Source organism: Priestia sp. 40 (assembly GCF_049368575.1).
Classification (GTDB): domain Bacteria; phylum Bacillota; class Bacilli; order Bacillales; family Bacillaceae_H; genus Priestia; species Priestia zanthoxyli.
Map to the genome: position 1 here is coordinate 54,977 of NZ_JBMPZA010000005.1, position 922,746 is coordinate 977,722.

The window sequence follows — 922,746 nt, forward strand, 5'->3', positions numbered from 1 at the left end:
GTGTCTATGTTGGTACTCATGTTTCATCCTTCTTTCGCTTTGTTTGTATTAAACTGGCTGCACTTCGCGTGATGGACTCGCTGTTTCTTCATCCAACCACCATTTAAAGCCGTCTTTTTCTAAAAGTGCATGTGATGCATCAGGGCCGTGTGAACCGGCAGCATATTTGTGAAGCGGCACTGTATTTTCATCAAATGCTTCAAGAAGCGGCTGAACCCATTCCCAAGCTAGCTCTACTTCTTTCCAATGAGCAAAAAATGTAGAATCTCCGGCACATGCATCTGCAATAAGGCGCTCATATGCTTCCGGTGCTCCTTCTTGCTGACCTGAAAAATTAATTTGCACAGGCTCAATATGACCATGATTAAATGGATTTTTGCTGTTCAACTGCAGCGTAATATTTTCATGCGGGTTGATTTCAATAATCAACAGATTTGGAGATGTTGTTTCTCCTTTGTCTAAGTACAACTCTTTTAACGAGTCTTTGAATTCAATAACAATTCGCGTCGCTTTTTCCGCCATTCTTTTCCCTGTACGAATGTAGAAAGGAACGCCTTTCCAAAGCGAATTATCGATGTATAGTCTTGCTGCTAAAAACGTGTCCGTCTGCGAAGATGGTGATACACCAGGCTCGTTTATGTAGCCCTCCACTGAAGACCCGTTTATTTTTCCAGCTTCATATTGACCGCGAACAACGTCTAGGTCCATATCTTCTTTTACAAGCGGACGAAGCGCTTTTAACACATTTATTTTTTCGTTTCGAATATCATCAGCGCTAATGCGAGCCGGTAAGTGCATGGCCGTCATCATCAGCATTTGCAGCATGTGATTTTGAACCATATCTCGAATGGCACCTGAATGGTCATAATAGCTTGCTCTTTCCTCTACGCCGACCGTTTCACTTGCTGTAATTTGTATATTCGCAATATGTTCGTTATTCCATAATGATTGAAGAATAGGATTAGCGAATTCCAGCGCTTCTAAATTTTGCACCATCGACTTGCCAAGATAGTGGTCAATGCGGTAAATCTCTTCTTCTTTAAACGCTTTGCTTAAATTTTCGTTTAATTGTCGAGCTGACTGTAGATCATGGCCAAAGGGTTTTTCAATAATTAACCGTTTCCAACCTTTTGTAGCACCTAAGCCACTGTCTTTAATATGCTCAGCAATTGTACCGAAAAATTCTGGTGCAACGGATAGATAAAACATTCGGTTGCTTGGAATGTTCAGTTCTGCTTCTCGTGCTTCTACTAGATTTAACAAATTTTTATAATCTTCAGCATTTGTTGCGTCCAATTGGCTGTAGCGAAAAGCTGATAGAAAATGCTGCATAAGAGATGAATCTTTTTCGACGCGACGTGAAAAAGTATGAATAGATTCTTCTACTTTTTTCTGAAAATCTGCATCGGACATCTCCCTTCTGCCTAGTCCTACAACAGAAATTGATTTAGGGATTTTCCCGTCTACAAATAAATTATAGAGTGCAGGATAAATTTTGCGTTTCGCTAAATCACCTGTTGAACCGAATAAAACAAAAGTCATCGCTTCCATATCTCTTCCTCCTGTTAGGAAAAATATAATCTTTTAAAAAGTAACTTTTTTTTTACTCGTTACTTTATGTAACCTATCTTATTCCTGAAATATTTTTTCGTCAAGATATAAAACTCGTAAAAAATCATTTCATTTTTTCTTTTGTTATTTAAACCTTATGACAGCTTATCTCGGTTAGTTTATGGAAAAATAATGAAAATACTTTTTAGTTGAATTTAGAAAATAAAACTGCTTTAATGGATTTGATAGAATTGTATGAAAGTAAAAGCATACATAATGTTTGCATATGTACCAAGGGAAATTATCAAAAGGTGGAAGTAATATGGAAGCTCAGCTGATCAAGATACCTGAAGATCTATCTGTTTTTTTACATAGAAAAATCGTAGCTCAATCCAAAAAAGTCACCGGAAGTTGACCTCTTTTTTTGAGCTACACTCACACTTTAACTTTAATGCGTCACTGCGACAAGAAGCATAAGCATCATATAGAGGTTAAAAACAGCAAGTAAAACAAGAACGATATAGACTAGTTTTTTACCTATTTTACCTAAGAAGTAGACGTTGACTAACGTAAAATACACGCCTGCTGCGCATAAAACGAACGTAAGAAACTCTTTAGACTCGTTCAACGTCATTTGAAAATCTTGATTATAGTAAATTCGGAGATCTTTACTAATAGTGAACGGCACGGTCCACCACCTGATCAAAATTCCAATAAACATAAGTATTCCTATTGTGTTTAAAGTGGACTGAAGTGTTCTCCGATGTTTCTTTCTCATATCCACATCCGTTTGTGCGGACCTTTTAAAGTTTGCTCGCATGTATTTCCCCCCATGATGTTTTTGCATACAGCAAAAGGGTCATCAGCCATACACAGGTCTCTCCCCGGCTATTTCTTACACCATCAAAAGGTGCGTAATGATCATCACGCAAGGCTTCAATGAAGCTACATTCTCTATCTATATTCACTTTATGCTGCATTTGATGCTTTCACAGCTTCTGAGCATACCAGCTTGTTTTTCGTTTCGTATTGAATTATATACATACACAAAAATAAGCCCTGGCTGATAGAGCCAAGGCTTGGTTCATGTTTTGATTAAGTTATACCCCACACATTGAAGAGCTTGTTGAATATTTTTCACAACTTTTAACTGTAAGTTTCTCAAATCATGATTTTTAATTTGCTCTTTCGCAAATGTTGGCGTTACACCTGTTATAACTGCTTGAGCACCCATGAGCTGAAGTGCTGTAATCATTTTAAAGAAGAAATTCGGAAACTCTTTTTCTCTCAGAAGCAATTTCGATAAATCAATGATAAAGTAATCTATTTCATTATGAGCTGCATCGTGAAGCACATCTGTCATAATCTGATCCGCACGCTCTTTATCAATAATACCTTGAAGAGAAAGAATCGAAACACCTTCTGTAATTGGAATAATTGGGACGCTTAAAAATCCCATCTGATATCGTGTTTCATCCAGATCGATCATGTGGGATAAGATACCGGCCATTGATTGTAAAAAATCAATGTCTTCTCCTGAAAATTCTTTTTCTTCCTTATCCATTACACAGAGTGTTCCAAATACATTTCCTTTTAAATCTTTTAATGTAACACCTAAAAAACCTTTTACCTGCAATTGATCCGTTACTTCTAGCTGTCTTGTAACGGCATCCTTCATCAGATTTGCCGTATGCATAACGTCTCCGTCATTCATAATAATTAAGCGGCAGTATGTACCTCCGTATTCAACGCTGTATCCTTCAGGAATAATCTCTTCCTTCTCGTTATATGAGCTGAGGACCGTCATCGCTGTTTCTCCTCTTCTAGTTACGTACGTTGTGCTGACATTCAGTTGTTTGGTAATAACCTCAAATAATTTTTGCGAAACAGACCGCAGTGAATAAAAATGAGGAACTTTATTTTCTCCATCAACGTTCATTTAGTTACCTCCATCGCAACTATCATTCTCTCTGCCATAAGTGCATTCTTTCATAAAGATACCCACAGCTTGGCTATAACTTTTTTGTAGTATGAGAGAGGACGGCTATATTGCCTCTTTTCTATCTTATACATGCTAGATTTGACATATGACATGATTTCACATAAGAAAAACTTCTTCCGTTCATGAAGGAAGAAGTTTTAAATTATATAAAAATCTCACACGTCCCCATTTTCCCTCTATTCCCCTCTATTCCCCGTATTAGGATATATCAAACTAAACTGCCTAGTTCAATGACAACATAGCACAAAGGGTATTAGAGCTCCTGCTTCATCTTTTTGTTCCATTCTCTTCGCAGAATTCCCATTTTGACACTATCAAAATATTCCCCGTTTACGATACGAGCTTCTCTGATTCTTGCTTCTTCTTTCATACCTATTTTTGCCGCTGTTTTGATCATTCTGATATTGCCTGACCACGTAGACATGCCGAGCCTATGCAAAGGTGTAAACTCAAATAAAAAGTCGATCCACATTCCATAAGCTTCTGTCCCATATCCTCCGCTCCAATAGTCTGAGTCGTAAATGACAATTCCAGTTTCCAACCAGTCTGTATGTTTGTCCACCCAGTAACAGCTCACCGTTCCTACAGCTGTTTCATCAATAATAACCGCAAGCATTCGGGGAACTGATGGATAAATCTCATACTCTTCTTCCCATGAATTCATATACTTTTCTTTCGTCAGCTTTCGATCTGGTATGTACGGAGCATTCCATTTTTTCGCTTCTTGTTTTTTCTCTTCGTATTTCCAGTAATAGAGCGTATTAACATCTTCCTGTGTCGCTTCTCTTAATAACACTTTTTCTCCTATTAATTTTATCATGAGAGGCATTACTCCTTGATTTATGAAATGGCTTATTAAATTTTAGAAACTTAAAGCGACTCTTAATACACGTTTATACAATCATAGCGTTAAATAATGAAGAAAAGGAGTAAATTTATAAAGAATAGTATTGCTACTGCCAATCAGCAGATGAAAATGAAAAGTAACTTATCCTGCTTTGCCTGTAAAACACCGAGACAATATATATGCTCCCGGTGTTTTTTGTTTTTGCTCTATTTATTATTCGCGTTTTCCATAACTGCAAAATAATTATCTTCACTGTCTGAAAAGTTAAAGACTTTTCCTGAAGGCATAGATACGATTTCTCCCACCGTTACGCCTTTAGCTGTTAAATCCCTGTATAATTCATCCACATTCTCTGTAAAAAACATCAGTGAAGGAGTCCCGACATTTAATTCTGGCTGCATTTTTGCTATTAGCTGTTTGTTATGAAGGATAATGGTTGTTTCAGCATTCGCTGCCGGTGCTAGCTCAATCCACTTCATACCTTGTTCATTCTCTTGTTGAGAAATTACTTGAAATCCCATTTTGTCTGTCCAAAACTTTACCGCTTGATCTTGGTCGTTTACATACACCATAATTTGACCGACTTTTGTAATCATTGTTTTCACTCCTTTGATATATTTGATATACATGAAATAATTTCTTCCGCTACTGTATCTGCCGACTTTTCCTTTGTGTAGATCGTTTGCTTTGCTAACTTTTGATTTGACGGATGCGTTACAAAATGTTTGTTAAGCTCAAAAACATCTTTATCATCTGTTATTTGATGCAGCCTTTGATGTAATATCTGTATGGACTCTTCTTTATCAACACTCGGAAGCAGTAAAAATAGAGACTGGTAAGGTTTTAACGTCTTTTCTACTTGTTGAAACAGCTTTATGTCTTCATACACCGAGTGACCGGCGCCAAAATCAATGACCGCATGCTTGTGCTCTTCTAGTATTCTTTTAACAGCATAGGCTTCAAACGGTTTCCAATAGGCGTACATGCCTTGAAATCCTTGTTTTTCTCGAATTTGTTGCTGTGTTTCTTTGCTGAATCCTATTTCCCGGTAGTAGGAAAATCGCACTTCATCCATTGAGCACTGAGGAATATTTAGTTTGGTTGCCACTTTTTCACCGACCGTCGTTTTTCCAGCGCACATAGGTCCAATGAGAATAATAGGGGTTTGCATATGCTCTCTCCTTATTTCACTTCCAATACAAACGCGTACGATGCATCTCCATTAGATACATTTTGTTGACTTTCATCCATCCACCACACTGAATATGAGTAGTAGTACGTGCCTGCTTCAGAAGGTGCTTTCAGCTTATTTTTCTTCAGTGGTATTTCCACTTCATGGCTGTTTTGTATTTGTGCCATATGCTTTTCGTTGGGCTGACGCTTATACTTGATAACAAGCGATAGCGATTCATTTGCTTTTACTTTAATCGGCTGTTCTGTTTTTAACAATTCTAAAGGGCCTGCTTTATCCACACACGTGCTTTCCCAGCAGTAAGTGCCAACTTTTGTTTCATAAAGATGGTTGCTTGCTTCGAGATACGCTTTTGGCGGAGATTCTTCAAGAACTCCACTGCTTGAACATCCTGTAAAGCTTGCCATGAGAAGTCCAAACGCGACTGTTTTCCATTTCCTCATCATTTCATCACCTTTTTACTATTTCTTCATTGTTCCGTTATCTCCTGTTTCTTACTTTCTAAATAGCATTGCTTTATTTTCACTACACGCTTTTTAATAAAATGGAATATGAATACCTAACTGATTTACTAATAAAGGAGTGAACGTATGGAGGCGTCAAACCGAGACGACAAATATGCACATGATGAAGAACGCAAAAAAGTGCTGCTCTTGTCAAGAGCAGCACTTTTTTAGACTTGCACGCTATTTGATTCTACTAATTTCCCATCTTCCATCCACACAACGCGATCGCATAAATCCAGCATTCTTTGGTCATGGGTAACCATTACAGCTGATTTGCCCCTTAGCTTTACTTCATCTGCGAGCATTTGCACGACTGCTCTTCCTCGCTCTGAATCCAAGCTTGCCGTAGGCTCGTCTGCAAAGATAATTTCAGGGTTATTCATCCACGCTCTTGCAATCGCTACCCGCTGACGTTCTCCGCCGGATAGACTTTCAGGGTAGTGATGTTTTCGATGAGCAAGTCCTAGCTTTTCAAGCAGATCATCCGCTCTTTTTTTTGCTTCTTGATTTCGATTTCCCTCTAGTTCCGTGACAAGAAGAAGCTGATCGCGAACCGTTAAATACGGGATTAAATTAGCTGATTGAAAGATAAAGCCGATTTTCTTCAGACGAATACTGTTCATTTGTGATGGAGACATTTTATTAATCTCGTCTCCGTCAATAATTACACGTCCGCTAGACGGTGAAAGCAGCGCCCCTGCAATAGATAAAAAGGTACTTTTCCCAGAACCAGAAGGCCCGACTATAGCCACAAGCTCTCCAGCTTTCACACGCAGCGATAGGTCATTTAACACGACTACAGCGTTTTCTCCGTCTCCAAACGACTTGCTAACACTCTCTAAAACTAATTTTTCTTCACTCATTACACAGCTCTCCCAATCGCTTCAACCGCATCTACTTTTGCTACGCGATACAGCGACAATAATGAACTCAGTACAGAAACAGCTATAAACAGCGCCGAACAGCCTGCGATTAGCGATAAATCCAAGTGAAATGGCATCAAATCCGGCAATATAGCAGCTACTCCGTATGTCAATCCAATACTAATAGCAAGACTGCATAAAGTTAACACAACCACTTGAGATAAAATCGTTCGCGCTAAATAGCTTGTTTTTGCTCCTATCGCTTTTAACACGCCAAACTGATTCATTTTTTGAAGCGTCATCACGTAGAAGAAAACGGCTAAGACAAAAGCTCCAATGATAAACAGAAACGCGACCATCATTAAAAGTGAGCCCTGTTCTTCTTGATAACCCGGAATTCCTTTTAACGCTTCATCCTTACTGATTACATCGATTTCAGCTTCTTTTTTTTGAAGAGTCTGTGCTTGCTGGCTGTTCATATTCAATACGACTGCATTAAACGCACCTGTGCTTTCAATTGTCTTCCACTCTGTAAGATTAATATGAATAACAGGCGCGTGACTAAACGACTGATTTTTTGTAAAACCAACAATCCTAAAGCTTTTTCCTGAAGCCGTATCTTTTATCGTATCACCCAGCTTTACTCCTTCTTCTTTTAGCGAAGAGTCCGCCACGGCTTCATGTTTCGCATCGTCCGTAATCATCTTCCCTTCCGTTATGTTCGGAGCTAAAAAGCCGCTTGTGCTTATGGCAAAAAACGAGGCGTCTATTTTTTTCTCTTTTTCTTCATTTATAACGGCTGTCATCATCACACCAAGCGGCTCAGCATTTTTTTGGCCGCTTAGTTGTTGAATATCTTCTGTTTTGTTTATAGATAAAACAGAGCGCGTCAGGCGCTGATCCGCTTCTTTTTGAAGCGCAACGTAGTTACCTTTCATTTCTTGAACAGCTGAAGCATTGTCAGAGGAAAGCCCCTTCGCTAAGCCTGATACAAAAAGCACAAGCCATACAATTAACACCATAATCACGCCAATGAGTAAATAGCGCAGCTTCGCATGTTTTAATTCACGTAAAGCCAAAAACATCTTTCTTTCATCTCCTTTTTTAATTCTATTTAAAGTATAAAAATAGAAAATGAATGGAAGATGAACGGCTCATTACATTTTCGGAAGATAGACGTGAAAGGTGCTGCCTTTTCCTTTTTCGCTTTCAACGTGAATGGAACCTCCGTGCATTTCGACAATTTGTTTTACAATCGCTAAACCAAGACCGCTGCTTCCTTCCGTCCGACTTCTTGCTTTATCTTCTTTGTAAAAACGATTGAAAATATGCGGGAGGCTTTCTTTTGACATGCCGATTCCCGTATCTTGAAATTCTACGTGGCAATACGTGTCTTCCATACGAACGCGAAGAGACAGCGTCCCTCCTTCTTCTGTGAACTTTACGCTGTTTGTAATAAGGTTTGTCCACACTTGATGAAGCAGTTTTTGATCGCCTGAAATCATCGTGGAAGGAAGATCCATTTCAATGGCTAATTCTTTTTCACGCCAGCTCCACTCCGTCATAAACAGCACTTGCTTGATTTGAGCTGCAACGTCAAACGTCCTTTTGTCGATATGCTCACTTTCTTTATCAAGTGAAGCAAGCGTAAGCAGCTGTTTGCTGAGCGATGACATCCGCCTGCTTTCTTCTTCAATAATAGTCAGATACTCATTTCTTTGTTCATCAGAAAGATGGGCAGAACGGAGCGTTTTTGAAAATCCTTGAATGGACGCCAGCGGAGACTGAATTTCATGTGACACGTTCGATACAAATTCTTGGCGCATCTCTTCAAGCTGCTCTAAACTTTTAGCCATTTCGGAAAAATGTGAAGCAAGCGCGCCGATTTCGTCTCGGCGCTTTACGTACAGCTCAACGTTGTATTTTCCTTTTGCCACTTGCTTTGTTGCTTCCGTCAGCTTGACGATTGGTTTTACTAAATAACGCGTACTAATAAGTACAAATAAAATACTTAATACAATCATCAGCAGTAAAATGACCGAGAAAAAAATGCGCATTTCCCCAAACTGCAGCTGAATATCAGGGCGAATAAACAGCGCTTGCTGCTTGTTACTTTCTCCTTTTAACGGTACGCCGATGGTATTGGCTAACACATTATCAAAAAAACCCGTCACAAACACCTGTGAAGGAAAGTTTGCAATTCCGTGATACATTTTCCCGTCTAGAACTTGTTTGACGGCACTCTTTTCTAAGCGCTGATTTCTAAATTTCCGTCCGTAAAACGTCTCATGTCCGCTCCTGTCCACCACATATATTTGATAGCCCAGTTTACTAATATGCTGTAAATAAGCTTGTTGATCCACGCCCCTATTGCTTTCGTAAAAGCTCGCAATGTCTTTTGCCATACGCGTAAGCTTTTGATCGTTATACGGTTTTAAGCTGTACTGATAATAAACGTTTGCTAAAATAAACGCGAGGAGACTGCTAAATACCATTACAGCAATGGTCGTCAGGACAATCCGCAAATAGAGCGTCTTCATTTTGCCGTCACCTCAAGCTTATAGCCGACTCCTCGAACCGTCGTAATGACAAAATCATCGGTATGTTCAAACCTTTCGCGCAGCCTTTTTACGTGTACATCAATTGTGCGGTTATCTCCGTTAAAATCCGCTCCCCATATCAGATGAATTAATTCTTCTCTTGTGAAAATCCTTCCTGGATAGCTCGCAAGCTGAGCTAATAACTCAAATTCTTTCATTGGAAGAATGAACAGTCGCCCGCTACAGTGCACTTCATAGCTTTTTCGGTCGATAGAGGTGTTGTTCAGCACGATCATTTTTTCATTTACCACTTCGTACCGGCGAAGCAGTGCTTTAATTCGGAAAATCAATTCTTTTGGTTCAAACGGCTTTGTCACATAGTCATCCGTTCCTGCTAAAAAGCCTTTTTCTTTGTCTTCGAGCTGATCTTTTGCTGTTAATAAAATAATGGGAAAATCATAATAGTTGCGTATTTCTTCGCAAACTTCATATCCATCTTTATGAGGCATCATAATATCGACAACGGCTAAATGAATGTGCTGCTTAGCAAGCAGACCCGAAGCTTCCTCTCCGTCTTTTGCTTCATGCACCATATAGCCTTCAAGCTGCAAATAGTGACGAACTAATTGCCGCATATGCTCATCGTCATCCGCCAGTAAAATGTGAATCATTTTTTCTACCACTCCTTTTATGAACCATTTAAAATGGCGGCCTTTTGGCCGCCATCATTTATTCTTTCACTTTCTATCTGTTTACTAGTGTAACCAAACGCCGTGTTCATATTGCGTTTTTATTAGGGTAGAGACTCATTGTGAACAGCAGATGAACAGCTTGTTACAAAATCCATTCACCGCGCGCAATCATCTCTACTTTTCCGCCTACTTTAATGTGAAAAGTTTCTCCGTCATAACTAGCTTTTACATACAGCAGTGAAGGTCTTCCTATTTCGTATCCTTGTTCTACACATATGTCAATGGTTTGCTGATTAAAATAACCGTATTTAACTAAATATGCTGCCAAACAGCCGTTGGCGCTGCCGGTTGCTGCATCTTCTGGAACGCCGTAATAGTCCGCAAAATCTCGCGCGTTTACGTGATGATCTTCGTGATAGGTTTCCGGTGAAAAGACCATAATTGCTTTTGCTTCAGTGTTTTCTATCAGCTTGAAATATTTTTCTTTGTCTACATTTATCTCTTTAGCTGCTTCTAATGATGTTAACGGGACAAGGATGACCGGCAGACCGGTGGATACTTCTTGAACGGGAAAACGCATATCGATATAAGCTTCATCAAGGTTTAACACGTCCGCCACCTGCTTTTTATCTAACACTTTCCCAAACGTCGGCTGACCTTGTGTCATCCACAGCACATCTTTTTGTTCATCATATGTAACAGGCGTAGGACCTGCTTTATAATGAAGAGTAAGCTCCTCTGTATCTTTTTCTTCTAGTTCTTCTCGGATAACATAAGCGGTACCAAGCGTCGGATGGCCTGCAAATGGCACTTCTTCAGTAGGCGTAAAAATCCGTACGTCATATTCTCCTTTTTGTGGAGAAGCCGACGTAATAAACGTCGTTTCAGAGAAATTAATTTCTTTAGCCATTTGCTGCATCTCTTTGTCTGAAAGGCTTCCGGCGTCTTTAAAAACTGCGAGCTGATTTCCCGTATATTTTCTCTGTGCAAATACATCAACAATGGAATACTGAATACTTTTCATTTATGTGTTCCTTTCTAAAGGGAATTTTTATGTACAAAATGGGTCATTACGTTTTTCTTTAAAGCCTCATATTGCTCCTCATTCGTATCCATAAACGCTTCTTCCCGACTGGACAAAATGTCTGCATAATGGAGAGGCTCACGAAATTGTTCTTGTGTAAAATCATAGCGCTGTTCGTTGAGCTGATTATAGAAATGCCAGCCTTCTTTACACGGAGTTTTTAAAATATCTCCTCCTTTGATATCTTGAACGACAAGAGCTGTCACTCCGCACTGTCCTTTGGCAGGATTGTCGGCCGTCCACTTTGTGCTTGAATGAATTGACCACGATTGGTGCAGGGCTTTCTTTAAATGATTCATGCTCAAGCAGCTCCTTTTTCTTCAAATCTACCATATTATTCTTTTTTATGAAACTTCTTGTTGAAAAACCCATAGCACAAATATTCTTACTTTAAAAATAATTTAAGGAAGAATAGAAAAATACTAGAAATAATGTATAATAATAGAGTCATTTTAGATGATAGATTATAACCAATGAAAGGTGTTTTAAATGGAAGAACAAGCAGTAAATGAACTCGTTTCTTTTGAAGAAGAGCATAAAGTAGTTCGAACAAATACGTCCTATTATGATTTGAAGTGGGGAAAAACAGCTAATCCAGCTAAAAGCAACACGTGGAACTGGGCAGCCTTTTTTCTGACAAGCGCTTGGTTTGCATACCGAAAAATGTATAAGCACTTTTTTATTTTAACGCTTATTGAAGTAATTTGGTTTTCCCTTTTGTGCTTTGTAGACATACCAGAGTGGTCCGATGCAATTGTGTTCGGCGGTGCTTCACTTATTACAGGGCTATGTGCCAACCGCTGGTATTATAAGCACGTTAAAAACGTGTTAGCTCGAGCCGAAGCTCAGCCAGAGCAGCGGAAAGAAGCTTATTTGCAAATAAAAGGCGGCACTCACATCGGAATTGCTATTGGTTTAAGCATCTTAGCGCTTGTGATTACTTTTGGAGTCGGAGCGGGATTATCACTTTTACCAACAAAAACGAATATTAAAGATGTAGTTCGCTACGGCGACGAAGCAATTACGCTTGAAACGTACAACGATCATCCAAAATGGACCTATATTAAAAAAGAAGGCCGTCATCACGTTGTACAATTTACGGGCTACGATTATACAGAAAAAGAGCATGTGCGCATTGTGTTTAACGTTTATTTGGATAAACAAATTTACGAGTGGGACAAAATTTACATAAACGGCAAAAAGCTAAATAAAAAAGATGCGGAAGACTATGAATACTGGATTGAAGACAGTTCAGCATATTAAAAAGGTCAGCAAAAAAGAAAGGATGAGTGCTTACTCTCCTTTCTTTTTTGTTTTATCTTAAAGCGTCAAAGGCAGCTTCACCGTCACTACTGTCCCGTTCTCATCACTCTCAATCGCAAGCGTACCATTATGTTCGTTGATGATCGTTTTACAAATAGAAAGCCCTAACCCCATGCCTGTTCCATCTTTTGTTGAGAAAAATGGATTTCCTACTTTATTAATAATGGATAGCGGAATCCCAGAACCGGTATCTTGAATGTCAATAAGAGCACAATCTTCCCATTCTTTGATAATAAGATTTACTTCGCCGCGTTTCTTTTTCTCCATTGCTTCAATGGCGTTTTTCAAAAGATTCATAAACACTTGTCTCATTTGAGCAGGGTCGATTGATACAAGTGGAATGGCTCCTTCTATTCTTACGTTCATTTCGACATTATACAGCGCAGCTTCACTTTTCAAGAAAGCAACGGTATCATGAATAACTTCTACAATCGATACGATTTCTTTTTTGGGCGCTGTTGGCTGCGTGACAAGCAAGAAGTTGTTAATAAGTTCATTCATACGATCCAGTTCATCAAGAACAATTTTTTGAAAAGGCTCTGCCTGCTCATTTTCATTAAATAAAAATTGAATAAAGCCGCGCACCGACTGCATCGGGTTTCGAATCTCATGTGCTAACCCTGCTGCTAGCTGCCCTACGAGCGCTAGTTTATCAAGCTGTAGAATTTTCTCTTCAATTTTCGGCAAAACAGCCGCTTGATGTTTATAAATAATGTGAGACAAAATACCAGCCAGCCGGTTTAACCCTTGAATTTCACTTTCGCTAAACTGATAAGGATCCGGATCGACCGCGCATAAGGTACCAAACATTCTCCCGTCTTCTAGCACAATAGGTGTTCCTAAATAAGAACCTACCCGGGCACCATCAATGATGGCTAAATTAGACGTTCTAACATCGCGTTTTGTATTGGGAATAACAAGGGGTTCATCACACGTGACTAAGTTGCATACCGCAAGCTCTAACGGCAGCGTCAGTCCATCTTCTACAAGGCTTCCCCCTTCTTTATTAAAGGCTTTCATAACTGAAAATTGTTCGTCGAAAATCCCTACAAACAGCGTCCTGCTTCCGACTACTTCGCTGGCCATCTGCAATACATCCCAAACGGCTTTTTCATTGATGTTCCTCTCTTCCATTACCTTAGTCACCTACTATTTAAATATAGACTGTTCTATTCTCTTATTCTCATTATAAATTTTAAATGTACAAACGTATATCAAAATTTTAAGAACTCGTTTATTTCTTCTATTTCATCATTAGGGTTAAGGATAGCCAAGACTTGATGGTCTTCCCATACACCGTTGATATTTACATTTTTTCTAGCAATTCCTTCCCTATGAAACCCCGCTTTTTCTAATACGCGCTGAGAAGGCACATTACGTGGCATGACGCCCGCTTCAATGCGGTGAAGATGCAACTCTTCAAACGCATAGCAAACAAGCGCTTTAACGGCTTCTGTTGCGTATCCTTTTCCATTATGATGCTGATCTAGAAAATAGCCGATAAACGCGCTTTGTAAAGATCCACGCATCACTTGAAAAAGACTAATAGTACCAATTAATTTATTATTCTCTTTTTGAAAAAGACCAAAATAGTATTCTTGATCGTTTTTCCTATTCTCTTCGTGAAGCTGAATTTTTTCTACTTGGCTTTCCAATGTATAAAAAGAAGGCTCTCGAATCATAGAAAACTGTTCAAAAAAGTCGCGATTGTCATTTTGCAACCGAAGGCTGTCATGCGCATCGCTGACAGTTAGTGGGCGTAAATAAATAGCGTGACCCTCTATCATATTACGTCTCTCCTCTACTTCAAGAAATATATGTAAAAAAAGAAGGCTTTTTTTAAAAAACCTTCCATTTTCTCACATATTAAACTTTTCTTGTTTGAATGTAAAGTTCTAAATCACTGCTTTTCTTCGTCGTGATATGTTCTGCTATGATTTTAGCTAGCACCATATTATACACCGTTCCGTTATCTCCATATCCGCTTAGAAAGTAACAGTTAGGCATTTCGTCATATATTCCGATAAGGGGAAGCCCGTCATGAGTGCCTCCGTAATAAGCGCTTATGTAATAATCAGCTTCGACTTGAAGATGAGGAAAAAGCTTATTGAACTCTTTTAAAAGTTTGTCTCTTTTATGAACGAGTTTGGCATCACGTTCTTGCGGCACAATCGTGCTTTCATCAAGACCGCCTATAATGACCCGATTATCGGAAGTTGTTCTCATGTAAATATACGGTCGAGCGGTTTCCCAAATTAAATTTCGGTTTTTCCATCCTTTAAAATCCTTTACAGGAGTCGTAACGATAGCATAGGAACTTGTGAGTACAGCTTTTTTCTCTCTCTTAAATTCTTGATTTTCATAGCCTCCTGCCATAATGGCATATTTAGCTTTAATTTGCGATTTATTTTTAGTGAAAAATACAGCTTCATTTTTTTCTAACTTTTGACCGACAATTTCTGTTTCTTCAAAAATCCGAACCCCATACTGTTTTCCATACTCTAACAGACCGAGCGTAAAGCTGTAAGGATTTAGCTCTGCATCATTTTTAATAAGCATGGCCATGCGTTTTTTAAATCCATAGTCTTTTTCAATTTGTTCTTCTGATAAGATTTCAGCTTCAAATCCATGCTTTTGCATATAAAAGTAGTCTTTATTTATCTTCGTGATATCTTCTTCATAACTTGCATAATACAAGCTATCTCTTCTTATAAATTCTGCATCAATCGGAAGCTTTTTAGCTGCTTTCTCAATATCTGTAATGGCCTGTTCGCACAGTTTATAATGACGGACTGTTTTTTCTTCTCCAAACGTGTTGACTAATTCGTAAAACAATTTATCTCCTAAATATTGAATAAGAGAGGTATTTACAATTGTACTTCCATGCCCTGCTTTACGTTTATCAACAACCACAACATCAAGCCCTTGCTTACATAAATAGTAGGCACATTGTGCACCTGAACTTCCTCCTCCAATAATAAGAACATCGCATTCAATATCTTCCTCTAGAACTGGGTATACAGGCGGCTTCGCTACAGTTGTCTGCCAATAAGGTTTCCCAGATAGTAAATCCATACAAATGCCTCCTTTTCTCTCTGTATTATGCCCAATATAAGCTAATTTTTGCACCTAGCAGGATGAAAGTACGTGAGCTAAGTTTTTTGAGAATGGTAAGAAGGTTATTATCGTTACCTTCTGCTTTGGACACAGGCATGCAGTAAGTGAGTAAAGTTTTTTGTTTCTTCACTGTATGAAAAATAAAAACTTCACGCAAAAACCACCTAGAAAAATCACCAGGTGGTTTTTTATATGAGAGGGGGTGCACGTTCTGATTAACTGCGGGTGGATAGAAAACCTTATGGTTTAAAAACAAATTTCTTTACAGAAAAGAATGACGATAAGAAACACTTATTTTGAAGTTTTTTTCTTTTATTTATGTTTAACAGCAGCCGCCGAAGCCATATCCGTAACCGCCATATCCACCATAAGGATAACCACCGTAACCGTAGCCACCATAGCCATATGGTGATAATAGTGAACCGGCTACTAACCCTCCTGCTAATCCTCCTAAAAATGGGCCTCCAAAGCCGAAGCCGAATGGTCTGCCAAAGCCAAAACCAAACGGGCGTCCGAAACCAAACGGTCTGCCAAAGCCAAACGGTCTGCCAATAAACCTTTCATCTGCGTGTTGAAGTTGATGATGATCTTGAGAATACATAGTAGGTAAAAAATGCATTTCTGAATTCATAAGAGAAACCTCCGTTTTTTTGTTTTTTGCTTTCACCCAAGAATATGCATTTACCTATTCGCTGTCTTGGGCAAATATCTTGGTTATACTGAAAATAAGGGAAAAGAATTACGAAAAAAAGCAAATGACTAGGTTTATATGAAAATGAGCTTGGATTTCTCTTTAGTACCTAATACATACAAAAAGGAGCGGATCCTGACTTAGAATGGTCTAGGGAAAGTATTAACGTGTTTATTTCATAGTAAAAAATAAGAAGCCGAAGAAAAAATTCTTCGGCTTCTACTTCATTATGTACGCAGGCTAAGGAGGAAGTTGTATTAGCCTGCGTCGTTATAACATGGGGGCTCATATATGAGATCTTGGGATGATTCATCCTATGTAGAAAGTGAAAAAAAGTACCGTGTCCATCTTATTTTCTTATCTTTTTTTGTTTTCATTGAAATCATTGGATATTTTTGGAGCACTTTTGCATTTCAGGCATATGTTAAAAATGTACTCAGAACTTGGAGGTGAACTATATGGGCTTCTATGGTGGCTGTGGTTATGGCGGTTACGGTTACGGCGGTGGCGGCTGCGGATTTGGCAGTGGCTTTGCTTTAATCATCGTATTATTCATTTTATTAATCATCATCGGCTGTGCTTGCTGGGGAGGATTTGGCGGTTGCTAATCATTAGAAATAATGATGAACGGCTTCATTTCCACTAATTTTTTTACCAAAAGCTAGCTTTCCACTTTATTATGAAAAAGCAGTGTCCACATAATGGGCACTGTTTTTAAGCGTGCTTATGAACCAGGTAATAATAAGACTAACCATTATAAAAAAAATAGATTTTTTTAATCTGCAGCTTCTTGTCTGTTTCTCCTCATTACCTTATTTTCCCTTTTCATACTTCCCTTTCTTCTACATATTAATAGATAAAAAGATTAATTAAAAAGAGAGTCCCTCTGCAACTCTCTTCCCGCTTTATGTAAAAAATTATACAAACGATTTTTTCAAGACGACCCGCTGATCATTTACAGTATAGCCGTTTCTTTCATAAAAAGCCTGTGCAGCTCCTCCAGTCGCCGTTAAGAGATACAAGCTGTTGATATCGTGTCTTTGAAGTTCGTTCTCAAACCGGCTTAAGATAGCTGAACCATATCCTTTTCCTTGCACGCTTGCACTGACGCAAAGCTCGGCCACGTAAAAGGTCATACCGCTGTATGATTTTTTCGCGTGACCTGCAATCATTCCAATCAACTCTCCTTGGTCATAAAATAAATAGCCTATAAATTTAGGCGTGTTCAGTAGATCAGTCAGCCTTTCTTTAGCTGATTCTTCCGTCCATGGTTCATTCCAAGGCTTTTTTGTAAATACATTCAGATACAAGTCAATGCACTGCTGCATATTCTCTGCAGTGAGAGGTACTACTTTTTCGATCATTTTTACGCTTCCTTTTTTGTTTAGTTTGAAGGCTTATTAACAATTCGCTCGTACATTTCCGGCAGGTGCTTGATTTTATAATCAATCGTCTCAAGCTTGTGATGAATTTCTTCAATTTCTTTTAGCACTGCTTTTTTGTGATCCATCAGCATTTGAAGACTTTTATCAAGCACGGCATTCTCAAGCGTACAGTTTTCAATAAGCGTTCGAATATCCTTGATTTGCATACCCGTGCTTTTTAAACAGCAAATTAAATCAATCCATTCAATATCTTGTTCTTTAAAAATACGATTTCCTGACGCTGTACGATCTAAAAATGGAAAAAGCCCTTCTTTATCATAATAGCGAATGGTATAAATTGTCACGTTCAATTTCTTCGCAACTTGTGAAATGGTATACGTCATACTGCTTCCTCCTACAATTAAACTTCTCAGAAAAACATGATGAGTTTGTCTTGACCTCCAGTTATCTCGAGGATTTATTCTTTTAGAGTCTTCTTTATTGCGCTCTTTATGCTGCAGGTTTTTTGTACAAGCAGCAACATACATTCAAATCAGAAAGGATGATACGATGAATACTGCTCACATGATGCTTACCATTGTAATCGGCGGTTTTATTGCCTTTTTATTAGGTTTTGGCGTCACAAAAATAATTGAGCTGCTGCTAAATCTTTTTCTAGCTTAACCAGTAGTTCTTAACGTAAAACGCAGGTAACTCCGTTCCATGTTCGAACGGAGTTACCTGTTTTATTTTAGAGACTAAAGCGCTTAAGGCACCATATTGCCAGCGGCTTTATAAATATCGTACCATTCTTGGCGTGTTAACTTGATTTCTGAACCTTTGCTTGCATCTTTCATACGCTGAATATTTGTCGTACCAAGTACTACTTGAATATTTGCAGGATGCGTTGTAATCCACGCAACGGCAATCGCTGTATTCGTCACGCTATATTTACTTGCGATGCGATCAATTACTTCGTTTAGCTTTCCAAATTTCTCTTTATCACCTAGGAAAGGACCTTCAAAAAATCCGTTTTGGAACGGCGACCATGCTTGAAGCGTGATATCGTTTAAACGGCAATATTCAAGCACGCTGCTGTCGCGGTTGACAGCTTGATCAATTCCCATGTTTAACGAAATACCAGAATCAATGATTGGCGTATGTGCGATGCTGAACTGCACTTGGTTTACGACAAGCTTTTGGTTAATATATTTTTCAAGCAGCTGAATTTGCGCTGGGTTGTGATTCGATACACCAAAGTGACGTACCTTTCCGCTGCTTTGAAGCTCATTAAATGCTTCTGCTACTTCTTCAGGGTCCATTAGTGGATCTGGACGATGCAGTAATAAAAGATCTAAGTAATCTGTTTTTAAACGCTCTAAGCTGCCGTTAACAGAGTCTATGATATGCTTCTTTGAAAAGTCATAGTAATTTTCCGCTGCGTTAATGCCGCATTTGCTTTGAATCACCATTTTTTCACGAAGACTTGGGTTCATTTGTATAGCGTTTGCAAAATATTCTTCGCATTGTCCTACATAATCAGGACCGTAAATATCAGCATGATCAAAAAAGTTAATTTCTTCTTCCATCGCTGTGCGGATTAGCTTCTCTGCTTCTTGTAAAGAAAGCTCTGTTAAACGCATGTTTCCCATAATTAAATTTGATACGTGTAAGTCAGTATTAGCAATTGTATGATACTTCATGTAAAGCCCCTCCTTGAAATAATACTACTACAAGATAAACCATAGAGTTAACTCTAGGTCAAGCAGAAAGAATAAAAAATTTTGCAAGCAGCGGCGGTAAAACACCCTATCTTTTTTGGTAAAAAGATGAAATACTAGGTTGTGGTGTGATAAAAGTCACTGCCGCTTTGCATTTGATTTAGTAGTATATGTTACGTTCTTTTCTTCCTTTTTATCAAAGCTTATTTCATAGCAATACATTAATTTATCAGGCAAAGGAGTTTATCACCATGGAGAAAACGAAAACAAAACAATTTGAAATACATTATTCCGTTCTAAAAGATGAAGCCAAAATCAAAGGAACTTTTGTAGTAGAAGCTGCTAAAAACCGAGACGACGCATCAAGACTTGCTAAATTAAATGTCTCTACAAAAGAAAGAGTGTTTATTCAATATGTAAAGATTTTAAAAGTCAAACGAGTGTCCACAGATTCGGTGGCAAAGTGACATTGGTTTGCTTCTCCTTTTAGCAAACCCCCATTTATACTGAAAGTGTCGTCTCAGAAGATGCTTGTTTCGTTCGTGTGAGTAGTAGAACTAATCCAATAATACAAGCTGTGCCAATCCATTGATAAAAACCAAAAGGCTCTTTCAGCCAAACAACGGTTGTAATAACAGCGGCTAAAGGTTCTAAACTTCCGAGTAAACTCGTTTCTTTAGGTAAAAGACTTTGCAAGCTTTCTACGTAAAACCAAAAAGCAAGCATCGTGCCAAAAATAATGACAAATAAAATATATCCGCAGGTTATTGGTGATAAGCTTGACGCTTCCCAAGGCGGATGAATAAAGCTCATTACGCTTCCCCCAATTACCATTGACCAGCCAACGATAACAAGCGAACTGTACTTTTTGATCAGCGGGACGGCATACAGCGTATAAAATGCTGCTGCTACACCTGACAGCACTCCCCAAACAACGGCAGATACAGGCACAGACAGCTGAGAAATAGAGCCGTTTGTTAATAAAAAAAGCAGCCCCCCAGTGCCAGCAGAACAGTGATGACGTCTTGTCGCGTAAATATAGACTGCTTGCGCAAAAGCAAATAAATGATAATCATCACCGGTGATAAATACTGCAGCAGCGTAGCTACTGCTGCATTTCCATGCTTAATAGAAGCCATATACGTATACTGAACAGCGAGCATACCAACTATGGCAAAAACGACGAGCTGAAAAGCTGACTTTCGGTTCTTCCATACTCCAAATACGTGAGAATGATTCCTTTTTATACATGAAATCATTAGCAGCAAAAAACCCGCAGTGAGCAGCCGTACTGAAACAAGCCAGTCTACACTGATTTCAAATTCTTGAAAAAGCTTTTGAGCAACCGTTCCTCCCATCCCCCAACATATAGCTCCAGTTATTACAAAGAAGAACCCTTTTTTTCTGCTGAGATTGTTCATCTTTCATCCCTCACTTTTATTATAAGAATAGTGTTATAATAAGTGAAAAACGGGGCAGAAAATACGCATATTGCATTTAAAAATATAAATATATTGAGGTGACTGTGTGTGCCAGCAGCCCATTTTAAAATTGATAAAAACTTAAAAGAGCTAACGACCCATCGCACCGTTGAACTGCCAGTAGCATGTTATCAAACGACGATCAGCGATCACATAAACGGCTACATCCCTCTTCACTGGCATGATGAACTTCAATTTGTGTTGGTTATAAAAGGTGATGCGTCTTTTCAAATAAATGAAAAAACAGTTACTGTAAAACAAGGCTACGGACTGTTTATTAACAGCGGATGTCTTCATATGACCGAAGACATACACAAATCCGGCTGCGTATACATTTGTTTAAATGTTTCTCCTCATTTTCTTGTGCCGCAAGAGCTTTTTACAAATTACGTTTATCCCTACATTCATGCAACGAATCTATCACATTTATTCATCAGTCCAAAGCAAGCGTGGGGTAATAACGTGTTAGAGTCTATACATAAGATATACACATGGATTCATAAGCAGCTGCATCACTATGAAATAGAGATTGCCTCTGAACTCAGCATACTGTGGAAAAATGTAATTCTTAACGGGTTGCAGCTAAAATACAATGAAAAAGAAATGATCAAAAATCAGCGGATGAAGCAAATGCTCAATTGGATTCATTTGCACTTTGCTGAAAAAATCACGCTCGATGACATTGCCAAAGCCGGTCAATTGAGCCGGTCTGAATGCTGTCGATATTTTAAGAAAATGTTAAAAAAATCGCCTTTGACCTATGTATTAAACTATCGAATTCAGCAAAGCTTAGTTATGCTGCAGCAAGCAGAAGCAAATGTGACGGACGTCGCTTATCAAGTAGGGTTTAATAGTACAAGCTATTTTATTAATCAGTTTCGAAAAGAAATGAAGATGACTCCGCTCATGTATCGAAAAAAGAAGCTGCACATCTCATCACATCACTAAAAAACGGCGGGGCAATCACCCCGCCGTTTTTTATGAACTCTTTTTACTCGTTGATTTTGCATCAGAAATCTTCCCTAAGAAGAACCCGTCTACTTCTGCTATTTTTCCTCTCCAAAAGATCTTTCCTTTTGAAGGAGTAGACTTACTGTCTCCACAGTAGATCTTTGTATTTTTCAAATGAATAAAATGTGCTTCTGCTTCTCCGTTTGATTCGCTCGCTTCGCTTGCTAAAGAGAATTGTTCGCTTAGCGCCTGAGCCACTTCACTGCCTTCTTCAAACGTTTCGCTTAAGTAATCAAAGTATTCTTTTGCTGAAATCATGGTACCGGAAATCACAGCTCCGTTTACATTTAATGAAATATCAAGTGAAAAGCCGTGTTTATTAGAAGCTTTCACAAAGTATTCAAGCGTATTGTCTTTAGTTGAAAAAGAAGGGCCTGTACTCATGTATTTCTTTCCTCCTTTACGTCTTAGGCTGTTGTATCGTCTTCACTAGAAAGAGATGTTGCGTCATCATCTTCTTCATCCGTGTTTTTCTTTACTTTTGTATTTTTTGATTTTTTAGCTGTTGACTTTTTTGGTTTCGCTTCCTTTTTTTCTTCTTCGCTTTCCTCTTCTTCATCTTCTTCTGTTTTTACTTTTTTATTTTTTTTGTTTGAACGAGAATCTTCCTCTTCTTCCTCGCTGTCTTCGTCACTTTCACTTTCACTTTCTTCTTCCTCTTCTTGCTCAGCTTCTTTTTTATTCTTTTTACGAGGCTTAGATGTTTCTTCTTCGTTTTCATCGTCCTGCTCGTTTTCATCGTTCTCATCGTTCTCTTCTTCGTCAGAATCTGTATCTTCCGCTTCTTCGTCTTGATTTTTATTGAGGCTAAGCTCAACAAGCATGTTCATTTTTTCTTCAAGCTGTGATAAACGGTCTTGAAGAGTTTGATTTTCTTCTTTTAACTCGTCGTACTCTTGAACGTTATCGTCTTCTGTTTCGCTACTAGAAGAATTTCCGTTTTCTTCATCATCTTTTGATTTATCTTTATCTTTTTTAAACAAGCTTCCCGCAGATGTTTTCAGGCTGGCCACGCTGCTTTTTGATTTTTCTTTTACCTTTGTTCCTAAATCGGATGCTTTGCTTTTTAATTCGTCTGTATCAATGCGGTCAAGAAGACTTTTTCGATTTTCAGGAGTCGATACATATCCAATCGTTGCACCGATGATGCCTCCTGCTACCGCTCGTTTGATTGGCCCGCTGCTTGTTGTTTTGCTTGCTTTTGAATCGGTCTTTTCTTTTGAACCGTTTTCCTTGTTTTTGTTTTCCTTGTTTTCTACCTGTTCGTTATTTAATTTAGTTTCAGTTGCCATTGTAAATCCCTCCATTTTTTAAGTAGCGTACAGTTTTTAACGTTCTGTTTCTATTTTTTCTTCAAGCGTTTTTAACCGCTCATGCAGCATTTTATTTTCTTCTTCGAGCGCTTTACTATTGGCTCCTTTTGAACTGAGATACGGATCATTTTCCCACCAGTCCATGCCGATTTCTTTTGCTTTATCAACCGAAGCCACAATCAAGCGGATCTTTATCGTTAATAGCTCGACATCTGCAATTCCTACGGTGATGTCCCCCGCTATAACGACTCCTTTATCCAAAATCTTTTCGAGCACATCTACAATCGTACTTGACTGCATATTATGTTCGACTGCCATACTGTTCCTCCTACTGACCGCTTAAAGCAGGCTGCCTAGCGGTCCAAGATCAATATTTAAATCTTCTGCGTCCAGACCGAACACCTCTTTCAACTCGTCCATTTTTTCTTCTAAGTTCATTAGTGCAATTCCTAAGTTTTCAATTTGTTCATCCGTCAACGTTCCACCCTCCACCCGCCTCATGGCATGACGTTCAACGATTTGCCTCAATAGCTCAATAACTGTCATCACAAGCTGCGCTAAGCCTTGTTCAGCTTGATCAGGATCCAAGTGGATTCGTCCATTTGCTTGGCTGACCGGTTGCATCCATTAATTCCTCCTTTTGTTTATCAAATTGTTCAGAAGTGATGGGTTTGCGATTTCCTTCTTTTGCTTGTACAAGCGTTTCAACCGAAGAAATAAGCACCCGCAAATCCAAATACACTAAATCGACGCCAGCTATGGAAATGATTAAGTCTCCTTTAATGGCGACTCCTTTATCTAAAATGACATCTAAAATATCAATAAGAGCAATATCTTTATTCTCCATGGATTGTTTAAGAGACATAATGTTAATTCCTCACTTTACGCAAAGCTCGAGAAATGATAGGGCGGCCATGGTCCCGTCACTTCAAATTTCCAGCCTTTATTTTCAAGCTTTTGCTGAAGCTCTTCTATTTCGTTTACGAACTTAGTGATCTGCAGAGATGGGAGAAGAAACACGCTGTTCCATGCCATCTGTTCAGCTGCGCCCGTTACATCCTTGCTCCAATTCTTTTTAACAGAGTCATAAAGCGATAATTCCTTAAGCTTGTCATGTATCTCTTCACATACGTTATTTTTGTGAAGTTCTAATTCTCTTTCAATCAGCTGATCTATTTTTTTCTTTTCAAAAAACTGTCTTCCTGGTGATAAGTGACTAATTTCTTCTTTTTTCGCTTTCACGCTTTCATTCGTTTCGCTGATTCCTTTTTTAAGCTCCGTATCATCACAGTAAATCTTCACGTTCCACTCTTCATTTCCTTGAAGCAGCGTCAGTGAATTCTCTAGCTTTTCTTTGTTAAGCTCAATAGCTGCCTGCAGACTTTCTTTACTTTTATAAATGGTGCAAAATTTTAATGGAATGATCGTAAATTCTTCGTACAAAGCGGCTACCGTTTCGTGATGATGAAATGCTTTTTCCTGCAGCCAGCTCATATCCTGCTCCATTTTTTCTTTAATCACTTCTTCTGAATAGACGTCAGCATCCAGCTTAGAAACGACAGCCGTCACCTGATCAATCGTTATTGGGTACAGTGAATGTTCTCCGTCAAACCCTTTATAAGATGGAAACGGCTCTCTGGCTGCTGCTTCTTTTGTTGGAATTAAACCGTATAAATACAGTAATTCTCCCATCTAGGATTCCTCATTTCTTTTTTTTGTCAGCTCTTCCCATTGTTCAATTTCTCTGCGTTTCGCAATTTCGTACCTCATTAACAATTCATCTTCTTTTTCTTGAAACGCTTCTTCCGGAATTTCACCAAGCTCAAACATCATTTGAAGCTGAATGAGTTTTTGCTGAATCGTCGGAAGGTCATATAGCTGTTTATCAGCTTCTTCCTGTACTTTCTCGCCGATTTTCACTACAAGGTTAATAGGTGCGGTTACTAATTTGTGAAGCACGTTATTTCTCTTCTACTTTTAGGCGAATGTTCACAAAATTATAAGCAGGCCAAGGACCGCTGTAATGAAAATCGGCTTTGTCTTTCCAGTTTTCATGCGCTTCATTCACTTTTTCATCAAACTTCGCTTCATCTTCTCGGTTAATTAAGAAAGAAGCGTTTAAAAGCATCGTTTCGCCCGTTGGCTCATTTGCTTTTGCTGCTTCCGCTGCTTCTTCAAGCGGAGAAAACACATCTGTCTTGACTTCTTTTTGCAGGGAAGTAAACATCTTTTGAGCCATTCCTCCAAGCTGAATACGCTCATAATAACCGGCTGCTTCTGATTTTCCTTTTACGGATGCTGATACTTTTTCAAGTTCAGGATTTTCGTTTACTTTTTTCTCAAGCCATTCTTTTTTCCCAATTACTTTTAAGCCGACTTCAATTTTCCCTTTGATCGCTGGAAACAGCTTTTCAAACTGCGGATAAAGGTTTTCCAAAAGAACTTTTACGTCTTCTTTTGATTTGAATACATTCCCAAAGCTGATTGGAATAACCGTATCGTTCTTGTCCATAATCGCTGCTACTGCGTGTTGATGCATTAATAAATTTTGGCGATTAGGATGATAAATTTTCATCGGCACTTCAGCTGCTACCATAGCCGCGTCTTTGTAGCGAATCAAAAACGTTTCAGCTTTTGTTCCTTCTACTTCTACCGATCCAAAATCTGCGTCTTTATCTGTTTGAATGGCGCTAAAAATATAAATACCTGTTTCGTTTGTTTCACTCATGTTTTCAAGCTCCTTTACTTTTCTTCAGTGTCTATATTCTTACATTCTTCTAGAATGATTTTTTCGGCTTTGCTTTTTGCATTTTCTTCATCCAAACATTTGGTAAGCGGATGATGCAAAATGTCGATACATAACGTTTGAAAATCTTCGTCATTTCCATCGATAGGAATGTCTTGCTGCGTGGCAAGGGTAGCGATCATAAGCGAAGCTCGCAGGCTAAGTCCGCTGCTGTTTTCGTCTCCAGAGCGGTTTCGCACGTTTGCTACGAGCGTTACAATTGTGCGCGCTTCGTCTTCTTCTACGTCCGTTTTCTCCGTTAAAATTGCTGTCTCTCTCTCAATGTCTTTATAATCGATAAACATAGTAATTAACCTGTCAAGAAGCGCATCTTGTGTATCATATACGCCGGCATACTCAGCTGGATTGCTTGTGAAGATGACGCGGAAATCGGGATGCACGCGCACAAAAGGATCGGTCATTTTCACTCCATACAGGGGCAGCACGCCTTCTTCTAATATTGATAAAAAGATATTATTCGTTGCAGGCTTAGAACGAGTAAATTCGTCGTAAATCAGCGTATAGCCATTTTTTACAGCTTCAAGCAATCGCCCATCCTGCCAGTTTTCACTCACTTGTTCATCTTTTTTATAAACAGAACGAACATACTGATCAATCACTTTTTTGCTCGTGTATCCCGTAAAATCGCCAATTAAATCTTTGTTGTTGAGCTCGTGATTCCCGTGCATCAGCATTACAGGACGCTTTCTCTTTTTAGCAAGCGCTCGCGCTAAAGAGGTTTTGCCTCCGCCGGCAGGACCTGTAAAATGAATGGAATAGCCGGATTTTAAATAGCTCAGCGCTCTTGAAAGAACCTCTTTTGTCTCGTCATCTTGTATAAAAGCTCCACTGCCTTTTTTCCTTTTGTCTGTTAAGACGGTCATTTTTACGTTCCTCCTGCCATCTTATCGTTTATGCTTCAATGCCAATGGCGCTTCTATATCTGACGTCGAGTCGTTTGAATGAAATGACTTCTTTTTCTTTATTTAAAAAGCACTCGTACGTTCCGAGCATTTCATCTTTGGCGTATTTTTTCATATATTCTCGTTCTTCAATGACTTCAACAATGACTCTCCAGCCTTCATCTTCAGTAGCTTCCACCGAGGTAATTTTATGAGGAGGAGCTACGTGTTCACCGAAAAAGTCGTTCACGGCTTGCATAATTTTTTTAATTTCCATTTTTAGTAGCCTCCAATAGTTAGATCTAAAAGCTGGAACCACCCTCAAAAAGGAAGGTTCCATACCACTTCATATTAAATACTAAAACGCGGCTGTCCTTCACTTGCATTTGAACGTTCAGGAAGGCCGTTTTCTTCTACGTCGTCACGAAGAAGCCCTACTGCTTCTGCATAGCGTAACCATGTATCAACACTGGCAATAACCACTCGCGCTTCAATTGTTAAAATTTCAATCCCTACAACAGACACTCTTGCAAAAGCATCAATAACAATTCCTTTATCTAAAATACGGTCAATTACTTCTGCTAAACTTGAACTATTAGTACTTTTTTGAATAGACATATCCCATTTCTCCTTTCGGTTATGATCCCATTGTTTTCAAATCTGTAGATGATTTAATATCAGTGGAACTTTTAATCTTAGTAGAGCTTTTAATATCCGTTGCTTTTTTAATCTGATTTACGCCTTTTATTTTCCGCTTGTTTTTTGACTTATCTTTATCGTCATCGTCTGAAGAAGAAACTTTTTCTTGAAAGTTTTCTCCAGCTTCTTTCACATCGCTAAGCTTATCTTTTACTGATAATAAGACGTCTTGAAGCTTTTCTTTTGCGTCTTCTCCTTTGCCGTGTACCTTTTGGGAGTTTTTTTCTTTCGTTTCCTGCAGTTTTTCTGACGCTTCATTTGCTTTTTCCTGCAGTTTCCCTTCGGTTTTTTCGACAAACTTTTCTTTCGCTTTTTCTTTAACCTTTTCTTCTACTTTTTCCTTAACAGGTTCAGGCGTGTGCTCAACTATTTTTTTTCCCGCTTTTAAGGCTGCTTTCTCCACATCTTTTTTATCCATGAAATTCCCCTTCAGGACGGATATCTTACTTCTTCGCGTCCATGAGTTTGTTTAGCATCTCTTCAATGCGCTGCAGCTGATCGTTCATATTTTTATTTTCTTCTTTTAACTCTTCGTACTGAGACGTTTCCATTTCTGCGCTTGCGCTGACTTCTTCCTGCGAATCTCCCTGTTCATTTGATGTTTCTTCTTTTTTCTTTTTAGGTGCCAACAGCTTGCTTAAATTGTCTTTTTCAAGATAGCCTGTAGCCGTCTGTCTTAATGCTCCCATCGCTTGCTGCGTTAGAATATCCTGTGCGTTTCTTCTTAACTCTTGTCCTGTCGCACGTACAATTTCTGATTGTCCTAAGCGGCTGAGTACTTTTTTACTCGTTTGAGGACTTGAAAGAAGTCCAATTCCCGCTCCTACTACGCCTCCTAAAATAGCAAGATTTAAAGAGTTTTGCGTTTTTTCTTCTTGCTGCTCATTTTGTTGTTTTTCACTTTGCACATTGTTATCAGTGGTTGACATGTTTCATCCTCTTTTCTCTTATTATTATTTATTTAATGAATTTTCTTACGATTAAAAGACTTAAAAGCTAAGCCCTGCACCTCGCTCCTCTGTTCGGCCAGGCAGCCCTTCTTCCTCTACTTTGTCGGTTAATAATCCGACGGCTTCCGCGTAGCGAAGCCACGTATCGACACTTGCAATAACGACTCTTGCTTCAATCGTTAAAATTTCAATTCCTACGAGTGATACTCGAGCAAAAGCATCGATGACAATTCCTTTGTCTAGAATTCAATCAATCACTTCTGCTAAACTTGAACTATCTGCACTTTTTTGAATACTCATTTTTTAGCAGCTCCTTTCGAGATTTAACTAAATGAATGATGCTACTAAACAACCTGCTTAACTTTTTTAGTAAACATACTTTTGAAATATACTTTTTAACCATCTTTCAAACATGAATAATTTGCTAAAAATTAATTCCTGAAAAATAATTAGAAAATTATTCTACTTCGTATAATAGTTTACAGTTAATTTATGGATGTATTTTGCGCGCAAATCCCGTTGTTAAAGCTTTTATTGAAATTCAAATTCCAAAATAAAATAATAAATACATTATTGTTACAATAATATTACATTATAATTTAAGGCATATTATCTTTCAGGTTACCCTCAAATACTTTGATATTTTTAACTATTATGGAATATTATTGTGCATTAAGTTAACTTAAATAAAACCAGGGCATAAAAAAGCTGCCGCACTGCGACAGCTTTCTCCTACATATATCATACGTTCTATAAAATCATTCCGGTTAAAGGAGCTTTCGGGTTTCCTTCATGATCTGAGTCTTCTTTGTCTACTAAAACAAGCAAGCTGCCTTCTTTGACTGAATCATTATATTGTTCGGCCTGCTGTTTTGGAATTCCCATACCGACTAAAATACCAGACAGACCTCCTACGCTCGCACCAGCTGCCGCACCTGTTAATGTAGCTACAATCGGACCAGCCGCCACAATTGGACCTATTCCCGGTATGGCAAGAGCACCGGCACCTGCTAATATTCCGGTCAAGCTCCCTAGCGTACCTCCGGTAAGTGCTCCAGTTGCTGCCCCTTCTGCTTTTGTATTCGTTTCTTTCTGAACTTTTTTGGTCTTTTTATGTTTACCGATGATAGATATTTCTTCTGATGCGTATCCTTCTTTTTTTAAACTCTCTACAGCATGAATTGCTTCTTGTTCCGTTTCATATACCCCCACAACATTCTTTGCTTTTGCTTCCATACTATCTCCTCCTCATTAATGTTGTGTGTACCCGGGAGTATGGCTTTGAAACGTTTTAAAGAGTAAGTATTTCTAAATAAATAACGCCAAATCACTTGTCATTTAGTGACTTTCTTCTCTTCTTACCGAACAGCTTTGCATAACAAAACCCTAAGAAAATATACGTTCTTAGGGTTTTGAGTTAAGCAGCTGCCAGATTCTTTTTAACAAATTTCATAAACAATCCGCGAACTAAAGGCCCCATAATGAGAAGCTGAAGCGGATAGGCTACGATAAAGTTTTTCATAACGATAAATGCATAGCTTGAAAGAAGCGGCTCTCCATGCAAACCTTTTGTAAATGACATCGTAATTAAGCCGTATACAGACATGCAAAGCACCATTCCGATAACCATGCACGTTGACAAAATCAACACGACTTTTAACTGTTTAGACTTATCAAACGGCAGTGAAAATGCTACTTTTTTTGCTACGGGACCGACTACGAAAGTTTCGACAGCCATGGCAACTACAAATGTGATAACCAAGTTCAAAATACCTTCTGCAAGTGTGATATGCCCGATGACATCATTTATTAACATGTTATACATCGTCATCACAAGCACCATCCCTCCGCACATCATCATTCCAAAATACATACTTTCTTTTTTAGTTGTTGGCACATTCCTCATCCTTTTCATCTTTTTTACTTGGCTTAGTATAGCTTTTTATCTTCCTTCTTCGTAAGTGAACATTTTGTGAACATTTGCAAGCGGCTGCTCCTCTTTTTGTGGAGGACTGAGTATGGCGAACCACTCTAGTCTGCACCTTTGAAACGTAAGCAAAAACCCCCGCTCTATAGACTAAAGCGGGGGTTGGTTTTATAGAGATTCCGTGTGCGATGCAGGCGGAATTGGCGTTTGGGTTCGAAATACTTTCTCCCATTTTGAGACGACAATACAGGCAATGGCGTGACCTGGAACATTGACTCCTGTTCTGGCCATATCCATGATGCGGTCTACTCCTGCAATAATTGCCACTCCTTCAGCCGGCAGACCTACTGCGTTGGCTGTTGCTAAAAGAACAACAAGTGAACCTGACGGGACAGCCGCAATTCCTTTACTTGTCATTACGAGTATAAGCATCATAAATAATTGCTGAGTTAAGGGCATGTCAATATTAAAAGCCTGTGCTAAAAAGACGCATGAAACGGATAAATACAAAGTAGATCCATCACAGTTTAACGACAGGCCCGACGGAATAACAAACGACACCACTCGCTTAGGACATCCGTACTTCTCCATACGCTCCATCAGCTGTGGCAGAACCGTTTCTGTACTTGTTGTTGAAAACGCAATAAGAAACAAATCCCAAATCATTTTGAATACTTCAAAGTAGTTGAACTTGAACAAAAATCCAACAAGCGGAAACAAAACAAATAAAATAATAAAAAGACCTAAAAAGACGGTTCCAATTAGTTTCAGCATTGGAAGCAGAAGTACAATGCCGTATTGCCCCACAGATGCAGCCATTAGCGCTAGTACACCAAGAGGCGCTGTGACCATAACAATTTGCGTTAATTTAAACATAATTTTAGCGGTGGATTCAAAAAACTTCATGGCAGGTTCGGATGCTTTACCAACTCCTGAGGCAGCAACACCGAATAAAATAGCAAAGAAAATCACGGCCAGCAAATCATTTTTTGCCATCACATCTACGATATTCGTTGGAATGATGTTCAAAATCATTTGTTTAAAGTCCACGACTTTGTCGGTGTACTGAGACAATTCACCGATATCTTTTTTAACAAGATGAGAAAGATCGAGGCCTACTCCGGGCTTTAGCAAATTCACTAACAGCAGACCGATTCCTAATACGATGGTAGTAATAATTTCAAACCAAATAATCGTCTTTAACCCTAGACTCCCCATTTGTTTCATACTGCCGCTTCCCGCAGCACCTATGACGATGGTTGAAAAGACAATCGGCACCACAATCATTTTAATGAGGCGGATAAACCCGTCCCCTACCGGTCTTAAAGCCATCCCGAAGTCCGGAAAAAAGTGCCCGATAACAGCTCCAATTACTAATGCAATTAAAATTTGAAACGCTAAAAACTTTTTCACATTTCTCCCTCCCCTTTGCCTTAATGAAATGGTCATCCATTCCATTAATATCCAAACCTTCAGACACTTTAAGTAAGTTCGGGACATTTAGCTAGATTCCTTCTAAAATAGACAAAATGGTCTATATATTTCACTTTGTCCGTTAAAATACATAAAAAAAAGCCAGAATGAAAGTCTTCTTCATCCTGACTTTTTTATCGTTATGCTTTTTTCACAAACTGAGATTTTAAGCTCATCGCTCCAAATCCATCAATTTTGCAGTCGATGTTATGATCGCCTTCTACTAAACGAATACTTTTTACTTTCGTTCCGATTTTTACAACCGATGAGCTTCCTTTTACTTTTAAGTCTTTGATGACAGTAACTGAATCTCCGTCTTTTAAAGCATTGCCGTTTGCATCTTTTACAGTAAGCTGTTCTTCCGTGCTTTCTGCTTTTTCATCTTGACCCCATTCATGCGCACACTCCGGGCATATGAACAGGTTTCCATCTTCATATGTATACTGTGATTGACAGCTTGGACAATTAGGTACATTCATTTTCTTTTCCTCCAGCAGCAGCTCGTAACCAATGGTACGATCACGAGATTACGTTTTTTATCTGTTTTATACTGTCACAATTTTATAAGTTTAACAAGCTTTTCTATTTCCTTGCTGCTGATGTTTTCTTTTCCAAATAAGTGAGCCGATAAACAGAACAAAACCCGCTCCAAAGACAAGAAGCTGATCTAAATAAAAGTCCCCTGTTTTTACATACCGAATAATAAATAATCCTCCAAACATGAGCATCAGCATACATGAAAACCGAATGAGGTATGAATTGATTTCCATTTTTCATTCCTCCTTTTTGTAAGACTTTTTTGTTATGAAAAAAACGCGAACCATATGCCAAATGTAACTGTGTATAACGGTAAAATGACGGCTAGTTTTTGCTTCCACCCTTTAAAAAAGGAAGAATTACGAGGCGCAAACCAAAGCTCTAGCGTAGCGTATAACAGCAGTGCTCCCGCTGCTAGTATTGCAATCACAGTCTCTCTTAAGTCCATAGATAGATATTCCTCACTTTCATTCTACGCATTTGAAACTAATCGCAGGGTATATCATCAGTGTCATCGTTATAAAAGAGCTTCTAATCGTGATGCGTACGGGCTTTGAATACCCTTTTTAAGCATACAATAATTACCATTATATCATAATAAAAGCATTTTTGAGACTTTTTATACATGTAAATTATTGTATAATGAAAAGTAGACATAGAGAAAAAAAGGGGGAAATTTTTTGAAGAGAACTCAGCTTATTTTTGTTATTACCCTGCTTATTGAAGCTGGATTAACCTATGCATGCTCATCATTTTTGTCTATCCGCTTTATTGAGCTTATGTTTTTTAGCGGACTTTTGTTTTCAGTTTTAACTTTTTGGTTTTCAAGCAGCGGAAGCAACAGCGCTCATTCTCACTATAACACTCACTCCATGAGGTTAATGTCTGGAGCCAATATTGAACATAATTCGTTTCGTTTGCGTTGGACGGCTTATTTTCTTGCTTCTTTAAGCTTTACGGGAGTGGGCCTGATTTTTTTCATTCTGTTGCTGACGGACGTTATTCCTCCAGTAAGCTAAAAAACCTGCTCTTTACAGAGAGCAGGAACTTACGAGAACAGCTTGAGAAGCAGGCATTTTCGCCTTACTTTATTCGCAACAGCTTGAGTCACATGATCTTTTAAAGGCCGAGTCAATATTCGTTTCAGCGGATGTTTTAGCATCCGTTTGCTCACGGGAACTTTAAAAATAATGCTGAGAACTACTGTTGCAAAAACCGAGAGCAGCAAGACCACAAAAGGCTTTTTTTGAAACCATCTCGAAAAGATAAGCATCATTACATAAATAAGTGCTGACCACCCTAAATGCCATCCGTGCCTAAATGTAATAGCCTTACACCTAAGTCCGATCCATTCTACAAATGAAGCTGTACATACCCATTTTGTAATATACTTCACCTGTTTAAGAAGTGTAGGCGGATAAGTAGCTAAGAACGACAAAACCATGAGAGGCGTAATAAACATAAGGTGTAAAATACGCAGTACTTTTAATGAAAGATGAGAAGATTTAAAATCCCAAAGCAACTTATCGTTACATAAAAAGTAATAAAGAATATTAAAAAAGCTCACGTATAAAACCCCAGCATAAAGCTCGTGAATTTTTTTCCACGTTTTCTTTTGGATATTTTGAAAAATCAGCCATAGAAGGATAGAAATATGCACCTTTGTTCACCTCTCTAACGTCGTTTTTAGAACCAATGTTATTTTATTTTCGTTTCGTCCTGCTTCTTTTCAATTTTCCGAATCCATCCAATCAGCAGCCGGTTAAGATACGATTTTAATGTTACGCTAGTAAAGGTGTGGTACCACATCCACCCTGTTTTCCACTCGATGAGCTTCGTTCGTTTTTCAGCCCATAATTCAATAAAAAACATTGGAATCGTAAAAAGCACAATTTTATATAAAATCTTTAACCCTTTATCGTGATACGTAGCCTGATTAATCATAACGGATATACTAGGATACAGTAAAAAGTTGAACAACACATTAATTCTAAACTGTTTTTTCAGCAAGCGAGTTGGATATCGAAGAAGGCCGTGAGAGACAATAAATTTATCAATAATACCATTTGTTAATGCATTAAATGCATAAGCCAGCAGCCAGTCTTTGATCGGTGGTTTTCTAAATAAAAAAGGGAGCATTCCCAGCCCTATAATCAGCATTGCACGTAAAAAATTCACTTCAAATTTTTTATTTCTCATAACCTTTTCGCTCCTTTCACCAAGTGTTGTTAGTATACCTTCGTGTCGATTGGCAGCTTAAGACGGTTGTTCTAACCATGCTCAATTATTGCTTATGTTAATTTATAAAGATACGCAGCAGCGTCTAATGTAAATTTCCCGTACATAATCCCTAAGTTCACGTTATCCATACATACGTAAATGTTTGTTTTAGTTTTCAGTTCTTTGAAGAGATTTATACATATGGTTGAGACATGAAAAAAGCCCGACTCTAATCAGTACGGGCTTCTTTCTTGATCTATTTTGTTCTTACCATCCAGCCACAAATCCGTCCGTTCGTGATTCACTTCCTCCGCACAGCACGCCGCTTTCAGGATCTCTCCAAATGATCTGTCCGCGCCCAAATGCCATCGAATCCACGGCTACTTCAATTTTATGCCCTTTTCGTTCAAGCGCTTGTGCTACGTATAAAGGAAACGTCGGCTCCACAAGCACCGTTTTATCTTTTTTCCACTGCCATCTTGGCGCGTCTAAAGCAGCTTGAGGATGAAGCTGAAAGTCAATCGTATTCATGACAACTTGCATATGTCCCTGCGGCTGCATAAAACCTCCCATAACGCCAAACGGTCCTACAGGCTCATTATTTTTAGTGAGAAAGCCTGGAATAATGGTATGAAACGTTTTTTTGTTCGGAGCAAGACAGTTATCGTGATTAGGGTCCATTGAAAAATTGTGACCGCGGTTTTGCAAAGCAATTCCCGTTTCTGGCACAACGATTCCAGAACCAAAGCCCATATAATTACTTTGAATAAATGAAACCATGTTTCCTTCTTCATCAGCCGTTGCTAAATACACCGTTCCGCTTCCAACAGGTTCTCCTGCTTCAGGCTGAAGGGCATGTTCTTTTATAAGGGTGCGGCGATAGTTTGAATATGTATCAGACAGCAGTTCGCTGACAGGTACGGTCATTTTCGTTTCTTCCGTAATGTATTTTTCTCCGTCCGCAAACGCAAGCTTTATCGCTTCGATTTGTTTATGATACGTATCCACCCCATCTTTTTCTTGAAGCTCAAAGCCTTTTACGATATTTAATGCCATTAATGCAATAAGCCCTTGACCATTCGGCGGAATTTCCCATACGTCATATCCACGGTAGTGAGCGGAAATAGGATTCACCCACTCAGGTTCGTAAGCTGCCAAATCTTCTTTTGATAAAAAGCCGCCATACTTTTTGCTGAATGCATCAATACGATCTGTAAGTTCACCTTTATAAAAGGCTTCTGCATTGGTCTCACCAATAAGCTGAAGCGTATAAGCATGATCGATGGATGACCACATCTCTCCTGCTTTTGGTGCCTGTCCATTTGGGGCAAACGTTTGAAACCATGAATCAAATTCTTCGCTTGTATGTAGTCGTTTAAACGTATCGTACGCTTGTTTCCATTGTTTAGCAAGAGTAGGCGCTAGCGGGAATCCTTCTTTGGCATATTGAATAGCAGGCTGCAGTACTTGAGAAAGAGACAGTTTGCCAAAACGCTCCGATAAAGCAGCCCAAGCAGCCGGAGCGCCGGGAACCGTAACGGGAATCATTCCGTACTTAGGAATATTTTTGTATCCTTTTTCCTTCAGCGCATCAATGGAAATAGACTGCGGAGAAGGTCCGCTCGCGTTCAGTCCGTACAGCTGATCATTGGTCCAAACAAGCGCAAACGCATCTCCTCCGATTCCATTAGAGGCGGGCTCTAATACGGTAAGACTTGCTGCTGTCGCGATCGCTGCATCAATGGCATTGCCGCCTTTTTTTAAAATATCAAGACCTGCCTGCGCTGCAAGCGGCTGAGATGTAGATACCATTCCTTTTTTTGCATAAACGGGAACTCGGTAAGATGGATATGGATGATAATGCGGATCATAGGTCATAAAAGCTCCTCCTCTTTTACACTTCTAAATTTATTTTAATTTTCTAACTAATTCAACTTCTTTATTTTACCATATTTACGGCCCAGCGCCTTTCTTTTTATCTCAAAAGGAGATGACTCCATTTACCTAAAATTGGTATACTAATAGAGTACAAGAATTGCCAAGGAGGATGATGTATGAAAAAAGTAAAAGCCGCCCTTCCACTCGCTGTTTCTTTAGCACTCGGCCTTCAAGCGCTTCCTATGTCCACTTCAACCGTTCAAGCTGAAGCATCGGCGAATGCTGCTCAGCACTCATCTAAAGTTGAATACAAACGCGCAAACGCATTTTTAACGAATGTAGCAAACGGAAAAACAAAGGAAGCTACGCGCTACTTTTCCCGCATCCTGCAGTCAAAAATGAGTGAAGACAACCTAAAAACGTGGTGGTCATCTCTAACGGCTCAGTTAGGTGCTGTAAAAAAGATTGGGACAGCTGTACAAGGTGAAGTCAATACCGTTCATCGAAATGTAGAAATCCCCATTGAATTTGAACATGCATCAGCTACTTTAACCGTTCGCTTTAGTCAAAATCGTCAAATGGATGATTGGCGAATCGTACCGGAGGAGCGCCAGTTTTCGTTTTCCAGACCACCTTATGACACCCCTAAGAATTACAGAGAAAAACAGCTTTCAATCGGCAAAGCACCTTACGAACTTCCAGCAACGCTCACCCTTCCAACACGTTCAAAGCATCAAAATGTACCCGTTGTCATTTTAGTTCACGGATCAGGGCCTTCTGATCAGGATGAAACCTTTATGAGCTTAAAGCCGTTTCGAGATCTGGCTTCAGGACTGGCTTCTCAAGGAATTGCCGTTTTACGCTACAACAAGCGTACATACGAACATACAGCTAAAATGTCCGGTGAAAGTAAAATAAACGTTGACGATGAAACAACGGATGATGCCGTACTCGCAGTCAAAGCAATGGCAAAACAAAAAGGCATCGACAGCCGCAATGTTTTTATACTGGGACACAGTCAAGGCGGTATGATGATGCCCAGAATTTTAAATCAAACGCCGGGTAAAAGCGTGCGGGGCTCTGTTTTACTTGCTGCACCGAGCCGCACACTTCCAGAGTTAATGCTTGAACAATTTGCCTATCTTGTATCGCTTAATCAGCTTCCGAAAGAGCAGCTTTCTTTTTTCCAGCAGCAGTTTGCCATTTTACAAGACCCAAGCTTTTCGCCAGCTCAGCCGCCAAAAGAATTCTTGCTTGGCACGCCTTATTTTTGGTATGACTTAGCTCACTGGCACCCCGCAGAAGTCGCAAAATCTCAGCATACGCCGCTGCTTCTTTTACAAGGAGCGCGTGACTATCAAGTAACGACCGAAGATTTTGAAGGCTGGAAACAAAGCTTATCTCAGCGTTCCAACACTTCCTTTAAGCTTTATCCAAAGCTCAACCACTTTTTCACAGAAGGAACTGGTGAAAAAAGCATGCCCGATGAATATGCTGTTTCAGCCAACATTCCTTCTTATGTCATTGATGATATTGTGAAATGGGTTCGGGAAACGCAAAAGTAAAAAAGAGCGGCTTTGTCCGCTCTTTTTTTCTATTTCCTATTTAAGATGATATGCGATTGATCGGAAGAAGCGGTGGATTTTCTTCCTTTTCCCCAGCCTACAGCTTCTCGGTAACTTCCAAGCAGCTGCTGATTAATTACATCCTGTTCATCTACTTCTGCAGTTTGATCAGCTAAAGGCGTTACGTATAAAGCATCTACCGGACAATACAGTTCACACATAAAGCAAGTTTGACAATCGGATTGACGAGCTATGGAAGGAGCTCCTCCCATGCGAGAGCGGTCAAAGACATTTGTTGGACAAACGGATACACAAAGATTGCAGTTAATACACCGGTCTTCACTAAGGAGCTCAATCATTAAATAACCCCCTTTACGTGATTAGAAGACTTTGTTCCTAAGGGTCTCGCCCAGACTTCTTGCACGCCTCCGCTTAGAATCCGGTAGTGCTGTTTGGAATCCATAAACGGAAAATCGTCACGGCGGTGCATCCCTCTCGTTTCTTTTCTTTCTAATGCACTTGTATACATCCATCGCGCCGTTGCCGTCATGGCCGCAAGCTCTCGACTTCTCACGAGGTTTCTTTCTTTATCATACACTCCGTTCTTCAACTCATTCCATACGGCATGTAACCTTGTCAGAGAAGCTTGCAGCCTTGCTTCTGAACGAAACCAGTTCCGGTCATATGGAAAGACCTCGCGCTGAACCGATGCTATCATTTCTTTCGTATCAGCTGCATCAGAAGAAGCTACTGACTTTGTGATTCCTGACGCTTCTGATAAGCCTTTAGCATGTCGACTTGCAGCATTTCTTCCTTGCTTAACAGCAAATGCTGCCGCTGCTTTTCCTGACCAGCAGCCTGAAGAGATAGCCCATGCAGCATTATGGCTGCCTCCTCCCGTAAATCCTCCACAGATTAATTCGCGTGTTGCTGCATCTCCGGCTGCATATAATCCTGGAATGTCGGTTCTACACGTTTCGTCTGTAATGTGAATACCGCCTGTTCCTCTAACAGTTCCTTCAAAACGCAGGGTGATTGGAAACATTTGAGTAAAGGGGTTCATATGAAGACGATCAAACGATAAAAAGAAATTTGGCTGTGATAAGCGCATTGCTTTTTGAATACGTTCATCCGCTTTATCCAGCTTTGCATAAACAGGCTGGGTCATTAACGTTCTGGCTATAATGGATCGCCCTTTATGAGAACCGGCTCCTTCAATGACTGTACCGTCTTCATAATAAAATGTAGCCCATTTATAAAATGCAGATTTTGTGACTGGAGAAAAAGCTGGTGAAATCGAATAAGCATTTGAAAACTCCATGCCGGAAAGCGACGCACCTGCTTCTGTAGCTAATAAGTAACCGTCTCCTGTTAAAACATTTGTACCGAGTGCTCCGCTCAGAAATGCACAGCCTCCCGTTGCAATCACAACTGCAGCAGCCTCCACTCTCCATGTTTCTTTCGTTTGATTATTGATTCCGCAAGCACCTGCCACACCGTGTTCATCTGCAAGAAGCTCCAGTGCAGGGCTATGGTCCAAAATCTGAACCCCTGCCTTTTGAAGCTGACGCCGCATTAGCCTCATATATTCAGGCCCTTGAAGTGTCGTTCGCTGAGAAATTCCTTTTTCATCTACAGGAAACGGATAGCCAAAATGAGCTAATTCATTTACTTGTTCAAACGTACAATCAAGCACTCGTTTCATCCAGCTTCTTTCAGCTAAATATCCCCCCAGCTCTTCTCTGCTTTTCATCGCGGTCATCTGTTCATCAGAAGTAGGTTTTACATACCAAACTCCTGTACCCGAAGGCGCAGTTGCTCCGCTCGTTCCACAATATCCTTTATCTACAAGTACAGCTTTTGCACCTTCTTTAACTGCTTGCAGAGCTGCCCATGCACCAGCAGGGCCTCCTCCAATAATTAATACATCTGTATGAAAATGAAAGTCGGCAGTCATATACGGATCCTCCTCTTAAAATGTTTGCGCTCTCAAAAACCTTATTAAGAAAAACCTTACTTACTGTCCATTCGACTATTTTGCTCATCGCTAAATCTATACCAACTATTCCGTTTCAGAATCCAACTCTTCCATAACACCCATTTAATATAAAAAGGAGACCAGTCCATTTGTTTCAACACAATGGTCTGGCCTCCAGTTGCCTAGTAGGCGCGTTTCTTCGTACAGCATCATCAATACCAAGTAATTCACTTTGTTTAATTATATATTAAAAGTTTATGCTATGTTTGTCAACGATTATGTTATTCTTAGAATTTATTTCTCGTCCTTACAATCGTTCCCGTTATTGGTCTGGTCGCGACACTTCTTATTAAGTGGGAGCCTATTGGTACAGATGTCGAAAAAGAAGAAGAACAAGGATTTGAAATCAATAAAAGCTTTAGTGAAAAAAGTGAGGTCTATCACTAACTATCATTCTAGTAAAACAGGCGAAACGCAAAACACCTTCAAGCACATTAGCCTTGAAGGTGTTTTTCCTTTAAAAATCGATAAAAAATCCTCGCAAAAGACTATGCAAAGCGCCCCATCACTACTGTGTTATAGAACTTGCCGTCAGACAGCACCTTGTCATTTTTTAATACTCCTTCTACCTCAAATCCGAACTTTGTATATAAATCAATGGCTTTTTTATTCGTTTCTAACACATTCAGCGTCATTTTCTTCATGCCCGCGCTCTCTGCCCACAGTATGGATTGCTGTAAAAGCTCTTTTCCAATTCCGTATCCCCAACATTCTTTTGCGACGCATACGCCAAACTCCACTTTGTGGGCAAATCGTTTCAGCCCATTACCTTCGCATCTTGAAAACCCAACAATTTCATTATGCACAACCGCTACTAAAAATAAGTTTCGGTTACTTTCGGTGTCACGACTAATAAGCTCTTCAAAGTCCCCTTTATTCATATACCCTTCTCCTGACTCACGATCTAAGTTTTCCGTTTCTCCGTCTAGCTGAACTCTTAGATGAGACAATTCTTCTGCGTCGCTAGTGGCAGCTGAGCGAATAATGTACTGAAGTCCTTTTACATGGTAAATCTGCTGGTTGATGACCACCCTATACCTCCAAATGTATTTCTTTCATTCAATCTATCAATTAGTTTTAATTTTCTTTACTGTAAATATTATACATAAAGAGATGAAAGAGAGTTGAAGGAATTGCTTTGGTTATTGCTTTTGATTCTATACGGCATTTACAAGTTCTATAAATCAAGGAGACCGCTAACGAAGTTTGATCATTTTTACGAGAGAGCGTTTGAGCTGGAAGAGAAAAAGCGCTATGGAGATGCGCTTGATATACGTAATCAAGGAATTGAACTCCATACCCTTACCGATTTAGAACGAGCTGATTTACATTTAGCGAACGGGCGTATGCTTTTAAAACTAAAGCAATATGAAGAATCAACGAAACACTACGATGCCTCATTTAAACTCGCAAAATACGAAAAATTTCCTTACTCAGAGGGATTCGACGAAGTTATTGAAGCCTACTTGTATGCGGGGCGTAAAGAAGATGCGCTGATAATAACCAATGACATGTTAAAACGGCAAAGCTATGATCGAAAATTTAAGAAGCTCGAGCCTTTAAAAGAAAAACTTCTTTCATACGAAGACTCATGGTAAAATTAAACAAATGAAAACGTATTATTCAGAGCGATTGAGGTGAGCATAGTGGTCATAACGGTTATTGTAGGAGTGCTAGGTCTAATTGGTTTAATTGCAGCAGGATTTGCGACGAATTATAAGGATACAAAGTAAGATGTCGTAGAGAAGAGTGGGTGGGACAAACGTAGTTTAGTTGAAAAAAGATCCGAACCATAAACAGTTGGGATCTTTTCATTGTGCTAGCGAACGTAGATTTAATCTATGTAGTAGCTTCTAGCTGTTGGTTGGAGGATAAGACGAAGACTCCTGCAGGAAAAGCGGAAGAAGTGAGACCCCGCAGGAGCGTATGCGAAGAGGAAGCTCACCGGCCGCCCGCGGAAAGCGAAGTCTTGCACGGAAACCAACAGCGGTTTCACAAGCGAGCCATACGAGCTCCTTTGTCCCTTTTTCGTCTTTAGATTGGGTAATTGTATGTCTGAATCTCTTTTTTAACGAGCCAACAGCTTTTCAGTAACGCGCAAAAACATTTTTACGCCAACTTCAAGCGAGGCTTCATCTACCGTAAACTTCGGATGATGATGAGGGTATACGATGCCCTGTTCTTCATTTCGCGCTCCAATGTTAAAAAATGCTCCTTCCGTTTCCTGCAGATAAGCTGAAAAGTCTTCTCCTCCCATTTTAGGAGACAGCGTCTTTACACGGTCTTTTCCGTATTCTTCAATGGCTGTTTCTTCAATTAACCTTGTAATTTCTTTAGAGTTAATGACAGGGTGATAGCCTTTTTCATACGTAAACGTGTACTCTGCGCCGTAGGCTTCTGTTAGTCCTTTTACAATCCGGTCAATTTGTGCCGGAACTTTTTCTCGCAGCGCCGCATCAAAGCTTCGAACAGTACCGTTCAGCTCCACTTTATCAGGAAGTACGTTGTGCGTAGTTCCTCCGTGAAATTGTGTAACCGATACGACTAATTTATCGATTGGATTCGTCGTTCTTGAAACAATCGTTTGAAGGTTCGTCACAATTTGCGCTCCTAAAACGATCGCATCAACTGCTTCATGAGGCGCTGCGGCGTGTCCTCCTTTTCCTTTAATCGATATGTTAAACGTGTCAGGCGAAGCCATCATGGGACCAGCAAGCACGCCGATTTCTCCGACGGGAAGACCAGAATTCAAGTGCGTACCAATTACATAATCCACACCTTCCATCACGCCTTCTTTCACAAGCTCCTGCGCTCCCCCGGGCAGCAGCTCTTCCGCGTGTTGAAAAATCAAGCGAATTTCTCCTTTAAATTCATTTCTTAACTGAGAAAGCACAGAAGCTACTCCTAGCAAAATAGCCGTGTGACCGTCATGTCCGCATGCATGCATCACGCCTTTATGAACCGAAGCAAATGCAAACGTGTTTTCTTCTTCAATCGGCAGCGCGTCCATATCCGCTCGAATCGCAACCACTTTTCCCTGCTCTTTTCCTATTAATCTAGCCACCACGCTTGTTGGTGTAGGACGCGTAATGATAAAGCTTCCAAACGAACGAAGCGTATCTTCCACAAACTGAGCCGTTCGGTGCTCTTGAAACGATAATTCAGGATAGCGATGAAAGTGTCTTCTCCATTCAATTACTTGCTTCTTCAAGCTTTCTGTGACGCTGTATTCACCGATTGATTTGACTGTCATAAACAAATTCCCCCTTTGTTTGACTATATCGATTGGCTGGAACGGAAAGATTTAAATTTCCGCGCAGCGTATCGCTTTCATATGAAGTGTCGTAAAGCCCGCGCTCTTGTAAAATAGGCACCACTTTTTCCACAAACTGATGAAACGTCTCGCTCATAAACGGGCGAAGCACAAATCCATCCGCTGCTTCCTGCTCATACCATTTTTGCATTTCATTCGCTACGTGCTCAGGTGTTCCTGAAAACGGCGAACGCGGCAAAATTGTTTCAAGCGCGACCTCTCTTAACGTTAATTTCCGAGCAGCCGCCGCTTGTTTAATTTTATTTGTAGTACTTTGAAAAGCATTTGCTCCGATATCTCCCAGCTCTGGAAACGGTGCGTCTACGTCAAATTGCTGAAAGTCATAATCATCAAAAAAACGAGCTAAATATGTAATGGCATGATTAATTGGAATTAAAGCGGCAAGCTCTCCATATCTTCTTTCTACATCTTCCTCGCTATCTCCTATAATTAAATCAATACTTGGAAAAATGAGAAGCTCTTCAGGATTTCTCCCGTGATTTTTTGCTCTATTTTTCATATCTTGATAGAATGCCTGCGCTTCTTCTAGTGTATGTGCATTGGTGTAAATGGCATCCGCATTTTCTGCGCCAAATCCTCTTCCTTTTTCTGATGACCCGGCTTGAAACACAACCGGATGTCCCTGTTTTGAACGAGCAATATTTAACGGCCCTTGAACTTGAAAGTGCTTGCCTTTAAATCCAAGCGTATGCATTTTCTTTGGATCAAAAAACTGACCGGTTTCTTTTTGGTAGGTAAAAGCATCATCTTCCCACGAATCCCACAGCCCTTTTACTACATCAAGATGCTCTTTTGCAATTTCGTATCGCTCGCTGTGAACAGGAAGATGTCCTCTGCTGTGATTGCGCGCTGCCCTTTCTTGCGGAGAAGTAACTACGTTCCATCCAGCTCGCCCACCGCTGATATGATCAAGAGACATCAGCTGACGAGCGATGGTAAAAGGCTCACTGAAACTTGTTGAAACCGTCCCAACTAGTCCGATGTGACTCGTAGAAGCAGCGAGAGCTGACAGCAGTGTAATTGGCTCAAAACGATTTAAAAAGTGAGGAATGGACTTTTCAGATATGGCTAATCCATCCGCAATAAAGACAAAGCTGAAAAGTCCTTTTTCTAATATACGCGCTTGTTTCTTATAAAACTCAATATTAATGCTCGCATCAGGCTCTACGTCCGGATGTCTCCATCCGTCCGTCGTATTTCCAAGCCCTTTAATATTTGCTCCTAGCTTCAGCTTTCTTTTTTCACTCAACGTATACTTCCTCCTTTTTACGACAAATAAAAAAGAGATGCTTTGATTGTTCAAAGCATCTCCAGTCGTCTGGTCGATTGTTTTTAAATAGCTGTTTATTTGACTTACCTGCATGTTATACCTACTATCCCGGTAAGTCAAATTAGCTTTTTAAATATTTCCTTTTATTGCTGTAAAACTACAGCTATATTGCTTTCCTAACAGCTCTCTTTTTTCCTTAGAGTTCAGCGTATGTTTATAAACTATGCTCAGCCAGTGCTATCCTTTACATTTTAAAAAGAACCCCTATGAATCCACTAACATATATGGTAAATAAAAGGATATTACTATAAAATGAGTATAAAAACAGAAAGTGTGGTAAGTACGGTTGTTTAAACTTCTTTTAATTGAAGATGATGTAACACTGTTTAATGAACTAAAAGAGCGGTTGGAGCAATGGTCATATGATGTTTATGGCATCCGTGATTTCAGTAACGTTATGCAGGAGTTTAGCGAGGTAAAACCTGATTTAGTGATTATGGATATTCAGCTGCCGAAGTATGACGGATTCCACTGGTGCAGAATGATTCGCTCTCACTCGAAAATTCCTATTATCTTTCTATCTTCACGAGATCACCCTTCTGATATGGTGATGTCTATGCAATTTGGAGCCGACGACTTTGTGCAAAAGCCGTTTCATTTTGATGTGCTTGTAGCAAAAATACAGGCCCTTCTTCGCCGCGTGTATAATTACAGCGTTGAACAAGTAAACCTTCTTTCGTGGCAAGGCGCAACGATTGATTACGAAAAAAATAAAGTATCAACGGAATCTAAAGCTATTGAGTTAACCAAAAATGAAATCTTTATTTTAAAATGCTTAATACATAAAAAGAATACGATTGTAAGCCGAGATGAGCTGATTAATAGTTTGTGGGAAGATAAACGGTTTATCAGTGATAATACCCTAACGGTAAACGTCAATCGCCTGCGAAAAAAGTTAGATGAAATTGGACTAGGAAGCTTTATTGAAACAAAAGTCGGTCAAGGCTATGTAGCGATTGAAGAGGAACGCTATGATTAAACTCTTTATTCGCGAGCGTCTAAGCTGGATTCTTTTCTTTTTTATGATGCATCTTTTTATGCTTTTTATCGCTTATATTGATAGCTCCATTCCGCTGTCTTCGATTCTTTATATCGTGTTTTTATCATCGATTATCTTTCTTATTTTCTGCGTCTTCCGCTATCATAAAGAAACAAAATTTTACCAAGGGTTAAAAGATGAAGAGGATTTCTTTGATTCTTCTACCCTTTCTCATTCGCTGCGTCCGTTTGAAAAGATTGTTCAGCGAAATCTGATGCAACAATTAGAACAGGCGAAAAAAGATGCGGTGCAAACTCAGCTGCACGTGACGCAGGAAAAAGATGAAATGTTAGCTTGGATTCACGAAATTAAAACGCCGTTAACTGCAATGCATTTAATAATTGAACGCTTAGAAAATCGAGAAGTTAAAGCAAACTTGACGTTCGAGTGGCTCCGTATTCACTTTTTACTTGATCAACAGCTGCATCAAAAGCGCATTTTCTTTATCGAAAATGATATGTATATTGAACACCTGGATTTAGAGTCCCTTATTTTCACCGAGATCAAAACGCTACAAGCTTGGTGTATGCAAAAAAATATTGGGTTTGATGTGGACATACAGGCAGGACGTGTACTGTGTGACGCAAAGTGGCTTTCGTTTATTATGAGACAGCTCTTAACAAACGCAGTCAAGTACAGTGAAGCATCTGACGTAATGATTAGAAGCTATAAGCACCATGGTCAAGTGTACGTCGAGGTAAAAGACAGCGGACGCGGCATTTCTCCTCAAGATATGCCGCGCATTTTTGAGAAAGGTTTTACCTCAACCACTCAGCATGAAGACAGCCGTGCCACAGGTATGGGTTTGTATCTCGCTCAAAAAGCTGCGCACGCTCTTTCTATTCACATTGGCGTGCAGTCAGCTCTTAACGAAGGCACGACGTTTACACTTGCCTTTCCTAAATCAAATGATTTTGTTGATATGAAAAGCATGTGACAAAAATGTCACATGCTTTCGTCATTTGTTCGGTGAATCAAAGGAAAACGCAAGGCTCTTTTTTTATAATAAACGTATCAGATCAAAGGAGTGAATACATATGAACATATTAGAAGCTACTAATATTCATAAAAGCTACGGAAATAAATTTAATAAACAAGAAGTATTAAAAGGTGTAGATATTACCATTATGAAAGGAGAATTTGTAGGAATTATGGGGGCTTCCGGCTCAGGTAAAACCACGCTTCTGAACGTGCTTTCCTCGATTGATAAAATCAACGGCGGAACCATCAAAATTGAAGGAAATGAAATTAGCAGAATGAAAGAAAAGCAGTTAGCAAACTTCCGGAAAACACATTTAGGCTTTATCTTTCAAGACTATAACTTACTGGATACACTGACAGTAAAAGAAAATATCCTCTTGCCTCTTTCTGTTGTAAAAACTCCTTCGGCAGTAGCTCACAAAAAATTTGACGCGCTAGCCAAACAGCTCGGCATCTATGAGCTAAAAGATAAATATCCAAATGAAATTTCGGGCGGACAAAAGCAGCGTACCTCTGCCGCAAGAGCCTTTATTCATGAACCAAGCATGATCTTTGCTGACGAACCAACCGGTGCACTTGACTCAAAAGCAGCCAGCGATTTATTAAACAAACTGACCGAGCTTAATGACAAAAGAAGCGCAACCATTGTGATGGTAACGCATGACCCAGTGGCAGCCAGCTACTGCAGTAAAGTGATTTTTATAAAAGACGGACAAATTTATACGCAGCTGTATAAAGGGGATCAAACGCGAAAAGACTTCTTTGAAGATATTATGAAAACTCAAGGTGTACTGGGCGGAGTGCAAGATGAATATTAATCAGCTCGTCTTCCGCAACTTCAAAAAGAATGTAAAAAACTATTATTTGTACGTTTTTGCACTGGTTTTCAGCGCAGCTTTATATTTTGCTTTTGTCACGCTTCAGTACGATCCTGCTCTTGATGCAACCAAAGGCTCCATTAAAGGAGGCGCGGCGGTTCGGGCCGCTTCTGTTTTACTTGTAGCCATTGTTTCTATCTTTCTATTATATGCAAATACGATTTTTATTAAGCGACGCAGTAAAGAAATTGGCTTATTTCAGCTAATTGGCATGACCAAAACAAAAATTTTCCGTATTTTGACCGTTGAAAATTTTATGCTGTACTTTGCCTCACTGATTGTCGGCATTTTAATTGGGTTTTCGTTTTCAAAAGCGGTCATTATGATTTTGTTTAAAATCACCGATACAAAAGGCATTGCCAAGCTTCACTTTTCAGAAGAAGCCTTGATTCAAACGCTGATTGTGTTCGGCGTCATCTATTTGTTAATCATGACAATGAACTATCTTTTTATTAAAAGACAGACCATTTTAGCACTATTCCGCGTTACGTCATCAACAGAAAGCAAAACAAAAAAAATCAGTATTCTTGAAATTATTATTGGAATTCTTGGCATGATCTTTATTGCTTCCGGCTACTATATTTCTGCTAAATTGTTTGACGGATCTTTTACAAGCATGAATGCTTTGTCCATCGCAATGGTATCTATTTTAGCTTCGGTTATCATCGGAACCTATTTGTTTTATAAAGGCTCAGTTCGCTTTTTATTAAATCTGATGCGGAAAAGCAAAAAAGGCTATTTGTCGATTAACGACGTATTATCTCTTTCTTCTATTATGTTTCGGATGAAATCAAACGCACTGTTGCTGACGGTTATTACAACCGTATCAGCTCTGGCTATTGGCCTATTGTGCTTGAGCTACATCTCTTATTATTCTGCTGAAAAGTCGGCCGAAGATTATGTGCCTAACGATTTTTCGATCAATAATACAAAAGACGCTGCTTCGTTTAAAGCCGCGCTGGATCAAAAGAAGATAGCATATACGGAAAAAAAGATCGACGTCATCCAGGTAAAAGCAAACGTAAAAAACATCTTAGAAAATAATTTGGAAGGCCCGATGGTAGACTCGTCCGCTATGGTTTTTTCAGTTGTTAGCGAAAAATCTGTTAGTGGTGTAAATGTAGCTCAAAATGAAACTTTGTTTACCGGCTATAATGATATGCTTCAACGAGTAAATTCATTTAAAGATTCCGGAGAAATTGAGCTAAGAGGAAAGAAAAAAGTCATTCCGCAAAAGTATATAGGTTTAAATCGAAAATTTCTCTTATCTACCTATTTTACGAGCGGTATGCCTACTGTGATTGTAGACGATTCCGTGTTTAATGAACTAGAAAAAGACGTGAATCCTTCTATTCAAAAAGAATCTTCTGTGTACACAGGGATAGATATATCACAAGAAAATGACGTACCAAAAGCAAATGAGATTTTCAAAGAAATGAAATTGGGCAATCACACCTTCAATGATTCGCGTATCGAAACGGTAAAAAGCCAAAAGCAGACTATGGGTCTAATTATGTTCATTGTAGCTTTTCTAGGACTGGCCTTTTTAATCACGTCAGGGTGCATTCTTTACTTTAAACAAATGGACGAAAGTGAAGATGAAAAGCCAAACTATACGATTCTTAGAAAACTCGGCTTCACTGAAAATGATTTACTAAAAGGCATAAAAATAAAGCAGCTTTTTAATTTCGGCATTCCGTTAATCGTAGGCTTGCTTCACAGCTATTTTGCCGTGCAATCTGGCTGGTTCTGGTTTGGAACAGAGCTTTGGACACCTATTATTATCGTCATGATTGTCTATACGGCGCTGTACTCTATTTTTGGTATTTTATCTGTTCTTTACTATAAAAAAATGATTAAAGAAGCTCTTTAAAGATAAAAAGCACAAGCTACAGCTTGTGCTTTTTATCTTTAAATGCCATTAATTGCTGGCGTTTTCTTTATTTTCCGCACTGGCTGCATGCAAAAAATTTTCTAACCGCTTTTTGATAAACGGCCATTCGTCATCGATTATACTGAAGATGACCGAATCTCGTACGTATCCACCTGGTAAAACCATATGTTTTCTGCTAATGCCTTCTTGCGTGGCACCTAACCGTTTAATAGCCGCTCTAGACCGCTTGTTTCGCACATCCGTTTTGAATTGAACGCGGTGAAGCTTCAGCTCTTCAAAACAGTATTTTAATAATAAATACTTACACTCCGTGTTGACTCGAGTTCGCCACACGGATGGATGATACCACGTCCACCCTATTTCTACGCTTTTGTTGGGAAGGGAAATATCTAAAAATCTTGTGCTTCCTACAATTGAATGTGACTCTATATCAAATACAGCAAAAGGCAGCTCTCTTCCCTCTTGCTTGGCTGTTAAAGCACTTTCAATCAGCCGTTTCATATCACTTAGACGATGAACTTTTACCGGGAGATGCTCCCAAATTTCTTTCGGTTTTGCAGCTTCATAGAGTCCTTGCTCATGCATTTTTTCAAGCGGCACTAGCTTTACCGCTGTTCCTACAAACTCACCTGACTTTAGCATAACCTCGCCCCCTTTCAATACGTCTAAAGAAAATGTTAATACATGTATATGTACTGAAAAAGGGTCAGTTTCTGCTTATTGTAAGGTATCACTTTCATTATAATACTGGTTATCAGCTAAGTTTTTTTCGAGAAAATCACTTATGGTTTGGAAGGCTTGGTCTGCTGATTCTTTATTAAAGGTTTTTGAAAAAGGATTCATAAACCCATGAAATCCATAAAACTTTTTGATTTTCAAAAGCGGCTCTCTTTTTTGCTCTAATGAGTTTATTAAAGAGTCTACATCAAATGTTTGCTCTTCAGCAGGAAAAAGAAGAAGAGTTGGACACACAGGACGTCTATTTATATAGTCTCTAATGCGCGATCCGTAACAGCCAATCACGAAGTCACACAAATTGTTTTCACTGCATAGCCACGATATTGTGGCTCCTACACTAAATCCTATGACCCCTACTTCTTCATATTCTTGCTTTAGCTGAATTAACATGTTATTGATTTGTCTTGAACCCTCATCAATACCGATGTTTTGAACAAAGTTTTGATAAGCCATGTCCTCTTCTTCATAACGATAAGGAACGTCTTTAGATAATAAGTTAGGACAGATAATATCTGCCTCTAACTTAGACAATTTTTCTTTCATAAACTTCATATGATCGTTCACACCGTATATTTCATGAATCAATAAAATCGCTTTATTTGATTTTTTCATTTCTTTTATAAAACAGTCGTTTCCCTTGTCAGTTCACGGTGCAATACGTCTCCCATGCGCTTCATGCCTTCTACGATTTGTTCAGCAGACATATTAGAGTAATTCAAGCGCAGCGCGTTGTTTCTTGTGCCATTTGGAAAGAATGGTGTTCCCGGAACACAGGCTACGTTATTTTTTAGACATTCTGAAAAGATATGTGCTGAATCGATTCCTTGGGGCAGCTCTACCCAAATAAACAATCCGCCTTCTGGCTTACTGTAAGACAAATTCTCCGGGAAAAATTCTTCAATACAAGATAACATTTGTGTACATCGCTCTTTGTACACGGCTTTAATTTTTTGAATGTGCTCTTCGATATCATAAAGCTCCATATACTTAGCCGTTACCCGCTGAGCAAAGCTGTCCGTATGCAAGTCAGCCACTTGCTTAAACGCCACGTACTTATCAATGAAAGCTTCGTCCGCGCACACCCAGCCGATTCGAAGACCTGGTGCAAAAATTTTAGAAAATGTGCTGATATAAATAACTCTGCCTTCTGTATCAAAATGCTTAACCGGGGGAAGCGTTTCTCCTGCAAATCGGACTCCTCCGTAGGGATTGTCTTCTACAATCAGCACGTCATAGGCGTTCGCAAGCTCGATCATTCTCTGACGTCTTTCCCGCGTTAATGTGCGCCCTGTAGGGTTTTGAAAATCTGGGATTGTATAAATAAATTTAGCATGCGGATTTTCCTGAAGTTTTTTCTCTAGCTCTTCCATAATCATTCCGTCTTCGTCCATATCTACTTCTACAAACGTTGCATTGTAAGATTTGAAAACGTTGATGGCTGCTAGATACGTTGGACTTTCACAGATTACCACGTCTCCGTCATTAAGAAACAATCTCCCGGTAAGATCGATTGCCTGCTGAGAGCCGGACGTGATTAAAATGTTTGAAACAGTGGACTCAATGCCGATATGCTTCATTCGTGTAGAGATGGCTTCTCTTAAAGGAATATACCCTTCAGTTGTACTGTATTGAAGCGAAGCGGCTCCGTCTTCATTTAATACGGCACGGCACGCCTCGTTCATTGCTTCAACGGGAAACAGTTCTGGAGCCGGAAGTCCTCCTGCAAACGAAATGACTTCTGGTCGTTCCGTGACTTTTAAGATTTCGCGTGTTTCAGAGGATTTTACAAGACTAGCTCGTTCGGCAAATTTATCTTTCATTGATGATCATTCCTTTTTTAGATTTTAAACTTTTAACATTAATTATTCGAATAGTCAGAAAAATAACTGTGGACAATTACCTTTATGAAATCAGACAGTTACCGTGCAAGATGCCTTTTTAACAGACAACTAGCATTCGCACCCTTTCTGACTCTCCCTTTCTCCTTTCAATATATATTTTTCTCATTCACTATCTGTAATACAAATCAAAGGTCGTACGATAATTATGGCCTTGTGTTTAATGTATGTTAAAAAGGATAACATAAAAATCAAATAAATAAACAATAAATTCTACAAATTCTTAATTTTTTATACAAATATATTTATCTTAGTAAACTATTTTGTAAGATTTCTTTCCCTTTCTACTCGTTAAATAGGTTCATTAGGCAATTCTAAACCTAAAATTTAACATTTTCTATTGACTGTCTATATCATTAAATGATATATATTAATTAACGATATATCGTTTAATGATATAAGGAGGTTGAATATGCCGAGAAACGATTCATTAGAGACGGGGGAACTTACCGACACGTCCTACTACATCTTAGTGTCGCTCTTAGAAGCAAAACACGGATATCTTATTATGAAAACGATTGAAGATATGACCAATCAACAGTTTTCGATTGGACCTGCATCTATGTACACTACAATTAAAAAACTTCTTGCAGCTGAGTTAATCATGCTTTATGGCGAAAGCAAAGACAAAAAGAAAACGTATGTTGCAACAGAAAAAGGAATTCAGTTTTTAAAAAAAGAAGTTCAGCGCCGTAAAGAAATGATTACACATGCTGAAAATGCTTTAGGAGGTTTATAAATGAAGAAGACAAAATACATACTGAGTGGCGGAACTGCTTTTGCCGAAAAAGAAGATTTACAAAAGCTTAGCGACTATGCGAAAAAAGGCTGGCTGTTAGATCGTTTTGCATTTTTAGGATATACATTAAAAAAAGGAAAGCCTCAAGAGCTTCAATATTCACTAGATTTTCAAGAACATGCAGATGATGAATATTTTCTGCTTTTTAAAGAAGCCGGATGGCAGCATGTTTGTTCAACAGGCAATGCTATGCATATTTTCAGCGCACTTCCGGGAACAAAACCTATTTATTCCGATGTAGAAACCATTGTTGACAGATATAAACGCGAAAAGCATTCTGTAGGAAAAGCAGCTCTATCTATTCTTGTCGCGATGGTGTTTCTGCTGCTTTTTGACGTTATGAGCTTATACGGCTGGCTTCCTAAAGCAGTAGGTACGATTACTGAGATTTTAGTAGCAACTTTAACGGTACTTTTAGTATTTCCAGGACTCCCTTACCTGGCGTATCAGCGTAAACTAAAGAAGCTTCGCAACATCTAAAGAGATACTCTTTTTATTGACCTTCCATATTAAACCCTTTATAATCCTTATTAACTCGATAAGGTTTAAAGGTTTTAATACAGGAGTGATAAAAGTGAAATGGTTTCATTTCTTATTTAATGAGCGCTGCCCTAAATGTAAGCAAGTGTTAAATACATCAAAATCTAACGCACTTCACGCGACTGTTGTGAAAGTGTGTCCGTCTAACCACTATCAAAAAGAATTTCATCCTGCGCTTGAAACGTATGTGGAAAGTGATGAAGTGCTATAAAAAAAGCTATGGGAATCCATAGCTTTTTTATAGTAGCCCCCACCAAATCTTAATTGCCGTTGCTAAAATCAAACCGGCAAGGATCCACTGAAGCACTTTTGTATTCATTTTCTGACCAACTTTTGCACCAATTGGAGAAGCAATTAGGCTTGCAGCAATTAAAATTAGTGCTGGTATAAATGGCACTTGATGCGTCACCAGCTTTCCAACCGTTGAACCAATGGAAGAAATAAAGGTAACCGCTAGTGAAGTGGCGATGGTAATTCGAGTTGGAATTTTAAGCACTACGAGCATGACAGGAACTAAAATAAAGGCTCCTCCTGCTCCTAATACTCCTGCTACGGTTCCGATAAGCAGCGATAAAATAGAAGCTAACTTTTTGTTAAATTGAAGCTCACCATTTTTGATCTCATCTACGTTTTTCTTTGGAATAAACATCATCATAACCGCAATAAGAGCTAAAACTCCATATACAACATTTAATCCTTGTTCACTCATATAATGCGAGCTATAGCTTCCGAGCATGCTCCCAATTAGAATGCTGCTCCCCATATATAAAATTAATGATTTATTTAAAAATCCGCTTTTTCGATACGCCCATACGCCGCCTATTGTCGCAAAGAATACTTGAACAGCTCCTGCACCGGAGACTTGATGAGCCGTTAATGCTCCTACTCCTACTAATGGAGGAATATATAACAGCATCGGATAATTAATAACAGACCCGCCAATACCGACCATACCGGAAATAAACGACCCAATAAATCCAATAAGAAAAAGCGTGATGATAAATGTAAGATCCATCTATAGTCGCTCCGTTTCATATAAGGAAAGGGTACCTTTTACAAGAGATACCCTTTTCGTCCATTATTTCTTATCCTTTTTTAATCCAAAATCTAAGAACGTCGCCTTCTTCTGTATGAAGAAGCTCGTGACCGCCAGATTTTGCCCAGGCTGCAAGGTCATTTTTTGCCCCTTTATCCGTTGCGTGAATTTCTAACACTTGACCTGCTTCAAGTTCATTCATTGCTTTTTTTGTTTTAACAATCGGCATTGGACATGCAAGCCCTTTTGCATCTAGTACTTTATTTGATTCCATTTCTCTCTCTCCTTTGTTTAAGTTTTAGCGAATCGCACAGCGGTTTGGTCCAATTTCCATTTCACGCTGTTTTTCTTCATCTGGGCTTACTTTTCCCATGTTGGTTTCACGAATTTCTTGATACGCATTTGGCTGCGGCGGTAAATGATCTGTTACTAAGTGTCTGAACTCTGATTCGTCTTTAATGTTTAATCCATGATTTTCTGCAAACAAAGTACCTAACTTTTCAGCTACGCTGCCGTTGTCATTTAGCTCATCAATAATCATAAAATGAGCTGGAAGTACGATTAACTCATCTGATAATGCTTTATAGCGTGTATAAAGCGTCTCGCGCAAATCGCCTACCCAGTCTTCAGCCATACCAGCTAAATCAGGACGTCCAATTGAATCGATGAACAAAATATCACCTGAAAGCAAGTATTGATCGTCTACGATAAAAGAAGTTGATCCAATCGTATGACCCGGTGAATAAAGCGGCTGAATCGTAATGGTTGTGTTACCAATCACGACATCGCTGCCTTCTTCTAAAGCCTTGTAGTCAAACATCACTTCTTCTGCATCTTTTGGAGGCAGCCAGTACGCTGCATTTGTTGCTTCTGCAATAACTCTTCCTCCTGAAATGTGATCTGCATGAAGGTGCGTATCAAACACGTGCTTAACCGTGACACCAAGTTCTTTGGCAAAGTTGATGTACACATCTGCCATACGCGTCGCATCAATAATAGCAGCTTCCCCGTTTGATACGATCATATAAGATAAGCACCCTTTACCGATACGAACAAACTGATAAATTTCTCCGCCGTCTTTTAAATCGCCAACTTTAATAGGCTCTAAATATTCACTCCACGCTTTCATTCCGCCTTTAAGGTACGATACTGTAAGACCAGCTTCTGAAAGCATGTCAGCTACCATCACGGATGAACCTTCTTTGGCGCAGACAACTAACACTTCTTTATCAGAAGGGATTTTTTCTAAGATTCCTTCTACTCCGTCTAAAAGATCGAAGTATGGAACATTTAAATGCTGAAATTGATGACCTTCAATTTTCCAATCGCTGAAATCACTTTCGTTACGAACGTCTAAGATAAATAGCGGTTCTTTATTGATAATTTTAGATGTAACTTCTTTTGCAGTAAGCACATGCACTGTCATATTAAAATACCTCCTTAGGTATATAAACTATCAAAATTTTTTAATTCGCTATGTTCAATTGATTATTCTACTTTACCCGTCCAGTCACGCATACCGGGAACCACGTTAATTAAATGTTTAAATCCTTGCTTCTTCATCGTTTGACCTGCCATTTCACTTCGTCTTCCAGAGTGGCAGATAATATAGATTTCATTCGCTTTATTTAATTCATGCGCACGTTTTTCTACTTCGCCAAGCGGAATATGAACAACGCCTGGAATATGAGCTTCATCGTATTCTTCTACTTCACGAACGTCTAAAATATGAAGATGTTCATCATTTTCTACTTTTTTCGCAAATTCTTCTAATGAAATTTCAGGAATGGGCGTTACGCTTTCTTCGGCACCGCCTTTACGAATAAAGTGGTGAAGAACGTCATCTTTTGTTTCTGTACCTAAATACTCATGACCTGTGCTTTTTGCCCATGCTTGTAGGTCAGCCGTAGAGCCTTTATCCGTTGCTTGGATTTCTAACACTTGACCTGCTTCTAATTCATTCATTTTTTTCTTTGTTCTTACGATTGGCATTGGACACGCTAGCCCTTTTGCATCTAATACGAAGTTTGCTTGCATCATTTCTATTTCCTCCTTGGCTCAAATACTAGTAGGGGTATATTTCAATCTAAAAAAATTAGACCGTCTCCCCTTTCCACTCCATCATTCCACCGGTCATATTCGTTACACTGTAGCCTTGCTGTTCAAGAAAACGAGCTGCCATACCGCTTCTGCCGCCAGAACGACAGACAATAATGTAGTTCTTTGCTTTATCTAATTCATGCATACGGAATTCTAATAAAGGAAGCGGGATATTTAACCCGTTTGGAATTTTACCTGTTTTTACTTCCTCTACTTCACGCACGTCTAAAATGTGAATTTGTTTTTGGTTCTGTACTAATTGTTCTACTTCTTGTGCTGCTATTGTCTTCACGCTACGTCTCCTCCTTCTTGATTTATCTCCACGTATTCATGCCGCCTTTAACGTTGGTGATGGATGTAAAACCTTGCTTTTTCAACAGCTTACTTGCTTTCATACTTCTCATTCCGCTTTGACAAATAACGACTACTTCTCTGTCTTTTGAAAGCTGGCCTGTTTGCGCTGGCAGTTCTGATAAAGGAATGTTTCGAAATCCTTTAATATGTTTGGTACGAAATTCATGTGATGTTCGCACATCGATAAACTGGTTATTTTTATTTTTTAACTTTGCTTTTAAATCCGTTGTGGCTATTTGCTGAATACCTTTTACGGGTGCAAAACGCTGATACAAAAACCACAGCAGAAAGATGATAATAAGCGCATTGATAATCATATTAATCCTCGCTTCATGAGCTATCTTTTAGATGAATAAGTTTACGTTTCCGTCTTCTGCGTCGGCTAAATACGCCGCTACGCCTGCATATTCAATATTATCTAGCAGTTCTTTTTCCTGTAACCCTAGAAGATCCATCGTCATCGTACAAGCCACTAGCTTCACATCTTGTTCCTGTGCCATTTCAATAAGCTGCGGTAGCGTCAGGGCATTATGCTTTTTCATTACGTTTTTAATCATTTTAGGTCCCATACCTGCAAAGTTCATTTTAGATAAGCCCATTTTATCCGCACCGCGCGGCATCATTTTGCCAAACATCTTTTCTAAAAATCCTTTTTTCACCGGCACCATTTCTTCTTTACGAAGCGCATTCAATCCCCAAAAGGTATGAAATATCGTCACTTCATGGTCATAAGCAGCCGCTCCGTTGGCAATAATATAAGCTGCCATCGCTTTATCATAATCACCGCTAAATAATACGATTGTTGTTCGTTTCTTTTGTTCAGTCATGTTGTTCCTCCTATTACCCTATGGGGTATATTTAATTCTAAAAAAATTAGCCTTTTTGAATGTAAAAGATAAATGTGCTGCCTTCTTCTTTAAAATCAATGAGCTCGTGTCCTGTTGATTTTGCCCACGCGGTTAAGTCACTTTTAGCACCTTTATCTGTCGTTTGCACTTCTAATACTTGGCCTGTTGTTAAAGTATCCATTGCTTTTTTTGTTTTTACGATTGGCATTGGACACGCTAATCCTTTTGCATCTAAAACTTGATCAATTTTCATAGTAGCTGTCTCTCCTTTTATATACATATACCTGTAAGGGTATATTATATTAAATAATGATATTCGTCAACCTTAAATAAGGTGACAATGATTAACGACTTTTCACTAACAGCTGTACAGCTTCTTGCACTAACCCTTCGGTTGGCTCTCCATGCTGCAGGCTCTCTCTGACGCACTGTTCAAGATTGCTGCTCACAATGACTCCCATCGTGCGATCAATGGCACTTCTTGCAGCCGATAATTGAGTTACGACGTCTCGACAGTCTTTTCCTTGCTCCATCATGCTAAGCACGCCTTTTAGCTGCCCTTCAATTCGACGCAGCCGATTTTTCACTTGCTGGTTATACTCCATAATCGAATACCCCTTTCTTTTCTTTGCTTTGACACTTACACGCTGCTAATTCATAGCTGCGCACTTGAAAACCTTTTTTTCGTAAGAACCGTACGCCTAAATTTAATTCCACTCTATCTTCGGCAATTACATGAACGCTGCCCTGTGGAATTTCTGAATAAAAGCGTTTGAGGTACGCATACGGCATAACTAACCCCTTAGAATCATGAACTTCATGGTAATGGCGAATATCTACAATCGTTCGCCCAAGTTCTTTCGCTTCAAGTTCACGCATGCACTGTATTCTTTTAACAGGATAATAACGTCTGTATGCGATAAATGAAATAGCAAGCAACAACACTGCTGTATATAGCATAACTATCACCGCCTTGCTATTAAATTGATGTTGTTTACACGTTTTATATTATACCCCTATAGGTATATTGTCAAGCGATAAAATTATATTTAATTTTGCTTATTTACATGGATCCTTTCATATGAACCAATCCACTTTATACAGCTTAGGAATCATGAATGTTTTCTTTAACCTGCTTTATTGTGTGTACCCCCTACCCTATAGATCAAACATACTTTTCCGTTTTCATGCATCACCTGGGCTCATATAAATTACTAGAAAATAAGCTTACTGTATCATTCACGTCTACACACAAAAGATCCAGTTCCCAAGGAGAACTGGATCTTTTGTGGTAAAAAGCTGATTAGCTTTGATGATAAATATTATGCCATTGATTCCACGAACTGTGTGGATGCTGCTGGTGCCACTGATTCCATGGCACATATGGATTTTGCTGATGCCACTGATTCCACGTACCGTGCGGATACTGCTGGTGCCACTGATTCCAAGGTGTGTATGGATGTTGTTGATGCCATTGATTCCATGTGCCGTGCGGATACTGTTTGTGCCACTGTTCCCAAGGTACATGTGGATGTTGCTGATGCCATTGATTCCACGTGCCGTGCGGATGCTGATGATGCCATTGTTCCCATGGAATATATTGTTGCTGTCCTTGATGCATGTTTCTTCAACTCCTTTTCCTTTGCCACATCATATGTTCATGTTGGGATTTAGAGCTTATCTATTTTAAAATATATAGGCGTTTGATTGATTATGAAGTAAATCATACTTTTGTTTTTATATGGTAATATTAATATAAAACATCCAGGAGGATTTCAATTGGTTAAAAACTTACCTTTATTAATGGCTATCTTACTTATAGGAGTAAGCTCTTCTCTTATAAGCGGAAGCATAAACTTATCTGGAAGTATAGAATGGATATTTCTTATTATTAGCCTTATTGCTAATATTACTGCCGTGATTGGCCTTTCTTTACACGTATTTGTTTACCTTCCTATGAAAAAAGCTGAGAAAAATCTAAAAGAAACGTTTAAATGAATATAAGCAAAAGAAGCAGATTTCTTATAAGAAGTCTGCTTCTTTTGTCAGCTTGTATTAAACTTGTTTTTCTCGACTTCTATACACCAAAAGATGCATGTAGCCTTTTATTCGGAAGGAGATGGAAATCTTGCTGCTTCGAAATGCGACACATTTTCTGTTGTGACAATTGTTCCGTCAACATTACTTTCCGCGAAGACTTCAACTCGATCTCCTTTTTCTAAATTATAAATAGTAGAGACAGATACCGCATTAACAAACACAGTGTTTCCTCCAAAGAAATCGTTATCAATCGCGATAACCGCCGTGCCATTGACACGAATTTCTACGCGCGCTCGATAATCTACAGTCGTATCATTAGGGAGAAATCCGATTGTAGCAACAAGAGAATATACACCATCTTTTTTAGGACGAAAAGTGGACGTAACCGGGTTATATTCATTTGCTAAGTCAAATTGTTTGAACTGATAGGAAACCTTTACAGAAGTGTTTGCTGATACGGATTGATTTGTAAGGCTAAGAGCACGAAACGCTGAGTCTCTTGTATTTCCTTGTGTGGAAGAACAATGATGATGTTTCTTAGAAGAATAAGATCTTTCTACATGATATTTATCATCTTTTTTAATCGTAATCATCCTTTCTTTATGTGTCTATCTATTTTATTCATTCGCAGGAAAAATGCTTGGATGCTTGTCCTTTGACTGATAATTTTAATAGAAATAAAATAGGAAACGATAGACTACTCAGTTTTCCATAAAAAAGAGGTTGAGACATATCGAAATGAATCTAATCTAAAGACGAACAACTCGTATACATGAGCTGAACCGCTTGTGACAACGCAGTTAATTTCCGTGCAAGACTATGCTTTCCGCGGGAGTCTTCGCCTTGCCCTCCAATCAACTCCTAGAAAGACCTGCACACATGAAACCTGCGTTTAACATAACAAAAAAAACGAACCAATAATCAAACATCTTGATCAATGGCTCGTTTTTCACTTTGTCTAAAATCCTTTTGTCCCAGCCTCTTCGGGATTAACCTACAATATTATAACCAGCATCTACGTGTACGATTTCTCCCGTTACGCCGCGTGAAAGATGGCTCAGTAATACAACCGTCATGTCGCCAACTTCTGCTTGCGTTACGTTACGCTTAAGAGGTGCTTTTTCTTCAACATGGTGAAGAATTTGGTTAAAGTCAGAAATGCCTTTCGCTGCAAGCGTACGAATTGGGCCTGCTGAAATCGCATTTACGCGGATATTGTCTTTCCCTAAGTCTAATGCTAAGTATTTTACTGAAGACTCAAGCGCTGCTTTTGCTACGCCCATTACGTTATAGCCTTCAACTGCGCGCTCTGCACCAAGATAGCTCATCGCTACAAGAGAACCGCCTTCTGTCATAAGAGATTTTGCTGCTTTCGCTACTGCGATAAATGAATAAGCGCTTGTATCTTGAGCAAATGCATATCCGCTTCTTGATGTATTGATGAACTCACCGTTTAAATCTTCTGAGTGAGCAAACGCAACAGAGTGAATCACTCCGTGAACTGTGCCTGCTTCTTCTCCGATTTTTTTGAAAGCTGCTTCAATACTTTCGTCGCTGTTTACGTCACATTCAGCAATTAATGATGCTTGAATTTCATTTTTTTCTAAAAGCTTGTTCAATTTTCCTAGTGAACGTTCTTTACGGTATGTAAAAATTAAGTTTGCTCCTACTTGATGAAGGGCTTTTGCAACACCCCAAGCAATACTTCTGTCGTTGGCAACTCCCATAATCACAATGTTCTTGTTCTTTAATTGTAATAAATCTTCCATATTATCCTCCAAAAAAAATTAGTCATCAATGATGACTAATAGGTAATTGTATAGCTTTATTATAGCACAAAGATGCTCTTAGTTCCTAAGAGTCTTATGAATTAACCGATTTTGCTTTATAAATAATCTCTTACTTGTCCGAATTTTGCAGCCATGCTTGCGTTGTTTCAGCAAATTTTTTAGCTGCAGGTGAAAGATGATAACGAGTAGCTAGACCAATTGAACGGTAGCTGTCCACTTGAAATGGAATCGCACGCAGCTCTTGCGGGATAGAATCCAAAAGCATTTCAGGTAAAATGCTAATCCCTAAGTGATACGTAATCATCGATAGGATAGCACTTTCATCCATTAATTCAAAGCGAATTTCAGGCTGAAGCCCCTGTTCTTCAAACAATTGCTTAATATCATGATATCCGCCGTATGTCGGCATAATAAACGGTTCTTTCTCTAAATCTTTAAAGGAAACGTTTTTTTGATGATACAAAGCACTTTGATTTGATACGACACACAGCAGCGGGTCTTTTTTTAAAGGGATAATATGAAATTGACTTGAATGCGTAATGTTAATAAAACCGCAGTCTATTTCTCCGCTCAGCAGCCACTGTTCAATTTCAAGATAATCGCCTTCTTTTAGCTGAATTTGAATGGCCGGATAGCTTTTTTCCATCAGCTGAATAATTTCAGGGAGCCACTTGGTGGATACGCTTTTAAAAATCCCAACTTTAATCGTTCCTTTTGCAAGACCTAAGAGACTGGCTGCTTCTTGATGAACTTTTTCATTTTCTTGCAGCACTTTCCGAATGGCAAGAAGCATCGTTTCGCCTTCTGTTGTTAAGGTAATACCTGATCTGTTTCGATTCACAAGCGGAAATCCAAATTCTGTTTCGAGATTTGTAATGGCATGACTGACCGCTGACTGCGTGAGTGCCAGCGCATCTGCCGCTTTTGTAAAGCTTTTCACTTCAGCTACTTTGTTTAAAATTTCATATTTCACTAAGCTCATTTTATCCCGCCTTAACATGAATTTAATTCACGTTCATCATTATAAAGATTCATTTTATTAATATCAAATTCCTTTGTATACTGTGAGTACATCATAAACAATGGAGGGTTGAACGTGAGTTACCGCACGCGAGCAAATATGATGATGGTTGGTGTAAATGTATTTTGGGGCATGTCGTACGTGTTTATGAAAATGGGGCTGGGTTCGCTCGGGTCATTTACTATCATTGCACTCAGATGTTTAATTGCTTTTTTGGTTGCCGGACTGTTTTTCTATAAGCCTTTACTACATATCACGCGCAAAACGATTTTATCATCAGCTATTTTAGGCTTTTTACTATTTTCCGTTTTTTCGTTTGTCACGTTTGGCGTCAGCATGACGTCTGCTTCAAATGCCGGATTTCTTGTCAGTTTAACGGTCATTTTTGTTCCATTGCTCAACTGCTTGTTAGTAAAAAAGCTTCCTTCTTGGCCGATTGGACTTGGAGTTATTGTTACCCTAACCGGTATAAGTGTGTTAACTTTAAAGCACTCCTTTCATATGAATACTGGTGATGTACTTTGCATCGGAACGGCGCTATGTTATGCCATTCATATTACCTTGACCGGCACGTTTACGAAAAATGAAAATCCAATTGCACTCGGCATTTTACAGCTAGGGTTTGCTGGATTATTTGCACTGACTTGCAGCTTTTTATTTGAACACCCCAGCATTCCAACTACGTTATCCTCATGGATTGCGATTTTAGGTCTTGGCGTTCTTTGCAGCGCGATTGGATTCATTTGTCAAGCCATTGCGCAGCGCTACACAACTCCTACTCACACAGGACTTATTTTTGCAACGGAGCCGATTTTTGCTGCGCTGTTTGCCGTTCTCTTTTTGCACGAGCTGTTTACGCTTAAAGACCTTGTTGGTTCTATTATTGTGATTGCGGGGATTTTAATTGCTCAATTAGACGATTTACTATTAAAAAAAAGAGTTCATTACCAAGAGACTTTGCCAAAGTAAAAACCGCTAGATAAGAACCTAGCGGCTTTTGTTATGAAGCTAAGGTATGAGCTTTCTTTTAGCAGTCACAGCACCTATCTCCACTTTTCTTTTAATAGATGCTAGTATTTTTTAAACTATATTGCTATTCTAGATAAAAAATAGGTCTAGGAGAACGACTGTGAAGCTTATTAAACGAATACTTTCAACTATTGCTTCATCGATATGCGGCGGTGCAGTTTGCATCGAAATATTTGAATTAAATTCCCTTGGCTATACAAGTATAGTAGATTATTTATCGACTTTGCTTATTGGTGTGTATCTTACCGCTCCATTTATTATTATAGTAGGCATCCCTTGTTCAATAGCTATAGCAAACATCATGAAATACATAGCTTCATTTCAAATATTAATTGAACTAATTCTATATCTTCTTTTCGGTATCGTGGGAGCACTCGCCGTATTAACTTTATTTTTGCTAAGTGACGGAATATCGGCTTTTAGTCTCTTTCCGCGAATCCTTATTGTAACGTTGAGCTGCTCATTGCCGTTTGGTTTATCATCTATCCTTATAAACAAGCTATCTAAAAAGACGACCTAATATGTATAGATCGTCTTTTTTATATGTTTGGCTGCAAACACAGCTTTCATGTCGCTGTTGTTCATTGCAATAACCGATATGATTTTGCATAAAGGCTAAGCTTATACCTTATATGTATAAAACTTTTTATCTACGTTCATCACTGGGAAATTCTCAGGCAGCTTTTCTTTTTCTATATGTTGAAATCCATTTTTCTCATAAAATCGATGCGCAGCCCTATATTGTAACGTCGTTCCTAAGTATATTCTTTCCACTTCCCTCTCTTTTGCCCACGCGATGGCTGTATGCAATAAACGGTGAGCTGTTTTGAAGGTGGCTCCTCTATAAGACTTTGCTACAAACATTTTCCGTAGCGCTACTTGGCGGCTTCCAATGTCTATTAAAGCTACGCTTCCTACTACTTTTTCGTTGCAAACAGCAACCCAAAAGTTTCCGTTGCCCTGTTGATAAAAGCTTTCGATTTTAAATAAATCGGGCTGATCTTTCTCCGTTATTGGAATGTGATATTCTTGCTGCTGAATAGGAAGAATTAAGTCCACTACTTCTTGTTGATACTTACTAGCATATGGCTGAATGATGATACTTTCACTCAAAACCTCCACCGCCTCTAATCAGTTTACTCCATCTTATTTTTGGCTGTTTTTAATACTGCACAGCCTATGTTCATTATAAAACCAATTACAGCACCTGCAAGAATCGATATCACACCTACAGCGATAAAATCGCCTTTAGTCGGCTGAAATAAATTCATGGAAAGCAAACCAAACATAAAAAGCATTGGAATAAGATAGCTCAGCATCTTTTTCAACTTGGCACCTCATTTCCTTATTTCTATAAACCTTGTAACCATTTTATCGTATATTAATTTCCTATTTATTACAATCTTTATCTTCTTTCATGTTTTTATCAAAGAAATGAAAAAAAGTGCCTGCCTCTCGTTCCTTGGTAATTGAGAGACGGGCACTTTTTATAAAACATGACTCGTTGCTTGTAAAAAGAACTGCGACTGTTCGTAGTTATATGTCACTTTTGAAAAGTCAAACGGCTGGCCGTTCGCTAAGTGAAAAAGTGTTTCAATAAATAATTTAGGATCGCCTTCTTTTAATCCTAAGTACTTTGCTTCTTCTTCGTTCAGCTTGCCGACGTGAAGATATAGATCAGAAAACCCGATTTTTAAGCCAAGGCCTTCTTTAATGTAATGGAAAATAGACTGAGAAACAATTTCGTTATTTAAGTACGTAACGATGGATTTATTATAAAACGATTCTTCCAGACAAAGCGTCTGGCCGTTAATATACCGTACTCTTTTTACATAATAGACGTCGCTATTGTCTTCTATGTTTAAATTTAACGCCGCTTCTTGCGTCGGTTTCCGTACATCTAGCTCAATTACTTCCGACGTTAACTGAAAATCTTCAAGTTCACTTGTAAATCCTTGATTGGAAAGCAAGCCAATATATCCTTTTCGTTTATGACGACGGACAAAAATGCCGCTTCCTCTTACTTGAAAAACAACGCCTTTTTTCTCTAATAGATCTAAGGCCTTTGTTACCGTACTTTTACTCGCCTCAAATTGTGCCATCAGCGTTTCTAATACCGGCAGCTTGTCTCCTTGCTGAAGCTTGTGTTCTTCAATATAGGTTTCAATTTCAATTGCAATTTGTTGGTATTTGATCATAGCTATACCTCTTTACTGAATTTGTCTCAAGAATAACACGATTATACCATAATCTAACTCCATCCCATAAACTTAAATTATTTATTGATTATTATTTTATTTGAGTATTGATAAATTGTATCGGTACAATTATACTGAAAGCGTATACTCAACAAGGGGGTTGAACATATGGGAGGGAAAATTAGAGATTATCACAAGCTTGCAGCAGATATTTTAGATGCAGTAGGCGGCGAAGAAAATATCGTAAGCGCTACACGCTGTGCTACGAGGCTGCGAATTGTATTAAAGCGCTCGAAGCCAGAAGCCAAACGTAAGGTGTCTTCTATGGCTGGTGTCATTACGGTTGTTGAAAACAGCGGGCAGTTTCAAGTCGTTATTGGACAGCACGTAGGAGACGTTTATGAAGAATTTGCTAGTTTAGTAAATTTGGATACAGCAGAGGAGCAAACTGAAAACAAAGGCACGATTTTAAACCGTGTGATTGCGACAATGTCCGCTGTGTTTGCACCATTTGTATACATCTTAGCAGCGGCAGGAATTTTACAGGGGTCGTTAATCTTAATTAATTTGTTTTCGGATAGCTTTGCCAAAACGGGCACCTATCAAGTATTAAGCTTTATTTCGTGGGCACCGTTTGTTTTTTTACCTATCTTTATTGCCATCACAGCATCCAAGCATTTTAAAACCAACACCTACATCGCAGTGGCGTGCTGTGCCGCATTAGTCAGTCCAACATGGGCAGAAATGGCGGCCAAAATTGCCGACGGAAGCAGCATTTCGTTTTTAGGTCTTCCCTTATCCGAAACGATCTATACTTCTTCTGTTTTACCGCCTTTATTTTTAGTATGGATTTTGTCTTACCTTGAAAGGTTCCTAAACAAGAGCATTCATGAAGTGGTTAGACCGCTGTTTGTTCCGTTTTTATGTATGGTGATTATGGTTCCTATAACGATTTTACTCATTGGCCCCGTTACAACGATGGGAGCTAACGGAATCGCTCACGGCTATAACTTTTTAGCTGAAAACGTACCTGCATTAGCTGGAGCAATCATCGGCGGCTTCTGGCAAATTGTTGTTATCTTTGGAGTACATTGGGGAATTACGCCGATGGTGCTTGCAAACTTTGATTTAAACGGCAGAGATTCATTTCAAGCGTATCAAACAATTGCCGTAGTAGCTCAAGTTGGAGCGGTGCTTGGGGTTATTTTAAAAGCAAAAAGCCAAGAAGCACGTAAAGTAAGCGTATCAGCCGGAATAACAGGATTATTTGGTATTACAGAGCCAGCTATCTACGGCGTAAACTTACGTTTTAAAAAGCCGTTTATCTTTGGATGCGTTTCAGGTGCTATTGGTGCCGTTGTAGCAAGTTTCTTTCACCCATATTACTTTGCTTACGCAGGATTGCCTGGACCGTTGACCATTGTAAACGGCATCAGCCAAGACTATCCGATGTCAATCTGGGGAATTTTAATTGGATGTGCTATTGCGATTATTCTTCCAGTTGTGCTTATTCAAGTATTCGGTTACGGAGAAGACGCAGCAAAAGAAGCAGCTGCTGCTCCTTTAAACGAAGTAGCTGTCAGCAACCCGAACGAAAATGAAGAAACGATCAGCGCTCCGTTTAGCGGGAAAGTTATCCCACTTTCTAGCGTACCGGACGAAGTATTCAGCTCAGGTGCGATGGGAGAAGGATTAGCGATTGATCCTTCAGATAACAAGCTTTATGCACCTTTTGACGGAACGGTAGTCATGGTAGCGCCAACAAAGCATGCTATCGGCCTTCGTTCAGAATACGGCGTTGAGCTGCTTGTTCATATTGGATTAGATACCGTTACGTTAGACGGCAAGCCGTTTACCCTGCACGTAGAAGACGGTATAAAGTTTAAAAAAGGCGATTTACTAATTGAATTTGATAAAGAATTTATTGAAACACAAGGGTTACAAACGATTACACCGGTTATTATCACAAATTCAAACGCTTACCGAGAAGTAATCGTTGAAGATGTTGAAAATAGCGGACTAAACCAAACATTATTTACCGTAGTGAAATAAGGAGGAACTAACGATGACAAAAATGCCAAAAGATTTTTTATGGGGCGGCGCATTAGCAGCTCATCAATTTGAAGGTGGATGGAACCAAGGTGGAAAAGGACCGAGCGTAGTAGACGTTATGACTGCAGGTGCGCACGGTGTAGCGCGACAAATCACTGAAACAGTAGAAGAAGATAAATTCTATCCGAATCACGAAGCAATTGATTTTTACCACCACTACAAAGAAGATATCGCGCTGTTTGCAGAAATGGGCTTAAAATGTTTACGAACGTCTATTGGCTGGAGTCGTATTTTTCCTAAAGGCGATGAAGCTGAGCCAAACGAAGAAGGACTAAAATTCTACGACGATGTATTTGATGAACTGTTAAAGCACGGAATTGAACCGGTTATTACGCTGTCTCACTTTGAAATGCCTCTGCATTTAGCTCGAGAATACGGCGGATTTAGAAACCGAAAAACGGTAGATTGCTTTGTGAAGTTCGCTGAAGTTTGTTTCAACCGCTATAAAGACAAAGTCACGTACTGGATGACGTTTAATGAAATCAACAACAAAATGGACGTAAACAATCCCCTATTCTTATGGACGAACTCAGGCGTTTCTGTAAAGCCTGGTGAAAATGCAAAAGAAGTGATGTATCAAGCCGGACATCATGAACTTTTAGCAAGCGCTCTTGCCGTATCAAAAGGAAAAGAAATTAATCCAAATTTCCAAATCGGAGCAATGGTGTCACATGTGCCAATCTATCCGTATTCTTCAAACCCTGAAGATGTGATGTTAGCAGAAGAAACAATGAGACAGCGCTACTTCTTCCCTGACGTTCAAGTTCGCGGCTATTATCCAAGCTATGCGTTAAAAGAATTCGAACGAGAAGGCTATCACATTCCGTTTGAAGAAGGCGACGAAGAAATTTTACGAAACGGAAAAGTCGATTATTTAGGCTTCAGCTATTACATGTCCACAACCGTTAAAAGCGACGTTGAAGCTGATAACACGGGCGATATCGTAAACGGCGGATTGCCAAACGGCGTAGCAAACCCTTATATCAAATCAAGCGATTGGGGCTGGTCGATCGATCCAACGGGCTTGCGCTATACGTTAAATCGCTTCTACGACCGCTATCAAATTCCGCTGTTCATCGTAGAAAACGGATTTGGCGCCATTGATACGGTTGAAGAAGACGGATCCATTCATGACGCATCGCGAATTGAATATTTAAAATCGCACATCGAAGCATTAGAAAAAGCCGTGACGTACGATGGTGTTGATTTAATGGGCTATACGCCGTGGGGAATTATTGATATTGTTTCCTTTACAACAGGCGAAATGAAAAAACGATACGGCATGATTTATGTCGACCGTGACAACGAAGGAAACGGATCAATGAAACGCTACAAAAAAGATTCCTTTAACTGGTATAAACATGTGATTAAAACAAACGGTGAAGAACTATAAGAAATCAGAAAAGCCGGGTTGCTGCGTGAAGACACAGGAACCCGGCTTTTTTAAAACGTGTAAAAATAAATGAAAAGACATTATCTCGGTTTATCTACTAGCTGTGTTTGCGCAATTTCTGTTTGCTTAATTCCCGCTCGTTGAATTTCATCCGCAAACGATTCATGCTTCAGCGTTTTAATTACCTTTTCGCTTCCATCTCGAAGAGTATACACTCTAAATTCATACATACCCTGCCCTCTCCTTTAAGCTGTGATTGATGCGATACATTAGATGCGCTCCTGTTAAAAGCAACTCATAATAGAGATAACTTTTTCTCTTCTTTACTTTACCCACTTTTTGGGAAACTAGACAAAGAGATTTGCTCTGACGCGATAAAAGACACACAAAAAGCCTTTGCGGCAAGCAAAGGCTAATATCTATCTCATGAGTTATTGTTCAAAGATGGTTCCTTTTTTGAACTTTGACTGTTTAAAAGCAAATTTCGTTAAAAGAATATACGCCACTCCTGCGACTACTACTCCTATAATCCAGCCTAAATCAACTTCGATAAACGCAGCACCTGCTCCGATGAGCATCGCAAGCAAAGCGCACGGATTGTAGCCGGAAAACGGCCCTTTTTCTTGATACAATTCTTCTACGTTTACTCTTTGTTTTCGTAAAATATAGTAATCGACTAGTAAAATAGAAACAATTGGACCTAAAAAAGCAGAGTAAATTAAAATGAACAAGCCAAGACCTGCGGCTGACGAATCTTGAACAAGCACCCAAGGGAACGAGCAAAAGGCAAGCAGTCCAGTAATGGTCACCGCCACTTTATAATTTGCTTTTGTCAGCAGCGTAATCACATACGTAGGTGGAATAATATTTGCCACCATGTTTACGGCAATAACCCCAATCACAATAAATGCTGATACAGCAACAGTGATATATGAATTATCGACTACAACCGCGAACGCTTTAACAGGATTGGAAATACCCGTAGCAGAAGCAAGCATTGCTCCGATTGTAAGAACGAATCCGTAGGCTACTAGAATTGGTGTAAAGTATAAGAACCCACGCTTCTTGTCGCTAATTCCTGGCTTCAGTTCTCTAGAGTAATCGGCTGCGCTTAGAAAAATCGCCGCATAATTCCCCATAAACATCATAATGAAAGAAAAGAACGGAAGTCCCCATGAACCTTTTGTATGTACCCACTTCTCCCCTACTACCTCACTATGAGAAGTTAAAAGAACGCCAAATACGTAAACAAGGCCAAGCAATATGATGATTGACGCAAGCATCTCTACCCATTTAACCGCGTGGAAGCTGTACAGGGAAAGCACAATTTGCAGCAGCTGAATGATAATAAAACAAAGAACAAGATTATCAAAAGACCCTTTGCTCACAATTTTCCCGATTTCATTTAAAGCGGTACCGCCTGTCCAGCTTTGGAAGCCATACCAAATGATAGCTGGAATACCTCGTAAAAGTGACGATATAACGGAGCCTTTTATACCAAAAGACATTCGAAGCTGCATCACGTAAGGTATACCCGTCCTGTAGCCAATTCGATCGTTTAACACAAAAAAAGTAGAAATAATACCAATGGCAATAATGGCTGCCACAAACGTTTGAAAAAGATTTAATACCGCAGTGCCTGCGATTACCAAGCTAGCACCAAGCGTCATGTTTCCTAAGTTAACGCCGTCTCCAATCCACATAAACATATAGGCCAGTGGAGTTAGCTTTCGATCCGCATCCCTTTTTGGCTTCAGCGACGGATCAAGCCCCCTATCTTGATGAGAATGCACCTCTTCTATAACGGAACTTGTTGCATTTGTAGACACTATACACTCAACTCCTTTTTATGATGTTTCCACTCTTATTTCTAACATCAGATGTAAGTTAACTTAACATGTACATAGTGTATACGAATTTTAACGCAAGTTCATTATTATTTATGTGAATTTTCTGATATTAATTTGTGCGATTTGACTAATTTTTGACCTCAGCTCGCAACATACAGGAGTTGATGACAATAAAAAATCCAAGCGCTTATTATAAGCGCTTGGATGAGTTAGCTAGTATTTATTTTTCACATTCATACTACTATTCTATTATCCATTTTTCTATTTATGAGCCACTCTTAAAGCCTTTACCGCTTGTTTAGCCGCTTCTGCAATGAGTTTATCATTATACTCCGCATCTTTTTCCGTACGATCGGAAAGGATTGCAAGAACAATTGGATCTCCTTTTGGTGGCCAAAGGATGGCAATATCATTTCGCGTCCCGTATGAGCCTGAGCCTGTCTTATCGGCTACTTCCCAGCTTTTCGGCACGCCCGCTCGTATCAAGGCATCCCCTGTTGTATTTCGCTTCATCCAATCCGTTAGAAGTTCACGTTTGTCTTCAGGAAGTGCCTGTCCAAGTACATATGTTTGAAGACTTGCAGCCAGCGCTCTTGCTGTACTTGTATCATGGGTTTCTCCTGGATTCACTTCATTTAAATCCGGCTCAAAGCGCTCAGGCAGCGTCACTTCGTCTCCTATGTTTTCTAAAGCTTCTTTAAACCCATCCGGTCCGCCCAGCTGCTGCAGAATTAAGTTCCCTGCCGTATTGTCGCTATAGCGAAGCGATGCATCCGCGAGTTCTCGAAGAGTCATGCCTGTATCCACATGTTTTTCTGTAATTGGATTGTAGTTCACAAGGTCATCGCGCGTATAAAAGATTCGTTCGTTGAGATCTTCGATTGACTTCTGCTGTAAAAGTGCACCGACAGCAAGAGCTTTATGAGTAGACGCATAAGCAAAACGCTCATCCGGATGATACGTTACCGTTTTATTGGTACCCGTATCTAATGCAAAAACACCAAGGTGCGCATCATATTTTTCTTCAAGCTTAGCAAACTCTCGATCACTCATGCTTTCTTGTTTTTGACACTTCACCGTCTCAGCCTGTACTCCGCTGCTTGAAAAGCCCACAACCGCCGCACACGACAGAGCGAATACAGGCAGCATTTTTTGGAACTTTGAAGCGTGAAACATCTTTTTCCATGTCTTCATTACCCTTCAACACCTTTCAAAAAGTATTTAGTATGTAGTCTCTTAGGTAGAGATTGCCAACAATACTATTTTATCAATTGTTTATTCTCACAAACATGATAGTTTTATCACATTTATATAATAAAGTACCCAATAATGAAGAATAACTAGCATACCACCTATGAATAAATTTAAAATACCGGCGGCGTAACGGAAAATAAAATAACGGCTTTCTCATCAAACGGATTGTCCCATTTGTGTTTCAGATGAGAAGGAATTTTGACGCTGTCTCCTTTTTCTAATATGTATACTTCCTCGTCTAAATACACTTTAATTTTCCCTTCTAAGACATATGCTACTTCTTCTCCCTTGTGCTCTAAAGGAGTTTCTGATGAAGACATCATCGGCGGCACTTCCATAATTGCCGTAGCTAGATTTCCAGTAAAATCAGGTGATAGCAGCGAATACGTGAGCTCTTTTACCTTCATCGTTTTACGCTCATTCGACCTTACAACTAAATGGGAGGTATTTATTTCTTCGAGTAAAAAGCTGAATGTAGGCACGTCGAGGCATTTAGCTAACATTTTCAGCGTTGAAATGGACGGATTAGCTAACCCCCGTTCAATTTGGCTTAACATAGACGGCGTGATGTCCGCTAATTTTGCTAATTCGCGACTGCTTAGTCCCTTTTCCTTTCGAAACTTCTCTACTTTTTTCCCAATATCTATATTTTCCATTTGGATTCCTCCACAAGACGTTTAATTATATTTAACTTTATTAAATTACGCTTAATAAATTAAGCTGGATATGTTAAATTATATTTAATAAATAAAATGTAGTTGTATTTTATCATAGTAAGGAGGAAGAAAAAAATGAATGACGTCTTGACCTTTTTGGTTCTCACATTATTTGTTATTATGAGCCCTGGTATCGATACGGCTCTTATCACCAAACGAACGATGGCAGACGGGCAAACGGGCGGCTATAAAATGGCATTAGGCTTAGCGAGCGGCTCTTTAGTTCACACACTCGCCGCCACGTTTGGCTTATCGGCTCTTCTCCTTCAGTCAGCTTTGGCATTTGAAGTGGTAAAATACGCAGGAGCTCTTTACTTAATGTACTTAGGGATCTCTTCTTTATTTTCTAAAAAAAGCGATACAACTTCTCCTGTAAAAGAGGAAAAGTCAAAAGAAACGTCTGCTTTTCGTCAAGGTCTTGTCTCAAACGTTCTGAATCCAAAAGTGGCGGTGTTTTTCTTAACTTTTTTACCTCAATTTGTTCAAAGTGATCAAAATGTAACGTTTCAATTACTTCTTATGGGTATAACGTATACGATTCTTGCTGTCACGTGGTTTTTCGTATTCGTCTTTTTTATTAACTACTTACGAAAATGGCTCACAAAACCTAGCGTTCAGCGTTTTATGGATAAAGCGACGGGCGTCGTGTTAATCGGGTTTGGATTAAAGCTCGCTTTTGAAAAACATAAATAACAAAAATATGTTAGTTGAAGAAAGTTCCGAACGAGTTTGATTTTTGATGGAGAATCAAATTCGTTCGGATTTTTTTATTAGTAGGGTAAATGTAGGTGCTTCTAGCCGTTGATTGAAGGGCAAAACGAAGACTCCTGCAGGAAAAGCGGAATAGGTGAGACCCCGCAGGAGCGTAAGCGACGAGGAGGCTCAGCGGCCGCCTGCGGAAAGCGAAGTCTTGCACGGAAATCAACAGACGTGTAACAAGCGATTCATACTCGATCATTTATCTCAATTGTTATTTATGCACTTCAGGTTCATAGAGATAGACTTTAAGATCAAGCTTTCCATCCGAAGAAACGAGTATTCCTTCCGCTTCAAGTGAAAGTTTTTGGACAACATGCATTTCTTCGTCTTTAAACCCAATTTCTCCTTTGGAATTGATGACTCGGTGCCAGGGGAGATTATGTTTCTTACTCATCGAGTGCAGTACTCGTACAACTTGTCTTGCACCTCGCGGACTACCCGCCAGGCGGGCAATTTGTCCGTATGTCATGACTTTCCCATGAGGAATTTGTTTAATAAGTGCTACTGTTCGCTCTGTAAAACTCATGCTGCCCCTCCTTTTATTCTTTAGTACAACATTACCATAATTAATAAACAGTGAAGTAATCACTCGATTTTTCTTCAGCAACATTATAAGATAATACATAAGAAGTACGCTCATCATTGTGCAACATTCCTCAGGTAAATGCTTGTATTTCCTATTCTTCAACTAGCAAATCTTTGCGCGAGTGGCAGCTTATCCCTCATTTATGACACTGTGATTATAAAAACGTTACAGAAATCAACACAGCAAAGTACGTAGAAGCGTTACATGATAAGATAAACAGTAGATACTAGTACAATTTCAAATTGATGCTGACGAATAAGTAATCATTTAAAAAGTGGTGAGAAAATGACAAAATGGCTTAGTGTAAAAGAGTTATCTGAAGAAACGAATATTCCTACTTCAACGATTAGAAGATATATAGATAAATTCCAATATTTCTTTATTCAAAAAGAGGATCATCGACCAAAACAATATGAAGCTGCGGCTGCGACCGTTTTACTGAAAATCAAGCAGCTTTATGATGAGGGCTGTCAAGCAGAAGAAATCAATGAAGCGCTGCAACAAGAATTCTCTTTGACTACAAGCGAGGATCAAGCTGCCGTGTCTCTAGAAGAAACCGAAGACAAAGAGGACACAGAAAACACAGCAGAAGCAGCTGACCAGCCCGAGGTCGACGACCAGCAGCCGACACCTCCCGAACAGCCGGTACAGCCTTCACCCCAACAAGAGCCTGATACAAAACAAATTCTTCAGGAAAAAGATAAGCAGCTTATTCAATCTTTGCGTAAAAGTCTGCGTGAACAGCAGGCCATTTCAGAATTGGTAGAAGCTTCAAAAGAAAGCAGCGTAGTAGGTAAAAAGAGATCGATTTTAAAACGGTTATTCAAACGAAAAAAGGACTAAGCTTGTATACGAGCCTAGGTTAAAAAACACCTTTATTTCTGGTCATGGAATTTATTTAAAACAAAGTTTCTAAACTGTTTAACAGCCGGCGATAGATATCTTCCTTCAATCCATGCTAGTCCAATTACTCGGTGGCAGTTGGCTTTAGCTAATGGGATTTTCACTATTTTGCTTTGATCTATTCCGTGTAAATCTGGAAGGATAGAAACTCCTAAGCCGGCTCCTACAAGTCCCGCTACGGTATCAGCTTCCTCTCCTTCAAACATGATGTGGGGCTTTCCCCCTGTCTCTTCAAATAACTGCTCAAACGTAAGACGAAGAGAAAAGCCTTCTTTTAAGTGAATAAAGGATTCTTCAGCAATTTCTTCTATCGCGATACTTTTACGATGAGCATACCGATGATTTTTTGGCACAATGACAAACAGCTCTTCACTCCAAAGATGCTGCCACTTAATGAACGATTTCTCTTCCATCGGCGCAATCAAACAAAGATCCAGTTCACCGATCTCCAGCTGCTCAAGAAGAACGTGAGAAGGACTTTGCCTCAGCTGAAAATTTACCTTAGGATACAAACTGCGAAACGAAGCGATTAAATCTGGAATCAAATCTGTGCTGAGCGTATGTAAAAATCCAAGTGACACCTGCCCTTTTTCAGGATCTAGCAGCGCTTGAATTTCCTCTTGTCCTTTATCAAATTCTTTCATTATGTTATCTACACGCTTTAAAAAAACTTTACCATATTGATTTAATATAATGGAACGTCCTTGCCGGTCAAATAGCGGCGCTCCTACTTCTTCTTCAAAACGAGCGATCGAACGACTGAGCGCAGGCTGCGTAATTAACAGCTCTTCTGCGGCGCGCGTCATATGCTGCGTACGTGCAAGCGTTTGAAAATATTTAAACTGCTGCCACTCCACTTTGTACCATCTCCTTATTAACCGTTCTATTCATTACATAGATGTATGAAAAATATGATTATAATGAATTATACATTATAAATAGCTGGTGTTACGATAAAAAATGGAAACATACTCGAGGATGTTTTTAGTTTCTTTTAACGACTGCTGTATACAGCTCCTATAAAATTTTATGATCATTATTTTCTAGCAGAAAGAAGGATTTGTTATGAAACGTATCGTACATCTGAGAAAGCGTAAGCTGGCTGCTCTATGAGTTATATAAAAAAAGGAACGCCCGTTTTTCGCAAAACGAGCTTTGCATTTTTTGCAGCAGGATTCAATACATTTGCGATTTTATACTGCGCACAGCCTTTAATGCTGGCGTTCACAAAAGAATTTCATATTTCTCCAACAACTTCTAGCCTATCACTTTCCGTTACAACCATAGCTTTGGCTATTAGTATGCTTATTTTCGGTTCGTTATCGGAAGTATGGGGAAGAAAGCCTGTCATGGTCTATTCCATGCTTGCTGCTTCTTTATTATGCCTATTGACTGCATGTAGTCCTACTTTTCACGTTCTATTGTTTTTTCGAACAGCCGTGGGAATTACGCTAGCCGGTCTTCCTTCAGTGGCAATGGCTTATTTAGGGGAAGAAATTGAAGCTAAAAGCCTTGGTTCAGCAATGGGCCTCTACATAAGCGGTAATGCAATTGGCGCCGTTGGAGGGAGAGTGATTTCAGGCACGCTTAGTGATTATTTCGGCTGGCACGGTGCAATAGCAGGAATTGGTATTATAAGTATAGCAGCAACCGTTATCTTCTGGATTAGCCTGCCTCCTTCCCAGCACTTTCAATCTCGTAAATTAGAGGTTGGAAAGCTAGGGAAATCGTTACTTGATCATCTTAAAGATCCAGGATTAGTTTGTTTATACGGCTTAGGCTTTTTGCTGTTAGGCAGCAACGTCGCCTTATTTAACTATATTGGGTATGTACTGACCGCTCCACCTTATTCCTTAAGCCAAACAATTGTCAGCTGGGTCTTCTTAATTCTTATTATCGGAATGTTTAGTTCGATGTGGACCGGCAGGCTGGTAGACCGCTACGGAAAACAAAAAATACTTATGATCAACCTTTCGATTACGCTAGCTGGTGTGATTTTAACGTTAGATCCTGCTTTACTTGCTAAAATAGCCGGTTTGGGCTTGTTTACGTTTGGATTTTTCGGCAGCCATTCGATTGCTAGCAGCTGGGTAGGTCAGCGCGCTTTAACAAATAAGGCTCAGGCTTCTTCACTTTATTTGTTTCTATATTACACGGGTTCAAGCGTAGGCGGAACGCTCGGAGGAGTCTTTTGGTCAATGTTTGGCTGGAGGGGCCTTATTTGTATGATTATTGTTTTTTTACTGATTGCTTTTATCCTTTCCGGTTTTCTTTTAAAAAGCTCAGTAAAGGCAAGACGCGTTACAAATGTTAAGGAAAGTTATCAAATGAAGGAAAGCTAATTGGGATATCCTATTATCTAGATCAAGAAGTAGAAAAATACACATCAAAAAAGCCCCTCTAAAAAAGGTCTTTTTTGATGCAGTCATTATGTAACTATTTATATTACTTATTTATCCTAAATCCTACTTACCTCTTGCAGTTGATTCTTTTGCTCACATTTCACCATTTAATACAAGATGAATTTATAAACAAGCAAGTTTTAGAAAATTACAATTGCCGAATAAATAAGCAACACGCACATTATTACATTTATTTTTTTATCATATTTTGCAAATAGTTTTTTAAATACAGAACCAAATGCAGTCCACAGTAGCAATGCGGTGCACCCTATAAATATCGTTAGACACACCAAAAAGAGTACAGCTGGTTTTGAATTAGTATAAGGGAGCACAAAAGTTGTCATGGCCGTTAAAAAATACAAAATACTTTTTACATTGAGAATTTGAAAAAACAGCCCCGAAAAAAAAGAAGAATGTGTACAGGAATCATCCTCTTTTTTCTTCTTAGAAAAAGCCATTTGCCATGCTAGGTAAACTAAATAGGCCGCACCAACGATCTTAAAGTAAGGTTCTACCATTGGTATCCACTGATACAGACTTGTTGCTAATAATGCGGTTACTACACCTAGAATAATAAACCCCAACATAATTCCACCGCTGAAGCGTAGGGATCTTCTGAATCCAAACCTTCTCCCTTCGTTCATTACCAAGATATTACTTGGACCTGGAGTAAAAGATGTAATAATTAAATAGGAAAGGAATGCTGTAAAATTCATATAGTTAATTTCTCCTCTTACTAAAAAATTGTTGAATGAGTTACGTGCTTCATTGTAATATAAGCCTATCTATCGGTAAAATTGAAATAACAAATAACTACTATCGTTTTTTTAAATAGATAAGAGGAGTTTATGACCAATGGAGATACAACAATTTACTACGTTTCGAACGATTATCGATGTGGGGAGTTATACAAATGCGGCTCTAAAATTAGGCTATACTCAGTCAACTATCACTTCTCATATTAAAGCATTAGAACGCGAAGTTGGCGGAGAGTTATTCACTTATACTAAACGAGAGTTAAAATTGACTGCTCTAGGAAAAGAATTAATACCTTTAACCGACGAACTGTTATATACGTATAAACGTATATCCCATCTAAAAACTCATAATAAGGTCAGCGGCGAGCTGAAAATTGCTGCACCTGAGTCGCTAACTATTTCAAGATTAGGACCTATTCTAAAAAAATATTCAACTAAGTATCCCGATGTTAAGGTTATATTAAGCAATGGAACTTGCGGGCAAAATCAAACAGATCTTATGAGCGGAGATGTTGATGTTGCGTTTATGGTTTGGCCAAAATTAGAAGCAGATAATTTCATTCATCATGAGTTGCATAAAGAAGAAATTGTTTTAATTACAAGCCCGGATAAAAATCAGCACTTTGATGATTATAAAACCGATGGAACTACTGACTTCTTTATAACAAACGAAGAGGGATGCAGTTATCGTTCGATGTTTGAAAAGTATCTGGCTGCTCATAAACTGCCTAAATTTCAAACAATGGAGCTATGGAGTTTAGAAGCAATCAAACAGTCGGTAATGAGCGGATTAGGGTTTTCTGTACTTCCTTATATCACCGTAAAAAATGAGGTTGAAAAAGGATTATTAAACATTCTTGAACACAATGAACAATTTGAGCCCTTTTACTCGCATCTACTCGTCAAGTCAAAAAAGTGGCAATCCCCTGCTGTTGAAAAATTTATTGAGTTAACTCTAGAATCCGTATAAAAACGGCCTCGATAAAAATTAATAAACTTTTTTGCATACAAAACTGCCCCTCCAGTTGTCAGTCATTCTAATTAGAGGGGCCAGTTTTTTTATCACAGCACATACTCGAAACCAAGTTAAAAGTAGTAAATTTCTAGATGAATACAAGCCGTTTTTATATAATGATACGTGGAACGAACTGATGCCAATCTATGACCTAAGTTTACTGTCTACTTGCTATCAATAGTGTTCGTGTTAGCTATAGATGTATTATGGCAAGGCTATTTTTATTAAAAACCTGACTGCAAAACACATTCTTTCTTGTATGTACCCCTTTAAAGTAAACTTTTTTAGAGTTTAACTCGTTCTACTAACTGCAGCAACTCATCATTAGGTCCGTGAAATAAAATCATACGTCCGCCTTCGAGCGTTGGCTGAGGCTCAGATGATAAAAATTCAATTCCTTTGCTCTTATAATGTTGAATCGCCTTATTTATATCCTCTACCGTAAAGGCAAGGTGGTTAACAATCCCACTTTTGTTATACTCGCCAATTGGATCAATATCTCGAATGAGCTCAATTTCAATACCCGGCTGTTCTTCAAGATACAAAAAAGCCATCTCTCTTTTTTCGGTAGATCCTTGAAGGCGAACTTTAAAACCAAACATATCCCCGTAGTAGTGAATCGTCTCATCCATATTTCCAACAATAATTGCTGTATGCTCCATTTTCTTAATCATGCATATTCTCCCTTTCCCCATGTTTAGTAAGTACAAGTAAACTATACCGCAATTTAGGCAATATGTATTTCCATATACCTTGAATCCTGATACTATGGTTAAAAAAATTCAAGCACTCTATCAATGAGTCGGCTATGAGTTGAAAAATAACAAACAAAAAAACAAACCTCATTGGTTTGTTTTGGTTACGTATTTTATAGTCAGTCTCTGTTTCAACAACGTTCGATAAGCCATGTTTTGTACCTTTGTACTGCAAACGATTTTACTCTCGTACTCAGGCGGTAATCATCTATCTACGGTTACACAAGTAACCGTCCGTCTCTCCGTTTAATTCCTTCAAGACAGTTCCCCTACCATTGTTTGGGTTTCTCGCTCGTGGGGTTTACCGCGTTCCACCTTTGCTGTTTCCAGCAAAGCTTCGTCACTGTGGCACTTTCAGGGATACTCGACCATATCCGAAGACTTAGGTGGTTTTTCCCGCCGTCAGCTAAGCTATAAGCCGAGCTGCCCTAGCTTATTTTTTCACTAGGCACGAACACTACGGGCATCTCAGCACCGTGCGAGCATGGACTTTCCTCTACATCAAATGATGCAGCAATTACCTGAACGTTATTTCAGATCGTGTATGAGTAGTATATGCGTTTTAGCTTGCCGAATCAAATGTAACTTTTGGTATGGATTCCAATTCAATTTTTACAGCAAATTAAATAAAATAACTTGTTTCTGTACACTCTTTTTAGTAGGTGAATTACAAGCAAATCCAAGAAATATTCTCTTCATCCATTTCTACGGGGGATACTTTGTTTCTTTGTAGAATATCTTATACACCACATAAAAAGATGACAGAGGTGATGAAAAATGAACGCTGATTTAAAATTTGATTTTCATACCCATCACGACCGATGCGGACATGCTCGCGGAACGATTCGAGATTATATAGAGGCGTCTATTGATAAAGGGCTTGATATCATTGGGATTTCGGACCATTCTCCTTATTTTGCGAGCGAAGAAGACCAGCCGTATCCTCACATTGCTATGGGAAAAAGCGCATTTTCCGGATATGTAGCTGAGATTTTGAAACTAAAAGAAGAATATAAAGAGAAAATTGAAGTGCTATTAGGCGTGGAGTCTGATTTCTTTCCCGAGCATGCAAAAATATACCAAAGCCACTATAAAAAATATCCTTTTGATTACATAATTGGCTCTGTTCATCAAGTTGATGAAATCAGTATCTTTCATAAAACGCGCTGGGAAGGACTTTCTCAAAAAGAAAAGCAGCACACGAAAGAAACGTATTATCAGCTGATTGAAGAGTCCGCCCGGAGCAGAATGTTTCAGATTCTTGGCCATATTGATGCCATGAAAGGATTCTATCCCTCTTTTTCTTCTATCGAGACGGCTGTCATTGATCAGACGCTAAAAGTGATTTCATCACATGACATTGCTATAGAAGTGAATACATCAGGCAAAACCAAAGACTGCGGAGGCTGGTATCCTGCAGATGATATTTTAGAAAGAGCCCTGCACTACGGGGTACACATTACATTTGGTTCTGATGCTCATGACCCAGAGCGTATTGGCGACGACTTTGAACTAGTAAAAAAGCGTCTTAAAGAAATCGGTTTTACAGATTGGGTCTTTTTTAGACAGAAAAAAATGCAGCTGGCATCTTTGTAAAACGATGAACTTACGTAGGCTGTGAGCCAATGAAAATATGCCTGAAGACACGCAGATGAAGGAACATCTCGTGTTTTCAGGCATGTGTTTTTTACTGAGAAACTTTGACTTTTGTAGATGAAGATAAATCTTCTCCATTTGTCTGAATCACTTGTTTATACCAGTAAAAAGAATCTTTTTTAGATCGTTCAAGCGTACCATTTCCTTCATCGTCTTGATCTACGTAAATAAAGCCGTATCGTTTTGACATTTCGTTTGTTGACACACTGATTAAATCAATCGGTCCCCACGCGGTATATCCTATCTCGAGGTTGAAACGCTTGCTAACCAACTTCGCCGTCACATCGAGACTCAGCCCGTACTGATTAATGAAGAAACCATTTCTGTTACGCTAAGTCTTGGAGTAGCACAAGCGGAAAAACAAGAAAATGAAACGTTAGATGAGCTGTTGAATAAAGCAGATATCGCCCTGTACACTGTCAAACAAAACAGACGCAACCAAGTACGTGTGTATGAAGAGAAAAAAGAAATACTAAAAAGAACCTGAACAGCAATGTTTCGGTTCTTTTTGCTTTTGACTAATATTCTTTCATTTATCAAGTAAAAGTGCGAAAAGACTTGATTTTGTTTATGTATTTGCAACTAGAGTATCCTATAAACTATATGTAGATCAAAAAAAGGAGAGATAGAGATGAAGATTACACACATTCGTAATGCCACTTTACTAGTTGAATACGGGGGAAAAACGTTTTTAATTGATCCCATGTTAGCGGAGAAAGGAACGTACCCTCCTTTCCCAAATTCGATCCGACAAGATCAAAACAACCCTTTAGTGAGCCTACCGTTATCCGTTGAAGAGATTATTGAGGGTATTGATGCCGTAATTCTCACTCACCTTCATTTAGACCATTTTGACGATGCCGCTAAACAGGCGTTGCCAAACGATATCAAAATGTTCGTTCAAAATGAAGAAGATGGCGAAGTAGTAAAAGAAGCTGGATTTAAAAATGTAGAAGTACTAACAAAGAATACAGTCTTTGAAGGCATCCAATTAAGCAAAACAAAAGGCGAACACGGAAGAGGAGAAATTTTAAAACGTACCGGTTTAGTATGCGGCGTTGTGTTTAAACAAGAGAGCGAAAAAACGCTTTATGTAGCTGGCGACACGGTATGGTATTCCGCTGTTGAAGAAGAAATCAATACACATCAACCGGATATCATTGTCGTAAACGGCGGCGATAATCAATTTTTAGAAGGCGGTTCTCTTGTGATGGGGAAAGAAGATATTTACGAAGTACACAAAGCCGCTCCTCATGCTACGATTCTTTCTGTTCATATGGAAGCTATCAATCACTGGACCCTATCAAGAGAAGAATTAAAAAGCTTTATCAAAGAAAAAGACATGGCATCCCGCGTATTTGTTCCAGATGATGGCGAAGTTTATACTTTTTAAGAGAGAAGCTGAGACAAAAATATTTTAGTTAAAGAAAGATCCGAACGAGTTTGATTCTTGGTTGAGAATCAAATACGCTCGGATCTTTTTATTTGTATGGTGAACGTAGGTTTCATGTATGTCGGTACTTCTAGCTGTTGATTGGAGCGCAAGCGACGAGGAGGCTCAGCGGCCGCCCGCGGAAAGCGAAGCCTTGCATGGAAATTAATCGCGGTGTTATAAGCAATCTACGAGCTATTTACCTCACTGATTTATCTTTAGATTAGATTGATGTAGTTATGTCTCACTCTCTCTTTTAGCTCTTTAATTTATCAAGTAGTAGTCGTAGTAGCAACTGCTGAAGTGCTCGCGATAATCGCTATCATAGCTGCTTGCTGAGCTTGAATAATCGTTTCAATCGTTGTATAGATGCCTGTTTCGACCAGTCTGGAATCCTTCAGTTTTTCACTGATAACCAAGTTAACCGCCATCATAACATTGACGTCTTTCTGCCATTTAAAAAGTTTGTCTGCGTTTAGCTGTTTCACTACTTCATCGATAATTTCAATTTCAGTTTCCGGTTTTTCAAACAGTGCTAATAAGCCAATGACGGGGTAATGCATCGCTTTTACTTTCATACCTGTGGATTCACAGGCTTCTTTTACTGATACGCATCTTTCAATAAGGGTATCTCCATGTAAGTTTTTATCGATTGAAAGAATATGACTTAAAAATTGAAGGTCATTTCCTTTTTTAAATCCATGCTGCGCCAATGTCGTATAGAAGTGTTCAATTTCATGCATGAGATCATCAGTAGACTCGCTCGTTTCAGCTAATAGCACAGCAAGAGGTACATCACCGCTGGATGTGAGGAAGAGATGCTTTTTTTTCATGCCTTGATAAATTTCTACGGATCTTTGGACCATTTCTTTATGACTTCGACTTGACTCATTCGACAGCATAGCCGAAGCCGCAATATACGTAAACGCGCCTCTCGTAAATCCGCCTTCTACCAATTGGTCATATACATCAAGAAACTCATGAAACGTTTCTTTTGGGTTCTCATAGCGAGTATCTAGCATGGCTGCGATCGTAAATCGCTGCGATGATTTTAACGTAGAGAACATCCCTACTTGATTTTTAATATGATCACTTAACTCGAGATAGTCCTGAAGCCTGAGCGGTTTACCTTTCACTGCATACATAGAAGCAATAGCCATAAACTGCTTGTGATCTCCTACTTTCCATTTCAGTTCATGTTTTAAGCTGATATAAAAATCTCTATACTGATTTACTTTTTGTTGAATCGTTTCCGGGAGCATATCAACACGTCCTTTATTCGTCGTTAGCTTATATACGTAGCACTTCAATAAAAGTTTCAATATTTGGCAAATGTCCTATGCATTTATTACATACAAAAAAGACCCCGGAATATTCCGAGGTCTTTTTCGTTCAGTTCTATCTATTAACCTCTTCCCGCTTGGAAAGAAGGATATTTTGTCATACCGCCATCAGCAAATAATGTAATGCCAGTTACGTAGCTTGCTTGTGATGAAGCTAGGAACGCGGCAACTGACGCGATTTCTTCTGGGTTACCGATGTAGCCCATTGGAATCATGCTTTCTACGTCTGCACGCTGTTCTGGATCAGCGAATTTTTCAGCGTTAATTGGTGTATCAATTGCACCAGGTCCAATGTTATTCACACGGATACCTTTTGGCGCATATTCAAGAGCCAATGTTTCCGTCATTAGCTTCATACCGCCTTTACTTGCTGCATAGTGAACAAATAACGGCCAAGGAATCATTTCGTGAACGCTAGACATGTTAATAACGTTTCCTTTAATGTCATTTTCAACAAAATATTTAATCGCTTCACGGCTTCCTAAGAATGCACCTGTTAAGTTTGTATCGATCACTTGATTCCAGTTTTCTAATGATAATTCATGAGAAGGAACTGGGTTTTCAACGCCTGCATTGTTAATCATAACGTCTAACGTACCAAACTCTTTAACAGCTGTTTCTACAAGATTCACAACGTCTTCTTCTTTTGTTACGTCGCCTCGAACAATAATTGCTTGACCGCCAGCTTGTTCAATTTCTTTTTTTACTTCTAGCGCTTCCTCTTCATTGCTGCGGTAGTTTACGACTACTTTTGACTGCTCTTGACCAAAACGAACGGCCATTGCGCGACCCAATCCTTTTGATCCGCCTGTTACAACTACTACTTTATCTTTTAAATCTGTATACATCTTGAAGTCCTCCTACTTTTCCTGCGTGATATGTCTTGTTATACTGTACTAATTACAGATACAGTTTAAGTTTTAAAAAAGAGAATAAACATTTTTCTATCTCTTTTTTCTCAAACTGTCATTCATTTAAAAAGCAACAAATTCACTTTTGTTTCTTTTCGTTACTTATCGTAACTAAGAGAGATAAAGTAGTCAAACTTTTTGTTTGTTCATTTTTATCATTTCTTTTTTCCTTACTCTCTTTATAGTTGTCTATTCCCTTGAGAATGAGTCTTCACACTTCCAATTAGCACCACTTCAAAAGTTTAAACTTTTTCCCTTGCAATTCTTAAATCAATGTATTATATTGTTGATGTATCAATTATTGATGTGTCAAACAATTGTCCACAATCAAATATATGGAAATGACAATAAATAAGTTTAACGCCTAAAAAGAAAGGAATAATTACTATGACTATAAAAGACTTTAACGAAATTGCTTTAAAACGTCGTTCAATTAAAAAATATGATCCCTCAGTAAAAATTAGCCGTGAGGAAATGGAAGAAATTCTTACAGAAGCTATGCGCGCTCCTTCTTCTGTTAATATGCAGCCTTGGCGCTTTGTTGTGATTGAAACGCCGGAAGGAAAAGAAAAGCTAGCTGAACTTGCAAAATTCAACAGTGAACAAGTTAACACATCTTCAGCTGTTATTGCCGTGTTTGGTGACATGAACAACGTCGAATATGCAGACGAAATTTTCGGCAAAGCCGTTGAGCTTGGCTATATGCCTCAAGATATTAAAGAACAGCAGCTAAATTTCTTTAAGCCGATTTACGAAAACATGCCAAAAGCAGATATGAAAGACATCGTGCTGATCGATTCAGGTCTTGTATCTATGCAGCTTATGCTTGTTGCTCGTGCTCACGGGTATGATACAAATCCAATCGGCGGATACGAAAAACACTTAATCGCAGAAGCATTCGGTTTAGATAAAGAGCGTTATCTTCCAATTATGCTTATCTCAATCGGAAAAGCAGCAAGCGAAGGTCATGCTTCTTACCGTTTACCGGTCAATACGGTTACGACTTGGAAATAAGCAGCTAGTTCTATTCAATAAGTAAAGAGCTAAAAATGTGAAGTAAAAGGAGACTTTCTGATGAATAACTATCAAGAACTTACAAAAAAACAGCTTTCATTCTTCAACAGCGGTAAAACAAAAGACGTTGCGTTCCGTATCGAAACGCTAAAAAAATTAAGAGAACTTGTGGTGCGTCATGAAGAGGACATTTTAAAAGCAGTAAAAGCTGACCTTAACAAACCAGAAATGGAAGCAAAACGTGCAGAAGTTGGCCTTGTGCTAAGCGAAATCGACTTTGCAGTTGAGAATCTTGCAGAATGGGCAGCGCCAAAAGAAGTAGAAACACCATCTACTCACGCCGGAGCAAAAAGCTATATTTATCAAGATCCATACGGTTTAGCGCTAGTAATTGCGCCTTGGAACTATCCGTTCCAGCTTGCTGTATCACCGGTAGTAGGCGCGATTGCTGCAGGTAACTGCGTGGTGTTAAAGCCTTCTGAATTAACACCACATACATCAAGCCTTCTTGCTAAGATGTTTAATGAGAACTTCCCTGAAGAATACTTGACGGTAGTCGAAGGTGAAGTGGAAACAAGCACGGCTTTATTAAAAGAAAACTTTGATTACATTTTCTTTACAGGAAGTACAATGGTCGGCAAGATTGTGGCAGAAGCTGCTGCTAAACATTTAACGCCTGTTACGCTAGAACTAGGCGGAAAAAGTCCTACAATTGTACACGAAGATGCTAATATTGAAGAAGCCGCAAAACGCATTGCGCGCGGTAAATTTGCAAATGCTGGCCAAACTTGCGTAGCGCCAGACTACATTCTTGTTCAGCGAAATGTAAAAGACGAGCTGCTAGCTAACCTAAAAGAAGTCGTAACAAACACGTACGGCGAAGATGTTTCACAAAACCTAGACTTCCCTCACGTAGTGAGCGAAAAGCATTTTGATCGCCTTAGCAGCTTCTTAACAAACGGAGATATCGTTTTTGGAGGCAAAACGGATCGTTCTCGTCTGTTTATTGAACCAACTGTTCTTGACAACATCTCATGGGAAGACAATGTGATGCAAGATGAAATCTTTGGACCAATTCTTCCAGTCATCGTATACGATGAAATCTCAGAAGTAATCCAAGCAATCGTCAAACGTCCAAAGCCATTGGCACTTTATCTTTTCTCTGAAGATGAAGCAGTTCAAGATCACATCTTAAACAGCGTGTCATTCGGCGGCGGCTCTATTAACGATACAATTAACCATATGACATCTCACTACCTTCCATTTGGCGGCGTTGGTGACAGCGGAATGGGTGCGTATCACGGAAAAGCAAGCTTTGATACATTTTCACATGCAAAAAGCATCTTAAAACGTTCAAATAAATAAAGAAAAAGCCGAAGTCAATGCCTGACTTCGGCTTTTTTATTCCTTCATTTGTTTGGCGATTTGGTCATATTGCTCTTCTTTTTTTGTAGAAACCGCTAAATCACAAAGAATATGTAAAAAGTACTTTTTATCTTGAACAAATAAATACTCTTCTTCAAAGCCTTTAGAAATGTATACGGCAAACTCCCAAATATCGTCGTAATAAGCCGGTCCAATGGCCTCAGCGAGATTTCCGAGCGTTTTGAGCAGCTCCATCGTAATGATAATATTCCGTCTTGCATAGTGCCGGATATTAGCAAATCCATCATATAAAAAGTCCTCAAACTTTTTGTCAGGGATCACCATTCGTATGATACCTTTATCGTCGACTAAGTAAGAAGAAAATTGACTAGCGTCACAAATTTCCCGAAGAATATCGCTAATTTGATGAATGGAGTTAACCGCTGTTTTGAAGTCATCATTTCCTAAAGATTTAATCGCCATCTCTACAAACTTCGTAATAATATACGTCGTATCTTGAATATCAGTCTGAGATTTCCCTACATGGATATATTGGTGAAAGACGGTGCAATCCATTTCATCGTGCTCCGTCGAATCTCTATGCCAATAATAAAACAATACGGTTCCGCTGAGCACATAATCCCCTACTTCACGCTCCATTTTTATCACTAAATTATGCTCTTTGGCACAGTGAATCAATTGACTGTAGTTCAGCGTTTGAATATAGCCAGATGTTTGAATACATACCCGCTGTTTCTCTCCTTCTGGAAAGGAAAATTGTTCGCTATGACTAGACTGCGTTCGATGAATCTCCAGTTCCTCGCGAATCGTTGTCTTAATCGCTTTTATGGACGCTGTTTTCATTGATTGAGTCATATGATTTACTTGCAGCCACTTCACAGAGTGATTAATAAAGTAGACAAACGTGCCCGCACTAAAAACCGATAGCGCCGTCGTCACAAATGGAATTGCAAAATATCCGTCTACTTGTGAACTGTTTAAAAAAAGAAAGACAAAAAGTGTATACAAAAAACTCCCTATAAAAATGCCCAGAATTCGCTGAGTAGATTTAGAAGAAGCAAAGTTTTTTAACACGCGAGGAGAAAACTGAGCTGCAAATGATGTAAACACAACGAGCATTAAGTTGAAGGTAAACGTCGTAATCGATAGAATCCCGGGCATAATCGTACTCACTAACGTATTCGTTAAGTCCATGTTGATTGAAAAAAATGAAGGGACTTTCTCTCCTACTTTGCAATAATAGTCAAGAAACAGGGTGAGTGCAGCTAAAAGAACAGAAAAAAAAGCATAAATTAAGGGACTAAACCAGATTTGACTAGTTAACTCATCTTTAAAAGCACGAGGAGAAAGCTGTTTCCTTGCAGCTATCCATCTAAATGTATTCATATAAAACCTTCCTTTTTATTTGTAAATCTCTAACTTTTTTCTTAGTTCCCTTAATTTTTCTAATTATGCTTATATAATGGAAAAAATCTATTTTTTAAGGTATAACTGTACAAAGCAAAAAAGAGGTTGAGACATACCTAATTAATTCGATTTAAATACGTACAACTAGGATACATGAGTTGAACCGCTTTTGACACCGCAGTTGATTTCCGTGAAAGACTTCGCTTTCCGCGGTCGGCCGGTGAGCCTCCTCGTCGCTTGCGCTCCAATCAACTGCTAGAAGGAACTGAATGAAGATATGAAAGCTATGTTCACCATACAAATAAAAAATCCGAGCGCGTTGGCTTCTCAATCAAGAATCCATCTCGTTCGGATTTCCTTTCAACTAACCTAATTTTATCTCAGCCTCTTTTTACTCTTATCTTTTTACCAGCCTCGGCTCGCTCCGCCGCCTCCGGAGCTGCCGCCTCCCCCTCCGCGAGGACCGCTTCCACTGCCGCCACCTCCGCCCCCTCTTCCTCCAAACATCACAAGAAAGTTTAGCAGAAATTGCGTAATCGCTCCTTTAAAAAAGACGAAGTCGACGATAAGTAAGCCCACAATAACAGCTGCAATCAGCAGCGTTTGAAGGGTTGTTAAATGAACACCGCTATCAGAAGGAGGATCTGCTTTTGGCACTTTCTGTTCAAAATCTGTTCCTAAATCATACTCTTTTACGACTTGGTTATAGACAGCTTTGTATGTACTTTCTATCGCCGTATCGTATTTGCCGTTTTTTAAGTTAGGAATAGCATAAGAATCTAAAATTTCTCCTGATTTGATATCGGTGATAGCTCCTTCTAATCCATATCCTACTTCGATTCGAATTTTCCATTCTTTTTTAGCGAGCAAAATAAGAACGCCATTATTCAGCTTTTTATCACCGAGTTTGTACTTTCGAAACGCTTCATTCGCGTACTCTTCTACATCCGCATCACCTAATGAATTCACGGTAAGAATTGCTACTTGAGCTTTCGTTTCATCATCCAATTTTCTGCCCATTTGGTTTATTTCAGCTTTTTCCTGATCGTTTAATAGATGAGCAAAATCTTGAACGTAAATATCGCCTACCGGATTTGGAATATCAGGTGCAGCAAAAGCAACGCTTGCGGTATTACATAAAAGAGATAATAATAAAGCAAACGAAGCAAGAAATTTCATCACTTATCGCTCCCAAAATCAACTTTCGGCGCTTCTTTTTCTTCATTTGTTACTTCAAAATATGACTTTTTTTCAAAGCCGAACGTACCCGCTAACATGCTTTTAGGAAATCTCTTAACGGATTTATTGTATTTTGCAACTTCATCGTTATAGTCTTTACGGGCTACAGCGAGTCGGTTTTCTGTCCCTTCTAAGCTGTCCATTAAGCTTCTGAAGTTTTCGTTCGCTTTTAAGTCTGGGTACTTTTCAACCACTACGAGCAGGCGATTTAATGCGCCGCTTAACTGTTGATTAGCATCAGCTTTATCTTCAGGAGTTTTAGCTCCCGTTAGCTGCGCTCTTGCCTGAGTGACTGAATCAATTGCTTCCTGTTCATGCTTAGCATAGCCTTTGACCGTTTCCACTAAGTTCGGAATTAAGTCAGATCTTCTTTTCAGTTGATTATCTATTTGGGAAAATTTATTATCTACATCTTCCTCTGCGCTAACGAGGCTGTTATAAGAGCTCACTCCGTAAATCACAACAAGCACTAACACAATGATCGTAGCGATCAAACCTTTGTTTTTCAATGTACTACCTCTTTTCTTCATCAAAATTATGTATCTACTTACTAGTACTAATCATACCCTCAAAAGATTCATTTTTTACCAATTTTATTTATGTTAAACGTATAAGTAAGATCTCTCCTAACAATCAATTCCTCTATAAGGTGAAACACTTTTCTCTACCTAGTCTTTCTATCAATTAGCACATGTAACCCTTCTCGATTTTATCTTGTTTCACAACAGAAAAAAGGGATACCTCTTGGGTATTCCTTTTTTTTTTGCTTAAGACCATCCTTCAATCTTGAATGCCACTCGGTGAAATTCAGGAACCGTTACAAATTGATAGTCGTTCTTTATTAAATACTTAATAAGTTTCGGCAATGAAGTAACAATTTGGTCTCGCGCTCCGCTGCCGTATCGATCCCCATCGTGCATGACAATAAGATTCTTTTCTTGTAAATTTTTAATCGTATGTTTGTATATGGTCAATGGATCTTCTTCACGCCAATCCTGGCTATCTAAATTCCATAGAACAGACGTCATTCCCAATTCTTTAATAGCAGCAAGAGCTGGATCATTTATCGAACTGTAAGGTGGACGAAACAGCTTGGGAGAATAACCGATGATTTTCTCTATTTGAGCATTTGTAGAAGTGATTTCTTTCCACAATTCATGCTTAGAAAGAGTTGTAATATCAGGATGACTCCACGTATGATTTCCAATTACGTGCTTTTCTCTATGAATACGTTGGATCAGCTTTGGAAATCTTTCTACTTCCGAACCAACGACAAAAAAGGTCGCACGTACATTATATCTTTTTAAAATTTTCAAAATGGCAACTGTGTAAGCTGAGGGTCCATCATCAAACGTTAACGCAACGTACTTTGGTGAATTTTGATTCATGTTTTCTCCCCTTATATAAAATAGATATAGAAATAAACCCCTCAATTTTTAAGAGATGATGTTATATCTTTTTCTGCATGTAATAGCGCTATAGGTAATAGATTTGTTCAAAAGAACTCGCCAAGTAGTCAAATCCACGAGGGCGCAGTGTTTCGAACTGCTGAATAATTTTTATTCTTTCATCTGATCCTCCTGGGAGATCGTAAAGTTTCGTCACGGGCTGTCCACTATTTAAATATTCAATGATTCTAAACAGCATGACGCGAAAAGCATGTTTAAATTCCTTATATTCATCAGGAAAACGCTGCTCCAGCGCTTTATATTCAACTAATGTTTTATGCATATGCATAAACGGAAGCTCTTTCCATTCGAGAGATAGAATAAGAACGTCTATATTCGGATGTTTTTTCACAAAACGATAGTGATTGCCCCACTGTTCTTTCACTTTTCGCTTCGATATCCCATGTTCCTGATGATAAGCAACTGTTGAAGGATCTAAAACAAATTGTGCACCATTTTTATATAAACGATATCCAAGCTCCCAGTCTTCTGCCCCGTAGCCAACAAACGTTTCATCAAAAAGACCAGATTTTTTTAAATTCCCTTTTCGTACTGATACATTTCCACTTAAAAATGCAATATAAGGTAGTGTAAATCCTTCAAGTCGCTCTCCGAAATGTTTTAGCCCGCTGTTAAGGAAATAGCGATTAGGAAATGATAAACGTTGAAAACGGTTTGTATCAATGTCTTCTTTTGTTACAAGAGGATAAGGAACGTTTGAATGCTGCCTCGTCTGTTCATAGTTTTCATACAATCTTCTATACTCAGGATCACTGCCTACTAGTTCTTTTAAGTGGGCCACTTGATCTTCATTATAGTCTGGCATAATAAATGTGTAGACTCCTTCATAATGCATAGCTCCGGTAACGACAAGATTGGATTTATGCATATGATGTTTATAGTGATTTTCAACAAAAGCAGGAGGCGCCAGCATCTCTCCGTCTAAAAAGATTAAAACCTCTCCTTCAGCATGGTTAATTCCTATATTGCGCACAGATGAGCGCCCTTTATTTTTTTTCATGCGAATATATTTAAATTTAAAAGGGACATCAGCTTCTTTTACAATGTTAGGTGTGTTGTCAGAAGAAGCGTCATCCACTAGAATGACTTCATACTGAGCGTGGGGAAACGTTTGTTTGGATAAACCGTAAAGCGAAAGAGAGGTTTGGTGGTATTTATTATAAGTAGGCATAATAATACTCACTTTAATAGGTTGTTTATGATTATTTTTTATACTCATACTATATAATGAATGGTCTGCTTTATTTATTTTATTTTTGGTCTCTTTTAAGGGATTTGGACTCTTTTTTTTCTTTTTAATATAGTATTTTCCATCGGAACGGTTGTAATAGGAATCATACAAGTCTATTTTAATCATCCTTTCTTTGTTTTTCCTCTATATACTATTCAATAAATGACGGGGTGCTTGTACAATATATATTTTTTTTTAGAAAAGGCGTATATAACAGATTCGGGAACTTTGGTAGATCATTCTATTGAATTAGAAACATATTCTCTTATCATAAATAAGTGTTCTACTTCTCAGCATAAAAAAGCTGCTTACAACTTCATGTGTTATAAGCAGCTCCCTTTTATAGCTGATTTCCATATACCCCATCAATATTCGCAACAGCCGTTTGATCAAATATATCTGCATCCATATTTGTATTTTTCATTCGCGCACAAGCAGCTGAAACGTCTCCATAGGTTGAGTTGATTCCAACAGATTTAACATCCGCTGTGTGTCCGTTGTGAAGAACTTCTCCAAAATTCATCGATCCGTTTCTTGCCATACCATTAATTCTCGTGTTACAGATGTTAATAACTCCTGCCATGACCATACCACCTTTTCTTAAAGAGAATTCGTACATCGTATGTTGTGACAAGCCTATGTGTGAAAAGTTTTTATAAAACAAAAAGCAAGGTACAAACATTAGTGAATTTATTCATTTCACCCTGCTTCACCCAAAGTTTCCACATGTTTTTACGCTTTTTCTGTTACAATAAATGCATAAGTTATTTTTCATCCATATTGTTTGAAGGAGGATACGTAATATGGACGAACCAAAAGATATTCAACCTAAAGTAGAAAAAAGTTTCGAACTGATTGGCAAGAAGTGGACAGGATTAATCATTTATGTGCTGATGAGCGGTCCCAAACGCTTTAGTGAATTAAATGAAAGTATACCAGCCTTAAGCAGAAGGCTGTTGACAGAACGGATTAAAGAGCTTGAAGACCACGGAATTGTTGTCCGAAATGTCATTCCGGACCGCCCTATTCGTTCTGAATATTCGCTGACTCAAAAAGGAACAGAGTTAGGTAAAATATTAGGACCGATTAGTCAGTGGGCAGAAAGCTGGGTCCAAGATTAATAAAACTACTCCATAGAAAGGATGAGCATCATGGCAAATGTTCTCTATATTACTGCACACCCTTTAGCTGAAGACGAATCGCTTAGCATGGCTGTAGGGAAAGAATTTATTGACGTGTATAAGCAAACACATCCAGAAGATGATGTGGTTCATTTAGATTTATATCAAGCAGATATTCCATACTTAGATGCAGACGTATTTAACGGATGGAAAAAGCTTCGTTCTCACTCTTCCATCCAAGATCTATCAACGGATGAACGATTAAAAGTAGGACGATTAGCTGAGTTAGGCGGACAGTTCGTACTCGCTGACAAATATATTTTTGTTACGCCAATGTGGAATTTTTCCGTTCCTGCGATTATGAAAACGTATATTGATGCGATTACCGTGTCAGGTAAAACCTTTACATATACAAAAGAAGGCGCTCAAGGCTTACTGAAAGGAAAAAAAGCGCTTCACATCCAATCCCGTGGAGACGTGTATTCAGAAGGCCCTGAAATGGCAAGAGAAATGGGACATCGCTATTTAGAGATTATGATGGACTTCTTTGGCATCGAAGCGTTTGAAAGCATTATTATTGAAGGCCAAGTAAAGTTTCCGGATCAAGTTCCGCAAATCAAAGAAGACGCCATCCAAAAAGCGCATTCTATGGCCAAAACGTTTTAAACTCAAGAAGAATCAAAAAGACCTCGAAGCAGATCGAGGTCTTTTTCTTTACTGTTCCCTCCCTTATATTTCCCTTGAAATAATTATACCTTCCTGCTCGTTTCACGCTGAAAATAGGTTGAAAGAAAAGATGAAACGCTGTTATTTTCTGTTACTATTAATAACGTACGTAACAAAAATATATGATTTCCCTTTCTCATTTTTTAATTATTTATCTTCAAAAAAGATATTTCTTCTAAAAGAATCGCGTTCAAACCACGCTTCAAAACGAAATAAACCCTTGTTTTTAAAGGGGTTATCCGTAAAACCCCAAAGCGTAACATCCTAAAAAAAGTTTGTGAACATGATAAAACCCAATAAAAAACCTTTGACTAAATTTGTTACGTAAGTTACTATTAATAACGTAGTAGATGTTTTCGAACATATTATCTTTAATTCATGAAACAACATTTATATATTGAAGACAGAAAGGTGAAAAGAATTATGGCAAAAGTATTATATATTACAGCAAACCCTAACGATGCTACGCAATCATTCAGTATGGCTGCGGGAGATGCATTTATTAATGAGTATAAAGAAGTAAACCCAACGGATGAGATTGTTCACGTTAACTTATATCAAGAGCACATCCCTCACATCGACGGTGATGTATTCAGCGGATGGGGAAAACTTGGAAGCGGCGCAGAATTTGATGCACTTACTTCTGAAGAACAGCGCAAAGTTGCTCGCTTAAACGAGTTAAGTGACCAATTTGCTCAAGCGGACAAATATGTATTTGTTACACCAATGTGGAACTTCTCATTCCCTCCAGTGATGAAAGCATACTTAGATGCTGTAGCAGTAGCTGGAAAATCATTTAAGTATACAGCAGAAGGTTCTGTAGGTCTATTAACAGATAAAAAAGCGTATCATATTCAAGCAAACGGCGGTATTTACTCTCGCGGCCCTGCTGGTGAACTAGAAATGGGTCACCGCTATATGCGCATTATGATGAACTTCTTCGGGGTTCCTTCTATCGGAAGCCTATTTGTAGAAGGACAGGCTGCAATGCCAGATAAAGCGCAAGAAATTAAAGAAGACGGTATTGCTCGCGCTAAAGAAGCTGCACGTACGTTCTAATAAAAAAGTAAGCACAAAAAAAAGGAACATCTCCCCATGTTCCTTTTTTGTGCTTATAATTATATCTTTGCTTCCCGGCGCAGCAGCGAATAAACATATGTATCAAACGGGATATTGTTTTGGTACAGGTACTCTCTTAACGTCCCTTCTTTTTTAAATCCTACTTTGCTTAACAAGGAGATAGATCCACTATTTTGCGTAAATACAATCGCTCCTATACGATTGTATTGAAGTTCGTTGAAGCCATAAGAAATCGCTTCATGAACGGCTTCCGTTGCGTATCCTTTGTTCCAATACTCCGGAAAAAGAGCATAGCTTATATTTGCTTTTTTATGCTCTGAAGACCACTCTTGAAATCCTATTGTGCCAATCAGCTTTTCGTTTTCTTTTAGCTGAATCCCCCATTTAATCAACTGCTTTTCTTCGTAGCCTTTGGAAAAATTCTTAATGATCTCCTTCACTTGGTGGATCGATTCTAAAGATTTTTGCCCGTAATAGCGCAGTACCTCTTCATCAGAAAAGCATTCTAAAATCTCACCCGCATCATTTTCTACAATTTTTCTTAATATCAGCCGTTTTGTCTCTAATTCCGGAAACATTTTCTTCCCTCTTTTCTGCGCAGCTTATCTATCTACGGTAAACCACCATACTATTCTCCTCTCAACTAGCAATATCCTGCTAAAACCTCACCCGGGAGGACTCATTTCCTATCCAAATAGTCGATTTACAGCAGAGATAGTGGTATTTTATATAGTGGGCATAAGTTGCTTTTTATCAACACAGAGGCGGTGAACGCAGAAATGAACCAAGATAAAGAATTGCTGTCCACGATACACGCTCTTCAAAAAGAGCTGCAGCAAGAAAAAGAAAATCGAGCGTATATGCAAAAAGATATGGACGAACTAAGAAGCGCTTTATTACAATCAGAACAAGTAAAACAAAACTTAATTGATCAGCTAGAAAAGAAAGTCGATTTGATTTTAACGTTGATTCAAAAAGGAGACGCATAAAGGAATGGATTTTTTTAAAAACAGCAAAATACTATACACCATTGTAGCACTTGTGATTGCCCTCATCGCTGTATTTACCAACAATTCGCCTATTTCCCTCATTCAGCAGCATGAAAACTCAAGCAGCACGTTAAGCAGTACATCGGACACTACATCAAGCAACGAATGCTCAGCTGAGACTCAAAGCGATAGGTTATTTACCGGCAAAGAACTTGTCTTACAAGAAGGAAATGATAAATACGGATATTGCCACATTGTCGCGCATATGCAAAAACCAGGCGTTGACAATTACCAAGGTAAAAGTCAGTTCAGCAAGTATTTAAATGAAAAACAAGCGATGTCTATTGCTGAAGAAGTCATCAACGAAGGTGAAGACGGCACCAACAATAAATCTGGCAACTACGTTAAAGAAAAGTATATTAGTTCTTTAAACCAAGAAGTTAGAGTTGTGTATACCGACTACAGAGGCAAAGACTACGACTACAGCGTAACGACCATGTATCCAATTGGTCATTAATAATAATGCAGTGAATAAAAGCAGGCCCATGCCTGCTTTTTTTGATTTTACCTCTATTTATAATTTACACCTTTAAAAAAGTCTCTTTAAATTTACAGTAGCATTTTTACCTCTTGGACATATTCTGAATATAAAAAAGAAACAGCCCCTTGCTTCTTTTTTAGAAAGAGGTTAAAAAATGAGTAACAAGTACAGAGTCAGAAAAAACGTATTACATCTTACAGACACCGAAAAAAGAGATTTTATTCGTGCCGTGCTAATACTAAAGGAAAAAGGAATATATGACCGCTATATAGCCTGGCATGGTGCAGCAGGTAAATTTCATACGCCTCCGGGCAGCGATCGAAATGCAGCACATATGAGCTCTGCTTTTTTACCGTGGCATCGTGAATACCTTTTACGATTCGAACGTGACCTCCAGTCGGTCAATCCAGAAGTAACCCTTCCTTATTGGGAATGGGAAACGGATGCACAGCTGCAGGATCCATCACAATCACCAATTTGGAGCGCAGATTTTATGGGCGGAAACGGAAATCCCAAAAAGGATTTTATCGTCGATACCGGGCCATTTGCAGCTGGGCGCTGGACGACGATCGATGAACAAGGAAATCCTTCCGGAGGGCTAAAACGTAATTTTGGAGCAACGAAAGAGGCACCCACACTCCCTACTCGAGATGATGTTCTCAATGCTTTAAAAATAACTCAATATGACACGCCGCCTTGGGATATGACCAGCCAAAACAGCTTTCGTAATCAGCTTGAAGGATTTATTAACGGGCCGCAGCTTCACAATCGCGTACACCGTTGGGTTGGCGGACAGATGGGCGTTGTCCCTACTGCTCCGAATGATCCTGTCTTCTTTTTACACCACGCAAATGTGGATCGTATTTGGTCTGTATGGCAAATTGTTCATCGCGATCAAAACTATCAGCCGATGAAAAACGGGCCATTTGGTCAAAACTTTAGAGATCCGATGTATCCTTGGAATACAACCCCTGAAGACGTTATGAACCACCGAAAGCTTGGGTACGTATACGATATAGAATTAAGAAAATCAAAACGTTCATCATAACCACTCTAGAAACAGCGGTACGCAATCAAAAACAGGTAAACCCCTTCCCTTCTGACATAACTTATAAGGCCACAAACACCGTAAAACTCACTGCTTCATTTCCATTCACCATAAAATATAGTTAATTAACCATAATTGGGCTGTGAATAAGCTTCATATGAGGACCTTGGAACATATGAATAAGTTATCAAAGCTTTATAAAAGTTTTATAAATGAAGGGAAGATATCAAAATGCATAATAACGTAAACGCACCTTTTAGTTCTAATGAAAATATGCCGTTCTCACCTGCTATGGCTCACCACGGCTACGCTGCTCCTGCTTATGACCATATGATTCCACACTGCGGATACACAATGCCGGACTATGGATATATGGAATGTGGATATAGCGTTCCTTGCCACAGAGGTAGTGGTTTTGCCATTATCATCGTACTGTTTATTTTACTCATTATCATTGGTGCATGTGGTTTCAATTTCTGCCACGATGAGTGTTAACCCAAAAAACTCCAGTATAAACACTGGAGTTTTTTCATGTCTTAATCGCTGCAAACCTTATAGTGTTTCGTCCAAATCTAGAGGTCTCAGCTTCTCTTCGATTTCTTTGCGCTTCGGCTCTAAAAATGGCGGCAGCGCTAATGTTTGGCCCATCGTTTCAAGCGGTTCATCGGTCGCAAATCCAGGTGTGTCCGTTGATAATTCAAATAAAATGCCGTTTGGTTCTCTGAAGTAAAGTGCTTTGAAATAGTATCGTTCTACTTTACCAGAATTCGGCAGACTGTTTTCATCTAATCGACTTGCCCACTTATTGTATTCTTCTTCATTTGGAACACGGAAGGCAACGTGATGAACGCCACCGCGCCCTAAGCGAACTTTCGGCAAATCAGGTCTCGTTTCAATATGAACTTCGGCTCCGCTTCCGCCTTCACCTGTTGCATAAACCAAAATATCTCTATGATCTCCTGCAAGAGATGGATAAGAACCCACGTAGCGAAATCCCATAATGTTCGTTAGTACGTCAACAGTTGGTTCTGCCGTGCCCACCGTTAGCGTGACAGGTCCTAAACCGATAATCGCATGTTCTAACGGAATGTCTTCACGCTTCCACGGCACGCCTGCTCTTACCCCTTTTTCGCCGTTATCCGCGACAAGAAGCAAACGTGTACCTTCATAATCTTTAAATGCTAACGTATCACGATTAGCTCGTTTAGCTGTTTCTTCATATTCCACTCCGTACTGTTCGAAGCGCTCTTTCCAAAAGTGTAAAGAATCCGTACTTTTAACGCGAAGCGACACAGTCGAAATGTCAGATGCACCTTGATGCGTTCTTGCAAGCCCCGGAATATCAAAAAACGTTACTTCCGTTCCTGGCGTCCCTTCTCCATCTGCATAAAACAAGTGGTAAGACTGCGTGTTATCTTGATTCACCGTTTTTTTTACTAATCGCATGCCTAAAACTTTGGTGAAAAACTGATAGTTTTTCTCAGCTTTCCCCGTCAAAATAGATACATGATGCAACCCTAACAATTCCATCTGCTCCGCCTCTTTTCATAATATATAAATTTTTTAACTTTCACTAAAATTATCTTTAATTTAATTATCTTTAATTAAAGATAATTTTAAAGGATGTACAGCCAGTTTGTCAATAACAAGAAAATTACTGTGGACATAAAAAAAGAAACTAAAAATATATTCAGTTTCTTTTTGGATTTAAACTAACGAATAGATCACTTTTTCAACCAGCGCTTATTTTTTAAGCGCACGCTGCACATTTTGTTTCATCAGCTCCGCAATTTTCTTTTCATTTTCACGAGGCGTCTGCTCTAAATTTTCTATAACTAGCTGCTGTCTCTCTGCTGAATGATTTTGACTTATCTTTTGTTTGCCTTCCATTTTAGTGATATCGATTTTAAATCCAACGATTCCTTTACTTAAACCATTCATATAAGCAGGATCAACGTCACTTAGTGTATATGTACTCTTCGGGCTTTCATACTTCGTTACCATCTTGCTCAGCAGCCCAAGCAGTTCTGCTGGTTCTTCAATCATTTTCATCGTTCCATACACGTGAACAGCTTCATAATTCCATGTTGGTACAGCTTGATTCGTTTCATACCAAGACGGTGAAATATAGCAGTGAGGCCCTTGAAACACAATCAAAATTTCTTGATTTTCAGCATCTTTCCACTGCTGATTCGGACGAGCAAAATGTCCGTATAAAGCTTTTTCTTTCCGGTTTAACATCAGGGGCAAATGAGTAGCATAAGGCTTTTCGTTATGATACGAAAACAAAGTGGCGAATCCATTATCTTCAATAAAATCATACATGATTTGTTCATCATTCACTTTAAAATACTTTGGAATATACATCGGCGCTTCTCCTTTATCTCTTATTTAGTAAAAGATATAATACTATACGCGTTTGCAACAGCGTCAGTTATGAACTTTTTATGGAGGTCAGCAAACATTTAACCATTTATGAATCGATTTTTTAAGAAGTTTATGCTACACTGGTGCGATGTAAACCGCCGATTTTTTACATGTATTTATTTAGCACATGATGCAATTAGATAGCTGTTGGTTAAATAAAGCTCCAGGAACTCAAAAAAAGAAGAGCTTGTTTAAAACAGCTCATTTCTCACGTTTATCTATACAATTGAGGATTTCTTTCTCGTTTGATAGGTCCGCCTTTGGCTATATGCCACTCAATGACGCGGTCCGTCAAACGATCGTATACGTCGTCTTCTAAATACGGATCTTCTGCCGAAGTGAGCAAGGTGTGAACATCGGCTTTTATTTCGGCTAACATAGCTGAGCTGAATACGTCCGGGTCATTTAATACGTCTAGTATATATAGCACTAGCATCTCAAATCCGCCGTCCCAATTGGCATTTCCGTTGCCTTGAGCTTCACAGCGAAGCTTTTCAATGGCTCGGATGACCTCGCCTTCTACGATATCTGACTGCCCATTTCTCGGAACATAGTTTAACCATAGTTCTTTTGCTTCGTCAAAATATTTCATTCTCTACTCCTTTCTTGAGAACTTTATTCTTTTTTGTTTCTTTGATTCATCGTCGTTCCAAAAACAACGCCTAATGATGTCCCAATCGCAATACCAAACCCGATATTATCCATCAACATTCCAAGAGAAGCCCCCATTGCAACACCTAAACCTAATCCTACCCCTAGATAATCTGTCTTTTTCTTTTCTTCAGACAAAAAATCACTCCTTGTTGCTACTATTTTATTGATACCTTTTATACGTAAAAAACGCGCTAAAAGTTTCATAAAAATGGAAAAAAGCAGTTACTTTAACTGCTTTTTAGATAATTAGCTGATAAACGGCCTCTCCGAGCAGCAAAATCGACGTAAGCATGCAGATAAAACCGAATACATACATCGTTTTACGTGCAAATCGCTCAAACGATACGCCAAAGCATCCTTTAGCTATCCAGTACATGGGGATAAGAAGCCCTCTAATCCGAACCCGCTTCATTGATTCATCGGATAATGATCGAGATAAAGAAAGGATGATTAACCCGGTCATCATAGAAAAAACCGCTATCACTATGTTTAAAATAGAACTATCCATACGTTCCCTTCTTTTTCCTTTTTATACTTCCTATTTTAGCATAAAGGCCAGTTAAAATGGACGTGCAGAAAAATACAAACAACTCAACAGGGAAAGGTATCCAAACCTTAAGAAAAGGGCAATTTAAAAATAAAAAACTTTTCTTACTTAAAAAGGATGGATCACGTTGACAACCAATCAAAAAGAATATCTTGAAAAAATACATAGTATACAGGAAGATCTCTCCAAAACGTGGGCTGAATATTGGCATCACTACTCCACTCCAGGCTCTTGGCAGTTTTGGGTGACCTTGGGCGCTTTTATTTTACCTTTAGTCATTCTCTATTTTTTTATTGATCGAAAAAAAGCCTTTCACTTAGGGTTTTATGGATTTAACGTGCACGTTTGGTTTCACTATAGTGACACCGCTGGAGTTTATAACGGGCTGTGGACGTATCCTTACCAAATCAACACAATCATACCCGTAAGCTTTAGCCTAGATGCTTCGCTTATTCCTGTCTCTTTTATGCTTCTTTATCAATGGACAATCAACCATCATAAAAATTACTATTTATATGCAACGACTCTTTGTTTATTTTTTGCTTTTATTTTCAAACCGTTATTAACAGGGATTGGCTTTTTCCAGCTGCATGAATGGGCTACTTACGGTCATTTATTTGTATTTTATCTCGGTGTGATACTGCTATCAAAATGGATTACCAACCTGTTTCTTCATTTTGAAAAACAGAATTGAATACTTTGAGTGCATTTAAAAAAACGTAAGCCTCTTTAAAAAGACCTTACGTTTTTTGTAGTGGTTTTATTTGCTCGCTGTCAGTTTCCTCAAAAGATAGCATGCTTGTTTCATCTCACAGTATCTCTTTTGTAAGCAGCCCATTTTGCTTGTGTAGATTTAGAACATGCTGCATCTAGCAATAATAAAACTTCTGTTACTAAGGAGAATCGCAATTTTCCTAAACTCTGCTTAAATTAGCGTTGTATAAGTCCATTAAACTGCTTAAATCATCTAACAACGGGCAGTGGCCTACACCTTTCATGATTTTCAACGTTGCATTTTCCCCTATGCCTTTTGCGATGTCAGATGCATCTCTTGTCGAAACCATCTTATCTTCATCTCCTTGAATAACCATAGTAGGAATCGTGATTTTTGGCACCTCTCCTGTCCCTTGAACAACACCATTAAAATCGTTTGAAATATTAAATCTCATGAGTGCGTAATTGATATCAATTAAGTTGCGCTGCTTGATCGTTCCTTCTAAATACTTTTCAAATTGATCAGCAGACGGCTTATTTTTTGTATATAAAAATTGACGCAGCATCATTTTTAAAAACCATGTGTTTTTTGTTTCTTTCGCGTTTTCTACCATTCTAAATGCTTCTTTTACTTCTTCTTTGGTTTGGATAAAATTGTTAGGGATAGGCAGTTCTAGAAACGTTCTTCTTGGAATGGGATAGCCTTTGATGTTGACGGAGCTTAATAGAATTAAATTTTTGGCATCATTCGGATGATCAATCACATATTGCATAGCAACTGCTCCTCCTAATGACCACCCGCTTATTGTAAAAGCAGACAACTTCAAAGCATCTGCAAACAGTTTGACGTCATCTGATAAGTCTTTGATTGTGTGGATAGGTGTATAGTAAGTGGATTCTCCAAATCCCCTTAAATCAAGCGCATAAGCTGTGATATGTTCTGGAAGTTCGTTCATCAACACATCCCAGTTAAGGGAAGAATTCATGTTTCCGTGAATTAACAAAAGCACCTCTTTTCCGCCTTTTTTCATTCGGTAATTGATTATTTCTCCATTCGGTAACTCTACTTTTGCTTGTTCTAAAGCAGATATGGTCATCGCTATTTTCCTCTTTTCTTATATGATTAGAACGATAGCTAGCTTTAATTTTTACATACCCTATTTATCTAGAGTTAAGCAGTTCAAAAGAAGTTGTACAAACACCAAGATGATTGTGCGTCATTCTATTTGCTACAAAAGGCAGCCAAATACGCGATTTGGCTGCCTTTTTATAATGAAGAACTATACGAATGAGCAATAAGGCCATTACTTTTTCGGTGCGTCTAATGCTTGATAGGCAAGCTGATATTTCCCGCCTTCAGCCACTTCTGCATGGTACAGAGCTTTAAGAGCAAAGTTTTTTTCAAGGCTGTGCTCTTTCATCAGTCCATTCAGCTTACCTTGCAGTTCCTGATTGTCTTTAATGAGCTGCTTCATCTGTGATTTTAGATATTTCATGGTGTTTTCCGCTCCTTTCACTTGATGAATATCTATCAAGTATATCACTTAAGGATAGGATAATGGTAAAACGACTTACGATTGACGGATTAAATTTGTACCGCTCTGTTCTTTAAGCGCCCTACAAGCGGAACGACGATGATACCTGCTATAACAACTTGCATCACATTGCCTGGTATAGAGCCAAGCGGAAGGATCCAGTTACCGTAAAGAATCACTTCGGCAAAATAGTAGCCTACGATTTTTACAATCAGCGCAGCAACAACTGCCAGCGTGTTCACAAGTGCTCTTTTACCAGGTGCTTTTTCAGATATAAGACCTGCTAAAAAGCCCATGGCCCCTACGATAATAAACGTAAACGGCGCCCATGCTGTCCAGCCGGAGATCAGATCGAATAACCCCATCCCAAAAGCCCCTGCGATGGCTCCTGTTTTTTTGCCGTAAATAAAGGCTGCTATAAAAAGAGGAACGTTGCCTAAATGGATGAGGCCTCCGTTACCCATGATTGGAAGCTTTATGTTGATAAACATTGTCGCTACAAACGTCAGTGCAATAAAAAGCGCATGCATGGATAAAGCTTTGATTTTGGTTGATTCTCTTGGTGAGTATGTTGAATTCATTTGTTGACCTCTTTCTTTTTTTACTACTATCATACTCCTAATTACACACTTAATAAATACGTAAAACTATTTATTTAGTAAGGTATATCATTTTAGCAGCATACAGGGGTTCGCCAACTTTAAAAATTGTCCTATGCGTTCTTAAAAAATAAAGCTGCCTCTGCTTCCTTTAGCAGACTGCGGCGCCTAATTTTTGTTATGGTAAAGAGGCTGTTCGGGCATAATATGAGCAAATCGTTCTTTTTCAAGAGTTGACGAAGGCTGATAAATATGAGAAGTTATATGTTTGTAGAAATGAATGGAATAACTTAGAATTCCAGCGGAGCCTGTTACTATAATTGTACTGATATTGACCAAGTCCGTTCAGATTGTGGCAGTCATGATTTTTACATACAGCAAGCAAGTTATAGGAGGAGCAAGAATGGATAATAACGATATTTTAATTAGATTACGATATGCCTTGGATTTAAAAAATACAGAAATGGTAGAGATCTTTAATCTTGGCGGAGTAGACGTAACAAAAGAAGACGTATTAAAAATCCTTACGAGAACACCGGACGAAGAAGACGAGGATGCAGTTCACGCCGACGAGCACATCTCGTGCAGTAACAGCATGTTAGATTCTTTTTTAAACGGTTTTATTACCTTTAAAAGAGGAAAACAAGACCCTAAACCAGGGCAAGCACCTCCAGCACCGGTTCAGAGTAATCAAAATATGTATAACGTCTTATTAAAGAAAGTGAAAATTGCTTTATCTCTAACAAGTGAAGAGATGTTAGAAGTATTTGATGACGGCGGAATACGTGTATCTAAAGCAGAATTAGGTGCTTTATTACGAAAAAAAGGCCACAAAAATTACAAACCGTGCAAAGAGAATTTTGCTCGAAAATTCCTAAGAGGCTTAACTGTACAATATAGAGGATAACATGATACACACTTTTTCAAATCAGAGTATCCATTATGAAATACGATATAAAAACCGAAGTTCTTTTGCGATCAAAGTCGACGGATACGGAACGGTCGAAGTCCTTGCTCCTAGAGGGACGTCTACTGAACAAGTACTTTCGGTACTAGAGAACAACTGGGCATTGATTCAGCAAAAAATAAATGAAATGAAAGATAGAACGCATGGACCAAAGAAAAAAGTCTATGAACACGGAGAAAGCTTTTTGTATGTAGGAAAAAACTATCCGATACAGATTCATCACGATTCGACTATTACAAAGGATTCTGTAGTGTTTGAAGCGGACACGCTTCAGATTTATGTCAATCAGCACGACGATGAAGCGATAAAACAAGCGCTCAAACGCTTTTACTATCAAAGATGTAAAGCGCTAGTAACTAAGAGTATCTCCTCCTATCAAAAACATTTTAAAACAAAGCCGCGATCCATCTCGATTTCCGATAGCAAAAAAGCGTGGGGCACGTGTGATTCTAATCGTCAGCTAACCTTTAACTGGCGGCTGGCAATGGCACCTCAGCACGTCATTGATTACGTAGTCGTTCATGAAATGTGCCATATGGTTCACATGAATCATGATCGATCCTTTTGGCGTCTTGTCGGGAAAATCATGCCTGACTATCGTGAACAAGAGCACTGGCTGGAAATGTCGAGCTGGGAAATGACGGTGTAAAAAAGAGCAGGAGCCTTTAGGCGTCCTGCTCTTTTCTTATTTTTAACTATAGCGATACTTTCGTAAATCTTTTAAAATAGAAATTTCTTTTAATAATTCTTCTCCGACGTTTGTTTCTAGAACCATCTTTCTTTCTAGTTCTTTGTCGACCAATCGTTTTACGGATAAAACGTCCGTTCCTTCTAATAAAATATCTTCTTTTGAATTAAAGTGTTTGTGCGCAACTAGCTGCATGCCGTAAGAATTATATAACAACGTGTATCCAGCGATACCTGTTGTGGATTGATACGCTTTTGAAAAACCGCCGTCAATAACAATCATCTTTCCATTTGCTTTGACCGGATTTTCTCCTTCGATTTCTTTGACTGGCGTATGACCATTAATAATATGACCATGATCAGGATTCAAATTAAATTCTGCGAGGATGTTTTGGCAGACTTCCTCATTTTCCCGTAAATAGTAGTATGGATTCTTCTTCTCTTTATGCGTTGTTTTATCACTGATAAAATATCGTTCAAACGTCGTCATGGCGCGTTTCCCAAAGAGTGATGAATATTCTCCTGTCCATAGGTACCAGACCATATCTGTTGCCAAATCATCCGTTTCTTCAGGATGTGCAAAAGCCTCTTGTAAATAATGTTCAAACACATCAAGCAAGTTACGGCCTGCATACGTTTTATCTTCTATCGTCATTTTTTCCATGTTTCCTTCTTCATCTAAAGGAATGCAGCCGTGTATTAATAAGTTTCCGTTATATTTCAAGTATAGGCTGCCTTTTTTCATCAGAAACTTCATATGTCTCGCCAGCTTTTCTGAGTGCTGTACAGAAAGCAGCAGTCTTTCCATTACCTGCTCTTCTTCTTCTAATAGCTGATCAGGCTGCTCGGGGTTAACCGTTGCAAAGCAGCTGTTTTCTAGCGGATACGTGTTTCCGTATATCGTAATTTCATTTTTATCATAATCAATTTTTTCAAGCAACAGCCTTTCTGACATATTAAAGAAAGGACGTCTTTTGATAATCGGACTTTCAAGCTTGAACTGAATCATCGCAATGGCCTGGTGAATTTTCGTAATTTGTAGTCGCTCGTGATCGGATAGTTTGTCACTCGAGCTTACTTTTGGTCTAAAAGCAGGATTATCATCATAATATTTCTCCGCCAAGTTAAGCAGCGGTCTCAGGTTAATGCCATATACGTCTTCAATAATATCTAGATTGTCGTATCTCGCGCAGATACGAATAATATTGGCGAGACACACTTTCGAACCCGCAAAAGCGCCTAGCCATAGCACATCGTGATTTCCCCACTGAATATCAACGGAGTGATAGTTAATCAGCGTATCCATAATTTTATCCGGTTCAGGTCCCCGGTCATAAATATCCCCCACTACGTGCAGGTGGTCCACAACCAATCTTTGCGTCGTATAAGCAAGCCCTATAATAAGCTTATCGGCTTGTCCCAGAGAAATAATCTGCTGAACAATCTTTGTATAGTACTGTTCTTTATTTGTAAATTCATCCGTTTTGTATAGCAGCTCTTCAATAATGTACACAAATTGATTTGGCAATGCTTTACGCAGTTTAGAACGCGTGTATTTAGAAGAAGCGTACGAAATAAGATTAAGCATACGATCAATGATTTCTGTATACCATTGATAGAGTTCCTTTTTGTTTCGAAACTGCGCTTTAATCAACGGTAATTTTTCTTCAGGATAATACACTAATGTCGCAAATTCATTGATTTCTTTGTCAGATAATACATTTTTAAAAAGGTCTTTGATTTTCTCTTTTACATTTCCTGAGCCATTTCGCAGCACGTGCTGAAAGGCTTGATATTCGCCGTGTAAATCACTGACAAAATGTTCGGTCCCCTTTGGCAGATGAAGAATAGCTTCAAGGTTAATAATTTCGGTTACCACTTTTTCTTCCGTATCATACTTTTGTGCAAGTAAATCTAGATATTTTGTGTTCAAAACTATGTATCCCCTTTCAACGTTCACCATTTAGTATAATCACCGTTATAACCCTGTAAGATAAATTGTGATTATAATGTTACTCACCTCTTGTTTAACTCTTTTCTCTCCATGCCTCACCTCTTTATTTTAACCTATTTTACGTATGGGTAAAATGGTGTAAAGTCTATTTGGCTATAAAGATTAACGGCTCTTGCTCCCTTGAAGATGATAGCTAGCTGGTAATATAAAAAAACCTGCTGATCTTGTCAGCAGGTTCGATACATATGAAAGAAGCGCACATAATTAAGAAAGTTTACTCCGACCTCTATACAATAGCAGATTTTTTCTTCCTCTGCTGTGAGAAAACGCACAGCGCCGAGTCCTTGCTGATGGTACGATAAAGATGACCTTTCTGAGACAGGAAAAGTCATCCTTTGTATTATATAAGAATCATCATTCTGTTGAATCTCTGTTCTTTTATGTTCAGAGATTTTTTCTGTTAGCTTTGTTAGGTAAAGCACGAGAGGAAAGTTAACACAAATACATATGGTACACGTAGGCTATCTGAGGCTGCTGTTTAACGAAGGAAGAAGTTGTATGTGGCTTTTCCCAGTAACAATTTCTTCTATTATAATATGGAGCGCTGTTGTCAAATTTTTAAAGAAGACACACAAAGGAAAAATCATTACGTTAATGTATGCAGGTACCCTATCCGGCTTCATTCTGACCGTTTCATTTTTTCAAAAGTATCTGGTTTTAAAAAAACTCCGCTAAGCAAATGAGCTATCCAACAGGCGGCTTCTTGCAAGTGGATTTTACGATACAAAAGAAGCAGCGGATGCAAGAATCACGCTGCTTTTCTTATCTCTACACTCCAACCTAAAAGTGGAGTATTGTAGAGTGTTTGTACAAATGTAGTGAATTGTGAACTTAGTGAATATTATTCTTTCTGAAATTACCGCCTTTAACTTCCGCTACGTCATATACCGTAACAAAAGCCGTTGGGTCAATTTCATTGATAATTTCTTTCATTTTACTTTCTTCCAAACGGTTGATTACGCATGTGATTTCCTTGAATTTTTCATGAGAATAACCGCCGTAAGCTTCTTTGTATGTAGCGCTTCGACCTAAACGATCACGTATTGTCTCTACCATTATTGCGGGCTGAGCAGTGATAATCTGGAAGGTTTTCGATCCGCTTAATCCTACCTCTACGATGTGAATAACTTTGGATGCAATAAAGTATGCAATTGCAGAAAGAATCGCGCCTTGCAAACCAAATACTAATGAAACAAAAATAAACACAAATGCATTTAAGAACAAAATAAGATCACTTGTTCCAAACGGCAATTTTCGAGAAAGCAGCACGGCCAGCATATCGATGCCGTCTAGCGCGCCGCCATTACGCAGTGCAATTCCCATTCCAAAACCAAGGATAATACCGCCGACAACGGTTACGAGTAGTGTATCTCCTTCAATAATCGCTGGAGTGTGATGCATGAGGCTTGTACCGACAGCTAGTGAGACGATTCCGAGGATGGAAAATACAGCAAAACTTTTCCCGATTTGTTGATACCCTAACCATACAAAAGGAATGTTAATAACGGCAATTAGAACTCCTAATGGCAAGCCAAATAGGTTTGAAGCAACGATACTAATGCCTGTTACCCCTCCATCTGAGACGTGGTTTGGAATTAAGACAGTTTCTAAGCCGTAAGCTGCAATAATCCCTCCGATAATGACCATTAGTGCTCGGAAAGCAATTTTCAGCCGCTTAGGCCTGTGGTGTTTTTTAGTTGTGTTCATATAATTCCTCGCTTTTAAATGTTTTTTACTATTTAAGTGTACCACAAACATTCTCTTTATTTGAACTAAGGAGGCTTACGTATCGTTTTTTAGTTCACATAGTGCAAACATGGATAAAGGAGAACTTCTAGCTTTACAGACTCTATCCTTGCAATAAGTCCCTATTTCTGTTAAGTTTAAGAAGAATTATTTTTGTTCGGTAAAGATTGATAAGTTTAAGAACTTTCGTCTGTAGATTTGAGCAAGGATAGTAACACAATGTGTGCGTGTCACACTAGGAGGCAACAATTATGGAACAAGGTAAAGTAAAATGGTTTAACGCAGAAAAAGGTTTTGGATTCATCGAACGCGAAAACGGAGACGATGTATTCGTACATTTCTCAGCAATCCAAAGCGAAGGCTTCAAATCTTTAGACGAAGGTCAAGCAGTTACATTTGACGTAGAACAAGGTCAACGCGGCCCTCAAGCTTCTAACGTTCAAAAAGCGTAATCCATCATAAATACAAAAAGACAGACTCTACGGAGTCTGTCTTTTTCATTTCCTTGAAATGTAATAATAAAACCCTATCCACTGAGGAATAGGGCTTATTAATACAAAAATAGTAATCGGTAATACAAATGGTAAATTCAGTATAGCATAGTATAGACAAAATCCAAACTATAAATCAATATTTCTTCATGAATAATTATGATTCGTGTTTCATTAACTCTTCTTCAAAGAAAAATGTACTGGGATATTTATCAACTGTATAAGAATATCTTTTCATGTTTTTCACATAATGACTTTTTAAAATGATCACTATTTCATTAGATGCTTTTATACTTACCGTTTCTCCATTAGCAAATAAGCTTATACTCATATCCTTCATCCTCTCTCATATCAAAAACAAGCAAATTTTCAACTTTATTTATCGGGAAATATAATTTGCATCTTATATTTGACTTTATCAGTATTCTGATAGTCAGCAGCCTTTTCCAACGGCTAGTCCAGCGAAGGTTAGTTATTTTTGATACCTTACGTATACCTACTCCTAAAGCATATCATTCTATAGCTATAAGGTATTCTTTTCTATTTATTTACGACACAGGATATAGGTAGCTCTTCTTTACTAGCTTTCTATCTTCAATGTCTATACTTATGTTTAAAGTAACCTTTTTAAAATCATTTCTTTTTTAATTATTAAAATACCAAGTAAAAAGACCCCTATGTGGAGTCTTTTTACTTGGTATTAATTATGCTACTTTATGAACGTTAGCAGCTTGTGCTCCGCGTTGACCTTGTTCAATGTCAAACGTTACTTTTTGACCTTCTTCTAACGATTTAAAGCCTTCACCTTGAATAGAGCTGAAATGTACGAATACATCGTCTCCGCCTTCAACTTCGATGAAGCCGAAGCCTTTGTCTGCATTAAACCATTTCACTGTACCTTGTTCCATAATAGTGCCTCCTGGTGTGGAATACTCCACGGTTGTATTACTACCCTTGTCCAACCATACTATCTTAAGATAAAAAATTCTATTGAAGAGATTTCTCTTCTCTCAATCCTATACCGAACAAAAATAATTAATTTAATCGTAACATACGGAACCGCGGATAGCAAATACAGGAAATGGAATAAATCGTCGAACGATAAAAAAGAGCCTTCTCTTTGTAAATCTATACAAGAAAAAGGCTCTTTTTTTATTCATATGCTGCACAGCAGCTTGTTATTCAACTTATTTTTCTGTTTGCTCTGTGTGCCACCATAATGAATCTTTTGGATTTTCAACTGCTTCATTGTATTCAGATTTAGAAGCAACCGTTGGGTATGAACCTTTGAGTGATTTTCCTGCCGTGTTCGCAAACAGGAACAAGATTACGAAAAATCCAATGATACTCACAATCGTTAGATAGAACGCTGGAGCCAAGTGATTGCCTGTTGCGTGAACTAACCATGTCGCAACTAATGGCGTCGTTCCTCCAAAAATAGAAACTGAAACATTAAACGTGATTGCTAATGTTCGGTAGCGAATATCTGTGTAGAACATTGTTGGCAGCGTTCCTGGCATTGTTCCTTCATACGTAGCAAGTAAAACACCTAGAATAAGAATACCGATTGAAACAAATACTAAACCATTTAAGTTGATTAAGTAGAACGAAAAGGCTGACAGTAAGCTCAATCCGCCTAAACCGATTAAGAAAACTTTCTTGTTTCCGATTTTGTCGCTCAGTTTTCCAAACATAAGCGCAAGCGGCACCATTAAAATCATAACTGCCGTAATTAATACCGTACCCACTGTGTTTGATAAGCCAATAATTTCATTTAAATAAGAAGGCATGTACGATAATAGCATATAGTTTGTAATGTTAAAGAAAGCCACGGCTACGAAACAAACAAACACATCTTTTTTGTGATTTTTTAAAATAGAGAGGAAGCTTTCTTCTTCAACTTCGTCTTCGTTGGAAAGTTCATTTTCAAAAATAGGTGTTTCCCCTAAACTTCTTCGTAAATAAAAACCAATAAGTCCTAAAGGTAATCCTAATAAGAAGGGAATTCTCCAGCCCCATGAGGCCATCTGTTTATCCGACAGAACAAAAAACAGTAAGCTAGCTAGTAGTGAAGCAAGAATATAACCAACAAGTGTACCGATCTCTAGTCCACTTCCAAGTACATTTCGCTTATTATCTGGAGACGATTCTGCAATATACACCATCGCACCAGCATATTCACCACCAGTTGAAAAACCTTGAATGATTCGTGCAATTAATAAAAGGATGGGTGCCCATATACCGATTTGATCATATGTAGGTAACAACCCAATGAGTAATGTGGAAAAGGCCATTAAAATAATGGTGGTGGTTAAAACGACTTTCCTTCCTAACTTGTCCCCGATTTTACCGAATATAACACCGCCTAATGGACGCATTAAAAAGGCAATCGCAAATGTGGCAAATGTGAACACTAATTTGAGCTGATCATTTTCAACTGCGCTAAAAAAGTTTTGACTAATAATTACGGCTAAATATGAATACAAGCCAAAGTCAAACCATTCCATCGCGTTTCCTACTCCTGTAGCAAAGACGCTTTTTTTAGCTTTGTCAATATCTACGACGTTAATTTTTTTCTTATTAAACTTCATTTCATCACGTCACCTCCGCGGTATACGATTATACAAGACTGAGTAGTAAAGTCAAATCTGACTTACTGTATTTCACACGTAACTGTCTTGGAACACTACTTATTTTTGAGTAAAAAACGAAAACTATTCATGTGATGTTAAATATTAAAAAAGGTTATGGCTAAAGGGTTTGAAGCCAGAAAAAGCTGAGGAAGGAACGCTAATAAATAAATTAATTAGAACCAAAATAAACTTTTTTTATTTCAACGTACAATTAATCGCTGCTAAAAGAACGGATTTTTCCTAAAACAGGGAACGTTTTCGATGAAATTACAGTCGCTGAAATAGTAAATTCCCGTTAAAGATAGTGCATCTGGTTTACAATGCGCTTGGTAGCAATTTCCACTCAGGTTATCTTACAATTATTGTTACAACCCATTAGATATAAGCTTTATTTTTTGTAATAAATACACTGCTTCTATTACAAAAATTATGTAGCCTTAAAAATAAATATAAAGCTCGTTCTAACAAGTTCAACAATGGATGATTCGGTCCATAGAATAAAACTTTAAGATTTGGATGGGGTTCGAGGGATAGAAATTCAACTCCTTTCTCCCTATAATCATTCGTGGCTTCAAGTAAGTTTTCTACTGTAAAAGCAGGCTGGTTTACAGTGCCCCTTTTGGCATATTATTCAATTTACGTAATATGCCTGCTCAACTCCCTCACCAAGCTATTTTTCCGGATAGAAAGATATCCTCTTTCTTCTCTTAGATACCCCATAAGACGAACTTTAAACCTAAATACATCCGTATAGTTTTGAACATAAAGATACGCATTTATTACATTTTTTTACATTAAATAAACGTTTTATCTGCAATAGAATAAAAAAATAGACCTCCGCTTAGACGGAGATCTATTTTTTTCACTTATTTTATTTTTTAGTAAGGCTGCCATTTCGCTCTAAAATAGGTACTTCAATATCTACCGTGTTTGGATATTTAACTCCAAGCCCTGTATTTAAAGCAACAACCGTTTCGTTTTCTTTGATCCATCCTTCTTCTCTTAAACGGCGTGCAGCTAAGAATGTAGCAGCGCCTTCCGGACAAATGAACGAACCTTCAAGCTGCGCAACCTTTTTTTGTTCCTCCACAATTTTATCTTCGTCGACCGCAATTGCGCATCCATTTGTGTTGTATACGGCTTCTAAAACAAGAAAGTCTCCGATTGCTTTTGGTACGTTAATCCCAAAGGCAATGGTTGAAGAATCCGGCCAAAATTCAGATTCTTGTTTTCTTTCATTCCATGCTTTTACAATAGGCGCACAGTTTTCAGCTTGTACCGCTACTAGACGAGGAAGATCACCTTTAATCCAGCCAAGCTCTTTTAATTCATTTAACGCTTTATAGATTCCAATTAAGCCAACGCCTCCTCCTGTTGGATATAAAATCACATCAGGAAGATTCCAAGAAAACTGTTCAGCAATTTCTAGGCCCATTGTTTTTTTACCTTCGATTCGGTACGGCTCTTTAAGCGTAGAAGCGTCATAAAGACCCAGGCTTTAATAGCTTCACCGACAATTTTACCCGCATCACTGATGAGTCCATCTACTAAGTAAAGGTCAGCTCCCGCGACAGCACACTCATTTCGTGTAATAACAGGCGCATCTTTTGGCATGACAACGGTTGCTTTTATGTCAGCTCGTGACGAATAAAGCGACCAAGCAGCTCCCGCGTTCCCATTTGTAGGCATCGCTAACTGTTCAACGCCAAGTTCTTTTGCTTTTGACACACCTACAGCGGCACCTCTAGCTTTAAATGATCCCGTTGGAATAATGCCTTCATCTTTCATATATAAGTTTTGAATGTTCATTTCTTTACCTAGCTTAGGCATTTTTATAAGCGGAGTCATCCCTTCGCCTAAGGAAACGACGTTTTTAGGATCTTCTACTGGAAGCAGCTCATGATATCTCCATAAATTTGGTTCCCTGCTTTGAACATCTTCTGGAGTCAGGTTACCTTTCAATCTCTCTAAATCATACGCTACCAATAGCGGTGAGCCACATTCACATAATTGATGTTTTTCTTTCGGACTATATTCTTTTTTACATTTAGGACAATATAAGTGAGAAACATAACTAAACGGCATCATACACACTCCTTTAAATTCTGTAAACATAATACCATATATAAAATATAATTTATAGTATTTTTATAAGAATTATAAGGTATGATATCTCCATCATTTTATTGTTCATTATTAAAAGCATAAAAACCCTATCAAATTAGGGTTTTTATGCTTTTTTCGCCTTTATTTATATTACTTTTTTTAGAAGTAAACTCAGTAATTTTAGATAAAAACCCAAAGAATAAACAAAATCCATACTTTACTTATAGGAATAATTGTTTTAGTATGTAAAAAGATATTTTAAGGAGGTATTTAAGGTGAACGCACTTTCGATAGTGAATAAGCATAATAATAGTATGTGTACTTGTCTAATTCTCAAAGGTTACTAAAACAAAAACAATACTACACTACAAGGAGAATTGGACAGATGGCTACAAAAAATAGATTTAAGCTTAATTTAGGATTAAAAGTAATTATTGGATTAATTCTTGGATTGATCGTTGGCTACTTTAGTAAAGAAGTCGGTTTGAAGTTAGAAATATTAGGAAAGGCTTTTATCCAGCTTATTCAAATGGTTATTGTCCCTCTTGTTTTCCCATTGATTGTATTAGGAATCACAGGGATGCATGATACAAAAAGGCTAGGACGAGTCGCGTTTAAAACCCTTCTCTATTTTGAGATTGTGACTACAGTATTAATTATATTAGGAATACTCATTGCGAAAGTAACAAATGTAGGTGGACATATGCATGTAGGTGCAGTGGATACTTCTTCATTAGGAAACCTAGCAAAAGGCATCGACTTTGGAGAGTTTTTCTTAAGTATTATTCCAAGCAATATTGTAGAAGCAATGGCACAAGGAAAGCTGTTGCCGATTATCTTCTTTGGTATTTTTGTAGGGTTAGCTCTTACATCACTTGAAGATAAAGCGAAGCCGGTTATTACATTTTTTGAAGCATGGCTACAAGCTATGTTTAAAGTAGTAGAATATGCGGTATCATTTGCCCCAGTTGGCGTATTTGGATTTATCTCTTTTAGCGTGGCTAAATACGGGATTGGCAGCTTGCTTTCTTTAGGTCAATTTGTAGGTATTACGTATTTATCTTTTGCCGTTACGGCATTTGTTGTATTTCCTATTATCGCACTTATCTTCCGTATCCCTTATAAGGAACTATTAAAAAGAACCGGAGATTTAATTTTATTAACGTTTACAACGCGCAGCTCAGAGGCTTCTATGCCGCTGCTCATTCATCGATTAGAAAAGTTCGGAGTGTCACGTTCTGTCACTTCTTTTGTATTACCAACCGGCTATTCTTTTAACCTAGATGGAGCTAGCATCTATATAAGTGTAGCGATTATCTTTCTTGCCAATGTATATAACCTGCCTCTTAGTCTTGAACAAATTATTGTGATTATTGGTTTATTAATGCTTATGACGAAAGGATTAGCAGGCGTCCCTTCAGCTGTCATCGTTGTACTGTTAGCTACGGCTAAAGAAATTGGCTTACCTGCAGAAGGAGTCGCTTTATTATTAGCAGTGGATTTCTTTGTAGACATGGGCCGTTCAGCATTAAATGTCGTAGGAAACTCTTTAGCTACGGTCGTTATCGCAAAGTCTGAGAAGTCATTTCATTTTAATGCCGAGGATAAATAACCATACCCCCTCATCATTCAAAAACACGATAGTGAGAAAGAAGTGTTAGTTTGTTTAAACAGAAAAAATCATTTGAAGAACTAGTAAAAGAAAATAAACAAGCATTATTAAAAGATAAAAAAGCAATCGAGAAAATCGAAAAACGTATTGAAAAACGCCATAAAGTGATAAAGCTAACTTAGTACAGTTAGCTTTATCACTTTATTTTTTATCGTCGTATCTTTTAACAACTTCATTTCCATATGAAGCAGTAACTCCACCTTCACTATTATTCAGAACGAAATTGCTTCAATAAGACTTCTCTTAAACTAGTGGACAATGCCTCTGCTTGCAAAACTCTATCCAGCTTCTCTTTATTAAACCGGTCTTTAAATTTCACATCATTAACTGTCGAGACGGACACTTCTTTCGGGTCTTTTTCAAGAAGGATCAAGTCATCTTGTACTGAGACGATGCCTTCTTTTAAAACGCGAAATAAAAATCCTGTATAGCCCGTGTCTCTCATTTTCACAACGATATCAGGCACTTCATATTTTGCAGCAAGCTTGTAACAAGGATTTCTAGGTTCAGATACTTGAATAATAGACTCACCAAACGCAAATACGTCTCCGATATGCGCATTTTTTTCTGTTAATCCAACACTTGTGATGTTTTCACCAAACAAAGCGGTTTTAACGGGGTTTTGAATTATATTATTCCAGTAATCGTAGTGATCATAAGGATACAAGCACAGAGCCTTGTCCACTCCTCCATGATCTTTGTACGCTTGTTCATCACCTGCTAGCCCTACTTTACTTAAAAAGACAGATTCATCCGTCGACGCTTTTCTAATAGCAGATTGAAACGTTCGTTTTCCATACGTAAGCGTTTCAATTTTCCCGTAGTTAAGCGACTGAACTTGATAGTGATCTTTCATATGCTCTCTCCTTTTTTAAATCAATAGACTTTTTCATCATGTGATAATTCTTTCCGCTCTGAGCGCTTGTGCATGAATGCAGTAAGCACTAGCAAACAAATTGTTAAAACAAGTAAAACAAAAAATAATGGCGTATTTGTATGAAAGATATCGCGCACAAAACCAGATAAAACCGGAGCGCACCCTCCTACAATATATCCCCCTGATTGCATCATAGCTGTCCATGAGCTCGCTTCTTGAGGCGAATCTGTCTCATTTAACGGCAGCATAAGAGCTAAAGGAAAAAGTCCTCCAAGCCCTATTCCTAATAGTATCGAAGAAAACCAAAGACTGGTTAAAGGATAGAGAATGAAAACTAAACCCGCTGATGCAAACAGTGTACTGCTCGCAAGCCAAAAGATTTGGTTTTTATAATAATCGGCTAGCGTTGGAATTAAAAAGCTAAACGTCATTTGAACGAACGTAAAAACGGTAATAAGCGTACCTGCTTTTTGATTACTCATGCCCAAATCGTGTGCTGCTGGCGCTAGCCATGTGGTCACAGAGTAAAAAATGCCGGCTTGCAGACCAAAGAAAAGCGTAAACAGCCAGGCTTTTTTATTTTTTAACGGGAGCTGATTTTTTCTTGAGCTAGACGCTTGCTGAGATTTACGAGCAATCGGAGACCAAACAATAAAAGCGATAATCGCCAGCACGCTCCAGCTGGCAAGAGCTAAAGTCCACGAATCGTGCAACACATGCTGCAATGGTACCGTTAACCCTGCGCTTAACGACGCACCCGTTCCCATGCCAACGGAGTAAATCCCGATCATGAGACCTATTCTATTCGGAAATTTCTTTTTGATAAATCCCGACAACAGTGGTCCGGCAATGGCGATACCTATACCTAAAAGAAAGGCGCTGGTCAAAAGAAGAGACGTTGAGTGCGCCGCCACTCTCATACACGTCGCAGCTCCAATCATCACTAAACAAAAAGAAATCACTTTTTCAGCTCCCCATAATCCTTCAAGCTTTCCTGTAAACAATGCAAATAACCCCATACATAAAACAGGAATAGCTGTTAAAAAACTAACGGTAACATTGCTCAGTCCGAGCTGATCTCGTATGGTCTCAAGCACAGGGGATACCGATGTAATACCGATTCGTAAATTAATTGAAACTAAAAATAAAGCAATCACATACACATATATTCTTTCTTTTGACTTCATGCTGTTATTCCCCTTCCTGATGATTCAGTATATCATCTGATGTTTAACTTTTTTAAAAAAGGAACTTAGGTAAGCTCCAAATTTTGACCTGCATATTTTTTTGCTTGTTCAGTATCTCCATTCAAAATAGCCGTAAATAAGTTTTCATGAATGGCGGAATTATCTTTATAATCAACCGTTTTTAAAATGAGCTGACTCAGCGTATGTCGCAGTACAGGCACAAACGATTGATATAAATCCATTAAAACGTTATTTTTGCTGGCTTCTGCAATCGAAAGATGAAACTGAATATCCGCTTCTATATATTCAGCATAATTGCCTTTTTCAAGCTCTTTTTTTCGTTTATCTAAATGACCTTTCATCTTTAACAAATCTTCGTCTGTTCGACGCTGCGCAGCTAACATCGCAACTTGCAAATCGAGCATTTCACGCGCTTCGTAAATATGATTAATATCTGCCGTTTGCAGCCTTGTTTCAAACGAATCCTGTGTGAAGCTAAGAGATTTAATTCTCGTTCCTTTTCCTTGTTTCACTTCCAGTACATTTGCATGAACAAGAATTTTAACCGCTTCTCGCAAGGTAGATCGCCCTACACCGAGCTCTTCCATTAGCTGAGGCTCCGTCGGAAGCTGATCTCCCACCTGATATTGACCTGAAAAAATTTTAGTTTGAAGCTGCTCCAGTACTTCATCCACTAGCTTTCAACGCGGAACTTTTGAAAACGATTGTTTATTATGTATATTCATCTGCTCATCTCCTGTTTATATCACCTTTATCATAAACAAATTTTGTTTTTTTAGCAAGGTTGCTAGAGCTTCAGGAATTAATCCAAGCGAACTGCTCTGATAGACTTTCTAGAAGTTCGGTACAAACAGGGTGCTTTTACTTTCACTTTAAATAAGAGCAGCATCTTTTAATCGATATAATAGGTATGCAGTATAAGGCGTAACTAAAAGAACAGCCGTATATAAACCTGGAGTATATGCTTTAATAAATAGTGTTTGTAAAAGATGAATAAGGTTATGTAATAGTACAAAAATAAGAAAACCCACAAAAAGAATTGAACTCCAATAACTTTCTAGATAAAGAACTTTCATAAAAGTAATGAGAGACATAAACAAAAAGATAAAGACATCTCTTTTTGCAAAAGCATATGAGCTTATGTTCCAGAATTCCCAAATCTTGTGGCTAATCCATTTGTTCTGTAATTTAATTTTTGCCTCTTTGGTTTTAGCCCATTTCTCAACTGTAATAATTTCTTCAAAATCATGTAGCATAAAAACCACAACGAATAACCAAAGAACATTGTATAACTCAAGTTCAATCAATTATAAATCTCCCCTTTTTCTACATAGACTTATTTACATTTTCTTTCTTAAAAATCCCTATTAACAGCGTAACAAGTCCTACTAAAAAGAAAAACGGAAACAATAACATCATTAATGCAACTCCTGCAAAACCTTCTTCCTGACTGATTGCATACAGAACCGAAACGACCCATGAAAAAAATGGGGCTATGATTAATATAATCGTTGTTCCCCACACTATATATTTTCTTTTAGCTGTTTTTCCTTGGCTTAGTCCGCTTGCAAACATAAGACCTAATACTAAAACCGTTAATGCAACTCCAATTGCCATTTTATCCCCGCCTCTAGCAGCCATTTTCTCTTTTACTTTACATCGTTTTCTTTTTTGCCTCTTGGACAGAAATGAATACGCTTGTAACAACAAGTAAGAGTAAACCTTCTCCGATAATGATTAAGCCTTTTATTTGAATGTCTAGAGCATCAAACCCGCTTATTTTCGCAAAAGCGTAAAAAAGTAGAAATAAACCACATAATACACTAACCAAGGAAATAACTAGAGCGGCTATTCTATTATTAAACACAATACTTACAAAAAGTATTATCACAAATATGATACTAATGGACATACAATTATTAAGTATGAAAGACATACATACCTCCTTGAAACATCTTGTTATATCGTTTGAACATATTCGACCTGTCCGCTATTCTAATTAGCAATGAATGGCGTTTTACCTATGTAAGAAGGATCATGTAGCTGCTCAATCATAAACCTCGCAATATCACGAGAAGATATTTTAAATCCCGGCATATCAAAATCATCTTCTTTTATTACTTTAGATTTTTCGTTTTCTTTAACAAAAGGAAGACGTATAAGCGTCCAATCTAATTTGCTCGCTTGAAGAAGCTGCAATTCTTTTCTTTTATCTTCCATCATTTCAGCGTACAGAATACGAAATACAATAGCTCCTACCTTATTAAGAATTGATTTTTTATCTCCTTCTATATCTAAAGATCCCCCAGTTACTCCAACATATCTCTTTATTTCAAGCTCTTTCATAGTCTGAATAACTAATGCTGTAATTTCGCTATATAAAGGTACAGCTTTATTAGGCTGACCGAATGTGTTGATGACAGCGTGGCATCCACTTAGCAAGGAAAGAATCGTATCTGGATTTCTAGCATCTCCTTGAATTAAAGTGATGTTTGGATCGTCGAGTAAAGATTTTTTTGGAGTTCTAACTAGCATACGAACGCTGTAACCTTTTTTTACAGCTGATTTTGCTAAAAATTTACCCGCTCTTCCAGTTCCTCCAATAATCGCAATTGTATTTTTCATATTAATTATTCCCCCATATGTATAGCATCAACGTTTCATTAATAACCATATTATACCATTAGTGAGAAATGAGATAAACACTATGAATCTACAATGCGATAAGATTAAATTCCATATTGTCCTCTAACTTATTCAAACCTAAACCCAATCCCACCATCTACCATAATGTTTTGACCCGTAACAAACGAAGCATCATCGGAAAGAAGCCACTTTACTGCTTTTGCCGCTTCAAGCGGATCACCAATTCTGCCCAGCGCATTGAGCTTTTGATAGGATTCATTGAGCTTTACTTTTTCCTCTGAAGATAAATCTAAAAATCTTTCTTCTAACATAGGCGTACGAAATGCACCTGGGCACAAAGAGTTAATTCTTATATTTTGATGACCATATTCTTGAGCAACTGATTTTGTTAAAGCGATCACACCGCTTTTCCCAGCCGCATATACGCCAGTCCCTGCTGAACATAAAATAGCGTCCATTGACGACGTATTCACAATGACCCCGCTATTTTGTTTTGTCATTACCTGCAGCTGATATTTCATGCAAAGCCATACACTTTTTAACGTAACGTTTATTAAATGGTCAAAGTCTTTTTCTTTGAATTCATGGGTAGCATTAGAAGCTGCCTCCGTGTTAGCCGCATTATTAAAGCCCACATCAATTTTTCCAAATGTAGAGTATGTTTGGCTCACGAGATTTTTGACATCTTGACTATTCGTTACATCCGTTTTGATAAAAAGGGATCGAGGAGACCACTTTCTTAATACAGAAAGAGCTTCTTCTCCTTTTTCACTATTTCTAGAAGCAATCACGATATGCATGCCCTCTTTTGCGAGTAATTCCGCTGTAGCTAAGCCAATCCCCGACGTTCCACCCGTAATAATACCTACCTTTTCTTCAAACATATCTTTCTCTCCTTTTGCGTTCAATAAAATCTCAACAAATTAAATTGAGTAACACTAGCCATAGAAGTTATTCAGCTTTGGGTAGATTAATCCCTGCTTTAAAACACTAAAAAGAGACTGGGACAAAAGGAGATTAGACGAAGTGAAAAATGAGTCATTGATCAATACTTTTGATTCGTGGTTCGTTTGTTTGTGGTAAACATAGGTTTCATGTGTGTAGGTTTTTCTAGCAGTTGATTGGAGGGCAAGGCGAAGACTCCTGCGGGAAAAGCGGAACAGGTGAGACCCCGCAGGAGTGTAAGCGACGATGAGGCTCAGCGGCCGCCCGCGGAAAGCGAAGACTTGCACGGAAATCAACTGCGATGTAACGAGCGGTTCAGCTCATGCATACTAGTTATTGTTTTTAGATTGAATTCATATCTCGTTACGTCTCAACCTCTTTTGATTAGCTACTAATCTGATGCTGAGAAACAGATAAAGTAGATTTTCGATTCCATAAATAAAAGGCATATCCGCTTAAAAATAGAAGCAGCGCGTAATTAATAAGTAAAGAATCGTTAGCGTCGACAGGGCTTGTAAACTGGAGAAAATTATTTAAGCCGTGGAATGCAATCGTAATTCCAATCGATTGACCGTTAACAATCAGCAAAGCGAGTACCAATCCAATAACAAATGCAAATAAAATTTGAAAAATTGTATTTGCTACCGATTGACCGCTTAGCATATTTAAACTGTGCGTAAAGGCAAATAGGAACGACGATAGAAGGACCGCTACTTTATAGCTTTTTGATAACAGCAAATTCAGCATAAATCCTCTGAATACCATTTCTTCTACAAACGCAATGATAAGAGTTTGGGTAAGAAGAATAAGAACAAGATCAACAATGGAACTTCCGTGTACACCTTTGTTCCCAATGAGAATAATAAGTAAATACAAAAAAAGCGGAGAAAGGAACAGGATTCTCGTTCTAAACGACATGTTTTGTTGAAAAGAGAAGAAATGCGACCACTTTTTTGTTTTTGTTAGATAAAAAGCTATTCCAATCGCCAAAGGGACAACTCCTAAAAACTGAAGATAATGTGCAGTAGGATGCGTCATGCTCACGTATACACCGTTTACCACAAACCAAAAGATAACTAAGATTTCTAGGCCAATAACTTTCCACAAAAGCTTTGACTTGATCATCACTACACCATCTTTCTGCTTTAGGTTTCATTGATAACCTATACTATTCGTTTTAAGAATTTTATATGTTTTCACCCTTTTATGATTTGAGCTCAAAGACCATGTGCGACAACGCTTCTTCCTTTTAAAATAAGAAAATAGTTCCTTACTTTTTTTACTGTGACTACACAAGGTATAAAAACACACAAAATCCTGCCCACGTGACGTAGTCACTAAACTCCATTTCTTTACCGCCTCTAACAAGTACATTTACAGCCCAATTCAAAGCACTTCCCTCAGACGTTTTATCTACATACTTTCTCGCTAAAGCGTATGCTCCCACTCGAAATAAGTAATAGGTTAGTAAACATAAAAAAGATAGGGTCATAAAATTTAAATTTAACTCTTTCACTTGGTACACCTCATTATTTTTCTGCTATTTCATCGGATGGCTTACGCTGCTTGCTCTTTTATCCTTGTTCATAAAAATCCTTTTTGACATCTTTTAAAAGTTTTAAGATGTTTTTATAAAAACAAGTAATTAACATGCCCGCGATGTTGGTGACCATCATAATTGTAAGATTGCCGATAATCAGGCTAAGAAAAGTACCAAGAAACATAATACCTATTCCGATATAAAAACCTGGATGAAACAGTTCATCGTCATCTTCTTTTTCTTCTTCCTCAATGTTTAGTCTGTTTTGTAATGTGGCATCCTTTTTAATAAATTCATCAATAGTCGTCTCGTAGATGTCGCTTAATTTTAAAAGATGCTGAATGTCAGGATAGCTTTTATTATTTTCCCACTTATGTATGTGCTGTACCGATACACTCAGCTGCTCAGCAACCTCTTCTTGAGACATCTTTTGTTCTTCTCTTAACTTTTGCAATTGATTTCCTAACCTCAACTCATTCACCTCTATAACTATGACAGCGTGTAAACAAAATTTACTTGCACTATGTTTTCTCGTTTTCTACAATTCTAACATATTGTGGTAAAAAAGAAAGAAACAGTAATGAAACGTGTAAACCATAAAATGACACCACTAAAAAATAGTGAGAATTCTCATGTGTAAAAAATGAAAGAATGCACTTTTATCTTCATCCTTTTAGTGTTTATACTAAATAGTGGATTGTACGAACATAGAACTGAAAAAGGAGGCAAAATGACGATGGAAATGTTACTAATTTATCTATTTGTTATCGCTCTTATTGGATTCATTATTTGGAGAAAGATGAAAAAGAAAAATAAGCCCATTAAAAAGAATGGACTTGGTATATTAGCACCTATTTTTTTCATATTAATTGCATTTTCTCTTAGTCTAAGTCAGCTGATGCACATACCGGGCCAGCCCTTTCACTTACCACCCTACTGGGAAATGCTGATTGCTGGTGTATTAGGTATTATATTTGGACTTATTATGCTCAGCCAAACAGATTATGAAGTAAGAGAAGACGGCTTCATTTACTCAAAGCCAAACAAGAATTTTAAATATGTGATTATCGCCATTATCTTTATAAGAATGGCTTTGAGCCAATACTTTAAAGGCTTAGACTCGATAGACTTCGCGGTCTTAACGATGACACTAGCTTTTATATATATTGTCATTTGGCGAGTTGGCAGCTATTTAAAATTCCGTAAACTAAACGGTGATAATTACAGCGTAAATGCTGGGTAATGATCAATATAACTAGTCCTTCTTACTGTTTGGAAAGAAGGATTTTTGTCATAGTGAGTAAAAGTCTCGCGTGTTGTGTAAGACAACACATATATTGTATAATGCAATATGTGTTTTTTATAACGGTAGTCTATATATAAAAACAGATTATATGAAAACTGTACCTGGTCACCCGCTGTTTGATTTACAGGTAGATTATGAAAGGAATCATACTATGACATTTATCAATTCTGTAACAGGCCCAGTAAGCACGTCAGAACTAGGGCTAACGTTAATCCATGAACATATGCGCGTTCGTTCTGAATCTGTTCACGCACAGTTTCCCCATTTATATGATAAAGAACAAGAAGTTGCAAAAGCAGTCGAACAAGTAAATCGTGCAAAGAAGCTCGGAGTCAACACGATCTGTGATCCAACGGTGATGGAACAAGGGCGCGATATTCGTTTTATTGAAAAAATTGCCCGCGAAACGGACACTCGAATCATTGCAGCCACAGGAATTTATACGTATAACTACATCCCTACTCACTTTCAAACTCGTAGCATTGACTATATGGCAGACCTGTTTGTTCGAGATATCGAAGTCGGTATCCAAAACACGTCGATTAAAGCAGGCTTTCTAAAATGCGCCACGGATGCACCTGGCGTAACGGCGGATGTAGAAAAAGTAATGCGTGCCGTTGCACGAGCTCATAAAAAAACGGGCGTGCCGATTATGACCCATTCACATCCTGCAAGCGGCACAGGCTTAAAGCAGCTTGATATCTTACTTGAAGAAGGTGCTAATCCACATCAAATTCTGATTGGACATACGGGAGATACGGATAACCTTGAATATATTTCAAACATCTTAAAACAAGGGGCTTTTATTGGAATGGACCGCTACGGCCTGACTAGAGAATGTTCAACTGAAAATAGAAATAATACGGTCATCCAGTTAGCTAAACAAGGCTATTCAAACCGCATGTTTCTCTCACAAGACTACTGCTGTACAATGGACTGGTTTCCAGAAGGCGTGATTGAAGAACGTTTTCCAAAATGGTCGATGAGCTTTGTATTAGAAGAAGTCGTGCCTGAGTTAAAAAGAAAAGGCGTAACAGAACAGCAGATTCATCATATGCTTTTTGATAACGCCCGCTGCTGGTTTGAAGGAAAGTAATTGGGACATCCTTTTTTATTACTACTAAAACCCCCACTCTCCAAGCTTAAAGTGGGGGTTTTTCCATGTATTATTATATGCTTCTATTAGCCTGTTTTTCTTAATAGTTTTTGTTTTTCGCGGCTCTTTTTCACTATAAAGTGTATACCACATAAGCACAACCCGACGGCTATTCCAATTGTCAAGTTTGTAAACACCGTTAACGAAAATGTCGTAAGTAAAACCAGTGAATGAAATGATTTTTCTTTTATCACCTTTGCAAACTGTTCTTTTTTACTGATATTCCATGCTACAACCATTAAAACTGGCGCAAGACTGGCAAGCGCAACGTATGAAGCATACGGAGCTAGCACTAACAGCACGATTAACACAAAGATAGCATGCGTCATTCCTGCAATTGGAGATGAAGCGCCGTTTTTAATATTGGTAACGGTTCTTGCAATCTCTCCTGCTGCGGGAATACCTGAAAACAGCGGCGTCACCATGTTTACGATTCCCTGGCCAATCAGTTCTTTTTTGCTGCTGTGCTTTGATTTTGTCATTTCATCCGCAACGCGAGCTGTCAGCAAAGACTGTAACCCTACAAGTATAGCAATCACAAACGCAGAAGGTAAAAGAGTTACCATCCTCTCCACTGTTATGTCTGGAAACGCTGGCGCCGGGAAATGGCGAGGTATCTCTCCGTAAATGGAGCCAATGGTTTCAAACTGATTGGAAAAGAAAAAAGATGCCAAGCCCGTTGATACAATAATTCCGAGTAAATAAGACATTCCCAGCGACTTGGGCGAAAAGTAAAGAACAATTAAAATCGTAGCTAAGCACAATCCTGCTGTAGCAATACTATAGATGTTGATGAAGTGTAAATTACCAAAAATCTCTTTTATATTCAAATGAAAAAACTGAAATTTGTCAATCGCGTGCAGCCCAAGGAAGTTTGGTATCTGCCCGCTAAAGATAATCAGCGCAATTCCTGACTGAAATCCTACAATAATAGATGACGGAAAGTACTTGATTAAAGCTCCTACTTTACATAGCGCAAAGATAATGAGGAGAATCCCTGACATAAAGCCGGCAATTAATAAGTTTTCATAGCCATATTGCAACACAATTCCTAATAAAACAGGAACAAACGCACCCGTAGGTCCAGCGATTTGAAACCTACATCCACCTAAAATAGCAATTAGCAAGCCCGCTACAATCGTTGTATACAGTCCTGTAACAGGCGATATTCCAGAAGCTATCGCAAATCCTAATCCTAAAGGTATAGCTATAATGCCAACAACAATACCCGATAGTATATCTTTCTTCAAATGCTGCAAGGAGTAATTTCGAAAAACCTCTAGATTCATAAGTGTACATCAGCCTCCATTTTAAGTAGTGAGGTTACCCATTCGTATTTTGGTCATACAACCTTATTTCACTTCCATTCGTTCAAAATAAGGTGGGCTACTCGATTACTTCTATCTTAAAGGAGACAACTTACAAAAAAATAAAGAGGAAATTAGAAGTTTCTTAGACAGTTATTAAAATTTTCTTAAAAATTCTCACTTTTTATTCTTTTAGTTATTTTTCAGTCAAAATTATGTAAAACACATATATTTATCTTTACGCTTGCCTCTATATAAAGCTTTAAGACCAATAAATTGAACAAGCAATGAAGTTTTTGTCCACATAGACCTTAGGTAGAGGCTTGAAACAGCGGCTTCTAGTCGTACAATTTTTGATACCTATCGCTTTTAATAAATAATTTTTTTACTCAACTACGCTATAAATGTAGAGATAAAAACAACTAGACCCTATAGTAGCTATAGGGTCTATGATTATATTTACTAACAGCTCAGATTATAGTTAAATGTTCCTTTTCCAACATTTTGATCTAATCCATTGATAGTTAGCTTGCGCTGCTCTTTTTCCGGAAGGTGAAATGTAATCTGGTTATAAGGTAATTCATACGAACCTTCCTTATTAATTTTTATTTGAATCTCATTTTCTGTAGTTTCCATATCAACATGAATGTACGCAAATGTGTGCAAATATTCGTTTGTTAACCCATCATCTTCATATAGGCTATAAGAAGACTTCCCTTTTCCTCTACAAGGGAATAATAAAAATCCTCTTTCATCCATATTCTTCGTTGAAAAAGTTACTTCTGCTTCATTAATCGGGATAATTGCTCCCGCCTTAGCTAGTAACGGCGTATAGTGTAAAGGTGCTGGAATTTCAACCTTTTTTCCCCCTTCATACCATGTTCCAAGATGAAAATCGTACCATCCTCCAGGATTATTTGGCAAATACACTTCTCGTTCTTTCTTTCCTTTTTCAACAACGGAAGCAACCAGCAGAGCCTCGCCTAGCATAAAATCGTCATTTTCTTCAAAGGTAGTTTCATCATGTTCAAAATCATAAAAAGTAGGCCTTATAATAGGATGATAGCTATTAGAGGTTTCTCGCAACTCACTATAAATATATGGAATTATTTTTGTTCTAAATTTGATTAATTCCCTAATTGAGTCTAGAAATTCAGGATACATCCAAGGTTCGTTAACTGTCTCGTCATCGTTCCAAGAGTGGATAGTGAATCTCGGATGAACAATTCCATTTTGTATCCACCTCACGAATAATTCTGGTTCAGGGGCAGGACCTGAAAATCCGCCTACGTCATGTCCAAAATTATAAATACCGGATAAACTTAGTCCTATCCCCATCTTAATATTAAATTTTAACGTTTTCCAACTGGTGCGATTATCGCCTGTCCAAGTTTGCACATAACGATGCATTCCTACAGAACCGGATCGTGATATTAAATAAGGACGCAACTGAGGGTTATGTTCCAACTGTGCTTCATAGGAAGCCTTCATCATAAGCAGTGGATGAAGTGCACGAATGAGCTCAAACTCTTTTTCGTTTCCAAAGCCGTGACAGATGGCTTCCTTACTCCAGATTTCAAATTCATTATTATCATTCCAAGTGGAATCAATTCCATAATCCAATAGCTTTTCTTTTACTTGCCCTTTCCACCAGTCGTAGGTTTCTTTATTGGTAAAATCTAAATAAGCACCTATTTCATCCCAAAATTGTGCCATTTCAGGTTCTTCGTTATGACTATTTGTTATAAACATCTTTTTTTCTTTTAACTCATTAAATAAGGGATGATCTTTTAATAAACAGGGCTTAATATTTGCACATAAACGTAAACCCTTATCATGAAAGTCGGTTACCATCTTTTTTGGCGAAGGAATTTTTGATTGATTCCAATTAAATACATAACGCTTATCTTCAATTGACGTATAGCCCGACGACAATTGGAATGAATCACATAAGATGTCATGTTTTTCACACAGCTTTAAGAATTCGTTTAGCTGCATTTGTGCATCTGGAGCATCGGTATAACTCATTGTCGATCCAGAATACCCCAAGCTCCACTTCGGTGGAAAGATTGTTTGTCCAGTTAACCATGAAAATTTCTGGGTAACATCTTTAACTTTTGGACCTCCAATAATATAGTAATCTAAATCACCTTGTTTAGCTTGGTAGTATCTGTATAGCTCATGATAGTTATCGAGTTCCGTACCTAGTTCGAAAATTGAACTGGACAAATTATCATAGAAGACCCCAAATGAGAATCCTGTTTCTCTATGCCTTGTGATGTAAAAAGGAATATGTTTATAAAGAGGATCGCTATATTCTGCATCATACCCCATTGCATCAATTGCTTGCATTCGATAGCGCTTTCCATGTTTATCAACTGATCCTGTCTTTTCTCCTAATCCAAAATATTGTTCATCTAAATCACGCTTTAAATAATGAACAATCCCCTCACCAAGTGAACCATCAAAATTATACGCCTGAGTTTTTCGGTCATTCGCAAAATTCACCCACCCAGAATCCTCACGATAAAACCAGCTAATCTTAAATCCATTTAAATCAACATTAAGCTTTAACGCTGAAGTTTCTACGGTGCATTCACCGTTATTATTACTAAACTCATAGCTTGGTAGTGAAAAGCCGCTTGTATCCAAACGTTTGCGCCCCTCCAATGGAACATCTGACTGCCCGGGTGCGACACTCCAAGTTTTATCTAGTTGTAATTCCTCACCGTCTGTAAACAAAATCCTGATAATATCTGTTTCAAGTATCATAATTTTCGCATATATGTTATTCTCTGTTAGTTCAAATTGAAGAATGTTATCAGTTTCATTTATGAAAGTAAATTGATAATTTTCCTTAATACTCATGTGGTATCTCCTTTACTATGCATGTATTATAAAATAGTGTGTCAAGCTGCTTCCTAATAAAAGTTTATAAATATTGTCTTTAGTAGCTCCTATTCAAAATACTTTTTATCAAATTTTTTTAGTTAAAGCTGCTTCTCTCTTTCAAGTCGGCAACAATTTTACTGTATAAATTATCTGTAAGGTTATAAAAGAAAAATAAAATGATTAACCCAATAATATTAAGAGCCGCCGGAGCAAGAAATAATAGCCCCTTAAGACCTAACAATGTATCTGAAGACTGCTGAATATTTGGAACGTACCCAATTAAACTCAGTGCAACTCCTGGAATAAAACCTGCCAAAGCCTGCGCAAGCTTTCGAAAGAAACTGTATGTTGAGTAAACAATGCCTTCTGTACGTTCTCCCGAATTCCACTCATGATAGTCGATGGAATCAGCAATCATTACCCACGGTAGACCAAGCGCAAATGCTAATGCAAAGTTTCCTAATGAAAAAACAGTTAAAAACGTTACTGTACTCGTTGGTAATACAAAATTTAAAACATCACAGGCAATGCAAACTAAAAGCCCAAGCATAAATGTATTTTTCTTCCCTATTCTTTTTACCATTGCCGGGATGAACATTGAACCAACTACAGCAAGCCCTATACTTAAAAAGGAAAGTATTGACATTAATTCTGGGCTTTTTAAATTATACTCCAAATAGTACAACTGAACAGCGTTGCGAATATTGGAAGAAGCAATCATGAATAACGCTGCTAAACACAATACAATAAGAGGGCGGTTTGAAAACAATGCTTTGAATAGTTTAGATAAAGGCACCTTTTCTTTTCTTGGGGCTCTAATAACGTTTTCTTTAGTATTACGATAGCAAATTAAATGAAATAAAATTCCGAATATTGACATTACAGATATAGCCACGATGTACCCCACTTCTTTATTAGCAAACTGTAGCACAATAGGAATTACCACTACTCCTGAAATAAGAAGAGCTGTCTGACTACCAATTGCTCTAAATGAACCCAAAGATGCACGATCAATTGGATCTTGTGTCATCGCTGCAGACAAAGAACCATATGGGATATTAACAAATGAATAGGCTAGCCCAAATCCCATATAGGTGGCAAATGCCCAAACAATCTTTCCGGTGTCTGAAAAGTTTGGAGCCAAAAACGAGATGACCGTCATTAATGCTAGAGGAACTGTTCCCCATAAAATGAAAGGTCGGAACTTTCCTCTTTTTGAGATATTTGTTCTTGAATCTACAAATGCACCAACACTTGTATCCGCAAACGCGTCAAATATTTTAGAAATTAAAAATACTAGCCCTCCCCAGTAAGCAGAGATTCCCAAAACATCTGTATAAAATTTTAGAAGGTATAACTGTCCCATATCAAACATAAGTCCGTTACCAATATCACCAAAACCATAAGACATCTTTTCTTTGAAAGTTAGCTTTTTAGAAACCGTAACTACTGGCCTTTTACTTGGAACCACTGGTAATGCCATATAACTATCCCCTCTTTCTCCCATTTACAATCCCCTTTTGTAAACCCTTTCATTAAGAAGTAGACATAGATGTTTCAATAGTTAAAATCTATCACACTCCTTTCAGATGTCGCTTTTTAAGTTAGTAGCCCACAAACTTAAAGCATCAATTTTCTCTTTTCTTCAACTCTTGCCATACTTGTTCATATACTTTTTTTAAAGGAACGCTGTAAGTCTCAGCAATGAACTTACAATCTTCAAATTCTGGTGCCCTTTGTACAACTTCACCTTTCATAAGTCCGGTTTTTACTGTAACGCTTCCCCATTCGGTTTCTACTTTATGGAATTCTCGTTCCAGCCGATGAACCGACAATGGATAATAGCGAATTCCCAAAGTTGTTGTTTCCTGAAATAAAATCTCCTTTATTTTATCTACATACGCTTCTGCACAAAGCAGCTGAAGCAAAACCCCCGGCCTATTTTTTTTCATATAAATAGGCGTGTAAAAGACGTCGTTGGCTCCGGACTCTAAAAGCAAGTCCATAATATATCCCAGTAATTCGCCAGAAATATCGTCAAGATTCACTTCCATTTTTATCATTTTACGATCGATGTGCTCCAAGTTAGGAGGAATGTGTGAAGACAAAATAGTCTCTCCTTTCTTTTAGTTCTTGTTTACTTTGCGATATGATACTTCAGACTTTCAATTTTCCTCACCAATGATTACTCGGAGCACATTAGGATGTTTTTCAAAATCTTTTGTTCCTGCTCCATACCCCACTGATTGTACTGTCATAGAAGGGACTGTACAGAATTCTTCTGAAAGCACTGATACAATAGCTGCACCTGTAGGCGTGGTTAACTCGCTTTTTATATTGCTTTGCTGAAGAGGAACACCTTTTAATATTTCTAAAGTAGCAGGTGCAGGGATTGGATAAATCCCATGATCAATATGTACTTTACCAGCACCTACACAAACAGGTGATGATTTTATTTTTTGAATTTCTAGTTTGTTTATTAAAATAGAAGCTCCTACAATATCTATAATCGAGTCTACAGCTCCGACTTCGTGAAAGTGTACTTTTTCTAACGAAATACCGTGAATAAGACCTTCAGCTTCCCCAATTTTTCTAAAAATGTTTAACGAAGTTTCTTTCACTTTTTGAGATAATTGACTTCCGTCGATTAGCTTTACAATATCTTGGTAAGCACGATGACCATGGTGATGGCTGTGTTCGTGATGATCGCTATGTTCATGCTTGTGATGATGGTCGCTATGCTCATGTTCGTGATTGTGGTCGACATCTTCATGTTTATGATTATGTTGATGTCCATCATCATACTTGTGATCAGCTATTTCCGATAGTTCTACATCAAACTTCGTACTAGAGATTCCATTTTTCACAACTTTTCTCCAGCTCAATTTATACTCTTCAGAAATATTTAGTTTTTGAAGCTCCTCTTCTAAAAGAGTTGAATCTCCTCCAGCATCAATAAGTGCACCAATGAACATATCACCACTAATGCCTGAAAAGCAGTCAAGATAAAGCGTTCTCATTATGTTTAGCTCCTTTTTGAATTAATCGGTGAATCAAAGCAGCGTTGTAAGCAGCGCCGAACCCATTATCAATATTAACTACGCTAATTCCGGAAGAACATGAATTTAGCATAGTTAATAAAGCTGATAATCCGTTAAAATTTGCTCCATAACCAATGCTAGTAGGTACAGCAATGACCGGATGGGAAACCAATCCACCAACAACGCTTGGAAGAGCTCCTTCCATACCAGCTACTACCACTGTCACAGCAGCATTTTGAATCTCTTCAATATTATTTAAGAGTCGATGAATACCAGCTACTCCTACATCATAAATACGGCGAACTTTACACCCGAGTATTTCTGCAGTTACTGCAGCTTCTTCTGCCACAGGCAAGTCAGAGGTTCCTGCACAAACAATGGCAATATATCCTTCAAAAAAAGAATCCTGATCCGAGTCCTTCCAAAAGAGAATTTTTGCTACCTCGTTGTATGCAAAACTTGGGCATGCTTCAAGCACTTGATTTGCTTTTTCTTTTGATATTCGCGTCACAAGCACCGACTTATCTTTCAGTTGAAGCGCTTTAATAATAGAAATGATTTGTTCGGCTGTTTTCCCTTCACCAAATACTACTTCTGAAAAACCTTGACGTTTTTTTCGATGATAATCTACCTTAGCAAAACCTAAATCCTCATATGTAGCTAACTCTTTTTCAGCATCTGCCACAGTTAGTTTCCCTTGCTGAACTTGTTTCAAAATTTCTTTTATCATTGTTCGTCACACACCTTAGATTGTTTATTCAGTGAAGTTTAGTGTCACTACTCCACTTTGGATAAAGCCTGATTCATACTACCACTTTGATAACCAGCCAAATCTAATGTAATATATTTATAGCCTAGTCCCTTCAATTTCTTAGTAATGATGCTGTTTCTTTCCATAATAAAGGTCATATCCTGAGGTTCCACTTCAATTCTAGCAATCTCTTTATGGGTTCGAACTCTCACTTGACCAACACCTAGCTCTTTTAAATAGGCTTCTGCTTTTTCTACTTTGGTTAATTTTTCTTTCGTAATATACTCCCCGTAAGCAATTCTAGAAGATAAGCAAGCAAATGAAGGCTTATTCCAAGTTGGTAACTCTAATTGCTGAGATAACTCTCTAATTTCTTTTTTAAACAAATTAGCCTCTAGTAAAGGTCCTCGTATTCCCTTTTCCTTTGCAGCCTTCATGCCAGGTCGGTGTTCGTTCATATCATCTGCTATAGCACCATATACAATCGTTTTAAATTGATATTCTTCAATAATTGGCTTCAGATGATCAAATAAGCTACTTTTACAAAAATAACATCTATTTTTGTTGTTTTCCGAATAGCCTGGAATAGCTAATTCTGATGTCTCAATGATCTGATGCCTTACCCCAATTTGCCTTGCTAGCACCTTGGCTTCTTCTAGTTCACTTGATGGATAGGTCTCCGAATCTGCAGTTACTGCAATCACATTTTCATTTCCTAATGTTTCAACAGCCACTTTTAATAAGAAAGTGCTATCTACTCCTCCGGAGAAAGCTACAACAACTGATTCCATATCTCGAAGAATAGAAGTTAAAATCTCGTATTTTTTGCCCAACATGTTCTTATCCTCCCGTCTTTGACAATGCTTTTAAATTGTCATGCTTCCAAATCCACCATCCACCCGTATTAGGGTTCCTGTTACAAAACTAGAAGCTTCTTCAGAAGAAAGCCAAACAGCTGCTCCTTGTAATTCTTCTGGCTTACCAAATCGCTTCATAGGTGTATGTCCCATAATTGACTCTATCCTCTCTGAACTTAGTAATTTTTTATTTTGTTCTGCTGGAAAAAAACCAGGAATAATTGCGTTGACCCGAATACCGTTCGGAGCTAATTCTCTAGCTAAAAATTGCGTTACGCTATTAAGACCGGCTTTTGACACAGAATACGTAAATACTTTAGATAACGGAGTAGTGGAAGAAACAGAAGAAATGTTAATAATACTGCCTTTTCTTTTTTGTTCAATCATTTTTTTAGCAAAAATTTGACACGTAAGTACAATCCCTCTTAGATTGACATTCATAATGTCATCCCATTCGTCCATATCTAACTCAAAAAAAGGAGTTCCACTATTTTTACCAGGAGCGTTAAGAAGAATATCCCACCCTCCTGACCATTTCTCGATAGCACTAGCTACTTCAATTAAAGATCCACGATCACTGACATCAGCTTGAAAAGCTTTTGCTTTTCCTCCATTACGTTCTATTTCCTTTACTACATCTTCTGCTTTTTCTAGATTACGTCCTACAATAGCAACTGTTGCTCCATGATTAGCTAGTCCTATCGCTATAGATGAACCTAAAACACTATTTCCACCAATTACGACTGCAGTTTTTTTAGTTAAATCAAATAATTGTTTCATTTCTGTCCTCCACTCTCAAAAAATTTCCTTCTTTATTAAATGATATAGAATACAGCTCTGAACTTTGTTGCATATGAGGGTGAGAATGGATATGATTTAGCAATGCCTCAGAAACCTCAATTTCACTAAGCTCTAACGTATTTTTAATTCGCACCATCTTTACTTGAGTAAAGTCTAATATATTACTCGTTTTAATAGCTGCCTGAATGGCTTGGCGATCATTAGGTAACGTAGTAGGTATTTTTGTAGGCGCCACAACTGTTGAAGTTAAGCCATTGGCGTACATAAATTCTAGGTTTGCTTTATCTACTAATCTTTGAGTTGTAAAGTCTGCAGTTCCGACTCCATTTGCATTTCCTTCTGTTTGAGGAGTCAAGTCCAAAACAACCATCTTATTAACAGCCGGTCCGCCGTGAGCATATGGAGTTGGGTAGCGTCCTGTGACATTAGGATCCATTCCATCCCCACTAATATTTTTACCAATTTCATCAATAACCAGCACGTCTAGCTCATCAAAGTACAGTTTCGGTAAAAGCTGTTTAGCTATAATTTGTAGATTCGTCTCTTTATCCTCAATTTGTTCAGACGGCAATACTTCTATTACAGCTACTTTATCAAATGAGTTTTCAATACTAGCAATGCCAAATAGAACAGGAAGTTCTTGCATAATAACTTTAGCCATTGCAGGAACGTTTTCAGCCATATATTTAAATCCTAGCTGATGGCAAGCTTCGGCCCCTTTTTGTTTTCCTAAACCAATGCTAATCATTTTCATGAGACCACTTTCCACCGGACCGCGAAAAGCTGTATGTGGTTTTATTCGATTTACAACGATAATTCCATCAGCTTTTGAAGCATGCTTATCTACAAAAACAGGTAATCCATTGGACAATCGTCCAATTTCCACTACCTCCATTGAAGAACGAATCTCACATTGTACACTCTCTTCGGTTATTCCAAGATGGCGTAAAACTTCTTGCTGGCCTTCAGCAGTTGCTCCGCCATGACTACCCATGCTTGGAACAATAAAAGGATTAGCTCCAAGTCCTTTTAAGAATTGTACTGTGGTAGCTGTCATTTCGACTATTTGATCAAGCCCTCTACTACCTACTGCAATGGCAATTTCCATTCCAGGTGTTATTCTTCTTTTTATGTTTTCTTGATTTAATTTTTCCGTTAATACATGTTGAACGTCATGAATTCTTGTATCATCAAATGCCACTTGTACCTTAGCCATTTTAGGAATAGGAATATCTTTTAATAAATCTTGCAAAATACCCATCTTTTTCTCTCCTTTCTTTTAATCTGTAACATTAGAATTATTCGTAATAAGAAAAAGAACTTTATTCATGTTAACGTTGTAAAAAGTATCTCTCTGCATTGTAATAAGAGATATTTTCAATCAGCGCTTGCAGAACTGTAGAATCATTGGGAACCTTTCCTTGCTCTACCCATTCGCCAATTAAGTTGCATAGTATTCTACGAAAATAATCATGTCTTTCATAGGAGAGAAAGCTGCGAGAGTCTGTCAACATACCGATAAAGTGACTGAATAACCCAACGTTAGCAAAATCTTTCATTTGTCTCTCCATTCCATCAATATGGTCGTTAAACCACCAAGCGGTGCCAAACTGAATTTTTCCAGGAATACCCTCTTCATAAAAGTTTCCCATCATCGAGGCAAGTACAGGATTGTCTTTAGGATTTAAATTAAATAATACGACTCTCGGCAGCGCATCTTCTTGATCAAGCGTATTAAGAAGTTTTGATAAGCCTTGTGCAATATCTGCTTCTCCAATCGAATCAAACCCTGCATCCGTCCCTAAAAGGTTTTTCATTTTTGTGTTGTTGTTTCGCATGGCTCCAATATGTAGTTGCATTACCCACTGTTTGCGAGCATACATTTTTCCTAATTCTTTTAAAAGAAACGATCGGTACTTAATCAACTCATCTTGTGAAAGAAGTTCGTCATTCATACGTCTCGTAAAAATTCTTTCAGCTTCTGCTAGAGTTACCTCTTGGTATTTCATGTAAGGAATATCATGATCCGCTGCCCTTCCTCCATTATCATGAAAATAATCAACTCGCTGTTTAAGCGCTTTAATTAAAGATGCCAAAGATGTTACTTGTTTTTGAGCTACGTCTTCAAGGTTCTTGATCCACTCCTGGAAAGTTGGACGTTCAATAAACATTGCTCCATCAGGACGAAAGGTTGGAACAACTTTTGTTTCAAGCGTAGAATTTTGCTTTAGCAATTGATGATATTTAAGAGTAGAGATCGGATCATCCGTAGTCCCTATAAATCGTACATTAGATTTCTTAATTAGCGATTGAGGTGTAAACTCGGCACTTTGCAGTTTTTCGTTGCATTCGTTCCAAATTTCAAGTGCCGTATCTTGACTAAGCCTTTTATTAATACCAAAAAAGTTCTTTAATTCCATGTGAGTCCAGTGATACAGCGGATTTCCAATTAAAGTGGGAACCGTCTCTGCCCAAGCAAAAAATTTTTCCCAGTCACTAGCTTCTCCCGTAATGAAATGCTCAGCTATACCATTCATTCTCATTGTTCGCCACTTGTAATGATCCCCTGCTAACCACAGCTGAGTAAGATTTTTATATTGTTTATTTTCTAAAATCTCTTTTGGGTCTAAATGGCAGTGAAAATCAAAAATTGGCATTTCTTTAGCAATGTATTTATATAACTCAACAGCTGTAGGTGTGTATAGTAAGAAATCGTCTGCTAAAAACTCTTTCATGTTATTTTCCTCCTAAGGAAACAAAATTGACTTTATGGCTAAAAGGATATGTAAACACTTTCATTTTCTGTTATAATTAATTTGTTCGTTCACTAAACTAATTAATTATAGAAATAATTTAGCATGTATACAAAATTCAGTCAATTAAATATTTTAAATTTTACAATTAATATTTTTCCACACGAAGATGCTATAATAAAAAAACAATGTCAACGAAAATTTGGAGGATATATTTATGCCTAACGGTGATGCAGCTTATATCAAAAAATTAAATCGATCTTTAATTATTAGCAAAATTGTAGAGGCAGGAATGATTTCACGAGCTGAATTGTCTAAGGTTACAGCATTAACAAAAGCTACTATTTCAGCACAAGTTGCAAATCTACTTGAAGAAGATATTATTATTGAGACACAGCAAGACTATTCAAACGTTGGAAGAAAGCCTATAATGTTATCTTTGAACGAAACGGCAGGATATGCACTAGGAATTGATCTAGATTATGGTCAAATCTCATTTACTCTTTCTAATCTTCTTGGACATCCAGTTTCTTCAGATAAAGTCAAAATACACGATACAAATTACTCAAATATATTTAATATATTAGTAAAAAAAATTAATGACTATAAAGATAAATGTCTTATGTCTAGATACGGCCTGATTGGTATAGCTATTTCGATACATGGTCTCGTTACCACTGATGAAATTATTCACTACATCCCTAGGTTGCAGTGGCATAATATTGCTTTAAAAGAGGACTTAGAAGCAGCAGTAAAGGTGAATGTTTCTCTTGAAAACAATGCAAATTTGCTAGCTTTTGCTGAACGAGCTTATACACATCATAAATCTGATAACTTAGTATGTATAACGCTTCGTTCAGGTATAGGTCTTGGAATCTTAATAAACAACAAATTATCTAAAGGGCATGATGGCTATGCAGGAGAAATTGGTCATATGATTGTTCAACCAAATGGAGAGCTTTGTGCCTGTGGAAACAAAGGATGCTGGGAGAAATACGCATCTGAGTCAAGCTTTTTAAAGAACCTTTCCCAAAGGAAACAAGCACCTAATATGTCTTTTAAGCAAATCGAAGAAGAGCTTAGTAGAAAAGATATTGAAACTCATCAAGAAATGGAGAATTTTATTCATTACCTTTCAATTGGTTTGAATAATGTCATTAATATCTACAATCCTGAAGTTTTAATTATCGATAGTGAATTACTTTCTCGATACCCAGATTCTATACAAAAAATTAAGAGTAACCTTTCTTCCTCTATAAGTCACTACCGTGAATTATTACTCTCCTCAACTGGAAAAAAGGCATATGAATTGGGTGCATGCGCATTAGTAATTAAGCATTTCCTTGAAATTACAATGCCAAACTTGGTATATCCCGAGCTAACAGAAAGCTCCCTTTTAAAATAAGTACCATCTACATTTCAGCTTGTATAGTAAGAGTAATTAAAGATAAATGTTTTTACCTTCGAAAAAAGAAATAAAAGATTAATTAAGACTTTCAACCTTTCTAAGAAAGAAAGTAAAATGATTGTAGTATGAGCTTAAACTAAAACCGGAGCTACCTTACCTAGACAGCGATTAAGAATTGCCTCCTACTTGCTAGGAGGCAATTCTTTTATTTCTATATCTTAATCACCATAATAAAACTTCAAAAAATTTAAGATGGATAACAGGATAATCAAAATAACCAAAACTCCTTCTATTAATATCCTTCGCCCTTCTTTTGGGGATTTCTTTTGTTTTTTATGGGCATACAAAACCAGTTTTCGAAAGGAAATGTGAAGTAAAATAACGAAGGCAAACAAACCAATCTTCACAAGAATAAACAGATTATCACATCCATTTCAACAAACTAAAGATCTAAGAGACATTCGGCAAACAACTCAGCTATGAAACTTTTTATTTTCTTTGTTCTTTTGATACTCTACAAAAAAGGATACTGGAACTGCTCCAATACCTATACCAATCGAAATAAACAGCGACTGGTTCATCTGAAGACTCGGATTTGCCGCTGCCTTACTATAAATGATAAAACACACAAAGCTTAAAAGGCCTATAGCTAAAGGAATAAGCGCGTGCTTGTACCATTTCATTCTAGTAGCCTCCTCTCTTTTTCAACCCGCTTAGCTTGATAGTGGCAGCATTTTTTCAGATTGAGAGATGCACTCGACATTATGTATCAATCATCTTTTATAAAAAGTGATTTCCTAAAATAAAGCTAGCTAAAAGAACGATTACAGCTACTCCTCTCAATATATAACTTTGACTTTCACTCAAAGGTTTACCCCTTCTTTCACTTATAACAAGGTGAATGTAAAAAAGATAAAAAGAGAAAAGAAATCCCACGCCTGCTGCCATAGCTATGATTATTTCCAAATTATCACATCTCCTTTTTCTTCCTTTTCCTTCTTTTCTTCTTGCTAAACAAATTTAGCCAAATAGTCAGCGGCGCCTCTCGAGAAAATACAAACCACCTTGAAATCATACAAAAATAAAAAAGGCAGGATTTCTCCTGCCTTTTTGCATATGTAATTCCTCTTCACTATGTCAACTCAGCGCTTTTAGCGAGCATAAAAGCAGAGATACTAAACAAAACAGTCAATAAAGAAGCGGCGTGTAACAGTAAAAAAAGAAATTTTTGGCCGCCTTTAATGAAGAACGAATAAATCATTCCTAGGATTGTTACTAAGATTAAAAGTGCTGCTGCTATTTTAATTACTATAGCAAAGAAAGCTCCTGCAAATACAATTGACGGAATAAAAGACGCCACAATAATGATATACAAAATCAGTGTAGCAATAAAAGCGTTTTTTGATACGTTTGAAGCACGTTTAAACAAATTCCCCATATAATCTCCTTTCCCATTTTAAAACTGCATCTTTTACTATAATACATGTGTCTAGAGGACACAATTAACTTTTGTGAAAACCTTAATAAGTTAAGCTTGATCACCAATAATATCAGTTATATTTTTGAGATCTTGTTTGCTTAGTTTATCAAATGTTTTAGCTGTTTTTTTGTTTGAATTATTTGTTGATAAATAGCCTTAAAGAACGCTTTGTAGTCTTTACTTCAAAATCAATTCATACTAAAATTCTCTCTTCCGGTAGATAGACAGCGCAATAAAGTAAGAAGCAATATACATTACCATCCCCAAAAGAGTATATAAGATAGGAACATGCAAAGAAGAAGCGATCGGTAAGCTGGATGCTGCTAATATTTCAACTATATACCCAACAACTCCTTGTAAAGCAATCGCAACGAAAAGGCCGCCCATTCCACCTCCAAGTACTATTCCGTCAGATTTCTCTGCCCCGAATACATAAAGAAGCGGATAAGCAAGTGCACCGGCGAAAAGTACGATAAATGTACCAAACGAAACGATATTTACTATATCCTCTACGGCACTCTTGGAAATAAGCGAATACATTGAGAAAACACCATAAGATAGGATGGTTCCGCTGACGACAATTAAAAAGTAAAAAATATAGTGGCTCTGCACCACATTTTTCCGGCTAATTGGAAGGGTAAGCACGTATTTGTCATAGCCGGTTTTGCTTTCTAGTTTGATCACTTCAAGCGCTGGCATTGCCATTAATAAAATAATTAACATCGCTATAATACGATAAAATGAAGGATCAGCAAAATAAAAGATGACTGCAGAAATAACTATGGCGAGCGCTGTGTAAGTCAAAAAGCTTCGGTGAATGAGGTAATAGTTCGTTAACAATAGACCTTTCATTTATCGTTCACTCCTTGTTAAAAGCACGCTTAGTTCTTCCATCGACATCGGTTCAGTTACAGTTCCTTCTGGCAGCTGATGCTTATCTGATACGAGTACACGGGCAGACGTATCATACGTTCTTTTTGCCACTACTACATCTTCAGGAAGTACATTCAGCTGTTCTTCCTTCATAACGGCAATTGCGTACTCCTCAAACACTTTCTCTTTTTCTTCATTTAATAAAATTTCACCGTTTTTAATCACAACAAGATGGCTCGCGATTTTTTCGACGTCGCTCATAATGTGAGATGAAAGCAGTATTCCGCTGTTCCCATCGCTGACAAAAGCTTTTAATTCATCTAATATCTGCTCTCTAGACGAAGGATCCAATCCTCCTGTCGCTTCATCTAACAGCAATAGTTTAGCACCGTGAGACAGCGCTACCGCTAGAGATAATTTCATCGACATGCCGCGTGAAAACGTATGTATTTTTTTATCTTCTGGCAATGAAAAAGAATGAATCAACCGGTGAAAATCAGCTTCTTCCCAAGATTTAAATAGTTTCTTAAAAACGTTGTTTAACTGTTTTATCGTTAAAGAAACCGGCAGATTAATCGCATCAAACACGACTCCAATGTCTTCTTTAATCGTCGCATCTTTATTTAAATTGTCTTCACCAAATATTTCGACCGTACCGCTATCTCTTGAAATCAGTCCTAGTACCGCCTTAAACGTCGTCGATTTCCCTGCTCCGTTATCACCAATAAATCCTACAATCGATCCAGGAGGTACATGAAATGAAACATCTTTTAAAACCTCATTTTGGCCAAACGATTTTGCCATGTTTCTAACTTCTAAAAGATTTGTCATTTGCTCACTTCACTTTCTCTATTAGTAGTTAGTGTAATCTAATCGCTATGATGATTCGTAATATCACCTTTTTTTTACAAAAATGACTATTCACTACCAATTATAGCTAGTAAACTACAAAAAGTCGATGACAACCTAAAGCTTTATTACTCCTTCGTTTGTTTTTTATAATCGTAATATGTATGACAACATCTGCCTGTACTATTCTTATCCTATCCACTTATCAAAAGCGCAAATAAAAAAAGGATCTCCTATAAAAGATCCTTTTTTCTTCACTATAATTGATGACCCTGCTTTTTTTCTTTTTCACTTAATACGTAGTCTGTTATAAAACCAAGAATAAGTCCAACGGCTACCGGTATTAAACCGCCTTTTGCTTCCATTTGAAAATTTTCCGGTTCATTTACATAAATCCACTGAACTGAAAGCAACGAAATATGAAAGGTATTTCCGATGAAAAATAAAAGTGCTATCGTTCCAAGCGTTACGCCGAATGAAATGATGTATTTCTTCACTGTACCCCTCCTTTCATTAAAAGGCTGCTCCAAGCAAAGCAACCTTTTAATTTCTTTATTTTGCTTCAAGCACTGCCTTTTCTCGAAAAATCTTCTTTAATACAAGAGATTGAAAGATCATAAACAAACTGCCCGTCATCCAATACAAGACGAGACCTGACGGTGAAAATATCCCAAAAGAAAGGACCATGACAGGCGAAAGAATTTGGGCTAGCAGTGCGAGGGATAAATTCATTCCTTCTACGCCTGTTTGCATAACTCTTCCCTGTAAGTACGTAGCCACCGCTGCAACGATCGGAAGAATAAAATACGGATCCGAGTGCCCTAAATCTAGCCATAAAAAGGACGATGCGCTAATCTCATCTATTCGTCTAATCGCATAGTACACGATTGAAAAGACTGGAAGCTGAACTAGTAAAGGAATGCATCCCATCAGCGGGTTAGCTCCATTTTCTTTAAGCAGTTCCATCATTTCACGCTGATATTGCTGCTGACTCTCAGGATTTTTATTTTTGTACTTCTCTTTTAGCTGTTGAAGCTGAGGCTGTATACGTTTATTGCTCAGCTGATTTTTATATTATATTGAAGAACGTTTAAAGGCGCCAGCAGCATACGTACGCCCACCGTCACAAGCATAATTGAAAAGCCAATGCTTTGATGAAGCCACGTATTTCCTATAAACAAAATGAGCAGTGAAAAAGGATAAATAAAATAGTGATCAAAAAAGTGAGTGTGCGAACTTTGAATCACGTTTGCTGAATCACATCCGGCAAGTAGAAAGATGGAAACAACAATAAAGAAAAGCTTCTTTTTATGTTTTAACATCTATATTCCTCCAGTATTTTTTTAGTTAAACGAAAAAAACACTGGCGAATAAGGACCTTCATCGTCTTGTTCACCTATTGCTTCTTGTCTCTGAACAGAATGTATAAATTTAAATTTATGATACACGCAGCATATAAGATCCTGAGCACGTAAAAGATTTACGTTTTGTATGAGATACATGTCTTTTTGCTGCAGACAAACGTGCTTATGTATTGTTTGAAATGTAGCTAGTTTAATAGCAGCATGTACAAAGAATGCTGTCATAATCGCAAATGATAAATACACTAAAGCATCCGGTATAAACAATTCCATTTATTCACATCCTTATGGGTTATTGTATCATATTTTCCTTAATTTAGGTTAAATGTTTTATGAAGCAGATTTAATCTAATGTAGCCCACAAAACCGATTTCCTTATAGATAGGAGTCAAAAAAATAAATTTCTTTTTGTACATGTCATTATACGTTTGATGAGATGACGTATAGAAAATATACCGGGAAACATATAATTCTAAAAATTTCTACTTTTATTAGTAAAAAGGATATTATTCCTTTTTATGGTATAATCAAAAAAATATAATTCATAGGGAGTGAAACTATTGGAAACTAATACAAAACCTCAAGTAAACACCAACTCTATTGTTTCTCTAACTCTAGGTATCCTGTCCATTTTTATTCCAATCCTCGGGTTTATTACAGGTATTATCGGCATTATCCTCTACAAAAAAGCATCAAACGAAATAGCTGCTTCCAATCAAGGCGGCAAAGGACTCGCGATTGCCGGGCTGATCTGCAGTATAGTAGGCGTGATTTCTCAGCTGTTCTTTGTATTGGGGATTATTACGTTTGTATTTGCCGGGACGACAATGGAATAAAAACGTAGTTTATATAGAATCATTTACATTTCTATGTAAAACAATAAAAGCTTGATTTTCAAATAGTTGAAAATCAAGCTCCTAAAATGTAAACGTTACTTATTTAATCATCGTTACTACACTTAAGCGAAATTGCAAAGGAGAATACAAAATTAAATCTATCGTTGAATCCAGAATAAAAGAAATCATAATTGTTCTACTTACTTTACTGCTAGTCATCTCTGTGTTGATTAACTGTTCTAGCTATTTTAATAGTACAGAAATAAAAACGTTCACCTCAAAATGTTATGATAACGGCGGAGATGCGATAGTAGAAATACATAATCCAATTACCAATGACTATTCTTTTAAATGTAAATAGCTGAGTTAAAAACAGCTGGTCACTGAACAAGCTTACCTAGAAGAGGGCTAACGATTTAGCCCTCTTCTATACGTTAAAATATAGACGTATTCAGTCAACAATAAAGGAGTTCTTTATGAAACATGTCATATTAGGCATCTGCGTATTCGTATATGCCGTACTATTAGACTATCTAAAATATAACTATGGTCTTAACCTTATAGGAAAGGTGCTAATTCTGTCTGTTTTAACTGGTGTTACGTATAAAATTATCGAGAAAATATATGAAAACCGAGAAACTACCTCAAAGAATTAAAGAACCTATAACCGCTCTAGATATAAAACAAACGCTGACAATTGGATGTCAGCGTTTGTTTTACTTGTTTTTATGAAGTGAATTATTTGCTCATAAAAGCAACAGATCTTAAAGTCTCACGATCTATACTCTATTGCTGATTACCATGTAAGGTGTTTGTAACCATTAAATCCTTACGTCTATAAATACTCAACACAATTCCAATTAAGAAAGCATTTAACAAGATCGGCATCAATCCATAGCTAATAAACGGTAAAGACATATTTGTCATAGGAAAGAATCCGGCAATCATTCCTACGTTCCCAACTAGCTGTACAGTATAGACCATTACAACTCCTGCTAGTAAAAGCTTGCTGTACGTATCGTTTAGATTTCGGGCAATAAATATAATTCTCAGAGCAACTAAACAAAGAACCACAATAAGAATTGCTGCAAATAACCATCCGTAATAATACGTAAAACTTAAGAAGACGAAGTTAGTATGAGCCTCAGGGATGAATTGATCCGCAAATGAATGCTTGCCAAACCACCCTGCACCCACAAATAGATGATGTATTTCTAAGAGTCCAAATTTGGATGTTAAATATTCAGCGTTATAGGGATTTAAAAATGAAAGAACTCTATACTTCTGATAATAAGCAACGGTCATCCATCCAATTATGCCCCAAGCAGCGACTAACGCAAAGCCAGTTCCTAGGACAATGGCTATTTTCTTTTTATTTAGCTTACTCCACCAGATCATCGTAAAGGTCATGGCTACATATATAAAGAGCGTTGTAAGGCTGAATTGTAAAAAGAAATACGATGACAGAATGAACAAAAGAATAAATTTCCACATTTTAAAGCGATCGCTTTGAAAGAACCCTCCCCATGCCATAAGGAAAAAAGGAATGGCCATTAAACCTTCCATTTTTAAAGGCCCTAACTTAAAAACAGCTTGACCGTCTACGACGGTGTTAAAATGCCTTGTGAGGAACAATAAGAGTGCAGTACCTAATAAATAGAACATCCATCCTTTATTGGCCATCTTTCTATAGTCTATCAACATCATGCCAAGAGCTAAAACCCCACCTAAAACTACAAAGATAGCCTTATACATAGAAAAATGATTATCATTCATATACCCTTGGGACAGCAGTGGCAGAAACCCTAAAAGAAGAGCAGCTACAAATAAAATTAAGGTCATCCAGTCTACTTTCGGTCGATGAATACGGTTAAGACTTTGACCAATGCTGATGGGATTTCCCATTTGAGTAACAGCCTTGGCTTCTGCTTGGTCTTCGCTTATCCCTTTTTGCAGCCAATAGTTTTTCACTTCGTTTAAATGATGATGCAATTCCATGGAAACAAATGCCCTGGCTTCTTTTGATTTAATTTGCGATTGCACTTGTTCTAAAAATGAATTTCTTTGTTCACCCATATACTCCTTCACCCCTCTAGTATTTCTTTAAAACTTATGTGGTTAGATAATGGCTGCTCTGCCACTTTTTTAAGTAGCCTGCGCCCCTTTTTATTTAATTGATAAAACTTTGCTCCGTCTTCTTGCCAGCTGCTCGTCAATACACCTTTTAGCTCTAGTCGATGCAGGATGACATATAAAGACCCTTCGTTTTCTTTGAAATTTAAAATTCCTCGGCTTTGCAGTAAGCTGACTAACTCATAGCCCGTTTTCTCCTGCACAAGCAGCTGCATCATAGCAATCAGAATTTCTTCGTCGCTATGAGTCTCTTGCTTTATTTTTTCTCGAATGCTTTTCTTATGACTTTCCGTAAATTTTAGCTGAGCAAACACTTCACGATTCATTGTTTTTCTAAGATTTTTAAGACGTTTATCCATGACTCATTCCTCCAGCATTTCTTTTAAAAGTGATTTTGCACGCCTCAGTCTTGTTTTTACTGTATTCGTTCCGGTTTTGGTTACGAGCGCAATGTCTTTAATTAACAATTCTTCATAGTAAAAGAGGTAAATCACTTCTTTATATTTGGTAGGCAGCTTCATAACAGCTGACATCAGCTCGTGGTCTTCTTCGTGTTGAATAACAGCTTCCTCTATGTTTTCTTTTTCACTTATATGATTTGGAAAATAGTCTGTCGCCGGTATAATGTTTTTGTTGTACCAGCTTTTTAAAAAGTCTTTACAGTGGTTAATTGCGATTTGCCATAACCACGTCCGAAACTTGGATCTACCGCTGTACTTGTAAAGATTTTTGTAGCATTTAATAAAAATCTCCTGCGTCAAATCCTCCGCAACCGCTACGCTGTTTACATATGAGTAAGCCAGCTGCAAGATTTCCTGTCCATATCGATCCATAATTTCATCTATCACTAGTTCTTTGTCTTGCACGTGTATCCATTCTACGGTTAGTTCTTTCACTTCTGCCTCTCCTTTCTTGTTCTTAGACGAAGCGTTTTATAAAAAGGTTTTTATATTTTTATTTTTATTTTCTAGATAATTGCATCTGCACGAAAAAAAGGTTCTCTACACGAGAACCTTTAGTAGTACTTTTATGTACATGCTATGAAAAAAGATTGCCGATGAAGATAATAAATCCCGTCACTAGAGTTAATCCAGCACTAATTACTACTGTCAAAATACTTCTCACAGCCGATACCCAATTGTTTATTCCAAAGAACCCTGCGATGCCGGTGAAAAATAGAATAATCGCTACACAAAAATTTATATTTAATAATGAAGGGTGATTAAAAGCAAAGAAAAATAAACCAACCCACAGTAACGACAAAATAAATGACCAAAAGTTAATGATTCGTGCCACTCCAATTAGCCTTCTTTCTATTTGAAATCTCTCTGTTTAAAACAGCTTAAATTATTATTTCAAATCTGTTTTTAAACGCTGCAAGAAAAAGTCACACACTTCCATTTGAATACACTGCTTCTTTAAACTGCACAATAAATATTCTAGTTCAAATTCCTGATAAAAGATCTTAGCAACAACCGATTTTAATTCCTCTAAAGTTGGTTGTTCTGACGCATATAGTTTATCCAACGGAAGATTAAATTGAGAGAATAGCTGATCATTTTGATACCATACGGAAATGTCTTCACCATATATTCGGCAGCTAAACACACCTAGTATCTTCAAGAATGCCTTCACTTGATTTTCTTCAAATTCATGATCAATCGCAAACATAAAAAAAGGATGTTCCTCTGCGTTAATCATGTGCTTCATAAGACTCATTTGATATTTTAATAGCTTCACTTCTTTTACGACATCCAACTTCTTCACACCTTTCTTTAGAAAATGATCCTACTACACTCTGTGAATTTTACCATAATATAGTAGTATCAATAAACCGTTTATAGAAGTATGACTTTGTAATGAATGGAATAATAAGGTATATTGTTATAAATGGGAATAATTTCATAAATCGAAAGCGAGGATACATATGGGTCTATTAATAATTGCTGCTATTATCACGTTATCTGTGATTTTAGATTACTTTATCTTTGACTATGACGATAAGCACTGGGGCTGGTTGAAGAAAGCTTCTAAACCTGTTAGAAGAAGTGTGATTGGCTGTTACTTACTGATGTCGTGCTTTATTTATTTTGGTTTGAGTCTTCCGTATATCAAACCTTTTTTGTAAATAGAAATCTACAGCTTACCCTATAGTCTTATTAGAAGACTATAGGCCTACCCAGTCATTTCACCACCACTACGAATTGTTTATCTTCAAATGCAAACACTTCCCCTAATTCATCGATGTACTTCTTTCTATCTAATTTATAATGCTTTCCGAAATACAAGGTTTTCAAGTTAATACTCATGTCTAAACTAGAATCTTTTTCTGTCGCTTCATCACCGTCTAAGCATGAATATAATTCAATGTGACAGCCCTCTATCAGCTGTTCTTCAATATAAGTAAACAGCTCTCTTATTGATTTAGGATGTGGATCACAAGATAATTCGTATACATAAGGCAAGGTGAATACATGCTTGATGTCGCTATGCCCGTCAGTTAAACGATTAACACTAATACCGTACGCATCTTCTTCTTTTTCATAGATTGTAATCAACTTTTCTTTTGTGCCAAAACTTCCTGTAGGCAATTCATAAGGAGATCCTATATAGTGATGTACAGTCATATTCGTCACTTCTCTTTCTCTTTGCTTATGTAAAATACTATTATTCTATCACTCTTATTAAGATTACATACAAATACAAGGGAAATATGTATAATAAAACCAGGAGGTGACAACATGAAAAAACTACTGCCTTTTCTATTTCTAGCCGCTCTTTACTTGTATGACTCTTCATACAATCATACTGCTTTTTTACATAAACCGGTTGTTTCGGCGTTTTTATATGTAGGTGCTATTTTTGCCTGTTCGCTACTGCTTGTAAATATAAAAAAAGAGCGTGCTGTTTAAGCAAGGAGATTACTATGAGCTATAAAATTATATTCTTTGACGTGGACGGAACTCTTACTCATCACGAAAACGGGACGATTTCCACCAAAACTCGAGAGATTGTAAAAAGTTTAAAGCACAAAGGATTAAAAATCGTAGCCGCTACCGGAAGGCCTTTATCTCTCTGTGAAGAAATTAGAGAATTAGGTATAGATACGCTCATTACCGCAAACGGAGCGTTTACTGTACATAATGAAGAAATCATTCATAAGCTGTCTATGGATAAGCACGCTGTGCGCGAAGTTTTTGAATACGCTGCATCAGAAAATCACGGTCTTTCATTTTACACAAAAGAGCTCAGCATGAACGGTGTCAAAGATGAAAATATTTTAAAAGCCCTGAACGAAACATTATCGCTTAGTGATTATCCTCAAATAAGTGAGCGTATTTACGATGAAGATATTTATTTAATGTGCTTATTCGCTGATGAAAAAACGGCTGAACAGTATGCACAGCGATTTCCTCATTTAATGTTCAAAAGGTGGCATCCTTTTGTCGTAAGTGTTCTTCAAGAAGAAATCACAAAGTCGGTAGCTATCCTAAACGTCTTAAACTATTTTAACATCGATCACTCCGAAGCTATCGCATTTGGAGACGGCGAAAACGATATTGATATGATCGAGTTAGCCGGCCTTGGAATTGCGATGGGAAATGGATCTGATAAGTTAAAAAGCGCTGCTGATTTTGTTACGAAGAAATCCGGTGAAGACGGAATTGAATTTGCCCTTAAAAATTTTGGCATTTTATAAGAAAGCAGTACGCCTAGATAATTTATCTAAGCGTGCTTTTTTCTCTCCATAAATGTTTCAGGATGTAGCTCCTCGGATTGAATGACAATGGCCGTCATGCCTTCTTCACTTCTCGACGTATGCCACTCTCCTTTTTCCCACATCGCCGCTTCTCCACGTTTAATGGATACTCGTTTTTGATCTCCTCCTGTTACCCATCCTTCACCTTCGACTACGATAAACAGCTGAGGTATAGGCGCTGGGTGATGTCCTACCGTTCCTTCTCCATCTATATACATATAGCCAATCGTAGCCGCTTCGTTTGTTTGAATCATTTTTACGTAAGTAGCTAAATGCGACTGATATTTTTCTACTTTTTTGCCGTTTTCTTTACTGCATGTATAGATTTTCAATGTGCACCTCTTCTTGGTTCATTACGATTTTTTATTTATTTTTATTGCGCTTAAGATACTCGGGCGGAGAAACAGATTCAACAAATAAAGCACCGTCTAGCTGATCACGCGGTACAAATAAAGTCGGCATAGTACCGCTTTCTAAAAAGATCGTTTTAGTGAATATCCACTTGTTGTCTGAGTTTTTTTCAAGCTGTGAGAAATCCGTAAATAACGCCGGTGACTGCACTTGATGCATGTAATCTTCTAGACTTTTTTTAGGCGGCTTCTCTATTTTGTATGGCTGCCCTGTATCCGTATGTATTTCACCTTCATACATAAATAAGCCTAAGTAATAAGACTGTTTTTTTATTTTATTAGAGACAATTGCTCCTAGAGGTTCAAATCCCGTAAACGTTTTGTATTGCTTGAAAATATGAAGATTATGGGCCCAAATAATAATTTTTTCGTCAGGATACAACTCCTGACAAACCCACTCTAGATTTTCTTTCATCCTTTTTTCTCTTACTTTTTTATAGGTTCGGTGGTTATGGTGAATATGGTTAACAAAATATAAGCGATTTTGCAGGCATCGAATAATTATTTTAACTTTACATGCAAGCTCTTGATTTTCAAGATACAAAACGTATTCTTCATGTAGATAAGCTTCTAAGTCCGCTATTACTGCGCTTGCTTTTTCTTTAAACTCTTCAAACTCATGCAGCATTTCTGCTGGGACTTTTTTTCTTCTCGCTTTATATTGCCCTAGCTGGTAGTACCATTTATATACGCCTGCTTCAATGTATTCTATCTTTTCTATTACGTCTTTAGACACTACGGGACTCAGCTGCTGAACAAATTTTATGAAAAGATCTGGATTAGAAGAAGGATTACTATCTATTCCTATTAAATTTAAATCTGAGTTCTTTATTAGCTGAGACAAAGACAGATTTTCTTTTGTTGCCCATAAAGAATAAATCGCGTTTTTTAAAAAGTCTTCATCTGTAAACTCTTTCTTTAACTCATTAGCGCTGTAGCATTCAGCTAATCCGCTTTCAAATGCCAGTACGGTAAAATTCATTTCTTTATGTAGAAATTCTATTATTTTTGACTTCATCATATTATGTTCTCTTATGTTATGACCGTTTTCCCCTAACCACACAACTCTCTTATCTTTTACGATATGACGGAGAAATTCAAACTCTTGCGGCTTACATTCAGTTGGTTTGCTTAAATGGATTGAGTTTTCAGATAGCCATTCTATAGAGTTTAAATACTTCTCTTTTCCTCTAAAAAAAATTCCCATACCCTATCCCCCTTCACTACATTACCTATTACTTCCATTTTACTAAAATACAGCTAACACTTCACTATTTATGTCCGGTAACTAATCAACAGCAAAAAGACCTTATAGATATCTCTATAAGGTCTTATCTTTCTAGAATTCTAGATCAACTCATCTCGCTGAGCTTTCTCCAAACGTTCTTTGACTACTTTCTTAAACGCATGAGGATCATCTACACGAATGGCGACCTGCTTGTATTTCTTTTTAATCCCCATAAAAAGTGTCGCCTCTCCTGGAGACTTTAGTGTTAATAAAAGATCTGGATAAACTTTTTCAAAATCACGTGCAATAAATTCAATCGTAGTGTTAGGTATTTTTTGTTCGAGGATGTGAGTGTCTTCTATTATTTCTTCAATATCTTTAAAAGAGATTTCCATACGCTTGGCTAAGCCAAACGAAACGTATATACGATCATCTTCCACTCGTAAAGGGTTAAGCCTTAATGCTTGAATGTCTCCTATAAAGAAAACAATGCTGTAAATATTAAGGAACAGTAAAACAACTGAAAGAATGATTGACGTGTTGTGCAGGAGCCAGTGAAGCCCTAATGTTTCAATAACAATCGCGTGAATAATCATAATTTGAAATGTAATAAAACTTGAGCGTTTATACAGAGTAAACGTATCCCCTTCAGTACTCGGCTGCTTCTTCCACGTTCCAAACGCATAGTAAAACATCAGCATTTCTGAACACAGTATGTGTATAAACGTTTGTTTGGGAAACTTTTCGTTTATAGCCCGCGAAAAGGAAAATAAAAGCGGTAAAGAGCTTGATTTGACTCTTTTCAAAATAGGCGGTACGTTTTTAGCCAGCATAAACAGCAGCGAAAGTTCAAAGAAAATGAGTACCCCTTCTATGCCAACGCCTAGCCACATAACCGACTGAAAAGAAGCTAAATATTCACTTGGAATGATAAAACGCGCAGCAATAAGACCTGTGGCCATTAATACAATAAAATATTTTACGCTGAACTTACGTTGCCAAGCTAGAAACAAGAGCGGAGCCACAAGGCTTAAATCTAAAATAGATCCTACTACCACTCCGTTGAGATCAGCAGGCAAAGACTGAATTCCAAAAGAAGAATGATACAACACGTAATTTGAACTTATTACTAACAGCAGTAAAAAAAGAGCGACCAGAGACACCGTTTTTTTATGAAAAACCAAACAACTCACCTCACTTTTAGTTAGTGAAACATAAAAATTCCTGTTACTTCCATTTTAGCAGTGTAGTTGATTTAAGTCACTTCATAACATGACTTTGTGTTATAAAATCCATTTAAAGATATCCACTCTTCTATAGCGATTCTTATATATAAATAATTTACAATGTAAAAAGAGTTTGACATTTTTGGAACTGATGATACAACGATAATGTAAAATACTTTTTACATTTTTAACAAGGAGGAGTAAGAATGGATTGGGTTAGAATTGTGTATTCATTCATCCTGTTAGTTTGCGGTATTTTGATTTTTGTTACATCATCTTCTCGAAAAGGTGATGAAAGGAAGAAGTTTATCAGCACGAAGGCTCAATCATACGCATTTGTGGTAGTTATAGGTATGCTGATTTTAGAAGTTATAGAGTCCATTTATCGGACTTTTCAAGGGAAAAGTTCTTATGATGGCATTGGCATTTCAACGCTAATATTTCTGACGATGATTTCAGTTATATATTTAATAACGTTTCTCATGTACAGAAAAAAATACGGTGATTAAATGAAAGGTCACGAGTAAGAAATAAAGAAGTTCAGCTCATTTTTTCTGGTGAAACGATAAATATAACTTTACTTTATAATTAGCTTTTAACACAGCCTCTAGATGACAAGCGACAGTAAATGAGCTTGTTATAAGTGCTTTTTTTAAAAAGTAATAACTAGACCTCCTACTGAGGTTTTTTTATGCACTTCTAAACTTTTGTTTTGATATTAAACTTAAAATAAAACATCTCCCGTAACTAAAGTCAGGAGATGATATTATAAACGGTGAGCTCATTAACATTTTCTTACTCTCTATTCTGTTTCTCATTCTCAAGTAATTCAATAACTCTATGATTTTGTTTAAGGATCGTTCTTAGCTTTGCCTCTAATGAACATAAAGTGATGAAAACGGCTATAAATCCTATAATAGCTATAAATATAAAGGCTTCTCCCCTTTTTTAAAACAATCAACCATATACGCCTTACATCTCAAAAAAGCTATGTCTTTCCACTTTACAAACTCTAAGCGAAAACTTTTGATACCATTCTGTTTTCCCTTTGTGCTGGGCTGCGCGGTGGGCTGAGTTTTCTTTCCACATTTTGATTGATTCTAAAGAATCCCAGTATGAAATGGTAATGCCTAAATCTTTGTCCCTGGCACTTTCTATTCCTAAAAAGCCTTTTTGTGCAGAAGCAAGCTCTACCATTTTGTCTGCCATAACTCCATAACCCTTCTCACCTTCCGTTCTTTCAGAAGCAAAAATAACGGCATAATAAGGTGGTTCAGGGGTTTTAGAGATTCCACCCATATTGATTTCCTCCTTTAGAAGTCAAATTAACAGTAAAAAAGTATAAGTGCATAATTAATTTTTCTATTACCTTTATCTTCTTTTAGTACTATTTTTATAAATTCCATTATAATACTTTTTTAAGTTTACCTATACAAAATGTAACATTTAATAGCATGTAAAGATAAATATTCCATTTATATGATATAGTCTTTATAAGTAAGTAATAAACAAATAGAAATGGAGTTTCAACATGAGGAACATAAGCAAGATAACAACTGGAACCATTATGATAGCTTTGGCGCTTGGATTAATGGGGTGCAGTCACACAAGTTCAAACAATGAGAGCATAGATGGAAGCGAGGCAAAGAAAGAGCTGGCCATAGAGCTGAAATTTCTGCAAAACGAGTGTGAACGCTTAATTAATAGTGATGGAAAGATAGAAGATAAAACGTTTCAAAGCTATAAAAACGATTTCAACTTGCTGTCTGCGTCTATCAATAGTACGTCAAAAATAGAAACACAAAGTGATAGCGAGCTAAAAGAAAGCATAGCCCACTTAGCAAAAGACGTAGATACTTTGACAGAAAAAGAGTATGTAAAATCCTATAAAAAATTCAATTCAAGTAAGACTATTTATGAAGTTACGCTAATGAACAATATGCATGACATGATAGATGCAACAAAAACTTGGGAAGGAAGCAGTAACGTGTTAGACTCATTTGATGATAAACACTTTCATTCTTCTGAAGCACAAATAAAAAAAGATATGGGGCCTGCGATTAATCATATCAACACCGTATCTAAATATAAAATAGAGCTCATGCAAGACGAAATCCAAAAGCATCGCGATAGTTTCACCAAGCTCCAGCTCGAACAATTAAAAAAAGCCACTCATAATTTTGATTTGTCTCTCAACGATCAAATTAAATCGATTCAATCCTATAAACCTATAAGTGGAGATTATAATGTAAGCAGAGACTTTAGCTATAAATCATATGACAAATATACGAATGCCTGTGTGTACATTACTGACTTTGAATCGAATTTAGGAATTGCCAAGGCCGGTGAGTTTTAAGAAAGAACTAATGCTCAAGATTATAATTTTTCAAAAAAGTCTCTCTAAAAAACAGTTTTTAGAGAGACTTTTTTGCTGTAGTCATTACGAGCACTAGTTCTTTATATCTTTTAACGCTCTATAAGCATTTGCTTCTCCTGAACCAAATAAAGCGTCGTGTCCTTTTTTTCCATAGTCAAAAGCTGTTTGCTTAATACGTGCTGTTACTTGAGCGGGTTTATACTCAGGATGAGCGGCTTTAAGAACTCCTGCAATTCCAGCTACTTGAGGAGTTGCCATGGAAGTACCGGCATTTAACTCATAGGAAGCCCCTAAATAAGTCGGCCATGTACTTAGGATTAAATTGCTTGGATCAGCCGCTGCTGGATCATTGGTTTTGGCATATTTCTCTCCAAAATCCCCTCCTGGAGCCGCTACGTCAATAGCACTGTTTCCATAATTAGAGTAGAAAGCAAGCTGCTGAGTAGACCATTTTGTAGAAGCCGAGACATTAATCACTCCTGGCATTTGTGCCGGCACGACAGTTGCAGGACCTTTGACACTTATTCCATACGGTTCATACAGGGTATTTAAAAAGTCATTTACTTCCTTTTTATTATCTAAATTCAAACTTTCATTTCCGCTACCGGCTACGACCGTTACGCCATTTTTTACGGCGTATTGAATAGCTCTTTTCCAAAGCAGCGTTTCAGCGATTGATTTATAGCTTTCTCCTTCGATAGTCATTTTGTTATTATTATAGAAACGAAGAGACATATTAATAACATCGACTTTATCATTGGTTGCGGCAATAATTCCGTCTATAATCCAAGTAGGCATTCCAAGAGCTTGCTCTGAGTACAGTACGCGATAAGAACGTATTCCTAGTTCTGGTCCTACTCCTTTTACTTTTCCATTCGCTCCGATGATCCCGGCAACATGCGTACCGTGTCCATTGCGATCTTTTATATCTGCGGGATCCCCAGTTTCAGATTCATCCATTCCAGCCGGAACAAGATTACGTCCACCTAGTATATTATTTTTTAAATCAGGATGAGACTCATCAATACCCGTATCAATAACTCCCACCACTGCTTTATGAGTTGTACTACCGTCTTTATTTTTATATCCGCCTGTTTCTACATCATAAGATTTTCCGCCATTTGTCACTCGTTGAATATCCCACTGAGAGTCCCAATAATTCTCTGCATCCTGTGAGCTGATAATACTAGACTGATAGTTGTAAGGACTATATGCTGTTTTGTCCAAGCTTAGAGGAATTTCCCTGTTGGCAGCTTCGATTGAAGAATTACCTTTTAAATTGTTAAGAAAAGAAGCCTGTTCAGATTGAGCTTCTATTCCTCCTACCTCAGGCAGAGCTTTGGTGACTTTCCCACCTGCTTTTTGGATAACTTCTTGATAATTATCTGGTAATCCATTTTTAAAAGCAATTGTGTATGTGTTACTTATCTTTTGATCTTGACTCTTAGCTTGAGTAGGAACTCCGCCAACGGCAAACATTCCTGCTCCTACTGCAAGTGAAAGCACCGTATGTAGAATTTTCTTTTGCATATGTCTCCTCCTATATATGGAAATATTTATCATATACTATCTTATTACATACTCTTTCAAATTCCAAGTTTTTCTAATAGATTACAATTATTCAGAATAACAATGGGGTTATATTTCACAAACAATAACCAAAATAAGGGTTTTAAAAGAGCTTTATAGCTCATTTATCGCGTAAAGAAACCTTATTAGTTGATGCATCAAGTAATAAAGAGTAAAGTTTTTCTATAATAAAGGTTAAAAGCGAAAGGATGAGTAAGATGTTTAAAGACGGTTATGTAAAAGTGAATGATGTAAACCTCCATTACGTGACAAAAGGTGAAGGCGAGCTTATGCTATTTTTACATGGATTCCCTTACTTTTGGTATACGTGGCACCATCAGTTAGAAGAGTTTTCGAAAGATTACCGCGTGGTAGCGGTAGATATGCGAGGCTATAACTTATCAGATAAGCCAGAAGAAATTTCTTCTTACAGCATGCCTCTTCTCATGGAAGATGTAAAACAGTTAATTGAAGCATTTGGTGAAAAAGAGTGTGTGTTAGTAGCACACGATTGGGGCGGCGCTGTAGCATGGGCATTTGCTTATACGTATCCGCAGTATGTCAAAAAGTTAGTGATGTTCGATGCACCGCATCCTTATACATTTATAAGAGAGCTTGCTGAAAACCCTGCTCAACGAGAAGCAAGCAGCTATATGAGCTTTTTCCAACAGCCAAATTCTCAAGATGAGCTACTCGCAAATAATAGTGAAAAGCTAAGAAACATGCTGACGGAGCCTGGCATCAAAAAAGGCTATTTAACAAAAGAAGAAGAAGCTAAATACGTAGAGGCGTGGAATCAGCCGAATGCGATGAAATCCATGCTTAACTACTACCGTGCGTCTTCTCTTTATCCGTTTGAAGAGCGCGTTCATAAACCTGTTGCCCTTCCGCATAAAGTATTTCACTCTCCGACTTTAATTGTATGGGGAAATGCAGATGAAGCGTTTGAAAACAGTAATTTAGATGGAATTGAAGAGTACGTTCCAAACGTAACGATTCACCGCTTAGATGGTGTAGGGCATGCTCCTCAGCATGAGCAGCCAGAAAAAGTAAATGAATTCATGAGAAACTTCTTAAGCAAATAAACTAGAAAAAGACTGCAAAGTACAGGATACAACCGCTTTGCAGTCTTTTTAATAGATTATAAAACATATCATCGTCTATTTTTTGTAATTGGATTATTTTTCAACGTTTCAACAGATGTATATGGGGTATGAATTTCACTGTACAGATGCAGTCCCCCCAAAGGAACATGTACATTTCTTTCTTACTTACCCTTTTTGGAACTCTCTTTTTTGAGGGTTCTTTTTTTATGCGTTTACTTCTTTCCCACCGGAAGAACAATCTTAAACAATGCTCCTCCCGTCTCCTTATTATCCGCTGTGATGCTTCCTCCGTGGTTTTTCACTATGGAATGAGCAATGTAAAGACCTAGCCCCAAGTTTCCGTGGCCGCTTGTTCTTGACGCATCTTCTCTGTAAAACTTTTTAAACAGCTGATCTTTGTTCGATAACGCAAAGCCGGGACCCGTATCATATATTTCAAAGATTACTTCGTTATGATGAATGACTGTCTTCCAAGCTATCTCCCCTCGTTCAGGCGTGTAGCGAATACAGTTTGTGATGATATTATCTAATACTTGAGAAATGCGCTGAGGATCTCCGTAAAATTGATTGGATGCATCTTCTACACTAATTGAAGATACAAATGCAATCTCTTTTTTTTGACATAAAAGCTGAAACTCATCCGCTTTCTCATGAACAAATGTATAGATATCAATAGGTTCCCGTTTTACAGTAAAGCCCGGATTTTCTATGACAGATACTTCTTGCAGCTGATTTAATAGTTGAATCGAACGCTGTGTATTTGTGTAGATCGTATGTAAATATCGATTAAGCCTCTCCGGGTCCTTTTTGCTTCCTTCTACTAAAATTTCGGTGTGACCGTGAATAATCGTAAGAGGCGTTCGTAAATCATGCGCAATCGCAGCTGTCATATCTTTGCGGTCTTCTTCTAGCTGCCACTGTTTAGATAGCGATTGCTTTAATTCTTTTCGCATTTCTTCAAAGGCATGCAGCAGCTGACTTAATTCTTTTGCGTCTTGAGTGACGGACAGCGAAAAATCCAAATTATTATGCTGAATATTTTTGGCTGCGGTCATCAGCTCATTAAAAGGCCGTTCAATTTTTTTGCTAAATCGTCTTCCAAACAAATAAGCAAACAAATAAAAGTAAAGAAACGGGCTGGCTAGCGATACAAATGTGACAAGCGCAACAATCCATTTAATATTTGGATTAGCCGAAGCCACATTTAATTGATATCTTAACGCAATCGCCCCGTTTACTTCGTCTTTTGAATTAAAAAGCGGATAAACTTTTATAATATATTTACCTGAGTGGATATTTGTATTGACCTGAGAATAAAGATCCCGTTTATTTTTTATGTATGAAGTGGACATGGATCCATACACGATTTGTCCTTCTTTAGTTATAATTTGATAATCCATTCCTTCTAGCGGAATCACCGCTTCTACTTGGCTTTGAACATCTTTCGAAAGAAGCGCATCCTCTTTTTTATTCACAAACTGCAAAATATCAGGAATTTGTTTTTCATAATAATTTGCTGGATTCAGTGCTCCGGGCATAAGAAACCAGTTCACTAAGATGACAATTCCCCACGTTAAAAGCGTCGCAAGCAGGCTGTACAGCAAAATTAAATGAAAAGATAAAACAAACTGCGCTTTTAACGTCGCCCGGTTCATCCATTTTTTTATTTTACCCATTTGTAGCCAATTCCCCAAACGGTTGAGATATAAGGCGTTTCGTCATACTTTAATAGTTTTGCTCTAATTTTCTTCACGTGTTCTGTAATCGTAGACGAATCCCCTTCCGCGTCGTAGCCCCAAACTTTTTCATACAGCTGCTCACGTGTAAACACCTGACCTGGATGAAGAGCGAGGAAATGAATAATCTCAAATTCTCTTGAAGTAAACGGAATTACTTCATTGTTATGTAAAATTTGATAGCCATTTAAATCAATGGTTAACTCTCCAAAGTGAAGCCTGTTATAGGAGTTACTGTTAATTCTCTGCTCTCGGCGCAGATGGGCGTAAATTCGGGCTTTTAGTTCTTTCATGCTAAAAGGCTTAACTAAGTAATCATCTCCACCCACTAATAGTCCTTTTACTCGGTCCTGCTCCGTTTGTTTGGCACTTAGAAAGATAATGGGGCATGATATGCTTTTTCGGATCATTTCACAAAGTGCAAAGCCGTCCATGCCTGGCATCATCACATCCAGCACAATTAAGTCTGGATTTATCTTTAGCTTTTTTAACGCTTCTTGCCCTTCGTAAGCGAACACCACCTCATATCCTTCATCTTGCAGCGCATCTTTCATAAATGAAATAATGTCTTTTTCGTCGTCCACTAGTAAAATTGTTTGCTTCATCTCCATCTCACCCTATCCATTCCTTCTTTTTCCATACGAATAGGTTTATTATAAGGCTAATAAGCAAAATTGGAAATAATAGGTTCACTAAAAATTCAGAGTTTGGCCTGCTTAATTCATGAAAAACAGAATCGGTTACCGAGAAAAAGAAGCTTAGTTTATCTGACACATACACACTCCCAATTAAAGCACCAATGGTTGCGACGTAAGATAAAATGGAATTAGGCATAAGAACACTCAGGATACTCCCGATACTAATAACCGCTATAAAGATGCAAAAACAAATGCCGTAAAATTTCAGCGAATATAGTAACGCCCCTAAAGTCCCTAGCGTATGTCCGCCTAAAAACGTCGTTTCATTCACATGAGGCATAACCATTTTCCCAAGGCATGTCCCCACTACCCACGTAATACAAAGAATAATAAAAACTAGTAAACATTGAACCGCCCACTTTACAAAAAACAGCTTCACGCGATGGTGCGGTCGAATTAGTACCATGCGCAGAGCTCCCGACGTATACTCGCCGTTAAAGCTATCTGCCACAAACATAGGAATGACAATAAACGTAATCACAAACGATAGGTCTCGAAGAAGCAGCGGTGCTGAATTTAAAGAATCAATTTTCACGTCATGAGCCGCATCAAAAAATGAAATGCCTCCCCTTTGAAAGAAAAAGAACCAGCTAAAAGCAAGTAACCCTATGTACACACCTAGTACCACCGCTGTTTTCTTTCGTTTAAACGTTCGCTCTAATTCACTGATAAAAAGTCCTGTCATCATGTCTTCTCTCCTTTTATAGAAATGATTCTTTTTTTCGAATAGCTAAATACGTTAAACCACCAAAGAATAAAATATAAAACCCTAACACGCCGAAATTCCAGCCTACAAACTGCGGTTTCTCTGCCATCATGACTGTGATCCCCTGCCATTGAATCATCGGTACGGAAGTAAAAAACAGCTGTCCAAAGAGCTCTTCACTCATCCACTGCCTAAATCCTCTTAATAAAGTAGGATACGAAAAGGAAATCAGTATAAAAGCAACCCCAACTCCAACAGCCGTAGTGGTCGTTTTGCTGATAACAGAGATAAAAAACAGCACACAGCATATCGCAATAGTCGTTAAGTAGGCATATCCATAAAACGAAAGATTATATACTAGTGCTTCTTTTATGTTAAAAGCATGACTGTGATAAAACACAAAGTAGCTTTGCGGGTGTTCAAACATCAGAAAGCCTATCACATAGCTCATACAAAAATACGTAATAAAAAACAGTGCATTAAACAGCAGAATCACTGCGGCTTTTGCTAGGATGATTTCTTTAAACGAATATGATCGTATCATAACCATTCGCAGCTGTCCTGACCGGTATTCGCCGGTAACCACGAGCGTAATAAAAACTAAGAACATGGCATTAAAAACGGTAAATAACATTTCAGCTAAGCTCAGTACAGGAAAGTTTCCCGCAAACGTATACTCTGGTAAATCGACTGTGAGTGCTCCATTTTGTTTTTGGAGATAGGAAGAAGCGACCAACAGTACCAACGGCACTAATAGAAAAGTCAGCCACGCCACTTTTCTTTTCCAAAGTCTTTCCCACTCCGCTACTAACAGCTCCTTCATTGCGACACCAGCTCTACAAACGCATCTTCAAGATTTTTACCAGATGCTAACTGGTCCAGAGCGCCGTCCCATATTAACTCTCCTTCTCTCATCACAACAATTTGATCACATACTCGCTGTAATTCATCCAGCAAATGACTAGAGATTAAAATCGTTTTGTTATAGTCACGTTTTAAGGTGAAAAGCAGCTCGCGCAGTTCACGTACCCCCATTGGATCTAAGCCGTTGGCGGGCTCATCCAGTATTAATAAGTCCGGGTCACCTAAAAGAGCTTGAGCAATTCCGAGCCTTTGCTTCATCCCTAGAGAATACGTTCGAACTTTATCGTTTTCTCTGCCGGTTAATCCTACGATATCAAGTACTTCTTTTACTCTTTGCTGCCTTTCTTGTTTTGTCGAAAATGAATGCAATCGGGCTAAATTTGTCAGGTTTTCTTTTCCCGTCATATAAGGAAAAAAGATGGGCGACTCCACAATTGCACCAACGCTTTGCAGCGCTTCTTTTCTTTGTGAAAGAATGGTTTTGCTATTAATAAAAACTTCTCCCCCAGTTGGTTTAATCAACCCCGTCAACAAACGAATTAAGGTCGTTTTACCAGCACCGTTTGGCCCTAGCAGTCCACATATTTCTCCTTCACTGATTTGAAACGATACTTCTTTTACTAAGTGGCGACGCCTTACTTTTTTTGAAACGCTCTTTACCTCTAAAATAATATTTTTCATATTAAATCCCTCCTACACGTAGTATAGGAGGGATTTATAAAGAATTTATAAAGTTTATAAAAATTATCGTACAGGTTTTTTGGCAATGATAAATGCAACAGTTGCAAACAACAGTAAACATACGGATAAAAACAAATAGCCAGCACCTTCAAACCCTCTTACTTCTACATAGCCAATATAAAAAAGCACGGTGGCGGCAAGAACGGTAAGCATGGACGGAAGCATTCTAATAACTTTGTTCCACTTCATCTTTCTGAACAGCCAGGTTACAAGGAGTACAAGTACACCTGGCAGCAGGGCAATCAGTAAAGGACCGCCTATCATCATATCTATCAACCTCTCTAAATCCTTTTCATTCACTTAAAATAGAGATAATCAGCTTACTGTTCCGAAATTCCATTTGCAATCGCTAATAAAAACATCAAGCTAGAAAGCAACACAAAAAAGATGCTGTTTGCGATTATGCTAAACCACACAACGCTCGGCTTTTTTGTTCGGACTCCTAAAACTAATGCCACAATAAAGCCAACGTCTATTGCAAAAAATAGCCACAGCGGAATGGTCAAATCACCGCTTCTATTTGGGAAAATTGAATTTAGTGGGAATATCCGATTCGAAAAAAACACTACAAAAGCAGCCGCCAGCAGAATAACCGTTAATAAAATCGGCTTATTTTCTTTTGAAACACTCATTTCAAATACCTCCTAACTAAAGAAAATAATACCATATAATACTGAATTGAAATATACAAATTACAAAGTCTTAACACCAGAAAGAAAAAAGGCCGTAGATTTTATCTACGTCCTCTTTTTTTATTCATCTGGTACTATTCCCCCCGCTGACAATCTAGCACTTCACAAATGGCTTCCAGCGTAGTGAAGCGTATAGTATAGCCTTTGCTTTTTTCAGTTTTTAAGATAGAGATATAGCTCATTCTAAATATTCTTTTGCTAAAGACGGGTTTAAATAACGAGCCATACCGGTTTTCATTTCACGAAACCCTGCTTTTCTATAAAACTCTTCATTGCCTGATGTGGAAACAAGATGAACGCAAGAAACATTCTTAAGCTGAGCAAGCAGGTTTTCTATAATTTGATGTCCAATTCCTTTGTTCTGATAATGCTCATCAACCACAACATCATAGATTGCAGCATTAAATACACCGTCTGAAAGAGCTCTGCCAAACCCTGTTATTTTATTTTTATCATAAGCAATCGCTACTACGTTGCTTGATTGAAATACTTTTTTAATCTTTTCTTCATCATGCTTCTTCCACCCGACAGAGCAGTAAATTTCTTTCATTCTCGACCACTCAACATCTTCTATACAATTTGAAAGAGAAACCTTCATAGAACCTACTCCTTTTGTTTTTATATAAACTATTTCTGTTTTCAAAAACAAAAGTCCTTGGTGGATCATTCATTTATCTTTCAAATCATAACGAGTATTAAGGGTATAAAAACATATATTCAATATATAAATGTAGACAAAAATAAAAGTTCAAATCATATACGATTTGAACCTAAAATAAATACTCAATTATAGACTCCCTAAAAAATGAATAAATTTCTTAAGACTTGGAGAACGTTGCTTTCCTTTCTTTATCACAAAATCAATTCGAACGTCTTCTGAAAGCTCTTGATAGTGAATGCTTTGCATATCACCACGAGAATTCACTACGCTAGCTGGCACTACACTCATGCCAAGTCTATCGCGGACACCTTGTAAAATCGCTTCTAATGAATCAAATTCCATGATGTTGGCTTTATTTATATGATGTTCTTTTGAAAACGCTAATAGTCTGTTTCTATAGATGCAGTTTACATCACTATTGATGAGTAGCGTTGGTTGATCTGTTTCTTCTCTACCTTCATATAGAGGTGCGATGAGCACCACCTTTTCTGCATAGTGATAAGCCGTTTCAAACTGCGCTTCGTTATAAGTACCGCTAAGAAAAAGGCCGTCAATTTCCCCGTACGAAAGCATTTCTTGCAAGACTTGTTTTCTATCTGTTTTTATTTTAACCTCGATATTTTTGTTTTCTTTCAGAAACGACGAGAACAAAAAAGGAACTTTAGTAGCAGAAACTGTCTGCGTGGCACCAATAATTAAAGAATTTCTAAACTTGTTAGGATTAACTTCTGCCTTAGCCTCGTCCATTAACAATAGAATACGCTGGGCATAGTTAAACAAAGCTTCCCCTTCATCCGTTAACGTGACTCCTCTGTTTGTACGTATAAATAATTTGGTATCTAACTCGTCCTCTAAGTTTTTTATTCGCTGGCTGATATGCGGCTGAACATATCCCAATATCTCCGCAGCTTTTGATAATGATTTGGCTTCTGCCACATATTTAAAAATTCGTAAGTCTTGGCTTTCCACTCTCAATTCCTCCGCTGATATCATTTTAAATGATACCTCTCTTAGTATTACCTATTATATCCTTTTTTTGATCAAAGATATAATAAAAGATGGTAAGAGAAAGGAAGGTTTATAGAAATGAATGATTTTAAAGATAAAGTATTTATTATTACCGGCGGCGGCACTGGCGTAGGTAAAGCAACGGCTTTAAAGCTAGCTGACATGGGCGCAAAACTTGTGATAAACTACAGCAACTCCGAAAAAGAAGCCAAAAAAGTGGTTGAGGAGATTATAGAAAAAGGAAGCATCGCGTTTGCTTTTAAAGCGAATGTAGCCAACGAGCACGAAGTCAATGAAATGATTCATCAAACGATTGCACAATTCGGACGGTTAGATGGATTAGTAAATAACGCTAGTATTACCGCTCAAATTCCCATGCATGACTTAGAGTCTGCAACGGATGACGTATGGGACTCTTTATATGATGTAAACGTTAAAGGCATGTTTCACTGTGTAAAAGCAGCCGTTCCACATATGAAAAAGCAAAAATCAGGAGCGATTGTTAATGTAGGAAGTGTTGCGGGCACAACTGGGATCGGCTCGTCTATTCCCTATGCAGCAACAAAAGCTGCGATTCATACGATGACAAAATCGTTAGCGATTGCACTGGCACCCCATATTCGAGTAAACTGCATCTCTCCTGGTGCAGTCGACACAAGGTGGTGGTCTGGCAACGAAGATAAAATGTATCAGCTTGCAGGAAATTTGCCTCTTCAGCGCATTTCTTCTCCTGAAGATATCGCAGATGCCATCTTGTTTCAGTTAAAACAAGAGTCCGTGACGGGCCAAGTGTTTACGATTGATAACGGACAAACTCTTTAAGCATACGTGAATATCCCTAAAAATAAACCCCACTACTAGCAAGAACTAATAGTGGGGTTCTAACAAGGCTACTGATCCAAACTCTCTTTCCCCAGTGAAAACCCTTCAAACAGCCGGCCTCCATGTGGTGCTAATACTTTATCAACCAGTTGAATCACTTTATCTTTGCTCCCTGTTTTATAAAAGGTATCGAATGCCTCCACAAACTCTTTACTAAAGCGTTCATTATAGTCATTTAAAGATCGGACCATCCATTTAGAATCCCCAATCCAATGCCCCTTTGTTCTTAAAACAAATTCGTGCGTTATGTAAGCGAGCGTGTTGGCAATAAAAAGTGCTTCACCTGTATTTGAAGAACCGATTAAATCATCCAAGGCATCGCTTATAAAATATCTTTTTAATTCAATCGTCTCTTCCGACCATTTTTCCGGGCCTTTTTCTAGTAATTGTTTCGCTTCTTTTTTTATAGACTGCATCACTCCTTTATCCGCTAAAATAATTCCCTCGGAAATCATTCTCGGCAGTGACGGTCTAGCCCTCTTACAGTCGCTTTTAAAAAAAGCTTGGTATGAAGCCAGGTTATGAGCAAAAACTTCAATGGCCCATCCAAATTCAATGAGTGACTCTCTAAAAGAAGAAGTAAAACTATCATCAAAAATAACTAGATCAAGGTCAGACGTATGCGTAGCTTCGCCTCTCACCACGCTTCCGGCGAGCAATGCGCCTTGACAATTAGGATAATGCTTAGAAATAAATTGTGTAGCTGCTTGCAGCGGTTCTAACCTTTTTAGCTCTTTCATCGTATTCCTCCAGAAAATGATATCTATATTGTTTTTCTGGTTAGGGAGTGGAAATTCCTTTAACAATAAGTTCTTATTTAACCTTTCTGAACATGTCTACCGTATTTTCTTTTTGTTACCATTATTTAAATGACTAGTAGAAACGATTGCTACTCTCCATACATTCATAAATGACTCTTTTTATCCAAATCCTCCCTTGCCTTAAAGTATACTTTAACGTTTAAGCTAGTTTTATAGTTTTTAAAATACAAAAAAGGGGAAATACAATGCTGATTAAAAGAATGACGGTGCAACTTTCCGGTGGACTTCTAGCTAGACATACAGCTTTGTTTGTACGCGAAGCGTGTTCGTTTCAAAGTGATATTCTTCTTGCGAAACATGGAAGATGTGTAAGTGGAAAAAGCATCATGAAGGTAATGGCTTTGGCTGTTAAGAAAGGAGATGAAATAACACTGCTGACAAATGGAGTTGATGAACAAGCTGCCGCTCGCACCCTTGAAGAATTTCTTTTAACTAAACATAGATAGAAAGCTGCCATGCTATTCCTTCCTTTCCTTTTTTCATAAAGTCATAGAAAGAAATTTTTTTCAAAAAGGTCTTGCTTTAAAGTCGACTTTAACGTTTAAGCTAGTATTGTAGTTTTTAAATACACCAAACGACGAAAGGATTGTGTTTTTACTTATGTGTAATAATCATCAACATACAACAACATCACGTGTTTTAAGTGCGCCGCATGCAAAGGCAAAATTCGAGAACACGACAATCGAACGCAGAGAACTGCGAGCAGACGACGTTTTAATTGATATTAAGTTTAGCGGTATTTGTCACTCTGATATTCATAGTGCATTTGATGAGTGGGGCGGCGGGATGTTCCCGATGGTTCCTGGTCACGAAATCGCAGGAGTAGTTGAAGCGGTTGGAGAAAACGTAACAAAATACAAGGTTGGCGATCGCGTTGGCGTTGGATGTTTCGTTGACTCTTGCGGAGAGTGCGAGTACTGTGTGAACGGTGACGAGCAATACTGTACAAAAGGCGTTGTTCAAACGTATAACTCATTGGATTACGACGGAAACCGTACATACGGCGGCTACAGCCAAAAAATCGTCGTAAAAGAAGGATTCGTTGTTCGTATTCCTGATAATTTAAGTATGGATGCAGCAAGTCCTCTTCTATGTGCAGGGATTACAACATTTTCTCCGTTAAAGCACTGGAATGCTGGCCCTGGTAAAAAAGTTGCCATTGTAGGAATGGGCGGTCTTGGACATGTAGCGATTCAATTTGCACATGCAATGGGTGCTGAAGTAACGGTATTAAGCCGTTCTAACAATAAAAAAGAAGAAGCGCTAAGCTTTGGTGCGGATCATTATTTTGCAACAAGTGATGAGACGACGTTCACTGAATTAGCAGGTCGCTTTGACCTTATCTTAAACACGGTATCGGCTAACCTGAACGTGGATCAATACTTATCATTACTTCGCGTAGATGGAACGCTTGTTAACGTTGGTGCACCGGCTAACCCAGATCAATACAGCGTATTCTCCCTTATCATGGGACGTCGTAGCATTGCGGGTTCACTTGTAGGCGGCATTCGTGAAACACAAGAAATGCTTGATTTTGCGGCTGAACACGGCGTTGCTCCTATGATTGAAGTTATCGATGCAAATCAAGTAGATGAAGCGTACGAGCGCGTTCTTCGCAGCGACGTTCGCTATCGATTTGTTATTGACATTTCTACACTGTAAGTTGTAAAAAAAACAGGCAGCTAATTCAATTAGCTGCCTGTTTTTTATTTCTTTATAAAATAAGAAAAACAAATGTTAAATTAAGCTTTAGATGAAAGCTCTTCTTGATACTTTTGCTCTAATTTATCATAGTACTCAATTTTTGTTTCCACTTTTCTAAAAGCTGCATCTAGCTCTCTTTGTTTTTCCATCATTTTCTCTTTATGCTTTTCAAATATCTGCTTGCGCAAACCGATTGTATCATCGCCTTCTTGTGTTAATTCAACAATCTTACGCAATTCTAAAAGAGAGATGTCCGTTTTCCGTAAGCAAATAATAAATTCCAGCCACTCAATATCAGACTCGCTAAAAATCCGATTTCCGTTTTCATCTCTTTTTATAAAAGGCAAAAGCCCTTGCTGTTCGTAGTATCGAAGCGTATGCGTAGGCAGCCCTACCTTTGCAGCGGCCTCTTTAATATGATATTCCATTCCACTATACCCTCCATCGCCATTCTTAGTACGGCGTTTGCTTTATGTATCTAAGCTTCCCTTTTCACAGGTGCTTTCAACTCATTTTCTAGGTTTCTACTATACGATATATATAATCGAATCCGCTATTTTCTTTGCTATGAGGTAACTGTATAAATAGTATCATAAACATTAAAGTAAACGTTAAAGCAACTTATAAAGAGCTGCCGTGAAGTCAGCAGCTCTTTTCATTTTTATATAAAATACGATTAATCTGCGGCCATCACTTTACTTAGTTCATTTAATAAATAATCAAGGGTTTGACTGATTCGAACTGTATTACGACTTGTAAGACCTTCTGTAAGTCCTAACATAACCATGTGCTCTCTTGCTGTTTCGATTTCTGTCATTAAGACTTGCATGACAACTCCTTTATACCACTTCACAGCTCATCACCCCTTTTTACTATACATATATCTCATATGCGGTAATCTTAAACCTATCATACAGGTTTTTGGGGGTGAATAGCGAGTTTTAGAACTTCAACAGTTGTATTTTTTATGAAGTAAATATACTAATATACTTATTGAAATAGAAAGTATCACTCCACTTTCTACTAGAAGTTAAGAAAAGGCCTCCTAAGTGGAGGTCTTTTCTTATTTCTTATAAAGCAGTCTAATACAAAGCCTTAGCCTCTAAAATATTCTCTATAATACGAACCTTTCTCACACTCTATCTCATAGCGCAGCCTCGTTTGCTTTCTGTAAAGCTCTTCGGACAGCTCATTAAATTCACCTTCTGTGATAGATCCATGAATTAAATTGTTGAATAAATTATTAAGATGTTCAGTTAATTCTTGAAGTTTTTTTTCTTTCAATGAACGTCACCCTTTAAAATAATTTTCATCTTCTAAAATTATATCAAATAAAACGTTTTCATACGATATATTTTTTACTGAATTATCGTATTAAAGTGATGAAAGTATTTTTTAACCACCGAAAACCAGGCAAAGAGCTCAGAGAAATCATTAATTACATGATTTCACCAAAAAATAAGCGGATAAAGACCGCGGACAAAAAGGCAAATGGTATCAACCGTTTTGACAAAAGCATAGGATGAAAAGAAAAATGAAACGAGAAAAGGAGAATGAGTATGCACTATACACCTTATTACCATCAGTGGCAGACTCCAGTGTATTACGGCTGGCAGCCATATAGTTATTATGTGCCGAATCACTATCACACCAGCGAACAATTTCAGCAAAGAAACGGTAAATTAAAGGACTACGGACCAAGGCCGTTTGTTATTAACATTAATGAAGCGTCAAAGCAAAACAATACGTACCGCACTGCTTTATGGACGGGAACACATTTACAAGTGACGTTAATGAGTCTCAAGCCCGGTGAAGATATCGGCTTAGAAATCCACCCTAACGTTGATCAATTCCTGCGCATTGAACAAGGGCAAGGCGTTGTTCAAATGGGCAAAAGTAAAAACGATCTAACCTTTAAACGAAAAGTCTACGATGACGATGCGATATTTATCCCTGCCGGAACGTGGCATGATGTCACCAATACGGGTACCACTCCGCTAAAGCTTTACTCTATATACGCTCCGCCAAACCACCCATTTGGTACGGTTCATGTGACAAAAGCAAACGCCCTGGCTGAAGAACATTAAAGATAAGCAGAGCGTTATGCAGGATTGGAACGCTTTTTCAGGATCAATACTAAGTGAATAAATGAATGTTGACTAAAAAAGCTCGCTAGAAAATCGGTGTACTACCTTTTCTAGCGGGCTTTTTTTAAACTTGCTATACATACAGGATTTTATAGCCAAGGAAAGAATTATAGAATAAACTAATCTTTTTAAACAGCTTAAAATAACTGAAAGGCAAACAGGCGATGAAATTATTTTATAAAATTCCCAAATCAAACGTAAATCCTTCTCTTAAATTAGCAAGAAAAATTCTCTATATATCTGTAGAAGCAGTCATTATGACCATGCTTGTGATTAAATCTTTTACTGTGGCCTATGAAAAAGACATAAATTTAATTCTCAGGCAGCTAAATGAACTAAAAGCTTCGATTGGCGGATTTGGCATAAACGAATCGTTATTTTGGTTTATGATAAAATGCAGTATTTGTACCATCGTTACATTTGATATTTGCTTATATTTTCGAAAAAAGCTAAAAAGAAACAAAAAAGATTGATGATTTATACGCTAAAGCCTTTACATTGGAGCGCTGTTAATTTCCGTGCGAGGCTTCGCTTTCCGCGGGCGGACGATGAGCCTCCTCGTCGCTTGCGCTCCTGTGGTCTCATCTGTTCCGCTTTTCCCGCAGGAATCTGCGCCTTGCCCTCCAATTAACAGCTAGAAGCATCTAAACACATGAAACCTACGTTCACCGTACCAATAAAAAAAACTGAACAAGTTGGTTTCACATTCAAGAATTAAACTCGTTCGGACCTTTCTTTTACTAAATTACTTTTGACCCAGCCTCATTTTAAATAGAAAAATAATAAAAGTAGAGGCATATCACGCCTCTACTTTCTGTTTAGAAATCTACATCAATATCTTCTTGAATGGTTCCGGTCACTTTTTCACTTTTAATTAACTGACCTTCTTTAAATGTTTCTTCTTCCTCATTTTTAACGGGTTTCAGCTGCTTATAAGAAGGAGCTGACGCAGAGCCAAGCTCTTTTTTAAGCAAATGAATTTCTCCTAACAGCTCCGCTCTTAATGAATGAACTAACGATTGAAAATCTTCTTCCCCGCTGTCTTTCTGCCCGTTTTGTTCCACAAGCTTCGCTACATAATCCTGAAGTTCATTTGCCTGCTTGGACTCATACTCCTCACGATTTGCAGCAAGACGTGAATTCATTTCTTTTTTTAGTAAGTCAATTTCGCCCAACAGCTCTTTTCGAAGTGAATGAACGAGCGTTTCTACATCCTCTTCTTTACTCGTTTTTTGCATGTCTTGCTGTATGAGTCCTACTATATAGTCCTGCAGCTCATTTGACTGCTGTTTTTCTTTCAGAAATGAAGACACTTCTGACGGAATGTTAGCAGTTTCGATTTTAAAATTTGCACGTTCATCTCTATTACTTGCGGTCTTTTCCCTTACTCCCATCATATCTGCTGATAGATTCCCAGCTGTCAGAAACGCGTTTGATAGTAAGTAAAATGGTGCAGCCATTTGGGAGCTTATCTGACCGTACCAATCGTCTAATGCTTCCTTAAGGCGAGTGTTTTGATGACTCATGTATGCTCCCCCTTTTTAAACGTGAACCGCTGCGTTTGTTTCATGTCTGCTTAAAATTTCAAGACCGTATAAATTTAATTTGCGTGTCTCCGGCAAGAAAAGATGGTTTTCTTCTCTGATCTCTTCCCCGTACATGTTATCAATCTGCTCTGCAATAAACTGTTGAAGGATAGGAGCCAGTCCTCCGATATAAATATATTTATAGACTTTATCTTTTGGCGATGGAAATAGATTTTCAACTTTCGTTAATAAAATTTGCGTGTATTCTCTAAGTGAAGCGTGAATAGGCTCCGTGAGATCTACCTTTTTCCCGCTGTTGCCGTCTCTTTGCTCCATTTTTGCTTTATGGATATTGGCAATAATAAATTCTTCTAATGAACGAACATCATCAAAATACTCAAGCAGCTTTTCATTTCTTAGCTTTTCAATATGCTTCAAATATGAAATATCCGTAAGACACTTCAACGAATTTCTGCTTTTAGGAGCTTGAAGTCCTGCAGGAAGCAGTGCCAGGTCAACCGTACCTCCGCCCAAATCTACAATCAATGTTTCAAAATGTTTGAATGCATTTGCTTCTTCTCTATCTTGTAATTCAAAATCTTTTTTGATCGCCCAGCGAGCCACTTCGCTTTCAATACGGCATTTGCTCGTTTCAATGTTCACAGTGACCGTTTTTTCTAACCCAGGAGTCAATACCGTAACCGTATGCTCTCCTTGAAAACGTTCGGCCATCTTCTGCTGCATTTCACTGAATTTATTTGTTTTCTTAAGCAGCCAAATCGGAAGCATAGTCGAGAAATAATTAATCGTCACACTATTATCCTCTTTGTCTTTTCCTTTAAGTATGTTGTAATAAGCAACTGAAGCTAAAAACATCACATAAGGAATATCAGATTCAGTTTTATTATGTAACTTATTAATATGGATATTGCCTAGCACGTGTTTCTCTGCTGCGTCTCCTACTAAATAATACTTTTCTACTCCTTCGATTGTTGTAGAAATCAGCAAATTTTGAAGAAGTAATTCCGGTTCATTTACACTTGAAGGAAAATGACCCTCTGCCTGATCTTTTGTGATTTCTACTACGTTTGTAGGAATTTCATAGTAATAACCATCCACTAGCGTTTGAAAAATTGAGTTACCAAAATCAACGTTTTGACGTTTGATATCCATCCTTGTTTCTCCCCTTTATCTTTTCGTGACAACACTAATAAGTATATATTTTCCTCATTTGTTTGTCTAAGTATTTAAATAATTTATGTTATTCTAAATTGACAATTAATTAATTTTAGACGGCTAATGTAATTGAAAAGCGCTTGAAATGCTTCTTTTTACCAGTACCCATTTTTACAAGGAATGTAACATGTGACGCTGTGACTTCCCCTTAAATTTTTCGTAATATAAGCCTTTCTTTTATTTTTTAGAGACACGAGAAAACTAAGAGATGGAAACATAATTAAATCAACCCAATCGAAAGACGAACAAATGAGATAAATGAGTTGGACTGCTTTTTACACCGCTGGTGATTTCCGTGCAGGACTTCGCTTTCCGCGGGCGGCCGGTGAGCCTCCTCGTCGCTTATGCTCCTGCGGGGTCTCACCTGTTCCGCTTTTCCCGCAGGAGTCTTCGTCTTGCCCTCCAATCACCAGCTAGAAGCAGCTACATACATGAAACCTACGTTCACCATAACAACAACCATAACAACAAAAAAACCCAAACCATCAATCAGATTAACGGTTCGGGTTTAACTTCAACTAACATACTTTGTCTAAGCCTCTTTTTTATTCATTGAAAAGGCCATTTGTTTGGTTTTCTGTGCGGATTTTCTGGCAGTTTACTGAAGCCTATTTCTTCAAGACCTTTTTCTAACGTCGCTCTTGTTTTGATTGTTCCAAAATCGACGCCTAAATCAACAACGGTTTGCGCGATTTCTGGACGTATTCCGGTAATCATCGTTTTAGTGCCGATAAGCTGTAAGGCTTTTACAATTTGAAAAATATTGTCCGCTACCATCGTATCGACGATAAGAACACCTGAAATATCAAATATTAAATAACTCAGCTGCAGCTGAGCACTTTTTTCTAAAGCCGTTTCCATAATAAGCTGCGAACGATGCGTATCAATTTGTCCAACGATCGGCATCACAGCGATTCCTTCAGAAAGAGGAACGATGGGAACTGATAATTCTTCTAGCGCTGCATAAGCTCGTTTTATGGTTTCGGTATTATGTTCTTCATAAATTTCGACAAATATATGATTAAGCTGATCAAGCATCGGATCAATTTTTTTACTTACATCAAGCATCGTAATAGGAGCAAACTGCTTCTGCTGCAGCTCTTCTGTAAAAACGCCCCATATCACTGTTCGAAACAGCGCGAGTGATTTTAACGTTTGCCTCAAAGAAAGTCCGTTTTCCACAGCCACTTTTCCTATATCTGTACCCCACTGAACGATTTTCTTTAAAATGACCGAGTGTTCTTCGAATAACGACTCGCCTAAATACTCAATGAGTTCTGCTCTCCATCTTAAAACTTCGCTTTCTTCGTGGTAAACAAGCTTCCGCTTATATTCAGAGTCCATCAGATCAGAAAATTGCATCGCTAATTCCTGTTTATTATCGATAATTTTCTTCCCTATATATAACAACTCATCCCTCATTTTTTTTCTTTATCTCCTTTAGTTAGCAGAATTAACGATTACATTTTATAACAATAGTTATGTCACAGACAATATAAAAATATAACCGAAATGAAAAAATTGTTAAGCCCTACCTATTTGCTTTTATCCCTACTCTTCTAATCGGTATGCCTACCATAAACATGATTGAAATTTCAGCGTTGGGGTAAAAACTACTATGAATTTATTTCTATACTTATAAGGGGGATTTTTCAATGAGCAAACATAAAGGAACCGTTAAATCGTTCAACCAATCAAAAGGATCTGGATCTATCACACCCGAGGACGGATCAAAAGAAGTGTTCGTTCACTCCAATGCGATCGACCATGAGGAATATAAAAACCTGTCAGAAGGACAAAAAGTAGAATTTGAAATCCAAGAAGGAGCTAAAGGACCCAGCGCTATAAAAGTACACCCAGTTGACTGATAGAGTGACATTTACATACAGGTTATGGGTAGACTCTCGAATCAAATACCCTTCGAATAAAAACACCTCTTCGACTTTTGTTCAAACGAGGTGTCTTTTATATGATGCAAATAATTCTACATTCAAAATTAGTTACTATTAGCTATTTAAAAAACAGTTCTAAAGTTATCAGACAAGTATCCAAACATTTCCTCTATGAGTGAATACAGTATAGAGTACTGCAAAGAAAGGATGATTATTATAAAAAAGTATTATTTCCATTACAATGATAACGATGATAAATATTATGTAGAAAAATCTTATCCTTACAAGAAGAAAGCTTCCCTTAACAATAAGAAAAAGCAGCTTCAAGAAGATGCCCCTGAGGAAGCACGCTGCTGGGCTTATGGTCACGAAGAAGCTAGCTCTGAAGAATCACAGGTTTGGACTTATGGACGCGCAGAAGATATCTATGAGGAATCACATGATTGGGCTTCTAAATACAAAGAAGGTAAAGACAAAAAAGGAAGCACGCGGGAGTCAGCATTTAGAGCGCTCAATTTAACGATGCCTCAAAATGTTCCTGCAAATACGTTTGTAAAAGCAGTTTTCCCAACTGAACAATTTGATTTAGCAAATGAATATAACCCGATTACTTCTACCTTCCGCCCCAAAAAAGATGGCGTATATTCCATCATTGCTACAATTGGATTCTCTCCTAACGACCAGATGCTAGATTATAGAACTCGTATAGAAATACGTGTAAATGGGACAACCGCTATCGCTATCGATAACGATTTCTTTGGCGGGAACACACCGTTTGTTAATGCGGTATCCGTGTCTACTATTTATAATTTAGAAGCTGGCGATCGCGTTGAAGTTTTTGTTCAAAGCAGTATAGCTGGTACAATCGTCACATCCGAAGATGGCTCACATTTTGAAGCAGCGAGATTTCCTTCTCCAACGAATAACTAAGTAAATGGAACGTTAGCTTTTAGACAAAAGCATCAATCCCCTCTTTTTAGATCGCTTCATTTCTCTAAAGGAGGGGATTGATATGAACGTTAGTGGTTTAAAGGTTCGTAGAAAATTTTTAAATGTTTGTATGTACATAATTCTTTACCAGATTTATAACATTAATCCAGTGTATAAAATCAAGTACTTCTATGTAGTCTGCTACCTCACTCACGCTTGCTTCGCTAACTTTTCCGTTACGCTGCCAAGCTCTTTAACTAACCCACTTAAAAATTCCGCCGTCTGGTCAATGATCTGCAGCGATTGCAGCTGATGCACGGAAGCAGAAGAAATGCTGTTGCTGCTTACAGCCGATTGGTTGGCAAAAGCGGTCATATCGCTGACGGCATGGAGCACCTGCGTAGATCCGGCTGCTATTTGCTGTGCAGAAGCAGCCGTTTGCTGAATTTGTTCGTGAACGTATGTAGATGCGTTGGCGATTCGATTAAAAACATTTTCCGCTTCGTTGGCTAGTAAAATACCATTTTTTACATCGGCTGTTCCTGATTGAATGAAGGCTACGGCTTGAGACATTTCTTGCTGAATATGCTGAATGAGCCTTGCTACTTGTTCGGCTGACTGATTGGATTGTTCTGCAAGTTTGCGAACTTCCGATGCTACGACCGCAAACCCTTTACCATGTTCGCCTGCGCGCGCTGCTTCAATTGCAGCATTTAGCGCCAGTAGATTTGTTTGTGCAGCAATACCTGAAATCACACTCATAATATCGTTGATTTCCGCAGAACGTTCTTTTAACTGATGAATAACGCTAGCTGCATGCTGAACAGAAGAATCGATTGTATGAATTTGTTGAATTGCTTCTTGAATTTTTTCTTTTCCCTGAACCGCTTCATTTGCTGTTTGATCAGAAGCTTCGCTGACTGCTGCTGAAGCCTCGGCTATTTTGGTTACGCCTTGCGTCATCTCTTCTAGAAACTCACTGCTTTTTTGAGCCATTATTACCTGCTGCTCAGCTCCTGCGGCTAGCTCTTGCATTGAAGACGTTGTATGATGACTAGCCGCTTGCGATTCTTCTAAATTCCCCTTTAAGTCGTCAACCGTCTGTCTTACCTGCCCATTCGTTTCATGCAGCTTTTTCATCATGTCATAAATGATGTGCTGCTTTTGTTCATTTTCCTGCTGAAGCTGTTCTGTGTATTTTTTCTTGGAAGTAATTTGCCAAGCGGTTGCCCCTGATGTAAAAAGCAGATAAGCCGCGTGAAGGCAAAGCATCGAAAAAGAATAAGAAGACGTTCCGAAAATAATCGGTGTAAAAAATGGCACGAAAAATCCAGCTAGATGCTCGACGACAAAAATACCCGTCATTAACAATAACAGCTTTAGATTTTCATAGTAGGAAAGAATGGCTATCACCATAAAAATTGAAAAGTGATACTCAACCATTCCTCCTCCGCCTACAACCGTGCTGATACTTGAAAACGTCAGCGTTAGCGTCACAAACGCAGGTACTAGCTCATGCTTTTTAACGTACAGCACAAGCAGCACACCAAGAAAAAGAATAGGAAGCATCAAAAAGATCGATGACACTTCGCCTGGCGTTGAATTATGTTCCATGGACATGCCGGACATACCCATCGGCCAAATACCATGAATGATATGTATGAGCAGAGAAAGTATCACTGCTCCGCTTGATAAAACAACCATTAATTTATCTTTATTCATATTTATCCCTTTCTATATTAGACAATACTTTCTTCATCTATAGAATCGGCTACAGATTGGTTTTTTTTATAGAAATTCACGTTATTTTTCCCCTGTCGTTTTCCTTCGTACAGCGCTTGATCCGCCTGTTTTAACAGCTCTTGAAACGATTCTCCGTTTTCTGGATAATAAGCGGCTCCAATTGTCGATGTAGCTGTAAAGGTGCAGGATTCAATACTCCATTCTTTTTGAAGCTCTCGGTGAATTCGTTCCATAATCTGCTGTATTTCCTCGCTCCTTTCAATCTGCCGAAGCAAGATAACAAATTCATCGCCTCCAAGGCGATACACTTCGTCACATGTGCGAATGCAAGACGTTAAGCGATGCGCGTACTGAATTAAAAATGCATCGCCGATATCATGACCAAATTGATCGTTCACTTCTTTAAAATTATCACAGTCTAAAAACAGCAGGCCAAATCTTTCTTTTTGTTCGATCGCAGCCTGCACTTGTTTTTGCAGCATCATTCGATTCGGCACCCCCGTCAAACTGTCATGAAATGCCTTAAACTTCAGCTGATTTTCTAATTTTTTTTGCGCAGTAATATCGGTTTGAATCAGCACGTAGCTTGAGATGCGATGATGAATATCTGTCAGCGGAACAATGGTCTTATGGCTCCACACGATGACGCCTTCTTTTGTTATGCTTTTGACTTGCCCTCTCCAAACCTTTCCTTGTCCAATACTTTCAAGAACCCGAAGATCATAGCTTACATTAAATAACTCGTATGATTGTCCAATTAGCTCTTCTTTTTCATAGCCAAATATTGTACAGAACATATCATTGACATACCTAATCGTTCCATATGGATCCAGGACGCTCACAATAGCGGACTCATCAAGGGCATACTTCATGTTTGCTAAATCTTTCACCGTGTTTTCCAACTTTATTTCAGCTACCTTTTCCTTTGTAACGTCCTGAGCAATCAAGTAAATACCAATCCATTCATTTTCCACTATGATGGGCACGTTTGTAACATATAAATAAATCATTCCTTTTTCTTTGTGCCACGCTTGGATTTCTTTACTGTAGCTTTGGTCGTATATGATGTGATGCAGAGGCAAAGCACGCACATCAATCTTCAGTTCTTCTAGCAGCTGCATGTAAGAACTGTTGATGATATCCTGCGCACCGTAGCCGAACATTTGCTCACAGGCAGGATTTGCTTGAACAATTTTACCGCCTAAATTCATCATACATATGGCGTTTTCATGGTTCATAAAAAGCGACTTATACTGCTCCATGGTTTGAGCTAATTCTTTTTTTAACTTCTGGATATTTTTACTCATCACTAATAGGTGCGTACTATTGTCGGTATCATCAAAAATTGGGGTAAGCGTTGTTTCAAACGCTTCAGCTTCATCTGAGAAGATATTTATGTCATGGTAGGTAACTGGCTTTTTTGTTTCCATCGCTTTCATATAGTAAGGGTAAAGGGAGTGATACGCCCGCTCAGGGAGTACGCTTTTTAGCCGCATGCCCGCTTCTCCTTGGCACCGTACAAGCTTAGCAGCCGCTTTATTCATTTTTTTATAATAAAGATGTTGGTTCTTTACTTCCGCTAAAAAAACCAGCTCATTCATTTGATCAAAATAAAATTCAAACATATGATTTTTCAACATGGTAGGATGCATCTCCTTCGTTTTTTCACAGATGAACGCCCCCTGTACTTTACACTTCTGTATGAAATATACACTAGATCTTTTCACACACAAACACAACTTTAAATGTACAAACAGTAGTTCTTTTGTATCATTACCTACCCTCCTTCACAAGAAGGGTAAACATGATGAACAAAAATAAAAGAGATCCGAACTCATTTGATTCTAAATCAAGAATCAAACGCGTTCGGATCTTCCTTCAACTAAGCTACTGTTATTTTAGCCTCTTTTTTAAAAATCACTTAATTCCGTAATACTCTTCAAGCGTAATGCCTTTACTCTTAATCGCCTGCGCCACTGGCTTGCCTACATATCGCAAATGCCACGGCTCATATTTATAACCGGTTACCGCATCTTTCCCTTTTGGATAACGAATAATAAATCCGTATTCTGCTGCGTGGGCATCGAGCCAAGCTGCTTCTTTTGTTCCGCCAAAGCAGTCTTGAGCAGCACATGTGCCGTCTCCTTTTGTTACATCAATTCCAAGACCCGTTTCATGTTCACTCGTGCCTGGCAGTGCGCTATAAGTTGCCGCTTTATCATAACCGTCTCGTTGAACATACGAACTAAAAAGCGCGCTTTGCGTTGCATGTGAACGGTAAGCTGATACGCCAAGAAGCGTAACGCCTTGTTTTTTCGCACCCGCAAATAACTGTGCAATAGCAGCGGCTGCTTCACTGCGCATTTTTTTCTTTTCCGTTTGTTCTTTGAATGTAAATGGAATCGTTGTATATACTAAATCTTTCGGAACGTAGTTTTCCGGAAGCTTGTTTTGTTTATTCACAACAACTTGTATACTTTCAGGGTTCGAAACCACTTTCATGCCAGCTAATGCTCGTACGTATTGACCGCTTACATAACCAACCTTACCTTGATACGTAATTTTCAGCCAGCCGTTTGCTGCTTTAGCCGTTACGTCGAGCTGTGTGCCGGCTTTAAGTGTTGCCATAACCGCACCAGAAGTTGAAGCAGTTGTTCGAACATTTAAATTCGCCGTTGCCACATAGACAGAAGCTGCTGGAGCTGGAGCCGGTTCAGAAGAACCCGTTGATTCCTTTACGTACTGCGTGCTCACATAGCCCGTTTTGCCTTGATAGCTTACTTTTAGCCAGCCGTTCGCTGCTTGTTCTGTCGACGTTAGCTGCGTGCCTTGTTTGACCGTTACAACAATCGCGCTTGACGTAGATGGACCGCTTCGAATATTTAAATTTGCCGTTGTTACATAGGTTTTGGTCGTTGAACTCGCTGACTTTTTAACATACTCACTGCTTACGTAGCCCGTTTTGCCTTGATAGCTTACTTTCAGCCAGCCGCTTGCTGCTTGTCCAATTACCGTTAGCTGCGTGCCTTGTTTAACCGTTGCAATAATCGCGTTGGACGTCGATGGGCCGCTTCGAATGTTTAAATTCGCCGTTGTTGTATATGTTTCCGCCGCTGCGCTTGCAACAGTTGGCTCACCCGTAAAATTTAAAGAATGAAGACCTAGAGTTCCTGCCCCTACAAGTGTAAAAGCAAGACCTGTTACCGCTAATTTTTTGTAAAATCTTTGTTTGTTCACTTCTGTCATTTTTTATACCTCATTTGCAAAATATAATAGAAATATATGCTGCTAGTTTAATAGGTTAAGTGAAAACAGGATCCGATGTTTAAGCTCAACCTTAACTAAACAACATTAAGTAAAATTATTCGACGTCTAGAGGCTTACCATTACTTCGTTCCAGCTAGCACGTACTTTTAGAATACAGGATAATCGTGTCAAAAGTATATCAAAATATTTCAAACTTGTTTCCAAACTGATACATTTTCAACAAAAATAGAATAATAGAGCAGAAACAGCAAAAAAACCCTTACGTTTACGCCCAACTGCTTAGGGTAAAAAACAACTAAAAACAAAGATTGAGATGGTGATAAAATGAACACGGCAACGGGTTTTTCCTCAACTGCGTTTCGAGAACCTCATACATTAAAACAGCATATTTTTGATACGCTTCATTTCTACTATCCTGCTTGTATTGACAAGAAAAACGGCGGGTATATCCATGAATACTACGACGACGGCACCGTCAACAATACGCATTCAAAGCACTTAGTAAGTACGGCGCGCTTTATTTATATCTTCAGTGTAGGGGCTCTTTTAGACGGACCGGATTGGTGCAAAGAAGCAGCTCAGCACGGCATTCGTTTTCTACAAAACAACCATTATGATAGAGAGCACGGCGGGTATTTTTTTGAAATAGCCGATGACGGCGAAGTAAAAGATGATTCTAAACAAGCATATGGCCACGCTTTTACGCTTTTAGCTTCTTCCATCGCATATCAAGCCGGCATTCAAGAAGCAAAAGAAACCATTGAACAGGTATATAGCGTGATGGAAAAGTACTTTTGGGAAGATGCGCACGGCTTTTACCGAGACGAATGGGACGCATCGTGGTCAGCTGCTTCTTTCTATCGGGGCCAAAATGCAAACATGCATATGTGTGAAGCGATGCTTTCTGCCTTTGAAGCAACAAGAGATAAAAAATACTTAGACCGAGCGTACACGCTTGCAAAAGGCGTTACTCAGCAGCTTGCTGAACGATCTGGAGGCATGATTTGGGAGCATTATGATACAGACTGGCAGCCGGATTGGGACTACAATAAAAACAATACAAAAGATGAATTTCGTCCGTACGGCTTTATACCAGGACATCAGTTTGAATGGAGCAAGCTGCTTTTATGGCTTGATCGGCACCGTTCGGAAAACTGGATGACAGAACGTGCAAAGTATTTGTTTGATAAGGGCTGGAACGGAGGCTGGGATGCTAAGTACGGAGGTCTTTACTTTGCGCTGTCCCCTCAAGAAGAGGTCATTGACCCAGATAAAAACTACTGGGTGATGGCCGAAGCCATTTCTGCGGCTTCACTGCTCGGGGTAAAAACCGAAGACAGCGGGTATTGGAAAGCTTACGACGCGCTGTTTTCCTACTGTCAAAAGCATTTTATCGATCACACATATGGAGGCTGGTATCAGCTGTTAAATCAGCAAAATGAACGCTACAGCTCGAAAAAAAGCCCGGCGCCTAAAGCCGATTATCACCCTGTTGCAGCCTGCTATCAAACGCTGATTGCGCTGAATTCTCGTTAAGATCATAATAACAAAGAAACCGTTTTCTTCCAGATGCGTTTATTTTTTTTATTTAAGGGAATTTACTTATTAACAATCAATGTTTCTACAATTCAGAAAAAGCTCGACTATATATATGCAAGGAGTGAGGACGATGTATTTTTACGCGTTAGCACAAGGAACAGATTCTGGAGACCCAGTGACACTGCATCATGAAAAGAAGTTTTCGAAAAAAGAATTTTTAGAGATGTTTAATGAAGCGTTAGATGAGCTGGATACGCATCCAGCTCCGGCGGATGTTGGTGAGTACCTTTGCCGTGCGTACGGATTTCAAGAAATTGAAATCGAGACGGGTGTTGTCTGCTACTGCGCACCTTTTAGAAAGCTAGACGACTCAGATATCATAGAAGACCGCACGTACATGGATGCCACGACAGGGACACTAAAATACAACTAATAGAAAACGAAAGGTTGGATACGTGTGAAAACTGTACAGAACATTTATCGAACGAGTGAAGCTGTACCAGAATCCGGTGCTTACATTTGCGCTGAAGGCGAAATTAAGATTTTTCAAAAAGATGACCTTTTTACACCGTGTCCACACACACGTGAATCCACGACGTGGAAGCCTGTAGATGACGCCTTTTCAACCGGAGAATTGGTTCCGCAAACCGGTCGCTATACCGACGAAAACGGCAATCAAGTAAAGCTAAAAGAAAACGATTTATTTCCAAGGTGCCTTCGTTCAGGTGAGCCTACGACGTGGAGGCGCGGATAACAAACAACAAAGAGGCTGGGACAAAAATATTTTAGCCCAAGTGAAAAACGAACCATTAATCAACATGTTTGATGAGTGGTTCGTTTTTTGTGATGGTGAATATAGTTTGATCTATTTTGTTCCTTCTAGCAGTTGATTGGAGGGCAAGGCGAAGACTCCTGCGAGAAAAGCGGAACAGATGAGACCCCGCAGGAGCGCAAGCGACGAGGAGGCTCAGCGGCCGCCCGCGGAAAGCGAAGCCTTGCACGGAAATCAATTGCGGTGTCATAAGCAGGCCAGCTCATGTATCTCATTTGTTCGCCTTTAGGTTGGATTCATTTAGTTATGTCTCACCCTCTTTTATTAAAGCTTATTTAAAAAATGAATTCTTTTTTCTTCCTTTTAACAGATCTCCCGTCCAGCCTTTCATTTTTAAATAGAGATAAAGAGCAACCGTTGAAAGAACAATTAAAATGAGCGCGTAGATATAGCCAAACTTCCAATCAAGCTCCGGCATCCCTTTGAAGTTCATTCCCCAAAGGGCCCCAAAAGCGGTTAAAGGTGTACTAATTGCTGTTAAAAGCGTTAAAGCTTTCATAATCTCATTTCCTCTGTGAGTAGACACAACTTCTTCTAATTTAATTAACGCGTCAAATTCTTTTTGATATTGTTCAATTAGCGTTAAGCCGATTTCGATTTTTTTGCACATCCGCTGATATTGAATCGTTTGGTTAATTTTTTTATGAAACGCTTCTTCGATTCCCATTGTGACTTCTCGAACAGAACTGATTAGATTTGTCCATATAAGCAGGTCATAGCGCGCTTTATGAATTTCATCTAACACGTCGATGTTATTATTATGCCGCACTTCCCAAAGAAGCTCTCTGAAATGACTTTCAAACTGATCAAACCCGTTTAAGTGCTTTTTCATAATTTCACCTAAAAGAATAAAAAAACTTTCCGCCGTATTAGCAGACTGCTTCATGCGTTCAATCATTCGTTCATGGTTGGTTTGTTCGAGGATTTTTAAATCGAGTCCCGCGGTTATAATAAACTCCTCGGTAATATAAAAATGAAACGAATCGTAATCCCTTTGATCAAATGACTTCTTATGATAGATGAGTGAACCATAAATCAGCTCACTTTCTCCTACTACATCTACTTGAATATGATTAGAGTTTTTCTTTTGCAGCTGATGGCAAAACCATTCATCTCGTGGGTACTGATAGTCTTTAAGGACATCAGCTATTCCATCTGCTTCTTCTACATCAAACTGATACCATTTCCATTCGTCGTTCGTCACGGTATTCATACTTTCCCTCTTTCCCCTTTTATTAGGATTTTTCCCTATATACAATCAATTAAAACCTCACATATTAAATAAACATACATTTCATATACATCTTTATTTCAAAAGTGCTATAATAATAGATACACTGCGCGTATGCGCGATGCTTCATCAGTTTGAGAGGAGAATAATAGTGAAGAAAGATATCGCTTTACGTTCTTATCTGCTAGAGAATGCACCAAATATGACCGAAGAATGGTATGAATCTTTGGACAGAAAATCTTCTGAAGGCGTTTATATCTCTAATGACCCTGATGTCATTCAACGGTTAAAAGCGCAAAACTATGAATTTCATTTATATATCAGCAACATCTTTATAGAAGAAGAAAAGAGCTTTTTTGACTCTTTTAACACGTGGCTAAATAAAGTTTCTAAAGATCAACACCATCTCCAAACTCCCATTCAGTGTATTATTAAAGAGTTTATGAACGTCCGTAAACAATATTGTGATTATATTCGTCAGTTTGCAGAACTTCATCATGACGTGACTCAACAGCATATCGATAAGTGGAACGAAAAAGTAGTAAGAGTATTTGATATTATTATCTTAAAATTCATTACAGAAGCTCAAAATTATGCGTCAAGTCGTCTTCGTTCTCAGCAGGAAATGATTCATGAACTAAGTTCACCTGTTATTGTGATTAAAAAAGACGTGGCTCTTTTACCATTAGTTGGTGATATTGACACGACAAGAGCTAAAATGATTCTAGAAAGCACGTTAAAACAGTGTGCAGAAAAGCAAATTGCTCATTTGTATATTGATTTATCAGGCGTTGTGATGATTGATACAATGGTCGCACACGAGCTATTCCAGCTGATAGATGCACTTGATTTAATCGGCGTCAAATCGATTTTATCAGGTATCCGCCCTGAATTGGCCACTACTGCGATGCAGCTTGGACTAAAATTTGACCGTATACGGATTAAATCGAATCTTGCTCAAGCATTAGAAGATGATTCAAAAATTGTAATTGCTTCTAGTACTCATTAATAAGTAGATTTATAAAGACAAAAACAGCCTTCTCAGGCTGTTTTTTATCTTTTATTTTCTATGATGAATACGTTCAGAACCCGATTCATCCTTCGTTTTCTTTTTATTTTTCTCTTCTTTTTGTTCAAGCCTTATGTCTTCCATTGGCATAGGGTCCACCGTTTCTTCTTCTTTAAAACGCTCAAATAACGTTTCGTCTTGATCTGTTACACGCTGCTCCGTTTCATCTCGTTTTTTTGGTGTATTTGAAATAGATCTTTTCTCGCGTTCTCCCATCTTTTCTCCTCCTTTATTATAGGTGAAGCAATTATGTGTTCATAAAGTCTCCGCCGTTGACATGAAGCGTTTGACCCGTCATATAAGATGAATCATTGGATGCTAATAGTACGTAGCAGCCTACGTGCTCCACAGGATGTCCGGGTCTGCCCATCGGCGTATCTGTACCGAATTCTCCTACTTTATCGCCTGAGAAAGTAGACGGAATAAGCGGCGTCCAGATTGGTCCCGGCGCTACGGCGTTCACGCGAATGCCGTCTTTGACAAGCGCTTGCGCCATGCTGCGCGTAAAGCCGTTGATCGCTCCTTTTGTCGCCGTATAATCAATGAGCTGAGGATTTCCGCGATAAGGATTAATCGACGTTGTATTAATGATTGCACTACCTTTCCCTAAGTAATCAAGCGCTTTTTTCGTAAAATAAAAGTAGGAATAAAAGTTCGTTTTGAACGTTCGTTCAAGCTGTTCACTCGTAATTTCCTTAATGCTTTCTTTTGGATGCTGCTCTCCGGCATTGTTCACAAGGATATCAAGCTTTCCAAGCTCACTCACCGTTTTTTCTACCGCTTCGTTACAGAACGATTCGTCTCCTACGTCTCCTGCAATCAGCAGGCATCTTACACCTTCTTCTTCAATGCGGGCTTTTGTTTCCTCGGCGTCGCTATGTTCATTTAAGTAAACGATGGCTACGTCCGCTCCTTCTTTCGCATAAGCAATGGATACTGCTCGTCCAATTCCGCTGTCTCCTCCGGTAACTAGCGCTACTTTTCCTTTTAATTTTCCTGTACCAATATAATTATCATCCTCATAAATAGGGAGAGGATTCATCTCGCTTTCAATACCCGGCTGGCGGTCTTGCGTTTGCTGGGGCTGACCTTGTGTTTGTTGATCTTGTAAATTCATTTTAATCTCCTCCTATTTTTGATGGAACTTTTTAGTATAGTCTACGTTTAGCCTTCCGTTTTGAAGTTCAAACATCTTTTTTAAAAATTTATGATGTTTCTATTCTTTTTTACTATCTTAGAAAATTTATTGAAAACAAGTTTAAAGTTGGAAACAAGGGCTACAGAATGAGTAGAAGATGTATGTCGGAACTATCTTTTTATCAGGAGGTTTGGTTGGTGTATGAAACACATTCAAGTAGCAGAAAACCAAGAAGAGGCAGTCTGCGTCATCCGTTCTTTTTCAAAGAATGGATTTACAAACAAAGATATTTATCTGCTAGCCTATGATAAAGAGTGGGCTCAGAATTTAACGGAGGCAACACGCACCAAAAAATACAGAATGGCAGAGCAAGGAATTTTTGAAACGGCGGTCAATATGCTTCTTTCAAGAGAAGATGAGCTTTTTTCAAAGATGGCTTCACTCGGCTTATCTAATCAAGAAGCAAATCAGTATATAGAAGAAATGAAACAAGGACATATCCTGGTTATTGGCGCACAGAGTCAACACATTCCCTACTAAAACAGCGGAAAGGTTTTTTATCAGCTTACAAGGGTATTTAGTAAAATAAACCATTTTTTATCAAGAAAGGAAGTTATGACAATGTTAAACTATTTGGGCATTCAGATAGGCTCTCTTTACTTTCCTACTAGTATTCTTCTTATTACACTTCTTGTATTAGCCGGCTTTTTTGTTTATTTCTTTTCTAGAAGAAGAAAAAACCGACAGCAGTCACGTGATCATAGTGAAAAAGCGTGAAGCCAAGCTCCACGCTTTTTCATTATTTACGAGATTCTTTTTGTAAAGGCGATTTTTCAATGGAACGCGTAAACCGGTAAACATCAAGTTCTTGTCCTACCTCTGAAGGCAAATACCCAAACGTTGTGAAGCTGTCCACTGATTCCGGCTCAAGGGATAGAGACAATAAATTGTTTTGCGGCTGAGACGTTAAAAAGACGTAGCTTCCTTTTGGGAACGTCACCGTTTTCGACTTGACGATTGTTTGCACATCTACATTTGGTTTGTTTTCGTAGACTTCATTTTCAATGCGGCTGCTGACCGAATACGCTTCTACTGAAAGAGCCGTTTCTTTCGTTAACTTGAAGCCTTTTACTCCTTGTCCCTGCAGTTTTTCTGCTAACTCTTCATGTCCTGGTTTTAAAAGATAAGCAGTCGGACGCTCGCGGACAAGCGTCGGAGCTGCTTCTTTTGCACTGTAGTACGTCACAGGAATTTCTTTAACAGACGCGCTTTCCACATCAACCATTTCTAACGTGGAGTTTGGTATTTTTTTATTTTCGCTGTTCACAACAATTTGGTCATGGTCATTTGCATTTTTTCCTTTTTTAACAAGCGCCGCTTTTTCTTTGGCAATCAGCGCTTTAATTTGTTTGGCGTGATCAGCTGTTTGCGTAATCAGCTTTTCTTGCGTAGCAATTTGCGCACTCACTCGCCGCGGAAAATCTTCTCGTCCAATACCGATCCCTCTGCTTTCGACTAAAAACGAAAACGATGGATACAAGCCTAGTGAGTTTCGGCCAATTCGCGGTTCAACTGAGCCTTCTTCTACTTCAAGCTGTCCTTGTTTATTCACTTGAGACGTATAGTATACTTCTCCTGAATATCCTTGCTTTTCAATGGCTGTAAGCGTACTGTTCACAAACAGCTCATCAGACATGTCTCGAATGCGCTGCGGAATATTTAAGTTCCGACCGGACTGCAGTAAAATATCGTGATACTTCCACACGCCTTCTTTACCGATATTTTTAAATCCGCTGCTGTACGGCGTATATTCATGAGCGTCAATGACGACTTCTGGTGAAAAACGGTTAAATTCAGCTCTTACGCTCTGCACTTCAGGGCTTTCAAGCTTTATGTAGTCACGGTTTCCGTCTAAATTATTTGCTAGCTGACGTTTAAATGCATAAGATCCGTCTGGATTAATGCGCGGCACAATGACAATGTTGACTTTATTTAACACATCTTTTCCAAAGTCTTCTGTCAAACGCGTCGCCACAGCGAGTACGGATTCACCGCTTGCCGGTTCATTACCATGAATTTGACTTTGAAGCCAAATCGTTGGCTTTTTGGATGTTTTTCCATCTGCAAACTTCTTTTCCTTTGAAAAATATAGAGCCGGAATGTCTCGTCCTTGCTGTGATTTACCGATAATCTTCAGCTTTACGTACGGACTTTTATGAGCAAGCTTTTGGACATAGCTCATCATTTCTTCTTGAGTCGTAAATGCGTCTTGTCCTTTCATAAATGCCGGCGTTGCTTCATTCACCTTTATTTCCGGATAAAGCGCTTTAATTTTTTCCGGCTGACTATAGTCTTTTCCGTAATAAGGCATCTCAGCTTGTACCGCAAGCGGTGACAGCAATAATCCAATCGACAAAATCGCCGGCACGGCCGTTCGTTTTACAGTTTTTTTCATTCATTTACTCCTCCCCATCCCTTTGGTTAGACATTTTAAATTTTTAAAATATTTAAAATGTTACATAAATAATTATACCGTTTAAGGAAATAACTTCAAGATAAGGAAGCTGAACCTTTTTGACTATTTTAATGTATCAAATGAGTGCATTTATATAAAAAAGGATTGAGACATAGCAGAATCAATTCAATCTGAAGACAAATGAAATCTATGTTCACCCTAACAAAAAAACGAACCACTAATCAAACATGTTGATCAATGGTTCATTTTTCACTTCAGCTAAAATACGTTTGTTCCAGCTTTTTTTATGTATGAACTGTTATAAAATTCAGGACTTCTCCCAGCAGCTATTGTAAGCTGATTCGTATTCCGTGCAGCTATCTCTACTATTAGTCAGTTCTTTACAGATTCTAACGTCTCTAAATCATATCTACCAATTTCTTTGTTATTTCTTGTAATGACGAGCTTTCCATGCCTCGCAACTTTTTGGAGTTTTTTTAATTCCTGATCGGACGGAGCCATAGGCATTTCTTTGTTTTTAACAGTCGCCCCCAGATCGTAGTGCACATCGACTTTTCCTTTTTTCATATAGTCAAACTCTTCAATTCCCATCCCTGTACCGAACTGCTCATGCCCCTCATCAAATACATTAACCCCTACTGTATTGATAGATGCTTTCTTTAAATCTTCATTCGGTATAATTTTAGCTTCTATTTCGTCTTTATCATTTTGATAGAATTTACGCTTGCCTTGCTGCTTCATTTTAAACTCGTAATACAGCGCTTTTGGTTTTACGTCGACCATTTTTCCTTTGCTATCTTGTATACCAACTTTTCCAATTAAATCAGCATCATCCGTTATCTTGACTTTCACTTTTTGAATGCTATAGCCGCTCTCTTCTTTGCTAGCAGAGTTTGAGCACGCTACCAATGACATTGCCAAAAAAGCACTCAATGTGCCCACCATAAATTTTTTCACTTCACCACTCCTTAAGGATTAATATACCATAAAAGGAATTTAAATGAATGTTTATCAGTCGATTTTGTAAATAAGTAAAGGGACAGCAACCTATTGACTTACGTTTCCTCATCAGCTCTATAGAAACATAAAAAAACTCTCTCCATAAGGAAAGAGTTACTCGATCACAAAATCCGCTTCTGCTTTTACCACTCCGTTTACAATAACAGACAGCGTATGCGTACCGCTGTAATGTTTTCTTGTGCTTAAATCTTTAAACGCATGCTTTCTTGTGACTGTCAGCGTTTGGCCTGCTTTTGCTTGAACATTTTTTAGCATAAACACTTTTTGAGTGCGGTTTCCTTTTGCTTTTACGTAATGAACTCCGTACTCTATGCGAAGCGGCATGTTTTTTTCTACCGATAGTTCAAAGGAAAAGTTAATGCTATCACCAATCGTAATGACATGCGGCTGTAAGCTAAGCCCTGTGACACTCACGCCCGGATCATCTCCATAGCCAAAAAGAGACAGAGCTTCAGGCTCTCCTTTTTTCAAAAGTGAACGGCACGCATGTTTAACGATCCAGTCCGTTTTAACGTCTTTTCCGTACCATCTTTTCATCACGTCAAGCATCCAATCTTTTTCTATGTAGGAAATATCATTTAAATGATTGGCTACGCTTTTGCGGACATAGAGCGATTCATCGCGTTTTAACTGTTCTAAAATCGGCAGCGTTTGCTTCGGATCTTGCTTTAACGCAGGTACTGATTGTCCCCATGGAAGTCTAGGCCGGCTTCCTTCACTTGCTAATCTTCGAATATGATGGTTTTCATCCCCTGCCCATTCAATCATTTGCTGGAGCATTCGGTTTTTATCTTGAATCAAAAACGGACGCACCGCAAATTCTGACGTGGAAAACGGCGTAAAAAAAGCGAGTGCTTTTATTGAAGCTTCCCAAGCATTCAATCCGTAAAGTTCAACGTAATCTGGAAAAATCGTACCTTGAAGTCCTCCTACTGTTGGAGCCACTTTATAGAGAATATGAAGCGCTTCTTCATAATCCGCCGGCAGCACTTCATGCATGGAAAGCGTAATTCTTCTCATGCGCTCTTTCAGCGCTAAGTCTTCCCAGTCCTGTTGAAAAACCAGCTCATGAAATGCTTTTTGATCAAATGAACTCATTTCACGTGAAAAAGCGTCGCTCAAGTGCGTAATCAATTCTTCATTAAATACGCTTTTACGTAACTCTTCAGCCATATCTATCCCTCTTTTCCAGGCAGTATTTTATTTTCTTTTGAATAAACCGCCCGCTCGTACATCCCTTTTTTAAAAATTTGCATAAACAGCTGCTTATTTTTAACTTCCTTGAATCCGTACTGACTGTACAAACCGTGAGCATCTTTTGTTGCCAATAAAATTTTTCGTACGTGTTGAATCGGCTGATAGCGAATCATCTCTTGTACCAGCGCCTTTCCAAGCCCGTTGCCTCGCGCGTGCGGAAGAATAAACACATCTGCCAAATAAGCAAACGTCGCAAAATCTGAAATAATTCGTCCAAACCCTACTTGTTTATCGCACTCATCATACACGCCAAAACAAACGGAGTGTTCAATAGATGTTTGAACAAGGTGAAGCGGAATTCCTTTTGCCCAGTACGATTCATGATGAAGGTACGAGTAGATGACATCTATATCAAGTTTTTCTTTATTCGTATGTATGGTAAACTGTTGTTTTTCTTTCATGCTGTATCCTCCTTGCTTTTCTATCATAGCACAAATGTTCGCCATAGAAAAAAGCCTTTTATAGAGAAAAGGCTTTTTTCGTTAGTATGATATTTTTTTAGTAACGGAAGTTTTTTTTCGATCGCGTCTTCCCACTATGTAAATAAGCGGACTGCAAATAAATCCAATATGCTCTCTCCTTTTACGTCCTTCTCTTTTATCTCTTCGGTTAACATATCTGTTTTTTAACAAAATACCCCTTTTTATTTGCCAACTCTTTACTTACATGATGCATATGCTCCATATTAACAAGCGCATACTAGCTGTAGAAAAGGAGGCGAATAGTCAGTGGAAAATGCTCGAATTAGCGGATGGCAACTGTTTGTGTTAATTACGCTCTTTGAGATTGGCAGCGCCTTTTTAGTCGGCTTAGCGATGGACGCTAAGCAAGATGCTTGGATTGCCATTTTAGTTGGTATGATCAGCAGCTATGCACTCATTTTTATTTATTATCGCTTGCACCGCTATTATCCAGATTTAGCTCTGACGGAGTACATTGAAAAAATTATTGGAAAAGTGCCGGGGCGCGTACTGGCTTTTCTTTACGTATTATATTTTGCTAACGGAGCCGCGCGGGTACTGCGCGATTTCGGCGCGATGCTTCTTACTTTTGTCTATCCTGACACGCCGCTGTTTATAGTGAACGCTTTACTGATGCTCGGAATTATCTATACGGTTCGCCAAGGAATTGAAGTGATGGCACGTTCGGCGGAACTGCTGTTTTTCTTCATTTATGTACTCGCCGTCGCTGGCTTTATTCTTATCTTCGTTTCTGGCCTTCTTGATTTTTCAAGTCTAAAGCCAATGCTTGAAAACGGTATTTCTTTAGTGCTGAGGGTTGCCTACAGCCAGACGCTGTATTTTCCTTTTGGCGAAGTCATTGTATTTGCAATGATTTTCCCATATACAAAAAATGTGAAAAAGACCGCTCTGATTGTATTCAGCGCAATTACGTTAAACGGTATTAATCTTATGATTACAATGATTGTGAATATAGGTGTGCTGGGTGTTACCTTAACATCGAGATCTGCTTTTCCGCTTTTAAGCACTGTTCAAAGCATTCAATTCGCAGGTTTTTTAGAACGGCTTGATGTGTTTTTTATGGTGGCTTTAATCACAGGCGGCTTCTTTAAAATCGGTCTGTTTTTCTATGCCACTGTGCTGGGGCTTTCCCACGTGTTTGAGCTTAAAAACCCGTCACCGCTTGTATTTCCAGTCGGCTTAGTCGTCTTGTTTTATTCATTGTCTCTTGCTCAAAACTATTTCGAACACGTATATGAAGGGTTAAAAATCATTCCGTTCACTTTACATCTTCCGTTTCAAATTGTCATTCCTGCTCTTTTACTCGTGATCGCATTTTTAAGAAATCGAAAAAAAATACAGTCCGTCCCTGTGAAAAATACCGCAGAAAATTCATAGTATGTCCATTTCTCTATTGGATTTAATCTCCTAAAATTATACAATATAGTCAAGAAGCCAAAAGGAGAACCAATATGATTGGATTAATTCTTTCTATCTTAATATTTAATATTCTTGCTTTTAAAACAAACAAGCGCTTCACAGCAAATCAAATTGTACACATTTGGATGTTCACCATTGCTGCTCAGCATATCTTTGACGTCTTCATTAATTTCAAATTTCACGGCTACTGGTATTTTACACAAGAGACAGACTGGCAAGGTATTTTTGCCTATACTGTTCTCATTCCGCCTGTAAACATGCTTTTTCTTACCTACTATCCTTTTGCCGGGAAAATCACAAAAAAAGCCGCCTATATTTTACTTTGGTCGGTTGCTGTTTTACTTTATGAAGTAGTGGCGCTTCTCCCTGCTCCATGGGGTTATTTTCACTACGGATGGTGGACGTGGTGGTATTCGCTCCTCCTAAATCCGCTGCTGTTTTGGATGGTGGTGCAGTATTACCGGTGGGTGTGTAAGTTGGAGAGGAAAATAACAAAAAGCCTTTAGAGAATAAAGGCTTCTTCATCTTATTTAGCAGTAAAAATTTCTTTATCCACTAATTTATTCACGTCCACTTCTTTTGGCAATACATCTTCTTCTTTAAATACATCGGCTACTTTCTGTACAGCACGTATATCTTCTTCTTTAACAGGTCTTACTTCAGCATTTACTCGTCCATTAATTGTTTTCGATACATCATTAGGTAATCTGGTGATATCAGAATACAATTTAACATACTTTTCTTTATTTTGGTTTTCCCATTCCCATGCTTTAGAAATTCGCTTAATTACGTCTTGAAGCGCTGCTTTTTTCCCGGGATCCTGCAGTGCTTTTTCTGAGGCTGTGATAAACCCTAGCCCCGTATTAATTCCTTCGCCTGTACGCAATACTCTTCCACCGTTCTTCTCAGAAATCGCTAAATACGGGTCAAAAGTAGCCCATGCTTCTAGCTGCCCAGCCTTGAAAGCTGCTGCTGCATCAGTAGGAAGAACAAACTTAACGTTAACATCTTTCGTAGACAGCCCTTCTTCTTTTAATGCTTCAATTAATAAATATTGTGCAATACTGCCTTTTGCTGAAGAAACGACGACCGTTTTTCCTTTTAAATCCTTTATTGTTTTGATTGATGAATTTTTCTTGACTAATATCCCGACGGCTTTCGGAGAAGAAACGCTCGTGGCGATAATCTTTATTGGTACGTCAGATGCAGCGGCGGCTAACACAGGCGTATCTCCGGCAGGAGCTGTATCTACTGATCCTGCTTTTACTGCTTCAAATAAAGGGGCTGCTCCTTGAAAGCTTGCCCATTTTACTTTGTAAGGTGTACCTTCAAGTACTTTAGAAGCCTCTACTTTGGCCTTAGTCATTCCAGCTTGATCTCCCAATACAATTGTTACTTTTGACAAATCTATTTTCTCTTTTCCTGCTGTTTCATTTGCCTCACTGCAGCCAGATAAAATAGATGCACTTCCTATAGTAAGAATGCTTACTACTAAAATTCGCTTACATAGGTTCCTCTTCATAAAACCTGAAGCTTTTTGCAAGATTTTCATATGTATATGTTCCCCTTTTCATCGTACTTACTTAGGCATTGAAACGTTTGTATCAATGCCTAAGCCCCTTTTTTTATTTAGTTTAAAACATCGGGCTCCTCATCAAGCAGCTTGTACCATAGCTGTTGAAAGTTGAACCAGCCTCCCGATGGACTACTTACTTGTGAGTGCGTCAAAACAGCCGTTTCATGATCAATTGGAATAGGTCTTCCTGCTGCTTCAGCAAGAAGCTGAGCATGACAAGCTCGGTCCATAGCAATAAACCAATAAGCCGCTTCATCTACGCTATTTCCAACCGTGAGAAGTCCGTGATTCCTCAAAATAACACCCTTATATTGCTGAAGTGCATCAGCAATGCGTTCACCTTCACTTTTTTCTAAAACTACTCCCGTAAAATCATCAAATAAGCCGTGATCTTGATAAAATACACATGAGTCTTGCGTAAGCGGATCAAGTAACCTTCCTAAAGACGACCATGCTTTACCATAAAGAGAGTGAGAGTGGGCAGCAGCGATTACATCTGGTCTTGCTTGATGAATTTGCGAGTGAATCGCAATCGCCGCTTTATTAATTGGACGATTCCCTACGACGACATCTCCGCTGTGATTAACAAGATGCAAATCACTTACTTTCATTTGTCCAAAATGTACACCTAACGGATTCACCCAGTAATGATCTTCTTTTTCAGGATCTCGAACTGTTATATGTCCCGCCACCCCTTCATTAAATCCAAATTGATTAAAAATCCGAAAAGCACCTGCTAGCCTTTCCTTACGATGTTGACGTTCTTCCTCTACATTGTGAAATGTTGGCTCATTATAAATAGACGCTGCTTTTGTTGACATATCTCATTCACCTTTCCTAATATTCCGTTTTTTTAGTTTAGTCCTATTTTTTCTACGTCACTATTTAATACCTTTGTCCAAAACTTTTTAACATCTATTTTTTCTTTCAAAAGTGATTCTGAATAAAACGTATCCGCCACATCTTGCTCTGATTTAATTTGCTGAGTGGTAATAGGAGTAATAATGCTTGGACGCTGTTCTTCACCTTCTTTTAGTGTTGTTAGTGCCTGACTGACTGGCTGATGTGTATTTGTTGCGACAACCTTCGCCCACTGCTCTTGATTTTCTCGTGTCCATTTATGGGCTTTTTGCAATCGATCCAGCAAGTCAACCAATGCCGCTTTTTTGTTTTTATCCTCAAGGAGCTTAGGCGGCACGGTAATGAGGAAGTTTCCTGATAAAATGTCTTTACCACTTGCTATCGTTTTTGCCCCCTTTTCATGAGCAGATATAATAGAGACACCATAGCTTGCAAATGCATCCACATTTCCTCCTAAAAGCGCTGTGAGCCCATCAGATGTAGAAAGTTCCACTGGCTTAATGTCTTTCCACTCTAATCCTGCTTCTTTTAGCAGTTTGAGTAAAAAATAATGAGCGGTTGTATTTTTTACATAAGCAACCTTTTTCCCTTTTAAGTCGGCTACGGTTTTTATTGAAGAATTTTTTGGAACAACCACTTCTTGATTTAATGTATTACCTTCTTGCACCGCAACTACTTTGAAATTCCCATTGCCTTCAGATAAATTAGCAAAGATAGGAGGAATTTCGCTCGATAGCGAAAAATCTATATGACCTCCTGCCATCGCTTCAAGCTGAAGGTTTCCACCTTGAAATACACTATAATCAATCTTATATGGTGTATTTTCTAGCCCCGCTGCTTTTAACTCTTCTTCAATACTGCTCCATCCTGTTTGCGCTACTCGTAGCGTTACATCAGATAGCTTATTTTTTTCCGGTTCACTAGCGGAGCTTTTTTGATCACAAGCGGTCATCAAGCATCCTATAACTATAGTTAGTAAGAGAAGCAGAAATTGAAGATGAAAAGCTCGCTTTTTCATTTGAACACTGGCCGCCCCTTTAACCTTCATATCTTTTTACACGCTCCTTTCATATTTTCTTCTCATTTTTAAGGAGACCAGTACGAGTTTTCAACGTCAATTTGTTTTGTAATTAATTTCATTTCTAAGAGGTCATTCGCCTGCTCTTGAAGGTCATCTGCAGCTTTTTGATTCATAAATTGAACATCGGCTGGCTTTTTCTTCAAGATCTCTTTCCAAGTGTCAACTGGAATCTTGGTAGCATCTGATACTAATTCAGCTGCTTCCTGAGGATTTTTATTAATTTCTTTTCCAACCTTTTGAAGCTCTAATACAATTTGTTTTGTTGCTTTCGGATTATCTTTCACAAATTTTTCACCAGCTACATAGAAAGAACGAAAGGAAACAAGACCAGTAGCATCTGATAACACGCGATTACCCTTATTTTCAGTTGTTGTAAAGTATGGCTCCCATATAACCCATGCATCTACTTGCCCTTGTGAAAAAGCAACACTGGCTTCTGGCGGATTAAGATACACTGGGTTTATATCATTCTCTGTCAACCCTTCCGACTTCAGCGTTTTTAACAGCAAGTATTGGGAGATTGACGCTTTATTAAAAGCAATTTTCTTACCTTTAAGATCCTTAATAGTTTTAATAGAAGAATCTTTCTTTACCAAAATACCTTCAGATTCAGGCACAGAAGGTTCGCTTGCAATATATACAAAATCAAGCCCTCTTGCTTTTCCAAATAAAGAAGGAGAATCACCTAAACCCCCAATATCGATGCTCCCTGCATTCAACGCCTCTGCTACTGCAATTCCTGTATTGAACTCATACCACTTCACTTCATATCCTAATTTCCCTAAGTTCTTTTCCAACAGCTGCTTTTTCTTTAATAGCAGCATAGGTGCAGACTTTTGATATCCTACTTTTACGACACCTTTTTCTTCTACTGACTGATTGCCCGCTGCTGTCTCTTTACTTCCTCCACATCCGCTTAAAGCTAGGAGCAACAGCAAAATAATGGTTGTTGTATAAAACCTTTTTTTTCGAATCATCTTCAATCTCCTCTAGCTTTTTCAGCATCTCTTTTTTCTAATGACGTACTTTTTTCTTATTACCTTGCACATACTGACTGAATCGGCTGATAAAATCTCCTTCTAGCACTGAAGCACGCGTCAGTTCATGAAAAGACTCTCCTGAATGGCAAACTTCTTTTATTGTTTGAGTCGTGTATGATGGAACGTTTGCTAAGGTGCTTGCCCATTTCAAAGCAGTCTTTTGGCCAGCTTCTTCATTTGCACTTAGTTCATGAACTAAGCCGTACTCCAAAGCAGTTTGTCCATTTATCTTCTTACCTGACAATGCTAAAAAACGAGCTTTGGAAGAACCGATTTCATTAACCAACCGCTGTGTCCCTAAAACCAAGCCAAACTGCGGACCGGGAAATCGAAAGTATGCTGATTCACTGGCAATGCGTACATCGCATGAAATAGCCAGATCAGCTCCTGCTCCGAAGGCATATCTATTGACAAAAGAAATCGTGGGAACTGGAAAATGAATAAGCGTATCTAGCAGCTTCGATAGATTAGTGAAAAAATCACTCGCTTCTTCATTACTTAAATTTTGAATAAATTGTAAATCCACGCCTGCACTGAAAGCATTAGATACGTCACTGTTTAAAATCAATGCGCCTATTGCTTTGTCCTGTGAAATCTCCTCCAAGGATTGCTTGAGCTCTTCGTATAATTCTTGATTAATAGCATTAAGATTATGAGGTGCGTGCAAGGATAGAGTAACGATTTTTTTAGATGACAGCTGACGATTAACTGTTATATTTACATACTTCATAGCTTCTCCTTCCCAATCTTCACTCGTTAGGTAGCACAGCTGCACTAGGTTCAATTTCAGATGATGGCAAGTCTGTGACTAATTCGATATTCTTGTTTTTTAAACGCTGCTGAAACTCTGCAAAGCCTGTGTCAGAACTTACTCGGTAATAATGAAAACCTTTCGACTTGGCGCTGCCATAAGATAACTCACACAGCATACTAGGCGGTGCCGCTAGAACCTTTATGCCTCGACTTTCAGCCCATTTAACAACCGCGCCTCTCTTTCCTTCACTTAAATGAATAGAGGGATTTGTAACATCTTCTGTTTCTTCTGTTTCCGTATCGTATAACCGGATAATATCTCCTTCCACAATGGGCACAATTTTTTCTGTCTTGCTATTTAATACAACTGCCACTCGCATCATACTCTTCTCCTTTTATACGGTCGTAGCATCTTCTAAAAGCGACGACGTTTCTTTTTTCATGACTCTTGCTAGTACTTTGCTTTCTAGTTTTCCAAACGAATGACTCCCCCTTTCACGAGGTCTCGGAAGAGGTATACGTAAATCCATCGCAATCTTTCCTTGTTCAATTAAAATAACTCGATCCGCTAGCGTAATAGCTTCTGAAACGTCATGAGTCACCAAAAGAGCTGTGAAGCGTTTCTCTTGCCAAATTCCTTCGATCAATTCCTGCATTTCGATACGCGTTAATGCATCTAATGCACCTAGCGGCTCATCCAATAGCAGCAGCTTCGGCTGAGTGGCTAACGCTCGAGCGAGTGCTACTCGCTGACGCTGCCCACCGGATAAAACAGACGGCCACTCATTTGCTCTGCTCTCTAGTCCTACTTGCTTAAGAGAAGTTAACGCCTGCTCTTTCCACTCGCCTTTTAACCCTAGACTAACACCTACATTGGCCACGATTTTTTCCCATGGTAGCAGCCTTGAATCTTGGAACATAAATCGAGCGTAGGGATTGATCGAATGTAATCTTTCCCCGTTTTGCATGATTTGCCCACTTGTTTCTTTTTCTAGTCCTGCAATGTGTCTTAATAACGTGCTTTTTCCACAACCGCTTTGCCCAACGATAGCGACGAATTCACCGGGCGCTATATCTAAATCAATCCCTTTCAAGACTTCGACATCTCCAAAGATTTTTTTTAAATGCTGTATTTGTAATTGAATTCCTCCACCTTTATATTTCATATTCTCTCACTCCTTACTTTACGATTTTTGATAGTTTGGATTCCATTTCAATAGCTTTACTTCTAATAGCTTTGCTAAAGAATCAGCAACTTTTCCTAAGATGGCATATAACAAGATAGCAACAATAACAATATCAATTTGCATGAATTCACGTGCATTCATCGCCATGTAACCAATGCCAGAATCAGCTGCTACAGTTTCTGCTACAATTAAAGTCAGCCACATAATCCCTAACGAATAGCGAATACCAACTAAAACGGATGGAAGGGCTCCTTTAAAAATCACTCGTACTAAAAGTTTATTTTTGCTTAAACCATATACTTTCCCCATTTCAATTAACGATTTATCAACTGAAATGATTCCATGATACGTATTTACATAGATAGGGAAGAATACGCCGATCGCTACTAAAAAAATCTTCGCTTCTTCTCCGATTCCTAACCATAAAATCACTAGTGGAATAAGAGCTAAATGGGGAATATTCCGAAACATTTGGATGGTTGTATCCAAATGTTTTTCGGCAACAGGATATACTCCGTTTACAATTCCTAAAATAAGACCAATACTTCCTCCAATGGCAAAACCAATAAACGCACGGCTAAAGCTTACTTTAATATGATTGAACAGCTCACCAGTTTGAACTAGATGAATTGCACTATATAAAATATCTAATGGAGAAGGAAGTGTTTCTTTTGATACAATACCTGTAACCGAAAATAGTTCCCAGAGTGCAACTAATAGAATTGGTAAAACCCAAGGTGCTACTCGTTTGCTATAAATGTTTGCTTGCTTGCTATTCACAATTAGACCTCCTCTGCTTTACTATCTTACAAACGAACACTTGCTTGATTTTCTTTTAATCGATCTTTAACTTTTGGAATGATTTTTTTCCCAATAGCTTCAATTACTTCTAAATGAGGAAACCCTCTTAGCAATACTTTTTCGAACCCCAAATCTACATACTCTACCACGCGATCAGCTATTTGATCTGGTGTTCCAACTAATGCAATAGAGTTCCCGCTTAAAACTTGAGTTAAGCCTGCCCAAAGGTTAGGTCCAATAATAAAATCCTTTTCTTTTGATTCTTGCATTAAATCTTCCAACCTTTGATGACCGACAGATTCATCTTTTAATCTAAATTTCTTTTTACTTTCTAAGCTACTTTCACTTACTTTGCTAATTAGATTATGGGCTTTCTCCCAAGCCTTCTCTTCCGTATCTGCTGTAATAACTTGAAGAGAAACCGAGTACTTCAGCGTTCTTCCTTCTTTGGCTGCTAGGTGTTTCATTTCTTCGATTCGATGCTTTGTATTTTCCAATGTTTCTCCCCACATCATGTAGACATCTGCTAATTTAGCAGCCACTTGTTTACCAGCTTCAGATGCTCCTCCCATAAAAATCTCAGGTCTTGGGCGTTGCACTGGTTTTGGGAAAAGAGATGCATTTTTAATAGAGTAATAGTCTCCTTGATGGTTTACCACGTCTTCGGTAAATAAACGTTTTAAAATATGAACAAATTCTTCGGTTCTTTTGTAGCGTAAATGATGTGGAAGACTATCTCCATCTCTTTCTAAATCAGCCTGCGAACCACCTGTAACCACATTAATAACAGCTCTTCCATTTGATAAATAATCGAGCGTAGCAAATTGCTTTGCAAAGACTGTTGGGCTAATAAAGCCTGGTCTAGCTGCATATAAGAATTTTAAATTTTCAGTCGATTGTATCAAAGATGAAGCTACAATTGATGCATCTAGGCATTCTGCTCCTACTGGGAGAAGCAGCGCTGAAAAACCTGTCTGCTCGGCCATTTGAGCAATTTGATGATTATATTCAAAAGAAGGCTCAATGTCCCAGGGCACTCCAACATATTTTCCGTCTCCTGATGTAGGAGACATTGTAAGGATTTCAACCATTCTTATTCCTCCAATATCATATTTTTTCTATAAAAATAGTATGTTTTAAAACAAATTTAGGCCTTTACGGATACTTTCTTCCATTCTTGAAGGACTTCATTTGTGTGCTCGCCTAGTAAGGGTGGCTTTCGATACACGTGAAATTCATACCCTTTAACCTTTACAGGGAACCCTACTGTCGGTATAGATGAACCATTTGGTAAAGGCAAATCTCTAACGATATCCAATGACTGTGCCATCGGACTAGCTAATGCTTCAGAGAAATTATTTACCGGAGCTGATGGAACGCCTCTTTGATCAAATTCAGCAATCCACACTTCAGCTGGCTTTGTGCTGAATACCTTTTGTAAAAGAGCTGCAAGCTCTTTTTGATTTTTAGCACGTGCGGTTTGGTCCACGAATCTAGGATCTGTAAACAACTCTTCTAATTTGGTTGCTTCGCATACTTCTTTCCAAAGTTTATTATTACCAGCTGCAATGACAAATGGTTTGTCACTTCCGTAGAATCCTTGATAAGGAGCATTGCGGGGATGCGCAGTTCCTAACCGTTTCGGCGGCTGCTTGTTCCCGAAATATTCACTCGTTTGCAAAGCTGAAATACCTAGTACACTTCCTAACATGGAGCAATCAATATGAGTGCCTTCTCCTCCTTTTTGAACATTTAAAACAGCTGCTGTGATTGTATAGGCGGCGTACAGTCCAACAGCAAAATCGGCTACCGGCACACCGCATTTAACTGCTTCTCCATTTTCTTCACCTGTGACGCTCATTAATCCGCTTATTGCTTGAACTGTTACATCAAAAGCTCCTTTATGAGCATAAGGCCCTTCCTGTCCATACCCTGAAATAGAGCAATAGATTAGCTTGGGATGAATACTAGATAAACTCTCGTGATCTAGTCGAAACTTCTTTAATACTCCTGGACGAAAATTCTCTACAATTACATCAGCTTGTAAACACAACTCCCTTAAAGTTGCTAATTGATCTTCATCTTTAAAATCGATACATATACTTCTCTTATTCCGATTTAGAGATGAAAAGTTAGCACTGTACTCTTCTTCCTCTTCATTTCTTACAAATGGCGGCCAAAGCCTCATGCCGTCCCCACCATTTGGATTTTCGACTTTGACAACATCGGCTCCTAAATCAGCTAACAGCATTCCAGTATATGGACCGGCTGCAATTTGACCGAATTCAAGAACGCGTATACCAGATAGCGGTTGGTTACTAGGTAAGTTCATTTCACTTTTCCTTTCTTTTCGTAATTTAACTCATTTTTAATTAAACTTAATCAATCAACTTACTATGTTTTCACAAAGTATATCTCACTTTCCTAGATTTGTATAATTGATAAATCCGAATAGTTGATTCAAAAAAAATGAACTTCAAAAAATAGAGTCATTAAAAGTGGGTCTTTATGAGCCGAATTAAATTCTCAACGGCCGTTCCATTGGTTACAGCATTAATTTTTCTTAAAATACCTGTTGTTACGCCAATTTTGAGGTCGTAAATCTTTTTTATTTCCGTTCCGGGTGGCGGGTTCTTTACCATAACATCAGGTACTACAGCGATTCCAAATCCCACTTGCACATATTCTTTTAATGCGGACATGCTGTTCACTTCAAGTCGAATGTCAGGACTAACACCAGCTTCCACCAACGATTTCTCCAAACTGATTCGGTAATTGCACACAAACCCGCTCAAAAGAAGACGTTCTCCTTTGAAATCAGCAAGTTCTACTTGATTTTTCACAGCTAACGGATGGTTTTTAGGTACTAACAGGGATACTTCTTCAATAAAAAGCGGCTCAAATAATGTTGTATGATCCAAATTAGGCGTATTGCAGATAGCCAAATCAAGCTCTCCTTCTTTAATCATCTTTGTTAAGTTCTGTGTATTATCAATTTGGATACTTAATTGAACATTAGGGTATCTTTCATTAAACGGCAGTAAGATGCTCGGCAAGCGAAAAATCGCCATGGGCTCAATGGCTCCTACCCGTACTTTACCAGCTTCTCCATGAAGCCATTGCTGCATAGTATCTTGTACGTACTCCAAATCTCTTAATAAAAGGTCTGCTTTCTCATGAAAAAGCCTCCCTGCTTCTGTTAAATGTATTTTTTTCCCTCGTTCAATGAGCTTTACGCCCAAATCTGATTCGAGTTTTTGTATTTGCATCGTAACCGTTGATTGTACGTACTTTAGCTCTTCTGCTGCTTTTTGAAAACTTCCTAAGCGCGCAATAGTTTGGAATGTTTTAATCGTTCGTAAATCCATTTACTTGCTACCTCCTCCTTTATAGATAGCTCAAAAACCTACAGCAACTACTTCGTTATTAGTTATCTAGTAAGTAAGTTTTATCACTTCTTTAGCTATTTACTTTATAAGTCAAACCCTTTTGATGTCTACAAAAATCACGTTTGAATTAGGTATTAAAATAAAACAATTCATTTTTATTGAATAATCAATTCTTTTTTTTCAATTATACAAAAGGTTCTTTTCCCTTTATCATGTTAACTAAGTTTTTGGTTTTATATGACATATCTCTACTCAATTAAAGCTTAAGGAGGAATAACATATGCCAATTCATTCCCCTATGAAAAGATCAATACAAGAACAAGCTTATCTATTAGCAGCTGAATTTCAGAAAACGGCCATTCAGCGCGACAGGGAAGGTGGAAATCCGAAATGGGAGCGAGACCTTATTCGAAAAAGTGGATTGCTGAACCTTTTAATTCCCAAAAGGCTGGATGGAATGGGTAAAACTTGGGGAGATGTGTGTGAAGTTGTACAGATTTTTGCTCAAGCAGACAGCTCGCTAGCGCATGTATACGGCTATCATTTCCTTAACCTGACAACTCCTTACTTTTATGGAACATCGGAGCAATCAGATTTTTACTACCAACAAACAATTCAACAAAATCTCTTTTGGGGCAATGCCTTCAATCCTATTGATTTAAATCTTTTTGCTACAAAAAAGAATTCAAGCATTTTGTTAAACGGAAAAAAAACCTTTTGTTCTGGAAGTGCAGACTCTGATTATTTAATTGTATCTAGTATTTTTGAAAAGACCGAGATTCCATTAATTGCAGTCATACCAACTAACCGTCAAGGCATTGAAGTTAACGGTGACTGGGATCATTTTGGACAGAGGCAAACAGACAGTGGGTCCATTACATTTAAAAATGTGCCTGTTTACAAAGAAGATATTCTAGCAGCTGTTCCACCGAACGATGAATTTTTAAGCATCCGATCAAGCATTGCTAATTTTCTTATTTCACACATTATGTTAGGGGTTACAAAAAGCGCCATCAACGAAGCCCTACAATACGTTTCAACGAAGACGAGAGCTCGTTTTGCCCAACATTCATCTGCCATAGATGACCCTTACATTCAAAGACATCTTGGAAAATTCCACATTCAATACGAAGCAGCTGAATCGTTAATTTCCCAAACTACTGCTGCATTTCAAGAGGCTTGGGAGAAAGGTTGGAACCTTACAGAAAAAGAAAAAACCATCATTCAAAATTCTATAGGGGTAGCTAAAGCATTTATTACTACAGCAGGATTAGATATTACCTCAAGAATCTTTGACGTCATGGGTAGCAGAGCAACGTCTAACACGTACCGCTACGATCGCTTCTGGAGGAATATTAGAACCCTATCCCTGCACGCCCCTATCGATTATGAAATTCAGCGCCTTGGCACCTGGACGCTGCAAAATTATAAAAACCACCTTGACCTGGAGGAAAATCAATGACTATTTCAACACACATTAAAAAATTAGAAGTTGCCATTCGCAACGTCTTACAGCAAACAAGCTTAGAAAAAGAAGTTGTGGAACAACTCAAACCTCACTTCGACTTATTTTTAAAAACAAAAGATTTATTGCCCGCTACATATAGACAGCCTAAGAAAAATAAATATAGCCAGTTCTTGTTATATAAACCAGAGGATGAAGCTTTTTCAATCGTTGGTTTCGTATGGGGACCTGGACAAACCGCTCCTATACACGATCATTTAGTATGGGGATTGGTTGGGATATATGAGGGAGCAATTGAGGAAACAAGGTACCAAAGAGTTAAAAGTGAACAAGACAGCTACGCCTTAAAGAAAGTGGAGGTAGTAACAGCTAAAGCTCAGGATATTTCGTATGTATACCCTCCGAATAGAGATATACACAGTGTCCGTAATCCATTTGCTGAACCGGCTATTACCATTCACCTTTATGGAACAGATATTGGTTTACAGAAGAGACATATTTATGATGAATCTGCTTCTTCTAAAAATATCGTGACGGCTCATGAAAATGAAGTCCCACTGTACACGTAATATTAGTCTATAGAGCAATAAAAAAACGATAGCCTCAAGGGCTATCGTTTTTTTTATTATTGAGATACCATTACTTTTTGGCGAACGTGCTCTAAGTGATCACGAACCGCTTCTGCTGCTTCTTCTGGCTCTCCATTTTTAATTGCTTCAAAAATACGCTCATGGTCGGCATCCGTTTGCTTACGATTTTCTTTTTGGCTTTTATTTAACGAATAAGCAAGCGCTTTTCGATACAAATGACCTAAATCTTCTACGGCATGAAGAAGGAATGAATTATGGGCTGCTTTCACAATATCATGGTGAAAACGATAGTCCGCTTCATGTCCAATTTCTTCACTGTTATGAACCGTCTTTTTAAATGCTTCTAACGATTCTTTAATTTCAATCAGTTCTTCATCTGTGCGGCGCAGCGCGGCTAAGCTTGCTGCCTGCGACTCAATGATAATACGCATTTCAATTAATTCAAGAACCTGATCTGCTTCAACCATTTCAAACGTCATTGGATCAAGCATGCCCACTAAGTTTACACGCTTTACGTAGCTTCCTCCGCCTTGTCGTGATTCAATCAATCCGCTTGCAGAAAGAACGCTTAGCGCTTCACGGATCGGTGCGCGGCTCACTCCAAACATTTTTGACAGTTCATGTTCCGACGGCAAACGAGACTCTGGCGGGAACGTTTTCTCTTTAATCATCTTTTTTAATTGATCAAGCACTTGACTAGACACTTTTTTACGCTCAATAGGTACAAACATACTTCTATTCCTCCTCCAAGTAATTATCTCTCTCTCTTTTTTTAGTTTTCATCGGACCCAGATTAACTATGTGTATTCCGATTTATGTAAACGCTTCAATCTTTGTATTACAAGTATACATTATTTCAATTCAAATGTGTTGATAAAATTTTACTATTATTGTTATTATACCATGAAAACAAGTTATAAATGAATAACGATTCATGGTTTTTTGACATAATACCACTATCTTACATATAATCCGTATACAATCATAATCGCCGCGTCCGCTAACGCATGGCTGATGATGGCCCCTTTGATACCATATCGCTCTCTTATATACGCCCACATCATACCTGCTGAAAAGACGCCTATTACCGAGATCACATTAAACGGAAATACAAAAACAGGAAGGATAATGAATACGTGATAAAGCGTATAAAAGCTTGATGTAACAGCGCTTGAAGCAAGTACAGAAACATGCTTTTTCACTTTATTTTGTATATACACCCGCCAATACATTTCTTCTAAAACAGGATTAATAAAAATCAAAATGACGGCTAAAACGGTAACTTTCCATCCGCTAAATCCCCATATTTGCAAAACCGCTTGCATATCTTCTACATGAAAGATTTTACCAGAAAAAAGCAGGCTGCTTCCAATTATAGCAGCGGCACATAGAACTCCGCTGAGAGTTCCCACATACAGAGATTTCTTTGTAAGCGCTACCTTAAAGTTAATTTTATTATTCGCATATAAAATCATAAACATCCAGCCGTAAAAGCAAACAAATGTTACCAACACATTTTGGATAAGCCACAAACCGAACAAAACAAAGATTGTAGGCATGAACAGCAAAAACAAAAATTTTATCATGTTTATGGCCCACCTTCTTTAAAAGCCGCTTTTCTTTTACCTAGTAAACCTTTCGTATTCAAAAGGTTTACTATCTTTTATCTTATAAAAGTCCGGGGGTATTTTCAATTATTTTTTAATTCCTGCTCCAACTCACGAAGACTTTCAGCAAGCTTTTTCTTTTCTTCTTCAAAGTGAGCATCGTCTTTAAAAGCAGGAGCTGGAGGTTCTAGCTCTTCATTTTCTTTTAGCCAATCCGGCGTCATTTCCTTGCGAATGAAGCGCTTTTTATTAGCGTAGGAAATCGGCTTTTCAGCCTGTTGACTCGCTAGCGTACGCTGTGATGTTACATAATGCTTATGAAAAAGATGCTGTTTAATATAAGCAAACGCTCGAATGGTATCACCGCTGTATTTAGGTACGTAGTGATCAAATGCTTCCTGCAGTCCTGATAGCGCCGTTTCTATTCGTATTTCGCTTTTTGCGACTTCGTACATATGCTTTAAATCACTGGCTGAAGGATACATCCCTCGGTTTCTTCTAGCAATAAAAGCGGCTTCCAACGTTTGGACGTAAGCGTCATGCGCGTCTTCTTCTCTTTTTATTTGATTTGTATTTTTTGCTGTAGTCTCTGTTAATGACGCCTTCACTGTGACGGGCTCCGCTGCTTCAATTTGACTTTCCCCTTCTGTCAAATTGACATTTTCGAGCTCTTCAAATTCATCGCTTGGCATAAGCTTTTCTAATTGCTCATAATCAATTCGGTACCAGACCGTGTTGTTAAATTTAGAGCGGTTGTATTTCCCTTTTATAATCAACCCTTCTTTTTCAAGTTTTGAAATGATGCGTTGAATCGTTGAAAGCGACCAAAACGGAAACTGCTGCAGCCACTGCTGATTGGTATTGTATACCCACGTATATCCGTCCTGCACGTTTACGCTTTTTTCAAGCCAGTAGTGAAGCTGCTGAAGAAACAGCGCTCCGTTCACTCCTACTTTGACTGCAAGCGCCGGCAGTACAAGTAACGGCTGATCTTTTAATAATAATTTACTCATTACGTCATCTCCTTTGTTATGTAAAATAGCTACTATATATATACAAAGAAAACGGAAAAACGGGGATGCCACCTTTAAATTTATGTTAAAATATAGAAAAAAACGAGGTGAGCAGATGATACGTCAAGGGAGAATTGGTGATGAAGCGGGCATTGCCCACGTACACGTAGAAAGCTGGAAATCGACTTATAAAGGACTTGTTCCGGATTCTTTTTTAAATTCGTTGAACGCTGAAAAGCGAAAAGCCGTCTGGAAAAAACAGCTGGAATCAAATTCTGTTTTCGTTGCAGAAGAAAACGGTCAAATTGTCGGCTTCGCTTCTTATGGTAAAGAAAGAACCAACAAGCATCCTTCCTATAACGGAGAACTGTATGCCATGTATTTACTCACAGAGCATCAGCGAAAAGGAATTGGAAAAGCGCTCATGCATAAAATAGCGCAAGAATTGACAAACCAACATATACATACGATGCTCACATGGGCTTTTGAACAAAACGACGCCTGTCAATTTTACGAAGCGCTTGGCGGGAAAAGAATCGATCGCGCTGACGTGATCATTGATGGTACATCTCTCTCTGAAGTGGCTTTTGGGTGGGACACGCTTAAAAATTTGTAAGACAACTATCTGGACAGATTTTTTTCTTCACGGTAAACTGTTTAGTTGGTATAAAAAGAAAGGATGACTTACCGTGACGAATTCTACTTATCGAAACATTATTTTACTCGTTCTTTGCGTAACAGCAGGTATTGTTGATGTGATTGGCTACTTAAGCCTTGGCCATATCTTTACCGCGAATATGACGGGAAACATCGTGCTGCTCGGGTTAGCAATCGGAAACTCGCTTGAAACAACTGTTTTTCATTCCCTGACAGCTTTAGGAGGTTTTATTGTAGGAGTTGTAGGCGCTGCAATCCTAGTTGGAAACAAAGAAAAAACATTTTGGCCTAAAGCCGTAACGATTGCCCTTGGAATAGAAGGATTGATTTTACTTGTTTTTGCACTTTTATCTTCGTTTTCTCCTTCTTTACACTTAACTTACTTATTTATTTTCTTATTAAGCTCAGCAATGGGACTTCAAACAACGGCTGCTCGAAAGCTTGGCGTAGCCGGAATTTCAACAACTGTATTAACAGGGACGCTTGCTAATTTCTTTGAAGACGTAACGGCACGTTTGCGCAGCCCTCGCTACCGCAAAACGTTTACAACCGATGCGATTCTTCGCGCGCTATCTCTTGTATTTTACTGCTTTGGCGCTGTTATCGCTGCACTTGCAGAGCCTGCTTATAAATTTGAAATTATTTGGCTGCCAATTGTGATTCTATTAGCCATTATCATTTTTGTCAGCACGAAGTTTCGTTCTGCTTCAGAAAACAAATAATAAAAAAACCCGTTTCGATAAAGAAACGGGTTTTTTTATTTTCCTAATAGGGCTGATAGAACGCCAAAAATAATTGCCGCTACAGGTCCTACAATAAATAGTCCTATTAAAATCGATCGTATAGCTTCCCATAGAAACCGTAAAGGCCCTTGCCTGGACTCTGCTTTCTTCACTCTTTCCTCTAGGTGTTCGAACTCTTTGCTGAAGCTTCGCTAATTCCTGCGTAACATCTATTTGTTCGCTCATCGCTCAAGCTCCTTTTTACTCTACATTACCATATACTTCCTTACTAACACTACTATTTATTTGTGATCACTTCAATGCCGATTTCGCGATAAGCATTTAACACGGTTTCGTTCACATGTTCTTCTGTAATGAGCCAATCTAGTGAGTTGGCTGAGCTGAACGTGTACGTTGAAGACGTATTGAGTTTTTTAGCTGTTACAATAGCCGCTACTTCACTCGCGCTTTTAATCATTTGACTTTTAATGTGCATTTCTTCAAGCAAAGGAATGCTCATGCCAATTTTCGGATCGATCGCGTACACGCCTAAAAAACAAAGATCCGCTCGAATTTGTTTAAGCGTATCAACCACGCTTTGTCCTACCGTGACCATCGATTCTTTTCGAAACGTTCCTCCAAGAGAAACAACTTCTACAAAGTCATGTTCCGCTAATGCAACGGTAATTAACGGACTGTTTGTAATAACCGTAACGTTTAAATTCTTTGGAAAAGCTTTGACGAGCTGAATATTTGTTGTACTTCCGTCCATCAAGAGCACCTGCCCGTCTTTAATTAACGGAAGCGCCGCAACGGCAAGTGAATGCTTAACATCCATCAATTCACGTTTACGCTCTTTGTAATCAACCGCAGACGTGGAACGCGGAAGTGCTCCTCCGTGTACACGCTGCAGCAAACCGAGCGCGTCCATTTCCCGCAGGTCTCTGCGGATTGTATCTTCTGAAACGTTCAGCGTTTGACTAAGCGTCGTAGCTACAATGCGCCCTTCTTTTTCAAGCAAATTCATAATTTGTTTGCGTCTTTCTTGTTTTAGCATTGCTTGTTCACCTGTTTTCTTTCTGCTTTTTACTTTATTATACTTGTTTCTTTTGTAAAAACAATGTAAAAACGCTTGATTATCAGTGTTTTTTCGTTTATTGTAGGATAAACAAGATAAAACACGCAAAAACAAGTAATAATAGTCAAAGGGAGAGATAGTTTATGAAGATGATTTTTACAGACTTAGATGGAACTCTTTTAAATAGCAGCAGTGAAATTAGCACAATTAATGCAGAAGCAATTAAAAAAGCGCAAACACATGGAGTTGAAGTCGTGGTTGCTACAGGGCGCGCTTATTTCGACGTGCAGGAAATTTTAAAAAAAGCTGAGCTTTCAAATCTTTGGGTGATTGCCGCAAACGGAGCGACTATTCATGACCCGAACGGAAAGCTTAGACATTCTGTTCCAATTGATGCCCATCACGTAAAAGAAGCGATTCAGTGGCTGGATGCAAACGAATTTTATTATGAAGTGTTTGCAGAGCATGCGATTTATACACCAAACTCGGGCCGAGAGCTGCTGGCCATTGAAATTGACCGGGTAAAAAGCGCCAATAAAAACGTGGACGTAGAAAGACTTCATCACGCTGCGGCTAAGCAGTACAGCCAAACGGGATTTGCCTTTGTTGCATCGTATGAAGATATTTTAAATACAAACGCTGAGCTTTATAACGTATTAGCTTTTTCATTTGATGATAAAAAACGAAAAAAAGGCTGGGATCACTTTAGCAAGCAGCATGACATGACCCTTGTCTCTTCCGCTGATCACAACTTTGAACTCGAACACAAAGACGCCTCAAAAGGAAATGCATTAACCTACGTTGTCAAAGAGCTTGGCGGCTCTCTTCAGGATACCATTGCCATTGGAGACAGCTTTAATGACGTATCGATGCTTCAAACGGCTGGAAAAGGAATTGCTATGGCAAATGCGCACGCGGAAATTAAAGCACTAGCAGATGACGTTACATTAACAAACGATGAAAACGGAGTAGCTTCCGTTATTGAAAAAGTGTTAGAAACACAGCTAAAAGCACATTAAAAAAACGCTTGGCAAATGCCAAGCGTTTTTAACTGATCATGCGGTAAATACCAACAAACCAGCTAAACAGCGCAACTAACAGCAACAGCCACGCGCTGGTTTTCTTTCTTTTTTGCCACTCAATTGCTCCTAAAACTAGCATCGTTAAGCCTAGAAGTATATTTAAAAACGAAAGGAACTGGTAATTGTGAGTGAGCATAATATAAAGAGCCAGTCCAACGGTAATAATTAAAAAAATAAGCTGTAATGCTTTTAACAAAAAATCTCTCCTTACTTGTAGTTCACTTCTTCATTCACACACGTCACTAAAGGCTTTCTCTCAAGGCCTAACAGCAAGTTCTGTACGGCTAAATCCGCCATGCGATTGCGCGTCTCGTACGTAGCACTTCCAATATGAGGTGTTACTAACACATTTGAAAGCTGCAGCAGCTTGTGATCTGCCGGAAGCGGTTCTGGGTCTGTTACGTCGAGTGCAGCATACGCAATTTCTTCATTTTTTAGCGCTTCGTACAACGCTTCAGTGTCCACTAGCCCTCCGCGCGCTGCGTTTACAAAATACGCGCTGTTTTTCATTGCTTTAAATTCCGCTTCTCCAAACATCCCTTGGCTTTCGTTTGAAAGCGGCACTAAGCATACGATACAATCAGCTGTGTGAAGCAGTTCTTCAAACGAAAGGTATACGGCATCAAGCTCTTTTTCTGCTTCATGCTTGCGGCTTCGGTTGTGGTAAACGATGTTCATGCCTGATGCCTTTGCGCGTCTGGCAACGGCGCTTCCGATATCACCCATCCCAACAATACCAAGTGTTTTTCCAAATAAATCAACGCCGAATACTGTTTCCCAGTTTCCTTGTTTCACTTTTTCATAGCCTTCATGAATGCGGCGAGCTGCCGACAGTAATAAACCAAACGTTAAATCAGCCGTCGCTTCTACTAACACGCCTGGCGTATTACTAAACGGTACGCCTTTTTTGGTACATGCTTCGACATCTACACTATCATACCCCACACCCGATTGAGAAATAACGCGCAGGTTCGGCGCTGCTTCTAACAGCTCTTCATCCACTGTAATGTGTCCGATATTAAAAAAGCCGTCGGCGTCATGAAGCCAGTCGCGCAGCGTTTCTTGTGGAATCTTTCCTTCTCCTTCCCACATTTGAATATCGCAGTGCTCCTCTAGCTTTTCATAAGCATCTGGCCACGTTTTTCCAGACATAACAACTTTGTATTTCCCCATGTGTATCTCTCCTTTTCCTTGTTCACTCATATGTATGAATAGAAACTAGCTATTCTATCATAAGCCTACTATAAAGATGAAACTTTTTCCATTCAGTAATCGTATTTATAGTAAGGGGGAATACGAATGTTTGAAGATGAAATGATATTTGAAGATAATCCGTCCGGAGATGACATTGTTTTTGAAGGTGATACTGACCTAAGCGGAGGCGCTTTTTTTCCAGACGATGCGTTATTTAACGGAATGCCTACGTTTGTTATGCTATTTTTTATTATTGTTATTGGTATTTTTCTATTTTCTATTTTTAAAGGAATCAGCACGTGGAGTAAAAATGAGCAGTCTCCTCGTCTATCTGTAAAAGCAAAAATTACGGGCAAACGGACAAACGTCCATCACCACAACAGTCACGCTCACGAACATCACCACTCTCACACGTCTACAACTTACTATGTAACCTTCCAGTTTGAAAGCACCGACCGCTCTGAATTTACTGTTTCAGGCAGCGAATACGGCAAGCTTGCAGAAGGCGACGAAGGAATGCTGACCTTTCAAGGAACTCGATTTTTGAATTTCCAAAGGCATCCAAGTGAAGAACATCCAGATGCTTAGCTTATGACCTCTTGCTTTTAGAGGTCTTTTTTACTGTAGGAATGCATTCCGACCTATTTGTGCCCTTTTTATATGATAGAAGAACGTTAGTGACCACAAAAACATACCGTGTAACACATTCATGTAAGCAGGCAGGTGATTTTATGTATTCTCCTTATTCAGGCAGCGGCATCTACTACGGACATTACGGAGAAGCCCCTCATTCGCACCCTATTCAAACAATACTGACGCAATACTGGCACGAAATCCACTATCCAGGCCCACACAAAAAATATGTTCACGTGTATTATCTCAACCCATCTTCTCTTCATTATTATCCAGCCTATCGAACATTTTTGTAAAAAATTGGTGATTTCCGGACTTTTATATTGTAAAATTAATCCATATACTTTTAATTTGGAAAGGAGGTTAACAAACAGTGCGTAATTCTACAGCAAAAAATAGTGTGGCGATCACCACTTTGCTTTCTGCACTATTTTTCTGCTTTATCTTGGTTCTTGCTTCGCTTTCACCTCTAGCAGATTCAGGTCCAAACGTTAATACGTTCGGTTCAGTAGGAATGTGGTTATCTCTTGGCATGATTCTATTTTTATATTTGCTGCCTTTAGCTTTTTATATGATAGGAATCAACTTCTTAAAATTTGTGATGGCCGCTTTTTGTAGTATTGGACTTTTAATCGCTGCTAGTACTCTATTACTGATGCCGGCTCTGTTTTTATTTGGACTGGAAGATTTCTCAGGAAACTTAGCTTCCATCATAGGTGTAATGATTTCTTGTTTGGGCTTACTGATCACGAATATTGTGTGGTTTGTTGTTGCGTTTAAAAGACCGTCAGCCACCGTGCAGGAAAGCGTTTAAAATGGTGAAGAGGAGCAGCTACTGCTCCTCTTTTTATAGCTCGGTAAGCAAAAAATGTCAATATAACGAAGTAGCCTTTGTGCTTACTGTTTTTTATACATAACATCAAATTTTATTACATATTTTTATATGATGAAAGATCACTTAAACGGAAAATGTTAGTAGATACGAGATTGAAAGAGGTTTTGTTTTTGGTGACGTTATTTTTAGCAAATGTGCTGCTTGGTCTTTCGATTGCCCTTCCCGTTGGTACGGTGACGATTGAAATGACAAAGCAAGGTTTAAAAAACGGGTTTCTTCACGGATGGGTTGTCGGACTTGGAGGCATGACGGTTGATTTGTTACTAATTGTGCTTCTTTACTCTGGACTGGCTTCTTTTTTGTCTGCTCCTTTTATCCAGCTTGTGATGTGGCTTGTAGGGGCGCTTTTTTTACTTTATATTGGCTATGACAGCATTAGACATGCGGACCATGATATTACGGCTCCTGGAGAACAGGTGAAAAAGTCGTTTGCATCTTCTTATGTGAACGGAATCTTTGTTGCCATTTCTCCTAGCAATCTCATCTTTTGGCTGAGCGTGTTTGGAACAGTGCTGACCAACTCGCTTCAATCCTCTCACTCTTTTCATTTCCTGCTGATTGCTGCGGGGATATTAACAGGGATTTTAATTCATGACTTAGGCTTAATGACGATTGTCTCTGGAACTAGAAAAGTGCTGAATCAACTTTATATCAAATGGGTTTCTATTGCAGCTGGATGTATCTTAATTGGTTTTTCATGCTACTTTCTTTACCGGTTTATTGGGAATCTGCGCATGTACTTTTAATGTTTCTACATATTTTATGACTTACTAAATCCCCTCTTTATCTAGTATAGAGAGGGGATTTTTATAATCTAGCAGGGACTATCAGACAAAAAGTTCACAATTCCGTCACATTTCTATTGATTTTTTTCTCTTTTTATACGAAAATATAAAAAAGGGAGGAAATATCATGAAAATCAAAAAAGCACTTCGCATCTTTATTGGATCAAACGTTCTTGTATTATTAACATTCGGCCTTCTTCCAGCACTATTGGTTAACCCTGATATTGACCTAATTCAATCATTTATTAATTATATAGGCAAGGATTAATTCCGCTTTAAATAGTCATAATTTTCAATCTATTATTTTTATAAAAAAAGACAGCGCAGGCTGTCTTTTTTAGTAGGTTTGTTTATTTAGTTGAAAATAGCCTTTTAACATCTACTTTTTGATCCTTAACAATCGTATACGTGGCCTGCTTTTTATCCTTAAAATTAAACGCTTTTATGTAATCATCATCGTAAATCGTTAAACCGTACGCATCTTTTCCGTTTTCAACGATTTTTACCCAGTAAGCCTGGTCAAACTTTGGGTCCAGCTCCTTGCTTTTTTTTACTTCTAGCTGTGATAAAGAACGTACGATCTCTTTCGTCTTCTTTTTATCGTCTATTACACGTTTTCCTTCGTCTGTATCTATTTCAATACGCGTAACGTTTGCTTGGTCTACTTTTATGACGTCTTTTAATTGATAGGCTTTCCCTGTATATGTAAAGTAAAATACTGCGATAAATAAAAGTGCAGCAATAATAATTGTTCTTTTTTTCAAAAGGAACCTCCTTTTCCATATCACGCTGCATTCAGGTGATACATCTTTTTATTCCTCCAGTCCCGCAGCCTTTTAGTAGAATGCTGCTTCCTACAAGTAAACTATACGTTAATCCCGGAACAGGAAGTATTAATGTCACCATCAACAGTAACATGCCCGTACTTGTAAGAGCTACTCCGGCAGCTCGATTTTTCATTCATTTCACCACCGTTGCTTGGTAAATTCGATTTCCTGTTCACTTATTAGCTATGTACTTTTCGCTTGTAATAAACGAGGGTCCAAAAATATACGCATATTCCTACTAGTAAAATTGTAGCTTCCCAGCCTCTTTCACCGGTTTTAATAAAATCATAGGAAGACCAAATTAACAGCGCTACCGTATAAAATAAAAAGCCGTTTCGCGCAGCTTGTTTAATTTCAAACTTTTCCATTTCGTCCGCTTTTTTTATTTTCACATTACCTTCTCCTTTTTAACTAACTCATGATTTATGAAATAAAAACAGCTCATCTACTGTTGCTCCCAGCTCTTCGGCGAGTTGAAAAGCTAGCGTTAAGCTTGGATCATACTTATTGTTTTCAATTGCATTAATCGTTTGTCTCGAGACGCCGCATACTTTTGCCAGTTCATCCTGAGACATTTTTTTGATTTTACGCAGTTCTTTAATTCGGTTTTCCACCATTCATCACTCATCTCTAAAATGTAAAAAACTTTTTACATTTATATCTTACATTATCTTCCTCAATTTTGTCAAATATGTTTGACAAATTAATATTTCTTACATACCTGAAATAAAGGATGGGAAAAAGCAGGTTAGTTGAAGGACAATTCGAACGAGCTTGATTAAGAATCAAACTCGTTCAGATTTTTTATTGCTATGATGAATGTAGGCTTGATCTATTTCGTTCGCTGCTTCTAGCTGTTGATTGGAGGGCCAGGCGAAGACTACTGCGGGAAAAGCGGAAGTGGTGAGACCCCGCAGGAGCGAAAGCAACGAGGAGGCTCACCGTCCGCCCGCGGAAAGCAGAGCCTTGCACGGAAATCATTAGCGGTGTAACAAGCGATTCATAGTAGTAACATCAAAGCTTCTTACTCATATTAAACCACTGCACGCCTGCATGCTGCGACTCCGCCAATCCTTGATTCACATACCCGTTTTTTTCATAAAAAGGAATTAATTCTTCTTTACACGTTAAGGTAACCGTTAAGCGCTGTTTGTTCCGCGCTTGTTTCTCAAACTCCCTCAGCAGCATACTAGCAATTCCTTTATGATGATGCTTGGGATTTACAACGATACCTAAAATACTTTGATGACCACCTGTCTCAGGGTTCGAAATCGTTTTTTCAAACAAATCATCCGTGATAAACGGAGCTGAAATGACGGGGCCGTTCACATATCCGATTATTTCTTCATTTTCTTGGGCAATGATAAACGTATCAGGAATGGTGTTGATCCGCGTGATAAACGCTTCTTTTGAGGCAGCTTCTTCAGGTGTAAAGCCTTTGTTTTCTAACGTAATTAATTGGTTTAAATCCTTTTTATCCACTTGTCTTATAATCATTGAAACGTTTCCTTTCATTATGTATTTCTCTTTTTTCTCTAAAAGCTTCTATTACATATAACTATCTCTTTCTACTATATATAAAAATGCCCAAACAAAAAAGGATTGACCTCTGCATCATACAGAATTCAACCCTACTTCGCTTTTTAATTAACGTCTTGATTATTTGATAAATGCACCAAACGGCTTGCCTACCGGAAGCACAACTCGACCATAGTGAGTATTTAATACAGCCGCTGCAGATCCATAGAATGAAAACAGAGCAATTAATAGCTCTGACACTGCTGCTAGTAAGTGCGTGTACTCATATGCCACATCAAATGTACTTAGCGATAATCCAATAAATAAGAAATCAATTAACACAAAAATAATAAATAATACTTTATGAGTGCCCATTGCTCCAACTGTCATAAAAACGCTGAAAATTAAGTAGCCTACAAAAGCAAATGCGAGCTGCTTCGGATCCGCTGCTTTTGCGAGCGCTTCCCCAAATGCTCCAAGCTGAATAAGCCATGTCATGCCGACACCTAGCCAAAATAACCCGAAGGCACCAAAAGCCGTTGCGCCGAAGGTATTATTATGTTTGAAATCTTGCATAGACGCGATTAACTGCCCTATTCCGCCTAAAAAAATCGCCCATGGCAATACCAATGAAACCCCATCGGTTACCCCAAGCTTTTGAAACGATGCAACAAGTGTCACCATGGCAAGTCCGAATAGACCTAGCGCTGATGGATCTGCTGTTACAATTTTAACGTGCTGCGTGCTGTTGTTGCTCATGTTGTACCTCCCTGATTTTAAAAACACCTTTAAAAAGATACAAAAATCTACGGGAAGTGTCAATGGATATTTTTGGCCTTTAAGAAACCCATAAGACCAAGCAGTGTAGCGTTTACACTGCTTGGTCTTTACTTTCTCGTTATTAAACGTTTTGTAATAAATTTTGTCTTGTTTGTTTTGCAGACTCAACCATCACTTTTAAAGCTTCAACCGTCTCGCTGATTCCTCTTGTTTTAAGGCCGCAGTCGGGATTAATCCAAAACAATGCAGGATCAAGCACCTGCAGAGCGCGGTCAATGTTTCTTGTCAGCTCTTCAAGCTTCGGTACGCGCGGGCTGTGGATATCATATACGCCAAGTCCGATTCCTTGATTGTACGTATGTTTTTCAAACGCATAAATTAGTTCACCATGGCTTTTAGACGTTTCAATGGAAATCACGTCGGCATCAAGCGCTTTGATCGCATCAATAATCTCTTCGAATTCTGAATAGCACATATGCGTGTGAATTTGCGTCTCGTTTTGCACCGATACCGTCGCTAGCTTGAACGCATACACCGCGGCATTCAAGTAGTCTTCCCAGTTTTCTCGTTTTAACGGCAATCCTTCACGCAGCGCCGGTTCATCTACTTGAATCATTGAAATGCCCTGACTTTCAAGTGCTTCTACTTCTTTTCTAAGAGCAAGCGCAATTTGATTTGCGACGTCGTAGCGCGGGATATCATCACGTACAAACGACCAGTTTAAAATCGTAATCGGACCCGTCAGCATTCCTTTAACCGGCTTATCTGTTAGAGACTGTGCATACACAGTTTCTTTGATCGTCATCGCCTGCTCGTACGATACATCTCCGTAAATGAGCGGCGGCTTTACGCAGCGAGAACCGTATGATTGCACCCAGCCAAACTTCGTAAACTGAAAGCCTCCTAATTTTTCACCGAAGTACTCAACCATGTCCGTACGCTCAAACTCTCCATGCACAAGGACATCTAAGCCGATGTCTTCTTGAATTTCAATCCATTTTTTGATTTCATCGTTAATGTACGCTTCATATGCTTCATCGCTTAACTCGCCTTTACGCCACTTTAGACGCTGTTGTCGCACTTCTTTTGTTTGCGGGAAGCTTCCAATTGTTGTCGTGGGAAGAAGCGGCAGTTGAAAAGCTTCTTGCTGAACGCGTTGACGTACGTCAAACCGCGCTTGGCGCTCAGCTTTATAGCTGTCCAGCTGCTTCAGCTCTTTTTGCACGTCTTGATGGTTTCGGAAAGATGATCCATTTAATGCTTGAATCGCCTGTTTACTTACGTTTATTTCTTCTTCTATTGCTTCTTTTCCTTGCTGCACCGCTTTTGTTAAAAGCGTGATTTCCTTTAGCTTTTCATCTGCAAAAGAGAGCGCATTTTTTAACACTGGCTCAATGGTTTCTTCATTTTTTACCGTGACAGGAACATGTAATAAACTCGATGAAGGCTGCAGAATCAAACGGTCTTTTGATACGGCTTCTTCAATTTCACTGATCGTTAAAAGCTGCTCGTCCAAATTTTCACGCCAAATGTTTCGTCCGTCAATCACTCCTGCTGCCAGCACTTTATCAGTCGGAAACCCATATTTATTAAGCGCAGTGAGATTTTCTCCTCGGTCATGTACAAAGTCTAAGCCAATTCCTTCAACAGGAAGAGACACAACTTCTTTGTAGTAATCAACGCTGTCAAAATACGTTTGCAAAATGACTTTTACATTCGGTGCCGCGTCATGCAGGACTTGATAGACTTCTTTGTACAGCGCCAGGTCTTCTTTTGATAGCGTTGTAGCTAAAACCGGCTCATCTATTTGTACCCACTCTACTCCTTCTGCCTGAAGCTCCGCTAAGATAGTTGCATAAAGAGGAATAAATTGTTCAACTACTTCTTTAAACTCACTTTCTTTATATCCTTTTGATAGCTTTACAAATGTTACCGGACCTAAAATAACGGGCTTTCCTTTGATATTTAGCTTTTGTTTTGCTTCTTTGTAAAATTGAAGCGGACGATTTTCTACGAGAGCCGGCTTACGTCCTTCTAGCTCTGGTACGATATAGTGATAATTGGTGTTAAACCATTTTGTCATCGTAGAGGCTACTGCACCTTTTGTTCCTCGCGCAATGTCAAAATACGTTTCAAGCGATACTGGTCCTCCCTCGTACTCAAAGCGCTTTGGCACCAAACCAAACATAACAGCTGTATCTAACACATGATCGTATAAGCTAAAATCGCCGACTGGAATCAATTCAATTCCTGCATCACGCTGTTTTTTCAGATGCCCTAGACGAAGAGCCTCCATTTCCTGCAGAAAGATATCTTTCTCTAGCTTTCCTGCCCAAAACTGCTCAAGCGCTTTTTTCCATTCTCGTTTTTCACCAATTCTTGGATAACCTACATTTGAACTTTTTACACTGCTCATTTTTTCCACTCCCTGTATATTTTTTTATCGATAAACTAAAAAATCTCTCTTTTCGAAATGAAAAGAGAGATGATACGCATACTTAACTAAAGTTGAGATAGCCTGTTTTTCTCAACACGTATTCCTCACTCCTCTCTATATCCCGTAGAGCTTAAGTGCATACAACAGGCAGGTCTCCTGACTTAGGTTCATCGCTTCCTATCCCTTCCCATTTCAACATGAAACAGTGGTTAATAAGTTGCTCCCCATTACAGTGGCGGGACCGCGCCGGCTTTTCACCGGTCTTCCCTTTTAAGCTGCGTACATTCGTTACACAGCACCTGATGCATTTCTATGAAATTGTTTATTCAAAACACCTTCACATAAAATAAAAAGCCTCTCTATCATGAATAGAGAGGCATAGTATCTATGAAATCCTCTCTTATTTTTCAAAGCTGTACGCTTTGCAGGATGTAGCACCTTTTTAACAAAATTGTTAAATGGTTGCCGGGCTTCACAGGGCCAGTCCCTCCGCCTCTCTCAATAAGAGTTTTAATTGTTTATAATGTTTTGAATTTAGAGTTATCTTAACACCTTACATTTACGTTGTCAAAAGAAATTTAAAAAAATCAGTTTTCAGGAGGTGCTGACGCTAATTTTTGCCTTAACAATTTGTAATCATCTTTTCGATGTGTTTCGATCAAGTCTTTTGCTCCTTGATGATACCCTGAAGAATAGATGTACTCTACCGCGGTTTCGATAAGCATTCTCTTTTCTTCCGCACACTCCCGATCCATTAAAGGGAACAGTCTACCTAAAAGGTCATTTAAATCTTCCTTAATAAAACGATTAAGTCCTTCTTGCATCTTTTCGTTTGCCATGATAGCTCCTCCATTTGCTGTGTATCTTCTAAGCCTCTATAAACAGGCAGTTCACTGTAAATTTTAAGATAAAGTTAAGTCATTAAACAGTATATCAAGTGAATGTTTTTCCTCAATTACATATGTAATACAAATATATGACAAATATAGAGAATATATCATCATTCACTATCTATTATAACGTTTGACTGAGCCTTCTGCTACAAGGTTTCTTTAAACATTATGCACAATCTTCCAAAAGCCTGCCTGTGAATCACAGGCAGGCTCTCCATTAAACATAACTTTCTATTCTCTTGTTTTTACAAACAACTTCTTCGAGGTCGTCCAAAATCCTTCCAAAGAAGAGGTCCTAAAATGTCGTACCGGCTAACAAAAAACTCCGTAAAATTATAATTATTTAAAATTAAAGGCGGCTCAAAATCAAGGGGAGCACCCGCGCCTCCTGACAATACAAAATCAGTGCCTCTTCCAAGCGTAAACGACCCGTTTCTGTTTTTTCTAATAAACTGCTCGTCATACGCATGCACGTGACTGACTAACACTTTTTTCACGCGGTGTTCTTGAATTAAATCAAAAAATTCTTGACTTTGAGGAGTCGTTACAGGAAACCCTTCAAGGTTTGTCCACCGACCAATATTTGGCTGCGCATGCATGGCTATAACGGTATTACGAGGAGCATCCTCTAGCTGCTGCTCTAAATAATTAAGCTCTCTATCTGTAAATCCATATATTTTATTTTTGGGACTGATGACATTATTTAATGCAATGCACCGGAAGTTAAAGACAGGAATATCAATGACCCAGTGTACTTTTCCGATAGTGGCTCTGAAGTTTTCGAGATTGCTTTCATCAAGGTACAGTTCATCATGATTCCCTACGCATACAAACAAAGGAATGTTTGGTGCGATTTTTTCGACAACCTTAACAAAGTGCTCCAAATACTCTTTTTTCCCTGTATAGACGGTGTCTCCCCCATGAATAATAAACAGCGGGTCCAATTCCACCGCCTTTTTTAACACAAGCTCAAATTCACCGCTCATCGTGAAACAATTATCGTTTGGTCCGTCACCTCTGCTGTCGCCCATAAAAACAAAGTTGAATGGATCTCTCGGATTTAATTGTTTAATTCTTTGCTTTAATAACTTTTCAGAACGTTCATGAAGCGTCAAATTCATCAACTAGTTAATCCCCCTATTACTAAATAAATTTGGTTAAAAGTAAACAAGCTTACTTATTTATATGGAAATTTGCTGATGAAGGTCACTATCTTCTTGTAAGCAGAACGCACATTTAAATGCGTTTCTATAGCCTATCTATTCTTTCATTTTGTTAAGCACTGATAAGACAACATAAAAGCTAGAATCTCAGTATCTATTAATAAGAGCTGGAGCATAATCCAAAGACGAACAAAGGCCGACATGAGCTGAACCGCTTGTTGCCCCGCAGTTGATTTCCGTGCAAGGCTTCGCTTTCGGCGGGCAGCCGATGAGCCTCCTCGTCGCTTGTGCGCCTGCGGGGTCTCATCTGTTCCGCTTTTCCCGCAGGAGTCTTCGCCTTGCTCTCCAATCAACTGCTAGAAGAAATGAAACAGCTGAAACCTGCGTTCACCACAAAAAACGAACCACTAATCAAAGTGTTTGATTAGTGGTTCGTTTTTCACTTCAGCTAACATATTTTTATCTCAGCACCTTACATTTAAAACTTTTACGACAATTAAACATATTTATTACGCTCAACTGGACTTAAAGAATTTCTTTCAGAACGAGCTGCCATGTCTGTTTCAATTTGCTCTAGGCTGCGTCCTTTTGTTTCAACAACTACAAAGCGTATGAAGAATAATCCGAGAATACAAATGATTCCGAACGTTGAAAAGATCACGCCTAAACTAAACTGGTCGGCTAAAATTGGGAACACAAGCCCTACTGCAAGCGATCCTGTCCAGTTAAAGGCAGATGAAATACCAGCACCGATTCCGCGTACAGAAAGCGGGAAAATTTCTCCTACAATGATCCACGTAAGCGGCGCCCAAGAAAACGCATAGCAAAGGATAAAGCAGCAAAGGGCAATTAACGTAACCCAGTTAACGACGACTTCATTAACGCCTACTGCTCCAAGAATAGCCGGGGTAAAAAAGGAAAGAGCCATACCCGCGCCGCCAATCGTAAGAATGGTACGACGGTTGAATTTATCAACAAACTGCAGAAAAATAAGTGTTGTCACAACGAAGATTACCCCAACGATGACCGTAAAACCAGCAGCTACCTGCGGCGCTAAACCAACTTGACGAGCAATGCTTGTTGCATAATAAACAATTGAGTTTGAGCCTTGAATCTGCTGAAAAGTTGCCATTCCGACACCGATAATTAAAGCTAAACGAAACTTTTTCTGGAACAGCTGTTTAATGCCTGATTGTTCATGCACAGCTACGCTTTCAATTTCAGACACTTCAGCTTCGACTTCCGCTGCTGAGGAACGAAGCGTGCGCAGCACTTCACGCGCTTTGTCTGCCATTCCGTTTTTAATTAAATAACGAGGTGACTCCGGAAGCTTGATCATACCGATGCATAAGACGATCGCAAAAATACCGGCACTGCCAAGCATAAGTCGCCAGCTGTTTGGAATCGGCTCAAAAATAAAGGCTACGATATAGCTTAATAATAGTCCAATTACAATCATTAGCTGATTCAAACCTGAAAGCTTCCCGCGAATATGAGCGGGTGCGATTTCTGACATATAAGCAGGAACTAAAGAAGAAGCCGTTCCTACTGCTGTACCTAAAAAGACGCGCGCAATCGTTAACGTGATTTCCTCTGGTGCAATCGCTGAACCGATGGAGCCTAACAGAAAAATGATAGACGAAATTAAAATTAACTTTCTTCGGCCAAACTTATCACCTAATAATCCGCTTAAAATAGAACCAATAATGGCTCCGCCCATTAGCGACGAAACCACAATCCCCAGCCAGAGCGGACTTAAATGAAACGTTTCACGGATATGACCTTCTGCACCAGCAATAATCCCAATATCATAACCAAATAAAATACCGGCAAATGAGCCGAAGAAGAAGATAAACTTACTTGATACTTTACTCATGATTATATATCCCCTTTGTATTGTCTTAGTTTTGCTCCCTATCACACAAATTTAAAACGCTTTCATTTATTTCTAAAAACGGCGTTCTTTTACTAACGCTATATTTTCACTTCCAAGGAAGCAGCGCTCCCTCAGAAATGTGAATGCTTACTTAATAATGACGTACTCTAGATCCACAAGCTTTGCATAGCTCACGATTTGATCGGTCGTTAAATTTAATGAAAGAACCGTATGATGGCCTCCTCCATTTTCAATCCACGCTTTGACACCGTCTTGGAAGTTCGGCTTGATGTTCCAAAGCACGCGCGCCACAGGAAGATGTGGAGCTGGAACTTCCGGTTCAAATGCCGATACTTCGTTAATTAACAGCTTGTAATGCGTACCGAAGTCAGCCATGGAAACCACTACGCCTTCTCCTTGTTTACCGTCAAACACTAAGCGAGCCGGGTCTTCACGGTTACCGATTCCTAGCGGAGAAACGATTAGTTTTGGCTTATTTACCGCTAGCGTTGGGTCTACTTCGAGCATGTGAGATTGAAGCACTGACTCACGTCCAGGTGCTAATTCATACGTGTAGTCTTCCATAAAGCCCGTTGACTGATTGTGGCTCATCACTTTAAGCAAGCGGTCAAGCGCCGCTGTTTTCCAGTCTCCTTCACCAGCAAAGCCGTATCCCTGTGCCATCAAGCGCTGAACAGCAAGACCTGGAAGCTGCTTCATGCCGTACAAATCTTCAAAGTTAGTCGTAAAAGCGCTGTAGCCGCCTTCGTCTAGAAAACGTTTAATCGCAATTTCATAGCTTGCCTGTACTTTTACGCTAGATTCCCAGTCTTCTACAGAATAATCGCCGTAAACAAACTCATACGCCTCCGCATATTCAGCAAACAAATCGTTGATTTCTTCTTCCGTAACGGCATCTACATATTGAACAAGGTCACCAATTCCAAAGTAGTCAACCGTCCAGCCAAATTGAATTTGTGCTTCAATTTTGTCTCCTTCCGTTACGCCGACGTTGCGCATATTGTCACCGAAACGGGCAACTTTAATGTTGAAGCTTTCGTTATAAGCAGCGGCTACGTCCATCCACTGTGCAATTTGCTGCTGTACGTCGGGGCGCTCCCAGTAGCCTACTACGATTTTATTTTGCTTGTTCAAACGCGCGTTGATAAAGCCGTATTCGCGATCACCGTGAGCGGATTGATTCAAGTTCATAAAGTCCATATCAATCGTTTCCCAAGGAATGCTTTCGTTAAATTGTGTTGCTAAATGAAGCAGCGGTTTTTGCAGTAGTTTGGTACCGCGAATCCACATTTTTGCAGGAGAGAACGTATGCATCCACGTGATTACGCCGGCAACTTCATCTCGGTAATTTACTTCTTTCATCATGTTTGTAATCGTATCCGCATTCACAGCTAAATCTTGCAGGACAAGCGGATAAGGTAAGATACCGCTTTCATTTAAAGCATCAGTCATACTTTGCGCGTGTGCTTTTACTTCTGCTAGCGCTTCTTTTCCGTAAAGATGCTGTGAACCAACAATAAACCAAAATTCTTTTTGAGCTGTTTTTAACATGATAATCCCCTTTTCTGTATGTAAGTCTTTTACTGTCCCTGCCCATAATACGCGTTTTGTCCGTGTTTTCGTAAATAATGTTTGTCTAATATACGCTGCGGCAGCTCTTCAGCCAGTCCGTTTAATTTTTGTGTAAAGAAATTCATTTTGGATACTTCGTCTAATACAACGCTGTTCATTACCGCCGTTTTGGCATCTTTTCCCCACGTAAACGGCCCGTGCCCTTGAAGTAAAATACCAGGAACCGCTAGCACATCTAAGCCGCGCTTTTCAAACGTTTCAATGATCACCTTGCCCGTTTCCACTTCATATCCGTCATTTACTTCTTTTTCTGTCAAAAAACGCGCGCACGGTACGGCACCATAGAAGGTATCGGCATGTGTCGTTCCCATTGCCTGCACATCAAGTCCTGCTTGAGCCCAAATGGTCGCCCACGTTGAATGCGTATGAGCAATACCGCCAATTTCGGGATAGTGTTTATATAGTACGGCGTGCGTCAGTGTATCAGAGGACGGATTAAGCTCACCTTCTACCACGCGGCCATCTAGGTCTACGACTACCATATCTTTGGCTGCCATTTTTTCATACGTCACGCCGCTTGGTTTAATCACAAACAAACCGCTGTCTCGGTCAACTGCACTTACATTTCCCCACGTGTACTTGACCAGTCCGTGTTTTGGCAAATCGAGGTTTGCTTGAAATACTTCTTCTTTTAATTTATCTAGCACAGTAACTCCTCCCGTTCTTCGCTGTGATGCTCGGCAGCTGTTTTTTCAATGACTAGCCCTTTTTTATATCTTTTAATAAATGCTTCAAACCCTTTTACATCGAGTTCGTCAGGGTAGATTTCCTGTGCGGTCACTTCTTTAAAAACTTTATCATCCAAGAAATCTTCTAAACTTTCATTCTCACTTTTATTGAGCATGTAAGAAGAAAGAATAGCCATTCCCCACGCGCCGCCTTCTCCTGCTGTGTCCATAACGGAAACCGGGGTATTAATTGCCGCTGCCATCATTTTTTGACCAACTACCGGCGTTTTAAATAACCCTCCGTGCGCTAAAATACTATGAATCTTTACGTTTTCTTCTTTGACTAAAAGATCCATTCCTATTTTTAAAGCACCAAAAGCTGTAAAAAGATGTGTACGCATAAAGTTTGCTAGATTAAAATTACTTTTTGCTGAACGGACAAATAGCGGACGTCCACTTTCTACTCCGGTAATATTTTCACCTGAGAAATAACCGTAGCTAAGCAAGCCCCCTCCATCAGGATCAGCTTCTAGCGCTTTATTTAACATCACTTGAAATAATTTATCCGACTCTATTTTTTGCCCCATCGCCTCCGAAAATTCACGAAACAATCCGAGCCAGGCGTTTAAGTCGCTTGAGCAGTTATTCGCATGAACCATGGCAACTGGACTGCCGCTTGGCGTCGTAACTAAATCAATTTCTGGATAAACGTTTGCAAGCTTTTTGTCTAGGACAATCATCGCAAAAACGGACGTTCCTACCGAAACATTTCCCGTGCGCTTTCTTACGCTGTTTGTCGCCACCATTCCCGTTCCCGCATCTCCTTCTGGAGGACAAAGCGGAATGCCCGGCTGCAAATTTTTTGATTGATCTAAAATACTAGCCCCAATGGCTGTTAATATACCTGCTTGCTCGCCTGAAGTATGGACTGCAGGCAGAATATCTGATAGTTGCCACGGATACCCTTTATGAGAAATGAGATCATCAAACTGCTTCATCATATTTTCACTGTAATTTTGCGTGCGTTCATCAACCGGAAACATCCCCGAGGCATCTCCAATGCCAAGCGACTTACTTCCAGTCAGCAGCCAGTGAATATAGCCTGCTAGCGTTGTCATGTAATGGATGCGCGGCAGGTGTTTTTCTTGATTGATAATTGCCTGATACAGATGCGCAATGCTCCATCGTTCAGGAATATTAAAGTTAAAATGTTCAGTTAATTCTTTTGCTGCTTCGCTTGTTGTTGCATTACGCCACGTTCGAAACGGAACTAGCAGCTCACCCGTTTTATCAAACGCCATATATCCGTGCATCATAGCTGAAACGCCGATGGAGCCAACTGTTCGAATGGTGATCCCGTAGCTTCGTTCCACTTCTTGCTTCATTTCACGGTAAGCACTTTGCAGACCTGTAATAATATCGAGTAAGTTGTACGTCCAAAAACCGTCTTCTAAGAGATTTTCCCATTCGTAACTGCCTGATGCGATGGTTTCAAAGCTCTCATTAATCAGCACCGCTTTAATACGAGTAGATCCAAGCTCAATTCCAAGGGACGTTTTTCCTTTAGCAATTGCTTGTTTTATGCTTTCTTGAGTTGTTTTCACGTTTAATCTCCTTTCTGATAGCTATAAAGATACCTATAGCAGTAAGGAAGCGCTTTCCGTTTTATGTAACGCTGTTTGAATTTGTTAACAACTTAAGTATATTTATTTGTACGTACATTTGTCAATAATAAAATTATATATGCACACAAATATTAAAAACATCCTACCTTTCCTTCTTTAAACGTTCAAATAATCGGTATCCAATCGTTAAATCATTCTTCTTTCAATTAAAAATTACGGAAATCTTTTCATTTATTCACGTTCATGATAAAATATGTCCATACAAATTTTATACATAAAAAAAGTTGAATGTATACAACTACGAAAGAAGTGAAAACATGAAGCCAAAATATCAGGTGATTATTGAAGATATAAAAAGCAAAATTCTTTCAGGCGATTACAGCATCGGCGAACAAATCCCGACTGAATCGGTCATGCAAGAAACATATAACGTCAGCAGACATACGGTTCGAAAAGCGATTCTAGAGCTGTCGAATGAAGGATTTTTAAGAAGCGAAAAAGGATCTGGCACCTATGTGAGCAATCAGTATCAATCCAAAGCGAGCGGGGCTTCTGCCAACAAAACAATCGGCGTTATTACCACGTATATTTCTGACTATATTTTCCCTTCGATCATTCGCGGAATTGAAAGCAGATTAAATAAAGATAATTATTCGCTGCTGCTGGCTAGCACGAATAATGATGTGGAACAAGAAAAAAAAGCATTGGAAATGATGCTTTCTTACGGAGTAGACGGTCTAATTGTTGAGCCTACAAAAAGTAATTTGTACAATCCAAACATCTCGTATTATTTATCATTCAAAGAACAAGACGTTCCGTTTACAATGATTAACGCCTACTACGAAGAATTGGACGTTCCGTTTTTTTGTCTAGACGACGTTCAGTCAAGCTACCTTGCCACAAATGAATTAATTTCAAAAGGCCATACGCAAATTGGGCTTATCGCAAAAATGGATGACCTGCAAGGAAAGTACCGAATGAAAGGCTACATAAAAGCGCTTGGTGAAGCAAAGCTCCGCTTTCAGCCTGAGCATATTTTGTCTTTTAACACGGAAACAAAGCTTGATTTGTACGCTAATTTGAAGACGTTTCTTACTGAAAACCAAGACGAAATGACCGCTCTTGTCTGCTATAACGATGAAGTCGGATTAGAAGTCGTAAATGTATGCAGACAGCTTGGTATCTCCATTCCGGACAAGTTGTCAATTATTGGTCAAGACAATTCGTACATCGCTAAAAATGCGACGATTAATTTAACAACGTTAACCCATCCGCAGGAACAAATGGGACACGACGCGGCGGATTGGATTATTAAAAAACTGCAGGGCAAAAAAGATTTGCCAAACGAAACCTACTATCAGCCGGTGTTAGTTGAAGGAGAAACGATTAAAGAATTAACTGCAAAGCGTGATGAAGTGCGTTGAGAGAAGGCTTCCTTAGAGGTCTATAAAACTTCTTATGAGATAAGGGGATGCACATTATTATGCATCCCCTTCTTTATGTAATGATTCCCTTTATAACGGAGCCTGAACGTTGATATATACTCCTTTTTCTATCCTTTGTTTTGCTTCTTCTATTACTCTTTTAGCGGTAAGTGATAACTGAGATACAGGAGCCGCTCCCTCTGAACCAATGACGAGAGGATCAACCCAGCGCATTTTTGTCGTTTGGTAAACATCATAACAAGACGCAGTGCCTGTTTCTACTTTGCTGTTAAGAAGAGCAGCTAACATTACTTCAATGCTGCTATCTCCAGCATTTTTCAGCAACCGAACCACATCTTCATCCTGCTTTAGAAAATCTTCTATAGATAAAATATCTTTTTGCAAAGCAAGCTTGATAATCTCCGTCAGCTGATAATTTCCAAACATATTAAGCGGATTCATAAAAAAGCCAATCACTTCTTTGTAGTAAGCATCCAAAAACCACTCTGCCGCTGATAAATTACTGCATGCCATTTGTCCATTAAATACGACAAGCTGATCCAAAAACGCTTCCACTTCTTGTAAAGTGATCTCCCCGCATACGTACAAATCCCGCAGCGTATAATCCACGCGGTCAGCGCATAAGTGCGGAGCGCTCTGTTCGAGAAGCGTCCACTGGCTTTCATCAAGTAAGATATCTCGCCAGTTTAAACCGGCGTTCTTTAAAATATGAGGAATAGATGACTGGGCTACTATTTTTTCGTAAATCATTTCATGATAATTTTCTTCTTTTTGTTCAAGAACGTAGTCAATCACATGAGAAAATGCCGTATGGGAAACGTCATGTAATAAAGCCGCTATTTGCTCTTCCAAAGAGCCTCCTAATCTATTGACAAGCATCATCGCACCAACGGAATGATCGTATCGTGTAGTATTCCATTTTCCATTTACAAACCGGCTCGCTCCGCCTTGGTAAATTCCTTTTAAACGCTGTACGGGATCACTTTGAATGAGTTCTAAAAGAACGCCGTCTATTTCAAATTTTCCGTACAGCTCATCATAAAGTATAGCCATATCCTTCTCTCCTTTTACTAGCTTACTATGTTTAATCCTAAACGCACGACACAATGCTGTAAAGCACCTCTCGTCGTGTTGTGATAGTGAACTATTTTTTGTAACAAAATGTTCAATTCTTTCACATGAACACTTATAAAAATCACTCATTGGGATGATTTTATTTTATGACTTTAGTGATAAAGTTTTATGGAGAAATTTATTTACTAATAGAATGTAAGATAAAAAAGGAGATATTTATGAAGAAGCTTAGTATGCTGCTGCTCATTTTAGTCATTGCCATGGTCGGCTGTTCAAAAGGAAATGAGCAAAAATCACAGGAAGTTAAAGGGGAAATTGAAGTGCCCCAAACCATTAATGCCAATAAAACAGTTTCTATTGAAGTACTCGTTACACGAGGAGACCAAAAGATAGAAAACGCAGACGCTGTACAAATTCAAGTTGAAAAAGAAGGCTATATTAATCAAGAGATGATTGATGCAAAACACGAAGGTAACGGCACATACAGCACGGACTATACGTTTAAAGAAGACGGTGACTATACGATTACTGCTCACGTTACGATAAAAGGCGACATGAAGATGTTTACAAAAAAAGTGACGGTTGGCGAGAAAAAGTAAACTACCTGTCAAAAAGCGACCTCTGCTTATCAAAGGTCGCTTTTATTATTTCTTTGATTCTTTGATACGGTCAAGATACTGCTTCGCATGAAGCAAGCCAAGATTTTTTTCTTTTCGTATGTATTTAATAGCCTGAACGTCGCTTCGCCCATTCATAAGCATCAGATTGACTTTGTTTTCAAACGCTTCGTCGCTCTCTATTTCTAGCTGCTTCCACTCTTCCTTTGAATTACGTTTAGGTGTTGTTAGCAGCAGGATCACTAATATCATAAGAGCGCTGCTTGTCGTCACATAAAGCCAAAACCAGTCCAGAAACCAGCTGTTAATGACATTCAGTATGATGACGATGGTGAAACCGAAATATAATTTTGTTTGATACCTACTCGTTTTTTTTGAATCTATTTTATTAAAAAATACCCTCACGGTCAGCCTCCTTTCAGCATTTTATCGGTGAGTTTTTCTACTAATCTCTCTTGGCTCAACCTGCAGTTTCTTTTTACCTAATGATGACACTTTTCGTAGTACCCTCGCTTGTCTGATAGCCACCTGAACTGTTGCTGCCAATCACTTGTATGCTGCCGTAATCATGATAATCTTTGTTCGAAGAATGAGAGATTTGTAGTTGTTTTAACTCCGTTCCCTCTAAAACAAAGTAAGGGCCGTCATAACTCGTATTCTCGTACTCACCGGAAGAATGAAGGTGCGTGTACGCATAGCGACTAGTTGTAAAGAAGTGTTGGTTGTTAAGGATTTCTACCTTCGAAAAAAACTCATCTGCGGTCATTAATCGGTCATATTGAGCAGGCTTTCCATCAACTTTGTCACTTGTAACCGTCAACCAGTCCTCTCCTTGATCTTCACATGAAAAACATGAGCTGTAATGTAACATTGTATAGGAGTTATGATCAGAAGGATTTATCACTGTAAACCGCATAGAAGATATGTTTTGATCCCTATCTAGCGTTAAACGAAAATCTTCTATTTTTGCTTTATGCTGTGAGAGCTGCTGTTCTTTTCGAAAGGATTCCCAGCTTTTGCTTACTTCTCCAGACTTCAGCTCATCTCTTGTAAATAACAGCGTTTGTTTTGTACCTTTATAAACGACATTCACGATACTGAGAATAAGGAGAGCAAGGATTGCCAGCCAGCAGATGGTTTCTGCCACCTTGTTTTTTGCCATAGTTGTTCTCCCCCAGAAGTTAAATGTGTGCATATCATAAAAGAAACACACATCATACAAATTACCATTTATCCTAAAAAATATCAATTAATCTCACTAAGACTAAAGAATCAGCGACTTATAAAAAAAGTGCAGGACTCTCTCAAGAGCCCTGCACTTTTATTTCATATTTAAATAAGGTTAAACGCTTTTACCACTTGAGCAACCGCAAACGTAACGCCAATCGCAATCACTGTTGGAATCGCAAAAGCAAGAAACGTCCACTTTACATTTTTAGTTTCTTTATAAATATTCACAAGCGTTGTTCCGCACGGAAAATGCAGAAGTGAAAACAACATCATGTTAAGAGCCGTTAGCCACGTCCAGTGGTGATCAAGGAAAATTTGCTTGAGTCGAGTCGCATCTTCAATTTCAATTAATGAGCCCGTTGATAAATACGCCATCAGTAAAACTGGTACAACAATTTCATTAGCCGGCAATCCAATAATAAAAGCAGCTAATATATAACCGTCTAGTCCTAGCGACTTGGCAAACGGATCAAGAAACTGAACAAAGTGCATTAAAATACTCGTATCGCCAATATAGATATTAGCCAATACCCACGTTAACACCGCTGCGGGCGCTGCAACAATAATCGCACGTTTTAACACAAACAGCGATTTATCCAACGTCGCCCGTACAATTGTATCTACAAATTTTGGCTTGCGGTAAGGCGGAAGCTCTAGCGTATAGTGTGTTGGTACTCCGCGCAGCGCTGTTTTAGACAGTGCCCACGATACAAACAGCGTCACCACAATTCCAAATAACACGGTTCCCACTACCACAAGAGCCGTTACGAATGTTTTAGCGCTTCCTGTAAAGCCTGTTGCCATAAATAAAGAAGCTAGTAAAATCAGCGTAGGCCATCTGCCGTTACAAGGAACAAAGTTATTTGTTAAAATCGCCATCATACGTTCACGGGGCGATTCAATAATACGCGTCGACATAATTGCTGCGGCGTTACATCCAAACCCCATCGCCATTGTTAAGGACTGCTTGCCGTGTGCGCCTGCTCGTTTGAACAAACGGTCCATATTAAACGCGACGCGAGGCAAGTAGCCGTAGTTTTCTAAAAGAGCAAACACCGGGAAAAAGATGGCCATCGGGGGCAGCATGACGCTGATGACCCACCCTGTGCCTCGAAACAGTCCTAATACAAGAATTCCGTGCAGCCATTCTGGCGCATGCATCGCTTGAAAGAAAGCTGTTAAATATCCTTCCGCCCAGCCGAACCCTTCTGCAATTAATCCGGAAGGAACGTTTGCGCCTGCTATGGTGATATAAAAGATGACCGATAAAATACCAAGCATAATTGGAAAGCCCCAGATTGGTGAAGTGAAGACTTTATCCAATTTCTCAGTGCGCTGAAGCTTTGAGCGGTCTTGGTACACAACTGATTTTTTACATATTTGCTGTGAAGACTGATAAATACTTGCGACCATATTTGAACGATGATCTTTTTCTTTTGCCTGCTGCGCATAGCGCGTTAGCTGTTCCATCGCTAATGAGTTTTCAGGAGTTAACGGATTTCCCATATGCGCTGTTCCTCCTTTCTGTGTGACTGATATCTTGCTGCTGACGCTGCTGAATGGTTTCTAAAAATGACGTGTCTCCATCAAGAACTCGTAAAGCAATCCAGCGGAGAGGAAACTGGTTTCCAACAATAGAAGCAACTTGAGGCTCTAGCTCCTTTAATGACGCTTCTATTTCTTTTGTGTACTGCACCTGGTACGGAGTAAGCTTTACCTGCCCGCGTACGACTCCTTCAATCGCATCCAGCAAATTCGTAATTCCTTTTTTATTGCGAGCTGATATTGGTACAACTGGTACCCCTAACGATTCAGCCAGCTTTTTTTCGTTAATTACAATTCCTTTTTTCTTTGCTTCATCCATTAAGTTCACACAAATCACGACGTTTTCCGTCATTTCCATCACTTGCAGCGCTAGATTAAGATTTCGTTCCATCGCCGTTGCATCTATCACCACAACCGTAACGTCAGGTCTTTCAAACAAAATATAATCACGCGCTACTTCTTCATCCGCCGAGTTTGAGTAAAGTGAATACGTTCCAGGTAAATCCACTATCGTATAAAGCTGATTATGATGTTCGAACGTCCCTTCTGCTTTGGCTACGGTTTTTCCCGTCCAGTTTCCGGTATGCTGCTTAAGACCGGTTAACCCGTTAAATAACGTACTTTTTCCTGTGTTCGGATTTCCTGCTAGTGCAATACGATATTTACTCACCGTCGTCACCTACTTTTTTTACATAAATTTTTGAGCTTTCTTCTTTTCTCAGACCAATCGTTGTATGACTGACTTGATAAGCAACAGGATCTCCTAACGGGCTTTTTTGAAGCACTTTAATGATGGCCCCTGGAATAAATCCTAAATCTAACAAGCGGCGCTTTAAGGCACCTTCGATCTCAATTCGCTCTAACTGTACTGTTTCACCTGTCGTAAATGTAGACAATGGATAATTATTTACACTAGCCATCTATTTTTCATCCCTTCTTTTTTTTTACCTATGGTTATATTTTTTTCATTAGACCAACTTTTAGAGTAAAAAAATATGCTCGTTGATTTTTAATAGGGTATTCTGCTGGTGCAGAAAAATGAACATGTCAGCATCATTTATTTGAAATTTTCAGTTTGTACGTGTCATGATACCGAAAGTTTACCACAGGAAACTTTTTTAGTCTAGGGTAAATAATTGACTTTTTACTTATTTCTACTGATGTCATAAAGTGTTAAACAAGGGTCTATTTTATCTAATAAAAGTAAGTCAAAAAATAATTCAGTAAAAAGAAATTAATAAAAGTAAAAAAATGTAAAGTTGTGCTATACTAGTGAATGAGCTTTTTTGGAAAATAAAGTATTGATTGGCTTTAAAACCTACAAAAATCACTTTAGGGGGCTTTTATGAAAAGGTTCAGAAGGGTTAGCGCAGTTGTTTTAGGTTTTGCTTTATTATTTTCACCGCTTGCTCCGCAAACAGTTGCAGAAGCAAAAGTCGTGTGGGGGAATCAGGAACTGGTTAAAGGGCAAATAGGACGCGTTACAGTTTTAAAGAACACGAATCTTTACAACATTAAAAACAACAAGTTAGTAGCGGCTAGAAAAGTGACAAAAGGGCAAGTATTCCGCGTGTATTCTGAATCTAGTAAATTTGGTGGTCTTTACGGCGTATCAAAGGGTACCTATGCTCAAAAGTCATCAAGTATTAAGTATGAAAAAGCGCCTAGTGACAAAGTTCAGGCCTTAGGAGTAACGGTCACGAAGAAATCTTTAGCAAGCAACATTAGCTATCCGCAGGTATCCGGTCTTATCAATAAACCATTTGAGGCTAGCTACAATCGAAAGTTTTTAAATATTGCGAAAGAAGCACAAAAAGAACACAACGAGCTAAAAGAACAAGAGAAGGAAGACCGTAAAAACGGCTGGGCGCCAGGTCCTTATTCTCGTAATATGACATACTCTGTACCTTACAACCAAGATAATATTTTAAGTGTTGCTATTACGAATGATGCGTACGCTGGCGGCGTTCACGGCAACGCTTGGATTGATACTTATAACTACGATTTGTTAAAAGCTCGACAAATTAACTTAAAGGATATTATCAACACCAACACTAAGTTAAATAAAGTTAATAACTATATTCGCAATGAAATGATCGCTCGTAATAAAAAAGGTGCTCAATTCTGGATTAATGAATTTAAGTCTGTAAACTTAAAAGAAGATCAGTTTTACTACACAAGTAGCGGCATTGCCATTATATTTGGTGAGTATGAGTACGGCCCGTATTCTAACGGCATTCATACGTTTAAAATTCCTTCCAGCATTTATAAATAAGATCGTCATACAAAAAAACATAAAAAAAGAAGCCTGCGAACCATCAGTTCACATGCTTCTTTTTCTTTTTTTCTGCAGAATACGCGGAGCAAAAAAAAGAAAGGTGAGCCCTATTCCGCTTCTTATAGCCTAGGAAAAACCGCTTTTAGAAGTATTTTTATAGGGTTTGAAAAAGTGAAATGGTCAAAACTAACGTCAGCAAGGAGCCTGCGGATGTTAACATCATTATCTTTCGGTTACTCTGATTCTTTTCAGGTTTTAAAAACTCTTGAATGGCTACAAACCAGATAACAAAAGTGATTAAAGAAAGTATCCCCATAGACATACGAGCATCTCCATTCATATATGTATTTAAATTTTTAACACATCTAATTAACTACCAAATTGATCGTATCTCCTTGTATTGTATACCGCCCCTTTATTTCTCCGATACCAGTAATTAAAAGGGAATCACCTGTTTCCAATGGTTTATCCTTTAATACGATGAGTAATTTTTTTATATCTTTTAATCCATCCGCACAATAAGTAAGAGATGGTTGTTGAATAAGGTATTCTTGGTTATTTATCCTTACTTTTATACAATTTTTATGTAATAACCTGCCTTCCAAAGGGATGATATTCATTGGATCAAAGGATAAAGCAATGATTTCTCCTTCAATGAAAAGATGGGTCCCTATCTGTGCTTCGAATTCATCCAGTTCTTTCTTCCTTGATTCAACCGCAAAATTTACTGCTGCTTCTGTTTCCGGGCTTATTTGAACCTCTTCAATTGCCTGTTTTCGAGGGGCAATATCAAGAAGTTTAATTAACTCAAATAGTGTTGTTTTAGTCTCAAAAAAACTTTCCTTCCAATCAAGTGACAATTCATCTAGCAGCAAACACATAAATAAGCCTGAACTATAACAGCTCCGCCTTGTATTAGAAGTGGATTCAACCACGTCTATTAGATTTTTCCCATATTTTTTTAAAACCAAATCATTAGCGAGCGAAGATTTTTCTGAAAAAGCCTTTAGTTCAACGTACCAGGCAGGCCCTTCAACAGATTCAATTAAATTTTCATATGTTAGATGCTCTTTTATTCCTTCTGACCTTTTTTCCCTTAGACTGATAAACTCGTTCAAATACTGCTTCTTTTTACTGATACCAGTTTCTATCAATGCATTATAAAGACTTTTCCTTTCGCGATTTCGAATTTCTACATTCTCTTTTGTTAAGGGGTAGGTTATTCCCAGCGTTTCATCAGGAAAGCGTTTTTCCCCTTTTACATATTGATTTCCGTGGAATAATTCGTGAACCAATATCGAAAAAAGTCCTTCATAGTCATCGTACAGTTCTATATCAGCAATAGCCGTAGGATAGCCATCAAATAGAATAAGCGTATTTCCCAAAAACTGCTCGTCCCGTTTTAAAATTTCATATGATTTAGGAGGAATGTTATTATACCTAGGATGATTGAACAGGAATACACTGTTTTCGTCATACAATGCATAGGCAACAAGTTCAAAATTGGGCCAATACCTTTCTAAGTTCGTATTAGTTAAGTCCTTGGCAATTTGATTCAGAAAATGATTCATTCTTTTCGTCCCCAATTGTTAATTCCCTAAGGAAAGAGAATATTCTTTTTTAGAAAAAAGGGCTTGTTCAACTTTACTTCCTCGTCAGTTGAACAAGATTACTATTATTATCCTAATTTTAACATAAGCTTCCTAACGTTTGGTCTGCTATCTAGGAAGAAACGAAATGATTAAAAAATTAAACCATTTTGTGCTGACGCTAAAAGACATTGAAGAAGCGACCTTATGAAAAAAAGAGAATGCACAAGGCATTCTCTTTTTAAATGGCTATATAAGGTACTACTCTTTAGACTTACCTACCTCTGCTTTTTTCGTAAACATTTTCATGTCACCGTCTACCGTAACGTGAGCGGTAATCGTATATTCACCGCTTTCTTTAAACGTATAGTCCGTGCTGTAGACGCCTTTTCCTTCGTGCGGTGCTTTTGTCATTTCTTGATTGATGTAGCCTTCTTTTTCAACTTGAAACTGTACGTCATCGGCGTTTTCCACTTTTTTGTCTCCTTGCATTACAAGGACTTTAAGCTTGACTTGTTCATTTGCTTGAATGGATTCCGGTACTTCAATCGTTCCTTTTACTTCTTTTGAACGTGAATCATTTCCTTTTGAACAGCCTACTATAGCTATCATTAAAACAAATATTACGATGCTGAGTTTTTTCATTATGTTCTCCTTTGTTATGTAAATGTAAAGTCTTCCTGCAATTTCATATTATACTCATTTATCTGGTAAAAAGAGAAAAAACACTTATTGTCCACATAAAGTTCTTATTTCCACAGTAGTTTTTACATTTTTTCATTTCTCTAATCGTCATTTCCTTCACAAAAAAGCTGAAGAAGCTTATTGCCTTCTCCAGCTTTACCTTTATCTCTGCGGTTCTTCTAGCGTATAAGCAGACAGTGCGTTTTCTACCCATCGTACAAAATCTTTGCTTGCTCCCCAGTCAATATTTAATACCCCTTCTGCGCTTCCTGAAGGAATACACTTTACTTTGTTTGGACCCGACACATTTTCTAAAATAATGGTTAGTGATCCTCTGCCGCCGGTGCGGAAAAAATAGCGTTCAAACACAAGCGTACACATCTGCTTGCCGTCTCCGAGATCATAATATTCTTTGTATAATAAGTCACTTTCCGAATTATTTGCGTTCACAAGCTTTTTTGCTCCATCAAAAGGAAGCAGCGTCGTTTTAAATTCAATGACCTTACTCATTACTCCAGCCCCTTTCCATCAAAACAGATAGATAATACTTCTCTGTTTCTCTTAAAAAAACCTGCCCGTTATCTTTATAAACAATATGGTACAATAGAAAAGAAAAGAAATTGTTTGAACGGAAAAAGGAGCACACAACTTCAATGAATACACGAGATGAACTTATCCAAAATGTGGTTTCCACGATGCGAAACCAAACGAAAAAAATGCAGCTATCGGTTATCCCCACTTTAAAATCATATATTCCTTTAAATGAATTTTTAGCGCTTCGCCTGCTGTATAAAGAAGGCAATCATATCGTTTCTGAGATTGCTGAGCATATGCACATCTCAAACAGCAGCATGACGTGCGTCAGCGACCGTCTCATGGAAAGAGAATTTGTCACGCGCGTACGCAGTCAAAAAGACCGCCGCGTTGTCTACTTATCGATTACGGATAAAGGAAAAGCGTTTGCAGAGGAAATGGAAAAAGTACTCACCCAAGAATATGGTGAAAAGCTTAGCCATTTTACGGATGAAGAATTACAGACGTTTCTTCGCTTGTTAAATAAAATGGATGTTTAATAAAAACCAGATGCCCGCTAAGCAGGCATCTGGTTTTTATTTGTGTTAGTTGTCATTTACCTTCAAATTAAAGGCGTCCGAGGTTAAGTCTTTTGACCAGTCTTTTTCGTGATCACTTACATACGGAATAAATCGAAGCATAGTGACGTCCTTATCATTTCGGTACTCTCCGTCCATCTCTATGACTGTGTCTGTTCCTCCTCCACTGCCGCTTTCAGAAAGATTTCTTCCGTTTTGGTCTTTTATGTCTACACCGACATCCATTCCGCCTCGGATACTTCCTTTTGATGCTGTAAACGTATAGTGCATTTTAATCGAAACAGGCGATACGCGAACTTCTTTAATGGACAATACACCTTCTATTCCTTTTTCGTTAATCGGAATTTCTTTGTTTAACGGATACACTTTAGTATCAGCAATAATTTTTGAGCCGTTTACGCTGGTGTGTACGGTCCAATTCCCTTTAATTTCTCCGTACGAATCCCGGTAGTTCCCGCTTTTCGTCTGACCAGGATTCTTTTCAAATTCGAGGCTTGTGAACTGCGCGCTGATTTGATAGTTTTTGTTTGGATCAATATGATCTAGCACGTTGTAGCCTTCCACATCGATTTTCCCGTCTCCGTTCGTGTCCGCTTGCGTTAATTTTAAAGCATACAAGTAGTCCCAGCTTCCGTCTTTGTTTTTGATTGGTTCCTCTCTAATACTTGAAGCGGAATCAAAAAACGACATGTTTCCAATTTTTACACGCAGCTCTCCCAGTCGAATTGGCGCGTTTTGGTTAAGTCCTAGTGCGGTTCTTCTAATTTCATCTGCGCTGATCGTCAACCCGAGCAGCACCTGTCCGTCATCAAGCATCAGTTCATTTACTTTTACTTGAATGCCTTGGTCCGTTGCCGTTTCATTTACCGTTTTTTTATAGCTGCTCAAGCTGCCTTCAGGCTTGTTCATAAGCAGCTCGATTTGCTGACCAAGTTGCTGACTGATTCGCACAGCCGATGCCCATACCGTTTCGTTTTGTATCATCACAGGCGTCACAGCAAGCAGCAGCACCGCAGCGGCAATCAGCGGACGCGCTTTTTTCCGCGCCGGCTTTATTTCACGTTTTAAACGTTTTTTCATTCGTTTTTTCTCGCTTGCCGTTAGCTCGATTTCTTCATATTCATCAACATCTATAGAAGATCCATTTAATAAGTCATACTGATTTTTCATCTTTGTCCCTCCTTATTTCTTATTTAAAAATAGCTTTTAACTTTTTTCGTCCGCGCGACAGCCGGTTGTATAAATTGCTGATGGTGGTCTGCTGCTTTTTAGCAATTTGCTTCAGCTCGATTTCTTGTAAGTAATACGCTTTAAACAGCTCACGGTCTCCTTCATTTAAGTGACCTAAAAGTTCTTCCACGTCGTCCCCTTGAACATTATGAACTCCTGATGTTTCACCAAACTCCGCTTCGCCAAGCGCTTCGTGCTGCGTTTTTATGTATTTGCGCTGATAGTCGATGGCTTTGTACTTAGCAACAGCCGCAACCCAGTTTTTAAACGTATTTTTTCCCGAATCAAAGCGGTGAATATGATGCCACACGGCTAACAATACGTCGTTTACACACTCTTCTTCATAACCTTTCAGCGTGCCTAGATGCTTACGTACAATGGCCGTAATTAACCCTCCGTACTGATCGATTAACAGCTCTAATCCTTTTTCTTTTTTCCGCGTTATACACGCAATAATCCAGTCATCTTCCATGACATTGCTCCTTTCCGCTTGCTTTTACATCTATTAATACGGATTCTTTTTACAAAACCTATCAATCTTCCTAAATTAAATTAAAAATAAGCTTGTTCAGTATTTCTCCCGCTGGTAAAATAAGCTAAAACCTTTGAAGGAGGCCGCTATGATTACCTATCCTTTTCTGACATCCAACCCAACTATCGGCGTAACCGCACCGTCTTCTGGTGTACCTCAAGCTCTTCACTCCATGTTTTCTTTATCGTGTGAAAGGATGAAAGAAAAAGGCTTTTCTGTTATACCGGGAGAAACCGTTTGGACACAGCACAAAGCAAAATCTTCTTCTCCTAAAAAACGGGCAAGTGAACTTCAAGCCATGATAGAAGATGAAAACATTGATATCGTTATCCCGCCTTGGGGAGGCGAGCTGCTGATTGAAATTCTTGAACATCTCGACTTTACGAAATGGAAAGCAAAATGGGTGCTTGGTTACTCTGACACCAGCGTTCTTTTGCTGGCTATTATACTTAATACCGGGATTGCAACGGCTCATGGAACCAACTTTGTGGACTTGCGAGGAGAATACTGGGATCCAACGACTGCGATGTGGCAGCAGGTGCTGACGACCAAAAAAGGAGAAAGCGTAGCTCAAGTTTCTTCTGATTGCTATCAAACAGAATGGCAGCACGATAACCCGTCACCATGCGTGTTTCATTTAACCGAGCAAACGGCTTGGAAGCACACAGCGTCAAGCGACGTTCATATCCAAGGACGCCTGCTCGGAGGATGTATTGACGTAATCAGGCACTTGGTAGGAACTCCTTTTGGAGATGTAAAAGCTTTTCGAGAAAAACATATTCCTGCTGAACCGGTGATTTGGTATTTTGACAACTGTGAACTGACGACTGTAGACCTTCGCCGTTCGCTTCTTCAGCTTAAGCTAGCGGGTTGGTTTGATAACTGCTCGGGTATTTTATTTGGCAGAAGCATAGCTAATGAACCCGTTGATTCCTATACCGCTGAAGATGTGTATCATGACCTTGCTTCTGACTTACATATTCCAGTTATCTATGACATCGACTGCGGCCACCTCCCTCCTCAGCTCACGCTTATTAACGGCGCGTATGCGAGTGTTAACGTAGAGAGAGATAAGGGCACAGTTGTTCAATGCTTTACATAAAAAAACAAGAGAACTTTTTTCGTTCTCTTGTTTTTTTACATATCTGTCATCAGTAATATAAACGTCCCAAATAAGAAAAAAGTTGCACCAAACCACGAGTGGTAGTGCTCTTTTTGTTTTCTTTCAAACTTCCATTCTTCAAATCCTCGAATTACGTACAGGAGAAAAAAGAAAAGAAACATAAAAACGGAGGTGTAGGCTGGAGGTATAACGAAAATCAGCACTAAAAACGCAGCAAGCATCACCATTTCAAGTGTGATAAACAGCGGACGCCTTCCTTTAAAGCTTCTCCAATAGCTTTTTTTCATCTTTGTATGCAGCTTCTTTCGCATGGCAAGATCCAGAAAGATATAAACGACTGCCAGAATCAGCAAATACACAAGCGTCATTTCCGTCCCTCCTTCCGACTTAAAATATCCTTATACTTCCATTTTAAAGAACTTTCCATAAATTTCAAGCATCTAAAAAACTTTATCCAACTTATTAGTGCAAGCATTCATATATTTAAAAATCGCTAATATATTGACTAATGTACAGGTTAAATTCTCTGTATAAACTCATCTAGAGGGGGACATCACGTTATGAAAATAAAAGAAGTGAAGCAAGGTGCACTCGCAGCGCTGAAAAACCGCTGGGGATTCGCTGTACTGCTTACGTTCGTTACGTATCTAATCGCTGCCGGTATTCCAGGACTTATTGACTTTCTTGTTAACGGATTTCCAAGCGGGTCTGAAACCGAATACTCTCAGTCTACCTTAGCTAATATTGTATCCCTGCTGCTCGTACCGCTCTTTTTTTCTTACTACTGGGTACTGCTCCGTTTAGTAAGAGGAGAAAACGTCTGCGTTAAAAGTGTGTTTGATTCGTTTTCATCTGCAGGCTTATACTTTAGAACACTCGGACTTTACTTACTAACGATTATTTATACCGTGCTATGGAGTATTTTATTAATTATTCCTGGCATCATCAAAAGTCTTGCCTATTCACAGGCTTACTACGTATTCCGCGATAACCCAGATTATTCGGTCAACCAGTCTATTACTGAAAGCAGACGGTTAATGAACGGCTACAAGTGGACCTACTTTTTACTCCTGTTAAGCTTTATCGGCTGGGGAATTTTAAGTATGATTACGCTTGGCATCGGGTTATTATGGCTCGTTCCGTATGTAACGACTTCGCTTGGCGTATTTTATGAAAAGCTAAAAGCAAATGAAGCAGAAGTCGCTGAATAAACGAAAAACCGTATTCGAGTTGCGAATACGGTTTTTTTATAGCTAGCTTTAAGCCGCCTGGTCTCCTCCATCAGAGGGCTTTGACTTATGATCCTTCGCTTTTTTATTCACTAAATAAATACTGACAATAATCAGCACCAAGCCTACAAAAAGGGAAGACGTAAACGGTTCATTTAAAAAGAGCGTGCCGATGATAATTGAAATAATGGGCACAAGAAAATTAAACGACGCCACTTTGCTGGCATCTCCTTGACTGATTAAATAAAAATAAATGAGCCACGCAACGGCAACAGAAAACAGCGCTAAAAATAAAAGCAGCAGCACAGATGATGAATTCCACACCATATGAGACCATCCTTCCACTCCGCTGCCGGCTGCTGTCATAACCACTCCGCCGACAAGACTTTGAATGGTAATAAGCCAAATGCCGTCTACGCTATTGCTAATACGTTTGATATAGACAGTTCCAATCGCCCAGCTCATTGCCGTAAGCACAGCTAAAAGAATTCCAACGGCTGAAGCATTAGCAGATAATTCTCCCATGCTGATAGTAGCTACACCTACAAAACCAAGAAGCAAGCCCCCTATCTTCACAGCGTTCATGCTTTCTCCAATCCACAGCCATGCAATGATGCCGATGAGCACCGGCTGCAAGTAGACAATCACACTGAAGACGCCTGCTGGCATAAACATAAGTCCAATTGTTTGAAGGCCGTAGAATAAGATTGAATTAAATAGACCTGACACCATATATTTACGCCAGTTCTGCTTCCAGTGAAGTTGTTTATATCTTGGAAGTGCGACTGCTAATAAGATGATTCCCGCACTTAATGACCGCAGTCCAGATAACAAAATAGGCGATGAATAGCCAAGCGCCAGCTTCGATATCGGCCATGTTAATCCCCAAATCAGTACAAGAGCAGCTAAAAGAATCCCATTAATAAAAGATGATGACTGTTTCATACAACAACCACTCCTACATATATGAATGTAAATGATTCACGCGTTCATTCCTCCTTGTATACTACGCTTCTTTTTTACTCGCTTCAACTGGATGCTTTTGATGTAATTTATGTATAGCAGTTATAGTAACTGAGTTTCTTTTATGACAGCGTATCTTTCTTCTCTATGTGCTCATTTAGAAAAAAATAAAGTGTATCGCTAATGGCGATATCACTTTTTACCTACAGCTTTTATACATCCTAAAAGCCTTGAAGCCATTCAGCTGCTGGGTTTCTGTTCCCCTTTTTCATTTAGCTTACATATTTTCTAATAAATCTATGAATCTCCTAAACATTTCTACCTAGATAAATTGTCAGAATTATTACAGAGAAGGTGACAATTCTACTTATATCGCCCTTTAATATTAAAACTATGTTACAAAATGTCGTAATTTGGAATTAGATGTTTACTTTTCCTGTCAGGATTGATAGACTCACAGTTGTGAATAAAACAAGTTATGGAAAGGGAGAAAGAACATGCTAAAGAAAGCAAATCGTACAGTTATGAATATGGGGTTAGCAGCATTACTTGTTCCCGCTGCCCTAACATTTAGCACAACTTCAGCAAGTGCAAATGACGGAGGCGCTGCACCAGCACCCGTACAAGAAAAGGTAACGCCAAGCGTACCTCAACAACAAGCAACTACTACTACTAATCAAAAAGTCATCGTAAACGTGAGTGCGTTAAATATTCGTCAAGGAGCTAGCTTTTCATCTACAGTCGTTGGAACTGCAACACAAGGCCAAGAGTTTGCTATTTTAAAAGAAGCAAACGGCTTAGTTGAAATTGCACCAAACAAATGGATTTCAAAAAGCTCAAGCTACGTAACAATTGCATCAGGTAAACCAAGTACAACAAGCCAAGTAAAAGGTGTAAGCACATCAACTCCTTCTACTTCTACAGCATCTACATCTGCAGCAAAAGAAACAAGCACACCAGCACCTGCTCCAACAACAAGCACGGCTTCTGGAAGCACAGTAAATGTTGCACGTAGTTTAGTAGGATCACCTTACCAATGGGCAGGAAACACACCAAGCGGATTTGACTGCTCAGGCTTTATCGCATACGTGTTCAACCATAGCGGTCACAGCATTTCACGTACAAGCGTAGCAAACTACTGGAACATGGCGACAAAAATTTCGTCTCCACAACCAGGAGATCTAGTATTCTTCCAAAACACATACACAAGCGGCCCATCTCACATGGGAATCTACATCGGAAACGGCCAAATGATTCATGCTGGTTCACACGGCGTAGCAGTAGCTGACCTAGATGTTTCTTACTATCAAGATCATTTCTTAGGATACGGACGCTTCTAAGAAAAAAATGCCCTCCAATCGTTAGATACGTTCTAACGATTGGAGGGCATTTACTTTTTATCGCTGCGCGACAGAAAGAGCCTTTTCAATACGCGTTTGAAATTTATTTTTCCAGTCTTCCGCAAGTTCAGAAACTTCTAACGCCCGCTTCATCCCTTCTACATCTTTTGAATGATGGAAATATAAATCAAGCGTGAACCACACAGATACTTGATCTGGATGAGCTTGAATTAATTTCACTTCCGCGTCTTTCGTAATTGTGCCTTCTTTCAGCACGCGGCAAAGGTAGCCGGTATAGCTTGTCTCAATCATTCGTTTTAAAAGACCTTTAACGCCCGTTCTCTTTGTAATCGTATCGCATGGATTTCGACCTTGCGTCACTTGAATAACAGCGTCCCCCACTTGATAAACGTCTCCAATGCATACGTCTTTTTCAACCATGCCCGCTAAGACAAGATTTTCTCCAAACGCAGACATCGGCAGCTCCGTATCAAATTCTTCGTTCCATTTTTTATAGTGCTCATACGGATACACGCACACCGCACGATCCGGTCCGCCGTGATACTTTAAGTTCGCTACGCCGTCGCCTTGAAACCCTTCTTTTGCTAAAAAGGTCTCGTCTACTTGCTTCTTGCATATGCCTGTGCGCATTTCTTTGTCAGGACTGTATGCCATTTGTTCAGGCATGCCGGTTGCTAAATGAATTATTTTACGTTGATTCATTCGTACCTCTCCCTTCCCCGTTTTCCCTTACTAATTACGTCATATTTTACCACATTTTAAAGATGGCGCTCTGATTTTTTGTGTATTCCACTAAAATCTTGGCAATATCATGAAAGTTTAAAAAATATTTCACAATTATATTAAAAATATCTTCATTTCCTCTTTTTCTTTTGTTCGAAATGATTTAAGATAGTAGAGGCTGTCGAAATATAAGTTATTATGTCAGTTCTGCATGTTTTTTTACATATTAGCACATAGTAAATATTATTTTACACTTACGTCATTTTTTACAATGGCCTAAAAAATTTTGCCCATTTTTAACAAAATTGGCGTAGAAGTTCCGTTTTTGTATAAAATAGAGGCCGATTTACATAGTCATTTCTATGCACGTCCCTCTTTTATAAATATAGAGTACATGTAAGGAGAAAAGTAAATGTCAATTTTAATGGGAATTATCGGAATTGTAATTGTCTTAGCAGTTGCGTTCCTCATGTCAAACGACAAGAAACTTATCAACTACAAAGGCATCGCAGTTATGCTGGTTATTCAGCTTGCTATCTCTGCTTTTATGATGAATACATCGATTGGTCGCAAGGTGCTTGACTTTATCACGAGTGTATTTACAAAGATCTTATCATTTGGTAACGACGGAATTTCGTTCGTGTTTGGAGATCTTGCAGGAAAAGGCATTTTCTTTATCCAAACGTTAGTTATGATTGTATTCGTTTCAGCATTATTAAGTATTTTAAACTACTCTCGTATTTTACCCTTTGGGATCAAATATATCGGAGGACTTGTTTCAAAAATTACCGGACTTCCCCAAATTGAAAGCTTCACAGCGGTGAACGCGATGATTTTTGGTGATACAACGGCGCTAATTGCGGTGAAAAACCACATCGGAGGTTTAACACCAAACCGTTTATTTATCGTTACAACAACATCTTTAGTATCCGTTTCTTGTTCGATTTTAGGCGCATACATGCAGATGATTCCGGCTGAATACGTATTAATTGCCCTTCCGCTAAACGTATTCTCTGGCTTAATCGTTTCTTCTATCGTTGCACCTGTAAAAGTGGAAGATGAAAACGAAGTCGATATCAAAGCGCCTGCTAAGCAAGGTACACTGTTTGAAGCAATCGGTGACGGAGCACTAGACGGCGGACGCGTTGCGTTAATCGTAGCAGCAATGCTTGTAACGTACGTTGGTCTTTTAGCATTAGTGAACTACGTATTAAACGGCGTCATCGGATTAACCGTTCAAGACATTTTAGGCTATATCTTCTATCCAATTGCCTTTATCATGGGTATCCCGGCAGACGAACTAATGAGAGCCGGCGGCGTAATGGGAACAAAAGTAGTAGCAAACGAATTCGTTGCGATGCTTGACTTCCAAAAAATGATGCCTAACCTTTCTGAAAAAACGATTGGTATCGTATCAGCTTACTTAATCTCATTTGCCAACTTCAGCTCAATCGGTATCGTTCTTGGTACGATCCAAGCAATCAACGGCGAACAAGCTTCACGCGTTGCAAAGTTTGGCTTGAAGATGCTGCTAGTTGCAACAATGGGATCGATTTTAACAGGTATTATGGTTGGATTGTTTATTTAATGGAAAAGCACTCACGTTGGTGAGTGCTTTTTTAACTTCTCTATCTGCTTTTAATCCATATCAACAATAGAAGTAACACGGTAGTTATCATTGTAGCTGACGTTTACTAAGTATTGCTTAGAGTTATCTTCTTTCACCTTTCCCGTTACCTCTATATAATCAAAACCATGGTCCGCAAAATCTGCTTTTTCCACCACTAGGTCTTTATGTCTTTTTTCTTTAAAATATGTAACGGCTGCCTGCTCCGCCTTATGGAACATTTGATCATTTTGTTTTTGCTCCATTTGTTTTTCTTTCGAATGATTTATGTAAATTTCTGCGCCTAAGACTAGGAGTATAAGAGCTGAACAAAAAATGAGAGCTTTTTTCATTGCTTTTAGGCGGTTTCATCTTTTCAATGTTTGGCATCACGATTCATGCTTTTCGCGTCGCGGGAGGAATTTTAATCTTTGGCATCGCTTATAGTTTGCTGCATGCTAAACCATCGAATGCACAAAGCCCTCATTCGCATGAGCAAGAAGCTGCAGCTTCTCAAAATGATATTTCGATTACTCCTCTTGCTCTTCCGATTATGGCTGGACCCGGAATCATTGCGACAGTCATGTCTCATAGCTCATATTCAATAGAAAACCTTGGGAGTGTATTGATTAGCTATACGCTTATACTGGGAGTAACGTTTCTCCTTTTCTATTATTCTACATCCATTATTAACAAGCTTGGTCAGAATGGATTAAACGTTATCTCACGGTTAATGGGACTAATATTGGCCGTAATGGCTATACAGATGATTGCAGAAGGCGTTCACGGCTTATTTCCTCATCTGTAACGAATGGGCGTACGGCTTTTTATACATAGTGTGTTCATTCTCTTATCTATTGAATGTTATTAAATTAAAGGTGTATAAAAAGCTTCATACGAAACAAAAGAACCCTTAGCTGAATCTCACTGCCACAAGGGTTCTTCGTGTGTTTGATTTCTATAGGGTACTTTATGTAAACTAAGAATAAATATGATATACACCTCTTTCACGTTTGAATTCTTTGTAATGTATCTCTAATAATATGAATTACTCGTTCTGGTTGATCCATGTAAAGTACATGACTTGCATCCTCAATAATAATATGGTGGAGTCTCGATCCAAACCTCTCTTTAAAGGTCTCGGGTCATTTGGTAAATATACAAATTCTGAAAATCCGTCTAGCATTCCTCTGTATGTAAAGAAAAAGCTGGTTAGACTTTATTAGAACCTTATACGTTTTAGTCCAACAGTAAAAGTTGTTTTTTGGAAAGGAATACTATCTAAAGATATATTGCCACCCATCTGCTCTACTAACCTTTTGGTAATCGTTAGTCCCAATCCGCTTCCTTGATAATTAGTATTTCTGGAGTCTTCTAATGTATACATTCGTTCAAAAACTCGATCTTTGTGCAATTCATTTATTCCTTTCCCTTTGTCCCATACTTCTATATAAACGTTATTTTCAATGGTTCTAAGCTTTAAACCAATTGTTTTACCGTCAGACCCATATTGAATTGCATTAGAAATTAAATTATTAAGAACTCTTTCTATTGCATTTTCATCCCCTCGTACAAATACTGGTTCTTCTGGAACTTCAATTAAAACCTCAAATTCCTTATTCATTAGAATTTGATAATAATCCAATATTATTTTTCTACTTATTTCACAAATATCAATTCTTGAAATGCCTAACTTTTTATCTCCAGACTCAAGTTTCACTAGTTCAAAAAAGCGATTTATTAATTCTAGCACCTCCACTGTCTTTAAGTTAATGGTTTTCAGCAGACTACTCACTTTTTCTGGATTCAAATCTTTATCACTATTTATAATTTCGATATAACCTAAAATAACAGTTAAAGGTGTTTTTAAATCGTGTGAAATATTTGATAGCATTTTCCTCATTGAAATCTCTATATTATTATAATTTGCTACTGTCTTTTGATTATGCTCTAATAATCGGTTAATCTGTATTAGTAAAGATTTTATATATTTATCATCTGTATATAACAATAGTCTCTCGCTTGTTTCTTCGTCAATAATAGCTTGTAGTTTGTTCCTTATGTATTTAACTTCTGTTCTTTGTTTCACTCTACCGTGAAAAACAAATATATTTATACCTATGGAGCATACTAATAGGATTAATATTAAATAAAACATTTTATAAATCCCCCAATTTATAACCTATCCCCCACAAAGTCTTTATATAGGTTGGATGAGATGGGTCGTCTTCAATCTTTTCTCTAAGTCGTCTAATATGAACATTGATTACGTTCTCATCTCCGTGGTAATCATCTTCCCATACTGCTTTATATAGTTGAGACTTGGTGTATGCGTGAGTAGGGTTAGAAATAAATAATTTTAGAATACTAAACTCTTTTGCAGTGAGGTTTATTTCCTTCTCGAGTTTTTTTACTGAGAAACTATCCATATCAACACTTAATTCCCCTATTTTCACAATCTGACTGAAACCCTCTTCATTTTCTTCTAATATGCGTGACTGCATATAGTGCGTTTCTCTTCTAAGAATTGCTTTAATGCGAGCCAGTAATTCGAGCATAGAGAATGGTTTGGAAATATAATCATCCGCACCAAAACCAAGACCAAGTGCCTTATCTACATCTTCGTCTTTTGCAGACATTATAAGGACCGGCACCATACTGTTAGAACGAATTATTCTTAAACATTCCATACCGTCTATTTTAGGAAGCATAAGATCGAGTAATATCACATTATACGTTTGTATCCTTAGTATCTCCAGTGCCTCTTCACCGTTAAAAACAGCTGTAACTTCAAAGCCTTCTTTTGTTAAACTCTCATTAACCATATCACTAATGTACTTATCATCTTCTACAATTAATATTTTTTGACTCAATGTTTTTCACTCCTAAAACCTTTCAATATTTCGATGTTCTTGTCATATAGGATCCACTTATTATAAATCTAAATTATTTAACAAGTAATTCTATTACATTATAAACCCTTTTTTATCCAAAAGTAATATATATTTCATTATTTGATAGACTTAATCCATAATAAATAGACGACCACTTTTCACTTAATTAGTAAAAGTTAGTCGTCTAACCGTCTTTTATGCTTGGCCCGAAAAAATAAACAATCTTTATAATCTTTCGAGCTATTTTCATTCTTGTTAATGCCTTATTAGAAGACATTCTAATTCTTTCACTAATTTCTTTACACTTTCAGGGCTAAGACTCAACTGACCGTGGAGTAAAGAAATATTATGTTGGGATACCTCACCGGTAACAGCACATTTATTATAAGGTTCAAATTTTTTCAAAACGATTTCATCTTCTCTTACAAATATCTCCATTAAAGTATCAACACTTATATCTCTAGCAACACGCAATTCTTTTGGTAACACAATTCTTCCTAAACTATCTACTTTTCTAGCAATTCCAGTGGATTTCATTTATATTCTTCCTTTCTAACCTGTTACTTATGTAGATATTTAGCATTACTGCTTATGAGTTATTTAACTTATAAGGTTTAAGGCCTACAAATATTCACTAAAAAATGCTGTTCTTAAAAAGTTATTAAGACAGCATTTCTAAAGAGAATTAATAATACGTTTAACAATTTAATTCTCAACGTTCTCCGCAACCATTAAACAATAATTAATTTTTTACATTTATAACACCATCGTTACTTGTTAATTCTAGTATATTTTCACCTTGACCTACCTTACCACTTTGTGAGTTTTCACTGCCACTACTTTTCTTATATCCGTCTAATTTCAGGTTTACGTCCGAAGATTTACTTGTAGCATCCACCGTTAGAGATGTTGGAGCTTTTTTATATGAAACACCTATGTCACCAGAGGTAGTCTTCACTGCTAAAGATTTTCCCTCTTTCATTCCCTTAATTTGAACTACTCCATCTTTTGAAGAAACTTTAGCTTTAGAAGCACTTACGTTTTCCATATAGTTATCACCACTTGCAGAGACAACTTTTAAAGATTTAAAAGTACTGTTTTCAAAACTCAACATTCCATCACTAGATGAAAACTTTCCATTTTCAACATTTAGACCTTTAATTTTTTCATCACCAGAATTGTTTTTCACTGTGACGTTTTTAGCAGAAATTTTACTTAGTTCTATATCCCCGTTTTTGTTATTCAATTTAATATTGTTAATTTTTGATTTAGGGACATTAATATAAATAGTACCACTCTTGCCAAAAGTAAATCCTCCAAAAAAGCCACTTTTCTTTTGATCTTTTTGCTTAATCACTAAGGTTTCTCCATCTGTTTTGAATGTAACAGGTTCTTTCCCTTTTTGCTTCCCCTCAGCGGAAATAGTTACTTCGTTTGAGTTGCTCTTTTTAAACCTTACGTCCCACGAATCACTATATACTTTTAAGGTATTAATATTCTCTGCATTATAAGATTTGTTTTTATCAAAACTTTTTGCCTCTGCATCATACGAGCTAAAAGCAAACCCTCCAATTAAAGCTAATGCTAAAGAAGTCGATATAATTTTTTTCATTTCTTTTCCTCCTAATTACGTTGTGAAAATAATTATGTTTTTTGTTTATACTAGATCCATTTTGTCCACCTTGCGATAAGAAAGATAACCAATTAAAAGCCCAAAAAGACAAAATACTGTAGGAATTACGATAAATTCACTTAAGCTGACTGTTTCTCCTCCATTAGAAACTGACGCGTTAATTAGAAAACCAATGATTACAGCCCAAGTAATTGTCGCAGCAGTTGATTTCTTTCTCATACCAAAAAACAAAGGAATTAGGCTTACACCAGCCATCATAAGGGCAGTAATAAGGGTCGAAGGCACAGTAGAAATAATTTCACTCATTTTAACAGGCTTTTCAAATAAATATAAATGTGGACTAATCCAAAAAGTTAACAAGTTAATAACAAAAGTAGCAATAACAATACTTACAAAACAGAATAAGAAAACGATAAATAGTTTAGCTTGCATTATTTTTTTTCTTTGTAAAGGATAAGTGAATAGTAAGTGCATTGTTTTATTTTTGTATTCGTCTATTACTAAGCGAGATAGAAGCACAGCTGAAAAAGTGATAAATACGATTCTAATAAAAATATTAGCTAAAGACATAAAAGACGTATAATCAGGGAACATTGTTTCAATTTCGTTTCTGGATCCCCATCCCATAAGAGCAACTAGAACAAAGATTAATACAATAGAGATTGCTATTCCCTTAAAATACCGTGATATGTGATGTTTCTTATACTCTAACTTCATAAGTTTTAACATTTTAACTAGCCTCCAGTATTGATGTTTGAGAAGTTTTATATAGAGCCTTTTACTTCTAAAAACTGCCTACAACAAAATAAAAGGTCAATATCGATATATATCTATAAAAATTATGATACGAGGTAATACAATTAATTAAGCGTGTATTCCTTCACCACTCATTGAGCTTAAGAAGTACTCTTCCAATGAACTATGTTTTTTATTAATACTTTCTATACCAATATCATTCATAACAAACGCTTTAGAAATCTCTTGTTGTGTTAATGATGTTTCATAAATACGAATTATTTCTTCATCAATAATTTTGAAATTTCTTATTCCTAAGTTTTGCTCTAAAATATATAAAGCTTTCCTTACATCTTCAACTTTTACTTCTATATACTCAGTTTGCCTTCCGTTAATACTCTTCATAGATACTTCTTTTATTAACTTACCGTTCTGAATAATTCCAATAGTATCTGACATCTGTTCCATTTCTGCTAAAATGTGACTAGACACTAATAATGTAATTCCATATTCTCTACAAAGTAATTTAAATAAGTCCCTTAACTCTTTTATACCTATAGGATCTAGTCCGTTGATTGGCTCATCTAAAACTAGAAGTTCCGGTTTTGTAGAGATAGCTCTAGCTATCCCTAATCTTTGTTTCATTCCTAACGAAAATTCTTTAACTTTTTTATCTTCAATATTATTTAACTTTACAAGTTCAATAGCCTGATCAATGGCCTTTTTATCGTAATAACCCATATATTCACAGTGTAAATATAGATTTTCTTTAGCAGTTAAGTGATCATAGAAAATTGGATATTCGATAATAGTGCCCATTCGCTTTAGGACTTCAAACGACGTATTTGTTAATTTTTGACCAAAAATCTCAATTTCTCCACTTGTTGGTTTAATTAGGTTGGTAATCATTTTCATAATGGTTGTTTTACCAGCGCCATTGGGACCTAAAAATCCATAAATTTCTCCTTTTTTCACGTGCATATTAACTCCAGAAACAACCTCTTTACCCTTAAACGATTTTGTAAGCTGGTTGGTTTTTAATATATATGTCATTTGTTTTCCCCTTTCAATTTATATTTTTATTATATAAAATAAAGTTTTCTTTTCTCTTACTTAAATCTTACGTTTTTCTTAATTTTCATTTTTTTACAGAAAAAATGAAAATTAATATGTTTTTTACAAATAATGAAGAAAGAGCCTTCTAAATTAATTAGATTGGCTCTTTCCTCTAATCCTTAAATATAGTCCTTAATTTATAGGCCAGAAATAATTTAAATAAAATTTAAAGTTTAACAATTAAGAGAGGTCAGAAATAGCCTTTTCCACTCGTTCTAACTCACATTCATTTAGATCACTTCCAAACGAATGTTTATAGCCCGTTAAGAATTCTAATTTGTCTTCTGATGTATCATTATCACTTACTAAGAAAGGAAAGTCTTCCTTAATCAAATTTCTAACGGCCATCATAGGGACTTCGCAAACTAAAGGCGTAAATGTGCTGTTATATAGACCTACTTTATTATTAGTGGAATAAAAATCTCCTATCATCATACCCTCATAAACGAGTTCACGTTTAAACTCTTGATGAACACTAGCGAGTATACTATCCAGGGATTTGTTAGCAAGAAATACAATTAAAAGTGTTTTATACTTTTCCAGCTTTTCTGATTTCATTTTTAATTCTTTAAAATGTATTATGCTTTCTTTAATAATAGCTCGCATTTCTTGCTCATTATCTACATATTCCTCTATAAAAGAACAATATATAGTATCTTCTTGTATAGCAAAAGGAAGGAATGGACAGATTGCTCCTTTAGCCCCTTTTTCAGGGTGTGGCTTCGAACAAAAATCTATATAGTCTAAAACAACCTTTATTTCTTTCTTTGTAATGTCTTCTGGATTTTCCTTAATTTGTTTTAAACTAACAAGGTTATTCTTCACATTTAACATACAACCACTCTCTTTTCTATAAAATATTTATCAATTTAATTACAGTATTTTTAAATAAAATACTTTTATTTAAAAAAATGGAAGTAGCAAAGCGGCATCTACCCTTATCAAAATAGATAGATTGATTAAGGTAGAAGTATATAATACTTTAATTATTAATATAGATAATGTTTTTCTTAGTTACCTGATTTGAACAGACACTAATATAATAATTCTCATCTAATAAAAATGAAGAGATTAAAGGTCTTTTATCAGTAGTACAATCTTTAGACTTAACTTCCCCATTTTCTTGAAGAGGAACAGAAAAGGAATTTAGGTCTAAATTAAACCCTAGCCCGGTATATTTCATATAACTTTCTTTTGCTGTCCACATTCTATAAAAGCCGAGTTTCTTATCTTCTTTTAAACTGTTTAAATATTCCTGCTCTTCATAAGTGAAGAAGGGAATTACCTCATTAAACTCAATACCTAGCATTTCTTCTATGTCAATACCTACCTCATATTCGCTAAAGGCAATTACAACCCACTTTCCAGAATGGGAAATATTAAAATGCACGTTTAATGAATTTTTACACTTCTTTTTGCCATACTGGTTTTCAACTATTAAAATGCTTTCAATTGGAATGTTAAGTTTATCCCTTAAAAGAATTTTTAAAAAATAGCTACTAGCAATTCTTCTATCTCTTTCTTGTTTTATCTTAATTGCACTAATTTCTTTTAAGATGTTTTTATCTATACTAGCCGCCATCTCATTAAACTGTTTCTCAGTAATTTTACCTATATTAATTAAGAATATATCCATTAAGTAAAGCACCTCCTAAGAGGGTCATTAATTTATTAAACGACCTCTCTTAATGAGTAAAATTTATAAAAAGCTCCTCTGTTTTGAACTAACTCGTCCAAAGGTCCTTTTTCAGCAATTCTGCCACCTTCCATATAAATAACCTCATCGTATCTACGTAAAAGCTCAGGATTTAACTTATGAGTGATTGCAATAATTGTTAAATTATTAAAATTAAGAAGTTTATCTTCAATTGAATAACTTGTCTTTAAGTCCAAAGCAGAAGTACCTTCATCAATAACAAGAATTGGCTTATTTCTTATGAGACCTCTAGCTACCGCAATTCTTTGTTTTTGTCCACCTGATAAGTTTCCGCCACTTTCCCCTACATTGTTATCTAGACCTTGTTGATCTTTTATAAATTCAGTGACACCACTAATTGAAAGTGCCTGGTTTATTTGCTCTTCATTAAAATCCTCAAATAATAAAATGTTTTCTCTTATTGATTTGTTAAATAAGTAAATATTTTGATGAATTATTGAATATAATTTAGTTAATTCGGTAGTATCTAATTTAGTCAATTCTTCTTTATCCCACAAAATTTCTCCATTATATCCCTTATTCATACCTAAAATTAGTTTAATTAACGTCGATTTCCCGCAACCACTTTGCCCAATAATTACGTACTTTTTATTTTTTTCAATACTTAAGTTTATATCGCGAAGAACTTCATTTGTTCCCCGTATGAAAAACTAAGATTTTTTATTTCAACAGCATTATTAAAAGTAGCTTTCTTAACCTTGTTGCTATCGTCGCTGTTTTTATATACTAAATCTTTAAATTTCTTTACAATAGGCTTCACACTTTGAAGTTGGGGAATACTCATTGTAATGACCATAATAGGGTTAACAAAAGTGTTACTAAGTTGCACTAATGCAATTAAAGTACCTACCAAAACATTTCCTTGTAGTACCATATAAGATCCAATAGCTACCACAGAGAACATTGTAAGTAACCCTAGCACATCCGAGAGACTTTCATTTAATGCAATTGTTTTATCCGCTTGATATTTCTTTTCTACTACAACCTCATTTTCAGTTTCAAACGCTGAAAAACTTTTTTTAGTGACATTAAACGATTTTATTACACTGTAACCACCGAATAAGTCTTTAATTTTCGAAGTGTAATTTCCAATAGCAACAGAGAATATCTCCTGTTTTGTTTGTAATTCTTTACTAATAACAGTTGATACAACAGCCATTATTCCAAAGCATACTATTAATGCTATTAGCACAAGTGGACTTAACTTAATTAAAAGTATAATAGAGACCAAGAAGATGATAGAATTCTCCATTACATTTAATAAAGGGATAATATAGTTTTCCTCAATAATCTTTACATCATTAGTTAACATTGAGATATACTCAGCCGTATCATATTGTTCAAATTCGCTATAATCCCTGTGTAAAATCCCCTTACATAAATCTTTCCTTAAATCTCTGGTAATATTTTTAACCATTTTTTTACTACATAAATGATAAATGTATTTACTTATTCCCAATACTACTAAGTAGACGAATGAAAAGAGAATCATTTCTTTAAATTCTTGTGATGATCCTTTTGTTGCTGCGTTCACAATATCCTGTAAAATAATAGCTAAATAAACTGTTCCACCGGAGACAATAGCGCTAAATATAAAGGTAACTGCTAAAAGAATTTTGTGTTTTCTTAGATAGATCCCCATTGGGATTCCCCTCTCTCGTTCAATTAAGATGTCAAAAGTTATTTATTTAGTGAAGACCTATATTATAGGTCTTCACTTTTATTTACTCTTTTATTAATCTACTTCTGCAGCTACTAGAATTTCCTCATAGTGAGCCGTAGAGCCTTTTGTATCTATAATTGAACTAATTCTTTCAACGGTTTTTTCCTCCATTACATCTCGAACAGTGATAGTTACTTGTAACTCTTTCTCAATATAATTTAATAACCTAATAACTTTTAGAGAATGACCTCCTAAGTTAAAGAACGAATCATTAATTCCAACGTTCTCAACCGATAAGACCTTTTTAAATAATTGTATTAGAGTTTTTTGAGTCTCTGTTTTAGGTTCAATATATTCAGGATTAGCGTCAGCTACAGGATCTGGGAGTACTGCTTTATTAACTTTCCCATTCATTGTAGTTGGTATTTTATCCAATTGAACGATGTAACTTGGTACCATATAATCAGGCAATTGCTCAGAAACCTCTTTTTGTAATGATTTAACATCAATTTGTTCATTGGAGACAACATAAGCGCAAATATATTTTTCGTTATTTAACTCTTTTACTGTAACTACAGAATCCTGTATACTGCCTTTTGTTCTTAAAACTGTATTAATTTCTTGAATCTCGACCCTGAACCCTCGAATTTTTATTTGATCGTCTACTCTTCCTAAAAATTCAATTCTTCCTTGATTAGACCATCTAACTAAATCGCCCGTTTTATACATTTTGTTTCCATTTCCAAATGGATTTTGAACAAATTTTTCATCTGTTAATGTAAATTGATTTAAATATCCTAAAGTAACTGACTGACCTGTGACGCACAGCTCACCCACCATTCCTGTTCCACATATATTTCCAAATTCGTTAATTACGTAGAGTTTCGTGTTAGAAATTGGTTTACCAATTGGTATAATCTTATCGTTTTCACTCTCTGAAATTCGATGTGATGCAATAGTAACTGTAGTCTCAGTTGGACCATAGAAATGATACACATCTTTTAGCTTGTGTGTATTGGAACCAACTATTTGATTTACTTCCTCTAATGTTATTGGCTCAGCTGCAATAAATAGAGTATCGAATTGCGAAAGTAATTGATCACGATTCATTTCTTTAGCATAAACGATTACTTCTCTTAGTAAAGAAGGAATAAAAGTTATTTTATTTCCTGGGATAAGTTCTAATAATTCACCTGGTTTCTTTCTTTGAGTTTCATTAATTATTAGCAATTTCCCACCTGATAAAAGTGCAGGAAAAAGTTCCGCTGTATGCCCATCAAACGTAAAAGCAATTGTTTGAACCATTGTAGATTCGCTATTAAAATTACCATTTTTTATTTGCCACAAGGTGTGATTCAAGGAGTTACGATGACTTACCATAACACCTTTAGGATTTCCAGTAGTCCCTGATGTGAAGATGATATAAGCTAAATCATTAGGATTTATATTAGTATTTATTTCTTCTTGGTTTAGGGTTGGCATATTGCAAATCTCTAATTGTTTAATACTTCGAGAGATGTTATTTAAAATTAATGAACCTTCTCCGTGTAACATTACTTTGGCTTTTACTTCACTAATCATATATTGAATTCTTTTTATAGGTTGTTCTGGATCAATTGGTAAATATGCAGCCCCCGCTTTTAAAACTCCAAGAACAGCTACTACTAATTCTAAAGATGGTTTAGTTATTACCGGAATGATATCTCCTAATGTTATACCACTTTGTGTTAATGTAGCCGCTACAGAATTAGCTTTCAAATTTAATTCTTTATAACTTAAATATTGTCCGTCAAACTCCACAGCAATTTTGTCAGGATAAGCTCTCGCTTGCTTTTCAAATACAGAAACTAATGTTTCGTTGATTGGAAGCGAATCTTCAGTATTGTTGTATTCAATAAGAACTTTTTCTTCTTCTTCCGCTCCAAGATAATTTACTTTACTAAGCGTTAAGTTAGGGTTACTTATAATTTGATTTAGTAAGTTGATCATACGAGTAATTATTCTAACGACTTCCGCTTTTCCATACATATTTAAGTTATACATAATACTTAAATAAAAATCTGCTTGCCTCACAGCGCCTAACGATAAATTAAAGTTAGTTAATTCGCGTATATTTTGCAGTCTAAATGAATTATTTATATTCTCTGAATCATATTGCTCGTAATTCTCAAACGAAAATGCGTTCTTGAATAATTCATCGCCCATTTGTGATAACTTCTGAATTTCCGCTAGTGGATAATGTTCATATTGGGTAGTATTAATAGATTGTTCTTGAACTCTATTTAAAAGGGTTAATAATGTATCGTCCTTATTTAGGTTAACTCGTACTGGAACAGTATTGATGAACATACCCATCATAGTCTCAATACCTGTTAAATCAATATTTCTACCAGATACTACTTTACCAAATACAATGTCATTTTTATTTGTATATGCTGCTAAAGTTAGTGCCCACATAGTTTCAACAACAGTATTTATTGTGTAACCTTGATTAATACAGAATTTATCTAAGCCATTATATAATTCTGCAGGCAACTTATATTCCACTTTACCTACATCATCTATATCTCCACCGTCTGGATTTCCTTCAGGCTTAATAAGAATTTGATCCTCAAAATCTTCTATTAATTCTTTCCAATATTTACAAGATTCCTCGTTATTTCTATTTTCAGCTAGTAAAACATAATCTGAAAACGTAGTGTCTCCTTCTTTTTCATCCAGAAATAAACTTTCGTAGGATGCACCTTCTGTTAAACGTTCATAAACCTCAAATAATTCATTTCGTAATATACTGCTACACCAACCATCTAATATGATGTGATGAAATGTTATTAGCAGCTTATAGTCCTCTTCACCAAACTTAATGACCTTTACTCTTAATAAACTATCTTTTTCAAGATCAAAACCTCTTCTTATATCTTCTTTTTGTATTTCTTGAAATTTATTTAATTTGTCATCTTGAGATGTTAGCTCTATAAATTTAAACTCTAATTTTCTATCATTAAAGATAATCTGTCTTGGAACGGTTACTGAACGATACTCTATTGCCGTTCTTAGTACACTGTACTTACTAGCAATAATTTCAAGACTTTTATTTATTAAGTCAACATCAATGTTTTTTTCAGCACTATTGGTCATTTGAACAACATATTCAGATGAATCTGGACTACTTATTTTATGATATAGCATTGCTTCCTGCATTGAAGTTAAAGGTTGTATCTTCTCAACTTTCAAATCAAGTTCATTATATTTCTCTTTTACTTGTTCGAATTCATCGTTACCCCACTCATATTCCCCTAAATCAGAAGCCGTGTGATGGTTAACCTCTTGATTTTTACAGTATGTTACTACATTTTTCAGTTGCTCAATAAACTCATTCATTAGTTCACTAACAAAATTCGTAGTGAACACTTTTTCATCATAAGTAATCTCCATTCTTAGAACTTTATTGATTATAGAACCGTTAATAGTAATTGGTGTTCTAAAAGCATTTTGCATTGACTTATCTTTTGCTTTTTCTATATGACTGGTAGAAAAAGTACGATCTTGATAATCCTGTCCAAACTCACCTAAATAATTAAAGGTAATATCAGGATCTATATCATTAAATATCTCAGGAGATACACATTGCAGAATAAGATTACCCATACCGCGATTAGGTATTTTTCGAACCGTTTCTTTTACATTAATAATATCTTTAGCAATAGAAGTGCCCAAGTTCTCTAAAATCACCGGATATTCACTCGTAAACCAGCCTATAGTACGGTCATTTTTTACATCTTTATGGATACTCTCTCTACCGTGTCCCTCTACATTTATTGCAACAATAGAATTATCTGTTTGTTTTTGAATAGCTCGTGTAAGTCCTGTAATTAATATGTCATTTATTTCAGTATTATAGGCTTTTCCAGCGTCGTAGAGCATTTCGTTAGTATATTTTTCACTTAGTTCAATATTCATTGTGTTCAACTTAAACTCTAAGTTAAAAGGGCTTTTTCTGAACTTCCCTTCTGGTACCTTTGAATTTACATTTTTCCAATATGGTATTTCTTTTGCTAATTTATCGCTTTTCCCATATTCCCTTAAAGCTTGGCTCCACTCTTTAAAAGAAATAGTTTTTAATGGAAGTTCAATTGGTTTACCTTCCATTTGCATTTCATAGCCATCAATAAAGTCATTTATTAATATTCTCCAGGAGATGCCATCAATTGATAGGTGATGTATACAGAAGAACAAATAAGCCTTGTCAATACATTTAAAAAGTCCTACTTTAAATAGTGGGCCATTTTTTATGTTTATACTCTTCTGTATTTTCGCCGTTTCGTTTATGAAACTTTTAGTAAATTCATCTTCATCTTTAATATTTGTAAAATCAAATATACTAATTTCAAAATGCTTATCTTTCTCATAAGGAAGAATGCGTTGTGTTTTATTTGTATACACAGCTCGTAATAGATCGTGGTGTTTAACAATTTCATTTAAAACATTTTTTATATAACTTATATCAGGATCAACACTAGTTTCTAAAATATATGATTGGTTAAAATAATCCGGTTCATTAATACGCATTTTCGTGAAGAAAGTTTCCTGAATAGGGCTTAGCGAAGCTTCACCAGTAACCTCTCCTTGATTTATCTCTAAGTTATCAATGGACTTTACTTTCGTGTAGATCTTTCTCATAACCTTATTTTCAAGAATATCTTTTACTGATAGTTCGTATTTGCTTTGTCGTAGCTTAGAGATAATTTGAATAGCTTTAATAGAATCTCCACCAAGCTCAAAGAAATTATCATCTAGTGAAACATCTTTATTCCCTAATACTTCAGAGAAAATAGAAAGTATTTTATCAGAACCGACTTTTTTAAGTTTTTCCTTGTTTTCATTTATAAAATTTTCAATTAATTTTCTTTTATCTAACTTTCCTCCTGCTGTAAGCGGAAAACTATCAACTTTAATAATTTCATTCGGAATCATATAGCAAGGAAGATTCTTTTCTAGTAATTCTTTAACCTTACCAGCAAATTTAACTCTATCACCTAGATAAAAAGAGATGAATAACGGGGAACCTTGAGATTGATCATAGATAACTACGGCATCACTAATTCCCTCTATCTCACGAATTTTCGTCTCTACTTCTGCTAGTTCAATTCTATAACCGTTAATTTTGACTTGTTCATCTCCTCTTCCTAAAAGCTTAATTGTTCCATCTTCTTTCCAATAACCAACATCCCCTGTTTTATAAAGAGCTGTATCTGAAATATGCGAGAGAGTAACATATTTTTCGTTAGTTAAATCTGGTTTATTTAAATAGCCACGGGCAACTCCCGCTCCCCCTACATATAACTCCCCTTCATCACCAACAGCACACAGCTTATTATCTTTAAGAATATAGATTTTCCCATTTTTAATGGGGCTTCCAATCGTAACTTCCTCCAAAGATGATTCATTGTCATAAAAGAAAGCACTCGCAACTACTGTACCCTCAGTAGGTCCATATAGGTTTGCTATGTCTTTTACTTTATCAGGGCATAGTTCACTAAATTTAATAATTAAATCGGCAGGCAAAGGCTCTGCTCCAAGGTAAACCTTCTCAAATTTAGATAGTATATCTGTTTTATTAAATGTTTCTGCGTAATCTAAGACCGCTTTAAATAAACTTGGAATCATAAAGGCCTGTGCATTAACTAGATTATCTAAAATCTCTTCAGGATTAACTTTCTGGTTATTGTCTAATATACATATCTCACCACCAGCTGCAAGACAAGGGAAGATTTCAATTACTGATGCATCAAAGATAAACGAAGAGCTTTGTAACATCTTAGTCGTTCTGTTCATACTCCCAATATCTATCATCCAGTTCACCAAATTCACAACATTTTCGTGCTCTACCATTACTCCTTTTGGATTTCCTGTAGTACCCGAAGTGTATATGACGTAGCACAAGTCTGATATGCTTGGTTTTTCATTTAGGTTGTATCTAGGCTTTAAAAGTTCTGAATTCACTTCAATATATTTAATTGACTTAAATGTTTTTTTATCTTTTAAATTTTTAAAGCTTGAATCCACTAGTATGGTCTGTAGACTACTATCCTCAATCATATATAGTAACCTTTCATAAGGCTGGTTAGGATCCAGTGGCAAATATGAGCCACCGGATTTTAATACCCCTAAAATAGAAATAATTGTTTCAATAGAACGATTCATCATTATTCCTATAATGTTGTTACTTTTAACGCCGCTATCCTTTAATATGCGAGCAATACTATTTGCTTTTCCATTTAATTCAGAATAAGTAATTTGGTTATTCTTATAGGTCACAGCAATACCATTAGGATTCTTTTTAACTGTTGATTCAAAGTATTCTACAAAATTACCAGTAAAGTTATAGTTAAATCCAGTTTTATTAAAATTATTTTGCGTTTTTGCAATGTCATTACTATGCTTGTCCATCCCTTGTTCCTCTGTATGTTCCTTAACGCTCATTTTTTGTCCCCCCACAATTTCATTACTATAATATTCCCAATGATTTTCTTAACTTAAGACTAATTTAGACTGGAAAGATTCTTCTAATTTATCTAGAGTTTTTTGAATCTCTACTCCAATATCTTGTTTGCATCCCTCAAACACTGGATAAGTAACAATAAGTTGATCTTCAACGTCATTGATAAAAATTTCAGTTGATGTGAAATCCTCACCCTGACCAGATAACCATTTTTGCAACTCTTCAGGAGAAATGTCATATGCTCCTTGATAGTTAACAATTAGTACTTTAGAAAATAGATCCTGAATATCTTGCGCTCTATCAAAAATAATCTCTGAAAAGTTTATTTTCTTTTCTTTCTTTAACGATTGCGAGCATTCTACTCTCTTCTTAAGTACACCCTCTTCAGAAAAATTAATAGATGCAGGTACTAAGTCCAAAAAACACCCCAATGTTTCTGCATAATTACCATTCATATAGTTTCGTTCATCTTGAACAACTAATATAGGGTAAGTTTCATTCTCCATAAACTTAAGATCATTACGCTGCGCTATTACTTGAAGGATATATTCGATAATATTCCACGGGTTATCTCTATATTTTTTGAGAGTATTAACCCCTAATTTAAAAAGCTTATTTTTGTTGAATTGTAAGGTGTTATGACTTGTATTATTTAAAATGTTGTAGATTAGCTCTTTTTCGTTTGAAATCTCCCCAATAAAGCTACTGTTATCAATTAAGCTATTGGTTGTATTCAGTACTTCTTTTATATAGGAGTCATAAGATGTACTCTCTAGGATTTTATATGAAAAACCATTTAGTTTATTTCTGAGCTTTTCCTCAAAAATTTGTGAACTAGCTTTATCCCAAATACAATGGTCAATAATTAAATCAATTTGATATTTTGATTCAGTTAATCGACTTACAAATATATAAGATAAAGGGTTTTTAATGCCTGGAAAATATTCTTTTAAATTAATGTAATCAGCAATCCCATTAGAAATATTATCTTTTTGAATTTTATTTCTCATATCAATGTAAGGAATAAACCAAGAACCATTAAACTGATGTTCATTAATTTGTCTTTCTCCGTTCGAGAAAGAATATGAACTTCTCAACACGCTATGCTCTTCAATTATTTCTAAAATGGCTGCTTTAACGATTAATGACGGTCCTTCAAACAATAATGATAGTTGTTCATTAACAATTCCTGCACTTGTAGAGCAATAGAACTCTTGAATATTTGTCGGAGAGTACGTTTTTAATAGAGATCCCTTATAGTTCCGATTCTGTTTTTTAATCAGACTACTATAGTTAATTGAGCTGCTTTCTAATTGTTTATAGGATAATAATAATTTCAATTCATCTAATGTTTTACAACCTTTTGCATCTTGATATTTATCAAGCGGAGCAATAAAATCTATAAATATTTTTTTATGTTTTGAACTCATAAGGAGATTTACAATATTTTCGTACAATGTCTTTGTAAGATTCTCAACATAAAGTATTGTTAATATGTCATTGTTTACATTAAGTTCTTCTACCATAGATGATTTATTGTATTTATCTAATATAACTTGGCGAATATCCCTCTCTTGATGCGCCTTGTCTTCGGTAACATAATCAATAAAGCTAGAAATAGCTTGTACATTTTTATATTTTAATATTGTTCTTACATTTATTTCGCATCCTAAATTATTCAGCTTAGAGATTACTCTTATTGCTTTAATGGAATCCCCACCAATATCAAGGAAATTATCATCTGTACTTATCTCATTATTAGAAAGAACTTCTTGAAAAATACTGAACACTATTTCCTCTGTCTTAGATTTAGGGTACACTTTAGTACGTTCTTCATTTAATAATGGCTTTGGTAAGTTTTTTTTATCAACTTTTCCATTTAGTGTCTTCGGAATCTCATCAAGTTGAATAAGATGTGTAGGAACCATATAATGGTTTAATTTCCTAAACAAAAACTCTCTAAGGTTTGTAAGGTCAATTTGATTACCTGCAGTAAAATAGGCTACAATTTGTTCTGTCGCATTATCTTTATCTACAATAACCACAGCATCGACAACATCCTTAAATTGACGGATACATTTTTCTATCTCCAATAATTCTATTCTGAATCCTCTAATTTTCACTTGTTCATCTATTCTTCCTAATAACTCGATGTTTCCATCTTTTGTCCACCTTGCTAGATCACCTGTTTGGTATAATACTTCCCCTTTGTAATATGGATGCTCAATAAATTTCTCATTTGATAATTTTTCATTATTTAAATAACCTGAAGCAACTCCACGACCGCCAATAAAGAGTTCTCCTATCATTCCAATTCCTACTAATTGGTTTTGGTTCATAATTAAAGCAGTCGAATTGTCTATAGGCTTTCCTACTAAAATTCTTGGTTCATTATAGTTTTCATTAAACTCATATGTTGTACTACAAACCGTTGCTTCAGTCGGACCATAGCAATTCTGAATTCTAGGCTTATTCTTAATCTCTTTGGAAGTTTCGAAAAACTCAGAAACAACTTCTGAAGTTAATGCTTCACCACCCAAGGAAAGAGACTTCAGAGAATGTAATTTATCTAAAATGCCATTACTTCTTGCGTAATCTAATAATTCTCGATACATAGAAGGCACCATAATAATATGTGCATTATTAAAACAGCAAATTGTTTCATATGGATTGGCTTTTTGGTTATCTGATAAAATGCGCAATTTACCTCCAGCTAATAATATCGGGAATATTTCATAGACTGAACCATCGAAAATAAAAGCGAAATTTTGAATAAATATGCTACTCTCGTTAAGGCTTAAATGAGAAATTAACCAATTAGATAGATTTAGAACATTTTGGTGTTCAATTACTACACCTTTAGGATTTCCTGTAGTTCCACTTGTATATATGACATAAGCTAAATTAGTAGGATGTATAACGTTTAATGAGTTCTCTTCTAAATATCCAATATTATTACTCATAATTACGGAAGGTATGTTAACTAAATCATTAACAATTTCTTCACTGTTAGTTCCAATAACAACTAATTTTGCATTAGAATCATTTAGCATATAGTTAATTCTATCTTTCGGTTGTTTTCTATCTATTGGTAAATACGCTGCGCCTGCTTTAATAATTGCATAAATTGCAATAACCATATCACAAGATCTATCTGATATAAGCGCAACAACATCATTAGATTTGATACCTTTAGCTGTTAATTGATTGGCCAAATAGTTAGAGCGTGAATTTAACTGACCGTAGGTCAATTTTTGTCCTTCGCACTCAACAGCAATATTATTAGGAAATTCATTTACTATTCTCTCTAATCGTCCAACTATTGTTTCCTCTTTCACTGCATTGTCTAAAACGCGATTAAAACCGTTTAATATTATGTCTTTCTCAATGTCGCTTACAACATTTAATTCAGAAATCAATTTTTCAGGTGCATCAATAATGCTAAGAACTAGGTTTTTAAAATGATTTAATACTCTAGATATCTCTCCATAATTATATTTATTAGTTTGATACATTAAGTTTAAGAAAAGTTGTTTTTCAATTACGATAGTTAAAGCTAAATCAAAATTAGTTTGTTCACTTGCTTCTTCCATCTTCAGTTCATCCGGTTCTGAATTTTCTTCTACAAAATAATTCTCAAAGGCTAAAATAGTTTGAATCATTCCCGTACCTAAATTTGTTTCATTTTGAATCTCTGTTAATGACATATGATCATATTGACCACTATTTAGCGCTTGATTTTGTACATCTTGTAATAAGTCAGTGAACTTTTGATTTGGCTGGCTTTTAATTCGTACTGGAATTGTATTTATAAATAACCCAACCATTTGCTCAATGCCTGGAATATCTATATTTCTTCCAGAGACGACTTTACCAAATATTGAATCTGATACATTATTATATTTTTGAAGAAGAAGCCCCCATAATGCTTCAATTATTGTATTTACTGTTACATTGTAATCTTTACTTATTTTAACTAGTTTTTGTGTATCATTTTGGTTTAATGATAACTCGCAAGATTTAACATCTTCACTGTCATTTTCGGTTTTACCTTCTTCAATAATTGAAGTCTTTTCTTCCAAATCATCTAATAAATTTCTCCAGTATTTTGCGCTGCTTTTTCTTTTGTTAATTAATTCAACATAATCATAGAAACTTGCTTGAGGCTTAGAATTATCATCAATTCTCAGATTTTTAGTAGCCGCTTTATAGTATTTAATTAAATCACGTACAAGTATAGGTAGACTCCAACCATCCATAATAATATGATGTGCCGACATAATAATTTTATAATCTTCGTCATTCATCTTAATTACTGTTAAACGAAGTAAACTATCCTCTTCTAGATCAAATCCTCTGCCTTTATCTCTAATTTTAGTATCATTAAAAATATTTACTTTATCTCTACGGTCTGTTAAATCTAAAAAATTCAATTCCAAGTCACGTTGTTCAGATATAATTTGTCGTGGTACGCTTACTTTTTTATAAATAACACTTGTTTTTAGGATATTGTGCTTATTTGTTAATAAACTTAAACTCTCTACTAGAGAATTAGTATCCAATTTCTCAGGCCAAGTAAAGACAGTTTGCAAGAAATAGTTTGAGGATTGCCCATCCTCCATTTTGTGAAATAACATACCCTGCTGCATAGGCGTTAGAGGGTAAACCATCTCCAACTTTTCTCGTTTCTTACTTAAATGTTTAACACAATATTCAAAGTCCTTAATTTCCCATTCTGTCTCATTAAAATCTGAAGCAGTTTGTTCACTAACTTTCTTTGATAAACAATGCGATACAATGTCTTTTAATTGTTCTTTAAAAATACATTCCAAGTCGTTAATAAATGTAGGTGATATAACTCCTGAATTATAAGATGTACTTATTTCTAATTGTCCGTTAATTACTTCACAATTTATGCTTATAGGCGTTCCAAACATATTTTTAGGATCAATTTGTTTACCTGAACTTATGTTAACAGGGTAGAAATAATCATTATTTGCTACATCTGTTTGTTCACCAAAATAGTTTAAAGTAACAAGCGGCTGAGCACTATCTTTGTTTAAAAGGTTTAATTTTTTAGCTATTCCATATCCTATCCCGTGGTTAGGAACACGTCTTAACATTTCTTTGGTACGAATAATATCAAGTCGAATGTCTTCTCCTAAACCACTTAGGACAACTGGATAAATAGTGGTAAACCAACCGACTGTGCGATCTATTGTAAAGTTATTTAAAAATTCCGCTCTACCGTGGCTTTCCATATTTAAAGAGACGGTAGTATTACCTTTTATTTGCTGTATTGTTCGGAATAAAGATGCAAACAACAAATCTTTAACTTCAAGGTTATAAGCTAGCTTAGCCTTTTTAATTAAATTGGATGTTAACTCTTTTCCAATTTTTAATTCACTTTCTTTTATCCCCGTATCTACTAAATTTTTTTCATCATCATTTAATAGTTGGCTAGAATCAACACCTTTTTGTACCTGTTTCCAGTAATCCAACTCTGATACTCTTTCTAAGGATTGGAAATAAGTTTCTATATCTGTACTCCATCTCTTATATGACAAAGTTTTTTGTGGAAGTTTGACGTCTGAATTAATTAAATATCCTTTATAAAGACTGTTTAGGTCTTCTAAAATAATTTTCCAAGAGACATTATCTACAAGTAAGTGATGAATACATAACAATGCACCATTAAATGTAGGTGAGTTTATTGCGGCACATTTAATTAGTGGGCCATTCTCAATGTCTAAAGATGACTGCAAATCATCCCCTATATTTTCAATTTTCAAAAGGACTTCGTTAATATCTTGTTGTTCTAAATTCCACTCAGATACTAAAAATAAATTTTCCGCAGTTTCTGGCCGTACATACTGTTTACCTTTTATATAGTGTGCTCTTAATTGATCGTGATGTATTAATAACGCTCTCAAAGCCTCTTTTAATACCACAACATTAATATTATTTTTACTTTCCAAAACAATACTTTGGTTAAAATGATGAGGATTTTCTAGTTTAGAATTAAAGAATTCATACTGAATTGATGTTAAAGGTAATTGACCAACGACTACTTCATCTAACGCTTGAATATCCTCTAACTTTTGTAAAGTTAGCGCAATCTTCTTAACAGTTTTATTCTGCATAATATTTTTTACGGTTGCGCTGTATCCTTTCTCTCTTAACTTGGAGACAATTCTAATAGCTTTAATTGAATCTCCTCCTAGTTCAAAGAAACTAGTGTTAATACCAATTTGTTCAACTCCTAGAATTTCTGAGAACACCTCACATAAATCTTTCTCTATAGGGTTAGTTGGCTTCTCATAATTAGAAGACTTATTTACACTAAGTTGACCTAGGTATTTTTTATTTATTTTTCCATTTGGAAGTAGCGGCAATGCATCTAATTTAATAATAAATTCAGGTACCATATATTCAGGTAATTTCTTTAAAAGCTTGTCTTTAATTGCTAGATTATTTGTTTCGCTATCGCTCGTAAAATACGCTACTAAAAAGTCATTGTTCGGATCTTTTTTTCTAACAACTACCGCATCATTTATTACTGCTATATCTTTTAAAGCCGCCTCAATTTCTTGCAGTTCTACTCTAAATCCTCTTATTTTTACTTGTTCATCCATTCGGCCAACTAATTCAATTTCATCGTAATAATTTATAAATCCAATATCACCAGTTCTATAGATTAATTCATCATTTAGAGCTGGACAACGTACAAATGATGCTTCTGTTAATTTCTTATTATTTAAATATCCCTTTGAAACTCCCGGTCCACCAACACAAATTTCTCCTAAAACACCTTTAGCGCAAAGTTCATTTTTATTTAAGATATAGACTTTATAATTTGAAACTGGTTTACCAATTGGTATACTGTCTAAATTTGTACCTTCACTTAATTGGTACGAAGTCGAAGTAATAGTAGCTTCTGTAGGTCCATAAAAATTCCAAAGCTTTGATAAATTGCTTCCCTTTGTTGATCTGTATCTTCTAATCAGGTCACCTGATATCTTTTCTGCTGCAAGATTCAATCTTTCAAAAGAATTTAAGGTATCTTCCATCTTATTATCAATAGCATATTCCATTAAAGCTCTAAACATTGACGGTAAAAATGTCACTTGGGCACCTGGTAAAAGTTTTAATATTTCTTCAGGTTCCTTTTTTTTCTCAGAATCTATGAATAGGAGTCTAGCTCCTGATAGTAAGGCAGAGAAAATTTCTAACGCAGATCCATCAAAAATAAATGGTGTATTTTGAATATACTTTGTCTTACTCGATAATTTTGATTCAGCTATATGCCAATACACTTGATTAATAATATTTCGATTAGTAACCATTACTCCTTTTGGATTCCCTGTAGAGCCAGAAGTATAAATAACGTACGCTAAGTCATTTCTCAAAATATTTCGTTGCACCGAGATATCACTTTTACCTTCTAATTTATTAAAGTGAAAGATATTTTCATCACTTAAACCAGTTATTTCTGACTCGAATTTATCTACAATGATAGCATCCATATTACTGTCTTTAATAATATAAGATAGGCGCTCTACCGGTATGTTTGGATCTAATGGCAGGTAAGCTGCACCTGTTTTTAATACTCCAAGAACTGCAGCTATTGTATTCATAGAAGAGTGGGCTATTATGCCAACAATTGATCCAGTAGTTACCCCTTTATTTGATAATTTCAAGCTAATATAGTTTGCTTTTTGATTTAACTCTGAATAAGTTAAGCTTTCGTCTTCAAATTCAACTGCTATATTACTTTCGTTTGTTCTAAGGTTATCTTCAAATATGTCAATTAGTGATTTATTAGAAGGAAAAGGAGCTTCATTACATAGTCCCTGTCTCAAATATGTCTTCTCTTCTTCTGTTATATATTCGAGTTTAGAAATAGAACATTCAGGATTTATTAATATATTATTTAACAAAGTTTCAAATTGACCAGCCATTCGTTTAATTGAAACTTCTTTAAATATGTCTGTACTGTATTCCCAGTACAGGCTATAAGATTCATCATCTTTATTAATCATTAATGTTAAATCGAATTTAGCGGTTTTATACTTGTGACTGAGATCTGTTAACATAGCATCACCCAGTTTTAAATCAGACTCAGCCCCATTTTGTAAGCCGAACATTATATCAAAAATGGGATTTCTTGATGTGTTTCTTTCAATATCAAGCTCTTTTACTAACTCATCAAAAGGATAATCTTGGTTTTCATACCCTTGAAGACACTTAGATTTGATAGATTCTAAGAAATCTAAGAAAGATTGTTCTGGTGCTAATTCACCTTTTATTGCTAAGGTGTTAACAAACATACCTAACATATCCTGGGTATCTGGATGTGTTCTACCTGCTATGGGTGTACCTAAAATAATTTCTTGTTGATGGGAATACTTATGCAATAAAGCCATAAACGCAGCCATAAACACCATATATTCCGTAGCTTTAGTCGTTTGACAAAAATCTTTAATTAGCAAAGTATGTTCTTTTTTTAATTCTATGGTAAAACTATCTCCCTTATTGCTTCTCCAGGCTGGTCGTTGGAAATCTGTTCTTAGTTCTAAAGGTGTTATTTCCTTTCCAAATTCACTTAACCAATATTGCTTTTGAGAGTCCAAATTTCTTTTGTACTCCCAAGAACTATAATTTTTATATTGCGCTTTGAGTGGTGGTAAGGGAAAGTCATTATATAACTTTCCCAATTCATCAAAGATTAGAGCTAGGGATTCACCATCACAAATAATATGATGTATATCAATTAGCAAGTAATTATCTTCAGTAGTTAAGTTCTTTACGACTTTCATTCTCATTAATGGCGCCTTATTTAAATCAAAAGGTTTTACAAAACTCTTTAAGATTTCTTTCTCATCTACACCTTGCACCTCTTCGAAAATAACTTTAGCTTCTACATTTTCTTCTACAACCTGAATAAAATTATTTTTCGAGTGCATAAAATGAGTTCTTAACAACTCGTGTCGTTCACACAACTTCTTAAATGATCTTTCCAAAGTATCTAAATTTAGCTGTCCATCAACTTTTAGTAATGTAGGGACATTATAAGAGATACTGTTTTCCTGTAAGGTCTCTAATGCATATATGCGTTTTTGGGCCGAGCTCATTCTGTATTTATGGTTCAAAATTTGCACCTCTTTTTACCGTAATTTCTATTAAACCAGTTCTTCAACATCTTCATCTTCTAAGCTACCCCAATTAACTTCCAAATCATTACACGTCTCTTTATCCTTAATTAGTTTGCTAATCTCCCTAACTGTTCGCTTATCAAAGATCTCTGCAACTTTTAATTGAATATTCGTTTCCTTTTCAATCATAGCGATTAGACGAACGGCTTTTAAAGAATGTCCACCTACCTCAAAGAAATCGTCATCTAAGCCAATAAAGTTTCCACCAAGTGTGTCTTGAAATACCGCTAGTACCACTTTTTCTATCTCATTTGTGGGTTCACTCGTTTTATTAAGTGAAACAACTTCTGGTATTTCTAATTTTTTAAAGTCAATTTTTCCATTTGAATTCATTGGAAGGGATTTAACAACACTAATGTGTGTAGGAACCATATAGCTTGGAAGCTTAGCTTTTAATTCTTTATATACTTCCTCTTCTGTTATGTTGTCACTCTGTACATAGACACATATAATTTTTTCCTCTTCTTTTGTTTTTAATGTTACAGCTACATCGGTTACATCAAGGTTTTCTCTAATATTAACTTCTATTTCGCTAAGTTCTATTCGGTAGCCTCTTAATTTAATTTGATTATCAATTCGTCCTAAGTAGGTTATAGTACCATCCGGCATCCATTTTCCAACATCCCCTGTGCGATAAAGTTTTCCTTCTCCGAATGGATTAGGTACAAACTTCTCATTTGTTAATATATCTTGGTTTAGATATCCATCTGTTATTCCACTACCAGATACACAAATCTCTCCAGGAGAGTTAATGCCACAGAGTTGATTATCATTAGATAAAATATAGACCTGCGCATTTGAAATTGGTTTTCCGATTGATACATTGTTTAATTCTTCTCCACTTATTTTAAAATAAGTGCAGCATACGGTTGCTTCGGTTGGTCCATAGGTATTGTATACCTCGGCGTTTTGAATCAAATTATCGTAGTAACTAGGTTTAATTTCTTCTCCGCCGCTAATATACGTTCTTACGGATTTTGTTTTATTTAATTTATTAATTTCTTTTAGAGCTAGCGGTGAACAACTTATTATGTTTACTTCTTTTTGATTGACGTAATCACATAATTCTTCAAAGTCAATACCATAGAGCTTTGGATAAATGCTCACTGTCCCACCAAAAGAAAGGGTTGGAAAGACTTCTTCAATAAACATATCGAAAGTATAGGTTGCTTGTTGCAAGAAATTAGTATTTTCGTCAATAGAAAATTCTTCTTTAACCGCATAGACATAAGCAAGGATATTGCTGTTTTTTAACATAACTCCTTTAGGCTTACCAGTAGTTCCAGACGTATAAAGTATAGTTTGCAAATCTTCAGGATAATAAGCCCTTTCAAATACTAGAGTTGTATCAGCTACATTAGAATTTGTTAACATTGATTCGACTCTTAGTGATACGAAGTCATTGACCACATATTCTTCATTAGAAAGTATTATATTCGCTCCACAATCCTTAAGAATTAAGTCAATACGCTCATTTGGGTAATTTGGATCTAACGGTACATAAGCAGCTCCTGTTTTAAGTATGCCTAGTATTGAAATAATCATTTCAGGAGAGTTTTGCAAAATTAAGGCTACAATACCTTTTCGATTGATACCTCTCTGGTAAAGCTGATTAGCAATAATATTAGATTTTTCGTTTAACTCTTTATATGTCAGTTGAATATCGTTATATACCACCGCTATCTTTTCAGGATTTAAACTAGCGTTCTCTTCAATTAGCTGGATAATTGATTTATTTTTGTCAAAATCCAGTGCGGTATTATTAAAGGTTTTTAAGATAGTCTTTCTTTCGCCTTCAGTAATAACCTGTATATCTTTCATTTGAACATTCGAATTATGAACAATTTGATTTAATATATTTTCAAGCCTACCAATTAAAACTTCTGCCTCTAATTTTTGATATTTATTCTGATTGTATAAAAGGTCAAAAGTTAAAGTATCGCTAGTGTCTATTGATAAAGTTAAATCATAATTAGTTTCCTCTCTAACACTGTCTAATACAGGAGATAAACCCGTGTCACTTTGATTAGTATTATCAGCGACATAATAGTTTTCAAAAATAATTAGAGTTTGAATTAGTTCTGATCCTAACTCCGTTAAATTTTGAATGTCTGCTAAAGAGGTATATCCATTTTCCATAGAATCTAAAGCCTGTTTTTGTAGTTTATTTAATACTTCTATAGCTAAATCAGTTGACTGATTTAATAGACGAACTGGAATTGTATTAATAAACAAACCTATAACTTCATCAATATTTTTAACTATACTATCCCTACCAGATACAACTTTTCCAAATACAACATCGTTTGATGAATTGTAGCTTTGAAGTAAAATACCCCAGGCCAATTCTATAACAGTGTTAAGAGTACTGTTATTTTTTTGCGCATAATCTTTGATAGATTTAAATAAAGAAACTGGTAAAGAATGCATTATCCGATCTATGCTGGTTTCTTGAGTTTTAGATTGAAGTACCGGCTTAATAGTATTTGCCCCGCTAAAATCATTTAATAGGCTTCCCCAATAATTAATTGACTTTTCCGTATCTTTATTACGAATAATACGAACATAATCTTCAAATGTACCTTGATCCTTATGTTCATTTTTCTGTTTAAATTCTTCAGGAGAGTTGGTTAATCTATTATATATGTCTAACAAATCATTCATTAATACAGACATACACCAACCATCCATAATAATATGGTGAAATGTCATTATTAACTTAAACTCTTCTTCCGACTGTTTTACAAATGCAAACCTAATTAAACTTTCTCTTTCAAGATTAAAGCCACGTATTAAATCATCTTTTGCTATAGATTTAAATAAAAGTTTACTGTCATTAGTATCTGAAATGTCTATATGGCTAAATTCTATCTCTTTGTTTTTAAGTATCACTTGTCGCGGCTCGCTTAATTGGGAACTAAAAATATTCGTTTTTAAAACCTCGTGCTTTTCACTTAATAATTGCAGCGCTCTTTTAAATGTATTTATATCTATTGACTTATCCGACTTAAAAATTCCTTGTACAACGTAACTTTCATTACTTTCATCTTGCAATGTATGAAATAAAATTCCTTCTTGCATTGGCGTTAATGGGTACATACGTTTTATAAATCCATTAGTATTTTCTACTTTTTTCTTAATATCATTAAATTCACCAACTGACAGATCCAGTTCCCCATAGTCAGACGGAGTCTTAATAATATCTGCTTTTATTGAACAATGCTTCACTACATTTTGTACCTCATTGTCAAATCTATTTATTAAACATTTAATAAACTCTGTTGTAAAGCGTGAAAGGTCAAACGATACTGAAAAGCGTAATTCACCATCCACGATAATGCCGTCTATTGAAATCGGCGTTCCAAATACATTTTTAAAGGATATAGGATGAGCATATTTAAGTTCACTAACCACAAAATTTTCGTCATTTTTATGTTTTTGTTGTTCTCCTAGATAATTAAACGTGATGTCTGGTGTAGCTTGTTGTGACAATACCTCTTTATAATTACTTTTCAAAATTTGATAACCTATTCCGTGATTTGGAACACGTTTAAGTGTTTCTTTAACATTTATAATATCTTGTTGAAGGTCTCTTCCAATTTCGCTTACAACTACAGGGTAGATATTTGTAAACCACCCCACAGTCCTTTCAACCATTAAGGATGATAAGGCGTTCTCTCTCCCGTGCGTTTCTAAACTAACTGCAGCTATATTATTGTTATTAATTTTTGCTATTGTTCTAAATAAGGAAGTAAGTAACAAATCTTTCACTTCAGATCCATATGGTTTAATTGATTTATAAACTAAATTAGAAGTAACTTCTTTAGAAAAACATAGATCAATTTGATGAAGAAAAACAGATTTGTATTCTTTGGAACTAAGTTTAAACTTGCTCTTGCTTAGATTAAGATCAACCTTTTTCCAATAGGGTAATTCTTTTTTTATACTGAACTCCGTTGTCAATTTAGTTTGTTTCTCCACCCATTTTTTGTAGGAGTCAGTCTTGTTTGAGATGTTCTTTTCTTTTCCGCTTAACAAGGAGCTATATATATCATTTAGGTCATCTATAATAATTTGCCAAGAAACGCTATCCACTACTAAATGATGAATTGTTATGAATAAATAATCTGATTCATTAGTTGCGAAATGTCCTATTTTAACTAATGGACCACTATTTAATTTAATAGAACTTGTAATCTCTAACGTTTTATCTAAAAATAATTCATTGAATTCGTTTTTTGTTTGAATGGCTGATAGATCAAACTCGATGAGTTCATATAAATTCTCTGCATCTGGTGATTTAATTATCTGTTTTCCATTATTAAAAGTTGCGCGTAACATATCGTGATGTTGAACTATCTTAGAAAATGCCTTCCTTAGCATAATTGTGTTAATACTTTTCTTAGATTCTAGAACTATTGATTGATTAAAGTGACCAGGCTCGGGTAATTCACTTTCCATAAAGTTATTCTGAATTAAAGAAAGGTTTACTTCTCCTATCACTGCCTCTTGAAGAGTACGATCAACATCTAAAATTTTAATACCGTCTATAATATTTTCTATTTTCCTACGCTCCATAATCTCTCTCAAAGTTAAAAGGTACCCTGCTTCTCTCAATTTCGCTATAATTCGAATCCCTTTTATTGAGTCTCCACCTAATTCAAAGAAATTATCTTTTACTCCTACTCTTGTTCCGAGCACATTTGTAAAGATGTTTATAACAACCGTTTCAAGCTCATTACGAGGTGCTACATAACTTTCGCTTGATTGAAAAACAGGAGCAGGAAGTTTACCTTTATCAACTTTTCCATTGCTTGTTAACGGTATACTTTCAACATCAATTATAAAAGTTGGAACCATATAATCAGGCAAAAAATTCCCTAGCATATCTTTTATATCTTTTTCAGAAGAGTTATTACCCACTAAATAAGCGCAAAGGAAGTCGCCTTCGTTCAAGTTTTTTATATGTACGCTGACCCCACTAATAGTTAACTCATTTTTTAGGATTTTTTCAATTTCTTCTAGATTAATACGGAATCCCTTAAGCTTTGTTTGATCATCCATTCTGCCACAATAGATTAAATTACCATCAGAGCGTTTATAAACAAGGTCTCCAGTAGCATACATTTTGGCTTCTGGAATAAATGGATTTTCAACAAACTTTTTATTAGTAAGCTCTGGGTTGTTGAAATACCCATAGGCTAAACATTCTCCAGATATATAAAGTTCTCCCACTACACCATATGGTTGATGCTTTAAATCAGAATTTAAAACATACAACTGTGTATTATTTATTGCGCGGCCAATAGGAACTAACATATCATCATTATTTAAGTTATATTCGTGAGTAGCACAGCCAATAGTTGCTTCAGTTGGACCATATTCATTAATAATGGAAATTGGATGTTTTACTTTCAATGTCATTTCCTTAGCGGTTTGTACAGTTAGCTCTTCCCCGCCTACTATTAAAGTATGGAATATTGCATTTTCAATATCCAATTGACTTACAATTTTCATATGAGAAGGAGTTAATTTTAAGATAGTAACTTTGTTATCCTTAACTAAATCTATTAATGCTGAAGCATAATCTTTTGAAGAATAGATATGCATTGTTAAACCTGAAACTAACGGTAAAAAGACTGAAGTTATTGTCAAATCAAAAGAAAGCGGAGAATAGAATCCAAATGCGTCATCCTTAGTTTTTATGTACTTTTGTTGTCCCCATTCTAAATAATTCAATAAGCTACTTTCCTTAATAGCTACACCTTTCGGTTTGCCAGTAGAACCAGAGGTATAAATAACATACATCAACATATCTTCATCCCTTGGGATACTTGACTCTTCATTAGGAATTTTAGAGAAATCAATTTCCTTATAATGAAGAATTTCTCCACGTAAGGAAGCAAAATTAAATTCTTCTAAATTAGAAATTAATAAACTCGCTTTACTATTTTCCAAAATATAATTAATTCTGTCCTTTGGGAGGTTAGGTTCAATCGGTAAAAATGCTGCACCAGATTTCAGAACACCAAGAATTGTTACGATTGTTTCAAAAGATCTATCAAACAACAAGGCCACTATTGATTCAGGCTTAAGTCCCTTTTTAATTAGTTTTGTTGATAATTTATTTGAGAATTGATCTAATTCTAAATACGACATTGAAAGATTACCCATTTTAAGGGCTGAATTATTCGGAATATTTTGAACATTGTTGTTAAATGCATCTAATATTGAACCATTCATTTTTGTTCGCGGTTCTTTTGTAACGTTATCAAACAATAACGTATACTCCGCTTCATTAACCATATTAATAGTTTCCAAATTATCTGAAGGCGTTACTATTACATTTTTTATAAATTTTTCAAACAGCTTATCTATGTATGCGATAGTAGACTCTTTAAATAACTCGTTACAGTACTCCCAACTAAATTCATAACCTGATTCAGAAGCATCAATTGTTAAAGTTAAATCAAACTTAGAAACTGGATAATCAACATCTTTTATTTCAGTAAGTTCGTTTCCATTTAAAATATATTTTTTGTCTTCAGAATTCTGAAATACAAACATAATATCAAATAGAGGGTTTCTTGAGACGTCTCTCTCTACTTTTAGCTTTTCGACCAATTCTTCAAATGGATATTCTTGGTGGTCAAAAATTGAGTAAATTTTATCTTTCATTACTGACAACAAGGAAGTAAATGATTGACTTTTATCAATTCTGCTATTTACAGCGAGCGTATTAACAAACATCCCAACCATATTATGAGATTCCGGATGTGTACGATTCGCTACCGGAATCCCCACAGTTATGTCATCCTGCGAATTGTATTTACTTAAAAAAGCCATAAATGCTGATAATAACATCATAAATTCTGTAGTGTTGTTTTTATGACAAAACTCTCTTACTAACTTACTTAACTCATAGTTTGGTGCTTTATGTATTGTCTTCCCATTAATACTTTTCCACTTCGGCCGGTTAAAGTCTGTTTTTAAATCAACAATTGGAGGAAGTTCGGAAAATTCTTTTAACCAAAAATCCTTGTGAGCCGACATATCTTTAGAGTTTTGCCAAGCAGCAAAATCTTTATACTGAATTTTATTCTCCTTAAGGCTTTCTCCCTTATATAAAGAAAGTAACTCATTCACAAAAATATCGACTGAAATTGCATCACAAATAATGTGATGGAAATCAAACATTAGCAATGAACTCTCTTCATTCTCTTGCACTTTTAAGCGCATTAAGGGAGCCTTTGTTAAATTAAATGGCTGTAAAAATTCTTTGAAAGACTCTTGAACACCCTTGGTTAAGTCAAGATCTACCTCTAATTTGACAGCCACTTCTTCTTGAACAATTTGGTAAAATTTATCTCCATTATTTGCAAATGTAGTACGGAGTAACTCGTGTCTTTTACACAACTCATTAAAAGATTCATTTAATCTTTTTAAATCAAATCGTCCAGGGAAAATTAGAACTTTAGGGGTGTTATAAGAAATATCATTTCCTTGCAACTGGTTTATAATGTAAAGACGCTTTTGATTATTACTCATATAAAATTTTTTTGCCACGATAATTTCTCCCTTAAGATTTATTTTCTAGTGCAACTGTTTGATAAATTTTCAGCAACAAAATGTTTACTTATAATCTAGGAGGTTTTTTAATTTACAATATTCAGCAAAACATATTGATATAGTGAATTAAATCAAGATTTAAAATGAAATTAGGTAGAAGCTTTCTATACTTATAAGCATCTTTTACCTAATTTCTATTAAATAAATATTTTAATAGCGCACTTTAAATATGTATATTAAATGTATCTTTAAGAATATCAAAATAATTTATTTTAATATTCTTAGTATTTAAAGTTAATCTTTTCATTTCGTTTTTAGTTGTGAGAATTCTATTGAGACATTACTAATTTAATTAGAGAATCTCCATCTCTTAAAATTACATACATTTGTTACTTAGTCTCGTTTGAGAACTTTATTTTCTTTTTAATAAATAGGTAAAAAAACTCAATTAATTACATTTTTTACAAAATAACGATGAATACTTTTATAATTTACCATAATATCTCAAAATATACCATCCCTTTATTTGGATTTTTTATATTTATTTCACATATATTAAATTTTTATGATAATTATTATTAATCTCTTTATTTTAATTCTTGTTTTTGAGCATTAAGACGTATCATTTATATACATAGAGGTTCTTATTTTGTTGTCAAACTTCGTAAATGAAGACAAAACACCTTACCAAATTACATATTTATCCAAAATACATTGACTATTTTATTGTTTTACCATAATGTTACAAAATATCCCATCTTCTCAAATGTTAATTTACAATTTATATACATAATTTCATCAGTAAAGTTTTTAATGAACTGAAGAAATATACATACTTATCGTTATTAAATGCGATAAAACTTATTATTATGATCTTCCATTAACTAATAATACCCCTCAGTTGTTTCACCACTTTTTTTCACTCCCAAAATGGCTTCTCGTATAATTCCAGCTAACGTAAAGCTTTAGTAAGAACACTCTCCTTTAGGAAGGGATCAAGAGACTTATTATTAGCATAAATATGGTTAGATAGCTAAAGAAAATAAAGATGCGCTCGTAGAGAGCAGCTTATTGGTAAAGTGCTTAAAAATATTGCTGCGTTGAGCTTAAAATTAAATAATAACTATAAAGTTCTATATTGAATTTAGTATAGTTTTTTGAAAACCATTTAAATTAAATTAAAAACACTTAAAATGACCTTAATTCAAAATAACGCTAGCTATATATGATCTCTACATTTTTTGCTACTATAATCACTTTTTCCTAAATTTATAATAAAAACAATCCTTTGATAAACAAGGGATCGTTCTCTTTCAGGTTCTTTCGTTTATAGAGGCTTCTATACGTTTTGGAACTCTCAACATATGCATGAAGTTTGAGACTTGAATTCTTTTATAACAACCAATCTTTTTATGAATATGATATTGTGTTATGTCTCTTTTTATATTTACCTTCAAATTGTCTAACCTGATTTTCTTTATAAAAGTGTGCTATTTTATATCCATCATTATTATAAGCTTCCAGTATTCTAAAATAAGATTATTCAAAAATGGAGTAAAGAAAAATTGATTGAGCTATCTAATCAAAATATCTATATTAAAAACATCAATAAACTTAAAGAAATAAGAGACCAAAACAGCAAAAATATAGGCGATTTAGATATGCTAATGCTGCCATTAATGTGATTATAAACACACTTATGATGCTGCTTCGCAAATAGAAGGTATGGAGGGAAATAGAGGGCAAGTGAAAACATAATTGAATAAAAAAAAGAAGTTACCTTGTGGTAGCTTCTTTCACTAAAAAAGGAGTCTATTTATTTTAAGGTTAACCTTATATCACAAATCATGTTTTTCAGGGTACTACTGCGATTTATTGTGTTTTATCCCAATAAAGACGTACCTCTGTTTATAAGTTCAATTAAAATCGACTTGCCTTATATACATATGCCTTTATTTTAAAGTTACGGTTAATTCTCTTTCTTTAAAAACTTGTTTAGCAATAAAAATAGCATTTAACACTCTAGGAAAGCCAGTGTATGGAATACAGTGAGTAATGGCTTCTACTATTTCATGTGGTGTGAGGCCTACATTAAGCGCAGCATTGATATGAACATTTAATTGTGGTTCACACCCTCCTTGTGTCGTGAGTGAGCTTATCGTAACCAGTTGTTTTTGCTGTAGGTTAAGTCCTTCTCTTGTATAAATATCTCCAAAGGCAAATTCAATGACATATTTCCCAATGTCAGGAGCAATGTCTTTTAATGATTCAATTACTCGTTTTCCACCCTCTCCATCTACTTCCATTAACGTTTTCCAACCATTTTCGTAACGTTCATTCATCAACTGAATCTCTCCTTACAACTGAGTTATTTTATTTACAAGTTAGATATTACGCTTTAGAGCGCGCTCTAAAGCAAGCATTTTATTTCTCATGTTATAATAATTAATATGGAAAATTTATTCAGCATTCAACAAGTAGCAAGTATGACCGGTCTTTCTACACATACTTTGCGTTATTACGAAAAAATTGGGTTAATAAAAAATGTGCAAAGAAACCAAACCGGATATCGACAATATACAGACGTTGATCTAGCTTGGATTCAGTTTTTAATTCGTTTACGTGTTACAGGAATGCCTATGCTTAAAATGAAGCAGTTTTCTGATTTGCGACAGAAAGGAGATTCTACTATTACGGCAAGAAAGGAATTGTTAGAGGAACATTATAAAGATGTCTTAGGCAAGATAGAGGAACTAGAGTTAAATTCGCATAGAATTGAAGAAAAAATTGCGCACTATAAAAAATTAGAGACAGTGGAGAACCAACAATCTTAATAACTATAAAAAAGACCTTGAAACAAATCTTTCAAGGTCTTTCTTATAGTACCTAATATAACATTAAACAAAAAACGCTGAATTTATATATGTAGCAGATTTGAAATATTCCCACCTAACACTCTGTCTACAACTTCTCCACTAGTTGCATTTGAAAAATTTGCGTGTCTTGAATACCGGCTTTTTGGAGTTCCTGTTTAAAGGATTCTCCTTTTTTAGTTTTCATAATTAACAAATCTATACTAACTCCACTCATTCATAATTGCCAAAAGTTCATATCCATATGAACCGGGTTTTTCTTTTAACCAACCTAAGATTAAAAGTGGAATCAATTGATTTCTCCTCATAAAATGGGATTAATTTTGCTTTACTTACTTTCATTAATAGTAGAGACATTAATAGAAAACTCCTCAAAACTTACTTGTCCCAAGGCAAGCTTCATACTTTCAACAAATATAAGTTCATTTTTAGTTAGTTCACGCTTTGCTTCCTTTTCAATCCATTCATGCTCAACGTCTAAAACATCTAACACATGCTTTTGTTTTGAAAAAGCCTCATAGTATCTTAATCCAAACTTTCTTTGGGAAACGGCATCAATATGAATGCCATCTGGATTTGCTGTTAAGCCTTTTGATGTTACAAAATAACAATTTTTTTCAGTATGGGCAACTTTAGATAATATCTGGTTTATTTGTTTATATTCTACGGCGCTTTTTCCAAATCCGACGTCTCCAAGGTAATGCCCCAACTCACCGATAATAATGGGGATATCTGGTGCATTCAATTCTTCTCTCAAATGTTTAAACAATGAAAGCAGTTTATCTTCATACGTCTTATAACGTTCTCCGTAACTGTCGCTTTCTCCTTGATGCCATAGAATTCCCACTAACTCACTTGTTTCCATTGCGAATTTTGCTTCAGAAATCGCGTGTCTTGTTAATAGTCCTTCAATTGTCCACTCATCAATTGAGCTTCCTCCCTCGGCACATGGTATTACCCCAATGGACTCGCCCGGATGATCCTCTGTCCAAGCTTGGGCAAAAGAGGCTGCTGGCCCGACGCCAGATATGTGACGATCAAAATTAAGTGGTTCTGCCATCGTTTGCCATCTACCGTTTCTCAACATATGTATATGCTCATTATAAATCGGCGGTACATCCTCAATAAATCCTCTGCCTGCCATATTTGATTGTCCAATTAATAATATAGATTTCATAGAAATACCTTCTTTCTCTTCCATGTTGATCACTTTTTTCTAATTTGCTCGTGCTTATACTTATAGAATTAGTAACACTTTGATATATAGCTTAATTGATGGCTTCAAGGGCTTGTTTCAAATAATCCATTTCAGAGGTTATATCATCTATTTTTTGGTTTAACTGACTTACTTTATTAAGAGTATTCTGTGCGTCTAATAAATTAATTTCTAACATCAAACGGCTTGCTTCACTCTCAAGCTTCAATCTCTTTGCAAATAATACCTCGTGCTTTTTTATAATTTCCGATTTTAAATTTTTACTATTGTTTTCTTCCATACTTCTACCTCACTAACTTGTAATAACAGTATTTTATTGAGATGTAAATTTCCCTATATAATTTAATAATTACCTACAGGTAGGTTTATGACATAGTTAAAATTGCCTTTTTTACTTAAAGGAAAACCACATTTATTTCGTATTTACATAAGAGAAATAATAGGAACCATTTAAAATAAATTTCATTATTTACTTTCCTCGGATGGCGTTCATAAGTTTTTGATGTTGGCATTTAGATACATACTGAGCATTCAGAAGCTCCCCTAACTGTCAAAAATAAATGAATTATTCCAAAATAAGGGAAAAACGAAATCATTTTGTTTTTTTTGCAGGAAAAGAAAGCTCAGTATATAAAGATAACAGTATACATCAAAAAGTGTTGAGAAAATTTTATGATCATTTTCTATCAGCACGAGATCCATAATTCGAGAAAAGAGCTTATATCAGTCCGTGTCTTAAGTATGCCTATTATATAGAATGGGTTACTTAGTAAATAAGGGAAGGTGATTTATATGTTAGGGGAAGAAGATTTAAAAGTAAATTGTATATCAGCTGCTATAGGTTTACTAATCCAACATAATATCATCACTCACCAGGAACTGGACAAACTAACTAAAACGAATTATCACGTTTTTTATCATTTTCTCATGGATAAGCTAATTGAAGAAGAGTTTAGTAAGGATAGGGTTGTACAAACATAAGTACTTCAACAAAGAAAGAAGCGCAAGATCCAAAGCAGGAATCTCCTATTTCAAATGTAATTCGTATAGGGCTCCTTACATATTAGACATATATAATATGTAAGGGCTTTCTTATTCAACAAAGCCTCCTATAGTTTAAATGTATTTCTTCACAGTCTATCATTTTAAAAGTCATTTTATCAAAGGAAGTATGCCAATATTGTTACAAAAAAGTCCTCTCCTCGTTTTAGGAAAAGAACTTATACTCAGTGAATTTTATAAGCTACTTCCAAGTCTGATCCAGTTTATCTGAATAGAAATGTAAGGCTCTTTTATAACTTAGTATTTCATTGTCATTTGTCGTATTTAGTAAGCATTTCAGTATCAGTTCCATCGCTTTGCTATGCTCTTTTAAATTGTATAAGGTCATGGAATAAAATACTTTAATTACATGATTATCTGGAAATAAGTCCATTCCTTTTAAAAATATATCTTTTGACTTTTCATATTCCCCCAAGGCTCTATACGTGCTGCCCAATCCCAATATTGCACCTTCCATATCCTTAGAAGGTAATCCTATCTTTATGGCATTTTCGTAAAAGGGCACTGCTTTTTCTTCTTCTCCTAATACGTCAAAGCTCCAAGCACATTGATAGTTATATAAAGCATCGTCTGGACATTCCTTAACTAATTCACTTAGCAATTCGTTAGATTCTTTGTGATTTCCATTCTTTCGTAACGCTAATGCTTCATCTAGTTTGTTATTCATTATCTAAATCTCCAGCCCTTCTTTTTCCCACTACTTATCTCTTAACATCCTTCCATATCCAGAAATTCAGCGTATTCGTACACTTTATCCATATCTATTTCTTATTTTAACTATCCTTGATGCTTAATTTTTAAAGGCTAACCCATTGGCCTGCAAAGCTGCTCTAAGTTTAGGTAAAGAAGCTGGCCCCATACCATGAAATTGTAATATCTCTTTTTCACTAAATGTTGATAGCTGCTGCAAAGAAGTTATCCCGTTGTTTTCTAATGCTCGTCTTGCTGGTGCTGATAGCATGGAGAGAAATCCATTGTCAGGTTTGTTTTCTTGCTCGCAGGTTGGGCAGGTCGGACAGTTACTGCTTTTATAATATTTGTGTCCTTTATGACAGATTCTTAGATTTCCTTTTTGGGTTTTCATTTTTAACCTCTCCTTTTCTCAAGAATTTTTTTAGCTTTTATCCCCTGCCACTTCTTCAATGGATGGTTTATGAAGGAACAAAACATCCTACGTATAGTAAACTAATTATTATTAAATGCTTGTTAGTCTCGTTTCAGATAATGTAGCTCCATTACAAATCATGCTAACACCTTACATGTTTGCGTTTGAAACCAAGCCTTCCTCTATCTATATCCTTTTGAATGTTTTCGGAAGCAAGAAGAATACTACTTTTTTTCTTATCCTTCTTAACCTCGACTGGACCTACTGTCTTTGCCGTTTCAAGGGCCTTTTCATGAAGTGGCAAATATGAAACACCGACTGTATAGATAAAATTATTCATAGCCGATTTCGTTCGATCTGGAGAATCGTGAATCGTATTTTTCACTTGATTAAGCATATCGGCAATCTTGCTTGTGCTAAATTCATCGTCAGGACGATTGCCCAAAAGCCAGCAATAACAACTCCAACCTGCCGACATTTTAAGTTCTTCACCGCTTGCCACCCATCTATCAGCCACAACTTGCGCAAAATCGGTTTCTGACAAAGTTACCGCAACTACATAATCGGATAGCATGTAAAAATACGCTTTATCAATCCAACGCTCAAAATCCTCCGCAGTCATCTCTGTTGGGTCTGCAATGATACCAGCAAAATACATAGCGTCATAATTGCCAGACGCATAGAGCTGCTCAGCTAAAGCCTGGTTTTTCTTGATTTTCTTTGCAATCGGCTTCATTTTTCCTGTTGCCACTCCAAAAAGCGGATCGTGTGCACCATTGTTTATGTAAGTCTTTTTAATTCGTTCCGTACCAAGCGCTTCAAGTTCTTTCATAACCATTTCAAAATCCACCGTTCTGTACCCTCCTTCTTCTCCGTTCATAATCTGCTTTTTATTTCCGCCAAAAAGTTGAACAGTCTTTTTTATCTAAAATATTAAACTCGATTATTTTTTTAAGTAATTCATAGTTTACTGGCTCAGTCCATAGAATTCGAAACAGGCCTTTGGTAGCGCTGTATCCAGCCTGAGCAATGTCATGATTAAAGTGCGCCATGCCTGTTTCTTCAGGTGAAACGCTCAAATGATGTTTCGCTGAGGCAAAGCCGATGATGAATGTTCCATGATCAGTAAACATTGGCGTATTCCATTTGATTTGTGGTTTCAAATTCGGGAAAGTATTAGCAACCCAAGCCAAAACCTCCTCTGTTCGGTCACGGTGGTCAGGGCTATCTATACGCGCTAAATATTCTGCAAAAACTTCCATAGAATCTTCTCCTAAAGTAAAAAAATTTTTGGACGCTATCATTTTTTAATCTATTCTACTTTTAGACAAATGGAACATCAATCAGTTCACTTAAACTTATTTAATTTTCAATTCAAAATTGGCCATGTTTTAAATAAAGTGTACTAATCATTTAATCCTTTTCCATTAAGAATGTTTGGAATGCATTTTTCAACCCTTGATTCTCGAGTCTTAGATTGTTTGGCCGCAGAAAAATGAAGAATATATGCTCTTTGTCGTCCTGGAGTCAATGTAGTAAAAGCATCTTTTAGAGCAGGTATTTCATCAAATTTATGCTGTAGCTCATCAGGAATAATGAGTTCTTCAGGCTTTTTAGCTTTGACTTTTAATCCAGCTTTCTCCACCTCAATAGCCTCATAAATATAAGCTTTTAAGATAGCTTCCTTTTCAACTATTTCTTGTACATTGGTAAAGCGAATTTGTCGCGCCCCTTGTACATTCTCCGTTTGTTGGATTAGAATACCATGAGAATCTTGTAACAGAGCACCTTTAGGAAACAGTAGCGCACAGTACTCTTTAAATCCATGTATTAAAACAATGTTTTTTTTCTCAAAAGTATAACAAGGATTCATCCATTTAAAATCTTCGGTCAACTCACAGTCAAGAGCAATCTTTCTCAACGTCTCATATTCTTCTTTCCACTTTTTAGCTTTAGTTAAAAATTCATCAACCTTAGGATTCATTTTACTGTTTGTCATCAAAGAACACTCCTATTCAATTTTTCAATCTGTCTCTCTCGCAATCATACAGTCAACCTTAAGTCTGTTTAATGGTGTTACTATTCTTCAAATGTAGGAAATGCCCTTCTTCAACGTTTTTATTTACTATAGAAAAAACAAAGCAAAGAATGCCTTCATGTTGATACATATAATGACTCTGTTTGGTAGCTACTCATAATCGATCGAAAGAATCTTTCAAAAAAAGAATATTCGTTCTCTACATTATATAAGAACAAACGTTCTCTTTCAATGAAAACTCTAAAGCTTTCCGAATTATTCCTATGAATAACGTCGAATCTATAATAAAGAATATTTCAATTGTTGGACATTGTTCTACAGGCATTATTAATAAACATTATATAATCGTAGAAGAAATTAGTTAAACAACAACTCATGTTTTATAAAACATGAGTTGTTTGATTCTAGTACAATAATTGTATCTATTAGAAAAAATATATAGCTTTCTTTCAGATTATTAATTTTCTTTAATCATAGTTAAACCAAGGTCACTACATGAATACATAGCTGTATATAGATTGTATCTTTAATGTAAAATATTATTTTTTGGTAAATTTGGATTTTTTATTACATTTATATGATAATATAGACAAAAAAGGAGGGTAATATGAAAAAAATACTTAGTTTAGTTACATTATTTGTTTTTTCTATGGGAATAGCTTTACCAACGTTTGCAGAGGCGGCTTCGCAAAAGTTAATTCAACCAATTAATAATGCACGAATTACAGCCGGATACCTCAATACTAAATACCAACAAAAGTTTGGCTTCAAACATTATGGTTGGGATTTAGTCTCAGCAACAAGTAATCGTACAGTTTGGGCAAGTGGTAAAGGTAAAGTTTTAGCCACTGGATATGATGGGGTTCTAGGTAATACGATTATAGTAAAATATCCTCAAGCATACATTCATAGTACAAAAGCGACCAAAGACATTGTAATTCGTTATAATCACCTTGCATCAATAAAAGTAGCAAAAGGTCAAAGCGTCACAAAAGATACGTCTTTAGGTATTTACGGAAACACAGGGAAGTATTCTACAGGAGCACACTTACATTTTGAAATCGATACAGATACTGTAAACTATCAATACTCTCCAACTTTAGGTTCAAGTTCTAACATTATCAAAGCAGGTACAGCTAGCACTGTGCTTTCACCAAAAAGTGTCTTATACACTAAGAACTCTGCACCAGATAATCAGCAAATTTGGATTTTAGGTGATGGCTATCAATCATCGACTGAAGATAATTTACCTATTTTCTAATAGACGTTCGTTTTTAGACTGTCTTATTTGAGACAGTTTTTTTTTGTGTCCAAGTTATTGACTCAAATCTAGAAGAGTATGTATACCTTAATTTAGACAGTTTAAAAGTAACTGCGAAAGAGGAGATTATACTTTTAGAAAAAGCGGTGGATATTTTATCTAAGAATAAAATTAAAGTAGCAGAAGAAGCCTTCCCCTCTAAATGGTAGATTTCTTCTGTTTTTAAACTGTATGTTACCATAAAACGTATTATAAGAACCATAAACATTTGAAATAAGTTTAGTTAGATGTTTCCCTTTTTAATTTGGTGAAATTATCTAAGAAGATAAAAAGGGGGAAGGAAACATGAGCACAACAGAAATCATATTATTAAACATAAAAGAGATTAGAAGAAGAAGCATAAAGATATGGGAAGCAATTCCTCAAAGTAAATTGGATTGGAAGCCAGATACAGAAGCTATGACATGCTTGGAGATGGTTCGACACGTCTTAGAATCAGAATATTATTATCATCTAGCTATTAAAAATAAGGGTAGCTTAAAAGAATTTGACTCTCCTTTTGAAAAAAAACCATTGATTTCTGTAACAAGTGAATTAGAATTTGCAGAAACATACCATCAACAATTTTTAGAAATGATAAGTACCTTTTCACATGAGGATTTAACATGTATTCAAATAGATCGTTCAGATGTAGGCTATATTCGTTCCTTAGGTGATATGTTATTGCGTATAGGTTATCATGAATCCGTACACGCAGGACAACTCTTACAGTATTTAAGAACAATGGGAGTTGATCGTCCTAAAGTCTGGGATTAAGCCAGTGAAGCACTATGTATACCATATACAACACCAGTTAACCTAATCATGATCATGTTTAGGTTCATTTTTTACGATACTATTAAGTAATCTACAACTTAGTTCGTTAAAATAAGAAAATCCTTTGCAGAAGTATGCAAAGGATTTTTTTTATTTTCTTATACCTTTTCTCTCTTGGGAATTAGTAAAGCACAAGAAAAGTTAAAGTTCTCAGTTCTCATGCTATTATTGAGTCTTTATTCTTTATATTCAGCTACTGTTGCTCCCCCTAACTTATACAACATAAGAAGTTGTTCGGCCATAAAAACAGGTGACTGTTTAAATTGATGCTTTCTCCAATAATGAATAACGCCTAATTGTGCAGATGTCACATAACTTAAATAAATATCTGGAGATACAATCAAATTAATATCTTTTACATGAACAACCTCTAACCCTTTTTGTGTGTACGTTCGAATAATATCTTGGAGCTTTTCTGCAAATATGGATGGCCCATGTTCCCCAAGCATAACGGCATAAAACTCTCTATGGATATAGATATTCTCAAACATTCGCTGAAAAATTTCATGAAGCATCGTTAAACTAAATTCAGCTGACCTCTCTCCCGACTCGTCAATTTCAATCGCTTCTTCTAAATCATCCAATATTTCTTTAATACTTTGTTCTTGTAATTGTTGTTTATCCTCATAATGGGCATAAAACGTAGCACGGTTAATATCTGCTCTTTCTGTAATATCACTCACAGACACAGCGTGCATATTCTTTTCTTCTAACAAGGAAAGATATGCGGTAATAATGGCCTTTCTTGTTTTCCGAATGCGTCGATCAACCTTTTTCATCTCCAATTGACCTCCTACTTTTGAATTATTTTTTAGATTTAAAACAACACCCTCTATATAAGTGTTGCTTAAACTACATTTTCTGAAAGATTAATGGTTGTTGATTTCAAACTGAATTGTAAAATATAAAGTAACACTTTGAATTTTAACATACATAGTGTTGCTTTATATTTTTTTAGGAGGAATAATAAATGTCAGATTTACATGTATTGATTGCAGGCGGAGGCATTGGAGGGTTAAGCCTAGGACAACATTTAAAAAAAGCAGGAATTAGCTTTTCTATATATGAGCGTGAAGATGAAGTATCAAAAAATGGATATCGGTTACATATGAATATGGACGGCGGCGAATCGCTCCGTGCTGCTCTTCCAGAAAATCTATACAAACTATATGTACAAACGTCAAGAAAAAATCCACGTCGTGAAATGGCTGTATTAATTGATGAGCAATTGAATGAAGTGGGTGTTCGCCCTCATATTGGTGCTCCAAACGATGAAGAATTTCCACATACAGCCGTGAACCGCCGAACATTATGTCAAATTCTACTTAGTGGTATTGAAGAACACGTTCACTTTAATTCAGTCGTTACAGGATTTGAGCAAGATGAAAAGGGAGTTTCACTGTTTTTAGCTGATGGAACAGTTGCTAAAGGTGATTTATTAGTAGCCGCAGACGGTATCAATTCAGCAATTCGTCGCCAATTGATGCCAGACGTTCAACCTGTAGATACAAAAGCTCGGGCGATTTATTCTAAATCCCCTCTTACAAAAGAGATTAGACAACAGTTACCAGAGATCTTATTTGATGGATTTACAAGTGCAATGGATTCTATTGGTACGTATATGGCCATTGGTCCATATGAGCCAAGACGTCCAGTAGCTGAAGCTGCTAGAGAACTAGCACCTGAATCTGCAATAGAACCTGTAGAGGATTATGTCATGATTACTCTGAATGTCTCTGAACAGTTAAAGGTATCAGATGAAGAGCTTCGTCGTATAAACCCAGAAGAACACCACCAGTTAATGCTTGATTTAACAAAAGATTGGCACCCTATTTTACGAGGTCTTGTTGAGCGTATAGATTCTCAAACGGTATCCGTGCTGCCTGTTCGCGCAATAGAACCTATAGAACCTTGGGAAACAAGTCGCGTTACGTTAATTGGTGATGCTATTCATGCAATGCCACCAAGCTTTGGCGCTGGTTCAAATTTAGCGCTGCGAGATGCGCGCATTTTAGCTGAACAAATTATAGCTATTCACAAGAAACAAACCGACGTACATGGTGGAATTTCTCAATATGAAGAAGCCATGAGAGCTCATGACTATCCAATTTTCGAGATGTCATCAAATGAAAAGAAAGCACGAAAATTCAATAAAGTACACCAGTAAGATAGATAAACACTATATAGTACTGTTTCTGAAATGATGATATGGAGGAAACAGTATTTCTTTTTACTACATTAGGGAGAGATCTATAAATGATGAATACGTACAATTTAATTTCCGAATCTAAAAAACAGAAGTTAATTATTGTATTAGCATGCACACTGGTCTTTTCGTCGATGAGTGCGACCATGTTTAATGTGGCTTTGCCTTCTATTACACATGAATTGTCGCTAACGCCTTCTCAAGCAGCCTGGATTATTACAAGTTATATGATTATCTATGCGATTGGGTCTGTTGCTTATGGACGATTGGCTGATCAATACAAACTGAAAAATTTATTAACGGCCGGCCTTCTCTTTTTTGCAGTTGGTTCCGTCATTGGCTTCTTTTCAACAAACTTTGCTTTTATTATTTCAGCACGAGTTCTGCAAGCTGTTGGAGCATCTGTTTTCCCAGCTTCTGCAATGCTAATCCCCTCTCGTTACTTTCCGCCTGAAGTAAGAGGAAAAGCACTCGGCATTACATCAACAGGACTATCATTAGGAGTAGCAGTGGGACCGATTATTGCTGGGGTCATTACCACATCTTTACATTGGCACTATTTGTTTGCAGTATCTATTATACCTGTTGTTGCTATTCCTTTTTTCCGTACTTATTTGGATGATACGAAAGGTAATGCTGCAAAACTAGATTACTTGGGCGCTGCTTTATTAGCTGGAATGGTAACGTTTGTTTTATTGGGCATTTCTATGCAGCACCTATATTATTTTATCATCAGTATTCTACTACTAGGATTATTTAGTTGGAGAATTAGTAAGGCACAAGAGCCATTTATTAAGGCAGAGTTGTTTAAAAACAAACGTTACTCTGTTATTTTACTTTTATTTGCGTGTAGTTCAGGTATTGGCTTTGGGCTTCCTTACTTGACACCTTTATTGCTTGCAGATGTAAACCATTTAAGTGCCTTTACAAGTAGCTTATTTATGTTTCCTGGTGCCGCAATTACAGCTCTTTTAGCAAAAAAAGGCGGAGAATTAGCTGATAAAAAAGGCAATGTCGTACTAGCTTATATTGCGTTAAGCTTTTACTTTATCTGTTTTATTAGTTTATCTATTATCGTTGGACATTCTCCTTACCTTATTATGGTTGCAATCATCTTTGGTTATATTGCACAGTCTTTTTGCCAAATGTCGCTGGCAAACACTGTTTCACAAGTTCTTCCTTCTACCCAAACAGGGGTAGGCATGGGATTATTTATGTTAACAAACTTTGTGGGGAGTTCTATAGCCACTACGCTAATGGGGACATCATTAAATGATCATAACGGAGTTTCAGGCTACACGAACATTTATATCATTCTCAGCATCATTGTTGTTGGTATGGGTATAATTTATACAGGTGTTATTAAGAAAAGTGTTTCTTCTACTCAGCAGATTAGTAAATAACACACAGTATTCCTTATCTCTAAAATAAAAAGTCACGTTAAATTAATAAATGAGTAAGCTATTCATGATGTGTCCGAGCATCATCTAAAAATAGTGATATTCATAGCAAAAAATACAGAAATAAACATTTATAATTTTAACTCAATGAAAAAATATATATTGTATGTAAAAACTCCACTTCTTTTAAGCAGAAGTGGAGTTTTTTATCTATTTTAAAGTTTTGATGTAAAGACTTTTTAATTTATATTTAAACTTCTTGTTTTTTTGTATGTAAAGCTTTAATCAAAAGGCATAAAGTATTTATGCTCTCTTTATAAGGCATACTTCTAAAGAGAGGAGCAGTGATTAATATGCATTATAGTAAAAGAAATCAAGAACCTCCGATTCAAGAGGAAACAGAAATTTGGGAATGTACAGTAGAAGAGTGTAAAGGCTGGATGAGGAAAGACTTCTCTTACGATAGTCATCAGAAATGTCCTTTGTGTAAAAGTCAGATGGAAGCTAAAAAACGGCTTATTGATAAAATCCCCCGTAATCCGCATAGAAGATAATATAAACCTACGCTTTCTAAAAGATTAAACACTATCTATCCATAAAAAAGTCTTGTCTTGGTTCATCTTTGCTTTCTATTTCTATTGTATGTTATAACTAGTTAACCTTGTATCGATCGTCTTGACTAAGCCCCAAGCTTTTAAAAAGCCTGGGGTTTTTAGTTAACTACTAGTAGGTAAATCACGGTTTTGTGATTATAAAACCATAAAAAAAGACTCCTTTACAGGAGTCTTTTTTGTGGTCGCTTTTAATTATGCTTTGTGAACGTTAGCAGCTTGTGCTCCACGTTGACCTTCTTCGATATCAAAAGTAACTTTTTGACCTTCTTCTAATGATTTGAAACCTTCACCTTGAATAGCACTGAAATGAACGAATACATCGTCTCCGCCTTCGATTTCAATGAAACCGAAACCTTTGTCTGCATTAAACCATTTTACTGTACCTTGTGTCATAATGTTGCCTCCTGCTGTGGAATACTCCACAAATGTATTACTAATCTTGCCCAAACATACTATTTCAAGATAAAAACTTCTACTTAGGGTTTTTTCTTTTCTCAATATACCGAACAAAAATAAGTTATCTGTAGTGTAACACATAGTAGGATTGATAGCAAATAAGGAAAGTATCCCCTTCAACAAGTTCTAACTACTCATCTTTCCCCTACCAAGACTTATGATAGGCATATGTAGCATAGCTATTCATAATAATTCATTATTTAACCTTTCTTATAAATAAAGAGCATATGTAATCCAAAAAACACCTGTTAGCTTTATTGAATTATAAAGAAGCTATTGGGATATTCTATTTAGGGAAGAAGGAAAACAAGTTATTGATTACAACTAATCATTACAAAGCTTCTTACATTTGGGATGAGGTGTCTACAGCAGGCATATTTCAGAAAACCTTATTGTAAATCGATGTATGTTTGATTCATAAGGGGATGGTAGTCATGAACGTAGTAAGAATATATATAATGGGTAGACAATAATATTCATTTATCACTATACAAATGAGGTGTTTGTCCCAGACCAAGAACGATTTCGTTCACATTGTATATTTTTTAGTTCAATGCTTAAATGAGGTGTTTGTTAAAGAGAATATACTTTTTCAAGTTACTGTTTCATTAGGCAATGGAATTACGTAAATGAGGTGTTCCTTAAAGATCATATGCTGCATTAAAAGCTGATTTTTCCTTCTTCACATGACGGGATGCATAATCGTTTGCATCTCGTTTTTGTTATACATACTATCTGAGATATACTTGTTTATTTGTATGTAAGGCTTCAATTAAGGTGTACAGAGTTCTCTACATAGGTTTTCATTAATTGTATCCGTACCCTGTTACTCGGTAATCATCACCGTAATCTACTGTGACAGACACTTCTTTTTTCTTCTCTTTACTATTAGCATATCCGTGGACTAATACTGTACTTAAATCTTCTCCACCTGAAAATTTAACATCTTTGGGAACAAAATCAACGTCTTCTTCGTCTTTCATATACGTAGCCGAGAAAAAAGAGATGATAGGTTTAAAAAAGCTGTCTCTACTTTCAAGTAGAGACAGCTGAAGAAACAATCAGCTATTTAGAAGGTGTTTGTCGTGTCTTGTAGGCAGATACTTTTATCACTTACCCAATAACCCAATAAAGGAATGCTCCTATTAATGCTCCCCATTATCCGACTTTATCTCTAGTTTCTTCGACATTATAAACTCACTCATATGTTGAAAACCATATAACAGGAGTTGTCTAACAGTCAAAATGGTTACATACTGAAAAGGATTAATTTTCTTAAGCTTAAAGATGCTGCCCTTTTTTAATTTAGGTACAACTACAAATGTAAATGTAGTATGAATCATAAAGTTTACAGCTATATACAGAGGAAATTTACGGTATGTGGATTTAAGCACCCACATGGATACAGCAAAAAAGGGCCCCCATGTCCACACATCTTCACCAGGAATTTTCGGATGTATACTTTGTTTAAAAGACCAAAAATTCTTTCTCTTAGCATAAGAATTAAGGTATTTAGTTACCATACAAATAGCAATGGACGCTGGAAGAAAACGTTTAAAATCTTTGCCTTTCATAAATGAAAAGCTGGACCAACAAGTGATAACTAACAGTATTAAAAATAGTCTATTCTTTTTCATGGTTTTATACACCTCTCTATTTTAAGGTGTACATCTATTCTAAAATTACACAACGAATTATCTTAAGAGCATGCTGCCTAAAGATTATAATATATAATCGGTTAAAATTTGAACAAACTATTGACGATGTTTTCTTGTACATGTTGCCTCATAGTGATATGCCCAATACTTCCTGAAATTTTCAATTTTTTCTTGCCAGGTACTTCTAAGGATACTGTCTCTCCACTTGGATATATTAATTCTTGTGGAGGTGATAGTAATGGAAAACAAATACTCTAACAAGACAGCTTCAGGAACAGATGTACAACACGTGAAGCAAAAGAATGCTCAAGCATCTTCTGGCAAATACGGTACGGAATTTGCTAGCGAGACTGACGTACAACACGTTAAACGTCAAAACGCTCAAGCAAACAAAAACCAAAAATAATGTTAAAAGGGTTCTTTCATGCTCGTTGAAAGAACCCTTTGTGATACAAGGTTATTCTTCGGGAAGTAATAAAATCTTCCCTAACTTCCCTTTATTTTTAAAATACACTTGGGCTTCTTTTGCTTTGTCTAAAGGGAAAATTTTATCGATAACTGGTTTAATTTTCCCCTCAGAAATTGCCTTAAGCATATCTTTAAACTCTGCTCTCGTTCCCAACACAGATCCATACATTGTAATATGTTTTAGATACAATGTTCTAAAATCAAAATTTGTATGCTGACCACCAGCAGAACCTGAAATGCAAAATTTCCCTCCGTTTTTTAAAACTTGAAGAGATATGGAAAACAAAGCATCTCCTACAACATCTAGAACGGAATCGACCGGACCTCCGTTCAGTTCTAAAATGTCTTCTGAAAGAGTATCAGATTTATATGATAATACGTGTGTGGCTCCCAATTCCTTAATTCTTTCTTGATTCTCTAAGTCCCCCGTGATTGCAATAACTTTAGCACCAAAGACTTTAGAGGCAATTTGTACATTTAATGATCCCACACCACCATTTGCTCCAGTTACTATAACTGTCTCACCTGGTTGAGCTTGAATTTGTTTGACCATGTGCCAAGCAGTTAACCCACTTACCGAAAAAACAGCACTTTCTGAATAGTTTGATAGGGGCATGTCAAAGCAAAGTTCAGCAGGCCAAACCACATATTCAGCATAACCACCATCGTATTCTGAACCTATAAAGGACATATCATCAGAAATATGTTCGTACCCTTCTTCTCCACTAGATATAAAAGGGAATAAAACAACATCCTTTCCCACTATAGACTCCTCTACTAACTTTCCTGCTTTTACTACTTTTCCCGTTATATCAGATCCTGGTGTACGTGGAAACTGGACTCCTTCCAGTCGCCATCCAGATTTTGAGTCAGTACCGTAAGCACCCTCTCTCATCCAAATTTCTGTATTGTTAATAGCACAGGCCTTTACTTTTATAAGAACTTCATTTTCTTTCGGTTCAGGTATAGGAATTTCCACTAGGCTTAATTTACTTACGTCTCCATACCCTGTTACTTGTACAGCTTTCATAGAACAGTCACCTTCTTTTTTACGAATATAGTTTTTAATATATTTCATACGGCTGCTTATAGTTTAGAAAAAAACATGCATATTTCATTATGCGCTCTTCTCTCTATTATCATCAAGTTTGGAGTCAGTATACTTTTACGGCCTTTTCTTTTTACTTCTGTTTCACAATGTCAAAAACTACTGGATCATTAAATTTAGAAATATTAATAAACTCTCTTTTTTATTGTTTTGTAACATGGCGCTACCATATAATAAAAAACACCAACAAAAGATTTTGCTGGTGGAAAGAGATTATTTATTAGTAGGCGCCTTGTGAATAAGTTAACTCATAGCTATGCGTATAAATTTCAAAAATATTTCCAAATGGATCTTCTACATAAACCATTTTATATGGTTTTTCTCCTGGGTAATATTCTCTGATAGGCATACGTTGTTTACCACCATGTTGCTTAATTTTCTCTACAAGACCTTCAATATCTGGATCCTGAATGCAGAAATGGAAAATTCCTGTTTTCCAATACTCAAAGTTATTTTCAGGTGTTTCATTTTCAGGGAACTCAAACATTTCTACGCCAATTTTATCTCCAGTAGCTAGATGTGCAATTCTGAATTTATCCCAGTCATTCCCAAATACATCTCGACACATTTGACCGATAGGTGTGTCATCATTTTCTACATCTGAAGGTTCCATAATAACGTACCAGCCGAACACATCAGTATATAATTTAATTGCCTCATCTAGGTTAGGTACTGAAAGACCGATATGAGAAAATGTTTTAGGATATGTGAACATAATTTATATTCCTCCAATTTTTTTAATGATTTTAGTGTTTGCTGTCGAACACATGAATATTGTATTTCACAATTTTGAATTATGGAAGAACGCACTTTTTTGTGAGAAACTAACCTAAAGGTAAGAAAGGACTGAAGAATGAAATGAACACTCCGATAGATGATACAGGAAAATTAAAATGTTCTATTGAATATACACTAGGAAAGATAGGTAACAAATGGAAAACAGTGATCCTATGGCATTTAGGCGTAGACGGGACATTAAGGTATAGTGAATTACGTCACTTGTTACCTGGTGTGAGCCATAAAGTAATGACGAAACAATTAAAAGAACTTGAGCAAGATGACTTAATTAATAGAACTCAGTACAATACCGTACCACCTAAAGTGGACTATTCCTTAACCAGCAAGGGAAAAACGTTAATGCCCATCTTAGACCTGATGCATACATGGGGGAAAGAACATGGAGAAGGTTTTTGATTGGAGAGCTTTGACAAAAATATTTGCCTATCGTAAAATACTCTAAATCTTGGTAATCAATTAAGAACTGGTATATAGGAAGCAATACCGTTAGAAGGTAATCTTATACATATTAAATTAAGTGGTACTAAGGGCTTGTTCATACGTATCCGAAGCATTGAAACATAAGTATGTTACCACATTATGTAATTATAGGATATTTTCAATATGTTGCTGCCTATGAATAAAAGGTGCGCTTTTTATGCATCTATTTGTCACTCAGCCCGAGGCCAAACGTTGATAAATCAAGGATGAATAAAAAGTTGCATATTCTATAAAAGTGACCATTGCAGAACCCTTACTCCCATAAGGGTTCTCTTTTTTGATGTGTTCCGGAAAAGAGTGATTATGTTAACTAAGAATGTATATCTTATACACCTTAAAAACAGAAAAAAACCTATCTCTTCCCAATCAAAAGAGGTAGGTTTTTTCTGCTCTATTGCAGTAAGGATTTTCGCTGATGCCTCACGGCGTCTTGTGTAGTTTGTTCTGGTTACGATGTTTTAATTCATATAAAAAGAAAATAACCCTTGAATCAATACATTCAAGGGTTATTTACTAATTCAATTTATAAGCACGTTGAGGTCTTTATAAATCATATGCCTGTTTTTAAAGTGCTATGACTTTTTGTCCTTTAAAAAACAAACTACCTAAAAATAGAAAAAACCACTGGGACAGCAGTAGTTTTCTCTAGTGCAAACTATGTTTTTATTGATGACTTTAATCATCATGAATAGTGTGGTTACACTAATGAATTTTATTCCTAGATAATCGATAAGAAAGAAAGCTGCCCTCCCTGGCAGCTTTCTTTCTTACAAGGTTGCAGTGGAAGACGCCGTTCAGACATCTTGAGTAGTTTGCTCAAATGATAAAAAAGTATTCAATTTAGGCAAGTTGCCTGATAAAGAATGAAAACATATAGTGTAGTCAGAATGCTTTCGGCTCTGAATCCGTATTTTTTATAATCTCCCTGATCTATAAAATTAAAAAGCGCTTAGAATAAATTATTCTAAGCGCTTTTCCGATAAAAACATTCATGACAGCTAGCTAAAGCTTATACATATAGTAAGAGATAAATTGACTAAAAAGGTGATTATTATTATTCGGAAAATATCGGTTATTCTAGTCGGAAGCTTATTGTTAAGTATAGGAATTAATGGATTTTTAGTTCCTCATTATTTGTTAGATGGAGGAACAATTGGGATTGCTCTCATCCTTCACTATTATTTTGAATTTCCTACAGGTGTGATGATTATTATTTTGGGTTTTCCATTATGCTGGTTTGCTTGGGTTTATGAAAGAACTTATTTTTATAATAGTTTTTATGGTTTAGTTATTTCTTCTTTATTGATTGATTGGCTAGAACCTATTAAAGACCAGTTTCAACTTCCTGTTTTTCCTAGTGTAATCCTTGGAGGAGTGTGTATTGGGACAGGGATTGGTCTTATGCTTCGATATGAGACCAGCACTGGAGGAACAGATTTACTAGCACAACTTATATCAAAAGCTTTTTCTTTAAACATAGGGATGGTTATTTTAATTATAGATGGTTTTATCATAACAGCAGGTCTTCCTTTATTAGGACCTAAAACGTTTCTTTTTTCATGTTCGACAATTTTTATAGGTGGAATGACGACTTCGTTAATTACTAAAAAAGAATAATTTGGATTATAAAATTAGTATCTTCTATCCTCCATTTTTTGCACTTTCTTGATTTTTATAAATTTGAAAGGCCCTTATAACAATTCTAAGATTGACTAAAGGGTTCTCTTTTATCGTTCGTTCCTAGAGAATCCATTATGTTAACTAATAAGCTTTAGACCAATTGCGGCACTTAATACCATAGCCATAAATATAATTCTAGCTAAGCTCTTTGATTCTCCATAAAACAGGATTCCTACAAGTCCTGACCCAACTGTTCCAATTCCTGTCCATATTGCATAAGCTGTTCCCATTGGCAGAGATTGCATGGCTAGGCTTAAGAAGGTGAAGCTGCTTCCCAGTCCTAAGACAAAGACTGCAAATGAGAAGATGTTTTTATTACGTAATATAAGGTTTAAACCTGTGACACCTACAACTTCAAAGACTCCTGCACAAACAAGAAAAATCCATCCCATTATGAAGCACTCCCTTCTTGATTTGTACTTCCGGTTACAAGCTTCAGACCAATAACACCCGCAAGAAGAACCAGAATTAAGATAATCTTTACAAGTTGAAATGGCTCTCCAAAAACTAGCATCTCAAGTAACACAGTACCCGTGGTACCAAGTCCAGTAAATACAGCATAGGCTGTTCCAACAGGAAGTTTTGAAGTGGCCTTAATTAATAGGCCAAAAGATAAAACAATGGCAATAATTGTTCCTGTCCACGTGAGTGCATCATCAGCATGTTTTAACCCCATGACCCAGAATATTTCTAATATGGATCCTAAAACTAATAAACCCCAAGCGCGATTCATTTGACTCTCTCCTTTTATTTAGTAATACCTTGCCAATAAACATTCCACGAATTAGTTAGACGTTTCTGAAGACGATTTGGGAATCCATATAGCAATTCAACTAATAATCCATCAAATATTGTTAAAAATGACATCATTGCAGATTCAGGAGCAAGGTTTGACTTTAAGTCAGCCTTTCTGTCTTTAAATACTAATAAAAACAAGGATTCTAATTCATTCACAAACGTGTTAGTACCAATCTTAATTTGTTCTTCAAACTCTAATGGTGGAAAAAAGGATGTTCTCATAAAGAAACTCATATTATGATCTTTTTGATAACGTCCCAAGTATTCGTTTAAAAAGTTATATAAAACTTCTTCAAGAGGTACTGAATGATTTTCTTCCATGAATTGTTTAATAAATTGCAATTCATTTTCTAGAGAATCATTAAAAGTACTAATAAAAAGATCTTCTTTACTTTTAAAATGTGCATATATAGATTGTTTTTTAATGCCTACTTCATTAGCAATAGAAGCAAGCGAAGCCCCTTGATAACCATGTAAAGCAAATTGATTTAAAGCGACTTCTTTTAATTGATTTGATTTCATTTCACCACTCCTTACGAACGTTCGTAAGGAAATCTTAACAAAACGCGATTTTGATGTCAATTTAAATAGCGTTTTGTTATTAATTGACTTATAGAATTGTTTTAAGTTAACATTGAACAAACTTAATACTCCAAAGGGGAGTAGCTGTACAACAAAAGTCGTCACTACGAAACAAAATGTTTCCGGCTTTGTTGGCAATCTTAATTGTTAGCAAGACCTTTGCCTACTTTTTTAGTTAGGTGAAGACTGTTTATACATCAAGCGCTTTTATCTACTAAAAGGATAAAAGCGCTTTTTGTTTTTTATAGATTTAAAATGACTATGAGGAGTGATTAAATTATGTTCAAGAAACTGTTTGATTCACTAATGAACAATAAGCATAAGCGTTATAGTAGCAGTGATTATAAAAGAGGCAGATCAAAACCTTTTAAAAGTTATAGCAGTAGTGATGACTATAGGAAAAAACGTGGTCATCACGGAAGTTATGGACATCATCATTATAAGAGGAAAAGAAAGAGTGGAAGTTTCTTTAGTAGTTAAATAAGAAAAGGGTACCTCTTTCTAATGGCACTGGAGAAGGAGGTTCCCTTTCAAAAAAATCTATAACTTAAAATAAAGCATACCGTATTCTTACCATAAAGAGTAGATTTCTACTGTCCGAGCATATGTATAAAAAGTTTGGTTGTTATGCATCTCTTTAACCAACAATGATTAGCATGTTCGTCATGATACAGGTGCGCCCTTCAAATTCTAAAACAGAAAAATTAGGATCATCAGTTTTACAGAGTACCCTTTCGTCTTGTAATTGAGCTAAATAGCTTAAAACGAATCGTTTAGTTTAATACATGCTCATTCAATATATCTAAATCAATATTATGTAGGTGATTAAGATAAAGAATGTCCTCATAAATCTCGAGCAAGTGAAGTTGATAAAGCAGCACCAGAATTATGCAATGGAATTTATTAACCTCGTCAAAGAATCAGCCAAATAAAAAAGAATAAACCTACTGGGCCACTGTAGGTTTTTCTGTTTTATGCTATCAATACTTTACATTAAAATTTCAATGCTTCCATATACCTTGAGTAGCTTGCTCAGTTTATAAAATTCACCCTAATTTGCGTTTGAATTCTTTACTAGCGAAAAAGTAAGCGATGACCATGATACCTAGGCACCAGGCAAGGGCACTCCAGATATCGTTGCCAACAGATCCTTCATACAAGAGGGCACGAATCGTATTCACGATTGAAGTCACGGGCTGGTTCTCGGCGAATGCACGAACAGCTTTAGGCATCGTTTCAGTGGGAACAAAGGCGGAACTAATAAAAGGTAGGAAAATCAGTGGGTACGAGTAGCCTGTGGCTCCTTCCATAGATTTCGCTGTCAGTCCTGGAATAATGGCCAACCATGTCAGGGCTAGCGTAAACAGCCCGAGTATCCCGGCTACCGCGAACCAATCTAGGATATCAGCACTGGAACGGAAACCCATCAAGAGCGCGACGAAGATAACTATCACGATAGTAAGCGCATTGGAAACAAAAGATGTCAACACGTGAGCCCATAATACCGAAGAACGTTTAATGGGCATGGTGATGAAACGGGCCATCAGTCCACTTTTTACATCATTAAATAGCCGCACGGAAGTGTAAGCGACGCCGGATGCGATAGCCATCAGCAGGATTCCCGGTAATAAATAATTGACGTAATTGGCTGTTCCTGTATTTATAGCGCCACCAAATACGTAGACAAACAGTAGCATCATCATAATCGGCGTAATCGCCACCGTAATAATCGTATCCGGGCTGCGCATAATAGTGCGCATCAAACGTCCTAGTAATACACCTGTATTGTTTTTCATTTACATTTCCTCCTTTTTACCGATGATTGCGAGGAAGATTTCCTCCAATGTTGGCTGTTTCTCAATGTATTCCACTTTTGCTGGGGGGAACATCTCTTTAAGTTCAGTAAGGGTACCGGTTTTGATGATTTTTCCGCCATGTAGGATGGCTATACGGTCTGCCAGTTGTTCAGCTTCCTCTAGGTACTGAGTCGTGAGCAAGATGGTCGTACCACCGCCAGCAAGCTCTTTGATGGTGTTCCAGACTTCAATCCGGGCTTCCGGATCAAGTCCGGTCGTCGGTTCGTCGAGAAAAATAACGGCTGGCGCCCCAATCAGACTCATAGCTATATCAAGTCGGCGCTTCATCCCGCCAGAATATTGATCCGCCCGGCGATTGGCTGCATCGGTCAAGCTGAATCTTGCAAGGAGATTGTCAGCTACTTCATTAGGATTAGATACCCCTCGCAATTTGGCGATCATTATCAGGTTTTCCTTCCCAGTAAGCATGCCGTCTAACGCTGCGAACTGCCCCGTTAGGCTGATGTTTTGGCGGACGTCAGCCGGTTGACGTTGGACGTCAAATCCGCAAATACTCACTTCGCCGCTATCAGCCTTCATCAGTGTTGAAAGAATGTTAACGGTCGTCGTCTTCCCTGCTCCATTTGAGCCCAGCAGTGCAAAAATTTCACCGCGCTGCACCTCAACATTCACCCCTTTTAAAACTTCTTTGTCTTTAAAGGTCTTTTTTAACTCTTTTACAAAAATCGCTGTATTTCTCATACGTTTTTCCTCCTTTTAAAAAGCTCCACAAGCTTGCTTGCTAGAACTGTCATGCTGTAACTAAGCTGAGCGTCTCGTAGAGCTAGGTTTTTGACATTTCACTATTTAGTCTGACTTATATTCTGTATCACTTAGTACTGAGTTTAAAAAATGACTGAATAGCGAAAGCAACTAGCTATTCAGTCGATGTTATTGATTAAATTTATTTTTTCCTAATCGTTCCTTAATACTCTGGTTCAAATCTTCACGATACTTAACCATATAAGTTTTAGCGTTTGCCACTAATTCGTCAGCAAAGGAAGCCACATCGTCTCCAGTAATTTCGAGCACCTGTCTACCTTCTGCAGCACCTGCTTCGAATAAATCAATTAATTCATACTGCATGTGTAGCATATCCATTCCGTTGCCCGATGAGAAATTCCACATGTAGTTTTGAATTTTTTTAAATACAAACTGATAGTCTTCTGGCAAGGCTTCAACCCGTGCCATCATCATTTTATACTCTTTTTTATCACCAATCATTTTTTTGAATATTTCCAACATGTCATTTTTCCTCCTTTTTATAAAGCTTCATAAGATGCTTTAAAACTATCCTATGAAGCTAGTTTGACTTCAAGACGTTGATTTTTGATGATACAAAATCCCACCTTTTCCAAAACAGCTCAAGCTCCTTGTAGCCCGCCTCATTAAGCGAATAAAATTTGCGGGGTGGGCCCATATCTGATGGTTTTTTTTCTATATTCACAAGTTTTTTCTTTTCTAATCGTACGAGAATAGTGTAGACCGTTCCTTCCACGACCTCGATAAATCCAAGCTCGTTCAGACGGCGTGTGATCTCATAGCCATAGGTTTCATGGCGGCTGATAATTTCTAACACACAGCCTTCCAGCGAACCCTTCAGCATTTCAGTTAAATTTTCGATCTTCAGAACCTCCTCTATATTGTCTGACTTATATTCTGTATTACTTAGTACCAAGCCAATTTTTACTTAATAACTTTTAAAATTAAGCTATTAAGTAATACTTAGTATATGTAGATTGTAATACTTAGTACCGGGCATTTCAACTATTTTTTAAAATATTTTAAAAATTATTTATGCTGTTTATTATAGAAAAACCATTTTTTATCAAAATGAGTTATTTCTGTTAGTACAATACCTTTTTTATTAATATGATTGTATTGCTTCAGTCAAATTTAACTTTTTGATCAATTCTTCAGTTGTTAAAACTTTGGCAAACTCATTATCTAAAGTTGCTAATGACACAGTATGTATTTGTTCAGCTGGATAATATGCATGATCTGCTCCTTTTATTGCAAATGCAGCTGTGGCATCTGATACGAGATACGTTTCAAATCCTAAATTATCACTCATTCGAGTAAAAGTTGATACATAATGTGGAGTTGTTAATCCTACTATTACGACTTTTTCTATTTTGTTTTCTTTCAAATGATTCTCAGTCTCCTTATTTTTTCTGAATATTTTAACATTTTTATAGATATATACCTTTAAAGTGGTATAATATAGAGAACGTCAGTTCGGGAGGCTTAATATGCAAACAAAAAAAGTTTATATTTATGTATTTAATACAATGTCAGATTGGGAGTATGGATATTTAATTGCTGAATTAAATTCAGGAAGATATTTCAGGCAAGGTTTAGCCCCTTTAAAAGTAATGACGGTAGGAGTTAATAAAGAAATTATTAAAACAATGGGGGGGCTGAGTATACAGCCGGATATTTCTCTTGATGAGTGCACTCTTCTGGATAAAGATCTTTTAATTCTACCGGGAGGAAATACATGGAGTGAGGAGATTCATCAACCTATATTGAAAAAAGTTGGGGAAGTTTTAGAGCTTGGTACTATTGTAGCTGCAATTTGTGGTGCTACTGATGCCCTTGCAAATAGTGGATACTTAGATTCTAGAAAGCATACGCTTAATAACTTAGAATATACACAAATGGTCTGTCCTAATTATAAAGGGGAAAAGTTGTATGAGATTGGACCTGTAGTATCCGATAATAACATGATTACTGCTTCAGGAGTAGCACCTCTAGAATTCGCGAGGGACGTATTAAAAAAATTAGATGTATTTGCATCAAATACATTAGATTCATGGTATAGCTTAAATAAAACTCAGAAGTCCGAATACTTTTTTCAGTTAATGAGCTCAATATAGGTTCCTAATTATATACAAGGTGGATTACAATAATTTTCTTTTTTATTTTTGTATACGTAAAAATAGATAAAAAAGATGATTAAAAACAGCTTTTGTCTACCCTCCTTAAAACCCCAGATAATCAAAATATCTGGGGTTTTTTATTATAAAGGTTTTAATGTTTACATTAGATAACGACAAATACATATCTTTTCCACGAATTTCCTATATCTTAGATTACTAAATATCAATAAATTTAATACTGATTCTGTTTATCTAGATCAATTAAGGAGATACTTTTTCCTCAGATTCATTAAAAGAAATATTTTTTATCCATTCTTTTTTTAATAATGCATACTGAAGAGTATTTTCATACTTAGGTGTTCCATCTTCGTATTTAGTAAACGAAATAAACTCAACAAAACGTCCTTCTTTACGCATTCCTAATTTTTCACATAGTTTTTGTGATTTATAGTTATCCTCCTCAACGTATGCATAGATTCTTCTTGCATCCAATTGAGTAAACAGATACCTTAGGAACTCCTTCACACTCTCGCTTGCGTACCCTTTTCCCTCATATTGAGCATTAAAGTGCCAACCAATGGAATAAGTATCTGGATCTTCCTTTAAGTAGAATATTTCTCCTATTAGATCATCACTGCCTTTTAAGCAGACTGCAACAAAAGAGTCATCTTTTTTTCTTTTTTGAATTTTTAAAGCAGCTTCCTCTATTGTATGAACTTTGTCTTCAAGAAAGCAGCTTACCCTTGGATTAGCCAAGTATTCCAAAAGAGCTTGAGAGTCTGCTTTAGAAAAGTTTCTCAATAGTAATCGATCAGTTTCAATCTTTTTCATTAAAAATCCTCCTAACCTATATTTATGGGCTTATTTCTCTGAAAAGACAACAACAATAATTTAGGGGATAACATAACAATAATGGTTGGCTAAGCTTTTTTGGTTTTAGATATTAACGTCTTCAGCAACGCGCTCACCAATATCAAGTACACGCGAAATATTTTGCACAATTTCAGGAAGACCAACTACTGCCTCTTGAAACATCCAAATATAAGCTAGAACTGCATAAATAGCACCAGGCGTAGTACCCTGAACACCTGTAAGTCTAAGTAGTGTAGCTAGGGTTAAGAGAATGACGACAATCTCCATCATCCCCCATGTTTTAGCCTCAGTGTTAGAAATAGCAACACGCCACAAACGTAATCGTGCAAAATGTTTTTGAACAATGGTAAGTGGACGATGAACGACTATATCTGCCTCTTCTTCAATTCGGTTGTTAAGTGCGTGATTCAAACGATAAGAACGTCGACCGAACCAATGGTTTATGATTAGTATTGGAATTAGTGCCAATAAACTTAAGAACCCAATAAACTGGTCATAAAGAAATAACATGATAATAGCGCCTAAAAATCGAATAACCGTTGTTACAACTGCTGGCAGCTCCATCTGAAAGAAATCTACTACCTCTCGAGACAATGAGACACGTCCTACAATTCGAGTTCCTTTTACTCCATCAGCACGCTGGCGCTCTACCATTTCTGCAGCAACATTAGAATAAATTCCAACGAATACTTTGGTATCGTAAACGTGTCTGAACAAGCCAACCCCTAGGTGAAGGATCCATAGTAGAGCAAGTGGTATAAGGCTAGCCGGATTCCCTTTAAGCAACCCATCGATTGCAAAACCAATTGTTGCAGCGTAAAGAAGATCGCAAATATTTTCAACAAGAGTGAGCATATAGGTAAGGCTAATTCCTTTACGATTTTTTGACCATATACCTTGAAGGAGTTGACCTACGGAGGATTTTTTCTTTTTTATCATTTGCATCTTATCTACTCTTTCTTTTTTCTAATTAAACAAACTTTAATTCTATTCATTGCTTTATCTTCAAATTCATCATCAATTTGCCTTTTCACTTACTTTAATGAAATCAAGGACTCGTCATTGCTGTTTATATCCCCTTTCCAGTACAATGAACATCATAAAGTATATGGTTACCGTATAGTCAAGGAGGATTTTATGAGTGAAGAGTTGGAAAAGTACTTTACTACTGGTGAATTCGCGAATCTCTGTCGTGTAAAAAAGCAAACTCTGTTTCATTATGACGAGATAGGGTTACTTTCACCTCAAATAAAAAAAGAGAATGGATATAGGTACTATTCGTATGAACAATTTGAAGTCTTTCAAGTGATTGCCTTATTTAAAGAATTTGGTGTTCCATTAAAAGAGATAAAAGTGCTTTTAAAAGATAAAAAATCAATAAATATGATTACTCTTTTAAAGGAAAAATCTCTTGAAATTGAAGAAAAAATTAAGAGCCTTAATCATTTACAAGCAATTATTCAAACACGTTTACAGTTAGCAGAACATGCTTTAAAAACTGATTTTTCTTCTATTTCATTGCAATATTTAGATGAAGAAACCTTTATGATTAGTGAAAATATTTTAGAAGAAGCCGAACAAAAATATACTACAGTTATTCCGGAGCTCATTCATTATACTCAACTTCATAAATTAGATCGAGGATATCCAATTGGAGCAATGCTTGCGAGAGAACAAATTCAAAAAAAAGAGTTTTACAATTACGAACATTTGTATATCAAAATCCCAGAAGAGATAGAAAAAATTCATTGTCATACACGTCCCCAGGGACTATATGTTGTTGGGTATCAAAAAGGTCCCGAAACCGAACATGCTTACGATCGAATTATTCAATTCGTTAGAGAAAAAGCGTTAAAAACAGGGGAGTATGCATATGAGGAATACGTGATTGATGAGGTAATGGCGGATGGAATAGAGAATTCAATTACAAGAATTCAACTTCAAATTCAAAGCCAATAACGTTTTTTTAGGTTGTATTGCAAAGAGGTACTATATTTACTAAACATATATGGCGTATACAGACTAAAAATAGAAAACCCAACCCGTGAACTCTAAAGGTTGGGTTTTCTGTTTTTGTAAACAGAGTATAGGAGAATTGCTTATTGATTTTTCTAGATGGCAATAATGAGGAAACGTTATTCTTCATAAAGACGGATTGCTTCTTTTAGCACAATAACATCCTTCTCCTTAATCCTCAATCTCAATTCCAGCTTGCTTAAATGGTTCTAATACTTGTGGATCACACATTGAAATATAGTCCACTGTTTTTAAATTCGTTAAGTTCTGAAATCCTTCAACAGATAATACATCAAACAAACTGTCTTCGCCATCCCAATCTGGCTTTAGAATATGATAAATTTCATTACCTCCATCAAAGCAAAGGCATTCAACCTTTTCCAAATCACTCTTTTCCAGAGTTAACTCTTCTAAATAATCTTTGATTTCAACAATGGGTCCAGCTCCAGAATACCATTCGAAATTATTCGTATACTTATCTTTTAAATCGGTTAATTCTTTTAGAAATAATGGCTCTTGATCTAATAAAGCTTCAATAACCACTAATTTAAAATTAAAATCTTTAAACATTCCACTTTTCCCCATTTTGCTACCTCCGATTTTATCTCTGTATTAGGCTTGCAATCGCCCCTGCACTATTCGTATTATAACAATCATCTATAAACAAAACCTGCGTTTTCACGTATGTTTTTCGTTTTTATTATTTTCGCGTTGACGGCACAACTGAACCAAATATTCAACCACAACTTAGTTGACTTTACTTTTATTACGTGTTAATTTGTATATGCAAATGAAGAAAAGGAATGATTACATGAATAATGAAGAAGAACAAATATTAATACACTGTCTTTACTTTACAGCTAGCCGATTTGCTCGTAACATTACAAAATTAGCTGAAAAAACATTTGATTTTGGTGACGTCGCTCCTTCCTATCTTTACATGATTATGATTGTAAAGTTTCATCCGGATATCACACAGAAAGAACTGTGCCACAAGTTATCGATTGCCCCTTCTACAAGTACGAGGTTTATTGATAAACTTGAAAAATTAAAGCTTGTCGTCAAAAAAATGGATGGAAAGCAGACGAGGATCTCGTTAACGGATGAAGGAGAAAAAGTGTATCATCAGTTTCGCGTTTCTTTAAAAGAATTGTTTACTAATTACTCAGAAATATTAGGAGATGAATTTAGTAAAGACTTAAGTAAAATGCTGCATGAAGCGAGCAATAAGTTAGAGAAAGAATCGTAATTTTTTTACCCCTTCATTTGCATATACAAATATAATAGGAGGATTCAATATGTCTGAAAAACTATTACTAATTGTTGGTTCTGGTCCAGGGATTAGCTTAAATACAGCAAGAAAATTTGGAAAAGAAGGATTTAAAGTGGCTATGATTTCCCGTAGTATGGACTCCTTACAGAGATATGAAGATGAGCTTAAAAACGACGGAATTATAGCAAAAGGATTTCCAGGTGATGTCTCTTCTGAAGAATCTTTAAGAAAAGCCATCGATAAAGTAATTAAAACCTATGGAAAAGTTGATGTTCTTTTATACAATGCTGCTTCAGGAAGACCTGGCAAACCAACAACATTGAGCGCTGATCAATTAGTAGAAGATTTTAAAATCAGTGTAGCTGGAGCTCTTACTGCTGTTAAAGAAACAGTTCCCCATATGCAAAACGGAGCCATTTTGTTAACAGGCGGCGGATTAGCTCTTCATCCATATGCTGACTATTCTTCATTAGCGATTGGAAAAGCAGGCATTCGTAATTTAGCATATAGCTTGAATCAAGAACTTGCTTCAAAAGGAATTTACGTTGGAACATTGACTATTAAGGGTTTTGTTGAAGAAGGAACTTACGTCTCACCTGCAAATATTGCTGAGACCTTCTATCACATGTTTGAAAACCGAAAAGACGTAGAGGTCACTTTTGAAGAAAAGTAAAAATTTTTAACACATCATTTGTATATACAAATATAAAAGGAGTTTATTTATGAAAAAAACATTAGTTATTGTTGCACATCCCAATTTAACCACTTCAACTATTAACAAAACATGGAAAGATCGCTTGAGTCAAGAGAGCGACATTACTGTTCATGATTTATATGCCACATATCCAAACGGTACTATTGATGTTGCTTACGAACAACAATTGCTGCTTGAACACGAACGGATTGTGTTTCAATTCCCGCTCTACTGGTACAGCAGTCCTTCTTTATTAAAGGAGTGGCAGGATGTTGTTCTTAGTTATGGTTGGGCATACGGATCTGAAGGCACAAAATTGCATGGAAAAGAGTTTATGTTAGCCATTTCAACAGGCGGACCTGAAGCAGCCTATCAAGCTGGTGGATCCAACCTTTTCAGCATGAGTGAACTAACCAAACCGTTCCAAGCAACAGCAAACTTGACCGGTATGCGATTTTTGCCTTCTTTCATAAAACAAGGAGTACGTATCTTAACGAACGAACAAGTCCATGAAAGTGCTGAAGAGTTGTTGCATCACCTCAAACTTACCTTTTAAGCGCGGACAATCTTTGTATAAAACATCTGATATATTCTCACAAAAATTGTAGCCCAAATAAAAAAAAGACTAACGCGAAGGCGCTTAGTCTTTTTTGTTACCTCTTTTCACTATTCTACATGCAGACACCATTATCTTCTATGTTTGCCGAACAATCAAATCGTACCAATAATATCTTGACTACTAACCCTATCCCTTTTAGTCAGCGTTAATTTTTTTGAATCATCAAGTTCTGGAAAAACCACATACATTCCTATTCCCTTACCCTTGTCTTTTATATAATCAAAATCAGCAGTACCTAGGAAATCACCTGGTTTCACATAATCTCCTTCATTAGCACCAAGCTCAAGAGGGATGCCCTCTAGCTGTATTGTATCGGTACCAATATGAACCAAAATGCTGATTCCACTGTCAGTTTTCATTGTAAAGGCATGTTTAGTTGGAAAAATAGAATCGATTGCTGCTGCGATAGGTGCATATATTTCTTTTGCATGAGGTAACACATAGAACGACACCATTTAATTAAGGTCTTACAATGATTGTGAGAGGATTTGTCCAAAATGGAGCAGCATAATTTTTTTGCTTTTTACTTAATTTGTTGTTCTTGTTTCACTTTTAACAATTTATCAAATGCTTGCCAGGGCATTAACGCACAATTATGTCTTGCAGGCAGCTTATGAATATCTTTTAAACTAATCGCATCTTGTATTTGAGGATCTTCTACTTTACTTCCATGTACAATCATGTTTTTTATAAGGGTAGAAATATCCTTTATTTCTTCTGTTTTTTTATCTTTTGCTATGGTTGTAAACATTGACGAAGAAGCCATACTAATAAAACAACCTTCTCCTATAAAAGATATATCTTGCACTCTATCGCCTTTAATGACTGCATACATTGTCATGATATCCCCACAAGTAGGGTTTTTATAATGTACTTTATGAGTGTGGGATTCCATCGTTCTGTGGTTTCTTCTATTTTTAGCATGATCCATTATTACATGCTTGTATAAATGATCTAGGTTCATTTATTTCCCCCCTTATTGGATAGATAAATTGTGAAGATTTCGTCTTTTTTATAGAAAGCTTTTTTGCTTCGCGCTTTCTTCTAAGCTTTTTAACTCTTTGTTTAACTTTTCTTTATCAAATTTTTCGCCAATAAAGACGAGATTGTTTGGAAAGGATTTTTTTTGTGGAAAAGAGTAAGGAATTCCATATGAATATTGAAATAAATAAGTATCTTCCTCACTTCCTACAAACTGTAAAAAGCCTTTTATTCGATAAATAGTACCAGGCAGTTCTTTTATCCATTTTTCAAATTTTTCTTTTATAACTTTACCTTCAAATTGATAAGTCATCGTTTGAATATGCAGATGGTGATGAACGTGTAGTTCAGTATGATTATCCACAGAGGAATGAAAGGAATGATTAATTTCTTCTAGGGATGAAATATTCCCATATGTTGTTTTGCTCATTTGAGCCTTAGTATTCACCTCTCTTATTTCCTCTTGTAGAGATAATTGATCTTCTTTGGTCACTAAATCACTTTTATTTAAGATTAAATGATCACTATATTTTATTTGTTCTACAAGCAGCTTCTGAATTGATTTATTCAATTTCTTACGATCTTTCCATCTGCTTAAATCAATGACGCTAATAATAGACTTAACATCAATATATGGCGCAATAATAGGGGATAAACAGGCGTCTAAAACTTCTAAAGGATGTGCAACTCCCGTTGTTTCTATGTAAATAACATCTGGTTGATGCTGTTGATAGAGAGATAATAGCTGCAGTTCTAATTGATCCTTCATCGTGCAGCAAATACAGCCGTTTAAAAACTCTCTTAACGGCGTTTCTCTTCCAATAATATCTGTATCAACAGAGTGCTCTCCTATTTCATTTAATAAAACAGCCACTTTTTTCTTTCGTTTCTTCTCTTGCTCTAAAATAGTTTGTAATAAGGTCGTTTTTCCACTCCCTAAAAAACCACCAAGTATATATATTTCAATTTTTTTCACCTATCTTCACTCATTTCTTCTTTTATATTCAATGTTTCGTTTCTTTCATATGACCTGAGCGCTTACTTTTAGTTTCAATATATCTTTTGTTATACTCTGTTGTTTCACATCATACCGGAATTCTTCTATTAATCTTAATTCCTCTATCTACCCTCATCTAAGAAAATTTTACTGCCGGTAGCATTCTTTTGTCCCTGATATTTTCCTCTGTAAGGATTAATGGTCGATTGATCCATTTGAGCAAATACTAGTTGGCAAATTCTCCACCCTTTAATTAGCCTTATGGGCAGGCGGTTAGCATTATATAGTTCAAGAGTAATTTGTCCTTCAAACCCTGGATCTACCCAGCCGGCATTTTGGATAAACAACCCCATTCTGCCTATAGAGCTTCTGCCTTCTACAAAAGCAGTTAAATCGTTGGGAAGTTTAATGTACTCCAATGTAGTTGCCAGCAAGAACGAATGCGGCGGAATAATTATTTCATCATTTTTCAGGTGTTCATATTTAATTTCTTGGTCTAAAGACATAACACCTACTTGATGCTCTTTAACCTTTAAATAGCTAGATCCTATTCTTAAATCCACTGAAGCAGGTTGAATTTGATTATCCGTTAACGGTTCAATATGTAATTGTTTGTCTTTTATTTTCTGCTCGATAGTTTTATCAGATAAAATCATCCTATTCTCGCTTTCTTTACGTTTTAGTATAAAAAACCAATCATTACACCTTATGAAGAATAAGCAGGTTAAAAAGTATTAACCTGCTTCCTTCGATTGCAGTATAAATCAAACCTTTTGACATTTTAGAAGCCACAAATGAGATAAGATATTTTCTACTACGCCTGTTGTAACTTCCAAGTGAAGGAATCTGTAAACTTACTCCAATCCTCTCCCAGCTCTTCCTCCGTTAGAAGACATTGGTCTAATTCCTTTTCAATTTTATCTTGTTCTGAATCCACACCGATAAATACTAATTTGGTATGACGGTCACCAAACTGATCATCCCATTCATCCAATAAATGCGGATTTTGTTTAATAATTTGCTCTTGTTGGTTTCTTGGCAAGGAGGCAACCCAATAAGAAATAGGCTCAATACTTACAGATGGTCCAGCTTGAGACATTAAAAGCGCTACGTTATTTCGGCTAGCGCACCATGCAATCCCTTTAGCTCTCACTATTTGCTTTGGCATTGAATAAACCCATTCAGTAAAACGTTCTGAATGAAAAGGCCTTTTTATGTCATAGACAAAAGAACTGATTCCATATTCCTCTGTTTCAGGTGTATGCGCATGATGACCTTCATTGAGTTCCTTTATCCACCCAGCCGAAGCGCTCGCTTTATCGAAATCAAATAAGTTCGTATTTAAAATTTCTCCTAAATCAACTTGTGAATGAATAGCACGAATAATTTTAGCACTAGGTTGTAATGTTCTTAGTACGTTCTCTAATTTCAGCAGCTCATCTTCTGTTACGAGGTCACATTTGTTTAGAATCAGCACATCACAAAATTCAATTTGGTCAATTAGTAGATCTGCTATTTCCCTTGTATCCTCTTCTCCTAACGCTTCTTTACGATCAAGTAAAGAATCTCCTGACTCGAAATCTTTCCAGAAGCGATTTGCATCTACAACCGTCACCATCGTATCAAGTTTACAGAATTGAGTTAGATCAATTCCTACTTCTTCATCGATATATGAAAACGTTTGTGCTACAGGAACGGGTTCACTTATGCCTGTAGACTCAATTACTATATAATCAATATTTCCTCTTTTAGCTAATTTCTCTACTTCAATCAGAAGATCTTCTCTTAAAGTACAGCAAATACACCCATTTGACATTTCAACAAGCTTTTCTTCAGTTCGAGATAAATCTCCACCCTGCTTTACTAATTCAGCATCGATATTGACTTCACTCATGTCATTTACAATGACTGCTACTCTTAATCCTTGTCGATTCTTTAAAATATAATTTAATAATGTAGTTTTTCCAGAGCCTAAATAGCCACTTAAAACGGTAACAGGTATTTTCTTCATTGGAACACTCCTATACACAAATCGTAATCATTACGATTTAAATATACTATGTAGATTAGATGAAAGCAAGAAATTTAGTAAAATTGTTATTTATTTCTCTTGTATTTTTATATGAGCTGTAAGGCGCTCTTTTTATTCACTAGTGATTGGAGCCCCTCCGCTGTATAGATATACTCAAGGATCATACTAAAACCCAAAAAAACTTATTAAAAGAATCCATAGGTCCTTTTAATAAGTTTTTTCTTTTAGCGATGCCTTTACAGTTTTTCCGTATAACCTCTTAAATTTCGAATTAAAAAAGAGATCCCTGTCAGTAAACAATTAAGAAATAAATATTTCGTCAGGTAGTGTTGAAAACTATAGGTGAAGTAAAAGTATAAGAAGAACACAAAACTAAAATAGAAAATAAATTTTAAATATCTTTTTAAAACAGCATTATGAGGAGAATTCACGTTGACTACTCCTTTTAAAGTCATATAATAAAATTATTTTTTCAACCTATATTGGAACGTTTTTCTGTGTCATTTTATAAAACAATTAGAAAAATGATAGGTAATGTAGCAAGGCTTAAGGAGGTACTAATTAACGTTGCACTTGATACAAACTCCGGCTCTGTATTAAATTGAAGCGCGTACATAGTTGTATTCGCAGCTGTGGGCATAGCAGCCATAATAATCATTATTTGTTTCACCATCTCGTCCACCGGTAACAGAAGTGTTAGTATATAAGCGATAAATGGCGAGATCACAAGTTTGATCGCTAATGACCATGAAACTTTTGCTTTGGCTAAATTTCTAATTGATATTTTAGCTAGCTGCATTCCAAGTACAATCATGATGGTGGGAATAGCTGCACCCGCTACTAAATCAACCGCTTCTTTTACAGAGTTGCTTAATGGAATATGAAGAAACTGAAATATAGCTCCTAAAAGTCCCCCATACACAATGGGTATCCGTCGGACTGCGTCAATGGCTGATTTTATACCATTTCCATTTGGACTTCCTTTCGCAGCATAGTAAACTCCAACTGTACACATGACCAGTTGCTGTATGACCATGAGAATAATGGCAGAGTCTAAGCCGGTAACGCCAAAAAGTAATAAAACAACAGGTGTACCGTAGTTTCCATTATTCATAAATGAAGACGCTAATATCATTCCACAGGTTTCTGAAGTAGAATATCGCTGAAAATAAGCAATAATATAGACGACAGCAATTAATGCAAAGCAAAGTGCAAATGTGTATAACGTAAGATATAAGTAATCAATCGTAAATTTGGTTGTGTAAAATGTTTTGAACACTAGAACTGGAGACATCAAATAAAGTGCCATTGTTGAAATCGTTTTTGTATCAAATCCTATTTTCTTTTGTCCAATAAATCCAAGTGCAAAAATCCCGAAAATAGGAAGAAGGATTGTTAGGAACTCCATGTTTGTTCACCTTCGTCATTTTTTCTTTGTTATTTTCCAAATGAAAGACCTAGAAAATTAAGAATCTAGGTCTTTCATTTAAACTAATAAATTATAAATTTAGAACAATGATACGTTCTTCCGTCATTTCTTCAATTGCATATTTTGGACCTTCTTTTCCGTTACCGCTCTTTTTCACACCGCCATACGGCATATGATCGACACGATACGCTGAAGCATCATTTACAATTAATCCGCCTACTTCGATTTCACGAGCTGCCTTCATAGCAAACTGTAAGTCGTTCGTAAAAAGGCCTGCCTGTAACCCATAGTCAGAATCATTTACTTTTGAAATCACTTCATCAATCTCATCATATTGAGCAATGGCTACTACTGGCCCGAATACTTCTTGACGACAAACTTTCATCTCATCATTTACATTGGTCAAAATTGTAGGAAGATAGAAAGCACCGTCACGCTTTCCTCCTAGTTCAATTTTTGCCCCTTCTTCCACCGCTTCTTTTACCCATTCTTCCACTCGCTCTGCTTCTTTAAGACGAATCATAGGTCCAATATCAGTTTGCTCATCCATTGGATTACCAACTACTAACTTTTCTGTTTTTTCTTTTAGCTTATTAACAAAAGCAGTATAAATATTCGTATGAACATAAATTCGTTGAACCGAAATGCAAACTTGTCCTGCGTTATTAAAGCTTTTTTGAGAAATTAAAGATGCAGCTTTTTCTAAATCAGCGTCTTTATGTACGACAGTAGCCGAATTATTTCCTAGTTCAAGTGAAACTTTACGTAAACCCGCCTTAGATCGGATAAGTTCTCCTACTCTTGGGCTTCCTGTGAACGTAAACATATTAACATCCTGGTTTTCTAATAACCATTCACCAATTTCTGCCCCATCTCCAGTCAATACTTGAAGGCGCCCTTTTGGCAGCCCTGCTTCTTCCATTAACTCAGCTAGCTTGAGCGCACAAATTGGAGTGACTTCAGCAGGCTTTAATACTACGCTATTCCCAGCTGCAATTGCCGGTCCAAGTTTATGACAAACTAGATTGATAGGTACATTAAACGGTGTGATAGCTGCAACAACTCCAACCGGGACTTTTACTGTAAAAGCCATACGATTCTCCGAGCCTTGAGCCGATTCAACAGGCACACCTTCTCCATGAATACGCTTTGCCTCTTCCGCTGAAATTTGTAAAGTTGTAGCCGCACGCTCAACTTCTCCGCGAGATTCACGAATAGACTTACCAACTTCAGTAGCCAAGATTTCAGCAAATTCTTCTTGGCGGCTTAGCAGTAGCTCAGCTGCTTTCATTAATACTTGGTAGCGTTCGTACGGTGAAAAAGTGTTTTTTAATGCAGCTTTCGCGCTGGCTACAGCTTTATTTACATCGTCTTTTGTGGCCACCGAGATTTCAGCTGCAGGCTGCTGCGTATATTTATTTAAGACTTCCATTTTTTCTGCTGTTGTTTCCCATTCCCCGTTTACATATAAACCATATTGTTTGACTTGAGTTAAACTTGTCATTATCTCCACATCCCCAATTGTATTAGCGTTTTATCTTGTAAGCTCAATATTGTAATGATATTTATCACTGCGATATTTTGTTACCGTAAATTCAAGTGGTTTATCATCAAAACCATAACTTACTCGTGTCATTTCAAGTAAAGCTTCTCCGCCTCGTATGCCTAACAGATCGGCTTCATAAATGGTTGCATTAATCGCTGATATCTTCTCTTTAGCTCGTTTTAAGAAGATTTCATTCTCTTCTAGTACTTCATAAAATTTTGCATGATTTAAATCTTGTTCAACTAGTATTTTCCCAATATGCGTAGGCCAACAAGAACGTTCAATCGCAATAGGTACCTCATCGGCAAAACGAATTCGTTCAATAACTAAAACCTCTTCTCCAGCATCCAATTCCAGCATGGAAGTTTCATAATATAAATCTTTTTTAAAATCAGTACGAATGAGCTTTGAATTCGGTGTTAATCCTTTTTCCGCTACTTCTTCTGCTAGTCCTTTAAGCTTGCCTAAGCTGCCGCCGATCAGTGGCTGAGGCTTTACGATTGTCCCCCTGCCTTGTTTTTTTTCCAGCAGTCCATCCTGTACTAGCATAGAAATAGCTTGTCTTAAGGTAGTACGGCTTACATCAAATTCTTGCATTAATTCTTGTTCTGTTGGAATTAACGTATTCGGCTTCCAAACTTTCTCTTGTATACGTTTAATTAAGACATCTTTTACTTGAAGATAAAGCGCGATATTTTTATTAGAACCTATTGTATCTTTCATGTTCTCAAACTCCTTTTAAGTTAGCGTTTGGTATTATTATATAGTATTGGCTAACTTTTACTGTAGCAGAGAAGTACGATTTTCTTAGATATAGACTTTTGTTTCTAGATTAAGCATACGGCCTAGTTCAATTAGATGTTCTGTCACATCACCATACACTAGTGCAAAGTGAGGCTCATATCCCGCATGCATAAGTTCATAAAGTGTGTCTGATGCATTTGTCGCCAGTTCCACTTCTACAGATGTACCTGTAAAAGGCTGCTCTACATCTAAGGCATCTCCTTTCATCACTAGAAGGCGATACCCATCAGGCGTATGACTTACCCTGAAGATCGTTACTTCTCCTGCTTTTAATCCAAAATCCATCGCAAAACCAATTTTTCTGTTAGGATGAACCCCTGCTGTTGCTCCGGTAGAAGGATTGGCAAGCGAATATGCTCCTGCACCGCAGTGCCAAAAAACAACTGAGTTTTTTTCTTCGTCTATGTGAACTAAATCTCCCAGGTAAGGTGCATTTCCCCCTGCTAACTCACGCAGGATAAACATGGAGATTGATCCGTGAATATCTGACTCACAGGATGTCACCATTCCGTCTTCCGTAAACTGAGATAAAGTTGAGCACGGAGCAGCTCCTAAATCATTAAAGAAATCTGGCCAACATCGCATAGCTAATGCATCTAACTCTTCACGTTGAATGTGCTTTTTAATATAAGTGGAAAATTGAGCAAATTTAGCAACGGTTTCATCGTTTCGATTTAGACCAATCACCTGCTTTTCTGCCCGCTCAACTTCCCCTATCCATTCGTGTTCTGGAAGTTTTACGCACTCTTTAAACGCTTCTTGTAAATCCATCTTATGAAGAGTTACGCCAAGTGCGTTTTTTAATTCATCTTCGTTAGCTTGTGAAAAGAAGAATCCCGGCGGATAATCTCCCACTACTCCAATTTTTAATTCATTTAATGCTTTTAACACGCGCATAACGTTAATTTGTCTTAATAGACGATCCTGCAACGCTTTCTCACCTGGATTTCCAAATACAAACGCAAACGGATGCTGATGATTACGCAGCACATTACTGGTGCTATTTCCGCCTGTTAGCGAGTTTAAACGTAAACGTCCCCCTACACTTGGCTCACGTACTGACCAAACAATTACAGGCTGTTTAAAATACTCCAATATCTTAACCATAAATTCACCGTCGGCAAACGTAACGCTTTGATATAAGACGGTATCAATCTTATCCCCTTTAATTGAATCAAGAAATCCCTGTAATTCTTCAACTGATGTTATAATTTGCTCCGGCGCAATAAGAGTACTGCAGTTGCCGTTCAGCCACTCCATACTTTTTTGACGATACATTTCAGCTGCTTCAATATCAAATGTTTTTCTACCTATAGGCACATATAAAACTGTTGTATTTTGCATATAGAGTTCCCCTTGTCGTAAAACTATTTGTTATAACCATTTTAAAATACATCATTACCTTTATCAATACTATTTCTCTGTTTGACTATATTTCTTATATAAATAGCTCTTAAATTAGATGTGAAGTAGTTTAGAAAACAACTCACTCCATATAGATTTTTTACGGTAAAATACAGGTGGATAACCTAATGGCGCTTGAACAGTAACCGATCCTCCTGTATACTCTTCACCGCTCCATACATGGACCCACTGATCTTGTGGTAAATATACTTCCCACTCTGTTTGGTTTTCTTGATGAACCGGCGCAACAAGTACATCTTCACCAAATAAATATTGATATTGAATATCATATGTTTTTTCGTCTTCTTCATAGTGCATAAACAAAGGTCGCTGAACAGGAATTCCACGTCGCGCATTTTCTTCTACAAGTGATCTAATATAAGGTGCCATCGTTACATAAACATTAGACATTCTTGCTAAATGCTCTAGTGTCTCCTCATCACCGTCAAACTGGAAACAATCATCCGGACGATTTCCTTCATGTGTTCTCATCATAGGCGTGAAGGCTCCCATTTCTGCCCATCTCATCAGCAGCTCTTTTGAACGTTTATTACCATGTAGACTTGTGTACCCGCCAATATCACTATGGTGTAAGCCACAGCCACTCATTCCTGATGATAAAGCTGCAGGAATAACGGAAGCTAAACCATCATCCAGCGACCAATCTACGCTTTGATCTCCGCCCCAAAGAAGCGTACAGTATTTTTGTATGCCCGTATATCCGGCGCGCATAAAGTATACAATCTCACCAAGTTTTCCTGCTTCTGATACCGCTTCATAGTTCGCTTTTGCCCACATTGTCGGCCAAGCATTATGCATAATCTTAGCGTCGACTCCATTTTTGAGCACAACATCCGTTGGTAAGTATTCGCCAAAGTCGGCCATCCATCCGTCTAATCCAAAATCAATCATGTTCTCTTTAATAACTTGTTTATACCATTGGGTAGCCTCTTCGTTGGTAAAATCCACAACTCCGCAATAAAATTCACCGAAATCCACTAAATACGTATTTCCTTCCGTATTTAATGCTAAGTATCCTTTATCTTCAGCTTCCTTATATAAATCACCTTCAATGGCTACATATGGATTAATGTAACCTAGAAAACGAATATCATTTTCTTTCCACTCTGCAATTTTTTTATCTAACTCCGGGTATTCACTCTCGTTCCATTTCCAATTCCACATTAAGCGTTTGCCGAAAGAAGTAATACGTTTGCCCTGCCAATCTTGGCACCATACTCCAGATACCTTCATACCTTTCGCTAAAACTTTTTCTAATTTTTGTTCAACAACATCTGTACCACCTTGAATACCTAAAACCACGCCGTTATATACCCAGTCTGGTAGCTCGGGCTGTCTTCCGAATAAACCCGTAATTTTTTCAACTAATTCAAGGTACGTATCCGCCGTTTCAAACAGCATATATTCAGGTACTTCCCAAACCTGCAGTTCATGGAACGTCTCATTGCGAAAATCAAAGTCCGCGTATGCCGTTGTTTCTACGTGACAATAGTACTTTTTACTAGATACATATGTAGGCTGAGGAAAGTTGGTATTATAGTAATCTCCTCCAGCTCTATCAACTACATCAGCTTGCCATGTTACATATGTCTGTTTGTTTCTTCCTACGCCCGGCTCAGATGTCCATAAAGGAAAGTTTTTTCCTCTCATATTAAAATGAGAAAGTTGTTCTCCGCATCCATAGACTTTTTCCTGTTCATCTGCAGCTACTCGTAACCAAAAGCGGTTAATGTTCGCATCGTGTTTTTGGTATTCTACTTTTAGACGATCCTCTTCTTCCTTAACTATAAGAGACAGCATAGTATCTCCATTGTTAAAGCTGGAGAAATCAATTTTATAAGCCCCTTCTACTTCTTCAACATTCGCGTAGCGAAGAGCTGTACGTTCAGTCACATAATCTTTAATATCAAAGTTCCCTCGATACATTTCAATCGTTTCTTCTCCATAACCAACAAACAGCATTGGCTTTTGTATTGTATGCTGAAGCAGAACTACACCGTTAAGAGCAACTTCAAATCCATCTTGTAAGATCTCCACATTTACCCCTTTAGTCACGTTTAAGGTACCTGACATTTTTCTCTCTCCCATCAATTAATAGAGCTTAGTCTTTTGTCTAACATTCATGCGCTTTATTGATAAACTTTAATATTTTCTCCTTTTATACCTGGGTGTGCACCTTTATTGATTAATTGCTCTCTTTCAGGATGAGCAATTAACCATTTATTTTTCATAAACAATAACTCATCTTCTTTTGTTCTTTTTTGAATATTAGTTGATAACGGATCATTTGTTCCTTTAGGTAAAATGACGACTGTTTTAAACCCTTCGTTATTGACCTTACAAGGAGCAAAATGTAATGTCGTACCATACAATTCAACTGCTGTTCCTTCAGGTACAAAGAAAGCGATTGCATCACTTGAATTAAAAAAGTTATTTTCAACTTCCTGTACCTTACCTAATAAAAGAACCATATCCGTTATAGCGATGTTAATTTCACTGCTTTTATGATACTCAAGACCATTCAAAGTTGAATTAGGACCATTACAATATCCAATTTGAATAGGCATCTCACCATAAAAAGCTTCTTGAAGCTGATTCTTAATAATGGTGTTTTCCATCTCAGTAACGGATGCTACGTATACATTCTGATCTTGAGGAATAGTTAAACTATCCATATATGTTTCTAGTTCACTGAAATCGTATTCATTAATTACCTTTCCATAAGGCTTAAATTTGCTGTCCTCTATATGATAAAAAGGTACATGTTTATTTAAGTCTTTCATGTATTGAAAGCTGCTCAACGTTTTCTTCTCTCCTTTTCTATGTAAAAAGCCCCTCCAAGAAGATAATAAGATTCTAAGAGGCGCCTTTTATAAAATACATATGTTTATTTTAAGACAGGAGCTTCTGTGACTGTATTATCCCAAGCGTTGCGAAATTTGTTTAAACCATAGTCTGTGAACGCATGCTGGAAGCTTTCTTTATATACATCAAATCCGCAAGTCACAATATGCGCACCAGCTTTTGCCGCATCTACAATTTGTTTACCATTACGTAAAGCAGCAACAATGATTTCTGTGTTGTAATCGTAGTTTTTATAGATATTCACAATATCCTGAATGTATTGAGTTGTATCGTCCCCGCTATTTTCTTTCCAGCCGACAAATGGAGATACAAATTTAGCACCGATTCTTGCAGGCTGAAGTGCTTGTGATGGCGAGAAGACAAGAGTGACGTTAGTAGAAATACCTTGTTTTTCAAATTCCTTTGCTGCAATTAAGCCAGGCTCTGTGCATGGAATTTTAATAACAAAGTTTGACGACAGCTTAGCAATCTTTGTCCCTTCTTCTACCATATCTCTAGCATTATCTAAATGAGGATTGATTTCCACTGAAATTGGGAAGTTTTCGACTCCTTTAAATTCACTTGCAAATTCATCTAGAACCGTTAAAAATGGTTTACCGCTGTTCATAATGTGGCGAGGGTTTGTTGTAACTCCATCAATTGCCCAGTTTTCATACGCGTAACGAATTTCCTCTAAAATTGCACTATCTAAAAAATACTTCATCTTTATACCTCCAGTTAAGTGACTATTACCCCTAAAAGATAATGACCTTTATATAATTTATAATAACCTTTGTATTTATAATATGAAAACGCCACCAATATTTCAAGTACTTTTTGCTAGATTATTAAATTAATTTTGTATTTCGTCCATTTTACCTATCATCTTACATTGGTATTCTATTTTTACTTTTAGCAAGATCCGCTACGATTTTATTGTATTTTTCATCAGAAAGTTTATAAAAGAAAAACATGACAACAATCGTTGCAATGGCTAATGCACTTGGATAAATAAACATTAACCCTCTGATTCCCTCCAGTACATTTGCACTTTGCACCGCGTTTGGAACGTAACCCACAACTCCTAACACAACGCCAGGAATAAAACCTGCAAGCGCTTGAGAAAGTTTACGGAAGAACGTAAAGAAAGAATACACAACACCTTCAGATCGATTTCCAGTCTTCCATTCGCCATACTCTACAGCATCAGAAACTAATGCCCAGTTCAAACTGTTTACAAATGAGCTTCCGAAGAAAGCAAAGCAAGCTAATGTAATAAAAATCACTGCGTTATCTGCAAAAACATAAGCTAAAATATCTCCTACAGCCCAAATCGCGCACCCTAATATGTACGTAGATTTCTTTCCAATTTTTTTAACCATGAAAGGAACCATTGCTACGCCGATAAATACACAGCCGATACTAAAAAAGCCCATATAAGGAACGATTGCTACATTTTTTAAAACGTACTGACAAAAATAGACTTGTACAGCAAGCTTGACGTTAAAAGCTGAAAAGGTAAACAAATTAACTAAACAAAGAATGAGTAAAGGCGTATTCTTAAAAAGACCTTTATAGCTGTCAGTCAGCTTTACATTTGTGTTTTGGGGTTTTTCATACACATATCTTTCTTTTACATTGGCATAACAATAGACTTGTAATAAAACGCCCAAAAATGCAAAAATAGATACAGCCACTAAATAACCAGTAGATTGATTGTTAAACATTAAGACAATCGGCATAAACCCTACAGTTGTAATAAGAAGGCCTAAATTTGATCCTGCTTGTCTAAATGATGCCATTTCTGCTCGTTCAACGGGATCTTTTGTCATCGCAGGTACCATTGATCCATAAGGAATATTTGAAATGCTATAAATTGTTCCAAATGCCATATACGTTACATATGCCCATATAATCTTTCCGGTTATTGAAAAATCGGGATTAGTAAAGCTGACTATCGTTATCAAAGCAAGCGGTATTGCAGCATAAAGAAAGAATGGTCTAAATTTCCCTTTAGGACCTATCTTCTTTCGATTATCAATCCAAGTACCTACTGTAATATCAGCGAACGCATCCCATATTTTCGTAATTAAAAATACTAAACCTGCTGTTGCAGAAGGCAAGCCTAACGCGTCGGTATAAAACTTCAGCAAATAAATTTGACCCAAGTCTAACATAAAGTTATTTCCTACATCTCCCAATCCATAAGCAACCTTCTCTTTAAGTCTTAGTTTCTTAGGCGTATTAATTGAATGTTCTACATTTTGAACCAATGGCTGTTCCATAAGTTCTCCCCCTTTGATTAACACATTTTGAGACTTCACATTAAACATGCATCACATAGGAGATTACAATTTTGATACACTTCCAAACTTATAACCTCCTCTAAGTTGATACTAAAATCACCTCCCCCTTCATAACATCACAATGTTTTAAAAAAAGTTACTACCTTTTTATTTATAATATGAAAACGCATACAAATTATCAAGTGTTTTTTTTATTTTATTTATAAAAGGCTGAATAATAATAATAAATCTATAGCTATCCCTTTGGGTTGTGTGTCGGAAAGAATGGTTATGTGCACTAGTTTTATACATGATATAAAGAACTTTCCAAAGAATAATTATGATAAAATGGGGTTAAAAGGAATTTAAAAATTAAAAGAGGTTAAATCAATTTGGGAAGAAATTTTGTTATAACGTTATTCATTTGTGTATTAAGTATTCTACTGAAAATTATAATGCTTGTTCTAAATTTGAATGGCATTTACGTGCAAGGCACCAACTTTTCTCAGGACACTATTGACCTTATTATAAATACCGTAATCTTATTATCCGTTACCACGATTATTATGTATAAACTAAAAGATAAAACTTTAAAAACCCTTACTGTTATATGTTCGACCTTTCTCATAGTAAGTAATTTTTGTTGGTGGCTGCTTATAGATAGTGATACTGCATACACTACTTTTTATTCTCCTAGCAGGAATGAAGCTTTTGTGGTTAAAGAAACGCGTCATAGTGAGGTCTATCAACTGTTGAAATTTAAATTATTATCAAAAAAACTTGTGGATATTCGTGGTGATGATGGTTACAGAATGTTTTACGAGAATAACTACAAATTAGAATGGATGAATCATAACAAATTAAAAATCCACTATCTATTCGACCCAATAAGCCCTAATGATTATAAGAATGTAACTGTTACATACAAGGAATATTAAATATCTAGATATACTAACAGCCTTTAGATTTACCAATCTAAAGGCTGTTTTGATTGTTGAAACAGGTATTATGTAAACTGATTTTGTATATAATACTCATGATTTTTTAACTCAATTCTGATATATAATCAGATAGGAACAAAATTATAATTGAGTCCATCTGAATAGAGGTTAGAAATTGAAAAAACGATATATAGTGTGTTTGACTGCATTAAGCTCTCTTCTAGTTATAGGATTTGTTTGGTGGTTTCTTTTTGCGCCTAGTTATCTACGATTTGCTCCAAAGGGAGAATATATTTCTCAAAGTACATCTCCTAACGGTGATTACATAGTAAAGATTTATCGTTCAAGTGGTGGAGCGACTACACCTTTTGCTATTAGAGGAGAAGTGACTTATACAAATAAAGTTTTTAATAAAAAGAAAAACATCTATTGGAATTACCCTCAGGAAACAGCCAAAGTTAAGTGGGTAAATAACAAAACAGTTAACATTAGTGATCATATATTGAACGTTACAAAAGATACGTTTAATGCTAATGATGTAGATAATTAAATTCTACTCTTAAACAACAAAAAGCTCTTATGAAAGAGCTTTTTGTTGTTTAACTACTTATAGGGTGATTATGGTAACTACAAATTTATGAAGTATAAGTCTTACTAAGCAAATTTTTTATTTATTGTTATATTGTTTTATAACTGTGACTATAACTGCCATTAACAGAACAACCGCACTATTGATAAGTAAATAGTATCCAACTTGTAAACCATAAAATATGGCAAAAGCGTCTCTAATGATCAACAGTGCTAATATACCGCCTATTGCCCCAAATAAAGCCGCCAGTATCAATATTGTGAAAGCAGCAGCGTATAAACTTTTCTTTTTTTGGTAGGAGATAAATCCAACGATATTTGCAATGATAATAAAGAAGCCGATAAGTATTAAGAAGAAGTTAGCCATTTTCTTTAATTCTCCTCTACGGACTATTAATTGGTTAAAATTTCTAATATCTAATATCAATTTAACATAAAATTCTATGTAAAAGTTTTGCTTCTTATAACATGTTTGATATTCATCCAAAAGAAGCTGACTTACATTTTAAGATCTTTCTTTATATTTTTCCTTATAGTTAAATTGGCTAAGCGTTTACGCGCTGATTCCATAGGACCCATTTTAAAATAACGAAGCCACAAAGTAGCAAATAACATTTGAAACAAACAGATTAATACCCAAACAAAAATGACAAAGAATGAACGAGGGTGTCCACCCAATCCAAGGCCCCATCCATAAAATAAAATTGAGCTTAAAACATTCTGTAACACGTAGCAACTTAAAGACATCTTACCTACTTTTTCTAAAACTCTCCATAATGAAAAGGCCTGAAATTTTTCAATTAGGAAACTAATAGCTCCCATGTATCCAATCGATAAAATAGGGGCAAACACATACCTTACTGGAAAATCAAAGTATCCTCCAGGAACAAATAATAATAGGTTTAGAGGTAGCCCAACTAAAAGTCCTGTCTTCATCATCCTCTTTCTGATATTAATACCATTGGAGTTATTGTCAAAAGCCCCTATTCTCACTAGTAAAACACCAATTAAAAACATACATATATTAAATGGAATGACGAAAATTGCTTCTGTGCGCAGCTCCCAAAAATGAAAAAGTCGATACTGAATTTGATTCATCCATGATCCATGTTGATAAAGGTTCATCACTTCTTTTGGCACAGCAACTAGCTCATCTCCTATTGAGTTAGTTAGCACACCTAAGAACACAAGTACTATAAAGAAAAGATGAATCGCTGCTGCACTAATCATTGCTATTCGTATCATTCTCTTTCGCATTTTTACGATAAGTGATACGACAATGGCAGTTACTGCATAAGACATTAAAATGTCGTACTCTAAGACAAAAATAAAGTGCAAAAGCCCTTCCATTAATAAAAGTAAAGACAGCCATATGTACCTTCCCGGCCAAGTCTGATTTAATCGTTTTGATTGCTGATATTTCAGTTCTAAACCAACACCAAACATAATGGCTAAGAGGCCAAGTAATTTTCCGTTAATTAAGGACAGAAAAAGGATTCTTAAAAAGTCATCTCCTGATAACCACCATTGATTATGGTTAAAAGTAAATATATAATTTATATCTCCCAGATAGGCAAACAGCCAAATATTTGTTCCTAATGTTCCCAGAATCGCTAGTCCTCTTAATATATCTAAAGAGCGAATTCGTTTTTTATTCTCCACTTCCCATGCCCCCATCCTTTACTTTCATTCTAATAACGTTCCGAATACATTTCTAAAAAGGATTGTTTATTTTCGTTACTCTCCTTCTTGATATGTCATAGTTCAACTATATTAGATTACGTCGCGTCACCTTCAACCCTTATTTTTAAATGAATGAATGAATTATTTTTAGTGCAATAAAGAGAGCGTAGATACGTTTTGAGAAGTGCGAAGGCTGCCTGCTTTGGAAACAGGTTTAGCCAAAATCCAAAAGATATACTGGCTTACGCAGAGTACTAATTACAAAAAAAGAAACCCTAGTATTTTTAAGGTTTCTTTCTTTCTGATATTCCACTCTAAACGACAATTGAAGATAAATTAAAATGCTTTTACTGCAATATAACGTTTTCCAACGTTTTGTAATTCATATTCTAAAAGCTGGCATCTAGCTTTTAGAAAGTTCGTTTATCTCCCTTTCAATAAGAGCTACTGAAAGTTCGAATGCTTGTATCCTTCTTTTAGCTAAGGTTATTTGAGATTTATATCTATCGGCATTTTCTTTAGCTTCAAACGTTTTTACTGTCTGTCTGAGTTTATGTAAAGTTGAATCAATTTGACGTTTTGCTTCAACTAATTCAGGTACGTCAAATTTCATTGGAGTCCCTCCTTTTTATCATTTTTATCGATAAGATGGCTTTCTTTAAAAAGGTTGTTTATCGGCAGAGCTACTGTTATCTATATTTCCTGTACATGAGTAGCCATCCAAAAATGTTTATTATACCAAATATAGTGAACACAAACTTACCACTTAAAACTTCTCTTAACAATATACCTGATAAACTAGTGTTTGTTTATCTGTAGAAGTTGAAAGGTTCCTTTAAAAGAAGCAGGTTTTTTTGAGGTATTGAGAGGTGACGTCAATTTTTATTAAGATGCTCAGCTGTTCTAAAATAGCCTCTGCGTAAGGGCCACGCTAAATAACCCATTCAAAATCTCTCAACGCAATAAAATTTGTCATACAAATTTCGTTTTTCATCTTCACAACAAAAATAGTTTGTGATATACTTCACATGTAAGGATGTTCACATGAACTAACAAACTCTTGAATGTAAAGTAGAAAAAGCTATTTCACTCCGATGCCAATACGATTGAAATAGCTTTTTTTATGCTCTTATTTTGAGAACCCCCACCATTTCTACTGCTATGGCCTTCTGTACAGTTCTCTAGGAGAAGTAGTTACATCTATCTTACTCGCTTGCTTTTAGAGTTTGATGTTCCTAACCTATCACTCAAAAAATAGAGAGGGTTCTATTTTCCGCTTATTGCAGATCAACACTTATTAATTGCCGCAATCGCTTTTGTAATACGAGCATCGTCACCTACTGCATCTAAGAGAGCTATTCCTTCAATTGTAACAAGAGCTAGTGCTGCTACTTGTTCTTTATCCTCTCCTTCGTCTACCTTAATGATATCTAGGTAGAACTGATAAAAGCTGTCGCAGATTTCCTTTGCTACAGAATGAAATGGGTCCCCTTCTTTTGATGCAACCGCAACTAATTCAAGCCACAGCTTAATGTATGGACGAACTTCAGGATCTCTCATCATGTTATACAAATGGGGAACTAGCGTCTGAAATGAATGCTTCTCCATTTCTGTATTGTGAAGCATGTAAATAAGCTTTTGAGAAATAAAGGATAGCACAACCGTAAATAATTCCTCTTTGTCATTAAAATAATGAAGTAGCATTCTATCGCTGGTTTCCGCTGCTTTCGCAAGATTTCGCAAACTGGAGGCCTGCAGACCATTTAATAAAATATAGTCAGCCGTTTTTTCTATAATTTCTTGTTTTTTCTTTTCACCTTTTTTCATATAAAGCTCCTTACTGTCTTTTTCTGTCGTATAGATACAATTATGAAGGAAACTTAGCTGCTTTGCATTATTCCCATTCATTTTTTTGTTGATAAAAAATGTAATGAGTGCTACATTTTAAGAAAGGGGGATGATTGAATTGATAAGTAAAAACCACAAAGCAATGGACAGCAACACACTTTCTAGAAATGATCGAATACCAAAAGCATTACTTATTTTAGTATTAGTATCTTTTTCTGTTTTAACAGGTTTGGCCGTATATCATTATGGCTTTCTTGGTATTTTTTCTCAGGCATTTAACAACTATGCTTCTATGCAAATATTCTTTGATTTATTGATAGCACTAATTCTAGTGCTTGTATGGATGTGGCATGATGCCAAAAAGACAAACCGTTCTTTTTGGCCATGGGCACTAGTCACGCTAATAATTGGCTCGTTCGGTCCCCTTTTGTATCTGTTGCTGCGCAAACGCATTTAGCAGATTAAAAGGCTTTGTATTGCAAAAAGAAAGCCTTTTGCAAAATAAAACAAGGCTTTCTTTTTATCTAATTAAGTATTAATCAGCTGTTTCCTCTAGTACAACTTTAATAGCCTTTGCGAGCATCTTTGCTGTACGTGTTTCTTCCTTCGAGGAGTGGTTTAGAGATTTATATAAGGTTCCATCTTATAACACTATCATTTGGAAAGATAATAAAATAAAAAAGATTCTTTTAGATCCCCAAAAAGTAAAGATAATAAAGCAGGATCAAAATCATGCAATGAAGTTTATTGAACTTGTTAAAAAATCATCTAAGTAAACCTTTAATTGTTAAATTAAAGGTTTATTTCTATATATTGTGTTATACTCTTAAACATGTATTACGGTTGTAGAGGAGTTTTAAATTGAAACAGAAAGAGATTTTTTCGTGGATCAAATCCATCATTATTGCTTGTATCCTGGCTTTTGTGGTGAGAGAGTACATATTTACGCCTATAGTAGTAGACGGCGAATCGATGATGCCTACTTTAAAAGATAGTGAACATATTATTCTTAATGAAATGGGTAAAAATAACCCAGATAATATAAAAAGATTTGATATTATCGTTTTTCACGCTACAAAGGAAAAAGACTATATTAAAAGAGTAATTGGTTTACCGGGTGATCATATAGAATATCGCAATGACACGCTATATATAAACGGAAAAAAATATGAAGAGCCTTATTTGGATCAATACAAAAAAGAAATAGTAACAGGCCCGTTAACTGAGGATTTTAAACTTGAGGATTTTACAGGCAGCAAAACAGTTCCAGAAGGTCAATTGTTTGTCATGGGAGATAATAGAATGTATAGCTTAGATAGCAGATCACCTCAAGTAGGAACAATCTCCGTAGACAAAATCGTAGGAAAAGCAAAATTAGCTTATTGGCCTTTAAAAGAATTTCAATGGATTAAATAAAGTCTTTAAAAGCTCCCTTATTAAAGGGAGCTTTTTCTATTAAATACAAACTAAAAAATAACGATATTTATGTGCTTTACCTTTATTATTTCTCCGCTACTATATTCAGTACTGCAGCTGCTTTTGGCCACCCCACGTAAAAAGCCATATGAGTTATTAGTGCAATAATTTCTTTTTCAGTCACTCCATTCTTTTTTGCCAGCTGCAGATGAAAAGGCATTTGTTCAGTGTTGCCAATACTGATTAAAGCAGAAAGTCACAAAGTTAGGAGCAAGATCTCTCATGTCGTTCAGCAGCTTAGAATTAATACCGTTATTCATATTTATTGTGCCTCCTTTTGATTAACCATTTGTGCGATTCCTTGCCCAAATGACCAGTTTTCAAGGGTTGTTTCGTTTACTGTAATAAAGATATTGTTTGTAGAAAGGTCTAAGTCAGTGTGAAGTCCCTCTGCAATGGACTGATGTAGCTTCTTTTTCTGCTCGATAGTTCTCCCCTGCCCACATGTAATAGAAGGAAACTTATTGAACGTAATGAATTTATCTATAAAAAAATCCTTTGCTTCCAGGGCAAAGAATTTTTTTGCAGTTATAGAGAGCTTTGTCCCTTTTACAGATTAATATAATACTCATCCACTATCTCTATCATGAGCATAGTTTTTTGATAAGCTGTCTTTAAAGTCTTGAGGAAGCTTCATATTTCTAAAATTTAAGCCAATTAAATCTTCAACATCTTCATTTAAATACGACCATTTAGATGGTGATGTCATTAAATGGTCTAACAAAACAGATTCATTAAAACCTATGACACATATATCTAAGCTCCTTTCTCCCCATATCGCCCACTGCTTAGAAGAAGAAAACCATACCACCTTCTCTGAATTATAGTAAGGAGCATCCGCAGGGTAATCCTCCGGTCCAATTTCTAAGGCATTCCTATACTCTTCACTTGATAAAGAAGTAGGAAGCTTCAAGTAATTAAAATAGCCAAACTCTTTATAAAAATAGCTTGTGGGGTGTGGATCTAAAACCGCAACTGTAACTTCCTTTTCACTAAAGATTTTTGATAAATATTGTACGGTAGGCCAAAAATCATCACACATCACCCAATAGAACTCTTCAAATAAATAATAATCACACCTTTGGTTAAATACTTGGTCAGGCAATTCCTTATTTGTGTTAAAGATACTTTTTAAATTTTTATTAGTGGATTGAAATTCTTGGATATCTTTAATGAAGAAATTTGTGGGCTTCACAGTTTAGCCTCCTTTTTTATTAACTGGGCGTATGTTTGAACGGCGTGATGTTATCAACCTCGCATCTTAGTTCATAAAATTTCATGATTAAAGGGGGGGGACATTAGAATCATATCTTAAAGCTTCCAATGTCCTCTTGCCTAACCTTCTATCTACTAATGCAAGAGCTTGAAGAATAATATTCTCAGAATTTAATGCTCGATGAATGGTCAGCTGAGGATACTGGATAAAAGCGCCATAAACATGTTCAGCGTTAAAAACGCCTCTATGTTTTAGAATACTTGCAGTGTAGTCCATATCATCTACCTGGCCAATGAATTCTGGGAAACATTCATATAAACACTCGGGAAAAGGTTTGCTTGTTTTTCTCTTCACTTCCTCCCAGAGGTTATCATGTTCCATTAAATATTCTGCTGAAGAAGCATTAAAAACTTCCTTTTTATCTAAAGTAATCCAAATACGCGTCTGCTCTCCACGAGAAACGTTATATTTAGTTAGATGAATACTCAATCTATGCTTCAATTTACCACAGATTAAATTCCCCATATCTTTCTTTACTTTTGTCCATTTTTTAAATAGCAAACGTAAAAGCCGCCTCGATTTGTCAGATAAGGCAGCTTTTACGAGAAATTTAATATAGAATCTGTTTTACTATGAATTATAGTATACTTTTCCGGTAAACACTATATTTTCCTGTAGAGACACACTCGTCTGGGTAGAGAATATAGTTAACTATAAATTTAGTGATAAATATGATTTAGTTATTGGTCATCATCTATTTCATTTTATAAAACGTAACCAATGGTCTACTATAATTGAATGTCTGAAATGTTGAGCACTAAAGAAAGAGAATGAATGATGGTTGGTCTATAGGAATGTATCAATCTTATTCGTTTAAAGACGACCATAAAAATAAGAGTAGGATTGTCATGAAGTTAATAAGGTTGTTGTAAGAAAATTATAGTTAAAACACTAAAGCCAAAGAAATGTATAGCCTTCTATGGCTTTTTTACTGCTGGTAAATCTGCGTCATTCTCTAGTTTAAAAAATCCCTTTTATATCGAACAGCAAGATATATACCTGAAGCAATGAATGCAATGGAATATTTAAATAAGAAGAAAATTTGCCACATATATTCTTTTGGAAAAATCAAGTCGCACAAAATGACTCCATACAGTACAACGAGGGCACTTTTTAAACCGATTTGACTTGTTCTTTCGTCAGACACACTCATGCCCATTTTCTTTTGAAAAACATATATTAAAACCGCTCCTACTATAAGCGATATAAATCCAATACAAATAAGCACATTCCAGTTACTATTTGATTGTTCTGTCCAGGTTCTCAAAGGCGTAAAAATGGCATTTTCTATTTTGTCAGTTATCATGTTAATCCCTTCCTTTCACATAACTAAAAATATCGTTCACATCTACGTTAAAGAAATCAGCTATTCGAAAAGCTAAAACAAGAGAAGGCGAATAATTATTCTTCTCCATCACATATATAGTTTGTTTAGATACACCAACTGCGTCAGCCAATTCTTTTTGAGACATCCTGTTTAAAACTCGGTGCTCATACACTTTATTTTCAACGTAGTCACCATTTTTTTCTTTCAATGTAATCACCTTCCTTTTTTTGACTACAACTATATAATACAACAAACTTTGATAAAGGTAAAGTAAACTTATACAAAAGATAAATATTATTATACAATTTAGGGAAATAAAAAGAGTTAGACTCTTAACGAGGAGTCTAACTCTTTTTCTATTTCAACATCAAAAAATAAAGTACTCATTTCCTTTTACTGTTTAAAAACAGTTCATTTTCGTTTCTTCGCTAAAAACAATATTTGTTGATTAGTTAAATCCCATTAAGTTTTTCACCTGTTGAACATTCTCTAAAGAAGTTAATTTCTCTAATAGTAAAAAGGCCACATCAAACCCGGTGCTGGGGTTTGACGAAGTAATTATATTGTGGTTTACGACAATATAATCATCTTGAACAAGAATGATTACAGGCAAAAAGGATACGATTACTCCTTCTTTTCATGGGGAATTTGTGTTAAACGGCGTTTCTGATGCAGAACGAATTCAGCATATAGTTATCGAAAATGGAGGGTATTGTTCAGTTCTCAGTCCATTTCCCGACTTTATGAGATCTCCTACCTTCCTTCCCTCTCAGGATCCCGAAGGTTTTAATCGCAAGGAGTTTCATGAGGATCTGCAAAACGCTATATTGAACTTTTTATTACATTCTTGTTAACTATTAGTATTCTATATGTTGTTGAGACTTCTAAAGATACTAAAAGCATTTTTAAATCTTCTATCACAAAAAGAGTGATGTTAAGCAAATTCACTTACTATGCCTAACCACTTAAAAACAAAAAAGAAGTAACCATATTGGTAACTTCTTTTTTTCCTATTCATACGTCAGATTTTTCACCTACAAAATAATCACTTACATTCTGTCTCTTAAAAACGAAAGCAGCGCTTCGTTAAATTCGTGTGCATGCGTTGCATTTAAGCCGTGTGGACCGCCTTTTATTAAGGCTAATTTTGAACCAGAAATGGCTTCATGCGTTCGCTTTCCGCTATATTCAAATGGAACGATCTCATCTGAATCACCATGAATAATAAGAGCAGGTATTGTAAATTTGGCTAAATCATCTCTGAAATCCGTTTTGCTGAAAGCAGCTATACAGTCTAGTGTTCCTTTAGGCGATGCGGCTGCGGCAATATCCCGGTTGTACAGTCGAAATGGTTCGCTGACTAAGCCCTTTCCGTCTTCAGCTCCAAAAAATGTTTTTGTAAAATCATCAAGAAAAGCTAAGCGATCATTTTTTACGCCGTTTTCAAATTCTTGGATTCCTGCATCATCCAATGCTCCTTCAGGATGATCCTCTGACTTGTAAAGAAACGGCGGTACAGCTCCTGCAAATACGGCTTTTTCTACTCTATCTGTGCCGTACGTTCCTACATAGCGAGCTACTTCTCCCCCGCCCATTGAAAACCCGACTAGTGTCACATTTTTTAAATCCAAATGTTCTAGCAACTGATGTAGATCAGCAGCAAATGTATCATAATCGTAGCCGTCCCATGGCTGAGAAGACTTTCCGAATCCTCGGCGGTCATACGTGATGACTCTGTGCCCAGCCTCAACAAGAGCCGGAACTTGATATTCCCAAGATCGTCCGCTTAGTGGCCAGCCGTGAATTAAGACAACCGGCTTTCCTGTCCCATGATCCTCATAGTATAGTTCAATAGGTGCTTCATTTTCTGTTCCTACCGTAATTTTTGCCATTTTGCTACCTCCATTATATAGTCGTTCTTTATTTGGTTAAGTGGTCGTAACCCTAGCGTAGATCATAAAAAAGATGGCTAATTCTCCTATGATGAGCTTGCTGGGAACAATCAGTATTAAGTTAACAATAAAAAATACCGCTAAAATCCCTAAAAACAAGCCTAAATGATACACTTTCAAACGATGTTCTTCGAATCTATATTGGTGAAAAACAAGAGTCGTTGCCATGAAGTAAAGCAGCACGGAGCCAAATACAAAATATAAGCTGAATGTATAGTGAACTTCATGTAAAAACATGAGTTTAATTGATGCTGCAATCATGCTTAGAGACATGAGGATAAGTAAGTGTCCGTAAATAATCGTTTGCCCGGCTCTTTGAATAGATTTGTTTACTTTCTTTTCTACGTTCTCAAAGTACTGCCACCACATGGCAATGATCAGGACAAATGAAATAACCGCAAATAAGATTGTATTCCAGTCTCCTTTTTGAGGCTGTATCACAGCAAGAATGCTGACAACGGATTCTCCAAACAGGATTAATGTTAATAAAGCAAAGCGCTCTAATAAATGAGCGGTGTTGGTCGGTAATTTTGCCAGTCTATTATGCCCTAAAATAGGTAAAATCATGTCCACTGCAATTCCTGTATACAACACGGCGTAGCGAATCCATGAATCAAAAAAAAGCGAAAGAAGCGAGATAAAGATCCCAATCCCAAAGCATGTGCCTAAAAACACAGCAACTTTTTTTCTCTCACTCTGTTCAAATTTTTGAACAATAAGATACTGAAGAGCGGTTAACGCTCTTAGTCCAATATAGCCAATCAGAAAAGAGACGTAATATTGATCAAAATCTACAGACAGGCTTGAGATCATGATAAGAACAAACAGCATTTGAAGAATCATAAAGATGCGCTGATGCAAAAAGTCTTGTCCAAACCGGTTGATAAACATCGTTTGTCCGGTCCACGCCCACCATATAGGAATAAAAATTAAGACAAACTTTAACAAGTACTCCCCATGAATATACCCTTGTTCAACGTGAAGCAAAACATGCGTAGCAGTAGCAACCGCTGCCACAAATAACAAATCATAAAAAAGCTCCAGCCACGTAACTTTTTTTTCTTCCACTACTCCGCATCCCTTCCTATCATTTATAAGCTGTAGTGAATGTATTTTATTTTATATACAAGAGATGCATACTTCATGACAGGCAGCGTAGTAAAAGATAGATGAGCCGACTGTTCATCAGTCGGCTCATCTATCTAACAATTGCTCTTATGTCGTTACATTTTCTCCGTCACATAAATGCTCCATAGATGCCATTCTACTTTCATGTCTTATATGTAAAGAGAACGACCGATGCCAAAATGAAGCTCCGCTACGTTAAACGCCCTGCTTGCTGAAATCGCGCTGAGCTCCTCTATAGCTGCCCATTAAGTTTTGATATCCAGGAAGATGACTAGAAATTAAATTGCCAAAACCTTCAACGTCGTTTCGCCAATCACGCTGCAGCTCGCACGCTACGCTAAACCAGTTCATAAGCTGTGCGCCCCCGTGAGCCATACGCGTTAATGCTGCATCGGCTACTTGCTTATTAAACGTACCTGAAGCATCTGTCACAACAAACACTTCGTAGCCTGCTTTAATGGCAGAAAGCGCAGGAAAAGCAACGCAGACGTCTGTAACTACACCCGCGATGATCAGCTGTTTTTTGCCCGTTGCTTCAATGGCTTTAACAAAGTCTTCGTTATCCCATGCGTTGATTTGTCCAGGACGAGCTATCTTTGGCGCATCAGGAAACAAATCAACGAGTTCTTGCATGAGCGGGCCATTGGGTCCATTTTCAAAGCTAGTTGTTAAAATAACCGGTAAATCAAAGAATTTAGCCGTATCACCAAGAGCCAATACGTTGTTTTTAAATTCATCAACCCCATAGTCACGTACAAGGCCAGAAATAAGGCCCGTTTGGTGGTCAACTAAAAGCACAGCAGCATCATCTTTTGAAAGGCGAGAGTAAAGATCAGACATTTTATAATCCTCCTTAAATTAAGGCAAGTAAGGATACACGTACCTTTTTCGTTCCTTACAAGCGGTCTATAATTTGAACGGTTTTTTGGATTTCATTTATGATCTGTTAGGTAAAACATCTATAGAAAGAAAAGTTGTTTCTGAGGTGAAGGTTCGTGAGGTGTGTTCTCTTTCTTAATCTAGAACAGGAACAGGCGCTTGATCAATCCAATGAATGAACTGCTGTAAGTAGCGCTGAAGATAACGTTTTGTTGATTCATCAGTTAGTACCTTTTGTTGAACATCAACTTTTTCATGAACTTGCGAAATCAGCATTTTTTGAAATGGTAAAACATGAACTTGCATAGCTTCCAGTACTTCTCTCGTTTGTTTTTGAGCAAATGCTGTACCGAAGCCTCCAGGAGTTGCTCCAATGAGACCAACCGGTTTTCTGTTTAAAACAGAAGAAGTCCGAGGTCTTGATGCCCAGTCTAAGGCGTTTTTTAACACTCCTGTAATTCCGGAATTGTACTCTGGACTAACTATAATAACGCCGTCAACATCTTGAATCGCAGCTCTAAAGGATGCGACAGACTCTGGTGATCCGTCGGCTTCTAGGTCTTCATTAAAAAAAGGCAGGCTGCTTATTTCAATCCAGCGATATTGAGCTGAGTCATCTAATGTAGCCAATGACTCAGCGATCATTCGGTTATACGAATTCTTTCGTAAACTTCCACAAATAAGACCAATGGTTTTTGTCATCTATTCACCTCCTTACTTGGAATTAATTTCATATTACCACGGTGTTTCAAATATAGATATTAGTTTTATATATAGATAAATTAATTCCTTCTTTGTACCTAATTTGGGATCGAGCTAGCATTTTACTATTACTAAAAGAATTCTTTCGTTAAAATTTAGTCTAATTCTCTCACTTCAAAAGGAATCAAAGCTCTTTCAATTTGATCTCGGTGGGTTTCGTACTGTTCAGGCAGCATGAGCTTTTCTCCCATTGTTTCAAGTGACTCATCATGTGCAAAGCCTGGAGGGTCTGTTGCAATTTCAAATAGAATTTCTCCGTGTTCTTTAAAGTAAATCGCATTAAAGTAATTTCGATCTCGAACAGCCGTCACTCCGTATCCGCTATCGGCTACGTATTTCTGCCATTCTAATTGATCTTCATCATCTTTTGCTCGCCATGCAATATGGTGAACCGTTCCAACGCCCATTTGCCCCCGTCCAATGGTTGTTAATTTTAAATCAATCACATTTCCAATGTCAGCTGATGATTGAAAACGTATAAAATCTCCTTCTTGCCCTACTTTTTGTAGACCCATTACATTTTCTAATAACTGAGCTGTTTCATCAGGTCGAACCGATAATAACGTAGCGCCTCCGAATCCTTTAATAGCAACATCCGAATTAATTTCACCAGTTTGCCACGTATTTTTTTCTCCTTCTTCTCTTTCAACAATCTCTAAATGTAAACCGTGAGGATCGTCAAACTCTAAATACTGCTCTCTAAATCGCTCCATCTTTGTAGCTGGAACTCCAAACTTAGCTAATCGTTGTTCCCAAAAGCCCATCGCACCTTTTGGAACCACATAGGAAGTTACGCCAACTTGCCCGTCGCCTATTTTTCCTTGTCGTGCATTTGCCCACGGGAAGAATGTGATAATCGTTCCAGGTTTTCCGCCTTCATTTCCAAAGTAAAGGTGATACGTTCCTGGATCATCAAAGTTTACCGTTTGTTTGACCAAGCGTAATCCTAACACGCCCGCATAGAAATCAACATTTTCCTGAGGATGACCTACAATCGCCGTGATATGATGAATACCCGCTGTTTTTTTACTCATTACTACCATCTCCTTCGATACATTTTTCGTCATATGTTTCGTTATCCCTCTTAAAATTACAACTATTTATCGTAAATATCTCGAATTCGAGATATTAGTCAAAAAATAAAAGCACCTTTCTTATTCCAACCCATTCTCTCTTTTAGAAAATAAAAGTATCGAGTGCATAATAACCTGGTCCAGCGATTGCTACACCGACTGCTACAACTAGCAGCGTAAGATTATATTCATATCCGTTTTGTGTTGCCCAGTATCCATTTGGACCGTGTACTTTCACAATCGCCATGACCATTGTTCCTACAATTAAAAGCGCTCCAAGCGGCGTAAGAAGTCCTGCAGCAAATAAAGCCCCGCCTACCAGCTCTGATAATCCAGCCATTAACGCCATTCTAACACCTGGCTTCATTCCGATGGATTCAAACCAGCCTCCCGTTCCTTTTAGCCCGTGGCCGCCAAACCATCCAAACAATTTCTGAGTTCCATGGGCCATAAAAGATAATCCAATGACTAAACGTATTAACAATAAACCAATGCTCACCATTTTTTATTCCTCCTATTTTTTCATCACTTTAAAATCTCGAATTAAAATATCTTGAATTAAGGATAATTATAAAACCTTATAATTCCACTGTCAATATAAATTTTTATATTTTTTTGCAGCTAGTTGAAACGCTTAACGGCTTATTAGAAACATATTCATGATTTTGTGTGGATATGAGCACGGGGGTGGAAAATATAACGGGTGAACTTTGTTGTTCTTACTAAAAGTGAAGTGGTTTTTGAAACGCAACTATACTTAATGATTCTGAGCTAAATTGAGGCCCTTTTTTGTATCAAAACTTATCTCAAAGCCTATAAACAGAAGCTTATACATAAATAAAAGAAGCAATCCCGTATCGCCAGAGTTTGCTCCTTCTATTTGGACACATAGAGAATACCCAACTGTTAGATAGTACTCGTGTATATAACTAACCGAAGTTTTTTTCTACTTTCAAATATTTAAGACCTTTTATTAAATAAGCTCAGACAATCGGAGCCATTTTTATTTTAGTTCTTTAAAGCCAACTGCACTTTACACTAAATTATAGTCTAACTCTTACCTCCGTACCATCCGTAGCTTTGACATCTACTAGCACCATTCCCTTATGTTTCTTTAGTTCCTTGACGATAGGCTTTAGCACACTTTTATCTATTTGCGGAAAAGTAAAATTCAGCTCTTTTCTTTTAAAATGTTCTTTTGTCCATTTATCTGCATGCTTCTGGATAAATTTCGAAAAAACAACGCTAATAGCAACATTTAAAAGAGCATATGGAATTGGGATACTAAACCGAGCTTCTTTGGTTTTCACTTTTACATGAATCATAAGCGCACCGTTACTCAATGATGATTGAAACGGTATCTCCGTTCGCCGATTTAATGTCAACAATTTGACCATCTAACTCGTTTTCAATTGCTTCAACAATCAGGTTTATGTCTATATCTTTTACATATTTTTCTGATTGAGGAATACTTGCTGCGATGCTGTGTCCAGCCATTAATACCAGCTTGACAAGCTTTATGGGCAAATTCACCTTCACATTATCGTTTTCAGTTGAAACAACTCGAATTTTTAACGTTTTATCTAAATACTCATTCGGTTTTTTCAAAAGCTTATTGCTTGTTTCTTCTTTTTCTTTTAATACTTGAATCAGTTCTGATCCCTTTTCTGCATCAATTTTTCCTTCTTGAACCATTGTTAACACTTTTGTAATTTCCTCTTTCACAAAAATCCCCCCTATTCTTCTTTTAAGAGCTTGATGGCTTCTTCCGCTGTGATTTCACCATTTTCTAGCATAGACACAACTTTTTTCTCGTCTACTTCGTTTTTCTTCTTTTCTACATATCCAAGAGATGAAATGATGTCAGTCAGCTTGCCTCGAACCGTTGGATATGAAACGCCCAGTTCTTTCTCAACTTCCTTGATATTTCCCCTGCATGTTAAAAACACTTCTACAAAATGAAGCTGATCACTCGATAAGGAGGCCAGCTTAGATAATTCAAACTCATTTTCAATCGTCGTGTGACAATGGCTGCACTGCAGCTTTGTAATTTTTAACGTTTCACTGCAGACAGGACAACTTGTAAGCACTTTATAAGCCATAATCAAATCTCCTTCTTTTAGTTAATTTGATTATATAACAAATATTTAATATTAAAAACAATAAAATTAAATTAAATTAATAAAAAAATTAAATATATAAATACTAATTTTAATAATATTAATATCCCACTTTAAGTTATACCTACTAATAAATGAGATGCTTCAAACCTACAAAAATGAATATAAGATGAGATTAAATAAAAAAAGAGAAGGATAAACCCCTTCTCTTCAAAAAATATATGTGCTGTCTTCAGCGCAGACTTCATCATATTTCCCTCTGCATGTCAGTCAAAACACGGCTTGCACTGTTCATTTTTATTTATACCTTTACTCTTTCTGCTAAATGAATAGCAGCACTCACTAATAAAAGAGGTAAGATTGGCTTAACCTTACCTCTTGGAACTTGCTCTTTTATAGCAATATGATGTTGTACATTAGCCCTCCTTTTGTTTAAATGAAACTTTTTACAAATTGAGATTATTTCATAGGATTCTTCGACTTTTCAAATATGGATATTCCTTCATATCCCTTAAGTGTTTTTTCATCTAAAAAATCAAGAATCATTTCATTAAAAATATCTATTTCCATTGTGCTTATTGGGTCGAACGCATTTTCAAACAACGCAAGTGTGGCATTTGGAATATTGTCAAATAGTGTTTGTGAACCCTTTCTTTCGTCCACGCCCATGACTTTTTTATTTCCACCCATCACTAGTGTTGGGACCTTTATATGTTTTAACTCATTTGTATGAGTAGGAAATTCAGAGTTTTTTGCAAGGATTATCATTTCTTTATCGAATGTAAAAGAATCACGTAATACCTTCTTCGTGAATTCGTCCTTTCCATACACCTTCATCATCAGGGTGATAATGGTATCATAGGGCATCATTTTGAATACGGCATTGGACAACTTTAATACCAACCCTGACACCTTTGTAGGGATTTCACTGTACCCATTCGATAAAATCAGTTTATCAATGTGGCTAGAGTACTTTGATGCAAACAATTGAGCGGTAACAGAACCGTAGGATAAACCAACCAGATGAGTCTTGGTGATATTAAGTTCATCTAAAAATAATTTTAGGTCTTCCGCCATCACTCTTGCTGAAAATTTATCATTTGGAAAGGTTTTTGTAGATTCTCCGTGTCCCCTCATATCTAACATAATCATTTTATATCTAGAGGAGAAGGCATCTATTTGCGGGAGCCACATCTTCCAGCTACCTCCTAATCCATGTAAAAACACTATAGGCTGACCTTCTCCTCTTACTTCATAATTTATCAGAGCTTTGTTTAATTCTACTTTCGGCATATTTCCCCCCGTTATCCCTTTTATCAATTTTTATTTTCCAAATAAGAATTCTGTGTCGAGGTGAATTTTCCACCTTGAACAATCCTGCTGCGTTAACTGCATAAGCGTCCCTATGATTTCAACATAAATATCCAAAAACCTGCTTGCCATTTTTAACACAATCGTCCGGATAACAATTAGCGTACCAATTGGCAAGCTGATAATATTTTCCACTAAAGTGATAACCCTTCATTAAATTCACAGGAAATCCTAACATATCAACAAAAAAATACAGTCCAATTCGGTTTCCAATTGGACTGTATTTTTCATGAATTGAGTTTTTGTATTCGAAAACTGAATCCTTTACATCGATAATGGTCTGTGGTTTTTATTAATGCGCCTTCTGTTCAACATTAACTCTCTTGATAAAGAACGAAATAACCAATCCAACAATTGAAACAATAATCGCAAAGATGAACGCATGCTGAACACCGTTGGTAAAGGCAAGAACTTGGTTTAATGGATCCATTTTATCTGATACCGTCTCAAGGAAGCTTCTTGAACCTGATGACAGAATCGAGATTCCAACAGCTGTTCCAATTGCGCCTGAAACCTGCTGTAAAGTGTTCATAATCGCTGTTCCATGCGGGTACAGCTCAGGTGGGAGCTGATTTAATCCATTTGTTTGAGCTGGCATCATAATCATCGAAATAGCTATCATAAGCGCAATGTGTAACCCAATGATAAACCCTGTTGACGTTTCCAGCGTTACGGTTGAAAAACCATACATGGTGCCGACTACAATCAAAAGACCAGGAATAACTAGCCATTTGGGACCAAAACGGTCAAATAATCCGCCCATAACCGGTGAAAGAATTCCGTTAATAACTCCTCCTGGAAGAAGCATTAGGCCAGCGGCAAAGGTTGATAAAGCTAATGATGTTTGTAAGTACAGGGGTAAAATCATCATGGCAGACAGTAGTACCATCATGCAGACTAGAATTAATAAAAGACCAATTGTAAACATTGGATACTTAAAGGCTTTAAGGTCTAACATTGGCTCTTTCATCTTCGTTTGACGAATAGAGAAGGCAACTAGTGCAACAGTTCCAATCACAAGAGTTAGAATAACCTGTAGACTTCCCCAGCCCCCGCCTTCTCCAGCGCTGCTAAATCCAAATACAATTCCTCCAAAACCTATTGTTGAAAGAACAACGGAAATCATATCGATTTTTGGCTTTGTTGGTGTCGTAACGTTCTGCATAAAGAAAGCTCCAAACACTAAAGCAACCACTAATAACGGAAGTGAAATCCAGAAAATCCAGTGCCACGTTAATGTTTTTAAGATTAAGCCTGATACAGTTGGTCCAACAGCTGGGGCAAACATAATAACGAGGCCGATGATTCCCATTGACTTTCCACGCTTATGCGGCGGAATAATAACAAGGATTGTGTTAAACATAAGCGGTAAAAGTAAGGCAGTTCCCACAGCTTGCACGACACGGGCAATCATGAGTACCCCGAACGTTGGTGCAATAGCCGCAATAAATGTTCCAATGATGGAGCAAATTAGCGATGCTATAAAAAGCTGTCTCGTCGTAAACCGCTGAAGAATAAAACCTGAAATAGGTACCAGAATTCCTAACGTTAATAGATACCCTGTTGTTAGCCATTGTGCCGTTGTTTCGTGAATACCAAAGCCTGAAATTAGCTCTTTTAACGCCATATTTAGCGCTGTTTCACTAAATAAACCGATAAACCCGGCAATAAGAAACGACGTAATAATCGGCAGTACTTTGATGTTAGAGCCTTCGGCTGCTATTTGTTGATTACTCATATTAAATTGTCTTCCTCTCTTTTACGTACTCTTTTTGATAAATTTTTTTCTATCTCAATGATAAGTTGATTAGCAGACAAACGATACATACCGATATAAAGATTAGCAATAAGTTTAAGACATTGTGCTGATTAAGCTTTTTCCTTCTCTTCTCTTTTGCCCGGGTTGCTTTTTGTCTTCTAAATTCGTTTCTTTCCACAGATACCTCTCTCTCCATTTCATTTCTAAATTACGTATGTAAACTGTTTCCCATTTATGTATATGCTTTTTCAATAAGCAAGATAGAACTAAAAAATGAAAAGAGGAAAGGCACATATTTATACCATTCCCCTGCACAAAGGAAAAATGAATTTCCATTTTGTATTCCAGGAATATTGTAACACATCTATAAGTACTGTTTCTATCTAAAATATACTAAATAATGATATCTATATACCTAACTTAGTGCCCTGTGACAATTAAAATTTGTTTCTGTTATTTCATTAGCAATGACGTATATAGTCATTTTTGAATGTAATAGAAGTTCTGTTTATGTTCATTGGCTACTATGTATATTCTCTGCTTCACAACGTAATTTATAAAAATCCTGAACGAATGTGTTTTCTTCTAAAATGGATTCTTTCATTTTACGTAAAGTTCTTTTTCCTACACGACGGTCAAGCATACACAATATTTTTATTAACATATCATTCGACTCTAAAGATAATTCAATTGGTGAATTAAAATATTCCTCCAAAGCAGAAAAGAAATCATATTGTGCATAAATGCCTTCCGTTTTTAATTGTTCTTGAGCTTGTTCTTGGATTGCTCGATTATTAAAAACATTATCATAAGTAAAATCGTCTAACTGAATACGAATATCTCTTTCTCTATAATATTCTTCTTTTTCAGCAGTAATCGTACACATATTTAGCATTTCTACTTTATCAACAGTTATGCCAGCCCTACCTAACTGGTCATGTGCTTTTCGATAATTAATCACTTGAAAATCTACTCTTGAATGCAAAGATTCGCATACAAAACTCAGTAAACGTTTCTTTGCTTTGCTCCATTTTGGATGATACAGCAATAAACTCCCTCCCTTTCAACCTATTAAATTTTACCATTATAACATATCTGTGGTAGTAGAAAAGAAGTATATGCAAAAATTAAAAGAGCAAACTCTCTTACACGTGAGTTTGCTCTTTCTCTTCTTCATTCAAATTTCTTCAGTTTAACTTATTGTCCCATATCCTTCATCCTTTTAAGAGCTTTTCTATATTCTTGATCTTTCATATGCAGCATTTTATCAGGAGAAAATTTAGGCTTGCCAAACTTTTTTAAAGCTTCTCTATACTCGCTATCACCAATGACTTGATTCGAAACAATCTCTTTAGGCGAATGCTCAAAAACGGGAATAGCTTTTTTACTGTGAACCTCTTCGGTACTCAGTTTTTCTTTATTTTTTTCTTTATCATGCGACTTATGAGCCAGCTTGTGTCCTTTACCTGTTAAAAACATCAAAAACGAGAGAATGAATACCACAATGCTTAATACACACGAAAACGTAGAAAAGGTATGATACGTAATGATTTCAGATTTTACATGTAGAGACTGAGTAAAATTTTCTTTACTAGCAACCTGGCTCTCTGCGCTTACCGTCGCAAGGTGATCTTTATACACCTTTGCAAAAACAATACTGCTGATTACAGGGATGACTGCCGATACTGTCACTCTTATAAATTGAACCGTGACCATTCGAGGGACTAAACTTGGTAGCGGTCCGCCTAAAGCAGCACCCATAAGACCTGCAGCGACTGTGAACCCTACTCCTGCGATTAAAGCTGCGAAGCTACTAACAAAGAGAAAAGCTGAAGCATGACCGTCCACATACATCCACTGTATGTTTACTCCCATAATAATGACGGCTCCTATAATACCTAATACGCCCGGCCCGACTTTATCATATAATACGGCACTTAATATGGCCGCAATTACTATCCCGGCAAAAAGCCCGATATAGATCAGTGACATCTCTCCTTTATCAAAACCAGATCCGCTTTTAAGCAATCCTTGTAGGGATAAAAGAGTGAGACTCATACTAATATTTCCTATAACAGCGATTAAGATAGCGAGAGCTGGCTTTCGAGAAGCCACTAATCGAAAGGGAATTAAAGGATTTTTAATATGCCATTCTGCTATAAATAAAAAACATAAAAAAATGATGCTTCCTACTATGCCTATCCATACATAAGTAGATGCCCATCCTGATTTTTGGAGATTAAGTAATGTAAACGTAATAAATGCAGTAACCATAAACATTAACGCTACACCGATGATGTCAAATGGTTCATGATGTTTGTTCTGTTGCTTGGCGTGATCATTTGTTAAAAATTTGTAGCTGAAGCATATTCCCAGTAAGGAAAGTACGACCGCTATATAAAATAACCATCTCCAGTGTCCGTAGCTGTTCACTAACATTCCGAGAAAAATGCCCACAACGCTAGAGCCATAAAATCCGCCAATAAGAATCAGTAATGCCAAGTTCCGTTTATAAATCGGAAAAGAAAGAACCAGCATTGGAATCATCATCATAAGTGCTAAACCCGTTCCTGCCCCTTGTAAAAACCGACCAATGCCCATTCCTAGAAAGCTGTTAGAAGCAATACTTACGATAGCTCCTATAAGAAACAAACACATCGAAAGAACATAAGTACTCCTCTCCCCTAGCTCGTGTCGAAGAATCGGTCCAAACGGAATACAAAATGCAAAGCTTATAATCCCTATTAAAACCGGTGTTATCGAAATATAAGATTGATTGTTAAACGTTTGTTGGAGAATTTCACGTATAGAATTTAATGAAGTGTTTAACATTAAACCAGGACCAATAGCTAAAACTGCCAGTAAGGAAATCTCCCCGTGTTTTTCTATTTTCATACCACAATTCCTTTCTGCCTTTCATGATTGTAAAATATCTTTATTTCAACAAACTAAAAAATAAAGCTTCAGTAAGGAAGCTTTATTTTATTTTCTAAACCTGCCACTCGAATTGGCCCTAGAAGGGTTAAACGGGTTAATTTATCAGCCATAAATGCAGGGCTAAATTTCATATCGCTTTCTAACCAAGAACAAATGACACCTATATGAGCTGATGTGATATAGCTAATCAGGATATCTTTAGGAATATCAAGTCCATCCTCTGCTTCTCCAATCGAAGAGATGAGCTCTCCGTACACTCTCTTCTTTACAATTTCCGTCATATGACTTCTGAATTGAGGCAATCCTCGGTCACTTAGCATGACTTTAAAATAATCAGCGTGTTCGTAGATAAATTCAAAAAGCTTTAAGAAAGAAACAGACTCATCTTTTTCTTCTACTTCTGAGGAAGTCTCGTTATTTTGTTTAGGCTTTACCTGCTCTATTAGCTCTTCTAGAACTTCATTCATAACCTGAACAAGAAAGTCTTGCTTATCTTGATAGCGTAAATAAAATGTTCCTCGCGTTAACTCCGCTTTTTCCGTAATTTCTTGAATCGTAATGGACGTGACATCTTTCTCCTTAAGAAGTTCGACTAAAGCGTCTCTTAAGTATTTATTTGTTCTTTTTATCCTAGGATCTACTTTTGTTTTTTTAGACATAGTTGATCTCCTTGTATCACTTTTATTAATACATACGATGGACTATTTAAACTATACTGTATCGTCAACATACATTTTATACATAATGTAAACTAATGAACATCATGTATATTAAGTCTCACAAAGTATTGCCAATCTGTCAATATCAAAAATGGGTGCAGAACAAATCATTCCTTTGTTAGACACCGGTGGCGTGAACTCAAGAGTGAAATCTTTTGTAAAAACCTTCAAAAGAAATGGTATTAGAAATGAAGGAATAGTAAAAATTGATACTATGGAGGTGTTTTCTTATGAAAAAGTTTGAAGTAACGTTTCATTTAATCAATGGTGAAATCAGTCATATAGTTGAAACTAAATCACTTATTCGTGCAAAGAACTACATACAGTATAGATTTGAAGATAAAAGTAAAGTATTGGATTTGGCAAATGACTTGGTACTCGTTAAAAGCAACGTTCAATACTTTACCGTAGCTGAAAAAGAATAAGTAACGATATAAACGGGGCATGAATTGCTTGTTACACCGCTGTTAATTTCCGTGCAAGGCTTCGCTTTTCGCAGGCGGCAAATGAGCCTGCAGGAGTCTTTCGCCTTGCTGTCCAATTAACGGCTACAAGCACCTACATTCCCCCTCATAATAAAAAAGATCCGAACAGCTTATCATTCGGATCTTCCTTCCACTAAACTACTTTTAAGCTCTTTTCTCACTATTTTTTCACCCAGTTGTCATTACTATCCTTTTTGTACTTTGTTTTTACTGCATTCCACGCAACTTTATGCGCCGTAGCTTCTTCTTTGTATTCGTCACTGGCTGAATTAAATGCTTCTTTATAAATTTCCTGAGCATGATGAGGAAGATTATCTTTTACTCCATCAGGCAATTCTTTTAATGAATTGTAGGGCATATAGTATTCCTCCTTGAAAACGTCTTTTACTACTGATTTACCTGTTTTTAATGAGTATAAACATTTAATAAACTCTGAAAACGAATTGGAGTTTTGACTCTATAAAAAAGAACAGCACCTCTCTAGGAAGCCTGTTCTTCAAGTGAATCTAATTACCCTTTAAACATCAGCGGGGAAACGCCCTTACTTAAGTTCCATTTGCTTAAGGTAATCAATTCAATTTCTTGATCAGCAAAGAAACAAATACCTTTTGCATTTTCTACAGGATAGATTCTGCTCGTGATCACTTTCTCGCCTTCATTAATAAAAACTTCAATTGAAACCTCGTAAGAAAAAATAATAAAAAATTTTATCGATTTGACTTGATTTTTAATTGTAGTAGTAGCATTAGAGGGGATTTTTGTACACTATCTCTTTTAATACTTAATCATAGTAGGGTGATTCAAAAAAGTAAAAAGAGCTGGATATCAGCTCTTTTTACAAAATAAACTTATTGCGGTATTTTCACTTTAAAAGGTTTAAATTTAACTGGTTTTAAAGAGCCACCTTTAAAACCTATATCTCTTGACTCGCCGTTTTCATCGAATTCGACTCCTCCCCCGTCTGTTGGAAGAGATAAATAAGGAGTAACGTTTAATTCAGTAACATGTGAGTCAATTGGATCAAACTTTTTATTACTCTTAAACACTAGCTTATCTTTCACTTTTTGACCGCTTGCTCCACCTGAATGGCTTGTAATTTCCTTTCCATCTTGATCAACTACTTGGAATTCTATATATCCAACTCTGCTTAGTTCAAAGTCCTCTCCTTTTTCAGAACTCTCATAAGATATGTTCATACCTGTTTTACTTAAAGATAAGTCCTTAACATTAAGAGTGATGCCATCAACATTCTGTAATTGATTAATAGGAACCTTCTTAATATCCGTAATTTTTTTGATTGGATTTGAGAAATACCACGTTTCCCCATTTTCACCGTGTAAGATTAATCCAAGCTCAAAAGCATTTGGCATATCTTCGGATACGTTTATCTCCTGAATGGCCGTTCGAGTTGTGGCAGATTGAACTTTTTCTTCATATCCACCCGAAGATCCGTCAGGTGATTTTCCATTTATGGTAAAATCCATACCGCTACCAAAATAATATTCTCCCAATTTTTTTTCTGATTTTATGATATAACTAAGGCTAATGCCACTTTGGTCGTATAAAATTTCATCAAGCGTAACAGATATTCCATTAACAGTTTGGGTCTCTCCAACCTGGCTGGTCAGTCCATTTTTTTGAGCTTGTTTCAAACCAACGGAATTAGAATCTGCAAAAACAGAACCAATAAGAGGTATTTGAGACAAAGTGCTTGCTAAAGCTGGAGATTGATAAGAAGAAGCAACTAATAGTCCAAAAGCGACTGCCACACTAGACAAAGCATATAAGCCTTTCCTTTTTTTATTACTGATTTTATGGCTATATTTATAACTTACCTTGTTACCACTCATTTGTGATTCTGCTTGACTGATACCTGCTTGAATAGCTGACCGAACCTGTTCTTGTGGGAAATTTTCTACATGCTCATGAGATTCTTTCATTTAATTTATAGCTCCTTTCTAATTCACTTCTCAATTTTTTCTTTGCTCTACGTAGATACGTTTTTACTGTACCAACCGGTTTTTCCATCACGTCCGAAATATCCTGAATGGATAGATCATGGTAGTAAAATAAGATAATAGACGTTTGATAAGATGAATTAAGTTTAGATAATGCCTCAGTTAAATGAAAAGATTCAATTTCTTTTTCTTGTTTTTCATCTAACCTCTTTAATAATTCGTGTTCTTCATAAGGTACGATTTGTTCTCGTTTCTTTAATAGCTTGTAACACTCTCGAATAAGGATTTTAAATAGCCAGGTTGAAAAATATTCTGGTTCTCGCAAGTGACCTATCGCCAGAAAGGCTTTACATGCTGTTTCTTGGATAACATCAAGAGCATCTTCCTTTGTTCCAACATAAGAAAGAGCTTTATAATAAAGCATTTTCTCTTCTTGAAAAAGCAGCTCTTCAAAAGCTCTGCTGTCTCCGTTTATTGCTTGTTTTACTGTATGTATATTATGTTTCACAGTATTATCACTCCCTTCATTAATTAGAGTCGTCTCAACAAGCAAAAAGTTTCATTATCTCCATTTTTTTCAAAAAATATTTTATTTTTACTATCTATAAAGTAAAATATCAGCGATAAATACCCTATGCTCTTGTGAAAACGATTCGTGACATCTGTACATGCTGCATGAGAAGAATGGTGTGCTCCAAGTTTCAAGTTACTTAGATAATTGGATGGATGAGTCTGTTGCTTTGGATAAAACACATATCCCTTGTTTTATAATTAAAAGCATCATTATTTCTGATCCTCTTGCAGTAGTCATTTCTCAAATAAATAAATTCAAAGCCTTGCAATCCACATCCAAGAACGAAGAACAAGATGTTGTACTTACATAACAGTACGTGGAACTAAAAGTACGTATCTTTCGAAGGAGATTATAAATAAAAATAAAACGCTTTCATTTCTTATTCTATTCAATTGTTTTCTTTGTTAAAATGACATTATAGGGATTATAGCAGAAGGGCAGATGGGACATATGAGTACAAATCTATTGATCATTTTAGGGGTTATATTTCTGACAACAGTTGCTATCACTATTTTAATTAAGATTCCTGAAGAGGAATAAACTACATCATAAAATAAAATAAAAAGCCACCTCATTCTTTTGATATTAAAAAGTGAGATGGCTTTTTCGAATTTTAAGCATTGCAAAAGTTTAAGAAAGATTAGGTCTATAAATAATTATAGCATATTAATTGAAAGGTTGTCATACAATTTTAGATAGAAAGAATCCCCTTCTAGTAAGGTATATACGTAAACATTGTGTGAAAAAACAAGAATTTTATTATGTCGTTGCTGTACATACTACATTTTAAGGAATTCATATGATAGTTAATTAAAAAAGAACTCCACTTATGGTAATCAATGATATAATTACCTTTAACTGTATAAGAGGTGATTTTGTTGATAGAAGATTTATTTGGAGGAACACTACCGTTTTTGCCTTCCAAGGAAACAATGGCTGCTAAAAAGAAACTTAGTCTATTACGTAAGCAAAAATGGTTTAGAGCTGCTTAAGGAAGAACGGCTTAGCTGAGAAAGGATCTACGAACAATGAAAAAATCGAATAAAGATCACTTACTTTGGAACATGTTAAAGCTATGGATTTCTATACCTAGAAATATTCGTGTAGCATTTCTTTGGGCTTTTATTTTAGGAATCTCTTACTTGGGGTGGGTCAAGCTAGCCCACAGATTTATTTAGCATTAGTGATTTACCTCTACTAAAATTCATTTTAAGCAAACAAGAAGACTAGAAAAGATAAAAAGCTGAACTAAGTATAAAATTAAAGGAGCACTGTCTTGAGTCGTTTTATAAAATTAGTTGTTACTTCCCTTTTATCTACTGCTATTTTTGGTGCTGTCTACGGGATAATCAGCTTAACACCTGAAAGTGAAAAAGAACCTAATATTTATTACTTCAGCTTTACAGATACATTCGTATTTACATTCATGTATACTTTACCCGTTTATATAGTTGTTGGAATTATTTGTTCCTATCTAATTGATATGCTAGCACATAACAGGCAGACAAGAAAAATGTACTTGTCTAAACTCTTAATGTACTCGTTAGCAGGAATAGTTCCTGGTTTAGCATTTTACTTTCTGTTTGAAGGAATTCAGTTAGACTATCAATTGTTATTTTATTTTTTTGCCCTGGGTATTTTTGCATCTAATACTTTTTATCATGTTTTGCTACTTATAAATAAGGTTTTTAACAGAAAGAAAATTTAATTAAGGTTTGCTTTTGCTTCTAACGCAAACGTACATTATGGCACAGAAGGATTTTCATATATATTATAAAAAAGAATGATTTCAGGAAGAGGAAAATGTGTGAAAAGTAGTCGTTTGTTGCTTTTATCGTTAATGAGTAGTTTGTTAGTTATTTTAGTATCGTTGTTCCAGTGGGATCTCGTTGATATGATAACGGAATTTTTAATGTTGCCTGTTTGGTTATTTGTATATGCCTTCTTTATCATCATAACTGTATGGGCATTGATTCATCTTTTTAAAAATAGAAAGTGGCAGCCGCTTGTTATTCAGCTCATTACTATTATATTATGGTTCTTCTTTCCCTTTACTCAAGTCAACTTGGATTTGAACTTTAAAATCCATCAAGAGAAGAGAGAAGAAGCTGCGGCTAAAATAGAAAATGGCATGATTAAACCTAACGTACCCGATAGTCCATCACTTATTCAATTGCCAAAAGAGTATACTCAATTGTCTAAAGGCGGAGGCGACATTGAAGTAGAGACAAAAGGAAAGTCGACATCAATTCTTTTCTTTACGTACCGCGGGATGCTAGACAATTTCTCAGGATTTGTTTATGACCCAAATGATCATAAACCTTCAAAAAGCGATTTTGACGGAGATTTTAAACAGATAGAAAAAGTACATAAGAACTGGTATTATGTATCTTCTTATTAAAAATAGATACTACTTAAAAACTAGCCCCAAATCGTTAGACACTGTCTGACAATTGGGGCTAGTTTTTAATTTTCATTCTTTAATTCAAGCTCTCTACTTCAGAATGCCGTTTTTTATCTACACGGTCAAAGTAAGCTTGTTCAAGAATTTGCATATAATCAGCCTCGGTAATTAAGCGGACGTTACTTGGCGTTGAGTTGTTTTGCATAGCCAACTTTACAATGCTCGGAAAGTCTTCTTTCTTTACACCCTCTAGCTCTTTTAATTTAGGAATATTTAATGATTCTGTTAATTCTATAATTCCTTGAATTAATTTTTCAACAGCTATTTCATCTGAATCTGAATCTTTGGCAAAACTCATATACCTTGCTAATGTAGCATGCAGCTGCTTATTCTCCATAGAATTAAATCGTAATACGTATGGTAAAAATACTGCGTTAGCAACTCCATGCGGGGTATCATAAAGTCCTCCAAGCGCTTCTGCTAAGCAGTGTACCGAGGCAACATCTGCAGATCCAAAACAAAGGCCAGCTAAGAGACTTCCTTCCAGCATATCTTGACGAGCCGTTTCATTTTTACCATTGCGGAAAACGATAGGCAATGCTGAAACAATCGTTCTCATTGCTTGAGCCCCAAGCGCTTGTGAAATAGGATTTGTTACTTTACACGTATAACCTTCAATCGCATGAACGAGTGCATCAATGCCAGTCGCAGCCGTAACAGAAGGAGGAAGACTTAATGTTAGTTCAGCATCAAGAATCGCCAAGACAGGTCTTAATGAAGCATGTTTGAGCGTCATCTTTCGATGTGTAGATGCCTCCGTAATTACAGCAGACCGAGTAACCTCTGAGCCTGTACCTGAAGTAGTTGGAATACAAATAACTGGTGCAATGTTTGAATACAGAAGTCGGCCGTCTGCATAGTCAGATGGTTCTCCGCCGTTTGGGCCGCACAGCGCAATAGCTTTTCCTGTATCCATTGCACTTCCGCCACCAATGGCAACAACTGCATCTGCACCAAAGTCACGAAATAATTTAGCACCTGTCAAACAATTCGTATCTCGAGGGTTTTGTTCAATTGAGTCAAACAACAGCACACGGTAACCAGAAGCCTCCAAGGCAGTTACAATTGGTGAAACTAGTCCTGCACGAACCACACCTGGATCACTCACGACTAAAATTGATGAACCGATATTTAAAGATTTTAGCATTTCTGGTAATTCTCTAGCTTTGCCCATCCCTACCTCAATTTGTGTAGAACAAAAATAGTTATAAGATTTCATTTATATCCCTCCGGTTATCTAAACTTAAATACCTGTCTTAAGAAGCACTGTTTTTTCATTTCACCATGGCCTGTAAACTTACTTGTTCCACTCTGAAGCTAATATACCCATAAAATATGTATCTACGTACTTCCCATCCACATAGGCATGGTTTCTTAATTTCCCTTCGATAATAAAACCAATTTTTTCATATAGTGCAATTGCCTGTTCGTTTATTCCTCTTGTGGTTAAATAGATTTTATTTAGACGAAGCTGTTTAAATCCTAAATCAATCATTTGCTCCATAGCCATTCGACCATATCCGTGACCTCTAGATTCTGAAGATAGGAGAATTCCTATACTAGCTCTTCCATGTCCATGGTCTATATCCTTCAGAAATACCCACCCGACTAATTCTTTTTCATCGCTTTCAATTCCTAGAATTAAATCGTTGTTCATTCTTTTCTTTTCTACTTCTTGTACCACCTCTTCATAAGTTAAAGGTGTTCTGCCTATCATTCGTATTGCCCGTTCATCATTTAACCATTTATGTAAGTATTGAATGTGAGTAGTTTCAAATGGCGTAAGATGTATTCTTTTTGTACTCATTGATTTATCTTCTCCTTTTAAAAAGAGTTAACCATAAATTACAATTCATTCCATAAATATCGCTGACAAAGGTAAATGTGTATTTCTACTTACGATATACAACAGCCAAATTAAAATAAGTAGATGCATAATTGAATGAAGCCATTAATCTGTTTAAATAGAACATTTTTGTATATAATTCTGGAATCAATAAAAAAACCCTCTCCTAAATTTTACGTATAGTTAATCTTTGTCTTTAATTAGGGTTAATTCATCGGTTTGAGCTATTAAATCAATTATCTTATTTCCTTTTTCATAATAAGTCGAGGCCCCTTCTCGCTCCCTTTCCTTCCACCCTTTTGATTTAATCACTAATTTATATCCTGACGGGATGCCGTTTTCTTCAGAAGCTTTAGACCAATCATATATCGCTGTACGTTCTTTTCCTTTTACTAACTTTGCATTTTTAGGGACAGGAAAACCGAAAAACTTATCAGATGGGATATAGGCAAAGAATGTAACAAAATAAAAAATCGCTGCTCCTATTAGTAGAATTGCTGAAACGGTCGTCACGGCTTTTTTCAAAGTATTGCCCTTCTTTCAATGACATTTTTACAATGAGATGGATCTTATTGCATTAAGATTTCTGTTGTTTTAGATTTAAGCACCTTTTTGTACATTCGTCTTATAGAGCTTTTTCAACCAGGAATAAAGAATACATTCGCTAATTATAAAGAGAAGAACGCTTATAAACGTAGTGGCTAAAAACTCAAATATGTTAAGAATAGACATAGCGTGTCCCCACCACCAATATCTAAAATCCGTTCCGAACAAAACGAAATGAATAAAAAGAGAAATTGCCTGAACTTCCCCTACTGATCTATGAGATTTTATAATAAGTATTCTTCCAATAAAGAAACTAATTATGAAAGATAGAATAATGAATACAAAATAAAGAGAACTGGCCAATAAGGCTTCCTGTGGTGAATACATGGTAACCTCCTTTTACATTGATTATTTTACCATTAATTATAATTAAAGGAAGTTTTTTTAAGGATTTGCACCTTAAGAAATATTTAAATAAAAAAAGAATCCTTTTATAGCGTTGTTGACACATTGTTTCTCAAAAAACAGGATCAATTTTTCTCTAATCTAAGGTTGTTCCTTCTGATAAACCCTATTGCGTTATTCCGATGCAATAGAAGAAGGATTTTTACTTTTTAAGATAGAATAGTTTCTTAAAGAGTCATAAAGGAGTTGATTTTATGTCTAAACAAACAAAAGATATAAAAGAAATAAAGCTTTTGGATTCTCAAATTTACTTATGTGATGAAATTAGAAAGTTGTTGAGAAAAAAAGAAAAAAGAAGTCTAGCCTTTGAACAAGAGTATACAGAACATGATATATTACACATTGCTTTAAACAGATTAATGAGTGAGTTAATCTCTAGACATTAAGTATTTCATCTATTATATTTAATATTATTCGAAATAGATAAGTTCAATATAAAAAATAGACAGAATATTTCATCAATATCTTTATTTTGTAAACGCTTTTGTTTATACTAAGTATAGGTTGGATGGCATGAGTGGCTGTCATAGTATTTAGCGTAGGCGGGGCTGATACGAGGGAACAGGACATAGAAGAAATGTCCTTTTTTGTTTGGGCAACATTTGTTAGAAACTAGGAAATGTTATAAATTTGCTTTCAAACGCTTTTTTACTTAGTATGCTCTACCCAGTCTGGAAATTGAAAAAGACCACCTCTTCCCAGCCAAAAGAGGTAGCTTTTTTAAAATTGAATTAACAGCAGTCGTTAGATAATGCTTTATTGTATTTTGAGTAAGTTGCTTAATTTAAGAAACAGTATTCATAGACAACATATTCACCGCTTTTTCTAACAGTAAAATATCTTCTTCAACCATTCTTTTCATATTGTCGAGATCCAGTTGAATATATTCTTCTTTTAAACGTTCTAATTCCCTGACAAACAGGGATCCCGTATAGTACCTATAATTTGTCACTAATATTTATCCCCTTTGTATGCTCTTAATAGATGTAATTCCCCTTTATTTAGATTAACAACCAATAAATGCAAGATTTTTTCAAAAAAATCTTTCTCTGATGTAGGCAAAGGGTTTTTAACTTTATTAGAATAGGAAAAATACGTTATTAATGTGCCAGATTTTTAGTTTCATATACATACAACGTTTTATCGTTTTACTTTGATGTTAAATCAAATTTATCTTCTTTACCATTCCATTTTATTGTCACATGAAAAGGAGCGTTGCTGCTTTGGGTCGAACACCCACTGCAGCTTCCATTTAAATTAATTTTCCCTTCTGTCTCGTCATCCGTACCTGATAATTTGCTTGTTTCCCCTTCCACAACATAAGAAACTTTTCCTAATTTCTCTTTGTCTTTTCCTTTATAAATGATACTGCCTTGCCCGTTTTGAGTATTCTCGCCTTTATTTAAAAGATACAAAGCTTACCACTGATCCCCTTCCCCTTCAAAACGCACGCTTTTTTCCTTACTCACACAGCTACTCAATACTAATAAAAGAATAGACATGAATCCTAAAAACAACAAATTTCTTTTCAATTTTGAATCCTCCTACACGGTAAGAAATCATCCAAATCCTATTAGTATCTATTCTTCTTTTCAAGTAATTTAATTAATCTATTATTTTGTTTCACTATCGTTCTTAGCTTAGCTTCTAACGAACATAAAGTGATAAAGACGGCTATAAATCCTATAATGACAAAAAACATATTAGCTGATATCCCCTATACATCATTTTATTTTTAAATCAATATCTATATAATAACATTTTTTCTATATTTTATATCATAATGTTGTTTCTTAATTAACATAATAAATAGAAGGAATAGGAAAGCGTTCTCCTAAAGGAATCCTTCAGGGCCGCCATTTAAAAATTCTAGCTATACCAAAATACATAATGGATATGCCTTCACCCATGAACTCAACAGCTTTCCTTTATAATAAATACCTTGTCTCTAGCTAATAATAAGTAAGTAAAATATGTATATACTATCAACTAACACCATTCTTAAAAGTATGACGTTTACGAACATCTACCTATAATTGAGCAATGTTTCCATCTAAATCATGGTTTCTCTTCTTCTATTAAAGGGAATTAAACCCTAAAAGTGAACCTTAAAAGGAGACCATCATGGTTACAATTGAATCAATCATAATAGGTATTGTTTTTATTCTCATTCAACTATACGCATTAACGATTGTCGAACGTTCTCCAATCGGGGAACAAAAGCTGCTCTCATTATCAGGCGGTGTAGCTATTGCTTATGTATTTATTTATATCTTACCGACGCTTCATAAGAAACAAGAAGAGTTTGGAGGATCGCTAGCCCTTGATACTGAACTATATTTTCTTGGTCTTCTCGGCTTACTCGTCTATTTTTCGGTGTATTCATTTGCTCAGACAAAAGCAGCCACACACCTAACGGAACTGACCGTTTATATGGTACAGGCTAGTTTTTTTATGATTTATTCTTTTATCATTTCTTATGTCGTGTTTTCAACCGATGTTAAGCGAGTTGAATCAGTATTCTACGGACTGGCTATCAGCCTTCATTTTATCGGATGGTCTTACCATCTAGGAAAAAAACATCCGCGCTTACACAAAACTAGAGGTCGCTATATGCTGGCCGGAGCAACTTTTCTTGGGTCAATTCTGGGCGTTTTCGGACCCTCATCAGGACTGCTTATTGAGTCTATGATTGCTTTTAGTTCAGGTGCAATGTTATTTAACGTAATCAGTAAAGAGCTCCCTTTTGAAAAACATGCGCATTTGCCTACCTTTTTAATCTCATCTCTTGTCTACGCCGCTACAATGATTTCGTTAAAAGCTTTTTTCAACTGGTAGTTGCGAGGTGTTGGGACAAAATAAAAAGAGCAGCCATAAAGGCTGCTCTTTTAAAGTATGGTTTTTATTACTAGATACACTGCAGCAATCGATGCAAGAACGATAAGTACATTCAAAATGCGATGTTGAGTAGCTAAGTGGCCTCGCTTCATTTCTGCACGAGTCAATGGTTTATTTTCATCGTGATTTCCACTCACTCTATTACATCTCCTATCCTGTTTAGTTATTGGTTCTGCCAATTTAAGCAATAAGCTGATCTTTGTCAGCTGCTTCTTCCTTTTTTATCTTCCCTCTACATAAGATATAAAAAACACTAAACATAACAATCGACCAAATAAGATTAGCTACTGGCTCAGTGTTAGCTACCTTAAACAAACTCGGTATAGATCCGAAAACAGAATCGTCCGTTGTAAGGAATAAAGCGAGAAACATGTTATTGGCTGCGTGTGCGCCAATGGTAATTTCTAAGCTTTTTGTTTTAATCGCGATATATGTAAGAGCAAAACCAGCTACAATATAATCTAGTCCCACCAATATAATGGATTTATTCATTTCAGGATTAGCAAAATGACCTATTGAAAACATTAGCCCAACAATAATAGCAAGTAAAATTGGACGCTTCACTTTCTTACTCACCCATTGAAGAAGAAGTCCTCTAAAAAACAGCTCCTCCGTTGTTGTTTGAATAGGTACTAATAAAAGCGTGATCAGTACTAACAGGGCATACTCTTTTAAACTTACATGATTCCATGAATAATCCGAGTGGTTAAACACGACATCAATTAATTGTGAAACGATTAGTAACAGACTAAAAGCTCCAAAAGACCATATTACTTTCTTCCAGTTCACACGTTTGTTAGCAGTGATTAGTGATTTCATTTTTCGTTTGTGAATAAAACGAATCCCGATCCATAAACCAAAAATCCAGCATATGTACATAATATGAGACAACAGAAAATCAAAATTAGCATTGATTCCTACAGCTACCCCACTATCAAAATCAACATATGATTTTCCACTTTCATCTGCTGCAACCATTATCATTTCAGCAATAATATAAATAATTGATCCTAACAGCATAAACACAGAAGCAAGGATTGTTGTACTTACATAACGCTTCCAGCTATTTTTTCCTTCTTCCACATTTAAATAGTTTTTCATTTTATTCTTACTCCCTCAGCCTTCTCTTCTCAACTACATCGTTCTTCTCTACTTCGTTGTTGTCTAGGCAATCTAAAAATCTATTAGGACCCGAAGTCCTTCCATCATTTTAACTACCGCCTGCTTTTTACCTTTGAAGATAAGGAAAGAGACTGACAATATGAAGACATTACAACTCTACCCATTACCTCTTTATATAAAATTTAGCGTCTTAAAAGCCGTTAAAAAACAGCTTTTTCTAAAAGAAGACTCGACACCAAGTCATCGTTAACCTTTATATCCTGCTCATACGTGCCCGCATACACATAATTTTGAAGAAAATACTTGCTACTCAAGAATATATATCCTAGAACAACCAAAATAAATATTTTTTTCAACATCGTCCTCACCTTTTTATCTAAAGTTTTCCCCTCACGACTGCTACCACAACCGCTAAGGGCTTATCCATAAACAGCTTTTCATTTTTAAAAATTAGCTACCATTCTATCTAACATCGCAAAAATGTATTTAAGTTACAAATATATTACATTATTATTACAAATGTAACAATTACATTATAACTAAGAAAAAGAGGATAATCAATATGAAGTGTTGAGTAACGCAAATAAAATTGATAGATTAATATGATGCGTGTAAATAAATCAAAAACATGTTGGAAAAGACGTTTATTATTAAACAGGAATATTTAAAGAACAAAAGAGCAAACTCCCTACCATTAGGAGTTTTCTTCTTTTATTTAAGAGATTTTATAACCTCTTTCATCTCATGTAGTGTTGAGATTTTTCAAGTAATAAGCTATAAACTACGTCTCCTGATTTAACATGACACTTAACCATTTCATCTTGACACTCTTCTAAAGGAGTGATTAGATATATATGTTAACTATTTATAAATTAAAGTTAACTTATTTCATTGTCGGTGGTGAGAGTGTATTGTATTGGGAAGAAGATATCAAGAGAGAACTTGCCTATTTAGATGAGATTTTTCAAAAACGGTACCTTGTTACGACAGAATTTGCTGAAGAACCATGGCTTACAGTCAATGGACATAGGATGTTGAACCTTGCCTCTAATAACTATTTAGGCTACGCAGGAGATAAGGGGCTGAAGAAAACAATGAGTGATGCTGTGATGACATATGGAATAGGAGCAACAGCTTCACGCTTAATAGTAGGAAATCACTCTCTTTACGAGAAAGCAGAAAGAGCACTTGTTAATTGGAAAAAAGCTGAGGCAGGACTTATTATCAATAGTGGTTATAATGCAAACCTAGGAATCATCTCAGCCTTGGTTCCGCGTAATGGCTTCATCTTCAGCGATAAGTTAAATCATGCAAGTATCATTGATGGGGCCCTACTGAGCCGTGCAAAACTTCAGCGCTATCGCCATAACGATATGAACCACCTAGAAAATTTATTAAAAAAAGTTCCCTTGGAGTCACGGAAGTTAATTGTAACAGATACTGTTTTCAGCATGGATGGTGATTTCGCCAAGCTCAAGGAGCTTGTTAAATTAAAAGAGCAGTATAACGCCCTACTAATGGTTGATGAGGCTCATGCAAGCGGTATATACGGAAAAAATGGTGGAGGATATGCGCATTTTCTCGATCTACAAGATAAAATTGATATTCAAATGGGAACGTTTAGTAAAGCGCTAGGGTCATTTGGAGCTTATGTTACCGGAAAACAGTGGCTCATAGATTATTTAAAAAATAAAATGCGAGGACTCATTTATTCAACTGCTCTTCCCCCTGCTATACTCGGTGCAATAACGGCTGCAATTGAAAAGGTGCAACAAGACACAGGGCGTCGCGCACTTCTTCAACAACATGCACTATTTTTCAGGAAGGCCCTTACATACGAAGGATTTAACACATGCAAAAGTCAATCTCAAATCATTCCAATTTTGACGGGAGAAAACAAAAGAACAATGCAGTTTGCAGAGCGTTTACAGAAAGAAGGAATTGCTGCTATTGCAGTTAGGCCTCCTACTGTTCCTGAAAATAAAGCAAGAATTCGTTTTACTGTAACAGCCGATCATACTCGAGAAGATTTAAATTGGGCCATAAAGAGAATTTCTCTAATTGGAAAAGAAATGAGTGTGATTCAATGAAACAAGCCACTATTATAATATTTCCCGGATGGGGAATGGAAAAAGCAGCGTTTCATCCGATCATAAAACCATTGTCTACTATATGTAACGTTTTGTGTACAGACTGGAGAGGTGTAAAAGAACTAAGTGACTTTAGAGAACGAGCAATCCAATTGCTTACTTCTACTCAAGGTACTGTTTATTTAATGGGTTGGTCATTAGGTTCCCTTGTAACGCTTGAACTTGCAAGTTTATACCCTAACAAGATAGAAGGACTCATATTAATTGGCGGAACTAGTCGCTTTACAAACGACATGCATAATACATTTGGATGGGAGCAACGCATCGTTGAACGTATGAAAAAACAACTACAGCGTAATAAAGAAAAAACCCTTACTTCATTTTATAACGCTATGTTCACTAAATCTGAAAAAGAAGAAGAATTTCATCATCAATTTATTGAAGTTGTTCAGCGTGATTATCAAGGAGACAGTACGTACTCCCTCCTTACAGGGCTAGATTATTTACTCCAAAAAGATGTTGGAATGCAACTCAATCAAATTCAAACTCCTTGTTTGTTGATCCATGGAAGAGATGATCAAATATGTTTGCCTGAGTCTTCTTCTTTCATAGCTGAAAGAATTGGTGGAAAAGCGCAGCTGTGTATTTTAGAAAAAGCTGGCCATATTCCTTTTTTTACAAAGCCTCAGCACTGTACGCAACTTATAGAAAAATTTCTCGAAAAGGAGCTCATTTATGATTAATAAGCAACTTTTAAAGAAAAGATTTAATAATCATGCTAAAACTTATGATGCTTATGCCGATGTACAAAAAAGCATGGCAAACCAATTAATAGATCAGCTTTCCACCAATTTCTTTAACCAGGAAATAGCTATTCTTGAAATTGGCTGCGGCACGGGTTATTTAACACAGTTATTATGCGAAAAATTTCCTAAGGCTGCTATTACAGCAGTTGATTTGTCATCAGGAATGATGGAGTTAGCAAAGAAAAAAGTAACGGAAGATCGAGTTTCTTTCATATGCGGAGATATCGAGGAAATAAGTATAGAAGGACATTACGACCTTATTATTTCGAATGCAACATTTCAGTGGTTTAATAGTCTTCATACGACAATCAAAAAATTGTATAAACAACTTAAGCCTACAGGCAGCCTGCTATTTTCAACCTTTGGAAATCGTACATTTCAAGAGCTTCATTCATGCTACAGTCATGCGAAACAAAGGCTTGGTCTTTTCAGTAACAGTTCACCTGGCCAATTGTTTTTTTCTCTTGAAGAGTTGTCTCAAATTTGTGAACAAGCATTAGTTCCATTGAGAGAGGATCCATTTAAACTATCAAAAATGGAGAAACTAGAGATTCAATACTTTCCGACGGTCCAGGAATTTTTTACATCAATAAAAAAGATTGGAGCAAGTAACAGTAACGAGGAAAGCTACTGTCAGCGCCCTTCCTTTTTTCGTGAGTTAATCAATTTATATGAAAATAATCATCGTGACGAAAATGGCGTAAAAGTAACCTATCATTGCTTAATGTTTAATATTACAAAAACGAACCAATAGCCAATCCAGCCCTGGTTACTCTCTAGAAGTGATGAATTGCTGCCAGTAAAAAAGGGTACTCTTCTATGTAGAAAAGTACCCTTAAATAATCAATTAGATTTAATTAACTTACTGTTTTTTAGAAACTAGCTCAATAATATTTGTTATACCTTGCTCATTGTACCCTGTTTTTAATAACTGTATTTGATTATGTTCAGATAAATTTGTAAAAATGATTGGTGTAACAAGTGATTTAGCATTTTCTTTAATGTAGTTTAGGTCTATTTTTAAAAGCGGGGTTCCTTGTGTAACCTTTTCTCCCTCTTTAATTAGACATGTAAACCCTTTCCCATTCAAGTTCACTGTTTCTAACCCTACGTGAATTAATAACTCTAGATCATGATCTGTTTTTAGACCTATGGCATGTTTTGTAGGAAAGATGCTAACAACCTCCCCGTTGATAGGAGAAACAAGAGTATTATTAGTTGGTTCGATGGCAAAACCGTCTCCCATCATCTTTGAAGAAAAAACGGCATCAGGGACTCCTTCTAGAGGCACAATATATCCATCAAACGGAAGTTTGAATGCGCTTTCTAAAGTTGTATCGTTCATTTCTTTTTTCTCACCTGTTGCAGCAACTTCAGTTTTTGTCTTCGCTTCAGGTACTTCTTTGTTATTAGAGCCTTCTGTGATAGCCTCTTTTGGTATGCCAAATAAATATGTGCAGATGAATCCTCCAGCATATCCTGCAAGTAAGCCAATGATATATTTTAGCCATAAACCGTGAGCAATTAATGGAATTAAAGCTAGACCAGATGGACCGATAGCGATGGAACCAACGTTTCCGAACATTCCAATTACGGCTCCTCCAATTCCTCCACCGATACAAGCCGTAATGAACGGGCGTCCTAATGGAAGAATAACTCCGTAAATAAGTGGTTCTCCAATACCTAATATTCCGACAGGAAGAGCCCCTTTAATAATGGTAACAAGTGATTTATTTTTACGACAACGAATCCAAAGTGCTAAAGTTGCACCTACTTGTCCAGCACCAGACATGGCAAGAATCGGAAGCAAGATGGTCATACCAGCTGTGTTAATCATTTCAATATGAATAGGGATTAATACTTGATGCAGACCTAGCATCACCAATGGTAAAAATGCCACTCCTAGTACAAAACCTGCAAAAACCCCTCCACGTTCAAGAGTCCAATCTATGCCTCCAATTAAATTACTAGAAATTAGACCTGCAAAAGGCATAATAAAGAAAATCGTTAGCAATCCAACAATCAGAAGAGCAACTGTAGGTGTAACAATAATATCGATTGCATCGGGAATAAATCGACGTAAGAATTTTTCTAAAAATGAGAGTAACCATACAGCAATCAAAACGCCAATTACCCCGCCTTGCCCAGCAGTTAGAGGCTGATTGGTAAAGATATTCATAATAGGAAATTCTTCTGTAACTCCCGTTAAAAGGGTGATACCTCCGATAACTCCACCTAGGGCCGGAGTAGCCCCAAACTCTTTTGCTGCGTTAATCCCTACATAAATAACTAAATAGCTGAAAATTGCATTTTTAATCACATTAAGAATCGTAACGTATTGTTGCCAATTATCTTTATCAAGGTCTCCCGCGGTTATGCTGTTGGCTAAAATAGAAGCAATACCAGCTATCAAACCTGCGCCTACGAATGCTGGAATGAGAGGGATGAAAATGCTTCCAACTTTTCGTAAAAAATTTTTAAATGGCGTATTGTTTTTCTTTTTCAGCTCAGATTTCATATCTGCACCTTTTGAAGTCAAATCTTCAGATGAAGCTTTTTCTTGCGAAGGAGCTGTTGAATCTTCTTGAAGTACAATACCAAATTGTTCAGCAACTTTCGTAACTACTCCTGGTCCTAGAATAATTTGATACGTATCATCATCGACAACCCCTACCACTCCTTTCACTTGTTTTATACTCGCTTCATCAATTCTATTATGATTCACCGGTGTGACTCGGAGTCTTGTCATACAGTGTGTATAATTCGCTATATTAGAACTGCCTCCAAGAGCTTGAAGCAGTTCTTTAGCTGTTTGATGATGTTTGCTCATAGTTGTTCCCATCTCCCTTATAGTTTCGCTACTTAATTCACGATTGCTTGACGGATAAATCCTTGTGTTTGTTCTAAGCAATGTAAAGCTTCCTCATATGAAAGTCCTGTTAAAATCATGACTATAGCAAGCTTAGAATTACAATTTGCTTTTGCTAAGTACTCTTCTGCCGTATCATACGTGCATGAAGTTGCTTCCATCACAATTCGTTTTGCGCGTTCTACGAGCTTTTCATTCGTCAGCTGAACGTCTACCATTAGATTTCCATACACTTTTCCGATACCTACCATAGAAGCTGTCGAAAGCATGTTACAAACCAATTTTTGTGCTGTTCCGGCTTTCAAGCGAGTAGAACCTGTTAATACTTCAGGACCATTTACTACTTCAATTGCAATGTTTGCTACTTTTCCAATATCAGAATCTTTATTGCAGCTAACTGCTATTGTTTGAGCTTCAATTGAGTTAGCATATTCTAATGCTCCAATGACATAAGGTGTACGACCGCTTGCTGCAATCCCCACAACAATGTCCGCCTTAGTAAGTCGAATGTTTTGTAAGTCTTCCATGCCTAACTCTTTACTATCTTCTGCTCCTTCTACTGCTTTAATAAAGGCTTTTTCTCCGCCGGCAATTAAGCCTACTACTTCATCTGGACTTGTACCAAATGTAGGCGGACACTCAACAGCATCAAGCAAGCCGATGCGGCCACTAGTTCCTGCACCTATATAAATAAGGCGCCCCCCTTGTTTCTTAGCTTCTATAATAGCTTCTACAGCTTTTGCAATAGAAGGAAGTTCTTTTTTTATCGCACTCGCAACTTTTTCATCTTCTTCATTCATGGTTGTAAGAAAATCAAAAATGGACATTTCATCCAGATTCATTGTTTTTTCATTACGAGTCTCAGTAGTTAAATGTTCAAGCATTACTTATCATCCTATCTTTGTTTTTGTTTAAAATCGTTCTCAAGTACAGAATAACGCCTTTGAAATTAAATTTCAATAATTATTTTAAAATGTTAAAATTTAATTTCAAAAGCTATAGTAATATGTGACTTTGAACAAACATCATATGCCTGAATTTTAGTAAATAAGACAACTCTCACCGTATAAATATCAAGCATGTCTTATATCAATAATGACTCCTTCCCTGCTGCAGTAAGGATTTTTTTTATAAACGTTCCTATTAAAATCATTATTTTCATCCCTATATAGAGACTACATTATGTTAAATGGGTAAAAAAGCGAAAGGATTTCCATCTTTTAAAATAGACTAGTTCCTTAAAAGGTTATAAAGGAGCCGAACTCATGTCTAAACAAATAGAAGATATAAAAGAAATAAAGCTTTTAGATTCTCAAGTTCACTTATGTGAGAAGATTAGAAAATTGTTAAGAGAAAAAGAAAAAAGAAATCTACCTTTTATACAGGAATCTACAGAACGCGATATCGTGCACATTGCTTTAAACAGGCTAATGAGTGAATTAATCTCTAGACACTAAATATATAGGAGCGCATTCATCAAGCAGACGAATAACTAATGACAAAGCAATCTGGATGCTACTAGACTGCTTTACCCCTTTCTGAAATCCGTTTTGCGTTTATATCATGTATCTTAGAAAACAGAAAAAACAAGAAGGATCTCATAAGAATAATGCGTTTATCTATTTATTCTTTGTGCGGACAAATGATTGGATATTTTAAATTCACCTTACCAATAATACCGTTATATGTCTTTTGCGTAAAAGGAGCTAAGTAACGATGAAACTGAAAACAATAGTAATTATCACCTTTTTATCAAGCGTTATCTTATTTTCGGGACCTTTATCATTGGTCAATGCATCAGTAAATGATTCTAAAATGACTGTAAAACATTCAGTGAAAGAAGAGCTGCCCAATATAAAGATTTTGGCCACTGGAGGTACAATTGCAGGCTCTTCTGCGAGCAGCACAGACACAACTGGATATGAATCAGGAGCTCTTGATATTAAAACCATCATTAAAGCTGTTCCTGAGTTAAAAAAACTAGCGAATGTAAGCGGAGAACAAGTCGTAAATATCGGAAGTCAAAATATAGATAACACCATTCTGTTAAAGTTAGCAAAACGAATTAATACACTATTAGCGTCTAAGGACGTTGACGGGATTGTCGTGACACACGGATCTGATACGATGGAGGAAACGGCTTATTTTCTAAACTTAGTAGTAAAAAGTGAAAAACCTGTAATTGTGGTTGGTTCAATGAGACCAGCTACCGCTATAAGTGCAGATGGGCCGCTAAACTTGTATAATGCAGTGAAAATTGCTTCTACAAAAGAAGCACGAAATAACGGCGTTTTAGTAGCGCTTAACGATCGAATTGGCGCAGCCCGCTATATAACAAAAACGCATACAACGGCAGTTGATACGTTTAAATCTCCTGAACAGGGATATGTAGGAGAAATAGCTGGAGATCAGGTATTATTTTATAATAAAGCAACTCGTAAGCATACAGCGCAATCAATATTCGATGTATCAAAATTAGATAAGCTTCCTCAAGTAGACATCATATATGGGTATCAAAACGACTCTAGGAACTTTTATGATACGGCCGTAAAAGCCGGAGCAAAAGGAATAGTCGTCGCAGGAGCAGGAAATGGGCTGCTATCTGATGCTGCCCTAACAGGTGCTAGAGATGCGGTAAAAAAAGGCATAGTTATTGTTAGATCTAGCCGCGTAGGAAGCGGGGTTGTGACACATGAAGAATCAGATGATAAAGATAAGTTTGTTACATCCGATTCATTAAATCCACAAAAAGCCCGTATTCTTTTAATGCTTGCTTTAACGAAAACAAAGGACCCTAAAAAGATTCAAGAATATTTTAATGAGTATTAATCAAAAATATCTTTCCTCCTCTATTTTGGTGCTTTAAGAACAATCGGTAACAAAAGTATAAACAGGCTGAGACACCACTAGCATACTTTTGTCTCAGCCTGTTTTCATAAGAAAAAACATCATCAGGTCCCTTATTCATTTCCCCAGTTCTTGCTTTCTATAATTAAATGATGGGATGTGTTATCTAGGACACGCCATACCACGGTCTTACCTTCTATATCTTTTAACTCAATAGTTCCCTCCAACTTATTGGTATTCACATGGACACGTTTCTCGTCTATTCTTTGTGCACTTTTTAATCTTGTTCCAAATGTTGCAGGACTTTCTTCCGTTAGCTTTACAATTACATCTATCATACGTTTGTCAGAAATATAGTTTTCGCTGTTCTCATAGCTTTTATCAGCAGGTTTAATAGCGTGTTCTAACCCATTTTCGTACTGGCGCCAATCAACAATTAAAAAAATCGCAAATACTAAAGACACTGTTAGTAATAAGCCATACACAACATTTCGTTTCATTTACTTTTGCTCCTTTCAATAGCGATTTATAGGTGAAACGAAGAAAGCTCCTGTTGTAGGAATAGGTTGTATCAGAAAATAGTATCGTACAACTTTGAAAAATATTCCGGTTTTCGAGTAAAAGAAGGTATAATTTAAAGGTTTCTACTTACGGAGACTACAAATATCTAGACAATCGGCTTAATATAGGTCCAGTACCAACAATCCGTTAATTAAGAAAAATAAGAATCATGTTAGAAAACTGACGAATTTATCCTGCTCTATTACAAGCTTCTCATCGCATTGTAAGAGCCCGTAAACATACCGTTTACGGGCTCTTGTTTCTCGTTCATAAGATATAAATATAATTAGTTCAGTATGCATATTTTATTTAATATACGTTATTTTTCAATATGTTCTCCCGATATTCGGATAAAGCTTTCATTTCTATCTAATGGAACAGGAGGGCGTTCTCCTAAAGGAACCTTCCAGTGCCACCATTTGAAGATTCTAGCTATGATGAAACATAGAATAGATATGCCTGCAAAGATCCCAACAAACGTCCAGTGCTGTCCGCTTAGCAGCATAACAGGCCCTGCTGACCAGGCAAATAATTCTAACGGTGTATTAAGCGGTCCAACTACCGCTGTGTCTGTAAGTGTTTTTGATTTATTGTTAGGATCAATAATTCTTAGTAATGTAAGTCCGATAGCGAATACACCTGTTGAATAGCCATACACAAATATAGAACGTTCAAACCAGCTTTCATAGTTCATAGCAGGTCCAATTACGACTAGCATCACCACCACTACTACTATACCTGAAAGCATTAATAAACCAAGCGGAAGTGCATATTCAACAACAATAGGTAATTTAATTGATGCTACACCGAAAAATACAAGAAAATCAGTTGCTGCACTGCCTAAACGATCGACTATCTTACTATCAACGTATTTGTAAACCCCTTTTTCTCCTTTGCCTAGCAATATGTACATAAGCAGTGCTATCAAAAATGCTATTGTAAACGTTGGGAATTCTAGTCCCCAAGCAGTAGCAATATAGTTATTTAATAGGTAGCCCAAACCTGATGGCACAACTAATAATGCTAAATGAAAGGCTAATGGATCCATGGCAATTGGTGAAATCGTGTCATTTCCCATTGCCGTTCTATTTTTAGGCTGAACTAATCCTGTTTTTAAATCCTCCGAAATTTCCGAGAAGTCTTTTACATAATGAGTATAACCTTTTCGCGTTGCCCATTTTATAAAAATAAGTCCACCAAAAATACCTGCTAAAATACCGCCGGTAGCAGCTGTCATTCCTAAGTCAGTTGCATTTTCCCATCCTAAATTTTCAAAGGTTGTACCTACCGCTGCCGCCGTTCCATGACCTCCATAAAATCCGGCTGCTAAAAGTAAACCAAATCCGTTATTAATCTCCGGGGCAAACTTTGAAATCACTAAAATCGAAAAAACAATTGGAATAGACATTTGAAGACCTATACAAAGAATTTTATAAGTGGCATATGCGCCCATTCGATTAATATCCTTTTTCATATTGCCGGGTGAAAAGGAAAATCCGTTTATCCCGACTGCCGCAAATACAAAGATGGTGATGATTCCTGCATAGGAGCTAATATCTTCAGAAAAAGGTAGAACATTTAGAAAGCTAGGTCCTAGTGCTAAACCTAAAAAACCTGCCAATAAGCTTGCCGGAATAAAACTTCTTTGAATAAATTTAAATTTTGCGCGAAGCAGCATGCCTATTAGAATCAAGACGCTGGCACAAGCAAAATCTACTAGTATCGTATATACAGTCATTCATATCCTCCTTTCGTAACGTTACATGCTTAAAAAATTAGTTGATCTTGTTGATGTAGCCGGTGGTGCTGGGTCTAGTTTTTCTTCTTGTATATGTAATACGTCTTCTGGTTTGATCCAAGGTCTATTTTGGATAGCACTTGTTTCTTCATGTGTAAGGTATCCTTTATAAGCGGTTAAGCTTCGTCTTAAAAATCCGTCTTTAATACAGGCTGATTTCACACCTGAATTTAGGATAGATTGGATATGTGGCAATACAGATGCCGCATAAGCTACAGAAGTAGAATTAGCAATAGCTCCAGGAATATTGCTGACACAATAATGAACGACACCATTTTCGATATATGTAGGATTTTCATGAGTTGTTTCACGGAAGGACTCAATTGCACCGTCAGTATCATTGCTAATATCTACAATAACTGATCCTTTTTCCATTAAATTGAGCATATCACGATCTATTAAATAATCTTCGCGTTCCTTTGGCCATTTAACACAGTTAATCACCATATCAATTTCAGGAAGCAATTTTTTAATATTTTGCTTAGTTGATAGCTGCGTATTTACTTTTTCATTATACGTTTTGCCAATATCTCTTAATGTTCCGTAATTGATATCCATTACAGTACACCACGCGCCTAAAGAATGTAGTACCTGCAGCGCCGACCTTCCTACTAGTCCTCCTCCAAGGATAAGTACCTTCATACCAGGGGCTCCGGCTAAGCCACTAACAAATTTTCCTTTCCCGCCGTTAATCGTCAGCATGGCTTGCAGCCCCATTAATGCACCTTGTTTTCCCGCTGCTTCACAGTTAACTGAACCAAATCTATGAGAATCCTCTGCTGTGAACGCAATACATTTGCTATCGAGTATAGCTTGTACCTGCTCTTTGTGTGCAGCTGGATGTATACACGTATAGATAATTTGATTTTCCTTAAGCAGCTTATACTCATTTTCTTCAATTTCTTTAACTTTGGCGATAAAGTCACATCTTTCATACATCTCTTCTGTTGTTTCTACTATTTCCGCCCCTTCTTTTTCATACTGTTCATTCGTAAATCCCGCTAGTACGCCCGCATCTTTTTGAACAAGAACCGTATGACCATCATCTTTAATAGCAGCAACCTCCACAGGTGTCATAATTACTCGATACTCTCCCACTTTATTATCTTTTAATACACCAAATATCATGTTGTTCCCCCTAAAGTAGTTTTTTTAAATGCTTCCCCTCTCATTCCTGCGTGATATCAAAGTTAATTAAACTATTAATAATATTCAGATTAAAATCAATACAGCTTGTTTTTCTAGCACGCAAGTTTTGGAGTAATTGTTCTATTAGAACCTTATTCTGCATTCACTTAACAAATTATAAATTAATTTGAATAAAAATTCAAAAAAATATGACATTAATGCCTTTTTGTGCGTACAGTGACAAGCTTTTAGCTTATTACACTTGCATAGAAAAAAGGTTCCACTCATTAACGTTAAATGAGTGAAACCTTTTTAATTTAGTTATAGCAAATAGTTACTTTACTACTGAAATATTGCCGTTGTGGGTAGCTAGTTTAATAATATTCTTTCCTTTTCCAATAACAGCGTCCCTATCATATTTATTCAGAATATCGACTTTTCCATTGTCGACAGAAACGTTAAATTGAACGTTACTTGGTTCTTTTTCCGTCGTAATCTTAATCTTTCCATTGTTCGTTTTAAAGTCAATATCTCGATCAAGTTCTTCTGTTTCGAGAGCGATACTTCCGTTATGCGTTTCGCCTTTTAAACTACCTTGCACGTTACTCAGCGTTATTTTCCCATTATTTCCTTTTACTCCAACTGTTTTTGCCGTAGCATTTTTTATGCTTGTGAGTCCATTGTGTACGTTTGTATTCAGGCTTTCTGAGTCAACGTCCCCTAATTCCACACGTCCATTGTTTGCACGAACAGAAACATCTGCTGCGCGTAATTTTTTAACAGACACATATCCGTTGTTGCTGGAAATCCCCAATGAATTATACTGTTTTTCAGGCAGATAAACGTTGATAGATAGCGGTTTTAATACACTAACAATGTCAAAATTGACCCAGCTGCGCTGCTGTTCATTATAGGAGATGAAAAGCGTTAAATTTTTAACGTCAGTAGTGAAGTCTCTTTTTATATTAGGAGATGTTTCTCCTTTTAAGGTTACTTTGATATTATCACCTTTGATAGGATACACATGAACACGAGTATTATCCGTATCGATGTTTACTTTAGATACTTGATTACTGTTGATCGTTTTTTCTTTTGAAATAGGTTCAGGATCAATAGCACGATAAGTAAGGAGACTTCCTATGACCCCAATAAGAATGAGAATGCCTGCAAGAACGGAGAGTTTCTTTTTATTCAACACGTTTTAAACCGCCTTTCACCAATGATACATTGTATTTCAGATAACGTACAAAGCCTTTTATAGCTAGCTTCGTTACAACGAACATACCTAGCATAATGAAATATCCAAGTCCGCAAAATGCTAACGACATAAAAAAATTAAAGAGAAAAAATCCGCTTGAATGCACAATAGCTTCACCAAGAACTAGAATAGGAGATAGCAAGAAACATAGACCTATTGCCCAAGCTGACAAAATGAAGCCAGCTAATGTAACGGCGGGCCCAAGCACAATAACTACATTAAAAAAAGCTAAACCAATTACGGCCCAAGTGGCTCTTAAAATATTTTGAGTTGTTGCCTTAGCTGTTGCTTGCTCAACATGATAATCTGCCAGCAATTCTTTGGCTATTTGATTCGGGGAGCCTAGCGACGCTACAATTTCTTCTTCTGTTTTTCCTTCTTCTAAGCCAATGGAAAAATGTTCTTCATAATCTTGTAAGATATCTGCTCGTTCTTTTGAGGATAATGGTTTTAAGGATTCGTTTAATTGCTGTAAAAAATTACTCTTTGACATTGTTCACACCTTCTTTAATTAATTGATTAACACCTCTTGAAAACTCGTTCCACTCATCGACAAGTTCGTATAAATAATCTCTTCCTTTATCTGTAAGCTGATAGTATTTCCTCGAAGGACCTTCTGTAGATTCTTTTAAGTACGTTGTGAAGTATTCTTCTTTCGTTAATCGGCGGAGAAGAGGATATACGGACCCCTCTGATATTTCAATTTGATCAGAGATTTTTTGAACTAATTCATATCCATAGCGGTCTTTCTTATCAAGTAATACAAGGACACAAAGCTCTAAAACTCCTTTTTTAAATTGCACGTTCACTGTTCTTCACCCTTTTCTTTTTAAAGTCCACTACTGTTTATTGTACAGTACTGACTTGCAATGATTTCCTAATAATTACAATATATCATCAGCTATTGTTTATTGCAAGGTACTGTTTAATATTTTTAAAATTTTAACCATTTTTACAGTCGTAAGGTATTTTTTATAAAGCAAGGTTTAACCTTCTTTTTCTAATTAGCTTATAGATGGAATTATTTTTAACGCGGCCAAAAGAAAAAGCAGCCTATAACTATAGACTACTCAGCAGCGATCATGCCAAGCTATTTTTCTTTTGCCTGTTTGATAAATAAAAAGAAAACCATAATTAAGATAAAATAATTTAGCGGGTTTTTAAAGATATTCCCATCTAAAGCTAATTGTAATAAGATCCACAAAGCGAATATAACGAGTATAGCTGGTATTACAAGTTTGTTCATAAATTGCTCATCCTTAGTTTAAGAGTACAATCATGGCTCTCAATATTTTTTATACTGTAAAAATTAAATCCACAAATAGCTTTGAAAGCATACTGATTGAATTTCTGTAAGAATATCACTTTTTAAGATAAAATTTAACAGTTTCCGCCACAATTGATAGAAATGGATCAATTTCATTTGATTTTTTGTAATAAGTTCAAGAATAAAGCAACTGCTATTTCACATTTTTTAACAATAAAAACCAGCCAATTTCATGACTGTTTTAAGTAGATTGCTACAAAAAGCTTAATATATTCAACCATTTATTCAGCCATATAATCTACACTAAATGAATACTCTTGTTTAACCCAGAAATTTAATCTTCCAACTAAAGATGAAGCTTGAGTATAGCAATAAAGATCTATATCTAATTTTACCTTTAATAAAAGGCTAATTCCTAACAAAAAAGACTTCACTAGCTATGAAGTCTTTTTTTGTTAGCGATAATGCAAATTTAATTGTATCTAATTAATCAGCTGCCTTTTTACTACCCTCGGTTTTCAACGTTAACTTTCATTAAAATGTTCTAGTCGGTTATAAATTACCTGGGAGCTGTTTTACTCCATTTATTTGTGCTAGACCGATGTTCTGTCAGTTTAAAGTGTGTGCAAATTCCTCCTGCAGCTCTTTTAAAAAGGCATCAGCTGCGGCCGAAAGAACATGATGCTTTTTCCACACAATATTTAAACCTGATTCAAGCCTTGGCTGCAACGGCCTGAAACAAAGATTGCTATTAGTAGACGTATTGACTATTTTATCAAGTGTTATTGCATATCCAACGCCTTCTTCAACCATAATGGCCGCATTATATGCAAGATTGTATGTAGTGACGATGTTTAATTTATGAAAATCTTCGCCAAACCAATCCGCAAATTCATTTTTTGAAAACGTCTGTTTCATGGCCTGTCGTGAACAAATCAGTGGAACGTTTAATAAATCTGCAGCTTGAATGCTTTCTTTGAGGGCAAGAGGGCTGTCTTTTCTCATCACAACGCCCCAAACATCTTTGGCAGGCATATTAAGATAATTATATTTTGAAATATCGGCTGGCTGAATTAAAATACCGAAATCAAGCAATCCCTTGTCAAGCCGTTCCGTTATATCTTCTTCATTTCCGCTGTAGAGGTGATATCGTATATTTGGATAACGTAACTGTACATCTTTTGCTACTCGTGCAATGTGTTTCATTGCTTCTGTTTCTCCTCCTCCTATATAGACATCACCACCTATTGTTTCTTCCATCGAACTAAATTCCGCCTCTAATTTATCGACCATATTAACAATTTCCTCTGCCCTGTTTCGCAGAAGCATTCCTTCATCTGTCAAAATGATACTGTGACTGCTGCGAATAAATAATTTTTTGTCCAACTCTTGTTCAAGGTCTTTTAATTGTCTAGACAAAGTTGGCTGTGTCACATGCAAAACATTAGCGGCCTTCGTGATGTTTCCTTCTCTTGCAACCGTAAGAAAATACCGCAAAACTCGAATTTCCATATCCCCCTCCTCCTTTCATAAGCTTTAGTATATACACTCCAGAAATGCTTATCAAACATATCATGATATAAGATATAAGTATTTTTTATATTAAAAAGAAGACGTTAGAATGAATAACACAGAAGGTTATATCACAAAAGCAACACCTTTACTTATTCAAAGTGGAAAGGAGCTTAAAATGAGAAAGCTGTTGTGTCTCACTTCTATCTTAGCAATAAGCCTTGCCCTCGCCGCTTGTGGCAACAATAATTCATCTGCAACCGACAGAGATCATAATGCAAATGACAACTTAAACCGGGAACCAGAACAATCAAAAGAAGATAATATTTCAAATGCAAAAATAAAATTAACATTCGACAACAAAGAAGTAGTAGTAAGAATGTACGATAACCCAATAAGTAAGGATTTTCTAGCTCAACTGCCTTTGACAGTAACGTTTGAAGATTATATAGGTAAAGAGAAAATTAGTATTTTACAAAAAAGATTATCTATAGATGATGTACAAGCCGAAGACTTATCCAAAAAAGGAGACTTTGCTTATTACGCTCCTTGGGGAAATGTAGCTATTTTTTACAAAGATTTTGAGGATGCTACAAACGACCTTATCATACTAGGTCAAATTGAATCTGGAAAGGAAAATTTTGAAAATGTTGACGGTACTTTTACAGTTAGAATTGAAAAAGTGACTAAGTGAAAACATTACAATACACCTTTAACCACCCCACTTTACAGCAACTAGAACACAACATTTTTTAGAAAGAGGGATCTTTATTTTATGTCTAAACAAAATAAGTTACTTCTATTTGTCTTAACCCTAGGAGCTTTCGGTATTATCAATACCGAAATGGGGGTTATAGGGATACTGCCCTACATTGCTGACCACTTTCATATCAGTGTATCAAAGGCAGGGTGGCTGGTTAGTCTCTTTGCGCTTACTGTGTCAATATCCGGTCCAACGATGCCATTATTATTTTCAGGAGTCAATCGTAAGAAGGCAATGTTACTTGTACTTGGTATTTTCGTTTTAGGTAACATTATTTCTATCTTTACTTCTAACTTTGCTATTGCCATCATTGCGCGTGTGATTCCAGCTATCTTTCATCCAATTTATTTTTCCGCAGCTTTTACAATGGCAGCGAACTCCGTCAGCAAAGAAGACGCTCCAAAAGCTGTTTCCAAAGTCTTTATTGGCGTATCTGCAGGCATGGTACTTGGTGTACCAATCGCAAGTTTTCTTGCAAGCACAGTTTCGTTTCAACTATCAATGACGTTTTTTGCTGTTATTAACGCGATAGTATTTATTGCTACGTGGGCATTCTTCCCTTCAATGCCTGTTAAAGAAAGACTTTCATACGGAGCACAGCTCAGCGTATTAAAAAAACCCGTTACTTGGCTTTCGATTATTGCTGTCCTTTTAATCAATTCAGCAGTATTTGGGGTATATAGCTATCTTGCTGAGTATCTTAAAAGCGTTACGAACATCTCTGGTAAATTAATTAGTTTCATGTTGGTGCTATACGGTGTGGCAAATATTATCGGAAACATTATCGCAGGGAAATTACTTACGAAAAACGCCATTAAAACTGTAGTCGTTTTTCCTTTCGCATTGGGAGTCGTTTACATCATTTTATTCTTTGCCGGACAGTTTACTTGGCCGATGGCTATCATGACCTTAGTTTGGGGAATATTTGCTGGTATAGGAACGAATATTAATCAATACTGGATTTCATCAGCAGCTCCAGAAGCTCCTGATTTCGCGAATGGATTATTTTTAGCATCCGTTAACTTAGGAACAACGATTGGTACAGCCGTGGGTGGAATGTTTATATCAGGAATGGGTATACAATACGTTGTACTAGTGGGGATCTTGTCATTAGTATTGAGCGTACTATTTATTTTACCAAGAAGTTACATGAAACGTCCTGTAAGTCAACTTTCAAAATAAGACATCAACGCAACTTTCTTTCGGGATCCCTAGTAGGATCCCTTTGTTTTCTTTTATTACACATCTATGAAAAGCAGAAATCTGTTCTAATCAATGCTTACAGCATTAATATATAAAAAATGGAGGAATTAAAATGGAAAACCACACTAAAGTGGCACTTGTCACCGGCGGAAATCGCGGTATTGGATATGAACTAGTGAGACAATTGGCGGTGGAAGGTTTTAAGGTCATTTTGACGAGCCGTAATTCAAAAAACGGACATAAAGCCGTGCAAAAACTTAAAGACTCTCATCTTGATGTTTCATTTTTGACAATGGATATAAACAATCAAACAAGTATCGGTCAAGCTGCGGCTACAGTAAGTGAACAATATGGAAGATTGGATGTGCTAATTAATAACGCGGGCATATATTTAGATGAAAATCAAAAGTTAGTAGATATGGAGCCTTCTGTTCTAGAGAAAACGCTAGAAACGAATTTCTTCGGTGCCTACCATGTAATCCGTTCCTTTATCCCCCTTATGGAACAGCAAGCCTACGGAAGAATTATTAATGTTTCCTCCGAATATGGAGCCATGAGTGAAATGTCTTCTCCAGGAGTAGGCGCTTATAAGTTATCTAAGCTTATTCTAAATGGCTTAACGCAATTAATAGCTGCAGAAAGCACCAATGATATCAAAATTAACGCGGTCGATCCGGGATGGGTAAGCTCGGATATGGGTGGACCATCGGCTCCAAGAACGCCACAGCAAGCTGCTAGTTCTATCCTTTGGTTGGCAACGATTGGACCTGAAGGACCTTCCGGAGGCTTTTTTAAAGATGGAAAACAAATCAATTGGTGAACTTTTATAGCGTTAAGGCTATTCCCTATGACATCTTGAATTTATAATAAAAGCCCTACTGATTATTAGGAATAATCAGTAGGGCTTTTGCTTCTAGGATATATACAATCTAATTATTTTATGTTGTTATATTCCTCATCCGTTACTGGCTCTAACCATTCCGGCGTACCCGCAGTGATGGCAATGTGTTCAAACCAGCTGTCTTTTGCAGCACCATGCCAATGTTTTACACCATCATGCGTAACAATAACATCTCCAGCTTTTAAGAATTGTGCAGGTTTTCCTTCTTCTTGGTACCAACCTTCGCCCCCTGTTACTAATAGAAGCTGAAATCCATCACGATGAATATGCCAGTTATTGCGGCATCCAGGTTCAAAGGTTACATTTCCAACTCCAACGTTCACTTTAGGATCTGCGATTAAGGTTTGGAGATAACTTTGTCCAACAAAAAATTGTGCATACGCTTCATTCTTTTCACCTACTGGGAAAATAACGCCATTTTTTACTTCTTCATGTTTTGCCATTTTGATTCCTCCAATCATATCATTCATAGTTGTATCTCTTGGCTCATTCATTGCTATAAAAATTCCTCATTCGTTAGCCGTTCATTTTAATTTCCCGCCAAATACCGGAAAGTAGCTGTGCTCACCATAATCCTGAATAGGTTCGACATTTTTCAAAATTTCCATATCTGCATCGCTGATCACAAAATCAAGCTCTGCGTTGTCTTTCATATGATTTGGATTTGCAGTTTTAGGAATGACTGCAAGACCAAGCTGAATATCATAGCGCAAGCAAAGCTGAGCAACAGACACTCCGTATTTATCAGCTATTACCTTCACTTCTTCATTACCAAGAACTGCACCGTGTGCAATTGGTGAATATGCTTCTACTAAGATGCCATTCTTCTGACAGAACTCAATTAATTCTAAAGGCGTATTGCTCACATGTGCCAATATTTGATTGACCATAGGCTTGATTTCACAGCTTGAAAGAATATTCTCTATATCATCCTGAAGGAAGTTAGAAAGACCGATTGCCTTTACCTTCCCTGCTTTATAAGCATCCTCCATTGCTTTCCATGCCTCTTTGTTTTCTTCAAAGTAGCGATTCTCTTCTCTAAACTCCGTCCAAGGCTGGGGACTGTGGATAATTAGAAGATCAATGTAATCTAGCCCCATCTTTGTTAAAGACTCATCAATGGACTCCGTAACTTCCTTATAAGTCTTTGCTTCTGCAGCAACCTTTGTTGTAATAAAAAGTTCTTCTCTTGCAACACCGCATGAACGGATTCCTTCGCCTATACCAGCTTCATTCATATAAGCTTGTGCCGTATCAATATGACGATACCCGCTAGATACCGCATCACGAACTGCCTGCGCTGCCTGTTCATCATCAAGCAGCCAAGTACCCAGGCCTAATAGCGGAATTTCTACACCGTTTGATAATTTATACGTTTCATTAAACATGTTTTTTATCTCCTTTGAATTGTTTATTTTTTTATACTTTAAAAGTATCTATCTGCTTGTTAAAAATAAATCAATATTGATTGATTAATCAACATCTGTCTATAATTATAAAAGCAAATAAGATCCTTTCAATCGTTAATTGAAGGCGATTCGTTGATTACTCAACAAATGAAGAGGTATTGTTGAATATCTTTTAAAAAAAGTGAGGTTTTTAAAATGGCGAAAGTGGATAGAAGAATACTCAAAAGCCAAGAGGCTATAAAAAACGCAGTAACTGAATTAATGACCCAAAAACGTTTTGATGACATTACTATTCAAGATATTGCTGACAAAGCAAACGTTAACCGTGGAACTATTTATCTTCACTATATGGATAAATATGATTTATTAGATAAGATGATTGAAGAGCATATGAACAATCTCCAAGAACTATGCCATTCGGCTGCTGATATGACGTTTCAAGAAGGAAATTATGTTTGGTTTGAATATTTTGAGACCCATCACCTCTTCTTTTCAACCATGTTAGAAAGTAAAGGCGCTCATTATTTCCGCAGCCGTTTTCTCGATTTAGTCATCCAAGAGTATGGTCCTGAAGTTGATACAACTGAAGGAGAAAACAAAGGGTTGCGTAAAGAGGTTGTTATTCAATTCTTTGCCTCAGCCGTTGTAGGGACCGTAGAATGGTGGTTTAAAAACGGGATGCACGTTCCAACCGATGTAATAGCCGAGCAAACTGGCATATTGTTAGATCGGAATTTAGAATAATTTAATCCGTTTTACACGTACACATAAATGAAAATTCCCGCGCAGTGTAAAAATGGTAGAAAACATCCTTATTATAAGATCTTTTTAGAAAGCTGAGTTAGAGATGCTATGACTTGCAGTCAAATAAAGTGATAATCTCAACATAAAAGAACAGCACTAAACCTGCTGAGTATCCATAGGTTTAGTGCTGCTCGAACATTTTGTTTTTTTAAAAACAGATATTGATTTTTACAGAAAGATTCATTTCTATCGGGAATAACTCTTTATTTTTTAGTTAATTTATAAACAATGTTTAGCTAGTAAAAATTAATCCAACTTTTTTATAATTTTTGCGGGGTTCCCTCCCACTACTACATTATCTGGAACATCTTTTATCACAACAGATCCGGAAGCGATTACAGCATTATGTCCAATTGTAACGCCTGGATTGATGACAGCCCGTCCTCCAATCCATACATTGTCTCCAATTGTGACAGGCTTGGTATATTCAACTTCTGTAATTCGCTGTTCTGCATCCACAGGATGAGTATTCGTATAAATATGTACGCCTGGAGCCATCATACAGTTCTTCCCTATCGTAATTCGTCCTCCATCTAAAAGTGTGCAGTCAAAGTTCGCATAAAAATTTTCGCCTACATGAATGTTGTATCCATAGTCACATCGAAAGTTGGATTCAAGGTAGATACGTTCTCCAGTTGAACCGAATAGTTTTTTTAGTAACTCTGTACGCTTTTCATAATCCGTCTCATCTGTACCGTTAAAGGAACGAACGAGCCTTCTTGCATCTTCCCGGTCCTTTACTAATTCTTGGTCTGCTGGAAAATACAGCTCGCCATCCACCATTTTTTCTTTTTCAGTTTTCATTTATCTGCTCTCCATTCTTGTTCTTACATTTTTCACTAGATTGAATTCGTTTACATTTTATCATGATAATAGACTTAAAAATAAGATTTTTATAGGTTTGAGTCAACAGTTTGAAGACAAGAAACGTAAGAAATCACGTTACTCTTTTACCACGCGCACAGCTGCTGATTACTTTGAGTATGTTTCCTTAATAATTGAAACAGACACAGCTCCCGTAACAAGTAAAATACCTGAAATTAAAATCATCCCTGTCATAGACGATCCGATTGCTGGGAACAAAGCAAAACTCAAGCAAGAAGCTATAATTTGCGGTAAACAAATACTGCCATTAAATAATCCTAGATATGTTCCCATATTCTTTCCTGACAAGGCATTGGTAAGCATAGTAAACGGAAACGTCATCATAGCAGCCCAAGCGATGCCAATTAAAATAAATGAAGCAATCAGCGTCCATTGATTGTGAATAAAAAAGACAGATCCAAAACCAATACCACCTAACAGTAAACTAAAGGCATATGCTGGCTTACGTTTGTTGTTGGCTACGCGGGACAAAACCAGTGACCAAATGACTGCCGCAATCGATTGTACAGCTGATAAAATGCCAAACCAGTTGCCCGCTGCTTGATAACCTGAGCTAGACGGCTGGGTCGTATACCAAACGTTTTCAGCGACTGCGCCTGTACCGTATGTCCATAAATATTGAAAGCCCATCCAGCAGAAAAATTGAACAAGTGTGACCGTCCAAAAAACCTTTGGAGCGTTGCGAAGCAGTTTAAAAACGTTTACATTTTCTTTTGTAGCTTCATCCGTAATACCATGGTATGCTGCAAATTCTGCAGGCGAATATTCTTTCACTTTAAGTATTGTAAATAAACTACAAATAATTAATACAATGGCTCCAACATAAAATGAAATAACAACTGATTGCGGTACTACTCCTTTTGGTGCACTATTTGACACACCTAATACCGTTAACACAAAAGGGAAAATACAAGCTAGCACAGCACCGCTGTTTGATAGAAAACTTTGAATAGAATAAGCAAAACCTTTTTGTTCTTCATTGACCATGTCTCCAACCATCATCTTAAACGGCTGCATGGCTACATTTGATGATACGTCCATAAATAAAATAGTAATAGCTCCAAAAGTCATGGCAGCCACTGCACTAAAACCAAAACTGCCGGCGTTTGGCAGCAAGCACATAACAATTACGGCTACAATTGCTCCAATTAGCAGATAAGGTATACGACGGCCAAGCCTTGGCATCCAGGTACGATCCGAAAAATAACCAACTAAGGGCTGAACCACTAAACCGGCCAACGGCGGTAAAATAAAGAAAAAGCCTAATGTAGTTGGATCAGCACCGATTGTTTGGAATATGCGTCCCATATTTGAACTCTGCAATGAGAATGCCATTTGTACACCCAAAAACCCAAAACTAATTAGCCATATTGTACTGATGGGTAGATAAGGTAAGTTTGGCTGAAAGCTTTTTTCACTGGTTTCAACGATTTTTTCTCCTAACATAACTGCCTCCTATGATCTAATTAACAGCCGCAAAAGATAAATGGTCTGATTTTAAAATATTACAACATGTGTTTGTTGTTAACGTTTTCAAAATAACGATAAATACTATAAATGCTAATGTCTTTGGCTGACTGTTTTCTATTTTGCTAGATTACTTCAGGAATACGGCACAACTGATAGTCCGGGTCTAAAAATGCTGTTTGAGTATTTAAAAACTTTCACTATCTGTTCATCCGTAATCTGCTGACTATCGCTTATACATTCTTAAAAGTTTCACAAAATCTAATTATTAAAAACATTAGAATACTTTTCTTTGAACATTATATAATAAACTAATAATTCAATGCAATCGTTTGCACAAATTTATTTTTAGATATTTAAAGACCATTAAATCTTGTGACACTATGCGTACATGCTCATTATTATCGTTTTAATGTCTCTAAGTGAAAGAAGGCTATATTCTTAAAATCTTATAAAAAACCCAAAGAATATATGTATTCCTTGGGTTTGAGTGTACTTAATTCACTTAATCTCCTTTCTCAGCAATCTATAATAGAACAAAGATTATCTGCGGTATGACTTTAGCTGAAAGTTTTTGTAACGATAAGGATCATAAAGAAGATAACAGCGAAGAAAAATCCTTGAATGACAGGGCTAGTAGTTTTTTATCTAAGGATTTTCGGGTAAATAGCTTGAAGAACAAAGGAAACAGAACGCCTCCAATAATTGCTGTAATTAGTGCTTTACCTAACATCCAATACTCCTTTCTAAAAACTGTTAATATCCGTATATATCTGGTTCAGTAGAGAAAACAACATCGCCCCATTTCCCAGGCAAGAATGTTGGTAACCAATAGGAATGTTTAAGAATTGATCCCTTTAGCTATAACACTATTTTCTTATGTAAAAGGTTTTACAATTAAAAGCATAATAAACATGATAATCGCAAACAAAGCTCCCTGAAGGACAAAGTTTATTGGCCTATGAGTAGCTTCATTTGCTTTTAGAAAATACTTTGACCATCTTGTATGCATCATTACTTTTGCACATAAGCTAAATAAAACACCCGCAATGATTGAAGCAACTACTGTTTTTAAGATATAAATTAACTCCTTTCTAAAACAATTGAAGGATACCCATAACTTAACATAAAAACCTAAATCATACAAAAAATCATAGAGTTGAAAACGTATGGTAATTGCCCGTAAACCATTCGTTTACAGACGAAACTGTGAATTAGACTACGAAATTTTGTGGAAAACCGTTCATTTTCTTACTACTAACATCTTTATCTATATTACTCATATTTAATAAACCCTCTAAAAGAAAATAATAACCAATGTTAATGTTTTTATGACTACAAGTAAAAAAACAGGCTTTAAGATTTCTTAAAGCCTGTCCACTTACCTTCCTTCCTTAAAATCCCTTTTTATACTCCAAAACGTTTTCATTAAATCCTCATAAAAAAACATCGTTAGAAAACCTAGTATGGTAACCCCGGCTGAAAATTTACCTAAATCTAAAAATAATCCTACGAATACAAGAATGATTCCAACCACAAAACCAGGATCTGAAAAATCCTCACTTTTTTTTCGATCAATTGCTATTTTGCTTTGAAATGATTGATCCCCTTTAATCAATTCATCCAACGTCACATTATAAAGCTCACTTAACTTAATAAGGTTCTCAATATCAGGATACCCTTTATTATTTTCCCACTTATAGACGGCTTGTCTAGATACATTCATTTCCCCAGCTAATTCTTCCCTGGACATCTTTTTCTCTTCTCTTAACTTCTGCAGCTGTTCCCCTAAATTCACTCTCATCACCTCTAAGGCTTAGCTTACAATAAATATGTAAAAAATTCCATAAACGCTTAGTAACAAGCTGTAAACCATTGGTTAACACAGCAGACATAAGGCATAATCACTAGAAATGTACAAATTTAACAAATAAAAAAAGCTAGCATAAAGCTAACTTTTTTAAGTTAGAGATAAAGGCAGGCTAATAATTAGCAGCCGCCAAATCCTCCCCAACAAGCACAGCCGATAATGATTAATAAGATAAACAGCACGATAATTAAAGCAAAACCACTGCCGCCGCCGTAACCGCAGCCGCCGCCATAACCATAGCCACAACCTCCGCCATAACCGCCAAAGAACATAAACTTCACCTCCTTCTCGTTCATACATTTAGCATATGATGAAAAACGAAATTTGCTCCACGAAGTGGATAGACTACGTTTTATATCACTATAAATAAAAAAATAATAACCTTTTAGTTTATTTTACATACAATGAAGCATCCTCAGATCCCACCCATATATGAGTTTTACTCTCTCTGCAATAGATTGTTTGAATTCCGCCCAATCAGTTCTATTGCGTATAAGAGCCCCCCCACAACCTAGAATAAAAAAGTCTTTCTCACATTAGAGAAAGACTTTTTTATTGTTATTAATAGCCAAATCCGCGGCCATAACAGCTGCATCCAATAATGACAAGAAGAATAAACAGGACAACTAATAAAGCAAAACCAGAACCAGCTCCACCATAACTAGACATACAAACACCTCTTTTCGTGGTATTTAACTAAAGGAAAAAACTCTAAATATACATGGGTTAAGGTATTATATGTAGACATAGCTCATATCGATTGGATTTTGGTCAAAAATAGGCTACTTTGTTTAACGATAGCTAAATAACATCCTAAATTTCACATAGTAAAAACCCTTCATTGTTAAAATGAAGGAGCTTTTTTGGCTATCAGCACCAAGGACGAGGTCTAGGAGGACAGCTTGGAGCACAAAAATGTTGGTGCGTTTCCTGGCATACAACGGATTCTGTATGCGGGAATGAGTGCATATATTTATAATTTTTTTGATAAACATTTGTGGTATGACTCGGATGCACCACTGGTACAAACACATTTTGACCAGTATGAGACTAAGAAATAAAAGGTTTTTTAATGCCTATTTTTCCTCAAGATTAACATCCATCGCTGCGTTATCAATATTATTTAAAATGGTTTTGTTTTTATCGTCTAATTCATTACGTAAAAGTGAATTACGCGTCGCTTCGTATAAATCATAGCTTCTTTCATCAACTGGAGAATTATGATCTTCACATATCATCTTTTCTGATTCTTTAGATTGACCTGCCATATCAGTCACCTCCTCTGTATAGTATGTGAGTTGATTAGAAAAAACATAAGAACTTTATCTGGCTACTGTTGAGTAAGGTTTAATCAACGGTTAGCTGTTTCTGTATATTGTGTTTACATATGACCTCATGTTAGGTGGATAAAACAGTTTCTTGAGCGTGCTTTTGGATGATTTCTGGAACTTCCAGCAGTGAATGAACGGTTATCAATTTACCTTTTGGCGCAATATCAATTTTAACTTGGTTATAGCTCCACTCCAGTTCAGAAGGCACGTGAATCGCATGTATTCCAACTTCTACTGCCGGTCTTATATCGGTTTTTAATGAATTGCCAATCATCCAAGTCTTTTTTGGATCGTACTTAATTTGGTTTAGTATCTCTTTTAATGCAGGTGTATCTTTTTGTTCAGAAATGAACACCCTTTTTTCAAAGTATTTAGCTAGCTCTAGCTGAACAATTTTTCTACCTTGGTTTTCCTCGTCTCCACCTGTGTGTAAGTAGAGATTATGTCCTTGTTCTTTAAGTTTATCTAATACTTCATACATATTTGGCAAAGGCTCTATCGGTACTTCAAATACACTTTGACCAATTTTTTTGACTCTTTCGACTCTATCTTCATGGATATCTTGATGATTTTGTTCACTAAAAAATAAATAAGTAGCTACTAATGATTCTGGAAATCGGGAAGAGTGAAGGCCATACTTTTCGATACTTTTTAAATCTATCTCTAACTGCTTTTGTTTTATTTCTTCCTTAGTCAGATTCTCAAACCATTCCTGCAATTGAGCCACAAAGGCATTTATGGTGTCTCTAAAATATTTATTACAGTGAACAAGCGTATCGTCTAAATTAAAAAGTAAGGTTTGCTTCTGCATTTCGTTAAATCCTTTCTACAATGGATGTACAGACAGTATATATAAAAAAACACTAACCACTTTTATTACCTATCCACACCTAAAACCAAGATGAAATCTCCAATACGTTAGGAATAAGCAGTTGATTTACTATACTGAAATGAGAATATTTAGTGGAAAGATCCTTCTAGCATAGAAAATAGAAGGATCTTTTTATAAGATAAAACGCTGCAGGATATTCCTGCTAATAAATATAACGTTCAAAATGTTCTCTATTCAAATTTGTTTTGAACGTAGAGTTACTCAGTCCTGAACGAGTTATTAGCGGTTGGCTGCCTTCGCCTTCTTTAGGTATATTCATTTCAAGACCTTGTATAGTGAAAGGATCATACATATACGTTGTTCGTTCAGTTTCTGTATGCGACATTAACTTCACCTCTATTAATAGTCCTCGTTTTTTCAAACCATTTTAACTCGTTTACAGCAGGTTCTCTAATGAAAATATCTACGTTTCGTAGGTCTTTTCGCTAAAAAAGATCCGCCGTTTTCTACTTTTTTTATTAAGTTGTAATTTCTTGTGGCTCTTCACCTTCAAGGTCAGTAAAGAAATTTTCTAAGGTTTCCCTCGGATCGAGAGCACGCCCATCTTCTTCGACAATACGGTTAAGCGTAGGATCATTATTGCTATCTTTATTTTTATAGTTGTTATAATCCACTCTTTCTGCAATTCCTGAATCATCAACGCCTTTAAAGTCTTTCTTTGGCATAAAAACACCTCCTAGCCTTATTGTTTGAAAATTTGAAGATAAAATAAGTGGAAGGTTAAGTTATATTTTTATTTCCCGAGAATTAAATAGATACTTGTTGCTAAAAGACATGTACAACATGCTTAATTGTCTTACGAAATGGGGAAACTAAAACGTCAAAACTGAATTTACAGAGGAAGAATAACTAAACACAATTCTTAAAATAGCTATAAAAAGCAATCATTTTTATTAATCCAAAGACTAACTCTTTAAAGAGTTAGTACTTTGTCATTCAAATAGTATACTCATGAACATGAAAAAAAGAATGACAAATGAACTGTCATTCTTTCTCCTACACATGGCAAGAGTATAGTTTTCTTCACAAGGAAATGAAACATGTAATTCCACTTTTCACAGCGTAACTTGTTTCTACTCTTTAGTATCATTAAATGATAAAGAAATGATAAAGGTCTAAACATCCACAAATTACCATGTATATACTTCTTGGCCTCTAGGAAACTTAAGGAAAACAAGGAGGTGACACAACATGGCAAACAACAAAAGCAGCAACAACAACGAATTATTAGTATACGGTGCTGAACAAGCAATCGATCAAATGAAATATGAAATCGCTAGCGAATTTGGTGTAAACCTTGGTGCTGATACAACTGCACGTGCAAACGGATCAGTAGGCGGCGAAATCACAAAGCGTCTTGTACAATTAGCTGAGCAACAACTTGGCGGGGGACGTTTCTAAGACAACTTTATAATTGATGGCTGAAGGAAGAATGGATCTCCATTCTTCCTTTTTGTACGAATAAAAAAAGAAGGAGAGATTATATGCAGCAAAATCAATCGGCTAACGAAAATGCTGGTTTTACTGAAAGATCAGCAGCTTCTGCAACAAATGCACAACAAGTAAAACAAGAAATCCAAAGAGACGTAAATGAAGGACAAGGTGCAATGACTTCTCGGGAAGCAGGCGCAATGCGCGATTAAAAAAACGCTTTAAGCAGTTTTTAATCACAGACTCTTTGTATAAGAACCTATAAAAGTACCTCAATTAACCGAGGTACTTTTAGCAGTCTACTCTATTTCGACGGGAGAGATACTGTAACTTCGGGTGTGTTTCATCAGGTCCATACTGGTGAAACACAAAAGCAAACGGCCTAATCCCCAATATATAAAAGGCGAGCCTGCCTTGTCCACCTGAAAAATAATTAGTTTGTATTTTGTCCGTCGCCATTCAGCCCTTCTTTTATGTACCCGTTAACCTGACTATTTGAAAGCAACCCAATATGTCCAATGCCATAAAGTTGAATATATTTCTATATCTTTAACAAACGAATCAAGACGCCATGAAGCATCTAACCACCTCTTTATTAACATAATACCAATTGTTAGAAACAGCATGTAAAAAAGCTCTCTATCGAAAAATAAAGAGCTTTTTCTTATCAACGAATTTTCTATTTTGACAAAGATTAAGTGTATATCAATGGATTGCATAAAATAAGTAAACAAGACCATATTAAATATGAATGATAGGTATAAAAAGTATATTTCCTTCCAAACCATAGGAGATCGTATATGAATAATTATAAAAATGACAATACTGCAAGACGCTATATTGCTCATGTTAGTATATTTGGAACGACTCAAATTCATTTAAGAAACCCCTATATTGTTGCTTGGTGGTCAGCAGCTTTTCCTGGGTTTGGACACTTGCTACTGTCTAAATACCTTCGCGGATTTGTGTTATTTATATGGGAGGTCGTCATAAACCTTAAATCTCATGTAAATTTAGCAATGATTTATTCTTTTCAAGGAAACATTGATATGGCCAAAGAGGTGCTTAATACAAGATGGCTTCTTATTTATATTCCCGTTTATATTTTTGCTATATGGGATAGTTACCGAACAACCGTTGATTTAAATAAAATATACGTGTTAGCTGAAAGAGAAAATCATCGGTTCAACTCCTTTAGTATAGGAGCCATGGAAATAAACTATTTAGATAAACGGAATCCCATCTTGTCCGTTGCCTGGTCCTTTTTGATGCCAGGTCTAGGACAACTTTATATTCATCGGATCATTGGTGCTTTCTTTGTTATCATTTGGGCAGTCATTTTCTTTTATTATTCCCATCTACTTGAAGGGATTTCTCTGCTATTTTTAGGAGAAATAAAACAGGCTACTTCCGCTTTAAATAAAGAATGGCTGTTATTTTTCCCTTCCCTATATGGTTTTGCTACTTTTGATTCCTACATGAATACTGTTGAGAACAATAAACTTGTGGAAAGAGAGCAAAAAAACTTCTTCGAGAAAACGTATCAACATCCAAGCTTTTGTATTGTGAAAGGAAAAAAGGTGGAGTGAAAACATGCAGGTCTTTTCTACATTTGAATACTCCAGTTACATAGAGTTAGCTGTTTCGGAGCTAGAGAGAAAAGGGATAAAGAAAGGGGATATATTTATTGTTCCTCTTAATAATCGAACAGAAAATCGTCGAATTTTTGATAGCCTTCATCGAGCAGATGGAGTTTCTCTTATTGATTTAGGAATGGCTTTAGCCACAGCCTTTTCCGTCATTGGTGCAAGCATTGGCTTTAAACTAAGCTGGGGCCCTATTTATTGGGGAATTATTAGTGCTTTTATCGGATTTAGCTTAGGATTGGGAATTAAACTATTTATATTTAAAGTAATCAGGAAAAATCAACGACTTCTGCGTGGCAAACATTCAGAAGTCATACTCATTGTGGATTGTCGTACGGTGGATGCCGAAATGGTTGAACAAACTTTGTGGAAAAACCTTGCCTTAGGTGTTTCAAAAGTTAGATCTGATGGCTTATAAAAATAAGTCATCACCGTACAATATAATAGCGAGATGCAGGATGAATGAATTACTATTCAGGATTAGAGATAACTTCCTTAACGCATTGAGGGAGTTTTTCTGTTTTTAAGCTGTATACTCTTTAATTAGCATAATGTCATTTATTAGAACCAAAAAAGCTCTTAAAAAGAGCTTTTTTAGTTCTAACATATGTTAAATGCCATTCTACCATCCTCTTTGATTTCTTAATGTGGTAATATGAGCAATATGATGCTTTCCATGCCAAGCGTAAGTGGCTATTAATTGCTCAATCGTCACTTCCCCATTTTCAGGATGGTGGATCATTTTCTTCAAATCTTTTTCATCAAGTGAGTTTAAAACTTTATGAAGACGCTTATGTAAAGCTGAAAAAAGTTGAAGAGAAACTTCTATCGGTAAATCATTATCAGGCAGAGTTGACCAAGCTACTTCATCATAGGCCTTAATAGTAGGTGCTTGCTCTGTTAAGCCTAATTTAAAACGAGTATAAGCATTCATATGTGAGTCAGCCAAATGATGGACAACTTGACTTAATTTCCAACCGCCTTCTCGATAAGGCGTAGCTAACTGCTCGTTTGTCAGCCCTTCTACAGCATAAGCTAATTGCTTTGGTGCATCTCCAATGTCATGAATCCAACCTTGAATGTCTTCTTTTTGAATATTTTCCTTCACGGTAAATTTTCCAATAGGATATTGATTAAACATACTTCTTCCTCCCTTTCTAATTTTGTTAATATCTATTATATCAATTTTAAATATAAATAAATTCAAATATTCAGAATTAAATATAGGTGAAAAATTATAATTTATAAATATGGTGTGTACTTTCAGTTACCCTCATGTACCTTCTACGCAGTACAAAGACCTGCCTTTGCTATAATTCATGATAATTCCCCCCTAAATTAGGCCGCTTTTAATTAAAACAATAAACATATAAATAAACTTGCCTTAAAATTAAGTGGGGGTGAGTAAATTGAGCAGTAATTATAAAAGCTATTTCTACAAAAAGTTCTTTTTAATATATTTTATTACCCTTTCATTATTTATAATCGTTGGTATTATGGACTCAGAAAGAATTACACTTTTTTCTTTTGAAGACAGCTGGAATTTTATTTTGTATCAAATTGGTTTTTGTTTAATTTCGATTGGCTTTTTTAGTGCCTTCCTTGCAAACTTATTATGGAAAATAAAAAGAGTTAAATAAATACGTCATAGCCCCCCACAGAAATAAAAAAAGACCTTCAGCCATTAGAAGATCCTTTTTGGATAGTTGCTTTAAGCGCTTGTAATCTTGACTGAGAATCATTGGTTTGCCTAATTACTTTTTCCACAATGTACTGATATCCATATAAAACAACGGCTAAAACCGTAGTCATCCCCCAGTACATGCTTGGCGACATCTTTTTCATTTTAAAGATGCCCACTTTTTTCAAGGCACCGCCAAAAGGAAAAATATTAAACCAGTCTAACACCGTATTGGCAAGTATGTATTTTAGAAAAGAGCCGTACGTTAGCTTAAATATCCAAAGCGTTCCTATTAAGTGAGGACCTAAAATATAAGTAAAATCTATAGGTGCTTTAGGAAATAAAGGGTTGTTATTTCTAAACCATTTTTTCTGATTGGCAATGACGGTAAACACAATGATGAATAAGTTAGCGAAAGTAGCTACAGGCAAAAAACGGACAAATGATTTTGTTCCTATAAAAGGCGCGGTTAACCATGGAAAGATTAGCACGCTTAAAGAAATGATCAATTTTCTTTTATACTTACGCATGAATTGTCTCCTCAAACTGTATTTTCGTAAATATTATTACCTAAAATTGAAAGTTTATGTAATATACCATAACGATTCCAGGCAAAGAGAACCTGGCTAACGATGACATACGTATATTTCTAGTCGGTTCTACTTTTGCACTTTATAATGGTGAATCATGATAAAGAAAAAAAGCAAAGAGAATGTTCTCTTTGCTTTTTTTGCCTTTATGCTAATTTATATATCCTGAGGTTTCATTAAAAACCCTGCGGATATAATACAGGCAGCAGATAAAAGCAACCCTGTTACTCCCTGTTTTAAAATAAACCCAAAGATTATAATAGAAAATGATCCTAAAAAGAACATCAACTTGACTAAAACATTTCTTTTGCTCATTTATCCAATCATCTCGATTCTATATACAAATAAATAATACATATAGTTACTCCCTCTGTTCTCTTTGTCCAGCACTCCAAGCTAACGCTAATATAGAAACCGTTACCACTACTGCAGTCACCATAACTATACCCACCTCTTCTTCCTTATAATTACATTTTAACATAGTTTTAGAGCACTGTTTAAACGGAGGTTATACGAAACTAACTAGTATAAAACGGATTACCAGCACAAAAAGAGCACCCAATTACTATAAGTGCTCCTTTTTTAGGTATTAGTACGACTAGACCCCTGTCCTACTGCTTTACTTGATAATAACCTCTGCAAAAAAACAAGTTCTTCGGTTTAATAGCAATTAAAAATGAGTTATAGATATCTGAGCCAGAAATGAATGTATTTATCCAACACACAAATAATAGAAATGATTTGATATTTCCTGATACATAGAACGATATAATAGCAGGAACTACCGATAATACAACAAAAGGCAAGCTCATAAAAAGCCAATATCTCGTTTTGGATAGAACGGCATTTGTGCTTAGCCAGAAAAATATTCCGCTAAAAGTTAAGCTCATATCACCTTTTTTACGAATGACTAACACGTGTAGACATTCGTGAGCAACAAAGACAGCGATGCCTGTCATGATGAGATAAAATAGATTGATACGGATAAAGCCTGCTCCAAAGAAATAAGGTATTGATAGAATAATAATCTGAAGCAAATATACAAACTTCATATAGTGTTTTCGATACCACGTATTCTGGATAAAAGGTGTCCATTCAGAAAAGTCCATGCTTATTTGTGGCAAGTTACGAAACCAAATGATAATAGGCGTTCCCTCTCCTTCATGTAAACTTCCGCTAATTTCATTAACATAAAATCTCCTACTCTATATTAAGCTTTATTATTTAAATACTGAGTAAGTAAATGAACTGCGCTGTCTTGTTTTTTTTCTACTGCAACCTCTAAAGGTGTTTTCCCATCATCTTTTTGTATCTCGATATCTGCACCTTTTTCGATGAGAAGTTTAATCATAGTTTCATCTCCTAGCAATGAAGCCTCATGAAGGCTAGTCCATCCACCGCTTTGTTTTGCATTTACATCTGCGCCTTTTGTAAGCAACAAGTCTACAGCTTGAATTTGCTTATTTGCTACTGCTGCATGAAGAGGCATGTTTTCATTCGAATTTTTAGCTTTAGCGTGAATATCTGCCCCTAATGACAGCAATAATTTCGCGCTATCCACTTGTCCAAAATAACAAGCTAAATGTAAAGGCGTCCATCCATCTGAATTAAAAGCGTTAAGTAAAGATGGCTCTTTATTTAATAAAACTCTTATCTCTTCACTTTCTCCATTCAATGCAGCATTTGTTATTTGATCAATATATTCCACTTTACATCCCCCTAATATATAGAAATACCTTGATTATATTTCCATTTTATCATAGCTTAGTGGATGAACACGATATACAAACTCAGTTATATAAGTAAGAAGGACGATAAGGAATACGATGATAAAATTAATAATCATGGTTCCTTTAGGTAAGAATGGAGAGTTGATATGAAAACAACTAATAGCGAAGAGCTAGACGTCCAATGGTATGGAGTAAAGGTTCTTTATAAGTACTTAATAGTCGGTAAACCTAATATAGAAAAGATTGACCAAAATTATGAAGAACATCAGATATTTGAAGAAAGTATTTTATTAATTAAAGCCCAATCATTTGATCAAGCCTATGAAATTGCAGAAAAGAAAGCAAAAGAATGTGAAGACAGCTATACCAACGTTTATGATCAGACTGTGAATTTCCAATTGATTGAGAGTTTAGATGCCTTCCTCTTATTTGAAGAAGATGAGTTCCCAAGTGGTACGGAGGTATATTCACGTTTTTTACATATACCTAAAGAAGAAAGTTTAGCTAATGTCTTATCTAGGCACTATCCAGAAGTTACAGAAGATGAAACAGAGCGGATACGAAAAAACTTCATTTTAAGGAATAGAGATTTTAATTAAAAATTCATATTAAATATAAAAACAAGATGTATACGATATACGAACTTGATCAACATAATGTACTAACTTAAAACATAAGGAAGAGACGCCACTTGCTTTAAATGGCGTCTCTTCTTTTAAAATATTTGAGTAAAAGCTACAATTAAAATCGTAATCCCGCTTATCAACGTTCCGCATTGACCTAATGTAAACTTCCCAATCTGCACATTTGCTGCTTTTTGCCCCACCATTACTCCTAGCCATACCGTTATAAAACTACCAAATGCTGATGTAAGGGATATGGCTAAAGGTGACAATCCAAGTAAACCCGCTCCTAGACCGTTTGTAAGTGCATTGGCGGAAAGTGCAACACCTAGAACGCTGCTTTCAATCCATCCAATATAGCGTACGTTTCCTTGACCCTTACTATCTAATTCATCACTTCCATTATTTCTTTGAGATCCTACTAATAAAATAATTCTAATTCCAATTAGCGTTAATAATACGACGGCTACAATAACATGGAACACTCCCGGTAAGATTGTTGAAATCCACCTGCCAAACATAATCCCCGCCATGCTAAAGAGGAAACAAATAGCCGCTATTAGTAAATTAGAAAGCCATCTTATCCTGATTTTTCGTACTCCATAAGATATTCCTACACCAAAGTTATCTATACTTGATGATAGGGCAAAACCTAAAATGAATAACCATTCCATTTTGTATTCTCCTTTTGATGATAATATTGAGGAAATTTGCTTACTTGTTGCATATATTGTTGATAAACCTTCAATAAAATGATTACTGCGCGTTGAAAAATATGAAGAGGTGACTCGCGATGTCTAAGATTCAAAATGACCAAAGCCTTGGTTTGTTGTTACGGTCTTTATTAAAGGAAAATGCTTTATCTATGCGGAAGCTCAGCTCACTTACGGGGATCGATACGGCAACTATTTCACGGATTATAAACGGAAAGCAGCAAGCAAATCTACATCATTTAAAGCAATTTGCGCACTATTTAAACACTCCTCTTGAAGCATTAATTGACCCTGCTGGAGCTGCTTCAAATACTACAGAAAATGAAGTAGAAACAGGCATTCATTACTCCATTGATAAAATTCAAGAAATACTTAAATCTTTTAATATAGTGGATACAAACTTTACGATTGAACGTGTAAAACAAGAACTAACAAAATATGAGCAATATGCACAGACCGACGAAGGACACAGCATGATTCTAGATAACTTTCAATCCAAAATAGAGCAAGTAGGCAGCGTTGGTACTTTCATTGATCAACTAAAGCAAATGTATCTTGAATATTGTAACGAAGAAACCTCAGCTGCCAAGCGCTCTAGATTGGGAAGTGCGCTATTGTATTTTATTTTGCCTACCGATATTATCCCAGACTACGTCTTTCCAATCGGCTATTTAGACGATGCAATAGCTGTACAACTAGTGATGAATCAACTTACGGAATAAAGACTGAGTTTTATTAAGGGAACTGAACGCGGCATGCCGCTATTTATTGTGAAAACGGAACTTTTTCTGGACGATGAGCAGGTAAATACTCTATTGCTTTCTTTAATTTAGATAATTCCTTTGGCACAATCTTTTTGATGATTTTTTCTTTTTTACATGGCTCGCATGACTCATGGTTACATCTATGCGCACACATACCTAAAGGAATTTTCTCTCCTACAAATGGATCTATATAGACTCCATTTTCAAATAGCTTACTCTTAATAAGGTTTTCGTTTTGCAATCTGCAGCAATTAACACAATAGTACATTTGTTTTCCACTCTCTTTCTTATACTTGATTTTGAAACATCTTATGAGAACCCATCAACAGAAGTGCTTGTTCCTACAATAAAAATTGAAAAAATCTCAACAGGCGTTGATAAATACTCAACACACGGCACTTACAAACATATAGTTCAATAATGACATCATAGAGAGTGTCATACATTGAGGAGGGACAGCGGTGAAAACAAGAGGTATTATTAACGCTGTAATCGGTATTTGGTTTGTTATTGCCCCTTGGATGCTTGGGTTTTCATACGATACAGGGGCTACTTCAGCAAGTATTGTATTTGGAAGCCTTCAAGTGATTATGTCTTTTTGGGGAGTTACTAAACCCGGATGGCATTCATGGCAAAATTGGATTTCGCTCATTACCGGATTATGGTTTATTCTTTTTCCCTTTATTTATTCATTAACAGACGGGGTGCTTTGGTCTAGCGTCGTACTTGGGTTAATGACCGTATTACTTAGTTTATGGAGCTTGAACTCTAAAGCAAGATTAAAATTAAAAGCTGTAAGTTAAAAAGCGAATAACATTCCACTTTTTGCTTAAACTACTCAAGATACCGCAACGTATCGACTATGTGAGAAATAATTCTCCTAGCAGAAAAGCTCCCTACGGAAATAGGGAGTTTTTTCTGCTGTTTATGTAATAAAGCGTACACAGGTTTAGTCAACGTAACGTACTTTACAGAAAGCTATAAAAGAGAAAAGGCAGATCAAATTTGCGATCTACCTTTTCTCTCCATTACGGAGTCATCATTACTTTTTTAACACGGGTATCCATATTTCACTTTTAAAGGTTGGCGACGTTACATTTTTATGTTCATTCCATAAGATTTCCGGTCCTTCTACTTGTTCATAATTTGAGGATGGAAACCATTCTGAATAAATTCGTCCCCATACATCTTGTAATGTGTCAGGAAATGGTCCGACTGCTTCGAATACAGCCCATGTTCCAGCTGGCACTTCAAGTTGTACTAAATGATCGGGACAATCCTTAGTTGTGGCTACACCGATATAATGGTCCAGCTGCCCTTTTTCCTCCATTCTCCCTTCAGAAAAGTTCACAGATGCACTAAGCAAACCTAATGGTGTAACATTAGAAAGTTCTTTTAATTTACGTATTGTTTCATCGTTCAAGCTTTCCCACATAGCAGCAATCTTTGGGTTAACTCCATGAAAAATTATCGGAACTCTTTCTTTAATACCAACGATATGAAAGGCCTCTTTTTCCTCAATCCGGTAATTCATTTCATTTCCTCCTTTAATTGATAACTGAAAGGTCATTTTTGGAAACGCTTTAAGTGAACTCCCATTTTTTTTAGCTTCCGAAGGAGTTATACCGTGTAGATTTTGAAAAGCCCTTGTAAACGAATCCGGTGAGCTGTAATTGTACTTGATCGCAACATCAATGACTTTGATGTTACTATCTTTAAGTTCAAATGCTGCAAGTGTAAGTCGTCTTCGGCGAATATATTCTGATAAAGTAATACCTGCAAGAAAAGAAAACATTCTTTTAAAGTGATACTCAGAGCAAAGAGCCAGCCTTGCTACTTCTCTAAAATCGATATCATTGGTTAAATTCTCCTCAATATAGTGTAAAGCTCTATTCATATTTCTAAGCAAATCCATTTGTATGACCTCCCTTATTATCAGAATAGCAGGATTTGAATAAGGCTATCCGACATTTCGTGCACAGTTATGCAGGCTTTTTCCTTCTATTCATAAGTTCCTACAAACTTAAACAAGCTATTCAAGGTGCAATTTCATCTAGCATAATAACTGTAGAAAACAACAAATAAAGAGCCTTAAATTATAAGCCTCTTTATTTGTTCTCTATTTACCTGTGTTTTCATTAGTAAATCCCAACCAAAATAGCAATTACACTGCATCTGTCATTACATATAAATTGGATGGAGTAATTTTGTTTTCTAAAATTACGTATGGATGACATTTCATTAAAGCAAGTTTAAGAACTTCCGGCACTCTTTCTTCATCATAAGCGCACACTAAATATAATCCGCCTTTGTTTACTAATTTATCTGCTTCATTTTCAAACTCTTCTAAAATAGATACAATTCCTTCTTGCTGTCCCCATTCTACATGAGCCCATATTTGAAAAGATCTATTGTTTTTATAGAAGGGATCTAAGTGTCGAGAGAGATGTTCAAAGATTATAGCAGGCTGAAAACTCCCGCTTGAACAGTAATAATCAAAATTATTAATAGTATGTATATATGTTAATTGGTCTTCAGTTAGAATTCCCTCTAACTTTTCAAAAATTAATGGAATTAATCTTTCACTTTCTATAACTAACGTATGCCTCTCCTGTTCAATTCCCGACACAATATAAGAGACAAGATTATCTAAGTAACTTCTCATGTCGTCAATATTATAGTAAATATGAACGCTTTCATTATTCTGTATTAATTGAGCAAACTGATTTTTCAAGTATGTACGCTCCCTTATATAAAATCAACCTAAATTTCAAGAATCTTAAACTAGTAAATTATCTATTCATTAGAACAATTCTACGCTTTGCATTCTTGTCTGTCAAAGCTAGATGTTTTCCCCTTTGTTTTAGCGTGTACGGCTGCTTTTAGAACAGTGTATCCATATCGATTGCAAAGGGTATAACATTTGCGGCAATTATTCTGGCGCCTTGACTAAAGAATACTATACCCCTTTTCAAATACGATTAAACCCTAACAAGAAATAATGACAGAATTAAGTTTACTTATTCTTTCAAATAAATCTTCGCGTAGCATGGATAGAAGCATCTCTAGGGAAGTTCAGGATCTTCAAATAAAAAGCTGTTATTTTTTTAATGTTATAGGTACACAAATATCACAATAATCAATCTCATTATTGTCACCATAATATCGTTCAAAGATTGGCCTCGGATCAACTTCATAACCCTCTTCTAACAAGCCAGAAAAAATGGTAGCCCACGCTTTTTGAATTTCTTCTGCAGTATGCTTAACTTTGTATATTGCATACTGTCCCCCTACCAATTGATCTTCACTAAAATCATCGTCAACGTAATATTCACTAGAAATGACGATACCAGCATCATAGCGACAATTCTCAGGAGCTGTTTCTTCAGGATTGTCCCGTGCGATGCTCAGAATTATTGAATCTTTAGTAAACAATCCCTTCTTTTTAGCCAAACGTTTTAACTTCTCCATCACTTTAACATTATGGGGACCATATGGCCCAACTTGTCTCACATATGCAATTCGGTAATTTGGTAAAGTATCAATCTTCATATTCATCTCACTCTGCCCCTTTTTCATCAATATTTACTACAATGAAAAAGTTATCACTATTTAAAAAGATAATCACTTAATTTTTTAAAAATTTACCATTTACTTATGAAAAACTAGAGCGAAACGCATAAAAACAGAATTATTAATGCGAGAACAATAGAAAAAGAAGAAATTTGAAGATAAATTAGTGTATTTCTTATATCGCCTATTTGTCATAACCACCGTCATAAAGCAGCAAAAGCCTTTAAAACAAATAGTTTTAAAGGTCTTTTATATTTTCCTAATATACTATAAAAACGCTCTTCTAAAAAAACATAAATTTTAAAATTCTTTGCGTATCTCCTTATCTGATTGTGGTACACCTTTCTTTACATAGTTTAAAGTAACTGTACCATGCTTTAGTTCAGCTTCTTTTTTTAAGAAAGATACCATTTCACTGAAAGTCTCTGCATCTTCTTTTTTCGGTTTTCGAGCAATGGAGATAGTAATTGAAGGCGAAGCATTATAATCCTTATAACTAGTGGCAGTATCAGGATTAATGTTATACGTCTTTCCTACTTTTGCATCGTAAAATACAACCAGCTCATCTAACGGGTTAAACTTCTGTGTAACGTAAGGGCGAACTTTTTTCTCTAATTGGCTTTCCCACTTAGAAGAAACATAGCTATCTTCCATTTCATTTACTTCATCGTTGTAGTAAACAAGAAAATTTGTCTGATCTTTTTCATTAGTTACCTTTGCTGCATATTCAAAAGGAAAATTCCCCATATTGTCGTATAAGGTATCATAGATAACAGTTGAATCTGTAAAATGTGTCTTCAAATACTTTTTAGCTTCTACTTTTACTTTTTCTTCTTTATCTTCGTCTGGCTTTAACGACTGATTAAATATAAAAATGGCCCCTACAACAACAATTATTACTATGCTAATAATCAACACTAGCCCCTTTGCTACCCTCTTCATCATTTACCCTCTTCCTTCAAATATTTTATTAACCTTATCGATTCGTTTAATCCTATTTAAAGATTTAGTTAACGTTATAGCCTTACCTTCTTTAACGAAAAATGTGGTTTGAAACTAATTTCCACTTCCGTATTGTCATCGTTCCCCAAGATCTTTAAGCGATCATTTTCTCCTTTAATTTGGCTAATATTTTCTAAATCAAAGTTAAAGATTAGCCCTTTAAAGTGTTTATAACTTAAACTTACACTGCACTTACTTTCATGTACTGACATTGTCAATAGTAAATGAAACCCATGATCGTCATCCTTGCTGTACATAAACATACCTGTCTGATAATCAATCATTACTGAAGGTTCATCTTCAAATAACTCAAGCATTTCATATTCATTGTACTTCATTACTATTTAGTCCTTCCTATCTTAATAATTCTTGCGTAAGTACCTACTTGAGCTAAAATATCTTTAAAATTTTAGTAAATACAAATTTCAATTCTCCATATAAAAAGTGCCTGGATAAGCATTATCCAAGCATTCTAGAAATTCATTATGTATGACTTTTCTTTTTTATCTTTACACCTGTATAAATAGAGTTAACTATTAATATGACGGTTCCTAAAAACCATCCTGCAATAGGAGAATACTCGAATACATTTTTCAAAGCCATCCCTAAAGAAATGGCTGCTATTCCTAGCATTAATAAAAGTACAGTGATACCTTGCTGCCTTTGCATATATACCACCTCAGATGCTTTTCTTCTAATCATTGTTTTCCTGGTTGCTCTTTTTTCCCTACAATCCAAGCTAAAGATAAAATTGAAACAGTTACAACTGCTGCCGTTAACACCCCTATATCCCCCTCTTATTCCTTATAATTACATTGTAACATATTTTTAGAACAGTGCTTACACATGCTTATTCTATCTAGACTTTGTTGCTTTAAAAGTATAATCGGTACAAAAAAGCCCTATTTTTAGGGCTTTTCATTTTAATACATATAAAGCGTACCTCTCTTCATTAGAAAATCCAAGTTTACTAGCTAATACTTTCGATGCTTTATTATTATTATCGCAATCCCAAGCAGGCATAACATTCTTTTCTAAACACTTATTTATAAACTCTTGACCCACTATTCTTCCCAATCCTTGTCCTCTATAGCTAGGATTAGTCACAATATCAATTTCAGCTACTGTTCCACTATGAAAGATCGACACACATTCAGCGACAATATTTTCTTTATGGATAACACAAACTCCTAATCCGTTTTTCAGAAAATGACTTTCTGATCCCCAGTAATCCACTATATATGATTCATTAAAATTCTCACTTTTTCTTAAAGCGTCAGAGTTAAAATCTTTTAACTCATAAAGATCGGGAAGGGTATACCTAAAAGGAACTTTTGAAGGAACAAATCTATACTTAGAACGCATCATTTTCTTTAGGTAAGGTTGGAAAGTCTCGTCAAAAAAAGCCTCCCAGTCGGCCGATGGAGTAAAAACAGTAAAACGTTTTTCCTTACCATAAACATTCTCAACGAAGTAACGATAGAGAGAATTATTAAACACTAAGTCATTTCCTTGACCAAATACGTAATAGTCGCCTGCACGTATTCTAAGAAATCCTGCCGTTGGCTTCATACTATCATTTACGTACACAGATCCTTCAATCACATGATTTACGACAGAAAAAGCAAATGTAGGAGTCTTAAATGATGCTTTTAAAATGTTGTGTATCTTATGATAATCTTTTGGCTCTAAACAATGCATTTGATCTCCCTCCTTAATAAAGTATTTGTTTATCTATTTCTTTCTAGTTAACACAAAACATGTCCTAGGCTATTTAAAAAATTAACTGTCGCTATACTTCTTTAGTAAGTAAATAAGAAGGATGTTGCAACCCCGTAGGTTTATAAAACTCATCATGTGTGTATTTAAACCCTAATTTATTAAGTAATTTTGCAGAGTCTCTATTTTTAGGATTATGCCCCGCAAATAAACTGTTTACCTCAAGGTTAGTAAAAGAGTAATCTATGACTGCTTGACTTGCTTCTTGAGCTATTCCCCTTCCCCAATAAGCACGTTTTAAGTGTATGCCAAACTCTAGAGTTTTACCTTGAATATTGTAAGGTCGCACACCGCAGCAACCTACATGTTCGTTCGTTTGGAGTAAAAAAACAGGCCAGTACTGAATGTTATGTTGACGATACATATCTAATACAAATTTAACAAACTTTATTATTAAGGAATACATTCAAGAAGATTTGTATGATCATGAAGTTAACCTAAAATTCTTCAATAAAATGTTAAAGAATATAGGTTCAAATTATAGTATTGAAGAATTTGATGAAATCAACTGGATTTATTTATCTCAGGATTAAGACCGTGTACACAAACCACCCTCTTAGGCACACAGCAAAAAAGAGAACCCTTAGGGAAGTAAGAGTTCTGAAAAAGTCACTTTTATAGAATATGCAGCTTTTTATACATCCTTAATTTAGTTGGTTCTTCATTAGGAGGACCAATTAAATCGATGAATTAAAAGTGCACCTCTTATTCATATGTTAGAACACATCAAAAGTATTATTTATATTTTAAAATATGTTATAGTTTAATTCCAATAATCGTTCATACTTGAATACGTGTGAATGAACCCTTATAAAAAGCAGCCTCGCTTGCCAATGCCGAGGCTGCTTTTTCTTATTTCTTAAGGACTTTTGTCTTAAAAATGGATGTATGTCCTGTGAACAAATACTTAGAAATCACATATTATAGTGTATCTTCTAATTGAAGGAGGTATGCAATTATAGAAAACTTGGTTAGTTATATTAAAGAATTAGGCTTTCCAGTTGCGCTATCGTTTTACTTACTCGTGCGCATTGAAAGCAAATTAGATCGAATTACAGAACTGCTTCAAATTCTTATTGAAAAAAAGGACAAGCAATAAGCAGACTTCTGCTTTTATACCCAAAGCGAACTTGTACCTTCTTTTTCAAGATGCAGCACATCCACTTCTATTCCCCTATCGTATCCATGCTCTCCACCCGGAAGAACAATCAAGCCGTTCGCCGCAGCTAAAGATGAAATAGCACCCGACTTGTCCATGCCAACAGGCGTTACTAAGAGCCTTCCCCCTTCGTCTGTAATTTTTCCTCGCACCATTCTTGTGAATGCGTTAGGCTCTTTAAAACGGCCGTTTAATACCGCTTTTGTTTTATGTAAATGAGGCGCCGGTGAATGTAAAAAGCTGCGAACAATCGGACGTACAAACAGTTCAAACCCGACATAGCAAGCAGATGGGTTTCCTGATAATCCAAACAACAGCTGTCCGTTTCGTTCTGCGACTGTTGTGACGCTTCCCGGTCGCATCGCAATTTTGTTAAACAGCACGTTCGCGCCAAGCTTTTTATAAATAGCCGGTAAATAATCATAGTCCCCAACGGATACGCCGCCGGTTGTCAGTAAAATATCCACTTCTTCAAGCGCTTTTTCTACCGCTTCATAGCAGCGGTCAAAATCATCTTCAAGCTTCCCTAAATATTTCGGAATTCCCCCGCTTCTTACGATTTGTGCAAGTGCCATATAGGAGTTGCTGTTGCGGATTTTCCCTAGTTCTAGCGGCTCGTTCACATCAAGCAGTTCGCTTCCTGTTGTTAACACGCCAACAATCGGCTGCTTCACCACGGCTACATCCGCATAGCCAAACGTAGCTAAAAAAGCGGTGACGCCCGGATTGATGCGCGTTCCTTTTGAAACGAGCACGTCTCCTTTTTTTGTTTCTTCTCCTTTTAACGCAATGTGTTCCCACTTTGAAGCACGCCTGCTTAACGCCATATACGTTTTGCCTTCTTTTTCATACGACTTCGTTACTTCAAGCATCACAACCGCATCACATGAATGAGGCACTTGTGCTCCTGTCATAATGCGCACAGCTTGAAACGGCTTTAGTTCTTCTTCAAAGACAGAACCAGCGCCGATTTCACCTACAACTTCGAACTCGACAGAATGTTCACTTGATACTTCTACGCAGTCTTGTGCTCGAACCGCAAAGCCGTCATAAAGCGATTTATTAAAGTGAGGCACGTTTTGATCGGCGATAATATCTTCTCCTAAATAACGTCCGTAGCTTTCGGTGATCGATACGCGTTCAATGCTGCCTTTTCTTTTATATGTCATAACTTTTTCAATTGCTTCCGGAATTGAAATAGGTGTTCTGCTTTCTAACATACATTCTTCACTTCCTTTATGTCTGTTCACTTTTTGCGCTATGGTGTAAAATCATAGCATATCTCACTATTTCTATCATACAACAAAATTTACTGAAAAAGGATGAAAACACCGATGTCTTCTTTTACTCATTTTAATGATCAAGGCCGGGCCAATATGGTCGATATTAGCGAAAAATCTATCACTCGTCGCGTTGCAACAGCTCGTTCAAGCATACTTGTTAACAAAGAAATTCACGAAGCCGTTGTAGAGCATAAAATCGGAAAAGGTGACGTGCTTGCTGTTGCACAAGTAGCAGGAATCATGGCAGCAAAACGCACGTCTGACATTATTCCCATGTGTCACCCTCTTTTATTAAAAGGCGTGAACCTTTCATTTGACTGGGATACAAGCAATAACGAGTACCGTTTACTAATAGAAGCGACTGTTAAAACCGAAGGATCAACGGGCGTTGAAATGGAAGCTTTAACCGCTGCTTCTGCCTGCGCATTAACCGTTTATGATATGTGCAAAGCCATTGATAAAGGCATGATTATCGGTGAAACGTATCTGCTTGAAAAATCAGGCGGCAAAAACGGTGACTACAAACGCACAGAAGCGTAAAGGAGGTACATAATGAGCGTACACGAACATAAATCCAAAGCAACGCAGCCCGTTCGCTGCAAAGTCATTACCGTATCCGATACACGTACAAAAGAAACCGATAAAAGCGGCGCGCTGATGATCCAACTTCTAAAAGAACATGATATGCAAGTCGCAGCATATGAAATTGTAAAAGACGACCAAACGTCGATTCAACAAGCGATACTTGCCGGCTGCAGTGATGATGACATTGACGTTGTCCTTACAAACGGCGGAACCGGCATTACAAAACGAGACGTCACGATTGAAGCTGTTCAAGCGCTGATTCATAAAGAAATCGTCGGGTTTGGCGAGCTGTTTCGCATGCTGAGCTACACCGAAGACATTGGCAGCGCAGCGATTATGAGCCGGGCAATTGCCGGGACGGTTAACGAAAAAGCCGTTTTTTCTACACCAGGATCAAGCGGTGCGGTTCGTCTAGCCATGACCAAGCTGATTTTGCCTGAACTTCGCCACGTTGTGTGGGAGTTAAACCGCCAGCGCTAACAAAATGCCTATGCACAAGCATAGGCATTTTTTATTAATCATAGTCTTTATGTACCCACTCATCTTCTGGAATACCTAAATCTTCTCCAGAAAAACGCTCTTCTTTAAATGGATCTCCTCTAAGATGAAAGCCGTTTTGCTCCCAAAAGCCAGGATGATTTTCATCAATGACTTCAAAGCCTCGAAGCCATTTAACACTTTTCCAAAAGTACAAGTGCGGAACAACCAATCGCAGCGGATATCCATGCTTAGGTGTAAGCGGCTCTCCGTTAAAGGAATGAGCAAGAAGAATATCGTCTCTCAGCAAATCTTCTACTTCAATGTTTGACGTATAGTCATTGTCTCCGTGCAGCATGATATATTCACTTTTTAACTCCACGCCAATTGCTTTTAAAAAGTCTGTAAACAACACGCCTGTAAATTCATTGTCAAGCCTTGTCCATCTTGTTACGCAGTGAATATCACATTTCACCGTCGTTTGCGGCATATCCAATATGTCTTGATAGGAAAGGGTCACTTCCTTATCTACCAATCCAAACACCCGAAGCGTCCACTCCTCTAAGTTATACTCCGGCACGTCGCCTTCATGCAAAATAGGAAACCGCTCTGTCACTACTTGTCCCGGAGGCACTCGTCCTTCATACTTTGGATCAATTTCTGGTGTTTTCATTCGTTTAATACGGTCTGCTTTGTTCATAGGTACCACCTCTTTATTTTTTTGTCAGCGTGCACTTTGCTGACTTGTTTGATTCGTTTCGACTCCTTTATCTCGTAAGAAAAACATCGCTGCTAATGTCAGCACATACGGAACCATCATGGTAAACTCGGTCGGTATTGAAAAGCCTTGCAGTCGTGTGCTCACGGCATCCATTAAGCCGAAAAGGATACTTGAGGCTAAAATACCGAGCGGATGAGACTGACCGAGCATCATCGCAACAAGTGCGATAAATCCACGCCCTGAAGTCATACCTTCTGAGAACATCGTGACTTGCCCTAACGAAAGCTGTGCTCCCGCGATCCCGCACAGAATTCCGCATGCTGCAATCGCAAACAGCTGATATCTTATTGCTTTCAACCCAAGCGTACTTGCTGCTACCTTATTGTAGCCTACTGCTAGAAGACGAAAACCAAAAATCGTTCGATAAAAGAAGATATAAAAAGCAATAGCTGCTAAAAAAGCAAAATAGACAAGCGGTGACTGCCCGGAAACAATGTCGCCGATTATAGGTATGTCTTTAATTAAAGGAATATCCCATGTACCTATCCCGTGCATGTTTTTATCGTAATAGGCACCTTTTGTATGAAAAATAGTCCGGAGTAAAAATGTCGTTAAGCCCAGTGCTAAAAAATTAATAGACACCCCAACGACAATTTCATTGGCTTTAAACACCACGACCATCATTCCAAAAAGCAAAGCAAAAAGTAAGCTTGCTCCAGCCGCAATCACGATCGCAAAAAAGACATTGTGAGTATAATAGTTACCGGCAATTCCGCTAAAAGCCCCAATCAATATCAGACCTTCTAGCCCTACATTAAATATGCCCACGCGCGCGCAAAGCATTCCGCCTAGCGCCGCTAATAAAATCGGTGCAACCATTCGCAGCGTTGCATTTAACAGTGACCAATCAAGCAGCTCCACGAATATCAGCTCCTTTCTTTTTGGCTTTCCACCACTGCTTTGTAAATTTCGCTGAGATAAATAGAATAAGAACAGCTTGCATAATACTCGCAATTTCTAACGGAATTTCTGTATTACGCTCTAGCCCCATCGCTCCTGTTTGCAAAGCGGCAAGTAAAAGAGACGTAAAAACAATGCCGATTGGATTTGAATTTGCTAACAGAGCAGCCATCACTCCAGTCCATGCATATCCAGGAACGGTGAGCGCACCGTCTACAAATCGGTACTGTGAACCAAGCACTTCAAATCCTCCTGCTAATCCAGCCAAGCTTCCGCTAATAAACATGCTAAACAGCATGACTTTTACCTGATGAATGCCTCCATACGCTCCGAACAACGGATTTTTCCCGGATGCGTTTACTTCATAGCCAAACACAGAGTAGCGAAGCACCGTCCATAGCAGCAGCGCACCCACTAGAGCAATGATAAATCCGACATGAAGAGGCATTCCTTGAAACACTTTTCCAAGCCATGCTGATTGCTCAATCATAGGCGTCTGAGCGAGAGCAGCTGAGCCTGTTTTATCTTGAAAAGGGTGACCTGCTAAATAACTTGCAAATAAAACAGCGATATAATTTAATAAAAGGGTCGAAATGACAAGCTGAATTTTAAACGCGGCTTCCATCCATCCTGCTAAAACGGAAAGCAAACCTCCTGCCACAACAGCAGCGGCAATGGCTGCTATCAGCTTGACTATCCCTGGAGCCGGCAGGTAATAAGCAACAATCGCTGCACTAATCGCTCCAACGACCATTTGTCCTTCTCCCCCTAAATTAAACACACCTGCTCTAAAAGCAAATCCCACACCTAACGCAATTAACAGAATAGGCGTAGCGCGAGCCAGTGTAGTGGTGAAGAAATAAAAATTACCAAACGCTCCATTCCAGAGCTCTGTATATGTTTGGAAAACCGAACCACCTGTTAAGAAGATAATAATGCCTCCTATCGCTAAGCCAAAAATGACCGCAATAATCGGTTGGATTAATGATTTAAGAAGTTTCTGCAACTGTATCACCTTCTACCGTTCCTCCTGCCATTAATATGCTTAGTTTCTCTTCCGTCGCTTCTTCTCTTGTAAGCTCTCCGACAATACTGCCTTCGTACATCACTAAAATTCGATCTGATAGTGAGATAATCTCCGACAGCTCAGACGATACAAGTAAAATAGCAGAGCCATTATTCCTTTTTTGAATCAAGGCATCATGAATACGTTCCATTGCCCCAATATCCACTCCTCGCGTTGGTTCGGCAGCAAGTAGAAAAGAGGTGTTTTGGCCAAGCTCTCTTGCAACAATTAATTTTTGCAGATTTCCCCCAGACAGTTCTCCTGCTTTTTGCTTAGATGAAGTGGCTTTAATCGAAAATTCATTTATCCATTCCTCCACGCTCGACTTGAATATCTTTCTTTTCAGCCAGCCCATCTTCGAGTAAGAAGCTTTATACTGATAGCCCATCAGCGCATTTTCCTCGATCGTATCGTCTTTAGAGGCTCCCCACATATAGCGGTCTTCTGGAATATGAGCAATTCCTGCCTCTCTTCTTTCACGCACAGATCGCCCTGTAAGATCTTCATCTCCAAGTTTGATACTTCCGGTGTCTGTTTCTACTAATCCAGCAATTGCTTGAAGCAGCTCTGACTGCCCATTTCCTGAAACCCCTGCAATACCGACAATTTCGCCTGCAGAAACGTGAAGAGACACATTTTGCAACACGTTTTTTTGTCCTTTTCCTTTTAAAAAGAGATTTTGTACGCTTAAATGAGAAGTGCTTTGTGATGGCACTCTTGCAGGACGCTCTTTTAATTCTCTCCCTACCATTAGTCTCGCTAAATGGTGAGCATTGGTATCTTCTTTACTTGTGACGCCGGCTACTTTACCATTTCGAAGAACTGTAATTCGGTCCGCTACTTCCATCACTTCTTGCAGCTTATGTGTAATAATAATGATGCTTTTTCCTTGAGAAGCCAAAAACCGGATTGTTTTTAATAGTTCCTTTACTTCATGAGGAGTAAGAACTGCGGTAGGCTCGTCTAAAATAATAATTTCTGCTCCTTGATACAGCACTTTTAAAATTTCAATCTTTTGCTGTTCCCCAATTGAGCAATGCTTTACTTTTTTATGAACATCCACTGAAATTTGATAAGTTTGGGTTAATTGCTGTACATCTGCTTTCGCCTGCTTTCTGTTGAAAAAGAGACCTTTCTTTGGCTCATGCCCCAAGACAATATTTTCAGCCACTGAAAAATGAGGAAAAACCATAAAATGCTGATGCACCATGCCTATTCCGTTTTTAATCGCATCCGCAGGAGATGAAAACAAAACAGATTTCCCGTGCAGCTGAACACTTCCTGAACTCGGCTTTTCCATTCCGTAAAGCATCCTCATCAACGTTGTTTTACCAGCACCGTTTTCTCCGACCAGCGCGTGAACCTCCCCTTTTTTCAGCGTAAGAGACACGTTATCGTTTGCTAAAAATGAACCGTATTTCTTCGTCAAATTCGTTAACTGCAACAGCTCACTCATTCCATTCATTGCTCCTTTCCCTTTAGGTTTTTTTCAAAAATAAGAAAGAGAAGCCAGCCTTACTCGACTTCTCTTCTCAACTCACTTTGCTAACGGATCTTTTACCACTGTTTTTCCATCAATAATCGAATCTTTAATTTCTTTTAATTGATCAATTACATCTTGTCCTACAAAGTCATTAAGAGGTGTCTTGCTGTCTTGAGTCACATACGTTAACCCAACACCTTTTTCTTTTAAGCCGTATGTCACTACGCCCGATTTAAATTTGTCATTTGCGAGTGCTTCTACCGTTTCATAAGCAGCCGCATCAGATCCTTTTAACTGCGATAAAATGATATGCTCAGGATCTACTTCCGTACGGTCAATATCTTGGCCTGCCGTATAAAAACCTTTTTCTTTTGCTGCTTCAAATACACCCAAGTCGCCTACAGCTGATGCTCCAGCGATAAAATCAGCACCTTTTGAAGCCTGTAAAATAGCAAGTTCTTTTGCTTTAGCTGGATCAGAGAAACTTCCCACATAATTTACTAGAAACTCTGCTTTGGGATTTGTTGATTGTAATCCTTCTTTAAAGCTTACCGTCCATTTTTTTAATAATGGAATATCATCAGCTGCAACCATTCCTACTTTATTCGTTTTCGTAATCAATCCTGCGGCTGCTCCTAATAAATATGAAGCTTCTTGTTCACGGAATACAACGCTTCTTACATTTGGTAAATCAACCACTGTATCAATAATCGCAAATTGACGCTGCGGATTTTCTTGAGCTACTTTTTTCAACGCATCTTCGGATTCAAAAGAAGATGTAATAATCAAGTCATAATTTTCTGCTACGGCAGCACGCAAATTACTTTCAATGGCTGCTTGATCTGTAGATTCAATTGTCTTTACATCAATGTTATACTTCTTCCCAGCGCGTTTTGCTCCCTCATCCATTTGCTGAAAAAACGGGTTAACTCCAATCTTTTCAGGCAAAACAAGAGCAATTCGCTTCTTTCCTTTCTCTTCACTTCCACTGCTTTTTGTGCTTTTTGACTGACAGCCAGTTACGAGTAGTACAAGCGCAACTGCTAAAATAAGAAATCTCTTCATTTAACTTACTCCCCCTATAATATAAAAAAGCTCTTCCTTTATATAAAGGAAGAGCTCGTTAACCAAACGTCTCTTCCTCATCTTCAAGAACATACTGTTCTTAAGGATTTGGCACCATTCTGTCATAGACAGCGGTTGCCGGGTTTCACAGGGCCAGTCCCTCCACCTCTCTTGATAAGGAAAACAATAGCTATTTGTTTTATGTAATATAGTCAATATTAATAGTTTTTTAATAATTGTCAATATTATTTTTCTTTTTCATACAAAAAAACTTTAAAAACAGATAGGATTATATGGTTTTAGTCTACTAAAATAGAAGTTAAAACCTTTACCTCATTTCTTGAATCATTCTATACTTCTTCACAAAGCGCTTATACTGAATTTGTTGACTGTCGAAAGGATTTAGCGGTAGCAAATAAATTTTATTATGCTTCTTCGGTTAATGTGTTATTAATTGAAACCACTTTACCAATAATGTTAGACTTTTCCTTAGCGATATTGGTAAGAGGTGTTAATGTTGAAATTAATGAAAGAATTATCTGGCATAGCCATTGGGCTTATTATCGCTTTAGCCGTTTCAAAAATATTTTTTGATACCCCGACCAACATTGGAATCGTAGTTATTTTTATTACGAGCATGGTCGTAACAGGGGTAGCAAGAGCAAAACTAAGATGAGATAATCTAACAAAAAAACACCACCTTTTATTCGCAAGGTGGTGTTTTCTTTTAATGATTTTAGTATGTAGTAATTCTAAGTGAAGGCCTTTACCCTTCTCCATCAATCATCGTATACTTCCTTGCAAAGCGCTTGTAGTAAATTTGCTCATCCTCTTCCCCATCGTTAAAAACAAGTCGGTTATGATCAATATCTTTTTCTTTTAACACATAGCCTTTTTCATTCATCAGTTGAATATATTCATCTAAATGTCCTTTTTTCACCATATAGTGAAGAGCATCATCTGAATCCGTAGTCTCTGCTACACCTTGACTTCCCACCTCTAACTTGAATACAGCTGTTGCTGTTTGAATCGGACGGTAATCGCCAAACACTCTTTCCCAATTTAATAGCAGCAGCGCGCCGAAAATTATGATACATCCTCCAGCCGCTACGGTTAGTAAAAATCGTTTTGACACACCTTTCTCTTTTTTACATTTACATTCTTTTTCTTCTATTTAATACAACAGATTGCCCTAAACTTGTTTTTACGCCAAGTCCTAGATACACGGCAGCACCTAAAGCAATTGAAATACAAGATGTGCTAATCGCAAGTGAAGATGCAGACAGCTTATTTTCTAAAAAATAGTGAGAAGTATAATTGCCGATAATCACAGCGGCTGACATCACACTTACTAATAAAACAGGTGTCAACGCAGCTTGTCCCAGTGATTGAACTCGGTAAGAAATAGATTTTTCAATTAAATAGAAGTTATATATAACCGATACACCATACCCTCCGTAAGTCGCGACAACCGGTCCAATTTCTTTTAAGCTTGAAACCAACAGTACGTTTAATACTATCTTCACAACAATTCCTAAGCCCAAGCCTAAAATTAGCTTCTTTTGTTGACTAATTCCTTGGAGAATTGCGGCTGTTACGGTAAAAAGAGCAAAAAGAATCGCAGCAGGCGCATACCATTGTAAAACAACTCCACCGATTTCAGGACTGTTTTTCGCTCCAAAAATCATCATATATACCGGCTTACCCAATAAACAAAGCCCTACCGCAGTAGGAAGAGTAAAAAACAACAGCAGCTGCAGCGTTTTTGTAATCTTTCCTTTTACTTCCCGTAAATTTCTTTGCACAAAAGAAGATGTAATGCCCGGAATTAGCGACATGCTGAAGGCAGTCGCTAACGATACCGGCACCATCACCAAAATTTGCGCTAATCCAATGACGGAGTTAATCGTTTCAGCCTTAGCTTGTCCATATCCTATTGATTGAAAAAGCATGTTAATCGTAAACGTATCAATATTTTGATAGATAGGAATAGCTAAACCAACTAATACAAACGGAACAGCGTACGTCACAAGCTCTTTGAACATTAAAGAGAACGGAACGGATTTATTATTTTTTCCGCTGTTCACTTCTTTTATAATCAACCGCTTGCGCTTCAAATAAACCGCTCCAAGAATCCCAATTCCCCCTACGCCTCCAATAAACGCTCCAAACGTACCGATTCCAACAGCTTTTGTCATTGTGCTATGAAAAAGGTGAATAACAGCGTATGCTCCTACTAAAATGAACAACACTCGCACTATTTGTTCAATAATTGTACTTAGCGCGGACGGTCCCATAGACTGGTTACCTTGAAAGTAGCCTCGTAATAGACTCATAGGCGGGATAATAATTAAAGCAAAGCTTACCATTCGGATGACGTACACTACGTCTTTTTGACTATTTCCTGAGGAATCTTTTCCGTTAATAACTAGTTCAGCGAGCCACGGTGCCATCGTATAGAGGACTAAGAAACCTATTATGCCCGTTATCGTCATTAATAGAAGTCCTGCTTTTAACAGATCTTGTCCCGCACGGTAGTTTCCAAGACCGTTATATTTCGATACATACTTAGAAACAGCAAGCGGAAGACCCATTGTCGACAAGCTTAGCATCAATGTATATGGACCGTATGCATACTTATAAAGTGCATAACCTGACGTTCCCACTAAGGCTGTGAAAGGAATAATATAAATAAAGCCTAAAATCTTTGTTAACAAAGAAGACGCTGTTAATAAAAGCGTACCTCTCATCAAATTTTTTTCCATACATCAAAACTCCAGAAATAGATATTATATTTTTAACAAATACTTGATTTATTGTATCATAATTACAATTATTATCCAGTTTTTTATAAAGCATTAGAACCTTCTTCATATTACGTTTTTTTACCTAATAAAGGAATATAAACCACTCTTTTCACCTATGATAAATGAATCGTTTTTTGCTTTTTGCTTTACCTGACGTTTACATTCTAAAAGACGTGTTACATTATATATATCAGTTACCAACTCAACTAAGACTCCTTGACTATTCTGGTCTACCTTCTCTTTTAGGTAGACTGAGGTTGCTAAATCGTTATATATAGGAGGAAAAAATCATGAAAATGAAACAACGACTATCAAAAGCGGCGGCGGCTGCAACGATTACAGGAATTGCGGCTTTTGGATTTGCTCCTGTCGCTCAGCTTGATACACCAGCACATGCAGCTACATCTCAAGAAACAAGCAGTCAAAGTCAAACAGCTGTAAAGAACATTAACGAAATTTATAACGCCGCAATAAAAGGTGAAGTACCACGATTAACAGCAGACTTTAAAATTGGCAAAACCCTGCGTCAAGACGTTCGCGATCAGTTCGGTTCCCCGCCTGAAGGTTCATCAAATAGCTTTGACTACTATCACGCGGAAATGGGCCATCCTGGGTATGCATTTGGCTATGACCAAAATAACGTCATCAACGAAATTCGCTATTTTGGTACGAATGTAGAGCGTCAAACAAACTTAGGGTCCATCACGCAAGCTAACTTAAAGAAAGAATTAGGTCAGCCAAACTTTACAGGCAAAGTAAAAGGTGATGGTACGACTCAAACGAAATACACGTATCATGCCGGCGCCTATGATCTTGAATTTATTTTTGATGATAGCAAAACATTAAATCACGTAAATTTAGTTGCAAAACCTTAGTTCATAGAAAAAGTAGCAGACAGCCTGCTACTTTTTTTCATGAAATAAAACTAGTGCTGAATCAGCTACGTGTTCATACCCAATCTCCATATAAATCTTGTTAGACGTAGGGTTTGTCATGTCCGTGTATAGACTTGTTGTTTGAAAACCGCTGTCTAGCATAAGCTGAGAAAGCGTGGACACACAGCTTGAGGCATAGCCTTTTTTACGTTCTTCCCGCGGCGTGTATACAAAGTTAATTGTAATGTTATGAGTCGTTGGACGCGTAGCATTGGCAATCGACACATACTTCCCGTTCACTTCCCATAAAAATAACCGTTCTGCTTTAATAAAAGCTTCGCCTGTTTTGACAGCTTGTTCTTTTGACACAGGCTCTCCAATAGTCCCCATAAACTCCCAAATCCATTCTGTCACGAGCGGAAGGTGCTCCAACCTTGCTTTTACCAGCACTCCGTTCGCGTCCACAGCTTTTTTTACTTTGTCTAATCGGTAAATGCGCTGATCCATTTTCAAAGAAGCTTCTTGATTTTTTAGCGTTGCTAGTTTTTGAGAAAGATATAAAGCCGTTTGCCTTTCTCCAACTAAGCCCGGTACGTCGATTTCTTGTAATAGCTCTGCCGCTTCGCTTAGTTCACACTCCGTTAGCTTCTGTATTTGAGACAGGATGATTTGCTTAGGATGCGTTTGCAGTAACACAAGCGCAGCACGACTGTCTTTTAAAATAACACCCATGAAATTTGGTTTGCTGCTTTCATTTAAGCTGTGTAAAATTCCAAGCGCTAAGTTATGAAGAACTTCATTCTTTGATAAAAGCGGTTCTACTTGGTTTTTAAATTCCTGCACTTCTATATATATATGTAACTGGATCATTTTCTTTCTACCTCCGCAAATGCTCTTACCGGAAACGTTCCGGCTCCTTTTATTTTAGGAGGCACGGCGTAAAATAAAAAGGACTGCGTTAGTTGATTTAAGTGACATAAGTGTTCAGCAATTACAATGTCCGCTCCTAACAGCAGCGTATGAGCTGGTCTTGCTTTTCCTTTTGTGTCGTCAATATTCATCGAATCAATTCCGACAAGAGCGGGCTGTTGAGACACTAAATAAGCTGCCGCGCTTTCCGTTAAGTATGGATGGTTTTCTAAATAATCGTCTGTATTCCAGTAGCGATCCCATCCCGTATGAATTAATACCGCTTTGCCTTTTACGTCTATATGTTGAAAATGAGATTCATCAATAGCCGTTAAAGTCGGGTCAACCGAAACGACTATTCCTTCCAGCCCGGCTGTTTTATCAATAGCCGTTTGAGCTAAATCCGCTCCGTCTTTGTATCTGTGAAACGGCACGTCAATATATGTACCTGTATTTGTAACCATTTCAATTTTACCGATTTGAAATTCAGTCCCTGGTTCATAAAGCTTTTTAGACTCTTCTCGGCTTAAATAGTCGCAAATGATTGGTGCCGGCAAGCCTTTATGTGTGATAACTCCGTCTTCAATGACGTGGCTTAAATCAATATACGTTCTTTTTTTCATACTCCCACCTACTTTTTCAATATTCAGTAAAAACAGTCTAACATAAAAAAGCTCGTTCTAGTTTCCTAGAAAGAGCTTTTTTTAGAGAACGTTATTAACTTGATAAACACACATCGTACGTATGCTTTGTATAAACAAACCCTTCAAAAATAAGACGGGCTGTACGCACTACTTTGATTCCTTTAACCTGTCCATCCTTTGCATCCACGCTGGTTTCCATAATTCCCATTGGATGAGCAAGTCGAACGGTATCACCTTTTAGCTGCACCATTTCTGACAGCAGCGTGCCTTTTGTATAAATCGCCGCCGTTGTACAAATTGCTCCTGTAATCGCAAGCGTTTGATGCGGTTTTTGCATCGACATCATCCGAATTAATACGTCCATTTGAGAAGCAGCTTTTTCTCTGCCAGTCCCGTCGCGGTGGTCCATAGGAGGAGCAATAATCGTCATTTTTGGAACCGCTGGTGATAGTTTAGTTGCTTTGTCTCGAGGTGCGAGCCCCGATTTTTCCGCTGCAATGGAGCGAATTTCTTCAAATAGCTTCAGCTGTTTTTCCGTGTATTCATGCGGAAGTTCTGTTCCCGTTAGACCAATATCCGCTGCTTTAACAAATACAAGCGGATTTCCTACATCAACAATTGATGCTTTTACTGGCCCGATAGATGTTTGCAGAAGATCAATAGCGTTCCCGGTCGGAAGCAGTTTTCCAGTAACGGCTCCTTCTCCGTTTTCAAACGAAAGATAAATGGGTGAACCCGTACCTGGCACTCCAGGAATCATACACGATCCTTCTGTTTTCACTTTTCCGTTCTCTACTTCTACTTCCGCTACAATTACTTTTTTAGTATTCGTATTATAAATCCGGACTTTGGTCACCGGTTCCACAGCTTGTACAAGTCCTTGTTCGATTGCATAAGGTCCGACTGCTGAGGAGATATTGCCGCAGTTTCCTTTAAAATCAACGAGAGATTCGCTGATGCTAACCTGCGCAAACGTGTAATCTACGTCAGCTTCTTCTAAATCTGATTTTTTTATAATCGCAATTTTACTTGTCAGCGAATTGGCTCCGCCCAACCCGTCAATTTGACGTTGATCCGGACTTCCCATTATATCTAGCAAAAACGGTTCCCAATCCGATTTGTTCACAGGCATTTCTTCATGATTGATAAAGACTCCTTTACTCGTTCCACCTCTCATAACCGTTACAGGAATACGCGTCATCTTAATCACCTTTCTCCCCTACTAACAAACGCCGAGGCGTTCATCAAACCATTTTATTTTTTTACTATTTAGAACCGGTTCATTTGCCATTTATCGTATAATAGAGGTGGTCATAAGTAAAATACATAAAATTTATTGTCTTTTTAAAAATTTTTTTATAATCTAAATACAAGGGGGAATTGGGATGGATCAAAAAGATTGGATATTAATTAAAACGCTTCATGAAGAAAAGAACATTACGCGAACGGCTGAAAGGCTCTACGTATCGCAGCCTTCTTTAAGCTACCGCCTTAAAAATCTTGAAGAAGAATTTGGCGTGACGCTTTTTTTCAAAACGAAAAAAGGAATTGAGTTTACATCTGAAGGTGAGCATCTTGTTCGCTATGCGGAAAATATGTGGAAGCAGCTGCAGGAAACAAAAGACAGCATGCGTAATATGAGCGAAACCGTTACGGGCACGCTTCGCTTAGGGGTATCGAGTAACTTTGCACAGCATAAGCTTCCAAAGATTTTAAAGCAGTTTTCTCTTCATTATCCAAATGTACAGTTCAGCGTCAATACGGGTTGGAGCACGCAAGTTATGAATCTATTAGACTCTTCGCGTGTGCACGTTGGTATTTTACGAGGCAATTATCCGTGGAACGGAGAAAAATCACTGCTGACGAAAGAACGGCTCTGCTTAATTTCGAAAAAAGAAATTGCGATCGATGACTTGCCGAACCTGCCTTATATTAACTATAAAACCAATACGTCGCTAAAAGATCTCATTCAAGACTGGTGGCATGACAAGTTTTCAGAGCCTCCGTTTGTGGCAATGGAAGTTGACCGGCAAGAAACGGCCAAAGAAATGGTTAAAAATGACTTAGGCTTTGCGATTTTACCTGAAATTTGCCTTCACTCCAGCGATAATTTATATACATATGGACTTTCGTACCGAGATGAATCACCTTTGCTTCGAAATACGTGGCTCATGTATGATCCTTCTTACTTGAATCTATCGGTCGTGAAAGCATTTATTGACTTTTTAAAGCTAAGTGAAAAATAAAGCAAAAAGCTAAAAAGTTTGCGTCTTGGAAGAATCTCTCTTTTAGACCAAGCTTTTTTCTAGACTACCATTATAAAAAATTTTTATGAACTTTCTAAAAAAACCTATATTTCCTTTATTTTTCAAAATGTACTAACATGAAAACAAGAAACATCAGCGGGGGTAAAGAGCGGATTTAAAAATTCTTAATAATCAAACTACGACTCATACATGGGGATGAAAGATGTTAGTCACGTTTTTTTACTCTAAAAGAAAACGCTTTCAGAGAAACGAGGGAAAATAAAGGAGGTTGTTTGAATGCTAGCACTACTAGGTTTTACAATGATTATTGTCTTTACGTATCTCATTATGTCAAAAAGGATGTCTCCTATCGTAGCTTTAATGGTGATTCCACTTCTTTTTGCGGTGATTGGAGGGTTTGGCAAAGGCGTCGGAGACATGATGCTAGAAGGGTTAAAACAAGTAGCTCCGTCAGCTGCGATGCTGCTGTTTGCCATTTTATACTTCGGCGTTATGATTGATGCCGGCCTTTTCGATCCACTAATTAAGCAGCTGTTAAAAATCGTAAAAGGTGATCCGATGAAAATCGTAATTGGAACCGCTCTTCTATCGCTTTTAGTTGCACTAGACGGAGACGGTACAACTACTTATATGATTACGGTGTCTGCTCTTCTTCCACTTTATAAACGTTTGAATATGAGTCCGTTAGTGTTAACGACGGTTGCGATGCTTTCTCTTAGTATCATGAGCAGCATGACGCCTTGGGGAGGCCCGGCTACTCGCGCGATTGTTGCCCTTAACCTCGATGCATCAGATTTCTTTCTTCCGCTTATCCCAACATTAATTGGCGGCGCTTTGTGGGTGATTTTCACAGGCTATATCCTTGGAAAAAAAGAACGCAGACGACTTGGTGCTATTGACATTGAGCAGTTTGAATTAAAAAGCTCGCTTGCTTTTGCTGAAGACGCGTCTTTAACCTCTCAAGAAGATATTACACAGCCTAAAAAAATCTGGATTAACTTAGCTTTAACGATTGCACTTATGGTCGTACTAGTTTCTGGCATTTGGTCAGTTTCTGTTTTATTTATGATTGGCTTTGCGCTTGCTCTTATGATTAACTATCCAAAACTCGAGGATCAAAAAGAACGTTTAATGGCTCATGCAGGAAACGCGTTAACCGTTGCAGCCCTTGTCTTTGCAGCCGGTATTTTTACAGGGATACTATCCGGCACTAAAATGGTGGACGAAATGGCTAGCCTGTTAATTCATTTAGTTCCTGATTCACTCGGTTCGTTTTTACCGACAATTGTCGCTTTAACAAGCATGCCGTTTACATTTGTGATGAGTAACGACGCTTATTACTTCGGTGTTTTACCAATATTCGCTGAAACGGCTGCTTCTTACGGAATCGATCCGATGGAAATTGCGCGAGCTTCAGTACTCGGACAACCTGTTCATCTGTTAAGTCCACTTGTTGCGTCTACTTTCTTACTTGTAGGTATGGTAGGTGTTGATCTTGGTGAACATCAGCGATTCGCATTTAAATGGGCCGTTTTAACGTCTCTTGTTCTGATTGTCCTTGCTATTGTCACAGGCGCACTTACGCTATTTTAATAGGAATAAAAGCCGTTATGGCTTTTTATTAATAAATTGATAAATGATAGGTGGAGGTACTTCTAAAATGTATGTAATTACGTGTTATGTAGGAAAAAGTGAACTGAGAATGTACGAGTTTGATAGCAAAGAAGAAGCCCTTTCTCAGCTCAAAAACCTGAAAGGCTGCACCATTCTTTCAGAAGTTGTTTACTTTAATGATTCATCGGTTATTCCGATAGCTATTTAATTATGCACCACTCAACCCTATAGGTACAAACTTGATAAGCTTCCTTTCGCTCAAAAGGAAGCTTCTTTTTTTATGTTCTTCTCAAGTTCCGGCCCACTTTTCTCTTATGAACGTTTTGTTACGTCTGGTTCATTTTGTTTTCTTGCTTCAATCATATCAATAATTTGATTTGTATGTGGAGTTAGCACTGAGCATTTTTGATAGAACGCTCCGTCTATAACAAGCAGCTCTTCATCCATCCCGCAAAACTTGCAGCGGAGCTCTTGTGGTCCTGCGTAAGAGGTGTGATAAACACTATCGTTAAAGATGGTGTAAAAAGTATATCTTTGCTGGGTATCGTAAAAGCTATATTGCTGGTTAGCGTCATCCCGGTAGTTAACTCCATAGTTGCGGTCGAATTCTTCTTGAGTAAATCTATCCTGTAAAAGTTCATTTTGTACTAGCTCTCTTAAACAGCACTCTATTTCTTCATAGTTCAATGAACAATTGTGTACGTAAACATTTAGTTCTTCAGTGCTGTTCTCTTTTACCATCACTTCACTGCCGCAAATCTTACAGGGGTGTTTGGGACTCTGTTGATCAAAGTAAGAGAGCGTTTGTACTTTTTCCACTTCTATTTCATCGTTCGTCTTTTTGAATTTGATTTTTACATTTTCCGTTTGACTGACGCTTTCGTTATACAACAGCACTTCGTATTCATCTATATGCTTTCCGTTTTCTTGTCGATTCAAATGTTCGATTACTTCATATGACGAAATCGTAAAAAACTCTTTAAAATTCACCACTAACATGCATCCTTCCAAAAAATTTACGTTCTCTATGTACCTGCTCTATACTACCATTTTTTCAAAGGCTCGCACCACTAAACGAACTTCTTTTAGGCTGGTGCATGTATAACAATTTACTATAGTTCACCAATATGCAATTAGCTAGCTATTTTACATTCACATCAAATAAATAAGTTGCCTTTCCATGAGGCCATTTCCCAGATACTTCATAAAGATAGTAACCACTCTTTGAAGACACTTCAATATAATTATTTTTTATCGTAATTTTTTCTTTTTGATTGTTTTGATTTAGTTGATAGACGGTAAGTTTTGGATTGTTTTTTAGTAGAATTTTAACTTTGGTATCTTTCTCTAGCGTAAGGTCATCAAATTCTTTAGCAACCTCTTTTGGTGAGTAAGAATCCGTTTTGGTTATGTGCGCACCATCGTCACCGTTCCATTCATATTCTCCTACTCGCATTTCATACTCTTTGTCATTAACCACAATGCTTCCTGACACTGGAACTTGTTCATCATTAGGTGTGGATACAGTTACCTTTTCTTGATTGCAACCAACTAGTAAGAAAAATAATAGCGCCGTACCAGCTACTTTATTCATACTTCCCCTCCTCTTGTTTTTCATCATAAATACACAATACCAAAAATAACCATAAGAGAAAATATTAAAAAATCTTCACAATTATGATTTACACTAACCCTTTTACAAGGAGGATTTCATGAATACGTATATAATCATCAGCATTGGCGTTGTTGCCAGCGCATTTTTATTTCGGAAATATCGAAAGCAAGTCGTTGAAATATATACAATCAGTGAATTTATTCACGCTAAAAACAGTGCGGTCGCTACAAGCTCCACGTGGCTTGAAAAGTTTTTTAAAGAACCTTACGCTACCGGACCAAACTATGAGAAAACAGAGGATGACGTTAGCGAGGGTGGAGATGGAGACGGCGGAGAATAAATAAAAGAAAAAACCTGTTGTGATAACAGGTTTTTCTTATTAATCATCGCTGCCTAAAATACCGAAAAAGCGAAGCAAGTTGATGAATAGATTAATAAAGTCTAAATAAAGAGATAGTGCCAGCAGTGGAACAAGCTCTTCTGTAATTTCACCATGCTTCATTTTATTAAAATCATACAGCACATAAAGTGAGAAAACGATGGTACCAATCACGGAAAATGCCATAAGTCCAGGCGTTGTTAATGGACTAAACAGCGAGAAAATGCTGATGCACACTAATGCTAACAGCGCCACTAATAGAAAGCTGCCTAAAAACCCTAGATCTTTTTTCGTTTTTGCACCAATTACACCCATCACCGTAAAAATAACGAATGTGCTTCCAAACGCATAAAGAACGACTTGCGCCCCCGCTACTGATGCATAGTAGCTGACAATCGGAAACAGCGTGATGCCTGATATAAATGAAAACGCATATGTAAAGCCATATCCTACGCTTTTTTTCTTTCGTAACATAAATGCGGCAACCAGCATCACAATTTCAGCAATCGCTAACGGAAGGAAATAAGCCGGCGGCACATATTGACCTACATATAAGCCAACTGTTGAAATAAATAACGAAAAAATAAATGTTACTAATACTTTTTGAAACAGAGACCGCTGCTCTACTCCAATCACTTCTTGCATGTGTAAAACCTTCTTTCTAAAATCTGTTATATTTTATATAATACCTACCTTTTAAAGAAAAATAAAGATAATACTAAGGTCTTTTTTCTTATTTTTATAGACAAGAAAGCATAGACGCTGCCGTCTATGCTTTCTTGTCACCTCTTTATTTCGGCAACAGAATACCGTCAATAATTCCGTAAGTCTTTGCTTCTTCGGCGCTCATAAAATAATCTCGTTCCGTATCATGTGCCACTTTTTCAACCGGCTGCCCCGTTCGTTTTGATATAATTTCATTAATATGCTGCTTCAATTTTAAAATCCGCCGGGCGCTAATTTCAATTTCAGTCGCCTGCCCTCTAGCTCCTCCTAGCGGCTGATGAATCATAACTTCACTGTTTGGAAGTGCATAGCGCTTTCCTTTTGCTCCTGCTAGGAGAAGCAGTGCGCCAAAAGAAGCGGCCATGCCCGTGCAAATTGTTTGAACGTCCGGCTCAATGTACTGCATCGTATCATAAATCGCAAACCCTGCTGAAGTCGAACCTCCGGGGCTGTTAATATAAAGTGAAATATCTTTTTTAGGATCATCTGCAGCGAGAAATAAGAGCTGCGCGACCACGCTGTTAGCAATATGATCATTGATTTCATCACCAATTAAAATAATTCGGTCTTTTAACAGCCTCGAATAAATATCATACGAACGTTCACCGCGGTTGCTTTGTTCAATTACATATGGAATCGTACTCATATATATCCTCCTTATCACACGTAATATGGCTATGCAGCCATGCAGAGAGTGCACGTCGGAGTATACGTTGGTTTTTGAATAACGCTTTTTAAGGAAGGCAAAGCCCGAATCAAAAGTGCTGGGTCCTGCGCTTCTAACGTTTTATAAAACAGCTCTGACAGCTCTTTACGCTCTTTTTCATCCCAAAAAGAATCTGTAGAAAACGGATCACCGCCTTTTTCTAATCGCTGCTTAGCACGATGTAAATTGCTTTTCACCGCTGTTTCTGACGTTTGTAAAATCGAAGCGATTTCTTTCAGCTGATAGCGAAAGCCTTCTTTTAAGAAAAAAATAACCGCTTGCTTCGGCGTAAACTGACTAAGGAGCAGCTCGACCAAGTGTCCTCTTATATCAAACGCATGCTTGTCGGCTTGCTGTTCCAAAGCTTTTTCTTCGACTATTCCTTCACGCTTTCGTTTTCTCAGCAGATCAATCCAGTGGTGATACGCAATTTTATTTAACAGCGCAGAAGACAGCTTGTGCTCTTCACCTTTATATCGCTGAGCTTTTAAAAACGTTTCTTGGGCAATATCGTCTCCGTCCCACGCATTTTGCGTTAAAAAACGGCAGTACTGCTGCAATTTTGGGTAATGCTCGTTCCAGCAGGCAGCGTCAAAGCTTTCTGTTTGTGTTTCGATTTCTTTTGAATGTGACATGATTTTCACTCCTTTTGCACTCTCTATTTACTAAACGATTAAAGGAAGTTCAAAAGATACGGGGAATCAAACTTTTTTACACATTATACGCTTAAGCAGCCGTTTTTTTGTATTATAATGAAGATACTTTTATCTGAGGAGTCTAAAATAATATGCGAAGAAGACGATTATATGGCAAGAAGAAAACGAACAAACTTCACTATAAAGACTTAACCTGTGAACACCCTAACCCTGCTTTGCCTATGAGCTATACAAGTGAAGCTCCTTTTTACTATTATGACGCGTCAGACGATGAAAGACAAAACGACTTTGAACTATATTCAGAGGTTTGTATCATGAATCAAGAACATTTTTTCATAAGAGGCTGTGTTGAAATTCCTGTTCTTAATGAAGAAGAATTTTTCACTTGGAACATATGGGTTTCTTTAAGCGAAGAAAATTTTCATCGAATGATCGATTTATGGGAAAGTGACAAAAGAGAAAATGAACCGCCTTATTTCGGATGGTTTTCAGTTTCAATTCCAGGCTATCCCGAAACGTTAAATTTGAAAACAAATGTGCATACAAGACCTGTTGGAATAAGACCGCTCATCGAGTTAGAGCCAACCGATCACCCTTTAGCCGTCGAGCAGCGGGAAGGGATAACGCTAGAGCGAATCAAAGATATACAAAAACAATTGGCTACCTATTAAAAAACCAAGACAGCCCCAGACTGTCTTAGTTTTTTACCTTTATGGCATGCGCTTTGCTCCGTGGTATTTAGGCGCCCAGTAGCTGTCTACTTTATAGTTTGTAATTTTTACGCCGTCAGATGTAGAGACGTGAACGACATAGTCATTTCCAATATAGATAGATGGAATAAGTGAACTTCCTTCAAAAAAGACGAGATCTCCTGGCTTCAAGTCAGATTGTGAAATGGTTTCTCCTTTTTCCCACTGCTGACTCGCATAGCGCGGAATGTCTTTTCCGGCTGCTTCTTTGTAAATGTACTGAACAAAACCAGCCGTATCAAAGCCTGTAGAAGGACTTGTCCCACCTTGTGCGTAAGGTACTTCTCCTACATATTTAAGAGATTCCGTCACAAATGGATTGTCTTTTGACAGCGATAAGTCATCGTAGCGCCTTGCTCCTGCATACTTAGACGTCCAGTAGCTGCTTGTCAGGTAATCAACCGTCACATTTTCACTTCGCTTAGCATGGATAAACTGATTGCCCCCTGCGTAAATGCCTACATGCGAAATTCCTTCGCGATACGTATCTTTAAAAAAGATAACGTCTCCTGGCTTTAAATCTTCGCGGGCAACTTCTTCTCCAACTTGCCACTGCTGATCGGTTGATCGCGGAAGATAGACGTCCGATGCGTGCTGAAATACATATGCAACAAATGCGGAACAATCAAAACCGTCCGTTGGCGACTCGCCTCCAAATACATATGGTGTGCCGAGATGCTTTAGCGCTTCTGCAATAACTTCATTATCTTTTGCAATTCCCGGTGCTCCTGTAATGCGCTTTGCTTTGGCAAAATGTGATGACCAATAATCACTGCTTGAAATGTTTTTCACCACGACTTTTCCGTCTGAAGAAGATGCATAAATCATCTCATCGTCTCCGATATAAATAGCGGCTACGTTCACTTCACCGTTTTCATCTGTGTCAAAAAACAATACATCACCCGCTTGCAGCTCGTTTTTATCAACGGCTGTCCCAAGCTCTGACTGTTCTTTCACAGAACGAGGCAGCGTTGTATCCAGCGCTTGCTTAAACACATATTGAACGAAGCCAGAGCTGTCAAACCCTTCGCTTAGCGTCTTTCCTCCAGATGTATAATCGGCTCCTTCATACGTTTTTGCTTTATCAGCAATCACGTTTTCATCCGTAGCAGCCTGTACTTGCACAGCTTTTTCTGCAGGAAAAGCGCCTTCATAAAAAGTAGCAAGACTAAGCCCTAACGCTGTGACCATAAGAGGTTTCATTACTTTCATCTTTGTTCTCCTTTGTTTTTTATTTCATCCAAGAAGTTTTATATGTAAATGGTTCCTCTGTTAAAGTATGGTGCAGATGGATAGGAATTGGCTAGTACCTTTTGACTTAAATATGCTTCCCTTCCAAAGTCCTGTAAAAAATCCATAAAAAAACTCGGCGCATATTACGCCGAGCTTTTTTATTTCATGCCCACCTGGATATTTGCTGCTTTTTGTTTTTGACGTAAATTTGCAATCCACTTATAGTAAAGCGTAATTAACAGAACAAAAATTCCTAGCGCAAAGTACAGTTTTGAATAGCCTAAAGCGCCTGCTGCAATTCCTAATACAAACGAACCAACTGCAATCCCGCTATCATAAAACGTAAAGAATGTAGCAGTTGCATATGCGCTTCGGTGAGCAGGCGCCGCTTGAATCGCAAGCGTTTGGAAGCTAGGAAGCAGCGTTCCATACCCTAGTCCTACTAACGCACCTGAAAACAGCAGCATCCAAGAAGAATGTGTAAAGCTTAAGCTAAATAGACCAATCGCAAAGACAATACACGATGGAATAATCACAATGTTTGGGCCAGATTTATCAAATAATCTTCCTGTAAACGGTCGTGAAATCAGCATCGCAGCTGCGAACACAACAAAGAAAAAGCTTGCTGTTTTAATCAATCCAAGCGACTGTGCGTACACAGAAATAAACGAAATAATACTTGCATACGAAAAAGAAACGAGAATACCTACAGATGAAATCGGCATGGATTTCTTTTCAAACAAATCGCTCAGTGAAAATGATTTCTTTACTGACGGAGCAGCGTTTTCTTGAAGATTTTTGACCATCATTCCGCACAGCCAGCCAACGAGCATAATCACGCCAAATACAAGGAAAATAATGTTGTATGCCATGTACTGATGAAGCGTTAGTGCTAAAAACGGCCCTGCAACAACGGCTAAGTTCATTGACATTCCGAAGTAGCCAAGCCCTTCTCCTCGTCGCTTAGCGGGAACTAAATCCGCTGCAATCGCTCCGGTGACGGTTGTCGCTAAGCTGAATGAAATTCCTTGGAAGAAGCGCAGTAATAAAAGCACGTTAAAATGGTGGATAAGCATATACAAGAAGGAAGAAAGCGCAAAAATGAGGGTACTAAATACAAGCGTTTTTTTCTTTCCAATGTTTTCAATGACTTTCCCTGAAAATGGTCTAACAATAATCGCAGATAATAAAAAGATGGTAACAACAAGCCCTGCCTGCGTACTCGTGCCGTCTAAGGCTTCTAATACATAAATCGGCAGCAGCGTCAGCAATGCATAAAACACGACAAAAATAAAAAAGTTGGTAATCGCAATGCTGATAAAGCTTTTAGTCCAGATTGGCTCCTGCTGGTTCGTCATTCATTTCACCCTTTTCTGTAGATTTACAAATTTTCTTTAATAACGAGATAAGCTGATCTTGTTCGCTGTCGGATAAAGCAATCAGCAAATTTTCTTCCAAACGTTCAATTTCTTGCTGAATTTCTGGAAGCTTTTTCTTCGCTTGAGGAGATAAATAAACGATGCGCTCTCGTTTATCACTGCCTGCTTTTCGCACAATCCATTCGCTTTTTTCAAGTCTTGTTAATGTGCGAGTAACCGTTGGCGCTTCGACATTTAAATACTGCCAAATCTCTGTTTGCGTCATCGAACCGAATCGCTTTAAACAAAATAAAATTGAATACTGTGAGCTATATAGCCCGTACGCCTTTAACACTTCATTTACTTCTTTAATAGACAATCTCGACTTTTGATGAAGTTCATGAAACACCAAGTTATTCACTTTTCCCACCTCACCTTTCCATTTTATTTACCTAGGTAACTAATTGTTCTTTTATTAGTATATGTGCTACTAGTTGATGTGTAAAGGCGTTCAAAAAGATCGAAAACCAGCTGTTTTCTCTTACTTTCTACTAATGATTTACGCTTTCACTCCCATTTTCTTATTCTTTCGTATCACGAAACTTTTTGTATATATTTACATGCACCTGCAAACTCTGTTAAAGAAGACGAAACAATATGCGGGAGGCTGGTATATGTTTTCACTGCGCGGCGATGCTCATAAAGTCTACCTTAAACTGAAAAAAGCGGCTCATCAAAACCAAAACGCAGAAGATATTGATGAATTAGCGGAAATGGAAGAAATTCGGCAGCTTTACCTTACGCTCGACAGCGCTATTTTACGAAAAGTGTATTACCGAATGACCAAAGAAAAAAACGGCTCCGGCGTCATCCCTATCCTTGTTTCTGCCTTGCCCTGGCTCTTTTTTTTATTTTCGCAGCGGCTGCAGCAATTTTTATTTAAAGACGGCAGCTGGCTTTGGATTATTTTTGTCGTGCTGTATGTTTTTATTCTCATTCCAAGCGTGTTTCTTCATTTCCGTGAACAATCGTGGGCTTCTGTTCATATTGAAATCATTCAAGACATTTTAAAAGACCGTGAAAAAGAGCCGAAACCCCTTTGAGGTCCGGCTGTTTTTTGCCTATTATGAAATAGCTTGTCTGCTTTCTACGTCGCGACCTAGCTTTCTTTTGATACGCTGCAGCGCGTTGTCAATTGACTTAACGTGCGTATTTAATTCTTTCGAAATTTCAGCGTATGAATGGCCGTCCATATACAGCGTCAATGCTTTTCTTTCCAATTCACTAAGTGTTTCCGCAATTTTTAACTCGCGGTCTTCCACTTTTTCTTGATGAATCAGCACCGCTTCCGGATTAGCAATTTGATCGCCAGGAATCATATCCATCAGCGTATAGTTTGATTCTTCATCATACAGAGGCTTGTCCAATGAAATGTACGAATTTAACGGACCGTGCTTTTGACGAGTAGCCGTTTTAATCGCCGTAATAATTTGTCTTGTGATACATAACTCCGCAAAACCTTTAAAAGATGTTAGCTTGTCTTCATTAAAGTCGCGAATTGCTTTGTATAGTCCAATCATTCCTTCTTGGACAATATCTTCTTTTTCAGCGCCAATCAAAAAGTATTTTCTTGCTTTACCCCTCACAAGATTTTGATACTTGTTGATTAAATACTCTAATGATTTTTCGTCTCCGCTGTGAACCATTTCAACCAAAACATGATCTTCTAACATAGCATAATTTTGAACTTTTTCAATTACGATGCCTACGCTCACTCATATCCCCCCGTTACACTTAGTTGAGTTTTGATGTGTTCTAAACTGATGCATGATCTACTTGTTACGACGCTACTGCAATACGGTCCAGAAACGTAAAAAGCGTACAGAGTAAACTGTTGCTTTCCTCTCTCACTTTATGCTCCCCTGCATCTTTCTATAATCTATTATAAAGAAGTATAACCGATAAAAATCAAAAAGGTTGTCGAAATATGAAAGTGTTTGCAAAAAAAATCAATTTTTATAGAAAATTCACACAAATCACTTTATTATTTCATATAGTGACAGCAAACTGTAAAAAAAGCAATAAAAAAATACTTCCATATGAAATAAACTTACTCAAGCAGAGTAAGTCGAAGTTGCAGATGATACTGCGCATATAGGATTAGTTGCCTTCTGGCTTATCAGCATTTTTTGTTCCTTTGCTTTTATAAGGCTTTGCATTTTTCTTCTTTTTTGCACTCGCCTGCCAGCGGTTCCACCCTTTTTTGCCGGTGCCTCGCCCCGTGCCGCCTTTACCTTTTGCTTTACTCATAAGTATTCCTCCGTTACCTGCGTGTTTGCTACAATAAAAAAAGACCCCGTCCAAAGTCGGAGTCTTTTTTGGATTGCATAAAATTATGCTTTTACAACGTTAGCAGCTTGTGCACCGCGTTGACCTTGCTCGATGTCGAAAGTCACTTTTTGACCTTCATCTAAAGATTTGAATCCGTCGCCTTGAATTGCGCTGAAATGTACGAATACATCTTCTCCGCCTTCAATTTCGATGAAACCGAAACCTTTTTCTGCATTAAACCATTTTACTGTACCTTCAGTCATACTATTTCCTCCAGTGGTGGAATTAATCCACGCATATATTACTACCCTTGCTCAATCGTACTATTTCCAGATAAAAATTTCTTTTGAAGAATATTTCTCTTCTTTCAATTTCATACCGAACAAAAATAATTAACCTTAGTGTAACATATCAATTTAGAAATAGCAAGTTTCTGTTCTAAGACAGATTTTATATTCATTATGTATCTGCTAAACGGCACTGTGAAAGCTTTAATGCTAACAAAAATCGTAAACCATAATGCTGTATAAAGCTTTTAAATCGAGCAAAATTTATTATCTTCAAAAAAATCTTGTATCTAATCAATTTATTTTCTTCTCATTCCAGAGCCTTGTAATGGAAACGTTCTTCTTTTCAAGATCAATTCGGTACACATCAGGGTTCGTTAAACATGACCACTCATTAAATCCAAACCTCGGATCAAAATGTCTAAGGATTAATGTCATCAAATTGCCGTGCGTAACAAACAGAGTCGTTTTCTGTTTTTCGTTCATTACTTCTTTAAACAGTTCTAAAGCACGTACCGTGGCTTCTTTGGTCGATTCTCCTCCGTCTACCTTAAAGTCTATGTCATGAAAAGTTCTTTTCAATACTTCTATCCAGTTGAAAAGAGGCTTTCCGCTTAAACGCCTTTCTTCTATCCTTGTATCTATATGAAGAGGCAGACCGGTATCTTTTGCATAAGGTTCAATTGTTTGAACGGCTCGTTTGTACGGACTTGAAATAATTTTATCAATGGGATAACTCAGCTTGTTCAAATAATCCATTAACTGCTGAGCTTGCTGTATGCCTTGTTCCGTCAGTGATGCTTTTGCTTCTTGCCCTTCTGCTTCACAATGCCTAACTAATAAAAAAGTTTTCATTCATCTTCCCTCCACGCGTAGCGAAATAACCATTAATTACAAAATAAGATAATAATAGTATATAATGATACGTGATTTATAGCTAAGGAGGAACAACATGATTCGTGAACGATCATTTTTGATAAAAGGACTCACCTTTTTACTAGCTGCTTTTATTTTAAACATCCCTTTTCCTAATTCAACTCCGCTCAGTCATTCTGTCTTTTCTTTTTTAGGTCTTCTCCTCTATGGAGATGAAGAAACAATGACGGGAATTCAATATGCCAGCAATGCGTGGGGAATTATACTTTTACTTGGTCTTTTTGCCCTTTACAAAAGTTTGAATCGCCATCGTTTAAAACTAATGATTTTAGCTGCATTTATTGTCATATCGGGTCCTGGTCATATGGTTGAAGCGATGCAAAAGACCGTATTACCAGGTATATATGCCGTTTCTTACGATGTGGAAAATAGCATTTGTACATTTGAGAGAAATAAAAAAGAAACCGTATTAACGGGTACCTGTGACCTTTCATTTGAAAATCACAGTTCAAAACCTATTACGTTTGAAGTAGCACTGGATGAGCGCTCCTATTTTAAAGAAGATACCCCTTTTTTAGTGATGATGAATAAGCCTAAGCTTCATACTGTTAAGTTGGAACCAAAAACGTATCAAACTGTCGAAATCACATCATCTGTCAAAGCAGCAGACTTTCCTTCTAAAATCTTTATGAGCGAAGTAAACGGTTTTCATGTCAACATTTATCAAAACGGGAAAAAACGTTATTTATAAGCATAGAAAAAGCCCTTATAGGGCTTTTTAAATGAGTGAATTACCAGCCCAAGCCTCCGCCGTAGCAGCTGCAGCCGATGATCACTAATAAAATAAATAATACAACTAATAAAGCAAAACCAGATCCATGACCATATCCAGGGTTTCCAGACATAAGAACACTTCCTTTTCTTTAATTACTCTTTCCTCAAGAAAAACGCCGCTTGCATTTCACTTGAGTTGGATTATCTTATGCCTGAACACGCCCTTTTGACTCTGGTTTTTTCTTTTTTCTTTTTCCTTCTTGCCATGCACCTCGTTAATAAAAGAAGAAAATGCTTTTCAGCCTCTCTTACAAAATCATTTATTTCACTAGCTTACGTCTTTCAGAAGACCGTACTTCCGTGCGCTTACCGATACCTAGTACATAGTAGCTCAGCACGACAATAGCTAAAAAGATAATGCCGACAATCAGCGATATGCGCGTTTCATCATTAAACCACATGCCTACAAGCACCATAAATAAAAACGCGATGGTTACGTAGTTCGTCACAGGAGCAAAAGGCATTTTAAATGGATGTTGGTCCATCGCCGCTCCTTTTGCTTTTCGAAAACGAATTTGACTGATAAGAATTACAAACCACGGAATCATACCTGGAAGCACGCTCGCACTGTACACGTACACAAAAACGTTTGGCGGAGCAATATAGTTTAAGACAACGCCCGCAGCTAACCCAATCATTACCGCAACGGTACTATAAATAGGTACACCGTTTCGAGAAACCTTTGTAAAAAACGCTGGCGCCTGTCCGTTTACGCCTAATGTATAAAGCATGCGTCCTGCGCTGAAAATCCCGCTGTTACATCCAGACATAGCCGCTGTGATGACCACAAAGTTAATAATGCCCGCGGCTGCCGTAATTCCTACTTTAGCAAACGTAGAAACAAACGGACTGCCAAGCGAATCCAGCTCGTTCCATGGATACACCGTTACAATCACAAAGATGGCGCCGATATAAAAAATTAAAATACGCCAAATTAAGCTTTGAATTGCACTTGTTAACGTTTTTTTAGGATCTTTTGCTTCTCCTGCTGTAATTCCAATAAGCTCTACTCCTTGATAGGCAGCAATAACAAGCGACAGGGCAAAGAAAAAGCCTGACCATCCGCCTGTAAAGAAACCGCCGTTTGCCCACAAATTCGACAGTCCAAGCGCTTCGCCGCCGTTTCCAAGACCGAAGAAAATAAGGCCAAGACCAGCAATAATCATGAGAACAATCGTAACAATTTTAATCATTGCAAACCAAAATTCAAACTCTCCAAACGATTTTACCGAAATTAAATTGGCCCCACCGAGAATGACCATGGCGACAATTCCCGGAACCCACGCCGGTAAATGCGGGAACCAGTACTGCATATAAGCTCCGACTGCAATAATCTCTGCCATGCCGACAATCACCCATTGAAACCAGTTGCTCCAAGCCGTGATATAACCAGCTAACGGATGAATATATTTATGACCAAATGTCGCAAACGAACCCGTACTTGGCTCTAAATAAAGCATCTCCCCCATTGCACGCATAATAAAGAAAATAAAAACGCCGCAAATAGCATACGCAAGCAGGACGGATGGCCCCGTCCATTTAATGGTGCTTGCTGAACCCATGAATAACCCTACCCCAATCGTTCCTCCAAGAGCAATCATTTGGATATGACGAGATTCAAGCCCTCTTTTTAACTCTTTGTTTGCCAATTTACTTCCCCCTAGCCCCTCGTGATGATTTTCTCTTCTATTAAGAAATTCTTTTATTCCCCTGTCCTGATAGGGAACTATCATCTTTTTTCTTTTTCATAAAGAAGTACGAACATACCACAAATACAGCAATCAGCAGCGTGAGATAAAACTGAGTGCGAAGTGAATCAATAAATGCCATCGCAATAAAGATACTTGTGATTGCCGCAATCGTTCCATACGTTAAATAAGGAAACAGCCACATTCTGATTTTTAATGCTTCCGGCTTCTCTTTTTCGTATTTCTTTCTCATGCGAAGCTGTGAAAAAGCAATAACAAGGTACACAAGAAGCGCTACGCCTCCCGATGCGTTTACTAAAAATAAAAAGATTTTATCAGGTGAAAGATAGTTAAAACCAACGCTGATGTAAGAAATCACGGTACATCCTACAATGGCATTAAACGGAATGCCTTTTTTATTCACTTTCAAAAACATGCGCGGCGCGTCTCCTTTTTGCGCCATTGAGTAAAGCATACGAGAACTCGTGTATAGACCTGAATTTAAGCAAGACAAAACGGCAGTCAGTACGATAAAGTTCATGATTTGAGCCGCTGCCGGAACGTTTACCAGCTCTAATATCGAAACGAACGGACTTTTCATCAAGCTTGAAGAATCCCACGGAAGAATGGTCACTAAAATTAAAATCGACCCAAGATAAAAAATTAAAATACGATAAATAACGGTATTTGTTGCGATGGTGATCGCTCGCTCAGGCTGAGCCGATTCTCCAGCCGCTGTTGCGACAATTTCGGTTCCCATAAAAGAAAACATCACAATCGCCACTCCTAAAAAGACGGAGCTGATTCCGTTTGGAAGGAATCCTCCTCTATGAAGAAGGTTCGATGCCCCCGGAGACTCTACTCCCGGTATTAAACCGAGGATGATCGCTCCTCCTAAAAGTAAAAACAGCACTAAACTAACTACTTTAATAAGCGAAAACCAGTATTCAAATTCACCAAATGATTTAACAGAGTATAAGTTCGTTAAAGTTAGTAAAAACGTCAGGATCAGACTCACGCCCCAAGACGGTAAAGACGGAAACCAATATTGAATAATCGTTGAACCCGCAATCGCTTCAACTGCAATAACAATTACCCAGAAAAACCAGTACAGCCAGCCGATTGTGTAGCCAGCCCACGGTCCAAGCGCTTCTCTAGCATATGTGGCGAACGAGCCGCTTGAAGGATTAGCCGTAGACATTTCCCCCAGCATTCGCATAACTAAAATCACCAGCAAACCGGCAAACGCGTACGAAAAAATGGAACCAGGACCCGCTGCGTTAATGAGCGATCCGCTTCCAATGAACAAACCGGCACCAATGATTCCTCCTAAAGAAATCATGGTTATGTGTCGAATTTTTAATTCTTTTTTTAACTCAGGCGGTTGATGACTCATGTTAAAATCCTCCTCATAGAAACCGTCATTTAAAGAATTACACGTTCTTCGCATCGCGCGTTAAATATGTAAGCCCTTACAATATAATGGACAAATAACTGCTGTTTTCCTACCCTCCCTCTATCTGCGCATTCAAATGAAGCCTTCACTCGAAGCAAAAGCTAGCTTCATTCGACAAAAATTACTTTTCGAATTATATGATAATTTATTTTGAACAACTTTGTCTATTGTTTTTTGATCTGAAAAGTATTTTAACTTACTACCGATAAACTCTTTCCTTTATCGTAATTCTTTACTTCAAAACATCTTTTCAATTAATTGCTTATGTCTCTTTCTTTTCTGTTTGTTCAAAATCACTATAAAAAACATCGATTTATTGGCTTTTTAAACAAAAGTGTTTATTTTAAAAAAATTTGAACATTTTTGTTAAAAAACTATGTACAAAACGAGAATAAGGTGATTATAATACAGGTATAGGGTGTTGGAATATTAATTATGTTGTCAATTTTCTAAAAAAGGGGTAATGAAAATGAACACAATGAATATTAACGAAATCAAACAATACAAACACGAGCCTTTCACGGACTTTACGGTTGCTGAAAACAAAGATGCGTTTGAATCTGCATTAGAACTTGTACAATCAGAGCTTGGAAAGGACTATCCTCTTGTAATTGGCGGAGAATTCATTACAACAGAAGATCAAATCCAGTCTATTAACCCAGCAAATAAAGCAGAAGTTATCGGACGCGTGTCAAAAGCAAATCAAGACTTGGCTGAAAAAGCAATGCAAGCTGCACTTTCTACCTTTAATACGTGGAAAAAAGAAGCAGCTGAAGCACGAGCAGATATTCTTTTCCGCGCAGCGGACATTATTCGCCGCCGCAAGCATGAATTTTCCGCTTATCTTGTAAAAGAAGCAGGAAAGCCGTGGAAAGAAGCAGATGCTGATACAGCAGAAGCAATTGACTTCCTTGAATACTACGCTCGCCAAATGGTGCAGCTAAAAGACGGCGCGCCTGTTGAGAGCCGCGAAGGTGAAGAAAATAAATTTAATTACATTCCGCTTGGTGTCGGCGTTATTATTTCACCGTTTAACTTCCCGCTAGCGATCATGGCTGGAACAGCTGCTGCAGCGATCGTAGCAGGAAATACAGTTCTATTAAAACCAGCAAACAACACGCCGGTTATCGCAGCAAAATTTGTAGAAGTAATGAAAGAAGCCGGCCTTCCAGACGGCGTACTGAACTACGTGCCGGGAAGCGGAAGCGAAATTGGCGACTATTTAGTAGATCATCCAAAAACACGCTTTGTTTCATTTACAGGCTCGCGTGAAGTAGGCTGCCGCATCTATGAACGCGCAGCAAAAGTACAGCCTGGTCAAATTTGGCTAAAGCGCGTTATTGCTGAAATGGGTGGTAAAGACACGGTCGTTGTAGATAAAGATGCTGATTTAGATTTAGCTGCTTCTTCTATTGTGTATTCAGCATTTGGCTTCTCTGGACAAAAGTGTTCAGCAGGTTCTCGTGCGGTTGTTCACCAAGACGTATACGATATCGTTCTTGAAAAAGCAGTTGCGCTCACAAAAACATTAACAATGGGCAGCCCTGAAGATGTAAATACGTATATGGGACCTGTTATTGATCAGGCTTCTTTCAACAAAATTACAAAGTACATTGAAATCGGTAAAGAAGAAGGCCGTTTAATGACGGGCGGAGAAGCAGATGATTCAAAAGGCTACTTCATCCAGCCTACGATCATTGCAGATGTAGATGAAAAAGCACGTTTAATGCAAGAAGAAATCTTCGGCCCAGTCGTAGCATTCTGCAAAGCGCGCGACTTTGATCATATGATGGAAATTGCGAACAATACTGACTACGGTTTAACAGGTGCCCTTCTTTCAAATACGCCTGAGCACATTGAGCGTGCGAAAGAAGAGTTCCACGTTGGAAACCTTTACTTCAACCGCGGTTGTACAGGTGCCATCGTTGGGTACCAGCCGTTTGGCGGATTTAACATGTCAGGAACAGATTCAAAAGCTGGCGGTCCTGATTACTTAATTCTGCACTTACAAGCAAAAACAACAAGCACAACGCTTTAATACTCAGTAGAGCAGCCCTAGGCTGCTCTATCTTAAAACAACAAGGGATTTTTTCTATAGGGGGAGATATTTATGTTAGCAGAGGTATCTAAAAATGTGTTTCTTCACGCTTCCCAAAATAAAGCGCTAAACAAAGCGGCGAAAAAATGGGGTCTTCGCTTTGGTGCAGCTCAAGTGGTAGCTGGCGACACAATTGAACATGCGATTAAAAAAGTGCAAGAACTGAATGAAAAAGGACTTGTCTGTACGCTTGATCATTTAGGGGAATTTGTTTCAAGCAGAGAAGAAGCTATCGAAGCAACTCAATATAACGTCAGAACGCTGGAAGCTATGGGCCAAGCCGGTGTAACATGTAACTTATCCGTAAAAATGACGCAGCTTGGTTTAGATATTGACCGCAGTTTTTGCGTTGAGAACATGCGCCGTATTGTTGAAACGGCGAAAAAATACGATAACTTTGTCCGAATCGACATGGAAGACTACGCTCACTGTCAAATGACGCTAGATATTTTACGAGAGCTTCGCGAGACCTATGATAATGTCGGAACAGTTATTCAAGCTTACCTGTTCCGCGCTGAACAAGACGTAAAAGAGCTAAAAGGAGTTCCTCTTCGATTGGTAAAAGGCGCGTATCAAGAATCACCAACCGTGGCGTTTCAAGACAAAGCCCAAATTGATGAGAACTATATGCGAATTATTGAAGAGCATCTGCTTAGCGGAACATACACGGCTATTGCATCTCACGACCACAATATTATTGCAAAAGTAAAAGAGTTCGCTCACAAAAACAACATCCCGCGCACGCAGTTTGAGTTTCAAATGCTGTACGGATTCCGAACAGATATGCAGCTTAGCCTTGCAAAAGAAGGCTATACAATGCGCGTATACGTTCCATTTGGCAACGACTGGTTTGGCTACTTTATGCGCCGCTTAGCCGAAAGACCGCAAAACGTCGCATTTGCTTTAAAAGGATTCTTTTCTAAATAAGCCATCTATTCAGTAAGTATCATAATGAAAACGCTATCATTTCTTTGTACCCTTTGCAGATGCTTCTGCAAAGGGATTTTTTTATACGATTTCTCTTCCCTTTCAGTATGTATTAAGGTAAAATCAAAATACGAACAAACGTTCTTTTTAATTCCAAACAAAAAGGAGAATACACATGAATCCTCTATCAAAATTAGAACTGCCTCCTAAGCTAGAACCTTACCGAACAGAAATCGAAAAAACATGTAAGCCTTACATCCACATCCATACGGTTATGAACAGTCCAAAATTATATGAAAGCAAGTTCGGCGGCAACCCTTACCTGCCTCTAGAAGCAAATCATCCTCTCGACTCCGAGGGCAAGCCTATGTTAATGATGGCACAAATCAATTTTTCTGACGTGCCTCCCTATGAAAATATGCCTTCTCAAGGCATGCTTCAATTTTTCATTTGCGGAGCTGATAACAAAAACACCGGTGATGTGTATGGTCTGGATTTTGACCAACCCACGTCTCAAAAAGACTTTCGCGTCGTTTTTTATGAAGACGTAATAACTGACGAAAAAAAGTTAACAACCGATTTTTCGTATCTTGAAGACATTGACCGAGATATGTTTCCTATTCCTCAAGAAGTGGGCTTACAGTTTGAAATAAGAAGCGAACCCGTTTCCCCTACTGACTATCGCTATAACGCTGTAGAACCAGGTTTTTTTGACGATGAAGAAACGGAAGAAATCTACTGGGATGAAGTGACGGGCGAGTATCATAAAATGGGCGGATACGCTTTTTTCACTCAAACTGATCCAAGGGACTACGATGAAGCGCTGCGAGCATACAATGTTTTGCTTCTTCAATTTGCCATGGACGACGAAGCGGAAATTATGTTTGGCGATGCAGGAGTGGCAAATTTCTTTATTAAAGAAAAAGACCTTCGCAACCGTAACTTTAAAGATGTTTTGTATAACTGGGACTGCTGTTAAAAAAACGCCCTCTTAGAAAAGTATCTAGGAGGGCGTTTTTTTACATTATTATTTACTACTCAGCCTGTTTTTTCGTCTCTTGCAGCATTCAGCGTTTCTTTAAACTGCTGTAGCGCTTTTACATCTGCAAATGTGTTTATAGGAATAACATATCCGCTCATTGCGCTAACAAGAATAAAGATATGTTCATCGGTTTCTCTAATTTGAGTGATGCTTGACCAAGGAGTCTTCACTTCTCCTTTTGAACTTTTCTCTACCAAGCCATCTTCCGTAACCATTATAGTATGCTCACCCGTCAGACTGCTGTTACCTTCTTCATTCATCACCTTTATAATGTTCTTTTTAATACTGCCGTAAAAATACTTTGGATAAAATAAAAACCACAGCACCGCAAGCAGTACAAACGCTGCGAACATGCCAACTAAAAACTCTCCTTCAATCCACGAAACAAGCAAAGGAATAAAAAGAAAAATAAGCGACATCCATCGCTGAACTCTCAGCACTTTTTGTACTCTTTCCGAATGTTGAGCGTGATGCATGTTAAAAGCTACGTAATCATCTTTGGTTAACGTATAGTGATATTCCATATTAATCTCCAATTCTCTTAAATAACAACAAAATAAAATATACCTCATTTGGTGTTATATGTATATAAAATAATAAGTTTTTCTTATAAAACACATCAACTTTTTATCATTTATTTACAGATATACATCACGTAAACTTAACTAGTACTCTACTATTTAAGGAGGAATGTTTATGACTTTTACACTGACGCATATTGATCATATTCAGCTAGCAGCACCACCGAACTCAGAAAGCGAAGCACGACACTTTTTCGGAACTGTTCTTGGATTAACAGAAGTCGAAAAGCCGGAAAGTCTAAAAAAGCGCGGCGGCGTGTGGTTTGAATTTGGTTCTTATCAGCTGCATATTGGTGTGGAAACTGCCTTTTCACCTGCAAAAAAAGCGCATCCAGGCTTTCACGTTAAAAATCTACCTGCGTTCAAAGATCATCTGACTAGCTTCGGTATTTCTTTTATAGAAGACCAAAACATTCCCGGCGTCGAAAGAATTTACGTGGCTGATCCTTTTGACAACCGAATAGAGTTCTTAGAGAAAGTGAATCTCCCTTTTTCTAACTGAATGTTCGACAAAACAAGAGCTCTTATTTAAGAGCTCTTGTTTTCTTTTGGTCCTTCTTTTTGCTTTTCTTTCCACAGCATGTACAGCAACAGCCCCAGCAAACAAAATGCCACGCCAAACATTGCTAAAGGAAATAAAAGTGTATTAATAAAATGATGATAAACCCATGAGTCGTTCATCTAACCAGCTCCAATACGCACCGTTTTTTTACAGTATGCCCGAATATAAACTTTTTTATGTTGTGTTAAATATCGTGGTTTCTATCATATTTCTATTTCTTTTTAATAGAGTAAATAGTAGATACATAACATTCTCCTCTTAGAGTTTTCATCCGCTGATTTCAAAATTTTATTAGAGGAGGCTTACTCTATGAAAAACAAGTTCACTGAAAAGCCTAAAAAGCTTTTTTGGATTCTTTCTTATAAATCATTAATTATCGCTATACTATTTGTTCTCTTAACATCTGCCGCTATTTTTACCGTCACGTATTCAACTCTTCAGCATACGCTGCGCTCGAACGTTGTCTATCAAGCACTATCAAATTATAAGGCCCAAAGCTTGTTCTACTTCATGCATACGGAAAACCATCATTTCTCTCATGCCTTTGAAGAAGATTTCTCTCCGCCTCCTCTCTCTTCTGTCGCTCTGCAGCTGGCGACGAACATTCGCGTGGCAGATACAAGAAGTCTATTTGGATCAGAACTGCCCGGCTTTTCTATTTTTGATTCTCATATTCTATTAGCCGGTGAAGGAACGGATTATACAACCATTCCTCATGAATCAGCTCCTCCGCTCGAAAGCATTTCAGGAGAACGTGATTTAGATCCTGCTGAAAGCAAAACGTACGAAGAAAGTAAAAAACAGTCTCAAACACAGGCCAAGCAAAGCACAGGCGATAAAAAAGTTGTATACATCTACCATACGCACAGCTGGGAATCTTATTTTCCTTTACTTGGTATGCAAGGTGAAGCGAACGAAAATAAAGCAGTTGATAACAAAACCAACATCACGCTCGTTGGTCAAATGCTAGGAATGGAATTAAAAGCAGACGGAATCGGTTCGGAAGTAGATACAACTAATATGACGCAAAAGCTGAATGAAAAAGGCTGGGGTACAGGACGAGCCTATATGATGTCTCGCAGCGTGGTGGAAACGGCTCTTCAGCAAAACAAAGACGTCGATTATTTAATTGATATTCATCGAGATTCACTGCGCCAAGAAAAAACAACGGCTTCTATCAACGGCAAATCATACGCTAAAATGATGATTGTATTAGGTGAAGCGAACCCAAAATTTGATGAAAACGTTAAAATGGCTAAAGCGCTTCATGAAAAGCTAGAGGAAAAATATCCAGGCCTTAGCCGCGGAGTGTTAAGCAAAAAGAAAACAAGCGGCAATAACGGGCTATATAATCAAGACTTATCCGACCGCTCCATTTTAATTGAAGTAGGCGGCGTCGATAACAATATGGAAGAACTCACAAATACCGTCAAAGCCTTTTCAGATGTGTTCAGCGAGTATTACTGGCAAGCTGAAAAAGTGAATGCGCAGTAAATAAAGAAACAAAAACAGCTTAAAAAACCTCAATAACTGCATTTGCAGTCACTGAGGTTTTTTCACTTCATTTCACTGAGCTCTTTAATTACATGACATGTACACATAATACCCTTTAAAAAGTTCTCTATTTTTATATTTTCGTTAGGCGAATGATTTCGCTGATCGAAATTTGCATATGGGACAATAATAGACGGTGCTTTTAATAGGTTTGTCCATACGTAATCAGGAAGCGATCCTCCAAGACTAGGCTGAATAAGCGGCTCTTTTTCATAAGCTTTTCGTACAGCGTTTGTTACCACTTTTATAACGTCTAAGTCAGCGGACGTTCGAGACGGCATCATAGAGCCTAGATATGTCACGTTGACGCTTGGATCCACTTGCTTTACGTGACGAGATATTTTAGCATAAATGTCCATTGGGTCTTGATCAACAACCAAACGAATATCCATTTTCACCTTGGCTGCTGAAGGAACAATCGTTTTTGTTCCTTCTCCTGCATAGCCGCTATGAATACCCGAGATATTAAACGTTGGCTCCATGGTCAGTTTATGATAATACGTTTCTCCATGCATTGTTAACTCTTTGTAGCCAATTTTTTCTCCAACGTCCTTTCGATCAAACGGCAGGTTCTTTAATAAGGTCTTTTCATGTTCAGAAGGCAAGCGAATATGATCGTAAAAACCGTCAATTAACACTTGTCCGTCTCGGCTTCGCATTGTTTGTAGCAAATCTATAAGCTTCCAAGCCGGATTAGGAACAATGTTTCCCGTGTTCCCTGAATGGTTGTCCCAATCCGCCCCTTTTGTTTCTAGTTCAATGGAAAGCATCCCTCTTACTCCTAGTAGAATAAGAGGTGATTCGCTGCTGTGAGAGGAACCGTCAGCCGTATAGACGAGGTCCGTTTGAAGGAGCTCTTTATGATTTTTTACGAATGACGCAAGATTGACGCTTCCTTTTTCTTCTTCTCCTTCAAATACAAATTTGAGGTTAATCGGCAGCTCTCCTTCTGTGTTTCTATACGTTTGTACGCCTAGAAGCTGAGCCATGAGCTGGCCTTTATTGTCTCCTGCTCCGCGCCCGTAAATCCTTCCGTCTCTAATCGTCGGTTCAAACGGGGGGGACAGCCAGTCTTCTAACGGATCAGGTGGCTGAACGTCATAATGACCGTAAAGTAAAAGCGTAAATGCTTTTGGATCCGTGATTAGCTCTCCATAGACAACTGGGTGACCTTCTGTTTCAATCAACCGTGCTTGGATTCCTATCTCTTGCATCATACTTTTGACTAAATGAGCACACTCTTTAATCCCGACGTTTTGAGTGCTAATGCTTTTTTGACGGAGCAGTGTAAACAAACGCTGAATATATTCTTCTTTTTGGCTTTCAACAATTTCTTCAAAACTAGCTGTTTTTTTCATATCCGTACTCTCCTTTATGTACTAAAGTGTTTTGACTAAGAAGCTGGCAATGACAACAGATGCTATAGTGACCGTTGTAAACCCGCCAATCAGCATAGGAGGCGACAGCTTTTCAAGCAAGAGCTGCTGTTCTTCCTCTGTTCGTCCAATACTTCGGCTAACTTCTTGACACAAAATATAATCTGCCGGGAACCCAAACATGGCGGTCAATGCGAGCGACATTCCTTGATACGGATGCCATTTTAATAGCTTGGAACAAAGATAGCTTCCAAGTAAAATACCAATTAGTCCAATGACAATGATGAGTAAAATCTGAGGGATAAAGTGAATGAATTGGCTGAACTTCACTTCGCTCATGGAGGCAATTACAATAAAGATAGCTCCAAGCATAGCTACGCTTGATGCTTTTGCTTTGTCCATCATGCTTTCATCATAAACCTTTATACTTCTTCCAAGTACACCAATAATTAAACACCAAACCGTATTGTGCAATCCCGTCACTTGTTCAAGAACAATAGCAAGCGCTCCACCCACAAACAGTTTAAACAATAGAATATTTGCTGTGTTAAACTGATATTTTTTGACCGGGGATTTTTCAAGAACGACCGGCTTTTCATCTGGAAGCACTGCCTCTAGGCTAGCAGCCGTTTCTCTGTCCTGGTCCATTTGATCTCGCAGTATCAGCGCGTATTTTCGCAGAAAGAAAGTAGCTGCAGGCATTCCAAACAATTTATGAAGCGATAAAACAAGCGCTGGAATAACAACTAAGTAACTAAAACCAGCCTCTTTTAATTCAGTGGACGTAATGATAAATGCGACAATTCCTCCAACTAAAGGACCCACGCCGGATACAGCCGTTTCGTAACCAAAAACAAAAGTAATTACAGGAAGTACCAGCACCACTGCAAACAATGTACCTGTTAAAGCAATCAATACAGCTTTATACTGCTGAAGCATTTGCTTTAACGGAATTAACGTACCCAAATGGACAACAAGCGGAGTAACAAGCAGCATTCCAATTTGATTAAAGGATGAAGTCTCTACAATATTCTTCGGAAAAATATCCGTCCAAATTAACACAAGAAAGCCAATCAACGTTACGAGTAGCATCGGCACTCGAGCCCGCGTCATAATTGAAATCACTTCTCCTAATGCGATTAAAGCAAGCAGCAGCATGGTGGCAAAAACCGGCTGAGTAATTGTCATACAACCACTCTCCTTTTTGTGAATTTTCAGTCTTTTATAGTAAAAAAGGAAGCAATAAAGAGATTTTATCGCTTCGTATATATGCTATATCTTTCTCAAAACGGCACGAACAGGGCTTCCGTCCGCTTCAGCTAATGCTAATGGAAGAGCAACTAATTCATAATCACCTGTTTCTACGTCATCCAATACTAGCCCTTCTAAAATATGAATATCGTGTTTAGCAAGCGAGTGATGCGTGGAAAGCTCCTTGCTGTCTAACGGGTCCACTGAAGGCAAATCAAGGCCAAGAAGGCGAATGCCGTACTGGGATAGGTAAGCTGCGGCTTCTTTTTCTACATAAGGAGCCGTTTTTGGAAACACGGTGCGATTTTCCCAAGCTCCTGTTCGAATCAGCAAGCGCGTCACGCCTTTTAGGTCAACTTGTGACAAATCTGAAATACCGATACTGCTTTTTCCTTTTATGTGAATAACTTTTGCTGTTCCGATATATAAATTCACGTCCAAATCAATCACTTTTTTACCCGCACTGTCAAAATGAAACGGCGCGTCGATATGAGTTCCGGTATGAATACTCATTGAGAGCTTGCCTACGTTTACCGAACCGCTTTCTTCTTTACTCCAATTGACTTGATAGGTAAACAAAGTATCTCCCGGCCACGTCGCAACATGTTCATCTAACCGTTGTGACACATCTATCCATTCACTCATATTTACTGTCCCCATTTCTCTATTAATCGAGCATCTACAATTTCGTCCGCAGAGTCCATAGCTCAGGAAAGAAATGCTGATCTAACGCCCGCTTTAAATACGTCACGCCCGATGATCCTCCTGTTCCTTGCTTATGACCAATGATACGTTCAACCGTGCTCATGTGGTTAAAACGCCAGGCCTGCTGCTGACTGCCAATATCTACGAGCTTTTCTCCCAATTCGTATAAATCCCAGTATTGATCTACATTACGATACACGGTTAGCCAGGCTTCCTCTACGCTTTCATTTGGTTCGTATTTTTGCGACCAGTCCCGGTTTAGCGCTTTTTCATCAATCGGCAAGCCTCGAACAGCAAGGGCGTTAATCGCCGCGTCATAAATGCTCGGCTCTTTAAGAGTAAGGGTCATTTTTTTATATAGCTCCGGCTCATGCTGATACACAGCAAGCGTATGAATATTTTTATTACCTAACGCAAATTCAATTAACCGGTTTTGGTAAGACTGAAAGCCCGAAGACTGTCCAAGCTTATCGCGAAACTCCATGTACTCAGCAGGCGTTAGCGTGGAAAGAACGCTCCATGATTGAATAAGTTGCTGCTGAATGCGAGACACGCGAGACAGCATTTTAAATGATTCTTCGAGCTGATTTTGTTTAATGCAAGCCGTCGCAGCCGTCATTTCATGTAAAATCAGCTTCATCCACAGCTCGCTTGCTTGATGAATGACGATAAAAAGCATTTCGTCATGGTGATCGGAAAGCCGGTGCTGACTTGATAAAATCTGATCAAGCTGCAAATAATCTCCATACGACATCGACTTTTCAAAATTAGTTTGAATGTTTTTTTCTAAAGACCCATTCCTCCCTTTATCCGGCTCATTGATACTATTCATCCATTGCTTCTCCCCTTCACTTCATCTTTCTCGTTTCCTTGCTCTTACGCCACAACTTCACGTTCATTGCTGAATTTTTCATACAACTTTTCACTCATAATTTTTTTCAGGAGCTGAACAACCTTCCATACATCTTCATAGGACGTATATAAAGCGACTGGCGCTAAACGAATAATATTTGGCGCTCTAAAATCTGGAATTACCCCGTGTTCCTTTAACGCTTTACAAATTCTTGCCGCTTCTTTATGCTCCAAGCTCACGTGTGCTCCGCGCTGCTTATCATTTATTGGACTGCCTATTGTAAAGCCGTATTCTTTAAGCTCCGCTTCCATTCCATTCATTAAATAGCGCGTCATGCTAAGTGACTTTGTGCGAATGTTTTCGATTCCTGCTTCCGCAAACATTTCTAACGCTCCAAGCAGCGGCGCTAGGCTCAATACATGCGGTGTGCCAATTTGATAGGCTCCTGCCGTTTCTGACTGCGTTAAAGAATGTTCCATATCAAACTGCTTTTCTTTTTTCGAACCAAACCATCCTGCTAGTCCCGGAGCTGTTCCAAAGTGCTTTTTGTTTACATACAAACCACCAACCGCTCCAGGTCCTCCGTTTAAATGCTTATAGTTGCACCAGTAGGCAAAGTCTACTCCCCACTCCGTAAAGGAATGCGGAATGGCACCAATGGAATGACAGGCATCGAATCCAATCAAAATTCCTCTTTTGTGCGCTTCTTCTGTTAAGCGCTTCATATCTAAAATTTGGCCGCTGCGGTACAGCACAGTAGGCAGCACAATCAAAGCAACCTCATCTGTCATCGCTTCTATTACATCATCTTCATGTAAAAACCGTCCGTCTCGGCTTTTTACGCGAATCAAATCAACTTCTGGGTCATATCCGTGCGTTCTGAGCTGACTTTGAAGTGCATAGATGTCCGAAGGAAACGTTAATTCATCCGCTAGAATCTTTTTGCGCGTCGTTTTTGGTTTATAAAACGTCGAAATCAACTGATGAAGATTAACCGTCGTTGAGCCTGTTACAATAACTTCTTCGTGATGTGCTCCCACTAGCGGTGCCATCATTTCTCCGAGCTGTTCTGAAAGTGAAAACCACGGATATTTTCCTTCTGTCCATCCGTCAATTCCAAGCTCTTTCCAGTCATTTAATGATTGAAGCAGCGTATGCTCAGCTCTTTTAGAAAGCAGGCCAAGTGAATTACCGTCCATATAAATAGAATCCGACTTCAGATAAAACTCTTCTCTAAACCTTGATAGCACATCTTTTTGATCTTTTTCCTTTGCATGATGAAGCGTAAATTGAGAAGGTGACAAAGTCATAACAAATCCCCTTTACCTTAGTTTTCCTTACGTTAAAAAAATATTATCAACAAATATGACATAGTGTCAATAATATTTTTCAGAAAATTTAAAATTTTTTATCACAAAAGTTCTTTTCATTTTTTATCCTTCCTTATATGCTAAGAGAAAGCCATACGGAGGTGTTAGAGACTATGTCAACGGATAAAGTAGAAGATAAACGCCATTTGCGATCCATTAAAACTCGGCAAAAACTATTAACAGCAGCCAAAGAAGTCTTTTTAGAAGAAGGTTTTCAAAAAGCCACCATTTCTCAAATGATCAAAAAAGCAAACATTGGCTATGGAACGGCTTATGTCCACTTTGAAGGAAAAGAAGATTTGCTGAATGTGTTAATGGAAAATGTCATGGAACAGTTTTATGAAATTGCGGAAACTTCCTTTTTTCCTGCAACCAAAGAATTCGCCGAGTCAATTATCCAACAGCAAACGTACAGTTTTTTAAAAATGGCGGAAACCGAACGTGCCATGATGCATGTATTTGAACAAGCCATCGGCATTTCCCCTGCGATTTCTGCTAAATGGAACGCCATTCGTGAAAAGTTTATCAATCGCATCTCAAAAGACGTCTCCTATGCTCAGCAAAAAGGGCTTGCGAGAAACGATTTAAGCAGCGAGCTTGTTGCTAGAGGATGGTTTTTCACCAATGAAATGTACCTTTGGGAAATCGTACGAAATGAGCACCAAGCAACAGTCGAAAACATTGCTCATACGATTTCTTCTCTTTATGTGAGCGGACTGTATGTGAAGAAATAAAAAACTAGCTACCCAAGATAGCTAGTTTTTGTTTTTGTGAGAACTGCACTTCTCCTCTTCTTCACACGCAAAGCACACAAGCTTCCCTTCAACAACCACACCGTTTAAAAATCCCTCTAAACAGTACATGTTCTTTTGACATACTGTGCAGATTCCAACGTACTCTTTCACGACTTTATCACCCCTTATATCATATTAAAAATCAAAAAAGAAGCTCTATTAAAGAGCTTCTTTCCGTATACATGATTCTCCTTCAATTCAACAATCGGCTCATTTCTTCAGGAGAAAGCGGCTTGTTGAATAGATAACCTTGACCGATATGACAGCCTTGTTCCGTCACAAACTGCAGCTGTTCTTTGTTTTCGATTCCTTCTGCAGTTAGATCAAAATTAAGTTTTTTTCCCATTTGAATAATCGTTTCCACCAGCACTTTTCCAACTTCGTCTAAGTCGTCAATAAATGATTTATCAATTTTTAACGTATTAATCGGCAAGTGTTTCAAATAGCTAAGGGATGAATAGCACGTTCCGAAATCATCCATCGCCACTTTTATCCCTAGACTCCGCAGGCGGTTTAGCACTTTTTTCGATTCTTGACTGTTTTGAATGACGCTTTCAGTGATTTCAAGTTCCAGAAAGTGCGGCTCAAGGCCCGTTTTTTGCAAGATTTGTTCAATCTCCGCTACGAATCGTGAGGACTTCAGCTGAATAGGTGATACGTTCACTCCTATTTTGCTCACTTTTGAATTCAGCTCCGTCCATGCTTTCATCTGCTTACACGCTTCTTCTAATACCCACTTGCCAACGGGCACAATCAGACCCACTTCTTCTAAAATGGGCAAAAATTCATTTGGATACACGGTACCAAATTTTTCACTGTTCCAGCGAATGAGCGCTTCTGCTCCTATGACTTCAGACGTTTTCAAATCGATTAACGGCTGATAAACGAGCTGAAACTCATTTCTTTCTAACGCATACTTTAACTCATTCTCCATGCTGATTGTTTTAATTATTTGTTCATTTGATGAAGATGAGCTCATTTCATATGTGTTTCGTCCATTTCGTTTTGCTACATACATTGCAATATCTGCTTGCTTAATTAACCTGTCAATTAGTTCATCTGCGTCTTTTGGGACAATATGCTGCTGACATTCTTTTGAAAACAAGCTGATGCCAACGCTTGTAGAGGTTAGCACTTTATCACCATCTATATAAAAAGGAAGCGACATTTCCTTTACGATCTGCTCGGTCATTTCTTCAATTTCCTCAACAGTTTTTAGTGTATGCAGCACTAAAATAAACTCATCGCCCCCGTGCCGCGAGATAAAATCAGAGGACGGAATACATTTTTTTAATCTTTCTGCTACGCTCCTCAGCAGCACATCGCCGTGATGATGGCCAAGCGTATCATTTATTGATTTAAAGCGGTCTAAATCTAAAAATAAAATAGCCAGCAGTTCTGGAGATTCTTCATCTAAAAACAGTTTTTTCAGCTGTTTGTTTAACCAGTAGCGGTTAGGTAAATTGGTTAACGGATCATAATAAGCCATTTACTTAATTTTTTCTTCATATGCTTTTCGTTTTGTAATATCATTACGAATCGATACGTACTGATACGGCTTACCCCGCTCATCTAAAAAGGAACAATGGTTGTATCCACCCAGTAGTACGAGCCGTCTTTTGCTTTGTTTTTTATTTCTCCGTGCCATACCTTACCGGATCTGATCGTACTCCATAACTCTTTAAAAAACAAGCTTGAATGATGTTTCGAATTAATAATACGATGGTCCTGACCGAGAAGCTCATGTCTTTCATACTTAGAAATTTCACAGAATTTATCGTTCACGTGATTGATGAATCCACGACTATCCGTAATCGCTACGATCGATGATTCATTTAACGCAAGTTCAATATCATTTAGTTTTTTCAGCGTTTCTTTAAATTTATATTCAAAATGCCTGTTTTCCATATCCTATACACCTTTATCAAAATTTTAACGATAAAACAAAACCCATGACGAAATGATAGAGAGGAATCGTGAATAATGAATACAATTTAATCAGCAATGGACAGCGAATTAGTTTGTCCGATTGCCTTACATTCGTAAAATAGTAAGCGTACAATTGCCGCTTTTCCTCTTTACACCTTTACAAACTTCTTACACGCAGTTTGTAAAAGGATTGATAGATAGTTTCGTTTATCCATATCTTTTATCACAACTTTTCTATGGTACCATTAAAATGATTTTTATAGAAATGAAAGTGTCCTTTCTTCACGCAATTGACATACCTTTTGATGGTGAAAAGAAAAAAGCCTCTGCTTTAGACAGAGGCTTTTTCACTTTCTTCTTACGAGCTTGTACGTGTCAACCACGGAAGAATAAGGTCTTGAAAGGTTTTATTGTATACAACAATTCGATTAAGGTAATACGGATCGTTATCTTTTGTAATAAGGTGCGGCGCTAGGATAGCTGCTTGGTGAAAACCAGCATCTTTCACAATTTTAGCTACGTCATCATTCGTATTACCGTATGGATAAGCAAAGTAAACGGGGTCTACTCCTAAATGTTGCTTAATCGTTTCTTTGCTTTTTCGTAAATCTTCAGCAAACGCGCTGTATTTAGCAGGCGTCAGAAATAAAGGCTTGTCTTCTTCTAAACGGTGCATATCATATGTATGCGAACCGATTGTCGCAAGGCCGCTGTCTTTCATTTCTTTTAGCTGACTCCACGAAGCCATATTTAAATTTTGAAAGTCCTCTACTCCCACTTGTCCTGCGATTACATATAGCGTAAACGGAATGTTTTCCTTTTTCAAAATTGGAAACGCGTTTTGATACACGGTACGGTCAATATCATCAAATGAAATCCAAACGCAGCGTTTTGGAAACGTGCCTTTTTGCTTATACGTTTCAATATCTTTTGGCGTAACAAACGTAGCGTCAAGTTCCCTCAGCTTTTTTAACTGATGTTCAAAATCATTGCTGTAGACGCTGTACTCCGTCAGTTCGTCAGACTTTGTAACTGAGCTGACAACTCGATTAAACCAATTATGCTTACGCACGCGATGATAATTTAAGCCTAAGCATCCGTTCGTCTCAAGCGCTGGCTCCACGGTCGTTGTTGCTTTCGCCTTGTCTTCCCAGTTCACTACTTTAAAGAAGATAAAGCCAACTACCGCTGCCGCAATCAAAAGAAAGAATACATATTTCTTCATGCGTGCTTCCTCTCCTCAGTATGTTTCAACGGATTAACATCAAACTCGATGTACTGTGCACGCTGAAGCTCTTGAATTTGATCCTTGGATAAGAGCTCAAGACGCTCTAAATCTTTAATACTCGTATACGCCGGCTCTTTTCGTCGGTTCAAGCTTCCAAATCTCTTTTTGTTGTAGAATCTCCATAAAAACAGAGCTAGAAAAAAGAAGAAAAAAATGATAAGTCCAATTACTAAAAACGTTCGAATCTCGCCGTTCGTCGTTTTGAACGCAATTTTTAATACCCCGCTGTAACGATCATTTACGCCAATAACAGCTGAAAGGAAAAACCAAAGAACAACGGCACAATACACCCAAAAAACAGATGAAACAATGATGCTTATTACTAAGCGAGCAAGAGGCTGTTTGGCTTGAATCAAGATTTGCTCTTCGTTAAGCCGCGGTCTGGACTGCTCCATGTAGCATAGCCTCCTTTCACTCTAGATCTAATAGCACGAGGAAATGCGCCCACTACCACAATCGTATTCACAATCCAGTAAAGCGCTGGGTACCATGCAGCCCATACGTAATACCGCTTCACGTTGTCGTATTTCGAATCAATTTTCAGCGCAATAAACAGCTGAATTAAGCTCATAAACACAAGGGAAAATGAAGTAAACGTAAACCAAAACAGCATGTCTTGAGGGCTGCTCGCCGTAACAAGCAGCATGATAGTCACAAACAGCCATGCGAATGACCAAAAGGTACTAATCCACTGCTCTAGGTATACAAGCCAAATTCTGCGCTGCTTCCATTTCAATAACACTTTCCAGTGGCGAAGCATTACCTCTTGCCCGCCTTGAGCCCAGCGTACTCGCTGCTTCCAAATTCCTTTTAAGGTTTCGGGCACAAGCATCCAGCACAATGCCCGCGGTTCATAGCGGATATCCCAAAAGCGCTGCTGCAGCTTCCAGCTCACGGCGATATCTTCCGTAATCATGTCACGATCCCACAGTCCGACGTCCACAAGTGCTTTCTTTCGAAAAGCCACTACTACGCCTGAGACCGTCATTACTTTTCCTAAAATTCGCTGTGTTCGTTTAATAGAACCGATAATAGAAGAATACTCAACTAGCTGAATGCGACTCAGTAACGTATTACGGTTTCGAATGCGCGGATTTCCGGTGACGGCTCCAAGCCGTTCCCCTTTATGAAGAAAATGTTGGATTAGATAATACGGAGCGTTTTGATCTAAAATAGCGTCGGAATCTAAGCAGATTAAAAACTCAGCTTTAGACGCGTGCGCACCTAAATGTAACGCATTGGCTTTCCCTTTATTTTCATAAAGTTGAATCACACGAACTTCAGGATGATTTCTGCTAATTTTCTTTAAAATATCAGCCGTTCCATCCGTACTTCCATCGTTAATAAGGATGATTTCTTTAGACGGATAATCTAACGCCAAAAGGTGCTTGAGCGTTTCTTCAATCGTCTCTTCTTCATTATAGCAAGGCACTAAAAAGCTCACTAACGGCCAGTCAATTGTTGAAAAATCAACTTTAGGATCCCGGTCCCGATAGCGTATGTAAATAAGCGTACCTGCAATCCAAAATAAAGACATAATAAATGGATACCAGAAAACAAAGCTCGCAAGCTTTTCAAATCCAGGTATTAATACGTGTTGCATATTCATTTTTCTGACTCCTTCACACCAATTAAAATTGCACAGAGTGACAATTTTATCACTAAATTGGTTAAATAGAACATAGTAATTTTAACCATCTAAAAAAAGAGTCTTTAAAACTACTTTTATTCCTATATTATACAAACCTTATATGTAAGTAAGAAGCACCAATAAAGGATGGGCAAGTTACCTACTCAAAGAAGTGACATATAGTATCACTGTAGATTTCTTTCACCGTAAAAAACGTGATGGTTGCAGGGAGTATACGAAAGAAACCCTTTCCCTAAGGAGGAATAACAAATATGAACGAACAAATTCAAAAGCTGCTCAATAACTTAATTCAACTTGAACACGTCTCTTCGACTTTGTACCTAGCTATGTCTAATTATATGAATCGATTAAACTATAAAGGAATGGGCAGCTGGCTGCGTCTGCAGTCTGAAGAAGAACGCACTCATATGCTAAAGCTTATTGACTATTTAGTTGACCGCGGCGGAACGGTTGAATTAAGTTCTTTACCTGCTCAGCCAAGTGAGTTTGGAACACCGTTAGAAACGTTTCAAAAAGTATTGGAGCATGAAAAGTTCGTCACAAATTCTTATCGTCAAGCGTTTCAATTTATCAGCCAAGCGAATGACCCTCAAACTTTAGTCATCGTGCAGGACTTTTTACGAGAACAAGTCGACGAAGAAGCTCAGGCTCAGACAATTGTAGACCGCTTAAAAATTGCTCAAAATAACCCTGCAGCTATTTTTATACTCGATCAAGAACTTAGGACAGCGAAAAGCTGCGCCGGCGGCGGGCGGAGCAGCTGCGCAAGGTTAAACGCGCAGAAGAGTACCGAACAATGTACAAAAACAATAACACGCCTCCCGTTTCCTTGCTTCGAGTTGGGATTCATCACGGCTATTACGGCTATCCGCCCAATGTGTACGACGCCATTCAAAGGCTTATGAATCAATATATGCATCAGCTTCACTATCATCGCCCTCAGTACGTTCACGTGTACTACGTGCACCCTTCTCTTATTCACTACTACCTTCACTGAGTGGAGGAAAACAGGAATTTTGTTTCATGAAGAAATTCACCGCTTTTCCACCTAATTCAGGAATTCCAATCAAAAATATGGATATTTATGCTAATATAAAATTTGTTAATCATATAAAGAAATAATATTAGCGGGGTGTCATATGGATAATCAATACGTTGTAGGATGGGGAACGCTGGCTCTAATTAATGCCGGATTAGCGCAAGGTAAAAATCGAACCGGTCTGAACTGGTTCTTATTATCTCTTGCTTTAGGACCGCTTGCTACCTTCATCTTACTGCTGGTTGAAAAACGATAAAACCAGCTCAAAGCTCATTAGTTTGAGCTTTTTTCTTTATCCTTTAACTATGACTTGAGCCCAAAAGGCGTAAAAAAAGCGTTGCGTGAAATTTTTTTCTTGGCTTAATATGCATAAATCTATTCATTATTCAGACTGAATTCCGCTGTATTTTTTTGTTTAAAAACCTCTATCTACTCTTTTTAAAAAAGATACTACCTCTTTTTAAGGTTTTTTTTCCTACAATAAAACCAAAAGAAAGAAAAACACTTCTATTTCTATGTTTTTTTTAATTAATAGATTAGCTGTTTTCTTCAGATTATTATTCTTTACACGAGACACATGTGCATCTACTGAACCCGGTTAAACTTCCTGTATTTCGCAATCTGTACGATGAATAAATACTCATTTGCTTCATTTGACAAAGAAATAAATGCTGTGTAATTTAAGTAACATACCCCATCTAAAATGTTTTTAGAAAGGATTAAGTAGCAAGATGCGTACAAAAAAAGAAGAGTGTATAATTGACGAAATGGGAAGAGTATCCCTTCCTTCTTTGTTTATGCAACTAACGAAACTCGAGACGAACGACAAAGTTCTTTTACGGAGCTGTGATGATTGGATTATTATTGATCATCATGATGAAAATGTCCCCGTTCCTTCTCATATCTTCATTCGAACAATTGACCATATGGGTAGAATAGTCATTCCAAGATCCCTGCGAGATGACTATGAACTTACGCCATTTGATTATGTAGAACTATACGTAGTAGAACAGCAAATTGTTATGAAAAAAAGAGACGAAAAAACGATAGCGCTTTCACAAAAACCTGGGGCGCCTCCTCCTTATTATGCAACATTAACCGGACGGCAGATTCAGCTCACTTCTGAACTTTTAACGTCAGTCGAATTGGATGCAAACATGGAGGTTCAATTTTTTATTAACAAAGAAAATAACATTGTGATTCAAAAATACGAAATGAATTTCGGTGAAAAAACGACTTTAATATTTACGGCTCAATCTCGAAAAATTGATGAACGTTTTCGACTTACCATTCCTAAAAAGCTGCGAGATGATTTCTCCATCCACTCAGGTACGATGTTAAAAATCAAGACAGGTAATAAGCAGCTCATTTTAGAAAAAGTAGAGCATGAAAAAGAGATTAGCAGCGCATTATCTCAGCAAATAGACGCAGCAATTGTTGAAAAGTTACCGAAATAAGACCGACGCCAAAAACAAATGGTTCCTTACGACTTCAAAGCAAAAGCTAAGAGTTACGCATAGACTGACCTTTTCTATACTCAACTCTTAGCTTTTAGACTTATCTTCCATAAACGTGTACAAGCCGGTTACTCCACATGATAGCACTATCTCCAAAATAAAACACCATTTCCATATCTATTTAAATCATTGTAAATAATTTGAATATATGATTATAATAAGGTACTTTGCATAAAGGAGGCTGATTTAGTTGAAGATCTCAACAGGAGCTGAATTTTACGATAATGACGAGACGTTTTTGGCCTATACAAAACGCCGGCAGCAAAAAGAAAATGCCAACGATACGATTGAAAAACCGGTCATTTCACAGCTTCTAGGTGATGTTACAGATGCAGACGTTTTAGACTTAGGGTGCGGAAACGCTGGATTTGGCGTGGAGCTTCTTGAACAGGGATGTTTCTCTTATACCGGAGTAGACGGCTCGATCAATATGATAAACGCAGCTCAGCAACAGCTTTCAAACTATCCAAATGCAAAAGTTATTCATAAATCGATGGAGCACTATACTCCACCTCGTGACACCTACGACTTAGTTACCGCAAGACTGTCTCTCCACTATATGGAAGACTTAGCCTCCGTTTTCACTAAAGTAAATCAAGCACTCAAACCTGAAGGAAGATTTATTTTTTCTGTGGAACACCCAATCATTACTTCCACTTTGCAGCCTTCCGCTCTGCGCACAAACTGGACGGTCGATAACTACTTTTCAACGGGATTCCGTCAGCAGCACTGGATGGGCGGATACGTTCAAAAGTATCATCGCACGCTTGAAGAGTACTTTTCTTTGATGCAGCAAAGCGGATTCACCGTTACAAATTTAAAAGAAGCATGTCCTCAAAAAGAACATTTCGACAGCGCTGAAACTTACGAGCGTCGAATGCGTATTCCTTTGTTTTTACTGATGAGCGGCGTGAAGAATAGATAAACGAAAGACCCTTTGCTTTCCGGCAAAGGGTCTTTCGTAACTTTCTTTAATATATGTTATTTATTCACGCTCACGTTATAAAATACAGGACCTAAATTGAAATCATAGCCTTTTACATGTGTAGATACGGCGTTAATATTGACTTTATGACCAATTAACGTAAACGGAAGCTCATCCCATACGTATTTTTGTGTAGCATCAATAGCTGGCCGTGCATCTTTTACAGAAGCAGCCGCTTTGATTTTATCTAAGTATTTTGTTGATTTTTCAACCGGAGCTCCTCCCGACGTCCAAAATCCTTGGAAAATGGTTGAACGCGCCGCCCAGTCTACGGGGTAAATATCCCATGCTTTAGGGTCATTTACTTTATCTGTAAACGTTGCCCAGTCATACACTTCTAGCTTTACTTTCACACCGATTTTTTCAAGCTCTTGCTGCACGATAACAGCCGTATTGTACTGATCCTGATAATCACGTGAAGTTAAAAGACGCAGTTCCTGCCCGCGGTATCCAGCTCTTTTTAAATAGCTTTTTGCTTTCTTTTCATCATGCTGATTGTACTCTTCTTTTCCTGCTTCACTGTAATAGTTAGGAAACTTTTTATTCACAATCGATGAAGTCAGTTCATAATAATCGGAATCGCCGTATGAACTTGATAAAATATCTTTTGCATTAATCGTAGCATTTACGGCTTTTCTAGCATTTAAATCGCTAAAGAACCCTTCTTGCGTATTATAAAATAAACCAATGAATCCGCCTGGAGCCAGCTTGTTCTTAACGTTTTGCGTACTTTCAATTTGAGAAGCATTGTCGCTTGAAACACCTAATGCAATGTCAAACTGTCCGGCTGTAATGCCTGAAATTCTAGTAGATTCATCGCTTAAAAAGCTAATTTTAATTTCATCTACGTGAGGTGTCTTTTTAATTTTTCGTCCTTTTGAAGAATAATCTTTAAACCTCTCTAGCGTGATATATTGATTCTTTTTCCATTCCTTCACTTTAAATGGTCCTGTACCAACGAACTCAGTAGCTCCTTCAGCAGGTGCTTTTTCGATGATTTCTTTTGGAAAAATAGCGGCTGCTGGAATTGGATCTGCTAGTAGTGCCAGTGTATTCACATTTGGTGTTTTCAAATGAAGCTCAACCGTATAGTCTCCTGTTTTCTTAACCTGGGCACCAACAAAGTTTGTTTTACCAAGTGAAGATAGCTTGATCCAACGGTTAATCGAAGCTTCTACATCGTCCGCCGTCATTTCTTTGCCGTTATGAAACTTTACCCCTTTTCGCAGCTGAAACGTGTAGACTTTTTTATCTTCGCTTATGTCAATCTTTTCTGCTAAATCAGGCTCTACATTACCTTTGCTATCAAAAATAACGAGTCCTTCGTAAATATTTCGCGCCGCATCTTTAACCGAAGAATTCCCTGTAATTTGAGGATCTAAAGTCGTTGGCTCGCTTTGAAACGCAATGTTTAGCGTACCTCCGTCTTTTTGAGCGGCACTGGTGCTTTTATTCCCTGAGCTCGCTTGATTATTACTGCAACCTGCGACAAATAAAGCAATTACAATAAATAATAACCATTTTACCTTAACCTTTTTCAACGTCATTCCCCCAATGTTTAAAATCGCTTTTTAAAACCCATTATTTTTGTAAGGTTAGTATGAATATTAACCATCCTACCACCTTTCCATTTGTTTGTGAAATTAGCAAAATTAAACTATTTCTTTGCAATTACTGATTTAATTTATCTTGTTTCAAACCCTAATTCCTAGTATGTTTATAGGTAAAGTTAATTTCTTTAAAGGAGGATATGATGAATTCTACCGGCCGTCTTCATACTAAAAAACATATTTCGAGGATTGAACACTATAAGCAAGCTTTATCTCTTCTATCGTGGGACGCAAAAACATCCGCTCCTCTTAATAGCCAAAAACAGCATGCAACCATTCAAGGTACGCTTTCAAAAGAGCTTTACCTACTGCAAACAGATCCAACCTTTGCAAAAGAATTGCGGCATCTTCAAGAACAAAATCTAAATCAACTACAGCAAAAACAAGTACAGCACTATTGGAACATCTATCAAAAACTTTCCGCTGTACCGCTAGAGGATTATTATCAATTTTCCGTTTTAAAAGCTTCTACTCATGCTCTTTGGTCACAGGCTAGAGAGCAAAATGAATTTAAGCTCGTCGAAGACAACCTGCAGCAGCTGATTCATATGCATAAAAGATTTGCGGAGTACCGTAATCCTCACCTCGCTCCTTACGAACAGCTTTTAGAAGAATATGAGCCCGACGTTTCTAGTGAAACCATCGATTCGCTTTTTCAACAAATTAAAGATGCTATTCTTCCTTTGCTGACAAAAATTAAACGCTCTTCGGTTACACATGATACATCATTTCTCAACAAGCCTTTTTCAATAGAAAATCAGCAGAAGCTCGGAAAACACCTTCTCACTGCTATTGGCTATAACTTTAAGTCTGGCCAAATCGGCACCACGGCCCACCCGTTCAGTGCAGGCATTCACCCTCAAGACGCACGGCTTGCAGTAAGATACGACGAACACAATGTAAAACTGGCAGCTTTTATGTTTTTACATGAAGGCGGACATTCTATCTATAACCAGCAAATTAGCTCCGACTTGCTTGACACAGGGTTAGGCGCATACACTTCTATGGGACTGCATGAATCTCAATCTCTTTTTTGGGAACGTATCATTGGAAAACACGAAGGCTTCTGGAGAAATCACGCTCACTTATTCAAAGAGTTAGAACCTGCGATCTACGGTGATATTTCATTTGAAACTCTTTACTTTGCCTTAAATGAAGTCACACCTTCTCTCATTCGTTTGCAAGCAGATGACCTTACCTATCTGCTGCATATTATCATTCGCTACGAGCTAGAAAGAGATTTATTCGCTGACAAGCTTCGCGTCTCGGATCTTCCTTCCGCATGGAATGCAAAATATGAAGCATACTTAGGAATCAAACCAAAAACAGACCGTGACGGAGTATTGCAGGACGGCCACTGGTACGGAGGAGCGTTTGGCTACTTCCCTTCCTACAATCTAGGATTTATTTATGCAGCTCAGCTAAGAGAAGCCGTAATTAAAGACCATCCTGACTTTGATGAAATCATTTCGAGTCAAAATCTATCCCTTATAGCAGACTGGCAAAAACATCATATCCACCAGCATGGAAAGTTAAAAACGCCAAAAGAGATATTAACTAGTCTTTCTATAGATAGAATTGATGCTCAGCCGTTAATTAATTATTTGACGCAAAAGTATGAAGAGTTATATAAACTTTAAATTTACCAATCCATTTATTTTATAAAATTTTGATAGCGTAAATACAGTAAATCCCTATAGACATGACGAAAAAAGCATCAAAGCCTTTTGTTAGAGAAACAAAAGCTTTGATGCTTTTTTAAAGAAAGATTTACTTAGCGTTTGTGCTGATATAATGTTTAATTACTTCATAAACATAATCTTGGCAAGCTGCTGCTGTGTTTGGATTATATTTTCCACCGTTTACTTTATTGTTAGACAGCACTCTGATACCTAAGAATGGAACTTCATAGCTTCCTGCAATTTGTGCTGCCGCTGCGCCTTCCATTTCTTCTACAGACGTCCCGTACTTAGTATGAAACCACTTAATTCGATCCACTTCGTTATTCCACGTGTCCGCTGATCCTATCGTTCCTTCGACCACTTTACCTTTTTTATATGTATCTTTTACCGCATTTGCAGCCGCAAGTAACTTTTTGTCTCCTTCATAATAACGAGCTTTTTCAGCATCAGGATCTTCTCCAGCGCTTCCTTCAGAAGCCATCAAATCCATCGGCTTCCACGCAGCAGGATCCATTCCTTCGCCTTCTTTTTTATCGCCTGTTTTTAAGGAGCCTATGTTCGTTGTTCTCTTCCCTAATACAATATCAAACACGTTCAGGTTTTCATCATGTCCACCTGATGTTCCTTGATTGATAATTGCTCTAGGATGGTATTTTTCTATAGCTATCGCTGTAGCAGCTGCCGTGTTTTCCATTCCTTTTCCCGTTTTAACCACGATGACTGGATAATTATCGACAGTTCCTTTGTAAAAAACAAAATTCCCTGACTTTTCTTCTTTTACATTTTCTAATTTTTTAGCGAATTTCTGCGCTTCTATCGGCATCGGTCCTTGAACAATAATAGGCTTCTGCTTCTGTTTATCTCCTGCTTCTTTTTTTGAAGCTGAATTACACCCGGCAAGTATAGATAGCAGTAAAACCATACCAATAGTAAATAAAGCCCCTGTTTTTAACATCTTGTTTTTCATAGATTAATACTTTCACTCCATTTCATTTTGCTGTTTCATACACTCGATAATCGGACAAAAGAAAAAAACCTAGAGCATGTTAGAACGTCTACGTTTTTTAGAGTCAAAGTATAAAAAATTAAGCATGAAATAAAGCTTGTGTCTGGATAAACGGAACATTTTTATACTTTAACTCGTAGTCCAGTTCTTTGAATGGGAACTAGGTAGAGACACTTAGACCATATTTCCAAGCATATACGAGCAATATTTTTCACTTTCTAAATGTATCAAATACAAAATGTTTATTCAATACAAAAAGCGAATATTTTAATATTATTAATCTAAATCATTCGTCTTTACCAGTTTTCACTAAATATATTACAAATACCTATCTCAAAACAAAAAAAGAGGCTGAGACATAACGAGATGAATCCAATCTAAAGACGCACAAATGGCATACATGAGCTGAACCGCTTGTGACACCGAAGTTGATTTCCGTGCAAGACTTCGCTTTCCGCGGGCGGCCGCTGAGCCTCCTCGTCGCTTGCGCTCCTGCGGGGTCTCACCTGTTCCGCTTTTCCCGCAGGAGTCTTCGTCTTGCCCTCCAATCACCTGCTAGAAGGAACGAAATAGGTGAAACCTACGTTCACCCTAACAAAAAAAAATGAACCACTAATCAAAAATGTTGATTAATGGTTCGTTTTTCACTTCGTCTAAAATACTTTTGCCTCAGCCTCTTTTTCTACTTACTATTTACCGTTCTACCTTCATTTAATGTTTATTGGCAGCGGTGCATGAGCCGCTACAAGCTTCTGTTCACGCATTTCTTCCCAGAAGGCTGCCGGAATGACGGTGTTTAATGCAGCTTTGTCTTCTGCAATACGCTCCGGACGACTAGCGCCCGGAATAACAGCAGCAACCGCTGGATTAGCCAGTGAAAACTGGACAGCAGCAGCCTTAATGCTGATCTGATGACGATCTGCAATCGCTTTGATTTTTTCTACTTTTGCCATAATGTCTGGAGATGCTTTTTGATATTCAAAGTGTGTACCTCCAGCAAGAACGCCTGAGCTGTACGGTCCGCCGACAACAATGTCCATATTATGCTTTACGGCTTCGGGCATCACTCGCTGCAGCGCACGTTCATGATCTAACAGCGTGTAACGGCCAGCTAGCAACGAGACATCCGGCTTTGCTTCTTCCAGCTCCAGCATGATTTCAATTGGTTCTACTCGGTTTACTCCAAGTCCCCATCCTTTAATAACTCCTTCTTCACGCAAGCGTGTAAGCACACGAAATGCGCCCGTTCGAGCAGACTCAAATTGTCCTACCCACTCATCTCCATAAAAATCTTGCGCGACATCATGAATATACACAAAGTCCAAGCGATCTGTTTTCAAACGGTTTAAACTTTGCTCGATCGAACGAAGAGTTGCATCTGCGCTGTAGTCATTGATAATTTTATTTTTACGGCCAAATTCGAAAAGCCCGCCTTTTTCTCCCATATCACGTGAAGATGCGTCTTCTAGTTCATCTGAAATAACGCGACCTACTTTCGTACTTAGCACATACTCATCGCGCTTTCTTTTTGACAGGGCTTCACCAAGGCGCATCTCGGCTAAGCCAGCTCCGTAAAGAGGAGCTGCGTCAAAGTAACGGATGCCGCTTTCCCAAGCAGCATCGACCGTCGCGATGGCCTCTTCTTCTGGAATATTACGATACATATTGCCCAGTGGTGCCGTTCCAAAACCTAGTTTTCCTTGCAGTATCTCTCTCATATTCATAAAACCTCCTGAAATTTTTATACCTCTATTTTAGAATTTGATTCGTATAATCAATTTATTAAATGTCTTATTATTCCCTGACAAAATTTATTATGAAGCATACAAACACGAAAAAAAAGTACGCACTTTAAAGTAATATGGGAACTAAAAAGTAACCTACTAAGATGCAAATGAGCTTTTTAGACTCTTTTTTCTTTATACCCTTTCTACTTCTTACTCATGCAAACAAACATTTTGCATACAATAAGCAGAAAGCTACTTTATAAATGAGGTGAGACTCTTGAGAGATGAATACTTCAAAAAAATTGAAGATAAGCTCGATAAGCTTGATGAAATGGACGATTCCACAATGAAAGAAGAACAAAAAGATGAGTATTTTCAAAGTTTGCTAGATGATATGGATGATTTGTTAAAAGACATGCGCCAGCGAGAAAAAGACTCGAATCATCTTGTCAGCGAACATATGAGAACGGTTAATGACATATTTGATAACGCAATCAAAAATTTAAAAAAAGACCGAAGCTAGCGTTATAACACTTCTACTTCATTTGAATATACTGATTTTTCTGTTTTTTAATATAAAAATATAGTATTTCATATATAAAAATGGTATTTTCAGTATACGCATACAGTAGGAGTGAAAAGAGGAATGAAAAACAGTCACTTTAAAGAACAAGTAAAAACGAAAGAAGAGCTTCGCCGTATAGTCGGCACGCCTAACAAATTGGCGCATCAAAAAATAATTCCTTATTTAGATCGACACTGCCGGGAATTTATTAAACATTCCCCTTTTGTTATCATTGCTACAGCTGATTATAAAGGAATTTGCGACAGCTCTCCGCGGGGTGATCACCCTGGTTTTGTACAAGTCGTCGATGAGAAAAGGCTGTTGATTCCAGAGAGGCGCGGCAATCAAAAAGTAGATTCATTGGAAAATATTTTATCTAATCCTCAAATAGGACTGCTTTTTTTGATTCCAGGCATAGAAGAAACGCTGCGGATTAACGGCAAAGCTTGCATTGTAAAAGAAAAAGCGCTTCTTGAAACAATGGCGGTTCACAATAAAGCTCCGCTGCTCGCTATCGGCGTCGAAGTACAAGAATGCTTTCTCCACTGCAGCAAAGCATTCAAGCGATCAAAGCTGTGGAATCCAGAATCTTGGGAAAGAGTCGAAACGCTTCCTTCCGCAGCTAAAATAGTCGCAGAACACGCAGGCTTTTCCACTCTAGAAAGCCGCAACAATCCCGAAGAAAGCAAAACCCAGCACCTCTATGAAAAAAAGCCGCTATAATGCGGCTTTTATCATTTTACCATCAGAAACAGTATACCTCCGGCAATGATCAGAACCGGTAACAAAGCAAGAAGCACGCCCTTTTTCGAAGATCCTATGTATTCATGATCACCATAGGCGCGGCCTGCTCTCAAATCGACTTTCACCTGAGATTCTTCTTTTTTATGTTCTTTTTTCATCCTCTTTGCCTCCTAGCGGCATTTGAGCATCGATTTGCTTGATATGATGCTCTAAATGAGCGATATAATCTTTAGCCAACCATTCAAGCGAAACGAACTTTCCATCTTTTAATTCGAATTGATACATATGCTTTTCTGTTGGTATATGCGAAAGAACGGAAGCAATTTGCTTATTTAAACTGCGCCATAGGGCAACTATTTCTTCCATAGGCGTAGCTTGATAATGCTGCAGCTCTACCCATTCATCTTGTTTGTAAGGCGTCAGGACAAAAGGTTTTTTTTCATGTTGCACGTTGATAAAGCGCTGTAAATTGTGAATGGCTGAGTCACATAAGTGCCCCACAATTTCTTTTGGTGACCACTTCTTAGGCGCGGGACGGTTTGACGCCGCTGCTTCAGATAATACTTCAAGCTTTTTAGGAAGCTTTACCACCCATTCATTTAACTGAACAACCGTCGTTTCCATATTCATTTCTCCTTTAAGCACGTTTTTTCAAAAACCTTCCCCATATAATATTCATCGACTGATTTTTCATCTACAACGAGTGAACATATTTTTTTCCCTTCTATTTCAAAACCTATCTTTTTATACAGCGAAATGGCCGGTTCATTGTGTGTCATAACCGTTAGCTCCACTCGTTTAATGCCGCTCTGCTCTGCCCATCTCTCCATTTTCTTAAACAACGAAGTGCCGATGCCCCGGTTTCCATAAGATTGAAGCACGCCAACAGCTAAGTATGCGCTGTGTTTTTTTCTGTTAACACTTCCGCCAATCACAGATAAATGTCCGACAAGCTGGCCGTCTTGTTCCGCCACTAAAATGGTCGAGTTCGGCATCTTTAAAAAAGCTGTAATCATTTTTTTCTGCTGTTCAAGCGTAGTCGCACGCTCATTTTCCTCGTACAGCATATACGCTGTTTCTCGATCAAGCTCTTTATTTAACGCTAAAAAAGCGGCTGCATCGGAAGCTAAAATTTCTCGAATCACGTTTACCCCTGCTTTCGTCAATAGTAGTTAACTAGAAAAGAACGTTAATAAACGGATGATATCCTTACACACGTGCTGAACGTTTTCCAAGAAACGCAGTGAAGATAAAACATATACTAAAAGCAACGGCTGAAACGAAAAAGCCAAGCATCCATCCTAAAGCTCGCATAAACGTATCTTCATTGGGATACAGAGGCTTAACGCTTAGCCACTGGATCACCATAATCAATGCCAATATTAAATAAAAGCTGCTTCCTGTTAAAGCCATTTTAAGACGGTTTTTAAATGACCCTGTCCATGCTGTACTAAAAGCGCTCCACGTGAAAATACTTACAATCGTCGCTAAAAACATAAGAACAAGATGTAAATAAGGGATATCTGTAAACATAAGAAGATAGAGTAAAAATATCGTAGTACCAAAATATAAAGCATTAATGCCAAACAAATAGCCTCCGCTCAGCCAGTGGTTTTGAAACCACTTTTTCTTGCTGAGACGTTCTACCATTCCCCTGGGCACCCACAGCGTACGCGAAAAAATAATCATCACCAGCACAAGTACCATGCCGGCTAAAAAGAATGTTGACACTTTTTCATCAGCCTTTCTGTCTAAAATAAATATGGTTAATTATACTATTGATTACAAAATTAAACTATTGTTTTCTTTATTAATTAAAGAGGCTGAGACATAACAAAATTACTCTAACCTAAAGATGAACAAATGGGATAAATAAGCTGGACTGCTTGTTACACCGCTGTTGATTTCCGTGCAAGGCTTCGCTTTCCGCGGGCGGTCGGTGAGCCTCCTCGTTGCTTACGCTCCTGCGGGGTCTCACCTGTTCCGCTTTTCCCGCAGGAGTCTTCGCCTTGCCCTCCAATCAACAGCTAGAAGCTACTATATACATGATACATGACACCTACGTTCACCATACTAATAAAAAAACCGAACGACGTTGATTCTGCATTAAGAATCTCGATTCATCATTCGGATCTTCATTCAACGAAAATACTTTTGTCACAGCCTCTTTTTTACGCCTATTTACATTCTTCCTCCGGTAAACGGATTGATTTCCCCTGTTAAATCACGTCCGGCTTTCTTTTCTTCATGTGCGATGCGCTTGCCAATTTCAATTTTATTCCAAATTATTGGTACCCAAATACACGCTCCGAACAAAATCATCCAAAAAAGTTCTCCCATTTCTTCCATCCTTTCATTTTCTGCTTTTATTTTGAAGACAATAAGAAACGCGTATACGGTTTTTATTCCTGATTTGAATCACTCATGCCGTATGAAAAGAAATAAACCAGGATTGATAAAGCCATTCCGTAAACGGTCCAAGCCGCTAGTAAAATGGCGTACTGATGATTGACAAAAAACACTCCGCTTGAAATCAGCAGCAGTATAAAACTAATCCATTTTATTTTTTTCATTACTCTATCCCCTTTACTTAACCTATTACAGTAAGTTTCTTATTGTCTACTTGTTATTACGGACAAACTGTATAAAAGTTCCATATTTTTAAAATAATCGAAAAAGAATTTGATAAAACGTTCAACTATCGATTATCATATATCTTAAAGTAAGCTTTACGATTCACAAGTGGGAGTGAACAATCTTGTCTTATAGCATGAAAGAAATGAATAAAAAAACCGGGCTTTCCGCACCAACTTTACGCTACTATGAAAAAGAAGGAATCCTCCCTTTTATAGAACGTGATGAAAACGGAAAGCGCCTCTATAATGATACAAATGTTGAATGGATCCGTTTTATCTTAGCTCTTCGCTCAACGGGCATGCCGCTTGCAGAAATCAAGCGCTATGTAGAGCTCTATAAACAAGGCGAAAGTACGATTAAAGAACGAAAAAACATGATGCTTCATCATAAAGAGGCGGTAGAAGAAGAAATGGCCAAAACGTTTAAATACCTTGAACAAATTAACTATAAGCTCGCTTTGTACGACTCGCTGGAAGCAAAAATAATGCAAAAAGAAATTAAAATTTAAACACAAAAATCCGCAGGTGCACCTGCGGATTTTTTATTAATACAGTGAATTTACGGTATTCAACAGCTCTTCTGACCAGGTCCAATCGCTGATTTCAACCGCATCTGTTACGTGATGCAATTTACTAGCTCCGATAATGCTTGATGTTACAGCGGGCTGATTTAGCACCCACGCAAGAGCAAACTGAGACAAGCTTACTTCATTTTGTTCTGCTAACTTGCGATACTGCTCCACCAGCTGAAAGTTTCGGTCGGTAAAGTAGTTTCGCAACAGCTTTTCACCATGCGCAGCGCGGCTTTCTGGCGGCACGTCATTTGGTGTTTTATATCTCCCTGAAAGCATACCGCGCGCTAACGGACTGTATACCATGACGCCTACACCTTCAGATTGACTAAACGGCAGGAGCTCTTGTTCAATTTCACGAGAGAGAAGATTGTACTGAGGCTGAACAGAAATAAATTTTTCAAGGTTCATGTTGTCACTAATATGATGAGACTTTGCAATTTGCCATGCGGCATAATTGGAACAGCCAATATAACGGACCTTTCCTTGCCGAACTAAATCATCTAGCGTGCGAAGCGTTTCTTCCATAGGTGTATTCGGATCAAAAAGATGAACTTGATAAAGATCAATGTAGTCCGTCTGCAGTCGTCGCAGCTGATTATCCACTTCTCTCATAATATGACTGCGCGAAAGACCTTCATCGTTTTTGCCTTTTCCTACGGCAATTCCGACTTTTGTCGCAAGCACCACATCATCTCTTTTTCCTTTTAACGCACGTCCAATTATTTCTTCAGATTCCCCTGTGCCATATCTAAACTCTTCATCCTGCCCTTTTCCGTAATAGTTGGCTGTGTCAATGAAGTTAATTCCGTTGTCAATGGCGCTATGTAAAATAGCTGCCGACGCTTTTTCGTCAATCCATCGTCCAAACGCCATAGTACCTAGACATAAATTTGATACTTCCAGACCTGTTGTTCCAAGCTTTCGATATTGCATCGATACCCTCTCCTTTTTATTGCTGTTTATAATCACTATTATCATACACCTTAACGTCCACTTTAAGACAAGCCTCAAGCATGCGTGCATATACAAAAAACGCCTAGGAACAGGCAGCGTTTTTTGGTTCATTTTCTGCTTATTTTTTGTAATTCGCTTCTTCAGTAGACATAATATGGTAAGATAAATCATAGCTTACTCGTTATCGAAACTACATTAAGCTGCCGCTGTTAAAATAACGGCGATTCCATTAAAACAAGCATGAATGATCATACTCGGAAGCAGCGACTTTGTTTTTTCGTACACCCATGCAAACACGAGACCTGATAAAAAGTTAACGGGCAAGGTATTGTACGTTGGAATATGCACTAGCATAAAGATAAACGAACTTCCCACTAATCCAAACACAATTCCTCCTTTACGTTTCAGCCATGTATAAAAAAATCCTCGGTAGATAATCTCTTCATAAAAAGGGGAGATTACAGCAGCTGAAACAAAAGCAAGTATAAATGAAAACAGCGAAAGGTCATGCTGTAAACTGGCTGTTTTTTTATTTTCATACGTCATACCAAACCATTCCATCAGCACAACAATTGCCACACTTCCTAAGATCAGCACAAAAAGCCAAAAAAGAATGGGCGGCCAGTGCCGTTTTGAAAACGATTGAAAACCAATTTTTCTATCACCAGCCTGAACCATCAGCCCATACAGAGCTGATAAAAACACAGCTGCCATAACAAACCCAGTAGCTGTTCCAGCATAAAGATCATTTTTAAACAGGGAATGTAAAGCATCCTGCAATATGCCTTCAATTAAGATAGGCACACCAACAAACGTGACGACCAGCATAATTACAAATGATTTTATTGTCCATAATCCTTGATTTTTTTGTTTCAATTTACTTCGCCTCCCTTTTACATATATTCAGTGTAAAAGGTGACGTAACGTTACCTGCAAGCATTTTTTTGGAGGGATTATACATGATTTATTTTTCTACGGGGCAAGCCGCTAAAAAATTAGGCCTTACGGTGCGTACGCTTCGTTACTACGATCAAATTGGCTTGCTTCATCCATCGTCAAAAGCCGAAAATGGAAAGCGGTCCTACTCAGAAACAGACCTAGTCACACTAGAGAAAATTACTCTTTTAAAAAACTTAGCCGTTCCTTTGCGAGATATTGAACTTATTCTTCATCAAGTGAGTATTGATGAACTTCTAGCGATTCATCAGCAAAAACTTCAGCAAAAAGCTTCAGAGATTCAGCGAGCTTTAGAACACACCCACACTCTTCGCAACAGTATAAAAATAGAAGGTGAATTAAACTGGAAGCAGCTCCTTCCTTTAGTTCACAATCAGCCTACTACACAAAGCAGCTGGACTGATCTGCTTTCGCTTTCAATAGAAGAAAGTGAGATTCTGCAGCGTGATATGCCTAAACTGGAGAATGAGAGTGCTGATAAATGGATTAGCATCATTAAACGAATTCAGCTGTGCTTAAAGCATCAGCGTTCACCTCAGTCTGAAGATGGCCAGCTAATTGCGGCGGATATACTGCTTTTATCAAGTGAGCTATTTGGCCCTCATACCGATTTAGAGAAAGCCTTTTGGGATGTTCGCAAATCTCCTGAGGCATCCAGTTCACTTAATCTCTATCCTATTGACAGCCAAGTCCTTCAATTTATTGAAGAGGCGATTATTTTTTACGAACAACACATAAAGGAATGAAGGTATTGAAAAAAGAAAAGCTGTTTGCTAATTCTTCTTATAAAAAATTATTTATTTCAAGCACTGCGGCAAGCTTCGGAGATTTATTTGATATGTTTGCGGTGATGACGCTTTTTACATACGTGTGGCACGCAAATTCCCTATGGGTTACGCTTATTCCTGTTGCGTACGCTTTGCCTAGCATCCTGCTAAGTCAAGCAGCAGGAAATTTAGCAGACCGCTACGATAAAGTACAGCTGATGTTTCTGTCTGAACTAGTCCGTCTTCTGTTCACATGTCTGTTATTTTTCACAAATGAACCGCTTTTGGCACTAGGGGTGCTGACGCTGCGCTCGATGAGTTCTGTTATGAAAGTGCCCGCACAGCTCGCTTACGTTCGAGAAGTGGTCAAAGAAGACCAGCTGCTGCAGGCCTCTACTTTACAAAACATTATGTTTCAAATTGCTAAAGTTGTGGGACCGTTTCTCGGAGCCGCCGCGCTGACGTTTACAACGCCTAAAGCATGTATTTTAGTTAACGCCGCAGCTTGTATGATTTCTATCGGCGTGCTGTTTTCACTTAAAAAAGCAGGTGAAAATATTCAAGGGCAAGCTGCTCGTTCTTCCCATCAAGCGAAAGAAGCGTACTCAAACGGCTGGAAACTCGTTTTTCAGCACCCAATTCTTTTACGTGTCGTTGTTTTGTTTCACGTTTCATACTTTGTCGTCATGCTTGTTGACGCTCAAATTAGCATCTTTCTTCGAGATGTGCTCCCTCATAACCCGGAAATGCTCGGCTGGCTGCTTTCTGGAATCGGGATAGGAGCGCTAGCAACAGGAGTGTATCTTAATCGAAAAAAACACGTTCATCATCCATTTAGGCTTTTATCACTTGGACTGCTTCTATTTGGAGGGGCTTTATTTTTCATTAGCTGCTTTAACCCAGCCGTTATGTCACGCTATTTTATTTTGATTGCTGCACCTATTGGAGGGGCCGGAGTTGGGCTTAATTTACTGCTGTTTAACTATATCGTTCAAGCATATAGCGACAAGGAACACCTCGGAAAAGTGTACGGATTCATTAACACCTTAACGAGTGCCGTTTTACTTACTGCTCCTCTTCTTGGAGGCATGGTCGTAAAGCTTGCAGGTGCTCAGACGACTTTTTTAACGGCGGCAATCATCATCGTAAGCGTTGGATTTGTGAGTATGGTGATGCAACTGCGTGATAAACAGGAAAGAAACGCTCAGATTGACGCATAAAAAATATCTTTCCTTATTCCCCTGCAGCCGGCTGGATTCTAGGGACACTGCTTTTGCTAGGAAACTCATTTTATACGAGAAGATACTTACATAGAAGATTAATTAAGAAGTAAATATCCGCCCCGAGCCGTATATACAAACCTTCATTCGGTTATGGTAAAATAGATAAGCAAAAACTGGATGTAAGGAGATTTTGAGTTTGAAAACAGGATTAATATCTGGCATTATATCTTTAATTATTGTGATTATCATTTCTATTACAGCAGGCAACTGGCAGTATATTTACTATATTTCAGGCCCTCTTGGCATATTACTTACGGCAATTGCACTCGTAACCTTACTGGACGCATTTCGATTTGAAACGAGAGGACCTTACTTTACCCCGGTCCGGCAGCGAGAGGATACAGAATGGATGAAACGTTTTATTATTGCAGCTATTCCTCATTTAGTTGCTTCATGTATTTGTATTTTATTTTTATAGAGCTCAAAAAAAGGTTAAAACATAACGAAATGACTCTAACCTAAAGACGAACAAATGAGATACATGAGCTGAACCGCTTGTTACACCGCAGTTGATTTCCGTACAAGGCTTCGCTTTCCGCGGGCGGCTGCTGAGCCTCCTCGTCGCTTGGCTCCTGCGGGGTCTCACCTCTTCCGCTTGTCCCGCAGGAGTCTTCGCCTTGCCCTCCAATCAACTGCTAGAAGGAACGAAACAGATAAAACTATATTCACCATCATAAAAAAAACGAACCACTAATCAAACATGTTAATTAGTAGTTCGTTTTTCACTTGGGCTAAAACACTTTTGTCCCAGCTTCTTTTCTCAATTACGAAATGCCACGCGACATACCGTAATAATCAATGCGGTAGTCCACAGATCCTTCTGCAAATACATTTACAGCTGATTTGGAATCTTTTTTCGGGAAAACGCGGGAAGTGAAGACAATTTTGCCGCCGTTTATATAAATTTCGACGATGCTTTTGTCTACAAATACGCGAACATCGACTTCATTTGACGCTGTCCATTTTTCAGAGCGAACCACACCGTATTCCGCTGCATATTGATGGTGGAACGAAGAGCGGTCGAGTCGCACTTCTTGCTTTTCTGTATCAAACACGAGGCGAAGCTCTTCTTCTTTACTATTAAACAGCTCTAAACCAAACTGTTTGGCTCCTATCTCGCGGAACGTCATATTGATTTCATATGCATTGTTTGTTGCTTCATCAATGATCACTTCTTCATTTTTTAGCGTTCCTCTAAAATGAACCGCTTGATCTCGAAGGTTATTTAACTCCTCTACAGGCTTTTGAACAAGTTCATTTCCTTCAAGCGAAAGCTCACGAGGAAGCGTTAAGGCATGAGCCCATCCATATTCGTCTGACGGATAGTCCACGTCCGGATTTCCAATCCATGCAAACAGCAAGCGACGTCCGCTTTCATCTTGGAACGTTTGCGGTGCATAAAAGTCAAACCCTTTATCAATTTCACGGTAATACTCCATTTCAAACGTTAAACTTTCCACATCAAATGTTCCCACCGCGTAAATCACATTATAAATATTATGAAAATCGTGGCCCTCCGCTTTGATTCCTTGCGGTGAAAAGACAAACACATCTTTTCCGTCCAGTTTAAAGTAATCCGGGCACTCCCACATATAGCCAAAGTCAGGAAGCGATGTTTTAACTTCGCCTTTAAATGACCACTGAAGCGCATCGCTTGATTCATACACAATTAATGCGCCCGTTTCGTTTTCACGCTGAGCGCCTAGCAGCATATAATATGTATCATTTTCTTTCCATACTTTCGGATCGCGCACATGTCCTGTATACCCATCAGGAACGCCTCGTACCGCTGGATTATGCGTGTATTTCTCTACACTTCCATCCCTGTTTAGCATCGCGATACACTGATTAGCAGAACGTGAGCCGTCTTCGTATTTTACATTCCCCGTATAAAACAGCAGCCCTTGACCATCTTTTTCAATCGCGCCGCCTGAGTATGCGCCGTGCGATTCATATTCTTCCGTTGGCGTTAACGCAACCGGAAGGCGTTCCCACGTTACTAAATCCGTAGATTTCACATGAGCCCAGTGCTTCATTCCATGCATCGCACCGTACGGATACCACTGATAAAACACGTGATATTCACCGTTTAATTGAATCAATCCGTTTGGATCATTCATCAGCCCGTACTGTGGATGAATATGATAAATCGGCTGCCAGCTGTCTTTGATTGCTTTGTCTTTTAATGCTTCTAACTCTCCAGATTTTGCTTCTAAAATCGTTCTGTACTTCGATTCAGCCATTTCTTCAATCCCTCCAGCATTTAAAAAAAGAGAACGTATTCCCCTTGCCCTCTATGATATAAAATTTCAAGTGAAAATGCTACCAAAGAACGAATGTTGTCGTTTTCTTGTGTCGGATTTTATAGATAAGTTTTTTTCTGTTTTTATAGCAGAAAAGAAGGTTTTTCTGTCAGGTGGTTGAATACTATATACAATCAAATTTCACCAGCCTGTACGAGCGTCCGACGGCACTTGCAGATTTTTTTAGCGAATCATTTGCGTTTTGCAGGAAGTATTCAACAAAATGGTAAACCCTTCATATTACATATTATAAAAGGAGGAAATGTCATGACAAAAGAAAACGTAAAAGAAACAGTGGGTAAAGAAACAAAAGGTGGAAGCAAAGAGTTATTAGTCGGCACGTTAGTAGGTAGCGTAGTGGGTGTAACAACAGCTTTACTAGTAGCGCCAAAGTCAGGAAAAGAGCTGCGTGCTTCTATTCAAGACGGAGCGAATCAAGCACTTGCTAAAACAGGTCAAGTGAAAGAAACGGTATATGCAAAAGGCCAAGATCTCAAACAGCGCACGGCTCGTCTTTCACAAAAAGTCTCCGAACAGTCTTCGCAAGTTGTCAACAAAGTGAAATCTCTGCGCACTGCTAAAGAGGAGCCGCTTGCAGAAACGGCTGCAGCAGAAGAGCTTGAAACGACAGAAATCGTTCAAGATCCTGTTCTTGAAGCTGAAGCGGTGCAAGAAGAATTAAATACAATTACGCAAGAAGTAAGTGACTTAGAACAATCTGTCGATGAAACAAGACGTTAATAACAAGCTGTAGAGATATCTCTACAGCTTTTATGTATATTCGCTACCCTTCCTTCCACCCTTCAAAAAAATAGCCTCCGTACGGACACGACTCTGATTCCGGCAGTTCTTCATAACGCTGTCCGCTGTAATACTTCGCCAACACAATCTTAGGCTTAAAAGCCGCTACCCCTTCACTATCTTCTTTCTCCGCTCCGCTTTCTCTCATCAAACAAAAAATATCCATTCCCGCAAACTCTCCGTACCCTTGGTAGCACGACTCATAATAAACTTTACCAGGTGTCACCAAATAACACTCCCGCTGCCACGACGGCTGCTTACTGTAGACACTCGCAATACTTATTCCACTCACTGCACACTTCCAGCTGCAAATTCCAACCATATAACGCCTCCAACGACTTGATAGTCTATTCATCCACAACTTTTGATAAAATCAAACGTCCTAAGACACGTACAGAACTTTATCCTCGACCAAAAACCTATACTACCAGATTCCCTACCCTCTTGAATTCTCCCCAAAAGGTTCACCTATGCGGAAGTTGACAGCCCGCAAGGGAAGGCAACTTCCGCATAGGTCTAGCACTGTATCCTTCGCTGCACTTTAGCCAAGGATACAGTGCTACATCGATAAAAATAAAAAAGGTCTGATAAATCGACCATTTCTGGTGATTATCAGACCTCAAGTTTTTCTGCATTTGAGCGGCTTATTTGCTGTTCAAGCGATTTAGCCAGCAGTACAATTTCATGATCTACATATTTTGTTTTGATTTCTTCGATTTCCATTAATGTTTTAGAAAAGCTTTCTGCGTTATTTCCCTGTCTGTGCTGCACATCTTTAAAGAAATCAAGCAGTGCCTCGTTAGACTGCGTCGGACGGCTAAAGTCAATCGTGTACATTTTGTACCCCAGTGTTAAATTTGTTGTTGTTGTCATAATTATTTCCCCCATTCTTCCTATAGTGATATATCTTCTACTCTTTACCCTTTAATTCCTTCTTTTTAACCTAAATTAATTAATTTTTTCAAAAAAACTTCCCATTATAAGAAAAAACACCCTTATAACAAGGATGTTAGAGTATTCTTCCCTTCGGTACAATTCCAGATGCAAAGTCATCTTTGAACTTAAAGCTAGCAGAATTGTTTTCCTCTAGAAAATGTATTTCCCATTTAAAGACGGGATATTCAGGCTTGTACATTTCAACTTTCTGATCGGGGTTTTCTTCTAGTCTTGCAATTACTCGTTTGAATCCTTCATATGCAATCCACCAGTCGCTCCCGGTTTCATCGGTAATAAAACAAATGGAACCGTCAATTAAATGAAGGTTTTGCTTGATATCATCAGCATTGGTAAAATACGCATTTCCAAACGTTTGAAGACAACGATCGCAATACCCTTCTTTGCCTCCGTCTTTATAAATCCAGTGCGCGATTGGCTCACTGCAGTCTTTACACGTATTCGTCACTTCTTGAAGAAATGTCTTGCCGCTCCACTGTTCTTTTTCATTTTCAAACACGGTCCATACTAAATAGTTCTCCGTTTGTTCTGAAATAAAAAGGCGAAACGGCTCGTCTCGATGCCAAAAATGAATATTTTGTTCGTCTGATTCTTCAAAATCTATGACAAAATTATCTCGTTCTAATATATGTCGAATCACATTGGTTAAAAAGGTAACATCCATACAAGGACCTCCCGTACTAAGCATAGCTTCTAGTAATCTAGCGTTTATGAGTTAAAACATATCACGCGCGCTGAAATAACGTCAATGATTACCTCTTACTTTCTCCGAAAACTGGAAAAGAAATGGTCAAACGCGCTATAATGGTAGTCATGTTGAAACGGAAAGGAGATTTTATGAAGTTTACCGTTCAATCAACTGCACTTTTTCTTCTCTTTTTTATTTGTTTAAGCGGGTGTTCGGATAACGCCGAGCAGTCAAAAAAGCCGGCCGGCTATTTGGTTCAAGGGCGCATTTTAGAAGTGAAACAGAATGAAATTCTTATTGCAAACGTCATTCCGCGAGATACCGCGCTTGACTATACAACAAAAGAAATACTTGGTTCTAGCGATGTACAGCCTATCTATGTAAAAATTTCGGATAATCAAACATACAAAAAAGGACAGCTCGTTAAAGCATGGCTCAAAAAAGACAAAAGCGTTCAATATTCCGTTCCGGCAAAAGGCGAGGCTGTGGAAGTCAACATTTTAAAACAGCCGTAGAAAAGCTCCTGTTACGGGAGCTTTCTTCGCGTGAGCGGACGTTCGGTTCGATTCATTTTATGCTGTTCAAAATCCCACTTTTCTAAAAAGCGCTTTGCTGATATATAACCAGATTCATATAAAAACTCGATTTCTTCTTCCTTTAAGGCAAAATCCGTTGCCGTAATCACACCCGTTGGAATTTGCACCGTTCGTTCTTTTGTCTCCGCGTTCAAATACCGCAAATCGTGAGCTTGCAGCATCGTTGTAAACATACTTTTAAATAAATGGACCGGCGTCGGAATAATAGCAGCTGTATCAATTTCTTCTTTTACAAATCGAAAACCAAACGTCGGGAAACGCGGATGCTCCGTATCAAACAGCCAAATCGGAAAATTGCTTAAAAGCGCTCCATCGACAATGTATGACCTCTTGAAACCTTTGGATTTCCAAATGACAGGACGAAAGAAAAAAGGAATGGACGCGCTCATCATCACAGCTTGTGAAATCTTCATATCGCTCGGCTGCATTCCGTAGCGAGGCAAGTCGTCAGGCAGCACAAGCATCTGTCCGTTCGAAATGTCTGAGGCAATAATTTTCAGCTTATCTGCCGGCAAATCTGCAAACGTTTCGATTCCTTTTTCACGCAGCAGACCGTACACCCACTTTTCCAAATAATCATTTTTATAAAAACCTAAATGAACCATCAGTTCTATCAAGTTCCCAATCAGGGGAATTCGATTAATGATCGTTTTTCCGCGAAACTTAGCATAGTCCATGTTTTGAAGCTCCTTGCGAATTTCGCCACTTTTATAGCCGCTTGCCAAAAGAGCCGCAATCAGTGCTCCGGCCGACGTACCTGCTAGACGCTGCCATTCTACATTGCTTTCTTCCATTGCTTCAATCGCACCCGTGAATGCAATTCCTCGAACGCCTCCCCCTTCAAACACAGCATCTGCTTTCACATTTTTCCCCTCCTATACAACTCTCTAGTTTTTATATACCCTTTTTTATATTCAGATTTTCGCTACTCCATACCTTTTATTTTCCAAACAAAAAAGACTGTTTCATTTATCGAAACAGTCTTTTTTTTACAGTCGCTTTATTACCATTCGGTAGTAATTCATTGTCAGCCAGTAGAAAATGAAATAAATAACCCCGTATACTGCATCCGCTATTAAAACAGGGACTATTAGACTTTCACCAGTTAGATTCATAATAACCTTCAGCGCAAATAGACTATGCAATATGCCAATTACTAAAGGCAAACCAAACGTAAACAGCTGCTGTTTTCGAACGGCGCTCATCATTTGAGACACTGAAAACCCAAGTTTACGCAGTACTTCAAATCTTTTGCGCTCTTGTTCGGCTTCTGAGATTTGTTTAAAGTAAATAATACTGCCCGTTGCCATCAAAAAGACGAGCCCTAAAAATCCTCCAATAAAAATAAACAATCCTTTACTCATTAAGCCTGTCTGAAACACATCATAGTATGAAGTACGGCTTTCCCCAGCTTTTTTTGCGATCTGATGATAGTTCTTAGTAAGTTCACTTTGTTTGTTTCCATCACCTGTATTAAATACGTACACCGCTTGCTTTTGTCCAGACTTTGAAAGTTTGATAAACGTGTCGTGATTGACTACAAACTGATAGCCGGCACTCTCAGAATCAAGAATAAGCGAAGGTTCTGATTTAATGACTTTTAAAGCAAGCTGTTCTGATTCCTTCAGCGGCACAGCTGCGGTTTTACCTGTACTAGGTTTAAACACTTTCCCTTTTGCCATCGAATCAAAAATAACGGTTTCATTTGCGCTTAACTCAGGAACCGAAACGCCATTTTTCCGCACTTCTTCTTCATCTAAAAAGCTGATTCGCTCACCATCTCCGTAATAGCCGGATGTAATAAATCGAAAGTCTGATAAATCAGCGGAGTGCTTGACGATATGATACACATACTGATTTGATTGGATATCCAACTCATGCAGTACATCTATAAAGTCTTGCGCTGCGTTTTTGCTGTGCAGCGTATAGTCATAAGGCTGCATGCTTCTGGCGTCGGCTTTTGTGTTATAGTACGAGGAATACGTCACACCAACTGCTACAAGTGTAGTAGCCGACAAGATCGTAATTAATGTTAACACTCGTGCATTTGCTTTAATTCGATACATCATCGTAGAAACGCTTAGCATATTGGCAAACGAATAATATCCGCTTGCATGCTCTCGGTAAAGTCCCATCAGCCACTCAATTGTGGCTTTAAAAAGTAAAAATGTACCGAAAATAACCGAGAACAGCACAACTGCTACAATTAGAAAAAACTTAGGCGTCACAATGTTCCCTGACGAAAGGTAGTATCCGTAGCCAACGAGTAAGATACCCAGTCCTCCTACTGCAATTGATTTCTTTGAACTCATTTTATTTACGCGTTCACTTTTGCTTTCTGCTTGAAACAGATCTAATAGCGTATAGCGGTGCATAATAAAATAGCCTTGAAACGATATAAAAATGGTAACAATTAAAAACACTACGGCTGTTTTTAAAACCGCTTGAAGAGAAAATGTGAGCGTAATAGAAAGCGACAGTCTCATAAGCTTTAGTAAAAACAGCACAAACAGCCTTGAAAACACCGTACCCAGTAAAATACCGACCACTAAAGAAAAAATCCCAAGCAGCATATTCTCATAGAAAATCATTTTCCCAATCGTACGCTTTTCAATACCGACTAAATGATACAGCCCAAGCTCTCTCTTACGCTGTCTGATAAAAAATGAGTTTGTGTACCAAATAAAGACAACAATAAAGGTAAGCAGAACATAATTTGAAGCATTAAAAATACCCTGCAGTCTCATCTCTTCTCCAATAACTTTTGAAATGGATTGATCATACTGAAGCGTAGCAAACACATAGTACACAATAATACTAAAGATCATTGAAAAGAAATAAAGGCTGTACCGGCTAATATTTTTACGCATATTCTTTTTAACAAGATCAAATACGGTCATAGCCTTCACCGCCTAATGCGCCTTGGATGTTCATAATTCGTTTAAAAAATGCTTGTCTCGTTTGTTCTCCTTTAAACAGCTCCGTGTAAATTTGTCCATCTTTAATAAACAGTACGCGGCTGCAGTAGCTTGAAGCCAGCGGATCATGCGTCACCATAATAATCGTGGCACGGTCTTCTTGGTTTAATTGCGACATCTTTTCAAGCAGGCTTGAAGCAGCTTTTGAATCAAGAGCTCCGGTAGGTTCATCGGCAAAAATAACGGCTGGGTTCGTAATCATTGCTCTCGCTGCTGCAACGCGCTGTTTTTGTCCGCCAGAAATCTCATACGGGTACTTATCTGCCAGCTCATAGATGCCTAGTCGCGTTGCGGTAGCTTTCAGCTTCGCTTCCATCTCTTGCTTGGACATTTTTGTAACCGTAAGCGGCAGAAGAATATTTTCTTTTACCGTTAACGTATCCAGTAAATTATAATCTTGAAAAATAAATCCTAAATGATTGCGCCTGAAAGCAGACAGCTTCTTATCTTTCATGAGCGCTACGTTTTCTCCTTGAATCCATACCTCGCCATCGGTGGGACGGTCAATCGTTGAAAGAATGTTCATCAGCGTCGTTTTTCCAGCTCCAGACGGTCCCATAATACCGACAAACTCTCCTTCTTCGATTGTAAAATCAATTCCTTGTAGCGCTTCGTATACGTTTCCTCTTGATCCAAACGTTTTGGTTACGTTTTTCCCTTCAAGAACAATACTCACTTTTCTTCCTCCTTTCGTTCTTTTATAGGCCACACGCTTTTGACCCGCTGCGGCAGCTCATCTTTTGTTAAAATGTCATATTTCCGAACTTCGTTACCTCGAACAAAAAGGTCAATAACCGTTCCTTCTTTTAACTGTTTAATCGTTGTAAAGGTTTGAAACGTTGTTTGTCCTTTTTCATTTATCACTGAAATGGTATATTGAACTCGTCCATAGTCATCCACTTTTTTTGCTTCTTTTGGTATCATCCCGTATTGATGCTCCGTTGCGGCGCTTTGATAAATCTTTACTCCTCCTATACATGCTCCTACCATAAGAATCAGAGCTAAGAGGCTAATCCACTTTCGTTTCATATGCGTTCCCTCCTTGTGTATAGCTCTATCTTACTTTGTAACAAGGAAAGATTCGTTTGAAGCAGATGACAATCTCAGCTTGCAACCTTACATTTTTGAAAGGTTATCAAAAGAATTCGGTTTGTAGAAAGTTAAAATCACCGTAGTTCCTTCGTGTAAAAGTGAATGTACCTCTATTCGATGGCCAAGAGCATCTGTAATTTTTTTTGAAAAATACAGCCCTAGCCCCGTAGCTCCTTTCGATTTTCTTCCGACATTTCCTGTAAATCCTTTTTTAAATACGCGTGGAAGGTCTTGTGAGGGAATACCTTCCCCTTGGTCGACGATAAATAACTTCACATACTTTGGGGTTTCTTCACTAAAAAAAGAAAGCTTTCCTTCTAGAGGGCTATATTTAATTGCATTGGATAACACTTGCCTCACAACAAACTGCATCCACTTTGGATCAGTGTGCACTATCGTATCTAGATTCTTTTCATCAATCTGCAGTCTTTTCTCAATGCACCATTTCGAGAAATACGCAACGTTCGGAAAAACAAGTTCACTTAGCGACACTGTCTGTACCTGGTAATCTTTTTCTAAGTGACGCAGGCGTGCGGCATATAAATTCTGATCTACTAACCCATCAATTTTCATCCATTCATCTTCAATATCCTTCAGCCAAGGCCATTTATAAAGCTCTGTACGACGAGCGTTAATAAGCAGCTTCATAGCAGTAAGCGGCGTTTTAATTTCATGAACCCACGTCGTTATATATTCCTGCTGTTCTCGCTGCTGTACGTGAAGAGCGTGAGTTTGTCTGCGATAGACACGATCTATACGCTGCAGCAGACTCAGCATGTCTTCATCTGCTTTCGTTCGCACGTATGAATGCATTTCTTGTAAATCGTACGCGTCATTCTGCAGCATTAAACTTAATCTTTTTATAAATCTCCTTTCTTTTACTCCTCTCCATAAAAGAAACAGAATTAGCATACACAGCGTTAAAAGATTCAAGTACCAAAACGAAGTAGACGATACCTTAATATCATACTCGAGAAGCAGCAGAGCATCGATTACACTCAGCCATAGAAGAACGAATAGAATCCAGCTTAGCTTTTCTCTTAAAAAACTTTTCCACATCTTAATTCACCAGATATCCTTGACCTTTTTTGGTCACAATTTGATCATTCAGCCCGATTTCTTCCAGCTTGGTACGAATGCGTGTGATGTTAACTGAAAGCGTATTGTCACTTACAAATTTTTCATCTTCCCATAATCTTCGCATAAGCTCTTCTCGCGATACAATCTTGCCTCGCTCTTCCAAAAGAAGCCGTAAAATAAAAAATTCATTTTTCGTTAAATGAACTTCTCGATCGTTATAATGCAAACTTCCTTTTTTTAAGTCTAGCACCGCGCCGTTCCACTCGATAACGTCTGAAATCGTGTCTCCATACGAATACGTTCTGCGCAGAAGTGCCTGCACTTTAGCAATAAGAACATCCAAGTTAAACGGCTTTTGGATATAGTCATCCGCCCCAACATTCATTGCCATAACAATGTCCATTGGATGTTCACGAGACGAAAGAAATACGATAGGAGTTTTTGAAACTGTACGTATTTGCTGACACCAGTAAAACCCGTCATATACAGGTAAATTCACGTCTAAAATGACCAATTCTGGGCTTTCTGCAATAAATACTTCCATTACCTTTTGAAAATCTTCTACTCCAACCACTTCAAATGACCACTGTTCGAATTTTTCTTTCACTAATTCATATATTTTGCTATCGTCTTCTACAATTAAAATTTTCATACCTTCACCTCTGTATTCTCCTATGTATTATGTATACCCGACTGTTGAGGGTTTTCTTAAAAGCTCATCTAACCCGTTAGCATGACGGCAATTTTCTTAAAAATAATCTTTTTATGTCTGTAAAACGAAGAATGAACGAGTATTATCGTAGTGTAAACTTGTGCATGATACAAGTATCTCTGTTTAAATACTACAAAATAATGACAATATCGTTAATAAGTAATCTTTAAACTCCATTAAATGCTCATTTTTTGTTACTATAGTATATAAGATGAAAACTTAAACTAATTTGACATGTGGATATGTAAAAAGGAGCTAGTTATCAATGAGTGTACCCAACAAATTACGCGACAACGCAATGGTGATGTTAAAAGAGACAAGCCGAACATTTTTTATTCCAATTAGCCACTTGCCGGCAGAATTGCAAGATGCAGTAGGATCTGCTTACTTATGTATGAGGGCAATTGATGAAATTGAAGATCACCCTGAGCTAGAAGCCGGTGTAAAAAGCCGCTTGCTTTACGCCATTAGTGACCTGTTAAAAAAGTCTTTTAACGAAGACGAGTACATGGCATTAGTAGGTCCTTATCAAGCTGATTTACCTGACGTAACGCTTCAGCTCGGCAATTGGATTGCGCTTTGTCCGACTGGAGTTGCAGATCAAGTATTAGATGCAACTTCTATTATGGCCAAAGGGATGGCCGATTGGGTAGAAAAAGACTGGCATATTCAAAATGAAGCGGATTTAGACGACTATACGTTCTACGTAGCTGGTCTAGTAGGCGTGATGCTTAACGACATTTGGAAATGGTATGACGGCACGGAGACAGACAAAGAATTAGCCATTGCATTTGGACGCGGCTTGCAGTCTGTAAATATTTTGCGCAATACCTCGGAAGATTCAGAGCGTGGAGTCAGCTTCTTCCCTAACAACTGGAGCAGAGAAGATATGTTTGCCTATGCTCGCCGCAATCTGTCACTAGGAAAGAAATATTTAGAAGACGTCAAATCGCTTCCGATTCTTCATTTCTGCAAAATTCCGTTAGCGCTTGCCGATGGAACGTTAAACGCCTTAATGAAAGGAAAAGAAAAAATGACGCGTGACGATGTAAATAAAACAGTAAGTGAAGTTGTGGATATGTAAAAGCAAAAGCACGGAGCCCATTGGTTCCGTGCTTTTTATATTTCTACCTGCAGACTTTCATATAAAGCAGTTATTTCCCCTTGAATAATGGGGTAGCGTTTCAGGGTCGGAACACTTGAAAGCTTTGGCGCTCGCTTTTGCTCTGCTGCTGCGGCTAGCTGAGCAAATGTTTCCTGAAGCTCTCGCTTTTCTGTTTCTGACAGCTCATATCCTTCATACGACGCAAGAAGCATATAACCTAACTGCTGCGTAGCGACAACTGCCGGCCACAGTCCTTCAAGCTTGACGGCCGTTTTAGAATATTCTCCAATCACATTATCATAAAGCGCCCGAAGATTAACAAGTTCTCCTTGAAGCTTATTTCTTTCTTGTTTAATTCTTTCTTCATCTTGTTCGGTGCTTAGCATTTCTAAAAATTGTCCTTCTTTTCGAATGACATCTCCAAGCAAATACGGCAGACGAAGCGAAGAAGCTCGTTTAAAAACTAATACCGTACCGACCACTCCAATAACAGAACCAATAACAATATCAATCACTCGAGCGGACGTAAAGTAGCTAATCGCTTTGTCCGGATGACCGCTTTCAGCAATTAAAAGAGCATTCGGTGTGATAAAAAGCGTACCGAGCGCGTAGTTTTTAACAATCACAATTTCAATCGTTGACTGAAGCACAAAGACAATGAGCGCAATGACGATTCCCGTTGGTTCAAGCATGAGAATCCCGGTTCCAATTAAAATACCTAAAATGGTTCCGACAGAGCGTTGAATACCTCGCTGAACCGTTGCACGAACGGTTGCCCCAAGCATCACTCCTGCACACGTGAGAGGAATCCAGTAAGACCTTGGAATGTCTGTCGTGTAGGCAACAGCTGCGGCGATAATCATAATAATTCCGTAGCGCAAAGCGTTTTTAAGTACATACGAACGTTTGTGAAAAGCAGCTTTTAACCGTGCTTTTACGCTGCCTTGTGAAAATTGAATATACTCCGTTTCTTTCAATTCCTTCATTTGAAGAACGTCGTTTACATCTAGTAATAATGTTCGCAGCTCTTCTTTGATGGACAGCTCTTCAATTTCTTCTCGCACGTCTCGAATTTTTTTATGTTTTTTTAACGTGGCCATTTCGGATGCGAACGTTTCAATTACCGCTTGTGCTTTTTTCGAAACAGCCGGATTAAAATCATTCGCAGCGGCCATCACAAAAATAAACAGCCCTTCAGCTTTTTGGTTTAATAAAAACAGCCGGTGAGAAAACGATGATTTTTTTCGATTAATTTTCGCTTGCTTCATCGCTGTTTCCGCTGCCCGAAGCTCTACAACCGTTTTGTGCTGCTCAGCGTGAAACGATTCCGTGCCAAGTGATCCAACAAATGAAGCTATCTGCCTATAAGCTTTCGCCACAGCGGCAGTTTCAGGCCCGCGTGGATTAATAAGCCAGCCGCTCATGCTAATACACCAAGATAGTGCTCCTCCTAAAAAAACGAGGCCTGCATGCAAAAAAACTGCCTGTAAATTCGGAGCTGGAATGCTTGTACTCACTGCAAATGAAAGAACAAAAAACATGGCTGAAGGTCCCGGAATTTTTAAAGCTCCGAAGATATAAACCGATACGGCTCCAATCACACCAAATAAAATAGTTTTTATCCACTCCACCTCAGCAAATAACGAGCCTAGCGTAAAGCACAGCGTAATGCCAAGCAAAGCTAAAAATAACTTAACGGCACGCTGCGCGTAAGGCTCATCTTTTGTATACAAATATGTAAACCCGCCAATGCTTGCAATGAGGCCGTACTGCAAATGACCAAACAAAATGCCTATTAAAATCGGCAAACTTGAAGACAAGCCTGAGCTGATTCCTCTTACCCACGGAGAAGAAGCGTGGTTAAAGCGAAAAGCAGCTTTGATTCCCGGCGCTTTTGGAGAAGCCTCAATTTTATGATGAATTTCCGTATGATTATATGTTGGTGACTTTTTGTCATCATTCACCTTGACCTCCTCCTTTCTCTCCATATATCTTTCCTGTTCTTAAAACGAGATAAACCTAAAAAACCGCTGTTCCTATCCGTATTGTGTTTAGGAACAGCGCTTTTTATCCTTTTAAGCAGCGTACAGAAAAAACAAAAAGCAGATGAAACGAATGTCTCATCTGCTTTTTACTAACAACTCTACTGCTTCTTTTACTAAATTTTCCGTATTCTCGCCTTTTTCAATGCTTTCTCTTACGCATTGTTCAAGGTTTGTGCTGACAATAACACCCATCGTGCGATCAATTGCGCTTCTGGCTGCTGAGAGCTGTGTCACAATGTCACGGCAGTCTTTTCCTTGTTCCATCATATTTAAGACGCCTTTTAACTGACCTTCAATACGTTTCAAACGATTTTTAACTTGCTTATCATATTCCATCATACTACTACCTCCGCTCATGCATGATTGCGTTTGTTGCTTTTAAGCTTACACAAGAAGTAAATGTACACACAACTTTATACCTATTAGGGTATGATGTCAAGTAAAGGAAGTTGACTCTTTTTTTCACCTAGGACCCATAGACATACAATTAGACACTTCACACTCCATTTAATCTGAATCGTAAGTAAGGTACACACCGCAAAGTATAACTCCTAGAATATTCTGAGGCCTTTTGAATCTTACAGATAAGACAAAATGATCATTTTTACATAATTGTTAATACTTGTTTACACCGTATTTATTGTCCTGTAATCTAAACTTAGCAATCTGAGAGTATAGTTAAGCTGTAAAAACGACTACACTGGAGGTTTGAGATGAGTACATACGGGAAAAAATTAATGGCAAGTCTATTCATTATCATTGCATGCGTTTTAGGGTTTATAGGACATGCGGCGTTTTTAGCTCCTGAAAAAACGGAAGCCGAAGCAAACTATGATGCAACGCTTTATTTTCCACTGGACCGATATCCTGAAACCGGCGATCATATTCGCGACGCAATTGCTGCTGGTCACTCTTCCGTTTGCACAATTGATCGCGATGGTGCTGAAGCAAACCGAGAAGAATCGCTAAAAGGATACCCAACAAAAACAGGCTATGACCGTGATGAATGGCCAATGGCTATGTGCGAAGAAGGCGGAGCAGGAGCTGATATTCGCTATATTTCACCTTCTGATAACCGCGGAGCCGGCTCATGGGTTGGAAATCAGTTAGAACAGTACCCAGATGGTACACGCGTACAATTTATCGTGCAATAATAGCTGAACAAGCTTTACTTTGAAGAGGTGAAATCATGAAAACAAAATGGAAAGAACAAGAGCTAACAATGTCATATCATCAGTTTACGCTATTTCAAAAAGGACAGCCAAAGCCCCATCACGACTGGAGTGATGAAGATATTCAAAAAGGATATGTCGCAGACGATAAAGCTATTTCATTTGAAGCCGTGTCGAATACAAAAGCCATTATTGAAGTGTGGGTAAACGAAACTCCAGACGCATCAAAGGCTGAAAAGACCACTCGCCTTCCTTTTCACGTCGAAAGCGATGGGATTGAAATCAAAAGCGTCCTATCTGAAACTTTAAGCTATGACATTCCAAAAGGATATTATTACGTCACATGCCTGACCATTCCTCTTCAAGAAAAAACAAACTCAGGCCTTTATTTAGTGAAGTATTTGCTGCATTTTGAAGGTCAATAAAAAGAAGGCAGCTTACTGTAAGCAGTTCAGGTAACATAATCGTAATTACACAGGAAGTAACTCATAAAAAAATGAGACAAACATATTTTAAGTAAAGAAGATCCGGACGATGAATTGTTCGGATTTTTTTATTTTGATAGTGGAACAAGCAGTCCAGCTCATGTACTCTATTTGTTTGTCTTTGGAGTGGATTGATTCCATCATGTCTCAATCTCTTCTTTGTGAAAGATGCTAAAATATCCATCCGTTAAAGACCATACCTAAATTAATAATAAAATGAAAAACTACGGCTGGATATATGCTTTTCGTCTTTAAAACGACAAATGCGTAGAAAAATCCCCCAAAAGAAAAAAGCAAACTTATTACCACAGGAATTCCTATTGATATGTGCAAAAGACCGAATCCAATACTCGTAATAAAAACAGCGTAAAAAGTCGATAGACTGCTTTTTAAATGAGATAACATAATTCCTCTCCAAAGCACCTCTTCTAAAATTGCATTTATAATTGAGAATACTATACCGTATATGACGAATGATTTTGTATAGCTTATATCTTCAGCGAATAGTAAAGGTACAAAAATCGTAGCCGAACCAATCAGACCAAACATTAAAAAGTACGTTAGCTGAATTGAATGCTGTGGCATCACTACACGTTTCTGCCAGTCTGGCAATGATGCAAAAAGAAATACTCTTTGCTTGGACAACAAAACTGAAAGCAATAGTCCACCTATAATAAACAGAAGTAACACTCTGTTTACAATAATTTTCATCTTTTTAGATAGATCCCACTCAATGAAATAATTGCTTCCTATTTGAAACATACATGTCCCTACTAAAAAGAATAGAAACAGAGAAACCGTTGAACGATATTTAAAGGTTAAAGCATAGATAAAAAGCAAGCCTATGATAGGCAACAGTCCCGCAGCAAATAACTTATAAGAAAAAAGAATAATACCCGAGAAAAATAAACTTATTATAAAGATGAGTAATACATTTATTCGTAAATATTGGATATAAAACTCCTCCTTTCACTGTCCCTCTGATTCGCTTTATGGTAGTTGGACTTTAACCAAACAAATTTTATTCAAGCAATGTAAATAAACTGAATCCATCCATAAAAATAAAAAATCGAGGGTAAAACCTTTGCGATTTCACCCTCGATTTTTCGTACTACTATTCCAGACACTCAAGACACTGACCGTTCTCTGTTTATTTACCGTGGTATTCATAAGTTTCTTTATTTGATATAAACGGGCTAATTTCACCAAGTGAGAACAGGTGGAGCTCATGCATCGCTCTTGTGCATGCTGTATAAAATAAATTCCGCTCATATTCATCTTGGTAACATTCACTCGACGCATTATAAATGATGACAGCATCAAATTCAATTCCTTTTGCTAAGTAAGCTGGCAGGACAAGCATGCCTTTTTCAAATGAACTTGTTTCTTTTGTCAGCAGTCTTGCAGACATCGAATCAGGCAAAGCTTGGAATGCTTGACGACTTTCCTCAGCTGTTTTAGCAATAATAGCAATCGTTTTATAGTTGCGCTGCTTCAATTCATTAATTTTGTTTATGATTGCCTCATGCAGCTCTTTGACGTCACCTGCAGCCGTCACGGTCGGCTTCGCTCCGTTTCGATTAAACGGATCGATTAAATGGCCGTTTGCGACCATATCCCTTGAAAACTCGACAATTTGACGTGTTGAGCGATAGCTTCTTGTAAGAGTCAGCGTTTCTGCTTCTTTCTCTTCATACAGCTCGCTTGAAAGAATGGTCGGTGCGTTCAAGGCGTGCGCATAGATCGCTTGATTCAAGTCTCCAAGCAGCGTCATTCTGGCATGCGGAAACAGCTCTTTTAAAAATGCTAGCTGAAACGGTGAATAATCTTGTGCTTCATCAATAAACAAATAGCGAATGACAGGGTTAGCTTTGCGCCCTTCAATTTGATCTTGGATATATAAATAAGGCGTTACGTCTTCATAAGACAGCTTCATGTTCATGACTCTTTGTACCGTGTTTTTAGCAGTGTCTTCCCACCCTTCTACGTGTGAAAAAAGATGATTTCTTTCAAACAGCTGCATATAGATACGGCGAATGTCGATAAATTTAAGCTGCTTGATGGCCTGCTTAATAAATTTCATTTTCTTAGCTACAACGGCTTTGGCTAAATACGCTTGTTCCCGATCGAAATCATCAAATGAGCTTTCCGTATAGCCTTCCTTTTTCTGCAGGTGCTGATAGGCCTCTACATAATCTTCTTTTTCTAAAAGCTGAATTTCTTCTTGAACCCAATCTTTTTTACGCTCAAGTTTTTCAAGCTGATTAATGAGTTTAAGCGCCCACTCGGCTACAAGCTGCATTCTGTTAGGGATGGAAATTCCCGTATCAAGCGAGTAGAAATAAGACAGCAGACGCCGAGCAGATAACACGATTTCGCCGCGAAACTTAATGTTTTTAAAAATGATGTCTTTAGTAGACAGCTCTTCGATATACGCATCTACCTGCTTTTTAAATTCACGGCTTGCTTTGTAGCGGATTTCCTGCATTTTTTGTTTTTTTGTTGCGGCATCTTTCTCCGTTAGCAAATATTCGATTTGAACGAACAAATCCTCCACTTCAAACTCGTTTCCTAACCGTCCATCAGCATATTGCTGAAACGTTGTTTGTTTCATGTTGTCTTCTCCAAGCTCCGGAAGAACGGTTGAAACGTAGCTGTTAAAAAGCGGATTTGGTGAAAACAGCATCATGTTTTCTGCAGTCAGCTGCTTTCGGTGATGATAGAGAAGATAAGCCACACGCTGAAGAGCTGCCGACGTTTTACCACTCCCTGCTACCCCTTGAACAATCAGCACTTTATTTTTTTCATTTCGAATAATTTGGTTTTGTTCTTTTTGAATGGTCGCTACAATACTTTTCATTTGACTGCTTGCATTGTGCCCGAGCACTTCTTGAAGCAGCTCGTCTCGAATGGTAATTCCTGTATCAAACATACTTTTAATTACGCTATTTTCAATAATAAACTGACGCTTTAGCTTCATCTCGCCTTTAATCGCTTCACCTGGCGTTTCGTACTGCGCCTTTCCTGGTGAATAATCATAATAAAGACTCGAAATCGGCGCACGCCAATCATAAATTAAAAACTCTTCATCTTTTTGATCCATTAAGGAGCCGACGCCTACATAAATAGCTTCCGCTTCTTTTTCACCATTTTCTATAAAATCAAAACGCCCAAAATAAGGGGATTGCGTTAGTTTTTTTAATGTTTTTAATTGATCATACGCTTGTCTATGGGTAATTTCACGTTCAGCTAAAAGTTCTGCCTGCTGCTTAATGCTCGTAAATGTCTCAATTACGTCATCTGGCTCATCCATATTAACCGTAACATCGTCCCAAAACGTGCTTCGCAAATCGACAATTTCACCTTTTACGTTTCCTACGCTTTTGCCTATCTTTTCAGCTTTTTGGCTGATTTCTTCTACTACCCAATCAACTCGCTGCTGTTCTTCTGTTAAATTTTTATCTTTCACTTATCCACACCCCTTACACACGTTACCCGATAACAAGACTTGTTACCGGGTAAAAGCGATCATTGTTTATTTTTTCAGAGTCTACATACTTCCCTACTAAGTTCGTAAATCCCTGCTATGTAACCATATTATGTCTTAATTTCCACCGTTAGTATACTGAAAAATAATGAGCTCCACAACAAAAAGGGCTGAGAAACTCTCAAGCCCCTTATCTTTATAAGTTGTTCCTCTACTTATTAGCTATTACTGTTTCCAAAAAGTTAGCATATGAATGATGGCTGTCACCACTTCTACTCCTTGAAACGCCAGTAAACCTGCTGCTGCCGCTGTAAACAATCCGACTACCGCTTCTTTAAAAATGAATGGCATTGATACCAGCTCCTTTGCTTATTTAAAATAAGTAGATTTGTTATCATTCTACTCCTTTTTTCAGAATTTTCAATACCATTTTGTCAATGAAATAAAATAAAAACGCTTTCACTTTATAGGAAATAAAGTGAAAGCGCTTTTTAAGCTTCCTTTTCTAATGCATTGAGCGCAAGTGAATATTCTAATCCTTTCCCTTTTTGCACAACGTGCTGCACTTTTCCCATGTTGCATGCTTCTTGCGCACTAACAGTCATACCGTTTGTTAACTTGAGCTGCACAGGTTCTTCCGCAATTCGTACGTCGCATGCTAAAGCTAACTCATACCCTCCGCCAAACGTAAAGTTTGTAAGAAGCGCAATCGTTTGTTTGGCACTGCATGAAATACGCTGAAAAATCGCTCGAGCTGCTACTGCATGAATCGGCTGATAAAGCCTTCCTGTTTCTTCTCGTAGGAAAGAGGTTGTTCTATGATCTCCGTTCATTTTATAGTACTCTCCCATGAATACAATAGATCCAACCGACGAATCGTGCTGCAACTCATTCATCGTTTCTTGCAGCTCATACATAACTTCGCTGTTCAAACGATTAAGCATCGACTGATTCATTCGTATAACCGCCACATGATTTCTTTTTTCTACTTTGATAAATCTTTTCATCGTTCCTCCGCCCTTTCCCCTGTCGTCCTTTATAAATAAAGCGCTTTCAAAATATTTCGCTTTTTAATAGAAAAGTTATTTTCATAGTTTCATCATACAACAAACTCATAATTATTTCCATTACTTTTTTAATTTTCCGTCAATAATCCCATGAATCATTTCCATGTTTTTATCAAATAAGACGTGCTATAGTATAAACAGCACAAATGCAGCTGAACTCACTGATAAAAGGAGTAATCACTATGAAATACGACTTAACAAAATGGGAGCCTCACGGCTATTCTTGCCCTGTGGAAGCAGCCGTTGATGTAGTCGGAGGCAAATGGAAAAGCGTCATTTTATATCAATTATCCAAGGAACGCCGGCGCTTTAATGAACTGCGCAGACTCATTCCTGGCGTAACGCAGCGAATGCTCACGCTGCAGCTTCGCGAACTCGAGCGCGACGGAATTATCCACCGCGAAGTCTATAAACAAGTTCCGCCTAAAGTAGAATATTATTTAACGCCTTTTGGAGAAACTCTCATCCCTATTATCGAGCTGATGTTTCAATGGGGATATAATCATACCGATAAAATTGCTGAAGCGAGAATTCAGGCAGAAAAAGAGTAAAAAGCACGCAAAGCGTGCTTTTTTTATACATGTTTTCGAATCAATAATTCTTTTAACCCATACACAAATGTGCTTTCAATCGGCTTTAACTCAAATGCCGGGCTCCAGTCCATATGCGGATAGCGGTCAATCAGTTCAGCCAGCATAACTTTTGCTTCTATTCGAGCAAGCGGTGCTCCTAAGCAAAAATGAATCCCTCTTCCAAATGCCATATGGATATTTGGCTTTCGATCGATTTGAAATACATCCGGGTCTTCAAAATACTGCGCATCTCGGTGCGCGGATCCCATCCATGGAACGACGTGTTCGCCCGCTTTTAATTTCTTCCCTGCAAGAACCACATCTTCTTTTACGATTCGGTGAAGAGCCTGAACGGGTGAACGATAGCGGAGAACTTCTTCAATCGCAGAAGGCAAAAGTTCTTTTTCTCGTTTGAGTCGTTCAAAAGAAGCTTTATCTTCCATTAAACAATAAATCGTATTTGAAATTAAGTTCGTGGTTGTTTCGTTGCCTGCAATCAGCAGCAAAATGGAAAACCCGACGATTTCTTCATCCGTTAGCTGCTTCCCTTCTTCTTTTGCCTGAAGAAGCACGGAGATAATATCATCCCCTGGATGCGTGCGTTTTTCTTCAATGATTTTATAAAAATAAGTTTCGAGCTCATCATTTGCTTTCATTTTATCTTGCTGCAATTTTTCGAGCGTTTCGCGTTCATTATTCGACGGACCCGCTACGATAATATCCGACCAATCTTTAAACTGACGCTGATCTTCTATCGGCACGCCTAAAATATCGGCAATTACCATAACCGGAAGCGGATAGGAAAGATGCTCGACTATATCAATATCTTCAAGATGCTCAACTTCTTGTAATAATTCGTGTGTAATACGCGCAATTTTAGGCTCCCATGCTTTCATTGCTTTAGGCGTAAAAGCTTTATTAACAAGCGCTCTCATTTCAGCATGCTTAGGCGGATCAATATTAATTAGGCTCGTTCCTAGAGCAGTTTGTCTTTGGTTTTGTGGAGGTCTTCGATCAGAAGAAAAAATATTCTTTTGTTCTAGCACTTCTTTGACCCCGTCATAGTGAAAAACATCCCATACCTGCCTTTCTTCGTCCCATTGCACAGGCGCGCTGTTTCTCATCTCTTCATACCATGAAAAAGGATTAAAGCGCTCTTCTTTTGATTGAATTGTATTCACTTGACGGACAATTCCGTTTTCTCTTTCGGTTTTCATGTTAAAACCTCCCCGTATCGTTCAAATAGAATGACTATGTAGTCATCTATGACCAAATAGTACCATATATACGAATTTTCTTAAAAATGATAGCTGTATATTTTAGTAAAAATGAATCGATAGAAGGATATATTTTACAAAAAAGGGTAGGCGCATAGCGCCTACCTTTTTAAGAATAATGTTCTTCTGGTTTTTGTAATCGGTTGTCTAACGCGTACGCGCCGCTTCCTGCTAGAATCATATGAAGCGAAACGACAAAAAGGGCAATCTCAAGCTCATAGCCGCCTGTAAAACCAGCACCGCTTTTCGCTGTAAAAATAGCGCCAATCATCACGATCGCAAACAGAACACCTATTAAGCGCGTTTGAAACCCAAGAATCATAGCAGCTCCTCCTAGGAATTCAATAACAGCAACCGCGTAAGCGAAAAACGCGGGAATCCCCATGCTGTGGAAAAAACCGACCGTATTATCAATACCGCTTTGAAATTTGCCAAGTCCATGAATAAAAAACGTTAGTCCTAACATAAGACGAAGTAAAAACGTTCCAAGCTGATAGCTTTTCATTTCTTTTCCTCCTTTTTTACTTTTGTCTGCACATGTAACAATTTTAGTTACAACTGTGAACAAATTCAAGAGGTTAGAACAGAAAAACAAGATATCAGCAAATTTCTTTACCTCATTTTAAACATTTTTTTTTTAAATAAGACCATGCTTCCTGCTCAGTCACGCTGAAGATACGATAGAAATGCAAAAATATGATCCTGAATAATGAGTTCTGCCGTAGCAGAATGGCTCTTTAATGATAAGTGTTCAGAATATCGAAATCGGTTAAATTTATTTACATCAACATGGTGAACGGCCTGCACATGAAAACCCCCTACTATGGCTTTTACTTGGGCAAAAGGCGGTACAGCAAGAGATTCGGGCTCAATTTTCTCGAGGCACTCTCTGCTTATGGCATGAGGAACAGCTGTCATGGAGCTCATTAATAAATCTTTTCTTCCTATTGTCTCGTTCAACACGTACTTCCACCCCTGGACCACATGCGTGAGCTTTTCTTCATCTTCACATATGTTTAAAGCTACATCGACACCGCTCGCTACCGCTGCAGCAAACGGATACAACTCCTGAGCTGAAAGAACAAAGTCCCCGTCTATGAAGAGAAGAATATCTCCCGTTGCTGCAAGTGCTCCTGCAGCTCTTCCGCAATCATGCCCTAACCGCTCATCGTAAACAATAGTTTTAACACCCTGTTCTTTGGCATACTTCTCCGACTGATCCGTAGAGCCGTTAATCACAACAATAATTTCTAACGGTTCAAGTTTTCTTGCTTCTGCAATCACTTGTTTGAGTGTTTGTTCTTCGTTGCAAACCGGAATAATAACAGAAAGCTGTTTACCTCCATAAAAAGAAGATAATCTCCCCCAGCCGTGCTCAACAACTGGAAGAGGCTGCGAAAGCATATCCACTCGCCTTTTACGGTGTGACGCAAACGTATAATATGTTTGAAGAAGCTGCTGGTAGGATTGAATTCGTTCTCTGCTACGCAGCGGCCGATCAAACGGACGAAAGCTTCCCTTTCCCTGCGTTTCGATCGTAATATGCGAGCTTACACGATACTGTGTTAAGAACGTCACAAATAAAGAAAGAGGCGGCAACTCCCAGTGGTTCTTTAATACGCTTACTAGCACACCGTAAGGCGCTTTTAAACAAGCGTTGGCACGATGAGGCTTTCCAAGTGCATGATGCAGAACCGTACTCCACGTCAGCTCGCTGCGGTTAAAAGCATTCATCTTTGTTTTTTCCCACTTGTTTAGCACCACATCGCTATGTTCAAATAACAGCGGCTGAACAAAACGCTCAAGCTCGGAAGCCGAAAGAATAATATCGCCGTCTACAAATAAGACGGCATCTCCTTTAGCAGCCTTTGCCCCTTCCATTCTCGCTTCATGTGGAGAAAGGCGTTTTTCTACTACTTTTACCGTACATCCCTCTTCTTTCGCTATTTTAACTGAAGCATCGGTACAGCCGTTTGCAACTACGATAATCTCAAGCACGTTCACTTTTTTAATTTGTTTAAGCACGTTTTTTAACATTTCTTCTTCATTGTAAACGGGCAGAACGACAGAAAGAGTTTTCATTGATATCCCCCCTAAAAAAAGAACCACTGAACAATTCAGCGGTTTCATTCATTTAAAATACCTCTTGTATCCACAACTTTTTTTGCGTATTTTACAATTGACCAATCGATTTGACTGTGATCGGTTAATACAAGTACAATATCGCTTTTTTCAACTTCTTCTTTTGTCAGCGGTACAGAAAAATACGTTTGCTTATTTAATATAGCGGAGTCAATATAAGGGTCATGATACGTCAGCTCATATCCTTTTGCTAAAAGACCTTCACATACCGTCAGCGCCGGCGATTCACGCATATCATTTACATCTTTTTTATACGCCATGCCTACAACAAACACTCGTTTCTCATTTGCTGCCAGCTGCTTTTCAACACGTCTAATTACTTTATTTGGCATTTCTTCATTAATATGATGAGCGGCTTCAATAAGTTCGCTCGTTAAGCCATTTTGCTTTAGTTTCCATAGGAAATAAAGCGGATCAACGGGTATGCAGTGTCCTCCAATTCCAGGACCTGGATAATAAGGAGTGAATCCAAATGGCTTAGTAGATGCAGCTTGTAAGACCTCATAAAAGTCTATTCCTAATTCCTCACACAGCTCGTTTGTTTCGTTCACCAACGAAATATTGACCAGGCGCTGAATGTTTTCAAACAGTTTGCACATTTCTGCTACTTTTGGAGAAGAAACAGGCACCACCTGTTGAAAAATACTTTCATAAAACGTCTGCACGTGATGAAGGCAGTCTTTGCTGTAGCCGCTAATTACTTTTGGAATATGCTCAATATCGTATGATTTGTTTGCCGGATCAACTCGTTCTGGAGAATAAGCTAGATAAAAATCTTTACCTGCCTGTAAGTTGGAATCTTTCAAAATAGGCAACACGACTTCTTCAAGCGTGCCTGGGTAAGTAGAGCTTTCATAAATAACGGTTTGCCCTTTTACCATCTGTTCTTTTAAGAATGCAGATGCGCTAATGACTGGTCCTAGATCGGGGTTATGATTTTCTGTAATAGGAGTTGGCACGGTCACAACTACATAATCGCATGCTTGAAATGCAGAGATACCTTTTTGTAACTCATATGCTTCAAAATTTTTCTCGCTTTGAATCACATCACTATGCACATCTGGAATATAGCTTTTCCCTTGTTTTAGCGCCTCAATTTTTCGTGCGTCAATATCAAGACCAACGACGCTATAGTTTTTCTTTGCAAATAAAAGAGCAAGCGGCAATCCAACATAGCCAAGACCAATAACAGCAACTTTTTTATTCATTCTTCAACACCTCAAACAAGATATCATGTCTTCGTATGTCCGGAAGAAACTCGCCTCTTTCACTTGTTTGGCTAATATAGTATGCAAGGGCCTCAACATAATCTCCTAGAATGCGCTGCGTTGATGCCGCCAAACCTTTGACTTTCATGTGCTCCTTTCGAATCCGGTTCGTTCGCGCCACATCAACAAAATGAACGGGCTGAACCATAAAGCCGTACATAATACTTTTTAATTGAAATAAAGGTGGAATAATAAGAGATTCGTAGCCAACTTTCTCCATTACATCCCGTTTAATTGCATGCGGAATCGCCGTCGTTGTATTGATTGTCAAATCGGGACGTTTGCAAATGATATTAAGAAAATATTTCGCCGCACTTACAGAGTGAATAGGATGCACTTCATCCAGCAGACACTCTAAATTATTAAGCGCTACATCAATTCCTTGATCAGCTGCTTCTAGATACGGACGTAAATTTTCTGCAGAAATGACGATATCCCCATCTACGAACAAGCAAACTTCACCGCTGCTGTACATGGCACCGATTGCTCGAGGTACATTATGTCCAAGCCGCTGCTTGTAATGAAGAACAGTGGCTCCAGCTTCAATTGCTCGCTTAACTGTCACCTCATCCGCCCCATTAGCAACCACGATGATTTCTTCGACTCCGGCCTTTTTTACTTCTTTAATCACGCTTGAAATCGTCTCTTTTTCTTCGCCTACTGGAATAACAGCACTGTATTTAACGCCGGTTTTCCGCTTCACATTCGGTGTATAGGCAGAAACAATTTCCCGGTTTCGATCACCATCTGTTAGTCCGCCTCTTATTCCTTTTTCTTCAATAAGGTGAGTCAGTGCTTTAATGTGATCTCCAATGATATAGTTTGTGGAAATTGGAAAAGGTGAATTGGTAGGAACGGTCTTATGAGTATTTCGAATCTTGTTTGTATAAATAACGTCTGAAGAACACGGTGCAACAATTGACATTCCTTTTAAAAGAGCAATGGTATGAGCGAGGGGTGGATGAGCTAAGTTCTCGTAGCCGATTTTAGCTGCTGATGTTTTTTTGATGGCATGAGGAATAGCTGTTAAGGCTTGAACAGATAAATCTTCACGCTGTAAGCACAAGTTCAGCATATATTTTGCAACGGAAACAGGATGAGGACGCACCTTTCGTTTCATAATCCACGTAAGATTATTCAAAGCGATATCATGACCAGTTTCTATAGCTTGTGTATATTTCATCAGCTCCTCATGAGGAACCGCTATATCTCCGTCCAAAAAAAGCAAAATATCTCCTTTTGCTTTTTTAGCACCAATGGCTCTTCCAATATTAATGCCTAGAGCTTCTTCATAGTAAATGACGCGACACCCTGCATCCTCGGCTATTGCCTTAGTTGCATCACTAGATCCATTTACTACGACAATAATTTCTAACGGCTTTATTTTTTGAGCTTCTTTAAGCACAGGTAATAATGAATCTTCTTCGTTACAGACTGGAATAATGACTGATACTTTCAATCTCACTCAACTCCGCTGAAAATTCGAACATACGTGATGGCTACTAGTGGGATGGTTACGTCCGTGGGCTCACCATATGAGCTTGATGTACGCACAACAGCCGCTGCGTCCGTAACAGCAAGCAGTGTTCCATTAATAACGTCGATAGCTGTGATGATTTGCACAAATGAACCCACATTTTCTCTTAATGCATCTTGAAACATACTTTTCTCTCCTTTCGTTTAAGCGCTTTGAATAGTAACGATGCTTGTAAATGGAAGTAATACTGTTGATGTTGGAGACTCTACTAATTCTAAATAATCATCTCCTACAAATGTCACAACACCTTCTAGTGGACCAGCCGTTGTTTCAATCACAACTTCTTTTCCGATATACTGCTCGGCAATTTCTTTAAAAGGTGATTCTTGAGATTCTTTAATAATATTTATTACGTATTCTTTGAACGTGTCAGAATAAACGACTTCTTCTACCGCTTTCTTTGTGTTTTCCTGAATAAATTCAGCAAATCGATTTGAAAACAACAGGTGTTTTATCTTTTCTACATAGCGACGGTAACAACAAAAAAACATAAATTTTGTTCCTCCTTTTTATACGGTTCTCCCTTCAAATTACCTACAACCATTGACGTAACTTAAGAGATTACTTTACCAATATATACAAGCTTTATCATAAAGGTGACAGAACTTTTGGTGTATTTTCATACAAATACGCACATGACTAGCCCGTTTTGCATATGATTACTTCCTACTTCCTCCTACCTATTGAAACCTAAACAAAAAAAGACAAAGCTCCTAAGCTTTGTCTTTTCTTATCTATTAAATGAAGAATCAGTTGGCTGCAATACGCTTTGCTCCTATATAGCGCTCTTTCCAATAGCTTGAATTTTTATCGCTAATTGTAACGCCTTTAGAAGACGATGCGTTAATAAACTTTCCGTCTCCAAGATAAATGCCTGCATGAGAAGGACCTTCTTTGTACGTTTCAAAGAACACAAGATCTCCTACCTGCGGTTCACTTACATTTTCACCTGCTTTATAGATATCTTCAACCGTTCTTGGAATATCAACGCCTACGCTTTCTTTATATACATACTGAAGATATCCGCTGCAGTCAAATCCTGAAGGTGTAGTGCCGCCCCATTTGTACGGCGTGCCCATTAAGGATTTTGCTTTGCTGGTTACTTTATCCGTATTCACTTCTGATTCGCCTTCTACAACGCCGCCTTTACCTAATGCATTGTATGTATTCTCTCCAACAATTCCATCTGCTCCTAGGTTATGTTTCTCTTGAAAAGCCATAACCGCTTTTTTTGTTTCATAATTAAAATAACGCGATACTTCGCCTTTTAAAAATCCTTTATCTTTTAACACCGTTTTAACTTGTTCAACATCATCATTTGTCATCCCTTGTTTTAAAACCGTGTCGCCAAACGCAGCATGTCCCATTGCCGGACTTGCAAATAAAGCTCCTCCTACAAGAAGCGCCGATAGCATTTTTTTCATTTCGTTTCCTCCCCGAATCATGTTTTAAGCACCGTACAACCATACCATCTGCGGATAACAATTCAATTAATAGAAGATAACAATTTGATAACAATCTTCTTAAACAGCCTCAACTCTTGGATGTAAAACGCCGAAATATAAGAAGAAGAAGAAGAAGAAGAGAAAAACAACTATTCTAGCAAATAAAGGTGATAAACATGAATTGGTTTAAACGAAACAACGTGCACGCCGAAGCCGCGGCTGTCGAATCCGTTACTGTAAAGCTTCATGTATCGGACCCGATGATAAAAAAGCAGATTAACATGATTTCCTTAACAGCAGAGGATCTCGAACGAATTGCCAGATTTCAAGTTCACGCGCTGAACGCCATCGAAGAAATCGTGAATGATTTTTATAAAGCTATTGGCGAACAGGCTCATTTGGTTGCGATTATCGAAAAGCACAGCAGCGTCCATGCATTAAAACAAACGTTAAAACAGCACATCTTAGAAATGTTTGATGGACAAATAGACGACGCTTTTGTGGTAAAACGTCAAAAAATTTCCAAGATGCACGTTAAAATTGGACTTGAGCCAAACTGGTATTTGTGCGCATTCCAAAATTTATTTACGTCGCTTCTTTCAGTATGTGAACGTACGATGGAATCAAAAGAAGAATGTCTAGCTTTTATCGCAAGTATGACAAAACTTATTAGTCTAGAACAGCAAATTGTGTTAAAAGCCTATGAGCTTGAATATGACGAGCAGCGCGCTGGACTTCAGACTCAAAAAGAGAAAATTCAGCTAGAAATCTCTCGTACATCATCTATCCTTTCTTCGTTATCTGAAGAAACGAAGAAATTTATGAATCAAATGCACAGTCAGTCTTCTGACGTCGTTTCTTATGCAAACAAAAGCTCTGAACTAGCAGAAGTCATTGAGAAGGAATCCGTTACGAGTCAAGCAAAATTAAAAGAAGAACAAAACATGCTTGGAAGCATACAAAAAAATACGTCGCTCATTCAAAACAAAATGAAAACGCTCGAACATACATCACAGCAAATTCATCAAATTGTTTCGATTGTTACTTCTATTGCTGAGCAAACAAATTTATTAGCATTAAATGCTTCGATTGAATCTGCTCGAGCGGGCGAGCATGGAAAAGGGTTTGCAGTGGTGGCACAGGAAGTACGGAAGCTTGCAGAAGAAACGAAGAAATCTATTTCCAATATTTCCACTTTTATCGGAGACATTCAAAAACAAATCGAAAGCGTCTCGGCGTTAGGGGGAGAAGTCGCTACATTAACAAAAGATACGGCTGACAATATGAACAACATTACTTCTTTTTTCACGAACGTTCTTAGCATAACAACCGAGAACAAACAGCAAACCGTTCTAACAAAAAAAGAGCTTGAAAAAATAGCGAATGTAATGAAGCAGCTGTCTCTGCGAATTGAGAAGATGGCACATTCCTCAGAAGAACTTGAACGGTTAACTGAAAAAAGTTGATATGCAAAAAAGCCTTCTCAGCTTGCACAAGAAGGCTTTTTTATTTTTTCAAGCTAGCGGGCTCTTGAGAAGAACGTTCGATAAACTGGACAAAATCCTCTCCGTATATGCTTCGAATCAGAGCCGTCAGCTCAACAAAGTCAGGCAGCTCTCCGTAAACATCTCGCAGCGGCATCGCTCCTTGAAACAAAGGATTTTCAAGAGGATTATAATCCTCGAGCGTTTTTAAAAACACCTTTTTTCCTTCTTCTGTGAGCTGTACGTATGTATTCCGCTTATCTTTCTCATTTTTAGAAAGGGTAAGATAGCCTCGCAAGTGCAATTTTTTTGCGAAGTTAAAAGCTGTGGATAAATGCATGACGCCTAGCTTTGAAATGTCGGTCATCGACGCAATTTCCAGCTGATAAGCAATCCCCAAAATGTGATGCTCATTAATGCTCAGATCGTACGGCTTAACCCACTGCTCCCAATCCTTTTCAGTAGACTTCCAAAGAGCTTTGCTTACCTGCATCACAAGCTGATTAAACAGCATGGCATCTTTAATCGTATCTTGATTTAACGTGCGTTTCACCTCTTCACTTCCTCTCTAAAAATGCAACCGTTCACATCAATTTCCCCTAAGACTTTATAAATAAAAAGAATGAAAATATATACAAAATATTATACATGATTGCCTATATATTTCAACTTATTTTGCATAAAAATAAATTTTTTCGTTTCTTTATGTAAAAAAACCAAGCATGAACGCTAAGCGTTCATGCTTGGTTTTTAATGAATATACCGTTTGCCCACTAAAAGGTTTGAAATAACGTCTGTCGGAATTTCAAACTCAATGTTTCCCATATATCCTGGGGCGACTTTGTATTTATCAAATACAATTCTAAGCTTGTGATCTTTTGTAATGTAGAAGCTTTGATTTTCAGCAATCTTTTTAAAAGGATCCATATCTTCTTCAGTCAGCCAATAGATTTTGCCTTCTTCATGCTTCATTTGATCTTTCATTTGCTGCTTAATATTTTCACTAATGACCTTTATATAGCTTTTATCTTTGAACAAACTTGGAAGCGTAACGAGCACTTCGTGTTTTTTATCAATCGTGTCGTACTGATTGACGCTCGACGTTGAAGCTCTCGATTCTTCCACATATCGATGAACCACAAGCAAATCATCGGTATCCGTCATAATATCATAGCCGCTGCTGACAGCCACGTTTCCTTTCTCTCCTTTTTGTAATGTTTTCATCTCTTTTTTAAACTGTTCATACAGCTGTTCATTTTCTTTTATATACTTTTTATTCAAGCTTGTTTGAAGACCTTTATTTTCCAAGCCTGAAATCGATGGTGTTTTCACGTCAATACGAGAATGCTTTTCTTCTTGCTTCAGTTCCTCAAATGTGATTACTTCTACTACTTTTCCCAGTACAGGAATTTTTGCCATTGCATTTGCCGCATCTGGACTTACATTCACCGTTGTGATAAAAATCACCGCTGCTGCCGCAACTGCGCTCGGCCAAATATAGGATTTCTTTTTACGAGGATGTGAAGCAAGTGCCTGTGCGACAACATCGTCTAATTCGTGTGGAATCGGAATGTCATGATACTGCTTCTTTAACTTTTCTATTTTTTCATTCATTGTTCTAAGTCCTCCTCCGTCATCGTAATCCGCAACAGGTTCAACGCTCTGTATAGCCTTGTCTTTACCGTATTTACATTTTCCTCAATGATTTCCGCAATTTCGTCCATTTTTAAATCTTCGAAAAACCGCAGAATAATAATCGTCTTATATTTAACCGGCAGCTGATCCATTGCTTGTTTTAAATCGATATCTTCATACTGATCTTCGCGCCCGCTGCTCAAGTACTCAAGCGCTTCATCGTCCACAAGTGTTAAACGTTTATGCTTTCGCAGGAAATCAATTGCCGTTCGTACAACAATCTTATAAAGCCAGCTTTTAATTGATTGAATATCCTTAATACTGTCCATTGAAATGAGTGCTTTCTTTATCGATTCTTGCACAATATCAAGCGCATCTTCTTGATTTTTTACATAGCTAAAAGCAAGCCGGTAAAAATCCGCTTTATGCTCGGTCACGCACGCTACGAGCATCTGATATGCATCATGTTTTTTCATCGTCTTTCATGCCCCTTCTATTTTCTCTTGCTGAAGTACGTCTATAAGGTAGACGGAATAAGTAGAAAAATAGTTTGGTTTTTTTTAAAAAAGTAAAACTAAATGATGGTCTCATGCGTCTATTAGGTAGATATATACAAAAAGGGGAATATTACTACATGAAAACCATGGGCTACAAACGTATTTTGACACTGCTTGGATGCTGTATTTTGCTTCTTGGTACAGCAGGTTATATCGTCAAAGCAAACAGTACAGAGAAAAAAACGGCAAGTATTCAAACAGATCAAACCTATCCAAACGTTGAAATTCAAACGCTAGTTAAGGACCTTACCGACGGAGGCTATGCCATTAGCTACCCTTCCTTTGGTAAAAAAGAAATTGATCAATCCATTCAAGCTTACGTAACAGATCAAGTGGCACACTATGAAAAAAAGCTGAAGAAGCAGTCAAAAAAGAAAAAATCTGAATTAACGATTACATATAAAATCGTCCATTACAGCAAGCAAACGCTAAGCGTTGTCTTTGATGAATATGAATCTATAAATGGAGAGAAAGGAACATCTTCTCTCAAAACCCTTACATTTGACCTGCCCGCTCAAAAACAAATGACGTTAAAGGATTTATTTAAAGAAGATGCAAATTATTTAGATCGCCTTTCGGCTATTTCATATGCTGAATTAAAAAAACAAATGAAAACAGCTAATTTTGACCCGGACCTTCAAAAAGGAACTCAGGCAGCTAATCAAAATTTCAGTCAGTTTGCGCTGTTTGAAAACAGTATTGTGATCTATTTTAAACCTTATCAGCTAGGTGCTGAACAAACGAAAACTAAAACAATCGCTATCCAAAAAGATTTATTTAAAGACATGCTGAGCGATGCTTACAAAGACGAAGCAGCAAATAAAAATAAAGTCAAAGAAACGCCTCCAAAACATATCGTTAACGAAATGCCGCAGCAAGGAGCGCCTATTGATCCAACTAAAAAAGTCGTTGCAATGACCTTTGATGATGGACCTAACCCTTCATCTACTAATGTAATTTTAGATGGATTAAAAGAAGTGAACGGGCACGCTACCTTTTTTGTGTTAGGAAGCCGCGTTCAATATTATCCTGAAACAATCGAACGTATGGTGAAGGAAGGCAACGAAGTCGGAAATCACTCTTGGGACCATCCTCAGCTCACACGTTTGAACGAAGCGCAGGTCAAACACCAAATAGGCGATACCCAAGCTCTCATTAAACAAGTGAGCGGCTATGAACCACTGCATGTACGTCCTCCTTATGGAGCCGTGAACGCAAATGTAAGACGTTATATTGGAAATGTTGGCGTGACTCTATGGGATATCGATCCTGAAGACTGGAAATATCGAAACGTTCCTCACTCCGTTCAAGCAGTTATGAGCCAAGTCGGAGACGGAAAAGTTATTTTAATGCATGATATTTACCAAACAAGTGCCGAAGCAGCGGTTGAAATTATGAAGCAGCTTCACGCACAAGGGTATCAGCTTGTTACGATTTCACAGCTAGAACAAGTAAAAAAAGAGCGAGAGCAGCTGCATTTGCAGTAAAAGATCGCAGACGAATGCGCTGCAGCCATTAGGATGGCTGCAGCGCTTTTGTTTTTTTTATGCGATGTTTAATAAATGCTATACAGAGCAGCGCAAGCGGAATCACTACGTGAAAAGGGATAAAAAGCAACACCGGCATAATCGTTAGCCCTTCTTTTAAATGCTCTTGAAAATTACTTGCAATCGTCAAAGAAAAAAATAAAATCACCGTGCCCACAGGATATGTCAGCGCAGAAGGTCGTTTTACCTTAAACAGCGTGGAAAGTCCAACAATCACGGCGTAAAAAAAGACGCTGATTTTAACAAACCCTCCAATGACTAACGCAATCATAAAAAACACGTCTAGCCGCTCTAAAAAATCAGCTACTCTAATGCTCTCTACCGTACTTAAAAGCGGAAAGACCGACCTGTTAGTCAACCCTATCCCTAATACACTCACGTTGATCGCCATTGTAATTGCTAAATTAATACCGCTTAACACAATGCCGCAAAGGCCTACAAGCTTTACTTTTTTAGGATCTTTTACATATGGAAAAATCATCGTAAACACAACAGCTTCTCCATACGGAATATACAGAGTCTGAGTGGCGACTGTTTTTAAAACCGGCCAAATCCCATCTCCAAGTATCGGTTTTAAAGAAGTAAAATCAATTAATCCTGAAACAAAAATAAGCACAAATCCTGCTACAGCCAAGATATACATCAAAATAAACATGAGCTCTCCTGCCCGAGCCACTACTTCAAGTCCTTTGTGCACGGTATAAATAATCAACAGCATCAGCATCGCGTTCACGACAAACAAAGGGCTGTCGGGGTAGCCAAATGTCAGCAGCATTTCTCCAAAATCACGAAGTACGCGAGCGGCAGCATATGAAAAATGAAGCAAATATAAAAAAGCAAGTGCAGATCCCAAGACTTTCCCTAGCAGCTTTTGCATGTATTCTGTCGGCAGCATGTTAGGGTAGTACCTATACAGCCGGTAGTAAATGAGGTAAAGCAGCAAGCTCCCAAACATACCGAGTAAAATAGCAAGCCAGGCGTCTTGTTTTGCATCCATTGCAAGCGGAATGAGCAATGCGCTTCCATGTTCAAAAAGGACGATTAAAATAAAAAACTGCACAGAGCTAATTTTCACTTTTTCCACTCATTGCTCCCTCCTGTTTACTGTCGTTGTTTTACCGCATCAGACATAAACGACTTGTTTCGCAAACCTGCTCGTCTTACATACGCTTCTACTTTCACATCCATCTCCACTTCAGGAAAATACACATCGCTCCACTCGTGCTGAAGCCTTTTCCACTGCCTCGGATAATTTTCGTGCACGACTTCTCCAAATCCTACAACATCCGTCTGTTTCTTTTGAGCAAAAGCAAACGCTTCTTTTATTTCGTTTTCAATCGCTGCTTCTATTTTTTTTTCAATATCAAGAATCACAAATGGATTTTTAATATCTACAGGTACTTCCATTTCACCAATATCCCCTTCTACCCTAGTTCTTACAATCATCTTTGGTTTGCCGTTCACCATATTTGCACTCACGTTTGTTCGCTGACGGACGACTTGATAAGCAATAGCTTTCTTTTTATCTTTCCATGAAATATTCACATCTGTTCCCTGCACTTTATCCCGCAGCCACATCACGCCTCGCGCTTTTTTTCCATATAAAAATGTAATCAGCCTGCCATCTTTAAACATGCCGAGTCCTTCTGCACGAAGAGTCGATTCAGGAGCAGTTTGCTGCAGATTTTGCAGCGTTTGGGCTTTTTGAGCGCTACCTCTTATTCCAAACCCTGACATCAGCGCTTGACTTCCAGGAGATTCGAGGTTTTTCATAACTTCTTGAGCCGATACTTTCATATGTTCTCCCCACTTTTGCTCTGTGAGCTCCAGCGTTTTAAGGACTTTATTAGCTGGAATCTTATCAATTGGCGTAAGAGATTTTACAAAGCTGGAAGCTTTTACGCCGTTTGCAATGACCATATCAGATGTAATTCGAAATTCCGGATCTCGGTCAATGGCATCAATAATAACATCAATGCCTTCCGTTCTCGCTAGACTTTCTCCGATAACAATTAAGTTTGTGTGAGCGTAGTACAGTCTTCTTGATACAGTGCTCGATGCTCTTCTGCTTGCTTCCACTAAGTTTGCGCCTTTTGCTCCGTATACAGAAACAGACGGACTTTGTGTACCTCCGCCGCCTCCTTGAAGACCGCCGGCTACGTTACCTGGATTAATAATTTGCAGCGTGATTTGATACTGACCATCTTTTGTTTTATCAATTCCCATCGCTGCGACAATCGCTAAATCAGTTAATTCCTTACTGCTCCAGCAGCTTGAAAGAAAGCAAATCGTAAACGCCATTACTGTACATAAGAGCCCTTTACGCATCATTTTGATCGCCTTCTTTCACCGTAGTGTTTGCCATTCCCCGGCTTTTAGGAGGTGTTGGGCGCTGGTCTTCTCCTTCTCGCGTCATATTTCCACTACTAATGAGCCTTGGTCTGTGTCTGAGCATCCACCACGGCATGCGAACAATCGTATCACCTGAGTTGCTCGGAATAAATGGAGCAAGAGGCGTCATATATGGAACGCCAAATGAACGAAGACTGCAGAGATGAACAATCATCATTAAAAAGCACAGAATAATGCCATAAAACCCAAAAGTAGCTGCTGCAATCATAAAAACAAAACGAATGAGCCGCGCGGAAATCGCAATGGCAAAAGAAGGTGTAGCAAAGCTTGCAATCGCCGTCATCGCCACAACAATAACCATCGCTGGAGATACAATCCCCGCTTGAACCGATGCTTGCCCAATCACGAGCGCTCCTACAATTGAAACTGCAGAACCGATCGCCCTTGGAAGTCGAATACCGGCTTCTCGCAAAATTTCAAATGTGACTTCCATAATGAGCGCTTCAACCAAGGAAGGAAACGGAACATCTTCCCGCTGTGCAGCAATGGCGATGAGCAGCTTCGTCGGAACCATTTCCTGATGAAACGTTGTGATCGCTACATACGTAGCCGGTGCAATTAGTGAAATAAAGAAAATAAGAATGCGTAAAAAACGAATCGATGTTGCAATATCAAAGCGCGAATAATAATCTTCAGGAGACTGAAAAAACTGAATGAAGACAGCCGGTGCAATCAGCACAAATGGCGTTCCGTCTACAAAAATCGCAATACGCCCTTCTAACAAATTTCCTGCAACGATATCGGGACGCTCTGTGTGATACATCGTAGGAAAAGTAGTGTACGTTTGGTCTTCAATAAGCTGCTCCACATAGCCTGATTCTAAGATGCTATCGATATTAATTTGGTTAAGACGCTGCTTTACTTCTTTTACGATTTTGTCATTGGCAATTCCATTGATGTACATCATTGAAACGTCTGTCTGCGTTACTTTTCCAATTTTCATCGTTTCTACCCATAAGTCGGGCGATTTGATAATTCGCCTAACCATGGGCATGTTTTTAGCAATTGATTCCGTGAACCCTTCCTTTGAACCCCGAACGACAAGCTGTGTAGTCGGCTCTTGAATCGAACGCCATTCTCCGCCTTTCGTACCTGCACTCATTGCATGGTTGTTTCCATCTATCAAAATAAGCGTGTCTCCTGACATCAAGGCTGGAAAAACTTCACTCCACGTATGTAAAATCGCAACGTCTCCAATTCCTACTACATCTTCTTTTAATAACGTAAAGGCGTTTTGAGGCGTTATTGGTTCAGAAAACACATCATCTTTCATCATGGTGTCTACTAACAGCTCTTGAATAGACTGATTGTCTACAATCCCGTCTATATAAATAACAGCGGCTTGAATGGTCGCCCGTTCCCCGATTTTTATATAGCGGATCACCATATCCGAGCTGTTCCCCGTTCGCTTTTTTATGTTGGCTATATTACCTTCAAGCGACTGCTTCAGCAGTTCTTGTTCCTCCGGTAGCGAACCTTCTGTTTCCTTTTTATCGTCTTTGCTTTTTTTATTTTTAAATAAAGAAGGCACGATTAAAAACACCTTTCTTTTCTTTTTTTTAGCTTTTTCCAAATAAATGCTTTGTATGCAATTTTTAATAGAGCGATCAAAGCGTAAGACAAAAAAAATAACAAAAACTATCGGTAGAATGTTTTTAAGAAAAAACAAAAATGGAGAGTGAGACGTATGAAAATCGTTTGGATATCAGCTTTGCTGTTAGGATGCTTAATGGGATTTTCGATCAGCGTGGATATGATGCAAGGGTTTAGTTTTTCAATGGCTCTTCAAAATGCCTACAGCCCGTTTCGCGTAATGGAGTTCGCCGAATTATTTGTTCTTTTTTTCCTTTTATTCTGTTTTGCGGCTGAAATATTTTACCGCTCATACAGAGTAAAAAAGGCAAAACAGCGCCAAAGATAAAACTCTGCGAAAAACACATATTTCTCCTTTTTACCACCTATTCTCCTTTTCATTTAAATGTTATAATTTTCATAATTGGAAAAACTTTTACACGCCTTTCTGCATGGAAAGCTGTACGCTTAAACTACAAAATAAACATTGACTTTGAACTAAAAGGTGAAGAAATGATGAAAAAAAAATTAGCCGTTATTAGTACAGCTTGCTTACTTATTCTTGCAAGTGATCCCATCCCTTCTTATGCTACTCCCGATTCCCCGGATTCCTCTTCCGATGTTTTGGACCAGTCAACAGACGTGGATACAACTGAAGATGTAAAAGCTATTTTTGACTCTCTCTATCAAGAAGGCTATTCGCTTGGAGAAGAAGATGGATACGCACAGAAAAAATTTGAACAGTTTGATCAAACAACAGGGCTGGACAAATCTTCTGAAGAATTCACGTGGTTTATGATGGGGTATACGGTAGGATATAAAAAAGGTCAGCAGCAAAAAGAGGAAGAACTTAAGACTGAACAAGAAAATGAAATGGCTGCCGGCGAAGAGGAAGGCTATCAGCAAGGCGTCCTTGATTACAAACATGCTACTATTCAATCAGAAATCGACCCTTTCCCTTCTAAGTCCTCCGACTGGAATAAAGGTTATGTTCAAGGCTACAAGAAAGCTATTTCTTTAATGGACTTATCTGTCAAAGCAAAAAAAGAAGGCTATGACCAAGGTCTTGAAAATGATTCAATGAGTGTTCCGAGCATGTATGATGATGAGGATGTCACACGTCAGGCTTTTACAGAAGGCTTTGAAACCGCTCAAGCCGAAGTGCTGGAGCAGCAAAAAAAGCAGTTTGAAAAGCAAGGCTACGTACAAGGTTATCACAACCTTCCACTCGAAGTACCCGCAGAAGCAGAAGGCGAATTGCAAACAGCCTTTGAGCAAGGATATGAAAAAGGACAGAAACAAAAACAAAAAGACGTAAAAGCAGACGGATACGACTCAGCTTTCACTTATCAAACCTATAGAGCGCCTAAAAGTCTTCAGGACAAGCCTCAACTAGAAAAATGGTACAAAGCAGGTTTTTATTCGAATAAAGATGTGAAACCTTTACAGCAAAAAGCTTATAAAGACGGCTGGAAACTCGGAAAAGAAATGAGCGTTCCGAAAAAATACAAGAAAAATAAAGCTGCGGTGGCAATGTACAAGAAATATTTTGAACAAGGCCAAAAAAAGCAGGATAAAACAGTGAGTCATATCCTGCTCGGCAGCGGTATTGTTCTTACACTGGTTGCCCTTATCACGCTATGGAGACTTCGCCACCGTAAAAATGAAGAAACAACACTAGATAGCTAAAGGCGAGTACATAAAAACCCGGAAAATCGTGATTTTCCGGGTTTTTATGTTAAATAATCATTCGTTTATTTTCCGCAAGCTGAACTTCTTGCTCTTGTTTTGACTGATTTTGTTTTCGAATTTTCAAATAATAATAAACATAGCAGCCTATAAAGAAAATACCTCCGCAGTATAACGCCATTCGCTGCTCAGGATCAAACGCAAGACTGATCATAACGATACAGTTCGTAATAAGCGCTACGATAGGAAGAACTGGATATAGAGGTGTTCTAAATTTCAGATCTTCTACTTTTCCACCTTTAGCCACGTAAGCACGACGAAACGCAAGCAGTGAAGCTGTAATCGCAATCCAGCCAATTTGAGCGCCAAGTCCAGCGAGTGAAATCAGCCACACAAAAACGGTTTTAGCTGCCACTACGCTTGAAAGCAGAGAAAAACATGAAATCACAAGCGTAATTAATAGTGCATTAAATGGAACTCCTCTTTTGTTAACTTTTCCAAGCGCAGGACTTGCCATTCCTTCTCTTGAAAGAGAATAAAGCATACGTGTAGCCGCGTAAAATCCAGAGTTTGCGACTGAAAGAAGAGCTGTTAAAATGATAAAGTTCATAATATCCGCCGCGTAAGGTACACCTACACTGTCTAACACAACAACAAACGGGCTTTCTACAACGCCTGCTTTTTCACGAGGAATCATGCTTGCTAGGACAAACACAGATAAGACGAAAAAGAAAAGCGTACGCCAAACCGTTTGCTTGATCGCTTTTGGAATTGTTTTTTCCGGATTTTCACTTTCTCCTGCCGCAATTCCAATCAATTCTGTTCCTTGAAACGAAAAGTTCACCGTAATCATTGTAATCAGCAAAGCCGTTACTCCATTTGGAAACAGCCCTTCGGCAAAGAAGTTTGATAAAAGCGGCGCTTCCTGTCCGCTTTTCATATCAATGATTCCAAACATTGCCGCTCCGCCTACAACAATAAACATAATGATGGCGAAAATTTTAACGCTTGAAAACCAAAATTCTGTTTCACCAAATGCTTTAGCTGAAAGTGCATTTAATGAAAAAATTAACGCCCCAAAAATGGCGCACCATAACCAAACGGGCGAGTCTGGGAACCATCTTTGCATTAACTGTCCGGCAGCTAAAAACTCAAGTGCAACCGTGACTGCCCATCCTAGCCAGTACAGCCATCCAATCGCAAAACCTGTTGCAGGGCCTATAAATTTAGTGGAATATGTTTGAAACGATCCTGCAACTGGCATAGCAACCGATAATTCTCCAAGACACAGCATCGTTAGATACATAATGATCCCTCCTACTAAGTAGGAAATCATTGCTCCCATCGGACCTGCTTCATTGATGGTATAACCTGACCCAAGGAAAAAACCGGTACCAATACATCCCCCTAGTGATATCATAAAAAGATGCCTTGTTTTCATCGTTCTTTTTAATTCTCCTGGCTGTCCCTGTGGAATATTCATCCCATTTCCTCCCTTTGCTGCACAAAAAATGAAATCGCTTTCATTTTTTTAGGTTTATTTTGTTTTTATAGCCGCTTATTAGGTAGCTCTTCCTGACTGAAGTCCATTGATGCCGGATGATTTTCAAATGGCGCCACCCCCGTAGCGAGGATGGCAGCCGCTTAGTCCTGTATGACCGTTTCTTGGATCATAACAGATTTTCTCCACACGATACCTATAAGTAGCTCTTTCTTATAAAAGCTTATCGCCAAACAATGAACTCATTAACGCAACCGCTACTTCTGCAGTTTTGTTATGCTGATCTAAAATAGGGTTCACTTCTACAAATTCAGCGGATGTAACGATGTCTGCTTCCGCTAGCATTTCCATTGCTAAATGACTTTCTCGGTAGCTGATGCCGCCTTTTACAGGTGTACCTACGCCTGGTGCATCATCTGGATCTAAGCCGTCTAAGTCTAACGACAGGTGCACACCGTCTGTACCGCTTAAATAATCAATCGTTTCTTTCATCACTTGCGTCATACCTAAACGATCAATTTCGTGCATGGTATACACTTTAATTCCTTTTTCTTTAATTAACTCTTTTTCACCATCATCCAACGAGCGCGCACCGATAATAACTAGATTTTCAGGTTTAATTTTTGGTGTATACCCTCCAATATTTAAAAGTACAGGATGTCCAATACCCAGGCTCACTGCTAGCGGCATGCCGTGAATGTTGCCTGATGGAGATGTTTCAGCGGTATTTAAATCACCATGAGCATCATACCAAATAACGCCTAAATTTTCTGAACCTTTTGCCACTCCTGCAAGCGTTCCAATCGCAATACTGTGGTCTCCCCCTAATATTAACGGAAAGCGGTCTTGCTCTCTCACTTCTTCAACTCTTGCAGCCAGCTGTTCATTTCCGCTGGCTACAGCCGCTAAGTTTTTTAGATTCGTATTTTTATCTACGTCTGCCCGTTCTTTAATCTCTACTTTAATATCGCCTTCATCGTGTACGGTATAGCCAAGAGCTTCTAAGCGTGTATTCATGCCCGCATAGCGGATTGCGCTCGGCCCCATGTCTACGCCCCTTCTTGTTTGTCCGTAATCCATAGGTACACCGATAATTGAAATGTCTTTTTTCATTTTCTATACCTCCGTTGCATGTTATTCTGTGTGAAGTAAACATAGGTGTTTATTTAACTATGTATTTTTTCATTGATACAGCCCCTCATCTATTTCTTATGCAAAAATGATGCCAACTTTGTTTGTAGCATTCTATCAGTCTTTTTATCACGGTTTTTCTTACACATGCCAAAAAAACTGTCGATTTCTACAACTCTTTGGCAAACCACGCCAATTTTTTTGTCGTTTGGTTTAAAATCGCCAATTTTATTTGCTTTCTTAAAAAGGGAGTGAGCCAATATATAAATGAAACCTACGTTTACCATACCAATAAAAAAATCCGAACGAGTTGGATTCTCCATCAAGAATCTCGATTCATCGTTCGGATTTTCTTTCACTTAGAATACTTTTGTCTCAGTCTCTTTTTTAATTTGTAATAACGTCTCCGTCTTCATCATCGCCTGTATCGTTTTCACCAGGATCTTTTTCTAATGAGACCACTTTCTTTTCTTCATCCCATTTCACTTTGTAGCCAAGGGATTTGGCTACTTTGATAACTGATAAATAAGAGTGGTGATTTGGTTTATACAGCTTTAAGTCACTCGAATCAATGACGCCTAAGCCTAACAGCAGGCGGTCGGACTGAACGTAAGGCTTTCCATCAATCAGCTTCACTTGCTTATCCGTAAATGGGTACACTGCACGGTTGACTTCAACTGTAAACTCTCCTTTTTTCTCTTCTTTAATTGGTTTTGGCTGTTTGGATACATATTTAATTGCGTCTACTCCTAATACCGTGCCTTGGCGCGTATTATCAGCGCCTCCGTACATTTTCCCCGTTTCATAGTCATAGATAACCGCTTGAACGTTTCCAATATGCTCAGGCTTTTCTTCAAACGCATGTCCTTTGGCCATCATTTCAAGAATTGTATCTTGACTAAATCCAGGTTCCCATCTTACGGTTGGATAGCCGCCTGAATAAATACGGGGTGTTAAAATCGCTTTTTGAATCGGCATCTTATGGTCAATAACATTCATAATCGTTTCTGCTACAGACGCAATAATGGTTGGGCCTCCCGGTGAACCAATTGCCATGAACGGCTTTCCGTCTTTTAACAACATCGTTGGAGACATGCTGCTTCGAGGACGTTTTTTAGGCTCAACCTGGTTCACGCCTCCCGGAGTGGCATCAAAATCCGTCATTTCATTATTTAGCATAAATCCATAGTCCGGAACCATAATTCCTGAGCCAAAAACTTGTTCAATGGTAGTCGTGTAAGAAACCATGTTCCCCCATTTATCGACAACAGAGAAATGAGTCGTTTGGCCAATTGGATTTTCTTCCTTTACCGTTGCTTTATTTGGATTTTCTTTCCCTTCATATTTCCAAGGGTCTCCTTCTTTGACATTAGGCGTTGCTTTATTGGGATTAATTAATTTGCGACGTTCTTTAATATAATCTTCATCTAACAGTCCTTTTTTCGGTACTGCGTAAAAATCTTCATCCGCCATATACGCCGCCCTGTCAGCGAAAGCTAAGTGCATAGCTTCCGTTAAATGCTGTAGATACTGAGGCGTATTGGAACCCATTTTTTCTACGTCATAACCTTCCATTAGCTTTAAAATCTGCTGCACGGTTAATCCGCCGGAGCTAGGAGGAGCCGCGCTAACCACATCATAGCCGCGGTAAGTTGTTTTTACCGGCTCGCGTTCTTTTACAACGTAATTTTTTAAATCATCCATGGTCATGCTTCCATCGCGTTTTTGAACTTCTTTAACAAGCGCTTTTCCAATTTCTCCTTTATAAAAAGCATCTGACCCTTCTTTTTGAATAAGCTTTAATGTTTTCGCAAGATCAGGCTGAACAAGCTTATCTCCTTCTTTTAACGGCTTGCCATTCGGCACAAATACATTACCGGCCGTTTGGTATCTTTCAAGCTTGTCCGCATTTTCATCGATATACTGAGCCATCGACCAATTTACTTTGATTCCTTGTTCCGCTTGAGTAATAGCAGGTTTAATAACATCTGATAAGTCCATTGTTCCATAATCTTTAAGGGCTGTTTCTACTCCTTTTAACGTACCAGGAACTCCAACTGCTTTTCCTGTTATGTGACGCTTACTAAAAGGAATGACTTTTCCTTTTGAATCTAAAAACAGTTTAGGCGTAACATCAGCCGGTGCCATTTCACGGCTGTCTAGCATCGTAATTTTATCTTTCTTTTTTTCATAAATCATCATAAAGCCGCCGCCGCCGATACCAGACATCATCGGTTCCACAACGTTTAGAGATAATTGAATGGCCGCTGCCGCATCCACAGCGTTTCCGCCTTCAGCTAAAACTTTCCTCCCCGCTTCAGCAGCGAGCGGGTGAGATGCCGCTACAATTCCTTGTGTAGCACCCCGTTTCATTGAATGGTCGACACCCGGAACTTCAGCAGCAGCTGGTGTGACAACTAAACATACACTAAATAACGCAATAACCAACATCTTCATAACCTTCATCTGGGTCTCCTCCTTCAAATACATTATTTCACATCGTCTGAAACGATGGATTTCACAAAGAATAAATTGGTTTATTATGATATTTTTTACATGTGTGTATAAACAAAAAGCAAAGTAAATCAGACCTTTGCTTTTTTAGTTAGTCGCATGTTTAACTTTTCTCTCTATTCATTTACAATTATCTATATTTTCTAACAATTTATCCATAGGCTGATAGTTTCTTACTATTTTTGGAATTATGTAGACTGAACGCTCTAATAATGTAGAAAATCTAGCAGTTAAGAAGTCGTTGGACTTACATGAACTTCTTAAAATTTTTATAAATATTCTTATTGTTATATAAAAAGCAATTCTTTATGAAAATCAGCATATGTTTACTAAAAACCAAAAATAAAACAGGACTTTTGATTTATCGTCCTGTTTGCAGCATGTTTTCAACTTTTTTAATATCCGCGTGAGTACAATTGATTTCCCGGGCATAGGCGATTTGTTCTTTCGCTTTTTCCATTTCTTTTAATTGAATATAGGTTTTGGCGAGTTCGAGCGGCAGCATAATCCCTTCAAAACCAAGATCTTGCGCCCGCTGCAAATAAGACAGCGATTTTTCGTAATTCCCTCCAAACATAAGCGGAGTTTCCCGGTATTTTATTCCTCGAACGAAGTGCGCCAAGCTTGAAGATGGATTTAATGTTAATGCCTGATGAAGAGCTCGGTCCATCTCTAAATTCAATACCATTTTTTCAAAAATAATGGATTCTTCGATTTGCTTTGCTAAACAAACCGCTAAGTAACAGTACAAATCAGATGCTTGAGGGTTTTTCTTCATTTCTTCTTGAATTTCGCGTTTGACCTCTTTCCACTTTCCCTCTTCTAGCTGATTCATGACGTATTGTGCATGTATTCCCACCTGTTTGCCCTCCTTTTCTTCCTATCATAAAGGATTTTTACGAAAATGAAAAAAGTAAGTGTTCTTCATTTTTCTCAAAAGATCGTTACCGTTAAAAAATAGGCAAATTTCTCAATCACTTAACCCAATTAGTACATAGGATATAGAGACTTTTATTAAAGGAGGTTACACATATGGGCGCAAAAGGCGGTTTTGGTTTTTCATTTATCGTTGTTTTATTTATTCTATTAGTAATCGTAGGGTGTTCTTGCTACTACTAATTTCTAGAGGGGATGAACATCATTCATCCTCTCCTATTTCAAAAAAACCATGCTTTCGCATGGCTACATACCGATTAGATGAATGAGTAGAGGAACTCATTGTTCGGCAATATTGAAGAAATTTTTGGTTTTTACTTCCGCCTAGTATGCCCTTTTTGACGGGGGCTATGCACAAATAAAGTTAACGTTTAAAAGCGAAAGCCAGACGCACCGACAATAACAAGTAAAACAAATAACACAACGATTAACGCGAAATTTTGTTTTCCCACGTAACATCCCTCACTTCCTGTTATCTGCTTTTAGTGTATGCAAGAGCTTGGCAAAATGTTTAGGACAGGGGTGCGGATTTTTATGAGAAAAACCTTCAAATTTCGCCAAAAAAAGTGAATCATATTTTTGTTTCTTTCGTTATATATAGTAAGAGATTTTTACTATAAAAAAGGGGGGCCTTTAATGCGCCGACATTCCAAATTGCCCATTGTTCTTGTCTTTGCCTTCTTTTTATTCATCGCAACTGTTTTGTGCGTAACCTCTTATATGTCTTGAACGTATAAATAATATAAAAAAATCGCCTCATCGAAGGCGATTTTTCTATCCTAGCATTATATCTTCGTTTGGATAACGAACGGCTTCACGCTTTTGCTTAGATAATGAAAACGCAAGGGTTAATGGCCCCACTTTTCCTAAAAACATGATAAAGATAATAATCACGCGTCCAAAGTATGAAAGCTCAGGAGTCGCTCCCATGGATAAACCTACTGTCCCAAACGCAGAAACAACTTCAAACATAATTTTTACAAACGGGAGGTTTTCTGAAATATTTAACAGAAAAATAGCCCCAAACACAAACATAATCGAAATCATCGTGATGGCTAGAGCCTTAAACACATGAAGAGGAAGAAGTCGTCTCTTTAGCAGCACAATATCTTCCCTGCTTCGTAAAAATGCCCATACAGAAAAGACAATCACCACAAACGTCGTGAGCTTGATACCGCCTCCTGTTGACGCACTTCCTGCACCAATGAACATTAACAAAACCATTAAAAAGACCGTTGCGTCATGCAGGTGAGCTAAATCAATTGTATTAAATCCAGCGGTTCTTGTTGTTACCGCTTGAAAATAAGAAGCCCATACTTTGTCTCCTAATGATAAATTTCCGAGCGTATGCGAATTGCCGTACTCTAAGAAAAAAATAAAAAGCATGGCAATCACGTTAATGGCGAACGTGCTGATAATCATAATTTTTGAATGCAGCGTTAGTTTTTTATACGATTTTTTCACCCACATATCAGCAAGAACGGTAAATCCTAACCCACCAATAATGAACAAAAAAGAAATCGTTATATTAATAATGGGATCTCCTACATACTGAACTAAGTTATCAGACAGTAGTCCGAACCCAGCGTTATTAAAAGCCGAAATTGAATGAAACAAGCTAAAGAATAGCCCCTTAGACCACCCGAATTCCGGAACCCAGCGTATCGCTAAAAAGATAAGCGCAACAAACTCAATTAAAAATGAAAAGATAAACAGCCTTTTAACTAGCAGGACAACTCCGCCGACGCTCGTCTGATTTAACGCCTGCTGAACGAGCATACGCTCTTTAAATCCAATTTTTTTACCGAGCATCATAAAAATCAGCACGGCAAATGACATAATGCCAAGACCGCCTATTTGAATTAACAGCATAATAATCGTTTGACCGATGACGGTAAAACGTGTACCTGTATCTACGACGGCTAAGCCGGTTACTGTCATAGCGGAAGTTGACGTAAAAAGAGCGTCTACCCACCGGATTGGCTCGGTAGTAGAAAAAGGCATCATCAATAGAAGAGCACCAATAATAATTCCTCCACCAAAAATAGAGAGCAACAGCTGCGGAGGGGTGAGTTTAATATTTTGTTTTTTCATGTGTTAAACTCCTTCTTCTTCAAAACGGTTTAAATCGCGATTATGTCCGATGACAATAAGCATATCTCCTTGTTCAATTGTTTCATGCGCCGTAGGCGAAATCACCATTTCCCCGTCTTTTCGCTGAAAGCCGATAATATTACAGCCGTACTTTGCGCGAATATTTAAATCAAAAAGCGTTTTATTATGAAGCTTCTTAGAAGCGACAATTTCAACAATACTATAGTCTTTAGACAGTTCAATATAGTCAATAATTTTTTCTGACACCACGTGATGAGCAATCCGCTTAGCAATATCGCGCTCCGGATGAATGACTTTATCCGCTCCTATTTTTTCAAGTACTTTTTGATGATACATATTCACCGCTTTTACCCATACTTGCTTAACGCCCATATCTTTTAACAGCATCGTTGCGAGCACGCTTGCTTCGATATCGTCTCCAAACGAAATAAGAGCATGATCAACATTGCGAATACCTAGCCCCTTTAAGCTAGCTTCATCAATCGCGTTTGCTTGCACAACATATGTAGCTAAGTTGCTAAATTTATTTACTACCTCCTGATTGCGGTCAATAGCGAGCACATCCACATCCAGATTAGCAAACTCTTCAACCAAACTGCCTCCAAAACGACCTAATCCTAATACAGCAAACTGTTTTTTCATAATGTATTTATTCCTTCCTTCAACTGCTGTGTGTTCTCTTAGCTTATACTTTTTCTAAAAAATTACATCTTTTTCTTAAAAAAAGCGCAAAAAAACACAGGAAGGCTCCCGTGTTTTTTCAGACTCTTCCCCCTCAAAACGCTTGCGAAGTTAGCTGTCGGGTTCGGGTTTTAAGAGTAACCCTACCTTTTTAAGGATTCACCCCGGAGCACAATATGTGCGTAAATAATGGGTCCTCCGCTCCGTAATGGATTAAGCGATTTTTATTCAAATGTCTATGATCTATTTTTTAGAATAATCGATTCGATTCATGATACGTTTCACTTCACGAAAGCTATCTTACTCCTGTGGATTTTGTCTGTCAAGATATTTTTAGCGAAGACTTCACTTGCCCTGCAAGCTGCAAAAATCATATAAATCTAAACTGACAATCATTTTGTGAAATTGATCAAATAAATTAATAACAGCCAAAAGCTCTAGCAGCTGCGTATCACTGTAAAATTTCTTTAATTGATCCATATCAGCATCGGTCAACTCCCTTGGACGCACTCGGTATACATCAATAAATCGAAACAGCAGCCGGTCTTTTTCTTCCAGCTCTTTTTCTCTTAACACTTTTTGATTAAGCGTCTTATCACCTACATATGACATGCTCATACACGTCTCACAGCCGTTAACACCTGCTAGATAAAGCCTAGTTTTTTCCTTGGTCTCTTTTTCTACTATATCGCTGTTCCAAAGCGTGTCGTAAAGCTCATCATACAACCTTTTTACATGTGGAATTAAATTCAATGCTTTTTCAAAATTTGTTCCCTCTTCGTTTGTTAATAAAACTCTTGCCATTTTTCACTCACTCCTTTTTAATTATTATAGTAAGAAAAATGGAGATTTTAGATTACATATAAAATATCTTATCTACTATTACTAATCAAATGAAACGTTAATAAGAAAGAAGGTTTTCAATTGAAAATTGATGAAATTGATTTATCGATTTTGCAGGCGCTGCAGCAAAACAGCCGCCTTTCCTTACGAGAGCTAGGAAAACAAATTAACCTGTCTGCTCCTTCGGTGGCAGAGCGAGTAAGACAGCTAGAGAGCTTTGGTGTTATAAAAGGATATACAATCGATATTGATTATGAAAAGCTGCACCTGCCTGTATCGTGTTTTATTGAAGTAACTATGAAAAACGGAGAGCACGAACGTTTTAAACGATTTATTTCTCAGTATCCCTACGCTTTATTCTGTGAACGCATCGCCGGGCAAGCCTGCTTTATTACAAAGCTTCAGCTTCCTCATCTGCACGTACTCGAACAATTTATTAACGAAATTACACCTTATGCCAAAACGATTTCACACATCGCCCTTTCTCACGTGGAGATGGCTCCTGCATTATTGAGTCATTTAAAAGATGAAAAGTGATTGAGACATAACGACATCCGTTCACCCTGCCAATAAAAAAATCCGAATGAGTTTGATTCTTCATCAAGAACCAAACCCGTTCGGATCTCCCTTCAACGAAAATATTTTTGTCTCAGCCTCATGGATTCGTCCAACAGCATAAAAAATAACCCTCCAAAGCTGGAGGGTATAAATTTTCCGAATAATGAAAGTTTTACAATTTTATTTTATCAGGTGCTGACATTTCTGTCTACTTAAAAATGTAAAAGAGCTCTCTATTAACAGAAAGCTCTTTTACCTGCTTGTTTTTTGAAAACAATCAATCTATATAAAAGGGAACTACCTAAGGTTGAAAGTCACGTGAAACCTTGGCAGTTCATCCTGGATATACCGGTTGATATGATTCAAAACAAGTTCTTTCATCATTTCTTCTTTGACTTCTGATTCCGTTTTTTTATCTTTTTGTTTTAAAATAAGAATATAATAGACTTTACCCATTTTAATGGGCTCACTACACTCCCCGATGTGCTGTTTTTTTAAAACACCTATAAAAGAGGGAGATAGACTTGAAAGCTTTAGATTATCAGCATTCTCTAGTTTGCTGATTGTCTGGACATCAGCATATTCTTTTTGAACGTCTTGAAGCGATGTTCCTTTTTGCAGTTCAGCCGAAGCGGCCTCGGCATCATGTAAAGTGGAAAAAGCCAGCTGCGTAAAAGATACGCGCGTTAGATCGTTTTCAATATGTTTATAGTAAGCAGTTAGTTCATCAGACGTAATTTGTTTACGGAAATATTCTTCTAATTTAAACTGATTCGTTAGCTGGTTGGTTACATCACTAGAACGAATATTTAACACTTCATAACCTTGTTTTCTTGTATCCTCGTCATATGAGCGTTTAATTTGCTTCCACATATCCTCAACTTGTTTTTGTACTTTATCGCTTGTCTTTAGATGCGAAATTAAGATTTTTTGCATAACAAGCTGCCGCAATAACTCTTTGCGGTAGCTTGTATCATTTAGCGGAGCATCTGGATTTAAGAACCCTTTAACGGCTAAAAAACGGTTGAATTCAGCTCCTGTCACCTTGCCTCCCTCATACGCTGCCAGTTCTTTGGTAGAAGATAGCTGACTAATTTCTACAGAAGGAAACATCGTGTTTGAATGCTTCCCTCCGCAGCCGGTTAAAAATCCGAACGCTGTTAATACTGCTAGCAGCAGCTTTAACGGTGTTGAACTCATCCATTGTTATCCTGCTGCTCTGAAAGCTTCAAAGAAATGGTTTGTTTTTTTCCATTTCGGTACACGTCTAATTTTACCGTGTCTCCTACTTTGCGTTTTGTGTATAGATATTGACGTAAATCACTGGATGTTTTGACTTCGTTTCCATCAATGGCAACAATCACGTCTTTTGATTGTAAACCTGCATCAGAAGCAGAAGAGAACGGTTCAACCGTCGTTACGACAACTCCTTCAGACGTATCGCTTGTTAGGCCTAGCTGATCTTGTTTTGTTGCAGCTGAAAGCTGACCTACATCTTGAAGACCTACCCCCATATATGGACGCGTTATTTTTCCGTTTTTCATCAGCTGTTCAATTGTCGGCTGCACTTCATCACTTGGAAGAGCAAAGCCGATGCCTTCTACATTGTCTTCTGAAATTTTCATACTGTTGATACCGACTACTTCACCGGAAGAATTGATCAAGGCCCCGCCGCTGTTTCCTGGATTAATCGCCGCATCCGTTTGAATTGCATCCACGTTCCAATTGTCTGAAATAGGGACAGAGCGTTTTGCTGCGCTCACGATACCTTGTGTGACCGTACGAGAAAATTGTTCACCAAGAGGATTTCCGATTGCAAGCACCGTTTCACCCGCTACTAAATCCGATGATTTCCCGAACTTCGCCACTTGTTCAACATTTTTGTCAGACATCTCAAGCACTGCTAAATCCGTTAGCGCATCAGCTCCGACAATTTTAGCTTTTTCTTTTTGTCCGTTTGAAAGTGACACTTCTACTTCGCTTGCGCCGTCAATAACGTGGTTATTGGTCACAACGTATGCTTTTCCATTTTCTTTTTTGAAAATAACACCGGAACCCGTTCCTGCTTCTTGCGTTTGGGTATCTCCAGAAAATGGATTTGTTTGCTGTTGAATATTGTTCACGCCTACAACAGCAGCTGATACTTTATTTACAACTGAAACAAGATCTGACTGATTCACGGTTGTGCTTACTGTTCGAGGCGTTGTGCTCGTTGTTGTTGCGGTTTGAGTCTGCGTTGTTTGATTCGCTGTTTGCGTATCAGCTGAATCCATTAACCCCAGCTGGGGAGCACCGTATAGCACAATTCCTCCTCCAAGTACTGCTCCTGCAATTGAAGATGCAATCACTGGAAATAAGCGTCTTTTTGGAGGTTGTGATGATGACGCAGGCTGATACTGATCATAGCGCTGCTGGCGGTTTTCGTATTCTTCCTTTCGTTCTTGTTCTCTTTCATAATCACGTGGATCCATGAAAAACACTCCTTTTAACGTAGCAAATTTTATGTTATCTATACTATAAAATAAAAGTTTGGGATAAGTATCAAAACAATGTGTGAAATTGTGAAAAATTTCTTTATAACAGCAAACACGTAGTATAATAGCGGGTACATAGACCTTTAAAGAAACGCGCATAGATGGCGCAATATGCTTTATTTACCTTAATTTTCATATATTCAGAGGAAGGTGTCAAATTTGAGCTTTACACTATATTTAGTAGAGGATGAACAAAATTTAAACGAAGTTTTAACCCTTTACCTTCAAAAAGAAGGCTGGGACGTTCGCTCATTTTTTAACGGTACGGACGCCAAAGAAATGATTGCAACGCCTCCGCATCTGTGGATTTTAGATATTATGCTGCCTGACATTGACGGGTATCAGCTCATTCGCGAAATCAAGCAGCAAACGCCACATGTGCCTGTTATTTTCATCTCAGCCCGCGATGCCGATATTGACCGGGTTCTTGGGCTTGAAATGGGCAGCGACGACTATTTATCAAAGCCTTTTTTGCCTCGTGAACTAGTTATTCGAGCAAACAAACTGCTAAACCGCGTATATGATTCCAATCAAAAAAAAACCGATACCATTGCGCTGACTCCTTATGAAATCGATTTACATACCCGTACAGTCAGTGAAAATGGAAAGCCGATTGATTTAACGTCTAAAGAATTTGATTTTCTTGTCACTATCTCAAAAGACCTTGGACAGGCTTTTTCAAGGGAGCAGCTGCTGAATCTCATTTGGGGGGAAGATTATTTCGGCACGGACCGAGTGGTGGATGATTTAGTAAGACGCGTGCGTAAAAAAATGCCGCAAGCACGAATTGAAACGATTTACGGATACGGATACCGGATGATGAAAGCATGAAAAACAAGTCGCTTGCATTTCAAATTTGGCTCGTCATCTCCGGTATTTTACTGCTTATTTCAATTTTGCTCGCTATTTTATTCCCAACGACGCTCAGGCAGTTCTTCACGAACGAAATTTATACCACTATTGAGAATGAACAGCATATTTTAAAAGAATACGGCCTGCCAAGCCGCTCAGGTGAATACTACTTTAGCAATGAAGATAGTGAACCAACGCTTGGCAATCGAACCGTGGATCATATTTTATTGCCTGAGCATGCAGATATCTCTTATTTTTCATCACGGGTGTTGCCTCAAGACTTTTTGAGAAAAGCACAGGAAGATGCAATCAGTCAGCGAAAAATAGTCGCTCGCTATGAAAAAGACCTCGGCAACCGGACGCTTTTTTATGTAATTCGAAAAGTAAGTGTAAACGGACAGCCTGCTTTTTTGCTTTCATTTTCGTGGGATACGTACCGAAATGCGCTCACTTCTACTCTTTTTAAACAGCTGCTTCTCGTGATTTCGATTGTATTTCTATTCAGCTGGCTTCCATCTATTTGGCTATCAAGATATTTAAGCAAGCCGCTTGTATCGCTTGAAAAAGATGTAAAAAAAATCGCCGAACAAAATTGGCATGAGCCGGTTACAGTGAACCGTTCCGATGAAATTGGCAAGCTAGGCGCGTCCATCGAGCAAATGCGCAAAAGGCTCGTATCTAAAGATGAAGCACAGCAAACGTTGCTTCAAAATATTTCACACGATTTAAAAACACCGGTTATGGTCATTCAAAGCTACGCTCAGTCGATTCAAGACGGCATTTATCCAAAAGGTGATTTATCTCAAACGGTAAAAGTTATTGAAGATGAATCCAAAAATCTTGAGAAAAAAATCCGCGATTTGCTTTATTTAACCAAGCTTGACTATATGTCCACTCATCAGCTTGCACAAGACCATTTTGATTTTACTGCACTTCTTCATGAAGTAGTAGATCGCTTGCGGTGGAGACGCCCTGAAATACAGTGGGAATTTGACGACGTAAACGCAACGATTAAAGGAGACAAAGAACTGTGGACAAAAGTTCTTGAAAATGTACTCAACAATCAGCTGCGCTATGCCGAGACGAAGGTTTCACTTTCACTTGCTAAACACCAAACGAACGTTCAATGTACAATCAGCAATGATGGTCCGCCGATTGATCAAAGCGTGCTTCAACACTTGTTTGAACCGTTTAAAAAAGGAGCAAACGGTGAATTCGGTATTGGCTTAAGCATCGTAAAGCGTATTGTTACGATGCACGATGGAGCAATTACGGCTGAAAATACAGACGCCGGAGTGACGTTTTCAATTACTATTCCTATATAAACTAAAAAAGCAAGGGAGTCGAACCCCTTGCTTTTTTATGAAAAAATTGATGTATATGCATAAAGAGCCGGTGAACCTCCTGAATGGACGAACACCACATTTTCATCTTTTTTAAAATAACCTTTTCGAATTAAATCAATCAGACCGGCCATCGCTTTTCCTGTATACACAGGATCCAATAAAATCCCTTCCGTACTGGCCACAAGTTTGACTGCTTCCACCATCTCTTCTGTCGGAACAGCATAGCCTGGACCGACGTATTCATCCATACACACAATGTCTTCTTTTTTAAAAGGCGTTTTACTATGTAAATGATCATAAAGTTCGCTCGTTAGCTTGGCAACTTTCATTTCTTGCTCTTCTTTAGCACGACTCACATTCATTCCAATAACAGACACGCCACTTTGAAGGCCTTGAAAGCCTGCCACTAATCCTGCATGCATGCCTCCGCTGCCGCTTGTACAAACTACGTGGCTAAGCTTTATTTGTTGCTCATAGCTTTGCATAAGCAGCTCCTGTGCGCAGGCAGCGTAGCCTGTTGCACCAATGACATTCGAACCTCCTACTGGGATTAAATACGGCTTATGACCTTTTTCACTTAGCTCGCGCGCTACTTTTTCCATTTCCGCTGTTAAATCAGAACCTTCAGCGACAAACCGCATGTCATGAGCGCCTAATAAATGATAAAGAAAATAGTTTCCCGTCGGCTGATCGCTTGCTTTATTTTCCCCTTCTTCTAATACGAGCACGCATTTCATTTGCTCTTTTACGGCAGCAGCGAGCGTTAAACGGCAGTGATTAGATTGTATCGCTCCGCACGTTACAAGCACGTCTGCTCCTTGCGCTTTTGCATCTGCTATTAAATATTCAAGCTTACGCGTCTTATTTCCGCCCCCTGTCAGTCCAAGCATATCATCGCGCTTCATATAAATTGAAGGTCCGTTTAACTGCTGCGATAAAACCGGTAGCTTTTCTAAAGGTGTAGGGAAATCCGTATATTTTCTTCTAGAAAATTGAGTTAAGTTCATGCTCTCATCCTCTCTTTCGTATTTGCTCTATTTTACCATATAGAAGCTTGTGAAGAGCTTTTTACGAAAGGGCTCTCTGTAACTTGTATACATAAGAACAAGTAGTCAACATACATTAAACCATATAAACAGTTTGAAGGAGTGTTTTTAATGAGCGAAAAGGCAGTACTTTGCAGCGTCTCACGAGTAGTCAAATCACAGCACATTTTTCCAAATGATCTAAACAATCACCACACCCTTTTTGGCGGAAAAATTGTAGCTGATATGGACATGACAGCTTCTCTTTCAGCAGCTAAACATTCCAGAAAATCGTGTGTTACTGCTTCTATTGATCACGTTGACTTTATTGAACCTGTCACAGAAGAAGATTTTATTTCATATGAAGCATTTGTTGTTGTCACAGGAAAAAGCTCCATGATTATTTTTGTTAAAGTGATTGCCGAAAATTTGTTAACGGGCATTAAACGTATTGCAGCTACTTCTTTTCTCACCTTTGTTGCATTAGAAAATGGAAAACCAGCACCCGTTCCTCAAGTTATTGCTCAAACTGAAGAAGAAAAAAGTCTTCAAAAAGTAGCTCTTGAACGTAAAGAGTCCAAAAAAACGCAGGTCGAGCACAGCAAATCGATTGCGAGCATCTTATCTAAATCTTTGCGCAGCAGTAATTAAGCTCTTCATCTAAAAAGCAGTTGTCTGCTTTTTAGACGAAGTTTTTTAATTTTCACATTGTCATTTAATGTAATATGCGATATATTGGTTTTATGAAAAATAATATTCAACCTCTCAAACGACTTTCCCTCAGGGAGGAAGTCTATCAAACACTTAAACACAATATCGTTATGCTTGAATTTCAGCCGGAACAAAAGCTTCAAGATAAAGAACTGGCTGAGCAATTTGGAGTTAGCCGCACTCCTGTTCGAGAAGCATTAAAAAGGCTCGAAGATGAAGGCCTTGTCCAAACAACACCCGGCTCTTCTACAAAAGTGGCTCCATTAAACCTTGAGGAGGCAAAACAATCTTTTATTGTCGTCGCAGCTCTTCATGCACTTGCTGCTAAGCTGGCTTGTACTTCGTTACAAGAAGAAGATATGGGCGAACTAATCAAGCACAATCAATCTCTGGAACATGCGATCAAAACAAGAAATGTCCTTAAAGCGATCGAAGCGGATGAAGCATTTCATTCCGTTTTTTTAAAACGGGCGAACAATATAGAGCTAGAACGTGTTGTAAAACAAACAAGCGCCAAAATTCAGCGTCTGGAAATCGCTCGTTTTTCGTCTCTTGCTAGCCTTGCTTCCGTTGATCAGCACAAAGAAATCATAAACGCTTGCTGTCAAAAAGATTCCGCACTGACATCACAGCTTGTCGAAACAAACTGGCTGACACTAGGTGAAGCGCTGACAAGTGAGGAGGAATCAAAGTGAAGCCTCTTTTATTAGGCGTTGCTGCATCATTCTTTTTTGCTTTTACATTCGTTTTAAATCGAGCGATGGATTTATCTGGAGGCAGCTGGGCGTGGAGCGCATCTCTGCGCTATTTTTTTATGGTACCTCTTTTGCTTGTGCTTGTTTATTTTTGGGGTGGCATCAAACCTGTGGTGGCAGAAATAAAAGCCCAGCCGCAAAAATGGCTGCTTTGGAGCACGGTTGGATTTGGCTTATTTTACGCTCCTCTTTGTTTTGCTTCAGCCTACGGTCCCGGCTGGCTTATTGCAGGCACTTGGCAAATTACAATTTTATCGGGGTCTCTCCTAGCTCCTTTGTTTTACAAGGAAGGAAAGAAGCGAGGAGCCATTCCTTTTAAACAGCTAGGTTTTTCGTTTATTATTTTAATAGGCGTTGTGCTCATGCAGCTTGAGCATGCGACTGAGCTGTCGGCTGCTACTGCCTTGCTTTGTACCATTCCCATTTTGATTGCCTCTTTTGCGTACCCGCTTGGCAACCGTAAAATGATGGAGGTGTCGTCACTTAATACGTTTCAGCGCGTGCTTGGAATGACACTTTCAAGCCTGCCGTTTTGGATTATTCTTTCTGTCTATGCCTACGTGACCGATGGACTACCAAAAACAACTCAGATGTATCAAAGCAGTTTAGTTGCTTTACTTTCAGGAGTATGTGCAACGGTTTTATTTTTTGCGGCAACCGACCTTGTTAGAAAAGATTCTCAAAAGTTAGGTGCAGTTGAAGCTACACAATCGATGGAAGTTTTATTTGCCCTGCTAGGAGAGGTCTTCCTTCTATCAAGTCCTTTACCATCGATTCTTTCTTGGGTTGGAATGGGAGTTATCATAGGAGGCATGGTGCTTCACAGCTACCAAACGAGTCATAAAAAAGCTATACCGCAAAAAGAATTGACCTACTAATCAATAACAAAAAAGAGCGTCTCAGTCGGCGCTCTTTTTGTTTATACAACAGATCTTCTTTCTAAATTGAAGACATTCACCTGCTCAGCATCAAAGCGGCTTAGCAACGAATCTACTCCGTACTCAAGTGCAAAAGCACGTTCATTTTCTGAAATCGGAACGGCCTGCAGGAACGTTACTTTTTTATCAGATAGTTCAATCGTTGAGAAATTATCCCATAAAAACGGCGGAATCAGCAAAATGTGCTGCATATGAAAGCTGTCATCAAGAACCGTGATAACATCTTTATAAATAGCTCCTGGGAAAATGGACACATGAGATTTCATCATATGGAAAATACAGTTAGCTAAAATAGCAGAATAAATACCGAATTCCTCATGACAAGCCCCAACGATTTCAATTCGAAGCGGGATCCCTCCAACTGTATAGCCTGTCGGACATTGATGTCCACCGAGCGTTGCATATGCGGTTACGTCTTGACGCGGATGATTTTCACACGCCACAACGTGAATACCATGCTTTTTTCTTTCATCTGAATAATCTTCAATTCGATCCTTTTGACCAAATACATCTATTGCTTTATGTATAATTAATTCTTCATCTTTTGTAAAATTATTCATACAAAACCTCCTTGCTTGCGACCTTAAAAAGCTCCCTACTGTACAGCATATACTACTGGACTCGCTTGCGATATAGTTTTTAGAAAATGTGATAGAAATGTTATCGTTTCGTAACATACTATGAAATTGTCTCAAGAAGCAAACAAGAAACCTTAACCAATTTTTTCTTTTCTCATAAAAAAATAGAGCCTGCACCATGGCAGCCTCTATTTTTTATGACATTATTATGAAATAATTTGTAATTCTTTTGGGTACTTCGTTAACGTTTCGTATCCATCTTTTGTAATGATTACATCATCTTCGATACGCACGCCTCCAAGTCCTGGAATATAGATACCCGGTTCAATTGTATACACCATGCCTTCTTGAAGCACATCATCATTGTTGCGGCTCATTGAAGGAAACTCATGCACGCTGATACCAAGACCATGACCAAGACGATGCAAGAAATACTCTCCATACCCTGCTTCTGTAATAATATTGCGTGCTACCATGTCCAAGTCGCCAATGCGAGTGCCGGGCTTTGAAGCTTCAAGAGCTGCCTGCTCAGCGCGCTGTACCGTTTCATAGATTTCTTTTTGCTTATCATTAATAGACTTGTAAGCGACTGTACGCGTAATATCTGAACAGTATCCGTCTAGCACTACACCTAAATCGAACAGAACCATATCTCCTGGCTTTAAGGTGCGAAGACCTGGATTCCCGTGCGCTTCTCCCGTTTTTTCACCAAATAAAACCATCGTTGAAAACGACATCTCACGAATTCCTTTTCGCTTCAACTCGTATTCAATTTTAGCTAGAACATCCATTTCCGTAACGCCTTCTTTTAAAGCAGCTACGCCTACTTCTACACCAAAATCAGCTAAGGCAGCTGCCTTTTGCAGAATCTCAACTTCATGCTCATCTTTAATTAAACGCAGCTGATTTAATTTCTCTTCTGCTCCGACTAGCTCAGCATTTGGATATAAGCTAAGCAGTTCTTCGGCTCTCGCATACAGCAGCTGCTCTTTCTCTACAGCAACCTTTTTCACATCTACTACGTTTCGTTTATGTAAAGCTTCTTTAATAAGTTCCCAAGGATTTTGATGATCTTCATATCCAATCACATCAAACTTCCAGCCGGCTTCTTTTGCTTGTCCTACTTCCATTGATGGACAAACAAGCATCGGCTCCGCTTCGTTAAACACAAATAAGCCAAGCAAACGCTCATGCGGATCCGTGTGAAATCCAGTTAAATAAAATACGTTTTCCGTTGACGAAATAAAGGCCGCTTCTACATTCTTTTCTTCCAGCCACGATACGACTTTTTGTAAACGTGCTTCCATTAAAAAAACCCCTTTCATTGTGCAATATTACTATTATAACATAGTTATTTAGCAATATTGTACAATGAATAGAGGTTAAGATAAAGCCGCGTGAAGAGTAGTAAGCTGCTCTTTAATCGCTTTTCGCTGAATACTTACTTTCATCAGCCAGCCATTTTCTCCGTATCTATAAATAAATTCGTACGTACCTTTAGGAAAATATTCTTTTACCAGCATGTCTCGGTTTTCAACAAATCCCGGATCGCCAATAAAATAGGTACCTTCTTCAAGCGAAAGCTCATGAACTTTTTTTTCTAGCTGCTTCTCTTCGTCTTCGTCATCATCTATCACAATGTGCAGACCGCATTCATCACGCACAACATCAAATTCACCGTTTTGTTCAAGCTCAAGCACCGGCACCACTTGCCCATTCACCGTTAGGAGCTGCTTCGTTCCTTCAAGAACCTGGGACCAATGATCATCGTATAGAGTAGAAGAATAAAAAACATAGCCCTGAGATTTATACAATAAAAGCAGCTGCTCAAAATGATTTTTCACTTGTTCTTTATCAAACAGAATAACAAAATGCTTTCGATAGAAAAAACTTGTAAAAGGCAGAATAGACGATTGATTAAGCTCTTTAATTATTTCAGCACTATCTTTACCTGAAATAATAGCTCCGGTCAATTCCCCCGCGCCGTAAGGTTTCCAATGACTTAACGCCGCTTCTGGAATCAGCACAAGGTTCGAAGATGACACATATATACTCATTCGCTTCACTCCTTTTTTCTACATTTAGACCTATATTCGATTCTCCGCAAACAGAGACTTTCCTCTTATTCCATTCTTAAAAGACAGAACTTTTTCCCTAACTATGATAGATTATAACAAATTTCTCAGAAAAAAATAACCTTTATTTCCTCTTTCTTCTATTTGCGTATTTCTCTTATTTTAGCTGTCTCTGCGGATTTACTAGTGAACGCACTTGCTAATCTAATTCCTTAGTGTTAATTTTATTATGTCGTTTTATAATTTTTTGCATAATGGGTTTCAAACAAAAAAGTATTAATATTTTTGAATGCGATGGTGAGACATTTGGAAGAACGTACAGAACGTAAACAACATAAAAGAAAAAAGCAAAGAAAAAAGAAACGCTTTAGAAAGCTACTTCTTTTCTTTCTCATTCTTGTAATCGCCGCTGGTGCGTATGTGTATTATCAATACCAACAAGGGTTAGCAGAAGCAGACGGAGCTTTTGGAAAAGATGGACAGTTTAATTTTAATGGTGCAAGTGCCAATTTAGATAGCATGAATGTGCTACTTCTTGGAATTGACTCTCGAGGTGAAGAACATTCGCGTGCCGATACGATCATGATTGCTCATTATGACAAAGACAGCAATCAGCCTAAAATTGTGTCTTTGATGCGTGATTCATATGTGGATATTCCAGGACACGGCAAAAACAAATTAAATTCAGCCTATGCATTTGGCGGGCCTGAATTAATGCGTAAGACAATTAAAGAAAACTTTGGCGTAGATGTAAACTATTATGCCGTTGTTGATTTTAAAGGTTTTTCTAAAGTTGCCGATACGATTGCCCCTGAGGGAATTACGGTTACCGTGCCGCACGAAATGTCATCAGGAATTGGCATGACGCTAAAACCTGGAAAACAAACTCTTCACGGAGATAAATTACTAGGATACGTGCGATTCCGACATGATAGCCAAAGTGATTTCGGGCGCGTGAAGCGTCAACAAGAAGTTATCGGTAAATTAATGGATGAAGCTCTTCAAGTAAAGACGCTGGCGAAAGCTCCTAAGCTATGGGGAGTCATTGATCCATATGTGGATACAAATATTCCGCCAAAAACATTTATCGTGATAGGAAAAGATTTTTTAGTTGGAAATCAGCCAGATTTAAAATCTCTTCGTTTACCGGTTGAAGGTTCCTATTCAAATGAACGAATATCCGGTATTGGTGCTGTTTTAAGCATCGACCTTGAAGAAAATAAACAAGCATTACAGTCATTTTTAAATTAGGAAAAGGTGTCCATTAACGGACACCTTTTTTATACTATTCAAAAAAACTTCTATTTTTCCTTCCTATCCTTCAAAAAAATTTCAGCTTCGACAAAAAATAGAGATGGAATCAAGCAATTTTCTAGCAATCAGCTGCTTACTTTGAGTTCTATTTTTTCTCCTGTATGCGTATATGAAATAAGAAGCACTTCTGTTTTTATTTTTTAGTCAAGGAGATGAAAGTATGAAATTATATGGTTTTCAATCTGAAGAAGAGCGTTCCTTTCTTCATTCCACCTATAAAGTAAACCCGCTGCTTTCTCATACTGGAGATGTCAAAATCAGCTTTTTATCTTTTCAAGAAAATGATTATACACCTCGTCAAGAAGCTACGATTCCACAGCTTCTTTTAGTCGTTCACGGCGAAGGCTGGGTAGCTGGCGATAACGGACTGAAAATTTACATTAAACAAGGTGAATCAGCATTTTGGAGAGCCGGGGAATCGTTTGAAGTCGGGAGTCTAACGGCTATGACGGGATTGCTAATTGAAGGATTAGATATTGCTCCTCAAAAGCTGCTTACTTCTTTTTCACGAACAAATGTAAATTAAAAAGCCGCTGTGACGCGGCTTTTTTTATTGTCTTAATAATTGAGCGTAGTTTTCTGCACTATCTTGAATGACTTTTTCGCTCAGTTCACCGCCTGCTCCTTGAAATAAAAACGGAGTTTGGAACTTCATGCCTGTTAAATTTGCCGTAGCTTGAAACGGAAGAAGCAGATTACTCATTGGATAACGGTTGTAGCCGCCTTCTTGATAAGCTTCTGCAGGTCCTCCTGTCGAAGTAGCTACGATAAACTCTTTTCCATGAAGTTTAGTGCCTTTGCTGCCATAAGCCCATCCGTATGTTAATACAACATCTTGCCACTCTTTTAAGAGTGCTGGTGAGCTGTACCAGTAAAACGGAAATTGAAACACAATACGATCGAATTGAACAACTAACTCCTGCTCTTTTTCTACATCAATTTTAAAATCAGGATAGTTTGCGTATAAATCATGAACGTGTACATTCTCTTCTTTCTTTAAGCGCTCTGCCCACGCTTTATTAATGCGAGAAGATGCTAAATTTGGATGCGCTAAAATAACCAGTGTTTTCATTTTGATACTCTCCTTCTGATGTCTGTGTTTGCTTTATTCTTTTCTGTTTTTTACGTTTGCCTCTAACAGCTTGTTCAGTCGTTTTTTCCTTTTCATTCAGGAAATCCTAGCTAGTTTACACTTATAAATTACCAGTATTAGCATTTCTCTTCAACAAAATTGATTTCCCTTTGATTTTCTTATGTATCCAAAACGGCAGATAAAGCACAAGAAAGCTAAGAATCATAATTCCTTCAATCGATACTAAATACAAAGGATGAGGTCCAAGAACATCCAGCAAGGAAGCGTGCTCTGGCTTTTTCATCATGTATAAATAATTCGCCCCAAGTAAACGGTTGATGGCATAGATAAAACCTCCGTACAGATTAACAAATACTACGCTTACCCATAAAGAACGAAACGTCGGCTCATATCTGCAGGTAGCAATTAGCATACAGCAAGCAAGTACCACACCGCCATGCGATACATAAAACTGCACATAGCGAAACTGGGCATACGCATAGCCCCCAAGGTCTGGGGTAATCATCGCTTGAACAGAGCTGCTGATTCCTGCGAAGTACACAAAATTAAAAAGAAACCTGCTTTTGGTTATCAGCATAACAGCAGCCAGCAGCACGACTATATCACTGAGCTGAAGAGGTAAGGAAGCTTTAGCAGACCACTGATGGCATCCGATTTCCCAAGCCTGGTAGGCCGTTTCTGAAGCAATTAGAACGAGTGAAAGCAAAACGAACACAAATCTCTTTTTTCGCAGCTGCTTTCGACACAAAAAAATAAATGCTCCTATGATCACGATAATGGCTAAAGTTACAAGATGTTCCACTGAAAAAAGCTGAAAGGAATGTTGTACAGGATGACACGTAAAAAATGAATTCATAAAAGCGCCTCCCTTCTATCAGAAAACAAATTCGGTACCTTTAGCTTGTTCACATGGGTTCATTTTCATTAATGCTTCTCTCGCATTAAAAAGAGATTGAAACATAACGAAATGACGCCAATCTAAAGACGGACGAATGGAGTAAATGATCGAGTATGAATGACTTCTTGCACCGCATTTGATTTCCATGCATGGCTTCGCTTTCCGCGGGAATCTTCGCGTTGCCTTCCAATCAACTATTAGAAGCAACTAAAATAAAAAGATCCGAACGATTTATCATTCGGATCTTCTTTGAACTAACATACTGTTGTCCTAGCTCTGTTTCTTCGTTATTACTCTTTAATTAATCCTTTTTTTACTAAGAATTGATGAGCAACTTCTTCAGCCGTTTTTCCTTTTGCATTTACTTGATAGTTCATTTCACGCATTTCGCCATCACTGATTTTACCGCCCAGTTGATTTAAGATTTTTTTCAGTTCAGGATGCTCTTTTAGCGTATCTTCACGAAGCACAGGCGCTCCTTGATACGGAGGGAAGAACTGCTGGTCGTCTTTTAAGACTTTGAGACCAAACTGTTTGATTTCAGGATCCGTTGCGTAAGCATCAAGCATGTTAATATCGCCTTTTTCTACAGCGCGATAGCGAAGCTTCGGCTCCATCGTTTTAATATTCGGGAAGGTAAGGCCATATTCTTTTTGAATGCCTACGTAGCCGTCTTCACGATCTTTAAACTCAAGCGTAAATCCTGCTTTTACTTTATCTGTTGCGTTTGCCAAATCTGAAACGGTCGTTAGATTATTTTCTTTTGCAAATTCCTTTGTTACGGTCAATGTGTACGTATTATTAAACTTCATTGGATCTAAATAGACAAGGCCGAATTTCTTTTGAAATCCTTCTTTTGCCTGCCTGTACACCTCTGTTTCATCTTTGCTGTCCGGCTGTTCCTTTAGATGCGTCACAATGGCTGTACCCGTATATTCAGGGTATAAATCAATTTCCTTGTTACGCAGAGCCTCAAATACAAATACCGTTTTTCCAAGCGACGATCGAAGATTTACTTTCATATCGGTTTGATCTTCAATTAATTCTTTATACATATTAATTAAAATATCTTGTTCTGCGCCAATTTTCCCTCCGATAACAAGGTCTGGTTTTGTTGCGCTCATCGCTGCAAACGGAGAAACAAGAATGAGTATTAATACGATGATCATAATAAACGAGCGTTTTTTGGATCCTTTTTTAGCTGAGTGTTCAATCGTTCGCAGAATTCCATCAAAAATAAGCGCTAATAATGCTGCTGGAATGGCTCCTAATAAAATCAAACTATTATCGCTTCGGTCAATACCAAGCAAAATTAAGCTTCCAAGTCCGCCCGCTCCGATAAGAGCCACGATTGTCGCTGTACCAATAATGAGGACCATTGCTGTACGAATTCCGGCCATAATGACAGGAAGCGCTAGAGGAAGTTCTACTTTGATTAATCGTCTCCATGAGTTCATCCCCATGGCTTTGGATGCTTCAATTAAAGATGGGTCCACTTCTTTAATTCCGGTATATGTATTTCGTACAATAGGAAGAAGCGAATATAAAAACAGTGCAATAACCGCGGGAAAGGTTCCAATTCCGACAAGAGGAATCAGTAATCCTAATAAAGCGAGTGAAGGAATGGTTTGCAGTACGGCTGTTACGCCAATGATCGGTTCAGCAATGCGGTCATGCCTCGTTAAGTACAGTCCAAGCGGCACTGAAATTAATACGGCGATAACAAGAGCCAGTACTGATATTTGAATGTGTTCCAGAAGAGCTTGAAACAGTGCATCTCCTCGTTGATCCAATAATGTGCTTAGTGCATTCATCACAGCGTTCCTCCTTCTTTCGTTTTATCAGAAAGAAACGCTAATAGAGTTTTACGCGTTACAACGCCAATGCGTTTGCTCCCTTTTTTCACAGCTATTGCTTCATGGTCGTAAAGGGCGTCCATTGCCTGCTGAACAGTGGCGGTTGAAGCTAGCTCTTCAGTAGGTTCTACGTCTGGCTGTTCACTTTCTTTGACAAACATATCCAATGTCTCAAATAAAGCATTTCCTTGATTTCCAATAAACGTTTTTACAAATTCATTTTTAGGCTTTTGAATGAATTCCTCCGGGGTTCCAACTTGAACAATTTCCCCGTCTTTCATTAGGCAGATACGATCTCCAAGCGTCATCGCTTCGCTCATATCGTGCGTAACAAACACAAATGTTTTTTTGATTTTTTCTTTTAAACTAATAACATCTTGCTGAAGCTGTTCGCGGCTTAACGGATCGAGGGCACTAAAGGGTTCGTCCATTAAAATAACGGGGGGATCAGCTGCGAGGGCACGTGCTACACCTACACGTTGCTGCTGGCCACCTGAAAGCTCAGACGGCTTTCGGTTTCGATACTGCTTTGGGTCTAGTCCTACCAAGGTAAGCAGTTCATCAATGCGCGTTTTTATTTTGTTTTTCTTCCAATGCTTCATCTCGGGTACAATAGCTATATTTTCAGCGATGGTCATATGAGGAAAAAGAGCAATTTGCTGCAGGACATAACCAATGTTCCAGCGTAGCTCATGTATGTTGTGATCCGATACGAGCTTATCTTTTATGTATAGTTCTCCTTCGGTAATATCATGAAGACGGTTAATCATTTTTAAGGTGGTTGTTTTCCCACACCCACTCGGACCAATTAAAACGAAAAACTCTCCTTCTTTAATTTCTAGATTAATATTTTTCACGGCGGTCGTACCGTCTGGGTATTGCTTTGACACATTCTTAAACGTAATCAAATTATCGTTCACACTCCCTGTTGAAATTTAACCCCTAGTTTCGTGTACCCAATACTTAGAGGCAATAAACATTCTTTTAAGAATATTTCTAAATATGATTCATAAGACATAGTGGAAAAGATACACATATTTTGTAACGGCCTCCTAATAAGGCTATCAAACTGTTAAAGTTTTCACAAGGCGGCGAAGAATAATTCGGAGAATAATTTTAATACCAACACAAATAAAAAAACCTTCTTTCAACAAGAAAGAAGGTTTTTTAGTATGCTAGCGACAGGGATCGAACCTGCAACCTCTTGCTTACCATGCAAGTGCTCTACCTACTGAGCTACACCAGCGTCTTGGAAAATTATATCACGTTTAAATTCATTTAGGAAGCGCTTTTTTTAATTTTTTTATTGGTATATTCTCTAATTTGCATCTTTTGAAATTCTCACTTTCTACAAAGTTCCATATTTTATGTTAGAACTCCTTACATAAATTGTGTGAATTTTCTTTTTTTATATTACCCTTAGTAAAAGAGCTTACAAAAGAAGGGAAGAAAATAGATGGAACAACAACCAACCATGACCAAATCAAAAACGGCAACTCCCTACCCAAGAGGCTGCACGTTCAGCCTGGAAGATTGGACGACGCTCGCTAAGTATTGGTACCCCGTCGCACGCTGCAGTGATGTAACAGAGAAACCAACGTCGGTAAAACTGCTAGACGTAAATCTAGTTCTATACCGTACCACACACAAAGTAGTAGCGGCTCGTGATTTATGCGTTCACCGAGGCACCCCGCTTAGCATGGGCTGGGTGGAAGATGATGAAATTGTCTGTCCTTACCACGGCTTCCGCTATGCAACGGACGGCGCATGTACATCGATTCCAGCTCACCCTGATGCCAACATTTCTCCCCGCCTGTGTATGGCCGTCTATCCAGTTATTGAAAGATTTGGATTAGTGTGGACGTCGCTTACAGGAGAACAAGATAACCTGCCTTACTTCGATGCGTGGGAAGACCCTGATTTTCAGCAAATTGTTTGTCCGAGCTTTGATATCATGGGTTCGGCCGGTCGTCAAATGGAAGGCTTTTTAGACGTAGCTCATTTTGCTTGGGTGCACACGGACACATTTGGTGATCGAAACAACGCCTTTGTGCCTAAATATAAAGTAAGCGAAACAGACTATGGGCTTCATGTAGAATATACGAGCACCGTGAGCAATTATTCCAAAGAACAGCAGCATTTAAATCCACCTGATTTTAAATGGCTTCGCGTCTTTGATGTTTATCCGCCGTTTACAGCTACGCTAAAAGTATACTTCCCAGAAGGCGCAGAGCTGTGGATTATGAATGCAGTCTCCCCTATTTCAGCCCGCGAAACACGTTTATTCGCACCAATCGCTCGAAACTTTGACAAAGATTCTCCCGTTGAAGGTGTGTATGACTTTAACCTTCGCGTCTTTGACGAAGACCGTGAAATGGTTGAAAACCAAAAACCTGAAGACTTGCCTTTAGACCTGCAGATGGAAGCGCATATTATGGCTGATCAAACGTCCATCGGCTACCGGAAATTATTAAAGAAAATGGGCTTAAGCTTTAGATATACAAGCTAAAGAAATCCCCGCTGTCTCAGCGGGGATTTCTTTTTTATTTAGCAAACTGCTCGCGTCCTGCTTTTTCCTTTATCACTTCATCTTCACTTGCCGGCGTGGCGCGTTTCATAAACAATGAAAGAATTAAGGCAACCACCACTAGTACTACTGAGACGGCAAACGCATCGTTAATTCCTTGTACCATTGCCTGCATCCCAATTTGTTCTTTCATTTGAGCTGCCCCGGCTGCCGTTGCATTCGCTGCTCCTGCTCCGCTCATTGCATCTTGAGCGAGCTCTTTTGCATGCGTAGCTGTACGATTTGACATCACTGTTACTAAAAGAGCCGAACCAATAGCTCCTGATACTTGTTGAAGCGTGTTATTCATCGCAGTACCATGTGGATTAAAGCGCTGCGGCAGCTGATTTAATCCGTTTGTCATAACCGGCATCATCACCATAGACATTCCGAACATGCGAAGCGTGTAAAGCGTAATGAGCGTTGTATACGTCGTATCAAGCTCTAAGTTACTGAAGAAATACGTGGTAACAGCTGTAATCGTTAGACCCGTTACAGCCAGTGCACGCGCTCCAAATTTATCAAATAATTTTCCGGTAATCGGTGACATCACACCCATTAGTAGCGCACCTGGAAGCATTAATAATCCTGAATGAAGAGGAGAAATGCCTCGTACCGTTTGAACATAAATTGGCATTAGCAGCATGGCTGAGAATAATGCCATTGTAATTACCATCGAAATCGTTGATGATAAAGCAAACATTGGATATTTAAAAATGCGGAATTCAAGCATAGGTGTTTTCAGCTTAAACTGACGCGTAATAAATAAAATCAGAGCCACAGCTCCTACAATAATGGTGCCATATACTTCTACAGAATCCCAGCCTTTATCCCCTGCTGAGCTAAACCCGTATAGAAGTCCTCCAAATCCAATTGTAGATAACACAAGTGATAGGAAATCCAAATTGATTTCCACTTTCTCTTTTTTGTCTTTTAATAAGAAGAAAGCGCCTATTAATACAATTGCCGCGATTGGCGTAACAAGGTGGAACAGCATTCTCCACTCATAGTGTTCAATTAGCCACCCTGATAAGGTAGGACCAATTGCCGGAGCAAAAATCATAACTAAACCGAAAATACCCATCGCAGCTCCGCGTTTTTCTAATGGAAAACTTGTTAGCAATACGTTCATTAAAAGTGGCATCATAATGGCCGCGCCTGATGCTTGAATAATACGAGCGGTTAACAAGATAGAAAATACGGGCGAAGCACCAGCGAGTATTGTTCCTGCTGTAAATAAAGTCATCGCCGTTAAAAATAACCCTCTGACAGAATAACGCTGAATTAAAAAAGCAGTAGTTGGAATCATAATACCATTCACTAACATATAACCAGTAGAAAGCCACTGGACAGTTGACGTTGTCACATCTAAATCTTTCATGATCGACGGCAGCGCCACATTTAATAACGTTTCATTCAACAATGAGATAAAAGCGCCAATTAACAAAATAGCAATTATGCCATAAGGCGGCTTTTCCATTTGATTTATCGATTGACTCATTATTGTACCCCCTTATACTTTAAGTTCATTTTTTTAGACACATGTTCTACATAGAGTATATTATACTGTGAGTTCAATTTATGCAAGTGAAAAATCCTGCGTTAATTTTCTTTATTTACTGAGCTTTTTTTAACGGTACAGTCCTTTTATATCAATACATATACGCAATATCATAATTCGCTTCAAAAAGAACATTTGTGTAAACGCTTTAAATCATGTATCATAAAGTTGGACCATGAGTCTAATTTTATATTTAGGTGATAATAATGAATAACCGAAAACAGCAAGTTGTAAAAAATGCACACCATCTCTTCGTTGAAAAAGGATTTCAAGCTACTTCTATTCAAGACATCATTGATTATAGCGGCATTTCAAAAGGAACATTCTACAACTATTTTTCTTCAAAAAATGAATTATTAATCGCTGTTTTCACATGGCTTCATACGACCATTGAACAAGAGCGGAATCAGCTGCTGGTTGGTAAAAGTCTGAACGATGTAGATATATTTGTTAAACAAATTGATGCACAGATGAAAAACCATCACAAACATAAATTTTTTACATTACTTGAAGAAGTATTTGTTTCCAATGACCCTGATTTAAAAGCATACATAAAAAAAACCCAGTTTATTGAAGTAAACTGGTTCTACAAACGGTTCATTGATTTATTTGGAGAAGAAAAAAAACCGTACCTGCTAGATTGCGCAATTATGTTTCTTGGCATGCTTCATCGCAACTTTCACTATAATTTTATGGTTAACGGCACAAGTACCGATCCGCATGAAATTATAAGCTACAGTGTCAAGCGCCTGCTTCCTCTTGTAGACGAAGTAGCAAATTCAGGAGACATTTTGCTCGATCCTCAAACGATTAAAGAATGGCTTCCATCTTGCCCGAATACTAAAAATCAAATAGAACAGGACATTTCTGCAGCACTTATCGATTTAAAAAAGCGGGTTCACAAACAATTTACGGATGAATTTGAACGTCAAAAATGTACAGAGCTTATTAGTTTTATTGAAGAAGAGCTGTTTAAACAGTCGACTCCCCGGAAGTTTGTTGTGGATAGTGCCCTTCAATCATTAAAGCAGCTGTCTATGAACCAAAGTAAGACACCGCTAGAGGATCTGCAGGCAATGATTGACCAGTATGTGAGTGAACTTCATTAAAAACAAATAAAAGTCACGTTCATCATAATAACCAAAAACGAACGATTAATTAAATTAATCGTTCGTTTATAATTCTAACTAAAATATTTTTACCCCAGCCTCTTTTTTATTTCCCTCCAGTAAACGAGATTCCTTTAATAAAATATTTGTTAAAAAACGCATAAATGAGCAAAATTGGAAGGGTAAAAACCATGGAAGCTGCCATAATATAGTTCCAATAACTGATATACTGACCTTTGAATGTGTTGAGACCTAAAGTCAATGTGAACATATTTTCATCAGACATCACAATTAAAGGCTTCATAAAGTCATTCCAAAACCCCATAAACACAAAAATTGTTTGTGCTGCTAGCGCAGGCTTTGCAAGTGGAAGGACTATTTTGAAGAATGTTCCAAACTTTGATAACCCATCTAACTCCGCTGCTTCTTCAAGTTCTTTTGGGAAATTGATAAAAAATTGACGCATCATAAATATAAAAGTCGCATTTACCATTCCTGGTACAATCATTCCCTGATAGGTATTTAACCAGCCTAACTCTTTTAAAATTAAAAAATTAGGAATCATGGTTACTTGTCCAGGAATCATAAGCACAGCTAAAATAATAATAAACAAACTTTTCTTTCCCGGGAAACTGAGGCGTGCAAGGGCATAACCAGCCATTGAGTTAAATAGCAAATTCAGAGCTGTTCCTACAACAGCAATAAATAAGCTATTAAACATCCAGCGAGGGAACAACTTTTGTTCCACAAAAATTTGTTTATAGTTGTCTAGCGTAAAGTGTTTCGGAATAAAGTTCACCGTACCTGACACAATTTCTTCAAGCGTTTTGAAAGAAGCTGACAGCGCCCAAATAAATGGGATCAGCGTAATCAGCGCGTATATGCTTAAAATCGTATATAAAATGAGGACTCCCGTTTTCTTCTTCACTTTTTCTTCCCCCTTTAGTACATACTTTCTTCTTTTGAAAACTTCCGCTGAATAACCGTTGCCACCAAAATCACGAGCGCCAGCATAAAGGCTAGTGCTGCAGCATACCCCATGGTACCTAAATTTTTAAATGCATATTGATAAATAAGAAGAACAACAGTCAGAGTGGAGTTATTAGGACCTCCTGAGCCTCCTGAGAAAATAAATGATTGATCAAATAACTGAAACGTACCAATTAGTCCCATGATCACTACGAACGATGTAACCGGCCTCAGATTTGGAACTGTAATATGCCAAAATCGTTGAAACACATTAGCCCCATCCAACTGAGCTGCTTCATACAGCGAATCGGGTACGTCCTGCAAAGCTGCCAAATAAATAACCATAAAAAATGGCGCTGTTGCCCAGATGTTCATAATCATAATGGCAATTAAAGCAACTTGCGGATCTCCAAGCCAATTGTAAGTTGGAAGACCAACAAACTTTAGAAACTCGTTCACAATCCCATTCTGATTGTACATCCACATAAAAATAAGCGTTAATACAGCCGATGATGTAAGCGTAGGTAAAAAATAAATAATGCGAAAAACTTTTTCTGCTTTTAGCCCTGCATTTAATGTGGCAGCCAGTATAAGTGCCAATGCGGTTTGTACCGGTACAACAATTACTACATACTTCACCGTATTCCAAAGAGCAATTTTAGCTTTGTCATCTTCAAGAACCTTCATGTAGTTCTCAAGCCCTCGAAAATGAAACTCAGTTCCTCCCAGCAATTGAACTTTATGTAAAGACAAAAAGATGGCATAAAAAATAGGTGCAATAACAAACAGCAATAGTACAAACAGTGTAGGTGTCATAAAAGCATATCCTTGCCCTACATCACGAGGTTTGTACGTTCGTATTTTTCCGTTTTTCATTTCCTCCACTCCCCCGCCGAGCCTTATTCGTAAATACTAATCTCTTGATTTGCCTGCTTTTGTGCTTTTTTCAAAGCTGTCTCTAAATCACTTTGTCCCAAAAAGGCGCTTAAAAACTGGTTATTAAAGTTATTCATGATAATAGGCAAATACGGACCATCTTGCCAGACAGTTGCATAAGCAGCTCCTTTTACTAATGGACCTCGTTTTTCGTCTTCAGCAAAACCAAGCTTATCCGCTACGGATTTTCTTGTTGGCAATGCATAACCCTTACTTGTCCAAGTTTCCATTCCTTCTTTCCCGGTTAAGTACTGGATGAGCTCCCAAGACGCTTTTTTCTTTTTTGAGTCGGCATTCATTACATACGCGACCGTAAATGCCATCGTATTTTTATGACCGTTTATTGTCGGAACTTCCGCTGTACCGTAATCAAGTTTTGGGAAGGACTCCTGTAAAAATGGAATCATCCAATTTCCTTCAATCACCATAGCTACTTTTTGTTGTGCAAACATGTCCGTACCTGAATTTGCGCCTACATCAGAGGGTTGTACAGACGTTTTATCTTTTAAATGCTGATCGATGAGCGGCTGAAGAGAATCCACGACTTCTTTCGTAGCAAAGTTTGCCTTATTGTTCTTTACAACGTCTCCTCCGTTTGCCTGCGCCATGTAGAAGATACGCGCTAATTCCGGCGTGACACCAAACGCTTGAATCCCTTTCTTTTTAAATACCTTTGACACCTCTTCAAACTCATCCCATGTTTTTGGTACTTCTACTCCCGCTTCTTTAAATAGCTTTTTGTTATAAAATAAGCCTAATGTGGAGTAATCTTTCGGAAAACCATACGTCTCTCCATTTTTTTGAAACGCTTTCAATAATGGTTTCTCAAAATCCTGAACATCAAAATCAGATTTTACATAAGAATTTAAAGGTTCTAAAACCCCTGTATTAATAAGACCAGGCGCTTCAAGTGCATCAAGATAAAAAACATCTGGACCGTTTCCGCCGATTAAACGCGTTTTTAAAATATCCATGTATTGATCAGTGATTACTTCATGCTTCACATGAATGGAAGGATGAAGATTTTCAAAGTCTTGAATAGTTTGATTAAGCAGCTTCGTCTCTGTGGGGTTGCCTCCCCAGCCGGCTAATACAATTTCGACTTGACCATTTTTCCCAGAAACTTCTTGTACATTTGAACATCCAGTTAAAGTTACTCCGGCTACTGCCAGAAGCAAACTTAAAGCGAGTACCCACTTCTTCATTAGCTGTCTCCTTTCATTTCATTGACCTGCGGCTTATTAAGTGACGCTTAATAAGCCGCCGTCGTATTAACCTACATGAGCTCTTACTTTACATTGAGATAGAAGCTCGTATTTTGTCGTATTTTCCTTCACGTAAATAATAGTTTCGCTTCCTTCTTTTTTAACCGTTAATGAAAGTTTTCCACTGCCAATCACAAGGTTTTCTACAGAGATTTCATTCATATCGTCTATGAGCAAGGGATTTATCTGTATAGTACCTGCTGTACTATCAGGAAACAGTCGCAGTATTGCCTGTACGAAAGCTAAAGGCGTGCCGGCTGCCCAAGCTTGAGGTGAACAGGCAACGGGATATTTGACAGGTTTCCCAAGGTTACTTGAATAGCCGCAGAATAATTCAGGAAGACGGTCGTACTCAAAATGCTCAGCTGCATCAACCAGCCCTTCTATAACTTTATTGGCTTCTGGTTGCTTGTTCGCCTTACTCAACCCAAGAACAATTAAACTATTATCGTGCGGCCAAATGCTCCCGTCATGATAACTCATTGGATTATAACCGGCTTCTCCTTCCGCCATTGTACGAATTCCATATCCCGAAAACATAGATTCTGATACTAGCCTTTCTGCTACTCTGTTCAGCTTCTCCTCATCCATCATCTCGGCTAAAAGTACATGACCTGGATTTGACGTAACTGTTCCTACTTGATGTTTATGTTCATCGAGTGCAATTGCATAGAATGACACGTCTTCCATCCAAAAGGCTTCATTGAACTTTTTACGCAGCTGCTCGGCTTCTTCACGTAATTTATTTGCTTCATTTGTTTTGTTTAACTCATCATATAAAGAAGCAATACCCATTTTCGCTTGATATACATAGCCTTGTACTTCCACTAAAGCAATGGGAGTTTTGGCATATTCACCGCTGCGATGGACAACAGAATCTCCTGAGTCTTTCCATCCTTGATTAGCAATTCCTTTACTCGACTCCTGATGGTATTCAAGAAATAAATCACCGTCTCGATCTCCATATTCATTGATCCATGTCAAAGCTCCATCAATAGTCATTTGCATTTCTTGTACAAACTCGAAGTCTCCCGTCCACTTCACATATTCCGTTAACAAAATTAAAAATAATGGTGTCGCGTCGACTGTTCCGTAGTACGGAGTAAAAGGTATTTGATTGGTGTTGGCTAGTTCTCCGTAACGTATCTCATGCATAATTTTACCCGGCTGTTCATCACGCCATGGATCATTTGCCGTTCCTTGATATGCTGCCATCGTACGTAGCGTTCCTTTCGCTACTTCAGGATTAAAAGCTAGCATTTGAAGCGCTGCAATTAGACTATCCCTTCCAAATGGCACACCAAACCAAGGCAATCCTGCTACAGGAAAAGCACCAAATCCTACATCCGTTAGCAGTACGCGCAGGTCGTTAAGTCCTCTTGTAATAAGACGCTGCATTGTCGGATGATCCGTTGTTACCCTTGTAGAAGATTTTTCCCATTTTTTATATGACTGCGTTAGTAAACTAAGGGCTTCCTCTGCTGATAAAATATCTTGATTGGTGTCTTCGCGCATTTTTGGCTGAACCGTTAATGTAATTTCTTCTTCTTCCTGATGGTTCAGTTCGAAAGAAAACATAACCTCTCCTTGTTCATGCACGTGTGAGGCTTTTTTATCCCAAGAAATCCGTGTCGAACGCTTAATATCATCAGCTCCTTCGTATGTATATGTTAAACTGCTTTCTCCCTTTATTTGTCCCGTTCTCTTTCCGATGTTTCCTGTTTGAAAACCTCTTACGATGAACATATCGTTAAAATCGACATCTGCTTGGATACTTAATGTAAAAGCAATTTTTTTAGGGAAATAGCTTTTTAATTTTATTTTCTCATAGAAAACTCCCTCATATATAAAGCGCTCTCTTTTTATTTCTAAAGACTCTCGCCATAGTACAAGCTCTCCTTCTTTTTCCATATGCGGATTAGTAAGAAGAATTGTGGCTAACAGGTTTTCATCGGCACTTGAGGACAATAATACAGGATCTACACCGTTAATTTTCAAATGAAATTTGCTCAAAAAACGCGTATCTTTCATATATAGCCCTAAACCATACTGATGGTTTTCAGTGATATTTCCTGCTTGATCTGTTAGTAAAAATAAATCATTTTCTTTAATCACACGGTAATCCATTTCCATCCCCCTAAATTTTACCGAAACGTTTTGGAAAAAGCGCACAATACCCGAAACGTTTCGGTTTTGCATTATATAAAAACCACTAATTGTGGTTTTTAGCTGTTGATTCTCGAATAATTAGCTTTGTATCAAGATAACGCTCCATATTTGTTTCTTTTCCTTCTAGCATTTCAATTAGTAAATCTGCAGCTTCATAGCCAATCTGATATACTTCCTGTCCTACTGTCGTCAAATTTGGAGATGAATAAGAAGCAAGAACAATATTATCATATCCGACAATCGAAATATCTTTCGGTACGTCAAGGCCAAGTTCTTTGCATGCTTTTAGCGCTCCAAGTGCCATTAAATCACTTGCACAAAAAATAGCGGTGACCTCTTTATATCGATTTAAAAGCTCACAGGCAGCTTTCTCTGCTTTCTTTTCTTCAAAATCCCCGCTTACAACCCACTCAGAACGAAACGACAAACCGCATTCCTTGAGCGCTTCTCTGTATCCGTTGAGACGTTCTTGGCTGACAAATGCGTCTTCATGCCCGTTAATCATCCCAATATGCTGATGGCCAAGACCCGCTAAATGTTCAACTGCCTTTTTAGCTCCCAAGGCATTATCAGTGGTGACATAGCCCACTGAATTAGAATGAACGGGAATATCAACTAAAACACAAGGAATATCACTTTCTACTACTTCTTTTAAATAAAGATCTTCTTTTTTAATACCTTGAATAATTGCCCCGTCCACCCTTCGCTCTCGACAAAGCTGGGTATACGTTTTTTCTCGCTGCATCATCGTGTTTGTATTGAATAAAATCAAATCATAGCCCAAAGTAGATGCTCGCTCATTTACACCGCACAGCACTTCAAATGTAAAATTATCTTTTACGCTTTCTCTGCTGATGCCTGAAACTAGTAGTCCAATAGTCTTTGACTTTTGCATAACCAGTCCTCGAGCTAACGTATTAGGGCTGTAGTTCAGCTCTCTTGCTACGGCTGCAATCTTTTGCCGTGTTTTTTCATTTACATCTGAATAACCGTTTAAAGCCCGAGATACCGTTGTTACAGATACGCCAGCAACTCGCGCTATATCTTTAATCGTTGTCACTCAAAATTCCTCCAAAACGTTTCGGATAACTTTAAATAGATTGTAACGCTTTCATTTATTAAATTCAATACTTTTTTTAATAATCAGTTTACTTTTATCTATTTCTAAAACTTTTGCATATAAAAAAAGCAGCCCTAAAGCTGCTCTTTATTCACAAAGTGGAAATTGAAGTGAAAAGCACGTTTCTTTTCCTTTTATGCTAGACACACTCACTTTTCCCTTCATATAATGAATAATGCTGAAAGATACCATCGTTCCAAGCCCCGTACCTTTTTCTTTTGTTGTAAAATACGGTTCGCCTAACCGGTTGATTTGTTCTTGCGTCATACCGCAGCCCGTATCAATAATATCAACGATAACAGCTCCGCCTTCTTTTCCTACTTTAATAGTTAACGTGCCTCCGTTTTGCATGGCTTCAATACTATTTTTAAATAAGTTAATTAGACACTGCTGAAGCTTTCTTCTTTCTCCCATTACGAAGAACTTCACTTCTTCATCGAATGTAAAATCAATCGCGACTCCGTTCATATTGGCAAGAGGCGTCATAATATGGGTGACGTGATGAATTTCTTCTGATATATTCATTTTTTCATTTCGTTCTGGAGCGGAATTGGCAAACAGCAAGTAATCATCAATGATTTCTTTTGCGCGGTCTAGTTCATTAATGGCAATCGAAATGTAGCGCTTTTTAGCAGGTTCCTTTTCATCTTCTTGCAGCATTTGCATAAACCCTCTGCTTGCAGTTAGAGGATTTCGCACCTCATGAGAGATGCTGGCGGCTAAATGACTGACAATTTCTAGTTTTTCTGCTTTCATTAGGCGCTGCAGCACTAATAAATTTGCCCGTATCGCTTCCCACAGTATGGTAATCACAAACATGCCTGCTACATCTAAAATCGCGAATTGAACCCACACGCTAATAGGAATGCTTGTTACGTGCAAGACAAAAATAGATACAAGCATAGCTAATAAAGAACCGACTACGCTGAGACAGGTACTCACGATAATTCTATTTTTTAATGAGAAATGTAAAAAGTATTTTGTTATAAAAAATAAAGGAATGGATAAAATCGGAAGAGCAATTAATGTTGATAAAAACCCTACATCGTACCCGCCAATTAGCAAGCGCAGCAGTAAAATAAAGACAAAAAGCAAGCTTCCTAGCGGCCAGCCTCCATATAACGTTCCTAAAATATAAGGAATTCTTCGTAAATCCATTCGATAGTCATCCGGGACATAATCTCCGTTAACCGGAAACAAAAGGCAAAAGGTGATAGCTAAAATCGGAAATACCGCGATATAACGATCTTTCCACCAATGAATTTTTTTAGCATACTTGATTAAATAAAACATCTGCACTAAAAACAGCGCCAATAAGATAAATAAAAAATTAATTAACAAATCTTTCGTGACAAAACTCATGCATTCACCGGTCTTTCAAATGAGATAAAAATAAACTCTTTTATTGCATTTACATTTGTAACACAAATTAGAGCGTAATCATAGATAAATAAACGTATTCTATTTACTTTTTTATAACTTCCTATGACTTTATCGTCCGTTCCCTAAAATAGTGAAGGCTAAGAAAACCTTTTCAACTCCACTAAAAATATTCAGAATTTTATTTACATATGAGTTACAATGCTCTATAATCAGATCAATGTACTTGGTTTTGAGAGTAGGAGGACGAAATATGGAACTATCAATTACCTTAATGGGATTATTCGTTGGAACCCTTGTAGGCTTAACGGGGGTTGGAGGTGCCGCTTTATTAACACCTTTACTAATTGTACTCGGCATTAACCCTTCCATTGCCGTAGGAACAGATCTTGTCTACAATTCTATCACAAAATTATTTGGAGTCGCTCAGCACTACAAACAGCGAACCATTAACTTTAAATTAGCAAAATATTTAGCCTTCGGAAGTATTCCGAGCGCTGTGCTGGCTATTGTCACACTTCACGCATTTCCATCTTTTCACGAGCATCAAGAAACGATTATTAAGCACGCTCTTGGATATGTCATGACGCTGGTTGCCATTTCAATTATCTTTCGCGTCTTTTTTGATAAATTCATTCGCCCAAATCGGTTTCAGGAAATGGACTTAAATCAGAAAAAAGGATTAACAATCGGAATTGGCGTAGTCTTTGGATTCATTGTCGGACTAACATCGATTGGTTCGGGCTCATTATTTGCGATTGCGATGCTGTACTTATTTAAGCTAAAAACATCTGAGCTGGTTGGAACTGATATTGCACATGCGTTTCTTCTCGTTACGGTGGCTGGTATTTTAAATGCAAGCTTTGGAAGCGTGGATTACATGTTGACTGCTAACCTATTAACTGGATCTATTCCAGGTGTGTTAATCGGAAGCCGTTTATCGACTAAAGTGCCTTCAAGACCGCTTCAAGCCATTATGGCAACCATCATTCTAATTAGCGGAATTAAATTAATTTAACAAATAAAAGCACATGCCTTTGCATGTGCTTTTTATTAGTTTTTTTAAAGATCTACATTAAAAATAATAATGTTTTAAACCACTTCCCTCCTCTTCTTATACACTTCAACTAATATTTTTATTGAATTTTAGTCAAAGAGACCAATGACACCTTAAACAACCTTACGTTAAAATGTAAAAAAACATAACATCTATTGTAATACCCAAAAAATTGTACGACGAAGGGAGAACACATGACACAAACAGCGGCAAAAAGTAAGCAAAAACCTTTTTATAAAGGTCTTTTCTTTCAAATTATGATGGCAATTGTACTTGGCATAGCCGTAGGATATCTATGGCCAAGCTTCGGGAATGCTGTGAAACCAATTGGAGACGGTTTTATTAAGCTTATCAAAATGCTGATTGCTCCTCTGATTTTTGGAGTAGTCGTTGTCGGAATTGCTAAGGTGGGAAACATTAAAACAGTTGGACGCATCGGCGGAAAAACCATTCTTTATTTTGAAATTGTCACAACATTCGCTCTACTTATCGGTCTATTAGTAGCAAACGTCATGAATCCCGGAACCGGTATGAATGTCGATCCTTCAAGCTTAAGCACAAGCGAAGTGGACGCGAAGACAAATGGCTCCGAACTTCCGAGTGAAGCTGATTTTTTTCTTAACATGATTCCAGACAGTGCAGTTGGTGCGTTTTCAAACAACTCCATGCTTCAAGTGCTTTTAATTTCGTGTTTGTTCGGCATCGCTCTTGTCCATATAGGTGGAAAAACAGCGGAGACTCTTCTACACGTATTAGAAAAAGTAAATGATGTGTTATTTAAAATTATGGGATACATCATGAAGTTAACGGCTCTTGCCACGTTTAGTGCCATGGCATATGCGGTTAGTCAGTACGGTCTTGGAACACTTGCTGCATTTGGAAAGCTTTTTATCGCTATGACAATTGCTTGTCTAGCATTTGTTCTTGTCTTAGCTGCTATTTTACGAATCTATCTGAAGTTAAGTTTATGGAAAGTCATTCTATATATACGAGAAGAAATTATGCTGGCATTTGCTACGGGTTCCACTGAAGCAGTTATGCCGCAGCTCATGGATAAATTTGAACAAGCAGGATGCAACAAAGCAGTCGTTGGCCTTGTTGTGCCTACCGGCTATTCGTTTAATCTAGACGGTGCTTCTATCTACCTGTCTCTTGCTCTTGTCTTTTTAGCACAAGCAACGGGCGTGGACTTGAGCCTGACAGATCAGCTTTTAATGCTTGGTGTTCTTCTTCTTACGTCTAAAGGAATGGCTGGCATTCCAGGATCAGCCTTTGTTGCTCTTTCTGCTACCGCAGCAGCAACCAGATCCATTCCGGTAGCAGCCGTTGCTCTGATGCTCGCTCCTGATCGCTTTATGGGTAATTACCGGACAACGGTCAATATTATTGGCTATGCGGTAGCTGCTTTTGTTATCGCAAGATGGGAAAATTTATTAGACCTACAAAAAGCAAATGATGTGCTGGACGGAAAAATTGCGTATCAGTCCAAAAATGCTGAATTTTCTATTCCAGAGAGTATTCCAGCAGCCAATGAAAAAGCATTTTAATAAAAAAAATTCCTGGCCGAGACAAGTCTATTTTGCTTGTTTTTCGGGCAGGAATTTAATGGTTACATGAAAGGCCTTTTGCTGAAATTTATTTTCTTCGAGTATTTTATATACCATTTGTTTAATCGTTTCTTGCGTTTTGGCATCAGATGAAACGGAAGGCTCCATATACACGTCCAGCTCTACTCTGTCCTTTGAGTAAAGGGAAGAGTTCACGCCCCTTGATTCATAGCCCGCTTCAGTTAAACCGCCGCTGATTTTATGCCAAATATCCAGTTTGTCCATTTGTTTAATAACAGGTTTTGCCTCTTCGTATGCTTGTGCTTGTTCTGTTTTTGACACTTCTTCTTTTTTAATAAAAACTGCATATCCTGAACCTACTACTAAAAACGTCATAATAGCAAATGCTCGCATTCTTTTCATTCTCTCACCTCATTTAGAGATATAGATTATAAATATGCGATCAATTGCTGCAGTATGACGGCTTGTATCTCTACTCTTTTTCTACGATACTCAGCAGTCGTTTAGAACCAGCTTCTACTTCTTCTATCATACTCTCAAACAGCTCTTGTACCGTTGGGATACTGTCAATCAGTCCAATGACTTGTCCTGCCCATCCATAGCCTTCATCAATTTTATTTTCATAAATATACCGGCAGTTTGCTCCTCCGCTAATGACTTCTTTTAGCTCTTCGTACCTGTCTCCTTGCTGTTCACGTTCAATAATGTTAAGGGTGTAGTCAGACTTTAATACGCGTCCAGGCGCTCCAAACGAGCGTTTAATGACCACAGTATCGGTTTCTTTCGCTTCTATAATAGCTTGTTTATACGCATCATGAGCATCTACACATTCTTTTGTCGCAATAAAACGCGTTCCCATCTCAATGCCTTCAGCGCCTAATGATAACGCTGCCAATAATCCTTGTCCGTTTCCAATTCCTCCGCTTGCGAGTACGGGAATTGACACAGCCGCAGCTACTCGAGGAATTAACACCATCGTGCCCAGATCCTCACGCCCGATATGTCCTCCTGCTTCTTGCCCCACCGCCATGACGGCATCTGCTCCTAGCTTCTCAGCTTTTTGAGCTTGACGCACGTTGGCTACAAGTACGAGCGTTTTAATTCCAGTTCCTTTTAATCTTTCAAAAATAGGTGCGGGATTTGCTCCTGTTATTGAAATAACCGGAACACCTTCTTCTACTGCTGCTTCGAGAAGTTCCTTATAAGAGCCTTCCGTTTGACCACCAACGGCAAAATTAACCCCAAAAGGACGAGAAGTTAAAGAACGTACCTTATTAATTTCGGCTCGAAGCTTCTCAGGCGTTCGAAGCGTCATAGCCGTAATTTGTCCAAGTCCTCCAGCATTTGAGACAGCAGCCGCAAGCTCTGCATATGCTAGATATGCTAGACCTCCCTGTACAATTGGATATTGAATTCCTAGTAAATCTGTTACACGAGTTTTCATCTATGTAGCCCCTTTCTTTTTATTTTCTTATTTATGAATACTTATTCATAATCATAACAAGAAAATAACGGATTTCATACGAAAAAATTCCAACATTTCAGTTTGCGTCAACTTTTGACAGGGTACACATTTTGTAATGATTATCCATTGAAGGTCAAGGAGGAAAACAAATATGACAAAAAAGCACCCTGTAAATGAAAAAAGCAAGCAAGAACAGCTCGAACAGTTTAAAACCGATGATCGAAACCAAGCGCTCACAACCAATCAAGGATTAAAGCTTTCTGAAGATGAATTTTCTTTAAAAGCGGGCGAACGTGGTCCAACCCTAATAGAAGACTTTCATTTCCGTGAAAAAATGACGCATTTTGACCACGAGCGCATTCCTGAACGTATCGTTCACGCGCGAGGCTTCGCTGCTCACGGAGAATTTGAGCTGTATGACTCTTTAAGTGAATATACAAAAGCTAAATTTTTACAGGATCCATCTGTAAAGACACCTGTATTTGTCCGCTTTTCTACTGTAGCAGGTTCTAAAGGTTCTGCTGAAACAGTACGTGACGCTCGTGGTTTTGCAACAAAATTTTATACAGAAGAAGGAAACTATGACTTAGTTGGCAATAACATTCCCGTGTTCTTCATCCAAGATGCAATTAAATTCCCAGATTTAATTCATGCTGTTAAGCCTGAGCCTCACAACGAAATGCCGCAGGCGGCTTCAGCACACGATACGTTTTGGGATTTTGTCGCTAATAACCAAGAGTCTGCCCATATGGTCATGTGGACAATGTCAGACCGTGCAATTCCTCGCAGCTTGCGTATGATGGAAGGCTTCGGCGTACATACTTTTCGCTTGGTTAATGCAGAAGGAAAAGCTCATTTTGTCAAATTCCACTGGAAGCCTGTACTCGGAACGCATTCCCTCGTTTGGGACGAAGCTCAAACCATTTCTGGGAAAGACCCGGATTTTCATCGCCGCGACTTATGGGAGTCAATTGAAAACGGAGACTACCCTGAGTATGAGCTAGGCATTCAAATCATAGCTGAAGAAGATGAATTCAAGTTCGACTTTGACATTCTCGATCCAACTAAGCTTTGGCCAGAAGAAGACATTCCCGTCAAATTGGTTGGAAAAATGACCTTAAATCGAAATGTAGACAACGTATTTGCCGAAACGGAACAAGTCGCATTCCATCCGGGGCATGTAGTACCGGGAATTGATTTTTCCAATGATCCTCTCTTACAAGGAAGATTGTTTTCATACACGGATACCCAGCTTATTCGTCTTGGTGGTCCGAATTTCCACGAACTTCCAATCAACCGTCCAGTGTGCCCGTTTCATAACAATCAACGAGACGGTTACGGACGTCAAACGATTAACAAAGGGCCTGTCAGCTATCACAGAAACTCTCTTGCAGCCAATACTCCGGCTCCTGTCCCAGAGTCAGAGGGCGGTTATGCTCACTATCAAGAAAAAGTGGAAGGAAGAAAAGTTCGAAGCCGCAGCGAAAGTTTTAAAGACCACTTTTCACAGGCAACGCTATTTTGGAATAGCATGAGCGACCCAGAAAAAGAGCATATTATCAGTGCTTTCAGCTTTGAACTTGGAAAAGTGAAAAGCAAGTCTGTTCAACAGCAGGTCGTTGATATGTTTGCCAACGTCAGTACAGTGCTAGCTAAACAAGTAGCACAAGCGATTGGTGCAACGCCTCCATCGGGCGAAGACGCGCCAGTGACCAAGTCATCTCCCGCTCTTAGTCAAGAACAGACGATTAAAAAGCCACATACGCGTAAAGTAGCTGTCATTGTACCTAATGACTTTAGCAGCGACCTACCACAAGTGTTAAACAGTTTAAAACAACAAGGCATTCAGCCTGAAATTGTAAGCACAACCCTCCAAAACGTAAAAGGAACAGACGGGTCAGAACTTGAAGTACAGCACACGTTCTTAACAAGTGATTCTGTCTTATTCGATGCGGTTTATGTTGTCGGAAGTTCGTCAGCTGATGAGAAGTTTCGTAAAGAAGCACTGACGTTTGCTCAAGAAGCATTCGAGCATTTTAAACCAATTGGCGCGACGGATGAAGGTGTTAAGTGGCTAAAAGCTGCTGGATTAGATAGTAGTCCCGGTGTCGTAACTGGAGAAACTACACGCTTTACAGATGAATTTGTTGAAGCTGTTTCAGCTCACCGCCACTGGAATCGTCACGTTATATAAATACAAAAGCCTTTGAAATCGTTGATTTCAAAGGCTTTTTTTTATTAAACTGATTTTCTAAATGCCATAACGTGCAAATCTTTTACCGGATAAAAATCGTTATCAGGAAAGCGAACGTAACCTCTTTTAGTGTACAGCTTAATGGCATGTTCCATTGAATGATCTGTATGTAAACCTAAATAAGAACACCCTAGCTCCCGAGATTTTTTTTCACACGCTTCAAGAAGTGCATTGGCCACTCCTTTTCGGCGATGAGACGGAGCAACTGCCAGCAGACGAATTTCAGCCCATGGAAACGGCTTTAACAACCCTCCATATACATCCGTATTCGGCGGATAAAACAAAACGCTTCCTGCCATTTCTCCATCAATTTCAGCTACAATGCACTCAAATTTCTTTTCTTCACTCAGGGTATGTAAAATTCCCTTTCGATATCTTTTCCAGTGTGCTTCTGATTTTACAGCTGCATATTGCTCATAAGCAGCAAGCGTCACTGTTTCAATAGATGCTGTTTCTTCTTCTCTAGCTTTTCGAACGATCAATTTCTTCTCCTCCATTTACCTTCTTCGTTAGTTCTTATTGTCTATGGTGAACCATGTTTATGCAACACATTTGCATCTTAAAACAGCTTCCTTTGCATATATTTAATCCGTTCATTATGGTTTCTGAAGCGGTCTTTGTGCTGAAACTCTGCTTGTCTTCATATACATATAAAGAGATTCATAGACAAGGATGAGACAGCATGTACAAAAAATTGATTGCCATAGGAATTGGCAGTGTATTTATTAGTATTGGAATTAACGTTTTTATTCTTCCGCTTCAGCTTGTAACAGGAGGCATTACGGGAATTAGCTTAATCCTTAATTATTTACTTGGCTATAAAGTAGGCGTTATGATTTTTTGCTTAAACTTTCCCATTTACCTTCTGGCACTAGGTTTTAACCGCTCTTATTTTTTAAATGCTATCTATGGCATGGTTCTCTCAGCTGTTATGATTGATTTGCTGTTTCCACTTCACGGAATTTTTCACCTTCCCATTATCTTAAGCGCTTGCTTTGGAGGTGTTTTTAACGGAATCGGAACCGGCATCATGCTCCGGCAGCACGCAAGTCAAGGGGGAGTCGACTTATTTTCTCTGATACTTGCGAAATGGTTATCTTTAAACCCCGGCATCATCATTTTAGTAATCGACGCTTCTATTATTATTTCAGGTATTTTACTGCTTCAAAACGATACAGCTATTTATTCATTATTCATTGTTGTATGCTCCGGTATAGTGACCAGTCTCATTACGTCATTCAAGCGCATCATCGTCTATGTGTAAGGAAAAAGCCTCGAGATATCCGTCTCGAGGCTTTTCTTTATTTTTTATTTAAGAATTCTTGCAGCGCTTCTTTATTTTTATCTAAATCAATATCAAGCACCATACCAACACCGCTATACGTTCTGTTTTCAAATGATCCGTCTAATGGCAATCGCAAGCTTTGAACATCTTTCATCTTTCCTGTTACGACATCTTTAGCCAACAGCATCATGCTTTTTGTATCTAAATTTGTATCGATGTAAGGATCCATTACGCCCAGAAGCTTCGGTATTTTAAACACGCTGTTTAGGCTTGCTACTTCATCTTTGAGCTTTAAAACGACTTCTTGCTGGCGCTGAACGCGTCCAAAATCACTCATGTTATCATGGCGAAAACGTACGTAGCCAAGCAACTGTTCACCGTGTAAAACTTGGGTACCTTTGTGAAGCGTCATACCAATTCCCGAAGACATATCGTGAGGCACGGTTACTTCAATGCCATTGGGCGCAATCGTATCTACAATTTTTGAAAATCCTTCAAAGTCCACAACTGCATAATAGTTAATGTCGATATCAAAATTTTGTTTGATCGTTTGACGCAGCAGCTCAGGACCTCCAAATGCGTAGGCAGCGTTCAGTTTTTGCTTGCCGTGTCCTGGAATATCCACATACATATCCCTCATAAGTGAAACAATTTTTGGATGCTTGCTTTTAGAATCGTAGTGAGCAATTAAAATAGAATCTGTACGAGAATGCTTTTCCCCGCGTGAGTCACTTCCTAACAGCAGCATATTTACTTCTCCGTTATTTGGGAGACTGCCTTGAAACTGCTCAAATGTCGTACCGTCATCTGCATATTTACCATCGCTCGCCATCGATAGCCCTTGCCTATATTGGAAATAGCTGTATATACCTCCAACGATGAGAAAAAGGAACAACAAAGCAAAGAACACTCTGCCCCATCGAATTCTTCTTCTTCTTTTGCGTCTTGTTTGCTCCACGTTTCTGTCACCAGCTTTCTTTTTCAATGAAGTTCTCATAAAACAAGCAAGTAGCTAAGCTTTTAAAAAGCTCCTCTACTTGCTTGTTTGGATTGTATGGTGTGAAAGCTTACATTACTTTTCTGTTTCCTGGTCTTTTCCATACATGTATTTTGAAGGATCGACCGGTTTAAAGTCATCTAATTTATTAAATCGTAATAAATCACCGTATAACACTTTATCAGAAAGTTCTAGTTCTCTTCCAACTTTCTTTTTATAAGCTTTCGCTTCGTCTGTTGCTGTAATTCGTTCTCCTGTGTTTGTATCGTAATACTTGCCGTCAATTGACGTGTATTTCGGAGAAACATAATCACCATTTCTAAATGCTACTACCTGATCATGGTCTTTTGATAATAAATCTGTACCGAATTGAACATACTCTTTACTGTCAATTCCCACTAAGTGAAGAAGTGTAGGCACTACGTCAATTTCACCGCCGTACGTATGGTTCACTCCACCTTTTACACCTGGTACGTGAAGGAAGAACGGTACACGTTGAAGCTGAGCATTTTTATATGGCGTAATTTTCTCCCCAAGAACTTTTTCCATTGCTTTGTTATGATTTTCAGAAATACCGTAGTGGTCACCGTAAATCATAATAACTGAGTTGTCATATAAGCCTGACGCTTTTAGCTCTGTAAAGAATTCTTGAAGTGATTCATCCAAATAACGAGCCGTTTGGAAATAACGGTCTACCGTTCCATCTCCTGTGTTTGCCGGCTCAATGCTAGCATCGCCTTTATCAAGAACGAATGGGAAATGGTTTGTTAATGTAATCATATGCGCATAGAACGGCTGCTTCAATGACTGTAGCATTGGCATAGATTCTTTGAAGAATGGCTTATCTTTTAATCCATAGTTTACTTTGTTATCACCAGTCATATTGTAATAACTTGCATCAAAGAATTTATCCACACCGAACTGCTTATAAATTTCATTACGGTTCCAGAACGTTTTATAATCTCCGTGTAACACAGCACTTGTATAGCCGCCCTCTTGATCTAAGATTGCTGGCGCTGCTTGGTACGTGTTGCGGCCTTTTAAGCTAAATGCTGATCCTTGAGGCAAGCCGTATAATGACGTATCCATCATAAGCTCTGCATCAGCTGTTTTACCTTGTCCTGTTTGATGGAAGAAGTTATCAAAATACATAAATTCATTTCCATTTGCTAATGAGTTTAAAAACGGCGTTACTTCTTGCCCGTTTAACTTATAGTTAATCAGGAATGACTGAAATGATTCTAGATGAATTTTAATAATGTTTTTTCCTTTTGCTTTACCGGCATACTCAATATTTGGAGCTGCATAGTGACTTGTACTGAAGTTTTTCACTGTTGTTAAGTCATCACTGCTTGCGAATGCTCGCTGCTTTGAGTTTTGAAACGTTTGAACCGCATCATACACCGTGTAGTTGTATGCTCCTAAATATTTAACTAGGTAGTTGCGATCAAATGTTCTTGTTAATAATTCAGGGCGATCTTTTTCAGCATAGTGCAAGTTAATTGCAAAAGCGATAGCTCCTGCCGCTAACACCATGAACGTATAGCGGAATTTAAGGCGTGCTTTTGGCCATTCGATTTTTCGAACAAACAATAGCGCAATCAGTAAAATGATATCTACAAAATAGAAAATATCGTGAACTTTTACTAAGTCAGCGATACTGCCTCCTAAATGACCCACATTGCTTGTTTGCGTTAAAGTAGGCAATGTAACGAAGTCATTGAAGAATCGATAATATAAAATATTGCTGTACAAAATGACCGTCATGATTGTACTAAGGATAAGCGTCCAAACGATGGATCTTTTTCCTTTTGCAAACAATGCTAACCCTAAAAAGATCAAAGTTGAACTAATTGGATTAATAAACAATAACGTTTTTTGCATTGAGTCACTTATATCTAAGTTGAACTCCACTTTGTAAGACATGTAAGACTTGATCCACATGAATAAAACCGCTATAAAAAAGTAAAACAACGGCTTTGAAAATAGTTTTTTCATTTTCAAATTCCTTTCACTAAAAAGTAGAGATTTCATGTTCAGCTAACCTCAGGAAAGTCCCCTACATTAAATCGTAACGGTTACGTCCTGCAAAAGATTACCTGAAAATGATTCAATTTGTCAAACAATATCATCTTCATCTCTTTTTTTAGTCATCTACAAAATTTACATTTTAACTTGTAATCTCTTATTTTTTATCATGATGTTAATATTACACAATTGTTAATTTGTAAATTTTGTTCTCCCTATATTGCATACATATTAATTTACCACATTTCTGCTCTGCAATAAAAGTATTTTTATTTTATTAGGCATAATATTTCACTTACTGAATGAAAAGGTACTATTGTACTGGACGGTATTCTTCGCTTACTGTTAGGACTAGTAAAAATAGACTTATCTATGCTTAGTCTTTATCTTCATCAACAGCTATGCGGTCTCCTTGTGCAAAGGGCTGTGAAATAACAAGAAACTCAATCTCTTCACTCGAACGATTCATCATTTGATGAAGAATGGACGGAAGCACTTCTATTCCTTCATGTGCTTTTACATCATAAATAATTCCGTCTACTTCTAGAGAAGCTGTTCCTTTTAATACAAAGAAAAATTGCTGTGCTTTTGAGTGATAATGTCTTACCTCTTCCGTATAAGGAGGCATACGCTCATGAATAATACTTACGTCTTTATTTTTCACTAAATGCCACCCGTCACAATTTCCTCCCCACACGTAGTGTTCTGCGTTTTGCTTACTGACTTTCATGACTAGCTCCCCTTTATTTTAATGAACGAACACCTACGAAAGTTCTATATGCTTTTTTGAACTTTCGTATTGGAAATATTTTTTTTTGATGATGGTTTTCGCTTTAAGGTAAAAATCATGCCTAAAAAGATTAAAACAATGCCTGCAAGCTGAAGAATCGTTGGGCGAAACCCTGTGAATGCTGTATCTAATAAAATAGCAACGGCTGGATCTAAAAACACTAGAACTGAAATCACCTGAGTTTTTAAATAGCGCAGGCTGTCAAAAAACAAATAATACACTAAACCAGTATGTACAAAGCCCGTTACTAAAATAGCTGTCCAGTTGGCCGTTGTCAGGAAATGAAAATTATTAAAATGAACAAATGGCAATAATAGAAAGATTCCTAAAAAAGTCTGAAGAAATGTAACAGCATAAGCGCTCGTATGAATAATTCCTTTTCCGAGCAGCGTCGTGCATGCATAAAACAAAGCGGCTAAAAGCGCCCAGAGTATTCCTGACGACATGAAGCCATCAATCGTAAGTTCCTTCACCCCAATAATCAGAAGTGTTCCTATAAAACAAATGAAGATAGACATAACGCCAAGAACCGTTAATTTCTCCTTAAACATAAAGCTTCCCAGAAGCAATACTAAAACGGGCGCAAGATGATAAATAGAAATAGCTACCGTAACGGACATCATTTCAAATGCTTTAAATAGAAACACCCAGTTAAACACAAGAAATATTCCGCACAGTAAAATCTGCTTTATTTCTTTGGCATTCCATTTTTCCCTTTTATATTCACCCGTTACAAACCAGCACATTCCGAGAAAAAGCGTTGCACAAATACAGCGAACAAATACTAAATCAAAAGAAGGCAGTCCAGTTTGTGTGGAGAAAAAACCAATTGAACCAAAAATACTCATTGAAACCATCATCTTTACCGTTGGGCCTGCTTTCATTGTTTCACCTCACTTTCAGAAAACTATTACTATTCAAACACAAAGAAGTTCATTTGTAAATTAATGGTTCAAAATCGTTATTCTATAAAAAAGCAAAAAGCGCAAAGACACGGGATCAGTCCCATCGTCTTTGCGCTTTTCTGTCTTTCTTTTAATCTTCAACCGGGAACCAGCCTGGCGTGTTAATAACGGCTTGCCACAGCGGGTCAGGAATCACAAGCTTTTCCTGATCTTTTTTGCTTAATGTTGTCACAATTTCATTTTCGCGGCCTTCTTTGACTTTTTGAACCCAGTCTGGATCCATAATTAATTCACGGCCAATGGCAAGCAGTGGAATACCCGTTTCAAGAGCTGCTGCTGCTTCGTCTGCTGTATGAATAGAACCTACGCCCATCACAGGAACGCGACTTCCTACTTGCTCTTGAATAATTTCAATACGTGAACGAGTATCTTCCACGCCTCGGCGCGGTTTTGACCAGAATTCCATTAGCGATACGTGAAGGTAATCAAGGTCTTTTTCTGCTAGTGCATCAACTAACTTCAACGTATCAGCCATTGTAATTCCAGGCGTTTCAGGCTCTTCTGGCGAGAAGCGATAGCCTACTAAAAATGGCTCTTTTGCATGTTTAGAAACGGCTTGTTTTACTTCGTCTACGATTGCTAGTGGGAATGTTAAACGTTTTTCTACGCTGCCACCCCATTTATCTTCGCGACGATTAGAATGTGGAGAAAAGAACTGCTGAATTAAATAATTATTTGCTCCGTGAATTTCCACTCCGTCAAATCCTGCTTCAATGGCACGGCGCGTCATTTCACCAAAATCGTGGATAATGCCTTCGATTTCTTCATTTGTTAACTCTCGAGGCACCGGTGCTCCTTCTTGTTCTGCGGCAACAGCGCTTGCGCTAACAATATCCCCATTTGGAACAAGCTCAGGCGGGCACATGCGGCCTCCGTGGAAAATTTGAAGAACTGCTTTTGCCCCTTGATCTTTAATTGCTGTTGCTAAACGGCTCAGGCTAGGAATCATTTCATCGCTGTCTGCAGCAAACTCTCCGTGAAATCCTTTTCCATTCGGCGTTCCGTATGTACATGCTGTAATGACCATGCTAACACCTTTTGAACGTCGTACATAGTAGTCTACTTCTGCATTTGATACTGTTCCATCTTCATTTGATGAAAAATTTGTCATAGGCGCAAGAATAACGCGGTTATCTAATTTGATGCCATTTGAAAAAGTAAATGGCTGTAAAAGCGGCTCATACTTTTTATTTGTCATTTTATTTCCCTCCAAAAATGATACGGTCAAAAATAGTGGCATATTATAGGTAGAAACTATTTCCTTCCTATAATATGTGTCATTTAAAACTGTAACTTTAAAATATACTGTGATTTTAATCTGTACAGTTTTACCTGTCAAAGAATAAGACTTTCTCATATAAAAAAAGCACTCATACACTGAGTGCTTTTTTATCATTGCGAAAGAGGTTCCTGATTATACATAAATGATTTTACTTTTACATATTGAGCTTCTAACTCTTGAAGTGTCAGTTCGTATAGGTGCCGATTCCCTTTTTTATAAATACCAAAATTTAATAGCGCATTAATAAACCAATTTTTCTTATGTTCCGTTTCAGGCTGTGTGTGTTGTTTCACGATTTCCACCACCTAAGTTTATCTCATTTTAATTTTGCAAAGCATTCGCTTTTACATAAATGATTTTACTTCTGTACAATGAAAAAACGGTGAAATAGAAAGATTTTTTATTTTAAATTTCCGCAGCAGGACCCGTTATTTTTTTACGTCTCTTCACACCTGTTAATATTTTTTCAATATAATAAATAACAATAATAAAAACTGACATAATAGCAAAATAAGTACCGATTACAACAAAAGGATTTGGACTTTCAAAACCGCCTTCTTTTCCTTTCATCCCTCTTTCAAAACCTCCGCCATCGTGATCAAAGTTTGGACGTTCGTGACCAGCAGATGCCGTCGCAGAAGATTTGTTCTCGCTAAATGAATGGCGATCAAAATCCGGCTTCCCACCTCCTTTTTGCGGCATATCTGAGGAACTTACATTCAGCACTCTCGCTACTCCTCCAAGTTTTCCAAGAAAACCCGTTTCATTTATTTCGTATATGCCAATGACTAACAGCGCAGCGGTTGTGAGCTTAGCTGCTATGCCCAAGCTTTTCTTTGACTTTTTGAATTTCGTTATATTTTTACATACATTTATAACCCATTGCCAATGAAGACCTATGTGAGCGGCTACTAAAATTAACACTAAAAATGATACAGAAATATGCGAAACCTTAAACCACTGTTCGTTCCCAACATTAATATTTGGAAATACTACTCTTGAAATAAAAATACCGCTAATCATAATAAATGACATCGTAATCAACAGCATGATATTTAAAAAGTAACCGAACTTTGTTCTGCGCGGAAGCTTTCGATCAAATAATTTAACCGTAACTTTCTTTACCCACTGCCAGTTTAATAGCACATGGGTAAAAAAGGCGACGGCAATCGCTAGCCCCGCAATTTCATGAAACGTTAACCCTCCCAATACTTGCTTGTTAAAAAACAAAACAAACGTAACGGCCATTAAAAGATCCAGTCCAAACCGGACGTACATCATCTTTTTCACTCTATTCATTCTCCTCACCTATGTATTTGTCAAAACAACTCCTTTTTCATATTTCTTAATGTAAGCAGAGTTGGTGAAAATTAGGTGAAACGACTGATTTTTTTACCAAAATAACCAGTCCTGAGTTCTATAAAAGTAGAGTGAAATCATTTTTACTTTTTCAAAAATAGCTGTTGACAAAGAAAAAAGAAGCACGTATAGTAATGGTTATTCATCAAGAACTTTCAGATTTTAATCAAAAACACAGCGATTGGGAGTAGTAAAAGCTTATTATTCGGTCAAGAGAGCTACGGGTTGGTGTAACGTAGTCCAATAATACTTTGAACTCGCCCAGGAGTGGTAATTCAGAAAGAATGCAGAAGTGTTCTCTAAGTTTTAACGTCTAACCTTCGTTATCAGGTTTTAAGCAGGGTTCTTTAAGAGCCAACAAGAGTGGTACCGCGGTTAGCTAAAGCTTATCGTCTCTTCTCTCATTTGATAATGAGGTAGGAGACGATAAGCTTTTTTTATTTTATAAAAAAGTGGAGGGAAAAGTCATGAAGAAGGACAACCAAGGTTTGCAGCGAACAATGACTTCACGTCATATTATGATGATGGCGCTAGGTGGAGCAATTGGCGCTGGTTTATTTAAAGGAAGCAGCTCAGCTATTGATATGGCAGGACCATCAGTTATCATTGCCTATTTAATTGGCGGAATTATTTTACTATTCATCATGCAAGGTCTTGCTGAAATGGCGGTTCGAAATAGTGAAGCACGAACGTTTCGTGATTTAGTTCAGTCGATTTTAGGAAGCTATCCCGCATACTTTTTGGACTGGATTTACTGGAAAATGTGGGTGTTAAACATTGCAGCTGAAGCCGTTGTAGCCGCTATTTTTATTCAGTACTGGCTTCCTGATTATCCAATTTGGATGCTTGCTTTAGGTGTATCCGTTATTGTCACAGTCATTAATTTGCTTTCAGTTAAAGCATTTGCTGAAACGGAATACTGGTTAGCTTTGATTAAAATTACGGTTATTGTGATCTTTATCATCGCTGGACTTCTGTTACTATTTGTATCATTTGGTCACCATACCGCATCGGGTTTTTCAAATTTAAGCGATCACGGCGGTTTCTTCCCTAAAGGACCAACTGGGTTAATTACGGCGATGCTAGTTGTCATCTACTCTTACGGTGGAACTGAAATCATCGGGGTAACGCTAGCTGAAACAAAAAACCCTGAAAAAGTAGTACCTAAAGCCGTGCGCAGCACATTAACGCGCATCATTGCTTTTTATCTGTTCCCGTTTTTTATCATCGTGAGCTTAATTCCGTGGAATGAAGTGAACGGCGTTTCTCAAAGTCCTTTTGTGATGGTATTTAAAATGATCGGAATTCCCGGAGCAGATCATATTATGAATGCCGTGATCTTGCTAGCCGTTATTTCTTCCATGAACTCAGGACTTTACGGTTCATCACGTATTTTATATACGCAAGCAGTAGACGGTCGAGTGCCAAAGATATTTTCAAAACTTTCTGTTAACAAAGTTCCTGTCTATGCAATTTTAATGTGTACATCATCCCTTTATGTCGGCGTGTTGATTTCTTTGTTTGCAGGAAGTAAAACATTTGATTATTTGATGGGATCCCTAGGATATACGGTATTGTTTATTTGGTTGATTATTGCGATCGCACACTTAAAATCCCGCAAAGTTCAGCCAGAAGCACCGAGCAGCTACTCTGTTAAATGGTTTCCTTATACGACGTGGGCTGCCCTAATTGCACTAAGCGCTATTTTAATTGGTGTTATCTGCACAACCTCCGTTGTTATTACGACTATTACACTAGCTATCTATTTATTTATTACAGCTACGTATATCTTTAAAGGCCGCTTTTATCGATCATCAGTAGTCAAGCACGCTAAATAAAAAAACGCCTCCTTTGAGTCATCAGAGGAGGCGTTTTTTTATTTAAAATGTTAAGTACCAATAGCCAAGTGCAAAGCCGATATAGTTACCAATAATATAGCCAAGCGTTCCTACTACCAAGATAGGACCAACCAAACCTCCCCATCCTTTAGCAATCGCCATTGCACTTGCTGTCGTAGGTCCCCCTACCGTTGCATTGCTCGCCAGTAAAATATGCTCTAAATCAATTTTAAATACTTTTCCTAAAAGCAGTCCCACTATCAAATTACTCATCCCCACAATGAGCACAAATAGAATCAAAAGAGGTGCTTTTTCAACAATTAATGGAATGGACGCCGGCACTCCAATGACAACAAAGAAAATATAAATGAAGTATGTGCCGATTTCTTGGCTTCCGCTAATGTTTTTAAAATAAGAAGGAAACAGATAAATGACAAGAAACGTAAGTGTGGAAAGCAATAAGTATTTTTCGCTCAAAATAGTATGTAATAACGTTTGAACTACGGAAGCATTTGGACCGGCTGGAATGATTGTTCCAAACCATTCGGCTAATTTAAAAGATACAACCACTAGAAAAAATGATGTACCAATGGAAGCCGCCACGTCTTTTAACGAAATTTCTTTTTTTGCCCAATATTTTTCTGCAAGCGTATGACGATCATTTTCTCCATATTGCCCGGCCTCTACTTCTTGAATATGAGGCGTCTTAAAATGTTTCCTAAAAAACTTCATAGAAGGAACAAACATATACACGGCAAACAGTAAAGCCATGACCATATTATCAGCAACCACCGTCGCGGAAACCATTTGACTTGATGGTTCAAATTTGGCCGTAACGGTAGCAAAGTTAACCCCTCCACCTACATAAGAAGCGCCAATAGCAGCTGCAATTTTTGCTAGTTCAGGAATATAATCTTTTAACAACAAGAAGCCTGCTGTGCTCCCTATGACCGTTCCTACTGCACAGATTAAGAAAATAAAAAGCAGTTTCCGGCTTTCTTGAAATAATTCTTTCATATTGACTTGAAATAACAATAATGGAATGGCAAGCGGTACTAGATACGCCCAAACCGCATCATAGACCGGAGACTCTGTTGGAATAATTTTTAAATTTGATAGGATAAGCGCTCCTGCTAGCGCAATAATAGCTCCTGACAGAAAAGAAGCCCACTTATACTTTTGTTCGAGAAAAATACTAACAGAAGCCCAAATCGCTAGAATTCCCCATAGTGCCCACGTATCATCAGCTTGAATAATAGTAAAAATCACAAGCTACTCCTTTCTTTCTCTTTTTAAGAAATAGAATTTTCAGAAAATATACCTTTAAATTTTATCAATATATGCCAAATTCCGTCAATCCATAAAAAAAAGCTTTCCACTCTAAAAGTGAAAAGCTTTTTTTATTTGCGAATCAGAACCGGAATCTGCTGCTGAATCTGCTGCAAAGGAGCGCTTGTTTTTTCTGTTAACGAACGCAAAATACCGCCTTCTATCAGACAGTTGATTACAACTGCAAGCTCTCCTGCTTGCTTCTCTTGAAATCCGCTCTCTATCATTTTTTCTCTAAAAAGTTTTTCCCAATCTTGAAACGCTGCGTAGCAGACTTCGCGCAGCGGTTCATTAATAAGCGCCGTTTCTCCAGCCAGCAGTCCAACAGGCATACCAGCAATACTTTCTTCGTGTTCAAACTGCTTGGACAATTCTTCAATAAAATACTGAATAGCCTGCGCTGGGTCAGAAGATTTATTTAAACTTTCTCTAATTTGAACTTGGACGTATTTATTCGTATATTGAACAGCGTGAATCGCCAGTTCTTCTTTTCCTTTTGGAAAATAATAATAAAGAGACCCTTTTGGCGACCCACTCTCTTTAATAATTTGATTTAATCCTGTTGCATGATAGCCTTGCAGCTGAAAAAGCCGCGATGCTGTTTCTAAAATCTTATCGCGTGCATTTGCTTTCTTCACAAAACGATGCCTCCCCTATATAATAAGTGGTTTCTATAACACTACTTATCATATAGGGAAATGAAATTTTTGTCAAAATAAAGTGAATATTTTACCATTTATTTTTCTTTCTTTCATTTCTTATGACCTAATAATTATTTTTCTTACTTCTTCCGCTAACGGTTGAAGAGGCGTAATAATACGGTCGCTTACCTCCGCCGCTGCTTCTACCATCGAGAGCTGCGCCACTGAAACAACAGTGTTATGCTCTTTTATTAGCTCATGCAAGACATGTTTCACCTTCTGTTTATACTTCTCTAGGTTTCCAGTCATTACTAGTTCAAAAGCACCTTCTATCACAACAGGGCGAACCTTTATCTTTACATTTTGATAACATGCAAATTCGTCTAGGCGCTTCATTGTTCCCTCTACGGTCTCCGGATTTGTAAACACGATAAGCTGCGGTTCTTCTATTTCACATATTCGGCGAAAATAAGGCTCATCAATTTTCACAATTGGAATATCGCTTGTAACTGCTTCTGGTAAAAGAGCAATGTAGTTCGTACACGTGAGTAAAATGGCATCCGCTGAACATTCTTCCATCCACTTTAACTGCTTCTCTACTTTTACAGCTGCTGACTCCGCTGCCAACTTAGGGTCGGTTGTTACCCGATGTACAAGGCCGGGGTCTACGAAATGCATACAGTTCGCAAACGGCAGCGCTTTTTCTATATAAGAGATGTTCGAATGATGAGCGTGCAGGCAAGCAATTTTCTTCATCGTTTTCCTCCCGTATGATGGTCTTTAAAATACTGAATTAAAAATTCCTGGAACCTTTTCGCAACAGGAGTTAAATATTTATCCTTGTTCCACGCAATCCCAATTACCCTTGAAGCTGAGTCTTCTTTGAGCTTTATTTTTTTAATGCCTCGCAAGTCTACTCCCTTTATTTCAGGAAGCAAGGCAACCCCTAAATGAGCCGCTACAAAACCAATCACCGTTAAAAATTCTTCTCCTTCAAACGTAATATTTGGAATAATCTCGGCCTCTTCAAACAGCTGATCAAAAATTGTTCGGCTTCCATATCCTTTTTTTAACGCGATAAACGATTCATGAGCCAACTCTGAAATCGAAAGCACTTGCCTTGAGGCAAAAGAATGCGTATCAGGGACATACGCGTAAAGCTCGTCTTTCCATAAATATTCCCACTGAATTCCTGACCTAGATTCCGTTACAGAAGACATACAAAAATCAATTTCCCCCGTTTGAAGCTGATCGAGCATGATGTTCGTGGCGTTCTCAAAAATTTGAAATTGAACGTTCGGATACTCTTGTAAAAAAGCATGAACTAGTTTTGGGACGGACGAAGCGCCTAATGATTTTAAAAAAGCAAACGAAATACTGCCGCGGTGAGGATGAATCAAATCCGAAAGCTCACGTTTCGCTTCTTCCATTTCGTTTAATACTTTGGCCGTTCGTTCGTAAAAAAGCCGTCCGTATCGATTTAAAATAACTTGCCTTCCTTTTCGTTCAAATAGCGGCACGCCAAGCTCTGATTCTAATTTAGAAATTGAGCGGCTGAGCGTAGGCTGTGCGATTGATAATTTTTCTGCGGCCTTTGTGAAATGTTCCGTTTGAGCTACAACATTAAAATATTCGAGCTGCTGCCATTCCATTTTTTCACATCCTTTACTTATTACATAATACTATCAATTTCATATAAATTATACATTGGACGTCATAAAAAATTCATGTTTAAATGAAGAACGTAGCACTTGCTAAAAATGTTATGTGTCTGCATAGAATAAGTGTTGAAAGAAGGAATTAGTTTATGGATGTTTCAATTGTTTTAACAATGTTAGCCGTCGGACTGATCTTAGGATTTGTCGGAGCAGGCGGATCAGGTTTTATTATTTCAATTTTAACGCTGCTGTACGGCGTATCTGTACACGTTGCTCTTGCAACCGCTCTTACCGCAATGATTTTCTCTTCTTTATCTGGCGCAGTCAGTCATTACCGCGAAGGTAACGTATCTTTAAAATCCGGTATCTCTGTTGGTATCCTCGGTGCATTAGGCGCTTGGATTGGGTCTAATCTTTCATCCTTTATCCCAGAAGGCGAGCTAAAATGGCTAACAGCCGGCATGCTTTTACTATCTGGTGTTTTGCTTTGGCTACGAATGTTCTTATTTTCCCGTCAGCAAAAAGAACGTACTGTTCCAACAGGAGCTAAATTTGTCGTCTACTCTTTACTAATTGGCTTAATTACCGGCGCTCTGTCCGGAATGTTTGGAATTGGATCAACTCCATTTATCCAGCTTGGCCTTATGATGGTGTTAGGCTTGTCTATTCGCCAGTCGGCCGGAACGACAATGCTCGTTATTATTCCAATTGCCATCGGCGGAGGAATGGGCTATTATCAGCAGGGCTTTTTAGATATTCCACTGTTGATCCAAGTAGTAGTCGGCACAATGGTCGGTTCATATATTGGAGCAAAATTCACAAATCGCGTCCCTGCTCCCGTATTAAAAACGTCACTTGTAGCACTGCCTATTTGCTCTAGCTTCCTACTTGTTATATAAGAAAAAAGCTTGAACTCTTGTTCAAGCTTTTTTTATGTCCATCTGATAAACAAACTGCTTTCCTTGGCTTCCAAAAATATGCCGGTTTGTATAAACAAAGCCGCTTCGTTTATACAGATGCTGCCCCGCCGTGTTTTTATGGTTCACCCCTAGCACCACTTCATTTTTAGTCGGAAAGTGCTTTTTGATAAAAGAAGGAAGAAGCTTTAATGACTTTTTTCCAATCCCATTTCCTTGATAATCAGGATGAATGGAATACGACCGTATTAAAAGCGCGCCGGAGCTCTCGGTATATTCTTTAACGGCTTCCCCTGCGTCGAGCACGAAAAAGCCGGCTAGTTTGTTTTCTGCCACAATCAAAACGGGCGTTCTGTCTCTTTCCTGCTCACACCTAGCTAAGGCTTCAGCGGGAAGTGCTGTATAAATGAGCTGCTCTTCAGGCAGCGTATAGCTATGTATAGATGACTCGTAGGCTTCACTATAAAACGTTAGTGCTACGTTTTCTTTATTCTCCATTTTCTGCTGGACTCCTTTTCTTTTTCCATAGTATATCATGCACAAAAAAAGCCGCATAAAGCGGCTTTTCTTTTATCTAGCGTCGGATACAACGGTAAAGCGTTCGTTTACATGCTCTCCTCGCTCAATTTCATCAATGACTGCAATCGCGTAATCAGCATAGCTAACATGGCTGTTTCCTTCTGAGTTTAAAATAACATGATCTTTCCCTGTTTTATAAGCATCCGTTCGTTTTCCTGAAGGATTAAAAAATGCTGCTGGGCTAATAAACGTCCAATTAATATCGCTTGTACTTTCTAAGTCTTTTAAATTTTGAGCTTGGTTGTCAGCTGTCGCTTTATACTCTTTTGGAAAATCAGGCGTATCTGCTAGACGCGTCGTTTTCTCCTCATCAACAAACAAACTGCCTGCTCCTCCTACAACAAGAAGACGAACGTCCGGAGCTTGTTTAAATACATGAATTAACGACTGCCCCGCTTCTACATGCAGATGTTCTTTTCCTTCAGGAGCTCCAAACGCATTCACTACTGCATCCAAGCCTTCGATATCTTTTGCCGTGATATTGAAGATGTCTTTTTCCAGTGTTCGAACATCTCGTTCATCTACTTTGCTCGCATCACGTACAATTGCCGTTACATCATGCCCGCGGTTTAAAGCTTCTTTCACGATAAAACTTCCTGCTTTTCCTGTAGCACCTACAACTCCAATTTTCATTTTATAACCTCCAGTAAAATTCTCTATATTTAGGTAATAGCCTTTTTTTGCTATGATAAAACACAGCAAAACGGTTTAAGCAAGATAGAGAGAACAAATTGGATAAATGAGTTAGTATGGATTACTTTTAACACCGCGGTTGATTTCAGTGCAAGGCTTCGCTTTCCGCGGGCGGCTGCTGAGCCTCCTCGTCACTTACGCTCCTGTGGGGTCTCACCTGTTCCGCTTTTCCCGCAGGAGTCTTCGCCTTACCCTCCAATCAACCGCTAGAAGCACCTACATACACGAAATCTACCATTCTCTTTTGAAAAAATAAATGAGTGCTTATTCAATTTCAATAAATAACACGTGAGCCATAGAGTGAATCGATTTAATCAATTCTATTTTATTTCGTTTCTTTTTTGCCTTTCCTTTTATTTCAACGAAATAAAACAGTTCTCCTTGATGATGATCTTGGTGAATTTCATAGGATGAAATCATAATATTTTCTTTTTCAATCTTATCAAGCAGCTCATAAATATTCTCTTGATCCGCTGCACCAAACTTAATTAAAAGGGAATGAGTAGAAAGAGATGTAAACATGACGTTCAATATTTCTAAGCCAATCAGCACCAGTACAGTTGCACTAATGCCGACTGTATACATACCCGCCCCAATGGTTAAACCAATTCCCGAAGTGGCCCATACGCCTGCGGCTGTGGTGAGCCCTCTAATATGCTGCTTTTGAATAATAATCATACCTGCTCCTAAAAAACCAATACCACTTACTACTTGAGCTGCAATCCGGCTGGGATCAAGAGCCATATGATCTTGATGAAGCACGTCTGAAAAGCCGTATTTCGAAATTAACATAATCAGCGTGCTGCCGACAGCAACTAAAAAATGAGTGCGGAAACCCGCTTCTTTAGCTCTAAACTCTCTTTCTAAACCAACTAAAGCTCCTAAAAAACCTGATAGCGCGAGACGACTAATAAAAGCTGCGGTCACTTTTTTCCCTCCTTTCTCTTCACTTTTTCATAAATGCACCTATTAACTATTTCTATTTTTGTTATAATTTACTATAACTAATTTTTAAAGTGGAGGCTAATCAAAGTGGATAAAGTTATCGATTATTACAGCAGATTTGATGAGTGGGGGAGATTAGAACGCGAGCCTATTGAGTTTCAAGTAAACTGGCATTTTATCAAAAAGCGAAAAAATTAATAATCACCTCTATTTATCATAGAATAAATAGAGGTGATTATTAATGAACCGTGTATTCAAATGGAGTACAAGCATTTTGTTGTCTCTGATGTACTGCTTTTTGATTTTCCCTCCCTCTTATGCAAGCGGTGACTATTACTCCTCTTATGCAGAACTGCAGCAGCACGAAATTCTTCACCAAGACTACGACATTCGCTACGAGCAGCGCTTTAGCTACTTATCCATCATGGCCATTCACGGCGGCGGAATTGAACCAGGTACATCAGAAGTTGCCAAAGAACTCGCTGATCGCTTTTCCGCTTCTTATTATTTATTCGAAGGCATCAAATCAAGCAACAACGGGGTTCTGCACATAACCTCAGAAAACTTTGATGAACCGATTGCTAGAGGAATGGCTCAGCAAAGTATGTCCGTCATGACGATTCACGGCTATAGCGGGAGTCAGCCTATCGTATATGTAGGCGGAAAAAATCAGCTTTATAAAGAGCTGGTGAAGCAATCACTGCGCAAACACGGCTTTACCGTCCGTGACGCTCCTTCTAACATAGCGGGAACAAGCGAACAAAATATTGTGAACGATAACCTGTTAAAAGCCGGCGTGCAGCTTGAACTCACAGCCGAACTAAGAAAATCATTTTTCGCAAACCATGACTGGTCAAGAAACAATCGCATGAATGTAACACCTCTTTTTTATACATTCGTATCTTCCTTACAAGAAGCATCCTCTTCCTATCAAACTTTCCTTTACCTACAGATCCACTAATTTTCAAAAATTCTCGATTTCCAGACAAAAAAGCCAGCGCAGTCTGTATAATCAAACGCGCTGGTTTTTATCTATTTCTCTTGCTAAAATAGACCGCTTAAAGCCTTTTTGCTCAAAAAACTCTTTGATTTCACTTGGACTTTGATAAGAAAGTCTAATCACATAGTAGTTAATATATTCAATCCAAACAAACGCGTAAAGGCCTAGAAAAAAAGCAAGTCCCTTAACCCCTAACTGCACACAGTGGTAAATGAGTACACCTAAACCTAACGCAAGAAGAATTATATTCAGTTTTTTAAAAAGCAGAAACAATTGAATGTAGCTGGAGGGCAAATGAGAATCTTCTTTTCGGCTCACTCGCCTCCATTTCATAAACCAGTATAAGCTTCCTTGAAACAAGATAAACTCAAGTATGATAAAAGCATACACACTAGAAAATGTTGTTAAGTAAAAACCTAGATGAGGAAACTCATTTAAGTACCCTACCCACAGCGCAGCAAACACTAAAGCTGCCGTAAGCTCTCCTGTCCATAAGCCAAATAATTTCCGCTTTACTTTCATAGAAATCCCCCTAGCGTATCTCTCAATCCTGCTGTTCAAACCAAGCTTTAAACAGCAGGTTTACACCTGTTTTTATTTCTTCATTAGACAGTCCGGCAAATCCAAGCAATACATAGGGCGTGGTGTTGTCACCGGCACTATGATAATAAATAGATGTTGGATAAATCGTTACCCCTTGCTTGGCAGCTGCTTCTATTAGTTTCTGCTCACTCATTCCATTTTTTACCTCAAGAAGAATATGCAATCCAGAATGTTCTCCAATAACATCTACACGTTCCCCCATAGTAGCAGTCAAGCAATCTAGCAGCAGCGCTTGTTTTTTACGGTATGCTGTTCTCATTTTATTCAAGTGACGCTCCCAGTGCCCTTCTTTCATAAACAGAAAAAGCGTATGCTGATGAAGCCTTGAAACAGGCTGTTTAAAAAGTCCACAGTGCTTCACATAGCTTTTACGAAGCCGGTGTGGCAGCACGGCATAACTTATTCGAAGAGAAGGCATCAACGACTTTGAAAACGTACCCGTATAAATAACACGATCGTCTTGATCTAATCCTTGAAGGGCCGGAATCGGTTTTCCTTTATAGCGAAATTCTCCGTCATAGTCATCTTCTATGATATAGCCATTCGTTTCTACCGCCCACTCTAGTAGTTCAAGTCTTCTTGCTATGGGCATGACCATACCAATAGGAAATTGATGAGACGGCGTAATATACACCGCACCCGCTCCGCTTTCTTTCAGTTCCTTCACTTTTAAGCCAGAATTATCGAGAGAAATAGGGATAACTGACATGCCTTGTTCTTGAAAAACGTGCCTCGTCCGGTGAAAACCTGGATTTTCGAATCCAATTATTTTTTCTTTCCCCAAGATGACAGACAGCAGCCACATAAGATACTGCGTACCTGCACCTATCACAATTTGCTCCGCTGTGCAGCGCACTCCTCTTGAATGATAAAGATACGTTGCAATTTCTTGACGAAGCAGCAGTTCGCCCTGTGGATGTCCGCTATAAAAGAGCTGGCTTTCATCATGATAAATAGTTTGAACCGTTAGCTTTTTCCACGTGTTATACGGAAACTTTTCCATATCTACCTTTCCATGGCTAAAGTCAATGACAGTTGATTTCCGTTCTTCTTGCGGTAAAGAGACATAGACGGGAGGCTGTTCTTGAAGCACAACTTCATTTTTTATCTCTTTTACAAATGCTCCTTTCCTGGCTAGTATCTCGATATAGCCTTCAGTTTCTAACTGTACATAAGCCGCTTCAACCGTATTTTGGCTAATGCTTAAATGAAGAGCTAGCTTTCGTTTGGAAGGCAGTTTTTCATGAGGCTGAATGGTACCTTTTTGAATTTGTTTCTTTATGTAAGTATAAAGCTGCATGTACAAGGGATCTGCTTTTCTTTTATCAAGCAAAGGCATTAACTCTAACATAGTGGTCTTTCCTTTCTAACTGATACTATTAAATTTGCTGTTTCTGACACTTACTCTCAGTTCAGGTTATTCATATACTGGACTATATCTTATAAATCAAGGAGATGACGCAATGACTATCACGTATAAAACCAACGTTTCAATCCGTGCGGAACAAGCCGCTGAAGTGTTTGTACATTCAGGTATTAAACGTCCTGCACAAGATCTTGATCGGATTCAAAGAATGCTTGATCACGCTTCTCTTACTGTTACCGCTTGGAGCGACAGCGAACTCATTGGTATAGCCAGAGCGTTAACAGATTTTAGCTACTGCTGCTATTTATCGGATTTAGCTGTCGTAAAAGATTATCAAAATCAAGGAATCGGCACACAGCTCCTCAAACACGTTCAATCAGAAATCGGTGAAGAAACCGCGCTGATATTACTTTCCGCTCCTTCTGCTATGAACTACTATCCAAAAGTCGGTTTTCATCAAATTGATAATGGGTTTAAGATTGAAAGAATTCGGTAGACGCAAAGAAAGGAGCTTCTCCTTTCTTTTTATCCAAACGCCTGAGCTGCTATAGCAAAAAGATTGCCCTGTCTAGCAGATAGGGGATTGACGCCATACGCCATAACAGGAGGCTTATTTTGAAGCTGAAATCCGTGTTTTTCCACAAGTTTCTTTAACGTTTCCTCATGAGAAGACAGGTCAATTCTCAGCTTTTCTTTGTAATTCTTCGCTAGTTCATCAATGACTAGCATTGCTGCTTCAGCGTGTGGAGCAACTACGGGACCAATCACGATATTGCTCGGGGTACGAACCGCTAAACCATAACCCGTCATTTTATTTTGTTCGTTTTGTAAGACAACTGCTTTTTCAGCTTGCTGAATTCTACTTTTTAAAAATAGCTTTCTATTATCTCCAAATGCTGCTTCATCAAGCTTTACAACCTCTTTGAAGTCCCTTCTCGTTAAGGATCGTGTATAAAACCCTGAAGCTTTAAATGCTCTTGGTATGTATTCATTGCTTATATATTTACTTACATAGTCCACGGTTTTAAACCCTGCTTTTTTATATAAGTGCTCACCTTCTTTTGTTGCAATTAAGTAGGCATTCACCTCAGGGGAAAGAATTTGCAAACAGTGCTTCATGAGCTGCCCGGCTAACCCTTGTTTTCGGTAATCTTTTCTCACAATTACCATTCCTATAAAAGCTGACTGATTTTCATATAAAACTACTGCTACGCTTGATACAATGTCACCTTTCTCATTTCTATGCCCAAATACGTTTCCAGATGAAAAAATTGTATGTAAATCCGCTTCACTATAATCCCATTTTTCTAGCTGCGATAGCAGCAGCAAACCTTTTATATCTTTTTCACTAAATGTTTCAATCATTTCTCCATATTCTCTCCCGACTTTTCGACGTCCTATTTGGCTTTAAGAAGCGTAATACTAGCCGTTATTTTGGCTGTCATTCAATAACTCATGAGTTCTCTTTCATAGCTAAATAGTACAGAATAAATAGAATACTTTCTACATTTATATATCCATAACTCGAAACTAAGCATTCGCACATAAACTAATGAAAAGAGACCTCTTTCCAAGAAAGAGGTCTCTTCGTTTATTTCACTAGCTTTTGCTCAGTCCCAGCTGAACTCTGACTTCGTTTGTGGAATCCTTTTGCGTAGTACGCGATAATAAGACCGATAAACCATAATGGTCCGATGACAACTGCAATTCTTGTATCTGGATTGTACGCCATAAGAACAACAACCAGCGCTAAGAATGCAAGTGACACATAAGACGTTAACGGAAATAAAGGCATTTTATATTTCAGCTTTGCCTCTTCACCTGTTTTTAGCGTTTTGCGATACTTGATTTGAGAAAGTAAGATAATTCCCCATGTCCAAATCGCACCGAATGTTGCAATGCTTGTTACCCACGTAAATACTTTGGCAGGCACAATGTAGTTTAACGCTACTCCTACTAATAGCGCACCCGCTGATGCTAAAACTGCTTTTCCCGGTACGCCGCCTTTTGTAAGCTGGCTGTATCCTTTTGGCGCTTCTCCGTGCTCTGCTAAGTTAAACAGCATACGGCCTGTACTAAAAATACCGCTGTTACAAGAAGAAAGAGCTGCTGTTAACACGACAAAGTTAATAATGCCGGCCGCCGCTGGAATGCCGATTTTTTCAAACGTTAATACAAATGGACTTCCCTGCGAACCAATTTCTTGCCAAGGATAAATTGACATAATGACAAATAATGCACCGACGTAGAAAATAAGAATACGCCAAAAGACAGAATCGATCGCTCTTGCTAAAGATTTTTCCGGATTTTTCACTTCTCCTGCGGTAACGCCGATCATTTCAATTCCTAAATACGCAAACATAACCATTTGCAGCGACAGCAAAATACCTTTGAATCCGTTCGGGAACAGTCCGCCGTTGTCCCACAAGTTTTTGATACCAGTCGCAACGCCGCCGTTGCCGATTCCAAACACAATCATTAATAATCCAACGGCAATCATTAACACAATCGCTAAAATTTTAATAAGTGCAAACCAAAATTCCAGTTCACCATATGCCTTAACAGCTAAGAAGTTAACCGTTGTCATGATGACAAGCGCCGATAACGCCCAAATCCAGTTTGGTACATCCGGATACCAATACCCCATATAAATACCAACGGCTGTAATTTCAGCCATACATGTTACAACCCATAAAAACCAGTAGTTCCAACCTGTTAAATAACCAGCAAGCGGCCCTAAATAGTCGCGTGCGTACTTGCTGAATGAACCTGCAACAGGTTTTTGAATCGCCATTTCTCCAAGTGCTCTCATAATAAAAAACATAATCATTCCGCTAAATCCGTACGCCAATAATATTCCTGGTCCTGCTAATTTAATAGCAGATGCAGATCCAAGAAACAGCCCTACCCCTATGGCTGCTCCTAAGGACATCAGCGTCACATGTCTTTCTTCTAACCCGCGTTTCAATTCTTTCCCCTGAGTTTTCCCCTGCATAAACGTCTCCCCTTTTTCCAATCTGTCAAAACGAGATGAATACAGCCTTTTGTTAGCGCTTTCATATAAGTTTGTGCTAAAAGTCAGCTAGGCTATATATTTGTATTCTATCACCTTTCTCTCACTTTTCTTTTGTCGAAAAACGAAAAAATTATCTTATCATTTTGTTTAAACGCACAATTAGATGCAGACACTGCATTTTTACTATGTATTTATTATTGCACCTAAGTAATAGTATTTTTAAGAAATAGAAAAACGCCGACTCAACTCCGTCAGCGCATCGTTCATTTTATGCTTTTTTATAAAAACTAGCATTTATCTCGCGGGTTCAAAAGTTTTACAGCCAGGTTCTTCCGTTTCAGAAACATGGTGACTACTTTCAGGACTCACAACGTAAATGGACTCTGCACTGCATTTATTTCCGGACTTCCAATACATACACTCATTCACTTCACATAATACACCTTGTGCCACTGTTATCCCTCCTTTGCTTTTCTTATCTATTCACTACCCGAAATATAACGATTCTAACATTTTCATGCAAAAAAACCGCTTGTTTATCAAGCGGATCTTTTTATTGCGTGTGTTCAACATACTGTTTTTTAGCTAAATATAACTCACGGCTCAGCGTGATCCGCCGTTCTCTTAATTTCCTTAATTTAGCCTGAAATTGTTCGTTAGTTGGCTCTTCTTGAATCAAGCGATACGTAAAAGAAATATCTTCATTTAACTGTTTAAAATCTTCCCATATCTCTTGAACGAGGGCGGATTGTTTTTCTTCAAATGAACGACTTTGCTGCGTTTTTAGCGCGGCTAAGATTTCCTGCTGCCACGTTTCGTCTTTTATTTCTTTTGCTAATAAGTATAGATCTAAATAATCGTCAATGCATAAAGCCGTTTGTTTATTATTCAATGTCATCACCTTTTCTATACGAAATGTTTCTTCCTAAGAAGAGGGTTTCATCATAGAAAAAGATTCCTCTTCTTATCTGTCAGAGCTAGGCTATGCTGGAATTAGCACCATTCAATAATTGTGGTTGCTGAGGCTTCAAAGGGCCAGTCCCTCCACCTCTCTAGATAAGAATATTTCGCTTTTAAATTATTTCTGACTATTCTAATATGTTTTATAGGTTACGTCAATAGCTTTTCAATAAAAAGAAAAAAGAAGTAAAATATGGTATGATTTTATAAAGGATGGTGAGCACATGAAACGATATATGTTATCTGCCTTTTTGGGAAGCTTGCTGCTGCTTCTTAGCATTGCCTTTTCATCTACTTTCCACGTTGCAATTGTCAAAACAACCGGAAGCATTGGAGGGATTATTTTAGCAGCGGCGGCTCTGATTATGAACGCGCTTGAAGATCCCCCCTCCTCAGACAATACAGGTGGAGGAGCCGTTGAAGTACTAGATAAAGGCGCTGTTTGGGCTACTTATTTACTTTTACTTTCATTACCGAACCTCATCGCATGTATAACATCTTATGTTTTATGGACTCGCTGACATTCACTAACGTTACGGACGTTTTACCACCTGCAGGCTCATTGATATTTGTTTATCTACAAATCCAAGTTCACGATACACATGCTGTGCAAAATTCCCAGCATGAACGCTGAGTCTGATTTCAGGATATGCTTTGATAGACAATTCATTGATTGCTTTTTGCATTAACGGCTTGGCTAGACCTTGCCCGCGGTATTCCGGTACAACATATAATTCGTAGATAAAGCCAATTTCTTCTTTTGAAAAGAAGTCGGCGGATGGGCCGATAAGAACCCAGCCTGCGAGTTTATTTTCTTGTCTCGAAACTAAATAATAACAGCCTTTTTCAAGGGCATTACCAACTAATTCATTTACGCGTTCAGCTGACGGATGAAACTGCTTCATTGTTCCTTCAAACAGCGCATCAGCAGATTTCGTCCGAATTTCCTGTATTTCTTCTTCAGTAGCTTTTGCAATCATCACGATCTCTCCTTTTGTGTTCGTTTTCCACATGCGAGGATAAATTCCTGCAAAAAAAGTCTTCGCCTAAGCGAAGACTTTTATTTAAATTCAAAATGTTCTTGATGATTGCCTTGTTCGTCCGTCCAGTTAATCATAATGTCTAAACCTGCCGCTTTTCCAGGAACAGCAAAATTCGCATAGCGAAAACGCTGACCGCTTTTGCTTAAGTTAGACCTTTCAATAGGAGAAAACAAGCTGTATTTCGCCTTATTTTTTCCTTCGTGCCGAAAAGCTTGGACCTGCACGCGCTCTACGTCTTTTCCAATGTTTGCAACGGTTAATCCATATGTATGATAGACGTTATTTTTCCACTTTAGCTGATTATCTCCCGTCATGCTCGCTTTTGTCAGTTCAACCGACCATTGTTCAGATGATTTCTTCATTGGAAGCTTCTCAATCGAAAGAGCGCTGACATGAATGTTTGCAAAAGCAAGCCAAACAAAACAAAAAGTGCTGACTGTATAAAATAGTCTTTTCATAGATTTTAATCTCCTTAGAAATTTTAGTAGTAGCATCTCCTATTCACTTAAAAATTATGATAAACGCTTTAACAAAAAAAGCCTCTCCATTTAGGAGAAGCTTCTTGTTAATGCATAAGCAAATCTTTTTGTTTGTCTAATGAGTGTTTTGTATATAAATCTCTTTCAATCGCATATTTAGGACGCTGTTTCACTTCGTTAAAAATCTTGCCAATATATTCTCCGACAAGACCCATTCCCATTAGCTGCAAGCCGCCTACAAGCCAAATCGATAAAATAAGAGACGTCCAGCCAATTTGCGTATGATCTAAATATTTTTGAATCAGCGCATAAATACCAAACGCAATGCTAAAGAGAAAAGAAGCTCCTCCAAGCAGCGTTAATAAGCGTATTGGCGCTACGCTAAAAGATGTAATCCCGTCGAATGCAAAAGCGAGCATTTTCTTTAGGGGATATTTTGATTCGCCCGCCGTCCGTTCTTTGCGGTCATATGTGACTTCCGCGGAACGAAATCCTACTAATGGTACAAGGCCTCGTAAAAAGACGTTTCCTTCTTTATATTTCATAAGTTCACCAAGAGCACGTTTGCTCATGAGACGAAAGTCGGCGTGATTTTGAACGAGCTGAATTCCTAGCTTATTCATAAAACGGTAAAATCCTACTGCCGTAGTTCGTTTAAAAAATGTATCGGTTTCTCTACTGTCTCGAACACCATATACAACTTCATACCCAAGCCAATACTTCTCTACAAAAGTACGAATGACGTTGATATCATCTTGCAAATCTGCGTCAATGGAAATGACGCAGTCAGATTGCTTATGGGCTGCTTCTAGTCCTGCGAGCAAAGCATTTTGATGTCCTACATTTCGCGCTAGCTTTAACCCTTTTACAAATAAATTACTGCAGCTTTCTTTTTCAATAAGCGACCACGTGCTGTCTTTGCTTCCATCGTCTACAAATAAAATGGTACTTTCACTTGATACGAGACGTTCATTTATCAATTCTTTTACTACAGTAGTTAATTGAAAAGATGTCTCTGTGAATACTTCTTCTTCGTTGTAACATGGAACAACAATCGTTAAAATAGGTCTGTTCATGTTATTGCCCCCTTACTTTGCTTCATATACATACACTTTCCAAGCGGACTGTTTATCGTTAAATGCTTTTAAAAAGTGCAAACCGTCACTTTCAGCATTTTCGATTGGAACAGCTGAAAAAATATAGCGACCGCCCATTTTTTTAAATTGGCTGATATTAAGCTGCAAATGACAGATTTTTTTCGTTGAGTCTTTTCGGTAATCATATTTTTTCCCTAGCTCGCTAACAAACACATAGCAGCGGTTCCCCCAGTGATCATAGTAGCTTTCTAACTTTTTATTTTTATCAAGCTCTTTGGCAATGATTTTGCGAAACTCATGTTTATATGTTAACGGATAGAAGTTGTTATACGTATCTAGCGTATAAAAGCCGTTATACTGAGCAATAGATGGATGAAGCCCTATGCTCGCTACGCGATAAGATGATTTAGGTTTTCCGATATACCTGCTGATTTCATCAAATTGATGAACAGCATAAAATTCTTTGACTGACGGCTCGTGATTGTAGCGATAGTAAAGTTCAGGATTCGCTATAAATAACACAAGCAGCTGTAAAATCAAACACACCCACACAAACTTTTTCCACGCCTTGCCCCTTTTCCACAAAACATAGCCGCCAACGGCAAACATCAAATAAATAATGAGCGGGCGTAAAAAATGAAATCTAGCAAAGTTAAACGTATTTAAAAGCTGAAATTTTTCTTTTAGCGGCTCCCATCCTTTATAAAACCAAAACGCATACCAAATCGACAGTAGTAGATTAAGAATAAATAACTGCAAAAACGTTTTTTCAAGCTTTTCCTTGCGATTTCGAGCAACAAACCACAATACGACAAAAGAAAGCGGTAAAATGACAAAGGTATGAAGCGTCATTACATGCGTATGCCCGAGCGTATAGTTCTTTAAAGCAAGGCGAACGGAATGCCCAAAGCTTAGAGTGGAGCTTAAAAATTCATTTCGACTCGTCGGGGCCTCCGGAAATAAAAGCGAATCAACAAGTCGGTATTCAATGAGCAGAAAGACAGCGGTCATCGCTGCAATACTGCTTAAAAAAGGAATATTCCACGCTCGTTTTTTCACTACGTCTCTTAGCCATAGCAGCCCCATCGCCGCTAAAAAGAAGAAAAATCCGAGCACAAAGCTCGCGTAAAACGGAAGCAGTAAAAGTGTAAACCATTCCTTCCATGTTCCTTCGCGGCTTCGAATGGTTAAAAACGCCCACAGTGCCAGCGGCTGTCCTAGTGTACTCAGCATGCCCGAAGGCCAAAATGGCGTAAGTGCAAAAGCAAGCGATACAAGCACTCGAATCGCATAAGCATCCTCGCTTTTAATAAAATGCTTTTTTAATAATAAATACATTCCAATTAAAGCAAATACGCGCGTAATCGTTTGGCTGAGGCTGTACGCAAGCATGGTAGGAAATAAGCCATACAGCCACTGAATACCGCTAAATTCTGTTCCAAACGTATTCCTCGGCAATCCGTTAATAATTTGAGGTAATACGGCATGACTGGAGCCAAACAGCTCTCCGCTTCGATGCAGAACTTTATACCATGTAATATTTGAGTCTAAATTATCATGCACGCGTATATGTGAATTTTCCCCGAGCAAAAACATAGGGGATACATACGCAAGCAGCAAAAGGAACGCGATAATAAGCAATGTTTTTTCTTTATTCATAGCTGTTTCTTTCTTCATCTGTTAACACCTATTTCCATTTCATAATTACTAAAAGCTAATCGTGCATGACGACCGCTTCTTTTTTTTCATTAAATACAAAGTATTTTTGACCCGTATAATTTAAAAGCGTATACAGACCTGTTCCAATTAATATACCGACGTCTTTTTTGAACGGACGCACAGCAGCAGGAAGTTGATGCAATAACCAGCTGGAGAACTGCAGTCCAATATAGTAAGACAAGCCGTAGCAAATGCCAATAACCAAAATAAACCGCAGTATGCTTTTGGATAAATGAACTCCGCTTTTAAACGTAAATATTCGATTTAACACGTAGCTGACGACTGCTCCCGCTGCGTTTCCGATAAACGTTGCTGCCCAGTATTGATGAAACATATGAAGCAGTACATACATAATGGAAAGACCTACTGCTGTATTGACCAGTCCCACTACTAAAAAACGTACAAAAGATCCTTTCATATAAACTCCTTTTGATTTTGATACTTTCACAAAAATTACATATTATGACTTTAAATACAGTTTAAGTGTAGCAACTCCACTTAAAAATCTAATGAAAATAACATTAAAAACAGATGAAAAAAAGCTAAAAGAATCAATAAAAATCAGGATTCTTTTAGCTATTTAGTAGAGCCTTCAATCATTAATTTTTGATCGCTTTGATTATCAAACGCATCCACTGCCGCTACTTCTATTTGATACGCAGTATGAGGCTGCAAACCTGATAACGGAAGACTTAAAACATCCGGAACAGGATCGCTGTAATATTGAGAAAATGCATTATATGTTTTGACCACTTTTCCAGTTTCTTTATTTTTGACGGTAATGCGATAAGAATGAACCATCAGATTATCCACCGCTTGCGTAAACTGGATATAAAGCTGATTTGCTGAAGCTTTTTCTTGTATAACAGAAATAGTAGAGCTTGGAAGAAAAATCGGTTTTACTAAATCTCGCTCATTCGTGTAGTGAAATTTTTTTGTATCTGCAGGTATGTCAATTTCCCACGCTTCTCCCGTCCACTTATTTGCGTGAAAATCTCGCCTTTTAACGACTACTTTTTGATTATAAACCTCTACAAGAAGACCTTGACTCACATCTCGGTAGCCAGGAGGAAGTTCACCTTGTAAATATCCAGCACCAGGCCATATATACCGAACAGAAGACGTTGCAAGAGAGGTAAAATCTCTTTGAAAAATAGTACGAGGGTCGTCCAACGGATGGTGGGTATGACCAGAAAACGTAATGACTTGCGGATAAGGTTTTAACGTATTGTAAAGAAGCTGTTCATTCACTTCTATCCCCCACCTGTTTTTCCCGTACAGTGTATTGTTAATAGGCTGATGAATAAAGACAAAAATCGGTTTTTTAGGATCGTCTCGCTTTGCTATCTTCAACTGTTCAGCAAGCCAGTTAATTTGTTTGATTGAATAATCACCAGCGGTCAGACGGCTTTCTGTTCCAAGCATGATAAAATGATATCCTTTTATCACTTGATGAAAGTAAAGAGACTTCATTTTGGTTTTAGATAAAAAACGCTGCTGCGCTTGCTGATTGGTTACGCTGTCCCGGTATTCATGGTTGCCAATTGTAAAAAGAGATACGGCCTGCGGCTGTTTATTTTGATTATAAATAGAAAAAAAGCGGTCGTATTCTTTCAACGCGCCGGTATCAGCCAAATCTCCTACTACTACAAATGCATCTTGTTTCGGTGCCTGTTCATTTAATTGCGTTAATGCATGTTGAAAAGTACGCAAATCAAGCGTTCCTGTTTCCTTAATATGAACATCACTGATCACAGGAAAAACTAGCTTTGGTTCGATGTATCCGCTTCGTCCGCTCTTCTCTTCGGCTCGTACGTTTAAGGTAATCCCGCATATAAGAACACTTATTAATACTAAAGCGAGCCAGTCTTTTTTCAGCGTTTCCATAAAACCGCCGAGCATGATGCTTCCTCCTTTCTTCACTGCTGCGTCTCAGTCATTTTCTCTACGTGTATGAGCTTTTATTTTATGTAATTTCAAAATATCTAATCGTATAGTTTCAATATTTCTTTTCGTGTTTGCACACACTATGTTCACAATCAATTCATTACACTTTTCCTAGTCATAGTGGTATGATTTTCGTATATTACAGACTAATTGTTGAAAATGTAGGAGTGAATATTTTGAAAACGGTCGCTGTTATTGGAGGAGGAATTACGGGCTTAACCACTCTGTACTATTTGCAGAAACTAAAACGAGAACGTAATCTCCCGCTCAAATTATTATTACTAGAGAAACATGCCCATTTAGGAGGGAAAATCAATACGCGTGAAGCTGGGGAATTTATTATGGAAACAGGGGCAGATTCTATTGTGGCTCGAAAAGAAAACGTTATGCCTCTGCTAGAAGAGCTGTACTTAACAAACGATTTAGTCTATAACGAAACGGGCAAATCGTTTATTTACTCTGCTAATGAGCTGCTGCCAATTCCTGAAGATACCATGTTCGGTATTCCAACAAGCGTGGAATCTCTTTTTAAAAGCGAGCTGATTTCTTCAAAAGCTAAAATTACAGCTTTAAAAGACTTAATCACTAAAAATACAACGTTTACGAAAGACAGCTCAATTGGACTCTTTTTAAAACATTTTTTAGGAGAAGAGCTAGTAGAAAAACAAATTGCACCTATTTTATCCGGCGTCTACTCTGGCGATTTAGACAAACTCACGATTTCTTCGACTCTCCCGTATTTGCTCGATTACAAAAACACGTACGGGAGCATCATTAAAGGAATGGGCGCCAATGAAAAGAAATTTAAAACGGCAGGAAATAAAAAATTCATTTCGTTTAAACAAGGTTTATCAACGATTATTCACCGCTTAGAAGAAGAGCTTTCTGATGTAACGATTTTAAAAGATACGCCAACCACCAGCATAAAACGGAACGGTGAGCGCTACCAAATCAGTACGCCGGGGCAAGCCTATTCAGCAGATTACGTGGTGTTAGCTACACCGCACACGACTGCTCAGCACCTGTTGAACGATCGCGAATTAAACGAAGACTTTGAGCAGTTAAAAGATTCTTCTCTCATTAGCGTGTACATCGGCTATGACGTTCCAGACGAATACCTTCCCGCTGAAGGCACCGGGTTTATTGCTTCTCAATCAAGCAACTTAATCGCCAATGCCTGCACGTGGACGAGCAAAAAATGGGCTCATACTTCTAAGCGAGGGAATTTGTTAGTTCGCCTGTTTTATAAAAGCACGAGTCACCACTTTGACAGCCTGCGGGCGATGTCAAAAGAAGAGCTGCTAGCAGTGGCACAAAAGGACATTGAAAACAGCTTAGGGATTAAAGAGCAGCCCATTGAAAGCGACGTAACAAATTGGGATAAATTGATGCCTACCTACCACCTTAAACACGGTGAACTCGTACGCAGCTTGACTCAAAAATTGCATGACAAGCACCCCGCTATTACATTAGCCGGCTGTTCTTACTATGGAGTAGGCATTGCAGCGTGTATAACAAACGGCAAACAAACGGCCGAAGCTATCTCTCAACAGTTGACTTAAACAAGGATTGAAAACAATAAAAGGCCTGAAAATAAATATATTATTTTCAGGCCTTTTATTACCTTTTCGTTAGCATATAAAGCTACTTTCCTTACTATTAACAACTCTTTTATCGCTTTTCTTTTTGCAAAGCAGCAGTAGCAAACAATACAAGATAGCGCTCGTCTGAAGTTAATCTAAGCCAATGTTTCACTTTATATCTCACAGGTTTCCGCTCCCTTCCTTCAAGGTTTTATATGAAAAGACTTTATATAAAGATTCAATAACGATAAGAAATGATGCTAGATATGTATTTTATTCCCACGCCCGCTTGTTTACAAACTTTTTTAAGCATAAGACTCTTCGTTTATTTCCCTGAAAATAACACTATTTTCGCCATTATCATCTTGCTATTTGAGAAAAAAGTGTACATTTCTTTCCTATTTTGACGAACATTGCGATAAATAAAAGCTGCCAACTGCAGCAGCTTTTATGTTAAAGGACTAATCTAATTATATTGCCTGATGGATCTTTTGTGATGAAATCTTGGTTTTCTTTAGACACAGCTGCTCCAATTTCACGAAGCTGACTTATTGCATGCTCCCTTGCTTCTTCAGCTGGAAAAACAAGTGTAAATGACTCCAAACCAACGCTGCTTTCAAGAGGACTAGGCGCTCCAATTCCATTCCAAACGTTTAGTCCGATGTGATGATGATAGCGCCCAGTTGAAATAAACAATGCTTGATTATGGTAATTGCTAACAACCTCAAAACCTAATCCATTTCGATAAAAGTTTTCCGTTTGCTCTAATTCAGAAACGTGAAGGTGAATATGTCCCATTAAGGTAGCTGAAGGTAATCCTGTCCATGGTTTACCGTTTCCTTCAGATAATATCGCTTCTGCATCTAAAGGCTTTGTAGCCATTACTACTTCACTGTCATTCCATTCCCATGTACTTGACGGACGATCTCGATAAATCTCTATGCCGTTTCCATCTGGATCTGCCAAGTACAGCGCTTCGCTCACTAGATGATCAGACGCCCCTTGAAGCGGATAACCGCTATTTAACAAATGCTGAAGAACATTTCCTAAATCAGAACGAGTCGGCAACAATAGAGCAAAATGATATAAGCCTGTTGTACGAGGCTGTTTTGCTGTAACATTTTCCGGCTGTTCAATCGATAAAAGCGCCGTGCGTCCATCAGCTGTTAGCAAGGCTTTGTTCTCTTTTCTCCCTAAAAGTTTAAACCCGATTATTTGCTGATAAAAAGCAAGTGAACGCTCTAAATTTTCTACTTTTAAATTTACTTTCCCAACAAATACATGGGGTGCACGGTGAAAGTTCATGATTATTTCTCCTTTTGAATATATCATTTTTTAATTAACTTACTTTATGTAACTTATTATATTTTTATAACTTAGTTTCGTCAAGTTATTTATTTTACTATCATAACTTAAAGCTTATATCACAGCACAACCAATTGAATAAGCCCGCCTGCTCATAATATAGTATGAACAGGCGGGCTTATTTACCATTATGCATAAACTATCAAAACAGTTCTCTGCTTTTGCGTTTGACATTTCCATTAACAAAATACTGTATTCTCTCTTTTTGCTCATTTGTTGGCTTCTTATACGTTTCACATTCAAACTGAAAACATGCTTTTTCTAAATCGACTTCATTTCCTGCAATTTCTCCAATCGCACTCAATTGGTTTAAATCTCGCCAAAGTTCCTCAGAAGTTTCAGGGTCAAAATGAGATGAAAGATAATACTGCGCATCATATTCTTTAAGTTCTCTCTGAATCCGCTCAAGGTCTTCTTTATCATAGCTCCAGTCACCGCTATAAAAATCTGGACATAGACAATCACCTAAAAACAGTACTTTTTCTTTGGGGACATAGACAACGGAAGAGTCCTGCGCGTGTACCCCTCCAATATGCTGAATCCAACAAGTGATTCCACCTAGGTCAACTTCCATATGATGATGAAACGTTACGTCCGGCTCCTGTAAAATTAACATCTCTCGACTCGGCATTTCTTTCTTTATCATGTCCCGGCAAAATTCAATTTCTTCACCTTCCCGAACACGTTTATCCAAGGCATCATCGTCCCAGCGCAGTGTCTTTAAATAGGCCAGCTTTTTCTTCGTTAAATGATGGCTGATTGTATACTTGTTCATTGCATGAATGCCAAATGTATGATCCCAGTGCCAATGTGTAATAGCTACTCCTTTGATTGGAGGGGCTCCCATTTTTTCCACTTCTTCTAAAAATGATGATGCATGCGCGGGAGAATTCCCAGCATCTACGACGAAACTATACTTCTCCCCGCATATAAGCCCGAGCACCGGCCGATCCGTTTCTTCAGAATGAGGAAAGTAATAAACGTGGTCCGTTAGTTTTTTCAGCATATTTACACCTGCTTTATGTAGTTTAATAAAAGCCTCTTTACCAAATGGTAAATAATGATAAATAAACTGTATCATACTCGGTGCTGCTTGCCTATCCAATTAGCTGATATTGGACTTTTCTTGAAGAGGCATGACTTTTTCCGGCTCTGCTGCTTTGTACTTTAAGAAGATCATCACACTAATCATCACAATCATTCCTCCCACTAGCTGAGAAACGGTTGTCATTTCTCCAAGCAAGAAATAAGCGAGAATGATGGCACCAATTGGCTCTCCTAAAATAGCCATTGAAATCGTTGTAGCATCTACGTACTTTAACAGCCAGTTAAATAAGGCATGACCAAAAATATTAGGAATAAGCGCTAAAAGCAAAAAAATCCACCAGTCCTTTGTGTCATACTGAGTCAGCGATACGTTTGCACAAATATTGTAGACAAATAGAACCAGTCCACCGATTAAAAAAACGGCGAAGCTATAGATGATTGGAGGCATTTTCCTGCATAGATCTTGCCCCGCCAGCATATGAACAGAAACGGCCACTGTACCTAAAACAGAAAGTAAGTCTCCGTAAAGAGCCGTTTTGGATACTCCGATATCGCCTGATGCGATAATCACCGATCCGCTAACAGCAATTAAAATACTGATGATTCCTACTTTGCTTGTTTTTTCTTTAAATAAAAAATAAGCTCCTATCACTACGAAGACTGGCTCAAGCGCAGTCAAAATCATAGCGCTAGCAACTGTTGTGTGTGAAAAAGACTCCATCCAAAACAGAAAATGAAGCCCTAAAAACAAGCCTGATACAGACAGCATAATCCATTCCTTTACCGTGCTATTTTTTAAAAGGATGCTCATTTTCCTCCATGGTAAAAACGGTAAAAATAAAAGGACGGTAAACAGCAGTCTATACATGCCTAAAATAGAAGCAGGCGCGTCCGACCATTTAATTAAAATAGAAGAAAAGGATACGGCTAATACACCGATTAAAAGAAAGACAGGAGGCGGTAAAGGAAGAGTTGATTTATTCATGCCATTACTCCTTTTAGAATCTCTTTTTTCATATTTACTACAGGAATATCCACTCCCCCTCTATGCACCATTTCTTTTTCCTCTATGTAAAAGCCGATTGATTCATACAAAGCTATATTACGAGAAACACTCATTCTCACCTTACATGATAAACTTTCCTTACCACACTCTTTGGCGTACGCTTCTAACCATTGAATAAGCTGCTTAGCCATTCCTTTTCCTTGAAAGGAGGGAATAACAGATAGACGGTAAAAATATAAACTCGCTTCTTCTAGCATAAAACGCGCCATCGCTACCGGCTTATTTTCGACGGATAAAATGACAGCTTCTTTTCCATGCTTTAACGATTGCATAATAGATTCCGTTGTTTCATCAAGAGCACTGGACGGTGGGACAGAATCGCGATAGACGGAGAAGGCTTGCAACATAAGATCGTGAACTGTAGCAGCGTCCTCCGGCTGTGCTAAGCAGTACTTCATAAATTTTTACCCTCTTTCTATAAAAATTAAGTATATCTAATTATTATACAACACCACCTATTTTTTTCCTACACCTTTTATTGATTTTTATTAAGGAGAATAACCTCTTTTTACGCTTTTACACCTTCTTAACTTTACTCCATTAGTCTATTAATTCATTAGCACACACTCTTGAGAACTTTTGGTCGAAATGGTTAAAATTCTGTTGGGAGGGAATCATCATGACATTTTCTTGGCTTATACCTTACATAGCCGTGTCACTTATCATCGTTTTAATACCAGGACAAGACATGATTTTTGTAATGACACAAAGTATTGCTTCAGGCGTCAAAGCAGGCATCAAAACCGTATTGGGATCTATCACGGGAACATTCGTACATACTCTTTTAGCCGCAGTAGGGCTATCTATTATCTTTCAAAAATCAATTATTGCCTTTACGATTCTAAAGGTTGTAGGTGTTCTGTACCTGCTGTTTTTAGCCTACCAATCGTTTCGCGAAAAAAGCGGTCCGTTGGAATTAACAGAAAACGTTCAGCAGCACCATCACTTTAGAAAAGGATTTGTTAGCAACTTAACCAATCCAAAAGTAGCTATTTTCTTCATTACGTTCTTACCGCAGTTTGTTAATTCGTCTCTTGGACATGTAAGTTTGCAAATGATTTTGTTTGGTATCATCTTTATCGCCGAAACGCTCATCATCTTTTCACTTATTGCGCTATTTGCTTCTGGCCTTGGGAAAAAAGTCAAAAAAAGCCGTATCTTTCAGCACACATTAAAATATGTAAAAGGAACGGTTTTTGGGGTACTTGGCCTAAAACTTTTATTTTCTAGCAACAATTAAGTAAAACAAAATGAAATTTCTTTCATCCCTGCTGTTATCGCCTTTTCATACCCGCTTCATTTGTCATATCACCCTATTTTTCCATGTGAGGTTAGTTGACAAAAGACCAAAATTATTATTTTATATATATATAAGGTTCAGATTTAGCAACAGGATTCGACAAGGATAATGAAGAAAAACAGCGGGGAAATAGGGAAATCTATCTAAATAGAGGGAAAATTCTATAAATTCACGTTTTTTATTATTATTCTACTATAATTCATGAAGAGGTGAAACTATGCAAGAAGTAGTTCAAGGTTTTGTTAGTTCAATTAACGAATTTCTTTGGTCCTACTTACTGATTGCGATGCTGATTGCATTTGGTTTGTTTTTTACATTCAGGTCAAAGTTTTTACAAATTCGGCTGTTAAAAGAAATGATTCGTGTATTAAAAGAAGGTGCAGATAGCTCTTCTAAAGACGGAATTTCGCCATTCCAAGCGTTTTGTATCAGTATGGCAGCCCGCGTTGGTACGGGGAACATTACAGGTATTGCGATTGCGATCGCTTTAGGGGGACCTGGTGCTGTATTTTGGATGTGGGTGCTTGCCGTTATTGGTTCAGCTTCAGCATTTATCGAGAGTACGTTAGCACAAATATACAAAGTAAAAGACAAAGACGGCGGCTTCCGAGGCGGACCGGCTTACTATATGGAAAAAGGGTTAAAAAAGCGCTGGATGGGCGGACTTTTTGCCATCTTAATTACTTTATCATTCGGCTTAATTTTTAATGCTGTACAATCAAACACGATTACCCTTGCGTTTGAAAATGCGTTCGGAACGAATCGTCTAGTGTTAGGAATTATTATGACAGTGGCTTTCGCTGCCATTATTTTTGGCGGAGTTAAGCGTATTGCAAAAATGTCAGAATACATTGTTGTGGTACTCGCTGTTGCTTATATTGGTGTAGCATTCTTCATTATTATCATGAACATTCAAGAAATGCCTTCTCTTATCGCTCAAATCGTTAAGAATGCATTTGGTTTTGAACAAGTTGCCGGAGGTTCTCTTGGAGCAGCTCTTATGCAAGGAATTAAACGCGGATTATTCTCAAATGAAGCGGGTATGGGTAGCGCGCCAAACGCCGCAGCCGCTGCAACAACAAGCCACCCGGTAAAACAAGGGTTGATTCAAGCCTTTGGTGTATTAACGGATACGCTTATTATTTGTAGTAGTACTGCCTTTATCATTTTACTTTCAGGTGCTTACACAAATAAAAATTTAAGCGGTATTGAGTTAACACAGGCTGCTTTAAGCACTCATATTGGTTCTTGGGCAGCAGGCGCTCTTGCGATTATGATTTTCCTATTTGCTTTTAGTACGTTAATTGGTAACTACTACTACGGAGAAACAAATATTGAGTTCTTGAACACAAATAAAGCTTGGCTGATGACTTATCGTGTTGCTGTACTTGCAATGATTGTGTTCGGTTCTATTTCTCAAATTCAGCTTGTATGGGACTTAGCAGACCTGTTTATGGGCTTTATGGTAGTAGTCAACTTAATTGCCATTCTCTTGCTCTCGAAAGTGGCCTTTTCTGCACTCAAAGATTATCTTGCCCAAAAGAAAGCTGGAAAAGACCCTGTCTTCTATCAAGACAGCATTTCTGGACTTGATAATATTGATGCATGGGATCATTCAGAAGATAAATCTAGCTCAAAAAAAGCAATTTAACAAAAAAGCCGTGAATATTCACGGCTTTTTTTAATGCGCATATTTACTTCTTTTTCTTCCTTCTAATGAAGCAGTCTAAGACTAACCAAATACCTATAGTATAAATAAATTACGATGTACGGAATCCAGTAGGAAAAAAATGTCCAGCCGAGATTCCATCCGTTTCCGTATATCACTCTGTCCGTATACATATACGTTCCTTCTAAAAATGTTGTAAGCAGCGCAATAAGAAAAATAAAAAAATGAGGCTTTCCGATTCGCTGGATTAAAAAAATCATATAGCTGGCTAATACAGGATAGACACCTAAATTAAAAGGCAGCGCTTCTAATGCTTCATTTTCTAAAGAAGTCCGGAGTTTCCAAAAGCCATAATAGCTCCCTAATTCATTGATAACGATTGCTAAAATGCAAAAAGCAGTTCCTACTAAAGGTAGTAAACGACGATTTTTAGGATGTAAATAGAGGGTGCCGAAAACCCAAGGTAAAACAAACGCCAGCGCTATATTAATAAGCAAGAATATCCGACCTTTTTCTTTCTAGTATGTCACACCGTACCTTTTTCTAATCATCTCATTATATTGAACTGAGCAAGTGTAAAAGTACCTTATCTCTGATCGTTAAAGCAGAGTGCTTAATTTATGATTACTGTAGTTCGTCCCTTGCTTTTTCCATTTATTTTAATGAAGCTAATTCAGCGTCTTTTTTCTGGTAATAGTTTTGAACTAAACGCCCTGATAAAGCAGCTAATACCTGCTGAAATAACATCCCTAATACGACGGGTATAGCAACGGGAGCTGGAAAATAAGATACGGCTAATACGGCTCCAGCGCTAATATTTCTCATGCCTCCGCAAAAAGTAAGCGTCACAACTTTTGCTCGGTCCCATCTTAGCCATTTGCCAATCATCCAGCTGAAGAAATAACCAGCTGAACTCATTAAAAAGACGATCAAGATGATAAACAGCAGTTTTTTATCAATATGTTTTAAATAAGGTGCAATCACTCCCCCGTTTACCATAACCATCACACTTAACCCTATTTTCGAAACAGGTGCCAGCTTTGGTCCTAATGTCTGCTTAATTGTTCCTTTTGTATATTGATTTAAGCACATACCTAACAGAGATGGAAGGACAATCATAAAACATAAATCTTTGACTAACTTTAGCGCTTCCAGATGTACGGTGTCTCCAACCACCAATAAAAGCGTATAAGGAACGATAAGCGGCGCTAAAAGAGTATCAATTAAAATAATGGATAGTGCAAGAGGAATGCTTCCTTTGTAAATAGAGACCCATATAAAACTAGTCACTCCTGTTGGAATAATTGCTGCTAGCAAAAGACCCGTGCTTGTAAATACATCATGTGGAAAAATCACTTGACCAACGCTCCAAGCCCATGCTGGCATAAAAATATGTAAAACAAACAGGGCCATAATGATTGGAAATGGACGGTGTATCGTGGCATTTAACTGGTGAAAGTTTGAATTCAAACTTCCGGCAAACGTCATTAATGCAAAAAGCCATGGAATTAAGAAGGTATACTGACTTAATGACGAACCGATAAGAACTCCTATGAGCAAGCTGACCGGCGTAATAAACGGCATCAATTTTTCTAGCATTCTATTTAATTGACTTAACAAAGCTTTCTCCCTCCAACGAACGTTTTAAATAAATAATAAGATAAATTAACGTTTATAATATCACCTATTTATTATACAACTTATTTTCAGACTATTGTCTGTCTCTTTTACCTAAAAGAGATATATTCATAATTATCACTTAAATAGATTTACAGGTATTTTTGTGCTATTTTAATAGGGAAGAAGCTTTTAAAAAGCATGAATTTAGGGTAGAGAACACTCTACATAGAAATGCTTTCAATTGACGGATATAAATGGACTGTAGCACAGTTTTGGTAACTAGGAGGATTGTATGGATTTTTTGAAGTCTCTGTCATCGTTAGATGATTGGAAAAAAATCGTGATTGCGATTGGGATCTTTTTGATCTTTTTAATTCTTCGCAAGCTTTTCACGACTTATTTGTTTAAGTTTATTATTGGTTTTGTCAAAAATAAAAAAATCAATTTGATTACGAGCGTTTTAGAAGCTTTTGAAAAGCCGCTGCGCTGGATTTTTGTAATTATTGGTTTCAAGCTTGCTCTTCCCTATCTTCCCTTTGATGTTTTAACAGCCGACACGGAAAGACATTTAGTTCGTTCAGCTTCTGTTGGCCTTGCAGGATGGGGCTTGTATAATCTAGCTGCTTCTACCAATTTATTTTTTGCAACGTTTGCCAAAAATTTTGATATCCAAGTGGATCGAATCATTATTCCTTTTATTGAAAAGTTCATCCGCATCGTTGTTGTTATGCTTTCTATCTCCATCATCGCAGAAGAATGGGGTTTTAACGTAAACGGCTTTGTAGCGGGTCTTGGCTTAGGTGGTCTTGCTTTTGCCCTAGCCGCAAAAGACACCGTTAGTAATTTATTCGGCGGAATTGTAATTATTACCGAAAAGCCTTTTACCATTGGAGATTGGATTAAAACACCGAGTGTTGAAGGCGTTGTAGAAGATATTACGTTTCGAAGCACCAAAGTTCGAACGTTCGCTCAAGCAGTCGTAACGGTTCCAAATGCTACTCTTTCTAATGAACCTATTATTAACTGGGCAAAGATGGGAAAACGTCAAATTGCCTTTCATTTAAACTTGAATTATAATACACCAAAAGAAAAATTAGAAACCGTTGTGGCAAGAATTAAAAAGATGCTGACTGACCACGAAGAAATTCATAATGAAACGATTCTGGTTAACTTTGACGGTTTCTATGAATCCAGCTTAAATATCTATTTGTATTTCTTTACAAATACAACCGTTTTTGCTGATTACTTAGATGTAAAAGAAAATATAAACTTCGAAATTATGGACATTCTTGAAGAAGAAGGCGTAGAATTTGCGTTCCCTACGCGTACGCTCATTGTTGAGCAGGACGGAAAGCTTTCTGGCAATCCAAAAGAATTTCTAGAAAGTGCTCGAAGCTAAAAAAAGCTGACTTAGTAGTCAGCTTTTTTTCCTTTCTTTTTTAGTTTGAAATGAACATTTGAGTCCAGTAATGGCCATAGCTTCCGCCTTTAGCGTAACCTACTCCAATTTCAGTAAATTGACTCGATAGTATGTTTTTACGGTGGCCTTCGCTATTCATCCATGCGTTAACCACTTCTTTTGGAGTCGCTTGTCCAGCAGCGATATTTTCACCTGCTGTACTGTATGTAATACCAAATTTTTTCATCATGTCGAACGGACTTCCATATGTAGGCGATGTATGACTGAAATAGTTTTTATCAATCATATCCTGCGATTTATAGCGAGCAACGCGAGCTACTTCCCAATTAGATTTTAAAGGTTTAAGCCCTACTTTAGCACGTTCTTGATTCACTAGCTGAACCACTTGCTCTTCGTATGAACTTCCCGCTTTATCTGTTGGTATGGTAATTTTTTGTCCCGGATAGATCGAATTAGGGTTTTTAATAGCGGAGTTCGCTTCAATCAGCTCGGAAACACCAACCTGATATTTTACTGCTATTTTCCACATCGTATCTCCGGGTTGAACGGTATGTACGGTTGCTGCTTGCGCAGTGTTATTAAGACCAAAAGCTAGAGTGACAGACAACAATGTTACTAATAAAAGTTTTGATAGAGTTTTCATATTTTTATTAAAGCAAATTGATTTTAAGATTCATAGCAGTAATATTATCCTTTAGTTCCATCATATTACTTTATTATCTTCCCCGCACACTTTTTCTATAACAAAAAGACGCACTGCTCTTTCGCAATGCGCCTTCTTATTATGAAGATAAAGCCTGTGACTGGTTCATGTCCGACACGTTAACCGCTTCATCCGTACTTTGATGCACCTGACGTTTTTTAATCACATCAATATATTGAATGTGATGGCCTTCCATTTTCGTAACGGTAAAGTCATACTGATCAAAGCTAAGGCTTTCTCCTTGCTTGACGTCATATTTTTCCGTTAAGACCCAGCCTCCAATTGTATCAACATCCGTATCATCAATTGTTGTGCCAAGCAGCTCGTTAAGCTCACTTACTAATAATTTTCCATCTACAATATAATGATCGGGTTTGACTTTCTGAATTAATGGAAGTTCATCCGCATCAAATTCATCACGAATTTCACCGACAATTTCCTCTAAAATATCCTCTACTGTTACAATCCCTGCTGTTCCACCGTATTCATCAATTAAAATAGCCATATGGATACGTTCACGCTGCATCTTAAGCAACAAATCATGAATAGGAATCGATTCAATTACTTCAATAACAGGACGGATATACTGTTTTAAGTCTATTTTTTCCTTGCTGTTGTTCATGACAATCTCGGTTAAAATCTCTTTCATATTGACCATTCCAATAATATGGTCTTTATCTCCATCGATGACGGGATAGCGGGTAAACCGTTCTTCTTGGACCATCTCAAGGATATATTCGACCGTATCTTCTTGATCAATCGAAACGACTTCCGTACGCGGCACCATAATCTCTTTGGCAACGCGATCATCAAAGTCAAAAATTTTACTTACATATTTAAACTCCGATTGATTGATTTCACCGCTTTTATAGCTTTCTGATAACAAGATGCGAAGCTCTTCTTCACTGTGTGCAAGCTCATTTTCTGAAGCAGGCTTTAGACCAAATAACCCTGTTATTAAACGAGAAGAACTGTTTAATAGCCAAATGAAAGGATAGGTTACTTTATAAAAGAGTATAAGCGGACGAACAAATAATAAAGTGACTTTCTCTGCTTTTTGAATTGCAAATGTTTTCGGAGCAAGCTCTCCGACCACAACGTTTATAAATGTAACAATCGCAAAAGAAATCGCAACAGATAATACTTTTGTTAAAGCTCCGCTTATCCCTAGTTGATCAAGTAATGGTGACAGGAGATGCGAAAGTGTAGGCTCTCCTAACCAACCAATTCCCAGCGCAGTAATCGTAATACCAAGCTGACACGCAGATAAGTATTCATCTAAATTTGAAATAACTTGCTTCGCAGCTTTTGCATTGCTGCTCCCTTCTGCTATAAGCTGATCCACTTTGGAACTCCTCACGCGAATAATCGCAAACTCGGTAGCAACGAAAAAAGCAGTTAATGCAATCAGTACCGCTAGTAAAATCAAGTTAAATATGTCCAATCAAGTTCCTTAGCTCGTTTAAAAACGAGTAAGGACTCACCTCCTAAAAAATAAAAAATTTGGATAAAGAACTCTATCCCTGTACTGATCACATGGAAAAGTGCATATAAGGAGGAATCACATGATAAATGTATAAACATTTTTATATGGAGCAAAACTGCCAGTCTTTCTTCCTTATCTCACGTTTCACTCGTTAATGTAGCAGGTCATTCTTTATTCAGCTGTTCTAGATGTGAAGCAATGGCTCACATCGCTTCATTTCATGATGTTGCTTCAGCGCTGATTCTCTCTTCTATTCATTTATAAAAAATTTAGTAGTTTCCAATCTTTATAAAGTTAAAGTCTGTTAACGTCTTAAAAGAGCGATTATGTGATAAAGAGCGATATGCGTGAAGCAAATGTAGGTTTGTATAATACTGTATTGTACGCTTTGACACTGGTGCATATAATGCTACTTCGCCAACGTGGTACACTGCCCCATCCAATCACCTCTATTTCCGTATATCTAAAAAGATTAAGGAATAATTATCCTATTTCTTTTTAAACTTATTGACTTTATTTTAAATGTTAAAAACTTTGCAGTCAAACGTTTTAGTTAGTCTCCTGCCCTTGCTATTTACTGGTGCGGCGATTTTTAGCAGGTAAATAAAAGCTTGCTGCTACACAAAAAAAACCAAGGATAAAACAGATAATGGGGAGTTTCATACCTATCGCTTCAGCATAATAAGTAAGACTCCTTCCGTGAATAGGGACAAGATTCATTTCAAAAATCAAAGTCAAAACAGCTGTCACTTTGAGTGCAATACCAACAATGAAGAGACAAACTCTCAAGCCTACACTCATATGCAAAAACATCCCTTCTATCCATTAGCGAATGGATGATGTACTACACCATATGATACATCCCTACACTTTATCACTAAATGCTAAAAAAGCGCTATGTTCATACATAGACGCTTATAAATTTGCGACCACTTGTCCAATGGAATCGTAGATAACCAAATCAAACAAATAATCGTAATGCGTAGGTTCTTTATTAATCATCACCATATTTGTACGATTGTACCGGCTCACAAGCAGCGGAATCTGATTAATCGGTGCTACTTCAAGCGATGAACCAAGCACGATGAATAAATCAGATGACAGCGCTGCTGTAACTGCTTCATCGAACTGATGAATGGCATCTCCAAAGAGAACAACATTTGGCTTTAAAAGGCGCTCACACGCTGTACATTGTGGGAGGGCTGACTGATTTAAATACGCTAAGTCATACTCTTTTTTACAGCTCGGACAATGAGCTCTCTTAATGGACCCATGAATTTCAAAAACGTTCGTGCTTCCTGCATCTTGGTGCAAGCCATCAATATTTTGCGTAATCACATGCACGGTTTTGGCTTCTTCTAGTTCAGCAATAAAGCGATGGCCCGTATTTGCTTTGTACTGATGCAGCATTTTAATATGAAAAATTTCTTTAAACAGCGGCCAAAACTCATGAGGATACTGTTCATAGAAGTCAGCAGCTACTATGTCCACAAAGCTTTTGTTTTGGCGATATAAGCCGTTTTGAGAGCGAAAGTCAGGTATGCCCAACTCTGTGCTCATTCCAGCTCCTGTAAAAAAACAAATGTGTTTAGCATCATCAATGAGCTGTTTTAATTCTTTATACTGTTTTGACATTGCATTTCTCTCCTATTTAACAATTAGCACAGGAATCGTTACTTGCTGTGCAATCTTAGAACTAACGCTTCCAAGCAGCATACCTTTTACAGGGTTTAACCCTCTGCTTCCTATTACCACAAGGTCAAATGAATTTTGATTAGCAAATTGAATCACTGTTTTAGCCGCGTCTCCGTGCATAAAGGTAATCTCATACTCCACATTTCCTTGCTTTAAAATTTCATCCGTTGTATGTATCCGACTTTCCCGTTCCTCGTCGCGGCTAAGTGATTTTAACCTTGAATCACCCTCTACTGCATAAATAACTTGAATAAAACTGTTTTCCGTCAGCTGAGCCAGCTGAACGGCTTTTTCTGTTGCTTTAGCTGCATGCTCTGAGCCATCTGAGGCAAGTAAAATTCGTTTAAACATCACGCTTCCTCTCCTCTTTTATAAAATGGTCTTCTCTCTTTACTATATCACTCGCTGTTCAAAAGTAATCATTTTTTTGATTATTTCTATAATTTTTAAAATTATTTGTCTACTTTTATGATAAACTGAAAGAAAACGTGTACAGAGGGGATGAACCAATGTTTGGTTTTGAATTAATTTGTACTTTTTGCAAAGGGCTCGGAAAGCTAGCCGTTATCCCTGGTATCGGTTACATGAAAACATGCAAACACTGCGAAGGGACAGGCATGCAATCAAAAAAAGACGAAACTCCTTCTATATAAGAAGTTTCGCCTCAGAAACACTGGGATTAGATTGAGAGTTCTTTAGATAAACGGTACATATCAGCATTGATATGGTGAGGTTCACCTAAAATTTCCATAATATCATAATCTACAATTTCATTTTTACGGATACCGATTGCACGGCCGCCTTTACCTTCTAGTAGAAGTTCGACTGCGCGACCGCCGAAACGGCTTCCTAGCACGCGATCTTGAGCAGTTGGGGAACCACCGCGCTGAATGTGTCCTAATACTGTTACACGCGTTTCAATACCTGCAGCTTCATGAAGCTGCTTCGCTACTTCATTACCATTAGCTACACCTTCAGCTACTACGATAATGCTGTGCTTTTTACCGCGCTCTTGTCCTTTTCTCAAACGATCAACCATTTCTTGGAACTCATCTTTTGCTTCTGGGATAAGGATTGTTTCCGCACCGCCAGCAAGACCTGACCAAAGAGCAATGTCTCCTGCATTACGACCCATAACTTCAATAATAAACGTACGTTCATGAGAAGTCGCCGTATCACGGATTTTATCAATTGCATCGATAACCGTATGAAGAGCCGTATCAAATCCTAATGTAAAATCTGTTCCTGGAATGTCGTTATCAATTGTTCCTGGGATACCGATACAAGGGAAACCAAGCTCTGTTAGTTTTACAGCTCCCATATACGATCCGTCTCCACCAATAACTACTAAGCCTTCAATACCGTGCTTCTTAAGGTTTTCAATACCTTTTAAACGCCCTTCTTCTGTTTTGAATTCTGGACATCTTGCAGAATAAAGCATAGTTCCACCGCGTTGAATGATGTCACCAACATCTCCAACTTCCAGCTTTTTAATATTTCCTTCTATTAACCCTTGATATCCTTGATAGATACCGTAAACTTCCATACCTTCATGAATTGCTTTACGCACAACAGCACGAACCGCAGGATTCATACCTGGAGAATCTCCGCCGCTTGTTAATACACCTATTCTTTTCATTACTTTCACCTCATCAAAGTCACATACATGACTACTATATTATAGTTCTACATTTTACCCGAGTTCGAACTTTTTGTGTAGTAATTCACAACATATTTCTTTGTTAAATTTTAAATGTACATACTTTTTCATATCTTTTAGTTATTTACCGTCAAATATTCAAAGTTTTTCTAGTAAAATTACACGCCTAAAGAACCCTTTTAAACACAGCTTTTATACGACTATATTCACCGTTATATTTCATTTTTTTCATATATGTAATGAAATTGTAACGTAGAACACTGTCGAAAGATGATATGATGAATTTACTCAAATCAGGAAAAATTTTCAGGGGGTACTAGTTTTATGAAAAAAGTAATAGCAGCTCTCACGCTTGCTGGCGTTATTGTTTCTACTAGCCCGATTGTCAGCCAAGCGGCTCTAGGCGACCAAACGCTGCGCCAAGGCATGAATCACCAAGATGTTAAACAATTACAACAAACGTTGAAAAATAAAGGCTATTTTAAAGGGAATACGACTACATACTTTGGGACTGTTACAGCTTCTGCTGTAAAATCGTTTCAGCGTAAGAACGGACTAGCAGCAGATGGTATTGTCGGAAAAGGAACATATGCTAAACTAGGCGTTTCAGCAAAGGGCAAATCGTCTTCTAGCTCAGCGCGCTATAATCCTAACGCAGTGATCAACAAAGGAAAACAGTATATGGGCGTTCGCTATCGCTGGGGTGGAACAACGCCAAGCGGCTTTGACTGCAGCGGTTTTATTGGCTATGCGTTCAAACATGGCGGTGGAGTTCAGCTTCCTCGAACAGTAGCTCAAATTTATCAAAAAGGAACGCGCGTCTCAAGTCCAAAAGCTGGAGACATTGTGTTCTTCCAAACCTATACAAAAGGGCCTTCTCATGCAGGAATTTATTTAGGAAATAACCAGTTTCTTCACTGCTCTTCATCTAAAGGTGTGAGCATCTCTTCTCTAAAAGAGAGCTATTGGAGCAAACGCTATTTAGGTGCTAAAAGAATGTAGTTTCGATAAAAAGGGCAAGCTGTGCGATTTTGATGCGGCTTGCTCTTTTTATGCATGTAAAAGATTTGGTATAGTAGAAGCAGCACATTACATTGCAAAACCAAGCGTGTAGATGAATACTGTAAAGGAAGTTGAATAAATGCACACCCTTTTAATTGACATGGATTCTGTCATTTGTGATCTTATGACGGATTGGCATAACCAATATAACAAAGATTATTGCGACAGCTTATCGGTTGAAAAGTTAAAATGCTGGGAATCAGAAAAGTATGTAAAGCCGGAGTGCGGCACAAAAATTTATGACTACCTCGATCAGCCGGGGCTTTTTTTACATTTAAAACCTCTGCCTCATGCTGTTGAGGTTCTTAAACGACTTTGTGAAAGGTTCACTATTTTAATTGTCACAAGCAGCCGTACCTATGCTTATACCGAAAAAGAGCAGTGGGTTGAAAAACACCTTCCGTTTATCGGAAAGTACAATATCGTGTTTACACACCAAAAAGATAAAATATACGGAGACTTGCTATTTGATGATGCACCGCATAATTTGAAGGCTTTTCAAGCTACAGGTCGCCATGCTGTTGCCATGAGCTACCCGTATAACGAAGAAGTAAATGTCCCTCGCGTGGACGATTGGCTTCAGTTTGAACAGTACGTGAACACTTATTTCAACGAATGTTGAGCTCAAAAAAACATGTAGAATTCGTCATCAGAAAACAAATACAGGCATAAAAAAACCGCCTTGCGGGGCGGTTTTTGACGGATAGCCCACTAAGGGCTATCCGCTTTTTATTTAAGAAATATATGAGTTTTTAATATTTATCAGCTGATGAGAAAAAGTCCATAATAGCATGGATAATCTCAACGGACTGAAAAGAAAACAATGATATGGCTGTTAATGAAAAGAAACCAATCATGGCCATACGTACAAGTAACATAGACTAATCGCCTCCCTGTTTTGAACTAAATGAACGCACCCAAAACAATTCGCTATCTGTCTTTGTTTGTACGACGTTTTCGCCAAGCAAAGGCAGCTCATTCACTGCGTGTAACAATGACAATGAATCTTCATCTTTATCTTAAAGACTAAGCGTATAGTTAGTATATCAAATGAAACTTTTTCTTCAAGGCTATACTAGCGGTAAAAAAGGAAATAGTATGAAACGATGCGTTTTATCTTTGTTTCATACAATTCAGTACCCTAATATTTATTATATTAAACCTTTCAGGAAAATTGCTACTATTATATATTTTTTATAAAAAACATATTGAGACATAGCTACATACAGTAAACCTGCATTCACCATCACAATGAAAAAACCCGAACGGTGAATCGTTCGGATCCTGCTTCAACTAAAATACTTTTGTCCCGGCCTTCCCTATTTTATCGACACGTACTGTAATACTCATTGACAATGTCTAAAATAGTTGGATATTCTTCCACCCATGTAAAATTTGTTTTTTCATTTTCTTTTTTCACTGTTTCTTGTTCTGCAGCTATCTTTTCCATTGTTCAATCTCTCCCTTTAACTGTTATATAACATTTATATTAAATTAACTTTGTTTTATAACAATTTTCAGAAAAAAGTTGGACAATGACTTATAAAAAAAAGTTATTGTAGGGATAAAATTTTTACATAATACGTACGAGTCCTCGGTCCATCAAACTCACAAAAATAAATTCCTTGCCACGTTCCCAGCAGCAGCTGCCCATCGTGAACAATTATATGCTGAGAGGAGCCGACCGTGCTCGCTTTGAGATGCGCCGCTGTATTTCCTTCCATATGAAGATCTAACTCATGTTCCCAAGGATATACTTCATCAAAACGGCGAATCATATCAGTTTTTACATCGGGATCCGCATTTTCATTAATTGTTATACCAGCGGTTGTATGAGGACAGTAAACCACTACAGCCCCTTCTTTTAATCCTTCTGTTCTTAGTACTGCCTGCACCTGACTTGTTACGTCAATCATTTCGTCACGCTTATTCGTTTTTAACGTAAATGAATGTAGCATACCATCACCTCTTTTTTTTACCATAACATATCTTTTCTATTCTTCCACATTTTTCGCATAACTCGTTTTTACATCGTAAACACTAAGCTCATTAACACAACAGGCGGTGAGTTTATTTATGCTCGATTCAAAATTTCAGCCCAATGCAGACTACACCGTTCAAACGTTTCTAGATTTGGTGGGTCAAAATACGGATGTTGGTTCCAAAAAATTATGGCTGTCTCCCACAAAATATATATGCATTATTTATCTCCAAGGATTAGTCGACGGAGAAAAACTTGATAATCTTACTCAGCATGTTGTTGAGACCAAAGCAAAAAGTGAAACGCAAACACTCGATGACATCGATTCGTTTATTTCTGTCATTAAAGACAAAGAAGTTTATACATACAAGCAAGCGATCTCGTGTTTTTTTAAAGGTCAGCCCCTGCTGTTTATTAGCGAAAGCACAACGGCATACTCATTGAATATGTCTATGACCAAACAGCGCTCTTTAAGCGAACCTACAACAGAAAAAGTAGTGCGCGGCCCTAAAATTGCTCTTATCGAAAACTTAGATGAAAACCTTGGTCTTTTAAGGCAGCGTTCTACCGAAGAAGAAATGGTTATTGAAGACATTTATATTGGAAATGCAAAGGAACATCGAACAAGTATCGTTTTTCATAATAAACACTGTCAAACTCACATCGTGAATCAAGTCCGAGAGAAATTATTAGACATTCCGTTAGATAACATTCAAGACTCAGGAATGATTGAAGAATTTTTAGAAGAAGCGCCTTACTCACCGTTTCCTCAAGTACAAAATACAGAAAGACCGGATCGTGTTCTCGCTGCGGTGAATGAAGGGCGAGTAGCCATTTTAGTAGATGGCTCGCCTTTTGCTCTTTTAGTGCCTACAACTTTCGATATGATTATGAAATCACCCGATGATTATTACGAAAGATGGATAGCTGGTTCATTGCTAAGATTACTAAGGTACTTGTCTATTTTTATTACCCTATTCTTTTCAGCTATTTATATTTCACTCGTTTCGTTTAACCAAGGCCTGCTTCCGACCGAACTAGCTATTACTATTGCGGCCACACGAGAAAACGTTCCTTTTTCTCCTTTTATCGAAGCAGTGGTCATGGAAGTGACGCTTGAATTATTGCGCGAAGCCGGGCTGCGTCTCCCTACTCCTGTTGGACAAACAGTTGGACTTGTAGGCGGGGTTGTGATTGGTCAAGCAGCGGTGGAAGCCCATATCGTTAGCTCCGTTATGATTATTGTTGTATCCGTATCGGCAATTGCGTCCTTCACAGTTCCTCAGTACGGAATTGGCCTTTCGTTTCGAATTTTGCGTTTCGTATCTATGATGATTGCAGCAATCTTTGGGTTATACGGAGTTACCATGTTTTTTCTTGTTCTTGTCATTCATCTGACCAAGCTCGAAAGTTTTGGTATGGCTTACTTCAAACCGTTTTTTGCGTTAAATAAAAAAGCGTGGAAAGACTCTTATATTCGTCTGCCAAACAAAAGTCTAAAACAGTCTAAAAATAAAGCCGAATAAAACTGACAAAAGGAGGACCATATGGGACAATCACAGTCACAATCAAGCAAGCTTCTTTCAGACTTTTATGCCATTTCAATTATCTCTTCAACTATGCTGGGCGTCGGTTTGTTAACACTGCCAAGCAGCATTACAAATCAGACAAATAATGCAGATGGATGGATTGTACTGATTATGGACGGTCTTTTGTTCATAGGAATTGTTCTGTTTTTAGTCTGGATGGTTAAGTATTTTACGATTAGCTGTATGTTTGATTTCACACAGGAAGTAACCGGCAAGCTGATTGGAAATATATTTAATTTTGCTATGGTCGTTTATTTCACATCTGTGGCAAGTTTTGAAGTAAGAGCTATGGCAGAAATGATTCATTTTTATTTACTGGAAACGATGCCTATTGAATTAATTATCCTTTCGTTTATTTTAACAGGCGTCTATTTAATCACTGGCGGTATTGATTCTATTGGGAAAGTAATGGCGCTATGTACACCTATAACCATCATTATCCTTCTTACTTTATATGCTCTTAGCATCGGAATGGTGGATTTAAAAAACTTGCAGCCCGTGTTAGCTGATGGATTCAGCCCGCTTCTTTCTGCTTTTACAACCGTCTCTGTTTCCTTTTTAGGCATCGAAACGATTGTATTTCTACCGAAACATATGAAAAACAAAAAGCATTTACGAAAAGTTTCCATCATCGGATTTTCTATTCCTTTACTTTTATATATTATCACTTACGTATTAGTTGTCGGCGCTTTATCCGTTCCAGAAGTAAAAACAACCGTTTGGCCTACAATCGAATTTGTTCAAACACATGAAGTAAAAGGAATTTTCTTTGAGAGACTTGAATTATTTTTGCTTATTGTCTGGCTTCTTCAGTTTTTTTTAACCTTTGTAATGTATTTCTTTTTAGCTGTTTCAGGCTTTAAAAAGATCTTCAAAAATCGATCAACGACGAATATTATCTTTCTTGTACCTGTTTTATTTATGAGCGCTTTAGCACCCAAAACAGCAAGCGATGTGTCAAATTTTTCAACGGTACTAGGCTGGGCATTTTTAGTGACATTTTTGGTTATCCCTCTTTTTTTCAGCCTGTTAATGAAAATAAAAAAGGTTGTGTTCCAATGACGAAAAAATGTCTTCCTGTCATAATGACCATTTTTTTATTGTGCGGCTGTACAAATCATCGAAACATTGAACAACTTGCTCTTGTTATAGGAGTGGCAATGGATATTACACCGAAAATCGAACCAAAAACAGGAAAAAACCAGCTTGTGCTGACTCATCAAACGTTAACCGAGACGGAATCCGGAAATATGTCTTCTTCCATTCCATACAAGAACATTACAACAGCTGGCCCTACCATTCATGAAATCACACGAAATATTTCGCTGAAATCTGACCCTATATATAGCCAGCATCAGCGAGCACTTTTAATAGGAGAAAAAGCGAGCAAGACCATCCCTCTTGATGCGCTTATCAATCAGTTTGTACGTGATAATGAAATACGGCGCAGCAGCCTTGCGTTTGTTACAAAAGGCGATGCTAAAAACGTTTTAACGATTCAAGGAATGTCTGTACCGCCAGTCAACTTAATTTACGAGCTTGTTTATAATAAATTCAAAACGAACAAAATTCTAAATCCCCTAACAATGGGAGAGCTATCGGCTGAGTTAAAAACAGATCAAAGCTTTTTAATACAGCGGCTTTCTAAAATAAAAAATAGCGTTGAAATAGACGGCGCGGCAATCATAAAAGATAAAAAAGCAAAATTCACCTTAACTCAGCACCAAGTGGAGGCTTTAACGTGGTTAACGGGGAATATTAAAGGCGGAATTATTTACGGCAAACACGGTCCATACCCCTTTTCCTATGAAATTGGAGATGTTCAGCAAGATGTGAAGGCCCGCATTGATTCAAATCACTCCGTTCATTTTGACATCAACGTTCAAACGAGCGGCAGGCTATCGGAAGATTGGGAGACTTCAAAACAGGCTCTTGCCGCCTCTAATGTAAAGACCACCGAAAAAAAAATAGAAAAAATCATTCGAAAAGACGCAGAAAAAACACTTCGCTTATTACAAAATAATTACAAAGCCGATGTGATTGACCTGCATAATTACGTACGAATTCATCATCCTCATTTTTGGAAAAAACATCAGCATGAATGGGATGAAATATTTAGCCAGTCGACCATCGACTATCATGTTCATGTTCAAATTAAAGATTTTGGAACACAGGGCAGAGATTAGCTCTTATTACTCAACGCCAGCTTCAGTCAGCTCTTTTTTCTTTAGTTCCATAATCGTGAACTTATCGGTGTAGTTTTTGCTGACGAACAGCTGGCGTTCATTGTCGTTATTAAAATAAAATTTTTTATCATCTTGATATTGAAAATTCACTTTCTTCTTTTTCATTTGTTTAATAAACGTTAAGTAGTCATCTGAATGAATGAGATACCTTTTAGGCTTATCGGATATTTGAACAACATCTTCACCTGAAGACTTTAATTTTACAATACTCCATGCAATGGGAAGAGGATTACCCTCTTGAAAAATTGTTTTGTGAAAAATAAGCACAAAGAAAGCAGCTGTAATAATTGAAATAAGAATAAGCTGTTTTTTCACCGTCCATCACCCTTTCTTCACGTCGTTACTACGTTAAATAATACGACAGGCGTATGAAAAAACCTGTTCATCCGCAAAGGTTGTGTAAAGAAATAATGCAAAATCAACAAAATATAACAGTTTGGTTACCTTTTGATTAAATAACATTACTTCTTTACAAATTTAGCTAATCACGTGATAGACTAAATTCAACATATTAAGTCAGGACTAAACTAAATGAGGTGTTGCGTATGACCACAATGCGACTTCAATCATACTTAACAACAATGTTTCCAAATGTTCAAATGAAAAGACCTCTTTTTTACAACGCGCCCGCAGGTATTCGCTTTACGCTTACCAATCAAAAAGGCGTATGGGAACGAGAATACATGAAAAATGTGTACGCACGCGCTTACGAAATTTTTGAGACACTCCATGAAAAAAATGATGAGCTGTTACTTGTTTTCAAAGCGAATGCTGCACAAGATGATTTACTTTTAAAAAAGAAAAAAGAAACAGCTATTAAAAAATTCATTCGCTCTCGCCTGAAGAAACAAGAAGTTCAATCAGTAGCATTATTAAATAACGCTGAGTATATTATTGCCTGTAAAACAAATGATGTGAAAGAAAAGCTTCTTTTGCAATCAATTGCTAACCGCGATCTTCATATCCATCCCGCTATTGAAGAAGAGTGTTACATTGTGAATTTGAACAAAGAAACAATTTTCCATCTTTATGACGAGCGTGGACTGGACATTGTATCGAACAATCAGTCTTCTCTTCAGCTGCTTCAGCAAAAGTTCCACGACTGGATTCTAGATATTGATGCAGCTTGTTCAAAAAAAGTACAGTAAAAAAGCAATCATTCAGCAAAGGAATGATTGCTTTTTTACTAAGCTTGATGAGCAGGCGACGCTTTTTTTAAAAACAGCCAGTTGATAAGAAAGAGTAGAAAACTTACGATAACCATTGTTCCGAATGTAAGTAACAACGATCCGTTCGAAAAGCTTTTTATAAAATGAATAACCGGTTCTTTTGTCACGGGAATGGTAAACAGTAAAATTAAAACAGCACCGGTGATCATCCCTCCTGTTTGCCCGAATTTGTAAACGATGCTGCCGAGCAAACACGCTGCCGCTGTAATAAAAAAGATAAATACAGCGTCCGTTAAAAAGTGAACAGCAACAGTAGGGTCATGAAAGATAAAATCACTCGCATAATAAAGCTGAACATTCATTAAATTCAAACTATTAATCACCTTTATTGAAATGCTCATGATGACAACATTGATAAAGGACATTACAATTGCAAATAAAGCAAAAACACAGGTCATCGTTAAAAGATATGCTTTACGAGTAGCTCCTAACTTTAAGCAAAAGGAGAAACTTTTTCGAATGATAATAAAACTTACAATACCTGAAAAGATGTACTGCGGCATACTTGTTACTAATAGAAGATGCTCATTCACCTGACTGAACACTAAAATATCTACTACAACAAAAGCTAAGAGAATCGTCCAAAAGCGAATCATTAAATACTTTAGTTCAACGTAGAGCGAATAACTAATGGCGGCAAACTGTCCTTTCATTACGCTACACCTCCACGATTTGCTGTAAGATAAATCATAATATCCTGTATGTGAACAGCTTCTACATGAAATGAACTGTCGACAAGCTCCTCAGCATAAATATCTTCATTAAAGAGCACTATTTTTTTCTCTCCTCCGAATACTTGTTCATGGATTACTTGCTTTCCTTTTTCATATTCTTCAATTTGACTTTTAGGTCCTTTTACACTGACACAGCGCTGCTGCAAATTTTCTGCCGTATCCTGAAGAATCAGCTTTCCTTTTTGCATGATCAGGACTTCTTCAAATAAATTACTTACCTCATCAATTAAATGCGTTGAAATAATGAACGTGCGTGGATATTCTTCATATTCATCTAATAGAAGCTCATAAAAACGCGCTCGCATCGCAGCATCAAGTCCGATATAAGGTTCATCAAAAATTGTGATGCTCGTTCGAGAAGATAGCCCAACAATAATTCCTAATGCTGATTCCATCCCTTTAGATAATGCCTTAACTTTCGTATTGGAATCCAAATCGAACTCTTCCATCAGCCTCTCAGCAGCTTCTTGGCTCCAATAAGGATAAAAAAGTGAAGCAATTTTTAGTACGTCTTTGACTTTTAATGTTTTTTTGAAATTTCCGCTTTCGTTAATTAAGCAAATGTTTTGCAAAACAGAGCGATTTTCAAACGGAGACTGATTTCCCACCTTTACCTCTCCTGTCGTAGCTGGAGTATGTCCGGCTACAATTTGCATAAGAGTCGTTTTGCCCGCTCCATTTCTACCTAGCAACCCGTATATTTTATTTTGTGATAGCGTAAGTGAAATGTCTTTTAACACTTGTTTGGACCCATAGCATTTATTTAACAGCTGCGCTTCTATATTCATTTTATTTCCCCCTTGTCTAACAGCTCTTTTAACTCGTTTACCGTAATTCCCAAATGCTGTGCTTCTTTTTTCAGGGGAACGATAAAACGGTTATAAAATTCTTCTTTTCTTTGTGTAAGCAATACTTCTTTGGCGCCCGCACATACAAACATCCCGATCCCTCTCTTTTTATACAATATTCCGTGGTCAACTAGCTGATTAATTCCTTTAGCTGCTGTTGCAGGGTTAATGCGATACATTTTGGCAAATTCATTCGTAGACGGTACTCTTTCTTCTTCTGGGAAAGCATCATTTAAAATATTTTCTTCGATGGTTTCTTTAATTTGTTGAAAAATTGGTCGCTGATGATCTAATGATTGTTTCATTTTGACTACCTCACTTAAGTGGTTCATTACTCATGTAACTAACTATATAACTAACTGGGTATTTTTTCAAGCTTTATTTCCAAAAAAAGAAAAAAGTCCGTCAGTTAGTTACTGACGGACTTTTTCATTTGACTATTTAACCACTTCATTGTTCTTTTTACTAGCTCATCCTGCTGCTGTTTAGGAGAAATACTGGCTTTGTTATCGCCTTTTTGTTTCCCATACATTCCAAACTGAGCGTGGTTAGCTCCTTTTATTTGAACCAGTTCTGTGTTTTGTGAAAGTAAATGCTTGGTTTCTTTAATCTTTTCAGGCGTCGACAAACCATCTTTCTCACCTGTTAAAGACAAAATAGGATAAGTGGAGGTTGAAAAATCATTTTTATTCATCGGATACGATGCTAAAAGAACTAAGCCTTTTATTGAGTTTTGATGATCATACGCATAAGAGGCTGCACTCACTCCTCCAAGGGAATGCCCTCCGATAAACCATGCGGAAATCTTCGGGTAGCTCTTCACAATATCCGTCGCTTTGTTTTGACTAAAAAAACTCATATTAAACGGAGAATCTACAACAGCAACAAAATATCCTTCATTTGCAATTTGCTGAGCATAATAGCCATATGCTAACGGCTCTACTTTAGCACCTTGATAAATAATATAGCCGGCTTTTATCTCTTTGTTCGCTTGAGGCTTGAATATGTAATAATCGTCTTTCTTCACTACTTTTTTCTCATCTACTAGTGAGTGAAGCTGCTTTGAAGGTTCATAATCAAAACCTGACCATATGACAAAAAAAGCCACGGTTACTGCAACAAGAACGGCAAGACCGACTCCTACTATTTTTAACGTTTTTTTCATGTCACTCCCTCTTTCTGTTTTTTTACTATGTACTCTTTTTATATCTTTTAGACATTTTACATGTTTGTTTTAAAGATATACAAGAAAAAAGAGAGGTTCGATATGCCCAAAGCAGGAGGCAGCAGGAGGCAGCAGAAGTGACATAAACCATTCCATATACTCGAAACAAAGAGAGAAAATTAAAAAGGCTGCTGCATGTAATAACGGGACAGCCTCATTAGCAGACAACTTTCATTAATGAATATCTCGTTTCTTAAACCTTCCTCCTCTGACTTCAGCAATAGCCGCTACAGCAAAAAAAGCAGATGGATCTATCTCATCGATAATCGCTTTTAGCTTTGCTTCTTCAAGCCTGGTAATCACACAAAAAATGACTTTTTTATCATCTCCCGTATACGCTCCTTCCCCATTTAAATACGTAACACCTCTCCCTAAACGAGCAAGAATTGCTTCGCCAATTTGTTCATATTGTTCGCTGATAATCCAAGCTGACTTAGACTCATCTAACCCTTGAATCACAATATCAATCGTTTTAAAAGCAATGAAGTAAGCCATTAAAGAATACATAGCGCGATCCCAGCCAAATACAAAACCGGCACTTCCCAAAATAAATAAATTAAAAAACATAATCGTCTCACCTACGGAGAAAGGCGTACGCTTATTAAATAAAATAGCTAATATCTCGGTGCCGTCTAGCGAACCTCCGTACCGAATAACAATTCCTACTCCCACACCGAGAACAATTCCGCCAAACACAGTGGCTAAAAGAGGGTCATCTGTTAAGACCGGCAAGTCGTGAAAAATAGAGGTAGCAATGGATAGAATAATAACACCCAAAAGCGTAGATAGCGCAAATGTTTTTCCAATTTGCTTGTATCCAATAAAGAAGAATGGAAGATTTAATACGAAGATATAAAAGCCGATTTGAACATCCGTTAAATGGGATAAAATAATAGATATACCTACAATTCCACCGTCAATAACCTCATTAGGGACAAGAAAAAATTCTAGCCCGACGGCCATTAAAAGGGCTCCCACTAAAATAAACAGCATGCGCTTTACAATCATTTTAGCTGATAGCGAACGATGAACAACCTTTTTTATTTCATGATTCGTTTGCAGCACATAACTTCCCCTCCTTTTGTGATAGAGACATCAACTACTAACCAAACGCTGTATTTTAATATTATCACAAAATTCAAACTATTTACCCGCTCTTTTACAAAAATTTCATCTAATGAAATAAATTATGCATATATTGGATAAAATTGTAGATGATAACAAGTGAATAAATGCCCGAATACGTTCAAAAGTGAATGCATACCCAACACTTTTCATACGGGACTAACAGGACAAACTTAGATCAAAAGGAGAGTAAAACGTTATGAACCGTGTAAAGATTATTGCTGCTTCTTTACTCGCAGTTTTATTGCTAGCTTTTTCAGATAATTTCACTTCTGCAGCTGTGCAGGAGGCAATGATACGAGTTGTGCATGCGTCACCTGATGCACCTGAAGTAGATATATATGTGGACAATCAAAGCATCGTAGTCGGCGCATCATTTAAAGATGTGACAGATTATCTTAAAGTACCTGCGGGGTCTCATAAAGTAGAGGTATATGCCATAGGTACAAAAGGAAAAGAAAAACCTGTCATTTCCACTAATATAACCGTCGAAGCAAACAAAGCCTATACCCTTGCTGCTATTAACCAAGTTGCACACTTAGAATTAAAAGTAGCTCAAGACGATATGAACGTAGCTAAAGGAAAGAGTAAAATCCGAATTGCTCACTTTTCTCCAGATGCTCCCGCTGTTAATGTAGGTATTAATCACGGCCCTACTTTGTTTAAAGACACTGCTTTTAAACAAATGACAAATTATTCTGAAGTAGATGCCGGAACCTATGATTTAACCATCGCAACTAGTCAAGACAATAAAAAAGTACTGGACATTCCAAACCTTAATTTAGAAGCCAACACGGTCTACACAGTGCTCGCTATTAACAAAGCCGACAGTCTTGAAACGCTTTTATTAAAAGATAATACGGCTATGCCTTCTGAAATGCCAAAAACAGGTATGGGCGGTGCTTCACAGGATAATTATAATTCAATTGTGCCGGTTCTTACTTTATTAGGAATTGGAGCGGTCGCTATATTTGTTGTTCGTCGTCACAGAGGATACGAAAGCGAATGAAGTGGATAGGAGGGGTTTTCACCTTTTCTTTTATACTATTCATGAGCAGCTGGTTTGCCCAATCAGCAATTGCAAACGGCTCGACGGATTTTGTTGTGAAGATGGCTGAAACAAAATCGGCTCAATCCTTGAAATCTTCAGGAACTGCTTCTACGCCTCTTCCATCTCAGCTTATTATTCCGAAGCTTCATATTAAGGCTTTTATAAAAGGAATGGGTCTTACTAACCAAGGTGAAATGAGCGTTCCTGATAATGGTCATGATGTAGCTTGGTTTAAGCTTGGAGCAAGACCCGGAGAGGAAGGAAATGCGGTCATTGCAGGACATGTTGATGATCAAAAAGGACCCGCTATCTTCTATGATCTCGACAAGCTCACAAAAGGAGATGAAATTTTTGTAACCGATCAGCAAGGGGATCAGCTGACCTTCGTTGTTACCAATAAAGCTTCTTATCCTCGAGATTCTGCTCCTATCAGAGAGATTTTCGGTCCAACTTTTCAACACCAGCTTAATTTAATCACCTGTACGGGAACGTTTGATCATAAACAGAAAACTCATGAGCGGAGGCTCGTTATTTATACAAGCCTCCGCCCGGAAAAAACAGCCGATGTTTCTCACTAAACATCGGCGTTTATTACTTTTAATTACATACTGGTTCGTTTTATTTAAATATTTACACAGTCTTAATATGAACACAACATCTCACTAGTAAACTAATGCACGACCCCTCAATAAAAAGGAGTTTTGATATGAGACGAAAATGGTGGTTTGTAAGCTCACTCACTCTTTGTTTATGCGGCATTTTTATGTTTATACATACGCAGGCAGCTTCTACTCAAGCAGAAAAAGTAGCCATTATTGCTCACCGAGGCGCATCCGGATATGAGCCAGAGCATACAATGCAATCTTATCTCACGGCCGTACAGCAAAAAGCGGATTACATTGAACTTGATCTTCACATGTCGAAAGATCAACAGCTTGTAGCAATTCATGACTACAGAGTTGACCGCACGACAAATGGAACAGGATATGTAAAGCAGTACACGGTGAGGCAGCTTCAGCAGTTGAACGCAGGAAAAGGTGATAAAAAAGCCGTCATTCCAACTTTAGAAGAAATATTTCGTACGTTTGGCAACCGAACAAACTATTATATTGAAACCAAATCTCCTCATGAATATCCAGGTATGGAAAAGGAGTTGTTGACGTTGATGGCTAAGTACAATATTCACACCGATCACGTCATTGTACAATCATTTAGTCCTGAAAGCTTAAAAACCATCCATCGATACCGACCTACTATGAAACTAATTCAACTGATTCGTTCTAAGCAAACCAATATGTTAACAGATCAGCAGTTCAGACAAATCAAAAAGTACGCAAACGGCATCGGTCCTAATGCAAACACGCTGACAAAGTCATATGTACAAAAAGCTCGCTCATATGATTTAGACGTTCATCCTTATACAGTAAATGATGAAAAACAAATGAGAATGCTTATCGAGTGGGGCGTAACCGGCATGTTTACTAATTACCCGGATCGTCTTTATAACGTGCTTCATAATAAATAAACACTTGCCGCGGCAAGTGTTTATTCTTTATACATCTCTTCTATTAGCTCTCCACAAGTACAGGCTAATTAATGCTATGGCATAAAGCAAAGCCCAGCCAAACACCAAAAATTTGTTTAATCCTTCGTTAATAAATTGAATGATTGCAGATACGGGTGGCAATACATACAGCAGCAGTCCCCCTCCTTGATACGGAAATGAAACGCCTGCCGCTGCAAGCGTAACGATTAAAATAAATAGAGGTCCAAACCACGATAAGCTGCCTTCTCTTACAACATCTCTTGTGAAAACAAGGCCTATGCTCATACCAAGCAAACTAAACGTCCAGTGAATAATAAACCCAAACACCATTTGCTTAGTGGATATATCCACTTCAAACATATCAAGCAGCACGGGATAAGCAATGGAAACCGCTGATAAAAACGTAAACAGCAGCATACAGCTAATAAGCTTGCTTATAAAGTACTTGTTCTTTTTCCCTACATGAAGTTTTGTAATAACTTCTTGACTGGAATCTTCCGCGTGAAACAGCGACATTGTAAACCAAGTGGTTAGAAAAAAGAGGAAAAGCGCCGTATTAAAAAAGCTATCAAGCACCGGGTTCGGTCTATATGTATAGTTCATACACAGCGAAATAATATAAAGTGCAAGCGGCGGAATATATCGATACGATTTAATATATGTAATAAAATGATAGCGAATCAATGCACCCATCTTAAATTTCTTCCCTTTCCATATGATATAGCTTTACAACTTCACCTTGAACAGCAAGTAATTCTGCAAGAAACTCGTTTACATATTTTTTATCTATATAAAAAATCCAGTAGTTTCCGTGCTGTTCAATTTTCGTGCACTTTTCTTTTAATAAACGAAGTGGCTTATTAAGAATGACATTTGCTTCAATAACCGTTAAATGCTCAATGAGTTGAACGCGCTCATTTTTTAAAATGCGCTGTGAGCCAATGGTGATAACACGATCCGCTACAGCATGTATGAGCCTTTCTTCATGACACGTAAATACAATGGTCATTCCTCGTTCTTTTAGCTTTGTAAAAATCCGTTCTACTTCTAGCTGAGCACGAGCATCTAATCCTGATAGAGGTTCATCAAGCAATAGCAGCTTAGAAGAACTCAGCAGTGCTTGCATCATGTTGACTTTTTGCTTCATTCCTTTTGAAAAAGAAATGATTTCTTCATGTCTAAACTCCACCATTTCGAAAGTTTCGAGCAGCTCTTCAATTCTAGCGCTGCGCTTTTTCTTAGACAATCCTTGAATTCGTCCCATGTGCTGCAAATAACCTGCTAGCGTAAAACGCAGCTCTTGAGGAAATTGTTCCACCACAAATCCAGGCGTACCGGTTTCTTTATGAAGGTGAATTGTCCCTTTAGTGGGTTTGGATAATCCACCAATTAGCTTTAAAAACGTACTTTTTCCCGCACCGTTTTTTCCAACAATCGCGACAGTCTCTCCTTTATAAAGGGTCGTATGAATGTTTTCTAATACGGTATGTTTTTTGTATACTTTTGCAACATTTTTTAATTCAATCAGTTTTTCCATCCGCTGCCTCGCCTCTCCATAATCCTATATGTTAAATCATAGCATATTTATGGGGAATGTGCTTCCATCTCTATACGTTTCAGCTAAATTTTTCCCGCACAAAAAAGCCTTTGATATGATCAAAGGCTTTTCATAGACAATACCATATGCTCTTCATCGATAAATTCACCATCTACTTGAAGAGCTCTTTTTTCGTACGCATAAGAAGTAAAACCGAGGCTTTTGTATAGGGCTTTTGCTCCTTCATTTTTGGCAGCGACGGCCAGGTAGATTTGCAGAACATTCGTTTTGGAAAAAGCTTGTTCAACAGCCGTTTTTAACAGCTTCTTTCCAAGACCTTTCCCCCTTGCTTCAGGGGCTACGTACATCCCCCAAATATCTCCTTTATGCTGAACTTTTAAAGGCTTTTGCTGCTGAAACCCCACGATCCCCACAAGCTGTTTTTCCATAAAAGCTCCTACTACAAATCCTGATTGGCTGGTTGGAAAATAATTTCGGATATCAGCAATTTCTTTTTCATATTCTTCTTCATAACTTAAAATAAAACTTTCGGGATGATCTTTTAAAGCACGAAGACGGAGTTCAAAGTACACGTCAGCGTCTTCTTTTACCAACAATCGTATATTCATTTTTTCACCTTAGTTTCTTATGTTTTAATTAGCTATTAAGGGCTGTACACGCTAAATACTTCATTCCACCGATACAGCTCATAATAATTTCCCGGCAGGTCTAAGCCTGAAATAAGTACCTTATCATTTTTCGTATCTTTTAAGCGCGTTAAAAGATTTGCTTGTTTTCGATTTGTACGAATCCACATCGTTTGATTCGTTGCTTTATGATAAACAGGCGCATAATCTCCTAAGCCTTTTTGTGGAAATGTGAACTGACTTTGCTTATTGGTCTTTACGTTCATGCTATACAAAAAAGGCAGTGGCCTCTTTTTTTCATCATTCGACCACCCTGCTTCGGGCACACGCGAAATGATGATGTTATCTTTTTCTGTCCAAGTAAAATCCCAATCTGCGAAGCCTTTTGGAGTAAACACATGTTCTTTAAAAACCGGCATCTCTTTTAAAGTGAACGTTTTATTTTCAGTGGCGAACCTTCCTTCCCCATTAATAAATGCCAGTACTTGCTCCTCATTACTCCACTTAAACCAATTAGGTACATTAAGCATATCTCCCACTACTTGAAAAGCTTTCCCTTCTTTTGTAATGATGCACAGCTTATTTGCATCTGCAGACATCGAAGCCGTTGGAATAGCAATAAAACTAATCCATTGACCGTTAGGAGACCATTTGAAGCTGCTTGTTGTATACGCAAAAAATGAATCATTTTCTGCTGGCAGCGTCGTAAAAGCCTCCACTTTTTTTACGTCTAACCCTGCATATTTGCTCACTGTATATAGCTTTACCGGTCCCCATCCCGTGGGCGCTAGCGCAGCAGCTGACGTAATTAAAAATCGATCTCCTTCTGGAAACCATGAAAACTGATCAACTCCTACGGCTACACGCTTCTTTTCATGTGTTTTAACGTTGTAATATACTAAGATTCCATTCGAAATATACGCAAGTTCCTCAGCAACCGGTGACCATTGATAATGAGTCACATCATGTTCAATAAGTAGCGGTTTTCCTTTTAACGGTGCAATCATTAAAGAATCATTTTCTGCATAAGCAACCGTATCTCCATGCGATGACCATTGAGGCATGGAGGCATGACGGGCATAAGATAACTGCCTTTCGGTACCGTTATCATATACCCATAGGTTTCCTTGCCGTATAAAACTGACTTTCACTGTATTGGCAGCATTTATTTGCATAGGGAACAACATAAGGAAAAGCAGACATAACGCTATTTTTTTCACCATGTTCACTCCTGTCTTTTTTTATAGCGTTACACAAATCTCCTCATCTCATCACATTTTTGAAAAAATAAAAGAAGTTGAGACATAACGACATGAATTTAATCGAAAAACGAACAAATGGGATACATGAGCTGAACCTCTTGTAACACCGCAGTTGACTTCCATGCAAGACTCCAATCAACTGCTAGAAGCAGCGAAATAGCTGAAATCTCCGTTCACCATAACAAAAAAAATAAACCACTAATCAAATATTTTGATCAATGGTTTGTTTTTTACTTGAGCTAAACTACTTTTGTCCCAGCCTCTTTAAAAAAAATAAAAAAGCGCAGCTATTCGCTGCGCTTTTGGTCTATTATGATTTTGATTTAGATTTTGGTGACGGTTTTGTTTTAGCCTGTGCTGCATTGTTAGCCGCATCTTTTTCTTTTAATAAACTCATACGTTTTTTCAAGTAGTAGCCTTGTCCAATTCCGAATAAGTTACCGATTACCCAATATAATGCAAGAGCAGATGGAAGTGAAATTCCCGCTACTAAGATGAAGATTGGCATAATGTTCATCATCATTTTCATTGGAGGTTGAATTTCATCCGTCATACTTACACGAATTTGTAAGAATGTCGTAATCGCTGCAACTACCGGTAAAATGAAGTAAGGATCTGGCTTTCCTAAACTTACCCATAAGAATGAATGCTGCGCAATTTCATGCGTTCTTGCAATAGCATTATAAAATGCGATAATAATAGGCATTTGAATAAAGATTGGCAAACATCCGCCAACCGGATTAATTTTATGCGTTTGGTAAAGCTGCATCATTTCTTTTTGCTGCTTTTGCTGTGTTTCAGGATCTTTTTTACCAGCATATTTCTTTTGAATCTTTTCCATCTCTGGACGAAGTGCTTGCATAGCCATCGTGCTCTTTTGCTGTTTTAAAATAAGCGGCAATAGAACTAAACGAATGATAACCGTCGCAATAATAATAGACAGACCATAGCTTCCGCCTGCCCACTCAGCAATTTTCGTTAATGCCATAGATAAAGGGTAAACAAAATAGTGATCCCAGAATCCGCCGCTTGTAGCCGTGACCGGTGTTTTTGTACTGCTACAGCCGGCTAGAGCTAAAAGAAGCGCTCCCATTAAACCAAGCAATAATAATTTTTTATTTCTTTTCATATTCTTTCCTCCTAATAATGACTAAATGTATGAAGTGTTTTTCAGAAGGAAAGGATCTTCTTCATCATTGTTCTTCTCTTTAACTGGTGTTTTTCTATACACATGTATAAATACATTTCGTCTTTTCCATATTGTTAATACTGAAGGATCAATCCCTGCATTCACATGGTCGGTGACAGGTTCCGCATGAAAAGCCGTAAACCTAGCTTCACGAAGCATATAATAACAGAGGATGTATAAAACGAAAGCAGATAAATACGGCGCATATAGAAAAAGATCGTGATAAAATTCCATGTGCCAGCTCTCTTTCTGACTATAATAGTACAATCCAATATATGTAGTGTAGCATTTACGTTCCTGTTACACAACATCAACTTATCTCTTTGGCTGTTCTACGTATTACTTTTTAAAAAGTTTCATATTTAAGACACAAAATTTGCTCACCATAAAATATGATGAGCAAATCTAATACCCTTCTCTATTCTCGTATGCTTACCGCTGGTTCTCAGTCTTCTTTTAGTTTCATGAACCACGTAACGCCAAATGCTACACCTACAGAAATAATCATACCGATGATATAGTGAATTAAATTGCTCATACCAAGCGGTGCAGCAATGGCCATCATTGGAATACCTGTGAGTCCGTAGGCGTTAGCTACTACGTGCATAAGTACCACGTAGCCTCCCCCCGCTGCTCCGCCTATAGCTGCAGCAATAAATGGCTTGCGAAGTCTTAAGTTGACCCCAAAAATAATCGGTTCTGTAATTCCTAAGAAGGAAGAAATAGCAGCTGGAATCGCAATTTTTTTCGTTTTGGCATTTTTCGTTTTAAAATAAACAGCCAGCCCTGCTCCTCCCTGCGCCACATTCGCACAGGCCCAAATAGGAAGTAAGAAGTTAACGCCAATCTTCGGATTAGCAAGCAGTCCTGCTTCAATAGCATGAAAACTATGCTGCAAGCCTGTTAATACAATGGTTGAATATAAGCCACCAAACAAAATTCCTGCAAACACTCCGGCTACATCGTATAGAGACTGAAGGCTGATCGAAATTAAATCTCCAATATAGCGACCGAAAGGACCAATAAACACAAGTGACACAAAGCCTGTAATAATAACAGTTAAAAAAGGCGTAACAAGTAAATCAACCGAATTCGGCACAATTTTCCGGAGTCCCTTTTCAATTTTGCTCATGACGTAGATAGCCAATAAAATCGGAACGACCGTACCTTGATAGCCAATCAGTGGAATACTTAAGCCAAACAAATCCATATATTCTGGCTTAGCATCTGCTAGTGTCCACGGATTTAATAACATCGGATGCGTTAAGATCCCTCCGATAACCGCTCCAAGATAAGGGTTCGAACCAAATTCTTTTGCAGCTGAAAACCCAATTAAAATCGGTAAAATGATAAATGCTGCGCCTGAGAACATATCCAACAACACAAACAACGCGCTATCTTCTGAGACCCAGTGGAACGCTTTCATCATTCCGAGCAGCCCCATTAGTAAACCACTGGCTACAATGGCTGGAATAATCGGAACAAAAATATTGGAAAGCATGCGGGCAAAGCGAGCAAATGGGTTCATTTTCTTCTTCATTTCTTCTTGATGATCCACTGGAGCAGCAGCCTCTTCAGCGCCTAATTCTTTAACAAAAGCAGCGTGAATTTTATTAACGAGACCGGTTCCAAAAATGATTTGAAACTGTCCTGAATTTGAAAAAGCCCCTTTTACATCTTCTATTTCATCTAAACCTTTTTGATCGATTTTGCTTTCATCTCGAATAACGAGGCGTAAACGCGTAGCACAGTGCTGCGCACTAGCAATATTTTCTTTTCCTCCTAAAAGCGGAACAAGTTTTTTAGCAATTTCTTTTACATCCATCTTACTTCCTCCTTTTTGTATGTCATAAAAAAAGCAAGACCTAAAATACGCTTATAAAAGACATAGTTGTCCTTCATGCGCATTCTAGGTCTTGCCTGCTTTACCAGTCACAATCCCGATTATTCAATTAATACGCTTTCATTGTACTCAAAGCAGCAATATTCGTCAATGTTTTTTTCTATATTCTTTGCTCTATTCGGCAAATGTGAAGCGTGATGTAGCCTAACTCCGCTTCTGGAAAATTAATGTCGTACTCATCTTTGACAAATTGCTTTATCGTTTCAGCACATTGATACGATTTTTTATATTTGACTTTTAATACGTCGAGCATCTCTTCATCCATCTCATGAAAAGGTTCATTTTGCGCTAAACGATTTAACGCAAAGCGCAAGTGAGTCAGCAGACGCTGATAGGACATGCTGTTTTCATCAATCTCCATATTCAGCTCTTTTTTTATAATCGTAACCATTTCATTAATAATCGTTGTATTCATCATGAGCTGCTGCATTCCCGGCGAATTCAGTTTCGCTGTATGAATATGAAGCGCAATATATCCAGCTTCATCAATCGGCATCGTGATATCTAGTCTCTTTTTGATATGCTGAAGAGCCCATACTCCTATTGCATACTCAGGCTGATAGAGAGACTTAATTTCATTTAGCAATTTATTTTGGATGGAAATGCCGCGAGCTATCCTTTCGACAGCAAAGGATAAATGATCGCTCAAAGCAATATGCACATGATGACTTAGCGTAGCAGAGAGCTGCTGCTCAGCATACGAAATGATTTCTTCAGCCACTTGAATATGCTCTTCAGGAAGGTTTGTTAATAGTTCTTGAAACTTTTCCTGTTCTTCTTTCATGACAAAAACTTTCTCCACTTTCGCAGCATTAATAAGATCATTTTTACCTTTTTGAAAAGCGATGCCGGGACCCATCGCAATCTTTTCAACTCCGCCTTCCTTAAAGACAACGGCGTTGTTATTTAACACTTTTAAAATCTTCAAATGCGCTCTCCTTTCTTAAAGGAAAAGGCCTTGCTTATTACTTCATCGTTACTTTTGCACAAGCCGTTTCGCCTTTTTGAACCGTCCCTTGAGCCAAAATCTCGAAACTTTCACTTGCATCACTATTTGTAATAACAATTGGTGTGATAATGCTTTTCGCTTTTTCTTGAATAAGCGCTAAATCAAATGTGATAAGAGGTGTTCCTACACTTACTTTGTCACCTTGTGCCACGTGAGCTTCGAATCCTTCGCCTTCCATTGCCACTGTTTCAAGGCCGATATGTATTAATACTTCTGTACCGGCTTCTGTTTTTAAGCCTACCGCGTGTTTCGTATGGAAAAGCTGAACGACTTCCCCAGCAACAGGTGAAACAACTTGTCCCTCTGAAGGTTCGATTGCAAAACCGTCTCCCATCATCTTCTGTGCAAACACCGGATCTGGCACTTCGCTGATTGGCAGGATATTACCTGAAAGCGGAGCTAGAACGGTTGTTTCTTTTGATTTTGTCTTATTACCAAATAATTTTTTAAACATCTCAATCACCCTTTTTTAGATTGTACTTGTAGCATACCCCAATGATTCTGCAGAAAAACTTCCCCTATCCCGTGTTACGTTAACATGGTCATTATTTAACCATGCTTTTTTTGTCTTGTAAATAAAAATGTATGAGCGCTTTTATAAGAAGCACGTTCCCTATGCTGCACTTTATGTAACCCTTTACACATTTTCTGAAGGAAGGATATTGAATTTTAAACCTAAAAAAAAGCCCTTTTAAAGGGCTTTTGACATTAGAACGTTGAAGCAACTTCTTTTGCTTTTTCAGATGCTTTTGCTAGAATATTGTCTGCTTCTGCTGGCGTGTAAGCCATGCCTTCTGCAACAACCAGTTGGAAATCTTGAACACCAATGAATCCCATTACTGTACGTAAATAGCTTTGAGTAAATTCTAGCTCTGCCGCAGGGCCTTCTGAATACACGCCTCCACGAGCTTCTAGTAATACTACCTTTTTATCTGAAGCTAATCCTACTGGACCATTTTCAGTATATTTAAACGTTTTTCCTGCAATTAAAATGTTATCAATATATGCTTTCATTAGTGGAGGGAAGCTTAAGTTCCACATTGGAGCTGAGAAAATAACTTTGTCAGCTTGTAAAAACTGCTCTACTAATTCACCCATACGCGTTACTTTTTCTAACTCAACAGCTGATAATTCTTCACCAGCTCCAGCTTTTCCCCATGCTGCTAAAACATCTCCATCAATGAATGGAACTGTTTCTTTATACAGATCAAGCGTTGTCACTGTATCAGTCGGGTTTGCTGTTTTATACTCATCTAAGAAAACCTGTGCTAAACGAGTTGAAAATGATGCTTCATCAACCTGCGGATTTACTTTTACATATAATACATTTGCCATAAATGTCATCTCCTAAAAAGTGTCTATTATCATCAGTTCGAGATATTACTAAACAAATTATCTTTAATTCGAGATTTATTATATAACGCCATTTTTTATGCGTCAACCTTTTCGCACAAAAAAACTCCGCAAGCGGAGTTTTATATACATTGAAATTCTCGAATTTGATTTACATCTACCCCTGCATACACCCAGAAAGATCCTGTCCAGCGATATCCTGCAACTGAGCGTCTGCCTACAAAGGTTGGGTAAAACCAGTAAGGTCGACCATTTCTCGGCCATATATAGGTGTATCGGTATAAGCATCCTGAAATAGCGCCTGGATCAACAGCATAAAGCGATGGACCTCCTGAACCTAGCTTTGGTGCAGGTGTAAAACCTGGCGGCGGACTTGAAGGTGGCTGCGCCCCTCCCTGCGGCGGAAACCCTTGGCCCCCTCCTCCAGGTGGTGGCGGTGGAAAGCCTTGACCTCCTCCAGGTGGCGGCGGAAAGCCTTGACCTCCTCCTCCAGGTGGAAACGATGGAAAGCCTTGACCTCCTTCTCCAGGTGGAAACGATGGAAAGCCTTGGCCTCCTCCAGGTGGAAACAAATTTTGAAAACGTGGATCGTATTGATATGGATACATACGCACTCCCCCTTTATAATGCTTGCTACGTTACAATATGCATCATAATGAAGATAGGTGAATGTCTACTTTTACCTTCTATAGACTAATGGAACGATGTCAAACTTGGTGAGCTTAAAGGAGGCTTACCCGAAGAAATAATAAATCCAACACGGAAACTACTTGCGTGTTGGATCTGCTTGCGGAAAATATTTTTCAATAAAATTATACAGCCAAAATACGGTAATCAAAATAGGCGCTATCAGAAAAGGATGTTGAACCCACATTTTCACCAGTACCTTTTCAAATGACGGAATCGATTTTAACACTTGAAATAACGAGCTTCCGCTTAAAATAACGCTCGTTCCTATCAATAAAAAAGACAGCGAGTTAAATTGATCTATCCACATACTCATAGAGATATAAAAACTAACACCGGTTCCTATGCCCCCCATTATTCCGCTTAAAATGCTTTTTACCGAAAAAGGAATCCCCACAAACCATCCGGCTCCTAGTCCTGCACACCCTGCTAAAATGCTAGAAAAAAGCAGCGGCTGCTCAAGCCAGAGACATGCATTCACTCCAACCACTAAGGTAACATGTATTCCTACGTGAAGGGAAATTCTTTTGCCAACAGGCTCTGAAACATAATGATGGTAGCGCCCGCTATAAAAAATTGTCCACCATAATAATAAAAATGCTGTCAAACTTGCCCCTATAATCATAAACACACCTCTCTACGTTATGATTCTATTAATCTCTATCTATTATTTTCCTAATATCCTGTGTCTTTTATTCGGTAATCTATCCGTATATCTTCCATACGTTCGTTCATCAGCAAGAAAGTAGAATATAATTGTATTCTTATCTCAACTGTTTACTCGTAGGGGTGCTAAGAAGTTGAATGTCTGCATGTAGAAAAAGATAGTGTAGAACACTTTCTCTTACCTTTACTATTATTCATATGTATAGCTTGCTAGATTTAGTCCTCGCAGTTTAGAATTTTTCAGTCGTTCATATGAAACTATTTGCCCCTTTCTTTCGTTATATATATACACGTTTCTTTATCTTTTCACGTGCAAAAAAAGATAAATTCCTATAGTATGTTTTCATATTAACCTTTAAGGAGATAAAGAAGATGAATTGAATAAATCTCTGCCAATAGAGTTTTTAGAAAAAAGAAATTGTTATCATTTCTCCTATTTATGTTATAGAATAATTCATGTATAATAAAAGGCTGTATGGTAACGCAGCTTGCGACATATCTTTTCTTACTTTTAGCAAGTCTATATTCAAAGTAAAAACTGCAAAGTGAGGTTAGTGCGACTCTTCATTAATCAACTTTGCACTAAAAACAGCATTTTTCTTTTATCATAAAGAAAGAATGAGATTTAATAGTGACAGGTGAATAATATGGGTGAAAATCAAAGAAATGTTAGTAGATTTGACTGGAATTTGGCTTTCCTAATCTTCCTATTGTTTTGCGTAAGCGTCGTGGCAATTCATAGTGCTGAAAAAATTGGGCAGTATGATAAAAACTTCGTAGCGCAACAAGTTGTTTTTTATATTATTGGAATGGTGATTATAGGATTTGTCATGCGTTTTGACTCCGATCAGCTTCAAAAGCTAACGTGGGTTTTTTATGGATTTGGGAACTTTTTATTGCTTCTTTTACTAGTGGCTCCGTCAAGTATTGCCAGAGAAATTAACGGGGCAAAAAGTTGGTTCACACTTCCCGGCTTCTCATTACAGCCATCAGAGTTTATGAAAGTGTTTTTGATTATCACACTGAGTACGGTCATTGTGAAGCACAATGAAAAATATCGTATCCGAACAGTAAGAGAAGACTTTTTACTGCTTGGTAAACTGGGCGCTGTACTTGCTTTACCTTTATTGCTAATCATGCAGCAGCCTGACTTAGGGACCGCTCTTGTTTTCTTAGCAATCACCGTTGGACTCGTATTTGTTTCAGGCGTAAGCTGGAAAATCATTGCACCTGCATTTTTAGGCATTACAGCAGTTGGCTCTGTCATTTTGGGACTTGTTGTTTATGCACCTAACTTATTGGAAAAGTATCTAGGGGTTAAGCAATACCAATTTGGACGTATTTACTCTTGGCTGGATCCTGAGTCGTACAGTTCCGGAGAGGGTTATCATTTAAAGAAATCGTTAGATGCGATTGGCTCAGGAATGGTAAACGGTAAAGGAATCGGAAATGGAGTTGTCTATTTGCCAGAGGGACAGACGGACTTTATTTTTGCGGTTATTGGAGAAGAGTTTGGCTTTATCGGCGCCAGCATTGTAATCAGTCTTTTCTTCGTACTCGTTTATTACTTGATCAAGCTAGGTCTTGAAACAAAAAATGAATTTAATTCTTATTTATGTGTAGGCGTTATTTCAATGCTTACGTTCCACGTATTCCAAAATATCGGTATGACCATTCAAGTCTTGCCTATTACCGGAATTCCACTTCCTTTTATTTCATATGGAGGAAGTTCACTGATGGGGAACATGTTTGCAATGGGTCTGATGTTTGGAATCTCATGGCATCACAAACGCTATATGTTTGGAAATGATTAAAGGGAGACGAGGGTCTCTCTTTTTCTTTTGCCTCCTTATTAAGCATGTTACAATAAAGAAAACGCTTTCTTATTCTGTTTTAAAAGGAGTAGATATGCATGCTTGATTACCAATATCGGCGCAAAGCCTATGCTATTTTGTTAAAACAGACATCTGTACCTTCATCTACACCTTCTTTTTTCACCCGGCTTATACAGCTACTAAAACGAAATGTATAATAAAAGGTGTGCGACTGCACACCTTTTATTTGCTCGACAGCGATGTTAATCCAATTTGCTTTACGATTTTTTTACTGTCTTCATTTAGCCCTTTTACAACAACCTTTTTATTTAATCTCTCGTATTTATCCACAATTTTTGAAATCCCAATTACGGCTGATTGATCCCATATATGAGAAGAACTAAAATCAATAATGATCGTATCCGGATCTGTTTCATACTCAAATTCATCCATAAAGAAGCTGATGGTAGCAAAAAATAATTGCCCTGAAACCCCGTATTGTTTTGTATTGCCTTCTACTTGTGAAGTTGTTTTAATTTTAGCCATCTTCCAGCCAAATGCAATAGCACTTAAAACAATACCGACCATTACCCCTAGTGCTAAGTTATGTGTAAACAAGACAACAACGACCGTAACAATCATTACAATGGCATCCGACAGCGGATATTTTGTTAAGTCTTTCAGGGACTGCCAATCAAATGTACCAGCAGCTACCATAAACATGACCCCTACAAGAGCAGCCATTGGAATTTGTTTAACAACATCGCCAAGCACCATAATTAAGAACAATAAAAAGACTCCGGCAACTAAGGTAGATAACCTTCCACGTCCCCCTGATTTTACATTAATCATAGATTGTCCAATCATGGCACAGCCAGCCATTCCTCCAAAGAAACCTGTTACAATATTAGCAATGCCTTGACCCCGCGCTTCTTTATTTTTATTCGAGGGCGTATCTGTAATTTCGTCCAGCACCGTTGCCGTTAGCATAGATTCAAGTAGGCCTACAATCGCTAAAGGAAGCGAATAAGGTAAAATGATAAGCAGTGTCTCCACTGATAAATCAACCTTTGGAAAGTGAAGAACCGGCAGCGAACGCGTAATATTCCCCATATCTCCTACCGTTTTTAAATCTAAATGAAAGACAATCGCTACAATCGTCATCAAGACAATGGCAACAAGCGGAGATGGTATTGCTTTGGTCATGATCGGAAACAAATAGACGATGAGCAGCGTTCCGGCTACCATTGCGTACATCATCCAATTTGCTCCTTCAAAATGCGGAAGCTGTGCGGTGAAAATTAAAATACCTAGCGCATTTACAAAGCCAATCATCACTGTTTGAGGAAGAAATGATAAAAACCTTCCTACTTTCAAAACACCAAGTAAAATTTGAATCATTCCGGTTAAAACAGTAGCTGCAAATAAATACTCAATACCGTGATCTTTGACTAAATTGATCATCAATAAAGACATTGCTCCTGTTGCAGCTGAAATCATAGCTGGTCTTCCGCCTGTAAAAGCAATCACAATTGCCATACAAAAAGATGCATACAGGCCAACCATAGGATCGACACCGGCGATAATGGAAAAAGCAAGGGCTTCTGGAATAAGCGCAAGAGCAACTGTCATCCCAGACAAAATGTCTGCTCGAACGTTTGAAAACCACTGCTGTTTAATACTTGCCATCATGATGGTTTATCACCTCTTATGAATTTTTATACGATTTTCGACTTTCACGAAAATCAAAGCCGTTTTTAACGTATCAAATCGTACCATACAATTTCCTATTTGGAAACAATTAATTTTCACAAATAAAAAGACGAGAAGCTTGCTTGCTTCTCGTCTTTTTATTTGTTACGCCGCAGCATTTCGCTGCCATTCAGCAAATAAACAAAATGAAATTATGTTCATTCATTAATTGCTGCTTCAAGCGCAACAACAATCATATCGTTAAACGTCGTTTGACGTTCTTCTGACGTTGTTTCTTCACCAGTGAAGATGTGATCACTTACTGTTAAAACCGATAGAGCATTACAGCCGTATTTAGCGGCTAGCGTATACAGAGCCGTCGTTTCCATTTCAACTGCCAATACGCCGTGAGCTGCTAATTTTTCTAGCTGGCCGTCTTCATTGTAAAATTGATCAGATGTAAATACACTTCCTACTTTTAACTGAAGGCCTTTTTCAACACCTGCATCGTAAGCGCGCTTTAATAAATCAAAGTTAGCTGTCGGTGCATAGTCAATAGGACCAAATTTAACGCGGTTCATTTGTGAATCACTTGACGAAGACATGGCTAAAATAACGTCACGTACTTTTACATCTTTTTGAATTGCTCCGCATGTACCAACGCGAATTAGATTTTGAACACCATATTCATTCATTAATTCATTTACATAAATAGCAATTGATGGTACACCCATTCCTGTTCCTTGAACAGAAACGCGCTTTCCTTTATATGTTCCTGTAAATCCAAGCATACCGCGCACTTCGTTATAGCAAGTTACGTCTTCTAAAAACGTTTCTGCAATGTATTTTGCACGAAGTGGATCACCTGGAAGTAAAATCGTTTCTGCAATATCACCTTGTTTTGCCCCAATATGTACGCTCATTTCGTACCTCCTATATGTAAAAAATCTTACGCTTTCACTATACCATATTGTATACCTTACATGTCTATTTACTTCTAACATTATGCGTCAAAAATAAAAAGACATACTGCCCAAAAAATGGCTTAGTATGTCTTTTTATATAAGGGTACGCTAATAGCGCAAGGGATTTACTAATGTTAGCTGAGGTGATACGTATGGGGAAAAAACATCGCAACCGAATTAATTCGCCTAAAAAGAATAATCACATTCCAAAAGAAGCAATTATAGCAGAACATGAAGCCCATGGAGATGAATATTCAGCAACAAACCGAAAAAATGGCCCTGGCCATCATACTCGTGATTACTAAGGGTCAACATATAAATAAAAAGCGGCCAGATAGGTCGCTTTTACCTTATGTTTAACGTACGTGCAGGCGGTTCACTTTTTGCCAGCCATCTGTCCATAGCTTGTAGTAATACTTTCCTCGAGTACCTTCATCAATTAACAAAATATCGCCTGTGCTAATAAACCTCGCATCACAATCTTTTGGCAAATTATCAGCAATGTTAAACATCTGAAATACTTGTGTTGCAGCGTCTTGATGATCGAATGCTGTAATCGTTAGACGATGGACAGGCTTATATCCGCGCTTTTCGCCTTTTTCTTCTGTTTGCATAATGGTTACATCATATTCTGTGCTAATATTAAATTGTTTTTTTATTGTGGTCCACACACTCAACATTCTTCCCTCCACCCAAAAGCAAGTATTTACTCTTTTACGTCATGTATTCTTATATAATTAGTGATAAAATCCGAAAATCCTTTATCGAATCAAAACGTTTTTTGTCGAAATTACTAGTTTTCCCTTATTAAACATGTACATAAAATATTTGTTTCCCATTTTATCATTAGTTGTTTTTGAATGGATGAATCAATAGGCCTACTTAAACAAAATGAAATATTAACGAAAAAAATGTAACCATTGCTCCTATTTTTGGTTATATAAGCGCTTAGAAAGGAGATAGACTCCTAAGGACCAAGCAAGTCCTAAACAATATCCTGCTAGTATATCCGTTAAAAAGTGTACGCCTAAATACAAACGGCTAAATCCAATTAATAAAATAACAATAGCTATTACGCATGCAGCTGCCGTTTTAACAGCCCTGCTTCTTGTATACATCCATATTAACAAAAGTATTCCGCTGTAAAACGCCATTGAGTTCATGGCATGTCCACTCGGAAAACTATAGTGAGAGGCGGGAACGACTTGACTCCAATCAGGTCTTGGTCTTGCAAAAATCTCCTTCAATCCCCAATTTAAAGCGCGAACTCCCCAAAAAACGAGCGTGATATATAAAGCGAGCAATCCTTTTCGTTTATAAAGAAGAAATACTATAATTGCAAACCATATTGGCGCAGTGACATACCAAGATCCTACGGTTGTTATAAATATGATGATAGGTGTTAACGTGTCCGTCCTCCATCCTTCAATGGTATGAAGTACATTAAAGTCAAGCTGTTTCACCCAAGGTGTATTAAACGTAAATAAAATGAGTAAAAAGAAAGCTAAAAGCGATACAATAAATAGAGAATATTTTGTAGTGCGATTTACCATTTTTTATTTCCTCCAACCTATTAAAAGAAAAAGCATGTAGCGTTCTACATGCTTTACTTATTCACACGTTTTGGCTGAATATAGTCTTCTGGCTTAGGAGCTTGATGAACGACAAATTCAGCCGAAAATTCCTCTTTTGCATTTATTTTTTTCGTTTGCTTTGATTGCGGCATATACCTCTCTCCTTTCTTTTTACTGTCTTTAATATACGAAAAATAAAGGAGAGCTATGCACGTTAGCTATAGCGTGAAATAATATTGGTTAATATATTTTTTAACTGAGGAATTTCTTTTTCAGAAACATGAACATGAACGAGCGACTCATCTGCATCCAGCATTTCAGATAGAAAGCCGCCAAACCCTCTGGCACGTCGATCTACTTCTATAAATACATCGTAGTCATGTAAGCCGCTTGGCTGCACGATGATTTCAATCTCATCTACTTTCCCAGCGTACAATCCACCGCTTGGAACAAATTCAAATTCTTGAACAAAAGGAAGTCTTTTTCTCATCCTGCGAGGAGCTTCTTCGCACTCGACTTGGCGCAGGCGAAAGCCAAGCTGTTCCATAGCTTCAATTGTGCTTGTTACCATCTGATTAGGAAGCACTTTTACATGATCAATATCCGACGGATCAACCGCATCTTTAATGTCGAGGCTCGTCGCCACCCACACCCGGGTTCTCCCTAATGTAACAGGTGTATCATCAGGCAGCTGAAAGGTAAAAGGAATAGACTTCGTTTCAGAGGGTTGAATCGTGAACGGGTCGTTAATCTTAAACGTATTAAGCTCAATATCCTGCTTGTATTTTTTATCGTCTCTTTCTTTTACATAGGTTGTGAATAGACGCAGATAGATGCTGTCAATTTTCTGCTCAACATTGCCCCCGTACACTTCAACAATCCCTTCAATCTTTTCACCAGCACGAAATTCATCATTGACAAGCTTAGCGTCCACTCGCGCTGCGCCAATTCCAATGCGGGCTAACGCTTTATTAAATAGCGCCATACTTTCCCCTCCCTGAGTTCTTACTATTTATATAGTCATAAATATCTTTTTGTAAACTTTTAATGCTTTCATACGATTCATCTGCTCTCAGCATTTTTTGAATAATGGTCTTAATAGGTGTCGACAAACTTAGCTCTTGTTCCCAGCTTCTTTCTTGTTTTTCCGTCGGCTCATAACCAGAGTATAATAAGAATAAAAGAAAATGACCAAGCGCATAGATATCGCTTGCAGCAGATGTTTGTCTCATAAACTGTTGTTCTTCTATAAGGGTGCTTGTTTCTTCATGGTCTCCTAAAAATCTAGCAAGACCAAAGTCAATAACATAGATGGTCCCGTTAACATCAATAATATTTGGAATACGAAGATCACGGTGAACGATTCCTTGCTCATGAATAACGGAAACTACTTTTAGAATATCAAGTAAAATATCAAGCGCTTGTTCTTCCGTATACACGCACTTCTCTTCAAAAATTAAATCTTCAAACGTTTTCCCTTGAATCAACTCCATCACTAAGAAACAGCCTTCATCTGTTTCGATAGCTTCATACAGTGAAGGAATTTGAGGGTGATTTAATTGAGACAGCAATTTCGCTTCATAATGATAAGACTTCAGCCCCTGGGGCGTGCGCTGCTTCGTTTTACGGAGCTGTTTTACTACTACCTTTTTTTGTTGCACAATGTCGTTAGCGACATATGTTATACCATAGCTTCCCATTCCCAGTACATCTATGATTTCATATCGCCCGCAAATGACTTTTCCTTTTTTGAAAGGACGGTCAACTAGCCAGCGATGAAGGTGTTTGAACATTCGATTTTTCACCATAAATCAACTTGAGAAAAAGCTTGAAAAGAAACTTCCGCTTTTGCGTTTGCGCTTATAGTGGTGGTGGCCATATTTTGAATGACTGTGGCTGTCATAATATTTGCTTCGCTTATAATCGCTACTGCTGCTATGATGGCGTGGACGTCTGTAATGATGATCACTGCTGCTGTAGTGACGAGGACGTCGATAGTGTCGATCGCTGCTGCTGTAGCGTCGATGTTTAGATCCAGTTAATGATTCAAAAATTTTTCTGAACATAAAGAAAACCTCTTTTCTTAACATTTGTTACCCTTTATACGTACGAAATGTTATAAAGGTTTCAAAAAATCCCTTACCCTTTTTTTATATAGTTAAACGTTTCAAAGGAGGCTTAACATGACTTCTACTAACACAAATCCCCTCATTAGATTGGAGGATGTTCTTCGCCTGCAGCAGATGATGCAGCTCAAACCTCCTGCTACCCTCCCTCTCTCTTTTATCGGAGAAGACGTAAAATTGATTAAAGAGATTCGAAAAAAAGTAAAAACAGCTAATCAAAACAATGTTACACGTACCCAGGCTTATTTAGACTATTATCAAAAACACCCCGAAATTCACTGGGCTTTTTTAGCACACTTAGTTTCACGAAACGGCGGCTATTATATGACAGATCTCTCCACTACCTTAATAAAATCCCTGCTTTCATCAGAAAAACAGCACGCATACTTCTTGTTTTTAGAACATTCCAACTCAGCCATTTTTCATGATGCTTACGCTCAGCTGTTACTCTATGAAAAAAGCAAAGAGCAAAACAGTAATCTGTTTCATTTACTCTCCGCTTTTCACATATCTTCTTTTATGAAAGCTGTGTGGAATGACTTTTGGCAGCATAGAAACAAAACGCTCTTGTCAATAGCCCTGATTGTGAACGAACAGTATCATATCGAAAAAAATGTTCTCTTTAAAAAAGAGTTTCAGCGGGACGTTCTTCACTCTTGGCAGTTTCACACTCAAAACTTTCTCGGTATGACTCAAATCGTCTTTCCCTATTATTCAGGTAATAAAATTGATTTAAGTGGAACAAAAGTGTATCATTTCGAGTCTGTCTTAAGACGGATTGAAGTGGGAAAAACTTTATACGTTCTTCTTTTTTATTCAAACTTGCATGATTCTATCTATACATTTAGCCTTAAACACCCCCACACAGGGTCTCGAAGCGATTATAATTCGGATATATTTACAAAGAATCGAAATCATTCCAAAAAGCTGTATAGCCCGACTTTAAATATGAGCTGGGGAGACCGCGTACACCTTTTTTTAAGAAAAGATGAGTGGTTTGAAGACGCAAGCATATTTTCTCTCCTTGAGTCTATTCCCGCTTCTTCAGTTAAAAAAATTCCCCTTCAGCATCATCTAAAAGTGCAATCCGCTATTAAAGCTGCTAACCCTTTTTCATAACCGCTGTCTCACAAACAAAACGACGAGTTTCCCCGTCGTTACAGATGTATCTATCTTTTTATTCTTCATCTTGCTCATCAATAATACATTTATCAATGAGATAATCAAAAGTTATATCCGCTAATTCGCCTAGCTCTTCTTCAGCGGGAACATAGCCTCGCTTGACTAGTTCATTGTAAAAGAACTCCGCAATTTCTTCCGTATCAATGACCACTTCGATTTCTTTCACAATATCACTCCTTATCCCGTTTGAACGGATTAGCGTACCTTATTTTTCTTGAAAATAGGTTCACTCCATCTTCTTCTTGAAGTTTTACCTTATACACATTTATGAACAATTCGGCAATAGTATGTCTAAAATTTCAGCAGTTTAAATAGAAAGGTAATTATACCCATTCTTTTTTCATTACCATCGCCGTATACACAATAAAAGATAGCTAAGAGAGATGTGATGATCTATCTCGGCTATCTTTTATTTATTAGGCATCTACCTGCTATTTTCCTTGTTCGGATTTTGCTATCTTTTTTAAATGTTTCAGCACTAAGTTCATGACTTCAGCATATTCTTCATCTTCAAAAAGCTCATACAAAAATTTATAATCATTGTACACATCTAAAAGACCGTTTATAATCTCATGCTTTTCTTTAGTTAACCTCACTTCTTCTTTTTCAGAACCGTTTTGTTTTTTCATCTTTGGTAGCAACTCCGTCTTTTTAATTTCTTTACCTAAATACAACATATCAACACTTTGAGCGTAATTTTCTGTTTCCTCATGAGGAGTTACGAGAATGAGTTCTTCTTCACTAGCCTCAAGCCATTCTCCATCTGTTACACGTGACAATTCATAGACAATATCTTCCCATGAATCCTCTTTATAACGCCATATTTCTGTTCGAATACCAATGATTTTAAATAACTCTTTTCCATAATTAAAAACCTGGACGATATCGCCGAAGAAAAATTTATATTCAAGCTCTACTCTTTCCTGTACTAATATTTGACCTTCATATTCTTCTAGAAGCTCAATTGTATCTTCTAAAAAAAGACCTTCACTATGGTTGATTTCGTATACAAAAATCCCATCCATCACTTTTATATCGGTAATAGTGCCAACGGTCCCGTATATTGTTACAACGACTGTTTCACCAATTCCGTATTTAGGTTTTTTCTTCCCTGCCATCGTCGCACCTCCTTAGTAAACATACACCTACTGAAAAGTTACAATATTATATGCAGTAACTAAAAAAGGGGAAGTATAACATCTTTAGAACCAAGCCTTTATTATCTATTGCCCTCTATCATTTTTACCCCTGCTTATTGCATGAGCTTAAGAAAATAAAAAAGCAGGCTGATGGATATCCATCAGCCTGCTTTTTTATTTCTCACGCATTATTTTGATAAAGCTCCCATGCTTCATCAAATACGGTCATGCTTGATAAATAATGTCCGTTGAGCTCTAAATAAGAACTCAGTTCGTCATAATCTGTTGAAGATTTCGGGAAGCTGTGATCATCATAAGCACTTCGCGCAAACTCTCCCATTCGATCATGTTTTTTATTTGACCGGAATTTCATTATATAGTGATAAAAGGATTTCATCGTACTCCCCCTCCAGCGGTATGTGTATCTTTTCTATCATTTTTTCAAGAAATCTACAACTTTCTTCTGTGATATGTAGATGTCGAACACTGCAATATAAGTGGTTTACCCGACAAAAAATATTAAATTCATGTTACAGTTGCAAAACAAATTTCACTATTAGCGTAACGAATAAATATTGTTATATCAATATTTTTCTTTTTTCAAAAAGACATTTGTAACAAAAACACATCGTTTTTATAACAAAAGCGTTGATTCGACAGGTTCCTCAAGCCTTTATGTAATTGCAAAAAAGAAGAATTCATGTTTTAATTCCGTAGTGAAAGGTTATTCTAACAATAATCGCCCTTTAAATAAATCTTGTTGGTGGGAGGTTTACATCAGCATATGTTGAGGAAAAATAATACTATGAATACTCGAAATGCTTACTTTGATAATGCTAAATTCGTATTAATTTTTTTAGTTGTATTTGGACACATGATTTCTCCGTACCGAACAGATAGCAGCGGAATGCTGTCCATTTATCACTTTATCTTTATTTTTCATATGCCTGTCTTTATTTTACTAGCAGGTTATTTCTCAAAAAATTTTCATAAAAAAGGCTATTACAAAAAAATATTTACAAAGGTGGCTCTTCCTTACTTAGCTTTCCAAACTATCTATACCCTTTATTACAGTGTGCTTTATACAGATGAAACGTACACGCTTCAATATTTGGTTCCTAGATGGGCAATGTGGTTTCTACTGAGCTTAATTTTTTGGAAATTAATGCTTCCTTTCTTTGCGAAATTCCCGATGTGGATTAGCTTAACTGTCTCTATTTCGCTTGGACTGGCAATGGGCTTCATTGATATTGACGGATTTGATAAAATTCTAAGCATTAGCCGAATGTTTGTTTTCTTCCCGTTTTTCCTTTTAGGCTACTATTTGTCACAGCGACAAGAGCCTTTTACAAATCTTTTGACGGCGCGAAATCGAATCATCGCATCCATCGTATTACTAGTTACATTAATTGGAAGCTATTCTTTCTTAGACGACACGGCTTACACAGATATGCTGTATGGAACGAACACGTACGACAATGTGGCCGAATTTTTAATGCGCGTTTCTCACTACGGAATTGCTTTTCTTGTATCTTTTGCCTTTATGGCTTTAATTCCAACGCGCGGTTTTGCTTTAACAAGCATTGGACAGCGCTCTCTATACGTGTATTTATTGCACGGCTTCATTTTAAAATGGTTCTTTACAACTGACTTCTCAAAAAGTCTAGAGCCAACGTCATGGGGTATTATCGTCTTAATCGCACTATCCATTTTAGTAACGATGCTTCTCGGTAGCCGTATTGTCGATTGGTTCATCACCGGTACCAAGCTCATCGTTCAGTTTGTTACACCTAAAAAAGCCATTCAGAAATTTTCATTAGCATTCAAACGTACGTTTTCATAAAAGTCATACTCCTAAAGGAGTATGACTTTTTTCATTTTCTTTAGAGAAACCAAGTAAATAATTTCATTTTGCTGAATTTTATGTTAACGTTTTAATATCTAAAGGAAGGGAGTTTTTCAAGATGGAATTAGCATATTATGCTGGAGAGTTTAGAGATATTAATGAGGCTGTTATTCCAATTGATGAACGCGGTCACCAGTTTGGAGACGGTGTTTATGAATTTATTCGCGTATACAAAGGAGTTCCGTTTTCGATTGAACGTCACCTAGACCGCTTAGAAAGAAGTGCAAAGGCAATCTTTATCGAACTGCCGGTTTCAAGACAAGAGCTAAAGGACATCATTCGTCAAGCAATGGAAAAATCAACATTAAAAGACGCTGATATTTATATTCAAGTTACGCGCGGGATTGCTCCTCGCAATCATTTATTTCCCGATGTACCTGCACAATTAGCCCTCACAATACGTCATCCTCGCCAAACACCTGAAGAAGCCTATGAAAAAGGCATTTCCACGCTTCTTTTGGAAGACGAACGATGGGCTAATTGCTATATCAAATCATTGAACTTACTTCCTAACCTTCTGGCCAAACAAGCTGCAGCTTCTAAAGGGTCTAAAGAAGCTATTTTAGTAAAAGACGGTTACATAACCGAAGGGTCGAGCAGCAATGTATTTGCGATAAAAGACAACGTCTTATTCACGACTCCTGCCACAAGAAAAATTCTATCCGGTATTACGCGAGCTAACGTACTGGAATGTGCGCAGGAACAAGCCATTCAAATCCGAGAACAAAATATGACTCCTTCCTTTTTAAAAGACGCTGATGAAGTTTTTATTACGAGCACGTCTGTTGGTCTTTTGCCCGTTTCGAAAATAGACGAAGTCGAACTTCCAACTGTTCGTCCTGTTACAGTGGCTTTAAAACATGCGTACAGCCTGCGTACTGCTGGAACAAAGGCTTATCAATAAGAAAATCCGCCCCTTACAAAACAAGGGGCGGATTTTTAGAATTTAAAGTAGTTGCGCTTTAATAATCTTGGCACTTTTAATAGCTCATCATACCGAATGGATTCATCAAGTTTTTTTGTATCGACAAGAAGCAGCTGTGTTTCCACTTCTTCTATGATCTCTTCTTCTTGATATGACATCCCGCAACCTGAACAGCTGATACATGGCATATGAGTAATTTCGATACTTCCCGTTCCGTCTGGCAATTCCCAGTATGCGGTATTGGTTGTTTCTACCGCTTTTTCTTCTTCGCACCATGCGCATTGAACAGTCATATTACAGGACCTCCTTAAGATGATGGAGCATCGTCGCTTTTACCGTCTTTTTTCAATTGAGCTTTAAACTTTTTATCTTTTAATTCATCTCTTTTTTCACGTTTATCTTTTAGACTTTCGTGAGCACTGTCACTTTCATACGTTTTACGTCTTCTTACCCTCCCTAATCCTTCCGGTACAAGATTGAATTGAGCATCATTCATAAGACCCGAGATGCCGATGGAAGAATCTTTAGCATCCGATGCTGGATAAACAGCTCGAAAATAATCATCTGCACGCCCAGGCACATAGCTTTCTGGCTCCGGATACGTCGTAATCACGCCTTCAAAGTTTCGCAGAACAACTTTACTTGCGCTTTGACTAATAATATAGTTTGGCTGAACCGCAATCTTTCCTCCACCTCCCGGCGCATCAATAACAAACGTTGGAACAGCATAGCCAGACGTATGACCTCGCAGCCCTTCCATAATTTCAAGCCCTTTGGAAACAGGTGCCCGGAAATGCCCAATTCCTTCTGATAAATCACATTGATAAATATAGTAAGGACGAACTCGTATTTTCACTAAATCGTGCATAAGCTTTTTCATGATAGCTACGCTGTCATTAATCCCAGCTAAAATAACCGCTTGATTGCCAACTGGAACGCCTGCATCGACAAGCATTTCACATGCTTTTTTTGTCTCTTCCGTAATTTCAATAGATGTATTAAAGTGAGTATTTAACCACACTGGATGATATTTTCTTAAAATGGTACATAAATTTTCCGTTATTCGCTGCGGAAACACAACGGGTGCTCTTGTGCCAATTCGAATAATTTCCACATGGGGAATAGCTCTTAAATTCTTCAAAATATATTCTAAAATGTTGTCATTAATCAGCAAGCCATCACCGCCTGAAATGAGTACATCTCGTACTTCAGGTGTTTTGGCGATATAAGCAATCGCAGCATCTAACTGCTTTTTTGGAACGCCCATTCCGATTTGTCCTGAAAACCTTCTTCGAGTGCAGTATCTGCAGTACATGGAGCATTGATTGGTAACTAAGAACAAAACGCGATCAGGATAGCGATGAGTCAATCCTGGCACTGGAGAATCTTCGTCTTCATCTAGAGGATCTTCTAGATCGTATTTTGTTTTATGAAGTTCTTTGCCAACCGGAACAGACTGCATACGGACAGGGCAGCGAGGATCATCTGGATTCATTAAAGATGCATAGTAAGGCGTAATATTGAGAGGAATTGTTTTGGTTGAAATGCGTACTCCTTCTTCTTCTTCAGGAGTTAAGTTAATGACCTTTTTTAAATCATCTAACGTTCGAATTGTGTTTGTTAATTGCCAAATCCAATCATTCCATTTTTCTTCAGGAACATCTTTCCATAACTCAATATCTTTCCAATGTCGGGATGGCTTATATAAATCATATAACATACAATCGCTCCTTTATGAAGATTTACTATTGTTATATGTTACAGCCCATAAATTGGTTAATTATTTCTCACCCTTTACTTTTTGACAGATCCTTCACCCATACGTTCATATCTTCTAACGATTTATAAATGTAACAATTATTCGTTAATCGTCCCGTATAGATATACCCAAGCTGATGAAAAGCGGCATTCATCCCAAATGAAAGCGCTCTCGCTATTGTGTATGCACAAAAAATATGCCGCTGTTTTAGCTCCGCTTCTAGTGCGCTTAATAAATGCTTCATAAATCCATACTTTCGATAAGCAGGGAGAGTTGCACAATCCGTTAGTTCAGCATTGTGATAGACATAGTCAATTTCAGCAGAAGCGGCGCTAACAATATCGTTCTTGTCAACTATGATATAAAACAAATTATCGTCTTGAAGCAAACTCGAGAGATACTCTTCTTCGTAGAGGGGCGTAGGATACACTGTGAAGATTTGACGGTAGAGCTGAGAAAGTTGTTTAGCATCAGATGAAATGGCTCGGCGCATGATCAGCTGATTCGATAAAGGAGAATAACCAGATGTCGGCAAATTCAAAACGTCTTGAAGCAGCTCTGTTTCTTTTAGCGTCTCCCCGCTGTCTCGGCGGGATTGAGACGTATAGTAGCATAAAAGATACGCGTCGCTTCCATTAAAATAGTAGGGAACGGTTGCTTCTAAAGAAAATCCCAAGCTCATCCAGTCTAAAAGATGTTCTGCGCGTGCTTTTATAATCCACTTTTCGTACATTGCCTTATCAATTTCTTTACACATATAGCTGTAAATATCGTTCACATTTCCCCGGTAATCATCTATTCTTAGACGCTTGTTGCCTTCATCTAAAAAAAGAGTCATAGCAAAAGTTGATTGACAAATATTTTCTTGTTTCGCCATTTGTTTGTATCCTCTCCCTTTTTAGCTTAGTCCGCAATACTGCACCAGTCTGCTACAGTGAGAGCAATAATTTCTGCTGCGTCAAGCATCGTTTGAATACAAATATACTCATTTGGAAAGTGGGCTACTTCTGTTACTCCTGGTCCAAACACAACTGTTGGAATATCCCCTACTTGTGACAATATCCCTCCGTCCGTTCCCCAAGGAGATGCTTCAATGATCGGCTGTTTCTGTTTCACTTGATAAAAAGAGGACGAAAGAGAGGTCATAAGCGGATGCTCTAATTCAATTTCACCGGGAAGCCAGTGAGCCCCAAACCATTCCAAGTCGAACAGGATGCTCAGCAAACCACTCATCACACTGAGGCAAAAGTTCAAGCCACGATTTCATTTCCGCTCTAACATTTTTCATTTTTTCATGCGGAGCCACTCCTATCCTGCCTTCTAATATTACTTGATCAGCGACTGAAGAAGGCCACGTTCCTCCCTGTATATTTCCGATATTAATTGGCACGGGAATGGGAATTTTATTATAGAGCGGATCGGTAATTCGGCTGTTTCTCTCTTTTCAAGCCCCTCAATATGTTTAAGCACAACAGCTGCTTTTTCAATCGCACTCACGCCTTCATACCGAGTCCCTCCATGTGCTGCTACTCCATGTACGGTCACGCGAAACCACATCGAGCCTTGCTGTTTAGGGAAGATCTTCATGTTGGTTGGTTCTGGAATAATGGCACCATCTGCTTTATACCCTCTAAGCACGCAGGAAAGTGTCCCTGCACCTCCGCTTTCCTCTTCTACTACGCTTTGAAAAATAATATCTCCTTTTAGTGAAATATCTAGCTCTTTCAACGCTTGAATAGCCAAAAGTAACGACACATTCCCTCCTTTCATATCCGTTGCTCCGCGTCCATATAAGTTTCCATCTTTTACAACGGCCGTATAAGGGTCTTCCGTCCACTGTGAAAGATCTCCGGGTGGTACGACATCAATATGCCCATTCAAAATGATGGATTTCCCTCCGCCTTTCCCTTTTAACACGCCTACCACATTCGGACTGTCTCGAAAAGTAGAACGGTTGGAGGCAAAAGCTTCATGGGTACGAAGTATTTTTTCGTCCGGTTCCCATATATCAATATCTAACTGCAGCTGTCGAAGGCGTTCAATGACAATTGCCTGCGCATGCTTTTCAGAACCCTGTACGCTTGCTTCTTCTACGAAACGCTTGAGTAAACGCACTGCACTTTGACGATGTTCTGTCATCCAGTTATGAATAGATTGCTGTATGTTCATGTAATGGTCCTCCTTATGGTATCGTAATCAATTGATCACTCAGGCGAACTGTCGCTTCTGTTGAACTCAAAATATCCTCTACGGTATAAGGAGACATTAGCTCGGTTAGAAGAAGCGCATCTTTTTCTACTTTAAAAACTGCCCGATCCGTAATAACTAATCCCACGCAGCCCGAGGCAGTAAGAGGTAAAGAGCACGTCTTAACCAGTTTTGGTTCTCCTGTCTTGCTCGTATGATTCATTAGCACAATGACTTTTTTTGCTTTTTGAGCTAATTCCATCGCTCCTCCCATCCCAGGAACTCGCTTACCTGGCACAATCCAATTAGCTAGATCCCCTTTTTCACTCACTTCTAACGCACCAAGAATGGTCATATCGACGTATCCTTTTCGAATCATCGCGAAGGCAGTAGCACTGTCACAGTATGAAGCCCCTTGAACGGTAGTTGTTGGATAGCCTGCTGCATTGCAGACATTCTCATCTTCTTCACCTAAAGGAGGCGAAGATCCTAACCCTAAAATTCCGTTTTCAGCATGAAACATCACATGAACAGCGCTTGGTACATAGTTAGGAATAAGAGAAGGAATGCCAATCCCTAAATTAACAATCATGCCGTTTTTGATTTCAGCCGCAGCACGTTTTGCAATACGATGACGAATATCTATTCCCAAACCCATTTCCAATTCACTCCTTTTGAAGGGACAATATAATCCACAAATACACCTGACGTCATCACATTCTCTGGGTCAATGTCGCCAAGAGGAACAATTTCATCCACTTCAGCAATAGTTATACGACCTGCCATAGCCATTAATGGATTAGTGTTTCGAGCGCTTTTATCGTAAAGCAAGTTGCCGAATGGGTCTGCTTTTTTTGCATATACAAAAGCCACATCGGCTGTGAGTGGTTTTTCAACTAAAAATGTCTTGCCGTCTACTTCCACTTTTTCTTTTCCAAATTGAATAATGTCATTTTCAATTCCTACATCAATCAGTACTCCTCCGAGTCCAACTCCTCCCGCTCGAATCCGTTCAGCAAGCGTTCCTTGAGGAGAAAACTCAACTTTCAGCTTTTCTTCTGTCATCAGCGTTCCAGCCACTGGATTCGATCCAATATGAGAAGCGATTAGCTTTTGAATTCTTCCTTGGCTTACCAATTTTCCCGCACCAATATGAGGAAAGCCTGAATCATTACATATCAATGTAAAATTTGATTTTCCGCTTTCAATAAGACCGTCAATGAGAGAAGGCGGGCTGCCTACTCCGCCAAATCCTCCTATCATCAGCGTAGCAGCATGATCCACGTACTCAATCGCTTGTTCCACAGTTGTAATCTTTTGAAATGAGTTTTCGACCTTTGTCACTCATTTCACCTCATTTCCCTGTTTTTCATTTTGCACTTCATGTAATGTTTTCGAAAGCAGATCGACCGCTTCATCAAGTTGACGACGAGTAATCGTAAATGGTGGCGCAATAATAATACCGTCTCCTTCGACTCCGTCTGTTCCTGCTTGTGAAGAATAAAGGAGAAGACCATTTTTTTGGGCTTTACTTATTACGCGCGCCGTCATATTTTCCGAAGATGAAAAAGGCTCCTTCGTTTTTGGATTTCGCACAAGCTCAAGACCAACTAATAAGCCTTTGCCACGTATATCACCAATGATAGGGTAAAGAAGTTGAAGCTTCTTCAATTTCCCTACTAAGTAGTCTCCTTTCAGCGCTGCTTCTTGAACAAGATCATGCTTTTCAATATAGGTTAAAACAGCGATCCCTACAGCGGATGACAGCGGATTAGCGCTTAGCGTATGTCCGCTCATAATTAATTTGGATCCGTTCATGATAGGTTCAATCGTTTTGCTGCTAGCCAACGTAACGGCTATTGGTGTATATCCTGCTCCCACTCCTTTTCCAAGCGTCATGATGTCTGGTTTAACTCCCCAGTGCTCATACGCAAACATCACGCCTGTACGCCCAACTCCAGTCATGACTTCATCGGCTATCCATAACACATCATATTTATCACAAATTTCTCTTATCACTTCATAATAGCCGGGAGGAGGTGTAAGGGCTGCTCCGGCTGCTCCTACAATGGGCTCTGTAATAAAAGAAGCAATATGTTCAGGGCCGGTTCGTTTGATAACTGTTTCCAATTCGTGTGCACAAGCAAGATTACAGGATGGATAGGTTTGCTGAAACGGACATCGATAGCAATAAGGAGGTGAAACTGAAGGATAATCTTCAAGCAGAGACGAGAAGCGTTTTCGCCTTCCAACGTGCCCTGACATAGACAGAGCTCCTATTGTAATACCGTGATAGCTCATCCAGCGTGACAAAACCTTTGTTTTGGTTGGCTTTCCTTGCTCTTGAAAATGCTGAATTGCCGTTTTCATAGCCGTTTCAGTCGCTTCGGTCCCGCTGTTAACAAAAAAACTCCACTGGAAATGATTGCTACTTAATTCACATAGTTTCTTAGCTAACGCTTCTGTTGGATCACTTGTGAACTGCGACCGATATACAAACGCAACTTTCTGTGCCTGATCGGTCATTGCATCAATAATTTCTTTTACGCCGTGTCCGATACTTGCTGTAACTGCCCCCGACGAAGCATCTATGTATCTTTTTCCATCTTGGTCGTACAAATAAATTCCTTTTCCATATGAAATAACTGGATAGTCATCGTCGAGCAGCGGCTTTATCACATGGGTCTTATTCATTTCCGCACTCTCCTTTCAAACACATACTCTTATTAAACTGTATGCTGAAAAGAAGAGTTTCTTGCCAATAAAAAAAGCCCTAGCATATAGCTAGAGCTTTTACACGTATTAAGCTGATTGCGTTACAGATTTATCGATACGCTTTGCTTCTGACTCAGCCACAATAACGGCACACGCAGCGTCTCCTGTAATATTTACAGATGTACGAAGCATATCAAGCAAGCGATCAATTCCAATAATTAATCCGATACCTGCTACAGGCAGGCCAACCGAACTTAGTACCATTGCTAGCATAATAAGGCCAACTCCCGGCACGCCTGCTGTACCAATACTAGCAAGCACCGCTGTCAATACAACCGTCACAAGAGCGCCCAGCGACAGGTCAACGCCGTATACTTGCGCAATAAAAATAGTCGCTACACCTTGCATAATTGCCGTTCCATCCATGTTAATGGTAGCACCTAACGGCTGAACAAAACTGCTGATGGACTCAGGGACACGAAGATTTTTTTGAGCTACATTCATTGAAATCGGAAGCGTTGCATTACTGCTTGATGTACTGAATCCAACCGTCATCGCAGGAGCAAAACCTTTAAAAAATTCAATAGGATTACGTCTGGCCATAAGAGCGACCGATCCCCCATATGTTACGATTGAATGGATGAACAGCGCGAGCACGACTACAATCATGTACAGCCCCATCGCTTTAATTGCCTCCCAGCCTTGACTTCCAACCGCGGTTGCAAGAAGCCCAAATGTTCCGTAAGGAGCAAACTTCATCACCAGATTTACAAGATACATCATCAATTCATTGCCTTGCTCGAGTAAATTGTAAAGCCCTTTTGTTTTACTTCCAAGCATCGTAATACCAAAACCGATAAAGATAGAGAAAACGATAAGTTGAAGCATATTCCCTTCAGCCATCGCTTGAATTGGATTGACTGGAATCATATTTAAGAATGTCTCTCCAACCGGCGGTGCTTTTTCGGCTTCAAAAGAAGCGTTTTTTGTATCAAAAGATCCAAACGTACCTGGTTTAATTGCATACGCTAAAATTAAACCAATAATAATCGCAACGGTTGTTGTAACTAGGAAGTAGGAAACTGTTTTAGCCCCGATTCTTCCTAGTTTTTTAGGATCTCCTAAACCAGCTACACCTAACGTGATAGAGAAAAACACAATTGGTACAACAAGCATTTTAATTAAGCTTAAGAAAATTTGGCCAAGCGGTGTAAACAAGTACTTGTCCAGCGGAGCAAAAGCACTTGGAGCAAAAGCGTTAATCAACACTCCTACAACAGCACCAGCAATTAGCGCGATAATGATCTTTGTCGATAGCTTCATAGATTTACCTCCCGTAAATAAATTATATTAGAATGATTCTAACTACCATACTTATTTTACCATGCATTGAGAACGATAACACTCAAAATATACAATATATTAAAAATTTTCAGATTAATAGTTTAGGAATATTTTTAGCTATACAAAAAACCATGAGAATATCATGGTTTCATAGACCTGTTATTCCCTCACTGAATGCTTACGGAGTTAGCTGTTGGATTCGGGTACGTGAGTTACCCTACTTGATTCATTCAAGATTCACCCCAAGTACATTACGCACAAATATGGGTCCCCCGTTCTCTTATAAAACAAAAGAGATTAAGCAAATAATTTTCTTTAATATTTTTGCATGATAATAATTGTTACTTTAATTAAAATTCATTTCATATGTTTCTGTCAAGTTTTTATTCAAAAATAATGCAGGATTTTATCATAAAAAGTTGAGAATTGTTATATTTCAAAATATTTACATCATATTTTAATAAATCAAAAACACTTATTTAACAAGACTTATAATCTAATTGATAAAAAATTAATTCAAAAAATAGTTTGTAAAGTGAACTTTCTTCTCATTAAATTACATTCATAAATTCGCATAATTATTCTAACGCCCGCGTACTTTACTGCTTTCACAAATATTTTACTCATCAAAAAACAACTCTTTTCAACTGTTGATTTTATCCTTATCGTGCTGCTTGATATAAACTCCCTAAAATTTCACTGACTTTATTGGCGCAAAGAAATGGACATTATCAATTCGCCTTATTCTACTTAATTCTACTCACGATAGGAGTATGGATTCCGTAATATTTTTAAAAAAAGAGCGGGTAATGATCATATAAAACTATCGGAGTTGGAGCGGTACAAGTTCTTTACTTTTTAGTTATTCGCTTTTGTTATTTAACACATAAAAAAAAGAGGCGGTGACGGCCTCTTTTTTTATACAGTAACAGGTTCAGAACTTGCTTTGCGATTCTTTAATTTTTCAACAATGTCACGCGCTACCCACACACCACACGCACTTGCCTGCGCGAGTCCTCGCGTAATACCAGCTCCGTCTCCTCCGACGTATAAACCGGAAATTTCAGTTTCAAACTTATCGTTTAACTTCGGACGGGCTGAGTAAAATTTCGCTTCCACACCGTAAAACAGCGTATGTTCAGATGCTAACCCAGGCGTTACATGATCCAGCGCTTCTGTCATTTCAATTAAGCTTTTCATCGTGTTGTAAGGAAGCACTAAGCCCAAGTCACCAGGCACAGCTTCTTTTAACGTTGGTTCTAAAAAGCCTTCTTTAATTCGAGTTGCTGTTGAACGACGGCCCTTTAAAATATCTCCATACTTTTGAACAACTAAGCCCCCGTTTGACAGCATATTAGCTAATCTTGATACTTCGTGCGCATATTCGTTCGGCTGATCAAATGGATCCGAAAATTTATGAGAAACAAGCAGCGCAAAGTTCGTATTTTGACTTCCAAGCTTCGGATCTTTGTATGCGTGTCCATTTGCTAACATAATACCTGAATGATTCTCTACTACCACATGTCCTGAAGGATTGCTGCAGAACGTTCTGACTCTTGTACCTACAGACGTATTGTAAATGAATTTCCCTTCGTACAAGTGCTTGTTGATTTCTTCCATAACAACGTTGGATGTTTCTACTCGAACGCCGATGTCCACTTGATTGTTAATCATTTTTAAACGGCGTTTTTTTAGTAAGTCGCTCATCCACTTCGAGCCGTCTCGACCTGGTGAAACAACCACTTTATCAGCCGTAATTCTTTCACCATTTTTCAATTCAATACCGCGCACGATATGCTGACCATCTTCTTTTTCTGTTATTAAATCGGCTACTTCCGTTTTATACTGCATATCAATTTTTTCTTTTAAGTATTCATAAATGCTTTTTAAAATTTCTAAATTTTGCTCTGTTCCTAAATGACGCACCTGGGCACGCAATAGCTTTAATCCTGCTGCGTATCCGCGTTTTTCAATTTCACGAACTTTATCAGTTAACGGATCCGTAATCGTATCGGTTGCTCCGTGTTTTAAATTAATTTCATCCACATATTTAATTAAATCTACCACCTGTGATTCAGACAGATAATCCGTCATCCAGCCTCCAAATTCACTTGTGATATTAAATTTCCCGTCTGAATATGCGCCGGCTCCACCGAAACCATTTGTGATAGAACAAGCAGGCAAACAGCCAGCAAACTCTTTTTTGCCAACCGCAGGCGGACATTTTTCAATTTTTTTCTGAAGAATCGGACAATTACGTCGATAGATATCGTGTCCTTTATCGATTAATAAAATAGTTGCTTCCGGTAATTTTAACGTTAGCTCATAACAAGTAAAAATCCCAGCGGGTCCTGCCCCTACCACAATAACATCATAATTTGAGTTCATTGTACATTCTCCCATCATCTTTTTTCTTTGGGTAAAAGATAAAAGTTATTGACCGAATTTTCTTTTTTATTATCATTCGGTTATTTTCTAGCCATTTGATAATATATCAAAAACAAACCCTTTAGTCAACAATATACACGAACATTAAAATAAAAAAATAAAAAAACATTCGTTTTTATTCTAATCAAATAAAAACCAGTGAACGAATAGCAAGCGCTATGAAATGTTCACTGGTTCTTTAATATACGGAAGAGCAATTTCTACTTTTGTTCCTACTCCTACTTTACTCGCAAATGAAATATGCCCTTGATGCTGTTCGATTATTCGGTAGCTAATCATTAACCCTAGCCCCGTTCCTGTTTGTTTAGTAGAATAAAACGGTTCACCTAGCCGGGCTAAAGATTGCTCATCAATTCCACAGCCTTCATCCTCGATAATGACCATGCCGTATCCATTTCTTTTCTCAACGGTGACTTTAACTGTGCCCTTACTCATTGACTCAAGCGCATTTTGAATTAAATTAATAAAAACTTGTTTAAGCGCATTTTCTTCACAAAAGATTGTAATCTCATCACTAATTTCATTAATAATACGACAGTTTTTATAATTGGCGTGTGTATCTAATAGTAATGTCACGTGACGGATGATTTGATTGAGACTTTTGGGGTGGTATGAATTTTCAATTTTAGGCTTGGCCAGCGTTAAAAATTCTTGAATAATGGATTCGACGCGATTCAATTCTTCAAGCATAATATCATTGTATTCTTCGTTATACTGTTTCGATGCTTTTAACAGCTGAATAAACCCTTTAATCGCCGTCATTGGATTACGAATTTCATGTGCTACTCCTGCCGCTAACTTGCTCACCATTGTAAGTTTTTCAGATTTACTTGCCATTTCATCATATTTTTTTCGATCGGTTACGTCGCGAATAATATACTGAATGGCATCCTGTCCTTCAAACTTAATTTTGGTTGCCGAAGATTCAATAATGACGACTCCTTTTTTAGTCAATAGTTTCACATCAACACGCGGTCTCACGGACATTCCATTCATCAGCTGAACCATTCGTTCTTTTACGATTTCTAAATGTTCGGGGTGAATAAAATGAAGCCAAGGACGCCCGATATACTCTTCTTTTTTCTCGCCCCCAAGAAGTTTAACACCAGCGGGATTCAAATATTGAATTCTGCCTTCTCTTGTTACAATAAATGCATCTTGGCTTTGCTGGACAAACTGCTTATATTGCTTCATTTTCCGAATGACTTCCTCTTGCTTTTCAATACTTGAGGAAAACTCTTTCCACTGAACAACTAAGAGCGGAATATCCCCTTCCGTGCGCTGAATATGGATGTGCATCGGAAACTGCTGATCTACTTTTTTCTTCAGTAAAACAACTTCTTCCTCTTGCTTTCTTAACGGTTCCACTTCATGCTTTTCAATAAAAAAGCGATTTGGCTCTTCAAATACATTACAGGAAAGAAGTCGTTCCTCTTTCGTCTTAAAAAGGTGGCAGCACGCTTCATTTAAAATTTGAATATCTCCATCCATATTCATTACGAGCATTGGTGTAAATGACATTGAAAATAGCTGTTGAAATACTTTTTCCTTTTCCATATATTCACCTTCGCTTATTGAGTTACTAGCTATAGTATAATATGGTAAATGTTGATTTGGCAAAATTTTTTTATTATTTAAACAATTTATATGTAAGTTTGTCCTTTACCAACTGTTATAAAAAGCTCGCACATGCGAGCAAAAGAGGCGTAATCAACAAAAACAGGTGCAGCCAATGATGATTAATAAAATAAATAGCACAACAATTAATGCAAATGACTGGCCCGTTCCGCAATGATGATAGCCGCCAATTGTATAGTGGCAAGTATCATATAGGTGGTGATAGCCTCTGTGATGGCATGGGTCGTAACAATCGTAGTTATACATAGCAATCTCTCCTCTTGTTTTTTTATTTCGTACACTGTACTTTATATGCGTTAGTTGATTGTCCTGTATGTGCATTCGCCCATTTTTTACTTTCTCTTACGCCATATTCGCCTTTTGGGCTGCAACGTATACGAAAACAATAAAAGTAAAATGCTTCCCATCACCAGTAACGTAGTAAAATCTTTCATAAACTCAATAATGACCCCTATATACGGGAGATGGTATGCGTAGCTTCCAATCACTTTAAAAGAAGCAGGCAAAGAATCTCTTTGAGCTGTAACCAGTACATCAAGCTCTTGATTATGGGCCAGTACAAGTTCATTCTTTGAAGAAGATGATTCGTCTCTAAAGACAACTATATCTCCGCGATGCAGTTGGTGATAATCCGTTTCTTGAACGGTAACGGTGAAACCAAATAGGCTTGGAACTGTACTAACAAATAAAAATGTAAAGCAGATAGCATAAAGAACAAGTACATATCGAAACGCAGAAAACATACATTTATTGATCATAAGTAATCAGCTCAATTCGCTCGGTTACTTTATTTAGCGCGGGAGTAATGTGAATAAATGAAGTAGAGCGCTCTGTAAATTGAATTAAAAGTAGCAGCAGTAAAAAACTTAACATCATTAACCGTAGCATCCGAGCATAAAAATCGCGCATGCTCTCACTCCTTTTTCCTATACTAAATTCGGTCGTACAATAAGCCTTCAGTCAATAATTTGATTCAGTATATGCACATAGAGGGCATTTGGCTCATTGTTTCTTCTGGGAGGTCTCGGGAGTGATCAGTGATCGGCATAAATTATGAGTTTTAGCATATGTTTGGTTACGTATGGAAATGTTTTTATACTCCGACAATAAGGGAGCTGAACATATGGCTAATTATTCCTTTGATCAATATATTAAAAAAGCAATGAAATACGATTTTCTAGCTAACTACTATAAGTATAGTGATCCATCTAAGCATATTCATTATTATCAAAAGCATTTGTACTATATTCAGCAGGCCATCTTAACTTCTTCTGAAAATACGAATTTGCGCGTAAATCCGCCGCAAATTCGTATACTTCACGCTTCTCCAGATTCTCCATCTGTAGATATTTATATTAATAACAAACGAGTGATTCGCAATTTAACTTATAAACAAGAAACAGATTATATTGAATTACAAGAACCTGGAAGATATACAATTTCTATTTATCCCGCTGGAGAAACGGGAAGACCTGTTTTAACGGAATCATTTACATTTGAAGGAAACCAAAATTACACGGTAGCGGCGGTAGATGAGCTAAACAAACTTGATTTACTATTTATCTATGACAATACGGATGTACCAAGTGGAGAAACAAAGCTTCGGTTTGTGCACCTTTCTCCTGATGCTCCTGCTGTGGATATTGCGGCTAGAGGCGGAGACGTCATTTTTTCTGGAGTGCAGTTTAAAGAAGTCACAAAATATTTGCCTTTGTCCCCCATGCATGTTCAACTTAGTGTGCGCATAGCAGGAACCAAAAATGTAGTACTCGAAATCCCGGCACTGAACCTTCGTCCGAATCGAACATATACGGTATATGCCGTCGGATTTGCTAAAAACCGTCCTGCATTAGAAGCGCTGATTTCTCAAGATCGTTAACAAAAAAACCTTCCAATTTGGAAGGTTTTTTTATTCACTGCGCGAAATTAAACGTACGCGAATATCATCATTTTTCAAATCAAACTTTTGTACTTTTACAGCAAAATCACTCTCTAACTTCATCTGCTGTAAAGCTACGTATACTGATTCATTCTTTGGATCAATCGTTACCCATTCTGGTAGCGCAAAGTTATTATTTACGTATCGAAGCACTGTGCGGACAGGAAGCTGCAGCTTTCCAACAGAAAGTGACTGCTGTTCAAGCACAATATCTCCATTTTTTTGTACGATTGGATCAAATGTCATTCGAATATTAATATCATCGCCGAATACTTGAATCGTACCGTCTACTCTTACTACATCGGTAAGAGTAATTTTGTAGTTAAGCGGCTGATTCTTAAATTCTTTTTTTAAATATTTATCAATCAGTACATTTAAGTCCGCTTTTTTAGCCAAAATAGTTAATTCTGCGTCTCCTTCTACTTTTTCAGAGGGAGTTGGATTGGCCTTGTCAACCGGTTGAAAAATAAACGCAATAATAAGGATAGCCCCTAGAACATTAATCCCTAATAACGCGATAAATAGGGTTTTCCACTTCTTCATATAACAATCTCCTTACTCGTTCCCACTCTCTTTCGTGTTTTTCTCTTTTTCATCAGATGTAACTTCTTCTGCTGTTTCCTTTTTCTGGTCTCCAACGAGAGGATCTTCTTCCTCCATTGATTTACTAATGCGCTCAGCCATTAGTTTGTACCCTTTTTTATTAGGGTGAAACTCGTCTTTCCCTAATAAATTTACGTCAGAATCATAAAAAATATCATCAATTTTTACATAACTTACATTATCATATTGAGAAGCAATTTTCTCGCTTGCCGCATTCCATTCATTAATAACGACATTAATTTCTTTCACATCACTTAACGATTTAAAGAATGGATTATAAAAACCGATTAAATAAATATGAGCATTAGGATTGAGCTTACGTATACGTGAAAATACGTCATTTAGACGTTTTTCATATTTAGACTGCTGTGATTCAAACGTCTTAATTGAGATATTGTAAAAGTAATCCCTTACCACTTTCATCACGTCATTGCCGCCAATCGTCAAGAAAACGATGTCTGCTCTGGATACTTCAGCTGCTACTCCCGGCTGATTTAACCTCGCTAATAGCTGATCCGTCCGGTTTCCTCTTTTACCTAGATTCTCTGTTCGTACATTTTGCACTTCATTTTGTTTAGAAAGGTATTTAGTTAAGTATGGTACATAACCGCCTTTTTTAGACTCATCTCCTACTCCTTCTGTTAATGAGTCGCCAATGGCTACAATATCTAAATCTACAGGAAAAAAGCCTTTCGGAATATGCTTTTTAGGTGTTAAATCCACTTCTTTCTGAACGGCTTCTTCTTTATTGTCCGTTGGCAAAAAAGTCGTCGTCGAACAGCTCGCTAACACCACCGCACTCATACTGCTTATCACTATACTTTTCCATTTTCTCATCATAACACCTACTAACTATGCTGTATTCTCGCTGTCACAAGCAATACTGCTTACCGCTCTGAATAACTATATCTTTATATCTTATCATACTATGTCAAGTTGATATTTTACTACGTTTCTTATATATAGTATATGTAAAAAAAAGGATAAGCATGTTTCTTTCATAAAAATATCCGCTAACACATCACTGTAAAGATAGCTGTGTTTGGCGGATAGATTTGACGGATTTATAGCTCTTACTGAAGGATTTTGATATCTTTTAACATATCTTCATAAGGAGGATCAGTCACTCCCTGATAAGATTTTTGAACGACTCCATCTTTGTCAATTAGAAAAAAATCCGTACCGTGAATAACCTGCGGATTTTCTTGCGGCTTTTTCACAATCGTTTTAAATTGGTCCAGCGCAAACTTTTCAATTTCCGCTTGTTTATAACCCGTTAAGAAATCCCAATTCGAAAAATCAGCGCCAAATTTAGTCGCATAGTCCTTCATTTTTGGTGGAGTATCCACTTCAGGATCTACGCTAAATGAAACAAAGCGAACGTCCAGCCCTTCATCCTTGGCCATTTTTTGTAATTTAGCCATATGAGCCGTCATTGGGGGACATACGGTTTCGCAGCTTGTGAATATGAAGTTAGCTATCCAAACGTTCCCTTTCAGCTGACTTAGCCCTACTTTCTTTTGATCTTGGTTAACATAAGAAAAAGAGTCCATCTTCCAATTAAGCGGATTTTCTATTTTGGAACCACAGGCTGTTAACATCATACAACTAATGAGCAGTAAAAAAAACAATTTATAAGACCAGCTTTTCATATGTTCCTCCTGCACGGTTAAAGTTTAGTCATAGCTAGGGAAAATCAAGGTAAACGTTGAACCTTTTCCTGGTATGCTTTCCACTTCAATTCTTCCATTCATTTGTTCGACCAGTTGATAAGAAACCATCAGACCAATCCCTGTTCCTTTCTCTTTTAAAGAATAAAACGCTGTTCCCAGCCGGTTCACTTGTTCACTGGTCATGCCTATACCAGTATCTTCAATTTGAATATGTACATATCCTTCTCGCTTGTAAAGTCCTACTCGAAGCGTTCCTCCAGTTCTCATGGCTTCAATTCCATTTTTCATAATATTAAGCAGAACTTGATTCAATTCGTTTCGACTGCCGCGAACATACATCTCTTCTTTTGCGTCTAATTCTATGAGTATATTGTTTGTTAACAAAGCATAAGAAGATAATAAGTCTACTAAGCTTGTAACACACTCTAAGCAGTTAATAAAACGATGCTGATGAACATCCGGCTTGGCTAAAGATAAATAGTCATGAATAATCGCTTCCGCTCTGTCCATTTCGTTAATCATAAGATGAATGCAACTTAATTCAGTGTTTGAAAGCTTTGTATTATCTTGAAACAGCTGCAAAAACCCTTTTACCACCGTCATAGGATTTCGAATTTCATGCGCTACAGAAGCAGCTAATTGACCAATTGCATTCATTTTCTCTGCTCGCTGCAATTCCTTTTGCATCCTCGTTTTTTCCATAATAACTTCTAATTCATCAATCGCTTTAGCAATTCCATCTTTTGAATGACTGAAATTTGTTTCTACGTTCAGCTGTTCTTTTGTTGCTGACACTTGTTGAAAAAGCTGCTGAAGCCGATCGGTCATTTCATTAAATCTTGTGTGTACATTCCCTAACTCAGAATCATTTTCGTGTGTCAGCTTCACATCAAACTTCCCTTGGCTTACTGCTTGAATTCCTTCTATTAATTCCCCTAGGGGTGACATTAATCGTCTTAGTCCCCAGTCTTGAATAATAATAATGAAAGTAAACAGAAGCGTAAACGCAACGACCAATGCTACAATTAAACGTTTTTGGTAGATATAGATAGCGCTTGCATCTATATCTACACCAAGAATAGCCACAACTTTTCCAGAGCTGTTTGTAATAGGCGATAAAACGGTTATCCACGTCCCGAATTCGTCTTTGTATGTAGATGTTACAATATTCTTCTTTTCTTGTTCTGCTTGCTTAAATGATTTGTAAAATTCTTCTCCCCCATAATAAATCATGGAAGGCTCTAGTGATTGCTTAATTTTCTTATTCGCTGTTACGATAATCTTATTTCCATGCGACTTAAATTTTTCGGTCGTCATAATATATCCCTGCAAGTACGACGGATGCAATTCATAAATCTTTCTAAACTGCTTTTCTAGCTCGTCTTTTTCAGGAAGCGTCCCGTTCCTTGAATCCACTGCTGCTATTACGTCTTGTTTAGATAAAGACTCCCTCCATAAATCGGTCATAATTAACGCGTGCTGCGTTAGTGTCTCTTTTGCCATCTTTTTTTGAACTTGATAGCTAATGGCTAAAGAAATGACTCCAAGGGCAACTACAATTAAAGTAGAAAATAAAACCGTTTTGTTAAACACACTCAAATTTCGAATATATTTTTTCATCGGTATACTCCGGATTCAAAAGAATAGTAACCAGCACAGCATTCGCTGGTAGAAAGTTGATTCTATTATATCACACGTTCGTCCACTTCTCTTTCTCCTTTTTCCAAAAAAGAGAAAGCCAAAAAAGTGACTTGCAAAAAGCAACCCACTTTATTCAGCAAAATACATAAAACCAATTGCACCAATACCCGTATGCGTCGAGATAATAGGCGTCGTGTCTTCAATCGAAAATTGCGTATAGCCCCTTGCCTTCACGATTGATTCTTTTAACTTAGAGGCGAGTCCAAGTCCATCTGCATGCACAAGCCCTACTCCTTTAATACTTTTTCCTTCTGTATGTTCTTCGAACTGTTTCGTTAAAAACTTAACAATTTGAGAATGGCTGCGTACTTTAGCAACAGGAGTATATACTCCGTCAGCTAGAGAAGCAATCGGCTTAATATTTAGAAGAGAACCGATCAACCCTTTTCCTCGTCCAATACGTCCACCTTTAACCAAATTTTCAAGCGTATCAACTACGACAAAAAGATTCGTATTTTGACGCACCTCTTCCAAGCGCGTGATAATTTCTTCTACTGTATGCCCCTCTTCAATCATTTTCACCGCTTCAAAGACTTGAAATGAAAGAGCTTTTGTAATGTACATAGAATCAACAACAGTGATATTTCCTTCTACCATTTGAGCCGCGCTTTCAGCTGCTCGAACAGTTCCGCTCATTCCGCCAGTCATATGAATAGAAATGACGTCATACCCTTCACTCACTAATCTCTCATATACTTCAACAAAAGAACCAATAGCTGGCTGAGAGCTTTTTGGTAATTCTTTTGAATTTTTCATTTTTTCAATAAAATCTGTTGGCGTTAATTCCACGCGATCTAAATACGTTTCATTATCAATGTTAATACATAAAGGTATCATCTCAATACCATACTTTTCAGCTTCTTCCAACGTTAAATCAATTGTTGAATCCGTTACCACTTTAATTTTCGCCATGTGTTCACCCCTATAAGATGCATTGCAGACTAGTATAACATGAACACTTACAACAATATAGTTATAATAGAATGCAAGTTTTGCTAATTCGTAAAACGCATGTTCAACCTTTTAGATTAACAAAAAAAGTTGACTCTGCTGAAATATTCAGAAAAGTCAACTTTTACGTTTATGCATTATGCTTTAATACATGAGACTTAAAGAGCTGTTCGTAATCTTTCCATTTCAACACGCGTTTTAAATATTCTTGAAACGAGTAGGTTTGCTTCGGAACTGATTCGTTCGTGATTTGTCTAATAAATAAATCAAGTTTTGCAGATAACATGAACCGAAACGTGCTATTTTCCTCTAAAACTGGAATTTCAGTAATTTTTACTTTTTGACCACTGACATGTTTAAATTCAAGGCTTTTTAATAGCAAGGCGATCAACCCTCTTTTTACCCGTTTATTTTATTATAATGCTTAAGGCACTTTCTGTCTTGATAAAATAAAAAGAAAACACAAATATTTTTTAAAATAAAAATGCTTCATCAACTTATTCGACAGTTGATGAAGCATTCCTTTTTAAAATGAACTTCTATTTAAATAAATAAGTGAAACAAGTTGCTTTCTTTGTTAATTTCTGTGTAAGGAAATCCTTTTTTATCCATACGATTAATCAGTGGATAGTAATCTTCTTTATGCTTGAGCTCGATTCCCACAAGTGCTGGTCCGCTGTCTTTGTTATTCTTTTTTGTATACTCAAAGCGCGAAATATCGTCTGTTGGTCCAAGCACTTCGTCTAGAAATTCACGAAGAGCTCCTGCGCGCTGAGGGAAATTAACGATAAAATAATGCTGTAATCCTTCATAAATCATCGAACGTTCTTTGATTTCTTGCATACGTCCAATGTCATTGTTTCCTCCACTGATGACGCAAACAACCGTTTTTCCTTTAATTTGCTCACGGTATGAGTCAAGAGCAGCAATTGAAAGAGCTCCTGCTGGTTCTGCTACAATCGCATTTTCATTGTATAGAGATAAAATGGTTGTACAAACCTTCCCTTCAGGAACAACTACAATATCGTCCACCAGCTCTTTACTGATATCATATGGAAGCGTTCCAACTGTTTTAACAGCCGCTCCGTCTACAAATGGATCGATTGCCGGTAGCGTCACTACATTTCCATTTGCTAAAGATGTCTGCATGCCAGGTGCGCCTGCTGGTTCTACCCCAATCACAGCTGTTTGAGGAGAGATGCTTTTTACGTATGTGCCGACACCGGAAATTAATCCGCCCCCGCCGATACCCGCAAATACGTAGTCAATTTCATCTTCACAGTCATTGAACATTTCAACGGCTACTGTACCCTGTCCTGCAATAACGTCTACATCATTAAAAGGATGGATAAATGTTCGATGTTCCTCTTCACTGCATGCAATAGCTTGTTCATAAGAGTCATCAAACGTGTCTCCGATTAGGACAACTTTCACGTTATCTTTGCCTAAAAATTTCACTTGATTAATTTTTTGACGTGGTGTTGTGCTCGGCATAAAGATTTTACCGTCGATATTTAAATGACGACACGCATATGCTACACCTTGGGCGTGGTTTCCTGCACTTGCACAGGCAATTCCATTCTCTAATTCTTCTGGGGATAATTTTTTAATTCGGTTGTACGCACCGCGAATTTTAAATGAGCGCACCACCTGTAAATCCTCACGCTTTAAATAGATATTACATTCATATCGTTCAGACAAAACGTCATTACGCTGTAGTGGTGTATGCACAACAACATCTTTAATCAATTGATTTGCAATCATGATGTCCTCTAAATGTACGTGTTTTGTTCGATTATCTACTTGTTGTTTCATAACCAACTTCCTTCCTCTTCTACCATTATTAATTTGTACATTATATCACATAAAATTTAGAAAAATCATTATTTTTCATTAATAATAACTAAAAAAACTTTTCTGACTATTTTAGTGTCCACATACTTTACATATGTTTAGCAAACGCTAAATAGACTTACAAAATTGCCCATACTTTCTACATGCAGCTGATGCAATAATAGGTATAAATTAAGAAAGGTTGTGGAATAAATGGAGTTTTCGCTTCAAAGTCATGAAAGTGCCGTTCCCTGCGAAGTGACGGCAGACGAAGAAAACGGAAGATATATGCTCCGCAAAGCAGATACAAGCGGAGAAGTTTTTAATACACCAAGCGAGCTGATTCAATGGATTGAAGCAAACTGGAGCGCTGAACAGTTTGTGAGCACAGCCGCTTTTCACGAAATGATGAAGCAGTTAAAATCAATACAAAAAGAGATGGAGACATAACGAAATCAATCTAAAGACTAACAAATGGAATACATGAAACCTAGGTTCATCATCACAAAGAAAAGATCCGAACGATTCATGGTTCGGATCTTTCATCAACTAAAATACTTTTGTCCCAGACTCGCATTTTTTTATTAATAAGAGAAATTAGCTTCGCTCGTATACTGTAAAATAATACGTGTAGGGATTTTTTTCATCTTTAATTCCTTGTTGCTTCGAAATAACTCTCCATTCGCTCAGGTTAACCGCAGGAAAATGTGTATCTCCTTCAAACGATTCTTCAATATGCGTAATATAAAGTCGGTTTGCAACGTCTAATGTTTGCTCATACAGAGTAGCTCCACCAATCACAAACAGCTCGTCTTCTTTTTCAGCATCTAATGCTTCTAGTTCCTCAACTGAATGAATAACGGTTGCTCCTTCTTGTTGATAATCTTTTTGACGCGTAAGAACCACATTTTCGCGATTAGGGAGCGGTCGTCCAATTGATTCAAATGTTTTTCTTCCCATTACAATCGTATGACTCGTTGTGATGCGCTTGAAATACTTTAAATCTTCGGGAAGACGCCATGGCAAATCATTCTCTTTACCGATCAGCCTATTTTGATCCATTGCGACAATGAGGGAAATCATACGCTCACAGCTCCTTTAATGTGAGGATGCGCATTATAATCTACTAACTCAAAGTCTTCAAATTTAAAGTCAAAAATTGATTTTACGTCTGGATTGATTTTCATTTTTGGTAGTGCATGAGGCTCGCGCGTCAACTGCAGGTTTACTTGTTCGATGTGATTGCTGTAAATATGCGCATCACCAAACGTATGAACAAAATCACCTGGCTCTAAATCACACACTTGTGCCACCATCATTGTAAGCAGCGCATATGAAGCTATATTAAACGGTACGCCTAGGAAAATATCAGCTGAGCGCTGATACAATTGACAAGACAATTTGCCGTCCGCTACATAAAACTGAAATAAGCAGTGACAAGGCGGCAAAGCCATATTGTCTACATCAGATACATTCCAGGCGCTTACCATTAAGCGGCGCGAATCAGGATTGTTTTTGATTTGATTAATAACATTTGTAATTTGATCAATTTTTTCGCCGTCCGGCGTTGGCCATGAACGCCACTGATGACCATATACAGGGCCAAGCTCGCCGTTTTCATCCGCCCATTCATTCCAAATGCGCACGCCGTTATCTTGTAAATACTTAACGTTTGTATCTCCTTGTAAAAACCAAAGCAGTTCATGAATAATTGATTTCAAATGAAGTTTTTTTGTCGTTAATACCGGGAAACCTTCTTGTAAATTAAAACGCATTTGATAGCCAAATGTGCTAATTGTACCTGTTCCTGTCCGATCTTCTTTTTTTGTTCCATTTGCTAACACATGCTCGCAAAGTTCAAGATATTGTTTCACTTCCGACACTTCCTTTATTAAAAAGTCCTTTTCTATTGTATAAGTGTTCACGAGCTAAGTAAACAACTAAATCTCAGCGCATTTAGAAAAGTTTTTTATCATTTAGATACGCGATTTCCCCGAAAAAACGAGAATGAGACCTACGTTTACCATGACCATAAAAAAATCCGAACGAATTTCATTCTCTCTCAAGAATTTCGATTCATCGTTCGGATCTTCCTTCGGCTAAACTACTCTTTAATAGCTTAGTCTTTGTTAATTAAATACAATTGTGCGGTTTTCATGCACTAAAATGCGGTCTTCTAAATGCCATTTCACAGCACGTGCGAGCACCGTACGTTCAATTAAGCGGCCTTTTTTCTTTAAGTCATCCGCATCATCACGGTGGTTCACGCGTTCAATATCTTGTTCAATAATTGGTCCTTCATCCAAGTCGTCCGTTACATAGTGAGACGTAGCACCAATTAATTTTACACCTCGTTGATATGCGCGTTCATATGGACGTGCCCCAATGAATGCCGGTAAGAATGAATGGTGAATATTAATGATACGATAAGGATTTTCAGCCACAAAAGTCGGCGTTAAAATTTGCATATAACGTGCCAAGATAATCACGTCAATATTATAATCTTTTAATACCTGCAGCTGTTTGGCTTCTGCTTCTTGGCGAATGTCCTTTGTCGCCGGTATATGCTTAAACGGTATACCGAATGATTCAACCACTTCGCGCGCATCTTCGTGATTGCTCACAACGACAGCGATGTCTGTCATCAAATCTCCGCTTTCCCATGCCCACAGCAGCTCTAGTAGACAATGAGGCTCTTTTGACACAAAAATAGCTGTTTTTTTCAAATTATGAGCATATGTAAACTGCCAGTTCATTGAAAATGTATCGGCAATTTTTTTGAAGCTTTCTTCTAGTTTTGCTTCTTTAGCTAATAAATCCTCACATTCAAATTCGAAACGGATAAAAAACATACCCCCTTCATGGTTCGTTGAATGTTGACTTGATTCTACAATATTTGCACCGTGCTCATGTAAAAACGTAGACACAGCGGCTACAATACCGGGTTTGTCCGGACAGCTAATTAACAGCCGACCTCGGTTTTTATATTTCTCTTTATATGAAGTTAAATGTTTTTGAATATGCGATTTCATGTAATTCCCTCTCTTTTTTTAAATATACAGACAATTGTACCATTATCCTTGTAGCGATGCGACATTGAAATAGAGCTTTGTCAAAAGAAAGCTGAAACGTTTGCTTCAGCTTGTGTATTTGTTGTTCTACCATCTACTCCATCAAATCGTTCATTCACTGATCTTTACGTTCTACACATACATAAAATGAGTGTTTCCTAAAGTGCTGCCGCTCATCCCCTTCGCTTCCTGCTTTAGAATTAACCATAAAAAAGCCGCTGGCACAACACCAGCGGCTTTTCCTTATTATTGCACGGCTTTTTCACTCACTTCGTGCAAGGCATTTCTCACCGTACCATATTCGCTTGCGTGAGGACGATCTCCGTCATCTTCGTATCCGTAATCAAACATTCGATTTCGATTTAACGTTAATTTCGTAATGGTTGGACGTAATAAATCAAACAGTTCAAATCGTTTTTTCAAATGTGGAAATGATGTTTGATAATGTAAAATTTCTGCTCGTACACTTTTCCAAAAGTCCGCTTCTTCTACGCCTTCATGCTCTTCTAAAATAGTTGCTAAATAGCGGAAGTGACAAACAAATAATCCTGTTAAAATAAACTGCGTCAGTCCTTCCGGCTCTTCGCTGCGCAGCACTTCTTTTAATTCAAAAGATAGCTGCTGCAGTTCTTCAAACGGCTGATCGCTAATATTCACGTCGTCTACAAAATCCTTCATAATAATTCGAACCGGCTTGTTGTTTTTAAGAACCAGTACCGTATTTTGACCGTGCGGGGAAAATACAGTGCCGTATTGATACAAGTAATGAAGAAGCGGCGGCAACACAGCGCTGGTTAACGCATCAATCCACTGGTTAGGAGTTAAACCCGACTTTTCTATATACGAAGAAACTAAAGCTTTCCCTTTACTGTCAACATGTAAAAGCGCAGCTAGCGTAATCGCATGCTCTCCTTCTTCTAACTCTTGATAGATGCTTTCACGCCACACTACTCCAAGCATCTCTAAATACTGATACGGTGCGTTTTTTATAGAAGCAAACGTCGGCTGAGTTACGTTTAACGTAGCCACTTCACCTAAAAGTCCTACTTTGCACGTATCTTTTAAAAACGCATCGCGATCTCGTATGCCTTTAATGTGCTGAGTTACTTGAGGTGCAATGACCGTCCGCTCACTTGGAAGCCCTCTGTATACAAGGGTATTTAATATACTCATGGGAAGCTTTACATGATATTTATCTCGATTTGTTGTATTCACAAATGTCCGAATCGACTGCTGAGGAAAGTATTGATCTTCACCTTCTCCTAACGGAACAATTAAATCATTTGCAATGTATTCAGCGAATAAAGGAACAATTACGTTCATCCACTGCCATTCATGAACGGGAATATAATAATAGTCCGCTGCTAAAAGGTCTTGGCTTGTTAATTCTTTTTCAAATTCAGCTAGCCTCTCACCGCTTAGCTCCTGCTTCATAACATCATCAAAGCCGAGGGTATCTAATGAATGAAACGAAGCAATTTGCTTCGCTACAGCAATCCATGAAAGCTGAATTTCTTGTTTTTGCTCAGGTGCAAACCGCAGATAATCATCATAGCCAAACCCGATGCGCCCTTTGTTGTATGTAATCCAAGGGTGTCCCGTCATTTCACCTTCTAGCTCCGCATAATCCATATCTGCTAATTCATCAGCTGATTTTCGATTTTGCAAATGCATGTCTGCTATTAATGTATGAAAATATTCTTTTGCTAAGTGACCTGCGGTTGAGCTAGACATTCCTTTGTCTTCAGATAGGCTGATTAACAGCTGCAAGGCCTCCGAAAATGTAGGGGTTGACGTTTTAGATGTCAACTTAATACTTTCTGGCAGTACAGAAAAACTGTCAAACAATCGCTGTTTCGCTTGATATGTATACGTAACGCCCCGGTGATCTTCCCATCGATATGTGGCAAGCGCACCCTGCTTTTGCAGCTGTTTTGGCTCAATAATATTTTCATACATGAATTCCTGCAGCATTTTAGCTAAAAGCTGTCGATTTGCTTTTTCCCATGATTGCTTATTAAATACGGAAAGATTCGTTTCTTTGATTTTCATCCTTCATTCTCCTTTACTTGTCTTAGAATAGGGATTGTTTTATTACGCAGCGGCATTACAAGGCTAGCAGCTAGCAAAGCAGCGGCACCAGCTGCTAAAGGAAGCGCTAAATTTACTTTGCTGATTTCTAGTGCTAAAAGCGGCGCTAGCAGCAGGGCAATATTTTGAACAGCAATAAGCCAGCTGTAATAGTAAGCAGCTCCTTCTTTGCTTTTTTGAAATAAATAGATATCAAGTATAACCATGCTGAGATAAAACCCAGCTCCATATAAAATTCGGCTTATAATAAACATGCTGAGATGATCGGCGTATGCTTGCAAACATAGCAGTAAAGCACTAGCACCCGTTACGCCATAAAAAAGCGGTATAACTTTGCCATTAAATAGCTTTGTAGGTACCGTAAGCTTTAAGACGATTGCCATAATGCTCGGCATCACATACAACAAAGCGCTGCCTTGACTGCTTATGCCATATGTGTCACTTGTAAACAATGTAAAATAAGGGCGAATGACATTGTGTCCAAGGTAAAAAAAGAAAATAGCCAGCAAATAGAAAAAAATAGGCTCGTTTATGCTTTGAATGGATAGTGTTTTCTCTGTTTTTAAAGGTGATGCTTTTCTTGTTATGAGCCATACGGCCAGTACCATATCAGCTAAAGCAAAGTATTGATATACTTTAAGCGGCATTTCCCATGCAATAATCGTACTTCCAAACAAGCTAGCCACAATAATAGCCGTATGAACAATAAATACATAGGTTGTTGCGGCACTTGCCTTTTTCTGTCCATTTTTCATGCCGCCTACTAAATATGGGTACAAAAGATATAAACTGCTTTGAAACACAAGTAATACTAACGAAGTGACTAAAAATCCATAAAAAGTAGAAACTTCGCTCAGAATGACTTTAATTAAGGCTGTCATTAGAAGGGACGCTGCGATTATATGTTGTACTTTCCACTTCTTAAGCAGCATTCCCCATAAAGGAGTCATAACAATGACCACAATCCGGCAGCAAATAATAAAAAAAGACGTCATTGCGACTCCATCTACATGGAAAGCATTTGTAAAATACTGTGGATAAAATGGTGATAACAATACCTCTGACGTCATGGTCATAAACAAACAGATAAAAACAAAGCGCGGAGAAATCATTTCTTAAAATCCAAACTTTTGGAAGACAGTATTTTCATATATTTTGTACACGTTTTTACCTGCAATTTGATTAATCAAAACAGCATTTCGATAAGCGCCTAAACCTAAGTCTGGGGCTCCAACCCCGTGTGTATGAAGCTCTCCGTTTTGAACAAATAGCGGAGCGCCTTTTTTCTTCATCTCAACTTGATAAAGTTCGCTAATTTCCAGCTGTCCTTTTTCATCAAACAGCAAATGTTCTTTTAAACCTTCCATAAAAGCAGGCTCTTTTGCATGATAGCCCGTAGACATAATGACAATTTCACTTTCTTCTTTTTCAAACGAGTCCTCCTCGTATTGGTGAAGAGTAAGAAGATGTGTATCGTTTGTCTTTTCAACGCCTGCAAGTTCCGTAAGCGCCCGCATCGTTAGCGGCACTTCTTTTCCGCCAATCGTTCGCTCATAAATTAAATCATAAATATCACCGATCGTTTCAAAGCTTATTCCTTTGTATAAAAGAGCTTGATTTCGTAAAACGCTCTCTTTTTTCTCTTGGGGCAATCTGTAAAAATAGCGGGTATAATCCGGTGAAAAATGTTCAAGACCAAGCTTTGAATACTCCATCGGATAAAACCCTTTTGAGCGCGTATACCAATTCAGCTTATAGTCAAATTCAGGCTGCTGTTGAAGTAAATCATAGACAATTTCAGCTGCGCTTTGACCAGAGCCAATTACGGTTATACTTTTAGCCTTCAGCGTTTGCTCACGATTCATTTTATAATGAGCGGAGTGATAAAATGTATCGCTTGCCACTGTTTGAAAGTCTCTTGGCATCACGGGCTGCGTACCTACTCCGGTTACAAGATGATAGCTGTAATAGGTATGAAGCTTTCCTTCTTTTTCAACCGTTACTTCATAAAAAGGTTTAGCGTCTTCATGCATTTTCACTTCTATTACTCTGCTGTTAAATTCAAGTCCGCTCAGCCGGCTCGCTACCCAGCGGCAATAATGATTGTATTCATTTCTCGGAATATGGAACTTCTCAAAGAAATAAAACTGATACAAGCGCTCATGCTCATGCAAATAATTTAAGAACGTGTATGGACTTTTCGGATCCACCATCGTGACCACGTCTGCCATGAACGGAACTTGAAGAGTGGTCCCTTCTAAAAGCATTCCTGGATGCCAGTTAAACTCATTTTTTTGTTCAAAACATTTATATGTACAATCTGTTTTATCAATTAAAGCTGCTAATCCTAAATTAAATGGACCAACTCCTACTCCAATTACGTCTAAAATGTCCCGTTGTTCCATTCGCTCCACCTTCTTTCAAATACTTTTCTTTCACATTTCAGCAGTACGCCTGTTTTATCAGGCAGCGACACTTCTTTCATAAATTGAAAGCCGCATTTTTTAAATACTGCAATCATCTTTTCATTTCGTATATCTGGTTCCGCTATTACTTTAGCAGTATCTGCTACCTCGAACTTGTGCTTTAGTAAACTAAGAAGGAGGGGATAAATATAGCCTTTTCCTAAAAAAGCAGGTTCTCCAATTAATAAATGAATCCCTTGATCCCCTTTTTCATAAGGGTAATAGTTACTGATTATGTCACCTTCAACCGTATAAGATTCCCAGTAGCTCATAGGTACACCGTCAATTTCTCCAATTAGCAGTTTTTGATGGGAATCTGCTAGAAATGTTTTTAAATGCTGCTCATACGCCTGTTTTGAAATATTTAAATTCCAATACGGAATAACATGCGGTTCATGCATCCACTTGTACAGCCGTTCATAATCTTTTGCAAAAGAAACAGAGCGAAAGGTGATGCTCTGCTCCTTCTGCTGAATCATAAAGGGATACTGCGTTTGTAATGCTGATTTCATACACGTACACCTGCAAATTCGTACAGAGGATTTTCAACATTCACATAAACAGACTGCGTTTCAAGAGAGCCTACCAGCTCATCCATATCATGAACGCGCGTTAAGAAATTGGCTTTGCAAGGAAGCACTTTCTCCTCTAACATCGATGAAACAAGCCCCGTATGATCTTTTTCTTTGTACATCTCTATTTCTTGTCGCAGAGTCAATAGCAGATCTGACTCTTGAACGAGGCCAGCTGCACCAAAAGCATTAACTAATCCTAAAATATGATTAAAAAATACGTAATAACGAAATCTTTCTTCTGCTACAGCGTCATCACATACCGTATCGCTTTCTCCGTTTAAGGAAGGAAGCAGCTTGCGAAGCTCTTGTTCCTTTGATTTCATAAAGTAATAGCCTTGGTTGTCGCGGTAGTAAAACACCGATGGATATCCGTTTTCATCAAGTTTAATAACGGAATTTTGCTGATGAGCTTCTAACGCAATTCCTTTTTGAGTGTAAAGCCACATCATCGGGTGAAAAGAGACATCTAAATAGCGTTTAAACCAACTCTTGCTTATGTCTTCATTCGTGCTATTTTCACTTGCAGCAATATAACTAATAATATTTTCAATTTGAGAAGCTTCTCCAAACACATGATCTTGACACAAACTTGCTAGGAGTGTTGTACGATCTCCTTGGTTACCTTGAAAAGGGTTGCTTCGAATCATGACTTCAAACCCAAGCTCCTTCTTTCCAAGCGTGATGTAAGCAGGATCTTCAATTACTCGAAAAGCCGGATGCTTTTCTTGAAGCTCCGCCTGCAATCCTTCTTGTAATAAACGACTCACTTCTACACCTCTGCTTAATTCTTTGCGTTTATTCACTCTCAGTGAATTAGTAATTTTTACTGGAATAGAAAATTTGTACATCACATCTGCATCTTCACTGTATACGGTTCGAACAGACGAAGTCGGGTAAAACGGCTGACCGTGTGGCCCTAGATAAGCAAGCCTGCCTTTTTGAATCCATTCACACACTTCTTCTTTTCCTAAAAGATAACGAGCTTGCAGCGGATGCATAGGTATAAGTGAATAATCGTCCGCTTGGCAATACGACTGTATGAATTCTTCAGAAACCTTCTTATCTTTTTTCAACTGCTCTTTAATAAGGTTTGAAGCGGTTTGACTCCCGGCGGACTGTTCTTCAACAAGAGATTTATGTGCTTTAAAATAATGAAGCTGAAATTTGCCGTTCACTTCAGGCCCAAATACCTCTTCTTCTTCAGGTAATATCCCTTGACGGCTTTTAGGTGTTGGATGAAGCTGGTGGCCAATAAGCAGTGACTGCTCAGATTCTAAGAACGTTTTGTCCCATTTATAGCACGCTTCTAACTCTTTCTGTCTTTTTTCAATGAACAATTTCATATTTTCGTAGCTTAATAGCACACGTACAATTAACTCATTCACCTGTAGTAAATGCTCTGTTACTTCTTTTAAAAGAAAGGCTAAAAGAGTGACGACATCTAACTCCTTGAGCTCCTCTTTCTGAATGCGATAATAAAAGACCGGAAAGAACAAGTGACGTCCGGTAGCTGAGCGGTACTTTACTGGAAAGTAAAGAGTTACCGGCTGTTTTTCTAGCCTAAGAACGAGCGTTTCCTCGCTTTTCATTCCTGAAACGGACTGCCATACTCCCTTACCTGTTTCTCGAACATAGCAATTAATAATATTTTGCATCGTAATAAAATTAGCCGATAACTGAGCGTTCACGTAATCGCTCCTCCTTTTTCTCCAACTCTTTTCCTAAAGCCACGACTTCCTCTAACTGAGTGGCAACAGAATCAACTGTAATCATAGGATTTAACATCGTTAGCTTTAAATATGCCTGCTCTTTATGCTTTGTTTTTGCCATGATAAACGTGCCTTTTTCATATAAGTGCTTCTGAATACGCTGATTCAACTTATTTTCATAATGCTGCTGTTTTCGACAATCACCATATAAAGTATCTGGCACATAGCGAAATACAACCGCGTTCAGATAAGGGTCATTTAACACCGCAATATTCCTTTGCTTTCGTAAATGTTCAGCTGTTTGCTTAGCCGTTTCGATCGTATGATCAACCATTTTTCCATACTCATTTGTACCTACTGCATGGAAAGTCAGCCATAGCTTCAAGGCGTCAAATCGTTTGGTCGTTTGAATACTGCGATCTACCAAATGTACATGCTCATCTTCTTCAGGATTTAAATAATCTGCATGAAGCTGAATGTGTTTGAACATAGCTGAATTCTTCAGCAAAAATGCCCCGCAGCTTACCGGCTGATAAAACCACTTATGAAAATCCATCGTAATAGAATCTGCTCGTTCAAGAGCTTTTAAGCGTTCACGATATTTATGTGAAAATAGCAGCGCTCCTCCATAAGCGGCGTCAGCATGAAGCCAAAGCCCTTCTTTTTTAGCTAGCTCACTTATTTGAAAAAGAGGATCTACGCTTCCAAAATCCGTCGTACCTGCCGTTGCTACAACAGCAAAAGGAAGGTTTCCCTGTGCTTTGACTTCCCGTATTGCTTCTTCTAAATTTTCTATATCCATCTCGTGCCTTTCATTGCACTTTACACTCACCACTGCATTCATGCCCAGTCCAAGCTGAGCTGCAGATTGCTGCACCGTAAAATGGGCTTTTTCGGAGCATAAAATCCGCAGTTTTTTAGCTTGGATCGGTAAGCCTTCTTCACTAACATTAATTGAAAAGGCAGCATGACAATATTCATTACGAGCAAGCAGAAGTCCCATATAATTCGACTGAGTCCCTCCGCTTGTAAAAACGCCGGAAGAAGAGCTTGGATAACCAATTTGTTTTGTTAACTCATCAATCACTTGATCTTCTATATACGTAGCTGCCGGACTTTGATCCCACGAGTCCATAGATTGATTCAAAGCAGAAATCATCACTTCCGCAGCAAGGGCCGGTATAATCGGAGGACAATGCAAGTGTGCCATTGCCCCGGGATGCGAAATATGAAGCGAATGATCCATCACTACGGCTTGTACGTCATTAAACAAGTCTTCTAGCGGCTGTTCGTGTTCGCTAAAATAGACCGAGCGATTGACTAAGTTCGATAGTTCGTGAATGTCTATGTGAGTATAAGGGGCTTTTAGTGTATGGTAGTGACGTTTAATCATCTCTGTCATTCCGCCTATCATCGCTTCATAATTCTCGAGGCTTTCTTTGGATGATGATAAAAACCACTTTTCAAACGGTGCCATTCTATTTATTCACCCACTTCTCTTCTGCTGCTTTTACGGCTTCTTCAAATCTCGTTAATATTTCATCCGTTTGTTGTTTTGTTAAAATTAACGGCGGAAGAAAACGAATAACTGCACCATGCCTTCCACCAACTTCTAAAATGACTCCTCTGTCAAAACATTCTTTTTGAATCAGCTTAGCTAGCTCACCGTTTGCAGGATGACTACCGATTTTATTAGCCGGCTTTGTTGCGTCTATGATTTCAACGCCCAGCATCAAACCTCTTCCGCGTACATCGCCAATCGACAATACTTGCTTTTGGATATGTTTTAGCTGGTTTTGAATATAAGCTCCCAACTCGTGAGCATGTGCAGGTAAGTTTTCTTGTTTTATAAATTGCAGAGTAGCTCGTCCTGTAGACATCGCAAGCTGATTTCCTCTAAATGTACCGATATGTGCACCGGCTTCCCATTGATCAAGCCTTTTATCATAAAGCACAACTGATAAAGGAAGGCTTCCTCCAATTGCTTTAGATAGCACTAATACATCCGGTTCGATACCAGCGTGCTCGAATGCATACAGCTTTCCTGTTCGTCCAATTCCAGTTTGAACTTCATCTACAATAAGCGGAATGTTTCGTTCTTTTGTGATTCTGCGAAGCTCTTTTAACCATGGAATCGGCGCTGGAACAGAGCCTCCTTCTCCTTGTACAATTTCTACTACAACACCCGCCGGAGTAACAATTCCGCTTTCAGGATCATCCAGCATATTTTCAATGTATGTACTAATGTAAGTGTGACCTTCAGCGCCTACGCCAAACGGGCAGCGGTATTCATATGGATAAGGTAAAAAATGTGTGTCGGGCACTAGCGCATGAATGTGCTTTTTGGGACTCGTTGTACCGCTAATGCTTAACGTTCCGTGCGTGGAGCCGTGATATCCTCCTTGAAAAGATAAAATCGTTCGGTTGCCTGTTGCTGTTTTTACAAGCTTCAAAGCCGCTTCAATTGCGTCTCCTCCAGTTGGACCGCAAAACTGTATTTTCGCTTTGTTTGCAAATTCTTCTGGTAAACTAGCAAATACTTCATCGATAAAAGCTTCTTTTACAGGCGTTGTTAAATCTAATGTATGTAAAGGAATAGATTTTGTTAAAACGTCTTGTATTGCTTCATGAACTACGGGATGGTTATGACCTAGAGCAAGCGTGCCGGCTCCGGCTAAACAATCAATATACTCTTTTCCATCCATATCCGTGATCACGACGCCCTTTGCTTGCTTAATCGCAATAGGAAGGCGCCTCGGATAAGATCTTGCATTGGATTCTCGTTCATTTTGCATAGCAAGCAGCATTTCGTTTGATGTAAGTTGTTTCGTTGACGTTGACATATCATATCCTCCTGTTTGTTCAATTGATAATGATTTTCATTAACAATTACAACAATAAATGATAATGATTATCACTGTCAATGATTATTCTGAAAATATGAAATTATTCCTATTCCACTCTAGACGATTAAAAATATAGGATTCTCATACGTATCAAGGGTTCAAAAGGGTTTGTGATGTTTTCCAATTAGGGAAAACTATGTCATAAGTCCTTTTTTATTTGCAAATAAAAAAGTGCTACAATTTCTTGTAGCACTTCTGTTACTTTTGCTTATTCATCGTTTCTTTTGCAGCTTTTACACTCCTTGGGTCAAGCGGTTTCGTATATTGACAATTCACTCGAACCCCTGAACCAATACGAATTTCTTTCACGGGAGTAACGGATAAGAACGCTTGAAGATTTTCAGGTTTCAGCCCTTTTGTCCCGATTAAAATAATATCTTTATCTTTCATTCTTCTTAACAGTTTTTTAATATGAGGAATACCGTTTAGTGCACTTTTATCCGCTCCTGAAGTCATAACACGCTGAATTTGCTTATAGCTTAAAAGCGTTTCAAGCGCCTTTTCTTGATCACTGATTTCATCAAATGCTAAGTGGAACGTTACATTCATTTCTCCTGCCGCATCCAGCAGTCGCTTTAAAGCTTGCTCATCGATAATTTTGTCTTCTGTTAAACAGCCAATTTCAATTCCATCAATGCCGATTTCTCTTGCATAGTGAATATCTTCAATCATTGTTTGCAAGTCATCTTCGTCATATTGAAAAGATTGATTATGAGGGCGAATCATCACAAATAGTGGAATATGTATCGTTTCTTTCACTTTTTTCATCAAACCGTAGCTTGGGGTTAAGCCGCCTTCACCAATCCCAGTTACAAGGCTTATACGATCGGCACCATGTTCCTGGGCAACTTTAGCATCATGTAAAGTTGCAGCTGTGACTTCTAATATCATTCTAAAAACACCCTTTCCCCTTTAATATAGAGCCTTTGCCTTCTTTTCCCTGTATTTATACTTAAAAAACTCTACCAAACTCTGTTATGTAAGAAAACACCCAAAAGATGTGATTAATATTTTCAAAAAATTGAATGTCATGGAAAAAGAGTAAGAACTATTCTTTTTCTCATGACGTTTCAATTAATAAAATTCTATATTTATACTAAAGATCCAAAAATACATCCCTTTTATCTAGGGTAAAGGATTTATTAAAAAAAGCGTGGATTTGTTTGTTGCATGAACATCCACTCATTTAAAGAATGAGGCTGCTGATGACCAACGGGTGCTGAGAAATCGCGGCATCCGCAATCATGCATTGGCATTTGACCCATTCCTCCTTGCATTGGCGGCATTCCACCTTGCATCGGCATTTGACCCATTCCTCCTTGCATTGGTGGCATTCCACCTTGCATCGGCATTTGACCCATTCCTCCTTGCATTGGTGGCATTCCACCTTGCATCGGCATTTGACCCATTCCTCCTTGCATTGGCGGCATTCCACCTTGCATCGGCATTTGACCCATTCCTCCGTGCATTGGCGGCATGCCACCCTGCATCGGCATTTGGCCCATTCCTCCTTGCATTGGCGGCATGCCACCCTGCATCGGCATTTGGCACATTCCTTCGTGCATTGGCGGCATTCCACCCTGCATCGGCATTTGACCCATCCCTCCGTGCATTGGCGGCATGCCACCCTGCATCGGCATTTGACCCATCCCTCCATGCATTGGCGGCATTCCACCTTGCATCGGCATTTGATCCATCCCTCCATGCATTGGCGGTAGTTCTCCGTACATTGGCATTTGATTCATGTCTTTTTGCATAGTTGGCATTTGACTCATTCCGCCATGCATCGACGGCATTCCGTCTTTCATCGGCGGCATTTCTCCGTGCATCGGCATTTGACTTGTGCCTTCTTGTATCGGCATTGCCTGCATTTCCTTTGCAGAAGGCATTGGCGGCATTTTAGCAGGTTTAGGTGCTGCTTGCATATATGGATTAGATATCGGTTGTCCGGTTTGTTTCATTCCATACGAATTTCTCATTTTTAAGGGCTCCTTCCCATTCTCTTACTCTGTTTACGTTATTCTTTTTACAATCAATCTGAAATTCGTCCATACGAAAATAGGCTTTCTACACATTCAAAATTGTAGAACGTATAAGAAAAAAGCTATAATCGAGGCAAATTGCAAATAGAAAGGTGGCACATGATGAAGAAAACCATTATCGTATGGATTCGAAAAGATTTTCGGTTAGTAGATAATCCAGCTCTATTTCACGCAGCGAAAGAAGGAATGGTTGTACCTGTTTATATTCATGATGACGATGAAGAAAGCTCAATGGGAAGCGCAAGTAAATGGTGGCTTCACCATGCGCTAAATGACTTCAAAACTTCGATCGAAAAAATAGAAGGAACGCTGATTATAAAAAAAGGAAACCCTAAAGATGTGTTGCAAAAGTTAATCCATGAAACGAATGCGCAAGATATTTATTGGAACAGACGCTATGAACCACATGCGCTAAAAAGAGATAAAGAGCTTCAAGCTTTTTTTTCAGAGCAACAAATAAATATTCGCACATTTGAGGGATTTCTCCTTCATGAACCTTGGAAAATCACAAAAGAAAATGGAGATCCTTATAAAGTATTTACAGCTTACTATAAAGCTTCTCAAAAACATGCCGTATCTTCTACTGTAAAAAAAGTTACTTCCATCCACGCCTTTTCTTCATCGATTGAATCTCTTTCAGTCTCAGATCTGGATTTGCTTCCAAGCATACCGTGGGATGAAACGATTAAGTCTACGTGGGACGCTACGGAACAAGGCGCTATTAATAGCTTCAAAACGTTTTTAAAGAATAAGCTGCTGCATTATGAAAAAGGACGAGATTTTCCTGCTGAAGCATTCAATTCATTCCTTTCTCCTTATTTCGCTTCAGGACAGCTCTCAGCTCGCGTTCTTTATCATTATTTAAGAAATAAAGCAGAAAAAGTAAGCTCTAATGCTTTTGAACATCAAGCTGAAATGTTTATTCGCCAACTTGTATGGAGAGATTTTGCTTATCAGCTGCTTTATCATTTCCCACACACTACAAGTGAACCGCTGAATGAAAAATTCAAGCAATTTCAGTGGGCGGACGGCAATGAAGAGCTTCAAGCTTGGAAAAATGGAAAAACCGGCTATCCCCTTGTCGATGCCGGAATGCGGGAGCTGTGGGAAACAGGGTTTATGCACAATCGAGTTCGAATGGTAGCTGCTTCCTTTTTAGTAAAGCACCTTTTAATTCATTGGAAACACGGAGCAAATTGGTTTTTTGATACCTTAGTAGATGCAGATTTAGCTAACAACACAATGGGCTGGCAGTGGGTTGCAGGCTCGGGAGCAGACGCCGCGCCATATTTTCGTATCTTTAATCCAACTGCTCAATCAGAAAAATTTGATAAAGAAGGAGAATATATTAAAAAGTGGCTTCCAGAGCTTAGAGATCTGCCTTCCTCCTACATTCATAAACCTTGGGAGGCTCCAGCAGACGTATTAGAAAAAGCAAACGTTACGCTTGATAAAACATATCCGACTCCAATTGTCGATCATAAAGCAGCTAGAGAGCGTGCGCTAGAGCATTATCAAGACATCAAATAAGAGGTATTATTCACCTCTTATTTGATGTCTTAATTTTTTAAATGTGTAAAAATTCCCATTTCGCATCTATTTGCAACTAAAAACATGTATTTGAAATCTATTTATAGGGTTTTCAAGCCCAATTCCCCTCTCTATAGCACATTTGATTTTTCATATTTTTTCCTATAATTTGAATATATAATAATGATTATATATGCTTGAGAACTCTCTCACTGCATAGATCTGATTGGAGTGATTCGATGCCCGTTTGTCCTTCTTGTAACTATAAGGAAGATTATAATTTTTGTAGAATGTGCGGCACTCAAGTTCGGCACACCTTCACCAACCAAGAAGATCAGCTTTTTTATCCATTAAAAGATCGAATCATTACGGATGACAATGAATTAAAGCATCAAGCTATTTTATCTCATACCCATGATTTAGTATGTGCTATTACTGAAGATGGCATTTATGAATACGCTTCTCCTTCTTACGCTAAAACATTAGGAGTTTATCCTGATGAACTTATTGGACAACATGTGCTTATCAATGCGTATCCTGAAGACAAGCACCTAATCTCGACTATTTTAGCTAACATGGGCAAAACAAAAGATGCCTCCACATTTGAATACCGAAAGTTTCACGTGAATGGCACCATCGTTTTATTAGAATGTAAAGGCGCTCCAATTATCACAGCTACGGGAGAAATCGAAGGGTTTGTATTTATCTCACGAGACGTAACAGAGAAAAGACAAGCAGAGAAAAAGATCCAGAATTCAGAAAAACTCTCTGTCATTGGTCACCTTGCTGCAAGTATCGCACACGAGGTTAGAAATCCTTTGACAACCATTAAAGGGTTTATACAACTGTTCAGTGAGACACAGCAGCCGAAAAAAACAATGATTTATCGAGATCTTATTCAGCACGAACTCTCACAAATTGAACATATTATCGCAGAATTTATGAGTTTAGCTAAACGAGAGTACGCATATACAGAAAGCCTTGTTATGACAGACTTGCTAGATGAGGTATTAAAGCAATTTGAACCGGTTACCGAAGTCAAAAACATCCACATCATTCGCCATTATCCAAAAGAATATCCCCTGCTCATTAGTGGGCAAAAAACACAGCTAACCCAAGTATTTATTCATATTATACAAAATGCCATTGATTCTATGGAAAGCGGCGGCAAGCTGGCTGTATCGATTGAAAAATCAGCTAGAGAAACGCTATGCATTGTGATAAAAGATAGCGGATGTGGAATTGACTCAAAGCGTATCCCTCATATAGGAGAGCCTTTTTATACAACAAAAGAACGAGGAATAGGCCTGGGACTAACCATTTGCAACAAAATTATTAACGAGCATAATGGTTTTTTCCACGTATCAAGTGAAGAAAATGATGGCACAAGCATTACCATTACCCTGCCTATGAAAACGCCTGAACTTTACGTGGTAGAAGTGTAAAAGAAGCCATCTAATTTACTCAGATGGCTTCTTTCTTTAAAACAGCTGGGTGTACAGCTGATACTTATAAAGCATATAGAAACTTCCTATCACTGCCAGGTAAAAGATGAGAGTCTCTGCTCCACCACCTGTTTCATATGTTAAAGGAGGCTTAAACTTCTTCTTGCTAAGAGGTGAGAAAAAAGGTACCCCTCGTTTAGAAAAGAAATCTCCAAGAATATGAAAAGCGTATCCATAGGCTATTCCTAATGTAAAGTCATTGTCATACATCGTATGTAAATAAAAAATAAGTCCGCTTGCAAGAATAGAATGCGTAATACCTCGGTGTCCAAAAATAGATTTAATTATTTTTGCGAGACCAAGAGATCTTCTACCAATATATGAATTTGGTTCATCAATATCAGGAAGCAGTGCTCCAATCGCGATGCCTACAACATAAGGAAATGTAAACGAAGCGTCTCCTGTTATAGCCACGCCGGCACCGGCAGCAATCGATGTTGCAATATGTGTGTGATATCTCAAATATGCCACCTTCTTTCTTTTTCAACTTAAGGCAAGCACTGTGAACAAAATCACACATACGTTCGCCCAACGTTAACTATAAGTGAAGGTGGTAAAAATGTCAAAATAATCTATGATTACGTAAGCTGCAAACCGACTAACCCGATAAGCATCACAAGAAAACTAATAAGAGTACCCTTTCCATTTTTCTTGGCTCTTCCATCTTTTTTGACAATAGAATAAATCCACGTACTCGAATACACAGCGAATCCAAGAAAACCAAATAACGTGATATATGTAAACATACCGAAACTCCTTTGCTTGTCATTACTATTAACTATACGAGATTTTATAAAAAAAAACAAAGTAGTATGACGGCTTGTTTAATATCTCTTTCTTTTTCTTATACTAGGAAGAGGAGGGATGGCTATGCAACAGAAGCAGTTGGAAGATATATTCGACTTCTATGGGTTAACTGAGGTTTATCGAGGCAAATTTGCAGATGTTGAACACCACTGGTTATTTAAAGACGTGGAGGCAACTATACTTGAAGATTTTTTTAACTCTCACGATTGCGAAGATCTTGAATGCTGTACTCTAGAAGAATTTTGTTTTTTATTCATGAATTTTCAATCAATCCATGCACAAATTCTCCACGTGTACTATTACTAAAAAAGTGATTTCGCAGGAAAGCGAAATCACTTTTTGTTAAAAGCCTAAAGAAATATATTTTACTTCTAAATATTCTTCAATTCCGTAATGTCCGCCTTCACGTCCAAGTCCACTTTCTTTAAAGCCGCCAAACGGCGCTTGTGGGGTAGAAGGTAGTCCATCATTTAGTCCTACAATACCATATTCTAGAGCTTCAGCAATACGAATAGCTTCTGAAATATTTTCAGTGAACACATAAGCTGCTAATCCGTAAGGCGAGTTATTTGCACGGCGAATAACTTCTTCTTCTGTTTGATACGTCGCAATTGGAGCAATTGGTCCAAATGTTTCCTCGTACATACAAAGCATATCGTCCGTTGCACCATCTACAACCGTAGGTTCAACAAACAGTCCGCTTCCCTCTTCGCGTACAGCCCCTCCAGTTAAGACGTTTCCACCTTTTGCTACAACATCATCTAAGTGGCGCTTTACTTTTTCTAAGGCTTTTTCATCGATTAGAGGACCGATATCCGTACCTTCTTCTAAGCCGTTTCCGACTTTTAGCTGACTAACAGCCGCTGCAAACTGCTCTGCGAACGGTTTAGCAATAGACTCGTGCACGTAGATGCGGTTTGTACATACGCATGTTTGACCAGCGTTACGGAATTTAGAAGCAATTGCATTTGTTACTGCTTTATCTAAATCAGCATTTGCTGTTACGATAAACGGAGCGTGTCCGCCTAATTCTAAAGACACTTTTTTAACCGTATCAGCTGCTCCGCGCATTAACAGTTTACCTACTTCTGTAGAGCCCGTAAACGATAGTTTACGTACGCGTCCATCTTGAAGCCACGCTTCTCCAATGGCTTTTGCATCTCCCGTAACTACATTAATTACGCCTTTTGGAATACCCGCTTCTTGTGCCAGCTCTGCTAGTCGAAGAGCCGTTAGTGGCGTTTGTTCTGCAGGTTTAATAACCGCTGTACATCCAGCTGCTAAAGCTGGCGCTACTTTACGCGTAATCATAGCTGCCGGGAAGTTCCAAGGTGTAATAGCTGCCATGACTCCCACAGGCTGCTTATGAGCAAATAATCGTTTATTAGGAGAAGAAGCTGGAATTGTTTCTCCGTAAATGCGTTTTCCTTCTTCTGCGTACCATGAAACGAATCCGTTGGCATAGCCAATTTCACCTTTTGCTTCTTTAAGAGGCTTACCTTGCTCAACTGTCATTATTTCAGCAAGTTCATCGGTGTGTTCTTCGATCAGCTGATGCCATTTAAATAATAATTTACCGCGCTCTTCTGCTGTTTTTTTAGACCATGTTTGAAATGCTTCATAGGCAGCATCTGCTGCTAGCGTCGCTTCTTTTTCTCCACCTTTTGCAACGGTAGCCACTACTTCATTTGTTGCTGGATTTACCACTTCGTATGTATCATTTGCTGAAACAAATTCTCCGTTAATATATAAGTTTGCTTGCTTCATATTTCTTCACTCCCTGCTTAAATTTATCTACTCACTGTTCGGTGCTGTCCGAAACGTACTTTCGAATTTTACGACTCGCTTGTGATTGGCTAATACCAAGCTGTTCTGCTACTTTGTAAGACGACCTATGCTGTTCAAACGCCTTTATGACCATCTCTTTTTCCACATGTTCAATCATTTCAGGAAGCGTATGGACAGGTGGATCGATAGCAAACTCTTTTGCAAAAGGCAAATCTTTAAGCGTAATCATTTCTTCCCCTGTAACAACCAGACGCTCAATGATATTTTCCACTTCACGAACGTTTCCTTTCCATTCTTGTCCTAAAAACGCATCTAACGCCTTTGGTGATAAACGCACATTACGTTCGTATACCGTATTAAAATGATGAAGAAACTGATAGACAAGAGGCAGAATATCTTCTTTTCGCTCTCGTAAAGGTGGAATTGTAATTGGCACCACGTTAAGTCGATAGTACAAATCACGTCTAAACTTTCCTTCTTCGACCATTTGTTCTAGATTTTGATTCGTAGCAGCAATAATTCGCACGTCTATTGATACTGCTCTTGTTGAGCCCACGGGACGAATTGTACGGTCTTGCAGCACGTGGAGCAACTTACTTTGTGCTGAAAGAGAAAGTTCACCAATCTCATCTAGAAAAAGCGTGCCTTCGTTCGAAAGCTCGATGATCCCTTTTTTTCCTTCTCGAAATGCTCCAGTGAACGTACCGCCTTCATAGCCAAATAGCTCTGATTCAATAAGCTGTTCAGGAAGCGCTGCACAATTAAGCTCATGATACGGCTGCTGTTTTCTTGTACTAAGCTGGTGAAGCAGTTTTGCTACTCTGCTTTTTCCTACCCCTGTTTCTCCAAGTAAAAGAACGGTTGTATTTACAGAAGCAACTCGTTGAATGGTTGAAAAAACCTTTTTCATCGCTTCGCTTTTTGTCACAATGCCTTCTAAATCGACGGCTTCGTTTAACTCTTTTTTATAGTTTTCAAGCTGTTCTTCCATCTCTTCTACTTTTCGTTTTAATTCCATTAAGTCTGTGAGATCTCGAGAATAGCTAATAACGCTTTTTAAATGACCGTCGTTTGTAAATACCGGCCTTGTCCGTACATGAAGATACCGGCCGGAGTTTGTTTTTTGAACCAATTCAATTGCTTGATTAGATTCAATCACTTTTAACGTGGCCGAAGGATAAAAAATACCCATTTCCTGCAGTTCTTTTACGTGCTTTCCAATAAAATCTTCCACTTTCAAAGCATAATTTTTTTCACACTCTGAATTTACAACTAACACATATCCATTCGCATCAGTTACAAAGATTTCATCAAATGATGACTCAAATATATCGTAAAGTTCGTCGTTAATTTGCTGAATATGCTTTTTATGAATGGTCATTTGAATCACCTTTTCGTCAAAAAATAATTATTATTTTATTTTATCAGAAAATGAAAAATCTATAAATAGAGTGTCCAAACATACCCATTCTTTGTGACTCATGAAGAATGAGGTTGAGACATAACTAAACCCGTCCCATCTAAAGACGAACAAACGGGATAAAGGAGCTCATGTGAATCGCTTGTGACGCCGCTTTTGATTTTCGTGCAAGCCTTCGCTTTCCGCGGGCGGCCGGTGAGCCTCCTCGTCGCTTGCGCTCCTGCGGGGTCTCACCTGTTCCTCTTTTCCCGCAGGAGTCTTCGGCTTGTCCTCCAATCACCAGCTAGAAAGAGCCACATACATGAAACCTACGTTCACCATCACCATGAAAAGTCCGAACGAATTGGATTCTTTATCAAAAATCTCGTTTCATCGTTCGGATCTTTTTTCAACTAAAATATGTTTGTCTCAACCTCATGTCTCAATCTCACTTATACTTCAACAGTTTGCTGTACGCTTGCTTCTAGCGCTGCTTCAAAAATAGCTAAGCCTTCTTCTAGCTGCTCATCCGTAATAACAATTGGCATTAAGATACGAAGAACGTTTCCAAATACTCCTGCGCTAAGCAGTAATAATCCACGCTTGTTTGCTTCTTTTACGATACGCTGTGTAAGCTCCTTGTCCGCTTCTTTTGTTTCACGATCTTTTACAAGCTCGATAGCAGACATAGCACCTAATCCGCGAATATCACCGATACAGTCATATTTTTCTGCTAGTTTTTCAAATCGTGATGTTACTACTTTTCCAAGGTACTCACCGCGTTCGTTTAGCTTTTCTTCTTCAATGATATCAAGTACAGCTAAAGCTGCTTCACATCCAAGAGGACTTCCGCAGTACGTTCCGCCAAGTTCACCAGGATTAGATTCATCCATGATTTCAGCACGACCAATGACACCGCTGATCGGTACGCCAGCTCCTAGTGATTTTGATACAGTAATTAAATCAGGCTCAACGTCAAAATGTTCAATACCGAAGTAGCGGCCCGTACGTGCAAATCCTGCTTGAATTTCATCTGATACAAATAAAATTCCGTGCTCTTTACATAATTGATACACTTCTTGCACAAAACGTTTACCTGGAACGATGAAGCCACCTTCACCTTGAATCGGCTCCATTACAACAGCTGCAATCGTCTCTGGTGCTACTTCTGTATTTAAGAAGTTTTTGAATTCTGTAATCATGAAATCTTCGTATGCTTCAACTGATAAACCTTGTGGACGGCGATACTCATAAGGATATGGAGCTTTGTATACTTCAGGAGCAAACGGTCCAAATTCATATTTATATGGTTTTACTTTACTTGTCATTGTCATTGTCATTAATGTACGACCATGGAAACCGCGGTTAAAGGAAATAATTCCTTGACGCTTTGTATATTTACGAGCAATTTTCACTGCGTTTTCTACAGCTTCTGCTCCGCTATTTAAAAGTAATACTTTCTTGTCAAATTCACCAGGTGCAATTGCTGCTAATCTTTCTGCAAGCTCTACATATGACTCATACATCATTACGTTAAATCCTGTGTGAATAAAACGGTCTACTTGTTTGTGAAGCGCTTCTTTTACTTTTGGATGACTGTGTCCTACATTGATTGTGCCAATTGCGCCTACGAAATCAATAAACGTATTGCCATCGACATCTTTAACGATCGCCCCTTCAGCCGTATCAGCAAATGTCGGAATGCCATAACTTACACCTTTCGGAATGGCACGGTGTCTTCTATCTAATAATTGCTTTGCATTTTCTCCCGGTAAATTTGTTGCTACTTTGCTAAAAGTTTGACTCATTTTTTATCTTCCTCTCATATTAAATAATTCTTCAATTAGTTTATATGCAAAAAACGTGCCAACTTTTAAAAAGCTGAAAAATAAGGATTTTTAGATAATTCTAACAATAATTCACTCATAAGTAAGTCTATAAAAACTTACTTATGAGTCAAAAAGGACTCATCTCTCGCATAAAGTACAGGAATTTTATATTGCCATAAAAGGAACAAGGCTTTTATAATAAATGTATAAATATAGTAATGTTATGATTGACCTCTTTATAAAGGAGTGAAAAATATGCTAGAGGGCTGGTTTTTATGGGTTATTTTATTTTGGGTGGTCTTTTTAATGAGCATGTTTGCTATCGGCGGATTTTTTATGTTCAGGAAATTTTTAAAGCGCTTACCAAAAGAAGACGGCATGTCTGAGCTTGATTGGCAAGATCACTATCTTTCCAAAACCGTCCACCTTTGGTCAGCAGATCAAAAGCAGCTATTAAACGTTCTTGTTGAACCCGTACCTGAACTATTTCGCGATGTAGCCAAACAAAAAATCGCGGGGAAAATTGGGGAACTCGCAATTGAGGAACAAGCAGCCTCTATAACGGAAGACTTAATCGTACGTGGATACATTTTAGCTACACCTAAACGTGATCATAAATTTTTATTAAAAACATTAAAAAAGCAAAAAATAGATGCCGTCCCCTATCAGCATTTATTTTAAATCAAAAAAGGTGGCTGCGTAGCCACCTTTTTTAGTTTAATATCGTTGTATTAGCGAGTCGGTCATTATGCAGCTTTCGTTCGAGCTTTTTGTACGATGTGTACATCGCAATGCGCCAAGGTACAATCATACCAAATGCTAAAATCCAGAACATACCGCCAAGCTGGCCAACATCAATTGAAGAACTTAAATATATTTTCATTGCAATTCGAATAATAAGCAAACCAATAATAATGAATGCAAAAGCTTTTGAACGCTTCAAGTAAATATGATCGTCACGAATTTCAAATTTAGACGTTTTAATTAACAGGATTGAGAAAATCATGCCTGCTATTAACGCCTCAAGCAGTTCTGCACCCGTTACTCGAAACATTGGAAAAATAAACATTAACGCTCCCGTACTCATAAAAAAAGGCGGAAGTATAATTTTTTTTGCATTCGTTGGTTTATCAGCAGCTTTCATTCGAACAACTAATATGAAAGAAGCCATAAAAATTGCGACAAGTGTTGAAGCAATAACCAATGAAATCCTTCCTTTACTATAGTTTAGTGTTTACTTATATTATAATCCAAAAAACATCAGAAGTAAAAGTGCAACAAAAAAACAGAAGAGGATCTCTTCTGTTTTTATTTAGTAGAGGTGATATCTGCTTTTGCTTTTTGCTTTTGTTTTTGCTTTTTCATTGCTTTTAGTAAGAACCCACCTTTAAATTTACGCGGCTCGTATGAAATAATGAAAGCACGAGGCTCATATTCTTCAATGAATGCTAATAGCTCTTCTTCTCTACTTCTTTTTGTTAAAATGTCTAATCTATAGCGTGCACTGTCTCTTCCTTCTCCTTGGTAAACAGTAACACCAAAACCTTCCTGCCGAAGGCGGTTAATCAACTCTTCATTTTTGGTCATAAGGTTAACTAAGAATGTTGTATATCCGATAGCAAGCCTAGATTCGATATAACTTCCGAGGATAATTCCCACTCCAAACCCAACTGCATATACAACCATAGCAAGCGTGCTTTGATCTCCTGAAAATACAAGGGATAAGCCGAATACATAAATTAACGCTTCAACAAATCCAAAAACCGAGGCATACATACTCATACCTTTGACTAAAAAAATTGTGCGCAGCGTCAAGATCGGTACATAGATCAGTTGCAAAAGCAAGATTAACAAAATATCTTTCAATTTATACACCTCTTTTTAACAATTAAAAATATGACGATTTCATTGTATCACTCCGTATTTATAGAAGATATAGTAAAAATAAATTTTTTCTATATATTTTTCCACAGCATATTCTTGTATATTTCCTAAAAGCGAAAGTAACTATTTTGCCTTTTGAAAAATAAAAAGAATCTGCCAATTCTCAGATTCTTTTTTGTATCATTTTCCCTTTTTAAAAGCCCGTAAACCCTCCAAATACGCTCGTTGTATAAATAATAATTTTTGTCATCCAGTCAAAATACAAAATAAATCCCATGCCAATCATTGCATATCCGCCAACTTTCATCATGGAATTCATATGTTTTTTTAACCAGTTCATTTTCCCAATAAAAAACGTCATAATAAAAAATGGAATAGAAAATCCAAGTGAATAAGCTATCATATACAAAAGGCCAGAGCCTGGGTTTGTCGCTGCAAGCGCCATAACCGATACTAAAATAGGGCCCGTGCAAGGAGTCCAGCCCGCAGCAAAAGCCATGCCTATGAAAGAAGAACCTAAGAGACCAGCCGGCTTATTTGCGAATCTAAGCTTATGTTCTTGCATAAGAATTCGAGGCTTAAAAATCCCTAGTACAACTAGACCAAAGAAAATAATAAGAATAGCGCCAATCTGCCGAATTAAATCCTTATAGTTAAAAAACCACTGACCAATAAAGGACGTTGCAAAACCAATCATAATAAAAATGACAGAAAACCCAAGCAAAAAGAAAGCTGTGTGAATAAAAGCTTTTCGCTGATGTGACTTTGCGCCTTCCTTTAGCTCGCTAACTGATACTCCCGTTATGTACGATAAAAAAGCTGGGTACAAGGGCAAACAGCAAGGTGAAATAAACGATAAAAAACCTGCGCCAAATGCCAAAAACAAATTTAAATCTCCCACATTTCCCACTTCCCTTTTTTGTTCTTTTTGTTCTTTTTCGTTACCATTTTGTAACCAAATTGTCTTATCTCACTTCTTTCAAATAGTACCATTATCTTGTATAATTAGGTAAACGACTTGTTAGAAGGGATACATAGCATTGGCCAAAAAAGATATTCTATTAGCGATTGAAAAGAAACGAGAAGAACTCATCCGCATAGTCCGAGTAAGTGGATTAAACTCTCCACCTGCTATTAAACATAGTCAAGAATTAGATCATTTATTAAACGTTTACAATGAATTCCCTGCTCAAACGACAGAAACAACCTCTCCATGAAGGTTGTTTCTTTTTTTTGCCTTCACTCTATCAATTCTGTATAAGTCTCTTTTACTCCTGTTTCTTTGCTGAAATTCTCCTCTTTTTCACTGTGCTGAAGCTGATACATATTATAGTACAAACCGCCTTTGTTTAGCAGTTCAGTATGAGTGCCTTTTTCAACGATTTTTCCTTTATGCAGTACTAAAATACAGTCGGCGTGTTGAATAGTCGATAAACGATGAGCAATAGCAATGGTTGTGCGGCCTTTTCCCATATCTCTTAACACTTCTTGAATCGCTTCTTCTGTTTCTGTATCAATGTGTGCTGTTGCTTCATCAAGAATAAGGATTTTAGGAGTCCGGATGACCGTTCTTGCAAATGCTAAGAGCTGACGCTGGCCGCTTGATAAAGTGGAACCTCTTTCGACTAGCACTTCATTATACTTATTAGGAAGAGCTTCAATAAATGCGTGAGCTTGCACAAATTCCGCCGCTGCTTTTACTTGTTCATCAGAAAAATGGTCTTCGTGCAGCGTAATATTCCGTTTTACGGTATCTGCAAATAAAAAGGCATCTTGAAGCACCAGCCCTACCTCATCTCGAAGCTGTTTATTTGTAAAAGACGACAGCGGCTTATTATCGATCAAAATGTCTCCTTTTTGCTGTTCATAAAAACGCATTAATAAGTTAATGATGGAGCTTTTCCCGCTTCCAGTATGTCCTACTAAAGCGACTGTTTCTCCTTCGTTTACCGTAAATGATATATCAGACAGCACGTCTCGAACACCGTCATAGGAAAACGTGACGTTTCTGAATTCTACCGTTCCTTTTTGAATCCCCTGCTTTTGTTCTCCTGTCATCACTGGATTTTTTTCTTTTTCATCCATCAAGTCAAATACCCGAGAGGCTGATACCATCGCTTGCTGATACATAGAAAGACGCTGCATCATTTCATTAACAGGCTCAAAAAACCGATCCAAGTAGTTGATAAACGCGTAAAGAACACCAATTTTAACAGGACTGTCAGCTACGGAAATACCAAAATAACTGAGCACAAGAATAACGGCTAAAATGTAAAGAATTTCGACTGCCGGTCTTAGCAGCAAACCATCCAACTTAATATTACGCATCCCCGCTTTGTAATGCTCATCATTGATTTCTTCAAATTCCGAGCGCAGCCGCTTTTCTTGACGAAATAACTGAATAATAGACATGCCTTGCAAAGACTCATGAAGCTTGGCATTTAACTGGCTTAGCTTTTCTCGAAGCTGCCCGTAGTAAATAGCGCTGTAATGCTGATAAAGCTTCATAAGTCCCCAAATGAACGGGAGAAGAACTAAACAATAAAAAGCCAGCTTCACATCTAGCATAAACATGGCTATAAAAATACCGACCAAAAATACCCCATTTTGAATAAAAACCGCGATGACTTCCACAAACATTTCTTTCATGGCTTCCGTGTCATTTGTAATTCGAGATACCAGGCTTCCTGTGGGCGTGTTGTCAAAAAAGCGAAGAGCCAGGCGATGAACATGAGAAAAAACGTCAATTCGAATCTGCTGAATAATTTGAAGCGCAATTTTTTGGAACTGCAGAAGCTGAAAGTATTGAACGACAATTTTTAAAAGCTGTAAAAGCAAATAACTGCTTGCAAGCCACACAAGAGGCTGAAGAGGCAAATACTTAGGAGTTAAATAATCGTCAATGAAAATTTTAATCAAAATGGGCCCTAATAAATCCGCAGCCGTAGCAATTAATAATAGTGTGAACGCTAAAAAAAATGATTTTTTATGCGGAATTGTGTAGCGAAACAGACGTGTATGTACCGAAGAATGCTCAATTTTCATTTTTCGTCTCTCCTTCTTCTACTGCACGTTCAAGCTGCTGTCTATCGTACATATCCTGGTACCAGCCGCTCACGCTAAGCAGCTCCTTATGAGTTCCTCGCTGAATAATTTTCCCTTTATCAAGTACAAGAATCAGGTCTGCATGAGTAACCGAGCTCAGCCGATGCGCTGTAATAATCGTTGTTCGATTTTGACGTTTTTGCTTTAGCGCTTGTAAAATACCCGCTTCCGTTTTTCCATCTACCGCCGATAGCGAATCGTCTAAAATTAAAAGCTCAGGATCTAATAGAAGAGCTCTTGCAATCGAGATACGCTGTTTTTGTCCACCAGATAAAGAAACGCCTTTTTCACCTACTATTGTTTGATAGCCATCTGTAAAATCGAGGATGTCTCTATGTACATTGGCAACTTTAGCCGCTTCTTGGATTTCTTGATTGCTTGCTTCTCTTTTTCCAAACGCGATATTAGCAGCGACTGTGGTTGAAAACAAAAAGTGATCTTGAGGAACATATCCAATGCTTTTGTACAATGAATCAAACGCATAGTCTTTAATGTCTTTTCCTCCCCATAAAACAGCTCCGTCGCTTACATCAAATTCACGAAGCAACAGCTTTAAAAGAGCAGTTTTCCCAGCACCCGTCTTTCCGACAATCCCTAACGTTTGACCGCGAGAAAGTGTAAAATAAATGTCGTTTAACGTATATTCATCTGCTTTACCATACGAAAACCTATGAATAACAGCTTCAATATTTCCTGTTGGCATTTCAACACTAGGATGCGCTGCTTCTTCAATCGAATTTTCTTCTTTTAATAAAGAAAATACCCTGTCATAGGATGCTCTTCCTCGTTCCACAATGTTAAATAGCCAGCCAAACGCGAGCATCGGCCAAATAAGAAGGCCTAAATAAGTTGTAAAGGTAACAAGCTGACCCAGTGTTAACTCTTCATTAATAACCATCTTGCTGCCAAAAATAAGAGCAAGTAAAAAAGAAAGTGCTACAATAATCGAAATGGTCGGATCAAACAATGCATCTACTCTGGCTACTTTCATGTTCTTTTGGACAACATCTGCAGACTTAATGCGAAATTCTTCGACATCAGCTGCTTCTTCCCCAAACGTCTTAATGACTTTAATTCCGCTAATGCTTTCTTGAACCTTATCATTTAAAGTAGAAAATGCGGCTTGTGCGTGGTGAAACCGCGCATGAAGCAATGTACCATAATAACTTGTTAAAACGGCCATAAGCGGCATAGGAATAAGGCAAATAAGCGTTAATTTCCAGCTGATTGTGAGGGCCATTGTGCATAGAACAAGCCCTCCTGTGACAATGGAATCCACGAGTGTCAAAACGCCCGAACCTGCAGTTTGTTGAATAGCTTGAATATCGTTTGTTGCATGGGCCATCAAATCCCCAATTCGCCGTCGCTGATAAAAGGCCTGATTCATCTTGGTAAAATGAGTGTAGAGGGTATTTCTCAGCTGCTTGGCTAGTTTAACAGATGAACCAAATATCATAATACGCCATATGTATCTTGTGAAATAGGCCACAACAGCAGCTCCTAGCAAAATGCCAACCATCTGCATTAAGCGCTTTCCATTCAGCGTCCCTTCTTTAATACCATCTACCGTTAAACCAATAATTTTAGGCGGGAGAAGTTCTAATGCTGCCACAATAATGAGCAGCGCTATCCCCGTTATGTAAGACTTTTTTTCCTGTTTGAAAAACCACCATAACTCTCGAAAAATTTTCATCGTATCCCCCTAGCCCCACAACCATTTTCTTATCTCTATCATAAAACAAAAGACACCCTTCTGAATAGAGAGTGTCTGTCCAATTAACCATTATTTAATTTGGCCGTTCATTGCTTTCATCATTTGGTTAATTTTTTTCTGCGATGGTTTCATGCCCATTTGCATCATCATCATTTTTAACATTTGTTCATTAATTGGTGGATTTTTCTTCAGATAGCTCATCATATACTTACGAGCAATGAAAAATCCTAGCGCTATCCCAACAATTAATGCTAGAACACCAACTAGAATATACATTCCCATGGTATTACTTCCTCCTTCGTGTTGTCTAACTTACAGTGTACTAGACCATACGCTATTATACAATATTTCCGTTCCAATTTCCTTAAATAATTACACAAATTTTCTTGTTTTCACAGGCCTCAGCCAGCCGTATTCATCCGTTCCATAATTCACTGCTAAAAAACAAGGATCTAGCTTGCGTAATACTTCAAAAAAAGCTGTCTCAGCATCAACATTGCCATCTCCTTCAATTGTTATACAGCGATTCGTTAATTTTATAGATGCTCGACTTTTTTTATGAGGATATTCCAGCACAAACGTCTCTTGATGAGTGAAAAAATGAGGATAATGAGAAAACGCCTGAAGCAATTCTCGTTGAATAAATGAAATGGGCAGTTGGCGAGTAATGTAATGAACTTGTTTTTGTAAGTGCGTTTCCTGCAAGTGACGTTTCATTCTATATTCAATCAGCAGCTGATAAATGAGCTTTTCTCTTCGAAAATAGGATGATGCAACTTCTTCCTCCATTAAATATACTTCATACGTTCTCACGATTCATCCTCCCTTTCGGCTCGTTCTTTTTTGTACCATTATACCGAATGGTGTACGCAATGCTTGTCTATCGATGAAAAAATTCCTTTGTTTTTTTGTCGAAAAAAAAGAGCAGACCACAGGAGTCTGCTCTTTCTTATGAAAAAGAATTATGCATTAAGCAAGCTTTTCACTTTTGCTACTACATTTTCAACTGTAAAACCAAATTCTTTCATGATTGTTTCACCAGGAGCAGATGCACCAAAGTGATTAATACCAAGAACTTGTCCTTCGTCTCCAACATAGCGTTCCCAGCCAAGTGTAGAAGCCATTTCAATACCTAAACGTTTTTTCACTGATTTAGGGATAACACTTTCTTTGTACTCAGCAGATTGCTCTTCAAAACGATCCCATGCAGGCATGCTTACTACAGATACGTCAATGCCTTCTGCAGCTAATGCTTTTTGTGCTTCTACTGCTAGGCTTACTTCAGAGCCTGTTGCAAGTATTAATGCATCCGCTTGGTCTTTACCAGCTTTAGATACAACATATGCACCTTTAGACACGCCTTCGTATGCATTTTCTTTTGTACCTTCAAGCGTTGGCAAGTTTTGACGAGTCAATACAAGCGCCGTTGGGCGGTCAGTTGACTCTAATGCTAAGCGCCATGCAGCAGCTGTTTCATTTGCATCTGCAGGACGAACCACTGAAAGACCTGGCATTGCACGAAGTGATGGCAATTGTTCAATTGGCTCATGTGTTGGGCCGTCTTCTCCAACTGCGATACTGTCATGTGTGAATACATATGTTACAGGAAGCTTCATTAAAGCTGCTAAGCGAATTGCTGGGCGAAGATAATCAGAGAATACAAAGAATGTTCCTCCGAATACTTTTACACCGCCGTGTAGAGCCATACCGTTTAATGCAGCTCCCATTGCAAATTCACGTACACCGAACCAGATATTACGTCCGCTGTAATCAGCTGCAGTGAAGTCTTCTGAACCTTTAATCATTGTTTTATTTGAGCCAGCTAAGTCAGCTGAACCGCCGAAGAATTGAGGTACAGCTTGTGCTACTGCGTTTAATACTTCTCCAGAAGAAGCACGGCTAGCTAAGCTTGAACCCGTTTCGTATGCTGGAAGCGTTTCTTCCCAGCCTTCCGGTAACTTTCCTTCTACTGCTAGTTCAAATTGACGACCTAGTTCAGGATATTTTTCTTTATACTGTGCAAATACATCGTTCCATTCGTTTTCTTTCTTTTGGCCATCTTCAGCAATTGTAGCTTTGAAGTGAGCATACACTTCTTCTGGCACATAGAAATCTTCTTCAAATGTCCATGCATAAGCTTCTTTTGTTAATTTTGTTTCATCGGAACCTAATGGAGAACCGTGCACGCCAGAAGTACCCGCGTGGTTTGGAGAACCAAATCCGATTGTTGTTTTTACTTCAATTAGCGTTGGGCGTGTTAAATCGCCTTTTGCTTCTTCAATTGCGTTTGCAATCGCTGTCAAGTCATTGCCGTCTTCAACGCGGATTACTTGCCATCCGTAAGCTTTGAAACGATCTTCTACGTTCTCAGAGAACGAGCGATCTAAATCTCCGTCTAAAGAAATATCATTTGAATCGTATAAAACAACTAAACGTCCTAATTTTAAGTGTGCCGCTAATGAAGCTGCTTCAGCAGATACACCTTCCATTAAGTCTCCGTCACCACAAATACCATACGTAAAGTGGTCTACAATTTCTAAACCTTCTTTGTTGTATGTTTCAGCTAAATGACGTTCTGCCATTGCTTTACCAACAGCCATTGCAATACCTTGTCCTAGTGGGCCAGTAGTTGCATCAACACCTGCTGTATGACCGAACTCTGGATGACCTGGTGTTTTGCTTCCCCATTGACGGAAGTTTTTAAGGTCTTCAATTGATAAGTCATATCCAGCTAAATGAAGCAAGCTGTATAATAGTGCTGATCCGTGTCCTGCTGATAATACAAAGCGGTCACGGTTAAACCAGTTTGGATTCTTTGGATTGATGTTCATGAATTTTGTCCACAATGTATATGCCATTGGAGCAGCTCCCATCGGCATACCTGGGTGACCTGAATTTGCTTTTTCAATCGCATCGATTGATAAAGTACGAATTGTTGCAATCGAAAGATCTTCAATACGTTGTGTCATACTCTTCATTCCTTTCAAAACTATGTACATATGTTATCATACTAATGATTTGCTTATTTGTACAATACTTGAACCAAAAAATTTTCCACTTTTACAGTTTTTGTACGCCTTATTAAAAATATACAAAAAACTAGAGGGAACACTCCCTCTAGTTTTACTAGAACGTCTTAGTGAAGACGCTTCTTTTTACTCTCTTTTAACTTCTTAGGCGTAACATCTTTACCTTCTTCGTCCACAACTTTAATCGTATGAAGGTGATTTGTCATAGATTGTCGGAAAACTTTTAAATATTCCTGACGTAGCTCTTGCTGTTCTTTCGATTCAGATTCTGTCAGACCTTCAGCCTTTGCCTTTTTTGAAAGAGCATTAATACGAGCAAGTTTATCTTTTGATAGCATATAAAACCTATCTCCTTATAATCAATAATTAAAATTACCGAACCGTTCCGGCAACATGTAGTCATCTTACTAAATCTCTTTCGTTTTATCAAGAGATTGAGCACTCTCTTGATACTCTTGATAGCGACGATGTACCGTCGCTTTTGAAATATTATAACCAAAACCTTTTAGCGTAACTGAAATTTCAGCAAAGGTTAAGCCGTTATGACGAAGGCGGACAATTTCTTCAATCGGCGCTTCTTTTTTTTCTCTTCCCGAGTTAACTCCCTGGTTTTTTAAATTTTGCTGCGGACGATAACCGTTTTCTACGGCTCTTTTCATTCCTCTTTTAATTTTAGCATTATGTAATTTCCGCTGATGCTCTTCCACTAAACTAATAATATCTAACACCATTGAATCAGATTCTGAAAGCTGAAGCTGACCTTGATGACTAATCGTATAGATGGTAGCATTTTCTTTATGAAAAGCATGAAGCAGCGCAATTCGGGCATTTCCTCTGCCTAATCGTGTTTCGTCTTGAATGAGCAGCACGGATATTTTCTCTTCTTTCATTGTATGAAGAACATCCAAAATACCCTCTCTGTCTACATCATATCCGCTTGCTTTTTCCATCACGACTTTTTTCACCTCTAGATGATGAAGATCAGCAAGCTTTTTTAATTCTTCTTGCTGGCGCTGCAAAGATGTTTCTTGGGTTTTTTTATCCGTACTGACACGGCAATAAATAATGGCGTCCACTTTTATCACGACCTTTTCGGCTTCTAACAATATTCAGGAACGGCCGTTACACACTACTGTTCAATTGCCACTTGATTATGTAACTCTTTTTTTAAAACAGGAATATATAATTTATCTCCAGGAGATAAAGACTGGGCAGTATCTGAGTTTAAATCATTGACGTCTTCAACCCATTTGACAAATTCATTGGTGGTCAAATGATGGTGATTATGATACTTGTTGGACAAGTCCCAAAGCGTATCTCCTTTTGTAATCGTAACCGTTGAATATTTGTCTAAATCTACTTTATCCGCTCCTAAAACCAGCGTCAATACATATGTAAGTGCAGCGATAACTGCAAAAAAAATAGCGTAATGTTTCATAGAATGTAAGAATTGTTGCATATTATGATCCCCCTATCAGAATATATGTTCTTATTTTATTGAGAACATTTGTTTCTGTCAATGGAATTCTTCGAACTTATGTTTGTATATTGACACATCACGTGGTATAATTCACCTAAAGAATAGCTAAAATCGAGGTGAAAAATATGAAGCTATCAAAACGTCAACAAGACATACTAGATTTTATTAAGCACGAAGTAAAATTAAAAGGTTATCCGCCTTCTGTTCGTGAGATTGGGGAAGCAGTAGGATTAGCCTCTAGCTCCACTGTACACGGGCATTTAGCTCGTTTAGAAAGTAAAGGGTTAATTCGAAGAGATCCAACAAAACCAAGAGCAATCGAAGTTCTTCAACTAGATGAAGTAAACATTCCTAAAAGCAATGTCATTAATGTTCCTGTTATCGGTAAAGTAACAGCGGGTCTTCCTATAACAGCCGTTGAAAATGTGGAAGAATATTTCCCTCTTCCAGATAAATTCGTTTCTCCAGATGATCATGTATTCATGCTTGAAATTATGGGAGAAAGTATGATTGAAGCAGGTATTCTAGATGGCGATATGGTAATCGTACGTCAGCAGCAAACGGCTAATAATGGAGATATTGTGGTTGCTATGACCGAAGACAACGAAGCAACGGTAAAACGTTTCTTTAAAGAAGAAAATTTCGTTCGTTTACAGCCTGAAAATTCAACGATGGCGCCTATTATTCTTCGCCACGTAACGATTTTGGGAAAAGTAACTGGTGTATATCGCACGATTCACTAATCAGACACTGTATGTAAAACCAACTAATCATGATGTTAGTTGGTTTTTTTACGTTTGTTTTCTAAAAAAATTGGCATATTATAAATGATACGTTGAATCATTGCAGGCAGGTAGAACAGTTTTTATAAAGCTTGTTTTACCTTTTACTTTCTATCTGCATTTCCTCGAATCTTACAAGGAAATACCATCGACTATAAGAAGGATGTAGTTTATGACTAATACACCTAGGAAAACAGAACCATTTCAAACCATTGTACCTACCAAAGCAATGAACATGTTTCTTTTTCCTTTTTCCTTTGATCGAAAAAATAAAGAGCAGCTTGTTCATGCACTGAAAGCAAATTTGTTCGAGTTTTTTTCCATTCAAAACAAAGATTTAGAAAAAGAATACTACGGAGAACAATATTACGTATCTCATGATAGCCTGGATCAATATTTTCTTCCTTACATTGAATGCATTCTATTCCCTGATTCGTGCGAAAAAGAAGGGTTGCTTCGATTTTCAAAAAAAATAGACCATACCATTACGTTACATACTTCTTCCACCACCGTGTCTAGCAACGTGCTGTCTGTGGATGTTTTTTTATGTCCTTTTGAAATTGGCGTCATGACCATTCGCACTGAAATGAGCCATAACCATTACACCTATGATGACATTTTAGAATTCATGAATCATTTTCGTGTATTAGAACCGAAGCTTGCTGAAGAGCATGGATCCACCATTACCTATGAACATCATCGCTATAGCAAAGTACAAGATTATATTTTTTCACAGCTTGCGCCATTTTTGAACGAACACATCAAGAAAGAAGCCACGCGTGAACAGCACGTTGGGAGCCTTCCTTATTTTATCGATGAACGGATGTTTGTGTTAAGTTATGTAACGGTAAATCAAGAGCAAGAAATTAATTCCACAACTTTATTTCGTACTGGGCAGCTAAATAGCTATACGCCTGACGGGAAAGCGTTTATTTCTGCACACAATCATGAGTATATTAAAACGTATAATACTAAACACGTGTATGAAAGGTGGGCTCCTGAAACTTATTACGTCATCACAGACCATGTGTTTTCATGTATTTCTAAATCGACAGACTCTAAAACGGATCAGCTTTTGATGAATCATCTATTTGGCCAGCATTACTATAATTTATTTTTACATTTTTTCTATAAAATCGTGTTGCTAAAACTATCTTATGAGTATTCTCAGCTCACGTTTCATAAAAATTCAGAGGGCATTGAGCGACTAATCCGCTCTATTACCGTGTTTTCAGGCAAATATTTATTTTTAGAAATTAGCTCTCGCACAGAAGGTCAAGAGTTTTCTGAGCTCTTTAAAAAAATTTTCCACATCAATTCTCTTTATCAAGAAGTCAAAGAAACCCTTGGTACTTTGTATCAAAATCAAGAGAAAATCGCGGCCAAGCGTCACAATTACTTATTATTAATTTTAACGATTTATACCGTTCTTTCCGGTATTTACGGAATGAATTTAGTTATTAGCAAGCTACAGGGAAACATCAATTGGGATAGTATGAAGCAGTTTTCTATCTTTGAATATATCGCTTTAATAGTAGCTCTATCAGGAATATTAATCAGCATTAGCCTAGGAGTGAGCTCACTATGGAACTTATTAAAAGATCGATTTAAAACATAAAAGAAGTTGAGACATAACTAAATGAATTCAACCTAAATACGAACAAGCGAAATACATGAGCTGAACCGCTTATGACGCCGCAGTTCATTTCCATGCAAGACTTCTCTTTCCGCGGGCAGCCGATGAGCCTCCTCGTTGCTTGTGCTCCTGCGGAGTTTCATCCCTTCCGCTTTCTCCGCAGGAGTCTTCGCCTTGCCCTCCAATCAACTGCTGGAAGGAACTAAACAAATGAAACCTACGTTCACCATAAAAAACGAACCACTAATCAAACATGGTGATCAATGGTTCGTTTTTCACTTCGATTAAAATCCTTTTTTCCCAACCTCTTTTATCTATTACTAAATCAATGCCTACTTCGCTGAACCTTTTATCAAACGTTGTGCCGCTGTTGTAATTTCAGAACAATCTAATATTATACTCTACAAGAAAAATATATACAAAATAATAAAATATGGTATCATAGGGTAGGAATTTTGTACCTTATCTATGAAATAATTTGCAGGAGGTAATATGCTTAACTCATTTTTATCCAAAAGCCTGATTCTTTTATGTGTCATGATTCTTACATGGTCTCTATGGGGCAGTTATAGTGCGATGACAAATTCATTGGAATTAAAAGGTTTGGCTTTAAGTAATTCATTTATTATTGAAGGAATATTTATCACTTTCCTTGTCATTTTTCTAATAGCTATTGCAAGTAGATACATGAACAAAACTGTTTTTTTTATTTCACTGATTGTTTTGACCTTAGGTATTCGACTAGCATGGATGCTTTCTGTTCAAACGCCTGTAAAATCTGACTTTCTTGTCATGTTAGATGCCGCGCGTAATATCGCAAAAGGAAATTATGAATTTAACCAAAGCGTTTATTTCACTACATGGGTATATCAGCTAGGCTTTTCATTCTATGAATCTGTTATTATTCGCTGTTTTGGAGATAACATTTTTATATTAAAATTGTTAAATATTTTTTATTCCACTGGAACCGTTATTTTTATTTATTTAATTGGCGCGAAAGTATTTAACGAACTTGCTGGGAGAATGGCAGCTTTTCTATATGCGTTCTACATTCCGAACATTCTCTATAGCTCAGTGTTAACTAACCAGCATTTGGCTACTTTTTTATTTTATGCAGCTTTTTACCTTATTATAAAAAGATTTGCTCATAACAAGTTTAGCTGGCTTTATATTGGCCTTCTATTGTCGTTAGGAAATTTAATGCGCCCTCTAGGACCCATTATTATCGTTGCTGTTCTCATTTATTTCATCTTGCAAATTCTTCAACCTTACATTAAAACGAAGGATGCTGCTGAGTTAAAAACTCGCCGAAAACAAATAGGAAAAAACCTCGTAGGCATACTGGCTACTTTTTTTATTGCAAATGCGCTGATCAACTATTCTTTTGTAGCTAGCGGTATTTCTAAATATCCTTTAAGTAACAGAGATCCTTTATGGAAATTCGTCATTGGCTTTAATTACGAAACAAGCGGTTCTTATTCTTCAGAGGATGCTAGTCGTTTTATGGGTATGCCCATTGGAGAAAAACGAGCTGAAGCAGAAAAAGAAGTAATTAAAGAGCGGGTAGCAGATAAAGCGCAACTTTTAGATCTCTTTCACATTAAATTCCTAAATATGTGGGGAGGAACGGATGCATCTACATTTTGGAGCATTTCATTAACTCCTCAAGAAGATGTACCTTTTAATAAAGAAAAATTAATTAGTGCTGCTCAAAGTTATGAAAGAATTATTTATGTTTCAACTACTATTCTTTCCATTATTGGACTTATATGTTTATTCCTGAAGAAGCAGGATAAATATCCGTATACACTGTTTTTATTACTAATAATAGGATACGTTCTTATTCACTTGCTTATTGAAATTCAAACTCGCTATCGATTCTTTATTTTTCCAAGCTTTATGCTGCTCGAAGGGTTTGGTATTTCAGTGATTCTATCCTATTTAATAGCACGATTTACTAAAAATAAGCCCCAGACAAAATATGAAGAGATAAATTAAATGGAAGGGATTATGCAACCGTGATAAAATTCCTGAAATTCGGATTTGTAGGTATAATGAATACCCTGCTCACTATTATCAGTTACTTAGCACTCATTCATTTTGATATGAATTATATATTGGCTAACGTACTATCTTATTTTATTGGCGTCATAAACAGCTACTATTGGAACAAATCGTGGGTGTTTCAAGCAACTGTACATAAATGGATGCTAGCTCAATTTTTCATCGTAAACCTTATTACTTTAGCAGTTAATACAAGCTGCTTATTCCTTCTTGTACACTATACACCTGCTAATCCAATAATTGGACAACTGTTGTCTACTTGTATAGGAATGTTTATCAATTTTTTCCTTAATAAAATATGGACGTTTAAGCACACAAACCATCACTCGATAGGAGGTAAAGCATGAGAGAACTAATTTCAATTGTGGTACCTATGTATTTTGAAGAAGAAGTAGCCAATGAATGCTACAATCGCTTGCTTTCCGTCATGCATAAAAACCACATTAACTATGAATTCATTTTCGTCAATGACGGCAGCACCGACCGAACAATTGAAATCTTGAAAGACGTAGCGGCTATGGATTCTAATGTGAAAGTTATTGATTTTGCTCGTAATTTTGGTCACCAAACTGCGGTAACAGCAGGCATTGATTATGCTCAAGGCGATGCTATCGTTATTATTGATGCAGACTTACAAGATCCGCCTGAAATGATTCCTGAATTAATTGCTAAATGGCAGCAAGGCTATGAAATTGTATATGCAAAGCGCAAGAAACGAAGCGGAGAGACCTTTTTTAAATTAGCCACGGCTAAGTATTTTTATCGCTTTTTAAATTATATGTCCGATATCGAAATCCCTAAAGACACGGGAGATTTTCGTATTATCGACCGAAAAGTAGCGGATGTATTCAAAAAAATGACTGAACGCAATCGTTTTGTACGAGGAATGATGTCTTGGATTGGCTTCAGGCAAACATATGTAGAGTATGAGCGCGATGAACGCTTTGCTGGTGAAACAAAATATCCTTTAAAAAAGATGATCAAGTTTGCTTCAGATGGAATTATTGGGTTTTCGACGAAGCCTTTGCGTTTAGTAATGGTTATTGGCTTATTATCGGTTTTTGTATCACTTTTAGTTTTAAGTTATTCGATTGTTGTTTGGCTGATAGGTAAAAACATTCAGCCTGGCTGGACTTCCATTATGGTAGCTATCACCTTCTTTAGCGGCATTCAGCTACTTGGTTTAGGTCTAGTCGGACAATACATCGCAAGAATTTACGATGAAAGTAAAAATAGACCTATTTACGTTGTACGTGAAACCATTAACTTCTCGAAAGCTTCAACGGATTCTCCAAACGTACGTGAAAAAGTATATAGCTAAAAAAAAACAAGGAAGAAAACAACTGTTTTCTTCCTTGTTTTTATTCTTTTTGAAGCTGTAAATCACTTGGCGCCCAGTCCGGAATTCCATCATCTTCATCAAATTCAATAATGACATCCGTTACTCCTTTTTCCTGTAAAATACGATTTTCCAGACGATCTTTAATATCATCAGCTTCGGCCACTGTTAAAGAAGGATCAATTTCTACTTTTAATTCAACGTGAAGCTCTTCTCCTTCTTTCATCACCATTAATGTTTGAATATCACGCACTTGTACATCTTGCATGACAATCGCGCCAATTTTTATTTCCATTTCTTTATCTGCTTCACCAAGGGCTCCCGCAGCGTTGTCTAAAAATACTCGTCCTACTACAAAAAACATCATAAGCCCAATTAAAATAGAAGCAATTCCTTCAGCTTGGTGAAAAGGTGTAAACCGTGAAATAAAAACAGCTATTAATGCCAATACGCCTCCTCCAGTAGCTACCAGATCTTCCATAAAGACCAGCTTGGTTGCTGGCTTTGCTTTCTTTAAATGAATAAAGCTTTGCGTAAAAACATTGACCTCTGCGGTATTCATTCCAACATCGTGCAAAATTTCTTTCATTGCCTTAAATAAGACAAACATCTCAAGCAATACCGAGATGCCAAGTACTGCAATATTTAAAATAAAGCCTGAAGACTTCGTCGGATGAAGAATGTGGTGATATCCTTCTTTAATCGTTTCAAACGCCATAATCCCTACTACAAGAACCGCTCCTAATAGAACAAGATTAACCAATCGGCCGAAACCGTTTGGAAATCGTTTGGTCGGGGCTTTTTTACTTAATGCCGAACCTATAAAAACAAAAAACTGATTAGCTGCATCTCCTAAGCTGTGCATCGTTTCAGCAAACATCGCTACATTCCCTGTTAAAGCGAAAGCAATTCCTTTAATAATGGAAATAATGGTATTTACTATAGCGGCCATCATGGCCGATTTATTTCCTTTTCGCAATAATTTAATTAATTCACTCATACAATCCCTCCGTTTGCGCCTTTGATGAGATTCGATTACGGTTAGTGTATGTGAATTTAAAAATTAAAAACCTCCAACATATAAGTTGGAGGTTTTTAGTCATGTTTCATTATTTTTTAAAACGGTACGGTACAGTTGTAACAATTACATTTTTGCGGTAAAGCAAATGTGCTTTTAACAGCAGACTAGACTGATTGTGAAGAATATTTTGCCAACTTTTTTCGTAATGAATTGCGGAATAACGACCGTAATGGCCATGTTATTTTCTCGCGCTTTTTCCTCAGCCATATCGATGAATCGAAACAGCGGCCGCACTAAGCTGCGGTATTGAGAATGAAACGTAACAATACGAATATCAGGCTGCCACTTCTCCCACTTCTCTTCCATTTTCTTTTCACTTTCTCGATCAAAGGCCACATGCACTGCAATAACGGTATCGCCAATCGTTCGTGCATAATTTAATGAATTTTCTACTACCTTTGTCATTCCTGCTACAGGAACAATGACCACACTTCCTTCAAGCTTTCCAATCTTTTCTCCTTGCTTAATGCGAAGCTGCTCTCCTACCGCTTCATAATGCGTATGAATGCGATGAAAAATATAGACAATAACCGGTAAGAAAATGAGCACGGACCATACTTGTGAAAACTTCGTTGTAAATAAAATAATTAGCACCGTTAAGGTAATGAGGGCCCCAATTAAGTTGATGGCTAGCTTCCCTTGCCAGCCGGCCGGCTTTTCTCTAAGCCATTTGACAATCATGCCTGTTTGAGAAAGCGTAAATGGAATAAACACCCCGACTGCATAAAGAGGAATTAATTGTTCAGTCGCTCCTTTAAAAGCTACAATTAAGACAATAGAAGCAATTCCAAGGGTCACAATTCCATTTGAATAGCCTAATCGATCGCCACGAATTTGAAACATTCTTGGCATGTATTTATCAGAAGATAAGTTGACAGCAAGCAAAGGGAAAGCTGAAAAGCCCGTATTCGCCGCTAGCACTAGAATTAGAGCTGTTGTGCCTTGAATAAAATAATAAAATCCATTTCGTCCAAACACACTTGATGCAATTTGTGATACAACCGTTTCATCTGCTTTTGGAGAAATGCCAAGCCAATAAGCTAAAAACGTGATCCCAGAAAATAAAACAGCTAGAATACCGCCCATCAGCATTAATGTATGAACAGCATTTTTTGCACCTGGCTCTTTAAAGTTAGGCACTGCATTTGAAATAGCTTCTACACCTGTCAATGCTGAACAGCCTGACGAAAAAGCTTTTAATAATAAAAACAAACTAATACCTGGCACTACTGTACCGAGAGAGGGATGAAGCTCAGGTGAAACTTGACCTGTCGCTATTTTAAACAAGCCTACCGCTATTAACAAAATAAGAGCAATAACAAATAAATAAACCGGATAAGCTAATACAGAAGCGGATTCTGTTACACCACGTAAATTTAAGACGGTAATAAAAATCACTAGCAAACACGCAATTACTACATTGTAATGATGCAGCGTTGGAAAAGCCGAAGTTAAAGCATCGGTTCCTGCTGAAACACTCACGGCAACTGTTAAAATATAATCTACCAGCAGTGATCCCCCAGCGATAAGCCCGGGATTTTCTCCTAAATTGGTTTTGGAAACAATATAAGCTCCTCCGCCTTGCGGGTACGCATAAATAATTTGACGGTATGAAAGAATTAAAGCCGTCAGCAGCACCAATACACCAATCGCAATTGGAATTGAATACCAATAAGCGAGGACACCGACTGTCGCAAGTACAATCAAAATTTGTTCTGTTCCATAAGCCACTGAAGATAAGGCATCTGATGATAAAATAGCAAGTGCTTTAAGCTTACTAAGCTTTTGATCACCTAACTCTTTTGTTTTAAGCGGCTTTCCAATCAATAATCTTTTGAGAACTGAATAGTTCACGTAATTTCCCTCCGATGATTGCTTAGCTACTATTTACTTTTCGTTGCTAAGCTCCGTTACAAGTTCATGAATAAATGATATTATTCCTAAAAAATGCCTTTTTATGTTAAAAAAGCGCACAAAAAAAACACTAAGGGTTCTCAGCGTTTTTACACAGCTTAAACCTCCTCTCTAAAACGCTTATGGGGTTAGCTGTCGGATTCGGGCTATGAGAGTAGCCCTACCTTTTAAAAAAAGGATTCACCCCAAGTGACAATGCACAAATTTGGGTCCCCCACTTCTGACGAATTAAGCGATAACAGGTCAATATAATTTTCGGTTAAAGAGTATGATCGATAACAAGTTTCGTTCATAACTATCCTTTGTTCTTAGATAATATACTCCCGTACAAATGGTTTGTAAAGCATTATTTTACGTAAACCATAAAATAGTGCTTAAGGTGCTTTTAAGGGGAAAACAAAAGGCCTTCTGTCTGCTTACAGAAGACCTTCTTACGTTAACTTTTTGCTTTTAAAACGGCTGCTAGCTTGTTTTTCGTTTGAGGACCATAAATGCCATCTACATCATAAGGAAGATACACAAGCTGAAAACGTCTGACTGCATCTTTCGTTTGTACTCCATATATTCCGTCTACTGACCCTACTTTAAAATTAACCGCGTTTAATGCTCTTTGAAGCTGTTTCACAGCTTCTCCAGAATCGCCTTGTTTTAACATTCCATTGGGAAGTGGATATTGTTCAGAAGGTGGTGTTGGAGTAGGTGTTGGTGAAGTTCCTGAAGGAATAACAATTGTTTTTCCAACCTGTAGTGTTAAAGGATCAGAAAGCCCTGTATTCGCTTCTTGAAGCTCCTGTACTGTTATGCCGTACTTCTGTGCAATACTGTACAGCGTATCTCCTTGCTTAATTGTATACGTTTTTTCACCTGGTTCAGAAGGTGATGGATTTGGTGTCGGTGTTGGAGATGGCGATGGATTTGGAACTGCACGACGAGGTAAATTTAAATATACGGCAATTCCTTTTGCATACGATTCACCCATGCTTTTTAAAAAAGCTTCATTTTGAAGAAGTGCTGCATTGGCGCTCCTATCAATAAAAGCTATTTCAGTTAGTACTGCAGGCATATTTGTTAAGCGAAGCACCGCATAATTGGCTGATTTTCGTCCGCGATTCGGATGATTATACGACAGCAGCGTTGCCTGTACTTGGCCGTGCACAATCGATTGAAACGTTTTACTAGCATTGCTAGCGCTTCTATAAACATAATCTTCGTATCCTGTCCCTCCACCGGCATTTACGTGAATAGACATAAATGCATCTGCACCCCACGAATTAGCTTGAGAAGCGCGTTGAGATAACGATAAAAAAGTGTCTGTGGTACGGGTAGTTTTAATCGTAAAATCACTGTACGTGCTATTTAAATAGCTTATTAAATATTGTTGAATTTTCAAAACTAAGTTTTTTTCATACAGTCCGTTTGCTCCAACTGCTCCTGCATCTGCCCCACCATGTCCTGCATCAAGATAGATTTTTTTCATATTACTTGTCCCTCCTTATTGTTAACATATGCATGAGGGAAAAAAGTGCTACGTATACTAGCCTACTTAGTGAGAAATTACTAAAAAAGGAGATTGCGACATAACGAAATCACTTCAACCTAAAAACGAACAAATGGGATAAATGTGCTAGTATGGATGGCTTGTTACATCGCTGTTGATTTCCGTGCAAGGCTTCGCTTTCCACGGGCGGCTGGTGAGCCTCCTCGTCGCTTGCGCTCCTGCGGGGTCTTCACCTATTCCGCTTTTCCCGCAGGAGTCTTCGCCTGCCCTCCAATCAACTGCTAGAAGCAACTAAATAGATGAAATCTACGTTCACCCTACCAATAAAAAAATCCGCACAATTCATCGTGCGGATCTTCCCTCCCCCTAACATACTTTTGGTCCAGCTTCTATTCTGGTTGATTAAAGTATAGATCAGGAGGTTCTATTATTTATAACGTTAGGACCTATTTAAAAAGCAGAACGCCTATAACAATGAGAATAATCCAAATTGGAATGCTTATTAATATGCCTATTACTAAACCTTTAAAAAAATTTCCTTCTTGCATTTTCATTCCATTCCTCTCCAACAGTATTTTCTAATGACACTACGCCTGGCTGAAAATTCTCTGAAGTTATACTGAAGTGCAGAGTGAACACATAAACAATCTCTCTATCTGTTATACACTACTTTTACATATAGATTCAATGAGACAAAAAGCTTATCCTTTTTAATTTATATAACCAAATTCTTTCCTGTATCTAACAAAACAATAAAAAAGCCTCCCGTAAATTGTACGACAGGTAGCTATACTTGTTTTATGAATAGAATAGATTAGTTCAATATCTAATATACGCGTGCAGAATATTATTTATTTTGAAAAACAAAAAAGGCCGAGAGAACGTATAAACGATCTCTCGGCCTTTTAGGAATTAATATTGGCTCATGTATTGGTCACGTTCCCAAGGATGAACTTGTGTACGGAACATATCCCATTCGATTTCTTTCGCTTCAACGAAGTGCTCTGCTAAGTGTTCACCTAATGCAGAAACCATAACTTCGTTTGATTGGAAGCTATCTAAAGCTTGAGCTAATGTTGCAGGTAAATCTACGATACCTTCTTCAACACGCTCTTCTTTTGTCATTACATAGATATTGCGATCGATAGGTTTTGGAGCTTCAAGGTTGTTCTTGATTCCATCTAAACCAGCTTTTAATAGAACAGCCATTGCTAAATATGGGTTAGCAGCTGGGTCTACGCTACGTACTTCAACACGAGTTCCTACGCCGCGAGAAGCTGGGATACGGATTAATGGGCTACGGTTGCGAGCAGACCAAGCAACATAACAAGGAGCCTCATATCCAGGCACTAGACGCTTATAAGAGTTTACAGTAGGATTTGTTACTGCTGTAAAGCTGTGTGCGTGCTTGATGATACCTGCGATAAATTGACGAGCAGTATCACTTAGCTCTAGATTACCGTTTTCATCATAAAATGCGTTTTGACCATCTTTAAATAATGAAACGTTACAGTGCATACCTGAACCATTCACACCAAATAATGGTTTTGGCATAAATGTAGCATGTAAGCCATGTTTACGTGCAATTGTTTTTACAACAAGTTTGAACGTTTGGATATCATCACAAGCTTTTAATGCAGCAGCATATTTGAAGTCAATCTCGTGTTGTCCAGGAGCTACCTCATGGTGAGATGCTTCAATTTCAAAGCCCATTTCTTCAAGCTCTAATACGATGTCACGACGGCAGTTTTCACCAAGGTCAGTTGGCGCTAAGTCGAAGTAGCCACCTTTATCATTTAATTCTAATGTAGGTTCGCCTTTTTCGTCTAATTTGAATAAGAAGAACTCTGGCTCAGGTCCAAGGTTAAAATCAGTAAATCCTAACTCTTCCATCTCTTTTAACACACGTTTTAAGTTATTACGTGGATCGCCATCAAACGGAGTTCTATCTGCATTGTAGATGTCACAAATAAAACGTGCTACTTTACCTTTTTCAGATGTCCAAGGGAAAATAACAAATGTATCAATATCCGGGAATAGGTACATATCTGATTCTTCAATACGTACAAACCCTTCAATAGAAGAACCGTCAAACATCATTTTGTTGTCTAACGCTTTTTCTAATTGACTTACTGGAATTTCAACGTTTTTAATTGTTCCTAAAATGTCAGTGAACTGAAGACGAATATACTTTACATTCTCTTCTTGAACTTTGCGGAAAATATCTTCTTTTGTGTACTTTGCCATCGTGTGATCCTCCCCTAAATCTCTATATAATATTTATAATCTATACCCCTCATATACGAACGGCATAAATATTGATAACTTTATTAATGAAAGAACCTGGACATATCTCCTTGATTTAAAGTTGCTCGATTAAAACGGCCTGCTTGCATAAGTTCTGCACGAAGCATTTTTCGCAACTCATCGTCCGTTAATTCTGGCTTTGCTGTTTCTGCCACAACTTTTTCTTCTTGCTTATGCCCTTTTTGCTCCTTTTGAAGATGAAACAGCTGTTTTACACCTGCTAAGTTTACACCTTGTTCAATCAGATCACGGATTTCAAGCAGCTTATCAACATCGTTAAATGAGAATAATCGTCGATTTCCCTCTGTTCTTACTGGTGCAACTAATTCATGTTCTTCATAGTAGCGAATTTGGCGAGCCGACAACTCAGTTAACTGCATCACAATTCCAATCGGGAAAAGTGGCGTATTTCTTCGAATGTTGTCACTCATTTCAGTTCCTCCTTTGGATTAACTATTTACATTGTATGCTATGTTAGTTCACCTGTCAACCGAATGTTAGTAATTCTAACATAAATTTTTCTGAACATTTTTTCTATACAAATAAATAGCACTTCGTTTATTTTTATAGCTTATTTTTTTCCTTCTTAACGGGGAGAAATAATCTTTCTATCTTATAAAAGTTCTTTTGTCAGCAATTGATCTACCGCCATGCATATTGCTACTTTTACGTGAGCATACGTTAACCCGCCCTGCACGTAAGCGACATAAGGCGGCCTAATAGGTCCATCTGCCGTAAGCTCGAGGCTTGCTCCTTGTATAAACGTTCCAGCTGCCATAATCACATCATCTTCGTACCCTGGCATATAAGCAGGATACGCCGTTACGTGTGAATTAATTGGCGAAGCGAATTGAATTGCCTGACAAAAAGCAACCATTTTATCGCGGTCATCAAACTGAACGGATTGAATTAAATCTGTTCGTTCACTGTCCCACTTCGGTTCACTTTGCATACCAAGCTCTTCAAACATAGCGGATGAGAAAACCGCTCCTTTTAATGCTTGACCTACTACGTGCGGCGCCAAGAAGAACCCTTGATACATTTCTTGTAAGCTATAAAGCGTCGCTCCAGCTTCTGCACCGATTCCAGGAGTTGTCATTCGGTATGAACAAGCTTCCACTAGGTCTTTTCGTCCTGCAATATAGCCACCGATTTTAGCAAGACCTCCGCCAGGGTTCTTAATAAGCGACCCCGCCATCAAATCTGCTCCTACATGCGTCGGTTCCATTGTTTCTACAAATTCACCGTAGCAGTTGTCAACAAATACAACAACGTCAGGCTTAATGCTCTTTACAAACGAAATCATTTCTTTTATTTGCGCGACTGTAAAAGAAGGACGAATGCCGTAACCTTTTGAACGCTGAATACCTATCATCTTTGTATGCTCATGAATAGACGCTTTCACTTCTTCAAAATCCACTTGACCTTGCGCTGTTAAATCTACTGATTTATAGCTAATATTATATTCTTTTAAAGAGCCTACGCCGCTTCCTCGTATACCAACAATTTCTTCAAGGGTGTCATAAGGCTTTCCCGTTATATATAATAGTTCATCTCCAGGACGCAGTACACCAAACAGCGATATGCCAATTGCGTGCGTACCTGAAATAATTTGCGGACGCACCAGGCAAGCTTCTGTTCCAAAAACGTCCGAGTATACTTTCTCCAACGTATCGCGGCCTAGATCGTCGTATCCATACCCCGTTGTCGGATTAAAATGTGAATCACTCACTCGATTTTGCTGAAAGCTTTGCAGCACCCGAAACTGATTTGCTTCAATACGCTCGTCAATTTTCTCATGCACGGGCTTAATCTGCTTTTCTACTTTTTCAGCAAGTTCTCGAATGCGTGCCCCGTTTTTTAACTGATCAAACATCATTTCTTTGTTCCTCAACTTTCTTCAAGCGTTTGTAGCTTTTTGTAAAGGGGGTGTTCTTTTGCAATATACCCTTTGCACTGATACTTCTCAGTTTCTTCATTGAATTTTAACGACTCAACAATAGAGACTGTTTTGAGTTCAGCGAGCATTTTCCCTTCATAAGCCGGCAGCAGCACATGAAAAAACGCCATTTCTTTTTTCATTTCTTCTTGAATTCTTTCCCCAAGCTTCACTAAATCAGCGGCTTTAAAAGCGCTCATTGATAACGATGTTGAAGCGGATGGGACAAATAGTTCATGTTGCATATCTTCTTTATTATAAACTGTCAGCATCGGAATGTCCGTTACGTTCAGCTCTTCTAGTAAGCGATGCACTGTTTTTTCGTGGTTGTTGTAATCTGGATTAGATGAATCTACCACGTGCAGAACAAGGTCAGCTTCGGTTACTTCTTCAAGTGTTGAACGGAACGCGGCTACTAACGTTGTTGGAAGATCTTGAATAAATCCAACCGTATCCGTTAACAGAGCCGTTAATCCTGACGGAAGCGTATACTGTCTTGTGGTTGGATCAAGAGTTGCAAACAGCTGATTTTCTTCAAAAATACCAGCTTCTGTTAAGCGGTTAAAGATCGTCGATTTACCAGCGTTCGTATAGCCCACAATTGCAATTTGATAGACATGATTACGCTTACGTCTTTCTCGATAACGTTCGCGGTGACTTACCACTGTCTTTAACTGACGCTTAATTTCATCAATTTTACGGCGAATATGTCTGCGGTCACTTTCAAGTTTCGTTTCACCAGGACCTCTTGTTCCAATTCCGCCTCCAAGACGCGACAAAGCGGTACCTTGTCCTACTAACCTAGGCAGCAGATAATTTAATTGAGCAAGTTCCACCTGCATTTTTCCTTCTCGCGTTTGAGCACGCTGTGCGAAGATATCCAAAATCAGCTGCGTGCGGTCAATAACACGCGCAGATAACCCTGCTGACAAATTGCGGATTTGACTCGGTGACAATTCATCATTAAATACAATTAAATCAGGCTCTAACTCTTCTTCAAGAGCCACAAGTTCTTCTACTTTCCCTTTTCCAATATAAGTAGCTGGATGAATGCGATCGCGCTTTTGCGTTAACCTTACCAGCACTTCGCCTTTTGCAGTCTCAGTTAAAGATGCTAGCTCATCCATTGAATATTCAAAACGTTCGTCATCGTCATGAAGCTGACATCCGACTAAAATTACGCGTTCAAGTTCAGTATTCATTTCTGCTGTCAAAGATTTTTCCTTCCCTTACTATTAAATTGACAAATCATTCATATCATATCAAAAAAATGTCCATTTCTCCATCTTTGCAAAAGAGACAGAATACATTGTCTTTTACTAGTTTAACACCCTTTTTAAAATCTATAAAACGATGATTAAAAAACCATTGAAATATCACGAAATTCTGTATACAATTTGAATTGGTTTACTTATCGAAATTTGAATCAGGCTGCCTGATTTTAAAATAATAGTCGCTACTTGGTGAAAACAGAATAAAGGGGATAGCATCATGACTTGGGACGTACTTAGCATTATTGGAACGATTGCCTTTGCAATCAGCGGAGCTTTCATTGCCATGGAAGAGGAGTATGATATTTTAGGCGTTTACATACTGGGAATCGTAACGGCTTTTGGCGGAGGAGCCATTCGAAACCTGCTTATCGGTGTACCGGTGTCTGCCCTTTGGGAACAAGGACTCTTTTTTCAGATTGCTTTATTATCTATCACTGCCACTTTTTTATTTCCAAACAATATCTTAAAACATTGGAAGCGATGGGGAAACTTTTCGGACGCCATTGGCCTTGCAGCATTCGCGATTCAAGGAGCGCTTTATGCCACTCATATGAACCATCCGCTTAGCGCGGTTATTGTAGCTGCGGTCTTAACAGGAAGCGGCGGGGGGATTATCCGAGATTTATTAGCACGCCGAAAGCCTACTGTTCTTAAAGATGAAATTTATGCGGTATGGGCGATTATCGCAGGATTTAGCGTAGGGCTGCATATTACAAACACGCCTGTAGAACTTTATACGCTATTTATCTTACTTGTAGGTCTTCGGATGTGTTCATATATTTACAAATGGCGCCTGCCGATTAAAACGATTCGACAACCAAATATATAGAAAAAAGCCTTTCATGACGAAAGGCTTTTTTTCACAGCTGAATATCACTTGACGTTAAAGTTAGAAGCTCGTTGCGCTCAAAGCTTTCTTCTTCTAAAAGCCTCATGGATTGAGTGCGTATGGAACGTTCAATAATGTTTCGCACATATCTACCGTTACTAAAATCCCTAGGCGTCTGATTATACTTTACGTCCATGAAATGATCTTTTAGCTTTTTATAGGCCTCTGTACTAAACTGATACTGCCTGTCATTCATCATGTGACCCGCAATGTCCATCAGTTCATTGACATCATAATCCGGAAAATCAAAAATAAACGGAAACCTAGAGCGCAGCCCTGGATTAAGACTTAAGAAATTTTCCATTTCTCTTGGATAACCAGCTAAAATCAATACAAACTTATCATTTGAATCTTCCATATGTTTGACCAATGTATCAATCGCTTCTTTTCCAAAATCTTTTTCTCCCCCTCTTGCAAGAGAATAAGCCTCATCGATAAATAGAATACCTCCAAGCGCTTTTTTTACAAGATCTCTCGTTTTCTGAGCGGTATGACCAATGTATTCTCCAACTAAATCTGCCCGCTCTGCTTCAATTAAATGTCCTTTAGACAAGATGTTCATATTCAAAAATAATTTACCTAGCAGGCGGGCTACCGTCGTTTTCCCTGTTCCTGGATTTCCTTTAAACATCATATGCAGCGCCTGCTTTCCCGCTTTTAAGCCCTGTTCCTCTCTTTTTTTGTTAATATATAACCACGCATATATTTCTTTTATCATTTTTTTCAATTCTTCCATTCCAACCAGTCCGCTCATTTCTCGTTCAATTTCCCGAAGCGGCTCATGATTTATCACAGCTTTTTTGGCAGGACGCGGAATTGATGTCGTATACGATTTTTCCTTTTTTGTTTCATTATTTAAAATGATATTAATTTGCCCATTATTTTTAAGAGTTATCGGCTGTTCCACCATGTTCACCTCTCGTTTCATCCCACTTCTCTGTATCGCATAGCTGCATGCGATGAACGATACGAAGACAATGATCTCTTATTACCGAAGAAATAATCGTCTATTATAAGGTTTATGTTCAATGAGTAAAAACAATGTTAAGAAACTTTTCTAAGCCTTTATTTGCATAAAAAAAGCATCCGAATATGCGGATGCTTCTCTTTAATCTCTATTCAAGTTCTACTGTAATATTTTTATTTGGTACAAATGTCGAAATAGCATGTTTATAAATCAGCTGTTGTTTTCCTTCAGATTCAATTAGCACAGTAAAATTATCAAATCCTTTAATTAGTCCTCTTAACTGAAAACCATTTAAAAGAAATACCGTCACATAGATATTTTCTTTACGTAATTGATTTAAAAATTGGTCTTGAATATTAACTGATTGTTTCATTATTCGGCCTCCTCGTTTCTCTATCTGTTTACTTAATTCGCTTCTTTCTTCAGCTTTCCTGCAATATATGTAAAAATTTCAGCAAACTTTTCGGGAAATTTGTCAACTTCCATCTCTATCCATTTTACAGGCATTTTATTTCGAAACCACGTTAACTGACGCTTTGCATATCTGCGTGAATTTTGTTTCAACTGTTCAACGGCTTCTTCGAGCGTACAGCGTCCCTCGAAATAAGCATAGAGCTCTTTGTAGCCGATAGCTTGAATTGATTGTACATCATGAAGACCACTTTCGTACAATGATTTGACTTCCTCAAGCAGTCCAGCCTGCATCATCATATCGACTCGGTGATTAATTCTCTCATATAATACGTCTCTATCCATTGTAAGTCCAATAATGCTTACGTCATATAATAACTCTTGCGACTGTTCTTTTGTATAGTCACTGAATTTCTTGCCGGTTACTTCATAAACTTCAAGGGCTCTGATTACACGGCGATGATTGTTTTTATGGATAGCAGCTGCACTGTCTGGGTCAATCTCTTTTAGCTTTTCATACAGGGGGTCAATGCCATGAGCTTTAATGAATACTTCCATTCGTTCACGAACTTTTTCATCACTAGGAGTTTCTGTGAACTGATAATCATAAATAACGGATTGAATATAAAGACCCGTCCCTCCAACAATCATCGGCATTTTTCCTCTAGCGTGAATATCATCGATTTGTTTTCTTACAATCTCTTGAAATTCTGCCACAGAAAACGATTCATCTGGTTCCTTAATATCGATCAGGTAATGGGGAACACCCTGCATCTCTTCTTCTGACACCTTTGCTGTTCCGATATCCATCCCTTTATAAATTTGCATGGAATCACCTGAAATAATTTCTCCGTCTAACTGTTTGGCAAGTTCAATGCTCAATTTTGTTTTACCAACCGCAGTTGGTCCAATAATGACAATAAGTTTTGGTTTCTCTCCCGTCATAACAACACTACTTTCATCTATAGGCATTCACATCATTCCATTTTATCCAAATGGCCATGATTTATTCAACAAAACGGCTAGCTGCAGCTAGCCGCATTGCCTACATCACTCGCTTAAACATTTTTTCCATTTCATACGTCGAGTGATGAATAATAATTGGTCGTCCGTGCGGACACGTAAATGGATCTGTTGTTTTTCTCAACGTTTCAAGTAAAGCAAAAATCTCATCGTTTCGCAAATGATGATTCGCTTTAATCGATCCTTTACAGCTCATCATAATAGCCGCTTCTTCTCGTAACTTTTCGATATTGACTCTTTTCATCGTAAAGATTTGCTGAATCATTTCTTCAATGGTTTCCTGTTCCTCTCCTTTTGGAAACCACTGCGGATGTGAACGAACTATATAGGAGTTTTGTCCAAACGGTTCTAAAAAGACTCCTACTTCAGCAAGCATGTCTTTGTATTCTTCTAAAATCAAGGCTTCATTTCCCGAGAACTCTAGCGTAAGCGGCATAAGCAGTTCTTGAACTTCTGAATCTACTTCTCCAAGCTTTCGCTTAAAATATTCGTACTTAATTCTCTCCTGCGCCGCGTGCTGATCAATAATAAATAATCCTTTTTCATTTTGTGCCAAAATATACGTTCCGTGCATTTGGCCAATTGGGTACATCGCAGGAACACGCGGTTCTGGCTGCTCTTTGGCTGAACGGGTTGGTTCTAGAATAGGGACATTTTCTTCCACTGATTCTTCATAGTGTTCTATTTCTCGAAACGTTGGTTCAAGTTCTTCATCTTGGCGTATGACCTCTGTTTTAACAGGCGGCATGATCTCGTCTACACGAGCAGGAGCCTCCTTAAAGCTAGGCTCGCGAACCGTATCAGACGGCTGATAGCCAGATGGTTTAGACTGATGATCAAATGTAAAGGTCTGCTGCTCAGTTGGCTGAACAGCTGATTTTGACTTAGTTGGCACTACAGCATCCGGAATTAACTGCTGCTTTTTAAAAGCAGCTTTCACTCCTTGTTCAATAAGCTCAAACAGCTCCGCTTCTTTACTTAAACGCACTTCTAGTTTCGCTGGATGAACATTCACGTCCACTAATAAAGGGTCCATTGTAATGGTTAAAAACACGATTGGAAAACGGCCGATTGGTAAAAGGGTATGATAGCCCTGCTGTACCGCTTTTAACAGCCCGTAGTTTTTAACAAACCGACCGTTAATAATGGTGGACATATAGTTACGAGAAGCTCTTGTAATTTCAGGAAGAGCAACGTAACCATTCACTTCATAATCAAGTGACTGAACATTAATCGGAATCATTTTTTTGGCTACTGCCATTCCATAAATAGCGGCAAGCACTTGGCGCACATCTCCGCTCCCGTTTGTATACAGAAGCTGTCTTCCTTGATGCATCAACCTAATTGAAACTTCAGGATGAGACATCGCAAGACGATTGACGACATCCGTTACGTTACCAAGCTCCGTGTTTACCGTCTTCATATATTTTAAACGTGCAGGTGTGTTGAAAAATAAGTTTTCAATAACAAGTTCGGTACCTTTTCGGCTTGACGTTAATTCGTGATGAACGATTTCTCCGCCTCTGAGTTTAAGATGAGTGCCGGCTTCTTCTCCCGTACTCGTTTTAAGTTCAAGCATTGAAACCGAAGCAATACTTGGCAAAGCTTCACCGCGAAATCCTAACGTTCGAATTCGAAATAAATCTTGTTCTGTTTTGATTTTACTTGTCGCATGTCTTTTAAAAGCGGTCAAGCAGTCTTCCGAAGCAATGCCGTCTCCATTATCCAATATCCGAATTTTTGAAAGTCCAGCTTCTTCTAGCTCAATTTCAATAACTGTACTGTTTGCATCAATAGCATTTTCGACTAGTTCTTTCACCACCGAAGCAGGTCGTTCAACAACCTCTCCGGCAGCAATTTTATTTGAAAGTTCGTCTGAAAGCTGCACAATTTTACCCACAGACTCACTCCTCTCAATCTATTTCTTCTTTAATGATTTTTGCAGTTCATACATCGCATTCATTGCGTCTAAAGGCGTCATTTCTAAAATATCCAGCTCTTTTAAACGATCTATAATTGCTTTTTCCCGTTTCGAAAGCGCAGGCTTTTCTTTTTTCTCTTCTATTTCAAAGAACGAAAGCTGATTGGCTTCATCTGCTTTTTTATTATCTGCACGTTCTTCTTGAACCAAAGAAGCACCTTCTTGTGGAACTTGTTGTGTCATCTCTTCTCTTTTTGGAGCCTGATGTACAGGTTCACGCTCAGAAGATTGTTCTAAATCGTGTAAGATGACGCGAGCTCGCTCTAGAAGCGGATCTGGAAGTTCCGCTAGTTCCGCTACGTGAATACCATAACTTTTATCTGCGGCACCATCTTTGATTTTGTGTAAAAAGACGACTTTCCCATTTTTTTCAACCGCGCTTACATGAACATTTTTAAGCGCAGGAAGCGACTCATCGAGTACGGTTAATTCATGATAATGAGTAGAAAATAGGGTCTTACAGCCAATATGTTCATGAACGTATTCAATAATTGCTTGAGCAAGAGCCATTCCGTCATACGTAGACGTGCCGCGTCCAATTTCATCTAACAGAATTAGACTCGACTGAGTGGCATTTGTCACTGCATTTTTCGTTTCTAGCATCTCGACCATAAATGTACTTTGACCTGAAATTAAGTCATCGGCTGCTCCGATACGTGTAAACACTTGATCAAAAATCGGCAGAACGGCTTCGTCTGCTGGCACAAAACAGCCAATTTGAGCTAATATCGCCGTTAAAGCGACCTGACGCATATACGTACTTTTACCAGACATATTCGGTCCTGTAATCAGTAAAATTGAACTATCATCCGTCATTTGACAGTCGTTTGGCACATATTCCTGTGAATTCATTACTTTTTCTACTACTGGATGACGTCCATTTTGAATCGAAATATCTTCACTTGAAAAAATAGGCTTTGTGTAATGACGTTCTTCACTGATTTTTGCAAAGCACTGCAGTACGTCAAGCTCACTTACTTTTTTAGCGAGTTCTTGCAGCCTTGGAATATATGCTTTTACTTCTTCACGAATTTGTAAAAACAATTCATATTCCAGCTCTACAATTTTCTCTTCCGCTTCTAAAATCAGCGCTTCTTTTTCTTTCAGCTCAGGCGTAATAAAACGCTCTGCATTGGTTAACGTCTGTTTTCGTTCATACATTCCTTCAGGCAAAAGATGCAGATTTGCCCGTGTTACTTCTATATAATAGCCGAACACGCGATTATAACCAATTTTCAGTGAGCGAATCCCAGTTTTCTCACGCTCTTGCTGTTCAAGTGACGCAATCCACGTTTTTCCGTTTCGGCTTGCATCTCGGTATTGATCAAGCTGTTCATGATAGCCGTCATTAATAATGTCTCCTTCTTTAATTGACAAAGGAGGGTGCTCTTTTAATCCTCTTTCAAGAAGATTAGCTAATCGCTCACAAGGATCAATGTCTTCAACAAGCTTTGTGGCATAAGGATGATTCAAACGATTCACAACCTCTTGAATATGAGGCACATTTTGCAATGATTTTTTTAATTGAATTAAATCACGAGCATTTACATTACCAAAAGCTACTCGACCAGCTAAGCGTTCTAAATCATATACGTCTTTTAACAACTCACGCAGTTCTTCTCGTTCAAAAAACTGTTTCATTAAGACATCTACCATATTCAAACGATTATCAATATCCGCTTGTTTTAAAAGTGGACGGTCAATCCAATTTTTTAATAAACGGCCGCCCATTGCCGTAACGGTCTGATCTAATAACCATAGAAGCGAGCCTTTCTTTCCTTTTGAACGAATTGTTTCGGTTAACTCTAAGTTTCGCTTAGAGAACAAATCAATTTTCATATATTCATTGATTTGATAAAACTGCACGGGCTGTAAATGTTCAAGCGAACGCTTCTGCGTGCGAGTTAAATACTGAAGAATACGCGCAAACGTTGTAATAAGCTTTTGCTGCTGAAGCGACTCTACTAAATAATCTAGCCCTTCTACTTGCTCTGTACTATTCTCATAAGAAATTGTAATCGTCATGCGCTCTTTTAGTGTTTGTAATAAGTCAGCAGGAAACTCAGAGCTTACAACGACTTCTTTTGCTTCTTTTGCATAAATCTCTGAGACGATATCGTGAAACGAACTAACAAGCGTTACGCTGTTTTCTCCCGTAGACAAATCAGAAAGAGCAAGACCAAACGTTTGATCCTCGAACGCAGTAACAGAACAAATATAGTTATTTTCCTTTTCATGCAGTCCGCGTTCGTTCATCAGTGTTCCGGGTGAAATCACCTGCACCACTTCTCGCTTTACAACCCCTTTTGCATGCTTAGGGTCTTCTACTTGCTCACAAATAGCTACTTTAAATCCCTTTTCAATTAAACGCTCGATATACGTAGGAGCAGAGTGATACGGAACCCCGCACATCGGAATTCTCTCTTGTCCTCCTCCGTCTCGACTTGTTAATGTTATTTCAAGTTCTTGAGAAGCTGTCGTAGCATCTTCAAAGAACATTTCATAAAAATCACCTAATCTAAAAAATAAAAAGGCATCTTGATACTCTGCCTTAATTCTCAAATATTGCTGTATCATTGGCGTATACGCTGCCATACTATTCCTCCATACCACATCTAGTTGTGCGTTTTTGCTACACGTATTATAACATAAGTCTTTCTTAAACTTAATTTATTCAAATAGAACAATCTTCAATTTCTTTTCATCACATAAATAAAAAAGCTTCGGACAAAGGAAGAAGCTTGTCCGAAGCTTTTCATTATTTACTGCTGTTTAAATGACTGTGCTTACGTCCGTATAAGAAGTAAACCGCTAGCCCTAGTACAAGCCAAATTGCGAAACTAATCCATGTTAACTTTGGAAGCTGAAGTGCTAAGTATAAACAGAACACAAAAGCTAAAATTGGAATCACCGGCACAAACGGTACGCGGAAACCAGTCGATTCTGAAGTCTGTTTTGATTTACGTAAATATAAAATTCCAATTGATACGGTCATGAAAGCAAAAAGAGTACCGATGTTTGTTAACTCTGCCAATCTTCCTAATGGTACTAAACCAGAGAAGATAGATACTAGTAAACATGTAATCCACGTATTTACTACCGGCGTTTGTTTTTTCTCACTGATTTTTGAAAAAGGCTTTGGCAATAGACCATCTCGACTGATTGCATAGAATAAACGAGTTTGTCCATACATCATAACGAGTAACACCGTTGTAATACCAACAATTGCTCCTAATGAAATGAATCCTGCTACCCAGTCTTGGTTAATGTAGCTTAAAGCAAATGCTACAGGGTTTTTGACATTTAATTCTGTATAAGGTACGATCCCTGTTAAGATAAGCGATACGACGATATAAAGGACTGTACAAATCGCAAGAGATGCAATGATTCCGATCGGCATATCTCGCTGAGGCTTGCGTACTTCCTCGGCCGCTGTTGCTACAGCATCAAACCCAATATAGGCGAAGAATACAGTTGCTGCTCCTGTTGCTACTCCTGAGAAACCAAACGGCATAAACGGCGTCCAGTTTTCTGGTTTAACATAGCTGACTCCTACTACGATAAATAGAAGCACGACAGCCAGTTTTATAATAACCATGATAGCATTAAAACGTGAAGATTTTTTTACACCTTGCGTTAAAAGTAATGTGATTAAGAAAACAATCATAATTGCTGGAACATCAATATATGTGCCGTTTGCAGGATTGTATGCACTTGTTAAAGCTTTTGGAAAATGTATGCCAAATCCTGCTAACAATCCTTGGAAATAACCCGACCATCCGCTGGCTACAGCTGATGAAGCAAGACCGTATTCCAAGATCAGGTCCCACCCTAAAATCCAAGCGATTAATTCACCGAATGTTGCATAACTGTAAGTGTATGCACTTCCTGAAACGGGAACTGTTGAGGCAAACTCTGCATAACAAAGAGCTGCAAACACACACGCAAGTCCTGACATAATAAAGGAAATAACTAAAGCTGGACCGGCATGTTCAGCTGCTGCTACGCCTGTTAATACAAAAATCCCCGTTCCGATAATGGCTCCAATTCCTAACATCGTTAAATCAAAAGCACCTAAATCCTTTTTTAATTTAACACCTTTAGAGTTGGTTTCACTAATTAACGTTTGAATTGATTTTTTACGAAATAAGCTCATAGTAAACCCCCAAAAAATACTTATCTGATATAACTAAATTTTCTGAAAATTAATGCATTATTTTCTTTAGATTTACTATACACTGCCTATTCGACAAAAAGCAATATATTTTTTTGTTTTTATAGAATTTTCTTAAAATAGTAAAAATAAAAAAACTAGGAAGAACTTCTTCCTAAGTTACTCATCGTCTCCTAATATAAAATCAGGATCTAAATCTTCAAATTCGTCGTCATCTACGTCTAAATCAAACTCGTCTTCATCATCGCAGCCTTTCGGGTTCACCGCAACGCAAACCTTAGTTTCGCCAATCACTTCTGCCAATAATTCTCTCTCTACTTGAACAATTGTTTTATTACCATTTGGTGAAATTGTGCACTCTAAGCAATTTGGCTGCTGCAGCACTCGAACAATTACTTCATAATCGTCTCCAATCGAATCTTCATCTTTATAGCGCAGCTTAATATTATCTTTGTATGATACGGTTTCCGTCCAAACTTCGGTTTTTGTATTATTATTGTACGAATACCAGATGTTAATATCATATCTGCCGTCAACTTCTACATTGCTGCCGCTTTTTTTTGCTTTGTACTCATGGTTAATCACCCAGCACCCCAAGATGCTTGTTGGTCGATTTTTCGGTGCAAGCGTATGAGACGATTGTGTAAACTTGCGACCTTTACCTACGACTGCTTTTGTAATAATTTCTCTATAGTGTTGTGACATGTGAGCATACCCTCCTCAAACTATCTTCATTTCATCCTATGCAGGCTCATTCACTTGTTTGCACATTATTTTTAAGAAACTAGGTTTAAGGCATAAAAAACCTATGTTCCATTGTATGCAAGGATATAGAAAAACGTGACAATTATTAGAGAGAAAATCTGCCCAATTTTCATGCCGCGTGATGCACAAAAAAATGCCTCAGCAAATTGCTGAGGCATTTTTTCTTTATGAGCAGCTAGACCCAGGGCTGTTTCGCACCTGTGAACCCGTTTCACCGCGCAGTAAATCACCATCTGTTGACACAATAATCTCATCGGTTACTGTGGTTGAAATAGTGTTAGCAACAAGTTGAAGCAAATCATTCACGTTCATTTGAGACTCTTGAAACTGCTGAATAATCGGCAGTTCATCGAGCTCTTGCTGCAAGCGATCGATTTTCGCCTCGACTTGTTTTAACGCTTCTGCTTTACCGTAGTGTTGGAAATTGACAGCTTGTTTTTGCAAGCTTTTAATGCTTGCAATGGTTTCACGCACTTTTTGGTTTTCGTTAAGCTGAGCTTCGGCACGCTTGAAGAAATCTACTTCTTCCGTTTCAGCAATCATTTTTGCCAGCTCTTGAGCACGTTCAATTACGTCACTCTTATTATACTGCGCCATATTACTTCACCTCTGCTGTTTCTTCTACCATTTCCCCATTTAATGTCCATGTTTTGGCTTTTGTAACTTTTACTTTTACAAGTTGACCAATCACTGACTTAGGTGCTTTGAAGTTTACAAGCTTACTTTTTTCAGTATAGCCTGCTAGTACTTCAGGGTTATTTTTACTTTCACCTTCTACTAATACTTCGACAACTTTACCTTCATATTCCTTCAATTTCTTTGCAGAAATTTCATTTACAAGAGCATTTAAGCGCTGAAGACGCTCTTTTTTCACTTCCATTGGTACATTGTCTTGCATCTTAGCAGCCGGAGTACCTTCACGAGGTGAGTAAATAAACGTGTACGCACTATCAAATTCAACCTCACGATATAATGACATCGTTTCTTCAAACTGCTCATCCGTTTCATTTGGGAAACCAACAATAATATCAGTTGTTAATGATGCTGTTGGAATAGCTTCTTTAATTTTACGAACAAGCTCTAAATAATGTTCACGAGAATATTTTCGTGCCATAATTTTTAAGATGTCGCTGCTTCCTGATTGAACAGGTAAGTGAATGTGGTCGACAAGATTTCCGCCTTTAGCAAGAACTTCAATTAAACGGTCATCAAAGTCACGAGGGTGACTTGTTGTAAAACGAATACGCGCAACGTCAATTTTGCGGATTTCATCCATTAAATCCCCTAAGCCGTACGTCATGTCTTCAAAATCTTTTCCGTATGCATTAACGTTTTGGCCTAAAAGCGTAATTTCTTTATAGCCTTGAGCAGCTAAATGACGGACTTCTTGGATAATGTCTTCTGGACGACGGCTTCGTTCTTTCCCTCGCGTATATGGAACGATACAGTACGTACAGAACTTGTCACAGCCGTACATGATGTTAACCCATGCTTTAACGCTGCCTTTACGTGCTCTTGGAAGGTTTTCAATAACATCCCCTTCCTTAGACCATACTTCAATCACCATTTCTTTTGCTAAGTATGCTTCGTTTAAAATGTGAGGCAAACGGTGAATGTTATGTGTACCAAAAATCATATCCACGTGCTGATGTTTTTGTAAAATTTTATTTACAACTGACTCTTCTTGAGACATACATCCGCAGACGCCGATTAATAATTCAGGGCGCTCTCGCTTTAAGGCCTTCAAGTGTCCTAATTCACCAAACACTTTATTTTCCGCATTTTCACGGATCGCACACGTATTCAATAAAATAACATGAGCATCTTCAACAGAGTCAGTTGGCTCGTAGCCAAGGCCTAGAAAAATACCAGCCATTACTTCTGTATCGTGCTCATTCATTTGACAGCCGTACGTACGAATATAAAACTTACGTCCCTGTCCCATTCCATGAAACTGTTCATCGATTGCAAAATCATTGTGATAGGAAACTTCTTCTTTTCCTCGTTTTTTCGCATCTTTTAAAGAAGGCGGCATGTATACTGTTTGAAAATATTTGCTGTAATCCTTTTCGGATTTTTTGTCCGCTGGATTAACTTGGTTGCTTTCTAAACGTTGTTTTTCGTTCATAAAAAAATCTCCTTTCGCCATGACAATTGTCACGTTGCACCTGTAAATCGCAAAAAAATGTGACAGCCTTATGCTTATGCATAAAACTCATCACATTAACATAGTATATAACTTTCAAGTAGCGAACACAATCATATACCTGTTTTCTATACCTGTTTCGTTAAAAATTCGTTCGACTTTCGAAACATTTATTAAATTACAAAAAGAGATTGATATATAACTAAATTAATCTATTTTAGAGACGAACAAATGAGATAACAGAGTTCATGTAAATCGCTTATTCCACCTCTGTTGATTTCCGTGCAAGACTTCGCTTTCCGCAAGCGGCCGATGAGCCCCCACCTTACTCTCCACTCAACAGGTAGAAGCAGCTGCGTACATGAAACCTACGTTCGCTATCACTATGAAAAAATCCGAACGAGTTGGATTCTCCATTAAGAATCGCAATTCATCGTTCGGATTTCCCCTCTACGAAACTGCTTTTGTTGCAGCCTCTTTTACATAAATTCAGCTACTAGCTCATCAAATTTTTCCTCAGTCATGCCTAAGTCCGCTTTTGACAGCGGCTCTTCACTATAACCGTGAACAAGCTGCTGATACGACGGCTGATGCGCATTTTGATAAATAAGCCCTGTTACTAAACCGTTATGCTCCATTAACGTCTGCATAGCTTGCATACGATTGTTTGCATCATAACCTTCAATTGTGCTAAGACTAGTTAGGTTTTCTTTAAACCAATCATACGTGTTCACTTTGTTATACGTTACGCACGGGCTAAATACGTTAATTAAAGAAAAACCTTTATGCTGGATACCTTGTTCAATTAAGCTTGTTAACTCTTTTAAATTCGTTGAAAAGCTTTGAGCCACAAACGTTGCCCCAGAAGTTAACGCAAGCTCCATAACAGATAAAGACGACTCGATTGATCCTTCAGGCGTACTTTTTGTCTTGAATCCTACTTCACTGCGAGGAGATGTTTGTCCTTTTGTTAAACCATAGATTTGGTTATCCATTACGATATACGTTACATCGATGTTTCGGCGAATCGCATGTACCGTGTGTCCCATACCGATAGCAAACCCATCTCCATCACCACCAGATGCGATAACGGTTAAGTCACGATTAGCCATTTTTACACCTTGAGCGATTGGAAGCGCACGTCCGTGAATACCGTGAAAACCATATGAATTAATATAACCAGAGATACGTCCAGAACATCCAATACCTGAAATAACAGCAAGCTCATGAGGTTCTAAACCTACGTTAGCAGATGCGCGTTGAATGGCTGCTTGTACGGAGAAATCTCCACACCCCGGACACCAGTTAGGTTTTACACTGTTACGAAAATCTTTAAACGTTGCCATTTAACACAAACATCTCCTTACTTTTTGCGTATACTTCTTGCGGAAGAAATGGATTTCCATCATACTTCAATACGCTTTGAATTTTATCATGACTTGCAATATTCATTTTTAAAATATTAGCAAGCTGTCCAGTAGCATTGTTTTCAACGACGACTACTTTTTTAGCTCCTTGCACGTAAGGAAGCAGTTCGTCAGCTGGGAAAGGATGAATCAAACGAATGTGAGCATGGTTGACTTTTATACCATCCTGTTCCAAACGTTCCATTGCCTCTTCAATGACTCCTCGCGTCGAATTAAATCCAACAAATAAAATATCAGACTCTTTTTCATGGGAATGGACATGAATTGGCGTATTAAAACGAATTCCTTTTGTTTTACGAAGACGCTTATTCATTTGATCATCGCGGTTCACTGGAGATTCAGATGGCTTTCCTGTCTCATCATGTTCTACTCCCGTTACGTGATGAATACCATGCTTCATTCCTGGAATGACGCGTGGTGATACGCCGTCTTCTGTTACGCGGTAGCGCCTGTAGTATTGTTTTTCTTCTAGCTCTTCTAGTTCTCCTTGCTGAAGCTTACCGCGGCGGATTTCAACGCGGTTATAGTCAAGCGGCTCTACTGATTGCTTCCCAAGTGAAAGCTGTAAATCCGTTAGCATAATAACTGGACACTGATATTCTTCTGCTAAGTTAAACGCTTCAATCGTATCGTAGAATGCTTCTTCAACCGTACTTGGCGCCATGACGATCTTTGGAATTTCACCGTGCGTACCGTAAATCATGGCCATTAAATCGGACTGTTCTTGCTTAGTTGGAAGCCCTGTACTTGGACCGCCGCGCTGCGTATCTATAATAACAACAGGCTGCTCAGTGATGCCCGCTAATCCAATCGACTCCATCATTAAGGATAGACCAGGTCCAGCTGATGCAGTCAGCGCACGTACGCCTGCATAGTTAGCTCCGATAGCCATCGTACATGCTGCGATTTCATCTTCTGTTTGAATAACGGTTCCACCAAATTGAGGAAGCTTTTTAATTAAGTATTCCATAATTTCTGAAGCAGGAGTAATTGGATATGCTGGCATAAAACGAGCGCCACCGGCTAAAGCACCTAACGCAATTGCATCGTTTCCAATCATAAACATACGTTTTTTACCATCCGCTGGATCTAGTTTCATTGTTTCTAATTGTTCGCCTAGCTGTTCACGAATGTAATCTGCACCTTTTTTAATAGCCTCCATGTTTTTTTGTACAACTTTTTGGCCTTTTTTGCCGAAGATTTCAAGCACTACTTCTTCAAATACTTCTGTGTCAATATGAAGCACAGCACTTGAAGCGCCCACAGCAACCATGTTCTTCATTAGCGACGTTCCTAATTCCGTTGCAATTTCCGTAAACGGAACAGCATATAGCGTAGCAGTTGTACATGTTTCGGGCAGACTTGGGTTGAATTTCGCATCTGCAATTACAACGCCTCCTACGCGCAGCTCATGGACGTTTACATCGATTGTTTCCTGATCGAACGCAACTAAAATATCCAAATCATCTGACACAGATCGAACCTGAGTTGTACTCACTCGGATCTTATTATTTGTATGTCCACCTTTGATACGAGAAGAAAAATGACGATAGCCGTATAAGTAATAACCTAATCGATTTAAAGCGGTTGAAAAGATTTCTCCCGTACTTTCGATTCCCTCACCCTGCTGTCCGCCAACTTTCCATGAAAGTTGCTGTACCATAAATCAACGCCACTCCTTTAATTGCTCTTAATATAGAAATCTATTTTATTGATAAAAACTGAAAAAAGTAAATTAGCAAACGATTTCATTTGCTTCTGCATTTCACGAACCAAAATCATTCGCAAAACTCCCACAGCACCTTGTCGCTGTACAGGATACGTTTCTGCTTGAGCAGCTCCATAATCCGTTTTCAATTTTATTCCGATTGCCAGAAAAATGCAACCCTTTCCATTGAATTCTCAATCGTTTTAATTATATTTATATTTAATGAATAAGATGAAGTTTTTTAATGATCTTTTCTGTCTTCAAATGAGGCATTAGTATATAAATATCTTCCATAAAAAAAGAGCTTTTCCAAGAAGAAAAAGCTCTTTTTTTATTAGCTGCATACACGATCAGCAAAGTTTTGAAACAGAAAACGTTTTACCTGCTCCTCAGTGTAATGCTTAAGGAGTTCTTCGATTAAATTCGTATACTGTTCATATCTTCCGAGACGATGAACCGTTTTGTCAATGCCGTCAAAGTCAGAGCCAAAACCAACGGAGTATTCGCCTCCTCTTTCACACATGTAATCAAGGTGACGGATCACATCCGCTATTTGCGCTTTGGCAGAGCTCGTTAAAAATTCAGGGACAAACGTAATGCCAATCACGCCGTTTCGCTTTATTAAAGCATGAATTTGATCGTCTCTTAAATTCCGGGGATGAGAACACAATACGTGTGAATTGGAATGAGTAGCCACTACATATTGCGCTAGCTCAATCACATCCCAAAAACCTCTTACCGATAAATGAGAGACATCCGTCCACACTTTATGTTCATTATTCAATTCAACAACTTTTCTTCCAAAAGAAGATAACCCCGCGCCTCGAGGTTCTAAAATACCGTCACACACAGCATTGCTGTAATTCCATGTCAAACCTACTGAACGTACACCCAGTGAAAAAAGTGTCTTTAAACGAACTAAACTGGTATCAATGGCATCGCACCCTTCAAGCGTCAGCATTGCTCCTATTTCCCCTTTTTTTAAGCTATCTATATCGTGCTTTGAACGAACCCATTTCACACCGGGAAGCGATAAAATATGACTCTGAAACAGCTGGATCATTTCTAACGCAACATCAAAGCGCTGAGCTGCCGGAACCGCTTCTGGAATATAAATAGCGAATAGCTGAACTTTCCCTTTTGCTTTTTTTATTCCTTCTAACGTCACATGCAGCGCTAAATCATATGTAAAAGATAAACGTTTATTTAACCAGAGCTTCATCAATACATCACAATGAGCATCAAATATCACAACCCACACCCCTTTAGCTCTATACAAAAAGGACCTGTTTGGCTTCTATGCTTTACAGGTCCGTGGTTTTTATAATTATCGCGGCTCTACAATTAATTTAATGGCTGTTCGCTCTTCTCCATCAATTTGAATATCTGTAAAAGCTGGGATGCAGATTAAATCAACCCCACTTGGTGCAACGAACCCTCTTGCGATTGCTACAGCTTTTACTGCTTGATTAAGCGCCCCGGCCCCAATGGCTTGAATTTCTGCTGCGCCGCGTTCGCGCAGCACGCCTGCTAAGGCACCAGCAACTGAATTTGGATTAGACTTTGCTGAAACTTTTAATATTTCCATATCTAGCTCCTCCTTATTCTTTACAATGTATGATGAGAGATCATTAGACCAATGACTTAATTGATTTCAATGTTACTATATTCACGATATGTCAAACGTATTCCTGCTTGTTTTTCCTAAATATTCAAAAACTTATATTTCTACACCTTTCTTTTTTCTTTTTACGTTTTTGACAAAATAAAAAAGCCAACGTATCGTCTTTCGACACATTGACTTTTTCCCTTTATTCAAAAAACGGATGGTCTTCGTTGATTAAAATTCGCTCTGTTTTTGTTGCTTTCCCCGTCTTTTGATCAATATCAATAATGATTCCACTAAGCTGCGTTCTTCCTTCTTTTGGCACTTCAAATCGAACAGGAAGAGACGTTAAAAAACGCTTAATAACAGCTTCGCGCTCCATTCCTAAAATACCGTCATAAGGTCCCGTCATTCCTACGTCAGAGATGTAGGCTGTTCCTTTTGGCAATATACAATTGTCAGCTGTTTGAACGTGCGTATGAGTGCCGACAACAGCGCTGACACGACCGTCCACATACCAGCTAATCGCTTGCTTTTCACTTGTTGTTTCAGCATGAAAATCAATAAAAATAAGCGGAGTGCGCTGACGTGCTTCTTCAATCAGTTCATCTGCTTTTTGAAATGGACAATCAAGCGGAGCCATAAACGTGCGCCCTTGTAAATTAATCACGGCTACCTCAAGCTGATTGTACGTAAAATACGTAATTCCCTTGCCCGGTGTACCTTCAGGAAAATTAGCTGGACGAACAAGATTTTTTGCATCGTCAATAAAATCAAAAATTTCACGTTTGTCCCACGCGTGGTTACCAAGGGTAATAATGTTAGCCCCTGCTTGTAAGAACTGACGATAAATCTTTTCGGTAATGCCTTTTCCTGAAGCAGCATTTTCTCCATTCACAATTGTAAGTCCCGGAGAATATTTTCTTTTTAATCTTGGTAAATATTCTTCAACCATTTCACGGCCCGGAGAACCAACTACGTCTCCAATAAATAAAATTCTCATGTAAAAGCTCCTATACTTCATTCTTAATCTGCAACTTCATCTCTACGAAAAAAAATAAAGTGGCGAAACGCCACTTCATTTTTATTTTGCATACTCTACTGCTCTTGTTTCACGAATAACGGTTACTTTGATGTGGCCAGGATAATCCAGCTCATCTTCAATTCGTTTTCGGATATCTCGAGCAAGTCGATGCGCTTCTAGATCACCAATCGTATCTGGTTTCACCATAATACGAACTTCACGCCCTGCTTGAATCGCAAATGATTTTTCAACGCCTTCATAAGACTCTGAAATTTCTTCTAACTTTTCAAGACGACGAATGTAGTTTTCTAACGTCTCACTGCGAGCACCTGGTCTTGCAGCAGATAATGCATCCGCTGCTGCAACTAGTACAGCAATGATTGATGTTGGTTCTGTATCTCCATGGTGAGAAGCAATCGCGTTAATAACAACCGGATGTTCTTTATACTTGGTAGCTAATTCAACACCGATTTCTACGTGACTTCCTTCTACCTCATGATCAATTGCTTTACCAATATCATGTAACAATCCTGCTCGTTTGGCTAACGTTTCATCTTCACCTAATTCAGCAGCCATAAGTCCTGATAAATGAGCTACTTCCATTGAATGTTTCAGCACATTTTGACCATAGCTTGTTCTGAATTTTAAGCGACCAAGAATTTTCATCAAGTCTGGGTGCAACCCGTGAACACCGACTTCAAACGTCGTTTGTTCACCAACTTCACGAATATATTCGTCCACTTCACGGCGAGATTTTTCAACCATTTCTTCAATACGTGCGGGATGGATACGACCATCTTGAACGAGTTTATCAAGTGCAATTCTTGCTGTCTCACGACGAATTGGGTCAAATCCTGATAAAATAACTGCTTCTGGCGTATCATCAATAATAAGATCAATTCCTGTCAAAGTTTCAAGCGTACGGATGTTTCGACCTTCTCGACCGATAATTCGGCCTTTCATTTCGTCATTTGGCAAGTTAACAACTGAGACAGTCGTTTCAGCAACATGATCTGCTGCGCAACGCTGAATAGCAAGTGAAAGAATTTCTTTCGCCTTTTTATCGGCATCTTCTTTTGCACGGTTTTCTGTTTCTTTTACCATTATTGCAATGTCGTGGGAAAGTTCATTTTCAACACGATCTAAAATAATCGCTCTTGCATCTTCTCTTGTTAAGCTTGAAATGCGCTCTAGCTCTGTTTGCTGTGCACGTACTACTTCTTCAACTTTGCTTTCCATCTCTTCAATATGCTGTTGTTTAACAGTAAGAGAATCATCTTTCTTTTCAAGTAACGCTTCACGTTTATCAAGTGATTCGTCTTTACGATCAAGATTTTCCTCTTTTTGCATTAATCGATTTTCTTGTTTTTGAAGTTCTGCTCGACGATCACGAATATCTTGTTCTGCCTCTGTACGAAGCTGATGGATTTCATCCTTCGCTTCTAGTAAAGCTTCTTTTTTCAAAGCTTCCGCCTCGCGGGTTCCTTCATCAATAATTTGTTCTGCACTAGACTTTGCTCCCGCAATTTTAGCTTCAGCAATCGATTTACAAACAAAAAAGCCAACAACTGCACCGACGATTAGGCCAAGCAAAGCGAAGATGATTGTATTAGTATCCATCATTTCACCTCCCCTTGCTATAAACTTGTAAGTTTTAAATTTCATGTCGGCATGTACATCGTATTCACCTTTCAATATACACACAAAGGCTTTTAAACGCTAAAATGTTTTAAAAAGGGAAAATATACATCTTAATTGTAAATCTGTGCATTTTTATTGTCAAGCCTGCCTCTACAGTATATATTGAAATTTCGTATGTTACTTTTCTAGCATTAACAATTTTTACAAAAAAAAGACCCCTTCTTTGAAATAGAGGAGTCTTTTTTTATCTCGCAGCAAGTTAAATATTTAAATCGCCTTGATCGTCATCCTCAGGAGCTGGCTCTCCATCTTGGTCTAAACCATGATGTTCACGCACTTGTCCCGCAATTTCCTGACGAATATCAGTATTTTCTTTTAAGAATTGTTTTGCATTTTCACGGCCTTGACCTAGACGCTCATCATTATACGAATACCATGATCCACTTTTTTGAACAATATCTAGTTCAGAAGCGATATCCAAAATTTCACCCTCTTTTGAAATACCTTCTCCGTACATAATATCTACTTCAGCAGCACGGAAAGGCGGAGCTACTTTGTTTTTGACAACTTTAATTCTTGTTTTGTTACCAACAATATCGTTTCCTTGCTTTAACTGCTCTGCACGACGCACTTCTAGACGCACTGAAGAATAGAATTTAAGCGCACGTCCACCAGGAGTTGTTTCAGGGTTACCAAACATAACGCCGACTTTTTCACGAATTTGGTTAATAAAGATAGCGATTGTTTTAGACTTGTTGATAGCTCCAGATAGTTTACGCAATGCTTGAGACATTAAACGAGCTTGTAGACCCACGTGAGAGTCTCCCATTTCTCCTTCAATTTCCGCTTTTGGCACTAACGCTGCTACTGAGTCGACAACGATAATATCTACTGCGCCGCTTCGAACTAAGGCTTCAGCAATTTCTAAAGCTTGTTCTCCCGTATCAGGCTGAGATAATAATAGCTCATCAATATTCACACCTAATTTTTGAGCATATACAGGATCTAACGCGTGCTCCGCATCGATAAATGCAGCTTGTCCCCCCTGCTGTTGAACTTCTGCAATCGCATGAAGAGCAACTGTTGTTTTACCTGAGCTTTCTGGACCATATACTTCAACTACACGTCCACGTGGATATCCACCTACACCTAAAGCTATATCTAACGCTAATGAACCACTTGGAATTGTAGAAATTCTTTTTTCCGTTTGTTCACCTAATTTCATAATTGAACCTTTACCAAATTGCTTTTCAATTTGTTTTAAAGCCATATCAAGGGCTGCTTGACGATCGTTCACTCAATTTCCTCCTCTATCTCTTTGAAATCATCTATAAACTGCAAACTTACTACGATGTAGTAGCAATGTCGAATTAACAACTTTCTATAACTTACTATACTAGTTTTTGAGTCGTTTGACAAGCAAAAAGCGAATAAATGTTCGTTTATTATTTTATAAAAAAAAGGCTGTTTTGGAAAAACTAAACAGCCTTTTTTTCTTTATTTTTTTATCATCTTTAATACGTAATGACAGCCATAATTAACTGTTCGTGAACGAATCCCCTGGCGACTTCCAGATAGCTGCAGGCTGTAAACTTGAGGAGCTTGACCTTTATAGGCTACTCCTATATATACTGTTCCTACAGGATGTCCTTCTTGTTTGGAGGGTCCAGCTACACCTGTAAACCCGATGCCAATATCCGTTTTGCATAACTGTTGAATACGCTGAGCCATTTCAGCCGCGCACTGCTCGCTAACGGCTCCGTACTGATTCAGCGTGTGTTCGCTCACTCCGAGAATATTTTGCTTTATTTCATAATGATAGGCGACCAGGCTGCCTTTTACAGCTTCTCCAGCACCTGAAACAGTTGTTAAACGTTCGCTAAATAAACCGCCGGTTAAACTTTCAGCTGAAGCAATCGTTAATCCTTGTGCCGTTAATTCTTTTACCAATTCATTATGTAAAGAAGTTGCTTCGTATCCATACAAATACTCGCCTACGCGCTCTGAAATGGTTTTTTCCACTTCGTCTAACATGCGCTGTGCTTCAGCAGTATCAGCGTGCTTAGCAGTTAAGCGAAGCGTCACTTCTCCATCTCCCGCTAGCGGCGCAATCGTCGGGTTGGTTTGCGCATCAAGCAAATCTTCAATTTCCGTCTCAAGCTGTGATTCTCCTATTCCGAAAAAGCGAAGAACGCGTGATTCAATACTTTCTTTTAATTCAAGCTTTTGAGCTAAAAATTCTTGACCGTACGATTCATACATTGGATAAAGCTCTTTTGGTGGCCCGGGAAATAGCATATAGTGTTTTCCATCTACCGTAAGCCCCATACCTGGAGCCATTCCGTAATCGTTAGGGAGCACTGCTGAACCTTCTAGCACAATTGCCTGTTTTTTATTGTTAGGTGTCATGACACGATTTGACTGTTTGAAATAGGCTTCAATGCTTTCAAGTGCTTCTGCATTTGTTGTCAGCTCTACTCCTAGCACACTCGCAATTGTTTCTTTTGTTAAATCATCTTTTGTAGGACCAAGCCCGCCTGTGAAAATAATTAACTCCGCACGCGTTTGAGCTGTAGCAATCACTTCTTTTAAGCGCTGTGCATTATCTCCTACTACCGTATGATAGTAAACATTAATTCCAAGTTCGGCTAATTTTTTCGATAAATACTGAGCGTTTGTATTGGCAATTTGTCCAAGCAGCAGCTCAGAGCCGACTCCAATAATTTCAGCGTTCATCATATCATCTCCATCTTACTTATTTTGAGTTAACAAAAGCCTGTTTGTTTTTAGCAAAGTAGTCCCAGCCTGAAATAACCGTAAAAATTACTGAGATCCAAAGCATTACGCTAGCAAATGGAATGGAAACCCATTCAAAAGGCAAGTTATACAGCAGAATAGCTGAAATAGCTAAAATTTGAGTCCATGTTTTAATTTTCCCTAACATATTTGCTGCTACAACTTCCCCTTCCCCTGCTAGTACAAGTCTTAAACCAGTGATAGCAAATTCACGGCTAATAATGATAATAGCAGCCCATCCTGCACCTGCAATTAAATCTAAGTCAACAATAGCTACAAGCGCAGCTGAAACCAACAGCTTGTCTGCTAGTGGATCTAAAAATTTGCCCAAGTTCGTGACTAAATCGTACTTTCGAGCATAGTATCCGTCTATCCAGTCTGTTGTAGATGCAATAATAAATAATGCTGCCCCTAATAGGTGAGCGATCGGAATCTCTTTTCCTGCTGCCTCCACTGTGCCAAATGGTAGCGGCACCATCATAAAAATGAGGAATACGGGAATTAGAAAAATCCGCGAAATGGTAATCTTGTTTGGTAAATTCACTTCTTCTGCCTCCAATTACTGTTACAAACTGAAAGCGTGCAAACGAAGTTGTTTGCACGGCTTTGGTTTTATTATAGCGTGAATGAATGATTAATTCACATATTATCTTTATTTACACCCTGATCACTTTTTAAAACAGGGTGTTTACTGTGCTTCTGCCGGCTGATGCTGAATCGTTACAACTTGTCGAACTTGCTTGGATGAATCAAACGGCAAGTCAACCGCTTTTCCATTTATTTTTAACTCTACTCCAGGTGAATAACCGATGTTGACACGAGCTTCAGTTTCTTTCGTCAAATCAAATTCTTTTGTTTCACCTTTTTTTAGAATAGAGCTAAAGAAGGCATTTCCTTTTCCATTTTTCACATCTAACCAAGTATCTGCTTGAGTGGATGTTACTTCTAGATTAAATGCATCTGTACCGGAAAGAGCATACGTAGCACTTCTGCCTGTTTTTTGAACTTCCTTGTATTCTTGTTTACCGCTGTCTTTCTTTTCTTTTTCAGCTTTTTCTTTTTCAGCTTTTTCTTTTTCAGCTTTTTCTTTTGCGGCTTTTTCTTTTTCAGCTTTTTCTTTTTCTTGTTCTTTCTTATCAGCAGCACTTTGTTCATCTTCTGACTTGCTATTGTCATTTTTTGCAGTAGTTTCATTCGTTTCTTCCTGCGTGTTAGACTGCTGAACTTCGCTGTTTGGAGCTTCTTGGTTAGCCTGCTCCTTGTTTTTATCCGAAACGATATTTTGAGCGATTACCCAAATAATAATCCCAACAACTACAACTCCCGCCACCACTAGCACAGTTGGAAGGTAGTCATATGCTTTGGTAACTCCTTTTGTATGCTGAGGAATTTCTTTGCGGCTGCGAACGCGCGAAAGCTGCTGCGGCATGTCTTCTGTTTGAGTTGAAGGAATGTCTGATTTGTATTCTTCAAAAATAGCATCTGTGTCCAACCCAATTGCTTCGCAGTATTGCTTAATAAACGCTCGTACGTAAAATTTCCCCGGCATAACCTCATAATTGCCTTCTTCAATGCCAAGTAAATAGCGTTTTTGAATTTTCGTTAGTTTTTGTAAATCCTCTAACGACAATCCTTTGCTTTCTCGTTCTTGTCTTAACCTTTGTCCTAACTCTGTCAATGCTAACACCTACCAATTATGCTAAAAATCAAACATCGATAATCCACCGTCTTGAAACATTTGAGGACCTTCCATTATTTCATATGTAATTTTCTCATTGGGGTCGTTTCTTATTTCAATAATGTAGGCAAAATCATCTAACGAATACTCGGTATTTTGTACAAATACATCCGGATGCTCCACAATTTTTGTCGCGGGTACATTCATTACTTCTCGAACAAGCTGCCAGTGCTTTTCATTTGCTCGTTTTGTCGATACAATCCCGTCAATAATAAAAATATTATCAGCGTTGTATTCGTCAGCAATAAGCTGACTGCGAATCGTTTGTTTTAAGAGTGTAGAAGACACAAAAAGCCACCTTTTGTTGGCACATACGCTAGCTGCTACAATGGATTCGGTTTTGCCTACTCGCGGCATACCCCGAATGCCGATAAGCTTATGACCGTCTTGTTTAAACAGTTCCGCCATAAAATCTACGAGCAAACCTAATTCATCTCTTACGAAACGGAACGTCTTTTTATCATCTGCGTCCCGCTGAATATAGCGACCGTGACGCACTGCTAACTTATCACGCAATTTAGGCGGTCTCATTTTTGTCACAATGATATTATCCATTGTTTTCAAAATAGATTCAAGCCTGTCTATTTGCTCATGTGAATCACAGCGCAGCAATAATCCACGGCGAATATCATCCACTCCATTAATTGTGACAATATTAATTGACAACATTCCAAGAAGCGATGAAATATCACCTAAAAGACCCGGACGATTTTTTTGTATTTGATATTCTAAATACCACTCAATTTTCTCCATCAAACCCCTCCCATTTCTTGGCTGGCCTTCGAGAGGTGCCCCCTTTTTTTCACCTAGTTTAACTATAAATGATTTCCATTATATTATAAACCCTAAAGACAAGTAGTTCTACATTTGTTATGTATGTAAGCGCTTATTTATTTGTACTATTTATTTCTAAGAAAAAAGGAGCTCTCACACGCGGTGAATTAGCTCCTTTTTAGAAACGATAACTTATTTTACTGATCCGTTATTTTGAACTAATTTCACCATGCTGCTCGCAATCGCATGCTGCTCTTCTTTAGAAGCAACGCTCCAAAGGTCTGCTAAAATTCGCTCTTGATCATTTTTTGCATCAACTTGGTTTGCTAAATATCCACCAATTTGATAAGCAAGATCATGAATAACTTCTTCTTGCATTCCTTCGTTTTGCGCATGATGTAAACGGTCGCCTAAAAAATCTTTCCAGCTATCCCAATTTTCTAATACTGACATGAGTAGCCCTCCTTAAGGTTTATTCATATCATAGTTTGTACCTTGTTTTTGATTTTATGCACACTTTATATGTACCAACCGCCATTAACCGATAATATTTGTCCCGTTATGTAGGAAGCTCGTGAAGATATTAAATATGAAACGGCATCTGCCACTTCTTTTGGATATCCTATTCTTCCTAAAGGGATCTCTTCAGCCAGCTCTTTGACCTCTTCTTTTGAATAGCTGGCCATCATATCCGTTTCAATCGCTCCGGCGCAACTCCATTGACTCGAATTCCACTTAATGCAACCTCTTTTGCCAAAGCTTTTACAAACGTATTTTGTGCACCTTTTACCATTGAATAAAGGACTTCAAACGAAGCTCCTGTAAGTCCCCAAATAGAAGAAATCATGAGGATTTGTCCGCTTTTAGCACTAATCATTTTAGGCAATAAAGCTTTTGTAATAACAAAGGGAGCCGTGATGTGAAGATAGATCATTTCTTCGGTTTCATTTGCCGGAGTATCTGTCATTAACCCGCTAACGCTTCGTCCACTGTTATGAATAATAACTTCTACCGGAACAATAATTTCCTTTAAAAACTTCTCCACTCCCTCTTTACATGATAAATCCGCTTGTACCGTAAACACGGTTTTTACCTTTTCAGCCAGCTCATGTGCAAGCGCCTCTATTTTGTCTCTTCGCTGATGGTAATGCAAGATAAGCGAATATCCATCCTCAGCCAATTTTTTAGCAATCGCTGTGCCGATTCCTCCGCTTGCACCTGTCACAAGGGCAAATTTCTCCATAACCTTCTCTCCTTTACATGCAAAAAAGCTGATGAATATCAGCTTTTTTGGCAACAATCATCTTTATTTAGGTACTACTTCACAAACCGTAAAGTTCTTTTCATCAATAATCTCGTTTAGCACATCTTTTATTTCGTTCACCTTCAGTTTTTCCAGCGTTTCAACAATATCAAATAAATTCATATCATTAAACGCATAGCGTGTAAACTGATTAGCGATAAACTCAGGTGAGTTTAATGAACGTAAAAATCCGCCGATTTTCTTTTTACGAATACGCTCAAGTTCCTCTTCTGTTAGTGATTTTGTTTTCATTTCAAGTAAAATTTGTTTAACTCGATCATACAGCTGTTCCGGTTGGTCCGTATCTCCTCCGATAAGAGCAAAACCAAATCCTCTTTCCTCCGTATAATCATAAGCAAATGTTTCATCAATGAGCCCGTCTGCATATAACTCCTCATAATACGAAGAGCTTTTTCCAAACGCGTAATCTAAAATAATATTCATTGCTAACTCGTATTTAAGCATTTCTCCACCTGAACGCTGCGGATTTTTTGCTTTTAATCCTACCATACATTTCGAAGACTGCACCGGCATTTTTAACACTTGCTTTTCTTGATCCACCGTTTCAGGCTCTTCGTCAAAATGACGCTGTATATCAGAGATTTCTTTATAATCTTTTTTCTGCTGATTATCTCGAACTTGCTTCATTACTTTTTCCGCATCAACAGGACCTACAATGAACAACAGCATGTTGCTTGGATGGTAGAACGTTTCATAGCATGTATACAGCAAATCTTTATTAATATGTGAAATCGATTCGATTGTGCCGGCAATGTCAATCTTCACAGGATGGTTTTTGTACATATTTTGAATGGTACCAAAATACAAGCGCCAGTCCGGATTGTCGTCATACATTGTAATTTCTTGACCAATAATGCCTTTTTCTTTTTCTACCGTTTTTTCTGAGAAGTACGGCTCTTGTACAAAATCCACTAATGTTTCAAGGTTTTCTTCAAAATTTGACGTACAGCTGAATAAGTAAGCTGTGCGGGTAAAAGAAGTAAATGCATTGGCCGAAGCACCTTGTTTACTAAACTGCTGAAAGACATCCCCGTCTTCTTTTTCAAATAATTTATGCTCTAAAAAATGTGCGATTCCGTCCGGAACTTTTGTCATTTCCTTTTCATTTAGTGGTACGAATTGATTGTCAATCGATCCGTAGTTCGTTGTAAAGGTAGCGAACGTTTTGTTAAACTCCGGCTTTGGCAAAATATATACCTGCAGCCCGTTATCCATTTTTTCATGATACAGCTGTTCTTGAAGCTGCGAAAATTCAATTTTCTCCATTTTCTTCACCGCCCGTTCCTGTTAAGAAATAAATTGTATCCATTTCAATTTTCTCAGCCACTTTAATAATTTCCTGCTTAGATACCGCATCAATACGCTTTAAGTATTCGTCAATTGAAATGTCTTTGCCTGTTAATTCATTATGATACATAACCTCTACTAGTCCTCGTGGAGTATCCACCGTTTCAAGGAGCTGATTGTGAATGACTGCTTTTGTTTGAGCGATTTCCCCGTCTGTAAACGACCCTTGCTTCATCTCCTGCATTTGTTCTTTAATAATGGTAACGGCTTGGTCGTAATTTTTAGCATCAATACCCGACATGACCATTAGTAACCCCTTATGACTTTCTACCCTTGAAGCGGCATAATAGGCTAAGCTGGCTTTTTCACGCACATTGATAAATAGCTTAGAATGTGAGAAACCTCCGAATATACCGTTAAATACTTGCAGAGCAAAATACTGTCTATCTCCGTATACAACATTTGTGCGGTAGCCAATATTTAATTTCCCTTGTTTTACTTCTTGTTTTTCCACTACTTCATTTACTTTTGAGATATCTTTAGACGTAATAGAATCTTCAATGTCTTTTTGCTCGCGCTTTGGTAAAGTAAATGTTTCTTTTACTGTTTGTAAAACCTCTTCGACTTGCAAATCTCCAATAGCATAAAGGTGAATGGCATCTTCTTTTAACACCTGCTGATAATAGGCGTACAAACTTTCACCTGTAATTTCTTCCACGTCGTCAATTTGACCGTTTACATGTAAAGAGTAAGGTTCTTCCTTACACATTTCTTCGACTAGTCTTAAATTAGCATAGCGCATTTTGTCATCAAATACGGCTTGAATTCGCTGACGAAGCGAACGCTTTTCTTTTGTCATAATATCCTTTAAAAAAGAGTCCCCTTCAACTGCTGGCTTTAATAAAATATCGCCAAGAAGCGCTAACGCTTTTTGCAAAAGCGGAGTTGAATCTTTCAAATATTTTTCATTCGCTATATCAATGCGAATCGTAATATCGTGGTTATCACCTTTTTTTGTTAAGTCTACTTGTAAAGTAGCACCATAAAGCTCATCTAAATATGTACGAAGCTTTGTCGTAGACGGCAGCGACTCGGTAGCACTTTGAAGCACATAAGGTAAAAGGGCACGCATTGTCACCGTTTTCTTATCTAAAGGGGCATTTAGTTTTAAAATGAACGTGTTTGTTTTGTACTTAGCTGTTTGAATGGTATGAACAGTCAATCCTTCTAGTTCATGTTTTTGTTCAGTCAATAATTTCATATATAAACCTCCTTTTAAATTTTGATGTATTAACTAGACAATACTTCTATTTTGAATCTTTAACGCTAATTTTAGTCTTATAACCACTATATCGAATTCAAGGAAACATTTTCAAGTAACTTGCCGCGCGCTTCCTCATTTCTTTTCATATTCTTTCTATCAATGAAAAAAGGCGGAGAAAAGAATATGATTTCTTTGTCTCCACCTTCTATATTTATCCAACTTTAGTCATTGTTAGACCTCGTATAGAGGATTTATTAGCGGCGGCCTTTTTCATAAGGAACGCCTAGCGCTTTAGGAGCCTCAGCACGTCCTACAAAACCAGTGAGTGCTAAGATTGTTAATACGTACGGTGCAATGGTTAAAAGGACGGATGGAATATCTTGAATAACTGGAATCTGAGCCCCCGTGATACTCAAAGACTGTGCTAATCCGAAAAACATGGCTGCACCTAAAGCACCAATAGGATGCCACTTCCCGAAAATCATGGCTGCAATAGCAAGGAACCCTTGTCCAGCAATCGTTCCCGCTGCAAAGTTTGTAGCGATAGACGTAGCATACACCGCTCCGCCGATTCCAGCGAACATGCCGGAAATCATAACGCCAACGTAACGCATTCTCACAACTTTGATCCCCATCGTGTCTGCTGCCATTGGGTGTTCACCAACTGAACGAAGACGAAGACCAAATGGTGTTTTATAAATGATGTACCATACAGCAAAAGCTAACGCAATGGCGATATAAGACGTAATAGGAACGTTCGAAAACAGGATTTTACCGATTATTGGAATGTCTGATAGACCTGGAATACTTACTTTATCGATACGGAATTGAATAAAATCTGTTTGTCCTTTCCCAAAAATCTTTTTAATTAAAAAGATTGAAAGACCCGCAGCTAAAAAATTCAGTGCTACACCACTTACCGTTTGATCTGCTTTTAATGTAATACTTGCAACAGCATGAATGAGCGAGAACACAGCGCAAACAACAGCCGCTATTACTATTGCCACCCACGGGGCCCAAGCACCTAATGAATCCTGAAGTAAAAGGGTTGAAACAATACCTGTGAACGCGCCAAACATCATCAGCCCTTCTAATCCGATGTTCACGACCCCGGAACGTTCACTAAATATCCCTCCGAGCGCGGTAAAGATAAGCGGTGCAGCTGAATAAAGCGCCGCTGGAATAATAATGGCTAACACCTCTAAGAAGTTCATTTTGCTCCCCCCTTGCCTGCACGGCCAAGCACCCAGCGAATTAAATAACTAGATGCAACAAAAAAGATAATAAGCGCAATGACAATTTGAATTAATTCAGACGGTACGCCTGTCATAAAGTTCATTTGAGGAGCCGCAGTTTGCAGTCCTCCGAAAAAGAATGATGCTAATAAAATTCCAATTGCGCTGTTAGCTCCTAAAAGGGCTACGGCGATACCGTCAAACCCCGTACCTGTAAACGCAGTGAATGTGCCCATATACTGAAATGTTCCAAGCCCTTCCATCGCCCCGGCAAGCCCAGCAAAAGCGCCTGAAATCGCCATGGATAACACAATGTTTCGCCCTACATTCATTCCTGCATACTGTGAAGCATGTTGATTAAAACCAACAGCTCTTAGCTCGAAGCCCTTAGCTGTTTTATTCAAAATAAACCACATCACGACGGCTGCAGCGATGGTAATAAGAATGCCGTAATGAAGGCGAGAGTTATTGGTTAACTGTGCTAAAAAGCTGGATGCTAAAGATGCCGATTCTTTAATGTCATACGATTTTTCATTACCCGCATATAAATACGTACGGATTAAGCTGCTCGTTGTATAAAGAGCAATATAGTTCATCATAATGGAAACAATTACTTCATGAACATGAAATTTAGCTTTTAAAAATCCTGGAATAAACGCCCAAACTGCTCCAGCAGCTGCTGCTGCTAATACAGCTAAAGGAATATGAATGACTGCTGGTAAATCAAACGCATACCCAACCCATACTGACGCCAACCAGCCAACTAAAAGCTGTCCTTCTACTCCGATATTAAAGAGACCGGTTTTATAAGCAAACGCAACCGCGATACCGGCCAGAGCAAGAGGCGTCATGGCACGAATCGTTTCTCCAATGGCTTTTGGAGTTCCAAACATCCCGTCAAAAAGAGATTGATAGCCAAGCATTGGATCATAGCCGCCTAGTAGCATAATAACCGCTCCGGCAATGAGTCCTAATATGGCCGATACAACAGGGATCAAAATCATCATTACACGTTCATTTTTTACAAGTTTATTCATGCTGTTCCACCCGCTTTCTCACGCGTACCGCCTGCCATTAATAATCCTAACTCTTGTTCATTGGTTTCTTTTGGATCTACAACGTCGACTATTTTCCCTTCATAAATAACCGCAATGCGATCGCTTAGATTCATCACTTCATCTAGTTCTAGCGAAACGAGCAGCACTGCCCGTCCTTTATCTCGTTCTTCGATCAGTTTCTTATGAATAAATTCAATGGCTCCTACGTCCAGCCCCCTCGTTGGCTGAGCTGCAATCAATAGTTCTGGACTGCGGTCTACTTCACGGGCAATAATGGCTTTTTGCTGATTTCCGCCCGATAGCGATCGCGCTTGCGTATATTCACTAGGCGTTCGCACATCATATTCTGCAATTAGTTCTTTTGCTTTTTTATACAGCTCTTTATAATTCAAAATACCTGATTTAGACATCGGCTTTTGATAATACGTTTGAAGACCGATATTTTCACCAATTGTATAATCTAATACAAGTCCGTGCTTATGGCGATCCTGCGGAATATGTCCTACTCCAGACTCCGTAATTTTACGAGTGGATAACGTAGACAATTCTTGATTTTTTAATGTGATCGAGCCCGACTTTATTTTTCTCAGACCCGTAATTGCCTCAATCAGCTCTGTTTGACCATTTCCATCTACACCCGCGATGCCTACAATTTCGCCAGCTCGAACGCTTAGATTAAGTGAACTTACAGCCCCTACTCCTCGGCTGTCTTCTACTACTAATTCTTTTATTGTTAACACAGCTTCTTTTGGAGTCGCTGTTTTCTTTTCAGTTTTAAAGTGAACTTCTCTTCCTACCATTAAAGCAGCAAGTTCATCCGGGTTCGTCTCTTTTACATTTACCGTGCCAACCCCCACACCTTTTCGAATAATTGTGCAGCGGTCGCACACTGACATAATTTCTTTTAATTTATGCGTAATTAAAATAATCGACTTTCCTTCTTGAATTAACTTTTTCATAATTTGAATTAATTCCGTAATTTCCTGAGGTGTTAAAGCAGCAGTAGGTTCATCAAAGATAAGAATGTCGGCTCCTCTGTAAAGCGTCTTTAAAATTTCCACTCGCTGCTGCATGCCAACCGAGATATCTTGAATCTTTGCAGATGGATCTACCGATAATCCATATTGATTCGAAAGTTCTTGAATATCTTGAGCGGCTTTTTTAATATTAATTTTCCCCGTTCGCGTCGGTTCGTTCCCAAGAATAATATTTTCTGTTACTGTAAAGTTTTGAACGAGCATAAAATGCTGATGAACCATCCCAATCCCTAATTCGTTCGCTACATTAGGGTCTGTGATTTTAACTTCTTGGCCGTTTACACGAATCTGCCCTTTTTCAGGCTGATAAAGTCCAAATAAAACGTTCATCAGCGTTGACTTACCTGCACCATTTTCTCCTAACAAAGCATGAATTTCTCCCTTTTTCACTTGGAGTGTAATATTGTCATTAGCGACAATACCGGGAAACTCTTTGCGAATATCTAGCATTTCAATAACATATTCCACTGCTTTCACTCCCTATTCCTGCCTGCTACAGGATTCTGTCTTCCGTTTTTTGGCTATGAAAAAGGCTAGTTTTCACTAGCCTTTTATACTCATATAATCATTGCTTAACAGATATCAGCTTATTTTTTTAGCGTTTTTTCAAATTCTTTAAATTCTTTATCCGTTTGAGGCACTGTAATGTCACCGTCTAGAATTTTTTGCTTATACTCATCAACTGCTTTTAACGCATCTTTGCTTACATTATCTTGTGATGGAGCAATTCCTACTCCGTCTTCTTTTAAGCCAAACACAACTTCTTTACCACCTGGGAATTTGTCGTCCATTGCTTTTTTTGCAACATCTTCTACAGCCAAGTCAACGCGTTTAACCATCGAAGTTAACGTTACGTTTTCAGGCATACCTTCTTCATGCTGATCGCGGTCAACTCCAATTACCCAAACCTTTTTGTCCTTACCGCCTTTTGAACGGTTCTTAGCTTCTGTAAATACGCCGTTTCCAGTACCGCCTGCCGCTTGATAAATAATATCGGCGCCTTTGCTGTAAATGGTAGAAGCAATAGCTGAACCTTTTTCTGGAGAGTTAAAACTTTCTGCGTATTGAGAGATAACTTCAGCATCTGGGTTTACAGATTTAACACCTGCTTTAAATCCGTTTTCAAACTTCTTGATTAATGGAGATTCAACGCCTCCGATAAAGCCGATTTTGTTCGTTTTCGTTTGTTTAGCTGCCACTACACCTACTAAGAAAGAGCCTTGCTCTTCTTTAAATAGAATGCTTGCCACGTTATCTAAGTTCTCTGACTTTAGCGTATCGTCTACTAATGCAAAGTTAGCATCTGGATACTGCTTTGCTGCTTTTTTAATATCTTCTTTTAACAAAAAGCCAATTCCATACGTCAAGTTGTAGCCACTCTCAGCAAATTTAGAAAGATTGCTCTCGTATTCAGACGCTTTTGTAGACTGCAAATACTTATATCCAGTCCCTTCATCAAGTCCGTTGTCTTTCCCAAACTTTGTCAGACCTTCCCAAGCTGATTGGTTAAACGATTTATCATCTACCCCGCCCGTATCTGTTACCATTCCCACTTTAAAATCCGCCGCTTTTTTATCTCCACCGCTCTTACCTGCGTCATCTGAGCCACACGCGCTTAAAAGTGTTCCTGCCGCTAATACTAGTGATAATGCAAGTCCCGTTTTACGTTTTAACATGTTTTAACCCCCTGAATAGTTTTAAAAGTATAAAGCCAATTTTCTATTTCGTCCTTGTGACCTACATTTGACACCTCCTTAAAAGGACAATGTTAAACAGTTGTAAATTTTCTGACATTTAACCACAAAAAAACTAGACGCGTTTACGCAGTACTTGGAAACTAAATTGATCAGCCTTAAAATAATTGATGGAATATAAAATAGGTTCATCATACTGGTCATAATGCATTTGTTTTAGTACAAGCAAAGCAGTTTCAGGCTCGCATTGTAAAATAGGAGAAACTTTTTCATGATAGCCTAGAGGCTCAATGTTTGCTACAGCATATGAAATATGCTTCCCTGCTTGCTTTTCAAGAATTTCTAGCAGTGACTCTTGTTTATATTCAAAATTTTCAGGCAATATTTTTTGAGGAACCTTGTCCATGCAATATACAACCGGCTCTCCGTTTGCTGTTCTTACCCGTTCAACAAATAAAATCTGTTCGTTTTCCCCGCAAGCAAAACGTGTTAAATCATTTTCAGACAACTCTTGTATTTGAGAAGATAAAAAGATTGTTCCTGCCTTCATACCGGCTTGTTCAATCATATGTGTTATACTATTTAATTGCTCAATCCCTGATAAAAAAGTAGGCTTCGTGTTGACAAATGTTCCCACACCGTGTCTGCGAACAATAATATTCTCTTCTTCTAATATGCGAAGTGCCTCACGTAACGTTGCGCGGCTAACCCCTAACTGCTTTGATAAATCAAACTCTGAAGGGAGTCTTTCCTTTTCTTTAAAAATTCCTTTTTCGATATTTTGTTTAATTTCATCAATCACTTGTAAATACAAGTGCCGATTATCCGCACGTATAGACATCACTCTTCCTCCATATTAAAAAGTCATCAGACCTCTGATGTTCGACTACTTAATCGAAAATAATATATCATTTTTCGACAGATAAATAAATAGGTTATATTAATTTTTTGTTAAAATTTTTAATATTTTTTTAAAAAAATGAATTTTTGTTATTTTTTAATGTCAGCATACCTAACAACCTGCTTTTCTTCTAATATTAGATAAAAACCAAACATTTTAGTCATTAAATTTTTTAATATTCGTTTTTATTTCATTTATTTAGCATGACATATTTTTGTATAATACTATTCTTACCGTCCCTTCTTCCATAAAAAATGAGATTGAGACATAACGAAATGAATCAATCTAAAGATGAACAACTGGCATACATGAACTGAACCGGTTGTGACACCGCAGTTGATTTCCGTGCAAGACTCCGGTTTCGGCGGGCGATGAGCCTCCTCGTCGCTTGCGCTTTTCCCGCAGGAGTCTTCGCCTTGCCCTTTAATCCACTGCTAGAAGGAACGACACAGATGAAACCTATGTTCACCATAACAAAAAAAACGAACCATTAATCAAACATTTTGATTAATGGTTCGTTTTTCACTTGGGCTACAATATTTTTGTCCTAGCCTCATTTTTTCTAGTAACATTATTAAGATCCAACATCCTCGTTTTGCTGAGAAATCAGCACCGAACGCGGCTTACTTCCTTCATAAGGTCCCACCACTCCACGCTCTTCCATCGCATCGATTAAGCGTGCAGCCCGGTTATAGCCAATTCGAAAGCGTCGCTGCAGCATAGAAACAGAAGCTGTTTGCATTTCTGCTACAAGCTGTACAGCTTCGTCATATAGCTCATCTGCAAAATCATCAACTTGTTCAGGAGCATCGGTTGGAATCATTTCTTCTTGATACTGCGCTTTTTGCTGTGCAATTACAAAATCAACAATCTCTTCTACTTCTTCATCTGATAAAAAGGCACCTTGCACACGCACAGGTTTTGAAGCTCCAACAGGCATGAACAGCATATCTCCTCTTCCTAGAAGCTTCTCAGCTCCTCCCATATCTAAGATCGTCCGAGAGTCAGTTTGTGAAGATACACTAAAAGCGATTCGGGAAGGAATGTTTGCTTTAATAACCCCGGTAATGACATCTACGGATGGTCGCTGTGTAGCAATAATCAAATGAATGCCGGCAGCACGAGCCATTTGAGCAAGACGTGTGATCGAATCTTCGACGTCAGATGACGCAACCATCATCAAGTCAGCCAACTCATCGACAATCACCACAATATAAGGAAGAGTCGGCTGTTTTGCATCGGCGTCTCCATCATCATTCATACGTTTTACTAAATCGTTATATCCTTCAATGTTTCTCGTTCCGCTGTGTGAAAACAGCTCGTAACGTCGCTCCATTTCACTTACAACTTTCTTTAATGCTTGAGAAGCTTTTTTCGGATCCGTTACAACAGGAGCTAATAAATGCGGAATGCCATTGTACATATTCAGCTCGACCATTTTAGGGTCAATCATCATTAATTTTACTTCATGAGGCTTGGTTCTCATTAAAATACTGATAATAATACCGTTGATACACACACTTTTTCCGCTTCCTGTTGCCCCTGCTACAAGCATATGAGGCATTTTATTAAGCTCTGCTAGCACAGCTTCGCCTGAAATATCTCTTCCTAAACCAACTAATAGCTTTTTATCCGGTCGGTTATTTTCAGTTGCTTCAAGTACTTCTCTAAGTGAAACCATCGCTACTTCTTCGTTCGGCACTTCAATTCCTACCGCTGATTTCCCGGGAATTGGAGCTTCAATCCGAATATCTTTGGCAGCTAATGCAAGTGCTAGATCATCACTTAAATTAACAATCTTACTTACTTTTACTCCTACATCAGGATATACTTCATATTTTGTAACAGCTGGTCCAAGGTGAACTTTTGCCACTTTTGCTTTTACGCCGAAACTTTGAAACGTTTTTTCAAGTTTTTCGGCATTTTTATAAATGTTTTTATGCTCTTTTGCCTGGTTGCTTTTCTTTGGCATCGTTAATAGCTTGATAGGAGGAAGCTCATACTCTTTATTTTCTGTTTCAGTAAATGTAATCATAGGAGCTTTTTCTTCTTCCTGTTCCTTTTGCGGCCTTGGCTGTTGCGGTGCAGCAGCTACAGGCTTCGATTCCATAACCTGCTGCACCGGAGCTATAGGAGCAGCAGGAGATTGACCAGACTCTTCCTCTCCGTAGTCAAAGTGTTCAATAATTGGAGGCGAAGGTGCTTCTACTTCTATGTCCATGCTTTCTTCAGGTTCTTGCACAGCTTTTTCTTGACGTCTCTTTTTTGTTGTTTTAGGAGCTTTTTTCTTCTTATGTTTCCACGTCTGAATATCTTGCCAGCCTTCTTTTAACTCCGTTGTTAAAAAATTCACTAGAGGTGACAGAAGTTTTAATACCGTTTCGTGAAGCGAACGTCCGGTAATAAGCAATACCCCAATCACAATAAGCAAGGCAGCGATAAGTTCTGTTCCCAAACTATCAAACAGATAGTAGAACATGGCAAACATAATAGCTCCTATCATTCCTCCACCTAAATCACTGTGATTCGATTGGCCCGTTGCTTCGAGCATATACAAATCCCACGTATTCATAATGACAGATGGATCTGTAAACGTTCCGTTTTTCGATAAATTTTCAAATAACGTCACGTGACTAAACAGTAAAATAGATAAAATAATGAGATATGTACCGATAAGCTGCCGCGTCACTAAAGGAGGCATTTCTCTTTTCCAAATAATATAAACAGATAAAATAACCATTCCAATTAAACACAGCATATACCATTCGCCAATAAATAAGCGGACCACTAGTACAAGAGCCTGTCCTACAGCACCGAGTCCTGCCATGGCAATTAACGTTAACGCTAATAAAAATAAGCCAATAAGCTCAAAGCGCAATATGCGTTTCCATTCATCCTTTTTTATTTGACCTCTTCGTTTTTTCTTTGCCATTTTTCCACTCCAATCAACGTCCAACACCCTATGTTGATTTTGTTTCTTTTATCAGTTGAATAAAAAAGCAGCCAATACAGCGGCTGCCTTCTTCGTCATATTCATTATACCATATTCACCATAATTATACTGAAATCCTTACGACAAAATTTGACCAGGATAATAATTTTCGTTCAAATAATCTTGAGGATTCGTGCTTAAAATCCTCACAATTTGCTGTTGCTTTTGTTCATTTTCTTCAACAATAACCGGGATTCCATTATGGTTAATAAGCTTTGGCTGAGATTGTTCTTGATGATAAGACTGCTGAAAGATCAGTTCTTGCGGCATCATTGTATACAAAATCATTGCAGTAGCTGCTCCTCGTTCTGACGTCCTTGCTCAATCAGTTCATTCAATTTTTTGATCGCTTGAGCCACTCCGCCTACTTCGTTAATTAACCCGTATGAAACAGCATCTCCGCCAACTACATTTGTCCCGATATCACGCGTTAAGTTTCCTTTTGAAAACATAAGTTCTTTAAACTTTTCTTCTGAAATATGAGAGTGTTCTCTCACAAAGTTAATCACGCGCTCTTGCATTTTATCTAAGTATTCAAATGTTTGCGGTACACCAATAACAAGACCTGTTAAGCGAATAGGATGAATGGTCATGGTAGCTGTACCGGCAATATACGAATAATCAGTTGAAACCGCAATTGGAACACCGATTGAATGTCCGCCTCCTAACACAATGGACACAGAAGGCTTGGATAACGAAGCAATCATTTCAGCAATTGCAAGACCCGCTTCTACATCTCCACCTACTGTATTCAAGATAATAAGCAACCCTTCAATTTTTGGATTTTGTTCGATCGCCACAATTTGCGGGATGACATGCTCATATTTTGTCGTTTTGTTTTGAGGAGGCAGCTGCATGTGCCCTTCGATTTGTCCTACAATCGTTAAACAGTGAATATTAGAATCCTGAGGAAGCTGAGCCACATTGGTCTGTCCTAATTGTTGAATTTTATCTAATATTCCGCCCTTGCCTTCTTCATTTTTATTAGGCTGCTGAGGCGCTTCATCAGAATGTAATCTTTCGTTATTTTCAAACATATTCTAGCTCCTTTCACTTATTGATAGTAGTAGTATGAACTTCTCATAGTTATTACATCCGCATCACCTGCAAATAAAAAGCCTTCCCAAGGGGAAGGCTTCACATTAGATTTCCATGATAATCGGTAAAATCATCGGTTTACGACGGGTTTTTTCATATAAAAATTGATTTAAACTTTCTCTCATTTTTAATTTTAATGAAGACCACTCGATCACTTTGTCTTCCATACACTTTTCTAAAATTTGCTGAACAATCTTCGTTGCTTCTTCTAAAAGCTTTTCTGATTCTCTTACATAGACGAATCCGCGAGAGATGATTTCTGGCCCCGCTACTACCGTTTTTTGGCGTTTATTAATCGTAACTACTACCGTTAAGATTCCGTCCTGTGACAGCAGCCTGCGATCTCTCAGAACGATATTTCCAATATCACCGACACCTAGCCCATCAATGAGCGTATTTCCCGCTTGAATAGAACCGCTAGGGTACATGCGAGCATCTTTAAATTCAATTCGCTCACCTTTTTCAAGCAAACAAATATGATCTTCTGATATTCCTAATTGACCGGCCAGCTTTGCATAAGCTTTTTGTTTTCGATACTCTCCATTCACAGGCATAACATATTTCGGCTTTGTTAAGTTAATCATAAATTTTAATTCTTCTTGACTTCCGTGTCCGGAAGCCTGCACTTTTTTCTGTGCAAACACTACGCTTGCTCCCAAACGATAGATAACGTCAATTGTTTTTGAAAAGGTCGTTTCGTGCCCCGCCACAGGTGTAGCAGCCAGCAGGACCGTATCATCTTGTTTGATTTGAATAAATTTATGGGACTGTTTAGCCATTCGAGTAAGACCTAAAATTGGCTCTCCGTGATGACCTGTTGTTAAAATAACCGTTTCATGTTCAGGAAGATCTTTTAGCTTTTGTACAGGAACAATTAAATTCTCAGGTAGCTGCAAATGTCCAAGTTTTGCTGCAATATCAATGATTTTCAGCATACTTTTTTCCATAACGATCAGGTTACGTCCATGCTGATGCGCTGCATGAATGATTTGCTGAATGCGGTGCAGATTAGAACTGTATGCAGCAACAATGATTCGACCTTTGCTTTTATAAAAAGCGTCGGTAATATTTTGTCCGATAACGGCTTCGGAAACTGTATAGCCTGGCTTATCCGCATTTGTACTGTCTGAAAGCAAACACAGGACGCCTTTTTCCCCAATGGCAGCCATTTTTCCAATATCAGCGCTTTGAATGCTGACTGAATTTTGATCAAATTTAAAATCACCTGTATATACAATCGCACCTTGATTTGTTTGTAAACAAATGCCGACTGAATCTTGTATGCTGTGCTGCGTTCTAAAAAATGAAATATCCACTCCTTCAAACGATAAAACAGTTGACGAAGTGATAGGATGTAAAGCTTCATATTTTTTAATTCCATACTCTTTTAACTTTTCTTTGATAAGTGCTAGCGTTAATTCTGTACCATATACCGGCACGTCCAATTTTTGAAGTATAAAAGGAATAGCCCCAATTTGCTCTTCGTGTCCATGAGTAACAAATATGCCTTTTACGTTGTGCTGATTTTCTACTAAATATGTAATGTCAGGAATGACAATATCAATTCCCAACATTTCCCCTCCCGGAAACTTTGACCCTGCATCTAACACATATATGTTTTCATTGATTTCCACCACATACATGTTTTTTCCAAGTTCTCCGACTCCACCCAAGGCTGAAATTTTAATATTTTCTGTCTTTTCTAGTACCATAAGTTCCTCCTACTTACTTTCACCCGTACAATTTCATTTGCTTACATTATAACTGAAGTAAGAATTGGAATACAAGAAATTTCATTCGTCTATTTCCGTCATCTGCTCTTCTATTATCTTATAAGAAAAAAACGTCTCTTCATCGACTCGTATATACGGTCAATGAAGAGACGTTTAAAAAACATACTTATAGCTTATAGCGTATTTAATGTGCTGACTAATGTTTGACGTTCTTCTTCCGTTAACGGAACTAAAGGTAATCGCACGGATCCTACGTCTAACCCTTTTAGCTGTAAAGCTGTTTTAACAGGCGTTGGGCTTGGAGCCGCAAAAAGAGATTTCATAACAGGTACAATACGCTGATGAATTTTTGCTGCTTCTTTTGGATTTCCTGACTCATACAACTTAACCATCTCTTGCATTTCATTTCCAATAACATGAGAGGCAACAGAAATAATACCAGTTCCTCCAATTGCTAATACCGGCAGTGTTAAACCATCGTCACCGCTGTATAAAGCAAAATCATCGCTTGTTTGTGCGATAATTGCCGTCATTGCGTCAAGGTCTCCGCTTGCATCTTTTAACGCTACAACGTTCGGCAGTTCAGCTAGGCGTACAATTGTCTCAACAGACATATTGATCACAGATCGCCCTGGAATATTGTATAACATGACAGGAAGCTCTGTACTTTCAGCAATTGTTTTAAAGTGCTGGTACAGACCTTCCTGATTTGGCTTGTTGTAATAAGGTGCTACAATCATAATCGCATCTACGCCGATTTCTTCTGCTTTTTTTGTTAACTCAATTGATGCATACGTATTGTTGCTTCCTGTACCTGCAATAACTGGTACACGGCCATCTACTACTTTTACCGAGTGGCGGAACAGCGCCAGCTTTTCTTCTGTTGAAAGCGTAGGAGATTCACCCGTTGTTCCTGCAATAACCAATGCATCCGAACCGTTGCTGATTAAATAATTAATAAGCTGCGTTGTTTTTTCAAAATCGATATTTCCTTTATGATCAAAAGGCGTTACCATCGCTGTTGCGACTTTCCCAAAATCAATCATGTTTTCACTCCTTGAAATTGCATTATCCCTATTCATGTAATGAACCGTTAGCTTATAGCTAACGGAACATGTAGTTTATCTTTTTTGCGGTGCTTTTGACAAGTCAAAGGCACCATGAAGAGCATTAACAGCTCTCTTTAAATCTTCTTCTTTTACAAGCACCCAAATCGTCGTATGGCTGTCAGCGGATTGTAAAATCTGAATACCTTCGCCAGAAAGGGCTGTAACAATTTTAGATGTAACACCAGGCACCCCTGCAATTCCTGCCCCAACCGTTGACACTTTGGCGCAGTTGCGAATAATAGCCGGCTCATATCCTAGCGCATGAAGCACATCAATTGCTTTGTCAGTTGCTTCATCTGTTACTGTATATACAACGCCCTTTGGTGAAATATTGATAAAATCCACGCTGATTTTTTCTTGCGCCATTGCTTTGAATACTTCTGCTTGCGTATCATAATGGCCTTCTTTACTAAACACTTTAATTTGAGTCACGTTTGATACGTGCGCGATCCCTGTTACAAGGCGTTCTTGTACATCACTTCCACGCTGCTGTGCTTCACCTTGAGATGTAACGAGCGTACCTTCTGAATCAGCATATGTGGAACGGACGCGCATCGGTACTTTTGCTTGCATGGCAATCTCTACGGCACGTGGATGAACTACTTTTGCACCTTGATAAGCCATGTTGCATATTTCGTTATATGTGACAACCGATAGCGGTCTTGCATCTTCTACAATACGCGGATCAGCCGTCATTACACCTTCCACATCCGTGAAAATGTCAATGTAATCAGCCATAAGCGCCGCACCTAAAGCCGAGGCAGATGTATCGCTACCTCCGCGTCCAAGCGTCGTTGTATCGCCTTCAGTGGTTGCCCCTTGAAAGCCTGTTACAACAACGACATCATATTCTTCTAATTCTTTTAACAAACGGTCGCATTTCATTTCTAGTATCTTAGCATTGGTAAAGTCATTATTCGTCACAAATCCAGCCTGTGCACCGTTTAATGCCGTAGCTTTAATACCATTTTCGTTTAACAAATTCGTAAACACAACCGATGAAATTAATTCTCCGCATGCCATAAGCATATCGAGCTCACGTTTATTAAGAGACGCTTTATTTCCATCAACAAGTGAAAGCAATGTATCCGTTGCATACGGTTCACCTTTTCGTCCCATTGCCGATACAACAACGACTACTTTGTAACCCTCACTTAATGCATTGTTTAAATGATAGATTGCTCTTGCTCTTCCTTCTTCGTTACGAACGGAAGTTCCTCCAAATTTTTGGACGATTATTTTCATACTTACACCTCATCATGTTCCGAGACACTCTGGTTGCGCTTATTTTACTAAGCTAAGCTTAATAAGTGATTCTGCAATTTGTACAGAATTCCAAGCTGCACCTTTTAACAAGTTATCAGAAACGATCCACATATGGAAACCGTTATCGCGATCTAAATCTTTACGAATACGGCCGACAAACACATCTCGTTTACCTACACAATCTGCTGGCATTGGATATACTTGATTTTCTGGATCATCTTGCAATACGATACCAGGTGCATCAGCCAATAAATTTTTCACATCAGCTACCGTTACACCGTCTTTTTCAATTTCAATGTACACTGACTCTGAATGACCTGTTACAACCGGTAGACGAACACAAGTAGCAGCTACTGGCAATTCAGGCATGCTCATAATTTTCTTCGTTTCATTAATCATTTTCATTTCTTCAAATGTAAAACCGTTATCTTGAAATTTATCAATTTGCGGAATGGCGTTAAAAGCAATTTGATAATGTTTTTTATCTCCACCAACCGGTAAAATTTCCGGTGTAAACTCTTTTTCTTCTAAAATTGCTTTAGCTTGTTCTTTTAATTCATTAATTGCAGCAGCGCCTGCTCCAGAAACGGCTTGATACGTTGATACTAGCACTTTAGATAAACCGTATGTTTCGCGTAATGGCTGTAATGCTGCTACCATTTGAATTGTAGAGCAGTTTGGATTAGCAATAATTCCGTTATGTCCGTGTAATGCGTCTTCATTCACTTCCGGCACAACTAACGGAACATTTTCATCCATTCGATAAGCGCTTGTGTTGTCTACAACGATTGCTCCGCGTTTTACTGCCTCTGGTGCAAGTGCTTTTGAAATGCTGCCTCCTGCACTGAATAAAGCAATATCTACGCCTTCAAAGCTATCAGGAGTTGCTTCTTGCACAACAACTTCTGTCCCGTTAAACAACACTTTTTTACCAGCTGAACGAGCTGAAGATAATAACGTTAATTTACCAACTGGAAAATTACGCTCCTGTAGGGTTTTAATCATTTGTTGTCCTACTGCACCTGTTGCTCCTACTACTGCTACATGTAATTCTCTTGTCATTTTAATACCGCCTCCAACAATTTTCAACTACTCAACATTTATCTGCATATACTGACTATTTTAACATATTATTATGCTTCATTGCGTCAAAGAAGAGAAGATTTTTAAAATCTTCTCTTCTTTGAGATTGAGAGTTCTCTTACAGCCGCAGTATTGGATTGATTCATGCAACAATACGTCCTATGACTCTTGACCGTCGCGGAACCTTTCGACAATAACAGGCTGAATCTGTTTATCTTCAAGGGCTGCATAAACCGTGTCTGATAACATCGTCATACGCGCTACCATTGAATTTGGCTTAAGCACCGGGTCATCTTGACCAAATGGAATAAAATAAATATTTTTAGTCGCCATTAGCCTCATTAAGTTTACACCATTTAGCCCTAGTGCGTCATTAGTCGAAATTCCCAGTACCACCGGCTTATTATTACGAAGCGTTGCTTTAGCTGCCATGAGTACCGGAGATTCAGTCATTGCATTTGCAAACTTACTCATCGTATTCCCAGTGATCGGGGCAACCACCATACAATCAAGCGGAATTTTTGGTCCTAAAGGCTCTGCTTTTACAATTGTATTGATGACGGCGTGACCTGTTAATTCCTCAATTTTTTTCACCCAGTCTTCTCCATCTCCAAAACGAGTGTTGGTGGATTGTACAGTGTAAGAAACCACCGGTAACACTTCTGCTCCCAAATTAACAAGCTTTTCAATTTCTGGCATAACCGCATCATACGTACAGTGAGATCCGGTCAAGCCAAACCCTATTCTTTTACCTTTTAATGACATTATTTTTTCTCCTCTCTCGCATCCGCAGCGTCTTTTAATAAATTCACTAATACATTAGCGACAATCTGACCTGCTGTTTTTGGAGCCACAATTCCTGGAAGACCAGGTGCTAAAATAGCTTTAATTCCCCGTTTTTCTGCATAGCGGAAATCGGTTCCTCCAGGCTTTGAAGCTAAATCAATAATGAGCGCATGGGTGGGGACATTAGATAATGTCTTAGCCGTTAAGATGGGGTATGGAATGGTGTTAATACATATATCACTATCAGCAATTTCTTTATCGAGTTCAGAAAGATAAAAAGGTTGCAAACCCATTTCAGCAATACGTGCTAAATGTTCAGATTTTCTAGCTCCTACTTTTACATTGGCACCAAGTGCAGCAAAGGACCTCGCCACGCTCATTCCTACTCTTCCTAAACCTAGGACAGAAATATTTGAACCGTGAATAGTAAAATCTGTATGTTGAATAACAAGCATGATGGTACCTTCAACAGTAGGAATAGAGTTATAAATTGCTACATCATCACGCTCAAATAGCTGAACGAGTTTACGGTTTGTCGTTTTGACTAATTCGTTTAAATACCCATTGCTAATACCAGAATAAATAATGCAGTGCTCAGGCGTTTTTTTAAGTATTTCTTCAGTCAGCACTACTTTTTCATTTGAAAAAATAGTATCTACTTGCCCTTCGTGATTTGTTCCAGGGACTGGAAGGATGATGGCGTCAACATCTGAAAAATCCAGCTCCTCTATCTGATATTTCGTCGCACCTGTAAAACCATGATCTAGCTGATCAAAACCAATAAGAGAGGTTTTTGCATCTAATTGAATTAATTTTCGAATGACTTCAAGCTGCCTAGCATCACCGCCAATTACAGCTATGTGCAAATCCGTTAACATGTTTCATTTTCACCTTCTTTAACATTAAATAGATGTATCTTTCGCTTAAACCATCGAGATGTAAAGTGCTATCATTACGCCCTAGAATGCCTATTGCTTTTCTCCAACATACTATGTAAACACACAGGAATCGGTGAATCTTTATCCCTGAAAATAAAAGAAACGAGATGCAGTAAGCATCTCGTTTCTTATTTTGTTGACTCATTGTTTATGTCTTCTAGCTGATGGACATTTACAATCACCATATCTGTACCAATTTTTTCGATATTCCCCCAGGGCACTCGCACTTCATCTCCTTGCTTTCGAAACCCAAACCACTTCACAGATGGAATAATAAGCGCATTAATTTGTCCCGTATGCTCATTAATTTCAAGATCTGTTTGCCCTAAAATACCCAAACGCTCCGCTCGCTTAACATCTACAATTTCTTTTCCACTCAGTTCGCTTAATCTCATAAAATCCCTCCTTTCATCTAATTTATTGAACAACCATACAAAAAATGACAAAAAAATAAGGCTGGCTCAATTATTTTAGCCAACCTTACTGTTACTGTTTAATTTCCTTTAAAACCTTTAGGTAAATCTCCACTCGGGCTTATTAATGAAAGAGCAAATTCATCTTTGAAAATATCTCGCGCAAGACCATTTACACTATCTTTAGTCACGGCATTAACAAGGTCTAAAATCTCATCTAATGAGCGGTGATAGCCCAGCATTAACTCATTTTTTCCGTTTCTGCTCATACGGCTATTTGTACTTTCAAGACTCAGCATTAAGTTTCCTTTCAACTGCTCTTTGCTGTTAGCAAGTTCTTTATCCGTAATACCTTTGTCTTTCAAATCATAAAGCGTTTCTTGAACCGTATCATATAATACGTCGAGCTGATGGCTTCCCGTTCCCCCATAAATCGTTACAAGACCGCTGTCTCGATAAGAAGAATGATAAGAGAAAACAGAGTAAGCCAAGCCGCGCTGTTCGCGGACTTCTTGGAACAAACGACTGCTCATACTTCCGCCAAGCACGTTATTTAATACAATTAAGCTATATACATCTTCTCCGCCGATTGGCAAACCTTTAAAGCCAAGGCAAAGATGAGCTTGTTCTGTTTCCTTTTTGCGCGCAATATGATTTGTATGGAACTCTGGCTGAACATATTGATGAGCGGAATGACTTGACGTATATGTACCAAAATAGTTTTCCACCTGTTGAATAAAGCTTTCATCAATGTTTCCAGCTACTGAAATAACAATGTTTTCGGGAATATACATTTGCTCCATATACTGACGAAGCGAATCACCATTAAATGTTTTTAACGTATCTTCCGTTCCTAAAATTGGATAGCCTAATGGATGATTGCCATATACGGCTTTTCCTAATAAATCGTGGACAATATCATCAGGTGTATCTTCATACATTTTAATTTCTTCATATACAACATTTTTTTCACGAGCTAATTCCTCTTCATCAAATGAAGAATTAAAGAACATATCCGCCAGCACATCTAGCGCTTGATCTGCGTGTTCGTCTAATACTTTTGCATAGTAGCACGTGTATTCTTTAGAAGTGAATGCATTTACTTGTCCCCCAATGCGGTCGAAGCTTTCTGCAATTTCACGAGCAGATCTTGTTTTTGTTCCTTTAAAAAACATATGTTCAAGAAAATGTGATACACCATTAATTTCAGGGTGTTCACTTCGAGAACCCGTTCCGATCCACACCCCAATGGCCACAGATCGAACAGTTGGGATATTTTCCAATACAATTCTTACACCATTTTTGCACGTATATCGTTTTATCAAGCTAGTGCCTCCCTTTTGCTTATCTCACTTACTTCTTAGTAGAAGAAGGTATTTTCATCATTCTTTCTTCATCTAGCATTGTTGACACATCGCTAACTTTCAGGCCTTTGCGTTCAATATCGGTTAACAATTGGTCAAGTGATTCGGCCGTTGATTCAGTCGGGTGCATCAGTACAATAGCCCCTGGGTGAATCTTTTTCATTACTCGATTAATTAACACTTCTGAACTTGGTTTTTGCCAATCGATTGTATCAACTGTCCACATGATGGTACTCATTTTTAACTGAGAAGCAAGCGTTACTACTTCGGGGCGAAAACTGCCGCTCGGCGGAGCAAACCATTTTACTTTTTGTCCCGTAGTAGATGTAATAATATCATTCGTTTTTTTAAGCTGCTGATTGATTTGACTAGCCGATAAAGTGGCCATATCAGGATGAGAATAAGAGTGGTTTCCTACTTCATGGCCTGCGTCTACAATCATTTTTGCCATATCTGGATTATTTTTAACCCACTTTCCTTCTAAAAAGAAGGTTGCTTTAGCATGGTGCTTTTTTAGCACTTCTAACATTTTAGGCAAATACTCGTTCCCCCATGCTACGTTCACTGTAAACGATACCATAGGCTTTTCATCGTGTCCACGGTAGATAGGTTCCTGTGGTAAATCACTCAAGTGAACCTTTGGTCTAACCTGTTTGTACACTAGTTTTTTTTCATCAAATTTACCCGCAGGTTTCATATTTTTATAAGAAGCAGCAAGATCAACTTTTATGCCGTTATAGCCAGGAACCCGTTTCCAAACGGGATCGATTCGTGCATTCGCTGCTGGCTTTTCATAATCTTTTGCTTTTTCTTCAATCTTTTGATATAACGCATCATGCTGAGCTGATACAAGTTGTACATCGGATTTAAGTGCTTCTATATATGCTTCAGCAAAAGGATTATAAATAGATTTATATGTAATTGCCAGTAAAAATAGAAATGCTGTAAATTGCACAATGGTTCTCTTCACTTATCCTTCCCCCTTTACCATTTAAAATATGTATAAAGAGGACAAGGTAGAACAAACATCTACAAACGATAAAATCGCCCTACACATGGATTTTCTTCATGTATGGACGATTTCACAATATCTATATAGTAGTAAAAGAAGATTATTTTGTTTCTTTTGCTTTTTCTTCTTTTTCTTTTTGTTCTTTTAAAATTGCTTTACGAGATAAGTTAACGCGGCCTTGTTTATCAATTTCCATGACTTTAACTAAAAGCTCGTCACCAATCGCTACAACGTCTTCTACTTTTCCAATACGCTCTTCTGCAAGCTCTGAAATGTGAACAAGTCCATCTTTTCCGCTGAAGATTTCTACAAACGCACCGAATTTTTCAATTCGTTTTACTTTTCCTAAGTACATTTGGCCGACTTCAACTTCGCGTACAAGATCTTCAATAATTTTCTTCGCTTTTTCATTCATCGGCTGATCAATAGAAGAAATGAAGATTGTACCATCTTGTTCGATATCAATTTTAACGCCTGTTTCTTCGATGATTTTATTGATTTGCTTGCCGCTTGGTCCAATAACATCACGAATTTTATCAGGGTTAATAGCCATTGTAAGGATCTTAGGCGCATATTGAGAAAGCTCTTGACGAGGCGTAGCAATCGTTGACATCATATGATTTAAGATTTGCATACGGCCTTTTTTTGCTTGTTGAAGGGCTTCGTCTAAAATTTCACGAGATAACCCGTCAATTTTAATATCCATTTGAAGCGCAGTTACGCCATTTTCCGTACCTGCTACTTTAAAGTCCATGTCTCCTAGGTGATCTTCCATTCCTTGAATGTCCGTTAGAATCGAGTAGTGTTCACCTGATTTGATCAGACCCATGGCAATCCCTGCTACAGGTGCTTTAATTGGAACCCCAGCATCCATCATTGCAAGCGTGCTTGCACAAATACTTGCTTGTGAAGTAGAACCGTTTGACTCTAATACTTCAGATACAAGACGAATTGTATAAGGGAAATCTTTTTCATTTGGAATAACAGGCTCAAGTGCACGTTCACCTAGCGCACCATGTCCAATTTCACGACGACCCGGTCCGCGCATCGGTCTAGTTTCACCAACACTAAATGAAGGGAAGTTATAGTGATGCATGAAGCGTTTAGATTCTTCTACACTTAAACCATCTAAAATTTGCACATCGCCAAGTGCACCTAATGTACAAATGCTAAGCGCTTGAGTTTGTCCACGCGTAAATAGTCCAGATCCGTGTGTACGAGGAAGCAAGTTTGTTTCAGAAGAAAGTGGACGAATTTCGTCAATACTACGGCCATCAGGACGCACTTTTTCTTCTGTGATCAAGCGACGCACTTCACTTTTAACAAGCTTCGACAAAATTTCATTCACTTGATTTAGTACTTCTTCTTCTACATCTTGCTCTTCAAATTTTGCAGCTACTGCGCTTTTTACTTCTTTAATGGCATTTTCGCGCGCATGCTTTTCTTGAACTTGAACAGCACGGTTCATGTCACCTTCTGCAATTTCGCGAACTTGACGCTCAAGGTCCGCATCAACAGTATAAAGCTCAACTTCTACTTTCTCTTTGCCTACTGCTGCTACAATTTCTTCTTGGAACGCAATTAATTTTTTAATTTGCTCGTGTCCAAACATAATTGCTTCTAACATTACTTCTTCCGGTACTTCATCAGCGCCTGCTTCAACCATGTTGATCGCGTCTTTTGTACCAGCAACCGTCAGATGAATATCGCTTTTTTCAAGCTCATCTACCGTTGGGTTTACCACAAATTCATTGTCTACACGGCCTACGATTACGCCTGCAATAGGACCTTCAAATGGAATATCAGATACTGATAATGCTAATGAAGAACCGAACATTGCCGCGATTTCTGAAGAACAGTTTTGATCTACGCTCATTACAACGCTGACAACTTGAACTTCGTTTCGGAAACCATCTGCAAATAAAGGACGAATCGGACGGTCGATTAAACGGCTGGCCAAGATTGCCTTTTCACTTGGTCTGCCTTCACGCTTAATGAATCCACCTGGGATTTTACCGACTGCATATAAACGCTCTTCATAGTTTACTGTTAACGGGAAGAAATCTACATTTTTAGGCTCTTTTGAAGCCGTTGCTGTACTTAATACAACTGTGTCTCCATAGCGGATTAATGCTGCGCCATTTGCTTGTTTTGCCAACTGGCCAACTTCAACTTCTAGCTTTCGTCCAGCTAGATCTACGGAGAACACTCGTTTTTCTTGTTCCATATCGACGAGTACCCCTCTCTACATATAAAATATGTATGTAATCAAATGTGATAGTTTTATTATAAACGAAATATCCAAAAACAATAGCTTTTTTCACATTATGTAGCATCTTTAATGTTTCTTAAATGTACATACTAAAAAAGCGGGAATGCTCCCGCTTTCTTCTTATTATCGACGTAAACCAAGTTTGTTGATTAACTCACGATAACGAGTAACGTCTTTGTTACGTAGGTAGTTAAGTAAGTTACGACGTCGACCTACCATTTTTAAAAGACCACGACGTGAATGGTGATCCTTTTTATGAGTACGTAAGTGACCGTTTAGATTGTTAATTTGCTCTGTTAGGACAGCGATTTGAACTTCTGGAGAACCAGTGTCGTTCGCATGAGTTTTGTACTCACTAATGATTTCATTTTTACGCTCTTGTGTGATAGCCATCCTATTCACCTCCTTATTATTAAACCCCAGTTACCGAGCAAAACGTTGGTGAATCGTAATGCCAAGCAATGGTTGTTTTACATACAAGTGTTATGTTACTACTTATTGAAGCAAAAAGCAAGTCGTAGCAACTATTTATATATATTTTTTTATTTCTTATGCTTTTGAATTCCTTCAAAATAGGAAAGGGCTTCTTCCTTATCCTTTGAGATCTGACCAACAAGCTCTTCGATGCCGCTGAACTTTTTTTCTGACCGAATCATTCGGTGCCATTTCACCGTTACGTGCTGATCGTAGATTTGCTCGTCAAATGACAATAAGTGGACTTCAATTGTTGGCTTTTCTAAATTATCGTGAAAAGTCGGCTTATAGCCCACGTTGCATACTCCTGCATACCACTTGCCGTGGAGCTGAAGCTCAACAGCATACACGCCGATGCGCGGAAGTAAATACTCGTCGTCTAAAGCGATGTTAGCAGTAGGAAAACCTATTTGCCTGCCTCGCTTTTCTCCATGAGTTACTGTACCTGACACTTCATAATAGCGGCCGAGCAGCTCTTTTACTCGATGCATATCTCCATTTGCTAAACTTTCGCGAATAAGCGTTGAACTAATTTTTTCTTCGCCATTTGTTAACTTATCAATTGTTGTTTGCGTGAATTTTGATCGAGAATGAAATGGTAGTATTTCCATTGTTCCTTTACCTAACTTTCCATACGTATAGTCAAATCCAGCTACCACATGCTGCACATTCAGGCCAATAATATACTGATCAACAAACTCTTGAGGCAATAGTGCTGCAAACTGTTTATCAAAATGAACGATATATAAAAAGTCAATTCCCATTTCCTCAATGAGTTTCTTTTTTTCTTCAAGTGGTGTGATCATATCAATGTGCTGTACATTGCGCCCGAGCACCACAGAAGGGTGAGGAGTAAACGTCATAACAGCACTAGCTATGCCTTTTTCATCCGCTAACTGTTTCGCTGAATTTATCACTTGCTGATGCCCTAAATGCACACCATCAAAATAACCAAGCGCTAACACTGATTGTTGAACAGCTTCTCGTTGAAAGTGGTGTGGATGTCGAATTTCAATCGTTTCCAAAACACAGTTCACCTTTTCCCTAACCGGTCTAGTCGATTGCCAACACTTTAACCGGCTTCATTAAATGTTTTTTTGTTGGGTGCTGAGCATAAATCGCTAAGCACTTGCCTGCAGAATTTATCATTAAAAAGAATGGTTCTTTTTTTAACTCTTCATCTTCCGTACACGGCAATACCGCGCCGTTTTTCACTTTCTCTGCTAATGTATCACTAATTTGAAGTTTCGGCAAATGATTAAGAGCTTCTTCGATGGAATGCAGTTTCTCATTGATCGTTTCTTCTTCGACCGCTCGTTCAATATCTTCAAATGTCATACAATCTTCCAGTGAAAACTGCCCGGAACCCGTTCGCTGCAAATAAGACATATGAGACGGATAGCCCAGAGCTTCTCCAATCATCACAGCAAGCGTTCGCACATATGTACCTTTGCTGCACGTTACGCGGAATTTGAAGGAAATTTGTTCTCCCTCAAATGTAGCGCGATTATCCAGCAGTTCAAAGTTGTAAATATGAATGGTTCTCACAGGGCGCTCTACTTCGATTCCTTGCCTTGCATATTCATATAGCTTTTTACCTTTGACTTTTACCGCGGAGTACATTGGAGGCACTTGCTGAAGTTCTCCCGTCATCGAAGACAGCACTTCTTCGATTTGAGCACGCGAAAAAGAATCTGCTACTTTCTTTTCTTCTACAACCTCTCCCGAAGAATCTTCTGTTGTTGTAGAAAATCCGAGTGTCACTTCTCCTTCATAGGTTTTAGTAGCTCCTGTTAGATACTCTACAATTTTGGTAGCTCTACCGATACAAATAGGTAATACCCCTGTAACGTCTGGGTCTAATGTGCCTGTATGCCCTACTTTTTTAGTGCGAAGCAGCTTTCGGACTTTAAACACACAGTCGTGCGAAGTCAGGCCAGCTGGTTTATGTAAAACTAAAACACCGTCCACTCATTCTTCATCTCCTTTTCATTTAAAAAAGGGTGTCTCAGAAGCAAAAACCACTTTTGAGACACCCTTTTTTGTTTCTACATTCACTGATCTTATTCGTTCTCTTGATGGTCATCGCTTTCTTTTTTAATTTCATGAAGCAATGATTCAATTCGATTACCATAATCAATTGATTCATCAAACTCAAACGTAATTTCAGGTGTTTTACGTAAGCGAATGCGCTGACCGATTTCTGAGCGGATAAATCCTTTTGCTTTCGCAAGGCCTTTTAACGTATTCTCACGCTGTTCAGCATCTCCTAAAACAGAGATATAAACTTTCGCTTGCTGTAAATCGCCTGATACTTGAACATCTGTTACAGTCACAAAACCGATGCGCGGATCCTTGATTTTACGATTTAAAATCTCGCCCATCTCTTTTTTCATTTGTTCTCCGACTCTAGTTGCTCTTATGTTCATCTGTGTCACCCCTTTTATAACCAATCAAAAGTTGTAATGGTACGTTCAATCTCTGGAAAAGAATCAATCAAGCTTAGCGCTTTTTGCAGTTCTTGTTCCGTTGTGACACGGCTAGATGAGACTGCGACAATGCTAATTTTTGTTCGTTGCCACACATCTTGAAAATCAGTTTCTGAAACTGATACGTTAAACCGCTGCTTCAAGCGCATCAAGATGCGCTGAAGCACGGCACGTTTTTCTTTAAGAGAAGCAGCATCGTAAATTAAGCATTCACACTCCACTAGTCCAATCATTTAGGATCAATTTGCTCCATTACATATGCTTCAATAATATCTCCTTCTTTAATATCATTGAAGTTTTTAATTGTAATACCACACTCATATCCTTGAGCAACTTCTTTTGCATCGTCTTTAAAGCGTTTTAGCACATCTACTTCACCTTCAAAGATAACAATTCCGTCACGGATTAAACGAATTCCACTATTACGCGTAATTTTACCGTCTGTTACGTAACTTCCTGCGATTGTACCAACTTTTGATACTTTGAATGTTTGACGTACTTCCACTTGACCGATGATTTTTTCAGCAAACTCAGGATCAAGCATTCCTTTCATCGCAGATTCAATTTCTTCAATTACTTTATAAATAATGCGGTGAAGACGAATATCTACGTTTTCTACGTCAGCTGTACGTTTTGCTCCAGCATCTGGACGCACGTTAAAGCCGATAACGATTGCGTTAGAAGCAGTTGCAAGAATGATATCAGATTCTGTAATCGCACCTACACCCGTATGGATAATACGAACATTTACACCCTCTACATCAATCTTTTGAAGAGCAGCAGCCAATGCTTCTACAGAACCTTGTACGTCTGCTTTTACGATAAGGTTTAAGTCTTTCATTTCACCTTGTTTAATTTTTTCAAATAAATCATCTAAGCTTACGCGAGATTTTTCACCGCGCTGTTGTTCAAGCTGCTTTTGAGCACGCGCTTCTCCAATTTGACGAGCTGTTTTCTCATCTTCAAACACTAAGAAACAATCTCCAGCTAATGGAACTTCGTTTAAGCCAGTAATCTCAACCGGAGTAGATGGTCCTACTTCCTTCACACGGCGGCCGATATCATTTACCATTGCGCGAACGCGACCAAACGTATTTCCGACTACGATCGGATCACCTACGCGTAGTGTACCAGTTTGAACAAGAAGCGTTGCTACAGACCCACGGCCTTTATCTAGCTGTGCTTCTACAACTGTACCTGCTGCACGGCGGTTAGGATTTGCTTTTAACTCTTCTACTTCACTTACAAGTAAAATCATTTCAAGCAACTGATCGATACCTTCACCTGAAATAGCTGAAAGCTTACAGAAGATTGTTTCTCCGCCCCACTCTTCAGCTACAAGTCCGTGCTCCATTAGTTCTTGCATAACGCGATCTGGATTTGCTGCTTCTTTATCCATTTTGTTAACCGCAACAATAATTGGCACTTCTGCCGCTTTTGCATGGTTAATCGCTTCAATTGTTTGAGGCATTACACCATCATCTGCTGCAACAACAAGGATTGTAATATCCGTTACTTGCGCACCGCGAGCACGCATCGTTGTAAATGCAGCATGCCCTGGTGTATCAAGGAATGTAATTTTCTTTTCGTCAACCACAACTTGATAAGCACCGATATGCTGCGTGATACCGCCTGCTTCTGCTGCCGTTACTTTTGTGTTACGGATAGAGTCAAGAAGCGTCGTTTTACCGTGGTCAACGTGACCCATGATTGTAACAACTGGAGGACGCACTTGAAGGTCTTTTTCGTCATCGATGATTTCTAATGATTCAAAAGCAGTATCATCTACCACTACTTCTTCTTCAACTTCTACACCGTATTCTCCGGCAATTAGTTCGATAGAATCTTTATCTAACTCTTGGTTAATTGTTGCCATTACACCAAGCATAAATAGTTTTTTAATAATTTCAGAAGGCTCTTTGCCTAATTCTTTTGCTAACTCAGAAACCGTTAAGCTTCCGACAAACGTTACTTTTTCCGGTAACTCTTTTGCAGCTGCTGGAGCTGGTCTACCTTTTGGTGCCTGTGACTTTTGTGCCTGTGGCTTTTTGTTACCTTTATTGTTTCCTTTGTTAGCTGTTGATTTTGTATTTTTATTCAATACTTTCACCCCCATAAAATTAACCGAGCATCGTTGCTAGCTTTTTAGCAAATCCCTCGTCCATAACGGCCACCACAACTCGAGCATCTTTACCAATCGCTTGACCTAGCGTGTAGCGATCGGGAACGATTCTAACCGAAACGTTGTAGTAAGAACATTTATCCGTTACTTTTTTCTTTGTGTTTTCAGACGCATCGCTTGCTAAAAGTACTAACTTTGCTTTTTGTTTCCGAACTTCTCTAACCACAAGTTCTTCTCCAGAAATCAATTTGCGTGCACGGTTTGCAAGCCCTAAAAAGGAGATCCATTGTTCATTCATTAGCGTGACTGTTTCTCCTTTTCTACAAGCGCTAGCAACTCTTCATAAACCGCTTCATCTATTGACGCGCCTAAATGTGTCGAAAGCACATTTTTCTTTTTTGCCAATAAAATTGCTTCTTTATCCTTGCTTACATAAGCTCCGCGCCCGGACTTTTTACCCGTTACATCAACTGAAACGTCGCCTTCTTTTGAGCGTACAACACGTACTAGCTCTTTTTTAGGCTTCATTTCTCCAGTGGCCACACATTTTCGCATCGGGACTTTTTTACGATTGTTCACCTTGGCTCACCTCTTATTCCATATCTTCATCTGAATCAAATGCATGTTGACTTACTAGCATATCATCGCTGTTTTTTACAACCATACCTTCTTGTTCAGCTTCTGATTGACTTTTAATATCAATTTTCCAGCCTGTCAGCTTAGCAGCTAGACGTGCATTTTGTCCACGTTTACCAATTGCAAGTGACAGCTGATAGTCAGGAACGATAACAGTTGTTGCTTTTTCATTTTCATCTACAATCACATCTACTACCTTAGATGGACTTAGGGCATTGGCAACAAATTCAACTGGGTCATTTGACCAGCGAACGATGTCAATTTTTTCACCTTTTAGTTCATTCACAACAGCCTGTACGCGCTGACCTTTTGGCCCAACACAAGAACCGACCGGATCTACTTCAGCATACTCAGAATGAACAGAGATTTTTGAACGGTCTCCAGCTTCGCGAGCTACTGATTTTAATTCAACTGTACCGTCATAGATTTCCGGTACTTCTTTTTCGAAAAGACGTTTTAAAAGACCTGGGTGCGTACGTGAAACATAGATTTGTGGGCCTTTTGTTGTTTTTTCTACTTTCGTAATATACACTTTAATACGATCATGAGGTTTATACTGTTCATTTGGCATTTGCTCGCTTTGAGGAAGCAATGCTTCAATTTTGCCAAGGCTCACATAGATGAAGCGAGAATCTTGACGCTGAACAATACCTGTCATAATATCTTCTTCACGATCGCTGAACTCTGAATAGATAACGCCGCGTTCTGCCTCACGAACACGCTGTGTAACAACTTGTTTTGCCGTTTGAGCCGCGATGCGTCCAAAGTCTTTTGGCGTTACTTCGATCTCAACCACATCGTCTAGCTGAAAGTTAGGGTTGATTGTTTGTGCTTCTTCAACCGAAATTTCCAGACGTGGATCATATACTTCATCAACCACATCTTTGCGAGCAAACACACGCATTGAACCTCTTTCTAAATTTAAATCAACGCGTACGTTTTGCGCTTGGTTAAAGTTGCGTTTGTAAGCAGAAATTAGCGCTGCTTCAATTGCTTCAATAATTACATCTTTGCTAATGCCTTTCTCTTTTTCAAGAATGACTAAGGCATCAAATAACTCACTGCTCATCGTTGGATAATCCCCCTTTAATATTGGCCCCTACACATTAAAATACAATCGCTAATCGAGCAAAAGCGACTTTGTCATATGGTAAAACCACCGTTTTTGTGCGTGTTTTGATACGAATAGATAACGTGACAGTTTCTCCGTCAAATGATTGTAATTCGCCTTCAAATTCTTTTGCACCTTCAATTGGTTCATATGTTTTTATGTATACATGCTTACCAATTGCACGTTCAAAATCTTTATCTTTTTTTAATGGGCGTTCCGCACCAGGCGATGATACTTCTAAAAAATAGTTATGAGAGATTGGATCTACTGCATCCATTTTCTCACTCAATTTTTCACTTACTGCTCCGCAGTCTTCAATATCCACGCCGGTATCAGAGTCGATAAACACACGTAAAAACCAATCTTTTCCTTCTTTTACGTATTCAATTTCAACAAGCTCTAAATTCATTTCCTCTAAGATAGGGGAAACCATTTCTTCTACTGTTTGTTTTACATTTTTACTCATTCTAATCCTCCCTTCGAGACATTGCATGGTATGTTTAGGTTACGCGTTTTTTATGTCTCTTATATCAAAAAAGAGTGGTTTATTTGCTATTTTTATTTTGCACTCTATAAGAGGTCTAACCTACTAGAGTGGAAATGTTGTCATTTATGTTGCAGGATTTTAAACGTCACATAATAAATCAATCATGGTGATTGAAAATCTACAGAAAAAACGAATCATGCTAGAAGCCGATTCGTTCTCCATACTACTTACTATGTCAGTAAGTTCATATCAATAAGAAAGAGCGGGTTTCCCCACTCTTTCTCGTCCGTATCCTTAGCATTTCCACAATTACTATATCATAACCGCTTATTTTATGCAAATGTTAGAAAAGAGAAAGCTGGTTCTGATCAGGTAATGATTCAAGGCATCCATGGTTGTCTAGATACTCTAAAATCGTCTTTGATACTTTGCCTCGCTGCTGCAAGTCTTCTTTCGATAAAAACTCTCCTGTTTCACGAGCTTTTACAATATTCAGCGCTGCATTTGTACCCAGACCGGGAATGGCATTAAACGGTGGCACTAAAGACGTGCCGTCAATTAAAAATTCATCTGCGCTTGATTTATATAAATCTACTTTTTTAAACGAATAGCCTCGTTCGCACATTTCTAAAGAAAGCTCAAGCACTGTTAATAAGTTTTTCTCTTTAGGAGATGCATCTAAACCTTTAGCGTTGATTTCTTCCATCTTCGCTCGAATGGCAGTTGAGCCTTTAATCATCGTATCAATATCAAAGTCATCTGCACGAACCGTAAAGTACGCTGCGTAATAAAGAAGCGCGTGATGCACTTTAAAGTAAGCAATACGCACGGCCATCAATACATAAGCGGCGGCATGGGCTTTAGGGAACATGTACTTGATCTTTTTACAGGAATCAATATACCAGTCCGGTACACCATTTTTGATCATTTCTTCTTCAAATTCAGGTGTTAGCCCTTTCCCTTTACGCACAGACTCCATAATTTTAAAGGCAAGTGACGGTTCAAGACCTTGATAAATTAAATAAACCATAATATCATCACGACAGCCAATTACTTCGCTTAAGTTACAAATGTCATTGCGAATTAACTCCTGCGCGTTACCAAGCCATACGTCCGTCCCATGTGACAGTCCCGAAATTTGAACAAGCTCTGAAAACGTCGTTGGCTTCGTATCTTCTAACATTTGACGCACAAAGCGCGTTCCAAATTCAGGTATACCAAGCGTTCCTGTTTTACACATAATTTGCTCTTCTGTTACGCCAAGTGATTCCGTTCCGCTAAAAATTTTCATCACTTCAGGATCATCCGTCGGAATCGTTTTTGGATCAATTCCACTTAAATCTTGAAGCATGCGAATCACGGTCGGATCATCGTGTCCGAGTATATCAAGTTTTAATAAATTATCATGAATCGAATGGAAGTCAAAATGAGTTGTTCTCCATTCGGAATTACGGTCGTCAGCTGGAAACTGGATCGGTGAAAAATCGAAGATATCCATATAGTCCGGCACAACGATAATCCCCCCTGGATGCTGACCAGTTGTACGTTTTACGCCCGTACATCCTGCTACTAAACGATCCACTTCTGCGTTTCGTAAATGTAAATCACGGTCACCGGCATAGCCTTTTACATAGCCATAAGCTGTTTTTTCGGCTACTGTACCGATTGTTCCCGCGCGGTATACATTATCTTCTCCAAACAGTACTTTTGTATAGTTATGAGCTCGCGGCTGATACTCTCCGGAGAAGTTCAAATCGATATCGGGAACTTTGTCTCCTTTGAATCCTAAGAACGTTTCAAACGGAATATCGTGTCCGTCTTTAATAAATGGTACGCCACAATCGTCGCAGCTTTTGTCGGGCAAGTCGAATCCTGAACCAACGGAACCGTCATTAAAAAACTCGGATTTCTTACATTTTGGACAAACATAATGCGGCGGAAGTGGGTTTACTTCTGTAATTTCCGTCATCGTCGCAACGAATGAAGACCCTACGGAACCACGTGAACCAACTAAGTAACCATCATTCAAGGATTTTTTAACAAGTTTATGCGAGATCAAGTAAATAACGGCAAACCCGTGGCCGATAATACTTTTCAACTCTTTCTCTAGACGAGCTTCTACTACTTCAGGCAGCTCTTCACCATAGATGCTGCGTGCCATCGCATAGCTCATTTCACGCATTTCTTCGTCTGCGCCTTCAATTTTTGGCGTATATAAATCATCTTTAATTGGTTTAATATCGTCAATCATATCCGCTATTTTTTGCGTATTATGAACAACAATTTCTTTTGCTTTGTCTCCATCTAGAAATGAAAAACAATTCAGCATCTCATCCGTTGATCTAAAATGAACATCCGGCAGCTGATGACGATTTAGCGGGTTAGCTCCGCCTTGTGATCCAATTAAAATTTTTCGGTAAATTTTGTCTTCCGGATTGAGATAGTGAACATTTCCTGTTGCTACAACCGGCTTTCCAATCTTTTCACCAAGCTTCACAATATTACTAATAATGTCTTTTAAGGCTTTCTCGTCTCGCACTAAATCTAGTTCAATTAAGTGCTTGTAGTTCTCAGGAGGCTGTACTTCGATGTAATCATAAAATTCAGCTGCTCCTTCTACTTCATCGATTCCTTTTTGCATCATGCCTTCGAATACTTCGCCCCGATCACATGCGGTTCCAATCAAAATGCCTTCTCGATATTTGTCGAGCTGAGATCTTGGAATTCGCGGAACTCGATAAAAGTAATTTAAATGAGAAATCGAAACAAGTTTAAATAGATTTTTTAAACCTACGTCGTTTTGTGCTAAAAGCGTCGCATGATAAGGACGGGCTCGCTGATAGGCATTCCCTTCTCCCATATAATCATTTAAGCGATCGTGCATCGTAATTTCGCGTTCAAATGCATCTTTCAGCATTTTATTTAACAAATAGCCTGTTGTTTCCGCATCATAAATCGCGCGGTGATGCTGCACAAGTTCAATATCAAACTTTTTAGCAAGAGTATTTAAACGATGGTTTTTCATATGCGGATACAAAAATCTTCCGAGTTCAAGCGTATCAATAACGCCGTTAGCCGCTTTTTCTAATCCGATTTTTTGCAGTCCCATATTTAAAAATCCCATATCAAAGCTTGCATTATGAGCAACTAAAATACTGTCACCCATCCACTCGTGAAAATCACGAAGTACTTCTGAGATTTCAGGCGCATTTTGGACCATATCATCTGTAATACCCGTCAGTTCAATTGTTGTTGCAGACAGAGGATGATGAGGATTTGCAAACCGTTCAAATCGATCGATGATTTCGCCTTCTTTCATCTTCACGGCAGCAAGTTCAATAATGGTATCGTATACGGCTGACAAACCGGTTGTTTCGACGTCAAATACTACGTAAGTTGCTTCTGTCAAATCCACATGCTGCGGATTATAGGCAATCGGCACACCGTCGTCTACTAAATTGACTTCCACTCCGTACAGTATTTTAATGCCGTTCTTTTTGCCGGCTCCATACGCTTCAGGGAATGACTGTGCAACCGCATGATCGGTTATGGCTACAGCTGGATGTCCCCATTTTTTGGCTTGTCCGACTAAAGCTCCAACAGATGAAACGGCATCCATTTGACTCATTGGCGTATGCAAGTGGAGTTCCACACGTTTTTCATCTTCAGGCGCTGTATCCTGTCTAGCAGGACCGGTAATCTCGTTAACATCATTTCCAATCATAACTAGATCACGGACAAATGTATCGTTTTGTACACTTCCGCGAACCTTTACCCACATTCCTTTTTTAATTGCTTGAAGTAAAGGAATATCTTCTTTGTCACGTGAAAACATCTTAACCATAATAGAATTTGTATAGTCTGTCACTTTAAAAATAAGAAGCGTACGCCCGCTTCGTAATTCCCTAGTTTCTGCATCAAATACGTATCCTTCAACGGCAATTCGCTTTTCTTCATCCACAATGGAGTCCAGGCGAACCGTCTCGTCTTTAATCGTATATCCAATTGTAAGCGGACCTTTTGGTAGGTCTGGTCCATCACTTTTTTCATTTTCTTTATTTTGCATTTCGGTGATGGCTTGTAATACTTTTTCTGTATCTTCTTGTTTTCGTTGCTCTACAAACTGCTGAAATGCTTCTTCTGAATGTACAACTTCCGTCATTAGCTGAAGGTTCGGAAACCCATAGGACGCATACTGATCAGCAATTAACTGACTATACTTTTTACGTAAAGCCGTTCCTTCTGCATCATGTCGTGCATTTACAATCAATTTGGCACCGTTCAATCTCGGCATTTGATCTTGTAAAAGCGACTGTAAAAGCGGAGATATGCCCTGCATTTCTCCAATACAATGCTTCCAATATGACTGTACATGCTCTTCCGTACATTCTTTATTAACGGTTTGAATAGAAAAAGAAACACTCGCAATATGAGAAAAAGCTGAAGACATGCGAGCATGGAATAACTCATAGATCTCAAAGGGTAGTAACCCTTCTAAAGAAAAATGGAAATGCCATTTTTTTTGTTCTTTCTGAATGACGAGCTTTTCAATCGCTGCGTTTTCAAAATAAGGAACAATTTGATCACTCGTCAGCTCTAACTGCTGCAGCAGCAACTTAAAACGCTCTTTTTTTCCTAGCGTTTGTGCTTCCAAGTTTTCTGCCTCCTTTTATAAATGAGTGCAATCTATTTTAACATAAATGACTTCTATTCTGTCATATGTTCTGTTTATAAACATAAAAACAGCAGGGATACAAATCCCCGCTGCTTCATTACTTCGCTAGCAGTTCTTTCACTGTTGAAACAAGATTGTCAACTGACACTTCTAATGACTCCCCAGTTTTGCGTACTTTTACTTCTACAATTCCTTCATATGCACGTTTACCAACTGTTACTCGAACAGGAAGACCAATTAAATCTGAATCTGCAAATTTTACTCCTGCACGCTCTTGGCGGTCATCTAACAGCACTTCAAAGCGATTATCTAATAACTCATTATATAATTGCTCACCTAGTTCACGCTGTTCATCATTTTTTACGTTAACTGGAATAACGTGTACTTGATAAGGCGTAACAGCTTCTGGCCATAGAAGACCGTTTTCATCATTAAATTGTTCTGCAATCGCAGCTACTGTACGAGAAACACCGATACCATAGCAGCCCATAATCATTGGCTGGCTGCGTCCGTTCTCATCTAGATACGTTGCTCCCATTGCTTCACTGTAGCGAGTTCCTAGTTTAAAGACGTGTCCGACTTCAATACCTTTAGCGAACTTAATAAAGCCTTGTCCATCGGGTGACTGATCCCCTTCTTGGATGAAGCGGAAATCTTCGTAAGTTGCATTAAAGTTACGTTCATTCACATTTGTGTAGTGATAACCTTCTTCATTTGCTCCGCATACACCGTTAACAATTGCTTTTACCGCATGATCAGCTACCACTTCTACTGAATCACTTACGCCAATCGGTCCTACTGAACCAACTGCGCATTTTAATACTTCTTTTGTTTCTTCTGGAGTTGCCAGTTCAACAACGGAAGCTTCAAAATAGTTTTTCACTTTAATATCGTTTACTTCGTGATCCCCGCGAACAAGCACAAGCACAAAACGATCATCTACTTTAAATAAAAGGGACTTGATACAAGAAGTCGCTTCAACATTTAAGAAAGCAGCTACGTCTTCAATGCTATGCTGATTTGGTGTTTCCACTTTTGTTAATTCTTTTTCAGCTTCACCTGATTTTTCATACGTATTTACAACCGGTGCCATTTCAACATTTGCTGCATAAGAAGATGTATCTGAATAAGCAATTGTATCTTCCCCAATTTCAGAAAGAACCATAAATTCATGCGTATCTTTTCCGCCCATTGCACCTGAATCAGCGATAACCGCACGGAAATTTAATCCGCAGCGCTCAAAAATGCGGCTGTAGGCAGCAAACATTTTATCATATACTTCATCTAAACTTTCTTGAGAAGCATGAAACGAATATGCATCTTTCATAATAAATTCACGACCGCGTAATAAGCCAAAGCGTGGACGTTTTTCATCGCGGAACTTCGTTTGAATTTGATATAAATTTAGCGGTAAACGTTTGTATGACTTCACTTCGTCACGAAGCAAGCTTGTAATAACTTCTTCGTGTGTTGCTCCCAAAGCAAATTCACGGCCGTGACGATCTTTCATACGCATTAACTCAGGTCCATATGAGTACCAGCGGCCAGACTCTTGCCACAATTCAGCTTGTTGTAAAGCTGGCATCAATAATTCGACAGAACCTGCACGGTCCATCTCTTCACGAACAATTTGTTCAACTTTTTGCAATACGCGCTTACCAAGCGGTAAAAAGCTGTATACGCCGCTTGCATTTTGGCGCATGAAACCCGCGCGCAATAGAAGCTGATGGCTTTTTATATCCGCATCAGCTGGCACTTCTCTTAATGTAGGAATCAATGTAGAACTTTGTCTCATAACCTCGCACCTCTTTGCTTACTTCTCTATCTTATTTTTTTAAGGCGGACGATGCCGCAATTTTCATATAATCAGCGAGGGAATATCCCTCGCTGAGCGTATGTCTTATAAAAAGAACTTTTGAATATCGTTCCACGTTACAACGAGCATCAGCAGCATTAATAAAGCAAAACCGATAAAATGAACAATGCCTTCTTTTTGACGATCAATTGGCTTACCGCGAATTCCTTCTACAGCGAAGAACAATAGTCGCCCTCCATCTAAAGCAGGAAGTGGAAGCAAATTGACAATCCCTAAGTTAATACTTAAAACGGCTGCCCATTTCATTAGATAATAAATGCCTGACTGTGCTACTTGATCGGTTGCTGCGTAAATACCTACAGGACCAGAAAGCATATCCAGTTTGAACTGTCCTGTCACAAGCTTCCCTAGACCGGTCAAGATTTCTTTCATCCACGTATATGTTTCAGTAGCTCCGTGCGTGATCGAACCAATGAATGACTTTTCAACCGGTGCATATACGCCAATTAATCCAATTGTCTGTTCCCCAACTTTGCGACTTTCAGGTGTAATCGGAATATCTAGCGTTTTGCCGCCGCGCTGAACCGTGAATGTAATTTGCTGTTCAGGATGTTTTTGAATTACTTTTACGACATCATCCCACGTTGAAACACTTTGTCCATCAATTGCTTGAACTTTATCTCCTTGTTTGAGTCCCGCATCAACGGCTACTCCATCTGATGTTAATTTGCCCATCACGGGTTTGTCAACAACATATCCTTGAGAAATCCCAAGAACGATAAAAATAACAAAGGCTAATATAAAGTTCATTAGTGGACCAGCGAAAATGGCTAGCGCACGCTGACCAAGAGTTTTAGAGGCAAACTGACGGCTATAAGGTGCAATTTGAATTTCTTCTCCATCCATAACGAAGTAAGATTCTTCTGCTACCTCGAATTTTTGCAGACGTTCATCTTCACCTTCTTCATAACCTGAAATAAATAGATTATGCTCTAAGTCTGCTTGCTCTACCTCAATAACTTTTGCATTGGGATGCTGTTCCTTGTTATTAATAATGACTTTATTTACTTTACCTTCCTTATCGAACGTGAGGCCCACCATTTGACCAGGCTTTACTTCGATCATTTCTGGGTCTTCTCCAGCCATTCGAACAAATCCACCTAGAGGCAGCAAGCGAATGGTATAAACTGTTTCATCTCGTTTAAATGAAAAGATTTTGGGACCAAACCCAATGGCAAACTCACGGCATAAGATGCCTGCACGCTTTGCAAAAACTAAATGACCAAGCTCATGAAAGAATACAAGAGCTCCAAAAATGACGACAAACGCAATGACTGTGTTCAATGGGTATTACCCCCTTCATGTAATAGAGTCAAATCTCCACCCACCAGAAATAAGTGAGCGGCTTCTCTCGCACGCACATTATCGAGAGATGGCGGATCTAACAAACTCTCTTGCTTCTAAATCTACTTCTTTAATAGTAGATAAACAAGGTTTCTGTATTACAGTATGTTCATTCATTGCTTTTTCAATCACATCTTCAATTTGTAAAAATGTAATGTGACCATCTAAAAAGGCTTGAACAGCTTCTTCATTAGCTGCATTTAAAACAGTCGGAAGTGTTCCACCCGCTTTGCCAGCCTCAAATGCAAAAGCTAAACAGCGAAAACGCTCTTCATCCATTTTAGCGAAGTGAAGCTGGCCAATATCCGCCAAGCTTAAACGCTTGGTGTTAGGCAAAGACATGCGTTTTGGATACGTTAATGCGTATTGAATTGGCACGCGCATATCAGGCGTTCCAAGCTGAGCAATAACGCTTGTATCCGAATACTCTACCATAGAATGAATGATGCTTTCCTTATGTAACAATACATCAATTTTCTCATAGGGAAGATCAAAAAGCCAATGTGCTTCAATCACTTCTAGTCCCTTATTCATCATCGTTGCCGAATCAATTGTAATTTTAGCTCCCATCGACCAGTTTGGATGATTTAATGCATCTTCAACCGTTACTCCCTGTAGTTCTGCTCTCGTTTTATCTCGAAAGCTCCCTCCAGAAGCCGTTAAAATTAAACGGTCTATTGCTTTTTGATCTTGCCCTTGCAAACTTTGAAAAATAGCTGAGTGCTCACTGTCTACCGGTAAAATATCAGCGCCATATTCCTTGGCTGCTTCCATAACAAGGTGACCAGCAGTAACAAGTGTCTCCTTATTTGCAATAGCAATCGTTTTTCTCATTTTGATTGCTTCTAGCGTAGGAGTCAACCCTACACTCCCAAGAACAGCATTTACTAAAACTTCTGTGGATGGATGAGTTGCCACTTCCACAAGTCCTTCTTCTCCATAAACAAATCGAATAGAAGGGAATTCTGCTTGCAGTGACAGACAATCTTCTTTCTTCATCACAGAAACAAGGGTTGGCTTACACTGCTGAATAATCTTTCTTGCTTCATTAATATTTCGACCTACAGAGATTGCTGAGAGCTCAAAATACTCAGGATGCGCTCGAACAATATCAACGGTTTGAGTACCGATTGAACCTGTAGCTCCTAACAAGGAAATTTTCTTCAAGTATATTCACTCCTATTAAAACAAAGACATCTTTTTTATAGAGATAATAAAAAAGCTAAAATTGGCATGATGAACATCAAACTGTCAAAACGGTCTAAAATCCCACCATGACCGGGTAAAATCTTCCCTGAATCTTTTACGCCATAGTGACGTTTGAACGCTGATTGTACAAGATCACCCATCTGGCCAAATAACGATACGATAATACCAATTACAAGTAGTTCAATCATAGTTTGATCAATATTTGCTAACAGCTTAAATACAATGGCTACTACAATAGCGCATACGACGCCACCAACAAAACCTTCAATTGTTTTATTGGGACTGATTTCCGGCCATAGCTTTCGTTTCCCCATTGCTCGTCCAATAAAATAAGCTCCGGAATCCGTCGCCCAAATAATAAGAAAAGCAAAGAACAAATAAGCTAACCCGAACTCTTGACGAACCTCGATAAAATAATGAAAGCCAAAGCCAACATATACTGTCGTTAATAAAATAAACCCAACGTCATCGAAGGTAAATTTATTTTTAACTACAACCGTGTACATTAATAAAAGAAGGACAGCAGCAAGCGCTACTTCTATCTTATGTTCACTTAAGAATTGAAATGCAACATCTCTTCCATTTGGTAGTAAAAACACCCAAGTTAGCAATAAACTAATGATACTTGGAAAAGACATTGCTTTCAAATGTTTCATTTTTAAAAGCTCAATTACACCAACTGTTCCGATTACATACATAATAAGGGTAAAAGGTAACCCTCCAATTAAAACAATCGGCACAAATACCGCAAGTGCTACAATCGCGGTGATAATGCGCTGTTTCATCTTGTTTTCCACACCTTCTTATACACCACCAAAGCGGCGTCCGCGCTTTTGAAACGCCTCGACTGCTTCGATTAAATGATTTTCTTTAAAATCTGGCCATAATACTTCTGTAAACCAAAACTCTGTGTAAGCTAGCTGCCAAAGCATAAAATTACTTAAGCGAAGCTCACCGCTTGTACGAATAAGCAAATCCGGATCTGGAAGGCTTTTGCTCATTAAATAGGAAGAAAATAAATTTTCTGAAATAGAAGAGGAAGCTACTTTTCCCTGTTCTACATCTTCTACCAATGACTGAATAGCGCCCATGATTTCGTGACGGCTACCATAATTAAGCGCGAAGTTTAAAATCAGCCCTGTGTTATCCTTTGTTTTTTCAATTGCGTTATCCACGGCTCGAATCGTATGGGCAGGGAGCTCACTTTTATCCCCCATAATACGAACTTGCACATTTTTTTCAATTAGCTCAGGCAGAAAGGTTGTTAAAAATTCCTCTGGCAGTTTCATTAAAAACTCGACTTCAGTTTTGGGGCGCTTCCAATTTTCAGTGGAAAATGCATATAAAGTTAATACTTTAACACCTAATTCATTGGCCAATCTGGTCACATGACGCACTACCTTCATTCCTTCATGATGGCCCATCATGCGAGGAAGAGCTCGTTTTTGCGCCCAACGACCGTTCCCATCCATAATAATTGCAATATGTTCAGGAACAGGGTGCTGTTTCACTTGATCTTTTCGTTCTGACAAAGACAGTGTATTTAAATCTTGACTTTTCTTCCATGCTTGAAATTTTCTTAACATGCAAAGGTCCCCCGTTGTACGCTCTCACATAAACGTGTGGCTTATGTGAGTTTTTTCTTACTACACATTATTAACAAAAAAACCCCCTGTAAACAATAGAGGGTCTTTTACAATATATTTTACCTTGAAATGACTTAAACTGCCATAATTTCTTCTTCTTTATCTTTCGCCACTTTATCCACTTTTACGATATGATCATCCGTTAGTTTTTGAATGTCATCACTGTAGCCGCGTAAATCGTCTTCAGTAATTTCACCTTTTTTCTCTAACTTTTTGAAATCATCATTTGCATCACGGCGTACGTTACGAACCGCAACTTTTGCTTCTTCAGCATATTTTTTCACCATTTTCACTAACTCACGACGACGTTCTTCCGTTAAAGCAGGAATCGATAAACGGATAATAGTTCCATCGCTTGTAGGTGTTAACCCTAAGTCAGATTTTAAAATAGCTTTTTCAACTTCACCAATTTGTGATTTGTCATAAGGCTGAATAACAAGCATACGAGCTTCAGGCACGCTTACTTGCGCCAATTGGTTAATTGGTGTTGGTGCACCGTAGTATTCTACCGTTACGCGGTCAAGAAGTGACGCGCTTGCACGTCCAGCACGAATTGATGCTAGTTCGCGGCTAAATGATTGAATTGCTTTTTCCATTCTTTCTTTTGCGTTTTGCAACACTTGTTTTGGCATGTTTATTTCCCCTTTACAATTGTTCCAATGTTTTCGCCTGTAACGGCACGTTTAATATTGCCTTCTTCCGTAATTGAAAAAACAATTAGCGGAATATCATTGTCCATACATAATGAAGAAGCTGTAGAATCCATAACAGCTAGTCCATCTTTTAAAACATCAATATACGTTAATGTTTCGTATTTTACAGCATCAGGTACAAGCTTAGGATCTGCATTATAAACGCCATCTACGTTGTTTTTAGCCATTAAGATAACGTCAGCTTCGATTTCAGCTGCGCGCAAAGCTGCTGTTGTATCTGTAGAGAAATAAGGGTTTCCTGTACCCGCGGCGAAAATAACAACGCGTTTTTTCTCAAGATGACGAACAGCTTTTCTTCTAATATAAGGCTCTGCTACTTGTCTCATCTCGATAGAAGTCTGAACTCGTGTTTGCACACCAATGTTCTCTAAGCTATCTTGGAGAGCCAAAGAGTTCATTACTGTTGCTAGCATTCCCATATAATCAGCAGCGGCACGATCCATACCCATTTCACTGCCAATTTTACCACGCCAAATGTTTCCACCACCAACGACTACAGCAATTTCCACACCTAATTCATAAACGGCTTTTACTTGTTCAGCAACAGATTTGATGATGGATGGGTTAATACCAAAACCCTCTTCACCAGCTAATGCTTCTCCACTTAACTTTAATACGATACGATTATATTTTGCTTGACTCATGCTTACCTCCATCGTTAACGGTGAGATCTCTTTTGTAAAAAAGGGAACACACAGTGTTCCCTATACGGTCAAACCCTTACTTTTTAACTTGGTTCATTACTTCTTCAGCGAAGTTGTCTTGACGTTTCTCAATACCTTCTCCTACTTCAAAACGAACGAAGCTTTCAACAGTAGCGCCTTTGCTCTCAACGAACTGACGTACTTTTTGATCAGGATTTTTAACAAATGTTTGATCTAGTAAGCAAATATCTTCGAAGAATTTGCCAAGGCGACCTTCAACCATTTTTGCAACGATTTTTTCTGGTTTGCCTTCGTTTAATGCTTGTTGAGTTAATACTTCGCGCTCGCGCTCAGTTTCTTCAGCAGAAACTTGATCACGAGAGATGTATTTAGGGTTGATTGCAGCAATGTGCATAGCAACGTCTTTTGCAACAGCTTCTTCAGTTGTACCAGATAATACTGTTAACACACCGATACGTCCGCCAGCATGTAGGTAAGCACCGAATGCATCAGCATCAGTTTTTGTTGCTACAGCGAAACGACGTAGAGATAATTTTTCTCCGATTGTAGCGATTGCAGAGTTGATGTGTTCTTCAACAGTTGCACCGTTTTCCATTTTTTGAGTAGCAGCTTCAGCAGCGTCAGCTGGTTTGTTAGCTAAGATGTGAGCAGCTAATTCTTTTGTTAACTTTTGGAAACCTTCGTTTTTCGCAACGAAATCAGTTTCAGAGTTAACTTCTAAGATAACAGCTTCGTTACCTTGAGTTTCGATGTAAGTTAGACCTTCAGCAGCAATACGGTCTGATTTTTTAGCAGCTTTTGCAATACCTTTTTCACGTAAGAAATCAATTGCTTGCTCCATATCACCGTTAGTTTCAGTTAACGCTTTTTTACAATCCATCATACCAGCGCCAGTTTTTTCACGTAATTCTTTTACCATTTGAGCAGTAATTGCCATAATGTGTAGCCTCCTTGTTTGGGTATGTAATTAATGTATATAAATGGGTTAAATCTTTTCAAAAAAAGGTGATAAAAGGCTATTCCCTCTTATCACCTTTCACGGAATTAAGCAGTAGTTGTTTCAGTTTCAACTGCTGTTTCTTCACCTTGTTTAGCTTCTAGAATAGCATCAGCAACTTTAGAAGTTAAAAGTTTAACAGCACGAATTGCATCATCGTTTGCAGGGATTACATAATCAATTTCGTCTGGATCACAGTTAGTGTCTACGATACCAACGATTGGAATGTGTAATTTTTTAGCTTCCGCTACTGCAATACGCTCTTTACGAGGGTCAATGATGAATAATGCATCTGGAAGTTGTTTCATATCTTTAATGCCGCCTAAGAATTTTTCAAGACGCTCTAACTCTTTTTTAAGTTGAACTACTTCTTTCTTAGGTAGTACTTCAAAAGTACCGTCTTCTTGCATTTTTTCGATATCTTTTAAACGTTTGATACGTTTTTGGATAGTTGAGAAGTTAGTTAATGTACCACCTAACCAACGTTGGTTAACAAAGTACATACCAGCGCGAGCTGCTTCTTCTTTAACAGAATCTTGAGCTTGTTTTTTCGTACCTACGAATAAAACAGTACCGCCGTCTGCAGCTAATTCTTTAACGAATTTGTACGCTTCTTCTACTTTCTTAACTGTTTTTTGAAGATCGATAATGTAGATGCCGTTACGCTCAGTGAAGATGTATTTCTTCATCTTTGGGTTCCAACGGCGAGTTTGGTGACCGAAATGTACACCAGCTTCTAGTAATTGTTTCATTGAAATTACTGACATGTGTTTTTCCTCCTAATGGTTTTAAGTCTCCTCCGCTTATTTCATCTTCAGCCGAAACTACAAAAAGTAGCACCATCAACCGAATCAACAAGCGTGTGTAATAACACCAAAAACAAATATAGCACACTCCTTTTTCACAAGCAAGCGTTTCATTAAGTTTATTGATGAAATTTCAATAATAATTCGATTTCAGTTTTCCCTCTGTGTAAATGTTTTGCAATTTCTTCAATTGTTAAACCTTTTCTTTTTAAATAAACGGAAAATTCTTTTATCTCTTCACCTGACAAATCTTGAATTTGGTCTGTAGTTAATTCGTCAAAAGATGTGCGTATATGTTTCTGATTTTCTTCTATAGAAAGAAGTTCATGCAGCGACTGGGAAGGCTCACTTTTTAGATCTACCCTTTGAACAAGCATGTCTTCTTCATCTACCAAAGGTGATTTTACGCTGCTTTTTTCTACTTCCGAAGAAAGCGAAGTGGAACGCTCTCGAAGCTGACTTAAAAACTGCTCGTTTTGTTCCTGAAATTCAGCGAGATAGGAGCTCATCGCAGCTTCCATTTTATTGATATTTTGCTGGTGCAAGCGTTCAATTCTTTTCACTTTGGTCACTTGCATATATAAAAGAATAATGCAAAACAGTGATAGACCATGAATTAAAAAACTAACTGTGAGTAAAAACCCCATTCTTTTACCTCTTTGCTAAATTATTTTACTTAAACTCGTACGCATTTTAAACAGCGCTTTCGAATGAATTTGAGAAATACGTGAAGTAGATAGCCCTAACAGCTGTGCGATCTCTGTGAAAGTCAGCTCTTCTTTATAGAATAATGAAACAACGAGCTGTTCTTTCTCATTTAGCTGCTCGATAACTTCAGCAAGCTCTTGATATCGTTCATCGTTAATTAGCTCCTCTTCAGGAGAGAGCATTTTTTCATCTTTAATCGTATATTTTTGTTCTCCATCTTCATACTCTTTTGGCTGTTCTTCCATTGACAAAACGTTAGCTAAGAAGCCTTCATTCATCGTATGAACGACATCTGCTTCTGTCATGCCTACTTCTTTTGCAACTTCACTTGGTGCAACTCTACGCAAGTATCTTTGTTCAAGTGCTTCCGTTGCTTGCTCAATTCTTTTCGTCTTTTCCCTTGCGCTTCTTGATAGCCAATCTTCTTTACGAAGTCCATCTATTATCGCCCCTCGAATTCGAAAAGACGCATATGTATCAAACTTCAAGTCTCTACCGTAATCAAACTTTTCCAACGCATCGTAAAGGCCGACTAACCCTAAACTACGAAGCTCTTCTTTATGAATATTTTTAGGCAGCCCTACACTAATCCGCTGAACATGATAGTTAACAAGCGGCATATACTTTTTCACAAGCATGTTTCCCGCATGTGAGTCTCTCGTCTCTATCCATTCCTGCCAAATTTTATGTTCTTCAACTTCTTGTATACTTTTCAAGGGTCTTTCAACTCCTTTTTATAGCGCTATTAAACGGTAACGGTCAGGGCACGCTTTATATCGTTTTTATCCCTTCGTTAATCGTGCGAACCTTTAAAATAGCCGTTTGAGGATCAAATTCAATTGTGCGTCCGTTGTGTCCTCCTATAGCTTTTGCTGCAATTTCTACACTGTTTCTATGCAGCTCTTTCTCTACTGCTTGAACATTTCGAAGGCCAATTCGCATGACATCATTTCTTGGTTCAAATTGAAACATCTGCGCGCCTCCTGCTATTTTTGCTTTCAACAATTTTCTATGTGCGCCTTGTTTAATCAACATATTTATCAAGTCAAAAATGGCTGTATCTGCATATTTAGCTCTATTAAAAGGACATTTGGCCCCGCTTGAATCCGGAAGCATTACATGAGCGAGCCCAGCTACCGAGTGAACAGAGTCATAAACGACAACTCCTACACATGATCCTAATCCCGCTGTTCGAAGCACTGCGGGTGCATGTGTAACATTCATCTCGGCAATTCCTACCTTAATCACTTGTTTATCATCTCTCACGATTCTTCAACTCCTAGAACCTTCAGCGTGATATCCATTATTCGTTTGGCTCACTGGAGGTGGTCTTCTAAAGAGAGAACTTTAGGTAAATTTAGAAGAACAATTAAACGGCTATCTACTTTAACAACTCCGTTTAAGTATTCTACAGCTGTTCCTTCAACTGTTTCAGGCACTGAAGCAATCGTTTTTTCATCAATGTCTACTACATCATTTGCCGCATCGACAATCAAACCTGCTTCTACATCATTAAGACGAACCATAATAATACGTGTCAGCTCATGGTTAAGCTGTTCTTGCAAGTTAAAACGAGTGCGCAAATCAATAATCGGTGTAATAACACCGCGAAGATTAATAACACCTTTTACATATTCTTTTACTCCAGGAACGCGTGTTATGTGCTGAATCTTTTCAATCGATTGCACTTCTTCTACTGAAATTCCGTACTCCTCGTCCCCCAATTGAAACACAATAATTTTCATGCCTTTCTCCCTTTCTTTTTACAGCATTTGTTATTTGATCAAAGCGTTGCAATCAATGATAAGTGCTACTTGTCCATCGCCTAAAATCGTGGCTCCTGAAATAGCAAATACACCCGGCAGATAATGACCTAAAGATTTTAAAACGATTTCCTGCTGACCGATAAAAGAATCAACAATTAGCCCGGCGGTCTTTTCTCCTTTTTTCACAATAACGACGGAATAATGATCTCTTTGTACCGAGTTAGGCACAGTAAATAGTTCTTTTAAATCAATAAGAGGAATAATGGCTCCTCGAAAGTCAATAACCTTTTGACCATGTACATGCATGACCTCTTTCGGCTGAACAATAGCTGTTTCAATAATCGAAGAAAGCGGTAAGGCATAGCGCTCTTCACTCATTTGCACGAGTAAAGCAGAAATGATAGACAGAGTGAGCGGCAGTTGAATAGAAAAACGCGAACCGTATCCTTCGTTAGAATCGATCGTTACAGAACCCCCTAGCGATTCAATCGTGTTTTTCACGACATCTAGACCTACTCCTCGTCCGGAAACATCTGAAATTTGTTCAGCCGTCGAAAAGCCCGAAGCGAAAATGAGCTCGTACACTTGTTTATCCGTCAGCGTTTCAGCAGTTTTCCCATCGATAATTCCTCGATCTAACGCTTTTTGCAGTACCTTTTCACGATTGATGCCCGCCCCGTCATCTTCTAAATCAATAAAGACATGATTTCCGCTATGATAAGCTTTAAGGCGAATCGTTCCCTTTTCATTCTTTCCGTTCTTTAAGCGTGCTTGAGGCATTTCAATTCCGTGGTCAACGGCATTTCTTAATAAGTGAACAAGCGGATCTCCAATTTCATCAATGACGGTCCGGTCCAACTCTGTATCAGCTCCGACAATTTGAAGTTCAATTTGTTTCCCTAAATCTTTTGAAAGCTGTCTCACCATACGGGGAAACCGATTAAAAACGGTTTCTACAGGCACCATACGCATATTTAAAATAATCGTTTGCAAATCTCCAGAAATACGAGACATCCGCTCTACCGTTTCGTCTAATTCGCTATTATTCAATTCTTTTGATATTTGTTCTAACCTTCCTCTATCAATAACTAGTTCTTCAAACAAGTTCATGAGGCTGTCCAAACGGTCAATATTAACTCGAATCGTCTTGTTATTTGAGGGCTGTCTTTTCTCTTCAACAGGCGATTTAGAAGGTTCTAACACAGTAACTTCCTGTATGGCTGCTGCTACTTCTGGTGAAACAAGCTCCTCCATTTTTGTTTCCTTTTTTACGGGGACCGCAGCAATTTTCACACTTTCTACTTCAGAAACTTCCATAATGCTCGCCTGCAGCTTTTCTTGCGATTCGTTTGTTACTAATATAACGATAAAAGATGATTCAAATTTTTCTTGTTCGATATCTTGAACAGTTGGCGCTGACTTAATGACGTCTCCTGCTTGCTCTAACACATCAAATACCATATAAGCGCGTGCAGCTTTTAATAAGCAGGTGCGTTCAAGCTGTACGGTTATTTCAAACGCGTTAAACCCTTGGTCTGCTGTTTGGCTGAGCAGCGTTTGTACTAATTCATCGTACTCAATGGAAGAAGCTGCATGCTGTGCTACGGGTTCCTCTGCTACAATACGCTGCAGCTTTTGAACAAGCAATTTGACATCAAGCTGACCATCGCCGCCTTCAGAAATAGATTGAACCATTATTTCTAGCGCATCGACTGATTCAAACAAAGCATCAAGAACTTCCGTATGAACGTCGAGTTGGTGATTTCGAACAGCATCTAACACGTTTTCCATTTTGTGAGTTAATTGTGCTAAATCATCAAATCCCATTGTTGCAGACATACCTTTTAACGTATGAGCAGACCGAAAAATTTCATTTACATAGCCAAGATCATCGGTATTTTTTTCAAAAAGCATTAGCTGATCATTAACGTTTTGTAGATGTTCTTTGCTTTCCTCAATAAACACTTCTAGATATTGATTCATATCCATTATAAGTTTCCCTCCTATTTCTGTGCGTAGCGAGAAATAAAGCTTCCAACGTTTCGCAGTGGTTCAATATAATCAACCAGTTTTGTAGAAACAACTGATTTGGGCATCCCATAAATGACAGCAGTTTCCTCAGATTCAGCTAATATAAGCGCGTCTTTATTTTTCTTTAAATCAATAACCCCTTCCGTTCCATCCGCTCCCATTCCCGTCAATACAATAGCAAGTTTTTGATAACCTGAAATTTTACTAATCGACTGAAACAAGCGATCCACTGAGGGGCGATGTCCCTTTACAGGTGAAGAAGTATCTAAACAAATGCTGAGCTGTCCTTTTTTCTCTACAACCGTCATATGAAAACCTCCAGGCGCAATATACGCACATCCTGAGCGAACGATTTCATTGTCTTTTGCTTCTTTCACTTCAATATCAGACAGCTGATTTAATCTAGCTGCTAATGATTTTGTAAAATTTGGCGGCATATGCTGCACAATAAAAATAGGTGCGTTTATGTCTTTTGAAACAGTTGATAATACTTCTTGCAGTGCACGCGGTCCTCCAGTAGAAGTGCCAATACAAATCATTTTGTTCACTTTCGTCCCCATCGGGAGGTTATATACACTGCTGTTTTGCGCGTGCTGATGACTGCTTGAAGATATGTTGGCTTTACTAGCAAGCAATAGTTTAGAGATAAGCTCATCTTTCACTTTATGTAAGTCCAGCGAAATAGCTCCCGAAGGTTTAGCAACAAAATCAACTGCGCCGTACTGCATAGCGGTCAGCGTATTTTCAGCACCTTCTATTGTTGTACTCGATAACATGACAACAGGAAGGGGCTTCACGCGCATGAGCTGTTTTAACATATCTAAGCCATTCATTTTGGGCATTTCAATATCAAGTGTCACAATGTCTGGGGATAGCTCGATTGCTTTTTTTAATCCTTCTTCACCGTTGCGTGCTGTACCCACAACGTGAAACCGATTGTCGCCTGCTAAAAAATCGCCAATCAGCTTTCGCATAAATGCAGAATCATCTACAATAAGCACCTTTATTTCATTCACTCTACTTTCCTACCTTTCAAGAAAAAATCGTTTAAGGCGCCGAATAAACATTCCTTGTGTGTTAGTGGCTGTCCTATCGTCTTGTGGAACAAGAATATTTACCATATCCACCAGTGATGTACTAGCTTTAGATTTTGGGTCTTGAAGCAAAAAAGGGATTTGACGATTAACTGCCTTTTGGACAGCTTGATCATCTGGGACAATACCTAATAGAGAAATAGATACGTTCAAAAACTGCTGAACAGCTCGATTAAATCGTTCATACGTCTGATTTCCTTCTTTTTCGGAAAGCGTTTTATTGATAATAAGATGAATCGGTGCGGATACAGAGTAGGAAGCTGCTAGTTTAATAGCAGCGTAGGCATCTGTTATAGCTGTAGGTTCTGGTGTTGTGACCACAATCATTTCGTCTACAGCTTTTAAAAACCTAAGGACACTTTCTGACATGCCTGCTCCCATATCAAAAATCATATAATCATACTGATTTGTTAAAGTACTCAACTCTTCTATTAGATAACCAAGCTCTGAAGGAGACCATTCAAATACGGATGAAATCCCTGTTCCTCCCGCCACATAAGCTAAGTTTTGAGGGCCTTTTTTAATAATTTGCTGGATGGAAAGCTTTTTTTCCAGCAAATCAACCATCGTATATGAAGCAGTTTGACCAATCAGAATATCAATATTTCCCATCCCTATATCCATGTCAAAAAGAAGAACTCTTTGCTTTTGCTTCGTTAGTGCAAGAGATAAGTTTAATGATAGATTCGACTTTCCAACTCCTCCTTTTCCGCTTAACACGGCTAGTGTTTTACAATTCCTGAAAGAGTTTTGATGCTTCTTTAACACTTTTTCTCTTAAAACTGCTGCTTGATCATTCATCTTTCCAATCTCCAAACACATCGTCAATAAACATTTCTATTGTAAAAGGCGAAATATCTTCCGGTACATCCTGCCCATTTGTTGTAAAAGCAGCCTTCTGGCCGTAATGATACAGCATATTTAAAAGCGATCCTTTCCGCGTTGTTTCATCTCGCTTCGTAAAAATCAAGTGATCAATAGGCAGACTAGCAAAACGTTCATATACAGCTTTCATATCTGATACTTTTGACGTTAGTGCTAACACAAGAAACGTTTGCAAATTTTCTTGAAACGTAATAATTTTCTTTAAATCATGTACATATTGCTGTGCCAAAAAGTTACGGCCTGCTGTGTCAATAAAAATCGCATCGTACGCTTCTGTTTCTAGCAAAGCTTTTTTAAAATCTTCTCCGTTATAACAAATCGTTAAAGGAGCATTCAAGATCGAAGCGTACGTCTTGAGCTGCTCGATCGCTGAAATTCTATACGTGTCAGTTGTGATAAATGCTATTTTTTGATTGTGTTCCAGGACACACTTTGCGGCCAATTTAGCGAGAGTTGTTGTTTTACCGACACCTGTTGGTCCTACTACACTTACATATTTTTTGAAAGGACCGCTCCATTCGTTTGCTTTAAACTGATTGACAAACCAGCTCTTCGTCCACTCCATCAGTTGGTTTGAGTTAGGGCGATGTAAGTAGTAGTACTCTAGCATAGGAGCCTCTACGCTTTTTAAAATAGCTTCGTCTATTTCTTGCAAACGCAAATAGGCAAGCACACCCTCCACTGCTTTTGGATATGAACTTGAGGAAACCTTTGGCATTTGATTCATTTGTGAGACAAGAGTACTTAACTCACTGAGCTGCTGCTTCATAAAAGATTGATTATCTTCCATACCGGGTTCTGGCGGCGATGAGTTCTTCTTTACGCTCAGCTTTTCTACGGAATCGACAGCTGCCAATACTTCTATTTTTGCCTTAGTAAATAAGCCAAGAAATCCTCCTGTTCGAATTTGTTTTGAATGTAAAATAACCGCTTCCTCACCTAAATCTGAACGAATGGCTTTCATAGCTTGCGGCATAGATGCTACTACGTATTTTTTTACTTTCATCAGATATCCACCACTCCAACACTTTGAACTTCAACATTTGTTTCTAGCTCGTTATATGATAAAACCGCCATATGGGGAAAATACCGCTCAGTGATTTGACGCACGTACATCCTCACCGCAGGAGAACATAACACAATTGGAGACTGTTCTTGAAAAGAAAGTGTTTCTATTTGCTTAGCTATACTTTCCACAATAGCTTGTGAAACGTTAGGGTCTAGTGATAAATAGTTCCCATGCTCCGTTTGTTGAACAGCTTCCGCCATCGTTTTTTCAACTTTTCCTGAAAGGGTAAGAACTCGAAGCAGACCTTCTTGGACCGTATATTGACTGGTAATTTGCCTTGCAAGTCCTTGCCTGACATATTCAGTTAACAAATCGGTGTCTGACGTCATTTTTCCGTAGTCGGCCAGCACCTCAAAAATAATGGGTAAATTTCGAATTGAGACGCTCTCTTTTAAAAGTTTTGCCAGTACCCTTTGAATGTCTCCAACGGAAAGCGGATTAGGCGTTACTTCCTCAATTAAAATAGGATACGTTTCTTTTGTATGATCAATTAGTTGCTTTGTCTCCTGCCTTCCAATCAGCTCATGCGCATACGATTTTATAACTTCTGTTATGTGCGTAGACACAACCGACGGTGGGTCCACAACGGTATACCCAAACATCTCAGCCTGCTCCTTCACCGACTCGCTAATCCATTTCGCAGGCATTTTAAAAGCTGGTTCTAACGTATCAATTCCTTCAATCAACTCATCATCCATTCCGGGACTGATTGCTAAGTAGTGATCGAGCAGCAGCTCCCCTTTCGCCACTTCATTGCCCTTTATTTTAAGACAGTATTCGTTGGGCTGAAGCTGAATGTTATCTCTGATACGAACAACTGGAATGACTAATCCTAGCTCAAGTGCCAGCTGGCGCCTAATCATAACAATTCGATCTAGCAAATCGCCTCCTTGATTCGTATCAGCAAGCGGAATTAATGCATACCCAAATTCAAATTCAATCGGATCAACGCTTAATAGATTGACAACACTCTCTGGACTTTTCATTTCATTGTCTTCTAGCTCTTCTTCAGTAGGGGCCATTTCTTCACGAACCGCCTGATTTTTAGCCTGAGACAAATAATAGCCTCCCACCCCTAATAAAATAGCAATAGGCATTGTAATGACATCATTAATTGGCGTAATCAAACCAAGAGCGGCAATTGTTCCTCCAGTTACATAAAGCATAACGGGAAAAGCAAACAGCTGCCGTGTAATATCTTCGCTCAAATTGCCTGTTGAAGCAGCTCTCGTGACGATAATTCCCGTCGCTGTTGAAATCATGAGGGCTGGAATTTGACTCACTAATCCATCTCCTACCGTTAACAAAGTAAACGTTTGGGATGCTTCAGTGATGGACATTCCCATTTGCAGCATGCCGATAATAATTCCAAACAAGATGTTAATAAGGGTAATGACAATCCCTGCAATGGCATCACCTTTGACAAATTTACTAGCTCCATCCATTGCTCCGTAAAAATCTGCTTCGCGCTGAATTTTTTCACGGCGGTCAATTGCTTGTTTTTCTGAAATCATACCTGCATTTAAATCTGCATCAATGCTCATTTGTTTCCCTGGCATCGCATCCAAGGTAAAACGTGCGGCTACTTCAGAAACACGCTCCGCTCCTTTTGTAATAACGAGAAACTGAATGATAATTAAAATAATAAAGACAACAAACCCCACTAACGGATTTCCACCAATCACGAAGTGGCCAAATGTTTCCACTACTCCGCCTGCTTCTCCTGTTCCTAAAATTGAACGGGTTGTCGATACGTTCAAACCTAATCGAAACAGCGTAAGAACCAGCAGCAAAGACGGAAACACCGATAGCTCTAAAGGTTCTTTCATATTCATGGAAACGAGCAGTACAAGCAGCGCAAGAGAAATGTTAATCATGATTAAAATACTTAATAACCATGAAGGCAACGGAATAACAAGCATAACGATAATGAGTACAACACCTATAACAACTGGCAGTTCTCTTGCAGACATTAATTTTCCTCTCCTTACAATAGCGTAACGTTACATTTTATTTTGAATGCGGTATACGTAAGCTAATATTTCAGCCACCGCTTTAAAAAACTCTTCTGGAACCGCATCCCCTACTTTGGTTTGATCAAAAAGCGCTCTTGCCAGCGGGCGGTTCTCTACCATGATAATTTCATGACTTTTGGCAATTCCTTTGATCTTTTGAGCAATAAAATCTACGCCGCTGGCTACAACATAGGGAGCATCCATTTTTTCTTCATCATATTTTAAAGCAATGGCATAATGAGTAGGGTTTGTAATGACGACATCTGCTTTTGGAACTTCTTGCATCATGCGAGACATTGCCATTTCACGCTGCTTTTGCTTTATTTTTGATTTGATTAGAGGATCTCCTTCAATGTTTTTATGCTCATCTTTGATATCTTGCTTTGACATTCGAATATTTTTCTCGAAATCAAACTTTTGGTACAAATAATCAAGCAGCGATAAAAATAAAAGCATAAGCGAAGCTGCAAGTCCCATTTGAAAAACAAGCTTAGACAGAACAACCAGCGAGTCCCCTATACTTTTTTGAGATAAATTTAATACATCTTCTATGTGGATCCATAAGATAAAAAACGTGACGGCTCCGATACACATAATTTTCAGCGTTGACTTGATTAGTTCTACCAGCGCTCTCATGGCAAAAATTCGTTTGGCTCCGCTAATAGGGTTAATCTTTTCTAACTTAGGCTGAAGGGACTCCGTGGAAAAAAGAATGCCAACCTGCATATAATTCGCTCCGAGCGCAGCAACAAAAGCTGCGAGCATGACAGGACCCGCTGCAAGAGCAATTGAAGGAAGAAGATGCTTAAACATCGCAAATACGCGCTCTGCCGTCACTTCCTCAAGCATATACGTTTGAAAAGCTTCTCTTAACAGCTTCATCATTTGCTGTAAAAATTGTTTGGCTCCAAACAAAAAATAAAGAAAAACCATTAAAAGAATGAGCGCAGTGGTAACGTCTTGACTTTTAGCTACCTGTCCTTTTTTTCGAGAGTCCTGCTTTTTTTTAGGTGTAGCTTTTTCCGTTTTTTCTCCTGCAAAAAATTGCAAATCAACTTTTACTAAAAACAAAGCTACACCCCTCCTAATATGCGGATCATCGCGCGCATCGCTTCTATCATTTGTTCAAATATGATTTGCATCATATAAAACATGCTCCCCATCACTACAATGAGTAAAATAAAAGCAACGATGATTTTCACCGGAAATCCAACTACGAAAATATTTAACTGCGGAACCGTTCTCGCGACGATGCCAAGCGCGATATCGACTAAAAATAATGAACCAACCAAAGGCAGAGACATTTGAACGGCTACTAAAAACATCGATGAAAAAACAGTTATGATGTGTGTAGCAAATGCTTGGCTTCCCACAGGGAAAGCTACTTTGTCTAACGGAATAATTAAATAACTATTATAAATGCCGTCTATTAATAAATGATGCCCATTGGTCGATAATAAAAATAGAAGAGCAAATACATATAAATATTGACCTAGTATCGGACTTTGCGCCCCTGTCTGCGGGTCTATTACATTGGCAATGGCAAACCCAATTTGAAAATCGATGAGACCTCCGGCGATTTGAATAGCCATAATAAATACATACGCAGTCAAACCAATAAACAACCCAACAGCACATTCTTTTACTACTAAAAGTACAAACTGTGCATCTAACGAAACGACGGGTAAATCAATCGTTGTCGCAATAATGACGGATAGCGAGGCAGACAAACCTACCTTATGAACTGCGGGAATCGTTTTGTATGAAAATAGCGGAACAGTGATGAAAAAAGACGTTACCCGCACTAGTACTAGTAAAAACGCGGGATAGGATAAGATTAACTGACTCATAGCTATCCTACGTACCGATACAGATTTGCAAAAATTTCATATGTAAATGAAATCATTTTCGATAACATCCACGGGCCAAAAAATACAATCCCTACTAAGACCGCTACAATCTTAGGAACAAAAGCAAGAGTTTGCTCTTGAATTTGGGTAGTTGCTTGAAAAATACTAATAATGAGCCCAACTACAAGGGCCAGCAGTAATAGAGGACCAGATACAATTAAAATCGTATACACGCCTTTTTCTGCTAACGAAATGACAAATTCTCCATTCATTGTCTATCACCTATTGAAAACTTATTAATAATGATTTAACAACTAAATTCCAGCCGTCAACCAGTACAAATAGTAAAATTTTAAATGGGAGCGAAATCATAACGGGAGGAAGCATCATCATTCCCATAGACATCAGCACGCTTGCTATAATCATATCGATAATGAGAAAAGGAATAAAAATCATAAATCCAATTTGAAATGCCGTCTTTAGCTCACTGATCGCATAAGCTGGAACGAGCGCAGTTAAGGGAATATCTTGAACAGAGGATGGTTTATCTATATCCGCATATTCTAAAAAAAGAGCTAAATCTTTTTGTCTTGTATGAGCACTCATAAATTCTTTCATTGGTTCAGCTGCTTTTTTATAGGCTTGATTCAACGTGATTTTTTCTTTTAAAAGCGGCTGAAGCGCCTGTTCATTTACCTGAGAAAAAGTTGGTGCCATAATAAAAAATGTTAAAAACAGCGATAAACCAACTAATACTTGATTAGGAGGCATTTGCTGTGTCCCAAGCGACGTACGTACAAATGAAAGCACAATGACAATTCGTGTAAAGCAGGTCATCATGATTAAAATTCCGGGAGCCACCGAAAACACCGTCAGTAGCAATAAAAGCTGGACAGACGTTGAAATATTTGTAGGACTGCTCGAGTTAAAGAGATTCATCACTTCATTCATCGTTCTTTTTGTTCCTTTCTAACTCTTTCAGTGCGTTTTGTCTTTTTATTTTCATTTCATTCATTTCTCGCTGAAAAAGCTGCTGAAAAGAATGACTAGATTTCTCTTCTTTTTTAGAAGTGAATTTTTCTAAAAAAGACGGTAGTACGACTTTATATTCGCCCTCGTTTTTCTGTTGTTCCTCATACTGCGTAAGCAGCTGCTGTTTCTCTTGCCCTGTAATTTCTGAAAGAAGCTGCACATTTTCACCGACTCCAATAACAAAAAGCTGATTTCCAACTTTGACTACTTGTACAGACTTGCTGCTTCCAACATTTGTACCACCCAAGTTTTGTACGACTTTATTTTTTTGTAGAAGCCTTCCTTTTTTATTTACAAATTTTAAGAGCGCAAAAAGCAGCCCAATTACAAGTAAAAACGCGAATATCATCTTCACGATATCTCCAGCTGAAAGCGCAGGCGTCGCCTGGAGTTCAGTTTTTTCTTTTGAATCAGTACTCTTACTCTCTGAACACTTCTCCGTTTTCTCCAAACATTCTTTTACCGATGCAGATCCACTTTCTGCATAGACGATTTGATTTGATCCTGCTAATACGCTTATTAACAGCGCAACAATTACGAACTTTCGCAGCAATGTCTGCCACCTCTTACTTCAACATAGTGTAAGATTAGCGGGAAAGCCCCGCCAATCTGTTGTTTATCCAATTGCTTTTGAAATTGCCTCTAATACACGATCTGCTTGAAAAGGCTTAACGATAAAATCTTTTGCCCCTGCTTGAATGGCATCAATCACCATTGCCTGCTGTCCCATCGCTGAACACATGATCACCTTGGCATCACTTTTTATGTTTTTAATTTCTTTTAAGGCCGTAATTCCATCCATTTCAGGCATCGTAATATCCATTGTGACAAGATCTGGTGCATGCTCTTTAAATAACTCCACAGCCTGCTGGCCATCTGCCGCTTCCGCTACTACTTCATATCCATTTTTCGTTAAAATATCTTTAATCATCATGCGCATGAATGCAGCATCATCTACAATTAAAATTCGGTTTCCCATCTCTACTCCTCCTAAAAATCATTACTTTAGTTTGTTAATACGGTCTCTTTGACTAATAATATCAGTTACGCGAACGCCAAAATTCTCGTCAATGACGACCACTTCACCTTTTGCAATTAATTTGCTATTAATCAAGATATCTACCGGTTCGCCTGCTAGTTTATCAAGTTCAATGATTGCACCAGAAGATAATGCTAAAATCTCTTGAACCGTTCGCTTAGTCCTTCCAAGCTCCACGGTAACTTGAAGCGGGATATCAAGCAGCATGTCTAAATTTCGCGAATCCCCTTGAGGAGAAGACACGTGCTCGAACTCTGAAAACGATGCGGGCTGAACATCAACTGGTACATGAACAGGTTCTGCCTGCTGTGTTTCTTCATGCTGTATGTATTCAGCTGTCGGCGGTTCTGTTTGCTTTTCGTTAAGGTCTGATTCTTTTTCAATAGAAGCTGCGGTACCTTCTGCGCTTGGAACTAAGAGCTCTTCCACCAAACTTTTGGCAAAAGATATCGATAACAGCTGCATAATATTCGAATCGATTAATGTGCCTACCTTCAAATTAAAAGAGACTTTTACAAAGACGTCATCTTGGGGAATCAGCTCTGTGCCTTCCCCTTTTTGAATATTTAAAATATCTAAGCTCGGCGGAGAGATATCAATTTTCTTTTGAAATACCGTAGACATAGACGTCGCTGCAGAACCCATCATTTGATTCATCGCTTCCTGCACTGCACTCAGCTTAATTTCATCCATGATTTCCGTCGGATTCTCTCCCGTTCCACCAAGCATCAAATCTGAAATAACAGCTGCATCTTCATGTTTAATAACTAACAAATTCGTACCAGAAAAGCCTTCTGTGTACTGAACTTGCACAGCGACATGAGGATTTGGAAATTCATCCGTCAGCTCTTCTTTATACACGAGCGATACAAACGGTGTGGTAATATCGACTTTTTGATTCAATAAAGCCGATAACGCTGTTGCTGAACTGCCAAACGAAATATTTCCAATTTCGCCAAGCGCGTCTTTTTCCATTTCCGTAAAGTAATCGTCTACTTGACTTGACTTATTCGGCTCTGAAAACTCGTCAAGTGAAGAAGTTCCTTTTAACAACGCATCAATTTCATCTTGCGAAAGCATGTCATCGTTCATTCCTTTCGTTCCTCCTCTTAACATCATCTAGAATTTGCACAGCGACTTTCCGACTGACTTTTCCAGGCTGTGCAATAAATTTAGGTTGTTCTCCGACGTAAATAGTTAACGGATTATGAACGCTTGTTTGCAGTCGAATAACATCTCCCGCATCTAATGCTAGGAAATCTTCAATGGAAATATCCGCTTTTCCTAGCTCGGCTACAACCTGCAATTCCGCATCATTGATTTGTTCCTTTAGCTGCTCAACCTCTTGTACGTTAGGTTCTTTTTTCGAAGATTGCATCCAGTAATGAACGGACAGTTTGGACACAATCGGCTCAAGCGTCACGTGCGGAATACATAGATTGATCATGCCCGTTTCATCTCCAATTTGTACGTTTAATGAAATGACGATGACAATTTCATTTGGTGAAATTACCTGCAAAAACTGAGGATTCACTTCAAACTCTGATGTTTCAGGTTCAATTTCCGCAATAGAACTCCAAGCTTCTCTCATACTGTCTAACGTTTTCTCTAACAAGTTTCGAACCAAGCTCGTTTCAATCTCCGTTAAGTTACTAATTTTCCCACCGCTCTCGCCTTGTCCCCCGAGCAAGCGGTCAAGCATCGCATAGGCAATGTTCGGATTGACTTCCATAATGATATGCCCTTCTAAAGGAGGGACGGCTATCACGTTTAAGATGGTTACTTTCGGAACAGAGCGAATGAACTCCTCATACGGAATTTGATCCACTGATACAACGGACACTTGTACAACGTTACGAAGCTGCGCCGAAAAGACGTTGATGAGCATGCGCGCATAATTTTCATGAATTCGCGTCAAACTGCGAATCTGATCTTTCGAAAAACGCAGGGCGCGTTTAAAATCATATGTACGAATACGCTGTTTTTTATTTTCCTTTTTTAACTCATCCGCATCCATCTCTCCGGTTGATAACGCGGATAATAGGGCATCAATTTCATTTTGTGATAATACATCCCCAGCCACTAGCTTCCCTCCCTTTTTCTTTACTGCAACACTTTAGACGTTGTATAAATTTTAACAACATGTCCGTTTTCCATTAATTGATCAATTTGCTTTGCAATATCTGTTTCTAACGTACTGAGCCCTTGCGTTCCTTCAAAATCTTGAGCACTCATATCGGAGAGCCGTTTGATAATAATGTCTCTTACTTGAAAGTCTCTTTTTTGAAGCTCTGCTGCCGCTTTTTTACTATCCATTTGAATTTTAAAGGAGATGCTGATGTAGTTATTGCTTTTTAAATTGGTTTTGATATCCGTTACATCCACAGAAGCTTTAATCACATCGTCGATAGATGGACCTTTTTCGGTACTTGCCTGCTCCGTATACTTTAACGTCACAATAACCGCAATGCTTCCTATTAAAGTAAGAGAAAGCAGGATAATAATCATCTTACTAATTAGCTTATTTTTGAACACACTTTATTCCTCCGTCGTTTGCTGCAACCCTAATACGTTAATTCGCTGATAATAACTCGTCACTTTCTCATTCACTTCTTCAACTGAATCCTTTACCACTAGCTTTTTGTTATTTGTTAGCGTAATAGTTGTATCTGGAAATGCCTCAACCTGCTCGATGTAAAGAGCATTTAACGTAAATGTTTTGCCGTTTAGCCTCGTTAAAGTGATCATAATCAACCGGAGTAATACCTACTCCTTCCTCCCGCCTATCGTTTTAGATTCACTAATTCTTGCAGTATTTCATCGGATGTTGTGATAATTCTTGTATTCGCTTGAAATCCGCGCTGTGCAACAATCATGTCCGTGAATTCCTCCGATAAATCAACGTTAGACATTTCAAGGGCGCTTGAAATTAATGTGCCTGTACCGCTGTTTCCAGGAGTAATGTTTGCAGGAGTTGTAACCAACCCTGCATTTGGAGTATTAGTGAACAAATTTCCTCCTGCTTTTTGAAGTCCTTCATTGTTAGCGAACTTTGCAAGTTTGATAGTTTGAGGATTCGGAAGCATGTTTCCATTTAGCCCAACAATATTAACGGTTCCGTTTGACCCAATGCTATAGCTTTTAGCCGTAGTTGGATCAATCCTAATTTTCCCATTAGTGGCCTGTACAAATAATCCATCACCTGTCACTAGATAACCATCTTTATCTAAATAGAAGTTCCCCGCTCTTGTGTAATAGTCTGATGTTCCATCATTTACAACAAAATAGCCGTCACCAGAAATAGCTAAATCAAGCGGACGTCCCGTTGACTGAATGCTTCCCGCCGTTTGTACTGTATCAATTGTGCCAATCTGTGAACCTAACCCGACTTGTTTAGCATTAACACCTCCACGGTTCCCCGCCGGTGCCGTCGCTCCTGCTACCTGCTGACTTACTAAATCTTGAAACGTTGTACGTCCTTTTTTATAGCCGTATGTATTAACATTGGCAATGTTATTTCCTAGGACATCTAATTTGGTTTGAAAATTTTTCATGCCGCTGATTCCTGAATACATCGAACGTAACATAAAATCACTCCTTAAATTTGGTTGGTTAACTGCTTATTTCTAAGATATCGTTCAGCGAAAGTACCGTATGATTTTCATCGTTGATCGTAAACGATATCTCATTGTTTTTGACGGATGCTGTTGAAATGACTCCTTGCTTTTTATTTCCTTCTTCATCTAACCATGCAGCGGTTTTACCAATTAATTCGCTTCCTTTTAAAATAGGAGAAGCCTGAGACTGCGTTACAAACGTATTGAGCGATGTGCTCATATTTGTCATTTGTTCAAGAGATGAAAACTGAGCCATTTGAGCAATAAAGTCTTTGTCTTCCATTGGATTCATTGGATCTTGATTTTGAAGCTGAGCAATCAAAAGCTTCAAAAAGTCATCTTTGCCAAGCGAGCTGTTTCCCGTTTGCTTCACTTGTGTTTCCCTATTACTTAGATACAAGTCAGACGTAATTTCATTTGTCATTGTTATCACCTATACGTTGTAGTTAATAAGCGCTGCTTCAAAAGAAGACAAAAATGAAGCCCCTTCTTCCAAGTGTTGTGAATCTTGATCTTCCTCTTCGTTTCTAAACAGCTCTTTTTCCTGTCTTTCTTTTTGCTGATCGTTTTCATTGTTATACGACATCGCTTGTTCTGACAGCAGCACATCGATTTTATCAATTGATACATGCTGAGACGCGAGACCGTGCCGCAAAGTTGAAAGGTTGGAGTCTAATAACTCTTTTGTTTTTGCTGACGATACAACAATTCGCGCAAACGTTTCACTGTCTTTCTGAAGCATTTCAATTGAAATCGCACCTAGCTGTTTGGGAAATAACTTAATGAGAAGCTTGGATGTTCCCTCTTCGGTACTAAACGAAGCTTTACTCCATATTTTTTGCAGCTCGTTTACCAAATTGCTAGACTGCTGATAGTCTGATTTTGCTTGCCCTAGATAAATAGAGAACTGCTGAAGCTTAGGCATTTCTCCACTTCCAAAGGATGATGCCTGATTCTCTACTGGGGCCCCGGTTGTGTGTGTACCTGCCGGACTTTCGCTATTTTCCAAAAAGCTATTGGTATCTATACTTCCGCTGGGTACAACCACATCTTTTTTCCATGGAAGCTGATTAAAAAACGGTACTTTTTCTTCTTTAGGAAAAGCAGTCATATTTTTCACAGAACTTTCTGAAGCTGTATGAACAGCGTCCATATCCACTTGATCAACCGATACATGCTGAGACCCGAGAGCTTGCCGTAAACTGAAAAGGTTGGCATTTAACAGCTCTTTTGTTTTTGCCGACGTTACCACAACCTGCGCAATCGTTTCATCGTCTTGTTGAAGCACTTCAATTGATATTGTCCCTAGCTGCTTTGGAAATAGCTGAATGGAAAGCTTGGATGCCCCCTCTTCAGATCCAACTGAAGCTTTACTCCATATTTTTTGCAGCTCGTTTACCAAATTGCTAGACTGCTGATAGTCTGATTTTGCTTGGCTTAAATCAATAGAAAACTGCGGCTCTTTTTCTTCTTTACCAAAAGCGTTCACCTCTGTTACAGAACTTTCTGGAGCTGTATGAACAGCGTCCACACCGACTTGCTCAACGGATACATGCTGAGACGTGAGAGCTTGTCGTAATTTGAAAAGGTTGGCGTCTAACAGCTCCTTTGTTTTCGCTGACGTTACCACAACCTGCGCAACCCTTTCATTTTCTTGTTGAAGCACTTCAATTGAAATCATCCCTAGCTGCTTTGGCAATAACTTAATGAAGAGCTTGGATGCTCCCTCTTCAGTACTGACCGAAGCTTTACTCCATATTTTTTCAAGCTTGTTTACCAGATCGCTAGACTGTTCATAATCTGATTTCACTTTCCCTAAATCAATAGAAAGCTGCGGCCCTTTTTCTTCTTTAGCAAAAGCGTTCATATCTGTTACAAAACTTTCTAGAGCTGCTTGAATAGCGGCCACATCGACTTCATCAACGGATACATGCTGAGACGTGAGAGCTTGTCGTAATCTAAAAAGGTTGGCGTCTAATAGCTCTTTTGTTTTCGCTGACGATACCACAACCTGCGAAATTGTTTCATTGTCTTGTTGAAGCACTTCAATTGAAATCGTCCCTAGCTGCTTTGGCAATAACGTAATAGAAAGCTTAGATGCTCCTTCTTCAGTACTGATCGAAGCTTTACTCCATACCTTTTGCAGCTCGTTTACCAGATTGCTAGACTGTTGATACTCAGATGTGGCTGGTCCTAAATCAATAGAAACGTTCGGTATTTCTCTAGATACAAAAGATGATGGCTGATTTTCTGATACCACCGTGGTTATGCTTTTTCCAAAAGAACCTTCACTATTTTTTGAGAAGCTATCTGTATCTATACTTTCGCTGTGTAATACCACATCTTTTTTCCATGGAAGCTGATTAAATAGCGGCCCTTTTTCTTCTTTACGAACAGCGCTCATATCTTTTAGAGGACTTTTTGAAGATGAATGAACAACGGCAAAGAAACCAGCTGAGCGCTTTTCATGTAAGGTATCGGTTAATACACGTGGTTGTTTATGAATTTTCTCTATTTTTTCAGCAGCAGCTTTCCGCAAGCCTTGAAGCTGCGAATCTGAAAGCTTCACTGACTGTAGCTGCGGTTTTTGTAGTTCTTCCATCAGCTGAGCAAACTCTGTTTGAAACGCAGACGACGTGTTTTTGCATATAGTCAACAAGCTAGAAATAGAAGACAAATATTGTTCTTGACTGTCTGTTTTAGATGAAACAGGTTCCTGCTTCATTTCTGTTAACACGTGCTGCAGCTTTAGAAGCGGCTGTTCCAAATCTAGACTACTTGGAATCTTATTCATCATCTCAGCTAGATGCTCGTATAAGACAGACGGTTCAATCTCTTTATCTTCTGCTTCGCTTAAATGAATTGCAATTAATCCAACCGCCTTGAAGACGTCTTGATCTATCGCTTGTTCATCCGATAATTTCTCCCCGTTCGCTAAAGGCTGCGCATCTAGCTGCTTAAGCTGCTGAACGATTTCTTCAAAAAAACCCTGAGTCTGACTAGCAGCTGCTTTTTCATCGCAGTTTACCTTTGGTGCAGCTGCTGGACGTAGTGAAATTTCCACTGTTTTCACCCCTGCTTTTATTCATCCACCTGATCTGTTAACAATGTCGTATAGCGTGCAGCTACTTTCGGATCCATTTTTTCTAAGATTGCCGTTCTTGTACTCGCCTTGAACTGCTTAAGCATCGCGACCGCTTTGTCTTCTTTTAATTCGGCAAAAATGAGCGCTGCATTTTTAGGAGACATGTTTTCATAAGTAGCAATGACATCTTTTTTTGCCAGCTGATTGCTCTTTTGTTTTTTCGCTTCATCATCGGCTTTTTCTTCCATATCGCGCATTTCAATTTTTAGTTCATCCATTTGACGATCTTTTGTACTGATCGTTTTCTCATAAGCTGCAATTTGCTTTTCTTTCGTGCTCAGCTTCTTTTGAAGGCTCTCAACCTGCTTTTGTATTTCTTCATTGCTTTCTTGAATATTTTCATTTTTTTGTGACTGCTCACTTGATACAAACGGAATGGCCTGTGTAACTGCAGAAATTTTATCATTTACATTAACACCTAAAAGCGTCAGAACAATATAAGCTGCCAAGGTAAGGAACACTACTGGAATAAAGATTAAAAATAAAAACACTTGGCTTTTACTGTAAGACTTTTCTTCTTCGTACTCTTCTCTTAACTCTTTTTGATTAGCCATGTTTTCCACCTAATTCCTATGCAGCATATACTGCTGTAGCGACAGCTCATCCATTTGCTTCGCTTCTAACTGTTTTTCCGCGGTTATATAAGAATCGTAGTCTCTCTTTTTTAATTTTTCATACTTCTTTACTTCTATATTTTTTTCTTCTAGCTTCAGTTTCTTTAAGTTCATTTGCTGTCTTGCAAACATGACTTCTTGTTGCAACCTCTCAATCACTCGTTCGGCACTTGTTAAAAATTGCTGAAATGACGTAATTTCTAAAATAGAGAGCCCTTGCTTCATTTTGCCCGTATGCTGTTCAATCAGCGTTTCTTTTTCTTTTAACTTTTTATAAAGCTTTTCACCCGCTGTTTCAAACTGCTGCAAGGATTGATTATATTGAGATAGCAGTTCATCTTTTTCATTTGACTTGATTGCCATTATTTTAGATAACCTAAATTCATATGCCATATTTACTCACCTTTCACAAACAGTTCACAGAGCTTTGTTACACTTGTTTCAAATGATGGATGTTCGTTCGTTTTTTGCTTTAAAAATTCATCAATGACAGGATGATAGTGGATGGCCTCATCAATGTAAGCAGAAGATCCTCTTTTGTAGGCACCTATGTTAATTAAGTCTTCAGAATTAGCATAGGTAGCCATTAATGAACGCAGTTTTTCAGCTGCTTCTTTATGCCGTTCATTTACGATATGGTTCATCACGCGACTAACGCTTTTTAAGACATTGATGGCCGGATATTGACCTTTATTGGCCAGCTCCCGGTCTAGTACAATATGTCCGTCTATAATGCCTCGCACCGTATCCGAAATAGGTTCGTTCATATCATCACCGTCTACTAATACAGTGTAAAAAGCAGTAATAGATCCATGTTGATTAGTTCCTGTACGTTCAAGCAGCCTTGGCAAGCTAGCAAAAACAGATGGTGTATAACCTTTGGTAGTCGGAGGTTCCCCTACGGCTAATCCAATTTCTCTTTGAGCCATTGCTACACGGGTAACAGAATCCATCATCATCATGACGCTCAGCCCCTCATCTCGAAAGAATTCAGCAATAGAAGTAGCTGTATATGCTGCTTTCATTCGAAGTAGAGCAGGCTGATCCGAGGTAGCAACTACTACAACGGAGCGCTTTAACCCTTCATCTCCAAGATCTCGTTCAATAAACTCTCTAACTTCTCTTCCTCTCTCACCTACAAGGGCAATGACATTGATATCTGCTTTTGTATTGCGTGCAATCATCCCGAGCAGCGTACTTTTCCCAACACCGCTTCCCGCAAAAATACCTATGCGCTGCCCTTGACCTACTGTTAACAAGCTATCAATCGTTCGTACCCCTACTTCAATTGGCTGTTCAATAGGCGGACGCTCTAAGGGATTAGGGGGGTCTTGATCGGTTAAAACAAAAGGCAAATAATGAGAAAGTTCAGACCCATCTAAAGGGTTCCCTAACGAATCAAGCACTTGACCTATTAACTCTTTTCCCACGCTTACCTGCAGAGGTTTTTCTGTCGTTTCCACTAGGCAGCCAGGTCCGATATATCGAACAGACGTATAAGGCATTAAAACGACGTGCTCACCGTTAAAACCAACGACTTCTGCACGAATTTTATCTCCTCGTTCACTAAGATGAATAAAGCAAACATCTCCTATTGACGTTCTAGGTCCTTTAGATTCAATCATCATTCCTACTACTCGGCTGACTTTCCCGTACCGTTTAAAAGAAGATGTGCGCGGGATTTCATAAATGAGTTGTGCGACTTTCATGTTTACTCTCCTCTAACAAACGTTCTTTTAATTTTTTCTTCAATTCTGTTAACTGACTATCAAAAGAAGCAACAAGGCGTCCATAAGAGGAGTCAATGACACAATCCATTTCCTGGAGGTTTTCATCTGCATAAATAAATAACCCGGTTTCTCCATTCAATAAATCGAACAGTTCTCGTTTATGTTCACATACATATGCATATTTTTTCGGAGAAACAAAAAGCTGGATTTCTTTATGTTCTCTAACTTCTTTTAAAGACCTTGCAACAAGTGATAAAAATGATTCATCTCTTTGAAGCTGCTCATTTAAAATCGTTTCAGCTAGGGTGAAACCTAATTCAAAGATGACTTCTTCAGATTGATTTATATATTCGTAGTACTGATTCTTTGTTTCGTCAACAATGTTTCGCGACATGGCTAATACATGCTCATACTCTTGTTTTCCTTGAAGCAGCCCCTCTTCGTATCCTTCTTCATAGCCTCGCTTTTGTTCTTGTTGAAACAGCAGCACCTTCTCTTCTTCCCACTGCTTTTTCAAACGTTCAACTTCGTTTTGAGCTTGTTTGCGGTAAGCGTCTGCCTTGGCCTTTATTATTTCAGCTTCACTGTGCGCTTGTTCAATAACGTGCTGTGCGTTTTCTTGCTGAAGATGTTCTTCTGCGGGCTCATCTTGTATCGGAAAACCAAATGGAATGACTTGAATGTGCTTAGCATTTTCGTCTGAAAGTTTGTTCGTATAAGTTGATTTAATGATATTAGACAATAATATCGTCTCCTCCACCTCGAGCTAGTACAATTTCACCAGCATCTTCTAAGCGTCTAATTGCAGCAACGATACGTGACTGAGCTTCCTCTACATCTTTCAAACGCACAGGACCCATAAATTCCATTTCTTCTTTAAACGTTTCCACCATACGGCTAGACATATTTTTAAAAATAATAGATTTCACTTCTTCACTTGCTACTTTTAAGCTCAACAATAAATCATCATTTTCTACATCTCGTATCACACGCTGAATAGAACGGTTATCGAGCGTTACGATATCCTCAAATACAAACATTCGCTGTTTGATTTCTTCTGCTAATGCCGGATCTTGAATTTCAAGCGTATCAATAATAATTTTTTCAGTCGCTCGGTCTACTCCATTTAATACTTCAACTACTGCTTCTAAACCACCTGTTTGGGTATAGTCTTGGGTAACAGTAGCAGAAAGCTTTCTCTCTAAAATTTGCTCCACTTCATTAATGACTTCCGGAGACGTACTTCCCATCGTTGCAATCCGTCTTGCAATATCCGCTTGCCTTTCCTGAGGCAGTGATGATAAGATTTGTCCTGCCTGCGGCGGCTCTAAGTAAGATAAAATAAGGGCAATCGTCTGAGGATGCTCATGCTGAATAAAATTTAACAGCTGCATAGGATCAGCTTTTCTGGCAAAGTCAAACGGACGAACTTGCAAAGAAGAAGTTAATCGATTGATAATCATCATAGCCTGCTCTGGTCCAAGTGCTTTTTCTAACACCTGTTTCGCATAGCTTACTCCTCCTTTTTCAAGGTAGTTTTGAGCAAGCGTTATTTGTTCAAACTCATGAAGCACAGCTTCTTTTAGAGAAGGCTCTATTTTTCTCACTGAAGAAATTTCAAGCGTTAGTTGCTCAATTTCATCTTCACTGAGATGTTTATAGATAGAAGCTGATACATCCGGACCAAGAGAAATCAACAAAATTGCTGCTTTTTGCTTTCCAGTTAACTCATTTTTTTGCATAGCCTTTACCATTAGCTTTCCTCCTAATCCTCACTAATCCATGTTCGCAGCAACTTTGCAAACTCTTCCGGGTCTTGCTTCGCTAACGTTTCAAGATTGCTTTTTGTTTGCTGTTCAGCACTTAAAACAGGGGCTTTTTGTGCCGCTTCATATGCTTCAAAAGTTTCATCATACTCTTCATCATATTCCTCTTCATCTAAGTCTTGACGCCTTTTCCTAACCAACAGCACAATAAGAACAACAATAATAAGTAGCAGTGCTCCTCCGACTATATACATCCACAATGGAATCGAACTTGCTGTGTTGTCAGCTGTTTCTTGTCCATTAAACGGCTGAACGGAAACGGTAATCTTATCGCTGACCGCGTTATCCGAGAGAGCTTTCGTATTTGCATCTTTTGAAATAGAAGTACGTACAATTGTACCTAACATTTTTTGAACGTCTGACTCCAGCGTATCGGAAACTTGTGATTTCCCTTTTGCATTGGACGGATCTATCATTACTTGAATGCCAAGGTCTTGGATTTTGTATGGACTTTCGACGATTTCTTTATGAATTCGATTCACTTCATAATTAATTCGTTCTTCATTTTTTTCGTAGTCTCCGTCTCCACTTGTTGTACTAGATGAGTAATTTGTTGTATCTTCTTCTCCTGTTCCAGCAACGCCACCATCTTGAGCATTTTTACCAGAAAATGTTTCATTAATTTTTTCAGCGCTAACGGCAATTCCTTGCATATTATCTTTATCAACAGGCTCTACTAGCTTTTCTTCGCGGTTTTCCTGTGTAAAATCAAGATCTGCTGTAACAGAGACCATTACTTTGTCTTGACCGACCAGTCTTCCTAGCATTTGCTGTACTTGACGCTGAATATCTCGCTCAACTTCTTTTTTCGCTTCGTTCTGCGAAGCAAATGAGCTAGAGGCTGAATTCGTTTCGTTACCTTTTAAATCAAAGTACTCAAAATATTGGTTCATGATGACGATATTATCTGTAGGAAGGTTTGGTACACTTTTGGATACTAAATGATAAAGAGATTTAATTTGCTGATCATCAAATTTATAACCAGCCTTTGTATTAAGCACAATCGATGCTGATGCTTCTCCCTGCTTTTCATTCGCCCATACGCTTTCATTGGGAAGGGTAATCATCACTTTTGCATCGTTGACTCCTTGAATGTTTTTCATTAAGTTAGCCAATTCAGTTTGCATCGCATCGAGTTTTAACACATCAAATTCATTATCTGTCATACCAAAGCTCGCATTTTTCCCAAAAAACGAATAGTCGATACTTCCGCTATCAGGAATTCCTTGTGCAGCTAAATCAACTTTTAGCGAGTCAACGCTTTGTTCAGGTACCGAAATGGTTGTTCCGTTATCAGAGATTTCTGAAGGAACGCTTCTAGCATCAAGCTCTGCTTTGATTTGTCCTGTTTCCTGAGCCGATAGATTGCTATAAAGAGGGACAAATTTATCCTTGTTTAAAAAAACAGATGCTAAACTAATGACTAGAATAGCCGCAAGAGGAGTAGCGATAAGGGCTATTTTCTGCCCTTTTTTGCGGTTATTCCAAAAGACTTTCATCTTATCTCGATAAAGAGCTATTCTTTCATTCATGGTATTCCTCCGGTTATTACTATTTTCATTTTCTTTAATAACCGCTCAATTACATTTGCATTCTCATCATTTCCTGATAGGCTTCAACAGCTTTATTGCGTATTTCAAGAGCCGTTTGCATCGTAATACTTGCTTTTTGAGCAGTAATCATTACATCTTGGAGTTCGACGTTTTCTCCTTTAGCAAGCTTTTCAGTCGCTATATCCGAAGCGCGTTGAGTATTGTTTAACTCATTGATTGAGTCTTTTAAAAACGTTGAAAACTGTTGAGTTGTTTGTCCAGTGCTAGTAGAAGCTGCTGTTTTTGCTAGTGCTATTTGATTGCTGATACCATTAATCATTTTATTGCTCCTTTATTTCCCAATTTCTAACGCCTTTGTTAATATACTTTTGTTTGTATTAAAGACCGTCACATTTGCTTCATAGGATCGAGTAGCACTAATTAAATCCGTCATTTCCTTTAACGGATCTACGTTCGGCATCTGCACGTACCCTTGGTCATTCGCATCTGGATGCGTCGGATTATATACTAAATTAAAAGGAGTATTATCTTCTACGATATCTGTGACTTTTACACCATTGTTTTGACTTTTATTTATTTCGGAGTGTAAGAGGGACGAAAAAGAAGGCGAACGATCAGACTGCATGACAACCATTTTTCTTTTATAAGGCTGCCACTCACCATTAACGTACGTCCCTCTTGTCGTTTCAGCATTCGCCATATTAGATGAAACAACGTCCATCCTTAAACGATTGGCAGTTAAAGCTGAAGATGTAATATTCATATTTTGAAAAATAGTCAAACTTATTTACCTCCTCTAATGACTGTTTGAAGAGAATTGAATTTTCCATTTAAACGATCTACTAGCGCCTCATAGTAAATTTGATTTTCAGCCATATCCGCCATCTCTTTATCCATATCCACATTGTTTCCGTTTGCTTGATAGGAAGTGTTTTCTTGCTGGGTAATCACTCGATGGGATGAACCGGAAAATGGGATATGTTTTGAATCAGTCTGATATGCTTCTAACTCGTTATGTAATAAATCTCGAAATTCACTCGTACGCGATACTGTTTTCGATTTGTAATTTGGCGTATCAACGTTTGCGATATTTTGTGCAATCGTCTGCTGCTTTTGTGACGCGTAGCTAATTCCATTTTCAATTGTTTGAAAAGTAGTTGAAAACAAACTCAATTCTTACACCTGCTTATCTATTCTATTTTCCTCAAAAATGAGACAAATTTCGACTTTAGTACCATAGAACTTATTGTAAGAAAAACTTCATGCAATGTCTATCCTTTTTTAAGAACTTTTGGACTATAAACCAAAATTTTCATTCGTTTTCCAAGCATATTTTAACATCAATGCTATACTTTAGCTCTATTTTTTAAATTTAAAATCAAAATATATACCATAAGCCCTGAACAATATGTAATAAAAGTAACGATTTGTAATCAACTAGTATCTTTTTACTATTTAAAAATTCTATAATATAATTTTTAGATTTTTATATGAAGTTTGTTAAGGATTTATAAAAATAGTGAACGAATCGCCTTAATCTTTTTGTACTGAGAGCATACAAAAAAAGCACACGGGCTCTGCCCGTGTGCTTTTTGGTTCATAAACTTAGTTAGATTTTAATTTTTCAAGCTCTACTAAGAATTTGTTGTTAAGAACTTTAATGTAAGTTCCTTTCATTCCTAGAGAACGTGATTCGATAACGCCAGCACTTTCTAATTTACGCAGCGCATTTACGATTACTGAACGTGTAATTCCAACGCGGTCAGCAATTTTACTTGCTACTAATAGTCCTTCGTTTCCATTTAACTCTTCAAAGATGTGCTCAATAGCTTCTAACTCACTGTATGATAGTGAGCTAATTGCCATTTGTACAACAGCTTTGCTACGTGCTTCTTCTTCAATCTCTTCTGCTTTTTCACGAAGAATTTCCATACCTACTACCGTTGCACCGTATTCAGCAAGGATTAAATCATCGTCTTCGAACTGACGGTCTAAACGAGATAGTACAAGCGTACCTAGACGCTCTCCGCCTCCGATAATTGGAACGATTGTTGTTAGTCCTGCATCAAATAAGTCTTTATTTTCAACTGGGAAAGCTGTATATTGACTTTCAATGTTTAAGTTAGAAGATGTTTCTTGAATGTTAAATAGGCTTTGAGTATATTCTTCTGGGAACTGGCGTGCTTCTAACATATCTTTCATACGCGCATTCTCAATTTGCTGTTTAACAGCGATTCCTAATAATTTACCGCAACGGCTTACTACGAATACGTTTGATTCGATCACTTCGCAAAGTGTTTCAGCCATTTCTTTAAAGTTTACTGGTTTACCAGCTGCTTTTTGTAGCATTGCATTAATCTTTCTAGTTTTCCCTAATAAATCCATTAGTACTCTTCCTCCTGCGATTTCAGTTCTATAAAATAAATTGACTCAAATCTTTGTTTTTAGCGATTTTTTCTAATTTTTCTTCCACGTACTGCGGAGTAATCACGATTTTCTCTAATGTTACCTCTGGTGCTTCAAACGATAAATCCTCTAGCAAACGTTCTAAAATCGTATGAAGCCTTCTTGCACCAATATTGTCTGTATCTTGATTTACCTGATATGCAATTTCTGCAATCTTACGTATAGCATCGTCAGAAAATTCAATTTGTATACCTTCAGTTTCCAATAATGCCGCATATTGCTTTAATAACGCATTATCTGGCTCCACTAAAATGTTTATAAAATCTTCAACGGTTAGCTTCGTTAATTCAACTCGAATTGGGAATCGACCTTGCAATTCTGGAATTAAATCCGACGGTTTTGATACATGGAAAGCACCGGCTGCTACAAATAAAACATGATCAGTTTTGACTGCGCCATATTTGGTAACAATCGTTGACCCTTCTACAATTGGTAAAATATCTCGCTGCACGCCTTCACGTGAAACATCAGCGGAAGATGAATTACCACTTTTCTGAGCAATTTTATCAATTTCGTCAATGAAAATAATTCCGTATTGTTCTGCACGATTCACAGCTTCTTGCGTCACTTCATCCATATCAATCAATTTTTGCGCTTCTTCATTTGTTAATACTTTTCGTGCATCTTTAACAGTAAGTTTGCGCTTTTTTTGTTTTTTAGGCATAAAATTACTTAAGGCATCCTGCATGTTCATGCCCATTTGTTCCATACCCGAACCTTGTAACATATCAAACATAGAAGGCTGTTGCTCTTCTACTTCAATTGTGACATAATGATTTTCAAGCTCTCCTAAAGCAAGCTGATGAGCAATCTGCTTGCGCTTCGTTGCAATATTCGTTTCCTCATCTTGATCAGGATCCGCATCACTTGACTGTGTACCGTTTGAAAAAATCATTTCAAACGGATTTTTAAACGATTGCTGCTTCTTTTTGCTTGGAACAAGAAGCTCCACTATCCGCTTGTTTGCATTTTCTTCTGCGCGATCACGCACGCCGTTCATTTTTTCTTCTTTCACAAGTCGAACTGACGTTTCCACTAAATCACGAACCATTGATTCTACATCGCGTCCTACATATCCAACTTCCGTAAATTTTGTTGCCTCAACCTTAATAAAAGGTGCACCGACAAGCTTAGCTAAGCGGCGTGCAATCTCTGTTTTACCCACACCTGTAGGACCAATCATTAAAATGTTTTTCGGCACAACTTCATCACGTAAAGATTCGTCTAGCAGACCGCGTCGATAGCGATTTCTCAGCGCAACAGCGACCGCTTTCTTTGCCTTCGTTTGACCAATAATATACTGATCGAGCTTTTCTACAATTTGTCGAGGTGTTAAATGAGAATTCATAAAAAAATCCCCTTTCCTACAGTTCTTCTACAATAATATGATCATTTGTATAAACACATATCTCACTTGCTACATCTAAAGCTGCTTTTGCAATTTCTTTAGCTGTTAAATGTTCGCCTGCATGTTGTTTTAATGCACGTCCCGCTGATAAAGCATAATTTCCGCCTGATCCAATTGCTAAAATGCCGTCGTCCGGTTCAATAACTTCACCCGTTCCTGACACTAACAGTAAGTTATCTTTGTTCATAACAATAAGCATTGCTTCTAACTTTCGCAATACTTTGTCACTTCTCCACTGTTTAGCAAGCTCAACGGCTGCACGCTGAAGATTTCCGTTATACTCTTCAAGCTTCGTTTCAAATAATTCAAAAAGAGTGAATGCATCAGCTACTGAACCTGCAAAGCCGGCAAGAACTTGCCCTTGAAATAGACGTCTTACTTTTCGAGCAGTATGTTTCATCACAACAGCATTACCAAACGTTACTTGTCCGTCCCCAGACATGGCACATTGACCGTTGTGCTGAACCGCAAAAATCGTAGTAGCATGGAAAGTAGACAAATTAACTCCTCCTTTTATGCGCGAGGATGGTGATTCATATAAACTGCCTTTAAACGATCCTTCGTCACATGTGTGTATATTTGAGTGGTTGATAAATGTTCATGACCTAGCATTTCTTGAACTGTACGTAAATCTGCCCCTTCATTTAACATATGAGTCGCAAAAGTATGCCGCAAAACGTGTGGACTAATATGTATATTCTCAGCGGTCTTCTTTACTAACTGATCAATGACTAAGCGTATGCCTCGGTCTGTCAACGGTGTCCCCTTATAATTTAAAAAGAGTGAATGAGTATCAGAAGGAGCCTTTTTTAAAAGCAGCTTTCTTCCATTATCTATATATACTCTAAGGGCGTCCTTGGCATAACAGCCAAATGGCACGTACCGTTGTTTTTTCCCTTTGCCATATACGAGCAAAGTTTGAAGTGAAAAATCTATATCGCTAAGCTTAATAGATGCACATTCACTTACTCGTATTCCGGTGGCATACAGCAATTCTAATAGAGACTGATTACGCTGCCCTAACGGAGTTGTTAAGTCATTCATTTGAAATAATTTCACAATCTCCTCTTCATAAAGGAAGCGAGGATTTCTCTCTTCCTTTTTAGGAAGGGTAACGAGCGCAAATGGATTATCTTCTACTAATTCTTCTCTATTTAAGTAACGATAAAACGTTCTCAAACAAGAAATTTTGCGTGACATCGATCTTTTTGAATACTGCTTTTCATATAGGCGTGTTAAAAACAGCCTTGCATCAGCATATGTAACACTTTGTAGGTTTTGTATTTGCTCTTCCTGCATAAAAGACATGAAGATACCTATGTCTTTTTCATAGCAGTCAACTGTATATTTTGAATAGTTTTTCTCAATTTGTAAATATTCTAGAAAGGAATTTAATACATCTTTAACAAATTCCAATGTTATCACCTCACAAGGGCTACTAAATATTATCACAATTAAGTAGCCCTTGCAAACAATTTTGATTATTTTGTTGTAAAATTCTGAATAGTTTCTAATGCTCGTTTAGCAAGCGTTTCATTTCGTTCTTGTTTGTTTTTAATGCGCACTTCCAATTCTTTGAATAAGCCAAAGTTGGCATTCATCGGCTGGAAGTTTTTAGCGTTTGTATGTGTGATATAGTGAGCCATACTGCCAATCGCTGTTTCCTGCGGCAATACAACCAATTCTTCACCAAGTACAAGTCGAGCCGCGTTCATTCCTGCCATTAGTCCGCTCGCCGCTGATTCTACATATCCTTCTACTCCCGTCATTTGTCCAGCAAAGAATAAGTCATCACGCTCACGATATTGATACGTAGGCTTTAACAATTTAGGAGAATTAATAAACGTATTTCTATGCATAACTCCGTAGCGCACTACTTCTGCATTTTCTAAACCTGGAATTAAGCTTAAGACTTCTTTTTGTGCTCCCCATTTTAAATGTGTTTGGAAACCTACGATATTATATAGTGTACCTGCTGCATCATCTTGACGAAGCTGAACAACTGCATAAGGTCGCTTTCCTGTTTTCGGATCTTCTAACCCAACTGGTTTCATTGGTCCAAAGAGCATTGTTTTTTCTCCGCGTGAAGCCATTACTTCAATTGGCATACATCCTTCAAAATAAATTTCTTTTTCAAATTCTTTTAAAGGAACCGTCTCTGCATTGATTAATGCTTCATGAAAACGTTGGAATTCTTCTTTTGTCATCGGACAGTTTAAATAGGCAGCTTCCCCTTTGTCATAGCGAGATTTAAGATATACTTTATCCATATCAATGCTGTCTTTTTCAATAATAGGTGCAGCCGCATCGTAAAAATATAAATAATCTTCACTTGTTAACGCGCGCAGTTTTTCTGATAAATCTTTTGACGTTAACGGACCTGTTGCAATAACAGTTGGTCCCTGTGGAATTTCCGTAATCTCTTCATTAACAACCGTTACGTTCGGATGGTTTTTAACGCTTTCCGTCACACGAGCGGCAAATTCGTGACGGTCAACAGCCAGTGCTCCACCTGCTGGAACCGCACACTCGTCCGCTGAACGAATAATGACAGAGTCTAATAATCGCATTTCTTCTTTTAAAACACCAACTGCATTTGTTAATGTATTCGCACGCAGTGAATTACTACATACTAATTCAGCAAATTTGTCCGTATGATGAGCAGGTGTTTGCTTTACTGGTCTCATCTCATAAAGACGGACTTTCAAACCGCGCTTTGCGATTTGCCAAGCTGCTTCACTTCCAGCAAGACCTGCTCCGATAACATTAATTACTTGTTCATTCATTGTAAATCCTCCAACTTCATTTCTATCTTTTCTATCATTTTCCTTATTCATTCACTTGTCTTTCCCTTTTTTAAAGGGACAAAGAAAATGCGACATTACTCAATGTCGCTAATAACGTTTCCATTTTAGCACATGAAGCAATGTCGCCGCATCTTATATAACTGCTATTTTTAAATTTAAAGCGTGGGAATTCATCCCATTCTCTTTTACTGCTGAGCTTCCTCTTTATAATCACAACTTGTACAGACGACTTGAGTTCCTTTTTTCTGTTTCTTCTCCACAAGCAGATTTTCACATTTCGGACACTTTCTTGCAATCGGCTTATCCCAAGATACGAAGTCACAGCCCGGGAATCGGTCGCAGCCATAAAATGTACGCTTTTTCTTCGATTTTCGCTCAACGATATTTCCTTCTTCACATTTCGGACACTTTACGCCAATCTCTTTTACAATTGGCTTTGTGTTACGGCAGTCAGGGAAATTAGAGCATGCCATAAATTTTCCGTAGCGTCCCATCTTGTATACCATAGGTGAACCGCATTCTTCACAATCTTCTCCGGCAGGTTCATCTTTAATTTCCACTTCGCGCATTTCTTTTTCAGCATGTTCTAAGCGTTTTTCAAAATCACTGTAAAATTCGTCAATAACACGCACCCATTGAACATTACCATCTTCCACTTCATCCAAATCGTTTTCCATTTTAGCTGTAAACTCTACATCTAAAATTTCCGGGAAAAACTCCAATACAAGCTCTAGTACAATTTCTCCAAGTTCTGTTGGAACAAAACGCTTGTTATCGAGCGCTACGTACCCGCGCTTTTGAATCGTGTCAAGTGTTGGAGCATATGTAGACGGTCGGCCAATGCCTAGCTCTTCTAATGTCTTGACTAAACGAGCTTCAGTGTATCTTGGCGGTGGCTGTGTGAAGTGCTGCTTTTCATCGATGTCTTTAGAATAAGCTACTTCTCCTTCTTCTAAGTCTGGAAGAAGATTTTCTTTTTCCTCCACTTGGTCATCATTGCCTTCAACATACACTTTCATAAAGCCTGGAAATTTAACTTTAGAACCGTTTGCTCTAAATGTTACGTCTCCATTTTTCAAATCTACAGCCATTGTATCCATAATTGCAGGTGCCATTTGACTAGCAACGAAGCGCTCCCATACTAACTTATACAGTCGATACTGATCACGCGATAAGAACTCTTTTACCTCTCCTGGCTTACGAAGAGCTGAAGTTGGACGAATCGCTTCGTGGGCATCTTGTGCGTTCGAATTTTTCTTTTCTTTACGCTTTTCCGTTGCCACAAACTGATTTCCGTATGCATTCGTAATGTAATCTCTAGCTTCTGTTTGAGCTGTTTCTGAAATACGAGTAGAATCGGTACGCATATACGTGATAAGACCTACTGTACCTTCTTTTCCTAAATCAATTCCTTCATATAATTGCTGCGCAATCATCATTGTTTTTTTCGCTCGGAAGTTCAATTTCCGCGCTGCCTCTTGCTGCAATGAAGACGTGGTAAAAGAAGGAGCCGCATTACGCTTTCGCTCACGCTTTGTTACTTTAGAAATTGAAAATTCATTTCCATCTAATTGTTTAACAATGTTGGTTACATCATTTTCATTCGATAGCTCTACTTTTTTCCCTTGATATTCGATTAACTGGCCTTCAAATTGGTCGTTCCCTTTTTGAAAAGTTGCTTTTACCGTCCAGTATTCTTCTGGGATAAACTTTGCAATTTCTTTTTCACGATCAATAATTAACCGCACTGCAATTGATTGAACCCTTCCGGCACTTAATCCTTTTTTCACTTTTTTCCACAGCAATGGACTGATGTTGTAGCCAACCAGCCTGTCAAGAATACGGCGTGCTTGTTGAGCATCTACTAAATCCATATTAATTGCTCGTGGATGTTTAAAAGATTCTTTAATCGCTTCTTTTGTAATCTCGTTAAATACTACACGACAGTCCGATGCAATGTCTACATCCAAACTGTGCGCCAAGTGCCATGCAATCGCTTCTCCTTCACGGTCTGGATCGGCTGCTAGGTAAATCTTTTTTGCTTTTTTAGCCGCTGTTTTTAGTTCTTTTAAAACCGGGCCTTTCCCGCGAATTGTAATATATTTCGGATTGTAATCCTGTTCAATATCGATTCCCATTTGACTTTTAGGTAAATCGCGAACATGTCCCATCGATGCTTTTACTTTATATTTCTTTCCTAAATAACGTTCAATTGTTTTAGCCTTTGCAGGCGATTCTACAATTACTAGGTAGTCAGACATCTATTTGTTCCTCCTCAAGAGGTAGAATAAAATCTTCATTATTATTAAATATTTGGTTCTTGTTTGTCAAATGTCAAAAAGATAAGTCATACGATTTTACTACGTATCTCACTAGTATTTCATACCATGCAAGAATATGACTACTTTGAAACATTCATCTTATATACATCATTTCATCTGTAATATCAGCAGCGCTTTGCACAAGTTTTGCCCCTAATTGGATTAACTTATTCGTTCCACATGATGTTTCTTCAAAAATAGAACCCGGTATGGCAAATACTTCTCTTCCTTGCTGAAGCGCCTGGTCGGCGGTAATAAAAGATCCACTTCTTTCTTTTGCTTGCACCACCAACGTGCCTCCTGTTAATCCGCTAATGATTCTGTTTCTGCGAGGGAAAAACCATTTCGTCGGCTTCATAAACGGGGCATATTCAGAAAGCAGCAAATGATGCTGCGCAATTTCTCTTGCTAAATTTTGGTTTCCTCTTGGGTAAATATTATAAAACCCTCCGCCTAAAACTGCAATCGTTTTAGCTTTTTCAGCGATAGCCAGTTCATGAGCAGCCTGGTCAATCCCTAAGGCCAGTCCACTTACAACGACAAATTCTTCATGCAGCATCGGCTTAACAATATGATTCAGAGCTGCAGTTCCATATGAAGTGGGATTCCTTGTTCCTACAACGCTTAAGCTTGCCGGAGCGTGTAGAAGAGAAACCTTTCCTCGTGCAAATAATACCCAAGGCGGATCATAAATATGGCGCAAAAGTTCAGGATATTCATCGTCTAGGATGGTGACACATTGAATATTCTCAGCGTCATATTTATCTAGAATATCTCGTATTGGAATAGTTTGCAAATCTTTTTTTATTTGATTAGCACGTTCAATCGAGAGAGTCAATAGTTTTTGAAGCTGTGATGGAGAGTACTCGTAGAGATTTTGTAATGAAGAATTCTGTTGAAGTAGCGTAAAAATTTGTTTCCAATTAACAGATGGACAATGTGCTAAATGAATTAATTTTTCCCGTAAATCAGACATTCTACAATCTCCTTTTTAAATGGACAAAATAGCCCCCGGTCAAAGGAGGCTATATGTCTTCTATTAATGAGTCTTACACTGCTCGTAAATGCCTTGTTCTTTTAACACTTTAATAAGTGTTTCTCCCATAACAGATGGTGTTTCCGCTACTTGGATACCGCACTCATTCATTGTTTTAATTTTTTCAGACGCTGTCCCTTTACCACCTGAAATAATCGCACCAGCATGGCCCATACGTTTTCCTGGAGGTGCTGTTTGACCGCCAATGAAGCCGACAACAGGTTTTGTCATATTTGCTTTTACCCATTCTGCCGCTTCTTCTTCTGCCGTACCGCCGATTTCACCAATCATAATTACTGCATACGTATCTTCATCTTCATTAAACGCTTTTAATACGTCGATAAAGTTCGTGCCGTTCACTGGGTCACCACCGATACCAACAGCTGTCGATTGGCCAATGCCAGCTTCAGAAAGTTGATGAACAGCTTCATATGTTAATGTACCAGAACGTGAAACTACACCTACGTGACCTTTTTTGTGAATGTAACCTGGCATAATTCCAATTTTACATTCTTCCGGTGTAATAACACCTGGGCAGTTAGGTCCTACAAGGCGCGTACGTTTTCCTTCCATATAACGCTTTACTTTTACCATGTCTAATACTGGAATACCTTCCGTAATACAAATAACTAAATCTAAATCTGCGTCAACTGCTTCAATAATGGAGTCAGCTGCGAATGCTGGCGGAACATATACAACAGAAGCCGTTGCGCCTGTTTTTTCTTTTGCCTCGGCAACCGTATTAAATACCGGAACACCTTCTACTTCTAAGCCGCCTTTACCTGGCGTTACGCCACCAACAATTTTTGTTCCATATTCTAACATTTGCTGTGTATGAAAAAGGCCAACTCCGCCTGTAATTCCTTGTACAATTACTTTTGTATCTTGATTAATAAATACGCTCATTCCTATCCCCCAGCCTTTCTATTTCACTAGTGAAACGATTTTTTGTGCACCGTCTGCCATAGATTCAGCAGCTGTGATATTTAAGCCTGATTTTTGTAAAATTTCTTTTCCAAGTTCAACGTTTGTTCCTTCTAAGCGAACAACTAATGGAAGGCTTAATCCAACTTGTTTCGTTGCTTCAACAACACCTGTTGCAATAACATCACATTTCATAATCCCACCGAAAATATTAACAAAAATACCTTTTACATTTTGGTCAGATAAAATAATTTTGAATGCTTCTGTTACTTTTTCAGCAGTTGCGCCGCCCCCAACATCCAGGAAGTTAGCAGGGTCGCCTCCGTAATGCTTAATAATATCCATCGTTGCCATTGCTAAACCTGCACCGTTTACCATACAACCGATATTACCGTCTAGTGAAATATAGCTTAAGTCGTATTTAGATGCTTCAATTTCTTTAGCATCTTCCTCTTCAAGGTCACGATATTCAAGAATATCTTTTTGACGATACAGCGCATTTGAATCAAAGTTTAACTTCGCATCCAATGCCATAACGTCCCCGTCACCTGTTACAACTAGAGGATTAATCTCTGCGATTGAGCAGTCTTTTTCAACAAATACTGTATATAAACCTGTCATGAATTTAACTGCTTTTCCAACTAATTCTTTTGGAATATTAATATTAAATGCAAGTCTGCGAGCTTGGAATGCTTGTAAACCAATCGCAGGATCTACATATTCTTTAAAGATTTTTTCAGGCGTTTTTTCCGCCACTTCTTCAATTTCAGTTCCACCTTCTTCAGAACCCATCAATACAACTTGAGACGTTGCACGATCAAGAACTAAACCGATATAGTATTCTTTCTTAATATCGCATCCCTCTTCAACTAACAAGCGCTTAACTTCTTTTCCTTCAGGGCCTGTTTGGTGTGTTACGAGGGTCTTTCCTAAAATATCTTGTGCATATGTACGAACTTCATCTAAGTTTTTTGCTACTTTGACACCGCCCGCTTTACCGCGTCCACCAGCATGGATTTGTGCTTTCACCACTGATACTTGTGAACCTAATTCCTTTGCTGCTTCAACCGCTTCTTCAACAGTAAAAGCTACTCGACCGTTTGGTACTGCAACCCCATATTTTCTGAGTAGTTCTTTTCCTTGATACTCATGGATATTCATTTCCCATCCTCCTAACATAATCAACCACAAAACTATACTGCACAAAATAGACTGCGCTTTCATTGTATAAAAATAATTGTCTAATTGTCTACTATTCTAGTGAAAAATATTGAAATAATAAGAAAATTGATATTTTTATGGAGATAGTACTTAACCATACCTTATGAAGTCGATGAGGCTTTGCGGAAGTTAAATGTGTAGTTAATTATGTAAATCAACCTTCATAGCTGAAGCGAACAAAGAGGGAAATAATTTACGAACTTTCCCCGCAGCAATATCTCCACTTAAATAGGCTATATTCTTTTCGAACCTAAAATCCCGCATGTGAAACATGCGCTAAAAAGCAGAGATATGCTCGGGTATCATGTTCTAGTTTACTTGGTTTTTTATCGGTGCAAAAGATCGGCGATGTTCTGGCAAAATTCCATATTGTTCAATTGCTTCTAAATGTTGTTTTGTTCCATATCCCATATGTTTTTCAAATCCGTATGCAGGATAGCGTTCACCAAGTTCTTTCATCATTCGATCTCGCGTCACTTTTGCAATAACAGAACTTGCAGCAATCGAAATGCTTGTAGCATCGCCTTTAATGATTGACTGCTGCGAAATAGGCACCGGCAGCTTCATTGCATCAATAAGCAGTTCATCAGGCTGAACAGCTAGCAGTTCAATGGCTTCAGTCATTGCCTTTTTTGTTGCTTCATAAATATTAATAGAATCAATGACCTCTGCGCCTATAATCCCTATACCGATAGCAACAGCGCTTTTACAAATTTCTTCATAAAACGCTTCTCGCTTTGCTTCTGATAGCTTCTTTGAATCCGTCAGACCAGGGAGAAAAAAATCAGGAGGCAGAATAACAGCAGCCGCTACTACCGGTCCTGCTAACGGTCCTCTTCCTACTTCGTCTACTCCGGCAATATAAGTTGCTCCTTGACTGTATAATTCATTTTCATATGTCATCATTTCGTCAAACTGTTGCTTCAAGCGCTCAGCAGCTTCAAATTGCCTTTGTTTTTGAATAATAACTTGCTGCACACCTTTACGCTCATCTTGCGCATATGCCTTAAATAAAGCATCTTCCGGGCTTCTCACTTGCTTTAGTTCCTCTTTTATTTCCTTAATACTCTTTTTCATTAGCTCCACCTTCTTTATATCAACTTTTTCACACGGCATCTTCACATAAAAAACGCCTCATGCTGAAAAGGCAGAGGCGTTTTTTGTTTCAGTTCGCAATGTGTTGCTTACAGCTGTTGTTCAGCTTCATTTGGATCATCAAATGTAAAGGTGCCAATTTTATCCGTTCGAATTTCTCGAAGAACAAGCTCAGCTGTTTTATCATAATCCACCATGCCGCCACCCATTAAACAGCCGCGGCGCGCTCCAATTGCATCAAACAGTTCCACAATATCTTCAGGGATTTCACTTAAATCGTAACGCTGCTTTAACTGTTCCGGATAATGGCTAGATAAGAAACGCAGAGCATAAACAGCGACATCTTGCATATTTAAAATGGTATCTTTGATAGCACCCGTTGTCGCAAGCTTATATCCAACTGTTTCATCTTCAAACTTAGGCCACAAAATACCTGGCGTATCAAGCAGCTCTAGCTCATTTCCTACCTTAATCCACTGCTGTGCCTGCGTCACACCTGGACGATCTCCGGTCTTGGCGATTTTTTTGCTGGCAAGGCGATTAATCAGCGTTGATTTACCGACGTTAGGAATCCCTACAATCATCGCACGGATAGCGCGGGGTTTTTTAACTCCTTTTGCGCGCATGCGGTCAAACTTCTCTTGAAGAAGTTCTTTGGAAGACGAAACAATTTGTTTCATTCCTTTACCTGCTTGTGCATCAATAGCTAAGGCATAAATACCTTGTTCTTTATAATAATCTAACCACTGCTGAGTAACGCGCGGATCCGCTTTGTCCACTTTATTCAGCAATACGATTCTCGGTTTGTTCACGATAATCTCGTCAATCATCGGATTTCGCGATGATCGCGGAATGCGTGCATCAACCAGTTCGTATACAATATCAATCAATTTTAGCTTTTCAGTTACTTGTCTTCTGGCCTTGGCCATATGGCCAGGAAACCATTGAATTGTCATATTTTACTCACCTTTTATATTTTACTTTGCAAAACGTGCTTCTTTAATCGGCCAGTATACGGCGCTCGTTTTACCAAGCACCTTGTCCATGCTTACAAAGCCAATCTGACGGCTGTCTTTACTGTAGCGTCGATTGTCTCCCATCACGAACAAATAGCCTTCTGGCACAGTCTTTTTACCCGTTACGTCTTCTAGTTTAAAGTCTTCGGTTAAATTACCGTCAATCACTTCTTTTTTATACTGATCTAAATAGGGCTCTTTATAAGCTTTTCCATTTACATACAGCGTATCATTTCGATACTCAATATGATCACCCGGCAGTCCGATAATACGTTTTATGTAATCTTTTTCCTCCGTAGCATGAAAAACAATAATATCAAAGCGATCAGGATCACCAATCTTATAGGAGAACTTATTTACAATCATTCGATTTTGGTCATGCAGCGTAGGCATCATAGAAAGTCCATCTACTACAATCGGTGCAAACAAAAAATAGCGAATTACAACAGCTAACAGTACAGCAATGGCGATTGCTTTTATCCATTCCCACAGTTCATTTTTCTTTCGAGCCATCTTCAGTCCTCCAACTCTTATGTCATACCTTTATTTTAAACGATAATGTTTGAAACGCCTAATAAATAAATAGAATAAAAAATGATGACTTGTACGTCTATTTTTTACTGTCAGAGAACGAATCGTTCTAAAAAAACATTTGAAAAAAGGAGCTTGTATAAACAAGCTCCCCTTTACTATTATCGAATTTCTTTAATACGCGCAGCTTTACCACGTAATTCACGTAGGTAATAAAGTTTCGCACGGCGTACTTTACCGCGGCGCATTACTTCGATTTTTGCAATTTTTGGCGTATGAAGTGGGAATGTACGCTCTACACCTACACCGTAAGAAATCTTACGTACTGTAAATGTTTCGCTGATACCACCGCCACGACGCTTAATAACAACACCTTCAAATACCTGAACACGTTCACGAGTACCCTCAACGATATTTACGTGTACACGTACAGTATCACCAGGACGGAACGTAGGAAGATCTGTTTTTAATTGTTCTTTTGTAATCTCTTCGATTAATTTTTGCATCGCGTGTTTCAACTCCTTCCAACAGACGCTCATACCAATGCTTTTCAATCATTGCAGCGGAACATCGTTATAGGTGACCAGACATCTGCCCAAGCCACAAAATCTATCTTAGCACACTCTTATACCGTATGCAACAGAGTTTATGCATAAATTTTATGGATTTATGAAAGGTTGTTTTCCTCTTTTAATTGAGCTACTAGTTTCTTTTGCTCTTCCGTTAGCTCCATCTTTTCAAGCATATCCGGTCTTCGAAGCAGCGTGCGCTTTAAAGACTCTTTTTGGCGCCACTGTTCAATTTTTTTATGATTTCCTGACATAAGTACTTCAGGAACCGTTAAGCCTCTAAAATCAGCAGGACGCGTATAGTGGGGGTGCTCTAGTAAACCGGTGCTGTGTGAGTCTTGTACAGCTGAATGATTATTGCCAAGCACATCGGGAAGCAGGCGAACAACGCTATCGATCACAACCATTGCACCAAGCTCTCCTCCAGTTAATACATAGTCACCAATTGAAATTTCATCAGTTACCAGCTGCTCACGAATTCGTTCATCATACCCTTCGTAATGACCGCAAATAAAAATTAAATGCTCTTCTGCTGCTAGCTCTTCTGCTTTTGCCTGTGTATAGCGTTCGCCCTGCGGACAAAGCAAAACTACCCGGGGCTTCTTAGCTGTTTCAGTCAGCTTTTCTACGGCGTCAAAAATAGGCTGCGGCGTCAATACCATTCCAGCACCTCCGCCGTAAGGATAATCGTCCACATTTTGATGTTTGTTCGTAGAATATTCTCGGAAATTAACCACATTCAGTTCAACCGCATTTTTTTCCTGTGCTTTTTTCAAAATTGATTCGCCAAAAACACCGTCAAACATAGAAGGAAATAGCGATAGTACATCAATTTTCATTAGTCCAATAACCCTTCCATTACTGTAATAACAATCTCTTTTTCCTCTATATCAATAGATTGTACAACGTCGTCGATGTAAGGAATAAGAACTTCTTTTCCGCCTTTTTTAACGACCCACACATCATTAGCTCCCGGCGTTAAAATTTCTTTGACCGTTCCTACCTCTACTCCGTCTTCTGTTTTTACTGTACAGCCAATAATTTCGTGGAAATAGAATTCACCGTCTTCTAAATCCGTTAGCTGCTCCTCAGGAATTTTCACTTCGCAGTTTTTGTACTGCTCGACATCATTTACGTTTTGATAGCCTTCGAATGTAAGCAGATCAAAATTTTTATGCTTGCGATGGCTTGCTACCGTTACTTCCACCGGCTCGCTTTGCTTTTCTTTGAAGATATAAAGTTTATTTCCTTTTTCATAGCGCTCATCAGCAAAATCCGTAGTTGATACAATACGAACTTCTCCTTTTACACCATGGGTATTCACAATTTTTCCAACCTTAAACCATTTCATGCTTCTTCACCTCTATCTAATCTCAACAACTTTGCTATCTTTTATAATAATTGTTTTACTTTCTTTTATCTTTTCCCAATCATCGCCGATTTTTACCTCTACTAAGGCATCCAGTTCCGTTTCAACGAGTTCGCTCCCTAAAGGAAGCTTTTCTAATTGCGTCAGCTGAAAGTTCAACACTTCAATTTTTTCAAGGCGAGCGGATTTTTCTTTTTCAAATTGACTATGTAATAAAGAAGAACCTTTATTGGCTTTTTCCATGTGCTTTAACTGAAATTTCAGCTGTTCCATTTCTTTTTCAAGCGCCTGCTTGCGGTTTACAAAACGATTTTCAAGATCTTGTTTGCTTGCTTCAGTTAACACTTGTTTCACAACCACTTTTTGAATAATGTTCAAAACGTTCCCTCCGCCCTCAAGATAGTGTCCTTGTGCTTTTTACATGCATATTGAAATAGCTGCTTCTTGCTCGCAAAAGACTTACTGTGATCAAAACGTTCATCTTATCATAACATAAAAAAAGGGCGAGGTTATCCCTCTCCCTTTTTGATTACTCTTGAATTTTCACATACACTTTTTTACCTTGCTGTGATGCTGCTGCATTCACAACAGTTCGAATCGCTTTTGCAACGCGGCCTTGTTTGCCGATTACTTTGCCGACATCTTCTTGGTGAACAGTAAGGATGTACGTCACTTGACGTTCATCTTCTTGTTCCTCCACTTTAACATCAGCTGGGTAATCAACAAGCGGCTTTACAATTGTTTCGATTAGTGATGTCATCTCGAGTGAAATTATTTTCCTAATTTAGCATTATGGAATTTTTCCATGATGCCTTCGTTAGAGAAAAGGTTACGAACTGTATCAGATGGTTTAGCACCATTTTGTAACCATTTAAGAGCTAGCTCTTCATCGATTTTAACTTCAGCTGGTTGAACTACAGGATTGTAAGTTCCAACTACTTCGATGTAACGTCCATCACGTGGTGAACGAGAGTCTGCTGCTACGATACGATAGAAAGGAGATTTTTTAGCTCCCATACGTTTTAAACGAATTTTTACTGCCATTTTATAAAGCACCTCCGAATATGTTTCAACAAGATAATATAATATCAAATAGGTAAAATGTTTGTAAAGGTTTTTTTCTTAACACTAGAAAAATATTTTATTTTCTTTGGTTTTTCAGTCCAAATCAAGCGTTTTATCATGAAAAGAATGGAAGTTTCATACCCTTTTTCTTGCCTTTTGACATATTTGTCATTTGTTTCATCATTTTTTTCATGTCTTCAAATTGTTTAAGCAAACGGTTGACTTCTTGTACAGAACGTCCGCTTCCTTTTGCAATACGCTTTCTTCGACTTGCATTAATGATTTCAGGGTTTGTTTTTTCCGCTTTCGTCATAGAACGAATAATTGCTTCTACATGATTAATTTGCTTTTCATCAACCTGCAGGTTTTTGAGCCCCTTTACTTTATTGGCGCCAGGAAGCATACCAATTAGCTCATCAAGCGGTCCCATTTGACGCACCTGAGCAAGTTGATCCAAAAAGTCATCAAATGTAAATGACTGCGTGCGCAGCTTAGCTTCAAGCTCTTTTGCTTTTTCAGCATCTACATTTGCCTGGGCCTTTTCGATAAGCGTCAGCACATCACCCATACCTAAGATACGGGAAGCCATACGCTCTGGATGGAATGCTTCAATAGCATCCATTTTTTCTCCAAGACCGACAAACTTAATTGGTGTATCGGTTACTGCACGAATAGAAAGCGCTGCACCACCGCGCGTATCGCCGTCTAGTTTCGTTAATACAACTCCAGTTAATCCTAATTGCTTATTAAAGCTATCCGCAACGTTTACTGCATCTTGACCCGTCATCGCATCGACAACAAGGAAAATTTCGTCGGGGTTAGAAAGCTCTTTGATCTGTTCTAACTCCTCCATTAGATTTTCATCAACATGCAAACGTCCCGCTGTATCAATTAATACATAATCGTGATGCTCTTCTTTCGCATGAGCAATAGCTTGTTTCGCAATCTCCACAGGACTTACTTGATCACCTAATGAAAAAACAGACATGCTAAGCTGTTTCCCTAGTGTTTCAAGCTGTTTAATAGCTGCCGGACGATAAATATCTGCTGCTACAAGCAATGGATTACGGTTATATTTTTTACGTAATAAATTGGCAAGTTTACCGGTTGTTGTTGTTTTACCTGCACCTTGAAGTCCAACCATCATAATTACAGTTGGAGCTTTTGGAGCTACTGCAATCTTGCTTTGCTCTCCGCCCATAAGTGCAGTTAATTCTTCTTGTACAACCTTAATAACTTGTTGTCCAGGCGTTAAGCTCTTAAGAACGTCTTGACCTACAGCACGTTCGCTTACGCGCTTAACAAAGTCTTTTACTACTTTAAAGTTTACATCGGCTTCTAAAAGGGCAAGTCTAACTTCACGCATCATTTCTTTAACATCAGCTTCGTTAACTTTTCCTTTTCCTTTTAACTTTTGCAGTGTGCTTTGCAAACGGTCGGCTAATCCTTCAAATGCCATATACGCCGCCCCCTAATCTAATTTCTCGAGCGAATCAAGAAGAGAAGAAAGCTTACTATTCTTGTTTAAGTCGGCTGCAAGTTCATCTTTCAGTTGTTGAACAATTGATTGACGCTCTTGAAACCGTTGAAATAACAATAGCTTTTCCTCATATTGTTCAAGCATTTGCTCTGTACGTTTTATATTATCATAAACTGCTTGACGACTCACATCAAATTCTTCCGCTATTTCACCGAGGGAATAATCATCCAAGTAATAAAGTGACATATAACTTCTTTGTTTGGGCGTCAGCAGCGCCTGATAGAAGTCAAATAAGTAATTCATTCTTGTTGTTTTTTCGAGCATATGCACGCTCTTTTCAACCATCTGACCGCCCCCTTGTTAAGTGAAAAGCCTTTACATGTTATTAGTTTAACTAGGCGAGGTTTGAATGTCAAGTTTTTTCCTTAACACCTCACATTTTTCCACTTAAAAGAGATGGAAACATAACTAAATTACTTCGATTTAAAGACGACTAAATATGAAACCTGCGTCCACCCTACTAATAAAAAGATCCGAACGATTAATCGTTCGGATCTTCCTTCAACGAAGATACTTTTATCCCAGCCTCTTTTTAGATTACGCCTCTTTTTCTGTTTCTTCTTCTACAGCATTGGCAAATAACCCATAGATATATTGCTCCGTGTCAAACGGCTGAAGGTCGTCTACTTTTTCTCCAAGTCCAACGAATTTAACAGGAAGCTTCAGTTCGTTTCGAATGGCAAGAACAATTCCGCCTTTAGCGGTACCATCTAGTTTTGTTAACACAATTCCCGTCACGTTCGTTGCTTCTGAGAATGTTTTAGCCTGACTCAAAGCGTTTTGACCGGTCGTCGCATCAAGCACAAGGAGTACTTCATGAGGAGCACCAGGAATTTCTCGCTCAATAACACGCTTTACTTTCTCTAATTCTTTCATTAAATTCACTTTGTTTTGAAGGCGCCCTGCTGTATCACATAATAAAACATCTGCTTTTCGAGCCTTGGCTGACTGAACAGCATCATACATGACAGCGGCAGGGTCAGAGCCTGCAGATTGCTTAATAACATCAACACCAACGCGTTCTCCCCATACTTCTAACTGCTCAATCGCACCGGCACGGAACGTATCTCCTGCCGCCATTACGACTTTTTTGCCTTCTTGTTTGAATTTATGCGCAATTTTTCCAATTGTTGTTGTTTTCCCAACGCCGTTTACCCCTACAAACAAAATAACCGTTAAATCATTTTGCTGCATATTTAATTCACCAATCTGCTCTTCACCAGATTCATAAATATCAATTAATTTCTCAGAGATGACAGCCTGTACATCTTGAGGGTCCTTAATATTACGGCGTTTCACTTCCGATTTTAAGTCATCAATTAAATCCAACACGGTAGCCACACCGACATCAGCGCTAATTAAAATTTCCTCTAATTCTTCAAAAAACTCTTCGTCTACTTGACGATAGCGAGACACTAGATCATTCACACGTTCCGAAAAAGAATTGCGTGTTTTTGATAGTCCATCTTTAAATTTTTGTGTAACAGAATCCGTTTGCATTGTAATTTTTTCTTTTAATTTCTTAAAAAAGCTCATTCGTACCACCCTTTCATTCTATGAGTTAAACATATTGCTTTGATTCTTCTAAACGAACAGAGACTAATTTCGATACGCCAGATTCTTGCATTGTCACACCGTACAGTACATCAGCTTCTTCCATTGTACCTTTTCGGTGAGTAATAACAATGAACTGTGTTTGATTACTAAATTTGCGTAAATACGTAGCGAAGCGATGAACGTTTGCTTCATCAAGCGCCGCTTCCACTTCATCTAGCACACAAAACGGCACCGGACGTACTTTCAAAATAGAAAACAGGAGGGCAATGGCTGTTAACGAACGCTCGCCGCCTGACAGCAACCCTAGATTCTGCAGTTTTTTCCCAGGAGGCTGGGCAACAATTTCCACCCCTGTATTTAATAAATCTTTCGGATCCGTTAATTTCAAATCCGCTTTTCCTCCTCCGAATAGTGAAGAGAACACTGTACCAAATTCATTGCGGATACGAGAGAACGTATCAGAAAAACGTTTCTTCATTTCCTCGTCCATTTCTTCAATCACTTGATACAGGGTATTTTTCGCTTCGTCGAGGTCAGCTCGCTGCGTATTTAAAAATTCATAGCGTTCTGAAACGCGTTCGTATTGTTCGATAGAACCTAAGTTTACGGTTCCTAATTCATCAATTGCCAGCTTAATGAGCTTGATTTTTTTCCTTGCTTCTTGAATATCTAATGTTAAAGGATACTTTTCTTTTGCTGCTTCAAAGCTAATTTCGTACTCTTCTGTCAGCTGCTGGAGACGGCTGTCTAGCTCTACGTCAATTCGATTGATTTTGACTTCTTCATCTTTTAAAGCATCCGTAATTTGTTTGTACTGACGCTGGAGCTCTTTTACAACCCTTTCTTCGTCTTCAAGTTTATTCTGGGCTTTCAACCGCTCTGATCTGCAGTCATCCATTAATTGTAACGTTTCTGTCTTTTCTTTTATTCGCTCATGCGCCGCTTCTTCGAGCTGAAGTTCACCCGAGTCGTTGTTCGTGATTTCACTCGTTAAAAGAGAAAGATCATCTGTAGCTTCAGACAAACGCTGAATGGTTTGATCAAGCTCAAAGCACACTCTTTCGTATTTTTCTTGCTGATTTGTGAGGAACTGTTCTTTTTTCGCAAGAAGCACTTTTACTTCTGTAAGCTCATGTTGAACCGTTTCTTTAGACGTTTGCTGTGTATGCTTGCGTGCAGCTAACTCTTCAATGTTTTTCTCTAATACATTTGCCTGCTGCTGATTTCCCTGCAAACTCGTATGCAGCTCATCAATTCGAGCGGACAAGCTTGTTTGATCTTGTCTAAAGCTAGCAATATCATGATCATACATGGTTAAGCGGTCATTCACTGCTTTTTCTTCGATGTCAATTTGCTTTACTTCTCGGTCAGATTCCTGCTCTTTGTCTTTCAAGCGTTCCACAAATGCCTGCTGTTTATTAATTTCCTGTTGAAGCTCTTCAATCTGTGACTTTTTATCTTTCACATCTTGCTCGAGCACAAGCGTCTTTTGTTCCATCTCTTCTATTTTTGCCGTAATGGCTTCCACTTCACGCTGACGGCCTAACAAAGAGTTGGACTTTTGCTTCATTGAACCGCCTGTCATCGAACCACCAGGGTTGACGACATCTCCTTTAACGGTCACAAAACGATAGCGATGCTGCACAAGACGGGCAAGTTCATTTGCACCTTTTAAATCATTGACAACAATAACGGTTCCAAGCAAATTTTTAATAACTCGGTCGTAGGTAGCTTCGTATTTAACAAGAGATGAAGCGATTCCCACATACGCTTCGTGACTCTCTAGCATAGAAATAGTTTGAGCCGGAACATAACGGTCTTTTACAGACGTCAGTGGTAAAAATGTAGCTCTTCCGTAACCGTTTTGTTTCAAAAAGCCAATTGCCTGACGTGCACTTTGTTCGTCTTGAACGACAATATGCTGAGCTGCTCCTCCAAGCGCAATTTCAAGCGCTGTTTCATACTCTTTTGGGACATTGATTAGCTCAGCAATGGCACCTTTAATACCTGCAAGCTTCACATCACGCGCTTTTAATACTTCTTTTACACCGTGAAAATAACCTTCATAGTCTTCTTGCATCTCTTCAAGCATTTCTTTTCGTGATTTTGTCTGCTGCACGTACTGATAAGCTTGATAAAGCGTAGACTCTTGTTTACGATAGGCTTGCCTTAATGACTCAAGCTTCTCTCCTTGCTGCTTATACACTTTTACAGCCTGCTGAAGCTCTTGACGAAACTGAGCAAGCCTTTTGATCGCCGCTTCTTTTCGCTGCGTTAATTCACGGCGCTGTTCTACGTATTGCTCGTTGGATTTTGTTAAACGCTGCTCTTTTTCAAACGTTTGCATTTTTTGCTGCTCTAAAAATGAAATTTCATTTCGAGCGGATGTTTGAGCGTTCGCTAATTCAAAATACTCGCTTTTCATCTGTTCAAGTTTTTCTTCTAGATTCTCGCTGTACTGCCTGAACAGCTGTTCCTGCTCAGTAAGCTTCAGACGTATCTCCTGTACTTCTTTTTGAGATTGCTCAAGATCTTTTCCTTCCCTGTCTTTTGCTTTACTTAGCTCTTGATGCTTATGAGTATACTCTTTTACTAAACGTTCCAGCTGCTCCTTATTTTGAAAGGCATTTTTCTTACGCTCTTTTAATACTTCTTTTTTGCCTTCTAGCTTTTCTACTTCTTCACTTACATATAGTAGTTTTTTATGTAAAGAGTCTAGTTGTTCATCTATTTGCTGAATGTGCAAACGAAGGGTCTGGATTTCTCCTTCACGCGTGCGAATATTCGTCGCGAGAGATTCTTCAAGCTGCTCGTGCTGAGCCATTTCAGCTTTTAATTTTTCCCATTTCTGATGAAGATCTTCAACTTCAAATACCGTAACAGCCACATCAATGTGCTCTAATTCTTCTTTTTTCTGCAAATAATCTTTTGCAATAGACGATTGAATCTGTAAAGGCTCTAACTGACCTTCAATTTCATGAAGAATATCTACCACTCGATTTAAATTTTCTTGCGTTTCGAGAAGTCGAAGCTCCGCTTTTCGTTTACGCGTTTTGTATTTTAATACACCTGCTGCTTCTTCAAAAATTTTACGGCGCTCGTCAGATTTACTGCTTAGCACTTCTTCTACTTTTCCTTGACTAATAATCGAAAAAGCTTCTCTTCCAAGTCCTGAATCCATAAATAAATCAACAATATCTTTCAAGCGGCACGACTGGTTGTTAATAAAAAACTCACTGTCTCCTGAGCGGTACACGCGCCTTGTAATACTAACTTCATGATAGTCAAGCGGGAGAAACTGGTCATCATTTTCCAACGTAAGCGTTACGTCAGCAACATTTACCGCACGGCGCGATTCGCTTCCTGCGAAAATAATGTCCTCCATTTTCCCTCCACGAAGCGATTTGGCTGACTGTTCTCCAAGCACCCAGCGTATGGCATCCGTAATGTTGCTTTTTCCGCTTCCATTCGGTCCTACTACCGCCGTTACACCTGGCACAAAATCTATTGATACTTTTTCTGCAAACGATTTGAACCCTGCAATATCTAATCGTTTGAGGAACATAGAAATCCCCCCTCACACATGTAATCTTTTCATAGCAAATCCCCCTTTATAACGAATACGTTAAGAGGGGGATCATTTTATTTCGTTTGACTTGCTCTAATTTTCGTAATAGCTACTTGAGCTGCTTTTTGCTCTGCTTCTTTTTTCGAACGCCCTACACCAACGCCGAGCTCTTCACCATTTAACGATACGCGAGATAAGAACTCGCGATTATGCGCTGGACCTTTTTCTTGCAAAACTTTGTATTCTAATTGTCCAACTCCATCACGTTGAATCACTTCTTGAAGCTGGCTTTTGAAATCCATCACATGAGAAAAAGCACCTTCATTAATTTTTGGAAAGACAACTTTTTTTAGAATCGTTACTACCGTATCAAGCCCTTGGTCTAAATAAAGAGCTCCGATAAATGCTTCAAACACATCGGCCAGTAAAGCCGGTCTAGATCGGCCGCCTGTCATCTCTTCACCTTTTCCAAGTAACACTAGTTTACCAAAATCCATTTCATTTGCAAAAGTAACAAGCGACGGTTCGCACACAACTGCTGCACGAAGCTTCGTTAACTCACCTTCACTCATCGTTGGATATTTTTTAAATAAAAATTGCGATACGGTTAGTTCTAATACGGCATCTCCTAAAAACTCAAGACGCTCGTTGTCTTCATACGGTCTTCTGCGATGCTCATTCACATAGGATGAATGTGTAAATGCTTGAAAAAGAAGCGCTTCATTTGTAAACTGAATACCAATTTCCTTTTGAAACTCTGCAAAATTTTGCTTGAATTTCACGTTTATCTTTCGATCTCGATTTGAATATTGTTTAGGCATAAAATACCTCCGCTTACCTGCTTCAATTGTTTCGTAGTTTTCCCCTAACATCTCTCATTATAAAACGAGGTATCCTAAAAGATACACTACCTTTTCAAAAAAAAGAGGTCTTTTTTTGAAATTCTTAAAAAGAAGAGAAAGCCCCGCTGTTTAACGGGGCTTTTCATACATATACTACAGATTAAATTTGGCTCTGTATGTAATTAACTGCATCTCCTACAGTTGAAATTTTTTCAGCTTCTTCGTCAGAAATTTCGATATCGAATTCCTCTTCAAGCTCCATTACAAATTCAACTACGTCTAGAGAGTCAGCACCTAAGTCTTCTTTGAAACTAGATTCTAGTTTCACTTCACTTTTGTCTACACCAAGACGATCAACAATGATTGTTGTTACGCGTTCTAGTACCTCTGCCATTGTTCTTCACCTCCCCTCAAGTCATTATAGATGATTTCCATCTAAAATACTATGGTTGAATAATAAAGTTTATCGGTCGCCTAGTAAACGTCCCTTTGTACTTTATCACCAAATTACACTTTTCGTAAAGTGCCTTTTTTACATCACCATTCCGCCGTCAACGTGAATCGTTTGACCCGTAATATAGCGGCTTGCATCTGATGCTAAAAACGCAACGGCGTTCGCAACATCCTCAGGCTGGCCGAAGCTTGCAAGAGGAATTTGCTTTAACATTTCCGCCTGCACTTCTTCATTTAATTTATCCGTCATGTCTGTTGCAATGAAACCAGGAGCAACTGCATTCACTGTAATATTGCGGCTTGCTAATTCTTTGGCAGTTGTTTTTGTTAAACCAATCACGCCTGATTTTGCTGCTACATAATTTGCTTGTCCAGCATTACCGCTGACGCCGACAATTGATGAAATATTAATGATGCGTCCTGCGCGCTGCTTCATCATTTGACGAGTAACCGCTTTTGTACACAAAAATACGCCTTTTAAGTTTGTATTAATAACATCATCCCATTCGTCTTCTTTCATACGCATAAGAAGATTATCACGTGTGATGCCCGCGTTGTTTACTAAAATATCTACTGAACCAAATGTAGAAATCGCTTCTTTTATCATTGCTTGTACAGAATCACTTTCCGCCACATTTGCTTGTACAGCAATTGCATCCGTTCCTAATCCTTTAATTTCATCCACAACTTCAAGAGCTTTCGCTTCGCTGCCAGAATAGTTTACAACTACTTTAGCACCAAGCTTTCCCAGCTCAATTGCAACGGCACGACCAATTCCGCGAGAAGCGCCTGTTACAACCGCAACTTTCCCTTGTAACATGTTATTCTCCCCCTTTTAGTGCGTCAATCGTTGATTTTAATGATGTAAGATCATTAACAGCATAAACAGCCGCACGGCGATTTACTTTTTTCACAAGACCTGATAATACTTTTCCTGGTCCAATTTCAACAAATGTATCTACACCTTCTGCAAGAAGTGTCTCAACTGTTTCTTCCCATCTCACCGGAGAATACAGTTGTTCCACTAGCTTGTTTTGAATATCTTGACTGTCAGTAACCGGCTTTGCTGTTACATTTGCTATGACTGGAACTTTCGCATCGTTAAAGCCCACTGTTTCTAGCGTATCACGTAATTTTTCAGCAGCTGGCTTCATTAAACTAGAGTGGAACGGACCGCTTACCACTAGAGGAATCACTCGTTTTGCGCCTTTTTCTTTAGCAAGAGCTCCTGCTTTTTCTACGCCATTTACCGTACCTGAAATAACAATTTGACCCGGACAGTTAATATTTGCAAGCTGAACAGCATCGCCTTCACTTGTAATTTGAGCGGTAACAGCTTCTAGATCTTCCGCTGACATGCCAAGCACTGCTGCCATTGTACCTTGACCTGCTGGTACAGCTTCGTCCATATAGCGACCTCTTTTGTGAACAGCAACAACGGCATCTTTAAACGATAAAACTTCAGCAGCTACAAGCGCACTGTATTCTCCTAGACTGTGACCCGCAACAAAATCGGGTGTAATTCCGCTCGTTTTAAATGCTTCAAGCAGCATTGTACTCGTTGTTAAAAGAGCAGGTTGAGCGTGATAAGTTAAAGTCAATTCTTCTTGAGGCCCTTCAAAAATAATATTTGAAAGACTGAACCCTAGAGCTTCGTCAGCCGTATGAATCAGCTTTTTCGCTTCCTCTGTTCCATCATATAAATCTTTTCCCATACCAACAGTTTGTGACCCTTGGCCTGGAAAGATAAAAGCAATTTTCCCCATTTCTTATCTCTCCTTTTCTTCATTAGCAGTTTGTTCGATTGCTTTTTGAATAGTGGAACACACATTGTTTTCCACCATATTCACAGCTTGCTTAATCGCGCTAAATACTGCATTCGCATCCGACGAACCGTGCGCTTTGATAACAGGCGCATGCAATCCAAACAGCCCTGCGCCTCCATATTCACTGTAATCCATTTTCGCTTTTAACCCCTGCAGCTGAGGCTTTAACACCGCTGCGGCTAACTTGCTTTTTAACGTGCTCATTAATTCTTGTTTAATCATAGAAAACAAGGAAAGCGCCGTTCCTTCAATGCTCTTAAGAGTCATATTCCCTGTAAAACCATCTGTTACAACCACATCTGCTACGCCGTTTAGCAAATCACGGGATTCCACGTTGCCTACAAAATTAAGATCAGCATTCTTTAATAGCTGAAAGGCTTGCTTTGTTAAGTCATTTCCTTTTTTATCCTCAGTTCCAATGTTCAGCAGTCCCACTCTAGGAGCTTGAATGCCGCGTACTTTTTCGGCATACACAGACCCCATTACAGCGTACTGGAGCAAATGTTCAGGCTTGGCATCAACGTTTGCACCAACGTCTAGCATTAAAAAGCCTTTTCCATCTAGTGTCGGAAGCGTCGGAGCAAGTGCTGGACGTTCAATGCCTTTGATGCGCCCTACAATAAAAAGTCCCGCTGTCATTAACGCACCTGTGTTTCCTGCTGAAATACAAGCATCCGCACGACCTTCGGCTACTTCATTTGCCATTAATACCATAGATGCTTGTTTTTTACGGCGCACAGCTCGCACTGGCTCATCAGTTGCATCAATGGTTTCTTCTGTATGAATAATTGAAATACGATCTGAATTCGTTAAATACTTTTTTATTTCTGATTCGTTTCCAATTAACGTAATATGTAATTCTTTAAATTGAGCAGTAGCTTTTTCTACACCTTCAATAATGGCTTTCGGTGCATGATCTCCGCCCATTGCATCAATAGCTAGTTTCATGTTGCGTCTCATCCTTTTTATTATTTATCCTTTGTAGAACGATACATTTTAAAAGTGCCAGAGAACACTTGCTCTTGCCCTACATAGCTGTTTACTTCAACGGTGGTTCGCACTTCACTAGTTGACAGAACTTTCGCTTTTGCTATTACTCGCTCATGAAGCTTCACAGGGCGATGATAACGGATCGACGCATCTGCTGTGAGCGCTAGTTCGTTGTTAATAACAGCGACAGCTAACGAATTAGCTTGCGCAAAAAGGTGGTGACCACGAGCAATTTGATTACGCTGAAACACATGCTCTGTTTTCACATCAAAAATAGATATCGCTGATTGATCTAGTTCAATGTCGATAACTTCTCCAATTACTTCTTCAATTGGAAGCGAACGCACTTCCTCGTCTAGTTGTTTTGAAGCTACATGCTTAATACGTTCTCGCAGTTCAGGAATCGACAACTCTAGGCGGTCTAATCGAATTGTTTGAACGCTCACTGAAAAACGGTCTGCTAGTTCTTCATCCGTAATAAATGGGTTTTCTTCAATTGTCGTTTTTAATAGCTGCTGTCTTTCTCTTTTACTGCGCTTCATTGTCCACCATCCGAACTTTTAATACTAGGTACTAATAGCAGTATATAATCATTATCTTCTAATTGCAACATTTTTCACATGCTGTATTCCTTGCATCGCACTATGGATATCCATGACTATTAACAGTCGCTAAAAACATCTACATACATGAAACCTGCGTTCACCATACCAATGAAAAAATCCGAACGAGTTGGATTCTCCATCAAGAATCTCGATTCATCGTTCGGATTTCCCTTCAACTAAACTACTTTCAGCTTCTTTTACTAATCAAATTTTTCTCCAGTTAATACGCCCGTTGCTTCTAATTGTATTCTCAGCAGTGCAAACTGATCTTCTGTCCAAAAGCTGTCGGAATTTACAAGCTTAGCAGCATCTTCTCGAGCTACTTCAAGCGCACGGTAATCGTGCACCATATCAGCTACTTTAAACTCAGGCATCCCGCTTTGTTTTCTACCAAAGAAATCACCAGGCCCACGAAGCTCTAGGTCTCTTTCTGATAATACAAATCCATCGTTTGTTTCCGTCATGATGGTCATTCGTTCTTTTCCAACTTCTGATTTGGGATCCGCGAGCAGAATACAATACGACTGTGCATCTCCTCGTCCTACGCGTCCTCTTAGCTGATGAAGCTGAGATAACCCAAAGCGCTCTGCATCATAAATGACCATCACGGTTGCATTCGGAACGTTCACCCCTACTTCTACAACCGTTGTGGATACTAAAATCTGCACGTCATTTACGCTAAACTGTTTCATCACTTCTTCTTTTTCATCAGGTGACAATCTTCCGTGCATGAGACCAACGCTTGCTTTTCCATTAAAATAGTGAGTGAGTGTTGCATGTACATCAATTGCATTTTGGACATCCAGCTTGTCCGATTCTTCAATCAACGGACAAATAACGTAAGCCTGTCTGCCGTCATGTATTTCTTTTTCAACGAAATGTAAAATACGTTCAAGCATATCATGTTTTACCCAGTATGTTTCAATTGCCTTACGCCCTGCTGGCATTTCATCAATAATGGACACATCCATTTCTCCAAACACCGTAATAGCAAGGGTTCTTGGAATAGGAGTCGCCGTCATAAATAGTACATCCGGACTTTCTCCTTTTTCACGTAAAACCCGGCGCTGTCCAACTCCAAAGCGGTGCTGTTCATCCGTAATGACGAGCCCTAAACTACTATATATAACTTCGTCTTGAATTAAGGCATGTGTACCTACTAATACATGAACATCTCCGTCTTTCACTCGCTGAAGCAGCTCTCTTCTTGCTTTTCCTTTAACAGACCCTGTTAGCAAGCCTACACTGATGCCTACCTTTTCAAGCATCGCAGTCAATGACTCAGCATGCTGTTCAGCTAAGATCTCAGTCGGTACCATTAAAGCACCTTGGTGCCCTGCTAAAACAGTCGCGTATAAAGCAACCGCTGCTACGACTGTTTTACCAGACCCTACATCACCTTGCAGCAAGCGATTCATGCGATAAGGCGATTTCATATCGTGCGTAATTTCGTTTACTACACGTTTTTGAGCGTTTGTTAACGGAAACGGCAGCAAGTTCGTGAAGTTTACCAGCTCAGTTGAATCAAATGCTTGCTTCATTCCAGGCGTTTCTTCTCTTTCGCGCTTTCTAAGCGCCTGCATTTTTAATTGAAAAAGTAGAAATTCTTCATAAACAAACCGACGTCTTGCTTGTTTTAAATCTTCATGATCACGAGGCAAGTGAATACTTCTAACCGCTTCTTCACGCGTTACTAGTTTGTACCTAGAACGAATAGAGTCCGGAAGCATATCCTGAATGCTACTGCCATAATTCTTCAACGCAAGAGAGACGAATTTCCGCATTCCTTTGACCGTTAAGCTGCCTTTAACTGAGTAAACAGGCTCAATCGTTTGATTTTTAACAAACGGAGAAAATTGAAGCTCCTGCAAGTTAATCGTTTGCCGATGCTGATCCCATTTCCCCGTAACCGTAACAGTTTGATCGATTTCTAACTTCGATTTATAGTAAGGGCGATTAAAACAAGTAACCGTAATCAAATAGCGGTTTACTAGCAGCCGAAACGTAAGGCGCGAACGTTTTTTTCCGTAATACGTAAGCGAGGGGACGCTGTGAACCTTTCCTTCTACGGTGACCTTTTCGTCGTGCTTTGCTTCAGCCAAATCTTTTAACTCATAATCTTCATAGCGGTATGGGAAATGTTCTAACAAGTCATGCACACTGTGAATATGCATATCCTCTAATGCTTGTGCTGTTTCATCTCCAATACCTTTAATGGTTTTAATTGAAATAGTTGTTAGTTCATTCACTTTTATTTAATGCAATACCAAAGATCTTCGCTTCAAGCTCGCGACCTGTTGGTGTTGCCGCTAAGCCTCCTTGTGCAGTTTCTCGTAATGCAACCGGCATTGTTTGACCAATTTTATACATAGCATCAATGACTTCATCACATGGAATACGACTTGTAATGCCTGCTAAGGCCATATCTGCTGCAATCATTGCATTCGCCGCTCCCATTGCGTTTCGTTTCACACATGGAACTTCTACTAGCCCCGCTACTGGGTCACATACTAATCCTAGCATATTTTTGAGAGTAATTGCCATTGCTTCAGCTGCCTGACTCGGTGTACCTCCTGCCATTTCAACAATCGCTGCAGCTGCCATACCTGAAGCTGAACCAACTTCTGCTTGACATCCGCCTGCTGCTCCTGAAATAGACGCATTATTGGCTACAACAAACCCAAAAGCACCTGATGTAAATAAAAATTCAATCATTTCTTTACGAGTTGGGTTTAGCTTATTTTGCACTGCAAATAGCGTTCCTGGCACTACCCCGGCAGATCCAGCAGTAGGCGTTGCACAGATTGTCCCCATCGCCGCATTTACTTCGTTTGTCGCTACAGCTTTGCTGACTGCATCTAAAATTAAATTTCCAGATAAAGATTTTCCACTTTGAATATAGTTTTGAAGCAGCACTGCATCTCCGCCTGTTAAACCTGTAACAGACTGTACCCCTTTTAAACCGCGTTCAACCGCTTCTTCCATAACCGTTAAGTTCCGGTCCATTTTTTCCATGATTTCTTCACGAGTAACTCCCGTGATATCTATTTCCTGTTGAATCATAATCTCTGCAATTTTTACGTTTTGACTTTCTGCTAATTCTACTAGTTCTGCTACGTTTCGAAACATAGTAACCTCCGCTATTATTCTGTCTTATTTTCATTTTAGAATCATCTATAATCACTCGGCTCGAGTTATTCTTTCAAGCCGTTCCTATTCGCTCTATCCTACTCAACCATTCTTGTTACTTGAATAATGTGAGGCAATGTTTTTAACTCTTCAATTACATCATCTTCAATATTCGTATCCATTTCAATTGCCATGAGCGCTACTTCTCCGCGCTCTTTACGAGATACTTCCATATGTCCAATATTAATTGAATGTTTCATCAAAATATTTGTAACGGTCGCAATGGCACCAAATCGATCATTATGCACAACGAGAATAGCTGGATTCATGCCTGATAAATTTAATTCAAATCCGTTCAGCTCCGTAATTTGAATTTTCCCTCCGCCAATTGAAATTCCAACAACTTCAATTTCCTTTAATCCGTCGCTCATTTTGATGCGAGCAGTATTCGGATGATCTGTGATTGCCGCTTCCTCAACAAATGTGACGTCGATTCCTTCCTTTTTAGCTAAGTCCAAAGATTGCGGAATACGCTGATCGAATGTATCAAAATCTAGAATACCGCCAATCAACGCTACGTCTGTTCCATGCCCTTTATACGTTTGAGCAAAAGAACCGTACAATGAAACCACCACTTTTGTGGGCTGCTTACCAAAGAGTGTTCGGGCAACGCGTCCAATACGCGCTGCACCAGCTGTATGCGAGCTAGATGGTCCAATCATTACCGGACCAATAATATCAAAGACAGATTTATATTTCATAAGGATTTTCCCCCTGCTATTTAGACATCGTTATTACTTATATGTTACTTGAGCTTTTGACTTTTTGGAAGCTTTGTTTCACGCTCTTAAAAAATTTAAAAATTCTCATTTTTATTAGGAATTCACGCACAAAAAAAGCGGTGTATTTATCCATAAAAATAGGATAAGCACACCGCTTTTTTTGCTATGTTATGCAGGAAAAGATGAATTACTTACGCTGCTTCTTGCTCTGAAGCTACATCATCTACTGTTTTAATTTTAAAGTTTTTAAAAACAACTGAACCTATAAACCCAGCTAATGCTCCCGCTAGTGCACAAAGTACTGCACAAATTGTGACCTTCATAGGGTCATTAAACCCAAACATCACTGCAAGTCCTGCGATTGGCGTTGCCGTGCCTGCAGCATCATTTACTAATCCGAATAGAGCCACAACTACACCCGCTAGTGCCCCTCCAACAAAGTTGGTAATGTAAATAGGAATTGGATTGGCTGAAATAATATTCGCTTGCGTTAAAGGTTCAACTGCAACGGAAATGGTTGTACGACGATCCCCAATTTTTAATCGATCAAACAGCACATAGTTCATGAAAGAAGAACCAAACACAGCAAGAGCTCCAATCGCCATAGGCAATCCCGTTAACCCTAGCATAGCCGTTAAAGCCATTGAGCTAAGCGGAGCTGTTGCTACTACTGTAATAACTCCCCCTAAAATAATTCCCATCAAAATAGGGCTAGCACTTGTTGTGTCTTTGATAATTCCTCCAATATTTAAAAGAGTCGCATCTACAATAGGTGAGAATGCATTACCAATTAATCTTGTTAAAGGTGCTGCAATTAAGATGTTGCCTAATAAGTCTAGACCAGCAGGTGCCTTTTTCTCAATAAATTTCACGACAAATGCCATGAGGTATCCCGCAAAAAATCCAGGGAGCAAGCCTAGTCCTGAACACACCACGCCCATCATAAGAGCATATACAGGAGATACTCCTAACGCCAAAGCAACTAGTGCAGCTGCTGCAACTCCTCCCATTCCTCCTGCAGCCTTTCCAACTTCACCTAAGAATGAAATGCCTAGTAAATCTCCTCCTACATATGACTGAAAGGCCTCTACGAGAAACGCAGCTACCGCTCCGCTTGCCAGAGCCCCCATTGCTTTCATGCCATAAGGCGCCTTGTTGCTAAACAACCAAAATAAAAATAAAACTAATAACAATAAACCTGTTCCTTTTAAAATATCCACTGTTGTCTCTCCTCTCGTGCTGTTTTCTTTCACATTTGACTTAATCAGTTTTCAAAATTACCATACAAACGGGTTCTTTTCAACTAATATACCTAATATAACGAACGATTACAACATGAAAAAATAAAATAGTTCGTATTTAACTCAAAAAAACACAAAAAAGAAGCGCCCCTCGGGAGGGATGCTTCTTTTTTTATTATTCAATTGCAAAAATGTAAGAATATAAAGGTTGATCTCCTTTATGAAGCTCTACCTCAACGTCTTCAAACGTTTCTTCTACAAACGATGTTAGCGCTTCAGCTTCATCGTCTGAGACATCCTCTCCTTGAAGAATCGTAAGGATTTCCGCTTCGTCATCAATCATATAAGTCAAAAGCTTTTTCGCTGCTTCTAATTTCTCTGAATCTTTTACAACGATTTTCTTTTCGGCAATACCCATAAAATCGCCTTTCGCTAATTCAAGACCATCAATATTCGTATCGCGAACTGCATACGTTACTTGTCCTGTTTTCACGTGCTGTAGAGCTTCTGTCATTCCTTCCTCGTTTTCTTTTAAGCTTTGCTGAGGATTAAATGATAGCAGCGCTGTCATTCCTTGAGGAACCGTTTTAGACGGGACCACCGAAACGTGACTGCCGGCAACAGCAGCCGCTTGGTTAGCAGCCATCACAATATTTCCGTTATTAGGTAAAATCAGTACCTGTTCAGCATTTGTTTCTTCAATCGCTTTGACAATATCCTCCGTACTTGGATTCATTGTTTGTCCGCCTTCAATGACAACCGTTGCCCCAAGGCTCTTGAACAATTCAGCAATTCCTTTTCCCATTGACACAGTAACAATGCCAAACGGCTGTTTTTCAGCCTTTTTCACTGCGGGCTTTTCTTCATCTGAAACAATGCTGCTATGCTGTTCTCTCATGTTTTCAATCTTCATTTTAATTAAACTTCCATATTGCTGCCCGTAGTTTAACACTTCTCCAGGATGCTCGGCGTGAATATGAACTTTCACGATTTCATCATCAGATACTACAAGCAATGAGTCGCCCCATTTACTTAAGTCTTGACGAAACGTTTCTTCAGAAAATGTTTTAGCTGCAGGCTTATCCTCTTCCAGCCTTACCATAAATTCTGTACAATAGCCAAATTCAATATCTTCTGTATTCATATGGCTTTGCGCATGCTTATGATGCTCAGCATTTACGAGTTCATTCATCGAAGGAGCTGACATGGGTACACCCGGAAGTTTTTCACCTTTTAATTCAGCTAAAAACCCTTCATAAATTAAAACAAGCCCTTGACCTCCGCTATCCACTACGCCTACTTCTTTTAACACGGGTAAAAGATCTGGCGTGCGATTTAACGAAGCATTAGCTTCCTTAAGTACTTCTTCCATGAACAGAATCATATCAGATTGCTTTTTAGCAGCAGCAGCTGCTTTTTTAGCAGTATCCTTAGCTACTGTTAAAATGGTTCCTTCGATTGGTTTCATAACAGCTTTATAAGCAGTTTCTACACCAAGCTCAAGAGCTTCAGCAAACTCAACTGTTGTAATCGCTGACTTTTGCTCAACCGATTTCGCAAAACCGCGGAATAATTGAGATAAAATAACTCCTGAATTACCGCGCGCGCCCATCAATAAGCCCTTAGACAAAGCTTGACTCACTTGGCCGATGTGATCAGATAGTTTATTTTTTACTTCTTTAGCACCAGACGTAATTGATAAGTTCATATTTGTTCCAGTATCGCCATCTGGCACAGGAAAAACGTTCAGTGCATCTACATAGTCTGCATTGTTAGATAGATGCTGGGCTCCTTGAAGCACCATTTCTCTAAACCGCTTTCCGTCCAACGTTGTCATTGACACGAATCTTCCTCCTTAATTAAACGTTCGTTACACGAACACCCTGCACATAAATATTTACTGAATCAACCGTTAAACCAACCGTTTGTTCCAGCGTGTATTTTACTTTTGTTTGCACATTATGAGCAATTTCAGAAATTTTTGTTCCATAGCTTACGATAATGTACATGTCGATATGTACGTCATCCTCTTCTTGTCTTACTACAATACCTCGTGTAAAGTTTTCTTTGCGAAGAATTTCTGTAAGACCATCTTTAAGCTGATTTTTTGAAGCCATTCCGACAATCCCGTAACAATCAACAGCTGCTCCTCCAGCAATTGTTGCAATTACATCTGTAGAGATATCAATTTGACCATACTTCGTTTTCATTTCGATGGACATACTCGTTCCCCTTTCTACTTTCATAGGTTATAAATATTCTACTATAATCAATCTCGTTTTAAAAGAGGCGTCCAGCTTGTCCCTTTTAAAGATGACAGTATTAGGTATCAACTTGTCTTAAAATAAGTAATAGCCCAAGTTATACCTATTTCTACTCTCTATATTATTGAACATAGATTCATTTTATATGTCAAGGAAAATTTCTTGAAAGCTTTTCTCCAGAACTATTGCATTCTCTGTAAGGCTGTGATAAATTAATATAGTATTTCTCAAAACAGAATTGAGTAGTTTTTTTGGTGTTAGGAGGGAAAATCATGGCACGCAAATGTGTAGTAACTGGTAGAAAAGCTCGTTCAGGTAACGCACGTTCTCACGCAATGAACGCTACTAAGCGTAAATGGGGTGCTAACGTTCAAAAAGTACGTATCTTAGTGAACGGTAAACCAAAACGTGTGTACGTTTCAGCTAGAGCCCTTAAGTCTGGTAAAGTTCAACGCGTTTAATCTTTATAATGAAAAAGCACCATATTTTATGGTGCTTCTTTTATTATTCCGGCGTTGTTAATCTTTTTTGAACGAATTAAGCATGACCTTTACGATCCCACCTAAAAACTTTGGAAGTTTAATTGTATAGAATTTCATACTGTCCCTCCTAACCGTCTCCACACTTTATCTCCTTTTAAAGAAAGCCCTATGTTCTGCTCTCATTTTCCATACTTCATCACAAGCAACGTTTATCATTGCTTCTTACCATCATTAATATGCCTTTTGTAAATGAAAAAGTACCTCTTTGTTGAATAAGTTCATTGCTAATACATAAAGTTGAGCCGAGTTCTACTTCATGCTTATTGAGCGGATATTTGAAACCTTCTAGCGTAAGCTCTTTTACTCCGCCTGCAAAAGGAACGAATGAAATATAGTGAAACTCCTTTAAACGATCTACATGATAAGTGCCTGCTTCAAACAATTGAATGATATTTTGATCGTCAATCATTTGTACATTCGCTTTCTTTTTTAACCCTTTGTACAGGAGTTGAATGCTTCCAAACATGTGGTCAAGCCTTCCACCTGTTGCTCCAAAGATAGAAATACTGTCCGGTTTTTGCTCTATTGCCCACTCAAAAGCAAGTTCCAAATCCGTTGCATCTTTTTCCGCAGGATACAGTTCAACATCTTGTAATGCTTCTCTCACTAGTCTAAGCTGCGCATTTGTAATGGAATCAAAATCTCCGAATGCTTTCACGGGCAAAATGTCTTGTTGAAGAAGAAGGAATACGCCGCGGTCTACTCCTACCCACTTTACATCATTTGATTGGTGCAAGGGCGGCATATGTTCATCCGGTCCCCCTGCTAGAATATGAATTTTCATTATGTATATGCTCCTTTTCTATTAAAAAATGAACGAAATAAATATGTTTTCTTTATCCTAAAAGAAAAAGCTGCTGTGTACAAGTTCTACTCGTTGTACACAGCAGCTTTTATTACTTACGCTTGAACAGTTGTGCGAATTTGACTAATTGCGCCAGCTCGATCTTCTTGATTATAAATAGCTGAGCCAGCCACTAAGACATTTGCTCCTGCTTCCACACATTTTCTTGCAGTTTCTTCATTAATTCCTCCATCAACCTCTACTTCAATAGAAAGGTGACGAATTTCAATAAGCTGAGAGATTTGCTCAATTTTCGGCAGTACACTTGGAATGAAGTTCTGTCCTCCAAAACCTGGGTTCACCGTCATTAATAAAATAAGATCGATATCTTCTAAGATATGCTTCACCACGTCAATTGGCGTTGCAGGATTTAAAGCAACGCCTGCTTTCATGCCGTGCTCTTTAATTAATTGAATGGTGCGGTGCAAATGAGTACATGCTTCAGCATGTACCGTTAAAATATCAGCACCTGCCTTTGCAAACATTGGAACATATTGATCTGGATTTTCAATCATCAAATGCACATCTAATGGCAGTGCTGTGACAGGGCGTACAGCCTCAACGATAAGCGGTCCAATTGTAATATTAGGAACAAAATGGCCATCCATAACGTCTATATGGATATAGTCTGCGCCACCTGCTTCAACTTCACGAATTTCTTCAGCAAGCTTTGAAAAATTGGCAGATAAAATGGAAGGTGCGATTTTTGTCATTTTTAATACCTCGGCTTTCTTTGCTTAATTTCTTCAATAAAGTGCAAGTAATGTTCGTAGCGATAACTCGGAATTTCTTTTTGTTCGTATGCTTCTTTCACCGCACATTTTGGTTCTTTCACATGCAAACAACCTCGAAATTTACACTGTTCACTCAAACGCGACATTTCAGGGAAACAATCAGTTAATTCTTCTACTTCTAATGTTAAAAATTCCAGTGAGCTAAAGCCTGGCGTATCGGCTACTAAACCCTCGCCAAACGAAATAAGTTCAACATGACGTGTTGTATGCTTTCCTCTTCCAAGTGACATTGAGATATCATTTGTTTTTAACTCAAGCTCTGGTTTAAGTGTATTTAACAGTGAAGATTTACCTACACCTGATTGTCCAGCAATAACCGTTACGCGATCTTCAAATAACGGCTGAATTTGTTCCATGCCTTTTTCTGTGACTGTCGACGTTAAAATGACCTCATATCCTATTTTACGATATTCTTCGGCATATTGCTCAATTTCTTGCTTTTGCTGCTGTGATAAAAGATCTACTTTTGAAATACAAATAATAGGTTCAATATGATTAGACTCCACTAACACTAGAAATCGGTCAAGAAGCATTGTACTAAAATCAGGTTCAATCGCTGAAAAAACAAGCAGCGCCTGATCAACATTTGAAATAGGGGGACGAACTAATTCATTTTTACGTTCTTTAATTTCAAGTATATATCCTTCAAGCTTATTTTCCGCTTGAAATACTACATTGTCACCGACTAAAGGCGTTACCTTCTTTTTACGAAACACACCTCGTCCTCGACATTGCGTTACTTGTCCGTCATGAAGAACATAATAAAATCCGCTAAGGGATTTAATAATTCTTCCTTCTGGCATAACCTCACTCCTATCACTCTGGATATTCAACGTCTTTTTCTTCAATAACTTCCCCGTCTCGGACAATTTTATAAGACGCTTTTTCATTTTCATTAACTAAAACATCAAACGATTCTTTTGTCGTTTCGGTAATCGTGAGTTCTTTAGCAGGAACGGACATATCGTTATCTGCATCCTCAATATAGATCTGTACTTTTTGTGGTTTTGGCTTTTCCTCTTCTGCTTCGGTAGTATTGCCTGTTTCCGTTGTGTCGCCTTGTTCCGTGCTTGCTTCGGTGTCAGTCTCTTCTTTATACGGGATAGTCACATCCACTGCTACCGTTTGAGGAGCCTTTGGCTCTTTGCCCATCGAGACCGTAATGGTAAGCTTATCACCTTGCTCGATACTCTGCTCCGCTGCCGGCTTTTGAGACATCACAAGACCTTTTTCAACAGTGTCGGAATACGCTGTTTTTACGTCCACTTCAATATCTTCATCTGATGCATAATCTTTTACGCTTTTTTCCGTCCAGCCCGAGAAATCCTTTAATGCAATCTTCGGCGGACCTTTACTTACCCATAGAGTAACCGTTGTATCTTCCGGCACGACTTGTTCGGTTTCTTTAGGCGTCTGATCTGTAATATTGCCTTTTGGTTCTGTGCTTTCAACTTCGATGGATTGGATATCTTTATAATTCTGCTTTTCTAACAGACTTTTTACTTCCGTAAAGCTTCTTCCAATGTACCGGTTAAATGCTTCTTTTTTCTTTCCTGTACTTCGATAAATAATGACGTTAGAGCCTTCTTTGATCACGTCTCCCGCTTCTGGCATCGTTTTAACCACGTCGCCTTCTTCCACCTCATTATCAGATATATCTTTAGGATTCTTCACTTTAAAGCCTAAAGAAACTAAATCGGTTACAGCTGATTCATAATCTTGATTATGTAAATCAGGAACCTTTACGTCTTTTGGCAGTAATAAAGCCGGAATAAATGTAACGGCGGCTACGCTAGCAGCTGCCAGCAGCAAAAAAATTAAAACAAGCGTTACAATCAGCTTGCTTTTACCTTTTTTCTTTTTCTTCTTTTTTTTCTTCGGCTTTAACTCTTCTTCCTCTTGTTCTTCGCGCTCTAAGTGAGGTGGTTTTCTCACAGGTACGTGCGTTTCTTCAGTTTCAACAAAATCCTCTTTAATAACTGGAATGGCTTTTGTCACTTCTTCATCATCAGGCACCGTAAACCTTTGTTCATTATAACGATTTGGATGAACAGCAGACTGTAAATCCGCTTCGAGTTCTTCGACGGAACTGTATCGGTAAAATGGATCTTTAGTTGTTGCTTTTAATACAACATTCTCCACGCTTTGAGGGATAGATGGATTCCACCTTTTTGGAGAAGGTGTTTCTGTCTGTAAATGTTTTAATGCAATTGACACAGCCGATTCCCCAGAAAAAGGGACTCGACCCGTTAGCAATTCAAATAGGACGATGCCAAGCGAATAAATATCAGAACGCTTATTCGCAAGCCCTCCCCTTGCCTGTTCAGGAGATAAATAATGAACAGAGCCCAAAACAGAATTAGTATGCGTAATGGTTGTAGAACTTAGTGCTACGGCAATGCCGAAGTCAGTAACTTTAATGGTATCATCATGATCAATTAAAATATTTTGAGGCTTAATATCCCGGTGAATAATTCCGTACTGATGAGCATGGGCAATAGCTGATGTAATCTGCGTCATAATATGTATGGCTTTATCAAGAGATAGTGGTGATTCTTGCAGAATGTATTGTTTTAATGTCATACCCGGTACATATTCCATGATGATATAGTAAATATCTTCTTCTTCTCCAACATCATAAATACTGACAATATTAGGATGAGCAATACTCGTAGCAGATTGTGCTTCTCGATGGAAACGCTTTATAAACGCGTCGTCACTTGCAAAGTCTAAACGAAGCACTTTAATTGCCACATCACGATCTAAAATCATGTCGCGACCTAAATAGACGTTTGCCATTCCGCCTCCACCAATTACTTGCAATACCTTATAACGGTCGTTTAGCCGTCTACCTATTAGCAACACTCTCACCCACTTTCAGATGTAAAGTCCACAATTGCAAGTGTAATATTGTCTTCTCCACCAAGCTCATTTGCTAATTGAATCAGGCTCGTACCCTTTTCGTGAAGTGATGAACTTGTTGATAACGTTTCGTTCAGCTTTTGTTCCGTTACCTTATTTGTCAGTCCATCTGAACATAATAATAATCGATCTTCTTTTTCCACTTCAATTGTTTTTACATCTAAACTAACATTTTCTTCGGTACCTAGTGCTCGCAATAAGATATTTTTTCGTGGATGATGCTCAGCATCTTCTTTTGTGATTTGACCATTTTTTACGAGTTCATTCACAAGAGAATGATCTTCTGTTACTTGTTGAAATCCATATTCATTTGAAATATAGCATCTGCTGTCTCCTATATTACCAATCGCACAAAACGTATCGGCGCATAAAGCCAGTACAACTGTTGTACCCATCCCTTTACACTCTTCATGCTCCTGAGCATACTGATAAATATCTTGATTAATTTGCGAAACATGCGTACGAATCCACTGCGTCGCCTCATCAGGAGACGTTACTTTGTCCGCTTCTTCCCACGCTATTTGCAATTTTTGAACCGCCATCTCACTGGCGACGTCGCCAGCTCGATGACCTCCCATACCATCAGCCACAATTGCAAGCAGCTGATTGTGTTGGTTCAAAAATACCCCTCCGTTATCTTCATTGTGTTGTCTAACTCTCCCACGGTCTGTCATGAAGACAGTTGCCATACAATCACCTCGTCTCTTCTTTACGCTCCTTCGCACGTAATTGGCCACAAGCTGCATCAATATCATGACCTTGCTCACGTCGAATAGTCACGTTAACGCCACGCTTTTTAAGCGTACGTTCAAATGCAAAAATCTGTTCACGCGGTGTACGAACATAATCACGCTCAGGCACATAGTTTACCGGAATCAAGTTCACGTGACATTTAACGTCTTTAATCAAATCCGCTAATTCCTCAGCATGCTCTACTTGATCGTTTACTCCTCCGAATAGACCATACTCAAAGCTAATACGTCTTCCCGTTTTATCCGTATAATATTTAATGGCTTCCATCAAATCAGGAAGTTTGTACGCACGGTTAATCGGCATTAAGCGTGAGCGGATGTCATTGTTTGGAGCGTGAAGTGAAATCGCAAAATTGATTTGCATTTTTTCATCAGCAAACTTATAGATTTTCGGAATGATCCCACTTGTCGATACTGTGATATGACGTGCACCAATATTTAATCCATCATCACTGTTAATTGTTTTTAAGAAGCGCATCATTTCATCATAGTTATCAAATGGCTCCCCAATACCCATAATTACGACAGAGCTCACGCGTTCTCCTTGTTCATCTAGCGCTTTTTGTACTTTTACTACTTGTGCTACGATTTCTCCAGCTTCTAAGTTACGCTTTAAACCTCCAAGAGTAGACGCACAGAATGTACAGCCGATGCGACAGCCAACTTGAGTTGTTACACAGACAGAATTTCCGTATTCATGACGCATAAGCACCGTTTCAATCGTATAACCGTCATGGAGTTCGAATAAAAACTTCATCGTGCCGTCCCCAGACGTTTGCTGAACAACTGTTTTTAATGTCGTTAATGCAAATTTGTCTTTTAATTGTTCGCGTAATCCTTTAGATAAGTTTGACATATCGTCAAAGTCCGTTACGCGTTTAACATATAACCAGTCAAAAATTTGTTTAGCACGGAACTTCTTATCTCCGTGTTCTACTAACCAATTTTCTAGGTCGTGCATTTCTAATGAATAAATAGATGGTTTTTGCGCTTTTTCTTCTGCTTTTACTTTTCTTTTAGCTACTTCTTCCATTTTTACACCTTCTTCTGTAAACATGCAATATAAAACCCATCGCTTTGTGCATCTGGCAGCAATTGAATTTCACCATGTTTTACGTTTTGTTTAAGCTTTTGCGGCATGCGTGCAGCGAGGGTTTCATCTTTTTGAAAATCAGCATGATCTGCTAAAAATGCTGCTACAACATCCCCATTTTCATCCCGGTCAATTGTACATGTACTATATACAAGGGTCCCGCCTTTTTTTAATAAAGGCGCAACCGCATTTAAAATATCTTGTTGAATACGCGCCAGCTGCTTTACATCTTGCTCAGTTTTTGTATATTTCAAATCAGGTTTACGTCTCATTACACCAAAACCTGAGCACGGAGCATCCACTAAGATGCGGTCAAACACTTCTTTATCAAACCGTTCGCCTGCTTTGCGGCTGTCTTGAACCGTCGGCTCAATATTGGTAAGATGCAGACGCTCTGCCTGCTGGGCAATCAGCTTTACTTTATGGTCATGAATGTCCAAGGAAATAACTTTACCACTGTTTTTAAGCTGCTCTGCAATATGAGTTGATTTTCCTCCCGGTGCAGCACAGCTATCTAAAATTAGCTCTTCTGCCTCTGCACCGAGCGCATGAGCAACTAACATAGAGCTTTCATCTTGAACGGTAAACATACCTTCACGAAATGCTTGTGTATGAGCTGCATTTCCTTTTTGAACTTCTAGCGCTTCTTCTACAAAATGGCCTGGTTCTACAACAATACCTTCTTTTTCAAGCGCTTCTTTTACTTCATTTTGCGTAAAGCGTGCACTGTTTACTCGGACTGTTTGTTTAGGGGCCATTAAATTAGCTAAACAGATTCCGCGTGTTTTGTCCAATCCATATTGTTCCACCCAGCGCTTTACAAGCCACAATGGGTGACTGGTTTCAATCGCCAATCGCTCCACAGGGTTTTGTATTTCTTCTAAAGAAGGCGTGCCGCTGCGCTGAATATTTCGTAAAACGCCGTTTACCATTGAGGCAATTCCTTTATGACCGCGTTTTTTGGCAATTTCTACTGCTTCATGAAGGATTGCCCGGTCAGGCACCCGGTCTAAATACACCATTTGGTAAAGAGATAAACGAAGCAGCACTCGCACCCAAGGCTGAAGCTTTTTTGGATTTTTCAAGAAAGGCGCTAACCCGTAATCTAACGTATCGCGTCTTTGAATCGTTCCATACACAATTTCCGTTAATAGCCCTGCATCTTTTCCTTGAATACCACGTTTTTGTATGCTGTTATTTAACAATAGGTTGCTGAATGCCTGATTTTTTTCAATAGCTAGTAAAATATCTAAAGCTATGTCTCGAACGTTGTACTTACTCATTGACATCCCCTAATACTGTTCCGACTTCAACGGATGTACCTCGTAAATACTGTGCTGCATCCATACGTTTTTTTCCAGCCGGCTGAAGTTCCGTCACTTTAATAGCTGTTTCATTTCCAGTTGCTACTATAAAGCCATCCTCTTCAAGTGATAAAACGGTACCCGGTTTGCCTGATGCAGATACTTTCTCTCCCCACCAAATTTTCATGACCTGACCGTCTGCTGTTGTATAAGCAACGGGCCAAGGATGAAGTCCGCGGATATGGTTATAAATTTCTTCTCCTGTACGGGCCCAATCAATTTTCTCTTGTTCCCGCTTAATGTTAGAAGCAAATGTCGCTTCCTCATCGTTTTGTTTCACCGGCGTAATTTCACCTTTTACAAGAAAAGGAATAGTTTCTGAAAGCAATTTTGCACCAGCAGCGCTGAGTTTATCATGAAGCGTGCCAACGTGATCACGTTCTTCAATCGGAACTTCTACCTGTGTTAAGATATCACCTGCATCTAATTTTTCTACCATATACATAATTGTAACACCAGTTTTCGGCTTACCTTGTAGAATTGAATAATGAATCGGCGCGCCTCCGCGCAGTTCAGGTAACAGAGAAGCATGCACGTTAATACAGCCGTATTTAGGCGCTTCTAAAATAGGAGTTGGTAAAATTTGACCAAAAGCCGCTGTTACAATTAGGTCAGGCTCATACGCTAACACTTGCTGATATTCTTCTTCTAAACGAATCTTTTCTGGCTGCAGTACAGGTATTTCATGCTTTAACGCCTCAACTTTTACAGGAGGAGGTGTTAATACGCGCTTGCGTCCTTTTGGTCGGTCCGGCTGTGTAACCACTGCGACCACTTCATATCCATCTTTAAGTAATGTTTGTAAAACCGGCACTGAAAAATCCGGCGTTCCCATAAATACGACTTTCATCGTGTAAAACCTACCCTTCTAGTTCATCCTCTTCGTAATACTTTGTTACTTTTTCCGTGAACAATACACCGTGTAAATGATCAATTTCATGTTGAATTGCTCGTGCTAAAAAACCTTTTGCTTCTATAAAATAAGGTTTTCCTTTACGATTTTGCGCACGTACTTTCACATAATCAGCTCGAGCCACGTCACCAAAAAGGCCCGGAAAACTTAGGCAGCCTTCTGGACCGATTTGTTCGCCTCGTTGCTCAATAATTACCGGATTAATTAACTCAATTTTACCGTGTCGGTCGTCCACGTCTACCACTGCCACTTGCTGCAGAACTCCTACTTGAGGAGCAGCTAGACCCACACCGTCTGCTTCAAGCATTAAATCATACATGCCATTTAGTAATTTCGCTAATTTATTATCAAAGTTTTTAACGACTTCACACTCTTGTTCAAGTACTTCATTAGGATGGTAAACAAGCTTAAGCTTAGCCAAATAGGCACCTCCTTTATTCTTTCTATTTATATCCAAAAAGCTTCTTCTTTAACGCCATCAAGACGACTAGTTACATCATCGAGTATGGATTCAAATCAATTGTAATCGTTAAATTTTCCTTCTGCATTTCCGCTTGATAACGTTCTAATATATATTTCAACAGCGGAATCAGGCTTGGTTCCAGCTTGTATTTTAACATGCATTGATAGCGATATCTATCTTTTATCTTAGCAATCGGAGATGCGACTGGCCCTAAGATCGTTGTTTGCGGCGAAAGTTTCTGACGCAGATACTGCGAAATTTTGTCTGTAACAGACACCACTTTTGCAATATTTTCATGAGATACCGTTACAAGCGCCAAGTAAAAGAAAGGAGGATATTTATGCATTTTACGAATTTCCATCTCCTGCTTATAAAACGCATCATAATCATGCTGACTCGCAAGTTGAATGCTGTAGTGTTCAGGCGTGTACGTTTGAATCACTACTTCTCCTGGAAGTTTGTGGCGTCCTGCTCTTCCGCTTACTTGTGTTAAAAGCTGAAACGTTTTTTCAGATGCACGAAAGTCAGGTAAATTGAGCATCGTATCTGCTGTTAAAACGCCTACAAGCGTGACGTTTGGAAAGTCCAGCCCTTTGGCAATCATCTGCGTCCCTAGTAAAATTTGCGCTTCTCCACTTGCAAACTTGTTCAGGAGCTTTTCATGCGCGCCTTTTCGGCTTGTCGTATCAACATCCATTCGAACGACTCTAGCCTCAGGCAGCACTTTTGTTAATTCTTCTTCCACTTTTTGTGTACCAGATCCAAAAAAGCGGATATGTTCGCTGTGGCATTCTGGGCACTCAGTGTGCACATGCTCTTCGTGTCCACAGTAATGGCATTTTAATTTATTTTGATAGCGATGATACGTTAGTGAAATTTCACAGTGCTCACATGTCGGAACGTAACCGCAGTCCCTGCACATAACAAAAGAAGAATGGCCTCTTTTATTTAAAAATAAAACGATTTGCTCTCCTTTTTCTAAACGATCTTTCATCTTTTCAAACAGCATAGTTGAAAACATAGAGCGATTGCCGCTGCGAAGCTCCTCTCTCATATCAACAATATCCACCGACGGCATTGATGACTTATTCATTCTTTGCTTTAACGTCAGTAGCTTATACACACCTTTTTGCGCTCTTGCAAAGGACTCAAGCGTTGGCGTTGCACTTCCTAAAATGACTGGACACTGATGATGCTGCCCTCGGTAAATAGCTACATCTCTGGCATGATAACGGGGGTTTTCTTCTTGTTTATAACTCGTCTCATGTTCTTCATCGATAATAAGAAGGCCCAAATTTTCAAATGGAGCAAATACAGCAGAGCGGGCTCCTACTACAACGGATACTTCTTTTCGCTGAATTTTTCGCCATTCATCGTATTTTTCTCCAGTAGACAAGCCGCTATGAAGCACAGCAACTTTTGAGCCGAATCGCTCTTTAAAACGCTTGACCATCTGAGGGGTAAGTGAAATCTCCGGAACAAGCATAATCGCTTCTTTCCCTTTTTTTAGCACTTGATCAATTGATTGGAGATACACTTCCGTTTTTCCGCTTCCGGTTACTCCGTACATTAAAAACACATCGTGAAGATTTGCTTCGATGTCATGCAGAATCGGTGCGATTGCCTCAGCTTGTTCATCCGTCAATTGAAAAGGCTTTGATGGTGTAAAGTATCGGTCTTGATAAGGATCACGGTATATTTCAATTTCCGTCTCCGCTAAGAGTCCTTTGTTAATCAGCGCTTTTATAGGAGCGGAGGTAATCTGCAAATCTTCCGCTATTTCTTTTATGGCTACTTCTTCATTTCGATTCAGCATAAAAGACAGCACTTGCTTTTGCTTTTCTGCCTGCTTATTTAACTCGCTCATAAACTGTTGAATGTCTTCAAGGCTTTGATTCAGTTTTACGCCCTTTGCCGTTTTTTTGTTTCCTTTGTTTTTCACCACGTAGACGACCTCAATTAGACCTTTTTGAATATCACGGTGAAAAGCAGGAGCAGCGACTGTTTTTTCTACTTCACTCCACTTCAGTGAGGATCTTGACTGAAAAAACGGCTTTACTTGCTCATGAAGCTGTTCGTATGCCTCTTTTGAAAGGAGTGACAGTTCTTTATCATATTTTGCTTTCATCGCCGCAGGCAGCATGACTTGAAAAGCCGATATCATAAAACAAAGTGTTTTTTCTGTTAGCCAGTGTCCAATCTCTAACAGTTCAGGAGTCAGAACCGGCGTTAAATCAAGCAGGTCAGCGATTGGTTTAACACGCTTAACTTCAGCCTCTTCTTTAAGAGCCACCACAAACCCCTGAACTTTTCTTGGACCAAACGGAACGATAACTCGCATACCCGGAACAATAATTCCTTTCCATTTGTCAGGAATAGCGTAGTCAAAAGCTCGATCTGTTTGTTTAGCAGCCACGTCCACAATTACACTAGCTACACTCATTTTGTTAGCCCTTCTAACATTTCCTTCACTTCTTTTAACACCTCGGTAGCTACCTCGTGTTTTGAAAGAATGGGAAGTTCCCTAGACTCTCCACTTCGCTTATAGAGCGTCACAATATTTGTGTCCGTCCCAAAACCTGCTCCTTCTGTCGTCACGTTATTAGCTACAATCATATCCAAGTTTTTAGATGCAAGTTTCTTTTGTGCATATTCATCCACTTGTTCTGTTTCTGCTGCAAAGCCGACTAAAAGCTGATGTTCTTTTCGCTCTCCAAGCGTGCGTAAAATATCTGTTGTTCTCTCTAGCTCTAATACTGCTTCACCAGGCTGCTTTTTCATCTTTTGATCAAACACATGCTTTGGTCGGTAATCTGCCACTGCGGCTGATTTAATGACAACATCTGCTTCATGATAGCGCTGCATAACAGCTTCAAGCATCTGCTGCGCACTTTCAATTTGAACAACCTGCACTCCTTTTGGATACTCTAAATTCGTCGGTCCTGTGACAAGTGTTACCGATGCGCCTAACTTAGCAGCTTGTTCTGCAAGAGCATAGCCCATTTTCCCGGTAGAACGATTGGTAAAAAATCGGACGGGATCAATGCGTTCTACCGTAGGTCCTGCTGTAACCAATACATTCACACCTTCAAGGATCTTTTGTGTATCTGATGTTTGTGAAAAATAAGATCCGATTAGTGAAACAATTGTTTCTGGCTCTTCAAGACGGCCTTTTCCTACATAACCGCATGCCAAATACCCTTCTCCTGGTTCTACAAAAGAGTAACCAAATGATGAAAGAGTGCTCATATTTTTTTTAACAGCGGGATGATCGTACATATGAACATTCATCGCAGGCGCAATCCACACAGGCGCAGTAGCAGCCAATAGCGTTGTGGAAATCATATCATCTGCAAGACCATTTGCTATTTTTCCTATCATGTTAGCCGTAGCAGGAGCTACTAAAATTAAATCAGGCCAATCTGCTAAATCAATATGTGCAATCACAGATGGATCTTTTTCATCAAACGTATCTGTATAAACTGGGTTTCGAGACAGAGCTTGAAACGTAAGCGGCGTTACGAACTCGCGTGCTGAAGCAGTCATCATTACTTTAACTTCCGCTCCCGCTTGTACTAATTTACTTGTTAAAGCTGCGGCTTTATATACGGCGATCCCGCCGCTAACACATAATAAAATTCGTTTTCCCTTCATCATTATGCCCCCATCTATTTATCCCGCTCAACCAGCATCCGCTTGTTTACTCGGGTAACTATCTAAAGCTTTTCAATTCAATTATTATACCATTTTTGTAGTGAGACATTCACTATCCTGCTTGAATACAAACAAAAGCATCAAAAAAATAACAACCTATAAAGTAGGTTGTTATTTTTTCACTTACTGATGTTTAGAATCTTCTTCTGCTACACCTTGCTTATAGCTTAATTGTTCAGCATTAATTTCTTCTAAAGCACAGCCTACAAATTTATAAGAAACCGGCTTTTCAATCGGCGTATCATTGTGAAGCTGTAATTGACGAGCACGTTTTGCAGCTACTGTCACAAGCGTGTACTTAGAATCTAATTTTTCCATTAGGGAATCAATTGATGGATAAAGCATGTTTATTCTACCTCCAGCATTCTTTTATAGCGCGCAGAAATACGATCACGACGGCAGTGTTCAGCCGTTACGATAGCACGGATGCGAGCACAAGCATTTTCTACTTTGTCATTTTCTACAACATAATCGTAGGCGTCCATAAGTTCAATTTCTTCTTTTGCCACGCGCATACGGTTATTGATTAAGTCTTCTGTTTCAGTACCGCGGTTTACGATACGACTTTTAAGCTCTGATAAACTAGGCGGTGCCAAGAAGATGAACAAACCTTCTGGAAATGCTTCTTTCACTTGAAGAGCACCTTGCACTTCAATTTCTAGAAATACGTCTTTTCCTTCAGATAACGTTTGTTCTACATAATCAACCGGGGTGCCGTAGTAGTTGCCTACGTATTCAGCCCACTCTAATAATTTCTTGTTTTCAATCATGCGCTCAAACTCTTCGCGTGGTTTGAAGAAATAGTCAACGCCATCTACTTCACCTTCGCGGGGCTTTCTTGTTGTTGCAGAGATAGAATACTGCAATTTAATGTCTTCTTGCTCAAACAATGCTTTTCGTACCGTTCCTTTTCCAACACCTGATGGTCCGGAAAGAACAATTAATAAACCTCTTTCAATCATCGGTTCAAGTGACCTACCCTTCTAATAATTCTTCTTTGTTTATAAGTCGCTGCGACACAGTTTCTGGCTGTACAGGAGCTAAAATAACATGATCGCTATCCATAACAATAACAGATCGTGTTTTACGTCCTTGCGTTGCATCTATTAAAGAGCCTCGATCTTTTGCATCTTGAATAATGCGTTTGATTGGAGCTGATTCAGGATGAACGACAGAGATTATACGATTAGAAGAAATAAAATTTCCAAATCCAACGTTCACTAATTTACCGCTCATAAGAAGCCTCCTGCTATACCAATATAATCTTTATCTTACACGAAGGCTATTCAATATTTTGAACCTGCTCTTTTATGCGTTCTAATTGTGCTTTCATACTAATAACATACTGAGCAATAGTACCATTATTTGCCTTCGCACCGATTGTATTCATTTCACGATTCAGCTCTTGAACAAGAAAATCCAGCTTGCGTCCTACTGAATCAGGTGTATTTAATGCTTGAATAAATTGTGAAACATGACTTTGAATTCGCGTAAGTTCTTCGCTAATATCTGCTTTTTCAGCAAAAATAGCTACTTCAGTCAGCACTCGCTGCTCATCGAAAGTACCTTCTAAATAGTCGCTCAGCTTTCTTTTAATACGCTCGCGATATTGTTCAGCAACTTCAGGAGCAAGCTGTGTAATTTTTTCGCGAATGTCTTGAATGTCCTGTAAGTATCCCATTAAATCGTGATACAGCTCTGATCCCTCTCGTTTCCGCATATCCACTAACTGATGAACAGCAGCTTCAACAGCTTCAAAGATTGCACCATGAATACTCGTCTGATCAGCTTCTTCTTCATAAGTTGTCATCACTTCAGGCATGTGTAAAATGTCTTGAATTTGAACAGATTGTGATAGCCCGTGCTTTTCTTTTACTTGCTGCAACGCATTCATGTATTCATCAAGCAGCTGCCAATCCGTCTGCAGTTTCTTTTTTGCCATTTCTTCACCTGAAATAGTAACAAATACTTCTACTCTACCACGTTTTATGTATGTTTGAACGATTTTTTTTATTTTATCTTCAATTTCAATTAATTGTCTTGGCATACGGATAACAATTTCACAAAAACGATGATTAACAGACTTCATTTCCACTGTTACTGATCGATTTTCCACTTCCGCTTTTCCGCGGCCAAAACCAGTCATACTTTTTATCATTATCATCACATCCACTATGTACATCTTACATAAAAAGTATCATAAAAGAAAGTGTTAGCAAAAAAAAGAAATCTCTCTTCTTTATTCAACCTGTAAAGGCTGCCTTCATGAGTTTTCTCATTTGGGACAGCCTGTATTAAAGTATAGCACAATTTATGAAGGTTTTCTTGTTAAAAGTGAACCAGCAAGTAAAAAAGTTGGAAGGCTTGCAAGTCCTAAAATAACGAGCCATTCACGCGGTGCAATGGCCATTGTATGGAAAATAGGCTGCAGGGGCGGATAGTAGATAGCCACCAGCATAAGGATAATAGATGAAATAACAGCTCCTACAAGATATAGGTTCTGAAATGGATTCCGATCAAAAATTGATTTTTCACTTCGGCAGTCAAATACGTGAATAAGCTGTGCCATGACAAGCGTGGCAAATGCAATCGTCTGAGCATACTGCAACCGATCTGGGTCATTGTCGTAGACAATCATGAACGCAGCAAGTGTAGCAGCTCCAATTAAAAATCCGCGGCTGACTACTTTCCACCCTAATCCTCTTGCAAAGATACCTTCGCGTGGATGCCTCGGATGGCGCTTCATCACGTTATCCTCTGGCTGGTCTAAGCCAAGAGCCATCGCAGGCAAACCGTCTGTTACTAAGTTTACCCATAGTATTTGAATGGGTACTAGCGGTAGCGGAAGTGCTAAAATCATCGCAAAGAGCATAACTAAGATTTCTCCTACATTTGATGCAAGCAAGTAACGGATAAACTTTCGAATATTTTCATAGATGTTTCGTCCTTCTTTGATTGCTGATTTAATAGTAGCAAAATTATCATCAAGCAAAACGAGTGAAGACGCTTCTTTTGCTACGTCTGTTCCGGTGATGCCCATCGCAATGCCTATGTCTGCTGCTTTAATAGCAGGTGCATCATTTACGCCGTCGCCCGTCATGGCTACAATGTGATCTTTTGCTTGAAGAGCTTTAACAATTTTAAGCTTATGCTCAGGTGATACCCTCGCATATACGTAAACATCATCTACTACTTCTTCTAGCTCTTCCTGCGTCATTTTGGATAAATCCGTTCCTTCCAAGACTTGACCGTTTTTCGGTAATATTCCCAGCTGTTTTGCAATCGCCTGTGCTGTAATGACGTGGTCACCTGTAATCATAACGGTTTTGATGCCTGCGTCTCGGCATTCTTTGACCGCTTGCTTGACTTCTGGTCTTGGCGGGTCAATCATTCCTTGAAGCCCGAGGAAAGTCAGGTCTTTTTCCGCTTCCTTCTCTGTATGAACGCTCTCATGGTCTCCTAACGGCCGATAAGCAATAGCAATGGTTCGAAGCGCTTGGCTAGCTAACTGATCAATCGCTCCTTTTACTTCATTATGAACCGTTACCGACAGCGTTTGTTGTCTGCTTTCCCACAAAACATTTTTGCTGTTTATAAGCAGCACATCCGGAGCACCTTTTGTTATGACATAGCGCTTATGAGATGCGTCTTCAATGACTACACTCATCATTTTACGCGTTGAATCAAATGGAAACTCTTCAATAATCTTAAACTGCTTTTGAATGTTTTCTTTTGTCAGTCCAGCTTTCATCGCTGCAACAAGCAAAGCCGCTTCAGTAGGATCCCCGTCGATGACATATTCTTTATCTTTTCTCGAAATGGACGTTTGATTGCAAAGCAGACCAAACACCAAAAGCTGCTGAAGCGGTTTTTCACTTCGTGTATCAACTTCTCTTTCCTCTCGCGAAAATACGCCCGTAGGTTCATACCCTGTCCCTGATACTCTCCACGTCATTCCTCCTGACCAGAGGTGAGTAACCGTCATTTTATTTTGCGTTAATGTGCCCGTTTTGTCTGAGCAAATGACTGATGCGCACCCTAGTGTCTCAACAGCAGGAAGTTTGCGAACAATAGATCTTTGCTTAATCATGCGCTGTACCCCGAGAGATAGCGCCACGGTTACGATGGCAGGAAGACCTTCGGGTATGGCAGCAACAGCCAAGGAAACTCCCGCTAAGAACATACTGTATAAGTCATGGCCTTGTAGCACACCAATCCCAACAACTAATACAGTAAGTGCAAGAGCCACAACGATTAAAATTTTGCCTAATTGCTCTAACTTCCGTTGAAGAGGAGTAATCATGGCTTCGGCATTTTGAAGTAAATCAGCAATTTGTCCCATTGCTGTCTTCATTCCAATCCCTACAACGATACCTGTTCCGCTTCCTCGCGTTACAAGGGTACCCATAAACGCCATATTGTCCTGATCTCCAAGCGGCACTTCATCTCCTGACAATGCTTTTATTTGCTTGGCAACAGGCAAAGACTCTCCCGTAAGCGCTGATTCTTCAATTTCTAGGCTTTTGGCTTCCATAATCCGAAGGTCAGCTCCGATACGGTCTCCGCTCGAAAACTTTACAACGTCTCCTACTACCAGCTCTTTAGATGGTAACTTAACCCATTTCCCTTCACGCATGGCTGCTACTTGAGGAGCAGAAAGCTCTTTTAATGCATGAAGAGATTTCTCTGCTTTTCTTTCTTGGAAGAACCCTAGAAATCCATTAATTATTACAATGGCAATAATAGCAATCGCATCGATGTATTCTCCTAAAAGCCCTGAAATAAGCGTGGCAGCTAGTAAAACCAGTACCATAAAATCTTTAAACTGCTCTAGAAACACAAGAATGGCTGGTTTTTTCTCTCCTTCAGTCAATTCATTAAACCCTTGTTGCTGCTGACGTGCTTTTACTTCTTTGTGTGTAAGACCATGCTGCCTGTCTGTTTTTGTTACTTCTACTATTGCTTTTTCACCTAATTCATACCATTTCATTGCATCTTTTCACACCCTTTTATTTGTAAATGCACCTATTAGATTGTTACAATCTTATATCGTATGCTTATTCAGACTCGTCCTAAAAAATGCTATACTTTTCTATAGGACAATTTTCAATTACTTAAGGATGTGAGCACTATGTCATTTGATGGTATTTTTACATATGGCATTTTACAAGAATTATCTGAGACCTTGGTTTCAGGACGAATTTCAAAAATATATCAGCCGTTTCCAAACGAGTTGATTTTACAAGTACGCGCTAAAGGTGAAAACCGCAAACTTTTAATCTCAGCTCACCCTAACTATTCACGCGTTCATTTTACAAATGAGCCCTATGAAAATCCATCTGAACCTCCTATGTTTTGTATGCTTCTTCGCAAACATTTAGAAGGAAGCATTATTGAACAAGTGTATCAGCTTGGATTAGACCGCATTTTAGTCATTGAAACAAAAGGACGAAATGAAATTGGCGACGTGACGTACAAGCAGCTTATTATTGAAATCATGGGAAGGCATAGTAATGTGGTACTTGTAGATAAAGAAAAACAAACGATTATCGACAGTATTAAGCATGTTCCAATGGCCTTGAACAGGCACCGTACGCTTCTACCCGGAGCTCCTTACGTACTGCCTCCTAGCCAAGATAAGCTTCACCCATTTGAAGCCGATGAAGAAACCGTAGTTAAAAAAATTGATTTTAATAGCGGAAAGCTAGCCAACCAGCTAGTGCAAACCTTCTCAGGGCTTTCTCCTTTAATTGCAAATGAAGTGGTTTTCCGCTCTGGCTTAGCGAATCGTTCTACGCTTCCAAAATCATTCGTCGAAACGATGACGCTGATCAAAGAAGGTCAGTTTACACCGACTCTGACAACCGTTAATCAAAAAGACTATTTTTATTTACTCGAATTAACGCATTTAGAGGGTACGAAAAAAACGTATGCAACTATCAGCGAGCTTCTTGACCGCTATTACTACGGGAAAGCAGAGCGAGATCGCGTAAAGCAGCAAGCGCATGATTTAGTCCAGTTTATTTCCACCGAGAAAAAGAAAAATGAGAAAAAAATAAAAAAACTTGAGCAAACGCTGCAAAATGCAGAAAAAGCATCTGATTATCAGCTAGCCGGTGAACTCCTTACGGCAAATTTACACCTTGTCAAAAAAGGAGATGCGAAAGTGGATGTTATTAATTATTACGATGAAAATAGCGGTACACTTACGATTTCATTAGATCCGCAAAAATCACCGTCTCAAAATGCTCAAAGCTATTTTACAAAGTATCAAAAAGCGAAAAATTCCGTTTCGATTGTAATCGAACAGATTGAAAAAGCAAACGAAGAAGTACAGTATTTTGAATCACTTATTCAGCAAATGGATACTGCTACTCACAAAGACATTGCGGAGATTCGTGAAGAGCTTGTGGAAGAAGGATATTTGCGCAACCGTCAGCAAAAACAAGCAAAAAAACAAAAAAACACCACGCCTACACTTGAACAATACGTTTCAAGCGACGGCACGACGATTTTAGTTGGAAAAAACAATAAGCAAAATGAGTATTTAACCAATCGCCTTGCTGCTCGTGATGACGTTTGGTTTCATACAAAAGATATACCCGGTTCTCACGTTGTGATCCGCAGCCAAGAGCCTTCAGAAAAAACAATTTTAGAAGCGGCTCACCTTGCTGCTTACTTTAGTAAAGCCAAGAATTCAAGTTCGGTACCCGTGGACTATACAAAAATTCGCTACGTCAAAAAACCAAGCGGTGCTAAACCTGGTTTTGTGACGTACGATAACCAGCAAACGGTGTACGTAACGCCTAGCGAAGAACTTGTATTGAAGCTGCGTCAGTCATAATAAAACCCCCTTTCTATATAGAAAGGGGGTTTTATTATATAGATCTAGTTTAGTTCATCCATGAAGGGTCTGAAGGATCTTCACGCCATTTAAATAGCTTATCCATCGCTTCTTCTTCAATGTATCCCGCTTCGTTTGCCGCTTCTACTAGCGTAGAGTAGTCTGTTAGCGAATAAACTTGAAGTTCTTTTTCTTTAAACAGCTGACGCGCTTTTTCCAGCTCATATGTAAAGATAGATACAACTCCCAGCACTTCACACCCCTGCGCTTTTAATGCATCGACTGCAGTAAACACACTTCCGCCAGTTGAAATCAAATCTTCAATCACAACTACTTTTTGACCTTTTGTTACTTTTCCTTCGATTTGATTTCCTTGGCCATGTTCTTTTGCTTTGCTTCGCACATAGCACATTGGAAGCTCTAGTGCTTCACTTACCCATGCTGCATGAGGAATACCAGCTGTAGCGGTACCAGCAATCACTTCTGCATTGGCAAAATACGTTTTAATTAAATGCTGCAGACCTTTTGCAATTTCTTTTCGCACTTTCGGGTAGCTAAGCGTTAGACGGTTGTCACAATAGATAGGTGACTTAATTCCAGAGGCCCACGTAAACGGCTCGTTTGGTTGAAGGCTTACTGCCTCAATATCAATTAATTGTTTTGCAATTTCTTTTCGTAGTTTTGTCATCGCGTAATACGCTCCCCTTTCCACTGCTGTAACATCTCATAATATGCTTTAAGCGGGTCTTTTGCTTTAGTAATAGAACGTCCAACGACAATGGCGCTTGAGCCATATTCTCTCGCTAGCTGAGGTGTTGCCACACGGACTTGGTCATCTACTGAATCTGTGCCCATACGAATACCCGGCGTTACGGTTAAAAAGTCCTCTCCTGCTGCTTTTCGAATCGAAGGCACCTCATGAGTAGAACATACAACGCCGTCAAGTCCACTTTTTTTAGCAAGCGCTGCATAATGCGTAACCACTTCTTGCATCGAGTGTGTAATGAGCTGCTGCTCTTTTAGCATTTCATCAGATGTACTCGTTAGCTGAGTAACCGCAATACAATCCGGGCGCTTTTTGCCGGCAGCTGTTCCTAAGTCAAGTCCTTCAACGGCTGCTTGCATCATGTTCGTTCCGCCGGCAGCGTGAACGTTAACCAAATCTACTTCAAGAGAAGCTAAAGACTTCATCCCTTGCTTTACCGTGTTTGGAATATCATGAAGTTTTAAGTCTAAAAAGATTTGATGGTTTTGCTCTTTTAATGCAGAAATAATGGATAGCCCTTCTTTATAAAACAGTTCCATTCCTACTTTCACAAATAATGACTCTTGTTGAAAAGGCATTAAAAACTGCTGTACATCGTTAATTGATGAAAAGTCAAGAGCAATGATTAACGGTTGCTTCACGCTTTTTCCAGCTCCTTCCGATACATTCTGAAACATGTTCGTACCCCAATGATGTTAATAGCCTTGGAAGTTCGTCAATGATGGTTGGGCACACATACGGATCGACAAAGTTTGCTGTACCAACGGCTACTGCGCTTGCACCTGCATACAGAAATTCAAGTACGTCTTCAGCAGTCGTAACTCCGCCCATACCAATGATCGGAATGTTCACTTTTTGACTGACTTCATGTACCATTCGAATCGCTACCGGCTTGATTGATGGGCCTGACAGTCCGCCTGTGCCGTTCGCTAAAACCGGCTGAGCTGTTTTCAAATCCAGACGCATCCCGAGAAGCGTATTGATCATCGTTAAGCCATCCGCGCCAGCTCCTTCAACAGCCAGTGCCATGTCTACAATATTGGATACGTTTGGTGATAGTTTAACATAAACTGGAACATTTGAAACATCTTTTACCGCTTTTGTTAGACGAGCAGCGATAACAGGATCAACGCCAAACGCAATTCCGCCTTCTTTTACATTTGGGCATGAAATATTCAGTTCAAGTGCTTTCACATTAGACACGGTTGAAATTTCTTTTGCTACGTGCACATACTCTTCAACCGAAGCGCCGGCTACGTTTGCGATAATCGGCACATCATATTGCTGCAGCCAAACGAGCTCTTCGTTCATTACTTTTTCTAACCCAGGATTTTGTAATCCAATCGCATTTAGCATTCCCGCAGATGTTTCCGCTACCCGAGGAGTTGGATTGCCAAAACGAGTTTCAGCAGTCGTCGCTTTAATCATAATGGCTCCAAGTGCATCAAGTGAATAAAATTGAGCATACTCACGCCCAAACCCAAAACAGCCGGATGCTGGCATAATTGGATTTTTCAAATCTAATCCTGGCAACGTCGTTTTTAGCATACTCATAGAAGCACCTCCCCTGCTTGAAAGACGGGACCGTCGCTGCAGATTTTTTTATATGCCGTAGAATTTTCACTTTCCCTACATACACATGCAAAACAAGCGCCGATTCCACAGCCCATTCTTTCTTCTAAAGAAATGTAAAGCGGCTTGTTTGTATAATTATTTTCTAGTGCTTTTAACATCGGAGTTGGACCGCATGAAAACATAACGTCATATGAAAACTGCTGCTCGTCAATCACCGTTGTGACAAAACCTTTTGTTCCGTAAGAGCCGTCTACCGTTGCAATATATGTTTCTCCTAAAGCTAAAAACTCTCGCTCGTAAAATACGTCTGCCTTTGATTGAAAGCCTAAGACGTGAATAACCTGCACACCTTTTTCACGAAGTCTTTTTGAAAGCTCATAGAGCGGAGGCACTCCAATGCCTCCCCCTACTAATAGAGCCGTTTGACCTGACTCTATCGCATCTAATGGAAAACCGTGGCCAAGCGGACCTAACACGTCAATCGACTGTCCGGCTTGTTTTTCGGCCAGCAGCGATGTTCCCGTCCCTTCTGCACGGTAAATCATCGTAAATTGTTCGTGCGTTTGATCAATTTCTGCAATACTTATTGGTCTGCGAAGCAGTGGCAAATAGTCGTTGTTAACGCGGATATGCACAAACTGCCCCGGCTCATTCATGAAACGAACAAGCTCGCCTTGAAGGGTTAATTCATATACATTGTGTGTTAACGGTCGCTGACTGACGACTTGCATCATTTCATGTTTGATCATACGGTTGTCACCTCTTTAGTTGGACGAACTTTTTTCATTGGCGTTGTATGGAAGCTGATCGTTTCAAGCACTCGTAAAATCGCTTCTGCTGTATCAAGTGATGTTAAGCAAGGTACGCCATTTTCAACTGCTTCACGGCGAATTTTAAATCCGTCACGCGCAGGCTGTTTTCCTTTTGTTAGCGTGTTGATGACAAGCTGCGCTTCACCTTTTCGTATCACATCTAAAAGATTGTGATCTTCATGATGAATTTTATTTACTATTTTTACGCGAATGTCTTCTTTTGTAAACGTTGAAGCTGTTCCTTCCGTTGCAATTACCTGATAGCCGATGTTAGCAAAACGCTTCGCCAGCGCTGTTGCCTCTTCTTTATCTTTATCCGCTACTGTCATAAGTACTGAACCGTACGGCTTAATGGACATACCTGACGCAATTAGTCCTTTATATAACGCTTTTTCGTACGTTGAATCTTGCCCCATTACTTCTCCAGTAGATTTCATTTCAGGTCCAAGCGTAATATCTACGCGGCGTAGTTTTGCAAATGAGAAGACCGGCACTTTTACGTACACGCCCTCTTCTTCAGGGTGCATGCCTGATTCATAGCCAAGATCTTTTAAACTTGTTCCTAAAATAACTTTTGTTGCCACATTCGCCATCGGAATACGCGTGATTTTACTTAAGAACGGCACCGTACGGCTTGAACGAGGATTTACTTCAAGAACAAACACTTCTCCTTTTGATAAGACGAACTGAATGTTAAGCAGTCCAATAATGTTTAAGCCTTTTGCAATACGTGTTGTGTAATCAATGATTGTATCTTTTACGTCCTGTGACAGAGTTTGCGGTGGATATACAGCGATGGAGTCACCTGAGTGTACACCCGCGCGCTCTACATGTTCCATGATCCCTGGAATAACCACTGTTTCACCGTCTGAAATGGCATCGACTTCAATTTCTTTTCCCGTTAAGTAGCGGTCGATTAATACAGGATGATCAGCGTGTACTTTTACCGCGTGTTTCATATAGTGAAGCAGTTCTTCTTCTTTATACACAATTTCCATTGCGCGTCCGCCTAGTACATATGAAGGACGTACAAGCACCGGATAACCAATTTCTTTTGCCACAACCACTGCTTCTTCTACGGATGTAACCGTCTTTCCAAGCGGCTGAGGTACTTCTAAACGTGCTAGCGTCGCTTCGAATTTTTTACGATCTTCCGCTGCATCTAAGCTTTCAAGCGACGTTCCTAAGATCTTGACCCCTCTTGCTTCTAGCTCATCTGCTAAGTTGATTGCTGTTTGACCACCGAACTGTACAACCACACCTTCTGGTTTTTCTAAATCGATGATATGCATCACATCTTCAATCGTCAGCGGCTCGAAGTATAATTTATCTGAAATACTGAAGTCAGTTGATACTGTTTCTGGATTGTTATTGACAATAATCGCTTCGTATCCGGCTTCTTTAATCGCCCACACGGAGTGAACCGTTGCATAGTCAAACTCAATTCCTTGCCCGATACGGATCGGACCTGACCCTAACACTACAACGCTTTTACGATCTGTAACAATCGATTCATTTTCATCTTCAAACGTACCGTAGAAATATGGCGTTGTCGATTCAAATTCTGCTGCACATGTATCTACCGTTTTGTATACTGGCATCACGCCATTTTGTTTGCGGAAGTCGTATACTTCACGCTCTGTTTGATTCCATAGCTTAGCAATCGTGCAGTCTGCAAATCCCATTTCTTTTGCTTCCTGTAAAACTTCTACGTTATGAATCTCTTCTTTTAACACATTTTCAAAAGCAATCACTTTTTCAAGTTTTACTAAGAAGAAAAGATCGATTTTGCTCCACTCGTGAATTTGCTGAATCGTTACGCCGCGGCGAATTGCTTCTGCGACGTAGAATAATCGCTCATCGCCAGCCTTGCGAATACGTTTTTCAATAATGGCATCATCAAATTCATGCGCATCTTTCAGCTCTAAGTGATGAACGTTTGACTCTAGTGAGCGTACGGCTTTTAAAATTGACTCTTCGAACGTGCGGCCAATTGCCATTACTTCCCCTGTTGCTTTCATCTGTGTACCTAGTTTACGATTAGCTGATTCAAATTTATCAAACGGCCAGCGTGGAATTTTAGATACGATGTAATCTAGTGCCGGTTCGAAACATGCGTATGTCTTCCCAGTTACCGGGTTCATCATTTCATCTAATGTTAGCCCTACCGCAATTTTTGCTGCTAATTTTGCAATTGGATACCCTGTTGCTTTTGATGCTAAAGCCGATGAGCGGCTTACACGAGGGTTTACTTCAATTACGTAATACTGGAAGCTTTCTGGGTCTAGTGCTAGCTGAACGTTACATCCGCCTTCGATTTTAAGCGCTCGGATAATTGTGAGTGACGCATTTCTAAGCAACTGATACTCACGGTCGCTTAGCGTTTGGCTTGGTGCTACAACAATTGAATCTCCCGTATGAATACCGACCGGATCAAAGTTTTCCATATTACATACTACGATCGCATTATCGTTTGCATCGCGCATTACTTCATATTCAATTTCTTTAAAGCCTGCAATGCTTTTCTCAAGTAAGCATTGTGTTACAGGACTGTGTTTTAATCCACTTGTTACAATTTCAATCAACTCTTGCTCGTTATTACAAATTCCGCCTCCCGTACCGCCAAGTGTATAAGCAGGACGCACGATTACCGGATAGTTTACTTGTTCAACAAACGCATACGCTTCGTCTAGCGAATGAATGATTTCACTTGCTGGGACAGGCTGATTTAGTTCGTTCATTAATGAACGGAACTGCTCACGGTCTTCAGCTTGTTCAATCGCCGATAATTTTGTCCCGAGAATTTCTACATTAAATTCTTCTAAAATACCCGTTTCGTGTAATTCTACCGCTAGGTTCAGTCCCGTTTGACCGCCAAGCGTTGGAAGCAGTGCATCCGGGCGTTCTTTACGAATAATTGAGCTTACAAATTCAACCGTTAGAGGTTCAATATATACTTTATCTGCCATTTCTGAGTCTGTCATGATTGTTGCAGGATTGGAGTTCACAAGAATAACTTTGTATCCTTCTTCTTTTAGCGCAATACATGCTTGCGCTCCTGCATAGTCAAACTCTGCCGCCTGTCCGATGACGATTGGTCCTGATCCGATTACGAGAATTGTGTTAATATCTTGACGTTTTGGCATTAGCAATTACCTACTTTCTGATTGTTTTTCATAAGATCCATAAATTCGTTGAACAATCCGTTTGCATCTTCAGGTCCCGGTGATGCTTCAGGGTGATATTGAACCGTAAATGCCGGATATTCTTTATGCTTTACTCCTTCAACTGTTCCATCGTTAAGCGCAACGTGCGTCACTTCTAATGGCGTGTTGACAAGAGATGGCTCACATACTGTATAGCCGTGGTTTTGAGATGTAAGAGCTACTTTATTGGTTTTTAGATCCTTTACAGGATGGTTGGATCCACGATGACCAAATTTCATTTTTTCTGTATCTGCTCCGCATGCTAGCGCAAACAGCTGATGTCCTAAACAAATTCCGAACAGCGGAACCTTTCCTAAAACCCCTTGAATCATCTCGATTGCTTCAGGTACGTCTTTTGGGTCTCCAGGTCCGTTGCTTAACATGATGCCATCTGGATTTAATTGAAGAATTTCTTGCGCAGTTACGTTATAAGGAACCACAATCACGTCGCATTGACGAGCTGTTAATTCGCGTAAAATTCCGTGTTTCATTCCAAAGTCAACGAGTACCACTTTTTTACCTCTGCCTGGGCTTGGGTAAGGCTTCACTGTTGATACTTTTTTAACTGAATCAGTCGGAAGTTCATGATTTTGAAGCTGTGCTACCACTTCTTCTACATTGACTTCCATGTTGCATACGCGTCCGCGAAGCGCACCGTGCTGACGAATTTTCCGCGTTAATTTTCTCGTGTCGATTCCAGCTAATCCTGGAATGTCTTTTTGTTTTAAAAATTCATCTACTGATAGTTCGCTTCTGAAGTTTGAAGGAGCATCACAAATTTCTTTTACAATTAAACCGTGGACAGCTGGTTCAATGGACTCAAAGTCATCGCGGTTAATACCGTAGTTTCCGATTAAAGGATATGTTAATGTCACAATTTGTGCACAGTATGATGGGTCAGATAGAATTTCTTGATATCCTGTCATTCCAGTGTTGAAAACCACTTCTCCTGTCATTTCTTTGTCGCTGCCGAATCCTTTTCCGATAAATACTGTTCCATCTTCTAAAATTAGTTGACGTTGCATGCTTTAACATCCTCCCATACTCGTTTACCTTCTACTAATGTCATTACCGGCCAACCTTTGCATACCCAGTTAGCAAACGGCGTGTTTTTACCTTTTGATACAAATTCTTCTGGATTAATTGCTTTTTCTGTTTCAAGATCAATGATGGTTAAATCTGCTGGTTTTCCTACTTCAATCGTGCCATAAGGAAGATTGAACGTTTCAGCGGGCTTGTTTGTTAAATACGATACTAGCTGCTCTAGCGTCATTACCTCTTTTAATACTAAGTTTGTATAAAGAAGTGGGAAAGCTGTTTCAAGTCCCACAATTCCAAACGGCGCAAGCTCCATGCCTTCTGCTTTTTCGTCTGCTGTATGCGGTGCATGATCAGTGGCGATAAAATCAAGCGTTCCGTCTAATAAAGCTTCAATCAATGCCTGTTGATCATCTTTTCCTCGAAGCGGCGGATTCATTTTAAAATTCGAATCAAGTCCCGGGATATCTTCTTCATTTAGTAACAGATGGTGAGGCGTTACTTCTGCAGTTACGCGAATGCCTGCTTTTTTCGCATCACGAATGGCGCGAATGGATTCTTTTGTACTTACGTGACACACATGGTAGTGACAGTTTGCTGCTTCAGCAAGCAGGACATCTCGTGCAATTTGAACGGCTTCGCAGATAGAAGGGATACCGTTTAGTCCATGTTCTTTTGCGAATTTCCCGTCGTGTACGCAGCCTTTGTTAATTAAATCATTATCTTCACAGTGAGCCACGATTGCTTTGTTTAATGAAGCGGCTTTTTTCATCGCTTCCAGCATCATTCCTGTTGACTGAACCCCTACTCCATCATCTGTAAAAGCAAATGCTCCCGCTTCTTTTAAGCCTTCAAAGTCCGTTAATTCTTTTCCCAATTGACGAGTAGTAATCGATGCGTATGGCAATACGCGCACATGTGCTGTTTCTTCAATGCGCTTGTTTACCCACTCCATTTGTTCCACAGTATCAGGCACTGGACGCGTGTTCGGCATGGCAGCAATGGCTGTAAAACCGCCCTTTGCAGCTGCTAGAGTACCTGTTTCAATTGTTTCTTTCTTTTCTCCCCCTGGCTCGCGTAAGTGAACGTGGACATCGATTAAACCCGGTGATAAGAAGTTCCCGCCTGCATCAATGACTTCTTCATTCTGTACGTCGATGTGTGAAGCTATTTCAGCAATTACACCATTTTCAATTTTCAGTTCGACTTTTTCAATTTTTCCTTCATTTAACCATGTAGCATTTTTGATAATTGTTGTCATTATTAAGTCCCCTTTCAATTGGTTGTAGCGCTCTTGCTAATACTGCCATGCGAATGTACACGCCATTTTGCATTTGTTTAAAAATTCTTGAGCGTTCACATTCAACGAGCTCATCTGCAATTTCGACTCCTCTGTTTACAGGAGCTGGATGAAGGATAATGCTATGTGATTTCATTTTCCGCTCTCGTTCAACGGTTAATCCGAAGCGGCTATGGTAGTTCTTTGCAAGCTCTGAAGCGTTCTCTTCATGCCTTTCAAATTGAATACGCAGCAGCATCACAACATCGACCGTTTCGATTGCTTCATCGATATCAAGATATGTACCGTGTCTGTTCTCTTCATCTTTCCATTCTTCAGGTCCCGCAAAATATACGGTCGCCCCTAGCTTCGTCAGCATTTCAGCATTCGATCTCGCTACGCGGCTATGTCGCAAATCTCCGACTATTGCGACTTTTAATCCTTTAAACGAGCCGAACTCTTGGCGAATCGTCAGTAGATCAAGCAGACACTGAGTTGGATGCTGACCGCATCCGTCTCCTGCATTAATGATGGGAATCGATACTTTTTCCTGCAGTGCTTCATAATAGCGATCTTGCGGGTGGCGAATAACAACTGACTGAACGCCGATTGAAGCTAATGTTTCAATCGTGTCATAAAGCGTTTCTCCTTTTGGACGCTTGAAGTTGTTACTTCAAACGGAATTGTTGTTAATCCTAGCTGCTGTTCTGCCATTTCAAAGCTACATCGAGTACGCGTGCTCGCTTCAAAAAATAAGTTGGCAACAAACATTTTCTCTTCCGGTTTCCATCCTTGTTTATTCGTTCGATAGTTTTCAGCGCTGTCTAAAATCTCTAGAATTTCATTTGTTTCTAGTGTTGAGACTGTCACTAAATGTTTCATATCGATTCCCTCCATTTTTGCTTTCCTCGCATTTCTTTATAAAAAACACCCTTTCTAACTTAGAAAGGGTGTAAGAAAACAAGCTTCGTCTATAACGCGCTTTTCACACACCCTTAGAAACCTCTCTGGATTTCAATTAAAAGGCGTTCTATGAAATTTTTCGTGCTGACGTTTGTTGAACGTTTTCTACTTCTTTTATCTTCTCTTTCGGCAGAACTAGATTCAGCAGAACTCCCATGATAGCAGACAGTGCCATGCTATCAATCTTTACATGTTCTGAGATATCTAAGTGTGCTCCTCCGATTCCTAACACTAAGATAATCGAAGCAATCATTAAGTTTCGTTTTGATCCAAGGTCTACCTTTGCATCCACCATCATGCGCAAGCCTGATGAAGCAATGATTCCGAATAAGAGAATTGAAATCCCGCCCATGACCGGCGTTGGTATACTTGAAATAAGAGCGTTGATTTTGCCGACAAACCCGAACAAAATTGCGAAGACTGCTGCTCCTGCTATCACAAATACGCTAAGCACCTTTGTGATGGCTAACACTCCGATGTTCTCACCGTATGTTGTATTTGGCGGTCCGCCGATCAGCGCAGCAAGCATAGTGGCTACTCCGTCTCCTAAAATCGATCTGTGCAGCCCTGGCTTTTCAATATAGTTTCGATCCACAATCTTATTTAAGACAAGAATGTGTCCGATATGTTCTGAAAGTGTGACGACTGCTACAGGTACCATGATAAGCACAATCCCCAGTGAAATGGACGGCGTGTATGTGACAAACGGCACGTAGAAATGAGGTACTTCAATCCACTCTGCTTTCACTACCTTTGAAAAGTCTACTAATCCTTGTGTATAAGCGAAGATGTATCCGCCGATAATTCCCATCAGTACCGGAATCAGGCTGATAATGTTTTTAAAGAAGATTGAGCAAGCAACTGTTATCGCTAGTGTCACAAGCGCAACCATCAGGTAAGTTAAGCTGTAATTTCCTTTTGCATCGTTCATAGCCATGCCTACTGCTGTATTAGCTAGTCCTAAGCCTATAACCATAATAACTGGTCCTACTACAACCGGAGGAAGCAGCTTCATAATCCAATTGATTCCTGTTCCTTTTATAATCAAAGCAACGATTCCATAAACAAGTCCGGCTAAGAAACAGCCAACCATTGTTTCTTCAGGTCCAAACGAAGCTTTTGCAAAAATGATTGGCGTGATGAACGCGAACGATGAACCAAGATAAGAAGGAATTTGACCTCTTGTAATGAGCAGGAAAGCAAGTGTTCCTACCCCGCTTGAAATCAAAGCAATTGCCGGGCTGAACCCGACTAGGAACGGCACTAACACCGTCGACCCAAACATTGCAAACAAATGCTGCAGACTCAATGTTAACCAATTTACTGCTTTTGGTTTATCATGTATATCAAGTACAAAATCTCGTTGTTGACTCATATGCTTTTCCTCCTATCACTATTAAAAAACCTCTTTACGCAGAGGCAAAGAGGTTTTCAGCATACAGGGAAGACGCTATACCGCAGTATAGTTTTCCTTGTATAGTGACCCCCCTTTTGCAGCCTCACGGGACTACCATTTAAAAGGGTATATAATTTATTTTTCGTAAATAGACACGTGGTCTTTTTCATCTACTTCCATTAAATGCACCGCAATTTTTTCACTTTTAGCTGTCGGTACGTTTTTGCCAACATAGTCTGCTCGAATCGGCAGCTCGCGGTGCCCTCTATCCACTAAAACAGCCAGCTGAATGAGTTCAGGTCGGCCGATATCAATTAGTGCATCAAGTGCTGCTCGAACCGTACGGCCCGTATATAACACATCATCTACTAAGATGACGTTCTTATTTGCAATATCTGTCGGAATATCTGATCCTTTTACGAGAGGCTCATCATTGCTTGTCACTTTTGATAAATCATCTCGGTAAAGCGTGATGTTGAGTTCTCCGACTGGCAGTGTATTTCCTTCAATTTGTGCAATTCGTTCTGCTAAACGTTTTGCGATATAAATACCTCGCGTTTTAATCCCCACTAGCACACAATTTTCGATTCCTTTATTCTTTTCAATAATCTCATGTGCAATTCGAGTTAAAGCGCGGCGAATAGCCTGCTCGTCAAGTACGGTAGCTTTTACGTTCACTGTTTTTCACCTCAAGTTGTTGACATAAAAAAATCCTCTTGCCTTGAGGCAAGAGGATTTGGTTTTAGACATATTTCTTCAAAAAGGCTATAAGTATGCCTTTTCTGCACCGTTTCCTTCTCAGCCTCTCTGGACTGTTCTTAAAGGTTCTTATTAAGTTAATACAAGTATGCCATCACTTATGGCAGTTGTCAACTTCTTTTTTCAATAAGCTCTAGCATCTCATTAAACTCTTTTGGAGCCGGCGCTTCAAATTCCATATATTCATTTGTACGAGGGTGAATAAAGCCTAATACACCTGCATGAAGCGCTTGTCCGTCAATCGGAAGCGTTTTTTTCGGTCCATATTTCGGATCTCCAGCAAGCGGAAAGCCAATATACTTCATATGAACGCGTATTTGGTGTGTTCGTCCCGTTTCTAGCTTACATTCAACAAGTGAAAAATCTTTAAAACGCTGTAATACAGTAAAATGTGTCACTGCATCACGACTGTTTTCATCAGTGACCGTCATGCTTTGACGATCTTGCTTATCTCGGCCGATTGGCGCATCAATTGTACCGTGATCGTGCGCAATTACTCCGTGAACGATAGCTTTGTAGCGACGCGTCACTGTTTTAGCTACAAGCTGACTAACTAGTGATTCATGAGCTAAATCATTTTTTGCAACCATAAGTAAACCGGATGTATCTTTATCAATTCGATGAACGATACCAGGGCGCATAACGCCGTTAATACCGGATAAATCTTTACAGTGAGCCATTAGGCCGTTTACAAGCGTGCCGCTATGATGACCAGGAGCTGGATGTACAACCATGCCGCGAGGTTTATTTACAACAAGCACATCTTGATCTTCATAATAAATATCTAAATCCATTTCTTCCGCTACTACATCTAGCTCTTCTAGTTCCGGCACTTCAATAATAACAGCGTCTCCTGTTTTACATTTGTAGTTTCCTTTAACGGTTTTATCGTTCACTTTTGCGTGACCTTCTTTAATCCACTGCTGCACCTGTGAACGTGACCATTCTGCATTTACAGTCGAAAGTACTTTATCAATACGTTCTCCCGCTTGTTCTTCATTTATAACTGTTTCAATTACATTCATTCTTTGTGCTCCTTCTTCATTTTCCCTTCAAACAGCGTCATAATAAACATGATGATTACTCCGACGACAAGTGCCGAATCAGCTACGTTAAAAATCGGAAAATCATACGTAAAGATGTATGTATTTACGAAATCAACTACTTCTTTACGGACCACTCGATCAATAAAGTTTCCAATGGCGCCGCCTAACATTAATGCTAGCGCAATACCGAACCATTTATCTTGTTTTTTGAGCTTTTGAATATAAATTATTAAACCGACTACCACAACCACCGTAATGAGATAAAAGAACCACATCTGTCCTTGTAAAATCCCCCACGCGGCTCCTCTGTTACGATGAGAGGTAATGTAAAGAAAGTTTTCAATCACGGTGATGCTTTGTCCATAATACATTTCTTTTACAATCATCCATTTTGTTACCTGATCAATAAGTATAACAGCTAAAGCGATAAGATAATAAAACACAAACGTTTTCCTCCCGCAATAAAATCAAACGAATCCATACTAAAGCATTTTAGCACATAATTCATTTTTTTTCTCGCTTCTCACCATAAAACAAATAAATCTTCGTTTGTGCGGGCCGTCGGCATTACTTTTAATTTATGAATAGACATCACTTCGCCAGTTAGTTCATCAATTCCGAACGCACCAACGTCAAGCTTTGCTAACGCGTGTTCTACATCTTTTAAATCTGCTTTAATCATTTCTATTACATAACGTTCCTTTTCATCTATATAACCAGATTGTTCTGTAGCATATCTCACTAGGCGATCTTGTAATTCTTCTTTAATAAGAGCTAATTCCTGTCCAATGGAAAGATAATTTTCATACATGCAAACGCCTCCTGTGCTGATAAGATGAAGTATTAATGATGTTAGGTTTACCGAGTTTTCCATTGAATCTACAACACAAGTTTTTCCTAAGGCTTTAAATGCTTTATACCATTGTATTTGGGAATTTCGTACAGCAAAAAACACGCCCAAAAAGGACGTGTTTTTGTTCATTACTGCTGAACGTAGTGATTTTTCACAACATCCGCACAGCGTGTACATAAAGTCGGGTGATCTTGATCTTCGCCAACTGTTGGTGATACAACCCAGCAGCGCTCACACTTCTCACCTTCTGCTTTACTTACAACAATTGAAGCATAGCTGAATTTTTGTGCTTCAGCAGGTGCTTCACCTTCTGCTACTTCAAGATCTGAAACGATGAAGAGTTGACCTACATTTTCAGAAATAGATGCTAACAGCTCTTTTGTATCTGCTGTTGGATACAGCGTTAATTTCGCTTCTAAAGACTTACCGATTACTTTTTCATTACGAGCCTGTTCTAGCGCTTTTAATACTTCATCACGAAGCTCCATGAACGCATCCCATTTCTCTACTAATTGATCTGCTCCTTCAATTTCTTGAACCTCTGGCATATCAACTAGCTGCACGCTTTCTTCCTTTACATTTGGAATGTGAACCCATACTTCGTCTGCTGTATGAGAAAGAATTGGAGACACTAATTTCGTTAACGATAATAACGTTTCATAAAGGACCGTTTGAATGCTGCGACGCTCTACATTATTTTCTGCTTCGATGTACAATACATCTTTTGCGAAGTCTAAGTAGAATGAACTCATATCAATTGTACAGAAATTATGCACTGCGTGATAAATGCTTGAGAATTCATATGAATCATAAGATTTTTGCACTTTATCAATTAATTTGTTCAGCTTCACAAGCATGTAGCGGTCTACTTCACGAAGGTCTTCAACGGCTACAGCGTCAGTTGTTGGATTAAAGTCCGCTAAGTTTCCTAGTAAGAAACGGAACGTGTTGCGGATTTTACGATATACTTCTGCTACTTGTTTTAAAATGTTATCAGATACACGAACATCAGCTTGGTAATCTACAGAAGCTACCCATAAACGTAAAATATCTGCACCTAGTTGTTTCATTACTTTTTCTGGAATTACAACGTTTCCTAATGACTTACTCATTTTGCGACCTTCACCGTCTAAAGCAAATCCGTGGCTAAGTACCCCTTTATAAGGTGCTTCACCCGTTACAGCTACACTTGTAGAAAGACTTGAATTAAACCAGCCGCGGTATTGGTCAGAACCTTCTAAATACAAATCAGCCGGACGCTGTAAGTCTTCACGCTCTTCAAGAACAGCTTGATGTGAAGAGCCAGAGTCAAACCATACGTCCATGATGTCTGTTTCTTTTGTGAAGCGGCCATTTGGGCTTCCTTCATGAGTAAAGCCTTCTGGAAGCAAGTCTTTTGCTTCACGCTCAAACCATACGTTTGATCCATGCTCTCTAAATAGATTTGATACGTGTTCAATTGTTTCGTCCGTAATGATGGGCTCATCATTTTCAGCATAAAATACCGGAATCGGCACGCCCCATGCACGTTGACGAGAAATACACCAGTCTCCGCGGTCACGCACCATGTTATAAAGTCGCGTTTCACCCCAAGTAGGCACCCATTCTGTTTTTTCTACTGCTTTTAATAAATCTTCACGGAAATCTTTAATAGACGCAAACCACTGTGCTGTTGCACGGAAAATTGTTGGTTTCTTTGTGCGCCAGTCATGTGGATATGAGTGGGTAATGAAACTTAATTTTAACAGCGCGCCTTCTTCTTCTAGTTTGTCTGTAATCGGCTTATTCGCTTTATCATAGAATAACCCTTCAAATCCTGGTGCTTCATTCGTCATATGACCCTTACTATCAACTGGACAAAGAACTTCCAAACCGTATTTTTGACCAACGATAAAGTCGTCTTCCCCGTGTCCCGGTGCTGTATGAACACATCCAGTACCAGCATCCGTTGTTACGTGATCGCCAAGAACAACTAAAGAATCGCGCTTGTAGATTGGATGTTCAGCTACCACGCGTTCAAGTTCTGAACCTTTTACTGTACGAAGCGTCTTATATTCAGCCCATTCAATTTCTTTAGCAACTGTTTCAATCAGTTCAGTTGCCACTACATATTTTGCTCCGTCTGCTTCAACTACGCTGTACTGAAGCTCAGGATTGACAGCAATCCCTTGGTTAGCTGGCATTGTCCATGGTGTTGTCGTCCAAATGATGAATTTTTCATCTTGTTCAAGCACACCTTTACCATCTTTTACGTTAAACGCTACGTAAATAGAAGCTGAACGCTTATCATAGTATTCAATTTCCGCTTCTGCTAAAGCAGATTCACTTGAAGGGGACCAGTACACAGGTTTTAACCCTTTGTAGATGTAGCCTTTTTTCGCCATGTCACCAAACACTTTGATTTGCTGCGCTTCGTACTGCGGCTGAAGCGTTACATATGGATTATCCCAATCTCCGCGTACGCCTAAACGCTTGAACTGCTCACGCTGGCCGTTTACTTGTTCCCAAGCATACTGTTCGCAAAGCTTACGGAACTCAGCTACCGTCATTTCTTTGCGGTTTACTTTTTTATTTTTTGTTAAAGCTGTTTCAATTGGCAAACCGTGTGTATCCCAGCCTGGTACATAAGGTGCGCAGAAGCCTGACATTGACTTATAGCGAACGATAAAATCTTTTAAAATTTTATTTAAGGCATGTCCCATGTGAATATCGCCATTCGCATATGGAGGTCCGTCATGCAGGACAAATAGCGGACGACCTTCCGTACGTTTTTGCACTTTTTTATAAATATTCATTTCAGCCCACTGTTCTTGCATTTTAGGCTCGCGGTTCGGTAAATTTCCACGCATCGGAAATTCAGTTTTTGGCATCAATAATGTATCTTTATATTCCATGTTTTACCCTCCAAAAAAAAAAACGTAAATTTCATATCTTTTTGTACCATAACAAAAAGACCTCCTCATCCCAAAAAGGGACGAGAAGGTCTCCCGCGGTACCACCCTAGTAGATTTGCTGCACGCAAATCCTCTTTGCATTCGTAACGTGAATAAACCGCCACTGCTTACTATCATCATTTCAGCAATGGTACTCTAGGGTGATTTTCACTTTTTTGTTTGTTATCGAGCTCGCACCATCCTCGATTCGCTTTGACAAACTAAAAAAGCTACTCTCCCTGTCTCCGTACTGTTTGATATGAAATTTCATCTGTTACCAAATTATATGACAACAAAACGTGAGAAGTCAAGATGATGTCTCGACTAGTCAATTTTTTCTTCTAGCGCTGGCATCTCATAATCCATCAACTGATCCCAGTCATCGCTGTTTAACATTTCAAGCTGTGCTTCGATTAACATTTTGAAACGAGTTCTAAATACTTTAGACTGCTTTTTCGTCTCCTCAATGTCCATCGCAATTTTACGAGACTTAGACAGTGCTTCATTAATAATACGGTCCGCATTTTTTTCTGCTTCTTTTATAATGAGCTTCGCTTCTTTTTCAGCGTTTCGCTTTACATCTTCCGCTGCTTCTTGAGCAATTAAAATTGATTTATTTAACGTTTCTTCGATGTTAGTAAAATGTCCAAGACGATCTGTTAATTCAGATACTCTTCCTTCTAACTCCTTTTTATCACGCATTACCAGCTCATAGTCTTTAATTACTTGGTCAAGAAACTCATTTACTTCATCTTCATCATATCCGCGAAACCCGCGATTAAACTCTTTGTTATGAATATCCAAAGGGGTTAAAGGCATCTAGGCCACCTCCGTGTTGTCTCATTACATCATTAGTAATGGTTTATTCGACATATTTTTAAAATTTCCTGCTAGTAGATTTCTTTATTTCTGCTTTCCTACAACAATTCGCCATTTTTCTTTTTTAGTTTTGCCTTCAAGTGAAAGGATACGACTTCTGCCGTGGCCACGAAGCGACAAAATATCACCTTCATGACATTCAAAAGACGGCTGTTCAATGACTTTAAAATTTACTTTTACCGCTCCATTTGCAATAAACGGCTGGACTTTTTGTCTTGATAAATTGTGAATAGTCGATAGCAAAACATCAAGCCTCATTGAAGAAACTGTATAAACGTGTTCAATCAGCTCTTCTTTTACCACATGCAGCTGCTCTCTTTGAATAGAAGAAAGTGAAACTTTGGCTTTTCCAATTGATGTTAAATTCATCTCAATATAGGAAGAAATTTCCTCTGCAACTACAAGCTGAATATCGTCTCCCGCGACCAAAATATCTCCAAATTTTGAACGGCGCAGTCCTAAAGACATCGCCGAACCAAGAACTTGAGGATGTTCAATCGTCACAAACTTTTTAGGATAATTCAATTCGTACATATGCAACTGAAAATCTTCGCTTTCAGGCACATAGTAATCCGGATATAGCAGCGCACGCTTGCGTTCAGCAAACGGTTGTCCACCATCAAATGAAACTTGAACCTCTCCTTCAGTCCCGACAATAGCCGTCACAATCTGCTGCTCTCTTGGATCTAAAAAGTCCGTTAATTTTGGGCTGTATTGATGTAGGACATCTTCTTTCCACTGAAGAACTTGATCAATAAACCCATGTTCTTCTTGCCTAAAATGTTCATAAATAGACATATTATTACTCCTACTATTGGTATGTAAAAAAGGAATCCAGCGATTCCTTTTTTAAATAAACCCCATCACATTATTAAGTGAATACACGCCTCTTTCCGCAAATCGTAGTAAAAAGATTGCAACAAGAGGTGAAATATCAATCATGCCAATAGGCGGAATGATTTTACGAAAAGGCTCTAAGTAAGGTTCACAAATGCTGCCAAGCAGCTGGCCAAACTTAGATGCTCTTACATCGGGTACCCAAGACATCAAAATGTAAATAATCAGTGCCCATGAGTAAAGCCCAATCAATTTTGCGAGAATCCCAAAAACGATGTCCAAAAACTACCACCTCTTTACGTTTGTTGTATCGTGTTCTCCCATCATATCTGAAATGCTTCCGCTTACGTCTACATTATCAGGTGTACATAAAAAGATGTCGGTTCCAATTTTTTGAATGTCCCCGCCTAAAGCATAAACTGTACCACTTAAAAAGTCGACAATTCTCACTGCTTGATCTCGTTGAATGCGCTGTAAATTAACAACTACGACTTTACGATTTTTTAAATGATCCGTAATTTCTTGTGCTTCGGCATAGACGCGCGGTTCGCAAAGCATCATTTTTGATGATTTTTGAACGCTTTGCAAGCTAATCACATTTTGCTGCTGATTCGGCTGCTGACTAGCTTTCACTGCTGGTCTCGACTGCTGTACAGGCTCTTCTACCGACTCTTCTTGTTCGTAATGTTCTTCTACATATTCAGTATCGTCATCAAGAGCAAAGAAACTTCTAAAGCGATTTTTCATACTCATCTTGAATTACACCTCCTTAACGTTCATTCCCAACTAACGTGGTTCCTAGTCGAATGAATGTTGCTCCTTCTTCAATTGCAATTGCATAATCGTTTGACATTCCCATTGATAGCTCCGTACACGGTGCATATGGCAAATTTAGTTCTTGTATACGACTCTGCAATTTTTTTAGACCTTGAAAACAGCTGCGAAGCGCGGGCTCATCATCTGTGTGAGGAGCCATGGTCATTAATCCAACCACTTGAATATTTGTAAATTCTTCAAGGGATTTAATAAATGGAATTACGTCTTCTACAGCAAGGCCATGCTTGGATTGTTCTTCGGCAACATTAACTTGTACAAAACATTTTATACGATGTCCTGCACGTTTATCAATTTCTTTTGCTAAAGATAATCGGTCTAGTGAATGAATATAGTCAACTTTATCAATCACATTTTTTACTTTTCTTGTTTGTAAGCTTCCGATAAAATGCCAGGTCGCTTTCTCACCAATTGATTCATACTTTTCTAGAAGACCTTCATCCCTGTTTTCTCCGAGATGTAAAATGCCCGCATCCACTGCTTCTGCTGCTCGTTTTGTGGAAACGTATTTTGTTACAGCAATCAGCTCTACATCTTCTCGATTTCGATTAACTTTTTTACACGCTTCAGCAATTGTTTGTTGAACTGCTTCTAGATTTTCACTTACGCTAGCTGTCACTATGTAATTACTCCTCCTTAAAGCCTATGAAGTTAAACATGCGTCCTGTTTTCCCTTGGTCGCGGCGATGTGAGAAGAACAGGTCATCTTCACAGCTTGTACAATACGACGATGTTAAAATTCGTTCCGGCAATACGCCTGCGTTTTGAATCAGCAGCTTATTGACTTTTTTTAAATTAAGCGCGTATTGTCCAGGGCTTACTTCTTGATATCCATTTTGGCCCACTACTTCGTTTACTTGTGTAATGACGCGGTTATCGACAACATAACAGCAATCTTCAATCGAAGGGCCAATCGCCACGTAAATATCTTCAACCGGAACATTTTCTTGTTCTACCCAACGTCGAATCATATTTCCTGCAATATCTTTCACTGTTCCCTTCCATCCGGCATGAGCTAGACCAACTAAATGGTGATCAGGCGCATAGAAGTACAGCGGAACACAATCTGCATAACATAAAGCTAACAAAATATCAGATTCATTTGTATAAATGCCATCCGTTGCTTTTATGCCCTCTTCATACTTGTAGAGTCCTTTTGCACAGTCGGCTTTTGTTACTTTTTGAACAGTTGCTTCATGTACTTGTTCAGCACATACAAAGCTTTCAAAAGACATGTCTAGTTCGGCTGCTAAAATTTTTCTATTTGCAATAACATCTTCTACGTTATCGTTTACGTGAAGCCCTAGGTTAAAAGAAGCAAATGGAGGTTTACTCACGCCACCATTTTTTGTGGTGAAACCAACAACAAGCATATCATTCTTTTCTACCCAAGGGCTCAGCCACATAAACGACTCGTGATGGCTTTTTTTTAATGGCTCAGGATTCATGTATGTGACACATCCCTTGTTTCATTTGTTCTCACATATTGTACCACAGATTGCTAGGTGCTGTTGACAAAAAACTAATTCTCTTCAGGCTGAAATGCGTCTTTATAACGTACTAAAATGACATCAGAACCAATTTTCACAATATTTTTCCACGGAATCACAATTTCATCATCTTTTCCAAAGAAACCTAATACACGAGAGCCTCCGATAATGACGGCCTGTATTTTTCCCGTTGTTAAGTCAATATCAATATCCCCTACATTTCCAAGTTTTTTTCCATCAGCTACATTCACTACATCTTTCAGCTGAAATTCTGAAATCTTTAACATGATCTCTCCTCCTATAGCCAACTTTATTCCTTAGCCTATATATATTTTCAAATTTTCATTTCATGAAGGAAAAGCTTATTTTTTCTCTGCCATTCTCGTTCTATAGGCATTTTGTTCACTAATTACACATCTTTTCATCAAGAGACATTCTCAACGAGTAGCTAGAATTCCTCACAGCAATAGGAAATCTGATATAAATATCTTTTGATCATGTATTCATTTATACATACAAAATAAGCACCGTGTCCGTTTTTATAGACACGATGCTTATTAAGTTGAACATCAAATAAAGTGAATGGTATTGATTGTATGAACACGAGCAGCTGCCAGTTTAGAGAGCTTTTGTTAACTTTGAATATTTTTATTCATCTGTTTAATAGCAGCTTTTTCCAAACGAGAAACCTGCGCTTGAGAAATACCAATTTCTTCAGCAACTTCCATCTGTGTTTTACCTTGGAAGAAGCGCTTTCGTAAAATTAGTTTTTCTCGCTCGTTCAATCTTCTCATACCTTCTTGCAAAGCAATTTCTTCAATCCAAGTTGAATCACGGTTGCGTTCATCGCTTAGCTGATCCATGACATAGATTGGGTCTCCACCATCATTGTAAATAGGTTCAAATAGAGAAACCGGATCTTGGATAGCATCTAAAGCAAACACAATTTCTTCATGCGGTACTTCTAGGACTTTTGAAATTTCCTCAGCTGTAGGTTCCTTGGATGTTTCACTCATAAGCCTTTCACGAACTTGAAGAGCTTTATAAGCAATATCACGAAGGGAACGAGAAACACGGATTGGATTATTGTCACGTAAATAGCGGCGAATTTCCCCTATAATCATTGGGACAGCATATGTAGAAAACTTCACGTTTTGACTTAAATCAAAATTGTCAATGGATTTCATTAATCCAATACATCCAACCTGAAATAAGTCGTCAACAAATTCTCCACGATTGTTAAAACGTTGGATCACGCTGAGTACGAGACGTAAATTTCCGCTTACTAGCTTTTCTCTTGCTGTTCCATCTCCAGCCTGCATTTGTTTAAACAACTTTCGCATTTCTTCATTTTTTAATACGGGAAGTTTCGAAGTATCTACTCCACAAATTTCTACTTTATTTCTTGTCAACTCTTTCCCTCCTAACAGGAGATGATGTTCTGAATTCAGTATCTCCTCAGAAGGAAAAAATATGCACTTTTACAATTCTGACAATTCCACGCCAAAAAAGCTGATTGTATAAGATGCTTCTCAGCCCTTATACAATCAGCTTTTTTACTTAAACCATTTTATTAAATTCTTTTCGCAGCCGTTTAATAATTCGTTTTTCGAGCCTTGAAATATAAGACTGAGAAATGCCTAGCATATCTGCTACATCTTTTTGCGTTTTTTCTTCTCCGCCGGCTAGCCCAAAGCGCAGCTCCATAATTTGCTTTTCCCGATCATTTAATTGGTGCAGTGCTTTCAGCAAAAGTTTTCGATCTACATTCGCTTCTAGGTCTTTTGTGATGATATCTTCTTCGGTTCCCATCACGTCAGATAATAACAGTTCGTTTCCATCCCAATCAATATTTAACGGCTCATCAAATGAAACTTCAGATCGAATTTTATTGTTGCGGCGCAAATACATTAAAATTTCATTTTCAATACAGCGAGAGGCGTACGTCGCTAGCTTAATTTTCTTTTCAGGATTAAACGTGTTTACTGCTTTAATTAAACCGATGGTACCAATGCTAATTAAATCCTCAATATTGATTCCCGTATTTTCAAACTTGCGGGCAATATAAACAACAAGTCGCAAATTACGCTCAATCAACAGTGAACGTGCTGCTTCATCTCCTGATGGAAGTTTTTTCAAGAGCACTTCTTCTTCATCTTTTGTTAAAGGTGGTGGAAGAGCTTCACTTCCTCCTATATAGTACACTTCATCTGTTTTTAGCTTAAGTTTAATTAATAATTTGTACCACCATAATTGAAATCGAATTCGATATGTAGCCATTCTGTATCCTCCTTTATTTGTTCACACCTTTTACGATGCGGAACTTACTTCTCCAATAACGATAAGCTTCGGATGAACAATACATTCATATTGCTTCTCCACTGAAAGCGTTGTATGACTAATACCTACTAATACTTTAGTGACTTCAATCGTGTTGGACTGATGTACCAGCCTTACCATATCTGGCTTTAGAGCAAGCAGCAGCTGATTGGCTTGGCCTACGCTTCGATAAGGGACAAAGCGGACTTTTGAATACCACTCTTGATCAATATCTTCGCTGTGTGAAAAGGATTGGACATTTTTGCTTAATTCCATTAAGCCTTCAGGCAATATTTCTTTTAAAGAATCTGCTGTAACAATCATAACCGGGGTTTTCGTCAGCGGATCCACAAGCTGATTCCCACTATCAATAAGTCCTTTCATCGACAGCGTCTGTTCGTTTAAAATAACTTCTACATCTACCAGCTGATCAAATGTAATATTTTTCATTCGCAAATCATCAACTCGTGCTTTTGAAAAATAAGATAATAGCGGAAAACCAATAAGAACAAATATCCAGCTAATAGGATCACCAAACTGTGGAGATTTCGTATCAACCATTTGATTAAGAACAAGGAACTGATCTTGAAATAAAAAGTGAACGCCCATTAACCCTCCACCCACAACAAAGGTTGCAAAATAAAACGTTAATAAATTCTCAAAGAAAAAGCGCAGTCGTTTATAACCAAACGCCATCAATACCATAAAAAACGAGAATAAAATTTTAATAGCAGGATGAACCATAAGATGAGAAAAAGGTGTAAACATAAGAAGGACAATCAATGAACCGATAAAGCCGCCAAGCAAAAGCCGCCACCACTTGTAATTCCGTTTAAGTACAACAGCACATAACATTAGTAGGATCGTATCTAACCCAAAATTCAGCATCCATATTAAATCTAAATAGATTGGCAATGTTTATAACCTCTCCATTCTTTCTGAATTTTTCTGTTAAAAATTAGTATATAGTACATCCTATTAGAAAGTCTGTCAGTTCATGCCGAGAAACAAGCAGTATTTTTGAGGAAATCATTCGATATTTGTCACACCATTTTTAGAAAGAAAACACAAACCCTTTGAAGGCGTCATATTGACCATGTCGAATGTTTTTTATACTCTTTTTGAGTTTTCTAGATTCATTGCATAAAAAAAGACCTCTGTATAAAACAGAGGTCTTGGCTTTTTATTTTCTTAGCGTCTACGATTACGGTTTCGTAAGAATGTTGGAATATCTAGCGCATCTTCAGACTGTGGCTGAGATGGACGCGTATATTCTTGCTGTACAGGTTCTTCACGCTTTACTTCACGCTTCGGCTGTGGAGCCGGTTGCTGTGTCGATTGCTGCATGCGATTCGCCGATAACGAAGGGCGACCTGGTTTTGGCTGTGATAAATCTTGGTCACTAAAGCCAGTTGCAATAACTGTAACAACAATCTCGTCTTTTAGGTTTTCGTTAATAACAGATCCAAAGATCATGTTCACTTCTTGGTCAGAAGCCGAAGCAACGATATCTGCAGCTTCTTGTACTTCGTAAAGACTTAGGTTTGTACCGCCTGTGATATTCATTAACACACCTTGAGCTCCATCGATAGATGTTTCAAGAAGTGGACTTGAAATAGCTTTTTTAGCTGCTTCAGCAGCGCGGTTTTCACCAGTCGCAATACCGATACCCATAAGTGCAGATCCTTTGTTAGACATAATTGTTTTCACGTCAGCGAAGTCTAAGTTAATTAATCCAGGAACTGCGATTAAATCTGAAATACCTTGCACACCTTGTCGTAATACGTTATCCGCTTCACGGAACGCTTCTAGCATTGGCGTGTTTTTATCAACGATTTCTAATAAGCGATCATTTGGAATAACAATCAGCGTATCCACTGCTTCTTTCATTGACGCAATACCGCCTGCCGCTTGAGTAGAACGCTTACGGCCTTCAAACGTAAACGGACGAGTAACAACACCTACCGTTAGTGCTCCTAGCTCACGAGCAATTTGGGCAATGACTGGAGCTGCACCAGTTCCAGTTCCTCCACCCATACCAGCTGTTACGAAAACCATGTCTGCACCTTTTAGTGCTTCTTGGATTTGTTCCTTACTTTCTTCAGCAGCTTTTTTACCAACTTCCGGATTAGCACCTGCACCTAATCCTCTTGTTAATTTAGCGCCGATTTGCATTTTTGTTTCAGCTTTTGATAAATTTAATGCTTGTGCATCTGTATTAACTGCAATAAATTCTACACCTTGGACGCCATGTTCAATCATTCGGTTAACCGCGTTGTTACCGCCGCCTCCGACACCGATTACTTTAATCGTCGCTAATTGGTCTACACTTGTATCAAACTCCAACATGATAGTTCCTCCTAATTCTTCGAAATTACCAATCCGTAACGTTAATCAAAGAAGTATCCAAAAAACTTCTTCATTAAATTTTGGTCATTTTTCTTTTTCGGCTGCTCAGCTGATTGTTGCGGCTGCTGTGGTTTCGGGCTAGGTTTGATCATTTCTTGCTCAATCGGCTCTTCTTCCACAACTGGCGCTCCAATTTCCCGGCCTTGTATTTTAGCATTTTTGTATGCAAATTTTATTAATCCTACGCCTGTTGTATAATGCGGCTCACGTACTCCAATATAATCAGGCACTGCTATGCGCACGTTATTCTTTAAAATTACTTGAGCTAGCTCAAGAATACCAGGCATCGCTACTACTCCGCCTGTTAAAACAAATCCTCCTGGAATATCTTTGTATCCTAGGCGATTTACCTCCTGCGTAATCATATCTAAAATCTCTTCTAATCTAGCTTCAATAATATCAGAGATTTCGAGCTGATTAAACTGCTGATGCTGATCGCTTCCAATGATCGGTACACTAAATACTTCTTCTTCAGAAGCATGATCGTAGAAAGCATGTCCATGCTTTATCTTAATATTTTCCGCATCTTCAGTCGATGTGCGAAGGCCAATCGATAAATCTTTGGTAATGTGCTCTCCGCCAACAGCTAGTACATTTGTTACTTTCAAATGTCCTTGGTCAAAGATCGCAACCGTTGTTGAACCCCCACCGATATCTACCAGTGCGACACCTAAGTTTTTTTCATCACGAGATAATGCAATTGAACCAGCGGCTAGAGGCTGTAAACAAATATCACTGATTTCTAAACCAGCTCTTTCTACACAGCGTAATAAGTTATGTAAAACCGTTCTAGATCCCGTTATGATTGTGCCTTCCATTTCTAAACGTACCCCAATCATACCTCTAGGATCGTTAATACCTTCTAAGCCATCTACAATAAATTGCTTTGGAATAACATCAATGATTTCACGATCTGGCGGGATAGACATGACTTGAGCAGCATCAATTACTCGATGAATATCTTCGTTTGTAATTTCACGATTTTCGCTTGACACGGCTACTACTCCGTGACAATCCTGTAAAAATACATGATTTCCGCTTATGCCCACTACAACCTTTTTAATTGTAATGCCTACCATTCGTTCAGCTTGTTCTACTGCTTTTCTAATAGATTGAACTGTTGCATCTATATCAACGATAGAACCTTTTTTTAGTCCGTGTGATTTAACATTCCCTACACCAATGATATTCAATGAATCGTTACTCATCTCTCCGATGATTACTTTCACACTGGATGTACCGATGTCTAAACTAACGTATATTTCATTGCTGTTCATTCTTTGGCACCTCCTTTTTCTTTCTGCACATGTCATCTTAATAAATTAAGAAGAACAACAATATTAATTTTTTATTATATGAAAATATTCAACAAATACATCTGTTTCCCTTTTGTAAAATCAATTTTTTTCAAGTTTTTCACAGACTTTATCTCTTTCAAAGAACAAAACGTTCTGGTTTTGACTTTTTTTTAGATTTAAGCCTAAAATTCACTGAAAAAAGCTATTTAACTACAAGTCTACACTAAGATGTACACTGAGAAAAGCGAAACTTACCTAGAACAAATATTACATTTCCATTTCACAGCACCGGAGAAGAAAATCATATGTATGCAGAATACTTGCATGTGATTATACAATGTACAAGGGCTAGTTTGCCAGTCTCAACTCATCTATTTCCTTTAATTAACACTTATAAAAAATAATTACTGCTTGCTCTTTTTATAAGGTTTAAATGCATATCCTTCTTCTAAATCAATAATACCTTTTTGATCATCACTCAATTTACTTGCAATAGCTGGGTAATGAACAATTTTATCAGAGAAGTTGCTAATTTTCCCGCTTACTTCACGCGTATCATTCATAAACACCTCGATGTGAAGAGGTTCTGATTTTGTCGGCGCATAGTAAATCTCAGAAATAGCCCCTTTTATGCTCTTAGGCGTTTTAGCTAATTCTTGAACCATGCTTTGTATAGCGTCTCCGTCTTTCCAGTCAATTAGCAACGGAGCGTCGGATGACACTTTCTTAGCACTTACTTCTTTTAAAACTTTTCCATTTTCATTCACAGGGAAATATTTATTCCCCGAGGTTACATATGCAATTCTTGCGTACTCTTTTACGTCGATTACGACCTTATTAGGAAATGTTTTGTGAATGACAGCTTCCTTTACCTCAGGGTTTTTTTCGACTTTTTCTTGAATTTGATCAGCATCAGCTTTCCAGTAGCTGGTTTTTTTGGACAGACCACTCGCTTTGACAATATCCTTATCACTTACATGTTTATTCCCTTGTACTTCAATGTTAGAAACATTACTCAGAGAAGATTGAGAATATACAATAAATAAAATAAGGATGAAAAAGAGTGATAAATACAAAATAAGCCGTCTATTTGCTTTTTGCTTTCGCTGTTCTTGGAGCTTCGGTACCCGATCTTCTAAAACAATTAACTTACCTTTTTCCATTTTTTTCACCCTTATCCATTTGAGAAAATAAACGAAGAATTACCATCTATTTATTTCCAATCTTTGCTTCATGAGAATATCCCCATTATAGCATAGAATAAACACATAAAAGCTACCTTTTCACGCATAACCATACAGCGACGGGCTGAGTAATTAGCGGCCGATAATCTCAACTTCTGTATGAATATCAATATCGAATTTCTCTTTAATTGTTTTCTTAACATGAGCAATTAAATTCAGCACGTCTGAAGCCGTTGCATCTCCTGTATTGACAATGAAGTTCGCATGCTGCTCACTAATTTGCGCACCGCCTACTGAAAAACCTTTTAAGTTGGACTTTTCAATTAAGTCTCCTGCATAATTTGGTAGCGGATTTCTAAAGATACTTCCTGCACAAGGGAAATTCCAAGGCTGTGTTTCGCGGCGATAGTCTTTATTTTTCTGCATGACCGCCACAATATCATCTTTCGTTCCCTTTTTCAAACGCAGCACGGCTTCTACACATACTCCAGGACGGTCTTTTTGTAGAATTGAATGACGATACGAAAATTGAAGCTCTTCATTTGTCAGCCACTCAAGAGTGCCATCTTCAAATAAAATCAGCGCTTTTTCGACTACATGAGACATATCAGAACCATGGGCACCTGCATTCATATAAACAGCGCCTCCCACAGATCCAGGAATTCCACTTGAAAACTCCAGTCCAGACAGACCTTGTTTTGTAATAACTGTTGCAAGCTTGATGCTAGGGTATCCCCCACCTACAGTAACCGTCTCTCCATCTACTGTTAAATCATCTAATCCGGCTCCGAGCTTAATGACCACACCTTCAATTCCCTTATCAGAAACAAGAAGATTAGATCCTCGACCAATCGCTCTCCATTTCACGCCATGTTTTTTAATAATATCCATTGTAACTTTTAAGTGATCAACAGAATCAGGTTCTACAAGCACATCTGCTGGACCACCAATTTTCATTGTTGTATGTTTTGCTAGCGGTTCATTTTCACGAACCTTTCCAATATTCGCTTCGACTAACTCTTTTACTAACGCTTCCATAAGAACCTCCTAAAACCCTCTTTGCTGTTATAAAACTTTCATGTCAATGCGCCCTTACTTCTAATGCATAAGAATAATAAGAACAGATTCATAACTAAGCAGCAGCACCTTGTAAGATACTTTTTTTCTACGAAGGCACTCTATTCTGTTGTCAATTTCATCATTTTTATTTATCGTATGACATTCACCCATAGAATGTACGTTCATCTGCTATATAAAGTAATTTTGATTGTTTTTTTATCGTTTTTCATTTAGAAGTTAAACACATGCTGACAGTCATAAAAAAACGCTACGCTCATAAGTGCACATACGTTCACTTACTCACTAAGATAAAACATTTAACCTTACACATCATACCATAGTTGGACCCAAAATTGGTTATCACAACATTACATTTTAAAAACATTTCATACAAAAATATCATCTACCTGTAAAAAATCGAAAATAAACCGCCAACAAAATCCGGCGTGCACTTGGATTTAAGATGACGGTTTACTTCAGTAGACCATTGCCTACTTGACATTATACAATTTTTTTCAATTAATAGCGAGAATATCTACTAACATTTAACAAAACTCCAACTGCTGCCAGCATGAGCGTCAGCGATGATCCGCCATAACTTAAGAATGGAAGCGTAATTCCCGTAACAGGCATAAGACCTGTTACCACGCCTATATTAATCATGACTTGAATCGCAACCATTGAAATAATTCCCAAGGCTAAAAACGTTCCGTAAAGATCAGGTGCTCCGAGCGCTACTTTAATTCCTCTCCAAAGCAATAAGCTAAACAAAAGCAGAACAAGTGTTCCTCCGATGAAACCAAGCTCTTCTGCTAGAATAGCAAAAATAAAATCAGTTTGAGGCTCCGGCAGATAAAAGAACTTTTGTCTACTTTGCCCTAACCCTAATCCAAGCAATCCCCCCGGCCCAATTGCATAAAGAGATTGAATGATTTGAAACCCGCTTCCAAGCGGATCTTCCCAAGGATTTAAAAACGAGGTGATGCGTTTAATCCGATAAGGAGCCGATAAAACAAGCCCTACAAAACCGGCAACGCCAAGTAATCCAAGCCCTGCAAAGTGACTGACTTTGGCTCCTGAAACAAAAATCATAACTAAACAAGTTCCAACAAGCACCGTTCCGGTTCCTAAATCCGGCTGCATCATAATAATGCCAAACGGTAAGAAAACCAGTAATAATGCCGGTAACATTCCTTTTCTAAAGGATGTAATTTTCTTCTGGTTTTCTGATAAATATTTCGCTAAAAATATAATCATAGCAAACTTCATAAATTCTGAAGGCTGAATCGAAAACGCTCCAACTCCTATCCAACTTTGCGACCCATTCCGTACTAGCCCTACTCCCGGAATCAATACAAGTACCAGCATAACAAAGCAAATGATTACAATTGGCTTTGCCCACGTACGCCACATCCAATAATCAATATTCATGATGACAAACATCGCGCATACTCCAAGCCCTGCAAATAAGAGCTGGCGTTTAGCAAAGAAAAAAGAATCATTAAACTTGTATGTAGCCCATACCGCACTTGCGCTGTATACCATGATAAGGCCGATGGTTAGCAAGGAAAGCGTAACGATTATGAGAAAAAAATCTGGGGTAGACCTTTTTGTCGACACTGTCACACACCTCTAAAAATAGATTAGGGCTAGTGTATTTTCTAGGTGTTTAGACAAGCCCTTATTTCAGTTTATGCACAGATTCAATAAAGATGTCACCACGTTCTTCAAAAGTTTTAAATTGATCCCAGCTTGCACAAGCAGGAGATAATAAAATAACATCTTCTTCATCTGAACAAGCATATGCTTCTGAAACTGCTTGTTTAACATTATCGACACGTTTTACAATTTGTATTCCCGCTTCTTTTGCTACGCGTTCAATTTTAGGAGCCGTTTCACCAAACGTAATAACAGCTTTCACATTTTTAAACTCTTCTTTTAAATCATCAAACTCATTGCCGCGATCGAGTCCACCTGCAAGTAGAATCGTCGGCTGCGAAAAAGCGGAAAGAGCTACTTTTGTAGCAAGCATATTCGTAGCTTTAGAGTCATTATAAAACTTACGTTTGTTGATTGTCGTGACATATTGAACGCGATGTTTAACACCAGCAAACGTTGTGAGCACGCGGTAGATAGCTTCATTTGAACAGCCGTACAGCTTCACAACGGATACAGCTGCTAAAATGTTTTCTTGATTATGTCTGCCTGGCAGCACCACATCTTTTAAGGACATCACTTCTTCATCTTTAAAGAAAATCGTTTCGTTTTTAATATACGCTCCTTCTGTCGTTTGAGCTGTAACAGAAAAAGGTACTTTTGTCGCTTTAACATTTGCACTAGCTTTCATCACTAGCTCATCATCCGCATTAATAACGGCAAAGTCTTCACTTGTTTGATTGTTAAAGAGATTTGCTTTCGCTTTGATATATTCCTCTTTTGTACCATGATAGTCTAAGTGAGCATCAAACAAATTCAATAATAAAGAGATTTTCGGACGGAATTTTTCAATTCCCATCAGCTGAAAAGAAGAAAGCTCCGTTACAATTACATTGTCCTTTGTTGCTTTTTGCGCCACTTCACAAGCTACTGTTCCAATATTTCCAGCAATCAACGGCTGCTTTTGATCTTCTTCTAACATTTTATAAATTAGCGTTGTTGTTGTTGTCTTCCCATTGCTTCCCGTAATTCCGATAAAAGGAGCTTCGCTAATTTCATAAGCCAATTCTACCTCTGTTAAAATCGGAATACTTCGCTTTAATGCTTCTTGCAATAGAACATTTGAATACGGAATCCCAGGGTTTTTTACAATAACATCCGCTTTGTCTAAAAGCTCAAGCGGATGATGTCCACAGACAACTTCAATGCCCGTTTTTTCTAATTCCTGTGCTGCTACGTTCTCTTCGTACGGTTTTTGATCATTAACGACTACTTTAGCACCAAGCTGTTTAACTAACTGAGCGGCTGCTAAACCGCTCTTGGCTAATCCTAAAATAAGTACTTGTTTACCTTGATACGTATTGACTGATTTCATTTAAATCCACACCTCGATATAAATTCCAAGCATTGCAAATAATAGTCCTACAGCCCAAAAAGTCATAACTACGCGCCATTCCGACCAGCCGCTTAGCTCGTAATGGTGATGAAGCGGGCTCATTTTAAACACACGTTTTCCTGTTGTTTTGAAAGATGCGACTTGAATAATAACAGATAGTGTTTCAATAACAAACACACCACCGATAATAACAAGCAAGAATTCCATTTTCATTAAGACAGCCACCGTAGCGATAGCTCCTCCTAGCGCTAAAGAACCCGTATCTCCCATAAATACTTTTGCAGGATGGGCATTAAAAACTAAAAATCCTAACACAGCTCCTACTACAGCAACTGAGAAAATAGATAGTTCAAACTGTTCTGCATTCCAAGCAAGAACTGCAAATGCACCAAAAGCAATCGCACTTGTACCAGATACAAGTCCATCTAATCCATCCGTTAAGTTAACCGCGTTTGAAAAACCAACAAGCCAGATGATGAGGAAAACAACATAAAACCAACCTAAATCGATTGGGTCTTTAATTCCAGGAATCGTCACTTCAGTTGAAAACTCAAACTGTCTTGCAATAAAGTAAAAAATAATTGAAATGACAACCTGACCTAAAAACTTTTGTTTAGATGTTAATCCAAGGTTACGCTTTAACACTACTTTTATAAAATCATCTAAAAATCCTAACAAACCAAATCCGATTGTGACAAATAATAATAGAAACGTCTTATATGTAAGTTCTGCATATTGATTGACCATAATAAGAGTTGCCACAATAATAGATAATAAAATCATGATACCGCCCATTGTAGGTGTACCTGATTTTTTCTGGTGAGATTTCGGGCCTTCATCACGAATACTTTGACCAAACTTTAATCTTCTTAAGAAGGGAATAAAAATCGGCGACAATACAACCGTAATCAAAAAGGCTACGCCGATTGTCAATAAAATTGATTGTTCTAGCACGATGTCCCCTCCTTAACTTCCAACTCATTCCGACTCATTTTGTTCTCTACCCATTTCATTACTACTTTCGCTCCTCAATCATTTTGCGTGCTACTTCTCGATCGTCAAAATCGAATACTTTCTTACCAATAATTTGATAGGTCTCGTGCCCTTTTCCAGCAATGACAATAACATCATCTGCATGCGCTGTTTCCACTGCATAGCGAATAGCTTCTGCACGATCAGCAATCGTCACATAGTTATCTGTATCCAAACCTTCTTCCATATCTTTCAAAATAGCCAATGGATCTTCACTTCGTGGATTATCAGATGTCAAAATAGCTTGTGTACTGTATTCAGCTGCAATCCGAGCCATGATTGGTCGTTTTGTACGATCTCGATCTCCGCCACAACCAACAATAACATATATATTGCGTTTTGCGAATTCTTTTACAGTTTTTAACACGTTCTCTAAGCTGTCCGGCGTGTGGGCATAATCAACGATAACCGTAAAATCTTGCTCCGCATCAACCACTTCAAAACGCCCAGACACGCCTTCTAACACTTTTATTTCCTCGACAATAACTGACAGAGGAATACCTGATACTAAACATGAAGCCGTAGCCGCTAATACGTTGTAGACGCTGAATTTCCCAATAAGCTTCATTTCTACACGAACCGTTTCTGTCGGTGTTGTCAAGTCGAACGTTGTGCCGCTGTTTGTAATTTGAATATTTGTTGCACGAATATCACTGTCACGGTCAATGCCATAGGTAATCACTGTAGCAGCCGTGTTCTTAATATATTCCTCAGTTGCCGCATCATCAGCATTCAGAACGGCAAATTTAGGACGATTATGGTTATAAGCGTTTCCTAACTGTGCAAATAGCAACCCTTTCGCACGACGATAATCTTCCATTGTATGATGATAGTCCAGATGATCTTGCGTTAAGTTACTAAATACCGCCACGTCAAAGTCGCACCCGTGTACGCGTCCTAAGTCAAGCGCGTGAGATGATACTTCCATCATCGCTACTTCTACATTCTCCTCCACCATTTGGTGAAATGTTTTTTGGAGCGTCAGCGATTCAGGCGTGGTGTTTTTCACATCATAAGACGTATCACCAATACGAATTTCAATCGTTCCAATTAGACCCGTCTTTTTATGTTGTGATTTAAAGATATGCTCAATTAAATGTGTAATCGTTGTTTTTCCATTTGTGCCTGTTACACCAATTAAATGCATTTTTTGTGTGGGCTGATTGTAGAAAGCATCCGCTAGTACTGCCATTGCTCGTTTTGTACTCTTCACGCGTACAACAGGCACTTCTACATCCACGGGCTTTTCTGCTAAGATTGCTACTGCTCCTTTTTCCACAGCCATCTGTGCAAAGCTATGACCATCAACTGTATAGCCATCTATACAAATGAACAATGCTCCGGGCTTAACTTCTCTTGAATCCATTTCAATTGACGTAATATCAATATTCTGTTCAGGAAGCTGAACAAAATCATGTAAATGTGTTAGTAGTTCTCGTAAATCCATTCCTACCATGTCCTCTCTATTTGTAAAGTGAAACGTTTGTTATAAGACGCTATGGCAACTATTCTTCTTTTTCTAGCATCTAACCTATTACATTTTACAGAAAAAGAAGCCCGGAGGGAACACCCCCAAGGCTTATTTGTTGATTTCATGTTTACACGCAGAGTAACCTGCTGATTATCATGCAAGGAAGAATAATGGTTTATAGAGATTTTTATTTCCCCATATAAATTCTAACCGTTTCGCCTTCTTTAACTTTCGTTCCGGCTGCAGGAGACTGCTTGACCACTTTATCTCCTTCGCCACTCACGTCTAATTTTAAATTAAGTAGCTGTTCTTGTAACTCTTTTTTTGACATTCCTACGACATTTGGTACTTTTATCATTGGTGTGTCCAGCCACGTTAACTCTTTTTCAATTTGTCCTTTACGCGGTTTAACGTCCATCACACGCAAACTGTCTTCAATCATTTTACCTACAATCGGAGCTGCTACAACTCCACCAAACTGAATGGTGCCTTTTGGATTATCAACCGCAACATACACGACAATTTCAGGGTTATCTGCTGGTGCAACACCGATAAAAGAAACGATGTGATTATTTTTTAAATACTTTCCATTTTGAGCTTTCTGCGCAGTACCCGTCTTTCCTCCAACGCGGTACCCTTCCACAAAAGCTCCTTTTCCGCTTCCTTGTGCTACTACACTTTCAAGAGCAAAACGCACTTGCTTAGACGTTTCCTCGGAAATAACTTTTCGCTTAGCAACCGGCTTATGACTGCTTACAACTTTTCCGGTAGTTGGATCCACCCACTCTTTTGCAATATAAGGTTCATAAAGCGTTCCACCATTTACGGCTGCTGAAACAGCAGCTACTTGTTGAATAGGCGTAACAGCAACACCTTGCCCAAAAGCTGTTGTAGCTTGTTCAACCGGCCCTACGCGCTCAAGCGGGAACAAAATTCCTTTTGCTTCCCCCTGTAAATCAATACCTGTTTTTTGACCAAAGCCAAATTCTTTAATGTATTTGAATAATTTCTCTTTTCCCAAACGTTCCCCAAGCTCCACAAAACCAGGGTTACATGAGTTCTGTACAACTTCTAAAAAAGACTGCTGTCCATGTCCGCCTTTTTTCCAGCAGCGAAGTCTCGCTCCTCCAACTTCCGCGGCTCCATCGTCGTAAAATTGATCTTTTAGTAAATCCACTTTCTTTTCTTCAAGAGCAGCTGCCAGTGTAATAATCTTAAACGTTGATCCAGGCTCATATACGCTCCAGATTGGAAGATTGCGATTATACACCTCAGGCTTCACATTTTTAAAATCCGTTGGATCAAAGCCCGGACGACTTGACATACCTAAAATTTCACCATTTTTAGGGTTCATGGCAATGGCAATCATACCATCTGGATTATAAGCTGTCTGAGCATTATCCAACTCACGCTCCATGATTGTTTGCACACGTGAATCAATGGTCAATCTCAAATCCAGCCCGTCCACCGGCGCTGTGTAGTCATCGGCTATATTGGGCATTTTTTTACCTTTAGCATCAGAATACAATTTAACTGAACCTTTTTGTCCTTTTAGCTCTTTATCATAATATAATTCAAGGCCTGTTAACCCTTGATTATCTACTCCCGCAAAGCCTAATACATGCGACAAATAACTTCCAAACGGATAGTACCGCTTCGAATCCTCAGCTATATATACGCCTTTTAAATTTAAATTTCGCACTTCATTTGCTTTCGCATGTGAAATTTTTCTTCCTTCAGGACGCAAATATACGCTAGAAGAAGCTTTTGTTATTTGTTCATATACTTTTTCTTTTGATGCCCCCAGCACTTTTGCTAACTTTTCAGCCGTAACAGCTGGATTTTCAACTTGTCTTGGCATAACTAAAACGGTCGGTGCACTTTTATTTGTAGCAAGTGCCACATCATTGCGATCTAGTATCTTTCCTCTTTCCGGTTCAAAAGGAATATTCCGACTCCATAAATCTTTGGCTTTTTCAGTTAGCGTATCCCCAGTCAGCAACTGTACATATCCAAGCCTTGTATCAATGATCAAAAACACAATAAAACCGACAAACAAAACAATGGCTAGCCTCTTACGAACTGTGACTCCTGATACCCGCATATATTAGAACCTCCTCTGAATCGGCTCGTTCCAATATATGCTTGTACAGGATTCACTAGAACTTATTTTCTAGTCAAGTTGCTTATCGTCTTTTTTACTATCAGATTCACTTTTTTCCGTTTCTTTTAACTTATTTAACGTGCTTGAAAATTCTTTAGGCGTTTCAAGTTCCACTTTCAGGTACGTGCCTGCTTTTAGCGGATCGCCTGCTTTAATACTTTGACTTACAACATAACCATTTTCAAGTGCGCTAGGTCGAACGTTGACAAATTCACTAAAGCGAATAACATCACGATGTGAAAAACCTGTTAAATCAGGCATTGTGGCTTTTCCATTTGTCTTAATGAACACGCGTTGACCAGTGACAATGGTATCAGAAGTAGGTGATTGGCTTTCTACCGTATCTCCTTTACCTATTACAACAGGAACAAGTCCTTTTTGTTTTAAGTCTTTCACGGTACTATCAACTGATTCGTTAACGTAAGATTTAAGCGTAATTTCTGAATCTACCTTTTTCTCTTCTGTTTTCTTTCCGTCTTCGTCTGTTTTTTCAGGCTCCACTCCTAAGTACTGCAGGCTGTTTTTCATCACCGGATTAAATACGGCTGTAAGCGGCGCAGTACCCGTCTCTTGAGGCGTGAGAGTTGGATTTTTAACAGCTACATAGACAAGCAGCTTTGGATCTTTAGCAGGTGCAAAGCCCATGAAGGAAATGAAATTTTTTCCGTGTCCATGCAAGTAGCCTCCGCTAGGACCAGGAATTTGAGCTGTTCCCGTCTTTCCAGCGACATCGTATCCTTCAATCGCGTAAGGTTTCCCTGTTCCGTCATCAGAAGAAACAACGGTTTCTAGAATATCTAGCGTTTCGTTCGCTGCTTTTTTAGAAATAGGTTGTCCTACTACGGTAGGTTTCGTTTTCTTAATCGTTTTCTTATTTGTTTCATCGACTACTTGTTTAATCACGTAAGGTTTCATCATTTTCCCGTCATTTGCAATGGCAGTAGCCGCTTGAATTTCTTGAATAGGCGTAAAAGCAGACGCCTGTCCAAACGCAGTGGTTACTCGGTCTCTCGGGTACTTCGTCACTAACTTGCTAGAAGCTTCGTTCGGCAAGTCAATTCCCGTTTTATCCATAAAGCCAAACTTGTCCAAGTATTTATACAAACGGTCGGTACCTAATTTTTCATTGGCTAAAATGGCAACCGCTACATTTGAAGACCTTTGAATTCCTTCATTAAATGTAATAGCTCCCCAGCCGACTCCACCGTTGTGATCGTTAATCGGAACGCTGTTTTTCGTTACTTTATAAGATCCCGACTGATAGCGATCTTCGCCGTTATAGACGCCTGCATCAATCGCGGCTGCTAACGTAAAGATTTTCATTGTTGAACCAAGTTCATAGCTGTTTTCAACAAACGGATTACGATAAGAAGTGATATCACGAATATTTGGGTCAAATGAAGGGCGGTTTGACATCGCCAAAATTTCACCAGTTTTCGGATTCACTACCGTTGCCATTAGCTCTTCTGGTTTATATTCTTTAGCAGCAGCTGTCATTGCATCCTCTAAAAACGTTTGAATTTTTTCATCAATCGTAAGCGTGACGCTGTCTCCATTTTTCGGAGCTACAATTGACTCTTTTGGATCCGGAAGCTTAATTCCATTTTTAGCAGCTTCGTATTTTACATATCCATCTTCTTCAGAAAGCTGCTTATCAAATACTTTTTCAATTCCCATTTTCCCTACGATTTTACCCGTATCATCTTTTTGTGCGTATCCTAAAATACTTGAGGCGAATACACCGTTTGGATAGAAACGCTTCGAATCGCGTAAAAACGTGATGCCTGGGAGATTTAGTTTCTCAATTTTTTGCTTTAGCACGTTATCAATGTCACGTCCGCCTGGGCCAAGTTCGACTTGGAAGACGTCTTTAGACATCATTTTTTCAAGTTTAGACTCATCCATCTTCAACAATGGGGCTAATTTTTCAGCCGTTTTTTCAGGGTCTACTACGTGCTGCGGGTGATCTTTGTCTTTTGTTTGTTTTTTATCTAAAATCGCCACAACCGTATAAGCACCCGTATCTTGGGCGATTGCTTCTCCGTTTCGATCGTAAATCGTACCGCGCTGTCCTTCAATATTAGACGTTCGCGTATGCTGTTTTTGTGCAATTTCGGCTAAAGCTTCTCCGTCTGCTTTGCCTGTCGCTTGGATGTAAAAGAACCTGATGGCTAATACAAAAAAGAGCAATGCAAATATTAAAATTAATATTGCTGCTCCTGTACTAATATTGCTATTTTTTCTTGGCGTAGTCATCGCAATTAATCGTTAACGACTTTTACGTTATTTTCATTCAATTTTAGTCCAAGTTCTTTTGCTTTTGTCCAAATACGATCGTATGCACTTAACTCTGTTACCTGTAATTTTAACTCATTGTTTTTTGCTTCTTGCTTGTCAATCTTTCCATCGAGTGATTGCACTTCTTCACTGATGCTATAAAGCGAAGATTGATTTGAAATGATTTGCACAGATCCAAACAGCATGAGTGCGACAAATCCGGAATACACAATTTTTTCACCAACCGTGATTTTTCTTTTTGTCTTCCGAACAACTTGACGTACCGTCTTTTGCTGCTTCTGCTGCTGATCTTGCTCTCTTACTTTGTATGCTACATTGTTCATTCTCGTCCCCTCCTCTTTGATTAAACCCTTTAATTACACTAATTTCTCAACAATTCGAAGCTTTGCCGAACGCGCGCGCTTATTTTCTTCTATCTCTTCTTCTGAAGGTAAAATAGGTTTTCTTGTAATAACTTTCATTTTAGGTTTAAATTCTTCTGGAATAATCGGCAGTCCATGTGGAAGCTGCGGAACCGTGCTTGCATTTTTAAACGCAACTTTACAAATTCGGTCTTCAAGTGAGTGGAAGGTAATAACACTTACACGCCCACCTTTTTTGATCACATCCATAGCCTGTTCAATTGCATCTTCAAATACTTGAAGCTCATCATTTACAGCAATTCGAATAGCCTGGAAAATTCGTTTTGCCGGATGTCCACCCGTTCGTCTAGCTGGCGCTGGAATACCATCTTTAATAAGATCAACCAGCTCTAGCGTTGTTTCAATTGGTTTAGACTCTCGATATGCTTCAATTTTGCGGGCAATTTGTTTCGAAAACTTTTCTTCTCCGTATTGGAAAAAGATTTTCACAAGTTTTTCATAAGGCCATTCATTTACTACGTTGTACGCAGAAAACATTGAGTTTTGATCCATGCGCATATCAAGCGGGGCATCATGATGAAAACTGAACCCTCGCTCTGGTGTATCCAACTGAGGAGACGAGACGCCTAGGTCGAACAATACTCCATCTACTTCTTCAATTCCGTGTTTCATTAGCTGCTCTTTTAAATAGCGAAAATTACTTTTGATTAGAATAACTCTGTCTAGATACGGGGCCAATTTCTCTTTTGCATTTGCAAGAGCGACATCGTCTTGATCAAACGCAATTAATTTCCCTTTTTCTGATAGCTGTTTTACGATATATTCACTATGACCTGCTCCGCCAAGCGTGCAGTCGACATATACTCCATCCGGCTTAATATTTAAGCCTTCCGCTGCTTCTTTAAGCAAAACAGTTGTGTGATTAAACATTATGACACCTACTTCTTTCTAAACTACTTAGTTATGTATACAAAAAGCAAAAAACGGTGTTTTTCTTTGATATATATACACGTTTATATTATATATCAAAGTTCAACATTATTTCAGCTATTTATATAAGAATTAAGTAGAATTTTGTCTTTTTGTCACAAATAGTGTCATTTTGTTAAAAGTAGGACATATTCGTAGAATAAAATGTAAGGAATATAAGTTTTTTTTGCTCAATTAGAAATATATACCTTATAAGGATTCAATTGGTTAACATTCACCTTGTAGACTTTTTCTCTTTTCCAAAATAAAAATCCTGCTTTTCAGCAGGATTTTATTAGACATAACAGACTTTTAACTGGTGATTTAATTCGACTTCAGCACTTAGTAAATCTGACACAAATTGCATACCATAACTGTTTAAATAATACATAATATTCCACATACGTTCTTGTGGAGCGTTGTAGGGACGAAGAGCAAGTTCAACTTGAGCATATTTTGAATGCTTCACATCGTGCTTAATTAGCTGTTTGGATTCGACAATCTTTTGAATAGTTTCAAACTGCTTTTGAATAATCCCTCGATTTTTAAGCATGACTTCATCAAATGTTTTGTCTTCTTTTTGAATATTTTCACGAAGAGTTTTATGAATTTTTTCGAAATCTTCTTTCGCTTTTTCAAAATACATTTCGTATGGGTTGTGAACTTCTGTCTTAAGCCAGTGCTCCCTCTCTGCATCTACGCCTTCGTTCACTACGTTCGAAAGGTCTAACTGAAGTTCATCCATATACTTCTCGATATGTCTTTCTACGATTGCATAGGATAACCTAGGGACAACGGGAGGCATTTTAAAGCTAAATAAAGAAAATGCTTTTTCAAGCTCTGCCCAATACGCTACTTCCCCCGGACCTGCGATAAACGCAAGGGTAGGAAGCAAGTACTCCTGCATAAGGGGTCGAGTAACAACGTTGTTACTAAGAAGCTCAGGCGTTTGTTTAGCAATTTGAACCAGTTCTTCTTTAGACAGCACGAGTTCATTTTGCTTTCCAACAAACTGCTTTTGTTCTGCATCTCTTTCTAAAAGTACTCTGTTTTCGTTGTGTGAATAAAAGAGATGAGCCGTTTCTTCTCCCACTTCAATCATTCGTCCGTATTGTTTTTGAATCTCTGTTTGCTGTTCCATAACCGCTGACGATAATTTGTCATTTTGTTCAATTAACGTCACAAAGAAAGAAGATTCAATGCTGCGTACTTCTTTAGAAGCTGCATCCATTAAAATAAGACCTGACTCTGCGAACATTGTGGTAACCAAATGAGCAAAGAAATCGACATAGGTACGTGATTTATCTAACGCCTCTAAAACAAAGTGTAATACCTGGTTTGTATGCGCCGTTTCGTTAAACGTTTGAAATACATCACGAACCCAGCTTCTACAGGCTTCATGGTCTAGTTCGATTTGAGAAACCATTTGCTTTTTCTTTAAAGAATGCTTTAACGTTTTCTTTAAAAGCTGGTTTTTATGCTCTGTGTATACATGGTTGATCTCAGCAAAATCATGATCTTCTCCAGCAATCCAAAATACCGGAAGCACGGGCACGTTTAAAGCTTCCTCTTGTTGTTTAGCTAGGAGTACAATTGAAATCACTTTATGAATGGTGTACAAAGGGCCCGTAAGCAACCCCGCTTGCTGACCTCCAACGACCACTACGCTGTTAGGATCTTTTAGCTTTTCAATATTTTCAATCGTCTTAGAAGATGCTCCGTAGCGCTTATTAAAATCAAACAGATACTCAGCAAGCTGTTCTCTTGGATAAGACTGCTTTTGAACATCCGCTAAACGTTTTTCATATACGTCTTTTTCGTGTATATTATAATGAAAAAAGGAAAGTGCTTGCTTTTCACCTTTTATGTAATCGTTCGTTAGTTTGTTTCCCGCCTTTAAAGAGACGTCTGTAATCTCCATGAAAGAACTTCCTTTCTTTTCCTAATACTTATATTCTCTACATATAGCTTCATTATCCATAATGTAACTGCTCACGTCTAGTAACATGCTTTACAGAGAGGAAATACGAAAAGCGATTCCACCTATATTTAATACAATATGTGCAATAAGAAACAAAACAAAATTCATCCGAAAGAACCCTTTCGCAATAAGCTTCATTTCTAAGTCATGTTTGACTTTCCAATGTACAAACATCATAATCATTGCTACAACTAAAAGGACTAGCGCAATCAACCACAAAAAAGAGTGCCCGAAAATTTCTACAGCTGCATAATGCACGGACAAAATAAGAAAAACCGTAGTAATGTACGTTGCTATGTGGACAGATTTCCTTTTATTTTTCGTCAGTTTGCGTAAAAGCATGTATAGAATAAAAAAACCAACGAGCGGCAGAGTGACAAACGTCGCAAAAACTCCAGCAATAAAACTTCCCATGTTAATCACCCTTTTCTTCTTCGATTCCTTTTATTGACCCATATAAAAAGTCAACAATAGGCGTCGACGTTCTTTTTTCAGCAGCTTGTGTTTGAATATAGCCTAAAATAGCATCAATTTCTGTCTGCCGCCCCTCCTGTATATCTTTTAGCATAGAAGATTGATTTGTACTCGTGCGCGAACAAACCCCCAGCGCATTTTCCCAATAATTAAAAGCTGAATCCAGTTTTAACACAGCCGCAATCTCTTCAAACAATAGACGCATCGTTTTATAAAAGTAGCTGTTGTGAATCAGCTGCCCATTTTTTACCCGATACAGCGCCGTAAGAGGATTGATGAGCGCATTTACAACTAATTTTTTCACCAGCATCGCATACCAATCTGTTTCAATCACCCAAGGAAAATTCACAATTGGCAAGATAGACTCCATTTCTCCTCTGTACGAAGCAATACGGGTTGTTCCTATTCCTGTATGATGGACGTTATCCATATTTGTACGCATTGCCCCGTGTTCAACTGTACCCAAATAGAGAGTGCGCTGCGGGAGATTTTTGAGAATTTCAATATGGCTCATACCGTTTTGGATAAACAAAAGGGGAGTATGTATAGTAAGGGTTTTGATAAAAGGAATAATCTCTTTTAAATGATACTGTTTTACAGTAATAATGATTAAATCTGCTTCTTTTATGTTTTTTTCTAGAGGAATAGCACTGACTTTTTTCGTGTGATGTTCCCCTTGTCTATGTAAGGTAATTCCATTTTCGTTAATACACTTTGCTTGAGTTTGTGTTTTCGTGTACAAGGTTACATCATAATCATCTGATAAATACGCGCTAAACAACAGACCTAATGATCCGCCTCCAATAATACCTATAGTTTTCATCGTATTTTTTGTTCCTCTTTCTATTATTGAGTTTCATTTTAGCAAAAAAATGCTTTGAATTAAATGCATTCTTTAAATTTTACCTATTCATATAGCCCGTGTGATTAAAAATCACCGGGCTTATTGTAAATTATTTAGAATGATCCCGTTTTTTTCTATTATACGGGATACACCGGATGTTTACGACGGCTAAAGGTCACATTCTTTGTTTCATATAATCGAAAGCGGTCAATTAAAGTTCGACGCAGTTCGTTAGCAGGAACGATGTCGTCAATAATCAGTTCAGAAGCCAGCGTATAGATATCGATGTGTTCTTTATACTCCTGCTGTTTCTGTTTTACAAACATAAACCGCTCTTTCGGATCCTCAATTTCATTGATTTTATTAGAGTAAACAGCATTTACAGCAGCTTCAGGACCCATTACGGCAATTTGAGCAGTAGGCAATGCAATGCAGCAATCCGGTTCAAAAGCTGGGCCAGCCATAGCATAAAGTCCTGCGCCATAAGCTTTACGCATGACTACGGAAATTTTAGGAACTGTAGCTGAACTCATTGCTGCAATTAATTTGGCTCCATGTCTAATGATGCCAGCTCTTTCTACTTTGGTTCCAATCATAAATCCAGGCACGTCAGCTAAAAACAGCAAAGGAATATGGAATGCATCGCACAATTGAATAAATTTTGCGCCTTTATCTGCTGAATCTACAAACAGCACTCCCCCTTTAACTTTTGGCTGATTAGCAACAA

978 protein-coding genes, 1 tRNA gene, 1 other RNA gene, 17 pseudogenes, 8 riboswitches and 2 other annotated features (2 of these 1007 only partly in view) are annotated in these 922,746 nt (G+C 38.2%); of the genes and pseudogenes, 226 read left to right on the top strand and 771 right to left on the bottom strand.

The features are described from left to right. From tkt (ACO1DI_RS01095) to ACO1DI_RS01160, 14 genes are all read right to left on the bottom strand, one after another. On the bottom strand, nucleotides 1-20 hold the 5' end (the start) of the coding sequence (tkt, locus tag ACO1DI_RS01095) for a transketolase (protein WP_014459234.1). Its footprint begins 1,975 nt before the window's first position; only the first 20 of its 1,995 coding nucleotides appear in the window; its start codon is at nucleotides 18-20; the stop codon falls past the left edge of the window. 28 nt (nucleotides 21-48) lie between these two features. Then, nucleotides 49-1,551, bottom strand: a complete 1,503-nt coding sequence (gene zwf, locus ACO1DI_RS01100) for a glucose-6-phosphate dehydrogenase (protein WP_014459233.1) — start codon at nucleotides 1,549-1,551, stop codon at nucleotides 49-51. 448 nt (nucleotides 1,552-1,999) lie between these two features. After that, nucleotides 2,000-2,371, bottom strand: coding sequence for a hypothetical protein (locus ACO1DI_RS01105; protein ID WP_423144979.1), 372 nt, complete (start codon nucleotides 2,369-2,371; stop codon nucleotides 2,000-2,002). A gap of 264 nt (nucleotides 2,372-2,635) precedes the next feature. Beyond that, on the bottom strand, nucleotides 2,636-3,490 hold the full coding sequence (locus ACO1DI_RS01110) for a GAF domain-containing protein (RefSeq protein ID WP_013057961.1): 855 nt from the start codon (nucleotides 3,488-3,490) through the stop codon (nucleotides 2,636-2,638). 316 nt (nucleotides 3,491-3,806) lie between these two features. After that, a complete protein-coding gene (locus ACO1DI_RS01115) occupies nucleotides 3,807-4,373 on the bottom strand; it encodes a GNAT family N-acetyltransferase (protein ID WP_182420974.1) in 567 nt (188 codons plus the stop codon). 233 nt (nucleotides 4,374-4,606) lie between these two features. Beyond that, on the bottom strand, nucleotides 4,607-4,996 hold the full coding sequence (locus ACO1DI_RS01120; protein ID WP_205664200.1) for a VOC family protein: 390 nt from the start codon (nucleotides 4,994-4,996) through the stop codon (nucleotides 4,607-4,609). 5 nt (nucleotides 4,997-5,001) lie between these two features. Further along, a complete protein-coding gene (locus ACO1DI_RS01125) occupies nucleotides 5,002-5,571 on the bottom strand; it encodes a shikimate kinase (protein WP_290098693.1) in 570 nt (189 codons plus the stop codon). Nucleotides 5,572-5,582: 11 nt separating this feature from the next. Next, the gene (locus ACO1DI_RS01130) at nucleotides 5,583-6,035 is read right to left on the bottom strand and encodes a hypothetical protein (RefSeq protein ID WP_423144980.1); all 453 of its coding nucleotides are present in this window, start codon (nucleotides 6,033-6,035) and stop codon (nucleotides 5,583-5,585) included. 230 nt (nucleotides 6,036-6,265) lie between these two features. Then, nucleotides 6,266-6,961 carry an ABC transporter ATP-binding protein gene (locus ACO1DI_RS01135; protein ID WP_140451336.1) on the bottom strand — a complete coding sequence of 232 codons (696 nt, stop codon included), beginning with the start codon at nucleotides 6,959-6,961 and terminating at the stop codon, nucleotides 6,266-6,268. Then, nucleotides 6,961-8,046, bottom strand: coding sequence for an ABC transporter permease (locus ACO1DI_RS01140; RefSeq protein WP_423144981.1), 1,086 nt, complete (start codon nucleotides 8,044-8,046; stop codon nucleotides 6,961-6,963). Before ACO1DI_RS01140 ends, ACO1DI_RS01135 begins: the two co-directional genes overlap by 1 nt. A 72-nt stretch (nucleotides 8,047-8,118) precedes the next feature. Further along, entirely contained in the window at nucleotides 8,119-9,501 is a 1,383-nt protein-coding gene (locus ACO1DI_RS01145) for a sensor histidine kinase (RefSeq protein ID WP_014459223.1), read from the bottom strand. Next, a complete protein-coding gene (locus ACO1DI_RS01150) occupies nucleotides 9,498-10,172 on the bottom strand; it encodes a response regulator transcription factor (RefSeq protein WP_243549524.1) in 675 nt (224 codons plus the stop codon). The genes ACO1DI_RS01145 and ACO1DI_RS01150 overlap by 4 nt, the downstream gene beginning before the upstream one ends. A 163-nt stretch (nucleotides 10,173-10,335) precedes the next feature. After that, entirely contained in the window at nucleotides 10,336-11,217 is an 882-nt protein-coding gene (locus ACO1DI_RS01155) for a PhzF family phenazine biosynthesis protein (RefSeq protein ID WP_243549525.1), read from the bottom strand. 14 nt (nucleotides 11,218-11,231) lie between these two features. Beyond that, a complete protein-coding gene (locus ACO1DI_RS01160) occupies nucleotides 11,232-11,576 on the bottom strand; it encodes a YunG family protein (protein ID WP_115654383.1) in 345 nt (114 codons plus the stop codon). A 190-nt stretch (nucleotides 11,577-11,766) separates the two neighbouring features. Here ACO1DI_RS01160 and ACO1DI_RS01165 point away from each other — a divergent pair, with 190 nt between their 5' ends. Continuing rightward, nucleotides 11,767-12,540 (top strand): DUF2628 domain-containing protein, encoded by a 774-nt coding sequence (locus ACO1DI_RS01165; RefSeq protein ID WP_014459219.1) that lies wholly within the window; start codon nucleotides 11,767-11,769, stop codon nucleotides 12,538-12,540. Between the two features lie 57 nt (nucleotides 12,541-12,597). On the opposite strand, the gene ACO1DI_RS01170 is transcribed toward ACO1DI_RS01165, so the two are convergent. From ACO1DI_RS01170 to ACO1DI_RS01185, 4 genes are all read right to left on the bottom strand, one after another. Then, a complete protein-coding gene (locus ACO1DI_RS01170) occupies nucleotides 12,598-13,734 on the bottom strand; it encodes a GAF domain-containing sensor histidine kinase (protein WP_014459218.1) in 1,137 nt (378 codons plus the stop codon). An 80-nt stretch (nucleotides 13,735-13,814) separates the two neighbouring features. After that, nucleotides 13,815-14,387 (bottom strand): GNAT family N-acetyltransferase, encoded by a 573-nt coding sequence (locus tag ACO1DI_RS01175; protein WP_208733222.1) that lies wholly within the window; start codon nucleotides 14,385-14,387, stop codon nucleotides 13,815-13,817. Nucleotides 14,388-14,466: 79 nt separating this feature from the next. Then, nucleotides 14,467-15,675: an NAD(P)/FAD-dependent oxidoreductase gene (locus tag ACO1DI_RS01180; RefSeq protein ID WP_014459216.1), complete on the bottom strand. Its 1,209-nt coding sequence runs from the start codon at nucleotides 15,673-15,675 to the stop codon at nucleotides 14,467-14,469. Between the two features lie 364 nt (nucleotides 15,676-16,039). Beyond that, complete coding sequence (locus ACO1DI_RS01185) at nucleotides 16,040-16,348, bottom strand: hypothetical protein (RefSeq protein ID WP_226701384.1); 309 nt, start codon at nucleotides 16,346-16,348, stop codon at nucleotides 16,040-16,042. A gap of 518 nt (nucleotides 16,349-16,866) precedes the next feature. Between ACO1DI_RS01185 and yjcZ the strand changes: the two genes are divergently transcribed. Continuing rightward, nucleotides 16,867-17,016, top strand: a complete 150-nt coding sequence (yjcZ, locus tag ACO1DI_RS01190) for a sporulation protein YjcZ (RefSeq protein ID WP_014459214.1) — start codon at nucleotides 16,867-16,869, stop codon at nucleotides 17,014-17,016. A 309-nt stretch (nucleotides 17,017-17,325) separates the two neighbouring features. On the opposite strand, the gene ACO1DI_RS01195 is transcribed toward yjcZ, so the two are convergent. The 3 genes from ACO1DI_RS01195 to ACO1DI_RS01205 form a co-directional block, all read right to left on the bottom strand. Next, nucleotides 17,326-17,772, bottom strand: a complete 447-nt coding sequence (locus tag ACO1DI_RS01195; protein ID WP_423144982.1) for a GNAT family N-acetyltransferase — start codon at nucleotides 17,770-17,772, stop codon at nucleotides 17,326-17,328. Between the two features lie 20 nt (nucleotides 17,773-17,792). Next, nucleotides 17,793-18,176, bottom strand: coding sequence for a MerR family transcriptional regulator (locus ACO1DI_RS01200; protein WP_014459212.1), 384 nt, complete (start codon nucleotides 18,174-18,176; stop codon nucleotides 17,793-17,795). Between the two features lie 363 nt (nucleotides 18,177-18,539). Beyond that, on the bottom strand, nucleotides 18,540-19,475 hold the full coding sequence (locus tag ACO1DI_RS01205) for an aldo/keto reductase (protein WP_014459210.1): 936 nt from the start codon (nucleotides 19,473-19,475) through the stop codon (nucleotides 18,540-18,542). A gap of 269 nt (nucleotides 19,476-19,744) precedes the next feature. On the opposite strand from ACO1DI_RS01205, the gene ACO1DI_RS01210 reads away from it, so the two are divergent. Further along, on the top strand, nucleotides 19,745-19,960 hold the full coding sequence (locus ACO1DI_RS01210; protein WP_014459209.1) for a hypothetical protein: 216 nt from the start codon (nucleotides 19,745-19,747) through the stop codon (nucleotides 19,958-19,960). 34 nt (nucleotides 19,961-19,994) lie between these two features. Here ACO1DI_RS01210 and ACO1DI_RS01215 read toward each other — a convergent pair. Continuing rightward, nucleotides 19,995-20,914: pseudogene (locus tag ACO1DI_RS01215) on the bottom strand (DMT family transporter). Nucleotides 20,915-21,022: 108 nt separating this feature from the next. Here ACO1DI_RS01215 and ACO1DI_RS01220 point away from each other — a divergent pair. Further along, nucleotides 21,023-21,922 (top strand): AraC family transcriptional regulator, encoded by a 900-nt coding sequence (locus ACO1DI_RS01220; RefSeq protein WP_140451326.1) that lies wholly within the window; start codon nucleotides 21,023-21,025, stop codon nucleotides 21,920-21,922. Nucleotides 21,923-21,952: 30 nt separating this feature from the next. Here the strand turns inward: ACO1DI_RS01220 and gvpU are convergent, their stop codons facing one another. The 20 genes from gvpU to ACO1DI_RS01320 form a co-directional block, all read right to left on the bottom strand. Further along, nucleotides 21,953-22,369 (bottom strand): gas vesicle accessory protein GvpU, encoded by a 417-nt coding sequence (gene gvpU, locus ACO1DI_RS01225; RefSeq protein WP_013057987.1) that lies wholly within the window; start codon nucleotides 22,367-22,369, stop codon nucleotides 21,953-21,955. 23 nt (nucleotides 22,370-22,392) lie between these two features. Next, nucleotides 22,393-23,277: a GvpT/GvpP family gas vesicle accessory protein gene (gene gvpT / locus ACO1DI_RS01230; RefSeq protein WP_423144983.1), complete on the bottom strand. Its 885-nt coding sequence runs from the start codon at nucleotides 23,275-23,277 to the stop codon at nucleotides 22,393-22,395. Between the two features lie 36 nt (nucleotides 23,278-23,313). After that, complete coding sequence (gene gvpJ / locus ACO1DI_RS01235; protein ID WP_028414528.1) at nucleotides 23,314-23,616, bottom strand: gas vesicle protein; 303 nt, start codon at nucleotides 23,614-23,616, stop codon at nucleotides 23,314-23,316. Nucleotides 23,617-23,637: 21 nt separating this feature from the next. Further along, on the bottom strand, nucleotides 23,638-23,922 hold the full coding sequence (locus ACO1DI_RS01240) for a gas vesicle protein K (protein ID WP_013057990.1): 285 nt from the start codon (nucleotides 23,920-23,922) through the stop codon (nucleotides 23,638-23,640). Further along, the gene (locus tag ACO1DI_RS01245) at nucleotides 23,876-24,163 is read right to left on the bottom strand and encodes a gas vesicle protein (RefSeq protein WP_013057991.1); all 288 of its coding nucleotides are present in this window, start codon (nucleotides 24,161-24,163) and stop codon (nucleotides 23,876-23,878) included. The genes ACO1DI_RS01240 and ACO1DI_RS01245 overlap by 47 nt, the downstream gene beginning before the upstream one ends. Before the next feature lie 17 nt (nucleotides 24,164-24,180). After that, nucleotides 24,181-24,990, bottom strand: a complete 810-nt coding sequence (locus tag ACO1DI_RS01250; RefSeq protein WP_115654390.1) for a GvpL/GvpF family gas vesicle protein — start codon at nucleotides 24,988-24,990, stop codon at nucleotides 24,181-24,183. Continuing rightward, nucleotides 24,991-25,257, bottom strand: a complete 267-nt coding sequence (locus ACO1DI_RS01255) for a gas vesicle protein GvpG (protein WP_013084016.1) — start codon at nucleotides 25,255-25,257, stop codon at nucleotides 24,991-24,993. 1 nt (nucleotide 25,258) lies between these two features. Beyond that, nucleotides 25,259-26,026 carry a GvpL/GvpF family gas vesicle protein gene (locus ACO1DI_RS01260; RefSeq protein WP_221784081.1) on the bottom strand — a complete coding sequence of 256 codons (768 nt, stop codon included), beginning with the start codon at nucleotides 26,024-26,026 and terminating at the stop codon, nucleotides 25,259-25,261. Between the two features lie 14 nt (nucleotides 26,027-26,040). After that, nucleotides 26,041-26,967 (bottom strand): gas vesicle protein GvpN, encoded by a 927-nt coding sequence (gene gvpN, locus ACO1DI_RS01265; RefSeq protein ID WP_140451323.1) that lies wholly within the window; start codon nucleotides 26,965-26,967, stop codon nucleotides 26,041-26,043. Between the two features lie 28 nt (nucleotides 26,968-26,995). Next, entirely contained in the window at nucleotides 26,996-27,262 is a 267-nt protein-coding gene (gene gvpO, locus ACO1DI_RS01270; RefSeq protein WP_013057996.1) for a gas vesicle protein GvpO, read from the bottom strand. Nucleotides 27,263-27,336: 74 nt separating this feature from the next. Then, entirely contained in the window at nucleotides 27,337-27,603 is a 267-nt protein-coding gene (gene gvpJ / locus ACO1DI_RS01275; RefSeq protein WP_226555226.1) for a gas vesicle structural protein GvpA, read from the bottom strand. A 19-nt stretch (nucleotides 27,604-27,622) separates the two neighbouring features. Then, on the bottom strand, nucleotides 27,623-28,102 hold the full coding sequence (gene gvpQ, locus ACO1DI_RS01280; RefSeq protein WP_208733214.1) for a gas vesicle protein GvpQ: 480 nt from the start codon (nucleotides 28,100-28,102) through the stop codon (nucleotides 27,623-27,625). Nucleotides 28,103-28,127: 25 nt separating this feature from the next. After that, nucleotides 28,128-28,613, bottom strand: a complete 486-nt coding sequence (gene gvpT, locus ACO1DI_RS01285) for a GvpT/GvpP family gas vesicle accessory protein (RefSeq protein WP_208733212.1) — start codon at nucleotides 28,611-28,613, stop codon at nucleotides 28,128-28,130. A gap of 60 nt (nucleotides 28,614-28,673) precedes the next feature. Beyond that, nucleotides 28,674-28,880, bottom strand: coding sequence for a gas vesicle protein GvpJ (gene gvpJ, locus ACO1DI_RS01290; RefSeq protein ID WP_423145240.1), 207 nt, complete (start codon nucleotides 28,878-28,880; stop codon nucleotides 28,674-28,676). 504 nt (nucleotides 28,881-29,384) lie between these two features. Further along, the gene (locus ACO1DI_RS01295; protein ID WP_115654395.1) at nucleotides 29,385-29,870 is read right to left on the bottom strand and encodes a general stress protein; all 486 of its coding nucleotides are present in this window, start codon (nucleotides 29,868-29,870) and stop codon (nucleotides 29,385-29,387) included. A gap of 181 nt (nucleotides 29,871-30,051) precedes the next feature. Further along, nucleotides 30,052-30,531: a DUF2798 domain-containing protein gene (locus tag ACO1DI_RS01300; RefSeq protein ID WP_423144984.1), complete on the bottom strand. Its 480-nt coding sequence runs from the start codon at nucleotides 30,529-30,531 to the stop codon at nucleotides 30,052-30,054. 198 nt (nucleotides 30,532-30,729) lie between these two features. Further along, nucleotides 30,730-31,974: a glutamate-aspartate/proton symporter GltP gene (gene gltP, locus ACO1DI_RS01305; protein ID WP_029715022.1), complete on the bottom strand. Its 1,245-nt coding sequence runs from the start codon at nucleotides 31,972-31,974 to the stop codon at nucleotides 30,730-30,732. Between the two features lie 200 nt (nucleotides 31,975-32,174). Then, nucleotides 32,175-32,513 carry a zinc ribbon domain-containing protein YjdM gene (locus tag ACO1DI_RS01310; RefSeq protein ID WP_029715023.1) on the bottom strand — a complete coding sequence of 113 codons (339 nt, stop codon included), beginning with the start codon at nucleotides 32,511-32,513 and terminating at the stop codon, nucleotides 32,175-32,177. Between the two features lie 90 nt (nucleotides 32,514-32,603). Continuing rightward, complete coding sequence (locus ACO1DI_RS01315) at nucleotides 32,604-32,804, bottom strand: hypothetical protein (RefSeq protein WP_014459191.1); 201 nt, start codon at nucleotides 32,802-32,804, stop codon at nucleotides 32,604-32,606. A 32-nt stretch (nucleotides 32,805-32,836) separates the two neighbouring features. Further along, complete coding sequence (locus tag ACO1DI_RS01320; RefSeq protein WP_014459190.1) at nucleotides 32,837-33,019, bottom strand: hypothetical protein; 183 nt, start codon at nucleotides 33,017-33,019, stop codon at nucleotides 32,837-32,839. Between the two features lie 232 nt (nucleotides 33,020-33,251). Between ACO1DI_RS01320 and ACO1DI_RS01325 the strand changes: the two genes are divergently transcribed. Beyond that, the gene (locus ACO1DI_RS01325; protein ID WP_014459189.1) at nucleotides 33,252-33,590 is read left to right on the top strand and encodes a hypothetical protein; all 339 of its coding nucleotides are present in this window, start codon (nucleotides 33,252-33,254) and stop codon (nucleotides 33,588-33,590) included. 29 nt (nucleotides 33,591-33,619) lie between these two features. Here the strand turns inward: ACO1DI_RS01325 and ACO1DI_RS01330 are convergent, their stop codons facing one another. From ACO1DI_RS01330 to ACO1DI_RS01340, 3 genes are all read right to left on the bottom strand, one after another. Beyond that, nucleotides 33,620-34,231 carry a CBO0543 family protein gene (locus ACO1DI_RS01330; RefSeq protein WP_115654402.1) on the bottom strand — a complete coding sequence of 204 codons (612 nt, stop codon included), beginning with the start codon at nucleotides 34,229-34,231 and terminating at the stop codon, nucleotides 33,620-33,622. Nucleotides 34,232-34,269: 38 nt separating this feature from the next. Continuing rightward, nucleotides 34,270-34,770: a CBO0543 family protein gene (locus tag ACO1DI_RS01335; protein WP_423144985.1), complete on the bottom strand. Its 501-nt coding sequence runs from the start codon at nucleotides 34,768-34,770 to the stop codon at nucleotides 34,270-34,272. Between the two features lie 288 nt (nucleotides 34,771-35,058). Beyond that, the gene (locus tag ACO1DI_RS01340) at nucleotides 35,059-36,669 is read right to left on the bottom strand and encodes a gamma-glutamyltransferase family protein (RefSeq protein ID WP_423144986.1); all 1,611 of its coding nucleotides are present in this window, start codon (nucleotides 36,667-36,669) and stop codon (nucleotides 35,059-35,061) included. A 176-nt stretch (nucleotides 36,670-36,845) separates the two neighbouring features. Between ACO1DI_RS01340 and ACO1DI_RS01345 the strand changes: the two genes are divergently transcribed. Then, the gene (locus ACO1DI_RS01345) at nucleotides 36,846-38,234 is read left to right on the top strand and encodes an alpha/beta fold hydrolase (protein ID WP_423144987.1); all 1,389 of its coding nucleotides are present in this window, start codon (nucleotides 36,846-36,848) and stop codon (nucleotides 38,232-38,234) included. A gap of 29 nt (nucleotides 38,235-38,263) precedes the next feature. Here ACO1DI_RS01345 and ACO1DI_RS01350 read toward each other — a convergent pair whose 3' ends face one another. From ACO1DI_RS01350 to ACO1DI_RS01360, 3 genes are all read right to left on the bottom strand, one after another. Next, complete coding sequence (locus ACO1DI_RS01350) at nucleotides 38,264-38,593, bottom strand: 4Fe-4S dicluster domain-containing protein (protein ID WP_115654406.1); 330 nt, start codon at nucleotides 38,591-38,593, stop codon at nucleotides 38,264-38,266. Beyond that, a complete protein-coding gene (locus ACO1DI_RS01355) occupies nucleotides 38,593-40,191 on the bottom strand; it encodes an FAD-dependent oxidoreductase (RefSeq protein ID WP_423144988.1) in 1,599 nt (532 codons plus the stop codon). Before ACO1DI_RS01355 ends, ACO1DI_RS01350 begins: the two co-directional genes overlap by 1 nt. 569 nt (nucleotides 40,192-40,760) lie before the next feature. After that, complete coding sequence (locus tag ACO1DI_RS01360; RefSeq protein WP_226555216.1) at nucleotides 40,761-41,303, bottom strand: GNAT family N-acetyltransferase; 543 nt, start codon at nucleotides 41,301-41,303, stop codon at nucleotides 40,761-40,763. 93 nt (nucleotides 41,304-41,396) lie between these two features. Here ACO1DI_RS01360 and ACO1DI_RS01365 point away from each other — a divergent pair, with 93 nt between their 5' ends. Both ACO1DI_RS01365 and ACO1DI_RS01370 read left to right on the top strand, forming a co-directional pair. Further along, entirely contained in the window at nucleotides 41,397-41,870 is a 474-nt protein-coding gene (locus tag ACO1DI_RS01365) for a hypothetical protein (RefSeq protein ID WP_371906022.1), read from the top strand. 328 nt (nucleotides 41,871-42,198) lie between these two features. Then, on the top strand, nucleotides 42,199-42,366 hold the full coding sequence (locus ACO1DI_RS01370) for a hypothetical protein (RefSeq protein ID WP_423144989.1): 168 nt from the start codon (nucleotides 42,199-42,201) through the stop codon (nucleotides 42,364-42,366). Here the strand turns inward: ACO1DI_RS01370 and ACO1DI_RS01375 are convergent. Then, nucleotides 42,341-43,525, bottom strand: coding sequence for a M20 family metallopeptidase (locus ACO1DI_RS01375; RefSeq protein ID WP_423144990.1), 1,185 nt, complete (start codon nucleotides 43,523-43,525; stop codon nucleotides 42,341-42,343). The genes ACO1DI_RS01370 and ACO1DI_RS01375 overlap by 26 nt on opposite strands. Next, nucleotides 43,503-44,855, bottom strand: coding sequence for an LLM class flavin-dependent oxidoreductase (locus tag ACO1DI_RS01380; RefSeq protein ID WP_226555576.1), 1,353 nt, complete (start codon nucleotides 44,853-44,855; stop codon nucleotides 43,503-43,505). Before ACO1DI_RS01380 ends, ACO1DI_RS01375 begins: the two co-directional genes overlap by 23 nt. Before the next feature lie 367 nt (nucleotides 44,856-45,222). Between ACO1DI_RS01380 and ACO1DI_RS01385 the strand changes: the two genes are divergently transcribed. From ACO1DI_RS01385 to ACO1DI_RS01400, 4 genes are all read left to right on the top strand, one after another. Beyond that, on the top strand, nucleotides 45,223-45,915 hold the full coding sequence (locus ACO1DI_RS01385; RefSeq protein WP_226555211.1) for a response regulator transcription factor: 693 nt from the start codon (nucleotides 45,223-45,225) through the stop codon (nucleotides 45,913-45,915). Then, the gene (locus ACO1DI_RS01390; protein ID WP_115654412.1) at nucleotides 45,908-46,912 is read left to right on the top strand and encodes a sensor histidine kinase; all 1,005 of its coding nucleotides are present in this window, start codon (nucleotides 45,908-45,910) and stop codon (nucleotides 46,910-46,912) included. Before ACO1DI_RS01385 ends, ACO1DI_RS01390 begins: the two co-directional genes overlap by 8 nt. 100 nt (nucleotides 46,913-47,012) lie before the next feature. Further along, nucleotides 47,013-47,774 (top strand): ABC transporter ATP-binding protein, encoded by a 762-nt coding sequence (locus ACO1DI_RS01395; protein ID WP_014459175.1) that lies wholly within the window; start codon nucleotides 47,013-47,015, stop codon nucleotides 47,772-47,774. Beyond that, nucleotides 47,764-49,707, top strand: a complete 1,944-nt coding sequence (locus tag ACO1DI_RS01400) for an ABC transporter permease (protein ID WP_014459174.1) — start codon at nucleotides 47,764-47,766, stop codon at nucleotides 49,705-49,707. The genes ACO1DI_RS01395 and ACO1DI_RS01400 overlap by 11 nt, the downstream gene beginning before the upstream one ends. A gap of 48 nt (nucleotides 49,708-49,755) precedes the next feature. Here ACO1DI_RS01400 and ACO1DI_RS01405 read toward each other — a convergent pair whose 3' ends face one another. The 3 genes from ACO1DI_RS01405 to ACO1DI_RS01415 all read right to left on the bottom strand — a co-directional run bounded on the left by ACO1DI_RS01405 (nucleotide 49,756) and on the right by ACO1DI_RS01415 (nucleotide 52,286). Further along, entirely contained in the window at nucleotides 49,756-50,370 is a 615-nt protein-coding gene (locus ACO1DI_RS01405; RefSeq protein ID WP_423144991.1) for a GNAT family N-acetyltransferase, read from the bottom strand. A gap of 75 nt (nucleotides 50,371-50,445) precedes the next feature. Further along, nucleotides 50,446-51,078, bottom strand: a complete 633-nt coding sequence (locus ACO1DI_RS01410) for a dienelactone hydrolase family protein (RefSeq protein WP_014459172.1) — start codon at nucleotides 51,076-51,078, stop codon at nucleotides 50,446-50,448. A gap of 5 nt (nucleotides 51,079-51,083) precedes the next feature. Further along, nucleotides 51,084-52,286 carry a PLP-dependent aminotransferase family protein gene (locus ACO1DI_RS01415; protein ID WP_014459171.1) on the bottom strand — a complete coding sequence of 401 codons (1,203 nt, stop codon included), beginning with the start codon at nucleotides 52,284-52,286 and terminating at the stop codon, nucleotides 51,084-51,086. A 490-nt stretch (nucleotides 52,287-52,776) separates the two neighbouring features. Here ACO1DI_RS01415 and ACO1DI_RS01420 point away from each other — a divergent pair, with 490 nt between their 5' ends. The 3 genes from ACO1DI_RS01420 (at nucleotide 52,777) to ACO1DI_RS01430 (ending at nucleotide 53,914) form a co-directional block, all read left to right on the top strand. Further along, nucleotides 52,777-53,103, top strand: a complete 327-nt coding sequence (locus tag ACO1DI_RS01420) for a PadR family transcriptional regulator (RefSeq protein ID WP_140451309.1) — start codon at nucleotides 52,777-52,779, stop codon at nucleotides 53,101-53,103. Next, a complete protein-coding gene (locus tag ACO1DI_RS01425) occupies nucleotides 53,104-53,643 on the top strand; it encodes a DUF2812 domain-containing protein (protein ID WP_014459169.1) in 540 nt (179 codons plus the stop codon). 94 nt (nucleotides 53,644-53,737) lie between these two features. Beyond that, nucleotides 53,738-53,914, top strand: a complete 177-nt coding sequence (locus tag ACO1DI_RS01430; RefSeq protein WP_176544807.1) for a hypothetical protein — start codon at nucleotides 53,738-53,740, stop codon at nucleotides 53,912-53,914. Nucleotides 53,915-53,941: 27 nt separating this feature from the next. Here the strand turns inward: ACO1DI_RS01430 and ACO1DI_RS01435 are convergent, their stop codons facing one another. The 11 genes from ACO1DI_RS01435 to ACO1DI_RS01485 form a co-directional block, all read right to left on the bottom strand. Then, nucleotides 53,942-54,718, bottom strand: a complete 777-nt coding sequence (locus ACO1DI_RS01435) for a sulfite exporter TauE/SafE family protein (RefSeq protein ID WP_182421000.1) — start codon at nucleotides 54,716-54,718, stop codon at nucleotides 53,942-53,944. Between the two features lie 70 nt (nucleotides 54,719-54,788). Beyond that, nucleotides 54,789-55,013, bottom strand: a complete 225-nt coding sequence (locus ACO1DI_RS01440; RefSeq protein ID WP_116738684.1) for a sulfurtransferase TusA family protein — start codon at nucleotides 55,011-55,013, stop codon at nucleotides 54,789-54,791. A 24-nt stretch (nucleotides 55,014-55,037) separates the two neighbouring features. Further along, complete coding sequence (locus ACO1DI_RS01445; protein WP_243556445.1) at nucleotides 55,038-56,165, bottom strand: MBL fold metallo-hydrolase; 1,128 nt, start codon at nucleotides 56,163-56,165, stop codon at nucleotides 55,038-55,040. A 62-nt stretch (nucleotides 56,166-56,227) separates the two neighbouring features. Then, nucleotides 56,228-56,779: a sulfurtransferase TusA family protein gene (locus ACO1DI_RS01450; protein ID WP_243549547.1), complete on the bottom strand. Its 552-nt coding sequence runs from the start codon at nucleotides 56,777-56,779 to the stop codon at nucleotides 56,228-56,230. Nucleotides 56,780-56,834: 55 nt separating this feature from the next. Continuing rightward, a complete protein-coding gene (locus tag ACO1DI_RS01455; protein ID WP_221781335.1) occupies nucleotides 56,835-57,131 on the bottom strand; it encodes a rhodanese-like domain-containing protein in 297 nt (98 codons plus the stop codon). A gap of 22 nt (nucleotides 57,132-57,153) precedes the next feature. Next, nucleotides 57,154-57,510 (bottom strand): rhodanese-like domain-containing protein, encoded by a 357-nt coding sequence (locus ACO1DI_RS01460; protein WP_014459167.1) that lies wholly within the window; start codon nucleotides 57,508-57,510, stop codon nucleotides 57,154-57,156. A gap of 27 nt (nucleotides 57,511-57,537) precedes the next feature. Beyond that, on the bottom strand, nucleotides 57,538-58,020 hold the full coding sequence (locus ACO1DI_RS01465; RefSeq protein WP_013058040.1) for a DsrE/DsrF/DrsH-like family protein: 483 nt from the start codon (nucleotides 58,018-58,020) through the stop codon (nucleotides 57,538-57,540). 46 nt (nucleotides 58,021-58,066) lie between these two features. Then, nucleotides 58,067-58,294, bottom strand: a complete 228-nt coding sequence (locus tag ACO1DI_RS01470) for a sulfurtransferase TusA family protein (protein ID WP_014459166.1) — start codon at nucleotides 58,292-58,294, stop codon at nucleotides 58,067-58,069. Nucleotides 58,295-58,385: 91 nt separating this feature from the next. Further along, nucleotides 58,386-58,646, bottom strand: a complete 261-nt coding sequence (locus ACO1DI_RS01475) for a metal-sensitive transcriptional regulator (RefSeq protein WP_014459165.1) — start codon at nucleotides 58,644-58,646, stop codon at nucleotides 58,386-58,388. Beyond that, entirely contained in the window at nucleotides 58,636-59,001 is a 366-nt protein-coding gene (locus ACO1DI_RS01480; RefSeq protein WP_423144992.1) for a sulfurtransferase, read from the bottom strand. The genes ACO1DI_RS01475 and ACO1DI_RS01480 overlap by 11 nt, the downstream gene beginning before the upstream one ends. A gap of 343 nt (nucleotides 59,002-59,344) precedes the next feature. Further along, nucleotides 59,345-59,662, bottom strand: coding sequence for a hypothetical protein (locus ACO1DI_RS01485; RefSeq protein ID WP_028414569.1), 318 nt, complete (start codon nucleotides 59,660-59,662; stop codon nucleotides 59,345-59,347). A gap of 158 nt (nucleotides 59,663-59,820) precedes the next feature. Here ACO1DI_RS01485 and ACO1DI_RS01490 point away from each other — a divergent pair, with 158 nt between their 5' ends. Then, the gene (locus tag ACO1DI_RS01490; protein ID WP_116738674.1) at nucleotides 59,821-60,039 is read left to right on the top strand and encodes a hypothetical protein; all 219 of its coding nucleotides are present in this window, start codon (nucleotides 59,821-59,823) and stop codon (nucleotides 60,037-60,039) included. A 107-nt stretch (nucleotides 60,040-60,146) separates the two neighbouring features. Here the strand turns inward: ACO1DI_RS01490 and ACO1DI_RS01495 are convergent, their stop codons facing one another. The 3 genes from ACO1DI_RS01495 to ACO1DI_RS01505 form a co-directional block, all read right to left on the bottom strand. Beyond that, a complete protein-coding gene (locus ACO1DI_RS01495; protein WP_116738672.1) occupies nucleotides 60,147-60,674 on the bottom strand; it encodes a hypothetical protein in 528 nt (175 codons plus the stop codon). A 396-nt stretch (nucleotides 60,675-61,070) separates the two neighbouring features. After that, nucleotides 61,071-61,850, bottom strand: a complete 780-nt coding sequence (gene fabI, locus ACO1DI_RS01500) for an enoyl-ACP reductase FabI (RefSeq protein ID WP_423144993.1) — start codon at nucleotides 61,848-61,850, stop codon at nucleotides 61,071-61,073. Between the two features lie 130 nt (nucleotides 61,851-61,980). After that, entirely contained in the window at nucleotides 61,981-62,853 is an 873-nt protein-coding gene (locus ACO1DI_RS01505) for a LysR family transcriptional regulator (protein WP_116738670.1), read from the bottom strand. A 114-nt stretch (nucleotides 62,854-62,967) separates the two neighbouring features. Here ACO1DI_RS01505 and ACO1DI_RS01510 point away from each other — a divergent pair, with 114 nt between their 5' ends. Together ACO1DI_RS01510 and ACO1DI_RS01515 are read left to right on the top strand one after the other, a co-directional pair. After that, nucleotides 62,968-63,861, top strand: coding sequence for a DMT family transporter (locus tag ACO1DI_RS01510; RefSeq protein ID WP_116738668.1), 894 nt, complete (start codon nucleotides 62,968-62,970; stop codon nucleotides 63,859-63,861). A 160-nt stretch (nucleotides 63,862-64,021) separates the two neighbouring features. Next, nucleotides 64,022-64,441: a hypothetical protein gene (locus ACO1DI_RS01515; RefSeq protein WP_116738666.1), complete on the top strand. Its 420-nt coding sequence runs from the start codon at nucleotides 64,022-64,024 to the stop codon at nucleotides 64,439-64,441. A 101-nt stretch (nucleotides 64,442-64,542) separates the two neighbouring features. Here the strand turns inward: ACO1DI_RS01515 and ACO1DI_RS01520 are convergent, their stop codons facing one another. The 3 genes from ACO1DI_RS01520 to ACO1DI_RS01530 all read right to left on the bottom strand — a co-directional run bounded on the left by ACO1DI_RS01520 (nucleotide 64,543) and on the right by ACO1DI_RS01530 (nucleotide 66,119). Next, a complete protein-coding gene (locus ACO1DI_RS01520; protein WP_116738664.1) occupies nucleotides 64,543-65,034 on the bottom strand; it encodes a GNAT family N-acetyltransferase in 492 nt (163 codons plus the stop codon). 23 nt (nucleotides 65,035-65,057) lie between these two features. Then, nucleotides 65,058-65,240 (bottom strand): hypothetical protein, encoded by a 183-nt coding sequence (locus tag ACO1DI_RS01525; protein WP_016764961.1) that lies wholly within the window; start codon nucleotides 65,238-65,240, stop codon nucleotides 65,058-65,060. Between the two features lie 168 nt (nucleotides 65,241-65,408). Then, nucleotides 65,409-66,119: a GntR family transcriptional regulator gene (locus tag ACO1DI_RS01530; protein WP_116738663.1), complete on the bottom strand. Its 711-nt coding sequence runs from the start codon at nucleotides 66,117-66,119 to the stop codon at nucleotides 65,409-65,411. A gap of 168 nt (nucleotides 66,120-66,287) precedes the next feature. Between ACO1DI_RS01530 and ACO1DI_RS01535 the strand changes: the two genes are divergently transcribed. Further along, nucleotides 66,288-68,171, top strand: coding sequence for a beta-glucoside-specific PTS transporter subunit IIABC (locus tag ACO1DI_RS01535; RefSeq protein WP_116738661.1), 1,884 nt, complete (start codon nucleotides 66,288-66,290; stop codon nucleotides 68,169-68,171). A gap of 13 nt (nucleotides 68,172-68,184) precedes the next feature. Further along, complete coding sequence (gene bglA, locus ACO1DI_RS01540; protein WP_116738659.1) at nucleotides 68,185-69,624, top strand: 6-phospho-beta-glucosidase BglA; 1,440 nt, start codon at nucleotides 68,185-68,187, stop codon at nucleotides 69,622-69,624. Nucleotides 69,625-69,704: 80 nt separating this feature from the next. Here the strand turns inward: bglA and ACO1DI_RS01545 are convergent, their stop codons facing one another. The 4 genes from ACO1DI_RS01545 to ACO1DI_RS01560 form a co-directional block, all read right to left on the bottom strand. Next, nucleotides 69,705-69,854, bottom strand: coding sequence for a hypothetical protein (locus ACO1DI_RS01545; RefSeq protein WP_013058052.1), 150 nt, complete (start codon nucleotides 69,852-69,854; stop codon nucleotides 69,705-69,707). 201 nt (nucleotides 69,855-70,055) lie between these two features. Further along, on the bottom strand, nucleotides 70,056-71,453 hold the full coding sequence (locus ACO1DI_RS01550; RefSeq protein ID WP_115654433.1) for an NCS1 family transporter: 1,398 nt from the start codon (nucleotides 71,451-71,453) through the stop codon (nucleotides 70,056-70,058). Between the two features lie 282 nt (nucleotides 71,454-71,735). Beyond that, nucleotides 71,736-72,650 carry a class A beta-lactamase gene (gene bla / locus ACO1DI_RS01555; protein WP_423145241.1) on the bottom strand — a complete coding sequence of 305 codons (915 nt, stop codon included), beginning with the start codon at nucleotides 72,648-72,650 and terminating at the stop codon, nucleotides 71,736-71,738. A 188-nt stretch (nucleotides 72,651-72,838) separates the two neighbouring features. Next, the gene (locus ACO1DI_RS01560; RefSeq protein ID WP_014459147.1) at nucleotides 72,839-73,384 is read right to left on the bottom strand and encodes a cupin domain-containing protein; all 546 of its coding nucleotides are present in this window, start codon (nucleotides 73,382-73,384) and stop codon (nucleotides 72,839-72,841) included. A gap of 135 nt (nucleotides 73,385-73,519) precedes the next feature. On the opposite strand from ACO1DI_RS01560, the gene ACO1DI_RS01565 reads away from it, so the two are divergent. Both ACO1DI_RS01565 and ACO1DI_RS01570 read left to right on the top strand, forming a co-directional pair. Beyond that, on the top strand, nucleotides 73,520-74,137 hold the full coding sequence (locus ACO1DI_RS01565) for a LysE family translocator (protein WP_182421015.1): 618 nt from the start codon (nucleotides 73,520-73,522) through the stop codon (nucleotides 74,135-74,137). 108 nt (nucleotides 74,138-74,245) lie between these two features. Continuing rightward, the gene (locus ACO1DI_RS01570) at nucleotides 74,246-74,380 is read left to right on the top strand and encodes a hypothetical protein (RefSeq protein WP_014459145.1); all 135 of its coding nucleotides are present in this window, start codon (nucleotides 74,246-74,248) and stop codon (nucleotides 74,378-74,380) included. Between the two features lie 34 nt (nucleotides 74,381-74,414). Here ACO1DI_RS01570 and ACO1DI_RS01575 read toward each other — a convergent pair whose 3' ends face one another. Continuing rightward, nucleotides 74,415-74,729: an MGMT family protein gene (locus ACO1DI_RS01575; RefSeq protein WP_243556435.1), complete on the bottom strand. Its 315-nt coding sequence runs from the start codon at nucleotides 74,727-74,729 to the stop codon at nucleotides 74,415-74,417. 345 nt (nucleotides 74,730-75,074) lie between these two features. On the opposite strand from ACO1DI_RS01575, the gene ACO1DI_RS01580 reads away from it, so the two are divergent. Next, nucleotides 75,075-75,632, top strand: a complete 558-nt coding sequence (locus ACO1DI_RS01580) for a MerR family transcriptional regulator (RefSeq protein WP_243556433.1) — start codon at nucleotides 75,075-75,077, stop codon at nucleotides 75,630-75,632. A 32-nt stretch (nucleotides 75,633-75,664) separates the two neighbouring features. Here ACO1DI_RS01580 and ACO1DI_RS01585 read toward each other — a convergent pair whose 3' ends face one another. Next, nucleotides 75,665-76,549 (bottom strand): LysR family transcriptional regulator, encoded by an 885-nt coding sequence (locus ACO1DI_RS01585; protein ID WP_115654436.1) that lies wholly within the window; start codon nucleotides 76,547-76,549, stop codon nucleotides 75,665-75,667. Between the two features lie 252 nt (nucleotides 76,550-76,801). Here ACO1DI_RS01585 and ACO1DI_RS01590 point away from each other — a divergent pair, with 252 nt between their 5' ends. Next, nucleotides 76,802-78,034 (top strand): MFS transporter, encoded by a 1,233-nt coding sequence (locus ACO1DI_RS01590; RefSeq protein ID WP_226701410.1) that lies wholly within the window; start codon nucleotides 76,802-76,804, stop codon nucleotides 78,032-78,034. Between the two features lie 200 nt (nucleotides 78,035-78,234). On the opposite strand, the gene ACO1DI_RS01595 is transcribed toward ACO1DI_RS01590, so the two are convergent. Continuing rightward, nucleotides 78,235-78,810 carry a LysE family transporter gene (locus ACO1DI_RS01595; protein WP_014459139.1) on the bottom strand — a complete coding sequence of 192 codons (576 nt, stop codon included), beginning with the start codon at nucleotides 78,808-78,810 and terminating at the stop codon, nucleotides 78,235-78,237. Between the two features lie 139 nt (nucleotides 78,811-78,949). Here ACO1DI_RS01595 and ACO1DI_RS01600 point away from each other — a divergent pair, with 139 nt between their 5' ends. After that, a complete protein-coding gene (locus ACO1DI_RS01600; protein WP_423144994.1) occupies nucleotides 78,950-79,822 on the top strand; it encodes a LysR family transcriptional regulator in 873 nt (290 codons plus the stop codon). 329 nt (nucleotides 79,823-80,151) lie between these two features. On the opposite strand, the gene ACO1DI_RS01605 is transcribed toward ACO1DI_RS01600, so the two are convergent. Beyond that, on the bottom strand, nucleotides 80,152-80,541 hold the full coding sequence (locus ACO1DI_RS01605) for a VOC family protein (protein ID WP_050690910.1): 390 nt from the start codon (nucleotides 80,539-80,541) through the stop codon (nucleotides 80,152-80,154). Nucleotides 80,542-80,762: 221 nt separating this feature from the next. Next, nucleotides 80,763-81,151: RNase P RNA component class B (gene rnpB, locus ACO1DI_RS01610), an RNA gene on the bottom strand. A 248-nt stretch (nucleotides 81,152-81,399) separates the two neighbouring features. On the opposite strand from rnpB, the gene ACO1DI_RS01615 reads away from it, so the two are divergent. Next, the gene (locus tag ACO1DI_RS01615; RefSeq protein ID WP_243556427.1) at nucleotides 81,400-82,218 is read left to right on the top strand and encodes a histidinol-phosphatase; all 819 of its coding nucleotides are present in this window, start codon (nucleotides 81,400-81,402) and stop codon (nucleotides 82,216-82,218) included. 91 nt (nucleotides 82,219-82,309) lie between these two features. Here ACO1DI_RS01615 and ACO1DI_RS01620 read toward each other — a convergent pair. After that, nucleotides 82,310-82,522 (bottom strand): annotated as a pseudogene (locus ACO1DI_RS01620) (family 1 glycosylhydrolase); the annotation flags it as partial. A gap of 60 nt (nucleotides 82,523-82,582) precedes the next feature. Between ACO1DI_RS01620 and ACO1DI_RS01625 the strand changes: the two are divergent. From ACO1DI_RS01625 to ACO1DI_RS01635, 3 genes are all read left to right on the top strand, one after another. Continuing rightward, nucleotides 82,583-82,765 (top strand): GGDEF domain-containing protein, encoded by a 183-nt coding sequence (locus tag ACO1DI_RS01625; protein WP_243405901.1) that lies wholly within the window; start codon nucleotides 82,583-82,585, stop codon nucleotides 82,763-82,765. Between the two features lie 144 nt (nucleotides 82,766-82,909). Beyond that, on the top strand, nucleotides 82,910-83,671 hold the full coding sequence (locus ACO1DI_RS01630) for an MBL fold metallo-hydrolase (RefSeq protein ID WP_423144995.1): 762 nt from the start codon (nucleotides 82,910-82,912) through the stop codon (nucleotides 83,669-83,671). 137 nt (nucleotides 83,672-83,808) lie between these two features. Next, nucleotides 83,809-83,937, top strand: coding sequence for a hypothetical protein (locus ACO1DI_RS01635; protein ID WP_423144996.1), 129 nt, complete (start codon nucleotides 83,809-83,811; stop codon nucleotides 83,935-83,937). A gap of 45 nt (nucleotides 83,938-83,982) precedes the next feature. Here the strand turns inward: ACO1DI_RS01635 and ACO1DI_RS01640 are convergent, their stop codons facing one another. Together ACO1DI_RS01640 and gdh are read right to left on the bottom strand one after the other, a co-directional pair. Continuing rightward, entirely contained in the window at nucleotides 83,983-85,032 is a 1,050-nt protein-coding gene (locus ACO1DI_RS01640) for a DUF4003 family protein (protein WP_423144997.1), read from the bottom strand. A gap of 83 nt (nucleotides 85,033-85,115) precedes the next feature. Beyond that, complete coding sequence (gene gdh, locus ACO1DI_RS01645) at nucleotides 85,116-85,901, bottom strand: glucose 1-dehydrogenase (protein ID WP_013058068.1); 786 nt, start codon at nucleotides 85,899-85,901, stop codon at nucleotides 85,116-85,118. A gap of 450 nt (nucleotides 85,902-86,351) precedes the next feature. Between gdh and ACO1DI_RS01650 the strand changes: the two genes are divergently transcribed. Both ACO1DI_RS01650 and ACO1DI_RS01655 read left to right on the top strand, forming a co-directional pair. Further along, on the top strand, nucleotides 86,352-86,978 hold the full coding sequence (locus ACO1DI_RS01650; protein ID WP_014459131.1) for a nitroreductase family protein: 627 nt from the start codon (nucleotides 86,352-86,354) through the stop codon (nucleotides 86,976-86,978). A gap of 60 nt (nucleotides 86,979-87,038) precedes the next feature. Continuing rightward, on the top strand, nucleotides 87,039-88,343 hold the full coding sequence (locus tag ACO1DI_RS01655; RefSeq protein WP_226555192.1) for an aldehyde dehydrogenase: 1,305 nt from the start codon (nucleotides 87,039-87,041) through the stop codon (nucleotides 88,341-88,343). 36 nt (nucleotides 88,344-88,379) lie between these two features. Here ACO1DI_RS01655 and ACO1DI_RS01660 read toward each other — a convergent pair whose 3' ends face one another. The 7 genes from ACO1DI_RS01660 to ACO1DI_RS01690 form a co-directional block, all read right to left on the bottom strand. Further along, complete coding sequence (locus tag ACO1DI_RS01660; RefSeq protein WP_014459129.1) at nucleotides 88,380-89,750, bottom strand: DUF2254 domain-containing protein; 1,371 nt, start codon at nucleotides 89,748-89,750, stop codon at nucleotides 88,380-88,382. 137 nt (nucleotides 89,751-89,887) lie between these two features. Continuing rightward, the gene (locus ACO1DI_RS01665) at nucleotides 89,888-90,019 is read right to left on the bottom strand and encodes a hypothetical protein (RefSeq protein ID WP_423144998.1); all 132 of its coding nucleotides are present in this window, start codon (nucleotides 90,017-90,019) and stop codon (nucleotides 89,888-89,890) included. A gap of 157 nt (nucleotides 90,020-90,176) precedes the next feature. Beyond that, entirely contained in the window at nucleotides 90,177-90,950 is a 774-nt protein-coding gene (locus ACO1DI_RS01670) for a TPM domain-containing protein (protein WP_226555190.1), read from the bottom strand. Beyond that, complete coding sequence (locus ACO1DI_RS01675) at nucleotides 90,950-91,519, bottom strand: LemA family protein (protein WP_226555188.1); 570 nt, start codon at nucleotides 91,517-91,519, stop codon at nucleotides 90,950-90,952. Before ACO1DI_RS01675 ends, ACO1DI_RS01670 begins: the two co-directional genes overlap by 1 nt. A 258-nt stretch (nucleotides 91,520-91,777) precedes the next feature. After that, nucleotides 91,778-92,398 (bottom strand): polysaccharide deacetylase family protein, encoded by a 621-nt coding sequence (locus ACO1DI_RS01680; protein WP_226555186.1) that lies wholly within the window; start codon nucleotides 92,396-92,398, stop codon nucleotides 91,778-91,780. A gap of 88 nt (nucleotides 92,399-92,486) precedes the next feature. After that, nucleotides 92,487-93,698, bottom strand: coding sequence for a glycosyltransferase family 2 protein (locus ACO1DI_RS01685; RefSeq protein ID WP_423144999.1), 1,212 nt, complete (start codon nucleotides 93,696-93,698; stop codon nucleotides 92,487-92,489). A gap of 352 nt (nucleotides 93,699-94,050) precedes the next feature. Then, nucleotides 94,051-94,293: a spore germination protein gene (locus ACO1DI_RS01690; RefSeq protein ID WP_014459123.1), complete on the bottom strand. Its 243-nt coding sequence runs from the start codon at nucleotides 94,291-94,293 to the stop codon at nucleotides 94,051-94,053. A gap of 220 nt (nucleotides 94,294-94,513) precedes the next feature. Between ACO1DI_RS01690 and ACO1DI_RS01695 the strand changes: the two genes are divergently transcribed. The 3 genes from ACO1DI_RS01695 (at nucleotide 94,514) to ACO1DI_RS01705 (ending at nucleotide 96,616) form a co-directional block, all read left to right on the top strand. Beyond that, a complete protein-coding gene (locus tag ACO1DI_RS01695; protein ID WP_013058076.1) occupies nucleotides 94,514-94,831 on the top strand; it encodes a winged helix-turn-helix transcriptional regulator in 318 nt (105 codons plus the stop codon). A gap of 30 nt (nucleotides 94,832-94,861) precedes the next feature. Continuing rightward, nucleotides 94,862-95,497 (top strand): FMN-dependent NADH-azoreductase, encoded by a 636-nt coding sequence (locus ACO1DI_RS01700; protein WP_014459122.1) that lies wholly within the window; start codon nucleotides 94,862-94,864, stop codon nucleotides 95,495-95,497. Between the two features lie 483 nt (nucleotides 95,498-95,980). Continuing rightward, entirely contained in the window at nucleotides 95,981-96,616 is a 636-nt protein-coding gene (locus ACO1DI_RS01705) for an FMN-dependent NADH-azoreductase (RefSeq protein WP_014459121.1), read from the top strand. 59 nt (nucleotides 96,617-96,675) lie between these two features. Here ACO1DI_RS01705 and ACO1DI_RS01710 read toward each other — a convergent pair whose 3' ends face one another. Continuing rightward, nucleotides 96,676-97,215 (bottom strand): GNAT family N-acetyltransferase, encoded by a 540-nt coding sequence (locus tag ACO1DI_RS01710; protein ID WP_014459120.1) that lies wholly within the window; start codon nucleotides 97,213-97,215, stop codon nucleotides 96,676-96,678. Between the two features lie 189 nt (nucleotides 97,216-97,404). Between ACO1DI_RS01710 and ACO1DI_RS01715 the strand changes: the two genes are divergently transcribed. The 4 genes from ACO1DI_RS01715 to ACO1DI_RS01730 all read left to right on the top strand — a co-directional run bounded on the left by ACO1DI_RS01715 (nucleotide 97,405) and on the right by ACO1DI_RS01730 (nucleotide 99,710). After that, nucleotides 97,405-97,626: a hypothetical protein gene (locus ACO1DI_RS01715; RefSeq protein WP_232217020.1), complete on the top strand. Its 222-nt coding sequence runs from the start codon at nucleotides 97,405-97,407 to the stop codon at nucleotides 97,624-97,626. 4 nt (nucleotides 97,627-97,630) lie between these two features. Next, nucleotides 97,631-98,143, top strand: a complete 513-nt coding sequence (locus ACO1DI_RS01720) for a hypothetical protein (RefSeq protein WP_423145000.1) — start codon at nucleotides 97,631-97,633, stop codon at nucleotides 98,141-98,143. A gap of 178 nt (nucleotides 98,144-98,321) precedes the next feature. Next, the gene (locus ACO1DI_RS01725) at nucleotides 98,322-99,215 is read left to right on the top strand and encodes a tyrosinase family protein (RefSeq protein ID WP_226701419.1); all 894 of its coding nucleotides are present in this window, start codon (nucleotides 98,322-98,324) and stop codon (nucleotides 99,213-99,215) included. 231 nt (nucleotides 99,216-99,446) lie between these two features. Next, complete coding sequence (locus ACO1DI_RS01730; protein ID WP_098112416.1) at nucleotides 99,447-99,710, top strand: YjcZ family sporulation protein; 264 nt, start codon at nucleotides 99,447-99,449, stop codon at nucleotides 99,708-99,710. A 57-nt stretch (nucleotides 99,711-99,767) separates the two neighbouring features. Here ACO1DI_RS01730 and ACO1DI_RS01735 read toward each other — a convergent pair whose 3' ends face one another. From ACO1DI_RS01735 to ACO1DI_RS01755, 5 genes are all read right to left on the bottom strand, one after another. Continuing rightward, nucleotides 99,768-100,745, bottom strand: a complete 978-nt coding sequence (locus tag ACO1DI_RS01735) for a ring-cleaving dioxygenase (RefSeq protein ID WP_423145001.1) — start codon at nucleotides 100,743-100,745, stop codon at nucleotides 99,768-99,770. A gap of 213 nt (nucleotides 100,746-100,958) precedes the next feature. Further along, nucleotides 100,959-101,582, bottom strand: a complete 624-nt coding sequence (locus ACO1DI_RS01740; RefSeq protein WP_014459113.1) for an FMN-binding negative transcriptional regulator — start codon at nucleotides 101,580-101,582, stop codon at nucleotides 100,959-100,961. A 274-nt stretch (nucleotides 101,583-101,856) separates the two neighbouring features. Beyond that, nucleotides 101,857-102,234: a hypothetical protein gene (locus ACO1DI_RS01745; protein WP_014459112.1), complete on the bottom strand. Its 378-nt coding sequence runs from the start codon at nucleotides 102,232-102,234 to the stop codon at nucleotides 101,857-101,859. Between the two features lie 23 nt (nucleotides 102,235-102,257). Further along, complete coding sequence (locus ACO1DI_RS01750; protein WP_157774336.1) at nucleotides 102,258-102,500, bottom strand: hypothetical protein; 243 nt, start codon at nucleotides 102,498-102,500, stop codon at nucleotides 102,258-102,260. Nucleotides 102,501-102,534: 34 nt separating this feature from the next. After that, on the bottom strand, nucleotides 102,535-102,804 hold the full coding sequence (locus ACO1DI_RS01755; protein ID WP_116741680.1) for a hypothetical protein: 270 nt from the start codon (nucleotides 102,802-102,804) through the stop codon (nucleotides 102,535-102,537). Between the two features lie 166 nt (nucleotides 102,805-102,970). Between ACO1DI_RS01755 and ACO1DI_RS01760 the strand changes: the two genes are divergently transcribed. Further along, entirely contained in the window at nucleotides 102,971-103,537 is a 567-nt protein-coding gene (locus ACO1DI_RS01760) for a CBO0543 family protein (protein WP_182421029.1), read from the top strand. Nucleotides 103,538-103,757: 220 nt separating this feature from the next. Here the strand turns inward: ACO1DI_RS01760 and ACO1DI_RS01765 are convergent, their stop codons facing one another. The 3 genes from ACO1DI_RS01765 to ACO1DI_RS01775 form a co-directional block, all read right to left on the bottom strand. Beyond that, nucleotides 103,758-104,654 carry an alpha/beta fold hydrolase gene (locus ACO1DI_RS01765; RefSeq protein ID WP_423145002.1) on the bottom strand — a complete coding sequence of 299 codons (897 nt, stop codon included), beginning with the start codon at nucleotides 104,652-104,654 and terminating at the stop codon, nucleotides 103,758-103,760. 207 nt (nucleotides 104,655-104,861) lie between these two features. Beyond that, nucleotides 104,862-105,053 (bottom strand): hypothetical protein, encoded by a 192-nt coding sequence (locus ACO1DI_RS01770; RefSeq protein WP_013058089.1) that lies wholly within the window; start codon nucleotides 105,051-105,053, stop codon nucleotides 104,862-104,864. A gap of 89 nt (nucleotides 105,054-105,142) precedes the next feature. After that, nucleotides 105,143-105,673, bottom strand: coding sequence for an ECF transporter S component (locus tag ACO1DI_RS01775; protein WP_028414615.1), 531 nt, complete (start codon nucleotides 105,671-105,673; stop codon nucleotides 105,143-105,145). 421 nt (nucleotides 105,674-106,094) lie between these two features. On the opposite strand from ACO1DI_RS01775, the gene ACO1DI_RS01780 reads away from it, so the two are divergent. Next, the gene (locus ACO1DI_RS01780; RefSeq protein WP_014459104.1) at nucleotides 106,095-106,598 is read left to right on the top strand and encodes a DUF1456 family protein; all 504 of its coding nucleotides are present in this window, start codon (nucleotides 106,095-106,097) and stop codon (nucleotides 106,596-106,598) included. A 1-nt stretch (nucleotide 106,599) separates the two neighbouring features. Next, nucleotides 106,600-107,307, top strand: coding sequence for a M48 family metallopeptidase (locus tag ACO1DI_RS01785; protein ID WP_208733151.1), 708 nt, complete (start codon nucleotides 106,600-106,602; stop codon nucleotides 107,305-107,307). Nucleotides 107,308-107,349: 42 nt separating this feature from the next. Here ACO1DI_RS01785 and fbp read toward each other — a convergent pair whose 3' ends face one another. Beyond that, nucleotides 107,350-109,278 carry a fructose-1,6-bisphosphatase gene (gene fbp / locus ACO1DI_RS01790; RefSeq protein WP_042992012.1) on the bottom strand — a complete coding sequence of 643 codons (1,929 nt, stop codon included), beginning with the start codon at nucleotides 109,276-109,278 and terminating at the stop codon, nucleotides 107,350-107,352. A gap of 912 nt (nucleotides 109,279-110,190) precedes the next feature. Further along, nucleotides 110,191-111,066 (bottom strand): YitT family protein, encoded by an 876-nt coding sequence (locus tag ACO1DI_RS01795; protein ID WP_042992011.1) that lies wholly within the window; start codon nucleotides 111,064-111,066, stop codon nucleotides 110,191-110,193. Nucleotides 111,067-111,356: 290 nt separating this feature from the next. Between ACO1DI_RS01795 and ACO1DI_RS01800 the strand changes: the two genes are divergently transcribed. Further along, the gene (locus tag ACO1DI_RS01800; RefSeq protein WP_013058096.1) at nucleotides 111,357-111,557 is read left to right on the top strand and encodes a cold-shock protein; all 201 of its coding nucleotides are present in this window, start codon (nucleotides 111,357-111,359) and stop codon (nucleotides 111,555-111,557) included. Nucleotides 111,558-111,753: 196 nt separating this feature from the next. Here the strand turns inward: ACO1DI_RS01800 and ACO1DI_RS01805 are convergent, their stop codons facing one another. From ACO1DI_RS01805 to ACO1DI_RS01820, 4 genes and pseudogenes are all read right to left on the bottom strand, one after another. Next, entirely contained in the window at nucleotides 111,754-111,927 is a 174-nt protein-coding gene (locus tag ACO1DI_RS01805) for a hypothetical protein (RefSeq protein ID WP_014459100.1), read from the bottom strand. Nucleotides 111,928-112,300: 373 nt separating this feature from the next. Further along, nucleotides 112,301-112,504, bottom strand: coding sequence for a cold-shock protein (locus tag ACO1DI_RS01810; protein WP_014459099.1), 204 nt, complete (start codon nucleotides 112,502-112,504; stop codon nucleotides 112,301-112,303). Between the two features lie 279 nt (nucleotides 112,505-112,783). Then, nucleotides 112,784-114,187: an MFS transporter gene (locus ACO1DI_RS01815; protein WP_014459098.1), complete on the bottom strand. Its 1,404-nt coding sequence runs from the start codon at nucleotides 114,185-114,187 to the stop codon at nucleotides 112,784-112,786. A 913-nt stretch (nucleotides 114,188-115,100) separates the two neighbouring features. Next, nucleotides 115,101-116,344 (bottom strand): annotated as a pseudogene (locus ACO1DI_RS01820) (threonine synthase). 376 nt (nucleotides 116,345-116,720) lie between these two features. Here ACO1DI_RS01820 and ACO1DI_RS01825 point away from each other — a divergent pair. Beyond that, entirely contained in the window at nucleotides 116,721-117,947 is a 1,227-nt protein-coding gene (locus tag ACO1DI_RS01825) for a dicarboxylate/amino acid:cation symporter (RefSeq protein WP_423145003.1), read from the top strand. A gap of 50 nt (nucleotides 117,948-117,997) precedes the next feature. Continuing rightward, nucleotides 117,998-118,129 carry an FbpB family small basic protein gene (locus ACO1DI_RS01830; RefSeq protein ID WP_116741607.1) on the top strand — a complete coding sequence of 44 codons (132 nt, stop codon included), beginning with the start codon at nucleotides 117,998-118,000 and terminating at the stop codon, nucleotides 118,127-118,129. A gap of 86 nt (nucleotides 118,130-118,215) precedes the next feature. Here ACO1DI_RS01830 and ACO1DI_RS01835 read toward each other — a convergent pair whose 3' ends face one another. The 11 genes from ACO1DI_RS01835 to ACO1DI_RS01885 all read right to left on the bottom strand — a co-directional run bounded on the left by ACO1DI_RS01835 (nucleotide 118,216) and on the right by ACO1DI_RS01885 (nucleotide 125,695). Then, nucleotides 118,216-118,863, bottom strand: coding sequence for an MOSC domain-containing protein (locus ACO1DI_RS01835; RefSeq protein ID WP_116741609.1), 648 nt, complete (start codon nucleotides 118,861-118,863; stop codon nucleotides 118,216-118,218). Nucleotides 118,864-118,883: 20 nt separating this feature from the next. Next, nucleotides 118,884-120,071, bottom strand: a complete 1,188-nt coding sequence (locus ACO1DI_RS01840) for a CynX/NimT family MFS transporter (protein WP_116741611.1) — start codon at nucleotides 120,069-120,071, stop codon at nucleotides 118,884-118,886. 65 nt (nucleotides 120,072-120,136) lie between these two features. Beyond that, nucleotides 120,137-120,766 carry a FadR/GntR family transcriptional regulator gene (locus tag ACO1DI_RS01845; RefSeq protein ID WP_423145004.1) on the bottom strand — a complete coding sequence of 210 codons (630 nt, stop codon included), beginning with the start codon at nucleotides 120,764-120,766 and terminating at the stop codon, nucleotides 120,137-120,139. Between the two features lie 198 nt (nucleotides 120,767-120,964). Beyond that, nucleotides 120,965-121,399, bottom strand: a complete 435-nt coding sequence (locus tag ACO1DI_RS01850; RefSeq protein ID WP_116741616.1) for an HXXEE domain-containing protein — start codon at nucleotides 121,397-121,399, stop codon at nucleotides 120,965-120,967. Between the two features lie 19 nt (nucleotides 121,400-121,418). Then, nucleotides 121,419-121,709, bottom strand: coding sequence for a hypothetical protein (locus ACO1DI_RS01855; RefSeq protein WP_116741666.1), 291 nt, complete (start codon nucleotides 121,707-121,709; stop codon nucleotides 121,419-121,421). Between the two features lie 37 nt (nucleotides 121,710-121,746). Beyond that, nucleotides 121,747-122,028, bottom strand: coding sequence for a hypothetical protein (locus tag ACO1DI_RS01860; protein ID WP_116741618.1), 282 nt, complete (start codon nucleotides 122,026-122,028; stop codon nucleotides 121,747-121,749). Nucleotides 122,029-122,087: 59 nt separating this feature from the next. Then, nucleotides 122,088-122,717: an NAD(P)-dependent oxidoreductase gene (locus ACO1DI_RS01865; protein ID WP_116741621.1), complete on the bottom strand. Its 630-nt coding sequence runs from the start codon at nucleotides 122,715-122,717 to the stop codon at nucleotides 122,088-122,090. 128 nt (nucleotides 122,718-122,845) lie between these two features. Continuing rightward, nucleotides 122,846-123,622 (bottom strand): glucose 1-dehydrogenase, encoded by a 777-nt coding sequence (locus ACO1DI_RS01870; RefSeq protein ID WP_217027258.1) that lies wholly within the window; start codon nucleotides 123,620-123,622, stop codon nucleotides 122,846-122,848. Nucleotides 123,623-124,067: 445 nt separating this feature from the next. After that, nucleotides 124,068-124,808, bottom strand: coding sequence for a CPBP family intramembrane glutamic endopeptidase (locus ACO1DI_RS01875; RefSeq protein WP_226701427.1), 741 nt, complete (start codon nucleotides 124,806-124,808; stop codon nucleotides 124,068-124,070). A 163-nt stretch (nucleotides 124,809-124,971) separates the two neighbouring features. After that, entirely contained in the window at nucleotides 124,972-125,199 is a 228-nt protein-coding gene (locus ACO1DI_RS01880; RefSeq protein ID WP_014459091.1) for a hypothetical protein, read from the bottom strand. A gap of 58 nt (nucleotides 125,200-125,257) precedes the next feature. Next, nucleotides 125,258-125,695 (bottom strand): helix-turn-helix domain-containing protein, encoded by a 438-nt coding sequence (locus tag ACO1DI_RS01885; protein WP_042992008.1) that lies wholly within the window; start codon nucleotides 125,693-125,695, stop codon nucleotides 125,258-125,260. Between the two features lie 264 nt (nucleotides 125,696-125,959). Here ACO1DI_RS01885 and ACO1DI_RS01890 point away from each other — a divergent pair, with 264 nt between their 5' ends. Together ACO1DI_RS01890 and ACO1DI_RS01895 are read left to right on the top strand one after the other, a co-directional pair. After that, entirely contained in the window at nucleotides 125,960-126,466 is a 507-nt protein-coding gene (locus tag ACO1DI_RS01890) for a CcdC protein domain-containing protein (RefSeq protein ID WP_243556393.1), read from the top strand. Nucleotides 126,467-126,617: 151 nt separating this feature from the next. Further along, entirely contained in the window at nucleotides 126,618-127,625 is a 1,008-nt protein-coding gene (locus ACO1DI_RS01895) for a phosphotriesterase family protein (protein WP_423145005.1), read from the top strand. 86 nt (nucleotides 127,626-127,711) lie between these two features. On the opposite strand, the gene ACO1DI_RS01900 is transcribed toward ACO1DI_RS01895, so the two are convergent. From ACO1DI_RS01900 to uxaC, 9 genes and pseudogenes are all read right to left on the bottom strand, one after another. Then, the gene (locus ACO1DI_RS01900) at nucleotides 127,712-128,935 is read right to left on the bottom strand and encodes a SulP family inorganic anion transporter (protein ID WP_423145006.1); all 1,224 of its coding nucleotides are present in this window, start codon (nucleotides 128,933-128,935) and stop codon (nucleotides 127,712-127,714) included. A gap of 519 nt (nucleotides 128,936-129,454) precedes the next feature. Beyond that, entirely contained in the window at nucleotides 129,455-131,860 is a 2,406-nt protein-coding gene (locus ACO1DI_RS01905; protein ID WP_423145007.1) for a TIM-barrel domain-containing protein, read from the bottom strand. A gap of 118 nt (nucleotides 131,861-131,978) precedes the next feature. Then, on the bottom strand, nucleotides 131,979-133,367 hold the full coding sequence (locus ACO1DI_RS01910) for a glycoside-pentoside-hexuronide (GPH):cation symporter (protein ID WP_048019648.1): 1,389 nt from the start codon (nucleotides 133,365-133,367) through the stop codon (nucleotides 131,979-131,981). A 145-nt stretch (nucleotides 133,368-133,512) separates the two neighbouring features. Next, nucleotides 133,513-134,904, bottom strand: a pseudogene (larC, locus tag ACO1DI_RS01915) (nickel pincer cofactor biosynthesis protein LarC). Beyond that, a complete protein-coding gene (gene larB, locus ACO1DI_RS01920) occupies nucleotides 134,885-135,655 on the bottom strand; it encodes a nickel pincer cofactor biosynthesis protein LarB (protein WP_423145008.1) in 771 nt (256 codons plus the stop codon). The pseudogene larC and the gene larB overlap by 20 nt, the downstream one beginning before the upstream one ends. A gap of 47 nt (nucleotides 135,656-135,702) precedes the next feature. Continuing rightward, a complete protein-coding gene (larE, locus tag ACO1DI_RS01925) occupies nucleotides 135,703-136,512 on the bottom strand; it encodes an ATP-dependent sacrificial sulfur transferase LarE (RefSeq protein ID WP_414185330.1) in 810 nt (269 codons plus the stop codon). Nucleotides 136,513-136,542: 30 nt separating this feature from the next. Beyond that, a complete protein-coding gene (locus tag ACO1DI_RS01930; RefSeq protein WP_423145009.1) occupies nucleotides 136,543-137,313 on the bottom strand; it encodes an SDR family oxidoreductase in 771 nt (256 codons plus the stop codon). Beyond that, nucleotides 137,297-138,595 (bottom strand): lactate racemase domain-containing protein, encoded by a 1,299-nt coding sequence (locus ACO1DI_RS01935; RefSeq protein WP_098326111.1) that lies wholly within the window; start codon nucleotides 138,593-138,595, stop codon nucleotides 137,297-137,299. Before ACO1DI_RS01935 ends, ACO1DI_RS01930 begins: the two co-directional genes overlap by 17 nt. 70 nt (nucleotides 138,596-138,665) lie before the next feature. After that, nucleotides 138,666-140,069: a glucuronate isomerase gene (gene uxaC, locus ACO1DI_RS01940; RefSeq protein ID WP_098326112.1), complete on the bottom strand. Its 1,404-nt coding sequence runs from the start codon at nucleotides 140,067-140,069 to the stop codon at nucleotides 138,666-138,668. 235 nt (nucleotides 140,070-140,304) lie between these two features. Between uxaC and ACO1DI_RS01945 the strand changes: the two genes are divergently transcribed. After that, nucleotides 140,305-141,492, top strand: a complete 1,188-nt coding sequence (locus ACO1DI_RS01945) for an ROK family protein (RefSeq protein ID WP_423145010.1) — start codon at nucleotides 140,305-140,307, stop codon at nucleotides 141,490-141,492. 476 nt (nucleotides 141,493-141,968) lie between these two features. Here ACO1DI_RS01945 and ACO1DI_RS01950 read toward each other — a convergent pair whose 3' ends face one another. The 9 genes from ACO1DI_RS01950 to ACO1DI_RS01990 form a co-directional block, all read right to left on the bottom strand. Beyond that, a complete protein-coding gene (locus ACO1DI_RS01950; RefSeq protein WP_014459075.1) occupies nucleotides 141,969-142,178 on the bottom strand; it encodes a hypothetical protein in 210 nt (69 codons plus the stop codon). 97 nt (nucleotides 142,179-142,275) lie between these two features. Continuing rightward, on the bottom strand, nucleotides 142,276-142,461 hold the full coding sequence (locus tag ACO1DI_RS01955; RefSeq protein ID WP_182421048.1) for a hypothetical protein: 186 nt from the start codon (nucleotides 142,459-142,461) through the stop codon (nucleotides 142,276-142,278). 166 nt (nucleotides 142,462-142,627) lie between these two features. Further along, nucleotides 142,628-142,933, bottom strand: a complete 306-nt coding sequence (locus ACO1DI_RS01960; RefSeq protein WP_423145011.1) for a hypothetical protein — start codon at nucleotides 142,931-142,933, stop codon at nucleotides 142,628-142,630. Nucleotides 142,934-143,173: 240 nt separating this feature from the next. Next, nucleotides 143,174-143,827, bottom strand: coding sequence for an ABC-2 transporter permease (locus ACO1DI_RS01965; RefSeq protein ID WP_115654478.1), 654 nt, complete (start codon nucleotides 143,825-143,827; stop codon nucleotides 143,174-143,176). After that, entirely contained in the window at nucleotides 143,828-144,679 is an 852-nt protein-coding gene (locus ACO1DI_RS01970) for an ABC transporter ATP-binding protein (RefSeq protein WP_098999188.1), read from the bottom strand. It abuts the gene before it with no gap. Nucleotides 144,680-144,954: 275 nt separating this feature from the next. Then, nucleotides 144,955-145,194 (bottom strand): hypothetical protein, encoded by a 240-nt coding sequence (locus ACO1DI_RS01975; protein ID WP_115654479.1) that lies wholly within the window; start codon nucleotides 145,192-145,194, stop codon nucleotides 144,955-144,957. A gap of 55 nt (nucleotides 145,195-145,249) precedes the next feature. Further along, nucleotides 145,250-145,759 (bottom strand): YidC/Oxa1 family membrane protein insertase, encoded by a 510-nt coding sequence (locus ACO1DI_RS01980; RefSeq protein ID WP_226555573.1) that lies wholly within the window; start codon nucleotides 145,757-145,759, stop codon nucleotides 145,250-145,252. Then, nucleotides 145,756-146,019 carry a membrane protein oxaA 2 gene (locus ACO1DI_RS01985; protein WP_014459068.1) on the bottom strand — a complete coding sequence of 88 codons (264 nt, stop codon included), beginning with the start codon at nucleotides 146,017-146,019 and terminating at the stop codon, nucleotides 145,756-145,758. Before ACO1DI_RS01985 ends, ACO1DI_RS01980 begins: the two co-directional genes overlap by 4 nt. A gap of 21 nt (nucleotides 146,020-146,040) precedes the next feature. Continuing rightward, complete coding sequence (locus tag ACO1DI_RS01990; protein WP_014459067.1) at nucleotides 146,041-146,331, bottom strand: hypothetical protein; 291 nt, start codon at nucleotides 146,329-146,331, stop codon at nucleotides 146,041-146,043. Between the two features lie 287 nt (nucleotides 146,332-146,618). On the opposite strand from ACO1DI_RS01990, the gene ACO1DI_RS01995 reads away from it, so the two are divergent. Beyond that, a complete protein-coding gene (locus ACO1DI_RS01995) occupies nucleotides 146,619-146,894 on the top strand; it encodes a DUF4190 domain-containing protein (protein WP_014459066.1) in 276 nt (91 codons plus the stop codon). A 786-nt stretch (nucleotides 146,895-147,680) separates the two neighbouring features. On the opposite strand, the gene ACO1DI_RS02000 is transcribed toward ACO1DI_RS01995, so the two are convergent. The 5 genes from ACO1DI_RS02000 to ACO1DI_RS02020 all read right to left on the bottom strand — a co-directional run bounded on the left by ACO1DI_RS02000 (nucleotide 147,681) and on the right by ACO1DI_RS02020 (nucleotide 150,785). After that, nucleotides 147,681-148,970, bottom strand: coding sequence for an FtsW/RodA/SpoVE family cell cycle protein (locus tag ACO1DI_RS02000; RefSeq protein ID WP_014459065.1), 1,290 nt, complete (start codon nucleotides 148,968-148,970; stop codon nucleotides 147,681-147,683). Between the two features lie 8 nt (nucleotides 148,971-148,978). Further along, a complete protein-coding gene (locus ACO1DI_RS02005) occupies nucleotides 148,979-149,386 on the bottom strand; it encodes a PadR family transcriptional regulator (RefSeq protein WP_374733821.1) in 408 nt (135 codons plus the stop codon). A 3-nt stretch (nucleotides 149,387-149,389) separates the two neighbouring features. Continuing rightward, nucleotides 149,390-149,923 carry a sigma-70 family RNA polymerase sigma factor gene (locus ACO1DI_RS02010; protein ID WP_028414648.1) on the bottom strand — a complete coding sequence of 178 codons (534 nt, stop codon included), beginning with the start codon at nucleotides 149,921-149,923 and terminating at the stop codon, nucleotides 149,390-149,392. Between the two features lie 142 nt (nucleotides 149,924-150,065). Further along, complete coding sequence (locus tag ACO1DI_RS02015; RefSeq protein ID WP_098113676.1) at nucleotides 150,066-150,323, bottom strand: hypothetical protein; 258 nt, start codon at nucleotides 150,321-150,323, stop codon at nucleotides 150,066-150,068. A gap of 54 nt (nucleotides 150,324-150,377) precedes the next feature. Further along, nucleotides 150,378-150,785 (bottom strand): DUF1878 family protein, encoded by a 408-nt coding sequence (locus ACO1DI_RS02020; RefSeq protein ID WP_423145012.1) that lies wholly within the window; start codon nucleotides 150,783-150,785, stop codon nucleotides 150,378-150,380. 169 nt (nucleotides 150,786-150,954) lie between these two features. Here ACO1DI_RS02020 and ACO1DI_RS02025 point away from each other — a divergent pair, with 169 nt between their 5' ends. Next, complete coding sequence (locus ACO1DI_RS02025) at nucleotides 150,955-151,155, top strand: hypothetical protein (RefSeq protein WP_014459060.1); 201 nt, start codon at nucleotides 150,955-150,957, stop codon at nucleotides 151,153-151,155. A gap of 55 nt (nucleotides 151,156-151,210) precedes the next feature. Here the strand turns inward: ACO1DI_RS02025 and ACO1DI_RS02030 are convergent, their stop codons facing one another. Continuing rightward, a complete protein-coding gene (locus ACO1DI_RS02030; RefSeq protein ID WP_423145242.1) occupies nucleotides 151,211-151,654 on the bottom strand; it encodes a hypothetical protein in 444 nt (147 codons plus the stop codon). A gap of 114 nt (nucleotides 151,655-151,768) precedes the next feature. Between ACO1DI_RS02030 and ACO1DI_RS02035 the strand changes: the two genes are divergently transcribed. Continuing rightward, entirely contained in the window at nucleotides 151,769-151,939 is a 171-nt protein-coding gene (locus ACO1DI_RS02035; RefSeq protein ID WP_014459058.1) for a hypothetical protein, read from the top strand. A gap of 14 nt (nucleotides 151,940-151,953) precedes the next feature. Beyond that, complete coding sequence (locus tag ACO1DI_RS02040) at nucleotides 151,954-152,727, top strand: Cof-type HAD-IIB family hydrolase (RefSeq protein WP_014459057.1); 774 nt, start codon at nucleotides 151,954-151,956, stop codon at nucleotides 152,725-152,727. A gap of 26 nt (nucleotides 152,728-152,753) precedes the next feature. Here the strand turns inward: ACO1DI_RS02040 and ACO1DI_RS02045 are convergent, their stop codons facing one another. The 3 genes from ACO1DI_RS02045 to ACO1DI_RS02055 all read right to left on the bottom strand — a co-directional run bounded on the left by ACO1DI_RS02045 (nucleotide 152,754) and on the right by ACO1DI_RS02055 (nucleotide 155,609). Beyond that, nucleotides 152,754-153,119: a cupin domain-containing protein gene (locus ACO1DI_RS02045; protein ID WP_423145013.1), complete on the bottom strand. Its 366-nt coding sequence runs from the start codon at nucleotides 153,117-153,119 to the stop codon at nucleotides 152,754-152,756. Nucleotides 153,120-153,150: 31 nt separating this feature from the next. Beyond that, nucleotides 153,151-154,404 (bottom strand): erythromycin esterase family protein, encoded by a 1,254-nt coding sequence (locus tag ACO1DI_RS02050; protein WP_423145014.1) that lies wholly within the window; start codon nucleotides 154,402-154,404, stop codon nucleotides 153,151-153,153. A gap of 140 nt (nucleotides 154,405-154,544) precedes the next feature. Beyond that, complete coding sequence (locus ACO1DI_RS02055; protein ID WP_423145015.1) at nucleotides 154,545-155,609, bottom strand: beta-carotene 15,15'-monooxygenase; 1,065 nt, start codon at nucleotides 155,607-155,609, stop codon at nucleotides 154,545-154,547. Between the two features lie 248 nt (nucleotides 155,610-155,857). Here ACO1DI_RS02055 and ACO1DI_RS02060 point away from each other — a divergent pair, with 248 nt between their 5' ends. Next, entirely contained in the window at nucleotides 155,858-156,160 is a 303-nt protein-coding gene (locus ACO1DI_RS02060; protein WP_423145016.1) for a hypothetical protein, read from the top strand. 463 nt (nucleotides 156,161-156,623) lie between these two features. Here the strand turns inward: ACO1DI_RS02060 and ACO1DI_RS02065 are convergent, their stop codons facing one another. After that, nucleotides 156,624-156,950, bottom strand: coding sequence for an antibiotic biosynthesis monooxygenase family protein (locus ACO1DI_RS02065; RefSeq protein WP_014459053.1), 327 nt, complete (start codon nucleotides 156,948-156,950; stop codon nucleotides 156,624-156,626). Between the two features lie 232 nt (nucleotides 156,951-157,182). Between ACO1DI_RS02065 and ACO1DI_RS02070 the strand changes: the two genes are divergently transcribed. Beyond that, nucleotides 157,183-158,007, top strand: a complete 825-nt coding sequence (locus tag ACO1DI_RS02070) for a hypothetical protein (protein WP_042992002.1) — start codon at nucleotides 157,183-157,185, stop codon at nucleotides 158,005-158,007. 93 nt (nucleotides 158,008-158,100) lie between these two features. Here ACO1DI_RS02070 and ACO1DI_RS02075 read toward each other — a convergent pair whose 3' ends face one another. After that, nucleotides 158,101-159,558 (bottom strand): S8 family serine peptidase, encoded by a 1,458-nt coding sequence (locus ACO1DI_RS02075; RefSeq protein ID WP_423145017.1) that lies wholly within the window; start codon nucleotides 159,556-159,558, stop codon nucleotides 158,101-158,103. A 257-nt stretch (nucleotides 159,559-159,815) separates the two neighbouring features. Here ACO1DI_RS02075 and ACO1DI_RS02080 point away from each other — a divergent pair, with 257 nt between their 5' ends. After that, entirely contained in the window at nucleotides 159,816-160,682 is an 867-nt protein-coding gene (locus tag ACO1DI_RS02080; RefSeq protein ID WP_226701439.1) for an alpha/beta fold hydrolase, read from the top strand. Between the two features lie 233 nt (nucleotides 160,683-160,915). Here ACO1DI_RS02080 and ACO1DI_RS02085 read toward each other — a convergent pair whose 3' ends face one another. The 10 genes from ACO1DI_RS02085 to ACO1DI_RS02130 form a co-directional block, all read right to left on the bottom strand. Continuing rightward, entirely contained in the window at nucleotides 160,916-162,379 is a 1,464-nt protein-coding gene (locus tag ACO1DI_RS02085) for an ATP-binding protein (RefSeq protein ID WP_423145018.1), read from the bottom strand. Then, on the bottom strand, nucleotides 162,367-163,044 hold the full coding sequence (locus ACO1DI_RS02090) for a response regulator transcription factor (protein ID WP_042992472.1): 678 nt from the start codon (nucleotides 163,042-163,044) through the stop codon (nucleotides 162,367-162,369). Before ACO1DI_RS02090 ends, ACO1DI_RS02085 begins: the two co-directional genes overlap by 13 nt. Before the next feature lie 7 nt (nucleotides 163,045-163,051). Further along, nucleotides 163,052-163,825, bottom strand: coding sequence for an ABC transporter permease (locus ACO1DI_RS02095; RefSeq protein WP_014459047.1), 774 nt, complete (start codon nucleotides 163,823-163,825; stop codon nucleotides 163,052-163,054). A gap of 13 nt (nucleotides 163,826-163,838) precedes the next feature. Beyond that, the gene (locus tag ACO1DI_RS02100; protein WP_014459046.1) at nucleotides 163,839-164,666 is read right to left on the bottom strand and encodes an ABC transporter permease; all 828 of its coding nucleotides are present in this window, start codon (nucleotides 164,664-164,666) and stop codon (nucleotides 163,839-163,841) included. Further along, nucleotides 164,663-165,388, bottom strand: a complete 726-nt coding sequence (locus tag ACO1DI_RS02105; RefSeq protein ID WP_243556357.1) for an ABC transporter ATP-binding protein — start codon at nucleotides 165,386-165,388, stop codon at nucleotides 164,663-164,665. The genes ACO1DI_RS02100 and ACO1DI_RS02105 overlap by 4 nt, the downstream gene beginning before the upstream one ends. A 63-nt stretch (nucleotides 165,389-165,451) precedes the next feature. Then, entirely contained in the window at nucleotides 165,452-165,715 is a 264-nt protein-coding gene (locus tag ACO1DI_RS02110; protein WP_140451246.1) for a YesK family protein, read from the bottom strand. A 53-nt stretch (nucleotides 165,716-165,768) separates the two neighbouring features. Beyond that, complete coding sequence (locus ACO1DI_RS02115; protein WP_423145019.1) at nucleotides 165,769-166,080, bottom strand: hypothetical protein; 312 nt, start codon at nucleotides 166,078-166,080, stop codon at nucleotides 165,769-165,771. Nucleotides 166,081-166,214: 134 nt separating this feature from the next. Beyond that, complete coding sequence (locus ACO1DI_RS02120) at nucleotides 166,215-166,322, bottom strand: helix-turn-helix domain-containing protein (RefSeq protein WP_115654502.1); 108 nt, start codon at nucleotides 166,320-166,322, stop codon at nucleotides 166,215-166,217. After that, nucleotides 166,319-166,738 (bottom strand): GNAT family N-acetyltransferase, encoded by a 420-nt coding sequence (locus tag ACO1DI_RS02125; protein WP_423145020.1) that lies wholly within the window; start codon nucleotides 166,736-166,738, stop codon nucleotides 166,319-166,321. Before ACO1DI_RS02125 ends, ACO1DI_RS02120 begins: the two co-directional genes overlap by 4 nt. 189 nt (nucleotides 166,739-166,927) lie before the next feature. Continuing rightward, nucleotides 166,928-167,770, bottom strand: a complete 843-nt coding sequence (locus ACO1DI_RS02130) for a LysR family transcriptional regulator (protein WP_423145021.1) — start codon at nucleotides 167,768-167,770, stop codon at nucleotides 166,928-166,930. A 117-nt stretch (nucleotides 167,771-167,887) separates the two neighbouring features. Here ACO1DI_RS02130 and ACO1DI_RS02135 point away from each other — a divergent pair, with 117 nt between their 5' ends. Beyond that, a complete protein-coding gene (locus ACO1DI_RS02135; protein WP_115654504.1) occupies nucleotides 167,888-168,631 on the top strand; it encodes an SDR family NAD(P)-dependent oxidoreductase in 744 nt (247 codons plus the stop codon). A gap of 68 nt (nucleotides 168,632-168,699) precedes the next feature. On the opposite strand, the gene ACO1DI_RS02140 is transcribed toward ACO1DI_RS02135, so the two are convergent. Continuing rightward, a complete protein-coding gene (locus ACO1DI_RS02140) occupies nucleotides 168,700-169,431 on the bottom strand; it encodes a nucleotidyltransferase domain-containing protein (RefSeq protein WP_014459038.1) in 732 nt (243 codons plus the stop codon). A gap of 266 nt (nucleotides 169,432-169,697) precedes the next feature. Between ACO1DI_RS02140 and ACO1DI_RS02145 the strand changes: the two genes are divergently transcribed. Further along, nucleotides 169,698-169,958, top strand: a complete 261-nt coding sequence (locus ACO1DI_RS02145) for an HPr family phosphocarrier protein (protein ID WP_014459037.1) — start codon at nucleotides 169,698-169,700, stop codon at nucleotides 169,956-169,958. 154 nt (nucleotides 169,959-170,112) lie between these two features. Further along, nucleotides 170,113-171,174, top strand: coding sequence for an NAD(P)-dependent alcohol dehydrogenase (locus tag ACO1DI_RS02150; protein ID WP_013058175.1), 1,062 nt, complete (start codon nucleotides 170,113-170,115; stop codon nucleotides 171,172-171,174). A gap of 80 nt (nucleotides 171,175-171,254) precedes the next feature. On the opposite strand, the gene ACO1DI_RS02155 is transcribed toward ACO1DI_RS02150, so the two are convergent. From ACO1DI_RS02155 to ACO1DI_RS02165, 3 genes are all read right to left on the bottom strand, one after another. Then, nucleotides 171,255-171,644 (bottom strand): MerR family transcriptional regulator, encoded by a 390-nt coding sequence (locus ACO1DI_RS02155; RefSeq protein WP_014459036.1) that lies wholly within the window; start codon nucleotides 171,642-171,644, stop codon nucleotides 171,255-171,257. 248 nt (nucleotides 171,645-171,892) lie between these two features. Then, a complete protein-coding gene (locus ACO1DI_RS02160; protein WP_223260221.1) occupies nucleotides 171,893-172,069 on the bottom strand; it encodes an aspartyl-phosphate phosphatase Spo0E family protein in 177 nt (58 codons plus the stop codon). Between the two features lie 242 nt (nucleotides 172,070-172,311). Beyond that, nucleotides 172,312-172,500: a hypothetical protein gene (locus tag ACO1DI_RS02165; protein WP_013058178.1), complete on the bottom strand. Its 189-nt coding sequence runs from the start codon at nucleotides 172,498-172,500 to the stop codon at nucleotides 172,312-172,314. A 275-nt stretch (nucleotides 172,501-172,775) separates the two neighbouring features. On the opposite strand from ACO1DI_RS02165, the gene ACO1DI_RS02170 reads away from it, so the two are divergent. Together ACO1DI_RS02170 and ACO1DI_RS02175 are read left to right on the top strand one after the other, a co-directional pair. After that, the gene (locus tag ACO1DI_RS02170; RefSeq protein WP_153252209.1) at nucleotides 172,776-173,303 is read left to right on the top strand and encodes a cupin domain-containing protein; all 528 of its coding nucleotides are present in this window, start codon (nucleotides 172,776-172,778) and stop codon (nucleotides 173,301-173,303) included. A 224-nt stretch (nucleotides 173,304-173,527) separates the two neighbouring features. After that, the gene (locus ACO1DI_RS02175; RefSeq protein ID WP_226555134.1) at nucleotides 173,528-173,836 is read left to right on the top strand and encodes a hypothetical protein; all 309 of its coding nucleotides are present in this window, start codon (nucleotides 173,528-173,530) and stop codon (nucleotides 173,834-173,836) included. Between the two features lie 4 nt (nucleotides 173,837-173,840). Here ACO1DI_RS02175 and ACO1DI_RS02180 read toward each other — a convergent pair whose 3' ends face one another. From ACO1DI_RS02180 to ACO1DI_RS02200, 5 genes are all read right to left on the bottom strand, one after another. Then, the gene (locus ACO1DI_RS02180) at nucleotides 173,841-173,990 is read right to left on the bottom strand and encodes a hypothetical protein (RefSeq protein WP_423145252.1); all 150 of its coding nucleotides are present in this window, start codon (nucleotides 173,988-173,990) and stop codon (nucleotides 173,841-173,843) included. A 191-nt stretch (nucleotides 173,991-174,181) separates the two neighbouring features. After that, entirely contained in the window at nucleotides 174,182-174,889 is a 708-nt protein-coding gene (locus ACO1DI_RS02185; protein ID WP_423145022.1) for a hypothetical protein, read from the bottom strand. 15 nt (nucleotides 174,890-174,904) lie between these two features. Next, nucleotides 174,905-176,062 carry a ParM/StbA family protein gene (locus ACO1DI_RS02190; protein WP_116739896.1) on the bottom strand — a complete coding sequence of 386 codons (1,158 nt, stop codon included), beginning with the start codon at nucleotides 176,060-176,062 and terminating at the stop codon, nucleotides 174,905-174,907. 338 nt (nucleotides 176,063-176,400) lie between these two features. Then, a complete protein-coding gene (locus tag ACO1DI_RS02195) occupies nucleotides 176,401-176,535 on the bottom strand; it encodes a hypothetical protein (RefSeq protein ID WP_255256570.1) in 135 nt (44 codons plus the stop codon). Between the two features lie 139 nt (nucleotides 176,536-176,674). Next, complete coding sequence (locus ACO1DI_RS02200) at nucleotides 176,675-177,547, bottom strand: STAS domain-containing protein (RefSeq protein WP_423145023.1); 873 nt, start codon at nucleotides 177,545-177,547, stop codon at nucleotides 176,675-176,677. Nucleotides 177,548-177,780: 233 nt separating this feature from the next. On the opposite strand from ACO1DI_RS02200, the gene ACO1DI_RS02205 reads away from it, so the two are divergent. Beyond that, on the top strand, nucleotides 177,781-177,993 hold the full coding sequence (locus ACO1DI_RS02205; protein WP_014459029.1) for a cold-shock protein: 213 nt from the start codon (nucleotides 177,781-177,783) through the stop codon (nucleotides 177,991-177,993). Between the two features lie 447 nt (nucleotides 177,994-178,440). Further along, complete coding sequence (locus ACO1DI_RS02210) at nucleotides 178,441-178,947, top strand: hypothetical protein (RefSeq protein WP_423145243.1); 507 nt, start codon at nucleotides 178,441-178,443, stop codon at nucleotides 178,945-178,947. Nucleotides 178,948-179,157: 210 nt separating this feature from the next. Here ACO1DI_RS02210 and ACO1DI_RS02215 read toward each other — a convergent pair whose 3' ends face one another. The 3 genes from ACO1DI_RS02215 to ACO1DI_RS02225 all read right to left on the bottom strand — a co-directional run bounded on the left by ACO1DI_RS02215 (nucleotide 179,158) and on the right by ACO1DI_RS02225 (nucleotide 183,936). Then, a complete protein-coding gene (locus ACO1DI_RS02215; RefSeq protein WP_423145024.1) occupies nucleotides 179,158-180,669 on the bottom strand; it encodes a methyl-accepting chemotaxis protein in 1,512 nt (503 codons plus the stop codon). Between the two features lie 17 nt (nucleotides 180,670-180,686). Further along, nucleotides 180,687-182,330, bottom strand: a complete 1,644-nt coding sequence (locus ACO1DI_RS02220; RefSeq protein WP_423145025.1) for a diguanylate cyclase domain-containing protein — start codon at nucleotides 182,328-182,330, stop codon at nucleotides 180,687-180,689. A 277-nt stretch (nucleotides 182,331-182,607) separates the two neighbouring features. Continuing rightward, a complete protein-coding gene (locus ACO1DI_RS02225) occupies nucleotides 182,608-183,936 on the bottom strand; it encodes an SH3 domain-containing protein (RefSeq protein ID WP_423145026.1) in 1,329 nt (442 codons plus the stop codon). A 345-nt stretch (nucleotides 183,937-184,281) separates the two neighbouring features. Here ACO1DI_RS02225 and ACO1DI_RS02230 point away from each other — a divergent pair, with 345 nt between their 5' ends. The 4 genes from ACO1DI_RS02230 (at nucleotide 184,282) to ACO1DI_RS02245 (ending at nucleotide 186,520) form a co-directional block, all read left to right on the top strand. Further along, a complete protein-coding gene (locus ACO1DI_RS02230; RefSeq protein WP_209367267.1) occupies nucleotides 184,282-185,493 on the top strand; it encodes an AGE family epimerase/isomerase in 1,212 nt (403 codons plus the stop codon). Between the two features lie 133 nt (nucleotides 185,494-185,626). Continuing rightward, nucleotides 185,627-185,929, top strand: coding sequence for a hypothetical protein (locus ACO1DI_RS02235; RefSeq protein ID WP_115654515.1), 303 nt, complete (start codon nucleotides 185,627-185,629; stop codon nucleotides 185,927-185,929). 24 nt (nucleotides 185,930-185,953) lie between these two features. Then, nucleotides 185,954-186,250, top strand: a complete 297-nt coding sequence (locus ACO1DI_RS02240; protein ID WP_176343689.1) for a hypothetical protein — start codon at nucleotides 185,954-185,956, stop codon at nucleotides 186,248-186,250. A 132-nt stretch (nucleotides 186,251-186,382) separates the two neighbouring features. Continuing rightward, nucleotides 186,383-186,520, top strand: coding sequence for a hypothetical protein (locus ACO1DI_RS02245; RefSeq protein ID WP_165573563.1), 138 nt, complete (start codon nucleotides 186,383-186,385; stop codon nucleotides 186,518-186,520). A gap of 79 nt (nucleotides 186,521-186,599) precedes the next feature. Here ACO1DI_RS02245 and ACO1DI_RS02250 read toward each other — a convergent pair whose 3' ends face one another. Continuing rightward, nucleotides 186,600-187,541, bottom strand: coding sequence for a magnesium transporter CorA family protein (locus tag ACO1DI_RS02250; RefSeq protein ID WP_140451236.1), 942 nt, complete (start codon nucleotides 187,539-187,541; stop codon nucleotides 186,600-186,602). Between the two features lie 169 nt (nucleotides 187,542-187,710). Between ACO1DI_RS02250 and ACO1DI_RS02255 the strand changes: the two genes are divergently transcribed. Next, nucleotides 187,711-188,568 (top strand): STAS domain-containing protein, encoded by an 858-nt coding sequence (locus ACO1DI_RS02255; RefSeq protein ID WP_042991999.1) that lies wholly within the window; start codon nucleotides 187,711-187,713, stop codon nucleotides 188,566-188,568. A gap of 51 nt (nucleotides 188,569-188,619) precedes the next feature. Here ACO1DI_RS02255 and ACO1DI_RS02260 read toward each other — a convergent pair whose 3' ends face one another. Together ACO1DI_RS02260 and ACO1DI_RS02265 are read right to left on the bottom strand one after the other, a co-directional pair. Next, nucleotides 188,620-188,844, bottom strand: coding sequence for a hypothetical protein (locus ACO1DI_RS02260; protein ID WP_014459016.1), 225 nt, complete (start codon nucleotides 188,842-188,844; stop codon nucleotides 188,620-188,622). A gap of 31 nt (nucleotides 188,845-188,875) precedes the next feature. Beyond that, complete coding sequence (locus tag ACO1DI_RS02265) at nucleotides 188,876-189,745, bottom strand: SDR family oxidoreductase (protein ID WP_013058194.1); 870 nt, start codon at nucleotides 189,743-189,745, stop codon at nucleotides 188,876-188,878. Between the two features lie 222 nt (nucleotides 189,746-189,967). On the opposite strand from ACO1DI_RS02265, the gene ACO1DI_RS02270 reads away from it, so the two are divergent. Beyond that, complete coding sequence (locus tag ACO1DI_RS02270; protein WP_423145027.1) at nucleotides 189,968-190,306, top strand: general stress protein; 339 nt, start codon at nucleotides 189,968-189,970, stop codon at nucleotides 190,304-190,306. An 81-nt stretch (nucleotides 190,307-190,387) separates the two neighbouring features. Then, nucleotides 190,388-190,543, top strand: a complete 156-nt coding sequence (locus ACO1DI_RS02275) for a hypothetical protein (RefSeq protein WP_423145028.1) — start codon at nucleotides 190,388-190,390, stop codon at nucleotides 190,541-190,543. 22 nt (nucleotides 190,544-190,565) lie between these two features. On the opposite strand, the gene ACO1DI_RS02280 is transcribed toward ACO1DI_RS02275, so the two are convergent. The 4 genes from ACO1DI_RS02280 to ACO1DI_RS02295 all read right to left on the bottom strand — a co-directional run bounded on the left by ACO1DI_RS02280 (nucleotide 190,566) and on the right by ACO1DI_RS02295 (nucleotide 194,920). Further along, the gene (locus ACO1DI_RS02280) at nucleotides 190,566-192,221 is read right to left on the bottom strand and encodes a M14 family metallopeptidase (RefSeq protein ID WP_182421676.1); all 1,656 of its coding nucleotides are present in this window, start codon (nucleotides 192,219-192,221) and stop codon (nucleotides 190,566-190,568) included. Between the two features lie 393 nt (nucleotides 192,222-192,614). Beyond that, the gene (locus ACO1DI_RS02285) at nucleotides 192,615-193,199 is read right to left on the bottom strand and encodes a hypothetical protein (RefSeq protein WP_226555116.1); all 585 of its coding nucleotides are present in this window, start codon (nucleotides 193,197-193,199) and stop codon (nucleotides 192,615-192,617) included. Nucleotides 193,200-193,355: 156 nt separating this feature from the next. Beyond that, on the bottom strand, nucleotides 193,356-194,435 hold the full coding sequence (locus tag ACO1DI_RS02290; protein WP_140451233.1) for a DNA alkylation repair protein: 1,080 nt from the start codon (nucleotides 194,433-194,435) through the stop codon (nucleotides 193,356-193,358). Between the two features lie 2 nt (nucleotides 194,436-194,437). Beyond that, nucleotides 194,438-194,920: a GNAT family N-acetyltransferase gene (locus tag ACO1DI_RS02295; RefSeq protein ID WP_423145029.1), complete on the bottom strand. Its 483-nt coding sequence runs from the start codon at nucleotides 194,918-194,920 to the stop codon at nucleotides 194,438-194,440. Between the two features lie 327 nt (nucleotides 194,921-195,247). Here ACO1DI_RS02295 and ACO1DI_RS02300 point away from each other — a divergent pair, with 327 nt between their 5' ends. Beyond that, a complete protein-coding gene (locus tag ACO1DI_RS02300) occupies nucleotides 195,248-196,378 on the top strand; it encodes a GerAB/ArcD/ProY family transporter (protein WP_423145030.1) in 1,131 nt (376 codons plus the stop codon). Between the two features lie 74 nt (nucleotides 196,379-196,452). After that, nucleotides 196,453-196,926, top strand: coding sequence for a hypothetical protein (locus tag ACO1DI_RS02305; protein ID WP_014459007.1), 474 nt, complete (start codon nucleotides 196,453-196,455; stop codon nucleotides 196,924-196,926). 20 nt (nucleotides 196,927-196,946) lie between these two features. Here ACO1DI_RS02305 and ACO1DI_RS02310 read toward each other — a convergent pair whose 3' ends face one another. From ACO1DI_RS02310 to ACO1DI_RS02360, 11 genes are all read right to left on the bottom strand, one after another. Then, a complete protein-coding gene (locus ACO1DI_RS02310) occupies nucleotides 196,947-197,972 on the bottom strand; it encodes an ABC transporter substrate-binding protein (protein ID WP_014459006.1) in 1,026 nt (341 codons plus the stop codon). Between the two features lie 77 nt (nucleotides 197,973-198,049). Continuing rightward, a complete protein-coding gene (locus ACO1DI_RS02315; protein WP_014459005.1) occupies nucleotides 198,050-198,817 on the bottom strand; it encodes a class II aldolase/adducin family protein in 768 nt (255 codons plus the stop codon). Nucleotides 198,818-198,849: 32 nt separating this feature from the next. Continuing rightward, entirely contained in the window at nucleotides 198,850-199,905 is a 1,056-nt protein-coding gene (locus tag ACO1DI_RS02320) for an ABC transporter substrate-binding protein (protein ID WP_423145031.1), read from the bottom strand. Between the two features lie 38 nt (nucleotides 199,906-199,943). Then, nucleotides 199,944-200,915, bottom strand: coding sequence for an aliphatic sulfonate ABC transporter substrate-binding protein (locus ACO1DI_RS02325; protein WP_423145032.1), 972 nt, complete (start codon nucleotides 200,913-200,915; stop codon nucleotides 199,944-199,946). Nucleotides 200,916-200,952: 37 nt separating this feature from the next. Further along, nucleotides 200,953-201,708: an enoyl-CoA hydratase/isomerase family protein gene (locus tag ACO1DI_RS02330; RefSeq protein WP_221781423.1), complete on the bottom strand. Its 756-nt coding sequence runs from the start codon at nucleotides 201,706-201,708 to the stop codon at nucleotides 200,953-200,955. A 19-nt stretch (nucleotides 201,709-201,727) separates the two neighbouring features. Then, nucleotides 201,728-202,114: a hypothetical protein gene (locus ACO1DI_RS02335; protein ID WP_133177273.1), complete on the bottom strand. Its 387-nt coding sequence runs from the start codon at nucleotides 202,112-202,114 to the stop codon at nucleotides 201,728-201,730. Between the two features lie 12 nt (nucleotides 202,115-202,126). Next, the gene (locus ACO1DI_RS02340; protein ID WP_325075141.1) at nucleotides 202,127-202,897 is read right to left on the bottom strand and encodes an ATP-binding cassette domain-containing protein; all 771 of its coding nucleotides are present in this window, start codon (nucleotides 202,895-202,897) and stop codon (nucleotides 202,127-202,129) included. An 18-nt stretch (nucleotides 202,898-202,915) separates the two neighbouring features. Further along, the gene (locus ACO1DI_RS02345) at nucleotides 202,916-203,698 is read right to left on the bottom strand and encodes an ABC transporter permease subunit (RefSeq protein ID WP_014458999.1); all 783 of its coding nucleotides are present in this window, start codon (nucleotides 203,696-203,698) and stop codon (nucleotides 202,916-202,918) included. 26 nt (nucleotides 203,699-203,724) lie between these two features. Then, complete coding sequence (locus ACO1DI_RS02350; protein ID WP_209367279.1) at nucleotides 203,725-204,810, bottom strand: LLM class flavin-dependent oxidoreductase; 1,086 nt, start codon at nucleotides 204,808-204,810, stop codon at nucleotides 203,725-203,727. 56 nt (nucleotides 204,811-204,866) lie between these two features. After that, nucleotides 204,867-206,051: a CaiB/BaiF CoA transferase family protein gene (locus tag ACO1DI_RS02355; protein WP_423145033.1), complete on the bottom strand. Its 1,185-nt coding sequence runs from the start codon at nucleotides 206,049-206,051 to the stop codon at nucleotides 204,867-204,869. A gap of 160 nt (nucleotides 206,052-206,211) precedes the next feature. Next, a complete protein-coding gene (locus ACO1DI_RS02360; protein WP_423145034.1) occupies nucleotides 206,212-207,087 on the bottom strand; it encodes a LysR family transcriptional regulator in 876 nt (291 codons plus the stop codon). A gap of 301 nt (nucleotides 207,088-207,388) precedes the next feature. On the opposite strand from ACO1DI_RS02360, the gene ACO1DI_RS02365 reads away from it, so the two are divergent. Together ACO1DI_RS02365 and ACO1DI_RS02370 are read left to right on the top strand one after the other, a co-directional pair. Continuing rightward, nucleotides 207,389-208,570: an acyl-CoA dehydrogenase family protein gene (locus tag ACO1DI_RS02365; protein WP_423145035.1), complete on the top strand. Its 1,182-nt coding sequence runs from the start codon at nucleotides 207,389-207,391 to the stop codon at nucleotides 208,568-208,570. Continuing rightward, entirely contained in the window at nucleotides 208,567-209,142 is a 576-nt protein-coding gene (locus tag ACO1DI_RS02370) for a cysteine dioxygenase family protein (RefSeq protein ID WP_053074042.1), read from the top strand. Before ACO1DI_RS02365 ends, ACO1DI_RS02370 begins: the two co-directional genes overlap by 4 nt. 56 nt (nucleotides 209,143-209,198) lie before the next feature. On the opposite strand, the gene ACO1DI_RS02375 is transcribed toward ACO1DI_RS02370, so the two are convergent. The 3 genes from ACO1DI_RS02375 to ACO1DI_RS02385 all read right to left on the bottom strand — a co-directional run bounded on the left by ACO1DI_RS02375 (nucleotide 209,199) and on the right by ACO1DI_RS02385 (nucleotide 211,783). Next, nucleotides 209,199-209,894 (bottom strand): FadR/GntR family transcriptional regulator, encoded by a 696-nt coding sequence (locus ACO1DI_RS02375; RefSeq protein ID WP_013058211.1) that lies wholly within the window; start codon nucleotides 209,892-209,894, stop codon nucleotides 209,199-209,201. A gap of 225 nt (nucleotides 209,895-210,119) precedes the next feature. After that, a complete protein-coding gene (locus ACO1DI_RS02380) occupies nucleotides 210,120-210,749 on the bottom strand; it encodes a CPBP family intramembrane glutamic endopeptidase (protein WP_115654531.1) in 630 nt (209 codons plus the stop codon). A gap of 104 nt (nucleotides 210,750-210,853) precedes the next feature. Then, nucleotides 210,854-211,783 (bottom strand): hypothetical protein, encoded by a 930-nt coding sequence (locus tag ACO1DI_RS02385; protein WP_423145036.1) that lies wholly within the window; start codon nucleotides 211,781-211,783, stop codon nucleotides 210,854-210,856. Nucleotides 211,784-211,898: 115 nt separating this feature from the next. Between ACO1DI_RS02385 and ACO1DI_RS02390 the strand changes: the two genes are divergently transcribed. Then, nucleotides 211,899-212,399 (top strand): GNAT family N-acetyltransferase, encoded by a 501-nt coding sequence (locus ACO1DI_RS02390; protein ID WP_014458991.1) that lies wholly within the window; start codon nucleotides 211,899-211,901, stop codon nucleotides 212,397-212,399. 73 nt (nucleotides 212,400-212,472) lie between these two features. Continuing rightward, a complete protein-coding gene (locus ACO1DI_RS02395) occupies nucleotides 212,473-213,162 on the top strand; it encodes a YoaK family protein (protein ID WP_140451225.1) in 690 nt (229 codons plus the stop codon). A gap of 35 nt (nucleotides 213,163-213,197) precedes the next feature. On the opposite strand, the gene ACO1DI_RS02400 is transcribed toward ACO1DI_RS02395, so the two are convergent. Continuing rightward, a complete protein-coding gene (locus ACO1DI_RS02400; protein WP_423145037.1) occupies nucleotides 213,198-213,335 on the bottom strand; it encodes a hypothetical protein in 138 nt (45 codons plus the stop codon). 125 nt (nucleotides 213,336-213,460) lie between these two features. Next, nucleotides 213,461-214,219 carry a DeoR/GlpR family DNA-binding transcription regulator gene (locus ACO1DI_RS02405; RefSeq protein ID WP_014458988.1) on the bottom strand — a complete coding sequence of 253 codons (759 nt, stop codon included), beginning with the start codon at nucleotides 214,217-214,219 and terminating at the stop codon, nucleotides 213,461-213,463. 164 nt (nucleotides 214,220-214,383) lie between these two features. Here ACO1DI_RS02405 and ACO1DI_RS02410 point away from each other — a divergent pair, with 164 nt between their 5' ends. Further along, nucleotides 214,384-215,259: a Cof-type HAD-IIB family hydrolase gene (locus tag ACO1DI_RS02410; RefSeq protein WP_208733090.1), complete on the top strand. Its 876-nt coding sequence runs from the start codon at nucleotides 214,384-214,386 to the stop codon at nucleotides 215,257-215,259. Between the two features lie 28 nt (nucleotides 215,260-215,287). On the opposite strand, the gene ACO1DI_RS02415 is transcribed toward ACO1DI_RS02410, so the two are convergent. Both ACO1DI_RS02415 and ACO1DI_RS02420 read right to left on the bottom strand, forming a co-directional pair. Further along, the gene (locus tag ACO1DI_RS02415; protein ID WP_371906072.1) at nucleotides 215,288-215,518 is read right to left on the bottom strand and encodes a YczI family protein; all 231 of its coding nucleotides are present in this window, start codon (nucleotides 215,516-215,518) and stop codon (nucleotides 215,288-215,290) included. An 11-nt stretch (nucleotides 215,519-215,529) separates the two neighbouring features. Beyond that, nucleotides 215,530-216,495 (bottom strand): 2-hydroxyacid dehydrogenase, encoded by a 966-nt coding sequence (locus ACO1DI_RS02420; protein WP_226701454.1) that lies wholly within the window; start codon nucleotides 216,493-216,495, stop codon nucleotides 215,530-215,532. A 126-nt stretch (nucleotides 216,496-216,621) separates the two neighbouring features. Between ACO1DI_RS02420 and ACO1DI_RS02425 the strand changes: the two genes are divergently transcribed. From ACO1DI_RS02425 to ACO1DI_RS02445, 5 genes are all read left to right on the top strand, one after another. Next, a complete protein-coding gene (locus tag ACO1DI_RS02425; protein ID WP_208733088.1) occupies nucleotides 216,622-217,104 on the top strand; it encodes a DUF2500 domain-containing protein in 483 nt (160 codons plus the stop codon). Between the two features lie 89 nt (nucleotides 217,105-217,193). Continuing rightward, entirely contained in the window at nucleotides 217,194-217,445 is a 252-nt protein-coding gene (locus ACO1DI_RS02430; protein WP_226701456.1) for a hypothetical protein, read from the top strand. Between the two features lie 77 nt (nucleotides 217,446-217,522). Next, nucleotides 217,523-217,963, top strand: coding sequence for a DUF5391 family protein (locus ACO1DI_RS02435; RefSeq protein ID WP_115654539.1), 441 nt, complete (start codon nucleotides 217,523-217,525; stop codon nucleotides 217,961-217,963). Nucleotides 217,964-218,157: 194 nt separating this feature from the next. Further along, nucleotides 218,158-218,790, top strand: a complete 633-nt coding sequence (locus ACO1DI_RS02440; protein ID WP_042992458.1) for a LysE family translocator — start codon at nucleotides 218,158-218,160, stop codon at nucleotides 218,788-218,790. A gap of 166 nt (nucleotides 218,791-218,956) precedes the next feature. Next, nucleotides 218,957-219,097, top strand: coding sequence for a hypothetical protein (locus ACO1DI_RS02445; RefSeq protein ID WP_013058226.1), 141 nt, complete (start codon nucleotides 218,957-218,959; stop codon nucleotides 219,095-219,097). A gap of 82 nt (nucleotides 219,098-219,179) precedes the next feature. Here the strand turns inward: ACO1DI_RS02445 and ACO1DI_RS02450 are convergent, their stop codons facing one another. Genes ACO1DI_RS02450 through ACO1DI_RS02465 form a run of 4 tightly spaced genes read right to left on the bottom strand, consistent with a single transcriptional unit; the run spans nucleotide 219,180 to nucleotide 220,273 of the window. Further along, the gene (locus tag ACO1DI_RS02450) at nucleotides 219,180-219,593 is read right to left on the bottom strand and encodes a DUF5301 domain-containing protein (protein WP_014458978.1); all 414 of its coding nucleotides are present in this window, start codon (nucleotides 219,591-219,593) and stop codon (nucleotides 219,180-219,182) included. A gap of 31 nt (nucleotides 219,594-219,624) precedes the next feature. Next, a complete protein-coding gene (locus tag ACO1DI_RS02455) occupies nucleotides 219,625-219,789 on the bottom strand; it encodes a hypothetical protein (RefSeq protein ID WP_014458977.1) in 165 nt (54 codons plus the stop codon). 46 nt (nucleotides 219,790-219,835) lie between these two features. After that, nucleotides 219,836-220,042: a hypothetical protein gene (locus ACO1DI_RS02460; protein ID WP_042992457.1), complete on the bottom strand. Its 207-nt coding sequence runs from the start codon at nucleotides 220,040-220,042 to the stop codon at nucleotides 219,836-219,838. A 30-nt stretch (nucleotides 220,043-220,072) separates the two neighbouring features. Beyond that, nucleotides 220,073-220,273, bottom strand: coding sequence for a helix-turn-helix transcriptional regulator (locus ACO1DI_RS02465; RefSeq protein ID WP_014458975.1), 201 nt, complete (start codon nucleotides 220,271-220,273; stop codon nucleotides 220,073-220,075). Nucleotides 220,274-220,513: 240 nt separating this feature from the next. Between ACO1DI_RS02465 and ACO1DI_RS02470 the strand changes: the two genes are divergently transcribed. After that, nucleotides 220,514-220,648, top strand: coding sequence for a hypothetical protein (locus ACO1DI_RS02470; protein WP_258232128.1), 135 nt, complete (start codon nucleotides 220,514-220,516; stop codon nucleotides 220,646-220,648). A gap of 22 nt (nucleotides 220,649-220,670) precedes the next feature. On the opposite strand, the gene ACO1DI_RS02475 is transcribed toward ACO1DI_RS02470, so the two are convergent. The 10 genes from ACO1DI_RS02475 to ACO1DI_RS02520 form a co-directional block, all read right to left on the bottom strand. Beyond that, on the bottom strand, nucleotides 220,671-221,171 hold the full coding sequence (locus ACO1DI_RS02475) for a GNAT family N-acetyltransferase (RefSeq protein WP_014458974.1): 501 nt from the start codon (nucleotides 221,169-221,171) through the stop codon (nucleotides 220,671-220,673). Between the two features lie 144 nt (nucleotides 221,172-221,315). Continuing rightward, nucleotides 221,316-221,933 carry an acetate uptake transporter gene (locus ACO1DI_RS02480; RefSeq protein ID WP_014458973.1) on the bottom strand — a complete coding sequence of 206 codons (618 nt, stop codon included), beginning with the start codon at nucleotides 221,931-221,933 and terminating at the stop codon, nucleotides 221,316-221,318. Between the two features lie 142 nt (nucleotides 221,934-222,075). Next, complete coding sequence (gene metE / locus ACO1DI_RS02485; RefSeq protein ID WP_226555094.1) at nucleotides 222,076-224,370, bottom strand: 5-methyltetrahydropteroyltriglutamate--homocysteine S-methyltransferase; 2,295 nt, start codon at nucleotides 224,368-224,370, stop codon at nucleotides 222,076-222,078. A gap of 150 nt (nucleotides 224,371-224,520) precedes the next feature. Next, nucleotides 224,521-224,709, bottom strand: a riboswitch (cobalamin riboswitch). Between the two features lie 79 nt (nucleotides 224,710-224,788). Continuing rightward, nucleotides 224,789-224,899, bottom strand: a riboswitch (SAM riboswitch). 79 nt (nucleotides 224,900-224,978) lie between these two features. Beyond that, the gene (locus ACO1DI_RS02490) at nucleotides 224,979-225,230 is read right to left on the bottom strand and encodes a hypothetical protein (protein ID WP_033580155.1); all 252 of its coding nucleotides are present in this window, start codon (nucleotides 225,228-225,230) and stop codon (nucleotides 224,979-224,981) included. Nucleotides 225,231-225,529: 299 nt separating this feature from the next. Next, nucleotides 225,530-226,405, bottom strand: a complete 876-nt coding sequence (locus ACO1DI_RS02495; RefSeq protein WP_423145244.1) for a metallophosphoesterase family protein — start codon at nucleotides 226,403-226,405, stop codon at nucleotides 225,530-225,532. A gap of 146 nt (nucleotides 226,406-226,551) precedes the next feature. Next, on the bottom strand, nucleotides 226,552-226,800 hold the full coding sequence (locus ACO1DI_RS02500; protein WP_244303153.1) for a hypothetical protein: 249 nt from the start codon (nucleotides 226,798-226,800) through the stop codon (nucleotides 226,552-226,554). A 143-nt stretch (nucleotides 226,801-226,943) separates the two neighbouring features. After that, nucleotides 226,944-228,323, bottom strand: a complete 1,380-nt coding sequence (locus ACO1DI_RS02505; protein ID WP_140451220.1) for a sugar porter family MFS transporter — start codon at nucleotides 228,321-228,323, stop codon at nucleotides 226,944-226,946. A 147-nt stretch (nucleotides 228,324-228,470) separates the two neighbouring features. After that, nucleotides 228,471-229,895 carry an L-arabinose isomerase gene (gene araA, locus ACO1DI_RS02510; RefSeq protein WP_423145038.1) on the bottom strand — a complete coding sequence of 475 codons (1,425 nt, stop codon included), beginning with the start codon at nucleotides 229,893-229,895 and terminating at the stop codon, nucleotides 228,471-228,473. A 29-nt stretch (nucleotides 229,896-229,924) separates the two neighbouring features. After that, entirely contained in the window at nucleotides 229,925-230,623 is a 699-nt protein-coding gene (locus ACO1DI_RS02515) for an L-ribulose-5-phosphate 4-epimerase (protein ID WP_182421709.1), read from the bottom strand. Further along, a complete protein-coding gene (locus ACO1DI_RS02520) occupies nucleotides 230,617-232,248 on the bottom strand; it encodes a xylulokinase (RefSeq protein ID WP_226555092.1) in 1,632 nt (543 codons plus the stop codon). Before ACO1DI_RS02520 ends, ACO1DI_RS02515 begins: the two co-directional genes overlap by 7 nt. 338 nt (nucleotides 232,249-232,586) lie before the next feature. Here ACO1DI_RS02520 and ACO1DI_RS02525 point away from each other — a divergent pair, with 338 nt between their 5' ends. Continuing rightward, nucleotides 232,587-233,693: a GntR family transcriptional regulator gene (locus ACO1DI_RS02525; protein WP_226555091.1), complete on the top strand. Its 1,107-nt coding sequence runs from the start codon at nucleotides 232,587-232,589 to the stop codon at nucleotides 233,691-233,693. Between the two features lie 90 nt (nucleotides 233,694-233,783). Here ACO1DI_RS02525 and ACO1DI_RS02530 read toward each other — a convergent pair whose 3' ends face one another. After that, nucleotides 233,784-234,767: an HD domain-containing protein gene (locus ACO1DI_RS02530; RefSeq protein ID WP_423145039.1), complete on the bottom strand. Its 984-nt coding sequence runs from the start codon at nucleotides 234,765-234,767 to the stop codon at nucleotides 233,784-233,786. A gap of 239 nt (nucleotides 234,768-235,006) precedes the next feature. Between ACO1DI_RS02530 and ACO1DI_RS02535 the strand changes: the two genes are divergently transcribed. Further along, the gene (locus ACO1DI_RS02535) at nucleotides 235,007-235,387 is read left to right on the top strand and encodes a FixH family protein (protein ID WP_226555089.1); all 381 of its coding nucleotides are present in this window, start codon (nucleotides 235,007-235,009) and stop codon (nucleotides 235,385-235,387) included. Between the two features lie 45 nt (nucleotides 235,388-235,432). Here the strand turns inward: ACO1DI_RS02535 and ACO1DI_RS02540 are convergent, their stop codons facing one another. From ACO1DI_RS02540 to ACO1DI_RS02560, 5 genes are all read right to left on the bottom strand, one after another. Continuing rightward, nucleotides 235,433-235,810 (bottom strand): hypothetical protein, encoded by a 378-nt coding sequence (locus ACO1DI_RS02540; protein ID WP_226555088.1) that lies wholly within the window; start codon nucleotides 235,808-235,810, stop codon nucleotides 235,433-235,435. Between the two features lie 73 nt (nucleotides 235,811-235,883). Continuing rightward, the gene (locus tag ACO1DI_RS02545; protein WP_226555087.1) at nucleotides 235,884-236,567 is read right to left on the bottom strand and encodes a hypothetical protein; all 684 of its coding nucleotides are present in this window, start codon (nucleotides 236,565-236,567) and stop codon (nucleotides 235,884-235,886) included. 170 nt (nucleotides 236,568-236,737) lie between these two features. Next, nucleotides 236,738-238,105 carry a nucleoside recognition domain-containing protein gene (locus ACO1DI_RS02550; RefSeq protein WP_371906106.1) on the bottom strand — a complete coding sequence of 456 codons (1,368 nt, stop codon included), beginning with the start codon at nucleotides 238,103-238,105 and terminating at the stop codon, nucleotides 236,738-236,740. Nucleotides 238,106-238,118: 13 nt separating this feature from the next. Beyond that, nucleotides 238,119-238,850: a FeoB small GTPase domain-containing protein gene (locus ACO1DI_RS02555; RefSeq protein WP_226555086.1), complete on the bottom strand. Its 732-nt coding sequence runs from the start codon at nucleotides 238,848-238,850 to the stop codon at nucleotides 238,119-238,121. Further along, the gene (locus ACO1DI_RS02560) at nucleotides 238,843-239,100 is read right to left on the bottom strand and encodes a FeoA family protein (RefSeq protein WP_013058246.1); all 258 of its coding nucleotides are present in this window, start codon (nucleotides 239,098-239,100) and stop codon (nucleotides 238,843-238,845) included. Before ACO1DI_RS02560 ends, ACO1DI_RS02555 begins: the two co-directional genes overlap by 8 nt. 425 nt (nucleotides 239,101-239,525) lie before the next feature. On the opposite strand from ACO1DI_RS02560, the gene ACO1DI_RS02565 reads away from it, so the two are divergent. Continuing rightward, the gene (locus tag ACO1DI_RS02565) at nucleotides 239,526-240,455 is read left to right on the top strand and encodes a DUF3298 and DUF4163 domain-containing protein (protein WP_226555085.1); all 930 of its coding nucleotides are present in this window, start codon (nucleotides 239,526-239,528) and stop codon (nucleotides 240,453-240,455) included. Between the two features lie 368 nt (nucleotides 240,456-240,823). Here the strand turns inward: ACO1DI_RS02565 and ACO1DI_RS02570 are convergent, their stop codons facing one another. The 3 genes from ACO1DI_RS02570 to ACO1DI_RS02580 form a co-directional block, all read right to left on the bottom strand. Beyond that, nucleotides 240,824-242,029, bottom strand: coding sequence for a hypothetical protein (locus tag ACO1DI_RS02570; protein WP_423145040.1), 1,206 nt, complete (start codon nucleotides 242,027-242,029; stop codon nucleotides 240,824-240,826). Between the two features lie 279 nt (nucleotides 242,030-242,308). Continuing rightward, nucleotides 242,309-242,692: a FixH family protein gene (locus tag ACO1DI_RS02575; protein WP_423145041.1), complete on the bottom strand. Its 384-nt coding sequence runs from the start codon at nucleotides 242,690-242,692 to the stop codon at nucleotides 242,309-242,311. A 201-nt stretch (nucleotides 242,693-242,893) separates the two neighbouring features. Further along, the gene (locus tag ACO1DI_RS02580; protein WP_014458955.1) at nucleotides 242,894-243,241 is read right to left on the bottom strand and encodes a DUF6054 family protein; all 348 of its coding nucleotides are present in this window, start codon (nucleotides 243,239-243,241) and stop codon (nucleotides 242,894-242,896) included. 143 nt (nucleotides 243,242-243,384) lie between these two features. On the opposite strand from ACO1DI_RS02580, the gene ACO1DI_RS02585 reads away from it, so the two are divergent. Further along, a complete protein-coding gene (locus ACO1DI_RS02585) occupies nucleotides 243,385-243,804 on the top strand; it encodes a MarR family winged helix-turn-helix transcriptional regulator (protein WP_423145042.1) in 420 nt (139 codons plus the stop codon). A gap of 45 nt (nucleotides 243,805-243,849) precedes the next feature. Here ACO1DI_RS02585 and ACO1DI_RS02590 read toward each other — a convergent pair whose 3' ends face one another. Both ACO1DI_RS02590 and ACO1DI_RS02595 read right to left on the bottom strand, forming a co-directional pair. Then, on the bottom strand, nucleotides 243,850-245,013 hold the full coding sequence (locus ACO1DI_RS02590; RefSeq protein ID WP_423145043.1) for a DUF4179 domain-containing protein: 1,164 nt from the start codon (nucleotides 245,011-245,013) through the stop codon (nucleotides 243,850-243,852). Nucleotides 245,014-245,032: 19 nt separating this feature from the next. Further along, a complete protein-coding gene (locus ACO1DI_RS02595) occupies nucleotides 245,033-245,545 on the bottom strand; it encodes a sigma-70 family RNA polymerase sigma factor (protein WP_226701472.1) in 513 nt (170 codons plus the stop codon). A 148-nt stretch (nucleotides 245,546-245,693) separates the two neighbouring features. Here ACO1DI_RS02595 and ACO1DI_RS02600 point away from each other — a divergent pair, with 148 nt between their 5' ends. Further along, the gene (locus ACO1DI_RS02600) at nucleotides 245,694-246,707 is read left to right on the top strand and encodes a S66 family peptidase (protein ID WP_243556263.1); all 1,014 of its coding nucleotides are present in this window, start codon (nucleotides 245,694-245,696) and stop codon (nucleotides 246,705-246,707) included. 35 nt (nucleotides 246,708-246,742) lie between these two features. Here ACO1DI_RS02600 and ACO1DI_RS02605 read toward each other — a convergent pair whose 3' ends face one another. After that, the gene (locus tag ACO1DI_RS02605) at nucleotides 246,743-247,096 is read right to left on the bottom strand and encodes a DUF4181 domain-containing protein (RefSeq protein WP_243556261.1); all 354 of its coding nucleotides are present in this window, start codon (nucleotides 247,094-247,096) and stop codon (nucleotides 246,743-246,745) included. Nucleotides 247,097-247,288: 192 nt separating this feature from the next. Here ACO1DI_RS02605 and ACO1DI_RS02610 point away from each other — a divergent pair, with 192 nt between their 5' ends. Continuing rightward, entirely contained in the window at nucleotides 247,289-247,939 is a 651-nt protein-coding gene (locus ACO1DI_RS02610; protein WP_243549683.1) for a DUF975 family protein, read from the top strand. 48 nt (nucleotides 247,940-247,987) lie between these two features. On the opposite strand, the gene ACO1DI_RS02615 is transcribed toward ACO1DI_RS02610, so the two are convergent. Beyond that, entirely contained in the window at nucleotides 247,988-248,902 is a 915-nt protein-coding gene (locus tag ACO1DI_RS02615) for a DMT family transporter (protein ID WP_423145044.1), read from the bottom strand. 515 nt (nucleotides 248,903-249,417) lie between these two features. On the opposite strand from ACO1DI_RS02615, the gene ACO1DI_RS02620 reads away from it, so the two are divergent. Then, nucleotides 249,418-250,260, top strand: a complete 843-nt coding sequence (locus tag ACO1DI_RS02620; RefSeq protein WP_243556257.1) for a C40 family peptidase — start codon at nucleotides 249,418-249,420, stop codon at nucleotides 250,258-250,260. A 57-nt stretch (nucleotides 250,261-250,317) separates the two neighbouring features. On the opposite strand, the gene ACO1DI_RS02625 is transcribed toward ACO1DI_RS02620, so the two are convergent. After that, nucleotides 250,318-250,983: an MOSC domain-containing protein gene (locus tag ACO1DI_RS02625; RefSeq protein ID WP_116740021.1), complete on the bottom strand. Its 666-nt coding sequence runs from the start codon at nucleotides 250,981-250,983 to the stop codon at nucleotides 250,318-250,320. Between the two features lie 433 nt (nucleotides 250,984-251,416). Between ACO1DI_RS02625 and ACO1DI_RS02630 the strand changes: the two genes are divergently transcribed. Continuing rightward, nucleotides 251,417-252,592 (top strand): NupC/NupG family nucleoside CNT transporter, encoded by a 1,176-nt coding sequence (locus ACO1DI_RS02630; RefSeq protein ID WP_014458944.1) that lies wholly within the window; start codon nucleotides 251,417-251,419, stop codon nucleotides 252,590-252,592. Nucleotides 252,593-252,642: 50 nt separating this feature from the next. Here ACO1DI_RS02630 and ACO1DI_RS02635 read toward each other — a convergent pair whose 3' ends face one another. Next, nucleotides 252,643-252,876, bottom strand: coding sequence for a hypothetical protein (locus ACO1DI_RS02635; RefSeq protein ID WP_195696275.1), 234 nt, complete (start codon nucleotides 252,874-252,876; stop codon nucleotides 252,643-252,645). Between the two features lie 86 nt (nucleotides 252,877-252,962). On the opposite strand from ACO1DI_RS02635, the gene ACO1DI_RS02640 reads away from it, so the two are divergent. After that, entirely contained in the window at nucleotides 252,963-253,418 is a 456-nt protein-coding gene (locus ACO1DI_RS02640; RefSeq protein ID WP_195696274.1) for a MarC family protein, read from the top strand. 414 nt (nucleotides 253,419-253,832) lie between these two features. Here ACO1DI_RS02640 and ACO1DI_RS02645 read toward each other — a convergent pair whose 3' ends face one another. From ACO1DI_RS02645 to ACO1DI_RS02710, 14 genes are all read right to left on the bottom strand, one after another. Next, on the bottom strand, nucleotides 253,833-254,768 hold the full coding sequence (locus ACO1DI_RS02645) for a sensor histidine kinase (protein ID WP_195696273.1): 936 nt from the start codon (nucleotides 254,766-254,768) through the stop codon (nucleotides 253,833-253,835). Between the two features lies 1 nt (nucleotide 254,769). Further along, entirely contained in the window at nucleotides 254,770-255,483 is a 714-nt protein-coding gene (locus ACO1DI_RS02650) for a response regulator transcription factor (RefSeq protein WP_195696272.1), read from the bottom strand. 276 nt (nucleotides 255,484-255,759) lie between these two features. After that, a complete protein-coding gene (locus ACO1DI_RS02655; protein WP_195696271.1) occupies nucleotides 255,760-256,041 on the bottom strand; it encodes an AbrB/MazE/SpoVT family DNA-binding domain-containing protein in 282 nt (93 codons plus the stop codon). A 205-nt stretch (nucleotides 256,042-256,246) separates the two neighbouring features. Further along, nucleotides 256,247-257,116 (bottom strand): DUF4097 family beta strand repeat-containing protein, encoded by an 870-nt coding sequence (locus ACO1DI_RS02660; protein WP_195696270.1) that lies wholly within the window; start codon nucleotides 257,114-257,116, stop codon nucleotides 256,247-256,249. Between the two features lie 45 nt (nucleotides 257,117-257,161). Continuing rightward, entirely contained in the window at nucleotides 257,162-257,866 is a 705-nt protein-coding gene (locus tag ACO1DI_RS02665; protein ID WP_195696269.1) for an ABC transporter permease, read from the bottom strand. Between the two features lie 135 nt (nucleotides 257,867-258,001). Continuing rightward, nucleotides 258,002-258,925: an ABC transporter ATP-binding protein gene (locus ACO1DI_RS02670; protein ID WP_195696268.1), complete on the bottom strand. Its 924-nt coding sequence runs from the start codon at nucleotides 258,923-258,925 to the stop codon at nucleotides 258,002-258,004. Nucleotides 258,926-259,168: 243 nt separating this feature from the next. After that, nucleotides 259,169-259,822: a DUF6875 domain-containing protein gene (locus ACO1DI_RS02675; protein WP_195696267.1), complete on the bottom strand. Its 654-nt coding sequence runs from the start codon at nucleotides 259,820-259,822 to the stop codon at nucleotides 259,169-259,171. A gap of 148 nt (nucleotides 259,823-259,970) precedes the next feature. Beyond that, nucleotides 259,971-260,624, bottom strand: coding sequence for a 4'-phosphopantetheinyl transferase family protein (locus tag ACO1DI_RS02680; RefSeq protein ID WP_195696266.1), 654 nt, complete (start codon nucleotides 260,622-260,624; stop codon nucleotides 259,971-259,973). Between the two features lie 35 nt (nucleotides 260,625-260,659). Beyond that, nucleotides 260,660-261,349, bottom strand: a complete 690-nt coding sequence (locus ACO1DI_RS02685) for an ATP-binding cassette domain-containing protein (protein ID WP_423145245.1) — start codon at nucleotides 261,347-261,349, stop codon at nucleotides 260,660-260,662. After that, nucleotides 261,316-262,347: an ABC transporter transmembrane domain-containing protein gene (locus tag ACO1DI_RS02690; protein WP_423145045.1), complete on the bottom strand. Its 1,032-nt coding sequence runs from the start codon at nucleotides 262,345-262,347 to the stop codon at nucleotides 261,316-261,318. Before ACO1DI_RS02690 ends, ACO1DI_RS02685 begins: the two co-directional genes overlap by 34 nt. Before the next feature lie 93 nt (nucleotides 262,348-262,440). Then, nucleotides 262,441-268,851: a non-ribosomal peptide synthetase gene (locus tag ACO1DI_RS02695; protein WP_243556251.1), complete on the bottom strand. Its 6,411-nt coding sequence runs from the start codon at nucleotides 268,849-268,851 to the stop codon at nucleotides 262,441-262,443. A gap of 48 nt (nucleotides 268,852-268,899) precedes the next feature. Next, nucleotides 268,900-278,022 (bottom strand): amino acid adenylation domain-containing protein, encoded by a 9,123-nt coding sequence (locus tag ACO1DI_RS02700; RefSeq protein ID WP_423145046.1) that lies wholly within the window; start codon nucleotides 278,020-278,022, stop codon nucleotides 268,900-268,902. Nucleotides 278,023-278,052: 30 nt separating this feature from the next. Beyond that, nucleotides 278,053-285,651, bottom strand: a complete 7,599-nt coding sequence (locus tag ACO1DI_RS02705; RefSeq protein ID WP_423145047.1) for an amino acid adenylation domain-containing protein — start codon at nucleotides 285,649-285,651, stop codon at nucleotides 278,053-278,055. Nucleotides 285,652-287,606: 1,955 nt separating this feature from the next. Continuing rightward, nucleotides 287,607-287,996, bottom strand: a complete 390-nt coding sequence (locus ACO1DI_RS02710; protein WP_195697040.1) for a carboxymuconolactone decarboxylase family protein — start codon at nucleotides 287,994-287,996, stop codon at nucleotides 287,607-287,609. A gap of 108 nt (nucleotides 287,997-288,104) precedes the next feature. On the opposite strand from ACO1DI_RS02710, the gene ACO1DI_RS02715 reads away from it, so the two are divergent. Beyond that, nucleotides 288,105-288,488: a MerR family transcriptional regulator gene (locus ACO1DI_RS02715; protein WP_243556238.1), complete on the top strand. Its 384-nt coding sequence runs from the start codon at nucleotides 288,105-288,107 to the stop codon at nucleotides 288,486-288,488. Nucleotides 288,489-288,855: 367 nt separating this feature from the next. Here the strand turns inward: ACO1DI_RS02715 and ACO1DI_RS02720 are convergent, their stop codons facing one another. Together ACO1DI_RS02720 and ACO1DI_RS02725 are read right to left on the bottom strand one after the other, a co-directional pair. Next, entirely contained in the window at nucleotides 288,856-289,704 is an 849-nt protein-coding gene (locus ACO1DI_RS02720) for a sialate O-acetylesterase (RefSeq protein ID WP_423145246.1), read from the bottom strand. A 91-nt stretch (nucleotides 289,705-289,795) separates the two neighbouring features. After that, nucleotides 289,796-290,023: a hypothetical protein gene (locus ACO1DI_RS02725; protein ID WP_371906081.1), complete on the bottom strand. Its 228-nt coding sequence runs from the start codon at nucleotides 290,021-290,023 to the stop codon at nucleotides 289,796-289,798. A gap of 512 nt (nucleotides 290,024-290,535) precedes the next feature. On the opposite strand from ACO1DI_RS02725, the gene ACO1DI_RS02730 reads away from it, so the two are divergent. Beyond that, complete coding sequence (locus tag ACO1DI_RS02730) at nucleotides 290,536-290,724, top strand: hypothetical protein (protein ID WP_014458940.1); 189 nt, start codon at nucleotides 290,536-290,538, stop codon at nucleotides 290,722-290,724. Between the two features lie 262 nt (nucleotides 290,725-290,986). Here the strand turns inward: ACO1DI_RS02730 and ACO1DI_RS02735 are convergent, their stop codons facing one another. The 5 genes from ACO1DI_RS02735 to ACO1DI_RS02755 all read right to left on the bottom strand — a co-directional run bounded on the left by ACO1DI_RS02735 (nucleotide 290,987) and on the right by ACO1DI_RS02755 (nucleotide 293,909). Beyond that, nucleotides 290,987-291,472 (bottom strand): tetratricopeptide repeat protein, encoded by a 486-nt coding sequence (locus tag ACO1DI_RS02735; RefSeq protein WP_423145048.1) that lies wholly within the window; start codon nucleotides 291,470-291,472, stop codon nucleotides 290,987-290,989. 123 nt (nucleotides 291,473-291,595) lie between these two features. Next, entirely contained in the window at nucleotides 291,596-291,889 is a 294-nt protein-coding gene (locus ACO1DI_RS02740; protein WP_423145049.1) for an RNA polymerase alpha subunit C-terminal domain-containing protein, read from the bottom strand. Between the two features lie 163 nt (nucleotides 291,890-292,052). After that, complete coding sequence (locus ACO1DI_RS02745) at nucleotides 292,053-292,760, bottom strand: DNA alkylation repair protein (protein ID WP_423145050.1); 708 nt, start codon at nucleotides 292,758-292,760, stop codon at nucleotides 292,053-292,055. Nucleotides 292,761-292,800: 40 nt separating this feature from the next. Further along, nucleotides 292,801-293,172 carry an iron chaperone gene (locus ACO1DI_RS02750; RefSeq protein WP_423145051.1) on the bottom strand — a complete coding sequence of 124 codons (372 nt, stop codon included), beginning with the start codon at nucleotides 293,170-293,172 and terminating at the stop codon, nucleotides 292,801-292,803. A gap of 143 nt (nucleotides 293,173-293,315) precedes the next feature. Next, on the bottom strand, nucleotides 293,316-293,909 hold the full coding sequence (locus ACO1DI_RS02755) for a YdeI/OmpD-associated family protein (protein ID WP_423145052.1): 594 nt from the start codon (nucleotides 293,907-293,909) through the stop codon (nucleotides 293,316-293,318). A 646-nt stretch (nucleotides 293,910-294,555) separates the two neighbouring features. Between ACO1DI_RS02755 and ACO1DI_RS02760 the strand changes: the two genes are divergently transcribed. Both ACO1DI_RS02760 and ACO1DI_RS02765 read left to right on the top strand, forming a co-directional pair. Beyond that, nucleotides 294,556-295,209 carry a M23 family metallopeptidase gene (locus ACO1DI_RS02760; RefSeq protein WP_014458934.1) on the top strand — a complete coding sequence of 218 codons (654 nt, stop codon included), beginning with the start codon at nucleotides 294,556-294,558 and terminating at the stop codon, nucleotides 295,207-295,209. 345 nt (nucleotides 295,210-295,554) lie between these two features. Continuing rightward, on the top strand, nucleotides 295,555-296,025 hold the full coding sequence (locus ACO1DI_RS02765) for a DinB family protein (RefSeq protein WP_116740076.1): 471 nt from the start codon (nucleotides 295,555-295,557) through the stop codon (nucleotides 296,023-296,025). Between the two features lie 236 nt (nucleotides 296,026-296,261). On the opposite strand, the gene ACO1DI_RS02770 is transcribed toward ACO1DI_RS02765, so the two are convergent. Next, nucleotides 296,262-296,864 carry a TetR/AcrR family transcriptional regulator gene (locus tag ACO1DI_RS02770; protein ID WP_014458932.1) on the bottom strand — a complete coding sequence of 201 codons (603 nt, stop codon included), beginning with the start codon at nucleotides 296,862-296,864 and terminating at the stop codon, nucleotides 296,262-296,264. 191 nt (nucleotides 296,865-297,055) lie between these two features. On the opposite strand from ACO1DI_RS02770, the gene ACO1DI_RS02775 reads away from it, so the two are divergent. The 3 genes from ACO1DI_RS02775 (at nucleotide 297,056) to ACO1DI_RS02785 (ending at nucleotide 300,245) form a co-directional block, all read left to right on the top strand. Further along, nucleotides 297,056-298,252 carry an FAD-dependent oxidoreductase gene (locus ACO1DI_RS02775; protein ID WP_423145053.1) on the top strand — a complete coding sequence of 399 codons (1,197 nt, stop codon included), beginning with the start codon at nucleotides 297,056-297,058 and terminating at the stop codon, nucleotides 298,250-298,252. Between the two features lie 89 nt (nucleotides 298,253-298,341). Next, nucleotides 298,342-299,694 carry an MFS transporter gene (locus ACO1DI_RS02780; protein WP_140451185.1) on the top strand — a complete coding sequence of 451 codons (1,353 nt, stop codon included), beginning with the start codon at nucleotides 298,342-298,344 and terminating at the stop codon, nucleotides 299,692-299,694. A gap of 350 nt (nucleotides 299,695-300,044) precedes the next feature. Further along, a complete protein-coding gene (locus ACO1DI_RS02785) occupies nucleotides 300,045-300,245 on the top strand; it encodes a cold-inducible protein YdjO-related protein (protein ID WP_144634986.1) in 201 nt (66 codons plus the stop codon). A gap of 252 nt (nucleotides 300,246-300,497) precedes the next feature. Here the strand turns inward: ACO1DI_RS02785 and ACO1DI_RS02790 are convergent, their stop codons facing one another. The 3 genes from ACO1DI_RS02790 to ACO1DI_RS02800 all read right to left on the bottom strand — a co-directional run bounded on the left by ACO1DI_RS02790 (nucleotide 300,498) and on the right by ACO1DI_RS02800 (nucleotide 302,335). Further along, a complete protein-coding gene (locus tag ACO1DI_RS02790) occupies nucleotides 300,498-300,698 on the bottom strand; it encodes a cold-shock protein (RefSeq protein WP_025751380.1) in 201 nt (66 codons plus the stop codon). A gap of 869 nt (nucleotides 300,699-301,567) precedes the next feature. Further along, a complete protein-coding gene (locus ACO1DI_RS02795) occupies nucleotides 301,568-301,744 on the bottom strand; it encodes a hypothetical protein (protein WP_181170492.1) in 177 nt (58 codons plus the stop codon). 162 nt (nucleotides 301,745-301,906) lie between these two features. Further along, nucleotides 301,907-302,335, bottom strand: a complete 429-nt coding sequence (locus tag ACO1DI_RS02800; protein WP_423145054.1) for a hypothetical protein — start codon at nucleotides 302,333-302,335, stop codon at nucleotides 301,907-301,909. A 322-nt stretch (nucleotides 302,336-302,657) separates the two neighbouring features. Here ACO1DI_RS02800 and ACO1DI_RS02805 point away from each other — a divergent pair, with 322 nt between their 5' ends. After that, entirely contained in the window at nucleotides 302,658-302,825 is a 168-nt protein-coding gene (locus tag ACO1DI_RS02805) for a gamma-type small acid-soluble spore protein (protein WP_033580113.1), read from the top strand. A gap of 51 nt (nucleotides 302,826-302,876) precedes the next feature. Here ACO1DI_RS02805 and ACO1DI_RS02810 read toward each other — a convergent pair whose 3' ends face one another. Beyond that, on the bottom strand, nucleotides 302,877-303,917 hold the full coding sequence (locus tag ACO1DI_RS02810) for a zinc-binding dehydrogenase (RefSeq protein WP_423145247.1): 1,041 nt from the start codon (nucleotides 303,915-303,917) through the stop codon (nucleotides 302,877-302,879). A 298-nt stretch (nucleotides 303,918-304,215) separates the two neighbouring features. Continuing rightward, nucleotides 304,216-304,710 (bottom strand): lactoylglutathione lyase family protein, encoded by a 495-nt coding sequence (locus tag ACO1DI_RS02815; protein WP_423145055.1) that lies wholly within the window; start codon nucleotides 304,708-304,710, stop codon nucleotides 304,216-304,218. A gap of 143 nt (nucleotides 304,711-304,853) precedes the next feature. Here ACO1DI_RS02815 and ACO1DI_RS02820 point away from each other — a divergent pair, with 143 nt between their 5' ends. Then, entirely contained in the window at nucleotides 304,854-305,189 is a 336-nt protein-coding gene (locus ACO1DI_RS02820) for a winged helix-turn-helix transcriptional regulator (protein WP_014458923.1), read from the top strand. A gap of 1,116 nt (nucleotides 305,190-306,305) precedes the next feature. Continuing rightward, complete coding sequence (locus tag ACO1DI_RS02825) at nucleotides 306,306-306,890, top strand: YitT family protein (protein WP_208733046.1); 585 nt, start codon at nucleotides 306,306-306,308, stop codon at nucleotides 306,888-306,890. A 140-nt stretch (nucleotides 306,891-307,030) separates the two neighbouring features. Here ACO1DI_RS02825 and ACO1DI_RS02830 read toward each other — a convergent pair whose 3' ends face one another. From ACO1DI_RS02830 to ACO1DI_RS02840, 3 genes are read right to left on the bottom strand one after another with little or no spacing between them, the layout of a single operon-like run. Further along, nucleotides 307,031-307,345 carry a DMT family transporter gene (locus ACO1DI_RS02830; protein WP_014458914.1) on the bottom strand — a complete coding sequence of 105 codons (315 nt, stop codon included), beginning with the start codon at nucleotides 307,343-307,345 and terminating at the stop codon, nucleotides 307,031-307,033. Beyond that, nucleotides 307,345-307,686 (bottom strand): DMT family transporter, encoded by a 342-nt coding sequence (locus tag ACO1DI_RS02835; protein WP_115654581.1) that lies wholly within the window; start codon nucleotides 307,684-307,686, stop codon nucleotides 307,345-307,347. The genes ACO1DI_RS02830 and ACO1DI_RS02835 overlap by 1 nt, the downstream gene beginning before the upstream one ends. A gap of 14 nt (nucleotides 307,687-307,700) precedes the next feature. Next, nucleotides 307,701-308,273: a TetR/AcrR family transcriptional regulator gene (locus ACO1DI_RS02840; RefSeq protein ID WP_014458912.1), complete on the bottom strand. Its 573-nt coding sequence runs from the start codon at nucleotides 308,271-308,273 to the stop codon at nucleotides 307,701-307,703. Between the two features lie 339 nt (nucleotides 308,274-308,612). Between ACO1DI_RS02840 and ACO1DI_RS02845 the strand changes: the two genes are divergently transcribed. Beyond that, nucleotides 308,613-308,813, top strand: coding sequence for a hypothetical protein (locus ACO1DI_RS02845; RefSeq protein WP_042991987.1), 201 nt, complete (start codon nucleotides 308,613-308,615; stop codon nucleotides 308,811-308,813). A gap of 566 nt (nucleotides 308,814-309,379) precedes the next feature. Here ACO1DI_RS02845 and ACO1DI_RS02850 read toward each other — a convergent pair. From ACO1DI_RS02850 to ACO1DI_RS02870, 5 genes are all read right to left on the bottom strand, one after another. Then, nucleotides 309,380-310,129 carry an ABC transporter permease gene (locus tag ACO1DI_RS02850; RefSeq protein WP_140451178.1) on the bottom strand — a complete coding sequence of 250 codons (750 nt, stop codon included), beginning with the start codon at nucleotides 310,127-310,129 and terminating at the stop codon, nucleotides 309,380-309,382. Continuing rightward, entirely contained in the window at nucleotides 310,130-310,891 is a 762-nt protein-coding gene (locus ACO1DI_RS02855) for an ABC transporter ATP-binding protein (RefSeq protein WP_182421838.1), read from the bottom strand. Between the two features lie 189 nt (nucleotides 310,892-311,080). Further along, nucleotides 311,081-311,434, bottom strand: coding sequence for a DUF1048 domain-containing protein (locus tag ACO1DI_RS02860; protein WP_013058327.1), 354 nt, complete (start codon nucleotides 311,432-311,434; stop codon nucleotides 311,081-311,083). A 58-nt stretch (nucleotides 311,435-311,492) separates the two neighbouring features. Further along, nucleotides 311,493-311,813, bottom strand: a complete 321-nt coding sequence (locus ACO1DI_RS02865; protein WP_028414817.1) for a PadR family transcriptional regulator — start codon at nucleotides 311,811-311,813, stop codon at nucleotides 311,493-311,495. A 243-nt stretch (nucleotides 311,814-312,056) separates the two neighbouring features. Next, on the bottom strand, nucleotides 312,057-312,389 hold the full coding sequence (locus ACO1DI_RS02870) for an isochorismatase family protein (RefSeq protein ID WP_258232160.1): 333 nt from the start codon (nucleotides 312,387-312,389) through the stop codon (nucleotides 312,057-312,059). Nucleotides 312,390-312,441: 52 nt separating this feature from the next. On the opposite strand from ACO1DI_RS02870, the gene ACO1DI_RS02875 reads away from it, so the two are divergent. After that, nucleotides 312,442-313,068: a type 1 glutamine amidotransferase family protein gene (locus ACO1DI_RS02875; RefSeq protein WP_048020755.1), complete on the top strand. Its 627-nt coding sequence runs from the start codon at nucleotides 312,442-312,444 to the stop codon at nucleotides 313,066-313,068. Between the two features lie 264 nt (nucleotides 313,069-313,332). Here ACO1DI_RS02875 and ACO1DI_RS02880 read toward each other — a convergent pair whose 3' ends face one another. Beyond that, complete coding sequence (locus ACO1DI_RS02880; RefSeq protein WP_182421195.1) at nucleotides 313,333-313,902, bottom strand: GNAT family N-acetyltransferase; 570 nt, start codon at nucleotides 313,900-313,902, stop codon at nucleotides 313,333-313,335. 105 nt (nucleotides 313,903-314,007) lie between these two features. After that, on the bottom strand, nucleotides 314,008-314,889 hold the full coding sequence (locus ACO1DI_RS02885; RefSeq protein ID WP_423145056.1) for an ABC transporter six-transmembrane domain-containing protein: 882 nt from the start codon (nucleotides 314,887-314,889) through the stop codon (nucleotides 314,008-314,010). Between the two features lie 192 nt (nucleotides 314,890-315,081). Here ACO1DI_RS02885 and ACO1DI_RS02890 point away from each other — a divergent pair, with 192 nt between their 5' ends. Continuing rightward, nucleotides 315,082-315,903 (top strand): MerR family transcriptional regulator, encoded by an 822-nt coding sequence (locus ACO1DI_RS02890; RefSeq protein WP_423145057.1) that lies wholly within the window; start codon nucleotides 315,082-315,084, stop codon nucleotides 315,901-315,903. 228 nt (nucleotides 315,904-316,131) lie between these two features. On the opposite strand, the gene ACO1DI_RS02895 is transcribed toward ACO1DI_RS02890, so the two are convergent. Continuing rightward, entirely contained in the window at nucleotides 316,132-316,545 is a 414-nt protein-coding gene (locus ACO1DI_RS02895) for a DUF6892 domain-containing protein (protein ID WP_014458901.1), read from the bottom strand. A 226-nt stretch (nucleotides 316,546-316,771) separates the two neighbouring features. On the opposite strand from ACO1DI_RS02895, the gene ACO1DI_RS02900 reads away from it, so the two are divergent. From ACO1DI_RS02900 to ACO1DI_RS02910, 3 genes are read left to right on the top strand one after another with little or no spacing between them, the layout of a single operon-like run. Continuing rightward, nucleotides 316,772-317,209 carry a MarR family winged helix-turn-helix transcriptional regulator gene (locus tag ACO1DI_RS02900; protein ID WP_014458900.1) on the top strand — a complete coding sequence of 146 codons (438 nt, stop codon included), beginning with the start codon at nucleotides 316,772-316,774 and terminating at the stop codon, nucleotides 317,207-317,209. 49 nt (nucleotides 317,210-317,258) lie between these two features. Continuing rightward, on the top strand, nucleotides 317,259-317,906 hold the full coding sequence (locus ACO1DI_RS02905) for an SDR family NAD(P)-dependent oxidoreductase (RefSeq protein WP_028414818.1): 648 nt from the start codon (nucleotides 317,259-317,261) through the stop codon (nucleotides 317,904-317,906). Between the two features lie 49 nt (nucleotides 317,907-317,955). After that, nucleotides 317,956-318,483, top strand: coding sequence for an NAD(P)H-dependent oxidoreductase (locus tag ACO1DI_RS02910; RefSeq protein ID WP_047750171.1), 528 nt, complete (start codon nucleotides 317,956-317,958; stop codon nucleotides 318,481-318,483). 155 nt (nucleotides 318,484-318,638) lie between these two features. On the opposite strand, the gene ACO1DI_RS02915 is transcribed toward ACO1DI_RS02910, so the two are convergent. The 13 genes from ACO1DI_RS02915 to ACO1DI_RS02975 form a co-directional block, all read right to left on the bottom strand. Next, nucleotides 318,639-318,986 (bottom strand): PTS glucose transporter subunit IIA, encoded by a 348-nt coding sequence (locus tag ACO1DI_RS02915; RefSeq protein WP_053001462.1) that lies wholly within the window; start codon nucleotides 318,984-318,986, stop codon nucleotides 318,639-318,641. Between the two features lie 83 nt (nucleotides 318,987-319,069). After that, complete coding sequence (gene sufU, locus ACO1DI_RS02920) at nucleotides 319,070-319,510, bottom strand: Fe-S cluster assembly sulfur transfer protein SufU (RefSeq protein WP_423145058.1); 441 nt, start codon at nucleotides 319,508-319,510, stop codon at nucleotides 319,070-319,072. Nucleotides 319,511-319,558: 48 nt separating this feature from the next. Beyond that, a complete protein-coding gene (locus ACO1DI_RS02925; protein WP_423145059.1) occupies nucleotides 319,559-320,503 on the bottom strand; it encodes a CobW family GTP-binding protein in 945 nt (314 codons plus the stop codon). Between the two features lie 143 nt (nucleotides 320,504-320,646). Next, nucleotides 320,647-321,180 (bottom strand): dCTP deaminase, encoded by a 534-nt coding sequence (gene dcd, locus ACO1DI_RS02930; RefSeq protein ID WP_221817729.1) that lies wholly within the window; start codon nucleotides 321,178-321,180, stop codon nucleotides 320,647-320,649. Between the two features lie 158 nt (nucleotides 321,181-321,338). After that, nucleotides 321,339-322,535, bottom strand: coding sequence for a GTP-binding protein (locus tag ACO1DI_RS02935; protein WP_423145060.1), 1,197 nt, complete (start codon nucleotides 322,533-322,535; stop codon nucleotides 321,339-321,341). A gap of 526 nt (nucleotides 322,536-323,061) precedes the next feature. Beyond that, complete coding sequence (locus ACO1DI_RS02940; RefSeq protein WP_028414821.1) at nucleotides 323,062-323,964, bottom strand: AEC family transporter; 903 nt, start codon at nucleotides 323,962-323,964, stop codon at nucleotides 323,062-323,064. Between the two features lie 91 nt (nucleotides 323,965-324,055). After that, nucleotides 324,056-325,489: an aldehyde dehydrogenase family protein gene (locus tag ACO1DI_RS02945; protein WP_423145061.1), complete on the bottom strand. Its 1,434-nt coding sequence runs from the start codon at nucleotides 325,487-325,489 to the stop codon at nucleotides 324,056-324,058. Between the two features lie 30 nt (nucleotides 325,490-325,519). Continuing rightward, nucleotides 325,520-326,254, bottom strand: coding sequence for a GntR family transcriptional regulator (locus ACO1DI_RS02950; protein WP_423145062.1), 735 nt, complete (start codon nucleotides 326,252-326,254; stop codon nucleotides 325,520-325,522). An 84-nt stretch (nucleotides 326,255-326,338) separates the two neighbouring features. Continuing rightward, a complete protein-coding gene (gene sftI / locus ACO1DI_RS02955; protein ID WP_423145063.1) occupies nucleotides 326,339-327,679 on the bottom strand; it encodes a sulfoquinovose isomerase in 1,341 nt (446 codons plus the stop codon). 114 nt (nucleotides 327,680-327,793) lie between these two features. Continuing rightward, nucleotides 327,794-329,833 (bottom strand): alpha-glucosidase, encoded by a 2,040-nt coding sequence (locus tag ACO1DI_RS02960; protein ID WP_423145064.1) that lies wholly within the window; start codon nucleotides 329,831-329,833, stop codon nucleotides 327,794-327,796. A gap of 56 nt (nucleotides 329,834-329,889) precedes the next feature. Further along, nucleotides 329,890-330,543, bottom strand: a complete 654-nt coding sequence (locus tag ACO1DI_RS02965; protein ID WP_423145065.1) for a DUF4867 family protein — start codon at nucleotides 330,541-330,543, stop codon at nucleotides 329,890-329,892. Between the two features lie 104 nt (nucleotides 330,544-330,647). Continuing rightward, complete coding sequence (locus ACO1DI_RS02970; RefSeq protein WP_048019356.1) at nucleotides 330,648-331,328, bottom strand: transaldolase family protein; 681 nt, start codon at nucleotides 331,326-331,328, stop codon at nucleotides 330,648-330,650. 163 nt (nucleotides 331,329-331,491) lie between these two features. Then, nucleotides 331,492-332,889 (bottom strand): glycoside-pentoside-hexuronide (GPH):cation symporter, encoded by a 1,398-nt coding sequence (locus ACO1DI_RS02975; RefSeq protein ID WP_155007774.1) that lies wholly within the window; start codon nucleotides 332,887-332,889, stop codon nucleotides 331,492-331,494. Nucleotides 332,890-334,005: 1,116 nt separating this feature from the next. On the opposite strand from ACO1DI_RS02975, the gene ACO1DI_RS02980 reads away from it, so the two are divergent. Then, on the top strand, nucleotides 334,006-334,380 hold the full coding sequence (locus ACO1DI_RS02980) for a DUF5412 family protein (RefSeq protein WP_423145066.1): 375 nt from the start codon (nucleotides 334,006-334,008) through the stop codon (nucleotides 334,378-334,380). A gap of 117 nt (nucleotides 334,381-334,497) precedes the next feature. Here ACO1DI_RS02980 and ACO1DI_RS02985 read toward each other — a convergent pair whose 3' ends face one another. The 4 genes from ACO1DI_RS02985 to ACO1DI_RS03000 form a co-directional block, all read right to left on the bottom strand. Continuing rightward, nucleotides 334,498-334,785: a 3-isopropylmalate dehydrogenase gene (locus ACO1DI_RS02985; RefSeq protein WP_155010455.1), complete on the bottom strand. Its 288-nt coding sequence runs from the start codon at nucleotides 334,783-334,785 to the stop codon at nucleotides 334,498-334,500. Nucleotides 334,786-334,916: 131 nt separating this feature from the next. Then, the gene (locus tag ACO1DI_RS02990) at nucleotides 334,917-336,095 is read right to left on the bottom strand and encodes a DUF418 domain-containing protein (RefSeq protein WP_423145067.1); all 1,179 of its coding nucleotides are present in this window, start codon (nucleotides 336,093-336,095) and stop codon (nucleotides 334,917-334,919) included. A gap of 409 nt (nucleotides 336,096-336,504) precedes the next feature. Next, on the bottom strand, nucleotides 336,505-336,714 hold the full coding sequence (locus tag ACO1DI_RS02995; protein ID WP_028414832.1) for a hypothetical protein: 210 nt from the start codon (nucleotides 336,712-336,714) through the stop codon (nucleotides 336,505-336,507). A 674-nt stretch (nucleotides 336,715-337,388) separates the two neighbouring features. Continuing rightward, entirely contained in the window at nucleotides 337,389-337,928 is a 540-nt protein-coding gene (locus ACO1DI_RS03000; protein WP_186819753.1) for a TetR/AcrR family transcriptional regulator, read from the bottom strand. Between the two features lie 139 nt (nucleotides 337,929-338,067). Here ACO1DI_RS03000 and ACO1DI_RS03005 point away from each other — a divergent pair, with 139 nt between their 5' ends. Together ACO1DI_RS03005 and lepB (ACO1DI_RS03010) are read left to right on the top strand one after the other, a co-directional pair. Next, complete coding sequence (locus tag ACO1DI_RS03005) at nucleotides 338,068-338,406, top strand: DUF2834 domain-containing protein (protein WP_051418592.1); 339 nt, start codon at nucleotides 338,068-338,070, stop codon at nucleotides 338,404-338,406. A 404-nt stretch (nucleotides 338,407-338,810) separates the two neighbouring features. After that, nucleotides 338,811-339,365, top strand: coding sequence for a signal peptidase I (gene lepB, locus ACO1DI_RS03010; RefSeq protein ID WP_028414835.1), 555 nt, complete (start codon nucleotides 338,811-338,813; stop codon nucleotides 339,363-339,365). An 85-nt stretch (nucleotides 339,366-339,450) separates the two neighbouring features. Here the strand turns inward: lepB (ACO1DI_RS03010) and ACO1DI_RS03015 are convergent. The 22 genes and pseudogenes from ACO1DI_RS03015 to ACO1DI_RS03120 all read right to left on the bottom strand — a co-directional run. Beyond that, nucleotides 339,451-339,621 (bottom strand): annotated as a pseudogene (locus tag ACO1DI_RS03015) (carboxymuconolactone decarboxylase family protein); the annotation flags it as partial. 66 nt (nucleotides 339,622-339,687) lie between these two features. Then, nucleotides 339,688-339,879, bottom strand: a pseudogene (locus tag ACO1DI_RS03020) (tautomerase family protein); the annotation flags it as partial. 114 nt (nucleotides 339,880-339,993) lie between these two features. After that, complete coding sequence (locus ACO1DI_RS03025; protein ID WP_423145068.1) at nucleotides 339,994-340,620, bottom strand: hypothetical protein; 627 nt, start codon at nucleotides 340,618-340,620, stop codon at nucleotides 339,994-339,996. A gap of 87 nt (nucleotides 340,621-340,707) precedes the next feature. Then, complete coding sequence (locus tag ACO1DI_RS03030; protein ID WP_423145069.1) at nucleotides 340,708-341,202, bottom strand: SF0329 family protein; 495 nt, start codon at nucleotides 341,200-341,202, stop codon at nucleotides 340,708-340,710. 454 nt (nucleotides 341,203-341,656) lie between these two features. Beyond that, the gene (locus ACO1DI_RS03035) at nucleotides 341,657-342,007 is read right to left on the bottom strand and encodes a DUF2178 domain-containing protein (RefSeq protein ID WP_423145070.1); all 351 of its coding nucleotides are present in this window, start codon (nucleotides 342,005-342,007) and stop codon (nucleotides 341,657-341,659) included. Between the two features lies 1 nt (nucleotide 342,008). Beyond that, nucleotides 342,009-342,236: a helix-turn-helix transcriptional regulator gene (locus ACO1DI_RS03040; protein ID WP_028414839.1), complete on the bottom strand. Its 228-nt coding sequence runs from the start codon at nucleotides 342,234-342,236 to the stop codon at nucleotides 342,009-342,011. Nucleotides 342,237-342,476: 240 nt separating this feature from the next. After that, nucleotides 342,477-342,623: pseudogene (locus ACO1DI_RS03045) on the bottom strand (DJ-1 family protein); the annotation flags it as partial. Between the two features lie 454 nt (nucleotides 342,624-343,077). Further along, nucleotides 343,078-343,920 (bottom strand): alpha/beta fold hydrolase, encoded by an 843-nt coding sequence (locus tag ACO1DI_RS03050; RefSeq protein ID WP_014458861.1) that lies wholly within the window; start codon nucleotides 343,918-343,920, stop codon nucleotides 343,078-343,080. A gap of 36 nt (nucleotides 343,921-343,956) precedes the next feature. Further along, nucleotides 343,957-345,048, bottom strand: coding sequence for a low temperature requirement protein A (locus ACO1DI_RS03055; RefSeq protein ID WP_423145071.1), 1,092 nt, complete (start codon nucleotides 345,046-345,048; stop codon nucleotides 343,957-343,959). Between the two features lie 255 nt (nucleotides 345,049-345,303). Then, entirely contained in the window at nucleotides 345,304-345,948 is a 645-nt protein-coding gene (gene ycaC / locus ACO1DI_RS03060; protein WP_014458859.1) for an isochorismate family cysteine hydrolase YcaC, read from the bottom strand. A gap of 174 nt (nucleotides 345,949-346,122) precedes the next feature. Beyond that, a complete protein-coding gene (locus ACO1DI_RS03065; RefSeq protein WP_014458858.1) occupies nucleotides 346,123-346,689 on the bottom strand; it encodes an NADPH-dependent FMN reductase in 567 nt (188 codons plus the stop codon). A 155-nt stretch (nucleotides 346,690-346,844) separates the two neighbouring features. Continuing rightward, entirely contained in the window at nucleotides 346,845-347,783 is a 939-nt protein-coding gene (locus tag ACO1DI_RS03070; protein ID WP_209367464.1) for a ring-cleaving dioxygenase, read from the bottom strand. Nucleotides 347,784-347,925: 142 nt separating this feature from the next. Then, nucleotides 347,926-348,324 carry a DoxX family protein gene (locus tag ACO1DI_RS03075; protein WP_209367472.1) on the bottom strand — a complete coding sequence of 133 codons (399 nt, stop codon included), beginning with the start codon at nucleotides 348,322-348,324 and terminating at the stop codon, nucleotides 347,926-347,928. Nucleotides 348,325-348,865: 541 nt separating this feature from the next. After that, nucleotides 348,866-349,147: a hypothetical protein gene (locus tag ACO1DI_RS03080; RefSeq protein ID WP_423145072.1), complete on the bottom strand. Its 282-nt coding sequence runs from the start codon at nucleotides 349,145-349,147 to the stop codon at nucleotides 348,866-348,868. 10 nt (nucleotides 349,148-349,157) lie between these two features. Further along, the gene (locus ACO1DI_RS03085) at nucleotides 349,158-349,547 is read right to left on the bottom strand and encodes an SHOCT-like domain-containing protein (RefSeq protein WP_423145073.1); all 390 of its coding nucleotides are present in this window, start codon (nucleotides 349,545-349,547) and stop codon (nucleotides 349,158-349,160) included. An 11-nt stretch (nucleotides 349,548-349,558) separates the two neighbouring features. Beyond that, nucleotides 349,559-349,924, bottom strand: coding sequence for a DUF2089 domain-containing protein (locus tag ACO1DI_RS03090; protein ID WP_014458854.1), 366 nt, complete (start codon nucleotides 349,922-349,924; stop codon nucleotides 349,559-349,561). Nucleotides 349,925-350,401: 477 nt separating this feature from the next. After that, nucleotides 350,402-351,235: an alpha/beta fold hydrolase gene (locus ACO1DI_RS03095; RefSeq protein WP_423145074.1), complete on the bottom strand. Its 834-nt coding sequence runs from the start codon at nucleotides 351,233-351,235 to the stop codon at nucleotides 350,402-350,404. A 30-nt stretch (nucleotides 351,236-351,265) separates the two neighbouring features. Further along, nucleotides 351,266-351,448: a hypothetical protein gene (locus ACO1DI_RS03100; RefSeq protein WP_171776780.1), complete on the bottom strand. Its 183-nt coding sequence runs from the start codon at nucleotides 351,446-351,448 to the stop codon at nucleotides 351,266-351,268. 157 nt (nucleotides 351,449-351,605) lie between these two features. Further along, entirely contained in the window at nucleotides 351,606-353,051 is a 1,446-nt protein-coding gene (locus tag ACO1DI_RS03105) for a DHA2 family efflux MFS transporter permease subunit (protein ID WP_115654620.1), read from the bottom strand. A 535-nt stretch (nucleotides 353,052-353,586) separates the two neighbouring features. Then, entirely contained in the window at nucleotides 353,587-354,120 is a 534-nt protein-coding gene (locus ACO1DI_RS03110) for an SF0329 family protein (RefSeq protein ID WP_423145075.1), read from the bottom strand. A 149-nt stretch (nucleotides 354,121-354,269) separates the two neighbouring features. Then, nucleotides 354,270-355,967, bottom strand: a complete 1,698-nt coding sequence (locus ACO1DI_RS03115; RefSeq protein WP_423145076.1) for an MFS transporter — start codon at nucleotides 355,965-355,967, stop codon at nucleotides 354,270-354,272. Nucleotides 355,968-356,035: 68 nt separating this feature from the next. Then, entirely contained in the window at nucleotides 356,036-356,668 is a 633-nt protein-coding gene (locus tag ACO1DI_RS03120) for a TetR/AcrR family transcriptional regulator C-terminal domain-containing protein (RefSeq protein ID WP_423145077.1), read from the bottom strand. Nucleotides 356,669-356,819: 151 nt separating this feature from the next. Between ACO1DI_RS03120 and ACO1DI_RS03125 the strand changes: the two genes are divergently transcribed. Both ACO1DI_RS03125 and ACO1DI_RS03130 read left to right on the top strand, forming a co-directional pair. Next, complete coding sequence (locus ACO1DI_RS03125; protein WP_423145078.1) at nucleotides 356,820-356,972, top strand: hypothetical protein; 153 nt, start codon at nucleotides 356,820-356,822, stop codon at nucleotides 356,970-356,972. Then, nucleotides 356,959-357,153: a hypothetical protein gene (locus tag ACO1DI_RS03130; RefSeq protein WP_014458846.1), complete on the top strand. Its 195-nt coding sequence runs from the start codon at nucleotides 356,959-356,961 to the stop codon at nucleotides 357,151-357,153. Before ACO1DI_RS03125 ends, ACO1DI_RS03130 begins: the two co-directional genes overlap by 14 nt. Nucleotides 357,154-357,373: 220 nt before the next feature. On the opposite strand, the gene ACO1DI_RS03135 is transcribed toward ACO1DI_RS03130, so the two are convergent. The 4 genes from ACO1DI_RS03135 to ACO1DI_RS03150 form a co-directional block, all read right to left on the bottom strand. Then, a complete protein-coding gene (locus ACO1DI_RS03135) occupies nucleotides 357,374-357,571 on the bottom strand; it encodes a ChaB family protein (protein ID WP_033580050.1) in 198 nt (65 codons plus the stop codon). 152 nt (nucleotides 357,572-357,723) lie between these two features. Next, entirely contained in the window at nucleotides 357,724-357,969 is a 246-nt protein-coding gene (locus ACO1DI_RS03140) for a GH32 C-terminal domain-containing protein (RefSeq protein ID WP_308015004.1), read from the bottom strand. A gap of 92 nt (nucleotides 357,970-358,061) precedes the next feature. Continuing rightward, nucleotides 358,062-359,153, bottom strand: coding sequence for a DUF4179 domain-containing protein (locus ACO1DI_RS03145; protein WP_208733015.1), 1,092 nt, complete (start codon nucleotides 359,151-359,153; stop codon nucleotides 358,062-358,064). Beyond that, a complete protein-coding gene (locus tag ACO1DI_RS03150) occupies nucleotides 359,137-359,679 on the bottom strand; it encodes a sigma-70 family RNA polymerase sigma factor (RefSeq protein ID WP_034267402.1) in 543 nt (180 codons plus the stop codon). Before ACO1DI_RS03150 ends, ACO1DI_RS03145 begins: the two co-directional genes overlap by 17 nt. A gap of 1,342 nt (nucleotides 359,680-361,021) precedes the next feature. On the opposite strand from ACO1DI_RS03150, the gene ACO1DI_RS03155 reads away from it, so the two are divergent. Both ACO1DI_RS03155 and ACO1DI_RS03160 read left to right on the top strand, forming a co-directional pair. Continuing rightward, nucleotides 361,022-361,453, top strand: coding sequence for a hypothetical protein (locus tag ACO1DI_RS03155; RefSeq protein ID WP_014458840.1), 432 nt, complete (start codon nucleotides 361,022-361,024; stop codon nucleotides 361,451-361,453). A gap of 99 nt (nucleotides 361,454-361,552) precedes the next feature. After that, a complete protein-coding gene (locus ACO1DI_RS03160; RefSeq protein ID WP_182421222.1) occupies nucleotides 361,553-362,146 on the top strand; it encodes a hypothetical protein in 594 nt (197 codons plus the stop codon). Between the two features lie 79 nt (nucleotides 362,147-362,225). On the opposite strand, the gene ACO1DI_RS03165 is transcribed toward ACO1DI_RS03160, so the two are convergent. The 3 genes from ACO1DI_RS03165 to ACO1DI_RS03175 all read right to left on the bottom strand — a co-directional run bounded on the left by ACO1DI_RS03165 (nucleotide 362,226) and on the right by ACO1DI_RS03175 (nucleotide 364,580). Next, entirely contained in the window at nucleotides 362,226-363,428 is a 1,203-nt protein-coding gene (locus tag ACO1DI_RS03165; RefSeq protein WP_243556174.1) for an iron-containing alcohol dehydrogenase, read from the bottom strand. A gap of 78 nt (nucleotides 363,429-363,506) precedes the next feature. Further along, nucleotides 363,507-364,016 (bottom strand): GNAT family N-acetyltransferase, encoded by a 510-nt coding sequence (locus ACO1DI_RS03170; protein ID WP_226701537.1) that lies wholly within the window; start codon nucleotides 364,014-364,016, stop codon nucleotides 363,507-363,509. A 222-nt stretch (nucleotides 364,017-364,238) separates the two neighbouring features. Beyond that, entirely contained in the window at nucleotides 364,239-364,580 is a 342-nt protein-coding gene (locus tag ACO1DI_RS03175) for a hypothetical protein (RefSeq protein ID WP_226701538.1), read from the bottom strand. 680 nt (nucleotides 364,581-365,260) lie between these two features. Between ACO1DI_RS03175 and ACO1DI_RS03180 the strand changes: the two genes are divergently transcribed. After that, nucleotides 365,261-365,452: a hypothetical protein gene (locus tag ACO1DI_RS03180; RefSeq protein ID WP_013084390.1), complete on the top strand. Its 192-nt coding sequence runs from the start codon at nucleotides 365,261-365,263 to the stop codon at nucleotides 365,450-365,452. Nucleotides 365,453-365,850: 398 nt separating this feature from the next. Here the strand turns inward: ACO1DI_RS03180 and ACO1DI_RS03185 are convergent, their stop codons facing one another. Together ACO1DI_RS03185 and ACO1DI_RS03190 are read right to left on the bottom strand one after the other, a co-directional pair. Next, the gene (locus ACO1DI_RS03185; protein ID WP_226701539.1) at nucleotides 365,851-366,018 is read right to left on the bottom strand and encodes a hypothetical protein; all 168 of its coding nucleotides are present in this window, start codon (nucleotides 366,016-366,018) and stop codon (nucleotides 365,851-365,853) included. 196 nt (nucleotides 366,019-366,214) lie between these two features. After that, nucleotides 366,215-366,481, bottom strand: coding sequence for a hypothetical protein (locus ACO1DI_RS03190; RefSeq protein ID WP_423145079.1), 267 nt, complete (start codon nucleotides 366,479-366,481; stop codon nucleotides 366,215-366,217). Between the two features lie 709 nt (nucleotides 366,482-367,190). Between ACO1DI_RS03190 and ACO1DI_RS03195 the strand changes: the two genes are divergently transcribed. Continuing rightward, a complete protein-coding gene (locus tag ACO1DI_RS03195; RefSeq protein ID WP_014458832.1) occupies nucleotides 367,191-367,904 on the top strand; it encodes a hypothetical protein in 714 nt (237 codons plus the stop codon). Between the two features lie 50 nt (nucleotides 367,905-367,954). On the opposite strand, the gene ACO1DI_RS03200 is transcribed toward ACO1DI_RS03195, so the two are convergent. Together ACO1DI_RS03200 and ACO1DI_RS03205 are read right to left on the bottom strand one after the other, a co-directional pair. Then, nucleotides 367,955-368,101 carry a hypothetical protein gene (locus ACO1DI_RS03200; protein ID WP_014458831.1) on the bottom strand — a complete coding sequence of 49 codons (147 nt, stop codon included), beginning with the start codon at nucleotides 368,099-368,101 and terminating at the stop codon, nucleotides 367,955-367,957. A gap of 43 nt (nucleotides 368,102-368,144) precedes the next feature. Continuing rightward, nucleotides 368,145-369,065, bottom strand: a complete 921-nt coding sequence (locus tag ACO1DI_RS03205) for a lysostaphin resistance A-like protein (RefSeq protein WP_423145080.1) — start codon at nucleotides 369,063-369,065, stop codon at nucleotides 368,145-368,147. A gap of 932 nt (nucleotides 369,066-369,997) precedes the next feature. Here ACO1DI_RS03205 and bioF point away from each other — a divergent pair. From bioF to bioC, 3 genes are read left to right on the top strand one after another with little or no spacing between them, the layout of a single operon-like run. Next, nucleotides 369,998-371,176, top strand: a complete 1,179-nt coding sequence (bioF, locus tag ACO1DI_RS03210) for an 8-amino-7-oxononanoate synthase (RefSeq protein WP_423145248.1) — start codon at nucleotides 369,998-370,000, stop codon at nucleotides 371,174-371,176. Beyond that, nucleotides 371,173-371,919, top strand: coding sequence for an alpha/beta fold hydrolase (locus ACO1DI_RS03215; protein ID WP_423145081.1), 747 nt, complete (start codon nucleotides 371,173-371,175; stop codon nucleotides 371,917-371,919). The genes bioF and ACO1DI_RS03215 overlap by 4 nt, the downstream gene beginning before the upstream one ends. After that, a complete protein-coding gene (bioC, locus tag ACO1DI_RS03220; protein WP_014458827.1) occupies nucleotides 371,912-372,736 on the top strand; it encodes a malonyl-ACP O-methyltransferase BioC in 825 nt (274 codons plus the stop codon). Before ACO1DI_RS03215 ends, bioC begins: the two co-directional genes overlap by 8 nt. A 108-nt stretch (nucleotides 372,737-372,844) precedes the next feature. On the opposite strand, the gene ACO1DI_RS03225 is transcribed toward bioC, so the two are convergent. The 3 genes and pseudogenes from ACO1DI_RS03225 to murQ form a co-directional block, all read right to left on the bottom strand. After that, nucleotides 372,845-373,327 (bottom strand): PTS sugar transporter subunit IIA, encoded by a 483-nt coding sequence (locus ACO1DI_RS03225; RefSeq protein ID WP_243550272.1) that lies wholly within the window; start codon nucleotides 373,325-373,327, stop codon nucleotides 372,845-372,847. 78 nt (nucleotides 373,328-373,405) lie between these two features. Continuing rightward, nucleotides 373,406-374,812, bottom strand: a pseudogene (locus tag ACO1DI_RS03230) (PTS transporter subunit EIIC); the annotation flags it as partial. Between the two features lie 32 nt (nucleotides 374,813-374,844). Then, nucleotides 374,845-375,735 (bottom strand): N-acetylmuramic acid 6-phosphate etherase, encoded by an 891-nt coding sequence (murQ, locus tag ACO1DI_RS03235; RefSeq protein ID WP_423145082.1) that lies wholly within the window; start codon nucleotides 375,733-375,735, stop codon nucleotides 374,845-374,847. 381 nt (nucleotides 375,736-376,116) lie between these two features. On the opposite strand from murQ, the gene ACO1DI_RS03240 reads away from it, so the two are divergent. Together ACO1DI_RS03240 and ACO1DI_RS03245 are read left to right on the top strand one after the other, a co-directional pair. Continuing rightward, nucleotides 376,117-376,308, top strand: a complete 192-nt coding sequence (locus ACO1DI_RS03240) for a hypothetical protein (RefSeq protein WP_316910279.1) — start codon at nucleotides 376,117-376,119, stop codon at nucleotides 376,306-376,308. Nucleotides 376,309-376,567: 259 nt separating this feature from the next. After that, complete coding sequence (locus ACO1DI_RS03245) at nucleotides 376,568-377,680, top strand: type II asparaginase (RefSeq protein WP_423145083.1); 1,113 nt, start codon at nucleotides 376,568-376,570, stop codon at nucleotides 377,678-377,680. 131 nt (nucleotides 377,681-377,811) lie between these two features. On the opposite strand, the gene ACO1DI_RS03250 is transcribed toward ACO1DI_RS03245, so the two are convergent. The 8 genes from ACO1DI_RS03250 to ACO1DI_RS03285 form a co-directional block, all read right to left on the bottom strand. Next, nucleotides 377,812-378,198 carry a hypothetical protein gene (locus ACO1DI_RS03250; RefSeq protein ID WP_423145084.1) on the bottom strand — a complete coding sequence of 129 codons (387 nt, stop codon included), beginning with the start codon at nucleotides 378,196-378,198 and terminating at the stop codon, nucleotides 377,812-377,814. A 380-nt stretch (nucleotides 378,199-378,578) separates the two neighbouring features. Continuing rightward, nucleotides 378,579-379,997: a sodium/glutamate symporter gene (locus tag ACO1DI_RS03255; RefSeq protein WP_217027011.1), complete on the bottom strand. Its 1,419-nt coding sequence runs from the start codon at nucleotides 379,995-379,997 to the stop codon at nucleotides 378,579-378,581. Between the two features lie 21 nt (nucleotides 379,998-380,018). Continuing rightward, the gene (locus tag ACO1DI_RS03260; RefSeq protein ID WP_014458820.1) at nucleotides 380,019-381,185 is read right to left on the bottom strand and encodes an alanine dehydrogenase; all 1,167 of its coding nucleotides are present in this window, start codon (nucleotides 381,183-381,185) and stop codon (nucleotides 380,019-380,021) included. A gap of 334 nt (nucleotides 381,186-381,519) precedes the next feature. After that, entirely contained in the window at nucleotides 381,520-382,383 is an 864-nt protein-coding gene (locus ACO1DI_RS03265) for a DUF4097 family beta strand repeat-containing protein (protein ID WP_226701546.1), read from the bottom strand. Then, a complete protein-coding gene (locus ACO1DI_RS03270; protein WP_209367501.1) occupies nucleotides 382,373-382,936 on the bottom strand; it encodes an HAAS signaling domain-containing protein in 564 nt (187 codons plus the stop codon). Before ACO1DI_RS03270 ends, ACO1DI_RS03265 begins: the two co-directional genes overlap by 11 nt. Further along, nucleotides 382,923-383,252 carry a PadR family transcriptional regulator gene (locus tag ACO1DI_RS03275; protein ID WP_028409849.1) on the bottom strand — a complete coding sequence of 110 codons (330 nt, stop codon included), beginning with the start codon at nucleotides 383,250-383,252 and terminating at the stop codon, nucleotides 382,923-382,925. Before ACO1DI_RS03275 ends, ACO1DI_RS03270 begins: the two co-directional genes overlap by 14 nt. Before the next feature lie 281 nt (nucleotides 383,253-383,533). Then, nucleotides 383,534-383,689 (bottom strand): hypothetical protein, encoded by a 156-nt coding sequence (locus tag ACO1DI_RS03280; RefSeq protein ID WP_423145085.1) that lies wholly within the window; start codon nucleotides 383,687-383,689, stop codon nucleotides 383,534-383,536. Nucleotides 383,690-384,319: 630 nt separating this feature from the next. Further along, nucleotides 384,320-385,222 (bottom strand): LysR family transcriptional regulator, encoded by a 903-nt coding sequence (locus tag ACO1DI_RS03285; RefSeq protein ID WP_423145086.1) that lies wholly within the window; start codon nucleotides 385,220-385,222, stop codon nucleotides 384,320-384,322. Between the two features lie 109 nt (nucleotides 385,223-385,331). Between ACO1DI_RS03285 and ACO1DI_RS03290 the strand changes: the two genes are divergently transcribed. The 3 genes from ACO1DI_RS03290 to ACO1DI_RS03300 all read left to right on the top strand — a co-directional run bounded on the left by ACO1DI_RS03290 (nucleotide 385,332) and on the right by ACO1DI_RS03300 (nucleotide 388,008). Next, a complete protein-coding gene (locus ACO1DI_RS03290) occupies nucleotides 385,332-385,916 on the top strand; it encodes a cyclophilin-like fold protein (protein ID WP_423145087.1) in 585 nt (194 codons plus the stop codon). An 81-nt stretch (nucleotides 385,917-385,997) separates the two neighbouring features. Further along, nucleotides 385,998-387,167: an MFS transporter gene (locus ACO1DI_RS03295; protein ID WP_423145088.1), complete on the top strand. Its 1,170-nt coding sequence runs from the start codon at nucleotides 385,998-386,000 to the stop codon at nucleotides 387,165-387,167. 133 nt (nucleotides 387,168-387,300) lie between these two features. After that, entirely contained in the window at nucleotides 387,301-388,008 is a 708-nt protein-coding gene (locus ACO1DI_RS03300; RefSeq protein ID WP_182421234.1) for an SDR family oxidoreductase, read from the top strand. Nucleotides 388,009-388,121: 113 nt separating this feature from the next. Here the strand turns inward: ACO1DI_RS03300 and ACO1DI_RS03305 are convergent, their stop codons facing one another. Both ACO1DI_RS03305 and ACO1DI_RS03310 read right to left on the bottom strand, forming a co-directional pair. Further along, nucleotides 388,122-388,532 (bottom strand): cupin domain-containing protein, encoded by a 411-nt coding sequence (locus ACO1DI_RS03305; RefSeq protein WP_042992438.1) that lies wholly within the window; start codon nucleotides 388,530-388,532, stop codon nucleotides 388,122-388,124. A gap of 81 nt (nucleotides 388,533-388,613) precedes the next feature. Further along, complete coding sequence (locus ACO1DI_RS03310; protein WP_116740279.1) at nucleotides 388,614-389,477, bottom strand: aldo/keto reductase; 864 nt, start codon at nucleotides 389,475-389,477, stop codon at nucleotides 388,614-388,616. A 216-nt stretch (nucleotides 389,478-389,693) separates the two neighbouring features. On the opposite strand from ACO1DI_RS03310, the gene ACO1DI_RS03315 reads away from it, so the two are divergent. Beyond that, nucleotides 389,694-390,242 (top strand): TetR/AcrR family transcriptional regulator, encoded by a 549-nt coding sequence (locus ACO1DI_RS03315; protein WP_209367505.1) that lies wholly within the window; start codon nucleotides 389,694-389,696, stop codon nucleotides 390,240-390,242. Between the two features lie 306 nt (nucleotides 390,243-390,548). Here the strand turns inward: ACO1DI_RS03315 and ACO1DI_RS03320 are convergent, their stop codons facing one another. The 10 genes from ACO1DI_RS03320 to ACO1DI_RS03365 all read right to left on the bottom strand — a co-directional run bounded on the left by ACO1DI_RS03320 (nucleotide 390,549) and on the right by ACO1DI_RS03365 (nucleotide 397,412). Then, a complete protein-coding gene (locus ACO1DI_RS03320) occupies nucleotides 390,549-391,106 on the bottom strand; it encodes a sugar O-acetyltransferase (protein ID WP_071271887.1) in 558 nt (185 codons plus the stop codon). A 168-nt stretch (nucleotides 391,107-391,274) separates the two neighbouring features. Beyond that, nucleotides 391,275-392,633, bottom strand: a complete 1,359-nt coding sequence (locus tag ACO1DI_RS03325; protein ID WP_209367509.1) for an SLC45 family MFS transporter — start codon at nucleotides 392,631-392,633, stop codon at nucleotides 391,275-391,277. Nucleotides 392,634-394,035: 1,402 nt separating this feature from the next. Next, nucleotides 394,036-394,452 carry a helix-turn-helix domain-containing protein gene (locus tag ACO1DI_RS03330; RefSeq protein ID WP_209367518.1) on the bottom strand — a complete coding sequence of 139 codons (417 nt, stop codon included), beginning with the start codon at nucleotides 394,450-394,452 and terminating at the stop codon, nucleotides 394,036-394,038. A 191-nt stretch (nucleotides 394,453-394,643) separates the two neighbouring features. Beyond that, nucleotides 394,644-394,796 (bottom strand): YjcZ family sporulation protein, encoded by a 153-nt coding sequence (locus ACO1DI_RS03335; protein ID WP_013058439.1) that lies wholly within the window; start codon nucleotides 394,794-394,796, stop codon nucleotides 394,644-394,646. A 289-nt stretch (nucleotides 394,797-395,085) separates the two neighbouring features. After that, nucleotides 395,086-395,193 (bottom strand): YjcZ family sporulation protein, encoded by a 108-nt coding sequence (locus tag ACO1DI_RS03340; RefSeq protein ID WP_016766356.1) that lies wholly within the window; start codon nucleotides 395,191-395,193, stop codon nucleotides 395,086-395,088. 201 nt (nucleotides 395,194-395,394) lie between these two features. Beyond that, complete coding sequence (locus ACO1DI_RS03345; protein ID WP_223260195.1) at nucleotides 395,395-395,556, bottom strand: CotD family spore coat protein; 162 nt, start codon at nucleotides 395,554-395,556, stop codon at nucleotides 395,395-395,397. Nucleotides 395,557-395,600: 44 nt separating this feature from the next. Then, entirely contained in the window at nucleotides 395,601-395,792 is a 192-nt protein-coding gene (locus ACO1DI_RS03350; RefSeq protein ID WP_423145089.1) for a hypothetical protein, read from the bottom strand. 130 nt (nucleotides 395,793-395,922) lie between these two features. After that, entirely contained in the window at nucleotides 395,923-396,666 is a 744-nt protein-coding gene (locus tag ACO1DI_RS03355; RefSeq protein WP_115654655.1) for an HAD family hydrolase, read from the bottom strand. Between the two features lie 223 nt (nucleotides 396,667-396,889). After that, a complete protein-coding gene (locus ACO1DI_RS03360) occupies nucleotides 396,890-397,072 on the bottom strand; it encodes a hypothetical protein (RefSeq protein WP_423145090.1) in 183 nt (60 codons plus the stop codon). 133 nt (nucleotides 397,073-397,205) lie between these two features. Further along, nucleotides 397,206-397,412 carry a hypothetical protein gene (locus ACO1DI_RS03365; RefSeq protein ID WP_423145091.1) on the bottom strand — a complete coding sequence of 69 codons (207 nt, stop codon included), beginning with the start codon at nucleotides 397,410-397,412 and terminating at the stop codon, nucleotides 397,206-397,208. Between the two features lie 526 nt (nucleotides 397,413-397,938). Here ACO1DI_RS03365 and ACO1DI_RS03370 point away from each other — a divergent pair. Both ACO1DI_RS03370 and ACO1DI_RS03375 read left to right on the top strand, forming a co-directional pair. Next, nucleotides 397,939-398,148, top strand: a complete 210-nt coding sequence (locus ACO1DI_RS03370) for an alpha/beta-type small acid-soluble spore protein (protein WP_013058452.1) — start codon at nucleotides 397,939-397,941, stop codon at nucleotides 398,146-398,148. Nucleotides 398,149-398,231: 83 nt separating this feature from the next. Further along, entirely contained in the window at nucleotides 398,232-398,390 is a 159-nt protein-coding gene (locus ACO1DI_RS03375) for a hypothetical protein (RefSeq protein WP_181170488.1), read from the top strand. A 221-nt stretch (nucleotides 398,391-398,611) separates the two neighbouring features. On the opposite strand, the pseudogene ACO1DI_RS03380 reads toward ACO1DI_RS03375, so the two are convergent. Further along, nucleotides 398,612-398,713 (bottom strand): annotated as a pseudogene (locus ACO1DI_RS03380) (esterase); the annotation flags it as partial. Nucleotides 398,714-398,978: 265 nt separating this feature from the next. Between ACO1DI_RS03380 and ACO1DI_RS03385 the strand changes: the two are divergent. Both ACO1DI_RS03385 and ACO1DI_RS03390 read left to right on the top strand, forming a co-directional pair. After that, on the top strand, nucleotides 398,979-399,767 hold the full coding sequence (locus tag ACO1DI_RS03385) for a hypothetical protein (protein ID WP_115654657.1): 789 nt from the start codon (nucleotides 398,979-398,981) through the stop codon (nucleotides 399,765-399,767). A gap of 4 nt (nucleotides 399,768-399,771) precedes the next feature. Continuing rightward, nucleotides 399,772-400,242, top strand: coding sequence for a hypothetical protein (locus tag ACO1DI_RS03390; protein ID WP_421545682.1), 471 nt, complete (start codon nucleotides 399,772-399,774; stop codon nucleotides 400,240-400,242). A gap of 204 nt (nucleotides 400,243-400,446) precedes the next feature. Here the strand turns inward: ACO1DI_RS03390 and ACO1DI_RS03395 are convergent, their stop codons facing one another. The 4 genes from ACO1DI_RS03395 to ACO1DI_RS03410 all read right to left on the bottom strand — a co-directional run bounded on the left by ACO1DI_RS03395 (nucleotide 400,447) and on the right by ACO1DI_RS03410 (nucleotide 403,803). Further along, nucleotides 400,447-400,965 (bottom strand): YfiT family bacillithiol transferase, encoded by a 519-nt coding sequence (locus tag ACO1DI_RS03395; protein ID WP_014458796.1) that lies wholly within the window; start codon nucleotides 400,963-400,965, stop codon nucleotides 400,447-400,449. A 536-nt stretch (nucleotides 400,966-401,501) separates the two neighbouring features. Beyond that, on the bottom strand, nucleotides 401,502-402,035 hold the full coding sequence (locus tag ACO1DI_RS03400; RefSeq protein WP_098626241.1) for a hypothetical protein: 534 nt from the start codon (nucleotides 402,033-402,035) through the stop codon (nucleotides 401,502-401,504). 671 nt (nucleotides 402,036-402,706) lie between these two features. Beyond that, a complete protein-coding gene (locus ACO1DI_RS03405) occupies nucleotides 402,707-403,204 on the bottom strand; it encodes a DUF3267 domain-containing protein (RefSeq protein ID WP_423145092.1) in 498 nt (165 codons plus the stop codon). A 101-nt stretch (nucleotides 403,205-403,305) separates the two neighbouring features. Next, complete coding sequence (locus ACO1DI_RS03410; protein ID WP_423145093.1) at nucleotides 403,306-403,803, bottom strand: ankyrin repeat domain-containing protein; 498 nt, start codon at nucleotides 403,801-403,803, stop codon at nucleotides 403,306-403,308. Between the two features lie 168 nt (nucleotides 403,804-403,971). On the opposite strand from ACO1DI_RS03410, the gene ACO1DI_RS03415 reads away from it, so the two are divergent. Continuing rightward, complete coding sequence (locus ACO1DI_RS03415) at nucleotides 403,972-404,424, top strand: DUF4288 domain-containing protein (RefSeq protein ID WP_209367526.1); 453 nt, start codon at nucleotides 403,972-403,974, stop codon at nucleotides 404,422-404,424. Between the two features lie 116 nt (nucleotides 404,425-404,540). Here ACO1DI_RS03415 and ACO1DI_RS03420 read toward each other — a convergent pair whose 3' ends face one another. Beyond that, nucleotides 404,541-405,122 (bottom strand): manganese efflux pump, encoded by a 582-nt coding sequence (locus ACO1DI_RS03420; protein WP_423145094.1) that lies wholly within the window; start codon nucleotides 405,120-405,122, stop codon nucleotides 404,541-404,543. A 119-nt stretch (nucleotides 405,123-405,241) separates the two neighbouring features. On the opposite strand from ACO1DI_RS03420, the gene ACO1DI_RS03425 reads away from it, so the two are divergent. Continuing rightward, on the top strand, nucleotides 405,242-405,883 hold the full coding sequence (locus ACO1DI_RS03425) for a DUF1232 domain-containing protein (protein ID WP_014458787.1): 642 nt from the start codon (nucleotides 405,242-405,244) through the stop codon (nucleotides 405,881-405,883). A 43-nt stretch (nucleotides 405,884-405,926) separates the two neighbouring features. On the opposite strand, the gene ACO1DI_RS03430 is transcribed toward ACO1DI_RS03425, so the two are convergent. Beyond that, entirely contained in the window at nucleotides 405,927-406,193 is a 267-nt protein-coding gene (locus ACO1DI_RS03430; protein WP_116739197.1) for a DUF3973 domain-containing protein, read from the bottom strand. Between the two features lie 193 nt (nucleotides 406,194-406,386). Between ACO1DI_RS03430 and ACO1DI_RS03435 the strand changes: the two genes are divergently transcribed. After that, nucleotides 406,387-406,728 (top strand): SPW repeat protein, encoded by a 342-nt coding sequence (locus ACO1DI_RS03435; RefSeq protein WP_116739199.1) that lies wholly within the window; start codon nucleotides 406,387-406,389, stop codon nucleotides 406,726-406,728. Between the two features lie 239 nt (nucleotides 406,729-406,967). Here the strand turns inward: ACO1DI_RS03435 and ACO1DI_RS03440 are convergent, their stop codons facing one another. From ACO1DI_RS03440 to ACO1DI_RS03475, 8 genes are all read right to left on the bottom strand, one after another. After that, entirely contained in the window at nucleotides 406,968-407,840 is an 873-nt protein-coding gene (locus ACO1DI_RS03440; RefSeq protein ID WP_013058462.1) for an AraC family transcriptional regulator, read from the bottom strand. Between the two features lie 249 nt (nucleotides 407,841-408,089). Beyond that, entirely contained in the window at nucleotides 408,090-408,659 is a 570-nt protein-coding gene (locus tag ACO1DI_RS03445; protein ID WP_423145095.1) for an MEDS domain-containing protein, read from the bottom strand. Between the two features lie 365 nt (nucleotides 408,660-409,024). Continuing rightward, a complete protein-coding gene (locus ACO1DI_RS03450; RefSeq protein ID WP_423145096.1) occupies nucleotides 409,025-409,483 on the bottom strand; it encodes an AraC family transcriptional regulator in 459 nt (152 codons plus the stop codon). 315 nt (nucleotides 409,484-409,798) lie between these two features. After that, complete coding sequence (locus tag ACO1DI_RS03455) at nucleotides 409,799-410,443, bottom strand: hypothetical protein (RefSeq protein ID WP_226555017.1); 645 nt, start codon at nucleotides 410,441-410,443, stop codon at nucleotides 409,799-409,801. A gap of 71 nt (nucleotides 410,444-410,514) precedes the next feature. After that, nucleotides 410,515-410,838: a hypothetical protein gene (locus tag ACO1DI_RS03460; RefSeq protein WP_243556129.1), complete on the bottom strand. Its 324-nt coding sequence runs from the start codon at nucleotides 410,836-410,838 to the stop codon at nucleotides 410,515-410,517. 145 nt (nucleotides 410,839-410,983) lie between these two features. After that, a complete protein-coding gene (locus ACO1DI_RS03465) occupies nucleotides 410,984-411,169 on the bottom strand; it encodes a hypothetical protein (protein ID WP_116739206.1) in 186 nt (61 codons plus the stop codon). 249 nt (nucleotides 411,170-411,418) lie between these two features. After that, nucleotides 411,419-412,201 carry a GNAT family N-acetyltransferase gene (locus tag ACO1DI_RS03470; RefSeq protein WP_349803058.1) on the bottom strand — a complete coding sequence of 261 codons (783 nt, stop codon included), beginning with the start codon at nucleotides 412,199-412,201 and terminating at the stop codon, nucleotides 411,419-411,421. Between the two features lie 91 nt (nucleotides 412,202-412,292). Next, nucleotides 412,293-412,685: a GNAT family N-acetyltransferase gene (locus ACO1DI_RS03475; protein ID WP_342453268.1), complete on the bottom strand. Its 393-nt coding sequence runs from the start codon at nucleotides 412,683-412,685 to the stop codon at nucleotides 412,293-412,295. 561 nt (nucleotides 412,686-413,246) lie between these two features. Between ACO1DI_RS03475 and ACO1DI_RS03480 the strand changes: the two genes are divergently transcribed. Continuing rightward, on the top strand, nucleotides 413,247-413,378 hold the full coding sequence (locus ACO1DI_RS03480) for a YvrJ family protein (protein ID WP_014458777.1): 132 nt from the start codon (nucleotides 413,247-413,249) through the stop codon (nucleotides 413,376-413,378). A gap of 14 nt (nucleotides 413,379-413,392) precedes the next feature. On the opposite strand, the gene glp is transcribed toward ACO1DI_RS03480, so the two are convergent. Beyond that, on the bottom strand, nucleotides 413,393-414,658 hold the full coding sequence (glp, locus tag ACO1DI_RS03485) for a gephyrin-like molybdotransferase Glp (protein ID WP_423145097.1): 1,266 nt from the start codon (nucleotides 414,656-414,658) through the stop codon (nucleotides 413,393-413,395). Nucleotides 414,659-414,772: 114 nt separating this feature from the next. Between glp and moaC the strand changes: the two genes are divergently transcribed. Together moaC and ACO1DI_RS03495 are read left to right on the top strand one after the other, a co-directional pair. Next, nucleotides 414,773-415,261 (top strand): cyclic pyranopterin monophosphate synthase MoaC, encoded by a 489-nt coding sequence (moaC, locus tag ACO1DI_RS03490; protein WP_014458775.1) that lies wholly within the window; start codon nucleotides 414,773-414,775, stop codon nucleotides 415,259-415,261. 12 nt (nucleotides 415,262-415,273) lie between these two features. After that, nucleotides 415,274-415,786: a MogA/MoaB family molybdenum cofactor biosynthesis protein gene (locus tag ACO1DI_RS03495; RefSeq protein ID WP_014458774.1), complete on the top strand. Its 513-nt coding sequence runs from the start codon at nucleotides 415,274-415,276 to the stop codon at nucleotides 415,784-415,786. A 34-nt stretch (nucleotides 415,787-415,820) separates the two neighbouring features. Here ACO1DI_RS03495 and ACO1DI_RS03500 read toward each other — a convergent pair whose 3' ends face one another. From ACO1DI_RS03500 to ACO1DI_RS03520, 5 genes are all read right to left on the bottom strand, one after another. Continuing rightward, nucleotides 415,821-416,483 carry a sulfite oxidase-like oxidoreductase gene (locus tag ACO1DI_RS03500; RefSeq protein ID WP_014458773.1) on the bottom strand — a complete coding sequence of 221 codons (663 nt, stop codon included), beginning with the start codon at nucleotides 416,481-416,483 and terminating at the stop codon, nucleotides 415,821-415,823. A 24-nt stretch (nucleotides 416,484-416,507) separates the two neighbouring features. Further along, on the bottom strand, nucleotides 416,508-417,425 hold the full coding sequence (locus ACO1DI_RS03505; RefSeq protein ID WP_042991975.1) for an ABC transporter permease: 918 nt from the start codon (nucleotides 417,423-417,425) through the stop codon (nucleotides 416,508-416,510). Continuing rightward, a complete protein-coding gene (locus ACO1DI_RS03510; RefSeq protein ID WP_042991974.1) occupies nucleotides 417,412-418,479 on the bottom strand; it encodes an ABC transporter permease in 1,068 nt (355 codons plus the stop codon). The genes ACO1DI_RS03505 and ACO1DI_RS03510 overlap by 14 nt, the downstream gene beginning before the upstream one ends. Beyond that, nucleotides 418,454-419,986 (bottom strand): ABC transporter ATP-binding protein, encoded by a 1,533-nt coding sequence (locus ACO1DI_RS03515; RefSeq protein ID WP_042991973.1) that lies wholly within the window; start codon nucleotides 419,984-419,986, stop codon nucleotides 418,454-418,456. The genes ACO1DI_RS03510 and ACO1DI_RS03515 overlap by 26 nt, the downstream gene beginning before the upstream one ends. 81 nt (nucleotides 419,987-420,067) lie before the next feature. Further along, a complete protein-coding gene (locus ACO1DI_RS03520; RefSeq protein WP_014458769.1) occupies nucleotides 420,068-421,078 on the bottom strand; it encodes a BMP family lipoprotein in 1,011 nt (336 codons plus the stop codon). 74 nt (nucleotides 421,079-421,152) lie between these two features. After that, nucleotides 421,153-421,259, bottom strand: a riboswitch (SAM riboswitch). A 333-nt stretch (nucleotides 421,260-421,592) separates the two neighbouring features. Between ACO1DI_RS03520 and ACO1DI_RS03525 the strand changes: the two genes are divergently transcribed. Further along, on the top strand, nucleotides 421,593-421,754 hold the full coding sequence (locus ACO1DI_RS03525; RefSeq protein WP_155017469.1) for a hypothetical protein: 162 nt from the start codon (nucleotides 421,593-421,595) through the stop codon (nucleotides 421,752-421,754). Between the two features lie 90 nt (nucleotides 421,755-421,844). Here the strand turns inward: ACO1DI_RS03525 and ACO1DI_RS03530 are convergent, their stop codons facing one another. Both ACO1DI_RS03530 and ACO1DI_RS03535 read right to left on the bottom strand, forming a co-directional pair. Then, entirely contained in the window at nucleotides 421,845-422,213 is a 369-nt protein-coding gene (locus ACO1DI_RS03530; protein WP_423145098.1) for a hypothetical protein, read from the bottom strand. Nucleotides 422,214-422,232: 19 nt separating this feature from the next. Next, the gene (locus tag ACO1DI_RS03535) at nucleotides 422,233-423,843 is read right to left on the bottom strand and encodes a putative polysaccharide biosynthesis protein (protein WP_208732993.1); all 1,611 of its coding nucleotides are present in this window, start codon (nucleotides 423,841-423,843) and stop codon (nucleotides 422,233-422,235) included. Between the two features lie 332 nt (nucleotides 423,844-424,175). On the opposite strand from ACO1DI_RS03535, the gene ACO1DI_RS03540 reads away from it, so the two are divergent. Then, nucleotides 424,176-424,760 (top strand): YjgB family protein, encoded by a 585-nt coding sequence (locus ACO1DI_RS03540; protein WP_208732992.1) that lies wholly within the window; start codon nucleotides 424,176-424,178, stop codon nucleotides 424,758-424,760. A gap of 27 nt (nucleotides 424,761-424,787) precedes the next feature. On the opposite strand, the gene ACO1DI_RS03545 is transcribed toward ACO1DI_RS03540, so the two are convergent. The 3 genes from ACO1DI_RS03545 to ACO1DI_RS03555 form a co-directional block, all read right to left on the bottom strand. Beyond that, nucleotides 424,788-425,630 (bottom strand): GNAT family N-acetyltransferase, encoded by an 843-nt coding sequence (locus ACO1DI_RS03545; protein ID WP_423145099.1) that lies wholly within the window; start codon nucleotides 425,628-425,630, stop codon nucleotides 424,788-424,790. Then, nucleotides 425,627-426,292 (bottom strand): cyclase family protein, encoded by a 666-nt coding sequence (locus ACO1DI_RS03550; RefSeq protein ID WP_423145100.1) that lies wholly within the window; start codon nucleotides 426,290-426,292, stop codon nucleotides 425,627-425,629. Before ACO1DI_RS03550 ends, ACO1DI_RS03545 begins: the two co-directional genes overlap by 4 nt. Before the next feature lie 94 nt (nucleotides 426,293-426,386). Next, nucleotides 426,387-427,514 (bottom strand): 2-methylaconitate cis-trans isomerase PrpF family protein, encoded by a 1,128-nt coding sequence (locus ACO1DI_RS03555; RefSeq protein ID WP_208733452.1) that lies wholly within the window; start codon nucleotides 427,512-427,514, stop codon nucleotides 426,387-426,389. A gap of 184 nt (nucleotides 427,515-427,698) precedes the next feature. Here ACO1DI_RS03555 and ACO1DI_RS03560 point away from each other — a divergent pair, with 184 nt between their 5' ends. The 3 genes from ACO1DI_RS03560 to ACO1DI_RS03570 all read left to right on the top strand — a co-directional run bounded on the left by ACO1DI_RS03560 (nucleotide 427,699) and on the right by ACO1DI_RS03570 (nucleotide 430,402). After that, nucleotides 427,699-428,559 carry a LysR family transcriptional regulator gene (locus tag ACO1DI_RS03560; RefSeq protein ID WP_423145101.1) on the top strand — a complete coding sequence of 287 codons (861 nt, stop codon included), beginning with the start codon at nucleotides 427,699-427,701 and terminating at the stop codon, nucleotides 428,557-428,559. 297 nt (nucleotides 428,560-428,856) lie between these two features. Then, on the top strand, nucleotides 428,857-430,173 hold the full coding sequence (locus ACO1DI_RS03565; protein ID WP_014458762.1) for a CitMHS family transporter: 1,317 nt from the start codon (nucleotides 428,857-428,859) through the stop codon (nucleotides 430,171-430,173). A gap of 67 nt (nucleotides 430,174-430,240) precedes the next feature. After that, entirely contained in the window at nucleotides 430,241-430,402 is a 162-nt protein-coding gene (locus ACO1DI_RS03570; protein WP_208732990.1) for a hypothetical protein, read from the top strand. A 104-nt stretch (nucleotides 430,403-430,506) separates the two neighbouring features. Here the strand turns inward: ACO1DI_RS03570 and ACO1DI_RS03575 are convergent, their stop codons facing one another. Continuing rightward, entirely contained in the window at nucleotides 430,507-431,187 is a 681-nt protein-coding gene (locus ACO1DI_RS03575; protein ID WP_182421250.1) for a hypothetical protein, read from the bottom strand. 148 nt (nucleotides 431,188-431,335) lie between these two features. Continuing rightward, the gene (locus tag ACO1DI_RS03580; RefSeq protein WP_115654688.1) at nucleotides 431,336-431,788 is read right to left on the bottom strand and encodes a hypothetical protein; all 453 of its coding nucleotides are present in this window, start codon (nucleotides 431,786-431,788) and stop codon (nucleotides 431,336-431,338) included. A 118-nt stretch (nucleotides 431,789-431,906) separates the two neighbouring features. On the opposite strand from ACO1DI_RS03580, the gene ACO1DI_RS03585 reads away from it, so the two are divergent. Then, nucleotides 431,907-432,149, top strand: a complete 243-nt coding sequence (locus ACO1DI_RS03585; protein ID WP_014458758.1) for a hypothetical protein — start codon at nucleotides 431,907-431,909, stop codon at nucleotides 432,147-432,149. Nucleotides 432,150-432,188: 39 nt separating this feature from the next. Here ACO1DI_RS03585 and ACO1DI_RS03590 read toward each other — a convergent pair whose 3' ends face one another. The 3 genes from ACO1DI_RS03590 to ACO1DI_RS03600 form a co-directional block, all read right to left on the bottom strand. Continuing rightward, nucleotides 432,189-432,833 carry a Bax inhibitor-1/YccA family protein gene (locus tag ACO1DI_RS03590; protein WP_014458757.1) on the bottom strand — a complete coding sequence of 215 codons (645 nt, stop codon included), beginning with the start codon at nucleotides 432,831-432,833 and terminating at the stop codon, nucleotides 432,189-432,191. 145 nt (nucleotides 432,834-432,978) lie between these two features. Then, a complete protein-coding gene (gene clpP, locus ACO1DI_RS03595) occupies nucleotides 432,979-433,560 on the bottom strand; it encodes an ATP-dependent Clp endopeptidase proteolytic subunit ClpP (RefSeq protein ID WP_014458756.1) in 582 nt (193 codons plus the stop codon). Between the two features lie 29 nt (nucleotides 433,561-433,589). Then, nucleotides 433,590-434,255: a sigma-70 family RNA polymerase sigma factor gene (locus ACO1DI_RS03600; protein ID WP_014458755.1), complete on the bottom strand. Its 666-nt coding sequence runs from the start codon at nucleotides 434,253-434,255 to the stop codon at nucleotides 433,590-433,592. A gap of 152 nt (nucleotides 434,256-434,407) precedes the next feature. Here ACO1DI_RS03600 and ACO1DI_RS03605 point away from each other — a divergent pair, with 152 nt between their 5' ends. Beyond that, a complete protein-coding gene (locus ACO1DI_RS03605) occupies nucleotides 434,408-434,947 on the top strand; it encodes a DUF2199 domain-containing protein (protein ID WP_014458754.1) in 540 nt (179 codons plus the stop codon). Nucleotides 434,948-434,986: 39 nt separating this feature from the next. Here ACO1DI_RS03605 and ACO1DI_RS03610 read toward each other — a convergent pair whose 3' ends face one another. The 3 genes from ACO1DI_RS03610 to ACO1DI_RS03620 all read right to left on the bottom strand — a co-directional run bounded on the left by ACO1DI_RS03610 (nucleotide 434,987) and on the right by ACO1DI_RS03620 (nucleotide 438,037). Continuing rightward, entirely contained in the window at nucleotides 434,987-436,237 is a 1,251-nt protein-coding gene (locus tag ACO1DI_RS03610) for a C40 family peptidase (RefSeq protein ID WP_423145102.1), read from the bottom strand. A 179-nt stretch (nucleotides 436,238-436,416) separates the two neighbouring features. After that, the gene (locus ACO1DI_RS03615) at nucleotides 436,417-437,616 is read right to left on the bottom strand and encodes an MFS transporter (RefSeq protein ID WP_423145103.1); all 1,200 of its coding nucleotides are present in this window, start codon (nucleotides 437,614-437,616) and stop codon (nucleotides 436,417-436,419) included. Next, a complete protein-coding gene (locus ACO1DI_RS03620; RefSeq protein ID WP_226701564.1) occupies nucleotides 437,585-438,037 on the bottom strand; it encodes a MarR family winged helix-turn-helix transcriptional regulator in 453 nt (150 codons plus the stop codon). Before ACO1DI_RS03620 ends, ACO1DI_RS03615 begins: the two co-directional genes overlap by 32 nt. Before the next feature lie 199 nt (nucleotides 438,038-438,236). Here ACO1DI_RS03620 and ACO1DI_RS03625 point away from each other — a divergent pair, with 199 nt between their 5' ends. Then, nucleotides 438,237-438,719: a hypothetical protein gene (locus tag ACO1DI_RS03625; protein WP_423145104.1), complete on the top strand. Its 483-nt coding sequence runs from the start codon at nucleotides 438,237-438,239 to the stop codon at nucleotides 438,717-438,719. Nucleotides 438,720-438,740: 21 nt separating this feature from the next. On the opposite strand, the gene sigH is transcribed toward ACO1DI_RS03625, so the two are convergent. From sigH to ACO1DI_RS03645, 4 genes are all read right to left on the bottom strand, one after another. Continuing rightward, nucleotides 438,741-439,391 (bottom strand): RNA polymerase sporulation sigma factor SigH, encoded by a 651-nt coding sequence (gene sigH / locus ACO1DI_RS03630; protein ID WP_013058500.1) that lies wholly within the window; start codon nucleotides 439,389-439,391, stop codon nucleotides 438,741-438,743. A gap of 385 nt (nucleotides 439,392-439,776) precedes the next feature. Next, nucleotides 439,777-439,932: a DUF3934 family protein gene (locus ACO1DI_RS03635; protein ID WP_181170506.1), complete on the bottom strand. Its 156-nt coding sequence runs from the start codon at nucleotides 439,930-439,932 to the stop codon at nucleotides 439,777-439,779. 77 nt (nucleotides 439,933-440,009) lie between these two features. Continuing rightward, nucleotides 440,010-440,210: a cold-shock protein gene (locus tag ACO1DI_RS03640; protein ID WP_013058502.1), complete on the bottom strand. Its 201-nt coding sequence runs from the start codon at nucleotides 440,208-440,210 to the stop codon at nucleotides 440,010-440,012. A 318-nt stretch (nucleotides 440,211-440,528) separates the two neighbouring features. Continuing rightward, the gene (locus tag ACO1DI_RS03645; RefSeq protein WP_226701565.1) at nucleotides 440,529-441,089 is read right to left on the bottom strand and encodes a histidine phosphatase family protein; all 561 of its coding nucleotides are present in this window, start codon (nucleotides 441,087-441,089) and stop codon (nucleotides 440,529-440,531) included. A gap of 97 nt (nucleotides 441,090-441,186) precedes the next feature. On the opposite strand from ACO1DI_RS03645, the gene ACO1DI_RS03650 reads away from it, so the two are divergent. Further along, nucleotides 441,187-441,861 (top strand): hypothetical protein, encoded by a 675-nt coding sequence (locus ACO1DI_RS03650; RefSeq protein WP_014458749.1) that lies wholly within the window; start codon nucleotides 441,187-441,189, stop codon nucleotides 441,859-441,861. 40 nt (nucleotides 441,862-441,901) lie between these two features. On the opposite strand, the gene ACO1DI_RS03655 is transcribed toward ACO1DI_RS03650, so the two are convergent. The 3 genes from ACO1DI_RS03655 to ACO1DI_RS03665 all read right to left on the bottom strand — a co-directional run bounded on the left by ACO1DI_RS03655 (nucleotide 441,902) and on the right by ACO1DI_RS03665 (nucleotide 445,028). Then, nucleotides 441,902-442,015 carry a YjcZ family sporulation protein gene (locus tag ACO1DI_RS03655; protein WP_014458748.1) on the bottom strand — a complete coding sequence of 38 codons (114 nt, stop codon included), beginning with the start codon at nucleotides 442,013-442,015 and terminating at the stop codon, nucleotides 441,902-441,904. A gap of 189 nt (nucleotides 442,016-442,204) precedes the next feature. Continuing rightward, entirely contained in the window at nucleotides 442,205-443,593 is a 1,389-nt protein-coding gene (locus tag ACO1DI_RS03660) for an amino acid permease (protein WP_042991972.1), read from the bottom strand. 40 nt (nucleotides 443,594-443,633) lie between these two features. Further along, nucleotides 443,634-445,028 (bottom strand): amino acid permease, encoded by a 1,395-nt coding sequence (locus ACO1DI_RS03665; protein WP_013058507.1) that lies wholly within the window; start codon nucleotides 445,026-445,028, stop codon nucleotides 443,634-443,636. A 529-nt stretch (nucleotides 445,029-445,557) separates the two neighbouring features. On the opposite strand from ACO1DI_RS03665, the gene pruA reads away from it, so the two are divergent. From pruA to ACO1DI_RS03680, 3 genes are all read left to right on the top strand, one after another. Further along, nucleotides 445,558-447,126, top strand: coding sequence for an L-glutamate gamma-semialdehyde dehydrogenase (gene pruA / locus ACO1DI_RS03670; RefSeq protein WP_014458745.1), 1,569 nt, complete (start codon nucleotides 445,558-445,560; stop codon nucleotides 447,124-447,126). 72 nt (nucleotides 447,127-447,198) lie between these two features. Further along, nucleotides 447,199-448,113, top strand: coding sequence for a proline dehydrogenase family protein (locus ACO1DI_RS03675; RefSeq protein WP_014458744.1), 915 nt, complete (start codon nucleotides 447,199-447,201; stop codon nucleotides 448,111-448,113). 175 nt (nucleotides 448,114-448,288) lie between these two features. Next, nucleotides 448,289-449,092: a YwqG family protein gene (locus ACO1DI_RS03680; protein WP_014458743.1), complete on the top strand. Its 804-nt coding sequence runs from the start codon at nucleotides 448,289-448,291 to the stop codon at nucleotides 449,090-449,092. Nucleotides 449,093-449,151: 59 nt separating this feature from the next. Here ACO1DI_RS03680 and ACO1DI_RS03685 read toward each other — a convergent pair whose 3' ends face one another. Next, complete coding sequence (locus ACO1DI_RS03685) at nucleotides 449,152-449,679, bottom strand: YcxB family protein (protein ID WP_014458742.1); 528 nt, start codon at nucleotides 449,677-449,679, stop codon at nucleotides 449,152-449,154. Between the two features lie 172 nt (nucleotides 449,680-449,851). Here ACO1DI_RS03685 and ACO1DI_RS03690 point away from each other — a divergent pair, with 172 nt between their 5' ends. Further along, a complete protein-coding gene (locus tag ACO1DI_RS03690) occupies nucleotides 449,852-450,238 on the top strand; it encodes a glyoxalase (RefSeq protein ID WP_014458741.1) in 387 nt (128 codons plus the stop codon). Between the two features lie 26 nt (nucleotides 450,239-450,264). Here ACO1DI_RS03690 and ACO1DI_RS03695 read toward each other — a convergent pair whose 3' ends face one another. Further along, nucleotides 450,265-450,417 (bottom strand): hypothetical protein, encoded by a 153-nt coding sequence (locus ACO1DI_RS03695; protein WP_014458740.1) that lies wholly within the window; start codon nucleotides 450,415-450,417, stop codon nucleotides 450,265-450,267. A 190-nt stretch (nucleotides 450,418-450,607) separates the two neighbouring features. On the opposite strand from ACO1DI_RS03695, the gene spoIIP reads away from it, so the two are divergent. After that, nucleotides 450,608-451,792: a stage II sporulation protein P gene (gene spoIIP / locus ACO1DI_RS03700; protein ID WP_182421256.1), complete on the top strand. Its 1,185-nt coding sequence runs from the start codon at nucleotides 450,608-450,610 to the stop codon at nucleotides 451,790-451,792. 62 nt (nucleotides 451,793-451,854) lie between these two features. Here spoIIP and ACO1DI_RS03705 read toward each other — a convergent pair whose 3' ends face one another. From ACO1DI_RS03705 to kynU, 5 genes are all read right to left on the bottom strand, one after another. Then, nucleotides 451,855-453,210, bottom strand: coding sequence for a M20/M25/M40 family metallo-hydrolase (locus ACO1DI_RS03705; RefSeq protein WP_423145105.1), 1,356 nt, complete (start codon nucleotides 453,208-453,210; stop codon nucleotides 451,855-451,857). Nucleotides 453,211-453,231: 21 nt separating this feature from the next. Next, nucleotides 453,232-454,416 (bottom strand): hypothetical protein, encoded by a 1,185-nt coding sequence (locus ACO1DI_RS03710; protein WP_182421258.1) that lies wholly within the window; start codon nucleotides 454,414-454,416, stop codon nucleotides 453,232-453,234. A gap of 84 nt (nucleotides 454,417-454,500) precedes the next feature. Then, a complete protein-coding gene (gene kynB, locus ACO1DI_RS03715; protein ID WP_182421259.1) occupies nucleotides 454,501-455,124 on the bottom strand; it encodes an arylformamidase in 624 nt (207 codons plus the stop codon). 34 nt (nucleotides 455,125-455,158) lie between these two features. After that, entirely contained in the window at nucleotides 455,159-456,016 is an 858-nt protein-coding gene (gene kynA, locus ACO1DI_RS03720) for a tryptophan 2,3-dioxygenase (RefSeq protein ID WP_423145106.1), read from the bottom strand. A 44-nt stretch (nucleotides 456,017-456,060) separates the two neighbouring features. After that, nucleotides 456,061-457,347, bottom strand: coding sequence for a kynureninase (gene kynU, locus ACO1DI_RS03725; protein ID WP_182421261.1), 1,287 nt, complete (start codon nucleotides 457,345-457,347; stop codon nucleotides 456,061-456,063). Between the two features lie 173 nt (nucleotides 457,348-457,520). Here kynU and ACO1DI_RS03730 point away from each other — a divergent pair, with 173 nt between their 5' ends. Then, complete coding sequence (locus ACO1DI_RS03730) at nucleotides 457,521-458,141, top strand: TetR/AcrR family transcriptional regulator (RefSeq protein ID WP_182421262.1); 621 nt, start codon at nucleotides 457,521-457,523, stop codon at nucleotides 458,139-458,141. 253 nt (nucleotides 458,142-458,394) lie between these two features. Here ACO1DI_RS03730 and ACO1DI_RS03735 read toward each other — a convergent pair. The 4 genes and pseudogenes from ACO1DI_RS03735 to pgaC form a co-directional block, all read right to left on the bottom strand. Further along, a pseudogene (locus ACO1DI_RS03735) lies at nucleotides 458,395-460,109 on the bottom strand (putative bifunctional diguanylate cyclase/phosphodiesterase). A 379-nt stretch (nucleotides 460,110-460,488) separates the two neighbouring features. Continuing rightward, nucleotides 460,489-461,355: an intercellular adhesin biosynthesis polysaccharide N-deacetylase gene (icaB, locus tag ACO1DI_RS03740; RefSeq protein ID WP_226701571.1), complete on the bottom strand. Its 867-nt coding sequence runs from the start codon at nucleotides 461,353-461,355 to the stop codon at nucleotides 460,489-460,491. Next, nucleotides 461,352-461,813 (bottom strand): poly-beta-1,6-N-acetyl-D-glucosamine biosynthesis protein PgaD, encoded by a 462-nt coding sequence (gene pgaD / locus ACO1DI_RS03745; RefSeq protein ID WP_014458735.1) that lies wholly within the window; start codon nucleotides 461,811-461,813, stop codon nucleotides 461,352-461,354. The genes icaB and pgaD overlap by 4 nt, the downstream gene beginning before the upstream one ends. After that, nucleotides 461,771-463,027: a poly-beta-1,6-N-acetyl-D-glucosamine synthase gene (gene pgaC / locus ACO1DI_RS03750; RefSeq protein WP_423145107.1), complete on the bottom strand. Its 1,257-nt coding sequence runs from the start codon at nucleotides 463,025-463,027 to the stop codon at nucleotides 461,771-461,773. Before pgaC ends, pgaD begins: the two co-directional genes overlap by 43 nt. Before the next feature lie 293 nt (nucleotides 463,028-463,320). Between pgaC and ACO1DI_RS03755 the strand changes: the two are divergent. The 5 genes and pseudogenes from ACO1DI_RS03755 to ACO1DI_RS03775 all read left to right on the top strand — a co-directional run bounded on the left by ACO1DI_RS03755 (nucleotide 463,321) and on the right by ACO1DI_RS03775 (nucleotide 466,550). Then, nucleotides 463,321-463,843 (top strand): annotated as a pseudogene (locus ACO1DI_RS03755) (ferritin). Between the two features lie 22 nt (nucleotides 463,844-463,865). Further along, a complete protein-coding gene (locus tag ACO1DI_RS03760) occupies nucleotides 463,866-464,066 on the top strand; it encodes a hypothetical protein (protein ID WP_014458732.1) in 201 nt (66 codons plus the stop codon). A 142-nt stretch (nucleotides 464,067-464,208) separates the two neighbouring features. Continuing rightward, entirely contained in the window at nucleotides 464,209-464,364 is a 156-nt protein-coding gene (locus ACO1DI_RS03765; protein ID WP_014458731.1) for a hypothetical protein, read from the top strand. Between the two features lie 475 nt (nucleotides 464,365-464,839). Then, nucleotides 464,840-465,565, top strand: coding sequence for an AbrB/MazE/SpoVT family DNA-binding domain-containing protein (locus ACO1DI_RS03770; RefSeq protein WP_226701572.1), 726 nt, complete (start codon nucleotides 464,840-464,842; stop codon nucleotides 465,563-465,565). A gap of 250 nt (nucleotides 465,566-465,815) precedes the next feature. Further along, nucleotides 465,816-466,550 carry a class I SAM-dependent DNA methyltransferase gene (locus tag ACO1DI_RS03775; protein WP_115654701.1) on the top strand — a complete coding sequence of 245 codons (735 nt, stop codon included), beginning with the start codon at nucleotides 465,816-465,818 and terminating at the stop codon, nucleotides 466,548-466,550. A gap of 56 nt (nucleotides 466,551-466,606) precedes the next feature. Here the strand turns inward: ACO1DI_RS03775 and ACO1DI_RS03780 are convergent, their stop codons facing one another. Continuing rightward, a complete protein-coding gene (locus tag ACO1DI_RS03780; protein WP_423145108.1) occupies nucleotides 466,607-468,157 on the bottom strand; it encodes an ABC transporter substrate-binding protein in 1,551 nt (516 codons plus the stop codon). 206 nt (nucleotides 468,158-468,363) lie between these two features. On the opposite strand from ACO1DI_RS03780, the gene ACO1DI_RS03785 reads away from it, so the two are divergent. Next, complete coding sequence (locus tag ACO1DI_RS03785; protein WP_423145109.1) at nucleotides 468,364-469,860, top strand: carboxypeptidase M32; 1,497 nt, start codon at nucleotides 468,364-468,366, stop codon at nucleotides 469,858-469,860. 130 nt (nucleotides 469,861-469,990) lie between these two features. Here ACO1DI_RS03785 and ACO1DI_RS03790 read toward each other — a convergent pair whose 3' ends face one another. The 3 genes from ACO1DI_RS03790 to ACO1DI_RS03800 form a co-directional block, all read right to left on the bottom strand. Beyond that, nucleotides 469,991-470,869: a 5'-methylthioadenosine/S-adenosylhomocysteine nucleosidase gene (locus ACO1DI_RS03790; protein WP_014458726.1), complete on the bottom strand. Its 879-nt coding sequence runs from the start codon at nucleotides 470,867-470,869 to the stop codon at nucleotides 469,991-469,993. A 156-nt stretch (nucleotides 470,870-471,025) separates the two neighbouring features. After that, nucleotides 471,026-471,129: riboswitch (purine riboswitch) on the bottom strand. A gap of 112 nt (nucleotides 471,130-471,241) precedes the next feature. Continuing rightward, entirely contained in the window at nucleotides 471,242-471,460 is a 219-nt protein-coding gene (locus ACO1DI_RS03795) for a hypothetical protein (RefSeq protein WP_208732983.1), read from the bottom strand. 155 nt (nucleotides 471,461-471,615) lie between these two features. Beyond that, on the bottom strand, nucleotides 471,616-472,626 hold the full coding sequence (locus ACO1DI_RS03800) for an aldo/keto reductase (RefSeq protein ID WP_042991970.1): 1,011 nt from the start codon (nucleotides 472,624-472,626) through the stop codon (nucleotides 471,616-471,618). A 277-nt stretch (nucleotides 472,627-472,903) separates the two neighbouring features. On the opposite strand from ACO1DI_RS03800, the gene ACO1DI_RS03805 reads away from it, so the two are divergent. Together ACO1DI_RS03805 and ACO1DI_RS03810 are read left to right on the top strand one after the other, a co-directional pair. Next, complete coding sequence (locus tag ACO1DI_RS03805) at nucleotides 472,904-473,158, top strand: hypothetical protein (RefSeq protein ID WP_223546214.1); 255 nt, start codon at nucleotides 472,904-472,906, stop codon at nucleotides 473,156-473,158. Nucleotides 473,159-473,281: 123 nt separating this feature from the next. After that, on the top strand, nucleotides 473,282-473,923 hold the full coding sequence (locus ACO1DI_RS03810) for a pyridoxamine 5'-phosphate oxidase family protein (RefSeq protein WP_014458722.1): 642 nt from the start codon (nucleotides 473,282-473,284) through the stop codon (nucleotides 473,921-473,923). A gap of 11 nt (nucleotides 473,924-473,934) precedes the next feature. On the opposite strand, the gene ACO1DI_RS03815 is transcribed toward ACO1DI_RS03810, so the two are convergent. From ACO1DI_RS03815 to ACO1DI_RS03845, 7 genes are all read right to left on the bottom strand, one after another. Next, nucleotides 473,935-474,102 (bottom strand): hypothetical protein, encoded by a 168-nt coding sequence (locus ACO1DI_RS03815; RefSeq protein ID WP_014458721.1) that lies wholly within the window; start codon nucleotides 474,100-474,102, stop codon nucleotides 473,935-473,937. Then, complete coding sequence (locus tag ACO1DI_RS03820; protein WP_014458720.1) at nucleotides 474,086-474,568, bottom strand: DinB family protein; 483 nt, start codon at nucleotides 474,566-474,568, stop codon at nucleotides 474,086-474,088. Before ACO1DI_RS03820 ends, ACO1DI_RS03815 begins: the two co-directional genes overlap by 17 nt. Nucleotides 474,569-474,570: 2 nt before the next feature. Continuing rightward, nucleotides 474,571-475,089, bottom strand: a complete 519-nt coding sequence (locus ACO1DI_RS03825) for a GNAT family N-acetyltransferase (protein ID WP_208732982.1) — start codon at nucleotides 475,087-475,089, stop codon at nucleotides 474,571-474,573. 64 nt (nucleotides 475,090-475,153) lie between these two features. Next, a complete protein-coding gene (locus ACO1DI_RS03830; protein ID WP_014458718.1) occupies nucleotides 475,154-475,675 on the bottom strand; it encodes a hypothetical protein in 522 nt (173 codons plus the stop codon). Nucleotides 475,676-475,833: 158 nt separating this feature from the next. Then, nucleotides 475,834-475,968: a hypothetical protein gene (locus ACO1DI_RS03835; RefSeq protein ID WP_014458717.1), complete on the bottom strand. Its 135-nt coding sequence runs from the start codon at nucleotides 475,966-475,968 to the stop codon at nucleotides 475,834-475,836. A 157-nt stretch (nucleotides 475,969-476,125) separates the two neighbouring features. Continuing rightward, nucleotides 476,126-476,284, bottom strand: coding sequence for a hypothetical protein (locus tag ACO1DI_RS03840; protein ID WP_162470336.1), 159 nt, complete (start codon nucleotides 476,282-476,284; stop codon nucleotides 476,126-476,128). A gap of 62 nt (nucleotides 476,285-476,346) precedes the next feature. Beyond that, nucleotides 476,347-476,517 carry a hypothetical protein gene (locus ACO1DI_RS03845; protein WP_182421266.1) on the bottom strand — a complete coding sequence of 57 codons (171 nt, stop codon included), beginning with the start codon at nucleotides 476,515-476,517 and terminating at the stop codon, nucleotides 476,347-476,349. Between the two features lie 185 nt (nucleotides 476,518-476,702). Here ACO1DI_RS03845 and ACO1DI_RS03850 point away from each other — a divergent pair, with 185 nt between their 5' ends. Continuing rightward, on the top strand, nucleotides 476,703-477,089 hold the full coding sequence (locus ACO1DI_RS03850; RefSeq protein WP_013058539.1) for a MerR family transcriptional regulator: 387 nt from the start codon (nucleotides 476,703-476,705) through the stop codon (nucleotides 477,087-477,089). A gap of 36 nt (nucleotides 477,090-477,125) precedes the next feature. Here ACO1DI_RS03850 and ACO1DI_RS03855 read toward each other — a convergent pair whose 3' ends face one another. Beyond that, complete coding sequence (locus ACO1DI_RS03855; protein WP_208732981.1) at nucleotides 477,126-478,088, bottom strand: aldo/keto reductase; 963 nt, start codon at nucleotides 478,086-478,088, stop codon at nucleotides 477,126-477,128. Between the two features lie 216 nt (nucleotides 478,089-478,304). Beyond that, nucleotides 478,305-478,985, bottom strand: coding sequence for a CPBP family intramembrane glutamic endopeptidase (locus ACO1DI_RS03860; RefSeq protein ID WP_115654710.1), 681 nt, complete (start codon nucleotides 478,983-478,985; stop codon nucleotides 478,305-478,307). Between the two features lie 83 nt (nucleotides 478,986-479,068). Between ACO1DI_RS03860 and ACO1DI_RS03865 the strand changes: the two genes are divergently transcribed. The 3 genes from ACO1DI_RS03865 to ACO1DI_RS03875 all read left to right on the top strand — a co-directional run bounded on the left by ACO1DI_RS03865 (nucleotide 479,069) and on the right by ACO1DI_RS03875 (nucleotide 481,534). Then, a complete protein-coding gene (locus tag ACO1DI_RS03865; protein WP_014458712.1) occupies nucleotides 479,069-479,812 on the top strand; it encodes a MerR family transcriptional regulator in 744 nt (247 codons plus the stop codon). Continuing rightward, nucleotides 479,809-481,053, top strand: a complete 1,245-nt coding sequence (locus ACO1DI_RS03870; RefSeq protein ID WP_423145110.1) for an MFS transporter — start codon at nucleotides 479,809-479,811, stop codon at nucleotides 481,051-481,053. Before ACO1DI_RS03865 ends, ACO1DI_RS03870 begins: the two co-directional genes overlap by 4 nt. 199 nt (nucleotides 481,054-481,252) lie before the next feature. Continuing rightward, nucleotides 481,253-481,534 carry a hypothetical protein gene (locus ACO1DI_RS03875; RefSeq protein ID WP_014458710.1) on the top strand — a complete coding sequence of 94 codons (282 nt, stop codon included), beginning with the start codon at nucleotides 481,253-481,255 and terminating at the stop codon, nucleotides 481,532-481,534. A gap of 40 nt (nucleotides 481,535-481,574) precedes the next feature. Here the strand turns inward: ACO1DI_RS03875 and ACO1DI_RS03880 are convergent, their stop codons facing one another. Both ACO1DI_RS03880 and ACO1DI_RS03885 read right to left on the bottom strand, forming a co-directional pair. Beyond that, nucleotides 481,575-481,748 carry a hypothetical protein gene (locus ACO1DI_RS03880; protein WP_014458709.1) on the bottom strand — a complete coding sequence of 58 codons (174 nt, stop codon included), beginning with the start codon at nucleotides 481,746-481,748 and terminating at the stop codon, nucleotides 481,575-481,577. 132 nt (nucleotides 481,749-481,880) lie between these two features. Next, a complete protein-coding gene (locus ACO1DI_RS03885; RefSeq protein ID WP_423145111.1) occupies nucleotides 481,881-483,359 on the bottom strand; it encodes a glycoside hydrolase family 32 protein in 1,479 nt (492 codons plus the stop codon). A gap of 327 nt (nucleotides 483,360-483,686) precedes the next feature. On the opposite strand from ACO1DI_RS03885, the gene ACO1DI_RS03890 reads away from it, so the two are divergent. Next, nucleotides 483,687-484,160, top strand: a complete 474-nt coding sequence (locus ACO1DI_RS03890) for a YtxH domain-containing protein (RefSeq protein ID WP_050689925.1) — start codon at nucleotides 483,687-483,689, stop codon at nucleotides 484,158-484,160. A gap of 43 nt (nucleotides 484,161-484,203) precedes the next feature. On the opposite strand, the gene ACO1DI_RS03895 is transcribed toward ACO1DI_RS03890, so the two are convergent. From ACO1DI_RS03895 to ACO1DI_RS03905, 3 genes are all read right to left on the bottom strand, one after another. After that, a complete protein-coding gene (locus tag ACO1DI_RS03895; protein WP_208732978.1) occupies nucleotides 484,204-484,542 on the bottom strand; it encodes a hypothetical protein in 339 nt (112 codons plus the stop codon). Between the two features lie 290 nt (nucleotides 484,543-484,832). After that, a complete protein-coding gene (locus ACO1DI_RS03900; RefSeq protein ID WP_016765166.1) occupies nucleotides 484,833-485,093 on the bottom strand; it encodes a hypothetical protein in 261 nt (86 codons plus the stop codon). A 136-nt stretch (nucleotides 485,094-485,229) separates the two neighbouring features. After that, nucleotides 485,230-485,838 carry a hypothetical protein gene (locus ACO1DI_RS03905; protein WP_115654713.1) on the bottom strand — a complete coding sequence of 203 codons (609 nt, stop codon included), beginning with the start codon at nucleotides 485,836-485,838 and terminating at the stop codon, nucleotides 485,230-485,232. Between the two features lie 173 nt (nucleotides 485,839-486,011). Between ACO1DI_RS03905 and ACO1DI_RS03910 the strand changes: the two genes are divergently transcribed. After that, a complete protein-coding gene (locus tag ACO1DI_RS03910) occupies nucleotides 486,012-486,377 on the top strand; it encodes a DUF3221 domain-containing protein (RefSeq protein WP_115654714.1) in 366 nt (121 codons plus the stop codon). Between the two features lie 11 nt (nucleotides 486,378-486,388). Here the strand turns inward: ACO1DI_RS03910 and ACO1DI_RS03915 are convergent, their stop codons facing one another. The 6 genes from ACO1DI_RS03915 to ACO1DI_RS03940 form a co-directional block, all read right to left on the bottom strand. Beyond that, the gene (locus tag ACO1DI_RS03915) at nucleotides 486,389-487,321 is read right to left on the bottom strand and encodes a patatin-like phospholipase family protein (RefSeq protein WP_116739290.1); all 933 of its coding nucleotides are present in this window, start codon (nucleotides 487,319-487,321) and stop codon (nucleotides 486,389-486,391) included. Between the two features lie 126 nt (nucleotides 487,322-487,447). After that, complete coding sequence (locus tag ACO1DI_RS03920; RefSeq protein WP_423145112.1) at nucleotides 487,448-489,358, bottom strand: FtsX-like permease family protein; 1,911 nt, start codon at nucleotides 489,356-489,358, stop codon at nucleotides 487,448-487,450. Then, complete coding sequence (locus ACO1DI_RS03925) at nucleotides 489,345-490,112, bottom strand: ABC transporter ATP-binding protein (RefSeq protein ID WP_115654716.1); 768 nt, start codon at nucleotides 490,110-490,112, stop codon at nucleotides 489,345-489,347. The genes ACO1DI_RS03920 and ACO1DI_RS03925 overlap by 14 nt, the downstream gene beginning before the upstream one ends. Beyond that, entirely contained in the window at nucleotides 490,109-490,465 is a 357-nt protein-coding gene (locus ACO1DI_RS03930) for a DUF1093 domain-containing protein (protein WP_208732975.1), read from the bottom strand. The genes ACO1DI_RS03925 and ACO1DI_RS03930 overlap by 4 nt, the downstream gene beginning before the upstream one ends. A gap of 87 nt (nucleotides 490,466-490,552) precedes the next feature. Continuing rightward, nucleotides 490,553-491,587, bottom strand: a complete 1,035-nt coding sequence (locus tag ACO1DI_RS03935) for a sensor histidine kinase (protein ID WP_208732974.1) — start codon at nucleotides 491,585-491,587, stop codon at nucleotides 490,553-490,555. 1 nt (nucleotide 491,588) lies between these two features. Then, on the bottom strand, nucleotides 491,589-492,260 hold the full coding sequence (locus ACO1DI_RS03940) for a response regulator transcription factor (protein ID WP_208732973.1): 672 nt from the start codon (nucleotides 492,258-492,260) through the stop codon (nucleotides 491,589-491,591). 325 nt (nucleotides 492,261-492,585) lie between these two features. Between ACO1DI_RS03940 and ACO1DI_RS03945 the strand changes: the two genes are divergently transcribed. Further along, a complete protein-coding gene (locus tag ACO1DI_RS03945; protein WP_014458697.1) occupies nucleotides 492,586-493,404 on the top strand; it encodes a squalene/phytoene synthase family protein in 819 nt (272 codons plus the stop codon). Nucleotides 493,405-493,439: 35 nt separating this feature from the next. Here ACO1DI_RS03945 and ACO1DI_RS03950 read toward each other — a convergent pair whose 3' ends face one another. Both ACO1DI_RS03950 and ACO1DI_RS03955 read right to left on the bottom strand, forming a co-directional pair. After that, nucleotides 493,440-495,389: an FUSC family protein gene (locus ACO1DI_RS03950; protein WP_208732972.1), complete on the bottom strand. Its 1,950-nt coding sequence runs from the start codon at nucleotides 495,387-495,389 to the stop codon at nucleotides 493,440-493,442. A gap of 156 nt (nucleotides 495,390-495,545) precedes the next feature. Beyond that, the gene (locus tag ACO1DI_RS03955) at nucleotides 495,546-495,806 is read right to left on the bottom strand and encodes a metal-sensitive transcriptional regulator (RefSeq protein WP_013058561.1); all 261 of its coding nucleotides are present in this window, start codon (nucleotides 495,804-495,806) and stop codon (nucleotides 495,546-495,548) included. 377 nt (nucleotides 495,807-496,183) lie between these two features. Here ACO1DI_RS03955 and ACO1DI_RS03960 point away from each other — a divergent pair, with 377 nt between their 5' ends. Further along, nucleotides 496,184-496,624 carry a NucA/NucB deoxyribonuclease domain-containing protein gene (locus tag ACO1DI_RS03960; protein WP_014458694.1) on the top strand — a complete coding sequence of 147 codons (441 nt, stop codon included), beginning with the start codon at nucleotides 496,184-496,186 and terminating at the stop codon, nucleotides 496,622-496,624. 35 nt (nucleotides 496,625-496,659) lie between these two features. After that, nucleotides 496,660-497,067: a competence protein ComJ gene (gene comJ / locus ACO1DI_RS03965; protein ID WP_116739299.1), complete on the top strand. Its 408-nt coding sequence runs from the start codon at nucleotides 496,660-496,662 to the stop codon at nucleotides 497,065-497,067. A gap of 231 nt (nucleotides 497,068-497,298) precedes the next feature. On the opposite strand, the gene ACO1DI_RS03970 is transcribed toward comJ, so the two are convergent. From ACO1DI_RS03970 to ACO1DI_RS03985, 4 genes are all read right to left on the bottom strand, one after another. Then, a complete protein-coding gene (locus ACO1DI_RS03970; protein ID WP_140451079.1) occupies nucleotides 497,299-497,889 on the bottom strand; it encodes a CPBP family intramembrane glutamic endopeptidase in 591 nt (196 codons plus the stop codon). Between the two features lie 388 nt (nucleotides 497,890-498,277). Next, nucleotides 498,278-500,596 carry an RNA polymerase recycling motor HelD gene (gene helD / locus ACO1DI_RS03975; protein WP_208732970.1) on the bottom strand — a complete coding sequence of 773 codons (2,319 nt, stop codon included), beginning with the start codon at nucleotides 500,594-500,596 and terminating at the stop codon, nucleotides 498,278-498,280. A gap of 243 nt (nucleotides 500,597-500,839) precedes the next feature. Continuing rightward, nucleotides 500,840-500,965: a hypothetical protein gene (locus ACO1DI_RS03980; RefSeq protein ID WP_014458690.1), complete on the bottom strand. Its 126-nt coding sequence runs from the start codon at nucleotides 500,963-500,965 to the stop codon at nucleotides 500,840-500,842. Between the two features lie 140 nt (nucleotides 500,966-501,105). Continuing rightward, nucleotides 501,106-501,621, bottom strand: coding sequence for an enoyl-CoA hydratase/isomerase family protein (locus tag ACO1DI_RS03985; protein ID WP_116739305.1), 516 nt, complete (start codon nucleotides 501,619-501,621; stop codon nucleotides 501,106-501,108). Between the two features lie 242 nt (nucleotides 501,622-501,863). Between ACO1DI_RS03985 and ACO1DI_RS03990 the strand changes: the two genes are divergently transcribed. Next, complete coding sequence (locus ACO1DI_RS03990) at nucleotides 501,864-502,232, top strand: winged helix-turn-helix transcriptional regulator (RefSeq protein ID WP_014458688.1); 369 nt, start codon at nucleotides 501,864-501,866, stop codon at nucleotides 502,230-502,232. Nucleotides 502,233-502,255: 23 nt separating this feature from the next. On the opposite strand, the gene ACO1DI_RS03995 is transcribed toward ACO1DI_RS03990, so the two are convergent. From ACO1DI_RS03995 to ACO1DI_RS04030, 8 genes are all read right to left on the bottom strand, one after another. Next, nucleotides 502,256-503,470, bottom strand: a complete 1,215-nt coding sequence (locus ACO1DI_RS03995) for a cytochrome P450 (protein WP_115654721.1) — start codon at nucleotides 503,468-503,470, stop codon at nucleotides 502,256-502,258. Nucleotides 503,471-503,639: 169 nt separating this feature from the next. Beyond that, a complete protein-coding gene (locus tag ACO1DI_RS04000; RefSeq protein ID WP_208732969.1) occupies nucleotides 503,640-504,035 on the bottom strand; it encodes a DoxX family protein in 396 nt (131 codons plus the stop codon). Nucleotides 504,036-504,190: 155 nt separating this feature from the next. Then, nucleotides 504,191-505,612: a glycosyltransferase family 2 protein gene (locus ACO1DI_RS04005; protein WP_042991960.1), complete on the bottom strand. Its 1,422-nt coding sequence runs from the start codon at nucleotides 505,610-505,612 to the stop codon at nucleotides 504,191-504,193. 44 nt (nucleotides 505,613-505,656) lie between these two features. Beyond that, nucleotides 505,657-506,880: a nucleotide sugar dehydrogenase gene (locus tag ACO1DI_RS04010; protein WP_042991958.1), complete on the bottom strand. Its 1,224-nt coding sequence runs from the start codon at nucleotides 506,878-506,880 to the stop codon at nucleotides 505,657-505,659. Further along, nucleotides 506,873-508,399: a glycosyltransferase family 2 protein gene (locus ACO1DI_RS04015; protein WP_115654722.1), complete on the bottom strand. Its 1,527-nt coding sequence runs from the start codon at nucleotides 508,397-508,399 to the stop codon at nucleotides 506,873-506,875. The genes ACO1DI_RS04010 and ACO1DI_RS04015 overlap by 8 nt, the downstream gene beginning before the upstream one ends. Nucleotides 508,400-508,401: 2 nt before the next feature. Continuing rightward, nucleotides 508,402-508,602: a hypothetical protein gene (locus ACO1DI_RS04020; RefSeq protein ID WP_014458685.1), complete on the bottom strand. Its 201-nt coding sequence runs from the start codon at nucleotides 508,600-508,602 to the stop codon at nucleotides 508,402-508,404. A gap of 18 nt (nucleotides 508,603-508,620) precedes the next feature. Continuing rightward, nucleotides 508,621-508,968: a DUF2642 domain-containing protein gene (locus ACO1DI_RS04025; RefSeq protein WP_115654723.1), complete on the bottom strand. Its 348-nt coding sequence runs from the start codon at nucleotides 508,966-508,968 to the stop codon at nucleotides 508,621-508,623. Between the two features lie 258 nt (nucleotides 508,969-509,226). Then, nucleotides 509,227-509,901 carry an NlpC/P60 family protein gene (locus tag ACO1DI_RS04030; RefSeq protein ID WP_423145113.1) on the bottom strand — a complete coding sequence of 225 codons (675 nt, stop codon included), beginning with the start codon at nucleotides 509,899-509,901 and terminating at the stop codon, nucleotides 509,227-509,229. Nucleotides 509,902-510,098: 197 nt separating this feature from the next. Here ACO1DI_RS04030 and ACO1DI_RS04035 point away from each other — a divergent pair, with 197 nt between their 5' ends. Continuing rightward, on the top strand, nucleotides 510,099-511,388 hold the full coding sequence (locus ACO1DI_RS04035; RefSeq protein ID WP_208732968.1) for a globin-coupled sensor protein: 1,290 nt from the start codon (nucleotides 510,099-510,101) through the stop codon (nucleotides 511,386-511,388). Between the two features lie 40 nt (nucleotides 511,389-511,428). Here ACO1DI_RS04035 and ACO1DI_RS04040 read toward each other — a convergent pair whose 3' ends face one another. From ACO1DI_RS04040 to ACO1DI_RS04050, 3 genes are all read right to left on the bottom strand, one after another. Then, nucleotides 511,429-511,959 carry an HTH-type transcriptional regulator Hpr gene (locus tag ACO1DI_RS04040; RefSeq protein WP_115654725.1) on the bottom strand — a complete coding sequence of 177 codons (531 nt, stop codon included), beginning with the start codon at nucleotides 511,957-511,959 and terminating at the stop codon, nucleotides 511,429-511,431. A 197-nt stretch (nucleotides 511,960-512,156) separates the two neighbouring features. After that, a complete protein-coding gene (locus ACO1DI_RS04045; RefSeq protein ID WP_182421281.1) occupies nucleotides 512,157-513,020 on the bottom strand; it encodes an RsiV family protein in 864 nt (287 codons plus the stop codon). Next, the gene (locus ACO1DI_RS04050) at nucleotides 513,017-513,517 is read right to left on the bottom strand and encodes an RNA polymerase sigma factor (RefSeq protein ID WP_116739324.1); all 501 of its coding nucleotides are present in this window, start codon (nucleotides 513,515-513,517) and stop codon (nucleotides 513,017-513,019) included. Before ACO1DI_RS04050 ends, ACO1DI_RS04045 begins: the two co-directional genes overlap by 4 nt. A gap of 158 nt (nucleotides 513,518-513,675) precedes the next feature. Here ACO1DI_RS04050 and ACO1DI_RS04055 point away from each other — a divergent pair, with 158 nt between their 5' ends. Then, nucleotides 513,676-515,085, top strand: a complete 1,410-nt coding sequence (locus ACO1DI_RS04055) for a polysaccharide deacetylase family protein (RefSeq protein ID WP_182421282.1) — start codon at nucleotides 513,676-513,678, stop codon at nucleotides 515,083-515,085. A 28-nt stretch (nucleotides 515,086-515,113) separates the two neighbouring features. On the opposite strand, the gene ACO1DI_RS04060 is transcribed toward ACO1DI_RS04055, so the two are convergent. Genes ACO1DI_RS04060 through ACO1DI_RS04070 form a run of 3 tightly spaced genes read right to left on the bottom strand, consistent with a single transcriptional unit; the run spans nucleotide 515,114 to nucleotide 519,088 of the window. Next, nucleotides 515,114-516,229: a GerAB/ArcD/ProY family transporter gene (locus ACO1DI_RS04060; RefSeq protein WP_014458678.1), complete on the bottom strand. Its 1,116-nt coding sequence runs from the start codon at nucleotides 516,227-516,229 to the stop codon at nucleotides 515,114-515,116. 17 nt (nucleotides 516,230-516,246) lie between these two features. Then, nucleotides 516,247-517,476, bottom strand: a complete 1,230-nt coding sequence (locus tag ACO1DI_RS04065; RefSeq protein ID WP_014458677.1) for a Ger(x)C family spore germination protein — start codon at nucleotides 517,474-517,476, stop codon at nucleotides 516,247-516,249. Beyond that, nucleotides 517,466-519,088, bottom strand: coding sequence for a spore germination protein (locus ACO1DI_RS04070; RefSeq protein ID WP_182421285.1), 1,623 nt, complete (start codon nucleotides 519,086-519,088; stop codon nucleotides 517,466-517,468). Before ACO1DI_RS04070 ends, ACO1DI_RS04065 begins: the two co-directional genes overlap by 11 nt. Before the next feature lie 156 nt (nucleotides 519,089-519,244). On the opposite strand from ACO1DI_RS04070, the gene ACO1DI_RS04075 reads away from it, so the two are divergent. After that, nucleotides 519,245-519,478, top strand: a complete 234-nt coding sequence (locus ACO1DI_RS04075; protein WP_014458674.1) for a hypothetical protein — start codon at nucleotides 519,245-519,247, stop codon at nucleotides 519,476-519,478. Nucleotides 519,479-519,645: 167 nt separating this feature from the next. After that, nucleotides 519,646-520,818, top strand: a complete 1,173-nt coding sequence (locus ACO1DI_RS04080; protein WP_423145114.1) for a hypothetical protein — start codon at nucleotides 519,646-519,648, stop codon at nucleotides 520,816-520,818. 49 nt (nucleotides 520,819-520,867) lie between these two features. Here the strand turns inward: ACO1DI_RS04080 and ACO1DI_RS04085 are convergent, their stop codons facing one another. From ACO1DI_RS04085 to ACO1DI_RS04105, 5 genes are all read right to left on the bottom strand, one after another. Next, nucleotides 520,868-522,301, bottom strand: a complete 1,434-nt coding sequence (locus tag ACO1DI_RS04085; protein WP_014458672.1) for an amino acid permease — start codon at nucleotides 522,299-522,301, stop codon at nucleotides 520,868-520,870. Between the two features lie 231 nt (nucleotides 522,302-522,532). Then, nucleotides 522,533-523,432: an arginase gene (gene rocF, locus ACO1DI_RS04090; RefSeq protein WP_013084571.1), complete on the bottom strand. Its 900-nt coding sequence runs from the start codon at nucleotides 523,430-523,432 to the stop codon at nucleotides 522,533-522,535. Nucleotides 523,433-523,521: 89 nt separating this feature from the next. Further along, nucleotides 523,522-523,773: a hypothetical protein gene (locus ACO1DI_RS04095; RefSeq protein ID WP_181170509.1), complete on the bottom strand. Its 252-nt coding sequence runs from the start codon at nucleotides 523,771-523,773 to the stop codon at nucleotides 523,522-523,524. A 64-nt stretch (nucleotides 523,774-523,837) separates the two neighbouring features. Next, a complete protein-coding gene (gene ggt / locus ACO1DI_RS04100; protein WP_115654733.1) occupies nucleotides 523,838-525,916 on the bottom strand; it encodes a gamma-glutamyltransferase in 2,079 nt (692 codons plus the stop codon). Between the two features lie 409 nt (nucleotides 525,917-526,325). Then, nucleotides 526,326-526,823 carry a tetratricopeptide repeat protein gene (locus tag ACO1DI_RS04105; protein WP_014458670.1) on the bottom strand — a complete coding sequence of 166 codons (498 nt, stop codon included), beginning with the start codon at nucleotides 526,821-526,823 and terminating at the stop codon, nucleotides 526,326-526,328. Nucleotides 526,824-526,996: 173 nt separating this feature from the next. Between ACO1DI_RS04105 and ACO1DI_RS04110 the strand changes: the two genes are divergently transcribed. After that, on the top strand, nucleotides 526,997-527,083 hold the full coding sequence (locus tag ACO1DI_RS04110; RefSeq protein ID WP_016765201.1) for a YjcZ family sporulation protein: 87 nt from the start codon (nucleotides 526,997-526,999) through the stop codon (nucleotides 527,081-527,083). A gap of 188 nt (nucleotides 527,084-527,271) precedes the next feature. Here the strand turns inward: ACO1DI_RS04110 and ACO1DI_RS04115 are convergent, their stop codons facing one another. The 4 genes from ACO1DI_RS04115 to ACO1DI_RS04130 form a co-directional block, all read right to left on the bottom strand. After that, nucleotides 527,272-527,352 carry a YjcZ family sporulation protein gene (locus ACO1DI_RS04115; RefSeq protein WP_016765202.1) on the bottom strand — a complete coding sequence of 27 codons (81 nt, stop codon included), beginning with the start codon at nucleotides 527,350-527,352 and terminating at the stop codon, nucleotides 527,272-527,274. Between the two features lie 322 nt (nucleotides 527,353-527,674). Continuing rightward, the gene (locus tag ACO1DI_RS04120) at nucleotides 527,675-528,994 is read right to left on the bottom strand and encodes a TrkH family potassium uptake protein (RefSeq protein ID WP_014458669.1); all 1,320 of its coding nucleotides are present in this window, start codon (nucleotides 528,992-528,994) and stop codon (nucleotides 527,675-527,677) included. Between the two features lie 3 nt (nucleotides 528,995-528,997). Next, on the bottom strand, nucleotides 528,998-529,657 hold the full coding sequence (locus tag ACO1DI_RS04125) for a potassium channel family protein (protein ID WP_014458668.1): 660 nt from the start codon (nucleotides 529,655-529,657) through the stop codon (nucleotides 528,998-529,000). Nucleotides 529,658-529,781: 124 nt separating this feature from the next. Further along, a riboswitch (cyclic di-AMP (ydaO/yuaA leader) is annotated at nucleotides 529,782-529,926 on the bottom strand. A 115-nt stretch (nucleotides 529,927-530,041) separates the two neighbouring features. Beyond that, nucleotides 530,042-530,500 (bottom strand): hypothetical protein, encoded by a 459-nt coding sequence (locus ACO1DI_RS04130; RefSeq protein WP_014458667.1) that lies wholly within the window; start codon nucleotides 530,498-530,500, stop codon nucleotides 530,042-530,044. Nucleotides 530,501-530,620: 120 nt separating this feature from the next. Between ACO1DI_RS04130 and ACO1DI_RS04135 the strand changes: the two genes are divergently transcribed. After that, nucleotides 530,621-531,076 (top strand): Lrp/AsnC family transcriptional regulator, encoded by a 456-nt coding sequence (locus ACO1DI_RS04135; protein ID WP_014458666.1) that lies wholly within the window; start codon nucleotides 530,621-530,623, stop codon nucleotides 531,074-531,076. Nucleotides 531,077-531,394: 318 nt separating this feature from the next. Here the strand turns inward: ACO1DI_RS04135 and ACO1DI_RS04140 are convergent, their stop codons facing one another. Together ACO1DI_RS04140 and ACO1DI_RS04145 are read right to left on the bottom strand one after the other, a co-directional pair. Beyond that, entirely contained in the window at nucleotides 531,395-532,297 is a 903-nt protein-coding gene (locus ACO1DI_RS04140) for a peptidyl-prolyl cis-trans isomerase (RefSeq protein ID WP_423145115.1), read from the bottom strand. After that, nucleotides 532,294-533,568, bottom strand: a complete 1,275-nt coding sequence (locus ACO1DI_RS04145; protein WP_014458664.1) for a S1C family serine protease — start codon at nucleotides 533,566-533,568, stop codon at nucleotides 532,294-532,296. The genes ACO1DI_RS04140 and ACO1DI_RS04145 overlap by 4 nt, the downstream gene beginning before the upstream one ends. Before the next feature lie 222 nt (nucleotides 533,569-533,790). Between ACO1DI_RS04145 and ACO1DI_RS04150 the strand changes: the two genes are divergently transcribed. Together ACO1DI_RS04150 and ACO1DI_RS04155 are read left to right on the top strand one after the other, a co-directional pair. Further along, nucleotides 533,791-534,462, top strand: coding sequence for a response regulator transcription factor (locus tag ACO1DI_RS04150; protein WP_014458663.1), 672 nt, complete (start codon nucleotides 533,791-533,793; stop codon nucleotides 534,460-534,462). Beyond that, nucleotides 534,459-535,808 (top strand): sensor histidine kinase, encoded by a 1,350-nt coding sequence (locus ACO1DI_RS04155; protein ID WP_423145116.1) that lies wholly within the window; start codon nucleotides 534,459-534,461, stop codon nucleotides 535,806-535,808. The genes ACO1DI_RS04150 and ACO1DI_RS04155 overlap by 4 nt, the downstream gene beginning before the upstream one ends. A gap of 35 nt (nucleotides 535,809-535,843) precedes the next feature. On the opposite strand, the gene ACO1DI_RS04160 is transcribed toward ACO1DI_RS04155, so the two are convergent. After that, the gene (locus ACO1DI_RS04160) at nucleotides 535,844-536,836 is read right to left on the bottom strand and encodes a D-cysteine desulfhydrase (protein WP_014458661.1); all 993 of its coding nucleotides are present in this window, start codon (nucleotides 536,834-536,836) and stop codon (nucleotides 535,844-535,846) included. 150 nt (nucleotides 536,837-536,986) lie between these two features. On the opposite strand from ACO1DI_RS04160, the gene ACO1DI_RS04165 reads away from it, so the two are divergent. The 3 genes from ACO1DI_RS04165 (at nucleotide 536,987) to ACO1DI_RS04175 (ending at nucleotide 539,198) form a co-directional block, all read left to right on the top strand. Next, nucleotides 536,987-537,505 (top strand): acyl-CoA thioesterase, encoded by a 519-nt coding sequence (locus tag ACO1DI_RS04165; protein WP_014458660.1) that lies wholly within the window; start codon nucleotides 536,987-536,989, stop codon nucleotides 537,503-537,505. A 74-nt stretch (nucleotides 537,506-537,579) separates the two neighbouring features. After that, complete coding sequence (locus ACO1DI_RS04170) at nucleotides 537,580-538,260, top strand: GntR family transcriptional regulator (RefSeq protein ID WP_042991956.1); 681 nt, start codon at nucleotides 537,580-537,582, stop codon at nucleotides 538,258-538,260. After that, nucleotides 538,257-539,198: a multidrug resistance efflux transporter family protein gene (locus tag ACO1DI_RS04175; protein ID WP_014458658.1), complete on the top strand. Its 942-nt coding sequence runs from the start codon at nucleotides 538,257-538,259 to the stop codon at nucleotides 539,196-539,198. Before ACO1DI_RS04170 ends, ACO1DI_RS04175 begins: the two co-directional genes overlap by 4 nt. A 41-nt stretch (nucleotides 539,199-539,239) precedes the next feature. Here the strand turns inward: ACO1DI_RS04175 and ACO1DI_RS04180 are convergent, their stop codons facing one another. From ACO1DI_RS04180 to ACO1DI_RS04190, 3 genes are all read right to left on the bottom strand, one after another. Continuing rightward, complete coding sequence (locus tag ACO1DI_RS04180; protein ID WP_140451060.1) at nucleotides 539,240-539,818, bottom strand: suppressor of fused domain protein; 579 nt, start codon at nucleotides 539,816-539,818, stop codon at nucleotides 539,240-539,242. 224 nt (nucleotides 539,819-540,042) lie between these two features. Further along, the gene (locus tag ACO1DI_RS04185) at nucleotides 540,043-541,143 is read right to left on the bottom strand and encodes a M24 family metallopeptidase (protein ID WP_014458656.1); all 1,101 of its coding nucleotides are present in this window, start codon (nucleotides 541,141-541,143) and stop codon (nucleotides 540,043-540,045) included. 75 nt (nucleotides 541,144-541,218) lie between these two features. Continuing rightward, a complete protein-coding gene (locus ACO1DI_RS04190; protein ID WP_115654742.1) occupies nucleotides 541,219-541,893 on the bottom strand; it encodes a hypothetical protein in 675 nt (224 codons plus the stop codon). Nucleotides 541,894-542,430: 537 nt separating this feature from the next. Between ACO1DI_RS04190 and ACO1DI_RS04195 the strand changes: the two genes are divergently transcribed. Continuing rightward, a complete protein-coding gene (locus ACO1DI_RS04195) occupies nucleotides 542,431-543,162 on the top strand; it encodes an LCP family protein (RefSeq protein ID WP_371129326.1) in 732 nt (243 codons plus the stop codon). Between the two features lie 223 nt (nucleotides 543,163-543,385). Further along, nucleotides 543,386-543,751: a hypothetical protein gene (locus ACO1DI_RS04200; protein WP_014458652.1), complete on the top strand. Its 366-nt coding sequence runs from the start codon at nucleotides 543,386-543,388 to the stop codon at nucleotides 543,749-543,751. A gap of 24 nt (nucleotides 543,752-543,775) precedes the next feature. Here the strand turns inward: ACO1DI_RS04200 and ACO1DI_RS04205 are convergent, their stop codons facing one another. From ACO1DI_RS04205 to ACO1DI_RS04225, 5 genes are all read right to left on the bottom strand, one after another. Continuing rightward, nucleotides 543,776-544,297: an NAD(P)H-dependent oxidoreductase gene (locus tag ACO1DI_RS04205; protein WP_014458651.1), complete on the bottom strand. Its 522-nt coding sequence runs from the start codon at nucleotides 544,295-544,297 to the stop codon at nucleotides 543,776-543,778. A 121-nt stretch (nucleotides 544,298-544,418) separates the two neighbouring features. Then, complete coding sequence (locus tag ACO1DI_RS04210) at nucleotides 544,419-545,174, bottom strand: TIGR02206 family membrane protein (RefSeq protein ID WP_221780981.1); 756 nt, start codon at nucleotides 545,172-545,174, stop codon at nucleotides 544,419-544,421. A gap of 332 nt (nucleotides 545,175-545,506) precedes the next feature. Continuing rightward, entirely contained in the window at nucleotides 545,507-547,030 is a 1,524-nt protein-coding gene (locus tag ACO1DI_RS04215; RefSeq protein ID WP_423145117.1) for an ABC transporter permease/substrate-binding protein, read from the bottom strand. After that, entirely contained in the window at nucleotides 547,030-547,980 is a 951-nt protein-coding gene (locus ACO1DI_RS04220) for an ABC transporter ATP-binding protein (RefSeq protein WP_014458647.1), read from the bottom strand. Before ACO1DI_RS04220 ends, ACO1DI_RS04215 begins: the two co-directional genes overlap by 1 nt. A gap of 265 nt (nucleotides 547,981-548,245) precedes the next feature. Next, nucleotides 548,246-548,318, bottom strand: a tRNA-Thr gene (locus tag ACO1DI_RS04225). 210 nt (nucleotides 548,319-548,528) lie between these two features. On the opposite strand from ACO1DI_RS04225, the gene ACO1DI_RS04230 reads away from it, so the two are divergent. Then, nucleotides 548,529-549,581: an aromatic ring-hydroxylating oxygenase subunit alpha gene (locus tag ACO1DI_RS04230; RefSeq protein ID WP_014458646.1), complete on the top strand. Its 1,053-nt coding sequence runs from the start codon at nucleotides 548,529-548,531 to the stop codon at nucleotides 549,579-549,581. A 34-nt stretch (nucleotides 549,582-549,615) separates the two neighbouring features. On the opposite strand, the gene ACO1DI_RS04235 is transcribed toward ACO1DI_RS04230, so the two are convergent. Next, nucleotides 549,616-551,139: a DHA2 family efflux MFS transporter permease subunit gene (locus ACO1DI_RS04235; protein ID WP_014458645.1), complete on the bottom strand. Its 1,524-nt coding sequence runs from the start codon at nucleotides 551,137-551,139 to the stop codon at nucleotides 549,616-549,618. A 266-nt stretch (nucleotides 551,140-551,405) separates the two neighbouring features. On the opposite strand from ACO1DI_RS04235, the gene ACO1DI_RS04240 reads away from it, so the two are divergent. Continuing rightward, a complete protein-coding gene (locus ACO1DI_RS04240) occupies nucleotides 551,406-552,308 on the top strand; it encodes a TetR/AcrR family transcriptional regulator (RefSeq protein ID WP_014458644.1) in 903 nt (300 codons plus the stop codon). 106 nt (nucleotides 552,309-552,414) lie between these two features. On the opposite strand, the gene ACO1DI_RS04245 is transcribed toward ACO1DI_RS04240, so the two are convergent. The 6 genes from ACO1DI_RS04245 to ACO1DI_RS04270 form a co-directional block, all read right to left on the bottom strand. Continuing rightward, entirely contained in the window at nucleotides 552,415-553,236 is an 822-nt protein-coding gene (locus tag ACO1DI_RS04245; RefSeq protein WP_014458643.1) for a carbohydrate ABC transporter permease, read from the bottom strand. 14 nt (nucleotides 553,237-553,250) lie between these two features. Next, nucleotides 553,251-554,153, bottom strand: a complete 903-nt coding sequence (locus tag ACO1DI_RS04250) for a carbohydrate ABC transporter permease (protein ID WP_016765225.1) — start codon at nucleotides 554,151-554,153, stop codon at nucleotides 553,251-553,253. A 23-nt stretch (nucleotides 554,154-554,176) separates the two neighbouring features. After that, a complete protein-coding gene (locus tag ACO1DI_RS04255; protein ID WP_140451056.1) occupies nucleotides 554,177-555,418 on the bottom strand; it encodes an ABC transporter substrate-binding protein in 1,242 nt (413 codons plus the stop codon). Nucleotides 555,419-555,484: 66 nt separating this feature from the next. Beyond that, nucleotides 555,485-557,605 (bottom strand): amylo-alpha-1,6-glucosidase, encoded by a 2,121-nt coding sequence (locus tag ACO1DI_RS04260; RefSeq protein ID WP_140451055.1) that lies wholly within the window; start codon nucleotides 557,603-557,605, stop codon nucleotides 555,485-555,487. An 85-nt stretch (nucleotides 557,606-557,690) separates the two neighbouring features. Further along, nucleotides 557,691-558,707: a LacI family DNA-binding transcriptional regulator gene (locus ACO1DI_RS04265; RefSeq protein WP_140451054.1), complete on the bottom strand. Its 1,017-nt coding sequence runs from the start codon at nucleotides 558,705-558,707 to the stop codon at nucleotides 557,691-557,693. A gap of 147 nt (nucleotides 558,708-558,854) precedes the next feature. Further along, nucleotides 558,855-560,129 (bottom strand): ATP-binding protein, encoded by a 1,275-nt coding sequence (locus ACO1DI_RS04270; protein WP_014458639.1) that lies wholly within the window; start codon nucleotides 560,127-560,129, stop codon nucleotides 558,855-558,857. Between the two features lie 271 nt (nucleotides 560,130-560,400). On the opposite strand from ACO1DI_RS04270, the gene ACO1DI_RS04275 reads away from it, so the two are divergent. Together ACO1DI_RS04275 and ACO1DI_RS04280 are read left to right on the top strand one after the other, a co-directional pair. After that, nucleotides 560,401-561,165, top strand: a complete 765-nt coding sequence (locus tag ACO1DI_RS04275; RefSeq protein WP_013058623.1) for a sulfite exporter TauE/SafE family protein — start codon at nucleotides 560,401-560,403, stop codon at nucleotides 561,163-561,165. A 233-nt stretch (nucleotides 561,166-561,398) separates the two neighbouring features. Next, nucleotides 561,399-562,751, top strand: a complete 1,353-nt coding sequence (locus tag ACO1DI_RS04280; protein WP_423145118.1) for a cation:dicarboxylate symporter family transporter — start codon at nucleotides 561,399-561,401, stop codon at nucleotides 562,749-562,751. 27 nt (nucleotides 562,752-562,778) lie between these two features. Here the strand turns inward: ACO1DI_RS04280 and ACO1DI_RS04285 are convergent, their stop codons facing one another. Together ACO1DI_RS04285 and ACO1DI_RS04290 are read right to left on the bottom strand one after the other, a co-directional pair. Continuing rightward, the gene (locus ACO1DI_RS04285) at nucleotides 562,779-563,174 is read right to left on the bottom strand and encodes a hypothetical protein (protein ID WP_014458637.1); all 396 of its coding nucleotides are present in this window, start codon (nucleotides 563,172-563,174) and stop codon (nucleotides 562,779-562,781) included. A gap of 70 nt (nucleotides 563,175-563,244) precedes the next feature. After that, a complete protein-coding gene (locus tag ACO1DI_RS04290; RefSeq protein WP_140451052.1) occupies nucleotides 563,245-564,216 on the bottom strand; it encodes an NAD(P)H-dependent flavin oxidoreductase in 972 nt (323 codons plus the stop codon). Between the two features lie 172 nt (nucleotides 564,217-564,388). Here ACO1DI_RS04290 and ACO1DI_RS04295 point away from each other — a divergent pair, with 172 nt between their 5' ends. Then, nucleotides 564,389-566,431: a catalase gene (locus tag ACO1DI_RS04295; RefSeq protein ID WP_115654751.1), complete on the top strand. Its 2,043-nt coding sequence runs from the start codon at nucleotides 564,389-564,391 to the stop codon at nucleotides 566,429-566,431. Between the two features lie 44 nt (nucleotides 566,432-566,475). On the opposite strand, the gene ACO1DI_RS04300 is transcribed toward ACO1DI_RS04295, so the two are convergent. Beyond that, nucleotides 566,476-566,973: a GNAT family N-acetyltransferase gene (locus ACO1DI_RS04300; RefSeq protein ID WP_115654752.1), complete on the bottom strand. Its 498-nt coding sequence runs from the start codon at nucleotides 566,971-566,973 to the stop codon at nucleotides 566,476-566,478. A gap of 200 nt (nucleotides 566,974-567,173) precedes the next feature. On the opposite strand from ACO1DI_RS04300, the gene ACO1DI_RS04305 reads away from it, so the two are divergent. Then, on the top strand, nucleotides 567,174-567,755 hold the full coding sequence (locus ACO1DI_RS04305; protein ID WP_140451051.1) for a YitT family protein: 582 nt from the start codon (nucleotides 567,174-567,176) through the stop codon (nucleotides 567,753-567,755). 37 nt (nucleotides 567,756-567,792) lie between these two features. Here ACO1DI_RS04305 and ACO1DI_RS04310 read toward each other — a convergent pair whose 3' ends face one another. From ACO1DI_RS04310 to ACO1DI_RS04340, 7 genes are all read right to left on the bottom strand, one after another. Further along, the gene (locus tag ACO1DI_RS04310; protein ID WP_423145119.1) at nucleotides 567,793-568,773 is read right to left on the bottom strand and encodes an LCP family protein; all 981 of its coding nucleotides are present in this window, start codon (nucleotides 568,771-568,773) and stop codon (nucleotides 567,793-567,795) included. 75 nt (nucleotides 568,774-568,848) lie between these two features. Next, nucleotides 568,849-570,771: an LTA synthase family protein gene (locus ACO1DI_RS04315; RefSeq protein WP_116739398.1), complete on the bottom strand. Its 1,923-nt coding sequence runs from the start codon at nucleotides 570,769-570,771 to the stop codon at nucleotides 568,849-568,851. A 406-nt stretch (nucleotides 570,772-571,177) separates the two neighbouring features. Then, a complete protein-coding gene (locus ACO1DI_RS04320; protein WP_140451049.1) occupies nucleotides 571,178-571,531 on the bottom strand; it encodes a cupin domain-containing protein in 354 nt (117 codons plus the stop codon). A gap of 44 nt (nucleotides 571,532-571,575) precedes the next feature. Then, the gene (locus ACO1DI_RS04325; RefSeq protein WP_115654754.1) at nucleotides 571,576-572,475 is read right to left on the bottom strand and encodes a DMT family transporter; all 900 of its coding nucleotides are present in this window, start codon (nucleotides 572,473-572,475) and stop codon (nucleotides 571,576-571,578) included. Nucleotides 572,476-572,626: 151 nt separating this feature from the next. After that, nucleotides 572,627-573,754, bottom strand: coding sequence for an NADH-dependent flavin oxidoreductase (locus ACO1DI_RS04330; RefSeq protein ID WP_423145120.1), 1,128 nt, complete (start codon nucleotides 573,752-573,754; stop codon nucleotides 572,627-572,629). 194 nt (nucleotides 573,755-573,948) lie between these two features. Beyond that, entirely contained in the window at nucleotides 573,949-574,134 is a 186-nt protein-coding gene (locus tag ACO1DI_RS04335) for a Fur-regulated basic protein FbpA (RefSeq protein ID WP_033580328.1), read from the bottom strand. 109 nt (nucleotides 574,135-574,243) lie between these two features. Further along, complete coding sequence (locus ACO1DI_RS04340; RefSeq protein WP_115654756.1) at nucleotides 574,244-575,128, bottom strand: DUF4405 domain-containing protein; 885 nt, start codon at nucleotides 575,126-575,128, stop codon at nucleotides 574,244-574,246. 237 nt (nucleotides 575,129-575,365) lie between these two features. Further along, nucleotides 575,366-575,597 (top strand) — a binding site (T-box leader). A gap of 67 nt (nucleotides 575,598-575,664) precedes the next feature. Between ACO1DI_RS04340 and ACO1DI_RS04345 the strand changes: the two genes are divergently transcribed. Then, nucleotides 575,665-577,035 carry an amino acid permease gene (locus ACO1DI_RS04345; RefSeq protein WP_014458625.1) on the top strand — a complete coding sequence of 457 codons (1,371 nt, stop codon included), beginning with the start codon at nucleotides 575,665-575,667 and terminating at the stop codon, nucleotides 577,033-577,035. A 42-nt stretch (nucleotides 577,036-577,077) separates the two neighbouring features. On the opposite strand, the gene ACO1DI_RS04350 is transcribed toward ACO1DI_RS04345, so the two are convergent. The 4 genes from ACO1DI_RS04350 to ACO1DI_RS04365 all read right to left on the bottom strand — a co-directional run bounded on the left by ACO1DI_RS04350 (nucleotide 577,078) and on the right by ACO1DI_RS04365 (nucleotide 580,657). After that, nucleotides 577,078-578,304, bottom strand: coding sequence for a DUF819 domain-containing protein (locus ACO1DI_RS04350; protein WP_042991952.1), 1,227 nt, complete (start codon nucleotides 578,302-578,304; stop codon nucleotides 577,078-577,080). A gap of 131 nt (nucleotides 578,305-578,435) precedes the next feature. Beyond that, nucleotides 578,436-579,002, bottom strand: a complete 567-nt coding sequence (locus ACO1DI_RS04355) for a TetR/AcrR family transcriptional regulator (RefSeq protein WP_014458623.1) — start codon at nucleotides 579,000-579,002, stop codon at nucleotides 578,436-578,438. A gap of 120 nt (nucleotides 579,003-579,122) precedes the next feature. Continuing rightward, nucleotides 579,123-579,761, bottom strand: a complete 639-nt coding sequence (locus ACO1DI_RS04360; RefSeq protein WP_423145121.1) for a hypothetical protein — start codon at nucleotides 579,759-579,761, stop codon at nucleotides 579,123-579,125. Further along, nucleotides 579,758-580,657 (bottom strand): LysR family transcriptional regulator, encoded by a 900-nt coding sequence (locus ACO1DI_RS04365; RefSeq protein WP_014458621.1) that lies wholly within the window; start codon nucleotides 580,655-580,657, stop codon nucleotides 579,758-579,760. Before ACO1DI_RS04365 ends, ACO1DI_RS04360 begins: the two co-directional genes overlap by 4 nt. Nucleotides 580,658-580,812: 155 nt before the next feature. On the opposite strand from ACO1DI_RS04365, the gene ACO1DI_RS04370 reads away from it, so the two are divergent. Continuing rightward, nucleotides 580,813-581,562 carry a sulfite exporter TauE/SafE family protein gene (locus ACO1DI_RS04370; protein WP_016765247.1) on the top strand — a complete coding sequence of 250 codons (750 nt, stop codon included), beginning with the start codon at nucleotides 580,813-580,815 and terminating at the stop codon, nucleotides 581,560-581,562. Nucleotides 581,563-581,583: 21 nt separating this feature from the next. On the opposite strand, the gene ACO1DI_RS04375 is transcribed toward ACO1DI_RS04370, so the two are convergent. The 4 genes and pseudogenes from ACO1DI_RS04375 to ACO1DI_RS04390 all read right to left on the bottom strand — a co-directional run bounded on the left by ACO1DI_RS04375 (nucleotide 581,584) and on the right by ACO1DI_RS04390 (nucleotide 583,779). Beyond that, entirely contained in the window at nucleotides 581,584-582,078 is a 495-nt protein-coding gene (locus ACO1DI_RS04375; RefSeq protein ID WP_371906177.1) for a GNAT family N-acetyltransferase, read from the bottom strand. Nucleotides 582,079-582,150: 72 nt separating this feature from the next. Continuing rightward, nucleotides 582,151-582,792, bottom strand: a complete 642-nt coding sequence (locus tag ACO1DI_RS04380) for an NAD(P)-dependent oxidoreductase (protein WP_116739418.1) — start codon at nucleotides 582,790-582,792, stop codon at nucleotides 582,151-582,153. Nucleotides 582,793-582,842: 50 nt separating this feature from the next. Beyond that, a pseudogene (locus ACO1DI_RS04385) lies at nucleotides 582,843-583,040 on the bottom strand (hypothetical protein); the annotation flags it as partial. Nucleotides 583,041-583,116: 76 nt separating this feature from the next. Further along, nucleotides 583,117-583,779 carry an MgtC/SapB family protein gene (locus tag ACO1DI_RS04390; RefSeq protein WP_014458617.1) on the bottom strand — a complete coding sequence of 221 codons (663 nt, stop codon included), beginning with the start codon at nucleotides 583,777-583,779 and terminating at the stop codon, nucleotides 583,117-583,119. Between the two features lie 105 nt (nucleotides 583,780-583,884). Here ACO1DI_RS04390 and ACO1DI_RS04395 point away from each other — a divergent pair. Beyond that, a pseudogene (locus ACO1DI_RS04395) lies at nucleotides 583,885-583,983 on the top strand (class I SAM-dependent methyltransferase); the annotation flags it as partial. 55 nt (nucleotides 583,984-584,038) lie between these two features. Further along, on the top strand, nucleotides 584,039-584,758 hold the full coding sequence (locus tag ACO1DI_RS04400; RefSeq protein WP_140451047.1) for a poly-gamma-glutamate hydrolase family protein: 720 nt from the start codon (nucleotides 584,039-584,041) through the stop codon (nucleotides 584,756-584,758). Between the two features lie 51 nt (nucleotides 584,759-584,809). Here the strand turns inward: ACO1DI_RS04400 and ACO1DI_RS04405 are convergent, their stop codons facing one another. Next, nucleotides 584,810-585,319 carry a hypothetical protein gene (locus ACO1DI_RS04405; RefSeq protein ID WP_014458614.1) on the bottom strand — a complete coding sequence of 170 codons (510 nt, stop codon included), beginning with the start codon at nucleotides 585,317-585,319 and terminating at the stop codon, nucleotides 584,810-584,812. A 22-nt stretch (nucleotides 585,320-585,341) separates the two neighbouring features. Continuing rightward, a complete protein-coding gene (locus ACO1DI_RS04410; RefSeq protein WP_423145122.1) occupies nucleotides 585,342-586,751 on the bottom strand; it encodes a PLP-dependent aminotransferase family protein in 1,410 nt (469 codons plus the stop codon). A 112-nt stretch (nucleotides 586,752-586,863) separates the two neighbouring features. Here ACO1DI_RS04410 and ACO1DI_RS04415 point away from each other — a divergent pair, with 112 nt between their 5' ends. Beyond that, nucleotides 586,864-587,262 (top strand): GNAT family N-acetyltransferase, encoded by a 399-nt coding sequence (locus ACO1DI_RS04415; RefSeq protein ID WP_208732946.1) that lies wholly within the window; start codon nucleotides 586,864-586,866, stop codon nucleotides 587,260-587,262. A gap of 29 nt (nucleotides 587,263-587,291) precedes the next feature. Here ACO1DI_RS04415 and ACO1DI_RS04420 read toward each other — a convergent pair whose 3' ends face one another. The 4 genes from ACO1DI_RS04420 to ACO1DI_RS04435 form a co-directional block, all read right to left on the bottom strand. Continuing rightward, nucleotides 587,292-588,131 (bottom strand): GNAT family N-acetyltransferase, encoded by an 840-nt coding sequence (locus tag ACO1DI_RS04420; protein ID WP_371906173.1) that lies wholly within the window; start codon nucleotides 588,129-588,131, stop codon nucleotides 587,292-587,294. 226 nt (nucleotides 588,132-588,357) lie between these two features. Continuing rightward, the gene (gene alaP / locus ACO1DI_RS04425) at nucleotides 588,358-589,761 is read right to left on the bottom strand and encodes an alanine permease AlaP (protein WP_208732944.1); all 1,404 of its coding nucleotides are present in this window, start codon (nucleotides 589,759-589,761) and stop codon (nucleotides 588,358-588,360) included. 315 nt (nucleotides 589,762-590,076) lie between these two features. After that, nucleotides 590,077-590,235, bottom strand: a complete 159-nt coding sequence (locus ACO1DI_RS04430) for a DUF1540 domain-containing protein (RefSeq protein ID WP_016765258.1) — start codon at nucleotides 590,233-590,235, stop codon at nucleotides 590,077-590,079. 100 nt (nucleotides 590,236-590,335) lie between these two features. Further along, nucleotides 590,336-590,674 (bottom strand): hypothetical protein, encoded by a 339-nt coding sequence (locus tag ACO1DI_RS04435; RefSeq protein WP_014458608.1) that lies wholly within the window; start codon nucleotides 590,672-590,674, stop codon nucleotides 590,336-590,338. Nucleotides 590,675-590,743: 69 nt separating this feature from the next. Beyond that, nucleotides 590,744-590,845: riboswitch (SAM riboswitch) on the bottom strand. Between the two features lie 121 nt (nucleotides 590,846-590,966). On the opposite strand from ACO1DI_RS04435, the gene ACO1DI_RS04440 reads away from it, so the two are divergent. Next, nucleotides 590,967-591,263: a hypothetical protein gene (locus tag ACO1DI_RS04440; protein WP_115654767.1), complete on the top strand. Its 297-nt coding sequence runs from the start codon at nucleotides 590,967-590,969 to the stop codon at nucleotides 591,261-591,263. Between the two features lie 12 nt (nucleotides 591,264-591,275). Here the strand turns inward: ACO1DI_RS04440 and ACO1DI_RS04445 are convergent, their stop codons facing one another. The 6 genes from ACO1DI_RS04445 to ACO1DI_RS04470 form a co-directional block, all read right to left on the bottom strand. Next, on the bottom strand, nucleotides 591,276-591,722 hold the full coding sequence (locus ACO1DI_RS04445) for a GNAT family N-acetyltransferase (RefSeq protein ID WP_042991951.1): 447 nt from the start codon (nucleotides 591,720-591,722) through the stop codon (nucleotides 591,276-591,278). An 80-nt stretch (nucleotides 591,723-591,802) separates the two neighbouring features. Beyond that, nucleotides 591,803-592,243 carry a hypothetical protein gene (locus ACO1DI_RS04450; RefSeq protein WP_014458605.1) on the bottom strand — a complete coding sequence of 147 codons (441 nt, stop codon included), beginning with the start codon at nucleotides 592,241-592,243 and terminating at the stop codon, nucleotides 591,803-591,805. Nucleotides 592,244-592,350: 107 nt separating this feature from the next. Continuing rightward, on the bottom strand, nucleotides 592,351-593,340 hold the full coding sequence (locus tag ACO1DI_RS04455) for a glycosyltransferase family 2 protein (protein WP_115654769.1): 990 nt from the start codon (nucleotides 593,338-593,340) through the stop codon (nucleotides 592,351-592,353). A 12-nt stretch (nucleotides 593,341-593,352) separates the two neighbouring features. Further along, entirely contained in the window at nucleotides 593,353-595,038 is a 1,686-nt protein-coding gene (locus ACO1DI_RS04460) for a DUF6044 family protein (protein WP_423145123.1), read from the bottom strand. Between the two features lie 37 nt (nucleotides 595,039-595,075). After that, nucleotides 595,076-595,498 carry a GtrA family protein gene (locus ACO1DI_RS04465; RefSeq protein ID WP_423145124.1) on the bottom strand — a complete coding sequence of 141 codons (423 nt, stop codon included), beginning with the start codon at nucleotides 595,496-595,498 and terminating at the stop codon, nucleotides 595,076-595,078. Nucleotides 595,499-595,656: 158 nt separating this feature from the next. Then, nucleotides 595,657-596,982: a metallophosphoesterase gene (locus ACO1DI_RS04470; protein WP_014458601.1), complete on the bottom strand. Its 1,326-nt coding sequence runs from the start codon at nucleotides 596,980-596,982 to the stop codon at nucleotides 595,657-595,659. Between the two features lie 221 nt (nucleotides 596,983-597,203). Here ACO1DI_RS04470 and ACO1DI_RS04475 point away from each other — a divergent pair, with 221 nt between their 5' ends. Continuing rightward, nucleotides 597,204-598,589: a protoporphyrinogen oxidase gene (locus tag ACO1DI_RS04475; protein ID WP_014458600.1), complete on the top strand. Its 1,386-nt coding sequence runs from the start codon at nucleotides 597,204-597,206 to the stop codon at nucleotides 598,587-598,589. Nucleotides 598,590-599,063: 474 nt separating this feature from the next. On the opposite strand, the gene ACO1DI_RS04480 is transcribed toward ACO1DI_RS04475, so the two are convergent. The 4 genes from ACO1DI_RS04480 to ACO1DI_RS04495 all read right to left on the bottom strand — a co-directional run bounded on the left by ACO1DI_RS04480 (nucleotide 599,064) and on the right by ACO1DI_RS04495 (nucleotide 602,486). Then, a complete protein-coding gene (locus ACO1DI_RS04480; protein ID WP_014458599.1) occupies nucleotides 599,064-599,915 on the bottom strand; it encodes a VOC family protein in 852 nt (283 codons plus the stop codon). A gap of 202 nt (nucleotides 599,916-600,117) precedes the next feature. Further along, nucleotides 600,118-601,080 (bottom strand): MBL fold metallo-hydrolase, encoded by a 963-nt coding sequence (locus ACO1DI_RS04485; RefSeq protein ID WP_423145125.1) that lies wholly within the window; start codon nucleotides 601,078-601,080, stop codon nucleotides 600,118-600,120. Further along, nucleotides 601,081-602,007, bottom strand: a complete 927-nt coding sequence (locus ACO1DI_RS04490; protein WP_423145126.1) for a DMT family transporter — start codon at nucleotides 602,005-602,007, stop codon at nucleotides 601,081-601,083. It abuts the gene before it with no gap. Next, nucleotides 602,004-602,486, bottom strand: coding sequence for a GNAT family N-acetyltransferase (locus tag ACO1DI_RS04495; RefSeq protein ID WP_115654774.1), 483 nt, complete (start codon nucleotides 602,484-602,486; stop codon nucleotides 602,004-602,006). Before ACO1DI_RS04495 ends, ACO1DI_RS04490 begins: the two co-directional genes overlap by 4 nt. A gap of 221 nt (nucleotides 602,487-602,707) precedes the next feature. Between ACO1DI_RS04495 and ACO1DI_RS04500 the strand changes: the two genes are divergently transcribed. Beyond that, nucleotides 602,708-603,328 (top strand): LysE family translocator, encoded by a 621-nt coding sequence (locus tag ACO1DI_RS04500; RefSeq protein ID WP_013058667.1) that lies wholly within the window; start codon nucleotides 602,708-602,710, stop codon nucleotides 603,326-603,328. A 277-nt stretch (nucleotides 603,329-603,605) separates the two neighbouring features. After that, nucleotides 603,606-605,039, top strand: coding sequence for an alanine/glycine:cation symporter family protein (locus tag ACO1DI_RS04505; protein ID WP_195696076.1), 1,434 nt, complete (start codon nucleotides 603,606-603,608; stop codon nucleotides 605,037-605,039). A gap of 62 nt (nucleotides 605,040-605,101) precedes the next feature. Here ACO1DI_RS04505 and ACO1DI_RS04510 read toward each other — a convergent pair whose 3' ends face one another. Together ACO1DI_RS04510 and ACO1DI_RS04515 are read right to left on the bottom strand one after the other, a co-directional pair. Continuing rightward, complete coding sequence (locus tag ACO1DI_RS04510; protein WP_182421317.1) at nucleotides 605,102-605,554, bottom strand: CBO0543 family protein; 453 nt, start codon at nucleotides 605,552-605,554, stop codon at nucleotides 605,102-605,104. A gap of 157 nt (nucleotides 605,555-605,711) precedes the next feature. Then, entirely contained in the window at nucleotides 605,712-606,677 is a 966-nt protein-coding gene (locus ACO1DI_RS04515; RefSeq protein ID WP_423145127.1) for a bile acid:sodium symporter family protein, read from the bottom strand. A gap of 292 nt (nucleotides 606,678-606,969) precedes the next feature. Between ACO1DI_RS04515 and ACO1DI_RS04520 the strand changes: the two genes are divergently transcribed. Continuing rightward, entirely contained in the window at nucleotides 606,970-608,076 is a 1,107-nt protein-coding gene (locus ACO1DI_RS04520; RefSeq protein ID WP_014458592.1) for a mechanosensitive ion channel family protein, read from the top strand. 40 nt (nucleotides 608,077-608,116) lie between these two features. Here the strand turns inward: ACO1DI_RS04520 and safA are convergent, their stop codons facing one another. From safA to ACO1DI_RS04545, 5 genes are all read right to left on the bottom strand, one after another. Beyond that, complete coding sequence (gene safA, locus ACO1DI_RS04525; RefSeq protein WP_080564747.1) at nucleotides 608,117-608,740, bottom strand: SafA/ExsA family spore coat assembly protein; 624 nt, start codon at nucleotides 608,738-608,740, stop codon at nucleotides 608,117-608,119. Between the two features lie 139 nt (nucleotides 608,741-608,879). Further along, nucleotides 608,880-610,244: a hemolysin family protein gene (locus ACO1DI_RS04530; RefSeq protein WP_014458591.1), complete on the bottom strand. Its 1,365-nt coding sequence runs from the start codon at nucleotides 610,242-610,244 to the stop codon at nucleotides 608,880-608,882. A 612-nt stretch (nucleotides 610,245-610,856) separates the two neighbouring features. Further along, complete coding sequence (locus tag ACO1DI_RS04535; protein ID WP_140451039.1) at nucleotides 610,857-611,087, bottom strand: hypothetical protein; 231 nt, start codon at nucleotides 611,085-611,087, stop codon at nucleotides 610,857-610,859. A gap of 114 nt (nucleotides 611,088-611,201) precedes the next feature. Beyond that, nucleotides 611,202-611,921: an NAD-dependent protein deacylase gene (locus ACO1DI_RS04540; protein WP_423145128.1), complete on the bottom strand. Its 720-nt coding sequence runs from the start codon at nucleotides 611,919-611,921 to the stop codon at nucleotides 611,202-611,204. Between the two features lie 12 nt (nucleotides 611,922-611,933). Then, a complete protein-coding gene (locus ACO1DI_RS04545; RefSeq protein WP_013058676.1) occupies nucleotides 611,934-612,332 on the bottom strand; it encodes a universal stress protein in 399 nt (132 codons plus the stop codon). A 158-nt stretch (nucleotides 612,333-612,490) separates the two neighbouring features. Between ACO1DI_RS04545 and ACO1DI_RS04550 the strand changes: the two genes are divergently transcribed. Beyond that, a complete protein-coding gene (locus ACO1DI_RS04550; RefSeq protein ID WP_013058677.1) occupies nucleotides 612,491-612,634 on the top strand; it encodes a hypothetical protein in 144 nt (47 codons plus the stop codon). Nucleotides 612,635-612,660: 26 nt separating this feature from the next. Here ACO1DI_RS04550 and pfkA read toward each other — a convergent pair whose 3' ends face one another. After that, complete coding sequence (gene pfkA / locus ACO1DI_RS04555) at nucleotides 612,661-613,620, bottom strand: 6-phosphofructokinase (RefSeq protein ID WP_013058678.1); 960 nt, start codon at nucleotides 613,618-613,620, stop codon at nucleotides 612,661-612,663. A 345-nt stretch (nucleotides 613,621-613,965) separates the two neighbouring features. Between pfkA and ACO1DI_RS04560 the strand changes: the two genes are divergently transcribed. Then, complete coding sequence (locus tag ACO1DI_RS04560) at nucleotides 613,966-614,643, top strand: C40 family peptidase (RefSeq protein WP_209367671.1); 678 nt, start codon at nucleotides 613,966-613,968, stop codon at nucleotides 614,641-614,643. 139 nt (nucleotides 614,644-614,782) lie between these two features. Then, nucleotides 614,783-615,325, top strand: a complete 543-nt coding sequence (locus ACO1DI_RS04565; RefSeq protein ID WP_014458587.1) for a 5' nucleotidase, NT5C type — start codon at nucleotides 614,783-614,785, stop codon at nucleotides 615,323-615,325. Nucleotides 615,326-615,455: 130 nt separating this feature from the next. Here the strand turns inward: ACO1DI_RS04565 and ACO1DI_RS04570 are convergent, their stop codons facing one another. The 3 genes from ACO1DI_RS04570 to ACO1DI_RS04580 form a co-directional block, all read right to left on the bottom strand. Then, nucleotides 615,456-615,581, bottom strand: a complete 126-nt coding sequence (locus tag ACO1DI_RS04570) for a hypothetical protein (protein ID WP_013058681.1) — start codon at nucleotides 615,579-615,581, stop codon at nucleotides 615,456-615,458. 446 nt (nucleotides 615,582-616,027) lie between these two features. Further along, a complete protein-coding gene (locus tag ACO1DI_RS04575; RefSeq protein WP_014458586.1) occupies nucleotides 616,028-616,153 on the bottom strand; it encodes a hypothetical protein in 126 nt (41 codons plus the stop codon). 103 nt (nucleotides 616,154-616,256) lie between these two features. Continuing rightward, nucleotides 616,257-616,661, bottom strand: a complete 405-nt coding sequence (locus ACO1DI_RS04580; RefSeq protein WP_140451037.1) for a secondary thiamine-phosphate synthase enzyme YjbQ — start codon at nucleotides 616,659-616,661, stop codon at nucleotides 616,257-616,259. A gap of 118 nt (nucleotides 616,662-616,779) precedes the next feature. Between ACO1DI_RS04580 and ACO1DI_RS04585 the strand changes: the two genes are divergently transcribed. The 3 genes from ACO1DI_RS04585 to ACO1DI_RS04595 are packed head-to-tail and all read left to right on the top strand — an operon-like array spanning nucleotide 616,780 to nucleotide 620,459. After that, complete coding sequence (locus ACO1DI_RS04585; RefSeq protein ID WP_014458584.1) at nucleotides 616,780-618,210, top strand: spore germination protein; 1,431 nt, start codon at nucleotides 616,780-616,782, stop codon at nucleotides 618,208-618,210. A gap of 21 nt (nucleotides 618,211-618,231) precedes the next feature. Continuing rightward, nucleotides 618,232-619,335: a GerAB/ArcD/ProY family transporter gene (locus tag ACO1DI_RS04590; protein ID WP_014458583.1), complete on the top strand. Its 1,104-nt coding sequence runs from the start codon at nucleotides 618,232-618,234 to the stop codon at nucleotides 619,333-619,335. Beyond that, a complete protein-coding gene (locus ACO1DI_RS04595) occupies nucleotides 619,332-620,459 on the top strand; it encodes a Ger(x)C family spore germination protein (RefSeq protein ID WP_115654783.1) in 1,128 nt (375 codons plus the stop codon). The genes ACO1DI_RS04590 and ACO1DI_RS04595 overlap by 4 nt, the downstream gene beginning before the upstream one ends. A gap of 6 nt (nucleotides 620,460-620,465) precedes the next feature. Here ACO1DI_RS04595 and ACO1DI_RS04600 read toward each other — a convergent pair whose 3' ends face one another. Further along, nucleotides 620,466-620,834: a hypothetical protein gene (locus tag ACO1DI_RS04600; protein WP_115654784.1), complete on the bottom strand. Its 369-nt coding sequence runs from the start codon at nucleotides 620,832-620,834 to the stop codon at nucleotides 620,466-620,468. Nucleotides 620,835-621,064: 230 nt separating this feature from the next. On the opposite strand from ACO1DI_RS04600, the gene ACO1DI_RS04605 reads away from it, so the two are divergent. Then, entirely contained in the window at nucleotides 621,065-621,667 is a 603-nt protein-coding gene (locus ACO1DI_RS04605; protein ID WP_013058688.1) for a DUF3885 domain-containing protein, read from the top strand. A gap of 38 nt (nucleotides 621,668-621,705) precedes the next feature. Here the strand turns inward: ACO1DI_RS04605 and ACO1DI_RS04610 are convergent, their stop codons facing one another. The 5 genes from ACO1DI_RS04610 to ACO1DI_RS04630 form a co-directional block, all read right to left on the bottom strand. Then, complete coding sequence (locus ACO1DI_RS04610; protein WP_014458580.1) at nucleotides 621,706-622,401, bottom strand: hypothetical protein; 696 nt, start codon at nucleotides 622,399-622,401, stop codon at nucleotides 621,706-621,708. Then, a complete protein-coding gene (locus ACO1DI_RS04615) occupies nucleotides 622,401-623,270 on the bottom strand; it encodes an ABC transporter ATP-binding protein (RefSeq protein WP_208732934.1) in 870 nt (289 codons plus the stop codon). Before ACO1DI_RS04615 ends, ACO1DI_RS04610 begins: the two co-directional genes overlap by 1 nt. Next, complete coding sequence (locus ACO1DI_RS04620; RefSeq protein WP_013058691.1) at nucleotides 623,267-623,635, bottom strand: GntR family transcriptional regulator; 369 nt, start codon at nucleotides 623,633-623,635, stop codon at nucleotides 623,267-623,269. Before ACO1DI_RS04620 ends, ACO1DI_RS04615 begins: the two co-directional genes overlap by 4 nt. Before the next feature lie 104 nt (nucleotides 623,636-623,739). Next, complete coding sequence (locus tag ACO1DI_RS04625; RefSeq protein ID WP_423145129.1) at nucleotides 623,740-624,495, bottom strand: alpha/beta family hydrolase; 756 nt, start codon at nucleotides 624,493-624,495, stop codon at nucleotides 623,740-623,742. 234 nt (nucleotides 624,496-624,729) lie between these two features. Further along, a complete protein-coding gene (locus ACO1DI_RS04630) occupies nucleotides 624,730-625,620 on the bottom strand; it encodes a YitT family protein (protein WP_014458576.1) in 891 nt (296 codons plus the stop codon). 259 nt (nucleotides 625,621-625,879) lie between these two features. Here ACO1DI_RS04630 and ACO1DI_RS04635 point away from each other — a divergent pair, with 259 nt between their 5' ends. The 3 genes from ACO1DI_RS04635 (at nucleotide 625,880) to ACO1DI_RS04645 (ending at nucleotide 628,256) form a co-directional block, all read left to right on the top strand. Further along, nucleotides 625,880-626,689 (top strand): DUF4397 domain-containing protein, encoded by an 810-nt coding sequence (locus tag ACO1DI_RS04635; protein ID WP_014458575.1) that lies wholly within the window; start codon nucleotides 625,880-625,882, stop codon nucleotides 626,687-626,689. Nucleotides 626,690-626,730: 41 nt separating this feature from the next. After that, nucleotides 626,731-627,309 carry a class F sortase gene (locus ACO1DI_RS04640; RefSeq protein WP_423145130.1) on the top strand — a complete coding sequence of 193 codons (579 nt, stop codon included), beginning with the start codon at nucleotides 626,731-626,733 and terminating at the stop codon, nucleotides 627,307-627,309. A 128-nt stretch (nucleotides 627,310-627,437) separates the two neighbouring features. Next, a complete protein-coding gene (locus ACO1DI_RS04645; protein ID WP_014458573.1) occupies nucleotides 627,438-628,256 on the top strand; it encodes a glycerophosphodiester phosphodiesterase family protein in 819 nt (272 codons plus the stop codon). A gap of 27 nt (nucleotides 628,257-628,283) precedes the next feature. Here the strand turns inward: ACO1DI_RS04645 and ACO1DI_RS04650 are convergent, their stop codons facing one another. The 11 genes from ACO1DI_RS04650 to ACO1DI_RS04700 form a co-directional block, all read right to left on the bottom strand. After that, nucleotides 628,284-628,970, bottom strand: a complete 687-nt coding sequence (locus ACO1DI_RS04650; protein ID WP_014458572.1) for a hypothetical protein — start codon at nucleotides 628,968-628,970, stop codon at nucleotides 628,284-628,286. A 1-nt stretch (nucleotide 628,971) separates the two neighbouring features. Then, the gene (locus ACO1DI_RS04655) at nucleotides 628,972-629,814 is read right to left on the bottom strand and encodes an ATP-binding cassette domain-containing protein (protein ID WP_115654787.1); all 843 of its coding nucleotides are present in this window, start codon (nucleotides 629,812-629,814) and stop codon (nucleotides 628,972-628,974) included. A gap of 119 nt (nucleotides 629,815-629,933) precedes the next feature. Next, nucleotides 629,934-630,443, bottom strand: coding sequence for a GNAT family N-acetyltransferase (locus tag ACO1DI_RS04660; RefSeq protein ID WP_014458570.1), 510 nt, complete (start codon nucleotides 630,441-630,443; stop codon nucleotides 629,934-629,936). A 35-nt stretch (nucleotides 630,444-630,478) separates the two neighbouring features. Then, nucleotides 630,479-631,684 carry a TolB family protein gene (locus tag ACO1DI_RS04665; RefSeq protein WP_115654788.1) on the bottom strand — a complete coding sequence of 402 codons (1,206 nt, stop codon included), beginning with the start codon at nucleotides 631,682-631,684 and terminating at the stop codon, nucleotides 630,479-630,481. 349 nt (nucleotides 631,685-632,033) lie between these two features. After that, entirely contained in the window at nucleotides 632,034-632,852 is an 819-nt protein-coding gene (gene yidC, locus ACO1DI_RS04670) for a membrane protein insertase YidC (RefSeq protein WP_014458568.1), read from the bottom strand. 505 nt (nucleotides 632,853-633,357) lie between these two features. Beyond that, the gene (locus ACO1DI_RS04675) at nucleotides 633,358-634,737 is read right to left on the bottom strand and encodes a sucrose-specific PTS transporter subunit IIBC (protein WP_028415103.1); all 1,380 of its coding nucleotides are present in this window, start codon (nucleotides 634,735-634,737) and stop codon (nucleotides 633,358-633,360) included. A 178-nt stretch (nucleotides 634,738-634,915) separates the two neighbouring features. Continuing rightward, on the bottom strand, nucleotides 634,916-635,743 hold the full coding sequence (locus ACO1DI_RS04680; RefSeq protein ID WP_116739481.1) for a PRD domain-containing protein: 828 nt from the start codon (nucleotides 635,741-635,743) through the stop codon (nucleotides 634,916-634,918). Between the two features lie 37 nt (nucleotides 635,744-635,780). Further along, entirely contained in the window at nucleotides 635,781-636,278 is a 498-nt protein-coding gene (locus ACO1DI_RS04685; protein WP_013084668.1) for a PTS sugar transporter subunit IIA, read from the bottom strand. A gap of 254 nt (nucleotides 636,279-636,532) precedes the next feature. Then, a complete protein-coding gene (locus ACO1DI_RS04690; RefSeq protein ID WP_014458563.1) occupies nucleotides 636,533-637,159 on the bottom strand; it encodes an FMN-dependent NADH-azoreductase in 627 nt (208 codons plus the stop codon). A gap of 140 nt (nucleotides 637,160-637,299) precedes the next feature. After that, nucleotides 637,300-637,785, bottom strand: coding sequence for a transporter (locus ACO1DI_RS04695; RefSeq protein WP_423145131.1), 486 nt, complete (start codon nucleotides 637,783-637,785; stop codon nucleotides 637,300-637,302). 158 nt (nucleotides 637,786-637,943) lie between these two features. Then, nucleotides 637,944-638,489, bottom strand: a complete 546-nt coding sequence (locus ACO1DI_RS04700) for a hypothetical protein (protein ID WP_374733715.1) — start codon at nucleotides 638,487-638,489, stop codon at nucleotides 637,944-637,946. Nucleotides 638,490-639,177: 688 nt separating this feature from the next. Here ACO1DI_RS04700 and ACO1DI_RS04705 point away from each other — a divergent pair. Beyond that, complete coding sequence (locus ACO1DI_RS04705) at nucleotides 639,178-640,344, top strand: FtsW/RodA/SpoVE family cell cycle protein (protein ID WP_014458560.1); 1,167 nt, start codon at nucleotides 639,178-639,180, stop codon at nucleotides 640,342-640,344. A 243-nt stretch (nucleotides 640,345-640,587) separates the two neighbouring features. On the opposite strand, the gene ACO1DI_RS04710 is transcribed toward ACO1DI_RS04705, so the two are convergent. Further along, a complete protein-coding gene (locus tag ACO1DI_RS04710) occupies nucleotides 640,588-642,036 on the bottom strand; it encodes a SulP family inorganic anion transporter (protein WP_374733714.1) in 1,449 nt (482 codons plus the stop codon). A 218-nt stretch (nucleotides 642,037-642,254) separates the two neighbouring features. Further along, entirely contained in the window at nucleotides 642,255-642,959 is a 705-nt protein-coding gene (gene deoD, locus ACO1DI_RS04715; protein WP_116077329.1) for a purine-nucleoside phosphorylase, read from the bottom strand. Between the two features lie 194 nt (nucleotides 642,960-643,153). Here deoD and ACO1DI_RS04720 point away from each other — a divergent pair, with 194 nt between their 5' ends. Then, the gene (locus ACO1DI_RS04720) at nucleotides 643,154-643,306 is read left to right on the top strand and encodes a hypothetical protein (protein ID WP_013058712.1); all 153 of its coding nucleotides are present in this window, start codon (nucleotides 643,154-643,156) and stop codon (nucleotides 643,304-643,306) included. A 51-nt stretch (nucleotides 643,307-643,357) separates the two neighbouring features. Here ACO1DI_RS04720 and ACO1DI_RS04725 read toward each other — a convergent pair whose 3' ends face one another. The 5 genes from ACO1DI_RS04725 to ACO1DI_RS04745 form a co-directional block, all read right to left on the bottom strand. Further along, complete coding sequence (locus ACO1DI_RS04725) at nucleotides 643,358-643,681, bottom strand: hypothetical protein (protein WP_013058713.1); 324 nt, start codon at nucleotides 643,679-643,681, stop codon at nucleotides 643,358-643,360. Nucleotides 643,682-643,927: 246 nt separating this feature from the next. After that, nucleotides 643,928-644,554 (bottom strand): phosphatase PAP2 family protein, encoded by a 627-nt coding sequence (locus tag ACO1DI_RS04730; protein WP_221780931.1) that lies wholly within the window; start codon nucleotides 644,552-644,554, stop codon nucleotides 643,928-643,930. 235 nt (nucleotides 644,555-644,789) lie between these two features. Then, nucleotides 644,790-645,560 (bottom strand): sporulation protein, encoded by a 771-nt coding sequence (locus tag ACO1DI_RS04735; protein ID WP_014458557.1) that lies wholly within the window; start codon nucleotides 645,558-645,560, stop codon nucleotides 644,790-644,792. After that, a complete protein-coding gene (locus ACO1DI_RS04740) occupies nucleotides 645,547-646,383 on the bottom strand; it encodes a serine/threonine protein kinase (RefSeq protein ID WP_423145132.1) in 837 nt (278 codons plus the stop codon). Before ACO1DI_RS04740 ends, ACO1DI_RS04735 begins: the two co-directional genes overlap by 14 nt. 3 nt (nucleotides 646,384-646,386) lie before the next feature. Beyond that, the gene (locus ACO1DI_RS04745) at nucleotides 646,387-646,641 is read right to left on the bottom strand and encodes a hypothetical protein (protein ID WP_114324454.1); all 255 of its coding nucleotides are present in this window, start codon (nucleotides 646,639-646,641) and stop codon (nucleotides 646,387-646,389) included. Between the two features lie 117 nt (nucleotides 646,642-646,758). On the opposite strand from ACO1DI_RS04745, the gene ACO1DI_RS04750 reads away from it, so the two are divergent. Further along, nucleotides 646,759-647,820 carry a DUF2515 family protein gene (locus ACO1DI_RS04750; protein WP_115654790.1) on the top strand — a complete coding sequence of 354 codons (1,062 nt, stop codon included), beginning with the start codon at nucleotides 646,759-646,761 and terminating at the stop codon, nucleotides 647,818-647,820. Nucleotides 647,821-647,878: 58 nt separating this feature from the next. On the opposite strand, the gene ACO1DI_RS04755 is transcribed toward ACO1DI_RS04750, so the two are convergent. From ACO1DI_RS04755 to ACO1DI_RS04765, 3 genes are all read right to left on the bottom strand, one after another. Next, nucleotides 647,879-648,049: a YozD family protein gene (locus ACO1DI_RS04755; RefSeq protein ID WP_013058720.1), complete on the bottom strand. Its 171-nt coding sequence runs from the start codon at nucleotides 648,047-648,049 to the stop codon at nucleotides 647,879-647,881. A 265-nt stretch (nucleotides 648,050-648,314) separates the two neighbouring features. Further along, nucleotides 648,315-649,001, bottom strand: coding sequence for a hypothetical protein (locus ACO1DI_RS04760; protein WP_013058721.1), 687 nt, complete (start codon nucleotides 648,999-649,001; stop codon nucleotides 648,315-648,317). A gap of 202 nt (nucleotides 649,002-649,203) precedes the next feature. After that, entirely contained in the window at nucleotides 649,204-649,419 is a 216-nt protein-coding gene (locus ACO1DI_RS04765) for a YozE family protein (RefSeq protein ID WP_013058722.1), read from the bottom strand. A gap of 408 nt (nucleotides 649,420-649,827) precedes the next feature. On the opposite strand from ACO1DI_RS04765, the gene ACO1DI_RS04770 reads away from it, so the two are divergent. Together ACO1DI_RS04770 and dat are read left to right on the top strand one after the other, a co-directional pair. Beyond that, on the top strand, nucleotides 649,828-650,865 hold the full coding sequence (locus ACO1DI_RS04770; RefSeq protein WP_013058723.1) for an acyltransferase family protein: 1,038 nt from the start codon (nucleotides 649,828-649,830) through the stop codon (nucleotides 650,863-650,865). Nucleotides 650,866-650,986: 121 nt separating this feature from the next. Next, nucleotides 650,987-651,832, top strand: a complete 846-nt coding sequence (gene dat, locus ACO1DI_RS04775; protein WP_374733713.1) for a D-amino-acid transaminase — start codon at nucleotides 650,987-650,989, stop codon at nucleotides 651,830-651,832. A 35-nt stretch (nucleotides 651,833-651,867) separates the two neighbouring features. Here the strand turns inward: dat and ACO1DI_RS04780 are convergent, their stop codons facing one another. The 15 genes from ACO1DI_RS04780 to ACO1DI_RS04850 form a co-directional block, all read right to left on the bottom strand. Beyond that, nucleotides 651,868-652,146 (bottom strand): YokU family protein, encoded by a 279-nt coding sequence (locus ACO1DI_RS04780; RefSeq protein ID WP_014458551.1) that lies wholly within the window; start codon nucleotides 652,144-652,146, stop codon nucleotides 651,868-651,870. Between the two features lie 14 nt (nucleotides 652,147-652,160). Beyond that, entirely contained in the window at nucleotides 652,161-653,573 is a 1,413-nt protein-coding gene (gene ablA / locus ACO1DI_RS04785) for a lysine 2,3-aminomutase (protein WP_014458550.1), read from the bottom strand. A gap of 67 nt (nucleotides 653,574-653,640) precedes the next feature. Beyond that, on the bottom strand, nucleotides 653,641-654,489 hold the full coding sequence (gene ablB / locus ACO1DI_RS04790) for a putative beta-lysine N-acetyltransferase (RefSeq protein WP_339996523.1): 849 nt from the start codon (nucleotides 654,487-654,489) through the stop codon (nucleotides 653,641-653,643). A gap of 26 nt (nucleotides 654,490-654,515) precedes the next feature. Further along, on the bottom strand, nucleotides 654,516-654,845 hold the full coding sequence (locus tag ACO1DI_RS04795) for a M20/M25/M40 family metallo-hydrolase (protein WP_423145133.1): 330 nt from the start codon (nucleotides 654,843-654,845) through the stop codon (nucleotides 654,516-654,518). Next, the gene (locus tag ACO1DI_RS04800) at nucleotides 654,781-655,002 is read right to left on the bottom strand and encodes a peptidase dimerization domain-containing protein (RefSeq protein WP_423145134.1); all 222 of its coding nucleotides are present in this window, start codon (nucleotides 655,000-655,002) and stop codon (nucleotides 654,781-654,783) included. The genes ACO1DI_RS04795 and ACO1DI_RS04800 overlap by 65 nt, the downstream gene beginning before the upstream one ends. Next, entirely contained in the window at nucleotides 654,939-655,781 is an 843-nt protein-coding gene (locus ACO1DI_RS04805; protein WP_423145135.1) for a peptidase, read from the bottom strand. Before ACO1DI_RS04805 ends, ACO1DI_RS04800 begins: the two co-directional genes overlap by 64 nt. A gap of 13 nt (nucleotides 655,782-655,794) precedes the next feature. Beyond that, a complete protein-coding gene (locus ACO1DI_RS04810) occupies nucleotides 655,795-656,457 on the bottom strand; it encodes a 3-oxoacid CoA-transferase subunit B (protein ID WP_016765314.1) in 663 nt (220 codons plus the stop codon). Then, a complete protein-coding gene (locus ACO1DI_RS04815) occupies nucleotides 656,442-657,143 on the bottom strand; it encodes a CoA transferase subunit A (RefSeq protein WP_014458548.1) in 702 nt (233 codons plus the stop codon). The genes ACO1DI_RS04810 and ACO1DI_RS04815 overlap by 16 nt, the downstream gene beginning before the upstream one ends. Continuing rightward, nucleotides 657,144-658,493 carry an aspartate aminotransferase family protein gene (locus tag ACO1DI_RS04820; protein ID WP_423145136.1) on the bottom strand — a complete coding sequence of 450 codons (1,350 nt, stop codon included), beginning with the start codon at nucleotides 658,491-658,493 and terminating at the stop codon, nucleotides 657,144-657,146. A 108-nt stretch (nucleotides 658,494-658,601) separates the two neighbouring features. After that, nucleotides 658,602-659,837 carry a dicarboxylate/amino acid:cation symporter gene (locus ACO1DI_RS04825; protein WP_014458546.1) on the bottom strand — a complete coding sequence of 412 codons (1,236 nt, stop codon included), beginning with the start codon at nucleotides 659,835-659,837 and terminating at the stop codon, nucleotides 658,602-658,604. A 180-nt stretch (nucleotides 659,838-660,017) separates the two neighbouring features. Next, nucleotides 660,018-660,172: riboswitch (cyclic di-AMP (ydaO/yuaA leader) on the bottom strand. 604 nt (nucleotides 660,173-660,776) lie between these two features. After that, nucleotides 660,777-662,246: an NAD(P)/FAD-dependent oxidoreductase gene (locus ACO1DI_RS04830; RefSeq protein ID WP_013084690.1), complete on the bottom strand. Its 1,470-nt coding sequence runs from the start codon at nucleotides 662,244-662,246 to the stop codon at nucleotides 660,777-660,779. A gap of 216 nt (nucleotides 662,247-662,462) precedes the next feature. Further along, the gene (locus ACO1DI_RS04835; protein WP_014458545.1) at nucleotides 662,463-663,863 is read right to left on the bottom strand and encodes an ATP-binding protein; all 1,401 of its coding nucleotides are present in this window, start codon (nucleotides 663,861-663,863) and stop codon (nucleotides 662,463-662,465) included. Between the two features lie 153 nt (nucleotides 663,864-664,016). Next, nucleotides 664,017-664,190, bottom strand: coding sequence for a YjcZ family sporulation protein (locus tag ACO1DI_RS04840; RefSeq protein WP_423145137.1), 174 nt, complete (start codon nucleotides 664,188-664,190; stop codon nucleotides 664,017-664,019). Nucleotides 664,191-664,276: 86 nt separating this feature from the next. Further along, entirely contained in the window at nucleotides 664,277-664,702 is a 426-nt protein-coding gene (locus ACO1DI_RS04845) for a hypothetical protein (protein WP_226554957.1), read from the bottom strand. Further along, a complete protein-coding gene (locus ACO1DI_RS04850) occupies nucleotides 664,692-664,853 on the bottom strand; it encodes a hypothetical protein (RefSeq protein WP_014458543.1) in 162 nt (53 codons plus the stop codon). The genes ACO1DI_RS04845 and ACO1DI_RS04850 overlap by 11 nt, the downstream gene beginning before the upstream one ends. Before the next feature lie 214 nt (nucleotides 664,854-665,067). Between ACO1DI_RS04850 and ACO1DI_RS04855 the strand changes: the two genes are divergently transcribed. Then, complete coding sequence (locus tag ACO1DI_RS04855) at nucleotides 665,068-665,823, top strand: DUF4397 domain-containing protein (protein WP_014458542.1); 756 nt, start codon at nucleotides 665,068-665,070, stop codon at nucleotides 665,821-665,823. 30 nt (nucleotides 665,824-665,853) lie between these two features. Here the strand turns inward: ACO1DI_RS04855 and ACO1DI_RS04860 are convergent, their stop codons facing one another. The 7 genes from ACO1DI_RS04860 to ilvA all read right to left on the bottom strand — a co-directional run bounded on the left by ACO1DI_RS04860 (nucleotide 665,854) and on the right by ilvA (nucleotide 672,626). Then, the gene (locus ACO1DI_RS04860) at nucleotides 665,854-666,426 is read right to left on the bottom strand and encodes a YpmS family protein (protein WP_013058738.1); all 573 of its coding nucleotides are present in this window, start codon (nucleotides 666,424-666,426) and stop codon (nucleotides 665,854-665,856) included. A gap of 12 nt (nucleotides 666,427-666,438) precedes the next feature. Continuing rightward, a complete protein-coding gene (locus ACO1DI_RS04865) occupies nucleotides 666,439-667,323 on the bottom strand; it encodes an SGNH/GDSL hydrolase family protein (RefSeq protein WP_014458541.1) in 885 nt (294 codons plus the stop codon). Nucleotides 667,324-667,559: 236 nt separating this feature from the next. Then, nucleotides 667,560-668,138 carry an SCO family protein gene (locus ACO1DI_RS04870; protein WP_140451028.1) on the bottom strand — a complete coding sequence of 193 codons (579 nt, stop codon included), beginning with the start codon at nucleotides 668,136-668,138 and terminating at the stop codon, nucleotides 667,560-667,562. 24 nt (nucleotides 668,139-668,162) lie between these two features. Then, the gene (locus ACO1DI_RS04875; RefSeq protein WP_423145138.1) at nucleotides 668,163-669,779 is read right to left on the bottom strand and encodes an ATP-binding protein; all 1,617 of its coding nucleotides are present in this window, start codon (nucleotides 669,777-669,779) and stop codon (nucleotides 668,163-668,165) included. A 150-nt stretch (nucleotides 669,780-669,929) separates the two neighbouring features. Continuing rightward, nucleotides 669,930-670,772 (bottom strand): DegV family protein, encoded by an 843-nt coding sequence (locus ACO1DI_RS04880; RefSeq protein WP_014458538.1) that lies wholly within the window; start codon nucleotides 670,770-670,772, stop codon nucleotides 669,930-669,932. 169 nt (nucleotides 670,773-670,941) lie between these two features. Next, a complete protein-coding gene (locus tag ACO1DI_RS04885; RefSeq protein ID WP_013058743.1) occupies nucleotides 670,942-671,193 on the bottom strand; it encodes a YpmP family protein in 252 nt (83 codons plus the stop codon). A 161-nt stretch (nucleotides 671,194-671,354) separates the two neighbouring features. Next, nucleotides 671,355-672,626, bottom strand: coding sequence for a threonine ammonia-lyase IlvA (gene ilvA, locus ACO1DI_RS04890; protein WP_013084697.1), 1,272 nt, complete (start codon nucleotides 672,624-672,626; stop codon nucleotides 671,355-671,357). A gap of 231 nt (nucleotides 672,627-672,857) precedes the next feature. Between ilvA and ACO1DI_RS04895 the strand changes: the two genes are divergently transcribed. After that, the gene (locus tag ACO1DI_RS04895) at nucleotides 672,858-673,094 is read left to right on the top strand and encodes a hypothetical protein (RefSeq protein WP_014458536.1); all 237 of its coding nucleotides are present in this window, start codon (nucleotides 672,858-672,860) and stop codon (nucleotides 673,092-673,094) included. A gap of 147 nt (nucleotides 673,095-673,241) precedes the next feature. Here the strand turns inward: ACO1DI_RS04895 and ACO1DI_RS04900 are convergent, their stop codons facing one another. From ACO1DI_RS04900 to ACO1DI_RS04955, 12 genes are all read right to left on the bottom strand, one after another. Further along, entirely contained in the window at nucleotides 673,242-673,727 is a 486-nt protein-coding gene (locus tag ACO1DI_RS04900) for a dihydrofolate reductase (RefSeq protein ID WP_014458535.1), read from the bottom strand. Next, complete coding sequence (locus ACO1DI_RS04905) at nucleotides 673,724-674,518, bottom strand: thymidylate synthase (RefSeq protein WP_013058746.1); 795 nt, start codon at nucleotides 674,516-674,518, stop codon at nucleotides 673,724-673,726. Before ACO1DI_RS04905 ends, ACO1DI_RS04900 begins: the two co-directional genes overlap by 4 nt. 255 nt (nucleotides 674,519-674,773) lie before the next feature. Continuing rightward, the gene (purU, locus tag ACO1DI_RS04910; protein ID WP_042991947.1) at nucleotides 674,774-675,676 is read right to left on the bottom strand and encodes a formyltetrahydrofolate deformylase; all 903 of its coding nucleotides are present in this window, start codon (nucleotides 675,674-675,676) and stop codon (nucleotides 674,774-674,776) included. A 285-nt stretch (nucleotides 675,677-675,961) separates the two neighbouring features. Next, nucleotides 675,962-677,767, bottom strand: a complete 1,806-nt coding sequence (locus ACO1DI_RS04915; protein WP_423145139.1) for an IucA/IucC family protein — start codon at nucleotides 677,765-677,767, stop codon at nucleotides 675,962-675,964. Next, nucleotides 677,764-678,918 (bottom strand): MFS transporter, encoded by a 1,155-nt coding sequence (locus ACO1DI_RS04920; protein ID WP_423145140.1) that lies wholly within the window; start codon nucleotides 678,916-678,918, stop codon nucleotides 677,764-677,766. Before ACO1DI_RS04920 ends, ACO1DI_RS04915 begins: the two co-directional genes overlap by 4 nt. A 3-nt stretch (nucleotides 678,919-678,921) precedes the next feature. Continuing rightward, complete coding sequence (locus tag ACO1DI_RS04925; protein WP_042991942.1) at nucleotides 678,922-680,211, bottom strand: lysine N(6)-hydroxylase/L-ornithine N(5)-oxygenase family protein; 1,290 nt, start codon at nucleotides 680,209-680,211, stop codon at nucleotides 678,922-678,924. Then, entirely contained in the window at nucleotides 680,190-680,783 is a 594-nt protein-coding gene (locus tag ACO1DI_RS04930) for a GNAT family N-acetyltransferase (RefSeq protein ID WP_042991941.1), read from the bottom strand. The genes ACO1DI_RS04925 and ACO1DI_RS04930 overlap by 22 nt, the downstream gene beginning before the upstream one ends. Further along, nucleotides 680,780-682,534 (bottom strand): IucA/IucC family protein, encoded by a 1,755-nt coding sequence (locus ACO1DI_RS04935; protein WP_042991940.1) that lies wholly within the window; start codon nucleotides 682,532-682,534, stop codon nucleotides 680,780-680,782. The genes ACO1DI_RS04930 and ACO1DI_RS04935 overlap by 4 nt, the downstream gene beginning before the upstream one ends. Then, nucleotides 682,512-684,032, bottom strand: coding sequence for a pyridoxal phosphate-dependent decarboxylase family protein (locus ACO1DI_RS04940; protein ID WP_042991938.1), 1,521 nt, complete (start codon nucleotides 684,030-684,032; stop codon nucleotides 682,512-682,514). The genes ACO1DI_RS04935 and ACO1DI_RS04940 overlap by 23 nt, the downstream gene beginning before the upstream one ends. Nucleotide 684,033: 1 nt before the next feature. After that, complete coding sequence (locus ACO1DI_RS04945; RefSeq protein WP_115654801.1) at nucleotides 684,034-685,398, bottom strand: aspartate aminotransferase family protein; 1,365 nt, start codon at nucleotides 685,396-685,398, stop codon at nucleotides 684,034-684,036. A 261-nt stretch (nucleotides 685,399-685,659) separates the two neighbouring features. After that, nucleotides 685,660-686,352: a copper homeostasis protein CutC gene (locus tag ACO1DI_RS04950; protein WP_182421340.1), complete on the bottom strand. Its 693-nt coding sequence runs from the start codon at nucleotides 686,350-686,352 to the stop codon at nucleotides 685,660-685,662. A 251-nt stretch (nucleotides 686,353-686,603) separates the two neighbouring features. Then, nucleotides 686,604-687,440, bottom strand: coding sequence for a hypothetical protein (locus tag ACO1DI_RS04955; protein ID WP_423145141.1), 837 nt, complete (start codon nucleotides 687,438-687,440; stop codon nucleotides 686,604-686,606). A gap of 165 nt (nucleotides 687,441-687,605) precedes the next feature. On the opposite strand from ACO1DI_RS04955, the gene ACO1DI_RS04960 reads away from it, so the two are divergent. After that, nucleotides 687,606-689,033 (top strand): cryptochrome/photolyase family protein, encoded by a 1,428-nt coding sequence (locus tag ACO1DI_RS04960; RefSeq protein ID WP_182420390.1) that lies wholly within the window; start codon nucleotides 687,606-687,608, stop codon nucleotides 689,031-689,033. Nucleotides 689,034-689,323: 290 nt separating this feature from the next. Then, complete coding sequence (locus ACO1DI_RS04965; RefSeq protein ID WP_423145142.1) at nucleotides 689,324-690,478, top strand: ATP-binding protein; 1,155 nt, start codon at nucleotides 689,324-689,326, stop codon at nucleotides 690,476-690,478. Nucleotides 690,479-690,514: 36 nt separating this feature from the next. Here ACO1DI_RS04965 and ACO1DI_RS04970 read toward each other — a convergent pair whose 3' ends face one another. Together ACO1DI_RS04970 and ACO1DI_RS04975 are read right to left on the bottom strand one after the other, a co-directional pair. Further along, nucleotides 690,515-691,000 carry a metal-dependent hydrolase gene (locus ACO1DI_RS04970; RefSeq protein WP_014458528.1) on the bottom strand — a complete coding sequence of 162 codons (486 nt, stop codon included), beginning with the start codon at nucleotides 690,998-691,000 and terminating at the stop codon, nucleotides 690,515-690,517. Nucleotides 691,001-691,116: 116 nt separating this feature from the next. Further along, nucleotides 691,117-691,284, bottom strand: a complete 168-nt coding sequence (locus ACO1DI_RS04975; protein ID WP_014458527.1) for a hypothetical protein — start codon at nucleotides 691,282-691,284, stop codon at nucleotides 691,117-691,119. A gap of 124 nt (nucleotides 691,285-691,408) precedes the next feature. On the opposite strand from ACO1DI_RS04975, the gene ACO1DI_RS04980 reads away from it, so the two are divergent. Continuing rightward, complete coding sequence (locus ACO1DI_RS04980; protein WP_243556059.1) at nucleotides 691,409-691,651, top strand: hypothetical protein; 243 nt, start codon at nucleotides 691,409-691,411, stop codon at nucleotides 691,649-691,651. 36 nt (nucleotides 691,652-691,687) lie between these two features. Here ACO1DI_RS04980 and ACO1DI_RS04985 read toward each other — a convergent pair whose 3' ends face one another. The 4 genes from ACO1DI_RS04985 to gabT form a co-directional block, all read right to left on the bottom strand. Beyond that, a complete protein-coding gene (locus ACO1DI_RS04985; protein ID WP_115654806.1) occupies nucleotides 691,688-693,112 on the bottom strand; it encodes an NAD-dependent succinate-semialdehyde dehydrogenase in 1,425 nt (474 codons plus the stop codon). Nucleotides 693,113-693,143: 31 nt separating this feature from the next. Beyond that, nucleotides 693,144-694,514 carry a sigma-54 interaction domain-containing protein gene (locus ACO1DI_RS04990; protein ID WP_028410876.1) on the bottom strand — a complete coding sequence of 457 codons (1,371 nt, stop codon included), beginning with the start codon at nucleotides 694,512-694,514 and terminating at the stop codon, nucleotides 693,144-693,146. 139 nt (nucleotides 694,515-694,653) lie between these two features. Next, a complete protein-coding gene (locus ACO1DI_RS04995) occupies nucleotides 694,654-694,833 on the bottom strand; it encodes a hypothetical protein (protein WP_423145143.1) in 180 nt (59 codons plus the stop codon). A 151-nt stretch (nucleotides 694,834-694,984) separates the two neighbouring features. Continuing rightward, a complete protein-coding gene (gene gabT, locus ACO1DI_RS05000) occupies nucleotides 694,985-696,340 on the bottom strand; it encodes a 4-aminobutyrate--2-oxoglutarate transaminase (protein WP_014458523.1) in 1,356 nt (451 codons plus the stop codon). Nucleotides 696,341-696,616: 276 nt separating this feature from the next. Here gabT and ACO1DI_RS05005 point away from each other — a divergent pair, with 276 nt between their 5' ends. Then, the gene (locus ACO1DI_RS05005; RefSeq protein ID WP_013058765.1) at nucleotides 696,617-697,042 is read left to right on the top strand and encodes a DUF2621 domain-containing protein; all 426 of its coding nucleotides are present in this window, start codon (nucleotides 696,617-696,619) and stop codon (nucleotides 697,040-697,042) included. 31 nt (nucleotides 697,043-697,073) lie between these two features. Here ACO1DI_RS05005 and ACO1DI_RS05010 read toward each other — a convergent pair whose 3' ends face one another. From ACO1DI_RS05010 to ACO1DI_RS05020, 3 genes are all read right to left on the bottom strand, one after another. Then, complete coding sequence (locus ACO1DI_RS05010) at nucleotides 697,074-697,565, bottom strand: CcdC family protein (RefSeq protein ID WP_013058766.1); 492 nt, start codon at nucleotides 697,563-697,565, stop codon at nucleotides 697,074-697,076. Between the two features lie 104 nt (nucleotides 697,566-697,669). Next, a complete protein-coding gene (locus ACO1DI_RS05015) occupies nucleotides 697,670-698,227 on the bottom strand; it encodes a DUF2179 domain-containing protein (RefSeq protein ID WP_013058767.1) in 558 nt (185 codons plus the stop codon). A gap of 211 nt (nucleotides 698,228-698,438) precedes the next feature. After that, the gene (locus ACO1DI_RS05020) at nucleotides 698,439-699,146 is read right to left on the bottom strand and encodes a cytochrome c biogenesis CcdA family protein (RefSeq protein WP_028410875.1); all 708 of its coding nucleotides are present in this window, start codon (nucleotides 699,144-699,146) and stop codon (nucleotides 698,439-698,441) included. Nucleotides 699,147-699,285: 139 nt separating this feature from the next. On the opposite strand from ACO1DI_RS05020, the gene ACO1DI_RS05025 reads away from it, so the two are divergent. Then, the gene (locus tag ACO1DI_RS05025) at nucleotides 699,286-699,462 is read left to right on the top strand and encodes an aspartyl-phosphate phosphatase Spo0E family protein (protein WP_014458520.1); all 177 of its coding nucleotides are present in this window, start codon (nucleotides 699,286-699,288) and stop codon (nucleotides 699,460-699,462) included. Nucleotides 699,463-699,484: 22 nt separating this feature from the next. Here ACO1DI_RS05025 and ACO1DI_RS05030 read toward each other — a convergent pair whose 3' ends face one another. The 8 genes from ACO1DI_RS05030 to yneA all read right to left on the bottom strand — a co-directional run bounded on the left by ACO1DI_RS05030 (nucleotide 699,485) and on the right by yneA (nucleotide 707,552). Continuing rightward, nucleotides 699,485-701,290, bottom strand: a complete 1,806-nt coding sequence (locus tag ACO1DI_RS05030; RefSeq protein WP_014458519.1) for an ABC transporter ATP-binding protein — start codon at nucleotides 701,288-701,290, stop codon at nucleotides 699,485-699,487. Beyond that, entirely contained in the window at nucleotides 701,280-703,043 is a 1,764-nt protein-coding gene (locus ACO1DI_RS05035; RefSeq protein ID WP_014458518.1) for an ABC transporter transmembrane domain-containing protein, read from the bottom strand. The genes ACO1DI_RS05030 and ACO1DI_RS05035 overlap by 11 nt, the downstream gene beginning before the upstream one ends. Before the next feature lie 90 nt (nucleotides 703,044-703,133). Continuing rightward, the gene (locus ACO1DI_RS05040; protein WP_013058772.1) at nucleotides 703,134-703,346 is read right to left on the bottom strand and encodes a YneF family protein; all 213 of its coding nucleotides are present in this window, start codon (nucleotides 703,344-703,346) and stop codon (nucleotides 703,134-703,136) included. A gap of 90 nt (nucleotides 703,347-703,436) precedes the next feature. After that, complete coding sequence (gene sirA, locus ACO1DI_RS05045) at nucleotides 703,437-703,877, bottom strand: sporulation inhibitor of replication protein SirA (protein WP_013084721.1); 441 nt, start codon at nucleotides 703,875-703,877, stop codon at nucleotides 703,437-703,439. Nucleotides 703,878-704,026: 149 nt separating this feature from the next. Then, complete coding sequence (gene tkt / locus ACO1DI_RS05050) at nucleotides 704,027-706,033, bottom strand: transketolase (protein ID WP_013058774.1); 2,007 nt, start codon at nucleotides 706,031-706,033, stop codon at nucleotides 704,027-704,029. A gap of 167 nt (nucleotides 706,034-706,200) precedes the next feature. After that, nucleotides 706,201-706,431 carry a DUF896 domain-containing protein gene (locus ACO1DI_RS05055; protein WP_115654809.1) on the bottom strand — a complete coding sequence of 77 codons (231 nt, stop codon included), beginning with the start codon at nucleotides 706,429-706,431 and terminating at the stop codon, nucleotides 706,201-706,203. Between the two features lie 69 nt (nucleotides 706,432-706,500). After that, nucleotides 706,501-707,169, bottom strand: coding sequence for a YneB family resolvase-like protein (locus tag ACO1DI_RS05060; RefSeq protein ID WP_042991935.1), 669 nt, complete (start codon nucleotides 707,167-707,169; stop codon nucleotides 706,501-706,503). A gap of 53 nt (nucleotides 707,170-707,222) precedes the next feature. Next, nucleotides 707,223-707,552, bottom strand: a complete 330-nt coding sequence (gene yneA / locus ACO1DI_RS05065) for a cell division suppressor protein YneA (protein ID WP_014458514.1) — start codon at nucleotides 707,550-707,552, stop codon at nucleotides 707,223-707,225. A 146-nt stretch (nucleotides 707,553-707,698) separates the two neighbouring features. Between yneA and lexA the strand changes: the two genes are divergently transcribed. Both lexA and ACO1DI_RS05075 read left to right on the top strand, forming a co-directional pair. Next, nucleotides 707,699-708,316 (top strand): transcriptional repressor LexA, encoded by a 618-nt coding sequence (lexA, locus tag ACO1DI_RS05070; protein ID WP_013058778.1) that lies wholly within the window; start codon nucleotides 707,699-707,701, stop codon nucleotides 708,314-708,316. 211 nt (nucleotides 708,317-708,527) lie between these two features. After that, nucleotides 708,528-709,973 (top strand): hypothetical protein, encoded by a 1,446-nt coding sequence (locus tag ACO1DI_RS05075; RefSeq protein WP_014458513.1) that lies wholly within the window; start codon nucleotides 708,528-708,530, stop codon nucleotides 709,971-709,973. An 84-nt stretch (nucleotides 709,974-710,057) separates the two neighbouring features. Here ACO1DI_RS05075 and ACO1DI_RS05080 read toward each other — a convergent pair whose 3' ends face one another. Then, entirely contained in the window at nucleotides 710,058-710,180 is a 123-nt protein-coding gene (locus ACO1DI_RS05080) for a hypothetical protein (RefSeq protein ID WP_014458512.1), read from the bottom strand. Between the two features lie 303 nt (nucleotides 710,181-710,483). Between ACO1DI_RS05080 and ACO1DI_RS05085 the strand changes: the two genes are divergently transcribed. Genes ACO1DI_RS05085 through ACO1DI_RS05095 form a run of 3 tightly spaced genes read left to right on the top strand, consistent with a single transcriptional unit; the run spans nucleotide 710,484 to nucleotide 713,376 of the window. Further along, nucleotides 710,484-711,989, top strand: coding sequence for a glycosyltransferase family 39 protein (locus ACO1DI_RS05085; protein WP_258232171.1), 1,506 nt, complete (start codon nucleotides 710,484-710,486; stop codon nucleotides 711,987-711,989). Between the two features lie 20 nt (nucleotides 711,990-712,009). Further along, the gene (locus tag ACO1DI_RS05090; RefSeq protein ID WP_423145144.1) at nucleotides 712,010-712,402 is read left to right on the top strand and encodes a GtrA family protein; all 393 of its coding nucleotides are present in this window, start codon (nucleotides 712,010-712,012) and stop codon (nucleotides 712,400-712,402) included. After that, on the top strand, nucleotides 712,399-713,376 hold the full coding sequence (locus ACO1DI_RS05095) for a glycosyltransferase family 2 protein (RefSeq protein ID WP_098901231.1): 978 nt from the start codon (nucleotides 712,399-712,401) through the stop codon (nucleotides 713,374-713,376). Before ACO1DI_RS05090 ends, ACO1DI_RS05095 begins: the two co-directional genes overlap by 4 nt. 40 nt (nucleotides 713,377-713,416) lie before the next feature. On the opposite strand, the gene ACO1DI_RS05100 is transcribed toward ACO1DI_RS05095, so the two are convergent. From ACO1DI_RS05100 to hflX, 8 genes and pseudogenes are all read right to left on the bottom strand, one after another. Continuing rightward, entirely contained in the window at nucleotides 713,417-714,394 is a 978-nt protein-coding gene (locus ACO1DI_RS05100) for a cation diffusion facilitator family transporter (RefSeq protein ID WP_014458508.1), read from the bottom strand. A 109-nt stretch (nucleotides 714,395-714,503) separates the two neighbouring features. Further along, nucleotides 714,504-716,329, bottom strand: a pseudogene (locus tag ACO1DI_RS05105) (APC family permease). Nucleotides 716,330-716,491: 162 nt separating this feature from the next. Next, nucleotides 716,492-716,634, bottom strand: a riboswitch (cyclic di-AMP (ydaO/yuaA leader). Nucleotides 716,635-716,825: 191 nt separating this feature from the next. Beyond that, complete coding sequence (locus ACO1DI_RS05110; RefSeq protein WP_423145145.1) at nucleotides 716,826-717,866, bottom strand: N-acetylmuramoyl-L-alanine amidase; 1,041 nt, start codon at nucleotides 717,864-717,866, stop codon at nucleotides 716,826-716,828. Between the two features lie 147 nt (nucleotides 717,867-718,013). Beyond that, entirely contained in the window at nucleotides 718,014-718,178 is a 165-nt protein-coding gene (locus ACO1DI_RS05115) for a hypothetical protein (protein WP_423145253.1), read from the bottom strand. A 621-nt stretch (nucleotides 718,179-718,799) separates the two neighbouring features. Further along, a complete protein-coding gene (gene glnA / locus ACO1DI_RS05120) occupies nucleotides 718,800-720,134 on the bottom strand; it encodes a type I glutamate--ammonia ligase (RefSeq protein WP_013084732.1) in 1,335 nt (444 codons plus the stop codon). Between the two features lie 83 nt (nucleotides 720,135-720,217). Further along, on the bottom strand, nucleotides 720,218-720,625 hold the full coding sequence (locus ACO1DI_RS05125) for a MerR family transcriptional regulator (RefSeq protein ID WP_014458504.1): 408 nt from the start codon (nucleotides 720,623-720,625) through the stop codon (nucleotides 720,218-720,220). 182 nt (nucleotides 720,626-720,807) lie between these two features. Then, nucleotides 720,808-722,070, bottom strand: coding sequence for an aminotransferase class I/II-fold pyridoxal phosphate-dependent enzyme (locus tag ACO1DI_RS05130; protein ID WP_423145146.1), 1,263 nt, complete (start codon nucleotides 722,068-722,070; stop codon nucleotides 720,808-720,810). Nucleotides 722,071-722,084: 14 nt separating this feature from the next. Beyond that, nucleotides 722,085-723,335, bottom strand: coding sequence for a GTPase HflX (gene hflX, locus ACO1DI_RS05135; protein ID WP_042992422.1), 1,251 nt, complete (start codon nucleotides 723,333-723,335; stop codon nucleotides 722,085-722,087). A 289-nt stretch (nucleotides 723,336-723,624) separates the two neighbouring features. Between hflX and ACO1DI_RS05140 the strand changes: the two genes are divergently transcribed. After that, a complete protein-coding gene (locus tag ACO1DI_RS05140) occupies nucleotides 723,625-724,236 on the top strand; it encodes a trimeric intracellular cation channel family protein (RefSeq protein WP_014458501.1) in 612 nt (203 codons plus the stop codon). A 31-nt stretch (nucleotides 724,237-724,267) separates the two neighbouring features. Here the strand turns inward: ACO1DI_RS05140 and spoVK are convergent, their stop codons facing one another. The 128 genes and pseudogenes from spoVK to ACO1DI_RS05780 form a co-directional block, all read right to left on the bottom strand. Continuing rightward, complete coding sequence (spoVK, locus tag ACO1DI_RS05145; protein ID WP_223546698.1) at nucleotides 724,268-725,206, bottom strand: stage V sporulation protein K; 939 nt, start codon at nucleotides 725,204-725,206, stop codon at nucleotides 724,268-724,270. 205 nt (nucleotides 725,207-725,411) lie between these two features. Continuing rightward, a complete protein-coding gene (gene hfq, locus ACO1DI_RS05150) occupies nucleotides 725,412-725,636 on the bottom strand; it encodes an RNA chaperone Hfq (RefSeq protein ID WP_013058791.1) in 225 nt (74 codons plus the stop codon). Nucleotides 725,637-725,668: 32 nt separating this feature from the next. Next, nucleotides 725,669-726,619, bottom strand: a complete 951-nt coding sequence (gene miaA, locus ACO1DI_RS05155) for a tRNA (adenosine(37)-N6)-dimethylallyltransferase MiaA (RefSeq protein WP_014458499.1) — start codon at nucleotides 726,617-726,619, stop codon at nucleotides 725,669-725,671. Nucleotides 726,620-726,719: 100 nt separating this feature from the next. Next, nucleotides 726,720-728,597, bottom strand: a complete 1,878-nt coding sequence (gene mutL, locus ACO1DI_RS05160; RefSeq protein ID WP_140451691.1) for a DNA mismatch repair endonuclease MutL — start codon at nucleotides 728,595-728,597, stop codon at nucleotides 726,720-726,722. An 18-nt stretch (nucleotides 728,598-728,615) separates the two neighbouring features. After that, the gene (gene mutS, locus ACO1DI_RS05165) at nucleotides 728,616-731,273 is read right to left on the bottom strand and encodes a DNA mismatch repair protein MutS (protein WP_115654813.1); all 2,658 of its coding nucleotides are present in this window, start codon (nucleotides 731,271-731,273) and stop codon (nucleotides 728,616-728,618) included. Between the two features lie 163 nt (nucleotides 731,274-731,436). After that, nucleotides 731,437-732,834 (bottom strand): amino acid permease, encoded by a 1,398-nt coding sequence (locus ACO1DI_RS05170; RefSeq protein WP_014458496.1) that lies wholly within the window; start codon nucleotides 732,832-732,834, stop codon nucleotides 731,437-731,439. Between the two features lie 177 nt (nucleotides 732,835-733,011). Beyond that, the gene (locus ACO1DI_RS05175) at nucleotides 733,012-733,557 is read right to left on the bottom strand and encodes an outer spore coat protein CotE (RefSeq protein ID WP_013058796.1); all 546 of its coding nucleotides are present in this window, start codon (nucleotides 733,555-733,557) and stop codon (nucleotides 733,012-733,014) included. A 225-nt stretch (nucleotides 733,558-733,782) separates the two neighbouring features. Next, complete coding sequence (locus ACO1DI_RS05180) at nucleotides 733,783-734,214, bottom strand: RicAFT regulatory complex protein RicA family protein (protein WP_014458495.1); 432 nt, start codon at nucleotides 734,212-734,214, stop codon at nucleotides 733,783-733,785. A gap of 1 nt (nucleotide 734,215) precedes the next feature. Then, nucleotides 734,216-735,745 carry a tRNA (N6-isopentenyl adenosine(37)-C2)-methylthiotransferase MiaB gene (gene miaB / locus ACO1DI_RS05185; protein ID WP_025601388.1) on the bottom strand — a complete coding sequence of 510 codons (1,530 nt, stop codon included), beginning with the start codon at nucleotides 735,743-735,745 and terminating at the stop codon, nucleotides 734,216-734,218. Nucleotides 735,746-736,242: 497 nt separating this feature from the next. After that, nucleotides 736,243-737,109, bottom strand: coding sequence for a 2-oxoacid:ferredoxin oxidoreductase subunit beta (locus tag ACO1DI_RS05190; protein WP_013058799.1), 867 nt, complete (start codon nucleotides 737,107-737,109; stop codon nucleotides 736,243-736,245). After that, a complete protein-coding gene (locus ACO1DI_RS05195) occupies nucleotides 737,096-738,853 on the bottom strand; it encodes a 2-oxoacid:acceptor oxidoreductase subunit alpha (protein WP_423145147.1) in 1,758 nt (585 codons plus the stop codon). Before ACO1DI_RS05195 ends, ACO1DI_RS05190 begins: the two co-directional genes overlap by 14 nt. A gap of 17 nt (nucleotides 738,854-738,870) precedes the next feature. Beyond that, complete coding sequence (locus ACO1DI_RS05200; protein WP_014458494.1) at nucleotides 738,871-739,047, bottom strand: hypothetical protein; 177 nt, start codon at nucleotides 739,045-739,047, stop codon at nucleotides 738,871-738,873. A gap of 185 nt (nucleotides 739,048-739,232) precedes the next feature. Further along, on the bottom strand, nucleotides 739,233-740,150 hold the full coding sequence (locus ACO1DI_RS05205) for a dipeptidase (RefSeq protein ID WP_423145148.1): 918 nt from the start codon (nucleotides 740,148-740,150) through the stop codon (nucleotides 739,233-739,235). Between the two features lie 75 nt (nucleotides 740,151-740,225). After that, the gene (gene spoVS, locus ACO1DI_RS05210; protein ID WP_003181955.1) at nucleotides 740,226-740,486 is read right to left on the bottom strand and encodes a stage V sporulation protein SpoVS; all 261 of its coding nucleotides are present in this window, start codon (nucleotides 740,484-740,486) and stop codon (nucleotides 740,226-740,228) included. Between the two features lie 223 nt (nucleotides 740,487-740,709). Next, on the bottom strand, nucleotides 740,710-741,507 hold the full coding sequence (locus tag ACO1DI_RS05215; RefSeq protein ID WP_423145149.1) for a TIGR00282 family metallophosphoesterase: 798 nt from the start codon (nucleotides 741,505-741,507) through the stop codon (nucleotides 740,710-740,712). Nucleotides 741,508-741,588: 81 nt separating this feature from the next. Further along, nucleotides 741,589-743,148: a ribonuclease Y gene (gene rny / locus ACO1DI_RS05220; RefSeq protein ID WP_013058803.1), complete on the bottom strand. Its 1,560-nt coding sequence runs from the start codon at nucleotides 743,146-743,148 to the stop codon at nucleotides 741,589-741,591. A gap of 280 nt (nucleotides 743,149-743,428) precedes the next feature. Then, the gene (recA, locus tag ACO1DI_RS05225) at nucleotides 743,429-744,466 is read right to left on the bottom strand and encodes a recombinase RecA (RefSeq protein ID WP_013058804.1); all 1,038 of its coding nucleotides are present in this window, start codon (nucleotides 744,464-744,466) and stop codon (nucleotides 743,429-743,431) included. A gap of 200 nt (nucleotides 744,467-744,666) precedes the next feature. Continuing rightward, the gene (locus tag ACO1DI_RS05230) at nucleotides 744,667-745,908 is read right to left on the bottom strand and encodes a competence/damage-inducible protein A (protein WP_279400968.1); all 1,242 of its coding nucleotides are present in this window, start codon (nucleotides 745,906-745,908) and stop codon (nucleotides 744,667-744,669) included. A gap of 16 nt (nucleotides 745,909-745,924) precedes the next feature. Next, complete coding sequence (gene pgsA, locus ACO1DI_RS05235; protein ID WP_013058806.1) at nucleotides 745,925-746,509, bottom strand: CDP-diacylglycerol--glycerol-3-phosphate 3-phosphatidyltransferase; 585 nt, start codon at nucleotides 746,507-746,509, stop codon at nucleotides 745,925-745,927. A 144-nt stretch (nucleotides 746,510-746,653) separates the two neighbouring features. Continuing rightward, the gene (locus tag ACO1DI_RS05240; protein ID WP_243556056.1) at nucleotides 746,654-747,652 is read right to left on the bottom strand and encodes a helix-turn-helix domain-containing protein; all 999 of its coding nucleotides are present in this window, start codon (nucleotides 747,650-747,652) and stop codon (nucleotides 746,654-746,656) included. A 12-nt stretch (nucleotides 747,653-747,664) separates the two neighbouring features. Then, on the bottom strand, nucleotides 747,665-748,456 hold the full coding sequence (locus tag ACO1DI_RS05245) for a DUF3388 domain-containing protein (RefSeq protein ID WP_013058808.1): 792 nt from the start codon (nucleotides 748,454-748,456) through the stop codon (nucleotides 747,665-747,667). A gap of 213 nt (nucleotides 748,457-748,669) precedes the next feature. Then, nucleotides 748,670-748,930: a DUF3243 domain-containing protein gene (locus ACO1DI_RS05250; RefSeq protein ID WP_013058809.1), complete on the bottom strand. Its 261-nt coding sequence runs from the start codon at nucleotides 748,928-748,930 to the stop codon at nucleotides 748,670-748,672. A gap of 65 nt (nucleotides 748,931-748,995) precedes the next feature. Then, nucleotides 748,996-749,720 (bottom strand): annotated as a pseudogene (ymfI, locus tag ACO1DI_RS05255) (elongation factor P 5-aminopentanone reductase). Between the two features lie 63 nt (nucleotides 749,721-749,783). After that, nucleotides 749,784-751,067 (bottom strand): EF-P 5-aminopentanol modification-associated protein YfmH, encoded by a 1,284-nt coding sequence (gene yfmH, locus ACO1DI_RS05260; RefSeq protein ID WP_014458484.1) that lies wholly within the window; start codon nucleotides 751,065-751,067, stop codon nucleotides 749,784-749,786. Continuing rightward, the gene (gene yfmF, locus ACO1DI_RS05265) at nucleotides 751,054-752,349 is read right to left on the bottom strand and encodes an EF-P 5-aminopentanol modification-associated protein YfmF (RefSeq protein ID WP_115654816.1); all 1,296 of its coding nucleotides are present in this window, start codon (nucleotides 752,347-752,349) and stop codon (nucleotides 751,054-751,056) included. The genes yfmH and yfmF overlap by 14 nt, the downstream gene beginning before the upstream one ends. A 257-nt stretch (nucleotides 752,350-752,606) precedes the next feature. Then, nucleotides 752,607-753,566, bottom strand: a complete 960-nt coding sequence (locus ACO1DI_RS05270) for an ABC transporter permease (protein WP_182420399.1) — start codon at nucleotides 753,564-753,566, stop codon at nucleotides 752,607-752,609. Next, nucleotides 753,563-754,624, bottom strand: a complete 1,062-nt coding sequence (locus ACO1DI_RS05275; protein WP_014458483.1) for an ABC transporter permease — start codon at nucleotides 754,622-754,624, stop codon at nucleotides 753,563-753,565. Before ACO1DI_RS05275 ends, ACO1DI_RS05270 begins: the two co-directional genes overlap by 4 nt. Next, nucleotides 754,621-756,150, bottom strand: a complete 1,530-nt coding sequence (locus ACO1DI_RS05280; protein ID WP_042991929.1) for an ABC transporter ATP-binding protein — start codon at nucleotides 756,148-756,150, stop codon at nucleotides 754,621-754,623. The genes ACO1DI_RS05275 and ACO1DI_RS05280 overlap by 4 nt, the downstream gene beginning before the upstream one ends. A 119-nt stretch (nucleotides 756,151-756,269) precedes the next feature. Beyond that, the gene (locus tag ACO1DI_RS05285) at nucleotides 756,270-757,358 is read right to left on the bottom strand and encodes a BMP family lipoprotein (RefSeq protein ID WP_013058816.1); all 1,089 of its coding nucleotides are present in this window, start codon (nucleotides 757,356-757,358) and stop codon (nucleotides 756,270-756,272) included. A 133-nt stretch (nucleotides 757,359-757,491) separates the two neighbouring features. Next, nucleotides 757,492-758,217 carry a GntR family transcriptional regulator gene (locus tag ACO1DI_RS05290; protein WP_042991928.1) on the bottom strand — a complete coding sequence of 242 codons (726 nt, stop codon included), beginning with the start codon at nucleotides 758,215-758,217 and terminating at the stop codon, nucleotides 757,492-757,494. A gap of 634 nt (nucleotides 758,218-758,851) precedes the next feature. Beyond that, on the bottom strand, nucleotides 758,852-761,209 hold the full coding sequence (locus tag ACO1DI_RS05295) for a DNA translocase FtsK (RefSeq protein WP_423145150.1): 2,358 nt from the start codon (nucleotides 761,207-761,209) through the stop codon (nucleotides 758,852-758,854). Between the two features lie 138 nt (nucleotides 761,210-761,347). Continuing rightward, nucleotides 761,348-761,557 carry a YlzJ-like family protein gene (locus ACO1DI_RS05300; protein ID WP_013058819.1) on the bottom strand — a complete coding sequence of 70 codons (210 nt, stop codon included), beginning with the start codon at nucleotides 761,555-761,557 and terminating at the stop codon, nucleotides 761,348-761,350. Further along, nucleotides 761,554-762,306 carry a ClpP family protease gene (locus tag ACO1DI_RS05305; RefSeq protein ID WP_014458479.1) on the bottom strand — a complete coding sequence of 251 codons (753 nt, stop codon included), beginning with the start codon at nucleotides 762,304-762,306 and terminating at the stop codon, nucleotides 761,554-761,556. Before ACO1DI_RS05305 ends, ACO1DI_RS05300 begins: the two co-directional genes overlap by 4 nt. Nucleotides 762,307-762,411: 105 nt before the next feature. Continuing rightward, entirely contained in the window at nucleotides 762,412-764,079 is a 1,668-nt protein-coding gene (locus ACO1DI_RS05310) for a ribonuclease J (protein ID WP_423145151.1), read from the bottom strand. 194 nt (nucleotides 764,080-764,273) lie between these two features. Next, a complete protein-coding gene (dapA, locus tag ACO1DI_RS05315; protein ID WP_014458477.1) occupies nucleotides 764,274-765,146 on the bottom strand; it encodes a 4-hydroxy-tetrahydrodipicolinate synthase in 873 nt (290 codons plus the stop codon). 75 nt (nucleotides 765,147-765,221) lie between these two features. Beyond that, entirely contained in the window at nucleotides 765,222-766,454 is a 1,233-nt protein-coding gene (gene dapG / locus ACO1DI_RS05320; protein WP_014458476.1) for an aspartate kinase, read from the bottom strand. A 39-nt stretch (nucleotides 766,455-766,493) separates the two neighbouring features. Beyond that, nucleotides 766,494-767,537, bottom strand: coding sequence for an aspartate-semialdehyde dehydrogenase (gene asd, locus ACO1DI_RS05325; RefSeq protein ID WP_014458475.1), 1,044 nt, complete (start codon nucleotides 767,535-767,537; stop codon nucleotides 766,494-766,496). Between the two features lie 180 nt (nucleotides 767,538-767,717). Further along, the gene (locus ACO1DI_RS05330) at nucleotides 767,718-768,323 is read right to left on the bottom strand and encodes a dipicolinate synthase subunit B (protein ID WP_013058825.1); all 606 of its coding nucleotides are present in this window, start codon (nucleotides 768,321-768,323) and stop codon (nucleotides 767,718-767,720) included. Continuing rightward, nucleotides 768,323-769,222 carry a dipicolinic acid synthetase subunit A gene (gene dpaA, locus ACO1DI_RS05335; protein ID WP_013058826.1) on the bottom strand — a complete coding sequence of 300 codons (900 nt, stop codon included), beginning with the start codon at nucleotides 769,220-769,222 and terminating at the stop codon, nucleotides 768,323-768,325. The genes ACO1DI_RS05330 and dpaA overlap by 1 nt, the downstream gene beginning before the upstream one ends. A gap of 188 nt (nucleotides 769,223-769,410) precedes the next feature. Then, nucleotides 769,411-769,677: a YlmC/YmxH family sporulation protein gene (locus ACO1DI_RS05340; protein ID WP_013058827.1), complete on the bottom strand. Its 267-nt coding sequence runs from the start codon at nucleotides 769,675-769,677 to the stop codon at nucleotides 769,411-769,413. A gap of 98 nt (nucleotides 769,678-769,775) precedes the next feature. Next, nucleotides 769,776-771,020 (bottom strand): M16 family metallopeptidase, encoded by a 1,245-nt coding sequence (locus tag ACO1DI_RS05345; protein ID WP_028411394.1) that lies wholly within the window; start codon nucleotides 771,018-771,020, stop codon nucleotides 769,776-769,778. Nucleotides 771,021-771,048: 28 nt separating this feature from the next. Next, nucleotides 771,049-772,029, bottom strand: a complete 981-nt coding sequence (locus ACO1DI_RS05350; protein ID WP_013058829.1) for a polysaccharide deacetylase family protein — start codon at nucleotides 772,027-772,029, stop codon at nucleotides 771,049-771,051. 142 nt (nucleotides 772,030-772,171) lie between these two features. After that, a complete protein-coding gene (gene pnp / locus ACO1DI_RS05355; protein ID WP_014458473.1) occupies nucleotides 772,172-774,298 on the bottom strand; it encodes a polyribonucleotide nucleotidyltransferase in 2,127 nt (708 codons plus the stop codon). Between the two features lie 168 nt (nucleotides 774,299-774,466). Then, complete coding sequence (rpsO, locus tag ACO1DI_RS05360) at nucleotides 774,467-774,736, bottom strand: 30S ribosomal protein S15 (RefSeq protein WP_013058831.1); 270 nt, start codon at nucleotides 774,734-774,736, stop codon at nucleotides 774,467-774,469. A 149-nt stretch (nucleotides 774,737-774,885) separates the two neighbouring features. Beyond that, nucleotides 774,886-775,842, bottom strand: a complete 957-nt coding sequence (ribF, locus tag ACO1DI_RS05365) for a bifunctional riboflavin kinase/FAD synthetase (protein ID WP_042991925.1) — start codon at nucleotides 775,840-775,842, stop codon at nucleotides 774,886-774,888. 28 nt (nucleotides 775,843-775,870) lie between these two features. Then, nucleotides 775,871-776,788, bottom strand: coding sequence for a tRNA pseudouridine(55) synthase TruB (truB, locus tag ACO1DI_RS05370; RefSeq protein WP_014458471.1), 918 nt, complete (start codon nucleotides 776,786-776,788; stop codon nucleotides 775,871-775,873). Nucleotides 776,789-776,880: 92 nt separating this feature from the next. Further along, nucleotides 776,881-777,246, bottom strand: a complete 366-nt coding sequence (gene rbfA, locus ACO1DI_RS05375; RefSeq protein WP_013058834.1) for a 30S ribosome-binding factor RbfA — start codon at nucleotides 777,244-777,246, stop codon at nucleotides 776,881-776,883. Nucleotides 777,247-777,260: 14 nt separating this feature from the next. Then, nucleotides 777,261-777,539, bottom strand: coding sequence for a DUF503 domain-containing protein (locus tag ACO1DI_RS05380; RefSeq protein WP_013058835.1), 279 nt, complete (start codon nucleotides 777,537-777,539; stop codon nucleotides 777,261-777,263). Continuing rightward, nucleotides 777,536-779,404: pseudogene (gene infB, locus ACO1DI_RS05385) on the bottom strand (translation initiation factor IF-2); the annotation flags it as partial. The gene ACO1DI_RS05380 and the pseudogene infB, both read right to left, overlap by 4 nt. Nucleotides 779,405-779,426: 22 nt before the next feature. Next, on the bottom strand, nucleotides 779,427-779,726 hold the full coding sequence (locus ACO1DI_RS05390) for a YlxQ family RNA-binding protein (RefSeq protein ID WP_014458470.1): 300 nt from the start codon (nucleotides 779,724-779,726) through the stop codon (nucleotides 779,427-779,429). Then, nucleotides 779,726-780,007, bottom strand: coding sequence for an RNase P modulator RnpM (gene rnpM, locus ACO1DI_RS05395; protein WP_013058838.1), 282 nt, complete (start codon nucleotides 780,005-780,007; stop codon nucleotides 779,726-779,728). Before rnpM ends, ACO1DI_RS05390 begins: the two co-directional genes overlap by 1 nt. A 13-nt stretch (nucleotides 780,008-780,020) precedes the next feature. Continuing rightward, nucleotides 780,021-781,133, bottom strand: a complete 1,113-nt coding sequence (nusA, locus tag ACO1DI_RS05400) for a transcription termination factor NusA (protein WP_013058839.1) — start codon at nucleotides 781,131-781,133, stop codon at nucleotides 780,021-780,023. Between the two features lie 37 nt (nucleotides 781,134-781,170). Further along, nucleotides 781,171-781,641: a ribosome maturation factor RimP gene (rimP, locus tag ACO1DI_RS05405; RefSeq protein WP_423145152.1), complete on the bottom strand. Its 471-nt coding sequence runs from the start codon at nucleotides 781,639-781,641 to the stop codon at nucleotides 781,171-781,173. 364 nt (nucleotides 781,642-782,005) lie between these two features. After that, nucleotides 782,006-786,316, bottom strand: a complete 4,311-nt coding sequence (locus tag ACO1DI_RS05410) for a PolC-type DNA polymerase III (RefSeq protein ID WP_014458467.1) — start codon at nucleotides 786,314-786,316, stop codon at nucleotides 782,006-782,008. 118 nt (nucleotides 786,317-786,434) lie between these two features. Then, the gene (locus ACO1DI_RS05415; protein ID WP_423145153.1) at nucleotides 786,435-788,132 is read right to left on the bottom strand and encodes a proline--tRNA ligase; all 1,698 of its coding nucleotides are present in this window, start codon (nucleotides 788,130-788,132) and stop codon (nucleotides 786,435-786,437) included. A gap of 105 nt (nucleotides 788,133-788,237) precedes the next feature. Further along, entirely contained in the window at nucleotides 788,238-789,497 is a 1,260-nt protein-coding gene (gene rseP / locus ACO1DI_RS05420) for an RIP metalloprotease RseP (RefSeq protein WP_115654821.1), read from the bottom strand. A gap of 78 nt (nucleotides 789,498-789,575) precedes the next feature. Next, entirely contained in the window at nucleotides 789,576-790,724 is a 1,149-nt protein-coding gene (gene dxr, locus ACO1DI_RS05425) for a 1-deoxy-D-xylulose-5-phosphate reductoisomerase (protein WP_014458464.1), read from the bottom strand. A gap of 35 nt (nucleotides 790,725-790,759) precedes the next feature. Beyond that, nucleotides 790,760-791,551 (bottom strand): phosphatidate cytidylyltransferase, encoded by a 792-nt coding sequence (locus ACO1DI_RS05430; RefSeq protein ID WP_014458463.1) that lies wholly within the window; start codon nucleotides 791,549-791,551, stop codon nucleotides 790,760-790,762. Between the two features lie 18 nt (nucleotides 791,552-791,569). Continuing rightward, nucleotides 791,570-792,352: an isoprenyl transferase gene (locus ACO1DI_RS05435; protein ID WP_014458462.1), complete on the bottom strand. Its 783-nt coding sequence runs from the start codon at nucleotides 792,350-792,352 to the stop codon at nucleotides 791,570-791,572. Between the two features lie 134 nt (nucleotides 792,353-792,486). Next, on the bottom strand, nucleotides 792,487-793,044 hold the full coding sequence (frr, locus tag ACO1DI_RS05440; protein WP_013058847.1) for a ribosome recycling factor: 558 nt from the start codon (nucleotides 793,042-793,044) through the stop codon (nucleotides 792,487-792,489). A 2-nt stretch (nucleotides 793,045-793,046) separates the two neighbouring features. Further along, nucleotides 793,047-793,769 (bottom strand): UMP kinase, encoded by a 723-nt coding sequence (pyrH, locus tag ACO1DI_RS05445; RefSeq protein WP_013058848.1) that lies wholly within the window; start codon nucleotides 793,767-793,769, stop codon nucleotides 793,047-793,049. Nucleotides 793,770-793,845: 76 nt separating this feature from the next. Continuing rightward, on the bottom strand, nucleotides 793,846-794,727 hold the full coding sequence (tsf, locus tag ACO1DI_RS05450) for a translation elongation factor Ts (protein ID WP_013058849.1): 882 nt from the start codon (nucleotides 794,725-794,727) through the stop codon (nucleotides 793,846-793,848). A 107-nt stretch (nucleotides 794,728-794,834) separates the two neighbouring features. Next, a complete protein-coding gene (rpsB, locus tag ACO1DI_RS05455) occupies nucleotides 794,835-795,554 on the bottom strand; it encodes a 30S ribosomal protein S2 (RefSeq protein ID WP_013058850.1) in 720 nt (239 codons plus the stop codon). A 158-nt stretch (nucleotides 795,555-795,712) separates the two neighbouring features. Next, complete coding sequence (locus ACO1DI_RS05460) at nucleotides 795,713-796,240, bottom strand: hypothetical protein (protein ID WP_140451697.1); 528 nt, start codon at nucleotides 796,238-796,240, stop codon at nucleotides 795,713-795,715. 15 nt (nucleotides 796,241-796,255) lie between these two features. Beyond that, nucleotides 796,256-797,017 carry a FliA/WhiG family RNA polymerase sigma factor gene (locus ACO1DI_RS05465; protein WP_014458459.1) on the bottom strand — a complete coding sequence of 254 codons (762 nt, stop codon included), beginning with the start codon at nucleotides 797,015-797,017 and terminating at the stop codon, nucleotides 796,256-796,258. A 55-nt stretch (nucleotides 797,018-797,072) separates the two neighbouring features. Continuing rightward, nucleotides 797,073-797,567, bottom strand: a complete 495-nt coding sequence (locus ACO1DI_RS05470; protein ID WP_042991924.1) for a chemotaxis protein CheD — start codon at nucleotides 797,565-797,567, stop codon at nucleotides 797,073-797,075. A gap of 50 nt (nucleotides 797,568-797,617) precedes the next feature. Beyond that, nucleotides 797,618-798,046, bottom strand: coding sequence for a chemotaxis protein CheW (locus tag ACO1DI_RS05475; RefSeq protein ID WP_014458457.1), 429 nt, complete (start codon nucleotides 798,044-798,046; stop codon nucleotides 797,618-797,620). A gap of 30 nt (nucleotides 798,047-798,076) precedes the next feature. Further along, nucleotides 798,077-800,056: a chemotaxis protein CheW gene (locus tag ACO1DI_RS05480; protein ID WP_423145154.1), complete on the bottom strand. Its 1,980-nt coding sequence runs from the start codon at nucleotides 800,054-800,056 to the stop codon at nucleotides 798,077-798,079. Between the two features lie 14 nt (nucleotides 800,057-800,070). Continuing rightward, entirely contained in the window at nucleotides 800,071-801,114 is a 1,044-nt protein-coding gene (locus ACO1DI_RS05485; RefSeq protein WP_014458455.1) for a protein-glutamate methylesterase/protein-glutamine glutaminase, read from the bottom strand. Nucleotides 801,115-801,123: 9 nt separating this feature from the next. Then, the gene (locus ACO1DI_RS05490; RefSeq protein WP_182420403.1) at nucleotides 801,124-801,993 is read right to left on the bottom strand and encodes a MinD/ParA family protein; all 870 of its coding nucleotides are present in this window, start codon (nucleotides 801,991-801,993) and stop codon (nucleotides 801,124-801,126) included. After that, nucleotides 801,986-803,083, bottom strand: a complete 1,098-nt coding sequence (gene flhF / locus ACO1DI_RS05495) for a flagellar biosynthesis protein FlhF (protein WP_423145155.1) — start codon at nucleotides 803,081-803,083, stop codon at nucleotides 801,986-801,988. The genes ACO1DI_RS05490 and flhF overlap by 8 nt, the downstream gene beginning before the upstream one ends. Further along, nucleotides 803,083-805,119 (bottom strand): flagellar biosynthesis protein FlhA, encoded by a 2,037-nt coding sequence (gene flhA, locus ACO1DI_RS05500; protein ID WP_423145156.1) that lies wholly within the window; start codon nucleotides 805,117-805,119, stop codon nucleotides 803,083-803,085. The genes flhF and flhA overlap by 1 nt, the downstream gene beginning before the upstream one ends. Before the next feature lie 30 nt (nucleotides 805,120-805,149). Next, on the bottom strand, nucleotides 805,150-806,232 hold the full coding sequence (gene flhB / locus ACO1DI_RS05505; RefSeq protein WP_033579789.1) for a flagellar biosynthesis protein FlhB: 1,083 nt from the start codon (nucleotides 806,230-806,232) through the stop codon (nucleotides 805,150-805,152). Between the two features lie 2 nt (nucleotides 806,233-806,234). Beyond that, the gene (fliR, locus tag ACO1DI_RS05510) at nucleotides 806,235-807,011 is read right to left on the bottom strand and encodes a flagellar biosynthetic protein FliR (RefSeq protein WP_028411419.1); all 777 of its coding nucleotides are present in this window, start codon (nucleotides 807,009-807,011) and stop codon (nucleotides 806,235-806,237) included. A gap of 2 nt (nucleotides 807,012-807,013) precedes the next feature. Beyond that, nucleotides 807,014-807,283: a flagellar biosynthesis protein FliQ gene (gene fliQ, locus ACO1DI_RS05515; protein WP_033579787.1), complete on the bottom strand. Its 270-nt coding sequence runs from the start codon at nucleotides 807,281-807,283 to the stop codon at nucleotides 807,014-807,016. Nucleotides 807,284-807,293: 10 nt separating this feature from the next. Beyond that, the gene (gene fliP, locus ACO1DI_RS05520) at nucleotides 807,294-807,962 is read right to left on the bottom strand and encodes a flagellar type III secretion system pore protein FliP (protein ID WP_028411420.1); all 669 of its coding nucleotides are present in this window, start codon (nucleotides 807,960-807,962) and stop codon (nucleotides 807,294-807,296) included. Further along, nucleotides 807,955-808,596 carry a flagellar biosynthetic protein FliO gene (locus ACO1DI_RS05525; RefSeq protein ID WP_047749903.1) on the bottom strand — a complete coding sequence of 214 codons (642 nt, stop codon included), beginning with the start codon at nucleotides 808,594-808,596 and terminating at the stop codon, nucleotides 807,955-807,957. Before ACO1DI_RS05525 ends, fliP begins: the two co-directional genes overlap by 8 nt. 63 nt (nucleotides 808,597-808,659) lie before the next feature. Then, nucleotides 808,660-809,022 carry a response regulator gene (locus ACO1DI_RS05530; protein WP_033579786.1) on the bottom strand — a complete coding sequence of 121 codons (363 nt, stop codon included), beginning with the start codon at nucleotides 809,020-809,022 and terminating at the stop codon, nucleotides 808,660-808,662. A 21-nt stretch (nucleotides 809,023-809,043) separates the two neighbouring features. After that, entirely contained in the window at nucleotides 809,044-810,174 is a 1,131-nt protein-coding gene (gene fliY / locus ACO1DI_RS05535) for a flagellar motor switch phosphatase FliY (protein WP_261763691.1), read from the bottom strand. Then, nucleotides 810,164-811,165, bottom strand: a complete 1,002-nt coding sequence (fliM, locus tag ACO1DI_RS05540; protein ID WP_028410819.1) for a flagellar motor switch protein FliM — start codon at nucleotides 811,163-811,165, stop codon at nucleotides 810,164-810,166. The genes fliY and fliM overlap by 11 nt, the downstream gene beginning before the upstream one ends. Before the next feature lie 20 nt (nucleotides 811,166-811,185). Then, nucleotides 811,186-811,617, bottom strand: a complete 432-nt coding sequence (fliL, locus tag ACO1DI_RS05545; RefSeq protein ID WP_028411424.1) for a flagellar basal body-associated protein FliL — start codon at nucleotides 811,615-811,617, stop codon at nucleotides 811,186-811,188. A 3-nt stretch (nucleotides 811,618-811,620) separates the two neighbouring features. Beyond that, entirely contained in the window at nucleotides 811,621-811,830 is a 210-nt protein-coding gene (locus ACO1DI_RS05550) for a flagellar FlbD family protein (RefSeq protein ID WP_025750317.1), read from the bottom strand. 35 nt (nucleotides 811,831-811,865) lie between these two features. Beyond that, on the bottom strand, nucleotides 811,866-812,669 hold the full coding sequence (flgG, locus tag ACO1DI_RS05555) for a flagellar basal body rod protein FlgG (RefSeq protein WP_028410817.1): 804 nt from the start codon (nucleotides 812,667-812,669) through the stop codon (nucleotides 811,866-811,868). A gap of 25 nt (nucleotides 812,670-812,694) precedes the next feature. Then, nucleotides 812,695-813,123 carry a flagellar hook assembly protein FlgD gene (flgD, locus tag ACO1DI_RS05560; RefSeq protein WP_316910356.1) on the bottom strand — a complete coding sequence of 143 codons (429 nt, stop codon included), beginning with the start codon at nucleotides 813,121-813,123 and terminating at the stop codon, nucleotides 812,695-812,697. 9 nt (nucleotides 813,124-813,132) lie between these two features. Further along, complete coding sequence (locus tag ACO1DI_RS05565; protein WP_423145157.1) at nucleotides 813,133-815,763, bottom strand: flagellar hook-length control protein FliK; 2,631 nt, start codon at nucleotides 815,761-815,763, stop codon at nucleotides 813,133-813,135. A gap of 17 nt (nucleotides 815,764-815,780) precedes the next feature. After that, nucleotides 815,781-816,398: a MotE family protein gene (locus ACO1DI_RS05570; RefSeq protein ID WP_182420408.1), complete on the bottom strand. Its 618-nt coding sequence runs from the start codon at nucleotides 816,396-816,398 to the stop codon at nucleotides 815,781-815,783. Between the two features lie 9 nt (nucleotides 816,399-816,407). Beyond that, nucleotides 816,408-816,851 carry a flagellar export protein FliJ gene (fliJ, locus tag ACO1DI_RS05575; protein WP_013058874.1) on the bottom strand — a complete coding sequence of 148 codons (444 nt, stop codon included), beginning with the start codon at nucleotides 816,849-816,851 and terminating at the stop codon, nucleotides 816,408-816,410. 2 nt (nucleotides 816,852-816,853) lie between these two features. Continuing rightward, on the bottom strand, nucleotides 816,854-818,167 hold the full coding sequence (gene fliI / locus ACO1DI_RS05580) for a flagellar protein export ATPase FliI (RefSeq protein WP_014458436.1): 1,314 nt from the start codon (nucleotides 818,165-818,167) through the stop codon (nucleotides 816,854-816,856). Further along, complete coding sequence (gene fliH, locus ACO1DI_RS05585) at nucleotides 818,142-818,930, bottom strand: flagellar assembly protein FliH (RefSeq protein ID WP_115654831.1); 789 nt, start codon at nucleotides 818,928-818,930, stop codon at nucleotides 818,142-818,144. Before fliH ends, fliI begins: the two co-directional genes overlap by 26 nt. Next, nucleotides 818,923-819,942, bottom strand: coding sequence for a flagellar motor switch protein FliG (gene fliG / locus ACO1DI_RS05590; RefSeq protein WP_057273955.1), 1,020 nt, complete (start codon nucleotides 819,940-819,942; stop codon nucleotides 818,923-818,925). The genes fliH and fliG overlap by 8 nt, the downstream gene beginning before the upstream one ends. A gap of 11 nt (nucleotides 819,943-819,953) precedes the next feature. After that, a complete protein-coding gene (gene fliF, locus ACO1DI_RS05595) occupies nucleotides 819,954-821,546 on the bottom strand; it encodes a flagellar basal-body MS-ring/collar protein FliF (protein ID WP_423145158.1) in 1,593 nt (530 codons plus the stop codon). A 49-nt stretch (nucleotides 821,547-821,595) separates the two neighbouring features. After that, nucleotides 821,596-821,886: a flagellar hook-basal body complex protein FliE gene (gene fliE / locus ACO1DI_RS05600; protein ID WP_182420412.1), complete on the bottom strand. Its 291-nt coding sequence runs from the start codon at nucleotides 821,884-821,886 to the stop codon at nucleotides 821,596-821,598. 12 nt (nucleotides 821,887-821,898) lie between these two features. Further along, nucleotides 821,899-822,348, bottom strand: coding sequence for a flagellar basal body rod protein FlgC (gene flgC / locus ACO1DI_RS05605; protein ID WP_014458431.1), 450 nt, complete (start codon nucleotides 822,346-822,348; stop codon nucleotides 821,899-821,901). A gap of 2 nt (nucleotides 822,349-822,350) precedes the next feature. Next, nucleotides 822,351-822,740, bottom strand: a complete 390-nt coding sequence (gene flgB, locus ACO1DI_RS05610) for a flagellar basal body rod protein FlgB (RefSeq protein WP_014458430.1) — start codon at nucleotides 822,738-822,740, stop codon at nucleotides 822,351-822,353. 432 nt (nucleotides 822,741-823,172) lie between these two features. Further along, nucleotides 823,173-823,952 carry a GTP-sensing pleiotropic transcriptional regulator CodY gene (gene codY, locus ACO1DI_RS05615; protein ID WP_423145159.1) on the bottom strand — a complete coding sequence of 260 codons (780 nt, stop codon included), beginning with the start codon at nucleotides 823,950-823,952 and terminating at the stop codon, nucleotides 823,173-823,175. Between the two features lie 28 nt (nucleotides 823,953-823,980). Then, on the bottom strand, nucleotides 823,981-825,381 hold the full coding sequence (gene hslU / locus ACO1DI_RS05620) for an HslU--HslV peptidase ATPase subunit (RefSeq protein ID WP_013084801.1): 1,401 nt from the start codon (nucleotides 825,379-825,381) through the stop codon (nucleotides 823,981-823,983). Between the two features lie 16 nt (nucleotides 825,382-825,397). Further along, nucleotides 825,398-825,940, bottom strand: a complete 543-nt coding sequence (gene hslV, locus ACO1DI_RS05625; protein ID WP_013058884.1) for an ATP-dependent protease subunit HslV — start codon at nucleotides 825,938-825,940, stop codon at nucleotides 825,398-825,400. Between the two features lie 14 nt (nucleotides 825,941-825,954). After that, the gene (gene xerC / locus ACO1DI_RS05630; RefSeq protein ID WP_014458427.1) at nucleotides 825,955-826,857 is read right to left on the bottom strand and encodes a tyrosine recombinase XerC; all 903 of its coding nucleotides are present in this window, start codon (nucleotides 826,855-826,857) and stop codon (nucleotides 825,955-825,957) included. A gap of 65 nt (nucleotides 826,858-826,922) precedes the next feature. Beyond that, complete coding sequence (gene trmFO, locus ACO1DI_RS05635) at nucleotides 826,923-828,227, bottom strand: FADH(2)-oxidizing methylenetetrahydrofolate--tRNA-(uracil(54)-C(5))-methyltransferase TrmFO (RefSeq protein ID WP_014458426.1); 1,305 nt, start codon at nucleotides 828,225-828,227, stop codon at nucleotides 826,923-826,925. A 206-nt stretch (nucleotides 828,228-828,433) separates the two neighbouring features. Further along, nucleotides 828,434-830,509 (bottom strand): type I DNA topoisomerase, encoded by a 2,076-nt coding sequence (topA, locus tag ACO1DI_RS05640; protein WP_013058887.1) that lies wholly within the window; start codon nucleotides 830,507-830,509, stop codon nucleotides 828,434-828,436. A gap of 154 nt (nucleotides 830,510-830,663) precedes the next feature. After that, entirely contained in the window at nucleotides 830,664-831,545 is an 882-nt protein-coding gene (dprA, locus tag ACO1DI_RS05645) for a DNA-processing protein DprA (protein WP_014458425.1), read from the bottom strand. Between the two features lie 63 nt (nucleotides 831,546-831,608). Next, nucleotides 831,609-832,511: a succinate--CoA ligase subunit alpha gene (gene sucD, locus ACO1DI_RS05650; protein ID WP_013058889.1), complete on the bottom strand. Its 903-nt coding sequence runs from the start codon at nucleotides 832,509-832,511 to the stop codon at nucleotides 831,609-831,611. Nucleotides 832,512-832,529: 18 nt separating this feature from the next. Continuing rightward, entirely contained in the window at nucleotides 832,530-833,690 is a 1,161-nt protein-coding gene (gene sucC / locus ACO1DI_RS05655) for an ADP-forming succinate--CoA ligase subunit beta (protein WP_013058890.1), read from the bottom strand. A 369-nt stretch (nucleotides 833,691-834,059) separates the two neighbouring features. Then, nucleotides 834,060-834,827 (bottom strand): ribonuclease HII, encoded by a 768-nt coding sequence (locus ACO1DI_RS05660; RefSeq protein ID WP_014458423.1) that lies wholly within the window; start codon nucleotides 834,825-834,827, stop codon nucleotides 834,060-834,062. Between the two features lie 107 nt (nucleotides 834,828-834,934). After that, nucleotides 834,935-835,801: a ribosome biogenesis GTPase YlqF gene (gene ylqF / locus ACO1DI_RS05665; RefSeq protein WP_423145160.1), complete on the bottom strand. Its 867-nt coding sequence runs from the start codon at nucleotides 835,799-835,801 to the stop codon at nucleotides 834,935-834,937. Nucleotides 835,802-835,822: 21 nt separating this feature from the next. Continuing rightward, nucleotides 835,823-836,374, bottom strand: a complete 552-nt coding sequence (lepB, locus tag ACO1DI_RS05670) for a signal peptidase I (RefSeq protein ID WP_014458421.1) — start codon at nucleotides 836,372-836,374, stop codon at nucleotides 835,823-835,825. Between the two features lie 179 nt (nucleotides 836,375-836,553). Continuing rightward, entirely contained in the window at nucleotides 836,554-836,898 is a 345-nt protein-coding gene (gene rplS / locus ACO1DI_RS05675; protein WP_013084808.1) for a 50S ribosomal protein L19, read from the bottom strand. A 161-nt stretch (nucleotides 836,899-837,059) separates the two neighbouring features. After that, nucleotides 837,060-837,800, bottom strand: coding sequence for a tRNA (guanosine(37)-N1)-methyltransferase TrmD (gene trmD / locus ACO1DI_RS05680; protein WP_014458419.1), 741 nt, complete (start codon nucleotides 837,798-837,800; stop codon nucleotides 837,060-837,062). Further along, nucleotides 837,800-838,312, bottom strand: coding sequence for a ribosome maturation factor RimM (gene rimM / locus ACO1DI_RS05685; RefSeq protein WP_014458418.1), 513 nt, complete (start codon nucleotides 838,310-838,312; stop codon nucleotides 837,800-837,802). The genes trmD and rimM overlap by 1 nt, the downstream gene beginning before the upstream one ends. A gap of 12 nt (nucleotides 838,313-838,324) precedes the next feature. After that, nucleotides 838,325-838,708, bottom strand: coding sequence for a YlqD family protein (locus ACO1DI_RS05690; protein WP_014458417.1), 384 nt, complete (start codon nucleotides 838,706-838,708; stop codon nucleotides 838,325-838,327). 151 nt (nucleotides 838,709-838,859) lie between these two features. Beyond that, nucleotides 838,860-839,090 (bottom strand): KH domain-containing protein, encoded by a 231-nt coding sequence (locus ACO1DI_RS05695; RefSeq protein WP_013058898.1) that lies wholly within the window; start codon nucleotides 839,088-839,090, stop codon nucleotides 838,860-838,862. 11 nt (nucleotides 839,091-839,101) lie between these two features. Beyond that, a complete protein-coding gene (gene rpsP / locus ACO1DI_RS05700) occupies nucleotides 839,102-839,374 on the bottom strand; it encodes a 30S ribosomal protein S16 (protein WP_013058899.1) in 273 nt (90 codons plus the stop codon). Between the two features lie 136 nt (nucleotides 839,375-839,510). Continuing rightward, complete coding sequence (gene ffh / locus ACO1DI_RS05705; protein WP_013058900.1) at nucleotides 839,511-840,854, bottom strand: signal recognition particle protein; 1,344 nt, start codon at nucleotides 840,852-840,854, stop codon at nucleotides 839,511-839,513. 12 nt (nucleotides 840,855-840,866) lie between these two features. Then, nucleotides 840,867-841,199, bottom strand: coding sequence for a putative DNA-binding protein (locus tag ACO1DI_RS05710; protein WP_013058901.1), 333 nt, complete (start codon nucleotides 841,197-841,199; stop codon nucleotides 840,867-840,869). A gap of 273 nt (nucleotides 841,200-841,472) precedes the next feature. Continuing rightward, nucleotides 841,473-842,471, bottom strand: coding sequence for a signal recognition particle-docking protein FtsY (gene ftsY, locus ACO1DI_RS05715; protein ID WP_013058902.1), 999 nt, complete (start codon nucleotides 842,469-842,471; stop codon nucleotides 841,473-841,475). Between the two features lie 25 nt (nucleotides 842,472-842,496). Further along, entirely contained in the window at nucleotides 842,497-846,057 is a 3,561-nt protein-coding gene (gene smc / locus ACO1DI_RS05720) for a chromosome segregation protein SMC (RefSeq protein WP_423145161.1), read from the bottom strand. A 77-nt stretch (nucleotides 846,058-846,134) separates the two neighbouring features. Further along, nucleotides 846,135-846,881 carry a ribonuclease III gene (rnc, locus tag ACO1DI_RS05725; RefSeq protein WP_014458413.1) on the bottom strand — a complete coding sequence of 249 codons (747 nt, stop codon included), beginning with the start codon at nucleotides 846,879-846,881 and terminating at the stop codon, nucleotides 846,135-846,137. A 181-nt stretch (nucleotides 846,882-847,062) separates the two neighbouring features. Then, nucleotides 847,063-847,296, bottom strand: coding sequence for an acyl carrier protein (gene acpP / locus ACO1DI_RS05730; RefSeq protein ID WP_013058905.1), 234 nt, complete (start codon nucleotides 847,294-847,296; stop codon nucleotides 847,063-847,065). Nucleotides 847,297-847,434: 138 nt separating this feature from the next. After that, nucleotides 847,435-848,175, bottom strand: coding sequence for a 3-oxoacyl-[acyl-carrier-protein] reductase (gene fabG, locus ACO1DI_RS05735; protein WP_013058906.1), 741 nt, complete (start codon nucleotides 848,173-848,175; stop codon nucleotides 847,435-847,437). A gap of 1 nt (nucleotide 848,176) precedes the next feature. After that, nucleotides 848,177-849,121, bottom strand: a complete 945-nt coding sequence (gene fabD, locus ACO1DI_RS05740) for an ACP S-malonyltransferase (protein ID WP_042991919.1) — start codon at nucleotides 849,119-849,121, stop codon at nucleotides 848,177-848,179. Between the two features lie 3 nt (nucleotides 849,122-849,124). Next, nucleotides 849,125-850,129, bottom strand: a complete 1,005-nt coding sequence (plsX, locus tag ACO1DI_RS05745; protein ID WP_208732908.1) for a phosphate acyltransferase PlsX — start codon at nucleotides 850,127-850,129, stop codon at nucleotides 849,125-849,127. Between the two features lie 20 nt (nucleotides 850,130-850,149). Continuing rightward, nucleotides 850,150-850,713 (bottom strand): transcription factor FapR, encoded by a 564-nt coding sequence (gene fapR, locus ACO1DI_RS05750; protein ID WP_014458412.1) that lies wholly within the window; start codon nucleotides 850,711-850,713, stop codon nucleotides 850,150-850,152. 263 nt (nucleotides 850,714-850,976) lie between these two features. After that, nucleotides 850,977-853,025, bottom strand: a complete 2,049-nt coding sequence (gene recG / locus ACO1DI_RS05755) for an ATP-dependent DNA helicase RecG (protein ID WP_014458411.1) — start codon at nucleotides 853,023-853,025, stop codon at nucleotides 850,977-850,979. Beyond that, nucleotides 853,018-853,905, bottom strand: coding sequence for an L-serine ammonia-lyase, iron-sulfur-dependent, subunit alpha (gene sdaAA / locus ACO1DI_RS05760; protein WP_014458410.1), 888 nt, complete (start codon nucleotides 853,903-853,905; stop codon nucleotides 853,018-853,020). The genes recG and sdaAA overlap by 8 nt, the downstream gene beginning before the upstream one ends. 98 nt (nucleotides 853,906-854,003) lie before the next feature. Further along, nucleotides 854,004-854,666, bottom strand: a complete 663-nt coding sequence (gene sdaAB, locus ACO1DI_RS05765) for an L-serine ammonia-lyase, iron-sulfur-dependent subunit beta (RefSeq protein ID WP_014458409.1) — start codon at nucleotides 854,664-854,666, stop codon at nucleotides 854,004-854,006. A gap of 212 nt (nucleotides 854,667-854,878) precedes the next feature. Then, entirely contained in the window at nucleotides 854,879-855,907 is a 1,029-nt protein-coding gene (locus ACO1DI_RS05770) for a PTS sugar transporter subunit IIC (RefSeq protein WP_016765419.1), read from the bottom strand. Between the two features lie 196 nt (nucleotides 855,908-856,103). After that, nucleotides 856,104-857,771, bottom strand: a complete 1,668-nt coding sequence (locus ACO1DI_RS05775; RefSeq protein WP_014458407.1) for a DAK2 domain-containing protein — start codon at nucleotides 857,769-857,771, stop codon at nucleotides 856,104-856,106. 16 nt (nucleotides 857,772-857,787) lie between these two features. Beyond that, nucleotides 857,788-858,150, bottom strand: coding sequence for an Asp23/Gls24 family envelope stress response protein (locus ACO1DI_RS05780; RefSeq protein ID WP_013058913.1), 363 nt, complete (start codon nucleotides 858,148-858,150; stop codon nucleotides 857,788-857,790). A gap of 314 nt (nucleotides 858,151-858,464) precedes the next feature. On the opposite strand from ACO1DI_RS05780, the gene rpmB reads away from it, so the two are divergent. Next, on the top strand, nucleotides 858,465-858,653 hold the full coding sequence (gene rpmB / locus ACO1DI_RS05785; protein ID WP_013058914.1) for a 50S ribosomal protein L28: 189 nt from the start codon (nucleotides 858,465-858,467) through the stop codon (nucleotides 858,651-858,653). Between the two features lie 57 nt (nucleotides 858,654-858,710). Here the strand turns inward: rpmB and spoVM are convergent, their stop codons facing one another. The 17 genes from spoVM to ACO1DI_RS05870 form a co-directional block, all read right to left on the bottom strand. Then, the gene (spoVM, locus tag ACO1DI_RS05790) at nucleotides 858,711-858,791 is read right to left on the bottom strand and encodes a stage V sporulation protein SpoVM (RefSeq protein WP_016765421.1); all 81 of its coding nucleotides are present in this window, start codon (nucleotides 858,789-858,791) and stop codon (nucleotides 858,711-858,713) included. A 79-nt stretch (nucleotides 858,792-858,870) separates the two neighbouring features. After that, entirely contained in the window at nucleotides 858,871-859,518 is a 648-nt protein-coding gene (locus tag ACO1DI_RS05795; protein ID WP_115654843.1) for a thiamine diphosphokinase, read from the bottom strand. Nucleotides 859,519-859,634: 116 nt separating this feature from the next. Then, nucleotides 859,635-860,291, bottom strand: a complete 657-nt coding sequence (gene rpe, locus ACO1DI_RS05800; protein WP_140451713.1) for a ribulose-phosphate 3-epimerase — start codon at nucleotides 860,289-860,291, stop codon at nucleotides 859,635-859,637. 2 nt (nucleotides 860,292-860,293) lie between these two features. Next, nucleotides 860,294-861,175, bottom strand: coding sequence for a ribosome small subunit-dependent GTPase A (gene rsgA / locus ACO1DI_RS05805; protein ID WP_014458403.1), 882 nt, complete (start codon nucleotides 861,173-861,175; stop codon nucleotides 860,294-860,296). A gap of 13 nt (nucleotides 861,176-861,188) precedes the next feature. Then, a complete protein-coding gene (pknB, locus tag ACO1DI_RS05810) occupies nucleotides 861,189-863,234 on the bottom strand; it encodes a Stk1 family PASTA domain-containing Ser/Thr kinase (protein ID WP_209369390.1) in 2,046 nt (681 codons plus the stop codon). A gap of 5 nt (nucleotides 863,235-863,239) precedes the next feature. Further along, complete coding sequence (locus ACO1DI_RS05815) at nucleotides 863,240-863,983, bottom strand: Stp1/IreP family PP2C-type Ser/Thr phosphatase (protein WP_013058919.1); 744 nt, start codon at nucleotides 863,981-863,983, stop codon at nucleotides 863,240-863,242. A 4-nt stretch (nucleotides 863,984-863,987) separates the two neighbouring features. Next, nucleotides 863,988-865,079 carry a 23S rRNA (adenine(2503)-C(2))-methyltransferase RlmN gene (gene rlmN / locus ACO1DI_RS05820; RefSeq protein WP_014458400.1) on the bottom strand — a complete coding sequence of 364 codons (1,092 nt, stop codon included), beginning with the start codon at nucleotides 865,077-865,079 and terminating at the stop codon, nucleotides 863,988-863,990. 2 nt (nucleotides 865,080-865,081) lie between these two features. Further along, complete coding sequence (gene rsmB, locus ACO1DI_RS05825; protein ID WP_115654846.1) at nucleotides 865,082-866,422, bottom strand: 16S rRNA (cytosine(967)-C(5))-methyltransferase RsmB; 1,341 nt, start codon at nucleotides 866,420-866,422, stop codon at nucleotides 865,082-865,084. Continuing rightward, a complete protein-coding gene (gene fmt / locus ACO1DI_RS05830) occupies nucleotides 866,415-867,353 on the bottom strand; it encodes a methionyl-tRNA formyltransferase (RefSeq protein ID WP_423145162.1) in 939 nt (312 codons plus the stop codon). Before fmt ends, rsmB begins: the two co-directional genes overlap by 8 nt. A 10-nt stretch (nucleotides 867,354-867,363) precedes the next feature. After that, complete coding sequence (def, locus tag ACO1DI_RS05835) at nucleotides 867,364-867,837, bottom strand: peptide deformylase (RefSeq protein ID WP_013084828.1); 474 nt, start codon at nucleotides 867,835-867,837, stop codon at nucleotides 867,364-867,366. Between the two features lie 70 nt (nucleotides 867,838-867,907). After that, nucleotides 867,908-870,322: a primosomal protein N' gene (gene priA / locus ACO1DI_RS05840; protein ID WP_221779319.1), complete on the bottom strand. Its 2,415-nt coding sequence runs from the start codon at nucleotides 870,320-870,322 to the stop codon at nucleotides 867,908-867,910. Further along, nucleotides 870,319-871,536 (bottom strand): bifunctional phosphopantothenoylcysteine decarboxylase/phosphopantothenate--cysteine ligase CoaBC, encoded by a 1,218-nt coding sequence (coaBC, locus tag ACO1DI_RS05845; protein WP_115654849.1) that lies wholly within the window; start codon nucleotides 871,534-871,536, stop codon nucleotides 870,319-870,321. Before coaBC ends, priA begins: the two co-directional genes overlap by 4 nt. A gap of 180 nt (nucleotides 871,537-871,716) precedes the next feature. After that, the gene (gene rpoZ / locus ACO1DI_RS05850; protein WP_013058926.1) at nucleotides 871,717-871,938 is read right to left on the bottom strand and encodes a DNA-directed RNA polymerase subunit omega; all 222 of its coding nucleotides are present in this window, start codon (nucleotides 871,936-871,938) and stop codon (nucleotides 871,717-871,719) included. Nucleotides 871,939-871,940: 2 nt separating this feature from the next. Next, nucleotides 871,941-872,555 carry a guanylate kinase gene (gmk, locus tag ACO1DI_RS05855; protein ID WP_013058927.1) on the bottom strand — a complete coding sequence of 205 codons (615 nt, stop codon included), beginning with the start codon at nucleotides 872,553-872,555 and terminating at the stop codon, nucleotides 871,941-871,943. Nucleotides 872,556-872,568: 13 nt separating this feature from the next. After that, complete coding sequence (locus ACO1DI_RS05860; protein ID WP_013084831.1) at nucleotides 872,569-872,829, bottom strand: DUF370 domain-containing protein; 261 nt, start codon at nucleotides 872,827-872,829, stop codon at nucleotides 872,569-872,571. A 46-nt stretch (nucleotides 872,830-872,875) separates the two neighbouring features. Further along, the gene (locus tag ACO1DI_RS05865; protein WP_028411458.1) at nucleotides 872,876-873,751 is read right to left on the bottom strand and encodes a YicC/YloC family endoribonuclease; all 876 of its coding nucleotides are present in this window, start codon (nucleotides 873,749-873,751) and stop codon (nucleotides 872,876-872,878) included. A 153-nt stretch (nucleotides 873,752-873,904) separates the two neighbouring features. Next, nucleotides 873,905-876,583: a cation-translocating P-type ATPase gene (locus ACO1DI_RS05870; protein ID WP_116742391.1), complete on the bottom strand. Its 2,679-nt coding sequence runs from the start codon at nucleotides 876,581-876,583 to the stop codon at nucleotides 873,905-873,907. Nucleotides 876,584-876,724: 141 nt separating this feature from the next. Here ACO1DI_RS05870 and ACO1DI_RS05875 point away from each other — a divergent pair, with 141 nt between their 5' ends. Continuing rightward, nucleotides 876,725-878,437 carry an Rqc2 family fibronectin-binding protein gene (locus ACO1DI_RS05875; protein WP_014458395.1) on the top strand — a complete coding sequence of 571 codons (1,713 nt, stop codon included), beginning with the start codon at nucleotides 876,725-876,727 and terminating at the stop codon, nucleotides 878,435-878,437. A 49-nt stretch (nucleotides 878,438-878,486) separates the two neighbouring features. Here the strand turns inward: ACO1DI_RS05875 and pyrE are convergent, their stop codons facing one another. From pyrE to ACO1DI_RS06075, 40 genes and pseudogenes are all read right to left on the bottom strand, one after another. Then, entirely contained in the window at nucleotides 878,487-879,125 is a 639-nt protein-coding gene (gene pyrE / locus ACO1DI_RS05880) for an orotate phosphoribosyltransferase (protein WP_014458394.1), read from the bottom strand. After that, nucleotides 879,122-879,844 carry an orotidine-5'-phosphate decarboxylase gene (gene pyrF, locus ACO1DI_RS05885; RefSeq protein ID WP_042991914.1) on the bottom strand — a complete coding sequence of 241 codons (723 nt, stop codon included), beginning with the start codon at nucleotides 879,842-879,844 and terminating at the stop codon, nucleotides 879,122-879,124. Before pyrF ends, pyrE begins: the two co-directional genes overlap by 4 nt. Further along, nucleotides 879,816-880,757: a dihydroorotate dehydrogenase gene (locus tag ACO1DI_RS05890; RefSeq protein WP_014458392.1), complete on the bottom strand. Its 942-nt coding sequence runs from the start codon at nucleotides 880,755-880,757 to the stop codon at nucleotides 879,816-879,818. Before ACO1DI_RS05890 ends, pyrF begins: the two co-directional genes overlap by 29 nt. Continuing rightward, nucleotides 880,754-881,527 carry a dihydroorotate dehydrogenase electron transfer subunit gene (locus ACO1DI_RS05895; protein ID WP_226554928.1) on the bottom strand — a complete coding sequence of 258 codons (774 nt, stop codon included), beginning with the start codon at nucleotides 881,525-881,527 and terminating at the stop codon, nucleotides 880,754-880,756. Before ACO1DI_RS05895 ends, ACO1DI_RS05890 begins: the two co-directional genes overlap by 4 nt. Further along, nucleotides 881,524-884,736, bottom strand: a complete 3,213-nt coding sequence (carB, locus tag ACO1DI_RS05900; protein WP_014458390.1) for a carbamoyl-phosphate synthase large subunit — start codon at nucleotides 884,734-884,736, stop codon at nucleotides 881,524-881,526. The genes ACO1DI_RS05895 and carB overlap by 4 nt, the downstream gene beginning before the upstream one ends. Next, complete coding sequence (locus ACO1DI_RS05905; RefSeq protein ID WP_013084840.1) at nucleotides 884,736-885,821, bottom strand: carbamoyl phosphate synthase small subunit; 1,086 nt, start codon at nucleotides 885,819-885,821, stop codon at nucleotides 884,736-884,738. Before ACO1DI_RS05905 ends, carB begins: the two co-directional genes overlap by 1 nt. Beyond that, entirely contained in the window at nucleotides 885,806-887,095 is a 1,290-nt protein-coding gene (locus ACO1DI_RS05910; protein ID WP_014458389.1) for a dihydroorotase, read from the bottom strand. Before ACO1DI_RS05910 ends, ACO1DI_RS05905 begins: the two co-directional genes overlap by 16 nt. Next, nucleotides 887,058-887,995 (bottom strand): annotated as a pseudogene (locus ACO1DI_RS05915) (aspartate carbamoyltransferase catalytic subunit). The gene ACO1DI_RS05910 and the pseudogene ACO1DI_RS05915 overlap by 38 nt, the downstream one beginning before the upstream one ends. A gap of 148 nt (nucleotides 887,996-888,143) precedes the next feature. After that, nucleotides 888,144-889,451 (bottom strand): uracil-xanthine permease family protein, encoded by a 1,308-nt coding sequence (locus ACO1DI_RS05920; RefSeq protein ID WP_014458388.1) that lies wholly within the window; start codon nucleotides 889,449-889,451, stop codon nucleotides 888,144-888,146. A 156-nt stretch (nucleotides 889,452-889,607) separates the two neighbouring features. Then, the gene (gene pyrR / locus ACO1DI_RS05925) at nucleotides 889,608-890,150 is read right to left on the bottom strand and encodes a bifunctional pyr operon transcriptional regulator/uracil phosphoribosyltransferase PyrR (protein ID WP_423145163.1); all 543 of its coding nucleotides are present in this window, start codon (nucleotides 890,148-890,150) and stop codon (nucleotides 889,608-889,610) included. Between the two features lie 191 nt (nucleotides 890,151-890,341). Continuing rightward, nucleotides 890,342-891,256 carry an RluA family pseudouridine synthase gene (locus ACO1DI_RS05930; protein ID WP_014458386.1) on the bottom strand — a complete coding sequence of 305 codons (915 nt, stop codon included), beginning with the start codon at nucleotides 891,254-891,256 and terminating at the stop codon, nucleotides 890,342-890,344. Beyond that, entirely contained in the window at nucleotides 891,253-891,720 is a 468-nt protein-coding gene (lspA, locus tag ACO1DI_RS05935; RefSeq protein ID WP_013084844.1) for a signal peptidase II, read from the bottom strand. The genes ACO1DI_RS05930 and lspA overlap by 4 nt, the downstream gene beginning before the upstream one ends. An 80-nt stretch (nucleotides 891,721-891,800) precedes the next feature. Continuing rightward, nucleotides 891,801-892,088, bottom strand: a complete 288-nt coding sequence (locus ACO1DI_RS05940; protein ID WP_013058943.1) for a conjugal transfer protein TraR — start codon at nucleotides 892,086-892,088, stop codon at nucleotides 891,801-891,803. 170 nt (nucleotides 892,089-892,258) lie between these two features. Further along, the gene (gene ileS, locus ACO1DI_RS05945; protein WP_423145164.1) at nucleotides 892,259-895,024 is read right to left on the bottom strand and encodes an isoleucine--tRNA ligase; all 2,766 of its coding nucleotides are present in this window, start codon (nucleotides 895,022-895,024) and stop codon (nucleotides 892,259-892,261) included. A 73-nt stretch (nucleotides 895,025-895,097) separates the two neighbouring features. Continuing rightward, nucleotides 895,098-895,318: a binding site (T-box leader), on the bottom strand. A gap of 69 nt (nucleotides 895,319-895,387) precedes the next feature. Further along, a complete protein-coding gene (locus ACO1DI_RS05950; protein ID WP_013058945.1) occupies nucleotides 895,388-895,882 on the bottom strand; it encodes a DivIVA domain-containing protein in 495 nt (164 codons plus the stop codon). 84 nt (nucleotides 895,883-895,966) lie between these two features. Beyond that, on the bottom strand, nucleotides 895,967-896,740 hold the full coding sequence (locus ACO1DI_RS05955; RefSeq protein ID WP_423145165.1) for an RNA-binding protein: 774 nt from the start codon (nucleotides 896,738-896,740) through the stop codon (nucleotides 895,967-895,969). Nucleotides 896,741-896,791: 51 nt separating this feature from the next. Further along, complete coding sequence (locus ACO1DI_RS05960; RefSeq protein WP_028411469.1) at nucleotides 896,792-897,061, bottom strand: YggT family protein; 270 nt, start codon at nucleotides 897,059-897,061, stop codon at nucleotides 896,792-896,794. 3 nt (nucleotides 897,062-897,064) lie between these two features. Then, nucleotides 897,065-897,532 carry a cell division protein SepF gene (locus ACO1DI_RS05965; RefSeq protein ID WP_014458381.1) on the bottom strand — a complete coding sequence of 156 codons (468 nt, stop codon included), beginning with the start codon at nucleotides 897,530-897,532 and terminating at the stop codon, nucleotides 897,065-897,067. Between the two features lie 16 nt (nucleotides 897,533-897,548). After that, entirely contained in the window at nucleotides 897,549-898,232 is a 684-nt protein-coding gene (locus ACO1DI_RS05970) for a YggS family pyridoxal phosphate-dependent enzyme (RefSeq protein ID WP_014458380.1), read from the bottom strand. 7 nt (nucleotides 898,233-898,239) lie between these two features. Continuing rightward, the gene (gene pgeF / locus ACO1DI_RS05975; RefSeq protein WP_423145166.1) at nucleotides 898,240-899,061 is read right to left on the bottom strand and encodes a peptidoglycan editing factor PgeF; all 822 of its coding nucleotides are present in this window, start codon (nucleotides 899,059-899,061) and stop codon (nucleotides 898,240-898,242) included. Nucleotides 899,062-899,135: 74 nt separating this feature from the next. Further along, a complete protein-coding gene (locus ACO1DI_RS05980; RefSeq protein ID WP_013058951.1) occupies nucleotides 899,136-899,390 on the bottom strand; it encodes a YlmC/YmxH family sporulation protein in 255 nt (84 codons plus the stop codon). A 345-nt stretch (nucleotides 899,391-899,735) separates the two neighbouring features. Further along, on the bottom strand, nucleotides 899,736-900,515 hold the full coding sequence (sigG, locus tag ACO1DI_RS05985; protein ID WP_013058952.1) for an RNA polymerase sporulation sigma factor SigG: 780 nt from the start codon (nucleotides 900,513-900,515) through the stop codon (nucleotides 899,736-899,738). A 148-nt stretch (nucleotides 900,516-900,663) separates the two neighbouring features. Beyond that, the gene (gene sigE / locus ACO1DI_RS05990; protein WP_013058953.1) at nucleotides 900,664-901,383 is read right to left on the bottom strand and encodes an RNA polymerase sporulation sigma factor SigE; all 720 of its coding nucleotides are present in this window, start codon (nucleotides 901,381-901,383) and stop codon (nucleotides 900,664-900,666) included. A 30-nt stretch (nucleotides 901,384-901,413) separates the two neighbouring features. Then, nucleotides 901,414-902,337 (bottom strand): sigma-E processing peptidase SpoIIGA, encoded by a 924-nt coding sequence (gene spoIIGA, locus ACO1DI_RS05995; protein ID WP_014458377.1) that lies wholly within the window; start codon nucleotides 902,335-902,337, stop codon nucleotides 901,414-901,416. A 276-nt stretch (nucleotides 902,338-902,613) separates the two neighbouring features. After that, nucleotides 902,614-903,771: a cell division protein FtsZ gene (gene ftsZ, locus ACO1DI_RS06000; protein ID WP_013058955.1), complete on the bottom strand. Its 1,158-nt coding sequence runs from the start codon at nucleotides 903,769-903,771 to the stop codon at nucleotides 902,614-902,616. Nucleotides 903,772-903,812: 41 nt separating this feature from the next. Continuing rightward, entirely contained in the window at nucleotides 903,813-905,108 is a 1,296-nt protein-coding gene (gene ftsA / locus ACO1DI_RS06005) for a cell division protein FtsA (RefSeq protein WP_013058956.1), read from the bottom strand. Between the two features lie 425 nt (nucleotides 905,109-905,533). Then, nucleotides 905,534-906,292 carry a cell division protein FtsQ/DivIB gene (locus ACO1DI_RS06010; protein WP_016765445.1) on the bottom strand — a complete coding sequence of 253 codons (759 nt, stop codon included), beginning with the start codon at nucleotides 906,290-906,292 and terminating at the stop codon, nucleotides 905,534-905,536. 153 nt (nucleotides 906,293-906,445) lie between these two features. Next, nucleotides 906,446-907,351, bottom strand: coding sequence for a UDP-N-acetylmuramate dehydrogenase (gene murB, locus ACO1DI_RS06015; RefSeq protein ID WP_013058958.1), 906 nt, complete (start codon nucleotides 907,349-907,351; stop codon nucleotides 906,446-906,448). Nucleotides 907,352-907,891: 540 nt separating this feature from the next. After that, the gene (gene spoVE / locus ACO1DI_RS06020) at nucleotides 907,892-908,992 is read right to left on the bottom strand and encodes a stage V sporulation protein E (protein WP_013058959.1); all 1,101 of its coding nucleotides are present in this window, start codon (nucleotides 908,990-908,992) and stop codon (nucleotides 907,892-907,894) included. 61 nt (nucleotides 908,993-909,053) lie between these two features. Then, on the bottom strand, nucleotides 909,054-910,403 hold the full coding sequence (murD, locus tag ACO1DI_RS06025; RefSeq protein ID WP_014458374.1) for a UDP-N-acetylmuramoyl-L-alanine--D-glutamate ligase: 1,350 nt from the start codon (nucleotides 910,401-910,403) through the stop codon (nucleotides 909,054-909,056). Continuing rightward, complete coding sequence (gene mraY, locus ACO1DI_RS06030) at nucleotides 910,404-911,378, bottom strand: phospho-N-acetylmuramoyl-pentapeptide-transferase (RefSeq protein ID WP_013058961.1); 975 nt, start codon at nucleotides 911,376-911,378, stop codon at nucleotides 910,404-910,406. It lies immediately after the preceding gene. Between the two features lie 61 nt (nucleotides 911,379-911,439). Next, complete coding sequence (locus ACO1DI_RS06035; RefSeq protein ID WP_025750376.1) at nucleotides 911,440-912,903, bottom strand: UDP-N-acetylmuramoyl-L-alanyl-D-glutamate--2,6-diaminopimelate ligase; 1,464 nt, start codon at nucleotides 912,901-912,903, stop codon at nucleotides 911,440-911,442. 211 nt (nucleotides 912,904-913,114) lie between these two features. Beyond that, nucleotides 913,115-915,031 (bottom strand): stage V sporulation protein D, encoded by a 1,917-nt coding sequence (locus ACO1DI_RS06040; protein WP_013084856.1) that lies wholly within the window; start codon nucleotides 915,029-915,031, stop codon nucleotides 913,115-913,117. Nucleotides 915,032-915,100: 69 nt separating this feature from the next. Then, the gene (locus tag ACO1DI_RS06045; protein WP_140451719.1) at nucleotides 915,101-917,347 is read right to left on the bottom strand and encodes a penicillin-binding protein; all 2,247 of its coding nucleotides are present in this window, start codon (nucleotides 917,345-917,347) and stop codon (nucleotides 915,101-915,103) included. 5 nt (nucleotides 917,348-917,352) lie between these two features. Next, nucleotides 917,353-917,712, bottom strand: a complete 360-nt coding sequence (gene ftsL / locus ACO1DI_RS06050) for a cell division protein FtsL (RefSeq protein WP_013058965.1) — start codon at nucleotides 917,710-917,712, stop codon at nucleotides 917,353-917,355. Nucleotides 917,713-917,745: 33 nt separating this feature from the next. Then, nucleotides 917,746-918,681 carry a 16S rRNA (cytosine(1402)-N(4))-methyltransferase RsmH gene (gene rsmH, locus ACO1DI_RS06055; protein WP_013058966.1) on the bottom strand — a complete coding sequence of 312 codons (936 nt, stop codon included), beginning with the start codon at nucleotides 918,679-918,681 and terminating at the stop codon, nucleotides 917,746-917,748. A gap of 334 nt (nucleotides 918,682-919,015) precedes the next feature. Further along, nucleotides 919,016-920,641: a bacillithiol biosynthesis cysteine-adding enzyme BshC gene (gene bshC / locus ACO1DI_RS06060; RefSeq protein WP_209367797.1), complete on the bottom strand. Its 1,626-nt coding sequence runs from the start codon at nucleotides 920,639-920,641 to the stop codon at nucleotides 919,016-919,018. A 90-nt stretch (nucleotides 920,642-920,731) separates the two neighbouring features. Then, nucleotides 920,732-921,115, bottom strand: coding sequence for a DUF3397 domain-containing protein (locus ACO1DI_RS06065; RefSeq protein ID WP_013058968.1), 384 nt, complete (start codon nucleotides 921,113-921,115; stop codon nucleotides 920,732-920,734). Between the two features lies 1 nt (nucleotide 921,116). Then, complete coding sequence (locus ACO1DI_RS06070) at nucleotides 921,117-921,998, bottom strand: 2-dehydropantoate 2-reductase (RefSeq protein ID WP_226701621.1); 882 nt, start codon at nucleotides 921,996-921,998, stop codon at nucleotides 921,117-921,119. Nucleotides 921,999-922,156: 158 nt separating this feature from the next. Beyond that, on the bottom strand, nucleotides 922,157-922,746 hold the 3' portion of the coding sequence (locus ACO1DI_RS06075) for an acyl-CoA carboxylase subunit beta (RefSeq protein ID WP_049166164.1). The gene runs 952 nt beyond the window's last position; only the last 590 of its 1,542 coding nucleotides appear in the window; the start codon falls outside the window, past its right edge; its stop codon occupies nucleotides 922,157-922,159.

Coding starts and splice junctions, on each gene's coding strand:
- ACO1DI_RS05390 (WP_014458470.1), bottom strand. CDS start 779,726: ATGAATGAACAATGGATCTCCTTTTTAGGGCTTGCAAACCGTGCACGC.
- ACO1DI_RS03320 (WP_071271887.1), bottom strand. CDS start 391,106: ATGAAAACTGAAAAAGAAAAAATGGTGGATGGCGAGCTGTATTTTCCA.
- ACO1DI_RS02465 (WP_014458975.1), bottom strand. CDS start 220,273: ATGGTGGAAAACCGAATTAAAGAACTGCGTAAAATCAAAAAAATGTCT.
- hflX (WP_042992422.1), bottom strand. CDS start 723,335: ATGAATACTGAACTTGAACGCGTAATTTTAGTCGGATGTCAGCTTCAT.
- ACO1DI_RS03335 (WP_013058439.1), bottom strand. CDS start 394,796: ATGTTCTTTGGCGGTTATGGCGGAGGTTGTGGCTATGGTTATGGCGGC.
- ACO1DI_RS03390 (WP_421545682.1), top strand. CDS start 399,772: ATGCAGGTCTTTTCTACATTTGAATACTCCAGTTACATAGAGTTAGCT.
- ACO1DI_RS01930 (WP_423145009.1), bottom strand. CDS start 137,313: ATGAAACAATTATTTGATTTAACTAAAAAAACTGCAGTCGTAATTGGT.
- pnp (WP_014458473.1), bottom strand. CDS start 774,298: ATGGAACAAGAAAAACGAGTGTTCTCCGTAGATCTAGCTGGACGAAAG.
- ACO1DI_RS05415 (WP_423145153.1), bottom strand. CDS start 788,132: ATGAGACAAAGTTCTACATTGATTCCTACATTAAGAGAAGTGCCAGCT.
- ACO1DI_RS01945 (WP_423145010.1), top strand. CDS start 140,305: ATGCCTAACGGTGATGCAGCTTATATCAAAAAATTAAATCGATCTTTA.
- ACO1DI_RS04380 (WP_116739418.1), bottom strand. CDS start 582,792: ATGAAAATTGGAGTTGTAGGTGCTACAGGAAAAGCAGGAAGTTTTATC.
- ACO1DI_RS03770 (WP_226701572.1), top strand. CDS start 464,840: ATGCGTACAAAAAAAGAAGAGTGTATAATTGACGAAATGGGAAGAGTA.
- ACO1DI_RS04575 (WP_014458586.1), bottom strand. CDS start 616,153: ATGGAAAAGATAGCTGCAGAACAAGAAACAGTGAAAAAAGAAAATGAA.
- ACO1DI_RS04645 (WP_014458573.1), top strand. CDS start 627,438: ATGAGACGAAAATGGTGGTTTGTAAGCTCACTCACTCTTTGTTTATGC.
- rsmH (WP_013058966.1), bottom strand. CDS start 918,681: ATGTTTAATCACACAACTGTTTTGCTTAAAGAAGCAGCGGAAGGCTTA.
- ACO1DI_RS04500 (WP_013058667.1), top strand. CDS start 602,708: ATGACATTTTCTTGGCTTATACCTTACATAGCCGTGTCACTTATCATC.
- spoVK (WP_223546698.1), bottom strand. CDS start 725,206: ATGGTGGAACAGCCGATAACTCTTAAAAATAATGGGCAAATTAATATC.
- ycaC (WP_014458859.1), bottom strand. CDS start 345,948: ATGTCTGATCTTTACTCTCGCCTTTCAAAAGATGATGCTGCTGTGCTT.
- ACO1DI_RS04720 (WP_013058712.1), top strand. CDS start 643,154: ATGGGGAAAAAACATCGCAACCGAATTAATTCGCCTAAAAAGAATAAT.
- ACO1DI_RS04165 (WP_014458660.1), top strand. CDS start 536,987: ATGAGCGAAAAGGCAGTACTTTGCAGCGTCTCACGAGTAGTCAAATCA.
- ACO1DI_RS05110 (WP_423145145.1), bottom strand. CDS start 717,866: ATGAAAAAAATCTATCTTGATGCAGGACATGGTGGGGCAGATGCAGGA.
- ACO1DI_RS01910 (WP_048019648.1), bottom strand. CDS start 133,367: ATGGCATTACCAGTGGTTCCAAGTAAAAGGCCAGTAGTTACGGTTTCT.
- ACO1DI_RS04770 (WP_013058723.1), top strand. CDS start 649,828: ATGAATACTCGAAATGCTTACTTTGATAATGCTAAATTCGTATTAATT.
- ftsY (WP_013058902.1), bottom strand. CDS start 842,471: ATGAGCTTTTTTAAGAAATTAAAAGAAAAAATTACAATGCAAACGGAT.
- purU (WP_042991947.1), bottom strand. CDS start 675,676: ATGAAATCGCATATTCAAAAACATTTAACTTCATATAAAGAGAAATAT.
- ACO1DI_RS03710 (WP_182421258.1), bottom strand. CDS start 454,416: ATGACAATTACTCAGCCGGTTTTTGCCACCATGCTGCTGCTTGCTTTA.
- metE (WP_226555094.1), bottom strand. CDS start 224,370: ATGAGCAGTGTAAAAAGTTCAAATGTAGGTTATCCAAGAATTGGTGAA.
- ACO1DI_RS02365 (WP_423145035.1), top strand. CDS start 207,389: ATGCCAATTCATTCCCCTATGAAAAGATCAATACAAGAACAAGCTTAT.
- ACO1DI_RS03035 (WP_423145070.1), bottom strand. CDS start 342,007: ATGATAACTGACAAAATAGAAAATGCCATTTTTACGCCTTTGAGAACC.
- ACO1DI_RS01105 (WP_423144979.1), bottom strand. CDS start 2,371: ATGCGAGCAAACTTTAAAAGGTCCGCACAAACGGATGTGGATATGAGA.
- ACO1DI_RS03465 (WP_116739206.1), bottom strand. CDS start 411,169: ATGCAAAGGCAGCAAGGTATCACTGTACTTTTATTAATGCTAGGAATA.
- ACO1DI_RS01735 (WP_423145001.1), bottom strand. CDS start 100,745: ATGGAATTGTTAGGGTTGCATCATGTATCTATTTTGACGGGGAAAGCT.
- ACO1DI_RS04695 (WP_423145131.1), bottom strand. CDS start 637,785: ATGTATCCATATCAATACGATCCACGTTTTCAAAATTTGTTTCCACCT.
- ACO1DI_RS02775 (WP_423145053.1), top strand. CDS start 297,056: ATGTCAGATTTACATGTATTGATTGCAGGCGGAGGCATTGGAGGGTTA.
- ACO1DI_RS04840 (WP_423145137.1), bottom strand. CDS start 664,190: ATGTATAACTACGATTGTTACGACCCATGCCATCACAGAGGCTATCAC.
- ACO1DI_RS04705 (WP_014458560.1), top strand. CDS start 639,178: ATGGGTGAAAATCAAAGAAATGTTAGTAGATTTGACTGGAATTTGGCT.
- ACO1DI_RS04750 (WP_115654790.1), top strand. CDS start 646,759: ATGACTTCTACTAACACAAATCCCCTCATTAGATTGGAGGATGTTCTT.
- ACO1DI_RS04760 (WP_013058721.1), bottom strand. CDS start 649,001: ATGGCAGGGAAGAAAAAACCTAAATACGGAATTGGTGAAACAGTCGTT.
- ACO1DI_RS02355 (WP_423145033.1), bottom strand. CDS start 206,051: ATGAACTTACCTAGTAACCAACCGCTATCTGGTATACGCGTTCTTGAA.
- ACO1DI_RS02330 (WP_221781423.1), bottom strand. CDS start 201,708: ATGAAGTATGTAAATATAACAGTTAATCGTCAGCTGTCATCTAAAAAA.
- ACO1DI_RS01240 (WP_013057990.1), bottom strand. CDS start 23,922: ATGCAACCGGTCAGCCAAGCAAATGGACGAATCCACTTGGATCCTGAT.
- ACO1DI_RS01485 (WP_028414569.1), bottom strand. CDS start 59,662: ATGCATCAAGGACAGCAACAATATATTCCATGGGAACAATGGCATCAT.
- ACO1DI_RS01560 (WP_014459147.1), bottom strand. CDS start 73,384: ATGGAAAATATAGATATTGGGAAAAAAGTAGAGAAGTTTCGAAAGGAA.
- ACO1DI_RS03255 (WP_217027011.1), bottom strand. CDS start 379,997: ATGACTGTATATACGATACTAGTAGATTTTGCTTGTGCCAGCGTCTTG.
- ACO1DI_RS01415 (WP_014459171.1), bottom strand. CDS start 52,286: ATGAAAGATAAATTTGCCGAACGAGCTAGTCTTGTAAAATCCTCTGAA.
- ACO1DI_RS02985 (WP_155010455.1), bottom strand. CDS start 334,785: ATGGCTAACTTCTTCTTAATACTTATCGGCTTCTTTATTATCATTGCA.
- ACO1DI_RS03475 (WP_342453268.1), bottom strand. CDS start 412,685: ATGTATTCCTTAATAATAAAGTTTGTTAAATTTGTATTAGATATGTAT.
- acpP (WP_013058905.1), bottom strand. CDS start 847,296: ATGGCAGAGGTACTAGAACGCGTAACAACAATCATTGTTGATCGTCTT.
- ACO1DI_RS05180 (WP_014458495.1), bottom strand. CDS start 734,214: ATGGCGCAGTATAATAAGAGTGACGTAATTGAACGTGCTCAAGAGCTG.
- ACO1DI_RS05340 (WP_013058827.1), bottom strand. CDS start 769,677: ATGAGATTAAGCGAACTGAGTGGAAAAGAAATTGTAGATGTTAAGCGA.
- ACO1DI_RS02845 (WP_042991987.1), top strand. CDS start 308,613: ATGTTCAAGAAACTGTTTGATTCACTAATGAACAATAAGCATAAGCGT.
- ACO1DI_RS05875 (WP_014458395.1), top strand. CDS start 876,725: ATGTCATTTGATGGTATTTTTACATATGGCATTTTACAAGAATTATCT.
- ACO1DI_RS03590 (WP_014458757.1), bottom strand. CDS start 432,833: ATGCAAGAAGTGATTGGAGTAGAGCAGCGGTCTCTGTTTCAAAAAGTA.
- ACO1DI_RS05030 (WP_014458519.1), bottom strand. CDS start 701,290: ATGAAAATTGAGCATTCTTCGGTACATACACGTCTGTTTCGCTACACA.
- ACO1DI_RS05195 (WP_423145147.1), bottom strand. CDS start 738,853: ATGGTACAGCAACTTTCATGGAAAGTTGGCGGACAGCAGGGTGAGGGA.
- ACO1DI_RS02770 (WP_014458932.1), bottom strand. CDS start 296,864: ATGAAAAAGGTTGATCGACGCATTCGGAAAACAAGAAAGGCCATTATT.
- gabT (WP_014458523.1), bottom strand. CDS start 696,340: ATGAGTCAAACTTTTAGCAAAGTAGCAACAAATTTACCGGGAGAAAAT.
- ACO1DI_RS03285 (WP_423145086.1), bottom strand. CDS start 385,222: ATGGAAATTCGAGTTTTGCGGTATTTTCTTACGGTTGCAAGAGAAGGA.
- ACO1DI_RS04495 (WP_115654774.1), bottom strand. CDS start 602,486: ATGAAGTACTGCTTAGCACAGCCGGAGGACGCTGCTACAGTTCACGAT.
- ACO1DI_RS03685 (WP_014458742.1), bottom strand. CDS start 449,679: ATGGAATATCACTATACGTTAACCAAAGATGATTACGTAGCTTTTAAC.
- ACO1DI_RS02370 (WP_053074042.1), top strand. CDS start 208,567: ATGACTATTTCAACACACATTAAAAAATTAGAAGTTGCCATTCGCAAC.
- ACO1DI_RS04465 (WP_423145124.1), bottom strand. CDS start 595,498: ATGAAAGGATCTTTTGTACGTTTTTTAGTAGTGGGACTGGTCAATACA.
- ACO1DI_RS04595 (WP_115654783.1), top strand. CDS start 619,332: ATGACGAAAAAATGTCTTCCTGTCATAATGACCATTTTTTTATTGTGC.
- ACO1DI_RS02795 (WP_181170492.1), bottom strand. CDS start 301,744: ATGAAAGACGAAGAAGACGTTGATTTTGTTCCCAAAGATGTTAAATTT.
- ACO1DI_RS04195 (WP_371129326.1), top strand. CDS start 542,431: ATGAATGTGCTACTTCTTGGAATTGACTCTCGAGGTGAAGAACATTCG.
- ACO1DI_RS03075 (WP_209367472.1), bottom strand. CDS start 348,324: ATGGTGAGCATTGGTTTATTGTTAATACGTTTAGTCATTGGATTATCT.
- ACO1DI_RS04145 (WP_014458664.1), bottom strand. CDS start 533,568: ATGGATCCACGTGATTATGAAAGAGAACAAGAACGAAAGGAAGAATAC.
- ACO1DI_RS01700 (WP_014459122.1), top strand. CDS start 94,862: ATGGCAAATGTTCTCTATATTACTGCACACCCTTTAGCTGAAGACGAA.
- ACO1DI_RS03170 (WP_226701537.1), bottom strand. CDS start 364,016: ATGAGTACAAAAAGAATACATCTTACGCCATTTGAAACTACTCACATT.
- yjcZ (WP_014459214.1), top strand. CDS start 16,867: ATGGGCTTCTATGGTGGCTGTGGTTATGGCGGTTACGGTTACGGCGGT.
- ACO1DI_RS01420 (WP_140451309.1), top strand. CDS start 52,777: ATGCCGAGAAACGATTCATTAGAGACGGGGGAACTTACCGACACGTCC.
- ACO1DI_RS01205 (WP_014459210.1), bottom strand. CDS start 19,475: ATGAAGTATCATACAATTGCTAATACTGACTTACACGTATCAAATTTA.
- ACO1DI_RS04085 (WP_014458672.1), bottom strand. CDS start 522,301: ATGAATATTCCACAGGGACAGCCAGGAGAATTAAAAAGAACGATGAAA.
- murQ (WP_423145082.1), bottom strand. CDS start 375,735: ATGCTTGAACATTTAACTACTGAGACTCGTAATGAAAAAACAATGAAT.
- ACO1DI_RS04675 (WP_028415103.1), bottom strand. CDS start 634,737: ATGGATGTAAAAGAAATTGCTAAAAAACTTGTTCCGCTTTTAGGAGGA.
- sdaAA (WP_014458410.1), bottom strand. CDS start 853,905: ATGTTTCGAAACGTAGCAGAACTAGTAGAATTAGCAGAAAGTCAAAAC.
- ACO1DI_RS02960 (WP_423145064.1), bottom strand. CDS start 329,833: ATGTCAGGTACCTTAAACGTGACTAAAGGGGTAAATGTGGAGATCTTA.
- ACO1DI_RS01170 (WP_014459218.1), bottom strand. CDS start 13,734: ATGGAAGAGAGGAACATCAATGAAAAAGCCGTTTGGGATGTATTGCAG.
- spoIIP (WP_182421256.1), top strand. CDS start 450,608: ATGAAAAACAAGTTCACTGAAAAGCCTAAAAAGCTTTTTTGGATTCTT.
- ACO1DI_RS02000 (WP_014459065.1), bottom strand. CDS start 148,970: ATGGGTGAACAAAGAAATTCATTTTTAGAACAAGTGCAATCGCAAATT.
- ACO1DI_RS04665 (WP_115654788.1), bottom strand. CDS start 631,684: ATGGTGAAAAAAATAGCGTTATGTCTGCTTTTCCTTATGTTGTTCCCT.
- ACO1DI_RS01825 (WP_423145003.1), top strand. CDS start 116,721: ATGGCTACAAAAAATAGATTTAAGCTTAATTTAGGATTAAAAGTAATT.
- ACO1DI_RS04740 (WP_423145132.1), bottom strand. CDS start 646,383: ATGGTGAAAAATCGAATGTTCAAACACCTTCATCGCTGGCTAGTTGAC.
- ACO1DI_RS04570 (WP_013058681.1), bottom strand. CDS start 615,581: ATGTTACTTGTACGTATGGCCATGATTGGTTTCTTTTCATTAACAGCC.
- ACO1DI_RS05175 (WP_013058796.1), bottom strand. CDS start 733,557: ATGTCACAACACTATAGAGAAATTATTACAAAAGCAGTCGTAGGTAAA.
- ACO1DI_RS01590 (WP_226701410.1), top strand. CDS start 76,802: ATGAGTTATATAAAAAAAGGAACGCCCGTTTTTCGCAAAACGAGCTTT.
- ACO1DI_RS01600 (WP_423144994.1), top strand. CDS start 78,950: ATGGAGATACAACAATTTACTACGTTTCGAACGATTATCGATGTGGGG.
- ACO1DI_RS02205 (WP_014459029.1), top strand. CDS start 177,781: ATGAGCAAACATAAAGGAACCGTTAAATCGTTCAACCAATCAAAAGGA.
- ACO1DI_RS01840 (WP_116741611.1), bottom strand. CDS start 120,071: ATGAAGTCAAAAGAAAGAATATATGTGTATGTGATTGCTTTATTTTTA.
- ACO1DI_RS01465 (WP_013058040.1), bottom strand. CDS start 58,020: ATGACTGAACAAAAGAAACGAACAACAATCGTATTATTTAGCGGTGAT.
- kynA (WP_423145106.1), bottom strand. CDS start 456,016: ATGAATAGTATCAATGAGCCGGATAAAGGGAGGAATGGGTCTTTAGAA.
- ACO1DI_RS01180 (WP_014459216.1), bottom strand. CDS start 15,675: ATGGATTTACTATCTGGGAAACCTTATTGGCAGACAACTGTAGCGAAG.
- ACO1DI_RS02050 (WP_423145014.1), bottom strand. CDS start 154,404: ATGGGAATTTTTTTTAGAGGAAAAGAGAAGTATTTAAACTCTATAGAA.
- ACO1DI_RS03315 (WP_209367505.1), top strand. CDS start 389,694: ATGGCGAAAGTGGATAGAAGAATACTCAAAAGCCAAGAGGCTATAAAA.
- ACO1DI_RS03360 (WP_423145090.1), bottom strand. CDS start 397,072: ATGTCGCATACAGAAACTGAACGAACAACGTATATGTATGATCCTTTC.
- ACO1DI_RS01435 (WP_182421000.1), bottom strand. CDS start 54,718: ATGGATCTTACATTTATCATCACGCTTTTTCTTATTGGATTTATTGGG.
- ACO1DI_RS02580 (WP_014458955.1), bottom strand. CDS start 243,241: ATGAGTAAGGTCATTGAATTTAAAACGACGCTGCTTCCTTTTGATGGA.
- ACO1DI_RS01690 (WP_014459123.1), bottom strand. CDS start 94,293: ATGGCAGGAGTTATTAACATCTGTAACACGAGAATTAATGGTATGGCA.
- ACO1DI_RS05950 (WP_013058945.1), bottom strand. CDS start 895,882: ATGCCTTTAACCCCTTTGGATATTCATAACAAAGAGTTTAATCGCGGG.
- ACO1DI_RS02635 (WP_195696275.1), bottom strand. CDS start 252,876: ATGGAGCAAAAACAAAATGATCAAATGTTCCATAAGGCGGAGCAGGCA.
- ACO1DI_RS01310 (WP_029715023.1), bottom strand. CDS start 32,513: ATGAATGTACCTAATTGTCCAAGCTGTCAATCACAGTATACATATGAA.
- fliQ (WP_033579787.1), bottom strand. CDS start 807,283: ATGAATGGAGAATTTGTCATTTCGTTAGCAGAAAAAGGCGTGTATACG.
- ACO1DI_RS05965 (WP_014458381.1), bottom strand. CDS start 897,532: ATGAGTATGAAAAATCGCTTTAGAAGTTTCTTTGCTCTTGATGACGAT.
- ACO1DI_RS04295 (WP_115654751.1), top strand. CDS start 564,389: ATGACAAAAAAGCACCCTGTAAATGAAAAAAGCAAGCAAGAACAGCTC.
- ACO1DI_RS03355 (WP_115654655.1), bottom strand. CDS start 396,666: ATGCAGAAGCAAACCTTACTTTTTAATTTAGACGATACGCTTGTTCAC.
- ACO1DI_RS02765 (WP_116740076.1), top strand. CDS start 295,555: ATGAGCACAACAGAAATCATATTATTAAACATAAAAGAGATTAGAAGA.
- fabG (WP_013058906.1), bottom strand. CDS start 848,175: ATGTTACAAGGGAAAGTTGCGGTTGTAACAGGCGCTTCTCGCGGAATT.
- ACO1DI_RS02575 (WP_423145041.1), bottom strand. CDS start 242,692: ATGAAAAAACTCAGCATCGTAATATTTGTTTTAATGATAGCTATAGTA.
- gvpT (WP_423144983.1), bottom strand. CDS start 23,277: ATGGCAACTGAAACTAAATTAAATAACGAACAGGTAGAAAACAAGGAA.
- ACO1DI_RS02305 (WP_014459007.1), top strand. CDS start 196,453: ATGATTGGATTAATTCTTTCTATCTTAATATTTAATATTCTTGCTTTT.
- ACO1DI_RS02035 (WP_014459058.1), top strand. CDS start 151,769: ATGAAAAAACTACTGCCTTTTCTATTTCTAGCCGCTCTTTACTTGTAT.
- ACO1DI_RS03900 (WP_016765166.1), bottom strand. CDS start 485,093: ATGACAACAACAACAAATTTAACACTGGGGTACAAAATGTACACGATT.
- ftsZ (WP_013058955.1), bottom strand. CDS start 903,771: ATGTTGGAGTTTGATACAAGTGTAGACCAATTAGCGACGATTAAAGTA.
- ACO1DI_RS05035 (WP_014458518.1), bottom strand. CDS start 703,043: ATGAAAATTTTTCGAGAGTTATGGTGGTTTTTCAAACAGGAAAAAAAG.
- ACO1DI_RS04375 (WP_371906177.1), bottom strand. CDS start 582,078: ATGGAGAATAAAGAAAACGTAGCACTAACGTTTTATAGTGAAGCCTAC.
- ACO1DI_RS03050 (WP_014458861.1), bottom strand. CDS start 343,920: ATGGCAAAAATTACGGTAGGAACAGAAAATGAAGCACCTATTGAACTA.
- ACO1DI_RS01990 (WP_014459067.1), bottom strand. CDS start 146,331: ATGGAATTGTTTATACCGGATGCTTTAGTGTATTTATCATTTGCGATT.
- ACO1DI_RS03125 (WP_423145078.1), top strand. CDS start 356,820: ATGGGTGCAGAACAAATCATTCCTTTGTTAGACACCGGTGGCGTGAAC.
- ACO1DI_RS04410 (WP_423145122.1), bottom strand. CDS start 586,751: ATGTTAGAGTTAATGCCTTTGCTTGATAAAAGAAAAGCAGATCCCTTG.
- ACO1DI_RS04965 (WP_423145142.1), top strand. CDS start 689,324: ATGTGCGGCACTCAAGTTCGGCACACCTTCACCAACCAAGAAGATCAG.
- ACO1DI_RS04120 (WP_014458669.1), bottom strand. CDS start 528,994: ATGAAAAAACAAAATATTAAACTCACCCCTCCGCAGCTGTTGCTCTCT.
- ACO1DI_RS03405 (WP_423145092.1), bottom strand. CDS start 403,204: ATGGACTTTTCTGAATGGACACCTTTTATCCAGAATACGTGGTATCGA.
- ACO1DI_RS02550 (WP_371906106.1), bottom strand. CDS start 238,105: ATGGAACAGCTAACGCGCTATGCGCAGCAGGCAAAAGAAAAAGATCAT.
- fliF (WP_423145158.1), bottom strand. CDS start 821,546: ATGAATGAAAGAATAGCTCTTTATCGAGATAAGATGAAAGTCTTTTGG.
- ACO1DI_RS01390 (WP_115654412.1), top strand. CDS start 45,908: ATGATTAAACTCTTTATTCGCGAGCGTCTAAGCTGGATTCTTTTCTTT.
- ACO1DI_RS03450 (WP_423145096.1), bottom strand. CDS start 409,483: ATGAATATGAAGATTGATACTTTACCAAATTACCGAATTGCATATGTG.
- ACO1DI_RS03890 (WP_050689925.1), top strand. CDS start 483,687: ATGACAAAAGAAAACGTAAAAGAAACAGTGGGTAAAGAAACAAAAGGT.
- ACO1DI_RS01450 (WP_243549547.1), bottom strand. CDS start 56,779: ATGATGCAAGCAAACTTCGTATTAGATGCAAAAGGGCTAGCGTGTCCA.
- ACO1DI_RS02560 (WP_013058246.1), bottom strand. CDS start 239,100: ATGGCTAGTGTAAATAATTATCCATTGTCTACATTTACGACAGGTGAA.
- ACO1DI_RS04190 (WP_115654742.1), bottom strand. CDS start 541,893: ATGAGTATATATGTGTCATCTTCGAACCTTGTGCTGATTCCAGAAGCG.
- ACO1DI_RS02910 (WP_047750171.1), top strand. CDS start 317,956: ATGAAAAAAACATTAGTTATTGTTGCACATCCCAATTTAACCACTTCA.
- ACO1DI_RS01615 (WP_243556427.1), top strand. CDS start 81,400: ATGAACGCTGATTTAAAATTTGATTTTCATACCCATCACGACCGATGC.
- ACO1DI_RS01730 (WP_098112416.1), top strand. CDS start 99,447: ATGCATAATAACGTAAACGCACCTTTTAGTTCTAATGAAAATATGCCG.
- ACO1DI_RS02040 (WP_014459057.1), top strand. CDS start 151,954: ATGAGCTATAAAATTATATTCTTTGACGTGGACGGAACTCTTACTCAT.
- ACO1DI_RS04250 (WP_016765225.1), bottom strand. CDS start 554,153: ATGAAAAACGGAAAAATACGAACGTACAAACCTCGTGATGTAGGGCAA.
- ACO1DI_RS02725 (WP_371906081.1), bottom strand. CDS start 290,023: ATGGAAGAAAACAATAGTAAAAATTTAAAATCGGAAATTATAAAAAAG.
- ACO1DI_RS03080 (WP_423145072.1), bottom strand. CDS start 349,147: ATGATTCATGTAAAAGTGAAAACCAAAGAAGCTCGGTTTAGTATCCCA.
- rpsB (WP_013058850.1), bottom strand. CDS start 795,554: ATGTCAGTAATTTCAATGAAACAATTACTAGAAGCTGGTGTACATTTC.
- ACO1DI_RS04795 (WP_423145133.1), bottom strand. CDS start 654,845: ATGAGTGGTTTGCTGAGCATCCTGTTCGACTTGGAATGGTTTGGGGCT.
- ACO1DI_RS03370 (WP_013058452.1), top strand. CDS start 397,939: ATGGCAAACAACAAAAGCAGCAACAACAACGAATTATTAGTATACGGT.
- ACO1DI_RS04065 (WP_014458677.1), bottom strand. CDS start 517,476: ATGATGCGTAAAGGGCTCTTATGTACAGTAATGGCGTTTACGATTTGC.
- ACO1DI_RS05130 (WP_423145146.1), bottom strand. CDS start 722,070: ATGTTTGATCAGTTAAAAAACGGGGCACGCATTCGAGAACTTGCTGAA.
- ACO1DI_RS01535 (WP_116738661.1), top strand. CDS start 66,288: ATGGGAGGGAAAATTAGAGATTATCACAAGCTTGCAGCAGATATTTTA.
- dcd (WP_221817729.1), bottom strand. CDS start 321,180: ATGATTTTATCTGATAAAACTATCGAGCAGAAAATAAAAGACAAACAA.
- ACO1DI_RS01765 (WP_423145002.1), bottom strand. CDS start 104,654: ATGACCATATCTGCTTTAGAACAAGCAAAAGTAGAGTTACCGAATGGA.
- murB (WP_013058958.1), bottom strand. CDS start 907,351: ATGGAAGCGTTAGTAAAAGAGTTAGTCGAAGCGAATATTGGAAAGGTT.
- ACO1DI_RS04565 (WP_014458587.1), top strand. CDS start 614,783: ATGCACACCCTTTTAATTGACATGGATTCTGTCATTTGTGATCTTATG.
- rocF (WP_013084571.1), bottom strand. CDS start 523,432: ATGAAAAAAGACATTTCAATTATCGGTGTACCTATGGATTACGGACAA.
- ACO1DI_RS01245 (WP_013057991.1), bottom strand. CDS start 24,163: ATGTCTCTTAAACAATCCATGGAGAATAAAGATATTGCTCTTATTGAT.
- ACO1DI_RS05490 (WP_182420403.1), bottom strand. CDS start 801,993: ATGAATGATCAAGCAGCAGTTTTAAGAGAAAAAGTGTTAAAGAAGCAT.
- ACO1DI_RS04650 (WP_014458572.1), bottom strand. CDS start 628,970: ATGGGTGCATTGATTCGCTATCATTTTATTACATATATTAAATCGTAT.
- rimM (WP_014458418.1), bottom strand. CDS start 838,312: ATGAAATGGTTTAAGGTTGGAAAAATTGTGAATACCCATGGTGTAAAA.
- ACO1DI_RS01890 (WP_243556393.1), top strand. CDS start 125,960: ATGGAAATGTTACTAATTTATCTATTTGTTATCGCTCTTATTGGATTC.
- ACO1DI_RS05695 (WP_013058898.1), bottom strand. CDS start 839,090: ATGACATCACTAATCGAAACAATTGTAAAGCCGCTTGTTGATTACCCA.
- ACO1DI_RS03845 (WP_182421266.1), bottom strand. CDS start 476,517: ATGAAAAAAATAAAATGGATTAGTTTTATACTGCTGCTGATTTCAAGC.
- rpsO (WP_013058831.1), bottom strand. CDS start 774,736: ATGGCTATCACACAAGAGCGTAAAAATGAAATCATTAGTGAGTACAAA.
- lexA (WP_013058778.1), top strand. CDS start 707,699: ATGAAGCTATCAAAACGTCAACAAGACATACTAGATTTTATTAAGCAC.
- ACO1DI_RS02890 (WP_423145057.1), top strand. CDS start 315,082: ATGAGTGAAGAGTTGGAAAAGTACTTTACTACTGGTGAATTCGCGAAT.
- ACO1DI_RS01335 (WP_423144985.1), bottom strand. CDS start 34,770: ATGAGAAATAAAAAATTTGAAGTGAATTTTTTACGTGCAATGCTGATT.
- yneA (WP_014458514.1), bottom strand. CDS start 707,552: ATGCAACAATTCTTACATTCTATGAAACATTACGCTATTTTTTTTGCA.
- ACO1DI_RS02615 (WP_423145044.1), bottom strand. CDS start 248,902: ATGAAACAGTCATCATCTTTTATTAATGGGATTCTTTTAGCTGCTCTT.
- ACO1DI_RS04580 (WP_140451037.1), bottom strand. CDS start 616,661: ATGCTACATTCATTTACGTTAAAAACGAATAAGCGTGACGAAATGATT.
- ACO1DI_RS01405 (WP_423144991.1), bottom strand. CDS start 50,370: ATGCTAAAGTCAGGTGAGTTTGTAGGAACAGCGGTAAAGCTAGTGCCG.
- ACO1DI_RS04710 (WP_374733714.1), bottom strand. CDS start 642,036: ATGATGGCAAGTATTAAACAGCAGTGGTTTTCAAACGTTCGAGCAGAC.
- gmk (WP_013058927.1), bottom strand. CDS start 872,555: ATGATTGAAAGAGGTTTATTAATTGTTCTTTCCGGACCATCAGGTGTT.
- ACO1DI_RS01475 (WP_014459165.1), bottom strand. CDS start 58,646: ATGGAGTATAACCAGCAAGTGAAAAATCGGCTGCGTCGAATTGAAGGG.
- ACO1DI_RS05860 (WP_013084831.1), bottom strand. CDS start 872,829: ATGAGCGGTAAATTAGTGAACGTTGGATTTGGAAATTTTATTTCTTCT.
- ACO1DI_RS05430 (WP_014458463.1), bottom strand. CDS start 791,551: ATGAAACAGCGCATTATCACCGCGATTGTAGCACTTGCGGTATTTGTG.
- sucC (WP_013058890.1), bottom strand. CDS start 833,690: ATGAATATCCATGAGTATCAAGGAAAAGAACTACTCAGAAAATATGGG.
- ACO1DI_RS05290 (WP_042991928.1), bottom strand. CDS start 758,217: ATGTCTATACGTGCGGATAATCGGCACTTGTATTTACAAGTGATTGAT.
- ACO1DI_RS02125 (WP_423145020.1), bottom strand. CDS start 166,738: ATGAAGGTTTCTCTTTCAAATTGTATAGAAGATGTTGAGTGGTCGAGA.
- ACO1DI_RS04010 (WP_042991958.1), bottom strand. CDS start 506,880: ATGAATAAAAAAGTTGCTGTTATTGGTCTTGGCTATGTTGGATTGCCG.
- kynB (WP_182421259.1), bottom strand. CDS start 455,124: ATGAGTGAATGGATAGATGTGTCACAACGGTTAGATGAACATGTTGCG.
- ACO1DI_RS04615 (WP_208732934.1), bottom strand. CDS start 623,270: ATGAATATAGAAGCGCAGCTGTTAAATAAATGCTATGGGTCCAAACAA.
- ACO1DI_RS04480 (WP_014458599.1), bottom strand. CDS start 599,915: ATGAACTTTCACCGTGCACCCCATGTATTTGTTGGGAAAGTAAATTTA.
- ftsA (WP_013058956.1), bottom strand. CDS start 905,108: ATGAACAGCAATGAAATATACGTTAGTTTAGACATCGGTACATCCAGT.
- ACO1DI_RS01525 (WP_016764961.1), bottom strand. CDS start 65,240: ATGCTGAGCTATCTTATTCCAATGCTTTTTATGTTTGGTTTGCTTTCC.
- ACO1DI_RS02150 (WP_013058175.1), top strand. CDS start 170,113: ATGTGTAATAATCATCAACATACAACAACATCACGTGTTTTAAGTGCG.
- ACO1DI_RS01725 (WP_226701419.1), top strand. CDS start 98,322: ATGAGTAACAAGTACAGAGTCAGAAAAAACGTATTACATCTTACAGAC.
- ACO1DI_RS02605 (WP_243556261.1), bottom strand. CDS start 247,096: ATGACGCTTGTGTATTTGCTGATTCTGGCAGTCGTTTATATCTTTCTG.
- gvpT (WP_208733212.1), bottom strand. CDS start 28,613: ATGTCAACCACTGATAACAATGTGCAAAGTGAAAAACAACAAAATGAG.
- kynU (WP_182421261.1), bottom strand. CDS start 457,347: ATGACTTTGTCACCTTCTCAATTTACGCTTCATCATGCAAAGGAAAAA.
- ACO1DI_RS05005 (WP_013058765.1), top strand. CDS start 696,617: ATGCTAGAGGGCTGGTTTTTATGGGTTATTTTATTTTGGGTGGTCTTT.
- ACO1DI_RS04310 (WP_423145119.1), bottom strand. CDS start 568,773: ATGAGAACTTCATTGAAAAAGAAAGCTGGTGACAGAAACGTGGAGCAA.
- ACO1DI_RS04370 (WP_016765247.1), top strand. CDS start 580,813: ATGGATGTTTCAATTGTTTTAACAATGTTAGCCGTCGGACTGATCTTA.
- ACO1DI_RS05300 (WP_013058819.1), bottom strand. CDS start 761,557: ATGATTTTGTATACAATGATGCCGCAAGAACTGATCTTTCAGCAGTCT.
- ACO1DI_RS04345 (WP_014458625.1), top strand. CDS start 575,665: ATGAAGAAGGACAACCAAGGTTTGCAGCGAACAATGACTTCACGTCAT.
- ACO1DI_RS05480 (WP_423145154.1), bottom strand. CDS start 800,056: ATGGATATGAATCAATATCTAGAAGTGTTTATTGAGGAAAGCAAAGAA.
- ACO1DI_RS04870 (WP_140451028.1), bottom strand. CDS start 668,138: ATGAAAAGCTGGTCTTATAAATTGTTTTTTTTACTGCTCATTAGTTGT.
- ACO1DI_RS04095 (WP_181170509.1), bottom strand. CDS start 523,773: ATGGAGAATCCAACTCGTTCGGATTTTTTTATTGGTATGGTAAACGTA.
- ACO1DI_RS02375 (WP_013058211.1), bottom strand. CDS start 209,894: ATGTTTGTACCTATTGAGCGTAAAAAAGTGTCTAGTCAAGTGCTTGAT.
- ACO1DI_RS02760 (WP_014458934.1), top strand. CDS start 294,556: ATGAAAAAAATACTTAGTTTAGTTACATTATTTGTTTTTTCTATGGGA.
- ACO1DI_RS01530 (WP_116738663.1), bottom strand. CDS start 66,119: ATGATCAAATACCAACAAATTGCAATTGAAATTGAAACCTATATTGAA.
- ACO1DI_RS02250 (WP_140451236.1), bottom strand. CDS start 187,541: ATGAATACCGTGACGAACGACGAATGGAAATGGTATCAGTTTGATGTA.
- ACO1DI_RS02175 (WP_226555134.1), top strand. CDS start 173,528: ATGAAATTATTTTATAAAATTCCCAAATCAAACGTAAATCCTTCTCTT.
- ACO1DI_RS02105 (WP_243556357.1), bottom strand. CDS start 165,388: ATGAAAAATATTATTTTAGAGGTAAAGAGCGTTTCAAAAAAAGTAAGG.
- ablA (WP_014458550.1), bottom strand. CDS start 653,573: ATGTTATATGATTTATATAAGCCATCCCGACATTGGAAAGATATTGAG.
- ACO1DI_RS01340 (WP_423144986.1), bottom strand. CDS start 36,669: ATGACCTATGATCCGCATTATCATCCATATCCATCTTACCGAGTTCCC.
- ACO1DI_RS05940 (WP_013058943.1), bottom strand. CDS start 892,088: ATGTATGAAAATTATCTTTCCATTGGACAGGAATTAGCTCTTATTAAA.
- ACO1DI_RS04940 (WP_042991938.1), bottom strand. CDS start 684,032: ATGGCACCGTTTGAAAAGTGGTTTTTATCATCATCCAAAGAAAGCCTC.
- ACO1DI_RS04825 (WP_014458546.1), bottom strand. CDS start 659,837: ATGAAGCTATCGACAAAGATCATTATCGCGCTAATTGCTGGTGCTGTT.
- coaBC (WP_115654849.1), bottom strand. CDS start 871,536: ATGATGAAGGGAAAACGAATTTTATTATGTGTTAGCGGCGGGATCGCC.
- ACO1DI_RS02185 (WP_423145022.1), bottom strand. CDS start 174,889: ATGAGTCATCAAAACACTCGCCTTAAGGAAGCATTAGACGATTGGTAC.
- ACO1DI_RS02260 (WP_014459016.1), bottom strand. CDS start 188,844: ATGGGAGAACGCGAGAAAAGATCTATTTCAAATACACCAAAAAAACGA.
- trmD (WP_014458419.1), bottom strand. CDS start 837,800: ATGAAAATTGATGTACTATCGCTATTTCCTTCTATGTTTGACGGTGTT.
- ACO1DI_RS03905 (WP_115654713.1), bottom strand. CDS start 485,838: ATGGATGTTACCTTTTTAACCAATGTGATTCGACATATATTAGAACGA.
- ACO1DI_RS03115 (WP_423145076.1), bottom strand. CDS start 355,967: ATGAAAATAGAAAAACACGGGGAGATTTCCTTACTGGCAGTTTTAGCT.
- ACO1DI_RS04745 (WP_114324454.1), bottom strand. CDS start 646,641: ATGTTCAGAAAAATTTTTGAATCATTAACTGGATCTAAACATCGACGC.
- ACO1DI_RS03840 (WP_162470336.1), bottom strand. CDS start 476,284: ATGGGAGAACTTTTTTGGATGATTTTGTTCGGAGCGTGTATTTGGGTA.
- ACO1DI_RS01545 (WP_013058052.1), bottom strand. CDS start 69,854: ATGTATGAATTTAGAGTGTATACTCTTCGAGATGGAAGCGAAAAGGTA.
- bshC (WP_209367797.1), bottom strand. CDS start 920,641: ATGGAGATTACAGACGTCTCTTTAAAGGCGGGAAACAAACTAACGAAC.
- ACO1DI_RS03820 (WP_014458720.1), bottom strand. CDS start 474,568: ATGGAAACGACGGTTGTTCAGTTAAATGAATGGGTGGTAAAGCTTCCT.
- ACO1DI_RS03455 (WP_226555017.1), bottom strand. CDS start 410,443: ATGATGAAGAGGGTAGCAAAGGGGCTAGTGTTGATTATTAGCATAGTA.
- ACO1DI_RS03195 (WP_014458832.1), top strand. CDS start 367,191: ATGGTTACAATTGAATCAATCATAATAGGTATTGTTTTTATTCTCATT.
- ACO1DI_RS02325 (WP_423145032.1), bottom strand. CDS start 200,915: ATGATTCGAAAAAAAAGGTTTTATACAACAACCATTATTTTGCTGTTG.
- ACO1DI_RS01355 (WP_423144988.1), bottom strand. CDS start 40,191: ATGACTGCCGACTTTCATTTTCATACAGATGTATTAATTATTGGAGGA.
- ACO1DI_RS04865 (WP_014458541.1), bottom strand. CDS start 667,323: ATGAGAAAATGGAAAAGTATAGTGATAAGCAGTATGAGTGCGGTGGTG.
- ACO1DI_RS01120 (WP_205664200.1), bottom strand. CDS start 4,996: ATGATTACAAAAGTCGGTCAAATTATGGTGTATGTAAACGACCAAGAT.
- ACO1DI_RS03570 (WP_208732990.1), top strand. CDS start 430,241: ATGTATGTAATTACGTGTTATGTAGGAAAAAGTGAACTGAGAATGTAC.
- ACO1DI_RS01140 (WP_423144981.1), bottom strand. CDS start 8,046: ATGTTTTTGGCTTTACGTGAATTAAAACATGCGAAGCTGCGCTATTTA.
- ACO1DI_RS03240 (WP_316910279.1), top strand. CDS start 376,117: ATGTCTAAACAAATAGAAGATATAAAAGAAATAAAGCTTTTAGATTCT.
- ACO1DI_RS05920 (WP_014458388.1), bottom strand. CDS start 889,451: ATGAGTCAACAACGAGATTTTGTACTTGATATACATGATAAACCAAAA.
- ACO1DI_RS04830 (WP_013084690.1), bottom strand. CDS start 662,246: ATGAACTCAAATTATGATGTTATTGTGGTAGGGGCAGGACCCGCTGGG.
- ACO1DI_RS04255 (WP_140451056.1), bottom strand. CDS start 555,418: ATGAAGAAGTGGGTACTCGCTTTAAGTTTGCTTCTGGCAGTAGCCGGA.
- ACO1DI_RS01150 (WP_243549524.1), bottom strand. CDS start 10,172: ATGATTCACATTTTACTGGCGGATGACGATGAGCATATGCGGCAATTA.
- ACO1DI_RS02975 (WP_155007774.1), bottom strand. CDS start 332,889: ATGGAACAGCCATTGGTTCAAAATGTAGAACATTCAATTAATACGCCT.
- ACO1DI_RS01895 (WP_423145005.1), top strand. CDS start 126,618: ATGAAAACTGTACCTGGTCACCCGCTGTTTGATTTACAGGTAGATTAT.
- ACO1DI_RS02530 (WP_423145039.1), bottom strand. CDS start 234,767: ATGGCTATACTTTATGATGAGCTGTACGGAAAATTTGAAATAGACGGC.
- ACO1DI_RS05905 (WP_013084840.1), bottom strand. CDS start 885,821: ATGCAACGTCAACTAATTTTAGAAGATGGAACAGTATTTATCGGAAAA.
- ACO1DI_RS02945 (WP_423145061.1), bottom strand. CDS start 325,489: ATGACAAGTTTAACTCAAGTCAAACAATATGGTTTATATGTAAACGGG.
- ACO1DI_RS02280 (WP_182421676.1), bottom strand. CDS start 192,221: ATGAAAAAAACTGTAAAACGAACGGCCGTGCCGGCGATTTTGTCGATT.
- ACO1DI_RS03870 (WP_423145110.1), top strand. CDS start 479,809: ATGAAGGTATTGAAAAAAGAAAAGCTGTTTGCTAATTCTTCTTATAAA.
- ACO1DI_RS01685 (WP_423144999.1), bottom strand. CDS start 93,698: ATGAGTATAAAAAATAATCATAAACAACCTATTAAAGTGAGTATTATT.
- nusA (WP_013058839.1), bottom strand. CDS start 781,133: ATGAGCAGTGAGTTATTTGATGCCTTAGTCATTCTTGAAAAAGAGAAA.
- ACO1DI_RS03675 (WP_014458744.1), top strand. CDS start 447,199: ATGTTAGCAGAGGTATCTAAAAATGTGTTTCTTCACGCTTCCCAAAAT.
- ACO1DI_RS02755 (WP_423145052.1), bottom strand. CDS start 293,909: ATGACAAACAGTAAAATGAATCCTAAGGTTGATGAATTTTTAACTAAA.
- dapG (WP_014458476.1), bottom strand. CDS start 766,454: ATGAAAATAATCGTCCAAAAATTTGGAGGAACTTCCGTTCGTAACGAA.
- ACO1DI_RS04455 (WP_115654769.1), bottom strand. CDS start 593,340: ATGAACAGACCTATTTTAACGATTGTTGTTCCATGTTACAACGAAGAA.
- ACO1DI_RS02990 (WP_423145067.1), bottom strand. CDS start 336,095: ATGGGGGCATGGGAAGTGGAGAATAAAAAACGAATTCGCTCTTTAGAT.
- ACO1DI_RS05435 (WP_014458462.1), bottom strand. CDS start 792,352: ATGTTAAGAAAATTTCAAGCATGGAAGAAAAGTCAAGATTTAAATACA.
- flhF (WP_423145155.1), bottom strand. CDS start 803,083: ATGAAAGTAAAAAAATACGTAGTAGCATCTATGCCGCAAGCTATGAAA.
- flgG (WP_028410817.1), bottom strand. CDS start 812,669: ATGTTACGTTCGATGTATTCAGGAATCAGCGGCATGAAAAATTTTCAA.
- miaA (WP_014458499.1), bottom strand. CDS start 726,619: ATGACGGGAGAGAAACCAAAACTTATTGTCATTATTGGACCAACTGCG.
- gvpJ (WP_226555226.1), bottom strand. CDS start 27,603: ATGTCTATTCAAAAAAGTACTAATAGTTCAAGTTTAGCAGAAGTAATT.
- ACO1DI_RS03640 (WP_013058502.1), bottom strand. CDS start 440,210: ATGACTGAAGGTACAGTAAAATGGTTTAATGCAGAAAAAGGTTTCGGT.
- ACO1DI_RS03420 (WP_423145094.1), bottom strand. CDS start 405,122: ATGGAATGGTTATTCATTTTAGGTTTTGCCCTATCATCAAGTATAGAT.
- ACO1DI_RS02090 (WP_042992472.1), bottom strand. CDS start 163,044: ATGAAGCAAACAATTTTACTAGTGGACGACGAAAAAGACATTATTTCA.
- fliG (WP_057273955.1), bottom strand. CDS start 819,942: ATGGTAAAGGCTATGCAAAAAAATGAGTTAACTGGAAAGCAAAAAGCA.
- ACO1DI_RS03690 (WP_014458741.1), top strand. CDS start 449,852: ATGACTTTTACACTGACGCATATTGATCATATTCAGCTAGCAGCACCA.
- ACO1DI_RS03225 (WP_243550272.1), bottom strand. CDS start 373,327: ATGAACGATACAACTTTAGAAAGCGCATTCAAACTTCCGTTTGATGGA.
- dpaA (WP_013058826.1), bottom strand. CDS start 769,222: ATGTTAACGGATTTGCACATAGCTGTAATTGGCGGTGATGCTAGGCAG.
- ACO1DI_RS03760 (WP_014458732.1), top strand. CDS start 463,866: ATGTACAAAAACAATAACACGCCTCCCGTTTCCTTGCTTCGAGTTGGG.
- ACO1DI_RS04700 (WP_374733715.1), bottom strand. CDS start 638,489: ATGATTATAGGGGCAAGTTTGACAGCATTTTTATTATTATGGTGGACA.
- ACO1DI_RS03215 (WP_423145081.1), top strand. CDS start 371,173: ATGAAACAAGCCACTATTATAATATTTCCCGGATGGGGAATGGAAAAA.
- ablB (WP_339996523.1), bottom strand. CDS start 654,489: ATGGCGAAACAAGAAAATATTTGTCAATCAACTTTTGCTATGACTCTT.
- ACO1DI_RS03885 (WP_423145111.1), bottom strand. CDS start 483,359: ATGGCTGAATCGAAGTACAGAACGATTTTAGAAGCAAAATCTGGAGAG.
- ACO1DI_RS04460 (WP_423145123.1), bottom strand. CDS start 595,038: ATGAAGAAAGAAACAGCTATGAATAAAGAAAAAACATTGCTTATTATC.
- gvpQ (WP_208733214.1), bottom strand. CDS start 28,102: ATGGATAAAAAAGATGTGGAGAAAGCAGCCTTAAAAGCGGGAAAAAAA.
- ACO1DI_RS01110 (WP_013057961.1), bottom strand. CDS start 3,490: ATGAACGTTGATGGAGAAAATAAAGTTCCTCATTTTTATTCACTGCGG.
- ACO1DI_RS02340 (WP_325075141.1), bottom strand. CDS start 202,897: ATGAAATATAAAGGTGGAGGAATTCAATTACAAATACAGCATTTAAAA.
- ACO1DI_RS02095 (WP_014459047.1), bottom strand. CDS start 163,825: ATGATGACAGGACTTTTTATCAGTGAATTAGAGCGAACGTTTAAACGA.
- ACO1DI_RS03325 (WP_209367509.1), bottom strand. CDS start 392,633: ATGTTAGGAGAAAAAATCGTTGAAACCAGTGAAAAAAGCTTTCAGCCA.
- ACO1DI_RS03425 (WP_014458787.1), top strand. CDS start 405,242: ATGTCTAAGATTCAAAATGACCAAAGCCTTGGTTTGTTGTTACGGTCT.
- ACO1DI_RS01175 (WP_208733222.1), bottom strand. CDS start 14,387: ATGATAGAGGGTCACGCTATTTATTTACGCCCACTAACTGTCAGCGAT.
- ACO1DI_RS03295 (WP_423145088.1), top strand. CDS start 385,998: ATGTCTAAACAAAATAAGTTACTTCTATTTGTCTTAACCCTAGGAGCT.
- ACO1DI_RS04585 (WP_014458584.1), top strand. CDS start 616,780: ATGCTCGATTCAAAATTTCAGCCCAATGCAGACTACACCGTTCAAACG.
- ACO1DI_RS03565 (WP_014458762.1), top strand. CDS start 428,857: ATGCTAGCACTACTAGGTTTTACAATGATTATTGTCTTTACGTATCTC.
- ACO1DI_RS04030 (WP_423145113.1), bottom strand. CDS start 509,901: ATGAAAAAAATGCTATCGGCGCTTCTTGTAGGAGGAGCTTTATTTGCA.
- ACO1DI_RS04405 (WP_014458614.1), bottom strand. CDS start 585,319: ATGAAAGTAAAGCGGAAATTATTTGGCTTATGGACAGGAGAGCTTACG.
- ACO1DI_RS03730 (WP_182421262.1), top strand. CDS start 457,521: ATGTCAACGGATAAAGTAGAAGATAAACGCCATTTGCGATCCATTAAA.
- ACO1DI_RS03560 (WP_423145101.1), top strand. CDS start 427,699: ATGGATCAAAAAGATTGGATATTAATTAAAACGCTTCATGAAGAAAAG.
- ACO1DI_RS04820 (WP_423145136.1), bottom strand. CDS start 658,493: ATGAATAAGACCCATGTGATAAAGCCGCTGCTCGACGATGACTATCCA.
- ACO1DI_RS02855 (WP_182421838.1), bottom strand. CDS start 310,891: ATGAGAAATACAGCGATTTTTGTAAAAGAGTTAAAAAAGACCTTTAAA.
- ACO1DI_RS03180 (WP_013084390.1), top strand. CDS start 365,261: ATGTCTAAACAAACAAAAGATATAAAAGAAATAAAGCTTTTGGATTCT.
- ACO1DI_RS02060 (WP_423145016.1), top strand. CDS start 155,858: ATGGATTGGGTTAGAATTGTGTATTCATTCATCCTGTTAGTTTGCGGT.
- ACO1DI_RS04215 (WP_423145117.1), bottom strand. CDS start 547,030: ATGAATGCACTAAGCACATTATTGGATCAACGAGGAGATGCACTGTTT.
- ACO1DI_RS04290 (WP_140451052.1), bottom strand. CDS start 564,216: ATGAAAACTCGTGTAACAGATTTACTAGGAATTCAATATCCAATTGTA.
- ACO1DI_RS02480 (WP_014458973.1), bottom strand. CDS start 221,933: ATGAGCAACAACAGCACGCAGCACGTTAAAATTGTAACAGCAGATCCA.
- ACO1DI_RS04860 (WP_013058738.1), bottom strand. CDS start 666,426: ATGAAGAAGTGGAAAACCCTATTTATCGCGTTATTAGGGATTAATGTT.
- ACO1DI_RS02215 (WP_423145024.1), bottom strand. CDS start 180,669: ATGAATAAAGATAAATTAATGGTTGTTTTATCAAGCGGAGCAGTGATA.
- frr (WP_013058847.1), bottom strand. CDS start 793,044: ATGCCAAAACAAGTGTTGCAAAACGCAAAAGAAAGAATGGAAAAAGCA.
- ACO1DI_RS03525 (WP_155017469.1), top strand. CDS start 421,593: ATGTTGAAATTAATGAAAGAATTATCTGGCATAGCCATTGGGCTTATT.
- ACO1DI_RS01470 (WP_014459166.1), bottom strand. CDS start 58,294: ATGAAAATTGATCAAGTTTTAGATGCAAAAGGATTAGCGTGTCCAATG.
- ACO1DI_RS03395 (WP_014458796.1), bottom strand. CDS start 400,965: ATGTTTAATCAATATCCTATTGGAAAATTTACCGTGAAGGAAAATATT.
- ACO1DI_RS03945 (WP_014458697.1), top strand. CDS start 492,586: ATGAGTGTACCCAACAAATTACGCGACAACGCAATGGTGATGTTAAAA.
- spoVM (WP_016765421.1), bottom strand. CDS start 858,791: ATGAAATTCTATACAATTAAACTTCCAAAGTTTTTAGGTGGGATCGTA.
- lepB (WP_014458421.1), bottom strand. CDS start 836,374: ATGGCTCGAAAGAAAAATGAACTGTGGGAATGGATAAAAGCAATCGCC.
- ACO1DI_RS05250 (WP_013058809.1), bottom strand. CDS start 748,930: ATGTCAGTATTAGAAAATTGGGATAGCTGGAAAGATTTTTTAGGCGAC.
- ACO1DI_RS03855 (WP_208732981.1), bottom strand. CDS start 478,088: ATGCAATATCGAAAGCTTGGAACAACAGGTCTGGAAGTATCAAATTTA.
- ACO1DI_RS05890 (WP_014458392.1), bottom strand. CDS start 880,757: ATGAGTATGCTAAAAACGACGTTGCCAGGATTAGATTTGAAAAATCCA.
- ACO1DI_RS03090 (WP_014458854.1), bottom strand. CDS start 349,924: ATGGCTTATAAAGTGCTTACAAGTTGTCCTGTCTGCAGTGAAACGTTA.
- ylqF (WP_423145160.1), bottom strand. CDS start 835,801: ATGACAATTCAATGGTTTCCTGGCCATATGGCCAAGGCCAGAAGACAA.
- ACO1DI_RS02970 (WP_048019356.1), bottom strand. CDS start 331,328: ATGAAGTATTTTTTAGATAGTGCAATTTTAGAGGAAATTCGTTACGCG.
- ACO1DI_RS02835 (WP_115654581.1), bottom strand. CDS start 307,686: ATGAATCGCGCTTGGGGTTTATTAGTTTTAGGATCCATATTAGAAATA.
- ACO1DI_RS01605 (WP_050690910.1), bottom strand. CDS start 80,541: ATGATTAAGAAAATGGAGCATACAGCAATTATTGTTGGAAATATGGAT.
- ACO1DI_RS04110 (WP_016765201.1), top strand. CDS start 526,997: ATGGGCGCAAAAGGCGGTTTTGGTTTTTCATTTATCGTTGTTTTATTT.
- ACO1DI_RS03605 (WP_014458754.1), top strand. CDS start 434,408: ATGCGAAGAAGACGATTATATGGCAAGAAGAAAACGAACAAACTTCAC.
- ACO1DI_RS03580 (WP_115654688.1), bottom strand. CDS start 431,788: ATGAATAAAGTAGCTGGTACGGCGCTATTATTTTTCTTACTAGTTGGT.
- ACO1DI_RS04550 (WP_013058677.1), top strand. CDS start 612,491: ATGTTTGGTTTTGAATTAATTTGTACTTTTTGCAAAGGGCTCGGAAAG.
- ACO1DI_RS03585 (WP_014458758.1), top strand. CDS start 431,907: ATGAATACGTATATAATCATCAGCATTGGCGTTGTTGCCAGCGCATTT.
- ACO1DI_RS01345 (WP_423144987.1), top strand. CDS start 36,846: ATGAAAAAAGTAAAAGCCGCCCTTCCACTCGCTGTTTCTTTAGCACTC.
- rpsP (WP_013058899.1), bottom strand. CDS start 839,374: ATGGCAGTAAAAATTCGTTTAAAACGTATGGGAGCTAAAAAATCTCCT.
- ACO1DI_RS01200 (WP_014459212.1), bottom strand. CDS start 18,176: ATGACGTATACCATTTCACAAGTTGCGAAGAAATTGAACGTGACAATT.
- ACO1DI_RS03250 (WP_423145084.1), bottom strand. CDS start 378,198: ATGAAACGAAATGTTGTGTATGGCTTATTACTAACAGTGTCTTTAGTA.
- ACO1DI_RS01705 (WP_014459121.1), top strand. CDS start 95,981: ATGGCAAAAGTATTATATATTACAGCAAACCCTAACGATGCTACGCAA.
- ACO1DI_RS02645 (WP_195696273.1), bottom strand. CDS start 254,768: ATGTTTTATTTAATATTAATCCTATTAGTATGCTCCATAGGTATAAAT.
- topA (WP_013058887.1), bottom strand. CDS start 830,509: ATGTCTGACTACCTAGTAATTGTAGAATCGCCTGCAAAGGCTAAAACA.
- rnc (WP_014458413.1), bottom strand. CDS start 846,881: ATGCCTAAACAATATTCAAATCGAGATCGAAAGATAAACGTGAAATTC.
- rny (WP_013058803.1), bottom strand. CDS start 743,148: ATGGATACTAATACAATCATCTTCGCTTTGCTTGGCCTAATCGTCGGT.
- ACO1DI_RS03555 (WP_208733452.1), bottom strand. CDS start 427,514: ATGACGCGTATTCCTGTAACGGTTATGAGAGGTGGAACGAGTAAAGGA.
- ACO1DI_RS05570 (WP_182420408.1), bottom strand. CDS start 816,398: ATGGCTAATCAAAAAGAGTTAAGAGAAGAGTACGAAGAAGAAAAGTCT.
- ACO1DI_RS02815 (WP_423145055.1), bottom strand. CDS start 304,710: ATGTTCACATATCCTAAAACATTTTCTCATATCGGTCTTTCAGTACCT.
- ACO1DI_RS02225 (WP_423145026.1), bottom strand. CDS start 183,936: ATGACAGAAGTGAACAAACAAAGATTTTACAAAAAATTAGCGGTAACA.
- ACO1DI_RS03800 (WP_042991970.1), bottom strand. CDS start 472,626: ATGAGAGAGATACTGCAAGGAAAACTAGGTTTTGGAACGGCACCACTG.
- ACO1DI_RS03865 (WP_014458712.1), top strand. CDS start 479,069: ATGATTTATTTTTCTACGGGGCAAGCCGCTAAAAAATTAGGCCTTACG.
- ACO1DI_RS02885 (WP_423145056.1), bottom strand. CDS start 314,889: ATGCAAATGATAAAAAAGAAAAAATCCTCCGTAGGTCAACTCCTTCAA.
- ACO1DI_RS01815 (WP_014459098.1), bottom strand. CDS start 114,187: ATGAAGTTTAATAAGAAAAAAATTAACGTCGTAGATATTGACAAAGCT.
- ACO1DI_RS01670 (WP_226555190.1), bottom strand. CDS start 90,950: ATGAAATTTCTTGCTTCGTTTGCTTTATTATTATCTCTTTTATGTAAT.
- ACO1DI_RS04835 (WP_014458545.1), bottom strand. CDS start 663,863: ATGGAAAAGGAAAAAGTATTTCAACAGCTATTTTCAATGTCATTTACA.
- ACO1DI_RS03105 (WP_115654620.1), bottom strand. CDS start 353,051: ATGAGTAATCAACAAATAGCAGCCGAAGGCTCTAACATCAAAGTACTG.
- ACO1DI_RS04880 (WP_014458538.1), bottom strand. CDS start 670,772: ATGGCGAAAATTAAAGTGGTAACGGATTCAACAATTGATTTAACGTTG.
- ACO1DI_RS05270 (WP_182420399.1), bottom strand. CDS start 753,566: ATGAACTTCTTAGAGGTGTTAGCCATTATTATTCCAGCGGCGCTTTAT.
- priA (WP_221779319.1), bottom strand. CDS start 870,322: ATGAGTGTAGCTAGTGTAATTGTGGACGTGGCTGCTAAACAAACAGAT.
- ACO1DI_RS02850 (WP_140451178.1), bottom strand. CDS start 310,129: ATGAAAAACAATACAGGTGTATTACTAGGACGTTTGATGCGCACTATT.
- ACO1DI_RS04325 (WP_115654754.1), bottom strand. CDS start 572,475: ATGAAAGCAGGCCCAACGGTAAAGATGATGGTTTCAATGAGTATTTTT.
- ACO1DI_RS01480 (WP_423144992.1), bottom strand. CDS start 59,001: ATGCTATATACAGCAGTGTTGTTGCTTGCTATTTCATTTATCGCATAC.
- ACO1DI_RS02200 (WP_423145023.1), bottom strand. CDS start 177,547: ATGAGGGATGAGTTGTTATATATAGGGAAGAAAATTATCGATAATAAA.
- ACO1DI_RS03705 (WP_423145105.1), bottom strand. CDS start 453,210: ATGAAAAAAACAGCTAGTTTTGAAGAAATTGTTGAAAGCCAAAAAGAA.
- ACO1DI_RS04540 (WP_423145128.1), bottom strand. CDS start 611,921: ATGTCAAAACAGTATAAAGAATTAAAACAGCTCATTGATGATGCTAAA.
- ACO1DI_RS04975 (WP_014458527.1), bottom strand. CDS start 691,284: ATGTTTACATATATCACGTTATTTGGTTTTCTTGGATTCGCTGTGTAT.
- ACO1DI_RS04850 (WP_014458543.1), bottom strand. CDS start 664,853: ATGCGCGATTTTTATGCTCGGATGCTACGGTTAATGATGTTAAGTTTT.
- pyrH (WP_013058848.1), bottom strand. CDS start 793,769: ATGAGTCAAGCAAAATATAATCGTATCGTATTAAAGTTAAGTGGAGAA.
- ACO1DI_RS04730 (WP_221780931.1), bottom strand. CDS start 644,554: ATGGTAAATCGCACTACAAAATATTCTCTATTTATTGTATCGCTTTTA.
- larE (WP_414185330.1), bottom strand. CDS start 136,512: ATGTTGGGCAAAAAATACGAGATTTTAACTTCTATTCTTCGAGATATG.
- ACO1DI_RS03300 (WP_182421234.1), top strand. CDS start 387,301: ATGGAAAACCACACTAAAGTGGCACTTGTCACCGGCGGAAATCGCGGT.
- gdh (WP_013058068.1), bottom strand. CDS start 85,901: ATGTATACAGATTTAAAAGATAAAGTAGTAGTTGTAACAGGCGGATCA.
- rpe (WP_140451713.1), bottom strand. CDS start 860,291: ATGACAAAAATCGCACCTTCCATTTTATCTGCCAATTTTTCAAAGCTT.
- dapA (WP_014458477.1), bottom strand. CDS start 765,146: ATGATTGATTTTGGGAAAGTCGCAACAGCGATGGTAACGCCTTTTGAT.
- fliE (WP_182420412.1), bottom strand. CDS start 821,886: ATGATTAATGGTATCAGCAATCAAATAGCACTAGCAAAAACAGCAGCT.
- ACO1DI_RS02535 (WP_226555089.1), top strand. CDS start 235,007: ATGAAGAAGCTTAGTATGCTGCTGCTCATTTTAGTCATTGCCATGGTC.
- ACO1DI_RS02425 (WP_208733088.1), top strand. CDS start 216,622: ATGTTTGAAGATGAAATGATATTTGAAGATAATCCGTCCGGAGATGAC.
- ACO1DI_RS01970 (WP_098999188.1), bottom strand. CDS start 144,679: ATGACAAATCTTTTAGAAGTTAGAAACATGGCAAAATCGTTTGGCCAA.
- ACO1DI_RS02070 (WP_042992002.1), top strand. CDS start 157,183: ATGAGGAACATAAGCAAGATAACAACTGGAACCATTATGATAGCTTTG.
- ACO1DI_RS02695 (WP_243556251.1), bottom strand. CDS start 268,851: ATGAGCGTTAAGGAACATACAGAGGAACAAGGGATGGACAAGCATAGT.
- ACO1DI_RS03665 (WP_013058507.1), bottom strand. CDS start 445,028: ATGAGTCATCAACCGCCTGAGTTAAAAAAAGAATTAAAAATTCGACAC.
- ACO1DI_RS04155 (WP_423145116.1), top strand. CDS start 534,459: ATGAAAAACAAGTCGCTTGCATTTCAAATTTGGCTCGTCATCTCCGGT.
- rpoZ (WP_013058926.1), bottom strand. CDS start 871,938: ATGCTTTATCCATCAATTGATTCCCTAATGGAAAAATTAGATTCTAAG.
- ACO1DI_RS02290 (WP_140451233.1), bottom strand. CDS start 194,435: ATGGCTGAAGAGTTACGTAAAAGCGTATTTAATGAAGAATTGATTACG.
- ACO1DI_RS01260 (WP_221784081.1), bottom strand. CDS start 26,026: ATGAGTGAAACAAACGAAACAGGTATTTATATTTTTAGCGCCATTCAA.
- ACO1DI_RS02080 (WP_226701439.1), top strand. CDS start 159,816: ATGTTTAAAGACGGTTATGTAAAAGTGAATGATGTAAACCTCCATTAC.
- bglA (WP_116738659.1), top strand. CDS start 68,185: ATGACAAAAATGCCAAAAGATTTTTTATGGGGCGGCGCATTAGCAGCT.
- ACO1DI_RS01210 (WP_014459209.1), top strand. CDS start 19,745: ATGGAGAAAACGAAAACAAAACAATTTGAAATACATTATTCCGTTCTA.
- ACO1DI_RS03610 (WP_423145102.1), bottom strand. CDS start 436,237: ATGAAAGTAATGAAACCTCTTATGGTCACAGCGTTAGGGCTTAGTCTT.
- sufU (WP_423145058.1), bottom strand. CDS start 319,510: ATGAACCTAGATCATTTATACAAGCATGTAATAATGGATCATGCTAAA.
- ACO1DI_RS02790 (WP_025751380.1), bottom strand. CDS start 300,698: ATGACACAAGGTACAGTAAAATGGTTTAATGCAGACAAAGGTTTCGGT.
- ACO1DI_RS04420 (WP_371906173.1), bottom strand. CDS start 588,131: ATGATTGAAACATTTAGTGAAAAAGATATAAAAGGTTTGCTGCTGCTA.
- ACO1DI_RS04765 (WP_013058722.1), bottom strand. CDS start 649,419: ATGAAATCCTTTTATCACTATATAATGAAATTCCGGTCAAATAAAAAA.
- ACO1DI_RS01375 (WP_423144990.1), bottom strand. CDS start 43,525: ATGACAGTCAAATCAATCGGTGAATACAGCGTCACAGAAAGCTTGAAG.
- ACO1DI_RS01745 (WP_014459112.1), bottom strand. CDS start 102,234: ATGAAATATTTTGACGAAGCAAAAGAACTATGGTTAAACTATGTTCCG.
- carB (WP_014458390.1), bottom strand. CDS start 884,736: ATGCCAAAACGTCAAGATATTAACACAATTCTCGTAATCGGATCAGGA.
- ACO1DI_RS02785 (WP_144634986.1), top strand. CDS start 300,045: ATGCATTATAGTAAAAGAAATCAAGAACCTCCGATTCAAGAGGAAACA.
- ACO1DI_RS02230 (WP_209367267.1), top strand. CDS start 184,282: ATGAACACGGCAACGGGTTTTTCCTCAACTGCGTTTCGAGAACCTCAT.
- ACO1DI_RS04170 (WP_042991956.1), top strand. CDS start 537,580: ATGCGATATATTGGTTTTATGAAAAATAATATTCAACCTCTCAAACGA.
- ACO1DI_RS01295 (WP_115654395.1), bottom strand. CDS start 29,870: ATGGAAGCAAAAGCAAAGAATGTTGTGGGGGTATATGAAACGGAACAA.
- ACO1DI_RS04235 (WP_014458645.1), bottom strand. CDS start 551,139: ATGAGTCAATCGATAAATCAAATGGAAAAGCCGCCTTATGGCATAATT.
- ACO1DI_RS04315 (WP_116739398.1), bottom strand. CDS start 570,771: ATGAAAAAACTATTTTCAAAGCCGTTGTTTTACTTTTTTATAGCGGTT.
- ACO1DI_RS01145 (WP_014459223.1), bottom strand. CDS start 9,501: ATGAAGACGCTCTATTTGCGGATTGTCCTGACGACCATTGCTGTAATG.
- ACO1DI_RS03165 (WP_243556174.1), bottom strand. CDS start 363,428: ATGAAATCTTATAACTATTTTTGTTCTACACAAATTGAGGTAGGGATG.
- dprA (WP_014458425.1), bottom strand. CDS start 831,545: ATGTCTGATTTACGGGAAAAATTAATTCATTTAGCACATTGTCCATCT.
- ACO1DI_RS01660 (WP_014459129.1), bottom strand. CDS start 89,750: ATGAATACATTTAGATGGATAGCTGCAAGGAAACAGCTTTCTCCTCGT.
- ACO1DI_RS04685 (WP_013084668.1), bottom strand. CDS start 636,278: ATGTTTAAAAAATTATTTGGTAATAAGACAAAATCAAAAGAAACAACC.
- ACO1DI_RS04560 (WP_209367671.1), top strand. CDS start 613,966: ATGAAAAAAGTAATAGCAGCTCTCACGCTTGCTGGCGTTATTGTTTCT.
- gvpO (WP_013057996.1), bottom strand. CDS start 27,262: ATGGAAATTAAAAAAATTATGCAAGCCGTGAACGACTTTTTCGGTGAA.
- ACO1DI_RS04610 (WP_014458580.1), bottom strand. CDS start 622,401: ATGAAAGGACAGTTTGCCGCCATTAGTTATTCGCTCTACGTTGAACTA.
- ilvA (WP_013084697.1), bottom strand. CDS start 672,626: ATGAAACAACAAGTAGATAATCGAACAAAACACGTACATTTAGAGGAC.
- ACO1DI_RS02190 (WP_116739896.1), bottom strand. CDS start 176,062: ATGGATATCAAACGTCAAAACGTTGATTTTGGTAACTCAATTTTTCAA.
- ACO1DI_RS05310 (WP_423145151.1), bottom strand. CDS start 764,079: ATGGTACTAGAAAAGACAGAAAATATTAAAATTTCAGCCTTGGGTGGA.
- ACO1DI_RS03350 (WP_423145089.1), bottom strand. CDS start 395,792: ATGGCAGGTCAATCTAAAGAATCAGAAAAGATGATATGTGAAGATCAT.
- ACO1DI_RS01445 (WP_243556445.1), bottom strand. CDS start 56,165: ATGACAGTGCATGTGCTTACTGCAAAAGAAGTTACATCTAAAATTATC.
- ACO1DI_RS03895 (WP_208732978.1), bottom strand. CDS start 484,542: ATGGTTGGAATTTGCAGCTGGAAGTGTGCAGTGAGTGGAATAAGTATT.
- ACO1DI_RS06045 (WP_140451719.1), bottom strand. CDS start 917,347: ATGACTACGCCAAGAAAAAATAGCAATATTAGTACAGGAGCAGCAATA.
- ACO1DI_RS04320 (WP_140451049.1), bottom strand. CDS start 571,531: ATGAAAGTCAGTAAGCAAAACGCAGAACACTACGTGTGGGGAGGAAAT.
- ACO1DI_RS03310 (WP_116740279.1), bottom strand. CDS start 389,477: ATGTTTAATGAAACGTATAAATTATCAAACGGTGTAGAAATTCCGCTA.
- ACO1DI_RS04520 (WP_014458592.1), top strand. CDS start 606,970: ATGGATTTTTTGAAGTCTCTGTCATCGTTAGATGATTGGAAAAAAATC.
- ACO1DI_RS01755 (WP_116741680.1), bottom strand. CDS start 102,804: ATGGATAGTTCTATTTTAAACATAGTGATAGCGGTTTTTTCTATGATG.
- ACO1DI_RS02675 (WP_195696267.1), bottom strand. CDS start 259,822: ATGTTAAATGTGAAGAATAACCTTGTTAGTTTAAAACAAATTAAGGAA.
- ACO1DI_RS02995 (WP_028414832.1), bottom strand. CDS start 336,714: ATGAAATTTGACGTACCTGAATTAGTTGAAGCAAAACGTCAAATTGAT.
- ACO1DI_RS03650 (WP_014458749.1), top strand. CDS start 441,187: ATGATTCGTGAACGATCATTTTTGATAAAAGGACTCACCTTTTTACTA.
- ACO1DI_RS04230 (WP_014458646.1), top strand. CDS start 548,529: ATGGAACAACAACCAACCATGACCAAATCAAAAACGGCAACTCCCTAC.
- ACO1DI_RS06065 (WP_013058968.1), bottom strand. CDS start 921,115: ATGGGAAGTTTTATTGCTGGAGTTTTTGCGACGTTTGTCACTCTGCCG.
- ACO1DI_RS05100 (WP_014458508.1), bottom strand. CDS start 714,394: ATGAGTGAATTAATTAAATTATTGCGAAAAGGAAATAAATCGGCCATG.
- ACO1DI_RS02320 (WP_423145031.1), bottom strand. CDS start 199,905: ATGAAGGTTAAAGGGGCGGCCAGTGTTCAAATGAAAAAGCGAGCTTTT.
- pgaC (WP_423145107.1), bottom strand. CDS start 463,027: ATGAATATGCAACACGTATTAATACCTGGATTTGAAAAGCTTGCGAGC.
- ACO1DI_RS04915 (WP_423145139.1), bottom strand. CDS start 677,767: ATGAAAATCAAAGAAACGAATCTTTCCGTATTTAATAAGCAATCATGG.
- ACO1DI_RS05305 (WP_014458479.1), bottom strand. CDS start 762,306: ATGTTTGAAAATAACGAAAGATTACATTCTGATGAAGCGCCTCAGCAG.
- moaC (WP_014458775.1), top strand. CDS start 414,773: ATGTCTTCTTTTACTCATTTTAATGATCAAGGCCGGGCCAATATGGTC.
- ACO1DI_RS02905 (WP_028414818.1), top strand. CDS start 317,259: ATGTCTGAAAAACTATTACTAATTGTTGGTTCTGGTCCAGGGATTAGC.
- ACO1DI_RS01460 (WP_014459167.1), bottom strand. CDS start 57,510: ATGATTATCAATGCGCTTATTATCATCTTTCTGCTGTGGTTTTTGTAT.
- ACO1DI_RS04635 (WP_014458575.1), top strand. CDS start 625,880: ATGAACCGTGTAAAGATTATTGCTGCTTCTTTACTCGCAGTTTTATTG.
- larB (WP_423145008.1), bottom strand. CDS start 135,655: ATGATAAAAGAAATTTTGAAACAAGTTCAGCAAGGGAAACTAACTGTG.
- ACO1DI_RS02810 (WP_423145247.1), bottom strand. CDS start 303,917: ATGAAAGCTGTACAAGTAACAGGGTATGGAGACGTAAGTAAATTAAGC.
- ACO1DI_RS02295 (WP_423145029.1), bottom strand. CDS start 194,920: ATGAAAGAAAAACAACAGTTTACCATACATACGAATAAAGAAAAACTT.
- ACO1DI_RS02025 (WP_014459060.1), top strand. CDS start 150,955: ATGGGTCTATTAATAATTGCTGCTATTATCACGTTATCTGTGATTTTA.
- ACO1DI_RS01115 (WP_182420974.1), bottom strand. CDS start 4,373: ATGATAAAATTAATAGGAGAAAAAGTGTTATTAAGAGAAGCGACACAG.
- ACO1DI_RS02005 (WP_374733821.1), bottom strand. CDS start 149,386: ATGGATAAACGTCTTAAAAATCTTAGAAAAACAATGAATCGTGAAGTG.
- ACO1DI_RS04640 (WP_423145130.1), top strand. CDS start 626,731: ATGAGCAGCTGGTTTGCCCAATCAGCAATTGCAAACGGCTCGACGGAT.
- ACO1DI_RS02390 (WP_014458991.1), top strand. CDS start 211,899: ATGATACGTCAAGGGAGAATTGGTGATGAAGCGGGCATTGCCCACGTA.
- ileS (WP_423145164.1), bottom strand. CDS start 895,024: ATGGAATATAAAGATACATTATTGATGCCAAAAACTGAATTTCCGATG.
- ACO1DI_RS02965 (WP_423145065.1), bottom strand. CDS start 330,543: ATGAAAGACTTAAATAAACATGTACCTTTTTATCATATAGAGGACAGC.
- ACO1DI_RS05550 (WP_025750317.1), bottom strand. CDS start 811,830: ATGATCACTTTAACGAGGCTAAACGGCAAAACATTTACGTTAAATGCT.
- ACO1DI_RS01315 (WP_014459191.1), bottom strand. CDS start 32,804: ATGGAAATCAATTCATACCTCATTCGGTTTTCATGTATGCTGATGCTC.
- ACO1DI_RS02140 (WP_014459038.1), bottom strand. CDS start 169,431: ATGAAAGAGCTAAAAAGGTTAGAACCGCTGCAAGCAGCTACACAATTT.
- ACO1DI_RS05930 (WP_014458386.1), bottom strand. CDS start 891,256: ATGAATGTAATTGAAACAGTTATAAATGAAGAACAAGCGGGAGAACGT.
- ACO1DI_RS04690 (WP_014458563.1), bottom strand. CDS start 637,159: ATGGCAAATGTATTATATGTAAAAGTAAATCCGCAGGTTGATGAAGCA.
- ACO1DI_RS04845 (WP_226554957.1), bottom strand. CDS start 664,702: ATGATCAATAAATGTATGTTTTCTGCGTTTCGATATGTACTTGTTCTT.
- ACO1DI_RS04900 (WP_014458535.1), bottom strand. CDS start 673,727: ATGATTTCCCTCATTGTCGCAATGGATCAAAATAGGCTGATCGGTAAA.
- spoVS (WP_003181955.1), bottom strand. CDS start 740,486: ATGGAAATATTAAAAGTTTCAGCAAAGTCTAATCCAAATTCAGTTGCT.
- smc (WP_423145161.1), bottom strand. CDS start 846,057: ATGTTCCTCAAACGATTAGATATTGCAGGGTTCAAATCGTTTGCAGAA.
- ACO1DI_RS04930 (WP_042991941.1), bottom strand. CDS start 680,783: ATGAAATCAGCATTACAAACGCAGTATCCCTTTATGATTCAGCAGAAG.
- ACO1DI_RS04805 (WP_423145135.1), bottom strand. CDS start 655,781: ATGAACATACAGCAATCTATTCATAACTGGATGACAGAACATCGTCAA.
- ACO1DI_RS03340 (WP_016766356.1), bottom strand. CDS start 395,193: ATGTCTAGTTATGGTGGAGCTGGTTCTGGTTTTGCTTTATTAGTTGTC.
- ACO1DI_RS02720 (WP_423145246.1), bottom strand. CDS start 289,704: ATGAAATCTATATTATTAATTGGACAATCAAATATGGCAGGCAGAGGA.
- gvpJ (WP_028414528.1), bottom strand. CDS start 23,616: ATGGCAGTCGAACATAATATGCAGTCAAGTACGATTGTAGATGTGCTC.
- ACO1DI_RS03780 (WP_423145108.1), bottom strand. CDS start 468,157: ATGACGTTGAAAAAGGTTAAGGTAAAATGGTTATTATTTATTGTAATT.
- ACO1DI_RS02740 (WP_423145049.1), bottom strand. CDS start 291,889: ATGAAAACCCAAAAAGGAAATCTAAGAATCTGTCATAAAGGACACAAA.
- rlmN (WP_014458400.1), bottom strand. CDS start 865,079: ATGGAAGAAGTAGCTAAAAGAAAAGTAAAAGCAGAAGAAAAAGCGCAA.
- ACO1DI_RS04365 (WP_014458621.1), bottom strand. CDS start 580,657: ATGGAATGGCAGCAGCTCGAATATTTTAATGTTGTAGCTCAAACGGAA.
- fabI (WP_423144993.1), bottom strand. CDS start 61,850: ATGGAAGATTTATTACAATTAAAGAACAAGAACATTGTGATTATGGGA.
- yidC (WP_014458568.1), bottom strand. CDS start 632,852: ATGAAAAGAAATAAAAAATTATTATTGCTTGGTTTAATGGGAGCGCTT.
- ACO1DI_RS02385 (WP_423145036.1), bottom strand. CDS start 211,783: ATGAGTAAATTATTATTAAAAGATCAGCCGTTACTTGTACTGCCGGCG.
- fliY (WP_261763691.1), bottom strand. CDS start 810,174: ATGAACGATGACATGCTTTCGCAAGATGAAATTGATGCGTTGTTAAAA.
- ACO1DI_RS03245 (WP_423145083.1), top strand. CDS start 376,568: ATGAAACTGAAAACAATAGTAATTATCACCTTTTTATCAAGCGTTATC.
- ACO1DI_RS04200 (WP_014458652.1), top strand. CDS start 543,386: ATGAAATTATATGGTTTTCAATCTGAAGAAGAGCGTTCCTTTCTTCAT.
- ACO1DI_RS05865 (WP_028411458.1), bottom strand. CDS start 873,751: ATGATAAAAAGTATGACTGGTTTTGGCCGCGGAAAAGCGGAAGTGGAA.
- ACO1DI_RS03920 (WP_423145112.1), bottom strand. CDS start 489,358: ATGACCGTATTTGATCTTGTTAAAAAGAATATGCGTAAAAATATTAGC.
- ACO1DI_RS02310 (WP_014459006.1), bottom strand. CDS start 197,972: ATGAAAATCTTGCAAAAAGCTTCAGGTTTTATGAAGAGGAACCTATGT.
- ACO1DI_RS01740 (WP_014459113.1), bottom strand. CDS start 101,582: ATGTATATTCCAAAGTATTTTAAAGTGAATGATGAACAAATCATGTAT.
- sucD (WP_013058889.1), bottom strand. CDS start 832,511: ATGAGCGTATTTATTAATCAAGATACAAAAGTAATTGTACAAGGAATT.
- ACO1DI_RS04590 (WP_014458583.1), top strand. CDS start 618,232: ATGGGACAATCACAGTCACAATCAAGCAAGCTTCTTTCAGACTTTTAT.
- ACO1DI_RS02655 (WP_195696271.1), bottom strand. CDS start 256,041: ATGAAATCCACTGGAATTGCTAGAAAAGTAGATAGTTTAGGAAGAATT.
- ACO1DI_RS01650 (WP_014459131.1), top strand. CDS start 86,352: ATGACTATAAAAGACTTTAACGAAATTGCTTTAAAACGTCGTTCAATT.
- rsmB (WP_115654846.1), bottom strand. CDS start 866,422: ATGAGTAAGTACAACGTTCGAGACATAGCTTTAGATATTTTACTAGCT.
- ACO1DI_RS03815 (WP_014458721.1), bottom strand. CDS start 474,102: ATGAAAAAAGAACATAAAAAAGAAGAATCTCAGGTGAAAGTCGATTTG.
- ACO1DI_RS05475 (WP_014458457.1), bottom strand. CDS start 798,046: ATGAAAATTATTGTGTTTCAATTGGGGGACGAGGAGTACGGAATTTCA.
- uxaC (WP_098326112.1), bottom strand. CDS start 140,069: ATGAAAGAGTTTTTAGCAGACGATTTCTTACTATACACACCTACAGCT.
- ACO1DI_RS03500 (WP_014458773.1), bottom strand. CDS start 416,483: ATGAACAAAGCAGACCGTATTAAACGAATGAAAACACCAGAAATTGAT.
- ACO1DI_RS03970 (WP_140451079.1), bottom strand. CDS start 497,889: ATGTTTCAAATAGGAAGCAATTATTTCATTGAGTGGGATCTATCTAAA.
- ACO1DI_RS02030 (WP_423145242.1), bottom strand. CDS start 151,654: ATGACTGTACATCACTATATAGGATCTCCTTATGAATTGCCTACAGGA.
- ACO1DI_RS04960 (WP_182420390.1), top strand. CDS start 687,606: ATGAAGAAAACCATTATCGTATGGATTCGAAAAGATTTTCGGTTAGTA.
- ACO1DI_RS03645 (WP_226701565.1), bottom strand. CDS start 441,089: ATGAAAACTTTTTTATTAGTTAGGCATTGTGAAGCAGAAGGGCAAGAA.
- ACO1DI_RS05275 (WP_014458483.1), bottom strand. CDS start 754,624: ATGAATAAACTTGTAAAAAATGAACGTGTAATGATGATTTTGATCCCT.
- ACO1DI_RS02220 (WP_423145025.1), bottom strand. CDS start 182,330: ATGTTGAAAAATCATATGTTTGAATTTTATTTTGATCAAATGAATGAG.
- ACO1DI_RS02360 (WP_423145034.1), bottom strand. CDS start 207,087: ATGGATTTACGAACGATTAAAACATTCCAAACTATTGCGCGCTTAGGA.
- ACO1DI_RS01785 (WP_208733151.1), top strand. CDS start 106,600: ATGATACACACTTTTTCAAATCAGAGTATCCATTATGAAATACGATAT.
- ACO1DI_RS05895 (WP_226554928.1), bottom strand. CDS start 881,527: ATGATCAAACATGAAATGATGCAAGTCGTCAGTCAGCGACCGTTAACA.
- ACO1DI_RS02270 (WP_423145027.1), top strand. CDS start 189,968: ATGAAACACATTCAAGTAGCAGAAAACCAAGAAGAGGCAGTCTGCGTC.
- ACO1DI_RS03470 (WP_349803058.1), bottom strand. CDS start 412,201: ATGCATTGTTTAGAGCCAAAAGATTATCATAAGATACACAACATTTTA.
- ACO1DI_RS03270 (WP_209367501.1), bottom strand. CDS start 382,936: ATGTCAAAGAGTAATTTTTTACAGCAATTAAACGAATCCTTAAAACCA.
- ACO1DI_RS03695 (WP_014458740.1), bottom strand. CDS start 450,417: ATGAACGACTCATGGGTTTATCATCATTTTATTAATACACTTTTATTT.
- ACO1DI_RS04180 (WP_140451060.1), bottom strand. CDS start 539,818: ATGAATAATTTTACAAAAGATGAAGAATTAATTATACATAAAGCAATA.
- ACO1DI_RS02525 (WP_226555091.1), top strand. CDS start 232,587: ATGAAGCCAAAATATCAGGTGATTATTGAAGATATAAAAAGCAAAATT.
- rsgA (WP_014458403.1), bottom strand. CDS start 861,175: ATGCCAGAAGGAAGAATTATTAAATCCCTTAGCGGATTTTATTATGTT.
- pyrE (WP_014458394.1), bottom strand. CDS start 879,125: ATGACAAAACTACGAAAAGAAATTGCAAAACAATTAATTGATATTGAG.
- ACO1DI_RS05215 (WP_423145149.1), bottom strand. CDS start 741,507: ATGAGAATTTTATTTATTGGAGACGTAGTTGGTTCTCCGGGCCGTGAA.
- ACO1DI_RS01905 (WP_423145007.1), bottom strand. CDS start 131,860: ATGAGTATTAAGGAAAATTATCAATTTACTTTCATAAATGAAACTGAT.
- ACO1DI_RS02115 (WP_423145019.1), bottom strand. CDS start 166,080: ATGAGTGTTTCAAAAGAAAATAAGCCGATTTTATTAACGGTTATTCTG.
- glp (WP_423145097.1), bottom strand. CDS start 414,658: ATGTTAGAAAGCAGAACACCTATTTCAATTCCGGAAGCAATTGAAAAA.
- ACO1DI_RS02670 (WP_195696268.1), bottom strand. CDS start 258,925: ATGACATATATATTAAAAACCAACCAGCTTACAAAATCGTTTAAGGGT.
- ACO1DI_RS03960 (WP_014458694.1), top strand. CDS start 496,184: ATGAGTACATACGGGAAAAAATTAATGGCAAGTCTATTCATTATCATT.
- rplS (WP_013084808.1), bottom strand. CDS start 836,898: ATGCAAAAATTAATCGAAGAGATTACAAAAGAACAATTAAAAACAGAT.
- flhA (WP_423145156.1), bottom strand. CDS start 805,119: ATGTCTGCAAGAGAACTGCCAGTTGTTATAGGTGTTGTACTCATTATC.
- ACO1DI_RS04620 (WP_013058691.1), bottom strand. CDS start 623,635: ATGAAACAATCATTAGATCATCAGCGACCAATTTTTCAACAAATTAAA.
- ACO1DI_RS05285 (WP_013058816.1), bottom strand. CDS start 757,358: ATGTTAAAACGTAAAACGGGACTTGCATTATCACTAGTATTAGCGGCA.
- ACO1DI_RS01135 (WP_140451336.1), bottom strand. CDS start 6,961: ATGAGTGAAGAAAAATTAGTTTTAGAGAGTGTTAGCAAGTCGTTTGGA.
- ACO1DI_RS03545 (WP_423145099.1), bottom strand. CDS start 425,630: ATGATCCAGTTACATATATATATAGAAGTGCAGGAATTTAAAAACCAA.
- ACO1DI_RS04980 (WP_243556059.1), top strand. CDS start 691,409: ATGCAACAGAAGCAGTTGGAAGATATATTCGACTTCTATGGGTTAACT.
- ACO1DI_RS02405 (WP_014458988.1), bottom strand. CDS start 214,219: ATGCTAAAACAAGAAAGACGCAAACAAATTATGAATTTGCTTGAAAAA.
- ACO1DI_RS05980 (WP_013058951.1), bottom strand. CDS start 899,390: ATGTTAAAGATTTCAGAATTTCAGCTGAAAGATGTAGTGAATGTAGCT.
- ACO1DI_RS02900 (WP_014458900.1), top strand. CDS start 316,772: ATGAATAATGAAGAAGAACAAATATTAATACACTGTCTTTACTTTACA.
- ACO1DI_RS01320 (WP_014459190.1), bottom strand. CDS start 33,019: ATGGACTTAAGAGAGACTGTGATTGCAATACTAGCAGCGGGAGCACTG.
- ACO1DI_RS01250 (WP_115654390.1), bottom strand. CDS start 24,990: ATGGGAGAATTACTGTATTTATACGGTTTAATTCCAACAAAAGAAGCA.
- ACO1DI_RS04270 (WP_014458639.1), bottom strand. CDS start 560,129: ATGAGTTTTGTCACGAAAGATTTGTTAATTAATTTTTTATTTATCTTA.
- hslU (WP_013084801.1), bottom strand. CDS start 825,381: ATGAATTCTCATTTAACACCTCGACAAATTGTAGAAAAGCTCGATCAG.
- bla (WP_423145241.1), bottom strand. CDS start 72,650: ATGTTTCACGCTTCAAAGTTCCAAAAAATGCTGCCTGTATTCGCTCTG.
- tkt (WP_013058774.1), bottom strand. CDS start 706,033: ATGACACAACGTATTGAAGATCTTTCGATTGCAACAATTCGTACTTTA.
- ACO1DI_RS02265 (WP_013058194.1), bottom strand. CDS start 189,745: ATGAATTTACAAGATCAACAAACACAAGGTCAGCCCCAGCAAACGCAA.
- ACO1DI_RS04400 (WP_140451047.1), top strand. CDS start 584,039: ATGAACCGTGTATTCAAATGGAGTACAAGCATTTTGTTGTCTCTGATG.
- ACO1DI_RS01810 (WP_014459099.1), bottom strand. CDS start 112,504: ATGGAACAAGGTACAGTGAAATGGTTTAATGCAGACAAAGGCTTCGGC.
- ACO1DI_RS03290 (WP_423145087.1), top strand. CDS start 385,332: ATGAATAACACAGAAGGTTATATCACAAAAGCAACACCTTTACTTATT.
- ACO1DI_RS02110 (WP_140451246.1), bottom strand. CDS start 165,715: ATGATGATAGGCGGTCCTTTACTGATTGCCCTGCTGCCAGGTGTACTT.
- ACO1DI_RS02630 (WP_014458944.1), top strand. CDS start 251,417: ATGTCAATTTTAATGGGAATTATCGGAATTGTAATTGTCTTAGCAGTT.
- ACO1DI_RS01710 (WP_014459120.1), bottom strand. CDS start 97,215: ATGTTTCCGGAATTAGAGACAAAACGGCTGATATTAAGAAAAATTGTA.
- ACO1DI_RS05085 (WP_258232171.1), top strand. CDS start 710,484: ATGCTTAACTCATTTTTATCCAAAAGCCTGATTCTTTTATGTGTCATG.
- ACO1DI_RS02600 (WP_243556263.1), top strand. CDS start 245,694: ATGATTACCTATCCTTTTCTGACATCCAACCCAACTATCGGCGTAACC.
- ACO1DI_RS04490 (WP_423145126.1), bottom strand. CDS start 602,007: ATGAATAAATCAACTCTTCCTTTACCGCCTCCTGTCTTTCTTTTAATC.
- ACO1DI_RS05815 (WP_013058919.1), bottom strand. CDS start 863,983: ATGGCAACTGTCTTCATGACAGACCGTGGGAGAGTTAGACAACACAAT.
- ACO1DI_RS01630 (WP_423144995.1), top strand. CDS start 82,910: ATGAAGATTACACACATTCGTAATGCCACTTTACTAGTTGAATACGGG.
- ggt (WP_115654733.1), bottom strand. CDS start 525,916: ATGAAGGTTATGAAGATGTTGGTTATTGCGTTATTTAGTGTATGTTTA.
- ACO1DI_RS02445 (WP_013058226.1), top strand. CDS start 218,957: ATGAAAATCAAAAAAGCACTTCGCATCTTTATTGGATCAAACGTTCTT.
- ACO1DI_RS06070 (WP_226701621.1), bottom strand. CDS start 921,998: ATGAAAACTATAGGTATTATTGGAGGCGGATCATTAGGTCTGTTGTTT.
- ACO1DI_RS03990 (WP_014458688.1), top strand. CDS start 501,864: ATGAAATACGACTTAACAAAATGGGAGCCTCACGGCTATTCTTGCCCT.
- pfkA (WP_013058678.1), bottom strand. CDS start 613,620: ATGAAAAGAATAGGTGTATTAACAAGCGGCGGAGATTCTCCAGGTATG.
- ACO1DI_RS04260 (WP_140451055.1), bottom strand. CDS start 557,605: ATGGATTACCGTGTGATTAAAGAAAATGATTTATTTTTACTAACAGAT.
- ACO1DI_RS01875 (WP_226701427.1), bottom strand. CDS start 124,808: ATGATCAAGTCAAAGCTTTTGTGGAAAGTTATTGGCCTAGAAATCTTA.
- sftI (WP_423145063.1), bottom strand. CDS start 327,679: ATGCAAAATACAACAGTTTTATATGTGCCTATAGGTAGAAAAACATTT.
- ACO1DI_RS03385 (WP_115654657.1), top strand. CDS start 398,979: ATGAATAATTATAAAAATGACAATACTGCAAGACGCTATATTGCTCAT.
- ACO1DI_RS04025 (WP_115654723.1), bottom strand. CDS start 508,968: ATGTTTTTTTGTTGTTACCGTCGCTATGTAGAAAAGATAAAACACCTG.
- ACO1DI_RS02875 (WP_048020755.1), top strand. CDS start 312,442: ATGCAAACAAAAAAAGTTTATATTTATGTATTTAATACAATGTCAGAT.
- ACO1DI_RS03365 (WP_423145091.1), bottom strand. CDS start 397,412: ATGCCAAAGAAAGACTTTAAAGGCGTTGATGATTCAGGAATTGCAGAA.
- ACO1DI_RS02840 (WP_014458912.1), bottom strand. CDS start 308,273: ATGAAATCAAATCAATTAAAAGAAGTCGCTTTAAATCAATTTGCTTTA.
- ACO1DI_RS04360 (WP_423145121.1), bottom strand. CDS start 579,761: ATGAAGAAAATTGCTTGCCTGCACGCTCATCATTCGAACATCTCTTAT.
- ACO1DI_RS01495 (WP_116738672.1), bottom strand. CDS start 60,674: ATGATTACGATTAAAAAAGATGATAAATATCATGTAGAAAGATCTTAT.
- ACO1DI_RS05125 (WP_014458504.1), bottom strand. CDS start 720,625: ATGAGTGACAACATTCGAAGAAATACGCCACTTTTCCCGATTGGAATT.
- ACO1DI_RS02495 (WP_423145244.1), bottom strand. CDS start 226,405: ATGAATTTGACGCTTCATGAACGTTCTGAAAAGTTATTAAAGCAAAGA.
- ACO1DI_RS01655 (WP_226555192.1), top strand. CDS start 87,039: ATGAATAACTATCAAGAACTTACAAAAAAACAGCTTTCATTCTTCAAC.
- fliI (WP_014458436.1), bottom strand. CDS start 818,167: ATGAAAGTCGCACAACTCATTTATGAAATCCCGCGCACATCTTCTTTT.
- ACO1DI_RS02665 (WP_195696269.1), bottom strand. CDS start 257,866: ATGTTAAAACTTATGAAGTTAGAGTATAAGAAACATCACATATCACGG.
- ACO1DI_RS04045 (WP_182421281.1), bottom strand. CDS start 513,020: ATGAATGAAAAAATAGAAAAGTTAAAGAAGCAGTATCATGACATTCCG.
- safA (WP_080564747.1), bottom strand. CDS start 608,740: ATGAAAACTCTATCAAAACTTTTATTAGTAACATTGTTGTCTGTCACT.
- ACO1DI_RS04990 (WP_028410876.1), bottom strand. CDS start 694,514: ATGACCATTCATAAAAAGCATATTCAGCAAATTAACGACGAACTTTAC.
- ACO1DI_RS03375 (WP_181170488.1), top strand. CDS start 398,232: ATGCAGCAAAATCAATCGGCTAACGAAAATGCTGGTTTTACTGAAAGA.
- ACO1DI_RS04080 (WP_423145114.1), top strand. CDS start 519,646: ATGAAAAAAAAATTAGCCGTTATTAGTACAGCTTGCTTACTTATTCTT.
- ACO1DI_RS04160 (WP_014458661.1), bottom strand. CDS start 536,836: ATGAACTTAACTCAATTTTCTAGAAGAAAATATACGGATTTCCCTACA.
- ACO1DI_RS05380 (WP_013058835.1), bottom strand. CDS start 777,539: ATGATTGGACTAGTGGAGTGTGAATGCTTAATTTACGATGCTGCTTCT.
- gvpN (WP_140451323.1), bottom strand. CDS start 26,967: ATGACCGTCTTAACAGACAAAAGGAAAAAAGGCAGTGGAGCTTTTATA.
- ACO1DI_RS03135 (WP_033580050.1), bottom strand. CDS start 357,571: ATGCCCTACAATTCATTAAAAGAATTGCCTGATGGAGTAAAAGATAAT.
- deoD (WP_116077329.1), bottom strand. CDS start 642,959: ATGAGCGTACATATTGGGGCAAAACAAGGTGATATTGCAGAAACGATT.
- ACO1DI_RS03280 (WP_423145085.1), bottom strand. CDS start 383,689: ATGAACAAACTTGTAATACCAGCTATACTCGTTATATTCGCTTTGTGG.
- ACO1DI_RS04210 (WP_221780981.1), bottom strand. CDS start 545,174: ATGAATTCATTTTTTACGTGTCATCCTGTACAACATTCCTTTCAGCTT.
- ACO1DI_RS01580 (WP_243556433.1), top strand. CDS start 75,075: ATGACAAAATGGCTTAGTGTAAAAGAGTTATCTGAAGAAACGAATATT.
- ACO1DI_RS02350 (WP_209367279.1), bottom strand. CDS start 204,810: ATGGTTGAAATCCTTACAATGTCTCCTACATCAGGAGACGGAAAATAT.
- ACO1DI_RS02135 (WP_115654504.1), top strand. CDS start 167,888: ATGAATGATTTTAAAGATAAAGTATTTATTATTACCGGCGGCGGCACT.
- ACO1DI_RS06010 (WP_016765445.1), bottom strand. CDS start 906,292: ATGGAAAAAGGTAAGTTAATTGTTTTAGAAGATCGGGTACCGAAGCTC.
- ACO1DI_RS02275 (WP_423145028.1), top strand. CDS start 190,388: ATGTTAAACTATTTGGGCATTCAGATAGGCTCTCTTTACTTTCCTACT.
- ACO1DI_RS03520 (WP_014458769.1), bottom strand. CDS start 421,078: ATGAAGAGATTTCTTATTTTAGCAGTTGCGCTTGTACTACTCGTAACT.
- ACO1DI_RS03305 (WP_042992438.1), bottom strand. CDS start 388,532: ATGGCAAAACATGAAGAAGTAAAAAATGGCGTTATTTTCCCAGTAGGT.
- ACO1DI_RS01750 (WP_157774336.1), bottom strand. CDS start 102,500: ATGAAACTTTTAGCGCGTTTTTTACGTATAAAAGGTATCAATAAAATA.
- ACO1DI_RS02590 (WP_423145043.1), bottom strand. CDS start 245,013: ATGAAAAATCAGTATGACTTATTAAATGGATCTTCTATAGATGTTGAT.
- ACO1DI_RS02690 (WP_423145045.1), bottom strand. CDS start 262,347: ATGGGGATCTATCTAAGAAAACACAAAATTCTTTTAGCAGTTACCTTT.
- ACO1DI_RS04895 (WP_014458536.1), top strand. CDS start 672,858: ATGGAGTTTTCGCTTCAAAGTCATGAAAGTGCCGTTCCCTGCGAAGTG.
- ACO1DI_RS02100 (WP_014459046.1), bottom strand. CDS start 164,666: ATGAAGGAGCTGTTAGTAGCGGAGTGGGAAAGACTTTGGAAAAGAAAA.
- ACO1DI_RS01935 (WP_098326111.1), bottom strand. CDS start 138,595: ATGGGTATTTTGCAAGATTTATTAAAAGATATTCCTATTCCTAAAATG.
- ACO1DI_RS02830 (WP_014458914.1), bottom strand. CDS start 307,345: ATGGGATGGATTTTTCTTGTTTGTGCAGGAGTCTTTGAAGTTGTAGGT.
- hfq (WP_013058791.1), bottom strand. CDS start 725,636: ATGAAACAATCAGTTAATATTCAAGACCAATTTTTAAATCAATTACGT.
- ACO1DI_RS05170 (WP_014458496.1), bottom strand. CDS start 732,834: ATGAGCTTATTTCGTAAAAAATCAATTCAAACGTTAATTAGTGAAACC.
- ACO1DI_RS05330 (WP_013058825.1), bottom strand. CDS start 768,323: ATGTCATTAAAAGGTAAAAGAATAGGGTTTGGCTTGACCGGATCTCAC.
- ACO1DI_RS03655 (WP_014458748.1), bottom strand. CDS start 442,015: ATGTCTGGAAACCCTGGATATGGTCATGGATCTGGTTTTGCTTTATTA.
- ACO1DI_RS05660 (WP_014458423.1), bottom strand. CDS start 834,827: ATGAAAAAGAGTATTAAGGAAATAAAAGAGGAACTAAAGCAAGTGAGA.
- ACO1DI_RS03615 (WP_423145103.1), bottom strand. CDS start 437,616: ATGACGAACCAGCAGGAGCCAATCTGGACTAAAAGCTTTATCAGCATT.
- ACO1DI_RS02570 (WP_423145040.1), bottom strand. CDS start 242,029: ATGAATCATTTTCTGAATCAAATTGCCAAGGACTTAACTAATACGAAC.
- ACO1DI_RS04855 (WP_014458542.1), top strand. CDS start 665,068: ATGGCTAATTATTCCTTTGATCAATATATTAAAAAAGCAATGAAATAC.
- ACO1DI_RS03260 (WP_014458820.1), bottom strand. CDS start 381,185: ATGATATTTGGTGTATTAAAAGATAATAAAGTGGGAGAGTATCGAGTA.
- ACO1DI_RS02710 (WP_195697040.1), bottom strand. CDS start 287,996: ATGAATGAACGTTACGAAAATGGTTGGAAAACGTTAATGGAAGTAGAT.
- ACO1DI_RS04125 (WP_014458668.1), bottom strand. CDS start 529,657: ATGAAAAAACAGTTTGCTGTATTAGGATTAGGTCGTTTTGGAGGCAGT.
- ACO1DI_RS02170 (WP_153252209.1), top strand. CDS start 172,776: ATGCACTATACACCTTATTACCATCAGTGGCAGACTCCAGTGTATTAC.
- ACO1DI_RS01565 (WP_182421015.1), top strand. CDS start 73,520: ATGAATGACGTCTTGACCTTTTTGGTTCTCACATTATTTGTTATTATG.
- ACO1DI_RS05245 (WP_013058808.1), bottom strand. CDS start 748,456: ATGGAGAAAATTGAGTGGTATTTAGAATATCAAATACAAAAAAATCGT.
- ACO1DI_RS04535 (WP_140451039.1), bottom strand. CDS start 611,087: ATGAGTGTAGGCTTGAGAGTTTGTCTCTTCATTGTTGGTATTGCACTC.
- ACO1DI_RS04050 (WP_116739324.1), bottom strand. CDS start 513,517: ATGAAAAAACATGATGCATATCAGATGCTCGTAGCGTGCGTGACCGAG.
- ACO1DI_RS02860 (WP_013058327.1), bottom strand. CDS start 311,434: ATGTTGGAAATATTCAAAAAAATGATTGGTGATAAAAAAGAGTATAAA.
- ACO1DI_RS04240 (WP_014458644.1), top strand. CDS start 551,406: ATGAATAACCGAAAACAGCAAGTTGTAAAAAATGCACACCATCTCTTC.
- sigE (WP_013058953.1), bottom strand. CDS start 901,383: ATGGCTACATATCGAATTCGATTTCAATTATGGTGGTACAAATTATTA.
- ffh (WP_013058900.1), bottom strand. CDS start 840,854: ATGGCATTTGAAGGATTAGCCGACCGTTTGCAAAGCACACTGCAAAAG.
- ACO1DI_RS05910 (WP_014458389.1), bottom strand. CDS start 887,095: ATGACAACAATTATCAAAAATGCTACATGGTTAAATGAAGGAAAAATT.
- ACO1DI_RS04130 (WP_014458667.1), bottom strand. CDS start 530,500: ATGGCAAGAGTTTTATTAACAAACGAAGAGGGAACAAATTTTGAAAAA.
- ACO1DI_RS02735 (WP_423145048.1), bottom strand. CDS start 291,472: ATGAATAACAAACTAGATGAAGCATTAGCGTTACGAAAGAATGGAAAT.
- ACO1DI_RS03000 (WP_186819753.1), bottom strand. CDS start 337,928: ATGAAAAAAGGTGAAAAGAAAAAACAAGAAATTATAGAAAAAACGGCT.
- ACO1DI_RS03600 (WP_014458755.1), bottom strand. CDS start 434,255: ATGTCACATTCAAAAGAAATCGAAACACAAACAGAAAGCTTTGACGCT.
- ACO1DI_RS01160 (WP_115654383.1), bottom strand. CDS start 11,576: ATGAATCATTTAAAGAAAGCCCTGCACCAATCGTGGTCAATTCATTCA.
- ACO1DI_RS02660 (WP_195696270.1), bottom strand. CDS start 257,116: ATGAAAAAAATTATATCGACTTCTTTAGCATTAGCTTTAATTGGAGGG.
- ACO1DI_RS03095 (WP_423145074.1), bottom strand. CDS start 351,235: ATGCCGAAAGTAGAATTAAACAAAGCTCTGATAAATTATGAAGTAAGA.
- ACO1DI_RS02595 (WP_226701472.1), bottom strand. CDS start 245,545: ATGGAAGATGACTGGATTATTGCGTGTATAACGCGGAAAAAAGAAAAA.
- ACO1DI_RS05040 (WP_013058772.1), bottom strand. CDS start 703,346: ATGGGAATGTATATTCTAGTTGGTGTTCTAGCATTAATTGTTGGGATA.
- ACO1DI_RS02680 (WP_195696266.1), bottom strand. CDS start 260,624: ATGGATATATTCTTAATTAATATAGGTAAAATTACTGAGAAACAGTTT.
- ACO1DI_RS02895 (WP_014458901.1), bottom strand. CDS start 316,545: ATGGGGAAAAGTGGAATGTTTAAAGATTTTAATTTTAAATTAGTGGTT.
- ACO1DI_RS02155 (WP_014459036.1), bottom strand. CDS start 171,644: ATGGAATATCATATTAAAGAGGCCGCTGCAAAGGTAGGGCTGCCTACG.
- ACO1DI_RS02730 (WP_014458940.1), top strand. CDS start 290,536: ATGTTAGGGGAAGAAGATTTAAAAGTAAATTGTATATCAGCTGCTATA.
- sdaAB (WP_014458409.1), bottom strand. CDS start 854,666: ATGAAATATAAATCTGTCTTTGATATTATTGGTCCGGTAATGATTGGA.
- ACO1DI_RS01155 (WP_243549525.1), bottom strand. CDS start 11,217: ATGAAAAGTATTCAGTATTCCATTGTTGATGTATTTGCACAGAGAAAA.
- plsX (WP_208732908.1), bottom strand. CDS start 850,129: ATGAAACTAGCTATTGATGCAATGGGCGGAGATCATGCACCGAAAGCC.
- ACO1DI_RS03540 (WP_208732992.1), top strand. CDS start 424,176: ATGAAAATGAAACAACGACTATCAAAAGCGGCGGCGGCTGCAACGATT.
- ACO1DI_RS04185 (WP_014458656.1), bottom strand. CDS start 541,143: ATGGAAGCACGTTTACAAAAAGTCGTATCGTGGCTGGAAGAAAAGAAT.
- ACO1DI_RS05460 (WP_140451697.1), bottom strand. CDS start 796,240: ATGGGGTTTTTACTCACAGTTAGTTTTTTAATTCATGGTCTATCACTG.
- ACO1DI_RS03415 (WP_209367526.1), top strand. CDS start 403,972: ATGAAAACAACTAATAGCGAAGAGCTAGACGTCCAATGGTATGGAGTA.
- ACO1DI_RS02880 (WP_182421195.1), bottom strand. CDS start 313,902: ATGAAAAAGATTGAAACTGATCGATTACTATTGAGAAACTTTTCTAAA.
- ACO1DI_RS03400 (WP_098626241.1), bottom strand. CDS start 402,035: ATGCGTAAGTATAAAAGAAAATTGATCATTTCTTTAAGCGTGCTAATC.
- ACO1DI_RS01960 (WP_423145011.1), bottom strand. CDS start 142,933: ATGGGGAATTTGTTTAAACGTGCTTCAAACGTATCAAAAAACGCTTTT.
- icaB (WP_226701571.1), bottom strand. CDS start 461,355: ATGAAGAAATATGTATTCTTTCTTTTGATTGCGGCAGCGGTAGTTGGC.
- ACO1DI_RS04660 (WP_014458570.1), bottom strand. CDS start 630,443: ATGAATATACGATTGTTGGTAAAAGAAGACGCTGACGTGTACTTTGAA.
- ACO1DI_RS01965 (WP_115654478.1), bottom strand. CDS start 143,827: ATGAAAGGTCTATTGTTAACGAACTATTACCTCATTCACCGAAGCTTT.
- ACO1DI_RS02120 (WP_115654502.1), bottom strand. CDS start 166,322: ATGAGCTATATCTCTATCTTAAAAACTGAAAAAAGCAAAGGCTATACT.
- ACO1DI_RS05955 (WP_423145165.1), bottom strand. CDS start 896,740: ATGTCTATTTATGAACATTTTAGGCAAGAAGAACATGGGTTTATTGAT.
- ACO1DI_RS06040 (WP_013084856.1), bottom strand. CDS start 915,031: ATGCGGGTATCAGGAGTCACAGTTCGTAAGAGGCTAGCCATTGTTTTG.
- ACO1DI_RS04285 (WP_014458637.1), bottom strand. CDS start 563,174: ATGAAAAGAATGCGAGCATTTGCTATTATGACGTTTTTAGTAGTAGGT.
- ACO1DI_RS04000 (WP_208732969.1), bottom strand. CDS start 504,035: ATGAAAAGCTATCAGCTTGGAACGTTTTTACTTCGTCTTATGTTAGGA.
- ACO1DI_RS04625 (WP_423145129.1), bottom strand. CDS start 624,495: ATGAAAAAAACGTTAAAAATAGTAGGAGTCGGTCTTGCCGTTCTTGTT.
- ACO1DI_RS03680 (WP_014458743.1), top strand. CDS start 448,289: ATGAATCCTCTATCAAAATTAGAACTGCCTCCTAAGCTAGAACCTTAC.
- ACO1DI_RS05780 (WP_013058913.1), bottom strand. CDS start 858,150: ATGTCCATCGAAATGAAAACGAAGTATGGTCAAATTGATATCTCTACA.
- ACO1DI_RS04445 (WP_042991951.1), bottom strand. CDS start 591,722: ATGATTGCAAAAGCTACTGAAGAAGAAATACAGGAAATTCGGACGAAA.
- ACO1DI_RS03205 (WP_423145080.1), bottom strand. CDS start 369,065: ATGAAAAACTATTTAAATGTGGAAGAAGGAAAAAATAGCTGGAAGCGT.
- ACO1DI_RS04985 (WP_115654806.1), bottom strand. CDS start 693,112: ATGAAGCAAGCAAACTTATATATTAACGGAGAATTTGTTTCAGCAAAT.
- ACO1DI_RS04005 (WP_042991960.1), bottom strand. CDS start 505,612: ATGAAAACTCTTTCTGTCGTTCTGCCCGTTTACAATGAAGAAGAAATG.
- ACO1DI_RS03810 (WP_014458722.1), top strand. CDS start 473,282: ATGAAAAACAGTCACTTTAAAGAACAAGTAAAAACGAAAGAAGAGCTT.
- ACO1DI_RS02490 (WP_033580155.1), bottom strand. CDS start 225,230: ATGGCAAACGAAAAGATGCAAGAAGGACTTAATCGTTTTATTAAGGAA.
- ACO1DI_RS04780 (WP_014458551.1), bottom strand. CDS start 652,146: ATGACTGTTCAATGCGCATGGTGCGAAGAAGAAAAAGCGGTAGAAACA.
- ACO1DI_RS02780 (WP_140451185.1), top strand. CDS start 298,342: ATGATGAATACGTACAATTTAATTTCCGAATCTAAAAAACAGAAGTTA.
- murD (WP_014458374.1), bottom strand. CDS start 910,403: ATGAAATCAGTCAATACGTATCAAGGTAAACAAGTACTTATTTTAGGA.
- ACO1DI_RS01865 (WP_116741621.1), bottom strand. CDS start 122,717: ATGAAAAATACAATTGCGATTATTGGAGGAACTGGAAGAGCGGGTAAA.
- fliP (WP_028411420.1), bottom strand. CDS start 807,962: ATGAATGAAGTGATGAATCTCTTTAACTCGAGCAGTCCTACAAATATT.
- ACO1DI_RS01195 (WP_423144982.1), bottom strand. CDS start 17,772: ATGATCGAAAAAGTAGTACCTCTCACTGCAGAGAATATGCAGCAGTGC.
- ACO1DI_RS02335 (WP_133177273.1), bottom strand. CDS start 202,114: ATGATGCGAGTGGCAGTTGTATTAAATAGCAAGACAGAAAAAATTGTG.
- ACO1DI_RS02145 (WP_014459037.1), top strand. CDS start 169,698: ATGCTGATTAAAAGAATGACGGTGCAACTTTCCGGTGGACTTCTAGCT.
- pgeF (WP_423145166.1), bottom strand. CDS start 899,061: ATGAATCCTGAGCCATTAAAAAAAAGCCATCACGAGTCGTTTATGTGG.
- alaP (WP_208732944.1), bottom strand. CDS start 589,761: ATGCAGGGGAAAACTCAGGGGAAAGAATTGAAACGCGGGTTAGAAGAA.
- ACO1DI_RS03430 (WP_116739197.1), bottom strand. CDS start 406,193: ATGTACTATTGTGTTAATTGCTGCAGATTGCAAAACGAAAACCTTATT.
- ACO1DI_RS01695 (WP_013058076.1), top strand. CDS start 94,514: ATGGACGAACCAAAAGATATTCAACCTAAAGTAGAAAAAAGTTTCGAA.
- miaB (WP_025601388.1), bottom strand. CDS start 735,745: ATGAACGAAAAACAACGTTTAGAAAGCAACCAAGTTAATCCAGCGGAC.
- ACO1DI_RS02455 (WP_014458977.1), bottom strand. CDS start 219,789: ATGAAAAATCGAGCTGCCGGAGTAGCTCTTACAAGTACGGGCATGTTA.
- clpP (WP_014458756.1), bottom strand. CDS start 433,560: ATGAGTACGATTCCATATGTAATTGAACAAAGCAACCGCGGTGAACGT.
- ACO1DI_RS01780 (WP_014459104.1), top strand. CDS start 106,095: ATGGATAATAACGATATTTTAATTAGATTACGATATGCCTTGGATTTA.
- ACO1DI_RS03935 (WP_208732974.1), bottom strand. CDS start 491,587: ATGTGGAAAAGTTTTTTAAGAGAAAAGCTAAGCTGGATTCTATTCGTT.
- rimP (WP_423145152.1), bottom strand. CDS start 781,641: ATGAGTAAAAATGTAAAACAAACAGTAGAAGAAATGGTTTCCCCTATC.
- ACO1DI_RS01950 (WP_014459075.1), bottom strand. CDS start 142,178: ATGAAATGGTACAAGCACGCGCTTATTCCTTTAGCTATAGGCCTTTTA.
- ACO1DI_RS01370 (WP_423144989.1), top strand. CDS start 42,199: ATGCGAAGAGGAAGCTCACCGGCCGCCCGCGGAAAGCGAAGTCTTGCA.
- ACO1DI_RS04075 (WP_014458674.1), top strand. CDS start 519,245: ATGAAAATCGTTTGGATATCAGCTTTGCTGTTAGGATGCTTAATGGGA.
- glnA (WP_013084732.1), bottom strand. CDS start 720,134: ATGGCAAAGTACACAAAAGAAGATATTTTCCGCAAAGTTCAAGAAGAG.
- ACO1DI_RS02085 (WP_423145018.1), bottom strand. CDS start 162,379: ATGGGTAAAATAAAAAAATGGATGAACCGGGCGACGTTAAAAGCGCAG.
- comJ (WP_116739299.1), top strand. CDS start 496,660: ATGAAAACAAAATGGAAAGAACAAGAGCTAACAATGTCATATCATCAG.
- ACO1DI_RS02075 (WP_423145017.1), bottom strand. CDS start 159,558: ATGCAAAAGAAAATTCTACATACGGTGCTTTCACTTGCAGTAGGAGCA.
- ACO1DI_RS01400 (WP_014459174.1), top strand. CDS start 47,764: ATGAATATTAATCAGCTCGTCTTCCGCAACTTCAAAAAGAATGTAAAA.
- ACO1DI_RS01125 (WP_290098693.1), bottom strand. CDS start 5,571: ATGCAAACCCCTATTATTCTCATTGGACCTATGTGCGCTGGAAAAACG.
- ACO1DI_RS05710 (WP_013058901.1), bottom strand. CDS start 841,199: ATGCTCGAAAAAACAACAAGAATGAATTACTTATTTGACTTCTATCAG.
- ACO1DI_RS03985 (WP_116739305.1), bottom strand. CDS start 501,621: ATGAAAAGATTTATCAAAGTAGAAAAAAGAAATCATGTGGCGGTTATA.
- ACO1DI_RS01870 (WP_217027258.1), bottom strand. CDS start 123,622: ATGTTTGAAGAAAAGGTAGGTATTATTACGGGTGGAACGTCGGGGATT.
- flgD (WP_316910356.1), bottom strand. CDS start 813,123: ATGACAAATGAAATTACGTCTGACTTGTATCTAAGTAATAGGGAAACA.
- ACO1DI_RS03765 (WP_014458731.1), top strand. CDS start 464,209: ATGGATAATCAATACGTTGTAGGATGGGGAACGCTGGCTCTAATTAAT.
- ACO1DI_RS04035 (WP_208732968.1), top strand. CDS start 510,099: ATGAATTGGTTTAAACGAAACAACGTGCACGCCGAAGCCGCGGCTGTC.
- ACO1DI_RS02475 (WP_014458974.1), bottom strand. CDS start 221,171: ATGAAAGGAAACGTTTCAATGATTATAAGACAAGTGGATAAAAAGGAT.
- ACO1DI_RS05230 (WP_279400968.1), bottom strand. CDS start 745,908: ATGATGAACGCTGAAATTATTGGAGTCGGCTCTGAGCTGCTGCTTGGA.
- ACO1DI_RS04140 (WP_423145115.1), bottom strand. CDS start 532,297: ATGAGTTCAACACCGTTAAAGCTGCTGCTAGCAGTATTAACAGCGTTC.
- ACO1DI_RS04950 (WP_182421340.1), bottom strand. CDS start 686,352: ATGATATTAGAAGTCACAGCTGCAACTTTACATGATGCTAAAGTTGCC.
- ACO1DI_RS03535 (WP_208732993.1), bottom strand. CDS start 423,843: ATGGAAAAAAATTTGATGAGAGGTACGCTTTTATTAACAGCGTCTTCT.
- ACO1DI_RS01165 (WP_014459219.1), top strand. CDS start 11,767: ATGGAAGAACAAGCAGTAAATGAACTCGTTTCTTTTGAAGAAGAGCAT.
- ACO1DI_RS02380 (WP_115654531.1), bottom strand. CDS start 210,749: ATGATAAAATTTTTGTTTTTGCTGTTCATGCCTACAATCTTTGTTTTG.
- ACO1DI_RS04655 (WP_115654787.1), bottom strand. CDS start 629,814: ATGGAAAAACTGATTGAATTAAAAAATGTTGCAAAAGTATACAAAAAA.
- ACO1DI_RS01855 (WP_116741666.1), bottom strand. CDS start 121,709: ATGGCAATTGGAGTTGCATTAACGGTTTTAGTATTAGGTCTTATGTTT.
- ACO1DI_RS05140 (WP_014458501.1), top strand. CDS start 723,625: ATGACTTGGGACGTACTTAGCATTATTGGAACGATTGCCTTTGCAATC.
- ACO1DI_RS03120 (WP_423145077.1), bottom strand. CDS start 356,668: ATGTCTAAAAAAACAAAAGTAGATCCTAGGATAAAAAGAACAAATAAA.
- ACO1DI_RS03440 (WP_013058462.1), bottom strand. CDS start 407,840: ATGGATTTGCTTAGAAATATGAATAGAGCTTTACACTATATTGAGGAG.
- ACO1DI_RS01985 (WP_014459068.1), bottom strand. CDS start 146,019: ATGTTAAAACATAAAAAGAAGCTTTTCTTTATTGTTGTTTCCATCTTT.
- pruA (WP_014458745.1), top strand. CDS start 445,558: ATGAACACAATGAATATTAACGAAATCAAACAATACAAACACGAGCCT.
- ACO1DI_RS01805 (WP_014459100.1), bottom strand. CDS start 111,927: ATGAGTATAAGCTTATTTGCTAATGGAGAAACGGTAAGTATAAAAGCA.
- ACO1DI_RS04505 (WP_195696076.1), top strand. CDS start 603,606: ATGCAAGAAGTAGTTCAAGGTTTTGTTAGTTCAATTAACGAATTTCTT.
- fliJ (WP_013058874.1), bottom strand. CDS start 816,851: ATGGCATATGAATTTAGGTTATCTAAAATAATGGCAATCAAGTCAAAT.
- ACO1DI_RS02410 (WP_208733090.1), top strand. CDS start 214,384: ATGAAGATGATTTTTACAGACTTAGATGGAACTCTTTTAAATAGCAGC.
- ACO1DI_RS03145 (WP_208733015.1), bottom strand. CDS start 359,153: ATGAAAGAATCTCATGAGCATGTAGAAAATTTCCCACAAGAACAGGTT.
- ACO1DI_RS04020 (WP_014458685.1), bottom strand. CDS start 508,602: ATGTTTCAAGATGCATTAAGAGAAAATGTGGGTTCATTTGTGCAAATC.
- ACO1DI_RS05295 (WP_423145150.1), bottom strand. CDS start 761,209: ATGGCAAAGAAAAAACGAAGAGGTCAAATAAAAAAGGATGAATGGAAA.
- ACO1DI_RS02935 (WP_423145060.1), bottom strand. CDS start 322,535: ATGAAGAAAATACCTGTTACCGTTTTAAGTGGCTATTTAGGCTCTGGA.
- ACO1DI_RS04280 (WP_423145118.1), top strand. CDS start 561,399: ATGACACAAACAGCGGCAAAAAGTAAGCAAAAACCTTTTTATAAAGGT.
- ACO1DI_RS01680 (WP_226555186.1), bottom strand. CDS start 92,398: ATGAATCAAAATTCACCAAAGTACGTTGCGTTAACGTTTGATGATGGA.
- ACO1DI_RS01425 (WP_014459169.1), top strand. CDS start 53,104: ATGAAGAAGACAAAATACATACTGAGTGGCGGAACTGCTTTTGCCGAA.
- ACO1DI_RS03940 (WP_208732973.1), bottom strand. CDS start 492,260: ATGAAAATTTTAATTGTAGAAGACGATAGCAAAATATATGAATTAGTG.
- ACO1DI_RS05190 (WP_013058799.1), bottom strand. CDS start 737,109: ATGGCAACGTTTAAAGATTTTCGTAACAGTGTAAAACCTAACTGGTGT.
- ACO1DI_RS05055 (WP_115654809.1), bottom strand. CDS start 706,431: ATGCTATCAAAAGATAAACTTGCTCGTATTAATGCTCTTTCAAAAAAG.
- ACO1DI_RS04415 (WP_208732946.1), top strand. CDS start 586,864: ATGACTATCACGTATAAAACCAACGTTTCAATCCGTGCGGAACAAGCC.
- ACO1DI_RS03065 (WP_014458858.1), bottom strand. CDS start 346,689: ATGACAAAAACCATTGGTCTTATTTGTGGAAGTTTACGAAAGAATTCG.
- ACO1DI_RS01395 (WP_014459175.1), top strand. CDS start 47,013: ATGAACATATTAGAAGCTACTAATATTCATAAAAGCTACGGAAATAAA.
- ACO1DI_RS01595 (WP_014459139.1), bottom strand. CDS start 78,810: ATGAATTTTACAGCATTCCTTTCCTATTTAATTATTACATCTTTTACT.
- ACO1DI_RS02505 (WP_140451220.1), bottom strand. CDS start 228,323: ATGAGTAAAGTATCAAGTAAGTTTATCTTCTTCTTCGGCTCATTTGCC.
- ACO1DI_RS02315 (WP_014459005.1), bottom strand. CDS start 198,817: ATGTCAACAAAAGCAGCGTCTATTTATAATGAGCCAACATTTCACAAT.
- ACO1DI_RS02820 (WP_014458923.1), top strand. CDS start 304,854: ATGAACACTCCGATAGATGATACAGGAAAATTAAAATGTTCTATTGAA.
- ACO1DI_RS04450 (WP_014458605.1), bottom strand. CDS start 592,243: ATGAAAAGACTATTTTATACAGTCAGCACTTTTTGTTTTGTTTGGCTT.
- ACO1DI_RS01835 (WP_116741609.1), bottom strand. CDS start 118,863: ATGAAAGATCACTATCAAGTTCAGTCGCTTAACTACGGGAAAATTGAA.
- ACO1DI_RS01440 (WP_116738684.1), bottom strand. CDS start 55,013: ATGGAATCAAATAAAGTACTAGATGCAAAAGGGCTTGCATGTCCAATG.
- ACO1DI_RS02065 (WP_014459053.1), bottom strand. CDS start 156,950: ATGGGTGGAATCTCTAAAACCCCTGAACCACCTTATTATGCCGTTATT.
- codY (WP_423145159.1), bottom strand. CDS start 823,952: ATGGATTTATTAGGGAAAACTAGAAAGATTAATGCAATGCTACAAAAA.
- ACO1DI_RS06035 (WP_025750376.1), bottom strand. CDS start 912,903: ATGGATTTACGAGAACTACTAACACATTTACATGATTTTGTTCAGCTT.
- ACO1DI_RS01770 (WP_013058089.1), bottom strand. CDS start 105,053: ATGAAATATCTAAAATCACAGATGAAGCAGCTCATTAAAGACAATCAG.
- ACO1DI_RS02625 (WP_116740021.1), bottom strand. CDS start 250,983: ATGAATCAACGTAAAATAATTCATTTAGCAACCGGCATGCCTGAACAA.
- gvpU (WP_013057987.1), bottom strand. CDS start 22,369: ATGAGTACAGGCCCTTCTTTTTCAACTAAAGACAATACGCTTGAATAC.
- ACO1DI_RS02940 (WP_028414821.1), bottom strand. CDS start 323,964: ATGGAGTTCCTAACAATCCTTCTTCCTATTTTCGGGATTTTTGCACTT.
- ACO1DI_RS04330 (WP_423145120.1), bottom strand. CDS start 573,754: ATGACAAATAAAAAGTATGAGCCGCTTTTACAGCCATTTACTTTTTCA.
- ACO1DI_RS01800 (WP_013058096.1), top strand. CDS start 111,357: ATGGAACAAGGTAAAGTAAAATGGTTTAACGCAGAAAAAGGTTTTGGA.
- ACO1DI_RS01860 (WP_116741618.1), bottom strand. CDS start 122,028: ATGTCTTTCATACTTAATAATTGTATGTCCATTAGTATCATATTTGTG.
- ACO1DI_RS04055 (WP_182421282.1), top strand. CDS start 513,676: ATGAAAACCATGGGCTACAAACGTATTTTGACACTGCTTGGATGCTGT.
- fabD (WP_042991919.1), bottom strand. CDS start 849,121: ATGGGGAAAATTGCTTTTATCTTTCCAGGCCAAGGGTCACAAACTGTT.
- ACO1DI_RS04945 (WP_115654801.1), bottom strand. CDS start 685,398: ATGTCAACGTCAACGAAACAACTTACATCAAACGAAATGCTGCTTGCT.
- fmt (WP_423145162.1), bottom strand. CDS start 867,353: ATGAAAGTCGTATTTATGGGAACGCCGGATTTTTCAGTGCCGGTTTTA.
- ACO1DI_RS02565 (WP_226555085.1), top strand. CDS start 239,526: ATGAAAAGGTTCAGAAGGGTTAGCGCAGTTGTTTTAGGTTTTGCTTTA.
- bioC (WP_014458827.1), top strand. CDS start 371,912: ATGATTAATAAGCAACTTTTAAAGAAAAGATTTAATAATCATGCTAAA.
- ACO1DI_RS02800 (WP_423145054.1), bottom strand. CDS start 302,335: ATGAAAGGCAAAGATTTTAAACGTTTTCTTCCAGCGTCCATTGCTATT.
- ACO1DI_RS03930 (WP_208732975.1), bottom strand. CDS start 490,465: ATGAAACGAAAGTGGATTAGCCTCTTAGCTCTGATTCTTATGGTAGGA.
- ACO1DI_RS03980 (WP_014458690.1), bottom strand. CDS start 500,965: ATGCCATTCATTTTTAAAGAAGCGGTAGTCGGATTGTTTACAGCGGCA.
- ACO1DI_RS01410 (WP_014459172.1), bottom strand. CDS start 51,078: ATGAAAAAATCAAATAAAGCGATTTTATTGATTCATGAAATATACGGT.
- ACO1DI_RS03785 (WP_423145109.1), top strand. CDS start 468,364: ATGAATTCTACCGGCCGTCTTCATACTAAAAAACATATTTCGAGGATT.
- ACO1DI_RS02950 (WP_423145062.1), bottom strand. CDS start 326,254: ATGAAAGATACAATAGGTTCTAATAAAAATATCGCGCTTTATCTTCAA.
- ACO1DI_RS02715 (WP_243556238.1), top strand. CDS start 288,105: ATGGAAAATTTATTCAGCATTCAACAAGTAGCAAGTATGACCGGTCTT.
- pgaD (WP_014458735.1), bottom strand. CDS start 461,813: ATGGAGCAGTCCAGACCGCGGCTTAACGAAGAGCAAATCTTGATTCAA.
- ACO1DI_RS04305 (WP_140451051.1), top strand. CDS start 567,174: ATGTACAAAAAATTGATTGCCATAGGAATTGGCAGTGTATTTATTAGT.
- ACO1DI_RS04275 (WP_013058623.1), top strand. CDS start 560,401: ATGGAACTATCAATTACCTTAATGGGATTATTCGTTGGAACCCTTGTA.
- ACO1DI_RS01185 (WP_226701384.1), bottom strand. CDS start 16,348: ATGAATTCAGAAATGCATTTTTTACCTACTATGTATTCTCAAGATCAT.
- ACO1DI_RS01795 (WP_042992011.1), bottom strand. CDS start 111,066: ATGAACACAACTAAAAAACACCACAGGCCTAAGCGGCTGAAAATTGCT.
- ACO1DI_RS02610 (WP_243549683.1), top strand. CDS start 247,289: ATGAAAATAAAAGAAGTGAAGCAAGGTGCACTCGCAGCGCTGAAAAAC.
- ACO1DI_RS03790 (WP_014458726.1), bottom strand. CDS start 470,869: ATGAAAAACAAGATGTTAAAAACAGGGGCTTTATTTACTATTGGTATG.
- ACO1DI_RS02235 (WP_115654515.1), top strand. CDS start 185,627: ATGTATTTTTACGCGTTAGCACAAGGAACAGATTCTGGAGACCCAGTG.
- ACO1DI_RS04440 (WP_115654767.1), top strand. CDS start 590,967: ATGAAACGATATATGTTATCTGCCTTTTTGGGAAGCTTGCTGCTGCTT.
- ACO1DI_RS01350 (WP_115654406.1), bottom strand. CDS start 38,593: ATGATTGAGCTCCTTAGTGAAGACCGGTGTATTAACTGCAATCTTTGT.
- ACO1DI_RS04545 (WP_013058676.1), bottom strand. CDS start 612,332: ATGTTTAAACGAATTTTACTTGCCTCAGATGGCTCAGAGCATGCAGCT.
- mutS (WP_115654813.1), bottom strand. CDS start 731,273: ATGGCAGCGTATACGCCAATGATACAGCAATATTTGAGAATTAAGGCA.
- ACO1DI_RS03130 (WP_014458846.1), top strand. CDS start 356,959: ATGAAAAAGTTTGAAGTAACGTTTCATTTAATCAATGGTGAAATCAGT.
- ACO1DI_RS01575 (WP_243556435.1), bottom strand. CDS start 74,729: ATGAGTTTTACAGAGCGAACAGTAGCACTTATTAAACAAATTCCTCAT.
- ACO1DI_RS03515 (WP_042991973.1), bottom strand. CDS start 419,986: ATGAGTGAGCTGTTGCAGTTAACGAATTTGACGAAGAAATACGGTTCA.
- fliR (WP_028411419.1), bottom strand. CDS start 807,011: ATGAGTCAGTTAATCTTATCCTATCCCGCGTTTTTACTAGTACTAGTG.
- ACO1DI_RS03955 (WP_013058561.1), bottom strand. CDS start 495,806: ATGGAATATGATAAGCAAGTTAAAAATCGTTTGAAACGTATTGAAGGT.
- trmFO (WP_014458426.1), bottom strand. CDS start 828,227: ATGAATGAACAAGTAATTAATGTTATCGGAGCAGGTCTTGCTGGAAGT.
- ACO1DI_RS04875 (WP_423145138.1), bottom strand. CDS start 669,779: ATGAAAAAATATATTCGAAATTTGAGTGTGTTTAACAAAACGGTTTTA.
- ACO1DI_RS03495 (WP_014458774.1), top strand. CDS start 415,274: ATGAGCGTACACGAACATAAATCCAAAGCAACGCAGCCCGTTCGCTGC.
- ACO1DI_RS04920 (WP_423145140.1), bottom strand. CDS start 678,918: ATGATTTCTCCGCGCTTTGTTTTTATCTGTTTGTTTATGACCATGACG.
- fapR (WP_014458412.1), bottom strand. CDS start 850,713: ATGAAGCGCAGTAAAAGAGAAAGACAGCAGCTATTAAAAACGACAATT.
- ACO1DI_RS05795 (WP_115654843.1), bottom strand. CDS start 859,518: ATGAAAATTCATATTCTAGCAGGGGGACCGGATGAACATATGCCGCCC.
- ftsL (WP_013058965.1), bottom strand. CDS start 917,712: ATGAACAATGTAGCATACAAAGTAAGAGAGCAAGATCAGCAGCAGAAG.
- yfmH (WP_014458484.1), bottom strand. CDS start 751,067: ATGGAGAAAATTGAATTTTCGCAGCTTCAAGAACAGCTGTATCATGAA.
- ACO1DI_RS02805 (WP_033580113.1), top strand. CDS start 302,658: ATGGAAAACAAATACTCTAACAAGACAGCTTCAGGAACAGATGTACAA.
- asd (WP_014458475.1), bottom strand. CDS start 767,537: ATGACAAGAGAATTACATGTAGCAGTAGTAGGAGCAACAGGTGCAGTA.
- ACO1DI_RS02545 (WP_226555087.1), bottom strand. CDS start 236,567: ATGGCAAAAAACAAGGTGGCAGAAACCATCTGCTGGCTGGCAATCCTT.
- ACO1DI_RS02585 (WP_423145042.1), top strand. CDS start 243,385: ATGAATACACGAGATGAACTTATCCAAAATGTGGTTTCCACGATGCGA.
- ACO1DI_RS01130 (WP_423144980.1), bottom strand. CDS start 6,035: ATGAGGAAATGGAAAACAGTCGCGTTTGGACTTCTCATGGCAAGCTTT.
- ACO1DI_RS02620 (WP_243556257.1), top strand. CDS start 249,418: ATGCTAAAGAAAGCAAATCGTACAGTTATGAATATGGGGTTAGCAGCA.
- tsf (WP_013058849.1), bottom strand. CDS start 794,727: ATGGCAATTACTGCTCAAATGGTAAAAGAATTACGTGAAAAAACTGGC.
- ACO1DI_RS04955 (WP_423145141.1), bottom strand. CDS start 687,440: ATGAGAAATTCGTATGGAATGAAACAAACCGGACAACCGATATCTAAT.
- ACO1DI_RS04925 (WP_042991942.1), bottom strand. CDS start 680,211: ATGGAACAACGGGACATTTTAGACGTAATTGGAGTAGGAGTTGGTCCA.
- ACO1DI_RS01505 (WP_116738670.1), bottom strand. CDS start 62,853: ATGAGCTTAGTGAAATATGAAATTTTAAACAAAGTAGCTGAAGTGAAA.
- rpmB (WP_013058914.1), top strand. CDS start 858,465: ATGGCACGCAAATGTGTAGTAACTGGTAGAAAAGCTCGTTCAGGTAAC.
- ACO1DI_RS03460 (WP_243556129.1), bottom strand. CDS start 410,838: ATGAAGTACAATGAATATGAAATGCTTGAGTTATTTGAAGATGAACCT.
- zwf (WP_014459233.1), bottom strand. CDS start 1,551: ATGGAAGCGATGACTTTTGTTTTATTCGGTTCAACAGGTGATTTAGCG.
- ACO1DI_RS03550 (WP_423145100.1), bottom strand. CDS start 426,292: ATGAAAAAAAGAACGTATATTGATTTAAGCCACGTCATTGAAGACGGA.
- ACO1DI_RS01775 (WP_028414615.1), bottom strand. CDS start 105,673: ATGAATTCAACATACTCACCAAGAGAATCAACCAAAATCAAAGCTTTA.
- ACO1DI_RS05075 (WP_014458513.1), top strand. CDS start 708,528: ATGACTAATACACCTAGGAAAACAGAACCATTTCAAACCATTGTACCT.
- ACO1DI_RS03625 (WP_423145104.1), top strand. CDS start 438,237: ATGCACCTGCAAACTCTGTTAAAGAAGACGAAACAATATGCGGGAGGC.
- ACO1DI_RS03995 (WP_115654721.1), bottom strand. CDS start 503,470: ATGAAAACCGAAAGAGAAAACGGAATTGTCCGTCAAGTGAATACAATT.
- araA (WP_423145038.1), bottom strand. CDS start 229,895: ATGTTAAAAACAGCTCAAAAAGAATTTTGGTTTATTGTTGGTTCACAG.
- ACO1DI_RS05530 (WP_033579786.1), bottom strand. CDS start 809,022: ATGGGAAACCGAATTTTAATTGTAGATGATGCTGCATTCATGCGCATG.
- ACO1DI_RS03070 (WP_209367464.1), bottom strand. CDS start 347,783: ATGAGTAAAAAAACAGCGGGTATTCATCATATCACGGCGATTGTAGGT.
- rbfA (WP_013058834.1), bottom strand. CDS start 777,246: ATGAACATAAGAGCAACTAGAGTCGGAGAACAAATGAAAAAAGAGATG.
- ACO1DI_RS03910 (WP_115654714.1), top strand. CDS start 486,012: ATGAAGTTTACCGTTCAATCAACTGCACTTTTTCTTCTCTTTTTTATT.
- ACO1DI_RS04470 (WP_014458601.1), bottom strand. CDS start 596,982: ATGCTCGGCGGTTTTATGGAAACGCTGAAAAAAGACTGGCTCGCTTTA.
- yfmF (WP_115654816.1), bottom strand. CDS start 752,349: ATGAAATTATTGACTGAACAAAAACATGAACTAGAAGGATTGACTGTT.
- ACO1DI_RS05095 (WP_098901231.1), top strand. CDS start 712,399: ATGAGAGAACTAATTTCAATTGTGGTACCTATGTATTTTGAAGAAGAA.
- ACO1DI_RS04205 (WP_014458651.1), bottom strand. CDS start 544,297: ATGAAAACACTGGTTATTTTAGCGCATCCAAATTTAGCATCTTCTCGC.
- ACO1DI_RS05870 (WP_116742391.1), bottom strand. CDS start 876,583: ATGAAATGGTATGAATTAGGTGAAAAAGCAATAGTAGAAGTAACAAAA.
- ACO1DI_RS04810 (WP_016765314.1), bottom strand. CDS start 656,457: ATGGGTTTGGGAATAGATATTCGTCATCGTATTGCAAAACGTGCTGCG.
- dat (WP_374733713.1), top strand. CDS start 650,987: ATGGAATTAGCATATTATGCTGGAGAGTTTAGAGATATTAATGAGGCT.
- ACO1DI_RS04605 (WP_013058688.1), top strand. CDS start 621,065: ATGACCACAATGCGACTTCAATCATACTTAACAACAATGTTTCCAAAT.
- ACO1DI_RS04725 (WP_013058713.1), bottom strand. CDS start 643,681: ATGTTGAGTGTGTGGACCACAATAAAAAAACAATTTAATATTAGCACA.
- ACO1DI_RS01720 (WP_423145000.1), top strand. CDS start 97,631: ATGGATTTTTTTAAAAACAGCAAAATACTATACACCATTGTAGCACTT.
- ACO1DI_RS02420 (WP_226701454.1), bottom strand. CDS start 216,495: ATGGGGAAATACAAAGTTGTTATGTCTGGAAAAACGTGGCCAGATGCT.
- ACO1DI_RS04735 (WP_014458557.1), bottom strand. CDS start 645,560: ATGGCGCTATTTAATAAAGCGTTAGCCCGCATTGGAATTGGCGCAGCG.
- ACO1DI_RS02750 (WP_423145051.1), bottom strand. CDS start 293,172: ATGGAAGTTTTTGCAGAATATTTAGCGCGTATAGATAGCCCTGACCAC.